Origin of the sequence: Aromatoleum aromaticum EbN1 (assembly GCF_000025965.1) — a bacterium.
Classification (GTDB): Bacteria; Pseudomonadota; Gammaproteobacteria; order Burkholderiales; family Rhodocyclaceae; genus Aromatoleum; species Aromatoleum aromaticum.
Genome location: NC_006513.1, coordinates 2208977 through 3117187 on the forward strand (window position 1 = coordinate 2208977; position 908211 = coordinate 3117187).

General features: G+C 64.8%; 840 protein-coding genes, 19 tRNA genes, 6 rRNA genes, 11 pseudogenes and 3 riboswitches (1 of these 879 running past the window's edge). Of the genes and pseudogenes, 540 read left to right on the plus strand and 336 right to left on the minus strand.

Annotated elements, in window-relative coordinates:
• Positions 1 to 55: 55 nt before the first annotated feature.
• Positions 56 to 913: a KPN_02809 family neutral zinc metallopeptidase gene (gene ypfJ / locus EBN1_RS10460; protein ID WP_011237929.1), complete on the plus strand. Its 858-nt coding sequence runs from the start codon at positions 56 to 58 to the stop codon at positions 911 to 913.
• A gap of 33 nt (positions 914 to 946) precedes the next feature.
• Here ypfJ and EBN1_RS10465 read toward each other — a convergent pair whose 3' ends face one another.
• Positions 947 to 1423 (minus strand): VOC family protein, encoded by a 477-nt coding sequence (locus EBN1_RS10465; RefSeq protein ID WP_011237930.1) that lies wholly within the window; start codon positions 1421 to 1423, stop codon positions 947 to 949.
• Between the two features lie 109 nt (positions 1424 to 1532).
• Positions 1533 to 2360 (minus strand): AraC family transcriptional regulator, encoded by an 828-nt coding sequence (locus tag EBN1_RS10470; RefSeq protein WP_011237931.1) that lies wholly within the window; start codon positions 2358 to 2360, stop codon positions 1533 to 1535.
• A 118-nt stretch (positions 2361 to 2478) separates the two neighbouring features.
• Here EBN1_RS10470 and EBN1_RS10475 point away from each other — a divergent pair, with 118 nt between their 5' ends.
• Together EBN1_RS10475 and EBN1_RS10480 are read left to right on the plus strand one after the other, a co-directional pair.
• Positions 2479 to 3717 carry a CynX/NimT family MFS transporter gene (locus tag EBN1_RS10475; RefSeq protein ID WP_041646190.1) on the plus strand — a complete coding sequence of 413 codons (1239 nt, stop codon included), beginning with the start codon at positions 2479 to 2481 and terminating at the stop codon, positions 3715 to 3717.
• Positions 3718 to 3834: 117 nt separating this feature from the next.
• Positions 3835 to 3960: a hypothetical protein gene (locus EBN1_RS10480; protein WP_011237933.1), complete on the plus strand. Its 126-nt coding sequence runs from the start codon at positions 3835 to 3837 to the stop codon at positions 3958 to 3960.
• Between the two features lie 19 nt (positions 3961 to 3979).
• On the opposite strand, the gene EBN1_RS10485 is transcribed toward EBN1_RS10480, so the two are convergent.
• The 4 genes and pseudogenes from EBN1_RS10485 to EBN1_RS10500 form a co-directional block, all read right to left on the minus strand.
• Positions 3980 to 4954, minus strand: a complete 975-nt coding sequence (locus tag EBN1_RS10485; RefSeq protein WP_011237934.1) for a virulence RhuM family protein/type II toxin-antitoxin system death-on-curing family toxin — start codon at positions 4952 to 4954, stop codon at positions 3980 to 3982.
• Between the two features lie 159 nt (positions 4955 to 5113).
• The gene (locus EBN1_RS10490; RefSeq protein ID WP_011237935.1) at positions 5114 to 5839 is read right to left on the minus strand and encodes a response regulator transcription factor; all 726 of its coding nucleotides are present in this window, start codon (positions 5837 to 5839) and stop codon (positions 5114 to 5116) included.
• 4 nt (positions 5840 to 5843) lie between these two features.
• Positions 5844 to 7936, minus strand: a pseudogene (locus EBN1_RS10495) (PAS-domain containing protein); the annotation flags it as partial.
• A gap of 73 nt (positions 7937 to 8009) precedes the next feature.
• Positions 8010 to 9146 carry an AraC family transcriptional regulator gene (locus tag EBN1_RS10500; RefSeq protein WP_011237938.1) on the minus strand — a complete coding sequence of 379 codons (1137 nt, stop codon included), beginning with the start codon at positions 9144 to 9146 and terminating at the stop codon, positions 8010 to 8012.
• Positions 9147 to 9288: 142 nt separating this feature from the next.
• Here EBN1_RS10500 and icmF point away from each other — a divergent pair, with 142 nt between their 5' ends.
• Positions 9289 to 12576, plus strand: a complete 3288-nt coding sequence (gene icmF / locus EBN1_RS10505) for a fused isobutyryl-CoA mutase/GTPase IcmF (protein WP_041647151.1) — start codon at positions 9289 to 9291, stop codon at positions 12574 to 12576.
• A gap of 166 nt (positions 12577 to 12742) precedes the next feature.
• Here the strand turns inward: icmF and EBN1_RS10510 are convergent, their stop codons facing one another.
• The 3 genes from EBN1_RS10510 to EBN1_RS10520 form a co-directional block, all read right to left on the minus strand.
• Positions 12743 to 14122, minus strand: a complete 1380-nt coding sequence (locus tag EBN1_RS10510) for an IS110-like element ISAzo22 family transposase (RefSeq protein ID WP_011236947.1) — start codon at positions 14120 to 14122, stop codon at positions 12743 to 12745.
• A 304-nt stretch (positions 14123 to 14426) separates the two neighbouring features.
• A complete protein-coding gene (locus EBN1_RS10515; RefSeq protein WP_011237941.1) occupies positions 14427 to 14711 on the minus strand; it encodes a helix-turn-helix domain-containing protein in 285 nt (94 codons plus the stop codon).
• Positions 14708 to 15028 (minus strand): type II toxin-antitoxin system RelE/ParE family toxin, encoded by a 321-nt coding sequence (locus EBN1_RS10520; protein WP_041647153.1) that lies wholly within the window; start codon positions 15026 to 15028, stop codon positions 14708 to 14710. The genes EBN1_RS10515 and EBN1_RS10520 overlap by 4 nt, the downstream gene beginning before the upstream one ends.
• Positions 15029 to 15049: 21 nt before the next feature.
• Here EBN1_RS10520 and EBN1_RS10525 point away from each other — a divergent pair, with 21 nt between their 5' ends.
• The 4 genes and pseudogenes from EBN1_RS10525 to EBN1_RS10540 all read left to right on the plus strand — a co-directional run bounded on the left by EBN1_RS10525 (position 15050) and on the right by EBN1_RS10540 (position 16337).
• Positions 15050 to 15355: a hypothetical protein gene (locus EBN1_RS10525; protein WP_241762721.1), complete on the plus strand. Its 306-nt coding sequence runs from the start codon at positions 15050 to 15052 to the stop codon at positions 15353 to 15355.
• A pseudogene (locus EBN1_RS10530) lies at positions 15319 to 15615 on the plus strand (methylmalonyl-CoA mutase family protein); the annotation flags it as partial. The gene EBN1_RS10525 and the pseudogene EBN1_RS10530, both read left to right, overlap by 37 nt.
• A 123-nt stretch (positions 15616 to 15738) precedes the next feature.
• A complete protein-coding gene (locus EBN1_RS10535) occupies positions 15739 to 15954 on the plus strand; it encodes a hypothetical protein (protein ID WP_157866606.1) in 216 nt (71 codons plus the stop codon).
• On the plus strand, positions 15954 to 16337 hold the full coding sequence (locus EBN1_RS10540; protein ID WP_041646194.1) for a type II toxin-antitoxin system VapC family toxin: 384 nt from the start codon (positions 15954 to 15956) through the stop codon (positions 16335 to 16337). The genes EBN1_RS10535 and EBN1_RS10540 overlap by 1 nt, the downstream gene beginning before the upstream one ends.
• A gap of 3 nt (positions 16338 to 16340) precedes the next feature.
• Here EBN1_RS10540 and EBN1_RS10545 read toward each other — a convergent pair whose 3' ends face one another.
• Positions 16341 to 16745 carry a transcriptional regulator gene (locus tag EBN1_RS10545; RefSeq protein WP_041646196.1) on the minus strand — a complete coding sequence of 135 codons (405 nt, stop codon included), beginning with the start codon at positions 16743 to 16745 and terminating at the stop codon, positions 16341 to 16343.
• Positions 16746 to 17021: 276 nt separating this feature from the next.
• Here EBN1_RS10545 and EBN1_RS10550 point away from each other — a divergent pair, with 276 nt between their 5' ends.
• The 5 genes from EBN1_RS10550 (at position 17022) to EBN1_RS10570 (ending at position 21889) form a co-directional block, all read left to right on the plus strand.
• On the plus strand, positions 17022 to 17189 hold the full coding sequence (locus tag EBN1_RS10550) for a hypothetical protein (RefSeq protein ID WP_197531808.1): 168 nt from the start codon (positions 17022 to 17024) through the stop codon (positions 17187 to 17189).
• Positions 17190 to 17455: 266 nt separating this feature from the next.
• On the plus strand, positions 17456 to 18976 hold the full coding sequence (gene istA, locus EBN1_RS10555) for an IS21-like element ISAzo12 family transposase (protein ID WP_011235976.1): 1521 nt from the start codon (positions 17456 to 17458) through the stop codon (positions 18974 to 18976).
• A 12-nt stretch (positions 18977 to 18988) separates the two neighbouring features.
• Positions 18989 to 19777, plus strand: a complete 789-nt coding sequence (istB, locus tag EBN1_RS10560; RefSeq protein WP_011235977.1) for an IS21-like element ISAzo12 family helper ATPase IstB — start codon at positions 18989 to 18991, stop codon at positions 19775 to 19777.
• Between the two features lie 453 nt (positions 19778 to 20230).
• Positions 20231 to 20485, plus strand: coding sequence for a hypothetical protein (locus EBN1_RS10565; RefSeq protein ID WP_041646197.1), 255 nt, complete (start codon positions 20231 to 20233; stop codon positions 20483 to 20485).
• A 294-nt stretch (positions 20486 to 20779) separates the two neighbouring features.
• Entirely contained in the window at positions 20780 to 21889 is a 1110-nt protein-coding gene (locus tag EBN1_RS10570; protein ID WP_011237948.1) for a molecular chaperone DnaJ, read from the plus strand.
• A gap of 68 nt (positions 21890 to 21957) precedes the next feature.
• Here the strand turns inward: EBN1_RS10570 and EBN1_RS10575 are convergent, their stop codons facing one another.
• From EBN1_RS10575 to EBN1_RS10585, 3 genes are all read right to left on the minus strand, one after another.
• Positions 21958 to 23838 carry a bifunctional diguanylate cyclase/phosphodiesterase gene (locus tag EBN1_RS10575; protein ID WP_011237949.1) on the minus strand — a complete coding sequence of 627 codons (1881 nt, stop codon included), beginning with the start codon at positions 23836 to 23838 and terminating at the stop codon, positions 21958 to 21960.
• Between the two features lie 254 nt (positions 23839 to 24092).
• On the minus strand, positions 24093 to 24731 hold the full coding sequence (locus tag EBN1_RS10580) for a DedA family protein (RefSeq protein WP_011237950.1): 639 nt from the start codon (positions 24729 to 24731) through the stop codon (positions 24093 to 24095).
• Between the two features lie 72 nt (positions 24732 to 24803).
• Positions 24804 to 25508, minus strand: coding sequence for a hypothetical protein (locus EBN1_RS10585; protein WP_011237951.1), 705 nt, complete (start codon positions 25506 to 25508; stop codon positions 24804 to 24806).
• A gap of 174 nt (positions 25509 to 25682) precedes the next feature.
• On the opposite strand from EBN1_RS10585, the gene EBN1_RS10590 reads away from it, so the two are divergent.
• Positions 25683 to 26849 carry a CaiB/BaiF CoA transferase family protein gene (locus tag EBN1_RS10590; RefSeq protein WP_011237952.1) on the plus strand — a complete coding sequence of 389 codons (1167 nt, stop codon included), beginning with the start codon at positions 25683 to 25685 and terminating at the stop codon, positions 26847 to 26849.
• 75 nt (positions 26850 to 26924) lie between these two features.
• Here EBN1_RS10590 and EBN1_RS10595 read toward each other — a convergent pair whose 3' ends face one another.
• From EBN1_RS10595 to EBN1_RS10605, 3 genes are all read right to left on the minus strand, one after another.
• Positions 26925 to 27359, minus strand: a complete 435-nt coding sequence (locus tag EBN1_RS10595; RefSeq protein ID WP_011237953.1) for a PhaM family polyhydroxyalkanoate granule multifunctional regulatory protein — start codon at positions 27357 to 27359, stop codon at positions 26925 to 26927.
• 64 nt (positions 27360 to 27423) lie between these two features.
• Complete coding sequence (locus EBN1_RS10600) at positions 27424 to 29355, minus strand: hybrid sensor histidine kinase/response regulator (RefSeq protein ID WP_041646201.1); 1932 nt, start codon at positions 29353 to 29355, stop codon at positions 27424 to 27426.
• Entirely contained in the window at positions 29352 to 30284 is a 933-nt protein-coding gene (locus tag EBN1_RS10605; protein ID WP_011237955.1) for an ABC transporter substrate-binding protein, read from the minus strand. Before EBN1_RS10605 ends, EBN1_RS10600 begins: the two co-directional genes overlap by 4 nt.
• A gap of 532 nt (positions 30285 to 30816) precedes the next feature.
• On the opposite strand from EBN1_RS10605, the gene EBN1_RS10610 reads away from it, so the two are divergent.
• A complete protein-coding gene (locus EBN1_RS10610) occupies positions 30817 to 31443 on the plus strand; it encodes a response regulator transcription factor (RefSeq protein ID WP_011237956.1) in 627 nt (208 codons plus the stop codon).
• Positions 31444 to 31579: 136 nt separating this feature from the next.
• Here the strand turns inward: EBN1_RS10610 and EBN1_RS10615 are convergent, their stop codons facing one another.
• On the minus strand, positions 31580 to 32989 hold the full coding sequence (locus EBN1_RS10615) for an FAD-binding oxidoreductase (protein ID WP_011237957.1): 1410 nt from the start codon (positions 32987 to 32989) through the stop codon (positions 31580 to 31582).
• Between the two features lie 120 nt (positions 32990 to 33109).
• Between EBN1_RS10615 and EBN1_RS10620 the strand changes: the two genes are divergently transcribed.
• The 48 genes and pseudogenes from EBN1_RS10620 (at position 33110) to galE (ending at position 66931) form a co-directional block, all read left to right on the plus strand.
• A complete protein-coding gene (locus tag EBN1_RS10620) occupies positions 33110 to 33589 on the plus strand; it encodes an Lrp/AsnC family transcriptional regulator (protein WP_011237958.1) in 480 nt (159 codons plus the stop codon).
• Positions 33590 to 33651: 62 nt separating this feature from the next.
• A tRNA-Tyr gene (locus EBN1_RS10625) sits at positions 33652 to 33736 on the plus strand.
• Positions 33737 to 33809: 73 nt separating this feature from the next.
• Positions 33810 to 33883 (plus strand) — tRNA-Gly (locus tag EBN1_RS10630).
• 26 nt (positions 33884 to 33909) lie between these two features.
• Positions 33910 to 33984, plus strand: a tRNA-Thr gene (locus EBN1_RS10635).
• A 71-nt stretch (positions 33985 to 34055) separates the two neighbouring features.
• Entirely contained in the window at positions 34056 to 35246 is a 1191-nt protein-coding gene (tuf, locus tag EBN1_RS10640; protein WP_011237959.1) for an elongation factor Tu, read from the plus strand.
• A 74-nt stretch (positions 35247 to 35320) separates the two neighbouring features.
• Positions 35321 to 35396, plus strand: a tRNA-Trp gene (locus EBN1_RS10645).
• A 25-nt stretch (positions 35397 to 35421) separates the two neighbouring features.
• Entirely contained in the window at positions 35422 to 35769 is a 348-nt protein-coding gene (gene secE, locus EBN1_RS10650; RefSeq protein ID WP_011237960.1) for a preprotein translocase subunit SecE, read from the plus strand.
• Positions 35770 to 35771: 2 nt separating this feature from the next.
• Positions 35772 to 36305, plus strand: coding sequence for a transcription termination/antitermination protein NusG (gene nusG, locus EBN1_RS10655; protein WP_011237961.1), 534 nt, complete (start codon positions 35772 to 35774; stop codon positions 36303 to 36305).
• A 102-nt stretch (positions 36306 to 36407) separates the two neighbouring features.
• A complete protein-coding gene (gene rplK / locus EBN1_RS10660) occupies positions 36408 to 36839 on the plus strand; it encodes a 50S ribosomal protein L11 (RefSeq protein WP_011237962.1) in 432 nt (143 codons plus the stop codon).
• 2 nt (positions 36840 to 36841) lie between these two features.
• The gene (rplA, locus tag EBN1_RS10665; RefSeq protein WP_011237963.1) at positions 36842 to 37540 is read left to right on the plus strand and encodes a 50S ribosomal protein L1; all 699 of its coding nucleotides are present in this window, start codon (positions 36842 to 36844) and stop codon (positions 37538 to 37540) included.
• 235 nt (positions 37541 to 37775) lie between these two features.
• Positions 37776 to 38276, plus strand: a complete 501-nt coding sequence (gene rplJ, locus EBN1_RS10670; RefSeq protein WP_011237964.1) for a 50S ribosomal protein L10 — start codon at positions 37776 to 37778, stop codon at positions 38274 to 38276.
• A 39-nt stretch (positions 38277 to 38315) separates the two neighbouring features.
• Positions 38316 to 38690 (plus strand): 50S ribosomal protein L7/L12, encoded by a 375-nt coding sequence (rplL, locus tag EBN1_RS10675; RefSeq protein ID WP_011237965.1) that lies wholly within the window; start codon positions 38316 to 38318, stop codon positions 38688 to 38690.
• A 177-nt stretch (positions 38691 to 38867) separates the two neighbouring features.
• Positions 38868 to 43001 (plus strand): DNA-directed RNA polymerase subunit beta, encoded by a 4134-nt coding sequence (gene rpoB, locus EBN1_RS10680; protein WP_011237966.1) that lies wholly within the window; start codon positions 38868 to 38870, stop codon positions 42999 to 43001.
• 34 nt (positions 43002 to 43035) lie between these two features.
• The gene (gene rpoC / locus EBN1_RS10685; protein ID WP_011237967.1) at positions 43036 to 47265 is read left to right on the plus strand and encodes a DNA-directed RNA polymerase subunit beta'; all 4230 of its coding nucleotides are present in this window, start codon (positions 43036 to 43038) and stop codon (positions 47263 to 47265) included.
• Between the two features lie 130 nt (positions 47266 to 47395).
• Positions 47396 to 47773 (plus strand): 30S ribosomal protein S12, encoded by a 378-nt coding sequence (rpsL, locus tag EBN1_RS10690; RefSeq protein WP_011237968.1) that lies wholly within the window; start codon positions 47396 to 47398, stop codon positions 47771 to 47773.
• A 32-nt stretch (positions 47774 to 47805) separates the two neighbouring features.
• Positions 47806 to 48276, plus strand: a complete 471-nt coding sequence (gene rpsG, locus EBN1_RS10695) for a 30S ribosomal protein S7 (RefSeq protein ID WP_011237969.1) — start codon at positions 47806 to 47808, stop codon at positions 48274 to 48276.
• Positions 48277 to 48382: 106 nt separating this feature from the next.
• Complete coding sequence (fusA, locus tag EBN1_RS10700) at positions 48383 to 50479, plus strand: elongation factor G (protein ID WP_011237970.1); 2097 nt, start codon at positions 48383 to 48385, stop codon at positions 50477 to 50479.
• Positions 50480 to 50507: 28 nt separating this feature from the next.
• On the plus strand, positions 50508 to 51698 hold the full coding sequence (gene tuf, locus EBN1_RS10705; RefSeq protein WP_011237959.1) for an elongation factor Tu: 1191 nt from the start codon (positions 50508 to 50510) through the stop codon (positions 51696 to 51698).
• Positions 51699 to 51757: 59 nt separating this feature from the next.
• Entirely contained in the window at positions 51758 to 52069 is a 312-nt protein-coding gene (gene rpsJ, locus EBN1_RS10710; protein WP_011237971.1) for a 30S ribosomal protein S10, read from the plus strand.
• A 113-nt stretch (positions 52070 to 52182) separates the two neighbouring features.
• Complete coding sequence (rplC, locus tag EBN1_RS10715; RefSeq protein WP_011237972.1) at positions 52183 to 52827, plus strand: 50S ribosomal protein L3; 645 nt, start codon at positions 52183 to 52185, stop codon at positions 52825 to 52827.
• 11 nt (positions 52828 to 52838) lie between these two features.
• The gene (gene rplD / locus EBN1_RS10720; protein WP_011237973.1) at positions 52839 to 53459 is read left to right on the plus strand and encodes a 50S ribosomal protein L4; all 621 of its coding nucleotides are present in this window, start codon (positions 52839 to 52841) and stop codon (positions 53457 to 53459) included.
• A complete protein-coding gene (gene rplW / locus EBN1_RS10725; RefSeq protein ID WP_011237974.1) occupies positions 53456 to 53761 on the plus strand; it encodes a 50S ribosomal protein L23 in 306 nt (101 codons plus the stop codon). Before rplD ends, rplW begins: the two co-directional genes overlap by 4 nt.
• Before the next feature lie 6 nt (positions 53762 to 53767).
• Positions 53768 to 54595 carry a 50S ribosomal protein L2 gene (rplB, locus tag EBN1_RS10730; RefSeq protein WP_011237975.1) on the plus strand — a complete coding sequence of 276 codons (828 nt, stop codon included), beginning with the start codon at positions 53768 to 53770 and terminating at the stop codon, positions 54593 to 54595.
• 10 nt (positions 54596 to 54605) lie between these two features.
• Positions 54606 to 54881, plus strand: a complete 276-nt coding sequence (gene rpsS / locus EBN1_RS10735) for a 30S ribosomal protein S19 (protein WP_011237976.1) — start codon at positions 54606 to 54608, stop codon at positions 54879 to 54881.
• 9 nt (positions 54882 to 54890) lie between these two features.
• Positions 54891 to 55220: a 50S ribosomal protein L22 gene (gene rplV, locus EBN1_RS10740; protein ID WP_011237977.1), complete on the plus strand. Its 330-nt coding sequence runs from the start codon at positions 54891 to 54893 to the stop codon at positions 55218 to 55220.
• 9 nt (positions 55221 to 55229) lie between these two features.
• Positions 55230 to 56066, plus strand: coding sequence for a 30S ribosomal protein S3 (rpsC, locus tag EBN1_RS10745; RefSeq protein ID WP_011237978.1), 837 nt, complete (start codon positions 55230 to 55232; stop codon positions 56064 to 56066).
• Positions 56035 to 56448, plus strand: coding sequence for a 50S ribosomal protein L16 (rplP, locus tag EBN1_RS10750; RefSeq protein WP_011237979.1), 414 nt, complete (start codon positions 56035 to 56037; stop codon positions 56446 to 56448). The genes rpsC and rplP overlap by 32 nt, the downstream gene beginning before the upstream one ends.
• Before the next feature lie 2 nt (positions 56449 to 56450).
• On the plus strand, positions 56451 to 56645 hold the full coding sequence (rpmC, locus tag EBN1_RS10755) for a 50S ribosomal protein L29 (RefSeq protein WP_011237980.1): 195 nt from the start codon (positions 56451 to 56453) through the stop codon (positions 56643 to 56645).
• The gene (gene rpsQ / locus EBN1_RS10760; RefSeq protein WP_011237981.1) at positions 56642 to 56911 is read left to right on the plus strand and encodes a 30S ribosomal protein S17; all 270 of its coding nucleotides are present in this window, start codon (positions 56642 to 56644) and stop codon (positions 56909 to 56911) included. The genes rpmC and rpsQ overlap by 4 nt, the downstream gene beginning before the upstream one ends.
• Positions 56912 to 57053: 142 nt before the next feature.
• Positions 57054 to 57422 carry a 50S ribosomal protein L14 gene (gene rplN, locus EBN1_RS10765; RefSeq protein WP_011237982.1) on the plus strand — a complete coding sequence of 123 codons (369 nt, stop codon included), beginning with the start codon at positions 57054 to 57056 and terminating at the stop codon, positions 57420 to 57422.
• Between the two features lie 12 nt (positions 57423 to 57434).
• Positions 57435 to 57752, plus strand: coding sequence for a 50S ribosomal protein L24 (rplX, locus tag EBN1_RS10770; protein WP_011237983.1), 318 nt, complete (start codon positions 57435 to 57437; stop codon positions 57750 to 57752).
• 9 nt (positions 57753 to 57761) lie between these two features.
• Positions 57762 to 58301: a 50S ribosomal protein L5 gene (gene rplE, locus EBN1_RS10775; RefSeq protein WP_011237984.1), complete on the plus strand. Its 540-nt coding sequence runs from the start codon at positions 57762 to 57764 to the stop codon at positions 58299 to 58301.
• 7 nt (positions 58302 to 58308) lie between these two features.
• On the plus strand, positions 58309 to 58614 hold the full coding sequence (rpsN, locus tag EBN1_RS10780) for a 30S ribosomal protein S14 (RefSeq protein ID WP_011237985.1): 306 nt from the start codon (positions 58309 to 58311) through the stop codon (positions 58612 to 58614).
• A 12-nt stretch (positions 58615 to 58626) separates the two neighbouring features.
• Positions 58627 to 59022 (plus strand): 30S ribosomal protein S8, encoded by a 396-nt coding sequence (rpsH, locus tag EBN1_RS10785; RefSeq protein ID WP_011237986.1) that lies wholly within the window; start codon positions 58627 to 58629, stop codon positions 59020 to 59022.
• A 9-nt stretch (positions 59023 to 59031) separates the two neighbouring features.
• A complete protein-coding gene (rplF, locus tag EBN1_RS10790; RefSeq protein ID WP_011237987.1) occupies positions 59032 to 59565 on the plus strand; it encodes a 50S ribosomal protein L6 in 534 nt (177 codons plus the stop codon).
• Positions 59566 to 59577: 12 nt separating this feature from the next.
• Positions 59578 to 59931, plus strand: coding sequence for a 50S ribosomal protein L18 (gene rplR, locus EBN1_RS10795; protein ID WP_011237988.1), 354 nt, complete (start codon positions 59578 to 59580; stop codon positions 59929 to 59931).
• Between the two features lie 12 nt (positions 59932 to 59943).
• Positions 59944 to 60468, plus strand: a complete 525-nt coding sequence (gene rpsE, locus EBN1_RS10800) for a 30S ribosomal protein S5 (protein ID WP_011237989.1) — start codon at positions 59944 to 59946, stop codon at positions 60466 to 60468.
• A gap of 3 nt (positions 60469 to 60471) precedes the next feature.
• A complete protein-coding gene (gene rpmD / locus EBN1_RS10805) occupies positions 60472 to 60654 on the plus strand; it encodes a 50S ribosomal protein L30 (protein ID WP_011237990.1) in 183 nt (60 codons plus the stop codon).
• 1 nt (position 60655) lies between these two features.
• Positions 60656 to 61093 (plus strand): 50S ribosomal protein L15, encoded by a 438-nt coding sequence (gene rplO, locus EBN1_RS10810; protein WP_011237991.1) that lies wholly within the window; start codon positions 60656 to 60658, stop codon positions 61091 to 61093.
• A gap of 15 nt (positions 61094 to 61108) precedes the next feature.
• A complete protein-coding gene (gene secY / locus EBN1_RS10815; RefSeq protein ID WP_011237992.1) occupies positions 61109 to 62434 on the plus strand; it encodes a preprotein translocase subunit SecY in 1326 nt (441 codons plus the stop codon).
• A gap of 29 nt (positions 62435 to 62463) precedes the next feature.
• Positions 62464 to 62658 (plus strand): annotated as a pseudogene (gene infA, locus EBN1_RS10820) (translation initiation factor IF-1).
• Positions 62659 to 62679: 21 nt separating this feature from the next.
• On the plus strand, positions 62680 to 62793 hold the full coding sequence (gene rpmJ, locus EBN1_RS10825; RefSeq protein ID WP_011237993.1) for a 50S ribosomal protein L36: 114 nt from the start codon (positions 62680 to 62682) through the stop codon (positions 62791 to 62793).
• A 53-nt stretch (positions 62794 to 62846) separates the two neighbouring features.
• Positions 62847 to 63209 (plus strand): 30S ribosomal protein S13, encoded by a 363-nt coding sequence (gene rpsM, locus EBN1_RS10830; RefSeq protein ID WP_011237994.1) that lies wholly within the window; start codon positions 62847 to 62849, stop codon positions 63207 to 63209.
• A gap of 12 nt (positions 63210 to 63221) precedes the next feature.
• The gene (gene rpsK / locus EBN1_RS10835; protein WP_011237995.1) at positions 63222 to 63611 is read left to right on the plus strand and encodes a 30S ribosomal protein S11; all 390 of its coding nucleotides are present in this window, start codon (positions 63222 to 63224) and stop codon (positions 63609 to 63611) included.
• Between the two features lie 13 nt (positions 63612 to 63624).
• On the plus strand, positions 63625 to 64254 hold the full coding sequence (gene rpsD, locus EBN1_RS10840) for a 30S ribosomal protein S4 (RefSeq protein WP_011237996.1): 630 nt from the start codon (positions 63625 to 63627) through the stop codon (positions 64252 to 64254).
• 39 nt (positions 64255 to 64293) lie between these two features.
• A complete protein-coding gene (locus EBN1_RS10845; protein ID WP_011237997.1) occupies positions 64294 to 65274 on the plus strand; it encodes a DNA-directed RNA polymerase subunit alpha in 981 nt (326 codons plus the stop codon).
• 25 nt (positions 65275 to 65299) lie between these two features.
• Entirely contained in the window at positions 65300 to 65704 is a 405-nt protein-coding gene (gene rplQ / locus EBN1_RS10850; protein ID WP_011237998.1) for a 50S ribosomal protein L17, read from the plus strand.
• Positions 65705 to 65911: 207 nt separating this feature from the next.
• On the plus strand, positions 65912 to 66931 hold the full coding sequence (galE, locus tag EBN1_RS10855) for a UDP-glucose 4-epimerase GalE (protein ID WP_011237999.1): 1020 nt from the start codon (positions 65912 to 65914) through the stop codon (positions 66929 to 66931).
• An 84-nt stretch (positions 66932 to 67015) separates the two neighbouring features.
• On the opposite strand, the gene uvrA is transcribed toward galE, so the two are convergent.
• Positions 67016 to 69886 (minus strand): excinuclease ABC subunit UvrA, encoded by a 2871-nt coding sequence (gene uvrA / locus EBN1_RS10860; protein WP_011238000.1) that lies wholly within the window; start codon positions 69884 to 69886, stop codon positions 67016 to 67018.
• Positions 69887 to 70025: 139 nt separating this feature from the next.
• On the opposite strand from uvrA, the gene EBN1_RS10865 reads away from it, so the two are divergent.
• The gene (locus tag EBN1_RS10865; protein ID WP_041646208.1) at positions 70026 to 71207 is read left to right on the plus strand and encodes an MFS transporter; all 1182 of its coding nucleotides are present in this window, start codon (positions 70026 to 70028) and stop codon (positions 71205 to 71207) included.
• A gap of 21 nt (positions 71208 to 71228) precedes the next feature.
• On the plus strand, positions 71229 to 71720 hold the full coding sequence (gene ssb / locus EBN1_RS10870) for a single-stranded DNA-binding protein (protein WP_011238002.1): 492 nt from the start codon (positions 71229 to 71231) through the stop codon (positions 71718 to 71720).
• Between the two features lie 53 nt (positions 71721 to 71773).
• Here ssb and EBN1_RS10875 read toward each other — a convergent pair whose 3' ends face one another.
• Positions 71774 to 72919: a MalY/PatB family protein gene (locus tag EBN1_RS10875; RefSeq protein WP_011238003.1), complete on the minus strand. Its 1146-nt coding sequence runs from the start codon at positions 72917 to 72919 to the stop codon at positions 71774 to 71776.
• Positions 72920 to 73009: 90 nt separating this feature from the next.
• Between EBN1_RS10875 and EBN1_RS10880 the strand changes: the two genes are divergently transcribed.
• Entirely contained in the window at positions 73010 to 73978 is a 969-nt protein-coding gene (locus EBN1_RS10880; protein WP_011238004.1) for an MBL fold metallo-hydrolase, read from the plus strand.
• A 38-nt stretch (positions 73979 to 74016) separates the two neighbouring features.
• On the opposite strand, the gene EBN1_RS10885 is transcribed toward EBN1_RS10880, so the two are convergent.
• Complete coding sequence (locus EBN1_RS10885; RefSeq protein ID WP_011238005.1) at positions 74017 to 74682, minus strand: tetratricopeptide repeat protein; 666 nt, start codon at positions 74680 to 74682, stop codon at positions 74017 to 74019.
• A 103-nt stretch (positions 74683 to 74785) separates the two neighbouring features.
• Here EBN1_RS10885 and EBN1_RS10890 point away from each other — a divergent pair, with 103 nt between their 5' ends.
• From EBN1_RS10890 to EBN1_RS10910, 5 genes are all read left to right on the plus strand, one after another.
• Entirely contained in the window at positions 74786 to 75607 is an 822-nt protein-coding gene (locus tag EBN1_RS10890; RefSeq protein WP_011238006.1) for a tRNA threonylcarbamoyladenosine dehydratase, read from the plus strand.
• Entirely contained in the window at positions 75604 to 75990 is a 387-nt protein-coding gene (locus tag EBN1_RS10895; RefSeq protein ID WP_011238007.1) for a sirohydrochlorin chelatase, read from the plus strand. Before EBN1_RS10890 ends, EBN1_RS10895 begins: the two co-directional genes overlap by 4 nt.
• Positions 75991 to 76079: 89 nt before the next feature.
• Positions 76080 to 77129: an efflux RND transporter periplasmic adaptor subunit gene (locus tag EBN1_RS10900; protein WP_011238008.1), complete on the plus strand. Its 1050-nt coding sequence runs from the start codon at positions 76080 to 76082 to the stop codon at positions 77127 to 77129.
• Positions 77130 to 77139: 10 nt separating this feature from the next.
• Positions 77140 to 80391, plus strand: a complete 3252-nt coding sequence (locus EBN1_RS10905; protein WP_011238009.1) for an efflux RND transporter permease subunit — start codon at positions 77140 to 77142, stop codon at positions 80389 to 80391.
• A complete protein-coding gene (locus tag EBN1_RS10910; RefSeq protein ID WP_011238010.1) occupies positions 80388 to 80612 on the plus strand; it encodes a YgaP family membrane protein in 225 nt (74 codons plus the stop codon). Before EBN1_RS10905 ends, EBN1_RS10910 begins: the two co-directional genes overlap by 4 nt.
• A 21-nt stretch (positions 80613 to 80633) precedes the next feature.
• On the opposite strand, the gene EBN1_RS10915 is transcribed toward EBN1_RS10910, so the two are convergent.
• Positions 80634 to 81134: a disulfide bond formation protein B gene (locus EBN1_RS10915; RefSeq protein WP_011238011.1), complete on the minus strand. Its 501-nt coding sequence runs from the start codon at positions 81132 to 81134 to the stop codon at positions 80634 to 80636.
• 269 nt (positions 81135 to 81403) lie between these two features.
• On the opposite strand from EBN1_RS10915, the gene EBN1_RS10920 reads away from it, so the two are divergent.
• Positions 81404 to 82003 (plus strand): FMN-dependent NADH-azoreductase, encoded by a 600-nt coding sequence (locus EBN1_RS10920; protein WP_011238013.1) that lies wholly within the window; start codon positions 81404 to 81406, stop codon positions 82001 to 82003.
• 137 nt (positions 82004 to 82140) lie between these two features.
• A complete protein-coding gene (locus EBN1_RS10925; RefSeq protein WP_011238014.1) occupies positions 82141 to 83025 on the plus strand; it encodes a pirin family protein in 885 nt (294 codons plus the stop codon).
• Positions 83026 to 83034: 9 nt separating this feature from the next.
• Here the strand turns inward: EBN1_RS10925 and ybiB are convergent, their stop codons facing one another.
• Entirely contained in the window at positions 83035 to 83955 is a 921-nt protein-coding gene (gene ybiB / locus EBN1_RS10930) for a DNA-binding protein YbiB (protein ID WP_011238015.1), read from the minus strand.
• A gap of 52 nt (positions 83956 to 84007) precedes the next feature.
• Here ybiB and EBN1_RS10935 point away from each other — a divergent pair, with 52 nt between their 5' ends.
• Together EBN1_RS10935 and EBN1_RS10940 are read left to right on the plus strand one after the other, a co-directional pair.
• Positions 84008 to 84901 carry a 2-hydroxy-3-oxopropionate reductase gene (locus EBN1_RS10935; RefSeq protein ID WP_011238016.1) on the plus strand — a complete coding sequence of 298 codons (894 nt, stop codon included), beginning with the start codon at positions 84008 to 84010 and terminating at the stop codon, positions 84899 to 84901.
• On the plus strand, positions 84901 to 85773 hold the full coding sequence (locus EBN1_RS10940; protein ID WP_041646212.1) for an NAD(P)-dependent oxidoreductase: 873 nt from the start codon (positions 84901 to 84903) through the stop codon (positions 85771 to 85773). The genes EBN1_RS10935 and EBN1_RS10940 overlap by 1 nt, the downstream gene beginning before the upstream one ends.
• A gap of 141 nt (positions 85774 to 85914) precedes the next feature.
• Here EBN1_RS10940 and EBN1_RS10945 read toward each other — a convergent pair whose 3' ends face one another.
• Positions 85915 to 86589 carry a class II aldolase/adducin family protein gene (locus tag EBN1_RS10945; RefSeq protein ID WP_011238018.1) on the minus strand — a complete coding sequence of 225 codons (675 nt, stop codon included), beginning with the start codon at positions 86587 to 86589 and terminating at the stop codon, positions 85915 to 85917.
• Entirely contained in the window at positions 86586 to 87674 is a 1089-nt protein-coding gene (mtnA, locus tag EBN1_RS10950; protein WP_011238019.1) for an S-methyl-5-thioribose-1-phosphate isomerase, read from the minus strand. The genes EBN1_RS10945 and mtnA overlap by 4 nt, the downstream gene beginning before the upstream one ends.
• Positions 87675 to 87801: 127 nt before the next feature.
• Here mtnA and EBN1_RS10955 point away from each other — a divergent pair, with 127 nt between their 5' ends.
• From EBN1_RS10955 to EBN1_RS10975, 5 genes are all read left to right on the plus strand, one after another.
• The gene (locus EBN1_RS10955; protein ID WP_011238020.1) at positions 87802 to 88959 is read left to right on the plus strand and encodes a pyridoxal phosphate-dependent aminotransferase; all 1158 of its coding nucleotides are present in this window, start codon (positions 87802 to 87804) and stop codon (positions 88957 to 88959) included.
• 50 nt (positions 88960 to 89009) lie between these two features.
• Positions 89010 to 89255, plus strand: coding sequence for a PP0621 family protein (locus EBN1_RS10960; protein ID WP_041646214.1), 246 nt, complete (start codon positions 89010 to 89012; stop codon positions 89253 to 89255).
• Positions 89256 to 89270: 15 nt separating this feature from the next.
• Entirely contained in the window at positions 89271 to 90839 is a 1569-nt protein-coding gene (locus tag EBN1_RS10965; protein WP_011238022.1) for a sensor histidine kinase, read from the plus strand.
• Entirely contained in the window at positions 90836 to 92206 is a 1371-nt protein-coding gene (locus tag EBN1_RS10970) for a sigma-54-dependent transcriptional regulator (protein WP_011238023.1), read from the plus strand. The genes EBN1_RS10965 and EBN1_RS10970 overlap by 4 nt, the downstream gene beginning before the upstream one ends.
• 86 nt (positions 92207 to 92292) lie before the next feature.
• Positions 92293 to 93102, plus strand: a complete 810-nt coding sequence (locus EBN1_RS10975) for a DUF3014 domain-containing protein (protein ID WP_011238024.1) — start codon at positions 92293 to 92295, stop codon at positions 93100 to 93102.
• Positions 93103 to 93108: 6 nt separating this feature from the next.
• Here the strand turns inward: EBN1_RS10975 and EBN1_RS10980 are convergent, their stop codons facing one another.
• The 3 genes from EBN1_RS10980 to EBN1_RS10990 form a co-directional block, all read right to left on the minus strand.
• Positions 93109 to 93495, minus strand: coding sequence for a type II toxin-antitoxin system VapC family toxin (locus EBN1_RS10980; protein ID WP_041646217.1), 387 nt, complete (start codon positions 93493 to 93495; stop codon positions 93109 to 93111).
• Positions 93492 to 93725 (minus strand): type II toxin-antitoxin system Phd/YefM family antitoxin, encoded by a 234-nt coding sequence (locus EBN1_RS10985; protein WP_041646219.1) that lies wholly within the window; start codon positions 93723 to 93725, stop codon positions 93492 to 93494. The genes EBN1_RS10980 and EBN1_RS10985 overlap by 4 nt, the downstream gene beginning before the upstream one ends.
• A 175-nt stretch (positions 93726 to 93900) precedes the next feature.
• The gene (locus EBN1_RS10990; RefSeq protein WP_011238026.1) at positions 93901 to 94335 is read right to left on the minus strand and encodes a pilin; all 435 of its coding nucleotides are present in this window, start codon (positions 94333 to 94335) and stop codon (positions 93901 to 93903) included.
• 494 nt (positions 94336 to 94829) lie between these two features.
• Between EBN1_RS10990 and EBN1_RS10995 the strand changes: the two genes are divergently transcribed.
• Genes EBN1_RS10995 through EBN1_RS11010 form a run of 4 tightly spaced genes read left to right on the plus strand, consistent with a single transcriptional unit; the run spans position 94830 to position 96353 of the window.
• Positions 94830 to 95114, plus strand: a complete 285-nt coding sequence (locus EBN1_RS10995; RefSeq protein ID WP_041646225.1) for a nucleotidyltransferase family protein — start codon at positions 94830 to 94832, stop codon at positions 95112 to 95114.
• 9 nt (positions 95115 to 95123) lie between these two features.
• Positions 95124 to 95492: a HepT-like ribonuclease domain-containing protein gene (locus EBN1_RS11000; RefSeq protein ID WP_011238028.1), complete on the plus strand. Its 369-nt coding sequence runs from the start codon at positions 95124 to 95126 to the stop codon at positions 95490 to 95492.
• Between the two features lie 19 nt (positions 95493 to 95511).
• Positions 95512 to 95877 carry a nucleotidyltransferase family protein gene (locus EBN1_RS11005; protein ID WP_197531810.1) on the plus strand — a complete coding sequence of 122 codons (366 nt, stop codon included), beginning with the start codon at positions 95512 to 95514 and terminating at the stop codon, positions 95875 to 95877.
• Positions 95878 to 95921: 44 nt separating this feature from the next.
• A complete protein-coding gene (locus EBN1_RS11010; RefSeq protein WP_197531811.1) occupies positions 95922 to 96353 on the plus strand; it encodes a hypothetical protein in 432 nt (143 codons plus the stop codon).
• A gap of 57 nt (positions 96354 to 96410) precedes the next feature.
• Here the strand turns inward: EBN1_RS11010 and EBN1_RS11015 are convergent, their stop codons facing one another.
• Both EBN1_RS11015 and EBN1_RS11020 read right to left on the minus strand, forming a co-directional pair.
• Positions 96411 to 97619, minus strand: coding sequence for an MFS transporter (locus EBN1_RS11015; protein WP_011238030.1), 1209 nt, complete (start codon positions 97617 to 97619; stop codon positions 96411 to 96413).
• A gap of 18 nt (positions 97620 to 97637) precedes the next feature.
• Positions 97638 to 98045: a MarR family winged helix-turn-helix transcriptional regulator gene (locus EBN1_RS11020; protein ID WP_041646230.1), complete on the minus strand. Its 408-nt coding sequence runs from the start codon at positions 98043 to 98045 to the stop codon at positions 97638 to 97640.
• A gap of 215 nt (positions 98046 to 98260) precedes the next feature.
• Here EBN1_RS11020 and ampD point away from each other — a divergent pair, with 215 nt between their 5' ends.
• Positions 98261 to 98926, plus strand: a complete 666-nt coding sequence (gene ampD, locus EBN1_RS11025; RefSeq protein ID WP_011238032.1) for a 1,6-anhydro-N-acetylmuramyl-L-alanine amidase AmpD — start codon at positions 98261 to 98263, stop codon at positions 98924 to 98926.
• Between the two features lie 4 nt (positions 98927 to 98930).
• Here ampD and EBN1_RS11030 read toward each other — a convergent pair whose 3' ends face one another.
• From EBN1_RS11030 to EBN1_RS11045, 4 genes are all read right to left on the minus strand, one after another.
• Positions 98931 to 99287 (minus strand): hypothetical protein, encoded by a 357-nt coding sequence (locus tag EBN1_RS11030; RefSeq protein WP_011238033.1) that lies wholly within the window; start codon positions 99285 to 99287, stop codon positions 98931 to 98933.
• A gap of 124 nt (positions 99288 to 99411) precedes the next feature.
• Positions 99412 to 100056, minus strand: coding sequence for a LutC/YkgG family protein (locus EBN1_RS11035; protein ID WP_011238034.1), 645 nt, complete (start codon positions 100054 to 100056; stop codon positions 99412 to 99414).
• Positions 100053 to 101459: a LutB/LldF family L-lactate oxidation iron-sulfur protein gene (locus EBN1_RS11040; RefSeq protein ID WP_011238035.1), complete on the minus strand. Its 1407-nt coding sequence runs from the start codon at positions 101457 to 101459 to the stop codon at positions 100053 to 100055. Before EBN1_RS11040 ends, EBN1_RS11035 begins: the two co-directional genes overlap by 4 nt.
• A complete protein-coding gene (locus tag EBN1_RS11045; protein ID WP_011238036.1) occupies positions 101459 to 102247 on the minus strand; it encodes a (Fe-S)-binding protein in 789 nt (262 codons plus the stop codon). The genes EBN1_RS11040 and EBN1_RS11045 overlap by 1 nt, the downstream gene beginning before the upstream one ends.
• Positions 102248 to 102574: 327 nt before the next feature.
• Here EBN1_RS11045 and EBN1_RS11050 point away from each other — a divergent pair, with 327 nt between their 5' ends.
• The 6 genes from EBN1_RS11050 (at position 102575) to EBN1_RS11075 (ending at position 110363) form a co-directional block, all read left to right on the plus strand.
• Positions 102575 to 103579 (plus strand): efflux RND transporter periplasmic adaptor subunit, encoded by a 1005-nt coding sequence (locus EBN1_RS11050; RefSeq protein ID WP_011238038.1) that lies wholly within the window; start codon positions 102575 to 102577, stop codon positions 103577 to 103579.
• Positions 103576 to 106719: an efflux RND transporter permease subunit gene (locus EBN1_RS11055; protein ID WP_011238039.1), complete on the plus strand. Its 3144-nt coding sequence runs from the start codon at positions 103576 to 103578 to the stop codon at positions 106717 to 106719. Before EBN1_RS11050 ends, EBN1_RS11055 begins: the two co-directional genes overlap by 4 nt.
• Positions 106720 to 106750: 31 nt before the next feature.
• Positions 106751 to 107158 carry a DUF2784 domain-containing protein gene (locus tag EBN1_RS11060; RefSeq protein ID WP_011238040.1) on the plus strand — a complete coding sequence of 136 codons (408 nt, stop codon included), beginning with the start codon at positions 106751 to 106753 and terminating at the stop codon, positions 107156 to 107158.
• Between the two features lie 115 nt (positions 107159 to 107273).
• Positions 107274 to 109397, plus strand: a complete 2124-nt coding sequence (locus tag EBN1_RS11065; protein WP_049780371.1) for a YgiQ family radical SAM protein — start codon at positions 107274 to 107276, stop codon at positions 109395 to 109397.
• A gap of 153 nt (positions 109398 to 109550) precedes the next feature.
• Complete coding sequence (locus EBN1_RS11070; RefSeq protein ID WP_011238042.1) at positions 109551 to 110006, plus strand: DUF411 domain-containing protein; 456 nt, start codon at positions 109551 to 109553, stop codon at positions 110004 to 110006.
• 33 nt (positions 110007 to 110039) lie between these two features.
• Positions 110040 to 110363 carry a hypothetical protein gene (locus EBN1_RS11075; protein ID WP_011238043.1) on the plus strand — a complete coding sequence of 108 codons (324 nt, stop codon included), beginning with the start codon at positions 110040 to 110042 and terminating at the stop codon, positions 110361 to 110363.
• Between the two features lie 63 nt (positions 110364 to 110426).
• Here EBN1_RS11075 and EBN1_RS11080 read toward each other — a convergent pair whose 3' ends face one another.
• From EBN1_RS11080 to metK, 4 genes are all read right to left on the minus strand, one after another.
• On the minus strand, positions 110427 to 111068 hold the full coding sequence (locus EBN1_RS11080; RefSeq protein WP_011238044.1) for a PepSY-associated TM helix domain-containing protein: 642 nt from the start codon (positions 111066 to 111068) through the stop codon (positions 110427 to 110429).
• A gap of 37 nt (positions 111069 to 111105) precedes the next feature.
• Positions 111106 to 113205 (minus strand): TonB-dependent siderophore receptor, encoded by a 2100-nt coding sequence (locus EBN1_RS11085; protein ID WP_011238045.1) that lies wholly within the window; start codon positions 113203 to 113205, stop codon positions 111106 to 111108.
• A 94-nt stretch (positions 113206 to 113299) separates the two neighbouring features.
• The gene (locus EBN1_RS11090) at positions 113300 to 115387 is read right to left on the minus strand and encodes a TonB-dependent receptor family protein (RefSeq protein WP_011238046.1); all 2088 of its coding nucleotides are present in this window, start codon (positions 115385 to 115387) and stop codon (positions 113300 to 113302) included.
• Positions 115388 to 115606: 219 nt separating this feature from the next.
• A complete protein-coding gene (metK, locus tag EBN1_RS11095) occupies positions 115607 to 116773 on the minus strand; it encodes a methionine adenosyltransferase (RefSeq protein WP_011238047.1) in 1167 nt (388 codons plus the stop codon).
• 286 nt (positions 116774 to 117059) lie between these two features.
• On the opposite strand from metK, the gene EBN1_RS11100 reads away from it, so the two are divergent.
• The 6 genes from EBN1_RS11100 (at position 117060) to EBN1_RS11125 (ending at position 122656) form a co-directional block, all read left to right on the plus strand.
• On the plus strand, positions 117060 to 117932 hold the full coding sequence (locus EBN1_RS11100) for a lysophospholipid acyltransferase family protein (RefSeq protein ID WP_011238048.1): 873 nt from the start codon (positions 117060 to 117062) through the stop codon (positions 117930 to 117932).
• Positions 117926 to 118825 carry a lysophospholipid acyltransferase family protein gene (locus tag EBN1_RS11105; RefSeq protein ID WP_011238049.1) on the plus strand — a complete coding sequence of 300 codons (900 nt, stop codon included), beginning with the start codon at positions 117926 to 117928 and terminating at the stop codon, positions 118823 to 118825. The genes EBN1_RS11100 and EBN1_RS11105 overlap by 7 nt, the downstream gene beginning before the upstream one ends.
• Positions 118826 to 118924: 99 nt before the next feature.
• Positions 118925 to 119758, plus strand: coding sequence for a diaminopimelate epimerase (gene dapF, locus EBN1_RS11110; protein ID WP_011238050.1), 834 nt, complete (start codon positions 118925 to 118927; stop codon positions 119756 to 119758).
• A 79-nt stretch (positions 119759 to 119837) separates the two neighbouring features.
• A complete protein-coding gene (locus EBN1_RS11115; RefSeq protein WP_041647169.1) occupies positions 119838 to 120488 on the plus strand; it encodes a DUF484 family protein in 651 nt (216 codons plus the stop codon).
• Positions 120489 to 120920: 432 nt separating this feature from the next.
• Complete coding sequence (locus EBN1_RS11120) at positions 120921 to 121388, plus strand: IclR family transcriptional regulator (RefSeq protein WP_157866607.1); 468 nt, start codon at positions 120921 to 120923, stop codon at positions 121386 to 121388.
• 77 nt (positions 121389 to 121465) lie between these two features.
• Positions 121466 to 122656, plus strand: coding sequence for a class I SAM-dependent rRNA methyltransferase (locus EBN1_RS11125; protein WP_011238053.1), 1191 nt, complete (start codon positions 121466 to 121468; stop codon positions 122654 to 122656).
• Here the strand turns inward: EBN1_RS11125 and EBN1_RS11130 are convergent.
• The 14 genes from EBN1_RS11130 to EBN1_RS11195 form a co-directional block, all read right to left on the minus strand.
• Positions 122644 to 122940, minus strand: a complete 297-nt coding sequence (locus tag EBN1_RS11130; RefSeq protein ID WP_041646232.1) for a hypothetical protein — start codon at positions 122938 to 122940, stop codon at positions 122644 to 122646. The genes EBN1_RS11125 and EBN1_RS11130 overlap by 13 nt on opposite strands.
• A 9-nt stretch (positions 122941 to 122949) precedes the next feature.
• Complete coding sequence (gene ruvB, locus EBN1_RS11135) at positions 122950 to 124011, minus strand: Holliday junction branch migration DNA helicase RuvB (protein ID WP_011238055.1); 1062 nt, start codon at positions 124009 to 124011, stop codon at positions 122950 to 122952.
• A 55-nt stretch (positions 124012 to 124066) separates the two neighbouring features.
• Positions 124067 to 124666: a Holliday junction branch migration protein RuvA gene (gene ruvA / locus EBN1_RS11140; RefSeq protein ID WP_011238056.1), complete on the minus strand. Its 600-nt coding sequence runs from the start codon at positions 124664 to 124666 to the stop codon at positions 124067 to 124069.
• Positions 124667 to 124701: 35 nt separating this feature from the next.
• Complete coding sequence (locus EBN1_RS11145) at positions 124702 to 125661, minus strand: prenyltransferase (protein WP_011238057.1); 960 nt, start codon at positions 125659 to 125661, stop codon at positions 124702 to 124704.
• Complete coding sequence (rng, locus tag EBN1_RS11150; RefSeq protein WP_011238058.1) at positions 125658 to 127112, minus strand: ribonuclease G; 1455 nt, start codon at positions 127110 to 127112, stop codon at positions 125658 to 125660. Before rng ends, EBN1_RS11145 begins: the two co-directional genes overlap by 4 nt.
• A 93-nt stretch (positions 127113 to 127205) precedes the next feature.
• Positions 127206 to 127826: a Maf family protein gene (locus EBN1_RS11155; RefSeq protein ID WP_011238059.1), complete on the minus strand. Its 621-nt coding sequence runs from the start codon at positions 127824 to 127826 to the stop codon at positions 127206 to 127208.
• An 86-nt stretch (positions 127827 to 127912) separates the two neighbouring features.
• Positions 127913 to 128383, minus strand: coding sequence for a 23S rRNA (pseudouridine(1915)-N(3))-methyltransferase RlmH (gene rlmH, locus EBN1_RS11160; RefSeq protein WP_011238060.1), 471 nt, complete (start codon positions 128381 to 128383; stop codon positions 127913 to 127915).
• Positions 128384 to 128432: 49 nt separating this feature from the next.
• Entirely contained in the window at positions 128433 to 128804 is a 372-nt protein-coding gene (gene rsfS, locus EBN1_RS11165) for a ribosome silencing factor (RefSeq protein WP_011238061.1), read from the minus strand.
• Positions 128804 to 129487, minus strand: coding sequence for a nicotinate-nucleotide adenylyltransferase (nadD, locus tag EBN1_RS11170; protein ID WP_041646234.1), 684 nt, complete (start codon positions 129485 to 129487; stop codon positions 128804 to 128806). The genes rsfS and nadD overlap by 1 nt, the downstream gene beginning before the upstream one ends.
• Positions 129468 to 130244, minus strand: a complete 777-nt coding sequence (locus EBN1_RS11175) for a BPSS1780 family membrane protein (RefSeq protein ID WP_011238063.1) — start codon at positions 130242 to 130244, stop codon at positions 129468 to 129470. Before EBN1_RS11175 ends, nadD begins: the two co-directional genes overlap by 20 nt.
• Positions 130245 to 130249: 5 nt before the next feature.
• A complete protein-coding gene (locus tag EBN1_RS11180; RefSeq protein WP_049780257.1) occupies positions 130250 to 131077 on the minus strand; it encodes a DUF2189 domain-containing protein in 828 nt (275 codons plus the stop codon).
• Positions 131078 to 131080: 3 nt separating this feature from the next.
• A complete protein-coding gene (locus tag EBN1_RS11185; RefSeq protein WP_011238065.1) occupies positions 131081 to 132022 on the minus strand; it encodes a homoserine kinase in 942 nt (313 codons plus the stop codon).
• Between the two features lie 33 nt (positions 132023 to 132055).
• Positions 132056 to 132382, minus strand: a complete 327-nt coding sequence (locus EBN1_RS11190; protein WP_011238066.1) for a DUF2782 domain-containing protein — start codon at positions 132380 to 132382, stop codon at positions 132056 to 132058.
• 163 nt (positions 132383 to 132545) lie between these two features.
• Positions 132546 to 133271 carry an LOG family protein gene (locus EBN1_RS11195; protein ID WP_041646236.1) on the minus strand — a complete coding sequence of 242 codons (726 nt, stop codon included), beginning with the start codon at positions 133269 to 133271 and terminating at the stop codon, positions 132546 to 132548.
• Positions 133272 to 133361: 90 nt separating this feature from the next.
• Between EBN1_RS11195 and polA the strand changes: the two genes are divergently transcribed.
• On the plus strand, positions 133362 to 136088 hold the full coding sequence (gene polA / locus EBN1_RS11200) for a DNA polymerase I (protein WP_011238068.1): 2727 nt from the start codon (positions 133362 to 133364) through the stop codon (positions 136086 to 136088).
• A 30-nt stretch (positions 136089 to 136118) separates the two neighbouring features.
• Here the strand turns inward: polA and EBN1_RS11205 are convergent, their stop codons facing one another.
• Positions 136119 to 137546 carry an alanine/glycine:cation symporter family protein gene (locus tag EBN1_RS11205; protein ID WP_011238069.1) on the minus strand — a complete coding sequence of 476 codons (1428 nt, stop codon included), beginning with the start codon at positions 137544 to 137546 and terminating at the stop codon, positions 136119 to 136121.
• A gap of 218 nt (positions 137547 to 137764) precedes the next feature.
• On the opposite strand from EBN1_RS11205, the gene EBN1_RS11210 reads away from it, so the two are divergent.
• From EBN1_RS11210 to msbA, 6 genes are all read left to right on the plus strand, one after another.
• Positions 137765 to 139522: a carbamoyltransferase family protein gene (locus tag EBN1_RS11210; RefSeq protein ID WP_011238070.1), complete on the plus strand. Its 1758-nt coding sequence runs from the start codon at positions 137765 to 137767 to the stop codon at positions 139520 to 139522.
• Positions 139519 to 140439: a glycosyltransferase family 2 protein gene (locus tag EBN1_RS11215; RefSeq protein WP_011238071.1), complete on the plus strand. Its 921-nt coding sequence runs from the start codon at positions 139519 to 139521 to the stop codon at positions 140437 to 140439. Before EBN1_RS11210 ends, EBN1_RS11215 begins: the two co-directional genes overlap by 4 nt.
• Complete coding sequence (locus EBN1_RS11220) at positions 140418 to 141686, plus strand: hypothetical protein (protein ID WP_197531812.1); 1269 nt, start codon at positions 140418 to 140420, stop codon at positions 141684 to 141686. Before EBN1_RS11215 ends, EBN1_RS11220 begins: the two co-directional genes overlap by 22 nt.
• Positions 141687 to 141841: 155 nt before the next feature.
• Positions 141842 to 142966 (plus strand): ISAs1-like element ISAzo3 family transposase, encoded by a 1125-nt coding sequence (locus EBN1_RS11225; RefSeq protein WP_011235911.1) that lies wholly within the window; start codon positions 141842 to 141844, stop codon positions 142964 to 142966.
• Between the two features lie 69 nt (positions 142967 to 143035).
• Positions 143036 to 144253, plus strand: a complete 1218-nt coding sequence (locus EBN1_RS11230) for an O-antigen ligase family protein (protein ID WP_041646238.1) — start codon at positions 143036 to 143038, stop codon at positions 144251 to 144253.
• A 59-nt stretch (positions 144254 to 144312) separates the two neighbouring features.
• The gene (gene msbA, locus EBN1_RS11235; protein ID WP_011238074.1) at positions 144313 to 146118 is read left to right on the plus strand and encodes a lipid A export permease/ATP-binding protein MsbA; all 1806 of its coding nucleotides are present in this window, start codon (positions 144313 to 144315) and stop codon (positions 146116 to 146118) included.
• 51 nt (positions 146119 to 146169) lie between these two features.
• Here the strand turns inward: msbA and EBN1_RS11240 are convergent, their stop codons facing one another.
• The 9 genes from EBN1_RS11240 to EBN1_RS11280 form a co-directional block, all read right to left on the minus strand.
• The gene (locus tag EBN1_RS11240) at positions 146170 to 147636 is read right to left on the minus strand and encodes a lipopolysaccharide kinase InaA family protein (protein WP_041646242.1); all 1467 of its coding nucleotides are present in this window, start codon (positions 147634 to 147636) and stop codon (positions 146170 to 146172) included.
• Positions 147637 to 147671: 35 nt separating this feature from the next.
• Positions 147672 to 148499, minus strand: coding sequence for a lipopolysaccharide core heptose(I) kinase RfaP (rfaP, locus tag EBN1_RS11245; protein WP_011238076.1), 828 nt, complete (start codon positions 148497 to 148499; stop codon positions 147672 to 147674).
• Complete coding sequence (locus tag EBN1_RS11250) at positions 148496 to 149617, minus strand: glycosyltransferase family 4 protein (protein ID WP_011238077.1); 1122 nt, start codon at positions 149615 to 149617, stop codon at positions 148496 to 148498. The genes rfaP and EBN1_RS11250 overlap by 4 nt, the downstream gene beginning before the upstream one ends.
• A complete protein-coding gene (gene waaC / locus EBN1_RS11255) occupies positions 149617 to 150783 on the minus strand; it encodes a lipopolysaccharide heptosyltransferase I (RefSeq protein WP_011238078.1) in 1167 nt (388 codons plus the stop codon). The genes EBN1_RS11250 and waaC overlap by 1 nt, the downstream gene beginning before the upstream one ends.
• Positions 150783 to 151835, minus strand: a complete 1053-nt coding sequence (gene waaF, locus EBN1_RS11260; RefSeq protein ID WP_011238079.1) for a lipopolysaccharide heptosyltransferase II — start codon at positions 151833 to 151835, stop codon at positions 150783 to 150785. Before waaF ends, waaC begins: the two co-directional genes overlap by 1 nt.
• Positions 151835 to 152794, minus strand: a complete 960-nt coding sequence (rfaD, locus tag EBN1_RS11265; protein WP_011238080.1) for an ADP-glyceromanno-heptose 6-epimerase — start codon at positions 152792 to 152794, stop codon at positions 151835 to 151837. Before rfaD ends, waaF begins: the two co-directional genes overlap by 1 nt.
• A 22-nt stretch (positions 152795 to 152816) precedes the next feature.
• On the minus strand, positions 152817 to 153797 hold the full coding sequence (gene rfaE1 / locus EBN1_RS11270; protein WP_011238081.1) for a D-glycero-beta-D-manno-heptose-7-phosphate kinase: 981 nt from the start codon (positions 153795 to 153797) through the stop codon (positions 152817 to 152819).
• A 179-nt stretch (positions 153798 to 153976) separates the two neighbouring features.
• The gene (gene cobC, locus EBN1_RS11275) at positions 153977 to 154528 is read right to left on the minus strand and encodes an alpha-ribazole phosphatase family protein (protein WP_011238083.1); all 552 of its coding nucleotides are present in this window, start codon (positions 154526 to 154528) and stop codon (positions 153977 to 153979) included.
• The gene (locus tag EBN1_RS11280; RefSeq protein ID WP_041647181.1) at positions 154513 to 155283 is read right to left on the minus strand and encodes an adenosylcobinamide-GDP ribazoletransferase; all 771 of its coding nucleotides are present in this window, start codon (positions 155281 to 155283) and stop codon (positions 154513 to 154515) included. The genes cobC and EBN1_RS11280 overlap by 16 nt, the downstream gene beginning before the upstream one ends.
• Before the next feature lie 41 nt (positions 155284 to 155324).
• Between EBN1_RS11280 and EBN1_RS11285 the strand changes: the two genes are divergently transcribed.
• Positions 155325 to 155606, plus strand: coding sequence for a type II toxin-antitoxin system CcdA family antitoxin (locus EBN1_RS11285; RefSeq protein WP_197531813.1), 282 nt, complete (start codon positions 155325 to 155327; stop codon positions 155604 to 155606).
• Between the two features lies 1 nt (position 155607).
• Positions 155608 to 155925 (plus strand): CcdB family protein, encoded by a 318-nt coding sequence (locus EBN1_RS11290; protein WP_011238086.1) that lies wholly within the window; start codon positions 155608 to 155610, stop codon positions 155923 to 155925.
• A gap of 6 nt (positions 155926 to 155931) precedes the next feature.
• Here EBN1_RS11290 and cobT read toward each other — a convergent pair whose 3' ends face one another.
• Both cobT and cobU read right to left on the minus strand, forming a co-directional pair.
• Positions 155932 to 156966 carry a nicotinate-nucleotide--dimethylbenzimidazole phosphoribosyltransferase gene (gene cobT, locus EBN1_RS11295; RefSeq protein ID WP_011238087.1) on the minus strand — a complete coding sequence of 345 codons (1035 nt, stop codon included), beginning with the start codon at positions 156964 to 156966 and terminating at the stop codon, positions 155932 to 155934.
• A 169-nt stretch (positions 156967 to 157135) separates the two neighbouring features.
• Positions 157136 to 157681, minus strand: coding sequence for a bifunctional adenosylcobinamide kinase/adenosylcobinamide-phosphate guanylyltransferase (cobU, locus tag EBN1_RS11300; protein WP_011238088.1), 546 nt, complete (start codon positions 157679 to 157681; stop codon positions 157136 to 157138).
• A 72-nt stretch (positions 157682 to 157753) separates the two neighbouring features.
• Positions 157754 to 158005: riboswitch (cobalamin riboswitch) on the plus strand.
• Between the two features lie 128 nt (positions 158006 to 158133).
• On the opposite strand from cobU, the gene EBN1_RS11305 reads away from it, so the two are divergent.
• The 9 genes from EBN1_RS11305 (at position 158134) to EBN1_RS11345 (ending at position 167597) form a co-directional block, all read left to right on the plus strand.
• Positions 158134 to 160074 (plus strand): TonB-dependent receptor, encoded by a 1941-nt coding sequence (locus EBN1_RS11305; RefSeq protein WP_011238090.1) that lies wholly within the window; start codon positions 158134 to 158136, stop codon positions 160072 to 160074.
• Positions 160075 to 160114: 40 nt separating this feature from the next.
• The gene (locus EBN1_RS11310; RefSeq protein WP_011238091.1) at positions 160115 to 161095 is read left to right on the plus strand and encodes a FecCD family ABC transporter permease; all 981 of its coding nucleotides are present in this window, start codon (positions 160115 to 160117) and stop codon (positions 161093 to 161095) included.
• Positions 161092 to 161871, plus strand: coding sequence for an ABC transporter ATP-binding protein (locus tag EBN1_RS11315; protein ID WP_011238092.1), 780 nt, complete (start codon positions 161092 to 161094; stop codon positions 161869 to 161871). The genes EBN1_RS11310 and EBN1_RS11315 overlap by 4 nt, the downstream gene beginning before the upstream one ends.
• 3 nt (positions 161872 to 161874) lie before the next feature.
• Positions 161875 to 162483: a cob(I)yrinic acid a,c-diamide adenosyltransferase gene (gene cobO / locus EBN1_RS11320; protein ID WP_011238093.1), complete on the plus strand. Its 609-nt coding sequence runs from the start codon at positions 161875 to 161877 to the stop codon at positions 162481 to 162483.
• Between the two features lie 112 nt (positions 162484 to 162595).
• Positions 162596 to 163456, plus strand: coding sequence for a uroporphyrinogen-III C-methyltransferase (gene cobA / locus EBN1_RS11325; protein WP_011238094.1), 861 nt, complete (start codon positions 162596 to 162598; stop codon positions 163454 to 163456).
• Between the two features lie 27 nt (positions 163457 to 163483).
• Entirely contained in the window at positions 163484 to 164788 is a 1305-nt protein-coding gene (locus tag EBN1_RS11330) for a cobyrinic acid a,c-diamide synthase CobB (protein WP_041647184.1), read from the plus strand.
• A gap of 52 nt (positions 164789 to 164840) precedes the next feature.
• A riboswitch (cobalamin riboswitch) is annotated at positions 164841 to 165025 on the plus strand.
• A gap of 46 nt (positions 165026 to 165071) precedes the next feature.
• The gene (gene bluB, locus EBN1_RS11335; RefSeq protein WP_011238097.1) at positions 165072 to 165824 is read left to right on the plus strand and encodes a 5,6-dimethylbenzimidazole synthase; all 753 of its coding nucleotides are present in this window, start codon (positions 165072 to 165074) and stop codon (positions 165822 to 165824) included.
• Positions 165825 to 166121: 297 nt separating this feature from the next.
• Complete coding sequence (locus tag EBN1_RS11340) at positions 166122 to 167000, plus strand: LysR substrate-binding domain-containing protein (protein WP_041646246.1); 879 nt, start codon at positions 166122 to 166124, stop codon at positions 166998 to 167000.
• A 12-nt stretch (positions 167001 to 167012) separates the two neighbouring features.
• A complete protein-coding gene (locus EBN1_RS11345; RefSeq protein ID WP_011238099.1) occupies positions 167013 to 167597 on the plus strand; it encodes an acyl carrier protein phosphodiesterase in 585 nt (194 codons plus the stop codon).
• A gap of 72 nt (positions 167598 to 167669) precedes the next feature.
• Here EBN1_RS11345 and EBN1_RS11350 read toward each other — a convergent pair whose 3' ends face one another.
• A complete protein-coding gene (locus tag EBN1_RS11350) occupies positions 167670 to 168827 on the minus strand; it encodes a mechanosensitive ion channel family protein (protein ID WP_011238100.1) in 1158 nt (385 codons plus the stop codon).
• Between the two features lie 209 nt (positions 168828 to 169036).
• Here EBN1_RS11350 and EBN1_RS11355 point away from each other — a divergent pair, with 209 nt between their 5' ends.
• Positions 169037 to 169330, plus strand: coding sequence for a hypothetical protein (locus EBN1_RS11355; protein ID WP_157866608.1), 294 nt, complete (start codon positions 169037 to 169039; stop codon positions 169328 to 169330).
• A gap of 329 nt (positions 169331 to 169659) precedes the next feature.
• Positions 169660 to 170382 carry a transglycosylase SLT domain-containing protein gene (locus tag EBN1_RS11360; RefSeq protein ID WP_011238102.1) on the plus strand — a complete coding sequence of 241 codons (723 nt, stop codon included), beginning with the start codon at positions 169660 to 169662 and terminating at the stop codon, positions 170380 to 170382.
• A gap of 140 nt (positions 170383 to 170522) precedes the next feature.
• On the opposite strand, the gene EBN1_RS11365 is transcribed toward EBN1_RS11360, so the two are convergent.
• Positions 170523 to 172367 (minus strand): phosphoenolpyruvate carboxykinase (GTP), encoded by a 1845-nt coding sequence (locus EBN1_RS11365; protein WP_011238103.1) that lies wholly within the window; start codon positions 172365 to 172367, stop codon positions 170523 to 170525.
• Positions 172368 to 172693: 326 nt separating this feature from the next.
• Between EBN1_RS11365 and EBN1_RS11370 the strand changes: the two genes are divergently transcribed.
• The 3 genes from EBN1_RS11370 (at position 172694) to EBN1_RS11380 (ending at position 177445) form a co-directional block, all read left to right on the plus strand.
• On the plus strand, positions 172694 to 174970 hold the full coding sequence (locus EBN1_RS11370; protein WP_011238105.1) for an NADP-dependent malic enzyme: 2277 nt from the start codon (positions 172694 to 172696) through the stop codon (positions 174968 to 174970).
• Between the two features lie 96 nt (positions 174971 to 175066).
• Positions 175067 to 176197, plus strand: coding sequence for a patatin-like phospholipase family protein (locus tag EBN1_RS11375; protein ID WP_011238106.1), 1131 nt, complete (start codon positions 175067 to 175069; stop codon positions 176195 to 176197).
• 159 nt (positions 176198 to 176356) lie between these two features.
• Positions 176357 to 177445 (plus strand): serine hydrolase, encoded by a 1089-nt coding sequence (locus tag EBN1_RS11380; protein ID WP_041646250.1) that lies wholly within the window; start codon positions 176357 to 176359, stop codon positions 177443 to 177445.
• Between the two features lie 24 nt (positions 177446 to 177469).
• Here EBN1_RS11380 and EBN1_RS11385 read toward each other — a convergent pair whose 3' ends face one another.
• On the minus strand, positions 177470 to 178204 hold the full coding sequence (locus tag EBN1_RS11385; protein WP_241762864.1) for an IclR family transcriptional regulator: 735 nt from the start codon (positions 178202 to 178204) through the stop codon (positions 177470 to 177472).
• A 134-nt stretch (positions 178205 to 178338) separates the two neighbouring features.
• Here EBN1_RS11385 and EBN1_RS11390 point away from each other — a divergent pair, with 134 nt between their 5' ends.
• The 5 genes from EBN1_RS11390 to EBN1_RS11410 all read left to right on the plus strand — a co-directional run bounded on the left by EBN1_RS11390 (position 178339) and on the right by EBN1_RS11410 (position 183935).
• On the plus strand, positions 178339 to 179079 hold the full coding sequence (locus EBN1_RS11390) for a (Fe-S)-binding protein (protein ID WP_011238109.1): 741 nt from the start codon (positions 178339 to 178341) through the stop codon (positions 179077 to 179079).
• A complete protein-coding gene (locus EBN1_RS11395; protein WP_011238110.1) occupies positions 179079 to 180521 on the plus strand; it encodes a LutB/LldF family L-lactate oxidation iron-sulfur protein in 1443 nt (480 codons plus the stop codon). Before EBN1_RS11390 ends, EBN1_RS11395 begins: the two co-directional genes overlap by 1 nt.
• A gap of 88 nt (positions 180522 to 180609) precedes the next feature.
• Positions 180610 to 181263: a LutC/YkgG family protein gene (locus EBN1_RS11400; RefSeq protein ID WP_011238111.1), complete on the plus strand. Its 654-nt coding sequence runs from the start codon at positions 180610 to 180612 to the stop codon at positions 181261 to 181263.
• Positions 181264 to 181341: 78 nt separating this feature from the next.
• On the plus strand, positions 181342 to 182598 hold the full coding sequence (locus EBN1_RS11405) for a putative Na+/H+ antiporter (RefSeq protein WP_011238112.1): 1257 nt from the start codon (positions 181342 to 181344) through the stop codon (positions 182596 to 182598).
• Positions 182599 to 182729: 131 nt separating this feature from the next.
• A complete protein-coding gene (locus EBN1_RS11410; protein WP_157866609.1) occupies positions 182730 to 183935 on the plus strand; it encodes a pseudouridine synthase in 1206 nt (401 codons plus the stop codon).
• Here the strand turns inward: EBN1_RS11410 and EBN1_RS11415 are convergent.
• From EBN1_RS11415 to EBN1_RS11440, 6 genes are all read right to left on the minus strand, one after another.
• Positions 183912 to 184184: a hypothetical protein gene (locus EBN1_RS11415; RefSeq protein ID WP_011238114.1), complete on the minus strand. Its 273-nt coding sequence runs from the start codon at positions 184182 to 184184 to the stop codon at positions 183912 to 183914. The two genes, EBN1_RS11410 and EBN1_RS11415, sit on opposite strands and share 24 nt — an antisense overlap.
• Before the next feature lie 164 nt (positions 184185 to 184348).
• On the minus strand, positions 184349 to 185548 hold the full coding sequence (locus tag EBN1_RS11420) for an ABC transporter permease (protein WP_011238115.1): 1200 nt from the start codon (positions 185546 to 185548) through the stop codon (positions 184349 to 184351).
• Positions 185545 to 186753 (minus strand): ABC transporter permease, encoded by a 1209-nt coding sequence (locus tag EBN1_RS11425; RefSeq protein WP_011238116.1) that lies wholly within the window; start codon positions 186751 to 186753, stop codon positions 185545 to 185547. The genes EBN1_RS11420 and EBN1_RS11425 overlap by 4 nt, the downstream gene beginning before the upstream one ends.
• Positions 186754 to 187452: an ABC transporter ATP-binding protein gene (locus EBN1_RS11430; protein ID WP_011238117.1), complete on the minus strand. Its 699-nt coding sequence runs from the start codon at positions 187450 to 187452 to the stop codon at positions 186754 to 186756.
• 7 nt (positions 187453 to 187459) lie between these two features.
• The gene (locus tag EBN1_RS11435; protein ID WP_011238118.1) at positions 187460 to 188632 is read right to left on the minus strand and encodes an efflux RND transporter periplasmic adaptor subunit; all 1173 of its coding nucleotides are present in this window, start codon (positions 188630 to 188632) and stop codon (positions 187460 to 187462) included.
• 121 nt (positions 188633 to 188753) lie between these two features.
• On the minus strand, positions 188754 to 190487 hold the full coding sequence (locus tag EBN1_RS11440) for a glutamine--tRNA ligase/YqeY domain fusion protein (RefSeq protein ID WP_011238119.1): 1734 nt from the start codon (positions 190485 to 190487) through the stop codon (positions 188754 to 188756).
• 190 nt (positions 190488 to 190677) lie between these two features.
• Here EBN1_RS11440 and EBN1_RS11445 point away from each other — a divergent pair, with 190 nt between their 5' ends.
• Together EBN1_RS11445 and crcB are read left to right on the plus strand one after the other, a co-directional pair.
• Positions 190678 to 191934 carry a mechanosensitive ion channel family protein gene (locus tag EBN1_RS11445; protein ID WP_011238120.1) on the plus strand — a complete coding sequence of 419 codons (1257 nt, stop codon included), beginning with the start codon at positions 190678 to 190680 and terminating at the stop codon, positions 191932 to 191934.
• Positions 191935 to 191945: 11 nt separating this feature from the next.
• Complete coding sequence (gene crcB / locus EBN1_RS11450) at positions 191946 to 192341, plus strand: fluoride efflux transporter CrcB (RefSeq protein WP_011238121.1); 396 nt, start codon at positions 191946 to 191948, stop codon at positions 192339 to 192341.
• Positions 192342 to 192353: 12 nt separating this feature from the next.
• Here crcB and EBN1_RS11455 read toward each other — a convergent pair whose 3' ends face one another.
• Both EBN1_RS11455 and EBN1_RS11460 read right to left on the minus strand, forming a co-directional pair.
• A complete protein-coding gene (locus EBN1_RS11455) occupies positions 192354 to 193652 on the minus strand; it encodes a TIGR03862 family flavoprotein (RefSeq protein ID WP_011238122.1) in 1299 nt (432 codons plus the stop codon).
• Positions 193649 to 194149, minus strand: a complete 501-nt coding sequence (locus EBN1_RS11460; protein WP_011238123.1) for a DNA-deoxyinosine glycosylase — start codon at positions 194147 to 194149, stop codon at positions 193649 to 193651. Before EBN1_RS11460 ends, EBN1_RS11455 begins: the two co-directional genes overlap by 4 nt.
• A 222-nt stretch (positions 194150 to 194371) precedes the next feature.
• Between EBN1_RS11460 and EBN1_RS11465 the strand changes: the two genes are divergently transcribed.
• The 14 genes from EBN1_RS11465 to EBN1_RS11530 all read left to right on the plus strand — a co-directional run bounded on the left by EBN1_RS11465 (position 194372) and on the right by EBN1_RS11530 (position 209980).
• Positions 194372 to 194974, plus strand: a complete 603-nt coding sequence (locus tag EBN1_RS11465) for a Yip1 family protein (RefSeq protein ID WP_241762722.1) — start codon at positions 194372 to 194374, stop codon at positions 194972 to 194974.
• Between the two features lie 247 nt (positions 194975 to 195221).
• Positions 195222 to 199280 carry an ATP-dependent RNA helicase HrpA gene (hrpA, locus tag EBN1_RS11470; protein ID WP_083783025.1) on the plus strand — a complete coding sequence of 1353 codons (4059 nt, stop codon included), beginning with the start codon at positions 195222 to 195224 and terminating at the stop codon, positions 199278 to 199280.
• Positions 199281 to 199414: 134 nt separating this feature from the next.
• On the plus strand, positions 199415 to 199801 hold the full coding sequence (rpsF, locus tag EBN1_RS11475; protein WP_011238126.1) for a 30S ribosomal protein S6: 387 nt from the start codon (positions 199415 to 199417) through the stop codon (positions 199799 to 199801).
• A gap of 1 nt (position 199802) precedes the next feature.
• Positions 199803 to 200159 (plus strand): primosomal replication protein N, encoded by a 357-nt coding sequence (priB, locus tag EBN1_RS11480; protein WP_011238127.1) that lies wholly within the window; start codon positions 199803 to 199805, stop codon positions 200157 to 200159.
• Positions 200119 to 200394, plus strand: a complete 276-nt coding sequence (rpsR, locus tag EBN1_RS11485) for a 30S ribosomal protein S18 (RefSeq protein ID WP_011238128.1) — start codon at positions 200119 to 200121, stop codon at positions 200392 to 200394. Before priB ends, rpsR begins: the two co-directional genes overlap by 41 nt.
• Before the next feature lie 15 nt (positions 200395 to 200409).
• Positions 200410 to 200862, plus strand: a complete 453-nt coding sequence (gene rplI / locus EBN1_RS11490) for a 50S ribosomal protein L9 (protein WP_011238129.1) — start codon at positions 200410 to 200412, stop codon at positions 200860 to 200862.
• A 125-nt stretch (positions 200863 to 200987) separates the two neighbouring features.
• Positions 200988 to 202388 (plus strand): replicative DNA helicase, encoded by a 1401-nt coding sequence (gene dnaB, locus EBN1_RS11495; RefSeq protein WP_011238130.1) that lies wholly within the window; start codon positions 200988 to 200990, stop codon positions 202386 to 202388.
• Positions 202389 to 202742: 354 nt separating this feature from the next.
• A 16S ribosomal RNA gene (locus EBN1_RS11500) occupies positions 202743 to 204280 on the plus strand.
• A 75-nt stretch (positions 204281 to 204355) separates the two neighbouring features.
• Positions 204356 to 204432 (plus strand) — tRNA-Ile (locus tag EBN1_RS11505).
• A gap of 11 nt (positions 204433 to 204443) precedes the next feature.
• Positions 204444 to 204519, plus strand: a tRNA-Ala gene (locus EBN1_RS11510).
• Positions 204520 to 204794: 275 nt separating this feature from the next.
• A 23S ribosomal RNA gene (locus EBN1_RS11515) occupies positions 204795 to 207679 on the plus strand.
• 97 nt (positions 207680 to 207776) lie between these two features.
• A 5S ribosomal RNA gene (gene rrf, locus EBN1_RS11520) occupies positions 207777 to 207889 on the plus strand.
• Together the 16S, 23S and 5S rRNA genes with 2 tRNA genes alongside form the textbook arrangement of a ribosomal RNA operon.
• Positions 207890 to 208075: 186 nt before the next feature.
• Positions 208076 to 209239: a UbiH/UbiF family hydroxylase gene (locus EBN1_RS11525; RefSeq protein ID WP_011238131.1), complete on the plus strand. Its 1164-nt coding sequence runs from the start codon at positions 208076 to 208078 to the stop codon at positions 209237 to 209239.
• A gap of 15 nt (positions 209240 to 209254) precedes the next feature.
• Positions 209255 to 209980 carry a DsbC family protein gene (locus tag EBN1_RS11530; RefSeq protein WP_011238132.1) on the plus strand — a complete coding sequence of 242 codons (726 nt, stop codon included), beginning with the start codon at positions 209255 to 209257 and terminating at the stop codon, positions 209978 to 209980.
• Positions 209981 to 210033: 53 nt separating this feature from the next.
• On the opposite strand, the gene mltA is transcribed toward EBN1_RS11530, so the two are convergent.
• Positions 210034 to 211200 (minus strand): murein transglycosylase A, encoded by a 1167-nt coding sequence (gene mltA, locus EBN1_RS11535; RefSeq protein WP_241762723.1) that lies wholly within the window; start codon positions 211198 to 211200, stop codon positions 210034 to 210036.
• Between the two features lie 272 nt (positions 211201 to 211472).
• Here mltA and EBN1_RS11540 point away from each other — a divergent pair, with 272 nt between their 5' ends.
• Both EBN1_RS11540 and EBN1_RS11545 read left to right on the plus strand, forming a co-directional pair.
• Positions 211473 to 212333, plus strand: a complete 861-nt coding sequence (locus EBN1_RS11540; RefSeq protein WP_011238134.1) for an ATP-binding protein — start codon at positions 211473 to 211475, stop codon at positions 212331 to 212333.
• 12 nt (positions 212334 to 212345) lie between these two features.
• Positions 212346 to 213287, plus strand: a complete 942-nt coding sequence (locus EBN1_RS11545) for a Nudix family hydrolase (protein WP_011238135.1) — start codon at positions 212346 to 212348, stop codon at positions 213285 to 213287.
• Here the strand turns inward: EBN1_RS11545 and EBN1_RS11550 are convergent.
• The 11 genes from EBN1_RS11550 to glnA form a co-directional block, all read right to left on the minus strand.
• On the minus strand, positions 213278 to 213475 hold the full coding sequence (locus EBN1_RS11550) for a DNA gyrase inhibitor YacG (protein WP_041646254.1): 198 nt from the start codon (positions 213473 to 213475) through the stop codon (positions 213278 to 213280). The genes EBN1_RS11545 and EBN1_RS11550 overlap by 10 nt on opposite strands.
• 14 nt (positions 213476 to 213489) lie before the next feature.
• On the minus strand, positions 213490 to 214245 hold the full coding sequence (gene zapD / locus EBN1_RS11555; RefSeq protein ID WP_041647195.1) for a cell division protein ZapD: 756 nt from the start codon (positions 214243 to 214245) through the stop codon (positions 213490 to 213492).
• A 120-nt stretch (positions 214246 to 214365) separates the two neighbouring features.
• Positions 214366 to 214983, minus strand: a complete 618-nt coding sequence (gene coaE, locus EBN1_RS11560; RefSeq protein ID WP_011238137.1) for a dephospho-CoA kinase — start codon at positions 214981 to 214983, stop codon at positions 214366 to 214368.
• Complete coding sequence (locus tag EBN1_RS11565; RefSeq protein WP_041646256.1) at positions 214980 to 215756, minus strand: SPOR domain-containing protein; 777 nt, start codon at positions 215754 to 215756, stop codon at positions 214980 to 214982. Before EBN1_RS11565 ends, coaE begins: the two co-directional genes overlap by 4 nt.
• A gap of 50 nt (positions 215757 to 215806) precedes the next feature.
• Positions 215807 to 217174, minus strand: a complete 1368-nt coding sequence (locus tag EBN1_RS11570) for a TrpB-like pyridoxal phosphate-dependent enzyme (protein ID WP_011238139.1) — start codon at positions 217172 to 217174, stop codon at positions 215807 to 215809.
• 55 nt (positions 217175 to 217229) lie between these two features.
• Positions 217230 to 217958 carry a type III pantothenate kinase gene (locus EBN1_RS11575; protein WP_011238140.1) on the minus strand — a complete coding sequence of 243 codons (729 nt, stop codon included), beginning with the start codon at positions 217956 to 217958 and terminating at the stop codon, positions 217230 to 217232.
• Positions 217955 to 218764 carry a biotin--[acetyl-CoA-carboxylase] ligase gene (locus EBN1_RS11580; protein WP_011238141.1) on the minus strand — a complete coding sequence of 270 codons (810 nt, stop codon included), beginning with the start codon at positions 218762 to 218764 and terminating at the stop codon, positions 217955 to 217957. The genes EBN1_RS11575 and EBN1_RS11580 overlap by 4 nt, the downstream gene beginning before the upstream one ends.
• A gap of 104 nt (positions 218765 to 218868) precedes the next feature.
• Positions 218869 to 220296 (minus strand): nitrogen regulation protein NR(I), encoded by a 1428-nt coding sequence (gene ntrC / locus EBN1_RS11585; RefSeq protein WP_011238142.1) that lies wholly within the window; start codon positions 220294 to 220296, stop codon positions 218869 to 218871.
• A gap of 43 nt (positions 220297 to 220339) precedes the next feature.
• The gene (glnL, locus tag EBN1_RS11590; protein ID WP_011238143.1) at positions 220340 to 221407 is read right to left on the minus strand and encodes a nitrogen regulation protein NR(II); all 1068 of its coding nucleotides are present in this window, start codon (positions 221405 to 221407) and stop codon (positions 220340 to 220342) included.
• A 54-nt stretch (positions 221408 to 221461) separates the two neighbouring features.
• Positions 221462 to 221938 (minus strand): DUF4124 domain-containing protein, encoded by a 477-nt coding sequence (locus EBN1_RS11595; protein WP_011238144.1) that lies wholly within the window; start codon positions 221936 to 221938, stop codon positions 221462 to 221464.
• A gap of 131 nt (positions 221939 to 222069) precedes the next feature.
• On the minus strand, positions 222070 to 223479 hold the full coding sequence (gene glnA / locus EBN1_RS11600) for a type I glutamate--ammonia ligase (protein ID WP_011238145.1): 1410 nt from the start codon (positions 223477 to 223479) through the stop codon (positions 222070 to 222072).
• A gap of 355 nt (positions 223480 to 223834) precedes the next feature.
• On the opposite strand from glnA, the gene EBN1_RS11605 reads away from it, so the two are divergent.
• The 6 genes from EBN1_RS11605 to EBN1_RS11630 all read left to right on the plus strand — a co-directional run bounded on the left by EBN1_RS11605 (position 223835) and on the right by EBN1_RS11630 (position 228552).
• The gene (locus tag EBN1_RS11605; RefSeq protein WP_011238146.1) at positions 223835 to 224287 is read left to right on the plus strand and encodes a rhodanese-like domain-containing protein; all 453 of its coding nucleotides are present in this window, start codon (positions 223835 to 223837) and stop codon (positions 224285 to 224287) included.
• 98 nt (positions 224288 to 224385) lie between these two features.
• A complete protein-coding gene (gene nadA, locus EBN1_RS11610; RefSeq protein WP_041647198.1) occupies positions 224386 to 225486 on the plus strand; it encodes a quinolinate synthase NadA in 1101 nt (366 codons plus the stop codon).
• Entirely contained in the window at positions 225486 to 226247 is a 762-nt protein-coding gene (locus tag EBN1_RS11615) for an endonuclease/exonuclease/phosphatase family protein (protein WP_041646257.1), read from the plus strand. Before nadA ends, EBN1_RS11615 begins: the two co-directional genes overlap by 1 nt.
• A complete protein-coding gene (clsB, locus tag EBN1_RS11620; RefSeq protein ID WP_011238149.1) occupies positions 226244 to 227401 on the plus strand; it encodes a cardiolipin synthase ClsB in 1158 nt (385 codons plus the stop codon). Before EBN1_RS11615 ends, clsB begins: the two co-directional genes overlap by 4 nt.
• A gap of 118 nt (positions 227402 to 227519) precedes the next feature.
• The gene (locus tag EBN1_RS11625) at positions 227520 to 227753 is read left to right on the plus strand and encodes a DUF2789 domain-containing protein (RefSeq protein WP_011238150.1); all 234 of its coding nucleotides are present in this window, start codon (positions 227520 to 227522) and stop codon (positions 227751 to 227753) included.
• A gap of 88 nt (positions 227754 to 227841) precedes the next feature.
• On the plus strand, positions 227842 to 228552 hold the full coding sequence (locus tag EBN1_RS11630; RefSeq protein ID WP_011238151.1) for an SDR family oxidoreductase: 711 nt from the start codon (positions 227842 to 227844) through the stop codon (positions 228550 to 228552).
• Positions 228553 to 228601: 49 nt separating this feature from the next.
• Here the strand turns inward: EBN1_RS11630 and gluQRS are convergent, their stop codons facing one another.
• Both gluQRS and EBN1_RS11640 read right to left on the minus strand, forming a co-directional pair.
• Positions 228602 to 229549, minus strand: a complete 948-nt coding sequence (gluQRS, locus tag EBN1_RS11635; RefSeq protein WP_011238152.1) for a tRNA glutamyl-Q(34) synthetase GluQRS — start codon at positions 229547 to 229549, stop codon at positions 228602 to 228604.
• A complete protein-coding gene (locus EBN1_RS11640; protein ID WP_041646259.1) occupies positions 229546 to 229797 on the minus strand; it encodes a hypothetical protein in 252 nt (83 codons plus the stop codon). The genes gluQRS and EBN1_RS11640 overlap by 4 nt, the downstream gene beginning before the upstream one ends.
• A gap of 33 nt (positions 229798 to 229830) precedes the next feature.
• Here EBN1_RS11640 and EBN1_RS11645 point away from each other — a divergent pair, with 33 nt between their 5' ends.
• Positions 229831 to 230097: a hypothetical protein gene (locus tag EBN1_RS11645; RefSeq protein WP_041646261.1), complete on the plus strand. Its 267-nt coding sequence runs from the start codon at positions 229831 to 229833 to the stop codon at positions 230095 to 230097.
• A 64-nt stretch (positions 230098 to 230161) separates the two neighbouring features.
• Complete coding sequence (locus tag EBN1_RS11650) at positions 230162 to 230962, plus strand: peptidylprolyl isomerase (protein ID WP_041646263.1); 801 nt, start codon at positions 230162 to 230164, stop codon at positions 230960 to 230962.
• A gap of 140 nt (positions 230963 to 231102) precedes the next feature.
• Here the strand turns inward: EBN1_RS11650 and ychF are convergent, their stop codons facing one another.
• Complete coding sequence (gene ychF / locus EBN1_RS11655) at positions 231103 to 232194, minus strand: redox-regulated ATPase YchF (RefSeq protein WP_011238155.1); 1092 nt, start codon at positions 232192 to 232194, stop codon at positions 231103 to 231105.
• Between the two features lie 221 nt (positions 232195 to 232415).
• Positions 232416 to 233312: a transcriptional activator NhaR gene (gene nhaR / locus EBN1_RS11660; protein ID WP_011238156.1), complete on the minus strand. Its 897-nt coding sequence runs from the start codon at positions 233310 to 233312 to the stop codon at positions 232416 to 232418.
• A gap of 122 nt (positions 233313 to 233434) precedes the next feature.
• Between nhaR and EBN1_RS11665 the strand changes: the two genes are divergently transcribed.
• Complete coding sequence (locus EBN1_RS11665; protein WP_011238157.1) at positions 233435 to 233788, plus strand: HPF/RaiA family ribosome-associated protein; 354 nt, start codon at positions 233435 to 233437, stop codon at positions 233786 to 233788.
• 49 nt (positions 233789 to 233837) lie between these two features.
• Complete coding sequence (locus tag EBN1_RS11670; protein WP_011238158.1) at positions 233838 to 234503, plus strand: Bax inhibitor-1/YccA family protein; 666 nt, start codon at positions 233838 to 233840, stop codon at positions 234501 to 234503.
• A gap of 99 nt (positions 234504 to 234602) precedes the next feature.
• On the opposite strand, the gene EBN1_RS11675 is transcribed toward EBN1_RS11670, so the two are convergent.
• Together EBN1_RS11675 and EBN1_RS11680 are read right to left on the minus strand one after the other, a co-directional pair.
• Positions 234603 to 237290, minus strand: coding sequence for a cation-translocating P-type ATPase (locus EBN1_RS11675; protein ID WP_041646265.1), 2688 nt, complete (start codon positions 237288 to 237290; stop codon positions 234603 to 234605).
• Between the two features lie 64 nt (positions 237291 to 237354).
• Positions 237355 to 238689, minus strand: a complete 1335-nt coding sequence (locus tag EBN1_RS11680) for a hemolysin family protein (RefSeq protein WP_011238160.1) — start codon at positions 238687 to 238689, stop codon at positions 237355 to 237357.
• 517 nt (positions 238690 to 239206) lie between these two features.
• On the opposite strand from EBN1_RS11680, the gene EBN1_RS11685 reads away from it, so the two are divergent.
• The gene (locus tag EBN1_RS11685; RefSeq protein WP_011238161.1) at positions 239207 to 240175 is read left to right on the plus strand and encodes an acetyl-CoA carboxylase carboxyltransferase subunit alpha; all 969 of its coding nucleotides are present in this window, start codon (positions 239207 to 239209) and stop codon (positions 240173 to 240175) included.
• A gap of 34 nt (positions 240176 to 240209) precedes the next feature.
• A complete protein-coding gene (gene tilS, locus EBN1_RS11690) occupies positions 240210 to 241481 on the plus strand; it encodes a tRNA lysidine(34) synthetase TilS (RefSeq protein ID WP_011238162.1) in 1272 nt (423 codons plus the stop codon).
• Between the two features lie 25 nt (positions 241482 to 241506).
• Here the strand turns inward: tilS and EBN1_RS11695 are convergent, their stop codons facing one another.
• Both EBN1_RS11695 and EBN1_RS11700 read right to left on the minus strand, forming a co-directional pair.
• Positions 241507 to 242115 carry a response regulator transcription factor gene (locus tag EBN1_RS11695; protein ID WP_011238163.1) on the minus strand — a complete coding sequence of 203 codons (609 nt, stop codon included), beginning with the start codon at positions 242113 to 242115 and terminating at the stop codon, positions 241507 to 241509.
• Complete coding sequence (locus EBN1_RS11700; RefSeq protein ID WP_011238164.1) at positions 242112 to 244088, minus strand: sensor histidine kinase; 1977 nt, start codon at positions 244086 to 244088, stop codon at positions 242112 to 242114. The genes EBN1_RS11695 and EBN1_RS11700 overlap by 4 nt, the downstream gene beginning before the upstream one ends.
• A gap of 151 nt (positions 244089 to 244239) precedes the next feature.
• On the opposite strand from EBN1_RS11700, the gene EBN1_RS11705 reads away from it, so the two are divergent.
• The 12 genes from EBN1_RS11705 to EBN1_RS11760 all read left to right on the plus strand — a co-directional run bounded on the left by EBN1_RS11705 (position 244240) and on the right by EBN1_RS11760 (position 256740).
• Positions 244240 to 245244 (plus strand): TRAP transporter substrate-binding protein, encoded by a 1005-nt coding sequence (locus EBN1_RS11705; protein WP_011238166.1) that lies wholly within the window; start codon positions 244240 to 244242, stop codon positions 245242 to 245244.
• A gap of 77 nt (positions 245245 to 245321) precedes the next feature.
• Positions 245322 to 246038: a TRAP transporter small permease gene (locus EBN1_RS11710; RefSeq protein ID WP_011238167.1), complete on the plus strand. Its 717-nt coding sequence runs from the start codon at positions 245322 to 245324 to the stop codon at positions 246036 to 246038.
• Positions 246035 to 247318: a TRAP transporter large permease gene (locus tag EBN1_RS11715; RefSeq protein ID WP_011238168.1), complete on the plus strand. Its 1284-nt coding sequence runs from the start codon at positions 246035 to 246037 to the stop codon at positions 247316 to 247318. Before EBN1_RS11710 ends, EBN1_RS11715 begins: the two co-directional genes overlap by 4 nt.
• Positions 247319 to 247460: 142 nt before the next feature.
• Positions 247461 to 248414: an ornithine cyclodeaminase family protein gene (locus EBN1_RS11720; protein ID WP_011238169.1), complete on the plus strand. Its 954-nt coding sequence runs from the start codon at positions 247461 to 247463 to the stop codon at positions 248412 to 248414.
• Positions 248415 to 248463: 49 nt separating this feature from the next.
• Positions 248464 to 249168 carry an FHA domain-containing protein gene (locus tag EBN1_RS11725; RefSeq protein WP_011238170.1) on the plus strand — a complete coding sequence of 235 codons (705 nt, stop codon included), beginning with the start codon at positions 248464 to 248466 and terminating at the stop codon, positions 249166 to 249168.
• Positions 249169 to 249313: 145 nt separating this feature from the next.
• On the plus strand, positions 249314 to 250081 hold the full coding sequence (locus tag EBN1_RS11730) for an MBL fold metallo-hydrolase (RefSeq protein WP_041646268.1): 768 nt from the start codon (positions 249314 to 249316) through the stop codon (positions 250079 to 250081).
• 74 nt (positions 250082 to 250155) lie between these two features.
• Complete coding sequence (locus EBN1_RS11735; protein ID WP_011238172.1) at positions 250156 to 252513, plus strand: GspE/PulE family protein; 2358 nt, start codon at positions 250156 to 250158, stop codon at positions 252511 to 252513.
• Positions 252514 to 252552: 39 nt separating this feature from the next.
• Complete coding sequence (rpe, locus tag EBN1_RS11740; protein ID WP_011238173.1) at positions 252553 to 253248, plus strand: ribulose-phosphate 3-epimerase; 696 nt, start codon at positions 252553 to 252555, stop codon at positions 253246 to 253248.
• Positions 253249 to 253286: 38 nt separating this feature from the next.
• Positions 253287 to 253964, plus strand: a complete 678-nt coding sequence (locus EBN1_RS11745; RefSeq protein ID WP_011238174.1) for a phosphoglycolate phosphatase — start codon at positions 253287 to 253289, stop codon at positions 253962 to 253964.
• Positions 253965 to 254182: 218 nt separating this feature from the next.
• Positions 254183 to 255670: an anthranilate synthase component I gene (gene trpE, locus EBN1_RS11750; RefSeq protein ID WP_011238175.1), complete on the plus strand. Its 1488-nt coding sequence runs from the start codon at positions 254183 to 254185 to the stop codon at positions 255668 to 255670.
• 187 nt (positions 255671 to 255857) lie between these two features.
• Positions 255858 to 256295 (plus strand): thioredoxin TrxC, encoded by a 438-nt coding sequence (trxC, locus tag EBN1_RS11755; protein ID WP_011238176.1) that lies wholly within the window; start codon positions 255858 to 255860, stop codon positions 256293 to 256295.
• Positions 256296 to 256404: 109 nt separating this feature from the next.
• Positions 256405 to 256740 carry a zinc ribbon domain-containing protein YjdM gene (locus EBN1_RS11760; protein ID WP_011238177.1) on the plus strand — a complete coding sequence of 112 codons (336 nt, stop codon included), beginning with the start codon at positions 256405 to 256407 and terminating at the stop codon, positions 256738 to 256740.
• A 41-nt stretch (positions 256741 to 256781) separates the two neighbouring features.
• Here EBN1_RS11760 and EBN1_RS11765 read toward each other — a convergent pair whose 3' ends face one another.
• From EBN1_RS11765 to EBN1_RS11800, 8 genes are all read right to left on the minus strand, one after another.
• Positions 256782 to 258776, minus strand: a complete 1995-nt coding sequence (locus EBN1_RS11765) for a GumC family protein (RefSeq protein WP_011238178.1) — start codon at positions 258774 to 258776, stop codon at positions 256782 to 256784.
• 273 nt (positions 258777 to 259049) lie between these two features.
• Complete coding sequence (locus tag EBN1_RS11770; RefSeq protein ID WP_011238180.1) at positions 259050 to 259613, minus strand: NADH-quinone oxidoreductase subunit B family protein; 564 nt, start codon at positions 259611 to 259613, stop codon at positions 259050 to 259052.
• Positions 259613 to 261157, minus strand: a complete 1545-nt coding sequence (locus EBN1_RS11775; protein ID WP_041646270.1) for a hydrogenase large subunit — start codon at positions 261155 to 261157, stop codon at positions 259613 to 259615. Before EBN1_RS11775 ends, EBN1_RS11770 begins: the two co-directional genes overlap by 1 nt.
• Before the next feature lie 155 nt (positions 261158 to 261312).
• The gene (locus EBN1_RS11780) at positions 261313 to 262767 is read right to left on the minus strand and encodes a hydrogenase 4 subunit F (protein ID WP_011238182.1); all 1455 of its coding nucleotides are present in this window, start codon (positions 262765 to 262767) and stop codon (positions 261313 to 261315) included.
• Entirely contained in the window at positions 262767 to 263426 is a 660-nt protein-coding gene (locus EBN1_RS11785; protein ID WP_011238183.1) for a formate hydrogenlyase, read from the minus strand. Before EBN1_RS11785 ends, EBN1_RS11780 begins: the two co-directional genes overlap by 1 nt.
• A gap of 6 nt (positions 263427 to 263432) precedes the next feature.
• Positions 263433 to 264380 carry a respiratory chain complex I subunit 1 family protein gene (locus EBN1_RS11790; RefSeq protein ID WP_011238184.1) on the minus strand — a complete coding sequence of 316 codons (948 nt, stop codon included), beginning with the start codon at positions 264378 to 264380 and terminating at the stop codon, positions 263433 to 263435.
• Positions 264377 to 266377, minus strand: coding sequence for a hydrogenase 4 subunit B (gene hyfB, locus EBN1_RS11795; RefSeq protein WP_011238185.1), 2001 nt, complete (start codon positions 266375 to 266377; stop codon positions 264377 to 264379). The genes EBN1_RS11790 and hyfB overlap by 4 nt, the downstream gene beginning before the upstream one ends.
• Positions 266378 to 266390: 13 nt before the next feature.
• Positions 266391 to 267212 carry a spermine/spermidine synthase domain-containing protein gene (locus EBN1_RS11800; protein ID WP_011238186.1) on the minus strand — a complete coding sequence of 274 codons (822 nt, stop codon included), beginning with the start codon at positions 267210 to 267212 and terminating at the stop codon, positions 266391 to 266393.
• 95 nt (positions 267213 to 267307) lie between these two features.
• Between EBN1_RS11800 and EBN1_RS11805 the strand changes: the two genes are divergently transcribed.
• From EBN1_RS11805 to EBN1_RS11840, 8 genes are all read left to right on the plus strand, one after another.
• Positions 267308 to 267493, plus strand: coding sequence for a CopG family transcriptional regulator (locus EBN1_RS11805; protein WP_041646272.1), 186 nt, complete (start codon positions 267308 to 267310; stop codon positions 267491 to 267493).
• Positions 267494 to 267659: 166 nt separating this feature from the next.
• Positions 267660 to 268226 carry an aminodeoxychorismate/anthranilate synthase component II gene (locus EBN1_RS11810; protein WP_011238188.1) on the plus strand — a complete coding sequence of 189 codons (567 nt, stop codon included), beginning with the start codon at positions 267660 to 267662 and terminating at the stop codon, positions 268224 to 268226.
• Positions 268227 to 268291: 65 nt separating this feature from the next.
• A complete protein-coding gene (trpD, locus tag EBN1_RS11815) occupies positions 268292 to 269323 on the plus strand; it encodes an anthranilate phosphoribosyltransferase (RefSeq protein WP_011238189.1) in 1032 nt (343 codons plus the stop codon).
• Between the two features lie 8 nt (positions 269324 to 269331).
• Positions 269332 to 270120 (plus strand): indole-3-glycerol phosphate synthase TrpC, encoded by a 789-nt coding sequence (trpC, locus tag EBN1_RS11820; protein ID WP_011238190.1) that lies wholly within the window; start codon positions 269332 to 269334, stop codon positions 270118 to 270120.
• 12 nt (positions 270121 to 270132) lie between these two features.
• The gene (locus tag EBN1_RS11825; protein ID WP_011238191.1) at positions 270133 to 274134 is read left to right on the plus strand and encodes a translocation/assembly module TamB domain-containing protein; all 4002 of its coding nucleotides are present in this window, start codon (positions 270133 to 270135) and stop codon (positions 274132 to 274134) included.
• A 61-nt stretch (positions 274135 to 274195) separates the two neighbouring features.
• Complete coding sequence (gene msrA / locus EBN1_RS11830) at positions 274196 to 274759, plus strand: peptide-methionine (S)-S-oxide reductase MsrA (protein WP_011238192.1); 564 nt, start codon at positions 274196 to 274198, stop codon at positions 274757 to 274759.
• 34 nt (positions 274760 to 274793) lie between these two features.
• Positions 274794 to 275138, plus strand: coding sequence for an FKBP-type peptidyl-prolyl cis-trans isomerase (locus EBN1_RS11835; protein ID WP_011238193.1), 345 nt, complete (start codon positions 274794 to 274796; stop codon positions 275136 to 275138).
• A gap of 139 nt (positions 275139 to 275277) precedes the next feature.
• Positions 275278 to 276138: a cation diffusion facilitator family transporter gene (locus EBN1_RS11840; protein ID WP_041647208.1), complete on the plus strand. Its 861-nt coding sequence runs from the start codon at positions 275278 to 275280 to the stop codon at positions 276136 to 276138.
• A gap of 27 nt (positions 276139 to 276165) precedes the next feature.
• Here the strand turns inward: EBN1_RS11840 and EBN1_RS11845 are convergent, their stop codons facing one another.
• Complete coding sequence (locus EBN1_RS11845) at positions 276166 to 276681, minus strand: hypothetical protein (RefSeq protein ID WP_011238195.1); 516 nt, start codon at positions 276679 to 276681, stop codon at positions 276166 to 276168.
• Positions 276682 to 277023: 342 nt separating this feature from the next.
• Between EBN1_RS11845 and EBN1_RS11850 the strand changes: the two genes are divergently transcribed.
• The gene (locus tag EBN1_RS11850) at positions 277024 to 278400 is read left to right on the plus strand and encodes a fused MFS/spermidine synthase (RefSeq protein WP_041646274.1); all 1377 of its coding nucleotides are present in this window, start codon (positions 277024 to 277026) and stop codon (positions 278398 to 278400) included.
• Between the two features lie 110 nt (positions 278401 to 278510).
• Here EBN1_RS11850 and recQ read toward each other — a convergent pair whose 3' ends face one another.
• Both recQ and rfaE2 read right to left on the minus strand, forming a co-directional pair.
• On the minus strand, positions 278511 to 280343 hold the full coding sequence (recQ, locus tag EBN1_RS11855) for a DNA helicase RecQ (RefSeq protein WP_011238197.1): 1833 nt from the start codon (positions 280341 to 280343) through the stop codon (positions 278511 to 278513).
• A gap of 83 nt (positions 280344 to 280426) precedes the next feature.
• On the minus strand, positions 280427 to 280915 hold the full coding sequence (gene rfaE2, locus EBN1_RS11860; RefSeq protein WP_041646277.1) for a D-glycero-beta-D-manno-heptose 1-phosphate adenylyltransferase: 489 nt from the start codon (positions 280913 to 280915) through the stop codon (positions 280427 to 280429).
• 394 nt (positions 280916 to 281309) lie between these two features.
• Between rfaE2 and coxB the strand changes: the two genes are divergently transcribed.
• The 6 genes from coxB (at position 281310) to EBN1_RS11890 (ending at position 285652) form a co-directional block, all read left to right on the plus strand.
• Positions 281310 to 282215, plus strand: a complete 906-nt coding sequence (gene coxB, locus EBN1_RS11865; protein ID WP_011238199.1) for a cytochrome c oxidase subunit II — start codon at positions 281310 to 281312, stop codon at positions 282213 to 282215.
• 65 nt (positions 282216 to 282280) lie between these two features.
• Positions 282281 to 283858, plus strand: a complete 1578-nt coding sequence (gene ctaD / locus EBN1_RS11870) for a cytochrome c oxidase subunit I (protein ID WP_011238200.1) — start codon at positions 282281 to 282283, stop codon at positions 283856 to 283858.
• 8 nt (positions 283859 to 283866) lie between these two features.
• Positions 283867 to 283980: a cytochrome oxidase small assembly protein gene (locus EBN1_RS11875; protein ID WP_211159939.1), complete on the plus strand. Its 114-nt coding sequence runs from the start codon at positions 283867 to 283869 to the stop codon at positions 283978 to 283980.
• The gene (locus EBN1_RS11880; protein ID WP_011238201.1) at positions 283977 to 284534 is read left to right on the plus strand and encodes a cytochrome c oxidase assembly protein; all 558 of its coding nucleotides are present in this window, start codon (positions 283977 to 283979) and stop codon (positions 284532 to 284534) included. Before EBN1_RS11875 ends, EBN1_RS11880 begins: the two co-directional genes overlap by 4 nt.
• A complete protein-coding gene (locus EBN1_RS11885; protein WP_011238202.1) occupies positions 284531 to 284782 on the plus strand; it encodes a DUF2970 domain-containing protein in 252 nt (83 codons plus the stop codon). Before EBN1_RS11880 ends, EBN1_RS11885 begins: the two co-directional genes overlap by 4 nt.
• An 18-nt stretch (positions 284783 to 284800) precedes the next feature.
• Positions 284801 to 285652 carry a cytochrome c oxidase subunit 3 gene (locus EBN1_RS11890; protein ID WP_011238203.1) on the plus strand — a complete coding sequence of 284 codons (852 nt, stop codon included), beginning with the start codon at positions 284801 to 284803 and terminating at the stop codon, positions 285650 to 285652.
• Here EBN1_RS11890 and EBN1_RS11895 read toward each other — a convergent pair.
• A complete protein-coding gene (locus tag EBN1_RS11895; protein ID WP_011238204.1) occupies positions 285647 to 285847 on the minus strand; it encodes a twin transmembrane helix small protein in 201 nt (66 codons plus the stop codon). The two genes, EBN1_RS11890 and EBN1_RS11895, sit on opposite strands and share 6 nt — an antisense overlap.
• A gap of 60 nt (positions 285848 to 285907) precedes the next feature.
• On the opposite strand from EBN1_RS11895, the gene EBN1_RS11900 reads away from it, so the two are divergent.
• Genes EBN1_RS11900 through EBN1_RS11920 form a run of 5 tightly spaced genes read left to right on the plus strand, consistent with a single transcriptional unit; the run spans position 285908 to position 289741 of the window.
• Positions 285908 to 286600 carry an SURF1 family protein gene (locus tag EBN1_RS11900; protein ID WP_011238205.1) on the plus strand — a complete coding sequence of 231 codons (693 nt, stop codon included), beginning with the start codon at positions 285908 to 285910 and terminating at the stop codon, positions 286598 to 286600.
• The gene (locus EBN1_RS11905) at positions 286597 to 287166 is read left to right on the plus strand and encodes an SCO family protein (protein ID WP_011238206.1); all 570 of its coding nucleotides are present in this window, start codon (positions 286597 to 286599) and stop codon (positions 287164 to 287166) included. The genes EBN1_RS11900 and EBN1_RS11905 overlap by 4 nt, the downstream gene beginning before the upstream one ends.
• A 37-nt stretch (positions 287167 to 287203) precedes the next feature.
• Complete coding sequence (locus EBN1_RS11910) at positions 287204 to 288241, plus strand: COX15/CtaA family protein (protein ID WP_041646279.1); 1038 nt, start codon at positions 287204 to 287206, stop codon at positions 288239 to 288241.
• Positions 288207 to 289121 (plus strand): heme o synthase, encoded by a 915-nt coding sequence (gene cyoE, locus EBN1_RS11915; protein ID WP_011238208.1) that lies wholly within the window; start codon positions 288207 to 288209, stop codon positions 289119 to 289121. Before EBN1_RS11910 ends, cyoE begins: the two co-directional genes overlap by 35 nt.
• 32 nt (positions 289122 to 289153) lie before the next feature.
• Positions 289154 to 289741, plus strand: coding sequence for an SCO family protein (locus tag EBN1_RS11920; protein ID WP_011238209.1), 588 nt, complete (start codon positions 289154 to 289156; stop codon positions 289739 to 289741).
• Between the two features lie 128 nt (positions 289742 to 289869).
• On the opposite strand, the gene rpoH is transcribed toward EBN1_RS11920, so the two are convergent.
• Positions 289870 to 290721 (minus strand): RNA polymerase sigma factor RpoH, encoded by an 852-nt coding sequence (gene rpoH, locus EBN1_RS11925; protein ID WP_011238210.1) that lies wholly within the window; start codon positions 290719 to 290721, stop codon positions 289870 to 289872.
• Positions 290722 to 291162: 441 nt separating this feature from the next.
• On the opposite strand from rpoH, the gene EBN1_RS11930 reads away from it, so the two are divergent.
• Positions 291163 to 292242 (plus strand): porin, encoded by a 1080-nt coding sequence (locus EBN1_RS11930; RefSeq protein ID WP_011238212.1) that lies wholly within the window; start codon positions 291163 to 291165, stop codon positions 292240 to 292242.
• Between the two features lie 244 nt (positions 292243 to 292486).
• Here EBN1_RS11930 and EBN1_RS11935 read toward each other — a convergent pair whose 3' ends face one another.
• A complete protein-coding gene (locus EBN1_RS11935; RefSeq protein ID WP_011238213.1) occupies positions 292487 to 293257 on the minus strand; it encodes an N-acyl amino acid synthase FeeM domain-containing protein in 771 nt (256 codons plus the stop codon).
• A 225-nt stretch (positions 293258 to 293482) separates the two neighbouring features.
• On the opposite strand from EBN1_RS11935, the gene EBN1_RS11940 reads away from it, so the two are divergent.
• From EBN1_RS11940 to EBN1_RS12030, 19 genes are all read left to right on the plus strand, one after another.
• A complete protein-coding gene (locus EBN1_RS11940; RefSeq protein WP_370298872.1) occupies positions 293483 to 294115 on the plus strand; it encodes an XrtA/PEP-CTERM system exopolysaccharide export protein in 633 nt (210 codons plus the stop codon).
• A 72-nt stretch (positions 294116 to 294187) separates the two neighbouring features.
• Positions 294188 to 295732, plus strand: a complete 1545-nt coding sequence (locus EBN1_RS11945) for an XrtA system polysaccharide chain length determinant (RefSeq protein WP_011238215.1) — start codon at positions 294188 to 294190, stop codon at positions 295730 to 295732.
• A gap of 13 nt (positions 295733 to 295745) precedes the next feature.
• Positions 295746 to 296735, plus strand: coding sequence for an XrtA-associated tyrosine autokinase (locus EBN1_RS11950; RefSeq protein WP_011238216.1), 990 nt, complete (start codon positions 295746 to 295748; stop codon positions 296733 to 296735).
• Between the two features lie 31 nt (positions 296736 to 296766).
• Positions 296767 to 298245 (plus strand): TIGR03016 family PEP-CTERM system-associated outer membrane protein, encoded by a 1479-nt coding sequence (locus EBN1_RS11955; RefSeq protein WP_049780261.1) that lies wholly within the window; start codon positions 296767 to 296769, stop codon positions 298243 to 298245.
• Positions 298246 to 298256: 11 nt separating this feature from the next.
• A complete protein-coding gene (locus EBN1_RS11960; protein ID WP_011238218.1) occupies positions 298257 to 299336 on the plus strand; it encodes an XrtA/PEP-CTERM system-associated ATPase in 1080 nt (359 codons plus the stop codon).
• On the plus strand, positions 299329 to 300486 hold the full coding sequence (gene wecB / locus EBN1_RS11965) for a non-hydrolyzing UDP-N-acetylglucosamine 2-epimerase (RefSeq protein WP_011238219.1): 1158 nt from the start codon (positions 299329 to 299331) through the stop codon (positions 300484 to 300486). The genes EBN1_RS11960 and wecB overlap by 8 nt, the downstream gene beginning before the upstream one ends.
• A 73-nt stretch (positions 300487 to 300559) precedes the next feature.
• Positions 300560 to 301423, plus strand: coding sequence for an XrtA system polysaccharide deacetylase (locus EBN1_RS11970; protein ID WP_011238220.1), 864 nt, complete (start codon positions 300560 to 300562; stop codon positions 301421 to 301423).
• Positions 301424 to 301425: 2 nt separating this feature from the next.
• Positions 301426 to 302463 (plus strand): FemAB family XrtA/PEP-CTERM system-associated protein, encoded by a 1038-nt coding sequence (locus tag EBN1_RS11975; RefSeq protein WP_011238221.1) that lies wholly within the window; start codon positions 301426 to 301428, stop codon positions 302461 to 302463.
• A gap of 7 nt (positions 302464 to 302470) precedes the next feature.
• Positions 302471 to 304027: an exosortase A gene (gene xrtA / locus EBN1_RS11980; protein ID WP_011238222.1), complete on the plus strand. Its 1557-nt coding sequence runs from the start codon at positions 302471 to 302473 to the stop codon at positions 304025 to 304027.
• Positions 304024 to 305193, plus strand: a complete 1170-nt coding sequence (locus EBN1_RS11985) for a TIGR03088 family PEP-CTERM/XrtA system glycosyltransferase (RefSeq protein WP_011238223.1) — start codon at positions 304024 to 304026, stop codon at positions 305191 to 305193. The genes xrtA and EBN1_RS11985 overlap by 4 nt, the downstream gene beginning before the upstream one ends.
• Positions 305194 to 305208: 15 nt before the next feature.
• A complete protein-coding gene (locus EBN1_RS11990; RefSeq protein WP_011238224.1) occupies positions 305209 to 307137 on the plus strand; it encodes an XrtA/PEP-CTERM system amidotransferase in 1929 nt (642 codons plus the stop codon).
• A gap of 3 nt (positions 307138 to 307140) precedes the next feature.
• Positions 307141 to 308358, plus strand: coding sequence for a TIGR04063 family PEP-CTERM/XrtA system glycosyltransferase (locus EBN1_RS11995; RefSeq protein ID WP_011238225.1), 1218 nt, complete (start codon positions 307141 to 307143; stop codon positions 308356 to 308358).
• 4 nt (positions 308359 to 308362) lie between these two features.
• Positions 308363 to 310291, plus strand: a complete 1929-nt coding sequence (gene asnB, locus EBN1_RS12000) for an asparagine synthase (glutamine-hydrolyzing) (RefSeq protein WP_011238226.1) — start codon at positions 308363 to 308365, stop codon at positions 310289 to 310291.
• Positions 310288 to 311514 carry a TIGR03087 family PEP-CTERM/XrtA system glycosyltransferase gene (locus tag EBN1_RS12005; protein WP_011238227.1) on the plus strand — a complete coding sequence of 409 codons (1227 nt, stop codon included), beginning with the start codon at positions 310288 to 310290 and terminating at the stop codon, positions 311512 to 311514. Before asnB ends, EBN1_RS12005 begins: the two co-directional genes overlap by 4 nt.
• Complete coding sequence (locus EBN1_RS12010) at positions 311511 to 312827, plus strand: nucleotide sugar dehydrogenase (protein WP_011238228.1); 1317 nt, start codon at positions 311511 to 311513, stop codon at positions 312825 to 312827. Before EBN1_RS12005 ends, EBN1_RS12010 begins: the two co-directional genes overlap by 4 nt.
• 62 nt (positions 312828 to 312889) lie before the next feature.
• Entirely contained in the window at positions 312890 to 313855 is a 966-nt protein-coding gene (locus EBN1_RS12015; protein WP_068881171.1) for a transglutaminase domain-containing protein, read from the plus strand.
• A 346-nt stretch (positions 313856 to 314201) separates the two neighbouring features.
• The gene (locus EBN1_RS12020; protein WP_011236184.1) at positions 314202 to 315560 is read left to right on the plus strand and encodes an IS1182-like element ISAzo1 family transposase; all 1359 of its coding nucleotides are present in this window, start codon (positions 314202 to 314204) and stop codon (positions 315558 to 315560) included.
• A 110-nt stretch (positions 315561 to 315670) separates the two neighbouring features.
• Positions 315671 to 316525: a glycosyltransferase gene (locus EBN1_RS12025; RefSeq protein WP_049780263.1), complete on the plus strand. Its 855-nt coding sequence runs from the start codon at positions 315671 to 315673 to the stop codon at positions 316523 to 316525.
• A 27-nt stretch (positions 316526 to 316552) separates the two neighbouring features.
• Positions 316553 to 317887, plus strand: a complete 1335-nt coding sequence (locus tag EBN1_RS12030; protein WP_011238232.1) for a putative O-glycosylation ligase, exosortase A system-associated — start codon at positions 316553 to 316555, stop codon at positions 317885 to 317887.
• On the opposite strand, the gene EBN1_RS12035 is transcribed toward EBN1_RS12030, so the two are convergent.
• From EBN1_RS12035 to EBN1_RS12050, 4 genes are read right to left on the minus strand one after another with little or no spacing between them, the layout of a single operon-like run.
• Positions 317867 to 319096: a carboxylate--amine ligase gene (locus EBN1_RS12035; RefSeq protein WP_011238233.1), complete on the minus strand. Its 1230-nt coding sequence runs from the start codon at positions 319094 to 319096 to the stop codon at positions 317867 to 317869. The genes EBN1_RS12030 and EBN1_RS12035 overlap by 21 nt on opposite strands.
• A 16-nt stretch (positions 319097 to 319112) precedes the next feature.
• Positions 319113 to 320075: a polysaccharide deacetylase family protein gene (locus tag EBN1_RS12040; protein ID WP_011238234.1), complete on the minus strand. Its 963-nt coding sequence runs from the start codon at positions 320073 to 320075 to the stop codon at positions 319113 to 319115.
• Positions 320072 to 320665 carry an arsenate-mycothiol transferase ArsC gene (locus tag EBN1_RS12045; RefSeq protein WP_049780264.1) on the minus strand — a complete coding sequence of 198 codons (594 nt, stop codon included), beginning with the start codon at positions 320663 to 320665 and terminating at the stop codon, positions 320072 to 320074. Before EBN1_RS12045 ends, EBN1_RS12040 begins: the two co-directional genes overlap by 4 nt.
• Complete coding sequence (locus EBN1_RS12050) at positions 320662 to 322551, minus strand: asparagine synthetase B family protein (protein WP_241762724.1); 1890 nt, start codon at positions 322549 to 322551, stop codon at positions 320662 to 320664. The genes EBN1_RS12045 and EBN1_RS12050 overlap by 4 nt, the downstream gene beginning before the upstream one ends.
• A gap of 255 nt (positions 322552 to 322806) precedes the next feature.
• Here EBN1_RS12050 and EBN1_RS12055 point away from each other — a divergent pair, with 255 nt between their 5' ends.
• Positions 322807 to 324279 (plus strand): polysaccharide lyase, encoded by a 1473-nt coding sequence (locus tag EBN1_RS12055; protein ID WP_162014369.1) that lies wholly within the window; start codon positions 322807 to 322809, stop codon positions 324277 to 324279.
• A gap of 152 nt (positions 324280 to 324431) precedes the next feature.
• Here EBN1_RS12055 and EBN1_RS12060 read toward each other — a convergent pair whose 3' ends face one another.
• The 7 genes from EBN1_RS12060 to EBN1_RS12090 all read right to left on the minus strand — a co-directional run bounded on the left by EBN1_RS12060 (position 324432) and on the right by EBN1_RS12090 (position 333254).
• Positions 324432 to 325268: a class I SAM-dependent methyltransferase gene (locus EBN1_RS12060; RefSeq protein WP_011238238.1), complete on the minus strand. Its 837-nt coding sequence runs from the start codon at positions 325266 to 325268 to the stop codon at positions 324432 to 324434.
• Between the two features lie 148 nt (positions 325269 to 325416).
• Positions 325417 to 326721: a glycosyltransferase gene (locus EBN1_RS12065; RefSeq protein ID WP_011238239.1), complete on the minus strand. Its 1305-nt coding sequence runs from the start codon at positions 326719 to 326721 to the stop codon at positions 325417 to 325419.
• A gap of 44 nt (positions 326722 to 326765) precedes the next feature.
• Complete coding sequence (locus tag EBN1_RS12070) at positions 326766 to 327608, minus strand: polysaccharide pyruvyl transferase family protein (RefSeq protein ID WP_011238240.1); 843 nt, start codon at positions 327606 to 327608, stop codon at positions 326766 to 326768.
• Between the two features lie 44 nt (positions 327609 to 327652).
• Positions 327653 to 329113, minus strand: a complete 1461-nt coding sequence (locus EBN1_RS12075; protein ID WP_011238241.1) for an oligosaccharide flippase family protein — start codon at positions 329111 to 329113, stop codon at positions 327653 to 327655.
• Between the two features lie 40 nt (positions 329114 to 329153).
• The gene (locus tag EBN1_RS12080) at positions 329154 to 330404 is read right to left on the minus strand and encodes a pyridoxal-dependent decarboxylase, exosortase A system-associated (RefSeq protein ID WP_011238242.1); all 1251 of its coding nucleotides are present in this window, start codon (positions 330402 to 330404) and stop codon (positions 329154 to 329156) included.
• A 55-nt stretch (positions 330405 to 330459) separates the two neighbouring features.
• Positions 330460 to 332040 (minus strand): acyl-CoA ligase (AMP-forming), exosortase A system-associated, encoded by a 1581-nt coding sequence (locus tag EBN1_RS12085; RefSeq protein ID WP_041646287.1) that lies wholly within the window; start codon positions 332038 to 332040, stop codon positions 330460 to 330462.
• 140 nt (positions 332041 to 332180) lie between these two features.
• A complete protein-coding gene (locus EBN1_RS12090; protein WP_241762725.1) occupies positions 332181 to 333254 on the minus strand; it encodes a carboxylate--amine ligase in 1074 nt (357 codons plus the stop codon).
• 213 nt (positions 333255 to 333467) lie between these two features.
• Between EBN1_RS12090 and EBN1_RS12095 the strand changes: the two genes are divergently transcribed.
• The 10 genes and pseudogenes from EBN1_RS12095 (at position 333468) to EBN1_RS12140 (ending at position 342849) form a co-directional block, all read left to right on the plus strand.
• Positions 333468 to 333716, plus strand: a complete 249-nt coding sequence (locus tag EBN1_RS12095) for a phosphopantetheine-binding protein (protein WP_041647237.1) — start codon at positions 333468 to 333470, stop codon at positions 333714 to 333716.
• 7 nt (positions 333717 to 333723) lie between these two features.
• A complete protein-coding gene (locus tag EBN1_RS12100) occupies positions 333724 to 334554 on the plus strand; it encodes a hydrolase 2, exosortase A system-associated (protein WP_157866614.1) in 831 nt (276 codons plus the stop codon).
• Positions 334551 to 335462 carry a hydrolase 1, exosortase A system-associated gene (locus EBN1_RS12105; RefSeq protein ID WP_011238246.1) on the plus strand — a complete coding sequence of 304 codons (912 nt, stop codon included), beginning with the start codon at positions 334551 to 334553 and terminating at the stop codon, positions 335460 to 335462. Before EBN1_RS12100 ends, EBN1_RS12105 begins: the two co-directional genes overlap by 4 nt.
• Before the next feature lie 2 nt (positions 335463 to 335464).
• Positions 335465 to 336409, plus strand: a complete 945-nt coding sequence (locus tag EBN1_RS12110; RefSeq protein ID WP_011238247.1) for a glycosyltransferase family 2 protein — start codon at positions 335465 to 335467, stop codon at positions 336407 to 336409.
• A 134-nt stretch (positions 336410 to 336543) separates the two neighbouring features.
• Positions 336544 to 337458: pseudogene (locus EBN1_RS12115) on the plus strand (ISAs1-like element ISAzo3 family transposase); the annotation flags it as partial.
• A 557-nt stretch (positions 337459 to 338015) separates the two neighbouring features.
• Positions 338016 to 338915: a group II intron maturase-specific domain-containing protein gene (locus tag EBN1_RS12120; RefSeq protein WP_011238249.1), complete on the plus strand. Its 900-nt coding sequence runs from the start codon at positions 338016 to 338018 to the stop codon at positions 338913 to 338915.
• A 76-nt stretch (positions 338916 to 338991) separates the two neighbouring features.
• Positions 338992 to 339204: pseudogene (locus tag EBN1_RS12125) on the plus strand (transposase); the annotation flags it as partial.
• A gap of 90 nt (positions 339205 to 339294) precedes the next feature.
• Positions 339295 to 340368 carry a hypothetical protein gene (locus tag EBN1_RS12130; RefSeq protein WP_011238251.1) on the plus strand — a complete coding sequence of 358 codons (1074 nt, stop codon included), beginning with the start codon at positions 339295 to 339297 and terminating at the stop codon, positions 340366 to 340368.
• Positions 340369 to 340391: 23 nt separating this feature from the next.
• Positions 340392 to 341339, plus strand: a complete 948-nt coding sequence (locus tag EBN1_RS12135) for a glycosyltransferase family 2 protein (RefSeq protein WP_011238252.1) — start codon at positions 340392 to 340394, stop codon at positions 341337 to 341339.
• Between the two features lie 94 nt (positions 341340 to 341433).
• Positions 341434 to 342849 (plus strand): asparagine synthetase B family protein, encoded by a 1416-nt coding sequence (locus EBN1_RS12140; protein WP_011238253.1) that lies wholly within the window; start codon positions 341434 to 341436, stop codon positions 342847 to 342849.
• Between the two features lie 2 nt (positions 342850 to 342851).
• On the opposite strand, the gene EBN1_RS12145 is transcribed toward EBN1_RS12140, so the two are convergent.
• Genes EBN1_RS12145 through EBN1_RS12155 form a run of 3 tightly spaced genes read right to left on the minus strand, consistent with a single transcriptional unit; the run spans position 342852 to position 346983 of the window.
• The gene (locus EBN1_RS12145; protein ID WP_049780269.1) at positions 342852 to 344609 is read right to left on the minus strand and encodes a hypothetical protein; all 1758 of its coding nucleotides are present in this window, start codon (positions 344607 to 344609) and stop codon (positions 342852 to 342854) included.
• Positions 344606 to 345592 carry a polysaccharide deacetylase family protein gene (locus EBN1_RS12150; protein ID WP_011238255.1) on the minus strand — a complete coding sequence of 329 codons (987 nt, stop codon included), beginning with the start codon at positions 345590 to 345592 and terminating at the stop codon, positions 344606 to 344608. Before EBN1_RS12150 ends, EBN1_RS12145 begins: the two co-directional genes overlap by 4 nt.
• Positions 345589 to 346983: a phenylacetate--CoA ligase family protein gene (locus tag EBN1_RS12155; RefSeq protein ID WP_049780270.1), complete on the minus strand. Its 1395-nt coding sequence runs from the start codon at positions 346981 to 346983 to the stop codon at positions 345589 to 345591. The genes EBN1_RS12150 and EBN1_RS12155 overlap by 4 nt, the downstream gene beginning before the upstream one ends.
• A 158-nt stretch (positions 346984 to 347141) precedes the next feature.
• Between EBN1_RS12155 and EBN1_RS12160 the strand changes: the two genes are divergently transcribed.
• The 5 genes from EBN1_RS12160 to EBN1_RS12180 all read left to right on the plus strand — a co-directional run bounded on the left by EBN1_RS12160 (position 347142) and on the right by EBN1_RS12180 (position 353808).
• The gene (locus tag EBN1_RS12160) at positions 347142 to 347801 is read left to right on the plus strand and encodes a tetratricopeptide repeat protein (protein ID WP_011238257.1); all 660 of its coding nucleotides are present in this window, start codon (positions 347142 to 347144) and stop codon (positions 347799 to 347801) included.
• A 469-nt stretch (positions 347802 to 348270) separates the two neighbouring features.
• A complete protein-coding gene (locus tag EBN1_RS12165; protein WP_011238259.1) occupies positions 348271 to 350805 on the plus strand; it encodes an MBOAT family O-acyltransferase in 2535 nt (844 codons plus the stop codon).
• Positions 350806 to 350827: 22 nt separating this feature from the next.
• A complete protein-coding gene (locus tag EBN1_RS12170; RefSeq protein ID WP_011238260.1) occupies positions 350828 to 351085 on the plus strand; it encodes an acyl carrier protein in 258 nt (85 codons plus the stop codon).
• Between the two features lie 6 nt (positions 351086 to 351091).
• A complete protein-coding gene (locus EBN1_RS12175) occupies positions 351092 to 352660 on the plus strand; it encodes an amino acid adenylation domain-containing protein (RefSeq protein ID WP_011238261.1) in 1569 nt (522 codons plus the stop codon).
• Entirely contained in the window at positions 352660 to 353808 is a 1149-nt protein-coding gene (locus tag EBN1_RS12180; RefSeq protein ID WP_011238262.1) for an acyl-CoA dehydrogenase family protein, read from the plus strand. Before EBN1_RS12175 ends, EBN1_RS12180 begins: the two co-directional genes overlap by 1 nt.
• A 20-nt stretch (positions 353809 to 353828) precedes the next feature.
• On the opposite strand, the gene EBN1_RS12185 is transcribed toward EBN1_RS12180, so the two are convergent.
• The 3 genes from EBN1_RS12185 to EBN1_RS12195 all read right to left on the minus strand — a co-directional run bounded on the left by EBN1_RS12185 (position 353829) and on the right by EBN1_RS12195 (position 356529).
• Positions 353829 to 354995 carry a right-handed parallel beta-helix repeat-containing protein gene (locus EBN1_RS12185; RefSeq protein ID WP_041646291.1) on the minus strand — a complete coding sequence of 389 codons (1167 nt, stop codon included), beginning with the start codon at positions 354993 to 354995 and terminating at the stop codon, positions 353829 to 353831.
• A 100-nt stretch (positions 354996 to 355095) separates the two neighbouring features.
• Positions 355096 to 355998: an acetylglutamate kinase gene (argB, locus tag EBN1_RS12190; protein ID WP_011238264.1), complete on the minus strand. Its 903-nt coding sequence runs from the start codon at positions 355996 to 355998 to the stop codon at positions 355096 to 355098.
• A 111-nt stretch (positions 355999 to 356109) separates the two neighbouring features.
• Complete coding sequence (locus EBN1_RS12195; protein WP_011238265.1) at positions 356110 to 356529, minus strand: Hsp20/alpha crystallin family protein; 420 nt, start codon at positions 356527 to 356529, stop codon at positions 356110 to 356112.
• 129 nt (positions 356530 to 356658) lie between these two features.
• Here EBN1_RS12195 and EBN1_RS12200 point away from each other — a divergent pair, with 129 nt between their 5' ends.
• Positions 356659 to 356883 carry a cysteine-rich CWC family protein gene (locus tag EBN1_RS12200; RefSeq protein ID WP_011238266.1) on the plus strand — a complete coding sequence of 75 codons (225 nt, stop codon included), beginning with the start codon at positions 356659 to 356661 and terminating at the stop codon, positions 356881 to 356883.
• Here EBN1_RS12200 and nudB read toward each other — a convergent pair.
• The 10 genes from nudB to EBN1_RS12250 all read right to left on the minus strand — a co-directional run bounded on the left by nudB (position 356880) and on the right by EBN1_RS12250 (position 366089).
• Positions 356880 to 357350, minus strand: a complete 471-nt coding sequence (gene nudB, locus EBN1_RS12205) for a dihydroneopterin triphosphate diphosphatase (protein ID WP_011238267.1) — start codon at positions 357348 to 357350, stop codon at positions 356880 to 356882. The genes EBN1_RS12200 and nudB overlap by 4 nt on opposite strands.
• The gene (locus EBN1_RS12210) at positions 357350 to 357793 is read right to left on the minus strand and encodes a barstar family protein (RefSeq protein ID WP_011238268.1); all 444 of its coding nucleotides are present in this window, start codon (positions 357791 to 357793) and stop codon (positions 357350 to 357352) included. Before EBN1_RS12210 ends, nudB begins: the two co-directional genes overlap by 1 nt.
• Positions 357790 to 358155: a guanyl-specific ribonuclease gene (locus tag EBN1_RS12215; protein ID WP_011238269.1), complete on the minus strand. Its 366-nt coding sequence runs from the start codon at positions 358153 to 358155 to the stop codon at positions 357790 to 357792. The genes EBN1_RS12210 and EBN1_RS12215 overlap by 4 nt, the downstream gene beginning before the upstream one ends.
• A 217-nt stretch (positions 358156 to 358372) precedes the next feature.
• Positions 358373 to 360172, minus strand: a complete 1800-nt coding sequence (gene aspS, locus EBN1_RS12220; RefSeq protein ID WP_011238270.1) for an aspartate--tRNA ligase — start codon at positions 360170 to 360172, stop codon at positions 358373 to 358375.
• A gap of 44 nt (positions 360173 to 360216) precedes the next feature.
• Positions 360217 to 360843 (minus strand): DUF502 domain-containing protein, encoded by a 627-nt coding sequence (locus EBN1_RS12225; protein ID WP_011238271.1) that lies wholly within the window; start codon positions 360841 to 360843, stop codon positions 360217 to 360219.
• Positions 360844 to 360858: 15 nt separating this feature from the next.
• Positions 360859 to 361125, minus strand: coding sequence for an FmdB family zinc ribbon protein (locus EBN1_RS12230; RefSeq protein WP_011238272.1), 267 nt, complete (start codon positions 361123 to 361125; stop codon positions 360859 to 360861).
• A gap of 138 nt (positions 361126 to 361263) precedes the next feature.
• Positions 361264 to 362115, minus strand: coding sequence for a prepilin peptidase (locus EBN1_RS12235; protein ID WP_011238273.1), 852 nt, complete (start codon positions 362113 to 362115; stop codon positions 361264 to 361266).
• Between the two features lie 66 nt (positions 362116 to 362181).
• Positions 362182 to 363417, minus strand: coding sequence for a type II secretion system F family protein (locus tag EBN1_RS12240; RefSeq protein ID WP_011238274.1), 1236 nt, complete (start codon positions 363415 to 363417; stop codon positions 362182 to 362184).
• 16 nt (positions 363418 to 363433) lie between these two features.
• Entirely contained in the window at positions 363434 to 365149 is a 1716-nt protein-coding gene (gene pilB / locus EBN1_RS12245) for a type IV-A pilus assembly ATPase PilB (protein WP_011238275.1), read from the minus strand.
• Positions 365150 to 365264: 115 nt separating this feature from the next.
• Positions 365265 to 366089: a cytochrome C assembly family protein gene (locus EBN1_RS12250; RefSeq protein WP_011238276.1), complete on the minus strand. Its 825-nt coding sequence runs from the start codon at positions 366087 to 366089 to the stop codon at positions 365265 to 365267.
• Positions 366090 to 366131: 42 nt separating this feature from the next.
• On the opposite strand from EBN1_RS12250, the gene ffh reads away from it, so the two are divergent.
• Genes ffh through gloA form a run of 5 tightly spaced genes read left to right on the plus strand, consistent with a single transcriptional unit; the run spans position 366132 to position 370194 of the window.
• Positions 366132 to 367490 (plus strand): signal recognition particle protein, encoded by a 1359-nt coding sequence (gene ffh, locus EBN1_RS12255; RefSeq protein ID WP_011238277.1) that lies wholly within the window; start codon positions 366132 to 366134, stop codon positions 367488 to 367490.
• A 16-nt stretch (positions 367491 to 367506) separates the two neighbouring features.
• Complete coding sequence (locus EBN1_RS12260) at positions 367507 to 368271, plus strand: EI24 domain-containing protein (RefSeq protein ID WP_011238278.1); 765 nt, start codon at positions 367507 to 367509, stop codon at positions 368269 to 368271.
• Between the two features lie 10 nt (positions 368272 to 368281).
• Positions 368282 to 369031, plus strand: coding sequence for a competence/damage-inducible protein A (locus tag EBN1_RS12265; RefSeq protein ID WP_041646293.1), 750 nt, complete (start codon positions 368282 to 368284; stop codon positions 369029 to 369031).
• On the plus strand, positions 369028 to 369801 hold the full coding sequence (locus tag EBN1_RS12270; RefSeq protein ID WP_011238280.1) for a M48 family metallopeptidase: 774 nt from the start codon (positions 369028 to 369030) through the stop codon (positions 369799 to 369801). The genes EBN1_RS12265 and EBN1_RS12270 overlap by 4 nt, the downstream gene beginning before the upstream one ends.
• A gap of 9 nt (positions 369802 to 369810) precedes the next feature.
• Positions 369811 to 370194: a lactoylglutathione lyase gene (gene gloA / locus EBN1_RS12275; RefSeq protein WP_011238281.1), complete on the plus strand. Its 384-nt coding sequence runs from the start codon at positions 369811 to 369813 to the stop codon at positions 370192 to 370194.
• A gap of 10 nt (positions 370195 to 370204) precedes the next feature.
• Here gloA and arsS read toward each other — a convergent pair whose 3' ends face one another.
• Positions 370205 to 371203: an arsenosugar biosynthesis radical SAM (seleno)protein ArsS gene (arsS, locus tag EBN1_RS12280; RefSeq protein WP_011238282.1), complete on the minus strand. Its 999-nt coding sequence runs from the start codon at positions 371201 to 371203 to the stop codon at positions 370205 to 370207.
• Between the two features lie 364 nt (positions 371204 to 371567).
• On the opposite strand from arsS, the gene cfa reads away from it, so the two are divergent.
• On the plus strand, positions 371568 to 372755 hold the full coding sequence (gene cfa / locus EBN1_RS12285) for a cyclopropane fatty acyl phospholipid synthase (protein WP_011238284.1): 1188 nt from the start codon (positions 371568 to 371570) through the stop codon (positions 372753 to 372755).
• 89 nt (positions 372756 to 372844) lie between these two features.
• Here the strand turns inward: cfa and EBN1_RS12290 are convergent.
• The 5 genes from EBN1_RS12290 to rpsU all read right to left on the minus strand — a co-directional run bounded on the left by EBN1_RS12290 (position 372845) and on the right by rpsU (position 377626).
• Positions 372845 to 372920: transfer RNA gene (locus EBN1_RS12290), tRNA-Ile, on the minus strand.
• Positions 372921 to 372964: 44 nt separating this feature from the next.
• A complete protein-coding gene (rpoD, locus tag EBN1_RS12295; protein WP_011238285.1) occupies positions 372965 to 374956 on the minus strand; it encodes an RNA polymerase sigma factor RpoD in 1992 nt (663 codons plus the stop codon).
• A 49-nt stretch (positions 374957 to 375005) separates the two neighbouring features.
• Complete coding sequence (gene dnaG, locus EBN1_RS12300; RefSeq protein WP_011238286.1) at positions 375006 to 376835, minus strand: DNA primase; 1830 nt, start codon at positions 376833 to 376835, stop codon at positions 375006 to 375008.
• Between the two features lie 37 nt (positions 376836 to 376872).
• Positions 376873 to 377319, minus strand: a complete 447-nt coding sequence (locus EBN1_RS12305; protein WP_011238287.1) for a GatB/YqeY domain-containing protein — start codon at positions 377317 to 377319, stop codon at positions 376873 to 376875.
• A gap of 94 nt (positions 377320 to 377413) precedes the next feature.
• Positions 377414 to 377626 (minus strand): 30S ribosomal protein S21, encoded by a 213-nt coding sequence (gene rpsU, locus EBN1_RS12310; protein ID WP_011238288.1) that lies wholly within the window; start codon positions 377624 to 377626, stop codon positions 377414 to 377416.
• 148 nt (positions 377627 to 377774) lie between these two features.
• Between rpsU and tsaD the strand changes: the two genes are divergently transcribed.
• Positions 377775 to 378803 (plus strand): tRNA (adenosine(37)-N6)-threonylcarbamoyltransferase complex transferase subunit TsaD, encoded by a 1029-nt coding sequence (gene tsaD, locus EBN1_RS12315; protein ID WP_011238289.1) that lies wholly within the window; start codon positions 377775 to 377777, stop codon positions 378801 to 378803.
• A 58-nt stretch (positions 378804 to 378861) separates the two neighbouring features.
• On the opposite strand, the gene plsY is transcribed toward tsaD, so the two are convergent.
• The gene (plsY, locus tag EBN1_RS12320) at positions 378862 to 379455 is read right to left on the minus strand and encodes a glycerol-3-phosphate 1-O-acyltransferase PlsY (protein ID WP_011238290.1); all 594 of its coding nucleotides are present in this window, start codon (positions 379453 to 379455) and stop codon (positions 378862 to 378864) included.
• A gap of 41 nt (positions 379456 to 379496) precedes the next feature.
• On the opposite strand from plsY, the gene EBN1_RS12325 reads away from it, so the two are divergent.
• Positions 379497 to 379874 (plus strand): dihydroneopterin aldolase, encoded by a 378-nt coding sequence (locus tag EBN1_RS12325; RefSeq protein WP_011238291.1) that lies wholly within the window; start codon positions 379497 to 379499, stop codon positions 379872 to 379874.
• Positions 379875 to 379918: 44 nt separating this feature from the next.
• Here EBN1_RS12325 and EBN1_RS12330 read toward each other — a convergent pair whose 3' ends face one another.
• From EBN1_RS12330 to EBN1_RS12365, 8 genes are all read right to left on the minus strand, one after another.
• Complete coding sequence (locus tag EBN1_RS12330) at positions 379919 to 380287, minus strand: H-NS histone family protein (RefSeq protein ID WP_041646295.1); 369 nt, start codon at positions 380285 to 380287, stop codon at positions 379919 to 379921.
• 136 nt (positions 380288 to 380423) lie between these two features.
• Positions 380424 to 380912: a Cys-tRNA(Pro) deacylase gene (gene ybaK / locus EBN1_RS12335; protein WP_011238293.1), complete on the minus strand. Its 489-nt coding sequence runs from the start codon at positions 380910 to 380912 to the stop codon at positions 380424 to 380426.
• The gene (locus tag EBN1_RS12340; protein ID WP_011238294.1) at positions 380909 to 381403 is read right to left on the minus strand and encodes a methylated-DNA--[protein]-cysteine S-methyltransferase; all 495 of its coding nucleotides are present in this window, start codon (positions 381401 to 381403) and stop codon (positions 380909 to 380911) included. Before EBN1_RS12340 ends, ybaK begins: the two co-directional genes overlap by 4 nt.
• 168 nt (positions 381404 to 381571) lie before the next feature.
• Complete coding sequence (locus EBN1_RS12345) at positions 381572 to 382849, minus strand: glutamate-5-semialdehyde dehydrogenase (protein ID WP_011238295.1); 1278 nt, start codon at positions 382847 to 382849, stop codon at positions 381572 to 381574.
• A 93-nt stretch (positions 382850 to 382942) separates the two neighbouring features.
• Positions 382943 to 383950: a DNA polymerase III subunit delta gene (holA, locus tag EBN1_RS12350; protein ID WP_011238296.1), complete on the minus strand. Its 1008-nt coding sequence runs from the start codon at positions 383948 to 383950 to the stop codon at positions 382943 to 382945.
• Positions 383947 to 384456, minus strand: a complete 510-nt coding sequence (locus EBN1_RS12355; RefSeq protein WP_011238297.1) for an LPS-assembly lipoprotein LptE — start codon at positions 384454 to 384456, stop codon at positions 383947 to 383949. The genes holA and EBN1_RS12355 overlap by 4 nt, the downstream gene beginning before the upstream one ends.
• 9 nt (positions 384457 to 384465) lie before the next feature.
• Positions 384466 to 387087, minus strand: a complete 2622-nt coding sequence (gene leuS, locus EBN1_RS12360; RefSeq protein WP_011238298.1) for a leucine--tRNA ligase — start codon at positions 387085 to 387087, stop codon at positions 384466 to 384468.
• Between the two features lie 183 nt (positions 387088 to 387270).
• Positions 387271 to 387597 carry a hypothetical protein gene (locus EBN1_RS12365; protein WP_041646297.1) on the minus strand — a complete coding sequence of 109 codons (327 nt, stop codon included), beginning with the start codon at positions 387595 to 387597 and terminating at the stop codon, positions 387271 to 387273.
• Between the two features lie 329 nt (positions 387598 to 387926).
• Between EBN1_RS12365 and EBN1_RS12370 the strand changes: the two genes are divergently transcribed.
• Complete coding sequence (locus EBN1_RS12370) at positions 387927 to 390149, plus strand: UvrD-helicase domain-containing protein (RefSeq protein WP_011238300.1); 2223 nt, start codon at positions 387927 to 387929, stop codon at positions 390147 to 390149.
• 37 nt (positions 390150 to 390186) lie between these two features.
• Here the strand turns inward: EBN1_RS12370 and EBN1_RS12375 are convergent, their stop codons facing one another.
• On the minus strand, positions 390187 to 390966 hold the full coding sequence (locus EBN1_RS12375) for a ParA family protein (protein ID WP_011238301.1): 780 nt from the start codon (positions 390964 to 390966) through the stop codon (positions 390187 to 390189).
• Positions 390967 to 391360: 394 nt separating this feature from the next.
• Here EBN1_RS12375 and EBN1_RS12380 point away from each other — a divergent pair, with 394 nt between their 5' ends.
• The 6 genes from EBN1_RS12380 (at position 391361) to dnaE (ending at position 400085) form a co-directional block, all read left to right on the plus strand.
• Positions 391361 to 393664, plus strand: a complete 2304-nt coding sequence (locus EBN1_RS12380) for an NADP-dependent malic enzyme (protein ID WP_011238302.1) — start codon at positions 391361 to 391363, stop codon at positions 393662 to 393664.
• Positions 393665 to 393726: 62 nt separating this feature from the next.
• Entirely contained in the window at positions 393727 to 393927 is a 201-nt protein-coding gene (locus EBN1_RS12385) for a DUF2905 domain-containing protein (RefSeq protein ID WP_041646300.1), read from the plus strand.
• A 35-nt stretch (positions 393928 to 393962) separates the two neighbouring features.
• Positions 393963 to 395099: a phospholipase A gene (locus EBN1_RS12390; protein ID WP_041646302.1), complete on the plus strand. Its 1137-nt coding sequence runs from the start codon at positions 393963 to 393965 to the stop codon at positions 395097 to 395099.
• A gap of 76 nt (positions 395100 to 395175) precedes the next feature.
• Positions 395176 to 396150: a quinone oxidoreductase family protein gene (locus tag EBN1_RS12395; protein WP_011238304.1), complete on the plus strand. Its 975-nt coding sequence runs from the start codon at positions 395176 to 395178 to the stop codon at positions 396148 to 396150.
• Positions 396147 to 396548 (plus strand): hypothetical protein, encoded by a 402-nt coding sequence (locus tag EBN1_RS12400; protein ID WP_011238305.1) that lies wholly within the window; start codon positions 396147 to 396149, stop codon positions 396546 to 396548. Before EBN1_RS12395 ends, EBN1_RS12400 begins: the two co-directional genes overlap by 4 nt.
• 42 nt (positions 396549 to 396590) lie before the next feature.
• The gene (dnaE, locus tag EBN1_RS12405) at positions 396591 to 400085 is read left to right on the plus strand and encodes a DNA polymerase III subunit alpha (RefSeq protein ID WP_011238306.1); all 3495 of its coding nucleotides are present in this window, start codon (positions 396591 to 396593) and stop codon (positions 400083 to 400085) included.
• Between the two features lie 75 nt (positions 400086 to 400160).
• On the opposite strand, the gene EBN1_RS12410 is transcribed toward dnaE, so the two are convergent.
• The 5 genes from EBN1_RS12410 to EBN1_RS12430 form a co-directional block, all read right to left on the minus strand.
• The gene (locus EBN1_RS12410; RefSeq protein WP_011238307.1) at positions 400161 to 400760 is read right to left on the minus strand and encodes a peroxiredoxin; all 600 of its coding nucleotides are present in this window, start codon (positions 400758 to 400760) and stop codon (positions 400161 to 400163) included.
• 234 nt (positions 400761 to 400994) lie between these two features.
• Entirely contained in the window at positions 400995 to 401282 is a 288-nt protein-coding gene (locus EBN1_RS12415) for an acylphosphatase (RefSeq protein WP_041646304.1), read from the minus strand.
• Complete coding sequence (locus EBN1_RS12420; protein WP_011238310.1) at positions 401275 to 402963, minus strand: SulP family inorganic anion transporter; 1689 nt, start codon at positions 402961 to 402963, stop codon at positions 401275 to 401277. Before EBN1_RS12420 ends, EBN1_RS12415 begins: the two co-directional genes overlap by 8 nt.
• Positions 402964 to 403093: 130 nt before the next feature.
• Complete coding sequence (gene metG, locus EBN1_RS12425) at positions 403094 to 405250, minus strand: methionine--tRNA ligase (RefSeq protein WP_011238311.1); 2157 nt, start codon at positions 405248 to 405250, stop codon at positions 403094 to 403096.
• Positions 405251 to 405332: 82 nt separating this feature from the next.
• Positions 405333 to 405869: an OmpA family protein gene (locus tag EBN1_RS12430; RefSeq protein ID WP_241762726.1), complete on the minus strand. Its 537-nt coding sequence runs from the start codon at positions 405867 to 405869 to the stop codon at positions 405333 to 405335.
• A gap of 227 nt (positions 405870 to 406096) precedes the next feature.
• On the opposite strand from EBN1_RS12430, the gene apbC reads away from it, so the two are divergent.
• The 3 genes from apbC to EBN1_RS12445 all read left to right on the plus strand — a co-directional run bounded on the left by apbC (position 406097) and on the right by EBN1_RS12445 (position 410267).
• On the plus strand, positions 406097 to 407188 hold the full coding sequence (gene apbC, locus EBN1_RS12435) for an iron-sulfur cluster carrier protein ApbC (RefSeq protein WP_011238313.1): 1092 nt from the start codon (positions 406097 to 406099) through the stop codon (positions 407186 to 407188).
• 118 nt (positions 407189 to 407306) lie between these two features.
• Positions 407307 to 407873, plus strand: coding sequence for a dCTP deaminase (gene dcd, locus EBN1_RS12440; RefSeq protein ID WP_011238314.1), 567 nt, complete (start codon positions 407307 to 407309; stop codon positions 407871 to 407873).
• Positions 407874 to 408014: 141 nt separating this feature from the next.
• Complete coding sequence (locus EBN1_RS12445) at positions 408015 to 410267, plus strand: arginine/lysine/ornithine decarboxylase (RefSeq protein WP_011238315.1); 2253 nt, start codon at positions 408015 to 408017, stop codon at positions 410265 to 410267.
• 30 nt (positions 410268 to 410297) lie between these two features.
• On the opposite strand, the gene EBN1_RS12450 is transcribed toward EBN1_RS12445, so the two are convergent.
• Positions 410298 to 410801 carry a dihydrofolate reductase gene (locus EBN1_RS12450; protein ID WP_011238316.1) on the minus strand — a complete coding sequence of 168 codons (504 nt, stop codon included), beginning with the start codon at positions 410799 to 410801 and terminating at the stop codon, positions 410298 to 410300.
• Entirely contained in the window at positions 410798 to 411592 is a 795-nt protein-coding gene (locus tag EBN1_RS12455) for a thymidylate synthase (RefSeq protein ID WP_011238317.1), read from the minus strand. The genes EBN1_RS12450 and EBN1_RS12455 overlap by 4 nt, the downstream gene beginning before the upstream one ends.
• Before the next feature lie 421 nt (positions 411593 to 412013).
• On the opposite strand from EBN1_RS12455, the gene EBN1_RS12460 reads away from it, so the two are divergent.
• The 7 genes from EBN1_RS12460 (at position 412014) to EBN1_RS12490 (ending at position 419801) form a co-directional block, all read left to right on the plus strand.
• Positions 412014 to 413551: ribosomal RNA gene (locus EBN1_RS12460) — 16S ribosomal RNA — on the plus strand.
• Positions 413552 to 413626: 75 nt separating this feature from the next.
• Positions 413627 to 413703, plus strand: a tRNA-Ile gene (locus tag EBN1_RS12465).
• An 11-nt stretch (positions 413704 to 413714) separates the two neighbouring features.
• Positions 413715 to 413790: transfer RNA gene (locus EBN1_RS12470), tRNA-Ala, on the plus strand.
• 275 nt (positions 413791 to 414065) lie between these two features.
• Positions 414066 to 416950 (plus strand): 23S ribosomal RNA (locus EBN1_RS12475).
• Between the two features lie 97 nt (positions 416951 to 417047).
• Positions 417048 to 417160 (plus strand): 5S ribosomal RNA (rrf, locus tag EBN1_RS12480).
• Positions 417161 to 417699: 539 nt separating this feature from the next.
• Entirely contained in the window at positions 417700 to 418149 is a 450-nt protein-coding gene (locus EBN1_RS12485) for a MaoC family dehydratase (RefSeq protein ID WP_011238318.1), read from the plus strand.
• Positions 418150 to 418230: 81 nt separating this feature from the next.
• Positions 418231 to 419801, plus strand: a protein-coding gene (locus tag EBN1_RS12490) for an IS3-like element ISAzo10 family transposase (protein WP_085938654.1) whose coding sequence is annotated in 2 segments (ribosomal slippage) — positions 418231 to 418663 and positions 418663 to 419801 — 1572 coding nt in all. Because the reading frame shifts where the segments join, the coding sequence is not laid out codon by codon here.
• Between the two features lie 69 nt (positions 419802 to 419870).
• Here EBN1_RS12490 and folE2 read toward each other — a convergent pair.
• Genes folE2 through EBN1_RS12510 form a run of 4 tightly spaced genes read right to left on the minus strand, consistent with a single transcriptional unit; the run spans position 419871 to position 423772 of the window.
• Complete coding sequence (folE2, locus tag EBN1_RS12495; protein WP_041646308.1) at positions 419871 to 420689, minus strand: GTP cyclohydrolase FolE2; 819 nt, start codon at positions 420687 to 420689, stop codon at positions 419871 to 419873.
• Between the two features lie 54 nt (positions 420690 to 420743).
• The gene (gene dxs / locus EBN1_RS12500; protein ID WP_011238320.1) at positions 420744 to 422609 is read right to left on the minus strand and encodes a 1-deoxy-D-xylulose-5-phosphate synthase; all 1866 of its coding nucleotides are present in this window, start codon (positions 422607 to 422609) and stop codon (positions 420744 to 420746) included.
• 24 nt (positions 422610 to 422633) lie between these two features.
• Positions 422634 to 423530, minus strand: a complete 897-nt coding sequence (locus tag EBN1_RS12505) for a polyprenyl synthetase family protein (protein WP_011238321.1) — start codon at positions 423528 to 423530, stop codon at positions 422634 to 422636.
• Positions 423527 to 423772: an exodeoxyribonuclease VII small subunit gene (locus tag EBN1_RS12510; protein WP_041646310.1), complete on the minus strand. Its 246-nt coding sequence runs from the start codon at positions 423770 to 423772 to the stop codon at positions 423527 to 423529. Before EBN1_RS12510 ends, EBN1_RS12505 begins: the two co-directional genes overlap by 4 nt.
• A gap of 130 nt (positions 423773 to 423902) precedes the next feature.
• Between EBN1_RS12510 and EBN1_RS12515 the strand changes: the two genes are divergently transcribed.
• Positions 423903 to 425003 (plus strand): aromatic ring-hydroxylating oxygenase subunit alpha, encoded by a 1101-nt coding sequence (locus EBN1_RS12515; RefSeq protein WP_041646312.1) that lies wholly within the window; start codon positions 423903 to 423905, stop codon positions 425001 to 425003.
• A gap of 80 nt (positions 425004 to 425083) precedes the next feature.
• Here EBN1_RS12515 and ispH read toward each other — a convergent pair whose 3' ends face one another.
• The 7 genes from ispH to tsaE are packed head-to-tail and all read right to left on the minus strand — an operon-like array spanning position 425084 to position 432686.
• Positions 425084 to 426022, minus strand: a complete 939-nt coding sequence (gene ispH / locus EBN1_RS12520) for a 4-hydroxy-3-methylbut-2-enyl diphosphate reductase (protein ID WP_011238324.1) — start codon at positions 426020 to 426022, stop codon at positions 425084 to 425086.
• Positions 426023 to 426071: 49 nt separating this feature from the next.
• Positions 426072 to 426500, minus strand: coding sequence for an FKBP-type peptidyl-prolyl cis-trans isomerase (locus EBN1_RS12525; RefSeq protein ID WP_011238325.1), 429 nt, complete (start codon positions 426498 to 426500; stop codon positions 426072 to 426074).
• Complete coding sequence (lspA, locus tag EBN1_RS12530) at positions 426497 to 427048, minus strand: signal peptidase II (RefSeq protein ID WP_011238326.1); 552 nt, start codon at positions 427046 to 427048, stop codon at positions 426497 to 426499. Before lspA ends, EBN1_RS12525 begins: the two co-directional genes overlap by 4 nt.
• Complete coding sequence (gene ileS, locus EBN1_RS12535; RefSeq protein ID WP_011238327.1) at positions 427041 to 429860, minus strand: isoleucine--tRNA ligase; 2820 nt, start codon at positions 429858 to 429860, stop codon at positions 427041 to 427043. The genes lspA and ileS overlap by 8 nt, the downstream gene beginning before the upstream one ends.
• A gap of 16 nt (positions 429861 to 429876) precedes the next feature.
• Complete coding sequence (locus tag EBN1_RS12540) at positions 429877 to 430815, minus strand: bifunctional riboflavin kinase/FAD synthetase (RefSeq protein ID WP_011238328.1); 939 nt, start codon at positions 430813 to 430815, stop codon at positions 429877 to 429879.
• Between the two features lie 60 nt (positions 430816 to 430875).
• Positions 430876 to 432216 (minus strand): N-acetylmuramoyl-L-alanine amidase, encoded by a 1341-nt coding sequence (locus tag EBN1_RS12545; protein WP_011238329.1) that lies wholly within the window; start codon positions 432214 to 432216, stop codon positions 430876 to 430878.
• Complete coding sequence (tsaE, locus tag EBN1_RS12550) at positions 432171 to 432686, minus strand: tRNA (adenosine(37)-N6)-threonylcarbamoyltransferase complex ATPase subunit type 1 TsaE (RefSeq protein ID WP_011238330.1); 516 nt, start codon at positions 432684 to 432686, stop codon at positions 432171 to 432173. The genes EBN1_RS12545 and tsaE overlap by 46 nt, the downstream gene beginning before the upstream one ends.
• Between tsaE and queG the strand changes: the two genes are divergently transcribed.
• The 3 genes from queG (at position 432669) to EBN1_RS12565 (ending at position 435503) form a co-directional block, all read left to right on the plus strand.
• Entirely contained in the window at positions 432669 to 433760 is a 1092-nt protein-coding gene (queG, locus tag EBN1_RS12555; RefSeq protein WP_011238331.1) for a tRNA epoxyqueuosine(34) reductase QueG, read from the plus strand. The genes tsaE and queG overlap by 18 nt on opposite strands.
• A gap of 95 nt (positions 433761 to 433855) precedes the next feature.
• Entirely contained in the window at positions 433856 to 434659 is an 804-nt protein-coding gene (gene murI, locus EBN1_RS12560; protein ID WP_011238332.1) for a glutamate racemase, read from the plus strand.
• A 112-nt stretch (positions 434660 to 434771) separates the two neighbouring features.
• Complete coding sequence (locus tag EBN1_RS12565) at positions 434772 to 435503, plus strand: SDR family NAD(P)-dependent oxidoreductase (protein ID WP_011238333.1); 732 nt, start codon at positions 434772 to 434774, stop codon at positions 435501 to 435503.
• 79 nt (positions 435504 to 435582) lie between these two features.
• Here EBN1_RS12565 and EBN1_RS12570 read toward each other — a convergent pair whose 3' ends face one another.
• Positions 435583 to 436440, minus strand: a complete 858-nt coding sequence (locus EBN1_RS12570) for a sulfurtransferase (RefSeq protein ID WP_011238334.1) — start codon at positions 436438 to 436440, stop codon at positions 435583 to 435585.
• The gene (locus tag EBN1_RS12575; protein ID WP_011238335.1) at positions 436437 to 436799 is read right to left on the minus strand and encodes a SpoIIAA family protein; all 363 of its coding nucleotides are present in this window, start codon (positions 436797 to 436799) and stop codon (positions 436437 to 436439) included. Before EBN1_RS12575 ends, EBN1_RS12570 begins: the two co-directional genes overlap by 4 nt.
• Positions 436800 to 436958: 159 nt before the next feature.
• Between EBN1_RS12575 and glpK the strand changes: the two genes are divergently transcribed.
• From glpK to EBN1_RS12590, 3 genes are read left to right on the plus strand one after another with little or no spacing between them, the layout of a single operon-like run.
• On the plus strand, positions 436959 to 438449 hold the full coding sequence (gene glpK / locus EBN1_RS12580) for a glycerol kinase GlpK (RefSeq protein WP_011238336.1): 1491 nt from the start codon (positions 436959 to 436961) through the stop codon (positions 438447 to 438449).
• Positions 438446 to 440074 (plus strand): glycerol-3-phosphate dehydrogenase/oxidase, encoded by a 1629-nt coding sequence (locus EBN1_RS12585; protein WP_011238337.1) that lies wholly within the window; start codon positions 438446 to 438448, stop codon positions 440072 to 440074. Before glpK ends, EBN1_RS12585 begins: the two co-directional genes overlap by 4 nt.
• Complete coding sequence (locus EBN1_RS12590) at positions 440065 to 440904, plus strand: DMT family transporter (protein ID WP_041646317.1); 840 nt, start codon at positions 440065 to 440067, stop codon at positions 440902 to 440904. Before EBN1_RS12585 ends, EBN1_RS12590 begins: the two co-directional genes overlap by 10 nt.
• 50 nt (positions 440905 to 440954) lie before the next feature.
• Here EBN1_RS12590 and EBN1_RS12595 read toward each other — a convergent pair whose 3' ends face one another.
• Both EBN1_RS12595 and EBN1_RS12600 read right to left on the minus strand, forming a co-directional pair.
• The gene (locus tag EBN1_RS12595; RefSeq protein ID WP_011238339.1) at positions 440955 to 442304 is read right to left on the minus strand and encodes a sensor histidine kinase; all 1350 of its coding nucleotides are present in this window, start codon (positions 442302 to 442304) and stop codon (positions 440955 to 440957) included.
• A complete protein-coding gene (locus EBN1_RS12600) occupies positions 442301 to 443062 on the minus strand; it encodes a response regulator (protein WP_011238340.1) in 762 nt (253 codons plus the stop codon). The genes EBN1_RS12595 and EBN1_RS12600 overlap by 4 nt, the downstream gene beginning before the upstream one ends.
• A gap of 223 nt (positions 443063 to 443285) precedes the next feature.
• Between EBN1_RS12600 and EBN1_RS12605 the strand changes: the two genes are divergently transcribed.
• Positions 443286 to 443822, plus strand: a complete 537-nt coding sequence (locus tag EBN1_RS12605; RefSeq protein ID WP_049780271.1) for a Spy/CpxP family protein refolding chaperone — start codon at positions 443286 to 443288, stop codon at positions 443820 to 443822.
• Between the two features lie 175 nt (positions 443823 to 443997).
• Here the strand turns inward: EBN1_RS12605 and aceA are convergent, their stop codons facing one another.
• The 4 genes from aceA to clpS all read right to left on the minus strand — a co-directional run bounded on the left by aceA (position 443998) and on the right by clpS (position 448856).
• Positions 443998 to 445299: an isocitrate lyase gene (gene aceA / locus EBN1_RS12610; RefSeq protein WP_011238342.1), complete on the minus strand. Its 1302-nt coding sequence runs from the start codon at positions 445297 to 445299 to the stop codon at positions 443998 to 444000.
• A gap of 373 nt (positions 445300 to 445672) precedes the next feature.
• Positions 445673 to 446152: a ribonuclease E activity regulator RraA gene (rraA, locus tag EBN1_RS12615; RefSeq protein WP_011238345.1), complete on the minus strand. Its 480-nt coding sequence runs from the start codon at positions 446150 to 446152 to the stop codon at positions 445673 to 445675.
• 119 nt (positions 446153 to 446271) lie between these two features.
• The gene (clpA, locus tag EBN1_RS12620; protein ID WP_011238346.1) at positions 446272 to 448545 is read right to left on the minus strand and encodes an ATP-dependent Clp protease ATP-binding subunit ClpA; all 2274 of its coding nucleotides are present in this window, start codon (positions 448543 to 448545) and stop codon (positions 446272 to 446274) included.
• A 2-nt stretch (positions 448546 to 448547) separates the two neighbouring features.
• On the minus strand, positions 448548 to 448856 hold the full coding sequence (clpS, locus tag EBN1_RS12625; RefSeq protein ID WP_011238347.1) for an ATP-dependent Clp protease adapter ClpS: 309 nt from the start codon (positions 448854 to 448856) through the stop codon (positions 448548 to 448550).
• A 406-nt stretch (positions 448857 to 449262) separates the two neighbouring features.
• On the opposite strand from clpS, the gene EBN1_RS12630 reads away from it, so the two are divergent.
• Entirely contained in the window at positions 449263 to 449466 is a 204-nt protein-coding gene (locus tag EBN1_RS12630) for a cold-shock protein (protein WP_011238349.1), read from the plus strand.
• Positions 449467 to 449601: 135 nt separating this feature from the next.
• Here the strand turns inward: EBN1_RS12630 and rpmG are convergent, their stop codons facing one another.
• The 3 genes from rpmG to EBN1_RS12645 all read right to left on the minus strand — a co-directional run bounded on the left by rpmG (position 449602) and on the right by EBN1_RS12645 (position 451837).
• A complete protein-coding gene (gene rpmG / locus EBN1_RS12635; protein ID WP_011238350.1) occupies positions 449602 to 449769 on the minus strand; it encodes a 50S ribosomal protein L33 in 168 nt (55 codons plus the stop codon).
• A gap of 35 nt (positions 449770 to 449804) precedes the next feature.
• Positions 449805 to 450041: a 50S ribosomal protein L28 gene (rpmB, locus tag EBN1_RS12640; RefSeq protein WP_011238351.1), complete on the minus strand. Its 237-nt coding sequence runs from the start codon at positions 450039 to 450041 to the stop codon at positions 449805 to 449807.
• Positions 450042 to 450124: 83 nt separating this feature from the next.
• Positions 450125 to 451837, minus strand: a complete 1713-nt coding sequence (locus tag EBN1_RS12645) for a SulP family inorganic anion transporter (protein WP_011238352.1) — start codon at positions 451835 to 451837, stop codon at positions 450125 to 450127.
• A 163-nt stretch (positions 451838 to 452000) separates the two neighbouring features.
• Here EBN1_RS12645 and EBN1_RS12650 point away from each other — a divergent pair, with 163 nt between their 5' ends.
• From EBN1_RS12650 to EBN1_RS12675, 6 genes are all read left to right on the plus strand, one after another.
• Positions 452001 to 452756, plus strand: a complete 756-nt coding sequence (locus EBN1_RS12650; RefSeq protein ID WP_041646319.1) for a FadR/GntR family transcriptional regulator — start codon at positions 452001 to 452003, stop codon at positions 452754 to 452756.
• Positions 452753 to 454270, plus strand: a complete 1518-nt coding sequence (locus EBN1_RS12655) for an FAD-linked oxidase C-terminal domain-containing protein (protein ID WP_011238354.1) — start codon at positions 452753 to 452755, stop codon at positions 454268 to 454270. Before EBN1_RS12650 ends, EBN1_RS12655 begins: the two co-directional genes overlap by 4 nt.
• The gene (locus EBN1_RS12660) at positions 454270 to 454419 is read left to right on the plus strand and encodes a hypothetical protein (RefSeq protein WP_162014363.1); all 150 of its coding nucleotides are present in this window, start codon (positions 454270 to 454272) and stop codon (positions 454417 to 454419) included. Before EBN1_RS12655 ends, EBN1_RS12660 begins: the two co-directional genes overlap by 1 nt.
• Positions 454416 to 455498 (plus strand): glycolate oxidase subunit GlcE, encoded by a 1083-nt coding sequence (gene glcE / locus EBN1_RS12665; RefSeq protein WP_041646321.1) that lies wholly within the window; start codon positions 454416 to 454418, stop codon positions 455496 to 455498. The genes EBN1_RS12660 and glcE overlap by 4 nt, the downstream gene beginning before the upstream one ends.
• A gap of 2 nt (positions 455499 to 455500) precedes the next feature.
• Positions 455501 to 456748, plus strand: coding sequence for a glycolate oxidase subunit GlcF (gene glcF, locus EBN1_RS12670; protein WP_011238356.1), 1248 nt, complete (start codon positions 455501 to 455503; stop codon positions 456746 to 456748).
• A 227-nt stretch (positions 456749 to 456975) separates the two neighbouring features.
• The gene (locus EBN1_RS12675) at positions 456976 to 457860 is read left to right on the plus strand and encodes a protein phosphatase 2C domain-containing protein (RefSeq protein ID WP_083783027.1); all 885 of its coding nucleotides are present in this window, start codon (positions 456976 to 456978) and stop codon (positions 457858 to 457860) included.
• Here EBN1_RS12675 and corA read toward each other — a convergent pair.
• Positions 457748 to 458845 carry a magnesium/cobalt transporter CorA gene (gene corA / locus EBN1_RS12680; RefSeq protein WP_041646325.1) on the minus strand — a complete coding sequence of 366 codons (1098 nt, stop codon included), beginning with the start codon at positions 458843 to 458845 and terminating at the stop codon, positions 457748 to 457750. The two genes, EBN1_RS12675 and corA, sit on opposite strands and share 113 nt — an antisense overlap.
• Before the next feature lie 278 nt (positions 458846 to 459123).
• Here corA and EBN1_RS12685 point away from each other — a divergent pair, with 278 nt between their 5' ends.
• The 3 genes from EBN1_RS12685 to EBN1_RS12695 are packed head-to-tail and all read left to right on the plus strand — an operon-like array spanning position 459124 to position 461936.
• Positions 459124 to 460248: an NAD(P) transhydrogenase subunit alpha gene (locus tag EBN1_RS12685; protein WP_011238359.1), complete on the plus strand. Its 1125-nt coding sequence runs from the start codon at positions 459124 to 459126 to the stop codon at positions 460246 to 460248.
• A gap of 15 nt (positions 460249 to 460263) precedes the next feature.
• Positions 460264 to 460566: an NAD(P) transhydrogenase subunit alpha part 2 gene (locus EBN1_RS12690; protein WP_011238360.1), complete on the plus strand. Its 303-nt coding sequence runs from the start codon at positions 460264 to 460266 to the stop codon at positions 460564 to 460566.
• A complete protein-coding gene (locus EBN1_RS12695) occupies positions 460563 to 461936 on the plus strand; it encodes an NAD(P)(+) transhydrogenase (Re/Si-specific) subunit beta (RefSeq protein WP_011238361.1) in 1374 nt (457 codons plus the stop codon). Before EBN1_RS12690 ends, EBN1_RS12695 begins: the two co-directional genes overlap by 4 nt.
• A gap of 106 nt (positions 461937 to 462042) precedes the next feature.
• Here the strand turns inward: EBN1_RS12695 and EBN1_RS12700 are convergent, their stop codons facing one another.
• From EBN1_RS12700 to rlmM, 3 genes are all read right to left on the minus strand, one after another.
• On the minus strand, positions 462043 to 462435 hold the full coding sequence (locus EBN1_RS12700; protein WP_041646327.1) for a nitrogen regulation protein NR(II): 393 nt from the start codon (positions 462433 to 462435) through the stop codon (positions 462043 to 462045).
• Between the two features lie 90 nt (positions 462436 to 462525).
• Complete coding sequence (locus EBN1_RS12705; RefSeq protein WP_011238363.1) at positions 462526 to 464001, minus strand: DEAD/DEAH box helicase; 1476 nt, start codon at positions 463999 to 464001, stop codon at positions 462526 to 462528.
• Between the two features lie 219 nt (positions 464002 to 464220).
• Complete coding sequence (rlmM, locus tag EBN1_RS12710; protein ID WP_011238364.1) at positions 464221 to 465327, minus strand: 23S rRNA (cytidine(2498)-2'-O)-methyltransferase RlmM; 1107 nt, start codon at positions 465325 to 465327, stop codon at positions 464221 to 464223.
• A gap of 265 nt (positions 465328 to 465592) precedes the next feature.
• On the opposite strand from rlmM, the gene EBN1_RS12715 reads away from it, so the two are divergent.
• The 4 genes from EBN1_RS12715 to EBN1_RS12730 all read left to right on the plus strand — a co-directional run bounded on the left by EBN1_RS12715 (position 465593) and on the right by EBN1_RS12730 (position 468789).
• A complete protein-coding gene (locus EBN1_RS12715; RefSeq protein ID WP_011238365.1) occupies positions 465593 to 466858 on the plus strand; it encodes an extracellular solute-binding protein in 1266 nt (421 codons plus the stop codon).
• Between the two features lie 17 nt (positions 466859 to 466875).
• Positions 466876 to 467676: a glycerophosphodiester phosphodiesterase gene (gene ugpQ / locus EBN1_RS12720; protein WP_011238366.1), complete on the plus strand. Its 801-nt coding sequence runs from the start codon at positions 466876 to 466878 to the stop codon at positions 467674 to 467676.
• Positions 467677 to 467729: 53 nt separating this feature from the next.
• Entirely contained in the window at positions 467730 to 468698 is a 969-nt protein-coding gene (ispB, locus tag EBN1_RS12725) for an octaprenyl diphosphate synthase (RefSeq protein WP_011238367.1), read from the plus strand.
• A 14-nt stretch (positions 468699 to 468712) separates the two neighbouring features.
• Positions 468713 to 468789 (plus strand) — tRNA-Pro (locus tag EBN1_RS12730).
• A gap of 136 nt (positions 468790 to 468925) precedes the next feature.
• Here the strand turns inward: EBN1_RS12730 and EBN1_RS12735 are convergent.
• From EBN1_RS12735 to EBN1_RS12750, 4 genes are read right to left on the minus strand one after another with little or no spacing between them, the layout of a single operon-like run.
• Positions 468926 to 469384, minus strand: coding sequence for a periplasmic heavy metal sensor (locus tag EBN1_RS12735; protein ID WP_041646329.1), 459 nt, complete (start codon positions 469382 to 469384; stop codon positions 468926 to 468928).
• Positions 469381 to 469836 carry an anti-sigma factor family protein gene (locus EBN1_RS12740; protein ID WP_049780272.1) on the minus strand — a complete coding sequence of 152 codons (456 nt, stop codon included), beginning with the start codon at positions 469834 to 469836 and terminating at the stop codon, positions 469381 to 469383. Before EBN1_RS12740 ends, EBN1_RS12735 begins: the two co-directional genes overlap by 4 nt.
• Positions 469829 to 470398: an RNA polymerase sigma factor gene (locus EBN1_RS12745; RefSeq protein ID WP_011238369.1), complete on the minus strand. Its 570-nt coding sequence runs from the start codon at positions 470396 to 470398 to the stop codon at positions 469829 to 469831. The genes EBN1_RS12740 and EBN1_RS12745 overlap by 8 nt, the downstream gene beginning before the upstream one ends.
• 21 nt (positions 470399 to 470419) lie before the next feature.
• Complete coding sequence (locus tag EBN1_RS12750; RefSeq protein WP_041646331.1) at positions 470420 to 470911, minus strand: hypothetical protein; 492 nt, start codon at positions 470909 to 470911, stop codon at positions 470420 to 470422.
• Between the two features lie 675 nt (positions 470912 to 471586).
• Between EBN1_RS12750 and EBN1_RS12755 the strand changes: the two genes are divergently transcribed.
• Positions 471587 to 472195 (plus strand): PRC-barrel domain-containing protein, encoded by a 609-nt coding sequence (locus tag EBN1_RS12755; protein WP_011238372.1) that lies wholly within the window; start codon positions 471587 to 471589, stop codon positions 472193 to 472195.
• Between the two features lie 10 nt (positions 472196 to 472205).
• Here EBN1_RS12755 and EBN1_RS12760 read toward each other — a convergent pair whose 3' ends face one another.
• The 5 genes and pseudogenes from EBN1_RS12760 to EBN1_RS12780 all read right to left on the minus strand — a co-directional run bounded on the left by EBN1_RS12760 (position 472206) and on the right by EBN1_RS12780 (position 475481).
• The gene (locus tag EBN1_RS12760) at positions 472206 to 472718 is read right to left on the minus strand and encodes a retropepsin-like aspartic protease family protein (protein ID WP_011238373.1); all 513 of its coding nucleotides are present in this window, start codon (positions 472716 to 472718) and stop codon (positions 472206 to 472208) included.
• Positions 472719 to 472950: 232 nt separating this feature from the next.
• Positions 472951 to 473295 (minus strand): flagella synthesis protein FlgN, encoded by a 345-nt coding sequence (locus EBN1_RS12765; protein WP_049780273.1) that lies wholly within the window; start codon positions 473293 to 473295, stop codon positions 472951 to 472953.
• 130 nt (positions 473296 to 473425) lie between these two features.
• Positions 473426 to 473878: pseudogene (locus EBN1_RS12770) on the minus strand (flagellin N-terminal helical domain-containing protein); the annotation flags it as partial.
• A gap of 338 nt (positions 473879 to 474216) precedes the next feature.
• On the minus strand, positions 474217 to 475143 hold the full coding sequence (locus EBN1_RS12775; protein WP_241762727.1) for a ZIP family metal transporter: 927 nt from the start codon (positions 475141 to 475143) through the stop codon (positions 474217 to 474219).
• Positions 475140 to 475481: a ferritin family protein gene (locus EBN1_RS12780; protein WP_011238376.1), complete on the minus strand. Its 342-nt coding sequence runs from the start codon at positions 475479 to 475481 to the stop codon at positions 475140 to 475142. Before EBN1_RS12780 ends, EBN1_RS12775 begins: the two co-directional genes overlap by 4 nt.
• Before the next feature lie 85 nt (positions 475482 to 475566).
• On the opposite strand from EBN1_RS12780, the pseudogene EBN1_RS12785 reads away from it, so the two are divergent.
• From EBN1_RS12785 to EBN1_RS12795, 3 genes and pseudogenes are all read left to right on the plus strand, one after another.
• Positions 475567 to 476169: pseudogene (locus EBN1_RS12785) on the plus strand (transposase); the annotation flags it as partial.
• A 145-nt stretch (positions 476170 to 476314) separates the two neighbouring features.
• Entirely contained in the window at positions 476315 to 477361 is a 1047-nt protein-coding gene (locus tag EBN1_RS12790; RefSeq protein ID WP_049780274.1) for an FAD-dependent oxidoreductase, read from the plus strand.
• Between the two features lie 28 nt (positions 477362 to 477389).
• On the plus strand, positions 477390 to 477548 hold the full coding sequence (locus EBN1_RS12795; RefSeq protein WP_011238379.1) for a PPC domain-containing DNA-binding protein: 159 nt from the start codon (positions 477390 to 477392) through the stop codon (positions 477546 to 477548).
• Between the two features lie 53 nt (positions 477549 to 477601).
• Here EBN1_RS12795 and EBN1_RS12800 read toward each other — a convergent pair whose 3' ends face one another.
• The 11 genes from EBN1_RS12800 to EBN1_RS12850 form a co-directional block, all read right to left on the minus strand.
• The gene (locus tag EBN1_RS12800) at positions 477602 to 478435 is read right to left on the minus strand and encodes a c-type cytochrome (protein WP_011238380.1); all 834 of its coding nucleotides are present in this window, start codon (positions 478433 to 478435) and stop codon (positions 477602 to 477604) included.
• A gap of 1 nt (position 478436) precedes the next feature.
• Positions 478437 to 478796, minus strand: coding sequence for a c-type cytochrome (locus EBN1_RS12805; RefSeq protein WP_011238381.1), 360 nt, complete (start codon positions 478794 to 478796; stop codon positions 478437 to 478439).
• The gene (locus tag EBN1_RS12810; protein ID WP_011238382.1) at positions 478787 to 479086 is read right to left on the minus strand and encodes a hypothetical protein; all 300 of its coding nucleotides are present in this window, start codon (positions 479084 to 479086) and stop codon (positions 478787 to 478789) included. Before EBN1_RS12810 ends, EBN1_RS12805 begins: the two co-directional genes overlap by 10 nt.
• A complete protein-coding gene (locus EBN1_RS12815) occupies positions 479083 to 479844 on the minus strand; it encodes a cytochrome c oxidase subunit 3 (RefSeq protein ID WP_197531814.1) in 762 nt (253 codons plus the stop codon). Before EBN1_RS12815 ends, EBN1_RS12810 begins: the two co-directional genes overlap by 4 nt.
• Positions 479845 to 479961: 117 nt before the next feature.
• Positions 479962 to 481599, minus strand: coding sequence for a cytochrome c oxidase subunit I (locus tag EBN1_RS12820; RefSeq protein ID WP_197531815.1), 1638 nt, complete (start codon positions 481597 to 481599; stop codon positions 479962 to 479964).
• On the minus strand, positions 481596 to 481847 hold the full coding sequence (locus EBN1_RS12825) for a hypothetical protein (protein WP_041646335.1): 252 nt from the start codon (positions 481845 to 481847) through the stop codon (positions 481596 to 481598). Before EBN1_RS12825 ends, EBN1_RS12820 begins: the two co-directional genes overlap by 4 nt.
• Positions 481848 to 482780, minus strand: coding sequence for a cytochrome c oxidase subunit II (locus EBN1_RS12830; protein ID WP_011238385.1), 933 nt, complete (start codon positions 482778 to 482780; stop codon positions 481848 to 481850). It lies immediately after the preceding gene.
• Between the two features lie 202 nt (positions 482781 to 482982).
• A complete protein-coding gene (locus EBN1_RS12835; protein ID WP_011238386.1) occupies positions 482983 to 483204 on the minus strand; it encodes a hypothetical protein in 222 nt (73 codons plus the stop codon).
• Positions 483205 to 483207: 3 nt separating this feature from the next.
• Complete coding sequence (locus EBN1_RS12840) at positions 483208 to 484239, minus strand: vitamin K epoxide reductase family protein (protein WP_011238387.1); 1032 nt, start codon at positions 484237 to 484239, stop codon at positions 483208 to 483210.
• A gap of 37 nt (positions 484240 to 484276) precedes the next feature.
• Positions 484277 to 484924 (minus strand): sensory rhodopsin transducer, encoded by a 648-nt coding sequence (locus EBN1_RS12845; protein ID WP_241762728.1) that lies wholly within the window; start codon positions 484922 to 484924, stop codon positions 484277 to 484279.
• The gene (locus EBN1_RS12850) at positions 484906 to 485556 is read right to left on the minus strand and encodes an enolase C-terminal domain-like protein (protein ID WP_083783029.1); all 651 of its coding nucleotides are present in this window, start codon (positions 485554 to 485556) and stop codon (positions 484906 to 484908) included. Before EBN1_RS12850 ends, EBN1_RS12845 begins: the two co-directional genes overlap by 19 nt.
• An 82-nt stretch (positions 485557 to 485638) precedes the next feature.
• Between EBN1_RS12850 and EBN1_RS12855 the strand changes: the two genes are divergently transcribed.
• Positions 485639 to 485827 (plus strand): glycoside hydrolase family 15 protein, encoded by a 189-nt coding sequence (locus EBN1_RS12855; RefSeq protein WP_041646338.1) that lies wholly within the window; start codon positions 485639 to 485641, stop codon positions 485825 to 485827.
• Positions 485828 to 485944: 117 nt separating this feature from the next.
• On the opposite strand, the gene EBN1_RS12860 is transcribed toward EBN1_RS12855, so the two are convergent.
• Positions 485945 to 486035 (minus strand) — tRNA-Ser (locus tag EBN1_RS12860).
• A gap of 323 nt (positions 486036 to 486358) precedes the next feature.
• Here EBN1_RS12860 and EBN1_RS12865 point away from each other — a divergent pair.
• The 4 genes from EBN1_RS12865 (at position 486359) to EBN1_RS12880 (ending at position 489520) form a co-directional block, all read left to right on the plus strand.
• Positions 486359 to 487255, plus strand: coding sequence for a transporter substrate-binding domain-containing protein (locus tag EBN1_RS12865; protein ID WP_011238391.1), 897 nt, complete (start codon positions 486359 to 486361; stop codon positions 487253 to 487255).
• Between the two features lie 96 nt (positions 487256 to 487351).
• Positions 487352 to 488095: an amino acid ABC transporter permease gene (locus tag EBN1_RS12870; RefSeq protein ID WP_011238392.1), complete on the plus strand. Its 744-nt coding sequence runs from the start codon at positions 487352 to 487354 to the stop codon at positions 488093 to 488095.
• Positions 488092 to 488772: an amino acid ABC transporter permease gene (locus EBN1_RS12875; RefSeq protein WP_011238393.1), complete on the plus strand. Its 681-nt coding sequence runs from the start codon at positions 488092 to 488094 to the stop codon at positions 488770 to 488772. Before EBN1_RS12870 ends, EBN1_RS12875 begins: the two co-directional genes overlap by 4 nt.
• A 19-nt stretch (positions 488773 to 488791) precedes the next feature.
• A complete protein-coding gene (locus tag EBN1_RS12880; protein WP_011238394.1) occupies positions 488792 to 489520 on the plus strand; it encodes an amino acid ABC transporter ATP-binding protein in 729 nt (242 codons plus the stop codon).
• Positions 489521 to 489544: 24 nt separating this feature from the next.
• Here EBN1_RS12880 and EBN1_RS12885 read toward each other — a convergent pair whose 3' ends face one another.
• Entirely contained in the window at positions 489545 to 490687 is a 1143-nt protein-coding gene (locus EBN1_RS12885; RefSeq protein WP_011238395.1) for an HPP family protein, read from the minus strand.
• A gap of 335 nt (positions 490688 to 491022) precedes the next feature.
• Here EBN1_RS12885 and EBN1_RS12890 point away from each other — a divergent pair, with 335 nt between their 5' ends.
• From EBN1_RS12890 to EBN1_RS12915, 6 genes are all read left to right on the plus strand, one after another.
• Positions 491023 to 491358, plus strand: coding sequence for a carboxymuconolactone decarboxylase family protein (locus EBN1_RS12890; protein WP_041646340.1), 336 nt, complete (start codon positions 491023 to 491025; stop codon positions 491356 to 491358).
• Positions 491359 to 491368: 10 nt separating this feature from the next.
• Complete coding sequence (locus EBN1_RS12895; RefSeq protein WP_011238397.1) at positions 491369 to 491944, plus strand: hemerythrin domain-containing protein; 576 nt, start codon at positions 491369 to 491371, stop codon at positions 491942 to 491944.
• A gap of 18 nt (positions 491945 to 491962) precedes the next feature.
• On the plus strand, positions 491963 to 492349 hold the full coding sequence (sdhC, locus tag EBN1_RS12900) for a succinate dehydrogenase, cytochrome b556 subunit (RefSeq protein WP_011238398.1): 387 nt from the start codon (positions 491963 to 491965) through the stop codon (positions 492347 to 492349).
• Positions 492346 to 492690, plus strand: a complete 345-nt coding sequence (gene sdhD / locus EBN1_RS12905) for a succinate dehydrogenase, hydrophobic membrane anchor protein (protein ID WP_011238399.1) — start codon at positions 492346 to 492348, stop codon at positions 492688 to 492690. The genes sdhC and sdhD overlap by 4 nt, the downstream gene beginning before the upstream one ends.
• A 23-nt stretch (positions 492691 to 492713) precedes the next feature.
• Positions 492714 to 493409, plus strand: coding sequence for a succinate dehydrogenase iron-sulfur subunit (locus EBN1_RS12910; RefSeq protein ID WP_011238400.1), 696 nt, complete (start codon positions 492714 to 492716; stop codon positions 493407 to 493409).
• A 111-nt stretch (positions 493410 to 493520) separates the two neighbouring features.
• Positions 493521 to 494192: a Crp/Fnr family transcriptional regulator gene (locus tag EBN1_RS12915; protein ID WP_157866615.1), complete on the plus strand. Its 672-nt coding sequence runs from the start codon at positions 493521 to 493523 to the stop codon at positions 494190 to 494192.
• A gap of 153 nt (positions 494193 to 494345) precedes the next feature.
• Here EBN1_RS12915 and EBN1_RS12920 read toward each other — a convergent pair whose 3' ends face one another.
• Positions 494346 to 495725, minus strand: a complete 1380-nt coding sequence (locus EBN1_RS12920) for an IS110-like element ISAzo22 family transposase (RefSeq protein WP_011236947.1) — start codon at positions 495723 to 495725, stop codon at positions 494346 to 494348.
• Between the two features lie 329 nt (positions 495726 to 496054).
• Positions 496055 to 496378: a ferredoxin FdxA gene (gene fdxA / locus EBN1_RS12925; RefSeq protein ID WP_011238402.1), complete on the minus strand. Its 324-nt coding sequence runs from the start codon at positions 496376 to 496378 to the stop codon at positions 496055 to 496057.
• Between the two features lie 230 nt (positions 496379 to 496608).
• Here fdxA (EBN1_RS12925) and EBN1_RS12930 point away from each other — a divergent pair, with 230 nt between their 5' ends.
• The 4 genes from EBN1_RS12930 to EBN1_RS12945 all read left to right on the plus strand — a co-directional run bounded on the left by EBN1_RS12930 (position 496609) and on the right by EBN1_RS12945 (position 502136).
• Positions 496609 to 497199 carry a hemerythrin domain-containing protein gene (locus EBN1_RS12930; protein ID WP_011238403.1) on the plus strand — a complete coding sequence of 197 codons (591 nt, stop codon included), beginning with the start codon at positions 496609 to 496611 and terminating at the stop codon, positions 497197 to 497199.
• A 253-nt stretch (positions 497200 to 497452) separates the two neighbouring features.
• Positions 497453 to 499240, plus strand: a complete 1788-nt coding sequence (locus EBN1_RS12935) for an FAD-dependent oxidoreductase (protein ID WP_011238404.1) — start codon at positions 497453 to 497455, stop codon at positions 499238 to 499240.
• On the plus strand, positions 499237 to 501084 hold the full coding sequence (locus EBN1_RS12940; protein WP_011238405.1) for a 2-oxoacid:acceptor oxidoreductase subunit alpha: 1848 nt from the start codon (positions 499237 to 499239) through the stop codon (positions 501082 to 501084). Before EBN1_RS12935 ends, EBN1_RS12940 begins: the two co-directional genes overlap by 4 nt.
• Positions 501081 to 502136 (plus strand): 2-oxoacid:ferredoxin oxidoreductase subunit beta, encoded by a 1056-nt coding sequence (locus EBN1_RS12945; protein WP_011238406.1) that lies wholly within the window; start codon positions 501081 to 501083, stop codon positions 502134 to 502136. The genes EBN1_RS12940 and EBN1_RS12945 overlap by 4 nt, the downstream gene beginning before the upstream one ends.
• A 58-nt stretch (positions 502137 to 502194) precedes the next feature.
• On the opposite strand, the gene EBN1_RS12950 is transcribed toward EBN1_RS12945, so the two are convergent.
• Positions 502195 to 503301, minus strand: coding sequence for a metal-dependent hydrolase (locus EBN1_RS12950; RefSeq protein ID WP_011238407.1), 1107 nt, complete (start codon positions 503299 to 503301; stop codon positions 502195 to 502197).
• Between the two features lie 191 nt (positions 503302 to 503492).
• Here EBN1_RS12950 and EBN1_RS12955 point away from each other — a divergent pair, with 191 nt between their 5' ends.
• The 8 genes from EBN1_RS12955 (at position 503493) to EBN1_RS12990 (ending at position 515178) form a co-directional block, all read left to right on the plus strand.
• Positions 503493 to 503909, plus strand: a complete 417-nt coding sequence (locus EBN1_RS12955) for a CBS domain-containing protein (protein WP_041646343.1) — start codon at positions 503493 to 503495, stop codon at positions 503907 to 503909.
• A gap of 203 nt (positions 503910 to 504112) precedes the next feature.
• Entirely contained in the window at positions 504113 to 505120 is a 1008-nt protein-coding gene (locus EBN1_RS12960; RefSeq protein ID WP_041646345.1) for a DUF5924 family protein, read from the plus strand.
• Positions 505121 to 505207: 87 nt separating this feature from the next.
• Positions 505208 to 505771 carry an RcnB family protein gene (locus tag EBN1_RS12965; RefSeq protein WP_011238410.1) on the plus strand — a complete coding sequence of 188 codons (564 nt, stop codon included), beginning with the start codon at positions 505208 to 505210 and terminating at the stop codon, positions 505769 to 505771.
• Positions 505772 to 505828: 57 nt separating this feature from the next.
• Positions 505829 to 507037, plus strand: coding sequence for a trans-sulfuration enzyme family protein (locus tag EBN1_RS12970; RefSeq protein ID WP_011238411.1), 1209 nt, complete (start codon positions 505829 to 505831; stop codon positions 507035 to 507037).
• A gap of 474 nt (positions 507038 to 507511) precedes the next feature.
• Positions 507512 to 509974, plus strand: coding sequence for an McrB family protein (locus EBN1_RS12975; RefSeq protein ID WP_011238414.1), 2463 nt, complete (start codon positions 507512 to 507514; stop codon positions 509972 to 509974).
• A 3-nt stretch (positions 509975 to 509977) separates the two neighbouring features.
• Positions 509978 to 512581 carry a nuclease domain-containing protein gene (locus EBN1_RS12980; RefSeq protein ID WP_011238415.1) on the plus strand — a complete coding sequence of 868 codons (2604 nt, stop codon included), beginning with the start codon at positions 509978 to 509980 and terminating at the stop codon, positions 512579 to 512581.
• A gap of 36 nt (positions 512582 to 512617) precedes the next feature.
• The gene (locus tag EBN1_RS12985; protein ID WP_011238416.1) at positions 512618 to 513691 is read left to right on the plus strand and encodes an IS630-like element ISAzo30 family transposase; all 1074 of its coding nucleotides are present in this window, start codon (positions 512618 to 512620) and stop codon (positions 513689 to 513691) included.
• Positions 513692 to 513978: 287 nt separating this feature from the next.
• On the plus strand, positions 513979 to 515178 hold the full coding sequence (locus tag EBN1_RS12990; RefSeq protein ID WP_011238418.1) for an ATP-binding protein: 1200 nt from the start codon (positions 513979 to 513981) through the stop codon (positions 515176 to 515178).
• A gap of 24 nt (positions 515179 to 515202) precedes the next feature.
• Here EBN1_RS12990 and EBN1_RS12995 read toward each other — a convergent pair whose 3' ends face one another.
• Positions 515203 to 516405 (minus strand): ammonium transporter, encoded by a 1203-nt coding sequence (locus EBN1_RS12995; RefSeq protein WP_011238419.1) that lies wholly within the window; start codon positions 516403 to 516405, stop codon positions 515203 to 515205.
• Positions 516406 to 516652: 247 nt separating this feature from the next.
• On the opposite strand from EBN1_RS12995, the gene EBN1_RS13000 reads away from it, so the two are divergent.
• Entirely contained in the window at positions 516653 to 517573 is a 921-nt protein-coding gene (locus EBN1_RS13000; RefSeq protein WP_011238420.1) for a DMT family transporter, read from the plus strand.
• On the opposite strand, the gene EBN1_RS13005 is transcribed toward EBN1_RS13000, so the two are convergent.
• From EBN1_RS13005 to hyi, 4 genes are all read right to left on the minus strand, one after another.
• Complete coding sequence (locus tag EBN1_RS13005; protein ID WP_011238421.1) at positions 517551 to 517811, minus strand: outer membrane protein assembly factor BamE; 261 nt, start codon at positions 517809 to 517811, stop codon at positions 517551 to 517553. The genes EBN1_RS13000 and EBN1_RS13005 overlap by 23 nt on opposite strands.
• A 70-nt stretch (positions 517812 to 517881) precedes the next feature.
• Positions 517882 to 518328: a GlcG/HbpS family heme-binding protein gene (locus EBN1_RS13010; protein ID WP_011238422.1), complete on the minus strand. Its 447-nt coding sequence runs from the start codon at positions 518326 to 518328 to the stop codon at positions 517882 to 517884.
• A gap of 30 nt (positions 518329 to 518358) precedes the next feature.
• On the minus strand, positions 518359 to 519633 hold the full coding sequence (locus tag EBN1_RS13015; RefSeq protein ID WP_011238423.1) for a glycerate kinase type-2 family protein: 1275 nt from the start codon (positions 519631 to 519633) through the stop codon (positions 518359 to 518361).
• Complete coding sequence (hyi, locus tag EBN1_RS13020) at positions 519630 to 520472, minus strand: hydroxypyruvate isomerase (protein WP_011238424.1); 843 nt, start codon at positions 520470 to 520472, stop codon at positions 519630 to 519632. The genes EBN1_RS13015 and hyi overlap by 4 nt, the downstream gene beginning before the upstream one ends.
• Positions 520473 to 520644: 172 nt before the next feature.
• Between hyi and EBN1_RS13025 the strand changes: the two genes are divergently transcribed.
• Together EBN1_RS13025 and EBN1_RS13030 are read left to right on the plus strand one after the other, a co-directional pair.
• Positions 520645 to 521808: an NnrS family protein gene (locus EBN1_RS13025; protein ID WP_011238425.1), complete on the plus strand. Its 1164-nt coding sequence runs from the start codon at positions 520645 to 520647 to the stop codon at positions 521806 to 521808.
• 103 nt (positions 521809 to 521911) lie between these two features.
• Positions 521912 to 523339, plus strand: a complete 1428-nt coding sequence (locus EBN1_RS13030; RefSeq protein ID WP_011238426.1) for an aldehyde dehydrogenase family protein — start codon at positions 521912 to 521914, stop codon at positions 523337 to 523339.
• A gap of 156 nt (positions 523340 to 523495) precedes the next feature.
• Here the strand turns inward: EBN1_RS13030 and yiaY are convergent, their stop codons facing one another.
• Positions 523496 to 524647 carry an L-threonine dehydrogenase gene (gene yiaY, locus EBN1_RS13035; protein ID WP_011238427.1) on the minus strand — a complete coding sequence of 384 codons (1152 nt, stop codon included), beginning with the start codon at positions 524645 to 524647 and terminating at the stop codon, positions 523496 to 523498.
• Positions 524648 to 524726: 79 nt separating this feature from the next.
• Complete coding sequence (gene adh, locus EBN1_RS13040; RefSeq protein ID WP_011238428.1) at positions 524727 to 526241, minus strand: aldehyde dehydrogenase; 1515 nt, start codon at positions 526239 to 526241, stop codon at positions 524727 to 524729.
• A 265-nt stretch (positions 526242 to 526506) separates the two neighbouring features.
• Between adh and EBN1_RS13045 the strand changes: the two genes are divergently transcribed.
• The 4 genes from EBN1_RS13045 to EBN1_RS13060 all read left to right on the plus strand — a co-directional run bounded on the left by EBN1_RS13045 (position 526507) and on the right by EBN1_RS13060 (position 531798).
• Positions 526507 to 528363 carry a sigma-54-dependent Fis family transcriptional regulator gene (locus EBN1_RS13045; RefSeq protein WP_011238429.1) on the plus strand — a complete coding sequence of 619 codons (1857 nt, stop codon included), beginning with the start codon at positions 526507 to 526509 and terminating at the stop codon, positions 528361 to 528363.
• A 47-nt stretch (positions 528364 to 528410) separates the two neighbouring features.
• Positions 528411 to 529847 carry a 3'-5' exonuclease family protein gene (locus EBN1_RS13050; RefSeq protein WP_011238430.1) on the plus strand — a complete coding sequence of 479 codons (1437 nt, stop codon included), beginning with the start codon at positions 528411 to 528413 and terminating at the stop codon, positions 529845 to 529847.
• Between the two features lie 131 nt (positions 529848 to 529978).
• On the plus strand, positions 529979 to 530782 hold the full coding sequence (locus tag EBN1_RS13055) for an OBAP family protein (protein WP_011238431.1): 804 nt from the start codon (positions 529979 to 529981) through the stop codon (positions 530780 to 530782).
• A complete protein-coding gene (locus tag EBN1_RS13060; RefSeq protein ID WP_011238432.1) occupies positions 530779 to 531798 on the plus strand; it encodes an asparaginase in 1020 nt (339 codons plus the stop codon). The genes EBN1_RS13055 and EBN1_RS13060 overlap by 4 nt, the downstream gene beginning before the upstream one ends.
• Before the next feature lie 43 nt (positions 531799 to 531841).
• Here EBN1_RS13060 and EBN1_RS13065 read toward each other — a convergent pair whose 3' ends face one another.
• The 7 genes from EBN1_RS13065 to EBN1_RS13095 all read right to left on the minus strand — a co-directional run bounded on the left by EBN1_RS13065 (position 531842) and on the right by EBN1_RS13095 (position 536933).
• Positions 531842 to 532003, minus strand: a complete 162-nt coding sequence (locus EBN1_RS13065; protein WP_083782975.1) for a DUF2474 family protein — start codon at positions 532001 to 532003, stop codon at positions 531842 to 531844.
• Entirely contained in the window at positions 532003 to 533010 is a 1008-nt protein-coding gene (cydB, locus tag EBN1_RS13070) for a cytochrome d ubiquinol oxidase subunit II (protein ID WP_011238433.1), read from the minus strand. The genes EBN1_RS13065 and cydB overlap by 1 nt, the downstream gene beginning before the upstream one ends.
• A gap of 5 nt (positions 533011 to 533015) precedes the next feature.
• Positions 533016 to 534449, minus strand: a complete 1434-nt coding sequence (locus tag EBN1_RS13075; RefSeq protein WP_011238434.1) for a cytochrome ubiquinol oxidase subunit I — start codon at positions 534447 to 534449, stop codon at positions 533016 to 533018.
• Between the two features lie 56 nt (positions 534450 to 534505).
• Positions 534506 to 534889: a DoxX family membrane protein gene (locus tag EBN1_RS13080; RefSeq protein WP_041646348.1), complete on the minus strand. Its 384-nt coding sequence runs from the start codon at positions 534887 to 534889 to the stop codon at positions 534506 to 534508.
• Positions 534890 to 535027: 138 nt separating this feature from the next.
• A complete protein-coding gene (locus EBN1_RS13085; protein ID WP_011238436.1) occupies positions 535028 to 535579 on the minus strand; it encodes a chromate transporter in 552 nt (183 codons plus the stop codon).
• Complete coding sequence (locus EBN1_RS13090; protein WP_422103727.1) at positions 535576 to 536115, minus strand: chromate transporter; 540 nt, start codon at positions 536113 to 536115, stop codon at positions 535576 to 535578. Before EBN1_RS13090 ends, EBN1_RS13085 begins: the two co-directional genes overlap by 4 nt.
• Positions 536116 to 536285: 170 nt before the next feature.
• Positions 536286 to 536933, minus strand: coding sequence for a phosphoribosyltransferase (locus EBN1_RS13095; protein WP_011238438.1), 648 nt, complete (start codon positions 536931 to 536933; stop codon positions 536286 to 536288).
• A gap of 223 nt (positions 536934 to 537156) precedes the next feature.
• Here EBN1_RS13095 and EBN1_RS13100 point away from each other — a divergent pair, with 223 nt between their 5' ends.
• From EBN1_RS13100 to EBN1_RS13110, 3 genes are all read left to right on the plus strand, one after another.
• The gene (locus EBN1_RS13100) at positions 537157 to 537468 is read left to right on the plus strand and encodes a hypothetical protein (protein WP_011238439.1); all 312 of its coding nucleotides are present in this window, start codon (positions 537157 to 537159) and stop codon (positions 537466 to 537468) included.
• Positions 537469 to 537607: 139 nt separating this feature from the next.
• Positions 537608 to 538207 (plus strand): hypothetical protein, encoded by a 600-nt coding sequence (locus tag EBN1_RS13105; RefSeq protein WP_011238440.1) that lies wholly within the window; start codon positions 537608 to 537610, stop codon positions 538205 to 538207.
• Positions 538208 to 538224: 17 nt separating this feature from the next.
• Complete coding sequence (locus EBN1_RS13110; RefSeq protein ID WP_041647303.1) at positions 538225 to 538731, plus strand: SRPBCC family protein; 507 nt, start codon at positions 538225 to 538227, stop codon at positions 538729 to 538731.
• Positions 538732 to 538799: 68 nt separating this feature from the next.
• Here the strand turns inward: EBN1_RS13110 and EBN1_RS13115 are convergent, their stop codons facing one another.
• A complete protein-coding gene (locus tag EBN1_RS13115) occupies positions 538800 to 539861 on the minus strand; it encodes an AraC family transcriptional regulator (protein WP_011238442.1) in 1062 nt (353 codons plus the stop codon).
• Positions 539862 to 540015: 154 nt separating this feature from the next.
• Between EBN1_RS13115 and EBN1_RS13120 the strand changes: the two genes are divergently transcribed.
• From EBN1_RS13120 to EBN1_RS13150, 7 genes are read left to right on the plus strand one after another with little or no spacing between them, the layout of a single operon-like run.
• Positions 540016 to 541209, plus strand: a complete 1194-nt coding sequence (locus EBN1_RS13120; protein ID WP_011238443.1) for an isovaleryl-CoA dehydrogenase — start codon at positions 540016 to 540018, stop codon at positions 541207 to 541209.
• Positions 541209 to 542816 carry a carboxyl transferase domain-containing protein gene (locus EBN1_RS13125; protein ID WP_011238444.1) on the plus strand — a complete coding sequence of 536 codons (1608 nt, stop codon included), beginning with the start codon at positions 541209 to 541211 and terminating at the stop codon, positions 542814 to 542816. The genes EBN1_RS13120 and EBN1_RS13125 overlap by 1 nt, the downstream gene beginning before the upstream one ends.
• Before the next feature lie 15 nt (positions 542817 to 542831).
• Positions 542832 to 544835, plus strand: a complete 2004-nt coding sequence (locus EBN1_RS13130) for an acetyl/propionyl/methylcrotonyl-CoA carboxylase subunit alpha (protein WP_011238445.1) — start codon at positions 542832 to 542834, stop codon at positions 544833 to 544835.
• Positions 544836 to 544852: 17 nt separating this feature from the next.
• Positions 544853 to 546541, plus strand: a complete 1689-nt coding sequence (locus tag EBN1_RS13135; protein WP_011238446.1) for an AMP-binding protein — start codon at positions 544853 to 544855, stop codon at positions 546539 to 546541.
• A 25-nt stretch (positions 546542 to 546566) separates the two neighbouring features.
• The gene (locus tag EBN1_RS13140; RefSeq protein ID WP_011238447.1) at positions 546567 to 547478 is read left to right on the plus strand and encodes a hydroxymethylglutaryl-CoA lyase; all 912 of its coding nucleotides are present in this window, start codon (positions 546567 to 546569) and stop codon (positions 547476 to 547478) included.
• Positions 547479 to 547527: 49 nt separating this feature from the next.
• Entirely contained in the window at positions 547528 to 548205 is a 678-nt protein-coding gene (locus EBN1_RS13145; protein WP_011238448.1) for a glutathione S-transferase family protein, read from the plus strand.
• A gap of 19 nt (positions 548206 to 548224) precedes the next feature.
• The gene (locus tag EBN1_RS13150) at positions 548225 to 550213 is read left to right on the plus strand and encodes an acetoacetate--CoA ligase (protein WP_011238449.1); all 1989 of its coding nucleotides are present in this window, start codon (positions 548225 to 548227) and stop codon (positions 550211 to 550213) included.
• 165 nt (positions 550214 to 550378) lie between these two features.
• Here the strand turns inward: EBN1_RS13150 and guaD are convergent, their stop codons facing one another.
• The 5 genes from guaD to cysK all read right to left on the minus strand — a co-directional run bounded on the left by guaD (position 550379) and on the right by cysK (position 555765).
• The gene (guaD, locus tag EBN1_RS13155; protein ID WP_011238450.1) at positions 550379 to 551680 is read right to left on the minus strand and encodes a guanine deaminase; all 1302 of its coding nucleotides are present in this window, start codon (positions 551678 to 551680) and stop codon (positions 550379 to 550381) included.
• A gap of 89 nt (positions 551681 to 551769) precedes the next feature.
• Positions 551770 to 552342, minus strand: a complete 573-nt coding sequence (locus EBN1_RS13160) for an HNH endonuclease (protein WP_049780276.1) — start codon at positions 552340 to 552342, stop codon at positions 551770 to 551772.
• Between the two features lie 200 nt (positions 552343 to 552542).
• Entirely contained in the window at positions 552543 to 553094 is a 552-nt protein-coding gene (locus EBN1_RS13165; protein WP_011238452.1) for an NUDIX hydrolase, read from the minus strand.
• A gap of 424 nt (positions 553095 to 553518) precedes the next feature.
• The gene (gene tal / locus EBN1_RS13170; protein ID WP_011238453.1) at positions 553519 to 554598 is read right to left on the minus strand and encodes a transaldolase; all 1080 of its coding nucleotides are present in this window, start codon (positions 554596 to 554598) and stop codon (positions 553519 to 553521) included.
• Between the two features lie 189 nt (positions 554599 to 554787).
• Positions 554788 to 555765 carry a cysteine synthase A gene (gene cysK, locus EBN1_RS13175; RefSeq protein WP_011238454.1) on the minus strand — a complete coding sequence of 326 codons (978 nt, stop codon included), beginning with the start codon at positions 555763 to 555765 and terminating at the stop codon, positions 554788 to 554790.
• 538 nt (positions 555766 to 556303) lie between these two features.
• On the opposite strand from cysK, the gene EBN1_RS13180 reads away from it, so the two are divergent.
• The 4 genes from EBN1_RS13180 (at position 556304) to EBN1_RS13195 (ending at position 559837) form a co-directional block, all read left to right on the plus strand.
• A complete protein-coding gene (locus EBN1_RS13180; RefSeq protein WP_011238455.1) occupies positions 556304 to 557662 on the plus strand; it encodes a carbohydrate kinase in 1359 nt (452 codons plus the stop codon).
• 65 nt (positions 557663 to 557727) lie between these two features.
• Complete coding sequence (locus tag EBN1_RS13185) at positions 557728 to 558114, plus strand: hypothetical protein (RefSeq protein ID WP_011238456.1); 387 nt, start codon at positions 557728 to 557730, stop codon at positions 558112 to 558114.
• Positions 558115 to 558124: 10 nt separating this feature from the next.
• Positions 558125 to 558817 carry a C39 family peptidase gene (locus tag EBN1_RS13190; protein WP_011238457.1) on the plus strand — a complete coding sequence of 231 codons (693 nt, stop codon included), beginning with the start codon at positions 558125 to 558127 and terminating at the stop codon, positions 558815 to 558817.
• Positions 558818 to 558862: 45 nt separating this feature from the next.
• Positions 558863 to 559837 carry a hypothetical protein gene (locus EBN1_RS13195; protein WP_157866616.1) on the plus strand — a complete coding sequence of 325 codons (975 nt, stop codon included), beginning with the start codon at positions 558863 to 558865 and terminating at the stop codon, positions 559835 to 559837.
• 81 nt (positions 559838 to 559918) lie between these two features.
• On the opposite strand, the gene EBN1_RS13200 is transcribed toward EBN1_RS13195, so the two are convergent.
• The 3 genes from EBN1_RS13200 to EBN1_RS13210 all read right to left on the minus strand — a co-directional run bounded on the left by EBN1_RS13200 (position 559919) and on the right by EBN1_RS13210 (position 563126).
• Positions 559919 to 561253 (minus strand): acetate kinase, encoded by a 1335-nt coding sequence (locus tag EBN1_RS13200; RefSeq protein WP_011238459.1) that lies wholly within the window; start codon positions 561251 to 561253, stop codon positions 559919 to 559921.
• Between the two features lie 49 nt (positions 561254 to 561302).
• The gene (locus tag EBN1_RS13205; RefSeq protein WP_011238460.1) at positions 561303 to 562643 is read right to left on the minus strand and encodes a sigma-54 dependent transcriptional regulator; all 1341 of its coding nucleotides are present in this window, start codon (positions 562641 to 562643) and stop codon (positions 561303 to 561305) included.
• 330 nt (positions 562644 to 562973) lie between these two features.
• Positions 562974 to 563126 carry a hypothetical protein gene (locus tag EBN1_RS13210; protein WP_157866617.1) on the minus strand — a complete coding sequence of 51 codons (153 nt, stop codon included), beginning with the start codon at positions 563124 to 563126 and terminating at the stop codon, positions 562974 to 562976.
• Positions 563127 to 563823: 697 nt separating this feature from the next.
• Between EBN1_RS13210 and EBN1_RS13215 the strand changes: the two genes are divergently transcribed.
• From EBN1_RS13215 to EBN1_RS13270, 12 genes are all read left to right on the plus strand, one after another.
• Positions 563824 to 565974 carry a hydantoinase/oxoprolinase family protein gene (locus tag EBN1_RS13215; RefSeq protein ID WP_011238462.1) on the plus strand — a complete coding sequence of 717 codons (2151 nt, stop codon included), beginning with the start codon at positions 563824 to 563826 and terminating at the stop codon, positions 565972 to 565974.
• Between the two features lie 16 nt (positions 565975 to 565990).
• Complete coding sequence (locus tag EBN1_RS13220; protein ID WP_011238463.1) at positions 565991 to 568315, plus strand: hydantoinase B/oxoprolinase family protein; 2325 nt, start codon at positions 565991 to 565993, stop codon at positions 568313 to 568315.
• 23 nt (positions 568316 to 568338) lie between these two features.
• On the plus strand, positions 568339 to 568845 hold the full coding sequence (locus tag EBN1_RS13225; RefSeq protein WP_011238464.1) for an acetone carboxylase subunit gamma: 507 nt from the start codon (positions 568339 to 568341) through the stop codon (positions 568843 to 568845).
• A gap of 196 nt (positions 568846 to 569041) precedes the next feature.
• Positions 569042 to 570061, plus strand: a complete 1020-nt coding sequence (locus EBN1_RS13230; protein WP_041646356.1) for a WD40/YVTN/BNR-like repeat-containing protein — start codon at positions 569042 to 569044, stop codon at positions 570059 to 570061.
• Between the two features lie 10 nt (positions 570062 to 570071).
• Positions 570072 to 572447 carry an efflux RND transporter permease subunit gene (locus tag EBN1_RS13235; protein ID WP_011238466.1) on the plus strand — a complete coding sequence of 792 codons (2376 nt, stop codon included), beginning with the start codon at positions 570072 to 570074 and terminating at the stop codon, positions 572445 to 572447.
• Positions 572448 to 572509: 62 nt separating this feature from the next.
• Complete coding sequence (locus EBN1_RS13240) at positions 572510 to 574093, plus strand: DUF1302 family protein (protein ID WP_011238467.1); 1584 nt, start codon at positions 572510 to 572512, stop codon at positions 574091 to 574093.
• Between the two features lie 16 nt (positions 574094 to 574109).
• Positions 574110 to 575435, plus strand: coding sequence for a DUF1329 domain-containing protein (locus EBN1_RS13245; RefSeq protein WP_011238468.1), 1326 nt, complete (start codon positions 574110 to 574112; stop codon positions 575433 to 575435).
• A gap of 146 nt (positions 575436 to 575581) precedes the next feature.
• Positions 575582 to 577573: an AMP-binding protein gene (locus tag EBN1_RS13250; RefSeq protein ID WP_011238469.1), complete on the plus strand. Its 1992-nt coding sequence runs from the start codon at positions 575582 to 575584 to the stop codon at positions 577571 to 577573.
• Positions 577574 to 577592: 19 nt separating this feature from the next.
• On the plus strand, positions 577593 to 578291 hold the full coding sequence (locus EBN1_RS13255; RefSeq protein WP_011238470.1) for a CoA transferase subunit A: 699 nt from the start codon (positions 577593 to 577595) through the stop codon (positions 578289 to 578291).
• Positions 578288 to 578941 (plus strand): CoA transferase subunit B, encoded by a 654-nt coding sequence (locus EBN1_RS13260; RefSeq protein ID WP_277813111.1) that lies wholly within the window; start codon positions 578288 to 578290, stop codon positions 578939 to 578941. The genes EBN1_RS13255 and EBN1_RS13260 overlap by 4 nt, the downstream gene beginning before the upstream one ends.
• A 402-nt stretch (positions 578942 to 579343) precedes the next feature.
• Positions 579344 to 581386 (plus strand): sigma-54-dependent Fis family transcriptional regulator, encoded by a 2043-nt coding sequence (locus tag EBN1_RS13265; RefSeq protein WP_011238473.1) that lies wholly within the window; start codon positions 579344 to 579346, stop codon positions 581384 to 581386.
• Between the two features lie 206 nt (positions 581387 to 581592).
• Complete coding sequence (locus tag EBN1_RS13270) at positions 581593 to 583038, plus strand: mannose-1-phosphate guanylyltransferase/mannose-6-phosphate isomerase (RefSeq protein WP_041646363.1); 1446 nt, start codon at positions 581593 to 581595, stop codon at positions 583036 to 583038.
• Positions 583039 to 583105: 67 nt separating this feature from the next.
• On the opposite strand, the gene EBN1_RS13275 is transcribed toward EBN1_RS13270, so the two are convergent.
• The gene (locus EBN1_RS13275) at positions 583106 to 583903 is read right to left on the minus strand and encodes an outer membrane protein assembly factor BamD (RefSeq protein ID WP_011238475.1); all 798 of its coding nucleotides are present in this window, start codon (positions 583901 to 583903) and stop codon (positions 583106 to 583108) included.
• A gap of 13 nt (positions 583904 to 583916) precedes the next feature.
• Here EBN1_RS13275 and rluD point away from each other — a divergent pair, with 13 nt between their 5' ends.
• On the plus strand, positions 583917 to 584879 hold the full coding sequence (rluD, locus tag EBN1_RS13280; RefSeq protein WP_241762730.1) for a 23S rRNA pseudouridine(1911/1915/1917) synthase RluD: 963 nt from the start codon (positions 583917 to 583919) through the stop codon (positions 584877 to 584879).
• Positions 584876 to 585610: a peptidoglycan editing factor PgeF gene (gene pgeF / locus EBN1_RS13285; RefSeq protein ID WP_011238477.1), complete on the plus strand. Its 735-nt coding sequence runs from the start codon at positions 584876 to 584878 to the stop codon at positions 585608 to 585610. Before rluD ends, pgeF begins: the two co-directional genes overlap by 4 nt.
• Before the next feature lie 19 nt (positions 585611 to 585629).
• Here pgeF and EBN1_RS22985 read toward each other — a convergent pair whose 3' ends face one another.
• Positions 585630 to 585854: a hypothetical protein gene (locus EBN1_RS22985; protein ID WP_011238478.1), complete on the minus strand. Its 225-nt coding sequence runs from the start codon at positions 585852 to 585854 to the stop codon at positions 585630 to 585632.
• Positions 585855 to 585982: 128 nt separating this feature from the next.
• Here EBN1_RS22985 and EBN1_RS13295 point away from each other — a divergent pair, with 128 nt between their 5' ends.
• The 14 genes from EBN1_RS13295 to EBN1_RS13360 all read left to right on the plus strand — a co-directional run bounded on the left by EBN1_RS13295 (position 585983) and on the right by EBN1_RS13360 (position 595976).
• Positions 585983 to 587728: a PHA/PHB synthase family protein gene (locus EBN1_RS13295; protein WP_011238479.1), complete on the plus strand. Its 1746-nt coding sequence runs from the start codon at positions 585983 to 585985 to the stop codon at positions 587726 to 587728.
• 121 nt (positions 587729 to 587849) lie between these two features.
• Positions 587850 to 588590, plus strand: a complete 741-nt coding sequence (phbB, locus tag EBN1_RS13300) for an acetoacetyl-CoA reductase (RefSeq protein WP_011238480.1) — start codon at positions 587850 to 587852, stop codon at positions 588588 to 588590.
• A gap of 221 nt (positions 588591 to 588811) precedes the next feature.
• Entirely contained in the window at positions 588812 to 589552 is a 741-nt protein-coding gene (gene phbB, locus EBN1_RS13305; protein ID WP_011238482.1) for a beta-ketoacyl-ACP reductase, read from the plus strand.
• Between the two features lie 122 nt (positions 589553 to 589674).
• Complete coding sequence (phaR, locus tag EBN1_RS13310) at positions 589675 to 590307, plus strand: polyhydroxyalkanoate synthesis repressor PhaR (protein WP_011238483.1); 633 nt, start codon at positions 589675 to 589677, stop codon at positions 590305 to 590307.
• 55 nt (positions 590308 to 590362) lie between these two features.
• Positions 590363 to 591694: a 30S ribosomal protein S12 methylthiotransferase RimO gene (gene rimO / locus EBN1_RS13315; RefSeq protein ID WP_011238484.1), complete on the plus strand. Its 1332-nt coding sequence runs from the start codon at positions 590363 to 590365 to the stop codon at positions 591692 to 591694.
• A 15-nt stretch (positions 591695 to 591709) separates the two neighbouring features.
• Positions 591710 to 592654 carry a patatin-like phospholipase RssA gene (rssA, locus tag EBN1_RS13320; protein WP_011238485.1) on the plus strand — a complete coding sequence of 315 codons (945 nt, stop codon included), beginning with the start codon at positions 591710 to 591712 and terminating at the stop codon, positions 592652 to 592654.
• 16 nt (positions 592655 to 592670) lie between these two features.
• Positions 592671 to 594077, plus strand: coding sequence for an FAD-binding oxidoreductase (locus EBN1_RS13325; protein WP_011238486.1), 1407 nt, complete (start codon positions 592671 to 592673; stop codon positions 594075 to 594077).
• 73 nt (positions 594078 to 594150) lie between these two features.
• Positions 594151 to 594226 (plus strand) — tRNA-Ala (locus EBN1_RS13330).
• A gap of 18 nt (positions 594227 to 594244) precedes the next feature.
• A tRNA-Glu gene (locus tag EBN1_RS13335) sits at positions 594245 to 594320 on the plus strand.
• 66 nt (positions 594321 to 594386) lie between these two features.
• Positions 594387 to 594463 (plus strand) — tRNA-Asp (locus EBN1_RS13340).
• A 112-nt stretch (positions 594464 to 594575) separates the two neighbouring features.
• Positions 594576 to 594651: transfer RNA gene (locus EBN1_RS13345), tRNA-Ala, on the plus strand.
• Positions 594652 to 594669: 18 nt separating this feature from the next.
• Positions 594670 to 594745, plus strand: a tRNA-Glu gene (locus EBN1_RS13350).
• A gap of 66 nt (positions 594746 to 594811) precedes the next feature.
• A tRNA-Asp gene (locus EBN1_RS13355) sits at positions 594812 to 594888 on the plus strand.
• Positions 594889 to 595124: 236 nt separating this feature from the next.
• On the plus strand, positions 595125 to 595976 hold the full coding sequence (locus EBN1_RS13360; RefSeq protein ID WP_011238487.1) for a 3-hydroxybutyryl-CoA dehydrogenase: 852 nt from the start codon (positions 595125 to 595127) through the stop codon (positions 595974 to 595976).
• A 108-nt stretch (positions 595977 to 596084) separates the two neighbouring features.
• Here the strand turns inward: EBN1_RS13360 and rho are convergent, their stop codons facing one another.
• Together rho and trxA are read right to left on the minus strand one after the other, a co-directional pair.
• Complete coding sequence (rho, locus tag EBN1_RS13365; protein WP_011238488.1) at positions 596085 to 597344, minus strand: transcription termination factor Rho; 1260 nt, start codon at positions 597342 to 597344, stop codon at positions 596085 to 596087.
• A gap of 132 nt (positions 597345 to 597476) precedes the next feature.
• Positions 597477 to 597803 (minus strand): thioredoxin TrxA, encoded by a 327-nt coding sequence (gene trxA, locus EBN1_RS13370; protein ID WP_011238489.1) that lies wholly within the window; start codon positions 597801 to 597803, stop codon positions 597477 to 597479.
• 275 nt (positions 597804 to 598078) lie between these two features.
• Here trxA and fdxA (EBN1_RS13375) point away from each other — a divergent pair, with 275 nt between their 5' ends.
• From fdxA (EBN1_RS13375) to EBN1_RS13490, 24 genes are all read left to right on the plus strand, one after another.
• Positions 598079 to 598402 carry a ferredoxin FdxA gene (fdxA, locus tag EBN1_RS13375; protein ID WP_011238491.1) on the plus strand — a complete coding sequence of 108 codons (324 nt, stop codon included), beginning with the start codon at positions 598079 to 598081 and terminating at the stop codon, positions 598400 to 598402.
• 150 nt (positions 598403 to 598552) lie between these two features.
• Positions 598553 to 599011, plus strand: coding sequence for a CBS domain-containing protein (locus EBN1_RS13380; RefSeq protein ID WP_011238492.1), 459 nt, complete (start codon positions 598553 to 598555; stop codon positions 599009 to 599011).
• 176 nt (positions 599012 to 599187) lie between these two features.
• Entirely contained in the window at positions 599188 to 600855 is a 1668-nt protein-coding gene (locus EBN1_RS13385) for a long-chain-fatty-acid--CoA ligase (RefSeq protein ID WP_011238493.1), read from the plus strand.
• 280 nt (positions 600856 to 601135) lie between these two features.
• Positions 601136 to 602803, plus strand: a complete 1668-nt coding sequence (ilvB, locus tag EBN1_RS13390; RefSeq protein WP_011238494.1) for an acetolactate synthase large subunit — start codon at positions 601136 to 601138, stop codon at positions 602801 to 602803.
• 1 nt (position 602804) lies between these two features.
• Entirely contained in the window at positions 602805 to 603119 is a 315-nt protein-coding gene (ilvN, locus tag EBN1_RS13395) for an acetolactate synthase small subunit (protein WP_011238495.1), read from the plus strand.
• Positions 603120 to 603244: 125 nt separating this feature from the next.
• A complete protein-coding gene (aroC, locus tag EBN1_RS13400) occupies positions 603245 to 604378 on the plus strand; it encodes a chorismate synthase (protein ID WP_011238496.1) in 1134 nt (377 codons plus the stop codon).
• Between the two features lie 81 nt (positions 604379 to 604459).
• Positions 604460 to 605620, plus strand: a complete 1161-nt coding sequence (locus EBN1_RS13405; protein ID WP_011238497.1) for an MFS transporter — start codon at positions 604460 to 604462, stop codon at positions 605618 to 605620.
• Positions 605617 to 606432: a M48 family metallopeptidase gene (locus EBN1_RS13410; RefSeq protein ID WP_011238498.1), complete on the plus strand. Its 816-nt coding sequence runs from the start codon at positions 605617 to 605619 to the stop codon at positions 606430 to 606432. The genes EBN1_RS13405 and EBN1_RS13410 overlap by 4 nt, the downstream gene beginning before the upstream one ends.
• Positions 606433 to 606515: 83 nt before the next feature.
• Positions 606516 to 607925: a 3-isopropylmalate dehydratase large subunit gene (gene leuC, locus EBN1_RS13415; RefSeq protein ID WP_011238499.1), complete on the plus strand. Its 1410-nt coding sequence runs from the start codon at positions 606516 to 606518 to the stop codon at positions 607923 to 607925.
• A 66-nt stretch (positions 607926 to 607991) separates the two neighbouring features.
• Positions 607992 to 608633, plus strand: coding sequence for a 3-isopropylmalate dehydratase small subunit (gene leuD / locus EBN1_RS13420; RefSeq protein ID WP_011238500.1), 642 nt, complete (start codon positions 607992 to 607994; stop codon positions 608631 to 608633).
• A gap of 36 nt (positions 608634 to 608669) precedes the next feature.
• Entirely contained in the window at positions 608670 to 609722 is a 1053-nt protein-coding gene (gene leuB / locus EBN1_RS13425) for a 3-isopropylmalate dehydrogenase (protein WP_011238501.1), read from the plus strand.
• Positions 609723 to 609749: 27 nt separating this feature from the next.
• Positions 609750 to 610883, plus strand: coding sequence for an aspartate-semialdehyde dehydrogenase (gene asd / locus EBN1_RS13430; RefSeq protein ID WP_011238502.1), 1134 nt, complete (start codon positions 609750 to 609752; stop codon positions 610881 to 610883).
• Between the two features lie 235 nt (positions 610884 to 611118).
• Positions 611119 to 614073 (plus strand): motility hub landmark protein FimV, encoded by a 2955-nt coding sequence (locus EBN1_RS13435; protein ID WP_011238503.1) that lies wholly within the window; start codon positions 611119 to 611121, stop codon positions 614071 to 614073.
• A 58-nt stretch (positions 614074 to 614131) separates the two neighbouring features.
• Positions 614132 to 614731 carry a CbiQ family ECF transporter T component gene (locus EBN1_RS13440; protein WP_041646369.1) on the plus strand — a complete coding sequence of 200 codons (600 nt, stop codon included), beginning with the start codon at positions 614132 to 614134 and terminating at the stop codon, positions 614729 to 614731.
• Positions 614728 to 615522: a tRNA pseudouridine(38-40) synthase TruA gene (truA, locus tag EBN1_RS13445; protein ID WP_011238505.1), complete on the plus strand. Its 795-nt coding sequence runs from the start codon at positions 614728 to 614730 to the stop codon at positions 615520 to 615522. The genes EBN1_RS13440 and truA overlap by 4 nt, the downstream gene beginning before the upstream one ends.
• Positions 615523 to 616146 (plus strand): phosphoribosylanthranilate isomerase, encoded by a 624-nt coding sequence (locus EBN1_RS13450; protein WP_011238506.1) that lies wholly within the window; start codon positions 615523 to 615525, stop codon positions 616144 to 616146. It begins immediately after the preceding gene.
• A complete protein-coding gene (gene trpB, locus EBN1_RS13455; RefSeq protein ID WP_041646371.1) occupies positions 616133 to 617344 on the plus strand; it encodes a tryptophan synthase subunit beta in 1212 nt (403 codons plus the stop codon). The genes EBN1_RS13450 and trpB overlap by 14 nt, the downstream gene beginning before the upstream one ends.
• A 42-nt stretch (positions 617345 to 617386) precedes the next feature.
• On the plus strand, positions 617387 to 618202 hold the full coding sequence (trpA, locus tag EBN1_RS13460; protein ID WP_011238508.1) for a tryptophan synthase subunit alpha: 816 nt from the start codon (positions 617387 to 617389) through the stop codon (positions 618200 to 618202).
• Positions 618199 to 619068 carry an acetyl-CoA carboxylase, carboxyltransferase subunit beta gene (accD, locus tag EBN1_RS13465; RefSeq protein ID WP_011238509.1) on the plus strand — a complete coding sequence of 290 codons (870 nt, stop codon included), beginning with the start codon at positions 618199 to 618201 and terminating at the stop codon, positions 619066 to 619068. Before trpA ends, accD begins: the two co-directional genes overlap by 4 nt.
• A 20-nt stretch (positions 619069 to 619088) precedes the next feature.
• On the plus strand, positions 619089 to 620366 hold the full coding sequence (gene folC, locus EBN1_RS13470; protein ID WP_011238510.1) for a bifunctional tetrahydrofolate synthase/dihydrofolate synthase: 1278 nt from the start codon (positions 619089 to 619091) through the stop codon (positions 620364 to 620366).
• A gap of 8 nt (positions 620367 to 620374) precedes the next feature.
• Positions 620375 to 621061, plus strand: coding sequence for an SPOR domain-containing protein (locus EBN1_RS13475; RefSeq protein ID WP_011238511.1), 687 nt, complete (start codon positions 620375 to 620377; stop codon positions 621059 to 621061).
• A gap of 27 nt (positions 621062 to 621088) precedes the next feature.
• On the plus strand, positions 621089 to 621580 hold the full coding sequence (locus tag EBN1_RS13480; RefSeq protein ID WP_011238512.1) for a CvpA family protein: 492 nt from the start codon (positions 621089 to 621091) through the stop codon (positions 621578 to 621580).
• Positions 621581 to 621591: 11 nt separating this feature from the next.
• Positions 621592 to 623118 carry an amidophosphoribosyltransferase gene (gene purF / locus EBN1_RS13485; RefSeq protein ID WP_011238513.1) on the plus strand — a complete coding sequence of 509 codons (1527 nt, stop codon included), beginning with the start codon at positions 621592 to 621594 and terminating at the stop codon, positions 623116 to 623118.
• A gap of 15 nt (positions 623119 to 623133) precedes the next feature.
• Positions 623134 to 624303 (plus strand): O-succinylhomoserine sulfhydrylase, encoded by a 1170-nt coding sequence (locus tag EBN1_RS13490; protein WP_011238514.1) that lies wholly within the window; start codon positions 623134 to 623136, stop codon positions 624301 to 624303.
• A 28-nt stretch (positions 624304 to 624331) separates the two neighbouring features.
• Here EBN1_RS13490 and EBN1_RS13495 read toward each other — a convergent pair whose 3' ends face one another.
• From EBN1_RS13495 to EBN1_RS13505, 3 genes are read right to left on the minus strand one after another with little or no spacing between them, the layout of a single operon-like run.
• Positions 624332 to 625069: a UDP-2,3-diacylglucosamine diphosphatase gene (locus EBN1_RS13495; RefSeq protein ID WP_011238515.1), complete on the minus strand. Its 738-nt coding sequence runs from the start codon at positions 625067 to 625069 to the stop codon at positions 624332 to 624334.
• Between the two features lie 31 nt (positions 625070 to 625100).
• Positions 625101 to 625595 carry a peptidylprolyl isomerase gene (locus EBN1_RS13500; RefSeq protein ID WP_011238516.1) on the minus strand — a complete coding sequence of 165 codons (495 nt, stop codon included), beginning with the start codon at positions 625593 to 625595 and terminating at the stop codon, positions 625101 to 625103.
• A 19-nt stretch (positions 625596 to 625614) separates the two neighbouring features.
• The gene (locus tag EBN1_RS13505) at positions 625615 to 626196 is read right to left on the minus strand and encodes a peptidylprolyl isomerase (protein WP_011238517.1); all 582 of its coding nucleotides are present in this window, start codon (positions 626194 to 626196) and stop codon (positions 625615 to 625617) included.
• Positions 626197 to 626560: 364 nt separating this feature from the next.
• On the opposite strand from EBN1_RS13505, the gene cysS reads away from it, so the two are divergent.
• On the plus strand, positions 626561 to 627946 hold the full coding sequence (cysS, locus tag EBN1_RS13510) for a cysteine--tRNA ligase (protein ID WP_011238519.1): 1386 nt from the start codon (positions 626561 to 626563) through the stop codon (positions 627944 to 627946).
• Positions 627947 to 628017: 71 nt separating this feature from the next.
• Here cysS and dnaJ read toward each other — a convergent pair whose 3' ends face one another.
• From dnaJ to grpE, 3 genes are all read right to left on the minus strand, one after another.
• Positions 628018 to 629148 carry a molecular chaperone DnaJ gene (gene dnaJ / locus EBN1_RS13515; protein ID WP_011238520.1) on the minus strand — a complete coding sequence of 377 codons (1131 nt, stop codon included), beginning with the start codon at positions 629146 to 629148 and terminating at the stop codon, positions 628018 to 628020.
• 117 nt (positions 629149 to 629265) lie between these two features.
• A complete protein-coding gene (dnaK, locus tag EBN1_RS13520; protein WP_011238522.1) occupies positions 629266 to 631203 on the minus strand; it encodes a molecular chaperone DnaK in 1938 nt (645 codons plus the stop codon).
• 136 nt (positions 631204 to 631339) lie between these two features.
• Entirely contained in the window at positions 631340 to 631918 is a 579-nt protein-coding gene (gene grpE, locus EBN1_RS13525; RefSeq protein ID WP_011238523.1) for a nucleotide exchange factor GrpE, read from the minus strand.
• A gap of 178 nt (positions 631919 to 632096) precedes the next feature.
• Here grpE and EBN1_RS13530 point away from each other — a divergent pair, with 178 nt between their 5' ends.
• The gene (locus tag EBN1_RS13530; protein WP_011238524.1) at positions 632097 to 633458 is read left to right on the plus strand and encodes a protein kinase domain-containing protein; all 1362 of its coding nucleotides are present in this window, start codon (positions 632097 to 632099) and stop codon (positions 633456 to 633458) included.
• A gap of 33 nt (positions 633459 to 633491) precedes the next feature.
• On the opposite strand, the gene EBN1_RS13535 is transcribed toward EBN1_RS13530, so the two are convergent.
• Genes EBN1_RS13535 through hrcA form a run of 3 tightly spaced genes read right to left on the minus strand, consistent with a single transcriptional unit; the run spans position 633492 to position 636041 of the window.
• Positions 633492 to 633887 carry a phage holin family protein gene (locus EBN1_RS13535; protein WP_011238525.1) on the minus strand — a complete coding sequence of 132 codons (396 nt, stop codon included), beginning with the start codon at positions 633885 to 633887 and terminating at the stop codon, positions 633492 to 633494.
• 1 nt (position 633888) lies between these two features.
• Complete coding sequence (hemH, locus tag EBN1_RS13540; protein WP_011238526.1) at positions 633889 to 634986, minus strand: ferrochelatase; 1098 nt, start codon at positions 634984 to 634986, stop codon at positions 633889 to 633891.
• A 29-nt stretch (positions 634987 to 635015) separates the two neighbouring features.
• Complete coding sequence (hrcA, locus tag EBN1_RS13545) at positions 635016 to 636041, minus strand: heat-inducible transcriptional repressor HrcA (protein ID WP_011238527.1); 1026 nt, start codon at positions 636039 to 636041, stop codon at positions 635016 to 635018.
• A gap of 91 nt (positions 636042 to 636132) precedes the next feature.
• Here hrcA and EBN1_RS13550 point away from each other — a divergent pair, with 91 nt between their 5' ends.
• Together EBN1_RS13550 and recN are read left to right on the plus strand one after the other, a co-directional pair.
• The gene (locus tag EBN1_RS13550) at positions 636133 to 637017 is read left to right on the plus strand and encodes an NAD kinase (RefSeq protein ID WP_041647319.1); all 885 of its coding nucleotides are present in this window, start codon (positions 636133 to 636135) and stop codon (positions 637015 to 637017) included.
• A 32-nt stretch (positions 637018 to 637049) separates the two neighbouring features.
• A complete protein-coding gene (recN, locus tag EBN1_RS13555; protein ID WP_011238529.1) occupies positions 637050 to 638720 on the plus strand; it encodes a DNA repair protein RecN in 1671 nt (556 codons plus the stop codon).
• Positions 638721 to 638774: 54 nt separating this feature from the next.
• Here the strand turns inward: recN and fur are convergent, their stop codons facing one another.
• Positions 638775 to 639218 (minus strand): ferric iron uptake transcriptional regulator, encoded by a 444-nt coding sequence (gene fur / locus EBN1_RS13560; protein WP_011238530.1) that lies wholly within the window; start codon positions 639216 to 639218, stop codon positions 638775 to 638777.
• Between the two features lie 137 nt (positions 639219 to 639355).
• On the opposite strand from fur, the gene EBN1_RS13565 reads away from it, so the two are divergent.
• From EBN1_RS13565 to EBN1_RS13590, 6 genes are all read left to right on the plus strand, one after another.
• Positions 639356 to 639754: an outer membrane protein assembly factor BamE gene (locus EBN1_RS13565; protein WP_041647321.1), complete on the plus strand. Its 399-nt coding sequence runs from the start codon at positions 639356 to 639358 to the stop codon at positions 639752 to 639754.
• Positions 639755 to 639824: 70 nt separating this feature from the next.
• On the plus strand, positions 639825 to 640631 hold the full coding sequence (dapB, locus tag EBN1_RS13570) for a 4-hydroxy-tetrahydrodipicolinate reductase (RefSeq protein ID WP_041646374.1): 807 nt from the start codon (positions 639825 to 639827) through the stop codon (positions 640629 to 640631).
• A 166-nt stretch (positions 640632 to 640797) separates the two neighbouring features.
• Positions 640798 to 641943, plus strand: coding sequence for a glutamine-hydrolyzing carbamoyl-phosphate synthase small subunit (gene carA, locus EBN1_RS13575; protein ID WP_011238532.1), 1146 nt, complete (start codon positions 640798 to 640800; stop codon positions 641941 to 641943).
• 54 nt (positions 641944 to 641997) lie between these two features.
• Positions 641998 to 645225 (plus strand): carbamoyl-phosphate synthase large subunit, encoded by a 3228-nt coding sequence (gene carB / locus EBN1_RS13580; protein WP_011238533.1) that lies wholly within the window; start codon positions 641998 to 642000, stop codon positions 645223 to 645225.
• A complete protein-coding gene (gene greA, locus EBN1_RS13585; RefSeq protein WP_041646376.1) occupies positions 645222 to 645698 on the plus strand; it encodes a transcription elongation factor GreA in 477 nt (158 codons plus the stop codon). Before carB ends, greA begins: the two co-directional genes overlap by 4 nt.
• 55 nt (positions 645699 to 645753) lie before the next feature.
• Positions 645754 to 646218, plus strand: a complete 465-nt coding sequence (locus tag EBN1_RS13590) for a DUF4149 domain-containing protein (RefSeq protein ID WP_011238535.1) — start codon at positions 645754 to 645756, stop codon at positions 646216 to 646218.
• Between the two features lie 21 nt (positions 646219 to 646239).
• On the opposite strand, the gene EBN1_RS13595 is transcribed toward EBN1_RS13590, so the two are convergent.
• Positions 646240 to 646710, minus strand: coding sequence for a YhbY family RNA-binding protein (locus tag EBN1_RS13595; protein WP_011238536.1), 471 nt, complete (start codon positions 646708 to 646710; stop codon positions 646240 to 646242).
• A 39-nt stretch (positions 646711 to 646749) separates the two neighbouring features.
• On the opposite strand from EBN1_RS13595, the gene rlmE reads away from it, so the two are divergent.
• The 26 genes from rlmE (at position 646750) to EBN1_RS13725 (ending at position 672590) form a co-directional block, all read left to right on the plus strand.
• On the plus strand, positions 646750 to 647373 hold the full coding sequence (gene rlmE / locus EBN1_RS13600) for a 23S rRNA (uridine(2552)-2'-O)-methyltransferase RlmE (protein ID WP_011238537.1): 624 nt from the start codon (positions 646750 to 646752) through the stop codon (positions 647371 to 647373).
• Positions 647374 to 647626: 253 nt separating this feature from the next.
• A complete protein-coding gene (gene ftsH, locus EBN1_RS13605; RefSeq protein WP_011238538.1) occupies positions 647627 to 649519 on the plus strand; it encodes an ATP-dependent zinc metalloprotease FtsH in 1893 nt (630 codons plus the stop codon).
• Positions 649520 to 649593: 74 nt separating this feature from the next.
• The gene (gene folP, locus EBN1_RS13610; RefSeq protein WP_011238539.1) at positions 649594 to 650427 is read left to right on the plus strand and encodes a dihydropteroate synthase; all 834 of its coding nucleotides are present in this window, start codon (positions 649594 to 649596) and stop codon (positions 650425 to 650427) included.
• 70 nt (positions 650428 to 650497) lie between these two features.
• Positions 650498 to 651850 (plus strand): phosphoglucosamine mutase, encoded by a 1353-nt coding sequence (gene glmM / locus EBN1_RS13615; protein ID WP_011238540.1) that lies wholly within the window; start codon positions 650498 to 650500, stop codon positions 651848 to 651850.
• A 325-nt stretch (positions 651851 to 652175) separates the two neighbouring features.
• The gene (locus EBN1_RS13620) at positions 652176 to 653168 is read left to right on the plus strand and encodes a PstS family phosphate ABC transporter substrate-binding protein (RefSeq protein ID WP_011238541.1); all 993 of its coding nucleotides are present in this window, start codon (positions 652176 to 652178) and stop codon (positions 653166 to 653168) included.
• A 55-nt stretch (positions 653169 to 653223) separates the two neighbouring features.
• Entirely contained in the window at positions 653224 to 654183 is a 960-nt protein-coding gene (pstC, locus tag EBN1_RS13625; protein WP_011238542.1) for a phosphate ABC transporter permease subunit PstC, read from the plus strand.
• Positions 654184 to 654193: 10 nt separating this feature from the next.
• Positions 654194 to 655117: a phosphate ABC transporter permease PstA gene (pstA, locus tag EBN1_RS13630; RefSeq protein ID WP_011238543.1), complete on the plus strand. Its 924-nt coding sequence runs from the start codon at positions 654194 to 654196 to the stop codon at positions 655115 to 655117.
• Between the two features lie 11 nt (positions 655118 to 655128).
• On the plus strand, positions 655129 to 655998 hold the full coding sequence (gene pstB / locus EBN1_RS13635; protein ID WP_011238544.1) for a phosphate ABC transporter ATP-binding protein PstB: 870 nt from the start codon (positions 655129 to 655131) through the stop codon (positions 655996 to 655998).
• 128 nt (positions 655999 to 656126) lie between these two features.
• Positions 656127 to 656915 carry a triose-phosphate isomerase gene (gene tpiA, locus EBN1_RS13640; RefSeq protein ID WP_041646380.1) on the plus strand — a complete coding sequence of 263 codons (789 nt, stop codon included), beginning with the start codon at positions 656127 to 656129 and terminating at the stop codon, positions 656913 to 656915.
• Positions 656912 to 657271: a preprotein translocase subunit SecG gene (gene secG, locus EBN1_RS13645; protein WP_011238546.1), complete on the plus strand. Its 360-nt coding sequence runs from the start codon at positions 656912 to 656914 to the stop codon at positions 657269 to 657271. Before tpiA ends, secG begins: the two co-directional genes overlap by 4 nt.
• A gap of 61 nt (positions 657272 to 657332) precedes the next feature.
• Positions 657333 to 657417: transfer RNA gene (locus EBN1_RS13650), tRNA-Leu, on the plus strand.
• A gap of 90 nt (positions 657418 to 657507) precedes the next feature.
• On the plus strand, positions 657508 to 657882 hold the full coding sequence (gene ndhC / locus EBN1_RS13655; RefSeq protein WP_011238547.1) for an NADH-quinone oxidoreductase subunit A: 375 nt from the start codon (positions 657508 to 657510) through the stop codon (positions 657880 to 657882).
• A gap of 3 nt (positions 657883 to 657885) precedes the next feature.
• The gene (locus EBN1_RS13660; RefSeq protein ID WP_011238548.1) at positions 657886 to 658362 is read left to right on the plus strand and encodes a NuoB/complex I 20 kDa subunit family protein; all 477 of its coding nucleotides are present in this window, start codon (positions 657886 to 657888) and stop codon (positions 658360 to 658362) included.
• A 14-nt stretch (positions 658363 to 658376) separates the two neighbouring features.
• Complete coding sequence (locus tag EBN1_RS13665) at positions 658377 to 658982, plus strand: NADH-quinone oxidoreductase subunit C (protein WP_011238549.1); 606 nt, start codon at positions 658377 to 658379, stop codon at positions 658980 to 658982.
• Complete coding sequence (locus EBN1_RS13670; RefSeq protein ID WP_011238550.1) at positions 658975 to 660228, plus strand: NADH-quinone oxidoreductase subunit D; 1254 nt, start codon at positions 658975 to 658977, stop codon at positions 660226 to 660228. Before EBN1_RS13665 ends, EBN1_RS13670 begins: the two co-directional genes overlap by 8 nt.
• 51 nt (positions 660229 to 660279) lie before the next feature.
• Positions 660280 to 660759 carry an NADH-quinone oxidoreductase subunit NuoE gene (gene nuoE / locus EBN1_RS13675; RefSeq protein ID WP_011238551.1) on the plus strand — a complete coding sequence of 160 codons (480 nt, stop codon included), beginning with the start codon at positions 660280 to 660282 and terminating at the stop codon, positions 660757 to 660759.
• The gene (gene nuoF, locus EBN1_RS13680; protein ID WP_011238552.1) at positions 660756 to 662069 is read left to right on the plus strand and encodes an NADH-quinone oxidoreductase subunit NuoF; all 1314 of its coding nucleotides are present in this window, start codon (positions 660756 to 660758) and stop codon (positions 662067 to 662069) included. Before nuoE ends, nuoF begins: the two co-directional genes overlap by 4 nt.
• Positions 662069 to 664408: an NADH-quinone oxidoreductase subunit NuoG gene (gene nuoG, locus EBN1_RS13685; RefSeq protein WP_011238553.1), complete on the plus strand. Its 2340-nt coding sequence runs from the start codon at positions 662069 to 662071 to the stop codon at positions 664406 to 664408. Before nuoF ends, nuoG begins: the two co-directional genes overlap by 1 nt.
• On the plus strand, positions 664408 to 665457 hold the full coding sequence (gene nuoH / locus EBN1_RS13690; protein ID WP_011238554.1) for an NADH-quinone oxidoreductase subunit NuoH: 1050 nt from the start codon (positions 664408 to 664410) through the stop codon (positions 665455 to 665457). Before nuoG ends, nuoH begins: the two co-directional genes overlap by 1 nt.
• A 10-nt stretch (positions 665458 to 665467) precedes the next feature.
• Positions 665468 to 665953 (plus strand): NADH-quinone oxidoreductase subunit NuoI, encoded by a 486-nt coding sequence (gene nuoI, locus EBN1_RS13695; protein ID WP_011238555.1) that lies wholly within the window; start codon positions 665468 to 665470, stop codon positions 665951 to 665953.
• 32 nt (positions 665954 to 665985) lie between these two features.
• Positions 665986 to 666588, plus strand: a complete 603-nt coding sequence (locus tag EBN1_RS13700) for an NADH-quinone oxidoreductase subunit J (RefSeq protein WP_011238556.1) — start codon at positions 665986 to 665988, stop codon at positions 666586 to 666588.
• A gap of 43 nt (positions 666589 to 666631) precedes the next feature.
• Entirely contained in the window at positions 666632 to 666937 is a 306-nt protein-coding gene (gene nuoK / locus EBN1_RS13705; RefSeq protein WP_011238557.1) for an NADH-quinone oxidoreductase subunit NuoK, read from the plus strand.
• Positions 666938 to 666949: 12 nt separating this feature from the next.
• The gene (gene nuoL, locus EBN1_RS13710) at positions 666950 to 668971 is read left to right on the plus strand and encodes an NADH-quinone oxidoreductase subunit L (RefSeq protein WP_011238558.1); all 2022 of its coding nucleotides are present in this window, start codon (positions 666950 to 666952) and stop codon (positions 668969 to 668971) included.
• A 66-nt stretch (positions 668972 to 669037) separates the two neighbouring features.
• Positions 669038 to 670519 carry an NADH-quinone oxidoreductase subunit M gene (locus EBN1_RS13715; RefSeq protein WP_011238559.1) on the plus strand — a complete coding sequence of 494 codons (1482 nt, stop codon included), beginning with the start codon at positions 669038 to 669040 and terminating at the stop codon, positions 670517 to 670519.
• Between the two features lie 36 nt (positions 670520 to 670555).
• A complete protein-coding gene (gene nuoN, locus EBN1_RS13720) occupies positions 670556 to 672025 on the plus strand; it encodes an NADH-quinone oxidoreductase subunit NuoN (RefSeq protein WP_011238560.1) in 1470 nt (489 codons plus the stop codon).
• Positions 672003 to 672590, plus strand: coding sequence for an NUDIX domain-containing protein (locus EBN1_RS13725; protein WP_041646382.1), 588 nt, complete (start codon positions 672003 to 672005; stop codon positions 672588 to 672590). The genes nuoN and EBN1_RS13725 overlap by 23 nt, the downstream gene beginning before the upstream one ends.
• A 95-nt stretch (positions 672591 to 672685) precedes the next feature.
• Here EBN1_RS13725 and EBN1_RS13730 read toward each other — a convergent pair whose 3' ends face one another.
• Positions 672686 to 675577, minus strand: a complete 2892-nt coding sequence (locus EBN1_RS13730) for an adenosylcobalamin-dependent ribonucleoside-diphosphate reductase (RefSeq protein WP_011238562.1) — start codon at positions 675575 to 675577, stop codon at positions 672686 to 672688.
• Positions 675578 to 675977: 400 nt separating this feature from the next.
• Positions 675978 to 676940: a cation diffusion facilitator family transporter gene (locus EBN1_RS13735; RefSeq protein WP_241762733.1), complete on the minus strand. Its 963-nt coding sequence runs from the start codon at positions 676938 to 676940 to the stop codon at positions 675978 to 675980.
• A gap of 154 nt (positions 676941 to 677094) precedes the next feature.
• Between EBN1_RS13735 and EBN1_RS13740 the strand changes: the two genes are divergently transcribed.
• Positions 677095 to 677949 carry an endonuclease/exonuclease/phosphatase family protein gene (locus EBN1_RS13740; protein ID WP_011238565.1) on the plus strand — a complete coding sequence of 285 codons (855 nt, stop codon included), beginning with the start codon at positions 677095 to 677097 and terminating at the stop codon, positions 677947 to 677949.
• A gap of 6 nt (positions 677950 to 677955) precedes the next feature.
• On the opposite strand, the gene EBN1_RS13745 is transcribed toward EBN1_RS13740, so the two are convergent.
• From EBN1_RS13745 to EBN1_RS13760, 4 genes are all read right to left on the minus strand, one after another.
• Entirely contained in the window at positions 677956 to 678753 is a 798-nt protein-coding gene (locus tag EBN1_RS13745; protein ID WP_011238566.1) for a DUF2189 domain-containing protein, read from the minus strand.
• Positions 678754 to 678816: 63 nt separating this feature from the next.
• Positions 678817 to 679659 (minus strand): alpha/beta fold hydrolase, encoded by an 843-nt coding sequence (locus EBN1_RS13750; RefSeq protein WP_241762734.1) that lies wholly within the window; start codon positions 679657 to 679659, stop codon positions 678817 to 678819.
• Entirely contained in the window at positions 679637 to 680935 is a 1299-nt protein-coding gene (locus EBN1_RS13755; protein ID WP_011238568.1) for an O-acetylhomoserine aminocarboxypropyltransferase, read from the minus strand. The genes EBN1_RS13750 and EBN1_RS13755 overlap by 23 nt, the downstream gene beginning before the upstream one ends.
• A gap of 28 nt (positions 680936 to 680963) precedes the next feature.
• On the minus strand, positions 680964 to 681179 hold the full coding sequence (locus EBN1_RS13760) for a DUF465 domain-containing protein (RefSeq protein ID WP_011238569.1): 216 nt from the start codon (positions 681177 to 681179) through the stop codon (positions 680964 to 680966).
• Between the two features lie 243 nt (positions 681180 to 681422).
• On the opposite strand from EBN1_RS13760, the gene EBN1_RS13765 reads away from it, so the two are divergent.
• The 3 genes from EBN1_RS13765 (at position 681423) to htpG (ending at position 685263) form a co-directional block, all read left to right on the plus strand.
• Positions 681423 to 682628, plus strand: coding sequence for a lytic murein transglycosylase (locus EBN1_RS13765; RefSeq protein WP_011238570.1), 1206 nt, complete (start codon positions 681423 to 681425; stop codon positions 682626 to 682628).
• 52 nt (positions 682629 to 682680) lie between these two features.
• Positions 682681 to 683241 carry a transcription elongation factor GreB gene (gene greB, locus EBN1_RS13770; RefSeq protein ID WP_011238571.1) on the plus strand — a complete coding sequence of 187 codons (561 nt, stop codon included), beginning with the start codon at positions 682681 to 682683 and terminating at the stop codon, positions 683239 to 683241.
• Positions 683242 to 683316: 75 nt separating this feature from the next.
• Positions 683317 to 685263, plus strand: a complete 1947-nt coding sequence (htpG, locus tag EBN1_RS13775) for a molecular chaperone HtpG (protein ID WP_011238572.1) — start codon at positions 683317 to 683319, stop codon at positions 685261 to 685263.
• Positions 685264 to 685337: 74 nt separating this feature from the next.
• Here htpG and EBN1_RS13780 read toward each other — a convergent pair whose 3' ends face one another.
• Positions 685338 to 686744, minus strand: coding sequence for a chloride channel protein (locus EBN1_RS13780; protein ID WP_011238573.1), 1407 nt, complete (start codon positions 686742 to 686744; stop codon positions 685338 to 685340).
• 263 nt (positions 686745 to 687007) lie between these two features.
• Here EBN1_RS13780 and EBN1_RS13785 point away from each other — a divergent pair, with 263 nt between their 5' ends.
• Complete coding sequence (locus EBN1_RS13785; RefSeq protein ID WP_011238575.1) at positions 687008 to 687523, plus strand: MarR family winged helix-turn-helix transcriptional regulator; 516 nt, start codon at positions 687008 to 687010, stop codon at positions 687521 to 687523.
• Between the two features lie 90 nt (positions 687524 to 687613).
• Here EBN1_RS13785 and EBN1_RS13790 read toward each other — a convergent pair whose 3' ends face one another.
• Together EBN1_RS13790 and EBN1_RS13795 are read right to left on the minus strand one after the other, a co-directional pair.
• Positions 687614 to 688792 (minus strand): vWA domain-containing protein, encoded by a 1179-nt coding sequence (locus EBN1_RS13790; RefSeq protein WP_011238576.1) that lies wholly within the window; start codon positions 688790 to 688792, stop codon positions 687614 to 687616.
• Between the two features lie 123 nt (positions 688793 to 688915).
• Positions 688916 to 689758, minus strand: coding sequence for an AAA family ATPase (locus tag EBN1_RS13795; RefSeq protein WP_011238577.1), 843 nt, complete (start codon positions 689756 to 689758; stop codon positions 688916 to 688918).
• Positions 689759 to 689938: 180 nt separating this feature from the next.
• Between EBN1_RS13795 and EBN1_RS13800 the strand changes: the two genes are divergently transcribed.
• A complete protein-coding gene (locus EBN1_RS13800; protein ID WP_011238578.1) occupies positions 689939 to 690271 on the plus strand; it encodes a c-type cytochrome in 333 nt (110 codons plus the stop codon).
• Complete coding sequence (locus tag EBN1_RS13805; protein WP_241762735.1) at positions 690268 to 690594, plus strand: c-type cytochrome; 327 nt, start codon at positions 690268 to 690270, stop codon at positions 690592 to 690594. The genes EBN1_RS13800 and EBN1_RS13805 overlap by 4 nt, the downstream gene beginning before the upstream one ends.
• 23 nt (positions 690595 to 690617) lie before the next feature.
• Here EBN1_RS13805 and EBN1_RS13810 read toward each other — a convergent pair whose 3' ends face one another.
• From EBN1_RS13810 to EBN1_RS13865, 12 genes are all read right to left on the minus strand, one after another.
• Positions 690618 to 691049, minus strand: a complete 432-nt coding sequence (locus EBN1_RS13810; RefSeq protein ID WP_011238580.1) for a DUF1841 family protein — start codon at positions 691047 to 691049, stop codon at positions 690618 to 690620.
• A gap of 23 nt (positions 691050 to 691072) precedes the next feature.
• Positions 691073 to 691705, minus strand: coding sequence for an endonuclease III (gene nth / locus EBN1_RS13815; protein ID WP_011238581.1), 633 nt, complete (start codon positions 691703 to 691705; stop codon positions 691073 to 691075).
• Positions 691706 to 691714: 9 nt separating this feature from the next.
• Complete coding sequence (locus EBN1_RS13820) at positions 691715 to 692413, minus strand: electron transport complex subunit E (protein WP_011238582.1); 699 nt, start codon at positions 692411 to 692413, stop codon at positions 691715 to 691717.
• Positions 692414 to 692426: 13 nt separating this feature from the next.
• Positions 692427 to 693089, minus strand: coding sequence for an RnfABCDGE type electron transport complex subunit G (locus EBN1_RS13825; RefSeq protein ID WP_011238583.1), 663 nt, complete (start codon positions 693087 to 693089; stop codon positions 692427 to 692429).
• Positions 693086 to 694093: an RnfABCDGE type electron transport complex subunit D gene (locus EBN1_RS13830; protein ID WP_011238584.1), complete on the minus strand. Its 1008-nt coding sequence runs from the start codon at positions 694091 to 694093 to the stop codon at positions 693086 to 693088. Before EBN1_RS13830 ends, EBN1_RS13825 begins: the two co-directional genes overlap by 4 nt.
• Position 694094: 1 nt before the next feature.
• Positions 694095 to 695738, minus strand: coding sequence for an electron transport complex subunit RsxC (gene rsxC, locus EBN1_RS13835; RefSeq protein ID WP_011238585.1), 1644 nt, complete (start codon positions 695736 to 695738; stop codon positions 694095 to 694097).
• A complete protein-coding gene (gene rsxB / locus EBN1_RS13840; RefSeq protein ID WP_011238586.1) occupies positions 695735 to 696286 on the minus strand; it encodes an electron transport complex subunit RsxB in 552 nt (183 codons plus the stop codon). The genes rsxC and rsxB overlap by 4 nt, the downstream gene beginning before the upstream one ends.
• A gap of 104 nt (positions 696287 to 696390) precedes the next feature.
• Positions 696391 to 696975, minus strand: coding sequence for an electron transport complex subunit RsxA (gene rsxA, locus EBN1_RS13845; RefSeq protein ID WP_011238587.1), 585 nt, complete (start codon positions 696973 to 696975; stop codon positions 696391 to 696393).
• Between the two features lie 104 nt (positions 696976 to 697079).
• Positions 697080 to 698132, minus strand: coding sequence for a quinone-dependent dihydroorotate dehydrogenase (locus tag EBN1_RS13850; protein WP_011238588.1), 1053 nt, complete (start codon positions 698130 to 698132; stop codon positions 697080 to 697082).
• Between the two features lie 71 nt (positions 698133 to 698203).
• Entirely contained in the window at positions 698204 to 698944 is a 741-nt protein-coding gene (locus EBN1_RS13855) for an arginyltransferase (RefSeq protein WP_011238589.1), read from the minus strand.
• Positions 698945 to 698954: 10 nt separating this feature from the next.
• Positions 698955 to 699668 carry a leucyl/phenylalanyl-tRNA--protein transferase gene (aat, locus tag EBN1_RS13860; RefSeq protein WP_011238590.1) on the minus strand — a complete coding sequence of 238 codons (714 nt, stop codon included), beginning with the start codon at positions 699666 to 699668 and terminating at the stop codon, positions 698955 to 698957.
• Positions 699665 to 700783, minus strand: a complete 1119-nt coding sequence (locus EBN1_RS13865) for an ABC transporter ATP-binding protein (RefSeq protein WP_011238591.1) — start codon at positions 700781 to 700783, stop codon at positions 699665 to 699667. Before EBN1_RS13865 ends, aat begins: the two co-directional genes overlap by 4 nt.
• 129 nt (positions 700784 to 700912) lie before the next feature.
• Here EBN1_RS13865 and EBN1_RS13870 point away from each other — a divergent pair, with 129 nt between their 5' ends.
• Positions 700913 to 702595, plus strand: coding sequence for an ABC transporter permease (locus EBN1_RS13870; RefSeq protein ID WP_011238592.1), 1683 nt, complete (start codon positions 700913 to 700915; stop codon positions 702593 to 702595).
• Positions 702596 to 702637: 42 nt separating this feature from the next.
• Positions 702638 to 702949 (plus strand): hypothetical protein, encoded by a 312-nt coding sequence (locus tag EBN1_RS13875; protein WP_041646387.1) that lies wholly within the window; start codon positions 702638 to 702640, stop codon positions 702947 to 702949.
• 490 nt (positions 702950 to 703439) lie between these two features.
• On the opposite strand, the gene gspN is transcribed toward EBN1_RS13875, so the two are convergent.
• From gspN to EBN1_RS13940, 13 genes are all read right to left on the minus strand, one after another.
• Positions 703440 to 704171 (minus strand): type II secretion system protein N, encoded by a 732-nt coding sequence (gene gspN, locus EBN1_RS13880; RefSeq protein ID WP_049780283.1) that lies wholly within the window; start codon positions 704169 to 704171, stop codon positions 703440 to 703442.
• Entirely contained in the window at positions 704168 to 704656 is a 489-nt protein-coding gene (gene gspM / locus EBN1_RS13885; RefSeq protein WP_041646391.1) for a type II secretion system protein GspM, read from the minus strand. The genes gspN and gspM overlap by 4 nt, the downstream gene beginning before the upstream one ends.
• Positions 704653 to 705870, minus strand: a complete 1218-nt coding sequence (gene gspL, locus EBN1_RS13890) for a type II secretion system protein GspL (RefSeq protein WP_011238596.1) — start codon at positions 705868 to 705870, stop codon at positions 704653 to 704655. The genes gspM and gspL overlap by 4 nt, the downstream gene beginning before the upstream one ends.
• Positions 705867 to 706790: a type II secretion system minor pseudopilin GspK gene (gene gspK, locus EBN1_RS13895; RefSeq protein WP_011238597.1), complete on the minus strand. Its 924-nt coding sequence runs from the start codon at positions 706788 to 706790 to the stop codon at positions 705867 to 705869. The genes gspL and gspK overlap by 4 nt, the downstream gene beginning before the upstream one ends.
• Positions 706777 to 707331, minus strand: coding sequence for a type II secretion system minor pseudopilin GspJ (gene gspJ / locus EBN1_RS13900; protein WP_011238598.1), 555 nt, complete (start codon positions 707329 to 707331; stop codon positions 706777 to 706779). The genes gspK and gspJ overlap by 14 nt, the downstream gene beginning before the upstream one ends.
• Positions 707328 to 707696: a type II secretion system minor pseudopilin GspI gene (gspI, locus tag EBN1_RS13905; protein ID WP_011238599.1), complete on the minus strand. Its 369-nt coding sequence runs from the start codon at positions 707694 to 707696 to the stop codon at positions 707328 to 707330. The genes gspJ and gspI overlap by 4 nt, the downstream gene beginning before the upstream one ends.
• Positions 707693 to 708220, minus strand: a complete 528-nt coding sequence (locus EBN1_RS13910; RefSeq protein WP_011238600.1) for a prepilin-type N-terminal cleavage/methylation domain-containing protein — start codon at positions 708218 to 708220, stop codon at positions 707693 to 707695. The genes gspI and EBN1_RS13910 overlap by 4 nt, the downstream gene beginning before the upstream one ends.
• Positions 708192 to 708635 carry a type II secretion system major pseudopilin GspG gene (gene gspG / locus EBN1_RS13915; protein WP_011238601.1) on the minus strand — a complete coding sequence of 148 codons (444 nt, stop codon included), beginning with the start codon at positions 708633 to 708635 and terminating at the stop codon, positions 708192 to 708194. The genes EBN1_RS13910 and gspG overlap by 29 nt, the downstream gene beginning before the upstream one ends.
• A 7-nt stretch (positions 708636 to 708642) precedes the next feature.
• Positions 708643 to 709845, minus strand: coding sequence for a type II secretion system inner membrane protein GspF (gspF, locus tag EBN1_RS13920; RefSeq protein ID WP_011238602.1), 1203 nt, complete (start codon positions 709843 to 709845; stop codon positions 708643 to 708645).
• Between the two features lie 6 nt (positions 709846 to 709851).
• Positions 709852 to 711321, minus strand: a complete 1470-nt coding sequence (gspE, locus tag EBN1_RS13925) for a type II secretion system ATPase GspE (RefSeq protein WP_011238603.1) — start codon at positions 711319 to 711321, stop codon at positions 709852 to 709854.
• On the minus strand, positions 711318 to 713477 hold the full coding sequence (gene gspD / locus EBN1_RS13930; protein ID WP_011238604.1) for a type II secretion system secretin GspD: 2160 nt from the start codon (positions 713475 to 713477) through the stop codon (positions 711318 to 711320). The genes gspE and gspD overlap by 4 nt, the downstream gene beginning before the upstream one ends.
• 13 nt (positions 713478 to 713490) lie before the next feature.
• On the minus strand, positions 713491 to 714000 hold the full coding sequence (locus EBN1_RS13935; RefSeq protein ID WP_011238605.1) for a type II secretion system protein N: 510 nt from the start codon (positions 713998 to 714000) through the stop codon (positions 713491 to 713493).
• Positions 714001 to 714133: 133 nt separating this feature from the next.
• Positions 714134 to 715153, minus strand: coding sequence for a Fe(3+) ABC transporter substrate-binding protein (locus EBN1_RS13940; protein ID WP_011238606.1), 1020 nt, complete (start codon positions 715151 to 715153; stop codon positions 714134 to 714136).
• 118 nt (positions 715154 to 715271) lie between these two features.
• Here EBN1_RS13940 and EBN1_RS13945 point away from each other — a divergent pair, with 118 nt between their 5' ends.
• Entirely contained in the window at positions 715272 to 715607 is a 336-nt protein-coding gene (locus tag EBN1_RS13945; RefSeq protein ID WP_041646396.1) for a DUF2325 domain-containing protein, read from the plus strand.
• 13 nt (positions 715608 to 715620) lie between these two features.
• Here EBN1_RS13945 and EBN1_RS13950 read toward each other — a convergent pair whose 3' ends face one another.
• The 3 genes and pseudogenes from EBN1_RS13950 to EBN1_RS13960 all read right to left on the minus strand — a co-directional run bounded on the left by EBN1_RS13950 (position 715621) and on the right by EBN1_RS13960 (position 718301).
• The gene (locus tag EBN1_RS13950; protein ID WP_011238608.1) at positions 715621 to 716187 is read right to left on the minus strand and encodes a C40 family peptidase; all 567 of its coding nucleotides are present in this window, start codon (positions 716185 to 716187) and stop codon (positions 715621 to 715623) included.
• Positions 716184 to 716828: a 3'-5' exonuclease gene (locus EBN1_RS13955; RefSeq protein ID WP_041646397.1), complete on the minus strand. Its 645-nt coding sequence runs from the start codon at positions 716826 to 716828 to the stop codon at positions 716184 to 716186. Before EBN1_RS13955 ends, EBN1_RS13950 begins: the two co-directional genes overlap by 4 nt.
• A gap of 436 nt (positions 716829 to 717264) precedes the next feature.
• Positions 717265 to 718301: pseudogene (locus tag EBN1_RS13960) on the minus strand (IS5 family transposase).
• A gap of 231 nt (positions 718302 to 718532) precedes the next feature.
• On the opposite strand from EBN1_RS13960, the gene EBN1_RS13965 reads away from it, so the two are divergent.
• Entirely contained in the window at positions 718533 to 719477 is a 945-nt protein-coding gene (locus EBN1_RS13965; protein ID WP_011238613.1) for a hypothetical protein, read from the plus strand.
• A 243-nt stretch (positions 719478 to 719720) separates the two neighbouring features.
• Positions 719721 to 720635 (plus strand): annotated as a pseudogene (locus EBN1_RS13970) (ISAs1-like element ISAzo29 family transposase); the annotation flags it as partial.
• Between the two features lie 528 nt (positions 720636 to 721163).
• Here the strand turns inward: EBN1_RS13970 and EBN1_RS13975 are convergent.
• A protein-coding gene (locus EBN1_RS13975) for an IS3-like element ISAzo18 family transposase (RefSeq protein WP_085938645.1) occupies positions 721164 to 722299 on the minus strand; the annotation gives its coding sequence in 2 pieces (ribosomal slippage) (positions 721164 to 722047 and positions 722047 to 722299; 1137 coding nt in all).
• Positions 722300 to 722666: 367 nt separating this feature from the next.
• Between EBN1_RS13975 and ltrA the strand changes: the two genes are divergently transcribed.
• The 3 genes and pseudogenes from ltrA to EBN1_RS13990 all read left to right on the plus strand — a co-directional run.
• Positions 722667 to 723416: a group II intron reverse transcriptase/maturase gene (gene ltrA, locus EBN1_RS13980; protein WP_011238615.1), complete on the plus strand. Its 750-nt coding sequence runs from the start codon at positions 722667 to 722669 to the stop codon at positions 723414 to 723416.
• The gene (locus EBN1_RS13985; RefSeq protein ID WP_011238616.1) at positions 723409 to 724038 is read left to right on the plus strand and encodes a group II intron maturase-specific domain-containing protein; all 630 of its coding nucleotides are present in this window, start codon (positions 723409 to 723411) and stop codon (positions 724036 to 724038) included. The genes ltrA and EBN1_RS13985 overlap by 8 nt, the downstream gene beginning before the upstream one ends.
• 76 nt (positions 724039 to 724114) lie before the next feature.
• A pseudogene (locus EBN1_RS13990) lies at positions 724115 to 724354 on the plus strand (transposase); the annotation flags it as partial.
• 255 nt (positions 724355 to 724609) lie between these two features.
• On the opposite strand, the pseudogene EBN1_RS13995 reads toward EBN1_RS13990, so the two are convergent.
• The 5 genes and pseudogenes from EBN1_RS13995 to EBN1_RS14015 form a co-directional block, all read right to left on the minus strand.
• Positions 724610 to 724845, minus strand: a pseudogene (locus EBN1_RS13995) (IS21 family transposase); the annotation flags it as partial.
• Positions 724846 to 724993: 148 nt separating this feature from the next.
• Positions 724994 to 726892 (minus strand): DUF294 nucleotidyltransferase-like domain-containing protein, encoded by a 1899-nt coding sequence (locus EBN1_RS14000; protein WP_011238618.1) that lies wholly within the window; start codon positions 726890 to 726892, stop codon positions 724994 to 724996.
• Positions 726893 to 727003: 111 nt separating this feature from the next.
• Positions 727004 to 728410, minus strand: a complete 1407-nt coding sequence (locus tag EBN1_RS14005) for a PhoH family protein (protein WP_011238619.1) — start codon at positions 728408 to 728410, stop codon at positions 727004 to 727006.
• A 35-nt stretch (positions 728411 to 728445) separates the two neighbouring features.
• On the minus strand, positions 728446 to 728910 hold the full coding sequence (locus EBN1_RS14010; protein ID WP_011238620.1) for a peroxiredoxin: 465 nt from the start codon (positions 728908 to 728910) through the stop codon (positions 728446 to 728448).
• A gap of 84 nt (positions 728911 to 728994) precedes the next feature.
• The gene (locus EBN1_RS14015) at positions 728995 to 729369 is read right to left on the minus strand and encodes an Mth938-like domain-containing protein (protein ID WP_011238621.1); all 375 of its coding nucleotides are present in this window, start codon (positions 729367 to 729369) and stop codon (positions 728995 to 728997) included.
• A 205-nt stretch (positions 729370 to 729574) separates the two neighbouring features.
• On the opposite strand from EBN1_RS14015, the gene EBN1_RS14020 reads away from it, so the two are divergent.
• Together EBN1_RS14020 and EBN1_RS14025 are read left to right on the plus strand one after the other, a co-directional pair.
• The gene (locus tag EBN1_RS14020; protein WP_277813126.1) at positions 729575 to 730837 is read left to right on the plus strand and encodes a pyridoxal phosphate-dependent aminotransferase; all 1263 of its coding nucleotides are present in this window, start codon (positions 729575 to 729577) and stop codon (positions 730835 to 730837) included.
• Positions 730838 to 730918: 81 nt separating this feature from the next.
• Positions 730919 to 732229 (plus strand): homoserine dehydrogenase, encoded by a 1311-nt coding sequence (locus tag EBN1_RS14025; RefSeq protein ID WP_011238623.1) that lies wholly within the window; start codon positions 730919 to 730921, stop codon positions 732227 to 732229.
• A 181-nt stretch (positions 732230 to 732410) separates the two neighbouring features.
• Here the strand turns inward: EBN1_RS14025 and EBN1_RS14030 are convergent, their stop codons facing one another.
• The gene (locus tag EBN1_RS14030; protein ID WP_011238624.1) at positions 732411 to 733835 is read right to left on the minus strand and encodes an aldehyde dehydrogenase family protein; all 1425 of its coding nucleotides are present in this window, start codon (positions 733833 to 733835) and stop codon (positions 732411 to 732413) included.
• A 370-nt stretch (positions 733836 to 734205) separates the two neighbouring features.
• On the opposite strand from EBN1_RS14030, the gene thrC reads away from it, so the two are divergent.
• The gene (thrC, locus tag EBN1_RS14035; RefSeq protein WP_011238625.1) at positions 734206 to 735645 is read left to right on the plus strand and encodes a threonine synthase; all 1440 of its coding nucleotides are present in this window, start codon (positions 734206 to 734208) and stop codon (positions 735643 to 735645) included.
• A 96-nt stretch (positions 735646 to 735741) separates the two neighbouring features.
• On the opposite strand, the gene nadC is transcribed toward thrC, so the two are convergent.
• The 6 genes from nadC to EBN1_RS14065 all read right to left on the minus strand — a co-directional run bounded on the left by nadC (position 735742) and on the right by EBN1_RS14065 (position 744283).
• Positions 735742 to 736590 carry a carboxylating nicotinate-nucleotide diphosphorylase gene (gene nadC / locus EBN1_RS14040; RefSeq protein ID WP_011238626.1) on the minus strand — a complete coding sequence of 283 codons (849 nt, stop codon included), beginning with the start codon at positions 736588 to 736590 and terminating at the stop codon, positions 735742 to 735744.
• Between the two features lie 31 nt (positions 736591 to 736621).
• On the minus strand, positions 736622 to 737578 hold the full coding sequence (locus EBN1_RS14045) for a DMT family transporter (protein WP_011238627.1): 957 nt from the start codon (positions 737576 to 737578) through the stop codon (positions 736622 to 736624).
• A 266-nt stretch (positions 737579 to 737844) separates the two neighbouring features.
• Entirely contained in the window at positions 737845 to 739350 is a 1506-nt protein-coding gene (locus EBN1_RS14050; RefSeq protein ID WP_011238628.1) for a bifunctional ADP-dependent NAD(P)H-hydrate dehydratase/NAD(P)H-hydrate epimerase, read from the minus strand.
• Between the two features lie 155 nt (positions 739351 to 739505).
• Positions 739506 to 741044, minus strand: coding sequence for a SpoVR family protein (locus tag EBN1_RS14055; protein WP_011238629.1), 1539 nt, complete (start codon positions 741042 to 741044; stop codon positions 739506 to 739508).
• Entirely contained in the window at positions 741041 to 742306 is a 1266-nt protein-coding gene (locus EBN1_RS14060; protein ID WP_011238630.1) for a YeaH/YhbH family protein, read from the minus strand. The genes EBN1_RS14055 and EBN1_RS14060 overlap by 4 nt, the downstream gene beginning before the upstream one ends.
• 54 nt (positions 742307 to 742360) lie before the next feature.
• On the minus strand, positions 742361 to 744283 hold the full coding sequence (locus EBN1_RS14065; protein ID WP_011238631.1) for a PrkA family serine protein kinase: 1923 nt from the start codon (positions 744281 to 744283) through the stop codon (positions 742361 to 742363).
• Positions 744284 to 744633: 350 nt separating this feature from the next.
• On the opposite strand from EBN1_RS14065, the gene tig reads away from it, so the two are divergent.
• The 24 genes from tig to EBN1_RS14185 all read left to right on the plus strand — a co-directional run bounded on the left by tig (position 744634) and on the right by EBN1_RS14185 (position 771440).
• Positions 744634 to 745938 (plus strand): trigger factor, encoded by a 1305-nt coding sequence (gene tig / locus EBN1_RS14070; protein ID WP_011238633.1) that lies wholly within the window; start codon positions 744634 to 744636, stop codon positions 745936 to 745938.
• A 19-nt stretch (positions 745939 to 745957) separates the two neighbouring features.
• On the plus strand, positions 745958 to 746596 hold the full coding sequence (clpP, locus tag EBN1_RS14075; protein ID WP_011238634.1) for an ATP-dependent Clp endopeptidase proteolytic subunit ClpP: 639 nt from the start codon (positions 745958 to 745960) through the stop codon (positions 746594 to 746596).
• 17 nt (positions 746597 to 746613) lie between these two features.
• Complete coding sequence (clpX, locus tag EBN1_RS14080) at positions 746614 to 747882, plus strand: ATP-dependent Clp protease ATP-binding subunit ClpX (protein ID WP_011238635.1); 1269 nt, start codon at positions 746614 to 746616, stop codon at positions 747880 to 747882.
• A gap of 87 nt (positions 747883 to 747969) precedes the next feature.
• A complete protein-coding gene (gene lon / locus EBN1_RS14085) occupies positions 747970 to 750399 on the plus strand; it encodes an endopeptidase La (RefSeq protein ID WP_011238636.1) in 2430 nt (809 codons plus the stop codon).
• A gap of 161 nt (positions 750400 to 750560) precedes the next feature.
• A tRNA-Val gene (locus EBN1_RS14090) sits at positions 750561 to 750636 on the plus strand.
• 287 nt (positions 750637 to 750923) lie between these two features.
• Positions 750924 to 751385, plus strand: coding sequence for a hypothetical protein (locus EBN1_RS14095; RefSeq protein WP_049780286.1), 462 nt, complete (start codon positions 750924 to 750926; stop codon positions 751383 to 751385).
• A gap of 173 nt (positions 751386 to 751558) precedes the next feature.
• Entirely contained in the window at positions 751559 to 752887 is a 1329-nt protein-coding gene (locus EBN1_RS14100; RefSeq protein WP_011238638.1) for a ferredoxin reductase family protein, read from the plus strand.
• 108 nt (positions 752888 to 752995) lie between these two features.
• A complete protein-coding gene (locus tag EBN1_RS14105) occupies positions 752996 to 755320 on the plus strand; it encodes an acetate/propionate family kinase (RefSeq protein WP_011238639.1) in 2325 nt (774 codons plus the stop codon).
• A gap of 260 nt (positions 755321 to 755580) precedes the next feature.
• Positions 755581 to 756183, plus strand: coding sequence for a DUF937 domain-containing protein (locus tag EBN1_RS14110; protein WP_011238640.1), 603 nt, complete (start codon positions 755581 to 755583; stop codon positions 756181 to 756183).
• Positions 756183 to 756728, plus strand: coding sequence for a DUF3617 domain-containing protein (locus EBN1_RS14115; protein ID WP_011238641.1), 546 nt, complete (start codon positions 756183 to 756185; stop codon positions 756726 to 756728). The genes EBN1_RS14110 and EBN1_RS14115 overlap by 1 nt, the downstream gene beginning before the upstream one ends.
• Before the next feature lie 109 nt (positions 756729 to 756837).
• Positions 756838 to 758886: a helicase-related protein gene (locus EBN1_RS14120; protein WP_049780377.1), complete on the plus strand. Its 2049-nt coding sequence runs from the start codon at positions 756838 to 756840 to the stop codon at positions 758884 to 758886.
• A 285-nt stretch (positions 758887 to 759171) separates the two neighbouring features.
• Complete coding sequence (locus EBN1_RS14125) at positions 759172 to 760575, plus strand: MFS transporter (protein WP_011238643.1); 1404 nt, start codon at positions 759172 to 759174, stop codon at positions 760573 to 760575.
• Between the two features lie 566 nt (positions 760576 to 761141).
• Complete coding sequence (locus tag EBN1_RS14130) at positions 761142 to 762173, plus strand: TRAP transporter substrate-binding protein (protein ID WP_011238644.1); 1032 nt, start codon at positions 761142 to 761144, stop codon at positions 762171 to 762173.
• Between the two features lie 182 nt (positions 762174 to 762355).
• Complete coding sequence (locus tag EBN1_RS14135) at positions 762356 to 762730, plus strand: ArsR/SmtB family transcription factor (RefSeq protein ID WP_011238645.1); 375 nt, start codon at positions 762356 to 762358, stop codon at positions 762728 to 762730.
• Complete coding sequence (locus tag EBN1_RS14140; RefSeq protein WP_011238646.1) at positions 762727 to 763206, plus strand: arsenate reductase ArsC; 480 nt, start codon at positions 762727 to 762729, stop codon at positions 763204 to 763206. Before EBN1_RS14135 ends, EBN1_RS14140 begins: the two co-directional genes overlap by 4 nt.
• A 27-nt stretch (positions 763207 to 763233) precedes the next feature.
• Positions 763234 to 763590 carry an arsenite efflux transporter metallochaperone ArsD gene (gene arsD / locus EBN1_RS14145; RefSeq protein WP_011238647.1) on the plus strand — a complete coding sequence of 119 codons (357 nt, stop codon included), beginning with the start codon at positions 763234 to 763236 and terminating at the stop codon, positions 763588 to 763590.
• Complete coding sequence (gene arsA / locus EBN1_RS14150) at positions 763563 to 765383, plus strand: arsenical pump-driving ATPase (protein WP_479682060.1); 1821 nt, start codon at positions 763563 to 763565, stop codon at positions 765381 to 765383. The genes arsD and arsA overlap by 28 nt, the downstream gene beginning before the upstream one ends.
• Positions 765384 to 765401: 18 nt before the next feature.
• On the plus strand, positions 765402 to 766517 hold the full coding sequence (arsB, locus tag EBN1_RS14155; RefSeq protein WP_011238649.1) for an ACR3 family arsenite efflux transporter: 1116 nt from the start codon (positions 765402 to 765404) through the stop codon (positions 766515 to 766517).
• Between the two features lie 145 nt (positions 766518 to 766662).
• Positions 766663 to 766848, plus strand: a complete 186-nt coding sequence (locus EBN1_RS14160; protein WP_011238650.1) for an NF038104 family lipoprotein — start codon at positions 766663 to 766665, stop codon at positions 766846 to 766848.
• A 243-nt stretch (positions 766849 to 767091) separates the two neighbouring features.
• Positions 767092 to 767568: a 4Fe-4S dicluster domain-containing protein gene (locus EBN1_RS14165; RefSeq protein WP_011238651.1), complete on the plus strand. Its 477-nt coding sequence runs from the start codon at positions 767092 to 767094 to the stop codon at positions 767566 to 767568.
• A 14-nt stretch (positions 767569 to 767582) separates the two neighbouring features.
• On the plus strand, positions 767583 to 769433 hold the full coding sequence (locus EBN1_RS14170) for an aldehyde ferredoxin oxidoreductase family protein (RefSeq protein ID WP_011238652.1): 1851 nt from the start codon (positions 767583 to 767585) through the stop codon (positions 769431 to 769433).
• Between the two features lie 114 nt (positions 769434 to 769547).
• Positions 769548 to 770822 (plus strand): NAD(P)/FAD-dependent oxidoreductase, encoded by a 1275-nt coding sequence (locus EBN1_RS14175; protein WP_011238653.1) that lies wholly within the window; start codon positions 769548 to 769550, stop codon positions 770820 to 770822.
• Between the two features lie 46 nt (positions 770823 to 770868).
• Positions 770869 to 771120 (plus strand): sulfur carrier protein ThiS, encoded by a 252-nt coding sequence (gene thiS / locus EBN1_RS14180; RefSeq protein WP_041646405.1) that lies wholly within the window; start codon positions 770869 to 770871, stop codon positions 771118 to 771120.
• A 17-nt stretch (positions 771121 to 771137) separates the two neighbouring features.
• A complete protein-coding gene (locus tag EBN1_RS14185) occupies positions 771138 to 771440 on the plus strand; it encodes a hypothetical protein (protein WP_041646407.1) in 303 nt (100 codons plus the stop codon).
• Positions 771441 to 771612: 172 nt separating this feature from the next.
• Here the strand turns inward: EBN1_RS14185 and EBN1_RS14190 are convergent, their stop codons facing one another.
• Positions 771613 to 772422: a DUF502 domain-containing protein gene (locus EBN1_RS14190; RefSeq protein ID WP_241762736.1), complete on the minus strand. Its 810-nt coding sequence runs from the start codon at positions 772420 to 772422 to the stop codon at positions 771613 to 771615.
• A gap of 192 nt (positions 772423 to 772614) precedes the next feature.
• Between EBN1_RS14190 and EBN1_RS14195 the strand changes: the two genes are divergently transcribed.
• Together EBN1_RS14195 and EBN1_RS14200 are read left to right on the plus strand one after the other, a co-directional pair.
• Positions 772615 to 773319 (plus strand): ABC transporter permease, encoded by a 705-nt coding sequence (locus EBN1_RS14195; RefSeq protein ID WP_041647360.1) that lies wholly within the window; start codon positions 772615 to 772617, stop codon positions 773317 to 773319.
• A gap of 5 nt (positions 773320 to 773324) precedes the next feature.
• Entirely contained in the window at positions 773325 to 774038 is a 714-nt protein-coding gene (locus EBN1_RS14200) for an ABC transporter ATP-binding protein (protein ID WP_011238657.1), read from the plus strand.
• 43 nt (positions 774039 to 774081) lie between these two features.
• Here the strand turns inward: EBN1_RS14200 and EBN1_RS14205 are convergent, their stop codons facing one another.
• Complete coding sequence (locus EBN1_RS14205) at positions 774082 to 775002, minus strand: LysR family transcriptional regulator (RefSeq protein ID WP_011238658.1); 921 nt, start codon at positions 775000 to 775002, stop codon at positions 774082 to 774084.
• 105 nt (positions 775003 to 775107) lie between these two features.
• Between EBN1_RS14205 and EBN1_RS14210 the strand changes: the two genes are divergently transcribed.
• The 6 genes from EBN1_RS14210 (at position 775108) to EBN1_RS14235 (ending at position 779612) form a co-directional block, all read left to right on the plus strand.
• A complete protein-coding gene (locus tag EBN1_RS14210; protein WP_011238659.1) occupies positions 775108 to 775986 on the plus strand; it encodes an NmrA family NAD(P)-binding protein in 879 nt (292 codons plus the stop codon).
• A gap of 36 nt (positions 775987 to 776022) precedes the next feature.
• The gene (locus EBN1_RS14215) at positions 776023 to 776568 is read left to right on the plus strand and encodes a cytochrome b (protein ID WP_011238660.1); all 546 of its coding nucleotides are present in this window, start codon (positions 776023 to 776025) and stop codon (positions 776566 to 776568) included.
• 11 nt (positions 776569 to 776579) lie between these two features.
• Positions 776580 to 777173 (plus strand): YceI family protein, encoded by a 594-nt coding sequence (locus EBN1_RS14220; protein WP_011238661.1) that lies wholly within the window; start codon positions 776580 to 776582, stop codon positions 777171 to 777173.
• A gap of 55 nt (positions 777174 to 777228) precedes the next feature.
• Positions 777229 to 777807 (plus strand): YceI family protein, encoded by a 579-nt coding sequence (locus EBN1_RS14225; protein ID WP_011238662.1) that lies wholly within the window; start codon positions 777229 to 777231, stop codon positions 777805 to 777807.
• A gap of 211 nt (positions 777808 to 778018) precedes the next feature.
• Complete coding sequence (locus EBN1_RS14230) at positions 778019 to 779173, plus strand: 50S ribosomal protein L11 methyltransferase (protein ID WP_011238663.1); 1155 nt, start codon at positions 778019 to 778021, stop codon at positions 779171 to 779173.
• A 235-nt stretch (positions 779174 to 779408) separates the two neighbouring features.
• Positions 779409 to 779612 (plus strand): CsbD family protein, encoded by a 204-nt coding sequence (locus EBN1_RS14235; RefSeq protein WP_011238664.1) that lies wholly within the window; start codon positions 779409 to 779411, stop codon positions 779610 to 779612.
• Positions 779613 to 779706: 94 nt separating this feature from the next.
• Here EBN1_RS14235 and EBN1_RS14240 read toward each other — a convergent pair whose 3' ends face one another.
• From EBN1_RS14240 to EBN1_RS14255, 4 genes are all read right to left on the minus strand, one after another.
• Entirely contained in the window at positions 779707 to 780168 is a 462-nt protein-coding gene (locus tag EBN1_RS14240; RefSeq protein WP_011238665.1) for a phasin family protein, read from the minus strand.
• A 174-nt stretch (positions 780169 to 780342) separates the two neighbouring features.
• Positions 780343 to 780483, minus strand: coding sequence for a DUF3096 domain-containing protein (locus EBN1_RS14245; RefSeq protein WP_083782976.1), 141 nt, complete (start codon positions 780481 to 780483; stop codon positions 780343 to 780345).
• 75 nt (positions 780484 to 780558) lie between these two features.
• The gene (locus EBN1_RS14250; RefSeq protein WP_011238667.1) at positions 780559 to 782547 is read right to left on the minus strand and encodes an AsmA family protein; all 1989 of its coding nucleotides are present in this window, start codon (positions 782545 to 782547) and stop codon (positions 780559 to 780561) included.
• Between the two features lie 133 nt (positions 782548 to 782680).
• Complete coding sequence (locus tag EBN1_RS14255; protein WP_011238668.1) at positions 782681 to 788173, minus strand: CHAT domain-containing protein; 5493 nt, start codon at positions 788171 to 788173, stop codon at positions 782681 to 782683.
• A gap of 571 nt (positions 788174 to 788744) precedes the next feature.
• Here EBN1_RS14255 and EBN1_RS14260 point away from each other — a divergent pair.
• A complete protein-coding gene (locus EBN1_RS14260) occupies positions 788745 to 789113 on the plus strand; it encodes an EF-hand domain-containing protein (protein ID WP_041646411.1) in 369 nt (122 codons plus the stop codon).
• Between the two features lie 116 nt (positions 789114 to 789229).
• On the plus strand, positions 789230 to 789868 hold the full coding sequence (locus EBN1_RS14265; RefSeq protein WP_011238670.1) for an MlaC/ttg2D family ABC transporter substrate-binding protein: 639 nt from the start codon (positions 789230 to 789232) through the stop codon (positions 789866 to 789868).
• Between the two features lie 104 nt (positions 789869 to 789972).
• Here the strand turns inward: EBN1_RS14265 and EBN1_RS14270 are convergent, their stop codons facing one another.
• Together EBN1_RS14270 and EBN1_RS14275 are read right to left on the minus strand one after the other, a co-directional pair.
• Positions 789973 to 790464, minus strand: a complete 492-nt coding sequence (locus EBN1_RS14270; protein ID WP_041647365.1) for a polyhydroxyalkanoate granule-associated phasin — start codon at positions 790462 to 790464, stop codon at positions 789973 to 789975.
• A gap of 206 nt (positions 790465 to 790670) precedes the next feature.
• The gene (locus EBN1_RS14275; RefSeq protein WP_011238672.1) at positions 790671 to 791930 is read right to left on the minus strand and encodes an MFS transporter; all 1260 of its coding nucleotides are present in this window, start codon (positions 791928 to 791930) and stop codon (positions 790671 to 790673) included.
• Positions 791931 to 792039: 109 nt separating this feature from the next.
• On the opposite strand from EBN1_RS14275, the gene EBN1_RS14280 reads away from it, so the two are divergent.
• Positions 792040 to 792930: a LysR substrate-binding domain-containing protein gene (locus EBN1_RS14280; protein WP_041646414.1), complete on the plus strand. Its 891-nt coding sequence runs from the start codon at positions 792040 to 792042 to the stop codon at positions 792928 to 792930.
• Positions 792931 to 792934: 4 nt separating this feature from the next.
• Here the strand turns inward: EBN1_RS14280 and EBN1_RS14285 are convergent, their stop codons facing one another.
• Positions 792935 to 793876 (minus strand): AEC family transporter, encoded by a 942-nt coding sequence (locus tag EBN1_RS14285; protein WP_011238674.1) that lies wholly within the window; start codon positions 793874 to 793876, stop codon positions 792935 to 792937.
• Positions 793877 to 794057: 181 nt separating this feature from the next.
• Positions 794058 to 794654, minus strand: coding sequence for a hypothetical protein (locus EBN1_RS14290; protein ID WP_041646415.1), 597 nt, complete (start codon positions 794652 to 794654; stop codon positions 794058 to 794060).
• 239 nt (positions 794655 to 794893) lie between these two features.
• Here EBN1_RS14290 and EBN1_RS14295 point away from each other — a divergent pair, with 239 nt between their 5' ends.
• Positions 794894 to 795958, plus strand: coding sequence for an RNA methyltransferase (locus EBN1_RS14295; RefSeq protein WP_041647372.1), 1065 nt, complete (start codon positions 794894 to 794896; stop codon positions 795956 to 795958).
• Between the two features lie 26 nt (positions 795959 to 795984).
• On the opposite strand, the gene EBN1_RS14300 is transcribed toward EBN1_RS14295, so the two are convergent.
• A complete protein-coding gene (locus EBN1_RS14300) occupies positions 795985 to 796494 on the minus strand; it encodes a DUF2242 domain-containing protein (protein WP_041646417.1) in 510 nt (169 codons plus the stop codon).
• Between the two features lie 189 nt (positions 796495 to 796683).
• Between EBN1_RS14300 and EBN1_RS14305 the strand changes: the two genes are divergently transcribed.
• Positions 796684 to 797127 (plus strand): CBS domain-containing protein, encoded by a 444-nt coding sequence (locus tag EBN1_RS14305; RefSeq protein WP_011238678.1) that lies wholly within the window; start codon positions 796684 to 796686, stop codon positions 797125 to 797127.
• A gap of 96 nt (positions 797128 to 797223) precedes the next feature.
• Here the strand turns inward: EBN1_RS14305 and EBN1_RS14310 are convergent, their stop codons facing one another.
• Together EBN1_RS14310 and EBN1_RS14315 are read right to left on the minus strand one after the other, a co-directional pair.
• Entirely contained in the window at positions 797224 to 797700 is a 477-nt protein-coding gene (locus EBN1_RS14310; RefSeq protein WP_011238679.1) for a hypothetical protein, read from the minus strand.
• A 55-nt stretch (positions 797701 to 797755) separates the two neighbouring features.
• Entirely contained in the window at positions 797756 to 799543 is a 1788-nt protein-coding gene (locus tag EBN1_RS14315; RefSeq protein ID WP_011238680.1) for a PHA/PHB synthase family protein, read from the minus strand.
• A gap of 174 nt (positions 799544 to 799717) precedes the next feature.
• Between EBN1_RS14315 and gstA the strand changes: the two genes are divergently transcribed.
• Positions 799718 to 800326, plus strand: coding sequence for a glutathione transferase GstA (gene gstA, locus EBN1_RS14320; RefSeq protein WP_011238681.1), 609 nt, complete (start codon positions 799718 to 799720; stop codon positions 800324 to 800326).
• 110 nt (positions 800327 to 800436) lie between these two features.
• On the opposite strand, the gene EBN1_RS14325 is transcribed toward gstA, so the two are convergent.
• A complete protein-coding gene (locus tag EBN1_RS14325; protein ID WP_011238682.1) occupies positions 800437 to 801024 on the minus strand; it encodes a superoxide dismutase in 588 nt (195 codons plus the stop codon).
• 133 nt (positions 801025 to 801157) lie between these two features.
• The gene (xseA, locus tag EBN1_RS14330) at positions 801158 to 802534 is read right to left on the minus strand and encodes an exodeoxyribonuclease VII large subunit (RefSeq protein ID WP_011238683.1); all 1377 of its coding nucleotides are present in this window, start codon (positions 802532 to 802534) and stop codon (positions 801158 to 801160) included.
• A gap of 300 nt (positions 802535 to 802834) precedes the next feature.
• On the opposite strand from xseA, the gene EBN1_RS14335 reads away from it, so the two are divergent.
• From EBN1_RS14335 to EBN1_RS14365, 7 genes are all read left to right on the plus strand, one after another.
• Entirely contained in the window at positions 802835 to 803443 is a 609-nt protein-coding gene (locus EBN1_RS14335) for a MotA/TolQ/ExbB proton channel family protein (RefSeq protein ID WP_011238685.1), read from the plus strand.
• A gap of 8 nt (positions 803444 to 803451) precedes the next feature.
• Positions 803452 to 803874, plus strand: coding sequence for an ExbD/TolR family protein (locus EBN1_RS14340; RefSeq protein ID WP_011238686.1), 423 nt, complete (start codon positions 803452 to 803454; stop codon positions 803872 to 803874).
• A 50-nt stretch (positions 803875 to 803924) separates the two neighbouring features.
• Positions 803925 to 804935, plus strand: a complete 1011-nt coding sequence (gene lpxK, locus EBN1_RS14345) for a tetraacyldisaccharide 4'-kinase (protein ID WP_011238687.1) — start codon at positions 803925 to 803927, stop codon at positions 804933 to 804935.
• Positions 804916 to 805110, plus strand: a complete 195-nt coding sequence (locus EBN1_RS14350) for a Trm112 family protein (protein WP_041646419.1) — start codon at positions 804916 to 804918, stop codon at positions 805108 to 805110. Before lpxK ends, EBN1_RS14350 begins: the two co-directional genes overlap by 20 nt.
• On the plus strand, positions 805110 to 805886 hold the full coding sequence (gene kdsB / locus EBN1_RS14355; protein WP_011238688.1) for a 3-deoxy-manno-octulosonate cytidylyltransferase: 777 nt from the start codon (positions 805110 to 805112) through the stop codon (positions 805884 to 805886). Before EBN1_RS14350 ends, kdsB begins: the two co-directional genes overlap by 1 nt.
• 81 nt (positions 805887 to 805967) lie before the next feature.
• Positions 805968 to 806621 carry an adenylate kinase gene (gene adk, locus EBN1_RS14360; RefSeq protein ID WP_011238689.1) on the plus strand — a complete coding sequence of 218 codons (654 nt, stop codon included), beginning with the start codon at positions 805968 to 805970 and terminating at the stop codon, positions 806619 to 806621.
• A gap of 77 nt (positions 806622 to 806698) precedes the next feature.
• Complete coding sequence (locus EBN1_RS14365; protein ID WP_011238690.1) at positions 806699 to 807955, plus strand: 6-phosphofructokinase; 1257 nt, start codon at positions 806699 to 806701, stop codon at positions 807953 to 807955.
• 25 nt (positions 807956 to 807980) lie between these two features.
• On the opposite strand, the gene EBN1_RS14370 is transcribed toward EBN1_RS14365, so the two are convergent.
• Together EBN1_RS14370 and murJ are read right to left on the minus strand one after the other, a co-directional pair.
• On the minus strand, positions 807981 to 808616 hold the full coding sequence (locus tag EBN1_RS14370; protein ID WP_011238691.1) for a YbhB/YbcL family Raf kinase inhibitor-like protein: 636 nt from the start codon (positions 808614 to 808616) through the stop codon (positions 807981 to 807983).
• Positions 808617 to 808727: 111 nt separating this feature from the next.
• Positions 808728 to 810263, minus strand: coding sequence for a murein biosynthesis integral membrane protein MurJ (gene murJ, locus EBN1_RS14375; RefSeq protein WP_041646421.1), 1536 nt, complete (start codon positions 810261 to 810263; stop codon positions 808728 to 808730).
• Positions 810264 to 810380: 117 nt separating this feature from the next.
• Between murJ and rpsT the strand changes: the two genes are divergently transcribed.
• Complete coding sequence (rpsT, locus tag EBN1_RS14380) at positions 810381 to 810647, plus strand: 30S ribosomal protein S20 (protein WP_011238693.1); 267 nt, start codon at positions 810381 to 810383, stop codon at positions 810645 to 810647.
• Positions 810648 to 810783: 136 nt separating this feature from the next.
• On the opposite strand, the gene EBN1_RS14385 is transcribed toward rpsT, so the two are convergent.
• A complete protein-coding gene (locus EBN1_RS14385; protein ID WP_011238694.1) occupies positions 810784 to 811080 on the minus strand; it encodes a DUF3579 domain-containing protein in 297 nt (98 codons plus the stop codon).
• A 303-nt stretch (positions 811081 to 811383) separates the two neighbouring features.
• Here EBN1_RS14385 and EBN1_RS14390 point away from each other — a divergent pair, with 303 nt between their 5' ends.
• The 9 genes from EBN1_RS14390 (at position 811384) to EBN1_RS14430 (ending at position 818381) form a co-directional block, all read left to right on the plus strand.
• Positions 811384 to 812553, plus strand: coding sequence for an aspartate aminotransferase family protein (locus tag EBN1_RS14390; protein WP_011238696.1), 1170 nt, complete (start codon positions 811384 to 811386; stop codon positions 812551 to 812553).
• An 11-nt stretch (positions 812554 to 812564) separates the two neighbouring features.
• The gene (gene argF, locus EBN1_RS14395) at positions 812565 to 813488 is read left to right on the plus strand and encodes an ornithine carbamoyltransferase (protein WP_011238697.1); all 924 of its coding nucleotides are present in this window, start codon (positions 812565 to 812567) and stop codon (positions 813486 to 813488) included.
• Between the two features lie 83 nt (positions 813489 to 813571).
• Entirely contained in the window at positions 813572 to 814801 is a 1230-nt protein-coding gene (locus tag EBN1_RS14400; protein ID WP_011238698.1) for an argininosuccinate synthase, read from the plus strand.
• Positions 814802 to 814813: 12 nt separating this feature from the next.
• Positions 814814 to 815044, plus strand: coding sequence for a DUF2788 domain-containing protein (locus EBN1_RS14405; protein WP_011238699.1), 231 nt, complete (start codon positions 814814 to 814816; stop codon positions 815042 to 815044).
• Positions 815045 to 815057: 13 nt separating this feature from the next.
• Positions 815058 to 815381, plus strand: a complete 324-nt coding sequence (gene ppnP, locus EBN1_RS14410; protein WP_011238700.1) for a pyrimidine/purine nucleoside phosphorylase — start codon at positions 815058 to 815060, stop codon at positions 815379 to 815381.
• A 13-nt stretch (positions 815382 to 815394) separates the two neighbouring features.
• Complete coding sequence (locus EBN1_RS14415) at positions 815395 to 815880, plus strand: YajQ family cyclic di-GMP-binding protein (protein WP_011238701.1); 486 nt, start codon at positions 815395 to 815397, stop codon at positions 815878 to 815880.
• An 11-nt stretch (positions 815881 to 815891) separates the two neighbouring features.
• Complete coding sequence (locus EBN1_RS14420; protein ID WP_011238702.1) at positions 815892 to 816092, plus strand: YjfB family protein; 201 nt, start codon at positions 815892 to 815894, stop codon at positions 816090 to 816092.
• A 252-nt stretch (positions 816093 to 816344) separates the two neighbouring features.
• Positions 816345 to 817889 (plus strand): hypothetical protein, encoded by a 1545-nt coding sequence (locus EBN1_RS14425; protein WP_011238703.1) that lies wholly within the window; start codon positions 816345 to 816347, stop codon positions 817887 to 817889.
• A 201-nt stretch (positions 817890 to 818090) separates the two neighbouring features.
• Positions 818091 to 818381 carry a hypothetical protein gene (locus tag EBN1_RS14430; RefSeq protein ID WP_041646423.1) on the plus strand — a complete coding sequence of 97 codons (291 nt, stop codon included), beginning with the start codon at positions 818091 to 818093 and terminating at the stop codon, positions 818379 to 818381.
• 49 nt (positions 818382 to 818430) lie between these two features.
• On the opposite strand, the gene EBN1_RS14435 is transcribed toward EBN1_RS14430, so the two are convergent.
• The 6 genes from EBN1_RS14435 to EBN1_RS14460 form a co-directional block, all read right to left on the minus strand.
• Positions 818431 to 819669: a type IV pilus modification PilV family protein gene (locus EBN1_RS14435; RefSeq protein ID WP_011238705.1), complete on the minus strand. Its 1239-nt coding sequence runs from the start codon at positions 819667 to 819669 to the stop codon at positions 818431 to 818433.
• 34 nt (positions 819670 to 819703) lie between these two features.
• Complete coding sequence (locus EBN1_RS14440) at positions 819704 to 820954, minus strand: pilus assembly PilX family protein (protein WP_011238706.1); 1251 nt, start codon at positions 820952 to 820954, stop codon at positions 819704 to 819706.
• 8 nt (positions 820955 to 820962) lie between these two features.
• Entirely contained in the window at positions 820963 to 821682 is a 720-nt protein-coding gene (locus EBN1_RS14445; RefSeq protein ID WP_011238707.1) for a PilW family protein, read from the minus strand.
• Positions 821676 to 822197: a GspH/FimT family pseudopilin gene (locus EBN1_RS14450; RefSeq protein ID WP_011238708.1), complete on the minus strand. Its 522-nt coding sequence runs from the start codon at positions 822195 to 822197 to the stop codon at positions 821676 to 821678. The genes EBN1_RS14445 and EBN1_RS14450 overlap by 7 nt, the downstream gene beginning before the upstream one ends.
• Position 822198: 1 nt before the next feature.
• Positions 822199 to 822612, minus strand: a complete 414-nt coding sequence (locus tag EBN1_RS14455; RefSeq protein WP_011238709.1) for a type IV pilin protein — start codon at positions 822610 to 822612, stop codon at positions 822199 to 822201.
• 72 nt (positions 822613 to 822684) lie between these two features.
• Positions 822685 to 823497: an IS5 family transposase gene (locus EBN1_RS14460; protein ID WP_041647379.1), complete on the minus strand. Its 813-nt coding sequence runs from the start codon at positions 823495 to 823497 to the stop codon at positions 822685 to 822687.
• Positions 823498 to 823756: 259 nt separating this feature from the next.
• Here EBN1_RS14460 and EBN1_RS14465 point away from each other — a divergent pair, with 259 nt between their 5' ends.
• Entirely contained in the window at positions 823757 to 824788 is a 1032-nt protein-coding gene (locus EBN1_RS14465) for a sensor histidine kinase (protein ID WP_011238711.1), read from the plus strand.
• Between the two features lie 12 nt (positions 824789 to 824800).
• Here the strand turns inward: EBN1_RS14465 and EBN1_RS14470 are convergent, their stop codons facing one another.
• Positions 824801 to 825355, minus strand: a complete 555-nt coding sequence (locus EBN1_RS14470) for a GspH/FimT family pseudopilin (RefSeq protein WP_011238712.1) — start codon at positions 825353 to 825355, stop codon at positions 824801 to 824803.
• A gap of 189 nt (positions 825356 to 825544) precedes the next feature.
• Here EBN1_RS14470 and EBN1_RS14475 point away from each other — a divergent pair, with 189 nt between their 5' ends.
• Entirely contained in the window at positions 825545 to 826201 is a 657-nt protein-coding gene (locus EBN1_RS14475; RefSeq protein ID WP_041646425.1) for a retropepsin-like aspartic protease family protein, read from the plus strand.
• A 90-nt stretch (positions 826202 to 826291) separates the two neighbouring features.
• Positions 826292 to 826900, plus strand: a complete 609-nt coding sequence (locus tag EBN1_RS14480) for a CoA pyrophosphatase (RefSeq protein ID WP_011238714.1) — start codon at positions 826292 to 826294, stop codon at positions 826898 to 826900.
• A gap of 141 nt (positions 826901 to 827041) precedes the next feature.
• Here the strand turns inward: EBN1_RS14480 and EBN1_RS14485 are convergent, their stop codons facing one another.
• Complete coding sequence (locus EBN1_RS14485; protein WP_041646427.1) at positions 827042 to 827362, minus strand: nucleotidyltransferase family protein; 321 nt, start codon at positions 827360 to 827362, stop codon at positions 827042 to 827044.
• Positions 827363 to 827548: 186 nt separating this feature from the next.
• Here EBN1_RS14485 and EBN1_RS14490 point away from each other — a divergent pair, with 186 nt between their 5' ends.
• The 10 genes from EBN1_RS14490 to EBN1_RS14535 all read left to right on the plus strand — a co-directional run bounded on the left by EBN1_RS14490 (position 827549) and on the right by EBN1_RS14535 (position 837082).
• Entirely contained in the window at positions 827549 to 828316 is a 768-nt protein-coding gene (locus tag EBN1_RS14490) for a 3-hydroxyacyl-CoA dehydrogenase (protein WP_011238716.1), read from the plus strand.
• Between the two features lie 194 nt (positions 828317 to 828510).
• Positions 828511 to 831000 carry a heavy metal translocating P-type ATPase gene (locus EBN1_RS14495; RefSeq protein WP_041646428.1) on the plus strand — a complete coding sequence of 830 codons (2490 nt, stop codon included), beginning with the start codon at positions 828511 to 828513 and terminating at the stop codon, positions 830998 to 831000.
• Complete coding sequence (gene ccoS / locus EBN1_RS14500) at positions 831000 to 831197, plus strand: cbb3-type cytochrome oxidase assembly protein CcoS (protein ID WP_041646430.1); 198 nt, start codon at positions 831000 to 831002, stop codon at positions 831195 to 831197. The genes EBN1_RS14495 and ccoS overlap by 1 nt, the downstream gene beginning before the upstream one ends.
• Positions 831198 to 831592: 395 nt before the next feature.
• Positions 831593 to 833017 carry a cytochrome-c oxidase, cbb3-type subunit I gene (gene ccoN, locus EBN1_RS14505; protein WP_011238719.1) on the plus strand — a complete coding sequence of 475 codons (1425 nt, stop codon included), beginning with the start codon at positions 831593 to 831595 and terminating at the stop codon, positions 833015 to 833017.
• 15 nt (positions 833018 to 833032) lie between these two features.
• Positions 833033 to 833671 carry a cytochrome-c oxidase, cbb3-type subunit II gene (gene ccoO, locus EBN1_RS14510; RefSeq protein ID WP_011238720.1) on the plus strand — a complete coding sequence of 213 codons (639 nt, stop codon included), beginning with the start codon at positions 833033 to 833035 and terminating at the stop codon, positions 833669 to 833671.
• A 17-nt stretch (positions 833672 to 833688) separates the two neighbouring features.
• Positions 833689 to 833868, plus strand: coding sequence for a CcoQ/FixQ family Cbb3-type cytochrome c oxidase assembly chaperone (locus EBN1_RS14515; RefSeq protein WP_011238721.1), 180 nt, complete (start codon positions 833689 to 833691; stop codon positions 833866 to 833868).
• A 3-nt stretch (positions 833869 to 833871) separates the two neighbouring features.
• On the plus strand, positions 833872 to 834774 hold the full coding sequence (ccoP, locus tag EBN1_RS14520) for a cytochrome-c oxidase, cbb3-type subunit III (protein WP_011238722.1): 903 nt from the start codon (positions 833872 to 833874) through the stop codon (positions 834772 to 834774).
• A gap of 83 nt (positions 834775 to 834857) precedes the next feature.
• Positions 834858 to 836291: a cytochrome c oxidase accessory protein CcoG gene (ccoG, locus tag EBN1_RS14525; protein ID WP_011238723.1), complete on the plus strand. Its 1434-nt coding sequence runs from the start codon at positions 834858 to 834860 to the stop codon at positions 836289 to 836291.
• Between the two features lie 15 nt (positions 836292 to 836306).
• Positions 836307 to 836819 (plus strand): FixH family protein, encoded by a 513-nt coding sequence (locus tag EBN1_RS14530; protein WP_011238724.1) that lies wholly within the window; start codon positions 836307 to 836309, stop codon positions 836817 to 836819.
• Positions 836820 to 836842: 23 nt separating this feature from the next.
• Complete coding sequence (locus tag EBN1_RS14535) at positions 836843 to 837082, plus strand: hypothetical protein (RefSeq protein WP_011238725.1); 240 nt, start codon at positions 836843 to 836845, stop codon at positions 837080 to 837082.
• Between the two features lie 52 nt (positions 837083 to 837134).
• Here the strand turns inward: EBN1_RS14535 and EBN1_RS14540 are convergent, their stop codons facing one another.
• The gene (locus tag EBN1_RS14540; RefSeq protein ID WP_011238726.1) at positions 837135 to 837578 is read right to left on the minus strand and encodes a universal stress protein; all 444 of its coding nucleotides are present in this window, start codon (positions 837576 to 837578) and stop codon (positions 837135 to 837137) included.
• Between the two features lie 146 nt (positions 837579 to 837724).
• On the opposite strand from EBN1_RS14540, the gene EBN1_RS14545 reads away from it, so the two are divergent.
• Together EBN1_RS14545 and EBN1_RS14550 are read left to right on the plus strand one after the other, a co-directional pair.
• Positions 837725 to 839134 carry an MBL fold metallo-hydrolase RNA specificity domain-containing protein gene (locus EBN1_RS14545; protein ID WP_011238727.1) on the plus strand — a complete coding sequence of 470 codons (1410 nt, stop codon included), beginning with the start codon at positions 837725 to 837727 and terminating at the stop codon, positions 839132 to 839134.
• A gap of 69 nt (positions 839135 to 839203) precedes the next feature.
• Positions 839204 to 840955 carry a PHA/PHB synthase family protein gene (locus tag EBN1_RS14550; protein ID WP_011238728.1) on the plus strand — a complete coding sequence of 584 codons (1752 nt, stop codon included), beginning with the start codon at positions 839204 to 839206 and terminating at the stop codon, positions 840953 to 840955.
• Between the two features lie 136 nt (positions 840956 to 841091).
• Here the strand turns inward: EBN1_RS14550 and EBN1_RS14555 are convergent, their stop codons facing one another.
• Positions 841092 to 841781 carry a Crp/Fnr family transcriptional regulator gene (locus EBN1_RS14555; RefSeq protein WP_011238729.1) on the minus strand — a complete coding sequence of 230 codons (690 nt, stop codon included), beginning with the start codon at positions 841779 to 841781 and terminating at the stop codon, positions 841092 to 841094.
• 108 nt (positions 841782 to 841889) lie between these two features.
• On the opposite strand from EBN1_RS14555, the gene EBN1_RS14560 reads away from it, so the two are divergent.
• Genes EBN1_RS14560 through EBN1_RS14570 form a run of 3 tightly spaced genes read left to right on the plus strand, consistent with a single transcriptional unit; the run spans position 841890 to position 844066 of the window.
• Positions 841890 to 843113, plus strand: a complete 1224-nt coding sequence (locus tag EBN1_RS14560) for an NnrS family protein (protein ID WP_011238730.1) — start codon at positions 841890 to 841892, stop codon at positions 843111 to 843113.
• A gap of 6 nt (positions 843114 to 843119) precedes the next feature.
• Positions 843120 to 843515 carry a SirB2 family protein gene (locus EBN1_RS14565; protein WP_011238731.1) on the plus strand — a complete coding sequence of 132 codons (396 nt, stop codon included), beginning with the start codon at positions 843120 to 843122 and terminating at the stop codon, positions 843513 to 843515.
• Positions 843515 to 844066: a hemerythrin domain-containing protein gene (locus tag EBN1_RS14570; RefSeq protein WP_011238732.1), complete on the plus strand. Its 552-nt coding sequence runs from the start codon at positions 843515 to 843517 to the stop codon at positions 844064 to 844066. The genes EBN1_RS14565 and EBN1_RS14570 overlap by 1 nt, the downstream gene beginning before the upstream one ends.
• 6 nt (positions 844067 to 844072) lie before the next feature.
• On the opposite strand, the gene fnr is transcribed toward EBN1_RS14570, so the two are convergent.
• The gene (gene fnr, locus EBN1_RS14575; RefSeq protein WP_041646432.1) at positions 844073 to 844813 is read right to left on the minus strand and encodes a fumarate/nitrate reduction transcriptional regulator Fnr; all 741 of its coding nucleotides are present in this window, start codon (positions 844811 to 844813) and stop codon (positions 844073 to 844075) included.
• Between the two features lie 125 nt (positions 844814 to 844938).
• Between fnr and hemN the strand changes: the two genes are divergently transcribed.
• From hemN to EBN1_RS14595, 4 genes are all read left to right on the plus strand, one after another.
• Complete coding sequence (hemN, locus tag EBN1_RS14580; RefSeq protein ID WP_041646434.1) at positions 844939 to 846330, plus strand: oxygen-independent coproporphyrinogen III oxidase; 1392 nt, start codon at positions 844939 to 844941, stop codon at positions 846328 to 846330.
• A 99-nt stretch (positions 846331 to 846429) separates the two neighbouring features.
• Positions 846430 to 847140 carry a sulfite exporter TauE/SafE family protein gene (locus EBN1_RS14585; RefSeq protein ID WP_011238735.1) on the plus strand — a complete coding sequence of 237 codons (711 nt, stop codon included), beginning with the start codon at positions 846430 to 846432 and terminating at the stop codon, positions 847138 to 847140.
• A 137-nt stretch (positions 847141 to 847277) separates the two neighbouring features.
• Positions 847278 to 849689, plus strand: a complete 2412-nt coding sequence (locus EBN1_RS14590; protein WP_011238736.1) for a heavy metal translocating P-type ATPase — start codon at positions 847278 to 847280, stop codon at positions 849687 to 849689.
• Between the two features lie 25 nt (positions 849690 to 849714).
• Positions 849715 to 849924 carry a heavy-metal-associated domain-containing protein gene (locus EBN1_RS14595; RefSeq protein WP_011238737.1) on the plus strand — a complete coding sequence of 70 codons (210 nt, stop codon included), beginning with the start codon at positions 849715 to 849717 and terminating at the stop codon, positions 849922 to 849924.
• Positions 849925 to 849957: 33 nt separating this feature from the next.
• Here the strand turns inward: EBN1_RS14595 and EBN1_RS14600 are convergent, their stop codons facing one another.
• Positions 849958 to 850242: an energy transducer TonB gene (locus EBN1_RS14600; RefSeq protein WP_049780288.1), complete on the minus strand. Its 285-nt coding sequence runs from the start codon at positions 850240 to 850242 to the stop codon at positions 849958 to 849960.
• Between the two features lie 588 nt (positions 850243 to 850830).
• Positions 850831 to 850970: riboswitch (cobalamin riboswitch) on the minus strand.
• A 178-nt stretch (positions 850971 to 851148) separates the two neighbouring features.
• On the opposite strand from EBN1_RS14600, the gene EBN1_RS14605 reads away from it, so the two are divergent.
• Positions 851149 to 851661 (plus strand): alpha-amylase family glycosyl hydrolase, encoded by a 513-nt coding sequence (locus EBN1_RS14605; RefSeq protein WP_157866620.1) that lies wholly within the window; start codon positions 851149 to 851151, stop codon positions 851659 to 851661.
• Between the two features lie 5 nt (positions 851662 to 851666).
• Here the strand turns inward: EBN1_RS14605 and EBN1_RS14610 are convergent, their stop codons facing one another.
• Positions 851667 to 852698: a helix-turn-helix domain-containing protein gene (locus EBN1_RS14610; protein ID WP_011238740.1), complete on the minus strand. Its 1032-nt coding sequence runs from the start codon at positions 852696 to 852698 to the stop codon at positions 851667 to 851669.
• Between the two features lie 340 nt (positions 852699 to 853038).
• Between EBN1_RS14610 and EBN1_RS14615 the strand changes: the two genes are divergently transcribed.
• The 14 genes from EBN1_RS14615 to EBN1_RS14680 all read left to right on the plus strand — a co-directional run bounded on the left by EBN1_RS14615 (position 853039) and on the right by EBN1_RS14680 (position 871499).
• Positions 853039 to 854418 (plus strand): DUF1329 domain-containing protein, encoded by a 1380-nt coding sequence (locus EBN1_RS14615; protein WP_011238741.1) that lies wholly within the window; start codon positions 853039 to 853041, stop codon positions 854416 to 854418.
• Positions 854419 to 854445: 27 nt separating this feature from the next.
• Positions 854446 to 856218: a DUF1302 domain-containing protein gene (locus EBN1_RS14620; protein WP_011238742.1), complete on the plus strand. Its 1773-nt coding sequence runs from the start codon at positions 854446 to 854448 to the stop codon at positions 856216 to 856218.
• A 57-nt stretch (positions 856219 to 856275) separates the two neighbouring features.
• Positions 856276 to 858639, plus strand: coding sequence for an efflux RND transporter permease subunit (locus EBN1_RS14625; RefSeq protein ID WP_011238743.1), 2364 nt, complete (start codon positions 856276 to 856278; stop codon positions 858637 to 858639).
• 4 nt (positions 858640 to 858643) lie between these two features.
• Positions 858644 to 859630 carry a WD40/YVTN/BNR-like repeat-containing protein gene (locus tag EBN1_RS14630; RefSeq protein WP_241762737.1) on the plus strand — a complete coding sequence of 329 codons (987 nt, stop codon included), beginning with the start codon at positions 858644 to 858646 and terminating at the stop codon, positions 859628 to 859630.
• Positions 859631 to 859657: 27 nt separating this feature from the next.
• Positions 859658 to 860140: a tellurite resistance TerB family protein gene (locus EBN1_RS14635; protein ID WP_011238745.1), complete on the plus strand. Its 483-nt coding sequence runs from the start codon at positions 859658 to 859660 to the stop codon at positions 860138 to 860140.
• 82 nt (positions 860141 to 860222) lie between these two features.
• The gene (peaA, locus tag EBN1_RS14640) at positions 860223 to 861857 is read left to right on the plus strand and encodes a quinohemoprotein amine dehydrogenase subunit alpha (RefSeq protein WP_241762738.1); all 1635 of its coding nucleotides are present in this window, start codon (positions 860223 to 860225) and stop codon (positions 861855 to 861857) included.
• Positions 861858 to 861869: 12 nt separating this feature from the next.
• The gene (gene peaB, locus EBN1_RS14645) at positions 861870 to 863303 is read left to right on the plus strand and encodes a quinohemoprotein amine dehydrogenase maturation protein (protein ID WP_011238747.1); all 1434 of its coding nucleotides are present in this window, start codon (positions 861870 to 861872) and stop codon (positions 863301 to 863303) included.
• Positions 863300 to 863620, plus strand: coding sequence for a quinohemoprotein amine dehydrogenase subunit gamma (qhpC, locus tag EBN1_RS14650; protein WP_041646438.1), 321 nt, complete (start codon positions 863300 to 863302; stop codon positions 863618 to 863620). The genes peaB and qhpC overlap by 4 nt, the downstream gene beginning before the upstream one ends.
• A 5-nt stretch (positions 863621 to 863625) precedes the next feature.
• Entirely contained in the window at positions 863626 to 864699 is a 1074-nt protein-coding gene (peaD, locus tag EBN1_RS14655; RefSeq protein WP_011238749.1) for a quinohemoprotein amine dehydrogenase subunit beta, read from the plus strand.
• A 13-nt stretch (positions 864700 to 864712) separates the two neighbouring features.
• A complete protein-coding gene (locus EBN1_RS14660) occupies positions 864713 to 866431 on the plus strand; it encodes an ABC transporter ATP-binding protein (RefSeq protein WP_011238750.1) in 1719 nt (572 codons plus the stop codon).
• Complete coding sequence (gene qhpE, locus EBN1_RS14665; protein WP_011238751.1) at positions 866428 to 867156, plus strand: subtilisin-like serine protease QhpE; 729 nt, start codon at positions 866428 to 866430, stop codon at positions 867154 to 867156. Before EBN1_RS14660 ends, qhpE begins: the two co-directional genes overlap by 4 nt.
• The gene (locus tag EBN1_RS14670) at positions 867153 to 868070 is read left to right on the plus strand and encodes a hypothetical protein (protein ID WP_011238752.1); all 918 of its coding nucleotides are present in this window, start codon (positions 867153 to 867155) and stop codon (positions 868068 to 868070) included. The genes qhpE and EBN1_RS14670 overlap by 4 nt, the downstream gene beginning before the upstream one ends.
• Positions 868071 to 868151: 81 nt before the next feature.
• Complete coding sequence (locus EBN1_RS14675; RefSeq protein WP_011238753.1) at positions 868152 to 869186, plus strand: U32 family peptidase; 1035 nt, start codon at positions 868152 to 868154, stop codon at positions 869184 to 869186.
• A 381-nt stretch (positions 869187 to 869567) separates the two neighbouring features.
• Positions 869568 to 871499, plus strand: coding sequence for an ATP-dependent metallopeptidase FtsH/Yme1/Tma family protein (locus EBN1_RS14680; RefSeq protein ID WP_011238754.1), 1932 nt, complete (start codon positions 869568 to 869570; stop codon positions 871497 to 871499).
• Positions 871500 to 871537: 38 nt separating this feature from the next.
• On the opposite strand, the gene EBN1_RS14685 is transcribed toward EBN1_RS14680, so the two are convergent.
• The gene (locus EBN1_RS14685; RefSeq protein ID WP_011238755.1) at positions 871538 to 872134 is read right to left on the minus strand and encodes a Tll0287-like domain-containing protein; all 597 of its coding nucleotides are present in this window, start codon (positions 872132 to 872134) and stop codon (positions 871538 to 871540) included.
• A gap of 315 nt (positions 872135 to 872449) precedes the next feature.
• Between EBN1_RS14685 and EBN1_RS14690 the strand changes: the two genes are divergently transcribed.
• Positions 872450 to 873376, plus strand: a complete 927-nt coding sequence (locus EBN1_RS14690; protein ID WP_011238756.1) for a CobD/CbiB family protein — start codon at positions 872450 to 872452, stop codon at positions 873374 to 873376.
• A 22-nt stretch (positions 873377 to 873398) separates the two neighbouring features.
• Positions 873399 to 874580: an acetyl-CoA C-acyltransferase family protein gene (locus tag EBN1_RS14695; RefSeq protein ID WP_011238757.1), complete on the plus strand. Its 1182-nt coding sequence runs from the start codon at positions 873399 to 873401 to the stop codon at positions 874578 to 874580.
• 90 nt (positions 874581 to 874670) lie between these two features.
• Here the strand turns inward: EBN1_RS14695 and rsgA are convergent, their stop codons facing one another.
• Positions 874671 to 875621: a ribosome small subunit-dependent GTPase A gene (gene rsgA, locus EBN1_RS14700; RefSeq protein WP_011238758.1), complete on the minus strand. Its 951-nt coding sequence runs from the start codon at positions 875619 to 875621 to the stop codon at positions 874671 to 874673.
• A 15-nt stretch (positions 875622 to 875636) separates the two neighbouring features.
• Positions 875637 to 876893 (minus strand): M48 family metallopeptidase, encoded by a 1257-nt coding sequence (locus EBN1_RS14705; protein WP_011238759.1) that lies wholly within the window; start codon positions 876891 to 876893, stop codon positions 875637 to 875639.
• Between the two features lie 75 nt (positions 876894 to 876968).
• Here EBN1_RS14705 and orn point away from each other — a divergent pair, with 75 nt between their 5' ends.
• A complete protein-coding gene (gene orn, locus EBN1_RS14710; protein WP_011238760.1) occupies positions 876969 to 877520 on the plus strand; it encodes an oligoribonuclease in 552 nt (183 codons plus the stop codon).
• Positions 877521 to 877539: 19 nt separating this feature from the next.
• On the opposite strand, the gene pgi is transcribed toward orn, so the two are convergent.
• The 3 genes from pgi to rpmE form a co-directional block, all read right to left on the minus strand.
• Positions 877540 to 879099 (minus strand): glucose-6-phosphate isomerase, encoded by a 1560-nt coding sequence (gene pgi, locus EBN1_RS14715; protein ID WP_241762739.1) that lies wholly within the window; start codon positions 879097 to 879099, stop codon positions 877540 to 877542.
• A gap of 70 nt (positions 879100 to 879169) precedes the next feature.
• Positions 879170 to 880807 carry an ArnT family glycosyltransferase gene (locus tag EBN1_RS14720; RefSeq protein WP_041646441.1) on the minus strand — a complete coding sequence of 546 codons (1638 nt, stop codon included), beginning with the start codon at positions 880805 to 880807 and terminating at the stop codon, positions 879170 to 879172.
• A gap of 193 nt (positions 880808 to 881000) precedes the next feature.
• Entirely contained in the window at positions 881001 to 881219 is a 219-nt protein-coding gene (rpmE, locus tag EBN1_RS14725) for a 50S ribosomal protein L31 (RefSeq protein ID WP_011238763.1), read from the minus strand.
• On the opposite strand from rpmE, the gene EBN1_RS14730 reads away from it, so the two are divergent.
• The 5 genes from EBN1_RS14730 to brxC all read left to right on the plus strand — a co-directional run bounded on the left by EBN1_RS14730 (position 881218) and on the right by brxC (position 887141).
• Positions 881218 to 881355, plus strand: a complete 138-nt coding sequence (locus EBN1_RS14730; protein WP_157866622.1) for a hypothetical protein — start codon at positions 881218 to 881220, stop codon at positions 881353 to 881355. The genes rpmE and EBN1_RS14730 overlap by 2 nt on opposite strands.
• An 86-nt stretch (positions 881356 to 881441) precedes the next feature.
• Positions 881442 to 882332 (plus strand): BrxR family transcriptional regulator, encoded by an 891-nt coding sequence (locus EBN1_RS14735; RefSeq protein WP_011238764.1) that lies wholly within the window; start codon positions 881442 to 881444, stop codon positions 882330 to 882332.
• Positions 882329 to 882934: a DUF1819 family protein gene (locus tag EBN1_RS14740; RefSeq protein ID WP_011238766.1), complete on the plus strand. Its 606-nt coding sequence runs from the start codon at positions 882329 to 882331 to the stop codon at positions 882932 to 882934. The genes EBN1_RS14735 and EBN1_RS14740 overlap by 4 nt, the downstream gene beginning before the upstream one ends.
• Positions 882931 to 883509 (plus strand): DUF1788 domain-containing protein, encoded by a 579-nt coding sequence (locus EBN1_RS14745; protein ID WP_011238767.1) that lies wholly within the window; start codon positions 882931 to 882933, stop codon positions 883507 to 883509. Before EBN1_RS14740 ends, EBN1_RS14745 begins: the two co-directional genes overlap by 4 nt.
• 20 nt (positions 883510 to 883529) lie before the next feature.
• Positions 883530 to 887141, plus strand: a complete 3612-nt coding sequence (gene brxC / locus EBN1_RS14750) for a BREX system P-loop protein BrxC (RefSeq protein WP_011238768.1) — start codon at positions 883530 to 883532, stop codon at positions 887139 to 887141.
• Between the two features lie 19 nt (positions 887142 to 887160).
• Here the strand turns inward: brxC and EBN1_RS14755 are convergent, their stop codons facing one another.
• Both EBN1_RS14755 and EBN1_RS14760 read right to left on the minus strand, forming a co-directional pair.
• Entirely contained in the window at positions 887161 to 887577 is a 417-nt protein-coding gene (locus EBN1_RS14755) for a putative toxin-antitoxin system toxin component, PIN family (protein WP_011238769.1), read from the minus strand.
• On the minus strand, positions 887577 to 887816 hold the full coding sequence (locus tag EBN1_RS14760; RefSeq protein WP_011238770.1) for a ribbon-helix-helix domain-containing protein: 240 nt from the start codon (positions 887814 to 887816) through the stop codon (positions 887577 to 887579). The genes EBN1_RS14755 and EBN1_RS14760 overlap by 1 nt, the downstream gene beginning before the upstream one ends.
• Positions 887817 to 887902: 86 nt before the next feature.
• On the opposite strand from EBN1_RS14760, the gene pglX reads away from it, so the two are divergent.
• The 15 genes from pglX to EBN1_RS14840 all read left to right on the plus strand — a co-directional run.
• On the plus strand, positions 887903 to 891955 hold the full coding sequence (pglX, locus tag EBN1_RS14770; protein ID WP_422103667.1) for a BREX-1 system adenine-specific DNA-methyltransferase PglX: 4053 nt from the start codon (positions 887903 to 887905) through the stop codon (positions 891953 to 891955).
• Between the two features lie 60 nt (positions 891956 to 892015).
• Positions 892016 to 893308 (plus strand): AAA family ATPase, encoded by a 1293-nt coding sequence (locus EBN1_RS14775; protein ID WP_011238772.1) that lies wholly within the window; start codon positions 892016 to 892018, stop codon positions 893306 to 893308.
• Positions 893305 to 893958, plus strand: coding sequence for an HNH endonuclease family protein (locus EBN1_RS14780; protein ID WP_011238773.1), 654 nt, complete (start codon positions 893305 to 893307; stop codon positions 893956 to 893958). Before EBN1_RS14775 ends, EBN1_RS14780 begins: the two co-directional genes overlap by 4 nt.
• The gene (locus tag EBN1_RS14785) at positions 893958 to 895013 is read left to right on the plus strand and encodes an ATP-binding protein (RefSeq protein WP_011238774.1); all 1056 of its coding nucleotides are present in this window, start codon (positions 893958 to 893960) and stop codon (positions 895011 to 895013) included. Before EBN1_RS14780 ends, EBN1_RS14785 begins: the two co-directional genes overlap by 1 nt.
• Complete coding sequence (locus EBN1_RS14790; RefSeq protein WP_011238775.1) at positions 895010 to 895825, plus strand: DUF4435 domain-containing protein; 816 nt, start codon at positions 895010 to 895012, stop codon at positions 895823 to 895825. Before EBN1_RS14785 ends, EBN1_RS14790 begins: the two co-directional genes overlap by 4 nt.
• A gap of 51 nt (positions 895826 to 895876) precedes the next feature.
• Complete coding sequence (locus tag EBN1_RS14795; RefSeq protein WP_011238776.1) at positions 895877 to 896047, plus strand: AAA family ATPase; 171 nt, start codon at positions 895877 to 895879, stop codon at positions 896045 to 896047.
• 106 nt (positions 896048 to 896153) lie between these two features.
• Entirely contained in the window at positions 896154 to 896447 is a 294-nt protein-coding gene (locus tag EBN1_RS14800; RefSeq protein WP_011238778.1) for a hypothetical protein, read from the plus strand.
• Positions 896448 to 896465: 18 nt separating this feature from the next.
• Positions 896466 to 896903, plus strand: coding sequence for a hypothetical protein (locus EBN1_RS14805; RefSeq protein ID WP_011238779.1), 438 nt, complete (start codon positions 896466 to 896468; stop codon positions 896901 to 896903).
• Positions 896904 to 897313: 410 nt separating this feature from the next.
• The gene (gene istA, locus EBN1_RS14810; RefSeq protein WP_011236187.1) at positions 897314 to 898873 is read left to right on the plus strand and encodes an IS21-like element ISAzo4 family transposase; all 1560 of its coding nucleotides are present in this window, start codon (positions 897314 to 897316) and stop codon (positions 898871 to 898873) included.
• A 22-nt stretch (positions 898874 to 898895) separates the two neighbouring features.
• Positions 898896 to 899630: an IS21-like element ISAzo4 family helper ATPase IstB gene (gene istB, locus EBN1_RS14815; RefSeq protein WP_011236010.1), complete on the plus strand. Its 735-nt coding sequence runs from the start codon at positions 898896 to 898898 to the stop codon at positions 899628 to 899630.
• Between the two features lie 245 nt (positions 899631 to 899875).
• Positions 899876 to 902053: an argonaute PAZ domain-containing protein gene (locus EBN1_RS14820; RefSeq protein ID WP_197531817.1), complete on the plus strand. Its 2178-nt coding sequence runs from the start codon at positions 899876 to 899878 to the stop codon at positions 902051 to 902053.
• A gap of 33 nt (positions 902054 to 902086) precedes the next feature.
• Positions 902087 to 904705, plus strand: a complete 2619-nt coding sequence (gene pglZ, locus EBN1_RS14825; RefSeq protein WP_011238782.1) for a BREX-1 system phosphatase PglZ type A — start codon at positions 902087 to 902089, stop codon at positions 904703 to 904705.
• A gap of 7 nt (positions 904706 to 904712) precedes the next feature.
• The gene (gene brxL / locus EBN1_RS14830; RefSeq protein WP_041646445.1) at positions 904713 to 906743 is read left to right on the plus strand and encodes a protease Lon-related BREX system protein BrxL; all 2031 of its coding nucleotides are present in this window, start codon (positions 904713 to 904715) and stop codon (positions 906741 to 906743) included.
• A gap of 197 nt (positions 906744 to 906940) precedes the next feature.
• Complete coding sequence (gene trmB / locus EBN1_RS14835) at positions 906941 to 907654, plus strand: tRNA (guanine(46)-N(7))-methyltransferase TrmB (RefSeq protein WP_041646447.1); 714 nt, start codon at positions 906941 to 906943, stop codon at positions 907652 to 907654.
• 13 nt (positions 907655 to 907667) lie between these two features.
• On the plus strand, positions 907668 to 908211 hold the 5' portion of the coding sequence (locus tag EBN1_RS14840; RefSeq protein ID WP_011238785.1) for a UPF0149 family protein. The gene runs 185 nt beyond the window's last position; 544 of the gene's 729 nt are visible here — the first part of the coding sequence; its start codon is at positions 907668 to 907670; its stop codon lies beyond the right edge, outside the window.

The window sequence follows — 908211 nt, forward strand, 5'->3', positions numbered from 1 at the left end:
CGCCGCTCGCCGGCGTGTAATATCCGCATCGGACGTCCACACACGGAGGCGGATCATGCGTATCGGCGGTCGTCGGGAAAGCGAGAACGTCGAGGATCGGCGCGGTTCGCACTTCAGGCTCGGAGGTGGTGGCAAGATCGGCATCGGCACGATCGTGCTCGCGCTCGTCGCGATGTATTTCGGCATCGACCCGAGCGTCGTGTTCGACACCGCGAGCGTCCAGTCGCCATCGCCGGCCACGCAGCCCGCCTCGCCGCGCTCCGCCGCGGAAGATGAACTCGCCCGCTTCGCATCACAGGTGCTCGCCGATACCGAGGATACCTGGGGACCGGTCTTTGCGTCCGCCGGCGGCCAGTACCGGGAGCCGCGCATGGTGCTCTTCACCGGCGCGACGCGCAGCGCGTGCGGCGTGGGGCAGGCGGAGATGGGGCCGTTCTACTGCCCGGCCGACGAGAAAGTCTACCTCGACCTGTCCTTCTTCGACGACTTGCAGAACCGCTTCCGCGCGCCCGGCGACTTTGCCCAGGCGTACGTGATCGCGCATGAAGTGGGCCATCACGTGCAGAACCTGCTCGGCATCTCCGAAAAAGTCCAGCAGGCGCGTGAGCAGCTGCCGGCGCGCGAGGCGAATGCGCTGTCGGTCCGCGTCGAACTGCAGGCCGACTGCCTTGCGGGCGTGTGGGGCCATCATGCCGACCGCACGCGCCAGCTGCTCGAAGCGGGCGACGTCGAGGAGGCGCTCGGCGCGGCGTCCGCGATCGGCGACGACCGGCTGCAGAAACAGGCGCAGGGCCAGGTCGTGCCGGACAGCTTCACGCACGGCAGCTCGGCCCAGCGTGCGCGCTGGTTCCGCCTCGGCCTCGAGCGCGGTGATCTGCGCGCGTGCGACACGTTCAGCCCGGGCGCGCTCTGAACGCCCTCCTCGGCGGCCGTCGGTAGCTGCCGCTTATCCCGCGAGGCGCGCGAACGCGTCGACGACTTCCGGCGGCGCCTGCACCAGTTCGACGAGGACACCTTCGCCGCCGATCGGGAATTCGTCGTTGCCTTTCGGATGCAGGAAAGTGATGTCGAAGCCGGCGGCGCCGCGGCGAATGCCTCCGGGTGCAAAGCGCACGCCCTGCGCAGTGAGCCACTCGACCGCGACCGGCAGGTCATCGATCCACAGCCCGACATGGTTCAGCGGCGTCGCGTGGACTGCCGGCTTCTTTTCGGCGTCGAGCGGCTGCATCAGGTCGACTTCGACCTTGAACGGCCCTTTGCCCATCGCGCAGATGTCCTCGTCGACGTTCTCGCGCTCGCTGACGAAGTTGCCGGTGACTTCCAGCCCGAGCATGTCCACCCACAGCGTCTTGAGGCGCTCCTTGCTCGGGCCGCCGATGGCGATCTGCTGGATGCCGAGGATCCTGAACGGGCGGTGCGACATGTGGGTAATCTCCTGAATTCTGCGGGGGAAGGGAAACCAAGGGCGGAATTGTAGCGAACGGACGAACGCAGTGCATGAGCCTCCCGCACCGCCGTCCGGCCTCCTCATGTCACCCGGTGGACTCGCTCGCTGCGCGCCGCAGCCGCAGCGACTCGCCGCGTTCGACGAGATAGCGCGCCGGCGGCTTGCCGAGCACTTTCTTGAACATCGTGATGAAGGCGCTGACGGATTCGTAGCCGAGATCCTGCGCGACCCTCTGCACCGTCATCCCTGTCGACAGGCGCTGCAGCGCGATGACGATGTGCAGTTGCTGGCGCCAACGCCCGAAAGTCATGCCGGTCTCGCCGACGATCAGGCGCGCCAGCGTGCGCTCGCCGATCGACACGCGCCGTGCCCATTCGGCCATCGTGCTGCGGTCGGCCGGATCGTTCATCAGCGCGTCGGCAATGCGCCGCAGGCGCGGCTCGGCCGTGATCGGCAGATGAAGCTGTTCGGCCGGCATCTGCACGAGCTCATCGAGCAGCACCGCGACGAGGCGCCCGGTCGGCCCGTCAATGGAATAGCTCTGCGGCAGTTCGACGAGACGCAGGATCAGCTCCCGCAGCAGCGGGCTCACCGACAGCGTGCAGCAGCTCGCCGGCAACACCGCCGCATCGGGCTCGATGAACAGCAGGCAGATACGCCCATTCAGCGACACCCGATTGGTGTGCGCCATGCCGCCCGGGATCCACACCGCGCCGTGCGGCGGCACGATCCACAGGCCGGAAGGCACTTCGCACGTCACCGAGCCGCGCGCCGCCAGGACGAGCTGGCCCTTGCGGTGTTGGTGCACCGGCAGCTCGCGGCTGTTGTCCCGGATATCGACGGTCAGCGCCACGGCCGGGCTGTACAGGTCGTCCGGGTCGAAGCGCGCCAGGCTGTCAAGAAGGTTGGACATGAAGGGAAAGCTCGTGTGCAGGCAGAATCAAGATATTAATCGTCAAGATATCGAAATTCAGATAACCGGCTACTCTCTAGAATCGACTCCATCTCCCCTTTTCCCGCGGTGGATTCGCATGCAGCCCCATCCCTCCGTCACGCAGCCTGCCGCCCAGGGCCTGCTTATCGTCGGCATCTTGCTGATCGCCGCGAACCTGCGCGCCCCGGTTACCGGCGTCGGTCCGGTGCTCGCCGACATCCAGCACAGCTTCGGCTTCAACGCCACGCAGGCCGGCGTGCTGGCGACGCTGCCGCTGCTCGCGTTCGCGCTCGTCTCGCCGCTCGCTGCCGGTGTCGCGCGTCGGCACGGGCTCGAACGCACGCTGTTCGGAGCGCTGCTGATGCTGACGGCGGGCATCGTTGTCCGTTCGTCGAGCACCGTGTGGGGACTGTTTGGCGGCACGATGATACTGGGCAGTGCGATCGCGCTGTGCAATGTCCTGCTGCCGAGCCTGCTGAAGCGGGACTTCGCCACGAAAGTCTCGACGATGACGTCGCTTTACGCGGTGACGATGAGCGTGACCGCCGCCTTGTGTTCGGCAGTGATGATTCCGCTGACGGGGATGTCGTCGTCCGGATGGACTTTCGCGCTCGGGATCTGGGCCGTCCTTGCCGCGTTCAGCGCAGTGGTGTGGCTGCCGCAGCTGCGCAGGGCGACGCGCCCGATGCAGCAGGCCGCCACGACTCCAGCGATCCCGATATGGCGCTCGCCGCTCGCGTGGCAGGTGACCGCGTTCATGGGGCTCAATTCGTTCGTCTACTACGTCGTCATCAGCTGGCTGCCGGCGATCCTGCAGCAAAATGGCTATTCCGCGGCGTCCGCCGGCTCGCTGCACGGGCTGTTGCAGCTCGCGACGGTGGTTCCCGGCGTGCTCGCAGTGCCGCTGATCCATCGCCTGACCGATCAGCGCGCCGCCGCGTTCCTGAGTGCGGTCCTCGCCCTGGTCGGCCTCGTCGGCTTCATCGCGCTGCCGGGCTGGAGCGTCGTGTGGTGCATCGTCTATGGCTTCGGCAGCAGTGCCTGCCTGATCCTCGCGCTGACTTTCATGAGCCTGCGCGCAGGCAGCGTGCATCAGGCGGCGGCGCTGTCGGGCATGGCGCAGGCGGTGGGCTACCTGCTCGCCGCGGTCGGTCCGACCCTCGTTGGCGCGCTCCACGACCTCTTCGGCGGCTGGTCCGCCGCGCTGCTGCTGTGCGCGACGATATCCGCAATCCAGGCCGTGTTCGGGTTGTACGCCGGCCGCCCGACGCAGATCGGCGCGCTGTCGCCGGGGGCGGTGGAGCCGGCGTCGGAACTGGCGGTGAGGCGGCGCTGACGAGGACTGCTGGTTACAGAGAATGGCTTCGCCGAGGAAAAGCCTTGATCCCTTGATTTCAGGGCATCAGTTACTGACCTTCTCGTAAGTATTGTCATGCCAGGAGACAATACGTGCATGAAATGCAAACGGAACTCGGACGGTGGCGCGATCGACCGCCACTCGTTTCAGGTGATACGCCAACAGGCTGCCCAGTCGATGGCGCCGGGATGGCGGGAGACGAATGTAGTGATCAAGGTCTAGCTCCGGAGCTGGGAGGTGGTCATGCGCCGTTCCCGGCGAGCATGTTCATGAGCAGGCGGATCAGCACGTCCCGGTCGTCGGGGCGGGACTGGGCGACGAGGAGCGACAGGGCGGCGAGGCCGACGTCATTGATCACCGGGCTGCCGTCGGTGTCGAACAGGCGGCCGTTGCGATGCAGGAAGCCGGCGAAGAGGAAGGCGCCGATGCGCTTGTTGCCGTCGGTAAAGGGGTGGTTCTTGACGATGAAATACAGCAGGTGGGCGGCGCGCGACTCCAGCGTGGGGTAGGCCGGTTCGCCGAAGGCGGTCTGGTCCAGGTTGCCGAGGAGGGCGGCGAGGCCGTCTTCACGCTCGATGCCGAACAGCGCACTGGCCTGCCCCTTGGCCATCAGGTCGGTCTTGAGATTGGAGATCCCGGCACGCGCCTCGGTCACCGAAGGCAGCTCGCCGCCGGGATGGCCGCGCGGCTCGGTGAGCAGGCCCTCGTCATAGCGCTGCAGCCACAGGAAGGTCTGGGTGTAGCGCACGACGATTTCCGCCAGGCCGCGCCCGGCTTCCTGCCCCAGTTCGGGGTGGGCGAGGGTCCGGCGCACGAGCTGCAGCGCGGCTTCGAGTTCGCGGGCGTTGTGTTCCAGGCGCTGGCGGTCGAGGGCGTAGCCGCGGGTGAGGTAGTCCTTGAGGACGCGGCTGGCCCATTGGCGGAACTGGGTGCCGCGCCTGGAGTTGACGCGGTAGCCCACGGACAGGATGGCATCGAGGTTGAAGAAGCGCGTCTGGTAGGTTTTTCCGTCGGAAGCAGTACGTGCAAAATTTGCACATACTGCCGCCTCGTCCAGTTCGCCTTCCCTGAACACGTTGCGCAGGTGCTTGGTAATCACCGAGCGGTCGCGTTCGAACAGTCGTGCGATCTGCTCCTGCGACAGCCAGACCGTTTCCTGCTCGATACGCACCTGGATGGATTCACCTTCGGCTTCGAAAAAGACCAACTCGTTCATCTGTGGCATTCCGTTGTGGCGGGCAGGTAGCTGAAGTTTATTTTTATGGCATTGAGAGGGCGTGCTTGCGTGACGAGGCAGTTCCTTCATGCAAGAAAACGCGTGACCCGTTGGGTTTTCTGGGACGGCTCGTCCTTGCCTGCACCCGTCGCCGTGCCGTCATTCCCATCGCACCTGCGCCGAGAATAGATAGCCCGCGCCATACACCGTCTTGATCAGCTTCGGCCGCTGCGGGTCGTCGTCGAGTTTGCGGCGCAGGCGCGAGATGCGCACGTCGATGCTGCGGTCGAACGGGTCGACGTCGCGCTCGCCGAGCAGCTGTTCGCGGCTCAGGATCTTGCTCGGACGGCGCAGCAGCGTGAGCAGCAGCGCCGCTTCGGCAGCCGAAAGGCTGACTTCGGGTTCGCCGGGGCGGGCCAGCGCGAGCCGTCCGGTATCGAAGCGCCAGTTTGCGAAAATCGCGACATTGCGTTCATCCGCGCCCGGATCGGGTGAGGCAGCGCGCTGGTAGCGGCGCAGGATCGAGCGCACACGGGCGACGAGTTCGCGCGGTTCGAACGGCTTGACGAGGTAGTCGTCGGCGCCGAGCTCGAGTCCGAGGACGCGGTCGGTGACGTCGTTGCGGCCGGTGAGGATCAGCACCGCGCACGGGCTGCCGTCCTGCAGTTCGCGCACGACCTGCATGCCGTCCATGTCCGGTAGGCCGAGGTCGACGATCACCAGGTCGGGGGAAGCCTTCCGCGCGCGGGCGAGCAGTTCGCGACCGGTCGCGACGTGTTCGCTGCGGAAGCCGTAGTCGGCGAGCGCGCCGCAGATCAGGCGGGCGATGTCCGCTTCGTCCTCGAGAACCAGGATAAGCGGCGTCACAGGCGCGTTGTCGTTCATCGGGGGGCAGGTCCTCGGTGGTTGCCGGAACATCCAGGATCGCGGCGAGGCTCGTCGCGAGCGTGTTTTGGTCGAAAGGCTTGCGCAGCACCGGCACGTCGAGCTGCGCCGTGCCGGCCAGCGCGTTGTCGCTGGCGTAGCCTGTGATCATCAGGATCGGCAGCCGCGGGCGCAGCGCGCGGCTACGGGCGACCAGTTCGCGGCCGCCGATCGCGCCGGGCATCACGGTGTCGGTGACGAGGACCGCGATCTCCGGGACCGACTCGATCAGGCTCCACGCTTCCACGCCGTCGGCGGCCTCGATGACGGAGTGGCCGAGCGCGGTCAGTTGCAGCCGGATGACGCGGCGTACTTCGGAGTCGTCCTCGACGAGCAGCACCGGTCCGGCGTTCTGGCGCCCGCGCCGTACCGTTGAGGCACCTTTGACCGGCGCCGCCGGCGTCGGGGCGACGGTGCGCGGCAGCACGAACGTCACCGTCGTTCCCGAGCCGGGCGTGCTGCGGATGCGGATGTTGCCGCCCGACTGGCGCACGAAGCCATATACCATCGCCAGCCCGAGGCCGCTGCCCTGGCCGAACGGCTTGGTCGTGAAGAACGGCTCGAACAGCCGCGGCAGCAGTTTCGCGTCGATGCCGCTGCCGGTGTCGGTGACATCGATCTGCACGTAGTCGCCAGCGGGCAGTTCGACGAGCATCGCGAGGCTCTCCGGGATGTGGCGCTCGCCGATCGCGATCATCAGCGAGCCACCGTCCGGCATCGCATCGCGCGCGTTGAGCGCGAGGTTCAACAGCGCGTTCTCGAGCTGGTGCGGGGCGACGAAAGCGTGCAGCGGGGCCGGCGGCAGGCGCGTCTGCAGGCGGATGTTCTCGGTCAGTGAGCGTGACAGCAGTTGCGCCATGTTGAGCACCAGCGCGCCGACTTCGACCGTGGTGGGTTCGAGCCCTGGCCGCGCGAGAACGTCAGCAGCCGCTTGATCAGTTCGGCCCCGCGCCGCGCCGCGTGCAGCGCGGGCTCGAGGTGCTCGCCGGCGGGGCCGTCCGGCGGCAGCTTCGATTTCAGTTCGGCCAGATTGCCGATGATGATCGTCAGCAGGTTGTTGAAGTCGTGGGCGAGACCGCCGGTGAGCTGGCCGACGGCTTCCATCTTCTGCGCCTGCACGAGCGCCGCCTGGCTCGCCTTCTGTTCGGTGATGTCCGTCGACAGCACGAAATAGCCGACCACTTCGCCGTGGGCGGACACTTCGGGGACGATGACGCTGCGGGCATGCACGGTACGGCCGTTGTCGAGCTTGCGCGAATATTCGTAGCTGACGCGCTCGCCGCTCGCTGCGACCTTCAACTGCTCGACGACCAGCGGGTACAGCGCGGGGCCGAACACGCTCTCGATGCTGCGCCCGACGATCGCGTCCTTGGTCAGGCCGAACCATTCGGCGTAGCCGCGGTTCGCGAACTGGTAGATTTCGTCGCGATCGACGTACGCGATCAGCGCCGGGATCGAATCGATGATCAGCTTCAGCCGCTCTTCGGAGCGCCGCAGCGCGCCGGCGATTTCGTCGACTTCGCCGTGCGCCTGCGCGAGCCGTGCGTTCGCGTTCTCGAGCTCGGCCGTGCGGGCCTTGACGCGCGCCTCGAGTTCGGCGTTCTGCCGTTGGATGACGTCCTCGTAGCGGCGCTGCTCGGTGATGTCGGTCCACAGCGAGACGAAGCCGAGATTCGGGATCGGCACGCCGCGGATCGCGAGGATCTTGCCGTTCGGCCGCGCGCGCTCTGCGTAGTGCGGCAGGAACGCGCGCGCGGCAGCCATGCGCTCGGCGACGAGCTGATCGACATCGCCTTCGCCGTATTCGCCGCGTTCGGCATTGAACCGCGCGAACTCCTCGAACGGCGTGCCGACGTGGACCATTTTCTCGGGAAAGTCGAGCAGCCGCAGCATCGCCTTGTTCCACGTTACGAGCTTCGGGGTCGCGTCGAAGACGGCGATCGCCTGGTCGAGCAGGTCGAGGCCGGCGAGCAGCAGGTCGTAGCGGCGCAGCTCCTGCGACGACAGCTTCGGCGGCGGGCCGCTTTTCGCAGGCGGAGTCGGCGTGGTGCGCAACATCAGGCGGGCATCCTCCGGGAGTGAGTTTGGCGCTTGCCCATTCTAGTCATCTCCGCAGGCGAGCACGCGCCGACTACCTCACGGAACGCACCGCAGGACGCGGCATTGCCGGGGCGTGAAACTCCGCCCCCGCGCCCTGATTCAGCAATTGCCTTCGAAACCGCTCCGGCGACATCCCGGTCCAGGCGACCACGGCACGATAGAACGCCGAGGGATCGGCATAACCGAGTTCGGCGCCGATCTGCGCAATCGGCTGCGCCGTTTTCGTCAACCGGGCGAGTGCGATGTCGCGACGCAGCGCGTCCTTGATCGTGCGAAAGCTCGAGCCTTCCTCTTCGAGCCGGCGGTGCAGCGTGCGCGCTGACAGGTGCAGCCGGTTGGCGACGGCCTCGAGCGACAGATTGTCGGGCAGCGCATCGCGCAGCAGGTCTCGCACGCGATACACCATGTCGCGGTCGCGCCGGTACAGCATCGTGATCTTGCCCGGCGCGCCGTCGAGGAAGGTGGCGAGCGCCGCTTCGTCGCGGCGCACCGGCAGGTCGAGCAGGTTGTCGCGCAGCCGTGCGACGAGCGTGCCGGCGTCGAAGAACGAATGTTCCGTATAGACCAGCGCGTAGTCGTCGGCGTGCGTCGGTCGGGGGTAGGGGAAATGCACCGAGTCGAGCGCGAGCTCGCGGCTGACGAGCCAGCATGAAACCGCGTGGATCAGCCGCAGCAGCCACTCGAATGCGAACACGCGGGCCGGGTCGCCGCGCCGATCCGCGAGCCGGCGCGTTTCCGAAATGCGCAGCTCGGCGCGCTCGTCGCCGTCGCCGCGCCGCACGCTGACCGCGAGATCGGGCAGCACGATGCGCAGGAAGCGTGCGGCGCGATCGAGCGCGTCGCCGAGCGTCGGTGCGCCGAGCATGCCGCGGCACAGGAACTCGAAGCTGCCCGAGCGCATCGGCTGCGCGAACAGGCCGAAGCCCTCGTCATCCATCTCGCGACCGATCAGGTTGTACAGCGCTGCGTAGCGGTCGATCGGGATGCGGCTGGCAGCGTCTGCAAGGTCCAGTCCCGCCGCGGTAAGCAACGGAGCCGGATCGCGCCCCTGCCGGACCATTCCCGACAGCATCCCCGTGACGAAGCCTCGCGCAACCGTCGCGCGGCGGCTGCGCGCCGGGCGCGACGGGGCGGCGGCAAAGGCGTCACCAGCGGAAGGGACGGACATGTTCGGGCTCATGCAGCGCAAGGCGCGAGGTTGATCGGAAGGTTGGCGGATTTTGCACGATGGACGTCCGGCCGGGCAATGGCAATCGCTCGGCTGGCCTCCTAAGATGCACGGCATCATCGGACATCACGTGGAAAACGACATGACCAACCTCAGCGAAGCCAAGAAGCTCGTCAACTACAAGCCGAAGAACAAGGTCCGTTTCGTGACTGCCGCGGCGCTCTTCGACGGCCATGACGCGTCGATCAACATCATGCGTCGGATCCTCCAGTCGACCGGCTCCGAAGTGATCCACCTCGGCCACAACCGCTCGGTCGGCGAGATCGTCAACGCCGCGCTGCAGGAAGACGTGCAGGGCATCGCGATCACGTCGTACCAAGGTGGCCACGTCGAGTTCTTCAAGTACATGATCGACCTGTTGAAGGCGAACGGCGGCGAGAACATCAAGGTGTTCGGCGGCGGCGGGGGCGTGATCGTGCCGTCGGAAATCCGCGAGCTGCACGACTACGGCGTCACACGCGTGTATTCGCCGGAAGACGGCGCGATGCTCGGCCTGCAGGGGATGATCAACGACGTCGTCGAGCGCTCGGACTTCGACCTCACCGCGGTTGCGCCGCAGTCGGCCGAGGACGTCGTCAAGCAGCTGACGACCGGCGAACGCGCCGCTCGGCAGCGCGCCCTGTCGCGCATCATCACCGCGCTCGAAAACGGCGCGTACGGCGACGACGTCCGGAAGGCGCTTGTCGAGGCTGCGGCGAAGCTGAAGACGCCGGCGCTCGGCATCACCGGCACCGGCGGCGCGGGCAAGAGCTCGCTGACCGACGAACTCGTGCGCCGTTTCCGCCTCGACCACAACGACAAGCTCAAGCTCGCGATCGTGTCGATCGACCCGTCGCGCAAGCGCACCGGCGGCGCGCTGCTCGGTGACCGCATCCGCATGAACGCGATCGAGCACGAGAACATCTTCATGCGCTCGCTGGCGACGCGTGAAACCGGTTCCGAGATCTCGGCCGCGCTGCCCGAAGTCATCGCCGCGACGAAGCTCGTCGGCTTCGACCTCGTCGTCGTCGAGACTTCCGGCATCGGCCAGGGCAATGCGGCCATCGTGCCGTACGTCGACCTGTCGCTGTACGTGATGACTCCGGAATTCGGCGCGGCGAGCCAGCTCGAGAAGATCGACATGCTCGACTTCGCCGACTTCGTCGCAATCAACAAGTTCGACCGCAAGGGCGCCGACGACGCGCTGCGCGACGTGCGCAAGCAGTACCAGCGCAACCGCGAGCTGTTCAGCCAGCCCACCGACGCGATGCCGGTGTTCGGCACGATGGCCGCGCGCTTCAATGACGATGGCGTCACCGCGCTGTATCAGGCGATGTTTCCGAAGCTCGTCGAGAAGGGCCTGAAGGCCAAGCCAGGCGTGCTGCCCGTCGTCGCCACGAAGGCGTCGAGCCACGGCCGCGCGATCGTTCCGGCCGAGCGCACGCGCTACCTCGCCGAGATCGCCGACACTGTCCGCGACTACCACAAGCACGTCGAGCAGCAGGCGAAGATCGCGCGCGAACGCCAGTCGCTGAAGATCGCGAAGGCGCTGTTCGAGCAGTGCGGCAAGGACGCCGGCTCGCAGGTCACTTTCGACGAACTGATCGACTGGAAGAACGGCGAACTGACGCCGACGGCAAAGAAGCTGCTCGAAATGTGGCCGAAGACGAAGGAGCTCTACGCGGCCGACGAATACATCGTGAAGATCCGCGACAAGGAGATCCGCACCAAGCTGACGACGGAGTCGCTGTCCGGCAGCAAGATCCGCAAGGTCGCGGTGCCGAACTTCGACGACGACGGCGAGTCGCTGCGCTTCCTGATGAAGGAGAACGTCCCCGGCTCGTTCCCTTACACCGCGGGCGTGTTCGCCTTCAAGCGCGAGGGCGAGGACCCGACGCGGATGTTCGCCGGTGAAGGCGACGCGTTCCGCACGAACCGCCGCTTCAAGAAAGTCTCCGAAGGCATGCCGGCGCACCGCCTGTCGACGGCGTTCGACTCCGTGACGCTATACGGCTGCGACCCCGACGTGCGCCCGGACATCTACGGCAAGATCGGCAACTCCGGCGTGTCGATCGCGACGCTCGACGACATGAAGGTGCTGTACGACGGCTTCGACCTCGTGGCGCCTTCGACCTCGGTGTCGATGACGATCAACGGCCCGGCGCCGATCATCCTCGCGTTCTTCTTCAACACTGCGATGGACCAGCAGGTCGCGAAGTTCCGCGCCGACAATGGCCGCGAGCCGACCGAGACCGAATTCCAGAAGATCAAGGAATGGACGCTGTCGTCGGTGCGCGGCACGGTGCAGGCCGACATCCTCAAGGAAGACCAGGGCCAGAACACCTGCATCTTCTCGACGGAATTCGCGCTGAAGATGATGGGCGACATCCAGGAATACTTCGTCCATCACAAGGTGCAGAACTTCTACTCGGTGTCGATCTCCGGCTACCACATCGCCGAAGCCGGCGCGAATCCGATCTCGCAGCTCGCCTTCACGCTGTCGAATGGCTTCACCTACGTCGAGTCCTACCTCGCGCGTGGCATGCATATCGACGACTTCGCGCCGAACCTGTCGTTCTTCTTCTCGAACGGCATGGACCCGGAATACTCGGTGATCGGCCGCGTCGCCCGCCGCATCTGGGCCGTCGCGATGAAGAACAAGTACGGCGCGAACGAGAGGAGCCAGAAACTCAAGTACCACGTGCAGACGTCGGGACGGTCACTCCACGCGCAGGAGATGGACTTCAACGACATCCGTACGACGCTGCAGGCGCTGATCGCGATCTACGACAATTGCAACTCGCTGCACACCAACGCGTACGACGAGGCGATCACGACGCCGACCGAGGAGTCGGTGCGGCGCGCGATGGCGATCCAGCTGATCATCAACCGCGAATGGGGCCTGGCGAAGAACGAGAACCCGAACCAGGGCGCCTTCATCATCGATGAGCTCACGGACCTCGTCGAAGAGGCGGTGCTTAAGGAGTTCGAGGCGATCGCGGCGCGCGGCGGCGTGCTCGGCGCGATGGAGACCGGCTACCAGCGAGGCAAGATCCAGGAGGAGTCGCTGTACTACGAGCACAAGAAGCACGACGGCTCGTATCCGATCATCGGCGTCAACACCTTCCTGAACCCGAAGGGCCAGGCGCAGCAGGAAATCGAACTCGCGCGCTCGACCGACGAGGAGAAGCAGGGCCAGCTCGCGCGTCTCGCCGACTTCCAGGCGCGCAACGCCGCGGAAGCGCCGAAGTGGCTTGCGAAGCTGCGCCAGACCGTCATCGAGAACGGCAACGTGTTCGAAGTGCTCGTCGACGCGGTGCGCTACTGCTCGCTCGGCCAGATCACGTCGGCGCTGTACGAGGTTGGGGGGCAGTACCGGCGCAGCATGTAAGCGGACCGCGGTCCGGCTGAAAGACAAAACGGCGCTTCGGCGCCGTTTTGCTGTCCGGAATTATTAACCCGGCAACGAAATACCGTTCGGGCTGAGCTCTCAAGAAACAGTAATTTTCGCATCTTGATTCAATGGGTTAAAAATGTGCAGCGAGGAACGATCGGCATTATGGTTGAGCGGGAACAGCCTGCGGCGAGAGGGTCAGGCCGAGCTCCTGGGCGCGCTTCTGCAGTGCTTTGATGGCGCGTTCGCGGTAGCGCGCTTCGTGCCTGGCCTGATCCTCCTTGACGTAGCTGGCCTGCCCGCTGAGCATCGCATGGACAATACGCGCGAGCTTATGCGCCACGGCGGTAATGGCCTTGGGCGAGCCCATGCGCAGGGCAAGCTTTCGGTAATAGGCCCCCATGGCGCAGCGCGAGCGCGACAAGCCCAGCGCGGCGAGTTTCAACGCCCGCGCGACACGGTTGGGGATTCGTTTGCTGGCGCCGGAGAGCTTCTTGTTGCCAGAAATCCGCGTGCCGGGGCACAGTCCCAGCCACGAGCAGAAATGCTTTGCCGTGGCGAAGCGGGTGAGCGAGCTCCCCAACTCCGAGAGGATCTTCAGGGCGGTGCCCACGTCGATGCCGGGCACTTCGGTCAAATCCACGCCGCACCAGTTCATCAGTGCCCGCCGTCCGTCGAAGGCCAGCGTGTTCTTGCGACGTCCCTTGTTCGCGTTCGCCTCCGGCCTCTTGTCGAAGACGCGCATCGCCTCAAGCCGCCCCTCGATCTCGGCGTCCAGCCGCGCAATCTGCTCGCTGGCAAAGTCATAGGCCTTGAGCTCGTGGGCAAGACTGAACAGATGCTCGCGGCTCCAACGCCCTTCGAGCGCCTTGGCAATCTGCTCGGTGCTGGCATGTACCCGGTAGTTCCTCAACTGCGCGAGGGCCATGCGGTCGCGCTCGCCGGCAACGATGGCGCGGATGATGTTCATGCCCGTCTCGCCGGTGATGTCGGTAATCACGTTGGTGAGTTGCACATTCATCTGGGTGAGCGCCTTTTGCATGCGCTGGGTATGCCGGGCGCGCTCATCGATGGTGATGTCGCGCAGCCGCGACATCTCGCGCAGCGCGCAAACCTGCTCATCCGGCCGATGCGCCTGACTCAGCAGTCCGAAGCTGTGCAGTTGTTGCAACCACTGGCAATCAAGCACGTCGGATTTGCGCGCCTTGACGTGGCGTACGCTTTTGGCATCGACCAGCCACACCTCAAAGCCACGCGCTTGCAGAAGCTCGTACAGCGCTATCCAATACACCCCCGTCGATTCGAGCGCGACGGTATCGATGCGGCACGCGCAAAGCCAATTGGCAACCGCGACCAGGTCTTCGGTGTGCGGTCCGAATTCGCGCACCGCGGGCTCGCCTTTGCCTACCCGATCAGGCGGCACCGCCACATAGTGGCTTGCCCCGCCGATGTCGATGCCGGCAGCGTTGGGATGCTTGATGCTCAACGGCTCGACCGGTGTGCCGTCAACTCCGCGTCGGGTCGGACCAACTCGTTGCGCCATGTTCTCTCCTTGAGTCAAGGTCGCTCGCGGACGTGGGCATGTCGATACGCTCAATCTCTCAATCGGGATGTCGGACAGACCCGCCGGTGGCCAGCACCAACGCGCCAGGGGACTCACCATACTCGCCGACGATGCCTCAACCATACTCAGAGGACGGGCTCCAGGGCACCAGTGCTCAGTCGGTCTTTGTCCACAAGCAACTCCCCGAACACTACCACCGCCCTGTTTCTTGCCAACGCCTTTCGACCATCGGGCGAATATCCCACTCAGGCCGAACGGAGAGATTTGAATGCCGCCTTAATAATCAGGCGACCGCAAGCTCGACCCGCCGGCCGGCCCGCGTGGCGAGCGTGACCAGCATATCGAGGCTGAACTTGTCGTACTTGCCACGCATCAGGTCCGACACGCGCGACTGCCCGATACCCAGCCGGCTTGCCGCCTGTACCTGCGTCCATCCCGCCTGCTCGATGGTTTCGCGCAGACGTGCGATCAATTCGGCGCGCATCGCCAGCAGCGCCGCTTCTTCGGGCGAGAACCCCAGATCGGCAAACACATTGCCACTCGATTCGACGATTGCTTCCTTGGTCATGTCCGGTCTCCGATCTGCTTGTACCGTCGTGCCGCCAGCTCGATATCCTGCTTCGGGGTCTTCTGCGTCTTCTTCTGGAAAGCGTGCAGTACGTATACCGCATCTTCAAACCTGGCGACGTAGATCACGCGCCACTCGCCGAGAACGTGCAGCCGTATTTCGTAAGCGCCCGGGCCGACGGCCAGCATTGGCTTGAAGTCGGTAGGCATCAGTCCGCGCTGCACTGCAAACAGCTCGAAGCCGGCTGCCCTGCGAGCGTCGGCGGGGAAATCCTGCAGATCGTCGAGGCTCGAACCGACGAAGCGTAGCGTCTTCATCTGACCAATTATCAAAGTAGTTTGATAATTGGTCAAGTCGCGGCCCGCAGCCATCTGGCCAGCCCCTACCTGCAGACGAACACGGCCGAGCTGGCCGGCTGGCTGGGTGACTATATCCGCGAACGCCTGTTTGGCCCAGGCTTCGAGGCGCTGGAGGATGAGAGCTGGCGGCTGTTGCTGCTGCAACCGGTGCTCGATCACATCGTCAAGGTGTTTGCGCTGGCGCTGGTCCAGGGCGAGGACCGCCGACTCGCCGGCGACATCGAAGTCTGCCACCGCAGCTTGTCGGAGGTGGGTACCCGATCATCGGCGTCAATACTTTCCTGAACCCGAAGGGCAGCGCGCAGCCGGAAATCGAACTCGCGCGCTCGACCGAGGAGGAGAAGCAGGGGCAGTTGAAGCGCCTCGCCGACTTCCAGGCGCGCAATGGCGCCGAAGCGCCGAAGTGGCTCGCGAAGCTGCGCCAGGCCGTCATCGAGGACGGCAACGTCTTCGAAGTGCTCGTCGATGCGGTGCGCTACTGCTCGCTCGGCCAGATCACGTCGGCGCTGTACGAGGTCGGCGGGCAGTACCGGCGCAGCATGTGAGGGGGAACTGCTCGGGCATCACGGAAACGGCGCCGCACGGCGCCGTTTTGCTGTCCGGTTGCGGCGGAGCCCTGTGCCTTACTACACTGAACGGGAACCGCAGGAGAAATGGCCATGGGGCACATGGAACTGATCCACAAGCTCGAATCCTTGCCGAGTGCGCAACGTACGGCGGTGATGCAATTGGTCGATGCCCTGTTCGCCGAGCGACGCCATGACGTCGGGCAGCTTGACGCTGCGATCACGGCGGCGCGGGGGTCATGGCCACGAAAAATGAGCGCTCAAGAAATCGACGCCGAAGTGAAGGCGATGCGCGACGAGTGGGACGAGCGCTGCTGATGTCCTGCGTCGTCGATACGAATCTGCTGATATATTTTCTTGCTGACGCCGTGGATGAGTCTGTTCTTCAGCGCATCGAGCAGGCATTGCGGGATCAGGCGCGCATCTCGGTGATCACCCGTATGGAGGTGCTGGGCTGGCGCGGCCACACTGACGACAGCCGCGCCCGCGCCCGTTTTCTGCTGGATCAACTAGACGAAATTGCCCTGACCTCGCCGGTCGTCGAGCGTGTCATCGAAATCCGCTCCAGTCTGGCCATCAAACTGCCCGACGCCATCATCGCTGCCAGCGCCCTGATTGAAAACCTTCCCTTGATGACCCCGAACATTGCCGACTTCAAACGGGTGCCCGGCCTTGTGCTGATGGATCCGTTCGCTGCCTGAGCTTTACGCCTGCGTCTTCTCCCCGTAGGCCAATACGAACGCCCGCATTACCTCGCACAGCAGCTTGCGCCTGTCCATCGGCAATTGCAGGTAGGCATCGAACAGCTGCCGCTCCTCGGCGCTGAAGCCTTCTTCCCAACGCGCCTTGCGCTCGCGCACCTGGCGAACCACGGTTTCGCCGAAGCGCAGGTACTGGGGTTCGACGCCGAGCCACTGCGCCAGCACCTGCAGCTTGTCCTGTCCGGGGACTGCTTCTCCCTTCAGCCAGCGGGTAACGGCCTGGTAGGTCACCGGACGTCCCCAGTAACGGGTATTGAACTCCTTTTCCAGCACGGCGGGGCGAGGCTCGTAGCCGGATGCCCGCATTGCGTCGGCAAGTCTCTGGGAGAAAGCGATTTTTTCATCCATGAACAGAAAGTTATGTTCGCAGATGGCAAGTGCTTACTTGTCTGTTGTATCGTCAACACAACAAATTGTTGTTAACGACGCAAAACAGAAAGTTCATGCCCAAGTCACTCCTCGAACAACTTCCCGAAATCGTCGCCAAGGGCCGGCAAGTCGCCGAAAAAATCCTGGAAAGTCTTGAGGGCCGGCACCGGGTCGGACTGCAGACGCGGGAGTGGGTGCTGCCCGCCCGGTGGGCTGGAAAAAGCATTCATCGAATGGGCAGGCGTCGATAGCACCGTGGAGGCTTTCTGCAAGATCATCGAGACCCGTCACGACTTTGCGCGACTGCGCTACGTCAAGGAGGACGGGCTGCCCGCGTTCTACTCGCCGGACTTCCTGGTGCGCTGCGCCGATGCGGTTTATCTGGTGGAAACCAAGGCCCAGGGGTGTCACCGATCGCCGTAATGGCGCCAAAGCGGGATCGGCGTAAAGGCGCCACGTGGTGATCGGCGTTATGGCGCCAGTGCCGGATCGGCGTAAAGGCGCCAGCCGGTGATCGCCGTATAGGCGCCAGCCGGTGATCGCCGTATAGGCGCCACCGCAAGATCGCCGTAAAGGCGCCAGGAGGCGGCGCCGAGAGGAAGAAGTCAGCGTTTCGAACGTCCACCCACCGGGCTTAACCTGCCGAGTTTTTTCGGCCGGAAGAGTCCATGAGCAAACGGAGGTTCGAGATGTATCAATACCGACAGGTCCTGGTGCGCATGCGCCAGGGAGACGCCGACCGCGACATCGAGCGCTCGGGGCTGATGGGGCGCAAGAAGCTCTCACGACTACGCAAGACCGCGCAGGATCACGACTGGCTGGCGGCGGAGCGTCCGCTCCCCGAGGACGCCGAGCTGGCGGCGGTGTTCCAGGAACGGCCGCTACCGGCGAGCTGCGTATCGAGTCTGGTCGATCACCGCGAGCGGATCACCGCATGGGTCGAGGCTGGCGTTGCCGGCACTGCGATTCATGCCGCATTGGTCAGGAACCACGGTTACGCGGGGAGCTACTCCTCGGTCCGCCGCCTGCTTCAGTCGATCGACGCGAGCACGCCGCCGGCCTCGACTTGTCGCCTCGATTTCGAAGCGGGTGAGGCCGGCCAGGTCGATTTCGGCGCCGGCCCGGTGATGACCGACGTGATGACTGGGGCCAGCTTCAAGACCTGGTTCTTCGTCATGACACTTGCCTGGAGTCGCCACCAGTACGTCGAGTTCGTCCGCGACCAGACGGTCGAGACCTGGCTGGCCTGCCACCGCAATGCGTTCCAGTGGTTCAACGGCGTCGTCGCCCGGGTCATCATCGACAACCCCAAGTGCGCGATCACCCGCGCCTGCACCCGCGACCCGCAGGTGCAGCGCGCCTACGCCGAGTGTGCCGAAGGATTCGGTTTCAGGATCTCCCCGTGTCCGCCGGCCGATCCCCGTAAAAAAGGGATCGTCGAGTCGGGAGTAAAATATGTCAAACGCAACTTTTTGCCGCTGCGCGAGTTCAGGAGCCTCGCCGACGCCAACCGGCAGGTGGCCGACTGGGTCATGGGCGAGGCCGGCAACCGCTGCCACGGGACGACGCGCGAGAAGCCGCTGACGCGCTTTGCCTCGGTCGAGAAGGCGCTCCTGCTGCCGCTGCCGACGGTGCCGCCGGTCCTGGCCACTTGGGTGAAGGTGACGGTCCATCCCGATACGCACGTCAAATTCGGACTCTGCCTCTACTCGGTGCCGTTCCGCCTCGTCGGGCAGGAACTGTGGCTACGGGCGACGCACACCTCGGTACAGGTGTTCCACGAGCACCAGCTCATCGCCAGTCATCCGCGGCTCAAGGATCCGGGGCGCCGCTCGACGGTGCGCGACCATCAGCCGCTCGAGGCGCAGGCCTATCAGCTGCGCGATCCGCAGTGGTGCCTCGAGGCCGCGACCCGGATCGGTTCGGCCTGCGCGGCGCTGATCGAGGCGCTCTTCGCCGACCGCGTCCTCGACAACCTGCGGGCCGCCCAGGGCATCGTCCGCCTGGCCAAGACCTACGGCAGCGCGCGCCTGGAGGCCGCCTGTGTCCGGGCGCTGTCCTTCGGCAGCCCGCGCTACCGCACGGTCAAGACGATCCTTGCCAAGGGGCTCGACCAACAGGCGGCGCAGAGCTCGTTCGATGCGCTGGCCGAGACCTATACCCGCGGCGGGCGCTTCTGCCGCGATACCAAATCCCTGCTGACCCACTAAAGGCGCATCATCATGAATCCGATTCCCGAACTCACTGCGTTCCTCAAGCAACTGCGCCTGTCCGGCATCCTCGATTCGCTCGATCTGCGGAACCGCCAGGCGATCGAGGGCAAACTCGCCTACACCGAATTCCTCTCCATCCTGATCGGCGACGAGGTCGCCCGGCGCGACCAGAAGAAGGTGGCGATGCGCCTGCGGCGCGCCAATTTCCGCGGCGAGAAGACGATCGAGGCGTTCGACTTCGACCGCCTGCCGAACCTCAATCGCAGCCTGATCCAGGATCTGGCGACCGGCCGCTACCTGAGCGAGAAGGTGGCCATCCTGATCGCCGGCCCGTGCGGCACGGGCAAGAGCCATCTGGCGCAGGCGCTCGGCCATTGCGCCGTGCGCCAGGGGCATGACGTCGTGTTCACGACGCAGACGCAACTCGTCGGCTCGCTGCACGCCGCGCGCGCCATCGGCAGCTTCGAGCGGCGCTTCCAGCAATTGGCTCGTGTGCCACTCCTGGTGATCGACGATTTTGGTCTGAAACCCCTTCGTCCACCGCACGACGAAGATTTCCACGACCTCGTCGCCGAGCGCTACGAGCGCGCATCAACGATCGTGACGAGCAACCTGGACTATGACGAATGGGGCGATGCCTTCCCGGCCAACCGCATGCTCGGCGCCGCCACCCTCGATCGGCTGCGGCATGGCGCCTACCGCGTCGTCCTCGACGGTGAGAGCTACCGCGCGCCGAAGCCATCGCCGGACTCGACCAGGGCGCCCGCGCGCTCGCCGGCGGCGGCCAAGGCGCGCTGAGGACGCCAGCCGTTTGCAGCGCCGTCCTCGGCGCTGCAAACCCCTTCAGCGGCGATCCCGCGGCCTCAACCCCCTGGGGCTCCGCCCCACACCCCGCGCTCGCCGCGGGGCAGCCGCCGGGGATGAAAAACATCCCTGGCACCTCCCCGGAGCATTGGCCACCCTCCACGGCGTCAAGGGGCTTTCGCGGCATAAACGGGCCGATGAAACCGGCCCATTTATTCCACGGTCCCCGTGACCCCGTTCCAGGCGAAAAGCCGGCCCCGCATCGTCCCGCTTTCGCCGGCGTCCGCCGGGTCCGTCCGCCCCTTTCTGAGCCTTCCATAACGCATATTTCGGTCCAATTCGACCCTTGCGCTTATGAGCGTTTTACCCCATCCTCCGCACCGTTCGAAACGCCACTTTCAAACCCCTCCAAGTGGCGCCATTACGCCGATCATGCCCGGCGCCTTTATGCCGATCCGTGACAAGGGGCAGGTGAGCACGCCGAACGTACAGCGCAAGCTGAAGGCGGCGACGGCCTGGTGCGAGCGCATCAACGGTCTGCCGCCGGCGAGTCGGGACGGGCGAAAGTGGCATTACGCGTTGCTCGCGGAACAAGTGCTGCGTGACTGGCGCACGCAGCGTGGTGCATTGGCGGAGCTGCTGAACTTCGCTCGTGTCAGGAGCAGCTTGTTGCCGGAGGGGCAGGGCAAGCTGACATTGTAGGTGAATGATGCCAAGGTAAAGAATCGTCCCGCCCACCGTATCTGCGCAGTCGCGCGTTGAAGAACAAGTACGGCGCGAGCGAGCGCAGCCAGAAGGTCGGGGGCAGTACCGGCGCAGCATGTGACCCCCCATAACACCGACTCCGGCTCAGGGCGGGGAGCCGGACCCCGCCCGGAAGGCCGGCTCCGGAAAGTTGTTGCGAAATGGGAGATGCCGTCGCGACGCCCAGAGGTTGACCCCCGAGATACGTGGCACCAGACTTCAAGGCTTTATCAGCCCTCCGGATTCCAGACCATGCTTTTCGACCCGTCCAGGCCTTCGATCGTCATCGCTGGCGACAAGGGCGTATCAGGAACCTTGACCCGTAACCAGAAAACTTTCAACCGCCTGATCAAGCAGACCGAACAGAAGCGTCAACGTCTGGCGGCGTGGGAAATACTCCTGCCGCGTTACCAGAAGAAGTACGCTGAAGAGCTTTTGCCCATTGAAGCCGAACTTGAAAGCCTGCAGTCGCAGATGGTGCGAAAGCTGGACCGGGCATATGGGGAGAAAGGCCTGACGCGCGCCGAGCGCAAGGTCCTGGCCGAATTTATCGCCAATCTGGCGGCACCGCTTCTCGAAAAGTCGGATGACCCGGAACTCAAGGAAATCTACAACCGGCACAGCGGGTCGGACTACGACGAGGATCTTGCAGCGGAAAAGCAGCAGATCAAGGAAATGTTCGAGGACATGATGGGCGTCGGGCTGGACGACGACATCGATTTCAGCGACCCCGAGTCCCTGTTGCGCCAAGTGCAGGAGAAAATGACCGAGCAGGCGGAAAAGGCGCGTGCCGAGCAGGCCTCACGCGCGGCGCGGCGCAAGAAAACGGCGAAGCAACTGGCACGCGAACAGGCGCAGGAAACCGAGGAAAAGGAGATCAGCGCCTCGATTCGCGACGTTTACCGCAAGCTCGCCAGCGCGCTGCACCCCGATCGTGAGCCGGACCTGGCCGAGCGCGAGCGCAAGAACCTGCTCATGCAGCGCGTCAACCGCGCTTATGAAAATCGGAATTTGCTGCAGCTCCTCGAACTGCAGCTGGAACTGGAGCACATCGACCCGGCCGACCTGGCCCAGATGAGCGAAGATCGTCTGAAGCGCTTCAATGCGATCCTGAAGGATCAGTCGAAGGAACTCGACATGGAGATCCTGGGTGTCGAACATGCGTTCACCCTGCGCTTCCAGGTCGATCCGCGGCAACCCCTGTCTCCCGAGAGCATGTTGTCCTTGCTCGACCTTCAGATCGTGCGGAAGAAGCAGACGTTCACGAGCATGGAAGAAGACTTTGCGAAGTTCGACGACCTCAAGGAAATCAAGGCGCTGCTCAAGGAGTTGAAGTTCATGCGGTTTGACGAAGGACTTTAACGGATGAGCTTCCGAGCGGGCGGGGCGCCAGAAAGAATTTCCCGCTCAGGAGCCCGGCCGGCCTGCCGTCAGTGAGAAATCGTCGGCGTTGCATCCCCCGCAGTGGGGCGGTGCCTCCACTGGCAATGCGCCTCCCAGTCGGCGAACTGTTCGGTCGGAATCGGAAAGCCGACAAAATGCCCTTGGGCGGTGTCGCAACCGAGCGCCCGCAGGCCGTCCCACTGCGCCTCGCTTTCGACGCCTTCGGCAACGACGCCGAGCCCGAGGTTGTGGCCGAGTTCGACCGTCGAGCGCACGATGACTGCGGAGCCGGCGTTCGTCAGCATGCTCGAGACGAAGGATTGGTCGATCTTCAGCGAGTCGACAGGCAGCTTCTGCAGGTAGCTGAGGCTCGAGTAGCCGGTGCCGAAATCGTCGATGAAGAGCTCGACACCCAGCGCCTTCAAGCGCTGGAGCGTCTTGAGCGCGCCGATCGGGTCTTCCATCAATGCGCTTTCAGTCAGTTCGAACTGGATCATCTCGGGCGGCATCGCCCACGTCGCGAACAGGCCCGAGATGCGGTCGACGAGGCGCGGGTCGCGCAGGTCCTGCGCCGATAGATTGACCGACAGCGGCTGGCGAATGTCCTGTTCGAACCACGTGTGGCTTTGGCGGAACGCGGTTTCGAGCACCCAGCGCGTCAGCGGCATGATCAGGCCGGCACGTTCGGCGAGCGTGATGAATTCGCCGGTCGCGATCATGCCGTGCTGCGCGTGCGGCCAGCGCACCAGTGCTTCCGCTCCGCATACTTCGCCGGACGAGATCGACACTTTCGGCTGGCAGTACAGCTGCAGTTCGTTCTTGTCGATCGCGCTGCGCAGGTCGCTCATCAGCGCGAGGCGACGCGTGCATTCCTGATCGGCGCTGCCTTGGTAGAGCGCGAATTTCGCGACGGTGCGTTTTGCCTGGACCGCAGCGATCTTCGCGCGGCGCAGGATTGCATCGGCGGTGTTGCCGTGGCCGGGAAACATCGCGATGCCGATGTGCGCGTGCGGGTCGACAGTCAGGGGGCCGAGCGGCACGGGGTCGCAGACTTCGCGCATGATCCTCTGCGCCAGCCGGATCGCGACTTCGGCGCTGGTGTTCGGCAGGGAGAGCGCGAATTCGTCTTCACCGGCGCGCGCGACCGCCCGTCCCTCGCCGGCAAGCTGCGACAGGCGTCTGGCCATCTCCTGCACCAGCAGGTCCGCCTCCTCGTAGCCGAGCGTGTCGCTGATCTCCTGGAAGTGCCCGATCTTGATGAGAAGCAGCGCGAGCGGGTTATGCGCAGTGTGCAGCGTCTCGATCGCACTCGTCAGCTCCTGCTGCAGCGACGTGCGGTTCGGCAGGTCGGTGAGCGAGTCGTAGAAGGCCATGCGCCGGATCGTTTCCTCGGCGCGCCGGTGCCCCTCGCGCACGCGCAGCGTCGCGATGCCGAACGAGAGATCCTCGGACATCTCGCCGAGCAGCTCGAGCTCGCGCGCGTCGAAGGCGTCGTGCTCGGCGGCGAAGATCGTCAGGTTGCCGATGGTCGCGCCGTCGAGGATCAGCGGGAACGCCGCGACCGAGCCGTAGCCGCGCTTGGCCACCTCGGACAGCGCCATCGGCAGGTGGGTCGCGATGACTGCGGTCGCATTGGGCGCCATCGCCGGCTTGCCGGTGCGCACAGCCTCCGCAGTCGGCCCGCCCTCGTCATCGGCCCAGGTGTAGTGGGCGACTTCGAAGAAACCATCTTCGAAGCCGTAATGGGCGATGGGGCGCAGGGTCTTGCCCTCGTCGTGCTGGGCGAAGCCGACCCATGCCATGCGGTAGCCGCCCTGCTCGACGATGACACGACACATCTCCTGCAGCAGGCTCGTTTCGTTCTCGGCCCGCAGCAGTGTCCGATTTCCGGCGCTCAGCGTGCGCAATGCACGTTCGGCATAATTCATGATCTTCCTTTTGTACCCGCGCCCTGGGGAGGCGCGGTTTCGCTGGATCCGATCGTGGCTGTCCCTCACGACGCTGCGATGGTTTGCCAGTGCGTCGTCCAACCGACAATAAGACCGCAGCTCTCGCAGATCGTGCCACCTCCTGTCTTCAGGGTAGTGCCCGGAATGTTCTGCCGCAACGACGGTAGATTGCCGGGTGCAGGGCGGCGCCAGAGGGCTGCGCGAGGGCGATCGCCAGGAGCGCCGGCCCCGCCTTACGCAGCCGAGCGTGATTTCCACGCGCCGATCGCGACCGGCACCAGCGACAGGACGATGATTGCGACGATGACGAACGTAAGGTTCTGCTTGATCCACGGCATGTTGCCGAACCAGTAGCCGGCGAACGTCAGCGATACGACCCATGACAGCGCGCCGATGACGTTGAAAAGCGTGAAACGTGCATACGTCATGCTGCCGATGCCGGCGACGAACGGGGCGAACGTGCGGAACAGCGGCAAAAAACGCGAGATGACGAGTGTCTTGCCACCGTGCTTCTCGTAGAAAAGGTGCGTCTTCATCAGCGCTGCCTTGTTGAAGAGGCGCGAGTTCTCCCACTGGAACACCTTTGGCCCGAAGTAGCGGCCGATGGCGTAGTTAACGGTGTTGCCGAGCACCGCGGCGATCGTCAGCGCGGCAATCAGCAGCCCGATGTCCATGCCGCCGACTGCCGCGAGCGCGCCGGCGACGAACAGCAGCGAGTCCCCGGGCAGGAACGGCGTGACGACGAAACCCGTCTCGCTGAAGATCACCGCGAACAGGATTGCGTAGATCCATATCCCGTAAGCCTGGACGAGCGCCTCCAGGTGCTTGTCGAGATGCATCACGATGTCGATGAGGAAGTTGATGATTTCCATGGGCGGGGGCGCATGCGCCGGTGGGTGAAGTGCGGGATTTTACCCGACGCGCCGGTCTCGCCCTACGGCGTTTCACCGGAGTCGCTCGGCGCGCCGGCACTCGAAAAATTCCCGCTCCGACAGCTTTTCCGCCGCCTCCCTTTCGCGCCGGGCATTGTCCGGGTGCCGCAGCGCCCTGGCCCTGTCTTTGCGGATCTGCAGACAGTGGTCCGATTCCGCCTTCCGCCGTAACTCGTTCTCGGCGGTAGCGTCGCGACGCCTCGCCGCCCGCTCGTCGTCGATGCGCTTCAGTTCGACCCGGCCCGCTTCGGTTCGCAAGCGCGCCCGCAGATCGTCGGGCTGGCTGTAGTCTCCCGCCGCCGGTTTTACTTCGAGCGGTGCTGAATCGGCCTCGCAGGGGATGCCGGAAAACACTGTCCTGCTGCCTTCCCGGCATTCGTAGACCTGCGCTTGGGCAGGTGTATGGAGCGCCAGCACGGCGGCGCCGAGGCATAGCGAAAGGAGATGGAGGGTGAATGGATGTTCCTGCACGGTCGTTCCGTTCGGGGGGCGCGTTCGGTCGGCCTCGTCGCTCGCTCGCCGGGGAGATCGCCCTTTGGCAAAACCCGATTCTAGCGATGGAAAACCATCAATGATATTCCATGAGGTTTTATTTTCGTGCGGTGTGACGTTGTGCACGGCTTGCGGCGCGGCCCTGAGGTCAGGCGTGCGCCTCGTCGTCGGCAAACCGGTCTCAACGAGCGCATGCTCCTGCATTGCAAGGTCGAGCAGGCCCAAGCGGGCCTCGATGCGGTGCTTGCGGCGAGGTGAGCTGCGTGCCCGGCAGCCTGGTCAAGAACGGCAAGGTCATCGATGACATGTGCGCGTGCGAGTGAGCATCGCGGTCCGGAACGAGCGCTGCGGCGGGCTAGAATGGTGCCTCCGATCCCTTTCCGGTGATACACGCAAAGCATGCGACCGAAACCCCTGCACGGCCTGCGAATCCTCGACCTCACGCGCCTTCTGCCCGGCCCGCTCGCGACCCAGCACCTGGCCGATTATGGCGCCGAAGTCATCAAGATCGAGGACACCTGCGCCGGCGATTACGCGCGCACGATGGGCGCGATGAACGGCGCGACGAGCTATTTCTACCAGGTCGTCAATCGCGGCAAGAAGAGCCTGCGCCTCGACCTCAAGAACGAGGCGGGGCGCGCGCTGTTCCTGCGCCTCGTGGCGAGCGCCGACGTCGTCGTCGAAGGCTTCCGCCCGGGCGTGATGGACAAGCTCGGCCTCGGCTACGCCACGCTCGCCGAGGCAAAACCGGCGATCGTCTACTGCAGCATCTCCGGCTACGGCCAGACCGGCCCGTACGCGCAGCGCGCCGGCCACGACATCAACTATCTGGGCTATTCCGGAGTGCTCGACCAGATCGGCGCGCCCGGAGGGCCGCCGGCGATCCCGAACCTGCAGATCGGCGACCTGCTCGGCGGCAGCCTGTCCGCGCTGCTCGGCCTGCTCGTCGCCGTCATCGACGCGAAGGCGACCGGGCGCGGCCGCCATGTGGACGTCGCGATGACCGACGCGGCGCTCGCCCATGCGATCTTTCCGCTCGTCGAAGTGCTCGCGCACGGCGGCGTGCGCCCGCGCGGCGAGGATCTGCTGACGGGCGGCGTGCCGTGCTACGGCGTGTACGAGACTGCCGACGGGCGCCACATGGCGGTCGGCGCGCTCGAGGAGAAGTTCTGGCTGCTGGTGTGCGACACGCTCGGCCGCCCGGACCTCAAAGCGGCCCACCTGGCGACAGGCACGGACGGGAGGCAGGCGCGCAATGAGGTCGCAGCGATCTTCCGCAGCCGCACGCAGGCCGAATGGGTGGACATCTTCGACGCCGTCGATTGCTGCGTGACGCCGGTGCTGCGGCTCGAGGAAAGCCTCGCGAACCCTCACATCATCGCGCGCGGCATGGTCGTTGAAGTCGGTGGTGTGCGCCAGTTCGCGCCGCCGGTCCGCCTGTCGGAGTTCGAGCCGGAAGCGGCGACGGCAGTGCCCGAGGCAGGCGGGAATAGTGATGAAATCCTTGCGGGACTCGGGCTCAATGCAGCGCAGATTGCGCGACTGCGAGCCGATGCCGTGATCTGACGCGGCCCGCCGTGCCGGTCGGGTAAGCGCAGGGCATGCAGCTGCTCCAGACCGGTGCCCGGGGCCGCCGGCTGCCTACTTCGGCTGCGTCGTCGACTTGGCCGTCGCGGCGGAAGGCTTCGGTTCGGCCTTCTTCCGCTCAGGCGGCGGCGACGGCTCATCGGCTGCAGGCGGCGTTCCCCCCATCAGGTTCCACGGCCACATCGCCGCCGCGGCGAACGGGTTGTCCCCCTGCTGGCCGGGATTTTCCGTCGCCTCGCGCGCCTGCTGCGTCATGGCCTGCATCGTGGCGATCGCGACGCGCTGCATCTCCAGCCCTTGGATCGTCATCTGCAGCATGTTCAGGTTCATCTTGAGCCAGTTTTCGACCGCCTTCAGGTCGGCGATCCGCTTGTCGAGTTCATCGACGTCGAGCGTCGGCGTGACCATCCCGGGCAGCGAAAACCCCATGCTGCTCCACATGCCGCGCACGAACTCGAGCGGATCCTTGGCTGACGTTTCTTTCGACACGGGAGTCTCCTGCAGCGGATCGACAAGCGCCGATCTTACCCTACTCCGTGCGGAGCGCGCGGCCTCAGAAGTCCCGCTCCGGGTGGGACAGGCGGTTGAGCAGCGCCCGCAGGCGCGCCGGCCGCACCGGCTTATGGAGCAGCGCCAGGCTTTCGCCCTGCGCCAGGCGCAGCGTTTCGGGGGCGGTGTCGCCGCTGATCAACGCCGCCGGGAGGTTTTCGCCGTATCGTGCACGCGTCACGCGGATCGCATCGATGCCGTTCGAGTTGCCGTGCAGGCGGTAATCGCTGATGATCAGCTGCGGTTCATGGCCGGATCGCGCGAGCGTCTCCAGCACGCTTTCGATGTCGCTGCCGGCGGTTACTTCACACCCCCAGGACGTCAACAGGCTGCGCATGCCCGACTGCGCGAGCGGATCGTCATCGACGAGCGCCACGCGTATGCCGGCCAGGTCTCCCGGCTGCCTGCAGGTCTCGCCCGGCTCGGCGTATTCGACCGGTTGCGCGACCGGGACTTCGATCGCAAACACCGACCCCCTGCCCGGACGGGAGCGGACCGCGAGGCGATGACCGAGCAGGTCAGTGAGGCGCCGCACGATCGCGAGCCCGAGCCCGAGTCCCTTGTCGCGCGAGCGGGCCGGATTGTCGAGCTGGATGAACTCCTGGAAGATGATTTCGTGCGCCTCGGCAGCGATGCCGACGCCGTTGTCGCGCACTTCGATCCGCACCCGCTCGCCTCGCCGCCGGCACGCGACGAGGATGTGGCCCTTGCGCGTGTAGCGCACCGCGTTGCTGACTAGGTTGCCGATGATCCGCTCGAACAGCACCGGATCGCTCTCGACCCACAGCGGCGTCGGTCGGGTTCTGAGCAGCAGGTCCTGCGTCCCCAGTCGCGGACGCTGTTCGGCGGCGATGCGGTCAAGGATCGGTTGCAGTGGAAAGACGCTGATGTGCGGCTCCAGCACGCCGGCATCGAGTTTCGAGATGTCGAGCAGGCTATCGAGCAGGTTCTCCATCGCTTCGGCCGAGGCCGCGATGCGCTCGACGAGGCGACGCGACGCCGGTGCGTGCGTGTGTTGCGACAGCTCGGCGATGAACAGGCCCAGCGCATGCATCGGTTGGCGCAGGTCGTGACTGGCGGCGGCGAGGAAGCGTGACTTCGACAGGGTCGCGCGCTCGGCTTCGTCCTTGCGTGCCCGCAGCTCCGCCGTGGCGTCCGCGATCTGGCGACTCATGTCCTCGTGCGCACTCGCGAGCTTCGCCGCCATCTGATTGACTCCTTCGGCGAGGGTGCGCAGGGTACCGCCGCCGATATCGGACAGCCGCGCGGAAAACTGGCCCCGCCCGATGCGTTCGACGGCGGACGCGACGCGCCGGATTGGGCCGGTGACGCCGCGGCTCATGTAGTGCGCAAGCACGAGGCTGCCGATCAGCACCATGAGGATCGCGGCGCTCCCGATGACCAACAGTTCGTTCTGCCGCGCGTTGAGCTGCGCGCGCGAGATGTCGACGACGACGGTGCCCAGCATCGGCGGAGTTCCGGCCCCGGACAGCGTGTCGAGGGCCGCTCCGTCGAAACCGTCGTCGAGATCGAGCGACGTCGGCAATACCGGCTCGATAACCCGCAGCGTCCCGCTCGCGGTAACGAGGCCCCGCGTCCATGCCGCGCGCGGCGGCAGCGGTAGCGTCGCATCGAGCTGTCCGCTTTGTGCGAGCGCGTCACCGTTGCGGTCGATGATCATCACGCCGAGGACGTCGGTTTCCGCGAGCATCGCTCCCGCAAGGCGCCGCAACGATTCCCTGTTGCCGGAGAACACTGCATATTCGCTCGCTGCCGCGAGTTGCCGCGCAAACGCCTGGCCCCGGGCAACATGGGCTTCACGGTGATCGGTGACCCGGGAGCCGGTGTAGAACGCGGTGAGCACGATTGCCAGCACGAGGGTCGGCAGCACTGCGACCAGCATCACGCGCGACCGGATGCCCCAGTTCCTGATCATTGCCTGGCATCCCTGCGGATCATCCGTGCGGCGATGTCCTCGGCCGGTTCGATGGTGATGCCCAGCGCGCGCGCGACGTTCTGGTTGATGCCGACCTCGAACTGGCGTGGCGGCTGTGGCGGCGGCAGTGCTCCGCCGGCGAGCACGGCACGGATCGCCTCCGCGGCCTGTGCGCTGATTTGCGCCGGTGTCGAGAACAGGCCGAGCAGCGCGCCCGCCCGAACATAGGCGGGCGAAAAACCGATCAGCGGCGAGCGGTGGCGGTAGCTCGTGAGCAGAATGTTCTGGATCGTATAGCTGTTGAACACGACGCGGTCGGGCAGTGCAAGCAGGATCGCGCGTTCGGCCAGCAGCCGCTCCAGCGCCGGATAGATTTCGCGGTCGGAGACAATGTTCTCGATCGTCACCACCATCTGCTGCTCGCGCGCGGCTGTGGCGAGCCGGGCGGCGAGATGCTGGCTGCGCGGTCCGGCGAGCAGCGCGAGCTGGCGCCACTCGGGAAGGGCTTCGGCAAGCAGCGCGATCTGCCGCTGCACCGGCTGGTCGAGGAACACTGCGGAGCGTCGGCCGGCTTCCGGCGCCGGGGCAGGGAGGTTCTCGAAGCTCTCGCGCGGCAACAGTGTGTGCAGCACCGGTTGACGCGGCGCCTGTTCGGCCACCGCCTGCGCCGCTTCGGCGCCGACCGTGACGATGATGCGGCTGTCGGCGATCGCGCCCGGGCTCACATCTTGCGTCTCCACGACTGCGATGTCGGCCGCCGCGACGTCCGGGGCGAGCGCTGCGCTGATCGCCGCGATCGTCTCTTCGTATGCTCCGCTGCGTTCACTGCTCACGAACAGCACGGCTGCAGCCGCGACGGCTTCTCCCCGGCCGAGGGTGGCGGCGAGGAAAAGCAGGGTGGCAAGGAAAACGCGGGGGCCGCGGGGCATGATCGGTATCGGGTCGAAACTCAGGTACGCCGCCTGGACGCGGTCGAGTGGTTGAAGTAAGGCGCTGCCCCGCGCCGGGTTCCGGATGCAGCCGTCGATCTCGACGGCTGCATCCGGACGGAGAACGGAAGCGGGGCGAGATGGTGCCCGAAAAATCCTCTCGTGCCTTCCTCGGGGGGCATGCGGGCCGGATTTTTGTTGCCGCCGGGAAGGTCGGTGAATTTCGTCGTCGCGGGATGCGTCTTATGCATGAGGAATCACTCGCGGCTGGTCTTTGCGGATTCGTCATAGCATGCCGCGGCCTATGACGCCATGCCTCGAGCCTGGACGGACGGGGGCCGCCATCGCGGTTTCCCCCTGCCGGCCGGGGTGATGCCATAACGCGGCCTCCGGCGATCGTGCCGTAATTCGCTGTTCCCGCATCCCACAGTGCTGCGGCCCGCAGTCGTCCCGCGCCGGGTCGTGCAAAACGTTTCGTTACATCTGCGCGTGCTATGCTTTCCGCCTGTTGCCGCCGCCTCCGGAGCAAGCAGTGACCCGAATACTCATCGTCGAAGACCATGCGCTCGTGCGCGAGGCGCTGGCGCATACTCTTGCCCGACTCGGAGAAGGGGTGGAATGCGTCGAGGCGAAAGGCTCGGAAGAGGCACTTGCCCAACTCGAGGAAAGTGCGGACTGGGACCTCGCGGTGATCGACCTGATGTTGCCCGACCTCAACGGTTTCGGTCTGCTGGCGGTGCTTGCACGGCGTTTTCCCGACGTGCCGGCGATCGTCGTGTCGGCGCTCGACGATTCGGCGACGATCAGGCGCGCGATGAGAGGCGGAGCTTCTGGCTTCGTGTCGAAGGCGAGTTCGGGCGAAGTGCTGAGAAGCGCGGTCAGATGCGTGCTCGAAGGCGGCATCTATGCGCCCAGTGAGCCAGAGGGCGGCGCGAAGCGCTCCGGTGCGCCGGCCAGCGAGCGTTTCGGGCTCACTGCAGGGCAGACGCGGGTCATGGAATTGCTGGCGCAGGGAAAATCCAATCGCGAGATTGCCGATCTGCTCGGATTGTCGGAAGGGACCGTCAAGGTGCATATGTCGGCGATCTTCCGTGCATTGCACGTCAGCAGCCGGGCGCAGGCACTGATCGTCATCGCCCGCCACGGACCGCGACTGTAGTTCGCGCCCGCGATGACGCAGCCGGCGAGCTGAGCAAGCAGGGCCTTCAGGGCAGCAGGCATGAGTCGGCGGCTGTGGCGGAGCCGCCGATGATAACCGGGTGGTCGCCGACGAATCGCTTCGCAGGAGCCTTGCTTTATCCGGCGGGCACGATTTTCCCCGGGTTCAGCAGGCCGTCCGGGTCGAGGGCCCGCTTGAGTGCGCGCATCGCATCGACCGCGTCGCGGCCATGTTCGGCGACGAGGAAATCCTGCTTGCCGAAGCCGATGCCGTGCTCGCCGGTGCACGTGCCGCCCATCGCCAGCGCGCGCTCGACGATCCTGCGGTTGAGCGCCTCGGCGCGCAGGATCTCCGCGTCGTCGTCCGGGTCGACGAGGACGACGGTATGAAAGTTGCCATCCCCGACGTGGCCGACGATCGGCGCGATCAGCCCGCTCGCGGCGATATCCTCGCGTGCGCCGGCGATGCAGTCGGCGAGCCGCGAGATCGGCACGCACACGTCGGTCGTCAGCCCACGGCAGCCCGGGCGCAGCGCGATGCACGAGAAATAGACGTCGTGGCGCGCCGCCCACAGTCGGGTGCGGTCCTCCGGATGCGTCGCCCAGTCGAAATCCTGGCCGCCGTTGTCACGGGCGATTTCCTGGACCATCTGCGCCTGCTCCTCGACGCTCGCCTTTGATCCGTGGAACTCGAAGAACAGCATCGGCGACTCGCGCAGCGTCGTCTTGCTGTAGCGGTTGATCGCCTGCACCGTCAGTTCGTCGAGCAGTTCGATGCGGGCGACCGGCACGCCGAGCTGGATCGTCTGGATCACGGTGCGCACCGCGCTGCCGACGTCCGGAAACGCGCAAACCGCTGCCGACACCGCCTCGGGCAGCGGATGCAGCCGCACGATCAGTTCGGTGATCAGCCCGAGCGTGCCTTCGGAGCCGATCATCAGGCGCGTCAGGTCGTAGCCGGACGACGATTTTCGCGCGCGTCCGCCGGTGCGTATGACGCGCCCGTCGGCAAGCACCACCTCCATGCCGAGAACGTTGTCGCGCATCGTCCCGTAGCGCACCGCATTGGTTCCCGACGCCCGCGTCGCGGCCATCCCGCCGAGGCTCGCGTCCGCTCCCGGATCGACCGGAAAGAAGAGTCCGCTGCCGTGCAGCGCGGCGTTGAGCTGCTTGCGCGTGATTCCCGGCTGAACGACCGCGTCCATGTCTTCGCCATGTACTGCGAGTACCTTGTTCATTTCGGAGAAATCGACGCTGATGCCGCCATGAAGCGGCAGGATGTGTCCCTCGAGCGAGCTGCCGGCGCCGAACGGAACGATCGGCACGCGATGTCTGCGGCAGGCGTCGACGATCGCAACGACTTCGGCCGTGTCATGAGGCCAGACGACGGCATCGGGCAGCATGTCCGGGAAATGCGATTCGTCGTGGCCGTGATGCGCGCGCACCGCGTCGGCGGTCGAAAAACGCGTACCGAAACGCGCGCCGAGCTCGCCGGCGAATGCGGCGGGCAACGGCTGGCGGGCGGCCGGAGCGTGGGGCAGGTTCATGCAGCTCTCCTCGTGATCGTGCGGCTCGTGCCGCATGCAATTATTGCTTCCGTGACGGATCTGTCCAATCTGCGCGATCATTCGCTCCATTTCAAAGCCGGGACGCGGCGCGGAGCAGTCATGAACGAATCGATCGACCGGACCGACCTGCGCATTCTCGAGCTGCTGCAGCGCGACGGGCGCCTTTCGAACGCCGACCTGGCGCAACAGGTAGCGCTGTCGCCGTCGCCGTGCCTGCGGCGCGTGCGCCAGCTCGAGCAGTCGGGTGTGATCCGCGGCTATGCCGCGCTGCTCGACTCACGGCGCCTCGGGCTGGGCCTGCAGGCCTTCGTCACGGTGACGCTCGAGAAACGGCGCGACACGCCGATGCATGCGTTTCATGCTGCCGTGCAGTCCGCGCCCGAAGTGCTGTCGTGCTTCGCACTGACCGGCGAGATGGATTACCTGCTGCACGTCGTTGCCGAGGATCTGGAGCATTTTTCGCGTTTTCTGATGGACCGCCTGCTCAAGCTCGACGGCATCGCGAACGTGAAATCCTCGTTCGTGCTCCAGTCGATCAAGAACACGACCGAGATGCCGCTCGCGCAGATCGCGCGCTGAACTGATTCTCGAAAAATATTTGACAGAGGCCGTTTGGCCCTCTATAGTCCAGCGCTTCGCTTGGAGGGGTTCCCGAGCGGTCAAAGGGATCAGACTGTAAATCTGACGGCACTGCCTTCGAAGGTTCGAATCCTTCCCCCTCCACCAGCAAGTTTTGTTGCCGGCTTCAGTTCGGTCTGATGACTGGCATCGGGTGTAATGCGGTTCGTCTGCGTTGTATGCGGGTGTAGCTCAATGGTAGAGCAGAAGCCTTCCAAGCTTATGACGAGGGTTCGATTCCCTTCACCCGCTCCAGGTTCGGCGGTGAGTTGTTTATCGGAGCCCATGTAGCTCAGTGGTAGAGCACTCCCTTGGTAAGGGAGAGGTCACGTGTTCAATCCACGTCATGGGCACCACAGCTTTTCTGCCGGCCTGGCGTAGCAGTCGATCGGTCCGGTTTTTCTGATTCTGAATATGAGGTGGCGGCATGGCGAAAGGCAAGTTTGAGCGGACGAAACCGCACGTAAACGTCGGGACGATCGGTCACGTCGACCACGGCAAGACCACCCTGACGGCGGCGATCACGACGATCCTGTCGAAGAAGTTCGGCGGCGAGGCGAAAGCCTACGACCAGATCGACGCGGCGCCCGAAGAGAAAGCGCGCGGCATCACGATCAACACCGCTCACGTCGAGTACGAGACGGCCAACCGTCACTACGCGCACGTCGACTGCCCGGGTCACGCCGACTACGTGAAGAACATGATCACCGGTGCCGCGCAGATGGACGGCGCGATCCTGGTGTGCTCGGCTGCCGACGGCCCGATGCCGCAGACGCGCGAGCACATCCTGCTCGCGCGCCAGGTCGGCGTGCCGTACATCATCGTGTTCCTGAACAAGTGCGACATGGTCGACGACGAAGAGCTCTTGGAGCTCGTCGAGATGGAAGTGCGCGAGCTGCTGTCGAAGTACGACTTCCCGGGCGACGATGTGCCGATCATCAAGGGCTCGGCGCTCAAGGCGCTCGAAGGCGACCAGAGCGACATCGGCGAGCCGGCGATCTTCCGCCTGGCCGAAGCGCTCGACAGCTACATCCCGACTCCGGAGCGCGCGATCGACCGCCCGTTCCTGCTGCCGATCGAAGACGTGTTCTCGATCTCGGGCCGCGGCACGGTGGTGACCGGCCGCGTCGAGCGCGGCATCGTCAAGGTCGGCGAGGAAGTCGAGATCGTCGGCATCAAGGCGACGGTCAAGACCACCTGCACCGGCGTCGAGATGTTCCGCAAGCTGCTCGACCAGGGCCAGGCGGGCGACAACGTCGGCGTGCTGCTGCGCGGCACCAAGCGCGAGGACGTCGAGCGCGGCCAGGTGCTGTGCAAGCCCGGTTCGATCAAGCCGCACACGCATTTCACCGGTGAAGTGTACGTGCTGTCGAAGGAAGAAGGCGGGCGCCACACGCCGTTCTTCAACAACTATCGTCCGCAGTTCTACTTCCGCACGACCGACGTGACCGGTTCGATCGAGCTGCCCGAAGGCACCGAGATGGTCATGCCGGGCGACAACGTGTCGATCACCGTCAAGCTGATGGCGCCGATCGCGATGGAAGAAGGCCTGCGGTTCGCGATCCGCGAAGGCGGTCGTACCGTCGGCGCCGGGGTCGTCGCCAAGATCATCGAGTAATTGCATATTGTCCTCATAGCGATTGCTTGATCGGAAGGCGTCTCGGAACAGAGACGCCTCGTAGTCTCTGCTGCAGGGGCATAGCTCAATTGGCAGAGCGTCGGTCTCCAAAACCGAAGGTTGGGGGTTCGATTCCCTCTGCCCCTGCCACTCCTTTCCGGGTATTCATATTTCGATGGCCGATAAGTTGAAGGTTGCGCTGGCTCTCGCGCTGATTGCGGCCGGTGTGGTCGGCTTTTACCTGCTTTCCGAGCAGGCGCTGGTTCTCCGCGTGCTGTCGGTTCTCGCCGGAGTCGCTGCCGGCGTGGCGGTCGCCTGGCAGTCCGAGCCGGGGCGGCGTTTTGTCGCGTTCGCGCGCGAGTCGATCACCGAAACCAAGAAAGTCGTCTGGCCGTCGCGCAAGGAAACGGTGCAGACCACGGGTCTGGTGTTCGCCTTCGTTGTCGTGATGGCGGTTTTTTTGTGGGTCACGGATAAGAGTCTGGAATGGGTGCTGTACGACCTGATCCTGGGGTGGAAGTAATCATGACGAAGCGCTGGTACGTGGTACATGCCTATTCGGGCTTCGAGAAGTCCGTCCAACGCGCCTTGGTGGATCGGATCAATCGCTCCGGAATGCAGGATTTTTTCGGTCAGATTCTAGTGCCGGTCGAAGAAGTCGTCGAAATGAAGAGCGGCCAGAAGAGCATTTCCGAGCGGAAATTCTTCCCCGGCTACGTCCTCGTCGAAATGGAAATGAACGACGAGAGCTGGCACCTCGTGAAGTCGACGCCAAAAGTCACCGGTTTCGTCGGCGGCACGGCAAACAAACCGTCCCCGATTTCCGAAAAGGAAGTCGAGAAAATCATGCAGCAGATGCAGGAAGGCGTGGAGAAACCGCGCCCGAAAGTGCTGTGGGAACTGGGCGAAGTCGTGCGCGTCAAGGAAGGCCCGTTCACCGATTTCCACGGCGCGGTGGAAGACGTTAATTACGACAAGAGCAAGCTGCGGGTGTCCGTGACGATTTTCGGTCGTGCGACGCCTGTCGAACTGGATTTCAGTCAGGTCGAAAAGACCTGACGCAGGCGGGCCTCCGGGCCCGGACGTGCCCGATGAACCGGGCGTAGCGAGGAGCGCCGGCCGTGGCCGGTGCGTTTGTACTCAAGACAGGAGCTAGCCGCAATGGCGAAGAAAATCACCGGCTATATCAAGCTGCAGGTGCCAGCTGGTAAAGCCAACCCCAGCCCCCCGATCGGTCCCGCACTCGGTCAGCGCGGCCTGAACATCATGGAATTCTGCAAGGCGTTCAACGCCCGGACCCAGGGGCTCGAGCCCGGTCTGCCGATTCCGGTGGTGATCACGGCGTTCGCCGACAAGTCCTTCACCTTCATCATGAAGACGCCGCCGGCGACGATCCTGATCAAGAAGGCTGCGAAGATCACGAAGGGTTCGCCGAAGCCGCACACCGACAAGGTCGGTTCGATCACGCGCGCCCAGGTCGAGGAAATCGCCAAGACCAAGATGGCCGATCTGACTGCTGCCGACATGGAAGCCGCGGTGCGCACCATCGCCGGTTCCGCCCGCAGCATGGGCATCACCGTGGAGGGGCTGTAATCATGACGAAGCTTTCCAAGCGTGTTCAGGCGCTGCGCACCAAAGTTGACCGCAACCGCACTTATCCCGTGACCGAAGCACTGGCGCTGGTCAAGGAATGCGCGACGGCCAAGTTCGACGAGTCGATCGACATCGCCGTGAACCTCGGCATCGATGCGCGCAAGTCGGACCAGCTGGTGCGCGGTTCCGTCGTGCTGCCCGCCGGTACCGGCAAGAGCGTCCGCGTCGCGGTCTTCGCGCAGGGCGACAAGGCTGAAGCGGCACGTGCAGCGGGAGCCGACGTGGTCGGTTTCGAAGATCTCGCCGAGCAGGTCAAGGCCGGCAACATCGATTTCGATCTGTGCATCGCCACGCCGGACGCAATGCGCGTCGTCGGCCAGCTGGGCCAGATTCTCGGCCCGCGCGGGCTGATGCCGAACCCGAAAGTGGGAACCGTGACGATGGACGTGACGACCGCGGTGAAGAACGCCAAAGCCGGTCAGGTGCAGTACCGCACCGACAAGGGCGGCATCATCCACGCGACGATCGGCCGGGCATCGTTCAGCACCGAAGCCCTGCAGCAGAACCTCGGCGCGTTGGTCGATGCACTCGTGAAAGCCAAGCCGGCCGCGTCGAAAGGTATTTACCTGCGTCGGGTGGCGCTGTCGAGCACGATGGGTTCGGGCGTTCGCGTCGAGCCGTCGAGCATCAACGCCGCCTGACAAGGCTGAAACTAGAACTTTGGGTCGCCCCGGCGCTGCGGTGCCGGGGCGAATCGTCAAAGACCGCAGGTGTGGTCGCTCTGTGACCGCTTAAGCATTCGACAATGGCCTGCGCAGACGGTGTACCCAGAACAGGATTCTGGCTGATTTTTCGGCCGCGCTCCTGATCCAGGTCGCCGTGGGTGCGAATCGCAGTTTTGCGGTTCGCGTGTGGACTTGAAAGGAGGAAAGGCCTGTGGGTCTCAATCTCGATGACAAGAAAGCCGTAGTGGCAGAGGTGTCGGCACAAGTGGCCAACGCACAGACCATCGCGGTGGCCGAGTATCGCGGCATAGCGGTGGGCGATCTCACCGGGCTGCGTGCCAAGGCCCGCGAATCTGGCGTTTACCTGCGTGTGTTGAAAAACACACTGGTACGCCGCGCGATCGCCGAAACGCCGTTTGCCGGGCTGTCGGACCAGCTGGTCGGTCCGCTGATCTATGGTATTTCGGAAGATCCGGTCGCTGCAGCCAAGGTGCTCAACGACTTTGCGAAGGGTAACGACAAGCTGGTGCTGAAAGCCGGTTCCTATGCGGGCAATACGCTCGACAAGGCCGGCGTGCAGGCGCTCGCATCGATCCCGAGTCGCGAAGAGTTGCTCGCCAGGCTGTTGGGCGTGATGCAGGCGCCGGTGACCGGTTTCGCTTGCACGCTGGCTGCCCTCGCGAAGAAACGCGAGGAAGAAGTGGCTGCCTGAGCGTTTTCCGAATAGTTTTCGATTTAGGAGTGTTTTGAAATGGCAATCAGCAAAGAAGACATCCTCGAAGCCGTCGGCTCGATGACAGTGATGGAACTGAACGACCTGGTCAAGGCGTTCGAAGAGAAGTTCGGCGTTTCCGCTGCCTCGATGGCCGTGGCCGCTCCGGGTGCCGGCGCTGCCGCTGCCCCGGTCGAGGAAAAGACCGAGTTCGACGTGATCCTGCTTGCCGCGGGCGAGAAGAAGGTCGAGGCGATCAAGGTCGTCCGTGCCGCCACCGGCCTGGGCCTGAAGGAAGCGAAGGACCTCGTCGACGGCGCGCCGAAGGCCGTCAAGGAAGGCATCTCGAAGGCCGACGCCGAAGCGATCAAGAAGCAGCTGGAAGACGCCGGCGCCAAGGTCGAGATCAAGTAATACCCGTTTGTTTTTCGGGGCTGGCGTTCTCCGGAGCGCCAGCCCTTTCGTGCTTTGTAACGCCAAGAAGCCAGAACCCAGTGCGAGCGCAGGTGTCTACACGCCTCCCGCCCGATCCGCACCCCACGGGGCGCTGCGTTCTGTCTCTTTGACGTCCGACCTCTACCCGGAGCATCCATGGCGTATTCCTACACCGAAAAGAAACGTATCCGCAAGAGCTTCGCCAAGCGCGCGGCAGTGTTGAACGTACCTTTCCTGCTCGCAACCCAGATCGAATCGTTCGCCTCTTTCCTGCAGGCCGATACGCCTCCTCCGTCGCGCCTGAACCATGGCCTGCAGGCCGCGTTCACGTCGATCTTTCCGATTTCCAGCCACAGCGGCAACGCGCGGCTGGAATTCGTACAGTACATGCTCGGCGAACCTGCTTTCGACGTCAAGGAGTGCCAGCAGCGCGGACTGACTTTTGCGTCGCCGTTGCGCGCGCGCGTGCGGCTGGTGATTCTCGATCGCGATGCGCCGAAGGAGACGGTCAAGGAGGTCAAGGAGCAGGAAGTGTACATGGGCGAGATCCCGCTCATGACCACCACCGGGTCGTTCGTCATCAACGGGACGGAGCGTGTCATCGTCTCGCAGCTGCACCGCTCGCCCGGCGTGTTCTTCGAGCACGACCGCGGCAAGACGCACTCGTCGGGCAAGCTGCTGTTCTCGGCGCGCATCATCCCGTATCGCGGTTCGTGGCTCGATTTCGAGTTCGATCCGAAGGATGCGCTGTACTTCCGCGTCGACCGCCGCCGCAAGATGCCGGCGACGATCCTGCTGCGCGCGATCGGCATGGGGCCGGAGGAAATCCTCGCGACCTTCCATGACTTCGACGCGTTCCACCTCAGGGGCAACGAGGCGGCGTTCGAACTGGTGCCCGATCGCCTGCGCGGCGATGTGGCGAAGTTCGACATCACCGACGGCGCCGGCAACGTGATCGTCGCGCGCGACAAGCGCATCACTGCCAAGCACATCCGCGAGCTCGACCAGGCGGGCGTGAAGATGATTTCCGTTCCCGACGAGTTCCTGCTCGGGCGCATCATCGCGCGCAACATCGTCGACGCCGAAACCGGCGAAATCGTCGCGCGGGCGAACGACGAGATCACCGAAGACTTGCTCGACAAGCTGCGCGACGCGGGCGTCAAGGACCTCGAGACGCTCTACGTCAACGATCTCGATCGCGGGGCGTACATCTCCCAGACGCTGCGCATCGACGAGACCGCTGACCAGTGGGCGGCGCGCGTCGCGATCTATCGCATGATGCGCCCCGGCGAACCGCCGACGGAAGACGCCGTCGAAGCCCTGTTCCAGGGTCTGTTCTATTCCGAGGAACGTTACGACCTGTCGTCCGTGGGCCGCATGAAGTTCAATCGCCGCGCCTATCCCGAGAAGATCGAGGACAAAGCGCCGAGCTGGCTGAAGCGCTTCTACGAGACCGTCGGTCCGCGTGGCGAGGAAGGGCCGGCGACGCTGTCGAACGAAGACATTCTCGCCGTCATCGGCGTGCTCGTCGAATTGCGCAACGGCCGCGGCGAGATCGACGACATCGACCACCTTGGTAACCGTCGTGTGCGTTCGGTCGGCGAGCTTGCGGAAAACCAGTTCCGCGCCGGTCTGGTGCGCGTCGAGCGCGCCGTCAAGGAGCGGTTGAGCCAGGCCGAGTCCGACAACCTGATGCCGCACGACCTGATCAACGCGAAGCCGATCTCGGCCGCGATCAAGGAGTTCTTCGGCTCGAGCCAGCTGTCGCAGTTCATGGACCAGACCAACCCGTTGTCCGAGATCACGCACAAGCGTCGCGTCTCGGCCCTCGGCCCGGGCGGCCTGACGCGCGAACGCGCTGGCTTCGAAGTCCGCGACGTGCATCCGACGCACTACGGCCGCGTGTGCCCGATCGAGACGCCGGAAGGTCCGAACATCGGCCTGATCAACTCGCTCGCCGTGTATGCGCAGACGAACCGCCACGGTTTTCTCGAAACGCCGTATCGCAAGGTCGTCGATAGCAAAGTCACCGACCAGATCGACTTCCTGTCGGCGATCGAGGAAGGCCAGTACGTGATCGCGCAGGCGAACGCCGAGATCGACGCCGACGGCATGCTGGAAGGCGACCTCGTGTCGTGCCGCCACAAAGGTGAGTTCGCGCTGTCGACTGCCGACCAGGTGCAGTACATGGACGTCGCGCCGGGCCAGATCGTGTCGGTCGCGGCATCCCTGATTCCGTTCCTCGAGCACGACGACGCGAACCGCGCGTTGATGGGCGCAAACATGCAGCGGCAGGCGGTGCCTTGCCTGCGACCCGAGAAGCCGCTCGTCGGCACCGGCATCGAGCGCACCGTCGCGGTCGACTCCGGTACTGCGGTGCAGGCGATGCGCGGTGGCATCGTTGACTATGTCGATGCGAACCGGATCGTGGTGCGGGTCAACGACGACGAAACTCTCGCGGGCGAAGTCGGCGTCGACATCTACAACATGATCAAGTACACGCGCTCGAACCAGAACACGAACATCAATCAGCGTCCAGTGGTCAAGGTCGGCGATCACATCGGCAAGGGCGACGTCATCGCCGACGGCGCGTCGACGGACCTCGGCGAGCTCGCGCTGGGCCAGAACATGCTGGTCGCGTTCATGCCGTGGAACGGCTACAACTTCGAGGACTCGATCCTGATCTCGGAGCGCGTCGTCGCCGAAGACCGCTTCACGTCGATCCATATCGAGGAGCTCACGGTCGTCGCGCGCGACACCAAGCTCGGGCCCGAGGAAATCACTCGCGACATCGCGTCCCTCGGCGAAGCGCAGCTGTCGCGCCTCGACGAATCGGGCATCGTCTATATCGGCGCGGAAGTCGACGCCGGCGACGTGCTCGTCGGCAAGGTCACGCCGAAAGGCGAGACCCAGCTGACGCCGGAAGAAAAGCTGCTGCGCGCGATCTTCGGCGAGAAGGCCTCCGACGTGAAGGACACGTCGCTGCGCGTGTCGTCGGGCATGAACGGCACGGTCATCGACGTGCAGGTGTTCACGCGTGAAGGGATCGAACGCGACAAGCGCGCGCAGAGCATCATCGACGACATGCTGCGCAGCTTCAAGACCGACCTCGCCGACCAGATGCGCATCGTCGAGCGCGACGCGTTCGCGCGGATCCGCCGCCTGATCGTCGGCCAGAAAGCCAACGGCGGGCCGAAGAAGCTCCTCAAGGGGACGGCGATCACCGGCGAGTATCTCGATTCGCTCGAGTTCTACCACTGGTTCGACATCCGCATGGCCGACGAGGAGCTCGCGGCGCAGCTCGAAGCGATCCGCGAGGGTCTGGAGAAGACGCGCAAGGACTTCGACCAGGCGTTCGAGATCAAGAAAAAGAAGCTCACGCAGGGCGACGAACTGCCGCCGGGCGTGCAGAAGATGGTCAAGGTCTATCTGGCGGTGAAGCGCCGCCTGCAGCCGGGCGACAAGATGGCCGGTCGGCACGGGAACAAGGGCGTGGTGTCGCGGATCGTACCGATCGAGGACATGCCGCACATGGCGGACGGCACGCCGGTCGACATCGTGCTCAATCCGCTCGGCGTGCCATCGCGGATGAACATCGGCCAGATCCTCGAAACCCATCTGGGCTGGGCATCGAAAGCGCTCGGCAACAAGATCGGTACGATGCTGCGGGCGAACGCAGCTGCCGCGGAGGTGCGCGAGCTACTCGAGCACATCTACAACGACAACGGCCGCCCGGAGGACATGGGGTCGCTGAAGGACGATGAAGTCATCGAGCTGGCCTCGAACCTCTCGAAAGGCGTGCCGTTCGCGACGCCGGTGTTCGACGGAGCCAAGGAAGAAGAGATCGAGGCGATGTTCGAGCTCGCCGGTCTGCAGCCAGGTGGCCAGGTCACGCTGTATGACGGGCGTACCGGCGATGCGTTCGACCGCCAGGTGACGGTCGGCTACAAGCACGTGTTGAAGCTGCATCACCTTGTCGACGACAAGATGCACGCGCGCTCGACCGGGCCGTACTCGCTCGTCACACAGCAGCCGCTCGGCGGCAAGGCGCAGTTCGGTGGCCAGCGGTTCGGGGAAATGGAAGTGTGGGCGCTCGAAGCGTACGGCGCCGCCTACACGCTGCAGGAAATGCTGACTGTGAAGTCCGACGACGTCACCGGCCGGACGAAGGTGTACGAAAGCATCGTCAAGGGCGAACACAAGATCGATGCGGGCATGCCCGAATCCTTCAACGTGCTGGTGAAGGAAATCCGCTCGCTCGCGATCGACATCGATCTGGACACGTACTGAACCGGGCGCTCTCCAGCCCCGGACGGAGTGATATATGAAAAGCCTGCTCGCTGACCTGTTCAAGCAAACCCTGCCGAACGAAGACCAGTTCGACGCGATCACGATCGGCCTCGCGTCGCCGGACAAGATCCGTTCGTGGTCGTACGGTGAAGTCAAAAAACCCGAGACGATCAACTACCGCACGTTCAAGCCCGAGCGCGACGGCCTGTTCTGCGCGAAGATCTTCGGGCCGGTCAAGGACTACGAGTGCCTGTGCGGCAAGTACAAGCGCCTCAAGCACCGCGGCGTGATCTGCGAGAAGTGCGGCGTCGAGGTGACGCTGTCGAAAGTGCGCCGCGAGCGCATGGCGCATATCGAGCTCGCGAGCCCGACTGCGCACATCTGGTTCCTGAAGAGCCTGCCGAGCCGTCTTGGCATGGTGCTGGACATGACGCTGCGCGACATCGAGCGCGTGCTGTACTTCGAAGCTTTCGTCGTCGTCGAGCCGGGCATGACGCCGCTCAACCGCGGCCAGCTGCTGACTGAAGACGACTACCTCGCGAAAGTCGAGGAGTACGGTGACGACTTCGACGCGCTGATGGGTGCAGAAGGCATCCGCGGCCTGCTGCGCACGCTCGACGTCAAGCTCGAGATCGAAAAGCTGCGCGGCGACCTCGAGACGACCGGCTCCGAAGCGAAGATCAAGAAATTCTCGAAGCGCCTGAAAGTGCTCGAGGCGTTCATGCAGTCGGGCATCAAGCCCGAGTGGATGATTCTCGAAGTGCTGCCGGTGCTGCCGCCGGACCTGCGTCCGCTGGTGCCGCTCGACGGCGGCCGCTTCGCGACGTCGGACCTCAACGACCTCTATCGCCGCGTCATCAACCGCAACAACCGGCTGAAGCGCCTGCTCGAACTCAAGGCGCCCGAGATCATCGTGCGCAACGAGAAGCGCATGCTGCAGGAGTCGGTCGACTCGCTGCTCGACAACGGCCGTCGCGGCAAGGCGATGACCGGCGCGAACAAGCGTCCGTTGAAGTCGTTGGCCGACATGATCAAGGGCAAGGGCGGCCGTTTCCGTCAGAACCTGCTCGGCAAGCGTGTCGACTACTCGGGCCGTTCAGTCATCGTCGTCGGCCCGCAGCTCAAGCTGCACCAGTGCGGCCTGCCGAAGCTGATGGCGCTCGAGCTCTTCAAGCCGTTCATCTTCAACAAACTCGAGCTGATGGGCCTGGCGACGACGATCAAGCAGGCGAAGAAGATGGTCGAAAGCCAGGAACCCGTCGTCTGGGACATCCTGGAAGAAGTCATCCGTGAACATCCGGTGATGCTGAACCGCGCACCGACGCTGCATCGTCTCGGCATCCAGGCATTCGAGCCGGTGCTGATCGAAGGCAAGGCGATCCAGCTGCACCCGCTCGTCTGCGTCGCGTTCAACGCGGACTTCGACGGCGACCAGATGGCCGTCCACGTGCCGCTGTCGCTCGAAGCGCAGATGGAAGCGCGCACGCTGATGCTGGCGTCGAACAACGTGCTGTCGCCCGCCAACGGCGAGCCGATCATCGTCCCGTCGCAGGACATCGTGCTCGGCCTGTATTATGCGACGCGCGAAGGCGTGAACGTCGCCGGCGAAGGCATGGCGTTCTCCGATGTCGGCGAGCTCAAGCGGGCGTACGAGTCGAAGCAGCTGTCGCTCCACGCGCGCGTGTCGGTGCGCCTGAAGGAAGTCGAGGTGTCGGCCGAAGGCGAGCGCCGCGACAAGATTACCCGCTACAACACGACTGCCGGCCGCGCGATGCTGTCGGAGATCCTGCCGCCGGGACTGCCGTTCAGCGTGCTCGACAAAGCGCTGAAGAAGAAGGAGATTTCGCGGCTGATCAACGCCTCGTTCCGCCGCTGCGGGCTGAAGGAAACGGTCGTCTTCGCAGACAAGTTGATGCAGTTCGGCTTCCGCCTGGCGACGCGCGCCGGTATCTCGATCGCGGTCAAGGACATGCTCGTGCCGCGGCAGAAGGACGTGCTGATTCACGCGGCCGAACAGGAAGTGAAGGAAATCGCGCGTCAATACACGTCGGGCCTGGTGACCGACGGCGAGCGTTACAACAAAGTGGTCGATATCTGGGGTCGCGCCGGTGACCAGGTCGCGAAGGCGATGATGGACCAACTCGGCCAGGAAGACGTCGTCAATCGTCACGGCGACACCGTGAAGCAGGAATCCTTCAACTCGATCTACATGATGGCGGACTCGGGCGCACGCGGTTCGGCGGCGCAGATCCGTCAGCTCGCCGGCATGCGCGGCCTGATGGCGAAGCCGGACGGCTCGATCATCGAGACGCCGATCACGACGAACTTCCGCGAAGGCCTGAACGTCCTGCAGTACTTCATCTCGACGCACGGCGCGCGTAAAGGCCTGGCCGACACTGCCCTGAAGACCGCGAACTCGGGTTACCTGACGCGCCGCCTCGTCGACGTGACGCAGGATCTGGTTGTCACCGAGGACGACTGCGGCACGCGTGACGGTTTCGTGATGAAGGCGCTGATCGAAGGCGGTGAAGTCATCGAGCCGCTACGCGACCGGATCCTCGGTCGCGTTTGCGCCGAGGACGTCGTGAATCCGGAGTCCCAGGAGACGGTCATCGAAGCCGGGTCGCTGCTCGGCGAGGATGCGGTGGACCTGATCGAGAGCCTCGGCATCGACGAAGTCAAGGTGCGTACCGCACTGACCTGCGAAACGCGCTACGGCCTGTGCGGCAAGTGCTACGGTCGCGATCTGGGCCGCGGTTCGCAAGTGAACGTCGGCGAAGCGGTCGGTGTCATCGCCGCCCAGTCGATCGGCGAACCGGGTACGCAGCTGACGATGCGGACTTTCCACGTCGGTGGCGCGGCGTCGCGAGCTGCTGCCGCGAGCGGTGTCGAGTCGAAATCCGCCGGTACGGTGCGCTTTGCCGGCAACATGCGCTACGTCTCGAACGCGAAGGGCGAGAAAATCATCATCGCGCGCTCGGCCGAGGTCGTCGTTGCCGACGACATGGGCCGCGAGCGCGAGCGCCACAAGCTGCCGTACGGCGCGACGCTGCTGGTCGACGACGGTGCACCGGTCAAGGCCGGGGTGCTGCTGGCGACGTGGGATCCGCACACCCGCCCGATCGTCACGGAATACTCCGGTACCGTGAAGTTCGAGAACGTCGAAGAGGGGGCAACCGTCGCGAAGCAGATCGACGAAGTGACCGGTCTGTCGACGCTGGTCGTCATCGACGGCAAGCGGCGCACGAGCGGCGCGTCTTCGAAAGGCGTGCGTCCGCAGGTCAAGCTGCTCGACGAGCGGGGCGAGGAAGTCAAGATCGCCGGCACCGACCATTCGGTGGCGATCACGTTCCAGGTCGGCTCGCTGATCACCGTCAAGGACGGCCAGGAAGTGAGCGTTGGCGACATCCTGGCGCGGATTCCGCAGGAGTCGGCGAAGACCCGCGACATCACCGGCGGTCTGCCACGCGTCGCCGAGCTCTTCGAAGCACGCCCGCCGAAGGACGCCGGCGTGCTGGCGGAATACACTGGCACGGTGTCATTCGGCAAGGACACGAAGGGCAAGCAGCGCCTCGTGATCACCGAAGCCGACGGGACGGCACACGAATTCCTGATCCCGAAGGACAAGCACGTCATGGTCCATGACGGACAGGTCGTCAACAAGGGCGAGCTGATCGTCGACGGACCGGCCGACCCGCACGACATCCTGCGCCTGCAGGGAATCGAGGCGCTGGCGCGCTACATCATCGATGAGGTGCAGGACGTCTATCGCCTGCAGGGTGTGAAGATCAACGACAAGCACATCGAAGTGATCGTCCGCCAGATGCTGCGCCGGGTGGTCATCAACGACGCCGGCAACTCGCGCTTCATCCGCGAGGAACAGGTGGAGCGTTCGGAAGTGCTCGATGAGAACGACCGCATCGAGGCCGAAGGCAAGCTGCCGGCGCAGTACCAGAATGTCCTGCTGGGTATCACGAAGGCGTCGCTGTCCACCGATTCGTTCATCTCGGCGGCATCCTTCCAGGAAACGACGCGTGTTTTGACCGAAGCGGCAATCATGGGCAAACGCGACGATCTGCGCGGATTGAAGGAAAACGTCATCGTCGGCCGCCTGATTCCCGCGGGTACCGGCATGGCCTATCACCGCAACCGCAAGGCGCAGAACGCAGGGGAGGATCTGGGCCCCGAACACGCATGGGCGGAGATGCAGGAAGTAGTGCCCGAGGTGCCGGCCGACGTTTCGCAGGACGTGCAGGCCGGTTGACGCAGAACCGCATTTCAGGATAACATCCGGCCTCTTTTTGTGGGCTGACCAATCGTAGTCAGTCGCAGCCGGAATCAACCGCCCGAGGCGGCCCGTGGGGCGCCTCGGTATAATGGAAAATTCTCAAGCTATGCCAACAATTAATCAGCTCGTCCGCAAACCGCGGCAACTGGCCGTCATCAAAAGCAAGGTGCCGGCGCTCGATGCATGCCCGCAAAAGCGCGGCGTATGCACACGGGTCTATACGACCACTCCGAAGAAGCCGAACTCTGCATTGCGGAAAGTCGCCAAGGTTCGCCTGACCAACGGCTTCGAAGTCATCTCCTATATCGGCGGTGAAGGCCACAACCTGCAGGAGCACTCGGTGGTCCTGATTCGTGGTGGCCGGGTCAAGGATTTGCCGGGTGTGCGTTACCACATCGTGCGCGGTTCGCTTGACCTGCAGGGCGTCAAGGATCGTAAGCAGTCCCGCTCGAAGTACGGCGCGAAGCGCCCGAAGAAAGCTTAATTGTCGGCATTCAGAAATAGCTAGAGGTTGTCATGCCCCGTCGTCGCGAAGTACCGAAGCGTGAAATCCTGCCCGACCCCAAATTCGGTTCGCAGGACGTATCCAAGTTCATCAATGTGATCATGCAGGCCGGCAAGAAGTCCGTCGCCGAGCGTATCGTCTATGGCGCGTTTGCGCAGATTTCCGGCAAGGCCGGCAAGGATCCGCTCGAGGTGTTCTCGTCGGCAGTTGCCAATGTCAAGCCGGTGGTCGAAGTCAAGAGCCGCCGCGTCGGCGGCGCGAACTACCAGGTTCCGGTCGAAGTGCGTCCGTCGCGCCGCATGGCGCTGTCGATGCGCTGGCTGCGTGAAGCGGCACGCAAGCGCGCCGAGAAATCGATGGCCCAGCGTCTGGCCGGGGAACTGCTCGAGGCGGCCGAAGGCCGCGGCTCGGCGATGAAGAAGCGCGAAGAAGTCCACCGCATGGCCGAAGCGAACAAGGCATTCTCTCACTACCGTTTCTGAGATTCCGGAACGGTGGTTAATCGGGCCCTGGCAAGGGCTCGATTGTTTTGTGACAACACAATTGGATTTTCGCGCAGCGCGCGAATTCTCGAAGGCAGGGTAGACCGTGGCTCGCAAGACTCCCATTGAGCGTTACCGCAACATCGGTATTTCGGCTCACATTGACGCCGGCAAGACAACGACGACCGAGCGCATCCTTTTTTATACCGGCGTGAACCACAAGATTGGTGAAGTTCACGACGGCGCGGCGACGATGGACTGGATGGAGCAGGAGCAGGAGCGGGGGATCACGATCACCTCGGCTGCGACGACCTGCTTCTGGAAAGGCATGGAAATGTCCTTCCCCGAGCATCGCTTCAACATCATCGATACGCCGGGACACGTCGATTTCACGATCGAAGTCGAGCGTTCGATGCGCGTTCTCGATGGCGCGTGCATGGTCTACTGCGCGGTCGGCGGCGTCCAGCCGCAGTCCGAAACCGTGTGGCGGCAGGCGACGAAGTACAAGGTGCCGCGGCTCGCGTTCGTCAACAAGATGGACCGCCAGGGGGCGAACTTCTTCAAGGTCGTCGAGCAGATGAAGCTGCGCCTCAAGGCCAATCCGGTGCCGATCGTGATTCCGATCGGAGCGGAGGAGAATTTCGTCGGCGTCGTTGACCTGGTCCGCATGAAGGCCATCTACTGGGATGAAGCGTCTCAGGGCATGAAGTTCGACTATCGCGAGATTCCGGGCGAGCTTCAGGCGACGGCCGAGGAATGGCGCGAGAAGATGCTCGAAGCCGCTGCCGAAGCCAGCGAAGAGCTGATGAACGAATATCTCGAGAATGGCGATCTGTCGCACGAGAAGATCGTTGCCGGCCTGCGTCAGCGCACGATCGCCTGCGAAATCCAGCCGATGTTGTGCGGCACGGCATTCAAGAACAAGGGCGTGCAGCGCATGCTCGACGCCGTCATCGAACTGCTTCCGTCGCCCGTCGATATTCCTCCGGTTGCCGGCATCGATGACTACGAAAAGCCCGTCGAGCGGCGCGCGGACGATTCCGAGAAGTTCGCGGCGCTTGCGTTCAAGCTGATGACCGACCCGTTCGTCGGCCAGTTGACGTTCGTGCGGGTGTATTCGGGAGTGCTCAAGTCGGGCGAGACGGTGCTGAACTCGGTCAAGGGCAAGAAGGAGCGCATCGGCCGGATTCTGCAGATGCATGCGAACGAGCGCCAGGAGATCAAGGAAGTCCTTGCGGGCGACATCGCCGCGTGCGTCGGTTTGAAGGAAGTGACAACCGGGGAGACGCTGTGCGATCCCAGCGCTCCGATCATCCTCGAGCGCATGGTGTTCCCGGAGCCGGTGATCCACGTCGCCGTCGAGCCGAAGACCAAGGCCGACCAGGAAAAGATGGGTATTGCGCTCGGCCGTCTCGCTGCGGAAGATCCCTCGTTCCGTGTCCGGACCGACGAGGAGTCGGGCCAGACGATCATCTCCGGCATGGGCGAGCTGCACCTCGAAATTCTCGTTGACCGCATGAAGCGCGAATTCAACGTCGAAGCAACGGTCGGCGCCCCGCAGGTGGCGTACCGCGAAGCGATCCGCAAGCCGGTAGAGCAGGAAGGCAAGTTCGTCAAGCAGTCCGGCGGTCGCGGCCAGTTCGGTCACGTGTGGATCAAGCTCGAGCCGAACGAAACGGGCAAGGGCTACGAATTCATCGACGCCATCAAGGGCGGTGTCGTTCCGCGCGAGTACATCCCGGCGGTCGACAAAGGCCTGCAGGAGACGCTGCCGAACGGCGTGCTGGCCGGCTTCCCGGTCGTCGACGTCAAGGTCACGCTGTTCGACGGTTCGTACCACGACGTGGATTCGAACGAAAACGCGTTCAAGATGGCCGCTTCGATGGCGTTCAAGGACGCGATGCGCAAGGCGAGCCCCGTGCTGCTTGAGCCGATGATGGCAGTGGTCGTCGAAACTCCCGAGGACTACATGGGCAACGTCATGGGAGATCTTTCCGGTCGCCGCGGCATCGTCCAGGGCATGGACGATCTGCCCGGGGGCATGAAAGAGGTCAAGGCCGAAGTGCCGCTCGCCGAGATGTTCGGTTACGCGACGCAACTGCGGTCGTTGACGCAGGGTCGCGCGACGTATTCGATGGAATTCAAGCACTATTCCGAGGCGCCGAAGAGCGTGGCGGAAGCGGTGATCAACAATCGCAAGTAATCAACGAACCGAAGCGAGGAATTGAGCAATGGCGAAAGGCAAGTTTGAGCGGACGAAACCGCACGTAAACGTCGGGACGATCGGTCACGTCGACCACGGCAAGACCACCCTGACGGCGGCGATCACGACGATCCTGTCGAAGAAGTTCGGCGGCGAGGCGAAAGCCTACGACCAGATCGACGCGGCGCCCGAAGAGAAAGCGCGCGGCATCACGATCAACACCGCTCACGTCGAGTACGAGACGGCCAACCGTCACTACGCGCACGTCGACTGCCCGGGTCACGCCGACTACGTGAAGAACATGATCACCGGTGCCGCGCAGATGGACGGCGCGATCCTGGTGTGCTCGGCTGCCGACGGCCCGATGCCGCAGACGCGCGAGCACATCCTGCTCGCGCGCCAGGTCGGCGTGCCGTACATCATCGTGTTCCTGAACAAGTGCGACATGGTCGACGACGAAGAGCTCTTGGAGCTCGTCGAGATGGAAGTGCGCGAGCTGCTGTCGAAGTACGACTTCCCGGGCGACGATGTGCCGATCATCAAGGGCTCGGCGCTCAAGGCGCTCGAAGGCGACCAGAGCGACATCGGCGAGCCGGCGATCTTCCGCCTGGCCGAAGCGCTCGACAGCTACATCCCGACTCCGGAGCGCGCGATCGACCGCCCGTTCCTGCTGCCGATCGAAGACGTGTTCTCGATCTCGGGCCGCGGCACGGTGGTGACCGGCCGCGTCGAGCGCGGCATCGTCAAGGTCGGCGAGGAAGTCGAGATCGTCGGCATCAAGGCGACGGTCAAGACCACCTGCACCGGCGTCGAGATGTTCCGCAAGCTGCTCGACCAGGGCCAGGCGGGCGACAACGTCGGCGTGCTGCTGCGCGGCACCAAGCGCGAGGACGTCGAGCGCGGCCAGGTGCTGTGCAAGCCCGGTTCGATCAAGCCGCACACGCATTTCACCGGTGAAGTGTACGTGCTGTCGAAGGAAGAAGGCGGGCGCCACACGCCGTTCTTCAACAACTATCGTCCGCAGTTCTACTTCCGCACGACCGACGTGACCGGTTCGATCGAGCTGCCCGAAGGCACCGAGATGGTCATGCCGGGCGACAACGTGTCGATCACCGTCAAGCTGATGGCGCCGATCGCGATGGAAGAAGGCCTGCGGTTCGCGATCCGCGAAGGCGGTCGTACCGTCGGCGCCGGGGTCGTCGCCAAGATCATCGAGTAATTGCTCGTCTCCGCCCGGGGTTCGTTGCCCCGGGTTTTCGCTCTTTCAGGATTTCATCCATGCAAAACCAGAAAATTCGCATCCGTTTGAAGGCGTTCGACTACCGGCTGATCGATCAGTCCGCTCTCGAGATCGTCGATACCGCCAAGCGCACGGGTGCGGTGGTCCGCGGCCCCGTGCCGCTGCCGACCCGTATCGAGCGTTTCGACCTGCTGCGCTCGCCGCACGTCAACAAGGCATCGCGCGACCAGTTCGAGATTCGTACCCACCAGCGCCTGATGGACATCATCGACCCGACCGACAAGACGGTCGATGCGCTGATGAAGCTGGATCTCCCCGCCGGGGTTGATGTCGAGATCAAGTTGCAGTAAGCCGCGCTAGTTGCGGAGCTTTGCGAAAGGCCGGTATAATCCGGCCTTTGCGCCTTTGGGCGCAATTTACGTGATAGGGCCCGGTCAATCGTAACCGGGGACAGGAGAAGAAGATGAGTCTAGGCCTTGTGGGACGCAAGGTTGGCATGACTCGCATCTTCGCCGAGGACGGCAGGAGTGTCCCGGTGACGGTGCTTGACGTGTCCAACAATCGCGTAACCCAAATCAAGACGCCTGAAAGCGACGGTTACGCCGCCGTGCAGGTGACTTTCGGCAAGCGTCGCGCGAGTCGGGTTGGAAAGCCCCTTGCCGGGCACCTTGCCAAGGCCGGCGTCGAAGCCGGTCACATGCTCAAGGAATTTCGTGTCGAAACCGAGCAGGTCGCTGGCTTCAAGGCCGGTGACGTCGTCGGGGTTGACCTCTTTGCAGTCGGGCAAAAGGTGGATGTCACCGGTACGTCGATTGGCAAGGGTTTTTCCGGAGTGGGCAAGCGGCACAATTTCTCGTCGAACCGCGCGTCGCACGGCAACTCCGTGTCGCATAACGCGCCGGGCTCGATCGGCATGGCTCAGGATCCGGGTCGGGTCTTTCCCGGCAAGCGGATGGCCGGACAGTACGGCAACACCACGTGCACCACTCAGGGTCTCGAAGTGGTTCGCGTCGATGTTGAGCGTCAGTTGCTCCTGGTGAAGGGGGCGGTACCCGGCTCGAAGGGCGGCGACGTGATCGTCCGCCCGGCGGTCAAGGCCCGTGGCTGAGCGAGGGCGTAATGGAACTTAAATTATTGAATGATCAGGGTGCGCAGTCGGCAACGCTGCAGGCCTCTGATGCGCTGTTCGGGCGCGACTACAACGAAGCCCTGATCCATCAGGTCGTTGTGGCGTACATGGCCAATGCCCGCTCGGGCAATCGCGCGCAGAAAGGTCGTGCGGAAGTTTCCAAGTCGACGCGCAAGCCGTGGCGCCAGAAAGGCACCGGCCGCGCTCGTGCCGGTATGGCGTCGAGCCCGTTGTGGCGCGGAGGTGGCCGGGTTTTCCCGAATTCGCCCGAAGACAACTTCTCGCAGAAGCTGAACCGCAAGATGTACCGCGCCGGCGTGGCGTCGATCCTTTCGCAGCTTGCGCGTGAAGACCGTCTGGCGATCGTCGAGAATTTCAGCGTCGAGGCGCCGAAGACCCGCCTGCTGTCGCAGAAGCTCAAAGGCATGGGGCTCGATTCGGTGCTGGTCATTACCGACGAGTTCGATGAAAACCTGTTCCTGTCGTCACGGAACCTGCACAAGGTGCTGGTTCTCGAGGTCAGCGAGACGGATCCGGTGTCGCTTGTGCACTACGACCGGGTCATCGTGACCAAGGGTGCGCTGGCCAAGATGGAGGAGGCCTGGCAATGAGCGGATTTAGCCAAGAGCGTCTGATGCAGGTGCTGCTCGCGCCCCAGATCTCCGAAAAGGCGACGTATGTCGCCGACAAGAACGAGCAGGTTGTGTTCAAGGTTGCGTCGACCGCGACCAAGCCCGAAGTCAAGGCGGCTGTCGAGTTGCTCTTCAAGGTTGAAGTGAAGTCGGTGCAGATTGCGAACGTGAAAGGCAAGGTCAAGCGTTTCGGCAAGATGACCGGCCGCCGCAAGGACTGGAAGAAGGCGTTCGTCTGCCTCAAGCCGGGCCAGGAAATCAACTTCGCGGCCGGGGAGTGAGGAATCATGGCACTGGTAAAACTTAAGCCTACGTCTGCCGGCCGTCGCGCGATGGTCAAGGTCGTCAATGCGGATCTCTACAAGGGGCGTCCGCATGCCGCGCTGGTCGAGAAGCAGTCGAAGAACGCCGGCCGCAACAACAGCGGCCGCATCACCGTCCGTCACCAGGGTGGTGGGCACAAGCAGCATTACCGTCTGGTGGATTTCCGTCGCAACAAGGACGGCATCGCAGCTCGCGTCGAGCGTGTCGAGTACGACCCGAACCGTTCCGCGAACATTGCGCTGATCTGCTACGCCGACGGCGAGCGCGCCTACATCATCGCGCCGAAGGGGCTCGAAGTGGGGCAGACGGTCCTCAGCGGACCGGAAGCGCCGATCAAGGCGGGCAACGTGCTGCCGATCCGGAATATTCCGGTCGGTTCCACGATTCACTGTGTCGAGCTGATGCCGGGCAAGGGGGCACAGATCGCGCGTGCTGCAGGCACTTCGGTGCAGCTGCTCGCCCGTGAAGGCGCATACGCTCAGCTCCGGTTGCGCTCCGGCGAAGTTCGCCGGGTGCACGTCGAGTGCCGTGCCGCCATCGGCGTCGTCGGCAACGAAGAGCACGGCCTGCGCAAGATCGGCAAGGCGGGCGCGAACCGCTGGCGCGGTATCCGTCCGACGGTCCGCGGTGTAGCGATGAATCCGGTCGATCACCCGCACGGTGGTGGCGAGGGCCGGACCGGCGAAGGCGGCGTGGCGCGCAGCCCGTGGGGTCAGCCGGCGAAGGGCTACCGCACGCGCAGCAACAAGCGCACCGACACGATGATCGTGCAGCGTCGTCACAAGCGTTAAGGGGTAACAAATGGCACGTTCTATTAAAAAAGGCCCGTTTGTCGACGCGCATCTGCTCAAGAAGGTCGACGCCGTGCGGACGAGCAACGACAAGCGCCCGATCAAGACCTGGTCCCGTCGCTCGACGGTGTTGCCGGACTTCGTCGGCCTGACGATTGCGGTCCATAACGGTCGGCAGCATGTTCCGGTCTTCGTGTCGGAAAACATGGTTGGTCACAAGCTCGGCGAGTTCGCCCTGACCCGTACGTTCAAGGGGCACGCGGCGAGCAAGAAGGCGAAGAGGTAAGGAGTCATCATGGAAACCAGAGCAATTCTCCGCGGCGTTCGCCTGTCGGCCCAGAAGGGGCGGCTGGTGGCGGACCAGGTGCGGGGCAGGCCGGTTGATCAGGCACTCAACATCCTTGCCTTCTCGCCGAAAAAGGGCGCGCAGATCATCCGCAAAGTGATGGAGTCGGCGATTGCCAATGCAGAACACAACGATGGCGCAGATATTGACACCCTCAAGGTCAAGACGATCTACGTCGAGGAAGGCATGTCGCTGAAGCGCTTTGCGGCGCGGGCAAAGGGACGCGGGGCCCGCATTCTCAAGCCGACCTGCCACATCTACGTGACCGTCGGGGAATAAGGGGTACATATGGGTCAGAAAATTCATCCGACCGGGTTCCGCCTTGCGGTCACTCGTGATTGGAATTCCCGTTGGTTCGCATCGAGCGGTGATTACTCGAGAATGTTGCACGAGGACCTGAAAGTCCGCGATTTTCTCAAGAAGCGTCTTGCTCACGCATCGGTGGGGCGCGTTGTCATCGAACGCCCGGCGAAGAACGCACGGATCACCCTTTTCAGCGCACGCCCTGGTGTCGTGATCGGCAAGAAGGGCGAGGACATCGAACTGCTCAAGCGCGAGCTTCAGAAGATCATGGGCGTGCCGGTGCACGTCAATATCGAAGAAGTGCGCAAGCCGGAAGTCGATGCCAAGCTGATCGCCGACTCGATCGCCCAGCAGCTCGAAAAGCGGATCATGTTCCGCCGCGCCATGAAGCGCGCAATGCAGAATGCAATGCGGCTCGGCGCACAGGGCATCAAGATCATGAGCGCCGGACGACTGAACGGCGCCGAAATCGCTCGCACCGAGTGGTACCGCGAAGGCCGCGTTCCGCTGCATACGCTGCGTGCCGATATCGACTATGGCGTATCCGAAGCGAAGACCACCTACGGCATCATCGGTATCAAGGTGTGGGTGTACAAGGGTGAGATGCTCGGGCGCAACGAGCGGCCTGCGGTCGTCGAGAACGAGAACGAGGCTCGTCGCGGTCGCCGCGCGCCTCGCAATGATGCCGGTGACAACCGCGGCGCCAAGCGCCCCGCACGTCGCACGGGTGCCGAACAAGCGGGAGCTGGCGACAAGGCCGGCACCCGGACCAGGAAAGCGGGAGTAGACGATGCTGCAGCCGTCGAGAAGGAAGTATCGTAAGGAGCAGAAGGGCCGGAACACCGGGATCGCGACGCGCGGCGCCAAAGTCAGTTTCGGCGAGTTCGGGCTCAAGGCGATCGGCCGCGGTCGTCTGACCGCCCGTCAGATCGAGTCCGCACGACGGGCGATGACCCGGCACATCAAGCGGGGCGGGCGCATCTGGATCCGGATTTTCCCGGACAAGCCGATCTCGAAGAAGCCAGCTGAAGTGCGGATGGGTAACGGCAAGGGGAACCCGGAATACTGGGTTGCCGAGATTCAGCCCGGCAAGGTGTTGTATGAGATGGACGGTGTCGACGAGACGCTCGCCCGCGAAGCGTTCCGGCTTGCTGCTGCGAAGCTTCCGCTCGAGACGGTCTTTGTTCATCGTCAAATGGGGTGAGCATGAAAGCGAGTGAACTCCGCGCGAAGAGCGCCGGTGAATTGAATCAAGAATTGCTCGAACTGCTGAAAGCGCAGTTTTCGTTGCGTATGCAACTTGCGACTCAGCAGCTCGGCAATACGAGCCAACTCGGGAAAGTGCGTCGCGACATCGCGCGCGTCCGCACGCTCCTGCAGGAAAAGGCGGTGCAGAAATGACCGAGCAGATCGAAAAAGTCAGGCGCGCGCTCGTTGGACGTGTGGTCAGCGACAAGATGCAGAACACGGTGACGGTTCTCGTCGAGCGCCGTGTGAAGCACGAGCTCTACGGCAAGGTGATCACGCGGTCCGCGAAGTATCACGCGCACGTCGAAGACGGTGGAGCAGCGGCCGGCGATCTGGTTGAAATCGAGGAATGCCGTCCGATTTCAAAGACCAAGTCGTGGCGTGTGGCCAAGGTGCTCGAGAAGGCTCGGGTCATCTGAGCGTAGTGTAGGTTTTCGGACAGCTTGGCAATGCAGCGCCAAGCTGTTATAGTTTTTATCTTTGCTTTTCGCTCTTCGGGGCTTTCTACCCGTACGGGTTCCAAGACTGACCGCTGTAGCGGGGCAAGTTGGAGATAAATTCATGATTCAAATGCAGTCCAGGCTGGACGTTGCCGACAATACCGGTGCGCGTTCAGTGATGTGCATCAAGGTCCTTGGTGGTTCCAAGCGCCGCTACGCGGGTATCGGCGACATCATCAAGGTCACCGTCAAGGATGCCGCGCCCCGTGGGCGCGTGAAAAAGGGCGATATCTACAGCGCCGTCGTCGTGCGCACCGCCAAGGGCGTGCGTCGTCCCGACGGTTCGCTCGTCAAGTTCGATGGCAATGCCGCAGTGCTGCTCAACAACAAGCTCGAGCCGATCGGTACGCGCATCTTCGGGCCGGTGACGCGCGAGCTGCGCACCGAGCGCTTCATGAAGATTGTTTCGCTCGCGCCTGAAGTGCTCTAAGGAGGGCGTGAGATGAACAAGATCCGCAAAGGTGATGAAGTGGTGGTTCTGGCCGGCAAGGATCGCGGCCGGCGCGGCGTCGTGCTGAGTCGCGTCGACGACGAGCGGCTGCTCGTCGAAGGCGTGAATCGGGTCAAGAAGCACGTGCGTCCGAACCCGCTCAAGGGTGAAGTGGGCGGCATCGTCGAGAAAGAGATGCCTCTGCATATTTCCAACGTCGCATTGTTCAATCCCGCAGCCCAGAAGGGCGATCGCGTGGGAATCCGGGTGCTTGAGGACGGCCGCAAGGTGCGCTTCTTCAAGTCGAATGGCGAACTGGTGGACGCGTAAGGAGTGGCAATGGCGCGCTTGCAGGAATTCTACAAAGAAACGGTGGCTCCGGACCTGCTCAAGCAGTTCGGATACAAGTCCGTGATGGAAGTGCCGCGCATCACCAAGATCACCCTGAACATGGGTGTCGGTGAGGCTGTCGGCGACAAGAAGATTCTCGAACATGCGGTTGGCGACATGGTCAAGATCGCCGGGCAGAAGCCGGTGGTGACGAAAGCCCGCAAGTCGATTGCAGGATTCAAGATTCGTGACGGTTACCCGATCGGCTGCATGGTGACGTTGCGTGGCGCGAAGATGTTCGAGTTCCTCGATCGCCTGGTGACCGTGGCGATGCCGCGGATCCGCGACTTTCGCGGCATTGGCGGCAAGGGTTTCGACGGTCGTGGCAACTACAACCTCGGCGTCAAGGAACAGATCATTTTCCCCGAAATCGAGTACGACAAGATCGATGCCCTTCGGGGGATGAACATCAGTATCACGACGACCGCCAAGAGCGATCAGGAAGCTCGGGCCCTGCTCGTCGCGTTCAAGTTCCCGTTCAAGAATTGAGGAAGTTATGGCGAAACTGTCCCTGATCAATCGAGAAGAGAAGCGCCGCAAGACGGTCGAGAAATTCGCCGCCAAGCGGGCCGCGCTGATCGCTCAGATCAATGATTTCAAGCTGCCGGAAGAGGAGCGCATGGTTGCTCGTCTGAAGCTGCAGCAGTTGCCGCGCAATGCAAGTCCGGTTCGGGAGCGTAATCGCTGTGCCTTGACCGGGCGTCCGCGCGGTGTGTTCCGCAAGTTCGGATTGTGCCGTAACAAGCTGCGCGACCTGGCGTTCCGCGGCGAGGTGCCCGGCATGACCAAGGCGAGCTGGTAAGGAGATTATCGTATGAGTATGTCCGATCCCATCGCCGACATGCTGACCCGTATCCGTAACGGTCAGCAGGCTCAGAAAGTGAGCGTGTCGATGCCTTGCTCGAAGCTGAAGGTCGCGATCGCGAAAGTCCTGCAGGACGAAGGCTATATCGACGGCTATTCCATTCGCGAAGCGGGTGGCAAGCCGGAACTGGATGTTGCACTCAAGTACTATGCCGGCCGCCCGGTCATCGAGCGGATCGAGCGCGTCAGCCGCCCCGGTCTGCGCGTATACAAGGGTAGCGGCGATCTTCCCCGTGTCATGAACGGACTGGGTGTCGCGATCGTGTCGACCCCACGCGGTGTCATGACGGACCGTGCGGCGCGTGCCGGCCGGGTCGGCGGCGAAGTCATTTGTTACGTCGCATAAGGGGGGATCATGTCTCGTGTAGCTAAGAATCCGGTGGCAATCCCCCAGGGCGTCGAGATCACGATCGGGGCCGATGAAGTTTCCGTCAAGGGGCCGCTGGGCGCCGTGAAACAGTACATCGGCAATGCGGTGACGCTCGAGCGCGACGGTGATGCGCTGGTGTGCAAGGCGCGCGAAGGTGTCGCAAACAGCCGGGCGATGTCCGGCACGGTGCGCGCCCTCGTCAACAACATGGTTACCGGCGTGACGAAAGGCTTCGAGCGCAAGCTCACGCTGGTCGGCGTCGGCTATCGGGCGCAGGCCCAAGGCGACAAGCTCAACCTGACGCTCGGTTTCTCCCACCCGGTGGTGCATCAGATGCCGGCCGGCGTGAAGGTGGAAACTCCGACTCAGACCGAGATCGTCATCAAGGGCATCGACAAGCAGCAGGTCGGTCAGGTCGCAGCCGAGGTGCGTGCATACCGCGAACCCGAGCCGTACAAGGGCAAGGGCGTCCGTTATTCGGACGAAGTGGTTGTGCTTAAGGAAACCAAGAAGAAGTAAGGGCGGTTCGTCATGAACAAGAAAGAAGTTCGTCTGCGTCGTGCTCGTAAAACCCGAGCCAAAATCGCGGAGCTGAAGTCGGTGCGCCTAACCGTGTTCCGTACCAACTCCCATATCTACGCCCAAGTCATTGACGGTAGCGGTTCGCGGGTGTTGGCGGCGGCATCGACCGTCGAGGCCGACGTGCGCTCGCAACTGCCGAACGGCGGCAACAAGCAGGCCGCGCAAGTCGTCGGCAAGCTCATCGCCGAGCGGGCGAAGGCCGCCGGGGTCGAAGCGGTGGCGTTCGACCGCGCTGGCTTCCAGTATCACGGTCGCGTCAAGGCGCTGGCCGAGGCCGCCCGCGAAGGCGGACTCAAGTTCTAAGCGAGGTTTCGAATGGCTAAGCAACAAAGCAAGCGACCGCAAGCGGCGGATGAGCGCGACGACGGCCTGCGGGAGAAAATGGTCGCGATCAATCGCGTGACCAAGGTCGTCAAGGGCGGCCGGATCCTCGGTTTTGCGGCGCTTACGGTTGTCGGTGATGGCGACGGCGGCGTCGGAATGGGCAAGGGCAAGTCGCGCGAAGTTCCGGTGGCGGTGCAGAAGGCGATGGACGAAGCGCGTCGCAAGCTCAAGAAGATTTCGCTCAAGAACGGCACGTTGCAGCACGCGATCGTCGGCAAGCACGGCGCGGCCTCCGTGCTGATGCAGCCGGCTCCTAGCGGCACCGGCATCATCGCTGGTGGTCCGATGCGGGCGGTGTTCGAAGTGATGGGCGTGACCGACGTGACCTGCAAGTGCCTTGGCTCCGCCAATCCTTACAACGTCGTGCGTGCGACGCTCAACGGTCTTCTGGCGATCAACACGCCGGCCGAGATCGCTGCCAAGCGTGGCAAGTCGGTCGAAGAGATCCTGGGGTAAGCGATGTCCGAGAAAACGATCAAGGTCACGCTCGTGAAGAGCGTGATCGGCACCAAGCAGTCGCACCGTGCAACCGTCCGTGGCCTTGGCCTGCGACGCACGAACCACTGTGTCGAACTGCAGGACACGCCCGAAATTCGCGGCATGGTGAACAAGGTGTCGTACCTGCTGAAGTGTGAGGGTTGATATGCGACTCAATACGATAAAGCCCGGCGCCGGCTCGAAATCGGCGGCAAAACGCGTGGGCCGCGGCATTGGCAGCGGTCTGGGCAAGACCTGCGGGCGCGGCCACAAGGGCCAGAAGTCTCGTGCCGGTGGTTTCCACAAAGTCGGTTTCGAAGGCGGCCAGATGCCGCTGCAGCGCCGGCTTCCGAAGCGCGGCTTCGTGTCGCTGACGGCTGCGCGCAAAGTCGAGGTGCGCCTGTCGGAACTCGACAAGCTGCCCGTCGACGACATCGATCTGCTGGTGTTGATGCAGGCGGGCGTCGTTCCGGCCGATGCGCTGTCGGCGAAAGTCGTGCTGTCCGGGACGATCGGACGCAAGATCACGCTGCGCGGCATCGGTGCGACCAAAGGCGCGCTGGCGGCGATCGAAGCTGCCGGCGGCTCGGTAGCGACCGCGTAACCAAGGGAAAGCGAAGTGGCCAATCCTGCTGCGACGCTGGGGGCGTCCGGGCGTTTCGGGGATCTGAAACGCCGCGTCCTGTTCCTGCTCGGTGCACTCCTCGTGTACCGGATCGGCGGGCACATTCCTGTTCCCGGCATCGATCCGGCGCGACTGTCCGAGCTTTTCCAGTCGCAGGCGGGCGGCATCCTCGGCGTATTCAACCTGTTTTCCGGCGGTGCGCTGTCACGGTTCACGATTTTCGCGCTCGGCATCATGCCGTATATCTCGGCGTCGATCATCATGCAGCTGATGACGGTCGCAGTGCCGCAGTTGGAAGCGCTGAAGAAAGAGGGTGAGGCGGGGCGGCGCAAGATTACGCAATACACGCGCTACGGGACGGTCGCGCTGTCCCTCGCGCAGTCGCTCGGCATTGCGATCGCGCTCGAGAGCCAGCCCGGGCTCGTGCTCGATCCGGGGCTCATGTTCCGTTTCGTGACCGTCGCGACGCTGGTCACGGGCACGATGTTCCTGATGTGGCTGGGCGAGCAGATCACCGAGCGCGGCATTGGCAACGGCATTTCGCTGATCATTTTCGCCGGTATCGCCGCAGGTTTGCCGAGCGCCATCGGCGGGCTGTTCGAGCTGGTGCGCACCGGAGCGATGCATCCTTTCACGGCATTGCTGATCTGTGTGCTCGTGGTACTGGTGACTGGCTTCGTCGTGTTCGTCGAACGGGGTCAGCGCAAGATCCTGGTGAATTACGCAAAGCGCCAGGTCGGGAACAAGATCTACGGCGGGCAGAGTTCGCATTTGCCGTTGAAGCTCAACATGGCAGGGGTCATACCGCCGATTTTTGCTTCGAGCATCATCCTGTTTCCGGCGACGCTGGGGCAATGGTTCGGCGCCAGCGAAGGCATGACCTGGCTTCGCGATATCTCCTCGACCCTGGCACCAGGACAGCCGATCTACGTGATGCTTTATGCTGCGGCGATCATGTTTTTCTGTTTCTTCTATACGGCGCTGGTGTTCAACGCCAGGGAGACGGCGGACAACCTGAAGAAGAGCGGTGCTTTCGTTCCGGGAATTCGACCCGGCGACCAGACCTCGCGCTATATCGACAAGATCCTTACGCGGCTGACTCTCGTGGGAGCGGTGTACATCACTCTGGTGTGCCTGCTGCCCGAGTTCCTGATCCTTCGCTGGAACGTTCCGTTCTACTTCGGCGGGACATCGCTGCTGATCATCGTCGTCGTGACGATGGATTTCATGACACAGGTGCAGGCTTACGTGATGTCCCATCAATATGAGAGTTTGCTGAAGAAGGCCAACTTCAAGGGCGCGGGCCTTCCCACCAGGTAACTCATGGCGAGAGGGATGTAATCGGCGAGATGCAGGGCGAGATGACCGAGAACCTGCCCGACGCAATGTTCCGCATCCGGCTCGAGAACTGACAGGTGGTTCTCGGATACACCTCGGGAAGAATGCGGATGCACTGCCTCCACGTTCTTCCCGGCGACAAGGTCACTGTGCAACTGACGCCCTACGACCTGACAAAGGCCCGGATCGTTTTCCGGACCAGGTAATCAAGAAACTGGAGTAACAAAATGAGAGTTCAGGCTTCGGTAAAGCGGCTTTGCCGCAACTGCAAAATCGTGCGTCGTAAAGGCGTGGTTCGCGTGATCTGCATCGACCCGCGTCACAAGCAGCGCCAGGGTTGATTCGCTGGCGTTCACGTATTATTATTTAATGTTTCGCTTTTTGGGGTAATCGAATGGCCCGTATTGCTGGGGTAAACATTCCCAACCACAAGCATGCCGAGATCGCGCTGACCGCCATCTATGGAATTGGCCGTTCGCGTGCTCAGAAGATTTGCGATGCTGCCAACGTCGTGCGTTCCGTCAAGATGAAGGATCTCACCGAGTCCGACATGGAACGGTTGCGTGATGAAGTGGCGAAATTCATTGTCGAAGGTGATCTTCGTCGCGAGACGACGATGAACATCAAGCGACTGATGGATCTTGGTTGCTATCGTGGGGTTCGTCATCGTCGCGGCCTGCCGCTTCGTGGCCAGCGCACCCGCACCAATGCGCGTACCCGGAAAGGGCCGCGCAAGGCAATCGCCGGCAAGAAGTGATAGGAATAGATAATGGCTAAAACTGCTGCGAAAGTTCGCAAGAAGGTCAAGAAGAACGTCGCCGAGGGCATCGCCCACGTGCACGCGAGCTTCAACAACACGATCATCACTATCACCGACCGCCAGGGCAATGCGTTGTCCTGGGCGACCTCTGGTGGTGCCGGCTTCAAGGGCTCACGGAAAAGTACCCCGTTTGCCGCCCAGGTCGCGGCCGAAGCTGCCGGCAAAGCTGCACAGGAATGTGGCGTCAAGAACCTGGAGGTCCGCATCAAGGGCCCGGGGCCCGGGCGCGAATCCGCTGTCCGTGCACTCAATGCGCTGGGCATGAAGATCTCCAGCATTACCGACATCACGCCGATCCCGCATAACGGCTGCCGCCCGCCGAAAAAGCGCCGCATCTGACAAGGAGTTTAACGTGGCTCGTAATCTGGATCCCAAGTGCCGTCAGTGCCGTCGCGAGGGCGAAAAGCTGTTTCTGAAGGCCGAGAAGTGCTTCACCGATAAATGTGCAATCGAGCGCCGGGCGTACGCGCCCGGCCAGCACGGTCAGCGTTCCGGTCAACGGATGTCCGGCTATGGCGTGCAGTTGCGCGAAAAGCAGAAGATCCGTCGCCTGTATGGCGTGCTCGAAGCGCAGTTCCGCAAAGTCTATGCCGAGGCCGAGCGCCGTCGTGGCCAGACCGGTGAGAACCTGCTGCAACTGCTCGAAGGGCGCCTGGATTCGGTCGTCTATCGTATGGGCTTTGGCGGTTCGCGTGCCGAATCGCGCCAGCTCGTGCGGCACAACGGCATCCTCGTGAACGGCAAGCGGGTGAACATCCCGTCGTATGTCGTTCGGCCGGGTGACGTCGTCGAACTCACCGAAGGGTCGCGCGGCCAGCTGCGCGTCAAGGCTGCGCTCGAAGCAGCTGCTTCCCGTGGTTTCCCGGAATGGCTGGATGTCGATGCAAAGGCCGGCAAGGGCACCTTCAAGGCATATCCGCAGCGCGCTGAACTGCCGCCGACGATCAATGAAGGCCTGGTCGTCGAACTGTATTCCCGCTAACGGGTTTGCCTGAAGAATCAAAGATCCGAGGAACTGCTGATGCAAAGCAATTCGCTGCTGAAACCCCGCATCATCGACGTCCAGAGTGTGTCGCCGGTCCAGGCCCGCGTCACGATGGAGCCGTTCGAACGCGGTTTCGGCCATACCCTGGGGAATGCGCTGCGGCGCATTCTCCTGTCCTCGTTGCCGGGCTATGCGCCGACCGAAGTGTCCATCGAAGGCGTGCTGCATGAGTATTCCACTCTTGACGGCGTGCGCGAGGACATCGTCGATCTGCTGTTGAACCTCAAGGGCGTGGTGCTCAAGCTCCATAGCCGCAGCGAGGCGACGCTGCGCCTGGCGAAGTCTGGCGATGGTGTGGTCACCGCGCGCGACATCGAGGTTGGGCACGACGTGGAAATTATCAACCCGGATCATGTGATTGCGCACCTCGCGCCGGGCGGAAAGCTCGACATGCAGATCAAGGTCGAGGAAGGCCGCGGTTACGTGCCGGGCAACGTTCGTCCGGCTGCCGGCGACACCAAGACCATCGGCCGCGTCGTGCTCGATGCATCCTTCAGCCCGGTGCGGCGCGTGAGTTACCTGGTCGAGAGCGCCCGGGTGGAACAGCGGACCGATCTCGACCGGCTGGTGATCGACATCGAAACGAACGGCGCAGTGGATCCCGAGGAGGCCATCCGCTATGCGGCGCGCGTCCTGATGGATCAGCTGTCGGTGTTCGCCGATCTCGAAGGCACTGCACCGGTCGTCGAACAGTCCGCGGCGCAGACGATCGACCCGGTGCTGCTGCGCCCGGTGGATGATCTGGAGCTGACGGTTCGCTCGGCCAACTGCCTGAAGGCCGAAAACATCTACTACATCGGTGACCTGATCCAGCGCACGGAGACCGAGCTGCTGAAGACGCCGAACCTCGGCCGCAAGTCGCTGAACGAGATCAAGGAAGTGTTGGCCTCCCGCGGGCTGACGCTCGGAATGAAACTGGAAAACTGGCCGCCGGCCGGGCTCGAGAAGCTCGGTTGAGGCAGCCGGTGAGTGAGGAATAAAAATGCGTCACCGCAGCGGTCTTCGCAAACTTAACCGTACCAGCAGCCACCGCCAGGCGATGTTCCGCAACATGGCCAACTCGCTGCTGCGTCACGAAGTCATCAAGACGACTCTGCCCAAGGCCAAGGAATTGCGCCGTGTGGTCGAGCCGCTGATCACCCTCGGCAAGAAGCCGAGCCTGTCGAATCGGCGTCTGGCGTTCAACCGGATGCGCGACCGCGAAATGGTGGTCAAGCTGTTCGACGTGCTGGGTCCGCGTTTTGCCGAGCGTAATGGCGGCTATCTACGCATCCTGAAGTTCGGTTTCCGCGACGGCGACAATGCGCCGCTGGCGTTGATCGAACTGCTCGACCGGCCGGATGAAGGCGAGGAAGGGGCGAACGTGAGCGAGGCGGCTGCGGCCTGAGTCGGGTCGCCGTAACGTTTCGCAGATGAATGGGCCGGGAAACCGGCCCATTTTTTCGTCTCGATCCCGTTCCTGGGCACTGCGGCGGCAACGCCGTTCGGATCCCGGTTGGCCGGGGTGGGAAGGTGTCGCGATCGAGCCGAGTCGGTCGGGAGACGCTCGGCAACGCTCGTTCCGGGGCTGCGGAAGACAAGACAGGAGAAGGCGATGGGCGTGGTGCTGGTGACCGGCGGGGCTGGATATATCGGCTCCCATACTTGCGTGGAACTGCTGCAGAGCGGCCATGACGTCGTGGTCGTCGACAACCTGTGCAACAGCAAGTCCGAGGCGCTCGCCAGGGTCGAGCAGATCGCCGGGCGCAGGCTCGCGGGGTTCCACGAGATCGATGTCCGAGAATCCGACGGCCTGAAAGCCGTTTTCGGCGCTTACCGGGTCGATGCGGTGATCCATTTCGCCGCCCTGAAAGCGGTCGGGGAGTCGGTGCGCGAGCCGCTCGAGTACTACGACAACAACATCGGCGGGACGATCGCGCTGACGCGGGCGATGGCGGAAGCCGGCGTGTACCGGCTCGTATTCAGCTCCTCGGCGACGGTGTACGGCGATCCGCGAAGCATGCCGATCGCGGAAAGCGCGCCCGCTGCGCCGACCAACCCGTACGGCCGGACAAAGTGGATGACCGAGCAGGTGCTGTCGGACGTTGCCGCGTCCGACCCGCGCTGGCAGGTGGTGCTGCTGCGCTACTTCAACCCGGTCGGTGCCCACCGCAGCGGTCGAATCGGGGAGGATCCCCATGGAATCCCGAACAACCTGATGCCCTATATCAGCCAGGTCGCGGTGGGACGCCTGCCGCAGCTGCAGGTATTCGGCGGCGATTACGCGACGCCGGACGGGACCGGCGTTCGCGACTACATCCACGTCGTGGACCTCGCGCGCGGCCACGTGCAGGCGGTCGAGCGCATCGAAGGCCTGCCCGGCGTGACGTGCCTGAATCTCGGCACAGGGCGGGGATACAGCGTGCTCGAAGTCATTCGCAGCTTCGAAGCTGCGTCCGGTCGGAGAGTTCCGTACCGTATCGTCGACCGCCGTCCTGGCGACATCGCCGCGTGCTGGGCGGATGCCGGCCGGGCGGAAAAGGTGCTGGGCTGGAAGCCGGAACACGACCTCGATGCGATGTGCCGGGATGCCTGGCGCTGGCAGACGGGCAACCCGGAAGGCTATCCGGGCTGACTGCAACGGGGCGAGGGCGAGGCGCAGGGCGGGACCTGGTCGTGATGCAGGACCGGTCGGCTGCGGCGCTCCGCCGCCGCCACGTCACGCACTGGATCGCGCGGCGATCCCCGTCGCCGCCGGGCGGGCCTCGTCCCGTGCCATCGCGTTCTTCAGGTAGAGGCCGGTGTGGCTCGCCGGGTGGGCAGCGACGGCTTCCGGGGGGGCGCTGCAAAGGATTTCGCCGCCGCGCCCGCCCCCTTCCGGACCCAAGTCGATCAGCCAGTCGGCAGTCTTGATGACATCGAGGTTGTGCTCGATGACGACGATGGTGTTGCCGTGATCGCGCAGGCGGTGCAGTACGCCGAGCAGCAGCTCGATGTCGCGAAAGTGCAGGCCGGTCGTCGGCTCGTCGAGGATGTAGAGGGTACGGCCGGTGTCGCGTTTCGACAGCTCGAGCGCGAGCTTGACGCGCTGCGCTTCGCCGCCCGAAAGCGTCGTCGCGCTCTGCCCGAGGCGAATGTAGCCGAGGCCAACGTCCACGAGCGTTTCGAGTTTGCGCGCGACCGCTGGAACGGCGCGGAAGAACTCCAGCGCGTTTTCGACCGTCATGTCGAGCACTTCGAAGACCGTCTTGCCCTTGTAGCGGATTTCCAGCGTCTCACGGTTGTAGCGCTTGCCGTGGCAGACGTCGCACGGCACGTACATGTCGGGCAGGAAGTGCATCTCGACCTTGATCAGCCCGTCGCCCTGGCAGGCTTCGCAGCGCCCGCCCTTGACGTTGAACGAGAAGCGCCCCGGCCCGTAGCCGCGCGCACGCGCTTCGGGCACGCCGGCAAAAAGTTCGCGCACGGGGGTCAGCAGGCCGGTGTACGTCGCCGGATTCGAGCGCGGCGTCCGGCCGATCGGCGACTGGTCGACACTGATGACCTTGTCGAAGAACTCCAGCCCGTCAACTGACGTATAGGGGGCGGGCTCGGCGTTCGATCCGTAAAGATGCTTCGCCGCGATCGCATACAGCGTGTCGTTGATCAGCGTCGATTTGCCCGAGCCTGAAACGCCCGTCACGCACGTGAGCAGGCCGACCGGCAGCTCCAGGACGACATCCTTGAGGTTGTTCCCGCTGCAGCCGCGAAGTCTGAGCATGCGTTCCGGATCGGGTGCAGTGCGCCGCCGCGGGCTCGGGATGGCAAGGCGTCCCGCGAGGTACGCGCCGGTCAGCGACGTCTCGCTGGCGAGGATTTCCGCCGGCGTACCGCGGGCGACGATCTCGCCGCCATGCACGCCGGCGCCCGGGCCCATGTCGACGACGTAGTCGGCCGAGCGGATCGCGTCCTCGTCATGCTCGACGACGATCACCGTGTTGCCGAGGTCGCGAAGCTGGCGCAGCGTGCCGAGCAGCCGGTCATTGTCACGCTGGTGCAGGCCGATCGACGGCTCGTCGAGCACGTACATGACGCCCGTCAGGCCCGAACCGATCTGGCTCGCGAGGCGGATGCGCTGGGCTTCGCCCCCCGACAGCGTATCGGCCGAGCGATCGAGCGACAGGTAGTCGAGCCCGACGTTGATCAGGAAGCTCAGGCGGTCCGAGATTTCCTTGACGATCTTGCCGGCGACGAGCCCGCGGTGGCCGCTCAGCGAAAGCTCGTCGAAAAAGCGTTTGCAGTCGCCGAGCGGCATCCGGCCCACGGCATGGATCGGCTGACCGCCGATCAGCACGTTGCGGGCTTCGGTGCGCAATCGCGTGCCCACGCAGCCGGGGCACGGGTGCGTTGCGCGGTACTTGGCGAGTTCCTCGCGCACTGCTGTCGAATCGGTTTCGCGATAGCGCCGCTCGAGGTTCGGGATGATCCCTTCGAACGGATGTTCCTTGGTGACCGTACGCCTGTTGTCGGAGAGATAGCGGAAGGGGATTTTGCGCCGCCCGGAACCGTGCAGCACGACTTCGCGCACTTCTTCGGGCAGCTCGCTGAACGGTGTATCGACGTCGAAACCGTAATGCGCCGCAAGGCTCGCGAGCATCTGGAAGTAGAACTGGTTGCGCCGGTCCCAGCCGCGGATCGCGCCGGCCGACAGCGACAGATCGGGATGCACGACGACGCGGGCAGGATCGAAGAAATCGACCTGGCCCAGACCGTCGCACTTCGGGCACGCGCCGGTGGGATTGTTGAACGAAAACAGGCGGGGTTCGAGTTCGGCGAGCGCGTAGCTGCAGACCGGGCACGCGAAGCGTGCGGAAAACAGGTGCTCGACGCCGCTGTCGATCTCGACTGCGATCGCGCGACCGTCGGCATGGGTCAGCGCCGTCTCGAAGGATTCGGCGATGCGCCCGCGCTGGTCGCCGCGCACCTTGAGCCGGTCGATGACCACCTCGACCGTGTGCCGCCGGCCTTTCTCGAGCGCGGGCAGGGCGTCGAGTTCGCTGACCGCGCCATCGACGCGCACGCGCACGAAGCCCTGCGCGCGTAGTTCGGCGAACAGGTCGTGCTGCTCGCCCTTGCGGTACGCGACGACCGGCGCGAGGATCATCAGCCGCGTGTCCTGCGGCAGCGCCAGCACGTGATCGACCATCTGCGAGACCGTCTGCGCTTCGAGCGCCTGGTCCGGGTGGTCCGGGCAGTGGGGCGTGCCGGCGCGCGCGTACAGCAGGCGCAGGTAGTCGTGGATCTCGGTGACAGTGCCGACAGTCGAGCGCGGATTGTGGCTGGTCGCTTTCTGCTCGATCGCGATCGCCGGCGAAAGCCCCTCGATCAGGTCGACATCGGGCTTCTCCATCAGCTGCAGGAACTGCCTCGCGTAGGCCGAAAGCGACTCGACGTAGCGGCGCTGGCCTTCGGCGTACAGCGTGTCGAACGCGAGCGAGGACTTGCCCGATCCCGACAGGCCGGTGATCACGGTCAGCCGGTTGCGCGGCAGGTCGAGGCTGATGTTCTTCAGGTTATGGGTGCGGGCGCCGCGGATGCGGATTTCGTCCATGGGGCGGGGGAATTGCCGGAGGGGGAACGCGCCACTATACGAGAGAACACCGGTCGATCCAAACTGGATGACGGCGAATGCTAGAATCGCCGCTTTGATCCGCCACGTCCCCCTAATGTCCCGATTCGAGCACGATTCCATGACCCCCGCGGAGAAGCGGGCCGGCATGAGCCTCGCGGCGATTTTCGCGCTGCGCATGCTCGGCCTGTTCCTGATCCTGCCGGTGTTCGCGGTTCATGCCCACGAGATTCCCGGCGGGGACGACCTGACGCTCGTCGGGCTGGCGATCGGCGCATACGGGCTGACGCAGGCGTTCCTGCAGATCGCCTACGGCGCCGCATCCGACCGTTTCGGCCGCAAGCCGGTGATCGTGTTCGGCCTGCTGCTGTTCGTCATCGGCAGCGCCGTGGCCGCCTTGGCCGACAGCATCTACATCGTGATCGTCGGCCGGGTCCTGCAGGGCGCGGGCGCGATTTCCGCCGCCGTGACCGCGCTCGCCGCGGACCTCACGCGCGACCAGCACCGCACCAAGGTGATGGCGATGATCGGGTCGAGCATCGGCCTGGTGTTCGCGATTTCGATGGTCGCGGCGCCGCTGCTCTACACGATGGTCGGCATGAGCGGGATTTTCTGGCTGACCGCGGTGCTGGCCTTCCTTGCGATCGGCGTCGTCGTCTACGTCGTGCCGACGGTGCCGGTCATTCCGCGCGCCGCCGGCGGCAGGCTCGTCGATGTCCTGCATAACGGGCAGCTGATGCGACTGAACGTCGGCGTGTTCGCGCTGCACCTGATCCAGACCGCGATGTGGGTGCTGGTGCCCGCCGCGATCGTCGCCGGCGGCGCATTGCCGCTGCCCGAGCACTGGAAAGTGTATCTTCCCGCGGTGCTGCTGTCGTTCGCGTTGATGGTGCCGGCGGTGATCGTCGCCGAGCGCCGCGGCATGATGAAGGTGATCTTCAATGCGGCGATCGCGCTGCTCGTCGTCGTGCAGCTCGGCCTGTATGCGTTCGGCGACAGCCTGCTGGCGCTCGGCTTGTGGCTGACGCTGTTTTTCGTCGCCTTCAACGTGCTCGAGGCGGTCCTGCCGTCGTGGATATCGAAGATCGCGCCGGCCCACGCGCGAGGCACTGCGCTCGGCGTCTACAATACGCTGCAATCCGTCGGTCTCTTTCTCGGCGGGATGCTCGGCGGCTGGATCGCGCAGAACTACGGACCGTCGGCCGTCAACCTGGCCTGCGGGTTGCTCGCGCTGGTCTGGCTGATGGTAGCGGCGACAATGAACTCGCCTCCCCGTCGTGCCGTGGCTCCGGTGGCACGTTAACCCCTACATGAGGAGAATCGCATGGCATCCCTGAACAAAGTGATCCTGATCGGCAATCTCGGCAAGGATCCCGAAACACGCTATGCCCCCAGCGGCGATGCGATCTGCAACATCACGGTGGCGACGAGCGAAACCTGGAAGGACAAGGCGACCGGCGAAAAGAAGGAGCAGACCGAATGGCATCGCGTCGTGTTCTTCGGCCGGCTCGCCGAAATCGTGGCGCAGTACCTGCGCAAGGGCAGCCAGATCTACGTCGAAGGCCGGCTGCAGACGCGCAAGTGGCAGGACAAGGAAGGGCAGGACCGCTACACGACCGAGATCCGCGGCGACGAGATGAAGATGCTCGGTTCGCGTCAGGGCGCGGGTGATGCATCGGGTCGCCAGTACGACGCGGGCGGCTACGACGCGCCCGCCGCGTCGCGCCCGAGCCCGCAACCGGCCGCCCCGGCGAAGGCTCCGACGAAGAGCAGCGGCGCCGGTTTCGGCGATTTCGACGACGACATTCCGTTCTGACATCCGGCTTTGACGCGGTGTCGACCGTCCGCAAGGGCGGTTTTTCCTTTCGCTCAGCTGCCCAGCGCCTGGCGCATCCGCTCAAGCGCTTCGGTAAGCAGCGTTCGGGTGCAGCCGAAATTCAGGCGCACGAACCCGGGCATTCCGAACGGCGCGCCGTCGGACAGGCCGACGCCGGCGGCTTCGAAGAACTTCGCCGGGTCTTCGAGCCGGGCACCGCGGCAGTCGATCCACGCGAGGTAAGTCGCCTGCGGTCGTGCCGCCTCGATTCCCGGCATCGTGTCGATCGCGGCCATCACGATGTCGCGGTTGCCGCGCAGGTAGTCGAGCAGCGCCGTGCGCCACGGCCCGCCGTCGCGGTAGGCCGCTTCGGCGGCGACCATCCCGAGCACGTTCGGATGCGGCACGATGCCATGCATAGCGTGACGAAAGCGCCGCCTCAGGCTGCTGTCCGAAATGACGGCGAAAGCACAGTACAGCGCGGGGATGTTCCACGTCTTCGACGGCGCCATCAGCGTGATGGTGCGTTGCGCGACCGACGCATCGAGCGCGGCGATCGGGACGTGCGGGGCGTCGTCGTCGAGCACCAGGCCGCAGTGGATTTCGTCGGAACAGATCGTCAGGTCGTGCCGCTCGGCGAGGTCGGCGAGCCAGCGCAATTCGTCCCGGTCGAACACGCGGCCGACCGGGTTGTGCGGGTTGCACAGCATCAGCAGGCGGCTGCGCGGGCTCAGCGCGGCTTCGAACGCGTCGCGATCCCAGCGCCAGCGACCGTCGGCGAAGGCGAGCGGACGCGTCACGAGGCGACGATCGCTGTTGCCCGGCGCAGCGAGGAACGGCGGGTAGACCGGCGTTGCGGTCAGCACTTCGTCGCCGGCTTCGCCAGTGATGCGGCAGGCGAGATTGAAGCCGGTCACGACGCCGGGCAGCCACACCAGCCAGTCCGGTTCGATCCGCCACCCGTGGTCGCGCGCGAGGCCTTCGATCACCGCTTCGACCAGGCCGGGCCAGGCGTCGGTGTAGCCGAAGACGCGGTGGTCGAGGCGGCGCTGCAGCGCTTCGACGACCGGCGGCGGCGCGGCGAAATCCATGTCGGCGACCCACAGCGGAAGGATGTCGCGCCCTGCATAGCGTCCCCATTTTTCGCCAGGAACGCGGCGCCGGTCTATCGGGGTGTCGAAATCGAAAATCGGATTCATCGTCGTCGGTCCTGGTGCGATGCCGGGCCTTTGTCCCGTGCAGCGGATACAATTGCGGAAAACTACCCGAATGTGCAGGAGGAAGACAACGTGCAGCACGTCACCGCCCACCCCGACGGCATTCTTGCGGTCGATGCCGGCTACGGCCGGCCCGGCGTCGCGGCGATCCACCTGGTCATCCATCAGGGGCACGCCGCAGTGATCGACGCCGGCACGAACGCGTCCGTGCCGCGCGTGCTCGGTGCCCTCGTCGCTGCCGGCATCCCTCCCGAAAACGTCGACTGGGTGATCCTCACCCACATTCACCTCGACCACGCGGGCGGCGCGGGCAGCCTGATGTGCGCGTTTCCGAACGCCAGGCTGGTCGTCCATCCGCGCGGCGTGCGCCATATGGTCGACCCGGCGAAACTGTGGGAAGGCACTTCCGCCGTGTACGGTGCGGAGCGGGCGTTCGCGCTATACGGCCGGCTCGCGCCGGTGCCGCCGGAGCGTATCGTGGCCGCCGCCGATGGCACGGAAATCGATCTCGCGGGGCGCCGCTTCCTCGTCCTCGAGACGCCGGGACATTCGCGGCATCATATCTGCGTGTGGGACGAGACGGCGCGCGCGTTTTTCACCGGCGACACGTTCGGGCTTTCCTACCGCGAACTCGACGTCGACGGCCGCGCGTCGATTTTCCCGACGACGACGCCGACGCAGTTCGATCCCGACGCGCTGCATGCGTCGATCGACCGCCTGCTGAGTTTCTTCCCCGAGACGATGTATCTGACCCACTACAGCCGCGTGACCGACGTCGAACGCCTCGCCGCGGACCTGCACCGCCTGATCGGCGCGCATGTCGCGGTCGCGGAGGCGGCGCGGGGCGAAGGCGTCGCACGTCACGTCGAGATCCTCGCGGGACTGGAGCAGATCGTGCGCGAAGAGGCCGAGCGCCAGGGCTGGACACACCCCGAAGCGGAAGTGCTCGAGCTGTTCCGGCAGGACCTGGAACTCAATGCGCAAGGGCTCGGAATATGGCTCGATTTCACCGCCGGGAAGGAGCCGGCGCCGACGCAGTAGTGTCGCCTGCGCCGAGGGCGCTCACGGCGTGGGGGTGCTCAAGGCGTGGGGGCCTCGATCTGCGACATCAGTGCAGCATGCTTCTCCCGCGCGAGCGTGTCACCCTGCTGGGCCGCCTGCAGGTACCAGTGCGCCGCCAGTCGCCGATCCGCGGCAACGCCGTTGCCGGTCTCGTACAGGCCCGCGATGATGTGTTGCGCGCCGACGTGACCGGCGCGCGCAGCGGCAAGATACCAGCGTGCCCCAGCCGCAGCATCGAGCGGGACGCCGCCTCCGACGAAATACATCGACGCGAGGCTCACCTGCGCCTCGACGTGCCCCTGCGCGGCAGCGCGCCGATACCACTCCGCCGCGGTCGACAGCGACTTCGGGACGCCGTCGCCACGTTCGTACGATCGCGCCAGCGTGAACTGCGCCTGTGGCAGACCGGCCCCCGCAGCCCGTCGCAGCCAGCGCCACGCGGCGTTCGCGTCGTGCGACTGCGCTTCGTTGCGATACAGCATCATTGCGTAATTGAACTGGGCGAGCCGGTTGCCGGCGCGCGCGGCGCGTTCGAACAGCCGCGCCGCTTCGTCGTGGCGCCCCGCCTCGTAGGCGCCGATCGCGTTCTGCACGAGGGCCGCTGCCGGAATGTCCGCCACCGCCTGCGCGCACCCGAACGTCAGCGTGATGCAGAACAGTGCCCGGCATAGCGGTCGATGCATGGTCGCTCCCCCTGTCGGCGGTTGGAGCAAGGCAGGTGCGATTCAGTTCAGGCGGACGCCCGCTGAGGTAACATCGGCGCTCTCCCATCCGCTTGCAGGTTTCATGTCGGCACCGATCACTTCCACCTTTCCGGACGTCGACCGGGAACGACGCTTCGGCGGCATCGCCCGCCTTTATGGCAACGATGCGCTGCCGCGACTCGATCTCGCGCGCGTCTGCGTCGTGGGTATCGGCGGAGTTGGTTCCTGGGCGGCCGAGGCGCTCGCACGCAGCGGCGTCGGCCACCTCACGCTCATCGACCTGGACCACGTCGCCGAATCGAACATCAACCGGCAGAGCCACGCGCTCGACGCCACCCTGGGGCAGGCGAAGGTGCTCGCGATGGCCGAGCGGCTGCGGGCGATCAATCCGCTCGTGAACGTCGCGATCGTCGAGGACTTCATCGGCGAAGACAACGCGGCGGCGCTGCTGCGCGATTTCGACGTCGTCATCGACGCGATCGACAACGTGCGCGCCAAGGTCGCGATCGTGCTGGCGTGCCGCGCGCGCCGCATTCCGCTGATCGTCGCCGGCGGCGCGGGCGGCAAGACCGATCCTTCGAGGATCCGCGTCGACGACCTGTCGCGCACCGAGCAGGACCCGCTGCTGGCAAAAGTGCGCAAGCGGCTGCGCAGCGAGCACGGCTTTCCGCGCAACCCGAAACGGCCGTTCGGCATCGAGGCGGTGTATTCGAGCGAAGCGCTGCGCCTCGACGGAGCGGCGTGCGACCTGCCTCACGGGCCGCAGGGGCTCGCCTGTGCCGGCTATGGTTCGAGCATGATGATGACGGCCAGCGTCGGCTTGTTCGCCGCGGCACGCGCGCTCGAACGGCTGCTGGCGCGCCGGGCCGGCGACGTCCCCGACGCGCCGGAGGACCAGGCATGACTCATGACAGGGCAGTAGTGCTGTTCGGCCACGGCGCACGCGATCCGGCGTGGGCGCAGCCGATGGAGCGCGTCCGCGACACGCTGCGCGCGCTGGCGCCGGAGCTCGGGGTCGAGCTCGCGTTCCTCGAGTTCCTCGCGCCGACGCTCGATGAGGCGATCGATGCGCTGGTCGCGCACGGGGCACGGCGGATCGTCATCGTGCCGATGTTCATCGCCCGTGGCGGACACCTGAAAAACGATCTGCCGAAACTTGTCGCCGCGGCCTGCGAGCGCCATCCCGGGTGCGAGATCGTCCAGGTGCTTGCCGTCGGCGAGGCGGAGCCGGTCGTCGCGGCGATGGCGAGCTACGCGCGGCAATGCGCCATGGAAGGCGATGGCTGAACGCTGACGGCATCTTTGCCACCTTCGCGGGTGGCCTGCAATGGAGGAGAGGTCTTGACTCGCTTGAATATTAGCATAAACTGATATTCATGATCGATCGGCTCCTCGTCCGCCTACTGCTGATTCCGCTGGCGCTTGTCGCGGCCGGAGTCGCGCACGCCGAATTGTCCACCGTCCGGGTCGAGGCTCGCGTCGTGGCGCGCTCCCACCCTGCGGAAGCCACGCTCGAAGCGGTTCATCAAGTTGCGCTCGCGGCGCAGGTGCCGGGCCGCATCGTCGCCTTGAACGTCGATGCCGGCGACCGCGTCGCGAAAGGCGAAGTGCTGTTGCGTATCGACGCGGTCGAGGCGGCGCAGGCCGTTGCCGGCGCCGAAGCCGGCATTGCCGAGGCGCAGGCGAACCTCATCAATGCGAAAGCGGCACTGGAGCGTACCGTGCGTCTGCTCGAGCGCCGCTTCGTCAGCCCTGCCGCGCTGGATCAGGCGAAAGCGGTATACGACGCCGCCGAAGCGCAAATGCGCGCGGCACGCGCCGGGCGCGGCCAGGCGGGCGCGGTGCAGGGCTATACGACGATCGTCTCGCCCTTGACAGGGTTGGTCGCGGCGCGACACGTCGAGCCGGGCGACATGGCACAGCCCGGACGGGTGCTGCTGACCGTCCATGACCCGGCAGCGATGCGGGCGATCGTCGACGTGCCGCAATATCGCATCGCCGGCGTTACCGGCGAGCAGCTGACGGCGCGCGTCGAACTGCCGGAGTCGGGGCGCTGGTTCGACGCGGCGCGCGTCGTCGTGCTGCCTGCGGCCGATCCGCGCACGCATACCGTCCGGGTGCGCGTCGATCTGCCGCCACAGGCGGGCGGGCTGGTGCCGGGAATGTTCGCGCGCGTCCATTTCACGACCGGCGAGGACCGGCGCATCGCGGTTCCGGCCGAAGCGATCCTGCGGCGCGGCGAGATCACCGGCGTCTATGTCGCGGACGGCAAAGGCGGCTTCGGCTTGCGGCAGATCCGCGCCGGCCAGGCGCTGGCCGACGGCAGCGTCGAAGTGCTCGCCGGGCTCGTCGGCGGCGAGGAGGTCGCGCTCGATCCGGTCCAGGCAAGCATCGCCGGGCGCGCCACGCGCGCCGCGAGCCGCTGACGGGAACACGATGGCCTCCCTCGGCATCTCCGGCCGCATCGCCGGCGCGTTCCAGCGCAACGCGCTGACTCCGCTGCTGGCGCTGATCCTGTTGCTGATGGGCGTGTTCGCGACGCTCGTCACGCCGAAGGAGGAAGAACCGCAGATCGACGTGACGATGGCGAACGTCCTCGTGCCGTTTCCGGGCGCCTCCGCCCGCGACGTCGAGGCGCTCGTCGCGCGCCCGGCCGAACAGGTGCTGTCGCGCATGGCGGGCGTCGAGCACGTGTATTCGGTGTCGCGCCCGGGCATGGCGGTCATTACCGTGCAGTTCGAAGTCGGCGTGCCGAACCAGGATGCGCTCGTGAAGCTCTACGACACGATCCATTCCAACCGCGACTGGCTCAGCCCGCAGCTCGGCGTCGGCGAGCCGGTCGTCAAACCGAAAGGCATCGACGACGTGCCGATCGTCGCGCTGACTTTCTGGACTGCCGACCCGGCCCGCGCCGGCTTCGACGTGCAGCAGGTGTCGCGCGCAGTCGAGCTCGAATTGAAGCGCGTTCCCGGCACGCGCGACGTCGCGACGATCGGCGGTCCGGGCCACGTCGTGCGCGTGCTGATGGACGCCGAGCGGATGAACGCGCACGCGGTCACGGCGCAGGACGTGCGCGCCGCGCTGCAGCTCGCGAACGCATCGCAGCCGGCCGGCAACCTCGTCGCCGCGAACCGCGAAGTGCTGGTGCAGACGGGAACGTATCTCGAATCCGCCGACGACGTGCGCGCTCTCGTCGTCGGCGTCGCCGGTGGCCGTCCAGTGTTCATGAGGGATGTCGCGACCGTCGAGGACGGCCCGGACCAGGCGACGCAGTACGTGTGGTTCGGCACCGGCGCAGCGAGCGCGCAAACGGGCGGGGCCGAATTCGGCGTGTTTCCGGCGGTGACGCTCGCGGTGTCGAAGAAGCCCGGGGCGAACGCTGCCGACGTCGCTGAGGACGTCATCGCGCGCGCCGAATCGCTGCGCGGCGAGATCATCCCGGAAGGCGTCGAATTCACCGTCACGCGCAACTACGGCCAGACGGCGAACGACAAGGCCAACACGCTGATCGGCAAGCTCGTGTTCGCGACCGCTGCGGTCGTGCTGCTGGTGTTCTTCGCGCTCGGGTTGCGCGAGGCGCTGATCGTCGGCGTCGCGGTCGCCCTGACGCTCGCGGCGACATTGTTTGCGTCATGGGCATGGGGCTTCACGCTGAACCGCGTCAGCCTGTTCGCGCTGATCTTCTCGATCGGCATCCTCGTCGATGACGCGATCGTCGTCGTCGAGAACATTCACCGCTGGCACGCGCTCGAGCCGGACACGCCGCTGTGGCAGCTGATCCCGCGCGCCGTCGACGAAGTCGGCGGGCCGACGATCCTCGCGACTTTCACCGTGATCGCGGCGCTCTTGCCGATGGCCTTCGTCACCGGGCTGATGGGGCCATACATGAGCCCGATCCCGATCAACGCGTCGATGGGGATGTTCATCTCGCTCGCGGTCGCGTTCGTCGTCACGCCGTGGCTCGCGCAGCGGCTGCTGAAGTCGGTCGACGCGCATCATCACGAAGGCGAGGACAAGCTCACTGCGCGGCTCGACCGCTTCTTCCGCCGCGTCATGACGCCGATGCTCGATCCCGTCAAAGGTGGGCGCGCGCGGCTGCGGTTGTGGTTGGTCGTCGGCGCGCTGATTGTCGCGTCGGTCGCGCTGCCGGCGGTGCAGCTCGTCGTCATGAAGATGCTGCCGTTCGACAACAAGAGCGAGTTCCAGGTCGTGCTCGACATGCCGGTGGGCACGCCGGTCGAGGAGACTGCCCGGGTGCTGCGCGAGATCGGCGAGCACGTCGGGAGCGTCGCGGAAGTCAGCGACTGGCAGGCGTATGCCGGCACCGCGAGCCCGATCAACTTCAACGGCCTGGTGCGCCAGTATTACCTCCGCAGCGCGCCGGAGCAGGGCGACGTGCAGGTCAATCTCGTCGACAAGGCGCACCGTTCGCGCAAGAGCCACGAGGTCGCGGTGGCGGTGCGCGAGGCGGTGAGCGGGATCGCGCACGCAGCCGGGGGCAACGCGAAAGTCGTCGAAGTGCCGCCGGGCCCACCGGTGCTGTCGCCGATTGTCGCCGAAGTGTATGGACCGGACTACGCCGGCCAGGTCGCGGTTGCCGGCCGCGTGCGTGCGGCGTTCGAGGGAGCAGCCGACATCGTCGGCGTCGACGACACCGTGGACGAAGCGGCGCCGAAGCTCGTGCTGCGCGTCGATCAGGCGAAGGCTGCGCGCATGGGCGTCGCGCAGGCGGACATCGTCGAAGTCGTGCGCTTGGGGCTCGCCGGCGAGGACGTCACGCCGATCCATGGCGGCGACAACAAGTACGAGATTCCGGTGCGCATCCAGCTGCCGTCCGAACGGCAGTCGAGCGTCGATCCGCTTTTGGCGATGAAAGTGCGGGCGCGCGACGGCACGCTGGTATCGGTGTCCGAGCTCGTCCGGGCGCACGAGACCGTCCGCGAGCAGGTGATCTACCGCAAGGATTTGCTGCCGGTGGTGTATGTCACCGGCGACATGGGCGGACGGCTCGATTCGCCGTTGTACGGCATGTTCGACATCCGCTCGAAAGTGAAGGACCTCGCGCTCGACGGGGCGCCGGGGCTCGGCGGCACGCTCGGCGAATGGTTCATCCGCGCGCCGGCCGACCCGTATGCGGGCTACAGCCTCAAGTGGGACGGCGAATGGCAGGTCACGTACGAGACGTTCCGCGACATGGGCGCCGCCTACGCGGTCGGCCTGATCCTGATCTACTTGCTCGTCGTCGCGCAGTTCCGCAGCTATCTCGTGCCGCTCGTCATCATGGCGCCGATCCCGCTGACGATCATCGGCGTGATGCCCGGCCACGCGCTGCTCGGCGCGCAATTCACCGCGACGTCGATGATCGGCATGATCGCGCTCGCCGGCATCATCGTGCGCAACTCGATCCTGCTCGTCGATTTCGTCAATCAGCAGGTGCGCGCGGGCATGGATCTGGGCGAGGCGGTGATCCGCGCCGCGGCGGTGCGTGCGAAGCCGATCGGGCTCACCGCGCTCGCGGCGATGATCGGCGCGCTGTTCATCCTCGACGACCCGATCTTCAATGGCCTGGCGATCAGCCTGATCTTCGGCATCTTCGTCTCCACCGTGCTGACGCTGGTCGTCATCCCGGTGCTGTATTTCGCTGCGATGCGCAGCCGAGTCGCCCAACTGCAAGGAGAAACACCGTGAACCTGACCGTCAACCAGTTCGTCCGCATCTTCGCCGGCGCCTTCGTGCTGATCTCGCTCGCGCTCGGCGCCGAAGCTTCGCCGCTGTTCGTCAACGCGAATTTCCTGTGGTTCACCGCCTTCGTCGGGGCGAACCTGTTCCAGAGCGGCTTCACCGGCATCTGCCCCCTGGAAACGATCCTTCGCAAGTTCGGCGTCCGGGACGCGGTCGCGTGCCGGTGAGCGGCGGGCCGGGAGGGTGCTTCAGCCGCCGCGCTTGCGCGCGATCATCATGATCGCAAACACTGCGACGAGCGTCAGGCATACGAGCGACCAGTTCGCGATCGACAGGCCGAGGAAAGCCCAGTCGACTTTCGAGCAGTCGCCCGCGCCCTGGAAGATCATCGGCAGCGCGTCGGCCAGCGGAAAACTGCCGAGCATGAATTCGAGGTCGGGCCCGCATTCGGCGAACTCCGGCGGGTAGAGCTGCATCCACGTCTGGCGCAGCGCGACGCCCCCGCCGGCGAGCGCCAGCAGCAGGATCACGGCGGCGTAGGCGCGCGTGCCACGGCGTCCCGGCCCGTGCAGCCCGGCGACCAGCGCCGTCAGTGCGATCGCGACGAAAGCATAGCGCTGCATGATGCACATCGGGCACGGTTCGAGCCCGACCGCGTGCTGCAGGTACAGGCCGAAGCCGAGCAGCCCGGCGCATACCGCGAAAAGGCCGAGGAAGAGCGCGCGGGTGGAAAAGGCGAAAGATTGCATGGGCGGCACGCGAGTGGTTGGGCAGGCCGGATTGTAGGTCAGGACCAGCCTTCGTCGCTGCGCCGCACGAAAAGTTCGTTACCCGCCGCCGCTCAGACCCTGAAGCGCCCCACGGCGCCTTCCAGTGCACGCGACAGCTCTCGGCGCCTGAGGAAGCAGTGCAATTCTTGCAATAACAGGAACAGTGTTGTCAGGTTTCGTGGCTTTTCAGGCAACAGTTCAATCAATAAAGTAGACCCCGTAAACACTCAAACTCACTGGAGAACACAATGAACATCCTGCAAATCAATTCGAGCGCCCGCAGCGACGCTTCCAACTCCACCCGCGTCGCGAACAGCATCGTCGAGCGGCTGCGCGCGTCGCACCCGGGCGCCGCGGTCGTCGTGCGCAGCCTCGCGCAGAACCCGCACCCGGTGCTCGACGAAGCGGCGCTCGGCGCGCTGTTCACACCGGCCGACAAGCGCACGCCCGAGCAGACGGCCCGCGTCGCGCTCGATGACGTGCTGATCGCCGAGATCCAGGCCGCCGACGCCGTCGTCATCGGCGTGCCGATGTACAACTTCGGCGTGCCGGTGCAACTGAAGAACTGGATCGACGCGATCACGCGCGTAAAGGTCACATTCCGCTACACGGCGAACGGCCCCGAAGGCCTGCTGAAGGACAAGAAGGTGTACGTCGCATTCGCCCGCGGCGGCCGCTATCGCGACACCCCGGCCGATACCCAGGTCCCGTACCTCAAGACGATTTTCGGTTTCCTCGGCATGACCGACGTGCATTTCGTCTTTGCCGAAGGTCTCGCGATGGGCGCCGACGCCGCAGAACAGGCTTTTGCCGAAGCCGAGCGCGATATCGAGGCGGCACTCGCCTGACGGATCCTCGCAGCGCCGGCCTGACCCGGGCGCTGCGGCGTCGCGTCGCACCTTCATCGATCGCTTCCGCAAAGACGGATGCCGCCTGCCCGTGCGGGCGGCACGAGCGAACCCCCGACCCCATCAGGAGAACCGCGATGCCTGCCGAACTCCCCGAAGCAACCGAACACGTCACGCACAGCCGCGCCGTCGAGCGCCTCGTTGCCGGACAGGCGACGTCCGACGGTGCGGGCGTGAAGCTCACGCGCGTGCTGACCCAGCCGCTGCAGCGCCGCCTCGACCCGTTCCTGATGCTCGATGCGTTCGGCAACGAGAACCCGGATGATTACCTTGCCGGCTTCCCCGACCATCCGCATCGCGGCTTCGAGACGGTCACCTACATGATCGCCGGACGCATGCGCCACCGCGACAGCGCGGGCCACGAAGGGCTGCTCGAGAACGGCAGCGTGCAGTGGATGACTGCCGGCCGCGGCGTGATTCACTCCGAAATGCCGGAGCAGGAAGAAGGCGTCATGGAAGGTTTCCAGCTGTGGCTGAACCTGCCGGCGCGCGACAAGCTGTGCGAGCCGTGGTACCGCGACTTCGCCGCTGCCGACCTGCCGCGGTTCACGAGCGCGGACGGTGTCGAAGTCCGGGTCATCGCGGGGGCGAGCCACGGTGTCGCCGGTGCGGTGACGCGTGAAGCGACTGCGCCGCTGTATCTCGACGTCCACCTGCCTGCCGGGACGCGCTTCGCGCAGACGCTGCCGCCGGCGCACAACGCGTTCCTGTATGTCTATCGCGGTGAAGTCGCGGTCGACGGCACGGCGGTCGCCGAACGGCGCATGGCGATCCTCGCCAACGCGCCGCAGGCCGACGGGGTCGTCATCGACGCGGGCACGGTGCCTGCGCGGTTGCTGCTGATCGCCGGTCGGCCGCTGAACGAGCCGATCGCGCAGTACGGCCCGTTCGTCATGAACACCGAGGCCGAGATCCACGCGGCCCTCGGCGACTACCGCGACGGGCGCTTCGCCCCGCGCTGACGAGGCGGATCAATCTTCCCGCGCGAGCTGCACGAGCGCCGCGACCTGGTCGAGGATCGGTTGCGGCGTCGCGACGCTGCCGGCGAGCATCGCGCGGATCAGCACCGCGTTGGCGACGACGCCGGGTGCATCGGCAACGCCTTCGAGCGGCGGCGCACCACCGCTTTCGGCCGGCCACGCGACGCTGGCGACGCCTTCACGGAACGCTTCCATCGCCGGACGCCGGCGCGGATTCGCGTAGGCTTCGCCTTCGGTGCCGCGCATCAGCATCGCCCGCCCGCCATCGACGAGCAGGAATTCGTGCATCCGTTCGAGATATTCGGGGTGCGTGACCGCGACGACGCGCACGCTGCGGCCGATGCACGGGTCGACCAGCTTCGCCATCGTGTGGCCGCTGCCGCGCACGCCGAGCCGTAGCCGCAGGCTGAGCAGGCGATCGAGGCCCGGCAGCAGCTGCGGCAGCGTCAGGCACGCGATGTGGCGCTCGGCGAGCGCGTGTGCCGCGTCGTCGGCGTTCGCGGCCGGGAGGATGTCGAGCGCGGCGAGGAGCGCGAACGGGCTGCTGCGCGACTCGAAGTCGTGCCGCCCTTGGATCAGCACCGGCACGCCTTCGCGCGCGACGAGCAACGCGACGAGCGGCATCAGGTTCGCCTGGCGGCGCGCGCCGTTGTAGGTCGGCAGCACAACGCAGCGCGGTCCCGGCGGGACCTCTACGGCTTCGGTGCGAGCGTCCATCGCGCGCTTGAAGCCGACGAGCTCGTCGAGCGTCTCGCTCTTGATGCGCAGCGCGATCAGCATCGCGCCGAGCTCGAGATCCGGCACCTTGCCGTCGAGAATGTCGCCGAACAGCGCTTCGGCGCTGGCTGTGTCGAGGGAGCGCGCGCCCTTGGCGCCGCGTCCGATTTCCTTGATGATCGAGGCGTAGGTCATGGCGCGATTATCCGTCGCCGTGCGCATTCCAGCCAGCCAGGAGCACAAGAGAATGGAAGTCGGATTTATCGGACTCGGCCTGATGGGCCGTCCCATGGCGCTGAACCTGATCCGCGCCGGTCACCGCGTGCACGTCTGGAGCCGGCGCCGCGAATCGATGCAGCCGCTGCTCGACGCCGGCGCGGGCGACTGCGCGAGCGCGGCCGGCGTGGCGTCGCGCGCCGAAATCGTCATCAGCATCGTCGCCGACGCACCCGACGTCGAAGAGGTCGCGCTCGGTCCGCAGGGCGTCGCCGATGGGGCGCGGCGCGGCCTCGTGTTCGTCGACATGAGCACGATCGCGCCCGGCGCGGCGCAGGCGATCGCGGCGCGGCTCGCCGAGCGCGGCATCGCGATGCTCGACGCGCCGGTGTCCGGCGGCGAAGTCGGCGCGGTTGGCGCGACGCTGACGATCATGGTCGGCGGCGACGCCGCGGCGTTCGAGCGGGTGAAGCCGCTGTTCGACGCGATGGGTCGCACGGTGTCGCTGATCGGCGCCGTCGGCGCCGGGCAGGTCGCGAAAGCGTGCAACCAGATTCTCACTGGTGTCGGCGTCGCGGCCGTCGCCGAAGCGATGAACTTCGCGCACAAGAGCGGCGTCGATGCGGCGAAAGTGCGCGAAGCGCTGCTCGGCGGCTTCGCCTATTCGCGCATCCTCGAAAACCACGGCCAGCGGATGCTGGAGCGCAACTTCAAGCCGGGCTTCAAGGCGTGGATGCACCAGAAGGACATGCGCATCGTCATGGAAGAGGCGCACCGCCTCGGCCTCGCGCTGCCGTCGGCGGCAGCGACTGCGCAGATGTTCAACGCGATGGTCGGCAGCGGGCTCGGCGACGACGATTCGGTGGCGATGCTGAAGCTCCTCGAACACATGAGCGGCGGCGAGAGCGGGCGGGAGGGCGAATGATGGATGTGGGTTTCGTCGGCCTCGGCGTCATGGGCCTGCCGATGGCGCGGCACCTGCAGCAGGCCGGCCACCGCCTGCACCTGTGGGCGCGACGGCCGCAGAGCGTCGCGCCGTTCGCGGGCAGCGATGCAGTCGTGCACGACAGTCCGGCTGCGCTCGCCGCGGCGACCGAGGTCGCGTTCACCGTCGTCACCGCAAGCGCGGACGTCGAGCAGCTCGCGCTCGGCGCGGAAGGCTTGATCCACGGCGCACGGCCCGGCTGGGTGCATGTCGACATGAGCACGATCGCTCCGGCCAGCGCGCGTCGCATCGCGGCAGCTTTAGAGGCGCGCGGCGCAGCGATGCTCGATGCCCCGGTATCCGGCGGCGCGCAGGGGGCACAGGACGCGACGCTCGCGATCATGGTCGGCGGCAGTGCCGACGTGCTCGAACGGCTGAGTCCGCTGCTCGCGTGCCTCGGGCGGACTATTGTGCATGTCGGCGGCAGCGGCGCCGGGCAGGTCGCGAAAGCGTGCAACCAGATGATCATGGTCGCCGCGATCGAAGCCTGCGCCGAAGCGATGCATCTGGCGAACGCGCACGGCGTCGATGTCGCGGCAGTTCGCAGCGCGCTGCTCGGCGGTTCGGCGGCGTCCCGGGTGCTGGAAGTGATGGGCGAGCGGATGGTGCGGCGAGACTTCGCCGCCGGCATCGAATCGCGGCTGCATCACAAGGATTTCGGCATCCTCATGGGCGAAGCGGCAAGGCTCGGTGCGCCGCTGCCGATCGCTGCGCAGGTGTGGCAGCAGTTGAACGCGCTGATGGCGGGCGGTGGCGCGCGGGACGACACGTCCGCGCTCCTGCGGGTGCTCGAAGCGACCTCGCGAGCGTGACGTGAGGGTGACGGCGACTTCGGCGCAGCGACCGTAGATACAAGGGCGGATGGGCCGCAGGCGTTATCCGCCGTGCCCGTGCCCGCGCCCGTTGGCGGAAGGCGCTGCGCTTTTGGCTGCGCCGAAACTTCGTTTCCCGCCCTACGGCTGCTGTTCCGCGGGCCTGCCGTACCAGCGGAAGCGCTCGACGACTTCTTGCATCTCTTCGTTCGACAGCAGCACCGGTTCGCCGAGCTGCCGCGTGCGCCAGTATTGCTCGCACAGGCTCTCGAACTCGAGCGCGAGCGCGAGCGCGTTGGCGAGGTTGCGGCCGAACACGAGCATGCCGTGGTTCGCCATCAGGCACGCGCTGCGTCCTTCCATCGCCACCGAGATGTTGTCCGACAGCGCCTGCGTGCCGAACGTCGCATACGCGGCGCAGCGCACGGTAGGGCCGCCGAAGCGCGCGATCATGTAGTGGAACGGCGGGATCTCGAGCCGCTGGCACGCCAGCGCGGTCGCGAACGGCGCGTGTGCGTGGATGATCGCGCCGGCTTCAGGTCGCAGCGCGTAGAGGTCATGGTGCAGCCGCCATTCGCTCGACGGCGCGAGCCGCCCGGTCGGCGTGCCGTCGGCGGCCCCGGCCACCATGGCGACCATGTCGTCGGCACCGCATGATTCGGGCGCAAGCCCGCTCGGCGTGATCAGCATGCCGCCGCGCGTGCGCACGCTCGCATTGCCCGAGCTGCCGGTGTTCAGGCGCGCCGCACTCGTCGCCAGCGCGGTCGCGAGGAGCTCGGCGCGCAGGTCCGCGCCCTGGGTGTCCGGCGGGCTCATGGTGCCTCCGGGAACAGGTCGCGCAGCCGGCCCGGGTGGCTCGCTCCACGCTCGGTGATGATGCTCGTGATCAGGCGGGCAGGCGTCACGTCGAACGCCGGGTTCGCGGCGCCGGTGGTGTCCGGCACGAGCGCGACGTTCTGCACGCTGCCGTCGGCGGCAACGCCCTGCACGCTGCGCACTTCGGCCGGGCCCCGGTCTTCGATCGGGATCGCGGTGCCGTCCGGGCAGGCGAAGTCGATCGTCGACAGCGGCGCGGCGATGTGGAACGGCACGCCGTGTTCGCGCGCTGCGAGCGCTTTCAGGTACGTCCCGACCTTGTTCGCCGAGTCGCCGTTCGCCGCGACGCGGTCGGCGCCGGTGATCACGAGGTCGACTTCGCCGCGCGCGAGCAGAATTCCTGCGGCGTTGTCCGCGATCACGCTGTGCGGCACGCCCGCCTCGCGCAGTTCCCACGCGGTCAGCAGCCCCTGGTTGCGCGGGCGCGTTTCGCTGACCCACACATGCACGGCGATGCCAAGAGCATGGGCCGCGTAGACCGGCGCGAGCGCGGTGCCGGCGCCGCAGGTCGCGAGCCAGCCGGCGTTGCAGTGGGTCATGACGCGCACAAGCCCGTTGCGCCGCGCGACGACGGCTTCGAGCAGCGCGACGCCGTGGGCGCCGATCGCGGCACAGGTCTCGGCGTCGCCGGCGCGGATCGTCTCGGCTTCGGCCCACGCCGCGTCGAGCCGCGCCGAAGCGGGCAGCGGGCGCAGCCGCGCCTCCATGCGCCCGAGCGCCCAGTGCAGGTTGACGGCGGTCGGGCGCGTCGCGGCGAGCGTCTTCAGCGCGATGTCGAGCTGCGCGTCGCTCGTGTCGCTGCCCAGCGCGATCGCGACGCCGAACGCCGCAGTCGCGCCGATCAGCGGCGCGCCGCGCACTTCCATCGACTGAATCGCGGTGGCGACCGCGGCGAGCGTGGCCAACCGGCGCTGTTCGGTGCGAAACGGCAGCCGCGTCTGGTCGAGGACCACGATCGCGTCACCGTCGCGAGCCAGCGTCGGCACGGGTTGAGTGAAAATCGGATGGGTAGGCATGAGGCGCATTTTAACGCTTCGCGACGGCAGCGCCGTGCACGGGCTGCCGCGTTGACCCGGTATTGGGCCCCTCATTGGTCGTTCTCGCGCCATCTGCCAGAATGCGGCGGTCCAGTTCTCGCGCGCGCCGCCTGCCATGCCCACTTTCCCCGCCCGCATCGACTCCCGCCTGCCGCAGGTCGGCACGACGATCTTCACGGTGATGTCCCGTCTCGCGCAGGAATGCGGCGCGATCAACCTGTCGCAGGGCTTCCCCGACTTCAACGCCGACGACGTGCTGTTCGAGCGCGTCGCGCACTGGATGCGGGCCGGATTCAACCAGTACGCGCCGCTTGCGGGCGTGGCGCCGCTGCGGGAAGCGATCGCGCACAAGGTCGCGGCACTGTATGGCACTGCGTACGATGCCGAAACCGAGATCACGGTCACTGCGGGGGCGACGCAGGCGCTTTTCACCGCGGTCGCGGCGCTCGTGCATCCGGGTGACGAAGTCATCGTGTTCGAGCCGGTGTACGACTCGTACGCGCCGGCGATCGAACTGCAGGGCGGACGCGTCGTGCGGCTGCAGCTGGCCGCCCCGGACTACCGGCCCGACTGGGACGCGGTCGCGGCCGCGATCACGCCACGCACGCGCATGATCATGATCAACAGCCCGCACAACCCGACCGCGACGGTGTGGTCGGCCGACGACCTGGCGCACCTTGCGGCGCTGACGCGCGGCACCGGCATCGTCATCGTGTCCGACGAAGTCTATGAGCACATCGTCTTCGACGGCACGCGGCACGAGAGTTGCGCGCGCGACGCCGAACTCGCGGCGCGCAGCGTCATCGTGTCCAGCTTCGGCAAGACGTATCACATCACCGGCTGGAAAGTCGGCTACGTCGTCGCGCCGCGCGAGCTGATGGCCGAGTTCCGCAAGGTGCACCAGTTCAACGTGTTCACGGTCAACACGCCGGTGCAGCTCGCGCTCGCCGATTACATGGCGGACGCGTCGCGACACGAAGGGCTCGCCGCGTTCTACCAGGCCAAGCGCGATTTCTTCCGCACCGCGCTCGGCGGCTCGCGCTTCGAACTGCTGCCGTCGGCCGGCACGTATTTCCAGCTCGCCCGTTATCGCGCGATCTGCGACGAGCCCGACACCGCTTTCGTCGAACGCCTGACGCGCGACAGCGGCGTCGCCGCGATTCCGGTCTCCGCGTTCTTCGCCGACGGTCGCGACGAGCGCGTGATCCGCTTCTGTTTCGCCAAGAACGAGGCGACGCTCGCCGCAGCCTGCGAGCGGCTGTGCCGGGTGTAGCGCGGGCTGCGTGCTAAACTCGCCGCGCTTCGTTCCTGATAGATCCGCTCGTGCGAAACCTGCTCATCTTCATTCTCGTCCTCGTCGTCATCTGGTGGGTGCGCCGCGCGTTGAGCAAGCCCCGTGGAGGCGATGCGCGTGCGGGCGGCGGCCGGCGGGGCGGACCGAAGAACGCGCCCGAACCGATGCTCGCGTGCGACCAGTGCGGCGTGCATGTGCCGGAGAGCGAAGGCGTGCACGACGACAACGGGTTTTTCTGCTGCGAGGAACACCGGCGCCTCGGCGTGCGGCGCTGACGGCGCGTGCGCCCGATGGCTGTGGCGGCATTCCCCGATCCGGACCTGGACCCGTCGCGCTGGGTTCCGCTGCGCTACCTGAACTTTTTCCGGCTCGTCATCGCCGGGCTGTTCCTCGTCGCCGGCAGCGAGCTGCAGCTCGGTCATGAAGCGCCGAAAGTCCTCGTCGCGGTCGCGTTCGCCTATATCGCCGCCGTCCTGACGCTGGGGTTCCCGGACGCTGCGCGGCGCATCGGCCTCGATCGGCTGATCATGCTGCAGGTCGTCATCGACATCGCCGTGCTCGCGACGATCATGTGGGCGAGCGGCGGCTACCGCAGCGGCATCCCGGTGCTGATGATGGTGATCCTCGCCGGCGCCGGGCTGGTCGCGCAGGGGCGCGCGGTGCTGTTCTTTGCGTCGCTCGCGACCGTCGTCGTGCTCGCCGAGAACAGCTGGCGGTTTTTCAGCGGACGCTCCTCGGCGGATTTCCTGCAGGTCGGTTTCGTCTGCATCGGCTTCTTCGGCATCGCGATCGTCGCGCGCCTGCTCGCGCTGCGCGCGAAAGCCAACGAGTCGCTCGCGACGCTGCGCGGCGTAGCGCTGGCGAAGCAGCAGGCCGTCAATGAACGCATCATCCGCGACATGCAGGACGGCGTATTGGTGCTCGGCGCCGACGGCCGGGTGCGCCAGGCCAACCCGAGCGCCGCGCTGCTGCTCGGCGTCGATTCGCTCGAAGGCCGGCTGCTCGCCGAACTCGACGAGAGCTTTTCCGATTTCCGCGTCCGCTGCGCGAGCGCAGACGGCGCGCTGCAGCGGATGCGCGCGTCCGGCAAGTTGCTGCGCTGCCGCGCCGTCGGCGCCGGGGAAGATGGCGAAGGCGGCGGAGGCGAAGGCGCCACGCTGGTCTATCTGACCGATTTCGAAGAGATCCTGCAGCGCATGCAGCAGATGAAGCTCGCCGCGCTGGGGCGCCTGACGGCGAGCATGGCGCACGAGATCCGCAACCCGCTGTCCGCGGTGATGCAGGCGGCCGAGCTGCTGACCGAGGAAAAGCGCGCCGACGTCCAGGTCCGGCTGGTGCGCATCATCAACGACAATGCGCGACGCATCGAGCGCATGGTGCGCGACGTGCTGGCGCTCGGCCGGCGCGAGGAAGCGCTGCCCGAGGCGCTCATCCTCGCGCCTTTCGTCGCCTCGCTGATCGAGGAATCGACACTCGGCGGCGCGGCGGGACGGGACGTTTTCCGCGTCGAAATCCCGGCGCGCGCGACGCTCGGCATCGACCGCGCGCATCTGCACCAGATCCTCGACAACCTCGTCGCGAACGCGCGGCGCTATTGCTCCGGCAAGCCCGGCTCGGTACGCGTGTTCGCTGTCGATGCGGGCGGGCGCACGGCGCTCCACGTGCTCGACGACGGGCCCGGTATCGACGCCGCCGAGCGGCTGCGCGTCTTCGAACCTTTCTTCACGACCCATCCGAAAGGCACCGGCCTCGGGCTTTATATCGCGCGCGAACTCGCCGAAGCGAACGGCGCGACGCTCGAGCTCGCGGACAACGCCCCCGGCGCCCACTTCGTGCTCACTGGACGTACCCAGCCATGAACCACCCCGAACGACGCCAACGCCCCCGCATCGACGTCCTCGTCGTCGACGACGAGGAAGACATCCGCGAAGTGCTCGAGCTGTCGCTGATGCGCATGGGCCTCGGATGCGACACTGTCGGCACGATCGCCGATGCGTGCCGGCTGCTCGGCGACCGGGCTTATCGGCTGTGCCTCACGGACATGCGCCTGCCCGATGGCGACGGCATCGAGCTCGTTGCCCACATCCAGACCCAGCAGCCAGGCCTGCCGGTCGCGGTCGTCACCGCCTACGGCAGCATCGAAACCGCGATCCGCGCGCTCAAGGCCGGCGCTTTCGACTTCGTCACGAAGCCTGTTGAGCTGAAGGCGCTGCGCGAACTCGTCAGTCACGCTCTCCGGCTTGCGCAGCCGGCCAGGGTCGCCCCTGCCGTCGCGAGCGGCCGCAGCCTGATCGGGTGCTCCGCGGCGCTCGCGCAGTTGCGCGTGCAGGTCGAAAAGCTCGCGCGCAACCAGGCGCCGGTGTTTATCCACGGGGAATCCGGCACTGGCAAGGAAGTCACCGCGCGCCTGATCCACGAGCTCGGCCCGCGCGCCGCCGGCCCGTTCGTGCCGGTCAACTGCGGCGCGATCTCGCCGGAGCTGATGGAAAGCGAGTTCTTCGGCCACCGCAAAGGCAGCTTCACCGGCGCGGTGTCGGACAAGGATGGCCTGTTCCAGGCGGCGCGCGGCGGCACGCTGTTTCTCGACGAAGTAGCCGACCTGCCGCTGGCGATGCAGGTGAAGCTGCTGCGCGCGATCCAGGAACGCGCAGTGCGCCCGGTCGGCGCGCACGCCGAGGAGTCGGTCGATGTGCGCATCCTGTCGGCGTCGCACCGCGACCTCGCGCAGCTCGTCGCTGCAGGCAAGTTTCGCCAGGACCTGTACTTCCGCATCAACGTCATCACGCTGCGTGTGCCGCCGCTGCGCGAACGCCCCGAAGACATCCCGGAGCTTGCCGCGCACATCCTCGCCCGGCTCGCCGAGCGCGAAGGCGGTGCGCCTCGTCGCCTGAGCGCAGGCGCCGCAGCCGAACTCCAGCAGCACGCTTTTCCGGGCAACGTGCGCGAGCTCGAAAATCTTCTCGAACGCGCGTGCGCGCTGTGCGACGGCGACGAGATCGGCGTCGACGACGTCAGGCTGTACCCGACGACAGGCATCGGCGAGCCGCTGCGCTTCGACTTCGGCGATCACTCCGACGACGAGCGCGACGGCGACGGCGACGACGAGCGCCTGCGCGTGCTGCGCATGCTCGACGACACCCGTTGGAACCGTTCTGAAGCCGCGCGCCGGCTCGGCATGACGCTGCGCCAGCTGCGCTACCGGCTGCAGAAGTGGGGGATGGAGTAACGGAAAACGGGCGTACGGAACACGTATGGAACGGATTCGCCGGCGCCGGATCACACCCCACGTCCAGGCAACGACAGGGGGATTCCATGAACGCATCGAAAAGCTGGGGACTTGCCGCAGTGGTCGCGCTGGCCGCCGTGGCCGGATATTTCGCCCTGCGGGGAACGGCTCCGCAGCCCGATCCGCAGGTCGGGGTCGAAGAGCCGTCCGCGCCCGCACCGATCACCGCCGAGCCGTCGGTCCAATACCCGATCGAAGCTGTCATCGACCCCGCCGCCGAAGTGCCCGATGCCGGGCCGCTGCCGGCGCTGGACGAAAGCGATGCCGTCGTCAGCGCCTCGCTCGACGCACTTCTCGCCGCAGGCGCCCGACCGGACCTGCTGCTGCTTCAGGACGTCATCCGCCGCGTCGTCGTCACCGTCGATAACCTGCCCCGCGAGCGCTTCGCGCGGCGCCTGTCGCCGGTCAAATCCGTCGAAGGCAGACTGCTCGTCAGCGGCGACGGCGACGATCGGGTGATCAGTGAAGACAACCGGGCACGCTACGCCCCGTATGTCTCGCTCGTCGAAGCCGTCGACATCCGCTATCTCACGGCGCTCTACGCGCGCTTCTATCCGCTTTTCCAGCAGGCGTACCAGGAACTCGGCTATCCGCAGGGGTACTTCAACGACCGCCTCGTCGCAGTCCTCGACCACCTGCTCGCGACGCCCGAACCCGCCGGGCCGCTGCGCGTCGTCCAGCCGAAAGTCCTCTACCAGTTTGCCGACCCCGAACTCGAACGGCTGTCGGCCGGGCAGAAGATCCTGGTGCGCATGGGGCCGGACAATGCGGCGCGGGTCAAGGCGCGGCTGCGGGAATTGCGGCGGCGGGTTGCGGGGGGAGTGAGTGCGCCGTGAAGTTCGTTACCAGAGCGTCGCAGTGCCGAACAAGGCGAAAGCCGGGTCGCAGGTTATCAGCGGCACGGACTCCAACTCGCTCTGTGCCGCGAGCATCCGGTCGAACGGGTCGCGGTGTTCGACCGGGTAACTGCCCGCCTTGAGGGCGTGAAAATGACACACGGGTAGATGCTGGAATCCGTCGGCCGCAACCAGTTCGTCGAAACGGCGGACCGCGTCGGCCGCTTCGTTCAACTTGCCGAGGCGATGTTTGGTAGCGATTTCCCATGCGCTCGCTGCGCTGACGAGGACCGCGTTCGCGTCGTCCGCGATCGCCTCGCGTGCAATCGGCGACAGTCGCGGGTCGTCGGTGAACCACCACAGCAGAGCGTGGGTATCGAGCAGATATCTCATCGCCCTTCCCACGCGTCGAGTTCGCTGTCGGGCAGCGGCTCGAAGAATTCGTCCCCGATGCGTCCCGCGAGGCGTCCCGGCCGGCGGGCCGAAGTTGCCGGAGCCAAGGGCATTAGTCGCGCATACGGCTTTCCCGCCTTGGCCAGGATGATTTCCTGCCCTGCATGGGCCTGTTCGAGCAATCGGGAAAAGTGCGTCTTGGCTTCATGGACGTTGACCACAACCGGCATCGGGCACTCCGTTTAATGGTTGAGCTATGAGACTAAGTCTAGAACGAAAACGTGGTCAGGCCAAGTTTCCCGGGGGCTTCGAGAGAGAGGCGGAAAACGAAGAAGACCGCCGGAGCGGTCTTCTTCGATGTTGCCAGGTCAGGAAATCGAGTCTTACCCCTTTTTTCTGACTTTTTTAACGGCAGCTTGCGGGGAGATACTTAGCGGGCGCATCGGTTGTAGCACAAACCCATGCCACTCCCTGAGCGCTACCGGTGCCAGTCATCTTGAACTTCTTCCCATTCAGATCCGTGGTTATGCCGGATGTAAGCGTGACTTCGATTACTCCTACTGTATCGCTCGTCTTCGTATACGCAACGCCATTTACATAACTGCCCAGTGCTCCGGTATTGATACCGGCAGCGGTCGCGTCGGCTGGCATTACAGCTTCCGAGATGTAGTATTCGGAAACCGACGTTTTCGCGGCCGCCAAAGCACCGACAGCTTCCGTAACCTTTGCTCGAGCCGTATAGTCGGTGTACGCTGGAATCGCCACCGCAGCCAGAATACCGATGATCGCGACGACAATCATCAGTTCGATCAGCGTGAAACCCTGTTGAACCTTCTTCATGATGTTCCCCTTTAACCAGCGGAAAGCCCGCTTGGCAGGGGTAACGCAATGGCCGTGCCAGAAAACCTGAGGCCGGAATTACAGGGGCATGCCTCCGAAAAACCGCTCCGGAGCGTCAAGGTGTGACGAGAGGACGTGCCGGATTGTCAAAAAATGACAAAAACAAGAATCGCGACGGAAACCGGGGGGACGGACCACAACTTGGAAGCGATCCATGTCCGGCCCGTGCTCCCTGTCCTCCGCGCGGCGCAACCGGCACCTATAATTTCCAGCATGCGACTCACCGACACTCAAGCGACGACGATTCGGCAATTGACTGCGGAACTGGCCGGCCCATCTGCCAGCGGCCACCTTTTCGGCTCGCGGCTCGACGACGGAGCGGGGGGGGGGAGCGCGCGGGCGGTGAAAACGGGAGAGGCAGGCACGGCGAATTCACTGCTAGACTTTCCTTGGTGTCATTTCTGCTTCCACGAACCGAGCAATACGAGCTGATCATGCATCCTGTCATCGAAACCCACCGCGAGGAGCTTCGCGCGCTTGCACGACGCTACGGCGTACGTTCGATCAAGGTCTTCGGCTCGATGGCCCGGGACGAAGCGGATGTGGAAAGCGATGTCGATCTGCTGGTAGAGACGACACCGGATATCTCGGGATTCACGCTCGGAGCGCTCCTCATGGATGCGCAGGACCTTCTCGGGAGGCGGGTCGATATCGTGACTCCGGCGTCACTCCACCCGGCGATCCGCGCTCGCGTGTTGCGCGAGGCACGGGCGATTTGAGGCCGCATCTTGAAACCCGGCCCTGACGCCGACCGGGTTTATCTGGCGCATATGCTCGAGTGCATTGCCCGGATCGACGAGTATGTCGAGGGCGACGAGGGCAAGTTCCGGTCTTCCCGCCTCATCCAGGATGCCGTCATCCGTAACCTCCAGACGCTGGCGGAATCGAGTCAGCGACTCAGCGAGGTCATAAAGGCTGGGGAATCCCAGGTGCCGTGGCGCGCAATCTCGGGGTTCCGGAACATCCTCGTGCATGACTATCTTGGCGTCGATGTCGATAGCGTCTGGCAGGTCGTGAAGCGGGAATTGCCACCATTACAGGCTGCGCTTGCCCGGATGCGGGGCGAGAAACAGGGGACGACAGTAGGACAGAAATAGGGGACGGACTGACCACAGTTTGGAAGCGATCCGTATCCTGCTCCTTGTCCCCCGCGCGGCGCAACCGGCACCTATAATTCCCACCATGCGACTCACCGACACTCAAGCCGCTGCGATTCGGCAATTGACTGCGGAACTGGCCGGGCCGTCTGCCAGCGTCCGCCTTTTCGGCTCGCGGCTCGACGATGCAGCGCGGGGGGGCGACGTTGACCTTTTTCTCGAAGTACCGACGCCGGTCGATGAACCGGCATTGCTCGCTGCAAGGCTCGCCGCCCGCGTGTCCCGGGCGCTGGACGATCGCCGCGTCGACGTGCTGATCGGCGCGCCGAACCTCGCTCGTTTGCCGATCCATGAACTCGCGTCGAAAACGGGGCAGAGGTTATGACGATCGATGCTGGGCGTTTGCTTCGACTGCAGTTCCTCGTCCGCGTGGTGCGCCGCGAATGTGCCCATCTCGCGACGACCGACCGTCGTCTTTTTGATCAGCCATTCACGCCGGACCGCGCACGGCAGCTCGCGACCGATCCGGACCTTGCGGAACGGGTGGATGCTTTCGTAGGACGCTTTGCCCGGCTTCAGGACACGCTCGGCGACAAGTTGCTGCCGCAGATTCTTGCCGCCCTCGAAGAAAAGCCGGGCGCCGCGATCGATAACCTGGATCGCGCGGAGCGTTTGGGTTTTATCGAGTCTACCAACGAATGGATCAGCATTCGAAAGCTCAGGAACCAGATGGTCCACGAGTACGTAGAGGACATGCTCGTCCTGTCGGACGCATTGCAGTCCGGCCACCGGTTCGTTCCGGTGTTGATCGGCGCAGCCGACGCGATGGACGTTGAAGCGCAGCGTCGCGGGTGGGTCTGATTGCGGAAAGTCAGAGGGTGAGCGATCGGCGACCTTGCGCGTGTCGACGCGTTTCCGTCACTCCGATTTCGCCGACGCAGCCAGCGCGTCGCGGGCACGCAACCGGGCCACGTGCCGGCCATGCAGCAGATAAAACACGGGCATGCCCAGGACGGCGAGCGCTGCCATGCTGCCGTACAGGCTGCGGTAGCCTATTTCCGAGATCGCCAGGCCAAGGAGGTACGGGCCGAAGCCCAGACTCGCATCCATCGAAATATAGAAAGTCGATGTCGCCAGACCCATGCGCTGCGGCGCGACCACTTTGACGGCGACGGCATAGAGTGCGGATTGCAGGTTGCCGAACCCGATGCCGATCAATACCGCCGCCACCAGCAACCCCATGCCGGTCTGGACATTGGCGAGCACGACCAGGCCGAGAGCGAGGAGCAGGCAGGACGGGAACACCACCATGTTCGAGCCTTTCCGGTCCAGCAGCCGTCCCGTCAGGGGGCGCGACAAAAGCACCACTGCCGAATACACGATGAAGAAGAAACTCGCCGCGGTGACGAGATTCAGCTCGACGGCGTACCCATTGATGAAGGCCAGCACGCTCGCATAGCACAGGCCGTACAGGAAGGTGACGACGGAGATCGGAACCGCGCGGGCCTCGACCAGATTGGCCAACGAGAACTGGAATCCCCTGAGGCCTGCATGCGATGCCCCTTCCGGCACCTGCGCCCACATCGCCGCAAGCAGCCCGAGGATCGCGACGGCGATGCAAGCGGCGAATATCCAGTTGAAGTTCGTGTGCTGCAGCAGCCACACTCCGAGGAACGGACCGATTGCCGCAGACAGCGTCGTGCTGAGGCTGTAGTAACTGATGCCCTCCGCCCTGCGGTCGCGGGGGATGATATGGGCCACAGCAGTGCCGGCGGCCGTGCTGGCCACGCCGAGCGCGAGGCCGTGCACGAAACGCACGGCAATCAGCGTGGCTATGGAATCGCTGAGGAAATACAGGCCGCTGGTGATCGTGAAGGCGATCATGCCGATGACCATCGTTTTCTTCCGGCCCAATGCGTCGACGAACTGGCCGATGATCAGCCGCCCGAGCAAGGTGCCGATGACGAAAATCCCGGCGACCAGTCCTGCCTGGCTGAGCGAGGAACCGTATTCCTGCATCGCATGCGCGCCGATCACGACGATCAGCATGTAAAACACCAGGGCCAGAAAAAAATTGACCGCAAAAACGATCACGAAGTCGCGGGTCCAGAGTTTTGTCGGTTGCATGATGAGCCCGGGGGAACGCTATTTGATGTTGCCGAGCAACTGCTGGAAGACCGTCACTGTCTGTTCCAGCTGCTCGGTGGCGATGCCGGCGGTGACACGTTGCTCCAGCGCCGTGATCTGCTGGCGGCACTCCGAGTAGATGCGCTGCCCTTCGGCAGTCAGGGCAATCGATTTCTCGCGACGGTCATTGCCGGGCGCACTCGTCAGATACCCCAGCTCCTCCAGACGCTGCACGCGACGGGTGATGCCGGGCTTTTCGATGCCGTAATAAGCGGAAATTTCCACGAGTGAAGCCTGCTTGTGCTCGTGCAGATAGAACATCACCTGCCACAGTGAATGGGACAAGTCATACGGATGGAGCAGCTGGTTCAGGGCCTGGATCACGGGCCGGTACAGCGACAGGTAGTATCTGAAAAAGCCCTGCATGGCGCAGATGGTTGCCTTGAATAATAGTAAACTAAGGCAACTATATTGGAGCGGCAATTCTGCTGTCAATTGCCCGGCGCGGGCGGCACGCTTTCGCTCTTTTGAAACTCGAGGGGCGACGGAGAGGGCAGAGGTCGGATAATGAAAACAGGTTCTGCACGTTTTGCAGGGAAAACTTGGGGAGCGGGAACGCATCCCCGTGAAGGTCGGGAACCATGACGTCGAGTACTGAAGCCGGGCGCCCCGAGGTGCCGGACGAGCGCGGGGCGCGAGATGCGCTGCCGGTTTTCGCCGACGGCTGGCTCACCGGTACCGAGCGCTGCGTGTCGCCGAATTTCGACCGGCGGCCCGAAGGCTGCGGCGTATCGCTCGTCGTCGTGCATGCGATCAGCCTGCCGCCGGACGAGTTCGGCGGGCCAGGAGTTTGGCAGCTGTTCACGAACGCGCTCGACCCGGCGGCGCATCCGTATTACGCGACGATCCGCGCCCTGCGCGTGTCGGCGCATTTCTTCATCGCGCGCGACGGGCGGCTGATGCAGTTCGTGTCGGCGGACAGGCGCGCGTGGCACGCCGGGGCGTCGAACTGGCGCGGGCGCAAGCGGTGCAACGATTTTTCGCTCGGCATCGAGCTCGAAGGCTGCGACACGCTGCCGTTCGAGGCGGCGCAGTACGAGCGGCTCGCGGCTCTCGTGCGCACGCTCTGTGCGCATTACCCGATCGAGGAGGTCGTCGGACATTCGGACATCGCGCCGGGGCGCAAGACCGATCCGGGGCCGTTTTTCGATTGGGAGCGATTGGGCGCACTGCTCGCCGGGCCGGGGGCAGTTGCCGTCCGCGGGACGCAACCGCCGCGACCGGCGGCAGGTGCCGAGACTGGCTGAGCGCTCAGCGGATCGGGATGACGATCGGCGGGATGCTGACGCCGATGACTACAGCGGGGTCGCGCGAATACACCGGTGCCGGCGGCACGTAGTACGACGGACGCTCGCGCTCGTAGTAGCGGTATTCGCGCACGACCGGACGGCGCTCGACGATGCGTTCGCGGATCACGACACGCTCGTGGTCGTGCTTCCAGTGCTTCTTGTAGTGACCGTGGCGGTGGCCGCGGTCGTGGTCGCGCCATTCGCGGTCATGGTCACGCCATTCGCGGTGGTCGCCGCGGTCGGCGTAGGCCGGTAACGCGGTGAGCATTGCGCCGCCGGCGACGAGTGCGGCGAGCAGTTTGAGCGTGTGCGATTTCATGGCTGTCTCCTTGTTGGGCCGGATACGAGCAGCCGGCGCGTGTCGCACCGGGATCCTCTTGCCAATTAAACGCGAGCCGCAGACGAAAGGTTGGCGTGGAGTTGTAAGTGAATATGGGTATGGCTCAGCCGACGAGGATCACATGCACGCGGCGCGGGCCGTGCGCGCCGAGCTGGATCGTCTGCTCGACGTCGGCGGTGCGCGACGGGCCGGAGATGAGGTTCGTCGCGCGCGGCATGCCTTGCGGGCGGGCGCGCAGCTCGGTCCAGGCGTCCTCGAAGTGGTCGACGATGCGAGCGGTTTCGAGCACGACGACGTGGTCGTCGGGGACGAAGTTGTGCGTCGTCGGGCTGTCCGGACCCGACGCGAGCATCAGGCTGCCGGTCTCGGCGATGCCGCACAACGCGGGTGACACCGCGAGCGCCTCGGTGATGCCGGCTGCTTCATGATGGATCAGCCAGCCCTCGGGCCACGCGAGATCCTTCAGCGCGGCGCCCACTGCGGCGCGCTGCGGCAGGCGGTGCGCGAGCCGGTAGGCTTCGACCGCGGCGGGAACCGCGTCGCGGGAGGCGACGTGCTCGACCGTGCCGGCGCGGCTTTCGAACTTGCGCATGAAGCGCGCGACGAGGTCTTCGTCGTGCGCCGGGCGGGTGTGCCGCGGCACGCGTGCGTCGAGCGCGGCGACCTGCGTGGCGTCGAGCGGACCGCGCCGCAGCGCGTCGCGGACGGATTGGAGGATGGCCGCTCTTGCGTTCTCTCTTGCGTTCATTTCTGGCCTCGCTTTCCTTGCCACAGTTCGAGAAAAGTGCGTCCGGGCGGCGCCGGCAGGTCGCGCGAGTCGGTCCAGCCGCCCGCGAGCGGCAGGCGGCGGATGCGGCCGCGGCGACTGAGGGCCGACAGCGCGCGCGCGGCGACCTGCTCGATCGCGTGGTACAGCTTCGGCCGCGTCGCGACCCAGCGCCAGACATTGAGCGCGCGCTTCTGCATCACCGGCGTGATGTTCTGTTGGTGCTGCAGGTGGCGCAGCTCGCGCAGCAGTTCCGGCAGCGGGATCTTGACCGGGCACACCGACTGGCAGCGGCCGTTCAGCGTGCAGGCGTTCGGCAGGTCGTACGCGGCGTCGAGGCCCTTGATCAGCGGCGTCAGCACCGAGCCCATCGGCCCCGGGTAGACCCAGCCGTACGCGTGACCGCCCACCGCGCCATAGACCGGGCAGTGGTTCATGCACGCGCCGCAGCGGATGCAGCGCAGCATGTCGCGGAAGCGCCCGGCGAGCATCTTCGAGCGGCCGTTGTCGACCAGCACGACGTGGTATTCCTCGGGCCCGTCGAGGTCGTCGGCGCGGCGTGGGCCGGTCGAGATCGTCGTATAGGTCTCGGTCTCCTGGCCGGTCGCGCTGCGCGCGAGGAGGCGCAGGAACAGCGTCGCGTCGTCCAACGTCGGCACCACGCGCTCGATGCCGGAGGTGACGATATGCACTTTCGCCAGCGTCTGCGTCAGGTCGCCGTTGCCTTCGTTGGTGACGATGATCGACGAGCCGGTCTCGGCGACGAGGAAGTTGCCGCCGGTGATGCCGACGTCGGCGCGGAAGTATTTGTCGCGCAGCACGCGGCGCGCCTCGTCGACGAGCTCGGGGATCTGCGTCTTGCGCGGGCCGCCGTGCGCCGCCTCGAAGAGGTCCGACACCTGGTCCTTCGTCTTGTGCACCGCCGGCGCGATGATGTGCGACGGCGGCTCGTGCGCGAGCTGGATGATGTATTCGCCCAGATCGGTCTCGACGACTTCCATGCCGTTGTCGATCAGTGCGTCGTTGAGGTCGATTTCCTCGGACACCATCGACTTGCCTTTCGTGACCGTCCTGGCGCCGACCCGCTTGCAGATGCCGAGGATGATTTCGCGCGCCTCGGCCGCGTCGCGCGCCCAGTGCACGCGCCCGCCGGCGGCCGTGACCGCCTGCTCGTAGCGCTCGAGATAATGGTCGAGATTGTCGAGGACATGGTTCTTGAGGCTCTTCGCCTCCTCGCGCAGCTGCTCGAATTCCGGCAGCTCGGCGACCTGCAGCGCGCGCTTGCCGACGAAGCCGTAGCGCGCGCGCCCGAGCGCGGTCTGCAGGTTCGCGTCGTGGATCGCGAAGACCGAGCGTTCCTTGAATTCGTTCGAACGGATCTGCATCAGCGCGACTCCTTCGGTGCGTCGGCGAGACCTGGCCCGTCGGCGAAGCCGGCGAGCACTTCGGCGGCGTGGAACACCTTGACCGGAGCGTGGATGCGCTTCAGCCGCCCGGCGATGTTCATCAGGCAGCCCAGATCGCCGCCGAGCAGCGTGTCGGCGCCGGTGGCGAGGATGTTGCGCACTTTGTCATCGACCATTTTCTCGGAAATTTCCGGGTATTTGACGCAGAACGTGCCGCCGAAGCCGCAGCACACTTCGGCGTCTTCCATCTCCCTGAGCTTGAGCCCGTCGACGTCGCCGAGCAACGCGCGCGGCTGGCCCTTGATGCCGAGCCCGCGCAGGCCCGAACACGAGTCGTGGTAAGTCGCGGTGCCCGCGTAGCGCGCATCGAGCGTGACTGCGGCGCCGCGCACGTCGGCGAGGAACGACAGCAGCTCGAAGCTCTTCCCCGACAGCGCTTCGGCGCGCGGCAGCCACTGCGGGTCGTCGGCGAAGAGCGCCGGGTAGTCGTGGCGGATCGTCGCCATGCACGAGCCGGACGGCCCGACGACGTAGTCGAAATGCTCGAATGCCTCGATGACCTGCCGCGCCAGCGCACGCGCCGCATCGTAGTCGCCGCTGTTGTAGCCGGGCTGGCCGCAGCACGTCTGGCTCGCCGGCACCTCGACGCTGCATCCCGCGTCTTCGAGCAGCTTGACCGCGGAAAAACCGACGTTCGGGCGGAACAGGTTCATCAGACACGTGGCGAACAGTCCGACGCGGGGCCCGGCAGTAGGCGATGAGGTCATGAAGCGGTCTCCGGTTCTTGTTCTGGGCAGGTGAGCGATGAGGGCAGAGCGATGTTAGCAAGCGCTGCCGCGATGCAGGGCGAGGGATTTTCAGGCCGGCGATGAGCGCGTTTCATGCCAGCGTCAGCATAGCAGAGGCCCAGGGCGGCGACGGGCCACCGGCCGGGCGCGTTTCCGCCGGCCGTGGCACACTGCGCCGGTCGCGCCGGCCGGATCGTCCCCACTGGACGATTGTCGGCGGGGCGATGACAATCCCGCTGCGCGCTCGCACGTCCGGCGTCCGCCGTGGTTGCTGCGCGCGTTCACTGAACGAGAAGATAATCCCGCATGAAGCGTCTCCTGTGCCTTGTCTTGATATTGTCGGCGCTGTTGCCCCGCTTTGCGGCGGCCGTCGAATGGTCGGCCCGCCCGTTGTCCGAAGTCGCGGTGTATCCCGAATTCCGCGCCTCGGCGCACGTGGTGGCGGTCGATGAGGCGCGCATCGCCGCCGAAGTCTCCGGCCGCATCGAGAGCCTGCCGAAGCGCGTCGGGCAGGCGGTCGCGAAAGGCGCGGAGCTCGCGCGCATCGACGACGCCGCGTACCGCATCGAGGTGGAGCGCGCCGCGGCGCAGAGCCGGCTGATCGGCGATCGTGTCAAGCTCGCCGAGGCGCAGCTCGACCAGGCTCGCGCGCTCGCCAACCAGGGCTTCATCAGCGCGGATGCGCTCAGGATCCGGGAAACCGAACTCGCAGTGCTGAAAAGCGAACTCGCCGCGACGCGCCAGGGGGTCGAGGCGGCGCGCCTGCAGTTCGCGCGCACGACGATCCGCGCGCCCTTCGCCGGCATCGTGCGCGAGCGCATCGCGAGCGTCGGCGACCTCGCCGTGCCCGGCACGCCGCTACTGGTGCTGTCGGCGACCGACAACATCGAGCTGCGGGCGCGCGTGCCGACGGCGCAGATCGGCAGCCTGCGCGCGGCCGGCAAGTGGGAGCTCGCGGCCGGCGGCGCGACGCACCCACTGCGCCTGCTGCGCGTGTCGCCGGTCGTCGAGCCGGGCGGGCAGGCCCAGGAGGCGGTGTTCTCGTCGAACGCAGCGCTCGCGCCGGGGCTCGCCGGCGAGGTGCGCTGGCGCAGCCAGGTGCCGCATCTGCCGCCGGCCTTCCTGCAGCAACGCGCTGATGGGCTCGGCGCCTACGTCGAGCGTGACGGCAAGCCGGTGTTCGTTGCGCTGCCCGACGCCGAGGCAGGGCGGCCGGCGGCCGTCGACTGGCCGGCCGATACTGCGGTGATCGACGAGGGGCGCTTTGCGATCGGCCTGAGCGCCAACGGCGCGGCAGGAAACGGCAAATGAGCGGCTGGTACCGGCGGCTGATCGACAATCACCCGCTCGCGAACATCGCGTTCGCCTTGGTGCTGCTCGGCGGCATCACGACCTACCTGACGATGCCGCGCGCGCAGGACCCGGAGATCAATTTCAACTGGGTCAACATCATCACGACCTTGCCGGGAGCCTCCGCCGAGGATATCGAGCGCGAACTCACCGGTCCGCTCGAAGACGCGATCAAGCAGGTCAAGGACATCAAGTTCGTGTCGTCGTCGAGCCGCGAGGGTGTGTCATCGCTGCTGGTGCGTTTCGAGGAGATCGGCGAGCAGGAGTTCGACAAGCGCGTGAACGACCTGCGCCGCGAGGTGCAGAACAAGGCCGAGGCCGAACTGCCAGCGGAGGCGACCGAGCCGGTGATCGTCGAGATCACGACGTCGAATGGCTTCCCGACGGCGATACTGGTGCTCTACGGCGCCGGCGGCGGCGAGACGCTGCGCAGCGCGGCGTTCGGCATCAAGAAGGATCTGGAACGGCTCGCCGACGTCGATCAGGTTATCGCGGTCGGTTTCGATGAGCCGGAGCTGCACGTCGACTTCGACCCGGATCGCGTCGCTGCGGCGGGCCTGTCGCCGGTGCAGGTGTCGGACAGCGTCGCGGCGTGGTTCCGCAACACGCTCGGCGGGCGCATGCGGGTGCAGGACCGCGAGTGGCTGGTGCGCCTCGAAGGCAAGACGCCGGACCCGGAAGTGCTCGCGCAGGCGGCGGTCGTGACGCCCGATGGGCGGGTCGCGCTCGGCGAAGTCGCGCGGGTCGCGCGCGGCCACGAGCGCACCGGCCAGCTCGTCAGCTACAACGGCCAGCCGGCGGTGATGATGTCGATCACGAAGCAGGCCGGCAGCAACACGCTCGAGCTCGTCGACCGGTTGAAGCGCTTTGCCGCCGAGCGCAATCCGCTGTTGCTCGGCGAAGGCGTGCAGCTGGTGATGGTCGACGACCAGACGCACATGACGCGCGACGCGATCGGCGTCATGGAGTCGAACGCGCTGTTCGGCCTGGTGCTGGTGCTCGGCCTGTGCTGGCTGTTCCTCGGCCCGCGGCTCGCGCTGCTGGTCGGGCTCGGCGTGCCGTTCGCGCTCGCCGGCACGTTCCTGCTCGTCGATCTGATCGGCTCGACGCTGAACCTCACGGTGCTGCTCGGCGTCGTCATTGCGCTTGGCATGCTCGTCGACGACGCGGTGGTGATCGTCGAGGCGATCTATTACCGGCTGCAGCGCGGTGACCCGGCGGAGGTCGCCATCGTCGAAGGGGTGCGCGAAGTGGCGCTGCCGGTGATCTCGTCGGTGCTGACGACGATCGCCGCGTTCCTGCCGCTGATGCTGCTGCCGGGCATCCTCGGCAAGTTCATGTTCCTCGTGCCGTTCGTGGTCACCGCGGGCCTGGCGGTCAGTCTCGTCGAGGCGTTCTGGATGATCCCCGCGCACATCCTCGCGCTGCGCCCGGACTTCATGCAGCGCCGCAGCCGCATGCAGGCGCGGCGCGAGTACTTCACGCACTGGCTGCGCGTAAAGTACTCGCGCCTGCTCGTGCGCGTTTTCCGTCGGCCGAAAACCGCGCTCGCGGCGCTGGCGCTGGTGATGGCCGGCGCGGTCGGGGCGCTGGCGGGAGGGCTCGTGAAGATCCAGTTTTTCGCCTTCGACCCGGTGCGCCTGTTCTATGTCAGTTTGGACATGCCGGCTGGGGTCACGCTGCAGCGCACGCTGGCCGAGGCCGAGCGGGCGGCGCAGGTCGTGCAGCAGACGCTCGACCCGGCCGAGGTGCGTTCGGTGACCGCGTATGCGGGTATCAAGTTCACCGACACCGAACCGCTGTACGGCGACCAGTATGGCCAGGTGATCGTGTCGCTGAATCCGCGCCGGGGCGAACTGCGCAACACCGCCGAGGTGATCGCCGCGGTGCGCGAGCCGGTGCTGGCGCTGCAGGGCGAAGGGAAGTTCTCGTTCCTCGAGCTGAAGGGAGGGCCGCCGACGGCGCGGCCGATCAGCGTCAAGGTCAAGGCCGACAACTACGAGGAATTGCGCGCCGCCGCCGACGCGCTGTTCGCCGAAGTCGCGAAGATCCCCGGCGTGAAGGACCTCACCGACGACGACGTGGCGGGCCGCGCCGAACTGCGGCTGGTGTTGAACCGCGAGAAGCTTGCGCGGGCCGGCGTCGCGCCGGGCGAAGTCGCGCGCCTGCTGCGCCTGTATGGCGAAGGCGAGATGGTCGCGACGACGCGCGACGAGGGCGAGAAAGTCGAAGTCGTCGTGCGCGCGCGCCCCGAGACGCTGACCGATGTCGGGGAACTGTTGCAGCGGCCGGTGCCGCTGCCACGCGACGCAGGGGATGTGCGGCGCAGCGTGCAGCTCGGTTCGCTCGTCGACGCGGAAACGCGCATCTCGAAGGGCTACATACGGCACTATCAGCTGACGCGCGCGATCACGATCGAGGCCGGCCTCGACCAGGACGAGATCGATACGCTGACGGCGAACAACCGGTTGAAGGCGGCCTGGGCCGAGCTGCAGCCGCGCTTCCCGAACGTCGAGCTCGATTTCTCGGGCGAACTCGACGACATCCAGGAAAGCCTGGACTCGATGGCAGCGCTGTTCTCGCTGGGCGTCGGCCTGATCTACCTGATCCTCGCGACGCAGTTCCGTAGCTATTGGCAGCCGCTGATGGTCCTCGTCACCGTGCCGCTCGCGTTCACCGGCGTGCTGCTCGGCCTTCTCGTATCGGGCAACCCGCTGTCGCTGTACACGATGTACGGCGTCATCGCGCTCGCCGGCATCGCGGTGAACTCCGCGATCGTGCTGATCGACGCGGCGAACGAGCGGCGCGTGGCCGGCATGACGGTGCAGCACGCGGCCATTTATGCGGCGAGGCGGCGCGTGGTGCCGATCCTGATCACGTCGACGACGACCATCGCCGGCCTGTTCTCGCTCGCCATCGGCCTCGGCGGCAAGTCGCTGATGTGGGGGCCGGTCGCGGCGAGCATCGTGTGGGGGCTCGGGTTCTCGACCTTGCTGACCTTGTTCGCGATCCCGCTGATCTACCGCCTGGCGATGGGACGGTTGCGGCGGGACCACGGCGTTCCCGTCGCCCGCCTCGCGCCGCCCCGCTCGCCGCGCTGAGCGAGCGGGGCGGCACTTGCCGGAGGAGCGAATGCTCGCGGGTTTCGCTGCCGATTTCGTCGTCCTGGCCCATTTCGCGTTCATCCTGTTCGTCGTCGCGGGCGGCGCGCTGGTGCTGCGCTGGCCGCGCCTCGCGTGGCTGCACATGCCGGTCGTCGCGTGGGGGGCGGGGATCGAGCTGATCGGTGGCGTGTGCCCGCTGACGCCGCTCGAAAACTCGTTGCGCGGCGCAGCCGGCGAAGCGGGCTATACGGAAGGTTTCATCGAGCATTACCTGCTGCCGCTGATCTATCCCGCAGGGCTGACGCCGGCGATCGGCACGGTGCTCGGCGTTTTCGTGCTCGCGGTCAATGCGGTGTTCTATGCGGTGCTGTGGCGCCGTCGCCGGCGACGGGTCGCGCGGAGCGCATCGGACGCCCGGCCGGGTGCCGGCGATTGAACCGAAGCGCGGCTCGGAGCGTCCCAGTACAATGCCCGTCACCATGCCTGCCGCTCCCGTCCCCAGCATTTTCGCCCGCGCCCGCCCGCCGGCCAGTCCCGCTCCGTTCCTGCCGATGTCGCGCGCCGAGATGCGTGAGCTCGGCTGGGACGAGTGCGATGTCGTGCTCGTCACCGGCGACGCGTACCTCGACCACCCGAGCTTCGGCATGGCGCTCGTCGGGCGGCTGCTCGAAGCGCAGGGCTTTCGCGTCGGCATCATCAGCCAGCCGGACTGGAAGAGCGCCGAGCCTTTCCGCGCGCTGGGGCGCCCGCGGCTGTTCTTCGGCATCACCGCGGGGAACATGGATTCGCTCATCAACCGCTACACCGCCGAGCGCAAGATCCGCTCGGACGACGCCTATACCCCGGACGCGGAGGCCGGCCGCCGGCCCGACCGCGCAGTGACCGTCTACGCCCAGCGTGCGCGCGAAGCTTTCCCCGGCGCGAATGTCGTCCTCGGCAGCATCGAAGCGTCGCTGCGCCGCATCGCGCATTACGACTACTGGTCGGACAAGGTGCGCCGGTCGGTGCTCGCGGACTCGAAAGCCGACCTGCTGCTGTTCGGCAGCGCCGAGCGCGCGCTGGTCGCGCTCGCGCACCGGCTCGACGCCGGCGAGCCGATCGACGCGATCCGCGACTTGCGTGGTACCGCCTTCCTCGCGAAGCCCGGGTGGCTGCCGGACGCCGACTGGTGCGAGCAGGACTCGACCGCGCTCGACCGTCCGGGCCGCGTCGAGCCGCATCCCGACCCATACGCGATGGAGCCCGAAAAGCCGGCGGCGGCCGGCGAAGGCGGCGCCCAGCCGGTGCGCATCGTCCCGGCCGAGGAACGTGCCGCGGCGCGGCGCCAGGCGCGCGGCAGGACGGTCGTGCGCCTGCCGTCGTATGAGACGGTCGCCATAGATCCGGTGATGTACGCGCACGCTTCGCGCGTGTTCCACCTTGAATCGAACCCCGGCAACGCGCGCGCGCTCGTCCAGGCGCACGGCGACGGGCCGGGACGGCGCGACGTGTGGCTCAACCCGCCGCCGATCCCGCTTTCCACGCCCGAAATGGATTTCGTCTTCGGCCTGCCGTACGCGCGCCGGCCGCACCCGTCGTACGGCGACGCGCGAATTCCCGCGTGGGACATGATCAAGTTCTCGATCAACATCATGCGCGGCTGCTTCGGCGGCTGTACGTTCTGCTCGATCACCGAGCACGAAGGCCGCATCATCCAGAGCCGTTCGGAGGCATCGATCCTGCACGAAATCGAGGAGATTCGCGACCGGACGCCGGATTTCAAGGGGCACATCACCGACCTCGGCGGCCCGACCGCGAACATGTACCGCATGGCGTGCAAGGACAAGCAGATCGAGTCCTCGTGCCGGCGCCTGTCGTGCGTCTATCCCGGCATCTGCGAGAACCTCCAGACCGACCACGCGCCGCTGATCTCGCTGTATCGCAAGGCGCGTGCGATTCCGGGTGTCAAGCGCGTGACGATCGGCTCGGGGCTGCGCTACGACCTCGCGGTGCGCTCGCCGGAGTACGTCAGGGAACTCGTCACCCACCACGTCAGCGGCCTGCTGAAGATCGCGCCCGAGCATACCGAGGAAGGGCCGCTGTCGAAGATGATGAAGCCCGGCATCGGCACGTACGAGAAGTTTGCCGCGATGTTCGAGAAATACTCGCGCGAGGCCGGCAAGAAGCAGCACCTCGTGCCGTACTTCATCGCCGCGCACCCGGGCACGACCGACGAGGATATGCTGAACCTGGCGCTGTGGCTGAAGAAGAACGGCTTCAGGCCCGACCAGGTGCAGACGTTCATGCCGACGCCGATGGCGATGGCGACGACGATGTACCACAGCCGCCGCAATCCGCTGCGCAAGGTGTCCGCCGACTCGGAGATCGTCGAGACCGCGCGCGCGGGCAAGCTCAGGAAGCTGCACAAGGCGCTGCTGCGCTGGCACGACCCGGAGAACTGGCCGCTGATCCGCGAAGCGCTGCTCGGCATGGGCCGTGCGGAGCTGATCGGCAGCGGGCCGAACTGCCTCGTGCCGCGGCATCAGCCGGGCGTGCCGCTCGCCGTCGACCGCCCGGGACGTCGTCCCGCCTCGCGTTCCGGTGGCGAGTGCCGTGCGGCGCCGGCCCGCAAGGGCAGCGGTAGCGGGGCGGCTGCCGCGCCGGCGGTATCGAACCGGCGCAAGGCCCGCTCCTGACGGGGGCGGAACGCCCTGCGACGTTTGTCGCTGCTCAAGGCCGATCGCTGCGTCCGTGGAGACAATGGCACGAACGGCAACGTGAATCGCGAAGCCTTCACGGCAACGGTCGCGGCGCCGGAAATATTTCACCCCTCTGCAACAGGAGTCGATATGAACACCCGTCCCGCCTTCCTCCGTCTTGTTTCCGCCCTCGGCCTGGTCGCTGCATTCGCGGGCGGACCGGTTTTCGCAGCCGGCGAGGAAGTCGTCATGTACAAGGATCCGAATTGCGGCTGCTGCGGCAAGTGGGCCGAGCACATGCGCGCGAGCGGATTCGCTGTGAAGGAAGTCCGCAGCACCGCGATGAGCGCGGTCAAGCGCGAAGCCGGAGTGCCGCAGGCGCTCGCTTCGTGCCACACGGCGAAGATCGGCGGCTATGTCGTCGAAGGCCACGTGCCTGCAGCGGACGTGCGGCGCCTGCTCGCCGAAAAGCCGAAAGTGGCCGGCATCGCGGCGCCGGGAATGCCGGCGGGCTCGCCGGGCATGGAAGGGGCGTATCCTTCCGAGCGTTACGATGTCGTCAGCTTCGATGCGGACGGCAAGCACCGGACGTTCGCGTCGCACTGACGCCGGCGGCGGAAGTTGACCAGGGAGTCAGTCATGAAAAAACTGTTCATCGCGAGCCTGGCGGCAGGCTTTCTGTGCTCGTCGAGCCCGGCGTTCGCGCAGGCCGATGACGCAGTGCTCGGCGACCGGGGGAGCGGCATGATCGTCGATCTCGTCCTCGTGCGACCGCTGACTTTCGTTGGTTCGGTAGTCGGGATCGCCGCTTTCATTGTTTCGCTGCCGTTCACCGCGCCGACCGGCTCGGCTGACGAGGCTGCGCGCGAGCTGGTCGGCAAGCCGCTCGAGTACACCTTCAACCGGCCGCTCGGCGATTTCCGCAACTGCGGCGCGGACCGCCACCCTTGCGGCGGGCGGTGACCGGGTCGCGGGAACAGCGGTCCTGCGTCACGCAAGCAGGAAGTTCTCAGAAAAAATCTGTGCCTACCCGGCGAGCCAGGCGAGCGTGCCGGTGAGGACGAGCCCGGCGCTCGCGAGCAGCGTGAGCTTGCGCCGCGAGCCGTGCAGCCGTCCCCACAACCAGAAGCCCGACAGGCCGAGGAACGCGAGGCCGAGCGCGGCGGCATCGGATAGCAGGATCCACGTCGGCCCGGTGCCGATCGACATATGCAGCCGTGCCAGGTACAGCCACAGGTTCGGCTTCGTCCGCTTCACCTCGGCTTGGCCGCTGCCGAGCCAGTATTCGACCTGCACGGTTTCGGAAGGGGTGTCGGCGCGCAGCGTCCAGCGCTCGGGCTGGCGCACCTCGCCATTTCCCCAGCTCACGGCGCGAGGAGGCTCGATGCGCGGCTTGAGCGCCGCGGCCTCGATGCCGAGCGCCGGCGCGAGCGCCGTGGCGAGCGCCTGCGGATCAGCGGGCCCGGCTTCGAGCGGCAGTATCTGCGTCACCTCCTTGCGGTCGAGCGCCGGGATCTTCATCACCGCCCGATGGTTCAGCAGGAAGCCGGTCACCGCGAACAGCAGCAGCATCGCTGCGATTGCGAGGCCGAACCACGCGTGAACGCGGCGCAGGCACTTTTGCACGTTGCCGCGCTGCGTCGCCGGGCGGGGATGAAGGTGGATCACGAAACGCTCTCTGGCAACAGGGATCGGTGAGGAGGGATCAGAACGAGAGTTTCGCGGACAGCCGCAGCGTGCGCGGCATGCCGACTGCGAGGAGGGCACTGTTCGAGTTGACCTTGCTGTCGCCGGCAGCCGCCCAGTAGCGCTTGTCGGTCACGTTCTCCACGGTCGCGACGAGGTCGAGCTGGTTGCTCGCGACCTTGGTACGGTAGCGGGCGCCGACGTCGTAACGGGTATAGGCGTTGACTTCGGCCTGGTTCTGCGGATTCACTTCGCGCTCACCCGTGTAGTAGGCACCCGCGGACAGCGCGAGGCCCGGGATCGCCGCCAGGCGATGTTCGACGAAGAGGCTCGCCGTGACCTCGGGCGTGTTCGCCGGCCGGTTGCCGACGATGCTCTGGTCGTTCTCGGCCTTCGTGAACTCGGCGTCGATCCACTGCATCGACGAGAAGATGCCCCAGCGCGGCGAGATCTGGCCGCCGGCCGACAGCTCGACGCCGCGCAGGCGAGCTTCGCCGAGGCGCTGGTAGATGTTGTTGATCTCGCCGTTCATCGGCCGTTCGATCTGGAACAACGCCGCGTTGGTCTGCACACCGCCCCAATCGGTCTTGACGCCGCCTTCCCATTGGCGCGTCACCAGCGGCTCAAGCGAAGTGCCGGCGTTCAGGGCAGTAGGGCGCGCGATGCCGCCATCTTCCAGGCCTTCGAGGTAGCCGGCGTAGAGGTTGGTCGCGGGCGTGAGCTTCCACACCGCTGCGACGGTCGGGCTGACCTTGCGCTTGGTGTAGTCCTGGCGGTTGTCCGTCGCATGCTCGAACTCGAATTCGCTGCCACGGGCGCCCGCGATCAGCAGCCAGTCGCCGAGCGCCGCCCGGTCGAAGACGTACCAGCCGCGGTCGTAGGTGTGGGAATGGCGAGCATTCGCACCGTGGGTCACCGGGGTGTCGGGGATGTCGCGCGGATTGTAGAGATTCTGCGCGACGTTGACCGTGACCGTGTTGCCGAGCGACTGGCTGAGGACGTTGCGGGCATAACCGACGGTGAGATCGTGTCTGACCGGCCCGGTCTCGACCCGGCCGGCAAGTTCGGTGCGCGCATTGCGGTTGATGAACTCCTGATCCTGGCCACGGAAGATCTGCAGCGTGCCCTCGCCGGTCGCCACGTCGTAGTTGAGCATCTGCGAGAAGTTGCGGTCCCGCTCGAGCCTCGAACGTCCCGCTTCCACCGTCCAGATCCAGTTGTCGTTGAGCGCGAAGTCGCTGCGCAGCTGAACGTTCTGCTCCTCCGCGTCGTAGTTCGCCCAGTCGGGCGCGATCAGCTTCTCCGGGTTCGGGATGCGCGGCAGCGGGATTTCCCCGTTGACGGGCCGCAGGGCGAGGATGCTCGACTGCTCGACGACGTCCTTGGTGATGTCCTCGACGTCGAGCTTCAGCAGCCAGCGGTCGGTGACGTTCCAGTCGAACGCACCGGCCACCAGGCGGCGGTCGCCGTCGGCATCTTCGACGGCGCTTTCGAGCTCGCCGCCGACGATGTTCACGCGTGCGCCGAACTGGCCCTCGGAGCCGAAGCGCCGGCCGACGTCGAGACCGACGACTGCACTGCCGTTGTCATCGGTCGACAGTTGAACTGCGGTGACCGGCGTGCTGTCGGCGCGCTTCGTGACGAGGTTGATGATTCCGGAAGGCGGCACGAAACCGTAATACAGGCCGCCGACCCCTTTCAGTACTTCGACACGTTCCTTGTTCTCGAGCGGCAGGTCGATGAGGTTGACGATCGGCAGGCCGCCGTTGAGGCGGTAGTTCGAGCGGTTCTCGACGAGCAGGCCGCGGATCGACAGGTTGTCGTAGGCGGTCGCGCCGAGCTGCGCGCGCGTGACGCCGGCCGTGTTCTTCAGCGCCTCGTACAGGCTGTTGGCCTGCTGCGCATCGAGAAGGTCGCGATCGACGATGTTTACCGTCATCGGCACTTCCTTCGCCGGAGTGTCGCGGAAAGTGCCGACGCCGATGCTGCCGGCGCGCCAGGCGGAATCGCTGGCGAAGACTTCAACCGCTTCGAGCTGCTGGTCGGCGGCGAGGACGGAGCCGTGGGTGGCGAACAGCGCCGCGGCGGGAATCAGGCGGGCGAGGGGCTTGAGCCGCATGGATATGCTCCGAAAAGTAGGACGGGAAGGTTTTGAAGGGGCGCGGCCTTTCTGGCCCCTGCGCGGCGCCCGGCCGGGCGCCGCGCAACGCGGATCAGAAGTTCAGCTGCCCTTCGAGGATGAAGCTGCGGCCAGGGCCGGGCACGCGGCCGACAGGGCTCACGTCGACGCCGCGGAAGTAGTATTCCTCGTCGAACAGGTTGTTCACCGCGAGGCCGATGGTGGCGTCGAGCCCTTGGCCGAGCTTGAGCTCGCGGCCGATGCGAGCATTGACGACGACATAGTCGGGCAGTCTTCCAGCTGAACCGTTCGCCGTCTCCTTGCGCGTGTTCGCCGCGTCGCTGTAGCTCTCGGCTGCGTAGCTCGCGCTGCCGCTGAACGCCCACGGCCCGAGCGTGTGGTCCGCGGTGAGGCTGACGCGGTGGTGGGGCGCATTCTGGAGCTGTTTGCCTGCATTCGGCCCGTTCAGCTGCTCGGTGTCGAGATAGGTGTAGGTCGCGGACAACCGGGTGTTCGCGCCGACTTCCCAGATCGCCTGCAGTTCGGCGCCCTCCAGGCGGGTTTCGCCGAGATTCTCGAAACGCGCGGCGCCGGCGTTGAACTGGATCTGGTCCTCGTAATCGATGCGGAACAGCGTCGCCTGCGTCGACACGTCCGGGCGTGGATCGAAACGGGCGCCGACCTCGTAGTTCCACGCGGTCTCGTTCGCGACGTCGCCGTCGCGGGTGGCCTGTGCGGTCTGCACCGGCACGAGCGAGCGTTGCGCGTTCGTGAAGAGGAACACGCGGTCGGTCGTCTGGTAGCCGACGGTCAAGCCCGGCAGGACTTCTTCGGCGTGATTGTCGCCTGCGGCCCCGCTCCGCTCGTCGTGGAAGTCCATGCGCACGTCCTCATAGCGCAGGCCGGGCGTGATCGCGAGGCGGTCGTCGAGGAAGCGCATCGTGTCGCTCGCATAGACGGCGACCGCGTCGGTGTCGAAGTCCCACGCGCGCACCGCGCTGTATGCGCCGGTCGCGAGGGCGGTCCGGTTGACGTCGAACTGGACCTCTTCCTTCACGTAGCGCGCACCGAGCGTGAAAGTGTGCCGTCCGATGCGATGGCTCAGCCGCGGCTCGGTGCCGTAGACCTTGAACAGTCGCGGCGAGTCGGCGACGTGGGTCTCGGGAAGCGCCGGATCGAACGCGTTGCCGGTCCCGCTGAGGTTCTGTCCGAAAAAGAACGTGCGGTCGGCGTCGTGCGCGAAGTTGCGCCATTCGAACTGCGTGTCGGCGCTCGGCGTGAAGACCCAGGTCAGGGTGCCGCGCAACATGTCCGCGTCGAAACCGTCGTTCGGACGCTGCGACTGCGTCCGGTCGTCGCGGTACGCCGCCGGGCTGAGCGCGCCGGGAAGGTCCGCATCGACCTCGTAGTACTGCAGCTGCGCGCGGATTTCGTTGCGCGCGTCGGCGAAATAGATGCCGTCGAGGATGAAGTTGTTGACCTTCGTGCTCGAATGCTCGCGCGAGCCGTCGCCGCGCAGCGTGTTGGCCTGCAGCTGCAGGCCGAGGTCGTCGTTGAGGAAGCCGCCGGCACGGTAATACGTGTCGCTCAGCATGTTGCCGGTTTCCTCGGCGACCGTGACGCGTTGCGCGAGCGTCTGGCTGAACTCGCCCGGGATCGGGCGCGTGACGAAGTTCAGCACGCCGCCGAGGTTGTTCGGCCCGTAGTGCACCGCCGCGCCGCCGCGCACGACATCGATCGACTCGACGCTCGCCATCGTGATCGGAAACAGCGACAGGCCGATGTTGCTGTAGGGGCCGATCGCGATCGGGTACCCGTCGAGCAGGATCTGCGCGCGCTCGCTGCGCAGCGGGTTCAGGCCGCGCACGCTGATGTTCGGCAGGATGCCGGTGCCGGTTTCGTCGAGCACATGCACGCCCGGGACGACGCGCAATGCGTCTTCGACGTTCAGCGCGCCGCGCTCGTGGAGCTGTTCTTCGGAGACGACACTGCGCGCGCCGCTGTACGTGCGGACCTGCTCGGGCGTCGCCGGGCCCAGCCAGTCGGCCTTGACTTCGACGGACTGCAGCACCTGCTCGTCGGCGGGGGCGTTCTGCGCGTAGGCATGCGGGGCGGCCACGAGGCAGGCGGCCACGGCCAGGCGTCGCGCGACGAATGGCGCGCCGGGAGGGGGAGAGGACATCGGAACTCCGGTCGGAAGCGTGGCTGGCTGGCGATCCGGCTGGAGAGGGCGGAGTGGCTGGCTGTGAGGGGGAGAATTGTATTTCTATATGCTAATGCGAATCAATATTATTATTGTGGGCGGTCAATGCAGGATTTCCCCGCCATGGCGGACCGGGGAGAGCGGGAGCGCAGTGTCGCGCCCCCGCGGCGACCGTCAACTGCCGTGCAGCGAAGCAGGCTAAAGGCCTGCGTCGGCCCGCAGCGCTGCCGCCTTGTCGGTTGCTTCCCACGTGAATTCTGGCTCGTCGCGGCCGAAGTGGCCGTACGCGGCAGTCTTGCCGTAGATCGGGCGCAGCAGGTTGAGCTCCTGGATGATCGCCTTCGGACGCAGGTCGAAGTGGCGCTGCACGAGCTCGACGATCTTCTCGTCGGTGATCCTGCCGGTGCCGAAGGTCTCGATCATCATCGACACTGGCCGGGCGACGCCGATCGCATAGGCGACCTGCACTTCGCAGCGATCGGCGAGCCCTGCTGCGACGATGTTCTTCGCCACCCAGCGCCCGGCATACGCGGCGGAGCGGTCGACTTTCGACGGGTCCTTGCCGGAGAACGCGCCGCCGCCGTGGTGCGCCGCGCCGCCGTAGGTGTCGACGATGATCTTGCGCCCGGTCAGGCCGCAGTCGCCGTGCGGGCCGCCGATGACGAAGCGTCCGGTCGGGTTGATCAGGTAGCGCACTTCGCCCTGCATCAGCGCCGAAGGCAGCACCGGCTTGATGATCTCCTCGATGACGAGCTCGGTGATCTGCGCGTGTGAGACTTCCGGGCTGTGCTGCGTCGACACGACCACGGTGTCGATCGCGACCGGCTTGCCGTCGACGTATCGGACCGTCAGCTGGCTCTTCGCGTCCGGGCGCAGCCAGTTCAGCCGACCGTCCTTCCTCAGTTCGGACTGGCGCTGCATGATGCGGTGCGCATAATAGATCGGCAGCGGTATCAGCGACGGCGTCTCGTTACAGGCGTAGCCGAACATCAGTCCCTGGTCGCCCGCGCCCTGGTCGAGGTCGAGGCCTTCGCCTTCATTGACGCCTTGGGCGATGTCCGCGGACTGGCGGTTGATCGCGGCCAGCACCGCGCAACTCTTGTAGTCGAAGCCGATGTCGGAGTTGTCGTAGCCGATGCGGCGGATCACTTCCTGCGCGATCTCGCGGTAGTTCGGGTGGGCGGTGGTCGTGATCTCGCCGGAGATGACCACGAGGCCCGTCGATACCAGGGTTTCACATGCGACCCGCGCCTGGGGGTCGGTGGCGAGGATCGCGTCGAGGACGCCATCGGAAACCTGGTCGGCAACCTTGTCGGGATGGCCTTCGGACACCGATTCCGAGGTGAAGAGGTATTCCTTGCTCATGCACTGCTCCTGAAAACGAAAAATCCCCAAAGCTGTCCGGCGTGGCCGGCTCCGGGGATTTCGTCGAGCAGGCGACGCTTTAGCAGTACTTGTGTGCCACGACCGGTTAGGTGCGTTCGCGGCGCCGCCCTGCAAGTTGTCGTATTAACTCGGCGGCTGGGCGATAATTATATGCTTTGTGATCCGGCGGTCAAATGTGCGGGGTCCGGAGCGGGCGCTTGCGCCTGTGTCCGGGCCTGTGCCCATTCGACCGGCGCCGATGCTCTCCTCGATGTGACCTCTTCGCGTGACCTTCCTCGTCAATCTGTCATTCCGCATTCTTGCCGGCCTGCCGCTGTCATGGCTGCATCGGCTCGGCGGCTGGGCCGGCTGGGCCATCTGGCGCTGTTCACCGTCATACCGTCGTCGCCTGGAGGACAATCTCGCCCAGGCGACCGGGCGCCGCGATGCCACGCTACGCGACGCGGCGGTCGCCGAAGCGGGGCGGCAGGCGCTCGAACTGCCTTTCGTATGGCTGCGTCCGCAGGACGAGGTGTTGGGGCGCATCGTGCGGGTCGAAGGGCAGGAGCTGATCGCCTGGGCGCAGGCCGAGGGCGCCAGCGTGCTGCTGCTGACTGCGCACCTCGGCTGCTTCGAGATGTGCGCGCAGTATTGTTCGACGCACGGACCGATCACGGTGCTGTTCCGCCCGCCGCGCAAGACGGCGCTGCGCCCGCTGATGGAAGCCGGGCGTGCGCGCGGCGCGATCCGTGTTGCCCCGGCGGATGTGTCCGGTGTGCGCCGTCTGGTCAAGGCGCTGCGCAGCGGCGAGATGGTCGGCATGCTGCCGGATCAGGCGCCAGCCGAAGGCGAAGGCGTGTGGGCGCCGTTCTTCGGCCGGCCGGCGTGGACGATGACGCTCGCGGCGCGCCTGTCCGAAGTGAAAGGCGTCAAGGTGGTGATGGTGTGGACCGAGCGGCTGCCGCACGGGGCAGGCTATGTGTTGCGGCTTTCCGAACCCGTGGAACCGATCGCGGGCTCGCTCGAAGAGCGCTGCGCGGCGATCAATCGCGAGATCGAACGTCTCGTGCTTGCATGCCCGGCGCAGTACCTGTGGGGCTACAACCGCTACAAGCGTCCTTCGGGCGTGCCGCTTCCGCCGGGTGACGCGCAATGCTGAGCAATGCACTGAGCCGCATTGCGAGTCATGCCGCAGTCGCCGGGTTCTGGCTGCTGCACTGGCTGCCGCTGCCGGTGCTGGCATTCCTCGGCCAGGCGGTCGGCGAGGTGCTGTACCGGCTGGCGCGCTCGCGGCGGCATATCGTCGCGGTCAACCTCGGGTTGTGCTTTCCGGAACTCGACGACGCGGCAAGGCGCCGGCTCGCGCGCGCGCATTTTCGCGCGGTCGGGCGCAGCCTGCTCGAGCGCGGCCTGCTGTGGTGGGGGAGCCAGCGGCGGCTGATGAACCTCATCCGGCTCGACGGCGCCGAGCGGGTCAGGGCGCTGCTCGACGAGGGACGACCGGTGATCCTGCTCGCGCCGCACTTCGTCGGCCTCGACACCGGCGGCTCGCGCGTCGCGATGGATTTCGATTCCGTCAGCATCTATGCGCAGCAGAACAACCCGGTGTTCGACCGCTGGCTGTTCCACGGCCGCAGCCGCTTCGGCGACCAGCGCCTGCTGTCGCGCCAGGACGGCGTGCGCGGCACGGTCAAGGCGATGAAGGCCGGGCGCCCTTTCTACTATCTGCCCGACATGGACTATGGCCGCAAGGACGCGGTGTTCGTGCCGTTCTTCGGCGTGCCGGCGGCGACGATCACCGGGCTGTCGCGGCTTGCGCGGCTCGCCGGTGCGGCGGTGGTGCCGTGCGTGACGCGGATGCTGCCCGGCGGGCGCGGCTATGTCGTCGAGTTCGGCGAGCCGTGGCAGGATTTTCCGACGACGGACGCCGAAGCGGATACCGCAGCGATGAACCGCTGGATCGAATCCGTGGTGCGGACGATGCCCGAGCAGTATTACTGGGTGCACCGGCGCTTCAAGACACGCCCGCCGGGCGAGGCGCGACCGTACTGAGAATGCGTACAGCGTGCTGTCGCTGGACGTCCCGCGGCGGCTGAGCCAGAATTCGGCGAACCACCGCTTCCCCTGCATCCACCCGAGCTGCGATTTCCCATGTCTCTGCGCTTCACGAAAATGCACGGCCTTGGCAACGATTTCGTCGTTATCGACGCCATCCGCCAGTCTGTCGACCTGACGCCCGAGCAGGTCCGCCGTCTTGCCGATCGCCATTTCGGCATCGGCTGCGACCAGCTGCTGGTGGTCGAGGAAGCGACCCGCCCGGACGTGGATTTCCGCTACCGGATATTCAACGCCGATGGCGGCGAAGTCGAGCAGTGCGGCAATGGCGCGCGCTGTTTCGTGCGTTTCGTGCATGAGCAGGGGCTCACCGCGAAGCGTCGCATCCGCGTCGAGACGCGCTCCGGCATCATTGCGCCGCAACTCGAAGACGATGGTCTCGTGACGGTCGATATGGGCGTGCCGGTGCTCGAGCCCGCGCGCGTGCCGTTCGTGTCGGACTCCGATGCGATCGTGCAGCCACTCGACGTCGGCGGGGAAACTGTTGCGATCACCGCGGTGTCGATGGGCAACCCGCACGCAGTGCAGGTCGTCGCCGATGTCGACGCCGCACCTGTCGCGGCGCAGGGAGCGCTGATCGAACGCCATCCGCGCTTTCCCGCGCGCGTCAATGCCGGCTTCGTGCAGGTCGTCGATGCCCACCGCATCCGCCTGCGCGTGTTCGAGCGCGGTGCGGGAGAAACGCTTGCTTGCGGCACCGGCGCCTGCGCGGCAGTCGTGACCGTGATCCTGCGCGAACTCGCACAGTCGCCGGTGCGCGTCGAGACGCGGGGCGGAGAACTCGATATCGCGTGGGAAGGGCCGGGGCAGCCGGTGCTGATGACAGGCCCGGCGGTGACTGTTTTCGCGGGTGAAATCGACGTCGACTGAGCGACTTCGACCGAACGGTTTTGCTCATTGCAACGAATACGAGGAGGCGCGCATGTGCCTCACGGGGAGCAGCTTTTCCATGAATGCCGCTGATGTCGCACGCTATCTGAAGGAACATCCGGACTTTCTCGCCGACCATGGCGAACTGTTCACGCAGCTGACCGTTCCGCATCCGCACGGCGGACAGGCCATCTCGCTGGCCGAGCGGCAGCTGCATGCGCTGCGCGACAAGATCCGGCAACTCGAAAGCAAGCTCGCCGAACTGATTCGCTACGGCGAGGAAAACGACGAGATCGGCGAAAAAGTCCATCGCCTGGCGCTGGCGCTGGTCGAAGCCGAAGATTACGACACCCTGCGTTTTGCGTTGCTCGAAAATGTGCGTGACAACTTTTCGGTGCCGAACGTTGCGCTGCGGGTATGGGCCAACGCGCAGTCGCACGAAGGCGAGGATTTTTCGCCGGTGACCGAAGAGCTGCGCTTTTTCGCCACCGACCTGAGCCACCCGTATTGCGGCGCGCCGGCGAATCTCGAAGTAATCGACTGGTTCGGCCCCGCTGCCTGTCATATCCGTTCGGTGGCGCTGGTGCCGCTGCGCCGCGGCGACCAGGTGCTCGGCCTGCTCGCGTTCGGCAGCGAAGAGGCCGAGCGCTTCTACCCCGGGATGGGAACGCTGTACCTTGCGCGCATCGGCGACTTGGTCGTGGCCGCTCTGCGGCACCAGCTCGGCTGAAGGTGAGCGCCGCGGGCCGGAGAGGCCCGGCGCCGCAGGAACGATCCGGACCCCGCGAGCCTCCGCAGCTCGCCGATTCTCCATGCGTCCCCTTCCGCATCGGGTCGAGGTACACGACGGGGCACACCGCCGCGCGAGGAAGCACCGAACCTGCGACGGGCTGAATGGGCGTCCCGGAGGCCACCGCTGCAACGGGTGCCGCATGGGGAATCAACAGTCGTTCGTGACTTTTTACCCAAACCGGGCAGCGAGATCTCGGATCGTTTGCGGCCGTTCAGTTATCCTGAAACATCTCTTAACAAATCCTCCCTCGGGCCCGGTGCTGCAGGCTGTGGGAGCAAGGCAGCAATGCCAGACATTCCTGATCCTGAAACTCCTGGCGCCGATGCGCCCGACAGCCCTGACGAGGGGTCCGTGCGGACCCGCGTTTCCATGCTGCGCAATGCCGCGATCCTGCTCGCCCGCTACCAGATTCGCAGCCTCAGGCGCCTGTTCGAGGAGTTCGAGCGAGACATCCTCCTGCCGATCCTGTTGGGCGAGATCGCGCTGCACAACATCGGCGCGCTCGAACACGACGATGAAAGCGATCGCCTCACGGCAGACGAGACCGAGGGCGAATCCGACGAGGCGCATATGTCCCGGCTGCGGCCGTGCAACGCCTATTCGATCGCTGCTGCCACCGGCTTGCCGCGCGAGACGGTCCGGCGCAAGATCGGGCGCCTCGTCGAGCTGGGCTGGATCCGCAAGCAGCAGAACGGGCACCTGTACCTCACGCCGCAGGCACTGAAGCATTTCGGCTCGCTCCTGTGCTCGCGCGATCTGCCGGAGTTCCTCGAAACCGCGGATCGCGTGCGGAGGCTGAAGCACGCCTGGGACCGGACAGACCCCGACAAGACCTGAGGCGGTGGCGCTGGCGAGCCGGCGCCGCTCGCCTTACACTCTCACGCCTGACTCATCTCCCTGCGGTCCGCCTTCCGATGTCCAAGCTCGTCCTCAATCCCGGCAAGGAGCGTTCGCTCCTGCGTCGTCATCCATGGGTTTTCGCCGGTTCGGTGGCCCGCCTCGACGGGCGCGCGCGGCCGGGCGACACCGTCGAGGTCGTCGCCGCTGACGGCCGGTTCCTCGGTCGCGCGGCGTGGTCGCCGGAATCGCAGATCCGCGCCCGGATGTGGTCGTTCGCTGTCGACATCACGATCGACCATGCGTTCTTCAAGCGCCGCGTCGCCGAATCGGTCGCGCGCCGGGCGACGCATCCGCTGCTCGCCGACGAGAGCGGAGTGCGGCTGATCCATGGCGAGTCGGATGGCCTGCCCGGCGTCATCGCGGACCGCTTCGGCGACGTCGCTGTCGTGCAGCTGACGAGCGCCGGCGCCGAGAAATGGCGCGATGCGATCGTTGCCGGGCTGGTGCAGGCGACCGGTTGCACAGCGGTATACGAGCGCTCCGATTCCGACGTGCGCGGCCTCGAAGGGCTCGGGCCGAAGACCGGCTGCGTGCACGGCGAGCTGCCGCAGGACGTGTTGACGATCGTCGAGAACGGCGTGTGCATGGAAGTCGATGTCATCAGTGGCCACAAGACCGGTTTCTACCTCGACCAGCGCGACAACCGCCGCCTGACGGGTCTGTTCGCGGCCGGGCGCAGCGTGCTGAACTGCTTCTGCTACACCGGGGGATTCTCGCTGCAGGCGCTGGCCGGCGGCGCGACGTCTGTGCTGTCGATCGACTCGTCCGGCCCGGCGCTCGACGCGGGGCGACGCAATCTTGCGATGAATCCGCAACTCGACGCGAGCCGCGCCGAATGGCTGCAGGCCGATGTGTTCGAGGCCTTGCGCGTACTGAAAAGCGAGGGGCGGCGTTTCGACCTGATCGTGCTCGATCCGCCGAAGTTCGCACCGTCCGCGGCGCACGCTGACCGGGCGTCGCGCGCGTACAAGGACATCAACCTGTTCGGTTTGCGCCTGCTCAATCCCGGCGGGATACTGATGACGTACTCCTGTTCGGGCGGCATCGGCCTCGAACTGTTCCAGAAAATCGTCGCCGGCGCGGCGAGCGACGCTGGCGTCGATGCGCGTATCCTGCATCGCCTGTCCGCGTCCGCCGATCACCCGGTCGGCCTTGCAGCGCCCGAAGGCGAATACCTCAAGGGGCTCGCGATTCAGGTCGGCTGAGCGCGTTCGCCGGGTGGCGCGCGCCAGTCCGGGTTCGGTCCGCGCTCGCCCGTCGTGAAGGCAGCGCTGACCAGACCCAGCGCGAGCACGACCAGCAGGAAATACCGCCCCTGCCAGCGACGCGGCGCAGGCCGGCCGCCGCCGAGCAGCCGCGACGACAGGCCGCCGAGAAGCACGCCGCGGGACGGATCGAAGCGATCGGGCCAGAAGAACGTCGGCCCTTGCAGCAGGTGGATCGCGCCGAACACGCACAGCACGATCGCCAGAGCCTGGAACGTGCGCATTGCGAGCGTTCAGGGAGCGGAAAACAGCTCCGCGCTTTCGTCGCCGGCGCGGCGGGGAAAGGCGAGGCCGAAATGCTGCCAGATCGATGCGCTCGCGATGCGCCCGCGCGGCGTGCGCTGCAGGTAGCCCTGCTGGATCAGGTACGGTTCGAGCACGTCCTCGATTGTGTCGGACGACTCGCCGATCGCGGCCGCGAGGTTGTCGAGGCCGACCGGGCCGCCGCCGAACTTCTCGAGCATCGCGCCGAGCAGCTTGCGGTCCATCAGGTCGAGCCCGAGGTGATCGACGTCGAGCATCAGCAGCGCGGCGTCGGCGACGGGGGCGGTGATGTCGCCGTCGGCTTTGACTTGCGCATAGTCGCGGACGCGGCGCAGCAGCCGGTTCGCGATCCGCGGCGTGCCGCGGGCGCGCCGCGCGATCTCGACCGCTCCGGCGTCGTCGATCGCGACATCGAGCAGGCCGGCGGAGCGCCCGACGATGTATGCGAGCTCGTGCGGCGTGTAGAACTCGAGCCGCGCCACGATGCCGAAACGGTCGCGCAGCGGGTTCGTCAGCATCCCGGCGCGCGTCGTCGCGCCGACCAGCGTGAAAGGCGGCAGGTCGAGCTTGACCGAGCGCGCCGCAGGCCCTTCGCCGATCATGATGTCGATCTGGAAATCCTCGAGTGCCGGATAAAGGATTTCCTCGACGACCGGCGACAGGCGGTGGATCTCGTCGATGAACAGCACGTCGTGCGGTTCGAGGTTCGTCAGCAGTGCGGCGAGGTCGCCTGCCCGTTCGAGCACCGGCCCCGAAGTCTGGCGCAGGTTCACGCCCATCTCGGCAGCGACGATGTGCGCGAGCGTCGTCTTGCCCAGGCCCGGTGGGCCGAACAGCAGCACGTGGTCGAGCGCCTCGTGGCGGTTCTTCGCCGCCTGGATGAAGATTTCGAGCTGTTCGCGGATCTTTGCCTGGCCGACATATTCGGCCAGCCGCTTCGGCCGCAGCGCGCGCTCGACGACGTCTTCCTGGCGGTCGGCAGTCTGCGCCGAAATCACCCGCGGGGCCTGCAGTTTGTCGGTTTCGATCATCGCGAGAGTTTAGCCTGAGCGGCCCGTGCGGCGAAACTCGCGTGGTTTCGCCGCCTCAGGCTTTCGACAGCAGCTTCAGCGCCTGGCGGATGCCGTCGGAGACGCCCGTCTCCGGCGGGATCGCTTTCAGCGCCGATTGCGCTTCCTTGTCGCTGTAGCCGAGCGCGAGCAGCGCGTTGAGGATGTCGCTGCGGCTATCCGCGGGCTGCGCTGCGGCGCCGGGAACCGTGCTCGCGCCGAAGCCTGGCAGCGCCCTGCCGAGCTTGTCGCGTAGTTCGAGCAGCAGGCGCTCGGCGGTTTTCTTGCCGATGCCGGGAATTTTCACGAGGCGGCCGGTTTCCTGCAGCGCGACCGCTTGGGCGAGGTCGCTGACCGACAGGCCGGAGAGCACCGACAGCGCGGTGCGCGCGCCGATGCCGGAGACTTTCAGCAGCTGGCGAAATGCCGCGCGTTCGTCGGCGCTCGCGAAGCCGTACAGGAAATGCCCGTCCTCGCGGATCGCCAGATGCGTGAACAGCGAGAGCGACTCGCCGGTCGCCGGCAGGCCGTAGAACGTGCTCATCGGCACGTCGATTTCGTAGCCGACGCCGTGCGTGTCGACGACGATCTGCGGCGGGTTCTTTTCCAGCAGGATGCCGGTGATGCGTCCGATCATGGGTGGAGGTCCGGATATCTGGGAGTTGTACCCGGTCAGCCGCGGGCGCCGAACGCGAGCGTTGCGGCGAGTACCAGGCCGTGCAGGTTCGTCGCGGCAATCGTCAGCCTGATCGCCGGGGCGAGTGCGCCAGGCTCTGCAGCGTGCTCGCGCAGCAGCCGCGCGGCGTTCAGCGACAGTACGAGCGTCAGGGCTGCGGCCGCGCACGCCTGGGGCAGGTTGTTGCGCCCGATCTGCAGCACGAGCCAGCCGTAGGCGACCAGCGCGATGGCGAAATAGCCCCATTTCGCGGTGTCGGCGCCGAGGCGCACGACGAGCGTGCGCTTGCCTGCTGCGGCGTCTGCGGCGCAGTCGGGGAACTGGTTGATGTAGAGGAGGTTCGCGACCAGCAGCGCGAACGACACGCCGGCCGCGACCGGCGTCCAGGCGAACGCGCCGCGCTGGACGAAATCGGCGCCGACCACGACGAGCAGCCAGCACGCCGCGACGGCGAATTCGCCCACTCCGCGGCTCGCGAGCTTGAGCGGCGGCGCCGAATACGCCCAGCCGAGCACAAGTCCGGCCAATCCGATCGCAATCAGGCCGGCGCCCGCGCCGAGCGCGAGCCACAGTCCGGGCGGGATCACCAGTGCGAACAGCGCGTAGCCGAATGCCGCTGTCTCGCGCAGCGTGAGCACGCCGTTCTGGATGAAGCGGCTGCCGCCGGTGAACGGATAGATGCGCTCCGAGTTCGCCGCGTCGGCGCCGGTGACCGCGTCGTGATAGTCGTTGAGCACGTTCGCGCCGGCATGCGCGAGCAGCGCGAACAGCACCGTGACCACTGCGCGCAGCCCATCCAGCGCGACGCCGTCGGCATGCGCCGCGGCAAGCCCGATCAGGCAACCGGCGAGCGTGACGCTGAGGAAGGCCGGGCGCGTCGCCGCGAAGTAGCGCCGCAGTGCGCTCGCGTAGCGTTGCGGTGTCGGCTCGGCGGCCGGAGGCGCAGCACGACTCACAGCAGCACGATGTCGAACTGTTCCTGAGAGTAGCTCGCTTCCGGATGCAGCGAGATCTGCTTGCCGATGAAGTCCGACAGCATCGCGAGCGACTGGGATTCCTCGTCGAGGAAGAGGTCGATGACGTTCGGTGCGGCGAGCACGCGGAACTCGCGCGCGTTGAATTGGCGCGCCTCGCGCAGCAGTTCGCGCAGGATTTCATAGCACACGGTGCGCGCGGTCTTGACTTCGCCGCGGCCGTCGCAGGTCGGGCAGGGTTCGCACAGGAGATGGGCGAGCGACTCGCGTGTGCGCTTTCTCGTCATTTCGACGAGGCCGAGCGCGGTGAAGCCGTTTACCGTCATCTTGGTGTGGTCGCGCGCGAGCGCCTTCTGGAACTCGTCGAGCACCATGTCGCGATGCTCGACGTTTTCCATGTCGATGAAGTCGATGATGATGATGCCGCCGAGGTTTCGCAGGCGCAGCTGGCGGGCGATCGTCTGCGCCGCCTCGAGGTTGGTCTTGAAGATCGTGTCGTCGAAGTTGCGCGCGCCGACGAAACCGCCGGTGTTGACGTCGATGGTCGTCATCGCTTCGGTCTGGTCGATGATGAGGTAGCCGCCGGACTTGAGACTGACCCGCCGCGCAAGCGCTTTCTGGATCTCGTCCTCGACGTTGTGCAGGTCGAACAGCGGCCGCTCGCCGCTGTAGTGCTCGAGCAGCGGCAGCACCTTGGGGCTGTACTCGGCGGCGAAAGCGGTGAGTTTCTGGTGGTTCTCGCGCGAATCGACGAGGATGCGCGAAGTGTCGTCATCGACGAGGTCGCGCAGCACGCGCTGGCCGAGGCCGAGGTCTTCGTACAGCAGGCTCGGCGGAAAACGCCCGGTCGCGCTGTTGCGGATCTCGCTCCACAGCTTGCGCAGGTACCCGATGTCGGCACCGAGTTCGTCGTCGGAAGCCGATTCGGCCATCGTGCGGACAATGAAGCCGCCGGCTTCGTCCGCCGGCACGAGTCGCGTCAGGCGCTCGCGCAGCGCCTCGCGCTCGGATTCGTCCTCGATGCGCTGCGAGATGCCGATGTGCTTTTCCTGCGGCAGGTACACGAGCAACCGCCCGGCGATGCTGATCTGCGTCGACAGGCGCGCGCCTTTGGTGCCGATCGGGTCCTTCAGCACCTGTACCGTAAGGTTCTGACCTTCGGCGAGGATGCGCTCGATCGGCCGCCCGGCGTCGCCGTTGTGGCGATCGCTCCAGATGTCGGCGACATGAAGAAAGGCGGTGCGCTCGAGGCCGATGTCGATGAACGCGGACTGCATGCCGGGCAGCACCCGCACGACCCGGCCGAGGTAGATGTTGCCGACGATGCCGCGGCTGGCAGTGCGCTCGACGTGCAGTTCCTGAACGACGCCCTGCTCGACGATCGCGACGCGCGTCTCCTGCGGCGTGAAGTTGATGAGAAATTCGATGCTCATTGGGAAAACCGGTAATGGGGAATGCGCAATCGATGATCGCAGCGTCATCGATTGCGCATTGCCCATCGCGCCCCGCAGGCGAGCCGCCGGCGGCTACAAAGGATAGCCGAAGCTTTCGAGCAGCTGGGCGGTTTCGAACAGCGGCAGGCCCATGATTCCAGTGTAGCTGCCGCGGATCTCCTCGATGAACAGCGCCGCCCGCCCCTGGATGCCGTATGCGCCGGCCTTGTCCATGGGTTCGCCGGTGGCGACGTAGTGGCGTATCTCGTCGTCGTCGAGGGGACGAAAACGCACTTCGCTGATGCTCGTCCGGCTGCGCGTGCGACTGCCGTCGCTCAGCGCGACCGCGGTCAGCACACGGTGCGTGCGTCCCGACAGCTGGTGCAGGATCGCCGCGGCGTCGGAGGCGTCCACCGGTTTACCGATGATTTGGCCCTCCAGCTCGAGCGTCGTGTCGGCGCCCAGGACGGCGTGATGCGGCAGCGAACGCCATTGCAGGCGCCGACATCCCGCTTCGGCCTTGGTCAGCGCGAGGCGCTCGACGTAACGTTCGACGGGCTCGCCGGGGTGCGGGGTTTCGTCGACATCCGCGTCCTTGCCGCGCTCGCCGCCGCGAAACGCCAACAGCTCGAATTGAACACCGATCTGGCGCAGCAGTTCGCGCCGGCGCGGGCTGCGCGATGCAAGGTAGATACGGGCTTGAATGGGCTTCATTGGTGTCGGAGCGCCGGGTATATGCAGGTGGGCGGAAATTCTACCGCGCGCAGCCCCGCCGGGCGGCGCGGCAATCGTTCACGCGGCTACTCGCGATGATAGGGATGGTTCTTCAGCACGCTCCACGCGCGATACAAGGCTTCGGCAAGGAGCGGGCGGACCAGCGCATGCGGAAGCGTCAGGCTCGACAGACGCAGGCGTTCGTGCGCCGTCGCCTTCAACGCGGGCGACAATCCGTCCGGGCCGCCGACGATCAGCGTGACGTCCTCGCCGCCGGCCTGCCAGGCTTCGAGGCGGCGTGCGAGTGCCATCGTCGTCAGGTCGGCGCCGTGCTCGTCGAGGATCACGCGCCGGCAGCGCGCCGGCAGCGCCGCTTCGATGCGTGTCGCTTCGGCCGCCATCATCGCCTCGACGGTCTTGCCGGTCGTGCGCGGCTCGGCCTTCACTTCGACGAGCTGCAGCGGCAATTCGCGCGGCATCCGTCGCGCGAACTCGCCGAAACCGGCCTCGACCCACGCCGGCATGCGCGTGCCGACGGCGACGATCAGCAACTTCATCGGCGACGGCAGCTGCGCCAGGCGGTGGCGTCGCGCCGCGGCCCGCAGTTCATTCGGACGCCAAGTGCGCCGTGCCCGCGGCGACGCGCGAGCGTTTCGGCGTCGTCGCCCACAGTTCCTCGAGGTTGTAGAAGTCGCGGGTAGCCGGCTGCATGATATGCACGACGATGTCGCCGAGATCGACCAGCACCCATTCGCCGGTCTCCTCGCCTTCGACGCTGACGACGTGGCCGCCCGCTTCCCGGACCTTGTCCTGCACGTTGCGCGACAGCGCCCGTGTCTGCCGGTTCGAGTCGCCGCTGGCGACGACGATGCGGTCGAACAGCGACGTGAGCTTGGTGGTGTTGATGACCTCGATGTCCTTGGCCTTGATGTCCTCGAGGGCGTCGACGACGGTTTTCTGCAGTTTGCGTATGTCCATCAGCTTCCGTGATAAAGGTGGTGTCGCTCGATGTAGTTGAGGACCGGATCGGGCAACAGATAGCGGGCACTGCGTCCCGCCTGGATCAGGCCGCGCACTTGCGATGCAGAGATCGCGAGCGGCGTCATGTCGAAGGGAACGATCCGGCCGGCGGGTGATTCGCGCACGGCTCCCGGATCGTTGCTCATGTGATCGCTGCACACGGCGTCGAGTTCCGGCGACAGTGCGCCCGACTTGCGATCGTCGTGCGGCGCATAGCCCGGGCGGTTCGCCACGGCGACATGCGCGAGTTGCAGGATGTCGCGCCAGCGGTGCCAGGTCGGCAGGCCCTGGAACGCATCGGCGCCGAGGATCAGCACCAGCGGGCGCCGTGCGCCGAGTGCCGCGCGCAGGCGCTCGAGCGTTAGCGCGGTGTAGCTCTTGCCTTGCGCAAACACTTCGCCGTCATCGACCATGAAGGCCGGATTGCGGGCCGTCGCCAGCCGCACCATCGCCAGCCGGTCGGCGGCGCGGGAACGCGGCGCGCCGCGGTGAGGGGGGTCGCCGGCAGGAACGAAGCTGACCTGGCTGAGCCGCAATGTTTCGTGCGCCTCCTGCGCGAGGCGCAGGTGACCGATGTGGATCGGGTCGAAGGTGCCGCCGAAGATGCCGAGCGGCCCGGACTCAGGGTTCGCGGCGCTCATCGAGGGCGTCACGGAAGACGTCGCGCGCGTTGGCGTAGAAGCTCGCGAACACGATCGGGATCAGCAGTACCGGCAGCGGCACCGAAAACAGCGTCGCGAGCGTCGGCGAGACGAGCCCCAGCATGCCGATGACGAGGCCCGGCAGGAGCACGCAGAAGATCATCAGCGCGACCGAATAGGCGAGGAACGGGCGCCAGTTGCGCAGGCACGCGATGAAGCTGAAGAACATCGCTTTCTGCGGCGCAATGTTCCACCAGCCGGCGAGGATCGGCGCGAACCAGTAGGCCATCATCACCGGCGTCGACAATGCGATCGCGATCAGCAGCGCGGACGTGAAGCCGGGCGCGTCGGCCGCCGCTTCCGGATCGACTTTCTCGCCGCCGGTCATGATCTGCAGCAGCGTGCCGCCATCGGCGAGCGAGGTCAGGAACAGCACCAGCAGGCTGCCGGCGAGGTACAGCGCGCCGATCGTGACGAGCCCGCGCAGGTTCTGCTGGAAGCCGGAGAACAGCACGTCCGGCCCGGCCTTGCGGCCCTCGTCGATCTCGCGGCAGGTGTTGAGCACGCCCAGCGAGAACACCGGCATCAGCAGCGATGCGAGCGGCTGGCCGATCAGCGGCACGACGCTGAGCACAACCAGCATCAGCAGGTAGCCGAGCGAAGCGAAGGTCAGCAGCGCCGGGTTGCGGCGCCAGATCACGAGGCCTTCGCCGAGCCAGGCGAAGCCGCGGGCGAGCGGCAGTTGTCGTACTTGCATGCGGTCTATGACTCGTGGTCGGTGTCGGACGCCGGAGCGGGGGCCAGCGCCGAAGCGGGTGGGGCGGGCAGCGGCAGCGCGGGGCGCTCGGCGAACGTGTCCTGCCAGGCGGCGTAGAGCGCACCGGCGAGCACCGGGACGAGGACCAGCATGCCCAGTCCGGCGGGAAGCATCGCGACCCACGTCAGGACGTACAGGATGACGCCGAGGATGATGAAAGTCAGCATGTTGGACAGGCACGCCTGCGCCGACAGCTTCATCGCGTCGAGCGGCGACACGTCCTGCAGCATCACCAGCGCTGGCGCGAACCACAGCGCCATCACGAGCAGCACCCACAGCACGGTGAACACGACGACCGCCAGCATCATGCCGCCGGCGGCCAGCCCCATCCCGGCGAATGCGCCGACGAGCATGCCGGTGAGCGCCGCGCTGCCGCCGACGGCCGCCGCGATCAGCGCCGCGAGCAGCGCGCCGAACAGGTGGAATGCGCCGATCATCAGCAGGTTGCCGGCGTGACGGCGCAGCCCGTCGAAGAGATGGTCGATGCGCAGAGGCTGGCCGCGGTCCACCGCCTGCGCCCCGGCGAGCATGCCGGCGACCAGCACCGGGAAGGCCAGCGGCGCCACTGCCCAGCCGAGGAACGGCACGAAGCCGAGCGCGCTGAGGATGACGATCAGGATCACGGTCTGGATCATCCATACGCCGGGTCGCGCGGTGAACATTCGCCAGCCGGCGGCAAGCCACTGCAGGGTCTGTCCCGGCGCGACGTGGCTCGGTTCGGGTAGCGGATGGCGTCGCCGCGAAGCGCCGGCGCCGGGATGCGGATCGGTCATCGTTCAGACAGGGAGGGAGTGGGGGGCGGCAATGTGCCGCCGCAGGATGTCGCGGTACTCGGCAGGCGGCTTGACGAGCACCATTTCGCCCGCTTTCGGCAGATGGAAGTCCTCGGCGCGCGACAGCCAGAACCGCAGCGCTGCGCCGCGCAGCATCGCCGGCCACGCGTCGCGCTCCGCGGCTTCGAACGGGCGCTCGGCGTGGTAGGCGGCGAGCAGCGCTTCGGCGCGGGACGGGTCGAGTTCGCCGCCAGGCGTTGTGCACCAGTCATTGACGGTGACGGCGACGTCGAACAGCAGCGCGTCATGGCCGGCGAAATAGAAATCGATGACGCCGCCGATCAGGCCGTCGTCCCACAGCACGTTGTCGCGGAAGAGATCGGCGTGGATCACGCCCTGCGGCAGGCGGTCGTCCGCGACGCCCTCCTGGAATGCGAGTTCGGCGTCGAGCAGCGCCTGCTCGTCGGCCGGCAGGAACGGACGCACGCGTGCCGCCGCAACATCGCGCCAGGCTGCGCCGCGCGGGTTGTCCTGCCTGCGGCCGTACGAAAGGCCCGCCAGGTGCAGCCCGGCGAGCATCGCGCCGACGCGGGCGCAGTGGTCCGCGCCGGGCGTCATCTCGGAATGCCCGGAGAGCCTTCTCACGAGCGCGGCCGGACGGCCGCTGAGGGTGCCGAGGTATTCGTTGTCGCGGTCGGCGATCGGCGCCGGCACCGGCAGGCCGTGACGCGCGAGGTGGGCCATCAGGTGCAGGTAGAACGGCAGCTCGGCGCGCGGGATACCCTCGAACAGCGTCAGCACGTAGCGGCCGAGCGTCGTCGTGACGAAGAAGTTGCTGTTCTGCACGCCCGCCGAGATGCCCTGCAGCCCGACCAGCCGGCCGACCGCATAGCGGCCGAGCCACGGGGACAGCTCCTCGGTCGAGACGGGAGTGAAGACGGACATGGGCTGGTCGCGGCCCGGTTCAGCGGACGGGCGTCACCAGGACTTGATGACCCACATCGGCACCGACAGCGTCGGCATGACGTCCTGGCGCGCCATGACGCCGTTGCCTTCGTGGTCGACGAGGTAGTAGGGCACGCCGTGCGGCGGCGTCACCTTGACCATATAGAGCCGGCCGCGGATGCGGTATTCCTGCACCGTGTCTTCGCCACGCTTGAGGATGGTGACTTCCGGTTCGAGCGATTCGTCGCTCATGCCCGGCGGAATCGGTGGCGGTTCGGGAATCGGTTCGAGTTGCGGCGGCCGCTGGGCGGCAACCGGGGCGGCGACGGCCATCAGCAGGACGATCAGGGTGCGGCGCATGGAGCTCTCCTTGGATGACGACGATTCTAGCAGAGGCGCGCCGAAACGCCCGTCGCCAAAGGCGCTCGCGCCGGCGAAGGGTTCGCAGGGCATGCCGAAGGCAAGAGCCGGCGGCGCCGGCACGGGATTCCGTCGTCACCCGTCTGCCCGGGCGGAAGGACGGTCACAGGTTCAGCATCAGCTCGTGCTCTTCGGGCAGCGGCAGGAAGCCGCGGGTTTCGTAATGCTTGAAGATCGCCTCGACGACGTCTTCGGGCTTGTCGATCAGCTGGATGAGGTCGAGGTCCGCCGGGTTGATCATGCGTTCGGCAATGAGGCGGTCGCGGAACCAGTCGAGCAACCCTCTCCAGAACGGTTCATGAACGAGGATGATCGGGATGTTGCGGCTTTTTCCCGTCTGGATCAGCGTCATCGCTTCCATCAGCTCGTCGAGCGTGCCGAAGCCGCCGGGCAGCACGACGTAGGCCGAGGCGAACTTGACGAACATGAACTTGCGCGCGAAGAAGTGCTGGAAAGTCTGCGAGATGTCCTGGTACGGATTCGCCGCCTGTTCCAGCGGCAGCTGGATGTTGAGCCCGATCGACGGGCTCTTGCCGAAATACGCGCCCTTGTTCGCTGCTTCCATGATGCCCGGGCCGCCCCCGGAGATCACCGCGAAGCCCGCGTCCGACAGCAGCCGGCTGATGCGCTCGGTGAGCATGTAGTACATGTGGTCGGGCGGCGTGCGCGCGCTGCCGAAGATCGACACCGCCGGGCGGATCGCGTTGAGGCGTTCGGTCGCCTCGACGAACTCTGCCATAATTCCGAAGATTCGCCACGACTCGCGCGCATTGAAGCGCGGGACTGTGCTGCTCGGGGCACTGATGGGGATTTTTTCTTTCGCCGTCATGTTGTTCTCGATTCTCGTCTCACGGGATTTGCCCGGGTATCGGTTTGATTCCCGCCGCATCGGCCCCGTTCTCCGAAGGATGTTTTTCCGATGCCCGTCCTGCTGCTCGTCGATGGTTCCAGCTATCTTTACCGCGCGTTCCATGCCTTGCCGGACCTGCGGACGTCGAAAGGGGAGCCGACGGGGGCGATTCGGGGTGTGCTGTCGATGCTACGTCGCCTCGAAAGCGACTACAAGGCGGAGTTCCGCGCCTGCGTGTTCGATGCGAAAGGCAAGACTTTCCGCGACGACTGGTATCCGCAATACAAGGCGAACCGGCCGTCGATGCCGGACGACCTGCGCGCCCAGGTCGGACCGCTGCACGAGGCGGTCAAGGCCGAAGGCTGGCCGCTGCTGTGCGTCGACGGCGTCGAGGCGGACGACGTCATCGGCACGCTGACGCGCCGCGCCCTCGAGCGCGGCTGGGAAGTCGTGATCTCGACCGGTGACAAGGATCTCACGCAGCTCGTGCGCCCCGGCGTGCGCTGGGTCAATACGATGAGCGACGAAGTGCTCGACGAAGCTGGCGTCGCCGCGAAGTTCGGCGTGCCTCCGGCGCTCATCGTGGACTACCTCGCGCTCGTCGGCGACACCGTCGACAACGTCCCCGGTGTCGAGAAATGCGGCCCGAAGACGGCAGTGAAATGGCTCACCGAATACGGCACGCTCGACAACCTCGTCGCGAACGCGGACAAGGTCGGCGGCAAGGTCGGCGAGAACCTCAGGAAGCATCTCGAATTCCTGCCGCTCGGCAAGCGGCTCGTGACCGTCGCGACCGACCTCGCGCTGCCGATCCAGCTGGAGGACCTGCCGGCGCGCGACGACGACAAGGCCGCACTGCGCGCGCTGTACGAGCGCTTCGAATTCCGCGGCTGGCTGCAGGCGATCGACGATGCCGCGAAGTCGGACGCTGGTGTCGATTTCGCGGGAAAAAACGATGGCCTGTCTCCGGTTTCCGAGCCCGGCGCGCATCGCGCCGGCTACGAAAGCATCCTCGACTGGTCGACGTTCGACCGCTGGCTGGCGAAGCTCGAAGCCGCCGACCTCGTCGCATTCGACACCGAGACGACCAGCCTCGACCAGATGGCCGCCAAGCTCGTCGGCATGTCGTTCGCGATCGTCGAGGGCGAGGCCGCGTACCTGCCGCTCGCGCACATCTATCCGGCGGCGCCGGCGCAGCTGCCGCTCGCCGAAGTGCTCGCGAAGCTCAAGCCGTGGCTCGAGTCCGACGCGCACCCGAAGCTCGGCCAGAACCTCAAGTACGACGCCCACGTGCTGGCGAACCACGGCCTGCGGCTCGGCGGCATCGCGCACGACACGCTGCTGCAGTCGTACGTGCTCGAGAGCGACAGGCCGCACGACATGGATTCGCTGGCGAAGCGCCACCTCGGCATCGACACGATTCCCTACACTGCGGTGTGCGGCAAGGGCGTCGGCCAGATCTGCTTCGACCAGGTCGCGATCGAGCGTGCGACCGAATATGCCGCCGAGGACGCCGACATCACGTTGCGGCTGCATCGCAAGCTGTGGCCGCAGCTGGAGGCGGCGCCTGCGCTCGCCGCGCTGTACCGCGACATCGAAATGCCGGCGATGGCCGTGCTGTTCGACATGGAGCGCACCGGTGTGCTGATCGACGCGTTCCTGCTCGCACAGCAGAGCGAGGAGCTCGGCCGCCGGCTGATGACGCTCGAGCGCGAGGCGCACGATCTCGCCGGCCAGCCGTTCAACCTCGGCTCGCCGAAACAGCTCGGCGAGATCCTGTTCGGCAAGCTCGGGCTGCCGGTCGTCAAGAAGACTGCCACCGGCCAGCCGTCGACCGACGAGGAAGTGCTCGCCCAGCTCGCCGACGACTACCCGTTGCCGAAGCTGCTGCTCGAGCACCGGGGACTGTCGAAGCTGAAAAGCACTTACACCGACAAGCTGCCGCGCATGGTCAATGCGAAGACCGGCCGCGTGCACACGAGCTTCTCGCAGGCCGTCGCGGTCACCGGCCGGCTTGCGAGCTCGGAACCGAACCTGCAGAACATCCCGATCCGCACTGCGGAAGGACGCCGCATCCGCGCTGCGTTCATCGCGCCGCGCGACCACGTGATCGTGTCGGCCGACTATTCGCAGATCGAGCTGCGCATCATGGCGCACCTGTCGAGCGATGCACGGCTGCTGCAGTCGTTCGCCGAAGGGGAGGACGTGCACCGCGCGACCGCCGCGGAGATTTTCGGCATGACGCCCGGCGAGGTCACGAGCGAGCAGCGCCGCTACGCGAAAGTCATCAACTTCGGCCTGATCTACGGCATGAGCGCGCACGGGCTGGCGAAGAACCTGGGTCTCGAACGCGCCGCGGCCGCGGCCTACATCGACCGCTACTTCGCGCGCTACCCCGGCGTTGCCGCGTACATGGAACGGACCCGCAGCGAAGCGCGGGCGCGCGGCTACGTCGAGACGGTGTACGGACGACGGCTCTATCTGCCGGAGATCCGCGCGAGCCAGGCAGGGCGGCGACAGGCCGCCGAGCGCGCCGCGATCAACGCGCCGATGCAGGGCACGGCCGCCGACCTGATCAAGAAGGCGATGATCGCGACGCGGCGCTGGCTGGCCGACGCCGCGCTGCGTTCGCGGCTCGTGCTGCAGGTGCATGACGAACTCGTGCTCGAAGTGCCGCGCGACGAGCTTGAAACGGTCAGGGCGACGCTGCCCGGTCTGATGACCGGTATCGCCGACCTGTCGGTGCCGCTGCTCGTCGAAGTCGGCCACGGCGAGAACTGGGACGAGGCGCACTGAAGGCGGTCTGTTTCCGCGGTTTTCGGTGCGTCACTTCTTCCAGTAGTCGGCGTTGCGGATGCCGAGCTTTTCAGGGTCGAACGTCGGATCGAGGCCTGCCTTTTTCTGCCGCTCGTAGTCGCGCAGCGCGACGAGCGCCGGCTTCTGCAGGATCAGGATCGCGATGATGTTGAGCCACGCCATGACGCCGACGCCGATGTCGCCGAGATCCCAAGCCGCGCTCGCCGTCCTGACCGCGCCGTACGTGACTGCGCACAGCATCAGCAGCCGCAGCGCGAACACCAGCCATGGACGGTGCGCCTTGCGGTTGATGTACGTGAGGTTGGTCTCGGCGATGTAGTAGTACGCGACGATCGTCGTGAACGCGAACAGCGCCAGCGCCAGCGCGACGAAAATGCTGCCGAAGCCGGGCATCACCGATTCGACCGCCGCCTGCGTGTAGCCCGGGCCGGCCTCGACCCCCGGCAGCGCATTGACGAGCATCGAGCCGTCCGGATGCCTGACGTTGTACATCCCCGTTGCGAGCAGCATGAACGCGGTCGCCGAGCACACCAGCCACGTGTCGATATACACCGAGAACGCCTGCACGTAGCCCTGCTTCGCCGGGTGCGCGACTTCCGCCGCCGCCGCCGCGTGCGCACCCGAGCCCTGGCCGGCCTCGTTCGAATACACGCCGCGTTTGACGCCCCATTGCACCGCGAGGCCGAGCACCGCGCCGAAGCCTGCTTCGAGCCCGAACGCGCTCGCGAAGATCAGCCGGAACATCTCCGGCACGCGGTCGACATTGAGCAGCACGATCACGAGCGCGACCAGGACGTACGCCAGCGCCATGAACGGCACGACGAATTCGGCGAAATGCGCGATCCGCTTGACGCCGCCGAAGATGATGAAGCCGAGCGTGATGACGATCAGCGCCGCCGTCACCGCCGGCGCGATGCCCCACGCGGTGGTCAGGCCGGAGGCGATGCTGTTGGCCTGCACGCCGGGCAGCAGCACGCCCATCGCGATCACGGTGGCAACGGCGAAGATCCACGCATACCAGCGCTGGCCCATTGCCTTCTCGATGTAGTACGCGGGGCCGCCGCGGTACTGGCCGTTGTCGTCCTTTTCCTTGTAGATCTGCGCGAGCGTCGACTCGACGTATGCGGTCGACGCGCCGAGGAACGCGACCATCCACATCCAGAACACCGCGCCCGGCCCGCCAAACGTGATTGCGGTCGCGACGCCGGCAATGTTGCCGGTGCCGACGCGCCCGGACAGCGCGATCGCGAGCGCCTGGAACGACGACACGCCGGCGTCCGAACTTTTGCCCTGGAACATCAATCGGATCATCTCGCCGACGCTGCGCACCTGCATGAAGCGCGTGCGGATCGAGAAATACAGGCCGACGCCGAGGCACAGGTACACGAGCGCCGGGCTCCAGACGTAGCTGTTGATCGTGGATATCAGGCCGTCCATGGTTTTCCCTCGCCGTTCGGTGCGGTGCGGTGCGGTGCCGGTGCCGGTGCGGGGGATTATCACGGCAACGGACGCACAAGCCAATTTGATGCCCCCTGAACGGCGCGGGGACCGTCGGCTTCGGCGATTGGCGCCGGGAAGGTATACTCCTGCGCTTTCCGGCTGCGCGTCGCCCTTCCCGCTGCGACCGGGCGTTTGCGAACGATGAGACTCCACCTTTGGCTCTGACCCTACTCGGATTGTCCGGCGCGCTGACCCACGACCCTTCGGCGGCGCTCTATATCGGCGGCCAGCTCGTGGCCGCAGCCGAAGAAGAGCGCTTCGTGCGCGACAAGCACGCGAAGAACCGGATGCCGTACGAAGCGGCGAAGTTCTGCCTCGAGTTCGCCGGCATCGGGCCGGACGACGTCGACGCGGTCGCGATCCCGTTTGCGCCGATCAGCATCATGGAGCCGGCGCGCTGGCACTACGCGAAGCGCTACTGGTACGCGCCCGACCGCGGGCTCGATGCCATTTTGGCTGGCAACCGCCGCTTCCATCGCTATAAAAAGCGCATCGAATGGTGCCTGCAGCAGCTCGGCTTCGATCTGAAGAAGACGAAGATCGTGCCGGTCGAGCATCACCTCGCGCACGCATCGAGCGCCTATCACTGCTCCGGCTTCAAGGAGAAGACCGCGATCCTCGGCATCGACGGCAAAGGCGAATACGCGACGACGTTCTTCGGCTACGGCGAGAACGGCCGCATCCACAAGATCAAGGAATTCTACGACCCGGATTCGCTCGGCGGCCTGTACGGCGCGATCACCGAGTACCTCGGTTTCGAGATGCTCGACGGCGAATACAAGGTCATGGGCATGGCGCCGTACGGCGACGCGGGCAAGTACGACTTCTCGCGACTCGCGAAATTCGTCGACGGCGAGCTGGTCGTCGATACCGACTACGCGAACGTGATCGGCTTCCGGCGCTACAAGGAGAACGGCAAGGGCTATTACTTCTCGCCCAAGCTCATCGACTGGCTCGGCCCGAAGCGCGCCGGCGACATCGCCGACGAGCCGTACATCCACTACGCCGCGAGCATGCAGAAGCTGTTCGAGGACCTCGCGCTGCAGATGATCGACTACTACCTCGGCGACATCCTGCGCGACACCGGCCGCCTCGCGTTCTCCGGCGGCGGCGCGTTGAACGTCAAGCTGAACCAGAAAATCATCGCGCGCCCCGACGTGCGCGAACTGTTCGTGCAGCCGGCGTCCGGCGATTCGGGTACCGCGATCGGCGCCGCATCGTATGTATCGGTCGCGCGTGGCGTCCCGGTCGAAAAGATGGAACACGTCTATCTCGGTCCGCGCTACACGAACGAGGACGTCATCGCCGCGTGCGCGAAGCACCCCTCGCAGCCGCAGTGGCAGCAGATCGCCAACGGCGACGCCGAGGTGCCTGCCCGCATCGCGCAAATCCTCGCCGACGGCCACCCGGTCGCGTGGTTCCAGGGGCGCATGGAATTCGGCCCGCGCGCGCTCGGCGGGCGCTCGATCCTCGGCTGCCCGAGCGCCGCAGGCGTCGCCGACCGCATCAACGAGCAGATCAAGTTCCGCGAGCGCTGGCGCCCGTTCTGCCCGAGCATGCTCGACACCGTCGGCCCGCAGATGCTGCAGACCGATCACCCGGCGCCGTTCATGACGTTCACGTTCGAAGTCGCCGACGAATGGAAGACGCGCGTGCCCGAAGTCGTGCATGAGGACGGCACGTCGCGCGCGCAGGTCTTGAAGCGCGAGCACAACCCGCGCTACTACGACCTGATGCTCGAACTCGAAAAGCTCACCGGCAACGGCGTCGTGCTGAACACATCGCTGAACCGCCGCGGCGAACCGATGATCTGCTCGCCGACGGATGCGCTGAACATGTTCTACGGGTCGGACCTGCAGTACCTGGTGATGGAGGATGTGCTGGTCGTGAAGGGAGTGGATGTGCCGACATGACAGCGTCGGCCGATTTGACCGTCAGCGTCGTCATCCCTGCGTACAACTATGCCGCAACGCTGCCGCGTGCAGTCGAATCTGTCGTGAACCAGCTCGGTCCGGCGCATGAGCTGATCGTGATCGACGACGGTTCGACCGATGCCACTCCCGAAGTCCTCGCGGAACTCGCTCGCCGCCACCCACATGCCTTTCGCTCCGTGCGCAAGGAAAACGGCGGCCTTTCGTCAGTCCGCAATAGGGGCATACGTGAAGCTCGGGGGCGCTTTCTGATATTTCTCGATGCCGACGACGAGTTGCTGCCCGGCGCACTTGCGGCACTGGACGAGCACATCGCCGCACACCCGGACACCCGCATGGTGATCGGCGGGCACATCAGCGCATGGCCCGATGGAAAACGCCGCGAAGACATCCCTCCGGACCTGCCCGACCGGCCGCTCGATCGTCTGCGTGCCTACCTGCTCGACAAGCGGCTCGCACTTTCGAACGGCGCCTGCGCGATGCACCGTGAGGTGTTTTCGCGCGGCGGCTACCCGGAGCAGTTCCGTAGTGCCGAAGACATTCCGGTATTCGCGCAGGTGCTGGCCAACTATCCGTGCAGCGCGCTCAAGAGGCTGCTCGCATGCATCCACAAACATGACGACAGCCTTCGACATCAATTCACTCATGCGAAGGCGGGCGGACTGGCGCTGGTTGACGAAATCTTCTCGCCAACACGACTGGGGAGGGAATTCCAGCACCTGAAGAAGCGCGTGTATGTGCAGCGCTGTTTATCGCTGTTTCGAAGTGCCTACATGGCTGGGGATGCTGCTGCCGCCAAAGGATACTTTCGCGCTGCGCTGAAACAGGATCGGCGCGTCATTTTCGCTGGCGCTTATGTTCGAAAAGCCCTGCGCCTGTGGATCTGCGGCAGCCGCTGATGCAAGGGTGCAGCCGGACGACGATGGACCCATACCCAAGACTCCTGGCGCTTCAGGATTTCGTCATCGGCAAATCCCGTCGCCGCGACCGCGGCGTGGCAGGGCGCCTGAAACTCCGGGCGAGGCTGTTCCTGAAAGCGCTTCTGTCCGTGGTGTTCCAGCGGCGGAGGGCTATCGAGGCGGTCGATTGCGACGTCCTGCTGGTTCATCCGTCGAGAAAATCGTTTCGCCTCGGCAGAAAACAGGCTTTGCTGGCCGCGTTGCGAGGCCGGGGCCTCGTCGTCGAGGAGTTTGTCGAAGAGGGCGATTTCGATCTTGTCAGGAGCAAGCAGTTCGTGGCGCCCGCGTCGGGAGTACCCACTTTGCTGCGCTGGGATGCAGCGCACGCTGCGTATCTGCTTTCACGGTACAGGGCAAAGGTCATCATCACGGAAAGAAACGGCTGGATAATCCCGAGCCTCATCAAATTGCAGCGAAAGACGGGCGCCAGGATCGTCCACCTTGCACACTCGATACCTTCCGACGAGTCCAGTCGCTACGATTATTTCGATTACGATTACTACCTGCTGTTCGGGAAAAGCTCCCTCGAATATCTCTCGGCTCTCGGGGGCGCGTTCGGCGAGTGCATCGTAAAATTCGCCGGACCCTATTTTTTCGCGGATCGCGAAGATCCATTGCCAGCGAACGCGCGAAAAGAGGGCGAGGGCGTCAAATGCCTGTTTCTCGGATCAGGGCCGGATTACGAGGTCTCCGAGCTTTACCGTGACTATTGCGGCTGGATTACGACGTGGTTGAGCGCGCAGCCGGCTGCGGAGCTATGGGTGAAAGTACACCCGCGAGGTTCGGGCGAGCCGTGGCGGTCGCAGGCGGTGAGCAATTCGGGAATAAGAATACTGCCTCCAGACAGCGTGCTCGACGAGTGCGTCGGAGACTTCGATTTCGTGCTTTCAGGCTATACGAACGCGGTCCTGGATGTTTCGCGTTTCGGCACGCCATTCATTCTGCTCGGAGAGGGAGCCGATCATTTCTCCATCGAACGTTTCGGCATTCCCCGGGCGCGATCGGGTATGGAACTCGCGGACTGTATTGACGTGCTGCTCGCCGATGTCTGGAGAGCCAGTGAGGCCGCGTCGGAATTTTTCGATTTTCATGTGCAGGAGAAGTACCTGCCGCTGACTTCCATCGTGAATGTCATCGAGGAGCTGGCGGCAGGGAGTGAAGTGAAAGGTCTGCCGCTGTCATCGTAGTCCGCTGAACTTGCATGCAGTTCAGGGGTTTTCGACAGGGCAATCGCACCTAAAATGCATAACCGATACAGGTAAACCGTTTACGATCATGCGCTTAGCGAGCCCCTGTTCACAACGTCATATTTTGTGTAGCTTACTGTCTTTTTGGGACGCCCATGAAGACAGGCCAGTTGATGCCCGTGAGCGAAGTGTTCGTGTCGGTACCCGACCCGCGCAGCAAGCGTCAGGCCCGGCACGATCTGTCCGAGTTGCTGACGGTGGCGGTGTGCGCGGTGCTGTGCGGGGCGAACGATTTCGTGGATGTGGCGCTGTGGGGCAAGTCCAACCTGGCCTGGCTGCGCAAGTTCCTGAAGCTCAAGGCGGGCGTGCCCTCGCATGACACGTTCTGCCGGGTGCTCGCGATGATCGATCCCGCGGCCTTCGAGGCGGCCTTTCTGCGCTGGGTGGGCGTGCTGGTGCCGGCGCTGGCGCCGGACAGCGTGGTGGCCATCGATGGCAAGACCAGTCGGCGCAGTGGCGGCAAGGATACGTCGGGGCCGTTGCACATGGTCAGCGCCTTTGCCGCCGGGATGGGTCTGGTGCTGGGGCAGCGCGCCATCGATCAGAAGAGCAACGAGATCACGGCGATTCCCGAGTTGCTCGCCATGCTGGCGCTCGAAGGCACCATCGTCACGATCGATGCGATGGGCACCCAGGCAGCGATTGCCCGCACCATCCGTAGTCGTGGCGCAGACTACGTGTTGTGCGTCAAAGACAACCACCCCACGCTGACCGACTCGATTCTGCTCACCCTGGCCGGCGTGGCGGAAAAGATCGCGCCGGCTTCGCATTTCGAAGAACAAACCAAGGGCCACGGCCGCGTGGAGGTGCGCCGCTGCTGGGCCTATGATGCGGTCAGCCAGTTGTACAAGTCCGAGCAGTGGGCCGGGCTGCAATCGTTTGCGCTCGTCGAGCGCGAACGCACCGTCGACGGCAAGACCAGCGTCGAGCGCCATTACTACATCAGTTCCCTGCCCGCAGATGCCGCCAGAATCGCGCAGGCCGTGCGCAGCCACTGGGCGGTCGAAAATCAGCTTCACTGGTCGCTCGATGTGCAGTTCAACGATGATCAGTCCCGTGTGCGCCGAGGCTATGCGGCCAACAACTTCGTGGTGCTGCGCCACATCGTACTGAACCTGCTGCGCCACAACACCACCCGCAAGGCCAGCATCAAGTCCAAGCGACTGCTCGCCTGCATGGAGGATGACTTTCGCGAAGAGTTACTTGGGTTGGCCATTTGAGCGCCTCGGGTTATGACAAGACGGTGCAATTGCCCTGGGGTTTTCGAGTGCATCTATAATGGATCAGGCGTGATTATCGGGAAAAAACATTTCTTGCTGGTTGAAAATGCCGCGCGCCATCTTATTGTCGCGGGGCTTTTCCTGTATCTCGGGGCGCTTTATTTCGTCGATACGAACCGGCAGAACACCATTTTCTATTTGTCGGTCGCGCTGCCGGGACTGCTTTTGCTGGGGACGTCGAAGGATGTGCTGTCGGTCGGATTCAAGGAGGTCCGGTTCGTCTTTGTGTTCCTGCTATACCTGGTCGCAAGCTCCCTGTGGTCGGGTATGGGCATCGCGAATTTTTTTGTCGCGTTGAAGTACAGTTTTTATCTCGCCTGCCTGATGCTGAGCATCCACCTGTTCGTGTCCCGTACGCCGGCCGGCGAGCAGGCGATGACCCGATTTTTTGTCCTGATCGGATTTTTGGCTTCCCTGGTTTATTTGTTTTTTGCGTTTCGATCGGCCTTCAGTGGGGCAAACCCGCTGGTGGGAAGATATTCGCTGAATGACCTCAGCGGGTGGGGAGAAAATAACCCGATAACGTCCGCCGTGTTTTTCGGCCTGCCTGTGTTGGCGGCGTGGTGGCGCTACCCGGACGAAAAGCTGGCGTCGAGGATCGGCCTTTTGTTCCTAATGGTCGCCTGTATGGGAGTCATGTTCCTCACCAAGAGTCGCGGACCATTCCTGTCGTTGGCGATAACGTTGCTGTTCGTCACGGTCTACAGACGAAACTGGAGCGATATCGTGCTGTGGGCGGTCTATGGAATCGTCGGACTGGGTTTCGTGCTGGCTCTCGATCTTCATTCGGTCATCGCCGATCGAGTGAGCGCCCCGGACTACCGGATGGAAATCTGGTCGCAGGCCCTGGGGCTGATCTCCGAACGGCTGCTATGGGGGTACGGATACGGTTCCGTGGTGGCCCTGTCGTTTGGGGCCGGCGACCTCGCCACTCACTCTCATTCCTCCATCCTGGAGGTGCTCAGAGTGGGAGGTATTGCGGGCGGGGCGCTTTTTCTTGCGATGGTGTTCCTCGCAGTGCGTAAGTGTCTTTCGGGAAATGCCGGCGCCAAATTCTTCCTGTTCTGGCTGATTTACGGTGTCATGTGTCTCTCGACCAACGGGCGCCTGCTGTTGAGCAGACCTTCCGTCGAATGGGTCGCGTTCTGGATTCCGCTTTTTTTCATGCTGATCGCCTCGGGCAACAGCCGCGAGCCGGGCCGGAGGGATGGAGCTTTCAGTACGTAGGGTCCGGGCGTTCCGGCAGCTCGTGGTAACATCCGGCGTCCTATTGCCGCCCCCGCGCCATGCACCGTTCCGATGCGGCTCCTGCCTCCAGCATCAGGATCTACTTCCGTCTGCTGAGCTACGTCCGGCCCTATGTCGGGCTGTTCGCAGTCAGCATCCTGGGCTACGTCATCTTCGCTTCGTCTCAGCCGATGCTCGCCGGCGTGCTGAAGTATTTTGTCGATGGCCTGACGCATCCCGACGCGGCGCTGGTTACCGGCGTGCCGCTGCTCGACGGCATGGAGCTGATGCACGGCGTGCCGCTGATGATCGTGCTAATCGCCGCTTGGCAGGGGTTGGGCGGCTATCTCGGCAATTATTTCCTTGCGAGAGTTTCGCTGGGACTCGTGCACGACCTGCGCCAGACGCTGTTCGACAGCCTGTTGCGCCTGCCGAACACCTATTTCGACCAGCACAGCTCCGGACACCTGATATCGCGCATCACTTTCAACGTGACGATGGTCACCGGCGCGGCGACCGATGCGATCAAGATCGTGATCCGCGAGGGGCTTACCGTGGTGTTCCTCTTCGCGTACCTGCTGTGGATGAACTGGCGGCTCACGCTGGTGATGGTCGCGATCCTGCCGTTGATCAGCCTGATGGTCCGGAACGCAAGCGGCAAGTTCCGCAAGCAGAGCAGGAAGATCCAGGTCGCAATGGGGGACGTGACCCACGTCGCGTCCGAAACGATTCAGGGTTACCGGGTTGTGCGCAGCTTCGGCGGCGAGCACTACGAGCGGGAGCGTTTTCGCGCTGCGAGCGAGGACAACACACGCAAGCAGCTGAAAATGGTCAAGACTTCGGCGGTCTATACGCCGACGTTGCAGCTCGTCACGTACAGCGCGATGGCCGTGGTGCTGTTTCTCGTACTGCGGCTGCGCGGCGAGGCGTCGGTGGGTGATCTCGTCGCCTACATTACCGCCGCCGGGCTGCTGCCCAAACCGATCCGCCAGCTCTCCGAAGTCAGCTCGACGATCCAGCGCGGGGTGGCGGGCGCCGAGAGCATTTTCGAACAGCTCGACGACAAGCCGGAAGTGGACCACGGGCGCATCGAACGCGAGCGTGTCAGCGGTCGCATCGAGGTGCGCGACCTGTCGTTCCGCTATCCAGGCTCCGACCGCGAAGTGCTCGACAGCGTGAGCTTCACGGTCGAGCCGGGGCAGATGATCGCACTCGTTGGCCGTTCCGGCAGCGGGAAGTCGACGCTCGCGAACCTGATTCCGCGTTTCTATCACCACGACCGCGGCCAGATCCTCATCGACGGTGTCGATGTCGAGGACTACACGCTGAAGAACCTGCGTCGCCACATCGCGCTGGTAACGCAGCAGGTGACCCTGTTCAATGACACGGTGGCGAACAACATCGCCTACGGTGACCTGGCCGGCCTCCCGCGCGCCGCTGTCGAGGCCGCGGCGGAAGCCGGGTATGCGAAGGAGTTCATCGACCGGCTCCCGCAGGGTTTCGACACGCTGATCGGCGAAAACGGCGTGACCCTGTCGGGCGGCCAGCGCCAGCGCCTCGCAATCGCCCGCGCGCTGCTCAAAAACGCCCCGATCCTGATCCTCGACGAGGCGACGAGCGCGCTCGACACCGAATCGGAACGACATATCCAGGCGGCGCTCCACCGCGTGATGCAGGCGCGCACGACGCTCGTGATCGCGCACCGGTTGTCCACCATCGAACAGGCGGACGTCATCATGGTGATGGATCATGGACGCATCGTCGAACGCGGCAGCCATGCCGAACTCCTCGCCGCCGGCGGGCACTACGCCAGGCTGCACGCGATGCAGTTTCGCGAGGAACCCGCGGTCGCAGAGGGTCGCTAGCTGCTCCAGTCGGCTTCTTGAGCGGGGCGGTAGGCCAGCCTCAGGGCGAAGTCAGATCGAAGAGAGTCGCTGCGGCCTCTGGGTTGCGGGAGGAACGTTCGCTTCGAACCAGCCACGCAGCGCACAGCCCTCCGGCCAGTTGCGCAGCAGCCGTGCGCGGTCCTTCTGCCACGCCCGGGCGTGCGCGGCGACGCTGGCGTGCTGGCGCATCGCGTCGAGGTCGATCAGTTTCACCGCTCCCTGGTCCCACAGCAGGTTCGTCGCCTTGAGGTCGCCATGGCTGATGCGCTCGCGATGCAGCGCGGCGAAAAGCTCGCGCAGCGCTCGCGCCTCGGCGGGCGGCGGTTCGCGTCCGGCGTCGAGATGCTGCAGCAGGTGGGGCCCGTCGCAGGAATCGGTGACGAGCCACGCACGGCCGCGCAATGGCCCGAAGCGGCGCTCGATCAGCGCCAGCGGCTGCGGCGTTGCGATGCCGAGAAAAGCGAGGCGGTGCCCTTCGATCCACGAATGCCAGGCGCGGCTCGGCCGCCAGAAGCGCGACAGTGCGTGCGCCACGTCCTTGATGTTGTAGCGCTTGATGACGAGCTTGCGGGCGCCGATGTCGATCCGCGCGACGGTGCTGCTGCCGCCGTCCTTCAGCAAGCTTCCGGCGGCGAGGGTGAGGTCGGGGTCGGCGATGACGGGAGCGAGCCGCTCGGCTTCCTGACGGACGACCGAAACGAAGCGGTCGCGGCGCTGCTCGACGTGGAACAGGCTGCAGTCGCGCAGCGTCTTCGCGAGGTAGTCGCGCAGACGCCAGTTCCGCACGCGGGCGATTTCCCGCTGAAGCAAGGCGGGATCGAGGGATGTGTCCGGATTCCCCGTGCGGTAGTCGGCAAGGAGGTCCGGCAGCCGCGCATCCGCGTCGCGTGGCAACTGCGCGAGCAGGATCGCGAGGTTGCGCAGTGCGTCGTCGGCGCCGAGAGGATGACCTGGGCGGCGCGCACGGATCGCATCGCCGTCGATCGCATAGAGCACCCCGCGATGGCGCAGGAAGTTGCCCAGATGCAGGTCGGACTGCGCGAGCCCGCGCGCATGCATGCGGCCGAGCGTCTCGAGTGCGGGAGCCAGCATGCCGAGTGCGGCGCCGATGTCGTCGGGGTGCGTGGCGAGCGCTACGTGCCAGCCCTCGGCGAGATCTTCGGCCCCGTCGAGGAACTCCGTCAGCAGGTAATGCCCGCCGTCGAGCGTGCCGGCGCCGAGCAGCCGCGGCGTTGCGATCGCCTGCGCCGCAAGCGCCGCGAGCCCCTGCCGCTCTTGCTCGAAGTGCCGTATGCAGCCCCTGCGGGCGATGAAAAACTTCGCCAGCACTGCCTGCCCGCCGACTTCCGCTTCGCCCACCAGGCGCTTGCCGGGCAACACGCGCAGCAGCCGCTTGACGGTTGCGACACGTCCGTCGTCGAGCGCAATGCGAAACGGCACGGCCGGGTGCCGCCCGGCTTGGCGCAGGGTCGCGGCAGTTTCGAACGGGGCGTTCACTTGCCGAGGGGTCGGTCCGTCGAGTGGCCGCACGCTCAAAGTGCGGCCTCGGGCGCGTATTTGCGCAGATAGCGGGCGTGCAGGCGTCCGGCTTGCGCTTCGAGACGGGCAAGCAGGACCGCTTCGTCGCGCAGCACTTCGCGCAGCGGTCGGCCGAAGTACCGCCGCACGAAGCGCAGCTTGTCACGCCGCGTGAGGCCGATGCCGAGCGCCGAGAAATACAGCGCCGCGAGATCCTTGTCGCGCCAGCGCCGCGGCGTGCGGGTGCGGATCTGCGAACGGTGCAGGTCGATCAGCGACAGGCGCAGCGCGGCCGGCGTGGGCGCCGGCTCGAGGTGCAGCAGGAAATGACAGATATAGAGGTCGCGGTGATTCATTCCGCCTTCGTGCATCCGCCGCACCATGTCGGCGACCCGCTCGATCAGCGCGCGCTTCAGCGCGCTGTCGGGAGGGCACCTCGCCCAGTCGCGGCAGTAATCCTCGAGGCTCACCGTCGGCGCGAGTTCCTCGGTGACGATGAAGGAATGCTGTCGCGCCGGGTTGCGTCCGCGCTCTCCATAGGCGACCGCTTTCATCGTCGCCACGCCGAGTTTGTCGAGCTGGCGTATCGCCTGCCACTCGTTGCGCGCTCCGAGCACCGGCAGTCGTGCCGACAGCAGGTTCTTGAAGATTTCGCGCCAGCCGACGCCGCGGTGGATCTTGACGAAATAACCGCGCCCGCCGGCTTCGACGCGCAGCGTGCGGCGCCCCTCGAGTTCGCGGAACACTTCACCCTGCAGCGCTTCGACCATGTCGAATGGGTCCCGTCCGGCCCACAGCGAGCGGAACGGTTCATCGACGGAGAGCGGGGTCGGCGCGCTCATCCGCGTCCCTGCAGGATCACGTCCGCAGCGCGCTCGGGCAGGCTGTAGAGGTCGGCGTGCTCCGCGAACGCGAGGCCGTTGGCGCTCCAGCGTGCGCGGTTTTCGCTGTCCGCGAGCATCGCGGCGAGCAGGCGGTCGAGCGCGGCCTGCTCGAACGGTGCCGGGACGACTTCTCCGGCATCGGCGTCGGCGATGTAGTGCGCGTAGCCGCAGGCGGCGCTTGCGAGCACCGGCAGGCCGGCGACGATCGCTTCGAGCAGCACTGTCCCGGTGTTCTCGTTGTAGGCAGGGTGAATCAAGAGGTCGGCGCCGAGCAGGAAGCGCGGGATGTCGTCGCGTCCCTGCAGGATGCTGACGCGGTTCCCAAGGCCGAGCGTGTGCAGCTGCACGAGGAACGGCTTGGGGTCGTCCTGTCCGATCGCAATCAGCCGCGTGCGCTCTTTCAGCATTTCGGGCAGCGCCGCGAGCGCCCGCAGGCTGCGGTCGAGGCCTTTGGTCTTGAAGCCGGAGCCGATCTGCACGACCAAGAGGTCGTCCTCTTCGAGGCTGAACTCGCGCCGGAAGGCGGCACGGATCTGCGCGGCATTGGGCGGAGCGCGACGGTCGGGAGCGATGCCGGGCGGCAACAGGTGGAAACGGCGCGCCGGAGTGCCGTAGTGCGTCATGAAGAGCGGCTGCTGCGCGGCCGAGATCAGCAGGATCTCGGTGTGGACTTCAGGCGCGAACACCGCCCGCTCGTACGCCGAAAAATGCCGGTAGCGCCCGCTGACGCGGTACAGCGGGTTGCGCAGCGTGCGCGCCTTGTCCTCGAAGCACGGGTCGGCAGCGTAATAGACGTCGAGCCCGGGCATCTTGTTGAAGCCGACGACCCGGTCGGCGGGGCGGCGTGCCAAGTCCTGCTGCACCCAGTCGGTGAATTTCTCGTTGCGGCGCGGGTTCGTGATCGCCTGCACCGGGACTCGCAGCACTTCGAAGCCGGCCGGCACTTCGCCGTGCCATTCGAGCGTGTAGACGCGGATCGCGTGGCCGCGCGCCTGGCATGCCAGCGCGATGCGCAGGAAGTCGCGCTGCAGGCCGCCGAACGGGAAGTACTTGTACAGGCAGAACGCGAGCTGCATCAGCCGGAGGCCTTGCGGTCGAACATCGTGTGGACGAGCGGCCCAGGAGACGGGTCGAAGCCGCCGAGCGCGCCGTCGGCGGCGAGCTTGACCGCCAGTGCGGCGTCCGCGGACGTTTTGCCGTCGAGGATGCGCTGCAGGGCGCTCCACACCTGCTCCGGGCCGATGCGCGTGAAGCACAGCGGCTGTTCGGCGACGAGATCGAACTGCGCACGCTCGTCGACAGTCGGCACGTGCGTACAGCGCCGCTGCAGGCAGGGGGCACATGGCAGGTTCGACGCGAGATGGAACTGGTTCGGGCCCCACGCGCCGGTGAAACCCGGATTGGTCGGGCCGAACAGCGACAGCGTGGGCACGCCGAACGCGGCGGCGAGGTGGCCCAGACCGGTGTCGACAGCGACACACGCGCGCGCGCCGGCAATCTCCGCGGCGATGCCGGCGAGTTTGAGCTGGGGCAGCACCGTGACGGCCGGCTGCCCGGCGGCGAGCCGCCGCGCGCGCGCCTCTTCGTCAGCGTTGCCCCACGGCAGGCGGATCGCCCAGCCCGCCGCTGTCGCAAGCGCGATCAGCCGTCGCCAGTAGAGCTCCGGCCAGTGCTTGGTCACCCAGGTCGTGCCATGCAACAGCAGCAGGTACGGTTCTGGGTTTTCCGCACCGGCGAGCCGGTGCCGGTCGAGCCCGTACGTGATCGGCCCTTCCGGCAGCGGATAACCGAGCGCCTTGGCGAACAGTTCACGCACACGCTCGACGGCATGGCGGCCGAGCGGCACCGCGTGCGCGTGCGTGTAGAAGCGGCTCGCGATCGGCTCGCGGGCGGAATTCTCGTCGAGTCCATGCACCGGCTTGCTGCCGTAGCGCGTCAGCAGCGCGCTTTTCAGCAGGCCCTGCGCGTCGATCGTCGCGTCGTAGCGGGTCGCCGCGACCGCGCGCTTGAAGCGGCGCCACTCGCCGCTGACCAGCGCTTTCATCGGCGCCTTGCGCCAGCGCCGCACCGCGACCGGAATCACGCGATCGACCGCCGGATGCCAGGACGGGATTTCGGCGAAGGCTTCCTCGACGATCCAGTCGAAGCGGATCACGGGGATCGCTCGCACGGCATCGGTCAGCGCGGGAAGCGTGTGGATGACGTCGCCGAGCGAGGACGTCTTGACGATCAGCACGCGCATCAGGTGGTTCCCGCGGATCCGGCGAAGCGGAGCGGTGTGCCGAGAGCGAGGCTGTCCAGCGCGTTCAGTACGCTCTCGGGCGTGACCTCGGTGAGGCAGCGCGTGTGGCCGAGCGGGCAGACCCGCGCGAAGCACGGCGAACATTCGAGGCGCAGGTAGCGCACGACGACGCGATCGGCGAGCGGCGGCGTGTGGTCCGGCGTCGACGAGCCATACACTGCGACCAGCGGCCGGTCGAGCGCCGCGGCGACGTGCATCAGGCCCGAATCGTTGCTGATCGCGGCCTCGCTCATCGCGAGCAGATCGACCGCGTCCGCGAGCTGGGTGCGGCCACACAGATTGACGACGCCGTCGCCGGCCGCCGCGACGATCTCGTCGCCGGCCGGCGCGTCCTTCGTCGAACCGAGCACCCACACCTGCTGGCCGCGGGCGACGAGCGCGCGCGCCAGCGCGGCGAAATGCGGCAGCGGCCATTGCTTGGCCGGGCCGTATTCGGCACCCGGCATGAAGCTGATCGCCGGCCGCTCGGCCGCGAGCCCGTGGGCAGCACGCAGCCGGGCTTGGTTCGCGGCATCAGCGACGAGGCGCGGGCGCGGTAGCGGCCGGGGCAGGGCCGCGCGAGGCTGCAAGCCGAGCGCGACGAAGCGCTGCACCGTCATCGGCAGCGCTGTCTTGTCGAGCGCGCGCATGTCATTGATCAGGCCGTAACGCATCTCGCCGCGGAACGCGGTGCGGCGCGGGATGCCGGCGAAGAACGGCACGAGCGCGGATTTCAGCGAGCCGGGAAGGACGATCGCCTGGTCGTAGCGGGCCGGTGCGAGTTCGCGGCCGAGGCGCCAGCGCATGCCGAAGCCGAACTGGCCGTGGCCGAGCGGCATCGCGATGCCGTGCCGCACTTCGGGCATGCGTTCGAGGATCGGCAGCGACCAGCCGGGCGCGAGCACGTCGATCGCGCACGGGCCTTCGGCCTGCAGCGTCATGAAGAGGCTCTGCGCCATCACCATGTCCCCGACCCACGACGGCCCGACGACGAGAATCCGGCGAGTCGGCATCAGTCGCGCAGCGCGAGCCATTCCAGGTAGCGCGGCACGCCGACTTCGACCGGCATGAACTCGCCCTCGTAGCCCGCCTGGCGCAGCGCCGTGATGTCGGCCTGCGTGTAGCTCTGGTAGCGGCCTCTCAGGTGTTCCGGGAACGCGATGTAGTCGATGCCGCCGCCGGCGGTGCTGCCCTTGTGCCAGCTCAGCGCGGCATGGGCGACTTCGTTGAAGCTCTGTGCGCGGCCGGTGCCGACGTTGAAGATGCCGCGCACCCCGGGGTTGTCGAGCAGCCACAGGTTCACCGCGACGACGTCATCGACGTGGATGAAGTCGCGCTGCTGCTCGCCCGGGCCGTAGCCGTCGGCGCCTTCGAACAGGCGCAGGCGGCCGCTGTCGTTCAGCTGGTTGTGGAAATGGTACGCGACGCTCGCCATGCTGCCCTTGTGCTGCTCGCGCGGGCCGTAGACGTTGAAGTAGCGCAGGCCGACGACCTGGCTGTCGATGCCCGGCGCGAACCTGCGCAGATGGCAGTCGAACAGGAACTTCGAGTAGGCGTACATGTTCAGCGGATGCTCGAACTCGCGCGATTCGCGGAACGTCGGCCCCATGCCGTAGACCGACGCCGACGACGCGTACAGCAACGGCACTTTCCGCGCGACCGCCCAGCCGAGCAGCGACTTCGTGTATTCGTAGTTCACCGCCATCACGAAGCGGCCATCCCACTCCGTCGTCGAGGAGCATGCGCCTTCGTGGAAAATCGCCTCGACCGGTCCGAAATCCTCGTTCGCCTCGACGCGGCGCAGGAAATCGTCCTTGTCCATGTAGTCGTGGATGTCGGCGTCCGCGAGGTTCAGGCACTTGTGCCCGTCGGTGAGGTCGTCGACGACCAGGATGTCGGTGATGCCGCGGGCGTTGAGCCCCTGCACGATGTTGCTGCCGATGAAGCCGGCGCCGCCTGTGACGATGATCATGTTTTCTCCTGAATGCGCCTACTCAGCCGCGCGGGGCGGCGGGGCGGTCGGCTGCGATCGCCCCGCGCAGCGCGAGGTCGAGCTCGGCAGTGCTGACCGTCGCCGTGCCGAGCTTGCCGACGACGACGCCGGCGGCGAGGTTCGCGAACGCGGTCGCGTCGGCGAGGGACAGGCCGCACGCGAGCCCGGCACCGAGCACTGCGACGACGGTGTCGCCTGCGCCGGTCACGTCGAACACGTCGCGCGCCTGCGTCGGCAGGTTCAGCGGCGCCGTGTCTTTCTGCAGCAGCGTCATGCCGCGTTCGCTGCGCGTGATCAGCAACGCGCCGAGCCCGAGGCTGTCGCGCAGCGCCTCGCCGCGGGACACGAGAGTCGCCTCGTCCGCGCAATGGCCGACCACTGCTTCGAACTCGCTGAGATTCGGCGTGATGACAGTTGCGCCGGCATAGCGGCGGAAATCCGTGCCTTTCGGGTCGACCACGATCGCCACCGCATGTTCACGCGCGACGCGGATCAGCTGGCCGACCTGGGCGAGCGTGCCTTTGCCGTAGTCCGACAGCACGACCGCGGCGCTGGCGTCGAGCGCGTCCTCGAACGCCTGCTCGATGCCGGCGCTCTCGAGCATCGCGAAGCTGTCCTCGAAATCGAGCCGGATCAGTTGCTGGTGGCGGCTGATGATGCGCAGTTTGGTGATCGTCGGGTGCTGTGGCGCGTCGAGCAGGCGGCACACCACACCGCCGCCTTCGAGCCGTTCGCGCAACAGCCGCGCCGCCTCGTCGCAGCCGACGAGCCCGACGAGCTCGGCCCGGGCGCCAAGCGACGCAGCGTTCAGCGCCACGTTGCCGGCGCCGCCGGCGCGGAACTCGTCCCCTTCGACCTTGACGATCGGCACCGGGGCTTCCGGCGAGATGCGCGTCGTCGAGCCGTGCCAGTAGCGGTCGAGCATCACGTCGCCGACGACGAGGACGCGGCCTTTGGAGAAATCCGGCAGGGTGGGCGGCATGAGGCGGTAGGCGTCGAGAGCGTGTCGAAAAGGACGTAATTATCCCACGAACAGCAGCGTCCAGCGTGCGGACGGGGCGGGCGGCGCCGCCGGGCGGAGGTCGAGGCGGTGCGGAAATGCCGTGCGGATCGTCGCGCCGGGGCGCCCACACGGGCTCACGTTGCGTTGGCGGTCCGGTTTCAGCGGTTGAACCACTTCAGCACGACGCCCCAGTCCTCGATGTCGAGCCGTGTCGCGTGGCCGCAGGCGAAATCGAGCGAGAGCCAGCGCTGCGGCGGCAGGCCGAGCAGGTGGCCGGCGATCGCACGCAGCGGCCCGCCGTGCGCGACGACGACGACCGGATCGGCGGCGCGGGCCGCGACGATCTCGTCGAGCCATTGCAGCACGCGCGTCGACATGTCGCGCGCCGACTCGCCGCCGGGCGCGCAGAAGCCGAGCGGGTCCGTGACCCACACGTCGATTGCATCGCCGAGCTCGGCGTAAGGTCGCAGCTCCCACGCGCCGAAGTGCATTTCCCTGAGCCGGTCGTCGAATACCGGCGTGCCGAGTTCGAGCGCGAGCAGGCGGGCGCGCGCGAGCGGGCTCGCGTGCAGCGCGTAGAGCGGCGGCAGCAGCGGACGCAGGCGCGCGGCGACCGTGGCAGGGCATTCGGCGAGGCCGACGTCGGATTGGCCGTAGCAGATCCCTGCCGCGACGTCCGGCCGCGGGTGGCGGATCAGATGAAGTTCCATGCCGCCAGGATTCCGAGATAGCACGCGAGTTCGCTGCCCTGCTGCGCAGCGCCGAGGCAGTCGCCGGTGTAGCCACCAAGGCGGCGGGCGAACACGCGTGCCGCCCACAGTGTCGCCGCTGCCGTCGCGGTGAGCGCGGCAAGCGCTTCGGCCGGGGCGAGCAGCGCCAGCGGTGCGAGGCCGAACACCGCCGCGACCACGAGTTCGGTGGCGGACAGCCGGCGTGCGAGGGGCTTCGATTTCGCGCTCTCGTCCTCGCGCACGTACTGCATCGTGTGGATCAGGCTCGTCGAGGCCAGGCGCGACAGCGGGTGGGCGGCGAGCAGCGCCAATGCGACCTGCAGGTTGCCATGCGCGGCCAGTTCGACGAGCGCTGCGGCCTTCGCGAGCAGCATCAGCACGAGGCCGGCCGTGCCGTAGCTGCCGATGCGCGAGTCCTTCATGATCGTCAGCACCTGCAGCCGGTCCCAGCCGCCGCCGAGTCCGTCGCAGGCATCGGCCCAGCCGTCCTCGTGGAACGCGCCGGTCGCGCGGATCGTCACCGCCATCGACAGCAGCACTGCGAGCGCAGGCGGCAGCAACTGCACGAACGCGAGATAGCTCGCCGCGCCGATCGCGCCGACGACCCAGCCGACAAGCGGGAAAAAGCGCGCGGCATGATTGAGCCGCTCCGGCGACCACGGCACCCAGGCCGGCACCGGCAGGCGGGTGAAGAAGCCGAGCGCGGTGAAGAACAGTTCGAGCTGGTAACGCATCGTGGTCATGTGCGTTCTGGCTTCGTGGGAGCTGTAGAACTATGATGCGCATAGGCGATGCGCAATTTACGTGGAGGTTCGAGATGCGGACTCATGCGGTTTCTTCCAAGAAAGCGACCAATCTAAGCCTTTCCGCCGATGTCCTGGCGGAAGCCAAAAGCCTGGGCATCAACATTTCCAAAGCCTGTGACGAATGCCTGCGTGAGCTCGTGCGGCGCGAGCGCGCCCGTCGCTGGAAGGAGGAGTACGCGGAATTCATCGAAGTGTACAACCGCATCGTGGAGGCCGAAGGCGTGCCGCTGGCCGAATGGAGAAGCTTCTGACATGGCGCGCTTCGATGTTTACCGGAATCCTTCGGCTGGCGCCGCGGATACCCCCTATCTGCTCGATGTCCAGGCCGACCTGCTCGCTGAGCTCGAGACCCGCGTCGTGATTCCATTGCGGCGCCGCGACCGGTTTTCGGCAGTCCGGTTGCCTTCGGACCTGATTCCCTGCGTCGACGTCGAGGGTCAGTCCTGCCAGATCGAAACCCCGAAACTTGCGGCCGTCCCGCTCCGTGTATTGAAGCCGCCGATCTGTTCGCTCGCGGACCGCCGGGACGACATCATCCGGGCCCTCGATTTCCTGTTCCAGGGCTACTGAACCCGCTCACACCCTGTCGTCGACGCCGGCCGAATCGAAGCTCGCCATGTCATTGAGGAAGTTCGCCGCCGCCTGCACCAGCGGGAACGCGAGCGCGGCGCCGGTGCCTTCGCCGAGGCGCAGGTCGAGCTCCATCAGCGGTTCGACGCGCAGATGGGCGAGCTGGGCGGTGTGTCCCGGCTCCTTCGAGCGGTGCGCGAACACGCAATACGGCAGGATCGCCGGCGCGATCGCCTGCGCGACGAGCAGCGCGGAAGTCACGATGAAGCCGTCGATCAGCAGCGTCATGCGTTTTTCGGCCGCCCCGAGCATCGCTCCGGCCATCATCGCAATCTCGAAGCCGCCGTATTCGGCGAGCGCGCCAAGCGGGTCGGAAGGACGGCCGCCGCGCGCGAGCGCCTGTGCGAGCAGCCTGTGCTTGCGTGCGAGTCCGGCGTCGTCGAGCCCGGTGCCACGGCCGGTCACGGTAGCGAGGTCGATGCCGGTGAGGCAGTGCGTCAGCAAGGATGCCGACGCGGTGTTGCCGATGCCCATCTCGCCGAAGCCGACCAGGTTGCAGCCATTCACGGCGAGCGCGTGCGCGAGTTCGCGGCCGCGCGCGAGGGCCGCGTCGCGTTGCTGCGCGCTCATCGCGGGCGTCTCGATGTAGTTCGCGGTACCGGGTGCGATTTTCGCGTCGACCAACCCGTCGCGGCGGCCGAAGTCATGGTTCACGCCGCTATCGATGACGGTCAGCGCCAGTTCGGTTTGTCGGCAGAACACGTTGACCGCGGCGCCGCCGGCGAGAAAATTCTCGACCATCTGCCACGTCACGTCCTGCGGAAATGCGGAGATGCCGGCGCGCGCGGCGCCATGGTCACCGGCGAACACCAGGACGTGCGGCTGGCGGATCCGCGGCGCCGCGGTCTGCTGGATCAGGCCCAGTTGCAGCGCAAGTGCTTCGATCCGGCCGAGCGCGCCGAGCGGCTTGGTCTTGCGGTCGATGCGGTGCTGGATCGCCGCAGTGAGGCCCGGGTCGGGCAGGGAAATCGCGAAGTCCATGATGGTCGTGACAATGTCCTGAGGGGGCCGATCTTAGCATGGGGCCGGGGCGAGTCTGGCGGGGCTGTCGCGGTCTCCGTCAGGCCGCCGAAGCAGCCGGGTCCGCCTGCCGGGGGGGGCAGGCCCTTGCCGCGCTTGGCGCGGCTCCGAGTCAGCGCCTTCCCGGGGTTCAGCCTTTCAGCGCCAGCGGCAGGCCGGCGGCCACGAAGGTCACGCGCCCGCACAGCGCGGCGACGGACTGGTTGAGCCGTCCGGCCTCATCGCGGAAGAGCCGCCCGAGCGGCGTCTCGGGCACCAGCCCGAGGCCGAGCTCGTTGGCGACGAGCAGCACGTCGCCGCGCAGGCCGGGCAGGCAGTCGAGCAGTGCGGCGCGTTCGGCGCGCAGTCGCGGCAGGGCGTCGGCGTCGAGCGCAGATGCCAGCGTGTCGGCGTCCGCCATCAGGTTCATCAGCCATAGCGTCAAGCAATCGACGATGACGCAGCGCCCGAGCTGCGCTTCGCGGCGCAGCGCGTCGGCGAGCGCCAGCGGCGTCTCGACGGTGCGCCACGCGTGCGGGCGGTCCTGCTGGTGGCGGCGGATACGGGACGCCATTTCGGCGTCGAGCGCTTCGGCGGTGGCGATCACGGTGACCGGCAGCCCGGTCCCGAGCGCGAGGGTTTCGGCGTACCGGCTCTTGCCGGAGCGGGCGCCGCCGAGGATCAGGTGTGCGGGCATGTCTCGGATGGCGCGGCCTGCGCGCTGCGTAAAGTCGTGGAACGCGCTATTATCCGCCCCGCATCCGGTTTCCGGGTGCGACGTGTTTCAGGTGCCCGAAGGCGAACCTCGCCGGAAGGTTAAACGGGAAACAGGTGCGCGAACGGTCGTCCGACAGGGCCTTCGCCATGCCTGTGCTGCCCCCGCAACGGTAAGTGGACGCAAGGCGCATCCAACCGCCACTGGACGACCAGTCCGGGAAGGCGATGCGACCGGTCCGGCATTCCCCGACGGGACGCCGGTCAGCCCACGAGCCCGGATACCGGCCCGAACGCGCTATGGCTGAAGTGCCGCGGGGTGGCGGCGACGGGCGCGGCTTCGTGCCGCTCGAATCGTGCTCCCGGATGCGGCGCTTCCTGGTGAAACATGCCACGGTAAGCGGGGACGCTACTGTTGGCGCAGGGAGAATCCCGATGAATATCCGCTTGTCCGCGACGGCCGTCGCGGTTGCTGCCGCTTTTCCGTTTGCCGCGCCCGCCCCCGTATTCGCCGCCGCAGAAACCACTGGCGAGACCGTCATCGTCTCGGCGACCCGCATCGACACGCCCGACGTCGCCGCGACCTATGCCTCCGAAGTGCATACCCGGCGCGACATCGAGCGCTCCGGCGCGACGACGCTGGTCGACTATCTCGCGCGCCAGACTTCGATCCAGATCGCGCCGTATTTCGGCAACCGCTTCACGCCGAGCATCAACATGCGCGGCTATGGCACTGCCGATGGGCACCAGAACGTCGTCATTTCGCTCGACGGGCGTCGGCTCAACAACATCGACCTCGTGCCGCAGCTGCTCGGCGCGATCCCGCTCGCCGACATCGAGCGCATCGAGATCGCGAAGGGCAGCGGCTCGGTGATGTACGGCGACGGCGCGACCGCCGGGACGATCCAGATCTACACGCGGCCGCGCACCGGGGCGAGCCTCGACTTGAACGGCGGCAGCCACGGCGCTGTGGGTGCGACGGCGAGCGCCGGGATCGCGCGCGAACGCTTCTCCGCTTCGGCGACCATTGACCGCAGCGAGCACGACGGCTTCAGCGACAAGGATCCGTCCGGACACACCGACGAATCGCGTGCCGACAACTGGCGCGTCGCGCTGTCGGGCAAGCCCGCCGATGCGCTGAAGCTGAATCTGGATGCGGGCAGCTCACGCATCGACACGCGCTACCCGGGTGCGCTGACGCTCGCGCAGTTCCGCCACGATCCGGCGCAGAACAACGGCCGCAACTACACGCACCAGAAGTTCGACTCCGACTACTGGGGCGTCGGCGCCGACTATGACCTGACGCAGGCCTGGCGCCTGTCGGCGCGGCACCACGACGAGGACAAGGCGTCCGAGTTCGTGCAGTTCCGCTTCGAGTCCGACTACCGCTACGTGTCGGACGACTTTTCGCTGCAGTATCTCGGCGACGCGCTGTCCGTGACCGCCGGCGTCCAGTCGTTCGACGGGCTGCGCGAAGATGCAGTCAGCGAAACCTCCAAGCGCAATCTCGGCTGGTTCGTGCAGGGGCAATATGAACTCGCGCGACTGACGCTGTCGGCCGGTGCACGGCGCGAGCGGGTCGAATACGAGCACGATCCGGACTTCGGCGCGCGCATCGAGGACGACGAGACGCTCTCGTCGTGGGACGTCGGCGCGAACTTCCGCTTCGACGATGCCTGGTCGGTGTTCGGCAACTACAACAGCGCGTTCCTCGCACCCGACATCGACCGCTTCTTCGTCACCGATTTCTTCACCGGCGAAACCAGCTTCAACGGCTTCATCGAGCCGGCGAGGGTGCGCACCGTGACGCTCGGCCTGAATCACGTCGTGCCGGCGAACCGCCTCAAGCTCAGCGTATTTCACGCCGATCTGAAGAACGAGATCTTCTTCGAGCCTTTCACCTTCACGAACACCAACATCGACGAGTCGCACAAGTACGGGCTCGAGCTGCAGGACACCTGGACCATCACGCCGACGCTGACCGGGCTGCTGAACTACACATGGACGCGCGCGATCATCGACCGCGACGGGGCGGGCGGCGGCGCGTTCGACGGACGCCAACTGCCCGGCGTGCCGCGGCACAACGCGGTCGTCGGCCTCAACGTGAAAGTGGGCGAGCAGGGCAATCTGAACCTGTCCCACAGCTGGCGCAGCAAGGCGCGGGCGGCGAACGACTTCGACAACAATAATGCGCAGAAGCAACGCGAGTATCAGTCGACCGATCTCGCGTATCGTCATCGTGTCAGGGACGTCGAGCTCTACGCTGCGGTGACGAACCTCTTCGAACACGAGAACGGCGTGTGGGTCGCCGACGATGCGATCTATCCGGTCGATTTCGAGCGCACCTGGAAGCTCGGCGCGAAGCTCTCGTTCTGACGCCATTTCGCGTTTTTCGCCGTTGACGGAGGTTTCCGAATTGCGACGTGCTCCGGCAGCCCTGCCCGTCATCGCCGCGCTGCTGGCGGCGGGGTGCCTGGCGGTCGGCTGGGCACTGTCGGCCGGCGACCTGCGGATCCCGCTGGGCGACGTCGTCGGCGCGCTGTTCGGCGGCGCCGACGGCATGGCCGCGAGCGTCGTGCGCGAGCTGCGCCTGCCGCGCGCGGTCGCGGTGTTCGCGTGCGGCGGCCTGCTCGCGATCGCCGGCGCGCTGATGCAGGTGCTGCTCCGGAATCCGCTCGCCGACCCGTACGTGCTCGGCATCTCGGGCGGCGCGGCGGTCGGGGCGCTCGGGGCGATGCTGCTGGGCCTCGCGCCGTGGCTCGTCGATGCCGCAGCGTTCGCCGGTGCGCTCGGGGCGATGCTGCTGGTGTTCGGGCTCGCGCACGGAGACGGTTCGTGGACGCAGACGCGCCTGTTGCTGACTGGCGTCATCGTCGCCGCCGGCTGCGGCGCGGCGGTGACGCTGATGCTGTCGCTCGCGACCGACACGCGGCTGCAGTCGATGCTGTTCTGGCTGATGGGCGACGCGTCGGGTGCCTCCCGGCCGTGGCCGGCGCTGGTGCTGATGGTCGTGGGGCTGGTCGCGGTGCTGCCGTTCGCGCGCGACCTCAACGTGCTCGCGCGCGGCGAGCTGTCGGCGCGTGCGCTCGGTGTGCGCGTCGAGCGGCTGCGCTATCTGCTGTATGTGCTTGCGTCGCTGCTGACCGCGGCGGCGGTGACGCTGATCGGCTCGGTCGGATTCGTCGGCCTGATCGTCCCGCATCTGGTGCGCTTCGTCATCGGCAACGACCAGCGCGTGCTGCTGCCCGCCGCGATGCTCGCCGGCGGCACGCTGCTGACGCTCGCCGACACGGCAGCACGCACGGTGATTGCGCCGATGCAGCTGCCGGTCGGCGTGCTGACGGCGCTGATCGGCGTGCCGGTGTTCCTGTTCCTGCTGTCGCGTCATCCGCGATGAACGCCGCTGCCGAATTCCTCCTTGAAGCGGACCGCCTCGCACTGAAAGTCGGCGAGCGCTGGCTGTGCTGCGAATTCAGCCTGCAGCTGGCTGTCGGTGAATGCCTCGTGCTGCTCGGGCCGAACGGCGCCGGCAAGACGACGCTGCTGCATACGCTCGCCGGCCTGCGCGCGCCGTCGGTCGGCGCAGTGCGGCTCGGCGGGCGGCCGTATGCGGAGTGGGACGCACTCGCCGCGGCGCGGTTTCGCGGGCTGTTGCCGCAGCAGCAGCCCGATCACTTCTCCGCGACGGTGCTGCAGACCGTGCTCGTCGGCCGCCATCCGTACCTCGGCCGCTGGGGCTGGGAAAGCGACGACGACATCGCGATCGCGCGCGCGGCACTCGCCGAAGTCGGGCTCGCCGAGCTCGCCGGGCGCGACATCCTGAGTCTGTCCGGCGGCGAGCGGCAGCGGGTGTCGATCGCCGCGCTGCTGACACAGGCGCCGTGCCTGTTTCTGCTCGACGAACCGACGAACCATCTCGACCTGCATTACCAGGTGGCGGCGCTCGAGCTGTTCGCCCGGCTGGCCAAAGGCGGACGCGGGATCGTGATGGTACTGCACGACATCAACCTCGCGGCGCGCTTCGCCGACCATGTGATCCTGCTCGACGGTCGCGGCGGCGTCATTGCCGGTTTGCGCGATGAAGTGCTGCGGGCGGACTGCCTGAGCCACGCATACAATCACCCGATCTGCCGCGTCACGGTCGACGGGCGAACTGTTTTTCTTCCGGACTGAGCCATGAACGAATCCATCGAAAAAGATGCCCGCCACGCCGCACGCATGCAGCGCAAGAAGACGCTCATCGACGAAAAAATCGCCGTCGCGCAGATCGAACGCGGCGTGCTGGTGGTCAACACCGGCAATGGCAAGGGGAAATCCAGCGCGGCGTTCGGTGTCGTCGCCCGCGCACTCGGCCACGGCATGAAAGTCGGCGTCGTGCAGTTCATCAAGGGACGCTCGGATACCGGCGAGGAGGCGTTCTTCCGCCGCCAGCCGGAGGTCGTCTGGCACGTGATGGGCGAAGGCTTCACCTGGGATACGCAGGACCGGGCACGCGATGTCGCGAGCGCGGAAGCGGCGTGGGAGCAGGCGCGGGCGCTGCTGCGCGATGAGGCGATCGGCCTCGTCGTGCTCGACGAACTGAACCTCGCGTTGAAATATCGCTACCTCGATGTGGAGCGCGTCGTCGCCGATCTGCTGGCGCGTCCGGCCGACCAGCACGTCGTCGTCACCGGGCGCGCCGCGCCGCCGGAGCTGGTCGCCGTCGCCGACACGGTCACCGAAATGGGACCGGTGAAGCATGCGTTCGCGGCCGGAGTGAAAGCGATGCCTGGCGTCGAGTTCTGACTGGGAAGGAAATAAAGAAATAGGGGACAGACCACGTTTTTGAGAATCATAAAACGTGGTCTGTCCCCTATTTCCGGGTTGATCGATACTGCAATGGAGCCGAGAGAAAACGATGTCCCTGCCTGATATTCCCTCGCCGCGTCCCGGTCCGCTCGCCGGTCACGTCTATCTCGTCGGCGCCGGCCCTGGCGACCCCGAGCTGCTGACCTTGCGCGGCGCGCGCCTGATCGCAGGCGCCGACGCCGTCGTCTTCGACAACCTCGTCAGCCCGGTGATCGTCGACCTCGCGCCGCCCGCGGCCGAGCGCCATTACGTCGGCAAGAAGGCGTCGGACCACACGCTGCCGCAGGGCGAGATCAACCGCCTGCTCGTGCGGCTCGCCCAGGCGGGCAAGCGCGTCGTGCGGCTCAAGGGCGGCGATCCGTTCATCTTCGGCCGCGGCGGCGAGGAGATGGAAGTGCTCGTCGGCGCGGGAATCACCGTCGAAGTCGTTCCCGGCGTCACCGCCGCGGCCGGCATCGCCGCGTACGCGGGCATTCCGCTGACGCACCGCGACCACGCGCGCTCGGTGATCTTCACTACGGGCTTTCTCAAGAACGGCGCGCTCGATCTCGACTGGCCGATGCTCGCGCGGCCCGGCCAGACGCTCGTCGTCTACATGGGCATTTCGCGGCTCGCCGAAATCTGCCGGGAGCTGATCGCCCATGGCCTCCCGGCGACGACTCCGGCCGGCGTCGTCGAGCGGGGTACGACGCGGGCGCAGCGCGTCGCGGTCGGTACGCTCGCGACGCTTGCCGACGTCGTTCGCGACGCCGACATCCGTCCGCCGGCGCTGACGATCGTCGGCGACGTCGTCGGGCTGTACCCGCGGCTCGCGTGGTTCTCGCCCGAGCAGGTCGACCCTGTGCGGCACGCGCCGCATGTTGGCTGCACCGGGGTGCATCCGGAACCGGACTGCGACTCGGCCACCTGACGACAGTTGCCGCTGAACCAACTCCTGATGACTTCCGCAATCGAATCCGTCCCCACTTCCTGTGCCGCCCTGTTCGTCGCCGCCCCGGCGTCCGGCCAGGGCAAGACGACCGTCACCGCGGCGCTCGCCCGTCTGCATGCGCGCCAGGGGCGGCGCGTGCGGGTGTTCAAGTGCGGCCCCGATTTCCTCGATCCGCAGATCCATGCCGTCGCGAGCGGCGCGCCGGTGTACAACCTCGACCTCGGCATGTGCGGCGACGCCGACGCCGCGTGGCGGCTGCATCGCGTCGCGGCCGACGCGGACCTGATCCTCGTCGAAGGCGTCATGGGACTCTTCGACGGCGCGCCGTCGGGCGCCGACATCGCGCGCCGCTTCGGTCTGCCGGTCCTTGCGGTGATCGATGCGCGCGCGATGGCGCAGACTTTCGGTGCGATCGCGTACGGGCTGGCCCATTACGAGCCCGATCTGCCGTTTTCGGGCGTGCTCGCGAACCACGTCGGCAGCCCGCGCCATGCGGAGATGTTGCGCGCCGCTCTGCCGGAAAGGATGCGCTGGTACGGCGCAGTCGCGCGCGATCCGGATGCCGCGCTGCCGGAGCGCCATCTCGGCGTGCTGCAGGCGGCCGAGATCGGCGACCTCGTCGAGCGCCTCGACCGGCTCGCCGACGCGCTCGCGGCGACCGGCGCGGCCGAGCTCCCGCCGCCAGTGTCGTTTCCCGCGGCAGCCATGCCGCAGATCCGGCCGCTGCTCGCCGGCACGACGATCGCGATTGCGCGAGATGCCGCGTACGGCTTCATCTATCCGGCGAACGTCGACACGCTCTCGGCGCTCGGCGCTCGGCTGGCGTTCTTCTCGCCGCTCGCCGGCGACGCGCTGCCCGATTGCGACGCGGTGTGGCTGCCCGGCGGCTATCCGGAGCTGCATGCGGCGACGATCACCGGCAACACCGGCTTCCGCGAAGCGCTGCACGCCCATGCCGCCGCTGGCAAGCCGGTGCTGGCCGAATGCGGCGGCATGATGAGCCTGTTCGAAGAGATCGTCGACAAGGCTGGGCAGCATTACTCGCTCGTCGGCTTGTTGCCCGGGCGCGCAGTGATGCAGCCCCGGCTCGCAGCGCTCGGGATGCAGGTCGCCGAGCTCCCGGAAGGGCGGCTCGCCGGCCACACGTTCCACTATTCGAAGTCGGACACGCCGCTGCAGCCGCTGCTGCGCGCGCAGACGCCGGACGGGCGCGAGGGCGAAGCGATCTACCGCCGCGGGCGCCTGACGGCGTCCTACGTGCATTTCTATTTTCCGTCGAACCCGGCCGCGGTCGCCGGCCTGTTCGGCTGAGCGCGTTGGCGCGTTGCGTCGAGTCGCACGAAGGAAGTCGAACGAAGCGAACAGTATTTAACCGTATCGAGGTGCCCGCGCTCGCGCGGGAGAATCGGGAAGGCGGTGCGATTCCGCCACGTGCCCAGCGCCGTGATGAGGATCGTCCGGGCAGGCGTCAGCCACTGGCGAAAGCCGGGAAGGCGCCCGGACGAGTCGAGCCTCAGTCGGAAGACCGGCCTCGAGACATATTGGCAGCCGCCTGGACCGCGGCGCCCGACTGCTCCACTCAAGGGGACTATCCATGAGCAGCTCCATGCAGCAACAGCAGGACCGGCCTTCGTTCAGCGACGACGAAAAAGCCGCGGTGTATCGCGCGATCTACACGCGGCGCGACGTGCGCGGCCAGTTCACGCCGGAGCCGGTGCCGGACGCGGTGCTCGCGCGCATCCTCAATGCCGCGCACCACGCGCCGTCGGTGGGCTTCATGCAGCCGTGGGACTTCGTCGTCGTGCGTTCGCCCGAGGTCAAGCAGCGGGTGCATGACGCGTTCTGCACCGCCCACGCCGAGGCTGCGCTGATGTTCGAAGGCGACAAGCGGGACACCTACCGCAGCCTCAAGCTCGAAGGCATCCTCGAAGCGCCGGTCAACCTGTGCATCACCTGCGATCGCAGCCGCAACGGCCCGGTCGTCGTCGGCCGCACGCATATCAAGACGATGGACGTCTACAGTTCGGTGTGCGCGGTGCAGAACCTGTGGCTTGCCGCCCGTGCCGAAGGCCTTGGCGTCGGCTGGGTCAGCATCTTCCACCAGAAGGCGCTGCGCGAGGCGCTCGGCATCCCGTCCGGCATCGTCCCGGTAGCCTATCTGTGCATCGGCCACGTGAGCCATTTTTACCAGAAGCCGGAGCTGGAATCCGCCGGCTGGCTGGCGCGCCGGCCGCTTGAGACCTTGCTGCATTTCGACCGCTGGCAGGGGGCCGCGGACGATTCGGCCGCCGCGCTCGTGGAGTCCGTTCGCGAAGCGCAGGCAGCGGTTGGTGTCGCAAACCGGTGATGCGGTTGCAGTGAATGTCTCTCGGCGGCGGCCACTGCGTCGCTGCCGGTGAGGCCGGCTCCGCACGCCGTCCGATGCGCCCAAACAGCAGGGATTGAACGGTACAATCGAACTTCGCCGCACATTCCGCGGCGCCGAGCCTGGCGTCTGCGTGTTCCATGCGCATGTCCCCGTCGATGATCCACAAGGGCTTTGCTCGAGACTGGTGCCATTGGTGTCCGACCCCGATTTCGATGACCATCCGCTCGACCGTTTTCGCGATGATGCGGTCCCACGGCTCGCTGCGGACGATGGACGATGAGCAGCGTCGTGCGCCGCGTCCCGCCGATGCACGCCTTGGCCGCTTTCGAAGCCGCGGCGCGGCTGGGCGGTTTCGCGCAGGCGGCCGATGAGCTGTGCGTGACGCCGAGCGCTGTCAGCCACCGCATCCGCCAGCTCGAAGCGATGCTCGGCACGCCGCTGTTCGAACGCACGCCGGCGGGGGTGCGCCCGACCACGGTGGGGCGGCTGTACCTCGAGAGCGTGCGCGAGGCGTTCGGCAAGCTCGCGCAGGCGGGCGCGCTGCTGCAGCCCGAGCGCGAGCGGCTGCGCGTGTCGCTGCCACCGACTTTCGCGCGGCAACTGCTGATGGCGCGCCTGCCCGAGTACCTGCGCTCGCACCCGGAAGTCGAAGTCGAGATGCACCTGTCGATCCCGCTGCAGGACGTCACGGCCGAAACTGCTGACGTCGAGGTGCGCTGGGGGCGTGGCGATTATCCGGAGCGCACCGTGTGCAAGCTGTTCGACGACGTCGTCATGCCGCTCGCCGCGCCGTCGTGGGTGGCGGCGCGCGCGCTGCGCGGCATCGCCGATCTCGGCCGCGCCGAACTGCTGCGCTCGCCCCTGCTGCCGTGGCGGCCGTGTTTCGCCGCGGCCGGGCTCGACTGGCCGGAGCCCGAGCGCGGCGCCGTGTTCAATGATCTGGGCATGCTGTTCGAGGTCGCCGCGGCAGGGCTCGGCGCCGCCGTCGGCACCCGCAGGCTGTCGGCAGCGTGGGTCGACACCGGCCGGCTGGTACCGCTGTTCGGCGTGACCGCGCCAGCGCCTTTCACGTATTACGCCGTCGCGACGCCGGCGCAGCACAAGCGGGCAGTGGTGCGGGATTTCATCGCCTGGCTCGCCGGCGTCTTCGCCTGAGCCGGCGCAGCGATGAACTTCCTTGCGCACGCTTATCTCGCCGGTGAATCGCCGGCGGACCGGCTCGGCGGGCTGATCGGCGACTTCGTCAAAGGCCCGCTGCCCGCCGGCCTGCCGCCGGATGTCGCGGCCGGAGTGCGGCTGCATCGGCAGATCGACGTCTTCGCCGATACCCATGCGGCCTTCGTTCGCAGCCGTTCGCGGGTGTCGACGGGGCGTCGACGCGTCGGGGGCGTGATGGTAGATATGTTCTACGACCACTTTCTCGCACTGCACTGGAGCCGATTCCGCGACGAGCCGCTCGATGTCTTCACGACGCAGCTGTACGCGCTCCTGGAGGCGAACGTGCCGATGCTGCCGCCCCCGCTGGTCGACCTCCTCCCGAGCATCACCGGCGCGGACTGGTTCGGTTCGTACCGGTCTGTCGATGCGACTTCGCATGCGCTCGACCGCATCGCGCTGCGGCTGCGACGGACCAACCCCTTGGCCGGCAGCGGCGCCGAACTGCAGTCGGACTACGCCGGCTTCGAGTCGGATTTCTTCGCGTTCATCGCGGACGCGCGGCGCTACACCGAAAGCTGCCGCGCGCAGCGGTGACGGTCCTTCGCCGTTTTGTCCCGCCGGTCGAGGTAAAAACAGCTTCACCCCAGGTAGTGCGCAAGAATATTGTCATGTGCCTGCTTTCGCCCAGGATTGCAGCGCTTCCGGCGCCGGTGACAGCCGCCGCCCCTCGGGTTTCCCCTCGTCGGGCTCGGCTGCCTGCAAACTGCCTTCGACCTGCAGGCGGCCGCCGACGTGCAGCGTCTGCGTCGGGAGCGCAAACTGGATCTCGCGCTCGGCGAACGCGCGCACGAGCTGAAGGTTGATCGCCTGCTGCACGTCCATGTAGACGTTGAAATCCGCGCTCAGGACGATATAGACCGCTTCGAAATCGAGCGACGATGCGCCGAAGCCCTTGAAATGCGCGCGGTCGAAGCGCACCTCCGGCTGGGACTCGATTGCCTGACGGATCAGGTCCGGGATGACTTCGAGGCGGTCGGCCGGCGTGCCGTAGGTGACGCCAATCGGGAACGCGATGCGCCGCTCCTGCATGCGCTTGTAGTTGCGGATGCGGCTCTTCAGCAGATCGTTGTTCGAGAAAATGATCTGCTCGCCGCTGAGGCTGCGCACGCGGGTCGTCTTGAGGCCGACGTGCTCGACGGTGCCCATCAGGTCGTCGACGATGATGAAGTCGCCGATGACGAAAGGCTGGTCGACCGCAATCGACAGCGACGCAAAGAGGTCGCTGAGGATGTTCTGCACCGCGAGCGCGACCGCGATGCCGCCGATGCCGAGGCTGGCAATCAGTGCCGTGACGTCGAGCCCGAGATTGTCGAGGACCAACAGCAGCACCAGCGCCCACAGCACGACGCGGCCGATGAACGTGAGCAGTGAGCGCGTCATCGCGCGCGCGCCCGGGTCGCCCGGCGTGGTAACGCTGAAACGGCGCTGAAGCCAGAAATCGAAGCCGCGATTCGCCCAGAAGCCCGCCTGTAGCAGGAGCAGGCCGACGAAGATGCGGTTGACGAGGGTCGTGAGCGCTTCGGGCAGCGTCAGGAAGCGCGTCGCGATGTAGAGGCCGATCGCGGCGCCGAGCAGGATCCGGGTCACCGAAAGGAGTTCGACGAGGAAGTCGTCGATGCCGTTGTCGGTCGTCGGCGTGATCGCCGCCAGGCGCGCGAGCAGCAGCCGGCGCACGGTATGCAGGACGAGCATGCTGCCGATGATGGCGAGCAGCGCGTAGCTCCAGTCCTGGAGCGTGTTGTTGCTGATCAGTTCGCGGAACATGATTGCTCTTTGGGAAGGGGGCGGGAAAGTGTTCGTGCCGGTCGGGCCTGTGCATTTCGCCGAGGGCGAAGTCGCTCGTCGCGCCTCAGGCGCTGGTGAGCGAAAGCGACACGGCCCGGCTGGAAGGTGCCCTCTGCGCCGGGTCCGCGCAGGCGCAATGTGTCGTCCACGCTATCGACCGCGGAAGCGGGGACTTCCTCGGCGGCTAAATGGATTTCTACGGCGGGATTTCTACGGCGATTCCACCCATCGATTCGTCTCCTCTGCTTGTTCGAGGGACGAAAGAGTGTACGTTGAAAAGTAGTTTTGGCCAAATGCATGAGCCGGTGCACGAGTCAGCCGAATTCGCGGGATTTCGCTCGAGCAAGGAACATTCGGTCAAGTGGCAAGGCGCATTTTTGTGTAAAAGCCACATTTCCACACAATTGAAAATTCCGCGCCCTGTCCCGCTTTGCGCCCGAAGTCTGGTGGGGCAGGCCCCGATCTTGCGCCGCGCGCGTTGACAAAAAACCTTCCTGTAAATACATTGCAACCGTTGTTGCATTGCAGCAGCTGACAGCAACACTCTGATTCGATTGATCTGGTTAGGTGCGGCGCCGAAATTTTCCTTCCCACACGGCGCATACAAGCATGGCCGTGCGCACCGCGGGGGCACGTCGTCAAGTTGCGGCGGCTTGCCTGAACGACCACTGAAGACCGAGTACTTCGATAGCCGATGGCGATATTCCGTTCGCCACCGGTTCCCAGCCCGATGCAATACCCGGGGCTCCGTTGCGCCGATTTTTGGCCCACGGCGGGACATCGATGTGCCTGATCACAGCACGGAGGAACCATGGTCCACGCAACTCAGGACGACGGGCGCAAGCGCACTACCGCCAACGTCGTTGTTCATTTTGCCCAGGCTTCACTGGTGGTGGGGATGCTCGCAGCAGGATGGCTCGGCAGCGCCTATCTGAAGCATGAGTCCGTCAAGTTTGCCGACATCGGTATGTCCCCTGCCAGCGAAGCGGCCGTCGAGGCCGCGGCAGGCGCCCTGCCGACTCGCGCGATGCTACCGGCCCTGCGCAACGCGAGCGCCGAAGGGGGGCTCTCGTCCGAGATGAGGCGGGTGCGAGACTACGTCGCGAGGCGCTACAAAGTGCCGACGACGATGCTCGATCCGGTGCTTGCGGCGGCAGAGCATCATGGGCGGACCTCCGGCATCGATCCCCTGCTGATCGTCGCGATGATGGCGATCGAGTCGAGCTTCAATCCGGTTGCGGTGAGCAGCATGGGCGCGCAGGGCCTGATGCAGGTGATCCCACGCTTTCACATGGATAAGATCGGCGACGTCGACCGGAAAAATCCGCTTTTCGATCCGCAGTTGAACGTGCGCGTCGGAACGCAGGTGCTCGCCGAAGGCTTGCGCCGTTTCGGCAGCCTGCAGGCGGCGCTGCAGTACTACGGCGGCGCGCGCAGCGATCCGCAGGCGCGATACGCGAACAAGGTGCTGGCGATGAAGAAGCGGCTGATCAGCGCTGCCGGTCGTGATCTGCAGGTCGCCACCGGGGCTTGAGTTTTCGCCGCGTCGATCCGGTTGCAGGGCTTCTCCTTGCGCGGTCGAGTGCCGATCGCAGGAAACCGAAAAGCAAAAGCGCCGACGGATCGGCGCTTTTGCTTTTTCATCGGCTGCCGGAGCGGCGCCGGCAGCGGGGGTCAGACCGCGAGTGTCAGTTCGAAGAGTTCGCGCTTCAACACCAGTTCGCGCGGCAGGCGGTCCTGCAGCTTGTCGAACCATTCCTTGTGCAGCGCGAGTTCCTTTTTCCACGCGTCGGCGTCGACGCTCGTCAGGGCCTCGAACTGCTCGCGCGTGACATCGGCCCCGGTCCAGTCGATGTCCTCGAACTTCGGCATCCAGCCGAGGCCGGTTTCCTTGCCGCCGACGCGGCCGCGCACGCGGTCGACGATCCACTTCAGCACGCGCATGTTCTCGCCGAAGCCCGGCCACATGAATTCGCCGCGCTCGTTCATGCGGAACCAGTTCACGCAGAAGATCTTCGGCGTGTCTTCGACGACGTGGCCCATCCGCAGCCAGTGGTTGAAATAGTCGCCCATGTGGTAGCCGCAGAACGGCAGCATCGCGAACGGATCGCGGCGTACGACGCCTTGCGCGCCGAACGCGGCGGCAGTCGTCTCCGAACCGAGCGTCGCGGCCATATAGACGCCGAAATTCCAGTTGAACGCTTCGTAGACGAGTGGCACGGTCGTCGCGCGCCGGCCGCCGAAGATGAACGCCGAGATCGGCACGCCGGCCGGGTCTTCCCACTGCGGATCGACTGACGGGCACTGCGAAGCCGGCGCGGTGAAGCGCGAGTTCGGGTGCGCCGCCTTGCGGCCGGTTTCCTTCGCGATTTCGGGAGTCCAGTCGTTGCCCTGCCAGTCGATCAGATGGGCCGGCGCTTCCTTGCTCATGCCTTCCCACCACACGTCGCCGTCGTCGGTGAGGGCGACGTTGGTGAAGATGATGTTTTCCTTCAGCGTCGCCATCGCGTTGTAGTTCGTTTTCTCGGACGTGCCCGGCGCGACGCCGAAGAAGCCGGCTTCGGGGTTGATCGCGTAGAACTTGCCGTCCTTGCCCGGCTTGATCCACGCGATGTCGTCGCCGATCGTCGTGATCTTCCAGCCGTTGAAGCTCTTCGGCGGGATCAGCATCGCGAAGTTCGTCTTGCCGCAGGCCGACGGGAACGCCGCGGCGACGTAGGTCTTCTCGCCTTCGGGGGATTCGACGCCGAGGATCAGCATGTGCTCGGCGAGCCAGCCTTCGTCGCGCGCCATCGTCGAGGCGATGCGCAGCGCAAAGCACTTCTTGCCGAGCAGCGCGTTGCCGCCGTAGCCCGAGCCGTACGACCAGATTTCGCGCGTCTCGGGGAAATGGACGATGTATTTGGTGTCGGGGTTGCATGGCCAGCGGCTGTCCTTCTCGCCGTCGCCCAGCGGGGCGCCGACCGAGTGCACGCAGGGGACGAACTCACCGTCGGTGCCGAGCACGTCGAACACCGCGCGACCCATGCGGGTCATCGTGCGCATGTTCGTGACGACGTACGGGCTGTCGGAGATCTCGATGCCGATGTGTGCGATCGGCGAGCCGAGCGGACCCATCGAGAACGGGATCACGTACATCGTGCGCCCGCGCATGCTGCCGGCAAACAGGCCGTTGAGCGTGTCGCGCATCTTCGCCGGGTCTTCCCAGTTGTTCGTCGGGCCGGCGTCGGCCTTGTCCTTCGAGCAGATATAGGTGCGGTCCTCGACGCGCGCGACGTCGGACGGGTCGGACCAGGCGAGGTAGGAATTCTTGCGCTTTTCCGGATTCAGCTTGATCAGCATGCCTGCGTCGACCATTTCGGTGCACAGGCGGTCGTATTCTTCCTCCGAACCATCGCACCACACGACCCGCTCGGGCTCGGTCAGGGCCGCGATGCCGGCGACCCATTTCTTCAGGCCTTCGTGACGGACATAAGTGGGAGTGGCAGCCAGGGCGGCCTCGGAAAAGCGGTGATTCATGGCGACGAGCTCTCCAGATTACAGAAGCGGAACCGGTCCCGTCGGTCGAGCCTGTAGCCTTGCGGCCGGCGGGGACGAGGGGTCGTGGTGACCGCCCCGTTTCCCGAACTGTGGAAACTACTAGGGTTAACCGCAGTCGGCGAAAGCCTAATATTATGCCACGGGCCGGCAAGTGCTCGAAACGGCATTGAAAGCTTTTCTTTCGCTCTCGACGGGCACGGAACCTTTGCCCGAGTCGCCGAAGGAAGCTGCCGCCGCATGGACCGCGGACAACTAAATGTGTCCGGCAGGCCTGCGCCACGATACGAACAACCGAAGGGACCGTCATGGATGAACTGATTCGCAGCGCCGCTCTCGACTATCACCGCTACCCGCAGCCCGGCAAGATTTCGGTCACTCCGACCAAAGTCCTGTCGAACCAGCGCGACCTGTCGCTGGCATATTCCCCCGGTGTTGCCGCGGCCTGCGATGCGATCGTCGAGGATCCGGCCGAAGCCGCGACGTTGACCGCGCGCAGCAACCTGATCGGCGTCGTCACGAACGGCACCGCGGTGCTCGGTCTCGGCAACATCGGCCCGCTTGCGGCCAAACCGGTGATGGAAGGCAAGGGTGTGCTGTTCAAGAAGTTCGCCGGCATCGACGTCTTCGACCTCGAGATCGCGGAGAAAGACGCCGACAAGCTGATCGACATGATCGCCGCGCTCGAGCCGACTTTCGGCGGCATCAACCTCGAAGACATCAAGGCGCCCGAGTGCTTCTACATCGAGTCGAAGCTGCGCGAGCGCATGAAGATCCCGGTGTTCCACGACGACCAGCACGGCACTGCGATCGTCGTCGGCGCGGCGGTGCTGAACGGCCTGCATCTGCTCGGCAAGGATCTGAAGAAGATCAAGCTCGTGACTTCCGGAGCCGGAGCGGCAGCGCTCGCGTGCCTGCGGCTCCTCGAGAAGCTCGGCATCCCGGTCGAGAACATCTGGGTCACCGACATCGAAGGCGTGGTCTATGAGGGCCGCACTGCGCTGATGGACCCGATCAAGGCGCGCTACGCGAAACCGACGCCGGCGCGCACGCTCGCCGAGATCATCGAGGGCGCGGACGTGCTGCTCGGTCTGTCGGCCGGCGGCGTCGTCAAGCGCGAGATGGTCGCGAAGATGGCGCCGAAGCCGCTGATCCTCGCGCTCGCGAACCCGATTCCCGAGATCCTGCCGGAAGAGGTCCAGGCGGTGCGCGACGACGCGATCATCGCGACCGGGCGTTCGGACTATCCGAACCAGGTGAACAACGTGCTGTGCTTCCCGTTCATCTTCCGCGGCGCGCTCGACGTCGGCGCGACGACGATCACCGACGAGATGCAGCTCGCCGCAGTGAAGGCGATTGCCGAGCTCGCGCGCGCCGAGCAGAGCGACATCGTCGCCGCGGCCTACGGCGAGAAAGTGTCCGGTTTCGGGCCGGAGTACATCATTCCGCGCCCGTTCGATCCGCGCCTGATCGTCAAGATCGCGCCGGCGGTCGCGATCGCCGGTATGGCGTCGGGGGTCGCGACGCGGCCGATCACCGACTGGGACGCGTACCGCGGCCAGCTCAACAACTTCGTCTGGCACTCGGGCCTGATCATGAAACCGGTGTTCGCTGCCGCGCGCGGCACGGGCCAGCGCATCATCTTCTCCGAAGGCGAGTCCGAGCGCGTGCTGCGCGCGGTGCAGACCGTCGTCGACGAAGGCCTCGCGAGCCCGATCCTGATCGGCCGTCCCGACGTCGTTGCGACGAACATCGAGCGCTTCGGCCTGCGCATCCGTGCGGAGCATGACTTTGAGCTCGTCAATCCCGACTCCGACCCGCGCTTCAAGGAGCTGTGGATGGATTACCACCGGCTGATGGAGCGGCACGGCGTCTCGGTCGACTACGCGAAGAAGGAAGTGCGCCGGCGCACGACGCTGATCGGCTCGCTGATGCTCAAGCACGGCTACGGTGACGGGATGATCTGCGGCACGTACGGGATGCACCGGCTGCACCTCGAGTTCATCGAGAAGATCATCGGCCGCAAGCCGGGTGTCGAGAACTGCTATGCGCTGAACGTCGTGAGCTTGCCCGGGCGCACGATGTTCCTCGCCGACACCTACGTGAACTACGACCCGACGCCCGAGCAGATCGTCGAGATGACGCTGCTCGCAGCCGAGGAGATGTCGCGCTTCGGCCTGACGCCGAAAGTGGCGCTGCTGTCGCATTCGTCGTTCGGTTCGGCCGACTCGCCGACTTCCGAGAAGATGCGCGCCGCGCTGCAACTGCTGCACGAGCGTCATCCCGACATCGAGGTCGAAGGCGAGATGCACGGCGATGCCGCGCTCGACGCCGAGCTGCGACTGCGCATCTTCCCGAACTCGCGCATGCGTGAGCCGGCCAACCTGCTGATTTTCCCCACGCTCGATGCCGCCAACATCGCCTTCAACCTGCTCAAGACGGCTGCGGGCGAAGGCATGACGATCGGGCCGATCCTGCTCGGTGCCGCCAAGCCCGCGCATATCCTGACGCCGTCGGCGACGGTGCGCCGCATCATCAACATGACCGCACTGACCGCGGTCGAGGCGGCGCAGGGCCGGTCCTGAGTCCGCAGGCGGTGTGATTGCCGGCGTGTCGCCCGCAGCCGCCTGCACGCCCGTGGCATCATTCCCCCGCATGTGTGCGATCGAGGCGGGGGGCGCATGACGGAAGGGAAGGCAGCGCTGGTATTGACAGGGGGCGGTGCACGCGCGGCTTACCAGGTCGGCGTGCTCGCCGCGATCCGCAAGATCAGGGGACGGCAGCCCGGAAATCCGTTCCCGATCCTGTGCGGCACTTCGGCCGGCGGCATCAACGCCGCGACGCTCGCAGTGTTTTCGTCCGACTTCAATGCCGGCGTGCGCAAGCTGGCGTGGATCTGGCGCAATTTCCACGTCGACCAGGTGTACCGGGCCGACGCCGCGGCGCTGATGGCCACCGGATTGCGCTGGGGCGGTGCACTGATGTTCGGCTGGGCAGTACGCCAGACGCCGCGCTCGCTGCTCGACAACAGCCCGCTGCGCGCGTTGCTCGAGCGCGTGCTCGATTTCTCGGCGATCCGCCGCGCGATCGAGACGGGACATCTCCATGCGGTCAGCGTTGCCGCATCGGGTTATTCGTCCGGCGAGAACCTGGCATTTTTCGAAGCGACGCCGGAAGTGCTGCCGTGGCGCCGCGCCCAGCGCGTCGGCATGCCGACCCGCCTCGGTATCGAGCATCTGCTCGCGTCGAGTGCGATTCCGTTCGTGTTTCCGGCGGTCAAGATCAACCGTGAATATTTCGGCGACGGCTCGATGCGCCAGCTCGCCCCGATCAGCCCGGCGATCCACATGGGGGCCGAGCGCATCCTCGTCATCGGTTCAGGCCGGCTCGCCGAAGAGGGGCGCCAGCGCACCGAGGACTATCCGCCACTCGCGCAGATCGCCGGCCACGCCCTGTCGAGCATCTTCCTCGACGGACTCACTGTCGATCTGGAGCGCATGGAGCGCATCAACACGACGCTGAACGCCTTCACCGCTGCCGAGCGCGACGCGGCAGGCCTCGCGTTGCGGCCGATCGAAACGTTGGTGATCTCGCCGTCGAAACGGCTCGACGCGATCGCCGGCCGTCATCGCGACACGCTGCCGCTGGCATTGCGAACGCTGCTGCGCGGTGTCGGCGCGATGCGTCGCGAGGGTTCGACGCTGCTGTCCTACCTCCTGTTCGAGCCCGCCTTCACCCGCGCGCTGATGGACATGGGCTTCCAGGACACCCTCGCGCGCCGTGACGAGGTGGCGGCTTTCCTGCGGCTGTGAACTTTTTTTCGGACAGTTATGTAAGCGCCAACCCATCCCGTCAGGTTGGTGTAACAATATGTCCGGGGTTTTTTTGAATCCACTTCAAAAAAACTTGATATCTGTTTAATTTGATTAAAAATAAAAGTGCCGTCCCACGCACTTTCCGGCTCGCCTACCATGACTTTTCGCCATCTTGCCGCTGCCCTTCTGAGTCTTGCCCTGCTGCAGACCGGAGGGATCGAACCCGCTGCCGCCGCGACCGGACAGGAGCGGGTCCGGACGGCCAAACCGACTGCGACCAAAAAGGCGCCGGTCCGTTACACGATCCGCAAAAAAACTGCCAAGGCAGTGACGCTGCACAAGAGCACGGTGCGCAAACCGCCCCCGCGCAAGCCGGCCCTGCGCAAGGTGTCCGCTCGCCGCTCGCTGGTGGCTCCCGTCGCGCCGATGGCGCCGGTCCAGGTCCAGCCTGAAGTGGACCGGCTGGGTAACCCCCAGCTGCGCTCCGCAGCTTTCGTCGTCGTCAACCAGGCTACCGGTGAAGTGATCCTCGAGAAGAAGAGCGACTCGGTGCTGCCGATCGCATCGATCACGAAACTGATGACCGCGATGGTGGTCCTCGACGGCGGGCAGAGCCTGTCCGAAGAGATCGTCATCACCGAGGACGACCTCGACACGATCAAGGGGACGGGCTCGCGGCTGGCGCTCGGAACCCGGCTCACGCGTGAGCAACTGCTGCATCTGGCGCTGATGTCCTCGGAAAATCGAGCTGCTTCGGCGCTCGGTCGCAGCTACCCGGGCGGCATCGCCGCGTTCGTCAAGGCGATGAACGTCAAGGCCCGGCTGGTCGGGCTCGGCGATACGCGTTTCAGCGACAGCACCGGCCTCGATCCGACCAATGTCTCGAGTCCTCGCGATCTCGTCCGCATGGTGTCGGCAGCGTCCACCTATCCGCTGATCCGCCGCTTTTCGACCAGCAGCGAAGACCATGTCGAGATACGCGGCCGGATGCATCGCTTCGGCAACACCAATTCGCTCGTCCGCAGTCCCGAATGGGAGATCGACGTGTCGAAGACCGGCTACATCCGCGAGGCGGGCCGCTGCCTCGTGATGCAGGCCCGGCTGCTCAACCAGCGGGTGATCATCGTGTTGATGGATTCCGAGGGACGCTACACGCGCACTGCCGATGCGGTGCGGATCAAGAAGTGGCTCGAGGCGGTGGGCGCCCAGCGCGTCGCGGGCCTCGCTCCCGGTGAGAACGGCTAGGCATCCCGGGCTGGTCGCCGTCGGTCAGTGGGAGATGCGGTTCGGGACGTAACCGAGCGCGCGGGAGATTTCGTCGGCGGCTTCGCGCAAAAGGGGAGCGCGGTCGGGATTGAAGCGCTCCGAAGGGGTCGACAGCGACAGGCCGGCGATCAGTTCGCCGGAATCGTCGCGGATCCCGGCGGCGATGCAGCGCACGCCGTTTTCGACTTCGTCGAGGTCGAACGCGACGCCGTGCCGGCGGACCTTGTCGAGCTCCTTTTCCAGCGCGGCGGGGTCGGTGATGGAGCCAGGGGTCGAGGCCGGCAGGCCGGTGCGGCGCGCGTACTCGCGCACGCGTTCCAGGCCGTCCTCGACGAGGAAGAGCTTGCCGGTGGCGGTGGTGTGCAGCGGGGCCCGGGCGCCGACGATATGCACGACGCGCACGGCTGAGCGGCCGCTCGACGTGCGGTCGACGTAGACGATCTCGTCACCGTCGCGAATGCCCAGGTTGATGCTCTCGCCGGTCGCGGCGTGGAGCTTGAGCATCGCCGGCATCGCCGTCTCGCGTAGCGAGATGCGCGATTTCACCAGGCTCCCCAGTTCCAGCAGGCGGATGCCGAGACGGTAGGTGCCGCCTTCGCCGCGCTCGACGAAACCGCTTTGCGACATCGCGCCGAGGATGCGGTGGGCGGTGGAGGGATGAAGCCCCGTCTCCTGCGCGATCTGCTTCAGCGGCGCGGGATCGGGGTGATGGGCGAGGACGTCGAGCAGCTTCATCATGCGCTCGACGACCTGGATCGGATTCTTGGTTTCGGGGGGAGATGTCACACGGGTCACTGCGGGTTTTCCTTAACTTGTGCAGTTTACTCGGGCGTCGTAATTTCGCCTAGTGAAATGAAATGGCGGTTGTCGGAATGACGAAAGAGAAAATACGTGTCGGCCTGTTCGTTACATGCCTGGTGGATCTGCTGCGCCCGCGCATCGGTTTCGCCGCCCTGAGACTGCTCGAAGCGGCGGACTGCGAAGTCGTCGTGCCCTCGACGCAGACGTGCTGCGGACAACCGGCCTTCAACTCCGGCGACACCCGGGTCGCGCGCGCGCTGGCGCTGAAGCTGATCGCCGAGTTCGAGGGGCTCGACTACGTGGTCGTGCCGTCGGGGTCGTGCGGCGGCATGATCCGGGTTCATTACCCGCAGCTGTTCGACGACGATCCGGCCGCCGCGGCACGCGCCCGGGCGCTGGCTGCACGCACGTTCGAACTGACGGATTTCCTCGTCTCCGTGCTCGGCGTCGCGAAAGTGCCGGGCGACTTCGAAGGCACCGTGACCTACCACGACAGTTGCTCGGGGCTGCGCGAACTGGGCGTGAAGGCGCAGCCGCGCGCGCTGCTCGCGCACCTGCCGGGCGTCGAACTGAAGGAGATGGCTGCGAGCGAGGAGTGCTGCGGTTTCGGCGGCATGTTCTCGGTGAAGTTCGGCGACATCTCCACGCGCATCGTCGATCGCAAGTGCGACAACATCCTGGCGACGGGAGCTGACGCGGTCGTGCTCGGGGATCTCGGCTGCATGCTGAACATCGAAGGCCGGCTGCGTCGCCGCGGCGACGAGCGCACGCGCGTGCTGCATGTCGCCGAGGTGCTGGCCGGAGAAGACTGATGCGCTCGCAGGCGATGTTCTTCAAGGCGCGGGCGGGCGACAGGCTCGCGGACCGCCAGCTGCAGGCGAACCTCGGCAAGGCCAAGAGCCGCTTCGTCGAGGGGCGGGCGCAGGCGGTGCTCGACTACGATGCCGCTCCGGACGGCGACTTCGAGGCGCTGCGCGACGTCGCCAGCTCGATCCGCGACCGCGTGCTGGCCAATCTCGACGTCTGGCTCGAGGCTTTCGAGGACAAGGCGCGCGCCCGCGGCGCCGAAGTGTTGTACGCGCGTGACGGGGCGGAGATCTGCCGGCTCGTGGTGGACATCGCGCGCCGGCACGGCGTGACGAAAGCCGCCAAGTCGAAGTCGATGCTGTCGGAAGAGGCCGGCCTCAACGAAGCGCTCGCCGCCGCCGGGATCGAACCGATCGAGACCGATCTCGGTGAATACATCCTGCAGATCAACGACAACGAGCCGCCTTCGCACATCATCGCGCCGGTCTTCCACAAGTCGAAGGAGGAAGTCGCCGAGCTCTTCGCTCGCATCCACCACACGCCGAAAAAAGACGACATCGCCGGCATGGCGCGTGAGGCGCGCGAAGTGCTGCGCGCGCATTTCATGAGCGCCGAAATGGGCATCAGCGGGGCGAACTTCCTCATCGCCGAGACCGGTTCGGCCGCGCTCGTGACGAACGAGGGCAATGGGCGGATGGTGACGACGCTGCCGAAAGTGCATGTCGTGGTGACCGGGATCGAGAAGCTCGTCCCGACGCTCGAGGACTTCTCGACGCTGATGCGGCTGTTGCCGCGCTCGGCGACCGGCCAGCGCATCTCGAACTACGTGTCGGTGCTGACCGGGGTGAAGGGCGAGGGCGATTTCGACGGACCCGAGCATCTCTACGTCATTCTCGTCGACAACGGCCGCGCGAGCCTCGTCGGCACCGAGTTCGAGCCGATACTGCGCTGCATCCGCTGCGGCGCGTGCATGAATCACTGTCCGGTGTATCAGAGCGTCGGCGGGCACGCGTACGGCTGGGTCTATCCGGGGCCGATGGGCTCGGTGCTGACGCCGCTCTATACCGGCATCGAGAACGCGCTCGACCTGCCGCACGCCTCGACACTGTGCAACCAGTGCGGCGTCGTCTGTCCGGTGAAGATTCCGCTGCCGGAGCTGCTGCGCAAGCTGCGCGAGAAGCAGGTCGAGCGGAAGCTGCGCCCGTGGCGCGAACGGCTCGTGCTGCGGCTGTGGGGCTGGGTCGCGAGCCGCCCGACGCTGTACGGATTCGCAGCGCGGACTGTGGTGCGGTACCTGAACCGGCGCGCCGGCGGCGCAGACCGCATCCGGGCGCTGCGCGCCGCTCCGGACTGGACGGCAGGCCGCGATCTGGCCGCGCCGGAAGGGCGGACGTTCCGCGAGCTGTATGCCGAGCGGGTTCGGCATGAGGGGAGGACGAAGCGATGAGGCGCAGCGCGCTGCTCGAACGTGGTGCGGCCGGAGCGGAATTCCGCTGCCCGCAGTGCTCCGCGGATGCTATCGGCGCAGGTGAAGAATGAACGCGCGTGACGACATCCTCGGGCGAATCCGTGCAGCGCTGGGCCGCAGCGAGCGCAACCGGGAGGCGGCGCGGGCCGACGTAAAAGCCGCCTGCGACGCGCGCAGGGCAGGCCCGCGCCCGCTGTTCGACGCCGATCTCGCAGCCCGCTTCCGGTGCGAGGCGGAGCGCATGTCGAGCACGATCGACGAGGTCGCAGCGCTCGCCGACGTGCCGGCCGCCGTTGCGCGCTATCTCGACGCGCGCGCGCTGCGTCGCCACGGAGTCGTGTGGCCTGCGCTCGCCGAGCTCGACTGGGCGGGGGCGGGCCTGGCGATGGAGATGCGCACCGCCGGCGACGCGGACCTGCTCGGCATTACCGGGTGCTTCTGCGCGATCGCCGAGACCGGCACGCTGATGACCTGTTCGGGCCCGCGCACTCCGGCGGCGACGAGCCTGCTGCCCGAGACTCATGTCGCGGTGGTGCCGATGTCGCGCATCGTCCCGGCGATGGAAGAGGCGTGGGCGCTCGCGCGCAGCGAAATCGGCGAACTGCCGCGCGCGGTGAATTTCATTTCCGGCCCGTCTCGCACCGGAGACATCGAAATGACGATCGTGCTCGGCGCGCACGGGCCGTACCGTGTGCATCTGGTCCTCGTGCGAGGCGAGTAGCGGCTTTTGCGGCGGAAACGCGGCGCCCGACCGCCTATAATCGGGCGCTTCCGATTTTTTGACGATGGCAAGGTCTGAATGAATCCCTCGATGCTCGAAATGGTCGGCACCGGCTTGTTCGCGGTGGCGGTCGCCCACACGTTCCTGACCAAGTACTTCGAGCATCTCGCTCACCTCCAGCCCAATCACGCCGGCATCTGGCACCTGCTCGGCGAAGTGGAAGTCGTGTTCGGCTTCTGGGCGTTCGTGCTGCTCATTTTCATGGCCGTGACCAGCGGCGCGAGCGCCCCGACGACGTATCTCGAAGGGCTGAACTACACCGAACCGGCGTTCGTGTTCATCATCATGGTGGTTGCCGCGAGCCGGCCGATTCTCGAGCTGTGCAAGATGGGCGCACGTGCGCTGGCCCGTTACGTTCCGCTCAATGACAGCGTCGCGTTCTACTTCGTGTGCCTGGCGGTGCTGCCGCTGCTCGGCTCGTTCATCACCGAGCCGGCAGCGATGACGCTGGCTGCGCTGATGCTGCGCGACAACTTCTACGCGAAAGGGATCTCGCACCGGCTCAAGTACGTCACGCTCGGCGCGCTGTTCGTGAATGTGTCGATCGGCGGCACGCTGACGCATTTCGCCGCGCCGCCGGTGCTGATGGTGGCGGGGAAGTGGAACTGGGACGTGTGGTACATGCTTGGCCATTTCGGCTGGAAAGCGGCGCTCGCCGTGTTCGTCAACGCCGGCGTCGCGACTTTCCTGTTCACGCGCGAACTGAAGGCGCTGACGGTCGACGCGCGGAGCAAGGATCGCACCGTTCCGTGGCCGCTGATCATCGCGCACGTCGCGTTTCTCATCGGCATCGTCTATTTCGCCCATCACGCGATCGTGTTCGTCGGCCTGTTCCTGCTGTTTCTCGGCGTGGCCGAAGGCTACCGGCACTATCACGACCGCCTGATGCTGCGCGAGGGCTTGCTGGTCGGCTTCTTCCTCGCCGGGCTGGTGACGCTCGGGGCGCTGCAGCAGTGGTGGCTGCAGGACGTCCTCACCGGCATGGATACGACGGCGCTGTTTTTCGGCGCCACTGCGCTGACCGCGATCACCGACAACGCCGCGCTGACCTATCTCGGCTCGCTCGTCGAAGGAACGGACGAAGCATTCCGGTATTCGCTGGTTGCCGGGGCAGTCACCGGAGGCGGCCTGACGGTGATCGCGAATGCGCCCAACCCTGCGGGCTTCGCGATCCTGCGCGGCAATTTCGACGACGAGGCGATCAACCCGCTCGGCCTGCTGGTCACCGCTCTACCGCCGACCTTTGTCGCCATCCTCGCGTTCCAGTTGCTGTAAGGCAGCGTGGCGGCCGGACCGCGTTCGACGGGCGCGGCGAACAATCGCAGCGAAAGACAGACCATGCCTGCTGCCGCGCGTATGATTCGGCACCGGCCCCGCTGGCCGACTTTTTCTGATTGCAGGTTTCCATGAAACGCTCCCCCACTCCCGGAGATGCCGGGCGGCCCGACGCCGGGACCGACGACACGACAACGAAGCCTTCCCGCAGCGATGCCGGCGACGAGGCAGCAACCGGCGCCCGCCGCAGGACTCTCGGCGTCAAGCCGGCAGCGGCGGCCGACGCGCCGGCCGCCGGCAACGACGTTCCTGCCAGGAAATCCGGCCTGCGCACGCGCTTCCTGCCGTCGGCCGATCGCCGCGGCACGGGAAAGCCTCCCGAGCGCCAGGCCGTGCCCCCATCGAAAGACTCCGATCGCACCCCCCGGCCGCCGCGCAAGAATCCCCCTCACCGTCCCCCTTCCGCGACCGGCGATGGTCCGGCTCGCAGGACCGCGAACGCTCCCGCTGCCGGACGCACTTCAGACCGCTCGCGGTCCCGGGCTCCCGACGTCGTGCGTTCTCGCCCCGCCGCGCCGTCCGTTCCCCCGCCGGCGCAGACCGACGCGCCGGAAGGCGTGCGGCTGTCGAAAATCATGTCCGAACGCGGCCTGTGTTCGCGTCGCGAGGCCGACGAGATCATCGAGCGTGGCTGGGTGTTCGTCGACGGGCAGCGGGTCAGCGAGCTGGGCATCCGCATCGACCCGAACGCCGAGATTACGCTCGCCGCGCAGGCGAAGCGCCGTCAGATGGAGCAGGTCACGATCCTGCTGCACAAGCCGGTCGGCTACGTGTCCGGCCAGCCCGAGCCGGGCTTCGAGCCGGCGGTGTCGCTGATCGGGCCGGACAACCAGTTCGACCGCGCCGATGCGCAGCGCTTCCATCCCTCGCACCTGAAAGGGATCGCGCCTGCGGGGCGGCTCGACATCGACTCGACCGGCCTCTTGGTGCTGACGCAGGACGGACGGATCGCGCGCCAGCTGATCGGCGACGATTCGAAAGTCGAAAAGGAATATCTGGTGCGGGTCGAAGGCAGACTGGACGAACGTGGCCTCGCGCTGCTCAATCACGGTCTCGAACTCGACGGCCGGACGCTGCGGCCGGCGAAAGTCGAGTGGCTCAACGAGGATCAGCTTCGCTTCGTGCTGCGCGAAGGCCGCAAGCGCCAGATCCGGCGGATGTGCGAACTCGTGGGACTGAAAGTCGTCGGCCTCAAGCGCGTGCGCATCGGGCGCGTCAAACTCGGCGACCTGCCGCTCGGGCAGTGGCGTTTTTTACGAGAAGACGAACGCTTCTGAACGCGGCTGCACATCGTCGCCCAAGCGGACGCCGCGGACTTTCGGGCGCCGGGGAGGCGGCGGCGCCCGCCGGCAGGGCAGGCTTGCCGGATCGGTGACGCCGGATTGGTCGGTGAAGATGCCTTTCAGCGGGCAGTCGAAGCCGGGCGGGCAGCCATGCTCGCATGCACATTCCTGCTGGGTTTCGTCCAGCAGCACCAGTTCCCGTACGGCCTCGCAGCGGCCGACCGGCGAGTCGAAGAAACACATGACAACCTCCATGCTGTAGTTGCGCGAAGAGCGAATCCGTCGCTTCACTCTAGTCGTCATGCCCGGCGCTCGCCGCAGCCGATCGCGGGAGTTTGATCTGTCGCAATGAAACTGCGTCGGGACAGGACGATGGCGTCGCCTGCGCTTCACGGGTTCCGTGTTTTCTATTCGGCGCGCAGCGCTTCGACCGGATCGAGCCGTGCCGCCTTGCGCGCAGGCAGCACGCCGGCGAGCAGGCCGATGGCGATCGCGAGCACTTCGGCGACGACGACGAAATGCCACGGCGTGCGCACTGGCAGTGCCGGCACGAGCAGCCCGACGAGCTGCGCGAGACCGGCTCCGGCGAGGAGACCGAGCGCGCCGCCGATCGCGGCCAGCGCGACCGCTTCGCCGAGGAACAGGCCGAGTATCGTCGCGCGCCGCGCGCCGAGCGCGACGAGCAGGCCGATCTCGTTGGTCCGCTCGGTGACCGCGATCGTCATGATCGTGACGATGCCGACACCGCCGACCGCGAGCGAGATGCCGCCGAGCGCGCCGACCGCCGCAGTGAGGATATCGAGAATGTTCGATAGGCGCGCGAGCATGTCTTCCTGGGTCGTCAGCGTCACGTCGTCCTGCCCGTGACGCGCAGCCAGCAGCGTGCGGATCGCTTCCGCCACCATCGCAGCGGGCGTCGTCTCCGCATAGGTGACGTCGATCTCCATCAGCCCTTCGCGGTTGTACAGCGCGAGCGCGCGCGCCGTCGGGATGTAGGCGGTGTCGTCGAGATCGACGCCGAGGAACTGGCCTTTCTCCGCCATGACGCCGATGACGCGATAGCGCTCGCCGCCGATGCGCAGCCGCTCACCGAGCGCGTTCGCGTTGCCGAACAGCTCGCGCTTGAGCTTCGCGCCGAGCACGACGAACGCGCGCGCGCCGACCGGGTCGTCCGGCGGCAGGAAGCGGCCGATGCCGACCCGCATCGAGAAGAGCCGGTCCATGTCGGCGCCGACACCGTAGATGCTGGTGCGCCGCACCCGCCCGGCTGCGGAGACCTCCGAGTTGCCGTGCACGACCGGGGTCATGCCGGTGACGAGCGGCAGACGAGCGATTGCGGCGGCGTCGTCGAGCGTCAGTTCGCGCGTCGTGCTCGGCAGCCCGGGCGGACCGCCGCGCGCGCCCTGCCGACCCGGCGTGACCTGAATGATATTGGTGCCGAACTGCGTGAATTCCTTGAGCACGAACTGGTGCAGGCCTTCGCCGATCGAAGTCAGCAGGATCACCGCAGCGATGCCGACGCCGATGCCGAGCAGCGTCAGGAAGCTGCGCAGCCGGTGGGCGACGAGCGAGCGCAGCGCGAGCTGGAGGAAGTCGGCGAGGCTCATCGCTTCGCCAGCGCCTGCACCGGATCGAGGCGCGCGGCGCGGCGTGCCGGCATCACGCCGAACAGCACGCCGGTCACGATTGCCGTGCCGAACCCGGCATACACGGCCCAGTCCGGCGGCCAGGCCGGCAGCACCGGGAACGCGAGCCGCAGCCCCCACGCGCCGAGGTGCCCGAGCGCGAGACCGGCGAACGCGCCGGCGAGCGACAGCAGCGCCGCCTCCATCAGGAAGGCGAGGCGGATGTTGCGCCCGGTCGCGCCGAGCGCCTTCAGCAGGCCGATCTCCGCGGTGCGCTGCGTGACCGCGACGAGCATCACGTTCATCACGAGGATGCCGGCGACCGCCAGGCTGATCGCGGCGATGCCGGCCACCGCGAACGTCAGCGCGCCGAGGATGCGGTCGAAAGTGCCGAGCACCGCGTCCTGCGTGATCACGGTGATGTCGAGTTCGCCGTCGCGGCGCGTACGCATGATGTCTTCGACCTGGCGCTGGGCCGAGGCAAGCGCGTCGCGGCTGCGGGCCTCGACCATCACGCGGAACAGGGTGTTGGTGTTGAACATCGCCTGCGCCGTCGCGACCGGCACGACGACCAGCTCGTCGGTGTTCATGCCCAGGCCCTGGCCGGACTTCTCGAGCACGCCGATGACGCGCAGCCGCCGGTCGCCGATGCGGATCATGCGGCCGACTGCGGGTTCGATGCCGAAGAGCTCGTCGCGCAGCGTCGCGCCGAGCACCGCGACGGACGATGCGCGTTCGAGATCCTCGCGCGGCAGGAAGCGCCCCAGCGCCATGCGGTAGCCGCGGATGCCGAGGTAGTCCGTGCTGGTACCGAGCACGAGCACTTCGCGCAGCCGTCCGCCGTACGCGATTTCGGAGTTGCCGAGTGTCAGCGGGGTGATGCGCTGCACGTCGGGCGCGCGCAGCAGCGCCGCGGCGTCGCGCACCGTGAGGTCGCGCGGCGTGCTCGTGAAAAGGCTGCCGAGGCCGACGCCGCCGGTTTCCGAACGCCCGGGCAACACGATGATGAGGTTGCTGCCGAGTGCGGAGAACTCGTTGACGACGTAACGGCGCGCGCCGTCGCCGAGGGCCGTCAGCACCACGACTGCGGCGACGCCGATCGACATCGCGAGGACCATCAGCACGGTGCGCAGCGGGTAGCCGGTGGCCGCGCGTGTCGCGAAGCGCAGGGTGTCGGCGGGCGTCATTCAGGCGGTGGAAGCGGCGTCCGCATGCAGGTCGGCGACGAGCGCGCCGTCTTCCATCATCAGCCGCCGCCGCGCCCGCCCGCCCATGACCGGGTCGTGCGTGACGACGATCAGCGTCACGCCCGACGCGTTCAGGCTCTCGAGCAGCGCCGTGACGTCCTGACCGGTCGCGCGGTCGAGGTTGCCGGTCGGCTCGTCGGCGAGGATCATCGCCGGGCGCATGATCGTCGCGCGCGCGATCGCGACGCGCTGCCGCTGGCCGCCGGACAGTTCGTCCGGGCGATGGTCAGCGCGCGTATCCAGACCGAAGTTTTTCAGCGCCTCGGCGACGCGCGGCCCACGCTCGGCAGGTGGCACGCCGGCGAGCATCAGCGGCAGCGCGATGTTCTCGGCGGCGGTGAGCCGCGGCACGAGGTGGAAGCTCTGGAACACGAAGCCGATGCGGTTGCGGCGGACTTCGGCCTGCTCGTCGGCGGTGAGCGTCGTCACGTCACGCCCTTCGAGCCGGTAGGTGCCGCCATTCGGCCGGTCGAGCAGGCCGAGCAGGTTCAGTAACGTGGATTTGCCGGAACCCGACGGCCCCATCACGGCGACGTATTCGCCGGCCTCGATCGCGACTGTCACCGCGTGCAGCGCATGGACTTCGCTGTCGCCGAGCTTGAATACGCGTTCGATGGCGGATAGCTCGATCTGCGTCATGGGTGTTTCAGCGCGTCGCGCGTCCGTCGTTTTCCGGCTCGACCCGCGCGCCGGGCTTGACGCCCTCTCGTTCGAGCGAGCTGACGATGCGGTCCCCGGCGGCGAGCCCGTCGAGCACTTCGGTGTAGTCCCAGTTCGCCACCCCGGGCTTGATCTCGCGCGCTTCGAGCGTGCCGTCCGATTCGCGATAAAGCAGCACCTGGTTGCCTTCCTGCAGCGTTGCGGTCGGGATGCGCAGCACGTTCTCGCGCACTTCGAGCACGATCTCCGCGTCGGCACTGTAGCCGACGAGCAGGCCGCGCGCTTCGATCGGCCGGACGAATTCGAGGTCGACATCCACCGTGCGCGCCTGCTTCTCGACGGCGGTGATGTAAGGCGCAATGCGCTTGACCGTCGCGTCGAACACTTTTCCCGGCAGCGCGTCGAGAGTCACGCGGGCGTGCTGGCCGGGATGGATTTTCGGCGCGTCGATCTCGTCCATCGGCGCCTTGACGTACAGGCAGCTGTCGTCGATCAGGTCGATCGCCGGCGGCGTCGGCACGCCCGGCGGCGACGGAGTCGAATATTCGCCGAGTTCGCCGGTGATCTTCGCGACCGTGCCGGCAAACGGCGCGATCAGCACGGTGCGCTGCCGGTCGGTGGCGGTCGCGTCGATCTGCGCTTCGGCGGTGCGCGTGTCGGCGCGCGCGGTTTCGCAGGCGGCGCGGCGCGCCCGGGCTTCGGTGCGCGCCTGCTCCTCGCGCGACGCCGAAATGAAATTGCGCTGGAAGAGTTCCGTCTGGCGGGCCGCTTCGCGTTCGGCATTGTCGGCCTGCGCGCAGGCTTCCTGCACGCGTTTGCGCGCAGTATCGAGTTGCGCGCGGTTGACCGCGAGCCGGGCGTCCTGGTCGGCGTTCCACAGCCGCATCAGCACCTGCCCGGCTTCGACCCGGTCGCCTTCCTCGACGCCGAGAAAGTCGATGCGCCCGCCGATGATCGTGGACAGCCTGGTGCGCTGGCAGGCTTCGATCTCGCCGGCGCGCGTATTCGACAGCGTCGCTTCGACGACGCCGTGCCCGACTTCGACGAGCAGCACCGGGACCGGTTTGGGGCGGGTGAACCACCAGACGGCGGTGGCGACGAGAGCGAGGGCGAGGAGGGTGACGACAACCGCGCGGACGCGGCGAAAGAGGGGAGTCATCGGCTTTCAATCGGCATTTTTCGCCGATGATCCGCCGATGCCCGCAGCGGCGCAACCGCGATTCCGGCTGCCGCCGCCGGACGACCCGGCCGTCGTGCGAAGCCGCTCCCGGATGGGCCGCTTATCCTTTGGCCTTGCTCCACGAGTCCTTCAGCGTCACGGTGCGGTTGAAGACCGGTGCTCCGGCGGTCGAATCGATGCGGTCGGCGACGAAGTAGCCGTGGCGCTCGAACTGGAAATGGTCTTCCGGCCGGGCGTTCGCGAGCGCCGGTTCGAGCTGCGCGTGGATCGTCAGCTTCGACGTGTCGTTGAGGTCGTCGATGTAGCTGCGCTCGAAATCCTCCGGATCGCCTTCGCGCCGGTTGCCGGGGTAGGGATGGGCGAACAGTCGGTCGTAGAGCCGCACCTGGGCTTCGTACGCGTGCGCGACGGATACCCAGTGCAGGTTGCCCTTGACCTTGACGCTGTCGGCGCCCGGCGTGCCGGACTTCGTGTCGGGCAGATACTCGCACAGCACTGCGGTGATGTTGCCGTCGGCATCCTTCTCGCAGCCGGTGCATTTGACGACGTAGCCGTAACGCAGCCGCGCCATGTTGCCGGGGTAGAGGCGGCGGAAGCCTTTGGCCGGCGTTTCCATGAAGTCCTCGCGCTCGATCCACAGTTCGCCCGAGAACGGCATCGGCCGCTTGCCCAGTTCGGGTTTGAGCGGATGGTTCGGCGCCTCGCACTGCTCGCTGTGCCCTTCCGGGTAGTTCGTGATGACGAGCTTCAACGGATCGAGCACTGCCACGCGCCGCTCGGCAGCATCGTTGAGGTCCTCGCGCATGCATTCCTCGAGCACGCTGACGTCGATCCACGTGTCGGACTTCGTCACGCCGATGCGCTCGGCGAAGAGGCGGAAGCCTGCCGCCGTGAAGCCGCGGCGGCGCGCGCCGACGAGCGTCGGCAGGCGCGGGTCGTCCCAGCCGTCGACATGGTGCTCGTCGACGAGCTGAATCAGCTTGCGCTTCGAGAGCACGACGTAGGTGAGGTTCAGCCGTGCGAACTCGATCTGCTGCGGCAGCGGCCGGGGGAAGAAACCGCCGGTCGCGAGCGCGTCGAGCAGCCAGTCGTAGAACGGGCGCTGGTCCTCGAACTCGAGCGTGCACAGCGAATGCGTGATGCCTTCGATCGCGTCCTCGATCGGATGGGCGAAGGTGTACATCGGGTAGATGCACCAGGCGTCGCCGGTGCGGTGGTGAGTCGCGCGGCGAATGCGGTAGATCGCCGGGTCGCGCAGGTTCAGGTTCGGCGAGGCCATGTCGACTTTCGCGCGCAGGATGTGCTGCCCGTCGGTGAACTCGCCAGCGCGCATGCGGCGGAAAAGATCGAGGTTTTCCTCGACGCTGCGGCTGCGGTACGGGCTCTCGCGCCCGGCTTCAGTCAGCGTGCCGCGATACGCGCGCATCTCCTCGGCCGACAGCGATTCGACGTAGGCACGGCCCGACGTGATCAGGTATTCGGCGCATGCGTACATGCGATCGAAATAATCCGAGGCGAAATACAGGTGTTCGCCCCAGTTGAAGCCGAGCCAACGCACCGCCTCGATGATCGAATCAACGTATTCCTGCTCTTCCTTTTCCGGATTGGTGTCGTCGAAGCGCAGATGGCAGGCGCCGCCGTAGCTCTGCGCGAGGCCGAAGTTCAGGCAGATCGACTTCGCGTGGCCGTAGTGCAGGTAGCCGTTCGGTTCGGGAGGAAAGCGCGTCTCGACGCGGCCGTCCCATTTCCCGCTCCGGTTGTCCTCGTCGATGAGGTTGCGGATGAAGTTGGAAGGCGTGCTGGCGGCGCCATCTTTGGGCGTGTTCGGATTCATCGGGGCGGGAAATTCCGGATATCGGGCGCTGCCGTGAAGCGGGCAGGCGCGGGTTGAGAATGCGTGGATTGTAGCCGATGCGATGCGCTCGTCGTTTCCGCAGCCGGGCAGAGGATGCGGGCGCCGCCGTTATAATCGCCTCCGAATCCAAATCCGCGGCCGTCGAGGACGCGAATGCAAAAGGAAAACCATGTCCAACGAACTCGCCCTGGCTGCCGCCTGGCTCGAGCGCTACCCGGTTACCTACACCGTGTTCGCGATCTCCGCGCTGCTCGCAGGTGCCTGGATCGCCCACTGGATCACCCGCCACATCGTGCTGCGCGGCCTGCGGCGCCTGCTGCAGGCGACGTCGCTGAAAGGTGATCCCGCAGTTGCGCAGATGTTCGCCGTCACGCCTCTGTCCAGCCTGATCCCGGCGCTGATCGTGTTCGCCGGCGTGGGGATGGTGCCCGATCTGTCCGTGGCTGCGGTGACCGTGGTGCGCAATGTGTGCGCTGCGCTCATCATCCTCATGCTGGCGAGGGCAATCGGTAGCGCGCTCGAACTGCTCAATGCGTTCTACATGCGCCGGCCCGACGCGCATCGGCGCCCGATCAAGGGTTATCTCGAAGTCGTGAAGATCGCGATCTATGTGATCGCGGCGATCCTGATGGTGGCTGCATTGGTGGATCGCTCGCCGCTGATCCTGCTGTCCGGTCTCGGTGCGATGGCGGCAGTGCTGATGCTGATCTTCCAGGACACGCTGCTGTCGCTGGTCGCGAGCGTGCAGATCTCGACGAACGACATGCTGCGCGTCGGCGACTGGATCGAGATGCCGCAATTCAATGCCGACGGCGACGTGATCGACATCGCGCTGCACACGGTGAAGGTGCAGAACTGGGACAAGACGATCACCACCATCCCGACCAAGCGCCTGATCAGCGACTCGTTCAGGAACTGGCGCGGCATGCGCGAGTCGGGCGGACGCCGCATCAAGCGCAGCCTGTACCTCGACCAGCAGAGCGTGCGCTTCCTGACCGACGAGGAGCGCCGCCGTCTCGATCGCTTCGCCCTGCTCGACGGCTATCTGCCGGCCAAGGAGGCAGAGCTCGACGCCTGGAATCGTGCGCTCAAGGGCGGGTCGCGCGATGTTGTGAACCGGCGCCGGGTGACCAACATCGGGACGTTCCGCGCCTATGTCGAGCGTTATCTGCGGCATCATCCGGGCGTCCATCCGGGCATGACGCTGATGGTGCGGCAGCTCGCCCCGACGTCCGACGGTCTGCCGCTGGAGGTGTATTGCTTCGCGAATACGATCGCGTGGGTGAATTACGAGGCGATCCAGTCCGACATCTTCGACCATCTCCTGGCGATCGTGCCCGAGTTCGGCCTGCGGGTGTTCCAGCATCCGGGCGGCGCCGACATGCGTGCGCTCGTCGCGCCCTCGTACCCCGTGCGCGCGGCCTGAGGGCGAAGGCGATGGCGGCCGCTGCCAACCTGCCGGCGTTCCTTGCAGTTGGGGCCGGTGCCGCGCTCGGCGCGTGGCTGCGCTGGGCGCTCGGACTGCTGCTGAACCCGATATTCCTGACCATCCCGTTCGGCACGCTCGCGGCGAACCTGCTCGGCGGCTTGCTGATGGGCGCGTCGCTCGCGTGGATCCATGCCGTTCCCGCAATGTCGCCCGTGCTGAAGCTGCTGCTGACGACCGGTTTTCTCGGCGGGTTGACGACTTTTTCGACGTTCTCGGCCGAAGGCCTGCATCTTGTCCAGCGCGGCGAATGGGGCTGGCTCGCGCTGCACGCCGCCGTGCACGTCGCAGGGTCGCTGCTGATGGCGTGGATCGGTTACGCGGCGTTCACCGCGTGGCGCGGCTGAACGCGGAACATCCTACTTTCGCGGGGCGCTCGCCAGCCATGCGCTGGCGCCCAGCCCCGCGGCGCGACCCGTCGCAAAGCACCCGGTCAGCAGATAACCGCCGGTCGGCGCTTCCCAGTCGAGCATCTCACCGCAGCAGAACATTCCCGGGAGCTTGCGGATCATCAGGCCTTCGTCAAGTTCCTCGAACACCACACCGCCAGCAGTGCTGATCGCCTCGTCGAGCGGGCGGGGAGCGGCCAGCCTGAGCGGCAGCGCATGGATCGCCGCGGCAAGCCGGGCAGGCGACGCGAACGCGTCCCGAGGCAGGCACTCGCGCAGCAGCCCGGCCTTGACGCCGGCAATCCCCACTTTGCTCTGCAGGTGGCTCGACATCGAACGCGCGCCGCGCGGTCGCGACAGCTCTTCGGTGAGCCGTTCGAGCGTGCGGCCGGGCGCGAGATCGATCGACAGTTCGACCGTGCCGTTTGCCGCGAGCGTGTCGCGCAGTGGCGCCGACAGCGCGTAGATCAGGCTGCCTTCGAGGCCGGTCGCCGACACCATGCATTCGCCGGCACGGTGATGCGTCTCGCCGTGCGCGTCGGTGAAGCTCAGCGCGACGGATTTCAGCGGCTGGCCGGCGAAAGGTGCGCGGAAATGCTCGCTCCAGCCTTCACGGCCCTCGCCGCAGCTGGAAGCTTGCGTGGCGACGTCGAAGCCGCAGTTCGCAGCTTTCAGCGCGGCGACTGTGACATTGCGCCCGCCCAGCCACGGCACCCAGGCGCCGTCCGAACCGAGTCTCGCCCAGCTCGCGCCGCCGAGCGCAAGCACGACCGCGTCGGCGTCGACGAGACGCTCGCCGGCAGGGGTCGCGAAGCGCAGTCCGTGCGTCGGCAGGGCGTCGCCGGCCTGCCAGCCCAGCCAGCGGTGGCGCACGTGAAATCGCACCCCCGCCTCGCGCAGCCGGCGCAGCCACGCGCGCAGCAGCGGCGCCGCTTTCATCCCGACCGGAAACACGCGCCCGGAACTGCCGACGAAAGTCTCGACCCCCAGCCCGTGTGCCCAATCGCGCAGCGCGGTCGCGCCGAACGTCGCGAGCAGCCGCTCGAATTCGGGCCTGCGTTCGCGATAACGCGAGGCAAAGGCGTCGGGTGCTTCCGAATGCGTCAGATTCAGGCCGCCGATGCCGGCAAGGAGAAATTTGCGCCCGAGCGAAGGCATCGCATCGAAGACGTCGACGGCGTGGCCGCTCGACGAAAGCATTTCGGCGGCCGTCAGTCCTGCCGGCCCGCCGCCGATGACGACGACCCCGCGTTCCCCGCCGCTGCTCATCGGACGATTTCCCGCCACGCCGCGAGCTTTGCCGCATGCGGGATCGATGCGTTCGCCGGGCTCGTCGATGGCAGTCGCCGAACTTCGAATTCGAAGCGCCCTTCGAGTGCCGGCAGGACGTGACGACGGAAGCATTGTTCTGCCGTCGCGCCGTTGCAGAACACCCGATCGATCGACGGGTGCGTGGCGAAGAAGATCGCGAAATCATTCACCTCGATCGAGTCGTTCTCGATGTTCGAATCGAGGCTGCCGTGCCGGCGGCACGCGCCGAGCACGTCCCACAGCGCGTAGCCCGCGTCGGCCAGGCGCTGCGTGCGCTCCGCATAAGACAGCGCCGGATCGATGCCGAGCACTTCGCCGAGGATCGGCCAGAAGAGATTGCGGCGGTGCGCGTAATACTCGAGCGCCGCCAGCGAGGCGGCGCCCGGCATGCTGCCGAGGATCAGGGTGTGGGCGCCGGGAGCGGCGACCGGCGGAAAGCCTTCGAGTCGGGACATGGGGGAGCGGGGGAAGTCGGCCGGGCGGCACGCGAGGACAGCGTGCAAGCGACGCAAGGTACCGAGCGATTCCGTTGTCGGCAAGTCATGCGGCAACAGTCCTGCGACGGGAGGGGTGGGGCCGGGTGGATTTTCGCTGTTGTCTACAATCAAAACGAGGCGGGACTTTTCGCAGGGCCGGACGGTCCAATTGCAGTCTCGTCACGCGAACCGAGGAGGTCGATGATGAACACGCACAATCTTCCGAAAATGTTCTATTCGTACCGGGAGGGCTGGCAGGACCTGATCGAGACCCGCCCGAGCGTGAGGAAGCTTTTCACGACGTTCGTGCTGCCGATGTCGCTGATCCCTCCGGTGATGCTGCTGTATGCGTTGCTGGTCATGCCGGGGGGCGTGTTTCCGGAGCTGGTGCCGGCGATCACGATTGGCGAAGCGCTTGCCGCGGCCGTCGCGTTCTTCCTCGCCGAACTGGCGATGGTCGCGCTGATGGCGTCGATCATCCAGCAGATGGGTGACGTCGTCGATGTCACGCCGACCTATCAGGAAGCGTTCCTGCTCGCGGCCGTCGCGCCGACGCCGCTGTGGATTTCGGCGCTCGCGCTGTTCGTCCCGATCACGTGGTTCAACGCACTCGTCGTCGCGATCGCGTGGGTTGCCTCGGCGGCGCTGATCTACCACGGGGTCTATCCGCTGTTCAGGCTCGAGGACAAGAGCAAGGCCCGGGTCATGGGCACTTTCGTGCTGATGGCGGGCATCATCGCGTGGATCGCGTTGCTGGTCGTCCTGGCGCTCGCGATGAGCATGATCATCGGCCTGCGCGGCTGATCCCGCCGCCAACGAGGAGGGGCGGAAGACTCCGCTCCTCGTCCGAGGCCTCACACGCGCTCCGGTGGCCCTGCCGCGTTCTGGCATAATTCCGCCTCGCCACCGGAAAGCCCGGCCTCGCCGGCTGGTCCCGAACGATTTCCCTTTTTCCGGCGTCGGACGCGCTTCTTCTCCGGCGATACCGATATTGAAAACCATAGATACGCTTTCCGCCCGTACCGGCGAACGGCAGTCCTTCGCCGATTGCCTGAGCGTCGATCGCCCGCGATTGCAGCGCCTCGCCCGCGACCTCGGGCGAGCACAGGGCGCCCGGCGGGAGCGCGCACAAGCTGACCTCGAGGCGTTGCTGACGCGCTCGCGTGCGACTTTCGCCGAACGAAAGGCGGCGCTGCCGCATCCTGACTTTCCGCCGGAGCTGCCGGTCACGCAGAAGCGCGCGGAGATCGCCGCCGCCATTGCCGCACATCAGGTCGTCATCGTCAGCGGCGAAACCGGTTCGGGCAAGACGACCCAGCTGCCGAAAATCTGCCTCGCGCTCGGCCGCGGCGCCGCGGGGCTCATCGGCCACACGCAGCCGCGTCGCCTCGCCGCGCGCGCGACCGCGACGCGCATCGCCCAGGAGCTGAAATCCGAGCTGGGCCAGGCGGTCGGTTACAAGATCCGTTTCACCGACCGCATCGGCGCGGCGACCCACGTCAAGCTGATGACCGACGGCATCCTGCTCGCCGAGACTCAGGGCGACCCGCTGCTCGCCGCGTACGACACGCTGATCATCGACGAGGCCCACGAACGAAGCCTCAACATCGACTTCCTGCTCGGCTACCTGAAGACGCTGCTGCCCCGCCGTCCCGACCTGAAAGTGATCGTCACATCGGCGACCCTCGACGCGGAGCGCTTCGCGCGCCATTTCGGCGCCCCGGGAAAGCCGGCGCCGGTGATCGAGGTGTCGGGACGGCTCTATCCGATCGAGATGCGCTACCGGCCGGTCGAGGACGACGAGCCGTCGAGCGAAGAACGCCGCAGTGGGGGGCGGAAGGAGAAGGGACGCGACCTGTACGACGCGATCATCGACGCGGTCGACGAGGCGCACCGCAGCGGCCTTGGCGACACGCTGGTGTTCCTGCCGGGCGAGCGCGAAATCCGCGAGGCCGCCGAGGCGTTGCGCAAGGCGCATCACGCCGGCAGCACCGAGATCCTGCCGCTCTTCGCGCGCCAGTCGGCGCAGGAGCAGGCGCGCGTGTTCTCCGCGGGCCGGGGGCGGCGCGTCGTGCTCGCGACGAACGTCGCCGAGACGTCGCTGACCGTTCCGGGCATCCGCTACGTCGTCGATACCGGTCTGGCGCGCGTCAAGCGCTACTCGCACCGCAACAAGGTCGAGCAGCTGCAGATCGAGAAGATCGCCCAGTCGGCGGCGAAGCAGCGCGCCGGGCGCTGCGGCCGGGTCATGGACGGGGTCTGCTTCCGGCTCTACGACGAGGCCGATTTCGACAAGCGCGCGGCGCACACCGACCCGGAGATCCTGCGCTCGTCGCTCGCCGGCGTGATCCTGCGCATGAAGTCGCTGCGCCTCGGCGAAGTCGAGGACTTCCCGTTCCTCGATGCGCCGCTGCCGCGCATGATCGCCGACGGCTACCAGCTGCTCGCCGAACTCGGTGCGCTCGACGAAGGAGGCGACGCGCGGCAGCTCACGCCGATCGGCCGCGAGCTCGCGAAGCTGCCGCTCGACCCGAAGATCGGCCGCATGATCCTCGCCGCGCGCGATCGCGAATGTCTGGCCGAAGTGCTCGTGATCGCCGCCGCGCTGTCGGTGCAGGATCCGCGCGAGCGTGCGCCGGAGAGCCCGGGTGCGGCCGACCAGGCGCATGCGAAGTTCCGCGGCGGCGAACAGGACCAGCGCTCGGAATTCCTGTGGTACTGGAACCTCTGGAAAGCTTGGGACGAAGTGCTGCGGCACGAATCCGGATCCAAGCAGAAAGCGTGGGCGAAGCGCCATCACCTGTCCTACATGCGGCTGCGCGAATGGCGCGACGTGCATAGCCAGCTGGTGACGCTGTGCGCCGAGCACGGCTGGAAGGAAAACCAGCAGCCGGCGCAGTACGAACCGCTCCACAAGGCGCTGCTGACCGGCCTGCTCGGGCACGTCGGCAGCAAGATCGAGGACGCGAGCGGCCCGCAGGCGGGCAGCTATCTCGGCGCGCGCGGCATCCGCTTCTGGCCGCATCCCGGGTCGGCGCTGGCGAAGAAGGCCGGCAAGTGGATCGTCTGCGCCGAGCTCGTCGAGACCTCGAGGCTCTTCGGCCGTTGCCTCGCGAAGATCGAACCCGAATGGCTGGAAGAAGTCGGCAGTCATCTCGTCAAGCGTCAGGTTTTCGAACCTCACTGGTCGAAGGCGTCGGGAGCGGTGCGGGCGTGGGAGCGCGGCACGCTGCACGGGCTCGTGCTCTACCCGCGACGCGGAGTCGGCTACCGCGACATCGACCCCGAGCTGTGCCGCGAACTCTTCATCCGCGAAGGTCTCGTGCAGGGCGAAATCGCCGAGGGGCCGGCGCGCGGCATGGCTTTCCTGCAGCACAACAGGCGGCTCGTCGCCGAGATCGAACGGCTCGAACACAAGTCGCGGCGGCCGGACGTGCTCGTCGACGAGCAGCTGATCTTTGCCTTCTACGACGCGAAACTGCCGCCCGACGTCATGGATGTCGCGAGCTTCGAGCGCTGGCGCAAGACGGCCGAGCAAGCGGATCCGAAGCTGCTGTACCTGACGCGCGACCAGTTGATGCGCCACGAGGCCGAAGGCATCACGACGGACCGCTTCCCGTCGACCTTCGACGTGCTCGGCCAGAAGCTGAAGCTGACTTATCTTCACCAGCCCGGCGAGCCCGACGACGGCGTGACGCTGACAGTGCCGCTCGCGATGCTGAACCAGGTGCCGGCGAATCGCTGCGAGTGGCTCGTGCCCGGCCTGCTCGGGGAAAAGGCGGCCGCGCTGCTGCGCACCGTGCCGCAGCGGCATCGGCACCGGCTGCAGCCAATTGCCGACAGCGCCGCGGCGTTCGTCGAACAGTTCGAGGCGGGGGAGTTCAATGTCGATGACGGTTTGTTGCGCGCGCTGCAGCGCTTCGTCGAGGAGCGCGTGTCGCTGAAGCTGCCGATGGAGTCGTTCCGCGCGGAAAACCTCAATCCGCATTTCTTCATGAACTTCCGCGTCATCGACGAGCATGGGCGCGTGCTCGGCCAGTCGCGCAACCTCGCGGAATTGCGCACGAGGCTGCGCGACCAGGTCGCCGAGCGCTTCCGCGCGGCGCGCATCGCATTGCCGGAAAACGAAGCGGCGAAGCAGTCCGACGCTTTGCCTCCTGGAACAGCGCCTTCCGCGAGCCGCGTCGCGCGTGCAAAAACCGTCGGCGGCGCGGGGCAGGCGGAGCGCCAGTCACCGTCATCTCCCGCCTCCCCGGCTATGGGAGGCTTCACGGCCTGGACTTTCGGCCCGCTGCCCGAACTGCTCGAAGTGAAAGTCGCCGGGCGTGACGTCATCGGCTACCCGGCGCTGCACGATGACGGCGACAGCGTTTCGCTGCGCCCTTACGACACGCCCGAGGAAGCGGCGAAAATCCATCGCAAGGGGCTCGCCCGCCTCTTCACGCTCGTGCTGAAGGACCAGGTCAGGGCGATCGAGAAGCTGCCCGGCCTGCGCGACCTGGCGCTCGCGTTCATCCCGTTCGGTACCGAAGCCGAACTCAAGGCGCAACTGGTCGCCGCAACCCTCGCGCGCACCTGCCTGCTCGATCCGCTGCCGAGCGACGCCGCAAGCTTCGAGCGGCGCTGCGCGGAGGGCAAGCCTCGCGTCACGCTCGTCGCGCAGGAATTCATGCGTCTCGCCGCCACGTTGATCGCCGAACATGCGGCACTGCAGAAACGGCTGACCGGGTTGCGCGCGTTCCCCGAGGTCGCCGCCGATATCCAGGCGCACGTGCGCGAACTGCTGCCGAAGAACTTCCTGCTCGCGTTCCCGTGGGGGCGTCTAGCGGAATTTTCGCGCTACCTGAAAGCGGCCGGCGTGCGGCTCGACAAGCTGCGCAACGATCCGGCGCGCGACGCCCGGCTCGCCGCCGACTGGCGTTCGCTCGCGCAGCCATTCGAGCGCGAACTGCTCGCAAAACGCAAGGCGGGTGTCATCGACCCGGCGCTCGAGGAATTCCGCTGGCTGCTCGAAGAGCTGCGCGTCGGGCTGTTCGCCCAGGAACTGAAGACGCCGATGCCGATGTCGGTCAAGCGGCTGCAGAAGATCTGGGATGCGCGACCGCGTTGAGGATGATGCGAGGCCGGATGGCGGCCGGATCGTGCCTTTTGATTCCCTGCGCCTTTCCTGCTATCCTGCCCGGCTTTCCCTTGCTCCACCGGTCCGCATGCCGGGGAGCTGCCATCAAACCGCAAGGAGTCTGCATGCGACATTATGAAGTTGTATTCATCGTCCACCCGGACCAGTCGGAACAGGTCCCGGCGATGATCGAGCGCTACAAGGCGATCGTCACCGCCCGCAACGGCCAGATCCATCGCCTCGAAGACTGGGGCCGCCGCCAGATGGCCTATCCGATCCAGAAGGTGCACAAGGCCCACTACGTACTCATGAACATCGAGTGCGACGGCGAAGCTCTCGGCGAGCTCGAGCATGCGTTCAAGTTCAACGACGCCGTGCTGCGTCACCTGGTCGTCAAGACGAAGGCCGCCGTGACCACCCCGTCGCCGATGATGAAGGAAGAGAAGTCGCGTTCGCTGACCGCCGCACCGGCCACCGACGAAGCGAAGCCGGCCGAGGCCGAATCCGCCTGAGGTGGCTGAGCCCGGGGCGAACGAACTGCGCCTCGATGCACGGATAGCCGAGCTGCTGCCGCTGCGTCGAACCCCGGCAGGAGTGCCGATCGCCGCCTGCGGCCTCGCGCACGAATCGAAACAGGACGAGGGCGGCATCGCTCGCGACGTTTCGGTGGAACTGCAGGCGGTCGCAATTGGTGAGTTGGCCAGCGTGCTGGCCGGCGCCTCTCCCGGTATGAGAATACGGGCCACCGGTTTTCTCGCGGCGAAGAGCCTTCGCAGCCGGATGCCGGTGCTGCACCTGAGCAAGATCGAATTTCTGGAAGGAAACGAAAATGGCTTTCAAGCCCAAGTCGAAGTTCAAGAAAAAGGATGATCGCGGCAACCGCGGTCTGTTCAAGCGTCGCAAGTTCTGCCGCTTCACCGCGGAGAAGATCGAAGAAGTCGACTACAAGGATGTGGATATCCTGAAGGACTTCGTCACCGAAAACAGCAAGATCATGCCGGCGCGCATCACCGGCACGAAGGCCGGCTACCAGCGCCAGCTGTCGACCGCGGTGAAGCGTGCGCGCTTCCTCGCGCTGCTGCCCTACACCGATCTGCACAAGTAAGAGGAGAGATCGGACATGCAAATCATTCTGCTCGAAAAAGTCGCCAACCTCGGTGTGCTCGGCGACGTCGTCAAGGTCAAGGACGGCTACGCGCGCAACTACCTGATCCCGCAAGGCAAGGCCAAGCGCGCGACGCAATCCAACATGGCCCAGTTCGAGGCCCTGCGTGCCGAGCTCGAGCGCGCTCACGCCGAGAAGCTGGCAGAGGCCCAGGCGATCGCCACCAAGCTCGAAGGCCTGATGGTGCAGATCAGCCGTAAGGCGGGCATGGACGGACGCCTGTTCGGTTCGGTCAGCAACATCGACATCGTCGACGCGCTCGAGACGCAGGGCTTCAAGGTCGAGCGCAGCGCCGTGCGCATGCCGGAAGGTCCGATCAAGCAGGTCGGTGATTCCCAGGTCGATGTCGCACTGCACTCTGATATCGTTGTGCCGATCACCGTTTCGGTGCTGGGCGAACAGCAGTAAGCTGCGCCAGGAAGTCTGATCCTGAGGGGCTGCTTCGGCAGCCCCTTTGCTTTTCAGCGCCGTCTTTTCAGCCCCTTCCCAGCTTCGCTAGAATTTCTCCCCTTTTCGCAAGGACCGGTGCCCCGATGGCCACTTCAAAGCGACGCTTTTCCGATAGCTCGAGTGATCCGCAGATTTCCGCAATCAAGCTCCCGCCGCATTCGCTCGAGGCCGAACAGTCGCTGATCGGCGGCATCCTGCTCGATAACGCCGCATGGGAGCGAATTGCGGATCTCGTCAATGAGGTGGATTTCTATCGGGACGATCATCGCCGCATCTACCGCCACATCTCCCGATTGATCGATCTGGGAAAACCCGCTGATGTCGTGACGGTCTTCGAGTCGCTCGAAAAGAACGGCGAGACCGAGCAGGCAGGTGGGCTCGCCTACCTCGCAGAAGTCGCGAACAACACCCCGTCTGCGGCAAATATCCGCCGCTACGCGGAAATCGTTCGCGAGCGTGCGATCCTGCGCAAGATGGTCGCCGTGGGCGATGAGATTGCCGCCAGCGCATTGAGTGCCTCGGGCAAGGACGCGAAGACGCTGCTCGATGAGGCCGAAGCCAAGGTTTTCGAGATCGCCGAGGCGGGCGCGCGACACGCGAGCGGCTTCGTGTCGATCCAGCCGATCCTGAAGCAGGTCGTTGACCGCGTCCAGGAACTGTACGACCGCGACAATCCGCTCGAGGTGACCGGAGTGCCGACCGGTCTCATCGACCTCGACGAGAAGACTTCCGGCCTACAGCCGTCCGACATGATCATCGTTGCGGGCCGACCTGCGATGGGCAAAACGACTTTCGCCCTGAACGTCGCCGAGCATGTCGCCGTCGACTGTCGTCTGCCAGTGGCGATTTTCTCGATGGAAATGCCCGGTACGCAGCTCGCCACGCGTTTCATCTCGTCGGTGGGGCGAATCGACCAGCAGAAGATCCGTACCGGCCGTCTCGGCGACGAGGATTGGCAGCGACTCACGGCGGCGATGGGCAAGCTCTACGACGCACCGCTGTTCATCGACGAGACGCCGGGCCTCAACCCGATCGACCTTCGCGCTCGGGCGCGCCGCCTGTCGCGCCAGTGCGGCAAGCTCGGTCTGATCGTCATCGACTACATTCAGCTGATGACCGGCACGAAGGACACGGACAACCGCGCCTCCGAGCTCTCCGAAATTTCGCGGTCGATCAAGTCGCTGGCAAAGGAGTTGCACGTACCGATCATCGCGCTGTCTCAGCTCAACCGCAGCCTGGAGCAGCGGCCGAACAAGCGCCCGGTGATGTCCGACCTGCGCGAATCGGGCGCTATCGAGCAAGATGCCGACATCATCATGTTCATCTACCGCGACGAGGTCTACAACCCGGACTCCCCGGACAAGGGCTCGGCCGAGCTGATCATCGGCAAGCATCGCAACGGACCGACCGGGACGGTGCGCATGACGTTCATCGGCGAATGCACGCGCTTCGAGAATTACGCGGGAGGCGTTGCTGGGTATTGATCGGCTGTTTCCAATTCGCTTTCATGAAAGAGTTGACTGCCTGTTGGATGTGTCTATAATCCGCCGTTCTTCGCGCTCCAGTCGGTTTTTTGCGGTGGGGGGCGAGGCGCGGTGGCGGTAGAGGGAGCTTCACCGGTGGTCAGGAAAGAAGCCGGTGGGGGTTGACGGCAGCAGCGAAGTCGGTCAGAATCTCTTTCTCGCTGCAACGGCAGCGGTTCTTTAAAAAGTTGAACAACCGATAAGTGTGGGTACTGGGTTGCTGCGGTGGCCGGATTGTCTTCGGGCAGATCCGGCATTGCAAAGATCGAGTGCTCGCAGAAGTCAGTAAAGATTCTTTGAGTGCTTTGTTGGATTGAACTTAAGAGTTTGATCCTGGCTCAGATTGAACGCTGGCGGCATGCTTTACACATGCAAGTCGAACGGCAGCGGGGGCTTCGGCCTGCCGGCGAGTGGCGAACGGGTGAGTAATGCATCGGAACGTACCCAGTCGTGGGGGATAACTACGCGAAAGCGTGGCTAATACCGCATACGCCCTGAGGGGGAAAGCGGGGGACCTTCGGGCCTCGCGCGATTGGAGCGGCTGATGTCGGATTAGCTGGTTGGTGGGGTAAAGGCCTACCAAGGCGACGATCCGTAGCTGGTCTGAGAGGATGATCAGCCACACTGGGACTGAGACACGGCCCAGACTCCTACGGGAGGCAGCAGTGGGGAATTTTGGACAATGGGCGCAAGCCTGATCCAGCCATGCCGCGTGAGTGAAGAAGGCCTTCGGGTTGTAAAGCTCTTTCAGACGGAAAGAAATCGGGCGGGTGAATAGCCTGCCTGGATGACGGTACTGTCAGAAGAAGCACCGGCTAACTACGTGCCAGCAGCCGCGGTAATACGTAGGGTGCGAGCGTTAATCGGAATTACTGGGCGTAAAGCGTGCGCAGGCGGTTGTGTAAGACAGGTGTGAAATCCCCGGGCTTAACCTGGGAACTGCGCTTGTGACTGCACGGCTGGAGTACGGCAGAGGGGGGTGGAATTCCACGTGTAGCAGTGAAATGCGTAGAGATGTGGAGGAACACCGATGGCGAAGGCAGCCCCCTGGGCCGATACTGACGCTCATGCACGAAAGCGTGGGGAGCAAACAGGATTAGATACCCTGGTAGTCCACGCCCTAAACGATGTCGACTAGTTGTTCGGTGCGGTAACGCGCTGAGTAACGCAGCTAACGCGTGAAGTCGACCGCCTGGGGAGTACGGCCGCAAGGTTAAAACTCAAAGGAATTGACGGGGACCCGCACAAGCGGTGGATGATGTGGATTAATTCGATGCAACGCGAAAAACCTTACCTACCCTTGACATGCCTGGAATCCTGCAGAGATGCGGGAGTGCCTTCGGGAGCCAGGACACAGGTGCTGCATGGCTGTCGTCAGCTCGTGTCGTGAGATGTTGGGTTAAGTCCCGCAACGAGCGCAACCCTTGTCGCTAATTGCCATCATTAGGTTGGGCACTTTAGCGAGACTGCCGGTGACAAACCGGAGGAAGGTGGGGATGACGTCAAGTCCTCATGGCCCTTATGGGTAGGGCTTCACACGTCATACAATGGTCGGTACAGAGGGTTGCCAAGCCGCGAGGTGGAGCCAATCCCACAAAGCCGATCGTAGTCCGGATCGTAGTCTGCAACTCGACTACGTGAAGTCGGAATCGCTAGTAATCGCAGATCAGCATGCTGCGGTGAATACGTTCCCGGGTCTTGTACACACCGCCCGTCACACCATGGGAGTGGGTTTCACCAGAAGTAGGTAGCTTAACCTTTCGGGGAGGGCGCTTACCACGGTGAGATTCATGACTGGGGTGAAGTCGTAACAAGGTAGCCGTATCGGAAGGTGCGGCTGGATCACCTCCTTTCAAGAGAAGAGGCCGCGGCGACGCAGTATCCACAACTTATCGGTTGTTCAGGCAACGAGAGCCTCGAAGGCATGAGGGTCTGTAGCTCAGCTGGTTAGAGCACCGTCTTGATAAGGCGGGGGTCGTTGGTTCGAACCCAACCAGACCCACCAAGCGATCAAGCGGGGGATTAGCTCAGCTGGGAGAGCACCTGCTTTGCAAGCAGGGGGTCGACGGTTCGATCCCGTCATCCTCCACCAGTGTTCGGGGTGGGTAGAGGCGTCGGAAAAGGGCTAAGCCGTGCGGATCGTCGGGTCCGCAGGGCTTAGGCCTTGGCAGGTTTTTGAGGCTGCGTTCTTTAACAAAGTGGAAGAAGTAAAGTGTGCGACAGTGGGCCGCGAGGCGCGCTGTTGCATGGGTTGGTGTGATTGCATTTTTGCGGTCATTGGCGCTTTGAACCAGCGGCCGGTGACTGCGCACAAGCGTGAGTTCGTCTATGGCGGTGGTGCCCTGGCAACAGGGTCCATGGTTATAGGATCAAGCGACTAAGTGCATGTGGTGGATGCCTTGGCGATCACAGGCGATGAAGGACGTGCAAGCCTGCGAAAAGCGGGGGGGAGCTGGCAATGGAGCTTTGATCCCCCGATGTCCGAATGGGGAAACCCACTCCTTTTGGAGTATCCCGCGCTGAATACATAGGCGTGTGGAGGCGAACGCGGCGAACTGAAACATCTAAGTAGCCGCAGGAACAGAAATCAACCGAGATTCCCCAAGTAGTGGCGAGCGAACGGGGAGCAGCCTGCACGACTAAACCAATTACTTAGCAAAACGGTCTGGAAAGTCCGACGATACAGGGTGATAGTCCCGTATGCGAAAAGTAGCTGGCGGGTCTGAGCGTGCGACAAGTAGGGCGGGACACGAGAAATCCTGTCTGAAGATGGGGGGACCATCCTCCAAGGCTAAATACTCGTGATCGACCGATAGTGAACCAGTACCGTGAGGGAAAGGCGAAAAGAACCCCGGGAGGGGAGTGAAATAGATCCTGAAACCGCATGCATACAAACAGTGGGAGCCTCCTTCGTGGGGTGACTGCGTACCTTTTGTATAATGGGTCAGCGACTTACGTTCAGTAGCGAGCTTAACCGAATAGGGGAGGCGTAGGGAAACCGAGTCTGACAAGGGCGGCTGAGTTGCTGGGCGTAGACCCGAAACCGGATGATCTATCCATGGCCAGGATGAAGGTGCGGTAACACGCACTGGAGGTCCGAACCCACTAATGTTGAAAAATTAGGGGATGAGCTGTGGATAGGGGTGAAAGGCTAAACAAATCCGGAAATAGCTGGTTCTCCCCGAAAACTATTTAGGTAGTGCGTCGTACGGACACTTGCGGGGGTAGAGCACTGTAATCGTTGGGGGGGTCACTGCGATCTACCCCGCGATAGCAAACTCCGAATACCGCAAAGTGATATACGGCAGACAGTCCTGGGGTGCTAACGTCCTGGGACAAGAGGGAAACAACCCAGACCGCCAGCTAAGGTCCCAAATACATGGCTAAGTGGGAAACGAAGTGGGAAGGCCCAGACAGCTAGGAGGTTGGCTTAGAAGCAGCCATCCTTTAAAGAAAGCGTAATAGCTCACTAGTCGAGTCGTCCTGCGCGGAAGATGTAACGGGGCTCAAGCCATGAACCGAAGCTGCGGATCTCGCAAGAGATGGTAGGGGAGCGTTCCGTAAGCCTGCGAAGGTGTCTCGAGAGGGATGCTGGAGGTATCGGAAGTGCGAATGCTGACATGAGTAGCGATAAAGGGTGTGAAAAGCACCCTCGCCGAAAGCCCAAGGTTTCCTGCGCAACGTTCATCGACGCAGGGTGAGTCGGCCCCTAAGGCGAGGCAGAAATGCGTAGTCGATGGGAAACGGGTCAATATTCCCGTACCGGTCCTAGATGCGATGGGGGGACGGAGAAGGTTAGGCCAGCCGGGTGTTGGATGTCCCGGTTTAAGCGTGTAGGCGTGCCCCGTAGGCAAATCCGCGGGGCTGAGCTGAGGCGTGATGACGAGGGCTCTTTGAGCCCGAAGTGGTTGATACCATGCTTCCAGGAAAAGCCTCTAAGCTTCAGTCTAGGATCGACCGTACCGCAAACCGACACAGGTGGGCAGGTAGAAAATACCCAGGCGCTTGAGAGAACTCAGGAGAAGGAACTCGGCAAATTGATACCGTAACTTCGGGAGAAGGTATGCCCCGTTAGCTTGTAGGAGTACATCCGAAGGGCGAAGGGGCCGCAGAGAATCGGTGGCTGCGACTGTTTATTAAAAACACAGCACTGTGCAAACACGAAAGTGGACGTATACGGTGTGACGCCTGCCCGGTGCCGGAAGGTTAAGTGATGGGGTGCAAGCTCTTGATCGAAGCCCCGGTAAACGGCGGCCGTAACTATAACGGTCCTAAGGTAGCGAAATTCCTTGTCGGGTAAGTTCCGACCTGCACGAATGGCGTAACGATGGCCACACTGTCTCCTCCTGAGACTCAGCGAAGTTGAAATGTTTGTGAAGATGCAATCTCCCCGCGGCAAGACGGAAAGACCCCATGAACCTTTACTGTAGCTTTGCATTGGACTTTGACGGGACTTGTGTAGGATAGGTGGGAGGCTGTGAAACGGGAACGCCAGTTTCCGTGGAGCCAACCTTGAAATACCACCCTGGTGTCGTTGAGGTTCTAACCTTGGCCCGTGAATCCGGGTCGGGGACCGTGCATGGCAGGCAGTTTGACTGGGGCGGTCTCCTCCCAAAAGGTAACGGAGGAGTACGAAGGTCGCCTAGACACGGTCGGACATCGTGTTGATAGTGCAATGGCAAAAGGCGGCTTGACTGCGAGACCGACAAGTCGAGCAGGTGCGAAAGCAGGTCATAGTGATCCGGTGGTTCTGCATGGAAGGGCCATCGCTCAACGGATAAAAGGTACTCTGGGGATAACAGGCTGATTCCGCCCAAGAGTTCACATCGACGGCGGAGTTTGGCACCTCGATGTCGGCTCATCACATCCTGGGGCTGTAGCCGGTCCCAAGGGTATGGCTGTTCGCCATTTAAAGTGGTACGTGAGCTGGGTTTAAAACGTCGTGAGACAGTTTGGTCCCTATCTGCCGTGGGCGCTGGAAGTTTGAGAGGACCTGCTCCTAGTACGAGAGGACCGGAGTGGACGCACCCCTGGTGTACCGGTTGTGACGCCAGTCGCATCGCCGGGTAGCTAAGTGCGGAAGAGATAACCGCTGAAAGCATCTAAGCGGGAAACTCGCCTCAAGATGAGACTTCCCCGGGGCCTCGAGCCCCCTGAAGGGTCGTCGAAGACCACGACGTTGATAGGTCGGGTGTGGAAGCGCAGCAATGCGTTGAGCTAACCGATACTAATTGCCCGTGAGGCTTGATCCTATAACCCTGGATCGAACACCGCGACAACTCACCGAAAAACGCATCACACCAACAACACCCCACACACTTTGCTTCTCCGCTTTGTTACCCTTTACAGTCTGACGACCATAGCGTCCTGGCACCACCCCTTCCCATCCCGAACAGGACCGTGAAACAGGACCGCGCCGATGATAGTGCCTAAACGGGTGCGAAAGTAGGTCATCGTCAGACTACCCTTTGCTCTGCACAAAAGCCGCTTCCCCTCCCCGGGAAAGCGGCTTTTTGCTGTCCAAACGCCGCGTCATGCTGCATTTTCCGTCGATGCACAAAGCTCCGCTTTCACTGCGCCAGCCTGCGCTGCGTGACTTGGCGCGTCCCTTGCGGCAGAATCACGTTCTTTCCGAAAAGCCGGGATTCATGGATTTCGACCTGATCATTATCGGAGGAGGGCTTGCCGGTGCAAGCCTGGCCGTGGCGCTGCGCGCGAGCCGCCTGCGGATCGCTGTAGTCGAGACGCATCTTCCGGCCGATGTCCCGGGCTGGGATTCGCGGATCTATGCAGTCAGTCCGGAGAACGCGGATTTCCTTCGGGAAATCGGCGCATGGCGGCATCTCGATGCTTCCCGCATCAATCCGGTGCACGCGATGTCGATACGAGGGGATGCCGGTGGCAGCCTCGAATTTTCGGCATATGAAAGCGGGCTGCCGGAACTCGCCTGGATCGTCGAATCGGGGCGCCTCCACCGCGAGTTGTGGGAGACGATGCGCCGGCAGCACAACGTGACGCTGCTCTGCGGCATTTCCCCGGTCAGATTCTCGCAGGGGGCTGCTTCTGTGACTGTGGGACTCTCCGATGGCAGGCAGGCGAATGCACGCCTCGTGGTCGGCGCGGACGGAGTCAATTCATGGGTTCGTCAGCAAGCAGGCATCGCAGCGACTTTCACGCCGTATGATGAGGTTGGTGTCGTCGCGAATTTTCGCTGTGAGCGCGGGCATCGCAACGTAGCGTACCAGTGGTTCCGGCCCGACGGGATTCTCGCGTTGCTTCCGTTGCCCGGGAAAATGGTGTCGATGGTCTGGTCCGCTCCCGCCGGATGCGCACAGGAACTGCTCGCGCTCGATGCCGACTCGTTGTGCCGACGCGTGGCCGATGCGACGAGCGGTGAGTTGGGATACCTGAAGCTCGAAACTCCCGCCGCCGGATTTCCGCTTCGCCTGATGCGGGTCGATACGACCGTGAAATCGAGGATCGCTGTCATCGGCGACGCCGCACATGCCATTCATCCTCTTTCGGGACACGGCATCAATCTGGGATTCAAGGACGCCCGCGAGCTCGCGAGTGTGCTGAACGGGCTGGCGCCGTGGCGGGACCCGGGCGAAATCGCCGTCCTTCGCGGGTATGCACGTCAGCGGGCCGAAGAGCCGTTTCTGCTTCAAAATACGACTCATGTGTTGAATCGCCTGTTCGGAACAGCGAACCCGGTACTGACGGTGCTACGCAACGTCGGACTGAACCTCACCGACCGGCTGCCGGTCGTACGACACGCGCTCGTGCGGTATGCCGCCGGCGGACGCTTCTGATTTCTGGAGATACCGATGGTTGAACGTGCACTTCGTCCGGTCCTGGTGACCGCTTTTGTCGGCATGACATCGCTGGGCCTTGCCCACGCCGACGAAGGGAGCGTGCGAAAGGCAGTGGAAGGATTTGTCGGTTCCCCGGTCGTCGAGTCGGTCGCGAGGATTCCGTACGGCGAGCTTTACGAAGTCGTACTGAAGAGCGGGGAAATCGTCTATACGGACGAAAAGATGAGCTTTCTGATCGACGGCAGGGTGATCGACACCAGTACGCGGCGCGATATCACTCAGGCGCGCATGGCGCAGCTTTCGGCGATCGACGTCGGCACGCTTCCGCTCGACCAGGCGATCAAGCAGGTAAGGGGAAACGGCAAGCGGGTCATCGTCTCGTTCGAAGATCCGAATTGCGCGTACTGCAAGCGTCTCGGCAAGGAGTTGGCGCAACTGAAGGACGTCACCGTCTATACTTTCCTGTATCCAATTCTGAGTCCGGATTCAACCGAGAAGTCACGCAATATCTGGTGCGCCGATGACCGGGCGAAGGCGTGGAGCGACTGGATCCTGAATGCGAAAGTGCCGGCGTCGGCGAGTTGCGACAGTTCGGTTGTCGAGCGCAACGTCACGCTCGGGCAGAAGCTCAAGATCAATGGAACGCCGACGATGTTCCTTGCCGACGGTCGGCGGCTGGGCGGCTATCTCCCGGCGGCAGAGCTGGAGCAGGCGCTGCTGGAAGCAGGGAAGAAGTAGGCGGAAAACGCCCGCACAGGGCGGGCTTTGTCTGCGCCCCTGCGGTGCGTGGTTCAGGGCCGGGAGCTTCGGGGGAGCAGCACCCACAATTGTCCTTGCTGGCGCATCCGGCCGGCCTGCACTCCCGCTTCCGATCCGAATCCCCAGAAAAAATCCGCGCGCACGGCCCCTTTGATCGCTCCGCCGGTGTCCTGGGCGAACATCAGTCGCTGCAGCGGACGGTCCGATAGCGGCCAAGTCGTCGAAAGGTAGACCGGCGCGCCGAGCGGAACGGTGCGCGGATCGACAGCGATACTGCGCTCGTCGGTTAGCGGAACCCCCAGCGCGCCGATCGGTCCTCCCCCGCGGGCCGGCAGCTCGCGGAAGAAGACGTAGCTCGGGTTGGTGTTCAGCATTTCGGACAGGCGTTGCGGGTTTGCGTGCGCCCAGGTCTTGATGCCCTCCATCGAGGCCTTCTCGATCGGCAACTCACCCTGGGCGACGAGCCAGCGTCCGATCGACTGGTACGGATGACCGTTTTGGTCGGCATAGCCGATGCGCACTTTCGTCCCGTCGGGCAGTTCCACTCGTCCGGATCCTTGCACTTGCAGGAAAAACAGGTCGATCGGATCGGAGGCCCAGAGCAGAGTCGGAGCGGGCGCGCGATCCTGCATGCGCTCGATATCGGCACGGGTCCAGTACGGGACAACTTTGTTGCCGACAATCCTCCCGCGCAGGCGAAGATTCTTCAGGTCCGGATACAGGTTACCGAAGTCGACCGTCAGCATGTCGGACGGAACGCCATGGACCGGCCACGGATAACGTTCGGAACGCGTGCGGCTGCCCCGGATCAGGGGTTCGTAATAGCCGGTGATGAGGCCCTCTCTCGTTCCGTCTGGATTGACGATCGCCCATGGCTCGAGGTGGGCTTCGAGGAAGCGGCGAACCAACGCGGCAGTGGGAGCGTCGCCGAGCGCCCGGGCTGCCTCGCAGGTCGCCTGCCACTGCGGCTGCCGCGCGATCGCGTTGCAAGACTCACGCAACGCGGGCCACGCACGGGCATGGTCGTCTTCGCCCCAGCCGGGGAGTTCGCTCCAGTCGATCCGCTGCAGAGGGTCGGCCGGTGCGGGTGGCGGCAGGACCGCCGCGGGCACACCGCCGGGGCAGGCCTGGCATGCGGGACATGCTTGGGCGGGGGGGCATGCGCGCACGACGGGCGCCGTTGCGGAAGAGGTTGTCATCGAAGGCGGGCGCGTTCCGCATGCGGAAAGCAGACCCAGCATTGCAACGGCCAGCAGAGCACGGATCGGGGAAAGTGAGGCGCGTGGTTTCATGGGCGGGATCAGGTAGACTTGCGGCCGAGCCGGCGAGTATACCGGGCCGACAACCTGGTTCGAGCAGGAGAGCAGGATGTGGGTGATTTTTCTGGAAGCGGGCGTTGCGCTGGCGCTGTTGCTCATCATCGTCTGGGCGACCTGGCCGAAACGCAATAACCGTCCGAGTGAGGATCGCGATGAATGATGTTGCCAAGCTGCTGGCGCGGGCCGAACAGCTTATCGACCGGCTCGATCAGTTGCTGCCGGGTCCCGCACCCGCACCCGATTGGTCGGCTGCGAGGGCGTTCCTGTGGCGCAGGCGAAACGGTCGTCCAGGCCTGCAGCCAGTCATGCGCCCTCACGGGATTCGTCTCGCCGACTTGTGCGACGTCGACGACCAGAAAGCCCGCATCGACCAGAACACGCGCCAGTTCCTCGACGGGCGGCGCGCCAACAACGTGCTGCTGACCGGCGCGCGCGGCACCGGCAAGTCGTCGCTGGTGAAAGCGCTGCTGAATGCGTATGCGGACCGCGGGCTGCGGCTGATCGAGGTCGACAAGGAGGACCTGATGGATCTTCCGGACATCGTCGAACTGGTCGCGGGCCGTCCGGAGCGATTCATCCTGTTCTGCGACGACCTGTCGTTCGAAGAGGCCGAGCCGGCCTACAAGGCGCTGAAGAGCGTGCTCGACGGCTCGGTCGCGGCAGTCCCGGACAATGTGCTGATCTATGCAACGTCCAATCGACGACACCTGATGCCCGAATACCACGACGAAAATCTCCAGGCGCGGCATGTCGATGGCGAAGTGCATCCCGGCGAGGCGGTCGAGGAGAAGATTTCGCTGTCCGAACGCTTCGGACTGTGGATTTCGTTCTACCCGTTCAGCCAGGATGAGTATCTGGCGATCGTCGCGCACTGGTTGGAGGAATTCGGCCTGGATCACGAGGCGATCGGGAATGCACGCCAGGAAGCCTTGCAGTGGGCGTTGTTGCGCGGCTCCCGTTCGGGCCGCGTCGCCTGGCAGTTCGCCCGCGACCACGCCGGGCGCTTCGAATAGCGGAAATCATCGATGAAAAAGCGGGTGGAGGTGGCAGCCGGGGTGATCACGCGACCGGACGGGAGTTTTCTGCTGGGGCAGCGCGCCCCTGACACGTTCTACCCGGGTTACTGGGAATTCCCGGGAGGGAAAGTCGAAGCCGGCGAGACTGCAGAGCAGGCCTTGGTGCGCGAGCTCGATGAGGAACTCGGGATCCGCGTGACCTGTATCCGGCCGTGGATTACGCGCGAGCATCGGTACGAGCACGCGCATGTGCGCCTGCATTTCTTCGAGGTGACGGCCTGGGATGGCGAGATCAACGACCATGTGCACAGTGCATTGTCGTGGGAACATGCCGGCTGGCTCGGTGTGGGGCCGATGCTGCCGGCGAACGGTCCGATCCTGAAAGCGCTGCACTTGCCGCGGTGGATGGGGATCACGCACGCGGTTGATATCGGCACTAAGGTGCAGCTTGCCCGTCTCGATGCCGCGCTCGAGCGCGGCCTGCGGCTGGTCCAGGTTCGCGAGCCAGGCATGCCGCGCGACGAACTGGCGTCGTTCGCCGGGGCAGTGATCCGTCGCGCGCGGGAATACCGCGCGCTCGTGGTGATCAACCAGGACTCAGGACTCGCTCACGAACTCGGCGCCGACGGCGTGCATCTTCCTGCGGCTGAACTGGGACGGACGACGGCGCGGCCTGCTTTCGAGTGGGTCGGGGCATCGTGTCATTGCCGCGCCGAACTCGAGCGAGCTGCCGGGCTGGGGTTGGACTACGCGCTGCTCGGCGCGGTGCGGCCGACGCTCACGCACCCGCACCGCGAGACGTTGGGGTGGCACGCTTTTGCGGAGCTGGTCCGCGACCTGCCGATTCCGGTGCTCGCCTTGGGCGGGCTCGTGGAAGCCGACATGGAGCCTGCTCGCAGCGCTGGGGCGCACGGGATCGCAGGGATTCGGGGCGTCTGGCTTCAGTCGTGAGGGGACTGGTCCGGCAGATCTTCGTTATCGGGGCGGGTCGATACCGGCACGCGATAGCTCTCCGACGCCCAGGCTCCGAGATCGATCTGCTTGCAGCGCTCCGAGCAGAATGGACGAAAAGGATTGTCGGTCGACCACTTTGTCTTCGCGCCGCACTGCGGGCAGCTGACGATTCTCACCTTGGCCATGTCTCGCGGGGCAGTCAGAGACTGCAGAAGGTAATTTCGAACGGAATGTCGCGTTCAGCCAGCCGCGGGCGGACCACCGTCTCGGACAGCATGAAGCGGATATTGATTGCGTATTTGTTGGCACTGATCTCGGGCACGACCGCTTCCGCGGGCGCGAGCCGCAACTGCAGCATCTGCGCGCCGCGCCCTCCCATCGTCAGCTGGTACGTGCCGCCGCGCGCAAGCTGCCTTTCAGGCTGGGCGCTCGCCCGCAGCAGACGAAGCACGATCGTGAGGCCTTCGCGAATCGGGATCATCGGGCGTAGCCAGCCTTCCAGATCGCCGCGGCGTTGCTCGGGGTCGCGGTTGAGCCAGTAGTGATACGACGGGAGGTCGAACTGGCAAACCCCGCCCGGGATCGACGCGCGGCTGCGGATCGCCATCAGCCACTCGTTTTCCCGCAGGTACTGCCCGATTTTTCCCGCCATGGCGAGCAGGGACGACGACGCCTGCTCGATTTCGTACAGCGCCCCCGACAGCGCCTGTTCCGAGATCTCCGGATTGTGGCGAAACGAGATCAGGATCTGCCGCTGGCGCTCCAGTTCCTGCACCAGGTCCACCTTCAGGTCGGCACGCCCGGCGACCTCGAGCACCTCGAACAGCGTCAGCAGGGCGACGTGGTGGTCCTGGGGTGCATCGCCGCCGAGGAAGTGGGCGATCTTGGCGTACAAGTCCTCGAGGCGCAGTAGCGTCCGGATACGCTCGTTCAGAGGATATTCGTAGCTGATCACCGGCTGTGCCCGCAAAGCCAGGGCGTCCTGGCTGGAGCGCCGGATGATAGCACAGCCCCCGAACCCCGGCCGTCCGGCTGGATTCTTTAGCGTCGGGCGCAAGATGCAGCGGTCCGGAGCTCAGCCTGTCGCGCGCGCGGCGGCGAGATACCGGGCGTGCAGGCGGTCGACCTGCGCATAAAGCGACGCCAGGTCGCCACTGTTGTCGATCACGTCGTCCGCCGCGGCGAGCTTTTCTTCACGGCTCGACTGGACGGCGATGATCGCGCGAACCTGGTCTTCGGGCAAATGACTGCGGGTCATGACGCGGGCGATCTGCACATCCACCGGGCAATCCACGACACAGATGCGGTCGTATCGGTCGCGGTACGCGTTCGATTCGATCAGCAGCGGCACAACGAGGACGGCGTACGGACCGCGTGCCTCGCGAATCTGGCGATCGCTCTCGGCGCGGATCGCCGGATGGATGATCGCTTCGAGTTGCCGGCGCGCCTGCGGATCGCTGAACGCGAGATCGCGCATCGCCTTGCGGTCGAGCGCGCCGTCGACGGTGATGACGGCGTCGCCGAATGCCGCACGGATCGGTTCGATCGCTGCGCCGCCGGGTGCGGTGAGTGCGTGGGCGATCAGGTCGGTGTCGATCACCGCAGCGCCGAGTTCGGCGAGACGATCCGCGGCTGCGCTCTTGCCGCTGCCGATGCCCCCGGTCAAGCCGACCAGGAAGTGATGGGAATTCATGGATTGCATCCGGTCTTGGCGGCGCCAGCCTGAGCGGCGCCGCGGGATTTGTCGAAGGTCGCGAGTGCGGCCGAGGGGCCGCGTATCTCGATGCGATAAACGGGGGCGTGACGTGGAGTTACGCCCGCGCCCCGCACCCGCTTAGTGCGAAGAAAAGCAAGATGCTGCTGCGCTTTGGCTTCGGTCTTGAAGAGGCCGAGCGAAACCGCGAACTGGTTCGGCCCCGCCTCGTGGACGATGAAGTAATCGCGAATGCCGAGCGCGCGCAGCTCGGTCACCTTGCGGTCGGCGCCGTCACGGCCCCCTTCGGGAGGGATGCGCACCCACCAGGCGCTCGGAGCACTGGTCGTGGTGCGCTCGACTTGCAGCCCGGCGACCGCTTGGGCCTGCGCGGTGAGCGCATCGGCCTGGCTTCCCGCGAGGCCGCGATAGGCGGCGCACGCCAACGGTTCGACGGGCGTCTCCACCGCTACCGATGCGACATCGGGCTGGTGGGCGGCTGAATTGGCGGTGAGCGGGAGTTCGGTGGCCGGTGCGGTGAATGGCGGGATGGCTGGCGCCGGGGCCGTCGGCTCGGCTTCGGCCGCACGCGCCTGTGCGCGATCGCTCGCCGGCTGCTGCGGGTGCAGGATGATGCGGCCGGGGTTGAGCTGGTTCGTGAGCCGCTCGGGTTCGCCGTCGGGCACGGCGGCCCCGAGCCAGCCTCGCGTCGATGCGAAGGCGAGCAGGTTCGACAGGATCAGGACGATAAAAATCAGGCGCATTGCGGGCATGGGGTGCAAGCTTATCGGAGTGCCCGCGAAGTCATCGCTCGCCGCCCTGTTCAGCCGAATTTCGGCAGGTGCGCCAGCGACGCTGCCACCGCGTCGGCCGGATAGTCGTAGTTTTCGAGCTGGCCGGAGAAATAGCGGTCGTAGGAGCTCATGTCGAAGTGACCGTGGCCTGTCAGGTTGAACAGGATCGTCTTGGGTTCGCCGGTTTCCTTGCACTTGATCGCTTCGTCGATCGCGGCGCGAATCGCGTGGCACGATTCGGGCGCCGGAATGATGCCTTCGGTGCGCGCGAACAGCACGCCGGCTTCGAAAGTCGCGAGCTGGGGCACGGCGACGGCTTCGAGCAGCCCTTCGTGGTAGAGCTGCGAGACCAGCGGCGAGTCGCCGTGGTAGCGCAAGCCTCCGGCGTGAATGCCCGGGGGCATGAAATCGTGGCCCAGCGTGTACATCTTCATCATCGGCGTGAAGCCGGACGCGTCGCCGAAGTCGTAGGCGTACTCGCCTTTCGTCAGCGTCGGGCAGGAATTCGGCTCGACCGCGACGCAGCGCAGATTCTGCGCGCGCTTGTCGCCGGCCGCCTTGTCGGCAAGGAACGGGAACGCGATGCCGCCGAAGCTCGAACCGCCGCCGCAGGGGCCGAGGACGACGTCGGGATAGAGGCCGATCTTGTCGAACTGCTTCTTCGCTTCGAGGCCGATGATGCTCTGGTGCAGCAGCACGTGGTTGAGCACCGAGCCGAGCGTGTAGTTCGTGTCGCTGCGGCTGGCGGCTTCCTCGACCGCTTCCGAGATCGCGAGGCCGAGCGAGCCCTGGTTGTCCGGGTCCTTTGCGAGCGCGTCGCGCCCGGTTTGCGTCAGCTCGGACGGGCTGGCGAACACTTCGGCGCCCCACGTCTGCATCATCAGCCGGCGGTACGGTTTCTGATGGTAGCTGACCTTCACCATGTAGACACGCACTTCGAGGCCGAACATCTGCCCGGCAAAGGCGATCGACGAGCCCCACTGGCCGGCGCCGGTTTCGGTCGCCAGGCGCTTGATCCCGGCCTGCCTGTTGTAAAAGGCCTGCGGCACTGCCGAATTCGGCTTGTGCGAACCTGCCGGCGAGACGCCTTCGTTCTTGAAGAAGATCTTCGCCGGAGTGCCGAGTGCCCGTTCGAGCCGCACCGCCCGCATCAGCGGGCTGGGGCGCCAGATCTTGTAGGTCTCGCGCACTTCGTCGGGGATCGGAATCCAGCGCTCGGCGCTCAGCTCCTGCTCGAGGATTTGCGTCGGGAAGATCGCCATCATCTGCTCCGGGCTGACCGGCTTGCCGTCCGCGCCGAGCGATGGCGCCGGCGCGTGCGGCATGTCCGCGACGACGTTGTACCAGTGCGTCGGGATCTCGTTTTCTTCCAGCAGGATGCGGGTCGGTTCGGTCACGTTGTCTGCTCCGTTGAATGCACAGAAAGGAATATCGGATTGCTGCGAGGGACGCTCATGCGGCTGCGTCCTCGCGCGCGACGACTGCGAGCCCTTTCAGGACGAGATTGTCGACGCGCGAAAAAGGGATGCCAAGTAGTTCTTCGAGCTGCGGCGCGGCGCCTCCGCTGAGCAGGCAGCGGGCGCCGGGCAGGTGCGCGATCTGGCGGAACATCCGTTCGATCGCTCCGGCCTGCGCGTTGCGGCAGCCGGAGACGATCGCGTCGGCCGTATTGCGCGGCGCACCGACGTAGCGCCCTTCGGCAAACGGCAGCTGGGCAGTGTTGCCGGCGAGTGCGCGACGCATCAGGTCTTCTCCCGGCAAGATGATTCCGCCGTCGAAGTCGCCCGACGCGGCGAGGACGTCGACGGTCGTCGCCGTGCCGGCGTTGACGACGAGGCAGGCCGCGCGGTGCAGCGCGCGGGCGCCGATCAGCGCGACCCACCGGTCGGCGCCGAGCTGTGCGGGATTGTCGTAACGGTTGCGCACGCCGCAGCGCTCCGCCGAGGCGTGGATCCACTGCGGCGCGCTACCGACACCGCGCAATGCGGCAGCAATTGCGGCGGCGATGTCGGCGCCGGCGACGTTCGTGCCGACGACCCGGCGCAGACCGGGATGAGCCGCCACGATATCGCCCAGCGCGGCGACTTCGGCGTGGATAAGGGCCCCTTCGGCGATCCAGGCCTCTCCCCGGATCACGCCCCACTTGATGCGGGTGTTGCCCGCGTCGATCAGCAGGATCACTGCCGGACTCGCAGCGACACTTCGCCGGAGAGGATGCGCACCAGCCCGTCGTCACTGCGGATCAGCAGCGCGCCGTCTTCATCGACGCCTGCGCAGATGCCGTCAAGTTCGCGGCCTTCGCCGCTGACGCGCACCGGCAGGTCGGCGAACGCGTTGCGTTGCTGCCAGGCGCCGCGCAGCGCCGGAAAGCCGGCTGCGGCGTAAGTCTCGAACAGCGCGTGCAATTCGGCGAGCAGCGAAGCGAGCAGCGCGCTGCGATCGGGCAGCTCGGCCAGGTGCGCGGCAAGATCGGTGACGCCTGGCTGGTCCGGGATCGAAGTGCCGGCGGGCAGTCGCAGGTTCAGGCCGATTCCGACAACCGCTGCCGGGGTGCGGGCGCGGCCCGGCAGCAGTTCGACGAGAATGCCGGCGAGCTTGTCGCCATGCACCAGCACGTCGTTCGGCCACTTCAACTGCAGCCCCTCGACGCCGAGCTTCTCGAGCGCCCGGACGACGGCAAGGCCGGCCACCAGCGACAGTCCGGCAGGCACCGGCGCACCCGGTTGAAAGCGCCACAGCGCCGAGAAAGTCAGGCTGCCGCCGGGCCAGGACTGCCACAGCCGCCCGCGCCGGCCGCGACCGGCGGTCTGGCGATCCGCGACGACGACGGGAATCCGGCCGTCGTCGGCTGGGGGCGCATCGATGAGTTCGCTGTTCGTGGAGGCACATTCACCCAGGAGTCGCACGTCGAACGCACTCGCGAGCGTTCCGAGCGGCGCGGCGATCGCTGCGGCAGTGAAGGGCTGTTCGGTGGTCGGGGCAGTCAAGCCGGTTTTCCCGTGTCGTGGGTGAAAGCCGGCATTATCCGATATTGGACGGTCGCGCACGAGCGTGGGGCGCAGTCGCAGGGGAGTTTCTTCGGCCTCGCGCGTTAGCTGGAAGCGTTTTCGCTCGCCGGCGGATGCCGATGGTCCTCCATCCCGAGTTCCTGGATCTTGCGCGTGATCGTGTTCCGGCCGATGCCGAGCAGCAGCGCCGCGTCGATGCGCCGTCCGCCAGTGGCCGTCAGGGCGCGGCGGATCAGCGTGCGTTCGAATTCGCGCGTCAGGCGGTCGAAGACCTCGCCGGGGGAAGTCGCGATCAGGCGGTCCGCCTCGACGGCGAGTCCATCGACCCAGGCGACGGGCATCTCGCGCTCGGGCCGGTCGCGCATTTCGGGCGGCAGGTCGGCGACCTCGATGGTCTGTCCCGGCGCCATCACCGTCAGCCAGTGGCACAGGTTCTCGAGCTGCCGGACGTTGCCGGGGAAAGGTAGAGCCTGCAGGTACTTCAGCGCCGGTTCGGAAACGCGCTTGGGCTCGACGCCGAGATCCTGCGCACTTTTCTGCAGGAAATGCCGCACCAGGATGGGGATGTCCTCGCGGCGCTCGCGCATCGGCGGCAGGCGCAGGCGGATGACGTTGAGGCGGTGGAACAGGTCCTCGCGAAACAGCCCCTGCCGCACGCGGTCTTCGAGGTGCTGGTGCGTCGCGGCGATGACGCGCACGTTGGCGCGAACCGGCTGGTGGCCGCCGACGCGGTAGAAATGATTGTCCGACAGCACTCGCAGCAGGCGGGTCTGCAGTTCGGCGGGCATGTCGCCGATCTCGTCGAGGAACAGCGTGCCGCCATCGGCCTGTTCGAAACGCCCGCGGCGTTGCGCAGCCGCGCCGGTGAAGGCGCCGCGCTCATGGCCGAAAAGTTCCGATTCGAGCAGGTCGCGCGGGATCGCTGCAGTGTTGATCGCGATGAACGGGGCGTCACGGCGGGGACTGTGGCGATGCAGCGCGCGCGCGACCAGTTCCTTGCCGGTGCCCGATTCGCCGTTGATCAGCACCGTCGCGTGCGACTGTGCGAGGCGGCCGATCGCGCGAAACACTTCCTGCATCGAAGGTGCCTGGCCGAGGATTTCGGGCGCGACGGTCGCCTCCTCCGGTGCGCCCTGCTGGTGCGCGTTCTGGGCGATCGCACGCTGCACGAGGGCCACCGCCTGGTCGACGTCGAAGGGCTTGGGCAGATATTCGAATGCTCCGCCCTGGAATGCCGAGACCGCGCTTTCGAGGTCGGAGTAAGCGGTCATGATGATGACCGGCAGGTGCGGGTGCAGGGTTTTCACGCGCTGCAGCAGCCCGAGGCCTGATTCGCCGGGCATGCGGATATCCGAAACCAGCACTTTCGGGGGGTGGGGCGCGGTTTCCAGCGCCGTGAGCGCTTCGCCCGCCGAGGCAAAGCTGCGGTGCGAAATGTTTTCGCGGCTGAGGGCTTTTTCGATCACCCAGCGGATGGAGCGGTCATCATCGACGATCCAGACGGTGTTCATCAGTCATGCACTTTTTTGGTGCGATCGTGCCTGATCGTAATCCTCACGCACGGTCGGTAATCGGCAGCAGGATAGTGAAGCAGGTCCGCCCGCGACGGCTGTCGACCTCGATCATTCCCTGATGCTGCTCAATGAAGCTCTGGGCCAGCGACAGGCCCAGTCCGCTCCCGCCTTCCCGCCCCGAGACCAGTGGATAGAAGATCTTGTCGCGGATCTCTTCCGGAATGCCGGGGCCGTTGTCGATCACTTGCAATTCCAGTGCCAGTTTGAAACGCCGCTTCGCCAGCGTGACCTGCCGGGCGACCCGCGTGCGCAAGCGGATTTCCCCGCGGCCTCCCATCGCCTGTGCGGCGTTTCGCGCGATGTTGAGAATCGCCTGGATCAGTTGTTCGCGGTCGGCGGTGAACTCCGGCAAGCTGGTGTCGTAGTCGCGCCGCACCGCGAGCTCGGGAAACTCGGCAAGAATCAGGCGCCGCACGCGTTCGAGCACGTCGTGGATGTTGAGCTGCCCGGGACGCATCATGCAGTGCGAGGTCAGCAGCCGGCTCATCAGGTCCTGCAGCCGGTCGGCTTCGGCGATGATGACTTCAGTGTATTCGCGCAGTTGCGGGTCCCCCAGCTCGCGTTCGAGCAGCTGCGCCGAGCCGCGGATGCCGCCGAGCGGGTTCTTGATCTCGTGCGCGAGGTTGCGGATCAGCTCGCGGCTCGCCTGTTGCTGCTGCAGGAGCTGCTCTTCGCGTGCGACACGCAGCTGGGCGTCGATCGGGCGGAATTCGAGCAGCAGGCGAACGCCTACGGCTTCGGCTGGGCTGACGGTGCAATCGAGGTGAAGCGGCTCGGCGTCGGAACGTGCGATCTTCAGGTTCTGGCCCGTGTAGCTCCAGTTCTTGTGCAGCGCATTGTGCAGCGCCGCCCTCAGCCCGGCCGGCTCGCCGAGCAGCGCCGACAATGGCTGTCCGAGCAGGCGACGCTGGCTGACTTCGAAAAGGTTCTCGGCGCCTGCGTTGAGGTAGCGGATGACGAGCTCGGCGTCGACGAGGACGATCGCCGAAGACAGCAGATCCAGACCGGCGAACGGGCCGGGGTTCGAAGGGCGGTGTAGGTCGGGCATAAGCGTCCTGGGGAGTCCGAAGAGGTCTCGCAAAAAACGCGCCAGGCCCCTTCGCTACTTGAGGTTGCCGATTTCCTTTTTCAGTGCGTCGACATTGCGCTGGTGCAGTTCGACCTTGTCCTTGTAGGGCTGCAGCCGGTCGAGCACCTTCTGGTAGTTGCGCTCGTTGCCGAGCCGGATCGCCTCCTGCTCGACGAGCGCTTTTTTGGCTTCGGCGAGCGCTGTTTCCTCGACGAGGAGCTCTTTCTCGAGCACCTGGCGCCGTGTGCCGTCGCGCGCGCGCTGCGCTTCGGGAGTAACGCGCGGGAAATCGCTCGGTGTCGCGCGCGGCTGCGAGGCGGGGGCGCGGGGCGGGGCAGGGATCGACGACACGGGCTGGTCTTCGCTCAGTTCCTTGCAGCTGCGGGCGAAAGTACTGTCGTTGGTGTAGGTGACGCTGCCGCTGCTGTCGACGCATTTATAGACGCTTGCATGCGCGGGCGCGGTGGCGACCAGAATGAGGACGGCAGGGAAAAGGCGGATGTCGAGCATGAGGGCTGGCAGGAAATCCATTGGGGAAGCATGGGCCGTGCGGAAAGATCGCCGGCGGGTGGCGGCGATTAGACCTCATAAAAAAGGGACGGGCAATGCCCGTCCCTCCCGTGACCCGGGTAATGCGCAGATCAGAGGCTGTAGTACATGTCGAACTCGACCGGGTGGGTCGTGATGCGCATGCGGTCGACTTCCTCGCCTTTCAGTGCGAGGTACGCGTCGATGAAGTCGTTCGAGAACACACCGCCGCGGGTCAGGAACTCGCGATCGTTGTCGAGATACTCGAGCGCCTGGTCGAGGCTCGTGCAGACGGTCGGGATCTTCGCGTCCTCTTCCGGCGGCAGGTCGTACAGGTTCTTGTCGGCCGGATCGCCCGGGTGGATCTTGTTCTGGATGCCGTCCAGACCCGCCATCATCAGCGCCGAGAACGCGAGGTACGGGTTGGCCAGGGGATCCGGGAAGCGCGCCTCGATGCGGCGGCCCTTCGGGTTCGCCACGTACGGGATGCGGATCGACGCCGAACGGTTGCGCGCCGAGTACGCGAGCTTGGTCGGGGCTTCGTAGTGCGGCACGAGGCGCTTGTACGAGTTCGTGCCGGGGTTCGTGATCGCGTTCAGCGCGCGCGCGTGCTTGATGATGCCGCCGATGTAGTAAAGCGCCATTTCCGACAGGCCGGCGTAGCCGTTGCCGGCGAAGAGGTTCTGGCCGTCTTTCCAGATCGACTGGTGAACGTGCATGCCCGAGCCGTTGTCGCCGACGATCGGCTTCGGCATGAAAGTCGCAGTCTTGCCGTACTGGTGCGCGACGTTATGCACGATGTACTTCAGCACCTGCGTCCAGTCGGCGCGCTTCGTCAGCGTGCTGAACTTGGTGCCGATCTCGCACTGGCCGGCGTTCGCCACTTCGTGGTGATGCACTTCGACCGGCACGCCGCACGCTTCGAGTGCGAGCACCATCGCGGCGCGGATGTCGTTGAGGCTGTCGACCGGCGGGACCGGGAAATAGCCGCCCTTGATGCGCGGACGGTGACCGGTGTTGCCGCCTTCGAACTTGTCTGCCGTCGACCACGCAGCCTCTTCGGAGATGATCTTGCTGTAGACGCCCGACATGTCCACCGACCATTCGACCGAATCGAAGATGAAGAACTCGGGTTCGGGGCCGAAGAACGCGGTGTCGCCGACGCCGGTGCTCTTCAGATAGGCTTCGGCGCGCTTCGCGATCGAGCGCGGATCGCGGTCGTAGCCCTTGCCATCGGACGGCTCGATGACGTCGCAAGTCAGCACGACCGTGGTTTCGTCGAAAAACGGGTCGATGTACGCCGAACCTGCTTCCGGCAGCAGGATCATGTCGGAAGCCTGAATGCCTTTCCAGCCGGCGAGCGACGAGCCGTCGAACGGGTGACCGTGCTCGAAATGGTCTTCCTCGAACGCCGAAACAGGCAGGCCGACGTGATGTTCCTTGCCGCGGGTATCGGTAAAGCGCAGGTCGACGAAGCGGACTTCGTTCTCCTGGATCATCTTCATGACTTCTTGGGCGTTCATATTCACTCCTGGTCAGATCGGGCGATAGCGATTAACGGCGAAACTTCCGTTGCGCGGCAATAAGCAGCATCCGTGCCATGGGCGTTTGGCGTGTCCGGCATTGTGCCACAAGGCAAGAGGGCGGCGCGGGAGCGTTATCACGATTGCCGTACCAGTCGGAATCCGGCAGCTACCCTCGCCGCCAGCGAGCAAATTTGCGGTTGAATGCACCATTTCGGGATCCTGTACGAGGCGTGCGCACCATCATGGTGCAGTACAGGCCGTTGCAGGAAGGAGGAGCGGGAACGCGCTCGCTGGTGGGCGCTCTGCGAGCGGAGCGATATACTTCTCCGACTTGTCTATCCGGATGACGGCAATGGGAAAACTGACTGATCTGCTCGGGCTCGCGCGGCGCCGCGCGCAGGAGCTGAATTTGCCGTACGCGGGCGCGCTGACGCCCGCCGAGGCGTACGAAGTCTGGCAACTCGCGCCGGGAGCGCGGCTCGTCGATGTCCGTACGCGTGCCGAGTGGGACTGGGTCGGCCGCGTGCCCGATGCAGTGGAGATCGAGTGGTTGAGCTATCCGGGGAACCAGGCGAATCCCCACTTCCTCGCGCAGCTGAAACGTGAAGTCGATCCCGAGGCGCTGGTGATGTTCATGTGCCGCTCCGGCGGCCGCTCCGACAAGGCGGCGCGTGCAGCGAGCGAGGCGGGTTATCCGGAGTGCTACAACGTCCTCGAAGGTTTCGAGGGGGACCTCGACGCGAACGGCCGGCGCAACCGCATCGGCGGCTGGCGCCATGCCGGCCTGCCGTGGCGGCAGAGTTGATCCGGTTCGCAGCGTGACGGTGTCCATGGCAACCCCTGCGAGTTGCCATGGTCTGAATTACATTGCTACCGATTGAGATACGAAAGAGATACCGAATGATGCAAGTTGCCCCCATCAGTTTCGATCGTTTCAACGCGCTCCGGGACGACGAGGCGCAAGCCCGCATCCGCGCCGCGCGGGCGCGGCTTGGCGACCGGGCCGTGCTGTTGTGCCATCATTACCAGCGCGCCGACGTCTACCAGCATGCGGACCTGACCGGCGACTCGCTGAAGCTGTCGCGTCTCGCCTCGCAGACCGATGCCGAATTCATCGTGTTCTGCGGCGTGCATTTCATGGCCGAAGTGGCCGACATCATGTCGCAGCCGCACCAGAAGGCGATCCTGCCCGACCTGGCCGCGGGCTGCTCGATGGCCGACATGGCGAGCCTGGCGAAAGTCACGCGCTGCTGGCGGGAACTTGCGGAAGTGCTCGGTGCGCCTGACGAACTCATCACGCCGGTCACCTACATCAATTCGGCGGCCGACCTGAAAGCCTTCTGCGGCGAGCATGGCGGCATCGTGTGCACCTCGACGAACGCACCGACGATCCTCGACTGGGCGTTTGCACAGCGGCCGAAAGTGCTGTTCTTCCCCGACCAGCACCTGGGGCGCTGGACCGGCTACAAGAAAGGCATTCCGCTCGACGAGATGGTCGTATGGGATCCGGACCTCGAATACGGCGGGCTGACGCCGGAACAGATCCGCAACGCGAAGATCCTGTTGTGGAAAGGGCACTGCTCGGTGCACCAGATGTTTCAGGAAAGCCATATCCGGCGCTGGCGCATGCAGCACCCGGAAGGCTTCGTGATCTCGCACCCCGAGAGCAACCTCGAAGTCTGCATCAACTCCGATTACGTCGGTTCGACCGAATACATCATCAACACGATCAAGGCCGGCGCGCCGAACACGCACTGGCTCGTCGGCACCGAACTGAACCTGGTCGACCGTCTTGCGGGGGAAGTCAAAGCCGAAGGCAAGATCGTCCAGTTCATGGCCCCTACGGTGTGCATGTGCTCGACGATGCAGCGTATCGACCCGCAGCATCTTGCCTGGACGCTCGAAAACCTCGCCGATGGAAATATCGTCAACCTCATCCGGGTGCCGGCGCACGAAGCGCAGCTCGCGAAGGTCGCACTGGACCGCATGCTGTCGGTGTCGTGATGGGCACGGTGCCGGCCCTGCGCGTCTGCACCTACAACATCCACAAGGGATTCTCGCAGTTCAATCGCCGCATGGTGGTGCATGAACTGCGCGAACGTCTGCGCACCCTCGACGTGGATGTGGTGTTCCTGCAAGAAGTGCAGGGTCTGCACCTGGGGCACGCGAACCTCCATCCGAACTGGCCGGGCTCGCCGCAGCACGAATTCCTGGCCGAGGACGTGTGGAGCCAGTTCGCATACGGTGGCAATGCGGTCTATGACCACGGGCATCATGGCAATGCGGTCCTGAGCCGCTACCCGATCGTCTCCTCGATGAACCAGGATGTGTCCGACCACCGCTTCGAGCGGCGCGGGATACTCCATTGCGAAGTCGAGGTGCCCGGCATCGGCGAGCCGGTGCATTGCGTGTGTGCGCATCTGGGCCTGATGGCGGGCAGCCGGCGCCGCCAGATGGGGGCGCTCGCCGAGCGGATGGAACAGGTCGCTCCCGGCGGCGCACCGCTGATCATCGCCGGCGACTTCAATGACTGGCGCAACCGCGCTGCCCAACTGCTCGGCCGCAGGCTGGGCCTGCGCGAAGCGTTCGACCGGGGCCGCGGAGAACCGGCGCGCAGTTTCCCGAGCACCGTTCCGGTGCTGTGCCTCGACCGGATCTACGTGCGCGGTTTCCGGGTTCGCCAGGCGCAGGTCCATTGCGGGCTGCCGTGGTCGCGAATTTCCGATCATGCGGCGCTCACTGCGGAGCTGGAGTTCGGCGGGTGACGGAGTTTCTCCCCGGCAACGCGATCACGCTGCTGGAGAATGGCGGAGACTTCTTCCCCGCACTGCAAGAGGCGATCGACGGCGCGCGGAAGGAAATCTTCCTCGAAACCTACATCTTCGAGAACGACGCGACCGGCAGCCTGATCGCCACTGCGCTTCGACGCGCCGCTATGCGCGGCGTGGCGGTGCGGCTGCTGGTCGACGGGTTCGGCGGGCGCCAATTCGTCCGCACGCTGATGCCCGAACTGATCCCGGACGGTGTCGGGGTGATGATCTACCGCCGCGAGCTGCGCATGCTGGCGTTGCGCCGACACCGGCTGCGTCGCATGCATCGCAAGCTGGCCGTCATCGACGGGGCGGTCGCGTTCGTCGGCGGCATAAACATCGTCGACGACCTGCAGGGCGGCCTGTTCGAACGCCCGCGCTTCGACTATGCGGTGCGCGTCGAAGGGCCACTGCTCGGACCGATGCTCGAGTCGATGCACCGCCTGTGGCGGCTCGTGTCGTGGGCGAGGCTCGGTCGCCGGCTGCACGACCCGCTGCTCGTTCTGGCGAAGACCGCGCCTGCCGGGACGGTGCGCGCCGCATTCGTCACGCGCGACAACCTGCGGCGCCGGCGCGACATCGAGGACGCCTATCTCGAGGCGATCGGCAGCGCGCGCACCGAGGTGCTGATCGCCTGCGCGTATTTTTTCCCCGGCCGGCGTTTCCGTCAGGCTCTGGTCGATGCTGCCGAACGCGGAGTGCGCGTGTCGCTGCTGCTGCAGGGCGTGTCCGACCACCCGATGCTGTGCCATGCGACGCGTGCGCTGTATCCGTTCTTTCTCGGGCGCAGCATCCACCTGTTCGAATATCACCATAGCCATCTCCACGCGAAAGTCGCGGTCGTCGATCGGCGCTGGGCGACGGTCGGTTCGAGCAACATCGACCCGTTCAGCCTGCTGCTCGCGCGCGAAGCCAACGTCGTCATCGACGACGTCGGTTTCGCGACCGAGCTCAATGGGAGCCTCCAGAGGGCGATCGCGAGCGGTGCGCGAGAACTGCGCCGCGAGGACTGGCGCCGGCTGCCGACGCTGCGCCGCGTCACCAGCTGGATTTCGTACCAGCTGGTGCGACTGGCAATCGGGGTGGCCGGCTACGGTGGCAAACATTGAGATCTGGCGCCTGCCCGGCCTGAACTCGCGCGGGAGCAGATACTCTATAAAAAGCTGAGAAGCGCATTTGGCGCGATCATCGCGCGAAGTGATTTTTCCGACGACAAGGAGGTTTGCGATGGAACTCTCGACCCACTCGCTGAGCAACCTGTTCGCCCAGCTCGGCTTGCCCTCGGATGAGGCGTCGATCGAACGATTCATCGCCAGCCATTCACCGCTTCCCGAGAACATCGCGCTTGCCGATGCGTCGTTCTGGACGCCGGCCCAGGCAGCTTTCCTGCGCGAGGAGATCAGTGACGACGCGGACTGGGCCGAGATCGTCGATCAGCTCAATCTGAGCCTGCGATCCTGAGGGATGTCCTCACACATGGCCGCACCCCGCGCCCGAGTGCCGGCCGGGAGCGAATGACGGTCGACGTCGGCAAAGCAGGAGCCGGATCATGGAAAGCCGCACCATCTCGGTCATCAGCGGGGCGAGCCGCGGACTCGGCCGCGCTGCCGCCTACCGCTTGGCGATGATGCCGGACCACTTGGTGATTGCCACGGCGCGCAATCCGGCCGATCTTGCACCGTTGTGCTCGAAGCTGGAGCTGAGCGGACATTCGCTGGAAACCTGCCGCCTCGACGTGACCGAGGATGCGTCCGTGGACGCGCTGCGCGACTGGATCGCAGAACGCTTCAGCCGTGTCGATGTGCTGATCAACAACGCCGGCGTGCTCCTCGACCGTTATTCGACGAGCATTCTCGAGCTGCCGGTCGACACGCTTCGCGCGACGCTCGAAACCAACCTGTTCGGCGCGTTGCGCGTCTCCCAGGCGCTGCTGCCGCTGATGCGCGCGAGTCGTGCGGGGCGCGTCGTCAATCTCGCGTCGGGGATGGGGCAGCTCGCTGAAATGGAAGCCGGAGCGCCCGCGTATCGTATCTCGAAAACCGCCCTGAATGCTTTGACGCGCATCCTCGCGACGGAAATGGCCGAGTACCGCATCAAGGTGAATTCGGTATGCCCAGGCTGGTGCCGCACCGATCTTGGCGGGCCCGAAGCGCCGCGCTCGCCCGAAGAGGGCATCGACAGCGTGGTATGGCTGGCGACGCTGCCCGACGACGGCCCTACCGGCGGATTCTTCCGCGACCGCCAGCCGATCCCGTGGTGAGGCTTCGCGCGGACGCAAAGGGGCCGGTGATGTCCGGTAGCGGTGATTTTCAAAGGGAGGATGGGTTTTCGCGTGCGCGGGCGGAAAATGCGCCGGGCGCTTCCGCCTGCAGCTGCCGCGGTACGTCGACGAGGGACCAGTGCGTCACGGCCCATTTCCATGTCTCGCGCAACGAGGCACGGCCGAGCGCGGGGGGCGGATTCTGGCCGAGAAAGGTGAGCGCGGCGAACAGCGCCCGGGCTGGCGGTAGCGCCGCCACCGGTGCGGCCAGCGTCTGCTTCGACAGCTTTTCGCCCGCCGTGTTGACGACGACCGGCAGGTGGGCATAGGCCGGCGTCGGGTAGCCGAGCAGATGCTGCAGATGGATCTGGCGCCCGGTCGAACCGAGGAGATCGGCGCCGCGCACGATGTCGGTCACGCCCGCCGCCGCATCATCGACCACCACCGCGAGCTGGTACGCGAACTGGCCATCGCCGCGCAGCACCACGTAGTCGCCGACTTCGGTCGCGAGATCTTCCTCCTGCGGCCCCTGGATGCGGTCCGCGAACGCGATCCTTCCGTGCGCCCGCACGCGCCACGCATGCGCGCTGCGCCCGGGCGGCAGGCCGTTGCGGCACGTGCCCGGGTAGAGCCGCGAGCCGTCGCGCGCGAGCGCCGAATCGGCCATCTCGCGGCGCGTGCAGGCGCACGGGAAGACCTGGCCCGCGGCTCTGAGGCGCTCGAAAGCGTCGCGGTAGGCGTCGAGCCGCGCGCTCTGCCACACGGGTTTGCCGTCCCATTCGAAGCCGAAACGCTCGAGCGTCGCGAGGATGTCCTGCGCAGCGCCGGGCACGGTGCGCGGCGTGTCGACATCCTCGATGCGGAGCCGCCATTGGCCGTGATGCGCGCGGGCGTCGAGAAAACTGCCGACGGCCGCGACCAGCGAGCCGAAATGCAACGGCCCGCTCGGGGACGGCGCGAAGCGGCCGACGTACGGGGGCGCGGCGTCGTCGATCATGCCTTGGCCGGCAGCGCCATCCTCGTGGCGGGAGGTGCGGCGAAGTCGGCAAAGCGCCTCGGGTGCCGGCCGACGGGGGCGAGATCGTGCGGCAACTGCGGGGACGCGAGACAGGCGAATTCGACCTCCCGCAGCGCCGTCAGGCGGCCTGCGGCGATCAGCTCCGCGATCGCGTCGCCGACTCCCGGCGCGATGCCGAAGTCGGCGACGCAGGCAATGATCGGCCGGGTTTCGGGAAGATGGGGCATGGTGTGACTTTATCGCGGACGTCCCGTCAACGTGTGAAGGTACGGCTGTGCTTACTCCCGGTTGTCTCCGCGCCCGAAGATTTTTTCGAATGTGAAGCCGTGCCTCGCCCCGATCTGCTCTATCCGCGTCCCGATGCTCCTGTCGTGGCGCGTTTCTTCGCCGCCACGCGCATCGGGCTGACCTGGAACGCGCTGCTGATGTACGCTCTCACCGAGCTCATCGCGCTGCATTGCCTGCTCGCGCTGAACCTGACTCCGGCAGCTTGCGCAGGATTTTCAACACTGATTTTCAACGCTTAAACTCCTGTCCTGCCCGCATGCCTCTACGGCATCGGACATCCTCAACCCCCTGGCCGCTAACACCATGGACAACATTGTCACCTTTTACAGAAACAGCCCCGAGGCGATCACCGTCAATGGCGAGCGAATCAGCGAAGAGACGATCACCGCGGTCATGGCCCAGTTCCCGGACGCGCCCGATCCCCGGCAAGCGGCCGCGCGCTCGCTGGTAGTGCGCACGCTGCTGCGCCAGCGCGCCGCAAACCTCGGAATCGAGGCCGACAACGAGGAGGCGGCAGTCGAAAAACTGCTGGAGCGCGAAGTCAAGCTCGAGCCGGTCGCCGACGAGGAAATCCGTCGCTATTTCGACGCCAACCGGCAAAGATTCCGCAGCGGTGCGCTTTTCGAAGTCCGCCACATCCTGTTCGACACGACACGCGACGGGAGTGACAGGGCAACCGCGCAAAAGGCAGAGCGCGCGCTGTTCCACCTCAGGAACAATCCGGAAGCGTTCGAACGGGTTGCAGCGGAGGAATCATGTTGCACGAGCGCGAAGATCGGCGGAGCGCTGGGCCAGATCTCGGAGGGCGCGGTCGTCCCCGAATTCTGGGTGGCTCTCGTCAATTTCGGCAAGGCGGGGCTATTGCCCCAGCTCGTCGAGACCCGCTTCGGCCACCATATCGTCATGATCGACCATCTCGCGCTTGGCGAAGCACTGCCGTTCGAAGCGGTGCAGGCCAGGATTCGCGATTATCTGACCGGTCGTCTGGAACAATTGACGTACCAGCAGTACGTCGCGCAGTTGATCGGCCAGGCACACATTGTCGGCATCGACCTTGGCGATCAGGGACCGAAGCCAGCCGGTCCCGGCCTTCCTGCCGAGTGACACGAAGCAGGACGCAAGCCGCGGCAGCACGCAGGATCGTCGGCCTTTATCGCAAGTTGCCGTACGACAAACCCCGTAACCACAGAAGCTTGCGGGGTTGGTGCTGCCGGATGCCGGATGCCTGATTCCGCAGTCCGGGGTCAGACGTTGAACAGGAAGTTCAACACGTCGCCGTCCTTGACGACGTAGTCCTTGCCTTCGGCGCGCATCTTGCCGGCTTCCTTCGCGCCCTGTTCGCCCTTGTACGCGATGAAATCGTCGAACGCGATCGTCTGCGCGCGGATGAAGCCGCGCTCGAAGTCAGTGTGGATCACGCCGGCCGCCTGCGGCGCGGTATCGCCGACGTGGATCGTCCAGGCGCGCACTTCCTTGACGCCGGCGGTGAAGTAGGTCTGCAGGCCGAGGAGCTTGTAGCCGGCGCGGATCAGCCGGTTCAGGCCCGGTTCCTCGAGGCCTAGGTCGGCGAGAAATTCGCTCTTGTCGGCGTCGTCGAGTTCGGCGATCTCGGCTTCGATCGCAGCGCAGATCGCGACGACCTCGGCTTTCTCGGCAGCCGCGTGAGCGACGACGGCGTCCAGATGCGGGTTGTTTTCGAAGCCGCCTTCCTTGACGTTCGCGACGTACAGCACCGGTTTTGCGGTGATCAGGCAGAACGGCTTCAGGCTCGCCCATTCTTCCTTCGCCAGGTCGAGCGCGCGCACCGGCTTCGCCTGGTCGAGCTGCGCAATGCATTTTTCGAGCACTGCGACGAGGACTTTCGCATCCTTGTCGCCCGCGGCGGCGGGACGCTTGTAGCGGGCGAGCGCCTTGTCGACGGTCGCCATGTCGGCGAGCGCGAGTTCGGTGTCGATGACTTCGATGTCGCGGATCGGATCGACGCTGCCCGACACGTGCACGACGTTCTCGTCGGCAAAGCAGCGCACGACATGCACGATCGCGTCGGTCTCGCGGATGTTCGCGAGGAACTGGTTGCCGAGGCCTTCGCCTTTCGACGCGCCGGCCACGAGGCCGGCTATGTCGACGAATTCGACGATTGCCGGCTGAACTTTCTGCGGCTTGACGATCGTGGAAAGCGCGTCGAGCCGCGGGTCAGGCACTTCGACGATTCCGACGTTCGGCTCGATCGTGCAGAACGGGTAATTTTCGGCAGCGATGCCGGATTTCGTCAGGGCGTTGAAGAGGGTCGACTTGCCGACGTTCGGCAGGCCGACGATTCCACATTTGAGGCTCATTTAGAACTCTTTCCGGTCAAGTGGTTACGCTGGTGTCAGTGCGCCATCAACACCGGATCATGAAGACGAGCCAGCGAACGGCGAAGAGAGACCGAGGATGGACGGTTGGATGTCTGAACTGGTTCTGATGACACAGTTTCGACACGGGGACGGGCATTCTAACATTCAGCGATACGACGATAGGCCGGCGGCCGCGCGCTCCCCTACGGCTCCCATTGCCGTCAATCCCGCTTCGCGCCCTCCAGTCCCGAACGGCTGATCGCCAGCGTCGCCGGGTGGGAGATGCGGCGCTCGACCGAGATCGCGTAATAGGCTTCGCTCACTGCAGACGCTTCGCCGAGGCAGCGCACGCCGTGCTGGTGGCATACCTGTTCAGCGATCAGCGTCGCAGCGGGGAACACGCCGACGCCTGCTTCACCGAACGCTTTCATCAGCGCAGCGTCGTCGAATTCGCCGACGATGTGCGGCGCGATGTGCTGTTCTTCGAACCACTGCATCAGCGGCCGCCGCACCGCGGCATCGGCGCCCGGAATCAGCATCGGCTGGCGGACGAGGTTCGCCGGGAAACTGCCCGTCAGGCTTTCGGCGAGCGACGGGGCGGCGAAAAAGCTGATCGACGATTCCCCCAGCTTGTGGTTGTAGCCGCGCACGTCCGTGTGGGCCGGCATCGGGCTGTCGGCGAGCACGACGTCGAGCTTGTGGATCGCCAGGTCGCCGAGCAGCCGGACCATCTTGTCCTCGCGGCAGACGATGCGCACCGGTTCGGCAAGCTTCATCGACGGCGCGAGCAGCAGCCACGCGATCGCTTTCGGCACGACATCGGCGATTCCGACGCGGAACGGAATCGCGCGACCGGCGGCACGGTTGTGCAGCGCCTCCTCGAGTTCGCTGCCAACGCGGAAAATCTCCTCGGCGTAATCGAGCACCATCTGGCCGGTTTCGGTCAGGGCGAGCCCGCGTCCGCGACGGCGGAACAGCGAGACGCCGAGGCTCGCCTCGAGGATTGCGATCTGGCCGCTCAGCGTTTGCGGAGCGAGGCCCGAGCGCTCGCTTGCGCGCACGATGCCACCTGCGCGCGCAACGTTCCAGAAGTGGTGGAGCTGCTTGAAATTGAGCATCGCGCCCTCTCGACTCTTCGGTAAAACATGATAAAAATTCCGTTGAACTCGTATTTTATCGAACAGTCTGAAGCTTAGTATCAACGAACAGATGCCGGTATCAACCACAAGGGAGAAGAAGCATGCGCATCGATCTGCAATGTAGCGGTCTGGAAGCACCGTCGGGTCTGCGGGACTATGTCGCGCGGCGAATGCGTTTCGCGATCGGCCGCTTTCGCGACCAGATTCAGTGGGCGCGCATCAAGGTCGCGGACGTGAACGGACCGCGCGGCGGGGCCGACAAACGTTGTGTGGTACAACTGCGGCTGCGCAATTGCCCGGATGTGATCTTTTCGGTGACCGGGACGGATGCGCGCCCGCTCGTCGATCTGGCCGCGGAACGGGTTTCCCAGGTGCTGGTGCGCCGCCTCGCCCGTTTGCGGCAGTTCAGCCGGGAGGCAGCAGCCGGCCCCGATCCCGTCATGGCCGGAACCTGACCCGGGCGGCGGGCTCAAAACAACTTCGATTCAAGGAGGTAGACATTCAATGGAAAACCGAATCGGTACGATGACGAGGTCGGAGGCCTCGGTCCTCTCGACGAACAGGGTCATCCGCAACACCTACATGCTGCTGTCGTTGACGCTGGCATTCTCGGCGCTCACCGCCGGCGCGTCGCTCGCGCTCGGCCTGCCGCACCCGGGCATCATCCTCACGCTGGTGGGGTATTTCGGCCTGCTGTTCCTGACGACGAAGTTCCGCGACAGCGGGCTGGGCATCCTGTTCGTGTTCGCGCTCACCGGCTTCATGGGCTACACGCTCGGCCCGATCGTGTCCCACTACCTCGCGATGCCCAACGGCGGGCAGGTGGTGATGCAGGCGATGGGCGGTACCGCGGCGATTTTCCTTGGCCTGTCGGCGTACGCGCTGACCAGCCGCAAGGACTTCTCGTTCATGGGCGGCTTCCTGGTGGTCGGCATCCTCGTCGCCTTCCTCGCCGGCCTGGGCGCCATCTTCTTCGAGATGCCCGGCTTGTCGCTCGCGGTGTCGGCAATGTTCGTACTGCTGATGTCCGGTCTCATCCTCTACGAGACCAGCAACATCATCCACGGCGGTGAGACGAACTACGTGATGGCGACGGTGACTTTGTACGTGTCGATCTACAACCTCTTCACGAGCCTGCTGCACATCCTCGGCGTGATGAACAACGACTGAACGTTGCCGCTGCGGCGGCCATGCGGGGCGGTTCGCGCAGGCGGACCGCCCCGTTTTTTTGCGCGACCGCTCCTGGCTGCTGCGCGGCGCCGCAATCGTCTATCGCCGCTTGCGACGCGCGGGAAACAGCAGCCGCTGCAGCAGCTTGCGCGCTTCGTCGAGCAGCAGGACGCTCGAGGCGACCGCAGCGGAGAGCAGCCAGTCTCCGCTCTCCAGCGCGGTCGTGCCGAAAATGGCCTGCGCCGGCGGCCAGTGGACCACTACTCCCTGCAGCGCGAGCACCCCGCCGAGCGCGATCCACAGCCGGAAATTGGTGAGGAACTGCGAGTTGAATGCGCTGCCGTGCTCGTTGCGGGCGTTGAACACGTTGAAGAACTGGAACAGCACGAAAGTCGTGAATGCCAGCGTCAGCGCGCGCGCCTCGCCGTGCTCGGCCAGCGCGGACCGGAACAGCCACAGCGTGCCCACCATCATCGTCGCGCCGTACAGCGACAGCCGCGCGAGGCGGGGCAGCGTCAGGATATGCGCATCCTGGGCGCGCGGCGCGGCCCGCATGATGCCGGGGCGGGCCGGCTCGATGCCGAGCGTCATCGCCGGCGGGCCGTCCATGATGATGTTGATCCACAGCAGCTGGATCGCGGTGAACGGCGCCGGCATCCCGAGCAGCGTCGCTGCCAGCACGGTCAGGATCGCGCCGATGTTCGTCGACAGCTGGAAGCGCACGAACTTGACGATGTTGTCGAAGATCACGCGTCCTTCCTCGACTGCGCGCACGATCGTCGCGAAATTGTCGTCGGTCAGCACCATCGTCGCCGCTTCGCGCGTCACCGCGGTCCCGGTGATGCCCATCGCGATGCCGATGTCGGCTGCTTTCAACGCGGGCGCGTCGTTGACGCCGTCGCCGGTCATCGCGACGACATGGCCGGCCCCTTTCAGCGCCTTGACGATCCTGACCTTGTGCGCTGGCGACACGCGCGCGAAGACGGTGATGCGGTTGATGCGCGCGGCGAGCTCGACGTCTGTCATCGCGTCGAGCTCGGCACCGCTGACCGCGTCGCCGCGCAATCCAAGCTCGCCGGCGATCGCCGCCGCCGTGACCTTGTGGTCGCCGGTGATCATCTTGACCTGGATGCCGGCGCGGTTGCAGTGCTCGATCGCCGCCGCCGCTTCGGGACGGGGGGGATCCATCAGGCCGGCGAGGCCGACGAAAGTCCAGCCGTCGGCCCACGCCCACAGGTCGCCTTCCGGATCGAACTGGTGTTTCGGGATGCGGCGCCGCGCGACCGCGAGGACCCGCAGCGCCTGTCCGGCGAGATGGTTGTTCTCGGTGAGGATGCAGTCGCGCGCGCGCTCGTCGAGAGGCTCCTCGCCGTCCGCGACGAGCCAGCTCGCGGAGCGAGTGAACAGCACGTCCGGTGCGCCCTTGATGAACATGTCGACGTGCTCGCCGGCGTCGTGGAATGTCGCCATGAACTTGTACGCCGAATCGAACGGGATTTCGGCGATGCGGGCGCGCCGTTCCTGTTCGGCACGCGGCTCGCAGCCACCTTTTTGCGCGAGCACCCACAGCGCGCCTTCGGTCGGATCGCCGACGAGTTCACCGTCATTCACACACGAGTCGGAGCACAGCGCGACGGGCAGCAGCAGCGGCCGCAAGCGCAGGGCCGCATCGCCGTCTGCGCTGCCGGTGATGCCGCCTTCGGCGCGGTAGCCCTCGCCACTGACCGCGAACCGCTCGCACGCGATCCAGCACGCGCGTGCGGTCATCTGGTTCAGCGTCAGCGTGCCGGTCTTGTCCGAACAGATCACGGTCGTGCAGCCGAGCGTCTCGACTGCCGAGAGTTTCTTCAGGATTGCGCGTTTCTGTGCCATCCGCCACATGCCGATCGCAAGCGTTACCGTGACCACCGCCGGCAGGCCTTCGGGGATCGCCGCAACGGCCAGTGCCACTGCGCTCATCGCCGCCTCCGTCCAAGGCAGGCCGCGCGCGGAATCGAGCGCGAAGATCGCCGTCACGACGACGCCGGCGATCGCCGCGAGTTTCTTGCCGAGGCTGTCGAGCTGGCGCTGCAGCGGGGTCTCGGTCTCGGCAGTGCCGGCGATCATGCCGGCGAGCTGACCCATTTCTGTCGCCATGCCGGTGGCGACGACGATCAGCTCGGCGCGTCCGCGCGTCACGACGGTGTTCATGTAAAGCAGGTTCGCGCGCTCGCCGAGCGGCAGCTCCGCCGTCTCCAGCGCCGCCGCCGATTTGCCGACAGCGTGGGATTCGCCCGTGAGTGCCGCTTCCTCGACTTCGAGGTTGTGCGCGGCGAGGAGCCGGCCGTCGGCGGGGATGCGGTCGCCCGCTTCGAGCAGCACGATGTCGCCGGGCACCAGCTCGCTGGCGTCGACTTCGACGAGATTGCCGTCGCGCCGCACGCGGGCCTGCGCCGCGAGCATGTCCTTCAGGGCGGCGAGCGTGCGTTCGGCACGGTGCTCCTGGTAGAAGCCGAGCGAAGCGTTCAGCAGCACGACGACGAGGATCACCATTGCATCCTTGAATTCGCCGATCGCCCAGGCGAGGACGGCGGCGAATATCAGGACGATCACGAGGAGGTTCCTGAACTGATCGACGAACTTGAGCCACACCGGCCGCGGTGCCGCTTCGGCCAGCCTGTTCGGACCGAAGCGCGCCAGCCGCTCGGTGACCTGTTCGGTGCTCAGGCCGTTGACGGCGTCGAGTTCGAGCGCCTCGGCGGCGGCTGCGGCGGTCAGGGTGTGCCAGCGGCAGGTTTCGGTAGCCATGGGCATGCGGTCGGTGGTGCCAGTCGGTGATGCGATAAATGCCCGCTCCACGGCTCTGCCGGCTTCAGTCTGCGGGCGGAGTTGGAGCCGGGGAATCCGGCGTCACGGCAGCCGATGGGTCCGGGATGCGGGTTGCAAGCACCTTGTCGATGCGCTTGCCGTCGAGATCGACGACTTCCAGCCGCCACTCTCCCCACTGGGAAACATCCCCGGTATGCGGCAAGCGGCCGAGCAGCCACATCACCATGCCGCTCAGCGTGTGGTAGCGTCCCCTTTCTTCCTCCGGTACCGTCTTGAGTTCGAGACGGTCTTTCAGTTCCGGGATCGGGATCATGCCGTCGAGCAGCCAGGAGCCGTCTTCGCGCTGCACCGCCCAGGCTTCTTCCAGGCTGTGCGGGTGGAATTCGCCGGTGACGGCCTCGAGCACGTCCTGCAGTGTCACCATGCCCTGGATTTCGCCGTATTCGTCGATGACGAAGACCATCTGCGTGCTCGACGCGCGGAACTGGTCGAGCAGTTCCATGCCCGTCAGCGACTCGGGCACGTAGACCGGCGGCTGCAGCTGCTGCGTGAGATCGGTCTTGCCGCCTTTGAGCGTCTGGTTGAAAAGCTGTTTCGACGAAATGATGCCGAGGATGTCGTCGAGCCCGCCGCGACACACCGGGAAGCGCGAATGATCGGACTCGGCCATGCGCGCGAGGTTCTCGTCGAGCGGGCGCGTGACGTCCAGCCATACGATGTCGGCGCGCGGGACCATCAACGAACCGATCTGGCGGTCGTCGAGGCGGAACACGTTGCGCACCATCGTGTGCTCGTTCTTTTCGATGATGCCGGCTTCCGATCCCTCTTCGAGCAGCGCGTGGATTTCTTCTTCGGTGATGCTCGGGGCGCCTTCGTCGCGCTTGCCCAGCAGACGCAGCAGCAGCGCGGTCGACCACATCAGCAGGCGCACGAACGGGCGTGATCCGATCGCGAGCGCCTTCATCGGGCGGGCCACGAGGATCGCGATGCCTTCCGGGTTGATCTGGCCGATCCGTTTCGGCACCAGCTCGCCGACAACGATCGAGACATAGGTGATCACGACGACGACCAGCACTGTCGCACCGACTTCGCTCGGATGCTGGTCGAGGCCGAGCGTCTGCAGCCAGCTGGCAAGTGGGGCCGCGAGCGCGGCTTCGCCGACGATGCCGTTGAGGATGCCGATCGACGTGATGCCGATCTGGATCGTGGACAGGAAGCGGGTCGGCTCCTCGCCGAGCTCGATCGCGACGTGGGCGGACGCGTCGCCATCTTCGGCGAGACGCGCAAGCCGGCTGCGGCGGGCAGTGACGAGGGCGATCTCGGACATCGCGAAGGCCCCGTTCAGCAGAATCAGGGCGACGAGAATGAAAATTTCCATTTTCGGGCTATCCGGGAAAAGCGTGCCAGGACCGGGCCACAGCCCGGGTGCTGCAGGCACGACGCGGCGCCGCCGGTAGGGCGGCGGCAAGCGAAAGGGCGAAGCGGAGGGGCTGCGACACCGAAGATGCCGCGATCCGGGCGACCGGGGCAGGGGCGGACGAGGGCGAGGGCGGGATCGATCGGGAGCGAGCGAGCGTGTTCGGGCGATGGCGGGAGAAAACGTTCTCCGGGCAACATCGCCGGGAGCTTTCGCTGCTGTGGCGCTTGCCGCGCAGGGCGGCTTTCGGTGTGGCCGAAAAGGCCGTCATCGGGGTGTTTCGACTACTCATGGCGCGGAGATTGTGTCGTCCCCGCTGCTCCTTTGCGTTGTATGCCTGCATGCATCATGCCTCAGCGGTCCGGGGCTGTCACGTCCTGGGCGGTCGCAGCAGGGGGGGATGGAGCGTGCGGCAGGTCCGCGGCTTTGCAGCGACAAGCGTTACAATGTCGCACTTTTTTTCGCTTGGAACGGTCGGATGAAGACCACCTTTCTGGATTTCGAACAACCTGTTGCCGATCTGGAAGCAAAGATCGAGAAGCTGAGATTCGTCCAGGACGATTCGGCAGTGGATATTTCGGAGGAGATCGCGCGCCTCGAAGCGAAGAGCCAGACGCTGTCCAAGAACCTGTACGCGAAACTCACCCCGTGGCAGATCGCGCAGGTCTCGCGTCATCCCCAGCGGCCCTACACCCTGGACTACGCGCGCCATATCTTTACCGACTTCGTCGAGCTGCACGGCGACCGCACGTACGCCGACGACAAGGCGATCGTCGGCGGCCTCGCCCGCTTCAACGGCCAGAGCTGCGTCGTCATCGGCCACCAGAAAGGCCGCGATACGAAGGAAAAGATCCTGCGCAACTTCGGCATGCCGCGGCCGGAAGGCTATCGCAAGGCGCTGCGGCTGATGCGGCTGGCGGAGAAGTTCGGCCTGCCGGTGTTCACTTTCGTCGACACCCCCGGCGCGTATCCCGGGATCGACGCCGAGGAGCGCGGCCAGTCCGAGGCGATCGGCCGCAATCTTTACGTGATGGCCGAACTCAAGGTGCCGATCATCACGACGATCATCGGCGAAGGCGGTTCCGGCGGCGCGCTGGCGATCGCGGTCGGTGACCAGGTGATGATGCTGCAGTACGCGACATACTCGGTGATCTCGCCGGAAGGCTGCGCGTCGATCCTGTGGAAGAGCGCCGAGAAGGCGTCCGAGGCGGCCGAGACGATGGGCATCACCGCAGCGCGGCTGAAGTCGCTCGGCCTCATCGACCGGGTCGTCAACGAACCGGCGGGCGGCGCGCATCGGGATCATCGCGCGATGGCGCAGACTCTCAAGCGTGCGCTGCAGGACGCATTGCGCCAGGTGGCGGATCTTTCCCCGGCCGAACTGGTCGAGAAGCGGCTCGAGCGCCTGATGAGCTATGGCCGGTTCAAGGAACAGAAGGTCGCCTGACCCCCTTCCGCCGCTTGTCGATGCTGTCGCCGGCGTGCTCGTGGCGGCAGCGGTGGCGCCCCGACAGCGCCTGTGCGTCGCGTTCAGCGGCGGGGCAGACTCGACGACGCTGCTGCATCTGCTCGCCCGCCTGCGGCCGCGCTTCGGCTTCGACCTCTGCGCGGCCCACGTCCATCACGCCCTGAGTCCGAACGCCGACGCGTGGCTCGACTTCTGCGCACGACAGTGTGCGGCGCTCGACGTGGCTTTCCACCCGTTTCGCGAGCAGGTTGCGCGCGACCATCCGGCAGGGCTCGAGGCGGCCGCGCGCGAAGTCCGCCATGCCGCGCTCTCGCGTGTCACGTGCGACTGGCTCGTGTTCGGCCACCACCAGGACGACCAGGCCGAAACGCTGCTGTTCCGGCTGCTGCGCGGCGCGGGCGTGCGCGGCGCAGCGGCGATGGCAGCGATCGAGCCGGGATTCCCGGGACGGCTGCGGCCGCTGCTCGGCGTGCGCCGCGCCGACATCCGCGCGTTCGCGCAGGCAGCGTCACTCGAATGGATCGAGGACGAGAGCAACGCCGATCCGCGCCATGCCCGCAATTTCCTGCGTCACCACGTATTTCCGCTGTTCGGCGAAGCTTTTCCCGGCGCGGTCCCGGCGCTCGCGCGGGCGAGCGGCCATTTTCGCGAGGCGGACGGACTGCTCGGCGATCTCGCGGCGCTCGACTACGCCGCCTGCGGCGGCTCGCCATGGCTGCGGGACCGGCTGCTGATGCTGTCCGACGAGCGGGTGCGCAACCTCTTGCGCTGGCGGATCCGGCAGATGGGGTGCGAGGCGCCGGCGCGCGCACGGCTCGTCGAGGCCGTCCGGCAACTGCGCGCGACGCACGCCCCGCTGTACCTGCCGCTCGGTACAGCCGCGTGCTGCACTTACCGGGATCGGCTGTGGCTGGAGCCGCAGCGCGACGGCGCTCCCGAGCAGCCCCTGCCCTGGCGGCAGGAGCCGGCGCTGTGCTGGGGTGCCGGCGTCGTGCGCTTCGAGCCGGTGACCGGCGCGGGCATCGGCCGAGGGGCGCTGCAGCGTGCCATGGACGTCGCGCTGGTGCCGCGCTGGCCGGGGCTGATGTTGCGGCAGGACAGCGGGCGCCCGCTGCGCAGTTTCAAGAACCTGTGCCAGGAAGCCGGCATTCCGGCGTGGCTGCGCCCGCGGCTGCCGGTGCTGCGCGTCGACGGCGAGGCGGCGTGGATCGGCGAGATCGGGGTGGCGGCCGAATTTCGCTGCGGTCCAGGCGAAGCCGGACTGCTGCTGGTGTGGCAGCGCTGAATTCATCGCCTGCCGGGATGGCTTCCTAGCGTCCGCCGACCAGATTGATCAGCTGGGCGAGTTCGACGGCCGAGCGCACTGCCATTTTGTCGAAGACTTTCGAGCGATGCGCCTCGACGGTGCGCATCGAGATGTTCAGGTGGTCCGCGATGACCTTGTTGTACTTGCCGGCGAGGATCTGCTCCATCACTTCGCGCTCGCGCGCGGTCAGCAGCGCGAGCCGTGCTTCGACTGTTTCACGCGTCGCGGCGGCGAGCTGGCGTTGCGCGTCGGCGTCGAGGGCGCGCACCACGACGTCGACAAGGTCACTGTCGTTGAACGGCTTTTCGATGAAGTCGAAGGCGCCTTTCTTCAGCGCCGCCACCGCCATCGGCACATCGCCGTGGCCGGTGATGAACACCACCGGCAGCAGGTTGCCGCGCGCGCGCAGCGCGTCGAAGCACTCGAGCCCGCTCATGCCTTCCATGCGGATGTCGATCACTGCGCAGCCGCGCCAGTCCGGCTGCACCGCGGCAAGGAATTCTTCGGCGCTCGGCCACGTCGTGCACGCCACGTCGCGCGTCTTGAACAGCCACTGCAGCGCGTCGCGGATCGCTTCGTCGTCGTCGATGATGTGGGCGCAGGCGGGATTCATGAGAGTTCGACCGGGAACGACAGGATGAAGATGGTACCGCCGTCCGGATTGCTTTCGAACCCCAGGCGTCCATGGTGAAGTTCGGCGATCGAGCGGCAGATGTTCAGGCCCATTCCCATTCCTTCGGGCTTGGTCGTGAAGAACGGTTCGAACAGGCGGCGCGCGATGTCCGGGTCGATGCCGCGGCCGGAATCGGCGACCCGCACCACGAGCTGGCCGCCTTCCTCGCGCGTCGCGACGCGCACCGTGCGCCGTCCCGGCGGATTGTCGTGCATCGCATCCATGCCGTTGCGCACCAGGTTGACGATGACCTGCTCGATCATCACCGGATCGGCGGGGATGTCCGGCAGGCGCGGCGCCAGGTCGGTTTCGATGCGCATGCGCCGCTTGCGCGCGTCGGCTTCGATCAGGCCGATCGCTTCGCGGATCACCGTGTTGAAGTCCAGCGTCTCGCGTTTGGGCTCGGCGCGGCGGACGAAATCATGGACGCGGCGGATGATCTCGCCGGCGCGCCGCGCCTGGCGGCCGAGTTTGGCATGGATGTCGCGCAACTCGTCGCGATCGATCGTGGCCTGCTCGAGGCGGTTCAGGCAGCCGGTGTTGTAGCTCGCGATCGCGGCCAGCGGCTGGTTCAGCTCGTGGGCGAGCGTCGAGGCCATTTCGCCCATCGTCACCAGCCGTGAAGTCGCCTGCAGGCGTTCTTCCTGCTGGCGCCCGAGCTCGCGCGCGCGTTTCTGCTCGGTGATGTCGAGCAGCGACCCCATCCAGCCGGTGTGGCAACCGGCGGCGTCGATCAACGGCGCTTCGAAGATCAGCGCATCGAGCCGCTCGCCGTTCTTGCGGCGCAGGCGCAGTTCGACGCCTTCGGGCGGCGCGGCGCCTGAGAGGATCATGTCGTGGACTTCCTGCGTGCGTTCGAGGTGATCGGGATCCCAGTACGGCATCGGCGGCAGGCGGCCGATCAGCTCTTCAGGGCTGTAGCCGACCATCCTGCAGAATGCCGGATTGACGTAGGTGATGCGGCCGTCGAGATCGCGGGCGCGCAGCCCGGTCAGCAGCGAATCTTCCATCGCCTTGCGGAACAGCGACTCGCTGCGCAATGCCTGTTCGGCGCTGTGGCGGCGCACCAGCTGGCGGCGCAGCTGCCACACGCTCCACACGATGATGCCGGCGAGCAGCACGGTCGAGGCGATCAGCAGCACCGGCACCCAGCGCGTCTCGCCGCGGTAGGCGGTGATGTGCAGGCTCAGCCCGTGCCCCGGCGGGTCGAAAGGGATCGTGTAGTTCAGGTCCCCGGACAGCGGCGCGACTTTCGACTTGGCGACGATCTGCCGGCCGTCGGCATCCACCACGCTGACGCGGTAGCGCTCCGAGAACCACCACGGCAGCTCGCGCGCGATCAGTTCGTGCAGCGAGTAGATCCCGACCACGGCGCCGATGAACGCGTCCTCGGAGTGGATCGGCACGTGGACCTCGAATTGATGGCTGCCGTCGGCGACCTCGTAGGCCGGCCCGTAGGCGCGCCGGCCGATCGCGCGGGCAAGGCGGAAAACCGAGTCCGCTGGCACGGCGCCCACGCTCTCGCCGATCAGGTGACTGCCGGACATCGGCGGCATCTCGCCTTCCCGGCGGCCTTCGGCGTCGAGCCATATCACGCGCACGAGCCCGCTCTCGGGACGCAGCAGCTGGCGCAGCTTCGCGTCGGTCGAGGGCGGATGAGTGTCGTGCGCGAAGAGTTCGGGGCCGATCTGGGCGAGCAGCGAAGCGTTGCGGTCGAGCTGGAACTGGAGGTTCTGTTCCATCCACAGCACGTCGTTGATCAGCGTCATCCGCTGCTCGTCCCGGTCGGCGCTGCGCGTCAGCCATACCAGCGCCGCGATGATCGCGAGAAACAGCGGCAGCGTCAGGTACGGCAGCACGGCGAGCCATTTCGCCGGGGCCGGCGTTGGCGCGGGGTCGGGCCGGCGGCTCATCGTGTCGATGCGAGGGGAGCGGAGTTGTGGATGACCACAATATGGCCGGATCGAGGGCGGTACTAGACTTTACCTGTATCCCGGGCCTTAGGCTTGGTTTTGCCAGCACTCGGGTACTCGAGAATCGACAAATTCACCGGAGGAGAGAGTAATGAAAATTCGCGCACTTTTGGTTGGCCTGTTTGCTGTCGGCCTGTCCGCTGCGGCGGTTGCCGCCGAGCCCATCGTCATCAAGTTCAGCCACGTCGTGGCAAACGACACGCCCAAAGGCAAGGCGGCCGAAAAATTCAAGGAGCTCGCCGACAAATACACCAAAGGGGCGGTGAAGGTCGAAGTCTACGCGAACAGCACGCTTTACAAGGACAAGGAAGAAATGGAGGCGCTGCAGCTCGGTGCGGTGCAGATGCTCGCGCCGTCGCTCGCCAAGTTCGGTCCGCTCGGCGTGCGCGAGTTCGAGGTCTTCGACCTGCCTTACATCTTCGATGGCTACGATGCGCTGCACAAGGTCACGACCGGGGACGTTGGCAAGGAACTGCTCGGCAAGCTCGAAAAACGCGGCATCAAGGGCCTCGCATTCTGGGACAATGGCTTCAAGTCCTTCTCCGCGAACACTCCGATCAAGAAGCCCGAGGACCTGAAGGGCAAGAAGATGCGCGTGCAGTCGTCGAAGGTGCTCGAGGAGCAGATGCGCGCGCTCGGAGCGATTCCACAGGTGATGGCGTTCTCCGAGGTCTACCAGGCGCTGCAGACCGGCGTCGTCGACGGCACCGAGAACCCGCATTCGAACCTGTACACGCAGAAGATGCATGAAGTGCAGAAGCACATGACGCTGACCGACCACGGCTACCTCGGCTACGCGGTGATCACGAACAAGAAGTTCTGGGACGGCCTGCCGGCCGAGACGCGCAGCCAGCTCGAACAGGCAGTGAAGGAGTCGACCGAGTTCGCGAACCAGATCGCGAAGGAAGAAAACGACAAGGCGCTCGAAGCGGTGCGCGCGTCGGGCAAGACGGAGATCTACCAGCCGACCGACGCCGAGAAGATGGTGTTCAAGAAGGCACTGGTGCCGGTGCACAAGAAGATGGAATCGCGCATCGGTGCCGAGACCATCCAGTCCATCTACAAGGACACCGGGTTCGACCCGTCCAAGCTGTAATCCATCATCCGCTGAACGCCCGCCGGCCCCTGCGCAACACCGCGTGCCGGCGGGCGTTTTCGTGACGGGAGTATCCCATGCTAAAAATCCTTGACCACATCGAGGAGTGGCTCATCACCTTCCTCATGGGTGTGGCCACGATCATCATCTTCGTATCGGTCGTGCACCGCTACGGCTCCGGTCTGGCGATTCCCGGCCTGCAGGACTGGCTGCTGTCGCTGCATTTCGGCTGGGCGCAGGAGCTGTGCATCATCATGTTCGTCTGGATGGCCAAGTTCGGCGCCGCCTATGGCGTGCGCACCGGCATCCACGTCGGCGTCGACGTGCTGATCAACCGGCTGTCCGCCTCCAACCGCGCCAGGTTCGTTGTCATCGGGCTCGGTGCCGGCGCGCTCTTCACCGGCATCGTCGGGACGCTCGGCCTGACGTTCGTGCTCGAGAACGGCGCCCATTATCAGTTCCTGACGTGGTTCGGCATGGACACCGGCGACCTGTATGAAGGACCGACGACGCCGGACCTCGAGTGGCCGACGTGGATCGTGTATTCGGCGATCCCGCTGGGGTCGTACCTGATGTGCTTCCGATTCCTGCAGGTGATGGCGGCGTTCCTGCGCACCGGCGAGCTGCCGACGCACGACCACGGCCATGTCGAAGGCATCGACGAGGAGCACCTGCCGGTCGACGCGAACTTCTATGACATGGACGATAACCTGCACCCCCACGACCTCACGCATAAACAGCTGGGTGAAAACGGCAAGAAGGGCGGCAATCGTGCCCGGGGAGACAAGCAATGAGCGCCGCCATCATCTTCGTATTGCTCCTGGTGCTGATGCTCACCGGGATGCCGATCTCGATCTCGCTCGGCCTCACGGTCCTGACCTTCCTCTTCACGATGACCGAAGTGCCGATCGAGTCGGTCGCGCTGAAATTGTTCACCGGTATCGAGAAGTTCGAGATCATGGCGATCCCGTTCTTCATCCTCGCGGGCAACTTCCTGACGCACGGGGGTGTGGCGCGGCGGATGATCAACTTCGCGACCGCGATGGTCGGCCACTGGTACGGCGGTCTGGGTCTTGGCGGCGTCGTCGCGTGCGCGTTGTTCGCCGCGGTATCGGGCTCGAGCCCGGCGACGGTCGTCGCGATCGGCGCGATCCTGCTGCCGGCGATGGTCAGGCAGGGCTTCCCGAACAAGTTCGGCGCCGGCGTGATCACGACTTCGGGCGCGCTCGGCATCCTGATCCCGCCGTCGATCGTCATGGTCATGTACTCGGTGTCGACGAACACTTCGGTCGGCTCGCTGTTCATGGCCGGCGTCGTGCCGGGCCTGCTGCTCGCGATGTTTCTCGGCTTCACGACCTGGTACCGCGCGCGCAAGTACGACTACCCGCGCCAGCCGAAGGCGAGCTGGGGGCAGCGGCTGCGCGCGTTCAAGGAATCCGCGTGGGGTCTGTTCCTGATCGTCGTCGTCATGGGCGGGATCTACTCCGGCATCTTCACGCCGACCGAGGCGGCTGCGATGAGTGCGGTGTATGCGTTCTTCGTCGCGGTGTTCGTCTACAAGGACCTCGGCATGAAGGACGTGCCGAAGGTGCTGCTGAACTCCGCGAACATGAGCGCGATGCTGCTGTACATCATCACCAACGCGGTGCTGTTCTCGTTCCTGCTGACGCATGAAAACATTCCGCAGGAGATGGCGGACTTCATGATCGGCACCGGCGTCGGCATGATCGGCTTCCTGATCATGGCCAACATCCTGATGCTGATCGCCGGCAACTTCATGGAGCCGTCGTCGATCGTGCTGATCCTCGCGCCGATCCTGTTCCCGATCGCGATCAAGCTCGGCATCGACCCGGTGCATTTCGGCATCATCATGGTCGTCAACATGGAAGTCGGCATGTGCCATCCGCCGGTCGGCCTGAATCTTTACGTCGCCAGCGGCATCACGAAGATGGGCATCACCGAGCTGACGGTGGCAGTGTGGCCGTGGCTGCTGTCGATGCTGGTATTCCTGATCCTCGTCACCTACGTCCCGGCCATCTCGCTGGCCCTGCCGCGCGCGCTCGGCATGATGTAGCGAGGCCGTGTCGTCGCACAGCAAAGGCCCGCCTTTCGAGGCGGGCCTTTTTACTTCCAGACGGTGCGATCGGGCGAGCTAGAATACGTGTCCCCTCGTGCATCGGCGGGAGCATTTGCGTGGATTGCTGGGCAGGAGATACATGGCGATATATCTGAATGAAGCCGAAGTCGGCGGCCTCCTCGACATGCCGATGGTGCTCGGCGCGGTCGAGCAGGTCATGGCCGCTCACGGGCGCGGCGAAACGATCGATTTGCCGCGGCAGCGCGTACGTCTGCCGGCGACGATGACCCACCTGCTGCAGGGCGGTGTTCCCGCCGTCAACCTCTCCGGGCTGAAGGTCTATACGAGCGCCGGCGGCCGCAACCGCTTCTGGGTGCACCTTTTCGACGCGACCAGCGGTGATCCGGTCGCCGTGCTCGAGGCCGACCGTCTCGGCATGATGCGCACCGGCGCCGCGGGCGGGATCGCCGCGAAATGGCTGGCGCGAGCCGATGCCCGCGTTGCGGGCGTGTTCGGTGCCGGCTGGCAGGCGCAGGGGCAGATCCTCGCGCTGTGCGCGGTACGGCCGGTCGAACGCATAAAAGTGTTCGCGCGCAACCCGGAGCGGCTGCAGGCTTTCTGCACACAGATGAGCCTTGAAACCGGCCGCGAGGTGATACCCGCGGCGAGCGCCGAGGACACGGTGCGCGGCGCCGATGTCGTCGTCACGATCACGACGTCGCCAAAGCCGCTGTTCGACGCCGCGTGGCTCGCTCCGGGCACGCACGTCACCGCCGCCGGCTCGAACAGCCTCGCCCGTCAGGAGCTGTCGGAGGCGGCGGTGAGGCGCGCCGACGTGATCTGCGTCGATTCGCGCGAGATCGCGCTGCGCGAAGCGGGCGACCTGCTGCCGCTGCTCGAAAAAGGGCGCACGCAGCCGGGACGATGGGTGGAGCTCGGTGAAGTGGTCGCCGGGATCCGCCCGGGACGCACGAGCGACGTCCAGGTCACGCTGTTCGAATCGCAGGGCATGGCGATCCAGGACATCGCCGTGGCGGCGCAAGTCGTCGCGCGCGCCCGCGAACGCGGCCTCGGCACCGCGCTGCCTTACTGAAAGCTGCGCGGGCAGCATGCTTGCGCACTCGAGACATGGAACGAATGCAATGCCGAAGTTGATCCTCAGCATGGACGGCCTGGTCCTCAAGGAAATCGTCCTCGACAAGCCGCGCACGACGATCGGACGCAAGGCAAATAATGACGTCCAGATCGACAACCTGGCGATCAGCGGCCAGCACGCCGTGATCACGACGATCCTCGATGACGCTTTTCTCGAGGACCAGAACAGCACCAACGGCACCTACGTGAATGGCCAGCCGATCAGGAAACATGTGCTGCGCAACAACGACCTCGTCGAACTCGGCAAGTACCGACTCAAGTACATCGTCGAACCGCCCGCGCCGGCGGTGCACGCGTTCGGCTATGCCGGGCCGGTTGCGGACGGACCGGGGCTCGTGCCTCCCGAGATCGCACCTGCCGCCCCCCCTGCTGCAGCGGCGCCGGAGATGCGGTCCCCTCCGGCTTCGCCGTCGGCCGTGAGCGCTGGCGCGCTGGGCGTCATGCAGCTGCTCAACGGCCCGAATGCGGGACGGGAACTGGAGCTGACGAAGTCGCTGACGACGCTCGGCAAGCCGGGCAAGCAAGTGGCTGCGATCACACGACGGGTGAACGGATATTTCCTCACCCACATCGAAGGCGAAGTGTTCCCGCTCGTCAATGGGTGCCCGCTGGACGGGCAGGCGCGCCGCCTCGACGAACACGACATCGTCGAGCTGGCCGGGGTCAAGATGGAGTTTTTCCTGCGCCCTTGATTGCCCGGGATACTGTGGGCTATCGGCATCGCATCGTGAAGTAATGCACGCTGCACGACCGAAGGTAGTGGTAGCGTGCTGGGTCACCTTCACCGGAGCGACGCTCGTAGCCTGCCGCGGCGGACTCCCGGCGCGATCCCAACCCATGAAGCTCAGGATACTCGGCTGCAGCGGCGGAATCGGCGGACGGGCTTCGGGCACGACGGCGTTCCTCGCCGATGACGACATTCTCGTCGACGCGGGCACTGGCGTCGGCGAGCTGGAACTCGACGAGTTGCTGCGCATCGATCACGTTTTCGTCACGCACGCACATCTCGACCATATCGTGTCGATTCCGCTGCTCGTCGATTCGGTCGGCGAACTCCGCGACACGCCGCTGACGGTGTACGCCACGGCGGAGACCATCCGCATGCTGCGCCTGCACGTCTTCAACTGGCAGATCTGGCCGGATTTCACGACCATCCCGGATTGCCACCGGTCGTACCTCAGGTTTCATCCCGTCGAACCCGGCCACCCGATCCGGCTCGGAGCGCGAATGGTCACGCCGCTGCCGGCCCGCCACAGCGTGCCGACGGTCGCCTACTGTCTCGACAGTGGCGAGGGCAAGCTCGTCTATACCGGCGACACCGAGTATTCGACCGAACTGATCGCCGCGATCAACGCGCTCGACCACGTGCGCCACCTCATCGTCGAGACCGCTTTCCCCGAAAGCCAGCACGGCCTCGCGCTCACGGCGCGCCACCTGTGTCCCAGCCTGCTGCATGCGATGCTCGACGAGATCGCCGGGGCGCCCGAAGTCCACATCGCCCACCTCAAGCCGGGCCAGTGCGAACGCATCATGGGCGAGATCGCAGCCGGAGCCGGACGTCTGCATCCGGTGAGGCTCGAGCAGGGCATGATCCTCGAGTTCTGAATTTCCTGGCGACGCCGGCTAGAATGGCCAGCCTCTGCACGCCCCCGTTGAAAGCCCCGACACCAGGAACAGGAATGTCCATGACAGCAGCGCCCGGACGGGCCAGGAAAGGTAGCGACGTCGCCGGCCGTCTCGCGTTTTTCAAAGGACTGCAGGCGATCACGGCACGCATCGATGCCGCCGACGACGTCGATCGCGTCGTCCTCGACCTTTCCGCCGACCTGTGCACGCTGTTCGACGCCGACAGCCTGTGCTTCTTCGCCCTCGATGAGGCCGGCACGACGCTCGTCTTGCGCGTCAGGACCGGCCCGGCGCCCGTCGAAGCGCGACTCCCGGTCGCAGCGCGCAGCATCGCCGGCTACGTCGCACTGCGCCGGCAGCCCGTCAATATTCGCGACGTGCATGACCAGACCGCGCTCCGCGCGCTTTCCCCGGAGCTGCGCTTTCCCCGGAACGGCGACGAGCGCAGCGGCTACCGCACGCGGCAGGTGCTTGCGGCGCCGCTCATCGATCCCGCGAGCGGCGCGCTGCAAGGCGTGATGCTGCTGATCAACGTCACGCGCGGCGAGGAATTTTCGGGCGTCGCGAAGGACGGCCTGCTCGGGCTCGCGCAGGCCCTGGGCGTCGCATACGCCCGACAGGGCAAAGCGCCGGCGGCGCTGCGCTCGCGCTACGATGCGCTGGTCGTCGACGGGCGCCTCGGCGCGGACGAACTCGACGAGGCGGTGCGCCGCGCCCGCGAATGGGGTGCGACGGTCGATGAAGTGCTCGTCGCGACTCGCGGCATCGCGCTGTCCGAGCTTGGCGATGCGGCGTCGCGCTTCTTCCACGTGCCGTACGAGCCTTACCGCCAGGATCGCGTCAAGCAGCTCGACCTGCTGCGCCACATCAAGCGCGAGTACGTGCAGCAGACGGGATGGCTGCCGCTCGAGGAGACTCCCGAAGGCATCGTCGTGCTAGCGTGGGACCCCGAGCAGGTCCGTGCGTCGCGCATCGCGCACAACGTGTTCCCGAAGCGCCGGCTCGCCTTCCGCGTGACGACGCGCGACGAATTCGACCGCACCGTCGATCAGTATTTCGAGCCTTCGATGGAGCTCGGTTCGGTGTCCGATCTGCTGCAGGACCTGCCCGAAGACGAGCAGGACCTGGTCGCCGACGACGTCCTGGCGGCGGCGGACAACGAACTCGTCAAGCTCGTGAACAAGGTCATCATCGACGCGTATCGGCAGGGTGCGTCGGACATCCATGTCGAGCCGCGCCCGGGCAAGGACAAGACGCACATCCGCTTCCGCAAGGACGGCACGCTCGTGCCGTACATCCAGGTGCCGGCGAGCTACCGCAATGCGCTCGTGACGCGCCTCAAGATCATGTGCGACCTCGACATCTCGGAGCGGCGCAAGCCGCAGGACGGCAAGATCCGCTTCCGCAAGTTCGCGCCGCTCGACATCGAGCTGCGCGTCGCGACGGTGCCGACCGCCGGCGGCATGGAGGACGTCGTGATGCGCCTGCTCGGCCACAGCGAGCCGATCCGGCTCGAGCAGCTCGGCCTGACCGCGCACAACCTCGAGCGCCTCCGGCGCACGATCGCCAAGCCCTACGGCCTGTTCTTCGTCTGCGGGCCGACCGGCTCGGGCAAGACGACGACGCTGCACTCCATCCTCGGCCACCTCAACACGCCGGAAACGAAGATCTGGACTGCCGAAGACCCCGTCGAGATCACGCAGAAAGGGCTGCGCCAGGTTCAGGTCAACCGCAAGGCCGGCCTCGATTTTGCGACGATGATGCGCGCATTCCTCCGCGCCGATCCGGACGTCATCATGGTCGGCGAAATGCGCGACCTCGAGACGGTGTCGGTGGGCATCGAGGCGTCGCTGACCGGCCACCTCGTGCTGTCGACGCTGCACACCAACAGCGCGCCGGAATCGATCGTGCGCCTGCTCGACATGGGCATGGACCCGTTCAATTTCGGCGACGCGCTGCTCGGCGTGCTCGCGCAGCGGCTGGCGAAGCGGCTGTGCACCCATTGCCGGCAAGCCTACCGCGCCGACGAGGCCGAAGTCGTGCAACTGCTCGACGAGTACTGCGAAGACATGCACGCGACGCCTGAATTCCACGCCGATCCGCTGGCCGCCCGCGCCGCGGTGTTCGATCGGCTGCGCGCGACGCATGCGGATGCCGAAGGGCGCTTCACGCTTTACCGGCCGGTCGGCTGCCCGGAGTGCAACTCCGGCTACAAGGGGCGGGTCGGACTGCATGAGCTGATGCTCGCCTCGCCCGAGATCAGGCGGATGATCCAGGAGCGCGCGCGCGTCGCGCAGCTGCTGGGTGTCGCGCTCGCCGAGGGCTTGCGCACGCTGCGCCAGGACGGCATCGAGAAAGTGCTCGGCGGCATCACCGACATGGCGCAGGTGCGGCGCGTCTGCGTGCGTTGAACGGTTAGAATCCGCGGCTCGAACGAACAGGAGAACTTCATGCCCCGCATCGCCCCCAGCCTGCTCTCGGCGGATTTCGCCCGCCTGGGCGAAGAGGTCCGGAATGTGGTCGCGGCCGGCGCCGACTGGATCCACTTCGACGTCATGGACAACCATTACGTGCCGAACCTCACGATCGGTCCGCTCGTCTGCGAAGCGATCCGGCCGCACACGAGCGCGCCGATCGACGTCCACCTGATGGTCAAGCCGGTCGACCGCATCGTCCCGGACTTCGCCAAGGCCGGGGCGAACATCATCACTTTCCATCCGGAGGCGTCCGAGCACGTCGACCGTACGCTGCAGCTGATCCGCGACTGCGGCTGCCAGGCAGGCCTGGTGTTCAACCCGGCGACACCGCTGCACCATCTCGACCATGTGCTCGACAGCATCGACATCGTGCTGCTGATGAGCGTCAATCCCGGCTTCGGCGGGCAGAAGTTCATTCCCGGCACGTTGCCGAAACTGCGCGCGGCGCGCGAGAAGCTCGATGCGTACGAGGCGGCGAGCGGGCGGCGGATCCTGCTGCAGATCGACGGCGGCGTGAAAGTCGACAACATCGCGCAGATCGCTGCCGCCGGCGCCGACACCTTCGTCGCCGGCTCGGCCGTGTTCGGCGCCGGGCGCGACGCCGACCCGCACCGCTACGACAGCGTGATCGCCGCGCTGCGCGCCGAACTGGCGAAGGTGGGCGCGTGAGTGCTTCACCAGATTGCAGGAAACCCGAGGGTGCAGCATTGAACGCGCGGCGCTTCCCGGTGCGGGCGGTGCTGTTCGATCTCGACGGCACGCTGCTCGACACGATCGCGGACCTCGCCGAAGGCGCGAACCGCATGCTCGCCGAACTCGGCCGGCCGACGCGGCCGCTCGCCGAGATCCATTCCTTCGTCGGCAAAGGCATCCCGCATCTCGTGCGGCGCTGCATGACCGAGAACGCCCGGGCGAGCGAGGCCGAGATCGAAAGCGCGGTGATGGTCTTCCGTCGTCACTACTCTGAAGTAAACGGCCGGCACACGACGATCTATCCCGGTGTCGCCGAGACTCTCGACGCGATGCGGGCGATGAATCTGCGGCTCGCATGCGTGACGAACAAGGCCGGAGCCTTCACGCTGCCGCTGCTCGAACGCATGCGGCTCGACCGCTACTTCGACGCCGTCGTCAGCGGCGACACGCTGCCGGTGAAAAAACCCGACCCGGCGGTGCTGCACCACGCCTGCAACCTGCTTGGCATCGCCAGCGCGCAGGCGCTGATGATCGGCGACTCGGCCAACGACGCGCTCGCGGCGCGCGCCGCCGGCATGCCGGTGCTGCTCGTGACCTATGGATATAGCGAAGGCATGCCCGTGGACACCATCGAATGCGATGGGCTACTATCGATCGCCACCGGGGCGCTCGAGCGCATCGAAGTCGTCTGACCGATCTGCTGTCCCGCTTGCACCCACCATGAACGAATCGACATGACCCACGACGACCGGGCTTTGGACAAGGAACGCAACGAGACCACCGCCATGCGCTGTTGCTGGCGGCGCTGGTGCTCGTGGCCCGCGGGCCACTAAAACGCGACCGCTTTCGCGGGCTGCCGGCGCGCCCGCACCCCCCTTGTTCCGATCGAACCGTTTCCCGTGGAGTCACCATGCTCGAACATGAATTCAACGCGCTGGCCGCGCAGGGCTACAACCGCATCCCGGTCACGCTCGAAACCTTCGCCGACCTCGACACGCCGCTGTCGATCTACCTGAAGCTCGCGAACGAACCCTACAGCTATCTGCTCGAATCGGTGCAGGGCGGCGAGCGCTTCGGCCGCTACTCGATGATCGGTCTCGCGGCCTCGACGCGCATCGAGGTCTACGGCCGCTCGGCGCTGCTGCTGACCGGCAACCGCCTCGTCGAGCGGCGCGACTACGGCGATCCGCTGAACTACGTCGCCGAGTTCATGGCGCGCATCAAGGTGCCGCCGCGCGACGGCCTGCCGCGTTTCGCCGGCGGCCTGGTCGGCTGTTTCGGCTACGACACGGTGCGCTACATCGAGCCGCGCCTCGCGAAGACCGAGAAGACCGACACGATCGGCACGCCCGACATCCTGCTGCTGCTGTCGGAGGAGATCGCGATCGTCGACAACCTCTCCGGCAAGCTGACGCTGGTCGTCTATGCGGAACCCGAAGTGCCCGGCGCGTTCAAGCGCGCGAAGAAACGCCTGCGCGACCTGCTCGCGCGGCTGCGCGCGCCGGCGGTGATTCCCGAGGATGTGCACGCCGAATCGCAGCCCGCCGTGTCCAGCTTCGGCGAGGAAGGGTTCAAGGCGGCGGTGAACCGCGCGAAGCAGTACATCATCGACGGCGACATCATGCAGGTCGTGCTGTCGCAGCGCATGAGCAAGCCTTACGCAGCGAGCCCGATGGCGCTGTACCGCGCGATCCGCACGCTGAACCCGTCGCCTTACATGTTCTATTTCAACTTCGAGGATTTCCACGTCGTCGGCGCATCGCCCGAAATCCTCGTCCGGCTCGACCAGGACGGCGACGCGAAGCGCGTCACGGTGCGCCCGATCGCGGGCACGCGCCCGCGCGGCGCGACCGCAGCGGACGACCTTGCGCTCGAAGCGGACCTGCTCGCCGACGAGAAGGAACGCGCCGAGCACCTGCAGCTGCTCGACCTCGGGCGCAACGACGCCGGCCGCGTCGCCGAGATCGGCAGCGTCAAGGTCACCGAGCAATTCACGGTCGAGCGTTACTCGCACGTGATGCACATCGTCTCGAACGTCGAAGGACGCCTGAAGGACGGGCTCAACGCGCTCGCCGTGCTGCGTGCGACGTTCCCGGCGGGCACGGTGTCGGGTGCGCCGAAGCTCCGCGCCATGGAGATCATCGACGAGCTCGAGCCGGTCAAGCGCGGCATCTATGCCGGCGCCGCCGGCTACATCGGTTTTCACGGCGACATGGATCTGGCGATCGCGATCCGCACCGCAGTCATCAAGGACGGCCACATCCACGTCCAGGCGGGCGCCGGCATCGTCGCTGATTCGAACCCCGACGCCGAATGGACGGAGACGCAGAACAAGGCACGTGCGATGCTGCGTGCGGCGGAGATGGCGGAATCGGGTCTGGACACGCGGGTCGACTGACACGTCGGACAGCGCGCTCCCGCATGGCCGTCCTGTCATCGCAGGCAGCGCCGGAGGCAGGCAGCGGACAGAATCTCGACGTTGTGTTGAACCGGATCGTCGGATCAGCCTCTGAATGAGCGATGGTGCGATCGCGCATTCACCGGCTGTTCTTTCCCTGTCACCCTGCACACTCTGGGAGGCCCCGATGACCGAAACTCTGACCATTGCCTGTCCGCACTGCCACGTCCTGAACCGCTTGCCCGGCGGGCGTTTGAGCGACGACCCGAACTGCGGCAAATGCCATCAGGCGCTCTTCACCAGCCATCCGGTCGAACTCGACGCCGCGAGCTTTGACGTGCACGCCGGTCATGGCGACCTGCCGCTACTCGTCGATTTCTGGGCGTCGTGGTGCGGTCCGTGCCGAACGATGGCGCCTGCGTTCGAGGAGGCCGCGGCGAAGCTCGAGCCGCATGTCCGGCTCGGGAAAGTCAATACCGAGGAGGCGCAAGATCTCGCGGCACGCTACGCGATCCGCAGCATTCCGACGATGGTGCTGTTCCGCGCCGGCCGCGAAGTCGCACGCCAGTCCGGGGCGATGAACACTGGCCAGATCCTGCAGTGGGCGAAAGCGCAGGGACTGTGAGGGCGTCCGCCCGCGTGCCACGGCGCTGCGCACGACGCAAGAGTTGCCGAGACCGGGCGGGGCGCGGATACTGCCGGCCTTCGAAACCGATAGCCTGAGGAACCCTGTCATGATCCCCGCCTGCCCCAAATGCGCGATGGAGAACACCTACCCGGACGGCGACAATTACATCTGCGCCGATTGCGCCCACGAGTGGCCGATCGCGGCAGCCGCCGACGCGGACGATGAAGCCGATGCAGCGGTGAAGGATGCCAACGGTAACGTGCTGGCGGATGGCGACTCCGTCGTGCTGATCAAGGACCTGAAAGTCAAGGGATCCTCGATCACGCTGAAAGTCGGCACGAAAGTGAAGAGCATCCGTCTCGTCGGCGGAGACCACGAGGTCGACTGTCGGATGGACGCCGGCAGCTTCATGCTGAAGGCCTGCTACCTGAAGAAGGTCTGAGCGGCCTTCTTCCTGCCGGCCGCGCCCCGGCCCGGCCGAGGTCAGGCGGAGCGTACTTGGCGCAGCGCCGGATGAACCTGTTCGATCTCTTCGAGCGGATGCTTCCTGCCCGCCGGCGACAGCGCCGTGTAGGCGCCCAGCATGTCGGCGGGGAGCCGCCCGACGATGCCGAACAGGTCTGCGAAGCGCACCCCCTGGCGCACCAGGTAAGCGATGTAGCTGTGGCGCAGCGCCGCGCACGTGATCTCGTCCGCGCCGGGGATGCCCGCATCGTGTGCGGCATAAAGAAGCGTCGCGTCGAGCGCGTCCGGCGTCCCGTCACTCGCGGCGTCGACGACAGGGCTGTCGTCCGTTTGCGGATGGTGTTCGCGGTACCGGCCCAGCTGTGCCGCCAGTGCCGCAGACAGCGGCACGACGCGGTCGGGCAGGAGAATCTGCCTGCCGGGCAGATCGACCGCAGGCCATTTCAGCCGCGCGAGTTCATCGAACGACAGGCCGGAAAGCAGCGCGAGCGCGCCGAGGCGGGCGTCGTCGGGCAGTTCGTCGAGCAGGTGGGCGATCTCGGCTTCGTCGAGTTCGCGCGGCAGTTGCGCGGCGCTGGCGAGCAGCGCCGACGGCGCGAACTGGCCAAGCGCCTCCGGTGAGCGCATCGGCAGCTGCACGCTGCGCGGCCATGCGGGCGCGATGACGAGCGACGGAGCCGGAGTGGTGCGGTTGAACAGCTCGACGATCCAGGTCGTCAGCAGCGCGAGCAGCAGCGACGCCGTCACGCCGATCGCCGCGTCCCGGCCGTATTGCGGCCGCCAGGGCTCGGCCGGCGGGAAAGCCGCTTCGAGCGTCGTGACTTCCGGAACGCGGATCCTCTCCGCGGCCTGCAGTCCGGTCGCCCTGACGACCGCCGCCCGGTGCATCTCCTCGAGTCCGGTCAGCTCCTCCTGCATCGCCTTGAACTCGCCCAGACGCGCCGTGAACGCCTGGACCGTCCGCCGCTCGCCGCCCGCCTGTTGAGCCAGCCGGTCGACGGCCGCGCGCGCCGCTGCGACTTCCTCTTCGGCGTCGCTCAGCGCTGCCTGCTGCCCTCTTTCGCGGACCTGTTTCATCTGTTCGTCCAGGCTCGCGATCCGCGTGCGCAAGGCCTTGGCGCGCGGATCGAACGCGAGGAAGTCCGGGGTGTAGGCCCGCTCCAGCTCGTGCTGCTCCTCGCGCAACTGCGAGGCACGCTGCTCGATGTTCGACAGCGTCGGGTTGTCGCGCGCCCGGACGATCGACTTGCCGGCGGCGATCGAATCGCGCAGCGAACGCAGTTTCGCTTCGGCTGCGACGAGTCGGTCGTTCGCCGCGTTCAGCGATTGTCCGACGCCCTTGACCTGGCTGAGGACGTGGTTTTCGTCGCGCTCGAGCGCGACGATGTCGTGGTTGCGGCGATAGTCGTCGAGCGCGCGCCGCTTTTCGGCGACGCGCTCTTCGAGCTTCGTGGCCTCGTCCTGCGCCCTGGTCGCGCGGCTGCCCGAATCCTGGCGATAACGTTCGGCGAGCTGGCCGCGGTAAGTGTCGATCAACGCGTTGACGAGCGGAGCGAGCGCGTCGGCCGGCCTGCCGCTCGCTGTGAGCTCGACGACGTCCGTTCCCTCGACCGGTGTCGCGTCGAGCATCCGCCGGTAGTCCTCGATGCTATCGCCGCCATCGCCGGAGCCGGCAGGCAGCGGTGTGCCGATGCCGGCGAGCCGGGCAGCGGCTTTCTCGACGAGCGGACGGCTCGTGAGCACTTCGACTTCGGTCAGGAACGCAGCCCGGACCGCGGTTCTGCGCTCATCGGCAGTGTCGCCGTTGCCCGGCATGTCGATCCGCAGCCGCGCGGCGGTGCGGTATTCGGCGGGACGCGAGTAGTCGTAGATCAGGCTCGCGGCGGCGAGCAGCAGGAAGCTCAGGCCGAAGACGGCAACGCGCCGCCGCTTGGGCGGTGCCGAGTACGCGGTCGGGGCGAGGCCGGGCCAGAACGGATCGACAGTGGCCGGGCCGGTGTCGTCGCGGATCATGGTGCCAATCCATTTTGAATATCATGGCAGCATGACGCGGGATGCGAAGGGGCGCAGCCTGTCGCTGCTGCACAAACGCGCGAAGCGAATTCTTCCATGGGCCTGTCTCCTTCCTCGCCGCATCGCGTAGACTTGACGGACGGATCGAGTGGATGAACTGCGTATGCCTATTGAAGCATTCCGGCGGCGAAAACTCATGCAGGTATTCATCCGCTTACAGTCTTGCCGGACAGGCGCTCGCGCCGCGTCCTCCGGCGCGCGGCAGCGCAAGGTTCAGTTGAAGCCGGGCGTGAAATCGGGCGTCGTGCCCTCGCCTGCGGCAAGGGACGGGCGGCCCCGCAGGGCGGTGAGAATGCCCGCGAGGATGTCGGCCGGGGGAGGGGGGCAGCCGGGAACAGTGACGTCCACCGGGATGACATTCGATATACGCCCGCAGCTCGCGTAGCTCTCGCCGAAAATGCCGCCGGTGCAGCCGCAGTCTCCGATTGCGACGACGAGCTTCGGCGCCGGGATCGCATCGTAGGTGCGCTTCAGCGCGAGCTCCATGTGCCGCGACACCGGCCCGGTGACGAGCAGCATGTCGGCATGACGCGGGCTTGCGACGAACTTGATGCCGAGTCCCTCGATGTTGTAGTAGGGGTTGTTCAGCGCGTGGATCTCGAGTTCGCAGCCGTTGCACGAGCCGCCGTCGACATGTCGGATCGCCAGCGCGCGGCCGAGGATCGCGAGAATGTCGGCGTGGATCAGGTGTGCCCGGTGGCGCGACGGGGAAAGGGTCGGAGAGGCCGATGTGCCGGGACGGCGATGGCGGGCGATGTACTTGAGAATGTGCCACATCACAGATCCTGCGCGGAATAGCCGAGGTTGAAGGACTTGTTGATCAGCGGGAAGTCGGCGACGATGTTGTCGATGCTCGCGTGCTCGATCACCGGCCAGTTCTGCCACGACGGATCGTGGCAATGGCAGCGCGCGATGCGCCCGCGCGCATCGGTTTCGAGCGCGACGAATATTTCGCCGCGCCAGCCTTCGATCCAGCCGGCACCGGACGCCGCGTCGCGAATCGCGACCGGGGCATCGAGCGGGCCGTCCGGCAGCGCGGCGAGCAGCGCGTCGATCAGCCGCAGCGACTCGAAGCATTCGTCGAAGCGCACTGCGACGCGGGCTGCGACGTCGCCGTTGAACTGCGTGGACGCAGTCACCGCGAGCTTGTCGTACGGCGGCCACGGAAAGTCCACGCGCAGGTCCGCGACCTGCCCGCTCGCGCGCCCGGCGAGCCCGGTCAGCCCGAGCCGCGCGGCGAGTTCCGGAGCGACCCGGCCGGTCGTCACGAAACGGTCCTGCAAACCGGCGTGCTCGTCGTAGATGTCCTTCAGTTCGGCAACCTCGGCGACGAGCGCAACTGCGTCGCGACGCAGTTGCGCCGCCGCGGCGGCGTCGAGATCGCGCGCAACGCCCCCCGGGCGGATGCAGTCCATCAGCAGCCGGTGGCCGAACGCCTCGAAGTTCGCCCGCAGCCAGTCTTCGCGCAGGCGCGAGAACTGCGCGAGCGCGAAGCCGAACGCGGCGTCGTTGCCGAGTGCGCCGAGGTCGCCGAGGTGGTTCGCGACGCGCTCGCGCTCGAGCAGCAGCGCGCGCAGCCACGCGGCCCGCTCCGGCACCGCCACGCCAGCAGCCGACTCGGCCGCCATTGCGTAGGCCCACGCATACGCCACGGTGCTGTCGCCGGACACGCGCCCCGCCAGCCGCGCCCCTTCGTCGATGTCCATGCCCATGAAGCGGCGCTCGATGCCTTTGTGCGTGTAGCCGAACCGCTCCTCGAGGCGCAGCACTTTCTCGCCGACGACCGAGAAGCGGAAATGCCCCGGCTCGATCGTGCCGGCATGCACCGGCCCGACCGCAATCTCATGCACGCCGTCGCCTTCGACAAAGACGAAGGGGTAGTTGTCGGGCTGCGGCGCGAAGCGCTCCTGGCCGGTGTTCTCGATGCGCAGCGGGAAGTAGTCGGCCGGCCACGCGCCGTGGCGCAGCCACGGGCGGGAGTCCCCGCTGTCCTCGGCGTCGATGCCGACGAGGTCGTGTGCGGCGCGCTGCATGCGGACTGCGGGGACGAAGAAGCGCGAGATGTCCGGGTAAGCCGGGCGCACGACGTCGAGTCCGAGCTCCGCCCAAAGCAAGCCTTCCGCGGTTGCGTACGCGGCCCCCACCGCAAAACCGTCGCCCATCGCGCGCCGGTCGCTGCCCCACAGGCTCACGAGGCGGCCTTTCGCTGTGGCGACCGCGAGCGCGAGCGCGCTCCACTGCGTGGCATCGACGCGGGCGCGATGCATCGGCAGCGGCGCAGCGAGCCGTTCGAAGCGGCAATCGAGTCCGGAAAATTGCATGTCAGGTCTCCCGCCGGGCCGCCCCAAGGGAGGCCTGCGCCCCCTCGGGGGGGTGAGGCAGGGGTTTCGCGGCGCACTGCGCCGTGCCTGCCGAACGGGCCGGCTGTGCAAAGCCGGCCCTTCGCGAACAAAGTGAGTGTGGGGGTCGTTTCACTCTAGCCTCCGATCATGCGCGCGGCCTCGCGGTACCAGCCGTCGAGCCAGGGCGGGATGTAGAGCCCGAGCATCAGCGCGAGCCCGAGATGGACGAACACCGGCAGCAGCGCGGGCGGATGCGGGAGCGGGCGCAGCGAGGTTTCGCCGAACACCATCGGCTGGACGTGGCCGAAGATCGCCGCGAAGGCGACGCCGAGCGCGACGAGCAGGAACGGCGTCGCCCACGGCAGCTCGCGCATCGCCGTCGTCAGGATCAGGAACTCGCTCGCGAATACGCCGAATGGCGGCATGCCGAGGATCGCGAGCGTGCCGAGCATCAGTGCCCAGCCGACGGTCGGATTCACTTTCAGCAGGCCGCGGATGTCGTCCATCAGTTGCGAGCCGGCTTTCTGCGCCGCATGGCCGACGGCGAAAAAGATCGCCGACTTAACCAGCGCATGTACCGTCATGTGCAGCAGCCCGGCGAAGTTCGCGATCGGGCCGCCGAGGCCGAACGCGAACGTCATCAGGCCCATGTGCTCGATCGACGAGTACGCGAACATGCGCTTGACGTCACGCTGGCGCGACAGGAAGAAGGTCGCGACGACGACCGTGACCAGGCCGAAGCCGATCATCATGCGCCCCGGCAGGCCGTTCGCAAGGGCGCCGTCGGCGAGCACCTTGCAGCGCAGCACCGCGTACAGCGCGACGTTGAGCAGCAGCCCCGACAGCACCGCCGAGATCGGCGTCGGGCCTTCGGCGTGCGCGTCGGGCAGCCAGTTATGCACCGGCACGAGGCCGACTTTCGTGCCGTAGCCGAGCAGCAGGAACACGAACGCGAGCGACAGGATCGACGGGTCGAGCAGGTGCTTCGATTCGGCAAGATGCGTCCACAGCAGCGCTCCGTCGCCACCGCCGATCGCGCGTTCCGCGGCGAGGTAGAGCAGGATCGTGCCGAAGAGTGCCTGGGCGATGCCGACGCCGCACAGGATGAAGTATTTCCACGCCGCTTCGAGGCTCGCCGCGGTGCGATACACCGACACCAGCAGCACGGTCGTCAGCGTCGCGGCTTCCATCGCGACCCACAGGATGCCGAGATTGTTGGTCGTCAGCGCGAGCAGCATCATGCCGTTGAAGAGCTGGTACATGCTGTGGAAGAGCCGCATGCGCTGCGGCGTCATCTTGCCGTGGTCGCGCTCGATGCGCATGTAGGGGCGGGAGAACAGCGACGTCGTGAAACCGACGAACGCGGTCAGCGTCACGAGGAACACGTTGAGCGCATCGACGAAAAACCACTCGTTCCACGCGAGCAGCGGCCCGCCGCGGATCACCTGCACGGTCAGCCACGCCGCCGCGGCCAGCGTAGCGAGACTGACCGCAGCGTTCAACTCCGGCGCCCATTCGCGTTCGCCCCACAGCGCGAGCAGCGCACCGCCGGCGAGCGGAATCGCGAGGACGAGCAGCAGCGCTTCCATCAGTCCTCCTTGAGCTTTTCCAGATGGCGGATGTCGAGGCTGTCGAACTGTTCGCGGATCTGGAACATGAACACGCCGAGGATCAGAATGCCGACCAGCACGTCGAATGCGATGCCGAGCTCGACGATCATCGGCATGCCCGAGGTCGCCGCGGTCGCCGCGAAGAACAGGCCGTTCTCCATCGACAGGAAGCCGATGACCTGGGGCACCGCTTTCGCGCGCACGATCATCATCAGGAACGACAGCAGTACACACGCGAGCGCGATGCCGAGCGTGCCACGCGCGATCGACGCTGATAGCCCGGCGATCGGTGCGGCCAGATTGAACGCGAAGATCACCAGCACGATGCCGATCAGCATCGTTGTCGGGATGTTGAAGAGGGTCTCGACGTCCCAACGAACGTTGAGCCGTTCGATGACCCGGTGCAGCAGGATCGGGATCAGGATCACCTTCAATACGAAGGTCATTGCGGCCGAGTAGTAGAGGTGATGCTGACCCGTGAGAAAGCCGACGATCAGCGTCGCCGCCGCCAGCGCCGCGCCCTGCAGCGTGAAGAGGTGGATCAGCGTCAGGATGCGCCGCTGCGCGATCATCGCGAACGCGAGCACCAGTAGCACGACGGCGAACAGGTTGATCGACTGGGCGAGCAGCGAGGTCATCGGTCCTTACGCTCCGAGCAGCACATGCACGAGCAGCGCAATCACTGCGAGCAAAAATGCGGTGGCAAGGAATTCCGGCACGCGGAAGAGGCGCATCTTCGCGTTGATCGTCTCGATCAGCGCGAGCAGCACGCCGCCGATCGCGAGCTTCGCGACGAGCACCGGAATCGCGAACAGGATCGTCAGCGGCGTGCCGGCTTCGGCGATACCCCACGGCACGAACAGCGCGAGGCCGATGCACGAATACGCGAAGAGCTTCAGCGACGCCGCCCATTCGACGAGCGCGAGATGGCGGCCGGAGTACTCGAGGATCAGCGCCTCGTGGATCATCGTCAGCTCGAGGTGGGTCGCCGGGTTGTCGACCGGCACGCGCGCGTTCTCCGCGAGCGACACCATCGTGAAGGCGACGCCGGCCACCGCCAGGCTCGGGTAGATCGCGAACGGCTCGTGCGCGAGCGTCTCGACGATCTTCGCGAGCGACGTCGATTGCGTGATCAGCGACGCGGAAAACAGCACCATCAGCAGCGCCGGCTCGGCGAGGAAGCCGACCAGCATCTCGCGGCGCGCGCCGAGCGTGCCGAAAGACGTGCCGATGTCCATCGCCGCGAGCGAGATGAACACGCGTGCGAGCGCAAACAGGCCGACCAGCGCGATCGCGTCGGCGGCCGGGGCGAGCGGCAGGTCGGTCGACAGCGTCGGGGCAATGCCGCACGCGAGCGCCATGCAGCCGAACATGACGTAGGGCGCGACACGGAACAGCGGCGAGGCCGTCTCGGCGACGACCGATTCCTTGTTGAACAGCTTGTGCAGCACGCGGTAGGGCTGCAGCAGGCTCGGCGCACGCCGGTTCTGCAGCCACGCGCGCCACTGGTTGATCCAGCCGGTCAACAGCGGCGCGAGCGCCAGAGCGAGGACGATTGCGAGCAGCTGCGCGAAGAGGCCGGTAAAGGTCATGCTTTCGCCACCAGCAGCAGCACGATCAGCGTGACGAAGCTGTACAGCAGGTAGATCGCGATGCGCCCCCGCTGCAGCCGCCCGACCACGCGTGCGACGCGCTCCGTGAGGCGCGCGAGAGGGAGGTACAGCCAGTGCCAGAAATGGTCCTCGATCGTCACCCGATACACCGGCCGCGCGTCGAAGGGCGCCGGCAGCTCGCGTCGCATGCGGAACACCGGCTCGAAGATCTGGCGGATCGGCTGGCCGAAGCCCTCGGCAGTGTCCTGCATGCGTGCGGTCTGCGCCGGATAGCCGCAGTCCCACGCCGGCGCGCGGCGCAGCCGGCCGTGGTAGAAGCGGCGCACGAGCACGGCCGCGAGCAGGACCGAGAGGCCGACGACAACGAGGAATACCAGCGGGTTGTAGCTCGCGCGCTCGAGCGAGCTCGGCGCGAGCAGCAGCCAGCCGTTCGCCCGCACCGTGGCGCCGATGCCGCCGCCGACGAGGAGCTGCGTGACGCGGTCGATGATGCCGATGATCGGCACCGGGAACAGGCCGAGCAGCACGCAGCCGGCGCCGAGCCATACAAGGCCGGCGCGTTCGAGCGGCGATGCCGGGTGGGCTTCGGCGAGCTTCGGTTCGCGCGGCTGGCCGAGAAAGATCACGCCGAAGAACTTCACCATCGTGTAGCCGGCGAGCGCCGCGACCAGCGCGATGCCTGCGGCGAGCACCGGCACCAGCATGTTGAGGAAGGAGTCCGGCAGGTCGGTCGTGAACAGGAAGCTCTGCAGCAGCAGCCATTCGGAGACGAAACCGGAAAACGGCGGCAGCCCCGAGCTCGCGAGCACGCCGACGAGCGACAGCCACGCGACCCACGGCATGCGTCGCATCAGCCCACCGAGCTTGCCGAGGCTGCGCTCGCCGGTCGAGTGCAGCACCGAGCCCGTCGCGAGGAACAGCAGGCTCTTGAAAAACGCGTGGCCGATGACGTGGTACAGCGCTGCGGTCAGCGCCAGCGCGGACAGCGCGGTCATCCCGTACGCATTGAACAGCACGCCGAGGCCGAGGCCGACGAAGAGGAGCCCGATGTTCTCGATCGACGAATAGGCGAGCAGGCGCTTCATGTCGGTCTGCACCGCGCTGAACACGACGCCATACAGCGCCGTCGCCAGTCCCACTGCGAGCAGCAGCACGCCCCACCACCACTGCTGCGCGCCGAGAAGATCGAAGCTCACGCGCAGCAGGCCGTAGATCGCGGTCTTCAGCATCACGCCGCTCATCAGCGCCGACACCGGCGACGGCGCAGCCGGATGCGCTTCGGGCAGCCACACGTGCAGCGGCAGGATGCCTGCTTTCGCGCCGAAACCGACCGTCGCGAGCAGGAATGCGGCCGAGGCCCACAGCGGCGGCAGTGATTGCGCGCGCATGTTGGCGAACGTGTAGTCGCCGGTGTTCGCCTGCAGCACGCCGAAGCACAGCAGGATCGCGATCGCGCCGACGTGCGCGACGAGCAGGTACAGGAAGCCCGCTGCGCGGATCGCCGGCACGCGGTGGTTCGCCGTGACGAGGAAGAACGACGACAGCGCCATCGTCTCCCACATCACCATGAACGCATAGGCGTCGTCGGCGAGCACGACCATCGCCATGCTGGCGAGGAAGAGGTGATATTCGAGGCACATCAGGCCCGGCGGCGTGCCTTCGCCGAGGCGGAAATAGCCCGCGGCGAAGATCGAGATGCCGACGCCGGTCGCGCCGATCACGAACAGGAAGAACGCCGACAGGCCGTCGAGCCGCAGGTGGAACGGCAGATCCGGCAGGCCGAGCGCGAGGATCGCGGTCTGCGGCGTGTCGAACATCGCCGCGAGCGCGAATCCGGCCAGTGCGAGCCCGAGCGCGGCGCCCGCCGGGAACAGCGTGCGGGCGACGAACGCGGTGTTGCGCAGCGCCGCGATTCCGGCGAGCCCGAGCGCGAGCCAGCCGGCGATGACGATCAGGATCCAGTCGAGAAGCAGCACGTGCGCGTGGCTTTCAGCGCCGGCGCTTGCCGGATGGCCACGAGTCGTCGCGATCCTCGCGGCGGTGGTCGAGCCGGTGCTGGATCCGCTGCGCCAGCGGAACCAGGCCGAACGGATGGTCGAGGGCGAGCGCCCGGGCACGGTCGAGCAGTTGCGCCCGGCGCGGCGGAAAATGCGGGCTCTTGCTCGCGAACACGATGCGGTTCGAATCCTCGTCGGCACGCACGGCGACCATCCTGCCGTCGAAGCTGTCGCGGATGCGCGACACATACAGTCCGTAGCGCCGGTCGCCCGACCACAGGTTCACCACCATCATGCCGCCCTCCGCAAGCATCGCGTAGCAGTGATCGTAGAAGCCGGCCGAGCACAGCTGCTCCGGCATCCCCCCGGCATCGAAGCCATCGACGATCAGCACGTCGGGCGCCTCGACCGGGTCGCGCACGTATTCGGCTCCGTCGCGACACAATACCTGCAAACGCGGTCCGTCCGGCGGGATTCTGAAGGCATCGCGAAGGGCGATCACCTCCGGGTTGATTTCGATGGCGGTGACGCGCGTCCCGGGCATCGTCTTGAGACAGTACTTGAGCAGCGAACCGCCGCCCAGGCCGATCATCGCGACGTGACGTGGCGCGGGATGGAACAGCAGGAAGCCCATCATCGTGCGGGTGTAGTCGAGCGCGAGCGCGTCCGGCTCGTCCAGCGCCATCTGGCTCTGGATCGTGAGGCCGTCGAACTGCAGCGTACGCTGGCCGTCGGCGTCGACGATGAACGGATGACCGTCGCCACGCAGCGCCAGCAAACCGCACCACCCCAGAAGGGTTTCCCCGTCGCTCACCCGCAGCCTCCTTGCGTTTGCCCATTGCGTTCGCAACAGGTGCACACTACATTCCAACCCATAGCGCTTTCAATGTTAATTTGATGTTAATCGATATGAAAGAAAGCCGTACCGCCCGCCTGACGCTGCTGATCGATCCGCAGAAGAAGAAGCTTTTCGAGGAAATCTGCGCCAGCAAGGACCTGACCCCGTCGCAGGTCGTGCGTCGCCTGATCCGCCGGTACGTCCAGGAGAACGCGGGTAGCCGCGAGCTGCCGGAATGGCTGAAGGACAACGACTGAGCGCGGCTTCCGGCGCCACGCCGTTGTTGTGCCCTGCAGGCTCCGGGGGTGAAAATGACTCTCTTTTGCGCCGTTTCCAGCCTGTTCCCGCCTCTGCCGCACACAGACCGGGCCAAGCGCAGCGTGCTCGGGAGCTTTCCCGATACGCATCAATAGGATGAGATCCATGCTGCTGATGATCGACAACTACGACAGCTTCACCTACAACCTCGTCCAGTATTTCGGTGAGCTCGGGGCGGACGTCAAGGTGTATCGCAACGACGAGATCACGCTCGAACAGCTCGCGCTGATGAAACCCGCGCAGCTGGTGATTTCGCCCGGCCCGTGCACGCCGGCCGAAGCGGGAATCTCGGTCGCGGCGATCCGCGAGTTCGCCGGCAAGCTGCCGATCCTCGGCGTCTGCCTCGGGCACCAGAGCATCGGCGCGGCATTCGGCGGCCGCGTCGTCCATGCGCAGCGCCCGATGCACGGCAAGACGTCGCCGGTGTTACACGAAGGCCAGGGCGTGTTCCGCGGGCTGCCGAATCCGCTCACCTGCACCCGCTATCATTCGCTCGCGATCGAACGCGACAGCCTGCCCGACTGTCTCGAGATTACGGCGTGGACCGAAGACGGCGAGATCATGGGCGTGCGCCACCGCACGCTTGCGGTCGAGGGGGTGCAGTTCCACCCCGAGTCGATCCTTTCCGACCACGGCCACCAGCTGCTGCGGAACTTCCTCGAACAGAACTGAAACCGGCGCCGCGACGCCGCGAAACGCTCCCGCGCACTTTTACGAATTGCTCCTACAGGCCCAACATGACCATCACCGCTCAGGAAGCGCTGCAGCGCACGATCGACCACCGCGAAATCTTCTACGACGAGATGCTGTCGCTGATGCGGCAGATCATGGCCGGGGAAATCTCCCCGCTGATGACGGCGGCGATCATCACCGGCCTGCGCGTCAAGAAGGAGACGATCGGCGAGATCACTGCGGCGGCGACGGTGATGCGCGAGTTGGCGACGAAAGTGACCGTACCGGGGCCGGACCGCAACTTCCTCGACGTCGTCGGCACGGGTGGCGACGGCGCGAACACCTTCAACATCTCGACGACGACGATCTTCGTCGCTGCGGCGGCGGGCGCCCGCGTCGCGAAGCACGGCGGGCGCAGCGTGTCGTCGAAGAGCGGTGCAGCCGACGTGCTCGAAGCGCTCGGCGTCAAGCTCGGCCTTGCGCCGGAACAGGTCGCCGAGTCGATCGAGGCGACCGGCATCGGCTTCATGTACGCCCCCGCGCACCACAGTGCGATGAAGAACGTGGCTGCCGTGCGCCGCGAGATGGGCGTGCGCACGATCTTCAACATCCTCGGCCCGCTGACGAACCCGGCCAGCGCGCCGAACACGTTGATGGGCGTGTTCCATCCCGACCTCGTCGGCATCCAGGCGCGCGTGATGCAGCGCCTTGGCGCGAACCACGTGCTCGTCGTCTACGGCATGGATGGCATGGACGAAGTCAGTCTCGGCGCATCGACGATGGTCGGCGAGCTCAAGGACGGCGAGATCCGCGAATACCAGATTCACCCGGAAGACTTCGGGCTGCAGATGATGGGCACGCGCAACCTGGCAGTCGAGTCGGCCGAGCAGTCGAAGGCAACGCTGCTCGGCGTGCTCGACAACCGGCCCGGCCCGGCGCGCGAGATCGTGATCCTGAACGCCGGCGTCGCGCTCTACACTGCGAACCTCGTCGATTCGATCGCGGTCGGCATCGGTCGTGCGCGCGAACTCATCGAGAGCGGCGCGGCGCGCGCGAAACTCGACGAGTTCATCGCCTTCAACCGCAAGTTCGCGTGAGCGCAACGATGAGCGACATCCTGGACAAGATCCTTTCGGTCAAGCGCGACGAAGTTGCCGCCGGCAGCGTGGCACGCCCTCTCGCGCAGGTCCGCGCCGAAGTCGAAGCGCTCGCTGCGCCGCGGAATTTCGTCGGCGCGATCCGCGCGAAGATCGCCGCCGGAGACGCTGCGGTGATCGCCGAGATCAAGAAGGCGAGCCCGTCGAAAGGGGTGATCCGCGAGGATTTCCGCCCTGCCGAGATCGCGTTGCAGTACGAGCGCGGCGGCGCGGCCTGCCTGTCGGTGCTGACCGACCGGCAGTTTTTCCAGGGGGCGCCGGCGTATCTGCAGGCGGCGCGCGCGGCCTGCAGCCTGCCGGTGCTGCGCAAGGATTTCCTCGTCGACCCGTGGCAGGTGTATGAGGCGCGTGCGATGGGTGCGGATGCGGTGCTGCTGATCGTCGCAGCGCTCGACCTCGCGGCGATGCGCGACATGGAAGCGGTCGCCGGGAGCCTCGGCATGGCGGTGCTGGTGGAGGCGCACGACGCGGCCGAACTCGATGTTGCGCTGCAGCTCTCCACGCCGCTCGTCGGCATCAACAACCGCAACCTGCGCACGTTCGACGTCAGCCTGCAGACGACGCTCGATCTGCTCGCGCGCGTCCCGGCCGGGCGCATCGTCGTCACCGAGTCGGGCATCCTCGCGCCCGCGGACGTCGCGCTGATGCGGGCGAACGCGGTCAATGCCTTCCTCGTCGGCGAAGCGTTCATGCGCGTGCCGGATCCGGGTGAGGGATTGCGCTCGCTGTTCGGCTGAGCCGGACCGACGATGGCGCCCGCAGTCGAGACTTCGGTGCGGCGCCGGTTTTTCCGCATCGCGGGCGGACTGTTGCTGCTCGGGCTGCTGCTCGTCGTGGCGGCGGCGCTGTTTGCAACGTGGCTGGTGCGCACAGAATCCGGCCTGCGCTTTGCCGCCGACGCCGTCGGACGCCTGAGCGGCGGGCAGGTCGTCGTCGAGAACGCGTCCGGTCGTCTCGCCGGGCCGCTGCGGATCGACGCGCTGCGCGTCGCCACCCCGGACCTGCGGCTGCGGCTCGACAACCTCGCGCTGCAGTGGAACGCGGCAGCGCTGTTCGACCGCCATCTCGACATCGCGTCCCTCGCGATCGACGAAATCACGCTTGCGCGCCGGCCCGCTGACGCACCCGCTCCCGCACAAGGTCCTCCCGCCACGCTCGAACTGCCGCTCTCGCTGTCGCTGCGGGCGCTGCAGGTCGGGCGTGGTGCGCTGCTCGACTGGCCGGCCGAAGGCGGCGATGCGGCGCCGGCCGGCGCAGTGAAGTTCGAACTCTCGTCGCTCGCGGCCACGCTCGCGAGCGACGGGCGGCACCATCGCATCGAAGCCCTCTCTGCGACGCTGCCGGTCGGTCAGGCCAGCCTGTCGGGCGAAATGGACGGCGGCGCCGCGCCGTTCGCGCTGTCGGCCAGCGGCGGGCTGCACGGCGAGCGGGCCGGCCGTGCCTACACGCTGAACCTTCGCGCCGACGGCGACCTCGTTGCGCCGCACCTGCTCGTCGAGGCCGAAGGCGCGGGGCTTGCCGGCAGCGCCGATGTCGTCGCCGCGCCGTTCGAGCCGGTGCCGCTGCGCCGCCTGCAGGCCGCGCTCGGCGACATCGACCCGTCCGCGTTCCAGGCGGACGCGCCACAGGCCGCGCTGCGCCTCGAAGTCGACCTCACGTCGGCCCCCGGCGAAGCGTGGGTACTCTCCGGGCCGGTCACGATCGAAAACCAGGCGCCCGGCACGATCGACCGCAACGCGCTGCCGGTCGAGCGCATCGCGGCGCAACTGCGCTGGACGCCGACCGAAACGAGTGCCGATTCGCTGCTCGTCGAACTTCCCGGCGCCGGCACCGCCGCGGGAAACGTCCACTGGTCGCCGGATGCCGACACGGCGTTCGGGCGCGTGACCGCGATGCTGCAGCTCGCCGGCATCGATCCTGCCCGGCTCGATGCACGCCTGCCGAAAGGCAACGTCGCCGGAACCGTCGAAGCGGCAGGTGACGCCTCCCAACAGACGGCGCGGCTCGACCTGCGCGTCGGCGCTGCGCGGATCCGTGCCGATGGCGAACTGACGGCGCCGACGGACGACGGCGGGCGAACCCTCGTCGCAACCGGTCAGCTCGCGTCATTCGATCCGCACGCGCTGTTCGCGCGCGCGCCGGCCGCGAGCCTGAACATGAGCTTCGACTTGCGTGGCGAACTCGGCGAGCGGCGGCGTTTCGATGCCCGCTGGCAACTGCAGCCGAGCCGGCTCGAAAGCCGGCCGCTGAGCGGAGGCGGCCACGTCGTCATCGACGGCGAGCGGCTCGTCGACAGCGACCTCGATCTGACGCTTGCCGGCAACCGCGTGCAGGTGAAAGGCGCGTGGGGCGAGCGTGGCGACGAGCTCGAGATCGACGTGGATGCGCCGGCGCTCGCCGCGCTCGGCGATGAATTCGGCGGTCGCGCGCGGATCGAAGGGACCGTCAGCGGCACGCTCGAACGCCCCGGCGCGACGCTCGACCTGTCGGCGACGGCGCTGCGCCTGCCGGGCGGGCTGCGCGTCGCGGGACTCGATGCGCAGGGGCGGTTCGCCGACGGCATCGACGGGCGGCTCGAACTCGCGCTCGACGTCACTGGATTGGGCCGCGGCGAGGACGAGAACCTCATCGATCGCGCGAAGCTTGGCGTTCGCGGGAAAGGTGCGGACCACGTCATCGACTTCACGGCGAGCGGCCTCGAGGACGACACGCTGCGCATGCGCCTCGAAGGCGGCCTCGTGAGGAAGCCCGATGCTGGCGGTTCGGCGAACGCCGCAAGCGGGGCCGGGGGCGCGGCCAAACCCGACTCCGCGCCGACCGGCGATCCGCGCGCCCGCTTCGCATGGCAGGGGCGTGCTGTGGCGCTCGAGACCGGTGGGCGTTTCAAAGCGCAGCTGACTTCGCCGGCGCAGCTCTACATCGGGGCCGAACGCATCGCGCTCGGGACGGCTGCGTTCGACGCCGGCGAGCGCGGCCGCATCCGGCTCGACGAGACGCAATGGACGCCGCAGCTCATCGCCGCACGCGGGGCGCTGACCGGTCTCGCGCTGCGCCTCGCGAGCCGGCCCGACGGACGCCGCGAGGGGCGCGTCGGGCGCGAGCGCGGGGCGCTGGTGCTCGGCGCCGAATGGGACCTGCAACTCGGGCAGAGCGCGAACGGCACCGCGCGCATGTTCCGCGAGTCGGGCGACCTCACCGTCAGCGGCGAGCTGCCGGCGCGGCTCGGCCTCGAACATCTCGAAGCCCGCTTGACCGCGCGCGACAACCGGCTGGCGCTGTCGCTGGACGCGCGAGGGTCCGAGCTCGGCGAACTGGTCGGTTCCGCGACCGCGCTGGCCGAGCGCGACCCGGCGGCAGGCTGGCGGCTCGCGCCCGACGCAGCGCTGCTCGGCTCGGCACGGCTGGAGATGCCGTCGATCGCGTGGCTCGGGCGCCTGATGCAGGAAAACATCGTCACCGGCGGCAGCCTCGCCGCCGATTTCGCGCTCGCGGGCACGCCGTCCGACCCGCGCGCGAGCGGCAGCATCGACGGAACCGGGCTGTCGGTCGCCCTCGTCGACCAAGGGCTGCAGCTGACCGGGGGCGAACTCCGCGCGCAGTTCGACCGCGACCGGCTGCGTCTTGTCCGGCTCGAGTTCGTGTCGCCGAATCGCGTCCGGCCCGCCGACGGGCGCGTCCCGGTGGCGCGCTTCACGCGCGAGCCGGGCCGCCTCACTGCGTCGGGCGAAATCGCGCTCGACAGCGGCACGGGGAGTTTCATCTACCAGGCCGACCGCCTGCCGATCCTGCAGCGCCCCGACCGCTGGCTGATCCTGTCCGGCGGCGGCACCGCGCAGAGCACGTGGACCAGCCTCGACCTCGATGCGGAGTTTCGTGCCGACGCGGGATACGTCGAGCTGGCCGATTCGCCGCCGCCGAGCCTCTCCGAGGATGTCGTGATCCTGGGGCGCGAAACGCCGTCCGGCAAAGGCGGCTTCAAGCTCTCTGCCGACGTGCTGGTCGCGCTCGGCGAGAACCTGTACCTGTCGGCGCTCGGCGTCGATACGCGGCTCGCGGGGGAGCTGCTGCTGCGCGTGCGCGATGGCGAGCCGCTGAGCGCGGTCGGCACGATCGCGACGGTCGGCGGCACGTATCAGGGCTATGGCCAGAGCCTCGTGATCGAGCGCGGCCGGATCAATTTCCAGGGGCCGTTGAACAACCCGGGCCTGAACATCGTCGCATTGCGCAAGGGGCTCGCGGTCGAAGCCGGGGTCGCGATCGTCGGCAGTGCGAGGCGGCCGCAGGTGCGGCTGGTGTCGGAGCCGAACGTGCCGGACCCGGAGAAGCTGTCCTGGCTCGTCCTCGGCCGCCCGCCGACGGCCGGCGGCGGCGCGGACCTCGGCCTGCTGCTGCCGGCCGCCCAAGCCCTGCTCGGCGGGCCGGGCGGCGGCATGACCGAACAGCTGTCGCGCAGCCTCGGCTTCGACCAGTTATCGATCGGGCAGGGTGAATTGAGCAGCGTCACGCGCGGCGCGACGAGCCGCGTCGTCGGCGAAGGTTCGGTCGTGACCGGCGAAGGGACCGTCACCGGACAGGTGCTGTCGCTCGGCAAGCGCCTGTCGTCGGACCTGTTCCTGTCGTTCGAGCAGAGCCTCGGCGGCGCCGAAAGCCTCGTCAAGCTGACCTACCAGCTGACCCGGCAGGTCTCCGTCGTGGCGCGCGGCGGCAACGACAACTCGGCCGACGTCTATTACACAATCTCCTTCAAATAACCGGGAATGGACGTGCAGCGGCGCTGTCATAGCAGCAGCGATTCCCAAGGAGGTGATCCGTATGACGGAACAGGAAATGCCCGCGGCACGTGAAACCGCCATTCTGGCCGGTGGCTGTTTCTGGTGCCTGGAGGCCGTGTTCAAGGATGTGGAAGGCGTGGAGGCGGTGACGTCCGGCTATACCGGCGGACGCGTCGATTCTCCGTCCTATCGCCAGGTGTGCGAAGGTGGAACAGGCCACGCCGAAGCCGTGCGCATCGTGTTCGACCCCGAAGTGATCGGCTACCGTGATCTGCTGGAGATATTCTTCGTCATCCACGACCCGACGAGCCTCAACCGGCAGGGCAACGACGTCGGCACGCAATACCGTTCCGCGATCTTCGCGACGACGGACGAGCAGTTGCACGAGGCGCTCGCGCTGATCGAGGAAATGGGCGAGATGCGTGTGTACCCGTCGGCGATCGTGACCAAGGTGGAGCGTGCCGGCACGTTCTGGCCGGCGGAGGATGTGCACCGCGATTATTACGCGCGCAACTCGGACCAGTCGTATTGCCAGTACGTCGTCGCGCCGAAGATCGCGAAATTCCGCGAGAACTTCGCCAGCCGGCGCAAGCAGGGCGGGTAGAATCCGGGTTTTCGCTTCAATCAGGAGAATACCGATGTCCCAGACCACGACCGCCAGCGGCCTCATCATCGAAGACATGGAGGTCGGCAACGGCGCGACGGCCGAGAAAGGCAAGAGCGTATCGGTGCATTACACTGGCTGGCTCACCGACGGCCGCAAGTTCGATTCGAGCAAGGATCGTAACGATCCGTTCGAGTTTCCGCTCGGCGCCGGCCACGTCATCCGCGGCTGGGACGAAGGCGTGCAGGGCATGCAGGAAGGCGGCCGGCGCAAGCTGACGATCCCGCCCGAGCTCGGCTACGGCGCGCGCGGCGCCGGTGGCGTGATCCCGCCGAACGCGACGCTGGTGTTCGAAGTGGAGCTGCTGAAAGTCCGCTGAACGGGGTTCATGCCGGCGCTTCGCGCGCCGGCCGTAATGTCGGGGAATGTTTCAGGCGCCGGACCCTTCCGTCGCTCCGCCTGCTCCCGCGCGCACTGACGTGGTTTACCATGGCGGCCGTTCCGTTCCCGTTGTCATCATGCGCACCCTCACTCCGCACCAGGCCCTGCTGCTGTCGATCCTCGCCGCGCTGACCACGATCGGCATGAAGGCGGGGGCGTGGTGGCTGACCGGCTCGGTCGGATTCCTCTCCGATGCGCTGGAGTCTCTCGTCAATCTCGCCGGCGCGTCGTTCGCGCTGCTGATGGTGTCGTTGGCCCGCGCTCCGGCCGACCCCGAGCACCCGTACGGCCACGGCAAGGCGGAGTATTTCTCGGCCGCTTTCGAAGGCATGCTGATCTTCGTCGCCGCGCTGGTGATCCTCGCGACGGCCGTCGAACGCCTGATCCATCCGCAACCGCTCGGTGCGCTCGGTCTCGGCACGGTGCTGTCGGTCGGCGCGAGCCTCGTCAACCTGGTCGTTGCACGCATCCTGTTCCAAGTCGGGCGGGCGCACCGTTCGCTCGCGCTCGAAGCCGATGCGCGCCATCTGATGACCGACGTGTGGACGACTGCAGGTGTCGTCGCCGGCGTCGGGCTGGCGAGCCTCAGCGGCTGGAACTGGCTCGATCCGCTCGTGGCAGCCGGCGTCGCGGTGAACATCCTGCGCGAAGGCTGGGGCCTGATGCACCGCTCGGTCGACGGCCTGATGGACCGTGCGCTCGACGACGCCGAAATCCGGCACATCGAGGCGGTGCTGCACTCCTGTTGCAACGGGGGCGGACGCTTCGTCAACCTGAAGACGCGCGTCGCCGGAGCGATGCAGTTCGCGCATGTCGATCTGCGCGTGCCGGGAGACTGGACTGTTGCGCACGCCCATGCGCTTGCCGACGCGGCCGAGGAGGCGGTCAGGACCCAGACCGGGACGCGCCTGACGACCCATATCGAGCCGATCGATTAGCTCCCCCGGCGCGTGCCGAAAGCCTGCTCACGTCGTTGCCGCGGCCCCTCCGGGTTCGGCCATCGAGTCGCCGATGATCTGCCGTGCGTAGGTCGTCTGCTCCTCGGTCGTGGCATGCGCGACGAGGACCACGTGGCCGCTCGCGAGCGCATCCTTGACGAGATCGGCGACGTCGCCCTTGCTGTTCTCCGCGCCGGCAGCCGCCCCGACGATGGCGCCGAGGCTTGCTCCCCAGCCGAGCATCGACAGCGCGCCGAGCACCGGGCTGGCGACGAACAGGCTGATGTTCGCCGCCGCCAGCGCAACGGTCCCCGCAGCGCCGGCGAGCGTCCCGACCGCGGTGCCGATCGCGCCGTCACGCAGCACTTCCTTCAGCACGTCGTCGCTGTCGGCCGTGGCGTCCTCGCTCTCGCGCCTGCTGCCCGGTTCAAGCAGCTTCGCCTTGTCCCGCGGCAGGCCGCGCTGAACGAGCCGCTCCAGCGCTGCTTCAGCCGCCGCGCGCGTCTCGTAGACGCCCAATACTCTGTGCAGGTAGTTTTCCATCGTGTGCTCCTGTCCGGCGGACGGTGCGCCGTCGCACGCGTTCTCCGCATCCGGGATAGAGTGCGGCGGGGAGGCTCGTGTTCCGGATCGCTGCATGGAACGGTCGGCGTAGGCTTTCCCGTACGCACGCTGCGGAGGGTCAGTCCTTGCCGGAGTCGTCGAATCGTTTCCGGCTGCGGCGCATGCCGATGTACGCCCCGAGCCCGATCGCAGCGACGAGGACGATGAAGATGAGAGGATGCAGCAGATCACGCACGGAGCGTACTGTATCGCGGGACGCGCCCGCGCGAGCGAGCGGCACGGCCCGATTCCGGAAACTTCGCCTATGATGCGCCCGACCCGATGACCCGCTCCGCAAGTCCCGTTCGCACCGTCGTCCTGTTCGCCACCGTGTTTGTCGAGGGTTTTTCGTCACTCGGTGCGGAGATCATCGCGTTGCGCCGCCTGGTGCCGCATCTGGGCAGCGCGATCACCGTGACGGCGCCGACGATCGGCTTCTTCCTGCTCGCGCTCGCGCTCGGATACCAGGCGGGCGGACGCGTCGAGCGCGATTTCCTCGGACGCGTGCGGCGCAACTTCCTGCTGGCCGCCGCATTGATCGCAGTGGGACTCGCCGGACCGGTCATCGACGCGTTGTTCGCGCACGTTACTCCTGCGCCGCTCGCGTACCTGATCTTCGTCGCCGGCGTGCTGTGCCCGATCGCGTGGCTGCTCGGCCAGACGGTGCCGGTGCTGACCAACCTGCTGCGCGACGATCGCGTCGGCGCGCGCAGCGGTGCGGCGCTGTACTGGTCGACGCTCGGGTCTTTCCTCGGTTCGCTGTCGCTGTCGCTGCTGGTCATGCAGTGGCTCGGCGTCGCCGCGGCGATCCTCGTCTGCGCGACGCTGCTCCTGTGCCTGGTGCCATGGCTGCAGGATTCCCGCGAGCGGACGGTGGCGGCCGACCTGCCGCTCATCGCGCTGGTCGCCGTCGCGGCGTTCGGCGGCAATGTGCTGCTGCCGCAACAGATCGAGACCGCCTACGCCACTTACCGGGTCGGCCCGGTGGCGCTGCCCGGCATGACCGATCCGCGCGTGTTCTGGATCAACAATCAGGTCGCTTCGATAATCGACGACAGCGAGCCGCCGCGCTACACGCGCTACATCGAGCGGCTGCGTACGGTGATGCTCGACGAAATGGGTTTTCGCAGCCGCAGCATCCTGGTGCTCGGCGCCGGCGGCTTCACGCTTTCGCATCGCGAACCGCTCAACGACTACCTCTACGTCGATATCGACCCGGCAATACGCGAACTGGCGGAGCGGGAGTTCCTCGGTACCGGCAGCCGTGGACGCTTTGTCGCCGCCGACGCGCGGCGTTTCGTCGCCGACACCGACGAGCGCTTCGACGCGGTCGTCGTCGACGCCTACAGCGCGCTCACGAGCATTCCCGCGCACCTGGTCACGCGCGAATTCTGGCAGGGGACGCAGCGCGTGCTGGCGCCGCAAGGCGTGATGTTCGCGAACCTGATCCTCGATTCGCGCCTCGCGACGCCGTACGCGCGCAACCTGCTGGCGACGATCCAGTCGGTATATGGCCCCTGCGCGGTTGAAATCCTGTTCCGCGACCGCCCGCTCTCGAACGTCCTGGTGCAATGCTTCGCCGGCGCCCCGCCGCCGGCCGCCGAGCCCTACACCGACGAGCGCAACCGCGCGGATCTCGACGTGCTGCGCTCGCGCTAGCGGGTGGCAGGCGGGCGCGCACCGGCGTCTCTCAAAAAAACGCCGGGCCGTCCCAGGTTTTCTTGTCCCCCTTGGGGGGCGGAAACGGCAAAGCCGTTTCCTGGGGGCGCTCAGACTTCGCGCGCGATCTCGGCGAGGATGTCGGCGCCGTACGCGTCGAGCTTGCGGTCGCCAATGCCCGAAATGCCCGCGAGCTCGGCGAGGGTCGCGGGCCGCGCGAGCGCGATTTCGCGCAGCGTCGCGTCGTGGAAGATCACGTAGGCGGGTACGTTGCGTTCGCGCGCGGTCGCCGCCCGCCACGCCCGCAGGCGGTCGAACAAGGTCAGCGGCACGCCGTCCGGGATATCCAGGCGTGTGCTGCGGCTGCGCTTCGCACGGCGTTTTTCCGGCGCCAGGCGCAGCGCGAACTCGGCTTCGCCGCGCAGCAGCGGGCGGGCGAGGTCGGTCAGCGTCAGCGCGCTGTGGCGGTCGTGGTCGACGGCGAGGAGCCCCCGCGCGACGAGCTGGCGGAACAGGGTGCGCCAGGTTTTTTCGTCGAGGTCGGCGCCGATGCCGAACGTGCTGACCTGGTCGTGCTTCCAGTCGCGCACCTTGTCGGTGAGTTCGCCGCGCAGCACGTCGATGACGTGGCCGGCGCCGAAGCGCTGGCCGGTGCGGAACACGCCCGACAGCGCCCGGCGCGCGGCGTCGGTCGCATCCCACGTGCGCGGCGGCTCGAGACAGTTGTCACAGTTGCCGCACGCTTCGCCGGCTTCGCCGAAATGCGCGAGCAGGAACTGGCGGCGGCAGCCGGTCGTTTCGACCAGGCCGACCAGTGCGTCGAGTCGCGCCCGCGCCCGCCACTTGAATTCGTCCGCGCCTTCGGACTCGTCGATCATGCGCCGCTGCTGCACGACGTCCTGCGCGCCCCACGCCATCCACGCCTGCGCCGCGAGTCCATCGCGCCCGGCCCGGCCGGTCTCCTGGTAGTAGCCTTCGATCGAGCGCGGCAGGTCGAGGTGGGCGACGAAGCGCACGTCGGGTTTGTCGATGCCCATGCCGAACGCGATCGTCGCGACCATGACGATGCCGTCTTCGCGCAGGAAGCGGCTCTGGTGCGCGGCGCGGGTTTCCTGCGCCATGCCGGCGTGGTAGGGAAGGGCACGGATGCCCTGTTCGCCGAGCCATGCCGCCGTTTCCTCGACCTTGCGCCGCGACAGGCAATACACGATGCCTGCTTCGCCGGCGTGATCGTCGCGGATGAACGCGAGCAGCTGGGCGCGCGGGTTGTCCTTGTCGACCATGCGGTAGCGGATGTTCGGCCGGTCGAAGCTCGACACGAAGCGGCGGGCGTCGCCGAGCGCGAGGCGCCGGGCGATCTCCTCGCGGGTTTCGGGGTCGGCGGTGGCGGTCAGCGCGATCCGCGGCACTGCCGGGAAGCGTTCGGACAGCACTGACAGCTGCAGGTATTCCGGGCGGAAGTCGTGGCCCCACTGCGACACGCAGTGCGCCTCGTCGATCGCGAACAGCGCGATGCGTCCGGCCTCGTGCAGCCTGTCGAGCGTCGCGAGCAGGCGCGCCGTCAGCAGGCGTTCGGGCGCGACGTACAGCAGGTCGAGCCGTCCGGCGACGAGATCGCGCTCGACCGCGGCGGACTCGTCGGCGGCCTGGCTGGAGTTCAGATAGGCGGCCGCGACGCCGGCTTCGCGCAGCGCGCTGACCTGGTCCTGCATCAGCGCGATCAGAGGCGACACGACCACCGCAGTGCCCGTGCGCATCAGCGCCGGGATCTGGAAGCACAGCGACTTGCCGCCGCCGGTAGGCATCAGCACCAGCGCGTCGCCGCCGGCAGCGACGTGTTCGACGATCGCCGCCTGCTCGCCACGGAAGGCGGTGTAACCGAAGACGTGTTCGAGAAGGTGAAGCGAGGAGGGGGAAGCTGCAACGGGAGTCATCAGCGGCATTTTAACGGCGTCGTGCGCCAGTGGGCGGCCGATCGGGCGATCGCTTGCCGCAGCGGCGCCCGGACCGCTCGCGACGTGCGATTTCAGCTGCGGCGGATGCGCCCGAGCAGGGCAGTCGTCGAGCGCTCGTGCTGGAACGGAATCGAATGCACGGTGCCCCCCCAACTGCGCACTTCGGCCGCGCCGATGATCCGTTCGGGCGCCCAGTCGCCGCCTTTGACGAGGACGTCCGGCCGGGCTTCGAGGATGCACGCGAGCGGCGTGTCTTCGTCGAACCACGTCACGAGGTCCACGCATTCGAGCGCCGCCATGACCGCAGCGCGATCCTCGAGCGGATTGACCGGCCGGTCGTCGCCTTTGCCCAGCCGCCGCACCGACGCGTCGGTGTTCAGCGCGACGATCATGGCCGCGCCGAGCGCGCGCGCCTGGGCGAGGTAGGTCACGTGGCCGCGATGCAGGATGTCGAAACAGCCGTTCGTGAATACGAGCGGGCGGGGCAGCGCCGCGGCACGGCTCGCGAGTTCCTCTGGCGGGCAGATCTTGGTTTCGAAAGCGGGGCGGAAATAGCGCATTTTTCGTGTCGCAGTTTGTGGGCGCCGCGATTCTAGCGTGGAAGCGCACGGCAGGTCGGCCGCAGCAGGGAACACCCTGCGGGAAAACCCTGATACGGTCTTCCATTCCTTGCGGGCAGTAAGCATCTAGCACGTATTGCGCTGCAAAATATTGATGATGCTCAAAAACCCGTATTGCGAACGCCGATTTTGCTATGGCATGATCGGTTCGACTACACGGAAAAGTCTTCCATCATCACGATTGCAATTCCTTCCGGGTAGCGGTTCGTTCTCGCCGGTGAGCCATGATGTACGGCTTCCGGCGCCGGCCGTCACGGCTCGGGAAGCGGGCTCGCGCGTCATGCGATTCCGCCTCCCCGGCGACGCCGATACTGCATTCGATAGAGGTTGGGACATGCGTCTTGCCGGTCGCGTTGCAGCTCCAGTCATCCTGCTCCCCGTAGCTTCCGCTGCCGTCGCGCAGAGCATACCGAGCAAATTCAACCTCCCGCCGCCCGTCACGCCGATCGGCGCCCAGATCTACGACCTGCACAACCTGATGCTGATCATCTGCCTGGTGATCTTCGTCGCGGTGTTCGGCGTCATGTTCTGGGCGGTATTCCGGCATCGCAAGTCGCGCGGTGCGGTGGCCGCGAATTTCCACGAGAACACGTCGGTGGAGATCGCCTGGACGATCATCCCGGTGTTCATCCTGCTCGGGATGGCGTGGCCAGCGACGAAAACGGTACTGGACATGAAGAATACCGCGGACCCCGACATCACGATCAAGGCCACCGGCTACCAGTGGAAATGGGGCTATGACTACCTGCAGGGCGAAGGGCAGGGGATCCGCTTCGTCTCGAACCTGTCCACGCCGCGTGACCAGATCGAAGGCGCGGCGCCGAAAGGCGAGCACTACCTGCTCGAAGTCGACAACCCGCTCGTCGTGCCGGTCGGCAAGCGCATCCGGGTGCTGACGACGGCCAACGACGTGATCCACTCGTGGTGGGTGCCGGCGTTCGGCGTCAAGCAGGATGCGATCCCCGGTTTCATCCGCGACGCGTGGTTCCGCGCCGATACCGAAGGCGTGTATCGCGGCAACTGCGCCGAGCTGTGCGGACGCGATCACGGCTTCATGCCGGTCGAAGTGCACGTCGTGTCGCAGCAGGCTTACACCGAATGGGTCGCCCGCCAGCTCGCGGCAGGGGCGGCATCTGACACGGCAGGCGCAACGGCGCAGGGCGCGACGCCGGTGCCCGCCGCACCGACTGAAGGGGTTGCGCAATCCGCGCCCGCGAACGCCGCCCCCGCAGGCAACTGAACGGCAGCACGAAGCGCAGCACTCGCTCCAGCCGGCAAGCCGGAGCGGAACGTCAAGGAGGCAGCATGGCCGCGGTAACCCCCGATCAGTTGCACGACCACCATCATGGCCCGACCGGGCTGATGCGCTGGATCACGACGACGAATCACAAGGACATCGGCACGATGTACCTGATCTTCGCCTTCGTGATGTTCCTGTCCGGCGGCGTGCTGGCGCTGACGATCCGCGCCGAACTGTTCCAGCCAGGCCTGCAGATCGTCCAGCCGGAGTTCTTCAACCAGCTCACGACGATGCACGGCCTGGTGATGATCTTCGGCGCGATCATGCCGGCTTTCGTCGGCTTCGCGAACTGGCAGATCCCGCTGATGATCGGCGCCAGCGACATGGCCTTCGCGCGCATGAACAACTGGAGCTTCTGGCTGCTGCCGCCGGCGGCAATCCTGCTGATCGGCTCGTTCTTCGTGCCCGGCGGCGCGACCGCGGCGGGATGGACGATGTACGCGCCGCTGTCGGTGCAGATGGGCATCGGCCAGGACATGGCGATCTTCGCGGTGCACATCATGGGGATCAGCTCGATCATGGGCGCGATCAACATCGTCGTCACGGTGCTCAACATGCGCGCGCCGGGCATGAGACTGATGAAAATGCCCCTGTTCTGTTGGGCGTGGCTGATCACGGCCTACCTGCTGATCGCGGTGATGCCGGTGCTCGCCGGCGCGGTGACGATGGTGCTCACCGACCGGCACTTCGGTACGAGCTTCTTCAACGCCGCGGGCGGCGGCGACCCGGTGATGTACCAGCACATCTTCTGGTTCTTCGGTCACCCGGAGGTGTACATCATGATTCTCCCGGCCTTCGGCATCATCAGCCACATCATCCCGACGTTCGCCAGAAAACCGCTGTTCGGCTACGCGTCGATGGTGTATGCGCTCGCAGCGATCGCGATCCTGAGCTTCTCGGTGTGGGCGCACCACATGTTCACGACCGGCATGCCGGCTGTCGGGCAGCTGTTCTTCATGTACGCGACGATGCTGATCGCGGTGCCGACGGGCGTGAAAGTGTTCAACTGGACCGCAACGATGTGGCGCGGCTCGATGAGTTTCGAGCCACCGATGCTGTGGGCGGTCGGGTTCATCCTGGTGTTCACGATCGGCGGCTTCACCGGCCTGATCGTCGCGGTCGCGCCGATCGACATCCAGGTGCAGGACACCTATTACGTCGTCGCGCATTTCCACTACGTGCTGGTGGCCGGCAGCCTCTTCGCGCTGTTCGGCGGCGCGTACTACTGGCTGCCGAAATGGACCGGCCACATGCCTGACGAGCGGCTCGGCAAAATCCACTTCTGGTGCTCGATGGTGTTCTTCAACATCGCGTTCTTCCCGATGCATTTCCTCGGGCTCGCCGGCATGCCGCGGCGCATCCCGGACTACGCGCTGCAGTTCGCCGACTTCAACATGCTCGCGACGATCGGCGCGTTCGGCTTCGGTCTGTCGCAGCTGATCTTCATCGTCGTCGCGGTGAAATGCGTGCGGGGCGGGGCGAAGGCATCGGCGCGCGCGTGGGAGGGTGCCGACGGACTGGAATGGACAGTGCCTTCACCGGCGCCGTACCACACCTTCGAGGAAGCGCCGGTCGTGAGGTGATGAGGAACATGACAAGGGACCCGCGCCGCTCGGCCAACCTCCGCACCGCCCTGGTGCTGGCGGCGCTCGCCCTCGCGTTCTTCGTCGCCGTCATCTTCAAGTACGGAGTGTTCGCGCGATGAGCATGATCGCTGCCGAGAATCGCCGGCTGCTGTTGCGCCTCGCAGTGGCGGCGGTGGTGATGTTCGGCTTCGGCTTCCTGCTCGTGCCGTTCTACGAAAAGATCTGCGAAGTCGCCGGCGTCAACAACCTGCTGCGGCCCGATCGCGTCGCGAACTCGCAGGTGGACGCTTCGCGCACGATCACCGTGCAGTTCGACGCAAACACCCACGACCTGCCGTGGCGCTTTCGCCCGATGCAGGCAGCCGTGAAAGTCCACCCGGGGGAACTGGTGACGATCGCGTACGAAGTGTCGAACATCCGCGACGAGCCGGTCACCGGACAGGCCGTGCCGAGCTACGGGCCGCAGCGGGCGGGGAAGTTCTTCCGCAAGCTGGACTGCTTCTGCTTCACGCAGCAGACGCTCCAGGCGGGCGAAAAGCGCACGATGCCGGTGGCCTTCGTCGTCGATGCCGAGTTGCCTGCCGAAATCACGACGATCACGCTGTCTTATACCTTCTTCGAGATCGCGGGCCGGCGGGTGGTCGGCGCATCCGGGGGTGGAGCCGCGTCTTGAGCGATGAACGGGACGACGGCCAATTGCCGGAGCCGGGGCCGGAACCGCAGGGCGAGCCGCGCCGGGCCGGTTTCTGGGCGACATTCAGGGCCGTGCTGTGGTCGTTTCTGGGGGTGCGGCGGCACGACGCCTACCATCGCGACGCCACTTCGCTGGACCCGAAGCTGGTCGTCGCGGTCGGGCTGCTGGCGGGATTGCTGTTCGTGCTCGGCCTCGTCACGGTCGTGCACTTCGTCGTCGGAGCATAGAAGGTCTGGGAGGCAGTCATGACGCACACGCTGGACAAATACTTCGTGCCGGAGCCGTCGAAGTACCCGATCTTCGGCTCGATCGCGCTGCTGCTGTCCGCATCCGGCGCGGTGATGTGGCTGAACGATATCGGGCAGGGACGATGGGTGCTGTTGCTCGGCGTCGCGACGCTCGTCTATATGCTTTTCGGCTGGTTCGGACAGGTGATCCGCGAATCGCAGAGCGGCAAGTACGGCCAGCGGGTCGACCGCTCGTTTCGCTGGTCGATGGGCTGGTTCATCTTTTCGGAGGTGATGTTCTTTTCCGCGTTCTTCGGCGCGCTGTTCTACGCTCGCGTGCTGAGCGTGCCGTGGCTCGCGAGCGGCGCGAACGAGGCATTGATCTGGCAGGGTTTCACTGGCGCGTGGCCGTCCGACGGCCCCTACCTGGCGGACCCTTTCACGCCGATGGGCGCGTGGGGCATTCCGGCGCTGAACACGCTGATCCTGCTGTCATCGGGCGTGACGCTGACGTGGGCGCATTACGGCCTGCTAAAGGACAACCGCAGCCAGCTCAAGATCGGCCTGCTGCTGACGATCCTGCTCGGCGTGACGTTCCTCGGCTTCCAGATCTACGAATACGTCCACGCTTACCGGGAGCTGAATCTCCAGCTCGACACCGGCATCTACGGCTCGACGTTCTTCATGCTGACCGGCTTCCACGGTCTGCACGTGACGATTGGCGCGATCATGCTGACGGTGGCGCTCGGCCGCGTGCTCGCCGGCCACTTCAGCCCGGAGCACCATTTCGCCTTCGAGGCGACCGCGTGGTACTGGCACTTCGTGGACGTCGTGTGGCTGATGCTGTTCGTCGTCGTGTATTGGCTATGAGCCGAGGCGCTGCGTGATCAGTCCCGAGGCCAGCCCCGCCATCAGCAGCACGAACAGCGCGATCGACAGCGCGACGCGCAGCGCAAGCGCATGCACGGTACGCCGGCCCTTGCCCTGGTCGCGCAGCAGGAACACCAGTGCCGACGCGAGGCTGCCGACGATGAGCACCAGAAAGAGGATCACGACGACGTGCATGACGGGACTCCGGCGAACTGGCGAAGAGTTCCATTCTGGTGGAAACGGACGACGGCGGCGATGATTTTCCGCCGCTTTCATCCGTTGCCGCTGATCGCCGGGTTCGCGCTGGCGCTGCTGACCGCGCAGCTCGGCAGCTGGCAGCTGGATCGGGCGGCCGAGAAGACCGCGCTGCAGGCGCGCATCGAATCGGCGGCGGCTGCCGCACCGGTTTCGCCTTCGGCCGCGATGGAAGTGGTCGAATGGCAGCCGGTCCGGCTGGACGGTGAATGGGTCCCGGCGGCGACGATCTATCTCGATAACCGCGTCCGCCGCGGCCGGCCAGGCTACGAAGTCCTGACGCCGCTGCGCCTCGCAGGCGACGCCGGCTGGGTGCTGGTCAATCGCGGCTGGACCGCCGCGGGCGCGGACCGCGCCGTATTGCCCGATGCGACGCCTGCGGCGGGAGGCGTCACCCTTGCCGGCATCGTCCGCGTGCCGCAGGCCGATCCTTTCACCCTGGCGCCAGAGGCCGCGCAGGGGCGGGTCTGGCAGTACCTCGACATGGAGCGCTACCGCGCGCTGTCCGGGCTCGCCGTGCGCGACTGGATCGTCTACCAGACCTCCGCCGCCGCCGATGGCCTGCAGCGCGACTGGCCGCGACCCGACGCCGGTATCGACCGCCACCGTGGCTATGCGTTGCAGTGGTACTCGCTCGCCGGATTGTCGCTTGTGATGACTGGCGTGTATGTCTTCAGGAGGTTCAGGTCATGACGCAACGCAGTGCCAAACTCACGCTCGCCGTGCTTGTGCTGGTGTGCACCCTGCCGGTTGCGGCATCGTATTTCGCCTATTACGTGTGGCAGCCGCAGGGCCAGGTGAATTATGGCGAGCTGATCCCGCCCGCTCCGCTGCCCGACGCGGTCCTCCCTGGCGTGTCCGGCCAGCCGCCGTTCGAACGGGAGGCGCTGGACGGCCGGTGGACGCTCGTCTATGCGGGCTCCGGCGCCTGCGGGGCGGATTGCGAACGGGCTTTGTACGCGGCGCGCCAGTCCCGTCTCGCGCAGGGCAAGGAGATGACGCGCGTCGAGCGGCTGTGGCTCGTCACTGACGACGTCGACCCGCCGGCGGCGCTGCTCGGCCGGTACGAAGGGTTACGGGTCGCGCGCGCCGGCTCGCCGTGGCTCGTCCGCTTTCCCGGCGCGACGCAGGGCGTTCACATGTTCCTCGTGGATCCGCTGGGCAATGTGATGATGCGTTTCCCCGTGCCGACCGACATCAAGAGGGTGATCAAGGACCTGGAGCGTCTGCTCAAATATTCCGGACTCGGACGGGGGTGACGACGTGCACGCTGCGAACGCTGCCGAAGAGGCACGGATGACGCTCTACCGCCGCCTGGTGCTGGCCGCGCTGGCGCTGACCACGCTGGTGGTCGTGTTCGGCGCCTATGTGCGACTCTCCGACGCCGGTCTCGGTTGTCCCGACTGGCCCGGGTGCTACGGTCGGCTCACGCCGCATCATGCCGCGACGGACATCCTGGAGACGCATGCTGCCGATCCGCACGGGCCGGTGAGCCTGCCCAAGGCGTGGAAGGAGATGATCCACCGCTATCTGGCGGCGAGCCTCGGGCTGCTGATCATTGCGGTCGCGGTGCTCGCGTGGCGCAAGCGCGATGACCCGGCGAGTTCCCCGCGTGTCGCCGCTGCGCTCGTCGGCCTCGTGATCTTCCAGGGGCTGCTCGGTAAATGGACCGTCACGCTGCTGCTCAAGCCGGCGATCGTCACCGCGCATCTGCTCGGCGGCCTGGCGACGCTGGGATTGCTCGCGTGGCTCGCGCTGAAGGCGTGGCGGATGCCACCGGTCACCGTGTCGCGCAGCCTGCTGGGCGCCACGCGGGTCGCGCTGGTGCTGCTCGTGGTCCAGATCATGCTCGGCGGCTGGACCAGCACGAATTACGCGGCGCTCGCGTGCAGCGATTTTCCTGCGTGTCAAGGGAGCTTCTGGCCGCCTGCGGACTACGCCGATGCGTTCCATGTCGTGCGCGAACTCGGCATGACCGCCGACGGCGAGATCCTGTCGCTCGCCGCGCTGACTGCGATCCACTGGTCACACCGGATCGGGGCTGCGCTCGTCGCGCTGGCGCTGTCGCTCCTTGCCGGGGCGCTGTTCAGGCGCCGCGCGACGCGAGGGGCCGGCCTCGCGCTGTTCGCCGCGCTCGCGCTGCAGACCGCGCTCGGCGTGGCGAATGTCCTGTTCAGCCTGCCGCTGCCGCTTGCCGTCGCGCACAACGCGGGCGCGGCGCTGCTGCTCGGAGTGATGGTGACGATCAACTACCGGATGCGCGCCATGCCTCGGTTGGCCGCAGTGGGGAGAAGCGAACATGAGCGTGCTGAACACGAGAACTCTTACGCTTGACCGCCATGCCGCCGCCCGGCGGCTGCATGCGTTCTATGTGCTGACGAAACCGCGCGTCAATACGCTGATCGTGTTTTGCGCCGTGATCGGGATGTTCCTCGCGGTGCCCGACGGGCTGCCGGATCCGAAAAGCGTCGTCGCCGCGACGCTGGGCATCGCCTTCGTCGCCGGCGCCGCAGCGGCGATGAACTGCCTCATCGAAGCCCACATCGACGCCCGCATGGCGCGCACCCGTCACCGCCCGCTGCCCCGCGGCGAACTCGCGCCGGCCGAGACGCTGCTCTTTGCCGGCGTGCTCGGCGGCACCGGGCTGACGGTGCTGTACCACTGGGTGAATCCGCTGACGATGTGGCTGACGCTTGCGACTTTCGTCGGCTACGCCGTCGTCTATACGGTCCTGCTCAAGCCGCGCACGCCGCAGAACATCGTGATCGGGGGCGCCTCCGGAGCGATGCCGCCGGTGCTTGGCTGGGCCGCCGTCACCGGCGAAGTCAGCGCCGACGCCCTGTTGCTGTTCCTGATCATCTTCGCCTGGACGCCGCCGCATTTCTGGGCGCTAGCGCTCTATCGCAGCGCCGACTATGCGCGCGCCGGCCTGCCGATGCTGCCGGTGACCCACGGGCCGGAATTCACCCGCCTGTCGGTGCTGCTCTACACCTGCATCCTGTTCGGCGTCACGCTGCTGCCGTTTGCGACGCGAATGAGCGGTCCGCTGTATCTCGTCTGCGCCGTCGCGCTCGGCATTGGCTTCCTGCGCCATGCGTGGCGCCTGTACGCCGACTACAGCGACGCGTTCGCGCGGCGCACGTTCCGCTTCTCGATCCTGTATCTGTTCTTGCTCTTCGCGGCGCTCCTGATGGATCATTACCTCCCGCTCTGATCCCGCTGCCCTTGCAGCCCGCCGACGTCCCGATGCTACGCTCCCTGATCCTCGCGACCGCGCTTGCGCTCGCGGGCTGTACCGATTCCTCAGCGCCCAAGCCTTCTTTCCACGCGACGGACATCACCGGCGCCGAATACGGCAGCACGTTTGCGCTGACCGACCACCACGGCACGCCGCGCACGCTGGCGGACTTCCGCGGCAAGGTCGTGACGATGTTCTTCGGCTATACGCAATGTCCGGACGTCTGCCCGACGACGCTGTCGACGATGAGCGAAGTGATGCGCCTGCTCGGGCCGGACGCCGAGCGCGTGCAAGTGCTGTTCGTCACCGTCGACCCCGAGCGCGACACGCAGGCACTGCTCGCGAACTACGTTCCGCAGTTCGATGCGCGCTTCATCGGCTTGTATGGCGACGCTGCCCAGACGCAGGCGGTGGCGAAGGATTTCCGGATTTTCTACCAGAAAAGCGGCGATACCGAAGGGGCGAACTACACCGTCGACCACGTCGCCGGCACGTACATCTTCGATCCGACGGGGCGGTTGCGGCTGTACGTGCGGCACGGGGAATCGGCCGAAAACATCGCGGCGGACATCAGGGCGTTGCTGGCGGCGAAGTGAAAGTCCCGCGACGGGCGCATGAGCCGGCAGGATGCCGGCGTCCGCGAGCCCCACAGGAAACGGCTTTGCCGTTTCCGCCCTCCCGGACGGCAGGATGACTCCGAGGGGCCGGCGTTTTCTCGAAAGCCTCAGGCAGGCGCCAGCAAACCCCGCATCTTCTGCATCGCCTTGGCTTCGATCTGGCGGATGCGTTCCGCCGACACGCCGTATTCGGCGGCGAGTTCGTGCAGCGTCGCGCTGTCGCCTTCGGTCAGCCAGCGCCGCTTGACGATCGTGCGGCTACGGTCGTCGAGGCTCGCCAGCGCGTCGCTCAGCCCTTCGTCCTGCAGCCGGGCGAGTTGCGCCTGTTCGAGCACCTCCGAAGGCTCGGCGTTCGGGTCGGGCAGGTATGCGATCGGCGCGAAGTGATGTTCGTCGTCGTCCGGCCCGCCTTCGAGCTGGATGTCCCGGCCGGTGAGTCGCGTTTCCATCTCGACGACTTCCTCGGGTTTCACGCCGAGCTGCTTTGCGACCGCGACCACTTCGTCCCTGTTCAGCGTGCCGGTGTCCTGCTTGAGACTGCGCAGGTTGAAGAACAGCTTGCGCTGCGCCTTGGTCGTCGCGATCTTGACGAGGCGCCAGTTCTTCAGGATGTACTCGTGGATCTCGGCCTTGATCCAGTGGATCGCGAACGAAACGAGCCGTACGCCCCGATCGGGGTCGAAGCGCTTCACCGCTTTCATCAGGCCGATGTTGCCTTCCTGGATCAGATCGGCGTGCGGCAAGCCATAGCCGAGGTAGCCACGCGATATGGCGACCACCAGGCGCAGGTGAGACATCACCAGCCCGCGCGCAGCTTCCAAGTCGCCTTCATTGCGCAGGCGCGTGGCCAGACTCACCTCTTCCTGCTCGGTGAGCAGCGGGATGCGATTCACCGACTGGATGTACTGGTCGATACTGCCGACGGCAAAAGGTACCGGGAAAGACAGGGCTTGGCTCATATGTACGGGTCCTCCTCGAAACCAATGTTAGCACTCATGGCGTTGGAGTGCTAAACGCGTGTCCGGGTTCCAGCTGCGGGCATCCCGCCTGGCGATGTAGACCACGCCGCCGGCGCCACCCGCAGCGCCGAAAGCCTTTGCTGCCGGCCGGTTTCGCCACGCTTCGCGGGCATGCATATGAAGTGGCATGTGCAGTGCATCAATGCTGAACGTATATGTTTGGCGCGCTCGGGGGAAAGGGCCGCCATGCCCCGGTGTGCCGCATCGGGTATCCATGTTGCGTCGGTGCAACATCTTTTGCCGGCAGGGGGCGTTCCGGCCCTGCTTGACTTGCGCCTGCATGCTCCCGTTTTGCACAATCGCTTCAACTTCTCGCTTGAGAGGTAAGTCGGGCCGTGGTGGATTCCCCGGTCTCAGCTTCAAATTAGAGGAGAAACATACATGCAGAAGAAACTGATTGCCCTGGCCGTCGCCGGCCTGGTCTCCGCCCCGGTTTTCGCGCAGTCGAACGTCACCGTGTACGGTATCGCCGACGCTTTCTTCGGCTACGGCAAGATGGACGACAACAAGTTCACCGGCGTCGAGAGCGGCGGCTGGGCGGGTTCCCGCCTGGGCTTCAAGGGTAGCGAGGACCTCGGCAACGGCCTGAAGGCCGTGTTCACGCTCGAGTACGGTATCGAACTCGACGACAACGAAGGCGTCGGCTCCGGTGCCTCGCGTAGCCGTCAGCAGTTCGTCGGCCTGCAGGGCGGCTTCGGCTTCATCGGTCTCGGCCGCCAGTACAATCCGGGCTACTACGTGTTCAAGTACGACGCGATCAACGTCATCCCGTTCAGCCCGCAGTTCATCCTCGCGGCTAACCAGGGTTCGAACATCGTCGCAGGTACCCCGGCGCGCGTCAGCAACGCAATCAACTACAAGTCGCCCGATTTCGGCGGCCTGACGCTGAACGCGATCTACGGCTTCAACGAAGCGAACCAGGACAACAACCGCCAGGCAGGTGACACGGCAGCCGTCGGCGCCGAGTACGCGAACGGCCCGCTCGCGATCGGCCTCATCTACAGCCAGGTGAAGCAGGACGCCGGCGCGATCCCGACTGAGAAGTTCAACGGGGTTGCTGATGACACCAAGAAGGAAGCGTACCTGGGTGCCGCTTACGACTTCGGCATGTTCAAGCTGATGGGCTCGTACCAGATCATCAAGGATGCCACCGCTGCGGAAGACGACAACAAGGTCTGGCAGGTCGGCAGCGTGGTTCCGGTCAGCTCGGCCGGCAAGGTCCACCTGTCCTATGGCCGCACGGATGCGGACGCGGACGACAGCGACGCCGCTGCCTGGTCGTTGATGTACTCGCATAGCCTGTCGAAGCGCACGCTCGCTTACGTCGGCTACACGCAAGTCGACAACGACGACAACACGGCTTACTCGGTCCTCGCTAAAAGGACTGACGAGACCACTGGCGCCCCCCTCTTCGACGAAGACAGCCGCAACTTCCTGATCGGTGTGAATCACTCGTTCTGATCGTCTCCTGACGATTTGAACCCCGCGGGCGCTTCGGCGCCCGTTTTCTTTCCTGGTTGCCCGGAATAATGGGGCCGTTGCGCGGACGAGGGCGCGTCATGAGGCGACTGCAGGCAGCATGACGCTGCGGAGAATCGGGTGACGCTTTGCCGGGATTCGTTCGCGAACTCGTTCCGCTGCTCAGGAACAACAAACGGGGAGCACCGATTAGGACTGGCGCCCGATGTAGCGGCGCGCTGTCGGTTCAGACTGCGAAGCGCAGACCTTGCAGGTCGAGTAGCATCCTGTCTTGTTCGACGGACGAGAAGAACAAGCGGTAAAGGCTGCGGTCCCGCGTCGACTCGTTTCCGCCGATGCGCCGGATTTCCCGTTCCGCGTGTTCGAGTGAAAGCCGCATCAGCACTGCAGGGGCGCCGACGCGCGGGCAGATGCGTTCCGGCCCCGCGACCTCGTAGCCCATCATGCGGCTGTAGAAGGCCGTATGCCGGGGATGCACTTCGACGAAGAGATCCGTCATGCGATGCACGAGGCGCGTGATCATGAAAGCCAGGTGAAAAACCGACGCCAGCACTTCCGGTGAACTGTGGGACGGATCCATCGCCAGGCGGGTCACTTCGCATACCCGTGCGCCATTGCTGCGCGCTTCGTCGATCTCGCCCTGATAAAGTGTGTCGGCGAGTAAGCCTCGGGGCGAATCGATGCCCACGGTCAGGGTGCCAAAAAGAAGGTCTCCCTTGCATGCCGCCAGCGTTGTCTGACCGGCGTGTTTCGGGAGCTTCGCCGGCTGATCCGTTGCAAGTCCTCGCCAAGAATACATTCGTTGGATGAGCTTGCTGATTTTGCCGTGTACCTCGTCCATTTCATCATGGACCATTCGAACGTGATATCCATCCCGCGTGATCGCGAAGTCAGGATCCATTGCGCCGAATCTGTGATCGACGATTGAAAGGGACGGTTTCAAGCGAGACTGGCTCGCTTTTTTAATGCCCTCGGCGTGGTAAGCTGATTCTGTCATGTGTGTTCGCGCCTCGTCGTTGGAGGAGGAAAGCGCCCGGAAGAATTCGGGGGCAAGAAGAGCGTGGTCCGTTTCAGGCCGCGCGCTGAACTCTACCGGCAGGGGGTTAGGGACGCTGTAAGCGGTTGTGTATTTTTTCCTGCGGCATAAGGGGTTACGATTCGTAGCATGAAGGAAATTTGCTCGGTGCATGATGGGCGCCGATCCAGAGGGAGAGCATAGATGATGGTAGAGAGTGCATCGATGTCGGGGGACAGTGTCCGCAAGTTTCTTGGGGTGACCGTTGCAGCGGGGTTGTTGTCGGGGTGCGCGACGTCCTCGTTTCCACCCGCTCCGGCGGTAGCGTCGGATGCTGCATACAACTACGTGATCGGGCCGGGCGACAGCGTGAACATCGTCGTCTGGCGAAACCCCGAGTTGTCGATGGCGGTGCCGGTCCGGCCCGACGGCAAGATCACGACACCGCTCGTCGAAGATCTTCCGGCGCTCGGGAAAGACTCCTCGACGCTGGCGCGCGACATCGAGCAGGCGCTTGCGAAATTCATTCGCGAGCCGGTCGTGACCGTGATCGTGACCAGTTTTGTCGGCCCCTACAGCGAACAGATCCGCGTGGTCGGCGAGGCGGCAACTCCGCAAGTCCTGCCCTACGTCCAGAAAATGACGCTGCTCGACGTGATGATCGCAGTCGGAGGCGTCACCGAATTCGCCGACGGCAATGGCGCCTCGATCCTTCGTACCGGCGAAGGAAACAAGCAGTACAGCGTCCGCGTCAAGGACCTGCTCAAGCGAGGTGACGTGTCGGCGAACGTCGAAATGCGGCCGGGTGACGTGCTGATCATTCCCCAGAGCTGGTTCTGATTTCCTGACTTGGGCTGTGTGTCTGGGCAACACGGCACGGCACATCGATTCGGACGGTGACGAGGGGCGCTGATGGAAGAGCTATTTTCGCAGATAGCCGGGCACGTGCGGGGAATGTGGCGGTTCCGCTGGTGGGGCCTCGCCTTCGCGTGGATCGCCGGCATCACGGGAGGCTTCGTGATCTATTCGATGCCGGACCGATACGAATCCACGGCGCGCATCTACGTCGACACGCAGTCGGTGCTGCGTCCGCTGATGTCTGGACTCGCCGTTCAGCCCAATATCGACCAGCAGATCGCGATTCTCAGCCGCACGCTGATTACCCGGCCGAACGTCGAAAAACTCATCACGATGGCCGACCTCGACCCGGGGGCGCGCACTCCGGCACAGCGCGAAGCGCTCATCGCCGAGCTTACCCGCGGGCTGCAGATCCGGGGGGCCGGTCGGAACAACCTGTTCACGCTGGCTTACCAGGATGCTCATCCCGAGCGCGCGCAGCGCATTGTCCAGGCCCTGGTATCGTTGTTCGTGGAATCGGGGCTGGTCGGCAAGCGGCAGGATTCGACGTCGGCGCGGCGATTCATCGACGAGCAGATCGCCGGTTACGAACAGAAGCTCGGCGAAGCGGAAAACCGCCTGAAGGACTTCCGTCTGCGCAACATGGCGCTGCTCGGGGACGGGGGGCGCGACTACGTTTCGCAGATGGCGGAATTGTCGGCGCAGCTGCGGCAGGCGGAACTCGAACTGAAGGAAGCGCAGAATTCCCGCGATTCGCTCAAGCGTCAGCTTGTCGGGGAAGAGCCCGTGCTCCTGGCACAGCCGCCCAACCCGTTGTCGGTGGCGTTGCCGGAGATCGACGGACGGATCGACGCGCTGAAAAAAAACCTGGATGGCCTGCTGCTGCGCTACACCGATGAGCATCCCGACATCGTCGGCGTACGGCGTGTGATTGCGCAGCTCGAGGAGCAGAAACAGAAAGAAGTCGAAGCAATGCGGAAGGTCGACACCGGCGCGCCCTGGGCGCCGAATGCCAATCCGGTCGTCCAGCAGATGAAGATTTCACTCGCCGAGGCCGAGGCGCGGGTCGCATCGCTGGAGGCGCGGGTGGCCGAGTTCGGTTCGCGGCTCGCACAGTTGCGCTCGTCGGCCGAACTCCTGCCGAAGATCGAAGCCGAGCAGACGCAGTTGAACCGCGATTACGAAGTGCATAAGCGCAATTACGAAGCCCTGGTCGCGCGGCGCGAATCGGCCAACATGTCGGTGGAAATGACCGCTCAGGGGGGAGTCACCGAATTTCGCGTGATCGACCCGCCGAGCTTGCCGAACAAGCCGGCGGCGCCGAATCGCGCGCTGCTGATGCCGCTTGCCGGGCTGATCGGGCTGGGTGCCGGCATTGCACTGGCTTTCCTGCTTTCGCAGCTTCGCCCGGCTTTCGACAACGTGCGTTCGCTGCGGGAAATCATCGGCTTGCCGGTGCTGGGCGCAGTTTCGCTGGTCGCGGATCCGGTGCTCCAGAAGAGAAGACGGCGGGGGCTGCTGGCATTCGGCGGAGGCGTCGCAGGGTTCATCGTGGTGGTCGCCGGGATGACCGCGATGGTTCAGTTGCTGCAGGGCTAGGAGAGATCAATCAATGAGTCTCATCGAAAAGGCCGTCGAGCGCCTCGGCCAGTTGCAGCGCGCCGACGGGCAGACGCCGGAGGAGGATGCCGGCATCGTCATCGAAGCCAGGAAAACCGCGGACGCTCCAGGCCCCATTTCGGCAGCTTCGCCTGCGCACGCCAAGCGCAGCGAACGCGCCGCAGAGGCGCAGCGAGTTGCTGCACAGGCAGTCAGCATCGAACTCGATCTGGATCGCCTGACGCAACTCGGACTCGTGACGCCAAACCACCCGCGCTCGGTGATCGCCGAGGAGTACAGGGTGATCAAGCGCCCGCTGATTCACAATGCGCAGGGCAGGGGTGCCGCGGCGGTGGCCAATGGCAACCTGATCATGGTCACCAGCGCGTTGCCGGGCGAAGGCAAGTCGTTTACCGCGATCAACCTCGCGATGAGCATCGCGATGGAACTCGATCACACGGTCCTGCTGGTCGATGCCGATTTTTCCCGACCGGCGGTCCTTTCGCGCCTCGGCCTGCCGCCTCGGAAAGGCCTCATGGACGTGCTGGTGGGCGACGTCGGGGACCTTTCCGAAGTCATGCTGCGAACCAGCGTCGAGAAGCTTTCGATTCTCCCCGCCGGCATGGTTCATCAGCGCGCGACCGAGCTGATCGCCTCGGATGCGATGAACCGTCTGCTCGAAGAAATGGCAACGCGTTACGCGGAACGGATCATCGTATTTGATTCCCCGCCGCTGCTGGCGACCACCGAAGCGCGGGTTCTCGCGACCCATATGGGGCAGGTCGTGATGGTCGTCGAATCCGACCGGACGACCCACGGCACGGTCCAGCAGGCGCTTTCGACAATCGACGCATGCCCGGTCAAGCTCCTCGTGCTCAACAAGGCGGCTGAGGGCGGACGCGGCAGCCTCTACGGATATGGATACGGCTACGGATATGGTTATGGCGGAGGTTCTCGAACGGAAGAGCACGGTGCGGACTCGCGGACAGACGCGGCAGCCTGAAACTCGCCGGTGCTGTGGGGGCAGCGCGAGCATGAAACTTCTTGCGCTTGCCGGCGTGATGATCGTCGCCGGGAACGTCAACGCGCAGGTATTCATCGTGCAACCCTCGATTCATTCAAGGCTGACCTATTCCGACAATTCCCGCGCAACCGAGAACGGCGGCGGCGACTGGATCGCCGAAGTCACGCCGGCGATCGCGATTGCCCGCGACCAGGGCCGCATCACCGGGAACCTCGATGCCCGCCTGCGCAGTGTCATGTACGCCAATGACAGCGACCGGAATACATCGTTCGTCGCGATGCAGGGGCGAGGCCAGGTCGAAGCGGTCGAAGACGTCCTTTTCGTCGACATGTCGGCTTTGGTGAGCCGCAACAACAGATCGGATCTGAGGGGCCGGTCATCGCAGGATTTTCTCTCTACCGACAGCGGCAACGAGACGCGGATTTTTTCGCTCGGCCCGCGCCTGCACTTCAGGCTCGGTGCCGGTCCCGAAGGGGTCGCCAGCTACCGGATGAACTGGCTCGACAGCGGCTCGGGCATCCTGTCGCGCACGGTCGAGAACACGCGCGGCCAGCTCTCCGATCCGCACGCTTTCGGTAGAGTGGGCTGGTCACTGGATTATTCGCGTGCCGACACACGTTATGACGACGCGACGGACAGCGAGGTGTCGGAGGAAATCGCTCGTGCGACGATATTCCTGTACGTGTCGCCACAGTTGCGCCTGCGTGCCATCGCCGGCCACGAGTCGAACGAGTATTCCGTGCTCTCCGGTGAGAGCAGCTCGATCACCGGCGCCGGTTTCGACTGGAATCCGACGCCAAGAACGACCCTCTCGGCCACTGCCGAAGACCGGATTTTCGGTCGCAGCTATTACCTCGATTTCAACCATCGCCGGCCGCTGTCGTGGTGGAATGTTTCCTATTCGCGCGACATCACGTCGTCGCTGGAGACGAACGGCAGCGTTTTCGACGATCCCGCGTTCCGGAGCCTCTTCGATGCGCTCGCGACTGAAGTGCCGGATCCGTTCGAACGCGAGGCTCTCGTGCGTCAGCAACTCGGTTATCCGGGAATCGGGCTGCGGGACACGTTCGTGACCAACAACTATTTCCTCGCCCGGACACTGCGCGGCAGCGTGTCGTTGGTCGGTGCGCGCAACGTTCTGACGCTCTCGCTGCAGCGCCGCGAACGCTCCCGCCTCGGCGAGCCGTTGGTCAGCGACCCACGCGACGATCTTTCGCTCTTCAACGACGTCGAGACGCGCTCGGGAACCGTTTCCCTGAGCCACAGCCTGTCGCCCGCCGCGACGTTGAATACCAGCGTCGTCCGTTCCTACTCGGAAGGCTCAGGTACGTCCGACGCCGAGACGAGGCGGACGACGTTTTCGCTCGGGGTCAGCTCGCGCTTCGGTAGACGAACGGCCGGGAGCCTGATTTACCGCCATCAGCGGGCGTCGGGGACCAGCGATTTCACGGAAAACATCCTGACTGCCAGTGTCGGCATGCAGTTCTGACCGGGGGTCGAATGTACGAATCGTATTTCAAGCTTCGCGCAAAGCCTTTTCAGCTCAATCCCGATCCGGCATTTTTTTACGGCAGCCGTGGTCATCGGCGGGCGATGGCGTATCTCGAATATGGGCTGCACCAGAACGAGGGGTTCATCGTCGTGACGGGCGAAATCGGCGCTGGCAAGACGACGCTGGTGCGCAGCCTGCTCGAGCGTCTGGAGCCCAGCAAGGTCGTCGCGGCGAACCTGGTCAGCACGCAGGTCGATCAGAACGACATCCTGCGCATGGTCGCGGTGGCGTTCGGCGTGCCGAGCCGGGGCCTCGACAAGGCCGGCCTGCTGCTCGCGCTCGAAACCTACTTCGTGTCGCTCGCCGCAGCGGGCAAGCGGGCGCTGCTGATTGTCGACGAGGCGCAGAACCTCTACGAGGAAGCGGTCGAAGAGCTTCGCATGCTGTCGAACTTCCAGCTCGAGGATCACGCGCTGCTGCAGAGCTTCCTCGTCGGTCAGCCCGAGTTCAGGGAAGTCATGCAGAGCCCGCAGATGCAGCAGCTGCGGCAGCGTGTGATCGCTTCGTATCATCTCGGTCCGATGGACGCCGAGGAGACGCGCGCCTATATCGAGCATCGCCTGCATCATGTCGGCTGGGAGAACGACCCGGTTTTTGCCCCCGCGGCGTTCGATGCGATCTATGGCTACACCGGTGGCATCCCGCGACGCATCAACGCCCTGTGCGACAGGCTGATGCTGTCCGCATTTCTCGCCGAGCGTCACGAAGTGTCCGGGGAAGACGTGCGCGAGATCGTCGCCGAACTGAAGGAAGAGTTCGACCCGGTGCTGCGGCGGGGCACGAACGGAAAACCGGTGCCGTTCCAGGACGGCGCTTTTGCCCCGGGATCGATCGATCCGGCTCGCCTGGTGATCCCCCACGGGCTGGCTGGGCAGGTCGCCGGCATGGCAGCCAGCTTCGACGTGCAGCGCATCGAGGCGCGGATTGCCGGGCTCGAACATTCGCTGTCGGCCACCCTCGACGTCCTCAACCAGCTCCTGGCTGCGGTGCGGCGCGACGGCACGACGGAGGATTCGCCTCATGATTGAGTCAGGGGCGGCGGCGCCGGTGATCTGCGTCGTGGGGGCGCGGCCGAACTACATGAAAATGGCGCCGATCATCCGCGCCCTCGCAGCCCATCGGCCGCCGGTCCGGACGCTGCTCGTGCACACCGGGCAGCACTACGACAGCGCGATGAACGAGCGCCTGTTCGCCGACCTCGATCTGCCGCACCCGCAGGTGAACCTCGAAGTGGGTTCGGCCAGCCACGCAGTGCAGACTGCCGAAGTGATGAGGCGTTTCGAACCCGTCATCGACGAGCACGGCGCGCGCGCGGTGCTGGTGGTCGGCGACGTGAACTCGACGCTCGCGTGCGCACTGGTCGCGGTCAAGCGCCATGTGCCGGTCGCGCATGTCGAATCCGGCCTGCGCAGTCATGACCGCAGGATGCCCGAAGAGATCAATCGCATCCTGACGGACCAGATTTCCGATCTTCTGTATACGACCGAACGCAGCGCCCACGACAATCTCGCGCGCGAAGGGATTGCGCCCGGGCGCGTGGTGTTCGTCGGCAACGTCATGATCGACAGCTTGCTCGCGAACCTGCCGAAGGCCGTGCCGCCGGCCGGGCTGCTCGCAGCCGCAGGGTACGCGCGCGAACGGATCGCCGGCGGCTACGGCGTCGTGACGCTGCACCGCCCGTCGAACGTCGATCATACGCAAACTCTCGGGCCGATCATCGAGGCGCTGCGCGAGATCAGCACGCGCCTGCCGCTGGTGATCGCGCTGCATCCGCGCACGCGCCACAACCTCGAACGGTTCGGCATGCTCGACCGACTCGGCGCGCCGGGTTTCATCATCCTGCCGCCACAGGGCTATCTCGAGATGCTCGGCCTGATGGCGGGAGCAACAGTCGTCCTGACCGATTCGGGTGGCATCCAGGAGGAGACGACTGCGCTGGGCGTGCCGTGCCTGACGATCCGCGAGAACACTGAACGTCCGATCACCGTCGAACAGGGCACGAACACGCTCGTCGGCGTCGATCCGGCGGCGCTGCGGGCAGCGGTCGATACGGTTCGCGCCGGTGAGGGCAAGCGCGGGCGGGTGCCGGAATACTGGGACGGCCGGGCGGCGCAGCGCATCGCCGCGCACCTCGCGGCGTGGCTCGACGCGCATGAAAAACAGGCGCAGCCGGCATGAGCACTTCGCCGGGCCGCCCCAAGAAGCGCTCAGTCCCGCTTGGCGGGACCGCGCGTAGCGCGAGGGTGCTCCAGTGAGCACGGTGATCGTGAACGCGCTGACGATCGATGTCGAAGACTATTTCCAGGTGTCCGCGCTCGCCCCGCATTTCCCGCGTAGCGAGTGGGAGCGGATACCGTGCCGGGTCGAGCGCAACGTCGAGCTGATCCTCGAACTCCTCGAGCGGCACAGGACGAGCGCGACATTCTTCACGCTCGGCTGGGTCGCGGAGCGCTATCCGCTGCTCGTGCAGCGCATCGCTGCACGTGGGCATGAAGTGGCGAGCCACGGCTACGCGCACGAGCGCGCCACTGCCCAGTCGCCCGAAGCCTTCCTCGCCGACATCGTCCGGGCGAGGAAGGTGCTCGAGGACCTCTCCGGCCAGCCGGTCACCGGCTATCGCGCCCCGAGCTTCTCGATCGGCAAGACCAACCTGTGGGCGCACGATTGCATCGCGCAGGCCGGATACGCATACAGTTCGAGTGTGTACCCGGTGCGGCACGATCACTACGGCATGCCGGACGCGCCGCGCTTTCCATACCGGCTGGACAACGGCCTGCTCGAAGTCCCGGTCACGACGATGCACTGGCTGGGACGCAACTGGCCGGCCGGCGGAGGCGGTTACTTCCGCCTGCTGCCCTACGTGGTGTCGCGCTGGCAGATCGACAAGGTCAATCGCGACGACCGCCGCGCGGCCATTTTCTACTTCCATCCGTGGGAGCTCGATCCCGGACAGCCGCGGGTCGCGGCGGCCTCGGCGCGGACGCGGTTTCGCCACTACCTGAACCTCGAACGCACCGAGGAGCGCCTGCGTCATCTGCTGGGCGACTTTTCCTGGGGGCGGGCGGACCAGGTGTTCTGCTCCGGGGCCGAAAGCCCGTCGTCCCGGGAGCACTGACGATGGATCGGGTACCGGTGGTCGTCAGGCAACTCACCGGCGCTGATCACGGCCGCTGGGACGCATTTGTCCGCGGCTGCCCGGACGCGACGTTCTTCCACCTGTCGGCGTGGCAAGGGATCATCCGTGAAATTTTCCGCCACCGGACTTTCTTCCTGTATGCGGAACGTGCCGGCGACATCATCGCCGTGCTGCCGCTCGCCGAAGTCAATAGCCGGCTGTTCGGCCATGCCCTGACGTCCCTGCCTTTCTGTGTCTATGGCGGCCCGGCCGGCGATCCCGAGGGCATTGCGCTCGTCGAGGCGGAAGCCGAAACGCTCGCGCGCCGCTTGCGCGTCCAGCACCTGGAGCTGCGCAACCTCACCCCTCGCCACGAGGAGTGGCCGCGGCAGGACCTGTACGTGACGTTCCGTAAGGAGATCCAGGCGGATGACGACGCGAACCTGCTCGCGATCCCGCGCAAGCAGCGTGCGATGGTGCGCAAGGGCATCAGGCACGGACTGACGAGCCGGGTCGAGCCGGATGTCGAGCGCTTTTTCTCGCTGTATGCCGACAACGTGTTGCGGCACGGCACGCCGGCGTTGCCGAAAGCATTTTTCGCACGCCTGATGAAGGATTTCGGACCGGACTGCGAAGTGCTCACTGTGAGTGATGCGGACGGAAATGCGCTGTCGAGCGTGCTGAGTTTCTACTTTCGCGACGAAGTCCTGCCGTACTACGCCGGCGATGCGGTGATGGCGCGCGACGTCGCGGCGAACGATTTCAAATACTGGGAATTGATGCGCCGCGCCGCCGCGCGCGGCTGCCGGCTGTTCGATTTCGGCCGCAGCAAGATCGGCACCGGTCCGTTCAGCTTCAAGAAGAACTGGGGCTTCGAGCCGCAGCCGCTGTCGTACGAATACCGTCTCTACAGGCGCGACTCGGTGCCGCAGAACAACCCGATGAATCCGAAGTACCGCGCCTTCATCGCGCTGTGGCGCCGGCTGCCGATACGGGTGGCGAACGCGATCGGGCCGCACATCGTGCGCAACCTGGGATGATGACCACATGAAACGCGACGCCGACTACAGGGATCTGGGGATCGATTGTCGCGGCGGTGCGAAAACAGCTCGGCCCGCCGGTTTTGCCATTGTCTCCGCGGCGCTGGTCGCCACTTTCCTGTGGGTCATCAGCTGGTATAGGGACACGGCAGTCGAGATCGCCAGCATATGGTGGAGGTCCGACACTTTCGCTCACGGCTTGGTGGTGCTTCCGATTTTTGCCTGGCTGGTGTGGCGAAAGCGGGAGGCGCTCAGCCCCCTGGCCCTGGTGCCTGCGCCCGTGATGCTGATCGCGCTCGTGCCGGCGGGTATCGCCTGGCTCGTTGCGGAACTGATCAGCGCATCCGCACCGGCGCACTTCTCGCTGGCGCTGATTCTTGTTTTCAGCGTGATTGCAGTGATCGGCTGGCGGCTCGCGCGCGTGCTCGCCTTTCCTCTGCTTTTTCTGTTCTTTGGCGTTCCGGCCGGCGAATTCCTGCTGCCGGTGTTGATGAAGTACACGGCCGACTTCACCGTGCTTGCGCTGCGCGCGACCGGCGTCCCCGTCTACCAGGAAGGGCTCCATTTTGTCGTGCCGAATGGCCGGTGGTCGGTCGTCGAAGCATGTAGTGGTTTGCGGTACCTCGCCGCGTCGCTGATGATCGGCGCGCTCTATGCCTATCTGAACTACACCAGCCTGAAGCGGCGCTTGCTTTTCATGCTGGTCGCCCTGATCGTGCCGATCGTTGCGAACTGGATTCGTGCCTATATTACGGTCATGATCGGATACCAGTTTGGATCCGAGTTTGTCCAAGGTTTCATCCATATAGTCTACGGTTGGGTTTTTTTCGGCGTCGTGATTTTCCTGATGTTCATGATCGGCGCCCGCTGGAAGGAGAACGCCGGTCCGACGCAGTCAGCGGATCGCGAACAGGCTGTCTCCGGCCGGAGACAATGGCTTGCCCTGGTGCCGACAGCCTTGGCGACGGCGTTTTTCCCGATGGTGCTGTCGCAAATCCAGCAGCCTGTCGAGCCATTCCACGTCGCGCTCGACGTGCCTGCCGCGCAGGACGGCTGGCAGCCGCTCGATGGCGTAGAGCATACGTACCGGCCGGCGTTCAAAGGGCATCGTGGTGAAATGTTCCAGGCCTATCGAAGGACCGATGGCGCTGTAGTCGGTCTTTACGTCGCCTACTACGCCAGTCAGAGCAAGGGACAGGAACTCGTGATGCACGGAAACAGCCTCGATGGCGCCGAAGGTTCGGGGTGGCGGCGCAACCGCACCGGAGAGGGGCGACTGAGCGTCGGAGAGGTGCGTTGGGCGGGGTTGCGTCGCGGCGGCGAGCGGCTGGAATTATGGAGCTGGTACTGGATCGACGGGCGCATCGTCAGTAACGACTACCTTGCGAAGGCGCTGCTTGCGGCCGATCTCCTGACCGGACAACCGGACGACTCGGCGCTGATCGTCGTCACGGTGCCGATGGGCGAGTCCGAGGCCTCGGGTCAAGCGATTGCCGAGACGTTCGTTCGCCAGCATGCGGCGGTGATCGAGGCGACGCTCCTCGCGGCGGAGGCAAGGCGATGAGCGCCGAGCCCCTGCTCGTGATGCACGTCGTCTACCGCTTCGATGTCGGCGGGCTGGAAAACGGCGTCGTGAATCTGATCAACCGCATGCCCTCCGACCGCTTCCGGCACGTCGTCGTGGCGCTGACGCAATGCGCGCCGGCATTCTGCCGCCGCATCGTTCGGCCTGACGTCGAGTTCATCTCGCTCGACAAACCGCCAGGTCACGGCGTCAAGGTCTACCCCCAGCTCTTTCGCCTGTTCCGCGACAGGCGGCCCGCGATCGTGCATACCCGCAATCTCGCCGCGCTCGAAGCCGTCGTGCCTGCTCGCGCGGCCGGCGTTCCGGTGCGAATTCACGGTGAACACGGCTGGGATGTGGCGGATCCGGGCGGAACTCGGCGGAAGCTGCAGTTTGTCCGACGGCTGTACCGTCCGTTCGTCAGTCGCTACGTCGCGCTGTCACGGCACCTCGCGCTCTACCTTACCGACGCGGTTCGCGTCCCCGCCGCGCGCGTCGAGCGGATCTGCAACGGAGTCGACCCGGCGCGTTTCCGGCCGTCGGATGGCGGACGTCCGCCGATCGCGGGCTCGCCGTTCGGCGGGGACGACGAGGTGCTCGTCGGCACCGTCGGCCGCCTGCAGGCGGTCAAGGATCAGGGCAATCTCGTCCGGGCGGTCGCGCACCTCGTCTCGCAGCGTGCGCCCGGCACGGACCGCCTGCGACTGATCGTCGCGGGTGACGGGGCCTCGCGCGGCAGCATCGAAGCCGAGGTCCGCGCCGCTGGCATCGGCCACGCCGTGTGGCTTGCCGGCGAGCGGACAGATGTCCCCGATGTCATGCGCGGCCTCGACATCTTCGCGCTCCCGTCGCTCGCGGAAGGCATTTCGAACACGATCCTCGAAGCGATGGCGAGCGGCTTGCCGGTGATCGCGACCGATGTCGGCGGCAATCCCGAACTCGTCCAGCATGGCGTTAGCGGGAAGCTCGTACCCCCTTCCGATTATGTCGCGCTGGCCGATGCGCTGGCACCATATGTTGCCGATGGAATGCTGCGCCGGCGACATGGCGATGCGGGCCGCGGGCGAGTCGATGCGGAGTTCAGTCTCGACGTCATGGTCGATCGTTATGCAGCGCTCTATCGAACTTCCCTCGAGGCGGCGCTGCCGTTGCGCCGTGTAGCCTGACAAAGGAACTGCGTCATGTGCGGTATCGCCGGGCTTTTCGACCTTCGCGGCAAGCGCGACTTTTCCCGCGACCTCGTGCGCCGCATGAATGACGTGCAGGTGCACCGCGGCCCGGACGAAGGTGGTTACCACTTCGAGCCCGGCATCGCGCTCGCGCACCGCCGCCTGTCGATCATCGACCTGTCCACCGGCCAGCAGCCGCTGTTCAACGAGGACGGCTCGGTCGCAGTCGTTTTCAACGGCGAAATCTACAACTTCCAGGAACTGGTGCCGGAACTCGAAGCACTCGGCCACGCCTTTCACACCCGCAGCGACACCGAAGTCATCGTGCATGCGTGGGAGGCGTGGGGCGAGGACTGCGTGCAGCGCTTTCGCGGCATGTTCGCCTTCGCGCTGTGGGACCGCAACCGCGAGACGCTTTTCCTGGCGCGCGACCGGCTCGCCGTCAAGCCGCTGTTCTATGCGCTGCTGCCGGACGGCACGTTCGCATTCGGTTCCGAACTGAAAGTGCTGATGCAGCACCCGCTGCTCGACCGCCGCATCGATGCGCACGCAGTCGAAGAATATTTTGCACTCGGTTACGTCGCCGAACCGCGCACGATTTTCGCCGGGGCGAAGAAGCTGGGCGCGGCCGAAACGCTGTGCGTGCGGCGCGGCCAGCCCGTGCCGCAGCCGCGGTGTTACTGGGACGTGCATTTCATGCTCGATAACCCGCTGTCGCTCGCCGAGGCCAGTGCCGAACTCACCGCGCGGCTGCGCGAATCCGTGCGCTTGCGCATGATCGCGGAGGTGCCGCTCGGCGCTTTCCTGTCCGGCGGTGTCGATTCGAGCGCAGTCGTCGCGACGATGGCCGGCCTTTCCGACGAACCTGTCCACACCTGCTCGATCGCATTCGACGATCCCGCATTCAACGAGTCCGACTTCGCGCAGAAGGTCGCGGATCGCTACCGCACCAATCATTACGTGGAGACGGTGAAGTCGGACGATTTCGACCTGATCGACACGCTCGCCGGACTGTATGACGAACCCTATGCCGACAGCTCGGCGATCCCGACGTGGCGCGTCTGCCAGCTCGCGCGCAAACGGGTCACCGTCGCGCTGTCGGGCGACGGCGGCGACGAGAGTTTCGGCGGTTACCGCCGCTACCGGTTGCACTTGATGGAAGAGCGGATGCGCGGGGCGCTCCCGCTCGGCGTGCGCCAGCCAATGTTCGGCCTGCTCGGCCGCCTCTATCCGAAGGCGGACTGGGCGCCGCGAATGTTCCGTGCGAAGACTACGTTCCAGGCGCTCGCGCGGGATTCGCTGCAGGCCTATTTCCACTCGGTGTCGATCCTGCGCGACGCGATGCGTCGGCAACTGTTCTCGAACCGCTTCCGCAGCGAACTCGCCGGCTACAACGCGATCGAGGTCTTCCGCCGCCATGCGGCGACGGCGCACACCGACGACGCGCTGGCGCTGATCCAGTATGTCGACCTCAAGACCTACCTCGTAGGCGACATCAACACCAAGGTCGATCGCGCCAGCATGGCGCACTCGCTCGAAGTCCGCGAGCCGCTGATGGATCACAAGCTCGTCGAATGGCTCGCGACCTTGCCGTCCGGCCTCAAGGTGAAGGGGCAGGAAGGCAAGTACCTGTTCAAGAAGGCGATGGAGCCGCTGCTGCCGAACGATGTGCTCTATCGCCCCAAGATGGGATTTTCGGTGCCCCTTTCCCGCTGGTTCCGCGGGCCGCTCCGGGAGCGTGTGCGGCAGACCGTGCTCGGCGAGACGCTTGCGGCGACCGGGATATTCAACCCGGATTACCTGCGCCATCTCGTCGACGCGCATCAGTCCGGGGCCCGCGACTACAGCTCGCCGCTGTGGTCGCTGATGATGTTCGAAGCCTTCGTGCGCAGCTCCGGAGGGTGTCCCGCGCGGGCGCCGGAGCTCGCCGCGGCGGTGTGACCGATGCGCATCCTGCACGTCCTCGACCATTCGCTCCCGCTGCACAGTGGCTACACGTTCCGTACCGCAGCGATCGTGCGCGAGCAGCGCGCGCTGGGCTGGGAGACGTTCCACCTGACGACGCCCAAGCAGGGCAAGTCGACGGGGCTGGTCGAGGATGCCGACGGGCTGAGTTTTCATCGCACGCCCGCGCCCGACGAAGCCGGTCTGCTGGCGCAGATGCGGTTTACCGCCGCGCGTCTCGACGAACTCGTCCGCGCACTGCAGCCGGACGTGATCCACGCACATTCGCCGGTACTGAATGCGTTGCCGAGCCTGTGGGTCGCGCGCCGGCGCAAGTTGCCGGTCGTCTACGAACTGCGGGCGTCGTGGGAGGACGCCGCGGTCGATCATGGCACCACGACCGAAGGCAGCCTGCGCTACCGCCTGTCGCGCGCGCTCGAGAGCTTTGCCTTGCACCACGCCGACCAGGTCACGACGATCTGCGAAGGTTTGCGCGGCGACATCGCGTCGCGCGGCATCGCAGCGGACAAGATCACGGTGATTCCGAACGCCGTCGATGCCGGCGCGTTCAAGTTCGGCACCGAACCCGATGCCGCGCTGCGCACCGAGCTGGGCCTGGACGGCAAGACGGTGATCGGCTTCGCCGGATCGTTCTACGGTTACGAGGGCCTGCACCTGCTGGTGTCGGCGCTCGCCCGGCTCGTCGGGCGCTTCCCCGAAATCCGCCTGTTGCTGGTCGGCGGTGGCGTGCAGGAAGAGGCGCTGCGGCGCCAGGCGGTTGCCGAAGGCATTGCCGACCGCGTCGTCTTCACCGGGCGGGTCGCGCACAACCGGGTGCAGAAATATTACGAGCTGATCGACGTACTCGCCTATCCGCGCCTGCCGATGCGGCTCACCGAGCTCGTCACGCCGCTGAAGCCGCTCGAAGCGATGGCCCAGGGACGCATGTTCGTGGCATCCGATGTCGGCGGCCACCGCGAGCTCGTGCGCGACGGTGAAACCGGATTCCTGTGCAAGGCCGGCAGCGTCGATGCGCTCGCCGACACGATCGCGTCGGTCCTCGGCAACCGTGAAGCGTGGCCCGGCATGCGGGCGAACGCGCGCGCGTTCGTCGAGCGCGAGCGGACCTGGGCGAACAGCGTCGGTCGCTACCAGGATGTTTATCAGCGTGCGCTTGCAACGCGCGGGCGCGAGGCCTTGCTGGCCGGAGCGAGGTAACGCGATGTGCGGCATTCACGGCATCTATCGTTTCGACGCCGCGCCCGTTTCGCCGGCGCAGCTGTCGGCGATGGGCGACGTGACGCGCCACCGCGGGCCGGACGACGAAGGCCGGTACATCGACGCGGACGGGCGCTGCGGCATCGCGATGCGTCGTCTGTCGATCATCGATCTGGCAGGCGGGCACCAGCCGATTTCCAACGCGGACGACACGCTGTGGGGCGTGTGCAACGGGGAGATCTACAACTTTCGCGAACTACGCGCCGAATTGCAGGAGCGGGGCTACCGGTTCAAGACGGGGTCCGACAGCGAAGTGCTGGTGCACCTCTATGACGCGTTCGGCGACGATTTCGTGCACCGTCTCGACGGCATGTTCAATTTCGCGCTGTGGGATGCACGGCGCAAACGCCTGCTGATCGGGCGCGACCCGCTCGGCGTGAAGCCGCTGTACGTGCATCGTTCCGCCAGCATGCTCGCGTTCGCGACCGAGGCGAAAGCGCTGCTCGAACTTCCCGGCGTCACGCGCGAACTCGACCATGACGTCGTCGCCGACTACCTCCACCTCGGTTACGTCGCCGCGCCGCACTCGATGTTCCGCGACATCCGCAAGCTGCCGCCTGCGACCCTGCTGTCGGTCGAGAACGGCGAAGTGCGGCAATGGCGCTACTGGCGGCTGCCGTCGAGTGTCGCCCGTTATGTCACCGAAGCGGAGTGGATCGGCCGGATCCGCGACGGCATGGAGCGCGCCGTGCATCGCCAGATGGTCAGCGACGTGCCGATCGGAGCTTTCCTGTCGGGAGGCGTGGATTCGAGCGCCGTGGTCGCGTTCATGGCGAAACATTCCGCGCACCCGATCCGCACTTACGCGATCGGCTTCGAAGGCGGCGAAGCCGAGCAGCTCTACAACGAACTGCCTTACGCCCGCCAGGTCGCGCAGCTGATCGGCACCGAACATCACGAGATCGTCGTCACGCCCGATGTCGTCGGCCTGCTGCCGAAGCTGCTGTGGCACATGGACGAGCCGGTGTCGGATTCGGCTTTCATCACGACTTTTCTCGTGTCCGAATTCGCGCGCCGCGACGTCAAGGTGATCCTGTCGGGAGTCGGCGGGGACGAGCTCTTCGGCGGCTATCGCCGCTACCTCGGCGGCCACTACGTGCGCAAGTTGCAGCGCCTGCCGCGCTGGTCGCGCCAGCTGATGTCGCGCACTGCGGCGATGCTGCCGAGCGACCGGCACTCGAAAGTGCTCAACACGATGCGGCTCGCGCGCGGCTTTCTCGCATCAGCCGAGCTGTCTCCCGACGAGCGTTATCGCCACTATCTGCAGGTGCTCGATCGCGCGTCGATCGCCGAACTCATGAACGGCAGGACCGGCACGACCGACGCGTTGCGCGACGCCTTTGCCGCGGCCGGCGACGAAGACGCTTTAAACCGCATGTTCGCCGTCGACGCCGAAACCCAGCTGCCCGACGACCTGCTGCTGCTGACCGACAAGATGAGCATGGCGGTGTCGCTCGAATGCCGCGTGCCGCTGCTCGACCGGGAGCTCGTCGAACTCGCTGCCGCGATTCCCGAAGCGCTGAAAGTCCGGGACGGGCGCCTCAAGCACCTGATGAAGGAGGCGCTCGCCGACGTGCTGCCGGCGAGCATTCTCGATCGCAAGAAGCGCGGCTTCGGCACGCCGATGGGAGCGTGGCTGAAACGCGATCTCGCACCGGTGCTGCGCCGCCTGCTGTCGGCCGACGTGGTCCGTGATCGCGCGCTGTTCGAGCCGAAAGTGATCGCCCGCCTGATGGCCGACCACGATGCGAACCGGATCGACGGCACCGATGCGCTGCTCGCGCTGATGAACCTGGAGATCTGGAGCCGCATCTTCCTCGACCGCCGCTCTCCCGATGACGTGACGACCGAACTCAAGGCGTACCTTCCATGAAGATCCTCTACGTCTGCCATCGCTTCCCGTTTCCGCCCAAGCGCGGCGGCAAGATCCGCCCGTTCAACATGATCCGGCACCTGTCGCAGAAGCATCAGGTGACGGTGTGCTCGCTCGCGCGCTCGCAGGCCGAGGCGGAAGAGGGCGCCGGCATCGCGCCGCACTGCGAGCGCTTCGAGATCGGCAAGGTGTCGGATCCGGTGCAGGTGCTGCGCATGGTCGCCCGGCTGCCGACGACCGTGCCGTCCTCGATGGGTTTCTTCTGGTCGCCTGAACTCGCCGACAAGGTCAATGCCCTGCTCGCTGCGGAGCGCTTCGACCTGATCTTCGTCCACTGCTCGTCGGTCGCCCAGTACGTGACGCACGTGCATGGCATCCCGAAGATTCTCGACTTCGGCGACATGGACTCGCAGAAGTGGCTCGAATACGTGCGCTACAAGCCTTTCCCGCTGAAGCTCGGCTACTGGCTCGAAGGCAGCAAGATGGAGCGCGAGGAAAGGCGGCTCGCGCCGCTGTTCGACCTGTGCACGGCGACGACGCGCGCGGAGTGGGAGACGCTCGAAAGCTACGCGACCGGCGTCGCGACGGACTGGTTCCCGAACGGCGTTGATGCCGAGTTCTTCAAGCCGGATGGCGACGGATACGACGCCGACACGATCAGCTTCATCGGCCGCATGGACTACTACCCGAACCAGGAATGCATGTCCGATTTCTGCGAACGGACGTGGCCACTGCTGCGCGCGCGCCGTCCCGGCATGAAGCTGCTGATCGTCGGCGCCGATCCGTCGCCGGCGGTGCAGAAGCTCGGGGAGCTGCCGGGCGTCACGGTGACCGGCTCGGTCGCCGACGTGCGCCCGTACATCCTGCGCTCGGCGGCGATGGTCGCGCCGCTGAACATCGCCCGCGGCACGCAGAACAAGATCCTCGAAGCGATGGCGATGGGCGTGCCGGTCGTCTCGAGCGGCGTCGCCGCAGGCGGCGTGGACGCGCTTGCCGAAGCGCATTTCCTGGTGGCGAACGAGCCGGCGGAATACGCCCAGGCAATCCTGCGCGTCGTCGAAAACCCCGCTGAGCGCGAGCGCCTTGCGCAGGCCGGGCGGCAGCGGATGCTGTCGCACCATGCCTGGCCGCGCTCGATGGAGCGCCTCGACGCGATCGTCGAGCGCTGCCTTGCCCGCCACCGCGCCAACCGGATTCACGACAACAGGGAAGTCATCCAATGAAAATAAGCATTTTCGGCCTCGGTTACGTCGGAGCGGTGTCGCTCGCGTGCCTCGCGCGCGACGGGCACAACGTTGTCGGCGTCGACATCGACGCCGCGAAGCTCGACCTGATCCGCGCCGGCACGACTCCGGTCGTCGAGGAAGGGATGGTCGAGCTGATGGAGAAAGTCGCTGCGAGCGGCCGGATCACGGTCACGACCGACACGCGCCAGGCCCTGCGCGACAGCGACCTCTCGCTGGTCTGCGTCGGCACGCCGTCGGCAGCGAACGGCAGCCAGGACCAGGGCGCGGTGCTGCGGCTGGCGAAGGATCTCGGCCGCGCGATCGCCGAAAAGGACGTGCCGCACGTCGTCGTGTTCCGTTCGACGCTCGTGCCGGGCACGGTCGAAGAGACGCTCCGCCCGATCATCGAGGCCGAATCCGGCAAGCGCGACGGCGAAGGCTTTCACCTGTGCTTCCAGCCGGAGTTCCTGCGCGAAGGCAGCTCGATCCGCGACTACGACAAGCCGCCGTTCACCGTTGTCGGCGCGAATCACGCGTATCCGGTCGAGCGTCTGCGCGAACTCTTCGGCCACCTGCCGTGCAAATTCCTGCAGACCTCGGTACGCGCCGCCGAGATGATGAAGTACTGCTGCAACAACTTTCACGCGCTCAAGATCACGTTCGCGAACGAGACCGCGCGCCTGTGCGAGGCGCTCGGCGTCGACGCGTTCGAAGTCATGAACCTCGTCTGCCAGGACACGCAGCTGAACATCTCTCCGGCATACCTGAAGCCCGGCTTCGCGTTCGGCGGCTCCTGCCTGCCGAAGGATCTGCGGGCGACGACTTACTTCGCCAAGATGCATGACGTCGAAGTGCCGATGCTGTCCGGCATCCTGCAGTCCAACCGCCAGCACATCGACCGCGCGATCGCGAAAGTGCTCGAATCCGGCCACCGCAAGATCGGCATGCTCGGCCTGTCGTTCAAGACCGGCACCGACGACCTGCGCGAGAGCCCACTCGTCGTACTCGCCGAACAGCTGATCGGCAAAGGCATGCAGCTCTCGATCTACGACCCCGACGTGCAACTCTCGCGCCTGCTCGGCGCAAACCGCCGCTTCATCGAAACCCAGTTGCCGCACATCGGCGATCTATTGAAGGCGGATCTCGCCGAAGTCATCGCGTCGGTGGACGTGCTCGTCGTCGGCGTGTCGAACCCGCTGATCTTCGACGTCCTCGCGACGCATTCGCGGCCCGGGCAGTACGTGCTCGACCTGGTCAATCTGCCGAATGCGGAGATGATCGAGGCGCGGGTCGAAGGGCTGTGCTGGTGACGCAAATCGAAGAAGCAAGGCCGCCAGCCGGCGTCCGCCGCGTATGGTTTTGGCTGTTCGCAATGAATCTGCTCGTGACCATCGTTCTCGTGGGCTCCCTCGCACCCCACTTCAAGGACTCGGCCGAACTCGTTCGGATGCGAAATGCGCTGCTGCTGCAGCCCGAGCCAGCCATGTATGAGTGGACGCCTGCGAATGTGCCGGAAGGCTTCGCGGTCGAGCCTGCGGAGCCTATTCCGCTTTATGCGGACATCGTCACTCGCCACGGCTTGCGCGTGGAAGGAGACGATTGGGCTACTGCGCTCAAGATCGGGCAGCATCTGCTTGTGGATGGAAGGCGTGGTGGCGGAGCGATTCAGTCCGATCTCGCAGACACCTACGCTCGTATCACCGAGCAGGGTGAGGGCTACTGCGGTGACTTCGCGGACAGTTTCACGGGGCTTGCGACCACCGCCGGTATTTTCTCGCGGCCGTGGGCCTTCTCATTTGACGGTTTTGGTGGTCGAGGCCACATTTTCAACGAGATCTGGGACAGCCAGAATGCTCGCTGGATCATGATCGACGTGTTCAACAACTTTTATGTCACCGATACGTCCGGCCGGCCACTTTCCGCGATGGCCTTCCGCGACGCGCTGATGCGTCATCAATCCGATGTGAAGTTCGCCCCGGTAAAACCGACGGCCCGCCGCGCGTTCACTCACGACGAAAAGGCTCTTGAGTTCTATCGCCGCGGCCTGCCCGAATGGTATATGTGGTGGGGCAACAACGTGTTCGAGTACGACCGTGCGCCGCTCGTGCGCATGCTGGGCGAGACCCACCGTGCGCTGGAGCAGCTGGGCGGGGTGGCGGCGGGCGTGCACCCGCGGATTCGCGTTCTCGAAACGTCGGACAATCTGCCTCAGCGCGAGACGATGACGGAGCTGCGAGTGCGCCTGCTCGCTATCGTTGTGCTCAGCCTCGTCACCTTGATTTGCCTGTGCGCCTGGTTGCTGATGCGCAGAAGGCACGCGAGCGGAATCCCGGCATGAGTGAAGCGCACGACGCGAATGCAGTTTCGCCCATCATGGCCGAAGCGGTGCCAGCTGTGTGCATCGTCGGTCCGATGCCGCCACCGTCAGGGGGCATGGCAAACCAGTGCGAGCAACTCGTGCGGCTGCTGAGACGCGACGGCGTCAAGGTCGAACTTGTGTGCAACAATGCACGACCCTACCCCCCATGGGTCGGGAGCGTTCCGGTCGTGCGTGCCGCTTGTCGGCTGTTTCCGTATCTTGCCCAGCTCTGGTTGTCGGCAGGGCGCGTCGAGGTCGTGCACGTCCTAGCAGCGTGTCGGACTATCCCCTGTAAAATGACGCGTCGCCCCTGGAACCCGAGAGCATGAGCCGCTTCCGCCCGATCGATCGCCAAACGGACTACCTGCTACCACCGTCGGTGCAGGACTGGCTGCCCGAATCGCACTTGGCGCGCTACGTGGTCGATGTGGTGGAAGGGCTGGACCTGTCGGCATTGGAGCGCGCCTACGCGGGTCGCGGTAGCGATGCCTACCACCCGGCGCTGCTGCTGTCGCTGCTGATCTACGGCTACGCGACGGGAACCCATTCGAGCCGCAAGATCGAGCGGGCCACGTACGACTCGCTGGCCTTCCGCTTCATCGCGTGCGACCAGCATCCGGACCACGACACGCTGGCGACGTTCCGCCGCCGTTTCGGCGATCAGTTCGCCGATGCCTTCGTGCAGGTGCTGCAAGTCGCCCGCGAGAACCAGCTCTCGCGCTTTGGCACCGTGAGCCTGGACGGTACCAAGATCCACGCCAACGCCAGCCGACACAGCGCGCTCTCGTATGGGCACGCCGAGAAGATCGAGGCCCAGCTCAAGGCCGAAGTGCAGGAGATGCTCGCGCTGGCCGAAGCGGCCGATCGGAGCTGCGTGCCCGAGGGCGTGGATCTGCCCGCGGAGATCCAGCGCCGAGAAGACCGGCTGGCCGCCATCGCGGCCGCCAAGGCCAAGATCGAAGCGCGCGCCAAGGAGCGCTTCGAGCGCGAACAGGCCGAGTTTGATGCCAAGCTGGCCAAGCGTCAGGCCAAGGCGGCGGCCACCGGCAAGAAGCCCGGCGGCAAGCCGCCGACCCCGCCTGCCCCCGGTCCGCGCGCGGACGACCAGCTCAATCTGACCGACGAAGACTCGCGCATCATGAAAGTGACCGGCGGCGGCTTCGAGCAGTGCTACAACGCGCAGGCGCTGGTCGATACGGAGTCGATGCTGGTGATGGTGCCCCACCTCACCCAGGCGGGCAACGACAAGGAGCAGGTCGAGCCGATGCTGGCCCGCATCGCGGCCCTGCCCGAAGGGCTCAATCAGCCCGACCAACTGCTGGCCGACACCGGTTTCTTCAGCGAGCGCAACGTCGAGCGCTGCCAGGCCGCCGGGATCGAACCGCTGATCGCGGTCGGGCGCGACGAGCACCATCCGGATTGGCGCCGCCGCTTCGAAGAGCCCGCCCCGCTCGAGCAGCCCGCCAGCCCCGTCGAACAGATGAAGCACGCCCTCAAGACCCGGGCCGGCCGCGCCGCCTACGCGCTCCGGAAACAGACCGTGGAACCGGTGTTCGGCATCATCAAGTCGGTGATGGGATTTCGCCAGTTCCTGCTGCGCGGGCTCGACAACGTGCGCGCCGAGTGGACCCTGGTGTGCTTGGCGTGGAACTTGAAGCGCATGGCCGTATTGCGTCCGCAGTGAGAAAAAAGGACAGGGGCATTGCGATTTCGGACAGGAAACCGCTGATTGGAACCTGAAATGCCGACCGTTTCTCACATTGTGAAATCAAGCCCCCGGATACAGCGCCGGCGGTGCTCAAGTCCGACACGCTGCTAGCCAATTCCGGCTGGGCCTGGCATCTGTTTGCCGCTCCCGCCATCTGGATCGCACGTGCCCGTGGCGTTGGGGTGATCGTCAATTACCGGGGCGGCAATGCCGACGCTTTCTTTGCCCGTGCGCCTGCCCATGTGCTCGCCACCCTGCGCAAGGCGAGTGCGCGGGTCACACCATCGGGATTCCTGCAACGCGTATTCGCCCGCTACGGGCTCGATGCAACGATCGTCCCCAACATCGTGGACCTCGCCCGCTTTCGTCCGGTGACGCGACCCCCTTTCGGTCATGCGCCCCATCTCGTAGTCACCCGGAATCTGGAGGCGATCTACGACATTCCCACGGCTATCCGCGCGTTCGCCGTCGTGCGTGAGGCGTTCCCGAATGCGCGGCTCACCGTCGCCGGAAGTGGTCCGGAGCTTGGCCGGCTGCAGGCGGTCGTCGGCGAACTCGGCCTCGATGGCAGCGTGCATTTCAGCGGCCGCCTCGACAACAGCGAGATTCCAGCGCTTTATGCTGCGGCTGATTGCATGCTGAATCCGAGCACCGTGGACAACATGCCGATCTCGATCCTCGAAGCCTTCGCCAGCGGCGTGCCGGTCGTGACTACCCGTGCGGGCGGCATTCCGGACATGGTCGAGGACGGCGTCTCGGCCCTGCTGGTGCCGGTCGGTGACGCCTCGTCGATGGCTAGACAGGCCGTTCGCGTGCTTGCCGACCCCGTATTGGCCGGTTCGCTGCGTGCGGCAGGGCTCGAGGCTGCAGCTGCGTTTGCATGGCCGGCCGTCCGCGAGCAATGGCTCGAGGTTTATCGATTCGTGGCCACCCTCAAATAAGCCTGGTCATGGTGAGGAGCAACTGAAATGCGTGATTTGCTCTTACTGCTGATCGTGGTCCCCGGCGGCTTGCTTGCGCTTCGGCATCCCTTCGTCGGCGCGATGATGTGGACCTGGATCAGCATCATGAACCCTCACCGTCTGACCTGGAGCTTCATGCACGACGCTCCGGTCGCGATGTTCATCGGCGTATGTACCCTGATCGGCCTGCTGTCGTCGAAGGAAAAACGCAGTCCCTTCATTGGCGCGCCCGTCTACTGGCTCGTTGTCCTGGTGGGCTGGATGTTTGTCACGACCATCTTCGCGTTCGATACCGCGGCGAGCATGAAGCAACTCGTAAAGGTGCTGAAGATCGACCTGATGGTGTTGGTCACGCTGATGCTTGTCCGGACCAAGCGCGAGATGATCGTCTTTGCCTGGATTCTCGCGCTGTCGGTGGCGTTCTACGGCATCAAGGGGGGCATCTATACCTTGCTCCAAGGGGGGGAAGGGAGGGTTTACGGACCCGAGGGGACCTACATCGAGGATAACAACTCCCTGGCCGTGGCGTTGATCGTTACCGTGCCGCTGCTTCGCTTCTTGCAAACGACGCTCGAGAAAACATGGCAGAAATACGCGATGACAGGCGCTATCCTGATCTGCGGGGTAGCCATTCTCGGTTCGCATTCGCGGGGCGGTTTCCTAGCCATTTCGGCGATGCTCGCCGTGCTTTGGTGGCGCGGAAAGAACAAGCTGGCGACGGGTCTTATCATGTTGACCGTTGGCGCCGCGGCACTTTCGTTCATGCCTCCCGAGTGGTGGACGCGGATGGAAACGATCGGGACGCATGAGGATCGTTCCGCAATGGGGCGCATCAACGCCTGGACAATGGCATTCAACATTGCAAAAGATAATTTCTTCGGAGGTGGATACAGTATTTACAACCCGTGGGTTTACAGCGTCTATGCGCCCGATCCGACCTATATCGTCTCGGCGCACAGCATCTACTTCCACATGCTGGGCGAGCATGGATTCGGCGGACTTTTGATCTACCTTTGCCTATGGCTGACGACCTGGACGACTGCCGGATGGCTGCGTAAGCATGGGCGCAAGCAGACCGAAACGGAGTGGTGTGCTCAATTCGGTTCAATGTTGCAGGTATCGCTCGTCGGCTTCGCCGTGGGAGGTGCCTTTCTCAGTCTTTCGTACTTCGATCTGCCCTACAATCTGATGGCCCTTGCAGTCGCAGCACGCTTCTGGGTGCAGTCTCGCGCATGGGAGACCGAGCCGGCGTTTGAACCCCACGGACGGATCTTCGGAGTGCCCTTGTTCGTTGGCGACCGGCTGGGGCCACCGCGCCGGTCAACGTTTCAGCAGGCGTAGCGCGTAGTTCCTCAGATCGGCGAGCATTGGACCGGGGTCGCGATGATCCCACAGGTAATAGCGCGCTTCGGGCCGCAGGAAATCCCGCGCGAAGCGCCAAAGTTCGTGGCCCGGCCGAATGCAGAAAAACGGATCCTGGATCTTTCCCGGCTGAAACAGAATGCGCATGAGCCGTTTAATCTCGCTGATGACCATTCGGCAGCGCAGTTCCTCGTTCAGAGGTGGAAGAGCCGGGCGTATCCCCTGCCCCTGCAGTTGATAAGCGAGACGGGCGAAACCCGCCCCGGCATGCACCGCAAGAGGAAAACTTCCCCAGAATCGGCCATTGATTTCCATCAGCGCAGCTTCGCCGGTCGCATCATCGAGGCGGTACTCCACCATTGCGCAGCCTTCCCATCCGACGGCCCGCAACAGCGCAATGGAGCGTTCCTGGAGGTCCTGGTGCTGCGATAGGGACAATGCATCGCAGACGCTGGAAAAACCACCCTCCGGCGGCCACTCGGCGATTCGCAGGTGCTGGAAGCGCCTCACGGCCTGACCGCCGTGCATGAAGAAGAATTGCCCCAGACCCCGGCCGGGCCAATACTCCTGGATCAGCGGCCAGATTTGCGCCGGTACGAAACGCTCGCCGATACGCCCGAGCGCCGCCTCGTCCGCAGCAAACTCCAGCTTCTGCAGTGATAATCCGTGCTTGTGCAGGCGTGGCATGGCGGCGATCGGGTCCGCCCATTTGACGACCGCCGGATAGCGCATGGCAGTACAGGCTTCGCGCCAGGACGTGAGCGAGGTCGGCGCATGGGTTCGCGGCACGCGAATGCCGACCGTTTCCGCGAGCTTCAGCGTCTGCGCCTTGTCGAGCACACGGCGGAAGACGTCCGCCTCGGGTGCGATCACCTTCACCGACCCTAATGCCTCGCGGTGGGTAATCAGCCATGTAAGGTCGGCTTCCGAGATCGCGAGCAGGATCGCGCTGCCATACTCGTCGCCGAGTTCGCGAATACGCCGCACCAGCGCATCGTCACGCGCCGGGCCGACAACAACGCCGCGCGCCAGGTAACGGGACGCGAGGCCGATCGAGCGACTGCGGTTCGCGAGGCCGACGACGCGTACACCGGCACGGCCGAGTTCGCGAATCACGCCGACGCCGATCTGTGTGTCGATGCCGAGCACGAAGCACGGCGGCGATGCCGGGTTTGCCTGGCCGTTCATGACTCGCGATCTCGCCTTACATGGTCAGACGGCGGGCTGCCTGTCCGGCATAACGATTGAGGGTGGCCAAGCGGCCGACCTGCACCAGAGTAGCGTCGGGTGGTGTAATCGCCAGATCGGGCGATAGTGCGAGGCCCCGCGTGGGAAATACATGGCGGTGTTCGCCAAGATACCGGCAAAGCCTCTCGAAGCGTGCCGCGACGATGCCGTCGGGCGTCGTTGCGCCCGTGCGCAGCATCTCGAAGTTGTGCGACAGCACGGTAAAGGAGGGGTGGCCGCAGCGCGCCGAACCCTCGATCGCCTGCTCGAACTCGCGTGCGCTGCATGCGCCGACCTGTGCGTGCCGCTTCCGGCCCCACCCGTCGCGGAATACCGTCATCGGCAGCAGTTGAAGCGCGCCACGCTGGCGCGGGAAGTAGAAATCGCCCTCCGCGCGCAAGTCTGCGCCGGAAACCGCGTAGCACATGTTGAGGCTCGAATCCACGCGCAGGCCGCAGGCCTCGACGGCGGCGAGGGTGTCGGCGTTCGCGGCGAAGCTGCCGGCACGAAACGCGGTCACGCGGTCGCTGCCGGCCTCGGCGAGCAGCGCCAGCCCGCGGCGCAGCAGTGCGGTCTGCTCTTCGCGCGAATAGTGGATCAGGTGCTGGCGCTTGAAAGGCTTGTCCGGAAAGATGTACGGGCGGATCTCGTCGGTCCATTCCGGATGCAGGTGCATCTGCACTTCCTGCCCGGCGTCGCGGATCAGCCCCGTCACCCTGGCCAGGTGTTCGACGCCGAAGCGGGCGGCGAACAGCGGTTCGACGAAGAACACGCCGCGCAGGCTGTGGCGATTCAGGATTTCCAGCGTCTTCGGCAAGGCGTATTCGCCCGCGCGCGAGCGGCCATACACGTAGCGATCGAACGCGGCCGGAAAGCGTTCGTCGAGTGCCTGCCAGCTGTTGCACCAGATCTCGATGTCGAAAGTCAGGAAGACGTTCATCGGCGAATGCTCGGGCTGTTGCCGAGTTCCAGTTCGTTCACCAGATTGCGCACCGCTGGCAGCAGGATGGCGAAGCAACTGCGATAGTAGTCCTCGGAAAGCGTGTCGGGATCGTGGATGTGATAACGGATCGGTCGCGCCCAATGCCCCAGCAGCGCGATGCGCGCGGCCGGAATGCCGTGGCTGACCAGGCGATGCGCATGGCGCAACTCCATCACCAGCAGCAGATCGTCGTCGCGCGGGCAGTAATCGGAGATGTCGGTGGCGGCGTGATGCTCGAGCGACAGACCGAATTCCCGCGCCACCATGCGTGCCGTCTCGGTCGCAGGAGCGCCGGTGGTCGTCGACAGGCCGATCGAGATGCAGTCCACCGGTTCGCGGGCAGCGACTGCGTGGGCGAACGCACTGCGATTGATGTTTCCCAGGCAGACGAACACGAGCCGCCCGACCTTGCGAGGGTCCACGGAACGGAACCGATTGCGCGCGCCGACGATGCCTTCGAGTTGACCCAGCAGATAGCGCATCCAGCCGCGATGGGTGCCGTGGTTGGTCTCGATCAGTCGCAGCGTACGCGCGAATACCGAACTCACAAACGATACTCCGGCGCGTGCTCGCGCAGCCACAGCTCCAGCATCTGCAGGATCCACACCATTTCGCCGTAATAGCCCGGATGGGCTGGCAGGAGGTTCGTGAGGAGGTCGTCGATGAATGCGCCGCGGACGATGCCGCGCTGCTTGAGCGTTTCCAGCGAATCCCGCGCCATGCTCCGCAAGCCGGCATGCTGCGAGGCCCATACACCGAACGGAAGGCCGAAGCCGTGCTTTTTCTTCGCGATGATCTCGTCGGGCAGGAAGCCGCGCAGGGCTTCCTTGAAGAACCAGCGCAGGGTCAACCCCTTGAGCTTCCACTCGGCGGGCAGAGTCAGCGAGAACTCGAGCAACTCGTCTGACAGCAGCGGAAATGCGACCTCCACCCCTGCGAGTGCGGTCGAACCCAGCACCTTGGACAGATCATTATCGGCCAGCGTGTATTTCCAGTCGAAGGCCAGCATCCGGTTCACCAGCGGCTGCCCGGCGGTTTCCGCCCATACCGTGCGCTGCGCTGCCAGCGGCGCCTCCTGCTGTACGAGGCCGAGGAAATCGGCCGTCAACACATGCGTCGGCCCCAGCCGCAGCAGCAGGTTGTACATGCCCATGCGGTCGGGCAGGGGGACGCGGGCCTGGCTCACGTAGCTGGCCGCCTTCTTCACCACCGGCACACGATCCATCCCTCGCAAGCCCAGCATCGGCTCCAGCATCGATGAGCGCAGCACACCCGGCACAGCGTCGTAGAAGCCGAAAATGCGCTGCTTTGCGTAGCGCGAATTGCCGCCGAAGAGTTCGTCGCCACCGTCGCCGGCGAGCATGCGGGTGATGCCATCGTTGCGCGCGTTGCGGGCACACAGCCAGCTCGGCACCACCGAGGAGTTGCCGAAGGGTTCGTCGTAATATGCCGCGACCTTCGGGATGCCCTCGATCAGGTCGTCCGGGGTTACGTAGTACTCGTGGTGATCCGTGCCGAAGTGCTTCGCCGCGATCCGCGCGTAGGCCATCTCGTCGTAGCCGGCGGCGTCGAAGCCGATCGAATAGGTCGGCGCCGGCCGGCCAAGTACCCTGCACAACATGCCGGACACTGTCGAGCTATCGGTACCGCCCGAGAGAAAGGCCCCCGGCTGGCCGTCCGAGGTTTCGCGTGCGACCGCCGATTCGACGATCTCGAGAAAGCGCAGCTTGCCCGCCTCCAGATCCAGTGACCGGTCCGGGGCAAAGCGGGGCGTCCAGTAGCGCTCGCTGCGTGCCTTTCCGTCACGCCAGTGCAGGACGTGACCGGGCAGCAGTCGTTCGACGCCGGCGAACACCGTTCTCGGCGCTGGAATCATGTGGAAATAGAGGTAATCGAACAGGGCCTGGGTGTCGAGCGCTTTGGCCACGACCGGCACTTCGTCCGCACGGGTCGCGAAGGCGAGCATTCCATCCTCGATCGCATGGCACAAGGGATGCGTGCCAAAGCGGTCCACCGCGAGCCACGCGGATCCTTCGCCGCCGTTCAGCACCACGACCGCGAACCGGCCTTTCGCCGCAGCCGGAGCGCGTGCCCCCCGCTCGCGAAAGGCGTCGAGCCAGGCCGCCGCTATGCCGGCGGTCGACGCGCGCTCATGGAGGGCGCCGGGCTCGAAGCGAGGGCTGCCGAGCGCCATGCAGACCAAGTCGCCTGCCCGATGAACGGCAACCCCGCCGTCGTGGGAGCAGAAGCCGCTGCGAAATTCGACCAGACCGGAGAGGCTGTTCGACCGACCCGCTCCATGCAAGGGTGCGTTGCGCGAAATGGCGCCTGTAATTCTGGCAAGCAAGCGTGGTCCCTCCACTTTGCGGTGCATGTCACTGCTGATCCAGGGCCGGTTAATCATACCGCATCGGGGTTGCCGCTTGGCCGTCACGGAGTCGACGGCGCGGGAAAGAAAAACGTAACCGCCCTCGCAGCGGCCGCCATCGCCGGTGCGGGGCTGGTAGTATCGTCCGCGCTCGACGTCCGTTTACCCGATGTTCTCGGCTCGCTCGCTCGCGCGTGCGACCGCGATACAACAAAGGGGGCCGCTGTGGATTCCAATAGCCTTGCCGATCGCCCCGTCTGCTCGACGCTGGCCTCGAGCCCGCATTCCCAGGGCGCGCACCGAAGAAGGCCAGCAAAGTCATTGCGTCGCATTGCCGCGCTGTGCATCTGTCTCTCGCCCGCCGTCGGGTCAGCGGCCCTGACCTTGTCGGATGGCGCCGGAGGAATGACCTGCCGCCACTTCGCGACCGCCGCCAAGATGGCGTGGCAGCAGGCCGGGGGTGACTGGGCCGACGCAACCGGCAAACCATACGGGGACAAGCCCTATGCGGCGGAAGACGTGCCGATGGCGCGAGGCCGCCAGAGCGTGTCATGGGACGTGACAGCCCTCGTGCGGGCTTGGCAAGATCATGTCGTGCCGCCCGGCGCAGTACTGTTGCGAGCGATTCCGGGGACGAACCCGGGAGCAGTCAACTTCGACAGTCGTGAGAGCGAGGATGCGTCTGCCCGGCCTGAGCTCATCATCGAATGGGCGGGCGACACACGCACCCGATCGAACCCGCTGGCGGACACCCATTTGCCTTGCTCGACCCAAAAGAGCATCGGCGAGAAACCGGTTTTTCAGGTGAAAGGCGACACCAACGCGATCCTGGTCTTCCCCTTCGACGACAAGGATCGCCGCCCCATCGCGCGCGCGGAACTGCGGTTGAGCACCGGCAAGGTGTATCACCGCAGTACGTCGATCGGCGTCTACGGGCCGACGCTGCCGGGCGGCAAGGGTGAGGCAACGCGACGAGGGATCGCCGGCGGATTCCCGCTCGACAAGGGAATTGAGCGCCACCCGGATGTGGTGTTCGCCGACCGCTTCGAATCGCCCGACTGGATGACCCGCTGGCCGATCTACAGCAAGAACAGCACGACGGAGATCGTCGCCAGCGACGACGCCAACCGCTTCGAGCGCCTCGACGCCAGGGCCTTGAAAGTGACTGTTCCGAGAGGCAAGGTCCTCGGCCTGAACGCGCAATACCGGTTCGACCAACGCCCGGAGGGGGAGCCGGAGGCGATGTACTTCCGCTACTACCTTCGTTTTGGCGAAAACTGGAATCCCACCCTGCAGGGCGGCAAGCTGCCCGGATTCGCGGGCACCTATAATCGCGGAGGTTGGGGCGGGCGAAAGGCGAACGGCACCAATGGCTGGTCGGCGCGCGGTACCTTTTTTCGCCTGAGCGGCCGAAATTCCCTCTCTGGCGTCCATCGGAGCATCGGTTCCTACGTCTATCATGCCGATATGTCCCAGACCTATGGCAGTACCTGGGGCTGGAACCAGGGACCGACCGGCATGCTGGAAAAGAACCGCTGGTACAGCATCGAGCAGTACGTACGGATGAACACCCCGGGCAGGAATGACGGAGTGCTGCGCGCGTGGGTCGATGGCGAAGTTGCCTTCGAGAAAACCGACATGCGCTATCGTGACGGGCTCGATCTGAAGATCGAGTCGCTATGGATGAACGTCTATCACGGCGGCACGACCCCGACCGCTCATGACCTGACGCTCTACATCGATAATCTGGTGATCGCGCGGAATTACATTGGCCCCATGGAGCCGTCGCGTTAAGATTCATTAAAAGGCCGCTTCGTCGGGGACCGTCGCTCCCGTTGTCGACACCTTGGCGGTGACCGAGGCGACGGCCGAAAAGCGTGTCGAAACGACAACTGCGTAGAGGGTCTCCGATGACGCCCCCCGATGCCCGAATGGGTGATTCAGACTCATGAGCGACGCTTGATTGCGAAAAGCGTAACGCCTGAGGTCAGAACATGCGCAGCAAAACGCAGGAGCGGGACGGTTTTCACTGCCCACAGGGCCGCACGCCCTGCTGAGCCGAATTTGGACATATCAGCAGCGTCGAAGCGATCAAGGCTTTGAAGACCGACTCGGTCAAGGTAGTCACGCAAGCCAAAGAAACTGAACCAATTGACAGCAGGGTATTTCGCATGGTTGACGAGTTCGGGGCGCGTTGTTACGGCCATCTGCTCGTAGTAGCGCTTCAATTGCGAGGGATACCAGCTATACAGGGGAAGGTGGAACTCATCCTGCTTCGGGCACAGAACGTTGGTGGTGCTCAGATAAAGTATGCCGCCCGGCGCGAGCACCCGGGCAGCCTCGTTGAGACAGGATTGCCAGTCCGCGACGTGTTCGAGCAGTTCGGGCAAGAGAACCACATTCATGCTTCCATCGGGATATGGCAATCGGGTCGCAGAGCCGACATCGAACTCAATGGAGAACCCGGCTTCGCTTGCGCGCATGCGTGCAATTTCGATGAGGGGGCCATTCACGTCTAGCCCATGGACCTCATGTCCGAGTTCGGCCCAGAGTCGGCTGAAAGTGCCGGCACCGCAACCAATGTCCGCGACATGCAGTGATCGTCCCGAATCGTCGTCTAGGGACAGCAGACGTAAAACATTGTCACGAATTCGCTTGAACCGCCCGAGTGTCGCGTCGGACACGCTGGCGCTTGAATAGTAGGCAAGGAAATTTGGGTCCGAACCGTGGTCGAACGAAACGATATCTGCCTCTCTCGGCTGCCCTGAAGGTGTGGAATGCATGTCGGTCTCCAACTTGTGATCCTGTGCAGGCTATTCAACGTATCCGTTTTTGATGATTATCGGAATATGTGAATGTCTTGATTTTGTCCATGGGCCGGAAAATGACAGCTTGAGGATGACCTGTTGGAAGGCGGGATAGGCAGGACGCTCACCTTTCGTACACTGGGTGTTGGCCGTCGCCCGAACTGCCGGTAATGATCGTCTGAAGGTCACGAATCATTTTTGCCTGTACGGTCTGCGCTTCATACAGTTCCTCGAAACGCTTGCGCCCCGATTGGGCAATGCGGTTTCGCAATGCTTCGTCCTCCATGAGTCGCAGACATGCATTGGCAAATTCGACGGGGGTATCGGCGATGAGTATGTCGCGTTCCGGAACCAGATCCAGTCCTTCGGCGCCGATCGATGTCGAAACAACGGGGCGGCAATACGCAAGTGCTTCAAGGATCTTGATTCGGGTGCCACCACCGAACCGGATGGGGGCGATGACGATGTCTGCTCGTTCGTAGCAGGGCTCGACGGAATCCACTCCTCCCGTCACCGTCACCGCAGGATCTTCGGCAAGTGCCCTGATTGCGGAAGACGGCCCCCGACCGACGATCTCCAGGGCGAGCGTACCTTTGGCCTGGACCTTGATGAGAGGAAGAATCTTGCCGATGAGGAACAGCGCCGCATCTTCGTTGGGCTGATACGTCATCGTGCCCAGAAATAGCAGGTTCACTTCTCCGCTCGCTGGGCGCAGCGGCAGTGCGGTCACGTCAGGCAGCGAGTTCGGCACGACGCAGATTGTGGCAGCAGAACCGACGTTGTGGAGGCGTTCCGCGTCGAGCGCCGAACATACGCTCACCCCGACCGCTGCGTTCAGCGCCTGCCTTTCCCTGTCTGCCGTTTCAAATTGCTCGAGTTTCATAAGCAAACGTTGTTCGAATCCCGTTGATGCACCCCTCACCGAAATTTCCCGCTGCAGGGCGATCGATTCAATATCATCAAAGTCGACAAAGACCTTGAACCTGTCTCGGATGGAGCAACCGAGCAGCGGCTCGAGCAACGTGTAATTGCGAAGGCGGAAGCAGTACACCAAATCAAAACTGCGCTTGGAGATCCGAGCACGAAGGGCTCCGAGTTCGGGACAATTCCGAAGTGTCGTCATGGGGCGCCCCCACGTCAGCAGTCGCCTAAGGAAGGTCGCGCCAGGCACGCCGGACGTCCGGGCACGAGCAGTCATCTCGAGCGGAATCAGGTGCAGGGATCGGCAGCGCGCGCGCAAGGCATCGAGCGGCTCCAGCCTGCTGATCTGCCCCGGCGTCAAAAGCAGCACGATGTCTACCTCTCCCGCCTTGGACAGTGCCTCGATATGAGCCCAGGCGCGTTTCTGAATGCCGGCACCCTCGGCGATTGGTTGTGTGGGGCATAGGAACAGAGTGTCCAGCCGCTTAGGTGTATTTCCGTGCTGCAAGGAACCATCTCCGGTCGTGGTTGGAAAATGTCCTCAGGTCGTAGTCAGGCATCGACGACTCTTTCAAATGTACTTACTGCATCCTGAAGACGGTCCAGCCTATCGTTTAAAACCGAGTCCGACGAAAGGAGCCACGCATTTTCCGACGAGATAGAACGCAACTTGCGTTCTATCCAGTACATTTTCAGTTTCGAGCGAAATTCACCCCTTGGTTTCGCCTTCGCATTGTTCCACAAGGGAGGCAACGCGACTGGCGAGAAGGGGAGTTCGACGGATCTGCACCAATCGGTCCATTTGAACGTATTGGTTCCACCTTCCAATTCGACGCTGTTTGCTCTAATCGCACGCCATGGAATACGAAGGCTGTCTGCCAGTATCGCTCCATGCATTGCCTCCGCAATGACGAATTTGCAGCGGCTTAGGTTTTCAAGAAAAGCTTCTACATTCAGGCAGGGTGAAACCAGTTGATAACCCAAACGTTCGGCCATTATGCTCCACAGGTCGTGAGGAGCAGAGAAGTATGGAACGATTCCGATCTCGTACCGTTGAGGGTTGTTTATCCGATAAAGTCTGGCGACCATGGATGCAGGATCTATTATCCCGAGTTTGGGTGAGATGCCGAGCGCCGCGGCCGTTAAGGGGCCTCGTACGGAAAAAACTCGTAAATCAGTTTGAGGGCTTATTCCATGTTCTTTACTTCTCGTCCCGCTGCCCAATATGTATTTTGGTCCCGGTGAATTCAGTCTTTCATCAAGTACGGATCCGATTCCATAAAGCGTTCCGGCAACGTCGAGTGTACTAAGTCGTGGCACTAATTTCGGCCAAAGCCAGGTGTTAAGTGCGTCTCCGACATTCGGTGGCGTCGTCCTGCACCAGTACATTTCCATCGTAGTGTCCAATGCTCGTGCGAGAAGAATACGGCTTCAGGGTCTTAAAGATGCTCACGCGTACCGAATAGATTTAGGTGGGCTAGAAGTAGTGATGCTTCCATTTTTAGCGGGTGCTTTGTGACTGCGATCCCTAGCGCCCAGCCAGATACAAAAAGAAATGCACTTGCCGTAATGATGGTAAGTGTCGTGAAGGTGTTTGGCGAAAAATAATCGTAAATCCTGATAAGAACGGGGCCTATGATTGAAATTGGAACAATTAAATATGCTGCTCTGACTGCGCGCCAAAATTCCATTAAGTTCAAATTAAACGCAACTCTCAAGCTGTGCAATAAAATAATACATTCAATCACGTAAGAAATGCTAAAGACGACAACCACCTGATCGAGATCGAGCCAGATTGAAGACAGAAGGGAGAGAATTCTGAAGCATTGAGTTACGACCTGGGCTCGTAAGAGAAGGCCGACTTTCCCGCAAGCAACCAGTGACGTGCTAGCCATCGATGTCGGCGTAGTAAATATCGCGAACGCGCAGAGAAGTGTGGCGAGTGGTGCGGATCGCTCCCAGTTGGGGCCGAAGAGGAAAAGGATGAGGGGGGCAGCCATGACGGCAAGTACCGCAAGAGCCGGAGCAGTGAAGGCGATCATGTAGTTCATTGCTCTGCTGTACAGATACGCTGGATTCTGGCCTGCGCGGACGTCTATCGCGAACGAAGGCAAATAGACGCCGCGTACCAGTGTGATGATTTGTCCGAGGGCCATGTTTCGGAGCCCGTTCGCGCGACTGAAGTATGCGACGGGAGCAAAGCCCAGCGTACGTCCAAGGATTAGATCTGGAGCGCTGTTTCCAAGCTCTGAGAGAATCGAGCCTGCACTGGATAGCGAGCCGAATCGCATGATCTCACCGAGGCCACGCACAGCTGGCAGCATGAACACCTGTCCCCGCCTCATGATGTTTAGAATCACGACGCTAGAGATGCTCCCCGCGACGGCGCCCCACGCCATGCTCAGATAGCTTTCTCCGGCGAGTGCAGCACCTATCGTGACGGTAGTGCTCACGACCGTATTGGAGATGTTGACGATCGCGATCTTGTCGAAGCGCATCTCGCGGCGCAGGAGGGATAGTAGCGGCGCTCCGAACGGAAGGATCACGAAATTGACCGCGATAAGCCGGATCACTTCTGCGATTGCGGGGCTGCCGTAAAAGCCGGCAATTGGCGTGCGGAGCAGCAGGAGAAGGACGGCGATTGACCACGAGATGCAGAGCGTGACCGTGAATGCCGCTCGCAGCCGTTGTCGGGTGACTTCCTTTATCTGGATGAGGAACTGGCCGACGCCGAACTCGCGGAAAATGTGGGCGAAAGCGAGGACAGAAACGGAGACGGAGAATATCCCGATTTCTTCCGGGGCGAGCAGTCTCGAGATGACGACGATACTCGTGAAATTCACCGCAAAGATGATCAGCTGGGAAAGGGCGTTGATCCCTAGCGCCTTCCGTATCTTCATGAGCAATGTGCTTACAAGGAGAGCGCGAAGGGAATGACAGTCACGTCAGGATCTCGATAATCTCGGGGTGGCCGAGGAAACCAGTTGGACTCGCACTTGCGCCATATGCGCCCGACTGATGTATCACCACCAGGTCGCCGGGCTGCACTTGCGGCAGATTTATCTTTTCTCCAAGCAGATCCAGCGGCGTGCATAGCGGTCCCACAACTGAATAGTTCTCCGTTGCCGCATCACCCATACGATTGCCGATGGCGACCGGGTAATTCTTACGGATTACCTGGCCGAAGTTCCCGCTTGCTGACAGATGGTGATGCAGCCCGCCGTCGGTCACGAGGTAAGTGTGACCGCGCGACACCTTCTTGTCGATAACCCGGCACACGTAGATGCCGGCTTCGCCGACCAGGTAGCGGCCGAGTTCGATGACGAGCTGCGCTTGTGGCAGTTTGCGCGCCGCTTCGGCGACGAGGGCAGCGAGGTTGTCGCCAATCGGAGCAAGTTCGAGCCGTTGTTCGCCGGGGAAGTAGGGGATGCCGAAGCCGCCACCGAGATTCAGGAACTTCACCGGCGCCGGAGCGTGCTCAGCGAGGCGCAGGGCGAGTTCGAAGCTTTTCCGCTGCGCCTCGACGATGGCCTCGGCCTTCAGATTCTGCGAACCGGCGAAAAGGTGGAAGCCCTCGAAAGCGAGACCGGCGCGGCCGATTTCAGCCAGCAGTTGCGGCACCTGTTCGGCATCGACACCGAACTGCTTAGGGCCGCCGCCCATCTTCATGCCTGAGCTTTTCAGCTCGAAATCGGGGTTCACGCGCACGGCGACTCGCGCTGGCAGGCCAAGCGCCACGGAGGCGGCGACGAGCGGGGCGATCTCCCGAAAGGATTCGAGGTTCACCAAGATGCCTGCCGCCACAGACTGCTGAAGTTCGGCGTCCTGCTTGCCGGGGCCGGCGAAGCTGATTTCCCCAGGATCGGCACCGGCGTCGAGTGCCACCTTCAATTCGCCGGCGGAGGCGACGTCAATGCCATCGACCAGCTTCGCCATGTGGCACACCAAGGCCGGCATTGGGTTGGCCTTCATCGCGTAGTGCAGTCTCACTTCGCGCGGCAGCGCGGTGCGCAGTTCCGACACCCGTTGCGTCAGCAGGCCGCGGTCGTAAGCGTAGAACGGCGTGCGGCCGACGCGCGCAGCAAGACGCGTGAGCGAGATTCCGCCGACGACGAGTTCGCCCTTGGCCACGGAGAACTGCGTCATCGGGGCGTGGGTGGGAGGTGCCTTGACAGTGACGGAGTTGCTCATTGCCCGATGGTCATCCATGTTGTGCTGGAGCTTGCTGCAATAACAACACAAAAGGCTATATCGTGCTTGCCAGCGCCTTGCGGTCGATCTTTCCATTCAGGTTGCGCGGCAGCGGGGCTTCGCGCACCTCTATGCAGGCGGGCACCATATATCCCGGCATGCGCGCACGACACTCAGCCAGCAGCGCAGCAGGGTCGAGTGTGCCCCCGACCGGTGGCGTGACGATCAGGACGATAGTCTGGCCGAGGGTGTCGTCGGCCACGCCGAAGGCGGCGCATTCGCCGACAAGCGTCGTGGCGTAGACAATTTCCTCCACTTCGGTCGGGCTGACGCGATAGCCGGAAGTCTTGATCATCTCGTCACGGCGGCCGATGAAGTATAGGAAGCCTTCCTCGTCGCGGCGCACGTTGTCGCCCGAGAACACGGCGATCTCAGGTAGCACCAAGCCACCCTGGCGTCCGGGAGCGTGGGCGGGAAGGGGCCTGAAACGTTCTGCGGTCTTTTCCGGATCGTTCCAGTAGCCCATCGCGACCAGCGCTCCGCGCTGCACCAGTTCACCGGGCTCGTTCGGCGCACATTCGTTGCCGTCTTCGCGCAGCACGAATACGTCGGAGTTGGGGATGGCCTTGCCGATCGAATCCGGGCGACGATCGACCTCTTCGGGCGGCAGATACGTGGCGCGGAAGGCTTCGGTGAGACCGTACATCAGGTACGGCTCGGCCCGCGGCAGCATCGAGCGCAGTCTGCTGAGCGTTTCCATCGGCATCCGTCCGCCGGTATTCGCGAAGTAGCGCAAGTGCTCGCCAACGGTTTCGGGCCACTGCAGCTGTGACAACTGGATCCACAGCGGCGGCACGACGGTAAGACCGGTGATCCGTTCCTTCTCGAGCGCTCTCAATACGTCGCGCGGCATCAGATAGTTCAACAGCACGACCCGCGCCCCGACGTGGAAAGCGGTTGTGAGCTGCGAGAAGCCGGCATCGAAAGACAGTGGCAGCGCGGCGAGCAGCGTGTCACCGGAATGGTTTTTCAGGTAGCCGGCGACGCTCTTCGCGCCTGCGACCATATTCCGGTGGGACAGCACTACGCCTTTTGGGCGGCCCGTGCTGCCGGAGGTGTACAGAATGGCCGCCATGTCGGAATCGATCACGCGGTGACCGGGGGCCGTCGGCGCGCTGAGCATGTCCTGCCAGCGATGCATCGAGGCGCCCGGCAAGACCGGCAGTTCGGCCGATGTTCCGGTGAGTACGACGTGGCGCAGGTCGTGACACGTCGCGAGCGTGTCCTTGAGGGCGGCAAAGCGCTCCGGCGAAGTCACCAGCACGCGCACATTGCAGTCCTGCAGGATGTAGCCGACCTGCTCGGCCTTGAGGATCGGGTTTACCGGGACGAACACGCCACCCGCCAACGACGACCCGAAGAACGCTGTGACGGTTTCGAGGCGCTTATCGAGATAGATGCCGACGCGTTCGGAGCGGGCGAGGCCGAGCCCGCTCAGGCCGGCGGCGAATGCGATGACGTCCTCGGAGAGGCCGGAATAGTTGTGGGTGCGGCCCGTGAACGTGAGTGCCCCGGCGTCGGGGGAGCGCTCGGCTGAGGCGAAGATGAGCCGGTGAAGAAGTTCGGTGGAAGTCATTCTGTATGGGCTATCGGCATCGGCAATCGCATGGGATGGCATAAGTCTAACCGAAAGCACATAACGGTCGCCTTACGGGTGAAGGGAGCGCGTGACAAGCAGCTAACGTGGGGAATCGTCCCAGCGCGTCGACTCCCACATCAGGCCTTACCCGTGATGAGCCGGCTGGCCTTGCGGGCGGCTCGCCCCGGCAGGTTATTCGCGAAGCGGCGGAGCGCTCCCAAGAACGGGCCGAGGTCTCGCAGGTCATAGTAGACACCCTGAATCCGATGCCCCAGCAATTTGGCGGGCGCGTTCTGCATCAACCAGGGGATCGCACCGGGGTCGCGCTCGCCGTTGATCCACAGATGGCTCGTCCTTTGCGCAGCCGGCGGCAGTGGCTCTCCGGTTACGGCGCAGTACTCGATAAGCGGCAGGTTGACGCCGTTGGCCACGCACAGCCCGACCCAGAAATCCGTTCGGCCTACCGTCGGCTCGATCACCCATTGGCGACCTTCCCTGTCCCGCTTGAGTTCGAGTGATACCGGGCCGGACAGCTTGAGCCCTTCGAAGAATTGTCGAGCCAGTCCATAGACTTCGTCGCTCGGTTCGGGGACGGCAATCGTCGTATGCCCCATGGGGCGCGATCGCAACTTGCGGCCTTCGAAGCGGGCGAGCACGCGCCCTGCGTCCAGATACAACGCGCCAAAACGGATATGCGTGTCGTCCCCCGGGATGAATTCCTGAACGATCACCGGCATGCTCTGCTCCATGCGCCAGCGTGCCGCGACGAAGGCCTCCAAGGAGTCCGCTACCTGCGTCTTGAACGCCGATACCGGGCGGGTCGGTTTGGCGATTACCGGGAACTGCAGCGTCGTCAGACGATCTCGGGCTTCGTCGAGATTCGTTATTAGCAACGACTTCGGGTAGTGCAGCCCGACCTCGAGGCAGCGTGCCTCGATGCGGTCCTTTCCGAGAAGTGGGACCAGAATTTCGGCTGCGTGCGCCCAGCTTAACCGAAACCGGCGGGAAACGGCGTCCGCATGCCGTCCAACCACCTCGACCATACGGTCATTGGTCAGAAACAGTACCGGTTTTCCGGTGTTTTGCTCGGGAATTTCGAGTTGCAACAGGTTTTCGATGAGCCCCTCGCCATTTATGTCGGGCACAATGCGTATCTCGGCGCAACAAGTGCCTACGCCAGGGAGCGCGGCATTTGCCTCCAGTGCGAGCACACGTATGCCCGCCTGACAAAGCGATCGCGCAATACCTAGACCGTGGGCACACAAGCCCACGACGACGGCGTGCTGGGGGGCAGTCGGGCTCGGCATGCTGGAGATCCAAAAGTATGTTCGCTATATTCTGTCACGAGAGCGACGAACGCACTTATTTTATGATTCTTGCAGAAACGGGGGGTGTAACAACACCGCCCATTCAGGGAGCAGATGTTGGACATTCACGCAGAAGTTCTTGCCATTCTCGATGAAATTCTGAGCCTGCAAGGACGTGCGGCCGGCATGACGGCCGACACGCCCCTGCTTGGCGCCGTGCCCGAACTCGATTCGATGGCCGTGGTCGGTGTGATCGGCGCGATCGAAGAGCGCTTCGACATCATTTTCGATGATGACGAAATCGACGGCCAAACCTTCGCCAGCGTTGGTTCGCTGGTCGAGGCGGTCAGCGCCAAGCTCACCTAAACTGTCCATGTCGCCGAAACTGCACGCCTTCCATCTGCACGCACCGCACGGATTCCGATTCTGCGTCAGCAGGACGCCGGTAGCAGAGCGACCGCGCCATGGAGTGATCATCCATGTACCTGCTTTCGCGGAGGAGATGAACAAGGGGCGGCACATGGTCGCGCTGCAGGCGGACGCTTGGGCTCAGGAGGGGTGGACCGTGCTGCAGATCGATCTCGGCGGTTGCGGCGACAGCGAGGGCGATTTTGCGGCGGCAAGCTGGGATAGCTGGCTTGAGGACGTTCGCATCGCCCACGCATGGGGGACGGAGCAGGCGTGCGGACCGGTCTGGCTGTGGGGCCTGCGGCTCGGTGCACTGTTGGCTAGCGAGGCCGCGGCTCGTTATCGGCTCGAGTGCGGCTTGCTGCTTTGGCAGCCGGTAACGAGCGGCAAACAGCATCTCCAGCAGTTCCTGCGCCTGTGGAAAATGGCGCAGGTCATTGGCAAGGCAGGGGGAGACGACAAGCCGCCGCACGAGCGCCTGGCCGCAGGCGAAACGGTCGAGGTCGGCGGCTATGAAATCGCTCCAGCCCTGGCCCAGGGCATCGACGCTGCCCAACTCGCGGCGGTCGCGCCCCTTCACGGCGTGCATTGGTTCCAGGTGGGCCCTGCATGGGCGGCGACGCCCTCTCCGGCCTTCGAGCGTCTACGAGCCCAATGGGACGCGGCCGGGATTGAAGTGCAATATCACGCCGTCGTTGGCCCGCTATTCTGGCAGACACAGGAAATCGAGCTCGCGCAAGAGTTACTCGACAGGTCGCGCAAGGTGCCGGATGTTTCGGAGTTTGCCCGCGCATGACCTCCCGCGAAATCCCTTTGGTGTTTTCCTGCGGCTCTGAACCCCTGATCGGTGTGCTGCACATCCCGAACCGGCCCGCTCGGCTGGGCGTTATCGTGATCGTCGGGGGGCCTCAATATCGGGTTGGCAGTCACAGACAGTTCCTGCTTCTCGCGCGGGAACTGGCATCTGGCGGCTTTGCCTGTCTGCGCTTCGACTATCGGGGAATGGGCGACAGCGCGAGCAACTTGTGTACCTTCGAGGATGTGGATGCCGACATACATGCAGCGATCGATGCGCTCCTCGAGGCCTGTCCCGAGCTTGAAGGGGTGGTGCTGTGGGGACTGTGCGACGGCGCCTCCGCCGCATTGATGTACGCTCCGCTGGATGCCCGTGTCAAAGGTATCGTGGCGTTGAACCCATGGGTGCGCACAGACGCATCGCTGGCAACTGCCCGACTGAATCATCACTACAAGCGGCAGATCCTTTCTGCGCACTTCTGGCGGCGGCTGTTGAGCGGCGAGGTACGTCTTGCGAGATCGCTCCTCGGCTTGGCCGATGCGATACGAAAAGCCGCGCGGCAGAAGGGGCGGGCCGCGAACCGCGCGCCGCAGTCGTTCCTTGAACGCATGAATGCAGGCTGCCAGCGGATGCAAGGCAAGGTGTTGTTCGTGCTGAGCGGTAACGATCTGACTGCACGCGAATTTGCCGATTTCTGCCATGCACGCCCGGAATGGCGGCGAGCATTGGAACCGGGGTTGAATTTCGTCGAAATTGAAGGCGCCGATCATACCTTTTCGACGCGCAAATGGAAGCGCAGCGTCGAAGGGGCGACGCTCAACTGGGTACGAAATTTGGTCGCTTCATCGGAAATGTTCGTCGGTGTCGAGACGCTCGCACAGCCGGGCATTGTGGAACCACAGAGGTGAGCATGAACATCCGCAATCTGGTGAGTGTCGTCATCCCCGCCTACAACGTCGGTCCGCATATTGTGGAAGCGATAGACAGTGTACTTCAGCAGAATTACCCGCATATCGAGTTGATTGTCGTTGACGACGGCTCCCAGGACGACACGGCCGATGTTGTTGCGAAGCGGTATCCGCAGGCGATTTTGATCCGCAAGGCGAACGGCGGTGCGGCTACTGCGCGCAATGCAGGCATTCGCGCAGCCCGCGGTGAGTTCATCGCCTTTCTCGATGCCGACGACATTTGGCTGCCTGGGAAGCTGCGAGCACAGGTCGAGTACCTAGGAGCCCGTGTGGACGTCAGTATGATCTGTACCGGCTTCTCGCACTGGACGTCCGACCGGAATGGCGTATTCCCCGATTTGTTGACCATGATTCCGGATCAGTCAGATGTTGCGCCCGGCGCTATCGATAGCGAGTTGTCTGGCTGGATCTACCATAAACTTCTATTGCACAATTTCGTCTGGACGACGACGGTGATGATGCGGCGCTCGCTGATAGACAGAATTGGTTTTTATGACGAGAAGTTCCGCCTCGGGCAGGATTATGAATATTTTCTCCGCGCTTCACGTGAAACAGAAGTGCACCGCCTGTCGCGGATCTACGCTCTATATAGGCACCACCCGGGCAGCGCTACCGCTCGTGGAAACGATTACAATTACGGTGCCTCCATCATGCTGCGTGCGAGAGATACCTGGGGGCTGGCAAGTCCCAATGGCGAGAGCATTTCAGAAAGAGAATTTAGGGAGCGTGTTCACAAGATTCATTTCATGTCTGGTTATCGGTTGTATCAGCGAGGGAATCTGGCAACTGCGTTTGATGAATTCAAGCTGGCCGTGAAGGAGCGGCCCCTGCATCTGAAGTCCTGGGCTTATGCTGCATTGGCCGCTACTCGCGCGATTCTGCAGTAAGGGGCATTGCAGCCCAGGGCAATCGCACCTAAAATGCATAACCGGTACAGGTAAACCGTTTACGATCATGCGCTTAGCGAGCCCCTGTTCACAACGTCATATTTTGTGTAGCTTACTGTCTTTTTGGGACTCCCATGAAGACAGGCCAGTTGATGCCCGTGAGCGAAGTGTTCGTGTCGGTACCCGACCCGCGCAGCAAGCGGCAGGCCAGGCACGATCTGTCCGAGTTGCTGACGGTGGCGGTGTGCGCGGTGCTGTGCGGGGCGAACGATTTCGTGGATGTGGCGCTGTGGGGCAAGTCCAACCTGGCCTGGCTGCGCAAGTTCCTGAAGCTCAAGGCGGGCGTGCCCTCGCATGACACGTTCTGCCGGGTGCTCGCGATGATCGATCCCGCGGCCTTCGAGGCGGCCTTTTTGCGCTGGGTGGGCGTGCTGGTGCCGGCGCTGGCGCCGGACAGCGTGGTGGCCATCGATGGCAAGACCAGTCGGCGCAGTGGCGGCAAGGATACGTCGGGGCCGTTGCACATGGTCAGCGCCTTTGCCGCCGGGATGGGTCTGGTGCTGGGGCAGCGCGCCACCGATCAGAAGAGCAACGAGATAACAGCGATTCCCGAGTTGCTCGCCATGCTGGCGCTCGAAGGCACCATCGTCACGATCGATGCGATGGGCACCCAGGCAGCGATTGCCCGCACCATCCGTAGTCGTGGCGCAGACTACGTGTTGTGCGTCAAAGACAACCCCCCCACGCTGACCGACTCGATTCTGCTCACCCTGGCCGGCGTGGCGGAAAAGATCGCGCCGGCTTCGCATTTCGAAGAACAAACCAAGGGCCACGGCCGTGTGGAGGTGCGCCGCTGCTGGGCCTATGATGCGGTCAGCCAGTTGTACAAGTCCGAGCAGTGGGCCGGGCTGCAATCGTTTGCGCTCGTCGAGCGCGAACGCACCGTCGACGGCAAGACCAGCGTCGAGCGCCATTACTACATCAGTTCCCTGCCCGCAGATGCCGCCAGAATCGCGCAGGCCGTGCGCAGCCATTGGGCGGTCGAAAGTGTGCCGCAGGCACACAGCAAGGAAGTTCAGCATGAACCGACAAACTGTGTCGAAGCTGCACGGAAGATGAGGGTAGGTCCCTCGGAGTCGGCTTTCAGGAGCGGGCTTCAAACCACCCCAAGCTGCTGCGGTCAAGAGCCGTCGGTGGTGAGCGTTGGGGTCAAAGCGTCGGGGACGTACCCCGAGCAGGTAAGGATCAGAGAGACGAACGAAAGTGAACCCTCGATGACGCGTCGTTATCCAAAGAATTGTCGTCAAAACCAGGGGCGTTTCCACTTCCTGGGACAAGCTTGCCGGGCACCTGATTACTGGGCAAGCGGCGGCCGGCGTATAGGGGGCGTGAAGCTGATCCAGGCTTCCGTGCGGAACTGCGGGAACCAGTCGTTGCGATGTCAAGGGAGAAGCACAAGTGGCAGAAACCACGAGGCGAGAGTACCGATGCGCAGCACTGGGACGGATCGACCCGTAGTAGTGGGGAAGGCCGGTAATGCGGCTGGAGCGAAGGGGTCGAGTCAAGCGGTTGCATTCGGCGTCCAACTGGCAACAGGAGGAGACGGATGAGTGCAACAACAAAACCATTTGCCATCGACAAGTGGCAGGTGTACGAAGCGTATCAAGCGGTCAAAGCCAATGCGGGCGCGGCCGGTGTGGATCAGCAGTCGATCGAGGCGTTCGAGCAGGATCTGAAGGGCAATCTCTACAAGATCTGGAATCGGATGTCCTCGGGAAGCTACTTTCCGCCGCCGGTCAAAGCGGTCGCCATTCCGAAGAAGAATGGTGGGGTGCGCATATTGGGCGTTCCGACGGTGGCCGATCGCGTGGCGCAGATGGTGGTCAAGCGGGTGATCGAGCCGGAACTCGAGGCGCGGTTTCTGCCGGACTCCTACGGGTATCGTCCCGGAAGATCGGCGTTGGAGGCCGTGGCGGTAACGCGTCAGCGTTGCTGGCAGTATCCCTGGGTGCTGGAATTCGATATCAAGGGCCTGTTCGACAACATCGACCACGTGCTGCTCCTTCGGGCGCTCAAGAAGCATGTCAAATGTGAGTGGGCCATGCTGTACATCAAGCGCTGGCTGACAGCGCCGCTGCAACATGCGGACGGAACCTTGGAGGAACGTACCAAGGGCACGCCACAGGGTGGTGTCGTCACGGCGATGCGGCAGAAGACACGCAAACTGAACTATCGGAATCGAACAGACCTGAGTCTGGCAGACATTGCCCGCCTGCATAACCCGCTCCTCAGGGGTTGGCTGGAGTATTACGGGAAATTCTGTCGCTCGGCGATGTACCCCGTGCTGCGGCACTTCAACAAAACGTTGGTGGCATGGGCGATGAAGAAGTACAGACGGCTGAAGGGCCACAAGATCCGCGCGGCTCGCTTTCTCGAAGGTCTCGCCGAGAAGCAGTCGTACCTCTTCGTGCACTGGCAACGAGGGATGGTCGGTGCGTTCGCTTGATGGGAGCGGTGTGAATCGAGAGGTTCACGCACCGTTCTGTGAGAGGCTGGGGGTGCGACTCCCCCGGCCTACTCGCCATCAGCTTCACTGGTCGCTCGATGTGCAGTTCAACGATGATCAGTCCCGTGTGCGCCGAGGCTATGCGGCCAACAACTTCGTGGTGCTGCGCCACATCGTACTGAACCTGCTGCGCCACAACACCACCCGCAAGGCCAGCATCAAGTCCAAGCGACTGCTCGCCTGCATGGAGGATGACTTTCGCGAAGAGTTACTCGGGCTGGCCATATGAGCGCCTCGGGTTATGACAAAACGGTGCAATTGCCCTGCATTGCAGCCGCCATGCGGGCGCGTAGATTGTGCACTTGATGGTGAGGGGGCGATGCAACGAACGAGTCGATTCCGATATCTGCTTCTGTTGGCGGTGCTGGTGGCGTGCCTTACCCTCGAGACTGCTTCTGCTCACGAATTCGAGCGGCTCTCGAATTCGACGCTGGGAAAAATCGCGTCAAAGCTGAAGCCGGGTGATTTTGTCGAGATTAACACCGAGCTTCCAGCAGGCATGGCAAGCCTTTCCGACCTGTTGCGTGTCCCAGTCGACGATGGCCGGCGGATGCTGATCGATCTCTGGACGGATTTAGCCCATTGGGATCCGAAACGTCATCGGACCTTTTTTATTGGGATCCGCAAGTACAAGAAATTCATTTCGTACGATGCGGAGTCGAATGCGTGGCAAGTGCTGGGCTGGGAAGGCGAGCCTCCTCCGCAGCACGTGGAACTCGGGCACACATACGGTCGCACGGCACTGGACTCGACACGCGGCCACTATTATTGGCTCTCACCCGGTCAAATATTGAGCCGCTATTGGATCGACGAGGAGCGCTGGGAGGCCGTCCCCGGTGTAAAGATAGGCGGATACATCCCTATTGAGTGGCATGAGAAACTAGACATGCTTGTTGCGATTAACCGCGGCGGCAAGATGGTCGCTTTCAGCAAAGGTGAAACTAAGTCGATTGGCGCGTCTGTCGTCGATGGCTATCATTCGGTCGGAAGTTATAACCGAACGCGCGGAGATATGTTATTCGCAGGTGGCAACGCTTCTCGTCGGAAGCTCGAGTTGATCGAAGCGGACGGTGATGTCCGCAGATTTAGAGACGCGCCGATTAATATCTCGGTCGCAAGAACAGCACTGTCTTATGACCCGAAGTCGGGCAACTATTTGTTTTTGCAGCGACAGGAGCGGCAGTTGCACGAGTTCAATCCTGATTTGGACGAATGGCGCCTTATAAGAGAATGGAGCGAGTCGGAGTGGCCGTTTGGGAAAGAGGGATCCTCTACCCCGGTGGTGATCGATGAACTGGGCGTAATATTCTGGCAATCTGAAATGGGGATTCGCGTTTACCGGCATAGAAGCGCCTTCGACAAGCCCGATCGCCGGCAATCGCTACCGAATTAGCGTCCGTGGAGCAGGAGCTAGCCATGTTTGGTGTCGTCATCCCCTATTTTCAGCGGCGGAGCGGCGTGCTGGCGAGAACCCTGCAATCCGTCGCGCAACAGGACGTTGACGTGCCAGTATGCGTTGTGGTTGTGGACGACGCCTCTCCGGCTTCTGCGGAAGAAGAGGTCGGCAACGTCTGCTTTCCGAACAACTTCAGCGTTCGCATCATCAGGCAGGAGAATGCTGGACCGGGTGCGGCGAGAAATGCCGGGATCGATGCGCTCGCTGACGTTGCCTATATTGCTTTTCTGGATTCAGATGATTGCTGGGAGCCCTATCATCTCAGTTCGGCCCTGCATGCCTTCGAGCACGGCTTCGACTACTATACTGCCGAAACTATGGATGGTGCATCGGGTTACCGGATGCACGCTAACCATTTCAGGGGGATGCTTCCTCTCAGATCCCATCCTTCCGCCCCTTGGGCGCAGGAGTTGATGCAGCCGCTTATCGATTTCACGGTTTGCGGGCCGATCTCGGGTTCGAGTACCTTCGTTGTGACGAAATCGTTGATCGGAGACACGAGGTTTCGTTGTGAACTCCGCACGGCCGGCGAGGATGGCTTATTCACGACTGAATTGGCAGCCAAGTCACCGAGGGTGATGATTTCAAGGCGAACCGACACCGTTCTCGGCAAGGGTGTCAACATTTTCTCCGATGGCGACTGGGGTAGTGGTGCTTCCACACTGCGCGCGATCTACTTTCTTCGCTCGAGGCTGATGATGCGGCCGCTCGTGCAGCCGTTTCCGGTGGCACTCGACAAGGTCGACGCCCTGATTCGGCATGCGCGAAAGGAAGTGTGGAAAAGCGGGCTTGCGAATCTTCGTAGAGGGGGCTTTCCGTTGCGCGCGTTCGTAGAGGCCGTGCGCATGGACCCTCCACTACTTGGAGTTGGACCTGCCATATTTGCTGATGTGATTCGCAGAAAATAGACCGTTCGTCGCCGGCGGCTAGCATTGATGCTCGGCCGCAATTCGAGCATCGCTCGGGTTCGCCCCGTCGTTTCCTGGAGAAGTATGGGGATTTATGGCAATTGTCGAAGCGTCCGAACGAAGGTTTTGCGGTGCGTTATCGCATCGGCTGCAGGCGGATGCGACGACCGCCGGACCCTCCTTGACATGCGGCTGGCGCTGCACTGACGGAACGCTTGAGGCGGTTTCGGACCGGTTAGGATTCATCCCACTCTTTTACTGGAGCGAAGGCGAGAAACTGCTGCTCTCGGATTCGATCCGCGAGCTCGCGCGTCGCCTGCCGCGGGTGCGTTTCGATGATCGCGCCGTCGCCGCATATCTGAGGCTCGGCTACTACATTGGGGACACGACCCTCCTCGACGGGGTACGAGTGCTTCCTCCCGACTCCACGCTCATTTGGGATGGCACGCTCGCCATGCGGGAAAAGACACAACATCCCCCTGCCGTCTTTGCAGGGAACCGCGACGAGGCCGTCGACGAATATATTCGGCTCTTTTCGAGCGCGATTTCGACGCGACTTACGCCACAGATCGGCCGACTTACCCTCTCGGGCGGGCGGGATTCGCGACACATCCTACTGGAACTGCACCGGCAAGGCGCGTTACCCCATGATGTGGTGACGCTTAGGCGGCGGAACTCGACCGACGACATTGCAGCGGCCGACCTCGCTGAGCGGCTCGGCTTGCGCTGCATCGTTGCGGAAGGCGTGCTTGACGCTTTCGAGGTCGAAGCAGTCAAGAACCGGATGAATTTCTACATGGCCGATGAGAACGGCTGGTACGTTCATCTTCTGGACCATCTTGATGGCCCTGTTTTCGACGGTCTTGCGGGCGACGTACTGTCGAATGGCCTTTATTTCGTTGGCGAGGTCGCAGATTTGATCGATACGGGCGCTTTCGACGATGCGGCAAGGCTGTTCGTGCGCAAGCACGGTGGTTATCTGAGCTATCTGTCCGACGAAGGGCGGCAGAGGTTTTCCGATGAACTCGCGGAGGACCTCATCTCGCAGGAATTTGCGCGGCACCGTGGGATGGCGAACCCGGTGCAGTCATTTGTATTCTGGAACCGCACCCGGCGGGAAATCGCCCTGCTTCCGATAGGGATGGCCCGGAGCCGGGTCGATACGTTGCTGCCGTACACCGATCCCGATTTGCTGGCGTTCTTTCTGTCGCTGCCGCATACAGTGTTCGGTCGGCAAGGTTTTCATGATGAAGTGATCGGCAAGGCGTATCCGTCCTTCGCCGATGTCGCTTTTGCCGAGAAGCGGAAACCTTCATACCGTTTTTCGGAGCGAATCGTCTATTCGGTGAGAGCGTCGAAAAAACTTGTGGGCCGCTTTGCCTCCTGGCCGCGGATTCTGTCGTATGCGGGTGCGGTTGTTGCGGGCGGGAGCCTTAAGCCCTTGGAGAACCCATTTTCGCGCCTGTACCCGTTGCTGCAGGCGCGAGATGAACTCGGAATCGAACTTTGAGCCTATCGGCTACGAGCCGGAGAGGACAAATGCAATTCCAGGGCGGGAAGATGTTCCCCGTCTTCCGCGCAGCACGGCGGCTGCGTGCAGACGTATGCTTGCGGAAGGCTCGCGTCGAGTTTCGAAGAGAGGCAATCGCAGTCGTGGTTAACCGCTGTCGCTATCCCTGCAGTCGCGATCCGACTGCGGCTGGCTGGATTCAGATAGGTAAGCGGTTTCCCGGTCCCGGAGATTTCGAGGTGCCGCCTGATGACGATGGTGCCGGCGCTTTCGCGCATTTGCAACGTCATCCTACCGGCGAGAAGTGTCGACGTTCTTCGGGTCAGTGCAGCGCGGCGGCCCAAACGCCCCCCTAATGCGCGCCAATCGAGAATCGCGATCAGGCGCTGCAGAAAACCCGATGGCGCCGCGCGGAATACTGCGCTCGCGAAGCCTTCCAGGCGGAGCGTGAAATCGCCATCGTCGAGGTCGGCCTGAACCCCCTCGAAGCGGTCGAGTGCAATGATTTCCTCGCCGAATCGGAACAACGGTGTCCAGCCCGCGAGTGCAGGCGTTTCCATTAGCCGGGTTCGTGCCACCCGAACCGGGGGAGGGATAAGCGGCGGGCCGTCAGCGAGCCTGAGGTGGAGGATCGCTCCGCCGGAGTAGCGAAAATCCGCTTCGGTTCGGCTGAATGACTGCGGGGGCTGTCCTCGCGTCGAAACAAGGGCGTTGAGGCCGTCGGGCGAGCGCAGGTAGATCAGACCCGCTTCCTCGTCATGGAAGAAGCCGGCGCGCGCGGCAATCCAACGTGTGCCCCGCAGCGTTTCGGGAAGGGGGCGCGCTCTTCGCATCTGCCGGGCGGCGCCAATGATAGCTGCAGCCCACGCGTTGTACACCGAAAGGTGCATATAGCCGTCCCAACTAGCGTTGCCGGATTCAGGTCCCGCCGGGTTCAGCCATAGAAAACCGTCCGGACGGCTCTGCGATACCAGGCGTCGGCAAATGGCGCGAATCGGATCGTCCTCGCTGTCATGCTCGACGCCCATCAGAATCAATGCCGCGACGAGGCAGCCGTCGCCGAAAAGCGAATGCGTGCTGCGCCCGAAACCGCCCGCGTAGCCGGCCGGGTCCCAACAGTGAACCATCCAGTCGAGCAGCCGGCGCGCTCGGTGCGCCAGTCCCGCATCGTTGTGAAACCAGCATGCGAGGGCGGCGAGGAACAACGCCTTGTGATGGTAAGCGAGCGGCGTGGAGAAGCCGGTGCCCGGGTTTTCGGGGAAGTCGATGAAGGCCCCTTTCGTCGTCGTCCAGCGGTCCAGCAGGATGCAGAGACGCTGCGTTTCGATCGGTCGTCGATCGGCGGGAGCCTCGATAACGCGGCAGGTTTGCGCGAGCAGGCTCCAGTTGTTGGATGGATACCGTGGTCGCAGCGCGCAACGTTTGAGCCCTGCTTCCAGCAACGGCCTATCACGGTCGCGTTCTTGGTCGGACAGAATCAACTGCATCAGCAACAGCATCAAGCGATTGAACGGTTCGTGGCCGAGGCTTCGCGTGTCGAGGGCGAGCCATGCCTTTAGCGCGCGTTTTCCGTGCTCCCAATCTTCGGGCAGGCCCGCGGCAAGTGCCAATGCGGCCGCGGTGTGTCCATAGTGATCTGCAGGGCTGGGCCTCTGTTCGAATGTGTCGTAGAGCCCGGTGTCCGGGCGGAGGTTGTTGCGGAGCGCAGAATTGAGCCCCAGTAGCAGTGCCGTGAGTTCGGTCGGCATGTCGAAGCTCATCCGCCGGCACTTCGGGGCTGGACGAGCGTGCGCAGCAATCGCAGGGCGAAACGCGCAGGAGTTCTGTCCCAGGGAGTAAAACGCGGCAACTGATGGATGTCGCAGTGCCGGTCTGCGACGGCAGGGCGCGTCGACACCGCGACGTCGAAACCGCATTCGGAAATCATCGCGACGTGCTCCTGGCCGTAATCCTTGACCGGCCTGCCGTTCGGGTAGGCGAAGACGCGTATCGCGGTGCCCAGCAGAGCCTCGAGTTTTTCCTTTCCCAGACAGATCTCCGCTCGGGCTTCGGCCGGCGACTGGAGCGCGAGAATCGGGTGGGAGTGGGTGTGGCCGCCGATTTCCATTCCCGATGCGTGGAGTGCCTTGAGCTGGCGGCTCGACATCATCAGGTCGGTTGGAAGATCGATGTCGAAAGTTTCGGCCAGTCTTTCGGCTGCGGGTATCCGTTCTTCGGGAGGGCGGTATTTGAAATATCCAAGCAGGGTGCCGGCCAGCGCTTGACGATCGGCGATCGAAACGAGGTCGACCGCGCCCAGGCCGATTGATGAAAGATTGCAGATCCCCTCGGGCAAGCCCCGGACGACCTCGATGAGCGTGTCGTTGAACATGCGCCCGCCATCGAGGTAGGCGGTGGAAATGAAGAACGTAGCCGAAATGCCGAATTCCCGGAGAATCGGCAGCGCCGTCGTGTAGTTGTCGGCATAGCCGTCATCGAAGGTGACGCAGGCTGCCCGAGCCGGTAGGCAACGCTCCCGAAGGCGCAAGGCGGCCTCGTGCAGCGGCAGAACATTGAAATGGCGGGAAAGCAGGCGCATCTGCCAGCGAAACGTGTTGGCGTCGGGGTCGCCCAGGCGCAACGGGTCGGCGTCGGGTAGGACGCGATGAAAGATGAGGATGCATAATTTTGCCCCTGCTCCCGCGGGGGAGGCCAGCGAGAGGACGGTCTTCAGACCGGGAATCTTCGGGTCGGGAGCCCTCATAAGTTCTCCTGTGCGCCGACGTTGTCCGTCGGCTCGCTCTGCCCGCGCTCGACATTACAGATGATATGGCGGAACTTGCCGTTGGGTTCGGGTGGAATTTCGGGCAGTTGCGCGATTTCCACCTGTACGGAAGCGCCAAGCAGGGTGTGAACATGCCGAGTCAGCGCGGACCTAACGGCGTCGGGCAGAGGTGTCCGTGTCGCAAGCGTGATACGGATGTATTGGCGTGACTCCTGAACGATACGATAGGCTTCGAGGTCACGAAGCTCGCGCAGGGCGTGATTGATGGCGCTGCCGTGAACCCAGCTTCCGTCGGCTGCAACAAGACCGTCATTCGTGCGTCCGCTGATCGACTGGATCAGTGGCAGGCCGCGACCGCAGGCGCATCGGGCATCCGAGAGAACGCCGCGATCGCCGGTGCGATAGCGGATGAAGGGAAATTCCGGTCCGGCGAAGTTGGTGATCACGATATCGCCCTCGGTTCCCGGCTGGAGTCTCTTCCCATCGTCATCGACCACTTCGACGATTACTTCCTCCGCCGTGACGTGCAGGCCACCATGCTGACACTCCCGGGCAATGAACCCGGCGTCCCGGGCGCCATACTCGTTGGCGACCCCACATCCGAAGACCTGGCCGATCGCCTCGCGCCATTCCGGGCGCAACACCTCGGAGGTGCAGAAGGCGACGCGGATGCCGACATCGTCCATCCTGAGGCTTCGTTCGCGGGCGCGAAAGGCGATGCGGGAAAGTGCGGACGGGTAACCGAACAACATTCTCGGTCGGAACGTCCGTATGTCCGCGAGGATGCGATCGATGCGGTCTGGGCTGAGGTCTCGCGCCGGCACCAATCGCGAGCGGAACAGGCGATCACGCAGTGCGCGGAGGCGATCCTGTGCGCCGATTTCCAGCGGCGAGCTCCATAGGACCATCTCCCGGTCGCCGATGTCCACGTCCCACCAGCGAGTGGCGCGCCATTTGGCCGCAATGTCGAAGCTGATTCGGTGACTCCCGAGCAGGAAGCTCAGTGGCTCTCCGGAAGAACCGCTGGTACTGTGGCGGGCAAGTGCTCCTCCATCTTCCGCCTTCCATTCGTCAAAGTTACTGCGGATGACGTTTTTGTCGATCAGCGGGAGCGCGTTGAGGCCGTCGCGTGTGACGAAATCGGCGATGGTGAGCCCATTCGCGCGAAAATGTTTGCGGTAAAACGGAACGGAGTTGGATACCGCGACGAGCATGTTCCGCAAGCGAGCCATCTGAAGGTCCGCGAGGTGGTCTTGCGAGTACCACTGGCTCCGCTCAAGCTCGCGCAGGATCCCCGGGGTATCGTGGCCCTTGAAGTGCTCATGCAGCGGAAACAGCAACGTACTGACGATCTTCGGATAGAGGGTCATGAACGGAATTGTATGGCTGACATGGGGGACTAGGGGCTGACCAAAGGCTTCAGCTCGCCTCTGACTCATTGTTCGCCTATTGTATGATGAACAGAAATCTGCGCGGGTAGGAACGGCTGCCCGATGTGCAACATCACGACCGGGAGCGGGATCAAGCGATGAAGAAGACTTATCGGGGCCTCCATTACCCTCTTACGTTCTTTGCGCTCTTCGGCGCCTTTCAGCTGGTGTATGCACAGAGCTCGATGTGTGGCAATCCTTTCACCAAGGCCGGCAACGGCCCTTACGATTTCCGTACCGCGGAGCCCGGGAAGCGAAGTGTCGTAGAGAATGCGCACTTCACTGCCGACGTCCAGACAATGCGACGGGGAGCCTCAACCAAGAATCTGGCGGCGGACATTGCGTACACCTTGAAAGTGATGCCCAATCATCACCAGGCGCTTCTTACGATGGGCAACTGGTCGCTGAAAACCGGAAGCAATCCTCCGATCGGCGCGGAATACACCGTGGAGTGCTGGTTCGACCGCGCCTTGCGGTATGCACCTGACGATGCAATGGTGAAAGTGGTATACGGCATTTACCTGATCAAGCGCGGGAAGCCCCAGGAGGCCGTTAATCAGCTCGAAGCTGCACTGTCTCAGGCTGGCGACAACGCAAATGTCCATTACAACCTCGGCCTCGCCTACGTCGATCTGAAGCAGTACGACAAGGCATTGGAAAGCGCCCATACCGCTTACCGACTCGGTTTTCCCTTGCCAGGATTGAAAAACAAGCTGGCGCGGGCGGGTGCGTGGCGGGAACTCCCCACGACAAAGTAAGGCGGGCGGGAACGTCCGAGGCGAGCACCGATCATCGATATCCGTTTACAGTCGCGAGCGCGATCGGAGACGGGTGTCCGCAAGGCGCGTTCCAGCGCACAACAAGTTCTATCCGGATATATCTGACGCGCCTTCGTGTGTCGGAGAATTTGACACTACTTTGCTCCGTTGCTCCACGGGCTCTGGGCTGACATTCTAAGCCCATGATTCATTGCGTGTTGGCTTTGGCGGTTTTAGCTTGCCTGAAACTTGCTTGCGGGGGTAATGGCGCGTCCACTCTCGGCATGCATTTTATCGATGATTTTGGAGTGCCACTTCCGAGGGGATCGGTCCGCATTGATGGTTGCCCCGTTGCTTGTCGGCGTGGAGATCCTTAAATGACAAAAGCAGAATGCGTCGGGCCTGATGCGCCTTTGCGCCTCGGTCTTCGACAGGGGCGGAACGTCAATGATGTCAAGGGGAAATCACGATGAACTTGACGGCGGTTATCGATAGGAGGTCCGGTCGCCTCGCCGGTGACGAGGTGCAACCGGGGCAGATCGATCTCGCGAACTATCTGATCGTCGTTGCGCAGCTCGGACTCCTGCTCCTGCTGCTGCGCCAGTTCCAGATCGAGTCCGCCGCGTTCTTGCGGCTCGCGATGCTCGCTTTTGCCGGTTTCGCAGTCCACGCATGGCTGCCCCTGCGCATGCGCATGCCGTTCTTCGTGATGCTCAGCTTCGCAGGCATCGGTGTGGTCATGGGCGGCGTCAACGCGGCATGGCTCGTCGCGATCGGATTGGTCCTGCTCGGTATCTGCCACTTGCCGGTGTCCTTCGCGTGGCGGGGAGCATTGCTGCTGGGTGTCGCAGGCGTTCTCGCGCTGCAGCGCGCCGGCCTCCTGCCGTTTCCATGGTCGGACGCGATCTGGCCGATCCTCGGCGCGATGTTCATGTTCCGCCTGATCGTCTATTTCTACGATCTGCGCCATGACAAGACGCCGACCACGCCGGCGCAGTCGCTCGCTTATTTCTTCATGCTGCCGAACGCCTGCTTTCCCCTTTTTCCGGTCATCGACTACAAGACCTTCCGCCGCAACTATTTCGATGACGATGCCTATCGCATTTACCAGGTCGGCATCGACTGGATGGTGCGGGGCGTGATCCACCTGATCCTGTACCGCATCGTCTACTACTATCTGACGCTCGCCCCGCACGAAGTGGGCAATCCAGCCGAGCTGATCCAGTACCTGGTGGCCAACTTCCTCCTGTACCTGCGGGTGTCCGGCCTGTTCCACCTGATCATCGGCATGCTCTACCTGTTCGGCTTCCGCCTCCCCGAAACGCACAACCGCTACCTGCTGGCTTCGAGTTTCACGGACTTCTGGCGGCGCATCAACATCTACTGGAAGGAGTTCATGCAGAAGATCTTCTATTACCCGGCAGTGTTCAAGCTGCGCAAGCTGGGTACCGAGAAGGCGCTTGTCATCGCGACGCTGTACGTCTTCCTGATGACATGGTTCCTGCATGCCTACCAGTGGTTCTGGCTGCGTGGATCGATGCTCCTGGTCGCACAGGACATGTTGTTCTGGGGCATCCTCGGCGTGCTGGTGGTCGCCAATTCGCTCTACGAGATGAAGCACGGACGCGTCCGCAGCCTGGGGACGCCCGTGCGCACCTGGCGCACGACTGCCGCGCTCGTGCTCAGGACGTATGCGACATTCTGGTTCATTTGCGTGCTGTGGTCGTTCTGGACCACCGAGTCGCTTGAGGCGTGGTTCTCGTTGTGGTCGGCGCTCGGCGGGGAATATACCGCCGAACTGTTGCTGTATCCGTCCGTCGTGCTCGCGGTCATCGTCCTCGGTTCGATCCCGCGCGAAGCGGTGCGGAACGTGCGCGCGTCGGAACAGGACGATCGGGTGTGGATGAGGAGCAGGGTGGTTACCGTGGCGTCCCTGTGCGCGCTCATCGCGGTCAGCGTGGAAGGGTTGCATTCCCGGATCGGCACCGATTTCGGGACCTTCGTCCACTCGGTGCGCTCCGGTCAGCTCAGCCGCCTCGACACCGCAAAACTGGAGCGGGGTTATTACGAAAACCTCCTGTCGGTCGATCGCTTCAACTCCCAATTGTGGGAGGTGTACATGAACAAGCCGAAGAACTGGCTGGATGTCGAAAGCACGAATCTGAAGCGCTTCGTCGGCGGTTTCGCGCAGACCGAACTGATTCCATCCTTTGTCCGGACGACCCGGCACGGCACGATCAGCATCAATGAATACGGCATGCGCGATCGTGATTACGAACGGCTGCCGGCGCCGGGCACCTTCCGTGCGGCCGTGTTGGGCGCATCCTCGGTCATGGGCTGGGGTGTCGGCGACGGGCAGACGTTCGAGACGCTGGTCGAGGACAGGTTGAACCGGGAACGGACCGGCAACTTCGCCAGGTACGAGTTGCTCAATATGGGCGTGCCCGGCTATCAGCCGCCGCAACAGCTGGTGATGGCGGAGAAGGCTTTCGGCTTCGAGCCGCATGCGATCTTTTACATCGCGGCGGGACGCGAGATCACGCGCTCCGTGGCCTACCTCGCGGAGGCCACCCACAAGGCTCTCGACATTCCCTACGAGGGTCTGCGTGATATTTCGGCCAAGGCGGGCGCCACCAGCGGGATGGACGAAGACGAGGCGCGCAAGCGCCTGACGCCGCATGGTCGCGAGATTCTCAGCTACGTCTACGGCCGCATCGCGGAGGAGTCGCGAAAACGTGGCAGCGTGCCGGTGTGGATTTTCCTGCCGCAGGTACGGGAAGGCGTGTGGCAGGAAGAAACTCCAGAGACCCTCGCCATTGCGGAGGCGGCGGGCTTCGTCGTGATCAATCTCGAGGATGTCTACAAGGGCCGCAACATCAACGAGATCCGACTGGCGGAGTGGGACGACCACCCGAACGTGCCCGGTCACGAGTTGATCGCGGAACGAGTCTTCAACGGTCTGGCGGAAAAGCGCGAGGCCATTTTTCAGCCCGTTGGGCACTGATCGATTCCAAGGCGAGGCAGCGATGGAAACAGGTGTGGACTTCAGCAAGGCCGTCAAGGACTACATTCTCGAGGAATTTCTGCCGGGCGAGAATCCGGATGAACTGACCGATGACCTGCCGCTGATCAGCGGCGGCATCCTCGATTCGATCGCCACGCTCAAACTGGTTCTGCATTTCGAGGAGCAGTACGGCATCGTGCTCGAAGCCCACGAGGCAGACAAGGAACACCTGGACACGATCCGCAGCATCGCCAGTCTCCTCGCATCCAAGGCGAGGTAGCGCGCCATGTCGAACCCACGCCCGCTGCATCAATTCCTCTGCGACACGGCCGCCCTCCATCCGTCGCATACTGCAGTCGTCGAGCCTGGCCGAGGGTTGATCAGCTATGTCGCGCTGGACGAGTTGTCCGATCGACTGCGTGACCGGCTCGTCGCCATCGGCGTGCGGCCCGGCGACCGCGTCGGCATCTACCTGCGCAAGTCGATCGACGCCGTCGCTGCGATCTACGGCATTCTCAAGGCAGGTGCCGCCTACGTGCCGGTCGATCCCGACGCACCACCTGCGCGCAACGCCTACATCATGCACAACTGTGCGGTGCGGGCGGTCGTCATGGAGAGGCGCCTCGAGGATCGCTTCTCCACCGAGTTTTTCGCGCTCGGAGAGCTGCCGCCTTTGCTGCTGCTCGACGGGACGGGTGGTGGTGGTCCGCTCGCCCGCATGCTGGACGAAGCGGACGCGCAGCGGCCGGCCGCGGTGACGAAGAACGCGATGTCGCCGCCCGAAGATCTCGCCTACATCCTCTACACGTCGGGCTCGACGGGAAAGCCGAAGGGCGTGATGCTCTCGCACGAGAACGCCGTGAGTTTCGTCGACTGGTGTTCCGCGGTGTTCGAACCGCAGCCGGATGACCGCTTCTCGTCTCACGCGCCGCTGCACTTCGACCTCTCGATCCTCGACATCCATGTCGCCCTCAAGCACGGCGCGACCCTCGTGCTGATCCCGGAGGAACGGGGCAAGGACGCGCTGCATCTGGCCAGGCTGATTTCCGAGGAAAGGATCAGCATCTGGTACTCCGCGCCGTCGATCCTCAGCCTGATGGCGCAGTTCGGCGACCTCCACAGCCAGGACTGCTCTTCGCTGCGCCTCGTCCTGTTCGCGGGCGAGGTGTTCCCGGTCAAGCATCTCCGGACGCTGTGTTCGCAGTTGCCGGAACCCCGCTATTTCAACCTCTACGGCCCGACCGAAACCAACGTCTGCACCTACTACGAAGTTGTTCCGCCGGTGTCTGACGAGCGTACGTCGCCCTATCCCATCGGCAAAGTGTGCGAGCACCTGCGTGGCAAGGTCGTCGACGAGCACAACGCGCCGGTGAAGCCGGGAGAAGAGGGCGAACTGTGCATTACCGGCAGCGGCGTGATGCAGGGTTACTGGTCGTTGCCGGAGCGCAGCGCGGAAAGCTTCCTCGTCGATAACGACGGAACGCGCTGGTACCGGACCGGCGACATCGTCGTCGAAGCAGCCGACGGAAACCATATCTACCGCGGCCGGCGCGACCGCATGGTCAAGCGGCGCGGCTACCGGGTCGAGCTCGGTGAAATCGAGGCGGGGCTGTATCAGCATCCGCTGGTCAAGGAGGTTGCCGTCGTCGCCGTGCCGGATGCCGAAGCGGGTGTGCGGATCAGCGCATTCCTGAGCAGCAAGGGGACGGACAAGGCCTCCCTGATCGAACTCAAGCGCTTCTGCGCGGAGCGGATACCGCTGTACATGATCCCCGACCATTTCAAGTGGCTCGATGCCCTGCCGAAAACGTCGACGGACAAGACGGACTACCAGCGACTCAAGGAGCTGGGCTGATGGACTTCGCCTATTCGGAAGAGCAGAAGCTCCTGCGCGACAACATCATCAAATTCGCCCGCGGCTCGCTCAATGCGCATGTTGTCGAGCGCGATCGCGAGCAGGTCTTTTCCCGCGACCTGTGGCGAGAATGTGCCAACGTCGGCATTCAGGGCCTGCCGGTTCCCGAAGCGTATGGCGGGACCGGTCTCGATGCCTTGTCGTGCGCGATGGTGCTGGAGGCGCTGGGCTATGGGTGCAGGGACGGTGGACTCGTGTTTTCGCTGTGCGCCCACCTGCTCGCATGTGTGGTGCCGGTATGGCGGCACGGCAGCGAGGAACAGAAGCGCCGTTATCTGCCGGGGCTGTGCGACGGCACCTTGGTCGGCGCCCACGCGATCACCGAACCCGATTCCGGTTCGGATTCCTTTTCGATGCGCACCCATGCCGAGCGCGACCGCGACGGCTGGCGCATCAACGGCACCAAGACATTCATCTCCAACGGTCCGGTCGCCGACGTTGCGGTGGTGTTCGCGGTCACCGAACCGGCCAAGGGTTTTCACGGCGGAGTGACCGCGTTTCTCGTCGAAAGCGATACCCCCGGTTTTTCTGCGGGACAGAAGTTCGAGAAGCTCGGGCTGCGGACGTCGCCGGTTGGAGAACTGGTGTTCACCGACATGTATGTTTCACCATCGGCCGTGCTCGGTCAGGTCGGGGGCGGCTCCGCCGTGTTCTCCACGGCGATGGACTGGGAGCGCTGCCTGTTGGTCGCGAGCCATGTCGGAACCATCGAGCGGCTCCTCGAGACGTCAATCTCCTACGCACGCACGCGCAACCAGTTCGGCCAGGCGATCGGAAAGTTTCAGGCCGTGGCGCACAAGATCGCCGACATGAAGGTCCAACTCGAAGCCGCGCGGCTGCTCGCTTACCGCGCTGCGTGGCGGCTCGAGAACCTGCGCAACGCATCGCTGGATGCCGCAATGGCAAAGCTGATGGTCAGCGAATCCCTGCTCCGGACCGCCCTGGACACAGTCCATCTGCACGGCGGCTACGGCTATATGGTCGAGTACGAGGTCGAGCGCGCGTTGCGTGACGCGGTCGGCAGCACCATCTATTCAGGCACCTCCGAGATGCAGCGCAACATCATTGGACGCTGGCTCGGGCTGTAGGCTGGTTCGACCTGTTGTAGCTATCGTGCATCGCCAGCGCGCTGGAAGGCGCCGGGTGTCCACTGCGCGGGGGCAGTGAGCGGCCGCCGGCCGATCGGAAGCTGGAATTCGGCGTCGGGAACGATGTCGTCGCCGGGGCTGGCTGCGACGTTTTTGCCACGTCCATGCAGCAGCGAGCCGGGTGCGAGCGAGAAGTCGAGAGTTTCGATATCGTTCAGCATGCCACTCAGCGTCGGGAAGTTGCCGTGGAATTCGCCGCTGGCGCCGAGCGTGAAGGCGCCGAGCCCGACGATCAGGTTATTAATGCCCTGCACGCGGATGTTCGCCCCGATACGATCCCTCCATACGCGCAGGAACCAGGCGCCGAAGGGGCGGGCGCTCGTCAACGTGTTATGAGACAGCACAAGCGCGTTGTCGGCCCAGGCATGCCCTTCGGCGCCGTAGGCGACAACGACAGGATTGCGCGTCGCCGCGCTCTGGCCGATGACGTTGCCGACGAGCGTCGCGTTGCCACCATTGGGCAGGTCGATTTCGTACGAAGCTTCGCCGGCGCGCCCGTCATAGATCAAGTTGTAGCGGATATCGGAGCGCCGTGCGCGAGACTTGATGAGGTGGCCGCGGTATCCGTTATGGAAGCGGCTGCCGAAGATCTCGAGTTGCGCGATCCGCCCGACGTAGAGCAGATGGGGCAGGGAGTGCTCCTGACGCGGGGCGTCGGCGAACAGGCTGTCGTCGATGCGCAATTCGGCGTCGCTGAAGTTGCTGGTCAGGATCCCCGTCTGATTGTCGACGAAGGCGCAGTTGCGCACGTGCAGCCTGCCCCGCTCGAAACGGATGCCCGCTCCGTTGCCATCGACGACTCGGGCGCCCCGGAATTCGACGTTGTCGATGACGAAGTCGCCATTGCGGATCACCCAGGTCGCCTTGTCTTCGGCGCTCCTGCCGTCGGCGATCAGTACCGGCCGTTCGCCGACGCCCCGGATCGTCAGTCGCCGTTGCGTCCATGAGGCAACATCGCCGCGATACTCGCCTGGCTGGATTTCGACGATGTCTCCGTCACGGGCGAGACGTGCCACCTCTGCGATAGTGGTAATTGCCTCCTCCGGACCGACACGCAGCGTTGCCGCGCGTGCGGGCTCGGAAAGGACCAACGACAGCAAGCTGACGATTACGGCGCGCAGGCGCATTGAAGGGGGCCGAGGCGAGATGGTCGGTATGCGGGCGTCGAGCGGATGTGCCTGCCGGCGCGGCACAACGGCGCCTTCTCCCGGCAGTCTGCCGAAGGCGTCACTTGCTCTTGATCATCGTCCCCACCCCATGATCGGTGAGGATCTCCAGCAGCAGGCAGTGTTCGACGCGGCCGTCGATGATATGCACCGATTTCACGCCGTTGCGGGCCGCATCGAGCGCTGAACTGATCTTCGGCAGCATCCCTCCCGACAGCGTACCGTCCGCGACCAGGTCGTCGATCTGGTGCGGCGTCAGGCCGGTCAACAGCTTGCCCGCCTTGTCGAGGACGCCGGGGGTGTTCGTCAGCAACACGAGTTTTTCCGCCTTCAGGATCTCGGCGAGCTTGCCGGCGACGACGTCGGCATTGATGTTGTAGGTCTCGCCCGCTTCGCCGACCCCGATCGGGGCGATCACCGGGATGAAGTCGCCTTGGTCGAGGAAGGCGATCAGGCTCGGGTCGATCTTCGTGATCTCGCCGACCTGGCCGACGTCCACGACGTCCCCCGGTGCTGCGTCTTCCTTCTGCATCAGCAGCTTCTTCGCGCGGATGAAGCTTGCGTCCTTGCCGGTCAGGCCGACGGCCTTGCCGCCGTGCTGGTTGATGAGGCTGACGATCTCCTTGTTCACCTGGCCGCCGAGCACCATCTCGACGACTTCCATCGTCTCGGCGTCGGTGACGCGCATGCCCTGGATGAACTCGCCTTTCTTGCCGACGCGCGCGAGCAGGGTTTCGATCTGCGGCCCGCCGCCGTGCACCACGACCGGATTCAGGCCGACGAGCTTGAGCAGCACGACGTCGCGCGCGAAGCAGTCCTTCAGATGCGGGTCGGTCATCGCGTTGCCGCCGTACTTGATGACGACCGTCTTGTCGAAGAAGCGCTTGATGTACGGCAGCGCCTCGGCGAGGATTTCGGCCTTGCGGGCGGGCGTGACGTCGGTGGGGGCGGGGAGCTGGGGCATCGGGGGTTCCTGACGGTAGACTCGCGCCATTCTAAAGAGTCACGCCATAAAGAAGAAGCCGCAGCCCCTCGATGAGGGAGTGCGGCTTCACGGCGCGGGGAACGGCCTGGATCAGTCGATCGTCAGCCGCTTCGCCTGTTCCGGAGCCTTCTTCGGCAGGCTCAGTTCGAGTACGCCGTCATTGAACTTCGCGCTCGACTTGCCTTCGTCGATCTCCTGGCCGAGCTGGAAGCTGCGCGACACCTTACCGAAATAACGCTCGGTGCGCAGGACGCGCTCGCCTTCCTTGACTTCCTTTTCCTGCTTGCGCTCGGCGCTGATCGACACGACCGGGCCGTCGATATGGACGTGGATGTCCTCCTTCTTGATGCCCGGCAGCTCAGCGTGCACCTGGTACGCGCTCTCGTCTTCCTTGACGTCGACACGCATCTGCGGCGCTTCGCCCTGGATGCCGGCGGTCATGTCGACGGGACGAACGAAAAACCCGCGCAGCAGATCGTCGAACGGGTCGCGACGGATGAGATTGCTCATGTTTTTCTCCTGTATGTCATCATGGGTTTGAACCGCTTACATAACCAATATAGGTGCGGGAGGCGGCTTTTCAAGCTTCCGCCCCCGCGCGGAACGTAATATCTCGTGTCCTGTCCGGAGCATTTCCATATGAGCGATATCACCGGGAACACGATCGGGAACGACGTGGCCACCAACAATTGCCCGCGTTGCGGCGCCGCTTTTACATGCGGCATGGAGGCCGGCTCGCCGACGTGCTGGTGCGCCGCGCTGCCGCCGATGGAGGCGATTCCGGACGCGGGGACCGGATGCTACTGTCCGAACTGCCTGAAAACCTTGCTGCTTGCCGCGCGCGAAAGGCCTGAAGTGCGCTAAACCGGAATATCCGGTTGCCGCCCGGCGATGTGCGGCAGCATCAGGATCGCGTCGCGGTTGGTCCACGACGATGCTTTCCCGGCGGCTTCTTCGAGCGGCAGCCACAGCTGCAGCCGGTGTTCGGCGGGCGCCAGCCTGACCGGTCGCGGTGCGGGAACGCAGAGACTGAACACGTGTTCGGTGTTGTGCGTGACGTCCGGCGCGTATCGCGCGCGCCAGTCCTCGATGATTTCGAAGCGGTTCGTGTGGTGCCAGTCACGCAGCTGGCCCGCGGACACTGCGAGGCCGGTTTCCTCGTTCACTTCCCGTATCGCGGCCTGCAGCGGCGATTCGTCCGCTTCGAGGCTGCCGGTCACCGATTGCCAGAAGCCGGCGGGAACCACCCGTTCGAGCAGCAGCACCTGGAGCGTCGTAGTGTGGATGACAACGAGGACCGAGATCGGCCGCTTGTACGGCAGTTCCGCCATCACAGGGTGCGAAGGTGCACGATGCCGTTTGCGGTGAGCCCGACGAAAATCCACAGCGGGATGCCCTCCGCCGCCTGTTCGCGCGCAGCTTCGTCGAAAGTTTCCAGGGCGGTGATGAAGTCGGCTTCGGCGGCGATGCGGAAATGCTCCGCATGTTCGAGGATGATCACGTAGCCGTCTGCCGGGAGCCACGCCATGTCGGCAAGGCAGTCGGCAAGCGCGTCCCAGTTGTGCCCGAACCAGTCCGGAAACTCGAGGCCAGCCGCGACCCGGGCGAGAAAATCCCCCTTGTCCGCGCAATCGGAGAGATCGACCCGCAATACCGGAAAATCAAGCTCGTGCGCGGCGCGGGTGATTGCCTCGACACTACGCTGCGGCAGGTGGTAAACGCCGGCGCGGTCGGGATGCTGCAGGACGGATACGAGTTCGTTTTCGGGGATCATGGCCGACGCTCGATTCGCCGGAAACTGCGGTAATGGTCGTCCGTATAGTAGAACACGGCGGGCGGATCCCCGCCGGTGACGAGACGCCGTGCGCCGCGATCCCGGGAGCCCGGCGTCGGCACCGTGTATTCGCGATAGTAGCCGCGCGGGCGCTGCGGCAAGAGCCGTTCGCGGTTCTGGAACACCACGCCGTCGCGGCGATAAGGAAACGGGCCGCCACGCTCGATCAGCTGCAGCGTCGCAATCGCCTCGGGCGGCAAGCCGTGCACTCCGGCGGCGGGCGGCGTATCGCGCGTGCACGCGGGCAGGGCCACCAGCGTGGCGGCGAGGAACAGTGCGAATCGGAGTGCAAGTCGGCGCATCGGGTCTTCCGTACGTGGCTTCTTCCGGCCTGATGCCGATGTTGTTGAGCAGCGCGCGCAACGGGCCGCGTGGAGGTCGCCGGGAACGGTTCGTGCCGGAGCTTACGGCATCCTGGGCGTGATTTTTAGGCCCTTTCGCCGCTGTCGTTCGTCACGGCACAAAAAAGGGCAGATGGTGTCCCACCTGCCCCGTGTCGCTAGCGGTGTTCGGCGAGGCTCAGGCCTTCGCCACTTCGACCTGGGTTTCGATTTTCTGCCGCAGGCGGATGTGCAGTTCGCGCAGTTGCTTGTCGTCGACTTCGCCCGGCGCGTCGGTCAAAAGGCACTGGGCGCGCTGCGTCTTCGGGAACGCGATGACGTCGCGGATCGACTCGGCGCCGGTCATCAGCGTCACGACCCGGTCGAGACCGAACGCAAGTCCGCCGTGCGGCGGTGCACCGTACTTGAGCGCGTCGAGCAGGAAGCCGAACTTGAGCTGCGCTTCCTCGTCGCCGATGTTGAGCGCGCGGAACACCTTGCTCTGCATGTCGGCGCGGTGAATACGCACCGATCCGCCGCCGATCTCCCAGCCGTTGAGCGCGAGGTCGTAGGCTTTCGCGAGGCATTCGCCGGGAGCCGATTCGAGCAGCTCGACGTGCTCGTCCTTGGGGGCGGTGAACGGGTGGTGGCACGCGACCCAGCGCTTGCTCTCGTCGTCGTATTCGAACATCGGGAAATCGACGACCCACACCGGCGTCCAGGCGGCACCGCTGACGTAGCCTTTCTCGTGGCCGAGCTTCGTGCGCAGCGCGCCGAGCGCGTCGTTGACGACTTTGGTCTTGTCCGCGCCGAAGAAGATCAGGTCCCCGCTCTCGGCGCCGGTGCGCTCGAGGATCGTGCGCAGCGCCTCTTCGTGCAGGTTCTTGACGATCGGCGACTGCAGGCCTTCGTCGTTCGGCTTCGTGACGTCATTGACCTTGATGTACGCAAGGCCCCGCGCGCCGTAGATGCCGACGAACTTGGTGTATTCGTCGATCTCGCCGCGGGTCAGCGAGGCACCGCCCGGCACGCGCAGCGCCGCAACGCGTCCGCCGCTCGTCGCCGGGCCGCTGAACACCTTGAACGCGACATCCTGCACCGCGTCGGTGACGTCGGTCAGCTCGAGGGTGACGCGCAGGTCCGGCTTGTCGGAGCCGTAGCGGCGCATCGCTTCGGCGTGGGTCATGCGCGGGAACGGATTCGGCAGCTCGACTGCGAGGGCTTCCCTGAACACGTAGCGGATCATGTCTTCCATGATCGCGGTGATCTCGGCCTCGTCGAGGAACGAGGTCTCGATATCGACCTGCGTGAACTCCGGCTGGCGGTCGGCGCGCAGGTCCTCGTCGCGGAAGCACTTGGTGATCTGGTAGTAGCGATCGAAGCCGGCGACCATCAGCAGTTGCTTGAAGAGCTGCGGCGATTGCGGCAGCGCGAAGAACTGGCCGGGATGCACGCGCGACGGCACGAGATAGTCGCGCGCGCCTTCCGGCGTGCTCTTGGTCAGCATCGGCGTCTCGACGTCGATGAAGCCCTGCGCGTCGAGGAAACGGCGGAACGCCATCGCGACCTTGTAGCGCAGCATCAGGTTCTTCTGCATCTGCGGGCGGCGCAGGTCGATGACGCGGTGTGTCAGGCGGACGTTCTCGGACAGGTTGTCGTCGTCGAGCTGGAACGGTGGCGTCGCCGAGGCGTTCAGAACCTCAAGGGTGTGACAGAGGACTTCGATTTCACCGGACACGAGGTTCGGATTCTCCGTTCCGGCCGGGCGGCGGCGGACCTTGCCGGTCAGCTCGATGACGAACTCGTTGCGGATCGATTCGGCGGTGTGGAAAGTCTCGGCACGATCGGGATCGCACACCACCTGCACCAGGCCTTCGCGATCGCGCAGGTCGATGAAGATGACGCCGCCGTGGTCGCGGCGGCGATGCACCCAGCCGCACAGCGTGACGGTCTGGTCAAGGTCGGCGGCGGTGACTTGGCCGCAGTAATGGGTTCGCATGGGTTCGGTTCCGGAAACGAAGCGCGGCCCGTGGGGCCGCGGGGTTACTCACTGAGCAGGGCAGGACGGGGGCGTGCGCTGCGCACGGCTGGCGCAACCACCCCCATCGAAATGATGTACTTGAGGGCTTCATCGACGCTCATGTCGAGTTCGATGACGTCTTCCTTCGGCATCATCAGAAAGAAACCGGAGGTGGGATTCGGCGTCGTCGGCACATAGACGCTGACGTGGTCGCCTTTCAGGTGATTGGCGGCATCCCCGCCCGGCGCGCCGGTGAGAAAGGCGATCGTCCACGATCCGTGGCGCGGGTACTGCACCAGCAGCGCTTTGCGAAAAGCCTGGCCGGTGCTGGAAAAGAGGGTGTCGGAGACCTGCTTGACCCCGTAGTACAGCGACTTCACGACCGGAATGCGGGCGAGCAGCGCTTCCCAGTAGCGCACGAGCTTCTGGCCGATCACGTTCGCCGCGACCAGGCCTGTCGCAAGCACGATCAGCAGCCCGACCACGAGGCCTGCGCCCGGAATGTTGAAGCCGAGCGCGTGGCGTGGCTGCAGGCCATCCGGCAGCCACTCGATGATCTGGTCGAGCGTGCCGACGATCCACGCCAGCACCATGAAGGTGATCGACAGCGGGATCCAGATCAGCAATCCGGTGATGAAGTATTTCTTCACGCGCCGCGGCCGTGCTCAGCCGGCGTGACAGGCACACGCCCCGCCACAGCCGCCGGCAGGAGCGCTTGCGGTTTCGGCTGGCCGGGGCGCCGGTGTGCCGCTGCCCTTGAAGTCGGTGGCATACCAGCCGGTCCCCTTGAGCTGGAAGCCCGCGGCCGAAACCTGCTTGACGTAGGTGCCCTGACTGCAGCTCGGGCAGGAAGTGAGCGGTTCGTCGCTCATCTTCTGAAGATGTTCCTTCTGGAACCCGCAACTGTCACAACGATATTCGTAAATGGGCATGGCAACCTCCGGAAAGCAAGCGCGTAAGTCTAACGCAACGCATCATGGGCGAGAAGTGAGCGACAGCGGGACTCGGCCCGCTGTCGCTCCGTAGATGAGGGCGAGGCTGTCCGTTTCAAGCTCGCGGGAGCCGGTCGGTCACAGGCTGCCGAGGTACAACTGCGTGAGCGGCTCGCCCCAGAACAGCGCCAGCACGCCGGCAGCGGCGAGATAGGGGCCGAACGGAATCGGCACGTCCCGGCCGTGCCGGGCGAAAACGATCAGGCCGAGGCCGGTGACCGCGCCGACGAGCGACGAGAACAGGATCGTCAAGGGCAGCATCTGCCATCCGAGCCACGCCCCGATCGCGGCGAGCAGCTTGAAATCGCCGTAGCCCATGCCTTCCTTGCCGGTGGCGAGCTTGAACAGCCAGTACACTGCCCACAGCGCGAGGTAACCGGCGATCGCGCCGACGACGGCCTGCGGGAGCTCGCTGTACGTGCCATCGAGATTGAAAAGCAGGCCGAGCCACAGCAGCGGGAGGGTAAGGCTGTCGGGCAGCAGCTGGGTGTCGAGATCGATGAACGCGAGCGCGACCATTGTCCACAGGAAAAGCATTGCGCCGGCGGCCGCGAGGCCGAAGCCGAAGTGCCACGCAGCGTAGCCCGAGAGCACAGCGGTGAGCATTTCGACGGTCGGGTAGCGGCGGCCAATGGGCGCGCTGCAGTGACGGCATCGCCCGCGCAGGACAAGATAGCTGATGACCGGGATGTTCTCGAACGCGGTGATCATGTGGCCGCAGTGCGGGCAGCGCGAGCGCGGCACCGCCAGATTGTAGGTTTCCTGCTCGGGGAGCGATTCGCCGCGCAGCTCGGCAGCCTGGGCGTGCCATTCGCGCTCCATCATGCGCGGCAACCGGTGGATGACGACGTTCAGGAAGCTGCCGACGAAAAGGCCGACGAACGTCGCGAGCGCGGTGAACAGGAGAAGGTCGTGAAAGAGGTCGGGCATCGGGAGGCTTGATTGAATCCATCCGGCGGCGCTGCGCAAGCGCCGGGCCGGGCAGGAGGAAAAACTTCAGACGACCTGGCCGAGCTTGAAGATCGGCAGGTACATCGCGACGACGAGACCACCGATGACCACGCCGAGAAACACCATGATGATCGGCTCGAGCAGCGTGGACAGCCCGGCCACGGCGTCGTCGACTTCCTGTTCGAAGAAGTCCGCGACTTTGCCGAGCATCGAGTCGAGCTGCCCGGATTCCTCGCCGATCGACACCATCTGCACGACCATGCTCGGGAATACCGTCGCATTCTGCATCGCGACCGTGAGGCTGGTGCCGGTGCTGACCTCGGTCTGGATCTGGCGCGTCGCCGTGACGTAGACGTGGTTGCCCGACGCGCCGCCGACCGAGTCGAGCGCTTCGACGAGCGGCACGCCGGCAGCGAACATCGTCGCCAGCGTGCGTGTCCAGCGCGCGATCGTCGCCTTGCGGATAATGTCGCCGACCACCGGCAGCTGCAGCACCGCGCGGTCGACGGCGATCTGCATCGCGTCCGAGCGTTTGTACATCGCACCGATGCCGATCACCGTTGCCGCGATGATGCCGAAGAGGATGTACCAGTACGCGACGAAGGCGTCCGAGATGGCGATGACCATCAGCGTCGGCGCGGGCAGGTCGGCGCCGAAGCTGGTGAACACTTTCTTGAACTCGGGCACGACGAACAGCATGATCACGGTGACAACGATCGCTGCGACGACGACGACCGCGATCGGGTAGAACATCGCCGACTTGATCTTGCCCTTGATCGCGAGAACCTTTTCCTTGTAGGTCGCGATGCGGTCCAGCAGGCCGTCAAGAATTCCCGCCTGCTCGCCGGCAGCGACGAGATTGCAGAACAGCTTGTCGAAATAGAGCGGATGCCTGGCGAACGCCTGGGACAGGCTCGAGCCGGTCTCGACGTCGGTGCGCACCTCGTTCAACAGCCGTGCGAGGCTCGGATTGCCGGAACCCTTGATGCCGATGTCGAAGGCCTGCAGCAGCGGCACGCCGGATTTCATCATCGTCGCGAGCTGGCGGGTGAAGAGCGCGATGTCCTTGTCGGTGATCTTGTGACCGCGCGACATTTTCTGCTTTCTGACCTTGCTCACCAGCACGCCCTGGCGGCGCAGTGTCGCCTGCACGAGCGACGGCCCGCCCGCGCGCATTTCCCCGCGCACGAGCTTGCCGTTCTTGTCCTTGCCTTCCCAGCTGTAGAGCGTTTCCCTGGAGCGCGCAGGGACTGCGCGTCCGGCTCGCGTTGTCGTCGCCATGAGGCTTGTGTGTTCCCTATTCGTTGGTTGAAGCGAGGACTTCTTCGAGCGATGTGACGCCCTGCCTGACTTTCAGCAGTCCGGACTGGCGCAGATCCTTGACGCCTTCGCGCTGGGCCTGCGCAGCGATGTCCATCGAGTTGCCGTTGGTCATGATGATGTGCGCGATCTCGTCGGTGATCGGCATGACCTGGTAGATCCCGAGCCGCCCCTTGTAGCCGCTGCCCTTGCAGCGCTCGCAGCCGACCGGGCCATAGGGCTGCCAGCTGCCGTCGAGCTCGTCGGCGGGAAACCCCGCCTGCAGCAGCGCTTCGATCGGGATGTCGACCGGCTGCTTGCACGTGCACAGGCGCCGCGCCAGCCGTTGCGCCGTGATCAGGATCACCGACGAGGCGATGTTGAAAGGCGCTACGCCCATGTTCTTCAGGCGCTCGAGCGTCGTCGGGGCGTCGTTGGTATGCAGCGTCGACAGCACCAGGTGGCCGGTCTGCGCGGCCTTGATCGAAATCTCGGCGGTTTCGAGGTCGCGGATTTCGCCGACCATGATGATGTCCGGATCCTGGCGCAGAAAGGCCCGCAGCGATGCGGCGAAAGTCAGCCCGGCCTTGTCGTTGACGTTGACCTGGTTGATCCCGGACAAGTTGATTTCGGCCGGGTCTTCGGCCGTGGAGATATTCACGCCGGCTTTGTTGAGCAGGTTCAGGCAGGTATAGAGCGACACGGTCTTGCCGGAACCGGTCGGTCCGGTCACGAGGATCATTCCGTAGGGCCGTTCGATCGCGTCGAGCAGGATCTTCTTCTGTTCCGGTTCGTAGCCCAGCGCATCGACGCCGAGCATTGCCGACGAAGCGTCGAGAATCCGCATCACGATCTTTTCGCCATGCAGCGTCGGCAGCGACGAGACACGAAAGTCGATCGACTTGTTCTTCGACAGCACCAGCTTCATCCGCCCGTCCTGGGGGACGCGCTTTTCCGAGATGTCGAGGCGCGAGATGACCTTGATCCGGGCGGCGATCTTCTCCTTCAGGATCAGCGGCGGCTGGGCGATTTCGCGCAGCACGCCGTCGGTGCGCACGCGGATGCGGTAATACTTCTCGTACGGCTCGAAGTGGATATCCGAAGCGCCTTCGTTGATCGCGTCGATCAGCACTTTCTGGATGAACTTGACGACCGGCGCGTCATCGACTTCCTGCGTGTCCTCGCTCGGGGCGTCACCGGGACCTTCCTGCTGCTGCAGGAGATCCATGTCGAACTCCTCCCCCGTGAGCTCCCGCAGCGTCTGTTCGGCGGTTTCGGCCAGGGACTCGACCAGACGCGCGAGCCGGTCCGCTTCGACGACGACGAGGTCCACCTGGAGACCGGTCTGGAAACGGATCTCGTCGAGCGCGCGCATGTTCGACGGATCGGCGGCAGCGACCGTCAGCCGGTTCTGCCGCTTGCCGAGCGCGACGACCTGGTGCTTGCTCATCAGCTTGCGGTCGATCGCGTCGCGCGCAATGCTCGTGCTGTCGATAGCCGAGATGTCGAGCAGCGGGTAGCCGAACGTTTCGGCGGCGAACCAGGCGACCGCCTGGTTCGTCATCAGTTTGCGATGGGCAAGCTCGAGGATGAATCCGTTCGGCGCGCTGGCAGCGCCTGTCGTGCACGACATGGCGTCGGTTTCGGACAACCGGCCGTGCTGGATCATCGCTCGTGCGAGGCCGCTCAGCGCGGCCTGGGGATTCGCTGCCATGTACCGCTCTTAACTGACGGACGCTCGATGTTGCATGCCGGTCAGCTTCTTGTAAAGATTTGCAACGTCAGGCGGACGGCGGGAGCGGAGATGCGGTGGTGCCGTGGCAGTGAGTTCAATTTGCGCGGCCGAGGAGAACCTCGAGGACGAAACGGCTGCCGACGTAGGCCAGCACCAGCATGAAGAAGCCCGCGAGAGTCCAGCGCAGCGCGACGCGGCCGCGCCAGCCACGTACCCAGCGCCCGACGAGCAGCGCGCCGAACAGCAGCCACGAGATGATCGCGAAAACCGTCTTGTGGTCGAGCCGGAAAGGCTGACCGAACAGGGCTTCGGAGAACACCACTCCCGAACTGACCGTCAGCGTCAGCAGGATGAAGGCGATGCCGATCAGGCGGAACAGCAGCGTTTCCATCGTCAAGAGCGGCGGGAGGTTGGAGAGCGTGCGCGTCAGGCGACCGCTATGCAGCTGCCGCTCCGCGACTGCCATCAGCGTCGCGTGCAGCGCCGCGAGCGTGAACAGGCTGTAGGCGAGCATCGAGATGATGAAGTGCGCTCGAAACATGGCCGAGCCGGCGTTGGCAAGGACGTGCTCGCCGGGGAAAAGCAGCGCCAGCAAGCTGCCGGCAAACCCAGCCGCGATGACCATCGCATGGAGTCCGTGGAGGCGGGCATAAAATGTTTCGACCCAGTAGAAGCAGATCGCGAGCCACACGACCAGCGACACGGCCAGCCCGAATCCGAAATGCATCGCCTCGCCGGGGAACAGCGCTCCACGCAGTGCCAGGCCGTGGGCCGCCAGCGCACCCAGCAGGATGACGCGCTCCGCCCTCGACATGCCTTCCCGGGGTTTTGCCGGCGGCATCTGCTGGCGGCGCCACAGCCAGATGCCGAGGATCGCGTACAGCGAGGCGGCCAGTAGATGAAGTAGAATCGTCTGCATAGATTTTCATAGTTTACTCCATGGGCGAGGGCCCCAGCCAACATGCTCGACAATCTCACTCAGCGTCTGTCCCGGGTCGTCAAGACCCTGCGCGGGCAAGCCCGGCTCACCGAGGACAACATCCAGGAAGCGATGCGCGAAGTCCGTCTCGCGCTGCTCGAAGCGGATGTCGCGCTGCCGGTGGTCAAGGATTTCGTCGCCCGCGTCCGCGAAAAGGCGGTGGGCCAGGAAGTCATCGGCTCCCTCACGCCGGGCCAGGCGCTGGTCGGCGTCGTTCATGACGAACTCAAGACGCTGATGGGCGGCGCCCATGTCGGGCTGAACCTCGCGACCCAGCCTCCGGCAGTGGTCCTGATGGCCGGCCTGCAGGGCGCCGGCAAGACCACCACCACCGGCAAGCTCGGCAAGCTGCTGCACGAGCGGATGAAGAAAAAAGTGCTGGCGGTCTCGGCCGACGTGTACCGCCCCGCGGCGATCGAGCAGTTGAAAGCGGTGTCGGCGCAAGCGGGAATCGACTTCTTCCCGTCGACTCCCGACCAGAAGCCGGTCGATATCGCGCTCGCCGCGATCGATCACGCGCGCCGCCATTATTACGATGTGGTGCTGCTCGACACCGCCGGCCGCCTGGCGATCGACGCGGCGATGATGGACGAGATCAAGGCGCTGCACGCGGCCGCCAAGCCGATCGAGACGCTGTTCGTCGTCGATGCGATGCTCGGCCAGGACGCGGTGAATACCGCCCGCGCGTTCAACGAGGCCTTGCCGCTGACCGGCGTCGTGCTGACGAAGCTCGACGGCGATGCGCGTGGCGGCGCTGCGCTGTCGGTGCGGCACGTCACCGGGAAACCGCTGAAGTTCGCCGGCGTCGGCGAGAAGCTCAGCGGGCTCGAGGAGTTTCATCCCGAGCGGATGGCGAGCCGCATTCTCGGCATGGGCGACATCCTCGGTCTCGTCGAGGACGCGCGTCGCGGCGTCGACGAGGACAAGGCGCGCGCCTTCGCGCAGAAGCTCAAGACGGGCAAGGGCTTCGATCTGAACGACTTCAAGGAGCAGATCGCGCAGATGCGCAAGATGGGCGGCCTGTCGTCGATGATGGAAAAACTGCCCGCACAGTTTGCCCAGGCCGCCGGCAAGCTGCAGGGCGGGGGCGAGGAAAAGGCGATCGGCCGCATCGAAGGCATCATCAACTCGATGACGGCGGCCGAACGCGCGAAGCCGGAAATCCTCAAGGCGAGCCGCAAGCGGCGAATTGCCGCGGGCTCCGGGGTCACGGTCCAGGAAGTCAACCGCCTGCTGAACCAGTTCGAGCAGACACAGAAGATGATGAAGCAATTCTCCAAGGGGGGCATGCAGAAGATGATGCGAGGCATGAAAGGCATGCTGCCGGGCATGATGCGGTGAACCTGCGAGTCGCACAATGAGCGAAATCCTGATTGCCTTCGGCCGTGCGCTGCGCAGCCTCACCCGCCGCGGCGTGTTGGTGCACCTGCTGTGGCCGAGCGTCGTCGCGCTGCTGCTGTGGATCGGGGCCGCGGTCTTCCTGTGGACACCGGTGGTCGAAGGCATCATGGCGTGGATCGACAGCTGGGCGTTCGCGCGCGACTGGCTGACCGGCTCCGAAATCGGTGCTGCGACGGTGCTGACCCTGGTGAAGATCGCCCTGGTCCTCGCGTTGCTGCCGCTGGTCTATGTGACGGCCGCGCTGCTGGTCGCGGTGTTTGCCTTGCCGATGATCCTCGAGCGTGTGGCGACGCGGGATTACGCCGATCTCGAGCGGCGAAAAGGCGGCTCGAACCTGGGCAGCGCGTGGAATGCGCTGGTCGCCGGCTTGCTGTTCCTGCTCGGCCTGCTTGTTTCGTTGCCGTTCTGGCTGATCCCCGGCGTCGGTATCGTGGTTTCGCTGGTGCTGACCGCGTGGCTCAACCAGCGCGCGTTCGGTTACGACGCGCTGATGCTGCACGCCGACCGCGAGGAACTGGCGCGACTGCCGCGGGTGCTGCGCCCGCCGATGCTGCTGCTCGGCGGCGGCTGCGCGCTGCTGGCGTATGTGCCGCTGGTGAACCTGCTGGCGCCGGCGTTCTGCGGCCTGGCTTTCGTGCATTTCATGCTCGAATCCTTGCGCCGCGAACGCATCGCCCGCGGCGTCACGGTGCTCGACGCGCTGCCCGGCGCTCCGTCATAGGGAGTCCGTGATGGTTTTCGGCGCAGTCATCATCGGGGACGAGATCCTGTCCGGGCGACGGGCCGACAAGCATCTGCCCAGGCTCATCGAACTGCTGGGCGTTCGCGGGCTCAAGCTCGGGTGGGCGCGGTATGTCGGCGACGACGCGCTGCGCCTCGTCGAGACGTTGCGCCAGACTTTCGCGAGCGGCGACATCGTGTTCAGCTTCGGCGGCATCGGCGCGACGCCGGATGATCGCACACGGCAATCGGCCGCAACGGCCCTGGGGGTGGAGCTGGCGTTGCATCCGCAAGCCGAAGCGCTGATACGCGAGCGGTTCGGCAACGAGATCAACGCGCACCGGCTGCGGATGGGAATGTTTCCCATCGGGGCTGAAATCGTGCCGAATGCCTATAACCGCATCCCGGGGTTTTCGATCCGGAGCCACTTTTTCATGCCTGGCTTTCCCGTCATGGCGTGGCCGATGGTCGAGTGGGTGCTCGATACGCAGTTTCATGCGCTGCACCACGCCAACGATTACGTTGAGGAAGCCATCACCGTATGGGACGCGTACGAAGGCCAGCTCATCGACCTGATGGAAAATGTCACGGCCCGCTATCCGGACGCGACACTGTTCAGCCTGCCGACGGTTGCCGCCCCGGGCGAGCGACGTTCGATCGAGCTCGGTATGAAAGGTGCTGCCGCGTACGTCGCCGCGGCGATGGCGCAGATCCGGCTGGAAGTGGCGGCGCGGGGCTACGAGTGGCAGGACAAGCGTTGAAACCATCGGCGCGCCGTCCAGCCGCGACCGAAGAACGGCGCGTGATCCAGCTCGCGGGGCAGGACGTGCCTTATGTGCTGCGCCGCTCGGTGCGCCGCACCTTCGCACTCCAAATCGATCATCGCGGCGTCAAAGTGGCGGTGCCCCGGCCGGCGCGCGAGGCGGATGTCGAGCGTTTCATCACCGGGCACCAGGACTGGCTGCTCGGCAAGCTGGCGGCCCGTCAGGCCCGGTCGGGGCCACTGCCGTTCGAGCCGGTCGATGGCGCGTGCCTGCCGATTCTGGGCGAAAACTGCCGCCTGCGCGTCAGCGAACCGGCGCGCTCGTCGCATTGGCGACAAAGTCCCGATGGCACGGAAGAACTCGTCCTCGGAAAGACGCTCGATCCGCGCGGCGCGACCATTCGCGCGTTGCGCAAGCGTGCGCTGCCCTGGTTTGCCGAGCGCGTGGCCGCCTATTGTCTCAGGCTGGGGCGCAGCACGCCGCCCGTCCGGCTATCGTCGGCGAGAACGCGCTGGGGCAGCTGCAGTTCGGTCAGCGGCATTCGCCTGCACTGGCGGTTGATCCATCTGCCTCCCGAACTCATCGACTACGTCGTCGCCCACGAGGTGGCGCATCTGGTCGAAATGAATCACTCGCCGCGATTCTGGGCCGTGGTCGCGCAGCTTTATCCGGACTGGAAAACCGCCCGCACCCGGCTGCGGGCGGCCGGACGAACGCTGCCTCTCATCGAGCCCGGAAGCGGTGACGAACCCCTGAACGAAGACTGAGGACTGCTGATGCGAATTCTTCACACAATGCTGCGAGTGGGCGATCTGGACCGTTCGATCGCTTTCTATACCGAAGTTCTCGGCATGCGCCTGCTGCGGCGCCAGGACTATCCGGAAGGAAAATTCACGCTCGCGTTCGTCGGTTACGGGGATGAGGCCGACAACGCGGTGATCGAGCTCACGTACAACTGGGAGGTATCGTCCTATGACCTCGGCAACGGCTTCGGCCACATCGCGCTGGCTGTCCCGGATGCCCGGCGGGCCTGCGACGATATTCGTGCCCGCGGCGGCAAAGTCGTGCGCGAGGCCGGCCCGATGAAGCATGGCAATACGGTGATCGCTTTCGTCGAGGATCCGGACGGCTACAAGATCGAACTGATCGAGCGCAGCTGAACTGCCCGCCTCAGCCGCTGCGGCGAACTGCCGCCACCGTTTCCTCGTCGAGCGCTCCGCCGCAACTCGAACCCTGTCCGGCCGTGCACCCGTAGCAGTGGTCGGCCACGCGGATCGGTCGTCCTGCAAGGGCGGCCGCCGTGGCGGATGTGACGTGCAGCCGATTGTCCGTGCTACCGGCAATCGGCAGCCCCAGTTGCTGATTGAAGTCGCAGTCGTACAGGTAACCCTGCCAGTCGACGCTCAACAGCGTGCGGCACATCACGTGAGCGAGGTTTTCGTCGTGATGTGCGTCACGCAGCGTGCGCATGTACGTGTTGAAGTGGCCTTTCGAGATCAACTGGCTGCCGAAACGCTGGATCGGCATGTTGGCCAGCGTGAAGAGTTGGTTGAAAAATATCCCGAAACGCTCGCCGAGATGCCGCCTGTACGAGGCTTCCAGGTCGGCCTGGGGCGGGGGCAGACTTGCGCCCTGCGGGTTGTAGACGAGGTTCAGGACTAAGCTGCTACCGACCGCTCCATATCCCAGCCGATTGAGTCGGACGAGACCGCGCAGGCTCGCATCGAACACGCCCTTGCCGCGCTGCCGATCGACGTTGTCCTCGAGATAGCAGGGCAGCGAGGCCACGACTTCGACGCGGTGAGCGGCGAGAAAGTCAGCCAGGTCTTCGCAACCCGGCTCTTCGAGGACGGTGAGATTGCAGCGATCGATGACGTGCAGGCCACGTGCGCGCGCGGCGGCGACGAGGCGCCGGAACTGCGGATTCAGTTCCGGTGCGCCACCGGTCAGGTCGATGGTCTTGATGTCGGGGCTCGCCGCCGCAAAAGCGAGGACGGCGTCGACGGTTGCAGCAGTCATCGCCTCCTTGCGGCTCGGGCCGGCATTGACATGGCAATGTACGCAGCTCTGGTTGCAGCGGTAGCCGAGGTTCACCTGCAGAGTCTCGACTGCCCTGCGTTTCAGCGGCGGGAAATCGGTGCGGGCCAGAAAGGGCAGGGTGGCATGCATGGTTCAGCGTGTGGTCGTTCTGCAGGAAGCGGCTGCGAGGGCAGATACCGCTGCGGCGAGGTTCGTTGGGTCGAGGTGTTGCCGGATCCGATCGACTCCTCCTTGTCTTCGTCGCGCAACCGGATCCGGTTTCAAGTTTCCTTCACTGCGGCTCCGCACGCAATGGCATTTCACTTCGATTGACCGGAACGGACTCGGCAGCGATCGGCAGTTGAAGAAGTGGAAGCTTTCGACCATCCTGAAGAGGTCGGCCGCCATGCGCTTCTCCCGATGAATGCATTGGCGGAACTCTTCCACCGTCCGGTAGTGTCCACGCTTGCAGCATGCGTGACACGTAACGGAGCGCAAGTTACAGGAAGCCTCCATGTCCGACCCGACATCCAGCGAGCGCCGTGAACATAATGTCAGCGAGGAATCCCGCCTCCACCAGATGCTGGTGGAACTGCTGGAGAAAGCTGACGTACGCATCGGCGGCGATCGTCCGTGGGATATCCGCGTATTCGACGGAAAGGTTCCCGAGCGGGTTTTTTCGATGGGCAACGTGGGTCTCGGCGAGGCCTACATGGATGGCCACTGGGAAGCCGACCGGCTCGACGAGTTCTTCAGCCATATTCTGCGCGCCCATCTGGACCGGAAAGTGCAACCGCTGCGCTTGGCGTTCCATGGACTGCGCGCACGCCTGCTCAACCGGCAAAGCCTGAAGCGGGCCTGGCGAGTGGGCGAGGCGCATTACGATCTGGGCAACGATTTCTACGCGGCGATGCTTGATCCCCGCATGACATACAGTTGCGCCTACTGGGAGGGTGCGAGCGACCTCGCGCAGGCGCAGGAAGCCAAGCTCGACCTCATCTGCCGCAAGCTCGGCCTCGAACCTGGCATGCGGCTGCTCGACATCGGCTGTGGCTGGGGGAGTCTGATGGGGTATGCGGCGGAGCGCTACGGAGTCGAGTGCGTCGGGATCACGATATCGAAGGAGCAGGCCGCATGGGCGCAGCAGCGCTACGCTGGCCTGCCGCTGGAGTTTCGCCTGCAGGACTACCGGTCGGTCGACGAGCGCTTCGACCGCATCGCCAGCGTCGGCATGTTCGAGCATGTCGGACGCAAGAATTACCGCATTTTCATGGAAGTTGCGCGCCGTTGTCTCACTGACGACGGATTGTTCCTGCTTCACTCGATCGGCAAGAACCAGCGCGACCTGGTTTCCGACGCCTGGGTGGACAAATACATTTTCCCCAACGGCGAGCTTCCGTCGGTCGGCCAGATCGGCGACGCGGTCGACGATCTCTTCGTCGTCGAGGACCTGCACAGCTTCGGTGCTGACTATGACAGAACGCTCATGGTCTGGTATGACAACTTCGAAGCCGCGTGGCCGCGCTTCAGGGACCGGCTCGGCGAGCGCTTCCGCCGCATGTGGCGTTACTACCTCCTGTCCTTCGCCGGCGCATTCCGTGCCCGCGACATACAGCTGTGGCAGTGGGTATTTTCGCCGGAAGGCGTCCCCGGAGGATACCGGCGCCCCGGTACCAAGACGGTGGCAAGGGACGGCGCCTGAAAACCGGGAAAATGCATCGAAGCGCGGATCCGCGATGGGCGAAAGCACAACGCCAACCCCGAAGGATTGGCGCAAGTGCCTGATTCTCATGGTGGGCCCAGCAGGACTCGAACCTGCAACCAAAGGATTATGAGTCCTCTGCTCTAACCATTGAGCTATGGGCCCGGAAAGGGGTGCCCGTCACGGGGACGGGCGAGGGAGGAGGAAGATTAGGCGTCGCTGTCGAGGAAACTGCGCAGCCGTTCGGAACGGCTCGGGTGGCGGAGCTTGCGCAGTGCCTTGGCTTCGATCTGGCGGATGCGTTCGCGGGTGACGTCGAACTGCTTGCCGACTTCCTCGAGGGTGTGATCGGTGTTCATTTCGATGCCGAAGCGCATGCGCAGCACTTTCGCTTCGCGTGCAGTGAGCGAGTCGAGTACTTCGCCCGTGGCGTCGCGCAGGCTCGAGTACATCGCGGCGTCCGCCGGTGCGAGGGTGGCCTGATCCTCGATGAAGTCGCCCAGATGCGAATCGTCGTCGTCGCCGATCGGTGTTTCCATCGAGATCGGTTCCTTGGAGATTTTCATGATCTTGCGGATCTTCTCCTCGGGCATCTCCATCTTCTCGGCGAGCGTCGCCGGATCGGGTTCCTGGCCGGTTTCCTGCAAGATCTGGCGGCTGATCCGGTTCATCTTGTTGATCGTCTCGATCATGTGCACGGGGATGCGGATCGTGCGCGCCTGGTCCGCGATCGAGCGGGTGATGGCCTGCCGGATCCACCACGTCGCGTAGGTCGAGAATTTGTAGCCGCGGCGGTATTCGAACTTGTCCACGGCCTTCATCAGGCCGATGTTGCCTTCCTGGATCAGGTCGAGGAATTGCAGGCCGCGATTGGTGTATTTCTTGGCGATCGAAATCACGAGGCGCAGGTTCGCCTCGGTCATTTCGCGCTTCGCGCGGCGCATCTTCGCTTCGCCGGTGGACATCTGGCGGTTGATGTCCTTCAGTTCCTTCAGCGGGATGCCGATGCGCGTCTGCAAGTCGATCAGTTTCTGCTGTTCCTCGAGCACTGCCGGGTGCACCCGCATCAGGCCTTCGGCGTAGTTCTTGCCGGCGCCGATTTCGTCCTTCAGCCAGTCGAGATCGATCTCGCGGCCGGGAAACACCTTGATGAAGTGCTGGCGTGGCATGCCGGCGCGGTCGACACACAATTGCAGGATGTGGCGCTCGTGGCCGCGGACCTGTTCGACCATGTGGCGCACCGAGTCGCACAGCCGTTCGATCGCTTTCGCGGTGAAGCGGATATTCAGCAGTTCGCCGGAAATCTGTTGCTGCAGATCGAGATAGCTGCGGTCCTGAGATCCGACCGTTGCAAGCGCCGCCATCTTCCGCTCGTGCAGTTCGCGGATGATCGCGAAACGCACGAGCGCGTCGTTCTTCAGCTGCAACAGCGTTGCGGCGTTCGCTGCAGCTTCCTTGTCTTCGTCGCTTTCGTCGTCGTCGTCGCCGCCATCTTCGCTCTCGACTTCATCGTCGGCGGCCCTTTCGTCATCGGCCGTCTCGGCCGCTGACGCTTCGGCCGCCTGAGCCGCATTAGGATCGATGAGCCCATCGATCAGCTCGTCGATGCGCATCTCGTCACGAGCGACCTTGTCGGTGATCTCGAGCATTTCGGCGATCGTCGTCGGGCACGCGGAAATGGCCTGGACCATGTGACGCAGGCCGTCCTCGATCCGCTTCGCGATCTCGATTTCGCCTTCGCGGGTGAGCAGTTCGACCGTGCCCATTTCGCGCATGTACATGCGCACGGGGTCGGTCGTGCGGCCGAACTCGGAGTCGACCGACGACAATGCCTGTTCGGCCTCTTCTTCGGCGACGTCTTCGTCGACACTGCTCGGCACTGCGTCCGACATCAGCAGGTCTTCGGCAGCCGGAGCCTCGTCGAAGACGCGAATGCCCATGTTGTTGAAGGTCGCGATGATGCCTTCGATCTGCTCGGCGTCGGCGACATCATCAGGGAGATGGTCGCTGATCTCGGCGTAGGTGAGATAGCCGCGCTCCTTGCCGAGCGTGATCAGGGTCTTGAGGCGGGTGCGGCGAACCTCGGCGTCGAGAGGCGCCACTTGGGGACCTTCAGCTACCAACACTCCTTTGTCTTTGGCTCTGGAAGCTCGTCCCTTCGGGCTGTCCTTGCGCGAATCCTTGGTTTTTTCGCGGGCCATGGTACTCCTTGGTTCGGGCGGGAAATGAATTGGGTAACCAGCAATGTTACTAAAAATCTTGGACTTTGCCGAGATTGACGAGGTTCATTTTTTCGATTAGCAACGCTGCAAGCCGGTGCCGCTCGATCGACGACAGGCCGGATTCCCGCTCGCGGGCGGTCAGCCCGTCGATTTCACGGGCGATCGTGTCGGCGTGCAGCTTGCGCAGCGTGTCCTCGAAAAGCACCTCGACGACCGCCTCGTCGAACTCTGCGTCCACAAGCTCGCCCGCGGTTTTCGCCAGCGTTTCCCCGTGCGGGGTTTCCCTGAAGCGTTCGACCAGTGCGCCGAGTCCGACGTTCGCTGCGAGATCACCGGTGTTTGTGGCGTCGATGATTGCGACCAGCGCTTCGCCCTCTGCGTTCATTGTCGGGACGAGGTCGACCGGCAGTCGCGCTGCCAAGGCGGGGTGCTGGAGCACGAGCCGCAAGAGCGTGCCCACGGTCGAAGGCGGTTTGCGCCGGGGACGCATTCCCGGGGTCAATCGGCGCGGGGGGGCGGCGGCAGGGTGATGGTGTGGACCAGCGGCGGCGTGCTCGCCGGGCCGTTCGCGACCCTCTTCCGACAGCCCATACGCACGCTCGATTTCGCTCTGGCTGAACTGGCATGCTTCGGCGATCGACTTCACGATCTGCAGCCGCAGCATTGGCGCGGTGATCCGGGTGACGAGCGGTTTCGCTTCATGGACGAGTCGTGCGCGCCCTTCTGCAGTATCGAGCGCGCAATTCGACTGCAGTTCGCGCAGCAGGAAATTCGTCAGCGTCGTCGCGGCGCCAGCGGCCTGGCGGAACGCATCGGCACCGTGAGCGCGCACGAACGAATCGGGGTCGTGTTGCTCGGGCAAGAACAGAAAGGCGAGGGTGACGTCGTCGCGCAGGGCTTCGAGCGACGATTCGAGCGCCCGTCGAGCGGCCTTGCGCCCCGCTGCGTCGCCGTCGAAGCAGAACACGATGCGTTGGGACTGTCGCAGCAGCACATTGATGTGGTGCGTCGTTGTCGCAGTGCCGAGTGTCGCGACCGAATTGCCGATGCCGTGCTGGGCGAGCGCCACGACGTCCATGTAGCCTTCGACGACGATCGCATGGCCCGCATCACGGATCGATTTCTGCGCCTGGAGCAGCCCGTAGAGTTCGCGGCCTTTTTCGAACAGCGGGGTTTCCGGCGAGTTAAGGTACTTCGGTTCGCCGCTGTCCAGAACGCGCCCGCCGAACGCGATGACGCGCCCGCGCCGGTCCTGGATCGGGAACACGATCCGGTTGCGGAAGCGGTCGTAGCGTCGTCCGGCTTCATTCTCGATCACGAGTCCGGCTTCGAGCAGTGCCTTCGCATCGTAGTCGGGGAAGATGCTGCGCAGGCCCTGCCAGTCGTCGGGCGCATAGCCGATGCCGAAGCGCGCAGCGATTTCACCGCTGACGCCGCGTCTTTTGAGGTAGTCGATCGCCGCGGACGCCTGCCTGAGCTGGTCGCGGTAGTGTCGCGCCGCGACGGTCATCGCCTCGATCAGCGCTGCGTGCGCGGGGTTCTTGTCGTTACGGGGATTCGGGCCGCGTTCCTGCGGGACCTGCAGGCCTGCCTGGGCGGCGAGTTCCTTGACTGCCTCGACGAACGGCAGCCCGCTGTATTCCATCAGGAATCCGACGGCACTGCCGTGGGCGCCACAGCCGAAGCAGTGGTAGAACTGCTTGGTCGGGCTGACCGAGAACGAGGGCGACTTCTCGCCGTGGAACGGGCAGCAGGCGAAGTAGTTGGCGCCGCCTTTTTTCAGCGGCAGGTGGCGCTCGATGACGTCGACGATGTCGACCCGGGCGAGCAGATCCTGAATGAACGACTGCGGAATCATGACCGGGCGCCTGCCCGCCCGCTGGGGCGGCAGGCAATCAGTTCGTCAGCCTCGCGCGCACCCGGCGCGACGCTTCAGTCATGTCGGCACGGCCCGCCAGGCGTGGCTTCAGCAGCGCCATCACGCGTCCCATGTCAGCAGGACCCGTGGCGCCGGATTCGCCGACGGCAGCGGCAATCGCCTCGTCGAGTTCGGCATCGGACAGCGGCTCGGGAAGATAGGCTGACAGCACCTCGATCTCGAAGCGCTCGCCGGCAGCCAGTTCGGGTCGATTTGCGGCTTCGTACTGGCTGGCTGCGTCGCGCCGTTGCTTGACCAGTTTTTCGACGGTGGCGGTGATCGCCGCATCGTCGAGTTCGACGCGCTCGTCGATCTCGCGCTGCTTGACTGCAGCGACCAGCAGACGGATCGCGGACAGGCGCGCGCTATCCTTTGCGCGCAGTGCCGCCTTCATGTCGTCCTGGATGCGTTCCTTGAGAGACATGATGTACTCCAGTTCGAAAATGCAAAAGCCACGCCGGGCACGAATCCTGTGACTCGTGCCCGGCGTGGTGCCGGCCGGCTGAACCGGTGACGGATCAGTACAGCTTCGGCGGCAGGGTCTGGCTACGCAGGCGCTTGTGGTTGCGCTTGACTGCGGCGGCCGACTTGCGCTTGCGTTCCGCGGTAGGCTTTTCGTAGAACTCGCGGGCGCGAAGCTCAGTCAGCAAACCGGTTTTTTCGATGGTGCGCTTGAAGCGGCGAATGGCGACTTCAAACGGCTCGTTTTCCTTGACGCGAATACCCGGCATTGCGAACGTCCTTGTGTGTCTTGTAGGCGGAAAAACGCGGATTATAACGACTGGCAGGCGCCAAGCCAAGCATAAACTTCGGCGGTGCATCACCGACGGGCCGTTAGAATAGGCGCCTTTGCGAACGTGCCGTCGAAATGGTGGGGTGATGAAAGTACTGGGAATCGAGACTTCGTGCGACGAAACGGGCGTGGCGATCTTCGACACGGCGGCCGGTTTGCTCGGGCATTGCGTCCACACGCAGATCGCGCTGCATGCCGCATACGGCGGCGTAGTCCCGGAGCTTGCGTCGCGCGATCACATCCGCCGCCTGCCGCTGCTGGTGAAGCAGACGCTGGATGCGGCTGGCTGCGAGCTGTCGCAACTCGATGCGATCGCCTACACGGCCGGCCCGGGACTTGCCGGTGCGCTGCTCGTCGGCGCGAGCTTCGCCGAGTCGCTGGGATTGGCGCTCGCTGTACCGGTTTTGCCCATTCATCATCTCGAAGGGCACCTGCTGTCCCCGCTGCTCGCCGCCGATCCGCCGGCGTTTCCGTTTGTCGCGTTGCTCGTGTCCGGCGGCCATACGCAGTTGATGAGGGTGACGGGAGTGGGGGAATACGCCCTGCTCGGAGAGTCGGTGGACGATGCGGCCGGAGAGGCATTCGACAAGACGGCGAAGCTCCTCGGGCTCGGCTATCCGGGCGGGCCGCAACTGGCCGCTTTGGCAGAGCGTGGACAAACGGGACGTTTCCGCCTGCCGCGTCCTATGCTGCGTTCGGGGGATCTTGATTTCAGCTTCAGCGGACTCAAGACGGCAGTCCTCAACGTCGTGTCGGCACCGACTTGGCGGGCCGAGGACGTGGCCGACCTGGCGGCGGACTTCCAGGCGGCAGTGGTCGAGGTGCTGTGCGCGAAGGCGCTGCGTGCGCTCGAGCAGACCGGGCTGGCCCGACTCGTCGTGGCCGGCGGGGTGGGAGCCAATCGCCACCTGCGCGAGCGACTCGATGCCTCGACGCGGCGCAAGGGCTGTCGGGTGTATTACCCGGAACCCGAACTGTGCACGGATAATGGCGCGATGATCGCATTCGCCGGCGCACTGCGTGCCGCTGCCGGGCAGCGCGGCGGCGAAACTCCGGCAGTGCGCGTGTTTCCTCGCTGGCCGTTGGCCGAACTGCATTCCCCCGTCCAGCCGTAAGCAAAAGGCGCCTCCGGCAGGCGCCAGGCGGCAGGTGCGCTGCGGACGCGCCGGGAGTTCAGCTCTTGCTTGCGCCAATCTTGCTTTCGGAGCCGTTCATCAGTTTTCGTATGTTCGGCGCGTGGCGCCACACCAGAATGCCGGCGATCAGCGCGAGCACGGCGACCGTCGGAGTGGCGCCCAGCAGAACGGCGCCGGAAATGGGCGTGATCACTGCAGCGGCCAGCGCCGCCGCCGAAGAATAGCGAGTGAGGACCGCCACCGCGAGCCATACGAAAAGCGCGCTGAGCGCGACCCAGGCATTGATTCCTGCAAGCACGCCCAGCGCGGTCGCAACGCCCTTGCCGCCGCGGAAGCGCAGGAACACGCTGAAGACATGGCCGAGAAACGCCGCCAACCCCGCCAACGCTGCTTCGACCGGGGAAAAACCCAGCTTCGCCGCGCCCCATACCGCGAGCCACCCCTTTGCGCAATCGCCGACCAAGGTCAGCAGCGCCGCAGCCTTGTTGCCGCTGCGCAGGACATTGGTTGCCCCGGGGTTGCCCGACCCGTAGCGGCGCGGGTCCGCAAGCCCGAACAGGCGGCTCGAAACGATGGCGAACGGTGTCGAGCCGAGTGCATACGCGGCGAGCAATAACAGGAGGAAATTCATTTTTTCACCTAGAATTGCCGGAATTCTAATCGGGAAACAACATGGATTTCATCTTCATCGAGGAGTTGCGGGTGCAGGCATGGGTGGGCATCTATCCCCGTGAAAAGGCGGCGCCCCAGCCGGTCGAGCTGAATCTGACTTTCGGCGTGCCGGATTCCGCGGCCGAAAATGACGACATTGCGGGGACGATCAACTACGCGGACGTGATCGAACGAATCCGGAAGGAATTGGCCGAGCGCCATTTCAATCTGATCGAGACGCTCGGAGAGTTCGTCGTGAAGCTGCTATTCGACGAATTCGGCGCACCGTGGGTCAAGATCCGCATCGCAAAGATCGGCGTGAAGAAAGGCGTGCGTCGCGTCGGTGTGTATATCCAGCGTGGACGCGAGGGGATTCCGCTCCCGGCCACCGCAATCTGAACGGAGGGGTCGTGACGCGCCCGTTCAACAGGCGCCACGACGGGTTATTTTTCGGCAGCGATCTCGAGTTCCGCGAGGGGCTTGTCCTGGGCAAGCCAGTCCACTACCCATTGCGGCTTCCTGCCGCGTCCGCTCCAGGTGATCGCAGGATTTTCCGGGTGACGATACTTGGCCGGAATCGGACTGTTTTTCTTCGTCGCGGGTTTGGCTTTCCGCGTGGCCGGGCTGCGCTTGTCGTCGCTCGCCGGGGCGCTGCCGATAAGGTCACTGAGCGACAGACCTTCGTCCGCCGCCATTTTCTGCATTTTCTTGATCAGTTCGCGGCGAGTGTTATCGCTGCGCCGGCGGATTTCCGTTTCCACCTTCGATTGCAGGCGTCGCAATTCAGTCAGCGACAAAGTGGGCAGGTCCATGATCTCTCCAGATATCGGGTTAGTTAGTTATGACGGCAATGGGTCGGGAATGAAATGCAAAAATCCATACTCATGGTCACTGCCAATTATTTTGCCATTAAATCCGGAGAATTAAAACGCTGTGGACGGGTGCGGGCTAGATTCCGGCGCTGACAAGCCGGGGTTGCAATACTCGCAGAATTTCCCGGGGAGATATCCCGAGCAGGAATCCTCGCCGGCCACCGTTGATATAGACGAGTGGAAGATCGACGATCGAGTTTTCCATGAATACCGGCAGGCGTTTTCGCGTGCCGAAAGGAGAAGTGCCGCCGACGAGATAACCTGAATGGCGATTTGCGACTTCCGGAGTGCAGGGCTCGATGCGTTTCCGGCCGGCTTGCCGTGCAAGTTCCTTCGTCGATACTTTTCGGTCGCCGTGCATCAATACGATCAACGGCGCGCCGCTTTCATCTTCCATTACCAGCGTCTTGACGATCGCATGTTCGTCGACGTCCAGTTCCCGGGCGGACACTTTTGTTCCGCCATGAGGTTCGTAGGCGTAGGAATGCGTGGTATAGGCCACGCGATGCTGCTTCAGGAAACGGGTGGCCGGCGTTTCCGGCGCGTGATGTTCGGTTCTGCTCACTGGTTTGCCTCGAAAGCGAGAAGCCAGTGCTTTGCGTCGATCAGGTAGCCTCCGGAGGCGCCGGCAAATCCGCCGATGCCGGTCGCGGACACGACGCGATGGCAGGGAATCACGAGGGGAAACGGGTTTGCCCGGCAGGCCTGGCCGACCGCTCGGGCGGCGCTGGCGAGCGCCTTCGAAAGATGTGCGTACTGCCGCGTCTCGCCGCGCGGGATTGCCGCGATCGCGTCCCATACTCGCCGCTGAAACAACGTGCCACGTGTCGCCAGGGGCAGGTCGAAGGGACGATCCGGGTCTTCCAGCCACGCATGGATCTGGATCACCGCGCGCTCGGCGAGTGCACAGTCAGGCGGTATTGCACGAGTGCCCGGGGGAAGGAAGACGAGCTCGTGAATGACGTTTCCCGCAACCCGGATGCCGAACGCGCCGAACGGCACGGCCAGGATTGCGGCGAAAGGGTCGCCGGATGAAGCGGTCGGGGGGAGGTTCATGGTCCGCGATGCAGTGTCGAGAGAGATTCAGGACCCGCGAGGCGGCCGCAGGCTTCCGGTTGTCGGGATCCTCGCCCGTGACGACGAGACGAGGTGCTCCCCGAGCGGTCGCAGGCGGCAGCCCTTCGGGACGCGCGCGCTGAAGGCGAGACGCGGCAGCTGGCCTTTTTAGCCGCGGATTTCTCCGTTGCCGAAGACGATCCATTTCTGGCTCGTCAGCCCATCGAGTCCCACCGGGCCGCGGGCGTGGATCTTGTCCGTCGAGATGCCGATTTCCGCCCCGAGGCCGTATTCGAAGCCGTCGGCGAAGCGCGTCGAAGCATTGACCATCACCGAGGACGAGTCCACCTCGCGCAGGAAGCGCATCGCGCTGGTGTAGTTTTCGGTGACGATCGCTTCGGTATGCCCTGAGCTGTAGGTGTTGATGTGCGCGATGGCCTCGTCGAGGTCGGCGACCACTTTCACCGCAATGACGGGCGCGAGATATTCCTCCGACCAGTCCTGCTCGCTCGCGGCGCGCAACTTGTCCGCAGCGATCCCGGCTGCGCGCAGGATTGCCAGCGATTGCTCGCAACCACGCATCTCGACGCCTTTCGTCGCGAGCATCCGGCCGATTTCCGGCAGCAGGCGCGGCGCGACCTCACGGGCGACGAGCAGTGATTCCGCCGTGTTGCAGGTGCCGTAGCGCTGCGTCTTGGCGTTTTCGACGATCGGCACGACTTTCGCCACATCGGCATCGCGGTCGATATAGACGTGGCAGTTGCCGTCGAGGTGCTTGATGACCGGCACCCGCGCTTCCTTCGAAATGCGTTCGATCAGGCCTTTGCCGCCGCGGGGAACGATGACGTCGACGAACTCGGGCATCGTGATGAGGTGGCCGACCGCGGCACGGTCGGTGGTCTCGACGACCTGCACCGAAGTTTCCGGCAACCCGGCAGCAGCGAGTCCTGTCCTGACGCACTGCGCGATCGCCTGGTTGCAGTGCAGCGCCTCCTTGCCGCCACGCAGGATCGCGGCGTTGCCGGACTTGAGGCACAGCGCCGCGGCGTCGGCGGTGACGTTGGGGCGCGCTTCGTAGATGATGCCGATGACACCGAGCGGCACGCGCATCTTGCCGACCTGGATGCCCGATGGGCGACGCTTGACATCGGTGATCTCGCCGATCGGGTCGGGCAGTCCTGCGACCTGTTCGAGCCCTTCGGCCATCGCCTCGATGCCCTTGGCGGTCAGGGTGAGGCGATCGATCAGCGCCGCTTCGAGTCCCGCGGCGCGCGCCTCGTCGAGGTCGCGTGCGTTCGCCGCGAGCAGTTCCCCGGTCTGTTCCCGAATGGCCGCGGCCATCGCGACGAGTGCGGCGTTCTTGTCTGCCGTCGAAGCGGTCGCGAGCACGCGCGAGGCGGCACGTGCCTGGCGGCCCAGAGTCTGCATGTAGTCGTGGATGTCCATCGGATTCTCGATGTTGCCGTGCAAAAGAAGATTAAAGCATCGATCGACCGGCACCCGCCAGTGTGCGCGCCTGCAGGGAGGTGAGCGGACCGGTCAGCGTCGCGCGAGTCGCATAGCCAGCTGCAGGAATTCGTCCCACACATCGCCTGGAGCGAGCCCCTTGATGATGCGGTCGATCTTCGCCGCGTGCAGCAATGCTGCGCGAAGCGTGCCGGTTCGAACCCGCCCCAGCGCGCTGCTTAGCGCGTACTTGCGCCGTTCGTCGAAGATTCGTTCCGCCTTGAACAGCGTTGCAAGCGGCTGGCCAGCCGTTTTTCCGGCGCACAGCTTGGCCAGCATCCTGATTTCGTTCGCGAGTGCCCACAGCACCAGCGGCGGTGCGGCGCCTTCGCCCTGCAGCCCTTCGAGGAGACGCGTGCACCGCACGGGATCGCCTTCGACGAGCGCGTCGCGCAGCTTGGCAATGTCGTAGCGGGCGACGTTCAGCACCGCATTCTGGACATCCTCGAGGCTGAGGCTTCCTTCCGCATGGAGCAGGCCGAGCTTGAGTATTTCCTGGTGCGCGGCGAGCAGATTGCCTTCGACGTGTTCGGCGATGAAAGCGAGCGCCTCCGGGCTTGCCGTCTGCTTTTGCCGCGCCAGCCGGACCGCGATCCATTCTCCAAGGCGTTCGCGTTCCGGTGCGTTGAGTTCGACCGTCACGCCGAGTTGCGACAAGGCGGTGAACCACGCAGTCTTGCGCGTCGCCCAGTCGACTTCGGGCAGCGTGATCAGCGTCACGATACCGCTGGGGAGGCTGCGCGCATAACGCTGAAGGGCGTCGCCGCCGTCGCGTCCGGGTTTCCCGCCGGGAATGCGCAGGTCGATCAGCTTCGAGCCGCCGAACAACGACAGATTCCCTGCAGCGGCGCTCAGGCTTTCCCACCGGAAACCCTGACCGACGACCAGCGTTTCACGTTCGTCGAAGCCTTGGCGGCGCGCCGCGGCGCGCACCAGATCGGCAGCTTCGAGCACCAGCAGCGGCTCGTTGCCGTGCAGCAGGTAGAGCGGGGCGAGCGGCTTTGCCAGATGTGCGGAAAGCTGTTCGGGACGCAGGTTCACGGCTTCGCGGCTGCCAGGCGGCGCATCAACTGGTCGATGAGGTCGATCTGCATGTCGCGGAACAGCAGGGCTTCTTCCTGTTCCTTGGCGAGGATCTGGGCGTCGTCGAAGTTGTATTCGCGCCGCGCGGAAATCGTCGTCACGGGAATCCATTCGTTGCCGTTGCGGCCGACGAGCCGGAAACTCATGAGGCGCTGGAGCTGATACTCGCGCACCTTGCCTCCTCCGGTGAGCGTGAGGATCTCGCGCTCGGTCTGATCGCGCAGGATTTCGAGCCTGACCTCGGCTTTTGCCGGGTCGTCCGTGATCGTCGTGTTGCCGTTTGCGACGATGCGGCGATGCAGCGCCGCGCCGAGGTCTGACTGCCTGCTGACGCCGAGGTAAATGCTGGAAAACGCGAGCGGCTGCGGGCCGCGCAACTTGAATCCGCAGCCGCCGAGCAGCGCAGCGGCCGCCAGTGTGCCGAACCCCAGGACCAGGCGGCGACGGGTAGGGGCGGACTTCATCACCATCGCTCAGACAACGATGTTGACGAGGCGGCCGGGCACGACGACGACTTTGCGCGGCGGCTTGCCTTCCATGAATTTCTGCGCTGTTTCCGAACCGAGAGCGAGCGCTTCAATGGCGGAATTGCTTGCGCCGGCGGCGACCCGGAGGCTGCCGCGCAGCTTGCCATTGACTTGCAGCACGAGGTCGATCTCGTCCTGCCTGAGCGCGTCTTCGGAAGGTTCGGGCCAGCTCGCATGCAGCACGTCGCCGGTAAAGCCGCAGTCCTGCCACAGCGCATGCGCGACGTGCGGCGTGATCGGCGCGAGCAGGCGCAGCAGGATGTCGAGCCCTTCCTCCGCTACCTGCGCGTGGGCCGCCGCGACGTCACGCGGCGCCTTTTCGAGGGCATTGAGGATTTTCATCGCGGCCGAGACGACGGTGTTGAACTGGTGCTTGCCGAAGTCGTAATTCGCCTGCCTGAGGCAGACGTGGATCTCGCGCCGCACTGCGGCGAGCGCTTCCGGCAGTTGGACAGCGTCGAGCTGGCGATCCGCCGGCAATTGGGGACGGAACTCACTGACGAAAGCGTGCCCGAAGCTCCATACCCGGCGCAGGAAGCGGTACGCGCCTTCGACGCCGGAGTCCGACCATTCGAGCTGTTGGTCCGGCGGCGCGGCGAAGATGATGAACAGGCGCGCGGTGTCGGCGCCGTACTGATCGACGAGGGCTTGCGGGTCGACACCGTTGTTTTTCGATTTCGCCATTTTCTCGATGCCGCCAATGACGACCGGTGCGCCGTCGGCAGTGAGTTTTGCGGCGACGATGCGGCCTTTCTCGTCACGCTCGACTTCGACGTCGGCTGGATTGATCCACTGCTTCTTGCCGCCGTCGGCGTCGCGATAATAGGTTTCGGCGACGACCATGCCCTGGGTCAGCAGGTTCGTGAACGGTTCGGATACATTCACGAGACCTTCGTCGCGCATCGCGCGCGTGAAAAAGCGCGAATACAGCAGGTGCAGGATCGCGTGCTCGATGCCGCCGATGTACTGATCGACCGGCGCCCAGTAATTGACGCGCTCGTCGACCATCGCCTGACCGTTGTCCGCCGAGGCGTAGCGCAGGAAGTACCAGGACGATTCGACGAACGTGTCCATCGTGTCGGTTTCGCGTTTTGCCGGCTTGCCGCACTTCGGGCAGTCGCATTCGTAGAACCGGGGCATTTTCGCGAGCGGCGAACCGCGGCCGGTCACGGCGACGTCCTCGGGCAGCACGACCGGCAGTTGCTCGTCCGGCACCGGCACGTCGCCGCAATCGGCGCAGTGGATCATCGGGATCGGACAGCCCCAGTAGCGCTGGCGCGAGATGCCCCAGTCGCGCAGGCGGTACTGCGTGCGCTTCGCGCCGAGGCCTTTCGCGGTGAGCTCGGCAGCGATCGCTTCGATCGCATCGTGAAAATGCAGGCCGTCGTATTTGCCGGAATTGACCAGCCGGCCCTGCTCGGCATACGCGTCCTGCCACGGCGCGACCGTGTCGGTGTACGCGTCGCGCGTCGATCTCACGACCATCCGGATCGGCAGCCGGTACTTCGTCGCAAATGCGAAATCCCGCTCGTCGTGCGCCGGCACCGCCATCACCGCGCCTTCGCCATAGCCCATCAGCACGTAGTTCGCGATCCATACCGGCAGGTGCTCACCGGTGAGCGGGTGCACGACGCGCAGGCCTGTCGGCATGCCCTTCTTTTCCATCGTCGCCAGATCGGCTTCGGCGACGCCGCCATGCCGGCATTCCTCGATGAAGGCCGCGAGTTCCGGGTCGTTCACCGCAGCCTGGAGCGCCAGCGGATGTTCGGCAGCGACGGCGACGTAAGTCGCGCCCATCAGCGTGTCGGCGCGGGTCGTGAACACCTTCAGCACACCAGAAGCGCCGATCGTCGACACTTCATACGGGAAATGCACTTCGACGCCTTCCGAGCGGCCGATCCAGTTCTTTTGCATCAGCTTGACTTGCTCGGGCCAGCCCGTCAGCGTGTCGAGCGCTTCGAGAAGCTCATCCGCGTAGGCGGTGATCTTCATGTAGTACATCGGGATTTCGCGCTTCTCGATGAGGGCGCCGCTGCGCCAGCCGCGGCCGTCGATGACCTGCTCGTTTGCGAGCACCGTCTCGTCGACGGGGTCCCAGTTCACCGTACCGAGCTTCTTGTAGATCAGCCCTTTCTGGTACAGGCGGGTGAACAGCCACTGTTCCCAACGGTAGTAATCCGGCTTGCAGGTGGCGAGTTCGCGCGACCAGTCGAGCGCGAAACCGAGACGCTTCAACTGCGTCTTCATGTAGTCGATGTTCGCGTAGGTCCACTTCGCCGGCGGCACGTTGTTCTGGATCGCGGCGTTTTCCGCCGGCATGCCGAACGCGTCCCAGCCCATCGGCTGCAGTACGTTGAAGCCGCGCATGCGGTGGTAGCGCGCGAGGACGTCGCCGATCGTGTAGTTGCGCACGTGCCCCATGTGCAGCTTCCCCGACGGGTACGGGAACATGCTCAGGCAGTAATACTTGGGCTTGCCGGCGTCCTCGGCGACTTTGAATGCCTGCGTGCTTTCCCAGTGCTGCTGGGCGGTGGCTTCGACTGCGGCGGGAGTGTATTTGTCCTGCATGGGGGGCTGGCGTGGGTGCGTGGAAAACACGCAAGTATATCGCGAAGCCGGCGCTGCCCGGGTTGCGCGCCGGATTGCGGGAAATCCGGCAGAAAATGCTTTGAAAACGCGAATGCCTCGAGGCTTTGAGGCGCCCGGGACGCGTCCCGGGGTCGTGCTGCCGCCCGGACCGGATCGGAGTGCTTACGCAGCCTTGCGGGCGATGGCCGAATAACGTTGCCAACTGGCCGAGACAGCCGACACGAGGTCTTCCATCGCGGTCAGCGGCAGACGCCAGAGACGATTCTGGCTGCGCACGAACGGGGTGACGCACGGCGCGCAGAAGTGCTCCTTTTCTTCTTCGAGCAGACGGAGGAAGGCATTCATCGCTTCGCCCCAGTACTCGGCATTGCCGACCCATCCGGTCGCCACGGTGGCTTCGCGCACCGCTTCATGCCAGAGGGTGGTGGCCCGTTCGATCGGGATGCCGGCTTTGCGCGCATGCCAGGGCAAGAGCTTGGGTGTCTTCATGATTGGTTCTCCTGTGAGCTTGTCGGCCTTGTCGGCTTTTGCGCCGGGACAGACCTTGTAAGTCCACCGTTCGAGGCGCTGTTAATGCGGTGCAACATACAAAAATTTCGCGAATTCTGCGCCGCTCAAGGAGGTAATTCCTTGATAAAACGCAAACGGATGCTGCGTTGCACAATTTCAAACTAAAGGATCGTCCGGGGCAAATCAACGTCGTTGTTGTGCCGATGCAACAGTGCCATTTTTTACGTTGTCGCGATCGCGATTCCGAGCGAGCCCGAAGTTTCCCTCGCGTCCCGGTTAAAATTCGCTGTGCCCCAAGAGAAAACCGAATGTCCGATCTGCTCGCCAACCTCAATCCCGAACAACTCCAGGCCGTTACCTTGCCGCCGCAACACGCGCTGGTCCTGGCCGGCGCCGGTTCCGGCAAGACCCGCGTCCTGACGACGCGCATCGCGTGGCTCGTGCAGACCGGGCAGGTCGATCCGCAAGGTGTCCTGGCCGTCACTTTCACGAACAAGGCGGCAAAGGAACTGCTCGCGCGCCTGTCCGCGATGCTGCCGCTGAGCTTCAACCGGTCGGCGCGCGGCATGTGGATCGGCACGTTTCACGGACTCTGCAACCGTTTGTTGCGCGCTCACCACCGCGACGCCGGCCTGCCCCAACTGTTCCAGATCCTCGATTCGGGCGACCAGCTCGCCGCGATCAAGCGGCTCCTGAAGGCGCTGAACGTCGACGACGAGAAATTCCCGCCGCGCGAACTGCAGCATTTCATCAACGGCCAGAAAGAAGCCGGGCTGCGTCCCCATGCCGTCGAAGCTTGGGACGATTACACGCGCCGCCGGGTCGAGCTGTACATCGAGTACGAGTCGCAGTGCCAGCGCGAGTCTGTCGTGGATTTTGCCGAGCTGCTGTTGCGCACTTACGAGCTGCTGGAGCGCAATGAGCCGATCCGCAAGCATTACCAGCAGCGTTTCCGCCACATCCTCGTGGACGAATTCCAGGACACGAATCGGCTCCAGTACCGCTGGCTGAAGCTGCTTGCCGACACGGGTCGCGACGGCGCAGCGAAGCTGTTCTGCGTCGGCGACGACGACCAGTCGATCTATCGTTTCCGCGGCGCCGACGTCGGCAACATGCGCGATTTCGAGCGCGAGTTTCACGTCGCCAACGTTATCCGCCTCGAGCAGAATTACCGTTCGCACGGCAACATCCTCGATGCCGCGAACGCGATCATCCGGCATAACGCCGGCCGTCTCGGCAAGAATCTGTGGACCGAACGCGGCGCCGGCGAGCCGATCCGCGTGTTCGAGGCCTGCGGCGACCTGGACGAGGCGCGCTGGATCGTCGACGAAATCCAGTCGCTGGTGCGCGACGGCATGAGCCGTTCCGGCATCGCGCTGCTGTATCGCTCGAACGCGCAGTCGCGCGTCCTGGAGCACCAGCTCTTTTCCAGCGGCATTTCCTACCGCGTCTACGGCGGCCTGCGTTTCTTCGAGCGGCAGGAAATCAAGCATGCGCTCGCGTACCTGCGCCTGATCGCCAATCCGGACGACGACACCGCGTTCAGCCGCGTCGTCAATTTTCCGACGCGCGGCATTGGCGCCCGTTCGATCGAGGCGCTGCAGGATGCGGCGCGCACATGGAACAGCAGCCTGTACGCGGCAGTGCCGCATGTGGCGGGGAAGCCGGGCACCGTGCTGGCCCAGTTCGTGCGCCTGGTCGAAGACCTGCGGCGCGACACCGCAAAGCTGCCGCTGCCGGAACTCGTCGACCATGTGCTCGATGTGTCGGGCTTGCGCAATCATTTCCGCAACGAGAAGGAAGGCCAGGAGCGGCTCGAAAACCTCGATGAACTGATCAATGCAGCAGCGAATTTCGTTGCCGAAGCAGGCGTGCAGGCCGATGCGCAGGACATGGCGCATGCGCTGCTCGCCGACTTTCTTGCGCACGCATCGCTCGAGGCCGGGGAGCACCAGGCCGATGCCGGCAGCGACGCGGTGCAGTTGATGACGGTGCATTCATCGAAAGGGCTGGAATTCGATGCGGTTTTCCTGTCGGGCCTCGAGGAAGGGCTGTTTCCGCACGAGAACAGCATCATGGAGACGGAAGGGCTGGAGGAGGAGCGGCGGCTGATGTATGTAGCGGTGACGCGGGCACGCCAGCGGCTTTACCTGTCGTTCGCGCAGAGTCGCATGCTGCACGGGCAGACGCGCTACAACCTGCGTTCGCGCTTTCTCGAGGAAATTCCGGAGGAACTCACGAAGTGGCTGTCACCGCCGAATCCGCGCACGAGCGCGGTGCGCAGCGGGTTCGGCGGCTACTATCAGCCGTCGCGCGGCGGCGTGGTGGCGAAGGCGCCGGAACAACCGGTTTCGCGCAGCCGCGATCTGGGCGGCTTGCGTGTGGGTCAGCTGGTCACCCACGCCAAGTTCGGCCAGGGCGTGATCGTCGCCGCCGAAGGCAGCGGCTCGGACGCCCGACTCCAGATCAACTTCGGCGCCGCCGGCGTCAAGTGGCTGATGCTCGCGGTCGCGAAGCTCGATCCCGCGTGACTTCGGTCGCGCGCGATGCCGGCGGGCCGCGCCGTCGTCAGACGCCGTATTTGCGCGCCAGCGAGTCGTGCAGCGCAACGTACTCCTGCGTGAGCTTGTGCTTCGCGTCGAGATGGATCATCGGCCGCGCCTGCTCGTGGGATTCCTTGATCTTCACGGACGCGGACAAATAGGGCGTCAGCACCGACAGGCCTTCGTCGATCAGTTCCTGGACGACTTTTTGCGGCAGTGCGGCACGGGCCTGGAACTGGTTGACGACGATTCCTTCGACCTGCAGGTCGCGATTGTGGTCGCTGCGGATTTCCTGCACGTTTTCCAACAGCGAGTACAGCGCGCGGCGGGAAAACTCGTCGCAGTCGAACGGAATCAGGCAGCCCTCCGCGGCGATCAGCGCGGAGCGGGTGTAGAAATTGAGCGCCGGCGGCGTGTCGATGTAGATGCAGTCGTAGCGGCCGGCCAACTCCTCGAGCGCATCGCGCAGCTTGTAGATCTTGTAGCGGGACTCGAGCTTGCCCTGCAGATCTTCGAGCCCAGGGTGCGAAGGCATCACGTCGAGCCCTTCGAAAGGACTCGGGACGATGAACTCGCTCGTCTTTTTCGGGTTCAGCTTGAAGTTGAGCGTCTGGTCGAAGAAATCCGCCAGCGTCGTGTCGACCTCTCCGCTGGAGCGGCCGAGCAGATACTGGGTCGAGTTGCCTTGCGGGTCGAGGTCGACGACCAGCGTACGCCTGCCCTCGTGGGCGCTGATCGCCGCGAGGTTGCAGGTAATGGTCGACTTGCCGACTCCGCCTTTCTGATTGAACACCACGCGTCGCATCTTGGTTTTCCTGGTTGGGCTGCCACGCGATTGTGCCAAAAAATGTCCACGGTTACGTGTCGATGTACGCCGACGCCGCGCCGGAACACCAAGCCAGAAGATGGCGCGCGCCGCCATGCCGGTTTGCCCTGACATCCCTCTGCCCAAGGCTGGGCGGCTGCGCTAAACTTTCGCCTCGTCAAAGGTGGCGTCAGCGGCTGTCGCATGAAGCCGCCGTCATGCGGGCGCCGAGCCCGATCCGCTGCGATGCCCGGTTCAATGCCGGCCATTCGATCAGAACAAGCCACATCGTTGCGGACATTCCTCATTGATTGGCGAGGCGCCGGTGCGAGCGCAGAGCTTTTTCCGCACGTTCATAAACAAAGACAACCCAATTAGCACGAGAGGGAGCGCAATGGATCAGGATTTCATCACCGCGGCACTGGATTATCATCGTTCGCCGACCCGCGGAAAAATTTCAGTTGTTCCCACCAAGAGCCTGACGAACCAGCGTGACCTCGCGCTCGCCTACTCGCCGGGCGTGGCCGCGGCGTGCGACGCGATCGTCGCGGACCCGGGACAGGCGCGCGAACTGACGTCACGTGGCAATCTCGTCGCCGTCGTGACGAACGGCACCGCGGTGCTCGGCCTGGGCAACATCGGCCCGCTTGCGTCGAAGCCGGTCATGGAAGGCAAGGGCTGCCTGTTCAAGAAGTTCGCGAACGTCGATGTGTTCGACATCGAACTCGCCGAGCGGGACCCGGACAAGCTCATCGACATCATCGCGTCGCTCGAGCCGACGCTCGGCGGCGTCAACCTCGAGGACATCAAGGCGCCCGAGTGCTTCTATATCGAGCAGAAGCTGCGCGAGCGGATGAACATTCCGGTCTTCCATGACGATCAGCACGGCACCGCGATCATTTCGTCGGCAGGGCTGATCAACGGTCTCAAGATCGTCGGCAAGGACATCGGCGAAGTCAAGTTGGTGTGCTCCGGCGCAGGCGCGGCGGCGATCGCATGCCTCGACCTGATGGTCGGGCTCGGAGTGAAGCGCGAGAACGTGTTCGTCTGCGACTCCAAAGGCGTGATCCGCGTCGGCCGCGACGAGAACATGGAGCCGAACAAGGCCCGCTACGCGCAGTGCACCGATGCGACGACGCTCGGCGAAGTCATCGAGGGCGCCGACGTGTTCCTCGGCCTGTCGACCGCGGGGGTGCTGAAGCCCGAGATGGTCAAGCGGATGGCGAAAAAGCCGCTGATCTTCGCGCTCGCGAACCCGAACCCGGAAATCCTGCCCGAAGTGGCGAAGGAAGCGCGTCCGGACTGCATCATCGCGACCGGTCGGTCCGATTATCCGAACCAGGTCAATAACGTGCTGTGCTTTCCGTTCATCTTCCGCGGCGCGCTCGACGCCGGCGCGACGAAGATCACCGAGGAGATGAAGCTCGCGTGCGTGAAGGCGATCGCGGAACTCGCGCGCGCTGAGCAGAGCGACATCGTCGCTGCCGCCTACGGCAACGCCGACCTGCATTTCGGCCCGGACTACATCATTCCCAGCCCGTTCGACCCGCGCCTGATCGTCAAGATCGCGCCCGCGGTCGCAAAGGCGGCGATGGAGTCGGGTGTCGCGACCAGGCCGATCGAGGATTTTGCGGCGTACGCGGCGAGCCTGTCGGATTTTGTCTATCAGTCGGGCATTGTCATGAAGCCGGTGTTCTCCGCGGCGAAGCGGATTCCGGCCGAATTCAAGCGCGTGCTGTACGCCGAAGGCGAGGACGAACGCGTGCTGCATGCTGCCCGCGTCGTCATCGACGAGGAACTCGCGCGGCCGATCCTGATCGGCAGGCCGAGCGTGATCGAGATGCGCATCCAGAAGATCGGCCTGAACCTCGTGCCCGGACGCGACTTCGACATCATCAATCCCGAGTCCGACCCGCGCTACCGCGAGCTGTGGCAGGAATACCACCGCATGATGTGCCGCGACGGCGTGACGCCCGAACTGGCGAAGGCGAAGATGCGTCGCGACACGACGCTGATCGGCTGCATGGTGCTGCGTCGCGGCGACGCCGACGCGCTGGTGTGCGGCACTTTCGGCTCCTACGATTACCACTTCAAGACCGTTGAGGACGTCATCGGGTTGAAGAAGGGCTCGAAGCTGTTCGCGGCGATGAGCCTGCTGCTGCTGCCCAAGCGCATGCTCGCGATCACCGATCCGTACGTGAACGAGAATCCGAGCGCCGAGGAAGTCGCTGAAATCGCCCGGATGGCCGCCGAAGAGCTGCGCCGTTTCGGCATCGAGCCGCGCGTCGCGCTGTTGTCGCACTCGAACTTCGGCAGCTCGCGTTCGACCTCCGCGCGCAAGATGCGCGAGGCGTCCGAGATCCTCCGCCGCATCGCTCCGGGTCTCGAATGCGATGGCGAGATGCACGGCGATTCGGCGCTGTCGCCGGATATCCGCAAGAAGTCGAACCCGGAGTCCATGCTCGCCGGCGAAGCCAACCTCGTCGTGATGCCGAACCTCGACGCGGCGAACATCTCGTTCAACCTGATGAAGATCGCGAACGGCGACGGTGTGTCGGTCGGTCCGATGCTGCTTGGCGCGGCGCTGCCTGTGCATATCCTGACGCCGTCGGCGACCGTGCGCCGGCTCGTGAACATCACTGCCGTGTCGGTGGTTGACGCCTTCGAGCAGCGGCAGTTTGCCGCTGCGCAGGAGTAAGGTCCTGTCCGGGCGCCGGTTCCGTCGAGGAGCCGGCGCCCGCAACGAACGTCGTCCCGTTCATGCAACGCCTGCTGATCGTCCTCGGCTTGATCCTGGTTGCCGCGGGCCTGTTTTGGCCGTGGCTCTCACGCCTGCCGTTCGGCCGGCTTCCCGGCGACTTCCACATCGAGCGGGAAGGCTTCGGCTTCTATTTTCCGCTGACGACCGGGCTGATCGTCTCGATCGTGATCAGCCTTATCCTCTGGATCTTCCGCCGCTGAAGGCCGGCGCCGGTCAGCCCTACAGGAGACCCCGGATGCGAATTCCCGTGCTCGCGGTCGCGGCCGCGATGCTTCTTGGTGCGCCCGCAGCCCGGGCTGAATGGCTGCTGGCGGCTTTCGCCACGCGTGTGGTCGCCGGGCAACCGCTGAACATTTCGATCGTCCGTGACGCTTCCGACGAGTTGCCGCTGCCGGATCGTCTCGAAGCCGTCATCGAAGTCGGTGAACAGCGGGTCGCCGTGGAACTGCTGGCCGCAGGGGCAAACGAGGGCGCCGCGTTCCGGCGCGATTACGTGCTGAACTGGCCAGAGCAGCTCACGGGAGCAGCAGTCGTGGAACTCGCCGATCGCGGTTCGTCGCGCCTGCTGCTGATCGCGCAGGAAGCTGCCGCGCCGCCCGGCGCCGACGTGGCCAAGGCTGCGCAGGAGCCAGTCCTGCCTGCGGCGACACTTCCGCCGGCCCCGGCGCTGTCGGTCAACGAGCCGATGTACTTCCTCGTCGGCGGCGGGGCCGGCCGCTCGGCGCGCCTCCAGCTCAGTTTCAAGTACCGCATCTTCGAGCCCGAAGGCCCCGTCGCCGAACTGCTGCCGCCGTTGCGCGGCCTGCATTTCGGTTACACGCAGACTTCGGTGTGGGACCTGCGTTCGGACTCGAAGCCGTTCCGCGACACGAGCTACCGGCCGTCGCTGTTCTACGAGTGGCGACTCGCGTCCGACCCCGACCGCCAGCACGGCATCACCGTACGCACGGGCTACGAGCACGAATCGAACGGGCGGGACCGGGAGAACTCGCGCAGCCTCGACACGCTGTTCGCGTCGCTGGACTGGCGTCATCGCGTTGGCGAGCGGCAATCCTATGTCGGCATTACCCCGAAGATATGGGGCTACCTCGATCGCGACGAAAACCCGGACATCCACCGCTATCGCGGTTATGGCGAGCTCGGAGTGCGTTTCGGCCGGGACGACGGGTTTCTCGCTCAGTTGCGCCTGCGCCACTCGACGCACGGGGGCAGTTCGCAGCTCGATCTGTCATATCCGCTGTCGCGCGCAATCCTGTCGGACACCGCGTCCTACCTGCATTTCCAGGTGTTCAACGGTTATGGCGAAACGTTGCTCGATTACAATCGGTCACGCGGAACGCAGTTTAGAATCGGCTTCTCGATCCAGCGCTGAACCGCGGGCGACGGCGGTTGCCATCCTGCGCTTGCCTGCGCCGCGCGGGCTGCATCGAACCCACAAGGAGACCAGTATGCCCCATGCGATTCGCTTCCATCGAACCGGCGGTCCCGAGGTCCTGCAATGGGAGGCTGTCGACGTTCCGCCCCCTGCACAAGGCGAGGCGCGCGTGCGGCAGCATGCCGTCGGGCTCAATTACATCGACACGTACCATCGCACCGGGCTGTATCCGGCGCCGTTGCCGTCCGGCATCGGTCTCGAGGCTGCCGGAGTCGTCGAGGCGGTCGGCGAGGGGGTGGACGATCTCGCGCCGGGCGATCGGGTCGCCTATGCCGGAGGCCCGCTCGGCGCCTATGCGGACCTGCGCAACATGCCGGCCGACCGGCTCGTGAAGCTTCCCGACCCGGTCTCGTTCGAGCAGGGCGCGGCGATGATGCTGCAGGGGCTGACTGCGCAGTATCTGCTGCGTCGCACTTATCGCGTGCAGCCGGGTGACACGATCCTCATCCACGCTGCCGCGGGCGGAGTCGGCCTGATCGTGTGCCAGTGGGCGAAGGCGCTCGGCGCAACCGTCATCGGCACTGTCGGTACGGACGAGAAAGCTGCACTCGCCCGCGCGCACGGCTGCGACCATTCGATCGTCTACACGCGCGAGAACTTCGCCGAGCGGGTCAGGGAGATCACCGGCGGCGAAGGGTTGCCGGTGGTCTATGACTCGATCGGCAAGGATACTTTCATGGAGTCGCTGGGCTGCCTGCGCCCGCTCGGCATGATGGTGCTGTTCGGGGCCGCTTCGGGGCCGGTGCCGCCGTTCGATCTCGGCCTGCTCGCGAAGATGGGGTCGCTGTTCATCACGCGCCCGACTCTGTTTACCTATTCGGCCAAGCGGCCGGATCTGCTGGCGATGGCGGCCGATCTCTTCGAAGTCGTCGTCTCGGGCAAGGTGCGGATCGAGGTCAACCAGCGTTTTGCGCTGAAGGACGCCGCGCAGGCGCACCGTGAGCTCGAGGCCCGTCGCACCACCGGTTCGTCGATCCTGCTGCCGTGAGTGCGCGCCGCGAAGGTGCATCGCCGGGAGGCCTGCTGGCGCTGTGCCTGATCCTGGTCTTTCCGGCCGCGCCGCTCGTGCCGCAGGCGCTGGCGCAACCGGCGGGCCAGAGCGCGATGAGCCCGGCCGCGACGGCGTTCCTCGCCGCGAGCAGCCGCCGGATCGAGGACCACTTCGTCAGCGAGGTCGTGCGCATCACCGGGGCCACCCCGGCACAGGTGCGTAGAGCAATGCCCGACGAACGCCGCATCACGTCGACGGCTTCGCGACTCATCTCCGCGCTCGAAGCGGAACTCGGCGCGCCGTTGCCGCCTTCGCAGCTGCAGGCGATTCTCGAGGCCGACGACGCGCGCAAGCGGTCGCTGGCACAGGCTCGCGAAGCCGCGCGGCAGCATTGAGCGATCACGTGAGGTGGCAGGGCATCGGGTAAAATTCAGCCCATGACTGCCTCACACGAACCCTGTTTCATCCATCTGCGGCTGCACTCCGAATATTCGATCTCCGACGGCATCGTCCAGATCGACCAGGCAATCGCCCGCGCCGCCGCCGATGCCATGCCGGCCCTCGGCATTTCCGACCTGGCCAACCTCTTCGGCATGGTCAAGTTCTACAAAGGTGCCCGCGGCAAGGGCATGAAGCCGGTCGTCGGCGTCGACACCTGGATCACCAACGACGCGGACCGCGACAAACCTTTCCGTGCCCTGCTGATCTGCAGGAACCGCAAGGGTTACGGGCAGTTGTGCGAATTGCTGACGCGCGCCTATCTCGACAACAAGTATCGCAGCCGAGCCGAGATGCACCGGCAGTGGTTCGCCGACGGCGCGGCATCGGATCTGCTCTGCCTGTCGGGCGCGATGGGCGGGGACATCGGCCAGGCGCTGGTGAATGGCAATCCGGACGTCGCGGAGCGACTCGCAGCCGAGTGGGCGCAGCTGTTTCCCGACGCGTTCTACATCGAGCTGCAGCGCGCCGGCCATCCCGGTACCGAAGCCTATATCCGCCAAGCCGTGCAGCTTGCGGGCAAGCTCGGGCTGCCGGTCGTCGCGACGCACCCCGTGCAGTTCCTCGAGCCCGAGGACTTCAAGGCGCACGAGGCGCGCGTGTGCATCGCGCAGGGCTACGTGCTTGCCGACAAGCGCCGGCCGCGCGACTTCACCGAGGAGCAGTATTTCAAGAGCCAGGACGAGATGTGCGCGCTGTTCGCCGACATCCCGGAGGCGCTCGAGAATTCGGTCGAGATTGCCCGGCGGTGTTCGCTGACGGTGCAGCTCGGCAAGAACTTCCTGCCGCAGTTCCCGACGCCGGAAGGCATGACGCTCGACGAGTTCCTCGTTGCCGAAGCGAAATCGGGCCTCGAAGTACGCCTCGCGGAGCTCTACCCGGCAGAAGCCGAGCGGGAACGCCAGCGCCGGACTTACGAGGACCGGCTCAAGTTCGAGACCGACACGATCGTCCAGATGGGCTTTCCCGGCTACTTCCTGATCGTCGCCGACTTCATCAACTGGGCGAAGGAAAACGGCGTGCCGGTCGGGCCGGGGCGCGGTTCCGGCGCCGGTTCGCTCGTCGCATACAGCCTGCGCATCACTGACCTCGACCCGCTCGCGTACGCGCTGCTGTTCGAGCGCTTCCTGAACCCGGAACGGGTGTCGATGCCCGACTTCGACATCGACTTCTGCCAGGACAACCGCTACCGCGTCATCGAATACGTGCGCAGCCGCTACGGCAAGGAGGCGGTCAGCCAGATCGCGACCTTCGGCACGATGGCGTCGAAAGCGGTCGTGCGCGACGTCGGTCGCGTGCTCGACCTGCCGTACGGGCTGTGCGATCGCCTGTCGAAGCTGATTCCGATCGAAGGCGCGAAGCCCGTCTCGCTCGCCAAGGCCTACGAGATGGAGTCGCAGATCGGCGAGATGATGAAGGACGGCAACGACGGCGAGTCGGTACAGGAGCTGTGGAGCCTCGCCGAACCGCTCGAAGGTTTGAGCCGCAACGTCGGCATGCACGCCGGCGGCGTGCTGATCGCGCCGGGCAAACTCACCGACTTCTGCCCGCTCTACATCGCCGACGGCGACGAGGCGACGCCGGTGTCGCAGTTCGACAAGGACGATGTCGAGGCGGTCGGCCTCGTGAAGTTCGACTTCCTCGGCCTGAGGAACCTGACGATCATCGAGCTCGCCGTCGAGTATGTCGAGCGCCTCACCGGCGAGAAGCCCGACCTCGCGGCGCTGCCCTTCACCGACCCGGCCGCGTACCAGATCCTCAAGGACGCGAACACCACCGCGATCTTCCAGGTGGAATCGGAGGGCATGAAGAAGCTGCTGAAAAAGCTCGCCCCTGACCGCTTCGAGGACATCATCGCGGTGCTCGCGCTGTACCGCCCCGGGCCGCTCGGCTCGGGGATGGTCGACGACTTCATCCTGCGCAAGAAAGGCCAGCAGGAGATCGACTACTTCCACCCGGACCTCAAGCCCTGCCTCGATCCGACGTATGGCGTGATCGTGTATCAGGAACAGGTGATGCAGATCTCGCAGATCATCGGCGGCTACACGCTCGGCGGCGCCGACATGCTGCGCCGCGCGATGGGCAAGAAGAAAGCCGAGGAAATGGCGAAGCACCGCGAGACGATCGCCGCCGGTGCGAAACAGAAAGGCTACGACCCGGCGCTTGCCGAGCAGCTCTTCGACCTGATGACGAAGTTCGCGGAGTACGGCTTCAACAAGTCCCACACGGCAGCCTACGCGGTTGTTACGTACCATACCGCGTGGCTGAAGGCGCACCACTGCGCGGCGTTCATGGCCGCGACGATGTCGGCCGATCTCGACAACACCGACACGATCAGGATCTTCTTCGAGGATGCCGTCGCGAACGGCGTGACGATCCTGCCGCCGGACGTCAACGCTTCCGACTTCCGCTTCGTGCCGACCGACCGCAAAACGATCCGTTACGGCCTTGGGGCGGTGAAAGGAGCCGGGGAGCCGGCGGTTCGCGCAATCCTCGCGGCACGGGAGGCGGGCGGAGCGTTCCGCGACCTGTTCGATTTCTGCGCGCGGGTCGATCGGCGCGCGGTCAACCGTCGCGTCATCGAGGCGCTGATCCGCGCCGGCGCGTTCGACCTCATCGAGCCGAGCGGGACTGCCGACCGCGCGCGCTTGCTCGCGACCGTCGGGCTGGCGATGGAAGCGGCGGAGCAGGCGGCGGCCAATGCGATGCAGGGCGGGCTCTTCGACCTGATCCCGGAAGCGGCCGGGGCCGCGCCGGAGTACGTACGTGCCCGCCCGTGGAGCGAACGCGAGCGGCTCAAGGAAGAGAAGCTCGCGATCGGCTTCTTCCTCTCCGGCCATCCATTCAACAGTTTCCGCAAGGAGGTGCGCCGCTTCGTCCGCCGCCCGCTCGCCGAGCTCGAACCTTCGCGGGATCTGCTGATGCTCGCCGGCGTCGTCATGGACGTGCGCACGAAGATGACCGGCCGCGGCAAGATGGCGTTCGTCGTACTCGACGACGGCAGTCATGTGCGCGAAGTGTCGGTGTTCTCGGAACTGTTCGATTCGCAGCGCAGCAAGATCGTCACCGACGAAGTGTTGGTGGTCGAAGGGAAGGTGAGCAACGACGACTTTACCGGCGGGCTGCGCATCGTCGCCGACAAGCTGATGACGCTCGGCGAAGCGCGCTCCCGGTTTGCCCGTGCGCTGCAGCTGACGGTCAATGGTGAGGTGAAGGCTGCGGGGGGCGCGAGCGCTGCGGCCGACCGTCTGCAAGGCCTGCTGACGCCGTTCCGCGAAGGAGGCTGCCCGGTCCGGCTACGTTACCGCAACGAGGTTGCCGAAGCGGATCTGCCTCTCGGCGAAGGCTGGCGCGTGCGCCTCGACGACACGCTGCTCGACGGTCTGCGCCAGTGGCTGCCGGCGGACGCGGTCGAAGTGCTCTATCCGAACTGAGTTTTCGTCCCCTGCCGGAAGCAAAACGGCCGCGGCCCTTTCCGGGACGCGGCCGTTTCTATCCGACAGCCCTGATCAGAGCGATTCGGCGTGGTGCGCGAGGTAGTCGGCGACGCCGCTCGGGTCAGCCTTCATGCCGGCCTTGCCCTTGTTCCAGCCGGCGGGGCAGACTTCGCCGTGCTCTTCGGTGAATTGCAGCGCGTCGACCATGCGCAGCATCTCGTCGATGTTGCGGCCCAGCGGCAGGTCATTGACGACCTGGTGGCGCACGACGCCGGCCTTGTCGATCAGGAAGGAGCCGCGGAACGCGACGCCGCCTTCGGATTCGACGTCATACGCACGGCAGATCTCGTGTTTGGTGTCGGCCACCATCGGATACTGCACTTGTCCGATACCGCCGCTATTCACCGGCGTGTTCTTCCACGCGAGGTGCGTGAACTGGCTGTCGATCGACACGCCGAGCACTTCGACGCCGCGCTTCTTGAATTCATCCAAACGGTGATCGAACGCGATCAGCTCGGACGGGCAGACGAAAGTGAAATCGAGCGGGTAGAAGAACAGGACGGCGTACTTGCCTTTCGTGAATTGCGAGAAGGTGATGTCCTGGATCTGATTGTCGCCGAGCACCGCTGCCGCGGCGAAATCGGGGGCTTGTTTGCCTACGAGGACTGCCATGGTTGATCTCTCCTCTTTGGTTTGAACGGGGTGTATGCATCTTGGGCCACCCTGTCCGAGGCGTCAAATTGCAATTGCAATGGTGTGTTGATAGTTTTTCTCTATCGTTAGGCTTCGTTCTGCATCGACAGGGATGAGTGAGTTGGCTGTTTGGCTCCGGAGTTCCGCGTCCGGCAAATATTTCTGTCGCCTCTTCCCGGCAGCAGGGGCCGTCGTGCGGTTCCGGTCGCGCCGCTATGCCGTGGGACGGACCGAAAATGCGCCGGGCTCCGGCCACTCCGCTGCAGTGACTGCCACATCGTGCACGTGGGCGGCCGGTGGGCCTCGCCGCGCCCATTCGATGAAATGTTCAACCGCTGTCTCGGGACCCGCGACCAGCGCCTCGACCGAGCCGTCCAGCCGGTTGCGCACCCATCCCTCCAGTCCGAGGCGAACGCCTTCATCCTGTGCGCTCGCTCGGTAATACACTCCCTGCACGCGGCCGCGGATCGTCAGACGGCGTGAAACGGTTGCGTCAGGCATACGACAGCTCCGGTTCGTATCCGCGCAGCTGCTGGGCGCGGATCAGGGCTTCGGTCATGTTCGCCGCGATGTTGTCGTCGCCGAGGCTCGCCTGGAATCCGGAGCGGAACACGAGCGACGCGGGCTGGTCGTTCAGGTCGCACAGGATCAGCTGCGCGCCGCGCTTTTGCAGCGTGCGGTGCAGGGTCTGGAGCGCGTCGAGGCCGGTGGTGTCGATGTTGATGACCTTTTCGAGATCGAGGATCACGGCGTCCGGATGGCCCTCCTGCATCAGCAGCAGGTTCTCGAGCTTGTTCGCCGCGCCGAAAAACAGGCTGCCGAATACCCGATAGGCAATGATCCGCGGTGTGTCATCGCTCCGCGACAGGGCTTCGACACCGTAATAGTCTTCGAGCGGGATTCGTTCGATGCGGGTGAGGTCCGACATCCGGTAAATGAAAAACAGACTCGCGAGCAACATTCCGAGTTCCACGGCGAGCGTGAGATCGAACACCACCGTCACGAAAAAAGTGCCGAGCAGGATCAGGCGGTACTGATTCGAATAGCGCGCCAGATCCTTCCATGCGAAGGCGTGCCATTCGCCCATGTTGACCGACACCATGACGACGATCGCCGACAGCGCGGCGAGCGGGATATCGCTTGCGAGCGGCGCCAGTGCGAGCACGACGGCGAGCAGCACCAGCGCGTGGACCATCCCGGCGATCGGAGTATGCCCTCCCGACCGGACATTGGTCGCAGTGCGGGCAATCGCGCCGGTGGCCGCGAAGCCGCCGAACAGCGGCGCGACGACGTTCGCGAAGCCCTGCGCGATGAGTTCCTGGTTGGGATCGTGACGGTCGTCGATCAGGTTGTCGGCGACGCGTGCCGAGAGCAGCGATTCGATCGCCCCGAGCAGCGCGATCGTCAGGGCCGGCGCGATCAGCTTGCCGAGCGTGCCGAGCGACAGCGCAGGCAGACCGATGTCCGGCAGTTCCTGGGGAATGCCGCCGAAGCGGCTGCCGATGGTGTCGATCGGCAAGTGGACCAGCGCATTGACTGCCGTGGCGACCAACAGCACTGCGAGCGGTCCGGGCAGGCGGCGCATCCATGCTATCTGCCTCGCCGCATGGTTCCATGCGATCAGGACCGCGAGCGACGCGATCGAGATGGCCACGGTCGGGAGATCGATCGTGTGCATCGCAGCCAGCAAGGTTTCCATCTTGCCGAAGAACTCGCCCGGCATGTTTTCGATGTCGAGTCCGAGGAAGTCCTTGATCTGCGAAATGAAGATCACCACGGCGATGCCGTTGGTGAATCCGATGACCACCGACACCGGGATGAAGCGGATCATGCTGCCGAGCTTGAAGGCACCCATGCCGAGCAGCATCACGCCTGACATCATCGTAGCGATCAGCAGGTTCTGTACGCCGAAGTCGGCGACGATCGCGTACACGATCGGGATGAAGGCGCCGGTCGGGCCGCCGATCTGCACTTTCGAGCCACCGAAGGCGGAGATCAGGAAGCCGGCGACGATCGCCGTCCACACGCCGGCAGTCGGACTCATGCCGCTGGCGATCGCGAACGCCATCGCCAGCGGCAGCGCGAGCACGCCGACGGTGACGCCGGCGGAAAAATCGTTGATGAATGTTGCCCGGCCGTAGCCGGGCAGGGTGTCAAGCAGTTTCGGGCGAAACCTGGTCATGAAGCCTCCTGAATTCCTCGCTGTGTTGCTTACGCCGGGTGCTACAGCACTGCCGCGGCCCGGGGCCGGTCCGATGCTGCACGAACCAGCGTTTCGAGGGAGTCAGGGGCATGTCGAGTCTATGCCGGAATCATTTCACGCGCATGCCGGAAGCGGCCCCTGTGTCCGGTGACAGAAGGTAGATCCCTGAGCTCTTGTCGTCCGCGCTGGAGGCGGCGAGCACCATGCCCTCGCTGACGCCGAACTTCATCTTGCGCGGCGCGAGGTTGGCGACCATCACCGTGAGCCGTCCGACGAGCGTTGCCGGGTCGTACGCCGACTTGATGCCGGCAAACACCTGGCGCAGCTTCGCCTGGCCATTTTCGCTCTCGCCGATGTCGAGTCGCAGGCGGATCAGCTTGTCGGCGCCTTCGACGTGTTCGGCGCCGACGATGCGGGCGATGCGCAGATCCACTTTCGTGAAATCGTCGATCGAGATGTGCGGCATCGCCGTTTCCGCGGACTGGGCTTCGTGCTGCTGCTTTTCCGCGTGGCGCTGCTGCGACGAGGCGACTTTTGCGGCGGGGGCGGCCGGCGCGAGCGATTCGCGGTTCGCCTCGAGCAGCGCGTCGATCTGCTTGCGCTCGACGCGGGTCATCAGGTGCGCATAGGGGTTGATGGTGTGCGCCGCGGGCAGCGGCTGCCAGGTTTGCGGCCAGACGAGCGGGTCGATCGCGAGGAACGCTTCGACTTTTTGGGCGAGAGCGGGCAGGACCGGCTTGAGATACAGCGTAAGGTCGCGGAAATGCGTCAGCGCCGTGCTGCATACGACGTGAAGATGCGCCTCCTGGCCTTCCTGCTTCGCCAGTTCCCACGGCTTGTGGTCGTTGACGTACTGGTTCGCCAGGTCGGCGAGCCGCATGATCTCGCGCAGCGCGCGGCCGTAGTCACGTTCTTCGTAAGCGTGCGCGATCGTCCCCGCTGCAAAGGCAGCTTCGAAATCGGCGGTCGCCTGCGGATCGCTTGCGCCGAGCTTGCCATCGAAGCGCTTGGCGATGAAGCCTGCGCAGCGGCTGGCGATGTTGACGTACTTGCCGACAAGGTCCGAATTCACTTTTGCGACCATGTCGTCGAGGCTGAGATCGACGTCTTCCATCGTGCCGTTCGACTTGGTCGCGAAGTAATAACGCAGCCATTCCGGGTTGAGGCCCCGCGAGACGTAGGAGCGCGCCGTGATGAACGTGCCGCGACTCTTGCTCATCTTCGCGCCGTCGACGGTCAGGAAGCCATTGACGCACAACTGCGTGGGCGTGCGGTAGCCGGCGAACCGGAGCATCGCCGGCCAGAAGAGGGCATGGAAGTAGAGGATGTCCTTGCCGATGAAGTGCACCATCTCGGTGCCCGCCGTTTCGGCGCGGACGGCGTCGGTGAAGTCGTCGACGGCAATGTCGCCACGCTGCTCGGCAAGGTTGCGGAAACTCGCGAAGTAGCCGATCGGGGCGTCGAGCCAGACGTAGAAGTATTTTCCCGGTGCGCCGGGAATCTCGAAACCGAAATACGGGGCGTCGCGCGAAATGTCCCAGTCCGACAGCGTGTTCCCGCCGTCGCCGACGGTTTCGTCGCCGAGCCACTCCTTCATCTTGTTTGCCGCTTCGACCTGCAGACGACGAGTGCCGGCAGCATTCGTGCCGCGCGTCCATTCGCGCAGAAATGCCACGGCGCGCGGGTCGGACAGGCGGAAAAAGTAATGCTCCGACGTCTTCAGCACGGGCTTCGCGCCGGACACGGCCGAGTGCGGGTTCTTGAGCTCGGTCGGCGCGTAGGCGGCGCCGCATGCTTCGCAGTTGTCGCCGTACTGGTCGGCCGCGCCGCACTTCGGGCATTCGCCCTTGATGAAGCGGTCCGGCAGGAACATCTCCTTGACCGGATCGTAGAACTGCTCGATCGCGCGAGTGTCGATCAACTCGGCAGCCTTGAGCTTCGTGTAGACGTCTTCCGCGTAGGCCCGGTTTTCGACGCTGTGAGTGCTGTGGTAGTTGTCGAATGCGACGCCGAAGTCGGTGAAGTCACGCAGATGTTCGCCATGCACCCGCCCGATCAGCGCTTCGGGCGTGATGCCTTCCTTCTCGGCGCGCAGCATGACCGGCGTGCCGTGCGTGTCGTCCGCGCAGACGTAATGCACCGTGTTGCCGCGCATGCGCTGGTAGCGCACCCAGATGTCGCCCTGGATGTACCCGACCAGATGGCCGAGGTGAATGTCGCCGTTGGCGTAGGGCAGAGCGTTGGTGACCAGTATCTTGCGCGGCATGATGGGCGGAAAGGGAAAAAGAAAGAGTGTAACAAAGGCGTCGCCGTTGTCTTGCGACGCGGCGGGAAACCGTCGTTGGGATCTATTCGAACGGACGCAGGACGATCTCGACGCGACGGTTCTTCGCGCGTCCCGCCTCGGTGGCGTTGTCGGCGATCGGCTCCGCTTCGCCCTTGCCGTCGGCATGAAGACGAACGAGCGGGATGCCGCGGCGGCGCAGATGCTCCGCGACGGTTTCGGCGCGCTGGATCGAAAGCTGCAGATTGTGCAATTCACTGTCCAGGCTGTCGGTATGACCGAACACCCGGATTTCGACCTCGGGGGACGAGGCCAGCGCCGATGCGACACGGTCCAGGTTCGGCGTCAGTACCGGCTGAGGCTCCGTGCCCCCACGGGAAAAGGCTTCGGCGCCCGGGAGCAGCAGTTGCAGGGTGCCATTGTCGAGCACCCGGGTTGCGATCTCGCTGGAGCCGCTCAAGCGTTTGACGATGCGGTTGCGCTCGGCGGGCCAGTCGAAGGCCGTATTCTTCGCGACGGGCACGGTGCGATGGATCGGGGTCGCGGTGCCGGGAGGAGATGTCACAGTCGTCGTGGCGCACGCCGACAGGAGCGTGCTCACGCCAACCAGGACGAATAGCGAAAATCGGTTCATGCTGTCGGTAATCCCGGGGGGTGAATGCAATCAGTTCGGGGAAATCAGTTCGCCAAGGAGCGTATTTTACCGCGTGGGGGGCGCTCGCAGAATGACCCTGATGAACAAGAGGGTGAGCGGGCACGCAGGCTTAGGTATGATTTACCTTCTTGAGGCCCGAATCGCGGGCTGCCGATCGTCGAGGATATGCCATCATGAGTCTCACCCAGGAATCTGTCATCGAAGCGCTCAAGGGCGTTGTCGATCCGAACACGGGCAAGGATTTCGTTTCCACGCGCTGCGTCAGGAATGTCAGCATCAGCGGCAGCGACGTGCGCGTCGAACTCGAGCTCGGCTACCCGGCGAAGACACAGCATGAATCGATCCGCGAAATGCTCGCCGCCGCGATCGCCACGCTTCCCGGTGCGGGGCGCGCGACGATCGACGTGCACAGCAAAGTCGTCGCGCATGCGGTGCAGCAGGGCGTGAAGCTGCTGCCGGGTGTGAAGAACATCATCGCCGTCGCTTCCGGGAAAGGGGGAGTCGGCAAGAGCACGACTGCCGTGAACCTCGCCCTTGCCCTGACGGCAGAAGGCGCGACCGTCGGTCTGCTCGATGCGGATATCTATGGTCCGTCGCAGCCGCATATGCTGGGCATCGGCGAGCAACGTCCCGAGTCGCTCGACGGCAAGACGATGGAGCCGCTGCAGGCACACGGCCTGCAAGTAATGTCCATCGGCTTTCTCGTCGATGTCGAGACGCCGATGGTGTGGCGTGGCCCGATGGCGACACAGGCGCTCAACCAGTTGCTGAAGGAAACCAACTGGAAAGATCTGGACTACCTCGTCATCGACATGCCCCCCGGCACCGGCGACATCCAGCTCACGCTGTCGCAGAGCGTGCCGCTGACCGGCGCCGTGATCGTCACCACGCCCCAGGATATCGCATTGCTCGATGCGCGCAAGGGACTCAAGATGTTCGAGAAAGTGGGCGTGCCGATCATCGGCGTCATCGAAAACATGAGCATCCACATCTGTTCGAGTTGCGGTCACGAAGAAGCGATCTTCGGCACTCGCGGGGGCGAGCGCCTGTGCGCCGACTACAACGTGCCTTTCCTCGGCGCGCTGCCGCTCGATCTGCAGATCCGTCAGGAGACCGATGGCGGGGCCCCGACCGTCGTGTCCGATCCGGACGGCCGCATCGCGGAACTCTACAAGGCGATCGCGCGCAAGGTGGCGGCACGCGTGGCGGTCAAGGCGAAAGACATGACGCACAAGTTCCCGAGCATCGTCATCAAAAGCACGTGAAAGCGGGCCGGTCACGGAATCCGTTTTTCCCGCTTTCGATCCGGCACGGCTTAGCCTAAACTAGCCGATTTTTCGCGTCCGGCGGGTGCCGGGCCGGCCCCGGAGGAAACCCCACGTCATGTCCATCAAGTCCGACAAATGGATTCGCCGCATGGCGGAACAGCAGGGGATGATCGCGCCGTTCGCGCCCGAGTTGGTCCGCCACAACGGCACGGGGAAAATCGTTTCGTACGGCACTTCGAGCTACGGCTATGATGTGCGCTGCGCGAATGAATTCAAGATCTTCACCAACATCAACTCGACGATCGTCGACCCGAAGGATTTCGATGCGCGGAATTTCGTCGATTTCGTCGGCGACGTATGCATCATTCCGCCGAACTCGTTCGCTCTCGCTCGCACGGTCGAGTATTTTCGCATCCCGCGCAATGTCCTGACGGTGTGCCTGGGCAAGTCGACCTACGCGCGGTGCGGCATCATCGTGAACGTCACGCCACTGGAACCCGAGTGGGAAGGCCACGTGACGCTCGAGTTTTCGAACACCACGCCGCTGCCGGCGAAGATCTACGCGAACGAGGGCATCGCGCAGATGCTTTTCTTCGAGGCCGACGAGGTGTGCGAAACGTCGTACAAGGATCGCGGCGGCAAATATCTCGGCCAGACGGGTGTGACGTTGCCGAAAATCTGATTCATCGACTCGATCCGCTGCGCGCGGACCACACGACGAACGGGGCCGGCTGACGGCCCCTTGTCCTTTCCGGTAACCGGGAAGCAGGATTTACATGGGCATCATGCCCATTGCCCCAACGCAAGAAGCTGGAGAAGAGGGATGCGCTTTCACTTTCCGATCATCATAATCGACGAGGATTTCCGCTCGGAAAACACGAGCGGCCTCGGCATTCGCGCACTGGCCAAGGCGATCGAGGAAGAGAGCATGGAAGTGCTCGGGGTCACGAGTTACGGTGACCTGACCTCGTTCGCGCAGCAGCAAAGTCGTGGTTCAGCCTTCATCCTGTCGATCGACGACGAGGAGTTTTCGTCGCCTGAGGCGTCCGACAAGGCCATCGCCGACCTGCGTGCGTTCGTCGAGGAGATCCGGTTGCGCAACGCCGACATCCCGATCTTCATCCACGGCGAAACCCGTACCAGCCGGCACATCCCGAATGACGTGCTGCGCGAGCTGCACGGTTTCATCCACATGTTCGAGGATACGCCCGAGTTCGTCGCCCGCTATATCGTGCGCGAAGCAAAGAACTACCTCGAGAGCCTGGCGCCGCCGTTTTTCCGCGCGCTGGTGCATTACGCTGCCGACAGCTCGTATTCGTGGCACTGCCCGGGCCATTCGGGCGGTGTGGCGTTCCTGAAAAGTCCGGTCGGGCAGATGTTCCACCAGTTCTTCGGCGAAAACATGCTGCGCGCAGATGTGTGCAACGCGGTCGAGGAACTCGGTCAGCTGCTCGACCATACGGGTCCCGTGGCCGCTTCCGAACGCAACGCTGCACGCATCTTCAACTGCGACCATCTCTATTTCGTCACCAACGGCACCTCGACGTCGAACAAGATGGTGTGGCACACGACGGTCGCGCCCGGCGACATCGTGGTCGTGGATCGCAACTGCCACAAATCGATTCTCCACTCGATCATCATGACTGGAGCGGTGCCGGTGTTCCTGACGCCGACACGTAACCACTACGGCATCATCGGTCCGATCCCGCTGGAAGAATTCAGCATGGAGACGATCCGGCGCAAGATCGAGGCGAACCCGTTCGCACGCCCGAGCGCCGGCAAGAAGCCCCGCATTCTGACGATCACGCAGTCGACGTACGACGGGGTTGTGTACAACGTCGAGACGATCAAGGAGATGCTCGACGGCGAGATCGATACGCTGCACTTTGACGAAGCCTGGCTGCCGCACGCCGCGTTCCATGATTTTTACGGCGATTACCATGCGATCGGGGCCGACCGCCCGCGCTGCGAGAAATCGATGGTGTTCTCGACGCAGTCGACGCACAAGCTGCTGGCCGGTCTGTCCCAGGCTTCGCAGATCCTCGTGCAGGACTCGCAGACTCGCAAGCTCGACCGCGACATCTTCAACGAAGCCTACCTGATGCACACTTCGACGTCGCCGCAGTACGCGATCATCGCTTCGTGCGACGTCGCGGCGGCGATGATGGAGCCTCCCGGGGGGCCGGCGCTGGTGGACGAGTCGCTAGCGGAAGCCGTCGAATTCCGCCGGGCGATGCGCAAGGTGGAAGCCGAGTTCGGTCCTGCTGACTGGTGGTTCAAGGTCTGGGGGCCCGAATATCTGCCCGAGGAAGGGATCGGCGAGCGGGAGGACTGGATGCTCAAGGCCGGCGAACGCTGGCACGGCTTTGGCAATCTCGCGCCGGGCTTCAACATGCTCGACCCGATCAAGGCGACGGTGATCACGCCGGGGCTGGACGTCGACGGCGACTTTGCCGATTCCGGCATCCCTGCCGGGATCCTCACCCGTTATCTCGCTGAGCACGGCATCATCGTCGAAAAGACCGGGCTGTACTCGTTCTTCATCATGTTCACGATCGGTATCACGAAGGGCCGGTGGAACACGATGGTGACCGAATTGCAGCAGTTCAAGGACGACTACGACCGCAACCAGCCGTTGTGGCGCGTAATGCCGGAATTCATTGCGAAGCATCCGCGCTACGAGAAAGTCGGCCTGAAGGACTTATGCGCGCAGATCCACAGTTTCTACAAGTCGTACGATATTGCGCGGCTCACGACCGAAATGTATTTGTCGGATATGGTTCCGGCGATGAAGCCGGCCGATGCGTTCGCGAAGATGGCGCATCGCGAGATCGAGCGGGTGCCGATCGATGAACTCGAGGGGCGTGTGACCGCGATGCTCGTCACGCCCTATCCGCCAGGGATCCCGTTACTGATTCCAGGCGAGCGTTTCAACGCGACGATCGTGCGTTACCTGAAGTTTGCGCGTGATTTCAACGCGGGCTTTCCTGGGTTCGAGACCGATATCCACGGCCTCGTCAGGGAACGCGCAGAGGGACGGTTCGACTATTACGTCGACTGTGTGAGGCAGGACTGACCGACGACGCTGAGCCGGGAGTTTCGCGGTTCAGCGTGTCTTGCGCCGATACTCCACGAAATCGAACGAAAATTCGTTATGCGCGTCCGCGTCGTGCTGTTCGCGCCTTACTTCGTCGAAGTCTCCCCGGTCGAACGGCGGAAAATAGGCATCTCCGGCAACATCGGCGTGCACCTCCGTAAGCAGCAGCGCGTCGGCGCTGTCGAGCAACTGGCGATACAGCTCGGCGCCGCCGATGACGAAGACGGTCTCGTCGCCCGCAGCTTCGAGCGCTGCTTCCGGATCCGGAAAAACCTCCGCCCCGGTCGCGGAGTAACTACGGTCACGCGTCACGACCAGATTGCGTCGGGCCGGTAGCGGCCGCCCCAGCGATTCCCAGGTTTTGCGCCCCATCAGCACGGGATGCCCGATCGTCGTTTCCTTGAAACGGGCGAGATCCGACTTCAGTCGCCACGGCAATTGATTGTCTCTTCCGATCGCGCCGTTTCGCGCAGTCGCTGCGATGATGATCACTTGCGGCTTGCTCGCGCTCATACGGCCACTTCCGCTTTGATATGGGGGTGGGGGTCATAGCCTTCGAGACGAAAATCTTCGAAGCGGAATCCAAAGATGTCGGTGACGCCGGGATTCACGATCATCCGCGGCAAAGCGCGTGGTTGCCGGGAGAGCTGCAGACGTGCCTGATCGAGATGGTTGAGGTACAGGTGGCAATCCCCCCCTGTCCATACGAAATCCCCGGCCCGCAGCCCGCAGACCTGAGCCACCATCAGTGTCAGTAGCGCGTAGGACGCAATGTTGAACGGTACTCCGAGGAAGATGTCGGCACTGCGTTGGTACAACTGGCAGGACAGTCGGTCACCCGCAACATAGAACTGGAACAGTGCGTGACACGGGGGAAGCGCCATTCCGGCCACTTCTCCCGGATTCCACGCTGAAACCAGATGGCGGCGCGAATCAGGATTGTGCTTCAGTCCGTCGATCAGTTGTGCGATCTGGTCGATAGTGGCGCCGTTTGCCGTCTCCCAGCGGCGCCATTGCTTGCCGTACACCGGCCCGAGATCGCCATTCTCGTCGGCCCAGTCGTCCCAGATCGACACGCCATTCTCGTTGAGGTAGCGGATATTGGTATCGCCGCGCAGAAACCACAGCAATTCGTGAATTATCGAACGGGTGTGCAGTTTCTTCGTCGTGAGCAGAGGAAAGCCGTCGTCGAGATTAAACCGCATCTGCCAACCGAAGATCGAAAGTGTGCCGGTGCCGGTCCGGTCGGATTTCCGGTCGCCATGATCGAGGACATGGCGCATCAGGTCGAGATACTGTTTCATGGGAAGTCCTTCGCGTCGAGGCCGAAATTCTACGACTACCTACGACTACCAAAGACACCCCCCGCCTTATTTTTCGAGCGGCCTCGCTTCAACAACCGGTTGACTGCCTGTTGGATGTGTCTATAATCCGCCGTTCTTCGCGCTCCAGTCGGTTTTTTGCGGTGGGGGGCGAGGCGCGGTGGCGGTAGAGGGAGCTTCACCGGTGGTCAGGAAAGAAGCCGGTGGGGGTTGACGGCAGCAGCGAAGTCGGTCAGAATCTCTTTCTCGCTGCAACGGCAGCGGTTCTTTAAAAAGTTGAACAACCGATAAGTGTGGGTACTGGGTTGCTGCGGTGGCCGGATTGTCTTCGGGCAGATCCGGCATTGCAAAGATCGAGTGCTCGCAGAAGTCAGTAAAGATTCTTTGAGTGCTTTGTTGGATTGAACTTAAGAGTTTGATCCTGGCTCAGATTGAACGCTGGCGGCATGCTTTACACATGCAAGTCGAACGGCAGCGGGGGCTTCGGCCTGCCGGCGAGTGGCGAACGGGTGAGTAATGCATCGGAACGTACCCAGTCGTGGGGGATAACTACGCGAAAGCGTGGCTAATACCGCATACGCCCTGAGGGGGAAAGCGGGGGACCTTCGGGCCTCGCGCGATTGGAGCGGCTGATGTCGGATTAGCTGGTTGGTGGGGTAAAGGCCTACCAAGGCGACGATCCGTAGCTGGTCTGAGAGGATGATCAGCCACACTGGGACTGAGACACGGCCCAGACTCCTACGGGAGGCAGCAGTGGGGAATTTTGGACAATGGGCGCAAGCCTGATCCAGCCATGCCGCGTGAGTGAAGAAGGCCTTCGGGTTGTAAAGCTCTTTCAGACGGAAAGAAATCGGGCGGGTGAATAGCCTGCCTGGATGACGGTACTGTCAGAAGAAGCACCGGCTAACTACGTGCCAGCAGCCGCGGTAATACGTAGGGTGCGAGCGTTAATCGGAATTACTGGGCGTAAAGCGTGCGCAGGCGGTTGTGTAAGACAGGTGTGAAATCCCCGGGCTTAACCTGGGAACTGCGCTTGTGACTGCACGGCTGGAGTACGGCAGAGGGGGGTGGAATTCCACGTGTAGCAGTGAAATGCGTAGAGATGTGGAGGAACACCGATGGCGAAGGCAGCCCCCTGGGCCGATACTGACGCTCATGCACGAAAGCGTGGGGAGCAAACAGGATTAGATACCCTGGTAGTCCACGCCCTAAACGATGTCGACTAGTTGTTCGGTGCGGTAACGCGCTGAGTAACGCAGCTAACGCGTGAAGTCGACCGCCTGGGGAGTACGGCCGCAAGGTTAAAACTCAAAGGAATTGACGGGGACCCGCACAAGCGGTGGATGATGTGGATTAATTCGATGCAACGCGAAAAACCTTACCTACCCTTGACATGCCTGGAATCCTGCAGAGATGCGGGAGTGCCTTCGGGAGCCAGGACACAGGTGCTGCATGGCTGTCGTCAGCTCGTGTCGTGAGATGTTGGGTTAAGTCCCGCAACGAGCGCAACCCTTGTCGCTAATTGCCATCATTAGGTTGGGCACTTTAGCGAGACTGCCGGTGACAAACCGGAGGAAGGTGGGGATGACGTCAAGTCCTCATGGCCCTTATGGGTAGGGCTTCACACGTCATACAATGGTCGGTACAGAGGGTTGCCAAGCCGCGAGGTGGAGCCAATCCCACAAAGCCGATCGTAGTCCGGATCGTAGTCTGCAACTCGACTACGTGAAGTCGGAATCGCTAGTAATCGCAGATCAGCATGCTGCGGTGAATACGTTCCCGGGTCTTGTACACACCGCCCGTCACACCATGGGAGTGGGTTTCACCAGAAGTAGGTAGCTTAACCTTTCGGGGAGGGCGCTTACCACGGTGAGATTCATGACTGGGGTGAAGTCGTAACAAGGTAGCCGTATCGGAAGGTGCGGCTGGATCACCTCCTTTCAAGAGAAGAGGCCGCGGCGACGCAGTATCCACAACTTATCGGTTGTTCAGGCAACGAGAGCCTCGAAGGCATGAGGGTCTGTAGCTCAGCTGGTTAGAGCACCGTCTTGATAAGGCGGGGGTCGTTGGTTCGAACCCAACCAGACCCACCAAGCGATCAAGCGGGGGATTAGCTCAGCTGGGAGAGCACCTGCTTTGCAAGCAGGGGGTCGACGGTTCGATCCCGTCATCCTCCACCAGTGTTCGGGGTGGGTAGAGGCGTCGGAAAAGGGCTAAGCCGTGCGGATCGTCGGGTCCGCAGGGCTTAGGCCTTGGCAGGTTTTTGAGGCTGCGTTCTTTAACAAAGTGGAAGAAGTAAAGTGTGCGACAGTGGGCCGCGAGGCGCGCTGTTGCATGGGTTGGTGTGATTGCATTTTTGCGGTCATTGGCGCTTTGAACCAGCGGCCGGTGACTGCGCACAAGCGTGAGTTCGTCTATGGCGGTGGTGCCCTGGCAACAGGGTCCATGGTTATAGGATCAAGCGACTAAGTGCATGTGGTGGATGCCTTGGCGATCACAGGCGATGAAGGACGTGCAAGCCTGCGAAAAGCGGGGGGGAGCTGGCAATGGAGCTTTGATCCCCCGATGTCCGAATGGGGAAACCCACTCCTTTTGGAGTATCCCGCGCTGAATACATAGGCGTGTGGAGGCGAACGCGGCGAACTGAAACATCTAAGTAGCCGCAGGAACAGAAATCAACCGAGATTCCCCAAGTAGTGGCGAGCGAACGGGGAGCAGCCTGCACGACTAAACCAATTACTTAGCAAAACGGTCTGGAAAGTCCGACGATACAGGGTGATAGTCCCGTATGCGAAAAGTAGCTGGCGGGTCTGAGCGTGCGACAAGTAGGGCGGGACACGAGAAATCCTGTCTGAAGATGGGGGGACCATCCTCCAAGGCTAAATACTCGTGATCGACCGATAGTGAACCAGTACCGTGAGGGAAAGGCGAAAAGAACCCCGGGAGGGGAGTGAAATAGATCCTGAAACCGCATGCATACAAACAGTGGGAGCCTCCTTCGTGGGGTGACTGCGTACCTTTTGTATAATGGGTCAGCGACTTACGTTCAGTAGCGAGCTTAACCGAATAGGGGAGGCGTAGGGAAACCGAGTCTGACAAGGGCGACTGAGTTGCTGGGCGTAGACCCGAAACCGGATGATCTATCCATGGCCAGGATGAAGGTGCGGTAACACGCACTGGAGGTCCGAACCCACTAATGTTGAAAAATTAGGGGATGAGCTGTGGATAGGGGTGAAAGGCTAAACAAATCCGGAAATAGCTGGTTCTCCCCGAAAACTATTTAGGTAGTGCGTCGTACGGACACTTGCGGGGGTAGAGCACTGTAATCGTTGGGGGGGTCACTGCGATCTACCCCGCGATAGCAAACTCCGAATACCGCAAAGTGATATACGGCAGACAGTCCTGGGGTGCTAACGTCCTGGGACAAGAGGGAAACAACCCAGACCGCCAGCTAAGGTCCCAAATACATGGCTAAGTGGGAAACGAAGTGGGAAGGCCCAGACAGCTAGGAGGTTGGCTTAGAAGCAGCCATCCTTTAAAGAAAGCGTAATAGCTCACTAGTCGAGTCGTCCTGCGCGGAAGATGTAACGGGGCTCAAGCCATGAACCGAAGCTGCGGATCTCGCAAGAGATGGTAGGGGAGCGTTCCGTAAGCCTGCGAAGGTGTCTCGAGAGGGATGCTGGAGGTATCGGAAGTGCGAATGCTGACATGAGTAGCGATAAAGGGTGTGAAAAGCACCCTCGCCGAAAGCCCAAGGTTTCCTGCGCAACGTTCATCGACGCAGGGTGAGTCGGCCCCTAAGGCGAGGCAGAAATGCGTAGTCGATGGGAAACGGGTCAATATTCCCGTACCGGTCCTAGATGCGATGGGGGGACGGAGAAGGTTAGGCCAGCCGGGTGTTGGATGTCCCGGTTTAAGCGTGTAGGCGTGCCCCGTAGGCAAATCCGCGGGGCTGAGCTGAGGCGTGATGACGAGGGCTCTTTGAGCCCGAAGTGGTTGATACCATGCTTCCAGGAAAAGCCTCTAAGCTTCAGTCTAGGATCGACCGTACCGCAAACCGACACAGGTGGGCAGGTAGAAAATACCCAGGCGCTTGAGAGAACTCAGGAGAAGGAACTCGGCAAATTGATACCGTAACTTCGGGAGAAGGTATGCCCCGTTAGCTTGTAGGAGTACATCCGAAGGGCGAAGGGGCCGCAGAGAATCGGTGGCTGCGACTGTTTATTAAAAACACAGCACTGTGCAAACACGAAAGTGGACGTATACGGTGTGACGCCTGCCCGGTGCCGGAAGGTTAAGTGATGGGGTGCAAGCTCTTGATCGAAGCCCCGGTAAACGGCGGCCGTAACTATAACGGTCCTAAGGTAGCGAAATTCCTTGTCGGGTAAGTTCCGACCTGCACGAATGGCGTAACGATGGCCACACTGTCTCCTCCTGAGACTCAGCGAAGTTGAAATGTTTGTGAAGATGCAATCTCCCCGCGGCAAGACGGAAAGACCCCATGAACCTTTACTGTAGCTTTGCATTGGACTTTGACGGGACTTGTGTAGGATAGGTGGGAGGCTGTGAAACGGGAACGCCAGTTTCCGTGGAGCCAACCTTGAAATACCACCCTGGTGTCGTTGAGGTTCTAACCTTGGCCCGTGAATCCGGGTCGGGGACCGTGCATGGCAGGCAGTTTGACTGGGGCGGTCTCCTCCCAAAAGGTAACGGAGGAGTACGAAGGTCGCCTAGACACGGTCGGACATCGTGTTGATAGTGCAATGGCAAAAGGCGGCTTGACTGCGAGACCGACAAGTCGAGCAGGTGCGAAAGCAGGTCATAGTGATCCGGTGGTTCTGCATGGAAGGGCCATCGCTCAACGGATAAAAGGTACTCTGGGGATAACAGGCTGATTCCGCCCAAGAGTTCACATCGACGGCGGAGTTTGGCACCTCGATGTCGGCTCATCACATCCTGGGGCTGTAGCCGGTCCCAAGGGTATGGCTGTTCGCCATTTAAAGTGGTACGTGAGCTGGGTTTAAAACGTCGTGAGACAGTTTGGTCCCTATCTGCCGTGGGCGCTGGAAGTTTGAGAGGACCTGCTCCTAGTACGAGAGGACCGGAGTGGACGCACCCCTGGTGTACCGGTTGTGACGCCAGTCGCATCGCCGGGTAGCTAAGTGCGGAAGAGATAACCGCTGAAAGCATCTAAGCGGGAAACTCGCCTCAAGATGAGACTTCCCCGGGGCCTCGAGCCCCCTGAAGGGTCGTCGAAGACCACGACGTTGATAGGTCGGGTGTGGAAGCGCAGCAATGCGTTGAGCTAACCGATACTAATTGCCCGTGAGGCTTGATCCTATAACCCTGGATCGAACACCGCGACAACTCACCGAAAAACGCATCACACCAACAACACCCCACACACTTTGCTTCTCCGCTTTGTTACCCTTTACAGTCTGACGACCATAGCGTCCTGGCACCACCCCTTCCCATCCCGAACAGGACCGTGAAACAGGACCGCGCCGATGATAGTGCCTAAACGGGTGCGAAAGTAGGTCATCGTCAGACTACCCTTTGCTCTGCACAAAAGCCGCTCCCCCTCCCCGGGAAAGCGGCTTTTTGCTGTCAACATCCCCCCTCCAGGCAAGGCGCGCGCCGCCCGGCCGGAACGCCCGTCCCGCTGGGCCTCCCGTCCGTGACGCGCCCACGCGCTGCGCCGCGGCGCCCCCCGCCCTCGGCGTGACTTGCCGCGCGCGTTGCGGCAGAATCCTCCCTGCGGCTCATGTCGCCCACGGGGCGGCCCCGACGACATTAGCCCCGGCATGGCGTCTATCCCGTCTTACTCAGAAGACAGGAACTTAAGCGACAAATTCAAACTGGAAAGCTAATGATTTCAATCTATTGCGATGAATATATGGGCCGACGGTGTCGTCCTACTTGCTGACTTCTGAGTAACGCCTACCCAATCCCCGGAGCATGATCATCGGATTCCGGTACAGAATGTCTTCGGAATTTCGGATATGCTCGGAGAACTTAATTCGACAGCGAACCACCATGCAGGTCGTCGTCGGATTTCATGCTATTAACGAGCCAAAACGGGATGCAAGATGAGTGAAGCGGTCCGCGACTTTTCGCAGTGCTACGGTCACGATTTCGAGGACCTGAAAGTTGGTATGTCAGCGGCCATCGGGCGCACCGTGACGGAGGCGGATATCGCTATTTTCGCTGGCATTTCGGGTGATACGAATCCCGTTCACCTCGATGCCGAATTTGCGGCGTCGACGATGTTTGGCGAACGAATCGCTCATGGGATGCTGTCGGCGAGCTTCATTTCTGCAGTGTTCGGTACGAAGCTGCCAGGACCGGGATGCATCTATCTCGGGCAGTCGCTGAACTTCAAGGCCTCAGTGAAAGTCGGCGAAACGGTCGTCGCCCGTGTGACAGTACGCGAGCTCGTGGCTCACAAGCGCCGGGCGTTCTTTGATACTGTCTGTACGGTGGCCGGAAAAGTGGTACTCGAAGGCCATGCGGAGATCTACCTTCCCGCCAGGCAATAACGGGTCTTCCCTCCCCTCTGGGTCAAGATAGTTGTCGCCTCGATAGAATCCGAAACCCGAGGGCGATAACGGAAGAACGAAGTGGCCAGATACGGACAAGCATTCAAGGACAAGGCGGTAGCACGGTTGTTGCCACCGGAGAGCGCATCGGTGGAGACGGTTTCCCGCGAACTGAGCATTTCAACGGCCACGCTGGAGCGGTGGCGCGCGGATGCGCTGTCCAGGCCCGCTCGCGAGCGGGCCTGGACAGCGCCGGCCCGATTCGAGGCAGTGCTGGTCACCGCAGCGATGGACGAGGCGAGCAAGAGCGCCTGGTGCCGGGAGAACGGCGTGTATCCGCAGGAGCTCGAGCAATGGCGCACGGCGGCCACACAGGCGCTGGCCGACCCCGAAGACGCGGCGCGCACCAGCCACCGGGAACAGAAGGCCGACCGGCGTCGCATCAAGGACCTCGAGCGCGACCTGCGCCGCAAGGAGAAGGCCTTGGCCGAAGCCGCCGCGCTGCTGGTGCTGTCAAAAAAGCTCGAGGTGATCTTTCCAACGGACAAGGACGAGGACGCATGATCGGCCTGGAAGATCGCCAAACGATGGTCCGCCACATCGAGACTGCTCACGCAGCCGGTGCGCGCTTGCGCCCGGCGTGTGAGCTCGCTGGCATCACCGTGCGTACCCTGCAACGCTGGAAGGCCGAGGACGGCCTGCAGGTCGGAGACCGCCGGCCTCTGGCCGAGCGCCCGACGCCCGCGCATGCGCTCACCGACGAGGAGCGCGCCCGCGTCCTGGCGGTGGCCAACGAGCCGCGTTTCGCCGATCAGCCGCCGGCGCGCATCGTGCCGGCGCTGGCCGACGAAGGCGTCTATATCGCCAGCGAATCGAGCTTCCAGCGCGTGCTGCGCGCCCACGGGCAAACCCGTCACCGGGGTCGCGCCCGGGCGCCCCAGCGCTCGCGCACGCCGACCACGCATGTGGCCACCGCGCCCGGCCAGGTCTGGTGCTGGGACATGACCTATCTGCCCACGCAGGTGCAGGGGCGCTGGTTCTATCTCTACCTGATCCAGGACCTCTACAGCCGCAAGATCGTCGGCTGGGAGATCCACGACGCCGATGACGCTGACCATGCGGTGAGCCTGCTCAAGCGCACCGCGCTCTCCGAAGGCGTCCACGCGATGATCGACAAACCCGTGCTTCACGGCGACAACGGCAGCACGCTCAAAGCCACCACGGTGCTCGCGATGCTGCACTGGCTGGGCGTCAAACCGTCGTACTCGCGCCCGCGCGTCTCCGACGACAACGCCTACGTGGAGTCGCTCTTCAAGACGGCGAAGTACCGCCCCGAATTCCCGGCGCGCGGCTTCGCCACCCTGGAAGACGCCCGCCTCTGGGGACACGACTTCGTGCGCTGGTACAACTTCGAGCACCGCCACAGCGGCATCCGCTACGTCACGCCGGCGCAGCGACACGCGCTGGAGGATCGGGCGATCCTGGCTGCACGCCATCAGACGTATCTCCAGGCCCGCGAGCGCCACCCCGCACGCTGGTCCCGTGGGACACGCGACTGGACCCCGATCGGCGCGGTCACGCTCAATCCGGAGCGCGACGCGGTCGTACGCGACCACTTGCATGCTGAAGACATAGGGCGGTTGGTTGCATGAATCAGGCGACAACTATCTTGACTTGTTCCGCCTCGCTGGCAACAGCGAGGGCGTGACTGAGCGCGGGCTTCAGTTCGCGCCAACAACCAAGCGCTTGTCACATTCGATCAGCGCATACGCCGAGTGATTGTGGATGGATTCGAAATTTTCTGACTCCACCCGATAGCAGTCGATGCGGGCCTCGGCATTGAGAAGACCGGCGACGTCCCGAACCATGTCCTCGACAAACTTTGGATTGTCGTACGCATGCTCCGTGACGTATTTCTCGTCCGGGCGCTTCAGAAGGCCGTAGAGCTGGCAGGAAGCCTGGCTTTCGACGAGCTGCACGAGTTCTTCGATCCAGAGGAAACTGTTCGTTTGAGCAGTGACGGTGACGTGAGAGCGCTGATTGTGAGCGCCATATTCCGAGATTTTTTTCGAGCACGGGCACAGGCTCGTTACCGGTACGACGGTCTTCATCGTGAAAGTGTACGCGCCCCCTTCCCGTATTTCTGCCGTAAACGTGACCTCATAGTCCATGAGGCTCTGCACTCCGGAGATCGGGGCGGATTTGTTGATGAAATAGGGGAAGGTAAGTTCGATCTGACCTGTCTCGGCTTCGAGGCGCTTGACCATTTCACGCAGCATCGGCTCGATGGACTCGACCGAAATCTCCCGCTCGTTTCCATTGATGATCTCGATGAAGCGCGACATGTGGGTTCCCTTGAAGTTATGAGGGAGGCCGACGTACATGTTGAAAACGGCAATCGTGTGCTGCACGCCGCCGTTCTTGTCACTGACTCGCACGGGATGACGAATGGATTTTATGCCGACCTTGTCGATGGCCAGTTTCCGGCTGTCGTTGAGGTTCTGGACGTCGGGAATGGCATGAGCCTGTTGGGAAGTCATCTGCTGTTCTCTGGTGAAACTGGTAATGAATCCTATCATTCCCGACAAAAACGCTCAATTATTGTCAGGGCTGAAGCGGCGCCTTATTGCGGCCACAATGCCCGGAGCGTCAAGCCCGACCGACTCGAGGAGCTGGGACTGGTCTCCGTGGTCGATGAAGGTGTCCGGCAAGCCCAGGCGCAGCAGCTGGGGACGGTCTGACAAACTTTCCAGCACTCTCGCCACCTCCGATCCGGCGCCTCCGATGACGATATTTTCCTCGAGGGTGACGAGGAGGTCGTGGCTGGCGGCCAGTTCCTCGATAAGCGTGACGTCGAGCGGTTTGACGAAACGCATGTTGGCCACGGTCGCGTCGAGCTGCTCGGCGGCCTGCAGTGCATTGAAGAGCAGGCTGCCAAAGACGAGCAGCGCGATGCGGTGGCCGCTTCGGCGGATCTCGCCCTTGCCGATCGGTAGCGCCGACATCGCGGTTTCCGGTCCCACCTGCATCCCGCCGCCGCGCGGATACCGCACGGCGGCGGGTCCGTTGTGACGGTAAGCCGTGTAGAGCATCTGCCGACACTCGTTTTCATCGGCGGGTGCCATGACGACGAGGTTGGGAATGCAGCCGAGGTAGGAGAGATCGAAGGCTCCGTGATGCGTGGCGCCATCGGCCCCGACGAGTCCGGCGCGGTCGATCGCAAACATCACCGGGAGGTTTTGCAGCGCGATGTCGTGGATGAGCTGGTCGTAGGCGCGTTGCAGGAAGGTCGAATAGATCGCCACAACGGGCTTGAAGCCTTCGCATGCAAGGCCAGCGGCGAACGTCAGCGCGTGCTGCTCAGCGATTCCTACGTCATAGTAGCGATTCGGGAATTCCTGCGCGAACCGCACCATCCCGGAGCCCTCGCGCATCGCCGGTGTGATGCCGATGACTTTTTCATCCTGTGCGGCGATGTCGCATAGCCAGTCTCCGAACACCTGTGTGTACGTGAGCTTGGCGGCACCTTTGGCGGTCTGGATGCCTGCTGTATGGTCGAATGTCGAAACCCCGTGGTAAAGGACGGGATCTGCTTCGGCGAGCTTGTACCCTTGCCCCTTGCGCGTGATGACGTGCAGGAAGTGCGGGCCGTTGAGCTTGCGCAGGTTCTGCAGTGTCGGGATCAGGGCGTCGAGATCATGCCCGTCGATCGGGCCGTAATAATGGAAGCCGAACTCCTCGAACAGCGTTCCCGGGGTGATCAGGCCCTTCACATGCTCTTCGACCTTGCGGGCGAAGTCGAGCATCGGCGGGGATACGCCCAGCACCTTTTCGCCGGCACGGCGCGCGGCATTGTAGGTACGACCCGAAAACATGCGGGCGAGGATCTTCGTCAGCGCGCCGACAGGAGGTGATATCGACATTTCATTGTCGTTGAGAATCACCAGAAGGTTGATGTCACGCATGTCTCCAGCATTGTTCAGGGCTTCGAAGGCCATGCCCGCCGACATCGCGCCATCGCCGATCACCGCAATCGAGCGCCGTTGTTCGCCGCGGTTGCGCGCAGCCACCGCCATCCCCAGCGCCGCCGAGATCGAGGTCGACGAGTGCGCTGTGCCGAACGTGTCGTAGCTGCTTTCCGAGCGGCGCGGGAAGCCCGAGATTCCGCCGAACTGGCGCAGCCTGCTCATTGCCTCGCGTCGACCGGTGAGGATCTTGTGTCCGTAGGTCTGGTGGCCTACGTCCCACACGATGCGGTCCTCCGGCGTGTCGAAAATGTAGTGCAGCGCGATCGACAGCTCGACAGTGCCAAGGTTGGAAGACAGGTGTCCGCCGGTCTTCGAGACCGACTCGATCAGAAATGCGCGCAGCTCCGCGGCCAGGGCCGGGAGTTCGCGACGGTCCAGCTTGCGCAGATCAAACGGTGAGTCGATGCGGTGAAGCAGGGGGTACGGGGGCATGTGCAGGTCCGGCGGAATCGGAATTCAGAATCTTCGATGGACGATGAAAGTGGCGAGTTCGTCGAGTCTGGCGGCCTGGGGTCCGAAAGGCGTGAGGGCTTCACGGGCGTCGGCAAGCAGCGATTCGGCGAGCGCACGGGCTTCCGTCATGCCGAGGAGGGTTACGTAAGTCGGTTTGTTGTTGTCGGCATCCTTGCCGGCTGTTTTTCCGAGTGTCGCCGTGTCGGACTGCGTATCGAGGATATCGTCGACGACCTGGAACAGCAGGCCCACGAGCTTCCCGTAGTGATCGAGGCGTTCCAGGCGGTCTGAGTCGAGTCTCGCGCCGCACGCAGCTCCGAGCAGGACCGAGGCCCGGATCAAGGCGCCGGTCTTGTGGATATGCATGTATTCGAGCTCTTCGCGGCTAAGCTGTTTGCCTACCGCAGCAAGGTCGATCGCCTGTCCGCCCGCCATGCCCCGTGAGCCGGACGCGCGTGCGAGCTGGGTGATCATCGACAGCTGTTCCGACGGGTCCTCGGTCAGCGGGTGCTCGGAGAGGGACTGGAAGGCGAGTGCCTGCAGGGAATCGCCCACCAGCAACGCGGTGGCGTCATCGTATTCGACATGCACCGTCGGTTTGCCGCGCCGCAGCACATCGTTGTCCATGCACGGCAAGTCGTCATGGACCAGGGAATAGGCGTGGATCAGCTCGACGGCGCACGCAACTTTGTCCAGCCGTTCAGGGGCAGCCCCGACGAGACCTCCTGCCGCATGGACGAGCAGCGGCCTGATGCGCTTGCCGCCACCCAGTACCGCGTAGCGCATCGCTTCGTGAAGCCGGGCGGGAGCGATGTTCGCGTCGGGGAGAAGGTTTTCCAGTGCGGTTTCGGAGCGTCGCTGGATGGCTTCCATCCAGGCCAAAAAATTCATGTGGCTCATTCCTGGTCCCTCATGTCTTCAGCCGGATTCCGCGGGGCCAGAACATCGTTTTCCAGCTGGCGCACCCGCTGTTCGGCAGCTTGCAGAGTTTCCTGACAGTGTTTCAGCAGGTTGGCGCCGCGTTGATACCGTTCCAGCGCCTGTTCGAGCGAGATTGCTCCGCTTTCCATTTCCTGAACAATCGCTTCGAGTTCGGCAATGGCGGATTCGAAGGATTTTGGCGCAGTTGGGGCCTTGGCCATGACTCGGGGCCGTGCAAAATAAAAGGGGGAAAAGTAACCGATCGGGCTACTGGCGGTCAAACAACTTCTCGAATAGAATCATCCGCTCATTTTTTCCGAATTTCTTGGGATTTACATGGGAGGTTCGGGGATGTCCGATCTCGCATCCAGGGCCAAAATGGCCCCGGCGGTTTCCCAGTTGCCGGTTTCGATGTACTTCGACGAAAAAATCTTCGAACTCGAGAAGCGCCTGTTGTTCCAGGGCGGGGCGGGATACGTCGGCCACGAGCTGATGGTACCGGAAGTCGGAAACTATCGCTCTCTCGAATGGCTGGACCATTCCAGGCTGCTGTTTCGCACGCAGGACGGCATCCATCGACTTTCGAACGTCTGTCGCCACCGCCAGGCCATCATGTTGCAGGGCACCGGCACTGCCGAACGGATCGTCTGCCCGGTCCATCGCTGGACGTACGACCAGCAGGGCCGACTTCTCGGTGCGCCCCGTTTTCCTGAGAATCCGTGTCTCGACCTCCAGCGCGACGCGCTGGAAAACTGGCACGGGCTGTTGTTCGCCGGCCCGCGCTCGGCCCGTGCCGACCTGGCGGGGATGGAACTGGCGCCGGAACTGGGTTTTTCGGGCTTCAAGCTCGATCGGGTCGAGATTCACGAGTGCAATTACAACTGGAAGACTTTTATCGAGGTGTACCTCGAGGATTACCACATCGCGCCTTTCCATCCCGGACTGGGAGGCTTCGTCACCTGTGACGACCTGACCTGGCAATTCGGGGACTGGTATTCGGTGCAGCGTGTGGGCGTCACTTCGCTGGCCAGACCGGGTTCGGATGCATACCGAAGATGGCATGAGGCGGTCCTCGCCTATTACGGCGACAACCGGCCGCCCCAGGGCGCGATCTGGCTGACGTATTACCCGAACGTGATGGTCGAGTGGTATCCGCACGTGCTCGTCGTCAGCACGCTGATTCCGCGGGACGTAAACAGGACGACCAACGTCGTCGAGTTTTACTACCCTGAGGATATCGTCGAGTTCGAACGCGAGTTCGTCGCAGCCGAACAGACTGCCTACATGGAGACCGCGATCGAGGACGACGACATCGGCGAGCGTATGGACCGGGGTCGCCGGGCGTTGCTGCAGGAAGGGCGCGACGAGGTGGGGCCGTACCAGTCGCCGCTCGAGGACGGGATGCAGCATTTCCATGAGTTCTACCGGCGCATTCTCGGGCCGCATCTCTGACTTCGGCGGGCGGTGAGGGAGGCCGGTACGGTGCCTGGCGATCGCGTCTGGTGATGTGCCGGGCGCGTGCCGGCGGGAGTTCAGTCCGGAGTCTGAAGCTCGCGCGGTAGCGGGAAGGTTACGCGCTCGGGCACTCCCTCCAGCGTGCGCACCGAGCTTGCCCCCAACTCCTTGAGGCGTTCGACGACCGCATCGACGAGCACTTCCGGCGCCGATGCCCCGGCCGTGACGCCGACGCGTTTCTTGTCTTCGAGCCATATCGGCTCGATGCCCTCGGCGTTATCGACGAGATAGGCCGGCACGCCGAGCAGTTCGGCAACCTCACGCAGGCGGTTCGAATTCGAACTGTTGCGCGAGCCGACGACGAACACGACATCGACTCGCGGCGCCATGAACTTGACCGCGTCCTGGCGGTTCTGCGTCGCGTAGCAGATGTCGTCCTTCTTCGGTCCGACGATCGCCGGGAAGCGTGCCCGGAGTGCGGCGACGAGCGTGGCGGCGTCATCGACCGACAAGGTCGTTTGCGTGACGTACGCGAGCTGCTGCGGGTCGGCGACCTCGATGTTCGCGACGTCCTGGACGACTTCGACGAGGTGGATGCCGTCACCAACCTGACCCATCGTCCCTTCGACTTCGGGATGGCCCTTGTGTCCGATCATCACGATCTCGCGCCCCTGCTCGCGCATGCGTGCGACTTCCAGATGCACCTTGGTCACCAGCGGGCAGGTCGCGTCGAAAACTCGCAAGCCGCGCCTTTCCGCTTCGCTGCGCACGGCCTGCGGCACCCCATGCGCGCTGAAGATCACGGTCTGGCCAGTCGGCACTTCGTCAAGTTCTTCGACGAAGATCGCGCCCTTCGCACGAAGTCCGTCGACGACGAACTTGTTATGCACGACTTCATGGCGTACGTAGATCGGCGCGCCGAAACGTGCGAGTGCCTGTTCAACGATCTCGATCGCGCGCTCGACGCCTGCACAGAAGCCGCGCGGATTTGCGAGCAGGATTTCCTTGTCGTCCATGGCTGGTCCCTGGGGTGGCTGGGGTCGGGGGTTCGCGTTCAGCGCGTGCTCAAAGAACGCCGATCACTTCCACTTCGAAGCGGATCGTCTTGCCGGCGAGCGGGTGGTTGAAATCGACGACCGCGAACGTTTCGTTGATTTCCCGCACCAGCCCCGAATAGCGGGAACCGTTGGGCGCGCCGAATTCCATGATCGTCATCGGTTCGATCTCCTCTTCGGGCATGTGCTCCCGTTTCACGCGCTCGACGAGCTCGGGATTGTGGGGGCCGAACGCCTCTTCGGGCGCGAGCGTGAACAAGTGGTGCTTGCCGATCTCGAGGCCGGCGAGCAGGCGTTCGAGGCTGGGAAGCAGCTCTCCAGCGCCCAGCTGCAGCGTCGCGGGCGTGCTTTCGAAGGTGCTGATCAGCGGCTGGCCGTTTTCCATGGCGATGCGGTAGTGCAGCGTCACCAGGCTGTCGGGTTGGACGATCTGGGTCACGAGGGGTTCTCCGAAGTGGATGAGTCGCGGGAGGCGTCACGAGGTGAGCGAAACTGCGCCCACAGCATCACGGCGACACCGACAGTGATGGCGGAGTCGGCGACGTTGAAGGCCGGCCAGCCGTGGCGGCCGATATGGAAGTAGAGAAAATCGACCACTGCGCCATGCACGATCCGGTCGATGACATTGCCGACCGCTCCGCCGATGATGAGGCTGAACGCCAGCGGCAGTGCACGTTCGTGCTGGTGATGGCGCAGCATCGCGAGCAGCCAGCCGCAGACGACGAGCGCGAGTGCAATGAAGAACCAGCGCTGCCAGCCCGAATGGTCGGCAAGAAAGCTGAATGCCGCGCCGGGGTTGTAGACCAGAACGAGCTGGAAAAAGCCCGTGACGGGCACCGCCTCGCCGAAGTCGAGCCGTGACAGCACCAGCCATTTCACGAACTGGTCCAGCGCCACGACCAGCGCAGCCAGTGCGAGCCAGCCGAAGAAGCGTCGCGTCAGCCCGTGCGGTGCGGCGGGCGCGGGTTCTCGGGAGGCCTCAGGCATGCGTGCGGCTTTCCCCGTCGCCATGGAGGTTCGTGCAGCAGCGTCCGCACAGCTCCGGGTGATCGGCATCGACGCCGATGTCTTCGCGGAAATGCCAGCAGCGACCGCACTTCTGGTGACTGGATGGCGCAGCGTCCACGCCTTCATCGGCTTCGGTTTCGACCCGTACCAGTTCCGCGCGGGACGTGATCAGCACGAAATGCAGATCCGCGCCGACGCTCGCGAGCGCGTCGAAACGCGCCCCGCTCGCGCGCACGCGCACTTCTGCCTGCAGCGAAGCGCCGATCCTGCCGTCGCTGCGCAGGCTTTCGAGCACTTTCTGCACCTCCGCCCTCGCGCTGCGGATCAGCTCCCAACGAGCGAGGATTTCATCGCTTGCCCCGAGTTCGGGCAATTCGTGCCAGGTGTGCAGCATCACGCTGTCCTCGGCGTCGTTGCCCGTCACCCGCCAGATTTCCTCGGCAGTGAAAGTCAGGATCGGCGCCATCATCCGGGTGATCGCCTGCGTGATGTGCCACAGCGCGGTCTGGGCGGCGCGGCGGGCGCGGGAATCAGCCTTCGTCGTGTACAGGCGATCCTTGAGGATGTCGACGTAGAACGCGCCCAAGTCCTCGGCGGCGAAGTTCTGCAGCGCCTGCACGATCTTGTGGAACTCGAAGCGCGCGTAATCGCCGGTGACCTGCTCCTGCAGTCGGCGAGTCAGCGCGAGCGCGTAATGGTCGATGTCCAGCCACTCCTCGACCGGTACGCCGTCGCGGGCGATGTCGAAATCGCCAGTGTTGGCGAGCAGGAAGCGCAGCGTGTTGCGCAGGCGGCGATAGACTTCGACGACACGGTCGAGGATCTCCTTCGAGATCGTGAGCTCACCCGAATAGTCGGTGGCGGCGACCCACAGGCGCAGGATCTCGGCGCCGAGCTTGTCCGAGACTTCCTGCGGCGCGACGACGTTGCCTTTCGACTTCGACATCTTCTTGCCCTGGCCGTCGACAACGAAGCCGTGCGTCAGCAGTGCGTCGTACGGTGCACGTCCGTCGATCGCGCAGCCGGTCAGGAGCGACGAGTGGAACCAGCCGCGGTGCTGGTCCGAGCCTTCGAGATAGAGGGCCGCCGGCCACTGGCTGTCGGCAGCGTGCGAGCCGCGCAATACCGTCCAGTGCGTCGTGCCGGAGTCGAACCAGACGTCGAGCGTGTCGCGCATCTTGTCGTACTGCGCGACGTCGCTGCCGAGCAGCTCGGCCGCGTCGAGCTTGAACCAGGCGTCGATGCCGTGCTGTTCGACGCGCTGTGCGACCTGCTCGAGCAGTTCGAGCGAGCGCGGATGCGGTTCGCCGGTTTCCTTGTGCAGGAACAGCGGGATCGGGACGCCCCAGTTGCGCTGGCGCGACACACACCAGTCGGGCCGGTTCGCGATCATCGAATGCAGCCGCGCCTTGCCCCACGCGGGATAGAACTGCGTCTCGTCGACGGCCTTCAGCGCCAGTTCGCGCAGCGTCGCGCTGCCGGGCTCGACCGCTTCGCGTCCCGGCAGGCGGTCCATGCCGACGAACCATTGCGTCGTCGCGCGATAGATCACCGGCGTCTTGTGGCGCCAGCAGTGCATGTAGCTGTGCGTCAGCGTGCCCGAGGCGAACAGGCTGCCGACTTCGGCGAGCTTGTCGACGATCTTCGGGTTCGCATCCCACACCGACAGGCCGCCGAAGAAGGGCAGGCTCCCGGCAAAAGTGCCGTCGGCCTGCACCGGATTCAGGATTTCGTCGTTGCGCATGCCGTAGCGGGTGCAGGAGACGAAGTCGTCGAGGCCATACGCGGGCGCGCTATGCACGATGCCCGTGCCAGCATCGGCCGCGACGTAGTCGCCAAGGAAGACCGGCGAGAGACGGTCGTAGAACGGATGGCGGAAGTTGATGCGGTCGAGCGCGACGCCCCGAGCCGCAGCGAGCACGCGGCCTTCGAGCTGGTAGCGTTCGAGGGCCGATGCCCGCAGTTCGGCAGCGAGGATCAGCAGACCCTTCGGTGTTTCAACCAGTTCGTATATCAGTTCGGGATGCACATTGAGCGCCTGATTGGACGGAATCGTCCAGGGCGTCGTCGTCCAGATCACGATATAGACGGGCTGCTCCGGCAGGGTATCGAGGCCGAAGGCGTGCGCAAGCTTGTCACGTTCGTTGTCGACAAGCGGGAAGCCCACGTCGATCGCCGGCGATTTCTTGTCCTGGTACTCGACTTCGGCCTCGGCGAGCGCCGAGCCGCAATCGAAGCACCAGTTCACGGGTTTCAGTCCCTTGAACAGGAAGCCTTTGCGGAACAGCTCGCCAAGCGCGCGGATCTCGTCCGCTTCATTCGAGAAGTTCATCGTGCGGTAGGGATTGTCCCAGTCGCCAAGCACGCCGAGGCGGATGAAGTCCTTCTTCTGCCGCTCGATCTGTTCTGCGGCGTACTCGCGGCACAGTTCGCGCGCGCGATCGGCCGGCAGGTGCTTGCCGTGCTGCTTCTCGATCTGGTGCTCGATCGGCAGGCCGTGGCAGTCCCATCCCGGAACGTAGGGTGCGTCGAAGCCGGCTAGCGTCTTCGAGCGGACGATGATGTCCTTGAGGATCTTGTTCACCGCGTGCCCGATGTGGATGTCGCCGTTCGCGTAGGGCGGCCCGTCGTGCAGGACGAACTTCGGCCGCCCGGCCGCCGCCTTGCGGACCTTCTGGTAGAGCTTCTTCGCCTGCCAGTCGGCGACCCACCCCGGTTCGCGCTTCGCGAGATCGCCGCGCATCGGGAACGGGGTGTCGGGCATGTTCAGGGTCTTGCGGTAATCAGCCATGATGGTGTTTTCGGCCTCAGGGGCGAATCGGGTGTTGTGCGAACCAGGCGTGGGCATTTTCCGCGTCCCGCGCAATCTGGGCGATGAGCGCGTCGAGCGATTCGAACTTGGTTTCGTCGCGCTGCTTGTTGAGGAAATGGACGCGCAGATGAGCGCCGTAACAGTCGCGGTTCCAGTCGAAGAGATGGACTTCGAGCCTCGGACGCCCCGAAGCGGTTATCGTCGGCCGCACGCCAATGCTCGCGACGCCTGCGACGGGTTCCGCGGCGAGTCCTTCGACAGCGACCGCGAACACGCCGGACAACGCCGGCCGCCGGTGTTTCATCTGGATGTTGACGGTCGGATAGCCGAGCGTGCGGCCGATCTTGTCGCCGTGGACGACACGCCCGGCGATGCTGTAGGGACGGCCGAGCAGGCGCGCGGCATGCGCGAGATCGCCTTCGGCAAGGGCCGCGCGGATCGCAGAGCTGGAAGCGCGTTCGCCATCGATGTCGAGGGTCGGCATCGCTTCGACCGCGAACCGGTGGCTGGCGCCCCGTGCCTGGAGCAACGCGAAGTCGCCCTGGCGCTTCACGCCGAAACGGAAGTCGTCGCCGATGATCAAGTGGCGCACGCCGAGGCCGCGCACGAGGATGTCGTCGATGAACTGGTCCGCGGTCAGCGCTGCGAAGCGCGCGTCGAAGCGGCAGACGTGGACGCGGTCAACACCGCAGCTGGCGAGCAGCAGCAGCTTTTCGCGCAGCGACGCGAGGCGTGCCGGCGCATCGGCCGGGCAGAAGTATTCACGCGGATGGGGTTCGAACGTGAGCACCACCGCCGGCAGGGCCAGCGAACGGGCCTTGTCGGTGAGCAGCTTGAGCAGCGCCTGGTGGCCGCGGTGCACCCCGTCGAAATTGCCGATGGTGAGAACCGAGGACTGCGCGGCGCGCTCCGGAATCCCGCGAAAAACCTGCATGACCGCCCGAAAAAGCGGTAATTATAACGGCAACGCGAGCGCTCTGGCGGTTCCCGCCGGTCAGTCCAGCTGCGCGACCCGGGTCGGCCCGAGCGGCGGGTTGTCCTTGAAGTAGCGGCGCAGGCCCCGCATGATCGCTTCAGCCATTTTGTCCTGATAGGCGTCGTCGTTCAGGCGTCGCTCTTCCTCCGGGTTGCTGATGAACGCGGTCTCGACAAGGATCGACGGGATGTCCGGCGCTTTCAGCACCGCGAATCCAGCCTGTTCGACGTGCGCCTTGTGCAGCGTGTTGATGTCGCCGAGCTCGTTCAGCACTGCCTTGCCGAGCTTCAGGCTGTCGTTGATCGTCGCCGTCTGCGACAAGTCGAGCAGCGTTCGCGCGAGATGACCTTCCTGTTTCGCGAGATTCACGCCACCGATCAGGTCGGCGTCGTTTTCCTTTTGCGCGAGCCAGCGCGCGGCCGAACTCGAGGCGCCCCTTTCCGACAGCACGAACACCGAGCTGCCGCGTGCTTCGGGGCGGACGAAAGCGTCGGCGTGGATCGACACGAAGAGGTCCGATTGTACCTGTCGTGCCCGCGTCACCCGCTGGCGCAGCGGCACGAAATAGTCGCCGTCGCGCGTCAGCACCGCGCGCATGTTCGTCTCGGCGTCGATCTTCCGCTTCAGCCGGCGTGCGATCGACAGCGTGACGTTTTTCTCGAAGCTGCCGCGCCGCCCGACTGCGCCGGGGTCCTCGCCGCCGTGGCCGGGGTCGAGCGCGACCGTGAGCAGCCGGTTCGCGGGTGGACGTTTCTGACGCTTTGCCCTGTCCTGCACGGCCGCCTGCTGCACCGGCGCGTCGTCGCTTCCCGCAGCTGCGGTATCGCCGGCGGCGGCATCGAGCGGCGAGGATTTTTCGATCAGCGCCAGCAGCGGGTCGACCGGCACGGTGGGATACAGATCGAGCACCAGGCGGTGGCGGTAATCGCCGACCGGCTCGAGCGTGAATATCTGCGGAGCGATCTCGTTCTTCAGTTCGACGACCAGCCGCACCACGCCGGGGCGATTCTGCCCGGCGCGAATCAGCCGGATGTACGGATCGGACTCGAGCACCTTGGATGGCAAGGTCTGCAGCACGCTGTCGAGTTCGACATCTTCGAGATCGACCACGAGGCGGTCGGGATCCTTGACGAGAAGGTGGCTGAACTTCAGTTGGCGGCTGCCTTCGAGGGTGATGCGTGTGTAATCGTCGGCGGGCCAGACACGCACTGCCACGAGGCTCGCGGCAGCGGCGACCGGACTCACCAGCAGCACAAGGGCGCCGCCGGCGAACTTCAGAAGGTCGCGCCGGCAGAATTTCGGCGTGGCAGGCGTCACGGAGCAGGCCGGTTCAATTCCGAGTTCAGTTTTCTTGTACATGTCCGTCCTGCCTCCGTCAGCCCAGAGACCTCGAGGCGCCGACCCGTTCCGGCGACGACGAGGCGCATTTCAACGTCCGGTGGCGCGAGATACGGGCTGGCCTTGTCGGGCCATTCCACGAGGCACACGCCAGTGTCGCCGAAGTACTCGTCGAGACCTGCTTCCAGATATTCTTCCGGCACTGCGAAGCGATAAAAATCAAAGTGATATAAGTTTAATCTAGAAAGAACATAAGGTTCAATCAAGGTGTAGGTCGGGCTTTTTACTTTTCCGCCGTGACCGAGTGCGTGCAGCACGCCGCGGACCAGCGTCGTTTTCCCGGCGCCGAGGTCGCCGCGCAGGTAAATCACCAACCCGGGGTGCAGCGCCGGCGCGAGCGCTGCGCCGGCAGCTTCGGTGTCGGTTTCGTCATCGAGCTGCGCGATGAATCCGCAGCCGCTATCATCTGCCGGGTGAAGAATCCGAATCATCAGGGTGCCTCCGGGCACGCCGCGCCGCACGAATCGCTCGCGACCGTCGCGGAGCAGCTGAATATATGGGCCAGGGAACTGGGTTTCGCCGCCGTCGGTATCGCGGACATCGATCTTGCCGGCGCCGAGCTTGGCCTGGAGGCGTGGCTCGCCAGCGGTTTTCACGGCGAGATGGATTATATGGCGCGCCACGGCATGAAGCGGGCGCGCCCCGCCGAACTGGTTCCGGGCACGCTGCGCGTCATCAGTGTACGGATGAATTACTGGCCGCAGGCCGCTGCCGCTCAAGCGACGCTCGATGAGCCCGCACAGGCCTACGTGTCCCGCTACGCGCTCGGTCGCGACTACCACAAGCTGATGCGCAACCGCCTGCAGAAACTCGCCGAACGCATCGCCACCGAGGCGCCGCACGGTTACCGCGTGTTCGTGGACTCCGCGCCGGTGCTGGAGGTCGAACTCGCGACGCGCGCCGGGCTGGGGTGGCGCGGCAAGCACACGCTCACGCTCGACCGCTCGGCCGGTTCGTTCTTTTTCCTCGGCGAGATCTTCACCGACTTGCCGCTGCCGGTCGACGTGCCGACCAAACCCCATTGCGGCTCCTGTCGTGCCTGCCTCGACGCGTGTCCGACCGGGGCGATCGTGGAGCCGTACCGGGTCGACGCCCGACGCTGCATCTCGTATCTCACGATCGAGCTGAAAGAAGCGATCCCGGAGGACCTGAGACCGCTGATCGGCAATCGCATCTACGGCTGCGACGACTGCCAGCTGGTGTGTCCGTGGAACCGCTTCGCGCAGCTCACCGCGGAGCCCGACTTCGCGCCGCGCCACGGACTCGACCGCGCGAGCCTGGTGGAACTCTTCGCTTGGACCGAGGCGGATTTTTCGACGCGCATGGCGGGCAGCGCGATCTACCGCATCGGCTTCGAGCGCTGGTTGCGCAATCTCGCCGTGGCGCTCGGCAATGCCCCCACCTCGCCGGCCATCGTCGCCGCGCTGCGCGCGCGGGCCGACGACCCGTCGGAGCTGGTGCGCGAGCATGTCGCCTGGGCGCTGAAGCGGCACGATGCGGCCTGAAGCGGATTTCGCCGAAGGCCTGCCAGGCAGCCCACCGTCTGTCGCCCACGGATTGCGGCTAGAATCGCGCGCTTCCAACCGTTCCGGGCTTCTTCGTGAATTCTTCGCGACCAATAGGCGTTTTCGATTCCGGCATCGGCGGGCTCACGGTCGTGCGCGCGCTGATGGAACGGCTGCCGCTCGAGCATATCGTCTACTTCGGCGACACCGCGCGCGTTCCGTACGGCGTCAAGTCGGTCGCGACGATCCGGCACTTTACCGAACAGATCACCGACTTCCTGCTGCAACAGGACGTCAAGATGCTGATCGTGGCATGCAACACGATGGCTGCGGTCGCGGCCGAAACCGTGCGCCAGCGTGCGGGCAGCATCCCTGTGCTGGATGTCATCGAAGCCGGGGCGCAGGCCGCGGTCGCCCAGTCGCGCAGTCGCGGCATCGGCGTCATCGGCACGCCGACGACGGTCAATAGCAACGCCTACGCGCGTCGCATCCACGCGCTCGACTCCGGTGCGCGCGTTTATTCGCAGGCCTGCCCGCTGTTCGTGCCGCTCGTCGAAGAGGGCTGGCTCGATCACCCCGTGACGCGGCTGACCGCGCAGGAATACCTCAAGCCGGTGCTCGCCGAGGAGGTCGACAGCCTCGTGCTCGGCTGCACGCATTACCCGTTGCTGAAACCACTGCTGCGTGACGTCGTCGGCCCGGGCGTGCGGCTCGTGGACTCCGCGTTGACGACCGCGGAACTCGCCGCGGCGAAACTGCACGCGCTCGGCCTTGCGAACACGCATCCGGGCGAAGCGACGTACCGGTTCGTCGTCACCGACGTGCCGCTGCGCTTCCAGACGATCGGCGAACGTTTCCTCGGACGTTCGCTCGGCGAAGTCGAGAAGCTCGACTGGTAGCAACTGCTGGCACCGCTTTGCGGCCGCTGTGCTGCGCAGTCTTTTTTCGTGAACTAAGCTTCAGGCAGACGCGGTGCGCCCGCACGAGCGCCGTGATGCGTAGGAGGCGGACATGGAGCAGCAGCGGAAGCTTGCGGTGATCGTGGGGGCCGGGCCGGGGCTGGGCTGCGCGCTCGGGCGGCGTTTCAGCAAGGCGGAGATGAACGTCGCGATGGCGGCCCGCGACGTCGCGCGGCTGGAGTCGCTGACGATGGAGTGCGCGGCGATCGGGCATGGCGCGAAAGCGTATTCGTGCGATGCCGGCAACGAGAAATCCGTCGAGGAGTTCTTCAGCCAGGTGCGCGCGGAGTTCGGCGAGCCGGATGTCGTGATCTACAACGCCGGCGCCTTCGTGCCCCGCGGGCTTCTCGAAACTACCGCGGAAGAGTTCGAGCGCTGCTGGCGCGTCGGCTGCATGGGCGGTTTTCTCGTCGGCCGCGCCGCGGCCAGATCGATGCTGGAACGGATCGGGCGCGGCGGGCGAGGCGGCACGATCGTCTTCACCGGCGCGACAGCGAGCCTGCGAGGCAGCGCAGGTTTCCACAACCTTGCGGTCGGGAAGTTCGGCCTGCGGGCGCTCGCCCAGAGCATGGCGCGCGAGCTGCAGCCTAAAGGCATCCACGTCGCGCATGTGATCCTCGACGGGCGCATTCGCCCATCATCCAGCATCGAGCACAGCGCAGAGGCAAGCGACGACATGCTCGACCCGTCGGCGATCGCTGAAGCCTATTTCCAGCTGCATTGCCAGCTGCGCAGCGCGTGGACGCAGGAGATGGACCTGCGCCCGTGGGTCGAGAAATTCTGAAGCCTGTTGCCGTTGCGGGAGCTACGGGAGTGTGCGCGGCGGGCTGGAGCCGATTACGCTTGTCCCGGTGCCGCGCGTCCTATTCCTCCGGGCCGGTCGCGATCGGTCGGCGTGGGTCGGCGCACCACTCGCTCCACGACCCGGCGTAGAGCCGCGACCCGGACAGGCCGGCCGACTCCATCGCCAGCAGATTGTGGCAGGCGGTGACGCCCGATCCGCACTGGTGGACGACGCGGCGCGCGTCGCGCCCCTTCAGCAGTGTGCCGAACTCCTCGCGCAGCACCGAAGCTTGCTTGAAACAGCCACCCCCGACGAGGTTGTCGCGGAAAAACCGGTTTTTCGCTCCCGGAATGTGGCCGCCGACCGGATCCAGCGTTTCGTTCTCGCCGCGAAAGCGGTCCGGGCTGCGGGCGTCGATGAGCATGATGTCGCCGGTGTAGAGGTGGTCGAGCACGAACGCGATATCGACGACGGTGGGTTGCAGCGAAAGCGAGTAGGTCGTGGGGTGGACGGACGGAGTTTCGGTCGTCAGTGCCTGCGCTGCCGCGCACCACGCGACGAGGCCGCCGTCGAGCACCGCGACGCGGCGGTGGCCGAGCCAGCGCATCATCCACCACAGCCGGGCGGCGAACATGCCCCCGGCGTCGTCGTAGGCGATCACCTGGGTGTCGTTGCCGATGCCGAGGCGCCCGAGCCGGGCGGCGAAGTCGGCCGGCTCGGGGAGGGGGTGGCGTCCGTTGGTACCGGTCATGCGGCCCGACAGGTCCTCGTCGAGATGCAGGAAATGCGCGCCCCGCAGGTGGCCGCGCTCGTACGCCGCCCGTCCGAAGCCGGGGTCGGCGAGATCGTGCCGGCAATCGACGATGCACCAGTCGGGATCGTCGAGGTGCTCCGCGAGCTCGCGAGCGGCGATCAGCGTGCTGTACGAAGCGTTCACTGCGCGGGCTCCGCGGCCGCCTCCAGCCAGCTGCGCGCTTCGGTTTCGTCGGCAAAGACAAGCACTTCGGCCTCGACGAAGAGCTGCGAGATCCATGCGCTCCACGTCAGCCACTGGTCTTCGGTCAGCACTGCGATGCGGCGGAAATCACGGGCGTGGCGACGCGAGAACTTGATTTCTTCCCACGCGACATCCAGCGTGAAGCCGGCCATCTCCCGCAGGTCGAAGAGCAGGTTGACCGGGCCTTCGAACTGCACCTTGTAATTGACGATCTCTTCGAACTCCTTGTAGTCGGCGAGGGTGAATTCGCCGAAGACGGCGACGGAGACGAGGTTGGGTTGGTGGTCTGTCGTGATCATGGCTGCCTCCGCAGGGCCATTGAATTATGCGGACTACTATAGTCCCGGCCGATGGGCGCTTCAATCACGATGTCCGCCGCCGGCAGACGGTCGCCCGGGATGGTCACACGGACGGGCGCGCGGTAGTCTTGCGTCATTGCGAACTCAGCCGGAGGCGTCATGAGTTATCTGCTGGCCCTGGATCAGGGGACGACGAGTTCGCGGGCGCTCGTGCTGGACCGCGACGGGCAGGTGAAGGGAGCTGCCCAGCAGACGTTCGCGCAGCACTACCCGCAGCCCGGCTGGGTCGAGCACGATCCGGCGGAGATTCTCGCGACCCAGTTCGATTGCGCGCGCACCGCCCTTGAGCGGGCCGGCGTCGCCGCTTCCGCGCTGGCTGCAGTCGGCATCACGAATCAGCGCGAAACCACGCTGTTGTGGGAACGTTCGACCGGCCGGGCGCTTGCGCCAGCGATCGTCTGGCAGGATCGGCGCACCGCGGCGGCATGCGACCGGCTGCGCGAGGCTGGTCACGCCGACACGATCCGTGCGAGCACCGGCCTCGAGGTCGACGCCTATTTCTCGGCGACGAAGCTCGCCTGGCTGCTCGACCATGTCCCCGGCGCGCGTGCCCGGGCGCGGGCGGGCGAACTGGCGTTCGGCACCGTCGACAGCTGGCTGGTCTGGCATCTCAGCGGCGGGGCGCTGCACGTGACCGACGCCGGTAATGCGTCGCGAACGATGCTGTTCAACATTCACCGCTGCGAGTGGGACGAAACGCTGCTCGCGCTGCTCGACATTCCGCCCGCGCTGTTGCCGCGCGTCGTCGACAGCAGCGGAGTGTGCGGCACCACCTGCGCCGAGGTGCTCGGCGCGGCGGTACCGATCGCCGGCATCGGCGGAGACCAGCAGGCAGCGACGTTCGGCCAGGCATGCTTTGCTCCCGGAATGGCGAAAAACACTTACGGCACCGGTTGCTTCCTGCTGATGAACACCGGCGCGGCGCCGGTGACCTCGACGAACCGCCTGCTGACGACGATCGGGTGGCGCTCGCGGGGCGAGACCTGCTACGCGCTCGAAGGCAGCATTTTCATCGGTGGCGCGCTGGTGCAGTGGCTGCGCGACGGGCTGGGGCTGATCAGGCGTGCCGAGGACGTCGAGGCGCTCGCTGCGAGCGTCCCGGACAGCGAGGGCGTCGTGCTGGTGCCGGCGTTTACCGGGCTCGGCGCACCGTACTGGGACGCGTACGCGCGCGGCACGTTGTTCGGGCTGACCCGCGGCACGGGTGCTGCGCACATCGCCCGTGCGGCCCTCGAGGCGATCGCGCTGCAGACGGTGGATCTCGTCGCCGCGATGGACCGTGACGGCGCCGGGCCGCTGGCCGAACTGCGAGTCGATGGCGGGGCGGCGGCAAACGACCTGCTGATGCAGATCCAGGCGGATCTGCTCGGGGTTCCGGTGGTCCGTCCGAAGATGCTCGAGACCACTGCGCTCGGAGCGGCGTATCTCGCGGGGCTCGGAGTGGGGATGTGGTCCGGCATCGAGGAGCTTGCGTCGCACTGGCGCGCCGAACGCCGCTTCGAGCCGGTGATGGCTGAGGATCGGCGCGAGGCGGCAATCGCGCGCTGGCGGCGGGCGGTCGAACGGGCCCGGGGCTGGGTCGCGGCATGAGTGCGGGCGGCGAGGAGGGGAGCGTCCAGGAAACCAGTCTTCATGCGCACGCCCGATCCGCTGCGGCGGAGCGCCGACTTGCCCGCACGGTGCTGCTCGATCGCCTGCGCAAGTCGCAGCGCTGGGACGTGGTCGTCATTGGCGGGGGTGCGACCGGGCTCGGATGCGCGGTCGATGCCGCCGCACGCGGCTATTCGACGCTGCTCGTCGAAGCATGCGACTTCGCGAAAGGAACCAGTTCGCGGGCGACGAAGCTGATTCACGGCGGCGTGCGTTATCTCGCACGGGGCGAGCTGGGGCTGGTGCGCGAAGCGCTCGCCGAGCGTTCGCGGCTGCTCGCGAACGCGCCTCACCTCGTTCATCCGCTGCGTTTCGTCGTGCCGGCCTATCACTGGCACGACCGGGCGCGATTCGGGCTGGGGCTCGGGTTTTACGATCTGCTTGCCGGCATCCACGGCATCGAGCGCAGCCGCATGCTCGACGCGGCCGCGACGGCCGCAGCGCTGCCGGGCTTGAATCCCTCCGGGCTGAGGGGCGGGATCGCCTACTGGGACGCCCAGTTCGACGACGCGCGGCTGGCAATCGCGCTGATGCGCACGGTCTTCGACCTGGGCGGCCTGGCACTCAACTACCTGCCGGTCGACGGTCTGATCCTCGAAGCCGGCCGCGTGCAAGGGGTCATCGCGCGTGATGCGGAAAGCGGCGAGGTTTTCCGCATCGCTGCCCGCGTCGTCATCAACGCGACCGGTGTATGGGCCGACGCGGTGCGGCGTCTGGAACGTCCCGCGGCCAGCGCGCTGGTGCGTCCGAGCCAGGGCGTGCACGTCGTCGTCGACCGGAGTTTCCTCCCGGGCGATACCGCGCTGCTGGTGCCGGAGACGCCGGATGGACGCGTGCTGTTCGTCATTCCGTGGCAAGGCAAGGTCCTGATTGGGACGACCGATACGCCTCGCTCCGACGTTCCGCTGGAGCCCGAAGCGCTGCCCGGTGAAGTGGATTTCATCCTCGCGACCGCGGCCCGCTATCTCGCGCCGGCCCCGACACGGGCCGATGTGCGCAGCATCTTCGTCGGCCTGCGGCCGCTGGTCGGTGAGGACGACAGGACGGCGACGCACCGGCTGTCGCGCGAACATTGCATCGAAGTGTCGCCCGGCGGGTTGGTGACGATCACCGGCGGAAAATGGACGACGTACCGGCGAATGGCAGAGGAAACCGTCGACCAGGCCTGCGCCCTCGGCATGCTGCCGCGACGCCCGGCAGCGACCGCCGCGCTGCGCCTGCACGGCGCGACCACCGGTTTTTCCGGCGACTGCTATGGCTGCGACCGCGCCGTCGTCGACCTGCTGCCGGGTGCCGCCCGGCGCATACAGGACGGCCTGACGCTGACCGAGGCCGAAGTACGCCATGCCGCACGGTTCGAGCTTGCACGTGGCGTCGAGGACGTGCTGGCGCGCCGGCACCGCGCGCTGGTTCTCGATGCCGCACGGGCTGCCGCGGCAGCACCGGCGGTCGCGGCGCTGCTCGCCCAGGAACTCGGACACGATGCGCAGTGGTGCGTGGACGAAGTCGCGCGCTTTCGCGCGCTGGCGATCCGCTATGGTGCGCCGGCCGGAGAATGCTCGTGACGAAAATCGGTGCGATATCGCTGACGGCGGTCGCGATGCTCGCGTTCGCTGCGAACTCGGTGCTGTGCCGGCTCGCGCTGCAACAGGACGCGATCGACGCGGCGAGCTTCACCGTGATCCGCCTGCTGTCGGGTGCGCTGGCATTGGCGCTGCTGCTCGGCGCGCGCGGCGTCCCGCCCGCGCGGGCGGGGAACTGGCCCTCCGCGTTCGCGCTGTTCGCATATGCCGCGGCATTTTCGTTCGCGTACGTGTCGTTGCCGACCGGTGTCGGCGCGCTGCTGCTGTTCGCGGCGGTGCAGGCGACGATGATCCTCACCGGGCTCGTGCGTGGCGAGCGGCTCACGCGGTTGCAACTGGCGGGGTTGCTGCTCGCGTTCGGCGGGTTCATCCATCTGCTGTCGCCGGGCCTGTCCGCTCCGCCGCTCGGCGGCGCGCTGCTGATGATCGGTGCCGGTGTCGCGTGGGGCGTCTATTCGCTGCGCGGGCGCGGCACCGGAAACCCGCTCGCGGCGACCGCCGGAAACTTCCTGCGCACCGTGCCGATGGCGATCGGGCTCGCAATGCTCGGTGTCGCCGGCGTGAACATCCAGTCGTCCGGCGTGCTGTACGCGGTGCTGTCCGGTGCGTTGGCGTCCGGTGGCGGCTATGTCGTTTGGTACGCCGCGCTGCGCGGCCTCAGCGCAACGGGCGCGGCGACTGTGCAGCTCAGCGTGCCGGTGATCGCCGCGCTCGGCGGTGTGCTGTTGCTCGGCGAACTCGTGACATTGCGGCTCGTACTGGCGTCGGTGGCGATTCTCGGAGGCGTTGCGATCGTGCTGCGCGGGCGTTAAGGGCGGCGGGGCCGTCGGGCGGCGAGGCCCGTGGATCGGTTCCGGTTCATTCAGCGTGCCGCACTGCTGGGCGTGCCCGGGTGCGGCAGCGTGACGAGCGCTTCGAGCCCGCCGTCGCGCCGGTTCGCCAGCGAAACGTCACCCCCTTGTGCGCGCAACAGATTGCGCGCAATGGCCAGGCCGAGGCCGGTGCCGCCGGTGTCCCGGCTGCGCGACGCTTCGGCACGATAGAAAGGCTCGAACACTTTTTCGAGTTCTGCTTCCGGCAAGCCCCGGCCGTGGTCGCGCACGCGGATCTCGAAATGTTCCGGCGTTTCGGCGACCGTGACGTCGACGCGGCCACCGAACTTCACGCCGTTTTCGATCAGGTTCCACAGCGCGCGGCGCAACGCGTCCAGGCGCGCATGGCATGGCGTCCCGGCCCGCCCTGCAAGCGTCACCTGCCAGCCCATGTCGCCCGCGTCTTCGCACAGCGCAGCGACCAGCGCGTTGAGGTCGATCGCCTTGGCGGCAGCGCTCACATCCAGGCTGCGCGCGTAGTCGAGGCCTTCCTTCGCGAGCGCCTGCATGGCGTCGAGATCGGACTGGATTTTCGCCCGTACTGCTTCGTCCTCGACGAGCTCGGCGCGCAACCGCAGCCGCGTGATCGGCGTCTGCAGGTCATGCGAGATTGCAGCCAGGATCCGTGTGCGCTCGCCGACATGCTGCTGCAGGCGTTGCTGCATCCGATTGAATGCGTGCGCCGCACGGGCGACTTCGACCGGCCCGCCGGTGTCGATGGGCGGGTGGTTCGGATCTGCACCGAGCGCATCGGCTGCGGCAGCGAGCCGCGACAGCGGCCGCGTCGCGATGCGCACCGCGAGCCACGACAGCAGCGTGACGCCGGCGATCAGCGCCAGCAGCGCGGCAACGAGGCTGCCGGGCGGCAGTGGCGGTGGAGTGCCGAACAGGACCCCCGGCAAGCGGACCGTCAGCGGCGCGCCGTCGGCGAGGCGTACGCTGGCGAGCGGTTGCGGACGGCGCGGGTGGCCGTCGTCATGTGCCCGGGACCGCTCGAAAACTGCCACCGCGCGCTCGGGCAGGGCCTGATTCAGCGCTTTTCGCAGTGGAGAACCAGCTGACAGCGGCTGCGCGTCGGGCGGCGGCACGTCGAGCGTGAGCCGCAGGCGGCGCCGGCCAAGCGTCCTGATCCAGTCCTCGCGCTGCTCGGGCGGGAGGCTGTCGAGCACGTCGACGATCGCGGCGATCTCCCTCGCGACGCCTTCGAACAGCACGTCGCGTCCATGCCGATCGCGTTCGCTGACGAACAGCGCAAGGCTCACCGCCAGCACCAGCGCGATGCCGACCAGCCAGATCAGCATCAGGCGGGCGAACAGCGTGCGTGGCCAGGGAGGTCTCATGAGTCGGCGGGCGGCTCGGCGACGGTGACGGTGCTCGCGAGCACGTAACCTTCGTTGCGCACCGTCTTGATGATCGCGGGCTCGCGTGCGTTGTCGCGCAGGCGCTGGCGCAGCCGGCTGACAAGCAGGTCGATCGAGCGGTCGAACGCATCAGCTTCGCGGCCCTGCGTCAATTCCATCAGCTGATCCCGGCTGAGCACGCGCTGCGGGTGGGTGAGGAACACCATCAGCATGCGATGCTCGGCGCCCGACAGCGGGACGATGGTGCCGTCCTGGTCGATCAGGTGCCGGCCCGCGGTATCGAGCCGCCACCCCGCAAAGTGCAGCTGGCCCGCATGATCGGCGGGCGAGCCTTCGAGGTTCGGCGGTAGCGCGCGAGCCCGCCGCAGGATCGCGCGGATGCGGGCGTAGAGCTCGCGCGGCACGAACGGCTTGGGCAGGTAATCGTCGGCGCCCATCTCCAGGCCGACGATGCGATCCATGTCTTCGCCGCGCGCGGTGAGCATCAGCACCGGCAGGTTTGCATGGGCACCCGCACCGGCACGCAGGTTGCGGCACAGCGTCAGGCCGTCCTCGCCCGGCATCATGATGTCGAGCACGATCAGGTCGACGCGATGACGCTCGAGGGCCGCTTTCATCTCGCGTCCGTCGGCCGCAGTGGTGCAGCGCAGCCCCTGTTTCTCGAGATAGTCGGCGAGCAGGCTGCGGATCTCTTTGTCATCGTCGACGATGAGGATGTGGTCGTGGGAGGCAGTCATGTCCTGGCTTGGCGGCGGTCGAAACGGGACGGGCGGATGAGGCCCCGATGTGAATCATAAGGGGAGAGCGGGAGTGTCTTGTATCCCAGAGTATCCCCGGCCCGCGCCGAGACATGCGCATGCAAACGGGAGTGCTGCGGACAAATGCGGCTTACATCCCGGTGTTCAAATGGTTTCGCCGCCCGCAGCCGAAGGGCGTTCCAGATCAACACGGAGAACCATCATGAAAAAAACCTGGATCAAGACCGCAGTTGCCGTCGCTGTCGCAGCGACCGTGGGTTTCGCCGCCCCCGTCGCCATTGCCGGAGGCGGCGGGGGCTGGCATGGAATGCACGGAGGCATGCACGGCATGAAGCATCGCATGGATTCCGCAGCGATGAGTGCACGCGCGGACCAGCGTCTGGCCAGACTGCAGGAAGCCCTCGCGCTTCGGCCGGAGCAGCGCCCGGCGTGGGAGACATTCAGCGCCGCGATGCGCAGCAGGGGGCAGAAGGCCGCCGAGCAGATGCAGTCGATGCGAGCCGGGGAGCGGCCGATGACCGCGCTCGAACGGATGGAGCGCATGGAGACGTTCGCCGAAAGCCGGCTCGCATCGATGCGCGAAATGCACGCGGCCGCCGCGAAGCTTTATGAGGTGCTCGATGCCGCGCAGAAGAAGACCTTCGACGAGCAGTTTCGCGTCGGTGGCTCTCGCCGGGGCGATTGGCAACAACGGCCGGGGCGCATGGAGCGTTCCCCGGCGCCGACTCCCGCACCGTGAGTTCGTGCTGACGGCCTCGGCCGCCAGGGAGCGAAAGCGAAAATTGCGCGGGGCCGTGCTTTCACAGCCAGCCCTGCGCGAAACGGATGCCGTTCCCCAAACAAAAAGCCGCGTCTTGTGAACGCGGCTTGCTGCGACGGGCAGGCCTGATGGCGGCCTGCCCGAATCGGAACGATCAGTGGAACTGTTCTTCTTCGGTCGAGCCGGTCAGCGCGGTAACGCTCGAGGTGCCGCCCTGGATCACCGTCGTCACTTCGTCGAAGTAACCCGTGCCGACTTCCTGCTGGTGCGACACGAAGGTGTAGCCACGGTCGCGTGCGGCGAACTCGGGTTCCTGGACTTTCTCGACGTAAGCCGACATGCCGCGCTTCGCGTAGTCCTGGGCGAGGTCGAACATGTTGTACCACATCGAATGGATGCCGGCCAACGTGATGAACTGGTACTTGTAGCCCATCGCGCCGAGTTCGCGCTGGAACTTGGCGATGGTTGCATCGTCGAGGTTCTTCTTCCAGTTGAACGACGGCGAGCAGTTATAGGCCAGCATCTTGCCCGGGTGCTTGGCATGCACGGCTTCGGCGAACTTGCGCGCGAACTCGAGGTTCGGCGTGCCGGTTTCGCACCACACGAGGTCAGCATATTCAGCGTAGGCGATTGCGCGGGAGATGGCCTGGTCGAGCCCCTTGGAGGTCTTGTAGAAGCCTTCAGCCGTGCGCTCGCCAGTCAGGAAAGGCTTGTCGTTCGCGTCGTAGTCGCTCGTCAGCAGGTCGGCGGCTTCCGCGTCGGTACGGGCGATGACCAGCGTCGGCACGCCCATGACGTCGGCGGCGAGGCGCGCGGCAAGCAGCTTCTGCACGGCTTCGGCGGTCGGCACCAGCACCTTGCCGCCCATGTGGCCGCACTTCTTCACCGAGGCGAGCTGGTCTTCCCAGTGCACGCCCGCGGCGCCGGCACGGATCATCGCCTTCATCAGTTCGAAAGCGTTCAGCACGCCGCCGAAACCGGCTTCGGCGTCGGCAACGATCGGCGCGAAGTAGTCGACGTAGCCCTTGTCGCCCTTGTTGATGTTCTTCGACCACTGGATCTGGTCCGCACGCTGGAACGCGTTGTTGATGCGCTCGACCACCGTCGGCACCGAATTGACGGGATACAGCGACTGGTCCGGGTACATCGCGGCGTACGAGTTGTTGTCAGCTGCAACCTGCCAGCCCGACAGGTAGATCGCCTTGATGCCGGCCTTGACCTGCTGCATCGCCTGACCGCCGGTCAGCGCGCCGAGGCAATTGACGTACGGTTCGTTGTTCACAAGGTTCCACAGCTTTTCCGCACCGACGCGCGCCAGGGTGCTTTCGGGCTGGATGGAACCGCGCAGGCGGACGACATCGGCGGCAGTGTAGTTGCGCTTGATGCCTTTCCAGCGGGGGTTTTCAGCCCAGTCTTTCTCGATGGCGGCGATTTGCTGTTCGCGGGTCAGGGTCATGGCAGGTTCCTTGTTGGCTGACGATTTATGAGCGTGGAAACGTTCCTCGCGCGCGTCTGACGATGTGCCCGCGGATCATTTCCGTTCGATTGCCGTCGTGCTGCAGAGGCGGCGTCGAGTGAGGAGGAGTATAGGAAGGTTTTCGCTCTGCAGCAACAGGTCTTATATAAGATATAAGAAATTATTTAGGCTTTGTTTTTCAGGAGCTTAAACTCTGCATTTTGTATCGTGGAACGGCAGACGGCGTTGTGAAATGAATTGCTGCTGCATTGCCGCAGAAAATGCTGTTGCCCGAGCCGTTGTGGAAAGCCTCCAGTGGGGCATGCAGTGAATGAAGCCGGCGCAGCTCGACGCCAGCTTGCGGGGGAATGAATCAGAGCAGCGACGATTCCGAAACGACGACGCCATCCTCGTCGGCGTAAATGAAATGCCCGGGAGTGAAAGTTACGCCGCCGAACGTCACCGCGATGTCCACATCTCCAGCGCCTTTCTTGATGCTCTTCAGCGGATGGGAGCCGAGCGCGAACACTCCCAGTTCCATCGTGCCGATCGCCTTCGAGTCACGGATGCAGCCATACACGATGACCCCGGCCCATTGATTCTTCACGCCGAGCAGCGCGAGCTGGTCGCCGACGAGCGCGCACCGCATCGAGCCGCCGCCGTCGACGACGAGCACTTTGCCTTGCCCCGGCCCTTCGAGCGCAGTGCGCACCAGCGAGTTGTCCTCGAATACTTTGAGCGTCGTGATCCGGCCGCAAAAGGCACCGCGCCCGCCGTAGCTCCGGAACATCGGGCTGACGATTTTGACGCGGCTTTCGTTGGCATCACACAGATCGGCGGTCTGGAATTCCATGCTTCTTCCTTCGTTTTGAGGGGGGGAAAGTGTACTGTGGCGATGCCATTCACGAGCGACACCGGATGCTTCGGGGTAAAAAAAGCGGCCCACAGGCCGCCTTTTCGGAGCGCGCGGAATCACACCGTGGCCGCCTCCATCTGGTCGAAGACCAGCTTGACCTTCCCGTCGGCATCCAGATCGATGGTCACCTTGCCGCCGTTCGCCAGCCGGCCGAACAGCAACTCGTCGGCGAGCGCGGACCGGATCGTGTCCTGGATCAGGCGAGCCATCGGACGCGCGCCCATCATGGGGTCGAAGCCTTCGCCGGCCAGCCATGCCTTCAGCTCGTCGGTAAAATGAGCCTCGACCTTCTTCTCGTGCAATTGCGCCTCGAGCTGCATCAGGAACTTGTCGACAACGCGCAGGATGACTTCGTTGTCGAGCGCCTTGAACGAGATCGTCGCATCGAGCCGGTTACGGAATTCCGGCGAGAACATGCGCTTGATATCCGCCATCTCGTCGCCCGCTTCACGCTTGGCAGAAAAACCGATAACCGCCTTCTGCATCGATTCCGCACCCGCGTTCGTCGTCATGATCAGAATGACGTTGCGGAAGTCCGCCTGGCGGCCGTTGTTGTCCGTCAGCGTGCCGTGATCCATCACCTGCAGGAGAATGTTGTAGATGTCCGGATGCGCTTTCTCGATTTCATCGAGTAGCAGCACACAGTGCGGCTTCTTCGTGATCGCCTCGGTGAGCAGCCCGCCCTGGTCGAACCCGACATATCCCGGCGGCGCGCCGATCAGGCGGCTGACTGCGTGACGTTCCATGTATTCGGACATGTCGAAGCGCACCAGCTCGATGCCCATCGTGAACGCCAGTTGTCGCGCGACTTCGGTCTTGCCGACGCCGGTCGGACCGGAGAACAGGAAGCTGCCGATCGGTTTCGCCGGATTGCCCAGACCGGAGCGCGACATCTTGATCGCCTTCGCCAGTGCGTCGATGGCCGCTTCCTGGCCGAACACGACGTTCTTCAGGTCGCGCTCGAGGTTCATCAGCGCAGTCTTGTCGTCGTTCGACACGCTGCGCGGCGGTATCCGTGCGATCTTCGCGACGATATCCTCGATTTCGCCCTTGCCGATCAGCTTGCGCTGCTTCGATTTCGGCAGGATCCGCTGGGCTGCGCCGGCTTCATCGATGACGTCGATCGCCTTGTCCGGCAGGTGACGATCGTTGATGTAACGCGCCGAAAGTTCTGCCGCAGAGGACAGCGCCGCCGCCGAATACTTGACGTTGTGATGTTCCTCGAAACGGCTCTTGAGCCCCTTCAGGATCTCGACCGTTTCCGCTACCGATGGCTCTGAAACATCGACTTTCTGGAAACGCCGTGACAGCGCATGGTCTTTCTCGAAGATCTGGCGGAACTCGGAATAGGTCGTCGCACCGATGCATTTCAGTTGGCCGGACGACAGCGCCGGCTTGAGCAGGTTCGATGCATCGAGCGTGCCGCCCGATGCCGCCCCTGCACCGATGAGCGTATGGATCTCGTCGATGAAGAGGATCGCGTTCTGGGTTTCACGCAACTGCTTGAGCACGGCTTTCAGCCGCTGCTCGAAGTCGCCGCGATACTTCGTACCCGCCAGCAGCGCGCCCATGTCGAGGGCATATACCTGAGCGCCGTCGAGGATCTCGGGAATCCGCCCTTCGATGATCCGCCGTGCCAGGCCTTCGGCGATCGCCGTCTTGCCGACTCCCGCTTCGCCGACCAGCAACGGATTGTTCTTGCGTCGCCGACACAGCGTCTGGATGACGCGCTCGAGCTCCCGGTCGCGTCCGATCAGCGGGTCGATCTTGCCGACCAGTGCCTGCTGGTTGAGGTTCTGCGTGTAATTCTCGAGTGCACCGCCCGGTTGTGCCGTTTCCGTCTCCTGTTCGCCTTGCTCGGGCTCGCTGCGTCCCGGTGCATTCGCACCTTGCTGCGGCGCTTTCGCGATGCCGTGCGAAATGAAGTTGACGACGTCCAGTCGGGAAATATTCTGCCGCTGGAGGAAGTACACAGCGTGCGAATCCTTCTCGCCGAAAATGGCGACCAGGACATTCGCGCCGGTGACTTCCTTCTTGCCCGACGACTGGACGTGCAGTATCGCGCGCTGGATCACGCGCTGGAATCCGAGCGTCGGCTGCGTGTCGATCTCGTCCGCGCCTTCGACCCTCGGGGTGTGCTCGTTGATGAAAGTCGTCAATTCCCGCCGTAGTTCATCGACGTTTGCCGCGCACGCGCGCAAGACTTCGGCGGCCGACGGATTGTCGAGCAGCGCCAGCAGCAGATGTTCAACAGTGATGAACTCGTGCCGCTTCTGTCGCGCCTCGACAAAGGCCATGTGCAGACTGACTTCAAGTTCCTGCGCGATCATTCTCAATTTTCCTCCATCACGCACGCCAGCGGATGCTGGTGCTGCCGGGCAAAGGCGACGACCTGTTCGACCTTGGTCGCGGCGACGTCCTTCGGAAAAACGCCGCACACCCCCATGCCTTCTCTGTGGACTTGGAGCATGACCCGTGTCGCCCGTTCGCGGTCCATGCCAAAAAATTTCTGCAGCACGACTATGACGAAATCCATAGGCGTGAAATCGTCGTTGAGCAGTAGCACCTTATAAAGTGGCGGCGGCTTGGTGCGAGTTTGCTCCGTCTCGAGTAAAAACTCGTCCTGCTTTTGAGTGGCCATGCGGTTCATTCTAATGAAGTCGAGGCAGAGTGCAACAGGCCGCCGGGAGAGTGAAAACGGCCCGTGCGACAGCAAAAAAAGCGATGTCAGCGCTGTTGCGATGCAAGAACGGCTCCCGGGAGTGCCGATCAGCTTCATTAACGGGGATGGGCGTTATACGGCGAGAGGGGAGTGCAGGAATTGACGCGGTGCAAAAAAACTGCCCCCTATGAAACGCTTGACGCTGTTCGCGCAAATGCGTAAAAGCAGAATCGTGCGAAATGCGAAGCTAAACGCGGCGGTTCTGCACGTTTTGGCTGCTTGCGTAGTCCGATTTGGCTTTACCGGCTCCGTTTTACTGCGCATTGATGCACTAAAGGGGTGGTTTCCTGCATCGTTTCAAGCAATTTTCAAGGATTACGGCAACATGGCAACTGGTACTGTCAAGTGGTTCAACGACTCGAAGGGCTTCGGCTTCATTACTCCGGACGATGGCAGCGAGGATCTCTTCGCGCATTTCTCCGCGATCAACATGAACGGGTTCAAGACGTTGAAGGAAGGGGAGAAGGTTTCCTTCGAAGTTACCCAGGGCCCGAAAGGCAAACAGGCCTCTAACATCCAGAAGGCCTGATGGTCCTGGCAATCCGGCACGCTGAATCACTGTCGCGGGACGGGTTCCAGAAAGCAAGAGGCCGCCGGAGCGATCCGGCGGCCTCTTGCTGCCGAGGGGAGCGAACGCTTGCGCGGGCATCGCCCGCCAAGCACATCACTTCAGCTTGATTTCCTTGTACAGCACATGCTTGCGTACGACCGGGTCGTACTTGTTGAACTCGAGCTTGTTCGGGGTGGTGCGCTTGTTCTTCGATGTCGTGTAGAAGTGACCGGTACCTGCGGTCGACTCCAGCTTGATTTTTTCGCGGGCGCCTTTGGCCATGTGAGTCTCCGTACGTTTGCTTCAGTTGCGGGGCGTCAGACCTTCTCGCCACGGGCGCGAAGTTCGGAGACGACCACGTCGATGCCCTTCTTGTCGATCGTGCGCAAGGCGGCATTGGAAACGCGCAGGCGGATCCAGCGGTTTTCGGATTCGCTCCAGAATCTGCGGTTTTGCAGGTTCGGCAGGAAGCGGCGCTTGGTTTTGTTATTAGCGTGGGAAACGTTGTTTCCCACCATCGGTGCTTTACCGGTCACTTGACAGACGCGAGCCATACGATGCTCCAGGGAATTCGGATTTCGGAAAACCTCGGATGGTATCGTAGAAGCCCGGGTGGGTGCAAGAAAACAAAATGGAATCAGCGCTTCGGCGTGACTTCCGGGGCATCCTGGCGCAGGGCTTCGAGGGCCTGGTGTTCGGTCCGGTAATCGGCGTGCTTGCCGAGCCGCAGCCACAAGCCGGTTTTCTGCATCACGTCGATGACCTGTTTTTTCAGGCCGCAGAAAGCCAGGTTCCTGTTCGTCCCGCGCAGCCGCTCGATGAGCAGCGAGAGGGTGTGCAGGCCGGTCGCGTCGATCGTGTTGATGCCCGCGGCGGAGATCAGCACGGTGCGCACGCCGTTGTGGGTCGCCGCTGCGGCGAGCACGGCGTGCTCGAAGGCCGCAGCGGTGACGAACGTGAGCGGGCTGTCGAAGCGCAGGATGACGATGGCCGGATCGGGATGTTCGAGTCCGAAGCGTGCGAGGTCGCGATAAGTGCCGTCGGGGTGCAGGCCCAGCAGGGCGGTGCGCGGGCGCATCTCGCGGTAGAGCATCAGCGCCAGCGACAGCAGCAATCCGGCGACCACGCCGTTCTGGATGTTCGGCGCGAACACCAGCGTGCCGATGAAGGTGAGCGACGAGGCGAGGCCGTCGTCGCGCCCGGCCTGCCACGCGCGGGCGAGCGCGCGCAAATCGATCAGGCCGGTGATGACATGCAGGATGATCGCGGCGAGCACCGGCTTGGGCAGATGCCACAGGAGCGGCGTAAGGTAGAGCAGCGTCACGAGCACGCACGCGGCGGCGATCAGCGACGAGAGGCCGCTCCTCGCGCCGGAGACGTAGTTGAGCGCCGAGCGCGAGAACGACGCGCTGACCGGCAGCGCGCCGCTGATCGCCGCGGCGATTTTCGCCAGCCCCTGGCCGATCAGTTCCTGGTTCTGGTTCCAGTCCTGGCCGCTTTTTCCGGAGATCAGCTTGGCGCTCGAAGTCGCTTCCATGAAGCTCACCAGCGCGATGACGAAGGCAGTCGGGATCAGCGCGACGGCGGCATTCCAATCGAATTCCGGAACGCCGAGGACGGGGAGACCGGCCGGGATCGCTCCGACGACCGCGCCCCCGCGCGAGCCGTAGCCGACTGCGGCGGAGATCGCGGTTGCGCAGGCGACGACGATCAACACCGCCGGGGCTCCTGGCGCAAAACGCTTGAGCAGGAGCAGTGCGAGCAGGGAGCCTGCACCGAAGGCCGCCGACAGCGGATGCGCGGTGTCGAGGGCTCCCAGCGCGGTCCAGAAGTCGACCAGGAAATGCGTCGACTGCGGCATCACGATGCCGAGCAGCGCCGGCAGCTGCGACAGCCCTATGATCAGGGCCGCGGCGTTGATGAAGCCGGTCATCACCGGGCGGGAAAGGAGATTCAGCAGCCAGCCGGCGCGCAGCGCACCGAGTGCCAGCTGGATGAGTCCCGACAGCAGCGCGAGCAGGATCGCGAGCGTCAGAAAGGTCGGGGACGCCGGGTCGGCGAACGGCAGCAGGCTCGCACCGGTGAGAATCGACGTCAGCGCGACGGGGCCGGTCGACAGCTGCGCGCAGGAGCCGAACAGCGCCGCGACGATTGCCGGCAGCAGCGCGGCGTAAAGGCCGACATGAGGCGGCAGGGAGGCGAGTTGTGCGTAGGCCAGCGACTGCGGGATCATCATCAGCGCCACCGTGACGCCGGCGATCAGGTCGCCGCGCAGCGACGCTGCCGACCATTGCCGACGCCAGGCGAGGAAGGGGAGCAGGCGGTCGATCAGCGGCGGGCGCGAGGTCATCGAAACCGGAGCCTCGGAGGGCGGCGGGCGGGAAGTCGATGGTAGCAAATGGCGGATGGATGCATGGCGCAATCCGCAGGGGCGCATCAGGGTAAGTCCCGATGCTGACATCGAAACGTTTGGAGGTTAGCATTCGGAAGTTGTCAGACAAATTTGCGAAGACATGAGCGCCATCCCGATACCCGAACGTCCTCCCCATCTAAGCGCTGCCGTCGCCCGGCAGCTCGAGCAGTGGATCAGCGAGCAGCAACTCCCGAAGGGTGCGCAGTTGCCGACGGAAAAGCTGCTGTGCGAGAAATTCGGCGTGAGCCGGGCGGTGATCCGGGAAGCGATCTCCCGGCTCAAGGCCGACGGATGCGTGACGACGCGCCAGGGCTCCGGCGCCTATGTCGCCGCCCGTCCGGGGCAGGGCAGCTTCCGCCTGCTGCACGGACCGTCGCCATCCGCCACGATCCCGACGGACGAGATCTCCAATGTTTTCGAGCTGCGCTGTCTCGTCGAAACCGGTGCGGCCGAGCGCGCCGCGCTGCGCCGCACGCCGGCGGACTTGGCGCGTATGCGCGAAGCGCTCGCGCGGATGGACGACGCGCTGGCGACGGAATCCGATGCGGTGGGCGACGACGACGCATTCCATGTCGCCATCGCGGCGGCGACGCACAATCCGCATATCGAGCGTTTCCAGGCTTTCATGGGACGGCAGTTCTCCGATTCCCGGGCGCCGACTTGGAGCGGTGAGGGCCACCGCAGCGGACGCGTGCGGCAGGCACAGGCCGAACATGCAAGGATTTTCGACGCGATCGCGTGTGGCGATGCGGACGCCGCGCGCACTGCGGCGCAGACTCATCTCGTATGCGCCGCGCGCCGCCTCGGACTCGATCCGCTGCGCTGGGGTAATGAACGACTGGAGTGGGCACCATGAACTTCGACGCCGAAGCACCGGCACCGGCACCGGGTGAGCGGGACGTCGATTTTTCAGCGGTCGACAAGGTGCGGTTGGTCGAAGCGCTGGCGCGCGTGCTGCCAGCCGGGGCGCTGATGTATGACCCCGAGGACCTGCGCCCGTACGAATGCGACGGCCTTTCCGCATACCGGCAGCTGCCGCTGATTGTTGCGCTGCCGACGAGCGAAGAACAGGTCATCGAGGTGCTGCGCGCCTGTCATGAACTGGGCGCGCCGGTGGTCGCGCGCGGCGCGGGGACAGGACTTTCGGGCGGCGCGCTGCCGCATGCGCATGGCGTCGTACTGTCGCTCGCGCGCTTCAACCGGATTCTGCATCTCGACCCACATGCGCGCACCGCCGTCGTCCAGCCGGGCGTGCGCAACCTCGCGATCTCGGAAGCGGCGTCGCCGCACGGGCTTTATTACGCGCCGGACCCGTCGTCGCAGATCGCGTGCACGATCGGCGGCAACGTCGCCGAGAACTCGGGTGGCGTGCATTGCCTGAAGTACGGCCTGACGGTGCATAACCTGCTCCGGGTGCGTGGCGTGACGATCGAAGGCGACGTCGTCGAGATCGGCAACCACGCGCTCGATGCCCCGGGCTACGATCTGCTCGCGCTGATGAGCGGCTCGGAAGGGATGCTCGCCGTCGTCACCGAAGTCACCGTCAAGCTCACCCCGAAGCCGCAGCTCGCGCAGTGCGTGCTTGCCGCGTTCGACGACGTCGTCCGCGCCGGCGAAGCGGTCGCCGAGATCATCGCCGCCGGCATCATTCCCGCAGGGCTCGAAATGATGGACCAGCCGGCGACCGCCGCGGTCGAGCAGTTCGTCCATGCCGGCTACCCGCTCGACGCGAAAGCGATCCTGCTGTGCGAGTCGGACGGCACACCCGAGGAAGTCGCCGAAGAGATCGCGCGGGTGCGCGCGGTGCTCGAAGCGGGCGGCGCGACCGAGATCCGCGTGTCGCGCGACGAGGCCGAGCGGATGAAATTCTGGGGCGGGCGCAAGGCGGCTTTTCCGGCCGCGGGCCGCATCTCACCCGACTACTACTGCATGGACGGCACGATCCCGAGGAAGCGCCTCGGCGAAATGCTCGAAGCGATCCAGGCGATGGAACGCAAGTACGGGCTGCGCTGCATCAACGTCTTCCACGCCGGCGACGGCAACCTGCATCCGCTGATCCTGTTCGATGCGAACCGGCCGGGCGAACTCGAACAGGCCGAAGCGTTCGGCGCCGAGATCCTCGAGCTGTCGGTCGCGCTCGGCGGCACGATCACCGGCGAGCATGGCGTCGGCATCGAGAAGATCAACCAGATGTGCAGCCAGTTCGCGCGGCCCGAGATCACGATGTTCTTCCGCGTCAAGGCGGCGTTCGATCCGGCCGGGCTGCTCAATCCCGGCAAGGCGATTCCGACGCTGAACCGCTGCGCCGAGTACGGCCGCGAGCGCGTCAGCAAGGGGCACGTACCGTACCCGGATATCCCCCGCTTCTGATGGAGAAGGGGTGGATCCAGCTGCTGCTCGTCGGCGTGCCGGTGCTGTCGCTGATCGGCGCGTGGCTGGCGCTGCGCGGGGTCGCGCAGCGCGGCGCGCGGCGAATCCGGGACGGAGCATCAGACAATCATCAGGACAGAGGCGAATGAGCGACTTGATTGAGCAGTGGCAGGAACGCGTGTGGGCCGCCGCAACGGCTAGGACCGCGCTGCAGCTCCGCGGCGGCGGGACAAAAACATTCTACGGCCGCGAGCCGGTGGGCGAGGTGTTCGACACGCGCGACTACTGCGGCGTTGTCAGTTACGAGCCGACCGAGCTCGTCGTCACGGTGCGCGCTGGCACGCCGCTCGCCGAGCTCGAAGCGCTGCTCGCCGAGCATGGCCAGATGCTCGCGTTCGAGCCGCCGCATTTCGGCGCCGCGGCGACGGTCGGCGGCTGCGTCGCCGCCGGGCTGTCCGGCCCGCGCCGCGCTGCGGCCGGAGCGCTGCGCGACTTCGTGCTCGGCGTGAAGATCCTCGACGGACGCGGCGAAGTGCTCACGTTCGGCGGCCAGGTGATGAAGAACGTCGCCGGCTACGACGTCTCGCGCCTTGTCGCGGGCAGCCTCGGGACCTTGGGCGTGATCCTCGAAGTGTCGCTGAAAGTGCTGCCGCGCCCGGTTGCCGAAGCGACGTTGAGCCTCGCGATGAGCGAAGCCGAAGCGATCGCGCAGCTCAACGACTGGGGCGGCCAGCCGCTGCCGATCTCGGCCTCCGCGTGGCGCGACGGAGTGTTGAACGTGCGCCTGTCGGGCGCGGAAGCCGCAGTGCGCTCGGCGCGGGCGCGGCTCGGCGGGGAAGGGGTCGCGGAAGATGCGGCCGACGCGTTCTGGGGCGGCCTGCGCGAACAGACGGCGGACTTCTTCGGCGACGCCGCGCTCGACGAAGCGGGCACGTCGCTGTGGCGGCTGTCGCTGCCCAGTTCCGCTGCGCCGCTGCACCTCGCCGGCCAGCAGTTGATCGAGTGGGGCGGCGCGCTGCGCTGGCTGCGTTCCAGCGCTTCGCCCGCCGCCATTCGCGAACGCAGCGCGGCGCTCGGCGGGCATGCGACGCGGTTTCGCGGCGGCGACCGCGCAGGCGACGTCTTCCACCCGCTGCCCGCGCCGCTGAGGGCGATCCACCGCCGTCTCAAGCACGCTTTCGACCCGGCCGGCATCCTCAATCCCGGCCGCTTCTACGACAGACTCTGAACATGCAGACCCAGCTTGCCGATTTCATCAAGGACACGCCGGAAGGCCGTGAAGCCGAAGCGATCCTGCGCAGCTGCGTGCATTGCGGCTTTTGCACCGCGACCTGCCCGACGTACCAGCTGCTCGGCGACGAACTCGACGGGCCGCGCGGGCGCATCTACCTGATCAAGCAGCTGCTTGAGGGGCACGACGTCACCGAAAAGACGCGCCTGCATCTGGACCGCTGCCTGACGTGCCGCGCGTGCGAAACCACCTGCCCGTCCGGCGTGCAGTACGGCCGCCTCGCCGACATCGGCCGCCACCTCGTCGAAGCGCGCGTGCCGCGCCGCGGCGCCGAGCGCGCGAAGCGCTGGGCGCTGCGCGAACTGGTGCCGCGCGCAAGCCTGTTCGGCGCAGCGATGAAAGCCGGCCGCCTGGTGCGCCCGCTGCTGCCGCGAGCGCTGCAGGAAAAAGTGCCCGACGTGCGGCGGGCGGGGCCGTGGCCGGTGGCGCGTCATGCGAGGCGGATGATCGCGCTTGCCGGCTGTGCGCAGCCCGCGATGGCGCCGTCGATCAACGCTGCGACTGCGCGCGTGCTCGACGCGCTCGGCGTGTCGCTCGTCGAGCAGCCCGGGACGGGCTGCTGCGGCGCGGTGCGCTACCACCTCAACGACCAGGAAGGCGGGCGGGATGAGGCGCGGCGCAACATCGACGCGTGGTGGCCGGCGATCGAGCGCGGCGAAATCGAGGCGATCGTCATGACCGCGTCGGGCTGCGGAGTGCAGGTCAGGGACTACGGGCACTTGCTCGCGCAGGACGCGGCCTACGCCGCGCGAGCCGCCCGGATTGCCGCGATGACGCGCGACGTCAGTGAGATCGTCGCGGCCGAAGCCGGCCGGCTCGAAACCCTGCTGCAAAAGCGCGAACCTCGCGAGGCCGTCGCCGTCGCGTTCCAGTCCCCGTGCACGCTGCAGCACGGCCTGAAGATCCGCGGCGTCGTGGAAAGCCTGCTGGCCGCGGCGGGCTACCGGCTCACGCCGGTGCGCGACAGTCATCTGTGCTGCGGCTCGGCCGGGACGTATTCGCTGCTGCAGCCCGAGCTCTCGCATCGGCTGCGCGACGACAAGCTCGCCGCGCTCGGCGCGGGCGGGCCGGCGCTGATCGCCTCGGCCAACATCGGCTGCATCACCCATCTGCAGGCGGGTACGCAGACGCCGGTGCGCCACTGGATCGAGCTCATCGACAGCCGGCTGAACGGCACGGTGCTTTGAGCGCGACCCTGGCGGTCGTGTTCGGCGTCCCGCAAATATGATTTCGGTTTCGGCCCCGGTCATCGAGGAAGGTGCGCCGCGTCCTGAATGCATGCCTATCTCCTTCGTAATATGAGTGGACATATTGCGTGATGCATTTCACGCGGCACGTGCAGCAGATCGGCATGAACGTACCGCAGCGGGACGCGGCTGGCTATCATTGCCGGCGGTCAATCCCGGTCCTCACCATGCCCCTCATCGTCGAAACTTGCATCGCACGGCATATCGGGGATCGGAGCGAACAGCAGGATCGCGTCGCGGTGTTCGGGCACTCGTCGTGGCGTGGCACGATGATGGCCATTCTTGCCGATGGCATGGGCGGACACGCTGGAGGCGAACTTGCGGCTGAGCAGGTGGTGCTCCAGGCGAGGCGGAATTTCGAAGCTTGCGTTCCCGACTCCGGCTGTCTCGGGCAACTGCTGGAGAGGATCGTCGCCGACGCCCACCGGGGTATCCGGCAGGTTCGGGCCAGCACCGGGACGGATCCGCACAGCACCGCTGTCGCGCTGATGCTGTGGAGCGGACAGGCGGGCTGGATTCACTGCGGTGATTCCCGCGTCTATCACTTTCGTGGAGGCGAGACGGTGCGCCGCAGCCAGGACCATTCGCTGGTCGCCGAACTGCAGCGCCGGGGCAGGCTGGACGAGGTCGCGGCATCGTCTCATCCGCAGCGCGGAGTCCTGTTGTCGTGCCTCGGTGGTCACCGGCCGCCGCAGATCGCGTTCGGCGAAGCTCCCGCACGGGCCGGCGACAATTTCCTGCTGTGTTCCGATGGTCTGTGGCGCCATTTTCCCGACGCCGAACTGGCCGCGGTAATCGCGGCAAACCCGGCGCGGGAGGCAGCCGAGACGCTCGTCCGACTTGCGCGCCGGCGGGCCGCCGGAAGCGGCGACAACATCTCGCTCGCCATCATGAAGGTGTGCAGCGGTGCGGGCGAGGCAGGCACTGCAAAGCCCGAGACTATAGCCGCAGCCAGTTGCGCCGCCAGAAAATCGCCGCCATGCCCAAGGCCACCGATCCCATCATCCCCATTGCCACATAGAAGCCCCAGTCCTCGCCGAGCAGCGGCATGACCTGGAAGTTCATGCCGAAGATGCCGGTGATGAGCGTCGCCGGCAGGAACAGCGTCGTCAGCACGGTGAGAATGCGCACCTCAACGTTGAGGCGGTTGCTGACCGACGACAAATAGATATCCATCAGGTCGCCGAGCAGTTCGCGCACGGCGTCGAGCGTCTCGACGACGTGGACCAGATGGTCGTAGATATCGCGCAGGTACAGGCGGGTGTCGGCGCTGAAGAATCTGCTCTCGCCCCGGATCAGGCCGTTCAGCACCTCCCGCAACGGCCAGATCGCCCGTCGCAGCAGGTGCGTGTCGTGCTTGACGAGGTTGATCGTTTTCAGCAGCGCGGGCGTCGGACTGGCGAGCGCATCGTCTTCGAGATCCTCGGCGGTGTCTCCGAGGCGATCGACGATGACGAAATACTGGTCGACGATCGCGTCGAGCAGCGTGTAGGCGAGATAGTCGGTGCCGTGCTGCAGGAACGGTGAGTCGGGGATGCGCATTCGCTCGCGGATCGGCTCGAAAGTGCCGCTGCGCCGTTCCTGGAACGTCAGCACGAAATTTTCGCCGAGCACGAGGCTGACCTGATCCGAGCCGAGCGTCCGCGTTGCGCCGTCGTATTCGAACACCCTCGCCACGCAGTATAGGTACGTGCCGTAGTCTTCGATCTTCGGGCGCTGGTGAGTGTTCAGGATGTCTTCGAGCACCAGCGGATGGAGCCCGAAGCGGCGTCCGATCTCGGCGAGGATTTCAGCGTCCTGCAGGCCATAGACGTTCAGCCACAGCCGCTTGTGCTGCGGCCGGTAGGCGCGCGATTCGTCAATTCCCTGGAAGCGATGCTCCTCGATTCCGTCGTCGTCGTAGGCGAGCAGCGAGATCAGCGGGCGGTCCGTCTTGACTGCGCCGACATGCACCAGCGTGCCCGGCGGCAGGCCCGCCTTGACCGCCGTCAGCGACTTCGATTTGCGACGTTTCGTGTTCGCTCGTGTCGTGTTCATCTGTCGCACTGCAAAAAAACGGTATTGCGTTGAGGTAGGGTATCAGTATTATCCCGTATGCGCCGCTCATGCATCGGCCTTGATGCAGAGCATGAAATTCATAAAAGCAACAGGGTGACGGCGCGTTCACTCGCGAATACTCGCGGATCACGGGGGAGGGCGGGCGATGGACCCGATCGGGTGGCAGCGGTTGCTGCCTCCCGGTTTTTTTGTCTGTCGCCGGCCGTGGCTGGGTCTGCGCAAGGTTCATCACACAAACCTTTCAGGGAGAATGGCCTATGGCTCTGTTGATCGGAGTGCCTGCGGAAACCGTCCCGGGAGAGCGACGTTTGTCGGTCGTCCCGGACGTGGTCAAGAAGTACCTGGACCTCGGGGCGCAAGTCATGGTGGAGTCTGGCGCCGGCCAGCCTGCCCACTATCGCGACGAGACCTTTATCGACGTGAGGTTCGCCGCCTCGGCGGACGAAGTGTGCGCGGCCGCCGACGTGGTGTTCTGCGTCCAGCCGCCCTCGCCCGAGCGTATCTCGACGTTGCGTGAAGGGACGGTGCTGATCGGCCTGCTGCAGCCGTGGTCGGATGCCGGGCGCGTGAAGTTGCTCGCTGAAAAGCGCATCACCGCCTTTGCGATGGAACTGCTGCCGCGGATCTCGCGGGCGCAGAGCATGGACGTGCTGTCGAGCCAGGCTGCGGTCGCGGGCTACGAATGCGCGCTGATCGCGGCTGACCACAGCCCGAAGTTCTTCCCGATGCTGACCTACGCGGCCGGCACGATCCGTCCCGCCAAGGTGCTCGTCATCGGGGCCGGGGTCGCAGGCCTGCAGGCGATCGCCACCGCGCGGCGCATCGGCGCGATGGTCGAGGCGTACGACGTGCGCCCCGAGACGCGCGAGCAGATCGAGTCGCTCGGCGCGAAATTCGTCGACACCGGCGTCGCGGCCGCCGGCACGGGCGGCTACGCGCGCGAGCTCACTGACGAGGAGAAGGCGAAACAGGCCGAGCGCCTCGCGAAAGCGGTCGCGCAGTGCGACGCGCTGATCACGACCGCGGCGATCCCCGGCAAGCGCGCGCCGCGCATCATCACCGCCGCGATGGTCGCGCGGATGAAGGCCGGTGCGGTGGTCGTCGACATGGCCGCCGAATCGGGCGGCAACGTCGAGGGCACGGTCGCCGGCGAGAAGACCTGGATCAACGACGTGCTCGTCATCGGGCCGGCCAACATCGCCAGCCGCATGCCGGTCCATGCCTCTGAAATGTATGCCAAGAACCTGTTCAACTTCATTTCCCCGTTCATCAAGGAGGGCGCGCTCGCGCTCGACTGGGAAGACGAAGTGTTGGCCGGCACCTGCCTCACCCACGCGGGCGAGATCAGGCACGCGGGCGTCAAACAGGTACTCGGGCTCTAATCGGAGGACGCAATCATGGATGGCATAACTGCTCTGTACGTTTTCATGCTGGCCGCGTTCACCGGTTACGAGGTGATTTCGCGCGTGCCGGTGATCCTGCACACGCCGCTGATGAGCGGCTCGAACTTCATCCACGGCGTCGTGCTCGTGGGCGCGATGGTGGTGCTCGGCCACGCCGATCCGGAAGAACCGGTGCAGCTGGCGATCGGTTTCGTCGCGGTGTTCCTCGGCGCGGCGAACGCCGCGGGCGGCTACGTCGTCACCGAACGGATGCTCGCGATGTTCAAGTCCGACCGCAAGCCGGGAGGTGCGAAATGAACACGCTGATCCAGCTGGCGTATTTCGGCGTGGCGGTCGTCTTCATCCTCGGCCTCAAGGCGATGAGCTCGCCGGTGACCGCCCGCAAGGGCATCGTCTGGGCCGGCTACGCGATGATCGCGGCGACCCTCGTCACCTTCTACACCCCGGGCATGCAGAACTATGGCCTGATGATCACTGCGATCGTGCTCGGCGGCGGTGTCGCGTGGTGGAGCGGCCGCGTCGTCAAGATGACCGACATGCCGCAGATGGTCGCGATCTACAACGGCATGGGCGGCGGTGCGGCGGCGGCGATCGCGGCGCTCGAGTTCGCCCGCGGCGGCGTCCATAGTCCGGGCGTCGCGACGCTCGCGGTGCTGGGCGCGCTGATCGGCTCCGTGGCGTTCTCGGGCTCGTGCATCGCGTTCGCGAAACTGCAGGGCATCATGACGAAGACGTGGCGCCTGCCGCAGCAGAACCTCGTGAACATCGGGCTCGCTGCGCTCACCGTGCTGCTCGGACTCGCGATCGTCATCAGCGGCGCGCCGGTGCCTGCGCTCATCATCGCGTTCTTCATCGTCGCGCTCGCGCTCGGCGTGATCCTCACCAGCCCGATCGGCGGCGCCGACATGCCGGTGGTGATCTCGTTGCTGAACGCCTTCACCGGTCTCGCGGTCGGCTTCGAAGGCTTTGTCCTCGGCAACCCGGCGCTGATCGTCGCGGGCATCGTCGTCGGCGCGTCCGGCACCTTGCTCACGCAGCTGATGGCGAAAGCGATGAACCGTCCGATCAGGAACGTCATCTTCACGCCGATCACCGGCGAAGCGGCCGGCGGCGGCGAGGCGATCGAAGGTTCGATGAAGGAGTTCTCGGCGCTCGACGCGGCGTCCGTCATGCGCTACGCCTCCAAAGTCATCATCGTGCCGGGCTACGGCATGGCAGTCGCCGGGGCGCAGCACAAAGTGTGGGAGATGGCGCAGCTGCTGGAAGAAGGCGGCGTCGAGGTGGTGTTCGCGATCCATCCGGTCGCGGGCCGCATGCCCGGCCACATGAACGTGCTCTTGGCCGAAGCGGGCGTGCCGTACGACAAGATCTTCGATCTCGAGGAGATCAACGCCGACTTCCCGCAGGCGGACGTCGCACTGGTGATCGGCGCCAACGACGTCGTGAACCCGGTCGCGCGCACCGACAAGTCGAGCCCGATCTACGGCATGCCGATCCTCAACGCAGACATGGCGCAGAACGTCATCGTCGTCAAGCGCGGCAAGGGGGCGGGCTACTCCGGCATCGAGAACGCGCTGTTCTACAAGGACAACTGCCGAATGTTGTACGGCAGCGCGCAACAGGCGATCGGCGAGGTGATCACGCACGTCAAGGCGCTCGAAGCCTGAGCATGTCGTGAAAAGCTGCCCGCCGGCCCTCCTTCGGGAGGGCCGGCGGGTGACGTTTACGCGTTTGGTCCTCGCGCCGGAACGGGAGGCGTCGGCGCTGCGATGTTCACGGCGCTGCTGCAGGATCACCATGCATCACGACCATCGCGTCCGGGTGGCCTGCGGCGTCGATCCGGTAGGCGACGATGACGGCGTCGAAAGTCGTGCCATTCGCGCGGCGGTGCCGCCAGCTGCCGGACTCGGCGAGGCTGCGGCCGTTTTCCGGCTCACTGCGCAGGTCGGCAAGGCGCATCTGGCACAGGCGCTCATACGGATAGCCATACGCTTTCACCGCGCTGGCGCTGGCGGCAAAGATACGTAGCTCAGGGTCTTCGCACAGCAGCGTCCGCAATGGGCAGTCGGCGAACATCCGCTCGACCGACGCATCGTGGTTTGGTGCGGTGCGTTGCGTCAGAGCATCGGGAGGGCGCGTCGTCGCGGGCGCACTCGTTGCCTTCACCCGGCTTGCCGGGGGAAGTATCAAGAGCTGCCACCCGGGTTTCGGCCCGGGCAGGATGCGCCGGACCCGGAGTAGGCAGGTGTGCCGGGTCTATTTCCGGCCGAGGCCGCCGAGCAGCACCGCGATCGGGCGCTGCGTGCGACGCGACGAACCGATCTTTCCTGCGGCCTGATCCGCCAGCCGATTCGGATCGGCTGGCGAAGCTGCCGGTTCGTATGGCTTGGTGTAGTCGAACCCGTCTGCGGCGATCGTCGATCGTCCGGGGCGCCGCCGGGCTTCGCCGCTCCGCGCGGCCGAGGCGGGCCGGGCAGGGCGCGACGCAGGAGTCGTTTTCTGGCCGGTTTCCTTCGCCGGTTCGGGAGCGCTGGCGGCGGCCGTGCGGCGGCCATGCCGGCTGCGGCTGCCGGTTTCGAAAAAATCCGGCTCGGGGTCGAAGCCCGGCACGATTTCCTGCGGAATCTGCAGCTTGATGAGTTTTTCGATTTCCGCAAGATGGTGTCTCTCTTCGGCGCTCACCAGCGACACCGCGTTGCCCTGGCGCCCGGCACGCCCGGTGCGGCCGATGCGGTGCACGTAGTCTTCGGCGGTATGCGGAAGTTCGAAATTGATCACCGACGGCAGGTCGTCGATGTCGAGCCCGCGCGCCGCGACGTCGGTCGCGACGAGCACGCGCAGCTTGCCGGACTTGAAGGCTTCGAGCGTGTCGGTGCGCTGCGCCTGGCCTTTGTCGCCGTGGATCGCGTCGGCGGCGATGCCGTGGCGCTCGAGGAAATGCGCGAGCCGGCTGCACGCGAGCTTCGTTGCGACGAACACCAGCGCCTGCGTGTCCGGCTCATGGCGCAACAGGTGCGCGAGCAGGTTGCGCTTGAGGCCCGCTGAAACCGGGTGCACGCGGTGGGTGATCGTCTCGGACACCATGTTGCGGCGCGCGACTTCGATCAACTGCGGTTCCTTCAGCATCTGGTCGGCGAGCTTCTTGATCTCGTCCGAGAATGTCGCCGAGAACAACAGGCTCTGGCGCGCGGCGGGCAGCAGGTCGAGGATGCGGCGGATGTCGGGGATGAACCCCATGTCGAGCATGCGGTCGGCTTCGTCGAGCACGAGCATCTCGACCTGGCCGAGCTGGATGGTTTTCTGCTGGACGTGGTCGAGGAGCCGTCCCGGCGTCGCGACGACGATCTCGATGCCGTTGCGCAAATCCTGGATCTGCGGCTTCATGTCGACGCCGCCATAGATGCACGTGCTGCGCAGCGGGACGTACTTGCTGTAGGTCTTGACGGATTCGAAGACCTGCATCGCGAGTTCGCGCGTCGGCGCGAGGATCAGCGCCCGCACCGGGTGTCGCGCCGGACTCGTCGAAGTGCTGGCGTGGCGCGCGAGGCGCTGCAGCAGCGGCAGCGTGAAGCCGGCGGTCTTGCCGGTGCCGGTCTGGGCGCCGCCCATGACGTCGCGGCCGGACAGGACCACCGGGATCGCCTGCTGCTGGATCGGGGTGGGGGTGGTGTAGCCGGATTCGGCTACTGCACGTAGCAACTCGGGGATCAGTCCGAGGTCGGCGAAACTCATAGGCGCCTTTCTTCGATATGGGCCTGCCGCGCGAGATGCGGTGCCAGGAGAGGCGATTGCATGAACGGTATCCGGAACGGAACGGTTCCGGGAGGGCTCGTGCCATCCGGCAGGCCGGGTGCTTTAAACCGGCCATTATACATACCCATACAACTCGACGGCTTCCGACGGCGCATGTGATTTCCTGCCAGCAGACCGGGCCGGAGAGAGGCAGGCGGATCAGACGGCTGCGGCGCGCAACGCGAGGTAGCCTGTGATCTCTTCGCGATCGTGGTACAGGTGCTTGAAGCGCAGCTCGAACGGGCCTGCCTGGGCGAGGCGCTTGGTGATCAGCGCGCGGCACTGTTCGACGGCCTCGAGGCGTTTTTTCATCGGCAGCTTGAGGTTGAAGATCGTCCTGCGGCAGCGGCCGGTCGCGATCCAGTCGGCGACCAGCGCCGCGATCCGTGTCGGCTGCTCGACCATGTCGCAGACCATCCACTCGACCGGCCGCTGCGGGCGCCACGTGAAACCGTCGGCGCGTACGTGTTCGACCATCTCGGTCGCCATCACCGAAGGCGCCATCGGGCCGTTGTCGACCGCCGTCACCCGCAGGCCGCGATGCGCGAGCTGCCACGTCCAGCCACCGGGCGCGGCGCCGAGATCGACGGCGCGCAGCCCGGCCCGCAGGCTCGCGTTGCGCTCGGTTTCGCTCAGCAGCGTGAAGATCGCTTCGGCGAGCTTGAGCGTCGAACGGCTGGCGGCCTCGCGCAGCATGCGCAGACGCGGAATCCCCATCGGCCACAGCGCGGCCTGTCCGGGGAGGGCGGCGCACAGCCACGCCGTGGAGGTGTCGGGGAAGAGGATGTGCAGTTCGGGAAGACCTTTCGCGCCTTCGCGAAATGCGCCGATCCTTTCGAGTTCATGCTGCAGCGGCACCGTGAAGCGGCGGCAGAAGCCGGATTGCTGCTTGGCCTCGTCGGTGTCGGGAGTTTCCAGCATCAGCTGGGCGAAGCGCTGGCCGGCATTGCGCGTCGCCGTGGCGATCGGCGTCGCCCGGTCGCGTTCGGGCAGGTCGTCGACCCGGGCGAACCACGGCAGCAGCTGGCGTGCGAAAATCAGCGTGCGCCAGTCGCAGCGTTCAGCAAGGTCCGCAAATGCAACCGGCTCGTGAGTTTCGAAAGTCACGAACGCGCTGCCCGGACGGGTGCGGACGAAGCCCGTCAGCCCGATCCCGGCGGCGAAATCGTCCAGTTCGGCGGCGACTTCCTTTTCGAACCCGGCGCGGCACAGTGCGAGCAGGCCGGAGGCGGTCAGGCCGAGGCGATTCGGTGGAGTGGCAGGCATGGGGGTCCGTTGTGCGGCAAGCGTGTTGTTTCGGGTCGCCGCGGATGATAAGGCAAGTCGGCTCCCGGGCGAGGGCAAGTTTCCTTTTCCCCCAGGCAGTTTCAGATGTGGTGGGCCTGCAGCGGACTCCGGGCGACCTCGCGGAACTCTATACTGTGAAGGCTCGAAGTGCAGGTGTCACGTGAAGGATTGGAAAATGAGAGTGCTGACCGGAATCGCAACGAAATGGGCCGCGCTGCTGCTGTGCGGAGGAGGTTTGCTGGGGATGGGGATGGGGATGGGGGTGGGTGTCGCCCATGCGGCCAAGGCGGTTGTGCGTCCGCCGGCTGCGGTGGCGAGCGAGCCGAAGGAAATCCAGCTCGTCCACCAGCTCGGCCCGCAGCGGGAAGAGGCGTTGAAGCAGCTCGTCGAGCGTTTCAACGAGCGCAGCAAGGACTATCGGCTCAGTGTCAGGACGGGCACCTGGAGCGATGACGGCTCCCCTCACCTGATGATCCTGCCGGACGAGGACATGGAACGCTTTCTCGCCGGTAAGCCGCGCTACAAGGCGCTGTCGGCAGTCATGCGCGAAGGCGGGGTGCCGCTGCCGGCACTCAAGCCGCCGGCGATCATGGCGCGCGCGTTGGTCGATGCGAAGGGCCGGCTGCTGGCGTTGCCGGTCGGCTTGTCGACGCCCGTGCTGTACATCAATCGCGGCGAATTCCGCCGTGTCGGCCTGGATCCCGATGCGCCGCTGAAAACCTGGTTCGAACTGCAACAGGCACTCGGGCGACTGTTCGATTCGGGTTCGACGTGTCCCTACACGGTCTCGCAGCCCGGTCGGGTGATGATCGAGAACACCAGCGCCTGGCACAACGAGCCGGTGTCGGCGCGCCAGGGCAAGAGCGAGCGCCCGTCGTTCAACGGCATGCTCCAGGTCAAGCACGTGGCAATGATGGCGAGCTGGCACCGTGCCCGCTACCTGCGCATTTTCGGTGCCGAGAGCGAGGCCGAGCAGCGGTTCGCGAGCGGGGAATGCGCGGTGGTCGCCGCGCCGTCGGCGAGCTGGACCGATTTCCGCCGGACAGCGGAGTTCGAAGTCGGCATCGCGCCTTTGCCGTACCACGAGGATTTCCCCGGTGCTCCGCAGAACACCCTCGCTGACGGTGCCGCAATGTGGGTCGCCGCCGGCAAGCGACCCGCCGAATACAAGGCGATCGCGCGCTTCGTCGGCTTCTGGCTGCAGCCCGAGAACCAGGTCGTGTGGCAGCGTGAATCGGGCTATCTGCCGCTGAACCGCGCCGGCGTGTTCGCCGCTCAGAGCGAGGTGCTGGGGCCGGAACTGGAGAACATCAAGGTCGCCGTCTCCCAGCTGAACAACAAGCCGGCCACGGTCGAGTCGAGTGCGTCGCCGATTGCCGGTCATGCACGCATGCTCGACATCCTCGACGAAGAACTCAGCGCAGTGTGGGCGGATCGCAAACCGGCGAAGGAGGCGCTCGACAACGCAACGACGCGGGTTCAGGCTGCAGTTGCGCCGGTCGTGCGCTGATGGGTTTGACGACAGCGATGACGCCTCCGCGCTCCTGGCCTCTCGCCCGGGTGCTGGCCCACCGCTGCGGCGGCCTGCTCGCGCCCGAAAATACGCTGGCGGGTCTCGCGGCGGCGGCCGAAGCCGGATGCGGCGGCGTGGAATTCGACGTGATGCTCAGCGGCAGCGGCTCGCCGGTGCTGATCCACGACGAAACCCTGGAGCGCACGACCGACGGCCACGGACACGTCGCCCTGACCCGGGATGAAAACCTCCGCGCGCTCGACGCGGGAACATGGTTCGATGCGCGTTTCGCCGGCGAACGGGTGCCGACGCTCGAGGAGGCCGCTGCGCGATGCATTTCGCTCGGGCTGTCCGTAAATCTCGAGATCAAGCCGGCGGCGGGGCAGGACGAAGAGACTGCCCGCGTCGTCGCTTGCCGTGCGGACCACCTATGGGCCGGCGCTGCGGTTGCGCCGCTGCTGTCATCGTTTTCCGAGCTCGCGCTGGAAGTTGCCGCGCAGCTTGCCCCGCATCTTCCTCGCGGGCTGCTCGTCGACCGGGTGCCGCCGGACTGGCTGCAGCGCTGCCGCCGGGTCGGTGCGGCAGCCTTGCATGCGGACGCCCGATACCTCGATCGGCCAACTGTGATCGAGGCTCGTGAGGCAGGCCTGTGGGTGGCGACCTACACGGTGAACGACCCCGCCCGTGCGCAAACCTTGTTCGACTGGGGCGTCGATTGCGTCATCACCGATTGGCCCGGTGTCGTACGCCCAGCTGTGACGCAACACAGGAGCAGCGCACGATATCCTGCGGGGTCCGGCGCGCAGTCGTGTTGACGCCACGCCGGCCACCCCCATAACATCCGCCTTTTTCCCGCGAGTGCCCCGCCTTGTCGACTCAGCAGCTCTACGCGCCGATTGCCACCGACATGCAGGCGGTCGACGCGGTCATTCGTGAACGCCTTCACTCGGACGTCGTCCTCATCCGGCAGGTCGCGGAATACATCATCCATAGCGGAGGCAAGCGACTGCGGCCCGCACTGGTGCTTTTTTCCGCGGGCGCGATGGGTTACCGGGGTCAGTCGCATCACCAGCTCGCGGCGGTCGTCGAGTTCATCCATACCGCCACGCTCCTGCACGACGACGTCGTCGATGAGTCCGAGCTTCGTCGCGGCAACAAGACTGCCAACGCCCTGTTCGGCAACGCCGCGTCGGTGCTGGTCGGCGATTTCCTGTACACGCGTGCGTTCCAGATGATGGTCGGCGTGGGCGACATGCGCGTGATGCAGGTGCTCGCCGACGCGACGAACATCATCGCCGAGGGCGAGGTCCTGCAACTGCTCAATTGTCACAACGCGGATGTCGACATCGAGGATTATCTGCGCGTGATCCGCTACAAGACCGCGAAGCTCTTCGAGGCGGCGACACGCCTCGGCGCCATCCTCGGGGGCGCGAACGAAGAACAGGAACGAAAAGTGGCAGCGTTCGGCATGCATCTGGGCACCGCATTCCAGATCATTGACGACGTGCTCGACTATTCTTCCGACGAAGCGGCCACAGGCAAGCATCTCGGCGACGACCTGGCCGAAGGCAAGCCCACGCTGCCGCTGATCCACGCGATGAAACATGGTACTGCGGAGCAGTCCGCGCGGGTACGCAACGCCATCGAAAGTGGCGGCCGCGACGATTTCGAGGCAGTCCTGGCCGCAATCCGCGAAACCGGCGCGCTGGAGGAGGCGCGCCGTTGGGCGCGTGCCGAGGGGCAGTTCGCGATCGACGCTCTCGAGGTACTTCCCCCTTCCATTTTCAAAGATGCACTGCTACAATTATCGGACTTTGCAGTTGTCAGGAATTACTGATCGCTAAAGAACGTCGGGGAATAGCTCAGCCTGGTAGAGCACTGCGTTCGGGACGCAGGGGCCGGAGGTTCGAATCCTCTTTCCCCGACCAACAATTCCCGCAAAAAAGCCACTCGAAAGAGTGGCTTTTTTGTTTCTGCATGAAGACTCTTTCCCGTGAAGACCGCATCGGGAACGATCTCTCGGGGAGCCACGCCCGCCCTCGTCAGTGCTGTAAATCCTTCCCCTTACCGCCCGTGCAGATCTTCCAGCAGTGACGGCTTGTCCGGCTGCGCGAGCAGCAGTTGCGCGAGACGGACGCGCTGCGCTTCGTCGAGGATCTCGCGTTCGGCAAGCAGCTGCTCGATCATCAGCCGCTGCTGCTCGTGCTGCAGGGTGGCGATGGCGAGGCGCTCGGCTTCGATCGCGTTGCGATCCACGTTTCCGGCGAAAATTGTACGGATCATTTCGGCACGATGAGCTTCGATGCGCGCCGCGGCGTCGCTGAACTGGCGCAGGAAAGGCTGCTCGGCCGCGTGCCAGCGTTCGAGCTGGCGCGCGTCGAGGCCGAGGTGGACGGGCAGGGACGGGGTTGCCCCGGCGTTTGTCGAAGCCGGGCGCAGGACGTGGACGCCCGCCGCGGCCACGACGCCAAGGTTGACCAGGACCGAACACATCAAGGCGAAACGCAGCGTGGAAGGTTTCATCTGAAGCCATTTTCGGAAAGGTCCGATTTCAGGACGGGAAAAAGATTGCCGGGCGGAATCGGATCGAACACCGCCATCGTCAGCATTGCCGGGCCCTCGGGCATGTCGCCGGCAGCGGACCGCAGCAGCGTGCTCCCGAGGTGGAGACCCAGCGTCAGGGCTGCGGCGCCGCCCAGCGGAAACAGGAGCCAGCGCAGCCCGGGTCGTCGTGCGGTTCGGGACGGGCGGGATGGGGCCCGGATGCGGGCTTCGATCACGGCGCCGAGATCGAAGCCGAGCCGCTCCTGCGGCAGCACCTGGAGCCGACTGCGCAGCATTTCCAGTTCGCGCAACATTTCCTCGCAAGCTGCGCAATGGTCGATATGTGCGCGCAGAGCCCGGAGCCGGCGCGGCGGGAGCTGGCCATCGGACAACGCCGACAGCGCGAGCGTTCTCGGACACTGCTCAGCCACGATCCTCTCCTGTCTTGCACCCGAGCCGTTCCAGCAGGGCCGCGCGTGCCCGCGCGAGGCGCGACTTCACCGTGCCGGGGCGGATGCCGAGCGTCTGCGCGATATCGCTGTAGGTGAGGTCCTCGACTTCGCGCAGCAGCAGGATTTCCCGGTGCTCGGTCGGGATTCGTTGCAGTGCCCGGGCAAGCTGTGCGTCGTGCTGGCGCGCGGCGTAGCAGGCTTCCGGACCCATCGCGGCGTCGGCGATGTCCAGTTCGTCGTCGAGCGGCGCGAACTGGACAGCCTGCCGGCGGCGCAGCATGTCGATGCTGAGGTTGCGGGCGATCTGCAGCAGCCATGTGGAAAAACGCGCCTCCGGACGCCACTCGGGCAGCGCCTGCCACGCTTTCATGAACACTTCCTGGGTCAGGTCCATGGCTTCGTCGCGCGTTCCGGTAAGACGCAGGATGAAGCTGAACACGCGATCCTGATGGCGTCGCACGATCTCGCCGAACGCACGCGTATCGCCGGCGCGCGCAAGGACGATGAAGGCGTTGTCCCGCTCCGCGTCCGCATCCTCCATGCCTCTGTCCGGCGTTGCAGCTCAGTGCCCGGTAGCCACCGGCATCCACGCCGGGTGGTCGAAGTAGGTACCGTAGTTGTCGAGTGCCCCAATCAGATGCACGACGCCCTTGCTGCGGTCGTCCACGGCCTTCTTGCCCGTGACCACTTCGACTCCGTCGGCAAGCTCGGCGATGATGCCGTGCAACACCGTATCCGCTTCGGGCGCAAGCTTGCAGTTCTGCACGATGTAGGCGATCTCCTTTTCGACCGTATGGCCCAGGGACCGGTACTGGTCGTCGGTGAATGTGCCGCCGTGAACGGCGGGGAGGCTGTGTTCGACGGCAGTGCGGATTTTCAGCATGCCCTGTTGCAGGGCGGCGTCAGTATGCCATTTGCTGCCGGCATTGAGCTTGAGGACGGCTGTGCCGCTGTCGTGATCATGGCTGCCGGCCCCAATGGCTGGGGTGATTCCGGCCAGCGTCGCGGTGAGCAGACAGGTTGCAAGCAAGGTCGTGACAGTGCGTGTTTTCATTTTCCGTATTCCATTCGAGTTGGTTGAAGAGCCAGCCGGCCGGCCGCAGCTACGGCAGTTTCCTGCTGTCCTGTTCAATGAAACGAATGGGGACGGAGAATGTTCCATCAAAATGGCGTCGGTGACGTTGTCGATCTTCTGGATCTGTCGTGTCACGACGACAGCCATCACTCCAGGCACAATTCAAGTTGTTGAAAAATAATGAAAAAACAGGATGGAACGGGTGTCATGCGGTTCGCGGCATGAGCGTAAGCGGCTGAAAATACTGAGCGTGAGTTGTCGCCCATCAACGACGGCAGGCATGGAATCGTCTTCGTCGAAAGATTGCGAAAGCGCGGAGCGGCTCACTGAAGAATGCAAGAATGCTTCTTATTCATAAGGTTGTGCGCGTTACGCCGGATCTTTCAGGGCAGTCTCCGCACTGTTCCCGTTGCGTCCCGGAAAAGGCCCAGCAGCTTTGCCCGACGGCCTTCGTCCGCACGGAAAAGCCCGTAGCTGAAGTCGCTAAAAACGAAATAAAATCAAATGGATGGATGAGTTATGGAATACTGTTGAACGTGTTTGCTCTCATGGCGCACTTCTTGCATAAGATGCTGGCGGTCGGACATTCCGACGCCCCGCCGCACTTCGCGGAGGGGAAACTGCTCAACCAGAGCCGCAAGGCAGGAGGACGAGATGAAGATCAGCTATCGCAAGTCGTTGCTCGCCGGCGCAGTTGCCGTATTGGTCGCGACCCCGGCATGGGCCGGCACCGAGGCCTCGAAGACGAATGACAACATGCCGCGGGCCGAGGGCACCCAGAGCACGAATCCCCGGATGGACACTTCGCGGGCGAATCCCGGCAGCGTGGTCTACACCATGACGCCTCGCGAACTACGCGGGAAAGACGTGATTGGCCCCGGAGGCGATGAAATCGGTTCGGTGAAGGCGGTCGTGCATAGCCGCCAGGAGAAGAATATCCAGGCCGTGATTTCGGCTGGCGGTTTCCTCGGGATCGGCGACAAGGAAATCACTCTTCCCCTCGACCAGTTGCAGTTTGTCGATGGCAAGCTTCGCGTCAGCGCGAGCGAGGAGGAGTTGAAGGCGAGGCCCGAGTATCAACCCGAGCAGTTCGTGGAGCTGGAGCCTGCCGATCAGCCGATCACCGAGTTCTCGGCGTTCGAACTGGAGGAGTCGAGCCGTGACGCTGCGCCGCGCTCGCAAGACCAGTCGCCTCGCTTGCAGGACTCCGAGCGGGGAGACTGGACGCCGGGCAGCGATACGAACAGGGAGCCGCTTCCCTGAAAGTGATGTCTCAGCGCTCGAAGGCTGCGAGGTCGGCAGCCTTCGTCCGGGCGGCAGTGGTCGTTCCGCAATTGCTCAGGACGAGGCGCGGCGGGTCGAACGAGAAGATGAACGGGGCCGCCCGCTGCAGGGCATTGAGCCCGAGGATGGCCCGGGTCTTCCCGGGGAACACCGCCGCCTCGACGTTGTTGAGCCAGCATCCGTCGCCGATGCTCACGGCCTTGATCGCATAGACCGGCACGTCCAGCTCGCTGCCGTTCGCAAGCCGGCCGCGCAGTTGCCTGATGTATTGTGCCTGGCCTGCCCCCTGAAGCGTGGCCAGCATTTCCTCGTTGATGGTCATGTAGCCGGAACCGGTATCGACCATCAGGTCGACAGTTCCCAGCCCGCCAATCTTTCCCTGCACGTAGAAAGTCGTCGCGCTGTTCGCGCGCATGGCCACAGTGGTGTCGAATTCCCCGGCACCGGCAAGGGAAGAGGTGCCCGCCCAAAGTGTGAGTAGCAGGCACAGGAACTTCTGCATCGGATCGTCCTCGTCAAATCGCGTCGCGTGGTGAGCGTCCAGCGGATCGGACGCAGGACGAAAGGCAATAATGAAAGCAACAGATTGCAAGAAAGTCAAACATTCCGCGTGTAACAGTGTCGAGCAATCCCTGCTCGCCTCGGACTACCGTGCCAATGGTATCCCAAGAGGGGTGAGCAGAATCGCTGAAAGCAAGAGGCGTGGAGCCCGTGCGGCGGGGTGGCCGGCGGAGTCAGGCGCTACCGAGATGGCGTCCGCTGCTGTGCGGGCGCGTCAGGCCTGTGGCGTTGTAGAGCTGGGGTTGGCCGGCCGCCGTCAGCAGGACCGAGAGCGCCGACTGGTTGTGCTGCATCCGTTCGACGATCAGCTTGCCGTTGATTTCGTTGCAGCGCTGCGCGCTGCGTGCGAGTTCGCGGATCTCGCCCCAGCAGCTCAGGGTATGGGGCAGCGGCCGGCGTCGACGCAGACTGCCGGTCAGCAGGAAGCCGATCAGCCGCCCGGTCGCGCTGAGCCTCGGGCGGGTGGCGGCGTCCGCGCAAGTATGGACGGTCGTGGCGCTCGCGAGCTGCGCAAACACCGCTTTCGGCGTGTTCTGCGTTGCGACCAGTTCGAGCGTGTCGCCGGATTTCGCCGCATGGTTCAGCGCCAGCGTGTAGTGCTTGCCAGCGACGATCGCCCGGAACGTTCCGTCCGGCAGGGCGCGTTCCTGCGCCGACCTGGAAGTCCTGGTTCTCGAAGCTGCTGTCGATAAGCTTCGTGCCGTTGAACGACGTGTGGTTCGCGGCGCGGTCGATTTGGCTCTTGAGCTGCGCGACTTCCTTCTGCAGCGCTTCGCGATCTTCCGCCGAGTTCGTTCCGTTACGCGACTGAACCGCAAGTTCCCTAATTCGCTGCAGCTTATTACCAATCTCACCAAGCGCGCCTTCGGCAGTCTGGGCAAGGGAAATGCCGTCGTTCGCATTACGCGCCGCCTGGTTGAGGCCGCGCACCTGAGCCGTCATCCGCTCCGAAATCGCCAACCCCGCCGCATCATCCTTCGCGCTGTTGATCCGAAGCCCGGACGACAGGCGTTGCAGCGAAGTTGCCAGCGAACCTTGCGAAGCGGTCAGGTTGCGTTGCGCGTTCAGCGACGCAAAGTCGGTGTTGATCATCTGGGCCATGATGAGACTCCTGAGAGAGGGCTTCGGCTATCCCGCCGTCGTGCCCTGATTGCATTCCGGTCGGGGCGGTTTGTGTGCCGTTGAAGCCATTACTCAGAAGGCGGAAAGTAAGACGGCGCGAAAACTGGATCACCGAACGCTTGAAGAAATCCGCAAGATGGGAAAACGCTTGCCGGAGGGGTTGTCCTTCGATGGCCCGGAATGTCGTGCTGCTCGCGAGCAGGTCGCGAACGACGTGCTCTCGCTGTCAATTCCCGACGAACAAATCGTCGAGCGTCCGTGCATCGAGCACGCGTTCGGCGTCGCCCACCACCCACCTGGCGCAGATTCTTACTTTCTCACCCCAATGACGTATCAAGCACCATCATCAGCACAAAACCCAGCATGAGCCCCGTAGTGGCGAAAGCTTCGTGGCCCTGGCGGTGCGATTCGGGGATGATCTCGTGGCTTATCACGAACAGCATCGCGCCGGCGGCAGCGGCGAGGCCCCAGGGCAGCAAGTCGGCCGACACTCCGACAACCGCTGCGCCGAGCACGGCGAAAAGCGGCTCGACGAGGCCCGAGGCGATGCCGAGCATCGCGGAGAACGTGCGCGTGCAGCCCACCCTGCGCAGCGCAAGCGCGACGACGAGGCCTTCCGGCACGTCCTGGATCGAAATGCCGGTCGCGAGGGCTTGGGCAGCCAGCGCATCGGGTCCGGCAAAGGCGACGCCGATTGCCAGGCCTTCGGGGAGGTTGTGCAGTGAAATGGCCAGCACGAACAGCCACACACGCCGGATCGCATGGACGCGAGGCCCTTCGACGCCTTTGAGGAAATGTTCGTGAGGTGTCAGGCGGTCGATCACGAGCAGGACCAGGCCGCCGAGCAGGACGGCCGAGCCCACCATCAGCCCGGCGTCCCAGGCGCCGGCGCCTAGCGCGCGCGCCGCGTGCAGCGCCGGGATCACGAGCGAAAATGTGCACGCGGCGAGCATGACGCCTGCGCCGAACCCGAGCATTGCGTCATTGGCGCGCTGGGAAAACTGCTGCGACAGCATGACCGGGAGCGTGCCGAGCGCCGTCGCGCCGGCCGCCATCAGTCCCCCCATCAAGGCGGCCGCAATGCGGGGGTCGCTCGCGGCGAGCTGGGCGTGCATGTCGGCGATGAGCAGGTACGCGCCGCCCAGCGCGATCAGCAGCCCGATGCCGTGCCGCAGCGTCATCCGAAGCGGCACTCCGCCTTTCGCAACGTCCAGCACTGCGGGCTGCGGACCGGGGGTGTTCACGGCTTGGACTTCGATCCGCGCCCGGGTGCCCCGGACGAACCGGTCTTGGGAGCAGGGGACGAAGTCTTCGCCGCATCGCCGCCCGCGCCTGACGCCGAGTCCATGCCGAGTTCGGCGCGGGTGCAGGGATCGCTCTGCGGGTCGGAACGGGTCCGGATTGCCAGCTGATCGATCGCCGACTTTTCGCTTTTCATCAGCCCGACTTCGGCCATCCCCGAGCCGCCGTCCACCGCCGGTTGTGCCTCGCGGTAGTCGAATCCGGGCTCGCTGTTCCACGGGCCTCGCTCGCCGGCTTCGCCATCCGACATGTTGTAGTAAACGCTGGCGAACTCCTTCATGCCGGGCAGCTTGCCGGGCGGAAACGCTTCATCCCCGCTACGCAGGCCTCCTATTTGCCACCGCAATTGAAACGCTTCGATGACGGCGCGCGCCTCGATGACCGATGCCGACGCGACGGTGATGAAGATGGGCGACGGCGGCTTCCGGCCCGCCTACAACCCGCAACTGGCCTCGGATGCCGATAGCCTGGTGATCGTCGGCGTCGAGGTGGCCACGGTCGGCAGCGACCAGGGGCAGATGGTGCCGATGATCGAGCAGGTCACGGAGCGCTGCGGCCAGGCGCCCGAAGCATGGCTGGTCGACGGGGGGTTCGTCGGCCACGCGCAGATCGAGCAGGCCGCCGAGCACACCGTTGTGTATGGTCCGGTACCCGCGCCCAAGGACAAGGCAGTCGATGCGCACCAGGCCAAGGCTGGCGACAGCGCCGCAGTAGCGGCGTGGCGGCAGCGCATGGGCACGGACGAAGCGAAGACCATCTACAAGCGGCGCGCAGCCACCGCCGAATGCGTCAATGCGCAGGCCCGCAACCGCGGCCTGCAGCAGTTTCGGGTGCGCGGGCTCGGCAAGGTCAAATGCGTGATGCTGATGTTTGCCCTGGCGCACAACCTGATGCGCATGGTCAGCCTCACGCCGGAATTGCTCGGGATAGGGACAGGTGCGTCTGCAATCCCCGGAATCGGGGCTTGAAGGCGTAAAACAGACGGAAATTCCTCGAATGAACGGATTGTAGCGACACAAGCGATGAAAACAACATATTTCGCCCCTTGCGGAGGCGCCATCCCCGCTCACGCGATCAACCGGTCGCGCGAACGAAAGATTCACAAGCTCTGAGTTGATCCGCGCGCATGCGCGCTTCAAGGGCAAGGACGGCGACCACTTCAGGCTCGAGGTCGGCGCACGGGAGGTTCTCGCCCGCGAAGTCGTGCTCGACACCGGGACGCGCAGCGCCGTGCCGCCGATCGAGAACTTGCACGAGCAGGACTTCATCAACAGCGAGAACTGGCTCGACCGCCCGCAGCTGCCGGACCGCCTGGTCGTCGTCGGGGGCGGCTACATCGGGCTCGAAATGGGACAGTTCTACCGCCGCCTGGGCAGTGAGGTCACGATCGTGCAGCACGGCGCGCAGATTGCCGGGCACGAGGACCGTGACGTCGCTGACGCCCTGCAGCAGCTCCTCGAGGACGAGCGCATCGGTTTTCGCATCGGCGCGAAAGCGACGCGCGTGCGAAAGCTCGCCGCAGGCCTTGCGCTGACGCTCGATACTGACGCCGGCTGCGAGGAGCTCGAGGCCTCGGATCTGTTCGTCGCCGTCGGTCGCCAGCCGAACACCGATGAGCAGGGACTCGAGACGATCGGCCTCGCACCCGATGACGAGGGGATCATCGACGTCGACTCGCGGCTGCGCACCGAGGTGGCGGGCGTGTGGGCAGTCGGCGACATCCGCGGCGGCGCGATGTTCACCCACACTTCGTGGGACGACTACCGCATTGTCGCCTCGCAGGTGCTGGGCGACGGTTCGCGCACGCTCGATCGCGTCGTGCCGTATGCGATCTTCACCGAGCCGCAGCTCGGCCGGGTCGGCATGACCGAGGACGAGGCGCGGCGCGCGGGGCGCAACATCCGGGTAGGGCGCTTCGACATGGCGGGCAACGGCAAGGCGCGGGAACTGGGCGAGACGCGCGGCTTCATCAAAGTCGTCGTCGATGCTGACAGCTGCAAGCTGCTCGGCACTGCAGTGCTCGCTGAAGACGCGGCCGAGCTGGTGCAGCTGTACGTGATCTTGATGAACGTGGATGCGCCTTACACCGTCATCGAGAACGCGGTGCTGATCCACCCGACGCTCGCCGAAGCCGCGCAAAGCGTGTTCTTGACGCTGTAGCGCCGCGTCGGCTGCTGCGGAACGCCGCTTGCTGGTCGGCCGGCGTGACGGCAGCACCTGCGGCGGTCACCTGCTGTCGGCCGAGGTGCGTCCGACGCTCGAGATCGTGCTCACCGACGCGCCGACCTACCTCAAACGCGTATTCGACGCGGCCAGCGGGCTGGCGCTGATCGGCCCCGGCGAGTGAGTGAGTATCCGCCCGCGCCGACTCGCAATTGCACGGCCCGCGGGGCCGGGGCGCTATTTCAGCGTCGCGAGGTAGGCGGCGATGTCGTGTGCGTCGCGCTCGTCGACACCGAGATCCGGCATCGCGCTGTCCGGCGTGACCTCCTGCGGCGAGCGCAGCCAGCGCACCATGTGCGCCGGCTCGTTGCGCAGTGCACCGGCGATGAACGCGCGCGTGCCGATGCCATCGAGCGGTGGACCGACCGGCGCGTCCGGGCCGACGACGCCGGGAATCCGGTGGCAGGTGGCACAGGCGTACTGCTGGATGATCCGCCGGCCGCGCTCGGCATCGGGCCGCTGTGGTGCCGGCTCACCGCGGTGGTCCTGGGTGTGGTCGTGGGGCGGGAGATCGGCGACCAGCCTGCGGTAGTCCGGCGGCGAGAGCTCGGGCAGCCTCTTGACGAACGCGGTCACCGCCCACAGTTCGCTTTCGGTCAGGCGCTGCTCCCAGGCCGGCATGCCGGTCATCTTGAGGCCGTGCCGGACCACCCAGTAGATCTCCTCGGGCGGCCATGCCCGGCCGGTGTGTGCGAGGTTGGCCGCGGCGGGCGTGAGGCCGAGCGCGAAAGGCTCGGGAGCGACACCCGGCGCACCGTGACACTGCGCGCAGTGGTCCCGGTAGAGCGGCGCGCCGTGTTCCAGGGCGCCGATCGTGTCGAGCGACGGGACCGTGACCGATGCGGCGCGCAGCTTGATCGAGCGGCGCATCGCGATGTCGAGCAGCTGGTAAGTCGGCGCGAGGTGCTGGTCGGTCGCGGAAATGTCGTAAAAGCCGCCGTAGACCACGGCCGCGCCGGCGAGCCCGGCCGCAGTCGCCAGCGCGACGACGGTGAGGAGAATCTTTTTCACTTCACTTCAGCTCCTGGAGATAAGCGACCATGTCGCGAGCCTGGCTTTCGGTGACCTGCAGGTCGGGCATCGCGGTGTCGAAGCCGAAGGACTGCGGATCGCGGATCCAGCGCACCATGTTGGCCGGCGAATTCGGCAGTACGCCGGCCAGATACACTCGGCGGCCGACACCGTCCAGCGGCGGGCCGACGTTGCCGGTCGCGCCCGCGACGCCGGGGATGCGGTGGCAGCCGATGCAGCCGAACTGGCGCAGCAGCAGTCGCCCGTTTTCCGCATCGCCGCCGAGCGCGGGGGGTGGCGCTTCGCTGCAGCCGGCGAGCAGCGCCAGCCAGGCGAGCGCGAGGAGGGCGGTCACACGCATGGCGGCACCATCAGAACCGGCAGCGTTTCCCACAGAATCGCCAGCAGCGCCAGCACCGTAAGCCCGGCAGTGAGCCACGGCTCGAAGCCTGCGCCCCGGCCGAGTTCGCGAGCAATGATCGCGACGCAGGCGCCGCTCGCGACGACAGTCGCGATGCCGATCACCCACGGCACGGCTTGCGGCGCCCCGCGCGCGCAGGCTAGCGCGGTCAGGCCGTAGATCACGGAAAAATGCAGCGCCCAGACGATGACCCCGGCGGACAGGCGCAGGCTGGTCGCAACGAAGTTCATCCCGCGAACCTCGGAAAGCCGTGCACCAGCACGACGCCGACGAGGCTCTGGCCGACGGTGTAGTGCCAGAAGAGGCGCATGTTGTCGAAAGTCACGCGGCGCACCGGGCCGACCTTGCCGGTCGCAGCGCGGGCCAGCGCGAACAGTGCCATCACGAGCACGACCAGCGTGAAGAAGCCGGCGATCGATGCGAGCAGATAAACGGCGGCGCCGTAGCTCGACGCGCTCGGCGACAGCTCGCCCTGCGCGAAAAACTCCAGCCCGACCGCCGCGACCAGCAGGACCAGGCCGGCCGCGACCGCGAGCGCCATCGCTCGGCGCCGGCCGGCGCCGAGCTGTCGGTTCGCGAGCCTCAGCGCGAGGCTGCTGGCGACGAGTAGGGCCGCTTCGGCGAGCGGATAGCCGATGCCGGCGACCTGCGCGGGTTCGGGCCAGACTTCGGGCGACACGGTCCACAGGTAGAGATACGAAAACACCGCACAGCCGTAGAGCGAGCCCGACACCAGAATCAGCACGCCGATCGCCCACCACGCCTGCGAGCGCGGGCCGCTCATGTAGCTGGGCAACACGATGCCGCCGCCGATGTCGACCGGTTCGTCGAGCGGTTCGGGGTCGAGGCTCCAGCCCCAGTGCAGCAGCGCGCCGACCGCGACAACGCCCGACATCAGGGCCGGCACGACGAGCTTGACCGTCAGCAGCAGGAAGAAGCCGGCGGTGAACCACGCTGCGACGACCGGCGCCCAGCCGGGCATCGGCATGCGCAGCACGAACTCGGGCCGCGCGTCGAGCGGACCCGTGACGATCGTCTCGCGCCCGCCGGTCGGCGCGCCCGGCAGGTAGTAGTGACCCGCTTCGACGTCGCGCGCCAGGTCCGGCTAGTCCCACAGCGGCTCGCGGCTGGTGACGACGGGAATGCTGCGGTTCGAGTAATTGCCGTTCGGCAGCCATTCGAGCGTGCCGGCCTGCCAGACGTTGCCTGCGTTGTCCTCAGCGGACATGCGAAAGCGCCGCGCGACGTCGATGATGAAGATCAGCACGCCGGCGGCGATCATGAACGCGCCGACCGTCGAGACGAAGTTCAGGCTCTCCCAGCCGTAGCCGGCCGCGTAGGTGTAGACGCGGCGTGGCATGCCGGCGAGCCCGGTGAAATGCATCGGGAAGAACGTGATGTTGAAGCCGACGAACATCAGCCCGAACACCCAGCGCCCGAGCCGCTCGGACAGCGCCTGCCGGCTGGTGTAGGGCATCCAGTAGTAGAACGCGGCGAACAGCGGAAACACCATGCCGCCGACGAGCACGTAATGCAGGTGGGCGACGATGAAGTAGCTGTCGTGGGCCTGCCAGTCGAACGGGATCACCGCGACCATCACGCCGGTGAGCCCGCCGAGCACGAAGATGAACAGGAAGCCGAGGATGAACAGCGTCGGCGTCGCGATCCGCACCCGCCCCGTCGCGCGACCGCGCGCGAAAGTCGCGATCCACGCGAAGACCTGCATGCCCGACGGGATCGCGACCGCGGTGCTCGCGGCCTGGAAGAACGACAGCGACAGCTGCGGGATGCCGGTCGTGAACATGTGATGCACCCACAGCCCGAAGCTCAGGAACGCGGTGCCGACGAGCGCCAGGACGACGAAGCGGTAGCCGACGAGCGGCGTGCGCGCCATCGTCGGCACGATCATCGACACCATGCCCGCGGCGGGCAGGAAAATGATGTACACCTCGGGGTGGCCGAAGAACCAGAACAGGTGCTGCCACAGCAGCGGGTCGCCGCCGAGATGCGCGGCGAAGAACGGCCAGTGGAAGGCGCGCTCGAGTTCGAGCAGCGCGGTCGCGAGGATCACTGCCGGAAACGCGAAGACGATCATCAGCGCGAACACCAGCATCGCCCACGCGAACACCGGCATGCGCCCGAGCGTCATTCCCGGCGAGCGGGTGCGCAATATGCCGACGATGATTTCGATCGCGCCGGCGATCGCCGAGATTTCGATGAAGCCGATGCCGAGCAGCCAGAAGTCGGCGTTGTAGCCCGGCGAGTAAGTCTCGGTGGTCAGCGGCGGGTTCATGAACCAGCCGCCGTCAGGCGCCCAGCCGACGAAAATGCTCGCAAAGAACACCAGCCCGCCGACCAGGTAGGCCCAGAACGCATACGCCGACAGGCGCGGAAACGGCAGATCGCGCGCGCCGAGCATGTTCGGCAGCAGCAGGATGCCCATCGCCTCGACCGCCGGCACCGCGAACAGGAACATCATGACGGTGCCGTGCATCGTGAACAGCTGGTTGTACAGTGCCGGGCCGATGAAGTCGTTCTCGGCCACCGCCAGCTGCGTGCGCATCATCAGCGCGACGATGCCCGCGAGCACGAAGAACAGGAAAGCGGCGCCGACGTAGAACACGCCGATGTAGTTGTTGTTGATGACCGTGACCGCGCGCAGCCCCTGCGGCCGCCGCCACAGCCGGCGCAGTTCGTCGACTTCACCCTCGGGGCGAACGCCCGGGTTCGGCAGCGCGCTCATCGCAGCGTGTAGAGCACCGTGAGCCCCGCCGCGTAAGTCGCGAGGGCGAGCAGCGAGTCGCCGCCCATGCGCAGGATCATGACGTGGCGCCGCTCGAGCAGGCCGGCGATGAACAGCGCGGTCACGGCGATCGCGAGGATCGCGGCGAAAGTCGCCAAGTGCGCCACCCGCGTGCCGGCCACCCACACAACGACCCCGGCGGCCAGGAACACGGCGACGTTGATCCCCAGCGGCAGGTCCTTGAACATTTATTCGAGCGTCTCCAGCCAATGCGCGAGCGCGCGCAGTTCGTCGCTGTCGAAACGGAACTCGGGCATCAGGTTGTCCGGTTTCAGGTGCTGGTTGCCGGCGATCCAGCCGGCGACGGTCGCCCGGTTGTTCGGCAGGATGCCGGCGCCGAGCGACAGCCGGCTCGCGAAATGGGTCAGGTCGGGCCCGAGCTCGCCTTCGGCCCGGATGCCGCGCACCGTATGGCAGGTCGTGCAGTGCGACAGGAACAGCCGCCGGCCGCTCGCCGCTTCGCGGTCGGCCGCGTCCTCGGCCGCGATGGCGGCCGGCCGGCGCTGCGCGGCGCGCCACGCCTCGAAGCGCTCCGGCGCCTCGGCGACGACGAACAGCGCCATCTGCGCGTGCGGGCCGCCGCAGTACTCGGCGCACTGGCCGCGCAGCACTGCGGGCTCGGTGGCGGCCAGACGCAGCCGGTTGTCCTTGCCCGGGATCAGGTCGAGCTTGCCGGCAAGCGACGGCACCCAGAAGCTGTGCAGCACGTCGGCCGAGCGCAGCCGTAGTTCGACCGTCCGGCCGACCGGCAGGTGGATTTCGTTCGCGGTCGCAAAATCCACTTCACCGCGCGCATCGAGATAATTCACCCGCCACCACCACTGATGCCCGACCACTTCGATCGTCACGTCGGCCGGCGCGGCGGCCGATAGCCGCGGTGCAGCGAGCAGCGTGTAGACCAGCAAAGCTGCGAGCGTGATCACCGGGAAAACGATGCCGGCGCCGACGATCAGCCCCTTGCCCGCAAGCCAGCGCGGGGGGGCGAAAAAGGCCAGCGCGGTCAGCGTCAGGACCAGCGCGAATATCAGCGCACCGCCGACGATCAGCACTCCCGTGATCTCGAGGATTCCGGCCGCTTCCAGTCCGCGCGGGGCGAGAGCCGACTGGATGTTGTCGAGCATGGGGGCGCCGCCGATCAGGGCTCGCGCAGAGCCGGTGGCGCAGGAGATCGACGGAAGGACCGACCGGGAATCGACGGATGTGCCCTTGCCATATTGCTGCCTCCCCGGAGGAATCGGATCGCATCGGCTGCGAAAGCAATCGGAGTGCCCTGACGGACGATACAGATGGGCGATTGCTCCGGGCGCCAGCGCCCATGCCGCCTCACCACACGAGGTAGCGGTCCCAGCCGGCGTACGAGCGCACGATCGGCCCGCGCGGGATCGCGAGCACGATCAGCCAGGCACCGAACACCATGTTCAGCGCCCGCAGCGGCCGGGCGGTTTCGGCGTACGCGGTGATCGACACGGTGAACACCAGCGCGCCGACCAGGTGGTCGCTGTCGGCCATCGCCCCGTCCGTACCAAAAATCGTGCGGGTAAACATCAGTCAGACGCCGAGCGCGGTGGCGAGGATCAGCGCCTTCGGCAGCACGCGGGCCTGGTTGCGCAGCCGGTCGAGCCCGGCCGCATCGATTGCGAGCGGCGGGCGCTCGTCGCGGCCCGCGCCGTCGATGACCCCGCCGTGCCAGAAAACGCTCGACAGCGGCTGCCCGGCGCGTTTTGCGCCGATCAGGAACTGGATCATCGCGACGACTTCGTCGATCGCATACGGCAGCATGAACACCATCGCCGCGGCCGACGCGAGGCACAGCGTGCACCAGGTGCCGATAACGATCGGCTGGATGATGATGAAGAAGATGCTCACCGCGCCGAGCGGGATCACCAGCACGCCGAACATCGCCACCATCCACGGCATCGTGCGCCAGCGCTGCCGCCCGCCCATCATTCCGGACAGCGCTTCGAGCAGATAGCTCATCGCGCCCAGCCCCGCGTCAGGAATCGGCCACGCGCGCGAGACGTCGGAAGTGATGATGCGGGCGGTGCCGTCGTCGAAGAACGGGTCCCACACTGCGGAGACATGGCCCATCTGGTAGGCGGTGAGATAGCGGGCGATGAAAAAGCCGACGAACGCCAGCGCGATCATCGGCAGGCGCTGTGACCACGCCGACGGCGAGTAGCTCCAGCCGGGCGGGATGTCGCGCTCGTCGTGCATCGCATCCATGCTCATGCCCGGCATCATCGGCACGAGGATCGAAAACGCGATCGCGAGCGCGTCTACCAGCGTGTCGTTGGCGTAGGACGCGGGCTCGGGCGACCAGAACAGCAGCGGCGCGGCGAGCAGCCAGATGCCGGTGAAACAGCTGCCCCACTGCGCCCAGCGGTGGCGCCAGGACAGCGACAGCGTGCCGAACACGACGAGCAGCGCGCGCTCGGCCGTCACCTGCTCGGCGCCCGCACCCCAGTTGCCGGGCTCGGTGTAGCCGAGGATCGCCGGCGCGGTCAGGCACCAGAGGCCGAGTGTGATGATTGCGAAATGCGTCCACAGCATCCTGCCATGCATCTCGCGCATCTGCGCCATGTGTCCATCGTGTTCGTCCGGGGACATTGCCGGCGCGCTAATCGGCGTATGCGATTGTCGTTAGCAGCGCGAGCGCCGCCTGGCGCGAGTCGAGCCGGGTGTGCTGTACGACGACCGGCACCGTCGATTCGATGACGCTCGAATAGGGGGTGTTGACCGGGATCGGCTCCGGGTTGTCGAGTTCGTCGAAGCGCAGATGGCAGGTGCGCCGCGGCGGCACCGTCAGCAGGTAAGGGCCGGCCGGTTCCCGGTCGGTGAAGAAGATCGTGATCTTGATCTGCGCGAGCCGGTCGCCCGCGTTCAGGATGCACGCAGCCTCGTGGCTTTTCAGCTCGTAGCTCGCGTCGGGGCTCGACGGCGGGATATAGCCTTCGGCGATCGCCCAGCGACGTTTTCCGATCGGGTCCATGTCATTCTCCTTGGAGGGCCAGTCGCAGCCCGCGAACGGCTCGGTGCGCGAGAAGAAGTTCGCGACGCCCGGCGCGTGGGACGCGGCGCGCGACCACACGTCGATGAGCCCGAACGCATAGGCCGAGACCGGGCACATCACGTCTTTCTTGCTGCGGCAGGCGCCGACCCCGACGCAACGCAGCATCGTGCGCGCAAAGTCGCTGTTGTCCAGGGTGTAGGCGAAGCGGGTTTCGACCGGGCGCGGATCGTGGCCGGTCAGGGGTTTTCGAAGCATCGGGCGTCCTGTTCCTTGAACACCAGGCCGAAGCCGGGGCGGTCGTCGGCCGGAGCGAGGCGGCCGTCGACCGGGTCGGGCGCGCCGTCGAACAGAAGGTGCTCGATGCGCACGTGGTCGTGGAACCATTCGAGATGGATCGCGGGCCGGGCAGCGCAGCACAGCGGCAGGTGCAGGCTGGGGGCGCAGTGGCTCGACAGCGGCACGAGAAACGCTTCGCACAATGCGGCGGCGCCGAGAAAGCCGGTGACGCCGCCGCAGCGCGTCGCGTCGGCCTGCAGGATGTCGACCGCTCCCGCTTCGAGCATGCGGCGGAAGTAGGGCAGGTCGTAGCCGTATTCGCCGGCGCTGATCGCCATGCCGGCCGGGGCGCGGTCGCGCAGCAGCCGCAGGCCGGCCAGATCGTCGGACGACACCGGCTCCTCGAACCACGCGACCTGCAGCTCGGCAAGGCGCTCGGCGAACCACAGCGCCTGCTTGCACGTGTAGGCGCCGTTGATCGTTCTCCGTCCCGGCCGTGTTGGGTGCGGGCCTGCAATGCGGGTGCCGGGACGAGCTGGCCAAGTGTCGGCAGCGCGCGCTGTAAAAGCTACTGAACGACCCCCGTCCCGTGTAAAAACTGACGCGGCCATGCCGGCAGCGAGAACTTTTTCGCCGTGTGCGGCTTCTGGACCGTCGACTGCCTTGCCCGCGCTGGCCCGCTCGACGCGGCCATTGACCAGTTCGAACGCCTGCTCCGACTGCGCCAACGACCTCGGGCTCTACGCCGAGCAGCTCGGCCCCGAAAGCCTCGAAACGCTCGGCAACTTTCCGCAGGCGTTCTCGCATTCGGGCCCGATCACCGCTGCCCTTGCGATCGAGCAGGGACTCAGGAGCCGCCGCGGGCAGCAAATCTCGATTTGAGGGGGTTTTTGGGCGCCGGCTTCCGTCTCGCGGCGTTCGGCGCGGATCCGCAGCAAGAAAAAAGCCATATTCATTAAATCGTTGTTCCGATTCACGAATATGGCCAATTCAAGTGTCTGGCGGAGAGGGCGGGATTCGAACCCGCGTTGGGATATTATCCCAAACACGCTTTCCAGGCGTGCGACTTAAACCACTCATCCACCTCTCCGTGGAAGGCGCGCATTGTAGCAGAAAGCGATGCGCCCGAAAGCCCCGCTTTTTGCGATTCGCGCCGCTGTCCCGCAGGGGCTTACCGTCCTTCGGCGGTCCGTTTTGCGCGTCGCACGAGACCTCTTTGGCGTCGGCCGGCAGCGCTTTCTGCTGGCCGGTCGGGGCCCGCATGCATACTTGCTAACGGGTGCCTCGAGTACACCGGGATATCTCGTGCGGGAGCGTTGGTTTAGGATGGCAGCAGGAAATGTCACGTTCGTGCGCTTCCGTTGCCTTACGCGGCGAGAATTCGTCGATCCCGAACCAAGACTGGAGGTATTCATGCACAAGTCCCTCACCGTCATTGCGCTATGTCTGTCCGCGGCCGGCATGGTCGCGCCCGCTCACGCACAGTCGAGCGGCACGCTGCAGAAGATCAAGGATACGGGCACCATCACTGTCGGACACCGCGAGTCGTCGGTGCCGTTTTCCTACCTCGATGCGAACCAGAAGCCGGTCGGCTATGCGATGGACCTGTGTGCAAAGGTCGTCGACGCCGTCAAGACCGAACTGAAGATGCCCAACCTGCAGGTCAAATACCAACCGGTGACGTCGCAGAACCGCATTCCGCTGATGCAGAACGGCACGATCGACCTCGAGTGCGGCTCGACGACGAACAGCGTCGCGCGTCAGCAGCAGGTGGGCTTCAGCGTTGCGTACTTCATCACCAGCGTGCGCATGGGCGTGCGCAAGGATTCGGGCATCGACGACATCGGCGATCTCGACGGCAAGCCGGTCGTGACGACGACGGGCACGACGTCGGACGAGCTGATCAAGCAGAACGAGAAAGGCAGGACGATCAACGTGAAGAACATCTACGGCAAGGACCACGCCGACTCGTTCCTGATGGTCGATAGCGGGCGCGCCGCGGCGTTCGTCATGGACGACATCCTGCTTGCCGGCCTGATCGCGAATTCGAAGAATCCGTCCGCGTTCGAGATCGTCGGTCCGTCGCTGCGCGATGAGCCGTACGGCGTGATGGTGCGCAAGGACGATGCGCCGTTCAAGGCGATCGTCGACAAGACTCTCGTCGGGCTGATGAAGTCCGGCGAGGCGGAAAAGCTTTACGACAAGTGGTTCATGAAACCGATTCCGCCGCGCAACGTGAACCTGAACTTCCCGATGAGCCCCGCGCTCAAGGCCGCGTTCGAGAACCCGACCGACAAAGGCGTCGAATAAGCCGCCTGGCAGCCGGGGGACGTCGCACCCGGCTGTTTCCATTTTCCTTTTCGCCGGGCTTCACTGCCTGCCGTCGCGGCACATCGGGGAACTGCGATGGACTATCACTGGGACTGGCTGTTTTTCTTTCGCGAGACCGACGACGGTCTCAAGTACTACGACTGGGTACTGTCCGGACTGGGCTGGACGACGCTCGTTTCGCTGGCTTCGCTCGCGGTCGCGCTGGCACTCGGCTCGGCCCTCGGGGTCATGCGCACGACACCGAAGCGCTGGCTCGTCGCGATCGGCGACGCGTACGTCGATGTGTTCCGCAACATTCCGCTGATCGTCCAGCTTTTCATGTGGTTCTTCGTCGTCCCCGAACTCGTGCCGGACAGGCTCGGGATGTGGATGAAGCAGGATCTGCCGTATGTCGTGATCGCCGTCGTCGGCCTCGGTTTGTATACCGCGGCGCGCATCGCCGAGCAGGTCAAGGCGGGCATCAACTCGCTGTCGCGCGGGCAGCGCGACGCCGGGCTCGCGCTCGGCCTGACCGAATGGCAGACCTACCGCCACGTGCGCCTGCCGATGGCCTACCGCATCGTGTTGCCGGCGATGACTTCGGAGGCGATGAACATCTTCAAGAATTCCGCCGTGACCTACGCCGTCGGCATCCTGGAGCTGTACTTCCAGTACAAGCAGATCATCGAGAAGACCTCGCAGGTGTTCGAGATCACGATCGTCGTGACGTTGGCGTATTTCGCGCTCGCGTTCCTGATGAACCGCCTCCTCGCATTCATCGAGCGGCGCACCCGCGTGCCCGGCCTGATCGTCGGCGGCAAGGGGGGGGACGTGCCATGAGCGATTTCGACTTTTCGGTCATCCTCGAGAACTGGGAATTTCTCGCCCAGGGACTGCGCTATACCGTACAGGTCACCCTCATGGCGATGCTCGGCGGCATCCTGATCGGCACGGTGCTGGCGCTGATGCGCCTGTCGTCGATCGCGCCGTTGCAGTGGTTCGCCGCCGGCTATGTGAACATCTTCCGCAGCGTGCCGCTGGTACAGGTGATCCTCGCGTTCTACCTGATCCTGCCGATGGTGCTGCAGATGATCACCGGACAACAGATGCCGATCGGAGCGGCGAATTCGGCCTATTTCACCTTCACCGTGTTCGAGGCCGCCTATTACTCCGAGATCATGCGTTCGGGCATCCAGTCGGTGCCGCGCGGGCAGGTTGCGGCGGGCTATGCGATGGGCTTCACGTACGGCCAGACGATGCGGCTGGTGGTGCTGCCGCAGGCTTTCCGCAACATGCTGCCGGTGCTGCTGACGCAGACGATCATCCTGTTCCAGGACGTGTCGCTCGTGTATGCGATCGGCGCGACCGATTTCTTCGGCGCGGCCGACAAGATCACGCAGCGCGACCTGCGTCCGGTGGAGATGTACACCACCGTCGCGGTGGTCTATTTCGTCATCTGCTTCACCCTTTCGCGGCTCGTGAAGCTGCTGCAGTCGCGCATCGCCATCATCCGTTGACCCCTCTGGAGTTTCGAACGTGATCGAGATCAGGAACGTCTCAAAATGGTACGGCAGCTTCCAGGTGCTGACGGACTGCACGACGAACGTGAACAAGAGCGAAGTGGTGGTCGTGTGCGGACCGTCGGGCTCGGGCAAGTCGACGCTGATCAAGTGCGTGAACGCGCTCGAACCGTTCCAGAAAGGCAGCATCGTCGTCAATGGCGTCGCCGTCGAGAATCCGAAGACGAATCTGCCGAAGCTGCGCGCGCAGGTCGGCATGGTGTTCCAGAACTTCGAGCTGTTCCCGCACATGACGATCACCGACAACCTGACGATCGCGCAGATCAAGGTGCTCGGCCGCAGTCGCGATGAGGCCGTCGACAAGGGGCTGAGGCTGCTCGATCGGGTCGGCCTGAAGGCGCAGGCGACGAAGTATCCCGGCCAGCTCTCGGGCGGCCAGCAGCAGCGCGTCGCGATCGCGCGCGCGCTCGCGATGGATCCGATCTGCATGCTGTTCGACGAGCCGACGTCGGCGCTCGACCCGGAAATGATCAACGAGGTGCTCGACGTGATGGTCCAGCTCGCGCACGAAGGCATGACGATGATGTGCGTCACGCACGAGATGGGTTTCGCGCGCAAGGTCGCGCACCGCGTGATCTTCATGGATCGCGGCGCGATCGTCGAGGACGCGGCCAAGGAGGACTTCTTCGGCCAGCCGCGCTCCGAGCGCGCGCAGAGCTTCCTCGCGAAGATCCTGCAACACTGACCGACGGCGGCGCGGGGAGCGCGTTCAGGCGGCCATCGCCAGATCGGTCTTCTCGGGCTCGTCGAGGCGGGTCCTGACGAGTGCGGCGACGAGATCGGACTGCGTCAACATGCCGACCACATTGCGGTGCTCATCGACCACCGGCACGTGATGCAGGCCGTCGTCGGAAAAGAGCTTTGCCAGTTCGAGGATCGGCTGGTCCGGGCGGGCCGTGACGACGTCGCGCGACATCAGCTCGCCAATGAACATGGTGCCGACCAGGTCGCGGCGAATGAAGAAATCGTGCAGCGAGACGATGCCGACCAGCAGCCGCTGCTCGCCGGCGACGACCGGAATCGCCTTGATCTTGTGTCTCGCCAGCAGCGCCCAGGTCTCGCCGATCGATGCCTGCGTCCCGACAGTGACGACGTCCTCCGACATGATGTCGCCACAGCGGACTTCGCCGAAGCGGCGGCGGAAAGCCCGTGCTTCGGCTGCAGCGAGGATTTCACCGAGATCCTTGCTGCTGATATCGAGCAGTTCGCCGCGCGCATCGAGCGCTTCGTTCAGGTCCGCGAGGGTGACGCCGACCCGGGCGCTCGGCAGCGGGTCCGCCGTGCGGTGAGGGTTCGCCTGCTCCTGCGAGCGATGTGGGTAACGGCGTCCGAGGGCGACGTTGAACGCGACCGCGAACAGCGCGAGGCACAGCGAATCCACCGCGACCGGCCAGAATGCGAATTGGTAGCCCAGGTCCACGACCGCCGGGCCGCCGAGCACCGCGGTGAGCGCAACTGCGCCGCCGGGCGGGTGCAGGCACCGCAACTGGAACATGATGACCAGCGACAGCCCGACGGCGACCGCCGCGGCGAGTCCGGGGTTGCCGATCAATTTGGCGCAGGTGATGCCGATGAGCGCCGAGACCACATTTCCGCCGATCACCGACCACGGCTGCGCGAGCGGACTCGACGGCATTGCGAACAGCAGCACTGCCGATGCCCCCATCGGGGCGATGAACCAGGGGGTCGATTCGCCGATCATCTGCCGGCTGATCCACTCCGCACATATCAGGCCAAGCAGGGCACCGATGCAGCCGAAAATCCTCTCGCGCCTGCTGACATGATGCGCGTCAGGAATGAAGGCGCGCAGCCATGAGCGCAGCCGGCCCAGCTGCTTGAAACCGAAAGTCAAGATGTGTCCCCTTTTGTTCCCGCCCGTTCTGGGCTGTTTTTCGGCCGGCTGGCGCGGCTTGGTGCGACCTGCCCGGGAGCACCCGCCCACCTCGGGTGACTGGTGCGGCATTCATTATAGGGAAAGAGCGGCTAAAGATGCATGTTTGTTGACTCTTTAAAACCAGGGCCTACTATTCCTTGTAACCGTGCGCATTTGCGCTGCATTTCGTGGAGGCGGAGGTCTCGCGCAACCGAATGCGGCGCCCGTGGTCTGTATCTGAGCGCTCGGGTCATGGAACACACGCGTCCCGGACAGGGGGACGTTCCGACGGCAACGGATGGAGGGTTTCGACGATGGACCAGTCTTTGTACCCGCAGTGGAATATCGAAGCCGCGCGCAAGCGCAAGGAACTCGCGCCCGGTCCCCTTGCTGCGTTCAAGGCGTTCAGCGACGCCGTTTTTGCCGACGGCGCCTTGCCGAAGAAGACGAAGCAGCTGATCGCGGTCGCGGTCGCGCATGTCACCCAGTGTCCATACTGCATCCACGGGCATACTTCCGAGGCGCTCAAGAGCGGCGCGACGGAGGAAGAGATCATGGAGGCCATCTGGGTCGCCGCGGAAATGCGCGCCGGTGCCGCTTATGCACACTCGATGCTTGCGATCGAAACGATGAAGCACTCACAGGACTGAGGGATACGTCATGCCGAACGCGATCGTCCGACTGCGGGCCGACCACGGGAACCTTGAAGCGCTCGTGCAACTGCTCGCCAGCCGGCCGGCTGCGGGGGTCGAGCCGGGGACGGCCGACATCGAACTGCTGGTCGATGCCCTTTATTACCTGACCAATTTTCCGGACGTATCCCACCACCCGCTCGAAGACCGCATCGTCGAGCGACTGCGGAAAAAGGACGCATTGCCGCCGGGTTTCGGTGACGAGATCGAAGCGCAGCACGCGACGCTTGCACGGCAGGGCGCGGACCTGATGCGTGACCTCGAGTCGGCCGCGCGCGGAGAAACGATGTCGTGGGAACTGGTCGGCGCCAACGTCCGTCTCTATGCGGAGCGCCTGCGCCACAACATGGCAGTCGAGGAGCTGGTGCTGTTTCCGGCGGCTGTCCGCTTTCTGGATGATGGCGACTGGCGGACGATCGACCGTGCGTCGGAGCCCAGGCAGCAGGATCCGCTGTTTCCCGCTCCTGCACAGGATCGTTTCGTCCAGCTCCACCGGGTTATCGTCGCCGAAGCGAACTGCGGTTGCGGGGACGAGTCCACCTAGCCATCCGAGGAGGCGAACATGCGAGCACCGCCCGAAAGCGCGCCGAAGTTCCTGAACCTGTCGCAGATACGCTTTCCGATCGGTGCGATCGCCTCGATCGGACACCGCATCTCGGGCGTGCTGCTGCTCATCACGCTGCCGTTTCTCGCGCTCGCGCTCGACCGGTCGCTGCGCGGCGAAGCCGAATTCGAAGCGCTGCGCGATCTCGTGTCAGCGCCGGGGCGCGCACTGCTTCTCATCGTGGTCGTGTGGGCCGCGTCGCATCACGTGCTCGCCGGCCTGCGCCACCTGCTGATGGATCTCGGCGTCGGCAGCCGGCTCGACCAGGCGCGGACAAGCGCGTGGGCGGCGCTCGTCGCGGCGGCGGTGATTGCGCTCGCTGTCGCCGCGAGGTGGCTGTCATGAGACTGTTCCTTGGGCAAAGGGCGTGGATGCTGCAGCGCGTGACAGCGGTCGTGCTGCTGATCTTTCTGGCGGCGGCTGCGGCGATGCTGCTGGCTGGCTTGCCGCTCACTTATGAACGCTGGTATGAGCTGGCGACGAGTCCGCACGGCGCAGTGCTGATCGTCGTGCTTTTCGCGGCGCTGGCCCTGCATGGCTGGATCGGCATTCGCGACATCGTGCTCGACTACATTCACCCGCCCGCCGTGCGGTTGCCGCTGCTGGGGCTGATCGCACTGGTCCTGATCGCGATCGTGATCCGCGTCGCGCTGACGATGGCCGCGCATTTCACCACCGCCGGATGAACGCCGGCGGCGAGGAGGAAAACATGCGAATCAGCATCTACCGCTTCAACCCCGAAACCGACGCGAAGCCGCGCATGCAGGACTACGACATCACGCCGGAGGCAGGGGACAAGAAGCTGCTCGATGCGCTGATGCGGCTCAAGACGATCGACGACAGCCTGTCGTTCCGGCGTTCGTGCCGTGAAGGCGTGTGTGGTTCGGACGCGATGAACATCAACGGGCGCAACGGCCTGGCGTGCGTGACGTCGCTGGCCGGATTGAAGGAGCCGGTGGTGCTGCGCCCGCTGCCCGGTTTTCCGGTGATTCGCGACCTGATCGTCGATATGACGCAGTTCTTCGCGCACTACCACGCGATCAAACCGTACCTGATCAACGACGAGGTGGCGCCCGAGCGCGAGCGCCTGCAGACGCCTGAAGAGCGCGACCGTCTGAACGGGCTCTACGAATGCATCCTGTGCGCCTGCTGCAGCGCGTTCTGTCCGTCGTACTGGTGGAACCCGGACAAGTTCATCGGCCCCGCAGGACTGCTGCAGGCTTACCGCTTCATCTCCGACAGCCGCGACACGGCGACCGCCGAGCGGCTGGCCTATCTGGACGATGTTTACCGCCTGTACCGCTGCCGCACGATCATGAATTGCACCGAAGTCTGCCCGAAAGGCCTCCGCCCGTCGCACGCGATCGAGCGCATCCGGCTCGCGCTGGTGCGCGAATCGTCCTGAACCGACGCCCGTTCGTCGCTGTTTCGCAGGAGCATGATGAGTCACGCACCGCCGCTGGCCATGCCACACTCGACATCCCTGCCGGAAGAGGCTCGTGCTGTGGCGGACCGGATGGCCGGGCTGGAGCTGTTTTCGACCTTGGGTTCGAGCGATCTCGCGTGCTTGGCCCGGGGCGCCCGCCATCGTCACCTCGGCCCGGGGAAGCCGCTGTGGCGCGCCGGAGAGCGCGCCGCGCACTTCGCCGTTATCGAATCCGGGATCATCGAGATCCGGCAGACGACGCTGACCGGGGACGGTGTGGTTGTCGGCCTGTTCCGTACGGGCGAGGCCGTCGGGCTCGCCGCGGTGCTCGAACACGGACTGTTTCCCGCCGACGCGATCGCGATCGGTGGCGCGGTCGATGTCCTGTCGATCCGCGCCGACGCGCTGCAGGAGGCTCTCGAGACGTCGGTCACCGTCGGCTTCGCCATCAACCGGGCGCTGCTCCAGCATACGGCCGCGTTGCGCGCGAAGATCGACATCGTCAGCGCGGGCTCGGTGCCGCGGCGCCTGGCGGCATTGATGATCTACCTCATCGAGCGCTTCGGCCGGCCGACGGGCGCGGAGGCAGTCGTGGTCGAAGTGAATCTGAGCCGCGAGGAAATCAGCCAGCTCGTGAGCGCGCGGGCCGAGACCGTCATCCGCATTCTCAGCCGGTGGCAGAAAGCGGGCTGGCTGACGAGCCGGCCGGGGGGCATGGAGATCACGCGTGCCGACATGCTGCGGCGGATCCTCGACACCTGACGGATCGTCGACACCTATCAATGCTGCAACCAGATACCGTTCGGGCTGAGCCTGTCGAAGCCCTGCGACCGCCCTTCGACGAGCTCTCAAGAAACAGTAATTTTCGCATCTTGATTCAATGGGTTAAAAATGTGCAGCGAGGAACGATCGGCATTATGGTTGAGCGGGAACAGCCTGCGGCGAGAGGGTCAGGCCGAGCTCCTGGGCGCGCTTCTGCAGTGCTTTGATGGCGCGTTCGCGGTAGCGCGCTTCGTGCCTGGCCTGATCCTCCTTGACGTAGCTGGCCTGCCCGCTGAGCATCGCATGGACAATACGCGCGAGCTTATGCGCCACGGCGGTAATGGCCTTGGGCGAGCCCATGCGCAGGGCAAGCTTTCGGTAATAGGCCCCCATGGCGCAGCGCGAGCGCGACAAGCCCAGCGCGGCGAGTTTCAACGCCCGCGCGACACGGTTGGGGATTCGTTTGCTGGCGCCGGAGAGCTTCTTGTTGCCAGAAATCCGCGTGCCGGGGCACAGTCCCAGCCACGAGCAGAAATGCTTTGCCGTGGCGAAGCGGGTGAGCGAGCTCCCCAACTCCGAGAGGATCTTCAGGGCGGTGCCCACGTCGATGCCGGGCACTTCGGTCAAATCCACGCCGCACCAGTTCATCAGTGCCCGCCGTCCGTCGAAGGCCAGCGTGTTCTTGCGACGTCCCTTGTTCGCGTTCGCCTCCGGCCTCTTGTCGAAGACGCGCATCGCCTCAAGCCGCCCCTCGATCTCGGCGTCCAGCCGCGCAATCTGCTCGCTGGCAAAGTCATAGGCCTTGAGCTCGTGGGCAAGACTGAACAGATGCTCGCGGCTCCAACGCCCTTCGAGCGCCTTGGCAATCTGCTCGGTGCTGGCATGTACCCGGTAGTTCCTCAACTGCGCGAGGGCCATGCGGTCGCGCTCGCCGGCAACGATGGCGCGGATGATGTTCATGCCCGTCTCGCCGGTGATGTCGGTAATCACGTTGGTGAGTTGCACATTCATCTGGGTGAGCGCCTTTTGCATGCGCTGGGTATGCCGGGCGCGCTCATCGATGGTGATGTCGCGCAGCCGCGACATCTCGCGCAGCGCGCAAACCTGCTCATCCGGCCGATGCGCCTGACTCAGCAGTCCGAAGCTGTGCAGTTGTTGCAACCACTGGCAATCAAGCACGTCGGATTTGCGCGCCTTGACGTGGCGTACGCTTTTGGCATCGACCAGCCACACCTCAAAGCCACGCGCTTGCAGAAGCTCGTACAGCGCTATCCAATACACCCCCGTCGATTCGAGCGCGACGGTATCGATGCGGCACGCGCAAAGCCAATTGGCAACCGCGACCAGGTCTTCGGTGTGCGGTCCGAATTCGCGCACCGCGGGCTCGCCTTTGCCTACCCGATCAGGCGGCACCGCCACATAGTGGCTTGCCCCGCCGATGTCGATGCCGGCAGCGTTGGGATGCTTGATGCTCAACGGCTCGACCGGTGTGCCGTCAACTCCGCGTCGGGTCGGACCAACTCGTTGCGCCATGTTCTCTCCTTGAGTCAAGGTCGCTCGCGGACGTGGGCATGTCGATACGCTCAATCTCTCAATCGGGATGTCGGACAGACCCGCCGGTGGCCAGCACCAACGCGCCAGGGGACTCACCATACTCGCCGACGATGCCTCAACCATACTCAGAGGACGGGCTCCAGGGCACCAGTGCTCAGTCGGTCTTTGTCCACAAGCAACTCCCCGAACACTACCACCGCCCTGTTTCTTGCCAACGCCTTTCGACCATCGGGCGAATATCCCACTCAGGGCGAACGGGTCGTATTCGGTTGCCGATTTGATAGCGGCAATCCACTGCGCCGCGCCGGTCAGCGTTCAAGGAACTTCAGCTTGTCCTTCACCGTCGCCCACATTCCCGCGTCCTCCGGCGCGGGCTTGACTTCGACGATCGGCTTCCACTCCTTCGCCAGTTCTTCGTTCAGCGCGATGAACTGCCGCTGGTCGTCCGGCACGTCGTCGTCGGCATAGATCGCGTCCACGGGGCATTCGGCAACGCACAGCGTGCAGTCGATGCATTCTTCCGGGTCGATGACGAGGAAATTGGGGCCTTCGCGGAAAGCGTCGGTCGGGCAGACGTCGACGCAATCGGTGTGTTTGCACTTGATGCACGCTTCGGTGACCACGTAAGTCATGATTTTTCTCCTCTCGCTGGGGGCCGGCGCGCCGCACTGCACGCGTGTGGCCGAAAGATGCCGAGGATTCGGCGCAGGCGCAGAGTAGGGCAGGGCAGCATTTGGCTGAATGACAAAAGTCATTTGCGCGGCCCGCATGCGTGCTTAGCATGGAATCGTGCAATGGAGTCCCGTCCCCGGCAGTGAGGGCAGGCGGGATGTCGAGAGCGAATCCAACCCCGGAGACTGTCATGCCCGCACACATCACGAAGTGGAAAACCGAGCACGCGAATTACCGCAAGCTGCTCGACCTCCTCGAAACCCGGACCGAACTGTTCGCCCGCGGTGAGCAGCCGGATTACGAACTCATGTCGGACGTCGTCTACTACCTCACCCAGTACCCCGACCGCTTCCATCACCCGCGCGAGGACGTCGCGTTCGGGACGCTCCTTGCCTACGATCCGTCCGCGCGGGATGTCGTTGACGAACTGGCCGGCCAGCACAGGCAAATCGAGGCAAGTGGCGCGACCCTGGCTGCGGATCTGGCTGCGGCGGCTGCCGGAACGATGATGTCGCGCGCAACGATCATCGACGACGTGTGCCGCTACGTCGCGTTTCTGCGCGACCACATGGACAAGGAGGAGCGCGAGATCTTCCCCCGGCTCGGCGCTGCGTTGCAAAAGAAAGACTGGTTCCTCGTCGATTCGGCAATCCATCTCAGCGCCGATCCGCTCTTCGGCGACACCGTGCAGGCGCGTTTCAGGGGAATCCAGCGGCAGATCGCTGACCAGGCGGGCTGCGGGTGCGCCGACCTCACCGAGAAGGCGTGCTGCCTCGAATGAAACTGCGACTCCGCCCGTCGACGGGACGGCGGACGGAGGTCGTAAGGGTTCGAGCACGAAATGAACAAAATGAACAGCTTCTTGTATAACAACATGCACCATAGTGCGCGTTCTGAATTATACTGCTCAACAATCACTGGCAGAGGCGGTCTCGCCGCCTCGCTGCGCCTCCACCGCCGCGGCGACCGGTGAGAAGAAGGAACTCCCGCACTCCCGGCGGGCGTCCGCAATTTTTCGGACAGGAAGGACAGACTTGAAACCGACCGACATCAGCGCGCCCGACTACCTGCACAAGGTCGTCGACTGCCAGTGGGCCTGTCCGGCCCATACCCCCGTCCCCGAATACATTCGCCAGATCGCGGCGGGCGATTTCGCCGCCGCGTACATGCTCAACTGGCGCTCGAACGTGTTCCCCGGCATTCTCGGCCGTGTCTGCGACCGCCCCTGTGAGCCGGCGTGCCGGCGCGGGCGCGTCGACAAGGAACCGGTCGCGATCTGCCGCCTGAAGCGCGTCGCCGCCGATTTCAAGGAAGACATCCACGAGCTGCTGCCGAAAGCGCCGAGCGTGAAGAACGGCAAGCGCATCGCCTGTGTCGGCGCCGGCCCCGCTTCGCTGACGGTCGCGCGCGATCTGGCAGTGCTCGGCTACCAGGTCACCGTGTTCGACAGCGGCAAGTCGGCCGGCGGCATGATGCGCAGCCAGATCCCGAAATTCCGCCTGCCCGACAGCGTCATCGACGAGGAGTGCGGCTATGTCGCGGGTCTCGACGTCGAGTTGCGCCAGGGTGAGTGGATCGGCAGTCTGCGCGACCTGCTCGCCGACAACTGGGATGCCGTGTTCGTCGGCACCGGCGCGCCGCGCGGCCGCGACGCCGCTCTCCCCGGGCGCCAGGAAGCTGCGGCGAACATCCACGTCGGCATCGACTGGCTCGCCAACGTCGCGTTCGGCCACGTGACGAAGATCGCCCGGCGCGTCATCGTGCTGGGCGGCGGCAACACCGCGATGGACTGCTGCCGTTCGGCGCGGCGCCTCGGCGGCGAGGAAGTGCATGTCGTCGTCCGAAGCGGCTTCGACGAGATGAAAGCCTCGCCGTGGGAGAAGGAGGACGCGATCCACGAAGGCATCCCGATCCACAACTACCTTGTGCAGAAGGAATTCACGCACGACAACGGGCGCCTGACCGGAGTGCTGTTCGAGAAGGTGCAGGCCGAATACGACGCCGACGGACGCCGTTCGCTGGTGCCGACCGGCGAGCCCGACGTGCATATGGAATGCGACGAAGTGCTGCTCGCGATCGGTCAGGAAAACGCCTTCACGTGGATCGAGCGCGACATCGGCGTCGAATTCGACCGCTGGGGCATGCCGGTCCTCGACGAGCGCACGCTGCAGTCGACGCTGCCGCGCGTGTTCTTCGGCGGCGATGCGGCGCTCGGACCCAAGAACATCATCACCGCGGTCGCGCAGGGCCATGACGCTGCGATCTCGATCGATCTCTTCTGCCGCAACGAGCCGCTGACGAAGCGCCCCGGGCCGCTCGTCAACCTCGTCAGCCAGAAAATGGGCATCCACGAGTGGAGCTACGACAACCACGTGTCCGAGGAAGCGCGGCGCAAAGTGCCGGTGAAGACGCTCGAGGAGGCGTTGAAGGACATCAAGCTCGAATTCGAACTCGGCTACGACCTCAAGCTCGCGTGCGGCGAGACCGAGCGCTGCCTCAACTGCGACGTCGCGACGGTGTTCACGCCGAAGCTGTGCATCGAGTGCGACGCCTGTGTCGACATCTGCCCGACCGAATGCATCACGTTCACTGCCGACGGCGAAGAGGAAGAGCTGCGCGCACGGCTCAAGGTGCCGGCGAAGAACCTCGAGCAGTCGCTGTATCTCGCCGAAGGGCTCAAGACCGGGCGGGTGATGGTCAAGGACGAGAACGTCTGCCTGCACTGCGGCATGTGCGCCGAGCGCTGCCCGACCGGGGCGTGGGACATGCAGAAATTCACTATCGACGTAGCACAAGCCGGAGCGGAGGCGCCCAGGTCATGAAAAGCGCACAATCGATCGCAAGCATCAACGACTTCGTCATCAAGTTCGCGAACGTCAACGGCTCGGGCTCGGCCTCGGCCAACGAACTGTTCGCGCGCGCAATCATGCGCATGGGCGTGCCGGTCGCGCCGCGCAACATCTTCCCGTCGAACATCCAGGGGTTGCCGACCTGGTACGAGGTGCGCGTGTCCGAAGCGGGCTGGCTCGGCGCGCGGGGCGGCTGCGACATGATAGTCGCGATGAACCCGCAGACCTGGGACCGCGACGTCGCGAGCGTCGATGCCGGCGGTTACCTCTTCTACGACTCGACGAAGCCGCTTCCCGCCTCGAAGTTCCGCGACGACATCACCGTGCTCGGCGTGCCGCTGACGGCGATGTGCAACCGCGAATACACCGATCCGCGCCAGCGCCAGCTGTTCAAGAACGTCATGTACGTCGGCGCATTGGTCGCGCTGCTCGATATGGAGTTCGCCGTCGTCGAAAAACTGATCGTCGATCGCTATCGCGGCAAGGACGCGCTGATCCAGGCCAACGTGCATGCGCTGCGCCTCGGCTACGACTATGTGCGAGCGCATCTGCCGTGCCCGATCGGCCTCACCGTCAAGCGCGCCGACGCCGTGGGTGATCGCATCTTCATCGACGGCAACAGCGCGTGCGGCCTGGGCGCGGTGTATGGCGGAGCGACGGTCGCCGGCTGGTACCCGATCACGCCGTCGACGTCGGTCATCGAAGCTTTCACGAGCTACTGCCGCAAGTACCGCACCGACCCCGACAGCGGCCACGCGCGCTACGCGGCAGTGCAGGCCGAAGACGAGCTCGCGTCGATCGGCATGGTCATCGGCGCGGCGTGGAACGGCGCGCGCGCTTTCACCGCGACCTCCGGCCCCGGCATCTCGCTGATGCAGGAATTCTTCGGCCTCGCATATTTCGCCGAGATTCCGGCGGTGATCTTCGACGTGCAGCGCGGCAGCCCCTCGACCGGCATGCCGACGAAGACGCAGCAGTCGGATCTCCTCGCCTGCGCGTACGCGTCGCACGGCGACACCCGGCACGTCGTGCTGTTCCCGGAAAACCCGTACGAATGCTTCACGTTCGGCGCGCTCGCGTTCGATCTCGCCGACCGCCTGCAGACGCCGGTGTTCGTGCTGTCCGACCTCGACATGGGCATGAACGAATCGCTGTGCAAGCCGTTCGACTGGGACGACAGCCGCCGCTACGACCGCGGCAAGCTGATGACCTACGACGAGCTCGAAGCCGGCAAGGACTTCGGCCGCTATCTCGACGTCGATGGCGACGGTATTCCGTACCGCACGATTCCGGGCACGCATCCGACGAAAGGCGCGTTCTTCACGCGCGGCACGACGCGCAATCCCTATGCGAAGTACAGCGAGTCGGGCGCGGACTACGTCTACAACATGGAGCGGCTGCGGCGAAAATTCGACACCGCGAAAAATCTCGTGCCGGCACCGGTGCTGCACGCCGCATCGCAGCCGACGGCTTTCGGCGTGATCCACTTCGGCTCGACGAGCCCCGCGATGGCCGAGGCCAGCGCACTGCTCGAAGCCGACGGCATCCATGTCGACACCTTGCGCGTATGCGGCTTCCCGTTCTGCGACGAGATCATGCAGTTCATCGCCGAGCACGAGCAGGTGTTCGTCGTCGAGCAGAACGAGAGCGGGCAGCTGCGTTCGCTCCTCATCAACGAAGGCGAGATCGATCCGAAGAAGCTCGTGCGCGTGCTGCATTACGACGGCTCGCCGATCACCGCGCGCTTCATCAGCGGCCGAATCGCCGATGCCCTGTCCGACCGCAAAATCAGCCCGATCCGCAAGGTGGCCTCATGACCTATCTCGCCAAACCGAAACTCCTCAGCGCCGACGCGCCGAAGAACGCGCTCGGCTACACGCGCCGCGACTACGAAGGCGCCATCTCGACGCTGTGCGCCGGCTGCGGCCACGACTCGATCAGCGCCTCGATCGTGCAGGCGTGTTTCGACCTCGACATCGAACCGCACAAAGTCGCCAAGCTCTCGGGCATCGGCTGCTCGTCGAAGACGCCCGACTACTTCCTCGGCAACTCGCACGGCTTCAACAGCGTGCACGGGCGCATGCCCTCGGTGCTCACGGGTGCCGCGCTCGCCAACCGCAACCTGCTGTACCTGGGCGTGTCGGGTGACGGCGACTCGGCGTCGATCGGCATCGGACAGTTCGCGCACGCGATGCGCCGCGGCGTGAACATGACCTATATCGTCGAGAACAACGGCGTGTATGGCCTCACCAAAGGCCAGTTCTCGGCGACCGCCGACAAGGGCTCGAAGAGCAAGAAAGGCGTCCTCAACAGCGACAGCCCGATCGACCTCGCCGCGCTCGCGCTGCAGCTCGGCGCCACGTACGTCGCGCGCAGCTTCTCCGGCGACAAGGAGCAGCTCGTGCCGCTGATCAAAGGGGCGCTGCGCCACAACGGTCCGGCGCTGATCGACGTGCTGAGCCCGTGCGTGACCTTCAACAACCACAGCGGTTCGACGCGCAGCTACGACTACGTGCGCCAGCACAACGAAGCGGTCAACCGCATTGAAGTGATCCTGCCGCGCGACCCGATCGAGACGTCGTATCCACCCGGTTCGCTGCGCCGCATCGTGCAGCACGACGGTTCGATCCTGCACCTGCGCAAGCTCGACGTCGACTACGACCCGTCGGACCGCATCGGCGCGATCAACCACCTGCAGGAGCGCCAGGCGCTGGGCGAGATCGTCACCGGCCTCCTGTACGTCGACAGCAGCGCGCAGGACATGCACAGTCACCTCAACACGGTCGAAAAACCGCTGAACCAGCTCGGCGACGCGTATCTGTGCCCGGGCAGCAAGGCGCTCGAAGCGCTGAACGCGCTGCTCAGGTAAGCCACCGGCCGCAGCACGCTCCCGGGCGTGCTGCGGCGCCGCGCAACCCCTGATTCATCTAATTCATCTCGATCCAGCGCCGGCTGCCGGTCACGAGCTCGTACAGGCGCCAGCCGGTGCCCTCTTCGCCGCCTTCCGCGCGGCCGCACAGGCCGTAGCGGAACGGCGTGTCGCCGCGCCCGGGAATTTCGAAGCGCAGGTCGCCAAAGCCGGCACAGCGGTTCACCGGCGGGGCGATTTCCGCATGATCGAACACCGGGAACATCGCGAACCAGCGGTAGAAGGCGAACTCCTCGGCCGCCCACACTTCCCGCGCAAGTTCTTCGACGTCGCCGCCGCCGAACTTCGGCCGCGTCTCCCATTGCGCGAGCGTCACCGGCTTGTACGGCGCCGAGAGGCGGCGGATGAAGTGGTCATCCGGCCCCGCTTCCAGCACTTCGCTGCGCCGGGTGTTGAGATGCGCGTAGTGATAGCGCGCGCCATCGAACACGATCGCCGTCCAGTTGAACGGTGAGGCCGGACGTGGGGCCGCGTCGACGACCACCGGCTCGATTTCGTGCTCGGCCGCATAGGCGCGAGCCGCCTCGATCGCTTCGCCGCGCCCGACCGCTCCGATGCCGATCCAGCCAGTGACGAGCGCCAGCGCGACTGCGGCAGGCACTTTGCTGCGGCGCCAGACTATGCTCGCAGCGAGGCCGGCCACGAGCAATCCGGTCAGCACCAGGTCGATGATGAAGGTCGTGCCCAAGCCGAAGCGGCGATCCGACAGCGGCGCGAAAATCATCGTGCCGAACTGGGTGATGAGATCGCCGGCGATGTGGATCAGGATCGCCACGCAGGCGATGCCGTAAAACGTGCGCCAGCCCGGCCGCGCGCGGTGATGACGGCCCGCGAGGGCGGCGAACACCCACGCGAGCAGCATTCCCCACAGCGGAAACAACAACAGCGAATGCGTGACTCCGCGGTGACCGCGCAGGTATGCGATGTCCGACACGTAGCCGAGGACGAAATCGAGATCCGGGAATGCCGCGGCGGCAGCGCCGGCAGCGACCGGCTGCCATATCGACGGAGCAGGCTTCGCAGCCGGCGTCGATCCAGGAGAAGGGCGCCGTGCGAGCAAGCGCCCGGCCAGTGCGCCTGACAGAGCGTGGGTCAGGGTATCCATACGGATTCGAGAAGGCGGGGATGCAACGGTTCATTTTCGCACGGCTCTCCCTGTCGTCGCTCCGGCCTGGAGCCGATGCATCGACCGGGTTGACCTGCATCATCGTACGGTGCCGACGCGCTGTCTTCGCTGCCGTTGTCGACTACATTTGAAGTGAACCTAAAGCTATTTGTGACCGTGCGGAGGAAATCATGACCAATCGTTGCCTTGACCTGATCGTGAAGGATCACACTCCTGTAACGCTCGCACCCGCCGATACCCTTCGGCGCGCCTGCGAGGCAATGCGGGAACGTAGCGTCGGTGCGGCGCTCGTCGTGGAGGAAGGGCGGCTCGCCGGCATTCTGACCGGCAGGGACGTGGTCAGAGCGCTCGCGGAAGGCCATGATCCGGGCACCCCGCTTGTGACGGTGATGACGCCCGACCCGGACACCATCGCGGGCGAGTGCACCGCGATCGATGCGTTGCGCATGATGAGCGACGGCGGCTATCGCCACCTGCCGATCGTCACTGACGGCACCGTCGTCGGCGTCGTCTCGCGCGGCGACTTCAAGGGCCTGGAACTGGATCGGCTCGAAGAAGAAACCTGCCTGTGGGAGCGGATCTGCTGAAGAATCGCAGCCGGGGGCCGAAGGGCGCGGCGTCCATTGCCGGCGCCGCTCTGGAGGCTGCGCTTGCGGGGCGGGAACGGAGAGGGTAAAAAGCCGCACGATCGGCGGAAGCATGCCGCTTCCGTTGTCTTGCGGCTGGCGGGGAGCACGAACGGCGCAGGTCGTACGTGCCCACGTCGTCCGGTTCTCCCCTTCGCGAGTTCATGTCAATCTGGAAAGAGCGTCTTCTTCGCCTCGTCGGGCTGGTTCAGCGTCACCCGAGAACCCTCGCTCTATTCGGATTCGTCTCCGGCATCGCCAGCTTCGTGCTCGTCGACCGGCAGGAGGAGTTTGCCCGCGTCATCCCGCTGCTGATGCTGCTGAGCTGGACGTGGCTGGTGCTGGAAAACACTCTGAGCCGCAGCCTGGCGCGCCGCTTCGGGCATGAGCTGCCGGCGGGTGTGCTGCGCTACGCGACGCAGATGATCCATCAGGAGAGCCTGTTCTTCGTTCTGCCGTTCTTTTTCGTGACGACCGCATGGAACAGCGGCCAGGCATTCTTTTCCGCGCTGCTGCTCGGCGCGGCGCTCGTCGCGATCATCGATCCCGTCTATTACAAATGGCTCGCGCCGCGGCGCTGGACCTACCTCGCGTACCACACGCTGACGTTGTTCGCCGTGCTGCTCACCGCGCTACCGATTCTCTTTCACCTGACGACTCCCGAAAGCTACAAGCTGGCGATCGTCGTCGCGGTGGTACTGTCATTACCCAGCCTCTCGCGCAACGTGCCGTTCGACGGGTGGGGGCGGTGGGCAGCGCTCGGCGCGTTGTCGCTGGCGCTGGGCGCGACCGGCTGGCTGGCGCGCTCGTGGATACCTCCGGCGACGTTGTGGCTCACCGATGTCGCCGTTACCGCGAGCCTCGACGACCGCACGCCGGCCGAGAGCCTGGGGACCGTGACGGACGCACAGCTACGATCGACGGGACTCTTTGCCTACACCGCGATCCGCGCCCCGCGCGGGCTGGACGAGCGGGTCTACCATGTGTGGCAGCACGATGGAATCGAGGTCGATCGCATCGCGCTCGACATCACGGGCGGTCGGAAAGGAGGCTACCGATCCTGGACGCATAAACGGAATTTTCCCGATAATGCGGTCGGCCGCTGGCAGGTGCGGGTATTGACGGAGGCGGGCCAGATGATCGGCGCGCTGCGGTTCCGGGTCGTGGACTGAGCCGGCCGCGTGCCTTTCGCCGCACGCAACAAACTTTCAGGGAGATCGGCGATGCAACAGGGGAGCAGGCGCAGGAGCAGTTTACTGATGGGCGTTGCACTGATCGCGACGTTTGCAGCCGGCGCGGCGTTCGCCGACAAGCCGGAATGGGCGGGCGGCGGCAAGCCGGACAAGCAGCAGAACGAGCGGCGCGGCGGCGATGATGCACGCGAGCGCCGCAGCGATGATCGGCCGCGGCGCGCTGACGAGCACGAGCGGCGCGGCGACAACGACTACCGCGAGCGGCGCGGCGACGACCGGGTTTCCCGCCATCGCGACAGCGACCGGCCGCGCGTGGACATCCGTTTCGGCGACCGGGAACGCGTCGTCGTCCGTGAATATTATTCAGAGCGGGTTCGCACCGGCTCCTGCCCGCCCGGTCTGGCGAAGAAAGGTAACGGCTGCATGCCGCCCGGGCAGGCGAAAAAATGGTCGGTCGGAAGACCGCTGCCGCGAGACGTGGTGTTTTACGATCTCCCGCCGGCGATCGTCGTCGAACTCGGCGTGCCCCCGCGCGGCCACCGCTACGTGCGAGTGGCGGCCGACATCCTGCTGATTGCAGTTGGCACCGGCATGGTCGTCGATGCGATCGAGGACCTGGGCCGGATGTAAAGGCCGGCCGACAATCGACGAAACCCGCAGAGAAACCGCAGACCCACCAGGACCGACATGACAAACACACCGACCAGAACGAACGATTCCGCCCATCCCGCGTGGCACGACGAGACGCGCGTGCTGCACGGCGACGCACATCTCTCCGACGATGCCGCGATCGTCGCGCCGATCTACTACACTGCGACCTTCAGGGCGTCCGACGCCCGCGACTTCGCCGAGCGTGCGAACACGCCGCGCCACCCGGGCTTCTACACGCGCTACGGCAACCCGACGCACCAGCGCGTCGAGGCCGTGCTGGCTGAGCTCGAAGGCACCGAGTCCGCGCTACTGACCGCCTCGGGCATGGGGGCGATCAGCACGACCGTGCTGGCGCTGGTCTCGGCGGGCGACCACGTGATCGCGCAGCAGCGCCACTACATGAGCACCGCGAAACTGTTCGACGAAGTGCTGCCCAAGTTCGGCGTCAGCGTCACGTTCGTCGAGCAGAGCGATCTTGCCGCGATCGAAGCCGCGATCCGGCCGAACACGCGCCTGATGATGTTCGAAACTCCGGCGAACCCGACGCTGGTGCTGACCGACCTCGAAGCCGTCGCCGCCCTCGGACGCAGCCGCGGCATCCTCACCGTCGCGGACAACACCTTCGCTTCGCCGCTGAACCAGAAGCCGCACGCACTGGGGATCGACATCGTCGTGCACAGCGCGACCAAGTATCTCGGCGGGCACCACGACCTGATGGCGGGCGCCGTGTGCTGCTCGGAAGCGCTCGCCGAGCGGATCTGGCGCATGCACGTCACGCTCGGCGCGGTGCTGTCGCCGATGGACGCGTGGCTGCTGTTGCGCGGCCTGCGGACCTTGCCGGTGCGCATCGAGCGGATCAACGCGACGGCGCTCGCGTTTGCCGGCTGGCTGGAAGCGCAGCCGCAGGTCGAGCAGGTGTTCTACCCCGGCCTCGAGAGCCATCCGCAGCACGCGCTGGCAAAAAAGCAGATGAAAGGCTACGGCGCCGTGATTGCGTTCGCGGTCAAGGGCGGATTCGATGCGACCCGGCGATTCGTTGCCGCGCTCGAACTCGCAACACACGGCGTGAGCCTCGGCGGCGTCGAGTCGCTGGTCGTGCACACCGCCGCGATGTGGTCCGGCACGATGAACGAAGCGCAGATGAAAGCCGCCGGCATCGCCCCGAACTTCGTCCGCCTGTCGATCGGCCTCGAGCACCTGGAAGACCTCAAGGCCGATTTCAGCCAGGCGTTCAATCGGGCGTGAAGCGGGCGTCGCCGGGCGGAGGTGCGAGTCTGTCGGCGGGGTTGGTTTTGCGGATGCTACTGGTTTCTTTGGTTTTTGGAGCCAGTAGTACAGAGATTTCCACCGCGTGCGAAAGGCCTTTTGATCGGTAAAGTGACGCAGGTAGGAACGCGAGGGTGATCGGGGCGGACTGGCTATTTGCGCCATGAGCAAGCCATTCATGAACGACGGCATCGACAGTCAGAATTTGATCCGATGGCGGTTTCTCCCCTAATTGCCAAGCGCACCCGCGCTAGAGCTGACACCGAGCTCCTGACCCCAAATGCATCGGTACTGCTGCTCCGCAAGGCCTGCAGACTTCGCAACCATCTTGCGGTAATCTCTTCGTTTGTCATAATAAAACCATCGCTGCGTAGCGGCTTCGTCCAACTAGTCGATGGACCCTACGCGCTACAGCGTGGAACTCAGGGCTAGAGGGAGGTGTTGAGCTAAAGCATGGATAAATACAGCGAACGTTGGAAGAAATGGTTCAGCAAGGGACAGTCTCCATCTACCGATGATGTCGGAAACCAACCTGACGCGTCTGCGGTTGCCGTTAATCACGACGAAAACGTGGCGCTTGAAGCTGAGCATGAAGCCAATCTTATGGGCGAAGAGTCATCCGATGAACTGAAGATGCCCCAATCTTATTCTGGTGAGAATGAATCGCCAAGGGCGACGTTGGTTGCAGCCGGCGTTTCGGCTACCGACTTGTCTCCAAAGCCCGGCTCAACAAAGCGTTATGAGCATCCGGAGCTGAAAGGTATGTCCGACGCCGAACTGCTACAGGTACTTAGACAGAGTTGGGGATGTTCGGGAAATAAACTAGAGGTTTGGGGACAATTAACGGTCGCGGGTTTCGCCGACAAACAGTTCGTGAAATTGTCAGAAGTGCGCAGCGTGCGGGACAACGCTTTCCTGTCGTATCCCTGTGAGGTAGCACACCCACTCAAAGATCGTGGGATTTACATTCCCTCCACATATGGTTGGGATTTGGTCGAATCAGGGCATAAATTCATCCGCTGCGAACTTGAACTCTCTCCCCATAACCACCGAGAAAAACACGGGAACCCCCTTGCGGTTACCGTCAAGCCAGGATCCGCAATCCCGCTGAAAAAGATCCCTGTTTCGATCAGCGAGCAACTGATTTCGACTGAAGATGCCACTCTAATCAGTGAATTGGTTTACGAACATTATCTGGGGTTGAAAAAGCGGGAACTCGGTGAACTGGAATCGAAGCTAAAAGCTGAAATTGAGACCAATGTCGAGACGGCAAAACGGGCCTTAATAGAAGTCCTGAGCGCTCAAAAAGAGGCGCAGGCCGAGATGGCCAAGGCTCGAAATGATCATGTTCAGGTTGAGCAGGAAAACGCACGCCTGAAAGAGGCAATCAGCCAACTTCAATATCGCCAGACCGAAGAAGCGGAAAAGCTAGTGTTATTGCAAGCAACACATGAAAAGGCAGAGAAAAAAATGTCACAATACCTTGAACGCCTGAAGCACTATATTGATGACAAAGCCACCATCCTCAAGCAACTCGAATTTATCGATGCTGAAGAGTTCGAGTTGCTGTTTGGCGATCGGCGGGACAGCAAGAGAGATGAAGGGCGACTGAGTTTTGGGCAAGACTTGGGAGGCGATTATGCCGTAGGGGTTTCGTATATTCAGGCCTACCTGCTGGAGCGCGACATCCTCTATCCGCGTCATGTGCTTGAAAATTTCTTTGCACTGCTGCGAACGCATGATCTGATCGTCTTGGCTGGCGACTCGGGATCAGGAAAAACCAATCTGGTGCAGTCGGTTGCAGCGGCGATTGGAGGGGTGGCCAAGATCATCCCGGTGAAGCCGAACTGGACCAGTTCGGAAGATCTACTGGGCTACTACAATCCGCTGGAAAAGAAATATTTGGCCACGCCGTTTCTTGAAGCCCTTATTGAGGCCAATAAAAATCCGGATGTGCCATACCTCATCTGCCTGGATGAAATGAATCTTGCCCGGGTGGAATATTACTTTGCTGACTTCCTGTCCAAGTTGGAGCAACGGAATGGTGCGCCCGAGGTTGAGTTGTTTTCAGACAATGAATCCGCCCATGTTCTGTCCGAACTGAGACAGGTAATGGAGATCATTCGCGGTGCAAAGGACAAGTACCAAAAGGAGGATGTGGTCACCTTCGTCAAACTGTTACAGGATGAAGAGATCAACGCCGAACTCCGCAGGGCTTTTGGCTTCAGCGATAAAGACTCTCTAATTAAATACCATTCCGATATCAGACGCATGCTAGCGGGAGTATTAAATACGCCTTCCTCTCTCCGGTTTCCGCCTAATGTGCGCATCATCGGCGCCATCAATATTGATGAAACTACACATTACTTGTCGCCCAAGATCCTTGACCGGGCACATGTGATGAAATTCAAAAGCCCTCTATTGACGGATTGGCAGAGCATCATCGATCAGGTGACCAGCTATGGCTTTGGCGACGTCAGCAAACCGTTGCAAGTGGATTTGGACGATCTGGGGCAACGCGTGCCCTATCCAAAATTCGATCAGGACCATCCATTCTGCCGGCGTTTTGTTGAATTAAACCGAGAGTATTTTCATCCCATGGGGGTGGAGTTTGGCTTGCGCGCTATTCGGCAGGGGCTGAACTACCTCAACATCTTCTCTGAATTTAATGACGACGTTGATCTGGCCATCAACAACTTTGTACTGCACAAAGTATTGCCAAAGTTGACGTTTGATGGCAACAAGGAGGCGGCGGGGGTCACCAAGCTGGATCTCCTGTTTGGCTTGGCGGCGAACCTAAACAACGCCCTTGAACTCGATGAATCGTTGGATGACGAATTCTCAGTCAAAAAGGCATTGCCGTTGATTGCCAATAAGGCAAAAGCGAACGATGGCATCGTTAACTACTGGGCGTGATCCGTGGGCGACATTCAGGAAGCCAAATACATTCAGGTAATTTGGCAGGATCAGGCGACCGCCAAGAAAATTGTGGAGTCGCATGAAGCTTTAGAGTTAGAGGCAGTTGACGAGAACACGGTTCAGGTTGAAATCGTCAACTATAGCCAGATTGACAATGGCAGCCAGGGGCAATTTGCCATCCGGCTCGATAGTCAGTCAGACGATGTTCCTCGCTTTGTGCTGGAAAACGGTAGGTCAATAGAGTTGCTGCCGGTCACCGATCCGGTAACCGGTCTTTGCTGGTGGGTGGAGGGTAAGACTTGGGATAAGCAACGTGGCCGTTGGTTGTCGGACATCTACCGAGGCGCGGGCCAGGTCCGGATCCAAGTTGGAGCCCACACCTGTCGCGTTAACATCTCCTCTTCAACCTTTACTCATCAACAGTTGGAAGGCTACCTGCGTGACTTTCAAACTGACTTTTGGGAGCTTATCCTGGATGACACCAGCTACATCAGTGCCGCAGCAAAGCGAAGCCAGCATAACCTATTAGATGAGACGACGCTGCGTGCCATCAGAAAGTTCATTGAATGTGTGGACCGTGTCCTGCAAAAACCCAAAGTCGAGTTGCGGGAAGTGCAGCGCCTGAAACCCCGCAAGGATGTCAGGCCGGTGCCTCGAACCTTTATGGAGTTATCCACGCGAGGTACGAGCCGGACATTAACCAGCCGGGCCTATCAGGAAACTTCAGATATCCCGGATAATCGCTACGCACACTATGCCCTGCGCAAGGTATATCAAATCACCAAGGCGCTGTGCACTGTCGCGGCCACTCAAGCGCGTTCCATTGAGCGAAGCTTGGTAACTCATCGACAACGCTTGTCCAAATTTTCCAATCAGAAAGTCATCAATAAAGATGCAGTTATGCATGACATGCAAGATAAGGAGCGAGCGCTGAGAGAGCTGGAAAGCCAGATGTCTACACAGAACAATTACTTTGCTCAGTTGATTTGCGAACAACCAGTAAATGGTCAGCCATGCTGCCAAGGTACGCATGTCCCTCGCATTCAAGTAGCCCAAGGTAAAAGGGCAGACTATATTCAAGGAGTTTTTCTTGCCGTCGTGCGTTCACGAGCCGGCAAGGATTGGTTTAAGCCACACGATGGGGGTTATGTAACCGTCGACTTTGGTGTGTTCAGCGATCAGATTAGGCCAGAATTTGAATATGAAATATTTGGAGATATTGATTACAACATCATCCGCACCAAGAATAAAAAACCAAGGCACAACTTTACACTGCTTGCTGTATCAGAATTTAGGATCGTATATTCGGAGAAATATGAAGATTTAACTGAGCGATTTAGAGTTTATCAACAAAAGGTCGGCGATATGGAGAGTCGCAACTGGCGACGCCCATTGAGACCAGATGAAGCCGAGCAGCAGCAACGCGAGACCATTTCTATAGGGAGAATTATCGGCTTAGTTGAGGCTAAACACGAGAATTTGGCCACTCTGAGTCGGGAGTTGGCACCAAAATTGCATGCCCTACGTGAAGCGTTAGCGGTCTTTGAAAAAAAGAAGGTCAAGTTGGATGCCAGATTCCCTAACTCCATGACCTACGTCCAGAATCCAGCTTACCAAGGTATTCATAGCGCCTTTTCGAAGATCAAAGAGCGGTCTGGCATCGACGATGATGAGATCCTGCTGGCTCTGGATCGCATCGAAGAAATCGGGCTCGTGAATATCTCCATGTTGTACGAACGCTGGTGCTTGCTTCAAATCATCAAGGTACTGGTGTTTAAGTACCGATACCGGCCGGAGGAGGGCTGGAAACGCAAATTGATCACGCAGGTATTGGATCAGGGACGCAATGTAGCAATCGATTTTGAGCATTCGCAGTTGCACCGAAAAATCCGGTTGCACTACGAGATGGAGTTGGAGAATGGGAAGCGACCTGATTTTGTCCTGGATGTCGTCCCCGGCTACAATGACAGTGACTCCTCGCGGATGAGGCGCTTTGTTATGGACGCCAAATTCTATCAAGAGATAGATAACAAACGGCACGGCGGTCTACAGCAAATCGTCTACGAACTCTATAACCAAAAAGATTACGCGGAAGGGGGGCAGAATGCAGTTTTCGTTATGCACCCCTCTTCCAGCGCTCTCCCGATTCGAGCAACCCCACAGGAGTGGTCCCGTGACAACTACTATGGCGAAGTGCGGCTCTTTGACTGGGATGAATATCCGCCAAATCATCGATACGGAGGGATTTATCTTTCGCCGATTGGCAACGGGGCCTATCTCGATTCCTTGCAGCGCGCGATCGGTATGTTTTTGCAATATGGAATAGAGAACAACAATGCAACGTCCGGCAAGCATGGCGCGTTGCCAGAAAACCCGTTGTTCTGCTTGGTCTGCGGCTCGTCAGATGTGTCCTGCCGACAAAGCCCAAAAAATCAAAAAGCATGGTGGGTGACTTGCAATGACTGCAATCATTTCACCACGTTCAATTACTGCGGCGGTTGTGGTAACAGGCTGATAAAAAACGGGGAATATTGGTCGTATCATGCTATGGAGCCGCTCAACCCATTCAATATAAAGTGCCCGTCATGTGGAGATTTGCTTTAGCCGGTTGTTTACTCAGAAGGCGGGAAGTAAGGCGACATGATGGGGAACTTTCGCCGTCCTGGCGATCCGATGAGGATGAAACGAGACGGACGAAAACTGGATCACGGGACGCTGGAGACGATTCGTAGGATGGCCATTGAGCGGGTGCGGGAAGGCGAAGCGCCGAGCCAGGTGATCGCCAGCTACGGATTTCATCGCAGCGTGATCTATCGCTGGCTGAAAGCGGCGGCGGGCCGCGGCCATGGGCTGCGGGCGCTGGCGTCGCATCCGATCACTGGACGGCCCCCGAAACTCACCGCGCAGCAGGCGCGGCAGGTATTGCGCTGGATCGACGGGCACTCGCCGATGGAACATGGCTTCGACACCGGGCTGTGGACACGGGGTCTGGTGCGGGACTTGGTGCAGAGCAAATTTGGCATCACCCTGAGCCTGTCCTCGATTGGTGCGCTGCTGGCGCGACTGGGCCTGACGGTGCAAAAGCCGCTGCAGCGCGCTTACCAGCGTGATCCGGCGGCGATTGAGCGCTGGCAGCACGAGACCTATCCGGCGCTGATGCAGCGTGCCAGGGAAGAGAAAGCCGAGATTCTGTTTTGGGACGAATCCGGCTTTCGCGCCGACGCCGTGCAGGGCAGGACTTGGGGCGCCAAGGGTCGCACACCGGTGGTCGCGGTGCCCGGGCAGCGGCAAAGTATCAGTGCGGCCTCGGCCGTCAGCATGAAGGGCGGCTTCTGGTTCGCCATCTACCCTGGGGCATTGAACGGCGAACTGTTTGTGGACTTGCTCAGGAAGCTGATGCACCGCCGCAGGAAGCCCTTGCACCTGGTGCTCGACGGACTGCCCGCGCACAAGAAGGCGGGGGTCAAGACGTATGTCGCCAGCACGCAAGGCAAGCTGACGCTGCATTTCCTGCCGGGCTATGCCCCCGACCTGAATCCGGATGAACTGGTGTGGAGCCACGCCAAGCGTACCGGCAACGCCCGCCGGCCCCTGCAAAAAGGCGAGACCCTGCAAGAACGTGTGCATGACCAGTTGGCCGATATCGGCAAGCATCCCGCCTTGGTGCGCTCTTTCTTCAAGCATCCCAGTGTCGCCTATATTTCCGCCTCATGATTAAAACCACGACGAACCAATACGAATGATTGCTTTTGTCTCTGGAATAAACACGATACAAATTCGGGGGCTAACAAGTTTGCACCTGAGTGGGGCCAGCCGGGTCCCGACGGGAGCAGGGCGCCGGTTTCCGGCGCCTCGAAAACATCGCATGGCGGGTTCGCGAGCTTACCCGCTGCTGGCTATTCGCACAGGAGTTTCATCGGCCTTCAATGGCCAGCGCTTGATATCAACTAAGCTTACTAATATTATCTTGCGACGATAACATTGGTAAGGTTGGTATAACCGTGGATCCCGTACGTAACCCATACGCCCCAGGAGCCGGCTCTCCGCCGCCAGAGCTGGCTGGCCGAGACGAGTTGCGCCGCATCGTGCGAATCGCGCTGCAGCGGATCCGGATCGGCAATCCGGCCAAGAGTGTCCTCTTGGTGGGGCTTCGGGGAGTCGGTAAAACCGTACTCCTCGAACGGATGCGTATCGATACCGAAGCCGACGGAATGCAGACCGTCCGCATGGAAGCCCCTGAGGGGCGATCATTGCCGGCGCTCCTGGCCCCCCAGTTACGAGTCGCGCTGTTGCGTCTGAGCCGAGTCGAAGCAGCAAAGGACATGGCGAAGCGAGGGCTCAGCGCCCTGGCGGGTTTTGCCAAGGCTTTGCGGATCACATACCACGACATCGAAGTCGGCATCGATTACGAACCCGAACCCGGACTTGCCGATAACGGCGATCTGGAAACCGATCTGGCTACCCTTCTGGAACAGGTCGGGATCGCTGCGAAAGAGGCCGGCACGGCAGTGGTAATGTTCATCGATGAACTGCAGTACATCAACGAAGCGCAATTTGCGGCATTGATTTCTGCGCTGCATCGGTGTGCCCAACTGCGCTTGCCGGTCATGCTCGTCGGCGCCGGTCTCCCTCAGTTACGGGAACGGGCGGGCAGTGCCAAATCCTATGCCGAGCGGCTCTTCGATTACCTGGAGGTCGGCCCGCTTGCCAGCGCTGATGCACGCAAAGCCCTGGAAGCGCCAGCCGAGGCGCTGGGCGTCAAGTTCGACGACGACGCGGTCAAGGCGATCATTGCTCATACGCGCGGCTATCCCTACTTTCTTCAGGAATGGGGGAAGCACGCCTGGGATTTGGCCGATGCCAGCCCGATTACGCTGTCCAATGTAGAGCGAGCCAGCACTGTCGCGATCGCTGCCCTTGATGAGAGCTTCTTCCGGGTGCGATTCGACCGCATGACCCTGCTGGAGCGCCGTTACCTCAGAGCGATGGCCGAACTGGGGCCGGGGCCGCACCGCTCCGGCGATATTGCTGCCGTCCTTGGCCGGGAGGTTTCGGCCCTTGCCCCCACACGAGGGAAGATCATCAGCAAGGGTATGGTCTGGAGCCCGTCGCATGGAGATACGGCCTTCACCGTCCCGCTCTTTGATGAGTTCATGAAGCGGATCATGCCGGGGGACTCGTGGCGGAACGAATCGGCATGACCTGCTTCCTGCGACCATGGCCGCTCACCACGACGTTTCGCGCTCCGCGGTCGCCGAGATCCTGTGCAGCGACAGGTCGGCGCCGGCGAATTCCTGTTCGGGGTCGAGCCGCAGCCCCATCGTCGCCTTGATCGCGCCATAGACCACCGTGCCGCCGGCGAGCGCGACGACGATGCCGGCGAGCGTTCCGATTGCCTGCGCCGCGAAGCTGACGCCGCCGAGGCCGCCGAGCGCGGTCGAACCGAAGATTCCGGCCGCGAGGCCGCCCCACGCGCCGCACAGACCGTGCAGCGGCCACACGCCGAGCACGTCGTCGATCTTCCAGCGGTTCTGCGCGACCGTGAACAGGAACACGAACAGGCCGCCAGCGACCGCGCCGACTGCCAGCGCGCCGGCAGGGTGCATCAGGTCCGAGCCGGCGCACACTGCGACCAGTCCCGCGAGCGGGCCGTTATGCACGAAGCCCGGGTCGTTGCGCCCGGCGGCAAGCGCCGCAAGCGTGCCGCCGACCATCGCCATCAGCGAGTTGATCGCGACGAGCCCATTGACGGCGTCGAGCCGCTGCGCGCTCATGACGTTGAAGCCGAACCAGCCGACGGTCAGGATCCACGCGCCGAGCGCGAGGAACGGGATGCTCGACGGTGGATGCGCCGAGATCGCGCCGTTCTTGTGGTAGCGTCCGCGACGCGCGCCGAGCAGCAGCACGGCCGGCAGCGCGACCCAGCCGCCGAAAGCGTGCACGACGACGCTGCCGGCGAAGTCGTGGAACTTCGCGCCGAACGCGGCTTCGAGCCAGCTCTGGAAACCGAAGTTGCCGTTCCAGACGACACCTTCGAAGAACGGGTAGAGAAAGCCGACGATGACGAATGTCGCGATCAGCTGCGGCCCGAAGCGCGCGCGCTCCGCGATGCCGCCGGAGATGATCGCCGGAATGGCCGCGGCGAAAGTGAGCAGGAAGAAGAACTTGACCAGTTCATAACCCGAGTCGGCGACGAGCCGGTCGGCACCGACGAAAAAATCGCTGCCGTAGGCGAGCGAGTAGCCAACGATGAAATACGCGATCGAGGACATCGCGAAATCGCTGATGATCTTCACCAGCGCGTTCACCTGGTTCTTCTTGCGCACCGTGCCGACTTCGAGGAAGGCGAATCCCGCATGCATCGCGAGCACCATGATGGCGCCGAGCAGCACGAAGAGGACGTCGGCCGGGGGGTTGAACTGCTCCATGAACAGGCTCCAATGCAAAATCCGATCCACCAAGCAAAGAGCACGCCCAAAAAATCATTCGTTATCTTTCAATGTCTTGTAAATATCTTGCACTGCGGCGCACCGTCGGGATCCCGCTCGTGGTGCAGGTCGGCAAGTCGGATGCACAATTACGGTGCGACGCGCCTCGTCGCGGTGCCTCGATGTGCGATCGCGAGGCGCTCGTGCGCTCACGGGCCGGCGGGCGCAAGTTCCAACAGGGCGGACAATGAAAAAGAATCTCGAACTCAAACTGGCGGCCGGGATCCTCGTGCTGCTGTCGCTGATCTGGGGCTACAACTGGGTCGTCATGAAGAACGTCATGCGCTATGCCGATCCGTTCGACTTCTCGGCGGTCCGCACGCTGTTCGGTGCGCTGGCGCTGTTCGCGGTGCTCGCGTTGCGGCGCCAGCCGCTGCGGCCGGTTGCTCTCGGCCCGACGCTGCTGCTCGGCCTGCTGCAGACGACGGCATTCACGGCGCTGATCCAGTGGGCGCTCGTCAGCGGCGGTGCCGGCAAGACGGCAGTGCTCGTCTATGCGATGCCGTTCTGGTTGCTGCCGATGGCGTGGGTGTTTCTCGGCGAACGGGTGCGCGGCCTGCAGTGGGTCGCCGTCGCGCTGGCGCTGGTCGGCCTCGTCTTCATCCTCGACCCGTCCAAACCGCAAGGGGATCTCTTCAGCACGATGCTGGCGCTGCTCGGCAGCGTCGCCTGGGCAGCGAGCGCGATCGTGCTCAAGCGGCTGCGCGCAAGCACCCCGGTCGACCTGCTGTCGCTGACGGCGTGGCAGATGCTGCTGGGTTCGCTGGTGCTGTGCATCATCGCGTGGTGGCTGCCGTCCGAGCCGCCGCGCCTGACGCCGTATTTCATCGCCGCGCTGATCTACAACGGCCTGCTGGCGACCGGGCTCGCGTGGCTGATGTGGCTCTTTATTCTCGACCGCATGCCGGCAGGTCTTGCCGGCCTGTCGTCGCTCGCGATTCCGGCCGTCGGCGTGCTGAGCGGCTGGATCGAACTCGGCGAGCGCCCGAGCGGACCCGAATCTTTCGGCATGCTGTGCATCGCCGTCGCGCTCGGCCTGATCAGCGCCATCGCGTTGCGGGGCCGGCAGCTGCAGGCGCGCGCCGCTAGCGCAGGTTCTCGGAGCTGAACAGCACCACCTGGTCGGCGACGAAGCTCACCTGCACGTGCCGCTTCTCGTCGCCCCACGTGCAGCTTTTCACCGTCATCACGTCGCTGCACCGATTCGGCGCGCCGAGCAGCTGCTTGACCTCGTCGTACGTCATCCCGACCCTGATCTTGTCGTAGTTTTCGACGGTGACCTTGCTGCACGCGGTCGCGGCGGCGCAGAGCGCGGCAAGGCAGAGCAGGCGGGTGAGAGTTTTCATCGGCGAATCTCCGGAAGCGGGAAGGGGTTGGACGCATTGCCAGCGGTGTAACACAGGGTCCTGGCGAGCGTCACGCCTTTTGCACCCGCACTGCGCCGCGTGCCGGCTCCGCGAGATCCGCGGCGATCGCCGCAAGCCCCGCGCGGGCGACTTGCGCGTCCTCGCCGGCCTTGACGCCGGACACCCCGACTGCGCCGATCACGTTGCCGTCGATGACGATCGGCTCGCCGCCTTCGAGCGGCACGACCGGCATCGCGAGCGCGGCGTAGCGGCCGCTGTTGACCATGTCTTCGAAAGCTTTGCTCGGCTTGCCGGTCATCACGCAGGTGCGGGCTTTTTCGGGAGCGACGACGGCGCTCATCAGCGGCGCGGCGTCCATGCGCTGCAGCCACAGCGGATGACCGCCCGCGTCGCACACGGCGATGCTCACCGCCCAGCCGTTCGCGACGGCTTCGGCTTCGGCCGCCGCGGCGATACGTTTGACGTCGTCGAGCGTCAGTGCCTTGATGTCCTTCATTGGCTGTCTCCTTCGTTTCGAGTGTGCGGGTCAGAGCACCAGGATTGCACGGAAATCGTTGACGTTGGTCAGAGTGGGACCGGTCACGAGCGCGTCGCCGAGGGCCTCGAAGAAGCCGTGAGCGTCATTGTCATCGAGCCGGTCGCGCGGCGTGATGCCGAGCGACCGGGCGCGCGCCAGCGTGTCCGGCGAGACGAACGCGCCGGCAATCTCCTCCTGCCCGTCGACGCCGTCCGTGTCGCCGGCGAGCGCATGCACGCCGGGGTCGCCATCGAGCGCAAGCGCGAGTGCCAGCAGGAATTCGACATTGCGGCCGCCGCGACCGTTGCCGCGCACTGTCACCGTCGTCTCGCCGCCCGACAGCAGCACGCACGGCGGCGCGATCGGCTGGCCGTGGCGGCGCACCTGACGCGCGATGCCCGCCATGACCTTGCCGACGTCGCGCGCTTCGCCTTCGATGCTGTCGCCGAGCAGCACGGGCGTGTAGCCGGCGCCCAGGGCGATGCTTGCCGCAGCCTGCAGCGCGAGCTGCGGCGTCGCGACGAGCGTCGTCGAAACGCGCTCGAGTCGCACGTCGTCCGGCTTGACCGTCTCGCCCGCGCCGCTTTCGAGCAGCTCGCGTGCTGCACCCGGCAGCTCGATATGGTAGCGGCGCGTGATCCCGAGCGCGTCGGCGCAAGTCGTCGCATCGCCGACCGTCGGGCCCGATGCGATGTTCGCCGGATCGTCGCCCGGGACATCCGAAATCAGCAGATTCACGACGCGCGCGGGATGGCAGGCGGCTGCGAGCCGTCCGCCCTTGATCGCCGAAAGGTGGCGGCGCACGCAATTCATCTCCGCGATCGTCGCGCCGGACCTGAGCAGCGCGCGGCTGATCGCCTGCTTGTCGTCGAGGCTGAGGCCGTGCGCCGGCAGCGGCAGCAGCGCCGAGCCGCCGCCCGAGATCAGGCAGATCACGAGGTCGTCCGCGTCGAGGCCGTGCACGAGTTCGAGCATGCGAAGCGCGGCGGCGAGTCCTGCGCCGTCGGGCACCGGATGCGCGGCTTCGACGATCTCGATGCGCTCGCACGGTATCGCATGGCCGTAACGCGTGACGACCAGCCCCGACAGCTCGCCCGGCCAGTGGCGCTCGAGCGCCTGCGCCATCGCCGCTGACGCCTTGCCGGCGCCGATGACGATCGTGCGCCCTTGCGGCGGCGCCGGCAGGTGGGGTGGAACGCAGCGCCCGGGCTGCGCGGAAGCGACAGCGGCGGCGAACATGTTCTGCAGGATTTCGCGAGCAGCAGTGTGCGCAGCGCAGGTCATCGTGCTTTCCTTGCCGGTCGGGAGAGGCCGGTTGTCGTCTTCATCGGTCTTGGACGTTCGCGGCCCACCAACGCGTCGATCCAGCCGAGTCCGTTCGTGGTGCCCGCGGCGGGGCGGTATTCGCAACCGATCCAGCCGTCGTAGCCGAGGCGGTCGATGTGGGCGAACAGCCAGGCGAAATTGATTTCGCCCGTGCCGGGCTCGTTGCGCCCCGGCGTATCCGCGAGCTGCATGTGCGCGATCTTCGGCAGAAAGCGCGCGATCGTGTTGCCGAGCTCGCCTTCCATGCGTTGCGCGTGGTAGATGTCGTACTGGATGAAGAGGTTGTCCGAGTCGACCGCTTCGATGAGTTCAGCCGCCTGCGCGGTACGGTTCAGATAGAAGCCCGGGATGTCCCAGGTGTTGACCGGCTCGATCAGCAGGCGGATGCCGGCTTCGCCCAGCTTGCCTGCGGCAAAGCGCAGGTTGGCGACGAAAGTCTTGTGCAGCGTGTCGGGATCGACTCCGTGCGGCGCGATCCCGGCGAGGCAGTTGAGCTGCTTGGAACCGAGCGCCTGCGCGTACTCGATCGCGCATCCGACTCCGTCCTGGAACTCGCCGATGCGCTCGGGGTGACACGCGATGCCGCGCTCGCCGTGCTCCCAGTCGCCCGCAGGCAGGTTGTGCAGCACTTGCACGAGACCGGCGCGGTCGAGCCGCTCGGCGATCGCCTCCTTCGGCAGCGCATACGGAAATTGGAACTCGACGCCCCTGAAGCCAGCCTGCGCCGCCGCGCCGAAGCGGTCGAGGAAGTCGAGCTCGTCGAACAGCATCGTCAGGTTCGCAGCGAATCGGGGCATTCAGGTTTCTCCGTATCGTTTCAGCCCGCTTGCGGGCGGCAGCGGGTCAGCGCGGCGGCGATAAAGTGTATTCCCCCGCGCGCCGCGCCGCGATCACGGGTTATGATCCGCGCGGTTTCGCACTTTCCGTCCATTCCTGTCCGCACAAGCGCCACGCCACCAGACGCTGAGCATGAAATTCTCCACGCACCCCGTATGGCTGGTCGGGTTCCGACCTTTCTTCATCCTCGCCTGCCTGTCCGGCATCGTGTTTCCGCTGGCATGGGCGGCGATCTTCGCCAATCACGCGGCGCTGCCGTCGCAGCGCTTTTCCGGGCTGCAATGGCACGCGCACGAGATGTTCTTCGGCTTCGGCTGGGCGGTCATCGGCGGCTTCCTGCTCACGGCGTCGAAAAATTGGGTCCAGATCCGCGGCCATCACGGACCGGCGCTGATGCTGCTGGTGGCGTTGTGGTTGTTTGAGCGGATCGGCATGTTTTTCGGCGGAAGCTGGCCGCCCGCGCTGTTCGCGCTGTCCAACGTCGCGTTCCTCGTCGCGATCGTCGCGATGCTGCTGTGGACGCTCCTCCGGCATCGCGCGACCGACAGCTTTCGCCGCGACAACTACTTCTTTCTGCTGATCCTGCCCGCTTTCCTGCTGGCGAAGTACCTGATCCTGAGTCCGGAGGACTTTCGCGCCGGCTGGCTGATGGCGCTCGGGCTGTTCCGCGTCGCGTTCCTCGTGATGATGGAGCGCACGCTGACGCAGTTCATGAAAGGCATTTTCCAGGTCGAGCTGTTGCGCCATCCGCTGCTCGACACCGCGATCAAGCTGCTCGCGGTGTCGCTCGCGCTCGCCGGCCTCATGCCGCCGTCGCTCGCGGCGACGCTCTCGTGCGTGCTGGCGCTGCTCTTGGCAATCCGCTTCGTGTTCTGGAAGCCGCAGCTCGGGCTGCGCCGGCTCGACCTCGCGGTCATGTACCTGGGCTATCTCGCGATCATCGCCCAGTTGCTGCTCGCCGCGCTCGACATCTGGGCTGCGCCGCCATGGATCGGCGCGCTGGCGCTGCATGTGTTCACGTTCGGCACGATGGGGCTGGTGATCCCGGCAATGCTGGTACGCATCTCGAAAGGCCACACCGGACGCAAAGTGGTGTTCGAGCCGGCCGACAAGCTTGCGCTATGGATCATGCTCGCGGGCTTCGTGCTGCGCATCGTGCTGACGCAACTCGACCCCGCCCGCTACGAGCTGTGGATCGACCTGTCCGCGCTGTGCTGGGCGGCCTGCTTCGGCCTTCTCGCGTGGCGCTACACGCCTTTCCTGCTGCAGGCGCGGATCGACGGCAAGGAGCACTGAGCGGTGCCGGCACGCAGCTCGTAATCCCCTGTTGCGGCCCCGGCGTGCAACGTTACCGGGTTGCTATGGTCGACGGGTTTTCCTTCCAGTCGAGGACTGCTCCATGACTCTGGTACGCGACAAGCTTTTCATCGACGGCCGCTGGGTCGCTGCGCAAGGCGGCGGCTTCATCGACGTCATCGACCCGAGCGACGCGTCGGTCTACGCCCGCATCCCCGAAGGCGTGCCGGCGGACGCCGAAGCGGCGATCGCCGCGGCGCGTGGCGCGTTCGATTCGTGGTCGCGCACGTCCCCGGCCGAACGCGCGCAATACCTCGAACGCATCGCCGCCGGCTTCCAGGCGCGCAGCGACGAACTCGCGGATGCGATCGCGCACGAAGTGGGCATGCCGCTGAAAATGGCATCGCGCATCCAGGTCGGCGGCCCGCTGTGGAGTTGGCAGCACTACGCGAAGCTCGCGCGCGAGTTCGAATGGGAAGCGCGCGTCGGCAATTCGCTCGTCGTGCGCGAGCCGGTCGGCGTCGTCGGCGCGATCACGCCGTGGAACTTCCCGCTCAACCAGATCACGCTGAAAGTCGCGCCGGCGCTCGCCGCCGGCTGCACCGTCGTGCTGAAGCCGTCCGAAGTCGCGCCGATCAACGCGTTCATCCTCGCCGAGATCATCGAGGCAGCGGGGCTACCGGCCGGCGTCTTCAACCTCGTCACCGGCTATGGCCCGGTCGTCGGCGAAGTGCTCGCGTCGGACCCGCGCGTCGACATGGTGTCTTTCACCGGCTCGACGCACGCCGGGCGGCGCGTCGCCGAGCTGGCCGCGGCAACGGTGAAGAAGGTCGCGCTCGAACTCGGCGGCAAGTCAGCAGCGATCGTGCTCGACGACGCGGATCTCGCTGCGGCGGTCAAGGGCACGGTGTCGAACTGCCTGCTGAACTCCGGGCAGACGTGCTCGGCGCATACGCGGATGATCGTGCCGCGGGCGAAAGTCGACGAGGCGGCGACGCTCGCGGCAGCCGCCGCATCGTCGTTCAAGGTCGGCCCGGCGCTCGCCGAAGGCAGCCGCCTCGGGCCGCTGGTGTCGCAGGCGCAGCGCGACCGCGTCGTCGGCTACATCCGCCGCGGCCTCGACGAAGGCGCGCGCCTCGCGTGTGGTGGCGTCGACGCGGCGCCTGCGGGCGCCGGTTTCTTCGTCGCGCCAACGGTGCTCGTCGTCGAGGACCCGAAAGCGACGGTCGCGCAGGAGGAGATCTTCGGCCCGGTGCTCGTGATCGTGCCGCACGACGGCGACGAGGATGCGATCTTGCTGGCGAACGATTCGATCTACGGCCTCGCCGGCAGCGTGTGGGCCGGCACCGACGAACATGCGCTCGCGGTCGCGCGTCGCATCCGCACCGGCCAGGTCGATGTCAATGGCGCGCCGTGGAATCCGCTCGCGCCGTTCGGCGGCTACCGCCAGTCGGGCCTTGGGCGCGAGAACGGGGTGTACGGGCTCGAGGAATTCCTCGAGTACAAGGCGATCCAGCTGCGGCCGCGTTGAGGCGCGTACTGCGGCTGCGGCTCAGGGCGACTCGAGAATCCGCCTGATCGCGTTCTCGCCGTACGGCTTCGAGACGCGAAGGGGGAGGCCGATGCGGCCGCCCCCGGTCGGGACGACGAGAAGACGGCCAGGCCGCCGCCTTTCGTCCTTTCGCCGTTACAGCGCGCCGCGGAAGATCGCCTCGATGTCGGCCTGCGTGGCCGGGCGCGGGTTCGTCAGGCCGCAGGCATCATTCAGCGCGTTTGCGGCGAGCGTCGGGATGTCTTCCGCTTTGACGCCGAGCTGCGTCAGCCCGGCCGGGATGCCGACATCGGCAGCGAGTCGGCGGATCGCGGCAAGACAACCTTCTGCCGCCGCGGCGTCGTCGAGCGCATCGACGTCGGCGCCCATCGCGCGCGCGACGTCTGCAAGGCGCGTGGCCGAAAAGCTCGCGTTGAACGCCTCGACGTGCGGCAGCAGCACCGCGTTGCACACGCCGTGCGGCAGGTCATAGAACCCGCCGAGCTGATGTGCCATCGCGTGCACATAGCCGAGCGATGCGTTGTTGAACGCCATGCCGGCGAGGAACTGCGCATAGGCCATCTGCTCGCGCGCGTCGAGGTCGTTGCCGTCGGCGACCGCGCGGCGCAGGTTCGCCGCGATCAGCGTTACCGCCTTCAGTGCGCACGCGTCGGTGATTGGCGTCGCCGCGGTCGACACGTAGGCTTCGACCGCGTGCGTCAGCGCGTCCATACCGGTCGCGGCAGTCAGCGCGGCGGGCTTCGCGACCATCAGCGTCGGGTCGTTGACCGACAGGATCGGCGTGACGTTGCGGTCGACGATCGCCATTTTGATGTGGCGCGCTTCGTCGGTGATGATGCAAAAGCGCGTCATCTCGCTCGCGGTGCCGGCGGTCGTGTTGATCGCGACGAGCGGCAGCTGCGGCTTGGCCGAGCGGTCGACCCCTTCGTAGTCGCCGATCCGCCCGCCGTTGGTGGCGACGAGCGCGATGCCTTTCGCGCAGTCGTGCGGCGAGCCGCCGCCGAGCGAGATCACGCAGTCGCACTGCTTGTCGCGCAGCAGCGCGAGGCCGGCCTCGACGTTGCCGACGGTCGGATTCGGCTTCGCGCCGTCGAACACCGTCGCCTGGATGTCCTGCTCGGCGAGGAGGGCCGCGACCTTGTCGGCGACCCCGGCACGGGCGAGGCCGGCGTCGGTGACGATCAGCGCGTGGCGAAAGCCGTAACTGCGGATCGCGGCCATCGCGTCGGCGAGGCAGCCGGCGCCCATCAGGTTGACCGGGGGGATGAAGAAAGTCGTCGTGCTCATGGTTCGATTTCCTTTGGATGCGGGAATGAGAATGAAATTGAAAGGGCTTTGCGCCCCGTTGTCGTGATTTGAATTGCGCTCAGAAGAAGCCGAGCTTGTCTTCGCTGTAGCTCACGAGCAGGTTCTTCGTCTGCTGGTAGTGATCGAGCATCATCTTGTGCGTCTCGCGGCCCATGCCCGACTGCTTGTAGCCGCCGAACGCTGCGTGCGCCGGGTAGGCGTGGTAGCAGTTCGTCCATACGCGGCCGGCTTCGATGTGGCGGCCCATGTGGAACGCGGTGTTGATGTTGCGCGTCCATACGCCGGCGCCGAGCCCGAACGGCGTGTCGTTCGCGATCGCGAGCGCCTCGTCGCGGTCCTTGAACGTCGTCACCGACACCACCGGGCCGAAAATCTCCTCCTGGAAGATGCGCATCTTGTTGTGGCCGCGGAACACCGTCGGTTGGATGTAGAAGCCGCCTTCGAGCTCGCCGTCGAGGTGCGCACGCTCGCCGCCGGCGAGTAGCTCGGCACCTTCGTCGCGCCCAATCGCGAGGTAGCTCTGGATCTTGTCCATCTGCTCGCGCGAGGCCTGAGCGCCGATCATCGTGGCCGGATCGAGCGGGTTGCCCTGGCGGATCTCGGCGACGCGTTTCAATGCGCGCTCGATGAAGCGCTCGTAGATCGATTCATGAATCAGCGCGCGGCTCGGGCAGGTGCACACTTCGCCCTGGTTCAGCGCGAACATCACGAAGCCTTCGATCGCCTTGTCGAAGAACGCGTCGTCCTGCGCTGCGACATCGTCGAAGAAGATGTTCGGCGACTTGCCGCCGAGCTCGAGCGTCACCGGAATCAGGTTCTGGCTCGCGTAGCCCATGATCAGCCGGCCGGTGCCGGTTTCGCCGGTGAAGGCGATCTTCGCAATCCGCTTGCTCGACGCGAGCGGCTTGCCTGCCTCGACGCCGAAGCCGTTGACGATGTTGAGCACGCCCGGCGGCAGCAGATCGCCGACCAGTTCCGCGAACACGAGGATCGACAGCGGCGTCTGCTCGGCCGGCTTGAGCACCACGCAGTTGCCGGCGGCGAGCGCCGGCGCGAGCTTCCACGCCGCCATCAGCAGCGGGAAGTTCCACGGGATGATCTGGCCGACGACGCCGAGCGGCTCGTGGAAGTGGTACGCGACCGTGGTGTGGTCGATCTCGCCGAGGCTGCCTTCCTGCGCGCGCACGCATGCGGCGAAGTAGCGGAAGTGGTCGATTGCGAGCGGGATATCGGCCGCGCGCGTCTCGCGGATCGGCTTGCCGTTGTCCCAGGTCTCGACCTGCGCGAGCGTCTCGAGGTTCGCTTCCATGCGGTCGGCGATGCGGTTCAGCACCCCTGCGCGCTCGGCGGCGCTCGTCCGGCCCCACGCGGCCTTGGCCTTGTGCGCGGCATCGAGCGCGAGCTCGACGTCCTGCTCGTCGGAGCGCGGAATCTCGCAGAGCGGCTTGCCGGTGATCGGGGTGATGTTGTCGAAGTGGCGCCCGGCGACCGGCGGCAGCCACTGGCCGCCGATGTAGTTGCCGTAGCGGCCTTTCAGGTTCAGGCCGTAGCGGGCGGGGTCAAGCTTGTTCATCGTGCTCCTCCTGTATTGGACGCATCGCTGCGGATGCACAGGACACAACGCACGGAACGTGCCAGCTAGCACGCATCGTGCAATGCAGCATGAGAGGTTTCTTGCGCAGCAGGGCTTGTGAGGCAGCGATATTGCACCGCAAAAAAGGCGGGCGAAATTCGCCGCTTTTTTCGGCGCCCAAGCCGCGCATAATCGCGCCTATGACTTTCGTGGAGGTGTCGCAGCCCGGGACACCTGTCGCGAGACAGCCTGGACGAGGCCCCCCGTGACGCCGCTTTCCCTGACCGAAGCCCGCCGCCGCTTTCTCGACGGCGCCGATCTGCCGCCGTGCAGCGTGCCTGAATCGATCCTGCGCTCATGGCGCCGCTGTCAGGGGCTCGGGCTCGACGTCGGCCGCTGGCGGCCGCCGTCGCGGCTCACCGAGTCCGAGCTGTCGGACCGGCGCGACGAGAACGCCGACTGGCTGCAGCTCGCGCGACCGACGATCGACGCGCTGTTCGACAGCGTGCTCGACGACGGCCACGTCCTGATCGTCGCCGACCGCAGCGGGCTGATCCTCGACGAGATGGGCCACCCCGACTTCCTCGATCGCGCCGAACGCGTCGCGCTGATGCCCGGCATGGACTGGCGCGAGGACGTGCGCGGGACGAACGCGATCGGTACCGCGCTCGTGCTGGGCGGTGCGGCGACCGTGCGTGGTGGAGAGCATTTCCTCGAGCGTAACCGGCAGCTGTCGTGCACAGCGCAGGCGATCCACGACCCGCAGGGGCAGCTTCTCGGCGTGATCGACGTCTCCGGCCAACCGCGCCGGCTGCACGACGCGCATCGGCTGCAGGTCGAAGCGGCGGTGCGCCATATCGAGCAGCGGCTGTTCGACCGGCAGACTGCGCGGCTGCACGAGCTGCGGCTCGCGTCCGAGCCGGCGCTGCTCGCGACGCCGCGCTGCGGTCGGCTGGGCTTCGACGACGAGGGCGTGCTGCGCGCGGCCAACCGCGTCGCTCTCGCGTCGCTCGGGCTGGACCGGACGGCGCTCGGCCGCAGCCGTTTCGTCGACCTGTGCGGCCAGAGTCTGGAACACTGGCTCAGCCGTCACGACACGCATGTCGCATCGCTGCGCCACGCGGGCGGCGTGCTGTCGGCGCGGCTGCTGCTCGCGCGGCCGCCGGCCGAACTGGCCGTTCCCCGACGAGAATCGTCCGGAAGAAGTCGGGAAACGCCATCCGCAGGGTCGGCGAACGCGGCGACCGGCATGCTCGGCGTCGGTTTGCCGGCGGGCCTGCTCGACACCGCGCGCCGCCTGCTCGACGCCGACATCCCGGTGCTGCTGCTCGGCGAGACCGGCGTCGGCAAGGAGCGCTTCGTGCAGGCGTTGCATGCCGGCTGCAGTCGCCGCGGCCGCCCGCTCGTCGCGGTCAACTGCGCGGCGATTCCCGAAGGGCTGATCGAATCGGAGCTGTTCGGTTACGAGGAGGGCGCCTTCACCGGCGCGCGCCGCCAGGGCAGCAAAGGCCGGCTGCGCGAGGCCGACGGCGGCGTGCTGTTTCTCGACGAGATCGGCGACATGCCGGCGAGCCTGCAGGCGCGCTTGCTGCGGGTGCTGCAGGAGCGGGTCGTGCAGCCGCTCGGGGGCGGTGCCGGCCAACGAATCGATGTGCGCATCGTCGCCGCGACCCACCGCGACCTCGCCCACGAAGTCGCTGGCGGGCGCTTTCGGGCCGATCTCTACTACCGGCTTGGTCATTACCCGCTGCGGCTGCCGCCGCTGCGCGAGCGCGGCGATGTCGCGCAGATCGCCGCGGCGTTGCTGGCCGATCACGGCGGCGCGCAGCGCGGCATCACGCTGTCGCCGGAGCTGGCCGCTTTCGTCCGCCGCTACCCGTGGCCAGGCAACCTCAGGCAGCTGGACAACCTGCTGTGCACGCTGCTCGCGCTCGTCGACGACGGCACGCTACTGACGCCGACCCATCTGCCCGACACGCTGCGTGACGATGCCGCACCGCAAGCCGGGGGCGACGCCGCACTGCAGGCGGCGCTCGCCCGTCATGGCGGCAACGCCAGCGCGGCCGCGCGCGCGCTCGGCATCAGCCGCAGCACGCTGTACCGTCGCCTCGGCCGGGGCTGAACTTGGCTGGCCAACTGCTGCGAACCCTCCACGAGGACCGGGAAACCGTGTTCGATCCGCCTACCTGCCTGATCCCCGACTTTCTGCGCCCCGCAGGCCTTGCGTTCGTCGACATCGAAACCACCGGCACCACCGCGTCGCACGACTCGATCACCGAAATCGCGATCATCGAGATCGGCGAGGACGGGGTGCGGGAGTGGTCGAGCCTCGTGCGGCCCGACAGCCGCATCCCCGATTACATCGAAAGGATGACCGGCATCTCGAACCACATGGTCGCGGACGCGCCGACTTTCGCCGAACTCGCCGAAACGGTCTTCGACCGGCTGCATGAGCGGGTTTTCGTCGCGCACAACGCGCGCTTCGACCACGGCTTCATCCGCGCGGCGTTCCGGCGACTCGGCGTCGATTTCCGGCCGAAAGTGCTGTGCACCGTGCGGCTGTCGCGCCGCCTCTATCCGCAGGAGCGGCGACACAACCTCGATGCGCTGATCGCGCGACACGGGCTGGAAGTCGAAGCGCAGCATCGGGCGCTCGGCGATGCCCAGGCACTGTGGCAATTCTGGCAGCGTGTGCATCGGCAGTTCGGCGCAGCGCACCTCGAGCCGATGCTGCGCGAACTCCTCGGCCGTCCGGCGCTGCCGCCGCATCTCGACTTCGACGTGATCGACGCGATACCCGATGCGCCGGGCGTCTATCTTTTCTACGGCGAAAACGACCTGCCGCTCTACATCGGCAAAAGCAAGCACTTGCGCACGCGTGTGCTGGCGCATTTCGGTGCCGATCACCGCAACAGCCGGGAGATGACGCTTTCGCAGCAGGTGCGCCGCATCGACTGGATCGTCACCGCGGGCGAGATCGGCGCGTTGCTGAAGGAAGCCGAACTGATCAAGTCGCTGCTGCCGACGATGAACCGCAAGCTGCGCCGCAGCCGCGAACTGTGCAGCTGGGAGCTCCAGCCGCAAGCCGACGGCGGCTGGCGGCCGGAGCTGGTCCATGCGAGCGACCTCGATTTCGGCCGCCAGGAGCACCTCTACGGCCTGTTCCGCACGCGCCGCGCGGCGATCGAGGCGCTGCGCAAGATCGCGGCCGAGCAGCAGCTGTGTCCGCCGCTGCTCGGCCTGGAGAAGCCCGCGGGCGACGGCCGCTGCTTCACGCACCAGCTGCACCGCTGCAAGGGCGCGTGCGCAGGGGGCGAGTCGCGCCGACTGCACGGCGCCCGCCTGATGCTCGCGCTGCACGACCTGCGGGTCGAGCACTGGCCCTATCCGGGTCCGGTGGGCATCCGCGAGGGCGACGCAATGCACGTCGTCGACAGCTGGTGTTACCTCGGAACCGCGTCGTCGGAAGTCGAGTTGCACGCGCTCCTCGAGGCGGGGCGGCCGAGTTTCGAACTGGACGCGTACCGCATCCTCGTGAAGGCGATGCGCGGTGCGAAAGTCGTCGATTTGCGGGACATCGCGGCCGCGTCTCGTGCCCCGGCCTGAACGGCAGACGCATCGGCGCCAATCGACGGTTTCAGCCGGGAACGCGGCTTGCCGGCGAACGGCAAGCTCGTGCGTGTCGGCAATTCCAGCCTTCGGTGCGCGCCGCGTCCGGACCGTTGCAGGAGACCCCGATGTCCTTCCGCCGAATGCTTCGCCGCAGCCTCGCCTTGTTCGTCGCAGGCGGCTTCGTCCCGCTGGTCGTACCGGCCGGCGCTGCCGAACCCTCCCCGGAACCTCCCGGCGAGGAGAAATCCGCGAAAACGACGGTGCTCGAAGCGGGCGCGCGGATGTTGCAGGGCAATTCGCCGCTGGCGCCGATGGATATCCATCTGTCCGGTTTTCATCCCCTCAAGGACGATCCCGAACACCAGATGGAGGCGCATCATTTCTGCCACCAGGTAAACGAGGATTTCGCGCAGTGCGTGCTGTTCGACGGCAACGAAACGGGCGCGAACCTCAACGGCGTCGAATACATCATCTCGGCGAAGCTGTTCGAGACGCTGCCCGACGATGAAAAGCCGCTGTGGCATCCGCACAACGGCGAAATCCTTTCCGGCCAGCTGATGGCGCCCGGCATCCCCGAGGCCGCCGAGAAGGCCCTGATGAAGGGCAAGATGAACAGCTACGGCAAGACGTGGCACGTATGGAACACCGGCACGCACAGCGGCGCGGGCGACAGCCTGCCGCTGGGACCGCCGCGGCTTGCGTGGTCCTTCAACCGCGACGGCGAAGCGCAGCCCGGGCTCGTGGAGCAGCGCGACCGGCGACTCGAGGTCGATAGCGCCGCGAAACGTCGCGAACGCGCCGAACTGCAACCGCTCGCCCGCCCGCAGGCCGGCGTCGACGCGCTGAAAGGAAGATTCCCGCGGCCGACGTCGCCGCTGCCCGGCGTTGTCGAGCGCGGGGAGTCGTCCGAAACAGGACGGCATGAATGAACGCAACGATGTGTCTTCCGCGCCATGTGCCGCTCGTCGTCGCGACGCGCGGCAACGCCGTCGAATCGGTTCATTACGGGTCGATCGCCGTCGCGGGCGCGGACGGCGGGCTCCTGTGCGGGGCGGGCGATGCCGATTTCCCCGTCTTCACGCGCTCGACGCTCAAGCCGTTCCAGGCGCTCCCCTTCGTTGCCGACGGCGGTCCGCAGCGCTTCGGGTTCTCGACCGAGCACGTTGCGCTGATGTGCGCGAGCCACTCGGCCGAACCCCGGCATGTCGCGGCCGTTTCGGACATGCTCGCGCGGATCGGCTGCAGCGAGCGCGACCTGCAGTGCGGTTCGCATCCCCCGATTTTTTACGCTGCGACCGGAATCCCGGTGCCGCCCGATCTGGTGCCGACCCCGCTACATCACAACTGCTCCGGCAAGCACGCCGGCTTCCTCGCGTGGTGCCGCCTGCATGACGAGCCGAGCGAGACCTATCTCGACCCGGATCACCCGTTGCAGCGCGCGGTGCGGCGAACGTTGGCCAGCCTGCTCGACTGCAGCGAGGGTGAACTGGTTGCAGGGACGGACGGCTGCGGTGCGCCGAATTACGCGTTGGCCCTCGCGCAGCTCGCCCGGGCCTATGCACGGCTTGCGGCGCCGGCTGGCGACAGTGACGTCGCGGCCGACTTCGGTGTGCTTTTCAGGGCGATGATCGCTCATCCCGAAATGGTGTCCGGCGAACGGCGCGACGATCTGGCGCTGATGCAGGCTGCGCCGGGCGACTGGGTTGCGAAGGGCGGTGCCGAAGGGGTGCAGGCGCTCGGTATCGCCAGCCGCGGCATCGGCATCGCAGTCAAGATTTCGGACGGCGGGGCGCGGGCAGTGCGAATCGCAACGTATGCGGCACTCGAGCAACTCGGGCTGCTGCCGTCCGATATACGACGCCTGCTGCAATGGCGCCGCGACGAGATTCGCAACCACACCGGGGTCGTCACAGGCTGGCTCGTGCCGGTCTTCCGTCTGAGCTGATTGGCTGTCCGGGCCCGTGATGCGCCGGACGTGGCCGATCCGACTACGGCGCGAGCCCCACCGAGCGCATCACGACGCGCAGTACCGCGGCGACGACCATGACCACGGCGACGCTGACGGCCCAGATCAACACGAGCCAGCCGATGCGCCTGAGCCATCCACGCGCCGGCGTCGCGGCCGCTCGCGCCTCGACCGGTTCGCGCATCAGTGGTAGCCCTGCGTTTCGTCCACCTTGCCGCGGAACACGTAATAGCCCCACGCGGTGTACATCAGGATCAGCGGGATGATCAGCAGCGCGCCGACGAGCGTGAACCCCATGCTCTGTGGCGGGGCGGCCGCTTCCCAGATCGTGATCCCGGGCGGGACGATGTTCGGCCACAGGCTGATGCCGAGCCCGCTGTAGCCGAGGAACACGAGAAACAGCGTCAGCACGAAAGGCGCGATGTCGGGCGCGCGGCGCAGCCGCTGCAGCAGCTGCCACGCCGTCAGCGCGACGAGGATCGGCACCGGAGCGAACCACAGCAGGTGCGGCCACGTGAACCAGCGCTGCGCGATGTCCTCGCGGGCGAGCGGTGTCCATACGCTGATCGCGATGATCACGGCCAGCAGAATCCACGTCAGTGGCCGCGCGATCGCGATCATCCGTGCTTGCAGCGGCCCTTGCGTCTTGACGATCAGCCACGTGCTGCCGAGCAGCGCGTAGGTCACGACGAGGCCGGCACCAACGAAGAGCGGGAAGGGCGCGAGCCAGTCGAACGCGCCGCCCGCGTAAGCGCGATCGACGACCTCGATGCCCTGTATGTAGCCGCCGAGCGTGACGCCCTGGAAGAAAGTCGCCGCGAGCGAGCCGCCGATGAACGCCTTGTCCCACAGGTGGCGGTGCGCATCGTCCGCCTTGAAGCGGAACTCGAACGCAACGCCGCGAAAGATCAGGCCGAGCAGCATCAGGATCAGCGGCAGGTAGAACGCGCTCAGCACCACCGCGTACGCGAGCGGGAACGCGGCGAGCAACCCGGCGCCACCGAGCACGAGCCAGGTCTCGTTGCCGTCCCATACCGGCGCGACGGTGTTCATCATCACGTCGCGGTCGGTGCGGTCGGCGAAGAACGGGTACAGCAGGCCAATGCCGAGGTCGAAGCCGTCCATCACGACGTACATCATCACGCCGAACAGGATGATCACGGCCCACACCAGCGGAAGATCGATGCCCATGTCGTTCAGCCTCCGCTGCGCGTGGTGGCGAGGTCGTCGGTCGCATCCGGGGCTGCCGACAGCGGTCGTGCCGGAGTGCGCTGCCGGCCCGGCCCGCCGGGCACGGGCTCCGTCCCTTCGTGCGTCACCGGTCCGTGCCCGATGAGGCGCAGCAGATAGACGGTTCCCGCGCCGAAGACGACGAAATAGACGACGACGAAGAGCGCGAGCGTCGTCGCGAGCTGCCCTGCGCCGTGCGACGACACGCCGTCGGCGGTGCGCATCACGTTGTACACGAGCCACGGCTGTCGGCCGATTTCAGTCGTGAACCAGCCGGCGAGCATCGCGACGAGGCCGGTCGGTCCCATCCACTGCGCGAATCGCAGCAGTACGCGCGAGCGGAACAGCTCGCCGCGCCAGCGCGCCCACAGCGCCCACAGGCCGAGCGCGATCATCAGGAATCCCAGCCCCACCATGATGCGGAACGACCAGAACACGACCGTCGAATTCGGCCGGTCCTCGCGCGGGAACTCCTTCAGCCCGGGAAACTGGCCATCCCACGAATGCGTCAGGATCAGGCTGCCGAGACGCGGGATATCGAGCGCGAAGCGCGTTTCCTCGCGCTCCATGTCCGGCCAGCCGAACAAGGTCAGCGGCACGCCTTCGCCGGGCTTGTTCTCCCAGTGCCCTTCCATCGCGGCGAGTTTCGCCGGCTGGTGCTCGAGCGTGTTGAGGCCGTGGAAATCGCCGACCACCGCCTGCAGCGGCGCGACGAAAAGCAGCATCCACATCGCCATCGACAGCATCTTGCGGATTGCCGGGCTATCGCGGCCGCGCAGCAGGTGCCATGCGCCGGAGGCGCCGACGATCAGCGCGGTCGCGAGGAAAGCCGCGATGCCCATGTGGACGAGGCGATATGGAAACGACGGGTTCAGGATCACCGCGATCCAGTCCGTCGGCACGACGCGCCCGTCGACGATTCCGTAGCCCGCTGGCGTCTGCATCCAGCTGTTCGACGCGAGGATCCACGTCGCCGACAACAGCGTGCCGGCCGCGACCATCACCGTCGCCAGGAAATGCAGGCCGGGGCCGACGCGCGTCCAGCCGAACAGCATGACGCCGAGAAAGCCGGCCTCGAGGAAGAACGCCGTCAGGACTTCGTAGGCCAGCAGCGGCCCGGTGACGCCGCCGGCGAAATCGGAAAAGTAGCTCCAGTTGGTGCCGAACTGGTACGCCATGACAATGCCCGAGACGACGCCCATGGCGAAGTTGACGGCGAAGATTTTCGACCAGAAATGGTACAGGTCGCGGAACACTTCGCGCCCGGTGCGCAGCCACTGGCCTTCGAGCACGACCAGGTAGCTGGCGAGCCCGATCGTGATCGCCGGAAAGATGATGTGAAACGAGATCGTGAAGCCGAACTGGATGCGGGCGAGAAGCAGCGCGTCGATGTCCCACATGGTCGAGCCTTTTCAGCTTGTCGGCGATCGGAACGAGGACAGGACCGGTTCGCGTTCTAGGTCCGCCGCTGCCGCCACGCGTCGATGCTGAACGCGCCGGGCCCGTGGGCGCTCAGGACGAAGAAACCGCCGGCGATCGCGAGGTTCTTCATGAACGAGATGAACTGCATCGGGTTCGAGAAATCGGTGTGGAAGAACACTGCGGCGAGCAGGCAGAACACGGCCAGCCCGACCGCGGCGAGCCTCGTCAGCAGGCCGAACGCAATCGCGAGGCCGCCGCCCAGTTCGGCGAAAATCACCAGCGGCAACAGCGCACCGCTCACGCCCATCGATTCCATGTACTGCTGGCTGCCGGCGTAGCCTTTGATCTTCCCCCAGCCGCTGAGGATGAAGATCAGCGCGAGCAGCAGACGCCCGGCCAGAACGGTGAAATCCTTCATCACTTGTTCTCCTTCGTGTCGTGGGTCCGGATCGTTCCTTATATTTAGACGACAAATCGAAGGCTCACCGGCCGGGATCGCTCCGGCCGGGAGGGCGCGCCCTGCGGACAAGGAGCGGGGAGGCGGCGAAACCCGGGCCTACGCCCAGCCGAGCGCGCCGGCGACGGCGCCGAGGGCGATCAGCCAGATCGGTGCGAGGCGCGTGCGCAGCATCGCGACCACCGTCGCCGCGATCAGCACGATGCCGCCGACGCGGTGGGCCGGCTCGCGCACGAAAGGCAGCGCGAGCACCCAGCCGGACGAGAACATCAGCCCGACGGTGACCGGCGCGAGTCCGGCGGTGAACGCGCGCACCGCCGGGGTGTCGCGGCGCCGGCTGCCCCAGCGGCTGACGCCGAGCGACAGCAGCGTCGACGGCAGCAGGATGCCGACGAACGCGGCAGCGGCTCCGGGCAGACCGGCCACCTGGAAGCCGAGCACCGGCACGAACAGCACGTTCGGCCCCGGCGCCGCCTGCGCGAGCGCGATCGCGGTCGTGAAGTCCGCGTCGGTGAGCCAGCCGCGATCGTGCACGAGCAGGCGATGCATTTCCGGCGCCGTCGACATCGCGCCGCCGATCGACAGCAGCGACAGTGTCAGAAAGTGCAGGAAGAACTCCGGCAGGTCGGACAGCATGAAACCGGTCGTCATGGCTGCCGCTCCTGCCGCGCGATGCACCAGCGGGCGAGCCCCCACGCGAAGACGCCGAACCCGATCACGACCCACGCCAGCGGCACGCGCAACACCGCGACGGCGACGATCGTCGCCAGGCCGAGCAGCGCGCACAGCACGAGCCCCATCGGGTTGCGCCGCAACGTGCCGAGCATCTTGAAGCCCATCGCCAGCATCAGCCCCGCGGCGACGGCCCCCATGCCGCGCAACGCGCCGGCGACGACCGGGTAATCGGAAAGCCGGTTGTAGCTCGCCGCGAGCACCAGCACCAGCACGAGCGGCGCGAGCAGCATGCCGCCGATCGCCGCGAATGCGCCGCGCCAGCCGAAGAAGCGGTCGCCGAGCATCAGCGACAGATTGACGACATTCGGGCCCGGCAGCAGCTGCGCGAGCGAATACGCGGCGATGAATTCCTCCCGCGTCAGCCAGCCGCGGCGATCGACGAGTTCGCGCTGGGCGACTGCCAGCACGCCGCCGAAGCCCTGCAGCGCGAGCACGGTGAAAGCGATGAACAGATCGAGCGGCGAGCGCGGACCGGGACCGGCTGCAAGGGTCGCGATCGCGGGTTGCGGTGAAGTCAGTTTGGGCTCCGGCAGTGGGGGGCGGCGAACGAAGGCGGGAGCTTATCGCAAACGATGCTCCGGGCGCGCCCCCGCGGCGCGATCCTCCCTGCGGGCGCCGCCTTTCAGTCCGCTGCCGGCGCGCCCGGTTTCGTGCGAAACCGCTCGAGGCAGGCCACGACCTCGTCATCCTCGACCTGATCGAAGTTGCGATAGAACTCCCCGACGGCGTGGAAATTCGCCGGCGTGTACAGGCACACGACTTCGTCGGCGTAAGGCTTCACTTTTTCCACGCTCGCCGGGGCTCCGACCGGCACCGCGCAGATCAGCTGCTGCGGGCCTTTGCTGCGGACCGCATGCAGCGCAGCGATCATCGTCGCCCCGGTCGCGAGCCCGTCATCGACGACGATGACGATGCGCCCGGCGGGATCGACCGGCGGATGTCGCGGCGAATACGAGCGGCGCCGTTCCTTCAGGCGCTCGAGCTGCCGCGCGCGCTCGCCCTCGAGGTACTCCTCACTGGCGGCATCGGGATCGGAGACGAACGACCAGCCGCTCTCGTCGATCGCCCCGACTGCGTATTCCGGCTGCCACGGCGCGCCGAGCTTGCGCACCAGCACGACGTCGAGGTCGGCCTGCAATGCTTCGGCCAGGGCGGCGCCCATCGGCACGGCGCCGCGGGGAATCGCGAGGACCAGCGCGTGCTTCCCGCGCCACGCGTCGAGTGCGGCGGCAAGCTGGGCAGCCGCGTCCATTCGGTCTGCGAACTGCATGATGTCTCCTTGACTGCGCCCGTCCCAGACACTCGGGTTGCGGGCGCAGGGGTTTCATAAACGCGTCGACGCGTGCGCCGCGGGGAAGTTCGGCGATGAAAGGGATGGTTTCGCGCGCCCCTGCCGGCGTCGCGGCGGCGAGAAATTTCGCCAGGTGCATCGCGCGAGACAGCCGCGCACCGCCTGTTGTACCTTCGGACTTCACCGCCGCCGGAGCCCCGCGATGCATCTCGTCCAGATCCTGATCCCCGTCACCGACAACGACGGCCTGCGCTTCGAGCGGCGCACGTTCGAGGGCGTGCGGCGCGAGCTGATCGCGCGCTTCGGCGGGCTCACCGCCTTCGTGCAGGCGCCCGCGCTCGGGCTATGGAAGGATGCGCAGAGCGGCACGACTGCGAAGGACGACATGATCCTCGTCGAAGTGATGGTCGAGGCATTCGACCGCGAGTGGTGGGTCGGCTACCGCGCGGAACTCGAGCACACGTTCCGCCAGGACGAAATCGTCGTGCGCGCGATCGTCTGCGAGCGGATCTGACCAAGTTCTGCGGCGTGCCAGTTGCTCAATGGCATTCCCGCGGTTCAGCGTCTAGTGTTCGAACTGGCGTCGGCGGCGCGACTTGCAGGCGTACCGGGATCTGCGCGGCCCAGCTGCGCCCCGCACGACGGGTGAAGTGATGGACCTACTCGATGAAGCCGAAGCGCACTTTCGCGCGCTGGAAAGCTATCGCGCGACGCTGCACTCGATCGGGCCCAACGGCGATCGGCAGGTGATGCGTTACTTCTATCGCAAACCGGGCTGGGTCCGGATCGACTGCGTCGAGCCGCATCGCGGCGCGGTGCTGATCTACGACCCCGGGGCGCGGAAGGTGCGGCTGTGGACGTTCGGCCTCGGCTTCGGCGGGGGCTTCGGATTTATGCCGGCGTTGAGCCTCGCGCCCGACAATCCGCTGGTACGCAGCCCACGCGGTCACACTGTCGATCGCTCCGACGTCGGCGCGCTGTTCGAGAATCTGCAGTCGCTGCGCGCCGGCGGAAGCTTCACCCCGCTCGGCGCGGGAACGGTCTCCGGGGAACCGGCCGTCGGCTTCGAAGTCGCCGGCGTGGCCGGCCTCATCGTGGATGGAGCGCATCGCAACCGGGTGTGGCTTGCGCAGGACACGTTGTTTCCGCGGCGAGTCGAAAATTTCGACGAGGCGGACGATCTCGTTGAAATCGTCGACCTCATCGATGTCGAACTCGACGTCGATTTTCCCGAGCGGTTCTTTGCGCCGTGAGAATGGACGAACCGCGGATGACTCATGCGCGCGAACGCGTGATCCGATACGACGTGACGACGTGGTGGCGATTCGACGCGCCGCTCGAAGCGGTCTGGGACGCGATCGTCGACGCCGAGAACTGGCCCGTCTGGTGGTCCGGTATCGAGGAAGTCGTCACGCTCGCGCCCGGCGACGGGAGCGGAATTGGCGCGAGGCGCCGCTGCACCTGCCGCGGCCTGCTGCCGTTCCGCCTGACGATCGTCACCTGCGTCACGCGGGTCGAACCTTTGCGCCTGATCGAAGGGCGGGTCAGCGGCGAACTCGAAGGCGTCGGCCGCTGCCATCTCGGCCGCGACGCGCGTTTCACGACGGTGCGCTACGAGTGGCAGGTGCGCACGGTGCGCCGGTGGATGAACTGGCTCGGCCCGTTCGCGAAACCGATCTTCCGCTGGAACCACGTCGCGATGATGCACGCCGGCGGCGTCGGCCTCGCGCGTCACCTCGACAGCCGCGCGGTCCCGCGGACCGGCGACTCCGCGTGACCTCGATCCGGGAGCTTGTCGGTAGCATTTCGATACCTTCCCGGCGGCGCGGGCCGGCAAGGCCTTCCCTATGCTTCCGAGGCGCTTGTCGCCGCTACTACGCGGCTGCGGAAGGCGGTCGGCGAATCGCCGGTCCATTGACGGAACGCGCGTGAAAAGCTCTTTTCGTTGCGAAAACCGGTCGAGAGCGCGATCTGCTTGATCGACCGGTTCGTGCGGTTCAGCAGGTCGACGGCGCGCTCGCGGCGGGCTTCGTCCTTCAACTGCTGCACCGACGCGCCTTCCTCTTCCAGTTGGCGGTGCAGCGTGCGCGGTGAAAGGTGCAGCCGTTCGGCGAGCGTCTCGGCAGTCGCGCCTTCGTCCAGGCGTTCGCGCAGCAGATGGCGCACGCGCTGCACGAGCAAGCGGTCGCGGCGGTACTGCAGCACGGTCAGCGGCAGCGCGCGGCGCAGCATCTGCTGCAGCGCCGCCTCGTCGCGCCGCAGCGGCAGGCTCAGGTACTGCGCGTCGAAGCTGATCCCGGCCTGTTCGGCGTCGAAGTGCACCGGCCCCTGGAACAGCAGCGGATAGACGGAACGGTGCGGCGGCGGCGGAAACGGGAAGCGTGCGCCGAGCAGCGGGATGCGCGAGTCGATGACCCAGCACGCGTAGCCGAGCAGATAGCGCAGGATCGTCACTATGCAGAACTCGTGCATCTCGCCGAGGTAACGGCGCACTTCGATCCGCACGTGCGCGACGTCGCGCTGCGCGTCGAGGTGCAGCAGGATGTCGTCGGTGAGCAGACGATGGTGACGGCACCAGCGCTTGATCGCGACGCCGAGGTCGGGAGACGTGATCGACGCGCGGCACAGCATTCCATATGACCCCCACGGCAGGCGGCGCGAGAACCAGCCGAGCGCCTCGTCGTCGAGCTCCTGCATCGCGACGGCGGAGATCAGCTCCATCTGTGCTGCCGTCACCCGCGCGTCGGGGTTGTCGAGCGCGGCCGGCGCGATCTGCGCTTGTCGGAGCGCATTGGCAGGATTGATACCGTAGCGGCGGTACGCCGCGACGATTGCGCGGATGAACGCGATCGGCGTCGCCGCTGACCCATGCATGGGATCGGGGATCGGGGGAAGTGTCGCAGCCATGCGGCGATGATAGGGAGCATGGCAGGATTTGCAACCACGTTGGCGCCTGCGGCCCTCTCGCGCGGCCTACTCTTGCGAGGTTACGACGATCTGGCGAGCCCGCCTCGCGCGACGTCCCGAAACAACGCCATCCACAAGGAACGAGGAGACCCCGATGAACATACCGAGCCTGAACTTCAACCTCGGTGAAACGATCGAGATGCTGCGCGACACGGTGCAGTCCTTTGCCGCCGACCAGATCGCGCCGCGTGCTGCCGAAGTCGACCGTACGAACGAGTTCCCCGCCGACCTGTGGAAGAAGCTCGGCGAGCTCGGCCTGCACGGCATGACCGTCGAGGAGGAATACGGCGGCACGAACATCGGCTACCTTGCGCACATCATCGCGCTGGAAGAAGTCTCGCGCGCGTCGGCGTCGGTCGGCCTGTCCTACGGCGCGCATTCGAACCTGTGCGTGAACCAGATCCGTCGCAACGGCAACGCCGCGCAGAAGAAGAAATACCTGCCGAAGCTGATTTCCGGCGAGCACGTCGGCGCGCTCGCGATGAGCGAGCCGAACGCCGGGTCGGACGTCGTGTCGATGAAGCTGCGCGCCGACAGGCGCGGCGACCGCTTCGTGCTCAACGGCGCGAAAATGTGGATCACGAACGGCGGCGACGCCGACACGTTGGTCGTCTATGCGAAGACCGATATCGACGCCGGCCCGCGCGGCATCACCGCCTTCATCGTCGAGAAGGGCATGAAAGGCTTCACGCACGGCACGCACCTCGACAAGCTCGGCATGCGCGGCTCGAACACGTTTCCGCTGTTCTTCGACGACGTCGAAGTGCCGGAGGAGAACGTGCTCGGCGGCGTCGCAAACGTTGGCCAGGGCGTCAAGGTGCTGATGAGCGGCCTCGACTACGAGCGCGCGGTGCTGTGCGGCGGCCCGCTCGGCATCATGGCGGCGTGCATGGACGCGGTCGTGCCGTATCTGCACGAGCGCAAGCAGTTCAACCAGCCGATCGGCGAATTCCAGCTGATGCAGGGCAAGCTCGCCGACATGTATTCGACGTGGATGGCGACGCGCGCCTACGTGTATGCGGTCGGCCAGGCGTGCGACTCATTGACCAAAATGAGCGACCACGCGCGCACGCTCCGGAAGGACGCCGCCGGCGCGATCCTGTATTCGGCCGAGAAGGCGACGTGGATGGCCGGCGAGGCGATCCAGACGCTCGGCGGCGTCGGCTACACGAACGAGTACCCGGTCGGGCGGCTGTGGCGCGACGCGAAGCTCTACGAGATCGGCGCCGGCACGAGCGAGATCCGCCGCATGCTGATCGGCCGCGAGCTGTTCTCGGAGACCGAGTGATGTCCGTCCTCAAATCGAACATCAACAGCCGCAGCGAAGAGTTCCGGGCGAACGCACAGGCGCTGAAGAGCCTCGTCGCCGACCTGCGCGACAAGGCCGCGGAAGTGAGCTTCGGCGGCGGCGCCGCGGCGCGCGACAAGCACACCGCGCGCGGCAAGCTCTTGCCGCGCGACCGCGTCAATCACCTGCTCGACCCGGGCACGCCGTTCCTCGAGATCGGCCAGCTCGCCGCGTACGGCATGTACGACAACGAGGCCGCGTCGGCCGGCGTCGTCGCCGGCATCGGGCGCGTCAAAGGGCTCGAATGCATGATCGTCGCGAACGACGCGACGGTGAAAGGCGGCAGCTACTTTCCGATGACCGTCAAGAAGCATCTGCGCGCGCAGGAGATCGCGCAGATGAACCGCTTGCCGTGCATCTACCTCGTCGACTCCGGCGGCGCGAACCTGCCGACGCAGGACGAGGTGTTCCCCGACCGCGAGCACTTCGGCCGGATCTTCTTCAATCAGGCGAACATGTCCGCGGCGGGCATTCCGCAGATCGCGGTCGTCATGGGTTCATGCACCGCGGGCGGCGCGTATGTGCCGGCGATGAGCGACGAGGCGATCATCGTCAAGAACCAGGGCACGATCTTCCTCGGCGGGCCGCCGCTCGTGAAGGCCGCGACCGGTGAAGTCGTCAGCGCCGAGGACCTCGGCGGCGGCGACGTGCATACGCGGATCTCCGGCGTCGCGGATCACCTCGCCGAGAACGACGCGCACGCGCTGTACATCGCGCGCCGGATCGTCGGCAACCTGAACCGCACGAAGCCGGTCGAGATGAACCTCGGCGCCGGCGACGAGCCGCTGTACGACCCCGAGGAGATCTACGGCATCATCCCGAGCGACACGAGAAAGCCGTACGACGTGCGCGAAGTGATCGCGCGCGTCGTCGATGGCTCGCGCTTCGACGAATTCAAGGCGCGCTACGGCACGACGCTCGTGACCGGCTTCGCGCAGCTCTACGGCTATCCGGTCGGCATCGTCGCGAACAACGGCATCCTGTTCGGCGAGTCGGCGCAGAAAGGCGCGCACTTCGTCGAGCTGTGCGCGCAGCGCGGCATTCCGCTCGTCTTCGTGCAGAACATCACCGGCTTCATGGTCGGCCGCAAGTACGAGAACGCCGGCATCGCGAAGGACGGCGCGAAGATGGTCACCGCGGTCGCGACCGCGCAGGTGCCGAAACTGACGATGATCATCGGCGGCTCGTTCGGCGCCGGCAACTACGGCATGTGCGGCCGCGCGTACTCGCCCCGCTTCCTGTGGATGTGGCCGAACTCGCGCATTTCCGTGATGGGCGGCGAACAGGCGGCGAGCGTGCTCGCGACCGTGCGCCGCGACGGCATCGAGGCGAAGGGCGGCGCGTGGAGCAAGGAAGACGAGGAAGCCTTCCGCGCGCCGATCCGCGAGCAGTACGAAGTGCAGGGCCACCCCTACTACGCGACCGCGCGCCTGTGGGACGACGGCGTCATCGACCCGGCGCAGAGCCGCCGTGTGCTCGGCCTGTCCCTGTCCGCGACGCTGAACGCTCCGATCCCGCAGACGAAGTTCGGCCTGTTCCGGATGTAAGGGGAGGAGACAAGAATGTTCGAAAAAATCCTCATCGCTAACCGCGGTGAAATCGCCTGTCGGGTGATCAAGACCGCGCGCCGCATGGGCATCAAGACCGTCGCGGTGTATTCCGAAGCCGACGCGAGCGCCCGCCACATCCGGCTCGCCGACGAAGCGGTGCTGATCGGTCCCGCCGCGGCGAAGGAAAGCTATCTCGTCATCGAGCGCATCATCGCCGCGGCGAAGCAGACCGGCGCGCAGGCGATCCATCCGGGCTACGGTTTCCTGTCCGAGAACGAGGAGTTCTGCGACGCGTGCGAACGGACCGGCATCGTGTTCATCGGCCCGCCGGTGTCGGCGATCCGCGCGATGGGCTCGAAGTCCGAAGCGAAGAAGCTGATGGAAGAAGCCCGGGTACCGCTGACGCCGGGCTACCACGGCGACAACCAGGAACCGGCTTATCTGCACGAGCAGGCCGACAGGATCGGCTATCCGGTGCTGATCAAGGCGGCAGCGGGCGGCGGTGGCAAGGGCATGCGGCTCGTCGAGAAGTCCGGGGACTTCATCGCCGCGCTCGCGTCGTGCAAGCGCGAAGCCGCGTCGTCGTTCGGCGACGAGCATGTGCTGGTCGAGAAGTACATCACCCGCCCGCGCCATATCGAGATCCAGGTGTTCGGCGACTCGCACGGCAACTGCGTTTATCTCTTCGAGCGCGACTGCTCGGTGCAGCGCCGCCACCAGAAAGTGCTCGAGGAAGCGCCCGCGCCCGGGATGACACCCGAGCGGCGCGCAGCGATGGGCAAGGCCGCGGTCGAGGCGGCGAAGGCGGTCAGCTACGTCGGCGCCGGCACCGTCGAGTTCATCGCCAACCAGGACGGCTCGTTCTACTTCATGGAGATGAACACGCGGCTGCAGGTCGAGCATCCGGTCACCGAGATGATCACCGGCCTCGATCTCGTCGAGTGGCAGCTGCGCGTAGCCAGCGGCGAGCCGCTGCCGCTCACGCAGGAACAGCTCGCGATCCGCGGCCACGCGCTCGAAGCACGAATCTATGCGGAAGACCCGGCCAAGGGCTTCCTGCCTTCGACCGGCAAGCTCGTGCATCTTGCTCCCCCGGCCGAAGGCCTGCACGTGCGCGTCGACACCGGTGTCGAGGAGGGCGACGAGATCAGCCCGTTCTACGATCCGATGATCGCGAAGCTGATCGTCTGGGACGAGACCCGCGAGCAGGCGCTGGCGCGGATGCTGCAAGCGCTCGCGGACTACCGCGTCGTCGGCGTCGCGAACAACATCGAGTTCCTGTCGCGGCTCACCGCGTGTCCGGCGTTCGCCGGCGCTGACCTCGACACCGGGCTGATCGAGCGCGAGAAGGCCTATCTCTTCCCCGAGGGCGAAACGCCGCCGGTCGAGACGTACTTCGTCGCCGCGCTCGCCGAACTGCTGCGTGAGAATGCGCGCGCCGAAGATGAAGCGCGTCGCGGCAGCGATCCGGTGTCGCCGTGGCACATGCGCGACGGCTGGCGCCTGAACTCGACCGCGAATCGCGGGCTGATCTTCCGAGTCGGCGACGCGCAGAAGACGGTGCAGGTCGCCTACCGCGGCGACCGCTACACACTGGCGGTTGACGGCCATTCGGCGGAAGCGCGCGGCCGGGTGAATGCGCACGGCGGGCTGCGCGTCGAGCTCGACGGCACGCGGATGGACGCGACGGTGATTTCCGCCGGCCGCATGCGCCATGTGTTTCTGCATGGCAGGAGCTGGCAGCTCGCGAATGTCGACCCGCTGCATTTTGCCGGCGAAGGGGGCGGTGCCGAAGGCGGACTGCTCGCGCCGATGCCGGGCAAGGTCATCGCGCTGCTTGCCGACGCCGGTGCGAAAGTCGCGAAAGGTGCGCCGCTGCTGATTCTCGAAGCGATGAAGATGGAGCACACGATCAACGCACCGGCTGCGGGCACCGTGAAAGCGTTCCGTTACGCGGTCGGCGACCAGGTCGGTGACGGCGCGGAGCTCGTCGAGTTCGAAGCCGAGAAAGGTTGATTCGAGGGGAGAGACAAATGACGCAGTTGAGCTACGTCCACGGCGCATCCGCCAAAACGCTGATTGGCCAGACGATCGGACGCTTCTTCGACGAAGCCTGCGCACGGCACGCGCAGCGCGAGGCGCTCGTCGTGTGCCACCAGAACGTGCGCCTGACCTATGCCGAACTGAGGCTGAAAGTCGATGCGCTCGCGTGCGCACTGGTGCGCCTCGGGCTCGCGCCGGGTGACCGCGTCGGCATCTGGTCGCAGAACAACCTCGAATGGATACTGACGCAGTTCGCGACGGCGAAAGCCGGCCTCGTGCTCGTCAATATCAACCCCGCTTATCGCCGCAGCGAGCTCGAATATGCGGTGAACAAGGTCGGCTGCCGGGCGCTGGTGCTGTCGCCGTCGTTCAAGGGCAGTGACTACCTCGCGATGCTCTCCGATCTCGCACCGGAGCTTGCCGACTGCGAGCCGGGCGCCCTCGAAGCTGCGCGGATGCCGTCGCTGAACTGGGTCATCCGCATGGGCGCGGAGAAGAGCGCCGGGATGCTGAATTTCGATGACCTGCTCGCGCCGCCGTCGCGCGACGAGCTCGTCGAGCTCGCGATACGCGGCGAGAAGCTGCAGTTCGATGACCCGATCAACATCCAGTTCACTTCGGGCACGACCGGCCAGCCGAAAGGCGCGACACTGTCGCACCACAACATCCTCAACAACGGCTTTTTCGTCGGCGAGGCGATCCGGCTCGTTGAAGGCGACCGCGTCTGCATCCCGGTGCCGCTGTACCACTGCTTCGGCATGGTGATGGGCAACCTCGGCTGCGTGACGCACGGCGCGACGATGGTCTATCCGGCCGAAGCGTTCGAGCCGGTCGCGGTGCTCGAGACGCTCGCGGAGGAGCGCTGCACCGCCGCGTACGGCGTGCCGACGATGTTCATCGCGATGCTCGACCACCCGCGCTTCGGTGACTTCGACCTGTCGCGCCTGCGCACCGGCATCATGGCCGGCAGCCCGTGCCCGATCGAAGTGATGAAGCGCGTCATCGACAGGATGAACATGCGCGAAGTGACGATCGCGTACGGCATGACCGAGACGTCGCCGGTGAGCTTCCAGAGCGGCACCGGCGATCCGGTCGAGCGGCGCGTGTCGACGGTCGGCCGCGTCCAGCCGCATCTCGAGGTCAAGATCGTCGACAACGACGGACGCATCGTGCCGCGGGGCGTCGCCGGAGAACTGTGCACGCGCGGCTACTCCGTGATGCTCGGCTACTGGAATGACGTCGACCGGACGCGCGACGCAATCGACGCGGCCGGCTGGATGCACACCGGGGACCTCGCGACGATCGACGACGAGGGATACTGCAACATCGTCGGCCGCATCAAGGACATGGTGATCCGCGGCGGCGAGAACCTCTATCCGCGCGAGATCGAGGAGTTCCTGTACCGCCATCCGAAAATCCTCGACGTGCAGGTCGTCGGCGTGCCGGACCAGAAATACGGCGAGGAGCTGTGCGCGTGGATCATCGTGCGCGAAGGCGAAGCGCTTTCCGCCGACGAGGTCAGAGCGTTCTGCCAAGGCCAGATCGCGCATCACAAGGTGCCGCGCTACATCAAGTTCGTCGACAGCTTCCCGATGACGGTGACCGGCAAGATCCAGAAGTTCCAGATCCGCGAGCAGATGAAGCGCGAGCTCGGGCTCGACGAGGCGCGCACCGCGTGACGACGACCACGACGAGGGACAAGCGATGAAGCTGCCGAACGCGGTGAAGATCGTCGAAGTCGGCCCGCGCGACGGCCTGCAGAACGAGAAGGCGGTGGTCGCGACCGACACCAAAGTCGAGCTGATCGCGCGGCTCGCCGACGCCGGCTTGAAGGCGATCGAGGCGACGTCGTTCGTGTCGCCGAAATGGGTGCCGCAGATGGCGGACGCGGCCTTCGTCATGGCACGGATCGAGCGCCGGGCGGGCGTCGCCTACCCCGTGCTGACGCCGAACCTCAAAGGCTTCGAAGCGGCGCTCGCCGCCGGCGCCGACGAGGTCGCGGTGTTCGGCGCGGCGTCCGAGTCTTTCAGCCAGAAGAACATCAACTGCTCGATCGCCGAATCGCTCGCGCGCTTCGAACCGGTGATGGACGCGGCGAAAGCGGCCGGCGTGAAGGTGCGCGGCTACGTGTCGTGCGTGCTCGACTGCCCGTACGAAGGGGAAATCCGGCCGGAAGCGGTCGCGCTCGTCGCCGGCACGCTGTTCGAGATGGGCTGCCACGAAGTGAGCCTCGGCGACACGATCGGCACCGGCACGCCGGCGAGGACGCAACGCATGCTCGAGGCCACGATGCGCCGCGTGCCGGTCGAGCGGCTCGCAGGCCACTACCACGACACTTACGGCATGGCGATCGCAAACATCTACGCGTCGCTCGAACTTGGGCTGGCGGTGTTCGACGCGTCGGTCGCCGGCCTCGGCGGTTGTCCGTACGCGAAAGGCGCCTCCGGCAACGTTGCGACAGAGGATGTCGTCTGGCTCCTGAACGGACTCGGTATCGACAGCGGTGTTAATCTCGACCGGCTCGTCGACACTGGCGCGTGGATCAGCAGCCTGCTCGGGCGTGAGCCAGCCTCCCGGGTTTCACGCGCGTTGCGCGCAGGCTGCGCCGCGGGTTAGCAACGACGCAGCCCTGCCGCTCATCCAAGCCTTCAGGAGCCGGATACCGATGACGATGACCCTCTACCATTGTCTGAGCGCACGTTCGTTCCGCCCGTTATGGATGCTCGAAGAACTCGGGCTGCCGTACGAGCTGAAGGTGCTGCCGTTCCCGCCGCGGCGCGAGGCCGAGCCGTATCTCGCGGTCAATCCGCTCGGCACGATCCCGGCGTTCTTCGACGGCGACACGCGCCTGACCGAATCGGTGGCGATCTGCCAGTACCTCGCCGCGCGCCATTCGCCGCGGCAACTCGACGTCGGGAGCGACGAGCCGGCGTTCGGCGCCTACCTGAACTTCCTGCATTTCGGCGAGGCGACGCTGACGTTCCCGCAGACGCTGATCCTGCGCTACAGCCGCTTCGAGCCGCCGGAACGTCGGCTGCCGCAGGCGGCCGAAGACTATACGCGATGGTTCCTGTCGCGGCTGCGCACGCTCGAGCCGCTGCTCGAGCATCAGGAATATCTGTGCGCCGCTCGCTTCACCGCGGCCGACGTGTCGGTCGGCTACGCGCTGCTGCTCGCCGACGATATCGGGCTTCGGGACCGCTTCAAGCCGGCGACGCGTGCGTACTGGCAGCGCCTGCAGGCGCGCGACGGATTTCGACGGGCCCTCGCGGCGCAGCAGCGCGCGGCGGTCGAGCAGGGCGTGGCACCGCAATCGGTCGCCCGGGCGAGCGGCCCGTTCTGAACGAGGAGACAGAAAAGAGATGACAAACAACGAATCCGGCGATCGGCCGCTGTGGACGCCGCGGCCCGAACAGATCGCGGCGACCGGGATCGCCGCCTTCACCGAACGCGCTCGCGCCGCGACCGCCCTGTCGCTTGGCGACTACGCGGCGCTGCATGCCTGGTCGATCCATTCGCCGGTCGCGTTCTGGCGTGAGGTGTGGGACTTCGGCGGCGTCATCGGCGAGCAGGGCGAGCGCGGCCTGATCGACGCGGAACGGATGCCCGGCGCGACCTGGTTCCCCGATGCGCGACTGAACTTCGCCGAGAACCTGCTGCGCGAGTCCGCGAACCCGCAGGCGCTCGTGTTCCGCGGCGAGGACCGGCTCGAGCGGCGCATGACGCGCGCGGAACTGCGCATCGAGGTCGCGCGCTTCGCGGCCGCGTTGCGCGCGCTTGGCATCAAGGCGGGCGACCGCGTCGCCGCGTTCATGCCGAACATGCCCGAGACGCTCGTCGCGATGCTCGCGGCGTCCGCGATCGGCGCGGTGTTCACGAGCGCGTCGCCCGACTTCGGCGTGCAGGGCGTGCTCGACCGCTTCGGCCAGACCGAGCCGAAGCTCTTGATTGCGTGCGACGGCTACTGGTATGGCGGCAAGGCGATCGACGTGCGCCCGAAGCTCGCCGAGCTGGCCCCGCAGCTGCCGAGCGTCGCGCGGCTCGTCGTCGTGCCCTACCTTGCGGCCGGCGGCGCGCTCGATCTTTCGGGCGTGCCCGGCGCGGTGTCGTACGACGACTTCGTCGCGCCGCACCTCGCGGCGACCGAACCGGAATACGTCCGCCTGCCGTTCAACCATCCGTTGTACGTGATGTATTCGTCCGGCACGACCGGCGTGCCCAAATGCATCGTGCACGGCGCCGGCGGGACCTTGCTGCAGCACCTGAAGGAGCACAAGCTGCACACCGACGTGCGCGAAGGCGATCGCCTGTTCTACTTCACGACCTGCGGCTGGATGATGTGGAACTGGCTCGTCTCGGGCCTGGCCTGCGGCGCGACGCTGATGCTCTACGACGGCAACCCGTTTGTCGACGACGGCAAGCTGCTATGGGACTACGCGCAGGCCGAGCGCTTCACGCATTTCGGCACGTCGGCGAAATACATCGAGACGCTGGCGAAAGGCGACGTGCGCCCGGGGCAGTCCCACGACCTGTCGGCGCTGCGCGCGGTGCTGTCGACCGGCAGCCCGCTGGCACCACAAAGCTTCGACTTCGTCCATGAGGCGATCAAGCGCGACGTGCAGCTCGCATCGATCTCCGGCGGCACCGACATCATCTCGTGCTTCGTGCTCGGCAACCCCGCGCTGCCGGTGTGGCGCGGCGAGATCCAGTGCATCGGTCTCGGCCTCGCGGTCGAGGTGTGGGACGACGACGGCCGCCCGGTGGTCGGCGAGAAAGGCGAGCTCGTCTGCCGCAAGCCCTTCCCGAGCATGCCGATCGGCTTCTGGAATGACCCGGACGGCGCGAAGTACCGCGCCGCGTACTTCGAGCGTTTTCCGGGCGTGTGGTGTCACGGCGACTTCTGCGAGATCACCGCGCACGGCGGCCTGATCATCCATGGCCGCTCGGATGCGACGCTGAACCCGGGCGGCGTGCGTATCGGCACCGCCGAAATTTACCGCCAGGTCGAGAAGCTGCCGGAGGTGCTCGAATCGATCGTCATTGGCCAGGACTGGCCGCCCGAGGCGCCGACCGACGTGCGCGTCGTGCTGTTCGTGCGGCTCGCCGAAGGCGTCGTGCTCGACGACGCGCTCGCCGCCCGCATCCGGCAGGCGATCCGCGACAATGCGACGCCGCGCCACGTGCCGGCGAAAATCGTCCAGGTCGCGGACATCCCGCGCACGAAGAGCGGCAAGCTCGTCGAGCTCGCAGTGCGCAACGTCGTGCACGGGCAGCCGGTGAAGAACATCGAGGCGCTGGCGAACCCGGACGCGCTCGAGCAGTTTCGCGATCGCGCCGAACTTCGCGCCTGAGGTCCGCTCCGGGGCGATCCGCGCTGCCTTCGCCGGCAGGAACGTAGGGCGGGAAAGCGAAGCGCCTCCCGCCAAAACGGCAGGGGGCCGCTTCCGGCGTTCGATTGGCGGATAACGCCTTCGGCTCATCCGCCCTACGAAAAACCTCACCTCACAGACGTCACCTCACGGCCGGCGCCACGCCGGTTCGCCCATCACCCACGTCGCCGCGACGGCGCGGTCGTCGCCGAGCAGCATCAGCGCGAACAGCCGCTCGGCGAGGGTCGTGGCGACGGCCGTGCGCCGGGCGAGCAACGGCGTCGCGGCCGGGTCCAGCACCACCAGGTCGGCTTCGCGTCCGGTGTCGAAACTGCCGATGCGGTCGTCGAGATACAGGCTGCGCGCGCCGCCGCGGGTCGCGAGGTAGAAGCCGCGCTCGACCGGCAGCCGCTGTCCCCGGAGTTGCTGCACCTTGTAGGCTTCGTTGAGCGTCTGCAGCATCGAGAAGCTGGTGCCGCCGCCAACGTCGGTGCCGAGCCCGACCCGCACGCCCGCGGCGTGCGCCCGGTCGAGATCGAACAGGCCCGAGCCGAGGAACAGGTTCGAGGTCGGGCAGAAGCTGATCGCCGCCCCCGTCGCCGCCAGGCGGGTGCGATCGGTGTCGTCGATCCACACGCAGTGCGCGAACACGCTGCGCGCGCCGAGCTGGCCGTAGCGTTCATAGACGTCGAGGTAGCTGCGCGCTTCCGGGTAGAGCCTCGCGACCCAGGCCACTTCGCGCTCGTTCTCGGCGAGGTGGGACTGCAGATAGACGCCGGGATGATCGGCGAAGAGGCGTCCGGCAAGCGCCATCTGCGCAGGCGTCGAGGTCGGGGCGAAACGCGGCGTCACCGCATACAGCAGGCGATCGCGGCCGTGCCAGCGCTCGATCAGCGCCTTCGATTCCGCATCGCCGCCGTCGGCGGGGTCGCGCAGGAAGTCCGGGCAGTTACGGTCCATCAGCACTTTGCCGGCGATCATCCGCATGTGCCGTTTGCGCGCCGCGGCGAACAGCGCATCGACGGACGCTGGATGCACGGTCGCAAACGCCATCGCGGTCGTCGTGCCGTTCCGCAGCAGCTCGTCGCAGAAGAACTCCGCGACCGCCGCCGCGTGAGCCGGATCGGCGAAACGCCGTTCGGTCGGGTAGGTATATTTCTCGAGCCACGCGAGCACCTGTTCGCCATAGCTCGCGACGATGTCGGTCTGCGCGTAATGGATGTGCGTGTCGATGAAGCCGGGCAGGACGAGCTTGCCACGGTAGTCGTCGACAGTCGTTCCGGCCGGCAGCCGGGGCAGGAGGTCGGCGGCGGGGCCGAGTTCGGCGACGAGGCCGTCGCGCACGATCAGCAACCCGTCCGGAAAGTGCGCCAGCGCGTCGGCGCCGAGGTCCGCCGGGTCGCCGAGGAAGTGCACGATCTCGCCGCGGATTGCCCGCAATCCGCTCATTGCCCGCCTCCGTCAGCGCGTTCCGACAGGCCAGAACGCGCCGGCTCGAGGAAGCCGGCGGGGAGATGCTGGAAGGGGGCGCTCACTTTTCAGGGAACGTGCAGCCGGCTCTGGTGCGGCAGGTGGCGGGCGAGGAAATCCATCTGGTCGGCGAGGATCTGGCGGTTGCACAGGATCAGGTATTCGGCCTTGTTCGGCACGTACGGTGCATACAGCAGCGGCATCCGCGCCTGTTCCGGCGTGCGCCCGCTCTTGCGCTGGTTGCAGGGCCGGCACGAGGTTACGACATTCATCCACACGTCGCGCCCGCCCTGCGAAACCGGGACGATGTGCTCGCGCGTCAGGATGTGGCCCGAGAAGCGGTCGCCGCAATAGGCGCAGATGTGACGGTCGCGGTGAAACAGTTCGCGGTTGTTCAGCGGCGGAACCTGGCTGTGGCTGTCCGGACGGAAGCTGCGTCCCTTGATCGCGATGATGCTGTTCGCGGTGATTTCGGAACGCAGCCCGGTGGCGCGACAGATTCCCCCGACGAAGCGGAACTGCCGGTTTCCGACGACCCATGCGACCATGTCGAGAGCATAGTAGTGGCACGCCGCCTGCCAGCTTATCCAGCGGTGCGGCAGGCCGCGGCTGTCGAGCGTGAGGATCCAGGGGTGTTGCACGACAGGGAGCCTTGCCCGCGGCTGGCCCGGTCGTCGTTCGGATTCGATTGCGTTGTCATGAGCCGCTGTCGGCACGATACCTCCTGCGCTGCTGTTCTGTCGGCACACGGGGCGCCGGCACGGTCCTGCCGGACCGATGATGCGAACCGGCAGTGTATCGGCCGGCCTTTTGTCATTCGATCGGCGGCGGCCGCAGTGGTTCAGGCAGTGCCGACTGGCGGGGGCGGGGCGAGATCGCTGGTGCGGAAGCGGAAAGTGCCGCGGCGCCGGTCGTCGAAATAATGCTGCAACGTCAGCGCGATCGACCGGAACGCGATCTCGTTCCACGGGATTTCATGCTCCGCAAACAATCCGACCTCCAGCGATTCCTCGCCGGGCGCGAAATCCAGGTCGATCAGGCGCGCCCGATAGACGATGTGGACCTGGCTGATGTGCGGGACGTTGATCAGCGTAAATATTTCGCCGACCTCGATCCGCGCGCAGGCTTCCTCGAGGGTCTCGCGCGCCGCGGCCTGTGCCGTCGTCTCGTCGTTTTCCATGAAACCCGCCGGCAGCGTCCAGAAGCCGTGGCGCGGTTCGATCGCGCGCCGGCAAAGCAGGATGCGGTCTTCCCATTCCGGGATCGCGCCGACGACGATCTTCGGATTGACGTAATGAATACTGCCGCAGGTCGCACACACATGGCGCGGCAGCGAGTCTCCGGGAGGAATGCGCAACTCGACGGTCGCGCCGCAGTTCGAGCAGAACTTCATGGCAGTGGCTGAAGGCTGGGGGTCGCTGGATTCTAGCCCGGAACGCCGGCGCCTCGGTGGCGGGGGGCGCAAAAGGGCCCGCGAGCGCTGCGTAAACCGCATTCGTCGGGCATGCGGAAGGGCAGCTCGCACAGGAGTGCCGTCGATATAACAGACGACTCGTGAAGTGTGTAATCCTGCCGCTCCCGTCGTGGATCTCGCTTGCAATTGCTAACAATTGAACGAGCCGCAGAGTTTCAATCGCGTGTATGTGTGCGGATTGTCGAGGTCTCGCCGGCGTGACGACGCTTTCGAACAGCCAGCTCGTGTGGTGATCCTTGGCCTGAAGGAGCTGCTCCCGCTGCAATGCGAGCGGCTGCGGGCGTTCGGCGAAATACCGAAAGCGGGGCGAACGGACGGCGGGGCGAACGCTGCCGCCCGAAGCTCAGGCAGTGAGGTCGAGAAGCCCGGCAAAGGCTTCTTCGAACTGGCGCAGTCCTTCGTCCTGCAGACGCTTCCCGGCCGTCGTCATGTCGATGCCGAGCCTTTCCAGTGCAGCGAACTGCGCTCGCGCCGCGTCGACATCCCGGTCGAGCGTGCGGGCGACAGTGCCGTGGTCGCGCAGCGCCGCGAGCGTCGCGTCGGGCAGCGTGTTGACCGTCTCCGGCCCGATCAGCGGTTCGACGTACATGAGGTCGCTGTAAGCGGCGTTCTTCGTCCCGGTGCTCGCCCAGAGCATGAGCTGCGGCCGTGCGCCGGCGCTGCGCAGGCTGGCGAACGCGGGACCGTGGAAGCGTTCGCGATAACGCTCGTACGCGAGCTTCGCCATCGCGACGGCGGATTTTCCGCGCAGCGCGAGCGCAGCGTCACTACCGATCTCGCCGAGCTGACTGTCGAGCAGCGTGTCCACGCGGCTCAGGAACAGGCTCGCGACCGACATCACGCGCCCGACGTCGCCTCCCGCCTGCTGCCAGGCCGCGAGGCCGCCCAGGTAGGCTTCGGCGACTGCGTCGACGTGCGCCAGCGAGAACATCAGCGTCACGTTCACGCTCACTCCGTGTCCGGTCAGCTGCTCGATGGCTTCGAGGCCGGCGGAGGTTGCGGGCACCTTGATCAGCACATTGTCGCGCCCGACCGCATGCTTCAGGCGCAGCCCGGCAGCGACGGTCCGCGCCGTGTCGTGCGCGAGCGCCGGCGACACTTCGAGACTCACGTAGCCGGCATTGCCGCGGCTCTCGTCGAACACCGGGCGCAGCAGGTCGCAGGCGCGCTGCACGTCCGGGATCACGAGCCGCTCGTAGCGGGTTTCGGCGTCGATCGCTTCGCCCTTGAGACGGGCGAGGTCTTCTTCGTAGTAGCGTCCGCCGGCGATCGCCTTGTGGAAGATCGCCGGATTGGTCGTGACGCCGGCGATGCCGTCCGCGGCGATCAGTTGGGCAAGGTGCCCTTCGTTGAGAAGGGTGCGGGAAAGATTGTCGAGCCAGACCTGCTGGCCTTCGGCGCGTACGCGGAGCAGAGGATTCATGGATGACTGCGATGAGAGGTTGCTCGAGGATTCATTGTGCTATGAATCATCGGGCGCCGAAAGCTTGCACGACCCGGCGCGGGCCTCGCTTGGCAGCCCCCGTGCGGGGGCTGCCGCCGCGCGATTCGGGCAGTCGGCCGCCGCAAATCACCGGTGTTCCGGGCGAGGGCGGCCGCGCGCAGGCGTCGTTCAGATCGCCACGCCCGAAGCGTCGAAAAGGCCTTCGAACAGGATCGAGCTGAGGTAGCGTTCGCCCGAGTCCGGCAGCACTACGACGATCGTCTTGCCGGCATTCTCCGGGCGCTGGGCGATGCGCGCAGCTACCGCCACCGCGGCGCCGCAGGAGATGCCGGAGAGGATGCCTTCCTCGCGCGCGAGCCGATGCGCGTAGAGAATCGCGTCTTCGTTGCTGACCGTCTCGACGGCGTCGATCAGCGACAGGTCGAGCACTTTCGGCACGAAGCCGGCGCCGAGTCCCTGGATCTTGTGCGGCCCCGGCTTGAGCGGCTCTCCGGCGCGCGTCTGCGTCAGTACCGGGCTGGCTTCCGGTTCAACCGCGACCGAAACGATCGGCTTGCCCCGCGTCTCCTTGAAGTAACGCGACACGCCCGTGATCGTCCCGCCGGTACCGACGCCGGAAATGAAGATATCGACGTTGCCGTCGGTGTCGTTCCAGATCTCCGGGCCTGTCGTCGACGCGTGGATCGCCGGATTTGCGGGGTTGTTGAACTGTTGCAGCAGCACGTAGCGACCGGGGTCGGACGCGGCGATCTCCTCGGCTTTCGCGATCGCGCCGTTCATGCCCTTGGCTCCCTCGGTCAGCACCAGCTTCGCGCCGTATGCGACGAGGAGCTTGCGCCGTTCGACGCTCATCGTCTCGGGCATCGTCAGCGTGATCGGGATGCCGCGCGCGGCGGCGACGAACGCCAGCGCGATGCCGGTGTTGCCGCTCGTCGGCTCGACGATTTCCTTGCCGGGGCCGAGCAGGCCGCGTTGCTCGGCGTCCCAGATCATCGCAGCGCCGATACGGCATTTCACCGAATAGGCGGGGTTGCGGCCTTCGATTTTCGCAAGGACGGTCGCCGTGGCGCCGTCGGTGACGCGATTCAGCTTGACCAAGGGTGTCTTGCCGATCGACAAGGCATTGTCGGAATACCAGTTCGACATAATCGGACTCCATGAAAGAGTGGAATGAATGCTCACGGCCCCGGCCCGTTCGGGCGCGAGGGCCGAGACACGGATCGACGAATGAACGAGAGCAGCTTCAGACAGGAAGATTACGACAGTCGGCGTCGGTTTAGCGAAGAACCTCTCCGATGACTCGTGACTGCGAGGCATCCGCGCGCGAAGCGGCCGGCTGCATCCACCCTGCTTGCGGCACTGCAGCCGGGGCGATGCGCTTCCAGCCGGCGGCACGACGTGTTTCACGAACGAAACACTTCGCGATGGCCAGGTTACTGAAAAAAACGAGCTACTACAAAGCCTTGTCTTTGAATCCGGCGAAAGAGCCGGGTTTTGCCACGGCAAGGTTGTACAACTTCTGAACAGTCAGGCATGCATCTCGTCGAGACCAATGCCGCTGCGACAGAATAGGTGACGTTCAATCAATACCTTGGCGGCGCCGCGCATCAATGGCACAGCTCTTGCGCAAGGTCGGCACCGGGCTTGGCATGGGGCTGGCCCTGGCTCTCGAAGGGGAAGTGCAATGAGAAAAACATTGATTTCAGCCGCGATCGGACTTGCCTTTGGTCTTGCCGGGCAAGCTTGGGCGAATCCGGTGAATACGGTCACGGACACTACCGACGACAACACGCAAACCGCAACGGCGAATTCGACGCAGAGCGGACCCGGACCACAAGCGAACGAGTATTCGAACGCTACCGATAACACGGATAACCGCGTCGACAACTCGGACAATTCGGACAACCGGACGGACAACAACTCCGACAATCGCGTCGACAACTCCGACAATTCCGACAATCGCGTCGACGACAACTCCGATAACCGCGTCGACAACTCGGACAACTCGGACAACCATATCGACGACGACTCGGACAATCGCGTCGACAACACGAACAACTCCGATCAGAACAACGACAAGAGCGCCGGCGACAATCGCAACAACGACGGCACGGCGCGCGCCGAGGGCTATGGCACGGCCGCGGCGAACAACGGCTCGACCTCGACGGCTACGTTCACCAACGCATTCAATACCACTGAGGTAATGGCGATTGCGACCCTCAACGGCACGGTCAGCGGCGTGTCCGTGAGCAACGTCGGCAACATCGCGACAAACCACGGCAGCGCATACGGCGGCAATGGGGCGGCCGGCGGAGCCGGCAATGGCGGCGACGGGATCGGCGGGAATGCCAATGGCGCGGGCGGTGCCGGCGGAGCAGCCGCAGGTGGGGAAGGTGGCATGGGCAGCAATGGCGGGGACGGCGCCGGTGGGGCCGCCGCCAGTGGCACTGCGAACGGCGCCACCGGATCGACTGGCGGAAGTGCTTATAGCGCCAACGGGGATGGTGGCGACGGCAGCGGTGGTGGCGGCTCGGGCAGCGCCAGCAACGGTTCGAGCGGTGGCTCGGGCGTCCCGGGCGGGGAGGGTGGCCTGGCCGGAGGCGCGGGTAATTCGGGCGACTCGAGTGCGGCCGCCAATGGCGGCAGCGGGACCGGCGGCGCGGGCGGCACGGCCACCAACACAGCGGGCAACGGCGGCAACGGCGGCACGGCGACCAGCGGCGCTGCGACCGCCGGTAACGGCACTGCCGGCAACGGCGGCAACGGCGGCAACGGCGGCACCAACACGGCCGGCAACGGCGGTGACGGCGGCACGAACACTGCGGGTGCCGGAACGGGCGGTGCGGGTACAGGCGGCGCCGGCGCTGCGGGCGGCGCGGGTGGCACGGCGTATGCCGATGCAGGCGCCTTCAACATGTCCAACACCGTCGGCGGCGGCAGCCTGGCCAACTCGGCCGGCATCTCGATGACCTCGCTGAACAGCGGCATCGGTGCACTCGTGCAGCAAAGCGCAAACGTTCAGGCCAACCTGACGGTGCGGTAAGCAGCACGATCGAGCCGGGGGAGAAGCTTCCCCCGGCTTCACCTTTGCAGTCGAGGAGTGAAGCCATGAGACAGGTACTGCCCCTGCTGACTCTCGGTATCGCGCTGGCCCTCCTGGCCGGCGGCACCCGCCTCGTGCATGCCGACGACGTCGTGATGCTCGGGGACGCGCAATCCGTCGCGCTGCAGCGCCCGGCGCAGAGGCTGATGGGCGGGCCTACGGTGGATGACGCGGTGCTTTCGGGGCAGCGCGGTGGCGCCGATACGCACATCAGCGAAATACGCGCGGTCGGTTCGATGAGCGAAGTTTCCGTGTCGGATGCCGTCACCGGCTACAACCTGATCACCGAGGGCGCATTCGCCAATGCGAACATGATGGGAACCGTGGTCCAGAACAGCGGCAACGGCGTCATGATCCAGAACGCGGTAATCCTCAATCTCGAGGTGAAATGACGAGGCCGTCATGAAAGTCCGCCCGCTGTTCTTCATCGCGCTGCTGGGCGCGTCGGTGTGCCAGCCTGCGGCGGCGCAATCCGATCCGGCCAGGATTCTGGGGCCGTCCGGGAGCAGTTATGCAGTGCCCGTGACGAGCCTGAAAGGGGCGCGCTTCGTGTCGACGCTGCGTCAGCAATACGATTTCAGTTGCGGCTCCGCGGCGGTCGCGACGCTGCTCACGCATCATTACGACCGCAAGGTCGACGAAGTCGAGGTGTTCAAGCACATGTTCGAGCGCGGCGACCAGGCGAAGATCCGACGCGAGGGTTTTTCGATGCTCGACATGAAACTCTATCTCGACAGCAGCGGCTTTCGCGCCGAAGGCGTGCGCGCGTCGCTCGACCAGCTTTCCGCGGCACGTGTCCCGGCAATCGCGCTGATCAGGGAAAACGGCTACGCGCACTTCGTCGTGGTCAAGGGCCTGCGGGCGAAACGCGTCGTCATCGGCGACCCGGCAATGGGGACGCGCGTGCTCGATCGTACCGACTTCGAACGCTTCTGGACCAACGGCATCCTGCTCGTCATCAACGACCAGCCCGAGCGTGCCCGCTTCGACCGCGACGAGGACTGGCGCGTCCGGCCTCCGGCGCCGATCGGGCAGGGGATCGGCGGCAATGCAACGGACGTCCTGCTGCTGCGCCGCGGGCCGATGGATTTTTGAGTCTTTTCGATGATCACTTTGCGGAACAAACGCGTGGCCGGGCTCATGGCGATGCTCGCCGTAGGTGCCGGAATCCCGGAAATTCCGCTCCGGTTGCTGGAGCATGCGTATGCGGCGGACGATGTGGTCGAAGGTTTCTTCCCTGCACTGTGTGCCGACGACATGCCGCCCGCCGAACTCCTCGCGCTCGCCGACTGGCCGCTGGATGCCGAAGGGATCGGCTGCCGGCCCCACCCCGGGGTGCTCGACGCGCTCGCTGCGGCGTCGAACGACGGAAGTCGCCCGGGAACGATATCGCGGCGCCTGGCCGAATACGTCCTGTCGCTCGATGTTCCGCCTGGAGCCTCCGAAGAGAGTGCGCTGCCGGAGTCCCCGCGGGCCCCGCTCGCGAACGGCGCGAACGCAAGGCTTCCTGGTGCTGCGGCCGCCACGCCTTTCGCCGTGTCGGCGCCGGATTCGTACCAGTCCGTGCCGCTCGCCGCGCTCGGCGAACCGCTCCCGACGCCCGCGCCGTCAACCGTAGCGGCGCGCGACCCCGACCTGGAACCGGTCCCTCAGATACTCGTGGAAGGCCGCCCACCCGAGGGCGAGAAGATGCTGTTCTCCGGTCTGCTGGTCGATGACGACACGCTCGGTGGCCTGCGTGGCGGCTTCGAGACACCGGGCGGACTGGTGCTTTCGTTCGGTATCGAGCGGGTGGTCCTCATCAACGGCGTGCTGTCGAGCACGACGACGCTGAACGTCGCCGATCTGAGCCAGCTCGCCGGCGGTGCGGCGGGCCTGCAGGCGCTGCCCGTCGGCACCAGCGTGGGCCTGATCCAGATCGGGGCGAACAACAGCTTCGATCCGGCCGTGCTCGCCTCCGGCTCCTTCGCGACGGTGATCCAGAACAGCCTCGACAATCAGAAGATTCAGACGGTCACGACGATCAATGCGCAGGCCAACAGCATGGATATGCTGCGCGCCCACCGACTCGGAGAGTCGTTGAGGAATGCTTTGAACAGTTCGTTGCTCAGGTGAAAGACCGGAGTCGGGCCGACACGGAGGAACTCGCCGGCAACAGTGTTTGATTACGGAACCGCTGTTGCCGGCGAGCGCGCTTTACAGCGTGATCGGCATCCGCAAGGTCAGTTGCAGGTCCGGTGTGTCCTCGGTGAGACCGGCGCCGACCGACAGGTTCAAAGTCCGGTTCGGCGCCATGCGGTAGGAGTAGCCGAGCAGCAGGGTGCCGAGCTGAACGCGCACTGAAGTCGCTGCGGTCTCGCCGTTCTGCTTGACCTTTCCGACCGACAGGTGGTCGTAGCCGATGCTGAACGAGGAGCGCTCGTTCAGTGCGAGACCCATGCCGAAGTTGAAACCGAAAGCGCCGCCCGGCTGGACTTCGCCGAGCTCGATGTCGCCCTCGTTCGTCTTCTGCTTCACGTTGTCGCGCTTGAAGCTGTATTGGTAGCTGACGCCGCCGAAAAAGACCACGGGGTCGGAAGGAATCAGCACCGTCAGGCCCGGCTGGAGAGAGTAGAACCCCGAGCCGGTCGGAATTTCGGTCTGAAGACCCACTCCCCCGGTCGTCGATCTGATCGTCCTGTCGATTTCGACTTCGAACGGATCCGTTCCGGTGCGCGACTTGAAGCGCAGCGACGCGATGTAGTACGGCCGGTCGGCCCCGCCGTCGTTGAGCTGGTACCGGCCGGTCAACTCGATGTCGCCGATGTCGTCCCCGTCCGTGTCGAATACCTCGGGATTGGCACTTCCTACGGCCACTTCCCGGCTCACGCTCGAATCCCAGCGATAGACGTACGGAATTTTCGCCTCGAGTTCGAAGCGGTTCGTAATGCCGCGTCGCACGGTCAGCGCCGCGGTCAGTGAGTTGCTCTTGACCTCCCGAACATCGATCAGACCGATCAGGAGTGCGGGGATGATCGTGTAGCCGATCAGTGCAATGCGATTGCTCGAGGAATACGCATACTGCAGCGAAGGCTCGAGGATCCACGTCCCTCGCGGCGTCAGCACGCCCGGCTGTTCGAAGATCGGTGCGACCGGGGGCGGGCGGTTGTCGGTGCGGGTCGGCGCCTCGCCGACAGGACGCTGCACCGGTGCCTGGGCGACCTGTTGCGCGGGCGTGCTGCCTGCCGGGGGCGGCGGCGCGGCGACCGTGGCGGGGATGGCGGGCGCGGCCGGCGGAGAACCTCGGCCGCTGATGCCGCTGATGTCCAGCGCACGACGCATGTCGTGCAGTACTGCCTGCTGGCGCGACAGATCCTGCTGCAGCGATTCGATCTGCCGGCTCTGTTCCTCGATCCGCTGTCTAAGTGTATCGACGCTGCCGTCGAAAGCCGCGTCATCGGCAGCGTGGAGGAACGGGCTCGATGCGGCCAGCACCAGCCCGGCCACGCTGCAGCCCACGACGGCGCCGGACCGGCGTCCCGAGGTTTTCATGGTTATCCCCCCTGTATTTCCTGTCTTCGATATTGGCGGCCGGTCACGGCTAAAGAACGATTTTCAGGCGGTCCATCATGCGATACAGCGTCACGCGCGAAATGCCGAGTTGCCGCGCCACTTCCGAAACGTTGTTGCGGTACTTGTGGAGACTGCTGACGATGACTTCCTTTTCGACTGTCGCACGCACTTCGTCGAGCGTCGGGCCGACGCCGGACATCTCCGGGGGGGCGATGCCCAGGTCGGCGGCGGCGATGAGCTTGGACTCGGTCATGATCATGGCGTACTGAACGCGGTTGATCAGTTCGCGCACGTTGCCCGGCCACGGGTATTCCCACATCGCATGGACCGCCTCCGAGCTGAAGCCTTTCACCTGCGAACTCTTCTGGTGCCGGTTCTGGGCGAAGATCGAATTGGCGAGCAACGGAATGTCGCTGGTGCGTTCGCGCAGGGGCGGCACCTTGAGATGCAGGACGTTGAGCCGATAGAAAAGATCTTCGCGAAACCGCCCCTGCTCGACGGCGCGCTCGAGGTCGACGTGCGTCGCCGCGATCACCCGCACGTCGACGCGGATGCGCTGCGTGGAGCCGACGCGCACGATCGTCTTTTCCTGCAGGAAGCGCAGCAGGTTCACCTGCAGATCGAGGGGCAGGTCGCCGATTTCGTCGAGGAACAGGATGCCGCGATGCGCGGCTTCGATGTTTCCGATCTTGCGCTGGTGGGCTCCTGTGAACGCGCCGCGCTCGTGGCCGAAAAGCTCGGACTGGATGAGATTCGGCGCAATCGCACCGCAGTTCATCGTGACGAACGGCCAATCCGCCCGGGCGGAATAGCGGTGGATCGCGTGTGCCACGAGTTCCTTGCCGGTGCCCGATTCGCCGCCGATCAGCACCGGCGCGTCGACACCGACGATCTTGTCGATCTGGCTGAAGAGCTGAAGCATCCTGGCGTGGCGTCCGACCATGCCGAACCGGCTGTCGCCTTGCCCGGTTCGAGTCGAGCAGTCCTCGATGCTCTGCAGCATCAATGCCTTGCCGTAAGCATGGCCCAGCGTCACCATCAGCCGCTCGCGATCGAGCGGCAGCGTGTGAAAGTCGTGGAAATTGCGCAGCACCATCGGCCCGTGCTGCTGGTTGCGCAGCAGATCCTTGCCGAGGATCGCGATCCATTCGACGTCGTTGGAGATCAACGCTTCCATTTCGCGCGGCGGCCAGGGGTGGGTCGAACTGAAAGCCACCAGCCCGACCAGCGGCGAGCCGGCGGTCAACGCCTTGCGGGCCTCGTCGATGGATGAAACCACCTGAAGTTCCCAGCCGGTCAAGCCCATGCTCCTCAGGTCGGCGGCCACATCGCCCGTCTGGTCCAGCAGCAAGCCTTTACGTTTCGTCATCAGGGGTGTCCCTTTCCGCTCCGGACATAACGGCCTTCATTTTCTTTCGTGTCGAATCGAAATATCCCTGTCGTTCGTCCCAATGCATTTCAGTCCCGGAATGAACCTGCCCTACGAAGCAAGAACCATGCGAATAACGAATGAATCGCATTCTCCGCTCAGTGTGCAGACTTCATCGAGCCGGGCCGAACATGTCGAATGCAAGCGAGGAATATTCCGCGTCAATCGGAATCGCTGAGCGAAGCAGCCGACTCATACCGAATCAATATTTGTTGATGCCTGAGCGGCCACGCCTGAAACGACCGCTTCGGCATACCTTGCCTGGGGGTTTCAGGCTTCAGAGACGCCGGTAGAAAGCACCCGAATACGCCCCAGTTTGGGGAAGTGCGAACGACGAAACTGCGCATGTCGATGCAGCGGGAAACGCAACAAAAGTGCGCCCAGCGTGAGTTCCAGGAAATCGGCGCGCGTTTCCTGTCGCATTTTTCACCCTGGCCGGCTACCCGAATTTGATCGTGACGAAAATACATACGACATGAGTTCTCACGACGCGCTGTCCGGCGACAGCGCCCCGGGTGTAAGAAATGCCGACAGCGGCTCGAGCCGCCAGGCCGAAGAAATTGCGGCGGCTGCAGGATCGGCCCCCAGCGTGAGCGTACGAGGGAGACCGCTGATGCGATCAGCCTGGTTCAAAGAGTAGGGCCCGACGAAGTGCCACGACGCCGCTTGACGCGCCGGAAAAACGGAGATCGGTGTAAAGAGTCCTGACGACGCATGGTGGAGGACCTCTCGGCGTCAGTCGCGATAGCGGCTCCGGCAACGGCTCCGCGCCGGAGCCGCACGGGGTTGGCGACAGAGGGAGCGCTCGATCCCTGGCACCCGTTCGTCCTCGCGAACCATATTCCCCCCCCCGCAGCGCGGTCAGTCCCGGCCTACTTCACGCTTGTCGGCCGCTGCGTGCACGACGTTCGATTTCCGTACGTTCCTCCGTTTTTCGATCGGCCGTTTCGATCGGTCGCGCTTGTTGCGACGCAATGACAAATATTTTGAAAGCCTGTCTTCGTCTGTTTTTCACTGTTGCTGCATCGCAGCGGAAGAAGGATGGCACGGACAGTGCAATAGGACCTCCGGGGGCCGGAAGAATCGGCGACTCGCTAATCAAGAGGAGATGGAGATAAACATGGAAGCCCTACAGGCATCACAAGTACAGGTCATGGGCATCGATGCCGGCGGCACGATGACCGACACGTTCTTCGTCCGCGAAGACGGGCGCTTCGTAGTCGGCAAGGCACAGAGCAATCCGGCCGACGAGTCCCTCGCAATTTTCAACTCGTCGCAGGACGCGCTGGCCCATTGGGAGCGCGACGTCGATGAGGTCTATCCGGAACTCGTCACCTGCGTCTATTCGGGCACTGCGATGCTGAACCGCATCCTGATGCGCAAGGGCCTCGACGTCGGGCTGATCTGCAACCGCGGCTTCGAGCAGATCCATTCGATGGGCCGCGCGCTGCAGAGCTACCTCGGCTATGCGCTGGAAGACCGCATCCATCTCAACACGCACCGCTACGACGAGCCGCTGGTGCCAGTGTCCCGCACGCGTGGCGTCGCCGAGCGCACCGACGTGCAGGGCAAGGTCGTGATCCCGCTGCGCGAGGACGAAGTGCGCCAAGCCACCCGCGAGCTGGTCGAGGCCGGGTCCCAGGCGGTCGTGATCTGCCTGCTGCAGTCGCACAAGAACGAGACCAGCGAGCAGCGCGCCCGCGACGTGGTCAAGGACGAGCTGAAGAAGCTCAAGGTGGACATTCCGGTGTTCGCGTCGGTGGATTACTACCCGTCGCGCAAGGAAAGCCACCGGATGAACACCACGATTCTCGAAGCGTATGGTGCCGAGCCGTCGCGCCAGACGCTGAAGAAAGTCAGCGACCGCTTCAAGAAGCACGGCGCGAAGTTCGATCTGCGCGTCATGGCGACGCATGGCGGCACGATCAGCTGGAAGGCGAAGGAACTGGCGCGCACGATCGTCTCGGGCCCAATCGGCGGCGTCATCGGCTCGAAGCTCCTCGGCGAGTACCTGGGTGACGAGAACATCGCGTGCTCGGACATCGGCGGCACGTCGTTCGACGTCGCGCTGATCACCAAGGGCAGCTTCGCGATCAAGTCCGACCCGGACATGGCCCGCCTGGTGCTGTCGCTGCCGCTCGTCGCGATGGACTCGGTCGGCGCGGGCGCGGGCAGCTTCGTGCGCCTCGATCCGTACAGCAAGTCGATCAAGCTCGGCCCGGACAGCGCCGGCTACCGCGTCGGCACATGCTGGCCGGAAAGCGGCCTCGACACGGTATCGGTGTCCGACTGCCACGTCGTGCTCGGTTACCTCAACCCGGACAACTTCCTCGGCGGCGCGATCAAGCTCGATGTGCAGCGCGCCCGCGACCACATCAAGGTGCAGATCGCCGACCCACTCGGCCTGTCGGTCGAGGACGCCGCGTCCGGCGTCATCGAGCTGCTGGATCTGACGCTGTCCGAGTACCTGCGCGCCAACATCAGCGCGAAGGGCTACAACCCGGCCGAATTCACGTGCTTCTCGTACGGCGGCGCGGGTCCGGTGCATACCTACGGCTACACCGAAGGCGTCGGCTTCAAGGACGTCGTCGTGCCCGCGTGGGCGGCGGGCTTCTCGGCGTTCGGCTGCGCGTGCGCGGACTTCGAGTATCGCTACGACAAGTCGGTCGACCTCGGGGTGGCGCAGTTCGCGAGCGACGAGGTGAAGGCGGCGGCCTGCGTGAGCCTGCAGGCGGCGTGGGAAGAGCTGGCGGTCAAGGTCATCGACGAATTCATCATCAACGGCTACAAGCCGGAGGACGTGCTGCTGATCCCTGGCTACAAGATGCAGTACATGGGGCAGCTGAACGACCTCGAAATCGTGTCGCCGGTATCCACGGCGGCGACGGCGGGCGACTGGAACCAGATCATCGAGGCCTTCGAGACGACCTACAGCCGCGTCTATGCCAACTCGGCGCGCTCGCCGGAACTGGGTTTCTCGATCACTGGCGCGATCCTGCGCGGCATGGTCGTGACGCAGAAGCCGGTGCTGCCGGAAGACGCCGACTGCGGCCCGACGCCGCCGAAGGAAGCCTATCTCGGCACTCGTCCGTTCTATCGCCACAAGCGCTGGGTCGAGGCCACGCTGTGGAAGATGGAATCGCTCAAGGCCGGCAATCACATCGTCGGTCCCGCGATCATCGAGTCCGACGCGACGACCTTCGTCGTGCCCGACGGTTTCGAAACGACGGTCGACAAGCACCGCCTGTTCCATCTCAAAGAAGTGAAGTAAGGAGAGGAGACCCATCATGAATATGCTGACAAACAAGGAAGTTGGCTTTGCCGACCTGCTGAAGAACGGCCAGACGCTCAAGCAGTTCCGCGACGGCATCATCGAGCGCACGAAAGCCAGTGGCTGCTACAACGGCATCGAGAAGCTGGAGTTCCGCGACAGCGATCCGATCGGCTACGAGAAGCTGTTCTCCAAGCTGCGCGGCGGGCTGGTGCATGCCCGCGAGACCGCGAAGAAGATTGCTGCGAGCCCGATCGTCGAGCAGGAAGGCGAGCTGTGCTTCACGCTATACAACGCCGCGGGCGACTGCGTGCTGACCTCGACCGGCATCATCATCCACGTCGGCACGATGGGCGCGGCGATCAAGTACATGATCGAGAACAACTGGGAAGGCAACCCCGGCATCAATCCCCGCGACATGTTCACGACCAACGACTGCGCGATCGGCAACGTGCACCCGTGCGATATCGCGACGATCGTTCCGATCTTCTGGGAAGGCAAGCTGATCGGCTGGGTCGGCGGCGTCACGCACGTCATCGACACCGGCGCGGTGACGCCGGGCTCGATGTCCACCGGCCAGACGCAGCGCTTCGGCGACGGCTACATGATCACCTGCCGCAAGACCGGGGTGAATGACGAGCCGCTGCGCGACTGGCTGCACGAGTCGCAGCGTTCGGTGCGCACGCCGAAGTACTGGATCCTCGACGAGAAGACCCGCATCGCCGGCTGCCACATGATCCGCGAGCTGGTCGAGGAAGTGATCCGCGCCGACGGCCTCGATGCTTATGAAAAGTTCGGCTTCGAAGTCATCGAGGAAGGCCGCCGCGGTCTGATGAGCCGCGTCAAGGCGATGACACTGCCGGGCAAGTACCGCAAGGTGTCGTTCGTCGACGTGCCCTTCAAGCACGAGGACGTGCAGGTGTCGAACGCCTTCGCCAAGCTCGACTCGATCATGCACTCGCCGGTCGAGATGACGATCAAGCCGGACGGCAAGTGGCGGCTCGACTTCGAGGGCGCGAGCCGCTGGGGCTGGCATACCTTCAACGCGCACCAGGTGGCCTTCACCTCGGGCATCTGGGTGATGATGTCGCAGACCCTGGTGCCGACCCAGCGCATCAACGACGGCGCCTACTTCGCGACCGAGTTCAAGCTGCCGAAGGGCACCTGGTGCAACCCGGACGACCGCCGCACCGGCCACGCCTACGCCTGGCACTTCCTGGTCTCCGGCTGGGCAGCGCTGTGGCGCGGCCTCTCGCAGTCGTACTTCAGCCGCGGCTATCTCGAAGAGGTCAACGCCGGCAACGCGAACACCTCGAACTGGCTGCAGGGTGGCGGCATCAACCAGGACGGCGAGATCCACGCGGTCAACAGCTTCGAGGCGAGCTCCTGCGGCACCGGGGCCTGCGCGGTGAAGGACGGCCTGAACCACGCTGCCGCGATCTGGAACCCCGAAGGCGACATGGGCGACATCGAGATCTGGGAGATGGCCGAGCCGCTCCTCTACCTCGGCCGCAACGTCAAGGCCAACTCGGGCGGCTACGGCAAGTACCGCGGCGGTTGCGGTTTCGAGACGCTGCGCATGGTGTGGAACGCCCAGGACTGGACGATGTTCTTCATGGGCAACGGCTACATGAACAGCGACTGGGGGATGATGGGCGGCTACCCGTCGGCGACCGGTTACCGCTTCGAAGCGCACAAGACGGGTCTCGAGCGCCGCATCGCCAACGGCGAAAGCCTGCCGCTGGGCGGAGACATCGACCCCGCGGCGCCGACCTACGAGCGCAACATCGACGCGACGTCCGTGGTCAAGCGCGACAAGCAGTGCATGACCACCGAGGACTGCTACGAGAACCACGACCTGTACCTGAACTACCTGCGCGGTGGCCCGGGCTTCGGCGATCCGATCGATCGCGAGCCGAAGGCGATCGAGAACGACCTGAACCAGAAGTTCCTGCTGCCGGAGTATGCGGAGAAGGTCTATGGCGCTGTCATCACTCAGGACGCGAAGGGCGTGTTCACGGTGGATGCAGCGAAAACGGCTGCCCGTCGGGCCGAGGTGCGCAAGGAGCGGCTCGCCCGCGCCGTGCCCACGCATGAGTGGATGAAGCAGGAGCGCGAACGGATCCTCATCAAGGACGCGGCCGTTCAAGTGCAGCACATGTTCGCGACCAGCTTCGGGTTGTCAGAGAAATTCACGAAAGAGTTCAAGGCGTTCTGGAGCCTGCCGGACGACTGGCAGCTGCTGGAGTCCGAGCTCAACGTTCCGACCTACGGTTCGAAGCACCGCATGGACCTGTCGCTGCTGCCCGACGTCACCACCGTCGTCCAGGTCGAAGAGTAATCACCGCATACAGGAGTTCGAAAATGTCTACCTACACCAACGAACAGGTCGCCCACCTCGTCGAAGGCTCGCTCGACTGGGAAACCACCTTCCGCATGCTGTCGATGCCCAAGGACAACAGCCGCTTCGAGCAATACCTGAAGGCGCTGCAGGCCAAGGTCTCGTTCCCGGACAAGATCGTGCTGCCGCTCGGGCCGCATCTCTACATCGTGCAATCCGCCAAGACGAAGCAGTGGGTGACGATGTGCGACTGCGGTCACGTGTTCGGCGATTACCGCGAGAACTGGAAGCTGAACGCGGCGATCTACGTGCGCGACACCGAGGAGGCGATGACGGAGGTGTATCCCAAGCTGATGGCGCCGGATACTCAGTGGCAGGTGTACCGTGAGTACTACTGCCCGACCTGCGGGACGATGCACGACGTCGAGGCGCCGACGCCGTGGTATCCGGTGATCCACGACTTCGAGCCGGACATCGAGGCGTTCTACCAGGAATGGGTCGGCTTGCCAGTTCCCGAACGCGCAGCCTGATCCACGCCAGCCGGGCGGGCCCGGCGCCCGCGGCCCGACGCTTCCCGCCATGGGGAGCGCCGGCTGCGGGCCGCGCTCCGCTTCGCGCCGGTTTTCCCTCTTCAAGCAACGAGCCATGCGAGGCGAATGCCCCGCAGGGTCCCGGCATGCCAAAAAAACGAAGCTCGCGCCGTTCCGGAGCGTGAAGGAGACAGTGATGCTGCGTCGATTGAGAAAATATGGAGGCGGCGCCCGCGGCGTCGTGACGTTGATAAGTTCGACCGCACCCCTGGTGATTGTCGGTGGGCTCCTTTACGCGGGCCTGTTCGTCAAGGCCGAGGCGGTCGTGCAGAAGGTTGAGCCGCCGCCGATCGAGCGGCGCGACACGTTCTACGCCGTCGTCGCTCCGGACAGCCACGTGGTGTGGGCGGCCGGGACGGGCGGCAAGATCGTCCGCAGCGAGGACGGCGGTCAGTCGTGGGTGCGCCAGGCCTCTAATACCGAGGCCAATCTGCAGGGTATCGCGGCGTGGGATAGCGATAACGCGATGGCCGTGGGCAACGACGGCGTCGTGATCGTGACGCGCGACGGCGGCCGGAGCTGGACGCGCGCCGAAATTCCTCCGAGCACCAATCCGAACAAGCTGTTCCGCGTCCGCATCGCCGGCGAGGCGGCATGGGCGGTGGGCGAATTCGGCGCCGTGCTGCGTTCGACCGACCGCGGCGCGAACTGGTCGCGCGTGCTGCCGGAAGAGGACCGTGCGTGGAACGACATCACCTTCGTCGACGACGCGGGCTGGCTCGTGGGCGAATTCGGCGCCCTGATGCGCACGGCCGACGGCGGCGCGACCTGGGAGTCGGTGGCAACGCCGAACGAGGTGAGCCTGATGAGCGTCGCGTTCCGGGACGCCGAGCACGGCGTCGCCGTCGGACTCGCCGGCACGCTGCTCGTCACCGAAGACGGCGGAGCGTCATGGCAGCAGGTGCCGGCCTTCACTCGCGAACACCTCTACGCGGTGATGTGGGACGAGGACCACTGGCTTGCCGTCGGCGACAAGGGCGAGATGGCCACGGCGCAAGCCGACGCGCAGCAATGGCAGCTCGGGCGCGTGGCCGAAGGCGATGTGTCGTGGCGCACCGGCGTCGCCCGTGCGGGAACCCGCTATTTTCTTGCCGGCAGCAATCTCGCAGTGCTCGACAACGGCACGCTGAGCGTCGCCGGCCACAAGCGGATGTGAGGGGACGAGGATGAAAAACACGACATTTGGCAAGGTCGATCGGGCCTTCGCCTTCCTGATCCGCTTTCGCGCGTTCGTCGTCGCGGCGGTCGCGCTGGTGACCTTGGCAATGGGCTACCAGGCGAGCCAGATCGAGGTGAAGACGATCTTCAGCGACCTGCTCCCCAAGGACCACCCGTACGTCGCCGTGAACCAGCGCTTCAAGCAGACCTTTGGCGGTTCGAACATGGTCAGCATCATGATCGAGGCCAGGGACGGCGACATCTTCAACCCGGACGTGCTGGGCAAGGTGCAGAAGCTCACTGTCGACCTGCAACAGGTCGAGGGCGTCGACACCTACCAGATCATTTCGCTTGCATCGAAGAAGATCAAGGAAGTGCGCGCGTCGACCGAGGGTGTCGAATCGCGTCCGCTGATGTGGCCCGAGCTGCCGCGCAGCGCGGCCGAGTTTGCGGCGCTGAAAGCCTCGGTGCTCAACAATCCGCTGGTCTACGGGCCGTACGTATCGACGGACCTGAAGGCGACGCTGGTTACCGTTGATTTCAACGACGGCAACATGGACTACACGCGTGCCTTCGACCAGCTGATGGCGTTGGTCGAGGAGGCGAGCGGCGACGGCGTCGAGGTCCGTATCGTCGGCGAACCGGTGCTCTACGGCTGGGTGAACCACTACCTGCACGAGACGCTGATGATCTTCTTTGCCGCAGTGGCCGCGCTGGTGGTGCTGCTGTGCCTGATCACGCGCACTTGGCACGGCACGATCCTGCCGCTGCTCGCGGGTGCGGTGAGTGCAGTCTGGGCGCTGGGGGCGGCGCGGCTGATGGGATTCCATCTCGATCCGCTGGTCGTCGTCGTCGCGTTCCTGATCACCGCGCAGGCGATCTCGAACTCGGTGCAGCTCATCGCCCGCTTCGATGACGAGATCGGCCACGGCGTCGCCTCCGCCGCAGCCGCGGCGCGGGCCAGCGCGCGCAACCTGTTCAAGCCGAGCATGCTCGCAATCGTCGCCGACGCTGGTTGCGTGCTCGTGGTCGCGCTCACGCCGATCCCGCTGCTGCAGAAGATCTCGTTCATCGGCACGGTGTGGGTGCTGACGATTCTCGTCAGCGCGCTGATCCTCACTCCGGTGATGCTGTCGTGGTTCGGCGCCCGCCAGCGCTACATCCACCCGATCGACATCAACCCGGTGCTGATGCGCATCCTCGGCCTGTGCTCGGCGATCGTCACGACGCGCTGGCGCTATGCGGTGCTGGGCGCGGCCGGCGTGGCTTTCGTGGTCTCGGGCCTGTACGCGTTCAACCTGAAGGTCGGCGACGCCAATCCGGGTTCGCCGATCTTGTGGCCGGACTCGAGATACAACCGCGACGCGGCGGAGATTAACCGCCAGTTCCAGGGCTCGGACCGCATGTTCGTCGTCGTCGCCGGAAACCAGCCCGGTGCGCTGCGCGAGCCCGAAGTGCTGTCGAGCATGACGCGCTTCCAGAAGTACATGGAGGCCCAGCCGGAAGTCGGCGGCAGCATCTCGCTCGCCGACATCCTGCCGCAGGTCAAGCGCGTACTGCGCGAAGGCAACCCGATGTACCAGGAGCTCGGGCAGAGCGGCGACGAGAATGGCGAGCTGATGTACATGTTCGTCTCCGGCTCCGACCCCGGCGACATGGACCGCTACGCTGACGCCGATGCGAAGAACGGCGCGGTGACGCTGTTCTTCCGCGACCACCAGGGCGAGACGATCCGCACCGCGATCGCCCGCGTGCGCGACTACGTCGAGCAGCACCCGATCAAGGATGCGCAGTACCTGCTTGCCGGCGGCCTCGTCGGCGTGCTCGCCGCGGTCAATGAAGTGATCCTCGCCGGCCAGATCGAGGCGATCGCGCTCGCGCTGCTGGTGCTGGTGGTGTGCTGCACGATCACTTACCGGTCCACGGTCGCCGGAGTGTTCTTCATGATCCCGGTGCTGCTGTCGAACACGATCACGTTCAGCTACATGGCGTGGGCGGGCATCGGCATGAACATCAACACGCTGCCGGTGGTCGCGCTGGGGATCGGCCTCGGTGTCGATTACACGTTCTACATCGTCGATGGCATCCGCGAGAACCTGCACCGCTCGCGCAACGTCGAGCATGCCATCGTCAATGCGCTGATGGGCCCCGGCAAGGGCGTGCTGATCACCGCGATGACGCTGATCACCAGCGTCGTGCTGTGGCACTTCTCGTCGCTGCGGCTGCAGGCCGACATGGGCGTGCTGATCGCGCTGTGGCTGTTCATCTCGGCCTTCAGTGCGCTGTTCATCATGCCCGCGATGGTCTATGTGTTCCGGCCCGAATTCATCGTCGGCAGCAAGCGCCGCCCGATCGTGCAGGCCGACCTGGTGACGGTCAGCTGAAGCCGCCCGTTTCCCAATGAAATCTTCAAGGCAGTCAAAAAACACAAGGAAGGAGCGAGGAGATGACGAGCAAGGGAGTGGCAAAAAAGATGAAGACGGCCTCGGTTGTGATGGCGGCCGCCGTCGCCGCGATCGCGGGGGGCCCGGCGCAGGGCGCCGAGGGCGAGGAGGGCGGGAGTTCGTGGGGCGAGGATTTCAGCTTCAACCTGTCGGGCTATGCGCGCGGCTGGCTGGGGGTGAACCTGCAGAACCAGCCTGAGCTGGAGGCGATCGACAAGGACAGCAAGGGCAAGCTGTCGATGGTGCGCGGCTCGCTGCTGCTCGACGCCGACGCGAAGACCGGGCCGGTCAAGTGGAAGGCGATCGGCCGCGCCGACCGCGAGCACAAGACCAGCTACCTCAACGACCTGGAGCGGCTGCGCACGACGAACGGCACTGCCGTCGGGGGGCACAGCAGCAGCATTCTCGACAACTACAACAACACCGAGCTGCGCGAGTTCTGGGCGGAAATGGCGTTCGGTGAGCGCACCACGGTGAAGATCGGCAAGCAGCAACTGGTGTGGGGCGAGTCGGACTTCTTCCACGCGATGGACCTCGTGCATGGCTACGACCTGTCGTGGCACCTGTACTTCGAGCCCGAGAACGAGGAATGGCGCAAGCCGCTGACGCTGATCTCGACGAAGATCCGCGTTCCGGAAGCCGACGGCATGCTTGCCGCGTATGTCCGCCCGGGCTGGGACCGCTGTGAAGACATCGGCAACACCTACGATATCAAGGGCGGGCGCTGGTTCTTCCAGCCTTACCGTGGCTTCGATCTCAGCGCGGTGACCGACAAGGACTGCGACCATCCGGACGGCGACCGCGACGACCTCACCGGTGGCGTGCGCTGGTCGGGCGAAGCCTACGGCCTGAGCTACTCGCTGGCCTGGCTCACGACGTTCTCGGCCGATCCGGTCGCGAACTCGTCGTTCAAGCCCTACAAGAAGGCGCCGAGCGGCTCGGTGTTCGACCTGATCCATCCGCGCGTCGACGTCTTCGGGGCGACGGTGAGCGGCTACAGCGGGACGCTCGACGCAGTGCTCAGCGCCGAGATGGCCTACACCGAGGACCAGCCTTTCAACATCGGAACCGGTGCATTCCTCGCACCGCGCGTGCCGGGCAACGTCGGCATCGGCCTCGGTGGCGTGAAGAAGAAGAACACGCTGACGACGATGCTGCGGATCGACAAGGACCTGAATTTCCAGGGCCTGTTCGGGACGTCACGGCCGTCGTTCTCGTCGATCCAGCTGTTCAACACGCAGGTGCTCGGTTTCGATCGTGACGACGACCTGGTGCGCCTGTTCGCGTTCGGCACGCCGCTCACTGAGCACAACACGATCCTCACCGCCTTCACGACGCTGAACTATGCCAACGACACGATCAACCCGGGGTTCGCGATTGGTTTTGACCTGACGCACGGCGGCGGCTTTGCGATCCCGAGCCTGTCGCTGACCTTGTCCGACGCATGGCTCGCGCGGATCGAGGCCGACATTTTCTGGAGCGGCAACAAATCGAACAAGGTGCAGTTCAGCGACCAGTCGTCGCAGTTGTTCGGTTATTTCGACAACGCCAGCCAGCTTGTTTTTCGCTTGACCCGGCAGTTCTGACAAGGAGGAGACTACGATGCAAAACGCTACCCAATCCGTTGCCCGCCCACCCGCTCCCCGCGCGGCCGTGGCGGCCGCCCTCGGCCTGATGCTGCTGCTGCCCACGCACAGCGTGTCCGCGAAGGAGCTCGAGGCCGGGCTCGTCATCGGCAAGGACAACTACGAGGCCGTCAAGAACGACACTTTCGAGAACAAGACCATCGCCAGCATGGTCCCGGAAAAGCTCGAATGGATGATCAAGAACTACGACCTGACGATCAAGCTGGCCCACTCGAAGAAGATCGAGATGGACCCGAAATACGTCGAGGCGACGAAGAGCGGGTCGAAGGACGTCAAGTTCAACCCCGAGGACCGCACGATCAGCGGCTGGAAGGCCGGGATGCCGTTCCCGCCCGAGACGATCAAGCTCGATGACCCTCATGCCGGTGACAAGGTCATCTGGAACCTGCGCGCCGCGACCTACGGAGCGACGATGGACCTGCGCGACATCGCGTGGGTGTTCCTCGATGCGAAGAAAGGGTACGAGCGCGTCCAGGCGTTCCAGTCGCGCCGCTACTACATGGAAGGGCGGCTCGACGGCGGCCCGGTCTCGGTCGGCGACGGCGACGTTTCGCAGAAAACCTACTTCGTCGCCCACTATCCGCAGGATATCCGTGGTCTGGGCACGTTCTCGGTGCGCTACAACCAGGCCGACTCGAAGAAGCCGGACGACTCCTACGCGTACCTGAAGTCGGTGCGGCGCACGCGGCGGCTGTCCGGCGGCGCGTGGATGGACCCGATCGGCGGTACCGACCAGCTCTACGATGACTGGGACATCTGGGACGCCTGGCCGACGAAATACGTCGAGAACAAGCTGATCGAAAAGCGCTGGGTGCTGGCGATCGCGCACAGCCCGGAGATGAGCGTCGATACGTCGCAGGCCTGGACCGAGCCGCAGAAGCGCTTCCCGCGCATCAACATGAGCGAGCCGCCATACTGGAACCCGGCGAAGGACGTCGAATGGGAGCCGCGCGAAGTGTATGTCGTCGAAGGCACGCCGCCGCCCGAGCACCCGTACAGCAAGAAGGTCGCGTACATCGAAGTGGACTTCCCGCGGCCGTACCTCGGCTATGCGCTCGACCGCAAGGGGGAGTTCTGGAAGATGTTCATCTTCCAGAACCGGCCCGACGTCGGTGACGACGGCTACAAGGCAGTCATGCCTGTCATCGGCCACATCATCGACGTCAAGCGCGGCCATGCCACCAACTGGTCGTCGAACATGAAATCCAACCCGAAAGGCGTGAAGGACACCGACGTGTCGCTGAACGTCCTCGAGGAAGTCGCGACCGGCGCGGGCCGCTGACGGCCCACGCCACCGCATCCTGTGCCGGCACGCTGTCCTCCCCTCGTCCGCCCCTGGCCCGTTTCGGGGGCGGACATTTTTCCCGCCGTGCGGGCAGGGCGGAACCGGCGCGGAGGCATCGACGACAAGGGGAGGAGGACTCCGATATGAACAGCTATATGCCCCAAGGCTATGAATGGCGCACGACGCGCCTGGCGCAGTTCATCGCGCGCCACGGCTACCGCGACCTCGACGACCTGCGCGAGCGGGCGGCCCGCGAGCCCGAACGCTTCTGGGACCAGGTGCTCGAAGCGATCGGGCTCGACTGGGCGACGCCGTACCGCCAGACCCTCGACCTCACCGACGGCGTGATGTGGCCGAAGTGGTTCGTCGGCGGCCGGCTCGACCTCGTCGATAACCTCGTCGGCAAGCACGCCCGCGCGACGCCGGCGAAGATCGCGGTCCGCTGGGAAGGCGATGGCGGCGAACTGCGCACGCTGAGCTACGCGGCGCTTGCCGGCGAGGTCGAACGCGTCGCCGCCGGATTGCGCGCGCTCGGCGTCAGCGAGGGCGAGCGCATCGCGCTGTACCTGCCGATGGTTGCCGAAGCGGTCGTGACGATGCTCGCGGCGACGCGCATCGGCGCCGTCTTCATCCCGTTCTTTTCCGGCTACGGCGCCGATTCGGTGGCGCAGCGCGTCGCCGACTGCGAGGCGCGCGTGCTGGTGTGCGCGAACGGCTATTTCCGCCGCGGCAAGCGCGTGCCGATGCTCGCGGACGCCCGTGCCGCGGCGCGGGCGTGCCCGTCGCTGCGGCACCTCGTCGTCGTCGACCGCCTCGGCCTCGGGCAGCTGGCGGCGAACGACGGCGCCGCGGAGTCGTTCGCCGAAGTGGATTTCCGCGCGTTGCAGGCCGCATCGCCCGATCGCGGCCCTGCGTCTGCGTGGCCGGCCGACCAGACGTTGATGCTGATCTACACGTCGGGCACCACCGGCAAGCCGAAAGGCGTCGTCCACACCCACGCCGGCTTCCCGGTGAAAGCGGCGCAGGACCTGCTGATGGCTTTCGACCTGCGCGCCGACGACACGCTGATGTGGGTCACCGACATGGGCTGGCTGATGGGGCCGTGGATGGTCTATGGCGGGCTGATGCTGGGAGCGACGCTGGTGCTCTACGAGGGCACGCCCGATTACCCCGACGCCGGGCGGCTGTGGCAGGTGGTCGAGCGCCACGGGGTCACGCATTTCGGCCTGTCGCCGACGCTGGTGCGCCTGCTGATGGCGAACGACGCGAGCCTGCCTGCACCGGGCGCGCTCGATACGCTGCGGGTGTTCGGCTCGACCGGCGAGGCGTGGAACGAGGCGCCGTGGTTGTGGCTGTTCGAGCAGGTCGGGCAGTCACGACGCCCGATCATCAACTATTCGGGCGGCACCGAGATCGGCGGCGGCATCCTCGCGTGCTTTCCCGGATTGCCGCAAAAGCCGTGCGCGTTCGACGGGCCGATTCCGGGCATGGCGGTCGAGGTGCTCGACAGCGACGGACGCCCAGTACGCGGCAGCGTCGGCGAACTCGTGATCCGTCAGCCGTGGCCGGGCATGACGCATGGCTTCTGGCGCGACACGGAGCGTTACCGCGAGGCCTACTGGTCGGTGTGGCCGGACGTGTGGGTGCATGGCGACTGGGCGCGCGTGGACGCGGACGGATACTGGTTCGTCCACGGGCGCAGTGACGACACGATCAAGATCGCCGGCAAGCGGGTCGGCCCGGCGGATTTCGAGTCGGCGCTCGTGTCGCACCCGCTGGTCGTCGAGGCGGTGGCGGTCGGCGTCCCCGACGAGCTCAAGGGCGAGACGGCGGTGTGCTTCGTCACCGTCGCCGACAACGAGGCGCTCGCGGCGCGGCCGTGGCAGGCGTGGGAGGCGGAACTCGTCGACCACGTCGGTCGCCAGCTCGGCAAGCCGCTGCGCCCGGCGCACGTGCACCGCGTCGAGGCGATCCCGAAGACGCGCAACGGCAAGACGGTGCGCCGGGTGATGCGCAACGCCTACCTCGGCACCGCCCTCGGCGACCTGTCGTCGATCGAAAATCCGGCCGCGATCGATGCGGTGAGCGCGCTCCGTCCATCCGCACAAGCCGTGCCGGATGCGATCGGAACATGATTTTTACCAGGAGAACCTTATGAGCAAAGTGTATCCCGACGCCGGTTCCGCGCTGGCCGACGTCGTACGGGACGGCCAGACCGTCGCGGTCGGAGGCTTCGGCCTGTGCGGCATCCCCGAGCAGCTGATCCACGGCCTGCGCGACGCAAAGGTCAAGGACCTGACCGTGATCAGCAACAACGCAGGCGTCGACGGCATCGGCCTCGGCCTGCTGCTCGAGACGCGGCAGATCCGCAAGATGGTCGCGTCCTACGTCGGCGAGAACGCCGAGTTCGAGCGTCAGCTGCTCGCCGGCGAACTCGAAGTCGAGCTCACGCCGCAGGGCACGCTCGCCGAGAAGCTGCGCGCCGGGGGAGCCGGCATTCCCGCGTTCTACACCCGCACCGGCGTCGGCACCCTCGTCGCGGAAGGCAAGGAGGAGCGCGACATCGATGGTAAGCGCTACCTGCTTGAGCGTTCGCTCACGGCCGACGTCGCGCTCGTCAAGGCGTGGAAGGCCGACCGGGCGGGCAACCTCGTCTATCGCAAGACCGCGCGCAACTTCAATCCGGTGGTCGCCACTGCCGGGCGCATCACCGTTGCGGAAGTCGAGGAACTGGTGGACACCGGCACGCTCGATCCCGATCACATCCACACTCCCGGCATCTTCGTCCAGCGCATCGTCGTCAATTCGCGCCCGACGAAACACATCGAACAACGCACCGTGAGAGAGGGATGACCATGGCCTGGACACGCAACGAGATGGCCCGCCGCGCGGCGCAGGAGCTGCGCGACGGTTACTACGTGAACCTCGGCATCGGCATGCCGACGCTGGTCGCGAATCATATTCCCCCCGGCATGGACGTGTGGCTTCAGTCGGAAAACGGCCTGCTCGGCATCGGGCCGTTTCCGACCGACGCCGAGGTCGACGCCGATCTCATCAACGCCGGAAAGCAGACCGTCACGACGCTCGCCGGCAGCAGCCTCTTCAGCAGCGCCGACTCCTTCGCCATGATCCGCGGCGGCCATATCGATCTGGCGATCCTCGGCGCGATGCAGGTCAGCGAGCACGGCGACCTCGCCAACTGGATGATCCCGGGCAAGCTGGTCAAAGGCATGGGCGGGGCGATGGACCTGGTGGCCGGAGTGCGTCGCGTGGTGGTAATGATGGAGCACTGCAGCAAGGGCGGCGAGCCGAAGATATTGCGTCGCTGCGAGCTGCCGCTGACGGGAGCAGGCGTCGTGAACCGCATCATCACCGACCTGTGCGTACTCGATGTCACGCCGCGCGGGCTGCGGTTGCGGGAAGTCGCGCCGGGAGTCGGAATCGAGAACGTCCTCGCGCAAACCGGTGCGCCGGTCGACGTCGATGAGATGGTGATCAGCTGAACGGGGAGTTCGCCCGTAATTCTCCGCGGCGCGGCTGCCCGGCGCCTGTTGCTGGCCGAGGTCGCTGCAGCCGCCCGGACGTGCGTCCGTTCGATTTCCGGACGCCGTCCGACGCTGACCGTCCGGAATCCGGACGGTCAGCAGTTTCGCCTCTCGGACGCTCCGCCGCGGAGTGTCTGGCCATTAGAGTGTGAAGAGATGTTTCCTTTGATGTGTCTCATGGCATCGATTTTGCTATTCTGCTAAGGCCGCAACGGAGGCTGGTGTTGCGGCTTCCGATCAGCCGCAGAGCTGACCATCCAAAACGCGTTCGATGGGCCTTCGCGGGCAGAATCCAAAGACTTCATCCAACGGCCGTGCTTGCCTCGGCCCGCCGCGAAGCACGCCCGAGGAGGAGACTTGATGACACGGATGCCGGAAGGGCAGATATTTTCCGACCCTCGCAACGACACTGCAGTGATGGCGGCGTGGGAACGCTTTCTCGACGGGGGCCGACCCACCGATTCGCTGCGCACACTCATCGACGGATCGTGGCAGCGCTGCCAGCAGCAGAATGTCGACCCGGACAAGTGCAGCGCCCCGCCGCCGGTCGAGGAATCGACGCTCTTCTCGCTCAAGCAGCACAACAGCGAACTGCTCGAAGCGAGCGCGCCGATCATGGCCTGTGCACGGGATTTTCTCGCCGAAACCGGCACGATGATGGTGCTCGCGGACACGAGCTGCACGATCCTGTCGACGGAAGGCGACGACCCGACGCTCGGTGTCGCCGAAAGCATCCACCTGATTCCCGGCGTGTCCTGGACCGAGCGAGTTTGCGGCACGAACGCGATCGGTACGGCGCTCGCCGTCGGGGAACCGGTGCAGATCCATTCAGCCGAGCATTACTGCGCCGGCATAAAGCGCTGGACGTGCTCGGCAACCGTGATCCGCCATCCGCACGATGGCGAGATCATCGGCGTCGTCGATGTCTCGGGATTATCGGAAAGCTACAGCCGGCAAAGTCTCGCACTGGTCGTGACGACTGCCAGTCGCATCGAGAGCAAGATCGCGATGCGCGAGATGGAGCGGCGCTACGTGCTGCTCGATGCATCGTTGCCGCGCTGGTCGGGGGCGATGGCCGGGCTGGTGCTGTTCGACCGCCGCGGGTATCCGGTCAAAATGAACGAGATCGCGCAGGCGGCGATGTCGGCCCTGGGCGCCGAAGTCGATCTCGCCAGGCCGCGTCGCATGCTGGAGATGGCGATCGACGAGCACGGACAATTGCGGCAGGACTCCGCGCTGCCGGCGTGGCTGCAGCGGGAATGGCTCGAGCCGGTGGTCGATAGCCGCGGCCAGCGGCTCGGAACGCTGCTCGTCGTGCCGCTGCCACGCCTCGGGCGCGCTGTGTCGGGCGAGGGCGCACGGGACTTGTCGCATGAACCTGCGCACCGGGAGGCGAACCTCCCCGCGGGCTTCGCGACGATCGTCACGCGCGACCCGGGGCTGCGCGAAGCGGTGCGCAAAGCCGACCAGCTGGCGCGCTCGAAAGTGCCGGTGCTGCTGCTCGGCGAGACCGGGGCCGGCAAGGAGGAGTTTGCGCAGGGACTGCACAAGGCGAGCCCGTTCCGCGATGGTCCCTACGTCGCGCTGAACTGCGGCGGCCTGACGCGCGAACTGCTCGCAAGCGAACTGTTCGGTTATGTCGACGGCGCGTTCACCGGTGCCCGCCGCGGCGGCCTCGTCGGCAAGATCGAGGCCGCGAACGGCGGCACGCTGTTCCTCGACGAGATCGGCGAGATGCCGCTCGACCTGCAGCCGCATCTGTTGCGCGTGCTCGAACAGAGCGAAATCTACCGGCTCGGCGAGAATGTGCCGCGCAAGGTCAATTTCCGCCTCATCGCGGCAACTCACCGCGACCTGCGCAAGGAGGTCGCCGACGGGCGCTTCCGCATGGACTTCTACTATCGCGTCGCAGTGACGTCGGTGCGCATTCCGCCGCTGCGCGAGCGCTGCGGCGACGTGCGCGCGCTGGCAGAGCATTTCGTCGAGCGCTTCTGCAAGCAGCATGACCTCGGGCCGCGGCGGCTCGACAACGAGCTGCTCGTGCATCTCGAAAACTATGCCTGGCCGGGCAACGTGCGGGAGCTGCGCAACGTCATCGAGAGCATGCTGCTGATGAGCGACCAGGAATGCGTCGGCCTCGACGCGCTGCCGCCGGAGCTGATGTCCGGCGCGGAGGCCGACACAGCGGGTCTCCCGCCTTCCGCGGGACGCGAGGCCCGTGCAGTTGCGTCCGTAAGCAGCATCGCACAGGGCGAAGCAGAGCTGATCCGTCGCGCGATCGCCACGACGCGCGGCAATCTCACGCGCGCCGCTCGCGAACTCGATATCGCGAAGAGCACGCTGTACCAGAAGGTCAAGCTCTACGGACTCGAAGGCGAGATTTGTCGCATGCGGGGAAGTTGACGGTTTCCCCGGCCGGTTCGCCGTGCCGCAGGGGACGTCGGGCGGCGGCGAGCGGGCACTTTTCGGTGCGCGGGATCACACTCTCTTGCAGTCGGCCGAAATGGCAGACGGGTTTTTATCGTATCCTCGCGCGAGCCGGGCAGTGCCTGTACCCGACTCCGGCGTGCGCGCACGCCGGTTCCTACCGAATCTCGACGGATCCCGCAATGAAACTTCACCCCGTTATCCTCTCCGGCGGCTCCGGCACGCGACTGTGGCCATTGTCCCGCGAACAGTATCCGAAACAGCTGCTGGCGCTGATCGGCGACGACACGATGCTGCAGCAGACGGCGCTTCGCCTCGCCGGTTTTTCCGGAGGCCTGCCGGTTTCCGACCAGCCGCTGGTCGTGTGCAACGAGGAATACCGCTTCATCACCGCCGAGCAGATGCGGGCGGCAGGGTGCCCGACGAACCACATCCTGCTCGAGCCCGTCGGACGCAATACCGCGCCGGCACTGACGCTTGCCGCGCTGACGGTGCGGCGCGACAGCGACGATGGGGTCTTGCTCGTGATGCCGGCCGATCACGTCATCCGTGACCGTGAGGCTTTCCACCGGGCAATCGACATTGGCATCGAAGCGGCGCTGGCCGGCGCGATGGTGACGTTCGGCATCGTGCCGGAGCGCGCCGAAACGGGCTACGGCTACATCCGCGTTGGCGCCGAAGCTAGTCCCGGCATTCACGCAGTCGCGTCCTTCGTCGAGAAACCCGACGCCGGGACGGCGGCCGAGTATGTCGCGAGCGGCGCGTACCTGTGGAACAGCGGCCTGTTCATGGTCAAGGCCGGCGTGTGGCTGAAGGCGCTCGGGCATTTCAATCCGGAAATGCTGGCAGCGTGCGAATCGGCGCTCGAGACGGCCGGCCGTGATGCCGACTTCGTCAGGGTCGGTTGCGAGGCGTTCCAGGCCTGTCCGTCGGATTCGATCGACTACGCAGTCATGGAGAAGCTCGCGGCGACGCCGGAGCTGGGCATTGCGCCGCAAGTCGTGCCGATGTCGGTCGGGTGGTCGGATGTCGGCGCCTGGGACGCGCTGTGGACGCTCGCCGACAAGGACGACGACGGCAATTCCGGACGCGGCGACGTGATGTTCGAAGGCACGACTGGGAGTCTCGTCCATGCGACGAGCCGCATGGTCGTGTGCCTCGGCGTCGAGGAACTGGTGATCGTCGAAACGCCTGACGCGGTGATGGTCGCGCGCAAGGACCAGACGCAGGACGTCAAGAAGATCGTCGCGCGGCTCAAGTCCGACAGCCGCCCGCAGGCGCTGGCACACCGCAAGATACACCGGCCGTGGGGCTGCTACGACTCGATCGACACCGGCGGCCGTTTCCAGGTCAAGCACATCGAGGTCAAGCCGGGCGCCTCGCTGAGCCTGCAGATGCACCATCACCGGGCGGAACACTGGATCGTCGTGCGCGGCACCGCGAGAGTCACGCGCGGCGACGAAACTTTTCTGCTATCCGAGAACCAGTCGACCTACATCCCGCTCGGCGTCACGCATCGTCTCGAAAACCCGGGAAAGATGCTGCTGGAGATGATCGAGGTGCAGTCGGGAAGTTACCTGGGCGAAGACGACATCGTGCGCTTCGAGGATACGTACGGCCGGAGCTGACGAGGGGAAGGTCGATTTGCGGCAGGCCGAACGTCTCCGAGCCCGGTGTTCCGGCCCGCCGCGGTGCTTACCAGAGCTGCCACCAGGGCCGGGTGTCCTTCGGCCCGCCGGCGAAATAGACGCTGTTCGGGAAGTTCTTGCGCATCACGCGGTCGGCGTCGTCGCGCAGCTCGGTCATGCCGAGCGTGTCGTAGCTTTTCACCAGCACGAACAGCGCTTCTTCGGCGGCAGGCGCCTGGGGATAGGTCTCGAGCGCCGTCCTGGCGCGGTTGACCGCGGCGACGTAGGCGCCACGGCGGTAGTAGTAACGTGCGACGTGCACTTCATGGGCGGCGAGCGAATTGACGAGATATTGCATCCGCTGGCCTGCGTCTTCGGCGTAGCGGCTTTCCGGGAAACGCTTCACGAGCTGGCCGAACGTGTCGAACGACTCCTGTGCGCCTTTCGGGTCGCGCTCGGAAAGATCCTGGTTGGACAGTCCGGCGAGCAGCCCGAGGTCTTCGTTGAACGTCGCGAGGCCTTTCAGATAGTAGGCGTAATCGGCATTCGGATGATTCGGATGAAGCTTGATGAAGCGGTCCGCGGCGGCGATCGCGAGCGCCGGTTCGCCCGACTTGTACTGGGCGTATGCGACCTCGATCTGGGCCTGCTGCGCATAGCGCCCGTACGGATAGCGTGCTTCGAGTTTTTCGAAGAGCTTGATCGCCTGCTCGTATGCCCCTTCGTTCATGAAGGTCTTGGCTTCGGAGTAGAGACGCTGCGCGTTCCAGCCCGCCGTCTCGTCGATCTGTTCGGGCATCGAACCGCAACCACCAAGCAGCAGCGCGGCGATAACCGCTAAACTTCGAAAAGTGACCCTGGCCATCAAAAAGACTCGCGTGAATGAACCGGACGATTATAGCCCACAGGATGCGGCGCCTTTGCACCACCGCTTGACGATTCCGGCCGACTGCGCCGGGTTGCGGGTCGACCAGGCGCTGGCGCGGCTGTTTCCGTCTCATTCGCGCAGCCGCCTGCAGGGGTGGCTGAAGTCCGGCCGGGTGAGCCTCGACGGCGACCAGCCGGATGCCAAGTTCAAGGTCTGGGGCGGGGAGTCGCTCGAAGTCGACGCAGCTCCGCCGCCCGAAGCCGCTGCCGAAGCGCCCGAAGACATTCCGCTCGTGGTGGTGCACGAAGACGAGGAAATCCTGGTCATCGACAAGCCGGTCGGGCTGGTGGTCCACCCCGGCAGCGGAAACTGGAGCGGCACGCTCCTGAACGCGCTGCTGCATCACGCCCCGCAACTGGCGGCCGTGCCGCGGGCCGGCATCGTCCACCGGCTCGACAAGGACACCAGCGGCCTGCTGGTCGTCGCGAAAACGCTGGAAAGCCAGACTGCCCTCGTGCGCCAGTTGCAGGCGCGCACCGTCAGGCGCCACTACCTTGCGCTGGTGCACCGCGCCGTCGCGGGAGCGGGCATGGTCGAGGCGCCGATTGGCCGCCACCCGACCCAGCGCACGCGGATGGCGGTCGTGCAGTCGGGGCGAGCCGCGGTGACCCGCTATCGCCCGCGGGAGCGCTTCGCACGCGTGACCCTCGTCGAGTGCCAGCTCGAAACCGGGCGTACGCATCAGATCCGCGTTCACATGGCGTACATCGGCCATCCACTGGTCGGCGACGCGACCTATGGATTGCGCCGCAGCGGCAGTCCGGTGCTCGACGCGTTCGCGCGGCAGGCGCTGCATGCTTTCCGGCTCGGCCTGCTGCATCCGGCGAGCGGCGCCGAGATGACTTGGGAATCGCCGCTCCCCGAGGATTTCGAAGCGCTGCTGGCGAGCCTGCGCGAGGAATCCGCATCGTGACGGAGGACTGGATCGAGCCGGACTGGCCGGCCCCGCCGCGCGTGCGCGGGCTCGTGACGACGCGCCACGGTGGGGTCAGCACGGGGCCGTACGCGAGCATGAATCTTGGCCTGCACGTCGGTGATTCGGTCGCCGACGTGCGCCGCAATCGGGCCCTGCTTCGGCAGTGCCTGCCCGATGAGCCGGCGTGGCTCGATCAGGTGCACGGCGTGGCGGTCGCCGACGCCGATCGCATCGGCATCCCGGCCCGCGCCGATGCGTCAGTCGCCAGGCGGGCCGGCGCGGTATGCGCCGTGATGACGGCCGATTGTCTCCCGGTGCTCTTCTGCAATGACGAAGGCAGCGTCGTCGCAGCGGCCCACGCGGGCTGGCGCGGTCTTGCCGCAGGGGTGCTGGATGCGACGCTGGCACGCATGGACGTACCGGCTGCGACGGTGATGGCATGGCTGGGGCCGGCGATCGGGCCAGCAGCTTTCGAGGTTGGCGACGAGGTTCGCGAGGTATTCGTCGCGGCCGATCCAGCCACTGCGATCGCCTTTCGACGTGCCGCCGAGGCCGGCAAGTGGATGGCCGATCTCTTCCTGCTCGCGCGCCTGCGTCTGGCCCGGCTCGACGTCTCACGCACGTACGGCGGCGACATCTGCACTTATGCCGGCCGGGAACGTTTTTTTTCCTACCGGAGGGAGGGTATCACTGGGCGCTTTGTGTCAATGGTATGGTTGGCACCTTAGGCCGGACGCATGATCGGTACTATTGATCGAGGGTGGAATCGGCTCTATCGTTGGCACCTGTCTCTTCGTCGCCGCGGCTCTTGCGTGCGCTCCGACGCCGTGCCGGGGTTCCGGACAGCCAGAGAAAAAGGGCTAGCGGTCCCACCCCCCAGAATATGAAAGTGAGCACGCCGCCAATCACCGTGGTGTCGGAAAGGGCAGCAAGCAGAACCACGTATGACCAGGCGATGGCGACAATGTACATGATTGCCGATTCTACCCGGCTTGTGCCCGCGGCCGCATGCCCGGCAAGCAGGGGGGAAGGAGCGTACACCACCAGGGTCGACGGGATATGCCCGCCAGCGGCCCGTACCCATGCCTCAGGAGGGGCGGATGTCTGATTCGGAAGACAAGCAGCAGGCTAACGCAGCAGCTCAGGGAATGCTGCAGTTCGGCCAGGCCATGATGCAGAACTTCTTCGACGCCGTGGGGCGTCAGCAGGCCGCGATGCAAGACAGCTCCGGCGCAACGGTCCAGCGGCTTCCGTTGCCGGAAGCGGAGGAACTCAGCCGCATGCAACAGCAGTTCGCCGAGCGGCACGCGGCGCTGTGGTCTGCGCTGTTGCAGCGCAAACCCGGCGAGCAGGCGGCACCGATCGTCGAACCGCCCCCCGGCGACCGCCGGTTTTCGTCGCCGGAGTGGGCGTCGAGTCCGGTGTTCGATTATGTCCGGCAGGCGTACCTGTTGAACTCCCAATTCCTCAAGCAGGTTTCCGACGCGGTGCCGATGGCCGATGGACGGGCCAAGTCGAGGGTGCAGTTTCTCACGCGGCAGTATATCGACGCGCTGGCGCCGTCGAACTTCGCCGCAACCAATCCCGAATTCATCAAGACGGCACTCGAGACCAAGGGCGAAAGCATCACGAAAGGGCTGAAGAACCTGATCGCGGATCTCGAAAAAGGGCGCATTTCGATGACCGACGAGGCGGCGTTCGAAGTCGGCCGCAATCTGGCGGTCACGCCCGGCGCGGTGATCCACGAGAACGAACTCGTTCAGCTGATCCAGTACGCGCCGCTCACCGACAAGGTCGCGCAGGTCCCGCTGCTGATCGTTCCGCCGAGCATCAACAAGTATTACGTGCTGGATCTGCAGCCGGAAAACTCTCTTGTGCGTTTCGCTGTCGAGCAGGGTTTCACGGTGTTCCTCGTGTCGTGGAAGAACGTCGGCGCCGAGGGCGGGCACTTCACGTGGGACGATTACGTCGACAAGGGGGTGCTGACCTCGCTCGATGTCGTGCGCGCGGTGACGCGCGTGAAAAAACCCAACGTGCTCGGTTTCTGCGTCGGCGGCACGATTCTGTCCGCAGCTCTTGCGGTCGCGCGAGGCCGCGGCGAGGAGCCGGTCGAGAGTGTGACGCTGATGACGACGTTGCTCGATTTCGCCGACGCCGGGGAACTCGGCTGTCTCGTCGATGAAGCGAGCGTCGCAGCGCGTGAAGCGGCGATCGGCAAGGGCGGGCTGCTCAAGGGGCAGGAACTTGCCAACGTCTTTTCCTCGCTGCGCGCCAACGACCTGATCTGGCAGTACGTGGTCGGCAATTATCTGAAGGGCAACACGCCACCGCCCTTCGACCTGCTGTACTGGAATTCGGACAGCACGAACCTGCCGGGACCGTTCCTGACGTGGTACCTGCGCAACATGTACCTCGAAAACAACCTCCGGGTGCCGGGCAAGCTCAAAGTGCTCGGCGTCAAGCTCGATCTCGGCAAGGTCGATGTGCCGGCCTACCTGCTCGCGACGCGCGAGGACCACATCGTGCCGTGGAAAGGCGCCTACCTGTCGCGCGGTCTGCTCGGGGGCGATACGACTTTCGTGCTGGGCGCGAGCGGGCATATCGCCGGGGCCATCAACCCCGCATCGAAGAATCGCCGCAGCTTCTGGGTCAATCCGTCCACCGCTGCCGACCCTGATGAATGGCTGGAGGGTGCCGCCGAACGCAAGGGCAGCTGGTGGCTGCACTGGATCGAATGGCTGAAGCTGCGCGGCGGCAAGCAGGTTGCGGCACGCGGGCGCATCGGCAATGCGACGTACACGCCGATCGAACCGGCTCCGGGCCGGTACGTGAAGGAAAAGGCCTGACGCGATAACCGACAAGAAAGATAGCCGACAAGAAGAATCAGCTCGCGGCAGCGGATACGGGGGGCGCTGCCGGGCATTGTTACAGACCCTTCGAGAGACGAAACGGGAGAGGAGTCAGAACATGGCAAGAGTTGCACTGGTAACGGGAGGCATGGGCGGCCTGGGCGAAGCGGTCTGCATCAAGCTGGCGGCACTGGGCTACAGGGTGGTGACCACGCATTCACCGGGTAATACCAAAGCCGGCGAGTGGCTGCAGACGATGAACAACATGGGTTACGGTTTCCGCGCCTTTCCCTGCGACGTGTCGGATTTCGATTCGGCCCGGAGCTGCGTCGAAACGGTGACGAAGGAGGTTGGCCCGGTGGAGGTGCTGGTCAATAACGCCGGCATCACCCGCGACATGACGTTCCGCAAGATGACCAAGGCGGACTGGGATGCGGTGATCTCGACCAACCTCGACAGCGTATTCAACATGACCAAGCAGGTCATGGACGGAATGGTCGAGCGCAAGTGGGGTCGGGTCATCAACGTGTCATCGGTCAACGGACAGAAGGGCGCGTTCGGCCAGACCAACTATTCCGCGGCCAAGGCCGGGATGCACGGGTTCACGAAAGCGCTGGCACTGGAAGTGGCTCGTTCCGGCGTGACCGTCAACACGATCTCGCCCGGATACATCGGCACCAAGATGGTGATGGCGATCCCGCAGGAGATCCTGGACACCAAGATCCTGCCGCAGATCCCGGTGGCGCGCCTGGGCAAGCCTGAAGAAATCGCGGGGCTGGTGGCCTACCTGTCGTCCGAGGAGGCGGCCTTCGTCACCGGCGCCAATATCTCGATCAACGGCGGTCAGCACATGTTCTGAGCAAGGTCCGCAAGGTTCGATGACGGCGTGTTCCGGCAGCAGGAGCACGCCGTTTTTGCTTATTGCATTGCAGCATCCTGCAACAAATGTGCTTATAATCTTTCCGCTCGTGGTACCCGCGTCCCGGGTGCCGCCTGTCAGTGAACCGAAGAGCGGGGCAGCCGACGAAGGCGCGACTGCCTGCGATTCCTCATCACCCAATTGCAGCAAGAGGATTGCAAATGAATCAGAAAGTCGCACTCGTCACCGGCGCCATGGGTGGCCTGGGTACCGCTATCTGCCAGGCGCTGGCAAAGGACGGAATGAAGGTCGTGGCCAATTGTCTCCCCGGCTTTCCGCAGAAGGATGAGTGGCTGGGACGGCAGAAGGAGCTCGGCTTCGATTTCATCGCTGCCGAAGGCGACGTATCGGACTATGACTCCTGTCGCGCGATGGTGGCGAAGATCGAGGGCGAGGTGGGTGCGATCGATGTGCTGGTGAACAACGCCGGGATCACCCGCGACAAGTTCTTCCCGAAGATGGAAAAGGTGCAGTGGGATGCGGTCATCAACACCAACCTCAACAGCCTTTTCAACGTCACTCACCACGTTTCGCCGAAGATGGCAGAACGGGGCTATGGCCGAATCATCAATATTTCTTCGGTGAACGGCGTCAAGGGCCAGGCCGGCCAGACCAACTACTCGACTGCCAAGGCGGGCGTGCTCGGCTTCACGAAAGCCCTTGCCGCGGAACTGGCGACGAAAGGCGTGACCGTCAATGCGATCGCGCCGGGCTATATCGGCACCGAGATGGTGATGGCGATTCGCGAAGACATTCGCCAGGGCATCATCGACAGCGTCCCGATGAAGCGCCTGGGCAAGCCGGAAGAAATCGGCGCTCTGTGCTCCTACCTGTCTTCCGATCTGGCCGGTTACGTGACCGGCGCGACGATCAACATCAACGGCGGCCTCCACATGTGCTGATGCAGCATCCGAAGCCTGTAGACGATTGTGAACCCCCGCCGAATGGCGGGGTTTTTCTTTCGGCAGCGCGGTATAATTTTTTTACAGAGCGGAATCGACCGCCGTCGAGGAGAAAAGCGAATATGGCCGAGCAAGCGCGCCTGATCAAGAAGTACCCGAATCGCCGTTTGTACGACACCCGGACCAGTTCGTACATCACGCTGGCCGACGTCAAGGAACTGGTGCTCAGCCGCGAAGAATTCCAGGTGGTCGATGCCAAAACCACTGAGGACCTGACGCGCAGCATCCTGCTCCAGATCATCCTCGAAGAAGAAGCCGGCGGCGCGCCGATGTTCACCAGCGATCTTCTTGCCCACATGATCCGCTTCTACGGCAACGCAACGCAGGGAATGATGGGGAAGTACCTCGAGAACAACATCAAGGCCTTTACCGAAATGCAGGGAAAGCTGCAGGAACAGGCGCAGGCCATCTATGGCGAGAACAGCCCGATCAGCCAGGACCTATGGGCACAGTTCCTGAATTTCCAGGGCCCAGCGCTGCAAAGCGTGATGGGTACCTACGTCGAGCAGAGCAAGAAGATGTTCTCGCAGATGCAGGAGCAGATCGAGAGCCAGACCCGCAACATCTTCACCGGATTCCCGTTCCCCAGTTACACTCCTGCGGGCAAGGACGAGACGACTGCAAAAACGGCTACCGGAACCGATGCACCGGCAGAAAACCCCACGGGCAAGGGCGGCCGCGCCGCCCAGAAATAAGGCGAACCCCGCCCGCGGCCACGATCGTGTGCCGCAGAGGGTTGCAACAGAGAGCATGACCCAGCAGAAATCCCAGCGCGTACCGCGCGTCGGCTTCGTGTCCCTCGGGTGCCCCAAGGCCACGGTCGATTCCGAACATATCCTGACCCGCCTGCGTGCCGAAGGCTACGACCTTTCCGGCAGCTACGATGACGCGGATCTCGTCGTCGTCAATACCTGCGGTTTCATCGATGCCGCAGTCGAGGAGTCCCTCGACGCCATCGGCGAGGCGCTCGCCGAAAATGGCAAGGTGATCGTCACGGGATGCCTCGGTGCCAAGGACGACGTCATCCTTGCCGCCCACCCCCAGGTGCTGGCAGTGACGGGTCCGCATGCCACCGACGCCGTGGTGAAGGCCGTACACCAGCATCTGCCGAAACCGCACGATCCTTTTACGGACCTCATTCCACCTCAGGGAATCCGGCTGACCCCGGCTCATTACGCCTACCTCAAGATATCCGAGGGCTGCAACCACCGCTGCAGCTTCTGCATCATTCCGTCGATGCGGGGCGACCTCGTCAGCCGTCCGGTCCATGACGTCATGCGCGAGGCCGAATCGCTCGTCGATTCCGGCGTGAAGGAACTCCTCGTGATCTCGCAGGACACCAGCGCTTATGGTGTCGACATGAAATATCGCACCGGCTTCTGGAACGGCCGCCCGCTCAAGACCAGGCTGATCGACCTGGCGAAGGCGCTCGGCGAACTCGGGGTATGGGTGCGGATGCACTACGTCTATCCCTATCCGAGCGTAGACGAACTGATTCCGCTGATGGCCGAAGGCAAGATCCTGCCGTATCTGGATGTGCCGTTCCAGCACGCCAGTCCGCGCATCCTCAAGGCGATGAAGCGTCCCGGGAATGTCGAAAACGTCCTCGAACGGATCCGCAAGTGGCGCAGCATTTGTCCCGACCTGACGATCCGCTCGACGTTCATTACCGGCTTCCCCGGTGAAACGGATGAAGATTTCGAGCAGCTGCTCCGTTTCCTCGAAGAGGCGCAGCTCGACCGCGTCGGTGCATTCGCGTATTCGCCTGTCGAAGGCGCCGCCGCCAATCTGCTGGCCGACCCCGTGCCGGATGAGGTTCGCGAGGAGCGGCGGATGCGTCTGATGGATTTCCAGGAAGACATCTCGACGCAGCGCCTCGAACGCTGGATCGGGCGCGACATCACCGTGCTCGTCGAGGAGGTCGACGATGAAGGCGCGGTTGCCCGCTCGGGGAGCGATGCCCCCGAAGTGGACGGGCTGGTCATCATCCCGGATGGCGACGGTCTCGTGCCCGGCGAATTCGCCAAGGTGCGCGTCACCGACTGCGACGTGCACGATCTTTACGCCAGGCCACTCCCGTGATGTCCTGCTAGCGCCATGTACGAAACGGCGCTCCCGTGCGTGCCCGGCAGCAGTCCGGTCATCGGTCTGGCTCTGGGCAGCGGTGCGGCGCGAGGCTGGGCCCACCTGGGCGTCCTGCAGGCGCTGGCTCGCGAAGGAATCGAGCCGCAGGTGATCTGCGGATGTTCGATCGGAGCGTTCGTCGGCGCCGCGATGGCAGCGGGAGATCTCACGAAGCTCGCCGAATGGGCACAGTCGCTGAAATGGCAGGATGTCGTTTCGCTGCTCGACGTCAGCCTCAGGGGCGGGCTGATCCGCGGACAGAAACTCATCCAGTTTTTCGAACGCAATTTCGTCGATCGGGATTTTTCCGAACTCCAGCGCTCCTTTGCGTGCGTCGCCACCGAACTGGAAACCGGGCGGGAGATCTGGCTGCGGGAAGGAAGCGTTTCGGCCGCTGTGCGCGCCTCGATCGCGCTTCCCGGGCTGTTCACACCGGTCATCCATAATGGCCGCCTTCTCGTGGACGGTGGTCTCGTCAACCCGGTGCCGGTTTCCCTGTGCCGCGCGATGGGAGCCGATGTCGTGATCGCGGTCGATCTGGGGTCGGACATGATCGGAAAATCCTGGCGTCCGGTGCCGGCCGAAGCCGAAACCGGTATCGGCTGGACGGAGCGCCTGTTCGGACGCCTGGGCTTTTTCGCCAGCGGCGGGAACGGTGAGCCGGGAAACGGTCAGAATCCGTTGCGTGAGGCAAACCTGCCTTCGCTTCTGACCGTTCTCACGAGCAGCATCAACATCATGCAGGTTCGTATCGCGCGCAGCCGGCTTGCCGGCGAGCCGGCCGATGTGCAGATTTCTCCGCGCCTGGGCCACTTGGGGCCGATGGATTTTCATCGGGCCGCGGAGGCCATTGCCGAAGGAGAGGCGGCCGTCGAACGGATGCTGCCCACGTTGCGATACTGCCTGGGGCATGGTTGAACCGGAGTTGCCCGATATGAACGAGTTGCTAAGCGCGCTTGCGGCCGCCGTCGGGGCGCCGCATGTGCTCACCGACCCCGAGTCGATGGCGCCCCACCTGACCGACTGGCGCGGACGCTATACGGGAACCGCGCTGGCGGTCGTCAAGCCCGCCGGAACGGCCGAAGTTGCGGCAGTCGTGCGGGCCTGTGCAGCGGCGGACGTGGCGATGGTCCCGCAGGGAGGAAATACCGGCCTGTGCGGCGGCGCGACCCCATTGCCGGACGGACAGACGGTGGTGATCAATCTGTCACGCATGAGTCGCATTCGCGCGGTCGATCCCGCCAACAATGCTTTGATCGCCGAGGCCGGCTGCACCCTTGCGGCCGTCCAGCAGGAGGCGGCATCGGTCGATCGGCTTTTCCCGCTGTCGCTCGCTTCGGAGGGGAGTTGCGAGATCGGCGGGAATTTATCCACGAACGCAGGCGGAGTTCATGTTCTGCGTTACGGCAACATGCGAGAACTGGTGCTCGGCGTCGAGGTCGTCCTGCCTGACGGCCGCGTATGGGACGGGTTGAGGGCATTGCGCAAGGACAACACCGGCTATGATCTGAAGCAGCTTTTCATCGGCGCGGAAGGCACGCTCGGTATCGTCACCGCGGCGGCACTGAAGCTCTTTCCCCGCATGCGCAGCCGCGCCACGGCCTGGGTTGCGATAGCCGACCCCGCGGCAGCTGTGACGCTTCTCGCCCGGCTGAGGAATGCAGGAGGCGATCGGGTGACGGCGTTCGAAATCGTCGGGCGCCCGGCGCTCGATCTGGTATTGAAGCATCTCCCCGGTGCCCGATCGCCGCTCGCCGACCCGGGCGCATGGGCGGTGCTCGTGGAGTTGATGGACGCTTCCGCCGATGCGCCGCTAGGGGAAATGCTCGAGCAGGCGCTGGCCGAAGCAATGGACGAGGGGCTCGTGCTCGATGCTGCGGTCGCTTCGAGCCTGGCGCAGGCCGAAACCCTCTGGGCGTTGCGCGAAAACGTCTCCGAGGCGCAGCGGCTGGAAGGCGTCAGCATCAAGCACGATATTTCGGTTCCGCTAAGCAGGATTCCGGAATTCCTCGAGCGGGCAGACGCTGCCCTTCTGACCGTATGGCCCGATGCGCGCATCGTTGCGTTCGGCCATATCGGCGACGGGAACCTCCACTACAACCTGTCGAAACCGAACGCGCAGGAAAACACCCATTTCATCGCGAGAACAGAGGAAGTCAATCGCCTCGTTCACGATGTCGTCGACCAGCTCGGGGGCTCGATATCCGCGGAGCACGGCCTCGGCCAGCTCAAGCGCGTCGAGGTCCGGCGCTACAAATCGGAAGTCGAACTGGAGTTGATGCGGGCGATAAAGGAATGCATCGATCCGCGCGGTTTGATGAATCCCGGCAAGGTTCTGTGAGATGCAAAGATAATCGCAATTCGGGGTTTACAGTGTTATTGGGTAGCCCTATAATGCGCGCTCTTTCGGGCCAGGGGGTATAGCTCAGCTGGGAGAGCGCTTGCATGGCATGCAAGAGGTCAGCGGTTCGATCCCGCTTACCTCCACCAACCGAAGAAAGCGACGATGTCCCCATCGTCTAGAGGCCTAGGACATCGCCCTTTCACGGCGGTAACCGGGGTTCGAATCCCCGTGGGGACGCCAGAACAAGGCGGGTCGCCGTGAGGCGGCGCGCAAACCGGCAGAAAACTGCCGGTAGCAGGTCAGCGCGGAGTGGTAGTTCAGTTGGTTAGAATACCGGCCTGTCACGCCGGGGGTCGCGGGTTCGAGTCCCGTCCACTCCGCCAGTTTTATGGCAGCAGTTTGGTGTGTTTTCGCTGGTGCATATCGAGTCGGATCGGCGAACAAGCTGTGCTTGCAGTGCGATCATTCAAGCGCTATAGTTCTCTGCTCTTTCGTGGGGGTATAGCTCAGCTGGGAGAGCGCTTGCATGGCATGCAAGAGGTCAGCGGTTCGATCCCGCTTACCTCCACCAACCGAAGAAAGCGACGATGTCCCCATCGTCTAGAGGCCTAGGACATCGCCCTTTCACGGCGGTAACCGGGGTTCGAATCCCCGTGGGGACGCCAGAACAAGGCGGGTCGCCGTGAGGCGGCGCGCAAACCGGCAGAAAACTGCCGGTAGCAGGTCAGCGCGGAGTGGTAGTTCAGTTGGTTAGAATACCGGCCTGTCACGCCGGGGGTCGCGGGTTCGAGTCCCGTCCACTCCGCCAACAGAAAAGGGAGCCTTCGGGCTCCCTTTTTTTCGCCCGTCAAGCGAGTGTCATCGGAACGCGATCATCAGGATCGGGTACGGGCCGCCGTGACCGGCGGATAGCTCCGATGGCGGGCGCTCGCGGCGCTGGCATCATCAAGGTAAATTGCACTAGAGTTTTCCCCATGCGCTTCGGTACGGGATTCTCGATGGCAATGCCGATGTGTTCGTTAAACGACAGGAGCGGGACATACAATGAATATGAAAAAAATCGGGATCGTCGGTGCCGGAACGATGGGAAACGGCATAACCCAGGCATTCGCGGTGGCAGGGTTCGACGTCGTGATGAGCGACGTTGCGGACGCCGCGTTGCAGCGCGGTCTGGCGACCCTCAGCGGCAGTCTCGATCGGCTCGTCAAGAAAGACAAGATGACGGAAGCGCAGAAGGCTGAGGCGCTTGCGCGGGTGAGCGGATCGACGGAGCTCGGCGCGATGAGCGACTGCGACCTCATCATCGAGGCGGCAACGGAAAACCTCGCACTGAAGCTGAAAATCTTCGAGCAACTGGACGCCCTTGCAAAACCCGAAGCGATCATCGCGAGCAATACGTCATCGATCTCGATCACGAAGCTCGCCGCTTCCACGCGACGCGCCGACCGAGTTATCGGCATGCATTTCTTCAATCCCGTTCCGGTGATGGCGCTGGTGGAGCTCATTCGCGGCTTGCAGACGTCCGACGCCACTTACACGATGGTCGAGACGCTTGCCGGGGCAGTCGGCAAGACGTCGGTGCAAGTGCGCAACAGTCCGGGTTTCGTGGTCAACCGGCTGCTGTGCCCGATGATCAACGAGGCGATTTTTGCCCTCGGGGAAGGCCTTGCGAGCGCGGCCGAGATCGACGAGGCGATGAAGCTGGGCTGCAACCATCCCATCGGCCCGCTCGCGCTGGGCGACATGATCGGTCTCGACGTGGAACTCGCGGTGATGCAGGTGCTCTTCGAAGGTTTCAAGGATCCGAAGTATCGCCCCGCGCCGCTTCTCGTGGAGATGGTCGAGGCGGGCTATCTCGGCCGCAAGTCAGGCAAAGGTTTCTTCGAGTATAAATAAGCTGCTTCGGGGAGACGGCCGGCTGTAGAGTCCCGTTGTAGTGCCTCCTCCGGAACGCTGCAATAAAAACGCCACCCTCGGGTGGCGTCATGACTTGAACGTCCTGCTTCAGCCGCGGCGCATCGCGTCGAAGAACTCGCCGTTGCTCTTGGTGGCCTTGATCTTGTCGAGCAGGAATTCCATCGCGTCGATGTCGTCCATGCCATACAGTAATTTGCGCAGGATCCACACTTTCTGCAGTACGTCGGGCTTGAGGAGGAGTTCCTCCCGGCGCGTGCCGGACCGATTGACGTTGATCGCCGGATAAACCCGCTTCTCGGCCATGCGGCGATCGAGGTGCAACTCCATGTTGCCCGTGCCCTTGAATTCTTCGTAGATCACGTCGTCCATGCGGCTGCCGGTGTCGATCAGCGCGGTCGCGATGATCGTCAGCGACCCGCCTTCCTCGATGTTCCGGGCGGCGCCGAAGAAGCGCTTGGGCTTCTGCAGCGCGTTCGCGTCCACGCCGCCGGTGAGCACCTTGCCCGATGCGGGCACCACGGTGTTGTAGGCGCGCGCGAGGCGCGTCAGCGAGTCGAGCAGAATGACGACGTCCTTCTTGTGCTCGGTCAGGCGCTTGGCCTTCTCGATCACCATCTCGGCGACCTGGACGTGGCGAGAAGCGGGTTCGTCGAAGGTGGAAGCGACCACTTCACCTTTGACGGATCGCTGCATCTCGGTCACTTCCTCCGGGCGCTCGTCGATGAGCAGTACGATGACGACGACGTCGGGATGATTGGCGACGATGGAGTGGGCGATGTGCTGCAACATCACCGTCTTGCCGCTCTTCGGCGGGGAGACGATCAGGCCGCGCTGGCCTTTGCCGATCGGCGCGATCATGTCGATCACCCGGCTCGTGATGTTTTCTTCTCCGCGGATGTCCCGTTCGAGCTTGAGGCATTCGTTGGGGTGCAGCGGCGTGAGGTTCTCGAAGAGGATCTTGTGCTTGCAGGCCTCGGGAGGCTCGCTGTTGATCTTGTCCAGCTTGACCAGCGCGAAATATCGCTCTCCGTCTTTGGGCGTGCGAATCTCGCCTTCGATCGTGTCGCCGGTGTGAAGGTTGAAGCGCCGGATCTGCGACGGGGAAACGTAGATGTCGTCAGTGCCGGCAAGATAGGAAATGTCCGGGGAACGCAGGAATCCGAATCCGTCGGGCAGGACTTCGAGTGCTCCGTCGCCATAGATCGGTTCGCCCTTCTTCGCCCGGTTCTTGAGCAGGGCGAACACGAGTTCCTGTTTGCGCAACCTGTTGGCGCCATCGATTTCATTCGCGATGGCCATTTCCAGCAGTTCGCTTACGTGGAGGGACTTAAGCTCCGATAATTGCATGGCGAGAGGGCGCAACAAGGCGCTATTGGATGAAGCAGGTGAAGGGATCTGGGAGAGAGGCAATCGCGGCGCCGGGAATTTCGGCACGGGGCGCGGGAGGCGCCGCGGAAACGGATTGGACTGTAGCGCTGCTCAGAGGTTGCTGTCAATGAAGGCAGTGAGCTGGGACTTCGACAGCGCGCCGACCTTCGTGGCTTCGACGTTGCCGCCCTTGAACAGCATCAGCGTCGGAATGCCCCGCACGCCGAATTTGGCGGGCGTCTCCTGGTTTTCGTCGATGTTGAGCTTCGCGACTTTCAGCTTGCCGGCGTATTCCTTGGCGACGTCGTCGAGAATCGGCGCAATCATCTTGCACGGGCCGCACCATTCGGCCCAGTAGTCGACCAGCACGGGGGTCTGCGACTGAAGCACCTCGGCTTCAAAATTGCCGTCGGTGACGTAATGGATATGCTCGCTCATGTTTCCTCGCATCAGGGGTAACGGTAGTGCTTCGGATAGGGGGGCGGGCCCTGACGGACCCGGTCGACAAGGCGGAATCGAACCGCCTCGTGCTGGGAGTTTCCGAAAAGTTATGCGAAGCCGGCCCGCGCGTCAAGAAGTTCTCCGGGCCAAGGGGCTACACCGGGCGAGGCGAGGGAGGCGGCAATGGCACCAGGCGGGCTCTCTCGGCTATATTGTGAGCACTGGGAGTGCTGCCCATTTTGACCGCGTACCGAACTGATGGAGTTCAAATAATGACTTATGTTGTAACTGAAGCCTGCATCCGCTGCAAGTACACCGACTGTGTTGACGTCTGTCCGGTGGACTGCTTCAGGGAAGGGGCAAATTTCCTTGCGATCGACCCGACGGAATGCATCGACTGCACCCTGTGTGTCGCGGAGTGTCCGGTGGAAGCCATTTTTGCCGAGGACGACGTCCCCGAGGGGCAGCGTCATTTCATCGCCCTCAATGCCGAACTCGCGCAGCAGTGGAAGCCGATTGTCGAACGCAAGGATCCCTTGCCGGATGCCGACGAGTGGGCGAAGCGAACAGGCAAGCTCGACGAACTGACCAAATAAAGAACTCGAATAACGCAGTGGAGAGCCGCATTCGAGGTCTGCGCACGCCGCGACGACGAGTGCGGCGATTTATGCAGACGCTGTTCGTGCTCACGACATTCCACTAACATCGCCCAAGGTGAATTACATGAAAATGGTGGGGGAATACAAATGCTGGTGAGCGAGATTCTTGCGATCAAGGGCAAGGTGCTCTATACGATTGCTCCCAGCAGGAGCATGGCTGAAGCGGTAGCCATCATGACGGAGCAGGACGTCGGCTCGCTCGTGGTTTTTTCGCAGGGCCAGATGACCGGCATGCTGACTTTTCGCGAGGTGCTGCAGGCCGTACACAAGGGCGGCGCGGGGTGGGCCGAGATGCCCGTCGAAGCGGCAATGCTTCCCGGGCCGATGATCGCGTCCCCCGACATGGAAATGGATGCGCTGCGTCGCCTGATGGTCGATCACCACCAGCGTTATCTGCCAGTGATGGACGGTAATACGCTGATGGGCGTGGTGTCCTTCCATGACGTGGCGAAGGCGGTGCTTGAAGAGCAGAGCTTCGAGAACCGGATGCTGAAAAACTACATTCGCAACTGGCCGCGCGAGCCGGGCGAAGAGGACGAAAAATAACGCAGCAGCTTCTCGTTGCGGCGGATGCGCGAGTCCGGTGACAGGGCGTGACGATCATTGCCGCGGCTCCGATGACAGACCGGATCCCGCCGCCGCGTCTCTGACGCCGGGCGGGTTCCGGATGGCTTGATCAGATCACGCTTGCCGGCAGCGGTTTCTGGCTGAAGGAGTCGATGATGGAAAAGATCTGGCTGCAGAGCTATCCCCCGGGCGTTCCCGCAGAAATCGATCCCGACGAGTTCAGCTCCATCGGCGATCTGTTCAGCCGCAGCGTGCGGCAGTTTGGTGACCGGCCGGCCTACATCAACATGGGCAAGGGCATCAGCTATACCGAACTCGACCGCTTGTCCGTCCGGTTCGCAGGCTTCCTGCAAGGCGCGCTGAAGCTTCCGAGGGGCGCGCGCGTTGCGCTGATGATGCCCAACATGCTGCAGTACCCGATCGCCATGTTCGGAGTGCTCCGGTCCGGCTACGTCGTTGTCAACGTCAATCCGCTGTATACCGCTCGTGAGCTGGAGCATCAGCTCCGCGACTCCGGCGCCGAGACGATCGTCATCGTCGAGAATTTCGCTAGCACGCTCGAACAGGTGCTGCCGAAGCTCACGATGCCTCATATCGTCGTCACGAGCCTCGGCGAAATGCTCGGCTTTCCGAAAAGCCTGATCGTCAATCTGGTCGTCCGACAGGTCAAGAAGCTGGTGCCGTCATGGAATCTCCCAGGTCATGTGAGTTTTTCGGCGGCATTGTCCAAGGGCGCCGCATTCCCGCTCGAGCCGGTGAGCGTCGGACACGACGACATCGCCTTTCTCCAATACACGGGTGGCACCACCGGCGTGGCGAAAGGGGCAGTGCTGACCCATCGCAACATCATCGCGAACCTGCAGCAGGCACACGCCTGGATCCGGCCCTTCGTGCATGAAGGCGAGGAAATCATCATCACGGCGCTTCCGCTCTATCATATTTTTTCCCTGACCGCGAACTGCCTGACATTCTTCAAGCTCGGCGCGACGAACGTGCTGATCACCAATCCTCGCGACATTCCCGGCTTCATCAAGGAACTCGCCAAGTACAAATTCACCGCCATCACCGGGGTCAATACGCTGTTCAATGCGTTGCTGAACAACCCGGATTTTGCCAAGCTCGATTTCTCCCGGCTCCACATCGCGCTCGGCGGGGGAATGGCGGTGCAGCAGCAGGTGGCGGACCGCTGGCGACGGATCACCGGACAGCCGCTCATCGAGGCCTACGGACTGACCGAAACCTCGCCCGCGGTGACGATAAACCCGCTCGATCTGCCCGCCTTCAATCATTCGATCGGCCTGCCCGTTTCATCGACGGAAGTGAGCATTCGCGGCGACGACGGCAGCGAAATGCCGCTCGGGCAGCCCGGCGAACTGTGCGTGCGGGGGCCGCAGGTGATGCGCGAGTACTGGAATCGGCCGGAGGATACGGCCCACGTCTTTACGCCCGATGGTTTCCTGCGCACCGGTGACATCGCGACGATCGACGAAAAAGGCTTTGTGCGTATCGTCGATCGCAAGAAGGACATGATTCTGGTATCGGGTTTCAACGTCTTTCCGAACGAGATCGAGGACGTCGTCGCAAGCCACCCAAGCGTGCTGGAAGTCGCCGCAGTGGGCGTGCCGGACGAGCGCACCGGGGAAGCCGTCAAAGTGTTCATCGTGCGCAAAGATCCCTCGCTCACCCGCGAAATGATCATTGCGCACTGTCGCAAAAGCCTGACTGCATACAAGATCCCTCACCTCGTGGAGTTTCGCGACGAATTACCGAAGACGAATGTCGGCAAGATCCTGCGGCGCCTGTTGCGGGACGGGAAGGCCTGAACGAACGCGTTGCCGCGTCGCGCTTGTTTTTCTGTTCGATCCGTGGTTAGAATCCGCAGCACCGATCCCGATATTTGTAGTGCCATGACGCATCTGGTTCTCTCCCTCGCCGTAGTACTGCCGGTACGCGTAGTAGCAAGCGTAGGCAGGCGCGCGTCTTAAGGGCAAGGGACAACCAGGTAGCATCGATTCCAACCCCCGCCGGCGCGCAGGCCCGGCGGGGGTTTGTTTTTTGCGCCGCCGGTTCCTGCCGCCCGGATATGAACCGAAGGAGATCATGATGATTCAGATGACCGGCGCCGAACTGATCCTGCGCTTGCTTGAACGGCAGGGCATACGCACCGTTGCCGGTATTCCCGGCGGCGCTATCCTGCCGCTCTACGATGCGCTGTCGGGTAGCAAGCTGATTCGCCACGTGCTCGCCCGTCATGAACAGGGAGCCGGGTTCATCGCCCAGGGGATGGCCAGGGTGTCGGGCCGCCCGGAGGTGTGCTTTGCCTCGAGCGGCCCCGGTGCGACGAACCTGGTTACGGCGATCGCCGACGCGCATCTGGATTCGATTCCCATGGTGGCGATCACCGGGCAGGTGCCGCTTTCGATGATCGGCACCGACGCCTTCCAGGAAGCCGACATCTACGGCATGACGGTGCCGGTCACGAAGCATAATTTCCTCGTGCGCTCGGCAGCCGAATTGCTGGAGGTGATTCCCGACGCGTTTCGCCTCGCGATGTCCGGGCGTCCCGGCCCGGTGCTGATCGACATCCCGAAGGATGTGCAGACCCAGGTCGTGAGCTTCGATGCGTTTCCGCTGCCGGCCATCCCGAATGCCGCGCCCGCAAGCGATCCGGACGCGATCGAGGAGGCGGCACGACTCATCAATGCTGCGGAACGCCCGGTGTTGTATGTCGGCGGCGGCGTGATTCATTCCGGCGCAGCGCAGCAAATCGTCATGCTCGCCGAGCGTGCCGGCTTGCCGACCACGATGACGTTGATGGCGCTGGGCGTGATGCCGATCGACCACCCGCTTTCGCTCGGCATGCTGGGGATGCATGGCGCGCGCTACACGAATTTCATCCTCGAAGAATCGGACCTGCTGATCTGCGTCGGTGCGCGCTTCGACGACCGGGCGATCGGCAAGGCGGCGCAATTCTGCCCGCGGGCGAAGATCGTGCATATCGACATCGATCCGTCCGAACTGCACAAGATCAGGAACGCGCATGTCGCGATCAATGGGGATGTCGGCGTGGTTCTCGACGCGCTGTTGCCGCGGGTGAACATCAGGCTGCGCAAGCGCTGGCTGTCACATGTCGGCAGCCTCAAAAGCCGTTTTCCGCTGCACATGCCGAGGCTGGAGGATCCGCGCAGCCCCTATGGTCTCGTTCAGGCGGTCGCCTGTGCGGTGAGTGATGAGGCAGTGGTCACCACCGACGTCGGGCAGCACCAGATGTGGGTTGCCCAGGCTTATCCGTTTCGCCGGCCCCGTCAGTGGCTGACCTCCGGCGGGTTCGGGACGATGGGATTCGGCTTGCCGGTGGCGGTCGGCGCAGCGCTGGCAGCTCCCGCGCGAACGGTCATCTGCTTCACCGGTGATGGCAGCTTCAAGATGAACATCCAGGAACTCGCGACGCTCGCCGAAGAAGGGCTCAACGTGAAGATCGTGCTGATGAACAACAACTCGCTCGGGCTGGTGTATCAGCAGCAGAGCCTGTTCTACGGTAAACGGGTGTTCGCGTCGAAGTACCAGGGCGCACCGGATTTTCTGAAAATTGCCGAGGGCTTCGGCATCGACGGCGTCGATCTCGATACGGTCCGGAACCCCCGCGCGGCGCTTGCCCAGGCGCTGAACGCCCCGGGGCCGTGCCTGATCCACGCATCGATCGACTGCGAGGAATTCGTCTATCCGATGGTGCCTCCAGGCGGTGCGAACACCGAAATGATCGGAGGCTGACATGATCGAACAAGTTGCCGAACCCTTGCAGCAATCCGGCTTCGCCAAAGTCGTGCTGGAACTCGAAGTCAACAATCACCCCGGCGTGATGAGTCACATCTGCAATCTGTTCGCCCGTCGTGCGTTCAACGTCGAAGGCATCTTGTGCATGCCGCTGTCCGATCCGCGCCGCAGCCGCATCTGGCTGCTGGTGTTCGAGGACCAGCGGCTGGAGCAGATGGTGCTGCAGGTGGAGAAGCTCGTCGACGTATTGTCGGTGCGCCGGCACGGGGCGGAGCATGAAGTATTCGAACGGCTGGAGAAATTTTTCTACTGAGCATCGAGCGATCGCGCGAATGGGCTGCAGAGTGCGGAGAGCGGCCCGGACAAGACCGGGACGGCGTCCTGAAGCGCTGTGCTAAACTCGGCGCGTCTCCACCCCTCGTCTGAAATCGGGATTCGATGTCCGGCAATAGCTTAGGCAAACTCTTTTGCGTCACTTCTTTTGGTGAGTCGCATGGTCCGGCGATCGGCTGTGTCGTGGACGGGTGTCCGCCGGGCATGCCGATTTCGACGCAGGAGATCCAGGTCGAGCTCGATCGGCGCAAGCCCGGGACGTCGCGGCACGTCACGCAGCGGCGCGAACCGGACGAAGTGGAGATTCTTTCGGGGGTGTTCGAGGGCGTTACGACCGGCACTCCGATTGCGCTGCTGATTCGCAACCAGGACCAGCGCTCTCGTGATTACGGCAACATCGCCGAGACGTTTCGCCCCGGTCATGCCGATTATGCGTACTGGCAGAAATACGGGATACGCGATCACCGTGGCGGCGGCCGCTCGTCGGCGCGCGAGACGGCGGTGCGCGTGGCGGCGGGTGCGATCGCACGCAAATGGCTGAATCAGCAGTACGGAGTCGTCATCCGCGGCTTCATGTCGCAGCTCGGACCGATCGAGATCCCGTTCGTCGACTGGGATGAAGTCGGGCGCAACCCGTTCTTCGCCCCCAACGCGTCGATCGTGCCGGCGCTCGAGGACTACATGGACGAACTGCGCAAATCCGGCGACTCGGTCGGAGCGCGCATCGATGTCGTGGCCAGCGGCGTTCCGGTGGGCTGGGGGGAGCCGGTGTACGACCGGCTCGATGCGGATATCGCCTACGCGATGATGGGCATCAACGCGGTAAAAGGCGTCGAGATCGGCGCCGGTTTTTCCAGCGTTGCGCAGCGCGGCACCGAACATTCCGACGAAATGACCCCCGAAGGTTTCCTGTCGAACAATGCCGGTGGAGTGCTGGGCGGCATTTCGACGGGCCAGGACATTCTCGTGAGCATGGCTGTGAAGCCGACCTCGAGCATTCGACTCGATCGTCGCTCGATAGACAAGCAGGGCGACGCCGTGGTCATCAACACCCATGGTCGCCATGACCCGTGTGTCGGTATCCGCGCCACCCCGATCGCCGAAGCGATGCTGGCGATCGTGTTGATGGACCACGCGCTGCGTCATCGCGCCCAGTGCGGCGACGTTTCCTGCGCGACGCCGAAGCTCGCCCGGCTCGCGCCCTCCGGCGTGCAGCGCGTTCCCGCGCCCCCGCGCTGACGGCTTTGCCGTTCGTTCGGGCGCCGGCCGTGCGTCAGGCACTGTCTGCCGCCCGCCGCCGGCGCAGCTAGGGCTGCATCCGTGTTGCCGTACTGGCGCCTGTCCGCATACTACTTTTTCTATTTCGCGTTCGTCGGCGCCTTTTCGCCGTATTTCACGCTCTATCTCCAGTCGATCTCGCTCTCTGCAACCGATATCGCGATCCTGATGTCGCTGATGCAGGTGATGCGCGTGATCGCACCCAACCTCTGGGGCTGGCTCGCCGAGCATGCAGGACGGCGCCTGTTCATCATCAGGCTATCGGCGACTGCCAGCCTTGCCGGATTCTGCATCTTCTTCGTGACGACGCGCTTCGATGGGCTGTTGATCGCGATGGCGTTGATGGCCTTCTTCTGGAGCGCGGCGTTGCCGTTGGTCGAGAGCCTGACGTTCGCGCATCTCGGAGCCCAGGCAAGCCGTTACGGCAGCGTCAGGGTGTGGGGATCGATCGGGTTCATCGTCGCAGTGCTCGGCATCGGCTACCTGCTCGATTTCCTGCCGCTCGATTCGGTGCTGTGGATGACTGCGCTGGTGCTGGGAGGCATCGCGCTGTGTGCACTCACGCTGCCCGAAGCCCGCGTTCCGGCGCTGCACTGCGAGACCGGGCGCTTGCGTGACACGCTGCGCCGGCCCGAAGTGCAGGCCCTTTTCGGCGCATGTTTCTTCATGTCGGCGGCGCACGGCGCATTGTACGTGTTCTATTCGATCTATCTTGTCGATCACGGCTACAGCAAGGCCCTCGTCGGCTGGATGTGGACGCTTGGCGTGCTCGCCGAGATCGGGGTGTTCATGCTGATGCCCCGCATCGCCCGGTCGTTTTCGATGCGCACCATCCTGGTTTTCGCGTTCGCCTGCGCGGTGCTGCGCTTCGCGCTGATCGGCTGGGGAGTCGAGTCGCTGCCCGCCCTCGTGTTCGCGCAGCTGCTCCATGGCGCGACTTTCGGCGCCTATCATGCCGCAGCCATCGCCACGGTGAACCTCTGGTTCCCCGGCAAGCTCCAATCGAGGGGACAGGCGTTGTACGGGAGCATTTCCTTTGGTGCCGGTGGCATGCTCGGCGGGCTGCTGAGTGGTTTTACGTGGGAAACGATCGGGCCGGCCTGGACCTATACTTTCGGCTCCGGCTTTGCCTTGGGCGGCCTGCTGTGGTTGCTGTGGGGATGGCGCCCGGGGTTGGAAACGATCAAAGGAGAGGTAGCGTGAAAAACGGATTGAGGCATTGCATCGCGGCACTGATCGCCGGCTTTATCGCAGTTGGATGTCAGACGGTGCAAACCACGCGGGGCGGGACGGTCGGCGTGGAGCGCGGGCAGATGATGATGGTGTCGGCCGAGGAGGTCGAGCAGGCGTCGAGCAAGCAATACGCCGAGGTGCTGGCCGAAGCGCGCAAGAAGAACGCGCTCAATCGCGATCCGCGGCAGGTGGCCAGAGTCCGCGCGATCGCCAGTCGGCTGATTTCGCAGGCGACGGCATTCCGCCCGGATACCGGCGACTGGCAGTGGGAGGTCAATGTGCTCAGTTCCGACCAGCTCAATGCATGGTGCATGGCCGGAGGCAAGATGGCGATCTACTCGGGGCTGATCGAGCAACTCCAGCTGAGCGACGACGAAATTGCGGCGGTGATGGGGCACGAGATCGCGCACGCGCTGCGCGAGCATTCGCGCGAGCAGGTTTCGAAAGCGATGGCGACCGGTCTGGGCATTTCCGTCGCCGGAGCCTTGCTGGGCGTCGGCGAAGTCGGACAGGACCTGATGGGCATGGTGGCCAAGGTGACTTTCGAACTGCCCAATTCGCGCCTGCACGAAGTCGAGGCGGATCGTATCGGCGTCGAACTCGCTGCCCGGGCCGGCTACGATCCGCGCGCGGCAGTGGGCCTGTGGGACAAGATGGCGTCGCGCGCGAGCGGTTCGCCCCCGCAATGGCTGTCGACTCACCCCGCCCACGCAAACCGCCAGAAGGATCTGGCCGAATACGCAGCGCGGGTGATGCCGTTGTACGAAGCGGCCAAACGATGAAGAAAGCCTTGCGGGGCGCGGCTATTCACGCTGTCTCCCCTGTGAAATAATCAATCTCTTTTTCTTTCCACGGAAGGCATGGGATGGAAGCCCAAACGCTGTACGAAAAGCTCTGGTCCAGTCACGTCGTTCACCAGGAGGCGGACGGCACGGCGCTGATCTATATCGACCGCCACCTGATCCACGAGGTGACCAGCCCGCAGGCTTTCGAAGGCCTGAAGCTTGCCGGGCGCAAGCCGTGGCGCGTCAGCTCGATCGTTGCGACGGCCGACCACAACACGCCGACCGACCACTGGGAACGGGGCATTCTAGATCCCGTCTCGCGGCAACAGGTCGAAACGCTGGACGCGAACATCCGCGAGGTGGGCGCACTGGCCTACTTTCCTTTCAGGGACGCGCGCCAGGGCATCGTCCATGTGATCGGGCCCGAGATCGGCGCGACGCTCCCCGGCATGACGGTCGTGTGCGGCGACTCCCATACGTCGACGCACGGTGCCTTCGCCTGTCTCGCGCACGGAATCGGGACCTCGGAAGTCGAGCATGTGCTTGCGACCCAGTGTCTGTTGCAGAAGCGTTCCAAGACGATGCTGGTCCGGGTGGACGGCGAACTGGGCCGCGGCGTATCGGCGAAAGACATTGCGCTGGCGATCATCGGCCGCCTCGGTACCGCGGGCGGAACCGGCTACGCGATCGAGTTCGGCGGCAGTGCGATCCGCGCGCTGTCGATGGAAGGGCGGATGACGATCTGCAACATGGCGATCGAAGCCGGCGCACGCGCCGGTCTGGTCGCGGTCGACCAGACGACGATCGACTACCTGCGCGACAAGCCGCTCGCGCCGAAAGGCCAGGCGTGGGAGCAGGCGGTCGCTTACTGGCGCACGCTGAAAACGGACGATGGCGCGAAATTCGACAAGATCGTCGAACTCGACGCCGCGCAGATCCAGCCGCAAGTCACGTGGGGGACTTCCCCGGAGATGGTCGAGACGGTTTCGGGGCGCGTGCCCGATCCGGCCGGCATCGGCGATCCGGTCAGGCGCGAAGGCATCGAGCGCGCGCTGAAATACATGGGTCTCGCGCCGAACACGCCGATCAGCGAGATTCCCGTCGATCAGGTGTTCATCGGTTCCTGTACCAATTCCCGCATCGAGGACCTGCGCGAGGCGGCGTCGGTCGCGAAGGGGCGCAGCAAGGCGCCGAGCGTCAAGCGCGTGCTGGTCGTGCCCGGTTCGGGTCTGGTCAAGCGTCAGGCCGAGGCCGAGGGATTGCACGAGGTGTTCCTCGCTGCCGGATTCGAGTGGCGCGAGCCGGGGTGTTCGATGTGCCTCGCGATGAATGCCGACCGGCTCGAGCCCGGCGAACACTGCGCTTCGACGTCGAATCGCAACTTCGAGGGCCGGCAGGGAGCCGGCGGCCGGACGCATCTCGTCAGCCCGGCGATGGCTGCCGCGGCAGCGGTCGTCGGCCATTTCATCGACGTGCGCGAGCTTGCGTGATCGTCGCCGTGGCGCAGATATGAATATTTCGAAAGGATGGCGAGGCCATCCGGAGGTGGTGAGATCATGAAGCCGTTTACCGAACTCAACGGGCGCGTTGCCCCGCTCGATCGCGCGAACGTAGACACCGACGCGATCATCCCGAAGCAGTTCCTGAAATCGATCAAGCGCAGCGGCTTCGGCCCGAACCTGTTCGACGAATGGCGCTATACGGACCACGGAGAGCCCGGCCAGGATTGTGTGAACCGGCCGAAAAATCCGGACTTCGTGTTGAACCAGCCGCGCTACGAAGGAGCGCAGATACTGCTGACGCGCGACAACTTCGGCTGCGGCAGTTCGCGCGAGCACGCCCCCTGGGCGCTCGAAGACTACGGTTTCCGAGTGTTGATCGGCTCGAGCTTCGCCGACATATTCTTCAATAACTGTTTCAAGAACGGCCTGCTGCCGATCGTGCTGCCCGCGCCGGAGATCGACGAGCTGTTCCGGCAGTGCGAGGCCACCGACGGGTATCGGCTCAAGGTTGATCTCGCCACGCAGACGATCGTCCGTCCCGACGGCAAAACGATCGCGTTCGAAGTCGACCCGTTCCGCAAGGAATGCCTGCTCAACGGCTGGGACGACATCGGCCTGACGCTGCGGCATGCGGACAGGATTCGCACCTTCGAAGAGAAGCGCCGCGCCGACCATCCTTATTATTTTGTCGCCTGAGCCGGACCGGCCGGGCATAGCAGGAGACGTTTGCCGATGAAGATTTGCATTCTGCCGGGCGACGGCATCGGGCCGGAGATCACGGCCGAGGCGGTGCGCGTGATCGAGGCGCTGGACCTGAAGTTCGAGATGGAAGAGGCCCTGCTGGGCGGCGCCGCGGTCGATGCGACCGGCGATCCGTATCCGGAGGCGACGCGCAAGCTCGCCCGCGAGGCCGACGCGGTGCTGCTCGGCGCCGTCGGCGGCCCGAAGTGGGACACGTTGCCGCGCGAACAGCGCCCGGAACGCGGCCTGCTCGGCATCCGCAAGGATCTCGGCCTGTTCGCGAACCTGCGTCCGGCGATCCTGTACCCCGAACTCGCGAATGCGTCGTCGCTGAAGCCGGAGGTGGTGGCAGGGCTCGACATCCTGATCGTGCGCGAACTCACCGGCGACATCTATTTCGGCCAGCCGCGCGGGCTGGAGGTTCGTGACGGCGAGCGTTTCGGCTTCAACACGATGCACTACAGCGAGTCCGAGATTCGCCGCATCGGCCGGGTCGCGTTCGAGGCCGCGCGCAAGCGCAACAGGCGGCTGTGCTCGGTGGACAAGATGAACGTGCTCGAGACGACGCAGCTGTGGCGCGACGTGATGATCGAACTGGCCGCCGAGTATCCGGACGTCGAACTCAGCCACATGCTGGTCGACAACGCCGCGATGCAACTCGTGCGCGCGCCGAAGCAGTTCGACGTGATGGTCACCGGCAACATGTTCGGCGACATCCTCTCCGACGAGGCCTCGATGCTCACCGGCTCGATCGGCATGCTGCCGTCGGCCTCGCTGGACGCGAACAACAAGGGGTTGTACGAGCCGTCGCACGGCTCGGCGCCCGACATCGCCGGCCAGGGCATTGCCAATCCGCTGGCGACGATCCTTTCCGTCGCGATGATGCTGCGCTACACGTTCAATCAGGAAAATGGGGCGCTCCGCATCGAGAATGCGGTGAAGAAGGTGCTGGCGCAGGGCCTGCGCACCGGCGACATTTTCGAGCCGGGCACGACGAAGGTCGGTACGAAGCAAATGGGCGACGCCGTGTTGGCGGCACTCTGAGATTTCTGGCAATTCGAGGTGAAGGCAATGAACAAGGTAGGTCTGGTCGGTTGGCGGGGCATGGTCGGTTCCGTGCTGATGCAGCGGATGGTCGAGGAGGGGGATTTCGCCGATATCGAGCCGGTATATTTCTCGACGTCCGCGGCCGGCGGCAAAGCGCCGGCCTTCGGCGGCCGGGAAGCGCCGCTGGCGCTGCAGGACGCGATGAACGTCGACATGCTGCGGCAGATGGACATCGTCATCACCTGCCAGGGCGGCGACTACACGAAAGCCGTGTATCCGCAGCTGCGGGCGGCCGGCTGGAAGGGCCACTGGATCGACGCGGCGAGTGCACTGCGGATGGAAGACAACGCGGTGATCGTCCTTGATCCGGTCAACCTCGATGTCATCAAGGATGCGCTCGCGAAGGGCGGTCGCGACTGGATCGGCGGCAACTGCACCGTGTCGCTGATGCTGATGGGCCTGGGCGGGCTCTTGAAGCATGGTCTGGTCGAGTGGATTTCGGCGATGACGTACCAGGCCGCGTCGGGAGCCGGCGCGCAGAACATGCGCGAGCTGCTCTCCCAGATGGGTGCGCTGCATGACGCAGTGAAGGCTGAACTCGCCGACCCCGCCTCAGCGATCCTCGACATCGACCGCAAAGTCGCCGAGACAATGCGCTCGGCCGGTTTTCCGGCGAAGAACTTCCGCGGCGTGCCGCTGGCGGGCAGCCTGATCCCGTGGATCGACGTCCCGGTGGAAAACGGCCAGTCGAAGGAAGAATGGAAGGGTGGGGCGGAATGCAACAAGATACTCGGCAACCCGCCGTTCCGTAGTGCCGGCAGCGTGCCGATCGACGGTCTGTGCGTACGCATCGGTGCGATGCGCTGTCATTCGCAGGGATTGACCATCAAGTTGCGCAAGGACGTGCCGCTGGATGAGCTCGGCGAGATCATCGGCACGGCCAACGACTGGGTGAAGGTCGTTCCGAACGAGCGCGAGATCAGCGAAAGGGAACTGACGCCGACCGCCGTGACGGGGACGCTCAGCGTGCCGGTCGGGCGCTTGCACAAGATGGCGATGGGGCCCGAATACCTGGGTGCCTTTACCGTCGGCGACCAACTCCTGTGGGGCGCAGCCGAACCCCTGCGGCGCATGCTGCGAATCCTGCTGTCGCAGTAAAATCGCCGGCCGGAATCGTGCCTGACGCGGTTCCGGCCCCAATTTGTCTCCTGCATGTCACGAACGCCGTTCGGGGGAGGCGTTCGCCGGTGAATTGCCTGGGCAACCAGAGAATTGCTGCGAATATTGAAACAAAATGTTAGATTGCGCGGAGCACAGCGAGCGCTCGCTTGCGTTCACGACGCCATCTTCCACGCAGCTTGGTGCCCTTGCAGGGTGCGGACGATATACAGTTATGAAGACCTCGCTCAAGGCTTCCCTGATCGCAGCCGCGATCGCCACGCTTCCCTCCGGCAGTCACGCTGCCGGCCTTGGCCCGATCAACGTTTTGAGTGCCCTCGGCCAGCCGCTCAGGGCAGAGGTCGAACTCAACGCGACATCGCAGGAAATGCAGTCGCTGACCGCCAGGATTGCGCCGGCGGAAGCATTTCGGCAAGCGAGCTTGCCGTATTCCCCCCTCATGAGCGCGCTGAAGCTGGCGGTGGAGAGCCGCGGAAACCGCGGGGTGGTGCGCATTTCGAGCGACCGTCCGCTCAACGATCCTTTCGTCGATTTGCTCATCGAGCTCGACTGGACTTCCGGACGTGTCATCCGCGAATACACTTTCCTGCTCGATCCGGCCCCGGCAGGAACGCCGCCTGCAGTCGTGGCGGAGGCTGTAGCAGCTCCGACTGTCGCCGCGTCGCCAGGAACGCAGCGTGCTGCGCCACCATCATATCCGCCGCTTTCGGGCACCTCGGCTCGCCCGGCCCGGCATGAGGTACGGCGTGGCGATACGCTGCATGGAATCGCCGAAGCCCATCGTCCCTCCGGTGCGAGCCTCGATCAGATGCTGGTGGCACTGTTCCGCGAGAATCCCGATGCGTTCGAGGGCGAGAATATAAACCGGATGCGGGCCGGTGCAATTCTCAAGGTTCCCTCGGAGACGGCAGTGAGCGCAGTGGAACCAGCCCGGGCGAACCGGGAAGTCGTCACCCAGGCAGCTGATTTCGCAGCCTATCGAAAACGGCTGGCCGGAACCGTGGCCGCACGCGCCCCAGCAAGCGAACCGGCAGCGTCTCGGGCTGGTGCCGGCGCGATCGTCGCAAGAGTCGACGAACCTGCGGGGCAGGGGGCAGGCGGCGATCAGGTAAAAGTGTCCGCTCCCTTGAATCCGGCCGGCGCCCAGGCGCTGGCCGCCGAGTCTTCGCGCCTGGCCCGGCTTCAGTCGCTCGAGGAAGAATTGGTCGTCCGGGACAAGGCCCTGGAGGAGGCGAACAGCCGGCTCGCCACGCTCGAGGCCAGCATCCGCGAAATGCAGAAACTGCTGGAAATTCGAAGCGAGGGCCTCGGAGAGTTGCAGCAGCGGGCTGGCGGCAGTGCCTCGGACGGTGGTGCATCGCAGGCCAATGGACTGGCGGCAGCGGCGCCGGCCGGGGGCGATAGCACACAACAGCGGGCTCTCGAGACCCAGGCTTCGCGACCGCTCGCGGATGAATCGAAACCCGAAGCGCGGCTTCCGCCACCCCAGGCGGCGGAAGTTGCGGCGCCGGTTGTCGAGCCCGATTTTCTCCAGAGCCTCGCTGACGATCCGAAACTGCTTGCGGCAGGGGGCGGTATTCTCGTGCTGCTTCTCGGCTATGCGGGAATCAAGGTGCGTGAACGGCGCAAGGGGGAGCAGGACAGTCGCGACGCACTGGGACTCATGAGCGAGTTGCCACTCGCTGCGGGCTTTGGGGCGGCCGGCGGGCAGAACGTGAACACCGGGGACGGCAGCATCCTCGATACCGATTTCAGCCAGTCCGGCCTCTCCGCAATCGATACCGACGAGGGAGTCGATCCCGTTGCCGAGGCCGATGTGTATATGGCATACGGACGGGACGCCCAGGCGGAGGAGATACTCCTCGATGCGCTCAAGGCAGACACTTCGCGTCTTGCGATACCGCTGAAACTGCTCGAAATTTATGCCCAGCGCAATAGCCCGAAGCAGTTCGAAGCGACCGCGTCGGCACTCTATTCCCGTACCGGGGGGGCGGGGCAGGACTGGGAGAAAGCGGCGGAGATGGGCCGGAGGATGGATCCGGACAATCCTCTCTACGGTGCATCGAACGCGGCTTCCCGCACCGCCGCCAACGAACTTCGGCCAGGTGCGGCCACGATCGGCATGCTCCCCCTTGCAGCGGCCGGCGCCAGGTCTGGTACCGTGGCGGCGGAAGCCGGCGATACCTCCCCGGATTTCGATCCATCTGCTGCGTCGTTGCCAGCAGCCTCCGACAGCGTCGAGCGACCGGGCGGGAGACTGGATTTCACCTCCTATTCTCAGGACGTGGGCGATATTTCGCCGGCAGATCCCCTCTCGCTCGAAACCGGATCGGAGCTGTTGAAGAATCCGTGGGAGCCCCCCGCCAGCGAAACCGGGGACAAACCGGACGCTGACGCGGGCGACATCACACTGGAGGCAACCGAGCTCGATCCGGTCGTCTTCGATACATTGGCGGAGATCGATGCCGTAGCGCTCGACTTCGATCTGGATGTCGGCCTCCCCTGGGGGGACGAAGCCCTGCCTGCGAGCGGCGACCAGAAGGGCGGCGCGGCAGTCGACGCCCTGTTGTCGAACGGCCCGGCTCCGGATCCTGGTTTTTCCGGTGAAGCCGGTGCTCCGTCAGCGGCTCGAGCACTTCCGAGTGCAACGGTCGTCAGCGACAGCGGCGCAGACCTGCCGGCCCTGATGCCGGACACCCACTTCGATCTTCCGTCGGATATCGAGGGACTGGTGCCGGATGCCGAAGCGACCGATTTCAATCTCGATACGCCAACGCTGATTTCCGGTGAAGCGTCCGGCGACGCAAGTCTCGCCGCTCAGGATCCGGAGGAAACGACATTCGACAGCAACCTTCTCGACTTCGATTTCGATTTCGACGATGCCACTCCGCAGTCCTCGGCCGTTGTCCCGGCGTTGGACCCGTCGAGCGTCCCTCTCGAGGCGCCCGGGCACGATGAACGCGAGATCCCGCCATTGCTGGAGGTTCCGGCGAGCGGCGGGTTGAGCGACGAGGCAATCCAGGAAGTCGATACCAAGCTTGAACTCGCACGGGCTTATGAGGAGATGGGCGACAAGGAAGGCGCGCGCGAACTGATCGACGAGGTGCTGCGCGAAGGCTCGCTCGCCCAGCGCGAAGCGGGAAAGCGCCTGCTGGAGCAGCTTGTCTGACTGCAACGCGGGTCGAGTTTTCGCTATTGCCCGGCTTTCACCGCAAAGCGGCTTCGGCATGCATGCAGGATTACTGATACTGATGTGGGCCGCCGGCGTCACGGCCATACAGGCCATGTCCGGCGTGTGGCTTCTGGCCGCGGTGATCGGGAGCGGGCTCGTTGCATCGCTGCTGGCGCCCGAGCGGAGTTGGCGCCTTGTGCGGCGGGTGCGCTTCCTGCTGCTTGCAATCGTTGTCTTTTTTGCCTGGTTCACGCCCGGTGAGGCGCTCGTGACGGACTGGCCCGTGGTGAGCCCGACCGGGGAAGGCGTGCTGCTGGCTGCGCAGCACGGCGGGCGACTCGTCGCAGTCGTGTTTTGCGTCGCCATCCTGCTCCAGCGGCTTTCCGTCGATCGCCTCGTCAGCGGCCTGTATGCGCTGTTACGGCCGCTGGAGTTTGTCGGCCTGCCGGCAAGCCGGCTCGCGGTTCGCCTGTTGCTCGTGCTGCGCTACGTCGAAGCCGGAGCCGAGCATGGCTGGACACACTGGCTCGACGAGGCCGACGTTCCGTCGGACGAAACGATCAGTGTCGTGCGGGAGCCCTTCGGCTTGCGCGAGATCGCAGTATCGGCGTTGTGCATCGCGCTGGGGGTGGCCTGGCTGGGGATCGTGAAGTGAGAATCGTGCTTGGCGTGGAATACGCCGGAAGTGCATTCGAGGGTTTCCAGAGCCAGGCCCATGGGCGGACGGTACAGGATCACCTGGAGGCCGCGATCGGACATATTGCCGCACATCCGGTACGTCTCCACTGCGCCGGCCGCACTGACGCCGGTGTTCATGCGACAGCGCAAGTCGTGCATTTCGATACCGAGTCGGTCAGGCCGAACTCCGGCTGGGTGCGCGGCGTCAACAGCCGCCTGTCTTCGCCGGTCGTCGTGCGCTGGGCGACCGAGGCTGGCGACGGATTTCATGCGCGTTTTTGCGCGGTGTCGCGCCGCTACCGGTACATCCTGCACAATTCGCCGGTGCGCCCCGCGCTTCTCGCTGGCCGCGTCGGATGGTTCCATCCGCCGCTGGACGAGATCGCAATGGCCGAAGCGGCGCGTTGCCTCGAAGGATGGCACGACTTTTCCGCATTTCGCGCCGCCGGTTGCCAGGCCAAGTCGCCGGTGAAGCTGATGCACGAAGTCCGGGTGCAGCGCGCCGGGGACTACGTCGTGTTCGATTTCTGGGCCAATGCCTTTCTCCATCACATGGTGCGCAACCTCGTCGGCGCCCTGGTGTACGTCGGCAAGGGACGCCACTCGGCCGCCTGGCTCGCAGAAGTGCTCGCGGCCCGTGACCGCAGCCTCGCCGCGCTGACGTTTTCCGCTGACGGCCTTTACCTGTGTGGCGTCGAGTATGCCCCGCACTGGTCTCTGCCGGGTGAAGGGCGTATCATCGTCGTTCCTCGTATTCCTTTCGTCTGAGTGGCCCGAACCCGTATCAAGATCTGCGGCCTGACCCGCGCCGAGGATGTCCGGTCTGCGGTCGAGGCTGGCGCCGATGCGATCGGGCTGGTGTTGTATCCGCCCAGTCCGCGCTTCGTGTCATTCGAGGCGGCTGCAGAACTTGCGGCGCTCATCCCCCCGTTCGTCACCACTGTAGGACTTTTCGTCAACCCCGCGCCGGCTTTCGTCGCCGAGGCGCTGCGCTGTGTCCCGCTGCAGCTGCTCCAGTTCCACGGTGACGAAGACGAGCACGAGTGCGCCCGGTACGGGCGTCCGTGGGTCAAGGCGGCGCGGGTGCGTCCCGGGGTCGATCTGGTAGAATTCTCGGCTTGCCATCCGGGTGCCTCGGGGCTGCTGCTCGACGCGTTCGTCGAGGGCTACGGTGGCGGTGGCAAAGTATTCGACTGGACCCTGATTCCTGCAGGCCTGGACAAACCTCTGATCCTTTCCGGGGGACTCGATCCCGAAAATGTCGGCGAGGCCATCCGTCGCGTCAGGCCGTGGGCCGTCGACGTGTCGAGCGGCGTGGAATCGGGCAAGGGGACCAAGGACGCGGCGCGCATCGCTGCGTTCATCGCTGGAGTTCGACATGCAGATGGCTGACGCGCCTTATCGTTTTCCCGACCCGAGCGGTCACTTTGGTCCTTACGGCGGCGTCTTCGTTGCCGAGACGCTGATACCGGCGCTGGACGAACTGCGTGCGGCATACGAAGCCTGTCGCGACGACCCGGCATTCATCACCGAGTTCGAGTACGAGCTCAAGCATTATGTCGGTCGGCCGAGCCCGATCTATCACGCCCGCCGCTGGTCGGACCTGCTCGGCGGCGCACAAATCTACCTCAAGCGCGAGGACCTGAACCATACCGGTGCACACAAGGTGAACAACTGCATCGGCCAGGCGATGGTCGCGCGGCGCATGGGCAAGCCGAGGGTGATCGCCGAAACCGGCGCGGGACAGCATGGCGTTGCCACGGCGACGGTCGCCGCGCGTTACGGCATGGAATGTGTCGTCTACATGGGGTCGGAGGATGTCAGGCGGCAGGCTGCCAATGTCTATCGCATGAAGCTGCTCGGCGCCACGGTGGTGCCGGTCGAGTCCGGATCGAAAACCCTGAAGGACGCCCTCAACGAGGCGATGCGCGACTGGGTCACGAACGTTCACAACACCTTCTACATCATCGGCACCGTTGCCGGGCCCCATCCGTATCCGCTGATGGTGCGCGATTTCCAGACCGTCATCGGGAAGGAATGCCTGCTGCAGATGCCGGAAATGACGGGGCGGCAGCCCGACTGCGTGATCGCCTGTGTCGGTGGCGGGTCGAATGCGATGGGCATCTTCCATCCTTACATCGACGTGCCCGACGTGCGCCTGATCGGCGTCGAGGCGGCAGGCGAGGGGATGGAATCGGGCCGCCATGCAGCCAGCCTCACCGCCGGCAAGCCCGGCGTCCTGCACGGCAACCGGACTTATCTGCTGCAGGATGACGACGGCCAGATCATCGAGACGCATTCGATTTCCGCCGGCCTCGATTATCCGGGCGTCGGACCCGAGCATGCGTGGCTCAAGGACAGCGGCCGCGCGGAATACGTGACCGTCACCGACCAGGAGGCGCTGAAAGCGTTTCATGACCTGTGCCGCCTGGAGGGCATCATTCCCGCGCTCGAGTCGTCGCACGCGCTCGCCTACGCGGCAAGGCTCGCGCCGACGTTGCCGAAGGACAAGATCCTGCTGGTCAATCTCTCCGGGCGCGGGGACAAGGACATGCACACCGTCGCCGAGAAATCCGGCATCCAGTTCTGAGCCTGACGAGTCGCCTCGCGACCCGCATTCCTGACACCGAATATGTCCAAAATCCAATCCACTTTTCAGCGCCTGCAAGTCACCGGGCGGCGGGCGCTGATTCCCTTCATCACTGCCGGCGATCCGGCACCGGAGCTGACGGTGCCGTTGATGAACGCGCTGGTCGAGGGAGGCGCCGACATCATCGAACTGGGCGTTCCGTTCTCCGACCCGATGGCCGATGGTCCGACGATACAGCGCGCCTCGGAACGCGCTCTGGCCAACGGCATGACCCTGCGCAGGGTGCTCGATACCGTTCGCGAGTTCCGCACCGGCAACGCCGAGACCCCGGTGGTCCTGATGGGGTACGCGAATCCGATCGAGGCGATGGGCGTCGAGCGGTTCGTGTCGGCCGCGCGCGAGGCGCAAGTCGACGGCGTGCTGATCGTCGACTACCCGCCGGAGGAGTGCGAGAGCTTCGCGCGGGCGGCAAAAGACGCCGGACTGGATCCGATCTTCCTCCTCGCGCCGACCTCGACCGAGCAGCGTTTCCGCGACGTCGCGAGAGTCGGCAGCGGCTACATCTACTACGTCTCGCTGAAAGGCGTCACCGGCTCCGCGACGCTCGATTTCGACGAGGTGGCGGCGCGCATTCCGCAGATTCGCGCGCAGGTCGGCATGCCGGTCGGCGTTGGCTTCGGCATCCGCGATGCCGAGTCGGCGCGGCGCATCGGCGAAGTGGCCGACGCGGTGGTGATCGGTAGCCGCATCATCGAGGAGATCGAGCGCAGCCCGCGGGATCGGCTCGCCGCCAATGTCACTGCCTTCCTCAGGGAAGTCCGCACGGCGCTCGACCAAGTCGAAGGGAGCGTGCGATGAGCTGGCTGCAGAAACTGTTGCCGCCCAAGATCAAGCGGGCGGAATCGGCTGCGCGCAAGTCGATCCCCGAAGGGCTGTGGAGCAAGTGCTCCGCATGCGAAGCGGTGTTGTACCGATCGGATCTCGAAAGCAACCAGATGGTGTGCCCGAAATGTGGACATCACCAGCGCCTGCGTGCACGGGCGCGCCTCGACTTGCTGCTCGATGCCGAGGGACGGTTCGAGATCGGCGCCGAAGTGGTGCCGGTCGACCCGCTGAAATTCAAGGATTCGCGCCGCTATACGGAACGCCTGTCGGCGGCGAGCGCAGATACTTCCGAAGCCGACGCGATGGTAGTGATGCAGGGCGCGATCCTGACCGTCCCCGTGGTCGTCGCCTGCTTCGAGTTCGAGTTTCTGGGCGGTTCCATGGGTTCGGTCGTCGGCGAGCGCTTCGTCCGCGGTGCCAAGGCTGCGCTCGACCAGCGGCTGCCGTTCATCTGCATCACGGCGACCGGCGGCGCGCGGATGCAGGAAGGCTTGTTCTCGCTGATGCAGATGGCCAAGACGACTGCGGCGATCACCCAGCTCGCCCAGCGCAAACTGCCGTTCATCACGCTGCTGACGGATCCGACGATGGGCGGGGTGTCGGCGAGCTTTGCGTTCATCGGCGACGTCGTGATCGCCGAGCCCGGCGCGCTGATCGGCTTCGCCGGTCCGCGAGTGATCGAGCAGACGGTGCGCGAAACCCTCCCGGAGGGGTTTCAGCGATCCGAGTTCCTGCTCGAAAAAGGCGCGATCGACCTGATCATCGACAGGCGCGAGATGCGGCCGAAGCTTGCCGAACTGCTGACGCTGCTGACGCGTCAGCCGGCGATCGGCGTATAGGCCAAGCGGAACGACGCCCGATGCGATCTCCCGAAACCCTGAAAGACTGGCTGGAACTGCTGGAGCGCCGCCCGGGACAGCCGATCCGGCTCGGCCTGGAGCGGGTTGCTCAAGTCCGGGACGCTCTCGACAGCCAAAGCCGCGCGGTGGTGATAACGGTCGGAGGCACGAACGGCAAGGGATCGACATGCGCGATGCTCGAAGCCATTCTGATCGCTGCAGGCTATCGCGTCGGGTGTTACACGTCGCCCCATTTGCTGGGTTATAACGAACGGGTGCGCATCGATGGGCGCGCAGTCGGCGATGAAGCGCTCGTTGCGGCTTTCAATCATGTCGAACGAGCGCGCGGCGACGTCCCGCTGACATATTTCGAACAGGGCACGCTCGCTGCATGGCATGCGTTCTGCCGCGAGCCGCTCGATGTGATCATTCTCGAAGTCGGCCTGGGCGGCCGCCTCGATGCGGTCAATGTGTTCGAGCCGGATTGCGCCATCGTCACCAGCGTTGCGATGGATCACATGGATTATCTGGGCGATAGCCGTGAGAAAATCGGCTTCGAGAAAGCGGGAATCTTCCGCTCCGCTCGCCCCGCGATCTGTTCCGATCCGCTGCCCCCGGAATCCTTGATCGCGCACGCCCGGCAGATCGGCGCCGATCTCCGGCTGGTAGGCCAGGATTTCGGGTTTTCGGGCGATCGCACGCAGTGGACCTGGTGGAGCCGGGGCGGCCCCCGTCGCGGAGGGCTCGCGTACCCGTCGCTGCGCGGGGCGAATCAGCTGCTCAATGCGGCAGCGGTCCTGATGGCACTGGAAACCTTGCGCGAGCGTATTCCGGTGTCGATGCAGGCGGTGCGCGAGGGGTTGATGCTGGTCGAACTGCCGGGGCGTTTCCAGGTGCTCGCGGGGAAGCCCTCGGTAGTGCTCGACGTGGCCCATAACCCCCAGGCGGCCGGAGTGCTGGCTGAGAATCTTTCCAACATGGGCTACTTTCCGGAGACGTGGGCAGTATTCGGCATGCTCGCCGACAAGGACGTTGAAGGGGTCGTCAGCCTGATTCGCGACAAGATCGACCACTGGCTGCTCGCCAGCCTGCCCGGCGCGCGCGGTCTGTCCGCTCCCGCGCTGGCCGGGCGTCTCGCCGCGTCCGGAGTCAGCGGAGACGTGCGCTGTTTCGATCGGCCCTCGGACGCGTTCGACGTCGCCCGAGCGAGTGCCGAGGAGGGTGATAGAATTGTCGCCTTCGGTTCATTTCTCACGGTGGCGGACGTGCTCGAAGCGGTGCATGCCGCTCGCCACTGAGGTTTCGCGTGACAGATAACGACAACCTCGACCTCAAGAAGCGGTCGCGACGCCGTTTGGTGGGGGCCGCGGCCATTGCCCTGCTTGCGGCAATCGTGCTCCCGATGGTGATGGATCAGGAGCCTCGTCCGCCTGCGGAGGACATCCAGATCACGATTCCCGACCGCGAAGCCGACGCCGCACTTTCCCTGCCGATCGCCAGCCCCCCTGCAGCCCCCGTCGCGCCCCCGCTCGTGCAGTCGCCCGAGGAACAGCCGTCGTCGCCGGACAACACTGTCGAGGCGGACTCTGTACCTGTTGCGCCGCTTGCCGAGCCGAAGCCGCCGTCTCCCGCGCGTTCGACCGGCACTGCTCCGAAACCGGTCGAGCCGAACGTCCGTCCTGCGCCGGAGCGCCCGACTGCAACGTCGTCTGCCGATGAGGCGGCACGGGCGCTGGCGCTGCTGGAAGGCAAGAAGCCGGGTGCCGCTTCGACTGGCGAGTCTTTCGTGGTCCAGATCGGCGCGTTCGGCGAAGCATCGAAAGCGACTGCCCTGGGGGCAGAGCTCAAGAAGCGCGGATTTGCTGCCTATACGGAGAAGGCCGGTGCCGTCACGCGAGTGCGCATCGGACCTTTCGGCAGCCGTGAAGAAGCGGACAAGGCGGCCGAAAGGCTGAGATTGAGCGGTATGAGCGGCGTCGTGGTGCAGCGGTGAATCTGCTGCTGCGGGCCCGCGTTCCTGATGACCGCGTTTGACTACATTTTTCTGGGTGTGCTGGGATTTTCGGCGCTGATCGGCCTCTGGCGAGGTCTGGCAAGTGAAGTGATTTCCCTTTTGGCGTGGGTCCTGGCGCTGCTTGCGACCTGGCGCTACGGGAGTGATGTCGCAGCTTCGCTGGCCGGAATCGTGGCCGAACCCGCGTGGCGATATGTAGCGTCGTTTGCCATGATCTTCGTCGCGGTGCTGTTGCTGGGAGGGCTGTTGCGGTTTTTGCTCCGGGAATTGTTGAAAGCTGCCGGACTCGGCCCTGCCGATCATTTTTTTGGCGCGATTTATGGGCTGGCACGAGGCTTGGCGATAGTGTTCTCGGCAGTGCTGCTTGGAGGAATGGTCGGTGCGGCGCGGGAGCCCTGGTGGGCGAACGCAAAGTTTGCCCCGCCGATGGAAATGGCGGTGGTTTCCGTCAAACCGTGGCTGCCGGACGTGGTGGCCGACAGGATTCGTTTCAGATAGGTGTTTATTCCATGTGCGGAATTTTAGGGGTCGTCGCGACTTCCCCGGTCAACCAGTTGCTCTACGATGGCCTCCAGGTCCTGCAGCATCGCGGTCAGGATGCTGCCGGGATCGCGACTTCCGAGGGCGGACGCTTCTTGATGCACAAGGGGTCGGGCCTCGTGCGCGACGTGTTTCGTACGCGAAACATGCGCAATCTCGTCGGCAACTGGGGCATCGGCCATGTCCGCTATCCCACGGCGGGGTCCGCGTACAATCCCGCCGAAGCGCAGCCGTTCTACGTCAATTCTCCGTTCGGGCTGCTGCTTGCGCACAATGGCAATCTGACGAACTCGGAGGAACTCAAGCGGGAAATGTTCCTTTCCGATCTGCGGCACATCAACACGAATTCGGATTCGGAAGTGCTGCTGAACGTGCTTGCCCATGAATTGCAGGCAGCGGCGAAGGGTTTCAAGCTCGATGAGGACGCGGTTTTCCGCGCCGTCTCCGGTGTCCATCGGCGCTGCCGCGGCGCGTACGCGGTGGTCGTGATGATTGCCGGCTACGGCCTGCTCGCGTTCCGCGACCCGTACGGGATACGGCCGCTCGTGGTCGGGCGCAATGAGGTCGAGGCCGGACAGGAGTGGCTCGTCGCTTCGGAGTCCGTCGCGATGGATGTCCTCGGCTTCAGGATGCTGCGCGATGTCGCCCCCGGCGAGGCGATCCTCATCGATACGCAGGGGAATTTCCGGAGCCGGCAGTGCGCGGACAAGACTGTCGAAGCGCCCTGCATGTTCGAGTTCGTCTATCTCGCGCGGCCGGATTCGATCATCGACGGGGTGTCGGTGTACGAGTCGCGCGTCAAGATGGGCGAGTTCCTCGCCGACAAGCTCAAGCGCGTGATGCCGCATGCCGAGATCGACGTCGTGATCCCGATTCCCGACTCGAGCCGACCCTCCGCAATGGAAATGGCCCACCGGCTGAACCTTCCCTATCGCGAAGGCTTCGTGAAGAACCGTTATATCGGACGCACCTTCATCATGCCGGGACAGGCGATCCGGCGTAAGTCGGTGCGCCAGAAGCTGAACACGATTCCGCAGGAATTCAGGGGCAAGAAAGTGCTCCTCGTCGACGATTCGATCGTGCGGGGAACGACCAGCCGTGAAATCGTGATGATGGCGCGCGAGGCCGGTGCCGAGAAAGTCTATATGGCGTCGGCGGCGCCTCCCGTCCGGTATGCGAACGTGTACGGGATCGACATGCCGACGCGCGCCGAACTGATCGCCGCAAGCCGCGACGAGGCTCAGATCTGCCAGGAGATCGGTGCGGACGGACTGATCTACCAGGACCTCGCCGACCTGAAGGCGGCGGTGAGAGCCGTGAATCCGGCGATCAGCTTCTTCGAGACTTCGTGCTTCGACGGATGCTATGTGACGGGGGACATCACGCCGGAGTATCTCAACGGGATCGAGAACCGGCACGACGCCGGCAACCTCTCATCGGACGAGAGCGAGGGCGGACAACTCGACCTCAACCTCGTAGGTAGCCACGACAACTGACCCCACCCCATACCCATGAACCCCTACGAATTCGACACCCTGGCCGTGCGGGCAGGCACTGCACGCAGCCAGTTCAACGAGCACAGCGAGGCGCTTTACCTGACCTCGAGCTTCGTCTTCGGCAGTGCAGCGCAGGCCGCAGCGCGCTTTTCCGGCGAGGAGCCGGGCAACGTCTACGCGCGTTTCTCGAACCCGACCGTCACGGCGATGCAGGAGCGGCTCGCGGCGCTCGAAGGCGCCGAAGCCTGCGTCGCGACCGCATCGGGAATGTCGGCGATTCTCTCGCTGGCGATGGCGACGCTGAAAGCCGGCGATCACGTGGTCGCTCCGACGGGGCTGTTCGGTGCGACGCAGCAGCTGTTCGGCACGATTCTCTCGAAGTTCGGCATCGAGACCAGCTTTGTCGCCGCCACCGAACTCGATGCGTACCGCGCTGCGGTGACGCCGCGCACGCGCCTCTTCTTCGTCGAAACGCCGTCGAACCCGCTCACCGAAGTCATCGACATCGCGGGAGTCGCGGAGATTGCCCACGCTGCAGGCGCGCTGTTCGCGGTCGACAATTGTTTCTGCACTCCCGCATTGCAGCGCCCGCTGGAACTGGGCGCCGACGTCGTCGTGCATTCGGCGACCAAATACCTCGACGGGCAGGGAAGAGTGCTCGGCGGCGCAGTGGCCGGGGCGAAAGTCGTCGTCGACGAGGTGCTCAAGTTTTTGCGTACTGCCGGGCCGAGCATTTCACCATTCAATGCATGGGTGATTCTGAAAGGTCTGGAGACGCTGCGCATCCGGATGGACGCGCAGTCGGCAACCAGCCTGGATCTGGCGCGCTGGCTGGAACAGCAGCCGGGAGTGGTACGCGTGTTTTACCCCGGCCTCCCATCGCATCCGCAGCACGCACTTGCGATGCGCCAGCAAAAATCCGGCGGTGCGATCGTCAGCTTCGAAGTCGCAGGGGGCCGCGAACGTGCGTGGCAAGTCGTCGACGGCACGCGCATGATTTCGATCACCGCGAATCTCGGCGACACGAAAACGACGATCACTCATCCGGCGTCGACGACGCACGGCCGCATCAGCGCCGAAGCACGCGCTGCTGCGGGAATCGGAGAAGGACTGCTGCGCGTGGCGGTCGGTCTCGAGTCGATCGAGGACCTGCGTGCCGACCTTGCCCGGGGTCTGCGAGCCTGATCCTTCGGCCTCACTGACGCAGGCGCAGTCAGGTGCCGAGCTTCGCTCCGAAGCGGAGCGCCACCGGGGGCCCAGCCCCGTCCCAGCGCAGATAGGGCGCGTCGTCGTGCCAGTCGGCGAGCACCCATCGTTCGCATGAGCGGCCGTCGACGACATGCACGTGATGCGCCGGACGATGCGTATGGCCGTGGATGAGCGTCGGATAACCGTGCTCGCGCAGCAGCGTTTCGACGGCGAATGCATTGACGTCCATGATGTCGCTGGCCTTTTCCTGCTTCGCGGTTTCGCTCTGGAATCGCAGGCCCTCGATGACCTGTTTGCGCTGTGCGAGTGGCCGTTCCAGAAAGGCTAGTTGCCAGGCAGGATCGCGAACCAGGCGGCGAAACGACTGGTAATGCTCGTCGTCGGTGCACAGGATATCGCCGTGACTCAACAGTACCCCTTCGTTGTCGAAATCGATCAGCGTCGGATCGGGAAGGATTCGCAGGCGGGCTCTGCGGGCGAATGATTCGCCAAGCAGAAAATCGCGGTTGCCCGGCAGGAAGAAGAGACTTGTTCCCGTCTCGGCGAGCGCCGCCAGCGCGTCGCTTACTGCGTTGTCCAGTGGCGTCGCGTCGTCATCCCCGGCCCAGTATTCGAAAAGGTCGCCGAGGATGTAGAGAGCCTGGACGCTGCGCGCCGGGCCCTGAAGGAACGCGAAAAAAGCCCGGAGCGTGACGGGCCGTTGCTCGCACAGGTGGAGGTCGGAAATGAACAGGGCCGACATCGAGGCCTGTGCCGGCAAGTTATGCAGCGAGTCAGACGATTTCGGCACGCTCGATCACGACGTCCTCGACCGGCACATCCTGATGAAAACCGCTGGAGCCGGTCTTGACCGAGCGGATCGCATTCACGACATCCATGCCTTCGGTAACCCGGCCGAACACGCAGTAGCCCCAGCCCTGGGTGTCCGCCGAACGGAAATCGAGGAAGTCGTTATCGGTCACGTTGATGAAAAACTGTGCCGTAGCGGAGTGCGGGGCCTGCGTGCGGGCCATCGCGACCGTGCCGGTGACGTTCTTCAGGCCGTTGTCGGCTTCGTTCTTGATCGGCTCGCGAGTGGGTTTCTGCACCATGCCGGGTTCGAAACCTCCACCCTGGATCATGAAACCCTTGATCACGCGATGAAAGATCGTGTTGTCGTAATGCCCGGCTGTAACGTAGGCGAGAAAATTCTCGACCGTTTCCGGAGCTTTCTCGGAATCCAGTTCGAGGGTGATCGTACCGTGGTTGGTATGAAGCTTGACTGCCATGGAAAGCTCCTGGTCGGGCTTACTGCTGGGTGGATTTTGCCGGCACCGCATCCACGATGCGGATCGATTCGATCATGACCGGCTGCTCGGGAACGTTCTGCATGCCATTCACGGTGTGGGTCGGAAGCCGGCCGATTTTCTGCACGACGTCGAACCCCTCGGTGACCTTGCCGAAAACGGCATACCCCCAGCCGTCGCGGGACGGGTAGTCGAGAAAGCGGTTGTCGACGAGGTTGACGAAGAACTGTGCGCTGGCCGAATGAGGATCGGCCGTGCGAGCCATCGCGAGCGTGCCGGCTTCGTTGCGCAGGCCGTTTTTCGCTTCGTTCTCGATCGGGGCACGGGTAGGTTTCTGTCGCATCGCCGCGTCGAAGCCGCCGCCCTGAACCATGAATCCATCGATGACGCGATGGAAAATGGTGCCGTTGAAGTGGCCGCTCTTCACGTACTCAATGAAGTTCGCGACCGATTTAGGTGCCTTGTCGGCGAAAAGCTCGACCATTACCGGACCTTCGCTGGTCCGCATCTCGACAACCGGGTTGGCTGCGCCGGCGGAAACGAGCCAACCGAACAGAAAGAGAGAGGCGAGCAGGCGCTTCATTGTCGGGTTTCCAGGAGTGAGGGAGGGGAGAGTTTATCCGGCGATGCCTTCGCGGTGATCGTCGAGCCCTGCGTCGGGTGCTGAACGCCGCACGGCTGAATCCAGCAACGAAGGGATTCGAACCGGCCCCGGATCGGAACATGTCGTCGTTGTGCTAGAATCACCGCCACTTTCCGTGAAATCCGCGCGGATCGACGCGATATTCTATCAAAGAAAACTGCGCCGCATCGCAATCGAGTGATGGAGGCGAAACGGCTGGGGCGGACCGACGGGTGCCGCCCTTTTTGTTGTATCGGTGGCGCTTGCCGATTCTGTTTGCGATCCTGCGAATCGGCTGCCCAGAACCCGACCAGGCGGAAGAAACATGCTGCACATTCACAATACGCTGACACGAAGAAAGGAAGCCTTCGTTCCGATCGCCCCGGGCAAGGTGCGGATGTACGTCTGCGGGATGACGGTCTACGACTATTGCCACCTCGGGCATGCGCGCGTGATGGTGGTGTTCGACATGGTGGCGCGCTGGTTGCGGGCAAGCGGTTTCGAACTGACGTACGTGCGGAACATCACTGACATCGACGACAAGATCATCAGGCGGGCGGGCGAGAAAGGCGAATCGATCCGCACCCTGACGGACCGGTTCATTGCCGCAATGCACGAGGATGCGGACGCCCTCGGCGTGCTTCGGCCCGACCACGAGCCGCGTGCGACGGAGTATGTGATGCAGATGCAGTCGCTCATCGGCCGCTTGCGGGACAAGGGTCTCGCCTATGTCGCCGGGAATCGTGACGTGTGCTACTCGGTCCGAAAATTCGACAGCTATGGTCGGTTTTCCGGCAAGTCTCTCGACGAACTGCGCGCCGGCGAGCGCGTCGAAGTCGCCGGCGACAAGCAGGATCCGCTCGACTTCGTGTTATGGAAGCATGCCCGGACCGACGAACCCGATGAAGTCAAGTGGGCGTCGCCGTGGGGAGCGGGGCGCCCGGGCTGGCACATCGAGTGCTCGGCGATGAGTTCGGACCTGCTGGGCGAACAGTTCGACATCCACGGCGGCGGCCAGGACCTGCAGTTTCCTCATCACGAGAACGAGATCGCGCAATCCGAGGGCGCGCACGGGCATACGTTCGTGAATTACTGGATGCACAACGGATTCGTCCGTGTCGACGACGAAAAAATGTCGAAATCGCTCGGCAACTTCTTCACGATCCGCGACGTCCTCGAGCGTTTCGACCCTGAAGTCGTCCGTTTTTTCATCCTGCGCGCGCACTACCGCAGTCCGCTGAATTATTCCGACGCGCACCTCGAAGATGCGCGCCAGGCGCTGACACGCCTTTACACAGCGTTGCGCAACGTCCAGCCGTCCGATGCGCAAGTCGATTGGGATGAACCGCACGCGATGCGATTCCGCGCCGCGATGGACGACGATTTCAACACGGCGGAAGCGGTGGCAGTGCTTTTCGAGCTCGCGAACGAAGCCAACCGCAGCGGATCCGCCGCGACCGCGGCCCAGTTGAAGGGGCTGGGAGGCGTGCTCGGACTGCTTGCGCGCGAGCCGGCGAGCTTCCTTCAGGGCAGGATGGCCGGCGAACCGGACAAGGGGGAAGGCGTCGCGATCGAGTCGATGATCGAGCGCCGCGCGCTGGCGAAGAAGTCGAAGGACTACGCCGAGGCCGACCGGATCCGTGCGCAACTGCTCGCGTCGGGAATCGTCCTCGAGGATACGCCGCACGGCACCGTCTGGCGCCGCGCCTGAACGCGCTGCGTCCGGAGACTCGCGAACGCAAGCCTCCAGGCACGCAAGGATGGCCTTGGCGAGCCTGGGCCTCAGGCACCGAAAAAGTCCTTGACCTTGTCCATCCAGGATTTGGCTTTGGGGTTGTGGCGGTCGGCGTCCGAGCTGGAAACCTCCTCGAATTCGCGCAATAGCTCTTTCTGACGTTCCGTGAGATTGACCGGGGTTTCGACGACTACATGGCACATCAGGTCGCCGTGGGCCTGCGAGCGGACGTTGCGGATTCCCTTTCCACGCAGCCGGAACACCTTGCCGCTCTGCGTCTCGGCGGGAATTTTCAGTCGGGCCATGCCTTCGAGCGTCGGGATTTCGATCTCGCCGCCGAGCGCCGCGGTCGTGATGCTGATCGGCATCTCGCAATGCAGGTCGTCGTGGTCGCGCTGGAATACCGGGTGGGCGCGGATATGGATCTCGACATACAGGTCTCCCGGTGGCCCGCCATTGACACCCGGTTCGCCGTGACCGGCGTGTCGCAGGCGCATTCCTTCGTCGATTCCCGCCGGGATCTTCACTTCCAGCGTCTTCTGCCGCTTTACCCGGCCGGCGCCGCCGCAGTCGCGGCACGGATCGGGAATGATTCGCCCGGTGCCGTGGCATTTCGGGCAGGTCTGCTGGATCGAGAAGAAGCCTTGCTGGATGCGCACCTGGCCGGCGCCACCGCAGGTGGGGCAGGGCTTCGGCTGCGTGCCGGGTTTCGCGCCGCTGCCATGACAGGTTTCGCATTCCTCGACGGTCGGGATGCGGATCGTCTTGTCGGCGCCGCGGGCCGCTTCTTCGAGGGAGATTTCGAGGTTGTAGCGAAGATCAGCGCCGCGATACACGTTCGAGCGCCCGCGTCCGGCCCCGCCCGCACCGCCGAAAATATCGCCGAAGATGTCGGAGAACGCATCCGCGAACCCATCGAAACCCTGCCCGCCAGGCCCGGCACCCGCAGAGGGATCGACCCCGGCATGTCCGTAGCGGTCGTACGCAGCGCGCTTTTGCGCATCGGACAGGATCTCGTACGCGTTTTTCGCTTCCTTGAAGTGGTCCTCGGAGTCCTTGTTGTCCGGATTGCGGTCCGGGTGATGCTTCATGGCCAGCTTGCGGTAGGCCTTCTTGATCTCGTTGTCCGAGGCGTCGCGGTTGACACCCAGCACCTCGTAGTAATCCCTTTTTGCCATCTTGGTTCGCTCAGGCTGTGAGACCGGGAGGGTCTCCCGATCATGCAAAAGGCCGAGCCGGCCAGTGCGAGGCGCACCGGCAGGGGCTCGGCCGACATCCCGCCTTCCGGCGAGCGATTACTTCTTGTCTTTGACTTCGGTGAACTCGGCGTCGACGACATCGGCATCGGCAGCTTTCGAGCCGCCCGTGGAGCCGCCGCCGGCTGCCTCGTCCGTGGCGCCGCCTTCAGCGCCCTGCGACTGCGCATACATCTGCTCGCCGAGCTTCTGGCTGGCCGTCGCCAAAGCCTGCATCCGGGCTTCGATCGTGTCCTTGTCGTTGCCCTTCAGCGCCTCTTCCGCGTCCTTCATCGCCTGTTCGATCTTTTCCTTCTCGTCGGCGCTGATCTTGTCGCCGTATTCGGTCAGCGATTTCTTCACCGAATGCACCAGCGCGTCGCACTGGTTGCGGATATCGACCAGCTCGTGGGCCTTCTTGTCTTCCTCGGCGTGCGCCGCGGCGTCCTGCACCATGCGCTGGATCTCGTCCTCGGACAGGCCCGAGTTCGCCTGGATCTTGATCTTGTTCTCCTTGCCGGTCGCCTTGTCCTTCGCCGAGACGTGCAGGATGCCGTTCGCGTCGATGTCGAACGTGACCTCGATCTGCGGCATGCCGCGCGGAGCGGGCGGGATGTCGGACAGGTTGAACTGGCCGAGGCTCTTGTTGCCGGAGGCCATTTCACGTTCGCCCTGCAGCACGTGGATCGTCACCGCGCTCTGGTTGTCGTCGGCCGTCGAGAACACCTGGCTCGCCTTCGTCGGCACGGTGGTGTTCTTCTGGATCAGCTTCGTCATCACGCCGCCGAGCGTCTCGATGCCGAGCGACAGCGGGGTCACGTCGAGCAGCAGCACGTCCTTGACTTCGCCCTGCAGCACGCCGCCCTGGATCGCTGCGCCGACGGCAACGGCTTCGTCCGGGTTCACGTCGCGGCGCGCTTCCTTGCCGAAGAACTCCTTGACCTTCTCCTGCACCTTCGGCATCCGGCTCTGGCCGCCGACCAGGATCACGTCGTCGATGTCGTTGATCTTCAGGCCGGCATCCTTCAATGCGACGCGGCACGGTTCGATTGTGCGCTGCACCAGATCTTCGACGAGCGATTCGAATTTGGCGCGCGTGATCTTCACTGCGAGGTGCTTCGGACCCGACGCATCGGCGGTGATGTAGGGCAGGTTCACTTCGGTCTGCTGGCCCGACGACAATTCGATCTTCGCCTTCTCGGCCGCTTCCTTCAGGCGCTGCAGCGCGAGCACGTCCTTCTTCAGGTCGACGCCCTGTTCCTTCTTGAACTCGGTGACGATGTAGTCGATCAGGCGCTGGTCGAAGTCCTCGCCGCCGAGGAAAGTGTCGCCGTTCGTCGCGAGCACTTCGAACTGGTGTTCGCCGTCGATGTCGGCGATTTCGATGATGGAGATATCGAAGGTGCCGCCGCCGAGGTCATAAACCGCGATCTTCGAGTCGCCCGGCTTCTTGTCCATGCCGAACGCGAGCGCTGCGGCGGTCGGCTCGTTGATGATGCGCTTGACCTCGAGCCCTGCGATGCGGCCGGCGTCCTTGGTCGCCTGGCGCTGGCTGTCGTTGAAGTAGGCCGGCACCGTGATGACGGCTTCGGTGACTTCCTCGCCGAGGTAGTCCTCGGCAGTCTTCTTCATCTTGCGCAGCACTTCGGCGGAGACCTGCGGCGGGGCGATTTTCTTGCCGCGCACTTCGACCCACGCGTCGCTGTTGTCGGCCTTGCAGATCGTATAGGGCATCAGGTCGATGTCCTTCTGTACTTCCTTCTCTTCGAAGCGGCGGCCGATCAGGCGCTTGACGGCGAACAGCGTGTTCTTCGCGTTCGTGACCGCCTGGCGCTTGGCCGGCGCGCCGGTCAGGATCTCGCCGTCTTCCGCGTACGCGACGACGGACGGGGTGGTACGTGCGCCTTCGGAGTTTTCGATGACCTTGGGCTTGCCGCCTTCCATCACGGCGACGCAGCTATTCGTCGTGCCCAGGTCGATACCGATGATTTTTCCCATTGCCGTTCCTTTCAAGTGAGGGGTGAAGGGTGAGGCGGAGGACGCCTGGCGTCACTGCCGTAACCACGCCTCACCGGATTTTCGTTGTTTAGTAGATCGGGGCGCCGCGCCGGATTTCAAGCATCCGCGGCGAGGCTTATGTGCCCTTGGCTTTCGAAACCATCACCATTGCAGGGCGGATCACGCGCCCGTGCAGCAGGTAGCCTTTCTGCAGCACGTTGAGGACTGTATTCGGCTCGCCTTCGGCTTCGATCGCGCTGATCGCCTGGTGCTTGTTCGGATCGAACTTTTGTCCGGCCGGGTCTTCTTCGGTGAGGCCTCCGTTCTGGAAGGCAGCGTTCAGTTGCTTGAGCGTCAGTTCAACGCCTTCCCGCAGACTCTCCAGAGTCTGTTTCTCGATCGTGAGCGCGGCTTCGAGGCTGTCCTTGACCGGTAGCATGGCGGCGGCGAATTTCTCGGCTGCAAACTTCGACGCCTTGGCGATGTCTTCCTGCGCCCGACGGCGGACGTTCTCGGTTTCTGCCCGGGCTCGCAGCCATGCGTCGTGGTGTTCGGCGGCTTTCAGCTCAAGTTGACGCAGGGTTTCTTCGATGCGCGGCATCGTGTCCGTATCGGGAGGTGCCTGTTCGTTCGTCGGTTGCGGCGGCACTGATTCACCATCTGGAGGCTGGGGCAGTTCGCCCTGGATTTCGGAAGGCTGCTTGTTTTCCTGCATGGGTGAAATCTTCCTTTGTTCTTCGACCGTGCCCAATTGGGGGCATGATTCCATTTTTCAAGGGGGCAAGCGACTTTTCGAAAGTTGCCGGTTTGTCGGCGGGTGTGTCACGATTCGGCCCCTTCGCGTGAATGTCGCGAGGCAGTGCTTACTGCGGGCGGGAAGGCATGGAACGAGGATGAGCGAGATTTCGCACAGCATCGGAAAATACCGGGTCATCGAGGAGGTGGGGCGCGGTGCGACTGCCATCGTCTATAAGGTGGAATCGCCCGATGATCCCGAACCGCTGGCCGTCAAGCTCGTCCGCTTCCAGGACAAGGCGAGGGACGAGGCGAAGTGGAACCGTCGCCTGCTCAAGCTGCTGAAGGCCGAACAGGCGGTCGTCAGCCGCCTCGACCATCCGAACATCGTCCGCATCCATGAAGTCGTCACCGAGCCGGACCAGGCTTACGTGGTGATGGAGTATTTCCCCGGCGAGTCGCTCGAACGGTACTGCAGCTTCGAGCGGCTGCTGCCGATTCATCGCACGATCGGCATCGTCTTCAAGTGCTGCATGGCACTCGACCACGCCTATCGGCAGGGGGTTGTCCACCGGGACATCAAGCCGGCCAACATCCTGGTCGACGAGAACGACAACGTAAAGATTACCGATTTCGGCCTGGCGCTGAACATCAACAAGAAGGTCGAGACCGACTCGACTTTCATCATGGGCGTCGGTTCGCCCGCCTATATGAGCCCCGAGCAGATCAAGGGCTACCCGCTGAACCAGAAAACCGATCTGTATTCGCTCGGCGTCGTGCTGTTCCATTTACTGACCGGCCGCTTGCCGTTTCGTGCGGCGAATCCGGCGCAGCTGATCTACAGGATCATCAATGCGGATCCGCCGCTGGTTTCGCAGCTGAACCCGGATATGCCGGAGCTGATGAACACGGTCCTGCGCAAGGCGCTGGAGAAGGATCTTTACTCGCGCTACCGCAACGGCGCCGAGTTTGCGAAGGATCTGTCAGCGGTGCGCTACAAGATCGTCGACGAGGACGTGCCCCAGGATACGACGCGGTTCGCGACCCTGCGCAAGCTCGCGTTCTTCACCGAATTCGACGACGTGGAATTGTGGGAAGTGTTGCGCACTTCGACCTGGCGCAGCGTGGCGGCACGGACGACGCTGATTCGCGAGCGCGACGCCGACCAGCGCTTCGGCGTCGTGGTGGCCGGCGAGGTGGAGTTGTCGGTCGAAGGGCGCAGGGTGCAGCGGCTCGGCCCGGGCGAGGTCTTCGGCGAGCTGGCGTGGCTCGATACGATCGACCACCGACATCCGGTGAGCGCGGTCGCAGTGGCGCCAACGAGTTACATCGAGATCAACCCGGCGGCGTTGGCGCTGGCGACGGAAGAGGTGCGGGAACTTTTCCGCCGGCTGCTGGCGACGACGGTCGCGCGGCGGTTCGCAGGTGCCGCGCGGCAACTCGCCAGGCATTGCGAGCCGGCCGTTATCGGCGATCTGACCGCCAGCGGGGGGCTCGACCTGCAGATCCTCGACGACTGAGTCGGGAAAATCGCAGGGCCCGGGAGGCCATGATCAGTTCCGGCGCCGCGTGGTTACGATGCGGACCTGTCTGCCGTCACGCCCGCTCAATGCGACGCTTGCGAGCCAGGCGAGCAGGCTGTAGAGCAGTGCGGCCCAGAAGGCGGTCCAGAAGTCCGGGACGTATACACCACTGACGAGGCTGGCGACGGCCCAGAACAGCAATGCATTGATCACGAGCGTGAACAGCCCGAGTGTCAGCAGTGTGATCGGCAGCGTGATGAAGATCAGGATGGGCCGGATCAGCGTATTGATCAGCGCGAGCAGCAGCACAGTGACGAGCGCTGCGGCATAGCTGTCGACGCGCAAATCGGTGATGACTTGCGGGAGCAGCATCAGCGCGACCGCATTGAGCAGCCACTGCAGCGCGAGTCTGAAACGAGGATCCATTTCAGCGCTCCGCTCCTGCGGTACGTGCCCGTTGGGCTGTCGCCGCGAGGAGTTCCGCCGCCGGCACGGGAGCTTCGAGCCAGTCGCCGATCCGGCTGCGGACGATGTCGGTCAATGCGGCAATCCAGTCATGTCGCTCGTTGAGGCAGGGAATGTAATGAAAAGCCTTGCCGCCGGCGCCGAGGAACGCCGTCCTGCATTCGAGGGCGATTTCCTCGAGGGTTTCGAGGCAGTCCGAAGCGAACCCCGGGCAGATCACGTCGACGCGGCCGGTTCCTTTGCGGCCGAGTGCTTCGAGAGTCGGCTGAGTATAGGGTTTCAGCCATTCCGCCTTGCCGAAGCGGGACTGGAAAGTGAGCTGCCAGCGCTCGGGCGGCAGGTCGAGCTTCGCGGCGAGCAGGCGGGCGGTGACATGGCACTCGCAGTGGTAAGGATCGCCCAGATCGAGCGAGCGCTTCGGTATGCCGTGAAAGCTCATCACGAGCTGATCCGGCTCGCCGTGTTTTGCCCAGTGGTCGCGTACGCTCCTGGCGAGCGCTCCGACGTAGCCGGGGTGATCGTGAAAGTTCCGTACATAGCGGATCTCGGGCAGGTTGCGCCAACGGGTCAGGCAGCCCGCGACCTCGTCGATGACGCTCGCGGTGGTGCTCGCCGCATACTGCGGATACAGCGGCACGACGAGGATTCGGCTGCAGCCCTCGGCTTTCATGCGGCCGAGTATGTCGGATATCGAGGGCGCCCCATAGCGCATCGCCCAGTCGACGACGACGCTGGTCACCCCCGCGTGGCCCAGATACCCGGCAAGGAGTTTTGCCTGTCGTTCGGTGTGGACTTTGAGCGGGGAACCGGCGTCGCTCCAGATGGCCGCATATTTCTCGGCCGATTTCTTCGGCCGCAGGTTGAGAATGACTCCGTTCAGAATCGGCCACCAGATCGCGCGCGGGATCTCGACGACGCGCGGGTCGGAGAGGAATTCCTTGAGATAAGGGCGAACCGCTGCGGCAGTCGGCGCCGCGGGAGTGCCGAGATTGACAAGCAGGATACCGGTGCGCTCGGGAGTGCCGTGGGTGTGGGCGGGTTCGGGCCAGTAACGGGCCATGCAAGTCCTTTGGGAGCGGGCCGAGGCGTTCAGCCAGGGCTCGAGAGCGCGTTCGACAGGAGGCGGGCCGTGATGTCGACGATCGGGATGACTCGGTCGTAGGCCATGCGCGTCGGGCCGATGACGCCGACCGAACCAACCACTTTGCCGTTGACTTCGTAGCCTGCGGTCACGACGCTGCAGCCGTCGAGTTGCGAGAGCCCGGATTCGTCACCAATGAAGATCTGCACGCCGTGCGCGCGATTCGAGAGGTCGAGCAGCTGCATCAGGCCGGTCTTCTGCTCGAACAGCTTGAACAGTTCGCGCAGGCGCGCCATGTTCGACGACAGGTCCTCGACGTCGAGCAAGTTGGTTTCACCCGACAGCACATAGCTCGCGCTGTCTTCGGCGGCCGCGTTGCCGGCCTCGACGGCGGCCGTCATGAGTTCGCTCATGTCGCTGCGCAACTGCTTGAGTTCGTCGCGGATGCGGGCACGGATGTCGTCGAATCCGAGGCCGACGAAGTGCTCGGTGAGGTAGCTGGCCGCCTCGGCGAGCTCGGCTGAGGAGTAGGCGCGGCGCGTGATCAGGATGCGGTTCTGCACGTCCCCGGCAGTGGTCACGATGATCAGCAGGATGCGGTTTTCGGCCAGGCTGATGAACTCGATCTGCCGGATCTTCACGGTATCGCGGCGCGGGGAAACGACCACGCCGGCGAACTGCGTGAGTTCGGACAGCAGGTGCGATGCGGAATTCATCAGGCGCTGCGGCTGATCGGGCTGCAACTGGCCCTTGAGTTCGCGCACGCGCGCCTGTTCGAGCGGCTGCACGGTCAGCAGCGAATCGACGAAGAAACGGTAGCCCAAGGCGGTCGGGATGCGCCCGGCCGAAGTGTGCGGGCTGGTGATGAAGCCTTTCTCCTCTAGGTCGCTCATCACGTTGCGCACCGTCGCCGGCGACAGCTCGAGGCCGGAATAGCGTGAAAGTGCACGCGAGCCGACCGGCTGACCTTCGACGATGTATCGTTCGATCAGGGTCTTCAGCAGTATCTGTGAGCGGGGGTCTAGCAGCTTCATTATCCGTTACGCACTATTGCGGTGATTCTAACAGCCTGTGGGCGAACGCTGTCGTCTGCCAAGGCATTAAGCGATGTGGTTTAATCCGCGCATGAGCAAGAACTTCCGCGTCGTTGCACTGATCGGCAAGTACCAGAGCCCCGAGGTGGCGGAGGCGGTGCTGCGCATCGCCGAATTCCTGCGAGTGCGCGGACTTGACGTGTGGATCGAACAGGGGACCGCAAGTTCCATTGGCATGGCCGGCCAGTTTGCCGTTGCGAGCTACGAGGAGATCGGCGCGCAGGCGGATCTCGCCGTCGTGCTCGGGGGCGACGGCACGATGCTCAATACGGCGCGCCGGCTTTCCCAGCACGGCGTGCCGCTGGTCGGAATCAACCAGGGCAGGCTCGGTTTCCTCACCGATATCTCGCGCGACGAAGCGTTGCCGAAACTCGGCGAGATTCTCGAGGGACGCTATACCGAGGAGTCGCGCGCGATGCTCGATGCCGAAGTGCTGCGGGCGGGCCACCGCGTATTCCAGACGCTCGCGCTCAACGATGTCGTGATCAACAAGGGCGACCTGGGGCGGATGATCGAGTTCGATCTGTCGATCGACGGGGAATTTGTCTATACGCAACGCTCGGACGGGATGATTCTGGCGACCCCGACGGGTTCGACGGCATACGCATTGTCGGCCAACGGGCCGATCCTCCATCCGAACGTCGGGGGGATCGCCCTTGTGCCCTTGTGCCCTCACGCACTCACCGCGCGTCCGGTCACGTTGCCGGATACTTCCCATATCGAGATCGTGCTGTTGCCCCAGCATGATGCCCGGATACATTTCGATGGCCAGGCCCGCTTCGACGCCCGCGCCGGCGACCGGCTGCGAGTCACCCGTTCGCCCGATGTCGTCCGCCTGCTGCATCCGCAGGGCTACAGCTATTTCGCCATGCTGCGTGAGAAGCTCCACTGGAGCGCGACGCCGCGTCGTCCCTGACTAACCAATCGTTTTCCGACCCTGCCCCGCTCATGCTCCGTCGCCTGGCCATTCGGGATTTCGTGATCGTCGACCGCCTCGAGCTCGAGTTCGAAGCGGGGTTCGGCGCGCTGACCGGGGAAACCGGGGCGGGCAAGTCGATCCTGCTCGATGCGCTCGGCCTGGCCCTGGGCGGACGTGCCGACGCCGGCGCAGTGCGCGCGGGATGCGGCAAGGCGGATATCGCAGCCGAGTTCGACCTGCCGCCGTCGAGCCCGCTCGGCGAGTGGCTGGCGGGGCAGGACCTGACGGCGGATGATGGAGTGGTGATCCTGAGACGGGTGGTCGAGGCCGGCGGGCGCTCGCGGGCGTGGCTCAACGGCGTGCCGGTCACGCAGGGGCAGTTGCGCGAAGCGGGCGACTGGCTTGCCGACATTCATGGCCAACACGCCCATCACGCGTTGCTCAAGCCCGACGCGCAGCGGGCGCTGCTCGACATGCACGCAGGGGCCGCGGCGCTCGCCGCCGACGTCAGCGCTCGCTTCCACGCCTGGCAGCGCCTCATCGAACTGCGTCGTGCTGCGGACCAGGATTCGGCGGCGTCCGAGCGTGAGCGTGAACTCCTTGCCTGGCAAATACGCGAACTCGACGAGCTCGGGTTCAGCACCGAGGAGTGGGACCGCATCAATGTCGAACATGCCCGTCTTGCCCATGCGGCGGGTCTGATCGAGGGAGCGGACGAAGTGCTCGGCACCCTCGGCGAAGGCGATCTGGCGCTCGCTTCGCAGCTGCGCCACGTCAGCGTCCGGGTCGAGGGGATGGCCGAGATCGATTCCGATCTTGCCGATGTCCGGGAACTGGTCGCCGGCGCAGCGATCCAGGCCGACGAGGCGCTGCACGCGCTGCGGCGCTACCGCGAGCGGCTCGACCTCGATCCTCAACGCCTGGCCGAGATCGAGCGGCGCATCGAGGACGTCATGGCGCTGGCGCGCAAGCACCGCGTGGCGCCGGACGAGTTGCCGGATCTTCGCGCTGATTGGGCGCGAAAGCTCGACGACCTAGTTTCGCGCGCGGATCCGGTCCGTCTTGGCGAAGAGGAAAAGCGCCTCCACGGCGAATACGAGGCAGCCGCACGGCGGCTTTCCGCAGCACGGGTGCCGGCAGCCGAAGCTTTGTCGCGCGGCATCACCGACGCGATGCAGACGCTGGCGATGGCCGGCGGAAAGTTCGAAGTGGCGCTCGAAACCTGTGTCTCGCCGATGGCCTATGGCCTGGAATCGGTCGAATTCCGCGTCGCCGCGAACCCGAACCAGTCGTTGCGCCCGCTCGCGAAAGTTGCGTCGGGGGGGGAGCTGTCGCGCATCGGACTCGCAGTCCAGGTCATCGCCAGCCGCGACTCGGCGACGCCGACACTGATATTCGACGAGGTCGATGTCGGGATCGGCGGGCGGGTCGCGGAGATCGTCGGCCAGTTGCTGCGCCGGCTGGGGCAGGAGCGTCAGGTGCTGTGCGTGACGCATCTGCCGCAAGTGGCGGCGTGCGCCGACTGGCAATGGAGCATCGCCAAGGCGCGACGCGGGTCGGAAGTCCTGAGCACGGTTTGCGTCCTGAACAGGGAAGCGCGGGTCGAGGAGATCGCCCGCATGCTCGGCGGCGTGAACATCACCGAGACGACCCGCCGTCACGCGGCGGAAATGCTCGGTACGGAGTCGTCCGGACGCTGATCGCAGGGCCGTCTGCCGCGGCCGAAGAAACGACCCCGGGAGTGATGTTCCTGGTCAGTCTTCCTCTTCCAGTTTGCGGTTGGGACAGTCCTTTCTCAGGCAGTCCGCATAAAGATAAAGCGCGTGTTCGCGGACGATGAAACCGCGCTCTTCAGCGATCCTGTTTTGCCGCCGCTCGATTTCCGCGTCGAAAAACTCTTCCACCTTGCCGCACTGCACGCACACGAGGTGATCGTGATGGCCGCCTTTCTTGAGTTCGAACACCGCCTTGCCCGACTCGAAATAGTGCCGTTCGAGCAGGCCCGCCTGCTCGAACTGGGTCAATACGCGGTAAACAGTCGCCAGTCCGATATCCATTCCCTCGGCAATCAGGAGACGGTAGACGTCCTCGGCAGTCAGGTGGCGCAGATCGGATGTCTGGAACAGATCGAGGATCTTCAGGCGCGGATAAGTGGCTTTGAGGCCGATGTTTTTCAGGTTTTCCGAATTTTCTGACATGGTCGCCCCGCTGGGTGGCCCGGAGCCAATAAGTCATGGCTCGTGCCCGCATATGATATATTTTTTCGCCTTTGCCTGAACGATACGCCGTCTGGCGCCACCGACCAAGAACTCCATCCATGCGCTTCGTGACTCTCATGGCGGCCGTCGCCGCCTTCGGCCTGTCGGCCGGTTGTTCCATCAGCTCGCTCACCGATCAGATCAATCCCTACCGTATCGACGTGCGGCAGGGCAACTACGTCGATCAGGAAATGGTGGCCAGGCTGAAAAAGGGCATGACGCGCGAGCAGGTGCGGTTTGCGCTCGGCACGCCGCTCATCGTCGACGTGTTCCATTCCGATCGCTGGGATTACGTCTACCGCTTCCAGCCCGGCAGAGGCGAACCGCAGCAGCGCACGCTGAGCGTTTTTTTCGTCAGTGACCGGCTCGATCGCGTCGAAGGGGACATCGAACCGGGCGATGCGCAGGCCGCGACGGCGGCGCCGCAGGCCGAGCGCAGCCGCGTCGTCGAGATCGCGCCGGCCGCCGAGGATTGAGCCGGGTGGCCTGGAAGCGATCGCGCATCGCGCGAGGCTCCCGATCATGTCGAGCAAAAGGAATTCATTGATGTTGCCATTGCGCATTGCCATAGCGGGTGCATCCGGCCGGATGGGCCGGATGCTGATCGAAGCCACGCTGAAGGAGGAGGGAGCGGTGCTCGCTTCGGCCTTCGACCGTCCCGGCACGACCTTCATCGGTCGCGACGCCGGCGAACTGTCCGGAAGCGCGACCGGGATTCTGATCACAGACGATCCGCGCGCCGCGATCGCAGCGGCCGACTGCGTCATCGATTTCACGCGTCCCGAAGGCACCCTCGCGCACCTTGCCCTCGCGCGCGAACTCGGCAAGGCGATGGTCATCGGCACGACCGGCTTCTCGACGGCCGAGAAGGAGGCGATTGCCGCTGCGGCACAAGCCATTCCGATCGTGTTCGCGCCGAACATGGCGGTGGGCGTGAACGCGGTGTTCAAGCTGCTCGAAGTGGCGGCCCGCATTCTCGACGACGGCTACGACGTCGAAGTGATCGAGGCGCATCACCGCTTCAAGGTCGATGCCCCGTCGGGTACCGCCCTGCGCATGGGCGAAGTGGTCGCATGCGAACTGGGGCGCGATCTGGAAACGTGCGCGATCTACGGGCGGGAAGGGGTGACCGGGGAACGCAAGGCCGAGACGATCGGCTTTTCCACGATCCGCGGCGGCGACGTGGTCGGGGATCACACGGTTCTGTTCGCCGGTATCGGCGAGCGTATCGAGATCACTCACAGGTCCGGCAGCCGCATGCCGTATGCTTCCGGTTCGCTGCGCGCGGCGCGTTTCCTTGCCGGGCGTTCGAGTGGCCTGTTCGACATGCAGGACGTGCTCGGCCTGCGCTGATCCGGGCGCGGCGACGACGGGTGCGATTGCCTCGACAGGCGCCAAACGCTATAATCAGCGGCTTCTTGAAAGCGGGATTGGCCGGTCGGCTCGTCCCGTTTTTTTCACATTCGGGGTGGCTCGATAGCTTTTCCCGTGTCTTTTCGGCTGAACTCAGGAGTTTGTCGTGACTGCTTCCCCGCCCGCCCTACTAGCGCTTGCCGACGGGACGGTATTTTTTGGCAAGGGAGTCGGTGCGGCCGGCAGCACGGTCGGTGAGGTGGTGTTCAACACCTCGATGTCCGGTTATCAGGAAATCCTCACCGACCCGAGCTACTGCCGCCAGATCGTAACGCTGACTTATCCGCATATCGGCAACACCGGCATCAATCGGGAAGACGTCGAAGCAGGGCGTGTTCATGCCGCAGGTCTGGTGATCCGCGACCTGCCGATACTGCCGTCGAACTTCCGCATGGACCAGACTCTCGATGCCTATCTCAAGGCCGAGAACATCGTCGCGATTGCGGGGATCGACACCCGCAAGCTGACGCGTGTGCTGCGCGAAAAAGGCGCGCAAGGCGGCTGCATCGTCACTGCGGCCGACGGTGCCACCTTGAATCCCGATGCGGCGATCGCCGCGGCTCGTGCGTTCCCCGGTCTTGCGGGCATGGACCTGGCCAAGGTCGTCTGTGTCGAAAGTCCGTATCAATGGACCGAGGGCGAGTGGGCGCTCGGCAGCGGCTACGGCGAGCGGGGAGACGGGCGCTACCACGTCGTCGCGTACGATTACGGCGTCAAGCGCAACATTCTGCGGATGCTCGCGAGCCGGGGCTGCAGGCTCACCGTTGTCCCTGCGCAGACGCCGGCTGCGGAAGTCTTCGCGCTCGATGCCGATGGCGTTTTTCTGTCGAACGGTCCGGGGGATCCGGGCGCCTGCGATTATGCGATCGCGGCAGTGCGCAGTTTCCTCGAGCGCGGCATCCCGACCTTCGGCATCTGCCTGGGCCAGCAGCTGATGGCGCTCGCGGCCGGCGCCAGGACGGTCAAGATGAAGTTCGGCCACCATGGCGCGAACCATCCGGTCAAGGATCTCGAATCCGGGCAGGTCCTGATCACCAGCCAGAACCACGGCTTCGCGGTCGATCCCGATACGCTCCCGGGGAATGTGCGCACGACGCATGTGTCGCTGTTCGACGGCAGCCTGCAGGGGCTCGCCTGGAACGACGTGCCGGCGTTCTGCTTTCAGGGACATCCCGAAGCGAGTCCGGGGCCGCACGACGTGTCATACCTGTTCGACCGTTTCATCAGGATGCTCGAGACGCGCGCCAAGTAATTCGCCAGCGGCAGCCCGAGTTGCCGCTCATCAACGCAAGACCGAGGTTAGGCAATGCCTAAGCGTACAGACATTCAAAGCATACTCATCATCGGCGCCGGTCCGATCATCATCGGCCAGGCGTGCGAGTTCGACTATTCCGGGGCGCAGGCGTGCAAGGCGCTGCGCGAGGAAGGCTACAAGGTCATCCTCGTCAATTCGAATCCGGCGACGATCATGACCGACCCGGAAACGGCTGACGTCACGTACATCGAGCCGATCACCTGGCAGGTGGTCGAGAGCATCATCGAGAAGGAACGGCCGGACGCGCTGCTGCCGACGATGGGCGGGCAGACGGCGCTGAACTGTGCCCTCGACCTCGCCCGCAACGGCGTCCTCGAGAAATACGGCGTCGAACTGATCGGTGCGTCGCGCGACGCCATCGACAAGGCCGAGGACCGCCTGAAGTTCAAGGACGCGATGACGAAGATCGGGCTCGGTTCGGCCCGCTCGGCGATCGCGCACAGCATGGAAGAGGCGCTGCAGGTGCAAGGTGGCATCGGCTTTCCGGTGATCATCCGACCGAGCTTCACGCTCGGCGGGACCGGCGGCGGCATCGCCTACAACATGGAAGAGTTCGACGAGATCTGCAAGCGCGGTCTCGAGGCGAGCCCGACGAGCGAGCTGCTGATCGAGGAATCGCTGATCGGCTGGAAGGAATACGAGATGGAAGTCGTCCGCGACCGTGCGGACAACTGCATCATCGTGTGCTCGATCGAGAACCTCGACCCGATGGGCGTGCATACCGGCGACTCGATCACCGTCGCGCCCTCGCAGACGCTGACCGACAAGGAATACCAGATCCTGCGTAACGCCTCGATCGCGGTGCTGCGCGAAATCGGCGTCGATACGGGCGGCTCGAACGTGCAGTTCGCGATCAACCCGAAGGACGGTCGCATGATCGTCATCGAGATGAATCCGCGCGTGTCGCGTTCGTCGGCGCTGGCCTCGAAAGCGACCGGTTTCCCGATCGCGAAGGTGGCGGCGAAGCTTGCCGTCGGCTACACGCTCGACGAGCTCAAGAACGACATCACCGGCGGTGCCACGCCGGCTTCGTTCGAGCCGTCGATCGACTACGTCGTCACGAAAATCCCGCGCTTCGCATTCGAGAAGTTCCCGATGGCCAACGACCGCCTGACCACCCAGATGAAGTCGGTCGGCGAAGTCATGGCGATGGGCCGCACGTTCCAGGAATCGTTCCAGAAAGCGCTGCGCGGCCTCGAGGTCGGCGCCTACGGTCTCGACGAGGTCGAAGCGGATCGCGAGGACCTCGAGCATGAACTCGCGAACCCGGGCGCGCAGCGCATCTGGTACGTCGGCCAGGCGTTTCGCGAAGGTTACACGCAGGAGCAGCTGTTCAACCTGACGAAGATCGATCCGTGGTTCCTCGCGCAGATCGAAGACATCGTGCTGACCGAGAAGGCGCTCACGGGCCGCTCGCTGAAGGCGCTCCTGGCTGCCGAGCTGCGCGAGCTGAAGCGCAAGGGTTTTTCCGACCGGCGCCTCGCGAAGCTGCTCGGAGTCGACGAGACCGCGGTGCGCCTGCACCGCCACGCGAACGGCGTGCGGCCGGTGTTCAAGCGCGTCGATACCTGCGCCGCCGAGTTCGCGACCTCGACCGCCTACATGTACTCCTCGTACGAGGACGAGTGCGAGGCACGCCCGACCGACAAGAAGAAGATCATGGTGCTCGGCGGCGGACCGAACCGCATTGGGCAGGGGATCGAGTTCGACTACTGCTGCGTCCATGCCGCACTCGCGCTGCGTGAGGACGGCTATGAGACGATCATGGTCAACTGCAATCCGGAAACAGTGTCGACCGACTACGATACGTCCGATCGCCTGTATTTCGAGCCGATCACGCTCGAAGACATCCTCGAAATCGTGCATGTCGAGAAGCCGGTCGGCGTCATCGTCCAGTTCGGCGGCCAGACGCCACTCAAGAGGGCGCAGGCGCTCGAAGACAACGGCGTGCCGATCATCGGCACCAGCCCGGACATGATCGACGCTGCCGAGGACCGCGAGCGCTTCCAGAAGCTGCTGAACGATCTCGGCCTCAAGCAGCCGCCCAACCGCACTGCCCGGACGCCGGAAGCCGCGGTGCGGCTCGCGGCGGAGATCGGCTATCCGCTGGTCGTGCGTCCGAGCTACGTGCTGGGCGGGCGCGCGATGGAGATCGTGCACGAGCAGAAGGATCTCGAGCGATACATGCGCGAGGCGGTGAAAGTCTCGAATGAATCGCCGGTGCTGCTCGACCGCTTCCTCAACGACGCCACTGAAGTCGATGTCGATGCGCTGTCCGACGGCAGGCAGGTCATCATCGGCGGCATCATGGAGCACATCGAGCAGGCCGGCGTCCATTCGGGCGACTCGGCGTGCTCGCTGCCGCCTTACACGCTCTCGGCAAAGCTCCAGGACGAGCTACGTCGCCAGACCGAAGCGATGGCGCGGGCGCTGAACGTGTGCGGCCTGATGAACGTGCAGTTCGCGATCCAGGGCGACGGCGACGAGGCGACCGTCTACGTGCTCGAAGTCAATCCGCGTGCGTCGCGCACGGTGCCGTTCGTGTCGAAGGCGTGCGGCCTGCAACTGGCGAAGATTGCCGCGCGCTGCATGGCCGGACAAAGCCTGGCCAGCCAGGGCGTGACGACCGAGATCGTGCCGCCTTACTACGCGGTCAAGGAAGCCGTCTTCCCGTTCGTCAAGTTCCCGGGCGTGGATACGATTCTGGGGCCGGAAATGAAGTCCACCGGCGAAGTGATGGGCGTGGGACGCAGCTTCGCCGAAGCTTTCGTCAAATCGCAGCTCGCTGCCGGCGTACGCCTGCCGCAGTCCGGCACGGCCTTCATCAGCGTCAAGCCGACCGACCGTGGCGTCGCGGTCGAAGTGGCGCGCGAGCTTCATGAGCTCGGCTTCGGACTGGCCGCCACCCGCGGCACGGGCTCGGCGATCGAGGCCGCCGGGCTACCCGTCACGCTGGTCAACAAGGTCAACGAAGGCCGTCCGCATATTGTGGACATGATCAAGAACAATGAAATCAGCCTCGTGATCAACACGGTGGAGGAAAAGCGCCAGGCGATCATCGATTCGCGCTCGATCCGCACCAGCGCTCTCGCGGCGAAACTCACGGTATTCACCACCATCGAAGGGGCACGCGCCGCATGCATGGGGATGCGCCATCTCGAGGAGCTGCAGGTGTACGGATTGCAGTCCCTGCATGCCGAACTGACCCAAAAATCATGATCAAGACTCCTCTTACCGTCGCGGGTGCGGAAAAACTTCGCAATGAACTGCATCGGCTGAAAACCGTCGAGCGCCCCAGCGTGATCGCCGCGATCGCAGAAGCGCGTTCCCATGGCGATCTGTCGGAAAACGCCGAGTACGACGCCGCCAAGGAGCGCCAGGGATTCGTCGAGGGCAGGATCAAGGAGATCGAAGGCAAGATTTCGAGTGCGCAGATCATCGATCCGAAATTGCTCGACGCCGACGGGCGATGCGTGTTCGGCGCTACCGTCGAGCTGGAGGATATGGATACCGGACAGACGGTGATGTACCAGATCGTTGGCGATGACGAGGCGGACCTGAAGGAAAACAAGATTTCGATCAGCTCGCCCATCGCGCGTGCCTTGATCGGCAAGTTTGCAGGGGACATCGCCGAAGTCCACGCCCCGGGCGGGGTGAGGGAGTACGAGATCATCGACGTCCGCTACGTGTGAACGGAGAGCCCGTTTCGCACCGGGAGCCTCGTTCGGGCATCAGCCGGGAAACATCGTGAGCCGTCTTTCCGAGCATCTGCTGGTCGTGTTGATCACGCTTTGGGCCGGAGCACTGTGGTCGATCGGGTACATCGTCGCGCCCACCCTGTTCGGCATGCTTTCCGATCGTGCGCTCGCCGGCAACATCGCCGGCCGCCTGTTTGCGCTGGTGGGGTGGATCGGGGTCGGTTGTGCCGTCTACGTGCTGGGTTTCATGCTCGCACGCTGGCGGTGGCGAGCGTTCCGGAGCGGACTGTTCTGGCTGGTTGTGGCGATGCTGCTGGCGACGCTCGCGAGCCGGTTCGGCATCCAGCCGCTGATGGCGCAGATGAAAGCGGATGCCTGGCCGCGCGAGGTGATGGACACCGTGATGCGGGACCGCTTCGCCACGTGGCATGGCGTTTCGAGCGTGCTCTATCTCATCCAGAGCGTGCTCGCGTTGCCGCTGGTGCTCAGTGTCCGCAAATTGCTCGGCCGCTGACGGGGTGTCCCGTCAGGCGGATTATTTGCGGCCGGCGGACTCGGTTTTGCGCGTATAGGTCCGGCTGCGCTTGGCCGCGAGGCGCTTCTTGTCCGAGGCGGCCTTGATCAGCGCGGTGCGACGTGCAGCGGCTGCGAAGGCCCGTGCCGATTTCGCTCTCGCGACGCCCGTGTTCGCGCTGGATATCGCGGTCTTCCCCTGGACGGATTTTTCGGCTTCTTCCCGCCGTTCGCGCCAAATGACGAGAATGGTGCCGATGTGCTGGATAGGGGAGGCACCGAGGGCGTCGCAGACCGCTTTCATCAGTGCGTCGCGTGCAGCGCGTTCGGCGCCGTGGACCTTGATCTTGATAAGCTCGTGCGCCTGCAGGGAACGGTCGATTTCGCCCAGCACGGCTGGCGTCAGGCCGTTTCCGGCAATGCTGACGACGGGGTTCAGATGGTGGGCGCCGGCACGCAGTTCGCGCCGCCGGGCGGGGGTGAGCTCGCTCATACTTTTCTCAAATCTTTCAGGGGCATGGATTCTACTCCGATGAAGCGAACCAAGACCAGCAAGGCGTGGATGCAGGAGCATGTCAACGACCCGTACGTCCAGCGCGCAAAAAGCGAAGGTTACCGGTCACGGGCAGCATTCAAGCTCATCGAGCTCGATGACCGCGATCGCCTGATGCGAAGCGGAATGGTCGTCGTCGATCTGGGCGCTGCCCCGGGATCCTGGAGCCAGGTCGCACTGCGGCGAGTGGGGCGCGAGGGGCGGGTCTTCGCACTGGACCTGCTGCCGCTGGACCCGCTAGGGGGCGTCGAGTTCATCCAGGGCGACTTTCAGGAAGAGCCGGTGCTTGCCGAACTCGAGTCGAGGCTCGGCGGGCTCCCCGTCGACGTCGTGCTGTCGGACATGGCGCCGAACATGTCCGGCATCGATACAACCGACCAGGCCCGCTCGATCTACCTCGGGGAACTGGCGCTTGAGTTCGCGGGGCACCACCTCAAGCCCGGGGGAGGTTTCGTTGTGAAAGTGTTTCAGGGACAGGGTTTCATGGAGTATCGAAACGAGGCCGCGAAGCATTTCCACGCGCTGCACGTGCGAAAACCGAAGGCATCGCGCGACCGCAGTGCGGAAGTGTATCTGGTGGGTGTCGGCTACCGCGGCAGCTAGGCTCCTCGTTACAGCGCCAAAACTGTGGAACTCCACAGTCGGGCACCGAGTCTTCCATTTATGCTGCCGGACGCGGCAAACCTTTTCACGGTCATATTGCAATTCAGGCCGGCGACCCCATATCGGAATCGTTATGGCGTGCCGATCAGGTGATTGAAACAGCCCATCGGGCCTATTGGTTTACGCCGCGGAACGTTCGCCACTAGAATGAGTCCATCTGTCGCTGCCCCCGTTGGGCTCTCAAGGAAAGAAGTTGAATAATCTCTTCAAGAATCTCGCGATCTGGATGGTTATCGGCGTCGTGCTGATGACGGTATTCAACCAGTTCAATACGCGGCAGGTTTCGGCCAGTACGATGGAGTACTCCCAGTTTCTGGAGGAAGCCAGGGCCGGGCGCATCGCGAAAGCGACTATCGACGGCCGTCTGGTGCGTGCGACGACGCAGGAAGGCCGGCAGATCACTGTGTATACGCCTGGTGTGCAGGATATCTGGATGGTGTCGGACCTGATCCGCGCCGGCGTGGCCGTGAACGCGTCGAAGCCCGAAGAAGAGCAGTCGTTCCTGATGAGCATCTTCGTTTCCTGGTTCCCGATGTTGCTGCTGATCGGCGTCTGGGTGTTCTTCATGCGGCAGATGCAGGGAGGCGGACGGGGCGGCGCGTTTTCGTTCGGCAAGTCGAAAGCCAGAATGCTCGATGAGAGCGCCAATTCGCTCTCTTTTGCGGATGTCGCAGGCTGCGACGAAGCAAAGGAGGAAGTGTCCGAACTCGTCGATTTCCTGCGTGACCCGTCCAAGTTCCAGAAACTTGGCGGGCACATTCCGAAAGGCGTGCTGATGGTCGGTTCGCCGGGTACCGGCAAGACTTTGCTCGCGAAGGCGATTGCCGGCGAGGCGAAAGTGCCGTTCTTCTCGATTTCCGGCTCCGATTTCGTCGAGATGTTCGTCGGTGTCGGCGCGGCGCGCGTACGTGACATGTTCGAGCAGGCGAAGAAACACGCGCCATGCATCATCTTCATCGACGAGATCGATGCTGTCGGACGTCAGCGTGGCGCAGGCATGGGGGGCGGCAACGACGAGCGCGAACAGACTCTCAACCAGTTGCTCGTCGAGATGGACGGCTTCGAAGGGCAAACGGGAGTCATCGTGATCGCCGCGACGAACCGCCCTGACGTGCTCGATCCGGCGCTGCTGCGCCCGGGACGGTTCGACCGGCAGGTTGTCGTCCCGCTGCCCGATATCCGGGGCCGGGAGCAGATCCTGAAAGTCCATATGCGCAAGGTGCCCATTGCACCGGACGTCGAACCTGTCGTCCTTGCGCGCGGCACGCCCGGATTTTCCGGCGCCGACCTGGCGAACCTCGTCAACGAAGCGGCATTGTTCGCGGCGCGGGGCGGCAAGCGACTCGTGGATATGGAAGACTTCGAGCGCGCCAAGGACAAGATCATGATGGGGTCCGAACGTCGTTCGATGGTGATGCCGGAAGAGGAACGCCGTAACACGGCGTACCACGAATCCGGTCATGCGTTGGTCGCGAAGTTGCTCGACAAGACCGACCCGGTGCACAAGGTCACGATCATCCCGCGAGGTCGTGCACTGGGGGTGACGATGCAGCTGCCGGAGCAGGATCGTTACAGCCAGGACCGCGAACGGCTGCTCCAGACGATCGCCGTGCTGTTCGGTGGCCGGATCTGCGAAGAGATCTTCATGGACCAGATGACTACCGGCGCTTCGAACGACTTTCAGCGGGCCACTGACCTCGCTCGCCGGATGGTGACGCAGTGGGGCATGTCGGACAATCTCGGGCCGATGGTGTATGGCGAAGAAGAGGGAGAGATCTTTCTCGGCCGGCAGGTGACGACCCACCGGAACGTGTCCGAAGCCACGATGCAGAAAGTGGATGCCGAGATACGCCGCATCATCGATCAGCAGTACGCACTGGCGCGGCGCCTGATCGAAGACAACCGCGACAAGATCGAGGCGATGACGCGTGCGCTGCTCGAATGGGAAACTCTGGATGCGGAACAACTGAACGACATCATGGCGGGACGTGCTCCGCGGGCACCCAAGCCGATCACTCCGGCGCAGAGTCGCCCGAAGGACGACGCTCCGGGAGCCGAGCCCACGGCGCCGGCCCCGGCAGCGTAAATTCTCGGCCGACAAGAAGTTCGACCTTCCCTCGGGCCGGCATTTAGCCGGCCCGAGTTCATTTGAGGACTGATATGCAGGTTTTGAGATGCGGTCGATTCCGCCTGGAACTCGACCGCCCACACATCATGGCGATCGTCAATGTCACGCCGGACTCGTTTTCTGGCGACGGCCTCGGTCGGGATCTGGACACAGCGACGCGAAGGGCGCAGGCGGCAGTCGATGCGGGAGCGGATCTGCTCGACATAGGGGGCGAGTCGACGCGCCCCGGGTCGGAGCCTGTCTCCGAGCAGGAGGAACTCGACCGCGTCATCCCGCTGGTCGAACGTCTGGCTGATTGGTCCGTGCCGGTTTCGGTCGACACGTTCAAGCCGACCGTGATGCGGGAATCCCTGCGGGCCGGGGCGAGCCTGATCAACGATATCAACGCGTTCCGGGCGCCGGGTGCGATCGACGCCGTGCGGGACAGCGAAGCGGCACTGTGCGTGATGCACATGCAGGGCGAGCCCCGCGGCATGCAGTCCGATCCCCGCTACGATGATGTAGTCGCGGAAGTGCTCGAGTTCCTGAACGACTGTGTTCGGGCTCTCGCGGACAAAGGCGTGGACAGAGACCGGATCCTCCTCGACCCCGGGTTCGGATTCGGCAAGACCCTCGAGCACAACCTCGCGCTGTTCCGCGCCCTCGACCGCTTCGTCGGGCAAGACTATCCGGTGCTGGTCGGAGTGTCGCGAAAGTCCATGATCGGGGCGATCACGGGACGAGCGGTCGGCGAGCGAGTGCATGGCAGCGTCGCCGCGGCGCTGATCGCTGTCGAGCGCGGTGCTCGGATCGTGCGAGTCCATGACGTCGCCGCGACGCGCGATGCATTGAAAGTGTGGCAGGCGGTAACCGGCGTCCCGGCATAGGCAGGAGTGCACGAAGTCTCCCCGTCGTTGATGCGATAATTCGTTTTTCGACGAATGTCGCGGGGGAAAAATGGGGAGAAAGTATTTCGGCACCGACGGCGTACGGGGGCGGGTCGGCGATTCGACGATCACGCCCGAATTCGTCATGCGTCTCGGCTATGCAGCCGGGGTGACGCTGGTGGGGCGGGAGCAGTTGCCTCCCGGAGAGCGGCCCGCGATTCTCATCGGCAAGGACACCCGCATTTCCGGCTACATGCTCGAGGCCGCTCTCGAAGCCGGATTTGCAGCGGCGGGCGTCGATGTGATGCTTGCCGGTCCGGTGCCGACGCCAGCGGTGGCCTATCTCACCCGTGCGCTCCGTCTCCAGGCCGGAGTCGTCATCTCCGCCTCGCACAACCCTTACGACGATAACGGCATCAAGTTCTTTTCGGCGAACGGCACCAAGTTGCCGGATGCGCTCGAGGAAGAAATCGAGTTCCGGGTCGATCAGCCGATGGTCTGCGCCGAGGCATCGCGCCTGGGCAAGGCGCGACGGATCGTCGATGCGGCGGGACGTTACGTCGAGTTCTGCAAGAGCGCGTTTCCGAACGAGTTCGACCTGCGTGGTTACCGGATCGTCCTCGACTGCGCTCACGGCGCGGCCTATCACATCGGACCGAGCGTGTTTCACGAACTGGGCGCGGAAGTGATCCCGCTGGGAGTCGAACCCAACGGATTGAACATCAACGACCAGGTCGGCGCCACGCATCCGCAGACGCTGCGTTCGGCAGTACTGGCGAACAAGGCGGACTTCGGCATCGCCCTCGACGGCGACGGCGATCGCGTCGTCATGGTCGATGGAGACGGCGAGCTTTACGATGGTGACAAGCTGCTGTACGTGATTGCAGCGTCGCGGCAGGCCGAAGGGCGCCTGGAAGGCGTCGTCGGCACGCTGATGAGCAATCTCGGCCTCGAGCGCGCGATCGGCCGCCTCGGCCTTGCCTTCGCGCGAGCCAAGGTCGGTGACCGCTACGTGCTGGAAACCATGCATGAACGGGGCTGGAGGCTCGGCGGGGAAAACTCCGGCCATATCATCTGCCTCGATCGTCATACCACGGGCGACGGCATCGTCTCCGCGCTCCAGGTTATCGCGGCGCTGATCAAGGGCCAGTGCACGCTGGCTACCGCGTGTGCGGACCTCGTCTTCTATCCGCAGAAACTCATCAACGTGCCTCTGGCCGCAGGATTCGACTGGCGGTCCGACGAGCGCATCGACCAAGCGCGCAGCGACGCCGAACTGGAACTCGGCGAGCAGGGCCGGGTGCTGCTGCGCCCTTCAGGAACCGAGCCGTTGCTCCGGGTCATGGTGGAAGGAAAGGACGGTTCCCAAGTCGAGAGACTGGCGCGACATATCGCCGACTGCGTTCGGCACGCCAGCGTCTGACGAAGGGCCGCGAGCTTTCGGGCCTTCGGCAACGAGGGCTTCGACCGCCTCGTCGTAGCCAATTCTGCGGTTTCGGTTGAGGCAGCGCAGCGCCCAGCTTCGCCTGTAACACTCCTGAAATATTGCGTCCGTACACTTCGGCCGCCCGAGCAGCATCGAGCCGAATCTTTTTTTGTGAAGGATATCGGCTTCGCGATCGATGCGGCGGCTCGGTGCTCGCCACTGTCAAATTTCTGACACATTTGGCGAGGATGATTCGAGGCGCCTCAAGCCGCGGCAACATCGCAGCGGCACCGGGCATCGTTCATTTACCAGGAGATTCCGTATGTCGGGTTTCAAGCAGGTCGCCTTGGCGACCGCTCTCGTCCTGTTCGGTTCGCACGCTGTGCACGCCCAGTCCATCGTGAAGGTGGATGGCTCCAGCACCGTGTTCCCGATCACGGAGGCCGTAGCCGAAGATATTCAGAAAGCCAGGAAAGGCTCGGTGAAGGTCACGGTCGGCATCTCGGGCACCGGCGGCGGTTTCAAGAAATTCTGCCGCGGCGAGATCGATGTTTCGGGCGCGTCGCGTCCGATCCTGAAAAAGGAGATGGAAGCATGCGCGAGCGCCGGCATCAGGTATTACGAACTGCCGGTTGCCTTCGACGCCTTGACGGTCATCGTCAACCCGAAGAACACCTTCGTCAAACAGCTGACCGTCGAGCAACTCAAGAAAATGTGGGAGCCTGACGCACAGGGCAAGGTCACCAGCTGGAAGCAGATCGACTCGTCGTTCCCGGATGTCCCGCTGAAGCTTTTCGGCGCGGGCTCGGATTCCGGCACTTTCGATTATTTCACCGAAGCGGTCGTGGGCAAGGCGAAAGCTTCGCGCGGTGATTTCACCGCCTCGGAAGACGACAACGTCCTCGTTCAGGGCGTTTCACGCGACCAGAACGCAATCGGCTACTTCGGTTATGCCTACTACGCGGAAAACCAGGGCAAGTTGAAGGCCGTGCCGATCGTGAACAAGGAAGGCAAGGCGGTTTCGCCCGGTCCCGACTCGGTGATCAGCGGCGCCTACAATCCGCTGTCGCGCCCGATCTTCATTTATGTCAGCGAAAAGTCGCTGGAGAAGCCTGAAGTGCGCGATTTCGTGGCTTACTACATGAAGAACGCTTCGGATCTTGCGACCGAAGTGAAATATGTTCCGCTGCCACCGAAGGCGTATGAAACCGCGATGGAGAATGTGAACAAGAAGAAGGTCGGCACCGTTTTTGGCGGTGAAGCGGAAGTCGGCGTCACCATCGAGTCGCTTCTGAGCCGCGAAGCAAAGCTCTGACGTCCGGGTGCGCGGGCGGCGCCCGCGCACCCTTTACCCTGTCAACGGGCCAAGAATGCAAGACGCAAACAGCATGGAATCGCTCGAAGGCGCATCCTTCGAGCCGCTGAGGGTCAGCGACCGGCTGGCCAGGAAGGCGCTGCGCCACACGAAGGAACGCGTCATCGAGGCTCTGCTTTTCGGCGCAGCGGGTGTCTCGGTGCTGACGACGGTGGGCATCGTGTGGGTGCTGGTCAGCGAGTCCTACCACTTCTTCACGGTCGTGCCGATCTGGTCCTTCCTGACCGACACGATGTGGACGCCGCTTTTCGCCGACGCGCATTACGGCATCCTGCCGCTGCTTGCCGGCACGCTTACGACTTCGCTGGTCGCGCTCGTGGTCGCGATCCCGCTCGGGACGACGATCGCGATCTACCTCTCGGAATTTGCAAGGCCCGCCGTGCGGGAAGCCGTGAAACCGTTTCTCGAACTCCTCGGCGGCATCCCGTCGATCGTCTACGGCTACTTCGCGCTGATCGTCGTCATACCGCTGTTGCAGCTGTTGATCCCGGGCTTGCCCGGGTTCAACATGCTCGGAGCCGGCATCGTAATGGGGATCGCGATCATTCCCTACGTCAGTTCGCTCGCGGAGGACGCCATGCGAGCGGTGCCGATGAGCATGCGCGAGGGTTCCTACGCGATGGGCGGCACGAAATTCCAGACCGCCGTCCGGGTCGTGATACCTGCGGCGCTTTCGGGCATTTTGTCGGCGTACATTCTCGGGATTTCGCGCGCCGTGGGCGAGACGATGATCGTTGCGGTCGCTGCCGGCATGCAGCCGAACTTCACGATGAATCCGATGGAGCCGGCACAAACGATTTCGGCATACATCGTGCAGGTCGCGCTCGGCGACCTGCCTCACGGCTCGATCGGTTACCAATCGATTTTCGCCGCAGGACTGAGCCTCATGGTGATGACGCTGCTCCTCAATGTCGCCGGTCACTTTGTCCGCCGCCGCTATCGTGAAGCCTATTGAGAGGATGAGCATGATTCCCGCGGATCTCTCCGGTATTCAGCGCATCATCCGGCGCAACAAGCGACGGGACCTGATTTTTGCGATCTTCGGTTTCGTGGCGTTGCTGATCGGCGTGCTGACCTTTCTCGCATTGTTCCTGCAGATGGCCTTTGCGGGATGGGAGCGATTGACCCCGGACTTCTTCACCTCTTTCCCGTCACGACGTGCCGGTCAGGCAGGGATCCTCTCCGCCTGGGTGGGCTCGGTGCTCGTGATGCTGGTGACTGCGGTGTCGGCCGTCCCGCTGGGTGTCGCTGCAGGGGTGTACCTCGAGGAATATGCGACGAGGAGTTTCGTCACCGATCTCATAGAAATCAACGTGACCAATCTCGCCGGGGTACCTTCGATCGTCTACGGACTGCTCGCGCTCGGGGTCTTCGTCTACGCCTTCGGCTTCGGCCAGAGCATCCTGTCGGCGGGCCTGACGCTGGGCCTGCTGATCCTTCCCGTCGTCATCGTTGCCACGCGGGAGGCGATCCGCTCGATTCCGCAGCACATCCGCGAAGGGGCCTATGCGCTGGGGGCCACGCGTTGGCAGGTCACGCGTGATCATATCGTGCCCTATTCGATGCCTGGCATCCTTACCGGTGTCATCATCGGCATGTCGCGGGCGATCGGTGAAACGGCGCCGGTCATCACGATCGGCGCGCTGACCTTCATCGCCTTCCTGCCGGAGTCGCCGATCGGGCCGGAGTTTCCCTGGGTGAACTTCGAGTGGCTGAAATCGGGGTTCACCGTCATGCCGATCCAGATGTTCAACTGGACTTCCCGTCCGGAGGAGGCTTTCCAGCAGAACGCCGCCGCCGCCGGTTTCGTGCTGGTTCTCATGACCCTGGCCATGAACGCGATTTCCATCTGGATTCGTTATCATCTGCGCAAGGACATCAAATGGTAGGCAATATCGTAATGCGTTCAATTGATCGACCCGGCGGGCAGGCGGCAAGACCGACCATCGGGAGTGTCGCTGGCGCATCGAACACGCGCACACGCGATGCCCGCTCTTTGCCCGACACACCGCCACTCAAGGCGGCAGCGGAAAACTTCAGTTTTTATTACGGCCAGTTCCAGGCACTTAAATCCATCACTCTGCCGGTCTACGAGAAGCACGTTACTGCGCTGATCGGGCCGTCCGGATGTGGCAAGTCCACGCTGCTGCGGGCCTGCAACCGGATGCACGATCTCTCTCCGGGCAACCGGTACGAGGGCGCGATCCGGTTGCTGCCCGACAACACCAATCTGCTCGACCCCGCCGTCGATCCCATCGAGGTCCGGATGCGAATCGGCATGGTGTTCCAGAAACCAAACCCGTTCCCGAAATCGATCTACGAGAATGTCGCGTACGGACTGCGTATCCGAGGGGAAAAAAGTCGTTCCGTCCTCGACGATCGCGTCGAGGAGGCCCTCAAGGGCGCGGCTCTGTGGGCGGAAGTCGCACATCGCCTGAACGAACCTGCGTTTGCCCTGTCCGGCGGGCAGCAACAGCGACTGTGCATCGCGCGTTGCCTCGCGACAGACCCCGAAGTGCTGCTGTTCGACGAACCGACCTCGGCGCTCGACCCCATCGCCACCGCCAGCATCGAAGAACTTATCGACCAGCTGCGGCAGAAGGTCACGATTCTGATCGTCACGCACAACATGCAACAGGCGGCGCGGGTGTCGGACTTCACCGCCTACATGTATCTCGGGGAACTGATCGAGTTCGGCCAGACCCGCCAACTGTTCGTGAATCCTGTTCGACGGGAAACCGAGGACTACATCACAGGACGCTTCGGCTAGGTATCAGGCCGCACACCAGCTTTTCTGCGGTCCCCCGCTTGGCCCGGCCGCGCGGGTGGTCGAGGGCATCGCCTTTACCCCGTAGGGCCGGGCACGATAGAATGGCTCGATTTGACGGATTCGAGTGCATGGAACGCAAGCTTGTCGTCGGCAACTGGAAGATGAACGGCGATCTGGTAAGCAATCAGGCGCTCTTCGAACAGCTTGTCGACCGTAGTCCCTCCAGCATCGATACTGCCCTGTGTGTTCCGTTTCCTTATCTGGCGCAGGGTCAGCGAGCGTTGTCGGGGAGTGCGATAATGCTCGGCGCCCAGAATCTGAGTGAATTCGATGCCGGAGCGTATACGGGCGAAGTCAGCGGGCGGATGCTTTCGGACTTCGATTGCCGCTTCGTCATCGTCGGCCATTCGGAGCGGCGTACGGTGTTCCGGGAGGATGACCAGCTGGTTGCGCGAAAGGCACGTGCCGCGCTGGCGGCAGGTCTCGTGCCTATCGTATGCGTCGGCGAGTCGCTTGCCGAGCGGGACGCAGGCCAGGCAGAAGACGTCCTGTTGCGCCAGCTCGAAGCATTGGTCCAGCTGCTCGACGGCGCGTCGCTGGCACGGCTTGTGATCGCGTACGAGCCGGTGTGGGCGATCGGGACCGGACGGGCGGCTTCCCCGGAGCAGGTCCAGGAGATCCTTTCGTTCGTACGACGCTGGTTGTCCGGTCACGTGGGAAATTCTCGCGCGATCCGGATCCTGTATGGGGGAAGCGTGAAGGCAGACAGTGCCGCTGCATTGTTCAGTCTGCCTGATTCGGACGGCGGGCTGATTGGCGGCGCGTCGCTTGTTGCCCAGCAATTTCTTGAGATCTGTGAAGCTGCTGCCAAGGCTGCACAGGACGGCAATATGGGTGATTTCAAAGGTTCTCGATGAGTAATTATATTTTTTCAATCGTTCTGACGATTCACGTGCTGGTTGGCCTGTTCATCATCGGACTGGTGTTGATGCAGCACGGCAAGGGGGCGGATGCCGGAGCGGCATTCGGTGGTGGTGCTTCCGGCAGCGTGTTCGGATCATCCGGTTCGGCGAATTTTCTCAGTCGCACGACAGGCGTCCTTGCCACGGTCTTTTTCATAACCAGTCTGAGTCTCAGCTACCTGGCGAGCAACAAACCGAGCCAGCCTTCGAGCGTGATGGAGGGCGCTTCGGCCTTGTCCGCGCCCGCGACGGACGCGAGTCCGGCTGACGGCGGCGCGGAGGATTCGAAGGCGAAGGCGATTCCAAAATAAGTTCATTTTGGGTTTGCGCACTGCGGAAAAAGTCGTATAATTTTTTGGCTGTAACAACGTGGCCGACGTGGTGAAATTGGTAGACACGCCATCTTGAGGGGGTGGTGGCGAAAGCCGTGTGAGTTCGAGTCTCACCGTCGGCACCAGGTTTTGAAGATCGCCCGCTAATGCGGGCGTTTTCATGCCGTGCAACAGTGAAGTCAGCGCAAATCTAATATCCAAAACGGGGTGTTTCGATGCTGGAAAACTACTTTCCTGTCCTGATGTTCATCCTCGTTGGTCTGGGATTCGGTCTGGTTCCCGTGATTCTCGGGCGTGTTCTCGCTCCCTATCGGCCGGACGGCGAGAAGCTGTCGCCTTATGAGTGCGGCTTCGAGGCGTTCGAAGATGCGCGCATGAAATTCGATGTGCGCTATTACCTCATCGCCATTCTTTTCATTCTCTTCGATCTCGAAATCGCCTTTTTGTTTCCCTGGGCGACTGTATTTCAGGAATTCATTGCAGCCGGCGAAATTGCCTGGTTTGTATTCGGTTCGGTAATGGTTTTTCTTGCCGTGCTGGTTATCGGCTATGTCGTCGAGTGGAAGAACGGTGCACTCGACTGGGAGTGATGCATGAGCATTGAGGGCGTTTTTCGCGAGGGATTTGTTACCACCTCGCTCGATGCGGTGATCAATTGGACGCGCACCGGTTCTCTGTGGCCAATGACCTTCGGCCTGGCCTGCTGTGCCGTCGAAATGATCCACGCAGGCTGCGCACGATACGATCTCGACCGCTTCGGCGTGGTGTTTCGTCCCAGTCCCCGGCAGTCGGATCTCATGATCGTGGCCGGTACGCTTTGCAACAAGATGGCGCCGGCATTGCGCAAGGTTTATGACCAGATGGCCGAGCCTCGTTGGGTGATCTCGATGGGCTCGTGTGCCAATGGCGGCGGCTATTATCACTACTCGTATTCGGTCGTGAGAGGGTGTGATCGCATCGTGCCGGTCGATGTCTACGTGCCCGGTTGCCCCCCGACTGCAGAAGCGTTGCTGTACGGCATCATTCAGTTGCAGAACAAGATCAAGCGCACTAACACCATTGCGCGGTGACAGGTGGCCCATTTATGAGTTCGAAGCTGGAACGTCTGAGCAGTTCGCTGCAAAACATCCTGGGTGCGAAGGTGCGGTCGGTGGTCGTCGATCGCGGGGAGGTCACGCTCGAAGTCGCAGCGGCCGATTACCTCGCCGCGGCACAAATGCTGCGGGACCATCGTGATCTGCGATTCGAGGAACTGATCGACCTCACCGGTCTGGATTATTCGGCTTACGGGAACGGAGCCTGGACGGGTAAGCGGTTCGCCGTCGCCGTGCATCTGCTTTCTCTCACGCACAACTGGCGCATTCGTTTGCGTGCCTTCGCCGATGACGATGCCTTTCCGATGTTCGAGTCACTGGTTGGAGTATGGCCAGGTGTCAATTGGTACGAGCGCGAGGCCTTCGATCTCTACGGCCTCATGTTTGCCGGCCATCCGGATCTGCGCCGAATCCTGACGGATTACGGCTTCGTGGGCCATCCGTTCCGCAAGGACTTTCCTGTTTCCGGCTACGTCGAGATGCGTTACGACCCCGAGCAGGGAAGGGTGGTGTATCAGCCCGTGACCATCGAGCCGCGTGAGAACACGCCGCGCATCGTGCGCGAAGAGAACTACGGGGATGTTGGCAATGGCTGAGATTCGCAATTACACAATCAACTTCGGCCCGCAGCATCCTTCGGCCCACGGCGTGCTTCGTCTGGTGCTTGAGCTCGACGGCGAAGTCGTCGTGCGTGCCGACCCGCATATCGGCCTGCTCCATCGCGGAACGGAGAAGCTCGCGGAAACACGTACCTGGGTGCAATCGGTCCCTTATATGGACCGGCTCGACTATGTGTCGATGATGTGCAACGAGCACGCCTACTGCCTGGCGATCGAGCGTCTGCTGGGGCTCGAAGTGCCGATTCGCGCCCAGTACATCCGGGTCATGTTCGATGAGATCACCCGGATTCTGAATCATCTTCTCGGCATCGGCACGCACGCGCTCGATATCGGCGCGATGACGATGGTGCTGTATACGTTCCGCGAACGTGAAGATTTGATGGATGCCTACGAGGCGGTTTCAGGTGCGCGGATGCATGCCGCGTATTACCGTCCCGGCGGCGTCTATCGCGACCTGCCGGACCGCATGCCGCAATATGTTGTCAATAAGTTCAAGAACGCGAATACCGTCCGCGAGCTGAACGAGAACCGCCAGGGTTCGTTGCTCGATTTCCTGGAGGATTTCACTGAACGGTTCAACGGCTACTGTGACGACTACGAAACGCTCCTCACCGACAACCGGATCTGGAAACAGCGCACGGTGGGTATCGGTGTGGTCACGCCCGAGCAGGCCAAGGCCTGGGGATTCACCGGGCCGATGCTGCGGGGTTCCGGCGTCGCGTGGGACTTGCGCAAAAAGCAGCCTTACGAAGTGTACGACCGCATGGACTTCGACATTCCGGTCGGGAAGAACGGCGATTGTTACGACCGTTACTTATGCCGCATGGAAGAGATGCGCCAGTCGAACCGCATCGTCAAGCAGTGTATCGACTGGTTGCGCAAGAATCCGGGGCCGGTCATCGCGGACAATTACAAGGTTGCGCCGCCGCCGCGCGAGAGGATGAAGGGCAACATGGAGGAGCTGATCCACCATTTCAAGCTCTTCACCGAAGGCATGCATGTCCCGAGCGGAGAAGTGTACGCGGCAATTGAACACCCGAAGGGCGAGTTCGGCGTCTATGCCGTCTCGGACGGCGCGAACAAACCTTACCGTCTGAAGCTCAGGGCGCCGGGGTTCGCGCATCTCGCGGCGATGGACGAGATCGCCCGCGGCCACATGATCGCCGACGTGGTCGCGATCATCGGCACGATGGATGTGGTGTTCGGCGAAATCGACCGCTGAACGAACTGGCATGACAAACGTCGGCAGGCAATCCGGGAAGACGAACACGAAATGCTGAGTCAGAAATCGCTACAACAGATCGATCGCGAGATCGCGAAATATCCGCCAGATCAGAAACAGTCGGCGGTAATGTCGGCGTTGCGCATCGCCCAGATTGAAATGGGCTGGCTGGCGAAAGAGACGATCGAATTTGTCGCCGGCTATCTCGACATGCCGGCAATCGCCGCTTACGAGGTGGCGAGCTTCTACAACATGTACGATCTTCAGCCGGTGGGACGCCACAAGATCACGGTGTGCACCAACCTCCCGTGCGCCCTGTCGGGGGGCGTGCATGCAGCCGATTATGTGAAGCAGAAGCTGGGGATCGATTTCAACGAGACCACGCCGGACGGCAAGTTCACCCTCAAGGAGGGTGAATGCATGGGAGCCTGTGGCGACGCTCCAGTGCTGCTGGTGAATAATCACCACATGTGCAGCTGGATGACGACGGAAAAGATCGATCAACTGCTGGCCGATCTGGAAAACAAATGAGCGCACGCGGACTTATTCTCGCCGGCGTCGACGGCGACCGCACCTGGCGGTTACAGGACTATATCGGGCGCGGCGGTTATTCCGCTCTGAAAAAAATCATTGCGGAAAAGATTCCGGCCGAAACGGTTATCGCCGAATTGAAGGCTTCTTCGCTGCGCGGACGCGGCGGTGCGGGTTTCCCCACCGGGCTCAAATGGAGCTTCATGCCGCGTTCATTCCCGGGAGCGAAATATCTCGCCTGCAATTCCGACGAGGGCGAGCCGGGTACTTTCAAGGACCGCGACATTCTCCGCTACAACCCGCACAGCGTCATCGAGGGCATGACGATCGCGGCGTATGCGATGGGATGCGAGCGGGGCTACAACTACATCCACGGCGAGATTTTCGAGATCTACGAGCGCTTCGAGGAGGCGCTGGCCGAAGCGCGTGAAGCGGGCCTGCTCGGGCAGAAAATCCTGGGTTCGGATTTTTCGTTCGAGTTGTTCGCACACCACGGCTACGGTGCCTACATCTGTGGTGAAGAGACCGCGTTGCTCGAGTCGATCGAAGGCAAGAAAGGGCAGCCGCGCTTCAAGCCGCCGTTTCCGGCAAGCTATGGCCTTTACGGCAAGCCCACGACGATCAACAACACTGAAACTTTCGCCTCGGTGCCGTTCATCATCAATATGGGCGGCGAGAGTTTTCTCAACCTCGGGAAGCCGAACAACGGCGGCACGAAGTTGTTCTCGATTTCGGGACACGTCAATCGTCCGGGGAATTACGAGATCGGAATGGGCACTCCCTTCGCGGAGTTGCTCGAAATGGCTGGCGGAATGCGCGGCGGGGGCAAGCTCAAAGCCGTCATTCCCGGCGGCTCGTCATCGCCCGTGTTGCCGGCAGCCGTGATGATGGACTGCACGATGGACTACGACTCCATCGCCAAGGCAGGGTCGATGCTCGGTTCAGGCGCGGTGATCGTCATGGATGAGACCACGTGCATGGTGAAGGCGCTCGAACGCCTGTCGTATTTCTACTTCGAGGAGTCCTGCGGGCAGTGCACGCCGTGCCGTGAGGGAACCGGTTGGCTTTATCGGGTGGTTCATCGGATCGAGAACGGGTTGGGACGTCGCGACGATCTCGATCTGCTCAACTCGGTGACCGGCAATATCATGGGACGCACCATTTGCGCCCTCGGTGATGCCGCGTCGATGCCGGTGCAGAGTTTCATCAAGCACTTCGGCTCGGAGTTCGAGTACCACATCGAAAACAAGAAATGTCTAGTGCCGCCCGAGGTTCAGTACCAGGGCAGCCAAATCTACGTGAGTCCGTGATGCTAGAGATCGAAATCGACGGCAAGCAGGTATCGGTCGAGGATGGCAGCACCGTGATGGATGCCGCGACCAAGATCGGTGCATACATTCCGCACTTCTGTTATCACAAGAAACTATCCATCGCGGCAAATTGCCGCATGTGTCTCGTTCAAGTCGAAAAGGCGCCGAAGCCGCTGCCCGCATGCGCGACTCCGGTCACCAACGGCATGAAAGTGTGGACGCGGTCGGACCAGGCGATCAAGGCGCAAAAGGGGGTGATGGAGTTTTTGCTCATCAACCACCCGCTCGATTGCCCGATCTGCGATCAGGGCGGCGAGTGCCAGTTGCAGGATCTCGCAGTCGGTTACGGCGCGAGCCAGTCCCGCTACGAGGAAGAAAAGCGCGTCGTGTTCAACAAGAACCTCGGCCCGCTCGTGGCGACCGACATGACGCGTTGCATCAACTGCACACGCTGCGTGCGCTTCACGACCGAAATTGCAGGCATGATGGAACTCGGCCAGGCATTTCGCGGCGAGCATGCCGAAATCATGCCGTTCATCGAAAAGACGCTGGACTCCGAGCTGTCGGGCAACATCATCGACCTTTGCCCTGTCGGTGCGCTGACGTCGAAGCCCTTCCGTTTCGCTGCGCGGACGTGGGAGCTTTCCCGGCGCAAATCGATCAGCCCGCACGATTCGCTCGGCTCTAACCTTGTCGTTCAGGTCAAACACGACATCGTCAAGCGTGTGCTGCCGCTCGAGAACGAGGCAATCAACGAGTGCTGGCTGTCCGACAAGGACCGTTTTTCGTACGAAGGCCTGAACAGCGAGGATCGGCTGACGGTCCCGATGATCAAGCAGGATGGTGAGTGGAAAGAAGTCGACTGGCAGGCAGCGCTCGAATTCGTCGCGAACGGTCTGCTCGCGACGGCGAAGGAGAATGGGCCTGCGACAATCGGCGCCCTGGCATCGCCTCATTCGACTCTCGAAGAATTGCACCTGTTGCAGAAACTCGCGCGCACGCTCGGTACCGACAACATCGACTTCCGGCTGCGCCAGTGGGATTTCCGCGCGGACGGTCACCGGAGCGGCGCTCCGTGGCTCGGGATGGCGATCTCCGAGGTCGCGGAGCTGAATCGGCTGCTGATCATCGGCAGCTCCTTCCGCAAGGAGGCACCGCTGCTGGCGCAGCGCGTGCGACAGGCGGCCAAGCGCGGGCTGCAGGTGAATGCGATTCATGCCGCAAGCGACGACTGGTTGTTGCCGGTCAGGAACCGGGCGCTGGTCGCTCCGTCGGCAATGGTCGGCATGCTGCTGCAGGTCGCGGGAGCTCTGGCGGCCGAAAAAGGTCTGTCGGTTGCAGACGAAATTGCTCCCCGCGTGCCTGCCGAGATCTCGGATGAAGCGCGTGCGATCGCGCAGAGTCTCTCCTCGGGCGCTCGCGTTGCCGTGTGGCTGGGCAATTTTGCGGAACAGTCCGAATTCGCCGCTGACCTGCAGGTCGTCGCACAGGAGATCGCCCGCTTGAGCGATGGATCCCTGGGCTTCATCGGCGAAGCGGCAAACAGCGTCGGCGGGTATCTCGCGAAGGCGGCACCCATCGTCGGCGGGTTCAACGCCCGGCAGATGGTCGAGCAGCCGCTGAAATCCTATCTGCTGCTCAATGCCGAGCCGGATCTCGATTTTGCGCATCCCGTCGCAACGATGGCGGCACTGCGCGGCGCGCGGCTGGTCGTAGCGCTGTCCGCATTTACGTCGCCAGCGCTGCGCTCCTGTGCAACCGTGCTGCTGCCGATTGCTCCCTTTACCGAAACGTCCGGCACGTTCGTCAATTGTGAAGGCAGGGCGCAGAACTTCAACGCCGTCGCGCGTCCGCGCGGCGAGGCTCGACCCGGCTGGAAAGTGCTTCGCGTTCTCGGCAACCTGCTCGAACTGGAAGGGTTCGACCAGAACGATTCCGAGGCGGTCGCCGCGGAAGTGCTGTCTACCGACGTCGCCGAGCGCCTCGGGAACGGCGTGTCGGGCATCGAGCTTTCGGCGCGTCCTGCTGTTGCAGGCGGGCTGGAGCGCGTAAGCGACGTGCCGATCTATTTCGCCGATCCGCTGGTGCGCCGGTCGCCTCCGCTGCAGAAGACGCGGGATGCCGCCGCACCGTCCGTTCGGGCGAGCTCGGCAACCTTGGCGCGCCTGGGATTCGAAGCAGGAGCACGGGTTCGGGTAAGGCAGGGCGGGGCCGCCGTTGAACTCGCTGTCGTCGTCGATGAAAACGTCGCCGACAAGTGCGTTCGCATTGCTGCCGCTCATCCTGTGACCGCAGCCCTCAGCCCGATGTGCGGCGAAATCAGCCTGGAGCGTGTTTGATGGAAGCTTTGCTCGAACCCGTGGTGCAGTTGTTCGGGCCTGCGTGGCCCGCCGTGTGGACCCTCACGAAGATCGTTGCGATCATCGCGCCGTTGATGCTTTGTGTAGCGTATCTGACCCTGGCGGAGCGCAAGGTCATCGGCTACATGCAGGTGCGGATCGGGCCGAACCGGGTCGGTCCGAAGGGACTGCTGCAGCCGATTGCCGACGGGATGAAGCTCCTTTTCAAGGAAATCATCGTCCCGACCGGCGCCAGCAAGGGGCTGTTCATCCTCGGCCCGATCCTGGCGATCGCGCCCTCGCTGGCAGCCTGGGCAGTGGTGCCGTTCGGCGAGGGAATGGTGCTTGCCGATGTCAACGCGGGGCTGCTGTTCCTGCTGGCAATCACGTCGGTCGAAGTGTATGGCGTCATCATCGCGGGTTGGGCGTCGAACTCGAAATACCCGTTTCTCGGTTCCATGCGGGCTGCAGCACAGATGGTGTCGTACGAAGTCGCGATGGGTTTCGCACTGATTTGTGTGCTGCTCATATCGGCGAGCCTCAATCTCACCGACATCGTTCGTTCGCAGGGACAGGGTCAATTCCACGAAATGGGTTTGTCGTTCCTGTCGTGGAACTGGATCCCGCTGTTTCCGATGTTCATCGTGTTCCTGATTTCGGGCATTGCGGAAACCAACCGCGCGCCGTTCGACGTCGTCGAAGGGGAGTCCGAAGTCGTGGCCGGCCACATGGTCGAGTATTCGGGGATGGCGTTCGCGCTGTTCTTCCTTGCCGAATACGCGAACATGATCCTGGTCTCGATCCTGACGTCGGTGCTGTTTGTCGGTGGCTGGCTGTCCCCGGTCAGTTTCCTGCCTGACGGGTTCTTCTGGCTGGCGTTGAAAACGGCATTTTTCCTGTTCGTGTTCCTGTGGGCGCGAGCAACGTTCCCGCGCTTTCGCTACGACCACATCATGCGGCTGGGCTGGAAGGTATTCATTCCCATCACCCTGGTGTGGGTGATCGTGGTGGCAGTGTGGATGATGTCTCCGCTGTCGATCTGGAAATGAGAGGCTGAAGATGGGTGCGAAGGATTACATCGGTAGCCTGTTCCTCACGGAACTGATCAAGGGCCTGGCGCTGACCGGGCGCCACCTGTTTGCGCGCAAGATCACTGTGCAGTTCCCGGAGGAGAAGACGCCGGCGAGCCCGCGGTTTCGTGGACTGCATGCGCTGCGCCGCTATCCGAACGGAGAGGAGCGGTGCATTGCATGCAAGCTTTGTGAAGCGGTCTGCCCGGCGCTGGCGATCACGATCGAATCCGAGCAGCGGGACGATGGGTCGCGGCGCACCAAGCGCTATGACATAGACCTTACCAAGTGCATTTTTTGCGGTTTCTGCGAGGAAGCATGTCCGGTCGACGCGGTGGTTGAAACCCGAGTGATGGAATATCACGGTGAGAAACGCGGCGATCTCTACTACACGAAGCAGATGCTGCTTGCGGTGGGTGATCGTTATGAAGCACAGATTGCTGCCGATCGCGAAGCCGACGCCAAGTATCGCTAAGGGAGGGCGCTGACGGGCGCCACGAAAAGAAAATGGATTTCAAGACTTTCGTCTTTTACGTTCTTGCCGTGATCATGGTTTTCGCCGGGTTGAGAGTCATTACGGCTCGAAACCCGGTACACGCGGCCTTGTTCCTGGTGCTGTCGTTCTTCTCGGCAGGCGGGATCTGGCTGTTGCTGGCGGCGGAGTTTCTCGCGGTTGTCCTCGTGATGGTGTATGTGGGCGCAGTCATGGTGCTGTTCCTGTTCGTCGTCATGATGCTGGACATCAACCTCGATCGGCTGCGACAGGGATTCTGGAGCTATCTCCCGGTGGGCGCGCTGATCGGCGTGCTGCTGGTGGTCGAGATGGCGCTGGTGCTCGGTGGGCGGTACTTCGGACTGGAAGCAATGCCCGAGCCGCCGGCGGCTCAGGCGGGGTACAGCAACACGCGTGAGTTGGGGCGGCTGCTCTATACCGATTACGTGTATCCGTTCGAGCTCGCTTCGCTGTTGCTGCTCGTGGCGATGATCGTCGCGGTGACCCTGACGCTGCGCAAGCGCAAGGGCGTGCGTTATCTCAATCCGTCCGAACAGATTTCGATCAAGCGTGGCGATCGCGTCGAACTGATTTCGATGCCCGCCGAGAAAGAATAAGAACCGCTGCCGCTGTTAGGCCGATGCAATCAGGGAGTCATTGATGCTTTCGCTTTCCCACTATCTCGTTCTGGGCGCGATCCTGTTCGCGATCAGCGTGGTCGGGATTTTCCTCAACCGGAAGAACCTGATCGTCCTGCTGATGGCTATCGAGTTGATGTTGCTCGCGGTCAATCTGAACTTCATTGCCTTTTCGCATTATCTCGGCGATCTGGCAGGGCAGATCTTTGTTTTCTTCATTCTCACCGTGGCAGCAGCGGAATCGGCAATCGGTCTTGCGATTCTGGTGGTGTTGTTCCGCAATCTGCGGACGATCCATGTGGATGATCTCGACAGCCTCAAGGGTTAAGGAAGCGGCTCGATGACGGACATGCAAAAGCTTTATCTCCTGGTGCCGCTGGCACCGCTGGCCGGCGCACTCTTCGCCGGACTGTTCGGCAAGGCGATCGGACGCGCCGGCGCGCACATCGTCACGATCCTCGGTGTCGCAGTGGCGCTCGCGGCATCCGTGGTGATCTATCAGGACGTGCAGGCCGGGAATACCTTCAACGGAACCGTGTATACGTGGATGAGGACCGGAAACCTGACCCTCGAGGTCGGCTTCCTGATCGATTCGCTGACCGTGATGATGATGCTCGTCGTGAGCTTCGTGTCACTGATGGTGCACATCTACACGATTGGCTACATGCATGACGACCCGGGCTATCAGCGGTTCTTCAGCTATATCTCGCTGTTCACGTTTTCGATGCTGATGCTGGTGATGTCGAACAACTTCCTCCAGTTGTTCTTCGGCTGGGAAGCAGTGGGCCTCGTCTCGTACCTGCTTATCGGCTTCTGGTATGAGCGCCCGACGGCGATCTACGCGAACCTCAAGGCGTTCATGGTCAACCGCGTGGGCGACTTCGGGTTTCTGCTCGGCATCGGCCTGATCGCCGTCTACGCCGGAAGCCTCGATTACGCCGAAGTGTTCGCCAAAGCGGGCGAACTCGCCGCGCAGGACATGGCGGTCACGGGCTGGCCGCTGATCACCGCGATCTGCATCTGCCTGTTCATCGGCGCGATGGGAAAATCCGCACAGGTCCCGCTGCATGTCTGGCTTCCCGACTCGATGGAAGGCCCGACACCGATTTCCGCGCTGATTCACGCGGCGACGATGGTGACAGCCGGCATTTTCATGGTCGCGCGCATGTCGCCGCTGTTCGAGCTGTCGGACGTCGCGCTGTCGTTCGTGCTCGTGATCGGCGCAACCACCGCGCTCTTCATGGGTTTCCTCGGCATCGTCCAGAACGACATCAAGCGCGTCATCGCGTACTCGACGCTCTCGCAACTGGGCTACATGACCGTCGCCCTGGGTGTCTCGGCGTATTCGGCCGCAGTGTTCCATCTGATGACGCACGCGTTCTTCAAGGCGCTGCTGTTCCTCGGCGCCGGTTCGGTCATCATCGGCATGCATCACGATCAGGACATGCGCAACATGGGTGGCCTGTGGAAGTACATGCCCGTGACTTGGTTCACGTCGCTGCTGGGGTCGCTCGCGCTGATCGGCTTTCCGTTCTTCGCGGGTTTCTATTCGAAGGACTCGATCATCGAGGCGGTGCATGCTTCGACGATTCCGGGGGCCGGCTACGCGCTGTTCTGCGTGCTGTTCGGTGTCTTCATTACCGCATTTTATTCGTTCCGCATGTATTTCCTTGTTTTCCACGGCAAGGAGCGGTTCGGCAACGGCCATGGGCATCATGATCATGTCGGCGATCATGACGACGAGGAACCGTCTACCGATCACCATCACGGCCTGGCGCCCGGACAGAAGCCTCACGAGTCGCCGTGGGTCGTCACGCTGCCGCTGGTGCTGCTCGCGATCCCGTCGGTCGTGATCGGGTTCTTCACGATCGAGCCGATGCTGTTCGGAGAATGGTTCAAGGACGTGATTCACGTCGGCGCCAACCACGTGGGTCTGTCCGAACTGGCCGAAAACTTCCACGGGCCGGTGGCCATGGCGGTCCACGGGCTGCAGACCGCGCCGTTCTGGCTCGCGATGGGTGGCGTCGGGCTCGCCTGGTTCTTCTACATGGTGCGGCCGGACATTCCGGCAGCGATACAGCGCACCTTCCGGCCGTTGCATGCGCTGCTCGAGAACAAGTATTTCTTCGATCGTTTCAATGAAATCGTTTTTGCCGGCGGCTCGCGGCAACTCGGCAAGGGATTGTGGAAGGGCAGCGACCAGGGGTTGATCGACGGAATCGCGGTGAACGGGACCGCCAGGCTGGTCGGCTGGGTGGCACAGGTCAGCCGGCTGTTCCAGACGGGGCACCTCTACCAGTACGCGTTCGCGATGATCATCGGGGTCTTCATTCTGCTCACCTTCTGGTTCAACCTCGGTTGAACGGGCAGGAACAGTGAATAACGATAAACGCGCGTCGGTCGTCGACGCACTTGACGGAAAGTAACGATGACGGGTTTGCCATTCCTGAGCCTTGCGATCTGGGTACCGATCCTGGGGGGGTTGCTCGTGCTAGCGACCGGGTCGGATCGTAATGCGCCGCTGGCGCGATTCCTGGCCATGCTGGTCGCCATTGCCGGTTTCCTCGTGACGCTGCCGCTGTACTCGCAGTTCGACGCGAGTACCAGCGCGATGCAGTTCGTCGAGATCCTGCCGTGGATTCCGCGATTCAACATCAATTACCACCTCGGGGTCGACGGGATTTCGGTCCTGTTCATCCTGTTGAATGCGTTCATCACCATCGTGGTAGTTATTGCGGGATGGCAGGTGATCCGGGAGAAGGTGGCGCAGTACATGGCTGCGTTCCTGATCATGTCGGGCCTGATGAACGGCATCTTCTCGGCACTCGATGCCATACTGTTCTACACGTTCTTCGAGGCTTCGCTGATCCCGTTGTATCTGGTCATCGGCATCTGGGGCGGCACGAACCGGGTATACGCCGCAATCAAGTTCTTCCTCTATACGCTGCTCGGCTCGCTGTTGATGCTGGTTGCGTTGCTGTATCTGTTCATGGAAGCGGGTGGCAGTTTCAACATCCTCGACTGGCACCAGCTGCCGCTCGGGATGGGCCCGCAGACGCTGATTTTCTGGGCCTTCCTCATCGCGTTCGCGGTGAAGGTGCCGATGTGGCCTGTTCATACGTGGTTGCCCGATGCGCACGTCGAGGCGCCGACCGGAGGGTCGGTGGTGCTGGCGGCGATTGCCCTGAAGCTTGGCGCCTACGGTTTCCTGCGTTTCTCGCTGCCGATCGTCCCGGACGCGGCCCAGGCGATGGCGCCAATGATGATCGCGCTGTCACTGATTGCGGTGATCTATATCGGGTTCGTCGCCATCGTGCAGACAGACATGAAGAAGCTCGTCGCGTACTCGTCGATCGCACACATGGGTTTCGTCACGCTCGGGTTCTTCATGTTCAACACCCTCGGCCTCGAGGGGGCGCTCGTGCAGATGGTTTCGCACGGCTTCGTCTCGGGCGCGATGTTCCTTTGCATCGGCGTGCTTTACGACCGCATGCATACGCGCAACATCGCGGACTACGGCGGCGTGGTGAAGGTGATGCCCAAGTTCGCGGCATTTTTCATGCTGTTCTCGATGGCCAATGCCGGATTGCCGGGAACCAGCGGCTTCGTCGGCGAGTTCATGGTGGTTCTCGGCGCAGTCCAGTTCAATTTCTGGGTTGCGTTCGGGGCAGCGATCACGCTGATTCTCGGCGCCGCATACACCCTCTGGATGTACAAGCGCGTGATGTTCGGCGTGGTCGGCAACAGCCATGTGGCACAGCTGAATGACATCAACGGACGAGAGTTCGCGTTCCTCGGGGTTCTGGCCCTCTGCGTGCTGGCAATGGGCTTGTATCCGTACCCCTTCACCGAAGTCATGCACGCTTCGGTCAATGAACTCCTGCGGCACGTTGCCGTAAGCAAGCTCTAATCGAGCGGGCGAGACTTTTTTCGGACTGGTCAGAAGATGAATTTCGTTATTCCCGACTTCTACCCCGCGGCGGCCGAGATTTTTGTTGCCGTGATGGCGCTCATCATCATGATGGCGACGACTTTTGCGCGGCGGATTGCACGCGGTCTGGCCTACTATCTGACCCAGACAACTCTGGTCGTCGCCGCGTTGATCACGATTGGGACAATGGACGGTCAGGTCACGTTGACTTTCAGCAACATGTTCATTTCGGACCTGATGGGGGATTTCCTCAAGGTCATGATCTACTTCACCGTCGCGATCGCCCTGCTGTACGGGCGAGGCTACCTTGCAGACCGCAACATCGACCGCCCCGAATACTATCTGCTCACGCTGCTGATGACGCTCGGCATGATGGTGATGGTCACGTCGAACCACATGTTGTCGCTGTACATCGGACTGGAGATGATGTCGCTGTCGCTTTACGGGATGGTGGCATTCGACCGCGAGTCGGCTCGTTCGACCGAAGCGGCGATGAAGTATTTCGTGCTCGGCGCGCTCGCGTCCGGCCTGCTGCTGTATGGCATGTCGATGGTTTATGGCGCAACCGGCAGCCTCGAGTTCTCGGGGATCGCGCAGTCGATCTATCACCAGGCTGCGAACAAGACCGTGCTGCTGTTCGGCGTGGTGTTCCTGGTCGCGGGAATCGCGTTCAAACTGGGAGTGGTGCCTTTCCACATGTGGGTGCCCGACGTCTATCAAGGCGCTCCGACCGCCGTGACGCTGATGATCTCGTCGGCACCAAAGCTTGCCGCGTTTGCCATGGCGATGCGGCTACTGGTGTATGGCCTGTTCGAACTGGCGGAACAGTGGCAATCGATGCTGATGTTCCTCGCCGTGCTGTCGATCATTCTGGGCAACTTCGCGGCGATCGCCCAGTCGAGCCTCAAGCGGATGCTGGCGTATTCTGGCATTTCGCACATGGGTTTCGTACTGCTGGGGCTGCTTTCCGGCGTGGTCGAGGGCGACCGTCATTTCGCGCTCAACGCCTACAGTTCGGCCATGTTTTACGCCGTGTCGTACGTGATCATGAGCCTTGCCTCGTTCGGAATGGTGATCCTGCTGTCGCGGGCGGGGTTCGAAGCCGAGAATATCGACGACTTCAAGGGCCTGAACAAACGTAGTTCCTGGTTCGCTGCAATGATGATGGTCGTCATGTTCTCGATGGCGGGCATCCCGTTCTTCATCGGATTCTTCGCGAAACTGGCCGTGCTTCAGGCAGTCGTCGCAGCGGGCTATGTGTGGCTCGCCGTGCTGGCCGTGATGATGTCAGTGATCGGCGCGTATTACTACCTGCGCGTCGTGAAGGTCATGTATTTCGATGAACCTGTCGATTCCGCGCCGATCCGAGCTCCGGCGGAAGTACGAGTGATGCTTTCGGCCAACGGTCTGGCGATCGCGGTACTCGGCCTGCTGCCCCAGGGACTGATGTCGGTCTGCGCCTATGCCTTGCTCGCCTCCCTCTGAGCGGGATCCCCTCGAAGAACTCGAACTCGACTCCGAGCGGGTTTTCGACGGGGCGTTGCTGGAGGTCAGCCGCGATCGCGTCAGGCTCCCCGACGGCGCGGAATCGATGCGCGAATATGTGCGACATCCCGGCGCGGTGGTGGTGCTTGCGGTGCTTCCCGACGACAGGCTGCTGTTCGAGCGCCAGTATCGCTACCCCCTTCGGCGTGCCTTTATCGAGCTGCCGGCTGGAAAGATCGATGCCGGCGAAGACCTGCTGAGTTGTGCTCGGCGGGAGCTGCGGGAAGAGACCGGCTACGAGGCCGACGAATGGCAGTATCTGGGTGTGATGCACCCGTGCATCGGCTATTCGAACGAACGCATCGAGATTTTTCTCGCACGTGGCCTCACGCATGTCGGTAATGCCCTCGACGACGGTGAGTTTCTCGAGGTCCTGACCCTTTCCGTCGAGGAGGCGCTGGAAGCTGCGCAGGACGGACGCATCACGGACGGCAAGAGCATCGTTGCGCTGTTCCGTGGCTTCCGTGCGCTGGGCTTGGCGGTGGGGCCGGCTGGCGGCGGCTGAAGAGTCTCGAGGCAGCCCTGCCTCGCTGGGCCGCCTGTTTCTTTCCGATGCGCGAAAGCCCGCGATTTTCCGATCGCGGGCTTTTGTCTGGTTCCTCAGCCGCAGGTCCCGACGGCCCCGCAGGCGGTGCAGAAATCGCAGCCGTCCTTGCGGATCACCGAATAATTCCCGCATTCGGCGCATAGCGTGCCCTGCATGACTTTCGGGTCGCTGTTCTCGCGCGGCGCCTCGAGAATACCCATCTCGCGGAGTGGATAACCTTTTTCATCGAGGACGCCGAGCATCGCGTAGCGGTGGATGATCAACTGCGCCATGTACGCGACGGTGCTGGGGTAGTTCTGCTGCCGCTTCGTCCCGGGCACGAACGCCATGAAGTCACCGAGGGGTTCCGGGTAGTTCAACAGCTTGCGCAGCTTCATGCCGATCCATGCCGGGTCCATGACGCGCATGTCGAGCGACAGGATACGGGTCAGCCCGTCGAGCGCTCGAGGGTAATTGCCCGAGAGCCACAATGAGTACGGTCGGGTGACGCCCACCGAGAAGTCGTCCTGGGCCGGTAGCGTGATCTCCTTCATCCCCAGCACGAAGTCTTCTCCGGTAGCAGGGTTCTGGATGTCCACAGTCCAGGACAGCGTACCGTCGGTGCCGGTCTTCGGCTCCTGCAGGCTGAACAGCGTGTCGAGAACCGGGGTCGGGCCTTCGACGGCGAGTGCGCCGAGCCGTTCGCAGCGGTAGCGCACGACCTGTGCGAAGGCGGAGACGGCACCCGGAAAGAGTTTTTTCTCTCCGTGGGGCGGGAACGGCATCTCGAAGGATTTTTCGCCGATCGTCATGGCCAGCGTCTCGAGCTTCAGCTTGAGCCAGCCGTGGTCGTTCGCGCGCATGTCCATCGAGAGCGTCTTGGCGACCGCGCCGAGCCCGCGCGGCTGGTCGGCGCCGTTGACCCAGACTTCGAACGGGAAGCCGCCGGCACCCTGGGTTTCGGTTTCGATGTGGCCGACGAACAGCGCGAATTCACCTTGCGGCGTGCCGAGCATGTAGGTCCACGCGAGGTTGCCGTCGGGCAGTTCCGGGCGGCCAGGCCAGCGCAGGCTCGACAGCACCGGCGCAGGGAGGCTCTTGATCGCCAAGCGCTTGTTGGGCCCGGAAAATTCGATGTCCTGCGGCTGCTTCGGTGCGGCGGATGGCGTCACCGACAGCACCGAACCGAGCACCGAGTTCGGACGATAGGTCGCAAGACCCTTGAGACCGGCTTTCCACGCGGAAAGGTATAGATCCTCGAATTCGGCATATGGATAGTCTTCCGGTACGTTCACGGTTTTCGAGATCGACGTGTCGACGTACGGGGCGACCGCTGCGACCATGTCCTTGTGGGCTTGGGCGGAAATTTCGAGAGCGGTGACGAAATAGGGCGGAAGCTCGTCGACATTGCCGCCCAGGTGCTTGAATAGCCGCCACGCGTAATCCTCGACCGGGTATTCCTTGTAGGTCCCGTCGGCCATGCGCTTGCGGCGCGTGTAAGTGTAGGAGAACGGTGGCTCGATCCCGTTCGACGCGTTGTCGGCAAAAGCGAGCGAGATCGTGCCGGTGGGGGCGATCGAGAGAAGGTGGGAATTGCGCAGCCCGTGCTTGCGGATCTTGTCCTTGAGGTCGGCGGGCAGGCGCGATGCGAAGTTGCCGCCCGACAGGTACAGGTCGGCGTTGAACAGCGGGAAAGCCCCGCGCTCTTTCGCGAGCTCGACCGAAGCGAGGTAGGCGCGGTCTCGCATGTACTCCGAGATCTTCGTCGCCACCGCGCGCGCGTCGGGCGAATCGTAGCGCTTGCACAGCATGATCAGCGCGTCGCCAAGTCCGGTGAAGCCGAGGCCGACGCGCCGTTTCGACTGTGCTTCGTTCTCCTGTTGCGGCAACGGCCAGTGCGTGACGTCGAGCACGTTGTCGAGCATGCGGATCGCGACGTCGACGACCTTGCCGAACGCCGGGTAATCGAATTCCGCCTTGTCCGTGAAAGGGTGCTTGATGAACGGCGTGAGGTTGATCGAACCAAGGTCGCAGCAGCCGTATGGCGGCAGCGGTTGCTCGGCGCAGGGGTTGGTCGCTTCGATCGTTTCGCAGTAGTGAAGGTTGTTGTCCTGGTTCATCCGGTCGAGGAACAGGATTCCCGGCTCGGCGTGGTCGTACGTGGAACGCATGATCTGGTCCCACAGCTCGCGCGCGGGGAGCTTGCGGTAGACCCACAGGCCGTCGTCACGCTGGTAGGCGCCGGCCGCCTTCAGCTCTTCGATCGGTTCGGCCTTGTGCGCGAGTTCGACGTCGGCATCGGTGTCGACAGCCTTCATGAACGCGTCGGACACGCCCACCGAGATGTTGAAATTGGTCAGGTCGCCATGATCCTTGGCGTGGATGAATTCCTCGACGTCTGGATGGTCGCAGCGCAGCACGCCCATCTGGGCACCACGACGAGCACCTGCCGATTCGACGGTTTCGCAGGAACGGTCGAATACGCGCATGTAGGACACCGGACCGGAAGCATTCGAAAGCGTGCCCCGGACCAGCGCGCCCTTTGGCCGGATGCTGGAAAAGTCGTAGCCGACGCCACCGCCGCGGCGCATCGTTTCTGCTGCCTGGGCGAGGGCGGTGTAGATGCCGGGGCGTCCATCGACCGCTTCGGTGACTGAATCCCCGACCGGCTGGACGAAGCAGTTGATCAGTGTCGCCTGAAGATTCGTTCCGGCAGCGCTGTTGATGCGGCCGGCGGGAACAAAGCCTTTTTCCTGGGCTTCGAGGAATTTCGCTTCCCAGTGTGCACGCTTGTCTTCAGCTTCGACAATCGCCAGCGCACGCGCCACCCGGGCGCGCACTTCACCCACGCTCCGTTCGTCACCCTTGGCGTATTTTTCGACCAGAACTTCGCCGGAAATCTCCTGCGGCGCCAGCGTGGATGCGTCGGTCTTGCCCTTGGCCTGATGATGGATAGCGATGCTCATGGTCTTTTTTGGAGTTGTCTGAAGGTGACCGAAGAATAGCGCGTAAAGGTCGATAAGGCAAAAAAATAAATTGTATTTTAAACAACATCTTATCGTTTATTTCAGTATGTCAACAGCTCGACCGGTACTATATGTAGTAGGTCGGATGTGGGCGCTTTTCGCCCGATTCCGCGCCCCGCAAGGGTCTTGGGGTGGTTCGTCCGGAAGTGGTGACGGAGACGCGATGAAAAGAATTCCTGTCGCCTCGGCGTCCGGCCGAAAGCGAAAAAGCGGCTGCCGTCTTGCCGACAGGGGAGGACCGGGATGGTCCAGTTTGCAACGTGATTCGGGCAGCTGTCCCGTCCGGCGGGTTGTTGGGAGAGGTCGTTCCCCCGCCGGGCGAATCACGTCTTCCTCTTGCTCAGAGCGGTCCGGAAGGAGTATCCGCTGCCGATTTCGGCCCGGGATGGCGCGACGAAAATGTGACGACACGGCCCGGCAAGGGTTCAGGCTGGAGCGTTGCATGGTCGATGCCGAACTGCTCGGCGAGGAGCCGTTGCAGCGCCACGAGGGTTGTCGGCCACGCTTGCGATGAGTGCAGGACGACATGCGCCGAAAGTGCGACATGGTTCGAGTCGAGGCTCCACACATGCAGGTCGTGAATCGAATGCACTCCTTCGACTTCCGCCATCGCGTGGCCGATCGCCGCCAGCGAGAGATTGTCCGGCACGCCTTCGAGCAGCGTGTGGGTCGCCACGCGAAGCAGTTTCAGTGTCGAGGCGAGGATCAGTCCGCAGATCAGCATCGACAGCAGGGGGTCGGCGGGGTACCAGCCGGTGTAAAGGATTACGATCCCGGACGCGAGTGCGGCGACAGAACCGAGCAGATCTCCGAACACGTGAAGCAGCGCGGCACGCGTGTTCAGATCGCCTTCGCCGTGCGACAGCATCCACGCGACGATCACGTTGATCGCCAGCCCCAGCGCGGCGACGCCGATCACGGTGCCGGCCTGCACCGGTTGCGGCGTGATCAGGCGCTCGATCGCGTGCCACGCGATCAGCGCCACGACGAACAGCATGAACAGTCCGTTGAGCATCCCCGCGAGCGTCTCGACGCGGCGCAGCCCGTACGTATGGCGGGCGCTGGAGGGACGGCGCGCCAATATGCTCGCCGCGGTCGCCAGTGCCAGGGCGAGGCTGTCGGTGAGCATGTGTCCGGCATCGCCGAGCAGCGCCAGCGAACCTGACCACCAGCCTGCCATGGCCTCGACTGCCGCGAAGCCCAGAGTCATCGCGAGCGCCCACGGCAAGGCGTGGTTGGAGCGCCCGTCGGTATGGACGGGTTTGCCGTGCCCGTGATGCGCGTGATCGTGGATCGCCGTCATCCTGTTCGTGGTTGTCGGAAGGTGCCCCCGCATTCCCCTGCAGGGATGCCTAGAATGACTATGTTTCGGGCCCGATTCCCGCCATGGCGACGGGGGGCAGGCGCACATGATCGTCCGGACGCGAGCGTTCGGGCGGCTCAACCGGAGTCGAAGTATGCGCATTGTTTCGTGGAACATTCAATGGGGCCGCGGCGCGGACGGGCGCGTCGACCTGGAACGGACTGTTGCGGCGATCCATGACATCGGCGATGCGGAAGTGATCTGCCTGCAGGAAGTGGCGCAGAATTTCCCCGGCCTCGAAGGCGGTGACTGCGAAGACGAAGTCGCGATCCTGGCTGCGGCCTTTCCCGGCCATGAAGCGATGTATGGGGCCGGTATCGATGTGCCCGACGGTGCCGGCGGGCGGGCGCGTTTCGGCAACCTGATGCTGTCGCGCCTGGAGGTCGGCCCGGTATTCCGGCATCTGCTTCCGTGTCCCGCCGACCCGGGACAGGCCGCGATGCAGCGCTGCTGCGTCGAGGCCGTACTGCAGGCGCCATGGGGGCCGGTCCGCGTTCTGACGACGCATCTCGAATACTATTCCGCGCGACAGCGCGCAGCGCAGGTGGCGATGTTGCGGGCGCTGCAGAAGGAGGTTGCCGGACAGGTCGCCGCCGGCCCTGCCGGGCGGGAAGCCAGCCCGGCCTTTGCGGCAGGGCGCCGACCGGTGACCGCAGTCGCCTGCGGGGACTTCAATTGTGAGCCGGGATCGGGCGCCTATACGCTGATGTCGGCGGATATCGCGTTACACGTGCCGCCGTGGCGGGACGCCTGGCGCGTCAAGCATCGCAGCCGCGCACATGACCCGACGGTCGGCCTTCACGGTGCCGAGTGGCCCGGGCGGACCTATTGTTGCGATTACGCGTGGGTTTCGGACGATCTCGCCGCCCGTGTCGCGCAAGTCGAAGTGTACGCCGCGACTCCGGCGTCCGACCATCAGCCGCTGGTGCTCGAGTTGAACGATGGATGACGTTCTTCAGCCTGCCGGCGCGGCCGGCAGGACAACGAGGTCGCGATACGCGTGCCAGCTCGCGTGGCCGACGATCGGCATCAGCACCACCAGTCCGAGATGGAAAGTCATGAATCCGATCACCGTGAGGCCGGCGATCATGAAAGCCCATACGATCATCGCGCCCGGGTTGCGCATCAACGCCCCGACGCTCGTCAACATCGACGAAATCGCGTCCTGGTTGCGGTCGAGCATCAACGGCACGGAAATCACGCTGACGGCGAACACGATCGTCGCAAAGATCAGGCCGACGCCGAAATACACGAGCAGGAACTCGAGGTTGTCGAGGGCCAGCAACTGCGCCAGAAAGCCTGTCAGGTTCGGCATCTCGTTGGTGTAGAACAGCGCGAACACGACCATTGATGCGCGGGCCCAGACGAGGAACACGATGCCCAGCACGACGGCGAAAATGCCGATGTTGCCGGCGTTGCGCTTCCACACCGTCAGAGTCGGAAGGAGGGCGCAGGTCGCGCCTTGCTCGCGCCGCCGGCTGATCTCGTAGAGGCCCATCGCGAGAAACGGCCCGAGCAGGAGAAAGCCCGACGTGAGCGCGACCGTGTAGGCGTAAGCGTGCTCGAAAACCATCGTGACGAGCAATCCCATCGCGGCAAAGCAGAATCCGTAAAACAGGCTCGGTATCGGGCAGGCACGGAAATCCGCCCAGCCGCTCCTGATCCAGTGCAGCGGCGCACCCGCCCCGACGTCCCGGACAACGGGAAACACCCACTCCTCGGTTCCCAGCTTGACATCCTCCGGCTGCGACATCTCTCTCTCCTGTTGTGGACTTTGTTGTCGATGCAGCGCACGGATTGCCTCTTTGTCTTGTTGTCAGCGGCGGGTGAGGAAGCTCCGTATGGCATTGCCCACTGCATCGGGGGCCTCCGCCAGCATTGCGTGCCCGGCACGAGGAATGGATATCATACGTGCGCCGTCCGCTACCCCGGCAAGCGCTTCATGCAGGGGTTTGACTGCGCGCCTCGGAGTCATCTGGTCGCGATCGGCGCAGAGCAGCAGCGTCGGGCAGCGGACCGCCGCCGCAGCTGCGAGACCGTTTTCGTAGGCGTTGCAGGCGCCGAGGTCGATGGCCAGCACGCTGTCGCCCTGTCGTTCCATGAGGCGGCGATTCAGCCCCATGAGCGAGATTCCCGGCACGGCGCTCGCCCCGAGCTGCGACGCGAAAGTGTAGGACCACTGGTTGATCATCGCATGGGCCACGGCCCGGTCATCGTGCGCCGCGGACAGCAGCGGTGCGGCCACCGGCATCGGCGCGACGCTTCCGAGCAGAATCAGCTGCGTGATGCGGTCGGGGAACTGTGCCGCCGCCTGCAGCGCGACGAGCGATCCCATGCTGTGACCGGCGATGGCGGCACGCCGGACGCCGGCCGCATCGAGCAGCGTCGCGAGCCAGTCTGCGAGCGCTTCGATCGACGCGAGCGGGGCGCCGCCCGAGCGGCCATGTCCGGGAAGATCCGGGGCGAGCACCGAAAAGCCGTGGCGCGCGAGGTGGCGCGCCTGGAAGTTCCACACGCTGTGATCGTGAGCGGCGCCATGCAGCAGCACGACGACCGGCTGCGCGGGCGCGAAACTCTGCCCGCCGGTGTAGATGAAGACCGGGAGCCCGGATACCGTCAGCTGCACCGCGCTACCCTCACGCCAGTCGGCCGGCGGCATACAGTCCGCGGTCCAGGTCTTCGATCAGGTTGTCGACGTGCTCGAGCCCCACCGACAGTCGCAGCGTGCCTTCGCCGATCCCGGCGGCAGCGAGTCCGCAGGCGGACAGGCGGGAATGGGTCGTGCTCGCCGGGTGGCTGACGAGCGACTTCGCCTCGCCGATGTTCGCCAGGTGCGAGAACACTTTCAGGCTCTCGATGAAGGCGCGCGCGGCTTCTCGCCCGCCGGTCAGTTCGAAGGACAGGATCGCTCCCGCGCCATCCGGCAGCAGGCGGCTCGCCAGTTCGTGATCGGGATGGGTCGCGAGCCCGGGATACGCGACGCGTGCGACGAGCGCTTGACGGGCAAGGTGGGCGGCCACGGCACGCGTGTTCGCGACGTGCGCCCGCATCCGCAGCGGCAGCGTTTCGATGCCTTGGAGGATCTGGAATGCGTTCATCGGCGAGAGACAGGCGCCGAAGTCCGGCAGCGCTTCGCACCGCGCGCGCAGCAGGAAAGCCGCGACTGGAGACTCCTCGCCGAAATCCATGCCGAGAAAGCCGTCGTACGGCTCGGTCAGCGTCGGGAAGAGGCCCGACTGCTCCCAGTCGAACTGCCCGCCATCGACCAGCAGGCCGCCGACGGCGACGCCGTGGCCGCCGAGAAACTCGGTGGCCGAATGCAGGACCAGGTCTGCGCCGAGCGACAACGGGCGCTGCAGGCAGGGTGTGGCCAGGGTCGCATCGACGAGCAGCGGGACGTGCCGGGCATGGGCGATTGTGGCGACGGCGGGAATGTCGAGCACCTCGAGCCCGGGATTGCCGAGCGCCTCGCCGAACAGCAGACGGGTTTCGGGCCTGATCGCGTCGCGCCATTCGTCCGGACGGCGCGGATCGACGAAAGTCGTCCGGATACCGAAGCGCGGCAGCGTGTGGGCCAGCAGATTGCGCGCTGCACCGCCTAGCGCACGCGACGCGACGATATGATGGCCGGCGCCCATCAGTGTCGCGATCGCGACATGCAGCGCAGCCTGGCCGCTCGCCAGCGCAATCGCCCCGATTCCCCCTTCCAGCGCCGAGACGCGCTCCTCGAGGACTGCGTTGGTCGGGTTCGAGACGCGCGTATCGACGTGTCCCGGGCGTTCATGGTTGAACAGCGCCGCAGCGTGCTCGGCATCCGGAAAGACGTAGCCGGCGGTGAAATAGATCGGTGTCGCCCGGGCGCCGAAGGCCGGATCAGGGGACTGCCCTGCATGCAGGGCGAGCGTCTCGGGAGCAGGAGGTCCGTACTGGGTCATTGGCGGCCGGAATCCCCGTCATCCGGCTTCAGGCCCGCTCGTCGGGTTCGAGCATGCGTTCGACGACGGCGATCCTGTCTTTCAGTGCGAGCTTGCGCTTCTTGAGGCGGCGCAACAGTAATTCGTCTTCCTGTGGCGAAGCATCGAGGTGGCTGATCGCCTCGTCGAGGTCACGATGCTCGGCCCTGAGTTCGGCCAGCCTCACCTGCAGGCTGGTAACGTCGTCGAATGCTTCCTCGCTCATCGTATACCTGTTCAATTTAGTGGGATTGCATGCCGTCCGTAGGGCGGGGCCGGTAACGCTGGATGGTATGCCGCAGAACGGGCAATGACAACTCCGGCCGGGCTTTTTGAAGCGGGCTACTGCACGGGCGGCAAGGGATGCGGGATCGGTCGGTTGCCTCGTTCCGCCATTCGTGTCAGGCTCCGCGTCCGAACTGCGTCCGCCCCGTTCGCCGCTCTCCGCCACTGCCCGAGCCGTTCCAGAATGATCTCCCGACGCTTCCCCGCCTGGTCCCTGCTGTGCGCCGCGCTGCTTCCGTTTCACGCCGACGCGCAGGAGTCCTTTGCCCGTTGCCTCGAAGAGTTGCGCGGCATGGCTGCCACGCACGACATCGCACCGCCAACTTTCGAGCAACATGTGGCCAGGCTCGAACCGGACATGGCGGTGATCGGCTTGCTCGATTACCAGCCCGAATTCCGTACGCCGATCTGGGACTATCTGGCCGGGCTGGTGGACGACGAACGCGTCGCCGACGGCCGCGCGATGGCCGTCCAATGGGCCGGGACGCTGCAGGACATCGAGGCGCGATATGGTGTCGATCCGGCTACCGTGGTTGCAGTGTGGGGCGTCGAGAGCAACTTCGGACGCAATTTCGGCAAACGCCCGCTGCTCGTTTCGCTCGCGACCCTGTCCTGCTTCGGCCGGCGCCAGGACTACTTTCGCGGTGAATTTTTCACTGCGCTGAAAATCATCGAAGATGGCGACATCGCTGCGCAGCACCTCGCCGGCTCGTGGGCCGGGGCGTTCGGCCACACGCAGTTCATGCCTTCGACTTTCCGGCGCGTCGCGGTCGATTTCGACGGCGACGGCCGGCGCGACCTGATCGACAGCATTCCCGACGCGCTTGCCTCGACGGCGAACTTTCTGCGCAAGGCAGGCTGGCAGACAGGCCGGCCATGGGGTTTCGAAGTCGCTCTGCCGCCCGACTTCGATGCTGGACTTGCCGGGCGCCGCAACAAGCGGCCGCTGTCTGAATGGGTCGCACTGGGTGTGCGTCGTGCGGACGGAAGCGCGATCGAGCCGGGCGCCGAAGCCGCCGGCCTGCTGCTCCCCGCCGGCGAGCGGGGCCCGGCATTCCTCGTCCTGCGCAATTTCGATGCGCTGTACTCCTATAACGCGGCCGAAAGCTACGCACTCGCGATCGCGCATTTGTCCGATCGCCTGCGCGGCGGAGAGCCGTTCCGTGCGTCGTGGCCGACCGACGACCCGGGCCTGTCCCGCGTCGAGCGGCGCGAAGTGCAGACATTGTTGTCGCAGCTCGGCTACGACGCAGGAGAGGCCGACGGCGCGCTCGGTGCCCGTTCGCGCGCAGCGGTGCAGCAGTTCCAGCGCGGGCAGGGGCTCGAGCCCGACGGCCGCGCCGGTCGGCAGGTGCTCGAACTGCTGAGAAAGGCGTACGCTGAACGCTGACGACCGGCTATCGCATTCCTGCGAGCCTTTGCCGAAGAACTGGATGCCCCTCGTGAACAAAGCCTTTGTCACAGAAAACGACGGCGCCGACGATGACGACGAAGTACCCGTCGCGGTGCGCCTGCCGGCCGGCGCGAAAAACTACATGACGCGCCGTGGCTACGAGAGCCTGCGCCGCGAACTCGATCACCTCGTCCGCATCGAGCGGCCGAAGATGGTCGAAACCGTCGCCTGGGCGGCCTCGAACGGCGACCGCTCCGAGAATGGCGATTACATCTACGGCAAGAAGCGGCTGCGCGAGATCGACCGGCGCATCCGTTTCCTGATCAAGCGCATCGAAAGTGCCGAAGTCGTCGATCCCGCCGACCAGCGGGAAATCGACCAGGTGTTTTTCGGCGCCACCGTCAGCATCGTCGACGTCGACAGTGACGACGACAGCGAGCAGATCTGGCAGATCGTCGGCGTCGACGAGGCCGATGCCGGCGCTGGCCGGATCAGCTGGATCTCGCCGCTGGCACGGGCACTGCTCAAGGCGCGCGAAGGCGACGTCGTGCGTTTCATGAGTCCGGCCGGGCCGCGCGAAATCGAAGTGGTCGAGATCCGCTACGTCTGATCTCGCGCGGGGGCTTGAAATCCGGGGTCTCCGCTCCCATCTGCTGCGCGTTAATCAGCAGATGGAGTCCACGCAATGACCACCGAGCACGCCGCAGGCGCTCAGACCCTCAATTTCCAGGCCGAGGTGAAGCAGCTGCTTCACCTGATGATCCACTCGCTGTATTCGAATCGCGAGATATTCCTGCGCGAACTGGTTTCCAACGCGTCGGATGCATGCGACAAGCTGCGTTTCGAAGCGCTCGACAAGCCGGAGCTGTTCGAAGGCGATAGCGAGCTGGCGATCCGCGTCGGCTTCGACAGCGAGGCGAAGACCGTCACCGTCTCGGACAACGGCATCGGCATGAGCCGCGATGAAGTGATCACCCACCTCGGCACGATCGCCAAGTCCGGGACCAAGGAATTCTTCTCGCAGCTCACCGGCGACCAGAAGAAGGACGCGCACCTGATCGGCCAGTTCGGTGTCGGCTTCTACTCCGCGTTCATCGTCGCCGACAAAGTGACCGTCGTCACTCGTCGCGCCGGCCTGGCTGCAGCCGAAGGCGTGAAGTGGGAGTGCGCGATGACCGGCGACGCGGCGGGGGAATACACCGTCGAGGCGATCGAGAAAGCAGCTCGGGGCACCGAGATCACGCTGCACCTGCGCGAAGGCCAGGAAGACCTGCTGTCGGGATGGAAGCTGCGCGGCCTGATCCGCAAGTATTCCGACCACATCGTCCAGCCGATCCTGATGAAGAAGGAGGAGTGGGACAAGGACAAGAACGAGCAGGTCACGACCGACGAAGACGAAACGGTCAACCAGGCGAACGCGCTGTGGACCCGTTCGCGGAACGACATCACTGAAGAGGAGTACAAGGGTTTCTACAAGCACGTCGGGCACGACTTCGACGAGCCGCTGGCGTGGACGCACGCGCGCGTCGAAGGCCGCCACGAATACACGCAGCTACTCTACATCCCGTCGCACGCGCCGTTCGACATGTGGGACCGCAACGCGCGCCACGGCATCAAGCTCTACGTGAAGCGCGTGTTCATCATGGATGACGCCGAGAAGCTGATGCCCGCCTACCTGCGCTTCGTGCGCGGCGTCGTCGATTCGAGCGATCTGCCGCTCAACGTGTCGCGCGAAATCCTGCAGGAAAGCAAGGACATCGACACCATCCGCTCGGGCTGCACGAAGAAAGTGCTGGGCCTGCTCGAGAGCCTCGCCACGAGCGACGAGGCCGCCGACAGGGAGAAGTACGCGACTTTCTGGAAGGAATTCGGCCCTGTGCTGAAGGAAGGTGTCGGCGAGGATTTCGCGAACAAGGACAAGATCGCCGGCCTGCTGCGCTTCGCCTCGACCCACGCCGACACGCCGGATGAAGTCGTGTCGCTCGCCGATTACCTCGCCCGCATGAAGGAAGGCCAGGACAAGATCTATTACGTCACCGCCGAATCGTTCAACGCGGCGAAGAACAGCCCGCATCTCGAAATTTTCCGCAAGAAGGGCATCGAGGTGCTGCTCCTGACCGACCGGGTCGACGAGTGGGTCATCGGCAATCTGCCGGAATTCGACGGCAAGGCGCTGGTGTCCGTCGCGAAAGGCGGCCTCGACCTCGGCAAGCTCGAAGACGAGGCGGAGAAGAAGGAAACCGAGAAGGCGGCCGATGAGTACAAGGAGCTGCTCGAGAAGATGAAGGCGAGCCTTGGCGAACGCGTCAAGGAAGTCCGCGTCACCCACCGCCTGACCGATTCGCCGGCCTGCCTCGTCGCCGACGAGCATGATGTCGGAATGAACCTCGCGCGGATACTGAAAGCCGCGGGCCAGCAGGCACCGGCGTCGAAACCGATCCTCGAGATCAACCCGCAGCACCCGGCCGTGATGCGTCTGAAATACGAGGAACGCCAGTTCGACGACTGGGCGGCGGTGCTGTTCGACCAGGCATTGCTTGCCGAAGGCGGCACGCTCGACGACCCGGCGACGTTCGTGAAACGGATCAACCAGTTGATGATGGCGATGGGCGGTTCAGCCGGCACCGACTGAGCGCTGCAGCGGGCGGCCTGCCCGCACGATGCGACAACGCCACGTACCGATGCGGTATGTGGCGTTTTTTTATTTCACGGAGCTCTGCGACTGCCGGCGGACAGCCTTGCGCTTTCGCTCTGCGCCTGGGCGGTGGCTTGCCGCAGCGCCGGATACGAGAGCGCGTGGTAGAGCGGGATCGGTGCGACCGACTTCGAAAAGGCGTGAGCCACGACTGCCGTCGCCATCAGCGGCAGCAGCATCTCGTGGTTCGCGGTCATCTCCATGACGATGACGAACGACGTGATCGGCGTCTGCGTCATGCCGGCGAGGAACGCGACCATGCCGAGAACCAGGATCACCGCGCTGTGCTCCTCGGGCAAGAGGATCGAGAGATCGGCACCCAGGCCGGCGCCGACGGCGAGCGCCGGAGCGAAGATGCCGGCCGGAATGCGGCTGAGGAACGCGAGCCAGATCGCAGCCATTTTCGCGATCAGGAAGTAGAAGGGCAGCGTGGCGGAGCCTTCGAGGGCGGCCTTCGATTCCGCATAGCCGGTGCCATACGTAAGACCTCCGCTCATCAGTCCGATGATCGCGGTGCCCAGCCCGCAGACAGCGGCGAAGGCGATCGGCCGCCTGCGCGAGAACTCCCCGATCGTGCCGGGCAGCCCGCGCGAGGACGCGATCAGCAGGCGGCCGAAGAGTCCGCCCAGCACGCCGCCGACTGCGCCGCACATCAACACCGGCCAGATCCCGGCGGGCCACGTCAGGGCGGCGGGCGTGCGACCGAAGTAGGTGTAGTTGCCGAGCACGCCGAGCGACATCAGCCCGGCGAAGATCACGGCGATGAGCGTCGTGCTGTTCGCGCGAAAGGGCCGGTGGCGGCACATTTCCTCGATCGCGAACATGATGCCGCCGAGCGGGGTGTTGAATGCCGCGGCGATGCCGGCGCCGCTGCCGGCAACGATCAGGTCGCGGCTTGACGCGATGCGCGCCTTCTTGCGTCCGGCGAGCAGGTGCATGATCGAAGCGCCGATCTGCACGGAAGGCCCTTCCCGGCCGATCGAACCCCCTGACAGGAGTCCGCCCAGCGTCAGCACGACTTTCGCTATCGCAATCCGGAACGACAGCAGTTTGTGGCGAATGCGTCGGTCGTCGGTCATCGACGCGGCGATCGCCTGCGGGATCCCGCTTCCCTGCGTGCCGGGGAAAAATCGCCGCGCGATCCAGGCTATTGCCGCGAAGCCTCCGGGTGCGATCAGCAGCGACAGCCACGGCGACACGTTCATGACGTATTGATGGGCGCCGATGGCGAGATCCGCGCCGATCGCGAAGAGGATCGCGATGAGGCCGGCCAGCAGCGCTGTGCCGACGAGCAGGATGCGCTTGCCCCAACGGCCGACCGACAGCCATGGCAGCGCATAGCGTCGGCTGCCCCGGGCGAACTGCCGCAGGGCGCGGCCGGAAGCGGTTCGGTTATCGCCTGGCGGATCGAAGGACACGATGAGAGGAGTCAGTCAGTGTGCTGGACAGTCGCCCACCGGCGTGGCGGCGGGCGACGAGAGTGAAAACGTGCTCTGCACGGGGAAAGTGGTTGTTTAAGTTCCTGCTTACCATGTTCTCGCGCAAGTCGGGAAAAGTGTCGTCTTTTACCCAAAACAGGGTACGGCGGGAATCCCCTTTCCGCTACGATACCCGCGGCGCGTGCAGCTGTTAAATGTTTTGACAAATATTTCCCGAATAAATATAGTTGGAGCCTTGATTCATGTCGCAAGAGCAGTCTTCGGCCTTGACAAAATCCCCGGAACGCAAGTCATCGGTTTCGCCCTTGTCGGTTTTGCAGCGTTTTCGCGTACTCATCCGCACGGCGCAGCGTCATTCACAATGGATCGAGCGCAAAAGCGGTGTCACCGGCGCGCAGTTGTGGGCGTTGCAGGAACTCAATGAAGCGGAGGGGCTGCGAGTCGGGGAACTGGCGGGGAGAATGGCGCTACACCAGTCGACCGCGTCGAACATGGTGGACAAGCTCGAGTCGGCAAAGCTGATCCGGAAGGAACGCACGAGCGTCGATCAGCGCGTCGTCCGCCTGTACCTGACCGATGCAGGGCGCGATCTGCTCAAGCGTTCTCCGTCGCCCGCCCGAGGGGTGGTGCCCGAAGCGCTGCGCCTGCTCGACGAAGATGCGCTGATGCGCCTGCAACGTGAACTCGACAGTCTGCTGCGGCAGATCAAGGATCTGGACGAAGGCTTCGGTATGCAGCCCTTGCCCTTTACCGAGTAAGAAACCGCGCCGGCGGTCCATCCGGCGATCGTCTCGCGAAAGTGCGGACAGCAGTTTGAAAGCGGCCTTCGGGCCGCTTCTTTTTTGCTATTACTGCTTCTTCGACAACTGCTGCATTGCCCGCTCGAGTCCGCCGAGCGTCATCGGAAACATCCTTCCGCCCATGACCTGGTCGACGATTTCGATCGACTTGCGGTACGGCCACAGGTGTTCCGGTTCGGGATTGAGCCACGCCGCCGCCGGCCATGCGTCGAGCAGGCGGCGCAGCCATGCCGCGCCCGGCTCGCTGTTCATGTGTTCGATCGAACCGTGCGGGTGCAGGAGTTCGTACGGGCTCATCGTCGCGTCGCCAACGAAGATCAGCTTGTAGTCGGGGCCGTAGCGGTGGAGCAGATCGGAAACTGCGATGTTCTCCGTGTGGCGCCGCAAGCTGTCGCGCCAGACCTTTTCGTAGACGCAGTTGTGGAAATAGAAATACTCGAGGTGCTTGAATTCGCTGCGACACGCCGAGAACATCTCCTCGCAGACCTTGATATGGTCGTCCATCGAGCCGCCGACGTCGAGAAACAGCAGCACTTTCACCGCATTGTGCCGTTCCGGGCGCATCATCAGATCGAGCCAGCCGGCGTTTCGCGCGGTCGCGGCGATGGTTCCATCCAGGTCGAGTTCGTCGGCCGCGCCTTGCCGCGCAAACCGCCGCAGTCGCCGCAACGCGACCTTGATGTTGCGGGTGCCGAGCTCGACCGAATCGTCGAGGTTGCGGTATTCGCGCTTCTCCCAGACCTTGATCGCCGTCCGGTTGCCGGCCGATTCGCCGCCTACGCGGATGCCTTCCGGATGGTAGCCGTTGTTGCCGAACGGCGAGCTGCCACCGGTACCGATCCATTTCGAGCCGCCCTGATGGCGCTCCTTCTGCTCGCCGAGCCGCTTGCGGAACTCTTCCATCAGCTTGTCCCAGCCAAGCTTTTCGAGCTTCGCCTTGTCTTCGGGCGAAAGATGCTTCTTCATCATCGCCTGCAGCCATTCCTGCGGCAGCTCGGCTTCGAGCCCGGGAATCTCGGTGACTCCCTTGAAGTAGCTCCCGAACGCCGCATCGAAACGGTCGTAATGGGATTCGTCCTTGACGAGGCAGGTGCGGGCGTAGAAATAGAATTCGTCGATGCTGTGGCTGCAGGCGCCGTCACGCAGTCCTTCGAGCAGCGTCAGGAACTCGCGAGTGGACACCTTGAGCTGGCCCGCTTTCAAGTGCAGGAAAAAGTCGATAAGCATGATCCGCTCCGTTCCCGAACCCGCCCGGGCCCCGACTTCGGGCACCGGGAGAAGACTTCGAGATGATTTCTTGTGGCGAGCGCAGTGGCGCTGCCGGAAAAACAGTGGGCAAACGCCCTGACGTCAGCGGTTGTTGCGCGCCATGAACACCAGCCGTTCGAACAGATGAAGGTCCTGCTCGTTTTTCAGCAGTGCGCCGGCAAGCGGCGGGACCGCGGCGTGCTGGTCCTTTGCCCGCAGTGCTTCGGGCGGAATGTCCTCGGCGACGAGGAGTTTGAGCCAGTCGATCAGTTCCGATGTCGACGGCTTCTTCTTCAGCCCCGGGACGTCGCGCAGGCCGAAGAATACTTCCATGGCCTCGCGCAGCAGGTCGCGCTTGAGTCCCGGGAAATGGACGTCGACGATGCGCTGCATCGTGTCGCGATCGGGGAAGCGGATGTAATGGAAAAAGCAGCGGCGCAGGAACGCGTCCGGCAGCTCTTTTTCGTTGTTCGACGTGATGAACACGATCGGGCGATGGCGTGCGCGAACCGTCTGGCGGGTCTCGTAGACGTGGAACTCCATGCGGTCGAGTTCGCGCAGCAGGTCGTTGGGGAATTCGATGTCCGCCTTGTCGATTTCGTCGATCAGGACGACCGTCGGCGTTTCGGCGTCGAACGCCTGCCACAGCACGCCCTTGAGAATATAGTTGGCGATGTCCCTGACGCGGTCTTCGCCGAGTTGCGAGTCGCGCAGGCGGGATACCGCATCGTATTCGTACAGCCCCTGCTGGGCCTTGGTCGTCGACTTGATGTGCCACTGCAGCAGCGGAACCCCCAATGCGTCGGCGACCTGCTCGGCCAGCATGGTCTTGCCGGTGCCCGGTTCGCCCTTGATCAGCAGTGGGCGCTGCAGTTTGATCGCGGCATTGACTGCCAGCATCAGGTCGGGAGTGGTGACGTAGTCTTGTGAACCTTCGAAGCGCATCGGGGAATCCTCTGATTGAACCGGACCGATTATAGGGCCAGCCTGCGCGGGCAAGGGCCTGCCGGATTGACGGAGTCACGGAGTTTTTCGAAGAATGACAGGTATTTGCATTCCGCTTTAGGCGACGTAGAATTTTTTGCGGCCGCTTCAGCCATACTTAAAACAAACCGAGGAGACGCCATGCACGGACGACATTTGCTCATCGCCGCCTGTCTTGCCTTGGGTGGACCCGCCGCCTCGGCGCTGGAAGGCGACGCAGAAGCTGCCCAGGCCAAGACTTCGATGTGCATGGGGTGTCACGGCATTCCGGGCTATCGCACCGCGTTCCCGGATGTCTACCCGGTGCCGAAGCTCGGCGGACAGCATGCGGCATACCTCGTGCGCGCGCTGCAGGCGTATCGCGACGGCGAACGCAGCCATCCGACGATGCGCGCGATTGCCGCAAGCCTGTCAGAGCAGGACATGGCGGACCTTGCGGCCTACTACAGCGTCGCGGGAGGAGAGGCGCAATGATGACACGAAATATCACCCTCCCGGCGCTGGCGGCTCTTGCGTTGGCGGGTTCCCCTGCGCACGCGGGCGATCCCGCCGCAGGCAAGGAAAAATCGATGGTCTGCGCAGCGTGTCACGGCCCGGACGGCAACAGTCCCTCGCCGGAATTTCCTCGCCTGGGCGGGCAATACGAAGATTATCTCTACCAGGCGCTGCTCGACTACAAGACGGGCAGGCGGAAGAATCCGATCATGGCTGCCCAGGTCGAGAACCTGTCGCCCGCGGATTTGGGCGACCTTGCTGCATACTTCGCCGCCCAGACCGGCCTGTACCAGAAACGCTGAGCGCGAAGGTCAGGGCACGCCGGCTAGTTCGAGCGTGCCCGGCGCAAGACACACGAGACGTAAGCCGGACCGTCCGGTTGCGTGTTGTTGCGCTGTGCGTCGAAAAGCGTTTCGCCGAGGCATTCGAGCACGTCGTGGAGCGCATCGTGACGGTTGCCGCGCCGGCGCTGGCAGGCTTCGAACGCGGCGCGCAGGCCCGACGGCTGGTCGATCGACAGTTGCTCCTCGATCGCGAGGTGGAACGACAGGTGCAGGAACGGGTTGATCTGTCCGTCCTCCGGCAGGAAGTCGCGCGACAGCGAATCGGGGTCTTCGAGTAGCGCCTGATATTCGGGATGCAGGAGCACGAGGTCGGAAGCGATATGTTCGAGCGGTGTCAGTACTTCCTTCGCCTGATATTTCCGCCAGCTTTCGATGAAGAAGTTGCGTACCTGGTCACGTGAGGGATTGAACATCTTTTGGACTCGGTTGCTCTGGGTTAAACGGTCTTGTCGCGGAACTCGCACAGGTCGCGCACGAGGCAATCTTTGCAGCGCGGCTTGCGCGCCGTGCAGACGTAGCGGCCGTGCAGGATCAGCCAGTGATGGGCATTGTGCAGGTATTCCTTCGGCACGCGACGCATCAAGGCCTGCTCGACGGCGAGAACATCCTTGCCAGGAGCCAGGCCGGTGCGGTTGGCGACGCGAAAAATATGCGTGTCGACTGCCATCACCGCTTCGCCGAACACGATATTCAACACGACGCTGGCGGTCTTGCGGCCGACGCCGGGCAGCGCTTCGAGGGCCTCGCGGCTGCGAGGCACGTCGCCGCCGTGGCGCTCGAGCAGTAGCCGCGACAGCGCGACGACGTTTTTCGCCTTGTTGCGGTAAAGGCCGATCGACCTGAGGCGTTCGGTAACGTTTTCCTCCCCGAGGCTCAGCATGGCTTCGGGGGTCGGGGCGACGGCGAACAACTCGCGGGTCGCCAGGTTCACGCTCTTGTCGGTGGCCTGCGCGGAAAGCACCACGGCAACGAGCAGCTGGAATGGCGACCCGTACTCGAGCTCGGTCGTCGGGCTCGGATTCGCCTCCGCCAGGCGGCGGAAAAATTCACGAATCGCGTCGCGTTTCATCCGGCCGGTTCAGGGCGCCGCCGAAGCCGGGGCAGGCCCTTCGCTGTCGCTCGCCGGGCGCGCTGGCTTGCCGGCTGCCGCACGCATGCGGATCCGGTTCGACAGCGCGATCAGGCAGCCGAGCGCGAAGAATGCGCCAGGAGGCAGCACGCCGATCAGGAAGCCGGGGTAATCGTCACCGAACACCGACAGCGGAGACAGGCCCGGGATGACCATCTCGATCCCCGAAAACAGCGTGCCGCTGCCGACCAGTTCGCGAATGCCGCCGAGCACGCCGAGTAGCCACACCAGCCCGAGGCCCATCATGATTCCGTCGACGGTGGACGCCACCGGGTCGTTCTTTGCCGCGTAGGCCTCGACCCGTGCGAGGACGATGCAGTTCGTGACGATCAGCGGAATGAAGATGCCCAGCACCAGATAGAGATCGTGCAGGTAGGCGTTGAACGCGAGGTCGACCACCGTCGTCAGCGCGGCGATGATCAGGATGAACACCGGAATCCGGATCTCGTACGGGATGAAGTTGCGCAGCGACGCGACGGCGAAGTTCGATACCGCCATCACCACCACCGTCGCGAGCCCGAGACTCACCGCATTGACGACGCTCGTGCTGACGGCGAGGATCGGACACAGGCCGAGCAGCTGCACGAGGCCGGTGTTCTGCTTCCACAGGCCATTCCAGGCGTTTTCACGAAAAGTCTGGAGATTCATTGCTGTGTTTCCATCAGAGCGCGCTGCCGGTCGACGCCGCAAACAGCGCATCGCGGTGCTCGGCCGCATATTCGAGGACTCGTCCTGTCGCGTTCGTCACGGCGCGTGCACTGATCGTCGCACCGATGCGATACGCGAAGACGCCGCCGTCGCGCTTGACTTTCCACTGCGCGGGCGCAACGTCCGCGAGCGACATCCCGGCGAATTGACCGATCCACGGCTGAGTCTTGTTGCGATCCTTTCTGGGGTCGATGTAGTCGCCGAGCCCCGGCGTTTCCTTGTGCGCAGTCACGCGAACACCGCCCAGGCGGCCGTCCGCGCCAACCGCAACGACGAGCTGGATCCTGCCCCCGTAGCCGTCGGGTGCGCCCGCTTCGAACACCAGGGCCGCGGGAACGCCGGCGCGACGCGCACGATAGATGCGCCCGCCCCGGTCGAGGCCGAGCTCGGGCGTCCGTCCGACGGCGACGAAGTCCTCGAGGAGCGCGTTGTCGTAGCTGTCCGGCGGGAGCACGTCGTTGATCAGGCGCATCTTCTGCTCCTGCTCGGAGGCTTCGATCGACGGGCGGGTCACGCGGTACGTCTGCGACATCATTGCGGTGAAGGCGAGCGTGAACACGATCATGATGCCGGCAGTGCGCAGCGAAGTACGGGTGGCTGTATAGCGGTCGCTCATGGGCGGCTCCCGCGGTGACCGAACACCACCGGTTGCGTCTTCATGTCGATCAGCGGCACGCAGAGGTTCATCAGCAGCACGGCAAACGCGATGCCTTCGGGGAAGGCGCCGAATACCCGGATCAGGTAGGCAATGACGGCGATGCCGGCGGCGAAGAGCAGCTTGCCGCGCGGCGTCGTCGCACCGGAAACGGGGTCGGTGACGATGAAGAACGCAGCAAGCATGGCGCCGCCGCTGGCGAGGTGGAACAGCGGCGGCGCGAAGCGCGCGGGTTCCGCGAGCCAGAAGATGCCCGACACGACGGCGAGCGTCGCGATGAACGCGACCGGCATGTGCCAGGTGATGACGCGGCGCGCGAGCAAAAACAGGCCTCCGGCGAAGTAGCCGAGTGCCAGCCATTCCCAGCCGCGGCCGCCGACGGCGCCGAAAGCGCCGCTTTGCTGCAGCACGCTCTCGACGCTCGCGCCGCTTGTCCGCAGCCCGGTGCGCATCGCGTCGAGCGCCGTCGCGCCGGTGATCGCGTCGAGCTGGCGGGCGCCGCCGAGCACGAGGTCGAGCTGTGTCTGGAAGTCGATCTGTCCGGCTGGCGGCCACTGCGACATCAGCGACGGGAACGCGACGATCATTGCGCAGTACGCGACCATCGCAGGGTTGAACGGATTCTGGCCGAGCCCGCCATAGAGATGCTTGACCGCGACGATCGCGATCAGCACGCCGAGCACCGTGACCCACCACGGCAGGATCGGCGGAAAGCACAGGACGACGAGCCACGCGGTGACGACGGCCGACAGGTCAGACAGCGCCGGGGCGATCGGCCGCTTGCGCAGCGTGAGGATCAGCGCTTCGGCGGCGAGCGCGGTCACGGTCGCGATCAGCAGGTTGACGACGACGACCGAGGCGACCTGCATGACGTAGGCGGTGACGCCGGGAAGGAGCGCGAGCAGCACCGCGAGCATCACGCTCTGGACGCTCGCCGGCTTGCGGATGTAGGGAGAATGGATCATGTCAGGAGGTTGCGTCGCTGTCGTGCAGGTGCGGCTGCTCGCGCCGGCTGGCGATGGCCGGGCTTGTGCCCGGCACGCCCGCGTGGGCGTTGTCGATAGGCCTGGATTCGACCGCCGCCTGCTGCTTGGCGCGGGCGAGCGCTGCCGCGATGAGCGCTTTTTTCGGGTCGTCTCCAGCTGTGGCGTCGGTCGCAGCGCCCGGCCCGTTCAGCTTCGCCCGCGTTTCGGCGGCTTTCGCCGCGAGCTTGGCAGCTTTTTCTTCCTTTTCCCGTTCCTGCCGGTAGTTGCGGAACTCGAAGCGCTCGCGCGCCTGATCGGACGCCTTGAGCTCGCGCTCGCGCGCCCAGATCTCGCTCTTCGAGAAGCGGAAATAATCGACGAGCGGAATGTGCGAAGGGCAAACGAAGGCGCAGGAACCGCATTCGATGCAGTCGAAGAGGTGATATTCCTGTGCTTTACCGACGTTCTTCGCGCGCGAGAACCAGTACAGTTCGAAAGGCTGCAGGTCGGCGGGGCACGCGCGCGCGCAGGCGCCGCAGCGGATGCACGGCAACTCGGGCGGTGGGAGCGGGAACAGCGCCGGCGAGGCGGCAATGATGCAGTTGCTCGTCTTGCCGATCGGCACCGACAGGTCGGCAATGGTAATGCCCATCATCGGGCCGCCCATCAGATAGCGGTCGGTGTCCGGTTTCGGCGTCGCGAGCGCGAGCAGCGTCTCGACGGGGGTGCCGACGAGTACTTCATAGTTGCCCGGATGGCTGACGTTGCCGGTCAGCGTCACGACGCGCGACACCAGTGGTTCGCCGTGGTGGATCGCGCGGTGGACGGCATGCGCCGTGCCGACGTTGAAGCACTGCACGCCGAACTCCGTGCCGAGCTTGCCATGGGCGATTTCGATGCCGGTCAGCACGCGGATCAGCTGCTTTTCGCCGCCTGCGGGGTACCGAGTCGGAATCGCGACGATCTCGACGGGTCCGGGGAAGTCCGCTGCGGCTTGGCGCATCGCACGGATCGCTTCGGGCTTGTTGTCCTCGATGCCGACGAGCGTGCGGCGTGCGCCGATCAGTTCGTGCAGGATCGCCGCCCCGGAAAGGATTTCGGCGGCGCGCTCGCGCATCAGCCGGTCATCGCAGGTGATCCACGGCTCGCATTCGGCGCCGTTGATGATCAGGGTTTCGATGCCGCGGCCGTTACCGAGCTTGATGTGGGTCGGAAAACCGGCGCCGCCCATGCCGACGATGCCGCACGTGCTAAGGTACCGGAGCGCAGCTTCGCGCGGGACGGCACGGTAGTCGAATGCGCGGCGCTCGATCCATTCGTCCTTGCCGTCGGGCTCGATAACGACCGCGAGCGTGTCGAGGCCCGACGCGTGGGCCATCGCGCACGGGGCGATCCCGACGACCGTCCCCGACGTCGAGGCGTGGACGTCGGTGCCGAGCGGACCTTCGCCGGCGCCGATGCGTTCGCCCTTCCGCACGCGCTGACCCGACGCGACGAGGCAGCGGGCGGCTGAGCGCACGCTCTGGCGCAGCGGAATCGTGAGGCGCGGCGGCAGCGGTGCGGCAGCGATCGGCAGCGATGAGGACTCGTTCTTGTGGGAACCCGGCTTGACGCCGCCGTGAAAGTTGAACAGACGGGCGATCATGCCGCGGACCTCAGATCAAACACCGGGTATTTCCATTTCCAGGTCTCCAGCGTTTCCGGGAGAGGCGTCATCGCGATGCAATCGACGGGGCAGGGCGCGACGCACAGTTCGCAGCCGGTGCATAGCGCAGGGACGACCGTATGCATGTGCTTCGCGGCGCCGACGATGGCATCGACGGGGCAGGCCTGGATGCACAGCGTGCAGCCGATGCACAGTTGCTCGTCGATCCGCGCGACCGATTTGGGTTTTTCCTCGCCATGCTCTTCGGACAGCGGCTTGAATTCGCGCCCGAGGAGGTCCGCGAGCTTGCGTATCCCTTCCTCGCCCCCAGGCGGGCACTGGTTGATGTCGGCTTCGCCGTTCGAAATCGCTTCCGCATACGGCTTGCAGCCCGGGTAGCCGCACTGGCCGCACTGGGTCTGTGGAAGGATCGCGTCGATCTTTTCGACCAGCGGATTGCCTTCGACCTTGAAGCGGATCGACGCGTAGCCCAGGGCTGCGCCGAGCACGATGGCAATCCCGGTCATGACGAGGAGGGCGGTCAGCATGATGAATATCGATCAGTGAGGTCGGTCAGTGAGGCACCGCAGCGTAAACGTTCGCGCCCGCCCACGTGTTGCGTCTTGTCAGGAAGGGGTAAGTTGATTTTCAATTACTGGAACCGGTCCAGGCCCGCGAAACCCATGAACGCGAGACTCATGAATCCCGCGGTGATCATCGCGATCGCGGTTCCCTTGAAGGGCGCGGGGACGTCGGCGCCGTCCAGGCGCTCGCGGATGCCGGCGAACAGGATCAGCGCGAGCGTGAATCCGATCGACGAGCCGAAGCCGAACAGCAGCGACTCGAGCAGGTTGTAGTCGAGCGCGACGCTCAGCAGCGGGACGCCGAGCACTGCGCAGTTCGTCGTGATCAACGGCAGGTAGATTCCCAGCACCTGGTGCAGCAGCGGGCTCGTCTTCTGGATCACCAGCTCGGTGAGCTGCACGATCGCCGCGATCACGACGATGAACGACAGCGTGCGCAGGTAGGCGAGGTCGTACGGCTGCAGCAGGTAGTGGTCGATCAGGTAGCTCGTGCCCGAGCCCAGGGTCAGCACGAACGTCGTCGCCGCACCCATGCCGATCGCCGTCTCGAGTTTTTTCGACACCCCCATGAACGGACACAGCCCGAGGATGCGGACAAAAACGACGTTATTGACCAGGACCGCGCCGATGACGACAAAGATGTAACTACTCATGATCCAGTACCGGGTGTAATCGCGGAATTATCACCGCCATCAGTCCGCTGCTCAAGCCCGGTCGGGTTATAGGCTTATGCCCATTCGTGCCGCTTGGCGGCCGGTCAGGCGCCGAAGGAAGCGGATGTGGCGGCGTGGCCGGAGTCGGCGAAGTCCGTCGTGGCCCGTACGCATTCCGCGATGAGGGATGGACCACGGTAAATGAGGCCGCTGTACACCTGCACGAGCGATGCTCCGGCGGCGAGCTTCGCGCGGGCGCCGCGTCCGTCGAGGATGCCGCCCGCCGCGATGATCGGCAGTTCGCCGGCGAGCGCCCGGGAGAGCTGCGCGACGACCGCGGTGGAGGCTTCGAAGACCGGCGCCCCCGACAGCCCGCCCTGCTGTTCGGCGTAGCGCACGCCCTGGACCTTGTCGCGCGCGATCGTGGTGTTCGTCGCGATCACGCCGTCGATACGGTGGCGGCGCAGCGCATCGGCGATGTTGGTGACCTGCGCCGGCTCGAGATCGGGAGCGATTTTTAGCGTCAGCGGCACGTAACGCCCATGCCTGTCCGCCAGCTGCTGCTGGCGTGCCTTGAGCCGCCCGAGGAGGTCGTCGAGCTCGGACTCGCCCTGCAGTTGCCGCAGGTTCTTTGTGTTCGGCGACGAGATATTGACCGTGACGTAGCTTGCCAGCGCGTAGACCTTGTCGAGGCAGGCAAGGTAATCGTCGGCTGCGCGGTCGATCGGCGTGTCGAAGTTCTTGCCGATGTTGATGCCGAGGATGCCCCGGTATTTTGCCGCCCTGACGTTCGCGACCAGCGCATCGACGCCGTGATTGTTGAAACCCATGCGGTTGATGATCGCGCGCACTTCAGGCAGGCGGAACATTCGCGGGCGAGGGTTGCCGGGCTGGGGGCGCGGCGTGATCGTGCCGATCTCGAGGAAACCGAAGCCGAGGCGCGCGAGGCCGTCGATCGCCTCGCCGTTCTTGTCGAGTCCGGCGGCCAGGCCGATGCGGTTCGGAAAGTGCAGCCCCATGACGTCGACCGGGTCGGATTCAGTCGGGGTTGCGGCGGGCAGGACGCGTCCGAAGAAATGGAGCGCGGCGAGGGAGAGTTCGTGGGCGGTTTCCGGGTCGAGCGAAAACAGCAGCGGGCGGGCGATGTTGTAGAGCATCGCGGGATTTTACCGGTTTGGAGGTCGCCTCGCTCCAGGGTTTTTGCTCGCCGCGCCGCGGTCCCGTCTCCTTACTCGGAGGCGCGATCGCGCAGCGGATCGATGTCGCGCCACTCTCCGCGCAGCCGGCCCTCGAGCGGATGGAAACGGACTTTGTAAGTCATCTTGCGGCTTTCCTTGATCCAGTAGCCGAGATACAGGTACGGCAGCTTGAGGCGGCGGCACACTTCGATCTGCCACAGGATGCCGTAGGTGCCGTAGCTCGCGTGCGTCTGGTCCGGATCGTAGAACGTATACACGCTCGACAGGCCGTCGCTGAGCCGATCGATGACGCTCACCATGCGCAGCACATCGCCTTCACGGAATTCGACGAGGCGGGTGTCCACATGACTTTGCAGCAGAAAATGTGCGTACTGCTCGCGGTTGTCCTGGTCCATTCCGCCACCGGCGTGGCGCGAGCCCTGGTAGCGCTGGTAGAGTGCGTAATGCTCCTCGGAATACGCGAGCGGCTGTTCGTTGGCACGCAGCTCGTGGTGCATTTTCCAGGCACGACGCTGGCTGCGGTCGGGTTCGAAGCGCTTGACCGGGATCCGGACCGGCACGCAGGCCCGGCAGTGGTCGCAGTACGGGCGGTAGGTGAACATGCCGCTGCGGCGAAAGCCGTTGCGTACCAGCTCGCTGTAGACAGGCGTATCGATCAGATGGCCGGGGGTCGCGACCTGCGAGCGCGCGACGCGATCCGACAGATAGGAACAGGTGTAGGGCGCCGTGGCGTAAAACTGGATCAGCGCGTAGGGATAGTCCTTTTGCATGTTCGATCCGTCATGAGAAATTTCGGGAAATCTCCGCCGCTTTCTCGCAGCTCCAGCGTCCAGGCCCGGGGCCTTCGTTCGTCCAGTTTGCAAGGCCGGCGCAGAATCTGGCGCGCGGCATCTCTTCGGCGCCGAGTGACAGCAGGTGGGCTGTCGTCATCTGGCAGTCGATCGCGGCGAAGCCGAGCCGTTGCAGATGCGCGGCGAGATGGACGAGCGCCACTTTCGATGCGTCGCTTCGGCGACTGAACATCGATTCGCCGAAAAACGCCCTTCCCAACGCGATACCGTACAACCCGCCGACGAGAGTCCCATCGACCCACGATTCGACACTGTGCGCATATCCGAGTTCGTGCAGGCGCAGGTAGGCTTGCCGGATTTCAGGGCTGATCCATGTTCCGCCGCCCGGCTCGCGGGGTTCGGCGCATGCGGCAATGACGTCGGCGAAGGCGGTGTCGAAGCGGACTTCGAAGCGTTGCTGCCGGAGCGTGCGGCGCAGCGAGCGGCTGATTCTGAGATGTGCGGGGATCAGCACCAGTCGCGGGTCGGGGCTCCACCACAGGATGGGCTGGTCTTCGGTGTACCACGGGAAGATTCCCCGGCGGTATGCAGCCAGCAGCCACGCCGGCGAAAGCTCGCCTCCCGCGGCGAGCAGGCCATCCGGATCCTCGAGCGCCTGCTCGACAGGCGGAAAATCCGGTCGTCCCGCGAGCCAGGGAATCATGCCGGGACGTGGACGAGCCGGTGCTCCTGGCGAGTGTGCACCGCGTCTTGCGAGTCTTTCTGGAACGTGACGACGTGATCGACATCGAGGCGGATGCCGATTTTTTCGCCGATCGCGTGATTGTGATGGCTCGGCACCAGCGACAACACCCGCGCGCCGCTCGACAGCCGCAAGGTATACAGGATGTCTGCCCCGCGGAACGCCTTGTGCATGACTTCGGCCTTCATCGCGCTGGCGTCGTCATGGACGATGTCGTCGGGGCGCAGCAGCACTTCCACCGTGCAGTCGCGGTCGCAGTTCGCGCAGCCGATTCCGCACTCGACGGGAATCGCGCTGTTCAGGACGCCGAGTTCGACTTTCACCTGGTGATCGTTCAACACCAGGCCGGGCAGGAACACGCCCTGACCGATGAAGTCCGCGACGAAACGGTTCGCGGGCCGATGGTACAGGTTGTACGGGGTATCCCATTGCTGGATGCGCCCCTCGTTCATGATGCCGATTTCGTCGGCGACCGCGAAAGCTTCGTTCTGGTCGTGCGTCACGAGGATGGCGGTGGTGCGGGTCGCCTTGATGATGTCGCGCACTTCGTGCGACAGGCGCTCGCGCAATTCCACGTCGAGATTCGAGAACGGTTCGTCGAGCAGCAACAGGCTCGGGCGCGGAGCCAGTGCGCGCGCCAGGGCCACGCGCTGCTGCTGGCCGCCGGACATTTCATGCGGGTACTTGTGTCCCTGGCGGTCGAGGCCGACGATGCGCAGCAGTTCGTCGACGCGCTCGCGCCGCTGCGTCTTGTCCATGTCGCGCAGGCCGAACGCGATGTTTTCCGCGACCGAGAGGTGGGGGAACAACGCATAGTCCTGGAACACCATGCCGATCCGGCGACGCTCGGGAGCCAGGTGATGACCACTGCCGCTGACGACCACGCCATCGAGCCGGATTTCGCCCGCCGCCACCGGTTCGAAGCCGGCGATGCACCGCAGCACTGTCGTCTTGCCGCAGCCGGACGGCCCCAGCAGACATCCGATGCTGCCTTTTTCGAGTCGCAAGGAGAGCTTGCGGACGACGCGCTGAGCGCCGTAGGCGAGGTCGATATCGGCGAGTTCAAGGTGAGACATGACGGATTCGATACAGTAGAGGATTTCGCACGGATCATTATTGCATCGCGGCAATCCAAATGCGATCAATTATAATTCGTCACAGTTTGCTGCGCGGAAGGGTCCGCCGCACCGTTCCCCGGGAGTGCAATGAAATTGGTAGGAGGGCTGGAGAGGTGGATACGGAATGCATCGTGGCTGACGCTCGGTGCGCTCCTCATCGCCGTGCTGATCGCAACGCCGGTGATATCGGTATTCTCGAACGTCTTCACCGGAGGCACTTCCGCGACGTGGTCGCACCTCGCAAGCACGGTGTTGCCCGAGTTCATTCGCAATACGGTAATCCTGTGCGTCGGCGTTGGGCTGGGTGTGTCGAGCATCGGCATCACGACGGCCTGGCTGACGACCATGCTCGATTTCCCGGGGCGGCGTTTTTTCCAGTGGGCGCTGGTTTTGCCGCTTGCGGTTCCAGCTTATGTCATGGCCTATGTCTATACCGATTTCCTGCAGTTCGTCGGGCCGGTGCAAAGCTGGCTGCGCGAAACGTTCGGCTGGCGCGCCGGACAATACTGGTTTCCCGACGTGCGCACACCGGGCGGCGCGGTCGCGATGTTCATGTTCGTGCTCTATCCGTACGTCTATCTGCTCGCCCGCACCGCGTTCCTCGAGCGGGCTTCGGGCATGCTCGAAGCTGGACGTTCGCTCGGCCTCGGACCGTGGGGCTGCTTCTTCCGCGTGTCGCTGCCCCTGGCGCGCCCCGCGGTCATTGCCGGGACGGCGCTGGCCCTGATGGAGACGCTGGCCGACTTCGGCACGGTTGCCTATTTCGGCGTGCAGACCTTTACGACGGGCATCTACCAGGCGTGGTTTTCGCTCGGTGACCGCATCGCCGCGGCGCAGTTGTCGGCGGCGTTGCTGGCGTTTGTCGTGCTGGTCCTCGTGCTCGAACACGCCAGCCGAGGCCGCGCGCGCTTCAACAACACGTCGCGCCAGCAGACGACGCCGGTGCCCATCCGCCTGTCGCCGCTCGTCGGGGTGATGGCGGCGCTGGCCTGCTTCATGCCGTTGCTGCTGGGTTTTCTGCTGCCTGCCGGGCTGTTGCTCGACATGGCGTTCTCGGAAGGGGATGTCCAGTTCGGGCCGCGCTTTCTCCACCTCGCGCGCAACAGCTTTGTCCTCGCATCGGTGACGTCGGTGCTGGCAGTGGTGCTGGCGGTGGTGCTCGCCTACGCGGCCCGGCTCGCCCGTTCGCGACTGCCGCAGATGTTCAACCGGGTCGTCGGCCTGGGTTATGCAGTGCCAGGTTCGGTGATCGCGGTCGGCGTGCTGATCCCGGTGACGCGGCTCGACAACCAGCTTGCGGCCTGGTGGCAGGACGTGTTCGGCGTCAACCCCGGGCTGTTGCTGACCGGCGGCATCGCCGCCCTCGTGTATGCTTATCTGACGCGCTTCCTTGCGGTAGCCTTGCACACGGTGGATTCGAGCCTCGGCAAGATCACCTCCAGCATGGACGACGCATCGCGTTGCCTGGGGCTGGGACGGTTCGGAACCCTGCGTCGGGTCCATGTGCCGATCCTGCGCGGCAGTCTCCTGACTGCGGGCCTGCTGGTTTTCGTCGATGTGATGAAGGAACTTCCCGCCACGCTGGTGATGAGGCCGTTCAATTTCGACACACTGGCGACGCAGGCGCACACGCTCGCAGCGGACGAACGCCTGACCGAAGCCTCGACGGCGGCCCTGACGATCGTTGCCGTCGGGCTGTTGCCGATGTTCCTGATTTCGCGCCAGATCGTCAGCGGGCGACGACGCACCCTGGAGGAAGCGGAAGTCTAGCCGCCGCGGTGAGACCGCACTCTTAACGATGTGGAGTAGGACATGAAAGTACTGATGTGGTGTGACAACCTGGCGACCCGCAGGGACCTCGAATCGGCATGGGGGACAGTCGGATTGACGGTGCTGAAGAAGAACACGGTCGAGGTGCCGGACTGTATCGTCGTCGACATGGCGGTGCGCAACCCGTGCGTGCGCATCGCCGAGCTTCGGGCGGCGCATCCGCAAGTCGACATCATCGCGTTCGCGTCCAAGTTCGACGCCGAGGCGTTTGCGGCGGCGAAGGAGGCTGGCGCCACCGAGATGGCCGCGCAAAACTCGATCGTGGAGCGCATCACGCGGCGCGCGCCCAAGTGAACAGACGGCGCCGACTGCTGTCCTGTCACCGGTTTGTGGCCGATTTGGCCAAACCGGCTGACTTTCAAAGCATGAATTCAGCGAACGATGAGATAATGCCGCGATGAACGCACCACAACCGACTTCCCCTCGCCGCCGCATGCAGGAACTCCTGGAGATTCCTGATAGCCAGCGCACCGAGGCCGAGTGGGACGAACTCATCGAACTCGAAATTTCAATGGCTCCGGGCAACCGTGAAGGTGCTCCGCAGCCGGGCGCCCGGCGCATGGATTCGGGAACGGGAGGGCCCCGCAAGCCGGGGCGGCACGCGAAACCGGGCGGCGGCCAGCAGCGCTCCGGGCCCCAGGGCGCGAGACCTCCGGCCCAGCCGAAACCGCAGGGCCAGGCGAAACCGCCTGAAGACGGACAACCCAGAAAACCGGCAAGAAAGTTCCGCAAGCGGCCGCCGAAGGAAATGCCGCCGCAATAAGGGGATCGCCGGTGGCCCCGTTCAGGGGAACATGATCCTGATCATCCCCGGTTTGTCACCGCGGACCGCGTTGCGGTCCATGATGTTCGGGATCCGGTCGACGATTTCGGGATCTCCCTCGACCGTGCCCGCGAACGAGCCCATGCCGTTCCGGTCCAGCTCGCCGCGGCCGGCAACGCGAACGCTCCCTGTCACCGTGTCGATTTCGAGCGCCGTTCGGTTGCCGACGAGCCGCAGCGTGAGCAGATAGTCGCCGAAACGTTGGTCCGGCACGATATCGACGCCGGCCTCCCGCCATGTGATTTGCAGTTCCCCGTTGCACCGGCTTTGCCAGTCGCATGCGATCGCCGGTGCCGAGAATCGGGCATTGCCGCGCCACCCGGCTCGTGCCGCAGGGTGCGGGATCGCGTCGGCGATAAGCGCTGCGGGCAGCTCGAGATCGAGTCCGGACAGATCGGCGCCCCCCACGGAGATCAGCAGTTGCGCCGGCGCACTGCCTTGCTCTCCGAACTGCACCGACAGCGCGCTTCCTGCGGTGCCCAGGTGCCAGCTGACCGGGCGCATCGCGCGAAGTCGGCGTCGCCCGTCGGACGTGGCAAGTGTCCCGCTGCCGCGCCAGAAGCTGCCTTCGGCGGCGGCAATCCGGAGGCGGCCGTCGCTGGCGGATGCGACGACAAGGTCCATCAGGCTCGCGGGCAGGCGGAGCAGCGCCAGCGCAAGACCCAGCAGCAGAAAGAGCGCGAGCTTCTTCATCGGTCAGGGTGCGCGGCCCGTGCCAGGTCGATGTCGACGCTGACCGTGTCGCGCTGGGCGGTGACGACGGCGCGCTGCGGCCGCAAACCCAGTTCCCGGTGCAGGTCCGCGAGCCATTCGATCAGCCCGTCGAAGTCGGCGACTCCCCGCACCTGCAGGGTTTCCCCGGACAGGGCGATCGACAGCGGCAGTGTACGCGATGCGGCAGCGGCTCGCGCAGCTTCGATCACTGTCGGCATCGCCGCGGCGGCCGGGAGTGGCGTCCGGCGTAGTCGCTGCAGATCGGCCGCGTCTTCCTGCATGCGGGCGAGCTGGCTGCGCGCTTCGGGCAGGCGCCGGGTAAGCTCTGCGCGTGCATCCCAAACCTGGTCCGCGACGTGGAAAAGCGCGCTTGCACTGACGACGATTGCGGCGACCGCGAGCAGCTGCCGTTCGCGCGGTGGGCGCGTCGCGACTACGCCTGCGATGCGGGTCAGCGGGTTCATGGCTGGTTCTTCCTCGAAAGCGTCAGGCTCGGCGCCGCGCCGCCGGTGCTTCGAACAACGTAGCCCAGCGACGCGAAACGCTTTTCCAGCACCCCGATCCCGCTTGCCGAGGCTGCATCGAGCGTGAGTTTCAGCTGCCCTGCTTCGTAGTCGAGGGTGCGGACCGACGCGGGAGCCGCGCTGCCGCCAATCTCGGTGTACGCGGACAATAGCGCGAGCAGGTCGTCTTCGCGAAGTTCGCCGCGCAGGCTGCGGGCTTCGTCCAGATGGCGGCGCAACTGCAGTGCGGGGGCGATCGCCGGCGTGTCGGGGACCGCGGTGACGAAGAGCCGGCGCATGCGCTCTTCGATGCCGTCGAGCTCGTGGCGCTGCCACAGTACCGAGGCAAGGTTCACCGCGGCGAACACCCCGACCGCGACGGCGGCGAGAATCAGCGGCCGGCGCAATGCCTGGCGCCCGGCCGAGCCTCGATGCGAGGGGGCGAACTCGCCGTGCAGCAGATCGGCACTCGCAGCCGGAGTTTCCCACCATCGATACGCCGCCCCGGCCTCGACTCTCAATCCGGGCACCGTCCCGGCAAGGGTTGCCGGTTCGATGCTTCCCGGCGCCGTGGGCGCGCGCCGGACTTCCAGGGCCTCCGGTCCGGCGCCGCTCGCGCAGGCCTGCAGGAGCGCATGCGCGAGGATATCGGCGAGCGCACCGGCATCGGCGACGAACGCGTGCGTCGCGTCGAGGCGCAGGATGCATCCCCCAGTCGGGCCGAGCGCCAGCGTCCAGCGCGATCCGGCATCGGGGACCGCCTGCAGTTCGGCGACTGCGCGCAGCGGCGGGCAGCCGACTTCGGCGAGTCCGGCGAGCACGGTGCGAAGCCGCGCGCGGCTGATCACCAGCACTCCTGCCTCGAGCATTGCGCCATCAGCGTGCCGATGCGTCACCGCGAGGTGCTGTGCATCGACGTCCTTCAGCAGCTGGGTTTCGAGCGCGTAGCGCAGCAGCCGCTCCTGTTCCCGCCGCGCGGCTTTCGGAATACGGGTCTCGAACATACTGCATTGGGGGCCGCCCAGTACGAGTTCGCAGTGTGGCACGACCGGCCAGTGCGCAGGTTCCGACTGACCTTCCTGCACGATCCGATTGCGCTCGTCGAGCAGCATCCACGGCGCTGACGGGATGGCAGGCCAGGTTTCGTCGATATAGATGATGAGTCGTCGGGTCATAGAATGCGTTGCCACAGGATGGTGGGCCAGGTTTCGCGGCGATCCAGCAATACTTCCAGGCGGACCACGGCGCTGCCGAAACCGGATCGCCCGATGACGGCGAAGTAGCGGCTCCTGACGTCGAGCCCCGTCCCGGGGGGCTGCGCGCCGGCCGGCAGACGGGCCGAAAAACCGGCCAGATCGCGGAACCACGCGCGCTCGCGCCCGGCGACAAGGATGCGCGCGTTGCCGAGTTCGAGATCGGCGACGATCGCGGCCAGCACTTCGGCCGGCGCGGTGTTGACGTTGATCCGGCTCGGCGCCGGCAGCGCGCTGACGAAAGGGGCGAGCCGCTGGACGAGCGCTTCGTCGAAACCGGCGACGAGGCGCAGCTCGGCTGCATCGAGCAGTGATCCGTTCGCGCCCGACGCCTCGCGCAGCCCGGATGACACGATTCCGTTTTTTTCCTGACCGGTCGTGCTGCCGCCGATCCAGTCGACAAGGGCGTGCGCGAGCCGGCCGGCATCTGCCGGCGCGACGCCGAGCGTTGCCAGCAGACGCCCGAACTGCGCCAGCGCGGCCGGGTCGGGCTTGCCGTCCGGCACCAGATTGTTCAGGTTGAAAAGCCCCGATCGGTCGCGGATCTCGCCGCCGACTTCGCCTTCGCCGACCGGTGTCGGCGGTACGCGCACCGCCCATATTTCCTGCGTGTGATCGACGTTCGTGCGCTTGAAGTCGTCGGCCAGCACGTTGCGCGCCCAGTCCACCGCCCCGCGAGCGAGCAGCCGCGCCTGAGCCTGGTCCTGGCGGCCGGCGACGCTGTCGAGCGAGCGGCCGAAATCGCCGAGTACCGCAGCCGCCAGTCCGGCGGCGAGCGCGACGCTGAGCAGCGCAAGGATCACGGCCGCGCCGCACTGGGAATCGGCGTTAGCGCAGCGCATACAGGCGGGTCAGGGTGCCGGCCCCGGGCAGGTCGAGCTGCAGTTCGACGCCAGCAGGAATACTGTCGAGGCTGGAGCCGGGCGGCCAGTGGTCGAGCCACCCGGCGCTGCCGAGAAAGCGCCAGCGCACCGCGCCGACCGTATCGAGGAGGGTATCAATCTGCGGCGCTTCGTGCGCATCGCGTCCGGGCCAGCGCAGCCATTCGAGGCGTGCCCCGACATGGCGGAACGCGATGCGGCGCGGCGTGTCTGCGGACGACAGGCTGAGGAGCCGCAGTTCGCTGTCGTCGCCGCTGCGGTGCAGTTCGATGGCCGCAGCCCTGCCCCCAACCGGCCGTGGCGCGGCGAGCTGCTGCAGGTCGGTCTCGATGAGATTCAGCGCGCGCTCGACTGCCCGCCAGCGCTCGAGTTCGCCACCGAGACGCTGCCGGCTGTCGATCAGTTGCGCCGTGCCGCGGTAAGTCAGCGTGCCGAGCACCGCGAACACCGCCAGCGCGACGATCAGCTCGATCAGCGTGAGTCCGTGCGGGCGAGGGGTCATCGCAGCGGCCTGACGACGAAACCGGAAAACTCTGCAAGGGCTGCGGGCCCGGCTTCGCCGAACACCCGCACTTCGACGCGGCGGAACAGCGGGTTCGGCGTCGCGTGGACTTCTTCGCGCCACCGGTAGCTGCGGCCGGCCTGTATTGCCTGTCCTTCGTTGCGCCCGAGCGCCGGCCACGCGGCGGTCGCGCGCAGTTCGGCGAGGCGGTTTTGCGCGACCCAGCCGGCCAGCGTGCGCTCCTTGAGCGCTGCGCTCGACTGCGCGGTATTGCCGACCGCGCGCAGCGCCGAAGTCATCGCGACCGCGAGAATCGCGAGTGCGATGACGCATTCGAGCAGCGTGAAGCCATCGATGCGCTTCATGCGCCGCGCTCCCCCGACTGCTGCTGGACGACTGCCCCGGTTTCGCTGCCCGACAGCGTGATGTCGCCTTCGGGAGTGTGCAGCACCAGTTCGAAGCGCGGTGCGCGGGTGCCGAACACGAGGCGCTCGGCCGGCCGGCCCTCGATGCGCAATTCCCAATGCATCTGCTGCGGCAGGAGTTTTTCGGCGAACACGGGAGGTTCGTCGAACGCAACCCAGCGGCCGTCCGCGTCGAGCGCGCTGAAGCGATAGCCGTCCGCCAGCAACTCCATCGCGATCGGCCGGCCGCGCACCTGTGCGCGCTCGGCGCTGGCTTCCAGTACCCAGCGCAGGCGCTCGGCGGCGAGCGTCGAATCCCGACCGCGCAGCGCGTCGAGTCCGAGCGACGCGCCCGCGACGGCGATGCCGATGACGATCATCACCACCAGCAACTCGACGAGCGTGAAACCGCTCCTGGTGTGGTGGCCGGGCCGCCTCGCGGTGTGCCGTCCAGATTCAGAGATTCCAGGAGCCGATGTCGGCATCGAAACCTTCGCCTCCGGGTGTCCCGTCCGCGCCCAGGCTCATCACATCGGCGTCGCCCTGCAGCCCCGGGTTGAGGTACTGGTAAGGGGTACCCCACGGATCGTTCGGCAGGCGTTCGAGGTAGGATTTCCAGTTGTCCGGCTGCGGCCCCCCGGCCGGGCGCTCGACGAGTGCCCGCAGGCCCTGCTCATTGGTCGGGTAGCGGCGGTTGTCGAGCTTGTAGAGTTTCAGCGCCTGCATCAGCGAGGCGATGTCCTGCTTCGCAGCGACGACGCGGGCCTCGTCGGGCCGGCTCATGACGCGCGGCACGACCAGCGCGGCGAGCACGCCGAGGATGACGATGACGATCATCACTTCGATGAGCGTGAAGCCGCGGCGGCGGTGGCAGCGGGGGAGCGTGGAGCGGTGCGGCATTGTTCGCTTACCTCAGCAGGGTGTTGATTTCGATGATCGGCTGCATCACCGCGAGCACGATCGCGAGCACCAGCGCGCCCATCGCGAGCAGCAGTGCGGGTTCGAGCAGGCTCGTCAGCACGGCGGTGCGGTTTTCCAGTTCCTGCTGCTGCAGGCGTGCGGCGCGTTCGAGCAGTTCGTCGAGGCGCCCCGTGGCTTCGCCGTTCGCGATCATGTGGATCAGCAGCGGCGGAAATGCCGTGGTGGCGCCGAGCGCCCGGGCGAGGCCGTGACCTTCGCGCACGCGCTCGGCGGCGTCGCGCACGGCGTCCTGCAGCGGCAGGCGCGTCATGACTTCGCGCCCCGCGTCGAGCGCCGGCAGTAGCGACACGCCGCTGCCGGTGAGGATCGCCAGCGTGCTCGCGAAGCGCGTCGCGTCAAGCGTGCGCAGATGGCGGCCGAGCACCGGCAGGCGCAGCAGCCGCGCGTCCCAGCGCCGCTGCACCGAAGGATTGCGCAGCAGCATGCGGGCCCACAGCCCCAGGCCGCCGGTGGCGACGAGCACCAGCCAGCCCCACTCGCGCAGGAAAGCAGACAGGCCGATCATCGCGCGCGTCAGGAGCGGCAGCGCCTGCCGGCTGTGCTGGAACACCGTGACGACCTGCGGCACCACGTAAGTCATCAGGCCGACCACGACGAGCAGCGCGACGGCCGCGACGATCGCCGGGTACAGCAGCGCCTGCAGGGTTTTCTGGCGCAACGCGCTGCGCCGCTCGAGGTAGTCGGCGAGCTGCATCATCACGCCGGGTAGCTCGCCGGACTGTTCGCCGGCGGCGACCGAGGCGCGGTAGATCGCCGGGAACGCAGCCGGGTAGCGCTCGAGCGCGGCGCGCAGGCCGTAGCCGGCGAGGATCTCGGAGCGCACGCCGGCGAGGATCTGGCGCGTCGCTTCGCGCTCCGCCTGTTCGATCAGCGCAGCGAGCGACGCATCGACAGTGAGGCCGGAAGCGAGCAGCGTCGCCCATTGGCGCGACAGCAGCGTGAGCTCGGCGTCACGCAGCCGACCCGGTCTGCGTTGATGTCCGGTGGAGCCGCGCACGTTCGCCACGTCCAGCGGATACAGGCCGCGCTCGCGCAGCAGGCCGCGCGCAGCGCGTGCGGTATCGGCTTCGAGCACGCCGGCGTTTTCACGTCCGGCGTCATCAACGGCACGGTAGCGGAACGCGGTCATGCGGCGTCAGTCCTTCGTCACCCGCAGCAGCTCTTCGGCCGACGTGAGGCCGTCCGTGACATACCGCAGGCCGTCGTCGCGCAGGCTGCGCGTGCCGGCGCGACGGGCGTGTCCGCGCAGCTGCGCTTCGTCCGCACCGTCGTGGATCAGCCGCGCGAGCGCCTCGTCGGTGACGAGCAGTTCGTAGAGGCCGCTGCGGCCGCTGTAGCCGCTGTGGCTGCAGGCGGGGCAGGCGCGCGCGGTCCACAGCGTCGTCGGGCAGGCGTCGCCGAAGACGGACGCCACCTCTGCGGTGGCCGGCGCCGCATGGCGACACATCGGGCACAGGCGGCGCACCAGCCGTTGCGCGAGCACGCCACGCAAAGTCGAGGCGAGCAGAAACGGTTCGACGCCCATGTCGACGAGGCGCGTGACGGCCGACGGCGCGTCGTTGGTGTGCAGCGTCGCGAGCACAAGATGGCCGGTAAGGCTCGCCTGCACCGCGATCTGCGCGGTTTCGAGGTCGCGGATCTCGCCGATCATGATGATGTCCGGGTCCTGGCGGAGGATCGCCCGCAGCGCCTTCGCGAACGTCAGGTCGATGCGCGGATTGGCCTGGATCTGGCCGACGCCGGGCAGGTCGTATTCGACCGGGTCCTCGACCGTGACGATGTTCATCCGCGCAGCGTCCATCGACTGGATCGCCGCATACAGCGTCGTGCTCTTGCCGGAGCCGGTCGGTCCGGTCACCAGCACGATGCCATGCGGCTGGCCGAGCAGAGCGCCGAACGATGCGCGTGTGTCCGCAGCCATGCCCAGCGCGTCGAGCCCGAGCTGGGCGTTGCTCTTGTCCAGCAGGCGCAGCACGATGCGTTCGCCGTGCGTCGTCGGCAGCGTCGACACGCGCACGTCGACCTGGCGGCCAGCGAGCCGCAGGCCGATCCGCCCGTCCTGCGGGAGGCGCTTTTCGGCGATGTCGAGGTTCGCCATGATCTTGATGCGCGACGCCATCGCCGCGTGCAGGCCGCGATGCACTTCGGCGATGTCGCGCAAGATGCCGTCGCGGCGCAGCCGCACCAGCGAGCGGCGCTCGTACGGTTCGATGTGGATGTCCGAAGCGCCGTCGCGCACCGCCTGCGTCAGCAGCGCATTGATCATGCGGATGATCGGTGCGTCGTCCTGGTTGTCGAGGAGATCGGCGACGGCCGGCAGTTCGGTGATCAATTTGGACAGATCGACGTCCTGCCCTGCGTCGGCGATGATTTCGGCGGCGCTGCTGTCGGTGCCGTTGTACGCGTCGGCGAGCCGTGCCTCGAACACCGTGCGCGCGACGCGCGTGATGGAAACCGGGACCCCGAGCGTGCGGCGCACTTCGGCGAGTGCGGCGAGGCTCGCGTCATCGCGCAGCACGAGTTCGGCCGACGCCTCGCTGCGGGTGGCGACGAATATGCCGTGAGTGCTGGCAAAGCCGTAGGGCAGGGGGGCGGCGTCATTCACGGGTTGATCCGTGCCGGAATCCCGCCCGGCTGCGGTGCGGTTGTGACGAAGGGCGCCGGCGTGACGCGGGCGGGCGCGAGCGACACCGGGACGGCAGGGGCCGGGGTGCCGGGTGCGGGCAGCTCCGGCGGTCTGCGTTCGCCGTGCAGCAGTGCGTTCGGCGGGGCGACGTTGCGCTGCTGGCCGATGATGTAATCGTAGCGCGCGTTGGTGATCGTCGAGTAGCTGTCGCGGTCGCGCAGGATCACCGGGCGCAGGAACACGACGAGGTTCGTCTTCGTGCGCCGCCGCGTGTCGTAACGGAACAGGCTGCCGGCGAACGGGATGTCGCCCAGCAGCGGCACTTTTTCCTCGCCCGAGCTGTAGTCGTCCTCGACCAGCCCGCCGAGCGCGATGATCGCGCCGTCGTCGACGAGCACGGTCGACTGGATCGAGCGCTTGTTGGTCGTCGGTCCGGCCGAGTCGTCGAGGGTCGGCACGACCGACGAAGCTTCCTGGTAGATGTCGAGCCGGATCGCGCCGCCTTCGGAAATCTGCGGCCGCACCTCGAGGGTCAGGCCGACGTCGCGGCGTTCGATCGTCTGGAATGGATTCGCCGGCGTCGTGCCGCCGCCGGTATTGGTATATTGGCCGGTGATGAACGGCAGGTTGCGGCCGACGACGATCTTCGCCCCTTCGTTGTCGAGCGTGACCAGGCTCGGCGTCGACAGGATGTTGGTGCGGCTGTCGGTTTCGAGAAAGCGCGCCAGCAGACTGAGGTTGAAGACTTCGACCATCTGCCCGTTGATCGGGACTTTCACCGTCCCGCCGCCGAGCAGGAAGTTCATCCCCTTGCCGACCGAACCGATGTTCTGCGCCGCGCCGATGATGTTCTGCCCGGCGCCGCCGAAATTTGTGCCACCGAAAAAAGTCGAACTGCTGCCCGCGCCCGGAGTGTTCGCGCTCTGCCACTGGATGCCGAACTCGGCGGCGCGCTCGGTCGAGATCTCGGCGATCAGCGCCTCGATATACACCTGCGCGCGGCGCCGGTCGAGCAGGTCGATGACATGACGCAGATTGCGGTAGATCGCTTCCGGCGCGACGATGATGAGCGCGTTATTGACGGGATCGGCCTGAATCATGCCGCCACGATCGGACGCGTTGCCGGATTCCGGCGAGGGGCGGTACGTCGCCGGGGTGAGGCCTGCGCCCTGCGTCGTCATGCGATCCGGCGTCGATGCTCCGAGCGGGCTGGGCGAGGCAATGCTGTCGGTCGCGGAGGGTGCCGAACCGTCGCCGGCAAGCGCGCCGTTCAGCGTCTGCGCGACTTTCGTCGCCTCGGCGTTCTTCAGGTAGACGACATGGATGTTGCCGCCCGCGCCAGGACGGTCGAGCGACGCGACGAGCTGGCGCAGCGCGCTGATGCGGGACGGATTTTCGGTCCTGACGAGCAGGCTGTTGGTACGCGCGTCAGGCACGACCTGCACGCGCTGACTCGCATCCGCGGTGTTCGCCGCGCTGCCGTTCCCGGTCCCGTCGTTCATCAGCCGGTTCAGCGTCGCGGCGAGGTCGACCGCTGCCGCGTGCCTGAGTTCGAGCACGTGGACGTCGCCCTGCGGAACATCCACCGAATCGATGATGCGTGCGATGCGTGCGACGTTATCGGCATAATCGGTGACCACCAGCACGTTGTTCGACGGGAACGCGGTGACAGTGTTGTTCGGCGACACCAGCGGGCGCACGACAGCGAGCATCTGCGTGGCCGATTCGTTGCGCATCGCAAAGACCTGCGTGACGAGGCTGTCGCCCCGTCCGCGCAGTACCTCCTTGCCGACTGGCACGCCGTGCAGCTTGGCGTCGGCCTCCGGCACGATCTTCGTCACGCCCGGTCCCTCGACTGCGGTGTAGCCCTGCAGCCGCAGTGCCGACAGCAGGATCTGGTATGACAGGTCGCGTGACACCGGCGTGTTCGTGACGATGTTCAGCGTGCCCTTGACGCGCGGATCGATGAGGAAATTCTTCCCCGATATCTTGCCGATGGCCTTGATGACGGCGTCGATCTCGGCGTTCGCAAAATTCAGCGACACCGTGTCGTCCTGCGCGGCGACCGCAAGCGGGGAAAGGGAAAGCAGGCCGAGCGTCAACAGCAGGCCGCGCGCGCGAGTCATCAGGGTCATGGGCACGGGTTCGCTAGCGGTCCGGTTTTGCAGTTGCGGTTGCAGTTGTGGTTGCGGCAGCGAGCGAGCTGCCGGGTGATTGCGGTAGTTCCAGATGGAGCGTCCGGGTGATGCCGTTGCGTTCGATCTCGACGCGGTCGGCATGGATCCTCGCGAGCCGGGTGTGCGGCGCAAGCGTTTCCCCTTCAGTTGCGGGGATGACACTGCCGCCTGCGGATTTCAGCAGGGCGAAACCCCGCTCGCTGCCGAATCCGGTCGCGACGCCGATGAGCGCGTACGCGGGGCTGTCGGCCGCCGGCTCCGAGGCTGAGCGCCTCTCGATGGCGAGCGGCGCGCTGTCGACGATCTTCTGCGCTGCCGTTGCCGGAGCGGCCGAGGAACGGAAGGTGGCCGAGATATTCCCGGGGGCAGCAAAAAGCAGGAATGAATCCGCTGCGACCCACGCCGAAACCGATAATGCAGCGATCCAGGCGAACGTCGCCGGCCCGCGGCCGAATCGCGTCGAGAAAAAGCGTTTGAGCATCGGGAGCGACGTACGGCCTTGAACGAAGGGCGCATATTACTCCTTCGTTTGCGCGTGCAGGAATACGGTAGAGAATGGCGAAAAAAAAGCCGCCCTGCAGGGCGGCTCTGGTAGCAGCGATACCGGATATCGTTTAGCGGAAACCGGCGCGGTCGTAGATGCGCTGGGCTTCGGCGGCGGTCTTCGCCAGATCGCCCACGGGCAGCGTGTCCGCCTTGAAGTCGCCGAGCGCCTCGAGTGCAGGGTTGGTGACCTTCACGCTCTGGACCACCGGCCATTCATTGTTGCCGTCGGCGAAATATTTCTGCGCACTGTCGGAAGCGAGGTATTCGAGGAACTTGACCGCGGCAGCCTTGTTCGGGGCGTGCTTCAGCATCCCGGCGCCGGAGATGTTGATATGCGTGCCCCAGGTCTTCTGGTTCGGCCACACCGCGCCGACCTTCGCGACGACTGCCTTGTCCTCTTCCTTCGTCGAGTTCATCAGCCGCGCGAGGTAGTAGCTGTTCGCGATCGCGACCCCGCACTCGCCGGCGGCCACTGCCTTGATCTGGTCGGTGTCGCCGCCCTTCGGCGTGCGGGCGAAGTTGGCGACGAGGTCGCGCGCCCACTTCTCGGTCTTCTCGGCACCCTCGTGATTGATCAGCGCGGCGCCGAGAGAAATGTTGTACGGATGGCTGCCGGAGCGCGTGCAGACCTTGCCTTTCAGCTCGGGGCTGGCAAGGCTGGCGTAGGTCTGGACCTGTTCGGGTTTCACTGTTTCCTTGTTGTAGACGATCAGGCGCGCGCGAGTCGAATACGAGAACCAGTTGTCGGTGCGCAGGTGGGCGGGGATCCGCTCTTCGAGCACCTTCGACTTTACCGGGGCGAAAATGCCGAGCTCGTCGGCCTTCGCCAGGCGCGATGCGTCGACGGTGATGAACACGTCGGCCGGGCTGTTCGCGCCTTCGTTGCGGATCCGCTCCAGCAGCTCGTCTTCCTTGGCCTCGATGCGGTTGATCTTGATGCCGGTCTGCTTCGTGAAGTCCTGGTAGAGAGCTTCGTCGGTCTGGTAGTGGCGGGCAGAGTAGAGGTTCAGCTCATTGTCCGCCGCGTGCGCGTGGACCGCAGTCAGGCCGAGGCCGATCAGGACGGAGGCAAGGAGGGTCTTCTTCATGACTTGGCGCCTTTATGTGTAGTTCGATGGCGGCATGATAACGATAACAATTCGCAGTTGCAATCCATTCGTATTAGCGGCAATATGAATGCGAATAATTCGCAATAAGGAGATTCGCATGAACGCGCTGATCGTCGGTGCCGACCGCCTCGGCAACATTCCGGACGTGCTCGCGGGGTTCGGCATCCGCATCGCGGCCCACGTCAGCGGGCGTGACAGCGCGCACCAGCGCCGCAGCGCGCCGCTGCCGGCCGGCATCCAGATGGTGATCCTGTTTACCGATTTTCTCGGGCACAACGTGATGCAGCGTTTTCGCGAGGCTGCCAGCCGCGAGGGAGTGATGCTGGTGTGTTGCCGCCGGTCGGTATGCGCGCTGCAGCAGGCGCTCGGGCGCCGCATCGAGCAGGCCGACTGCGAAGGCTGCCGGGGCGGTTGTGCGACGCGCAGGAAGTGATGGCGGCTGAGTTCTAGCGGGGCAGCATCGCGTCGGCGTCTGGCAGCAGGCGGCGCGCGCCGTTGAAACGCTGGCTCCAGTAACGCTCCCCGATCTCGTCGATGCGCACCCGGCCGCCACTTGCCGGCGCATGCAGGAAGCGCCCCTCGCCCATGTAGATGCCGACGTGCGAGAACGTGCGCCGCATGGTGTTGAAGAACACCAGGTCGCCCGGTTTCAGGTCCTGCAGGCCCACCTTGTCGCCGAGGCGCGCCATTTCCCGCGCGGTGCGCGGAAGATTCAGCCCGAGCGCGTTGCGGAACACGTTCTGCACGAGGCCGCTGCAATCGAGCCCGGTCGCGGGGGAATTTCCGCCGAAGCGGTAGCGGATACCCAGATACTCCATCCCCTGGTTCATCAGTTCCTGGGCGGCGTTGCCGTAGCGCTCGATCAGGTCCATAGAGCCGTTTTCCGCAGGGGTATCGCTTTCTTCCGCCGCCGCAGGTGTCGTGGCAGCAAACGCGAGGGCGATCAGCAGCGCGGCGAGGACGCCGAGGCGGGACGGCACTCCGCGGCGAGCGGTGTTTGGGTGTTTCATCATGTCTGTCGTCTTAGATGGCGGTACGAGCGCTCCAGCTCTGCGAGGCTGCGCGCGGTGTTGAGCCCGAGTGCGAGCGCTCGCCCCTGGGCGGCGAGCATCAACTGGGCAATCGCCCACGCGTCGCCGAGTGCATGGTGGCGCTGGAAAGTCTCGATTCCGAGCGCTTTCATCCAGTCCGCGAGGCGGGCGGGACGGTCGATGAGTTCGCCGTACAGGGCCGGCAGCAGCCAGTGAAGATCGAGCCAAGTCCATTCCGGCTTGATCCCCAGGTGTTCGCCGAGGGCGCGTTCGAGCAGGGTGCGGTTGAAGCCCGCATTGAAAACCACGACCGGACCGGCACCGGAGAAAGTCAGCAGGTTGATCAGCGCAGTCGCCGGGTCGGGTTCGAGTCGCGCGTAAAAACTCGCGGCCGGCGACAGCAGTCCGCCATCGACTGCGATGGCGCCGACCGCAAGGAGGCGGGCAGCGTCCAGATCCAGCCCGGTCGCCTCGGTATTGACGATGACGTAACGGGCTTCGAAGTGCGCGACGCTGAGGTCCGGCTCGGGCGCCGCCTGCCAGTGTGCAAGCGTCTCGCGCAGCGCGATGTCGAGCGCGGTGATGTCGGGCCGGTTCGAGAGCAGTCGCGTGAGCCAGTTCATAGCTGGTAGTCGAGCGAGATTTCGGTAAAACTCAATGTTTGCACGGCTTTCAGCGTCATCTTGTCGGGCCGAAATTTCGGCGTTACCCACACTGTTATCCGAAAATTCCAGCGTTGCCCCTAGATGGAGCGCGGAATAATACCGTGATTAGAGGATGCGAGGTTTGCCGGAAGTGTTGAGTGGCTCGTGAGAGGGGGGCACTTTTTGCGCAGTGCTGCACGGTGAGCGCGGCGACCTTCCTTCGAGACCGTGACGAACTTTTGAAACTTTGGGACACCTCGAATAACCCGATGTTTTCAATGAATCCCGCCGCGCACCTATGACCGCGACCGAATCCGGTCCAATTTCTCAGGCGAATCCCCGCTTTTCCCGGCAGTGTCGCCCCGTTTCTGCTTCGAATCGCCTCAGGTTCCGGCGATGCGACCCATTTCGGGCGTCAGAAAGCCTCGATTCCGACCTTCCTGAAATAGACCAGCCGCTTCAAGTTGTAGCAGGCTGCCATCATCGTCATGGCAAAGTTCGCCCGCGCCTGACCGATGGTGCGCAGCAGCTTGCCGCCCATCTGGTCGATGGCTCCGAATACGTGCTCGACCCGCGCGCGCGTCTTGGCGATGCGCTGGTTGCGCCGTTGCTGGCACTCGGACAGCGGCTTGTTGCGCTTGCCCTTTCGCTGGATCTGGTTGCGAAAGCCGTTCTCCTTCAGCCAGGCTTCACGCTGCTCGGACGGGTAGCCCCGGTCGGCATAAACATCGCGGCTCGTGTTGCGCGTGTCGAAGACGTTGCCGAAGTGCTGGCTGTCGTGCATGGAGGCAGTGTCAGTCTCGAGTCTGCGGATGATCTTGTATTTCTTGTCGACGTTGATCGACAGCTTGTGGCCGAAATGGCTCTTGCCGTGCTTCCTGGTCCAGGTCGCATCGAGATCCTTGTGGCGCCGCTTCGCCGGCGCCACAAGGCGGGCATCGCGCCTTGCTCGATCAATTCCTTCTCGCCGCGGCGGTTGTGCTGCTTGGGCGCCGGCACCAAGGTGGCGTCGATGATCTGACCGCCGCGCGCGATGAAGCCCTTCTTGAGTAGCTGCGCCGAGACCCCATCAAACAGGGCCTTCGCCCCCGCTTCGCCGATCCGATTCTCGAAGGTCCACACCGTGGTGCGGTCCGGAACGTTCGTCGCGTTCGCCAGTCCGCAGAAGCGCTTGTAGCTCATGCGGTCGAGCAACTGGTATTCCATCTGCTCGTCCGAGAGGTTGTAGAGGCGCTTCAGGACAAGGATGCGAACCATTGTCTCGGTCGGGTACGGCGGGCGCCCGCCCTGCGCACTCACCGGACGCGGCGCAATCATATCGACCCCGGAAGCCAGCGCCGCAAAGTCGATGTGCGATTCGATCTCGGCCAGCGGGTCGCCCAGCGAGTCGATCTTCTTGCGGTGAGCATCAAAGGCAAACAGGTCGGTCTTGATGGCGCTGCGCGGTTTCATCGATGTGGGCTGCCGCAAGGTTCAGGACGTCGTAATTTTACCAAGGGCGGGCGAGTCGAGGTTTTTCGAGGCGGCCTTCAGAGTTTCCTTGGGCTTCAGAGAGGGTTTCGGGCCATCAGAGCTTTCAACTTCCCATCCTGCAGGCTTCCATTAGACAACACGTTACAATTTGTAAAGACCAGCGACATTCGATACCATTCCCATTCTCATCACAAAAGAATAAAAATTCTAATGAAATACTCGTCCTTCCTCGCGGCGGTCGCGACCCTTGCCCTATTCTCGATCTCGTCTCCCGTTTTGGCGGAGGACATCGACATTATCGAGTTCTACAATCCGGACCTCAATCACTACTTCATCACTAACCCTACAGAGGCCGCGATTGTTGACGGAGGTGCAGCCGGTCGCTGGAATAGAACCGGTCAGACATTCAAAGGCTCGGACGTCATCGTGGAAGGGTTCAAACCCACCTGCCGCTTTTACACGACGGGGGCCAATTCGCACTTCTATGCCGCGGAGGCATCGGAGTGCGAGTACCTGAAGGCGCTCAACCCTAACGACATTTTGGGCGAAAGCTACTGGACCTACGAAGGAATTGCCTTCTATGCGCAGACCCCGACCGACGGTGCTTGTTCACCCGGCACAAAACCCGTCTTCCGGCTCTATAACAATGGTGCAGCCCAAGGAGATACGAATCATCGTTTTGCCACTGATGCCTCTATTGTAGAGGCGATGCAGTCGCAAGGGTGGGTACTTGAAGGCGTCGCAATGTGTGCGGACGACGCCCATGAGATTGCTAGCATCAGTCTCTATGAAAGTGGCGGATTTTTTGGCGATCGTCAGATTTCTTTCCCGTATGATTCGTCGGGGGTGCTGAACAAGAGCAGTACATGTATAGGGAGCGGCTGTTCGACCACCGCTAAGATCCAGGACTTTCGGTTGAAGGCGGAAGGGGAGAGCTTTACCGTCGTTGAACTTTCGGCAACCGATGCAACCGGACTTGTGCGCCCGAGTTTCTCTGGACTTAGGAATGGCCAGCGCATCTCGGCGGGTGACGAAGTGGTGTTCAGCTTGATGTCCCCTTACACTGGTGGCCGCCAAACGTCTCTCCTTTATCGCTTCAAGATCCAAGAAACGGGAGACACGTTCAGCTACCGAGTGATATTCCGGACGTATTGAATCAAAGGGATTACCCTTGCATCCGTTGGCGTCGGTTTGGGGACGGCGTCCCGGCGGCCCCCGTGCTGTGCGCAGTCTCGAACTCGTATTCGCGGAATGGTGCCCACAGGGTGCGGACCCAGGGCTGCCGCAGCTACCCATTTGTCGTTGACCGCCCAGAAATGACGTTCACGATCAAGCACTTGCCGCGCCCCTGTTCACAAGCCGTTGCTTTGTGTAGCTTCCTGTCTTTTTGGGCGACCGATGGACATAGGGAAGCTGGCCGACATGGTGGAGGTTTTCGAGGGGCTCGAGGACTGGCGCAACGCGCAACAGACGCGGCACCGCTTGAGCGAACTGCTCACGGTGGCGGTGTGTGCGGTGCTCAGCGGCGCCGACGACTTCGAGGAGATCTCGCAGTGGGGGTGCGCCAAACTGCCGTGGCTGCGCGGCTTTCTGCAGCTCGACTACGGCGTAGCCTCGCCCGACACCTTCGAGCGCGTGTTCGCGCTGCTCGATCCGAAGCAGTTCGAGCAGGCCTTTCGCATTTGGGTGGGAGGCATCATCCCGGCAGTGGGCAAAGACCAGGTCATCGCCATCGATGGCAAGTCGAGCCGACGCACCACGAGCAAGGCGGCCGCTGCCCCGCTGCATCTGGTCAGCGCGTTTGCGGCCAAGGTGGGCGTGGTGCTGGGCCAGACGGCGACGGCGGAGAAGTCCAACGAGATCACGGCGATCCCCGAACTGCTCAAGGTGCTCGACATCGATGGCTGCATCGTCACCATCGATGCGATGGGCACGCAGACCAAGATCGCGCGCGCCATCCGTGAGCGGGGTGCACACTACGTGCTGTGCGTGAAGGACAACCATCCGAAGCTGCTTGACTCGATCATCTTCGCCGACATCGATCCGCGCGGCCCGCTGACGCCGAGTTCGACGCACGAGAGCACGAGCACCGGCCACGGACGGACCGAAGTGCGACGCTGTACGGCGTATGACGCGACCGATCGGCTCCACAAAGCCGCGGCCTGGAAGGATGTGGCCAGTTTTGCCGTCGTCGAGCGCGTGCGTACGGTGGGCGAGCGCACCAGCACGGAGCGCGCCTACTACATCAGCAGTCTGCCGGCCGATGCCGAGCGCATTGCACTGGCGGTTAGAAGTCATTGGGAAGTCGAGAGTGTGCCGCAGGCACACAGCAAGGAGGTTCAGCATGAACCGACAAACTGTGTCGAAGCTGCACGGAAGATGAGGGTAGGTCCCTCGGAGTCGGCTTTCAGGAGCGGGCTTCAAACCACCCCAAGCTGCTGCGGTCAAGAGCCGTCGGTGGTGAGCGTTGGGGTCAAAGCGTCGGGGACGTACCCCGAGCAGGTAAGGATCAGAGAGACGAACGAAAGTGAACCCTCGATGACGCGTCGTTATCCAAAGAATTGTTGTCAAAACCAGGGGCGTTTCCACTTCCTGGAGAGGTGGCCCCGATTGTCTGGACAGGGAATCCGGTTCGATAAGTGGAGCCTTGCCGGTTAGGGCCGGGGGCCCGAGGTCTGGGTTGGTTTTGACTTTCTCATATTTTATAAAAATCGGTTCGAGCTCGGTGGAGCTTGTGGGCGAAGGGCTGCGCGGTGGGAAAGTCGTCAGACTTTTCCACGGCAAGCGGCCCGGTGCGCGAAGCGCATCGTCCATAAATCCACGGAGCCAGCCTTTGTGCCGTCATGCCGCCAGCGGCGTCTCATCGCGGAGCGCGCCGAAGTACGCCTGGTCGGGGGTGCGCCCGTCGTGAGCGCGGTGCGGCCGGCGTTCGTTGTAGAAGCGCAGGTAGGCGCCCAGGTGGGCCTTGGCCTCGGCGACGCTGTCATAGGCCTTGAGGTACACCTCTTCGTATTTCACGCTCTTCCACAGCCGCTCGACGAAGACGTTGTCGCGCCAGCAGCCCTTGCCGTCCATGCTGATCTGGATGCCGTTGTCTTTGAGCAGGTCGGTGAAATCGGTGCTGGTGAACTGGCATCCCTGATCGGTGTTGAAGATCTCCGGGCGGCCGTAGCGATGCAGCGCTTCGCGCACCGCATCGAGGCAGAAGTCGGTGGTCAGCGTGTTCGACAGCCGCCACGCCAGCACTCGGCGCGAGGACCAATCGATGATGGCGAACAGATACACGAAACCCTTGCGCATCGGGATGTAGGTGATGTCGGCGGCCCACGCCTGGTTGGGGCGTTCGATCTTCAGATCCCGCAGCAGGTACGGATAGATCTCGTCACCGCGGCGGCGCCGGGACGTGTTGGGCTTGCGATAGAGCGCCTCGATGCCCATGCGGCGCATCAGCGTGCCGACGTGCTTGCGCCCGATCGCATGCCCCTCGGCGCGCAGCAAATCCCGCAGCATCCGCGCTCCGGCAAACGGGTGCTCGAGATGCAGTTCGTCCATCCGGCGCATCAGCGCCAGATCGTGCGCCGACACTTCTCGCGGCGTGTAGTACATCGACGAGCGCGCCAGACGCAGAATCCGGCATTGCTGCGTCAGCGGCAGTTCATGGGTGCGGTCGATCATTTTCTTGCGCTCAGCAGGCCCGCCTTGGTGAGCGCGCTTTCTAAAAAATCATTCTCCAGCGTCAGCTGCCCGATCTTGGCGTGCAGCTTCGTCAGATCCGGTGCGGCGGTCGCGGTCGCCGAGGCGTCACCGAACACGTGCGCGGCGCGCTCCATCAACTGGCTCTTCCAGTCGGCGATCTGGTTCGGATGGACGTCGAACTGCTGCGCCAGCTCGGCCAGCGTCTTGTCTCCTTTGAGCGCGGCCACCGCCACTTGCGCCTTGAACGCCGGCGAGTGGTTTCGCCGTTTCCTTCTCGTCATGCTCTTGCTCCATTTCAGGGCCGCTCACGCGGCCATCGCTGGGGCAAGGCTACCACCTATCCGGCTGTCCGAATTTCCGGGGCCCGCTCTTGGGACAAGCTTGCCGGGCACCTGATTACTGGGCAAGCGGCGGCCGGCGTATAGGGGGCGTGAAGCTGATCCAGGCTTCCGTGCGGAACTGCGGGAACCAGTCGTTGCGATGTCAAGGGAGAAGCACAAGTGGCAGAAACCACGAGGCGAGAGTACCGATGCGCAGCACTGGGACGGATCGACCCGTAGTAGTGGGGAAGGCCGGTAATGCGGCTGGAGCGAAGGGGTCGAGTCAAGCGGTTGCATTCGGCGTCCAACTGGCAACAGGAGGAGACGGATGAGTGCAACAACAAAACCATTTGCCATCGACAAGTGGCAGGTGTACGAAGCGTATCAAGCGGTCAAAGCCAATGCGGGCGCGGCCGGTGTGGATCAGCAGTCGATCGAGGCGTTCGAGCAGGATCTGAAGGGCAATCTCTACAAGATCTGGAATCGGATGTCCTCGGGAAGCTACTTTCCGCCGCCGGTCAAAGCGGTCGCCATTCCGAAGAAGAATGGTGGGGTGCGCATATTGGGCGTTCCGACGGTGGCCGATCGCGTGGCGCAGATGGTGGTCAAGCGGGTGATCGAGCCGGAACTCGAGGCGCGGTTTCTGCCGGACTCCTACGGGTATCGTCCCGGAAGATCGGCGTTGGAGGCCGTGGCGGTAACGCGGCAGCGTTGCTGGCAGTACCCCTGGGCGCTGGAATTCGATATCAAGGGCCTGTTCGACAACATCGACCACGCGCTGCTCCTTCGGGCGCTCGAGAAGCATGTCAAATGTGAGTGGGCCATGCTGTACATCAAGCGCTGGCTGACAGCGCCGCTGCAACATGCGGACGGAACCTTGGAGGAACGTACCAAGGGCACGCCCCAGGGCGGTGTCGTCAGTCCGGTGCTGGCCAACCTGTTCCTGCACTACACCTTTGACGTCTGGATGACGAAGCACTATCCGGACAACCCCTGGTGCCGGTATGCCGACGACGGGCTGGTGCATTGCCGGACTGAACAGGAAGCGCAGGCCCTGCGGGCGGCGCTCGATGCTTGACGTCTGGATGACGAAGCACTATCCGGACAACCCCTGGTGCCGGTATGCCGACGACGGGTTGGTGCATTGCCGGACTGAACAGGAAGCGCAGGCCCTTCGGGCGGCGCTCGATGCGAGGTTCGCGCAGTGCGCGCTCACGATGCATCCGGACAAGACCAAGGTCATCTACTGCAAAGACGGCAGCCGCAAAGGTACGTATCCGAACACGCAGTTCGATTTCCTCGGATACACCTTTCGGGCGCGGACGGTGAAGAACAGCAAGAAGAACAGCCTGTTCGTCAGTTTCACCCCCGCGGTCAGCAGCAAGGCGGTCACGGCGATGCGGCAGAAGACACGCAAACTGAACTATCGGAATCGAACAGACCTGAGTCTGGCAGACATTGCCCGCCTGCATAACCCGCTCCTCAGGGGTTGGCTGGAGTATTACGGGAAATTCTGTCGCTCGGCGATGTACCCCGTGCTGCGGCACTTCAACAAAACGTTGGTGGCATGGGCGATGAAGAAGTACAGACGGCTGAAGGGCCACAAGATCCGCGCGGCTCGCTTTCTCGAAGGTCTCGCCGAGAAGCAGTCGTACCTCTTCGTGCACTGGCAACGAGGGATGGTCGGTGCGTTCGCTTGATGGGAGCGGTGTGAATCGAGAGGTTCACGCACCGTTCTGTGAGAGGCTGGGGGTGCGACTCCCCCGGCCTACTCGCCATCGGCTGCACTGGTGTCTGGATGTTCAGTTCGGTGACGACTACGCAAGGGGCCGCATCGGCCACATTGCCCATAACCTGGCGCTGGTGCGCCACATGGTGCTCAATCTCATCCGGCTCGATAAGTCCATCAAGACGAGCATCAAGACCAAGCGGCTGCTGGCAGCAACATCCGATGAGTTTCGGGCCGCACTGCTCGGCTTCCAAGTGCCTGAAGAGGATGAGGATGACGACGAGTAATGATGAGCGCGTAGCTGCGGGAGCCCTGGGTGCGGACCGCTTCAACAAGGGCAGCTTGCGTCACGTGCGCCGGGACGGAATAACGCTCCTCGAAGATGTCGGCGTAAAGTTCAGAGGCTTCGTGATAACCGGGCTCAGTGACGATACTTCCATTCGGGGTCACGATCGGAGCCTTGATGATTTGGCGGAGGAACTTTGCTTTCTGTTCCGGCAACTTCGCCCGCGCTGTCCGCAGCGTGGCGTCGTCGGCGGCGGCGTCGGCAGCAAGAGCGCAGTGCGCTCGATCGCCAGCCGCCGATCTGGGCGTTCGTCGGCCGTGCCGTGGTACGTGCGTTGGCGATTTCGCTCATCCAGCGCCCGATGTGCGCATTGGCGGCCTCGACGTCGAGCGCGAGCCCACCCTGCTTGAGGTTCGCCGCCAGCGGCACGAGGAAGCTGCCCTTGAGATAACCGTTGAAGCGTTCGACCTTGCCCTTGGTCTTGGCGCGATACCCACAAAAAAATGAGATGCCAAGAAGGGTCTTGTTGCCGTGAATAGTACAGCCTTGTTTCAATGCGTTGTTATACAAAGGGTTTGCGCGATGTCGAGCGCAGTGATGTCGGGCCGGTTCGAGAGCAGTCGCGTGAGCCAGTTCATAGCTATAGCTGGTAGTCGAGCTTCAGCCGGAGCTGGAGCTTGCGAGCCTGGCGAAACGCTTCCTTGAGGATGCGACGGTCGAGTTCATTGAGTTCGTCGGGATTGATGCGGTTGTCGCCCGGCGCATCGTGTTCGGTTTCGAGATGCTGCGAGCGCAGGCGCAGCAACTGGATGAAGTGGAAGCCATCGATCAGCGCCGCGATTTCCTCGGCCTGCATGCCCATCTTCGCGCCGGCCTGGCGCAGGCGCTGGACAGTGCTGCTCGAAGCGACGCCGGTGCGCAGCGCGAGGATGCGGGCGACGTCGACGAACAGGCGGGCGCCGCATTTCTTCAAGTCGATCGTGTCGTCGTCGTCGACCACGAAATCGCGAATGCGGCCGAGCGGCGGGGCGACCTGAAGGGCGTTCACGGCCATCATGCGCAGGAAAGCCGTATTCGCTCGCGCGGTATTGTTCAGCCAGGTGCGCAACTGGTCGCCCAGCCGTTCGTTGCCGCACAGCACGCGGTAATCGAAGAAAATCGATGCATTGAGCAGCGCCTGTGGGTCCGGTTCGCGGATCCAGTCGCCGAAACGTCCTCGCCATTCCTCTACTGTCAGGCACAGCTCCGGGTTGCTCGCCATGATGTTGCCCTTGCACAGCGGAAAACCGCAGGCCGCGAGGTTTTCGTTCACCTCCCTGCCGAACGCGAGCAGAGGCTTGCGCAAGGCTTCCCTGTCGGCGCCTGGCGGGCTGACGAAGATCACGCCATTGTCCTGGTCCGAGGACAGGGTCTGTTCATGCCGTCCTTCGGAGCCGAACGCGAGCCAAGCGTAATCGATGCCGTGGATGTCGTGTCTGGCGGCGGCGAGGTCGATGATGCGGCGGGTGAGCGCATCGTTGAGCGCGGAGATGAACTGGGTCAGCTGTTCGGCGCCGACGCCCTGGGCGATCAGGTTCAGCGCGAGCTGGCGAATGTCGCGGCTCGCCCGCTGCAGCCCGTCCACGTCCACCGCGCCCTCGATGCCGGCGCGAACCTGGCGCAGGCTGATGCGCTGCAGCGAGAACAGGTCGCGCTCGGACACGACTCCCTTGAGCCTGTCGTCGCTGTCGGTGACGAGCAGGTGGCGCACGCCATGCGTCGCCATTTCGAGCGCCGCGTCGTACGCGGACGCCGAGGCCGGCATCCGGTGCGGATCGCGGGTCATCACCTCGCTCACCGGACGCTGCAGGTCGATCGCCGGCAAAACGATGCGCGACAGCAGGTCGCTCTGCGTGAGGATGCCGACCGGGCGCTGTTCGGCGTCGACGATCACCATGCAGCCGAGGCGCATTTCGGACATCTTTTCGAGCGCCGCGCGGATCGACGTTCCGGGTGTGACGAAGATCGCTTCCTTCTTCACGAGTTCGCCGAGCGGCGTCGTCATCGTTTGCTGCTCGGCGGCGCGCTGCGCGAAGCTGGTCTGCAACTGCTGGCGCGACTGGTTCAGCAGGCTGGCGATGTACTGGGTGCAGAACAGGTGGAACACCGGGCTCATCTGCATGAGCTTGAGAAAGTCCTCGGCCGGCAACTGGTAGATGAAGCTGTCCTCGACGGCGACGTAGCTGTTCGTCGACGGGTGCTGCGACGAAATCGCGCCGATCGGGAAGCATTCGCCCGGCCCGAGCGTCATCGTCGTGTAATCCGTGACGGTTGCGGGGCCGAACTGGCGCGCCTGCACCTTGCCGCGCTGGATGATATGAAAATGTCGCGGTTGCCCCATCTCGGGCGTCAGGATCTCGCTGCCCCGCGCATGAAACGCCAGCACTGCGCGCTCGGCGAGGAAGTCGAGCGCGGGGGGCTCCATCCGGTTGAAGGGCGAGAAGCGCTTGAGAAAATCCGAGCTGGCGCCGATCAGCATCCCGGCGGCGGTGGCGGTCATGGGGCTCTTCCGCACAAAAAAACCCGCGCATTATAGGCCGCGTACCGGTTAATCGGGATGATCCGGACCCTCTTTCACAGGCGTGCGCCCGCCGCTCCGGCGAGCGTCCGCCTACAGTACTTCGGCCGCGTGGTCCGCGAGCCGCGAACGTTCGCCGCGCTGCAGCGTGATGTGGCCTGAATGCAGCCAGTCCTTGAAGCGATCGACGACGAAAGTCAGGCCCGAGCTGCCTTCGGTGAGATAGGGCGTGTCGATCTGTGCGATGTTGCCGAGGCATACGACTTTGGTGCCGGGGCCCGCGCGCGTGATCAGCGTCTTCATCTGCTTCGGCGTGAGGTTCTGCGCCTCGTCGATGATCAGGAACTTGTTGATGAACGTGCGCCCGCGCATGAAGTTCAGGCTCTTGATCTTGATGCGGCTGCGGATCAGGTCGCGTGTCGCGGCGCGGCCCCAGTCGCCGCCTTCGCCGGCCGTGCCGTTCAATACGTCGAGGTTGTCCTCGAGCGCGCCCATCCACGGCGCCATCTTCTCTTCCTCGGTGCCGGGCAAAAAGCCGATGTCCTCGCCGACCGGCACGGTCACGCGCGTCATGATGATTTCGGAATAGCGCTTGGCTTCGAGCACCTGGGTGAGACCGGCGGCCAGCGTCAGCAGTGTCTTGCCGGTGCCGGCCTGGCCGAGCAGCGTGACGAAGTCGATTTCCGGGTTCATCAGCAGGTTGAACGCGAAATTCTGCTCGCGATTGCGTGCCGTGATGCCCCACACGTTGTTCTTGGCGTGCGCGTAGTCGACCAGCGTTTCGAGCAGCACGCTGCGGCCGTTGCGCTCCTTCACCCACGCCTGCAGCGGCGCCTCGCCGTTCTGGAACAGGAACTCATTGACCAGCAGCTCCGGGGCCAGCGGCCCGCTGAGGCGGTAATAGGTGCGGCTTTCCTCCTTCCAGGATTCCATGCCCTTGCCGTGGGTGTCCCAGAAGTCTGGCGGCAGCTCGCGCCAGCCGCTGTAGAGGAGGTCGGTATCCTCGAGCACCTTGTCGTTGAAGTAGTCCTGCGCGTCGAGGCCCAGCGCGCGGGCCTTGATGCGCATGTTGATGTCCTTGGAGACGAGGATCACCGGGCGCTGCGAGAAGCGCTCGGCCAAGTGCATCACGACCGCGAGGATATGGTTGTCGCCTTTCGCCGTGGGCAGCGCAGCGGGCAGCGCGACGTTGATCGCTTCGGTCTGCAGGAACAGTTTGCCGGTCGCCAGTCCGCGCGACGGGCCGTCGAGGGCGATGCCCGCATGGATGTCGTCCGGGCTCCCGCTGACGATGTCGTCCATCATGCGGCTCGCCTGGCGGGCGTTACGCGCGACTTCGGACATCCCTTTCTTGTTCGCGTCGAGCTCCTCGAGCGTCATGATCGGGACGAAGAGGTCGTGTTCCTCGAAGCGATAGAGGCTCGTCGGATCGTGCATCAGCACGTTGGTGTCGAGGACGAACAGCTTGGTCTTCTGGGTGCGGGGTGCGCGTTTGGTCATGGAGTGCGGAGCAGGTGGGAGGAGTGCGGCCGGATCTAGAGGGTGGTGACGAAGTCGAGCACTTCCTGGACGTGTCCGGGCACCTTGACGCCGCGCCATTCGTGCCGGATCGCGCCCTCGGCGTCGAGGACGAAAGTGCTGCGCTCGATGCCGCGCACCGCTTTGCCGTACATATTCTTCATCTTGATGACGCCAAAGGCGTTGCACGCGACTTCATCGGTATCGGAGATCAGCTCGAACGGCAGCGCGAGCTTGGCCTTGAAGTTTTCGTGAGACTTGAGGCTGTCGCGCGAGATGCCGAACACTTCGCAGCCGGCGGCACGAAACGCCGCGTGGTGATCGCGGAAGTCCGCCGTTTCATTGGTGCATCCGGGCGTGCTGTCCTTAGGATAGAAGTACAGCACGACCTTGCTGCCGCGCAGGGCGGGCAGCGCAACGGTGGTTCCGCCCGTGGCGGGCAGGCTGAATTCGGGGGTGGACGAAGTGGCGCTTGCAGTCATGGACTCTCCAGCGAAAATGGATGACCGCAGCGTAGCGGACAAATGTTGCAGCTGACAATGCGCGCCGGAAGGCGGGCGCGGTGTTCAGGGCGCGTCGAAAATCAGTGCGGCGGCGACGGCGCGACCTTCGGTGGCCAGGATATTGTAGGTGCGGCATGCCGCCGCGAGGTCCATGACTTCGTAGCCGATACCGGCGTCGATCAGCGGGCGCAGCACGCGTGGCGACGGAAAGCGCAGCCGCGAACCGGTGCCGAGGAGGACGACCTCGGGTGCGAGTTCGCGCAGGGCGACGAAGTCGTCGGCGGCAAGATCGTCGAATCCGGCCGCTGCCCACACCAGCACACGCTCGCTCGTCACGATGAGGTTGCCCTCGTGGCGCACCTTGTTGACCATCACGTGATCGGCGGCATAGCCGGTGAAGAGGTTGAGGTTCGGGTTCTGTTCGAGATTCAGCTTCATGACGGTTCGCTCGGTCGGCAAAATTGCCGGGGGGGGCGGGCTTGGATAAGATAGCTTCTTTTGGCTCGCCGGTCCGGCACGAAGCATTCTACCCCGGCGAGCGAAAACCTTGCGCGCCGCTGCCGCGGTGCGGAGTATCCAGATCATGCGAAAGAAAGGACGGATTGCGATGAGCGTCGAGCCGAAACTGCGTGTTGCCCCCCTGATGGCGGAAACGCAAGCATCCCCGCTGGACCCCGACGCGAGGATGGTGCGCAAGTCCGCGAAACTCGCCAATGTCTGCTACGACATTCGCGGGCCGGTGCTGATCAAGGCCAAGCAGATGGAGGACGAGGGGCACAAGATCATCAAGCTGAACATCGGCAATCTCGCCGCGTTCGGCTTCGACGCGCCGGAAGAGATCCAGCTCGACATGATCCGCAACCTGCCGAACTCGGCCGGCTACTCGGAATCGAAAGGCATTTTCGCCGCGCGCAAGGCGGTGATGCATTACACGCAGCAAAAGCACATCAAGGGCGTGACGCTCGAGGACATCTACATCGGCAACGGGGTGTCGGAGCTGATCGTGATGGCGATGAACGCGCTGCTGAACATCGGCGACGAGGTGCTCGTGCCGGCGCCCGATTACCCGTTGTGGACCGCTGCGGTGAGCCTGTCGGGTGGCACGCCGGTGCATTACATCTGCGACGAAGCCAACGAATGGCTGCCCGACCTCGACGACATGCGCGCGCGTATCACCCCGAACACGCGCGCAATCGTCGTCATCAACCCCAACAACCCGACCGGCGCGCTGTATCCGGACCACATCCTGCAGGGCATCGTCGACATCGCCCGGGAGCACGGCCTGATCGTCTACGCGGACGAGGTGTACGACAAGGTGTTGTACGACGGTGCGACGCACCGGTCGATGGGCTCGTTCTCCGAGGACGTGCTGACGATCCTCTTCAACGGCCTGTCGAAAAACTACCGCTCGTGCGGCTACCGCGCCGGATGGATGGTCGTGTGCGGCGACAAGCGCCACGCGCAGGACTACATCGAAGGGCTCAACATGCTCGCGTCGATGCGGCTGTGCGCGAACGTGCCGGGGCAGTACGCGATCCAGACCGCGCTCGGCGGCTACCAGAGCATCGACGATCTGGTCGCGGAAGGCGGGCGCATGCGCCGTCAGCGCGACCTCGCGCACGAGCTGATCAGCGCGATCCCGGGCGTCAGCTGCGTCAAGCCGAAAGCGACGCTGTACATGTTTCCGAAGCTCGACCCGAAGCTTTACCCGATCGAGGACGACCAGGCGTTCATCGCCGAACTGCTCGAAGAAGAGCGCGTGCTGCTCGTGCAGGGCAGCGGCTTCAACTGGCCGCACCCGGATCATTTCCGGCTCGTGTTCCTGCCGCACGAGGACGACCTGCGCGACGCGATCGGACGGATCGCGCGCTTTCTCGAGCAGTATCGCAAGCGGCACGCCGCCTGAGCGCGTCCCGCCTCATTTAACCGGCGTCAACCGGCCCACTCAACCGAATTTCCAACCGAATCTTCAATCGAACGAGCTTTTATGAAACCGATCAATGTTGGCCTGCTGGGCATCGGTACCGTCGGCGGCGGTACCTTCACCGTTCTGAAGCGCAACGAGGAAGAAATCACCCGTCGCGCCGGTCGCCCGATCCGCATCACCGCAGTGGCCGACAAGAATCTCGAACTCGCGCGCAAGGTCGCGGGCGCCGACGCGCGACTGACCGACGACGCATTCTCGGTCGTCGCCGACCCGGAAATCGACATCGTCGTCGAACTGATCGGCGGCTACGGCGTCGCGAAGGAACTGGTGCTGGCCGCGATCGAGAACGGCAAGCATGTCGTTACCGCGAACAAGGCGCTGCTCGCGGTGCACGGCAACGAGATCTTCGCCGCCGCGCAATCGAGGGGCGTCATGGTCGCGTTCGAGGCGGCGGTTGCCGGCGGCATCCCGATCATCAAGGCGCTGCGCGAAGGCCTGTCGGCGAACCGCATCCAGTGGCTCGCCGGCATCATCAACGGCACGACGAACTTCATCCTGTCGGAGATGCGCGACAAGGGCCTGCCGTTCGCCGATGTGCTCAAGGAGGCGCAGGCGCTCGGCTACGCCGAGGCCGATCCGACTTTCGATATCGAAGGCGTCGACGCCGCGCACAAGGCGACGATCATGAGCGCGATCGCGTTCGGCGTGCCGATGCAGTTCGACGCCGCGCACGTCGAAGGCATCACGAAGCTCGACAGCATCGACATCCAGTACGTGGAGCAGCTCGGCTACCGCATCAAGCTGCTCGGCATTTCGCGGATGCGCCCGGAAGGCATCGAGCTGCGCGTGCATCCGACGCTGATCCCGGCCAAGCGGCTGATCGCGAACGTCGAAGGCGCGATGAACGCCGTCGTCGTCCATGGCGACGCCGTCGGCGCGACGCTGTATTACGGCAAGGGCGCAGGTGCCGAGCCGACCGCGAGCGCGGTGATCGCCGACCTCGTCGACGTCACCCGCCTGCACACTGCAGACCCCGAGCACCGCGTGCCGCATCTCGCGTTCCAGCCGGACCAGGTACGCGACCTCAAGGTGCTGCCGATCGAAGAGGTCGTGACCTCGTATTACCTGCGCATGCGCGTCGAGGACAAGCCGGGCGTGCTGGCCGACATCACGCGGATACTGGCCGATAGCGGCATCTCGATCGAAGCGATGATCCAGAAGGAAGCGCCGGAAGGCGCGTCGCAGACCGACATCATCATGCTGACCCACAGCACGATCGAGAAGAACGCCAACGCGGCGATCGCGAAGATCGAGGCCTTGCCGGTCGTGCAGGGCAGGATCACGCGCCTGCGCATGGAAAGCCTGCAGTAAGCGCGCCCGGCAAAAAAAACGCCCCGGTTGCCGGGGCGCAAGCGGATCGTCCCGGGCCAGGTGGAGGAGACCGGGCCCGTCAGGGGCGACCCGCGCAACAGCGTCCGCGCGAACTGGCTGAATGCGGAACCGGGAGGTTTCCCGGTCGTCGCACCTCCATCCGGCCAGCCGCGGAGCCCCGCTAAGCCTTCATGATCTTCAGCGTCTGGATCGACGTGTATTCCTCGAGCCCGTAGCGGCCGAACTCGACGCCCAGGCCCGACTGCTTGACCCCGCCGAACGGCGCGTCGGGCTGCACGGCGCCGTGCTCGTTCACCCACGCGGTGCCGCATTCGAGGCGCAACGCGAGCTCCGCGGCTTTCGCGTGGTCTTTCGACCAGATCGAGCCGCCCAGCCCGTTTTCATTGTTGTTCGCGCGCGCGATCACTTCCTCGATGTCCGAGTAGCGGATCACCGGCAGCACCGGGCCGAACTGCTCCTCGTCGACGACGCGCATGCCGTCCTTCGCGTCCGCGATCACCGTCGGCTCGAAGAAGAAGCCGCCGCCGCTGCGGGCCTTGCCGCCGGACAGGATGCGTGCGCCATGCGCCCGTGCGTCCTCGACGAGTTCCTGCACGAAGTCCAGCTGCGCCTTGTTCTGCACCGGTCCGAGCTCGGTGCCTTCGACCAGTCCGTCGCCGACGACCGTCTCCTTGGCGATACGTGCCAGCTCGGCGCACACTTTCTCGTAGATGCTGTCGTGCACGTAGAGGCGCTTGAGGCACGCGCAGGTCTGGCCATTGTTGTGGAAGCCGACGCCGAAAAGTTTCGGCGCGATCGCTTTCGGATCGACGTCCGGCAGCACGATGCCGGCATCATTGCCGCCGAGCTCGAGCGTGAGCCGCTTCAGGTTGCCGGCAGCGTTCTGCATGATGTTCTTGCCGGTCGGCGTCGAACCGGTAAACACGATCTTGTTGATGTCCGGGTGCTTCGCGATCGCCGAGCCGACGCCGGATTCGCCGGTGACGATGTTCAGCACGCCCGGCGGCAGGATCGCATTGGCGAGCTCGACGAAACGGATCGTCGCGGTCGGCGTCATGCCCGACGGCTTGATGACGACCGTGTTGCCTGCACGCAGCGCCGGGATCACGTGCCAGATCGCGATCATCAGCGGCCAGTTCCACGGCGTGATCGAGCCGACCACGCCGAGCGGCTTGCGATGCACTTCGATGCGCGCATCGTCATTGTCCTGGATCACCTCGACGGGCAGTTCGAGGTCGGCGGTGACGTGCGTCCACGCGATCGCGCCCCCGACTTCCATCCCCGACCCGACGCCGTTCAACCCGCCGAGCGGCTTGCCGGCCTCTTTTGTGACCAGCTCCATCAGCTCCGGCATGTGCGCTTCGAGCGCCGCACCGAGCGCGTGCATCAGGCGCTTGCGCTCGGCGTCCGGAGTGCGGCTCCAGCCGGGGAACGCCGCGCGCGCCGCTGCGACGGCTTGGTCGACGTGCGAGGCGTCGCCCGCCTGCACGCGCGCGAACACTTCCCCTGTCGCTGGATTCACGACGTCGAAGGTGCTGCCGGCACGCACCGGCTTGCCGTTGATGATCATGTCGAAAACCTGCATCTCGTCTCCTTCACGCTTGCATTGAAGCGAATTGTCGTAAGTCACCGGCCATCGCGGCGGGCGATGGTCGCAAGCCTATGGGACGCGGCGTGCACAGCGTTATCCGAGATCGGCAAGAGCGTATTTGCAACAGCAGGATACGTGCCACTCGCAACCAGGGATGGCGAACCCATCCTGTTCGCTCAGACATGTGACGGGCAGCGAACGTTGCTGCAGGATTGAAGCGGGCGAGCGGTGCGGTCGTGGCGCATGGACTGGGTGCGCCCGCTGGCGGATAATGCGGCCCTTGTGCCGCCGGGAAGCTCGTGCGCCGGCGCTGCAGTGGCCCGCCGCCCGTTCCATTCGAATCTGCTCATCTGAAGGACCCACCGTGAAGTATCTCTCCACTCGCGGCCACGCCGCGCGACCCGAGTTCTGCGACATTCTGCTGGGCGGTCTTGCGCCGGATGGCGGGCTGTATCTCCCCGAAAGTTATCCGCAGATCTCGCGCGCCGAACTCGACGCTTGGCGCTCGCTGTCGTATGCGGATCTCGCGTTCGCGATCCTGTCGAAGTTCATCACCGACATTCCCGCAGCCGACCTGAAGACGATCTGCGACCGGACCTACACTGCCGAGGTTTATCGCTTTGCGCGTCCGGGCGACGATGCCGCCGAGATCACGCCGGTGCATTGGCTCGAAGCCGGCAAGTTCGGTCTGCTGGAATTGTCGAACGGCCCGACGCTGGCGTTCAAGGACATGGCGATGCAGCTGCTCGGCAACCTGTTCGAGTACGTCCTCGAGCGCCGTGGCGAGACCATCAACATCCTCGGTGCGACGTCGGGCGATACCGGCTCGGCGGCCGAATACGCAATGCGCGGCAAGCACGCCGTGCGCGTCTTCATGCTGTCGCCGCACGGCAAGATGAGCGCGTTCCAGCGCGCGCAGATGTATTCCCTGCAGGACGAGAACATCCACAACATCGCCGTCACCGGCATGTTCGACGACGCGCAGGACATCGTGAAAGCGGTGTCGAACGACGCCGCGTTCAAGGCGAAATATAAGATCGGTGCGGTCAATTCGATCAACTGGGCGCGCGTGGCGGCGCAGATCGTCTATTACTTCAAAGGCTATTTCGCCGCGACGAAGTCGAACGACGAACAGGTCGCCTTCTGCGTGCCGTCAGGCAATTTCGGCAACATCTGCGCCGGCCATATCGCCCGCCAGATGGGGCTGCCGGTCGCGCGGCTGATCCTCGCGACGAACGAAAACGACGTGCTCGACGAGTTCTTCCGCACCGGCGTCTATCGTCCGCGCAAGGCTGCCGAAACCCACGTCACGTCGAGCCCGTCGATGGACATTTCCAAGGCGTCGAATTTCGAGCGCTTCGTGTTCGATCTCGTCGGGCGCAACCCCGAGCGCGTCGCTGAACTCTGGAAGGCGGTCGATGCGGGCGGCGCCTTCGACCTGTCGGCGTCTGCCGATTTCGCCCGCATCGGCGATTTCGCGTTCGTGTCCGGCGGCAGCTCGCATGCGGGGCGCGTCGCGACGATCCGCAAGGTGTTCGAGCAATACGGCACGATGATCGACACGCACACCGCCGACGGCGTCAAGGTCGCGTGGGACTGCGCCGGCAGCGTCCCGGCGGGCGTGCCGCTGCTGGTGCTCGAAACCGCATTGCCGGCGAAGTTCGCCGAAACGATCCGCGAAGCGCTCGGGCGCGAGCCGGAGCGTCCGGCCGAGCTCGAAGGCATCGAGAAACTGCCGCAGCGTGTCGAACTCATGGCTCCGGACGTCGAGGCAGTCAAGCGCTTCATTGCCGAACGCGTGTAGCGCCGGCGACGGAGGCCGCGAACGGGAGTTCGTCGCGGCCTCCGTCGGGCGGTCCGTGGCGTGTTAGGAGAGCCGCTGGCTACGCTGAAGCGGCCATCATTCCTCGACGTGGCGCAGCGACAGGTCGATCGCCCGGACGTCCTTCGTCAGACTGCCGATCGAAATACGGTCCACGCCCGTTTCGGCGATCGCGCGCACTTTTTCCAGATTCACCCCGCCCGATGCTTCGAGCTCGGCCCGCCCGTCTGCGATGCGCACTGCTTCGCGCATCGTCTCGAGGCTCATGTTGTCGAGCAGGATCATCTTCGCGCCGGCATCGAGCGCTTCATGGAGTTCTTCGAGCGTCTCGACTTCGATCTCGATGAACACGTTCGACGGTGCGATCGCCTGTGCCTGCTCGATGACACGGGCGATGCTGCCGGCGGCGATGATGTGGTTTTCCTTGACCAGGATGCCGTCGTAGAGTCCGACGCGGTGGTTCACGCCGCCGCCCACCGTCACCGCGTATTTCTGCGCCAGGCGCAGCCCGGGCAACGTCTTGCGGGTGTCGACGATCTTCGCCCGGGTGCCGGCGATCGCGTCGACGAAACGCCGGGTCGCAGTCGCCGTTGCTGAAAGCAACTGCAGAAAATTCAACGCAGTGCGCTCGGCGGTGAGCAGCACGCGGGCGCTTGCGACGACTTCGCACAGCACTTGGCCCGGTTCGATCCGGTCACCGTCGCGGACGTGCCAGACGACCGCCGCGGCGGGGCTCATCACCTCGAACGCGGCGTCGAACCACGCGGTGCCGCACAGGACCGCCGCTTCGCGCGTGATGACGCGACCGCGCGCGTCGGTTTCCCACGGGATCAGACGCGCGGTGAGGTCGCCCGTGCCGACATCTTCCGCCAGCGAGGCGGCGACGTTGCGCTGGATTTCGATGCGTAGCTGTTGTGACAGATTCATTGGCGTCGGCCTTCGAAGTGGAGCGGGGATTCTAGCGGTTCCGTCCCTTCGATGGCGCGAATCTGGTTTGTGCCGGCGCAGGTTCGGCCGCCGTCGCAAGCGCCTCGTGCCGGCGCTGGGCGGTACGACGGCCGTCGATGGCGATCAGCACGCCTGCGCCGCCAATCGTCAGGATGCCGACCAGTCCCCAGCCATCCGGCAACTGGCCGAAGCCGAACCAGCCGATCAGGGTCGCCCACAGCAGCTGCACATACAGGATCGGTGACAGCATCGAAGCCGGGGCGTCGCGGAAGGCGCGGATCAGCAGGAAATGCCCGCAGCCGCCGTAGATGCCGAGCGATGCGATGAGCAGCGCATCCAGCGGTCCGGGCATCGGGCCCTGCCACAACCACGGCAGTGCGAGGCTCGTCGCGGCAGTACCGACCAGTGCCGTGTAGAACAGCATGTTGACCGGGGTTTCGGTCGGGGAAAGCTGGCGGGTGAGAATCTGGTAGGCCGCGTAGCTCACCGCCGCGCCGAGGGCGAGGGCGACACCTTCGGCCACCAGGGCGCCGCCGGGCCGGGCAATCAGCAGGACGCCGACGAAACCGGTCACGACGGCCACCCAGCGCAGCGGACCGATGCGTTCGCCGAGCAGCGGTCCCGCCATCAGCGTGACCATCAGCGGCGCGGCGAAGACGATTGCGGTGGTCTCGGCCAACGGCATCACCTGCAGCGCGGTGATATTGAAGAACGTCACGGCGAGCAGACAGGTGGCGCGGACGATCTGTCGGCCCGGCCGCCTCGTCGTAACGAGTTTGAGCCGCATCGACGGCGCCAGGAGCACCACCATCAGCAGGAAGTGCAGCGCGTAGCGCGACCACACCAGCATCGGGACCGGATAGGTCGCGGCGAGGCGTTTGGCGGTGGCGTCGAGGAGCACGAACAGGAACAGCGCGCCGAGGAGCAGCAGAATGCTGCGCAGCGCATGAGGGTGAGTGTCGGACATGGGGCGGGGGCTCGATTGTTGTGGAGGCAGACGAAGCCCGGAAGTCCCGAGTCGAAGCGCGCGCAGTATTTCCCGCCGGTTTCCTGATTCCCGCTGCCTCGACAAGGTAGTCAGACGACCGCGAGAGGCGAGGTATTCGACGGTTTCGATCGGAGGTTTGCGGCGCTCAACGTCGATTCGATGATCAGCTCGGCGTCATGCAGGTCGATGCGATTCTAGCAGCGCCCGGGCGCGCTTCCGACATCGCATCAAGCCCGACGAGACTTTCAGCGCCCCCGCGCAGCCTTCACGATCCAGCCGTTGAATACGCCGCGCGCGGCTTCGGCGACTTCGCTCGCGGTCAGTCCGATCGGGCCGATGCCTTCGCGGGCCAGGCGGTCGGCGGCCGCGCCATGCAGATGCACCGCTGCAAGCAGCGCCGAACGGGCGGGCCAGCCCTGGGCGAGCAGGCTGGCGATCAGGCCGGTCAGCACGTCTCCCATGCCCGCGCTCGCCATGCCCGGGTGGCCGGTGGTGTTGATGAACCATTGTCCTGTCGTTGTCGCAATGACGCTGCCGCCTCCTTTCAGAACGATATCGGCGCCAAAGCGCGTCGACAGTTCGAGCGCCGAGGCAATGCGGTCAGCTTGCACGCGAGGAGTGCCGATGCCGAGGAGGCGACCGGCCTCGCCGGGGTGGGGGGTGAGCAAGGTCGGGGCCTCGCGTGCGGCGACCTGCGCTTTCAGGTGTGGCGCGTCGGCCAGCAGGTTGAGCGCGTCGGCATCGAGCAGCAGGGGGCGATCGGATCGGGCCGCACGCTCGAGCAGCGCAAGAGCAGTTGCGCTGGTGCCCAGGCCCGGCCCGAGCGCGAGGACGCTGGCCTGTTCGAGAACCTGTTCCGGCCGCTTCAGCATCAGTTCAGGCTGGGTGTGGTCGACCGGGAGCGCGTAATCGTCGACGAGGCCGACATACACCCGGCCGCTCCCGAGTTTCAGCGCCGCCCGGCCGGCGAGCAGCGCCGCGCCGGTCATCCCAGGCGCCCCGCCGATGATGCCGACGTCGCCATAGCTGCCTTTGTGCGTGTTTTGCCGTCGCGGCCGCATGAACTCCCGCACCATTGCGGGGCGGATCTCGAATCCCGGGGGCGAAAGCCAGGCAGCGGGGTCGATGTCGAGCCGATGGACGTGGACCGTGCCGGCGTAGTCCGGCCCGTCGAGCGTGAGCAGCCCGGGCTTGAGCGCGATGAAGGTCAGCGTTGCGGTCGCCTGGAACGCCATGCCGAGGATCGCGCCGGTGTCGGCGTCGAGGCCGCTCGGGATGTCGATCGCGAGCCGCGGCGCCTGCTGCGCGTTCATCGTGTCGATCCAGCGGGCGTAGCGACCTTCGACCGGCCGGCGCAGGCCGATACCGAACAGTGCGTCGACGACGAGTGCCCAGCCGTTCGCCGGTGCGCCGGGAAAATCCGAAACCGTTTCACCGCCGGCTGCACGCCACGCCGCGAACGCCGCCGCAGCGTCGGGCGGCAGACTGTCCGGATTTTCGGCGAACGCCACCGTCACCGACCGCCCGGCCTGCAGGAGCCGGCGGGCCATGACCAGCCCGTCGCCGCCGTTGTTGCCCGGCCCGCACACGATAAGCACGTGTCCTGTACGGTCCTGCGTCAGGCGCACGGCTTCTTCCGCCGCCGCGCGGCCGGCACGCTCCATCAGCGTCGGCTGGGCGAGCGGTGCTACGTGCGCTTCGATGGCGCGGATGTCGGCAACCGGATAAATCGGACTGGGCGGCTGGAACATGGGGTCTCCGGAGGACGAAGGAAAGGCCCGATTCTACCGTCCGGCGATTCGTCGATGATGCGAGCGGGGTGATTCGTGCGATGTCGCAAAGGGTCGGCAGCCGGGCCGGCTGTCGTCACGCTCCCCTCTCTACGGATCCCCGTCCGTCGTGACCCTCAGTTGTCCGGATGCCCGCGGCGCTTCTCGATCCTCGTCTCCTGCACGAGTTCGACGCTGCCGTCCTCATGCTGCGTCTCGAGGCGTACGGTAAACCCCCACAGCCGCGCCATGTGCTTCATGACTTCGTCGATGGTGCCGCCAAGGGGGCGCCGCCGGTATTCCTGATGGCGCAACGTCAACGAGCGGTCGCCCCTGAGATCCACGTTCCAGACCTGGATGTTCGGCTCGCGGCTGCCGAGGTTGTACTGGTCGGACAGGATCTCGCGCACGCGACGATAACCGCGCTCGTCGTGTATCGCCGACACCTTGAGCTTGGACTCGTGCTCGTCGTCGAGAATCGCAAACAGCCGGAGATCACGGATCACCTTCGGTGACAGGTACTGGGCAACGAAGCTCTCGTCCTTGAAGTTCTTCATCGCGAATTCGAGGGTTTCGCGCCAGTCGCTGCCGGCGATGTCCGGAAACCAGGTTCGATCCTCCTCCGTCGGCGATTCACAGATGCGGCGGATGTCCTGCCACATCATGAAACCCAGCGCATAGGGGTTGATGCCGTTGTACCAGCGTTCGTTATAGGCGGGCTGATACACCACGTTGGTGTGCGACTGGAGGAATTCGAGCATGAAGCTGTCGGCCAGCAACCCCTCGTCGTAGAGCCGGTTGAGGAGCGTGTAGTGCCAGAAGCACGCCCAGCCTTCGTTCATCACCTGCGTCTGGCGTTGAGGAAAGAAGTACTGCGCGATCTTGCGCACGATGCGCACGATCTCGCGCTGCCATGGTTCGAGGAGCGGGGCATGCTTTTCGACGAAATACAGCAGGTTCTCCTCGGATTCGGGCGGGAAGCGGGGCCGCAGCGCCCGGCCGGGTTTGGCGTCATGAACCGGCAACGTCCGCCACAATTCGTTCACCTGGCTTTGCAGATATTCGGTGCGTTCGCTCTGGCGCAGTTTCTCCTTCGCCAGCGAGAGCTTCGGCGGGCGTTTGTAGCGGTCCACTCCCAGGTTCATCAGCGCATGGCACGAATCGAGCAGCAGCTCGACTTCTTCCTCGCCGTGGCGCTCCTCGCATTCGGCGATGTAATGCCGCGCGAAGATCAGGTAGTCGACGATCGCGTCGGCGTTGGTCCAGGTGCGGAAGAGGTAATTGCCCTTGAAAAAGCTGTTGTGGCCATAAGCAGCGTGGGCGATCACCAGCGCCTGCATCGTCAGCGTGTTCTCCTCCATCAGGTACGCGATGCAAGGGTTGGAGTTGATGACGATCTCGTACGCGAGACCCATCTGGCCGCGCCGATAGCCCTTTTCCGTGGTCAGGAAGTGCTTGCCGAAAGACCAGTGGTGATAGTTCACCGGCATGCCCACGGATGCATAGGCGTCCATCATCTGCTCGGCGGTGATCAGCTCGATCTGCGGCGGGTACACATCGAGGCCGAATTCGCCGGCGACCCGTGCGATTTCAGTGTGGTAGGTATCGATCGCCTCGAACGTCCATTCGGATGTCGCGGGCAGCTGCTTGAGCTTTTTCACGGCGGCACGTTTCATACGAGCGTCTTCTTGAACAGTTCGCGGAATACCGGATAGATGTCGGCCGGCGCTTCGATTCTCTGCATGGCGAAGTTCTTGTGAGCCCCCATCAGCTTCTCGTATTCGCGCCAGAGGTTCTGCGGCTCGCCGGGAGTGATCTCGATGTACGAGAAGTACTGGCAGTAGGGCAGGATCTGGGCGTCGAGCAAGTCGCGGCAGATCGGCGAATCGTTGTCCCAGTTGTCCCCGTCGGAAGCCTGGGCACCGTAGATGTTCCAGCTGCCGCGCATGTACCGCGAAGCGATGACTTCGTGCATCAGCTTGAGCGCGCTCGACACGACCGTGCCCCCCGACTCGCGCGAGTGAAAGAACTCGTCCTCGTCGACTTCCTTGGCGATCGTATGGTGACGGATGAACACCACCTCGATGTGTTCGTAGGTGCGATTGAGGAACAGGTAGAGCAGCATGAAGAAGCGCTTGGCAGTGGCCTTCTTCTCTTCGTCCATCGAGCCGGAGACATCCATCACGCAGAACATCACCGCCTGCGTGGTCGGCTTCGGCACCTTGATGCGGTTGTTGTAGCGCAGGTCGAAGCTGTCGATGAACGGGATCGCCTCGATCTTGGCGCGCACCCGGGCGATTTCCTCCCGCAGCGCGATCGCTTCCGGGCTGTCCTCGCCGTGGTCCTCGATGACAGCGTCGAGTTCCTTCTGCAGTTCCCGCAGCCGTGTCGTAAACGGGGAACCGAGTGCGAGCCTGCGTCCCAGCGCCCCGCGCATCGAGCGGATGATGTTGATGTTCGCCGGCGAGCCGTCGGCGGTGAAACCGGCCCGCTGCGTCTTGTAGTCGGTGATCTTGGCCAGTTGCGTGCGGATCAGGTTCGGCAACGCGAGGTCGTCGAAGAAAATGTCGAGGAACTCCTCGCGCGACAGGTGGAAAACGAAGTCGTCCTCCCCTTCGCCCTCGTTGCTGGCCTTGCCCTGGCCGCGACCTCCGCCGCCTGCTGGCGGGCGGTTGATCAGGTCGCCGCTCGAGAACTGGTCGTTGCCTGAAAAAACCTGCTCCCACACTCCGCCGCGGCCGTGCTGGAACTGCGGTTCACTCAGATCCTTCGACGGGATCGATATCTGTTCGCCATTGTCCAGATCGCGAATCGAGCGATCCTGGATCGCATCGCTGACCGCGCGGCGAATCTGCTGCTTGAAGCGGCGCATGAAGCGCTGGCGATTGACCGCGCTTTTCTTCTTGCTGTCAAACCGACGATCGATGATGCGGGTCATGGGTTCCTCCCGTGTTGGACTCCGCCCGGCGCCGCGCGCCGGGCGGGACGTCGCTTACGACGACTTACGGACCCGCAGATACCATTCGCACAGCAGGCGAACCTGCTTCTCGGTGTAGCCCTTTTCGATCATCCGGTTGACGAAGTCCTGGTGCTTCTTCTGTTCGTCGCCGCTTGCCTTCGCGTTGAAGCTGATCACCGGCAGCAGTTCCTCGGTATTCGAGAACATCTTCTTCTCGATGACCGCGCGCAGTTTCTCGTAGCTGGTCCAGCTCGGATTCTTGCCATCGTTCTTGGCCCGTGCACGCAGCACGAAGTTCACCACCTCGTTGCGGAAATCCTTCGGATTGCTGATGCCAGCCGGCTTCTCGATCTTTTCGAGCTCGTCGTTGAGCGCCGAACGGTCGAGGATCTCGCCGGTATTGGGATCGCGGAATTCCTGGTCCTGGATCCAGAAGTCGGCGTAGGTCACGTAGCGGTCGAAGATATTCTGGCCGTACTCCGAATAGCTCTCGAGGTAAGCGGTCTGGATCTCCTTGCCGATGAACTCGGCGTAGCGCGGGGCGAGGAACTCCTTGATGAAGCCCATGTAGCGGGCCTCGACCTCGGGCGGGTACTGCTCCTGTTCGATCTGCTGTTCAAGCACATACATCAGGTGCACCGGGTTGGCTGCGACTTCACGGTGGTCGAAGTTGAACACCTTCGACAGCGCCTTGAATGCGAACCGCGTGGACAGACCCGTCATTCCCTCGTCGACGCCGGCGTAGTCGCGGTATTCCTGGTAACTCTTCGCCTTCGGATCGGTGTCCTTGAGGTTCTCGCCATCGTACACCCTCATCTTCGAATAGATGCTCGAGTTCTCGGGCTCCTTGAGCCGCGACAGCGTCGCGAACTGCGCCATCATCCGCAGCGTGTCGGGCGCGCACGGCGCAGCTGCGAGCGAACTCTCGGTAAGCAGTTTCTCGTAGATGTGTATTTCGTCCGACACTCGCAGGCAGTACGGCACTTTCACCGTGTAGATGCGGTCGAGGAACGCTTCATTGTTGCGGTTGTTCTTGAACGCGACCCACTCCGACTCGTTCGAGTGCGCCATCACGATGCCGTCGAACGGGATCGCACCGAAACCTTCGGTGCCCTTGTAGTTGCCTTCCTGTGTCGCGGTCAGCAGCGGATGCAGCACCTTGATCGGCGCCTTGAACATCTCGACGAATTCGAGCAGGCCGCGGTTGGCGAGGCACAGGCCACCGGAATAGCTGTACGCGTCGGGGTCGTCCTGCGAATATTCCTCGAGCTTGCGAATGTCGATTTTGCCGACCAGTGAAGAAATGTCCTGATTGTTCTCGTCGCCCGGTTCGGTCTTCGCGACCGCGATCTGTTTCAGGACCGACGGGCGCAGCTTGACGACGCGGAAACGGGTGATGTCGCCGCCGAATTCATGCAGGCGCTTCACGGCCCACGGACTCATGATCGTGTTGACGTAGCGGCTCGGGATACCGAAGTCGTCTTCCAGCAGGCGGCCATCCTCCTTCACGTCGAACAAGCCGAGCGGCGATTCGTGCACCGGCGATCCCTTGATCGCGTAGAACGGCACTTTTTCGATCAGTGACTTCAGTTTTTCGGCCAGCGAGGACTTGCCGCCGCCGACCGGGCCGAGCAGGTAAAGGATCTGTTTCTTCTCTTCCAGACCCTGCGCTGCGTGGCGAAAGTAGGAAACGATGTGCTCGATGACCTCTTCCATGCCGTAAAAGTCACGGAAGGCCGGATACAGCTTGAGCATCTTGTTGGAAAAGATGCGTGACAGTCGCGGGTCCACGCGCGTATCCACCAGTTCGGGTTCCCCGATGGCCATCAGCATTCTTTCCGCGGAGGTGGCATACGCCGAGCGGTCCGACTTGCACAGCTCGAGATACTCCTGAATCGACATCTCTTCTTCGCGGGCTGCCTCGAATCGCGCCTGGTAGGCATTGAAGATGGTCATCTGGATATCTCCCTTCATGATCGAATCAGTTGAAACACAGAGCAATCAGGATGCTCTTGGACGTTCGGCGAACGGTCCGGCGCCTTCAGCCCGGCGCCTCTCCGACCCCTGCAGTCACCCGTGAGAGGCACATCGGGTGCAGCAAGTTCCATGCAATGTGCACCCTGCGGGGAAAGATTATTCGTGCCATTTTGCGACCGAAAGGCGGCTGGAAGGAAGGTCCGGAGGCTGTGTTAGAATTAAACTTTTACTTCTAACATGCCCGTCGAACTCCCCTTGATCCGCATCGCGCCGCTTGCTGGTCGGGAGTCGATTTTCGGGGCAAACTTTGACTTGTCAGGGATCACTTAATGCAGACCACCCAGGAAACGCAGGGCGCGCTCGAGCGCCGCATCGACATGTCCGTGCCCATGGCGGAGATCGACAAGGAAGTCGATTCTCGGTTGAAGCGGATGGCCCGCACCGTGAAGATGCCGGGTTTCCGGCCAGGCAAGGTTCCGATGAAGATCGTCGCGCAAACCTACGGCTCGCAAGCTCGTTCCGAAGCGATCGGCGCAGCGGTGGAAAAAGCGTTCGGCGACAAGGTGCGGGAACAGAATTTGCGCGTCGCAGGCTACCCGCGGATCGAGCCACGCGAAGCGGCAGTCGAAGGAGCGCTGGAATTCAGCGCGGTGTTCGAAGTCTATCCCCAGGTGCCGCTGGGCGACCTGTCGGGACAGAAGGTGGAGCGGCCGGTGCTAACGGTGGGCGACGCCGAAGTCGACAAGACGATCGAAGTGCTGCGCAAGCAGCGCACAACGTTCGAGGCGGTGGATCGGCCCGCTCAGGACGGCGATCGCGTGGTGATCGACTTCGCGGGACGCAAGGACGGGGAACTGTTCGAAGGCGGAAAGGCGCAGGATTTCCCGTTCGTGATCGGCGCCGGTTCGATGCTCAAGGATTTCGAGAGCGCGGTGGGGGGGCTCAAGGTCGGCGAAACGAAGACCTTTGAAATGACGTTCCCCGAGGACTATCACGCAGCTGATCTTGCCGGACAGAAAGTGGAGTTCGAGATCACGGTCAAAGGGGTCGAGGCCCCGATCCTGCCCGCCGTGGATGCGGATCTCGCTCGCGCGCTCGGAGTGGCCGACGGTGACGTGACGAAGCTGCGTGACGAAGTCCGGGCGAACCTGGAGCGCGAAGTGAAACGTCGCATCCAGGGCAAGGTCAAGGAACAGGTGATGGAGGCGCTGCTGGTGGCGAATCCGATCGAGGTGCCGAAAGCGCTGGTCGAGGCGGAGTCGAGGCAACTCGCCGAGAACGCGAAGCGCGATCTCGAGATGCGCGGCATGAACACCAAGGACATCCCGGTGGAGCCCACGTGGTTTGCCGATCAGGCTGTTCGTCGCGTCAAGCTCGGTCTCATCATGGCAGAGCTGGTGAACGCGAAGGAACTGTACGCAAAACCGGAGCAGGTCCGCGCGATGATCGACGAAATGGCGCAAAGTTACGAGGATCCAGCGGAACTGGTGCGCTGGTACTACGCTCAACCGGAACGTTTGGGTCAAGCCGAAGCGGTCGTGATCGAGGACAACGTTGTTGCATGGGTGCTGTCCCAGACTCAAACTGAAGACAAGACGGTGACTTTCGACGAATTGATGGGTAACGCGGCCTGATGCCGCAAGGGGCAAAGCGATGAACAGTGCAGCGCCACATGGAAGCAGCAACTGGGATCCGGTCGGCCTCGGACTGGTCCCGATGGTGGTCGAACAAAGCGGTCGGGGCGAGCGCGCCTACGACATCTACTCGCGTCTGCTGAAGGAACGGGTGATCTTTCTGGTCGGGCCGGTCAACGACGTGACCGCGAACCTGATCGTGGCGCAGCTGCTGTTCCTCGAATCCGAGAACCCGGACAAGGATGTTTACTTCTACATCAATTCGCCGGGCGGTTCAGTGTCGTCGGGGATGGCGATCTACGACACGATGCAGTTCATCAAGCCGAGCGTGAGCACCTTGTGCATCGGCCAGGCGGCGAGCATGGGTTCGTTCCTGCTCGCGGCCGGCGAAAAAGGAAAGCGCTTCTGCCTGCCCAATTCGCGCGTGATGATCCATCAGCCGCTCGGCGGGTTCCAGGGGCAGGCTTCCGATATCGAAATCCACGCCCGCGAGATTCTCGGCATCCGCGCGAAACTGAACGAGATGCTGGCCAAGCACACCGGCCAGCCGATCGAGCAGATCGAGAAGGACACCGACCGGGACCGGTTCATGTCGGCTGCCGATGCCGTGGAGTACGGCATTGTCGACAAGGTGCTGACCAATCGCGCCGACAGTTGATATAAGAGAGGAAGACCATGACGGATAAAAAGGCGGGTGGCGAAAAGCTGCTGTACTGCTCGTTTTGCGGGAAGAGCCAGCATGAGGTTCGCAAACTCATTGCGGGGCCGTCGGTCTTTATCTGCGACGAGTGCATCGAACTGTGCAACGACATCATCCGCGACGAGATTGCCGAAACCGTCGACGCGGAAGGGACTCGCACGACGTTGCCTACCCCGCAGGAAATCTGCGAAATCCTTAATCAGTATGTGATCGGGCAGACCCAGGCCAAGCGCAACCTGTCGGTCGCTGTCTACAACCATTACAAGCGTCTGCGCCACCTCTCCGGCCGCAAGGAAGAGGTCGAGCTGTCGAAGAGCAACATCCTGCTGATCGGTCCGACCGGTTCGGGCAAGACGCTGCTCGCGCAGACTCTGGCGCGCCTGCTCAATGTGCCTTTCGTCATGGCCGATGCGACGACGCTCACCGAAGCCGGATACGTCGGCGAGGACGTCGAGAACATCATCCAGAAGTTGCTGCAGAAATGCGACTACGACGTCGACAAGGCGCAGCACGGCATCGTCTACATCGACGAAATCGACAAGATTTCGCGCAAGTCGGACAATCCGTCGATTACGCGCGATGTCTCCGGCGAAGGCGTGCAACAGGCGTTGCTGAAGCTGATCGAAGGCACGGTCGCGTCGATTCCGCCTCAGGGCGGGCGCAAGCATCCCAATCAGGATTTCATCCAGATCGACACGACGAACATCCTGTTCATTTGCGGTGGCGCATTCGACGGCCTTGAAAAAGTGATCCGCAACCGTACCGAAAAAATCGGTATCGGTTTCGGCGCCGAGATCAAGAGCCGCGAGGGAAAGAACGTCTCGGAGTCGTTCCGTCAGGTCGAACCCGAGGATCTCATCAAATTCGGTCTGATCCCGGAATTCGTCGGTCGGTTGCCGGTTGTCGCCACGTTGCAGGAACTTGACGAAGAAGCGCTGATCCAGATTCTGGTCGAGCCGAAAAACGCACTCGTCAAGCAGTACCAGAAGCTTTTTTCGATGGAAGGCGTCGACCTCGAGATTCGTCCCGCGGCGCTTCATGCGGTCGCTCGCAAGGCGATCCGGCGCAAGACCGGGGCACGTGGCTTGCGTTCGATTCTCGAGTCGGCTTTGCTCGATATCATGTATGACCTGCCCACGCTGGAAGGGGTGGAAAAGGTGGTGGTGGATGAAGGCACCATCGAAGAGGGCGCTCAGCCCCTTCTGATGTATGCCGAGCAGCCGAAGGTTTCGGGCTCGAACTAGCCCGGGCGAATCGGTCGCGCGCCGCTTGATTTTTTCCGGTCGGGCCCCCATGTGGGCTCGACACGTCCCATCGAGGTAACAACAATCATGTCAGGCCCGCTCGACCTCCCCAACGAACAAATGGAACTGCCGCTTCTGCCGTTGCGCGACGTGGTGGTGTTTCCCCATATGGTGATCCCGCTCTTCGTCGGGCGTCCGAAGTCGATCAAGGCTCTCGAGAACGCGATGGAAGCGGGCAAGGGCATCCTGCTGGTGGCGCAGAAGTCGGCTGCCAAGGACGAGCCGTCGGCCGAAGATTTGTACGAAATCGGCTGCATCGCGAACATCCTGCAGATGCTCAAGCTTCCGGATGGCACGATCAAGGTGCTCGTGGAAGGCGTGCAGCGCGGCCGTGTGGACTCGGTCGAAGACCAGCGCAGTGTCTTCGTCGCGAAAGTCACGCCGGTTCCGGTTCCCGAAACCGACACCAACGAACTCGAGGCGATGCGCAGGGCGATCGTCGCGCAGTTCGACCAGTACGTGAAACTCAACAAGAAGATCCCGCCCGAGATCCTCGCGTCGCTCGCCGGCATCGAGGATCCGGGCCGGCTTGCGGACACGATCGCTGCGCATCTGCCGCTCAAGCTCGAGCAGAAGCAGGAAGTGCTGGAAATGTTCGGCGCTGGCGAACGGCTCGAGCGCTTGCTGACGCAGCTCGAAACCGAACTGGATATCCTGCAGGTCGAAAAGCGCATCCGCGGCCGTGTCAAGCGCCAGATGGAAAAGAGCCAGCGCGAGTACTATCTCAACGAGCAGGTCAAGGCGATCCAGAAGGAACTCGGCGAAGGCGAGGAAGGTGCCGATCTCGAGGAGATGGACCGCAAGATCAAGTCCGCTGGCATGCCGAAGGACGCCCTCGCGAAAGCGCAGGCGGAATTCAAGAAGCTGCGACTGATGTCGCCGATGTCCGCCGAAGCGACGGTGGTGCGCAACTATATCGAGACGCTGATCGGGTTGCCGTGGAAGAAGAGGTCGCGCGTCAGTCGTGACCTGACGGAAGCCGAAAAGGTCCTCGACAAGGACCACTACGGTTTGGAGCGGGTCAAGGAACGCATCCTCGAGTACCTCGCAGTCCAGCAGCGCGTCGACAAGGTGAAAGCGCCGATCCTGTGCCTCGTCGGGGCGCCGGGTGTCGGCAAGACGTCGCTCGGACAGTCGATCGCCAAGGCGACGAACCGCAAGTTCGTGCGCATGGCGCTGGGTGGGGTCAGGGACGAGGCCGAAATCCGCGGGCATCGCCGCACTTACATCGGTTCGATGCCAGGCAAGATCCTGCAGAACATGCAGAAGGTCGGCGTCAAGAACCCGCTGTTCCTGCTCGACGAAGTCGACAAGCTGGGTCAGGATTTCCGCGGGGACCCGAGTTCCGCCTTGCTCGAAGTGCTCGATCCCGAGCAGAACCACACGTTCCAGGATCATTACATCGAGGTGGATTTCGACCTCTCCGACGTGATGTTCGTGGCGACGGCGAATACTTTGAACATTCCCCCCGCGCTGCTCGACCGGATGGAAGTGATCCGGCTGTCCGGCTATACGGAAGACGAAAAGGTCAACATCGCGCAGCGTTACCTGCTGCCGAAGCAGATGAAGAATAACGGCCTCAAGCGCGACGAGCTGTCCGTGACGGAAGAGGCGTTGCGCGACGTATGCAGGTATTACACGCGCGAGGCAGGTGTGCGCGGCATGGAACGCGAAATCTCGAAAATATGCCGCAAAGTCGTCAAATCGCTGGTGTTGCGCAAGCGCGCGAGCAAAATCATCGTCAATGCGCGCAATCTCGACAAGTATCTCGGCGTGCGTCGCTACTCCTTCGGCATGGCGGAAAAGGAAAACCAGGTCGGGCAGGTGACGGGACTGGCATGGACGGAAGTGGGTGGCGAATTGCTGACTGTCGAGGCGGTGGCGTTGCCCGGCAAGGGCAAGATCATGACCACCGGCAAGCTCGGCGAAGTGATGCAGGAGTCGATACAGGCGGCGTTGTCGGTAGTGCGCAAACGTGCTCGCTCGCTCGGCGTTCATGAGGACTTCTACCAGAAGAGCGACATTCACATCCATTTGCCGGAAGGCGCAATTCCGAAAGACGGACCTTCGGCGGGCACGGCGATTTGCACGGCGCTGGTGTCGGTGTTGACCGGCATTCCGGTGCGCTGCGACGTCGCGATGACCGGCGAGATCACGCTGCGGGGTGAAGTTCTGCCGATCGGGGGCTTGAAGGAAAAGCTGCTTGCGGCGGTTCGCGGTGGTATCCGGATTGCGCTGATCCCTGAGGAAAACGTCAAGGATCTGGCCGAGATTCCGGAGAACATCAAGAATACGCTAGAGCTGATCCCGGTACGGTGGATCGACCAGGTGCTCGAACACGCACTCGAGCGACAGCCACAGCCGCTGACCGAAGCCGAACTCGCGCAGGAGACGACGGCGGCGGTAGCGGAGCCGGCCGAAGGCGCCGCTGGGAAGAGCAGCGCAAGAGCGCACTGAACGCCCTCCGTTTCACGCCCCCGACGCGGCGCAGCTTGATTTTCACGCTGCGCCGCGGTCGTGACCGGAGCGGCTGCGTCGGAACGAGTCAGCGCGAAATTGCACTGGCAAAGCCGCGAAGGATGGTTTAAAGTCCTCGGCTTCCTCGAGTCTCCGGCTACGGGTGCTTAGCTCAGTTGGTAGAGCGCCGCCCTTACAAGGCGGATGTCGGCGGTTCGAGCCCGTCAGCACCTACCAGATACGAACAATAACCAGTGTCACGCAGTACCATAACCCGCACGGCTCAAGGCTTTGCGGGTTTTTTGTTATGTCAGGCAGTGCCACCAGGAAGCACGCCATACCGTCACAGTTGGGGGGTACACATGACGGTATTGCCATACCCTTGACGGTATATCGCCTGAAGCGGCGCCCAAGGGGAGGCCCGATGCCATCGAAACACCCTGCTGTGAGGCAGGTTGATTCATCTTCCGTTCAGGCAACAAAACCTAGACTCGGTCACACGTTTCCAACTACCGGGTCTTGTCATGAATCGTCGCCTCGTAACTTTCATCCTGCTTGTTCCGGCGCTGCTTGTCACGCCTCCGTTGGCATTTGCCGACGTCGAACCGGCGCGTTCCGAACGTCTCGCGGATCGTGTCGCCGCGCCCGAGCCCTTACAGCAGCGCATGGAGGTGATCCGCGCGACGCTCGTCAAGTCCATGAATGCTCACCCCGACCTGCGCCTGACGCGAGCTGAGGGCGAAGCGCTTGCGCTGGAGGTGGGCAGGGAACTTGACTCGATTCTGGCGGACAAGGCGATTTCCCGCGCGGCGGGCAGGCAGGCGAGCTTCCTGCTCGGTGACATGCGTGACGGGCTCGATCTCATGCGCACGGCAAACCACGATGACGCGCGGCGCGTCGGGCTGATGAAGGTGGTTCAGGACCTGAGACTCTACGGGTGGCTGTTCGAACATCCGGGATGGCAGGGCGTGCCGGAAACCCGCTGAATGCCGAAACGCCTTTCGGACCTCCTCGACATCCTCCGGCGTTACTTCTTCATCCTGACGACCCCGATGTCCTACATTCCGGTACGCCAGGGGGCGTAGACGCAGGGCATGATCCTGCCCAGCCCGCAGCGTCGGCGCCTGCCCCGGTCCCTGCACACACCTGAGTTTTTATCATGAAACGAATCAAGTTCGGACTCATCTTCATCCTCGTCTCGCTCAGCCTGCTGTGGTGGCAGGCCGATCCGCTGTTGCTACAGGGCGACCGATTCTTCGCCATTCGCAAGCTGGTGGTTAACTACACCGGCGTGCTTGCCATGGGTGTGATGAGCTTCGCCATGGTGCTGGCTTTGCGACCGGTGATCCTGGAGCCGCTGCTGGGCGGGCTGGACAAGGGTTATCGACTGCACAAGTGGCTCGGCATTTCCGGGCTGGTGCTGGGCATCACGCATTGGCTCTGGGGCAAGGGGCCGAAATGGGCGGTGGGCTGGGGGTGGCTCGAGCGTCCGCAGCGCGGTCCGCGCCCGGAGCAGACCGTGGAAATCTTCCGCTTCTTTCAGGAGCAGCGCGGTCTGGCCGAGACCATCGGCGAGTGGGCGTTCTACGCGTTTGTCGTCGCAGCTGCGATCGCGCTGACGAAGCGCTTTCCCTACCGTCGCTTCTTCCAGATACACCGCGTCCTGGCAGTTGTGTACCTGGCGCTCGTGGCGCACAGCGTGATCCTGCTGCCGTTCTCGTACTGGGGCACTGCCGTCGGCGTGGTGATGGGGGTGTTGATGGCGGCCGGCAGCTACGCGGCAGTCAAATCCCTGCGCGGCCAGATCGGCCGCAGTCATCGAGCCGCAGCCGAGATCGAGACGCTCGTGCGCCATCCGGGCAATCAGGTGCTCGAAGTCGGGCTCAGGCTGAAGAGCCCCTGGCGTGGCCACGACGCCGGTCAGTTCGCCTTCGTCACCTTCGACCGGCGCGAGGGGCCGCATCCCTTCACGATTTCGTCGGCGTGGAAAGGGGACGGGCGGCTTGTGTTCATGATCAAGGCGCTGGGCGACTACACGAAGACCCTGCCGGAGACACTCAGCGTCGGGAGCCCGGTTGAAGTGGAAGGCCCGTACGGCCGCTTCGACTTCAGCGGCGACCAGGCGCACCAGATCTGGGTCGCGGGCGGTATCGGCATCACGCCCTTCATCGCCCGTCTGCAGGGGCTGGCGGGGGAACCGTCCCATCCGCCGGTCGATCTTTTCTACAGCACCAGTGCGCCGGACGAAAATTTCATCGCGAGCATCCGGGAACTCGCCGAGCGTGCAAGGGTACGGCTGCATGTCCTGGCTGCCGACCGGGACGGCCGCCTAGATGCGGACGGAATCTGCCGCCATGTGCCGGACTGGCAAGCCGCTGGGTTGTGGTTCTGCGGACCGGCCGGGTTCGGGCAGGCATTGCGTCGGGGGTTCAGCGCGAAAGGGCTCGCCGGGGAGAGGTTTCACCAGGAGTTGTTCGAGATGCGGTGAGAGAACCTGCAGGTGCTGGCTCCCGGCGCGGCGGAAAGAGTGCTTTGGTGCGTTGCAGCAAAATGCTAGTCTTCAATGCACGGAATAACGCATTGGAGCGAAAACGGTATGAGCGAAGCTGACCTGAAGAGGTTTTTCCTCGAGCAGGTACGCCTGTTCGAAAGTTTCCCTGCGGGCAAGGTCGAGGAGATCCTCGCCAGATCCCGCATGGCGACTTTCGAGGGCAACGAAGCGGTCCTCGAAACCGGTGACGAGGGCCGCTATATCGGAGTGGTGGTCAGCGGCCACGCCGAGATCTCGATCACCGACAATACCGGCACGCGCTCGGTGGTCAGCCAACTCGGCGCGGGTGATGTGTTCGGCGTGATGTCGCTGCTTACGGGCGATCGCATCATTGCCGACGTCATCGCCGGCAACCGCTGCTTCGTGCTGATGATCCCGCGGGAAGTCTTCGAAGCCTGCATCCTGGCCAACCCGAAGGCTGTCGCCTACCTCTCGCGCCTGCTGGCCGAACGGAGCCGGGCGATGTCGGTGGATCTCGCGACCGCCCGCAGCCGCGCCATCGCCAGATCGGATGATCCCTATGCGCTGTCGCTCGGTACCAGCACGCCGGGCAAGGTCCTGGTGCTCAACGTCGGAATCAGCCAGATTCATTTTGGCATCTACGACACCCGGGATCTCGGTTCCGACATCCACGGCATCATCGACAACATCGACGAGGACGTTGCCCGCATCAGCGTCGCAGTCGGTCCGCATGTCCGCAACATGGAGCGTGCGCGGTTTCCGCTGTCCGAGCTGTTCGCGGTGATGCAGGCGGCCACCGGACTGCTCGGCGATGCGTTCGCCTTTCACCCGCAGGAGGTCGGGGCGGTTGGCCATCGCGTGGTGCATGGCGGGAGCAGGTTTTCCAGTGCGGCGGTCATCACGCCGGCGGTCATCGCCGACATCGAGGCGCTGTCGGTATTCGCGCCGCTGCACAACCCGGTAAACGTCGAAGGCATCCGCGAGGCAATGAGGCAGCTGCCCGCGGTGCCGCATGTCGCGGTGTTCGACACCGCCTTCCACCAGACTCTGCCGCCCTACGCGTATCTGTACGGGTTGCCCTACGAGCTGTACAAGCAGGGCGGCATCCGCCGCTACGGGTTCCACGGCACCTCGCACCGCTACGTGTCGCTGAAGGCGGCCGAAGTGCTCAGGCGTCCGCTGGGCGAGCTGGAGATCGTGTCCTGCCATCTCGGGATCGGCGCCTCGCTGTGTGCAATCGACCACGGCCGCTCGGTCGATACCACGATGGGGATGACGCCTGCCGACGGCCTGATCATGCCAAGTCGCTCCGGCAGCGTCGATCCGGCGGTGATGATCCATCTGTTGCAGGACTGCGGGATGTCGCCGGAGCAGCTCTCGAATATGATCAACACCGAGAGCGGCATGAAAGGCATTTCCGGCATCTCCGGTGATATCCACGAGATCGAGGCCGCGGCCGGCGAAGGACATCATCGCGCGCTGCTTGCGCACAAGGCGTTCTGCTATCAGGTGCGCAAGAACATCGGCGCCTGCGTCGCGGCGATGGGGGGCATCGATGTGCTGACTTTCACCGGCGACGTCGGCGAAACCAGTGCCGCCGTGCGCAGCCTGGCCTGCCAGGGCCTCGGTTACATGGGCATCAGGCTCGACGAGGAAAAGAACCGCAACCTCGGCAAGGTGAACGCCTGCAACGTCATCTCGGCTGCTGATTCACCGGTCACCATTCTTGTCATTGCCAATGACGACGAGCGTCTGGTGGCTTGGGAAACCCTGCGCGCGATCGAGCGCAATGACCTGACGGTGGCGATGAAGGAAGGCCATCCCGAGGCGCCGATCCCGATCGAGGTCTCGGCCCACCACGTGCACCTGTCGCAAGCCGACGTGGAAAAACTGTTCGGACCCGGGCACCAGCTGACGCCGGAACACGAGCTTTCCCAGCCTGGCCAGTTCGCCTGCAGCGAAAAGGTTCACCTGGTGGGTCCCAAGGGGCGGATCGCCAACATGCGCGTTCTCGGACCCACGCGCAAGGAAACCCAGGTGGAGATCGCCATGACCGAGCAGTTCAAGGTCGGCATCCAGCCTCCGATCCGCCAGTCCGGCGACCTCGCCAATACTCCCGGCGTGACTCTCGAAGGCCCGTACGGCAGCACGACGCTCGAGCGCGGCGTGATTTGCGCGCAACGGCATATTCATATGGCTCCAGAGGACGCGCTGCGCTTTCGCGTGCGCGACAACTACGTCGTGCGCGTACGTGTGGGCGGTGACCGCGAAATGATCTTCGGCGATGTCGTGGTGCGGGTGAATCCCGCCTATCGCCTGGCAATGCATATCGATACCGACGAGGGCAATGCGGCAAATATCCGGACCGGCATGATCGGCTACATCGAGGAGATCCAGAGCCGGCACTAGCTCCTTGAAAGTGACGTTCGCCCATTTGACGATGTTCTGCCAAGGCCCAGCCAAGGTGTCAGGCGACGAGCCCCGCGAGGGCCGCCCTACGCCCCATCGTGGTGAAAATCGAGAGGCGGCACTATCATCAAGATTCACGCAGCTGCGCGCCGGCAGGACGGGCTGTTTCTTCATCTCCGGAAGCAGAGTTCGGCGCAACGCGGTTTTCCCTGCGGCCCGGCCTGGGCCGGCTGCGTAACCATCCCTACAGGAGCAAGCACATGCAGATCACGGACATCCTTGCGCAAACAGGCGGGCTGCAGTCGCTCGCGCGCGAACTGGGCCTCAGCGAGACGCAGGCTGCGAAGGGCGCCGAGGCGCTCGTTCCGGCAATCCTCGGCGGATTCAAGAAGCAGGCGCAGTCACAGCCTGCCGGGGCCCAAGGACTCGATGGACTGCTTGGGCAACTGGGCGGCGGTGCGCTTCTCGATCAGGTGCTGGCGCCGCAACCCACGGACGTGAGCCGGGGCGACAACGTGCTCGGCGAGATATTCGGCTCGAAGGACGTAAGTCGCGCAGTCGCCCAGAACGCATCTAGCCAGTCGGGCCTCGATCCCTCGCTGTTGAAGAAGATGCTGCCGATGCTCGCAATGCTCGTCGCAGGCTATCTGGCGAAACAGCGGGGGGCCGGCGACGAGGGGAACTCCTCTCCGATGGGCGGCGGGCTCGGTGGCCTGGGAGGCCTGTTCGGCGACCGGCCGGCAGGCGCTGCCGGCGATGCCCCTGGCCGCGCCGCTCCGGGACTCGCTTCGATGCTCGACCTCGACGGCGACGGCAACATGCTCGACGACATCCTGCGTATGGCCGGCAAGGTAATGCGCTGATGAGTACGGCACGTTCGCTGGTTCTCGGTCTTTCGGCGCTGTGCGTGACTGCGGCCGGGCACGCGGCGGATATTCGCCCCGGGGTGTGGGAATTTCGCTCGACGCGGATGAACATCGGCGGGCTGCCCGACATGTCGTCGCAGATGGCGCAGATGCAGCAGCATCTGAAGAGTCTTCCGCCGGACATGCGGCGCATCGTCGAGCAGCAGATGACGGAACGCGGCGTGACCCTGGGTCAGGATGGCGCCGTGCGCAGCTGCATCTCGCCGGAACAGGCGAAGGAGGACAACATTTACTCCGGCAAGATCGAAGGCAGCTGCACGTTGGGCAACGTGACAAAGACTGGCGACAGCGTGACGGGACGACTGACCTGCACGCAGCCGCAAGCTACCGGCGACTTCGCGGCGCGGGTCAGTAGTCCCGAACACTTCACGACGCGCGTCAATATGAAGTCGGCGCACGGCGACATGCAGATGGAAACCGAAGCCCGCTGGCTTTCCGAGCACTGCGAAGTTCCACAGCGCGTGCCGCCCATAGCGCGCTAGGGTCGGGCGGCAGGCACTGGGGGTTTCGGGCGAAGGAATGGCGCGGATGGGCCGGTGCGCAGGGCTTGCCGCCACGAAGTTTGTGTCGTTATTGACCGAGTCGAACAAATTGGAAGAGAACTTCTTCATCGATCCCGAAGCGATCGTTCCGGCCGGGCAGGACCCGGAAGGCGACGACGCGCTGCTCGACGTCGCCCGCGAGTTGCACGCCTACCTGCAGGGATTCGGCGCCCGGCTGGTGCACAACGAAGGCGCGGTCGCGATCGAGGTCGCCGGCAATGTCGAGGTCGATGGTCGCCGTTATCCGTTCCGCCTCGTGCCCGAGCGCGGCGTCCTCGCCCGTGTCCAGAAGTGGCGCAAGCTCGCTGCCGAGCGTCATCTGGCGCTGGTCCGCGAGCGGCTCAACGAGGCTTCGGTCGCCGAGTTCGAAAGCGAGGTGCACCGTTTTGTCGCGCGTGTGCTGCGCGAGGCCGAAGCCGAGGGGCTGGCCGGAGCGCGCTTTCTGCGCGCGCTCGAAACCGGCAAGGAGCTGGCGAGCCGGCGCTTTCGCATCGTCGAGGACCGGCTCGCCGAAGCGTCGTCGCGCCGTCGCGCCGAGACGCTTGCCGAAGTCGCGCGCGGCACGGTCCAGCTCACCCGCTACCCCGAGTCGTTCGAGACCGCCTTCATGATGCGGCGGCGCTTCGTCGCGATCCTCGGGCCGACGAACTCCGGCAAGACGCACCAGGCGATGGAAGCGCTCGCGCAGGCGGCGACGGGAGTGTACCTCGCGCCGCTGCGCCTGCTCGCGCTGGAGAACTACGAGCGTCTCGCCGACCGCGGCGTCGCGGTGAGCCTGGTGACCGGCGAGGAACGCCGCCTCACGCCCGGCGCGACGCACGTCGCGAGCACGATCGAGATGCTCGACACATCGCGCGCGGTCGAAGTCGCGGTGATCGACGAGATCCAGATGCTCGAGGACCTCGAGCGCGGCTCCGCCTGGACCGCTGCCGTGTGCGGGGCGGCGGCGAAGACCGTGTATCTGCTCGGCGCGCTGTCGGCGCGTCCGGCGGTCGAGGCGCTCGCGGAGCGCCTGGGCTGCGAGCTCGAAGTGACCACGCTCGCGCGCAAGTCGCCGCTCGAGATGGCGCCACGCGCCGTGGGCAGCATCGGCCAGCTGCGCCGCGGCGACGCCGTCATCGCGTTCTCGCGCCGTGACGTGCTCAACTGGGCGACGAACATCGCCGCGGCCGGGTTTCGCGTCGCGACGATCTACGGCAACCTCTCGCCCGAGGTCCGTCGCGCGCAGGCGCAGCGCTTTCGCGACGGCGAGGCCGACATCGTCGTCGCGACCGACGCGATCGGCATGGGACTCAATCTTCCGGTCGCGCGGGTCGTGTTCTCCACCGCGAAGAAGTTCGACGGCATCTCCGAGGACATCCTGGCGCCGTGGCTCACGCACCAGATCGCCGGCCGGGCGGGGCGTTTCGGCCTGCATGAGGCGGGGCTCGTGGCCGGATTTGACGACCATACGCACCGCATCATCTCGCGCCTGATGCGAACGCCGGCCGACCCGTTGTCGAACCGCGGCTTCTACGTCACTCCATCGCTACGGCATGTGAAGAGCATCGCCGCGGCAACCGGGGAGCACACGCTGGCGCGGCTGCTCGAACTGTTCTCGCGCAACATCGACCTCACCGACGACTTCTTTCTCCCCGGCGACCTCAGCGAGCAGACCGAGCGCGCGCAATGGCTCGACTCCCTGCCGCTGTCGCTCGAGCACCGCTTCACGCTGTCGCTCGTGCCGGTGTCGACGCGGGTCGAAACGCTCAATCAGGCGTGGCAGGGATGGGCGCGGGCGCTGGCGAAGGAGCGTAGTTCGCATCTGTCGATCGAACCGGTCGGCGACATGCGCTACGCGCTGCAGGCGGCCGAGGACGCGTGCAAGAAGTACTCGGCGTATGCGTGGCTCGGCTACCGCCTGCCCGATTACTACCCCGATGCCGAAGCGGCGGTGGCGCTCGCGCGCAGCATGTCGGAGACGGTGGACGAGATGCTCGCCCGCCAGCACGGCCGGCGGCGCGACGAGAAACGCACTCCGACTCCCGCCCGGCGCGTTCGCCGCGGCCTCGCATCGCGAGGCGATCGACGAGAGGGGCGCACGCGCACCGGAGGATGAGCGGTATCCGGCCACGCGGTCGGATGCGCCCGTCCGCATTCAGTCTGCAGTGAATGCCGGGGTGCCCGCTACCCTGCATTTCCGCTGTGACGGCAAAAAAGTTGTATCTGCAACTGCTTGATTCCCACCAAACCAACTGCTATTGTTCCGCCCGTTTTGGGCCGTCCCATCCGGGCTGCTTCCAGCGAGGCCTCCCGATGGAGGTCGTGCGGCGCGCTGCGAGCGCACGCGGCGGAGCATGAAATCAAAACGGCACGCGATCAGGAATTCAACGGAGACAAGTTCATGCTGCAGAAATCGTCGCCCGGCGGGGCGCCCGTCGACATCGGCCGGATCCTCGATCACGGCCCCTTCACGTCGATGCAGATGCTCGCGGTCATGCTCGCTGCGTTCGCGATCGTCATGGACGGATTCGACGGACAGCTGATCGGGTTTGCAATCCCGGCGCTGATCAAGGAGTGGGGCATCACCCGCGCGGCGTTTGCGCCGGCGGTGGCGGCGGGGCTCGTCGGCATGGCGGTCGGCAGCGCCTGCGCCGGAATCGTCGCCGACCGGATCGGCCGGCGGCTGGTCGTCGCCGCGAGCGTGTTCCTGTTCGGCATCGCGACCTGTGCGATCGGTTTCGCGCCCGACGTGGTCACGATCTCGTTGCTGCGATTCATCGCGGGCCTGGGGATCGGCGGTGCATTGCCGAGCGCCTCGACGATGACGGCCGAGTTCACGCCCGCGCGTCATCGGACTCTCGCAGTCACCTCGACGATCGTGTGCTACCCGCTCGGCGGCATGCTCGCGGGCCTGTTCGCGAGCGCAATCCTTCCGGTGTTCGGCTGGCGCGGGCTGTTCTGGATCGGCGGCGCATTGCCGATCGCGTATAGTTTCGTGCTGCTCGCAACGCTTCCCGAGTCGCCCCGTTATCTCGCCCGCAAGCCGAATCACTGGCCCGCGCTGAAGAAACTGCTCGCCCGCATGGCCCGTCCGACCAGCCCCGACACGACTTTCGTCGATGCGGCAGAGCGGGCGGCTGAACAGCGCGCCGGATTCGCTTCGCTGTTCGCCGGGGGACTGGCACGCGACACGCTCGCGATCTGGTGCGGATTCTTCATGGTCATGCTGGCGACCTATACCGCGTTCAGCTGGCTGCCCGCGATGCTTGCGTCCGAAGGGCTTCCCGCGGCGTTGGCCAGTTCCGGTCTGACTGCCTACAACCTTGGCGGCGTCGTCGGCTCGCTGGGCTGCGCGGTCGCGATCACGCGCTTCGGCTCGCGCTGGCCGCTGATCCTGTGCTCCATCGGCGCCGCCGCGAGCGCGTTCCTGCTCAAGTACGTCGATATCGCCGAGAACGGAACCTGGCTGATGATCGGCCTCGGGGTGCACGGCATGTTCGTCATCGCCGTGCAGGCAACGATGTATGCGCTGTGCGCGTATGTTTACCCGACGATCGTGCGCGCCACCGGCACTGCGTCGGCGCTGTCCTTCGGCCGGCTTGGTGCGATCCTGAGCTCGTTCGCGGGGGCCGCGGTCATCACCTCCGGCGGCGCGTCGTCCTACCTGTCGATGCTCGGCTTCACGATGGTCTTGACGCTGGTCGCGCTGGCGCTCGTCAAACGCCATATCCCGAGCGTGAACGCACAGCCGCCTGTCGCCGCGCCTGCCGCGCCTGCCGCGGCGACGGCAAAAGGCTACGCCTGATCGTATAAGGCCGGGCCCGGACTTCGCCTTCCGGCGGGGCCGGGTCTTCCTGCTGTTGCGGAAGCTGCCGGTCACAGGCAGGGCGTTTCCTCGCCGCCTTCACCCTTTGTCCCGGATGTAATACACGCCCGGCCTGGTGCCGAGTGCCTCGTGTATCCGACGATTGCCTCTCGGCGAGCAGCCCGCTCACGTTGCTGTTGGGGCCGTCGACGTCGCCGAAGCTCCGCGCGCCCGACATGCAAACTTCGCCTCGTGAACGATAGCGCGCGCCTCGTGCGGACAGGCCATCACCACGGCAGATACCCGGCCCCGGCTCGCATGACGTTCTGAATGGTAGTACCTGAAGGGTTGCCGTCAATCGCGTTTGACAACTTTCAATGAGTGAACCATCATTCGCACCCATTGGCCGACAGGCCATCGTCGGTGCGAACCTTTCGCGGATGTGGGGCGGGGAGCGGCCGATCCGCAGTTCTTTTGCTGCTGTTTCCCTGGTCGTTCCGCTGCACCCGGTTCGGACGGTCGGCCACGGCCGAAGCCGGTTATCCCACCTGTAGAAAGGAAAAACGATGAAGACTCGCAACGTGCTCACACCGCTTTTCGCATCCGTCCTGATGACGTTCGGCGCCGCCCACGCGCAAGGGGACAACGTCGTCACGCTGCGCCTGCACCACTTTCTGCCGCCGTCGTCGAATGCCCAGGTGAAACTCATCGAGCCGTGGTGTGCAAAGATCGGCGCGGAATCCGCAGGCCGGCTGAAATGCCAGATCTATCCGGCCATGCAGATGGGGGGAACGCCAGCGCAACTGTTCGATCAGGCCAAGGATGGCGTCGCCGACATCGTCTGGGCGGTTCCCGGGTACCAGGCGGGGCGCTTCCTCGTGTCCGAGGTGTTCGAACTGCCGTTCATGGGTATTTCGGGTGAAAAGTCGAGCCGGGCGTTGTGGGCCTATGCGACGAAAAACGCGACGGACGAATATCGTGGCATACGGCCGCTGATGTTCCATGTCATTGCCGGAATGGCGCTGCACACGACGAAGAAGCAGATCAGGACGATGGAGGATTTCAATGGCATGAAACTGCGTGCCCCGACCCGTCTCGCCACCCGGATGGTGACCGCATTCGGCGGGACGCCGGTGCCGATGCCGATGCCCCAGGTCTCGGAGAGCCTGGCCAAAGGTGTCATCGATGGTGCCATGATGCCGTGGGAAGTGGTGCCGGCGATCAAGGCGCAGGAGATCGTGAAGTATCACAGCGAGACCGACCCGACGATGCCGCTGTTGTCGACGACGACCTTCGTGCTGGCGATGAATCCGGCGAAATACGACAGCCTGCCGACGGAACTGAAGAAAGTCATCGACGCCAACAGCGGGGCCGACATGTCCGCGTGGGCGGGCAAGGTTTTTGACGAGGCGACGCTGACCGGGCGCCAGTCGGGCGTGGATCACAAGAACACGTTCTACATGGTGCCTGCGGACGAAGTGAAGAAGTGGCAGAAGGCGTCGGACGGGGTCGCGATGGAGTGGGTCAGCGAAGTCACGGCGAAAGGCCACGATGGGCAGAGGCTCCTTGCGGAAGCCAGGGCGCTTCTCGACAACTGAGGAGCCTGCCGTGCGTGCGCAAGCGCGGCAGTAAGCAGTCGCCGACGCAGCCGAAACGAAGGCCGTTGATCCGGACGGGCAGGGAGCCAGCTCCTTGCCCTTTTCATGCTGATCCGTTCCCGAATTGACGGCTCGCCATTCGCTGCTCTACAATGTTTCGAAACTAGTGGAAATGTAGAACCATGGACCAGAAATCAGCGCTTGCAGTGTTCGAGAGTCTCTCGTCCGGAGTGCGGCTGGATGTGTTTCGACTGCTCGTCAAGGCGGAGCCGACAGGTGTTGTCGCCGGCGAGATCGCGTCGGCACTGGACGTCGCCCCGAGCAGCCTGTCTTTCCACCTGCGCACGCTCACCCAGGCAGGCCTGCTCACCGTGGAACAGGAGGGGCGTTTTCTGCGCTACCGGGCGAATCTTTCGCTGATGGCCGAAGTCATCGGTTTCCTCACCGAAAACTGCTGCGCCGGCGTCCCCGAGCGCTGTGCGGCGGTATGTGATGTCGAGGCGCAGCTTGCGGACTGCTCCGGCAGCCGGGGCACCGGTACGGAGCCCCGGGCATGAAAGTGCTGTTCCTGTGCACCGGCAACTCGTGCCGCTCGATTCTCGCGGAAGCCACGTTCAACGCGCTCGCCCCGCACGGGCTGGAAGCGATCAGCGCGGGTAGCCGCCCTGCCGGGTATGTCCACCCGCGCGCGCTCGCGCTGCTGGCGCGCGAAGGGATCTCGACCGAAGGGCTGTCGAGCAAGTCGTGGGACGGCCTTCCGGTTACGCCCGACATCGTCATTACCGTGTGTGGCAGCGCAGCCAGTGAAACGTGTCCCGCCTATCTCGGACCGGTCGTGCGTGCGCACTGGGGCGTCGAGGATCCCGCCCAGGCGAGCGGCAGCGATGCCCGGATCGACGCCGCCTTCGAACATGCCTACCGCACGCTGCGTGCCCGCATCGAAGCGTTTTTCGCGCTTCCCGAAAACCTTGCCCGACGCGATCCGCCCGCCTTCCGCGCGGGGCTCGAGCGCATCGGGCACATCGCTGCCTGACCCCGTTCAACTTTCAAGGAATTCGTCATGACCACGATCCAGATCTTCGATCCCGCGCTGTGCTGCAGTTCCGGTGTGTGCGGCACCGATGTCGACCAGCAGCTCGTGAACTTCGCCACCGACGTCGAGTGGGCGAAGCAGGAGGGCATCGCGATCGAGCGCTACAACCTCGCCCAGCAGCCGCTCGCGTTCGCCGGGAACGCGGTGGTGAAAGGCTTCCTTGAGCGTTCGGGCGCCGACGCGCTGCCGCTGGTGCTCGTCGACGGCGAGATGGCGCTCGCAGGGCGCTACCCGACTCGCAGCGAGTTGGCGCGCTGGGCGGGAGTGGCGAAGCTCACGCCGTTGCCGGCGAGCGAGTGCTGCAGCGGCGGCCGCTGCTGCTGAGCGCGGGAATCGCGATGCGTTTCCTCGACCAGCCTCCGCGTTACCTGTTTTTCACCGGCAAGGGCGGCGTCGGCAAGACTTCGCTCGCGTGTGCGACCGCGATCCACCTTGCGGCGACCGGACGCAGCGTGCTGCTCGTCAGCACCGACCCCGCGTCGAACGTTGCGCAGGTATTCGAACAGGAAATCGGCAACCGCATAACGCCGCTGACGGCGGTGCCCGGCCTGTCGGCGCTCGAGATCGACCCGCAGGCCGCTGCGCAGGCTTATCGGGAGCGCATCGTCGGTCCGGTGCGCGACGTGCTGCCCGAGGCCGTCGTGCGCGGTATCGAGGAACAGTTGTCCGGCGCGTGCACGACCGAGATCGCGGCGTTCGACGAGTTCACCGGCCTGCTCACGGATGCGGCCTTGACGGCCGGATTCGACCACGTCGTGTTCGACACCGCACCGACCGGCCACACGATCCGCCTGTTGCAATTGCCAGGCGCATGGTCGGGTTTCCTGCAGAACAATACCGACGGAGCGTCCTGCCTCGGCCCGTTGGCCGGGCTCGACAAGCAGCGCGAGCAGTACGGCGCGGCGGTCAGCGCGCTCGCCGACCCGGCGCGCACGCGGCTGGTGCTCGTCGCGCGCGCCCAGGCTTCGACGCTGCGCGAAGTCGCCCGCACGCATGTCGAGCTCGCGGCGATCGGTCTCGCACGGCAGTTCCTCGTCATCAACGGGGTATTGCCCGCCGCGGAAGCGGCTGCGGACGACGCGTTGGCGGCGGCGGTGCTGCGGCGCGAAGCGGCGGCGCTCGACGAGCTGCCTGCCGGGTTGCGCGATCTGCCGACCGACCGCGTGCCGCTGATGCCGTTCAACCTGGTCGGCCTGCCGGCGCTGCGGGCCTTGCTCGGCAGCACCGAGGCGGCAGCGCAGGCCTCGGCCCCCGCCGCTGCGCCGGACGATCGCCCCGCCTTGCCGGACTTGGCGAGCCTCGTCGATGAACTGGCCACCGATCGTCATGGGCTGGTGATGCTGATGGGCAAGGGCGGTGTCGGCAAGACGACGCTGGCGGCGGCGATCGCCGTGGAGCTTGCGCAGCGCGGCTTCCCGGTGCATCTGACGACGTCGGACCCGGCAGCGCACCTCGCGGACACGCTCGACGGCTCGCTGGCGAACCTCACCGTCAGCCGCATCGATCCGCAGGCGGAGACGGAACGCTACCGTCGCGATGTGCTCGATACCCGCGGCGCGAGCCTCGACGCCCAAGGCAGGGCGCTGCTCGAAGAAGAGTTGCGTTCGCCCTGCACCGAAGAGATCGCGGTGTTCCAGGCGTTTTCGCGCGTCATCGGCGAGGCCGGGCGCAAGTTCGTGATCATGGACACGGCGCCGACCGGCCACACGCTGCTGCTGCTCGACGCGGCCGGGGCGTATCACCGCGAAGTGGCGCGCCACATGGACAAGAGCGGCGTTGCGCAATTCACGACGCCGATGATGCAACTGCAGGACCCCGCGCAGACGAAAGTGCTGGTCGTGACCCTCGCCGAGACGACCCCGGTGCTCGAGGCCGCGAGCCTGCAGGCCGATCTGCGCCGCGCCGGTATCGAGCCGTGGGCGTGGATCATCAACAACAGTCTGGCCGCGACGACGACCGCGGCACCGATGCTGCGCCGGCGCGCCGGGCAGGAATGGGCGCAGATCGAGGCGGTGCGCGAGCATCACGCGAAGCGGCTCGCGCTCGTTGCGATGCAAGCCGACGAGCCGACCGGAATCGGGCGGCTGCGGGCGCTGGCGGGAAATCATGCGAATTGAAGGGAGGCAGCGCTTGTCATGTCCGCGCAAGGTGAAGTGATGGCGCAAAACGAGGCATGCGTTCCGCTCGGACGATTCGAGCGTTACCTCAGCGTCTGGGTGTTCCTGTGCATCGTCGCAGGCACGGTGCTGGGGCAGGTCCTGCCGGCGGCGGCCCAAGCGGTGGGACGGCTCGAAATGGCGCACGTCAATATCCCGGTCGGGGTGCTGATCTGGGTGATGATCGTGCCGATGCTGATGAAGATCGACTTCGCCTCACTGCACGAAGTGCGCGCACAGGGGCGCAGCATCGGCGTGACGCTGTTCGTCAACTGGGCGGTCAAGCCGTTCACGATGGCGCTGCTCGGCTGGATCTTCATCCGCCATGTGTTCGCGCCGTGGCTGCCGGCCGAACAGCTGGACAGCTACGTCGCCGGGCTGATCCTGCTCGGCGCGGCGCCCTGCACGGCGATGGTTTTCGTCTGGAGCAACCTGTGCCGGGGCGATGCGAACTTCACGATCAGCCAGGTCGCGCTCAACGACCTGGTGATGGTGTTCGCCTTTGCGCCGATCGTCGCGCTGCTGCTGGGCGTGTCATCGATTCCGGTGCCGTGGGAGACGCTGTTCCTGTCGGTCGTGATGTATATCGTCATCCCTCTGGCGATCGCGCAGTTCGTGCGTCGGCGGCTTCTCGCCCGCGGTGAGCCGGCTTTCCGTCACGCGATGGAGCGCATCGGCCCGGTTTCGATCGTTGCACTGCTGGCGACGCTGGTGTTGCTGTTCTCGTTCCAGGGACAGGCGATCATCGAGCAGCCGCTCGTCATCGCGATGCTGGCGGTGCCGATCCTGCTGCAGGCAATATTCATCGCCGCGCTCGGCTACTGGCTGAACCGCAGGCTGGGAGTCGCGCACAGGGTGGCAGGTCCTTCGACGATGATCGGCGCGTCGAACTTTTTCGAACTGGCGGTCGCGGTCGCGATCGTCCTCTACGGCTTCGATTCGGGCGCAGCGCTGGCGACCGTTGTCGGCGTGCTGATCGAGGTGCCGGTCATGCTGTGGCTGGTGCGCATGGTCAATGCGAGCAAGGGCTGGTACGAAGCGGGCGCCGGGGCCGCCAGCCTCGCCGTCGTGGTGCCTCGTCGCCCATCGCGTTGAATCGCGCTGGATTCGCGCCACTCCCCAGGATGCCGATTGTCGCCGGGGTGGTGGGGCCGCATAGTTTCGCCGCTGCACGAATCTTCGTTGCGCCGCCCGCGACCGCTCGGGTTCGATGCATGATGCGGTTTTTCCGAGGCAATCCATGAGAGCGATCCTGCTGGCTGCGCTGACCGCGGCTGTTTTGCTGACCGGCGGCTGCGCTGTCTTCGCTGTTGCCGACGCAGCGGTGTCGGTCGTCGCGACGACGGTGAAAGTCGGCGCCAAGGTCGTCGGCGCTGGCGTCGAAGCAGTGCTGCCCGATGGCGACGACGAGGACGATGACGATTGAAGGGCCGGCGCCGGGCGTCCTGACGCGGGCCCCGGAGTCTGGGCAGGAACGTCGTGCACTCCCTTGCGCGGCGTCGGGAAAACAGATTGCTTAGGCCCCGCCCCGGTGCTACTTTCGGGAAAGCAAAAGCCGGATCGGCGAACGGAAGCGCCCGCAGCCGGACCGCTCGGCGCCAGGCAGTCGAAAGCCCGTTGGCGATGCTCGTAGTCCCGAAAACGTGTCCCAGCCCGGAGGAAATCCTCGATGTGGAAATCGCTTCACATTGACCCCGCCAAGTGTACCGGCTGCCTGCAGTGCGAAATGGCATGCTCTTACGAACACACCGGCGTCATCAATCCCAGCAAGTCGCGCATCAAGGTCTTCAGCTTCGAACACGAAGGGCGCAAAGTGCCCTACACCTGTACGCAGTGCACCGAAGCGTGGTGCCTGCACTCCTGTCCGGTCGATGCGATCCGGCTCGACCTGACGACCGGTGCGAAGATGGTGTTCGAAGACACCTGCGTCGGCTGCAAGGTCTGCACGATCGCCTGTCCGTTCGGCACGATCAACTACAACCAGGACACCGGCAAGGTGCAGAAATGCGACCTGTGCGAGGGGGATCCGGCGTGCGCGAAAGCCTGTCCGACCGCGGCGATCACCTACATCGATGCCGACTGGACGGGCCTCGCGCGGATGCAGGCCTGGGCGGCGAAAGCCAACACGCCGGCCTCGGCGGCTTGAGAGGAGCGGACATCATGGGATGGAATCGCAAGGTCCTGCGGGTGAACCTCGCCGAAGGCACGTGCACGCCTGAGCCGCTGAACATGCAGTGGGCCGACGAATACCTCGGGTCGCGCGGTCTGGCAACGAAATACCTCGTCTCCGAAACCGATCCGAAAGTCGATCCGTTGTCGCCCGACAACAAGATGATCATGGCGACCGGCCCCTTGACCGGCACGATGGCCTCGACCGGCGGGCGCTACACGGTAGTCACGAAAGGACCGCTGACCGGCGCGATCGCCTGTTCGAACTCGGGCGGTTTCTTCGGCGCCGAGATGAAGTTCGCCGGCTGGGACATGGTGATCTTCGAAGGCCGCTCGCCGACGCCGGTGTACCTCTTCATCGAGAACGAGCGCGCCGAACTGCGCGATGCATCGTACCTGTGGGGCAGGAGCTGCTGGGAGACCGAGGAGAGCATCCGCGCGCAGCACCAGGACCCGCTGATCCGCGTATCGTCGATCGGTCGCGCGGGCGAGAACCAGGTGATGTTCGCGTGCATCGTCAATGACCTCCACCGCGCGGCGGGGCGTTCGGGCGTCGGGGCGGTGATGGGTTCGAAGAACCTCAAGGCGGTCGCGATCCGTGGCACGAAAGGTGTTTCGGGCATCCGCGACTTTCCCGGGTTCGTCAGGGCGACGAGCGAGGCGAAGAAAGTGCTCGCCGGCAACCCGGTGACGAGCGAGGGCCTGCCGAAATTCGGCACCCAGGTGCTGATGAACGTCATCAACGAGATGGGCGCGCTGCCGACGCGCAACCATCGCGACGTGCAGTTCGAGGACGCGTCGAAGATCTCGGCCGAGGCGATGCACGAAAAGCGCCCGAGCGACGGCAAGCCGCAGCTCGTGACGAACGCCGCATGCTTCGGCTGCACGATCGCGTGCGGCCGCATCTCGGCAATCGACAAGACGCACTTCACGGTAAAGAACAACCCGAAATACTGGGGTGCATCCGGCGGGCTCGAATACGAGGCGGCGTGGGCGCTCGGTGCGGCGAACGGGGTCGGTGACCTCGAAGCGCTGCAGTACGCGAACCTGCTGTGCAACGAGCAGGGCATGGACCCGATCTCGTTCGGCGCGACGGTCGGCGCGGCGATGGAGCTGTACGAGACGGGCGTGCTGACGAAGGAGAGAATCGGCCTCGACGCGCCGTTCGGCTCGGCCGATGCGCTCGCGAAGCTCGCCGAGATGACCGCGACCGGCGAAGGTTTCGGCAAGGAGATCGGCCTCGGCTCGAAGCGCCTGTGCGAGAAATACGGTCACCCCGAGCTGTCGATGAGCGTCAAGGGCCAGGAATTCCCCGCCTACGACTCGCGCGGCATCCAGGGCATGGGCCTCGCGTACGCGACGTCGAACCGCGGCGCGTGCCACCTGCGCGGCTACACGGTCGCCTCCGAAGTGCTCGGCGTGCCGGTCAAGACCGACCCGCACGTCATCGAGGGCAAGGCCGAGCTCGTCAAGGCGTTCCAGGACGCGACGGCAGTGTTCGATTCGGCCGGCATCTGCGTGTTCACATCGTTCGCGTGGACGCTCGCCGACGTGCAGCCGCAGATCGCCGCGGCCTGCGACGGCGACTGGTCGATGGACAAGCTCGCTACGGTCGGAGAGCGCATCTGGAACATGGAGCGTCAGTTCAACAACGCTGCCGGCTTGGGCGCGCAGGACGACAATCTGCCGCCGCGCCTCACGAGCGAACCGGCGAAGAGCGGGCCTGCGAAAGGCATGGTGAATCGCCTCGCCGAGATGCTGCCCGAGTACTACGGCGTGCGCGGCTGGACCCCGGAAGGCACGCCGACGCCGGAAACACTGTCCCGGCTGGGGCTGTCCTGACCGCCGGATGATTCGCCGGGAGGGAGCGAGGCGTCCTGCCCGGATCGCCTCGCCGCCTCCCGCTTACGCGGCTGCCCGTCGCCCCGCTACCCGACGCGAACGAGGACTCTCCCGATGAAACACGTGATACTCGGCAACGGCCCGGCGGGCGTGATTGCCGCCGAAACCCTGCGCCGCGCCGCGCCCACCGACGACATCCTGCTCTTCGGCAGCGAAGACGCGCCGCCGTATTCGCGCATGGCGATCCCCTACCTGCTGGAAGGAAACATCGACGAGTCCGGCACATGGCTGCGCAAGTCGCCCGGCCATTTCGACCGCCTGCGCATCCACGAGATGCGCGGCCGCGCGGTGTCGCTCGACAGCGAGCGGCGTCGCATCCTGTTCGACGACGGCCACTTCGAATCCTGGGACCGGCTGCTGATCGCGACCGGCTCGCACCCGGTGCGTCCGCCGATCCCGGGCATCGATCTGCCGGAAGTGCAGACCTGCTGGACGCTCGAGGACGCGCGCGCGATCGCCCGTTTCGCGACCCCCGGGGCACGCGTGCTGCAGCTCGGCGCAGGCTTCATCGGCTGCATCATCATGGAAGCGCTCGCCGCGCGCGGCGTCGAACTGACGGTCGTCGAGATGGGCGACCGCATGGTGCCGCGGATGATGACGCCGACCGCCGGCGGCATGATCCGCAAATGGGTCGAGGACCAGGGCGTGCGTGTCGTGACGAACGCCGGCGTCAGCCGCATCGACTGCCGCGCGAGCAACGACGCGCCGCTCGACGTGACGCTGTCGACCGGCGAAGTCGTCGTCGCCGATCTCGTCATCGTCGCCGCCGGCGTCGCACCGAACATCGCGTTCCTCGAAGCGACGCCGGTGCATGTCGCGAAAGGCGTGCTCGTCGACGACCGGCTCCAAACCAGCGTTCCCGGTATCTTCGCCGCCGGTGACGTCGCCGAGGCGCCGGACCTCTTCACCGGTGCGCATCTCGTTGCCGCGATCCAGCCGAACGCAGCCGACCAGGCGCGCGTCGCCGCGCTCAACATGGCCGGGCACGAGGCGCGCCTGAAAGGCGTGCTCGCGATCAACGTGCTCGACACGCTCGGCCTGATCTCGTCGTCGTTCGGGCAATGGTGGGGCGAGGAACGCGAGCGCGGCGGGGCGGGCGTCGAACACGTCGACGAAGCGGCGTACCGCTACCTGAGCCTGCAGTTCAAGGACGATGTGCTGATCGGCGCGACCTCGATCGGGCTGACCGAGCACGTCGGCGCGCTGCGCGGCCTGATCCACGGCAGGGTGCGCCTCGGCGAGTGGAAGGAGCGGCTGTTGCATTCGCCGCTGCAGTTCGTCGATGCGTACATCGCGCGCTCGCAGCAACCGATGGCGCTCGTGCGATGATCGGCGCATTGCGTGGGTGCGGCGGTGCGCCCGGGGGGAGCGCGGGATGAGGGTCGCGTTCAAGCTCTTCGCGTCGCTGACGGACTACCTCCCGCCCGAGCGGGACGGCAACCGCATCGAACTCGACGTCGAGGAAGGCACGACGGTCTCGGAGCTGATCGGGCGTTTCCGGGTGCCGGAAGGCCGCGCGCACCTCGTGCTCGTCAACGGCCACTTCGTGCCACCGGCTGCGCGCGCGACGCACCGGCTCGGCGACGGCGACGAGCTCGCGGTGTGGCCGCCGATCGCCGGCGGTTGAGCGCGGGACGAACGGACTTGGGACTCGCGCCGATCGCGGATGAGTTCGAGCGCGAAGTCACCGCGTCGCCGCAGCAATTCGAGCGCGAATTGCGCAAGGCGTGGCCTGCCGGCGTCGAGACGCTCGCCCCCGGGCGATTCCGCGTGCGGGAAGGTCGCACGTGGCTCGACATCGAAATCGAATCGCGCGGCATGCGACGGCTCGGCCTGTTGGAGCTGCCGGTCGTCGTCGTGCGCTATCGCTTCGCCGGCGGCGACCCGGCAACGCGTCGTGCGTTGCTCGTGGCGCTCGACCGCGCGATGCAGCGCGGCGGCGGCTGAGCGCCGCAGCTCGGCGACAGCGCTTCAGACGAGCGCAGCAAGCAATGACGACGCCGAGCGAGTGCTACAGCGCGGGGCGGCCGAGCCAAGGCGTCAGCCAGCGCAGCCACCGATTGGCGACGAGGGTCTCTCGCTTCGGGATCAGGCGTCGGAGCCGGGTTCGAATTTCCATTCAACTGCCTGCCTGGGGTGGATTGTTGAAACGGATCCGGTCGGGAGCGGTCGTGCCGCCGGTCATGACGAAAGTCATCGCCTCTTCCATCGTCCAGTCCGTCTGCACGACGTCGGCGAGGGGGACGATTTCTATATAGCCTGAAGTCGGGTTCGGTGCCGTCGGCACGTAGACTGCCGCAAGCTCCGCGCCGCTCGTCGTGTCCCGCATCACCTTCGTCACGAAGCCTATCGTCTTCATCTCCGGTGTCGGAAAGCTGATCAGGACGACGCGCTGACCTTTGGCCGGCGGTTTCTGCAGCGTCTGCAGGAAGCGCTTCGTGCCGCCGTAGATCGTCTGCACGAGCGGCAGGCGCGCGAGCATCGCTTCAGCGGCGTCGAGCAGCTTGCGTCCGATCACGAGCGAGGCCATCACGCCGATCGCATACAGGCTCGCGAGCGTCAGCAGCACTGCGACGAGCTTCTGGAAGTCGGAGTCGAGCAGCCACGCGGCAAGGGTTTCCGAAATCGGCTCGACGAGCCGTGCGGACGCGCGCAGCAGCGGCGTTCCCATCGCGGCGAGGATGCCGAGGAGGAAGTCGAACACGAGCCAGGTCACCCACAGCGGCGCGACGGTGAAGAATCCGATCAGCACGCGCCGGCCGAAATGACGGCTCGCGCGTCCGGGATGCAGAAAAGCCGGATCCTCGGCGGTCATCGCGTCGCGCCACGCGCGTTCGGGTTCCCCCCGGCTCGCGGCATCAGTGCGGCCGTGGCCGCCGCGCGGCGGCGAGCGTCGATCGTTGTCGAGTGAATCTCCCTGTCCTCCCACTTCGCGTGCCGCCCGAGCGGCGCCCCGGACACTGCGCATGCCCGCAACGGCCGGTTCGGTTCGTCGTTGCCAGCTTCGATATTGTATTGTCGCCCGCGTTCCGATTGCTTTGCGAAGGAAGATATTCGTCACGGCCCCGTGAGAAAGGCCCGGGCGATGTCGAAACGCCGCCGTTCCGTTATCCTCCCGCCGATGTCCCTGTTTGCCGCGACTTTCTCCGAAGCGTTTTCACTGCTTGCCACGTTCGACGACCGCGTCGCGGAGATCGTCGTGCTGTCGCTGCGCGTCAGTGGCGGTGCAGTGCTGATCGGCATGCTGTTCGGGTTGCCGCTGGGGGCGTGCCTGGCGATCGGCAATTTCCCCGGCAAGCACACGCTGTCGGTGCTGATGAACGGGTTGATGGGCGCGCCGTCGGTCGTCGTCGGCGTCGTCGTCTATCTGCTGCTGTCGCGCTCCGGCCCGCTCGGCGATTACGGGCTGCTGTACACCCCGGCCGCGATGGTGTTCGCGCAAAGCCTGCTGGTCATTCCGCTGATGGCGGCGATCACGCGCCAGGTCATCGAGGACGCCTGGCAGCGCTATGCCGAGGAATTGCGCATGATGCGGTTCTCGTGGTGGCAGAGCGTGACGACGCTGCTGTACGACTGCCGCCATTCGCTCGTTGTCGCGGTGCTGGCGGGACTGGGACGGGCGATGAGCGAAGTCGGCGCGGTGATGATCGTCGGCGGCAACATCGACCGCGCGACGCGCGTGATGACGACGACGATCGCGCTCGAGACGAGCAAGGGCGACCTGCCGCTCGCGATCGCGCTAGGCGTCGTGCTGGTCGTCGTGATCCTCGCGCTCAACGCGTTCGCGTTCGCGATGCGCGGCTGGGCAATGCGGCGGTACGGATGAGCGCAATGTTCCCGCTGCGGATCCGCGGCCTGCGTTTCCAGCCGAACGGCCGGGCAGTGCTCGACGGCGTCGATCTCGAACTTGCCGGCGATGGCATCACGCTGGTGCTCGGGCCGAACGGCGCGGGAAAAAGCGTGCTGCTGCGCACGCTGTGTGGCCTCATCGAGCCGAGCGGCGGGACGATCGACTGGGGCGGATCGGTGCCGCCGAAGTTCGGCGTGACGATGGTCTTCCAGCACCCGATGATGCTGCGCGCATCGGTGCTGGAAAACGTCGCGCTTGCATTGAAGCCGCATGGCATCGGGCGCGGCGAACGCCATCGCCGCGCTGCGACGGTGCTCGCGCGCGTCGGGCTCGGCGGGCGTGAGGCCGACAGCGCGCGTTACCTGTCGGGCGGCGAGAAGCAGCGCCTCGCGCTCGCCCGCGCGTGGGTCACTGCGCCGCGCCTGCTGCTGCTCGACGAACCGACCGCGAGCCTCGACCCATCGGCGACGGCCGAAGTCGAGCGCATCGTGCGCGAGATCCGCACCGACGGCACGCGCATCCTGATGGCGACCCACAATCTCGGCCAGGCGACGCGCCTCGGCGACGACGTCGTCTTCATGAGCGCCGGGCGGGTGCGCGAGCACGCGCCCGTGCAGCGATTCTTTGCGAAGCCGGCGTCCGAGGAGGCGCGCCTGTTCATCCAGGGCGAATTGCCGTGGCGGATGAATTTCTGAGCCGTGCGGTGCGCCAACGGGATTCCCCGCCGGTTGCAGTCGCTCAGGCGCTGACGCGCGGCACGGCGCGAGTCCAGTACGGCGTCGGTCCGAGCCGCTCCGCGAGGTAATCGACGAGCACGCGGACGCGATGCGGCACGTAGCGGCTGCCGGGGAACACCGCGTAGACCTGCAGTTCGGTGGCCGAATAGTCCGCCAGCACTTCCTCGAGCAGGCCCGCCTGCACCGCCTGCGCGCTGAGGAAAGTCGGCTGGTTGGTGATGCCGAGGCCGCGGATCGCCGCTTCGAGCAGCGCGTCGCCGTTGTTCATCTGCAGGCGTCCCTTGACCGGAACCGTGCGGTGTTCGCCGTCGATGCGGAAACTCCACCCGGACGACGGCGCGAGCGTGTAGGTCAGGCAGTGGTGCGCGAGCAATTCGTCCGGGTGTTGCGGGCGTCCGTGGCGGTCGAGGTATGCAGGCGCGGCGACGACGGTGAGTTCGCTCGTGCTCAGGCGGCGGATGACGAGCGTCGGGTCGATGTGCTGCGAGATGCGCACCGTGAAGTCCAGCCCGCCTTCGATCAAGTTGACGCGCCGGTCGGTGAATTCGAGGTCGACGGTGACTTCGGGGTAAGTCGTGATGAAGTCGGAAATCAGCGGCACGAGGTGGCGAATGCCGAAGCTCATCGGCACGCTGATGCGGATCGGCCCGCGCGGCGCGCGCTTCTCGCCGGCGAGATCGCCTTCGGCCGCTTCGACCATCGCCAGGATCTCGCGGCATTTTTCCAGGTACGCGGCGCCCGATGACGTGAGGCTCAGGCGCCGCGTGCTGCGGGCGAGGAGCTTCGTGCCGAGGTGCGCTTCGAGCCCGGCGACCTGCCGCGTGATCGCCGAGCGCGCGACGTTGAGGTAATCCGCGACGGCGGTGAAGCTGCCGGCTTCGGCGACCCGAACGAAGACATCCATTGCCTGCAGACGGTCCATTGTTTTCCTGATCGCAACAAAGAATTTGAAAATAGCGCCTGTTTCGATACTAATCAATCGCCTAAAGTATGCCGCTTGAAACTCGCGACATGAGAGGAGGGCACGGTGATTCTGGTGACAGGGGCGAGCGGGCAGTTGGGGCGGCGTATCGTCCAGTGGCTCTCGGTCCGGCTTCCCGAAGGGGGCGCCGGACAACTCGCCGTCAGCGTGCAGGACCCGGAACGTGTCGCCGACTTTGCGGCGCGCGGCGTCGAGGTGCGGCACGCGAATTTCGACCGCCGTGAAACCCTGTCCGCAGCGTTCGCCGACGTCGAGCGCCTGGTGCTGGTGTCGACCGACGGGCCGGAAGACCTGTGCATCGCCCGCCATCGCAACGCCATCGAAGCTGCCGCGGCTGCGGGCGTACAGCGCGTCTGCTACACGAGCTTTCTCGATGCGGACGCGAAGTCGCCATCCTCCTTCGCCCGGATGCATGCGGCGGCCGAAGCAGATCTCGCCGCGTCCGGCCTCGCCTGCACCGTGCTGCGCAACGGCCTTTATGGCGATTTCCTGCCAATGAAATTCGCCGCCGCGCTGCGGACCGGTGTGCTGCGGCTCCCGGCGGGGGACGGCAAAGTGAGCTATCTGTCACGCAACGAACTGGCGGAAGCGATTGCCTCGGCGGCCGCCGCGCCACGCCTGGAGAAGCAGACGTATGAGCTGACCGGGCAGACCGCCCATGATTATTGTGACCTCGCCGCCCGAGTCGCTGCCGCGGTCGGCAGGACGCTGCGTTACGAAGCGGTGCCTCCGGACGCCGCGGTCGAGGTGTTCGAAGCCGGGGACATCCCGGCGGCGACTGCCCGTACGCTCGCGACCCTGTACGCCTCGATCGCCGGGAACCGCCTTGCCCGCACGACCACCGACTTCGCCGCGCTCGTCGGCCACCCGCCCAAATCGGTCGATTGCCTCGTCGCCGAATTCTTCCGCCCGCCGCGCCGCTAGGCGCGCACCGCACTGCACGCCAAAGGAGAGAACACGATGCCTTCACGGCCCCATTACACCGTACCCGCCCGCACCGCGCACTGGCTGATGGCCGCGCTGATGCTCGCTGCGTTCCCGCTCGGCGTCTACATGCACGATCTGCCCCTGTCGCCATTGAAGCTGCAGCTCATTTCGTATCACAAGTGGCTCGGTGTGGCGGTGCTGCTGCTGATTTTGCCGCGCCTCGTCGTGCGTCTCGCGCACAGGCCGCCTGCGCCCTTGCCTGCGCCGACGTGGCAACAGAAAACCGCCGCGGCGACGCACCTGCTGCTGTATGCGTTGATGGTCGCGGTGCCGGTGACGGGCTGGCTGATGAGTTCGGCGAAAGGCTTTCCGGTCGTCTTCCTCGGCGTGCTGCCGTTGCCCGACCTCGTCGGCAAGAACAAGGAGCTGGGCGAGCTGTTCATGGCAGCCCACGAAATCCTCAATTACACGCTGCTGGTGCTGGTCGGGCTGCACATCGCCGCCGCGCTCAAGCACCATTTCATCGACCGGGACAGGACGCTGTCCCGCATGCTGCCGGTACTCGAACGGGTCCGCTAAGGAAAATCAAAATGAACGCATCGCTGTCATTCAACGCCGCACTGCTCGCCATCGCGCTGCCGCTCGCCTCCGGGGCAGCGCTCGCCGCCGGGCCGGAACAGGTGTTCAACCAGGTCCAGGCGGACAAGACACGGGTCGATTTCGTCTTCAAGCAGATGAACGTGCCGATCGAAGGGCATTTCGGCAAGGTCAGGACGGACCTCGTGTTCGACGCCGCGGCGCCGGCAAAATCGAGCGTCCGGCTCGAACTCGACCTCGCGAGCATCGACGCCGGTTCGTCCGAAGCCAACTCCGAAGTGCTCGGCAAGCCGTGGTTCAACGTCAAGGACAACCCGACTGCGACCTTCGTGTCCACCGCGGTCAAGCCGCTCGGCGGCGACCGCTTCGAGGTCGTCGGCAATCTCAGCCTTAAAGGCAGGACGCAGCCGCTGACGGCGCCGGTCACCGTCATCCGACAGGGCGATACGGCGACGTTCGACGGCGGATTCACGCTCAAGCGCCTCGAATTCGCAATCGGCGAAGGCATGTGGGCCGACACTTCGGTCGTCGCCAACGACGTCGATGTCCGTTTCCATGCAGTCGCCCGGAGCGTCGGCGCGAAATAGCGTCGCCTGTGCTCTCTCTCTTTCTTACCTACTCAACGCAAAAAAGGAAATCCACATGAACAAGCTCGTCCGTCTCGCCGTCGCCACCACGTTCGCCGCCGCTGTCGCTGCTCCGGCGCTGGCCGCTCCCGAAACTTTCAATATCGATAACTCTCACACTTTCCCGCGCTTCGAGTACAGCCACTTCGGCTACTCGACGCAGCAGAGCCGCTTCAACAAGACTTCCGGCACGATCGTGCTGGACCGCGCCGCGAAGACCGGCTCGGTCGAGGTGACGATCGACACGAAGTCGGTCGACACCGGCTTCGAGCTTTTCGACGCGCATATCCAGGACGAGAAGTACTTCCACACCGAGAAATACCCGACGATCACGTTCAAGTCGACCAGCGTAAAATTCGACGGCGACAAGCTCGCGTCGGTTGATGGCGACCTGACGATCAAGGGCGTGACGAAGCCGGTGACGCTCGAGGTCAGCTCGTTCCACTGCATGCCGCATCCGATGTTGAAGAAGCTCGGCTGCGGCGCGAACGCGACGACGATGATCAAGCGCTCGGAATTCGGCGCTGGTGAGAACGCGCCGTATGTCAGCGATGAAGTGAAGCTCGTGATTGCGGTCGAAGCGGTGCAGAACTAAGCGTCCCTTCGCTCGAACTCCGATGCACGCAGTGCCCCCGGGGACGGGGGCACTGTCGATTGGGCCCGGGGTTTCCGGAGCGTGACGCGCGACGCCGTTTCCGGACGGACGGCGCGAATTTATTGGAGAAGCTGGTGCATCTGAATTCGGGAGCTTCGCGCTCGCCTGCGCTGCCGCGACCACCGGTAGCCGCTGCAGGGGCATCGCCATCGTGAGCGGCGACGCAGTGATCGTCTGGAACGAGGACGGGGAGGTGCACTCGGCGCAGTGGCGTTCGGAGAGCGCAACGCCGGCGCCGAAACGCGTCGTCGTCGCCGACGATCGCATGAGCGCCGACACGGCGTACCGGCTGGCGTGCGAGGGAACCGCGATCCTGTGGCGGGGGGACTTCCAGAATGCCCGCCAGCTGCTGCAGGCGATGGCGCGGCGCACCGAGCGCCGTAGCGGACGCTCGGGCAAGCCGGGCAAGGCCGCCGAGGCCAAAGTGGCCGCGCCCGATGCGTTCCACCTGCATCGCCAGGCCCAGGCGCAGCGGGCCCGCACGCTCGGCATGCTGCTGCTGCCGTTCGATGCCGACTACGCCATTCCGCTGCGCCGTGCTCCCGACGTCCGGCACGCGTGTACTGAAGCATACGGGCCGCCGGCCGGGCCTTTCGTCGCGTCGCTGCGCGAACTGCTCGGCCTGATCGGCGCTCACGAATGGCGCAAGAAGGGGGTGTCGATTCCCGCGCTAGGCGAGCGTATCCACCCGCATTACGGCGTGTTTTCGCCACTGCGTGGGGAATACGTCGGGCTGGTCGCGGAGGCGCCGCTCCCCGCGGGCGCCGAAGCACTCGCCTTCGACATCGGTACCGGCAGCGGAGTGCTCGCGGCGGTGCTCGCGCGCCGCGGTGTCCGCCGCATCGTCGCGACCGATCAGGATCCGCGCGCCCTCGCGTGCGCCGCCGAAAATCTCTCCAGGCTAGGCTTTGCCACACAGGTCGAGGTCGTCTCTGCCGATCTCTTTCCTGAAGGCCGTGCACCGCTCGTCGTCTGCAACCCGCCCTGGGTGCCAGCGCGGCCGACTTCGCCAGTCGAGCATGCGGTGTACGACCCCGACAGCCGAATGCTGCGCGGCTTCCTCAGCGGGCTTGCCGGGCATCTGGCCCCGGGTGGGGAAGGCTGGCTGATCCTGTCGGATTTCGCCGAACATCTCGGGCTGCGCTCGCGGGCCGAACTGCTCACGCTGATCGACGAAGCGGGCCTGAAAGTCGTCGGACGTTTCGATGCCCGCCCGCAGCATCCGCGCGCCGCTGACCCCTCCGATGCGCTGCATCGGGCACGCGCAGCGGAAGTGACATCGTTGTGGCGACTCGCAGCGCGTTGACGGCGGGCCAGTGATTTTGGTCGGGGCAGGCCCGTCGGCACGCTTCGCGCCTCTCCGCAGTCCCGTTTTTCTCCCCTGTCGGAATGTCGGTGCGGAGGCAGTGCCGGTTGGAGTCGCATGCCGGGAACGTCGATTGCTGCACGGACGGGTGATGGCCTCCACCCGGCCAACGAGGTCATCGGCCGGGTGGAGACGGGGTCATCAAGGAGATCACCCACCCACGAGGAGTGATGAAATGAACTGGGATCGTATCGAAGGCAACTGGAAGCAGTTCAAGGGTAACGTCAAGCAGCAGTGGGGCAAGCTCACCGACGATCAGCTCGATGTGATCGCGGGCAGGCGTGACGAGCTGGCCGGCCGCATCCAGGAGTCCTACGGGATATCGAAGGACGAGGCGGAAAAGCAGATCGCCGATTGGGAAGCCCGGCAAAAGGACTGATGCCTTGTTCCCCTCAGGGTGCGAGTCCGTGGGGGAGGCAAAAAAAAAGGCCCCTCGCGGGGCCGGTCCAGAACGTCTTCGGCAATCGAGTCGTTTAGGCGGACTTCTTGCCGTAGGGGCGCCCTTCTGTTGCTTGCGATGCTGCTTCGGTTGCTGCGGTGAGATTGTCGGTAGCCAGCGACGAAAACCGGCGCATGCCGGTGTTGAAAACTTCGAAGGCGGAATTCCAGTCACCGAACGGGTTGCGGCCGGCGAACTGCGGAATCATCGCATTGACGGCTTCCTGCTGGGTCTTGGCGAGGATGTCGCAAGCCTTGCGTGTGTAATTCTGGGCGTTTTCCAGCAGCGGCTGGAAGACCCTCAACTGGGCATCCTGGGGATTCTTGGCGCGGGCCATTTCCTGCATCGCCGATGTGCTGATTTCCATCGCTTCGTGCATCGCGCTCATGTTCAATTCCGCCAGGCGCTGGGCGCTGCTTAGATAAAGAGTCGAAATCGTCTGGAACGCCTGGACGACATTTGCGCCGATGACTTCGTGCTCGTGCTTAGTGGGCATCGTGTTATTCCTCCGAATTCTCGTTGTAGGACGCCGGAGCCTTGCCGACCTCTTCTTGCGTCACGGTTTCTCGCGCCGCGGAGTATGCGGCAGCCAAGAGGTTCAGTCTCCTCCGTTCATCGCCAGAAGCAATCCCCCAATCACTACCAGATGTTTCGCACGACGCGACCCGGTTCAGCGCACTCCGAAGAGCCCGATCAGGCCGATGACGATCAGGTAGATCGCGACGATGTAGTTGAGCAGCCGCGGCATGATCAGGATCAGGATACCAGCGATCAGCGATATCAGCGGCCCGGTGCTCAAGTGCAGGTCCATGTTCGAACTCCTTGTGGGATGTTCCAATATAGTAGAAATCCTTTACCGGTTTTTCCGCCGTTCGTGGCTGCCGGATCATTCGCGCTGCGGGGATTTCGCCTCGCGGATCAGCTTCCCGCAGTCGCTGTCCATGCCGGGTCCGGTTTCGATGAGCGGGACCAGGGCGAGCAGCGGGTTGATCAGGCCCAGCGCGACGGCTCCGAGTCCGCGCGCGGCAACCCGGGCGGTGTCGACGGAGGGTTCCGGATTCGCGAAAGTCCCCTGGATGTAAATCGGGCTGCGCAGCGCGACAGGAGTGGTGACCTTGGTGTCCGATTCCAGCGTGAGGTCGAGTTTTTCCTCCCCCAGGTCGACAGTGCCGGAGCCGACGATCCGCATGATGTCGGTATCGAGCACGAGCGCGTTGGTTTCCATGAGGCCGTCCTTGACACTGAAGTCGGCGATCAGGCAGCGGATCTCGACGAGTTCGTCACCGGTGAGTTTCAGCTGCAGCATGTCCCACAGGTGCAGCCCGAGCGCTTCCACCATGAAACGGCTGATCTGGCCTTCGGACAGGATCAGCGCGGCTTTGCCGTCCGCGGTGCCGAGCATGGCGGCGACGGAATTTCCCCGCCCCTCGAGGTCGACCTGGCCGTTGAGTTCTCCCAGCGTTGGTTTCGCGAGGTCGGAAGGAGGAAACAACTTTGCCAGCTCGAGGTTCCGCACCCGAAGCTTCGTGCTCGCTTCGAGCGGTTTTTCCTGCCCATTCATGCGAATGGTGCCGCTGAGCGTCCCGCCGGCAATGCCGAATTCGAGCGGATCGAGCGTCAACACCGAATCCTGCATCTGCAGGCGGGTCACGAGCCTGTCGATAGGCAGCGCTTCGGGGCGACGGATGCGGTCGGCCTTGAGCTTGACGTCGGCGTCCACACTGTCCCAGCGTCCGGTGCGGAACGGGATCTCTGGCAGCACGGTGCCGCCCGGGGCAGGAGCGTCGGGAGCAGCGTCTTCCGATTCGACCGGAGCTTCCTTCGCTCCGACGAGCGGGCCGAGGTCGGCGAAATCGAGCAGCTTGAACGACAGGTCGCCGTGCAGCGACGGGCGTTCGCCGCCGGTGGCGACCTGCAGCGTGCCGGCGACGTCGCTCTTGCCGATCGCACCGGAAAAGTTTTCGTAGCGCCATACGGTGCCGTTGCGGATCAGGTGACCGGCAGTGCGGTAGGGTGGCGTTTCCGGCAATGCAATGCCGATCAGCCGGTACAAGTCCGCGATGCTCGCCCCGCGAAGGTCCACATCGAGGTTGATCGCCGACAATTTCAGCAGGCTGGTGATGTTCCCGTCGGCTTTCACTGCCGTGTCGCCGAACTGCGCCTGCACGTCGAGCGGGTAAGGCGTTTCCTCGTCGCGCAACGCGAGGACCGGGCCACCGGTGCCGCGTGCATTCATCGGCCGCCCCTTGTATTGCCCTTTCGCCTCGAAGCGGATGCCGCTTTCGGCCTCCGTAGCGGGCGGGACGTCGGCTTCGGGCTTCGGGTCGGCAGCACTGTCACTCCCGCGTTCGCCGCTGCCGCCGGTCGTCGACAGCGTCGCATCGATGCGTGTCTTCTGTGCGGGATCCGCGTAACGGATGCGGCCGTCGTGCAGCGCGAGGCGGCCGATTCCGACACGCGCCCCCTCGTCTTTCTGCTCCCGGTCGAGCAGCCAGTTTTTCCGGCCGTCCGGGTGTTGTTCGAGAAAGGCATCGACGCGGTCGAGCGTGATCTCGGGCAGCATCACGACGCGCCTGAACAATTGCGGCAGGCTGACGCCGACGCTGATGTTCTCGGCGGTAAACATCTGCGGTTCCTCGGCCCACTCCGGATTCGCGAACGTCACGCCAGCGGCGCCCAGGCGCGTGACCGGCCAGCCCCAGTCGATGCTCAGATCGCCATTGATCACGAGCTCGCGGCCGGTCTTCTCGGTCGTCTGGCGCATGATCGGGCCGCGTAGCCAGTTCGGATCGAACAGCAGCGCGGCGAGCACGATCAGCGCGATCAGGCCGAGAACCGTCACGCCGATGCCCTTGAGTACCCGCCCCGATTTCATCTGTCCCGTGCCTCCGCGATCTCCGGCGCCTTGCTACCTCGTCTCGCGGCTGTCCGAGGTGCGAGGGTGCAACGTTGCGGCCATGCTGCTCGACAGCAATCGGGATTCCCGGGCGTCACGACGCGCCGCCCGCTCAACTCTTCTTCGATCGGCGGGCCTTTGGCGGACGAGTCTTGCTGTGCTGGGATTCCTGCGAAAGCGCTGCCGGGGCATCGCTTTGCCCGGCGATGTCGCCGGCACCCACGCTGTCCGCTGCCAAGGCAAGGGCGTCGCGGCTCTCGTGCAACACCGCTTCGACGTCGGCGCTGCTCGCGCCGGCGCTGACGAGCACTGCCGCCTTGCGCCTCAGCGTGTCGCCCAGCTCGGCGTGGCGTGCAGCAGCGCCATCGGCGCCCGCGTCGTGCATTCGTGCCGGGTCCGCCGAGCATAGCGCGATGAGGCCGCGCAGGCGTGCGATCGCACGGTCGATCAGCGTGACCTCGCCGCGCGCTTCACCTGTACGGACCTCGAGCTTCGCGAGCTCTTCGATGGCACGAATCGGCACCCCTCCGCTGCGGTCCTCGGCTTCGAGCGCCCGGCAGTATGCGGCGTGCGCCGCTTCGAACCCTTCGACGCCGAGTTCGCCATACACCGCGCCGATCGCCGTCTGCACTTGTGGAAGTGCCTGCCACGCGGCCGGCGCGCGTGCGAGCAGGGCTCCGAGTTCGCGTTCGAGCGTAGCGAGGTCGCGAGGCTCGTGGCCGATGGCGAGGCGGACGCAGTCGAGCGCATTGACCAGCTCCGCAGGAGACACCATTGCCGTCGCGCTCGATCCTTCCGTCTCCGCGCCGGACGGATCGAGCACATGCTCGGGGTCGCCGTACGCCTGGTATGCGCCCCAAGTGTTGTACTGCGGAAAGCGCTCCCAGGTGCTGCGGCGCGCGGCGAACACCGCCGGACCGAACGGCTGGCAGCGACGCACGAAGCCGTCGAAGAAAGTCGTCGCGAACACTTTCGCCGCCTCGTCGTTGACCTGCCAGCCAGCGACGATGACGCAGCGCACGCCGATCTCGATCAGCTCGCGCGCGAGGCTGTACGCGAGCCGGTTCGCGGTCTCGCGTTGCACACTCATCGCGCCGAGGTGGCAGCAATTGAGGAACACGAGCTCCGGCACGATTTCCATCTGGCCGACTTCGGCGGCCGTCAGCAGCAGGCCGTCGGACAGCACCACGCCGCTGCGCACACCCCCATTGCGCGCGACAACGCGGAATACGCCGTGCGCGGCGATCACGAGGATGCGCCACGGCTGATGGAAAAGGCGAGCGAACACGTCGAGCGCTTCAAGTCCTTCGCCGTAGGTGATTTCGTAGCCGCACTCGGCGAGCAGATCGCGGATCGCCGCCCCTTCGGCCGCCGCGCCGGGCAGGTCCGGCAGGTGATCGGCGCGCGGCGGCGCAACGGCGAGCGGCTCGCCGAAAGCGACGTGGTAACCGCGCGTCGAGGGATTCGCGATAACGCACGCGACCTTGCGCGTCAGGATCATCGGGTTGCGACGGTAACGCGTCGAGGCGAACTTGCGCACGATCGCCGTCTTCAGCGCGAGCGGCTGGTCGTCCGCCTGGAGCATCTCCCACGGCAGGTTCGCGGTGTAGCCGTCGACGACGAGCACGAGCTTTTCGGTGTCGCGCGCCGCGGCCTTGAATTCGAGCGGAATCATCAGCTGAAACAGCGTGCGCGACAGGTCCGCGCTGTATTCGTCGCGCCCGATCGCGTTTTTCACCAGTGCCTCGATGAGGCCTGGCTGGCGTTGCTGTACGACGGTTTCGGCGCGGGCGCGCTCGGACAGGAACACGTACTTGAGCCGCGTCGCCGGCGGGGCAGGCGGATGCAGCGCGCTGCCCGGAAGGGCTGGTGAGCGTGCCGAGTCGTCTTCGCCGTCGAGCGGGGATTCGTCGCTGCGGTCCGCGTCGGTGATCATCAGGCGCGGCCAGTAGCCGAAGCGCGCGAACACCGCCAGGCGCGGGCGCGCGCCTTCGCCCTCGCGCAGTTCTTCGGCCGGCTCGACGCGGGCTTCGAGCCGGCGCAGGTCGGCGGCAATGCGTTCGGGCAGTTCGCGCACCGCGCGCGCCGCACTGATCGCGGTATCGAGGAACAGTTCGATCAGCTCGAGACGCGCGACGCGCAGCCGGGTTCGCGGCATCGCGTCGGCGAACTGGCGGTTCGCCGCGATGACGCCGCGCACGATCATCGCGATCGAGTCCTCGATGCCGATATGGGCGGTCGAGTTGTAGCCGATCAGCAGGCTCGCGAGCGTCAGCTCGTTGTCGGCTTCGCCGGCCGCCGACGCATCGCCGTCCTGGCGGTCGAGCGAGTGCAGCAGGAAGCGCAGCACGCCGGCGCGCACCGTCTCGGCGATGTCCATCGTCGTCACTTCGCCGAAGCGTCCGAGACCGACAATCACCGCGCCGCGCCCGGTGCCATGCCGTCGGTCCCCGGCGTCGCGGGCCTGCAGCACGACCGCACTCGAGCCCACTTCGCCGGCGTACACGCCCAGCCGTTCGCGCTGGCGCAACGCGCCGCCGACCAGATAACGGTCGATGCTGGCCTCGGCGCCGGCGATCGTGTCGCCGATGTAGTGGCCGCAAATCACCGGCTGACGCGCAAAGCGCAGATCCATCGCGGCCACCGAGACGTGCAGCGACTGCAGACCTATCGCCGGGCGGCGGCGTTCAGGCCTGGCGCCGAGGATGCTGCGTGCGAGTTCCTCCTCGGTCGGCAGCACCGGCGGAGGGGCGTCGTACGTCAGCGTCGCCGCCGCCGCGCCGCGCAACACCGGCAGGCGGCCGAGGCGGCTGGTCGTGCCGGCCTGCAGCAGCTCGACGATCGCCGGAAAGTGTTCCTCGGTGTCGGTCAGGCTGCCGTGATCGGCCGGCATGAACCAGCATTGCCCGTCCGGCAGGCCTGTGAGCCGCCCCGACGCCCAGCTCACCGAGCCGTCGCCTTCGGGCGTGCCGACCATCTTCAGCCGGCCGCCGTCGAGTACGAGGCCGCAGGGCGTGTTGTCGGCCTTGCCAAACACGTAGTGGACCCGCTCGACCGGCTGCGGCGCGTCATTTGTCGCGAGCACGCTCGCCCACAGCTCGAGCGCCTTGCCGATCGCGTTTGCGTCGGGTCGCCCGGCGAGGTGGTCGCCGAACCAGCGGTCGCGATTGTGCTCGGCGAGCGCGGGCCACAGCCCGGCGTCGAGGTAGCCCGTGCGGTCGGCATCGCCAGCGCCTTTTTGCCACGTCGGACCGCTGTCGGCAAACCCCGGCCGCGGCAGGAGCTGCAGCGCACCGGGGAAGCCGGCGACGATATCGAGCACGTGCTGCATGCCGTTGCGCAGGTCAAGGCGCGCGAGCTTGCGCATCGTGTCGGACTTGCCGAGCAGCGCCTCGACCATCAGGTGCGAGCCGTTGTTCGGCGTGCCGAGCATCACCAGCCGGCCGCCGGGCCGTCGCACGAGCTGCGCCCACAGGTCCGGGTGCTTCGCGATCATCGTGCGGGCGACGAGGCCGCCGAGGCTGTGCGCGAGCAGGCGCACCGGCTGGTTCGGGTGCTCGGCGAGCGCCTGCTTCAGCACCGTCGCGAGATGGTCGGCCGAGGCGCCGGCGGCCTGCAGCGGCTGGCGCCAGTCGTACGGGCAGCGGATCACGAAGTGGCTGTCGGAGAGGGACTCCGCGAGCTCGCCGTAGAACATGTCGAACAGCGCTTCCTCGCGCACGTCCGGCCGGTCGAAGCGGATTTTCGCCAGGCCGCCGCTCGCGAGATCGAGAAAGTCGAACCACACCCGGTCTCCTTCGCCCGGCAACCGGTCGGCGCTGCGGATCTCGAGGTGCGAACCCATGATCCCCGGCAGCAGGATCACGACTGGCCGGCTGTCGCGGGGCGGGGCGGCGCGCTTCGCTGCACGGGTGCGGACGCTCGCGGCATCGGGTTCGTGACGTCGGACGAGGGGGGCGAACGCGGCGAGCGCCACGGGTTCGTCGGCGGTCAGCCAGTCGCGCAGCGCGCTTCGCATGTGGCGATTCGAGAAATAGCCGAAGTGATGCACCGATGGCCCTTGGTCGAACAGGTAGCTGGCGTCGTTGCACGCCGCCAGCCCCGCGTACATCGACTCGGTATCGATGACGAGATCGTTGTCGACGCGGTCGAAGAACATCCAGTCGGTGAACAGCACGCCGATCCGCCTGAGCACGCCGCCGCCTTCGATGTCGCCGCTGATGATCGACATCGCGATGCCCTGCTTGCGCTGGGCGTCAGCGAGGAGCCGCGCCATCGGCGCGTCGGTCATCATCGCCTCGATGCCCGGCAGGAAGCGCGGGTCGATGCGTTTTGCGGCGATCTCCAGCACGATGCGCCTGAAGGCCGACAGCGCCGCGCTGCCGGCCGGACCGCTCGCCGCGCCAACGAGCTTGGTCATCAGGCTCAGCAGCCCGGACAGGAACACGTCGAGGTTGTCCGTCAGCAGCGACGTGCCCCGTGCCGGAGATGCGACACGGACGTAACGCTCGATGCGGAAGTTCTTGTCGCCGAGTTCCTCGCGCAACGCGCGCAGCGAATCCTGTTCGCGCCCCGCGACCAGTTCGCGCAGGCGCTTTTGCTGCGCTGTTTCGCTCGTGTTCGGCGGCGGATCGCGACGATAGGCGGTGATCGCCGTATCGGTGAGGCCGGCAAGGCACAGCAGGTCGCCGACGAGCCCGCCCCGCGAGTGCGTGACGAGCGACAGCCGGGCGTTCGCCGGCAATGCCCGCGCCAGCGCGAGCGCATTGTCGATCGGGCTTTCGGAAAACGTCCGGTGTTCGAAGCCGAACATGCGGTCGCCGAAGCGCCGCGCCAGAACCTCCCAGTCGCCGGCCGCGTTGCCGCTGCGCAGGTCGCTGAAGCTGCCGAAGGTGTGCGAGCCGGTGCCGTGGATGAACAGCAGCAGCGGCGCGTCCGCACCGGCCGCGAGCCGTGCGTCGCCGGCTTCGCAGCGGTCGGAAGCGGCAGGCGCGGCATCGTTGCGCCAGTGGTAGATCCCTGGTTCGCCGGGCAGACGGCTTTCGATCGCCCACATCAGCGCTTTCCCGCCGAGCCACGAGGCGCCCGACGGCGCGAGATCCGGTGCCGCTTCGCCGAGCCAGTCGCGCAACCATTCGCCGGCCTTGCCGAGCGCGGCCGCGGTGATCGCGTCGCTGCCCAGCGACAGCACCGACAACCTTGACCACATCCAGCCGGTCACGCCGCGCGCAGCCGCCTCCGGGTCGCGCAGCGCGGCGAGATCGAGCGAGCCGTCGGCGCGCACCGCTGCGGGACGCACTCGGGCGAGATCGTCGCGCAGCTTGTCGGCGCGGATGAAGACCGTCGTGCCGTCCGCCGCTTCGAGCGCGATCACGCGGTCGTCGGCGACCGAGGCGCTGCTCTCCGGTCCGCCCGCCCGGCCCGGTGCGACGAGCCTGAAAGCGGCCTCGGTGACGATACGATCGAGAAACGGGTCCGGGACGCCTGGCGCAGCCCGGGTTCCGGCTGTCAGCACAGGCGGCAGGGCATCGGCCGCCGCGTCTGCGGGAAGCGCCTCGCCCGGCAGGTGGATGAGGATTTCGCCGGGTTTCAGTGTGCTCGGCATCTGGCCTCCGTCGGAAGTGCGCTCCGCCCGGGTAGGCCGGGCTGCGGTTCGGGCGAAGGCCGTAAGGGACACGGTGTCCCGCCTGACGTATCGCACGCCTCCAGTTCGTCGCCGCTGTCGTCGCACACCCGGATGCGGTGGCCGGGGGGCTTATTCTTTTTGACTATTCCTGTTTAGAAGCCGGCTCCGGTTTTGTCAATCGGGCAGGGCAGAAGCCTTTCGCTGCGCCCCCTGCGGCGGCAAACCGGGCGGCACGCGCGACGTGCCGTTGTCGCCGACTGACGACAAGCCCGTGGCTGCCGAAAACAATGTCATGCCCCCGACACTTGTCCAGGCGGGCGCTGGCAACAGATGCGGAGGGCGGCGGCGGATGCCGGCCCCGCAAGTGCCGTCGGGCTGTTGCGGATCGGCGACGGATTCGCTGCCCGGGACGCGCCGCCAGCGACGTCGCATTCCGCCAAAAGGCTTGCCATCGCGCGGTTTTCGTCAAGTGGCACCGGATTTGCTCATTCGCCAATGCCGGAGTTTCACCGGTTGCCCACTTAAATCAGACACCCCCAAGGAGACATCCATGAAACGCAAACTCACTCTCACGGCCTTGATCCTCGCGGCGGCTGTTCCGATGGCGGCGGTAGCCCAGGACAGCGGCGGCTACGGCAGCGGCCAGGGCACGTCCCCCAGCCGGACGACGCCTTCCGGCACCACGCCCGCGACCCCCGCGACGCCGGCTTCGCCGGGCGAACGGATGGGAAGCGGTACCGCCAAGGACGCTGACGCGACGATGTTCATGGAACTGGATCGCGACAAGGACGGTCAGGTGACGAAGGACGAGGCCAAGCGCTCTGCCGACCTGCAGGCGCGCTTCGACCAGCTCGACACCGACCGGGACGGCAAGCTGTCGATGAACGAGTGGAACGCCGGCAACAAGAAGACGCCGTGACGACGACGCCCTGCACAGGACGGCGGGCGTAGCGGCTCATGCCCTCGTCCGCTCGAAGGCTCCCGACATTCCGGACCGACAACCGGTGCTTCGGGAGCCATGCCAAGGAGCTCATGATGCCGATGTTCGCGCGTTCATTGCTTGCCGTTGTGCTGCTGCTTGCGTCGCTGCTGGTCGCCGCGCAATCGAAAGCGCCTGATGCCCTGGTCAAGGACGTCACGGAAGAGGTACTGAAGATCCTGAGCGAGGACAAGCAGATCCGCTCCGGCGACAGCACGCGCGCCGCCGAGTTGATCGAGACCCGCATTGCGCCGCATTTCGATTTCCCGCGCATGACGGCGCTTGCCGTGGGGCGTCACTGGACGCAGGCAAACGAGGAGCAGCGCAGCCGGCTCGCCGAGGAATTCCGCACGCTGCTGGTGCGCACTTACGCGAACGCGCTGACCGAGTACCGCGACGAGACGGTGACTTTCAAGCCGATGCGCCAAGGGCCGGACGCGAAGGAAGTGGTGGTCCAGAGCCAGATCAACAAGCCGGGCGGGCAGCCGATCGATCTCGACTATCGCCTGGTCGACAAAGGGGGCGAGTGGAAAGTCATCGACGTCACGGTGGCGGGCGTCAGCCTCGTGACGAACTACCGCAGCAGCTTCAACAACGAGATCAGTAGCGGCGGCATCGAAGGGTTGCTGAAGGCGCTGCAGGAAAAGAACCGCAACCCGCAGGCGCCCGCATCGACCGCCGGGGGAACGAGTTGATCGAGAGTGTTCAATGAGGGCAGCGCAGCGGAGGTTCCGTTACCGAACGGGATGCCGCTGCGCTTGTCCTTCTGCCTGATTCGTCACCCGTCTGTTGGCGAGCATTACCGCTTCCCGAGGCGCCTCGCGTTGGCCGTCGCCTTGGCGTGGATCGGCCGCAGTCCGCGGTGTGCGAGCGTCACTCCCGAACCCGCGAGTTTCGACATGCTCTGCGCCGATTCCGAAACCAGGTTGAAGAGGCCGGCCTGCCGCTCGACCGATTGTCCCAGGGTCTGGCTGCCGGCCAGCGACAGCATTGCAGTCGTGCCCTCGACCATCCGGGCGGACGTCTGTTCCCACAGGCGCTGGTTGAGTTTCATCAGGTGCATCGTCATCGCTTGCGCCGATTCGGCTGCCGCCTCGAATTTTTCCTGCCCCATCAGCGCGAATTCCTCCTGATCCTTCGCGCTGGGCGCAAAACCGGCGCCGGCCATCCGCGTCGTGCGGTGACCGATCACCTGGGCGGACGCCATCATCATCTCGATCGTCCTCACGGCGAGGTTGGTCCATTGGAGCATCGGATCGGCGGACAGGCCACGGGGTCGGCGTTGAGTCATCGTGAAGTTTTCTTCCATTCAAGGAGACGGAGTTGCCGGGACGGCGCCCCGACGATCGTCATAAACAGCAAGAGTAACAAGAAACGGTGGCGGAACGTGTTACGAGCCGTTCCCGTCGCGTGTTTCACCTGAATTCGCGATCGCCGGGAACGCGTCGGGGCAACGCGGCGCGGACTGTGGACGGGGTCGCGCAGCTGGAGTAAAGACTAGGACACGGGGTTGAGCGCAGTTGCGGCAGGCGCCCCGAGCGGCTGCAGCTTTCGCAACCACCACGCCGCGCCCAGCGCAATCGACATCGCCAGCGCGAGCGCCGCGACGACGCCCGGCCACGCCGCCCGCTCCCACGCCAGCCCCGAGAGCGTGCCGAGCAGGCTCGCGCCAAGGTAGTAGCTGCACAGGTACAGGGCCGCGGCGAGGGCGCGGCGCTCATGTGCGCGCCGGCTGACCCAGCCGCTCGCCGCCGTATGCGCGCCGAAATAGCCGAACGTGAACACCGCGACGCCGGCGATGACGGCGGGCAGGGCGCCCGACAGCGTCAGCGCGAGGCCGCAGCCGCTCGCGAGAATCATCATCCACAGTACCGTGCGCCGGCCGATCCGGTCGACGAGCCGGCCGGTCCACGCCGACGATGCGGTGCCGACGAGGTAGAGCATGAACACGCCCCCGATCGCGCTCTGGCCGAGGGAGAACGGCGCCAGCTGGAGACGGAAACCGAGGTAGTTATAGAGGCTCGTGAAGGCGCCCATCATGAGGAACGCGATCGCGAAGAGGCTGCGCATGCCCCGGTCGCCGAGCAGCGTCGCGGCGTCCGCGAGCACGTCGCCGAGCCCGGCGGCGCGCGGTGCGAAATGGCGCGAGCGCGGCAGCGCGTACCAGAACAGCGCGGCGGCGATGACGCCGATGAAGCCGAGGGCCGCCAGGGCGAGCCGCCACGAACTCCAGTCCGTCAGCACGGCGACGAGAAAGCGCCCGCTCATGCCGCCGAGCGCGTTACCGGCGATATAAAGTCCCATCGCGCGACCTTGCGCGCCCGGAGCGACCTCTTCGCCGAGATAGGCCATCGCCGCCGCTGGCAGGCCGGCGAGCACTGCGCCGAGCAGCACGCGCAGCACCAGCAATTGGGTGAAATCCGCGGCGAACGCAGCGGCGAGCGCGACGATCGCGCCGAGCACCAGCGCCGCCTTCATCACCCGCTCGCGCCCGTAACGGTCCGACAGCACGCTCGCCGGGATCAGCATCGCTGCGAGCGCGGCCGTTCCCGCGGCGACCGACAGGCTGGCAGTGGTCGGCGCGACGGCGAAATCGGCGGCCAGACGCGGCAGGATCGGCTGAGTCGCGTAGAGCATCGCGAACGTCGCAAAGCCGCCGACGAACATCGCGAGGTTGGCCTTGCGGAACGCGCTGCTGCCCGCTTCGATGCGGCCATCCTCGCGGATCGTGTCGGCAATGGCGTAACGGGTGGTCATTGGTCGTCTCCTCGAGCAAATGCGCTGTTCTCCGCAGACGAATGCTAGGTTGTCGCGATGATACGAGTCCAATATATTGTTCTGGCCTTGTCGATATAAAAAACAGATCATGGAGCTGCGCCATCTCCGTTATTTCGTCACCGTCGCCGAAGAGCTCAACTTCACGCGCGCGGCCGCGCGGCTGCATATCGGGCAGCCGCCGCTGTCGATGCAGATCCGCGACCTGGAAGCGGAAATCGGCACGCCGCTGTTCGACCGCAGCCGGCGGCGCGTTGCGCTCACCGAGGCGGGGCGGCGCTTTCTCGAGCATGCGCGGGAAATCCTCGAGCAGTCGCGCGAGGCCGTCGAGGAGGCGAGGCGTGCCGGACGCGGCGAGGCCGGCGAACTGAAAGTCGGTTTCGCGTCGTCGCTGCCGTACACGTCGACGCTCGCCGACACGCTATACACCTATCGCCAGCGATATCCGCAGGTCGGTCTGCAGTTGCACGAGATGTTCACGACGGAGCAGTTCGCGGCGATCCTGCACGGGGTTCTCGACGTCGGTTTCGTGCGGCACGGCGGCCTCGAAGTGCCCGCCGGCATCCAGGCGCGCGAGATCGGGCGCGACCCGTTGCGGCTCGTCGTCCACGCCGGCCATCCGCGGGCAGACCGGGGGGAAGTCTCGCTCGCGGAATTTCGCGACGACGGCTTCATCGCGTTTCCACCCGACGTCGGCTCGGGCCTGCCGTTCGTCCTCGATCGCCTGTGCCGCAGCGCCGGGTTTGCGCCACGCATCGTGCAGACGGCGCGCGAGGCGACGACGCAGATCGGACTGGTCGCCGCGGGCCTCGGCACCGCGCTGCTGCCGGCGCCGCTGGAGTGCGTGCGGTTGCCACGCGTGCGCTACCTTGCGATCCGCGACGAGGGGGCGCATTTTTCGCTTGCCATCGCCACCCGCGAGGGCGCCCCGAACCCGTTGCTGGCGGGGTTCCTCGACGTGCTGAAAGAGGTCGCCGGATAGGCGGTCAGCCCATGCCGGCCTGCAGTACCCAGATCACTGCGCTGATCGTGAGGAACGCACTGACCGTCGCGGCCATCAATGCCGCGGCGCACAGCTCTTCGCGGCCGTACTTCTGCGCCAGGATCGGATAGATGCTCAGCATCGGCATGCATGCGAACGTCACCGCGGCGATCTGCAGCGTGCGGTCGGTGGGCGGAACGAGCATGACTGCGACGAACACCGCGAGCGGGTGGAGCAGCAGCTTCCCGCCGACGATATACGCGATGTCGCCGCGCATGCCCTCGATTTTCAGCCCGACCAGCGTGCCGCCGATGACAAACAGCGCGATGCCGGCCGACGCCAGCGCGAGCATGTCGATCGCCCGCAGCGCCGGCCCGGGCAGCCGCAGTTCGAGCATCGCGCACGCGAAGCCGGCAGCGATCGCGAGGATCAGCGGGTTGCGGCCGAGGCGCAGAAGCGTGTTCGACACGACCTTGAGAGCGCTTTCACCGTTGCCGCCGCCGCTCTCCGCGAGCGCCAGCGCGAGAGGCAGGATCAGCAGATTCTCGACGAGAAAGCACAATGCGAGCGCGATCGCCGCGGGCGGTCCGAGCAGTTGCAGGACGATCGGATAGCCGATGAAGGCGCTGTTCGACAGCGACATGCCCATCCCGTGCACAGCGCTCAGCTGCAGGCTCCGGTGACGAAAAAAGCGCGTCGCCGCAACGCCGATCGCGAAGGTTGCAAGCGAGCCCAGCGCGTAGGCGAGCAGGTAACGGGTGTTGAGGATTTCCGCGAATGGCCGTTCGGTCAGCGCCTTGAACAGCATTGCCGGCAGGGCGATGTTGATCGTGAATTTGCCGAGGATGCGGGTGTCGGACTTCGCGAAAAACCCCCAGCGCACGGCGGCGAATCCGATGGCGATGACGATGAAGACCGGGCCGGTGATCGTGAATACTTGCAGCATGAACGAAATCCGGGCGCAGGCCGTATCCGGAACGGATTGCCATGCGAGCGGGCGAGGATAACACTGGACTGCAGAGTATCAGGGCACGGCGGAGCCGGGACGCGGGAGCGTTGCGGCGAGCGGGGTGCCGGAGAGAAGGGGGAGCGAGGGAAAAAGTGGAGGCAGTCACCTGCCCGGATCGTCACGCCGCGCGGCGGCGGTCGGGAAAGTCGATCACGCGGGCCTGGGTGCGCCGCTCGAATACCACCGGACCGGTCGCGTCGTTCCGGGCGCCGGTCGCGCCGAAGCCTGCCAGCACCCCCATTTCGGCCTGCGCAGCGGCGGTCATTTCGAACCACGAGCGGATGAGTTCGGTGATTCGCCGCGCGTTTTCCGCGTCGAGCGGGCGCAATGCCTGATCGTTCCCCTCAACGGGAGACGTCGGAGCGCGGGAGCGCGACACCTCGGCAATCGCGATGTTCGCCGCTTCGCTCTGAATCTGCACTGTCCGCTCCCGCAACGAATCCAGCAATACCGTCAGTCTGGTGATCGTCCGCATCGTCGGTGCACAAGCCGTGCCACCCACTTGCCGGAACGTCGCGGCCTCGGCGCTCGCCGTAGCATTCGTCGTCACCGGAGCTGCTTCTGCGCCGCTGTCCGCATTTGCGGCCTGCCACGCGAGCACCGCGTTCAACTGGCGTTCCCACGCGAGCCCCCAGGTTTCCGGCAGATCGAGCGGTGGAACGAATTCGCACTCCATGTTTTCGGTCCGAAGCTGTTCTGTCGGGAAATTCTTCATGTCTGGTCTCCTCATCCTGCGTCGATTCCGGGTATCGGTGAACCACCGGCTGCGCCTCGGCCTGCCGATACTGGTTGATAGTCGTCAAAGAGCGACTCGCCAAGGTGATTATGAGGAGGATCGGGGAGGTTGCCGATACTGTGCACTGTGTAGTGGACATCGTGGAAAAAGGGGTACTTTGCTGCCCAGAAGTGCGGCTATGCGACTACCGCCGGGCGATGCTAGCATTCGCGCATTTGATGCGTATTGACCACATTCGGCAGCGCCTGCGCGCGAGCGGCGCCAAACCCTGTCACGAGCAGCGCGTATTGCGCGCCTGGACGCACGCGCTCCCGCTCGATCGCGGCCGCTGCCGTTCCGAGGATTTTTTCCCGGCGCCACTGGGCGCCCGGCTACCTGCACTGGGCGCCGAGCTCGCCGCGCTCGCGCAGGTGCGCTCCGAGCATGCGGGTGAGGACGGCGCGCGCCTGCTGGTCGAACTGGCCGACGGCCAGACCGTGGAGAGTGTGCTGCTGCCGCGCGACGGCCTGTGCGTGTCCACCCAGGTGGGCTGCGCGGTCGGATGCGCCTTCTGCATGACCGGCCGCGACGGCCTGCTGCGCCAGCTCGGCAGCGCCGAGATCGTTGCGCAGGTGGTGCTTGCGCGTTCGCGCAGGGCTGTCCGCAAAGTCGTGTTCATGGGCATGGGCGAGCCCGCGCACAACCTCGACAACGTGCTTGAGGCGATCGCGCTGCTCGGTACCGAAGGCGGAATCGGGCACAAGAACCTCGTTTTCTCGACTGTCGGCGACCGGCGCGTGTTCGAGCGGCTGCCGCAGGGGAGCGTCAAGCCGGCGCTCGCGCTGTCGCTGCACACGACCCGCCCCGCGCTGCGCACGAAGCTCATGCCGCGCGCGCCGCGCCTCGACCCGGCCGAACTCGTCGAACTCGGCGAAACCTACGCCCGCGCGACCGGGTATCCGATCCAGTATCAATGGACGTTGCTCGCAGGCGTCAACGACGACGACGAGGAGCTCGACGGCATCGTCCGCCTGCTCGCCGGCAAGTACGCGGTGATGAACTTCATCCCGTACAACAGCGTCGCCGGGGCCGGTTTCGCCCGTCCTTCCTGGGAGCATGCGGCGGCAATGGCGCGCTATCTGCACCGGCGCGGGATCCTGACGAAGCTGCGCCATTCGGCGGGGCAGGATGTCGACGGCGGCTGCGGCCAGTTGCGCGCCCGGGTAATCGCCTCGGGTGCGCTCGGGCAGCCAGCCGAAGCTGCCCCCGACCGGGTCGTCCTCGTGCGCCGCGGGCAGGCCTGACCGCTCGCCCCGCGATTCCGCGGACGTCAGGCGTCGAGGGCGTCGATGAGGGCGAAAAGCCGTCGATAGAAATCGGGGTCGGCGACGGTTTCCTCGCCGACTTTCACCAGCGCTTCCTTGTGCGCAGTCCACGGCAGCGAAATCGAGCCGACGCCGGCGACGCTGACCCCGGTGCTGTTCGAACTCGACTTCAGTTCGTAACGCGTCTGCAGTGCGTTCGCGTACAGGACCGTCCCGACGTTGCTCGGCAGGCACACCAGCGTGATGTGGAGCGTTATTCCGTGGTCTGCCTTCGGCTGGAAGAATTTCTCGCCGCGGATGCTCGTCGGATTGGCGCTGTCGATGCGGTACCCCTGGCTCAGCAACGCGCGCTTGCCGACTTCGCACGCGACAGCCGGTTCCTGCGTGCTCCAGTTGACGAAGGGGGATTCGGGTTCGAAAGTCTCGGTACGGTAGACGGGCTGGGGAGACGAACAGGCGGCCAGGAGCAGTCCGGTGACCGCCATGACCGGGAGAAGACGCGCGCGCTGGAGCATGAGGGGAAATCCGGAAAGCAAGAGCCGATTCATTGGTCGCAATGTTAGAGCATCCTCGGCCGTTCGGCAGTGTGCACTTGCCCGAGACCGGAAAAAACAGCGCCGCTTTGCGACGCGGTTTCGCGCCGCTGGCAACGCCGGCCTCCAGGGGCTACGATCAATTATTGCCGATCCGCAAGGGAGAAGCCCGTGAAAAGCGTCGCCGCCATTCTGAAGGAGAAGCCCGATCCGACCGTTCATACGATCGGCCCCGACGCGTCAGTGTTCGATGCGCTCGGGCGGATGGCGGAACACAATGTCGGCGCGCTTCTTGTCATGGAAGGCGAGCGCCTCGCGGGCATCGTCAGCGAACGCGACTACGCACGCAAAGTCATCCTGCTCGCGCGCTCGTCGAGGGATCTGACGGTGAGCGCGATCATGTCGTCGCCGGTGATGTATGTGAGCCTGAACCAGACCAACGAGGAATGCATGGCGCTGATGACCGAGAAGCGGCTTCGCCATCTTCCCGTCGTCGAGTCCAGCAGAGTGGTCGGCATCGTGTCGATCGGCGATCTGGTGAAAAGCATCGTCTCGGAACAGCGCTTCATCATCGAGCAACTCGAACACTACATCGCCGGTGACCGCGGGATCTGAGCGCAGGCGATTCGGCCTCCTCGGCGGCCTCCTCAATTCCGCTGCTGCTACGTTGCTGCCGGACTCCCTCCCGCGGGGATGAGTCCGGAGGATGTCTCAGTGCGCCTCCTTGCGTGCGCCCGACGGTTTGCCCGGGGCAGCTCGCGGCGGCGACACCGAAGGTAGATAATCCTCGATCAGGTCCCGCAAGGTCGTGCTGAGCGGCATCGCGCCAGTCGTCTCCCGCAGCGCCGCAGCGGCGTCCCGCTGCCACGTCGACAAGGCTTCCTGCGCCGAAGTGACGAAGGCGCTGTGGCTGCCGATCATCGTTTCGGCGAGGCGCTGCACGGCGTTGAGCTGGTGCTGCGCGGCTTTCCACGGCATTTCGCCCGCTGCAAGCGTAACCGCAGCCCAATCGTCGGCAGCCAGCAGGCGATCGATGACGGTCTCGAATTCGGTGCTGCAAGTGCTGATCGAATGAGTGCTCGCGTCGATCCAGCGCAGGCTGTTTTCCCGCAGCAGCGCGCACAGGCGCAAGTGCAGTTGGAGATTCGTCTTGTACAGCGCGAGCGACGCACGAGTGTCGAAATGCATGGCGACATCCTTTTCGGGAGTGGCGAAGGGGACGGGTGCGGAAGCCCGAGAATGCCTATTTTTCCCGCACGTACTGGCCGGGGGCGTCATCGAGGGCGGGGTAGCCGGACTGCGGGGCACCCAATGCCGGCGGTGCGACCGGAGCCGCCGAGCGCGCTTTCAGCCAGGCAACCCACTCCGGCCACCACGATCCTTCGTGTTCGGGCGCAACTGCAAGCCAGTGGTCGGGTGAGACATAGTTGCCGCCTTCACGTCGCTCAAGAATCTGGAAGTGCCGTCGTGCCCGCCCGGGCTCGCTGATGATGCCGGCATTGTGGCCGCCGCTGGTCAGCACGAAGGTGATTTCCGCCGGGGTCAGGTAATGCAACTTGTAGACTGACCGCCACGGCGCAACGTGGTCCGTGACCGTGCCGACACAGAAAATCGGCGTGTCGATGTCGCTCAGCGCGACGGGTTTGCCCCCGACCGGATAACGCCCCTCGCTCAGGTCGTCGTTGAGAAACAGCAGCCGCAGGTACTGCGTGTGCATGCGAGCGGGCATGCGCGTTGCGTCGGCGTTCCACGCCATCAGGTCGTTCATCGGCGCGCGCTCGCCCATCAGGTATTCGCCGACCATGCGGGACCACAGCAGATCGTACGAGCGCAGCAACTGGAACGCGCCCGCCATCTGCCCGGCGGTGAGATAGCCGGTCTCGGCCATCTGGGCTTCGAGCAGGCTGACCTGGCTTTCGTCGATGAAGAGTGCAAGTTCGCCCGGCTCGGTGAAATCCGTCTGTGCCGCGAACAGCGTCATCGATGCGAGCCGCTCGTCACCGTCGCGCGCCATCGCCGCGTTGGCGATCGACAGCAGCGTGCCGCCGAGACAGTAGCCTGCGGCATGCACCTTGCGGTCGGGGACGATCGCATTGACCGCTGTAAGCGCCGCATGGAAGCCGGACTGCACGTAGTCTTCCATGTCGAGGTCGGATTCTTCTGCGCCGGGGTTCTTCCACGAGATGCAGAACACCGTGTGCCCCTGGTCGACGAGGTACTTCACGAGCGAATTGTGCGGTGACAGATCCAGGATGTAGTACTTCATGATCCACGCCGGAACGATCAGGACCGGTTCGGGGTGGACTTTTTCGGTCGTCGGCGAGTACTGGATCAGCTCGATCAGGCGGTTCTTGAGCACGACCTTGCCCGGCGTCACGGCGACATCGCGGCCGACGACGAAGTCTTCGGCGCCGGCGGGAGGATGTCCGGTCGCGACGCGCTCGAGATCGTCCAGCGCATTCACCAGCCCCCGCCACAGGTTCGTTCCTCCTTGCTCCGTGGTGCGTTTCAACACCAGCGGATTCGTCGCGAGGTAGTTGCCTGGCGAAAAGACGTCGAGCGACTGACGTGCGGTGAACGAGACGACGTTCTCATGATGCCGGGAGACGCCGGGAACGCCGCGCGTCGCCGCCTGCCACCATTCGTCTGCGAGCAGGAAGGACTGGTGCATCAGGTTGAACGGCCAGTGGTGCCATTCGTCGGCGATGAAGCGCCGGTCGCGCGCCGGAGGCTCGATGCATTCGTGCGCCGGCGAGGCCGGCAGCGCGAGGGCGAGTTCGCGGATGTAGCGCACCAGGCGACGGTTCTGTTCGAGCGCGAGGTTGACGAGCTCCAGCCGTTTGCCTGGCGAGCCGGCAAGGTGTCCGGCCCAGTCGATGCTCGCGAGCAGCAGGGACATCGGGGAAATCGACGACGTCGCCCGTGCCAGCGCGGCATGGACTTTGATGTCGAGAGGATTGCGACTGCTTGAGGGCGATTCCGGAATTGTCGGGGGCGTCGCGGGCGAGGGATTGCGCATATTCATGTTCATCTGCTCCTGCAGGGCAACAGCGGGGCGATTATCCGTCGAGCGGGGCTCGCGCATAGTGTGGGGCATTCTTTTATGCTGTGTTAGAGTTTTCGCTGCCCGGCATGGGGCGGAAGGAACGTTCAATCGCCGGAACGCGCAGCCCCTCAGGATTCAATTCCCTCGAAGGAGACGTCGATGAAGCTCTATCACTCCCCCGGAGCATGCTCGCTGGCGCCGCATATCGTCGCGCGCGAACTGGGCCTTGCGGTCGAACTGGAAAAAGTCGATCTCCCGACGAAGAAGACGGCCGGCGGCGACGACTACTGGAAGATCAACCCGAAAGGCTACGTGCCGGCGCTGGTCCTCGACAATGGCGAGGTGCTCACGGAAGTCGGTGTCATCTGCCAGTACCTCGCGGACCAGAAACCCGAATCGGGGCTGGTGCCGAAATTCGGCACGATGGAGCGTTACCACCAGATGGAGGCGCTCAATTTCGCCGCCACCGAAGTTCACAAGCAGATCGGGGCGCTGTTCAATCCGGCGATGACGCCGGAGTCCAAACAGGTGCAGCTCGGCACGATCGAGCGCCGCCTCGATGCGCTGGAAAAAATCCTTGCCGGAAAGCAGTTCGTCACCGGTGACACCTTCACAGCTGCCGATGCGTATCTTTTCACCGTGCTCAACTGGACGGGGATGCTGAAGATCGACGTCGCGAAGTGGCCCAACATCCAGGCGTTCATCGCGCGTGTCGCGCAGCGGCCCAAGGTGCAGGAGGCGATGAAAGCCGAAGGCCTGGTCGCGTAGCGACGAGGGCTCTTGCACCCGGAAAAACGGCCCGTCGATGTGAAGTCGACGGGCCGTTGTGTTTTTTGCGCGGCCCGTGGAAGGGCTGCGAAACAGCGTTCAGCGCTCGCTCAGGCGGCGAAATTCTTCGATGCGAAGTCCCAGTTCGCGAGATTGTTCAGGAACGCGGCGACGAAGTCCGGGCGGCGGTTGCGGTAATCGATGTAATAGGCGTGTTCCCACACGTCGATGCACAGCAGCGGCTCGTCGCCGGTCGTCAGCGGCGTGCCCGCAGCGCCCATGTTGACGATGTCGACGCTGCCGTCGGCTTTTTTCACGAGCCACGTCCAGCCGGAGCCGAAGTTGCCGACGGCCGAGGTGGTGAAAGCCTTCTTGAAGTCTTCGAACGACCCCCACTTGGCTTTGATCGCGTCGGCCAGTGAGCCCGCCGGTTCGCCGCCGCCGTTGGGCTTCATGCAGTTCCAGAAGAAGGTGTGGTTCCAGACCTGGGCGGAGTTGTTGTAGATGCCGCCAGCCGGGGCCTTCTTGACGATTGCCTCGAGATCGAGGTTCTCGAATTCGGTGCCCTTGATCAGGTTGTTCAGGTTCGTCACGTAGGCCTGGTGATGCTTGCCGTAGTGGAATTCCATCGTCTCGGCCGAGATGTGCGGGGCCAGCGCTTCTTTCGCGTAGGGCAGCTGAGGCAGGGTATGTTCCATTTTTCTCTCTCCTGTTGCAATTCAGGTTGTTGGGCTAAAAGCCTGACGATTCTAGTCGGGCTTTGATGATGGTGGCAATGCCGCAACAGCGACTCCGCAAACAGCGCTCTGCCGGAACCGCGCGTTTTTCGCGTCATGCGTCCGTGCTGTTCACCGTAGCATGAAGTCGGCCGGTGGCCAGTTCGACCGATACCTTTTCACCGCTGCCGACGCCCGCTGACGTGCGCAGGATATGGCCCTGCGCATCCCGCGTGATGCTGTAGCCGCGCGCCAGCACGGCGTGTGGCGCGAGGTGCTGAAGATGGGCGGCGAGGCCTTCCAGGCGTGCGCTCTGCCGGTCGATCAGGCGATCTGCGGCGAGGACGAGGCGGTTCGCCAGGCGTGCGCAGCGTTCGGCCTCGCGGTCGATGTCGGGCCGGCGCGCCTCGAGGCGAAGGCAAAGCTGCTCATTGCGGGCGTGCAGGCGCTCGAGACGCCGGCTCATCGCGGCGGCGAGCCGCACGCCGAGACGGGCCGTACGCTCGTGTGCCACCGCCAGGCGTTCGCGCGGGTGGACAAGGCGCAAGGCGGCGCGGTCGAGCCGCTGTGCGAGCGTGTCGAGGCGATAGTGCAGGGCTGCCGAAAGCGTCCGGCCGAGCGAAGTGAGGCGCGCACAGGCTTCATGGTAGCCGGCGCTCGCGAGTTCGGCTGCGCCGGTTGGCGTCGCCGCGCGCAGGTCGGCGGCAAAATCGGCGATCGTGAAGTCGGTCTCGTGTCCGATGCCGCTGACCACCGGCACCGGGCAGGCGCGGATCGCCCGGGCGAGGTTTTCGTCGTTGAACGCCCATAGATCCTCGATGCCGCCGCCACCACGCACCAGCAGCAGCAGGTCGATGCCATCCGTTGCGGCGCGCGCCGAGGCCACGCGCACCGCTTCGGCCAATCGCGTTCGAGCCGCCTCTCCCTGCACCGGAGCCGGGTACAGCACGACTTCGAGGTGCGGCGCCCGTCGCCGCAGCGTCGCGAGAACGTCGTGCCACGCGGCCGCTGCCGGCGACGTGACGACGCCGAGGCGTCGCGGGTAGCGCGGCAGCGCCCGCTTGAGGGCGGCATCGAACAGTCCTTCGCCGGCGAGCCTGTCCTTCAGGCGCACGAAGGTTTCGAAAAGATTTCCGACTCCGGCTTGCCGGAGCGCTTCGATACCGAGCTGGAAGTCGCCGCGCACCTCATACAGCGTCACCAGCGCGCGGGCTTCGACGCGCATGCCGTTTTCCGGCCGGAACGGCAGCAACTGGGCGCGATTGCGCCACATCGTGCAGCGAACCTGCGCTTGCGCATCTTTCAGCGTGAAGTACAGGTGGCCCGATGGCGCGCGAGTCAGGTTGGACAGTTCGCCGCCGACCCACAGCAGCGGAAAACGGGATTCGAGCGTCTGGCGCGCGAGCCGGTTGAGTTCGGCGACGCTCAGCACGTGGCCAGCCGAAGGGAGGCGGCACGGATCCCCGTCGCCATGCGGGAGCTCGGTTTGCATGCGCGGATTGTAGCGGAATCCACAAGCGCGGCGCCTTGTCAATCCTGATCAGGAAAACCCTTTCTATTCAAGGTCGTATTTTCAACATATTGATAATAAAGAAAATTTTAGTTGCTCATTTTTTGATCGAAGTGGCCATTGGCTTGACGCGACAGAGTTTCGGGGCGCTATCCGCGAAAAATCCACATACTTATCCACAGCTTTTGTGGATTCTTCGAGGCCCGCTGCCCGAGTGGCCGAGCTTGCCCTGCCGACATGCGAACGCTAGAGTTCCGCCTTTGCAAAGGGGAGTCTTCTCGCGTGTTCGCGCTCATACAGGCCTCGGGCTGGCCGATCTGGCCGCTGTTGCTGGCATCGGTGATCGCCCTGGCACTCATCATCGAGCGCCTGACGACGCTGCGCCGTTCCAGAATTGCCCCTCCCGACCTGCTCGACAAGGTGCTCGCGGATCTGCGTCAGAAAGGCGTATCGGGTGAAATGGCGAACCGCGTCGCGGCCCATTCGCCGCTCGGGAAAGTCCTCGCCGCCGGATTGCGCAACGTCACCAGTTCGCGCGATGTCATGAAGGAGGCGATCGAGGAAAGCGGGCGCGTGGTCGCGCACGAGCTCGAACGGTTCCTGACGACCCTCGGCACGATCGCCGCGATCAGTCCGCTGATGGGGCTTTTCGGCACCATCGTCGGCATGATCGACATCTTCGCGTCGCAAAGCGCTGCCGGCACGAACCCGCAGCAGCTCGCGCAGGGCATCTCGACCGCGCTCAACTCCACCGGCCTGGGGCTGATCATTGCGATCCCGGCGACGATCTTCTGGCGTCATTTCCGCGCCCTCGTCGACAGTTTCGTCATCGAGATGGAGCAGCAGGCGATCAGGCTCGTCGAAGTCGTGCACGGCGAGCGTCGCGCCTGAGAAAGCAAATGAACTTCCAGCGCGGCCGACGCCAGGAAGAGCCGGAGATCAACCTGATCCCGCTCATCGACATCATGCTCGTCCTGATCATCTTCCTCGTGCTGACGACGACGTTCTCGAAGGTCTCGGGCCTCCAGATCAGCCTGCCGACCGGCGAAGCGCAGCCGGCCGAGACGATCCCGGACGAGATCGACCTTGCAGTGAGCGCCACCGGCGACATCCTCGTGAACCGGCAGCCGGTCGGAGGCAAGGACATCGAGGCGATCGCGGTGGCGCTCGGACGCGCGGTTCCTGCCGGAAAGGATGAGCCGGTCGTCGTCATCAATGCCGACGCGAAAGCCGCGCATCAAAGCGTCATCAACGCGATGCAGGCAGCGCAGCGGGCGGGCCTCTCGCGCATCACGTTCGCGGTCCAGGCGCCGCCCCAATGACGCCGGCCCCTGCCTCTCCCCGCCCGGGGCCGGTGCGGTCGTTCTGAACCATGGCGCGCAACGCGCCGGCTTTCTGGCAGACCCGCTCGCTCGCCGCCAGGCTGCTGCTGCCGCTGTCGGGCCTGTTCCTGCTGCTCGCGGCCGTGCGCCGGCAGTTGTTCAGGCTCGGGATCCGGCGTGCGGTACGCCTTCCGGTGCCGGTCGTCGTCGTCGGCAACATCGCGGTCGGGGGCAGCGGCAAGACGCCGGTCGTCGAATGGCTCGTCGCCCGGCTGCGGGACGCGGGCTTTACGCCCGGCATCGTCAGCCGCGGCTATGGCGGCAAAGCTCCCGGCGCCGTGATCGTGCCGCCGCACGGAGATGTCCGGCTGTTCGGCGACGAGCCGGTGCTGCTCGCGCGGCTCACCGCGTGTCCGGTGGCCGTCGGCGCCGACCGCCCGGCAGCGGCGCGGGCGCTGCTGCAGGCATACCCCGGATGTGACGTGATCGTCGCCGACGACGGTCTGCAGCATTACCCGCTCGCGCGCGATGTCGAGATCGCGGTCGTCGACGAACGCACGCTGGGCAATCGCTGGCTGCTGCCCGCGGGGCCGCTGCGCGAAGGGCCGGGCCGCCTGCGCGACGTCGACATCATCATCGCCCATGGTGCACTGTCGCCCGCGCTGTCGTCGCTTCTCGACGGACGTCCGGTTTTTGCGATGCATCTCGAAGGCAGCGAATTCCGCCGGCTCGACGGCGCCGGATGCCGCAATGCCGAAGCGTTTCGCGGCGTGCGCGTGCACGCGGTCGCCGGCATCGGCCGCCCTGAGCGTTTCTTCGCCCAATTGACCCGGATGGGGCTCGAGGTCGTGCCGCACCCGTTTCCCGATCATCATCCATTCACCGCCGCGGACCTCGATTTCGCACCGGGCGAGCCGAAAATCCTCACCAGCAAGGATGCGGTAAAATGCGCGTCTTTCGCGTCCGCCGACACCTGGGAGTTCCCGGTGAAAGCGCATATCGCCGCGGGCGCCGCCGAACGTATCCTGGAGAAACTGACGCATGGACGCCCGACTGCTTGAAATCCTCGTGTGCCCGATCTGCAAGGGCCCTCTCGACTTCGTCAGGGACAAGCAGGAACTGGTTTGCAAGGCCGACCGCCTCGGCTTCCCCGTCCGCGACGGCATTCCGGTGATGCTCGAAGAGGAAGCGCGCCAGCTCGGCGCTGAAGAAGTCGACGCCTTGCGGCGCCGCTGATGGCCGCGTTCCACGTCGTCATCCCGGCGCGCCACGCGTCGAGCCGGCTTCCGGGCAAGCCGCTCGCCGACATCGCCGGCAAGCCGATGGTCGTGCGCGTGCTCGAGCAGGCGCGCCGCGCCGGCGCCGCGTCGGTGTGGGTCGCCACCGATCACCCGGAGGTGCTCGACGCGGTCAGGGCGGCCGGCGGCGACGCGCTGATGACGCGGGAAGATCATCCGAGCGGCACGGATCGGCTCGCCGAAGTCGTCGACGCGCTCGGCTGGAAAGCGGACGACATCGTCGTCAACGTCCAGGGCGACGAACCGCTGATCGAGCCGAAGCTGATCGCGGCGGTCGCGCAGGCGCTCGCCGACGACCCGGTCGCGGCGATCGCGACCGCCGCCCACCCGCTGCACGCCGCCGCCGAGTTGTTCAACCCGAACGTCGTCAAGGTCGTCTGCGATGCGCACGATCACGCGCTGTATTTTTCGCGCGCCCCGATCCCGTGGGCGCGCGATGCGTTCGCCACTGCCCGCGACGATATTCCCGCCGGCCTGCCGGTGCTGCGTCACGTCGGCCTGTACGCGTACCGCGTCGCGTTCCTGCGCTGCTACGCGAGCCTCGCTCCGTCGCCGCTCGAGCAATGGGAAGCGCTCGAACAGTTGCGCGCGCTGTGGCACGGACACCGGATCCGGGTGATGACCGTCGCGGTCGCGCCGGCAGCGGGCGTCGACACGCCCGAAGACCTCGAGCGCGTGCGGGCGGCGTTTGACCGGCATGAACGAGTCGGTTAAGTTTTGCGGCTTTTGTTGGCAGTTCTTTTTTGCATAACGACGCGGCCGGCAGCATTGGCCGCCTGACTGGGAGAGAGGTGTATGCGTCTGATTCTGTTGGGACCGCCGGGCGCGGGAAAAGGTACGCAGGCGAACTTCATCAAGGAGAAGTTCGGCATTCCGCAGATTTCCACGGGTGACATGCTGCGCGCCGCCGTCAAGGCCGGCACCCCGTTGGGCGTCGAGGCGAAGAAAGTCATGGACGCGGGCGGCTTGGTGTCCGATGACATCATCATCGGCCTCGTGAAGGATCGCCTGAAGGAAGACGACTGCAAGTCCGGCTACATGTTCGACGGCTTCCCGCGGACGATCCCGCAGGCCGACGCGATGAAGGAAGCCGGCGTGCCGATCGATTTCGTCCTCGAAATCGACGTGCCCGACAGCGAGATCATCGAGCGCATGAGCGGGCGGCGCGCGCACCTGGCGTCGGGGCGCACCTACCATGTCAAGTACAATCCGCCGAAAGTCGCCGGCAAGGACGACCTCACCGGCGAAGACCTGGTCCAGCGTGACGACGACCGCGAGGAGACGGTGGCGAAGCGCCTCGAGGTCTATCATTCGCAGACCAAGCCGCTCGTCGAGTACTACTCGAAGTGGGCCGCGTCGGGCGAGCCGGGCACGCCGAAAGTGCGCAAGATCAGTGGCCTCGGCGCGGTGGACGAGATCACTTCGCGGGCTTTCGCGGCGCTGAAGTAAACCGGGTTTTCCCGCATGGTGCGGCGAGCGGCGGGAATTTTTCCCGTCCCTCGCCGCGTTTGCGCTTCCGGACCGTGATGAACAAAGCCAACCTGCTCTATGCCCAGTCCGGCGGGGTGACCGCGGTCATCAACGCGACCGCGGCAAGCGTCATCGAAGCGGCTCGGGCCCGCGCCGATGCGGTCGGCCGGGTGCTTGCGGCGCGGCATGGCATTCTCGGCGCGCTCGACGAGGACCTGATCGACACCGCGCCGCTGTCGGTCGTCGATCTGCGCCGCCTGGCCGGCACGCCGGGCGGGGCGTTCGGCTCGTGCCGCTTCGACCTCGATCCGCCGGAGGCGAATCGCGACCAGTACGACCGCCTGTTCGCAGTGCTTGCGGCCCACGACATCGGTTATTTCCTCTACAACGGCGGCAACGGCTCAATGGATACGGTCGCGAAAGTGTCGCGCGCGGCCGCGGAGCGCGGCTATCCGCTGGTCTGCGTCGGAGTGCCGAAGACCGTCGACAACGACCTCGAAGGCACTGACTGTTCACCCGGTTTCGGCTCCGCGGCGAAGTACGCGGCGACGTCGATGCTCGAAGCCGGGCTCGACCTGGCGGCGATGACGAGCCGCGTCGGGCGCGCGTTCGTGCTGGAAGTCATGGGGCGCAACGCCGGCTGGCTGGCCGCAGCGACCGCGCTCGCCGCGCGCAACGACGACGAGCCGCCGCATGTGATCCTGATGCCCGAAGTGCCGTTCGACGAGGAAGCTTTTCTCGCGGTGGTCCGGTCCACCGTGTCGCGTCTCGGCTATTGCGCGGTCACCGTCTCGGAAGGCATCCGTCGCGCCGACGGCTCGCTGCTGATGGAGCAGGACGAGGATGCGAAAGGCCATGTCCAGCTCGGCGGGGCCGGGCAGTGCATCGCGCGCCTGATCCACTCGCGCCTCGGCTACAAGCATCACTGGGCGATTCCGGACTACCTGCAGCGCGCGGCCGGCCACCTGGTGTCGGCGACCGACCACGCGCAGGCTCGTGCGGTCGGGCAGGCGGCGGTGGAGTATGCGCTGGCGGGGCGCGACGGCGTGATGGCCGCGATCCGCCGCCTCGCCGACGCCCCATACCGCTGGGACGTCGCGCCCGTCGCGGTGGCCGCGATCGCGAACCTCGAACGCCAGGTGCCTCGCGCCTTCATTCGCCCCGACGGGCTGCACGTCACCGACGCCGCGCGCACGTACCTGCGCCCGCTGATCGAAGGGGAAATGCCGGCGTGTTTTGCCGGCGGGCTGCCGGATTATCCGCGTTTCCCGCTGCCCGGTGTGCCGCGCAAGCTCGCGCCGTACCGTCCGTGACGCACGCTCGCCGCGCCCGCCTGGATCACCCGGGGCGGCGCTCCAGCGCGGGATTCAGGCTGTAGAGGCCGGTCAGCTTCGCCTCGGCGAGCACATGGCCCGCGAGCGCATTGCGTACTTCGGCGCCGCCGAAGCGGCCTTCGAGCGCGATGCATTCGACGTCGAGCGCGTAGAGCGTGAAGACGTAATGGTGCACCAGCTCGTCATTCCACGGCGGGCAGGGGCCGTCGTAGCCGTAGTAGTCGCCGCGCATGGATTCGTCGCCCGCGAACCACGCCGTGTAATCGTTGATTCCGTGACGCCCATGCGGGGCCTGCGGTCCGGGCTTGCCGCCCGGCGTGACGGCCGCCGAGAAGCTGCCGGCCGCAATTTCCCGCAGCTCGGCGGGAAGATCCACCAGCACCCAGTGGAAGAAATCGACGCGCGGCAGATTCGCCGGCACGACGCGTCCTTCCTGATTGACGTCGTCGCCCTTGCTTGGAACATCAGGGTCATGGCAGATCAGCGCGAACGAGCGGGTTCCGGACGGGATGCTGGTCCATGCCAGGTGCGGGTTGAGGTTGCTGGCGAGGCACACGTGCCCGGCAGCCGCCGGAATGCAGAATGCGAATTCGCCGGGAATCGTGGCGTTGTCGGTGAAGCTCTGGCTCGTGAGTTTCATGCCCTTGGGCTCCTTTGGTGGGGCGGCGGGAAAGCCGGGATGGATTCATTGTAGAGCGGGTTGCGGTGATCGGTGTCCCGCCTCCCGATCGACATGGGACTCACGCAGGCCTTACGCGGCGCGGCGGCGAAAATCGCGCAGGCGAAAGCCGAGTGCCAAAAGCGTCGCGAAATACGCCACCACGCCGGCGGCGACGATCGCCGACAGCCGCAGCACGCGCGCCAGCCCGCCTTCCGTGAGCCACCACGCGTCGTCGCCACGGCCGAACCACAGCACGGCGCCGAGCACCACCAGCCCGCCCGCGAGCCGCAGCCAGAACCGGCCCCACGCCGGCTGCGGCCGGTACACGCCGCGCCGCCTCAGTCCGCGATACAGCAGCCCCGCGTTGAGCAGCGACGCGAGGCCGATCGACAGCGCGAGCCCCGCGTGCTGCAGCGGCACGATGAACGCGAGGTTCATCAGCTGCGTCGCCGCGAGCGTCAGCAGCGCGATCTTCACCGGCGTGCGGATGTCCTGGCGCGCATAGAAGCCGGGCGCGAGGATCTTCACGAGGATGAGCCCGGCAAGCCCGATGCTGTATGCGATCAGCGCGAGGCGGGTCTGCATCACGTCGGCGGCGGAGAACGCGCCGTGCTGGAACAGCGTCGAGATCAGCGGCACCGCGAGCAACGCCAGCGCCAGCGCCGCCGGCAGCGTCAGCATCAGCGTCAGGCGCAGGCCCCAGTCGAGCAGCGACGAAAAAGCTTCGGGCTGTTCGTCGGCATGCAGCTTCGACAGGCTCGGCAGCAGGATCGTCCCGAGCGCTGCGCCGAGCAGTCCGGCGGGGAATTCCATCAGGCGGTCCGCGTAGTACAGCCACGACACGCTGCCGCTGGGGAGAAACGACGCGAAGATGGTGTTGATGATCAGCGACACCTGGCTCACCGAAACGCCGAGCATCGCCGGCCCCATCAGCTTCGCGATGCGGCGTACGCCCGGGTCCGACAGCTTGAGGTCGAAGCGTGGCAGCAGCCCGATGCGCGCGAGCGGCCGCAGCTGCAGCATCAGCTGCAGCACGCCGCCGATGAACACCGCCCAGCCGAGCGCGAGCACCGGCGGGTCGAAGTACGGCGCGGCGAACAGTGCCATGCCGATGAACGACAGGTTCAGCAGCACCGGCGTGAAAGCCGGAATCGCGAAGCGGCTCCAGGTGTTGAGCACGCCGCCGGCGAGCGCGACGAGCGACATGAACAGGATGTACGGGAACGTGATGCGCGTCAGCTCGACGGTCAGCGCGAACTTGTCCGGAGTTGCCGCAAACCCCGGCGCCGTCACCTGGATGATCCAGGGCGATGCGAGAATGCCGAGCACCGACACTGCGGTCACCGCGAGCCCGAGTGCCGTGGCGACGCGATTGACGAGCCGGTGCGCTTCCTCGGGCCCCTGGCGGTTCCGGTATTCGGCGAGGATCGGCACGAAAGCCTGCGAGAACGCCCCTTCGGCGAACATGCGCCGCAGCAGGTTCGGCAGACGGAACGCGACAAAAAAAGCGTCGGTCGCGATCCCGGCGCCGAATGCCCGGGCAATGACGAAATCGCGGACGAAGCCCAGGATGCGCGACAACAGGGTCATGCCGCTTACGGTGGCGAGGGCGCGCAGCAGATTCATCTGGGATAGCCAAAAGGGGGAGATGATAGCGGCTGGAGGCTCGCGGCGCACTTGCATCGGACAGTCCGAATCGGTAGACTCGCGCGTTTTCAAGAACCAACCAACGGAAGAACATCTATGGCCAATTCGGCACAAGCCCGCAAGCGCGCCCGTCAGGCGGTCGTGGCCCGCGCTCACAACGGCAGCCTGCGTTCTCGTCTGCGTACCGCGATCAAGGCTGTGCAAAAGGCCGTCGTGGGTGGCGACAAGGCTGCGGCGCAAGCGACGTTCCGCACCTCGATGAGCACCATCGACAGCATCGCGGACAAGAAGATCATCCACAAGAACAAAGCCGCTCGCCACAAGAGCCGCCTGTCGGCCGCGATCAAGGCGATGACCGCCTGATCTTTACACCCGCTGGCAGCAAGTGAAAACGGCGACTTCGGGTCGCCGTTTTTTATTGTCCGCGGCGCGTCCGCCGCTGCGAGAGTGCAACGCCCGTTTCTGCGTCGGGCCGAACAAGACAGGGCTGCGCGGGGAATCAGATCTTCAGCTGGTCGTCGTCGATCCGGTCCACGACCAGGTCGTTGTCTTTGGCAAAGTTGGTCAGGAACTTGTAGGCCAGAGGCTCGATCTTGTACAGCCTGGCATCGACCAGCACCGCCTTGTGCCCTTTGAGCGTGCAACCCGGGCGGACGTAGGGCGAATACATCATGCGATGATCCGCGCCGAAAGCAGACATGATTCCGCACAGGCGGTCTGCCCAGTCGCTCGGGCGGAAAGTCTTTCCCTCTCGCGTGACTCCGATGATGACGAAGCTTTCGATCAATTGGCTCATGTAGCGCAACCCGGCGGCTGAGGGAATTTTCAGGAGGCGGCGTCCCGGCTCGAGCCGGTGTTGTGAGGACCGCGAAAGACGCGGCGGATTCTAGCAGAAAACCGGCTTTGCGATTTCATGTCGTGGCTGACGGTTTCATGATGTGGGTGCGGTGAGGCGGGGAGGCGACACGCGCCGGGGGTTTGCATCGGGGCTTGCAATCTGTACAAGGCGCGCCTTTTTCGCTTAACATCGACCCTTCGATTATTCACGGCGGCCAGTGCCGCCGTGTGCATTTCTGCTTCATCCTGATCGGGGTCCTCCATGTCGCATCTCATGAATACTTACGCCAGATTGCCGGTCGCATTCACGCACGGCGAAGGGGTCTGGCTTTTCGATGAGACGGGCAAGCGTTATCTGGACGGCCTGTCCGGGATCGCCGTGTCGACGCTCGGTCACAATCACCCGCGTCTGGTGCGTGCAATCGCCGGCCAGGCGGCGAAAGTGCTGCATACGTCGAACATCTACCGCATCCCGCTGCAGGAAGAACTCTCCGACCGACTCGCCGCGGTGTCGGGCATGGACGAAGTGTTCTTCTGCAACTCCGGCTGCGAGGCCAACGAGGCCGCGATCAAGCTCGCGCGTTTCCACGGGCACCGGAAAGGCATCGAGCAGCCGGCGATCGTCGTCATGGAAAACGCGTTCCACGGGCGCACGCTGGCGACGTTGTCGGCGACCGGCAACCGCAAGACCCAAGCCGGCTTCGAGCCGCTGGTGTCCGGTTTCCTGCGCGTGCCGTACAAGGACATCGGCGCGATCCGCACGGTCGGCGAGCACAATCACAACATCGTCGCGGTCATGCTCGAAATGATCCAGGGCGAAGGCGGCGTCAATATCGCCGACGAAACCTTCCAGCGCGACCTGCGCGCGCTCTGTGACGAGCGCGGCTGGTTGCTGATCTGCGACGAAGTCCAGTGCGGCATGGGACGCACCGGAAGCTGGTTCGGTTTCCAGCAGGGCGGCGTGACCCCCGACGTGATGACGCTCGCGAAGGGCTTGGGTTCCGGCGTGCCGATCGGTGCGTGCGTCACCAGCGGGCGCGCCGCGGGCCTGTTCGGGCCGGGCAATCACGGCTCGACTTTCGGCGGCAATCCGCTCGCTTGCGCCGCGGGCCTCGAGACGCTCGCGACGATCGAGGACGACGGACTGATGGCCAACGCCGTCAAGGTCGGCGAAGCGATCCGCACCGGCCTGCAGGAAGCCCTCGCAGGGCTTTCCGGCGTCGTCGATATCCGCGGCCGCGGGCTGATGATCGGCATCGAGCTCGATCGTCCCTGCGGCGACCTGGTCCGCCAGGCGCTCGACGCCGGCCTGCTGATCAACGTCACTGCCGACCGGGTGATTCGCCTGCTGCCGGCGCTGGTGTTCACCGAGGCCAATGCCCAGGAGCTGGTGTCGCGTCTCGCGCCGCTGGTGCGCAAGCATCTCGAATGAGAGGAGGCGCGATGACCAAACCCAGGCACTACCTGCAGTTCAAGGATTTCACGCGCGACGACTACCGGCACGTGTTCGACCGCACGCGCTGGATCAAGGACAAGTTCAAGCGCTACGAACCGTATCACCCGCTGTTCGACCGCACGCTGGTGATGATCTTCGAGAAAGCCAGCACGCGCACGCGGCTGTCGTTCGAGGCCGGCATGCAGCAGCTCGGCGGCTCGGCGATCTACCTCAACACCCGCGACTCGCAGCTCGGTCGCGGCGAACCGGTTGAAGACGCGGCGCAGGTGATCTCGCGCATGAGCGACGTCGTGATGATCCGCACTTTCGAGCAGGACATCATCGAGCGCTTCGCCGCGCATTCGCGCGTCCCGGTCATCAACGGGCTGACGAACGAATACCACCCGTGCCAGATCCTCGCCGACATCTACACTTTCATCGAGCACCGCGGCTCGATCCAGGGCAGGACGGTCGCCTGGGTCGGTGATTCGAACAACATGTGCAACACCTGGCTGCAGGCCGCCGAGCTGCTCGATTTCAACGTCCACGTGTCGACGCCGCCCGGCTACGAAGTCGAGCCGGAACGGGCCGGCCTGTACGGCACGGGTCATTTCGAGCAGTTCGCCGACCCGATGGAGGCGTGCAAGGGCGCGGACCTCGTCACCACCGACGTGTGGACGTCGATGGGTTTCGAAGCGGAAAACGACGAGCGGATGAAGGATTTCGCCGACTGGTGCGTCGACGCCGAAATGATGGCGGCGGCCCGTGCCGATGCGGTCTTCATGCACTGCCTGCCGGCCCACCGCGGCGAGGAAGTCACTGCCGACGTCATCGACGGCGCGCAGTCGGTCGTGTGGGACGAAGCGGAGAATCGCCTGCACGTGCAGAAAGCGCTGATGGAATACCTGGTGCTCGGCAAAGTCGAAGACTAGCCGGCGTCTTTGCAAGTCCCGGCTGCAGGCCGCAGGGCTGCGGCCTGTCTGTTGAGCGGAAATCGGAAAAAGCGGAAATCGACATGAGCGACGTCAAGAAAGCGGTGCTTGCCTATTCGGGCGGGCTGGATACCTCGGTCATCCTGAAGTGGCTGCAGGATACCTATCAGTGCGAAGTGGTGACGTTCACGGCCGACCTCGGCCAGGGCGAAGAGCTCGAGCCCGCGCGCCAGAAAGCGCTGAAGTTCGGCATCAAGCCCGACAACATCTTCATCGACGACCTGCGCGAAGAGTTCGTGCGCGACTTCGTCTTCCCGATGTTCCGCTGCAACACGGTTTATGAGGGCGAATACCTGCTCGGCACGTCGATCGCCCGTCCGCTGATCGCCAAGCGCCAGATCGAGATCGCGCGCGCGACCGGCGCTGACGCGGTGTCGCACGGCGCAACCGGCAAGGGCAACGACCAGGTCCGCTTCGAACTCGGCTATTACGCGCTGATGCCGGGCGTGAAAGTCATCGCGCCGTGGCGCGAATGGGACCTTTTGTCGCGCGAGAAGCTGCTCGCGTACGCCGAGAAGCACGGCATCCCGATCGAGATGAAGCACAAGCAGGGCGGCTCGCCGTATTCGATGGACGCGAACCTGCTGCACATCTCGTTCGAAGGCCGCCACCTCGAGAACCCGGCTGCGGAAGCCGAGGAGTCGATGTGGCGCTGGACCGTGTCACCGGAAGCGGCGCCCGACGCGGCCGAGTACCTCGACCTCGAATTCGAGCGCGGCGACCTCGTCGCGATCAACGGCACGCGCATGAAGGCGCACGAGCTGCTCGCGAAGCTCAACGAGCTCGGCGGCAAGCATGGCATCGGCCGCCTCGACCTCGTCGAAAACCGCTATGTCGGCATGAAGAGCCGCGGCTGCTACGAAACCCCGGGCGGCACGATCCTGCTGCGTGCCCACCGCGCGATCGAATCCGTGACGCTCGACCGCGAAGTCGCGCACCTCAAGGACGACCTGATGCCGCGCTACGCCAGCCTGATCTACAACGGCTACTGGTGGAGCCCGGAGCGTCGCGCGCTGCAGGCGCTGATCGACAACACGCAGGAATCGGTCAACGGTTGGGTGCGCGTCAAGCTCTACAAGGGCAACGTCATCGTCACCGGCCGCGACTCGAAGACCGATTCGCTGTTCGACCCGACGATCGCGACGTTCGAGGACGACCAGGGCGCCTACAACCAGAAGGACGCGCACGGCTTCATCCGCCTCAACGCGCTGCGCATGCGCATCGCGGCGAACGCGCAGACGAAGCGCGGCTAAGGAGGCTGATCGATGGACGGCGACGCAGTCATTTTCGGACTGACGATCGCGGAGTTCGAGGACTGGTCGCTCAAGATCCTGCTGACTGCGCTGATCCTCTACATGCTGTTCATCATCGGCAATCTCGCGAAGCAGTCGAAAGCCGGCAGATACGGCACCGTGTGGCTGTTCATCGCGCTCGGGCTGGGTTTTGTCGGCTTCGTCGCGAAGAGTTTCATCCAGAGATTTCTCGGCATCGAATAGGAAAGCAGCAATCATGAGCCTCACCGAAAAGTTCGACAGCGTCACTGTCGCCACCAAAGCCAACGTCTATTTCGACGGCAAATGCGTGAGCCACGGAATCGTGCTGGCCGACGGCACGAAGAAGTCTGTCGGCGTGATCCTGCCGGCGACGCTGACGTTCAATACCGGTGCGCCCGAGATCATGGAAGGGGTCGCCGGAAGCTGCCGCGTGCGCCTGAAAGGCGAGTCTGAGTGGACCGTCTACGGCGCTGGCGAGTCTTTCAACGTGCCGGCCAATTCCAGCTTCGACATCGAAGTCGCCGGCGAACCGTACCACTACGTCTGCCACTTCGGCTGACCGGAGGCGAGCCATGCCATCCTTCGACATCATGTCCGAAGTCGACCTGCCTTCGCTGAAGAACGCGGTCGACGTCGCCAATCGCAAGATCAGCGGCCGCTACGACTTCAAGGGCAGCGACGCGCGGGTCGAGCAGGGCGAAAAAGTGCTGACGCTGTTCGGCGACAGCGACTTCCAGATCGACCAGATGCGCCAGATCCTGCTGCCCGAAATGACGTCGAAGAAGATCGACGTGCGTTGCCTCGAATACGGCGACCTGCAGAAGATCGGCGGCAACAAGCTCAAGCAGGAACTCAAGGTCCGCGTCGGCGTCGAGCAGGACCTCGCGAAGAAGATCGTCAAGCTGCTCAAGGACAGCAAGCTCAAGGTCCAGGCCGCGATCCAGGGCGAAGCGATCCGCGTCTCGGGCGCGAAGCGCGACATCCTGCAGGAAGCGATCGCGCTGGTGAAGAAGGAGATCACCGACTTCCCGCTGCAGTTCGGCAACTTCCGCGACTGACGGCGCCGCTGATGAACGTCGCCGCAATCGCCGCTGCGGCTGCCGCGAACAGCGCGGCCACCGTCCAGGCGCAAGCCTCGCTGCTCGTCCTCAGGAAGGCGATGGACGTGCAGCAGTCCAATGCTGCGCAGCTCCTGCAGGCGCTCCCCCAACCTGCAGTCGCGCCCGCTCCCGGCGCCACTGTCGGCGGATCGATCGACATCTTCGTCTGATCTTCTGCGCGTCGGGGCGAGAGCAATCTTGCGCCGACGCGGCCGGCGATTCTCCGAAATTCCCGGAAAACCTCCCGAAACACCACGTTCCCGGCGTCGACTACCCGTTTTTGGTAGTCGATGTACGTCCTGTTCGTCATAACAATCCTGCTGTTCAGCGTCTAGTGTTCGATCTGGTGACCGGCTTTGGCCTCGGACAGCCGGTCAGGGGGCCGCGTGCAAAGCTTCCGGGGAAAGCCAAAGGAGAGATCGATGAACAGACGACGTAGCCCGGTTTTCGGTGCCAGTGTTGTGGTCGCCGCCCTCTTGGCGGGGGGAGCACCGAGTCATGCGCAGGACAGCCCTGACCGCCCCGCCGCGGCGCCCCGCGATGCAGCGGCTGAAGTGCAAACTCCGCGACAAGTCCCCGTCAGCCGCCCCGAGCAGCGCCAGTCCGAACATGACCGGTCGGACGTGTTCAACCCGCCGGACGGCGCGCCGCTGTCGCCGGCTTTCCGCAACCAGCCCGACAATGGCCGCGTGCTGGGCTTCGATTTCGCCCGTGATCCGCTGAACGCCAAGGAGCCGATGCAGACTTTCGAGGAAACGATGCGCGCTGATGTCGCCGCCCGCGCAAAAGTCATGCAGACCCAGCGCGGGCTGCTGGCGAGCCGCTACGACCTGACGCCGCGTCTCGACCCGGAAGCGCGGATGTCCCGCGGCAAGCCTCTGCCTGTCGGCCCGACCGCGCGGCTTGCACGAGGCGTGGACTGGGATGCCCTCGCCGAAATGCCGCCGGAGCAGATCCGCGAGCGCGGCATCTTCCCCTATCCGTCGCTGCCTCACCCGAAGCAGGCCACCGGCGGCCAGGTGTTTCCGCAGATGCAGATCGACATGTTCCCGCGGCTGGAGCGCTTCGACGTCGAGTTCGACCTGCCCGAAGCTTTCCTGCCGGAATTCCCGCCGGCGATTTTCCTGCAGAACCGGCCGGAGCTCGGCGACGTGTCGCGCGGCGAAGTGGTGTCGATCAACAACTTCCACCGCCTGTTCAAGGGCATCCTGACGCCGGTTCAGCTCGACGGACTGCGCCTCCTGGTCACGCCTTTCCCGCAGGAGGAATTCAACGCGACCGACGACCGCAAGAGCGCGCAGCCGAGCCTGGGGGTCGCCTGTTTCGACTGCCACGTCAACGGCCACACCACCGGGCAGTTCCACCTGAACCCGGACGACCGCCCGCAGGAACGGCGCTTCCGCCTCGATACGACCAGTTTGCGCGGTCTCTTCAACCAGCAGATCCACGGCTCCAAGCGCAGCCTGCGGTCCGTCGAGGATTTCACCGAGTTCGAGTTCCGCACCGCCTACTTCAACGGCGACCCGATCCACGCGATGAAAAAAGGGTTCACGATCTTCGACCGCATCCACGTCAGCCACATGGCGCAGCTGCAAAACATGCTCGACTTTCCGCCGACGCCCAAACTCAACGTCGAAGGGCGGCTGGACCCGGCGAAGGCGACCGAGCAGGAGCTGCGCGGCGAGGCGATCTTTTTCGGCAAGGGCCGTTGCGCGGGTTGCCACGAGCCGCCGGCCTACCTCGACCACCAGATGCACGACCTGCATCTCGAACGCTTCCTCGACGAGCCGGGCGACGGACCGATCAAGACTTTCACGCTGCGCGGCATCAAGGACAGCCCGCCGTACATGCACGACGGGCGCTGCCTCACGCTCGAGGACACGGTCGAGTTCTTCAACCTCGTGCTGGCGCTGAAGCTGAACGGACAGGAGAAGGCCGACCTGGTCGCGTTCATGCGGCAGCTGTAGGGAAAAGGCGGGACGGGGCGCAGTTCAGGAGGGCTGCGCCGCTCCTCCCGCGACGCGGGGCTGCGATGCCGCGGCGTGATCGGCGGCGGTCTCACCCTCCAGGGGTCATCGCAGCCGCTCGTCGAGTAGACTGTGCCCCTTCATCGACAGCACCACCGCCCGATCGAGGCTCCGATTCACAAGCAAAGGGAAGTCTGAAGAGTGATTGGAATCCTGAACAGAATCACGCGCAGGAAGCACGACGACAACAAGCGGTCGCTGAGAGAGAACGCCGAAAAAGTCCTGAGGCACGATCAGCTGATCGCGAGAGTGAAATCGGGGACGGAAGTCTCCGCTGCCCCCGCCGCCGCCACTGTCAGCCCAGTGCAGAAATCGCCTCCGGCCGAACCGGTGATCAGTCTCGAAAGCCCCGTGGCGGCTGGCCCCGAACCCGAACTGCCGCCGGGATTCGAGGAGGAGCTTCGGCGGCTCAGTAAGTTGATGGATTTTTGAGGACTAACTGGGAAGAAAGTCTTCTCTGTTCTTGCCGTCGCTCACCGGCTTACGGCTGATGCTGAATTTCGTGATCCCCATTGCAGGTCTTACTGCCTTGAATCACGATAAAGTTCTGATTCCCAAGACTTTCGCTTGCATTCGTGTAAGTCGCCGGATGCTCACGATTCGAAATAGTGCCATCGTCATCGCTATCGACGCTAAAACGGCAAACCCTCACATTAGATGCCCCTGTTCCAACCGTAACCCCGGTACCCGCGAAACTCAAAATTATACTTCCTGACCAAACTGCAGGGGTGTCCGGGTTACCGTCAGTATCGGTAGGAATTATTATGCACGCATAGGATATGAATCCCGGCTGTATCTTTGTCGTTTCACTGTCATCGAAACAAACATCGAGCGATCCGGTGGTAATAGTCGGGGCGACTGAAATTGTCGTTACGCCTCCAATCGTCACGCTGGGGGCATCGCTTCCGTCTCCCCCGCTGATATAGCCGGAAAGCAAGTATCCATTCAAAGCGGTGCAGCTAGTATAGTCGGCGAGTACATCGTTCTGAATGTCTGTATCGCTATCGATACAGCGTTTCTCTATGATCCCTGACGTGTTGCTGAATACGAGTCGCATGTAGGGGGAGCCGGGAGGGGCGAAAGCGCTTTTTCCGCCCCCCAGATCCTTTGCCGGATAAGGAATGCGCAAGTTGCGATTGTAGGGCGTCTTGATGACATCCTTGGTGCCGCAGCGGATATCCGCATCCGACTGGCACGCGATGAGCCATGCGGCATCGGCCGGATCGTGCATGGCGATGATCGATGGTAACGTCAGGGCTTGCGCATTGCCCCGTTTGTCGGTCCACGTCATATTGACGAGAACGAGCTTAAGGTCGGGCGTTACGGTAACGGCTGGCGTACCTGCCCAGGTTAGACTCACCGGATTCGCACTGACCGTCGTTCCCCGACTATACGCAGCAACATAGCCGCTGTTGGGAAGTGCAGTACTTGCCTCGTCATCGATCTCTTCATAGGCAAAATTCGTCGCGAGCGGCGCTGCGGGAACGGCGATAACGTCAAAAGCCCGCAGCCGGTCGATCTCCTCCTGTGCAAGGAACAATGCTTCCACGCGTTCACGGCCGGTACCGATAGCGTCCGCGAGGGTGATCTGGAACTTGCCCACGGCAAGCAGACCGAAGGCGAGAATTACCGCTGCGAGCAGCGCCTCGATCAGACTACTGCCGCTTTGGCGGTCGACAAGCATCGGGTTTGCTCTTGGCCAAAAATGGCGTTGTTTCATGGTTGTGTCTCCACTTCGGCCTAACGGGAAAGGCTCACCATGCGGTGAAGTTGCAGTCGTGGCACCAATCCTTCCATCCGCCGCCAATTCGCACATATTTGCCCAGATTGCCTCCGAGCTCTTTCAGCACGTCCGGGTCGTAGGTCGGGTTCGGCGTGCCGGTTGCCTCGAAACTCCCTTCGGCAATGGCAGCACCGATGATCTGCGAAGTGCCGCCGCCGGTGTTGTCCCAAGTCAGCGCGGTGCAATACACGAGGCCGTAGATAATGACGTTGCCGTTGATCTGCAGCGGCCCGTCGACAATCAAGATCACCGGTTCGGTCGGCGAGCCGATCGTGACGTTCGAGTTGATTTTCGCTCCGTTCGTCGGGTCGGCATCGACCCAGATAACTTTACCTTGCGTATCCACGGCGTCGATCGCGCTCGGGCACGATCCGTTGCACGCGACATGCACGGCGTCGGCAGCGACGTTCTCCTTGCTTTCGCCAAAGAAGCCTTGAAAAAACCGGTCGTCCGACAGACTCGAAAGCGTCGTATCGCCGGAAGCGACGCTCGCATCGGGAGGCGTGCCCGGCGTAGTCACCAACTCTGCGCTGCCGCCGGACGAATACGTCCCTCCCGAATGGATCGTCGTGCCATTAGTTGCGGCGTCCGTGTTCGTGATTTCGACATTTCCGCTGAGGGTCACGTCGCCTTTTGCAGTCAGGGCTGCAGACGGTGCCGACGCGAGGCCTTTTTTGAACAGCGTGGATTGGGTAAATAGCGCACGCGAAGTACAGGCCCCGACCGTTGCGTTCGGGGCTTGGCCATCGGCGCAACCCAGCGCATCGATCCGTACCGCGATATCTGCTTCGGTCACCCCAAGGGGGGCCGCCAGACGTTGGAAGCGAACCTGGAAGGAGCTGACCGCGTCAGAAGGCACAGTCGGTGCGGCACCGCTGGTAACCTGCACGATGCTTAACGTGTTGGCGGTGCCATTGTCGTCCGTATCGAGAAAGAAGCCGTACAGTCTGCCTTCGTACCACCCGGCGACAGCTGGAGTGCCAGCCAGCAGGTTTTCGCGGTTTGTCTTGTTAACGAGGATCGCAAGTGCTGCCTCGATCCCCGCGGTCGCGGCTTCCTGGGCCACCACCGACTTGACCTGATTGCCTTGGCTCTTGACGCCGAAGACGAGATTGCGGTTCGTGAACAGCGCGGTGAGCGTGGCTGCGACTAGCAGTATGAGCGCTACGACCATTGCGACGCCGCGTTCGCGGCCCAAGCTTCGAGTGTTGTGCTTGCTCATGTCGGGCCTCAGTACGTGAAGGTTCCTGCGGATCCATCTTTGTAGATGTCTCCACGGACGCGAATCCGCTCGTTCAATCTCCGGGTTATCACGTTGTTGTTGGTCAATCTCCCGCCGAGCGTAACCGCGATCTCGGTAACGAAATATGCGCCGTCGTCGCTCGCTGTGGGCGTTGGTGGTGTGCCGGCGCACGTTGCGGGACCGGCCGGACCGTCGATATCGATACATCGGTAGGTGCGGGTGAGGGAGAACTGGGTGACCTGCGTGACCCTCGGGTCGGTGATGTCCTGCCAGGTATTGTTGGTGAGGCGCTGTAGGGCGTTCGCGTTGATCCGGTAGCCGTGCTGCTCGGTCGTCGCCGTGGTATCGAGCGTGTTGTCGCTGTTCTCGTCGTACCAGAAGTTGATCTGGCTTCCGCTGATATTGGCGTCCGAATTGACGAAGATCGGAAGGATCGCAGCGCGGGAAGCCGAGTCCTGCGTGAGATTCAGAATGTCGAGGTGGATGTCGCGCTTGTAACCCATGCGCTTCATGTCCCGCACCGCGATGTCCATCGCCGTGCGCAGTTCCTGATCCAGACGAGCCATCTGCAGCAACTGTCGGTTGTTCTGGAGATAATCGACAAAAAACGTTGTGACGCCTGTCATTACAACCAGCCCCACGGTGATGCCCACCATGAGCTCAACCAGCGACAGACCATTCTGGGTAAAGCGTTGTTGGTTCAGCATGATGGGTACCCCATGGTGGCGGCATAGCTCGAAGGCGCGCAGAGTTTCACCGAGACCGGCAGGAGTTTGACGCCCGCCTGTCCCAAGGCATTGCCAATCAGGACCGTATCCGTCCCGATCGTGCCACCGGCACCGCTGATGGTCCCCTGGGTACCATCGAATGTCAGGGAGGTGAAATTTGACGTCAAGGCCGTGCCGTTGAACGTGCTGCCGGCAACGGATTTGATTGAGCACGAACCCGCCGTTGCGCAATTGCATGTGCCGCCAGCGTTCAGGCCGTAACACCAGTCTGCGCCGCCCGTAATTGAGACCGTGATGTCCTGACTGCGCAGCACGGCCTCGGATCTCGCGTACATCAGATCGGCATGAAGCGCTTCAGCCGCGCCCCGAACCCTCGCTTTTTTGATGAAATCCCCAAGCGCGGGTATGGCGATCGTTGCGAGGATGGCGGCGATGACGATCACGACCATCAGTTCTATGAGCGTGAAGCCCTCGCTGCGGATCCCGTTTGCCATGTCACTTGCTCCAACAGGTGGCCGGTGTGTTGCTTACCGTGTTGCCGCCGCCGGTAACTGTCATCGTGATCGCTGTGCAGTCCGAATCTGACGCTTGAGATTTCCCACTTATTGCGTTCGCTGTGGCGGTATAACCCGTTGTCGAAATGGTGCCTTCGGTGATCGCAATCGTGTAATACCCCTCGGTAGAGGTAGCCCCCAATCCGAGCGCTGCCAGAGTTCCGTAACTGTTGTTGTTCAACCTGTATGTCTCCTGAGCAAGCTGGATCTTTGCCAGTGAGGTCGTTGCGTCCGACCGGCGCGACTTGCGGATGGATTCCATATATGACGGAACGGCGATGGCTGCGAGAATTGCGACTACCGCCACGGCGATCATCAGCTCGATCAGCGTGAATCCGCCTGTTCTGGACTTCATGTGTTTCTCCGAATGGCTGGAGTTTGGGTTGGTGGAAATGCGGCTTTTCAGTTCGAAGCGGCCTAGAGCGTGTTATGAACTTGCTTCCAGTGCCAGCCAGAACGCGGCCTTGGGCAGCATGAGGATGCAGAAGACGACGAAATGCAATCCGGCCAGCACTTGCGGCATCCGCTCGAAATCCCGGCTCAGTCGTCTGAATCGGGACAGCCAGCCGAAGCTGCGCTCGACGACCCAGCGCCGGGGCAGCAAGACAAAGCCCTTCTTCGCCTCGGGAAGCTTGACGATTTGAAGATCGATGCCCGCCGCCTGGGCCGCTTTGCGGGCTTCGTCGCCCGTGTAGCCCTGGTCGGCCCACGCCACTTTCACCGATTCGCCCGTGGCTTGCTGCACCGCCTCGCACAGGTCCTTGACCTGCGCGCGCTCCTGTTCATTGGCCGGCGTGACGGTCAGCGCAACGAGTTGCCCGAGCGTATCGACGGCCATGTGCACTTTGCTGCCCCGACGCCGCTTGTAGCCGTCGTAGCCGGCACGCGGCCCGCTCTCGCAGCTGCTTTGCAGCGTTCGCCCATCGAGGATCACGGCACTGGGTTGGCCCGGGCGACCGTCGCTGACGCGGATGATCGAACGCATGTCGCTCACCATCGCCTCGAAACAGCCCGCATCGTTCCAGCGGCGAAACTGCTGATACACCATCTGCCAGGGCGGAAAATCATTCGGCAACAGTCGCCACGGCGCCCCCGCCCGGGCGAGCCAGCGCAACGCATTGAACACTTCGCGCAAGGGGTAGCTGCGCTGCGGCGCCTGCTCGCTCATCAGCGTCAGATACGGCGCCACGAAATGCCACTCCTCTTCACTGACATCGCTCGGGTAGGGTTTTCTGCTCACAGTGATCAAAAAACATCAACTATATCAATTGCATAAGTTCATAACACGCTCTAGGTCGGCGCGGACGTGTCGAAGGCCCTCCGGACTCTGACATAGTCTTACACTTTATTACAGAGCCGTGCGAGAGAAGCTCGACAGGCGGCACGTACAGCGCGATGACTGGCAGCGGCGTATCGACTGGGGATATTAAGGTGTCGCAAGCGGGCAGGGCGGTTGGCTCGCCGCCCGGCGCGACGATGCAATTTCGAGGTATGACAGCATGGGTTATGCGGGCTCCGGCAACAGCGTGAGGCTCCCCGATTTCCGCAATCTGGGAGTGATGTTGCGGATTTTGGTCATCGCGGAGTTTGCGAGCCTTGTCGCGCTGGTGGCTCATGCACCGGAGGGTTTCGCCGCGCTGCTGCGCGTCACGGAGTCGGGGCTGTTGTTCGAGTCCTCGCTGTTGCTCGTCGTGCTGCTGCTTTTTCTGCTCTCGCCGTTGCTGGGTCGTTTGCCCTACAGGAGGGGGGTGTGGGCGGTGGCAGGTGTTGCAGCGGTGGTCTCCGGAGCGCTCGACCTGGGCGTGCGCGCTTGGGTCGGCGGCGCCCCTACGGGAGGGGCGCTGAAGGCGGCGGTATTCGCGGCCATGCTGGCCGGGCTGCTACTGGCGTATTTCAACTGGCGGCAGCGTGTGCTTTCTCCCGCGTTGCCAGAGGCCCGATTGATGGCGCTGCAGTCACGCATCCGGCCGCACTTCCTGTTCAACAGCCTCAATACCGCTGTGTCGCTCGTTCGGCGCGACGCGCGCCTCGCCGAGCAGGTCCTGCTCGACATGTCCGACCTGTTCCGGGTGTTGCTCGCGGAGCCTCGTTCGCTGGTGCCGCTTGCCGAGGAGATCCGCCTTGCACGCTCTTACCTGGAGATCGAACAGCTTCGCCTCGGTGAACGTCTTCATGTGACTTGGGACTGCGAAGGCGCCCCGCAGGGAGCCCCTGTGCCCGTGCTGCTGCTGCAACCGTTGCTGGAGAACGCGGTGAGGCATGGCGTGGAGCCGTCCGAAAACGGTGGCGAGATCCGCGTGCGGATCGGGCGCCGGGGCAGGGTTCTCGATATCGAAGTGCAGAACACGATGACGGGTTCAACGAGCGGAACCCCTGCGGGAAACCGGATCGCGCTGGCAAACATAGCGGAGCGTCTGGCTTTGCATTTTGATGCGGAAGCGCAGCTGCGAACCTGGCAGCAGGAAGACAGCTTTATCGTGCGCGTGCAGCTTCCGCTGCTCAAGCATCAGGGGGATGCGAGTCGCTCGTGATGCATCGCTGATTCAGCAGGGAGGATGCCCGGCCACTTTCCCTACTGCTGTTTTCGGCGAGCAGGTCCGGATTCGGCCGACGTTGCTGACAATCACTTTGATTTCCTTGCCGCCGGGTGACTGCAGCGAGATGGTGACGTTCGTGCCGAGCGTCGTGCCCGAAATCGGGTCGAACCGGGTTGCATTGCGGTTTGCGCTGGCGGCGATGCCACGGAACTGTGCCCCGTCGAGCACCGTGAGCGCTCTGCCGCCGCTGGAGGGAATGGTGCATGCGTCGGGTTGTGCCGGGTCTGACAATGACGTGTCGCACTGGCTGTGATCGTGAATGCCCATCCTCCAATTGACCGTGTCTTTCATCGAGTACGTTACGAACATGGGCGCGCTCTGTTGTATCGCCTCCGTTCTCGCGTAGTGCAGTTGCGTGACGAGGAGGTCGGCCGCACCGCTGATGCGACTGGCTTCGAGGAAGCTGGCGAGGAGCGGCGGCGCAATTGAATAAAGGATCGCAGCCACCGCGATCGTCACAATGAGTTCAACGAGGGAGAGCCCATGCATTTTCAGAGTCATGACAAATATATAATTCAGCAGGCCTGATTATGCAAATCGTGTTTTTCGCGCCGCCACAAGCTTCGCCCAAGTTGGGGATCAGCCTGCCGTGCTGGTGCAATCGGGTATTCGTCGGTAACCTCTCCGGGTTGTCTCGAGAGCGGTTCGCAGGGCCGGTTCGAGGTGCAATTTCTTCTTCGAAGGTCATCGATGCGGCAGATTTCCAAGCTGTGCCGGGTTGCGGTGGCGTCTCTCGGGACGGCTTTCGCCGCGGCGTCGTTCGGCGCGGAGGTCGAGCTGGTCGGCGTGTTCGGCGCGAAGGCGGTGCTGATCGTCGATGGCGGGGCGCCGAAGACGCTGGCTGTCGGGGAACGCACGCGCGAGGGAGTCAGGTTGATCGAAGTCCGGGGCGAGACGGCGGTCGTCGAGGTGGATCGCACCCTGCGCCGGATTGCGCTCGGGCAGGCGGTGCTGCGCGCCGACGGGCCGCAAGCGGCGTCGGCGACCGTCAGTCTTTTTGCCGATTCCTCCGGCCATCACTTCGCGAACGGCATGATCAACGGGGCCGCGGTGCGTTTTCTCGTCGACACCGGCGCGAGCATGGTGTCGATCGGGTTGTCGGACGCGCGGCGCGCCGGCATCGACTACCGTCGCGGCATACCGGCCCGCACGCAGACCGCAAGCGGGCCGGCGATGGTGTGGAAAGTGCGGCTCGATACCTTGCGCGTCGGCGATATCACGGTGCACGGCGTCGATGGCCTGGTGCATGAAAACGACCTGCCGTTCGTGCTGCTCGGGATGAGTTTTCTCGGCCGCATGGACATGCAGCGGGACGGTGACCGGCTCGTGCTGCGCAAGCGCTACTGAACGCCCCCGGGAAACGGCATTGCCGTTTCAGTCCGCGAACGGGGCAAGAAAATCGGGGACCGCCGGGCGTTTTCTGGAGAGGTACGACGAGTGATCGAAAAGAAGCTCATGGAAGCGGCATTCGATGCCGAGGGGCTGCGGCGCAGGTTTGTCGATGCGCCGGAAATGGCGCCGGTGCGCGAAGAGGGGGCACAGCGCGGGGAGTTCCGCCCGGCCGCGGTGCTGGTGCCGGTGGTCCTGCGCCCGGAACGGCTCGCGGTGCTGCTGACGCGCCGCACCGATCATCTGCATCATCATCCGGGCCAGATCAGCTTTCCCGGCGGGCGGGTCGAGAAGGCGGACGTCTCGGCGGTGATGACGGCGTTGCGCGAGACGGAGGAGGAGACCGGTCTCGATCCGGAACGCATCGAGCTGCTCGGCGAGCTGCCCGAGTACTTCACCGGGACCGGCTTCAGGATCACGCCGGTGGTCGGGCTCGTGCATCCGCCATTCGAGCTCAAGCTCGACACGTTCGAAGTTGCCGAAGCGTTCGAAGTGCCGCTGGCGCATTTCCTCGATCCGGCGAACCACGAGCGCCACACCATGGAGTACCAGGGCCGGATGCGACAGTATTACGCGATGCCGTACGAAGGGTATTTCATCTGGGGTGCGACGGCGGGAATCCTGGTGTCGCTGTACCGGTTCCTGGGCGGATCGTGAACGGGGACTGCGTGAATCGGCGCCCCGTTGCCGGGGGGTGGCGGTTCAGATCAGGAAGGGGCCAAGAGGTCGGTGATCGTATGGCGGAGGGTAGATAGTTTCGCTTCGACGACGCCCCATACGAGCTTGTCGTCGACCGAATCAGGGTGCATAGACCGTTTCTCGCGTCTGCAGGACACGATCCCGGAAATAAGGGTTGGTCATCGCGCTGCTCGTGACGAGATCGATCGGGCGCCCGAACAGCAGTTCCAGTTCTTCGTGCAGGGTAAGCCACGCCTCAGCGTACTTGGCAGGGGGACTATCGTTGAACTCAACCAGGAAGTCGAGATCGCTGCTGGACGGCGAATAGTCGCCGCGAACCCCTGAGCCGAAAAGATCCAGGCGCTGAACCCCGAGCGATCGGCAAAGTTCGGCGATTCGTGCGCGTTGTGACTCGACGAGAGCAATCACTGTCGTCTTCATGAGGGCCTGGGGATCGAATGAAGTTTAGCCTATGCGCGTCAGTCGCTGGTGCGATAGACGAACTGCTGCGTGGGAAGGGGTGGAAAATCCATCGGTATCGGCTTGCCAGTTGACGTTGACGTCAACGGACATTATGTTGCGCCCTCGTACGCCCGCGTCCGGGCGGCATTCACGGAGAGTCTCGCAATGAAGATCGAAAATGGCGTGTTCGTCGTCACCGGGGGCGGATCGGGGCTGGGGGCGGCGACTGCGCGGATGCTGGTCGGGGCCGGAGGCAAAGTGGTGCTGGCCGACGTGAATCGTGACGCGGGCGAGGCGCTGGCGGCCGAGCTGGGCGCCGCGGCGGCGTTCGTCGCGACCGACGTGACCGACGAGGCGAGCGCGAAGGCGGCGATCGATCGCGCGGTGTCCGGCTTCGGCGCACTGCACGGGCTGGTCAATTGCGCCGGCATCGCTCCGGCCGAAAAAGTCGTCGGCCGCGAGGGACCGCATCGGCTCGAGTCGTTCGCGCGCACGATCACCGTCAACCTCATCGGCAGCTTCAACATGATGCGCCTCGCGGCGGACGTGATGACGAAGGCGGCGCCGAACGACGAAGGCGAGCGGGGCGTGATCGTCAGCACCGCGTCGGTCGCCGCCTATGACGGCCAGATCGGCCAGGCCGCGTATGCGGCGTCGAAGGCGGGCGTCGTCGGGCTGACGTTGCCGGTGGCGCGCGAACTGGCGCGCTTCGGCGTACGGGTGATGACGATCGCGCCGGGGATCATGGAGACGCCGATGCTGATGGGCATGCCGCAGGAAGTGCAGGATTCCCTCGGCAGGACCGTGCCGTTCCCGTCGCGCATGGGACGGCCCGCGGAATACGCCGCGCTGGTGCGCCACATCATCGAGAACGCCTACCTCAACGGCGAGACGATCCGCCTCGACGGCGCGATTCGCATGACCGCGAAATGAACTGAAGCGGACGGCGTCGCGGCGACGGTGAGCGGCGTGCGCGACGATTGCGGCTCTTCGGGAGCTGACGTGCCGCAAGTTTTGCTGCACTGCAATAGCGGCGGGACGTCAAGTGTGCTAAAAGACGTTTCGCTGCCTGACCGGACGGAGGGGGCCGCCCGCTCGCCGCCCTTGCCGCCCTCGGTGTTTCCCTGATGAGCGCTTCCGAAATCGAGTCTGTCCGAGCATCGTTGCCTGAGCAGGACTGCTATCACTGCGGCCTGCCGGTCCCGCCCGACACGCACCATTACGTGACAATCGACGGCGCGTCGCGGCGCATGTGCTGCGTCGGCTGCGAGGCCGTCGCCGAGTCGATCGTCGCGAACGGACTCACTGATTACTACCGCCATCGCGACGCGATGCCCGAGCCGCAGAAGGAGGCGCTGCCCGCTGAACTGCAGGAACTCGGGCTGTTCGATCATCCCGATTTCCAGAAAACCTTCGTCCAGCCGATCGGCGAGCACGAGCGCGAAGCGGCGCTGATCCTCGAAGGCATCACCTGCGCCGCGTGCGTGTGGCTGAACGAACAGCATGTCGCGCGCCAGCCGGGCGTTTCGCTGGTCGAAGTCAACTATGCGACCCGGCGTGCGCGGGTGCGTTGGGACGAACGGCGCGTCAAGCTGTCCGAGATCCTCTCCGCAATCCAGGCGATCGGCTACCGCGCGTATCCGTACGACGCGGAGCGCTCGGAGCAGATCGGCAAGCGCGAGCGGCGCTCGATGCTGTGGCGCGTCTTTGTCGCCGGCTTCGGCATGATGCAGGTGATGATGTACGCGTTCCCGGCGTACATCGCCCCGGAAGGCGACCTCGCGCCGGACATTGCGCAGCTGATGCGCTGGGCGAGCCTGCTGTTGACGCTGCCGGTCGTGCTGTATTCCGCGGCGCCGTTTTTCCAGCGGGCGTTGCGCGACCTGAAGCTGCGCCGCCTCGGCATGGACGTGCCGGTGGCGCTCGGAGTCGGCAGTGCGTTCGCGGCAAGCCTGTGGGCGACGCTCGTCGGGGGCGGCGAAGTGTATTTCGACTCGGTGACGATGTTCGTGTTCTTCCTGCTGTGCGGGCGCTATCTGGAGATGGTGGCGCGCCAGAAAGCGGTGCGCGGCGTCGAGGAGCTCGGCAAGGTACTGCCGGCGTTTGCCGAGCTCCTGCCCGCTTGGCCGGCGCCCGACGGCGAGCGCGTGCCGGTGTCGCAACTGGTGCCGGGCAACTTCGTGCGGGTGCGTCCCGGTGAAGTCATGCCCGCCGACGGCGTCGTCGTCGACGGACGCAGCGAGGCGAACGAGGCGCTGCTGACGGGCGAGAGCCTGCCGGTGCCGAAGTTTGCCGGGAGCCCGGTCACCGGCGGCAGTATCAACATCTCGAGCCCGCTGACGGTGCGCGTCGAGCAGGTCGGCGACTCGACCCGTCTCGCGGCGATCCGCCGCCTGATGGAGCGCGGTGCGAGCGAAAAGCCTCGCCTCGCGCAGCAGTCGGACCGCTTCGCGGTCGTGTTCATCGTCGCGCTGCTGGTGCTGGCGTTCGCGACGGGTCTCGCGTGGTACTTCATCGAACCGGGGCGGGCGCTGTGGGTGTTCGTGTCGGTGCTGGTGGTCGCGTGTCCTTGTGCGCTGTCGCTGGCGACGCCGACGGCGCTGACGGTGGCGACCGACGCGCTGGCCCGAATGGGAGTGCTGGTGACGCGCGGCCACGCGATCGAGACGCTCGGGCGCGTGAACCACTTCGTCTTCGACAAGACCGGCACGCTGACGCGGGGGCGGATGAGCCTCGAGGAAGTCCTGCCGCTCGGCGAGCTTGGCGAAGCCGAATTGCGCGTGCTGGCAGCGGCGCTCGAGCGCGATTCCGAACATCCGGTCGGCGAGGCACTGCGCCGCGCCGGGGGTGACGACGTGCTGCCCGCGGTCGATGAGGTCGTCGCGCAAACCGGGCAAGGCATTGCCGGGCGAATCGATGGCGTGCGCCATGCGATCGGGCGGACGGCCTACGTCGCGGCGCAACTGGACCTCCCCGAGCCGGCGCGCTGCGGGGAGTTTGAAGGGCGGGGCGGCTCGATGATCGCGCTCGGCAGGACGGGCGAATGGCTCGGTCTGTTCCGCCTCGCGGACGTGCCGCGCGAGGAAGCCGCGCAGCTGACGACGAAGCTTCTCGCAGAGAAAGTGCGCATGACGGTGCTGAGCGGCGATTCGCCCGGCGCGGTCGATGCGGTCGCGCAGGGTCTCGGCATCGACGACGCGCACGGCGCGCTGACGCCGCAGGGCAAGCAGCAGTTCCTGGCGAAGCTGCAGCGTGCTCCCGGGGCAGTGGTGGCGATGGTCGGCGACGGCGTCAATGATGCGCCGGTGCTTGCCCAGGCCCACGTGTCGGTGGCGATGGGCGGCGGCACCGAACTCGCCCGCAACGAAGCCGACATCGTGCTGTTGAGCGAAAATCTCGCCGGGCTGGGGCGCGGGCTCGACCTTTCGCGCCGCACGCTGCGGATCATCCGGCAGAACCTGTGGTGGTCGTTCGCGTACAACTTCACTTCGGTGCCGCTCGCGATGGCCGGCCTGGTCACGCCATGGATGGCGGGCATCGGCATGGCCGGAAGCTCGCTGCTCGTCGTTCTCAACGCGCTGCGCCTGCAGCGCCAACCGCGCAGCGGGGTTCGCTGATGGAAAGCCTTTACATCCTGATTCCGCTCTCGGTCGTGCTGGTTTTCGTGATCGGCGTGATTTTCTGGTGGTCGCTCAAGTCAGGGCAGTACGACGATATGGAAGGGCCGGCGTACCGGGTGCTGATGGACGACCGCGATGCGCCGCCGCCTGCCGAGAAGCAGCCGGACGGCACCGACCGCGAGCAGCCGAAGTGAGCCGGCACATCACGGGGCTGCAGGGACATCCTTTGTTGACCTTGATCAAAACTTCATCCGGGCGAGATGGGCATACTTTTCCCATGGTTTTTACGGTTGTCGCCGCGAGGTTTCGGGCGGCATTCCGGCAACTGGTATTCATGTCTCTCTGTTGGGGTTGGGGGTGCGTTCGATACGCACCCTTTTTTTTGCCTGCGATTTTCACCATGTTGCGAACATGGTTTTTTTGCACGATTGGCGCTCCATGTGCTTCCGCCCGATTGCGCGGTGCAATATAATGTTGACCTAAGTCAACGGCCGGTCAGTGGGGTTGTGCATTGACGCGTTCGCCCGGGCAGCTGGTGCGTGGATGATTGCAGACCGGGGCAAAGGTTTTTCATCAAGGGGGCAGTTACATGCAATCGCAAGCGACTTACAACTACAAAGTCGTGCGCCAGTTCTCCATCATGACAGTGGTGTGGGGAATCGTGGGCATGCTGGTCGGCGTGATCATTGCGGCACAGCTTGTATGGCCGGAACTCAACGTCGGGGAATGGTTCCACTTCGGCAGGTTGCGTCCGCTTCACACGAACGCGGTGATCTTCGCGTTCGGCGGCTGTGCGCTCTTTGCGACGTCGTATTTCGTCGTCCAGCGCACCTGCCATACCACGCTGTTTGCGCCGCGCCTTGCAGCTTTCACGTTCTGGGGCTGGCAACTGGTCATCGTGCTGGCCGCGATCACGCTGCCGCTCGGCATCACGAGCAGCAAGGAGTACGCCGAGCTCGAATGGCCGATCGACATCCTGATCGCGGTGGTGTGGGTGTCCTACGCGGTCGTGTTCTTCGGCACCATCGCCAAGCGCAAGACCTCGCACATCTACGTCGCGAACTGGTTCTTCGGCGCGTTCATCCTGACCGTCGCGCTGCTGCATATCGTCAATAGCGCAGCGCTTCCGGTGACGCTCACCAAGTCCTATTCGGCGTACGCCGGCGTGCAGGACGCGATGGTGCAGTGGTGGTACGGCCACAACGCGGTGGGCTTCTTCCTGACCGCCGGCTTCCTCGGCATGATGTATTACTTCGTGCCGAAGCAGGCCGAGCGCCCGGTGTATTCGTACCGCCTGTCGGTGGTGCACTTCTGGGCGCTGATCTTCACCTACATGTGGGCGGGCCCGCACCATCTGCACTACACCGCGCTGCCCGACTGGACCCAGTCGGTCGGCATGGTGTTCTCGCTGATCCTGCTGGCGCCGTCGTGGGGCGGCATGATCAACGGCATCATGACGTTGTCCGGCGCGTGGCACAAACTGCGCACCGACCCGATCCTGAAGTTCCTGATCACCGCGTTGTCGTTCTATGGCATGTCGACCTTCGAAGGCCCGATGATGTCGATCAAGACGGTGAACGCGCTGTCGCACTACACGGACTGGACTGTCGGTCACGTCCATTCGGGCGCGCTCGGCTGGGTCGCGATGATCTCGATCGGCTCGATGTATTACCTCCTGCCGCGCATGTACGGCCGGACCGAGATGTATTCGACGGGCCTGATCAATGCCCACTTCTGGATCGCGACGATCGGCATCGTGCTGTATATCGCGTCGATGTGGATTGCCGGCGTGATGCAGGGGCTGATGTGGCGCGCGACGAATCCGGACGGCACCCTTACGTACTCGTTCGTCGAGAGCGTCAAGGCGAGCTACCCGTTCTGGTCGATTCGCCTGGCAGGGGGAGTGCTCTTCCTGACCGGCATGCTCATCATGTTCTACAACATGGTCAAAACGATGGCCGGCCACCGCGCGTACGACGCTCCCGTCGTGCTTCCCGCCGCTGCGCACGCCTGATCGGAGAAACGTGACATGGCCAAATCCAAATCGAATCACGATTTCATCGAGCGCAGCGTTGGCTGGCTGATCGTGCTCACGCTGCTGACGGTGAGCGTCGGTGGTCTCGTCGAGATCGTCCCGCTGTTCTTCCAGAAGTCGACGACGATGCCGATCGATCGCCAGGGCAACCCGCTGAACGTCAAGCCGTACGATCCGGTCCGGCTCGTCGGGCGCGACATCTACGTCCGCGAAGGCTGCTACAACTGCCACTCGCAGATGATTCGCCCGTTCCGCGCCGAGACCGAACGCTACGGCCACTACTCGGTCGCCGGCGAATTCATCTATGACCGGCCGTTCCAGTGGGGCTCGAAGCGGACCGGCCCCGACCTGCAGCGCGTCGGCGGTCGCTACTCGGACGAGTGGCACCGGGTGCATCTAAACAATCCGCGCGATGTCGTGCCGGAATCGAACATGCCTGCGTTCTCGTGGCTCGAACGCCCGGTCGAGGCGGACGACATCGAGCAGAAGATGCAGGTGCTGCGCACCCTCGGCCATCCGTATTCCGATGAGGAAATCGCGGGGGCCCGGGCAGCGCTCGAAGGCAAGACCGAGATGGAAGCGCTGATCGCGTACCTGCAGGGGCTGGGTACCGCGCTTTCGAACTTCAAGTGACGAGCAGGAGAAGCGCCGTGGATATCAACGATTTGCGATCCCTCATCACCGTACTCGGCATGGCCTGCTTCCTGGGTATCTGTTTCTGGGCTTACAGCAAGCGTGCCCGGGCCGGATTCGATGAAGCGGCGCTGCTTCCCTTCACCGACGATGATGCGCCGGTGCCACATGCTGCCCGGCAAGCCAAGGAAGGATGAAAAATGGCTGACTTTGTTAGCGGCTTCTGGAACATGTATGTGATGGGCCTGGTGGCCCTGAGCCTGCTGTTCTGCCTGTTCGTGCTGATGTCGAACAACAAGCGTGAGACCGGTCCGGTCGAGTTGCACGGCCACGTCTGGGACGAAAACCTCGCCGAATACAACAACCCGCTGCCGCGCTGGTGGTTGTACCTGTTCTGGCTGACGCTGGTTTTCGCAGTGGTCTACCTGATCCTGTATCCGGGATTCGGCAACACGAAAGGCGTGCTCGGATGGGCGTCGGTCGGGCAGTACGAAACGGAAACCCGGAAGGCGGAAGAGCGGTACGCGCCGATCTTCGCCAAGTACCAGGGCATGGATGTGGCGGCAGTGGCGGCGGACCCGGAGTCCCGCGGGATGGGACAGCGGCTGTTCGTGACCTACTGCGCCCAGTGTCACGGCTCGGACGCGCGCGGGGCGAAAGGCTTTCCGAACCTGACTGACAAGGCCTGGCATTGGGGCGGTGATCCCGAGACGATCAAGGCCACTGTCACCAACGGGCGAATCGGCGTGATGCCCCCTCTCGGTCCGACGCTCGGCGCGGACGGCGTGAAGAATGTCGCGAACTACGTGCGCTCGCTGTCCGGCCTCGCACACGACTCGTTGCGCGCGCAGCGCGGTGCCGAACTGTTCCAGCAGAACTGCGCGGCGTGTCACGGCGCAGAGGCGAAAGGGACGCCGGCGATGGGCGCTCCTGATCTTTCCGATGACGCATGGCTTTACGGCTCTTCGGAGGCGACGATCATGGAAACGGTCACGAAGGGCCGGATGAACCGGATGCCGGGATTCGGCGAATTCCTCGGCGAGGCGAAAGTGCATCTGCTGACGGCGTACGTGTACGGCCTCTCGAACAAGCCGGCGCAGTAAACCGTTTCGGGCAGCAGCGATTCCCCGGGGGCGACCCGGGGAATTCAAGCCCGGGAAATTAGAATTTACGGATATAGCGATATATGACCGCCCCGATACCTCTCCGGAAGTTTCCTTCCCCCCGTGACAAGTCGGCTGCCGAGTCCGACGAACTCTATGCTGCGCGGAAGAAGCTCCACGTGCGTTCGGTGAGCGGTCGCTTTGCGACCTGGCGCTGGATCCTCGTGTGGTTTACGCAGATCCTCTATTACGGCCTGCCCTGGCTCACGTGGAACGACCGGCAGGCAGTGCTGTTCCACCTGACCGAGCGCAAGTTCTACATCTTCGGCTGGGTGTTCTGGCCGCAGGACGTGTTCTACCTCGCGATCCTGCTGATCATCTCCGCTTTTGCGCTGTTCTTCTTCACCGCGATCGCGGGGCGGCTGTGGTGCGGGTACGCGTGTCCGCAGACCGTGTACACCGAAATATTCATGTGGATCGAGGAGAAGATCGAAGGGGATCATCTCAAGCGCAAGAAGCTGGACAGTGCGCCGTTGGGAGCGCGAAAGCTCGCGATCCGCTCGGCGAAGTACGGCGCATGGATTCTTCTGTCGCTGTGGACCGGCTTCACGCTGGTGGCGTATTTCACGCCGCTCGACGAGTTGCTCCAGGCGGCGAAGACGCTGAGTTTCGGACCGTGGGAAATGTTCTGGATCCTGTTCTACGGCGGCTTCACCTACCTTTTTGCCGGAGTGATGCGCGAGCAGGTCTGCAAGTACATGTGCCCCTATGCGCGCTTTCAGAGCGTGATGTTCGATGCCGACACCCTCGTCATAACTTATGACCAGGAGCGCGGCGAGCCGCGGGGCTCGCGCAGAAAGGGCGTCGCACCGCGCTCGTCCGGGTTGGGAGACTGCGTGGACTGCGGGATCTGCGTCCAGGTGTGCCCGACCGGAATCGACATCCGGCAGGGCTTGCAGTACGAGTGCATCGGTTGCGCGGCGTGTATCGACGGCTGCGACCAAGTGATGGACCGGATGGGCTATCCGCGTGGACTGATCCGTTATTCCACCGACAATGCGATCAAGCAGCACTGGAAGCGAAAGGAAATCATCGCGCACGTGCTGCGGCCGAGAACGCTGATCTACAGCGCGATCCTGACATCCGCCTGCATCGCGCTGCTGTGGGGCCTGGCGGCCCGTTCGGACCTGCGGGTGGACGTGATCCGCGATCGGGCGACGCTGGCGCGGGAGGTCGAAGACGGCTTGATCGAAAACGTCTACCAGCTGCAGATCATGAACATGCTCGAGACGCCCCGCGTGTTCGACATCGCAGTGTCGGGTCTGGAAGGGATTCGCATCGACGGTATCCGGCAGGTGAGGATCGCTCCGGCGTCGACCGAATCCGTGACCGTGCATGTCAGAGTGCCGCCCGAATCGGGTGCGCCGGGTTCGCACGAAATTGTCTTCGACGTCGACCTGAACGGTGATCCGTCCGTGTCGGTGCAGGAAGACACGACTTTCCATTTGCCTCGCTGAAACGGGATAGATCGAATGCGTACAGTGACCTTGTCGAAAAACATTCAGCCGTGGTACCAGCAGGGCTGGCCATGGTTCCTGATCGCAATCCCGGCGACCGCCGTCGTTGCGGGTGCGGTGACCTTGTGGCTGGCGATCAGCAGCTGGGACGGGCTGGTGGTGGACGATTACTACCAGCAGGGCAAGACAATCGAAAAAACCATCGGGCGCTCGATCCGCGCCCGCGAAATGGGCCTCGTCGCCGATTTCCGGCTTCGTGCCGAGGAGGTCAGCGTTCGGCTGGGCGCCGCTCAGGGAATCCCCTTGCCTCCGACGGTGGTGCTGACGATCGCCCATCCCACACGGGCGGGGCAGGATCAGAAGCTCCTGCTGAAGGGGCGCGATGGGACGTTCGCCGGTGCTGTCGTCCCGCTATCGACAGGTCGCTGGCTGATTCAGCTCGAGGACGAGGCGCAGACGTGGCGTCTCAGTGAAACCATCCTCGTGCCGACGGGCGCGGAGATCCGGATAGTGCCCGCGGATTCGTAACTGACTGGCGAAGGGGGTGTGAATTGCTGAAATGGATCCAGGTCCTGTGGCTTTCGTTTCTCGTCGCAGGCATTGCCGAGGCGGTTTTCTTTACGGTTGTCGATCCCAAGACCCTGTATTTTCTCGGCGAACCTGTTGAATATTCGCTGACGGCCACTTATTCGATCGGGTTTTTCGGTTTCTGGATCGTCTGTGCCGTCTCCAGCCTGGCAACGCTGTTTCTGCTGCGCAGTCCGGAAGAACTGAACCGGCAACAGCCCTAGCTGACTGCAGCGAGACCCGCGGCCGGCGGGCTTCGCCTGCCGGCTGTCGATCTCAGCGGTACACGAGTACGGGAATATTGCTGTGGGTAAGCACTTTCTGCGTCTCGCTGCCCAGCAACAGGCCGGCAATCCCGCGGCGCCCGTGTGAAGCCATGAAGATCAGGTCGCAGCCGTGCCGCTTCGCCGCGTCGATGACTGCTTCGTACGGCACCTCGTTCACGATCGTATCGGTGTCGGCAGCGACACCTTCGCTATCTGCCACTGCTTTGGCCTTGCCGAGGATCTTCCTCGCTTCCTCTTCGGCCGATTTCGCGAACTGATCTGGCGTGGTCGGATCGATCAGCGCGCCCTCGCCGTAGATCGGCATCGGAAAATCGGGCTGCGCATAAAAGAATGTGATCCGCGCGCCGGCATCCTTGGCGAACAAAACTGCCCGTGCGACAGTGCCTTCCGACAGCGGCGAGCCGTCGGTGGGGACGAGAATGTGCTTGAACATCGCGCTGCTCCCTCGGTTTTTGAATGGACGGTTGATTATAGCCACGTCGGACGCGATGACGCGCTGCGGGCAGCGGCGGACGATTGACACAGGTCAACCAGCATGAAGGGATATGAGAACAAGCTATCCGCATTGCGGGAGGTGTTATGGACCTGACATTTTTCGGCGCCGCCGGCGAGGTTACCGGATCGTGCGCAAGAGTGCACCACGCGGGTGGCATGTTCCTCGTGGATTGCGGCATGTTCCAGGGTGGCCGCGATGCGACGCGAAAGAACCTGCAGGCACTCGATTTCGACCTCCGTGAAGTCGATTTCGTCATCTTGACCCACGCCCATCTCGATCATTCGGGGCTTGTGCCGCGGCTGGTTTCGCTCGGTTACCGGGGAAAAATCTATGCCACTGCCGCCACTGTCGACCTTCTCGGCGTGATGCTGCTCGATTCGGCGCACATACAGGAGAAGGAGGCGGAGTGGGCGGTCCGCAACAACCGTCGAAAGAACGTGCGGCACGGCTGGTCGACCGCGCCGCTATATACCGTCAACCAGGCGCTCGAGAGCCTCGCGAGCCTGCACAAGGTTGCCTACGACGAAGAGATCGTTCCGCACTCCGCCGTGCGCTGCCGGTTCCGCGATGCAGGCCACATCCTGGGTTCGGCGATCATCGAAATCGATGTCGAAACGGCCGGGACTTCACGCAGGCTGGTTTTCAGCGGCGACCTGGGGCGACCGATGCGACCCGTGCTGCGGGATCCGGTGAAAATCCTGCGGGCGGATTATCTGTGCATCGAGTCGACGTATGGCAATCGTTCCCATCGTCCGATCGAGGCTACCGAGTCGGAACTCGTCCACGTCCTGCGCGACACGCTGGAGCAAAGGCGCGGCAACGTGATCATTCCGGCCTTTGCCGTAGGGCGCACGCAGGAGGTGATCTTTGTTCTTGCCGATCTTGTCAGGGCGGGGAAGATCCCGCGGCTCGAAGTCGTCGTCGATTCTCCGATGGCCTCGGCCGTGACGAAGCTGACCCTGCAGTACGATGAGCTGTGGGACGAGGAAACCCGATCCCTGCTCGTCTGGATTCGCGCCCATCCGGAAAGGATCAGCGTGCGCTTCGTCCAGGACGTCGAAGACTCGATCGCATTGAACGCACAGGCCTCAGGGCTGGTCATCATCTCGGCAAGCGGCATGTGCGAAGCCGGGCGTATCCGTCATCACCTCAAGTACAACGTCGGCCGCAGCGAATGCAGCATCGTGATCTGCGGCTTTCAGGCGGCAGGGACGCTGGGTCGCCGGCTGGTCGACGGGGTACGCACGATCACGCTGTTCGGTGAGTCCATCGCAGTGCGTGCGCAGATTCATACCATCGGAGGACTCTCGGCCCATGCAGACCAGCCGGGGCTGCTCGAGTGGCTCGGGCACATCGAAGAGGCGCCGCGTCGAACGTTCGTTGTTCACGGCGAACAGGAAGCCGCGTCGGCGTTTGCCGATGCGCTCGCCTCGCGGTTGCACTGGGCCGGGATTACGATTCCCTCGGCGGGACAGACCTACGCGCTCGATTGAGCACGATTTTTTCGGCTGCGCGATTGCAGCATCGGGCGATTCGCTCCATAGAACGACGAGATGATGAGCATGGATTCAGTCAGAAACGCAAAGCCCTCCGGTCCCCTCACGCCGCCGCAGGCAGTGCGGCGGACGCTGCACGAGATTCACGGCCACGTCGAAGGCACTGTCGATCCCCTCGGCGTCGCAGCGCCGATCGTGCATGCGCAACTCGCCTGGTTTGCGCATCCGCAGGAATTTGCGGAAAGGGTTGCCGGCCTGTCATCCGAGCTTTGGCGTCTGCAGGAGCACTCGTGGCGCCGCCTTATGGGGCTGGCGAATCCCGATCCGGTCAGCCCGAATGCCGACGACGAACGCTTTGCCGACCCGGTATGGACCGATGTAGCGTCCTGGGACCTGGTCAAGGAGTGGTATTTGGCAGTTACCCACCACATGCAGGACATGCTCTACGATTCGCCCGGAATGTCCGGCAAGGAGCGCCGCAGGGCTGCTTTCTGGTGGCGACAGTGGATCAATGCGGTGGCGCCGACGAACTTCTATGCGACGAACCCCGTCGCGATGCGCAAGGCTACGCAGACCTGCGGCGCGAGCCTCTTGCGCGGATACGGCATTTTTCTCGGCGACCTGCGGGCGGGGAACGTGCGCATGACCGATCCGCACGATTTCGACGTCGGCAGGAACTTGGCGACGACGCCCGGCGCGGTCGTCTTTCGCAACGATCTGCTGGAAATCATTCATTACGCCCCGACTCGGGCCAAAGTGCATGCCGAGCCGGTCGTGATCGTCACGCCCTGGATCAACAAGTTCTACATCCTCGACCTGGCCCCGAGGAAAAGCATGATCCGCTTCCTCCTCGACCAGGGGCTGGATGTGTTCATCACGAGCTGGAAGAACCCGGACGCCGGGATGCACGATGTGGGGTTCGACGGTTACCTGCAGGACGGGGTTCACGCGGTTGTCGAGACCGCCCGGCGCTTTACCGGTGCCGCGCGGGTGCACGCCGTGGGCTACTGCATCGGCGGGACAGCACTGTCGATGTACATGGCGTGGGCCAATCGGCGTTTCCCGCCGGAAGACGTTCCGGTGGCGGACTGGACGTTGCTGGCGACGCTGGTGGATTTTCGCAAACCCGGCGACATCGAAGTCTTCATCGACGAGGGAAGCATCCGCTATCTGACCGCCAGCATGGCGCGCAAGGGGTTCCTCGACGGCAAGGAGATGGCTTCCGCGTTCCGCCTGTTGCGCTCCAACAGTCTCATCTGGCACTACGTCGTCCACGGCTGGCTGTATGGCGAGGCGCCGCCGCCGTTCGACGTGCTGTACTGGAACATGGACACGACGCGGATGCCGTGTGCGATGCATTCATGGTATTTGCGCGAACTCTACCTGCACAACCGGCTGATCGAGCCGAATGCGCTGACGGTGGCGGGCGAGCCGATCGATCTCGCCTGCATCACGCAGCCGCTGTACGCCGTCGCCACAGAGGACGACCACATCGCGCCGTGGCACGAGGCTTATCGCGTGAACAACTTCGTCACCGGACCGAAGCGCTATGTGTTGTCGAGCTCGGGGCACATCCTCGGTATCGTCAATCCTCCCGTGACTCCGCCGAAGCGCAAGTACCGTGTCGCCGACGCGCACCGGTCTGACGCTGCGGAAGCGTGGCACGCGAAAGCTGTGGAAGAGGTTGGCAGCTGGTGGACCGACTGGATGAACTGGCTCACGCCGCGATGCGGAGAGCTGGTCGAGGCGCGGGCGGCGGCATCGGAAGCATATCCCCGCCTCGAGGATGCGCCCGGGAGCTATGTTCTCGAGCATTGAGCTGGATCCGTCCCGCGGTTTTTCCGGTTGCCGCCGCCTGTTCACGGGCTTCTTTATGCAATTGACCCGAGTCAAGGTGAGCACTTCGGGCGCTGGGGAGAATACTTCGGGCGTGCAAGCCCGCCAGCTTTTGCGATCAGCCCTGGTAATGGGCGAGGCCGACGGGATCGTGCAAGGCGATGTGCTTGCCGTGGACGGTGATCAGTCCTGCATTTACGAGGTCGTGAAAAATTCGCGAGAGTGTTTCGGGAGTCAGGTTCAGACGCGAGGCAATGACCTGCTTGCTGGTCGGCAGCTGGATGTCGCGAGCGCCGGTGGCGCCGTCCTGCTCGACTTGCTGCAGCAGATAGCCGATCACGCGCTGGGTGCTCGAGCGTAACGAATAGATTTCGACGTCCTGGATCATGCTGTGCAACCGGATGGCCATGCCCGCCAGCAATTTGCGTGCAAAGCTGGAGTCCTGGTCGATCAGATCCGAGACGACGGCTTGCCCGATGTGCAGGAGGCGGGTGGCCACGAGTCCTTCGGCGAAAACGGGATACGGGCGGTTCAGGAACATCACCGCTTCACCAAAGCTGTTCATCGGGCTGATGATCTCGACCACCTTCTCGTTGCCCTGGGCCGACGAAACCGCGAGTTTCATCTGCCCGGAAACGACGAAAAAGAAACCATGGACCGGGTCGCCGCGCTGGAACAGGACTTCACCTTTTTCCAGCGTGCGTTCCCGGGTGTAGCGGGCAACCCGGTCGATGTCGTCGGCGGAAAGTTCGCTGAAGAACGAAATCTGACGCAGCAGGGTGGGGATGTCGGCAGTGGGGTTGGGCATCTTGGCCTCCAGCGGAAACAACTGGGCATTCTACCGTGTCGGACCCTTGGCCCCGGAATTCCCGGCAGTAACGGCCCGGATAGGAATTCACTGAAGGAACGCAGCACCATGCAGACTCAAACCAAGGCCGCGTCCGCGCCGCCGATTCTTTTCGCAGCGCCGCACCGGGCGATGTTCTTTTCCGGTGGTGTGATGTTGCTCGTGGCCTTCGTGTTGTGGGCATTCGAGCTCGTGAGCCGCGTTGGTGCGGTGGCGCCGCTGGCGTGGACGCTTCCGCCGGGCTGGATGCACGCGTTACTGGTCCTCGCCGGTGTGTTCCCGTTGTTCATGTTCGGTTTTCTCCTCACCGCGATGCCCCGCTGGCAGGGCGCGCAGGACGTGCCCGTGACAGTCTGGCTGCCACCGTGGCGTCTGCTCGTCGCCGGGTGGGCGGTCGCAATCATCGGATTGTGGATTCCCGGCCTGCTCGCGGTCGGCCTGCTGCTGGTGCTGGCCGGGTGGGGCGGTGTTTTGCGGGTGCTGTGGGGTGTGGCATTCAACGACAATCCCGATTCGCTGCACGCCCGACTGGTGACCACGGCGCTCGCGGCAGGTGCCTTCGGAGTGCTCGCCTGGTTCGTTTTCGCGATCACCGGTGACGGCGTCTGGGGGCGTGTGGCCATCGGCCTCGGAGTGTGGTGGTGCCTGCTGCCGGTGTTCTTTACGGTCTGTCACCGCATGATTCCGTTTTTTTCCAGCAACATCGTCAAGGATTACGTCGTTGTCCGTCCGCGCTGGGCGCTCGGCATCGTGCTGGGGGCGAGTGTCATCCACGGCGCGCTGGCGATGGCGGGATTCGGTGCGATGACGTGGATCGTCGATGCGCCGGCGGCGGCGACTGCGCTGTGGCTGTCGGTGCAATGGCGCCTCATCCCGGCGTTGCGCGTGCCCCTCTTGGGGATGCTGCACATCGGTTTCGCGTGGCTCGGGATCGCTTTCCTGCTGTCGACGCTGCAGGGCGTCGCTGCGCTGTTCGGCCATGCATGGCTCGGCCTCGCGCCGCTGCACGCGCTGGGTGTCGGATTCTTCGGCTCGGTGCTGCTGGGAATGGTGTCGAGAGTGACTTTGGGACATTCGGGCGGCAAGCTCGTGGCGGACAAGCTGACGTGGTCGCTGTTCCTCGGGCTCGAACTCGTCGTGGTGGTGCGCGTGGCCGGCGAACTGGTGCCGCCTTCCTGGTCGAGCGGCGTGATGCTCGCGGCGGCGCTCGGCTGGATCGGCGTGTTCGGCTTGTGGGGAACCCGCTATCTGCCCGTTTATCTGCGCCCGCGCAGTGACGGCCGGCCGGGGTGAAGTGCGGTGTACGCTGCGATCAAACACCTGCACATCCTATGTGCGATGCTGAGCGGGTCGGGATTCCTGCTGCAGGGGATCTGGATGATGCGGCGCAGCCCGCTGCTCGATCACCGCGCGACCCGCGTTGTGCCGCACGTGGTCGATACCGTGTTTCTCGCCAGCGCGATCACGCTCGCCGTGCTGAGCGCGCAGTACCCGTTCGTCGCTCCGTGGGTCACGGCGAAGGTGATCGGGCTGGTCGTCTACGTGGTGCTCGGCTACATAGCGCTGCGCGGTGGCGCGACGATGGGCATACGCATCTTCGCGCTGATCTGCGCATTGCTCGTCTTTTCATGGATCGTGTCGGTCGCGTTGACGAAGAATGCGGCCGGCTTTCTTGTTCTTACCGGAGCTTTCTGATGGCTGATTCCCTGATACCCGTTGCTCCCGGCCTGGAAACGCCGCTCGAAATGCTCGAAGCCTGCCACGGGCGTCTGCAGGCGCAGCTCACGACACTGTCGCGCCTCGCGGCGTGGCTGCCCGAGCATGGCGCCGACCGACAGGCACAACAGGCAGCAGCCAACGTGATGCGTTACTTCGACCTGGCTGCCGTCAATCATCATCTCGACGAGGAAGACGACCTGTTCCCGGTTCTGCGCGCGCGTGTCGATGGCGGGCGCCGGGAAGCGCTCCACGAGCTGATCGACTGGATACTGGCGGACCACCAGGAAATGTTCGCGGCGTGGGCGGCAATCCGGGCGAAGCTCGATCCGATTTCCCGCGGCGAGCCGGCGCAACTGTCGGCTGCGGAGGTCGAGCAGTTCACGGCTCGTTACCGACGCCACATGGAGCGCGAAGAGGGCGAACTGCTCCCCTATGCGCGCGAGTTGTTGACGGAGCAGGACGTTGCCGCCCTGACTGCGACGATGACCGCGCGACGGCGGCAGGACGCGCCGCCGCGCAGTTCCTGATGCGGGTCAGCCCCGCGGCGACGGGTGGTGGATCAGCTTTTTCAGGCCGCAGATATTGAGAATGCGGATGTGCTTTTGCTGGACGGCGATCAGTCCCTCTTCCTGGAACTTCGAGAACGCCCGTGACACGGTCTCCAGCTTCAGCCCCAGATACGAGCCGATTTCCTCGCGCGTCATCCGCAGGTGGAATTCCGCCGCTGAGAAGCCGCGCGCGGTGAAGCGCTGCGACATGTTCAGCAGGAACGCCGCCAGGCGCTCTTCAGCGCGCATCGAACCGAGCAGCGTCATGACGCCATGGTCACGGACGATCTCGCGGCTCATCACCTTGTGGAACTGATGCTGCAGACCTTCGACGACGCGCGACAGCTCTTCGAGCTTGCCGTAAGCGATCACGCAAACTTCGCTGTCCTCGAGCGCGATTGCATTGCACGAATGCAGTTCCGTGCTGATGCCGTCGAGCCCGAGCATCTCCCCGGTCATCTGGAAACCGGTGACCTGCTCGCGTCCGTCTTCAAGCAGCACGTTCGTCTTGAACGAACCCGCGCGGATCGCGTAGATCGCCTCGAAAGGGTCGCCCGCGCGATAGAGGTGGTGCTGGCGCTTGATCTTGCGACGCGCTCCGACGAGTTCGTCGAGGCGGTCGATCTCGTTTTCGGACATGCCGAACGGCAGACACAGCTCGACCAGGTTGCACTGGGAACACGCGACTTTCAGACTGGCTACCGTAATTGGCACCGTGGCCTTCATTTGCACGATAATAATGCCCTCTGTTCAAGTCCGATTTACGATTGCCAGGGAAGTCCGTTGATCCACGTCAACCCCCACGGCGCTGCTTTTTGCGATCGTACGAAACGCACCCGAGCGATACAACCATGACCAGCCAGAACGATCTTGTATTCGACCCGCAGCTGATACGCCGCTTCGATATCAACGGGCCGCGCTATACGTCGTATCCGACCGCCGATCGCTTCGTCGAAGCCTTCGATCACCGCGCCCTCCGGGACTGGCTTGCCCAGCGTGCAGTGGGCGGGGTAAGCAAGCCTCTTTCATTATACTTCCACATCCCATTTTGTAACACGATTTGCTACTACTGCGCGTGTAACAAGATCATCACGAAAGATCATGCCCGTTCCGCCAAGTACCTGAAATACCTGGATAAAGAAATCGGCATGCAGGCCGAGGCGCTGGGCGGCAGCCATCAGGTCACCCAGTTGCACCTCGGCGGAGGAACGCCGACTTTCCTTTCGCACGACGAGCTGCGCCAGCTCATGGATTCGGTCCGCTCACGCTTCACTCTGGTGCCGAACGGCGAATATTCGATTGAAGTGGACCCGCGCAAGGTCGACTTCGAAACCGTCAAGCTGCTTGCCGACCTGGGTTTCAACCGCATGAGCGTCGGGGTCCAGGACTTCAACGAAGACGTTCAGGTCGCGGTCAATCGCGTGCAGAGCTTCGACGAAACCAAGCTGGTCATCGACTCGGCCCGGGCAACCGGTTTCAAGTCGATCAGCCTGGATCTGATCTACGGGTTGCCGAAACAGAACATCATCAGCTTCAACCGTACGCTCGAACAGGTCCTTGCGCTGTCCCCGGATCGCGTTTCGCTTTACAGCTATGCGCATCTGCCGGGACTGTTCAAGCCGCAACGGCGCATCACCGTCGTCGATATGCCCACTTCGGACACGAAGCTGCAGATCCTGCAGCTGGCGATCCGCCGGCTGACCGAAGCGGGCTACGTGTATATCGGCATGGATCACTTCGCGAAGCCGGACGACGAGTTGACCGTCGCGCAGCGCCAGGGCCGGCTGCACCGGAACTTCCAGGGCTATTCGACGCAGGCCGAATGCGACCTGCTTGCGTTCGGCGTGTCCGCGATCGGCAAGATCGGACCGGTATATTCGCAAAATTTCAAGTCGCTCGATGAATATTACGACGCGCTCGATCGCGACGAACTGCCGGTGCTGCGCGGTATCGAGCTGACAGCCGACGACCTGCTGCGCCGTTCGATCATCCAGGCTCTGATGTGTCATTTCGAACTTTCGATCGATTCGATCGAAATCGCGCACCTGATCCAGTTCAACGAATATTTCGCCGAGGAATTGCAGGACCTTCGTGCGATGGAAGAGGCAGGACTTGTCGAGGTTACCGACAAGTGGATCAGCGTCATGCCGGCGGGGCGTCTCCTGGTGCGCGGCATCGCGATGGTGTTCGACCGGTATCTGCGGGCCGATCGGGAGCGCCCCCGCTACTCCAAGGTGATCTGACCGCACCCCGGCCGGAGCCCGGCCGGGGGAGTGTTAGAATAGAAGCGTTTTCTGTGACGCGGGTTCCGCGTCGCTTTCGCTTGTATTCGACGCTACCTGATGCCTGAAACCGGTTATATCGCAGTTTTCCTCATCGGCCTGCTCGGCGGAACCCATTGCGTAAGCATGTGCGGGGGAATCGTCGGGGCGATGACCTCGGTGCGCATGCCGGGCGATACGCGTCGGCAGTGGCCGATCCACCTCGCCTACAATCTCGGGCGCATCGCCACCTACACCTTGCTGGGCGCGGTGCTCGGCGCGCTCGGCACGGTCGGGCTGCTGTTCAACGACGTGCTGCCGGTCCAGCTTGGCCTCTACGTACTGGCGAACCTGATGCTCATCGCGCTCGGCTTGTACCTGACAGGCTTCACGCGTCTATTGACTCCGGTGGAGCGGGTGGGGCTGCGGCTGTGGCGGGTGGTTCAACCCCTGACGCGGCGCTTCCTGCCGGCACGTTCGGCGGCTCAGGCGCTGCCGCTTGGCCTGCTGTGGGGGTTCCTGCCATGCGGCCTCGTTTACAGCGTGCTGACCACTGCGCTCGTCACCGGCTCGGCGGAGCGCGGTGCCGGCCTGATGCTCGCCTTCGGGCTCGGGACGCTGCCGAACCTGATGCTGGCTGGAATGCTCTTCAAACGCTTCAGGGATGTCACGCGCAACGGCAAGGTTCGCTTCGCCGCCGGTTTGCTGGTGCTCGGGTTCGGAGTATTCGGGCTGTTCAACGCGCCGACGCTCGGGGGCAAGCTATGGAGCGGGGTGGTCTGCGAAGTCTGAATGCAGTCGTCGGGCGGGCTGTTTCTTTATTGCGATACCGGTTCGTCGATCGGAGTTGCTGCCCGGGATGCGTGCGATAGGGTGTGAGCCGCTAGACATCCACGGGGCCGCTGATCTTCGACATGTGGAGTCGACCAATGAACAATCCCGTGATGGATCCGCGCCACGCTGCGATCGAACTGCCGGTGTCGGGCATGACCTGCGCCGCTTGCGCTGCACGGATCGAGAAAGTGCTGAACCGCCTGCCCGGCGTCAGTGCGAACGTGAATCTCGCAGCCGAGAAAGCGCGCGTCAACTTCTCTGCCGCCGAGGCAGGCCCGGCGGAGGTCGTCGCGGCGATCCGCAAGGCGGGTTTCGATGTTCCGGCGGCGACGCTCGAGCTGGCGATTTCAGGCATGACTTGCGCCGCATGCGCCGCCCGGCTCGAAAAAGTCCTCAACCGGCTGCCGGGCGTCGAGGCGGCGGTGAATTTCGCGACCGAGCGCGCCACTGTGCGTTACCAGCCCGGTCTGGTAACGACCGAGGCGCTGAAGGATGCCGTCCAGCGCGCCGGTTTTGCTGCGGCGGAAACCGGACTTGCGGACAGGGAACAGGTGCGTCTGCGGCAGGCGGCGGTGTGGAAAGCCGAGCTGCGGCACTTCTGGATCGCTGTGCTGCTGACGCTGCCGCTCGCCGCCCAGATGCCCGCGATGTTCGGTGGGGGGTGGGCGGCTGACGCACACCATGAGTTCCTGCCGCGCTGGCTGCAGTTGATGCTCGCGACGCCGGTGCAGTTCTGGATCGGCGCGCGCTTTTACCGCGGCGCCTGGTCCTCGGTGCGAGGCGGCGGGGCGAACATGGACGTGCTGGTCGTGCTCGGCACGAGCATGGCCTGGAGCTACAGCGCCATCGTCACGCTGTTCGGCCGCCATGACCTGCATGTGTATTACGAAGCGTCCGCGATGATCATCACGCTGATTCTGCTCGGCAAGCTGCTGGAGGCGCGCGCGAAAGCCCGCACCACCGCTGCGCTCGATGCACTGCTGCGCCTGCAGCCCAGGGTCGCGCATGTCGAGCGCGGCGGCGAACTGGTCGCGGTTCCCGTCGACAGCCTGAAGCCGGCGGACCTGTTCGTGGTGCGGCCGGGAGATGCCGTGCCTGTCGATGGCGAAGTCGTGTCCGGAGCGTCGGCGCTCAACGAGGCGATGCTGACCGGCGAGAGCATGCCGATCGACAAGCGGGCCGGTGACAAGGTGTTCGCCGCGACGCTCAACGGGGAAGGCGTGTTGCGCTGTCGAGCGACCGGCGTCGGCGCCCACACGCTGCTCGCCGGCATCATCCGCATGGTCGAGCAGGCGCAAGGCTCGAAAGCGCCGGTGCAGCGCCTCGCCGACCGCATCGCGGCAGTGTTCGTGCCGGTGGTGGTCGGCATCGCCGTCGTCACGTTCGTCTCGTGGTGGTGGCTCGGCGGGGACTTCGCGCAGGCGCTGATCAGCGCAGTTGCCGTGCTCGTGATCGCATGCCCGTGCGCGCTGGGGCTCGCGACGCCGACGGCGATCATGGTCGGAACAGGGCAGGGCGCGCGTGCGGGCATGCTGGTAAAGAACGCCGAAGCGCTCGAACTGGCCGAGAAAATCCGCGTGCTGGTGGTGGACAAGACGGGCACGCTGACCGAAGGCACGCCGGCGGTCAGCGATGTCGTGCCGGCTGACGGATGGGACCGCGCCGGCCTGCTCGGCATTGCGGCAGCGCTGGAGCAGGCGAGCGCACACCCGATCGCTACAGCGGTCGTTGCGGAGGCGCGGGCGATGGGCGCGATGATTGCGTCGGCCGGGGACAGCCTCGCCGAGCCGGGCAAGGGACTGTCAGGCCGGGTCGATGGACGGGACGTCGTGCTCGGTACTCCCGCTTTCCTCGCCGAGCGCGGCATCGACATGGCGGGCGTCTCCTGGGAGAGCCTCGCAGCGGCCGGCAAGACGATGGTCGCGGTCGCAGTCGACGGCCGGTGCGCAGGCGTGATCGCGGTCGCCGATCGCGTGCGGCAGGATTCGGCGAGCGCCGTGGCGCGCTTGAAGGCCCGCGGCCTGCGGGTCGTGATGCTGACCGGCGATCACGCTGCCACGGCGGCCGCAATCGCTCGCGAAACCGGTGTCGACGAGTGGCAGGCAGGCGTGATGCCGGCAGACAAGGCGGCCGCGGTGCAGACTTTCGCTCAGGGCGGTGAACGGGTCGGGATGGCCGGCGACGGCATCAACGACGCGCCGGCGCTCGCCGCAGCGGATGTGTCGTTCGCGATCGGGGTCGGGGCGGACGTTGCGGTCGAAGCGGCCGACATCACGCTGGTGAGGAACAGCCTGCACGGTGTCGCCGACGCGATCGACTTGTCGCGCGCGACCTTGTCCAAGATCCGGCAGAATCTCTTTTTCGCGTTCATCTACAACATACTCGGCATCCCGCTCGCTGCGTTCGGATTGCTCAATCCGGTGATCGCCGGTGCGGCGATGGCGATGAGTTCGGTGTCGGTCGTCACCAATTCACTGTTGCTCAAACGGTGGCGGCCAGGTCGGTGATTTTCTGTGGAGAGGAGAACTCGTGATGGTTGAAACGGTAATCAGGGTCGAAGGGATGAGCTGTGGCGGGTGCGTGAACAGCGTCACGGCGGCGCTGAAGTCGCTCCCCGGCGTCACGGACGCCAACGTGTCGCTGGATTCGGCGCAGGCGCGCGTGCAGTACGACCCGGCGACGGTTTCCGAGCAGCAGCTGCGCGAGGCGGTCGAAGAGGCCGGTTTCGACGCGCCAGCGTAATCGGATTGCTGGCGCCACGCACTGCTGGCGCATTCAATCGTCGAGACGGAACACGATCGGAACGCGCAGCCAGCTGTCGACCGGCGCCTCTCCGCGCTGCGCGGGTACGAAACGCCAGTTGCGCACGGCTTCGCGCGCCGCATCGTCGAGGCGCGAATGGCCGCTGCTTTCCGCCACTTCGACCGCGTCGGCGCTGCCGTCGCCGAGTACATGCACCCTGAGGATGACTTTTCCTTCGTCGCCGCGTCGTCGCGACGATCGCGGATAGGTCGGCGCCGGGTTATGCAGATAGGCGGCATCGAAACTTGCGGGAGTCATTGCAACGGCTGTCGCTTGCGGAGCCGGTGGCGTGGTTGCCGGAGAGGGCGGGGCGGGAGCCGCTGCACTGCCGGAAGGTGCCAAGGAGGGCGCGCCGTCGGTAACGGGCGGCGGATCGTCGGGACGTGGAGATGCCTCGGCAGGGGGGACGGGCGCCGGGGACGGGCGGGGCAGCGTTGCCTGGGGTGCGGGCGTGCGGGGCGCAGTTCGCGTTGCCGGTTTTGCGGCGGTGCTGCGTGGTGCGACCTTGGCAGGGGGAGACGCTTCCGGAGACACAGGTGCCACGGAAGGGGAGATCACCGGCGCCGACGGGGCAATCAGCCGTACGCTGAGGGTTGCCGGCGCGGAGGGCGGAACCTGTGCCGGCGCGGAGCCGCCGAGCCCCGACAGCGCGAGCAGTCCGGCCGCATGGGCGCCAGCGACGAAAGCCAGCATTCCCCAGTGGACCGACGAAAACCGCTGCCGGGCGACATTGTCGCCGGACCAGGCGGATCGAGAATCGGGTGAGCCCATTGAATCCCGCGCAAAGGTTGTCGAATGCGGGGCTGGCACGGGCACGAGGCACGTGCTGCGCGGCCGGCCCGCAACGCAGTCACCATCAGGAAGGCCGGTCTCCGGGCTTTGCGCAAGGCGCGCATCTACCGTTGCGGGGGCAGCGCAGGAATTTCACCTGCTTCCCGATTCTCCGCGACAGCGATCGTCGCGGCACCTTCGAGCGGTGCCGATTATATCGCTTCCGGCGGGCGTTTTCCGCCCTGGTATACGACGAAGCGCGGTGATGCGACGCCGATTCGCGAGGCGTATGTCAAGCTGCCGGCGCTGCCGAAGTGGTGTCAGTGGAACAACTTTCTGCGGAGTCACGACGAGCTCGACCTGGGCCGGCTGACCGATGCCGAGCGCGAGGAAGTGTTCCGCGCTTTCGGTCCCGACGAGGACATGCAGCTCTACGGACGCGGCATCCGGCGGCGCCTCGCGCCGATGCTTGGCAACGACCGCAGCCGGATCGAGCTCGCGCACAGCCTGCTGCTGACGCTGCCCGGCACGCCGGTGCTGCGCTACGGCGACGAGATCGGCATGGGCGACGACCTGTCGCTGCCGGCACGCGAGAGCGTGCGCACACCGATGCAATGGAACGACGAGTCGAACTGCGGCTTCTCGTTCGCGGCGCCCGATCGCCTCGCGCTGCCGCCGATTGCCGACGGCCAGTTCGGTTATCGCACGGTCAACGTCCAGGCGCAGCGGCGCGACCCCGACTCGCTGCTGAACTGGCTTCAACGCGCGCTGCGCCGGCGCAAGGAGTGCCCCGAGTTCGCGCTCGGCGAATGCACGTGGATCGACACCGACCCGCCGCAAATGCTCGCGCAGCGCTTCGAGCTCGGCGATTCGACATGCTTCACAATCTCGGTTCGAAGCGCGTGAAGTTCCTAGCAGGCCGCCCGGTTCGCGCCGGACCCGGTGTTGCGCAGCGTCTCCGACGGAAGTTCGCCGAACATCGTGCGGTAGTCGGCCGCGAAGTGCGACAGGTGCCAGAAACCCCATTGCGCCGCGATGTCCGCGACTGCGGCATGGCCGTGCTCGGCGCTCTTGAGCGCGCGACGCACACCGTTCAGGCGCAGGGCGCGCAAGAAGCTGACCGGGTTGAGGTTGAGAATGTCCTGGAAGCTGTATTGCAGCGTGCGCCGCGATACCTCGAGCTCGGTGCACAGGTCCGCGACCGTGATCGGCTCGTCGATGTGGGCGCTCATGTATTCTCGCGCGCGGTCCACGATGAGTTGCCGGCCGCGCCCGGGCGTGGACGCGCGCGCGGCGTCCAGCGAACCGTTGATGGCGGTGAGGAGGCTGGCGTAAATCGCCTGCTCGAGGCCTTTGCGCATCTGCGGGTGCCGAAGCAGTTCCGGCGTCGCTTCGAGGCTGGAGATCACCGTCAGCAGGAAGGATCGGAGCGTCGTAGCCTGTTCGGGCGTCGCGGCGATGACGCGGCGATTGCCGATTTCGGCTTCGATGTCGCGGTGTTCGACCTGTGTCGCGTAGTCGCTGAACGCCTGGGTGTCGGTCGTGACCGCGACGACGTCGTGCACGCGCGGCGTGCGGTAGTCGAGATCGTCGCCGCCGCGCAGCGTGATCAGCGAATCCACTCCGCAGGCCTCGCCGCAGTACCAGCCTGTGCCGTCCAGCGCGACCGGCACGCCCACTGTGCGCGAGCCTTCCCACGCGCTGCCGATTTCGTGGATGACCTGATTCGTGCGCTCGCGAAAGACCTGGACGTTGCCGAACCAGAACTCCTCGAACTTGCCGGAGAATAACCCGGCCGACAACTGGTCGTAGCGCTGGCGCCAATGCTGAAGGCACGATGCGTGGTCATCGGCGTCGCGCGTGTCGAGCTGGACGACGGAAAAGGCGTCGTCGCCGGCAAGCGCCGAGTCGCCGCTTTCCGCCGTCATTGCAAGAGCTTCCATTCGGTCTGTCTCCTGACCGGAAAGTGTTCTGATGATGTTTTCTTTATATCTTTCAGACTAATCCCAAACCCACACGGCGAACAAGCGTTTTCGGTTGCTTCGTGTATCGCGATTCATGCGCGTCGCCCGGACTGGGACGGCGGTTCGTCGCCGACCGTACAGGTGACTGCCCGTTTCGGCGGGAGAGGGGGGTGAGCGAGGGAATTGCATTTGCCGATTTCGGATAACACCCGCTGAAGGCTCGTTCATACAATCCACGAAGCTAGCAGCACAACACGTCATCGAGAACGTGAAGGCAGCAGAAGTACCGGCAACACACACAAAAAGCGAGGAGACGAACGTGACCAGAACGACCATCAAACCGCCCCGCCTGGGCCTTATCTGTCTCGCCGTGGCGGCCCTCGTCGGCAGCTCGGTTGTGCAGGCGGCCGCTAGCGACGCGGAAGCTGCCGCACTCGGCAAGAACCTGACGCCGATCGGCGCCGAAGCCGCGGCCAACCAGGAGGGCTCGATTCCCGCCTGGACCGGCGGCATGACGAAAGCGCCCGCAGGCTGGAAGCCGGGCCATCTCGACCCGTTCAAGGACGACAAGCCGCTCTATTCGATCGATGCGTCGAACGTCGACAAATACGCCGACAAGCTGTCGGCCGGGCAGATTGCGCTGATCAAGGCGTACCAGGGCTACCGGATGGACGTGTATCCGAGCCGCCGCAGTTGTCCGGTGCCCGACTTCGTCGCGGAGCAGACGAAGAAGAATGCGACGGCCGCGAAGCTCGGCGGCGACGGCTGGCAGCTCGAAAAAGTGTTCGGCGCCGGCATTCCGTTCCCGATTCCGAAAACCGGTGCCGAAGCGATGTGGAACTTCAAGCTGCGCTACACCGGCCTGGGCCGGCGCGCGCAGATCGCGGCGCTGATGCCGGAGAAGGACGGCTCCTACGTCGAGAACAAGCAGTGGGCGTACGAGATGTATCCGTTCAACGACCCTGCGGTAACCGGCCCGGCGGACGTCGGCAGCGTCGAGGCGAAGCTGCTGTACGACGTGCTGACCCCGCCGTCGCGCGCCGGCGAAGGCTACCTCGTCCATACGTACGTGGACAAGCCGCAGGACGCGTGGATCTACTTCCCGGGACAGCGCCGCGTGCGCCGTTCGCCGACCTTCGCGTACGACAACCAGGTCGCTGGCTTCGACAACCTGTACTTCGTCGACCAGATCAACATGTTCACCGGCGCGCTCGACCGCTATGACTACAAGCTGGTCGGCAAGAAGGAGATGTTCGTCCCGTACAACTCGTACAAGCTGATCGACAAGTCGCAGAAGTTCAAGGACATGCTCGGGCCGGAATACGTCGACCGCGACCTCATTCGCTATGAACCGCATCGCGTGTGGGTCGTCGAGGCGACGGTGAAGCCGGACAAGCGCCATTCCTTCGCCAAGCGCGTGTTCCACTTCGACGAGGATTCGTGGGCGCTGCTGCAGGTCGACATGTATGACGCCAAGGGCAACCTGTGGCGCGTGCAGGAAGGCAGCCTGTGGGCGGCGCCGGAAGTCGGTGCGTGCATCACCTACGAGACGCAGATGTACGACCTCGTCGCGCGCCGCTACGTCGTCGACAACTGGACTGCGGAAGGCGAAGTGCTCGACCTGACCGCCGCGAAGGACGGCCGGATTACAGCTGCGAACTTCACGCAGAGCGAAATGCGTCGCCGCGGCGAACGCTGACCGCCGCCCACTCGAGGGAGAAAACAAATGAAAACAAAGACGATTTTGCATCGTCGGGGTATGTTCGCGCCGTCGATCCTGGCCGTGTCGGTGGCGGCGGCCTGCTGGGCGCCGGATAGCCAGGCGTTTCGCTTCGGCTCCCAGGAAGGGCTGTCGGGCAGCCTGGACAGCACGATCTCGTTCGGCGTCGCGAGCCGGCTCGAATCGCCGAGCTGCTCGGTAATCAGCAACGACAGCGGCGGCTGCAACAACACGACGAACAACGAGCTGCACACCAAGCAGGCCGGAAACGGCTACGCGAATGCCGACTTCAACTACACGAACTTCGACGACGGCAACCTCAACTACGACGAGGACGACATCGTTTCCGCCGCGTTGAAGGGCACGCACGACCTGTCGCTGAAGTACCCCGGTGGTTGGAGCGCGCTTGCCCGGGTGAACTGGTTCCACGACTGGAAAGCGGACGACACCGAGCGCACCGATGTCGCGAGCGAGGCGACCGACGATGCGACGCTGCTCGACCTGTGGGTCGCGAAGACGTTCAGCCTCGGCGACCGTCGCGGCAAGGTGAAAGTCGGCAACCAGGTGCTGTCGTGGGGCGAAGACATTTTCATCGTCGGTGGCGTGAACCAGATCAACGCAATCGACCTGCAGAAATTCCACGTTCCGGGCACGCAGCTGAAGGAGATTTTCATCCCGGCGCAGATGATTTCCGCTTCGATGGATCTGACCGAGCAGCTCGGTGTCGAGGGGTACTACCAGTGGCGCTGGAACAGCTTCAAGTTCGACCCGTCCGGCACGTTCTTCTCGACGGTCGACGTGCTCGGCAAGGGGCGGCGTATCGCGTACGTGCCGACGAGCATCATCGAGGATTTTGCCGGACCCGGCGCGTGCGCGGACCTGCCGAACGGACGCTGCGGCGACAATCCCGGGCTCCCCGATGCCGATCTCGTCGCCGCCGGGATCGCGACGCCGTATCTCGGCCAGGACGAGCCGAAGAAAGGCGGCCAGTACGGCGTGAATTTCCGCTACAACGCCGCGGAGATCGACACCGAGTTCGCGTTCACCTACCAGCGCTACCACGACAAGCTGCCGTTCCTCGGCTTCACCGGCAGCCCGGAAGGCGCGGTCACCGGCTATTTCCTTGCGTACGGCGAGGACAAGGACCTGTACGCGATCTCGGCGAACTCCAAGCTGATGAACGTTGCCGTCGGCGCGGAATTGTCGTACCGCCCTGACGACAGCGTCGGCGTCGACCCGACGGTGCCGTTCGCGGGGAGGTTCAGCAGCTACGAGAACGGCAGTCATCCCGGTTTCGTCGAGGAGGAGAAATACCAGTTCCACCTCACCGGCTTCTACACGTTCTCGCACAACGACCCGCTCGGCGGCATCGCGAAGGCGCTCGGCGCGGTGGACGGCTTCATCCTCGCCGAGGCTGCGGTCGCGCATTACCCGGGCCTCGACCGCAGCGGCGTGACGCCTTACTTCCTGCCCGACTATTCGCTGCCGGACAAGACCTCGTGGGGCTACGTCGTCGAGGCCGCGCTGAACTACCCGAACGCGTGGGGCACCGGAGTCACGCTGACGCCGCAGATCGACTGGTACCACGACGTCAATGGCACGACGCCGAACGGGCTGCCGTTCGTCGAAGGTCGCAAGGCGCTGACGCTGTCGCTGTTCGCAAACTACCGCGACGACTGGAAAGGCGGAATCCAGTGGGTCAACTTCTCCGGCGGCGGCGCGAACAACCTGATGCGCGACCGCGACTTCCTTTCCGCGAGCATTTCGCGTTCGTTCTGACTGAGAGCGCCGGCGCGGCGGAAGCTTTCCGCCGTGCCGGCCTGACGGATACCCAACATGATCGAAACACTGGTGCGTGCGTTGCAGCAGGCGTGCTTCCGGCACCGCCCGATGATCCTGCTCTCGCTGCTTGGCTTCACCGTGGTGATGGCGGTGTTCGCTTCCCGCCTCGAAATGAGCGCGGGCTTCGACAAGCAGCTGCCGCAGGACCACGAATACATCCAGACTTTCAACCAGTACCGCGACGTGCTGTTCGGTGCCAACCGCATCATCGTCACCGTCGAGGCGAAGAACGGCGACATCTGGAACGAGAAGGCGCTGACGAAACTCTACGACGTCACCCAGGCGGTGTTCTTCATGAAGGGCGTCGACCGCCGCACGGTGACGTCCCTGTGGACCCCGAACGCGCGGGCGGTGCAGATCACCGAGGAGGGCATGCGGGCCGAGGACGTGATCGGCGGCGACGTGACTGTCAAGGCGCTCACCGACGACAACATCGCGGCGATCCGCGAGCGCACGATCGTCGGCGGCTTCGTCGGCAGCCTCGTCGCGAACGACTCGTCGTCCGCGATGGTCGTTGCCGAGCTTGCCGATCCCGATCCGCAGACGGGTGAACGGCTGAATTACCAGGAATTCAGCGAGCGCCTCGAGCGCGAAATCCGCGACGCCTTCACCGACGACGACATCCGCATCCGCATCATCGGCTTCGCGAAGCAGATGGGGGATATCTCGGAAGGGGCGACCAGCGTCATCGAGTTCTTCGCACTCGCGTTCCTGCTGACTGCCGCGGCGGTTTACTGGTACACGCGCTCGTGGCTGCTGACTTTCCTGCCGCTCGCCTGTTCGCTGGTGTCGGTCGTATGGCAGTTCGGCACGATCACGCTGCTCGGCTTCGGCCTCGACCCGCTCGCGATCCTGGTGCCGTTCCTGGTGTTCGCGATCGGCGTGTCGCACGGCATCCAGCAGGTGAACTACATCGCCAAGGAAGTCATCAACGGCGCCGACGGCTACACCGCCGCGAGCCGCAGTTTCACCGGGCTCCTCGTGCCCGGCACGCTTGCGCTGATCACCGCGTTCGTCGGCTTCGCGACGCTGGTGCTGGTGCCGATCCCGATGATCCGCGAGCTCGCGATCACCGCGTCGGTCGGCGTCGCGTACAAGATCGTCACGAACCTGATCATGCTGCCGGTGGTCGCGAGCTATTTCCGCTTCGACGACGCTTTCGTGCTGCGCGCAGGCAAGGTCGAGGCGATGCGCAACCGCATGATGTCGACGCTCGGAGTGCATATCGCGAATCCGCGCAATGCCGCGATCGGCACGCTGGTGTGCGTCGTGCTGATGGGCATCGCAGTATGGCAGAGCCAGGGCCGCCACGTCGGCCACGTGCTGCCGGGCGCCCCGGAACTGCACGACGATTCGCGCTACAACCAGGACGTCGAAGCAGTCGTCGGGCGCTACGGGCTCGGTCTGGATCTGCTGACGGTGGTCGTCGAATCGCCTGCGGACGGGTGCTACCGCCACGACGTCATGAGCCATGTCGACCGCTTGACGTGGTATCTCGCGAACGTGCCCGGGGTGCTGTCGGCGCAGTCGCTGCCGAGCATGACGAAGCTCGCCGCCTCCGGAGTCAACGAGGGCAACCCGAAATGGGCCGCGCTGCCGCGCGAGGAGCTGACGCTCGGCGAGGCGGTGCGCCAGGTGCCTGAAGGCATGCGGCTTTTCAACGCCGACTGCACGCTGCTGCCGGTCAATCTTTATCTGGCGGACCACAAGGCCTCGACGATCGAAGGAGTCGTCGCCGCGGTGAAGCATTTCCGCACGATGCAGCCGTTCGACGGCATTACCGTGCGACTGGCGAGCGGCAACGCCGGCGTGCAGGCGGCGACGAACGAAGTCGTCGAGCATTCCGAACTCCCGATGATGCTCTATGTGTACGCGACGATCCTCGTGCTGGTGTTCGCGGTGTATCGCGACTGGCGGGCGATGGTGGCGTGCTGCGTGCCGCTGACGCTGGCGACCTTCCTCGGCTACTGGTTCATGAAGGAGCTCGACATCGGGCTCACGGTGGCGACCTTGCCGGTGATGGTGCTGGCGGTCGGGATCGGTGTCGACTACGCGTTCTACATCTACAACCGGCTGCAGATGCACCTCGCGCATGGCGACGACATCGTCACGGCGTTCAAGCAGGCGCTGCGCGAGATCGGCGTGGCGACGGTATTCACCGCGGTGACGCTGTCGATCGGCGTCGCGACGTGGTCGTTCTCGGCGCTCAAGTTCCAGGCCGACATGGGGATGCTGCTGACCTTCATGTTCATGATGAACATGATCATGGCGATCACGCTGCTGCCGGCGCTGGCGGTCACGATCGACATGCTGATCCCGCGCCGCGGCCCGGTTCGCGCGCCGCTGATGGCTCATTGAGGAGATGCCGGTGAAAAGATCGAACCGATTCGCGCGCGGCATCATGGCACTGGGCCTTGCGATTGGCGCCCTGGCGTGCGCTGCCGCCCCGGCCGCCCCGGAGAGCATCACGGCGACCGTGCCGGCGATGAAGGCAAGGCTCGCGGCGAAAGTGCCGCTGACCGGCATCGCCCGCGCCCGCAACGCGCTCGTCGCGGTCGGCGACTACGGCATGATCGTGCGCTCGACCGACGGCGGCAATATCTGGCAGCAGGCCGAGGCGCCGGTCAGCGCGCTGCTGACGGCGGTCCATTTCGTCGATGAGCGGCATGGCTGGGCGGTCGGCCACGGTGGCGTGATCCTCGGCAGCGACGATGGCGGCGCGAGCTGGAAGCTGCTCGAGGTGCTCGACGAGCGCCCGGTGCTGCTGTCGGTGCATTTCCTCGACGCGGAGCGGGGCTACGTGACGGGTGCGTACGGCGTGGCGTTCCGCACCGCCGACGGCGGGCGCAGCTGGACGCCGATGGCGGTGGGCAGCGGCCAGGATGCCGACTTCCACCTCAACCACCTGTTCTCGGTGCGCGACGGCACGCTGTTCATTGCGGGCGAAAGCGGCCTGGCGTTCCGCTCGACCGATCGCGGCGCGAGCTGGACGAAGCTCGATACCGGCGTGTCCGGCTCGTTATGGAGCGGATTCGAGCTCGGCGGCGGCGAAGTCGTGCTGCTCGGCATGAGCGGCAAGGTCATCACGAGCCGGGACAGCGGCGATACCTGGCAGGCGCGCGACACCGGCACCGAGCAGTCCCTGACTGCCGGCATCACGACGACCGATGGCGGCGTGATCGTCGTCGGGGCGGGTGGCGTGGTGCTGCGCGGCAAAGGCAGCGGCCCGCTGCAGCTGGAAATCCGGCCCGACCGGCAGAACCTCGCCGCAGTGATGACCGCCCCGGACAGCGGTGGCGTCGTCGTGGCCGGGCAACTCGGCGTCGAGCGGCTCGTGCCGGCGCGCTGATTCAGAACATTCCGTGGAGACCTCCGCATGCTGACAAAACTGATGGCGCTGCTGTCCGGCGAACTCCAGCCCGAAGGACTGGAAACCGGGCCGTTCGAGCGACGCCATATTGCCGTCGCGGTCCTGCTGCTCGAAGCGATGTACATCGATCACCGCGCCACCGAGCGCGAACACGCCGCCGTCGGCCGCCTGCTGCACCAGCATTTCGGCCTGACGGAGGACGTCGCACGCCAGCTCGTCGCCATCGCCGACGAACGTTTCGCCGAAGTGCTCGACGACTGGGAGTTCGCCGAAGCGGTGCGCGCGGGCTTCGACGCGGCCGAGCGGCAAGAGGTGCTGACGATGTTGTGGGAGGTGGCCTATGCGGACGGTGATCTCGTCCGTCTCGAGGACCGCCTGATGAACCGGCTCGCGAAGCAGCTCGAAATCGGGCCGCAGGCCGCGGATGCGGCACGGGCTGCCGCGGTGGCGCGCGCCGGGCTGCTCGATGATGGTGCCAGCGGAACCTGACGGGGACGAGAGGCGCAACGATGAGCATTCCTCAAAATGAAGAACCACTTGGGTGGAAACGGAGGGCGATGTGAAGGCGCAAATGAGCGAGGCGTTTCGCGAAGGGATTCGCGACGGGATTCGCGACGCAATGCAGTGTGGGGCAAGGATCGCCGGCGTTCTGGCCGTCGCGACGGGCGTGGCCGGTGTGGCGCACGCGGCGAACGGTGACGTCGCGGCGCAGCAGCTGCTCGAGGCGAAGTGCGGCGCCTGTCACCTCGACAACGGCAAGCTGAACCGCATCTCGGAGATCCGCAAGAGCCCGGAAGGCTGGGACATGACGGTCGTGCGCATGGGCATCTGGCACAAGGTCGAGCTGACGCCCGGCGAGCGGCAGACGATCGTCAAGTACCTCGCCGACCGGCAGGGCCTCGCGCCGTCGGAGAGTGCGCCCTACCGTCCGCTCACCGAACGCCAGCCGAACATGCAGGACACTGCGCCCGACGAGGAACTCGCGCAGATGTGCGGACGCTGCCACAGCTATGGACGCGTCGCGCTGCAGCGGCGTGACGAAGGCGAATGGCGCAAGCTGATGCACACTCACCTGGGCCAGTTCCCGAGCGCGGAATATTCCGCGATGGGCCGCGACCGCAACTGGTGGGAGATCGCCCGCGACCAGTTGCCGCCTCGGCTGGCGGCGCTGTACCCCAAGGACACGCCGGTCTGGCGCGAATGGCGCAGCGCGCAGCACCGCCCTGCGACGGGGAGCTGGGTCGTCGCTGGCGAGCGCCCGGGCTGGGGGGCGTACACGGGCACGATGACGGCGCGTGCCGCCGGGCCGGATCGCTACGAAGTGAGCTACGAGCTGCGCTTTGGCGTCGGCAACACGGTGCGCGGGCAGGGCGACGCGATCGTCTACACCGGGTACGAATGGCGCGGCTCGGCGAAGCTCGGCAACGAGGACACGCGTTCGATCTTCGCGCTGAGCCCGGATGGTTCCCGCATGTCGGGACGGTGGTTCCTCAAGGGGGCCGACGAAATCGGGGCCCGCTTCGAAGCGGTGCGCGCGGACAACGCGGTGAAGAACGAACTCGTCGCAATTACGCCGCGGATGCTGCGCAACGACGCGACGACGGACTTGACGCTCGCCGGCGTCGCGCTCGATGCGAATGTCGACTTCGGCCCCGGCATCGAAGTCGTCGAATGGCTCGGCACATCGCCCGGCGGGCTGAAAGTGCGCGTCCGCGTCGCGGTCGATGCGCCGGAAGGAGTGCGTACGGTTGTCGTCGGCGGCCGCGAGTCCGCGCAGACCGTCGCGGTGTTCAATCGCTTCGACACGGTGCGCGTCGAGCCGGCGTTCGCGGTCGCGCGGCTCGGCGGCGGCACCGTCGCACCGATGAGCGCGCAGTTCGACGCCATCGCCTTCCTCAACGGCGCGGACGGCAAACCGGGCACCGACGACGATATCCGCCTCGGCAGCGTGCCCGCGACATGGTCGACCGAGCCGTTCGACGAGCGGGCGCGTCACGACGAGGACGCACGCTACGCGGGTCACATGGCGTCGCACGGCCAGTTCGTGCCTTCCTTTGCCGGCCCCAACCCGCTGCGACGCGGCGGCATCAACAACGTCGGCAACCTGTCGGTCATCGCGACGGTTGCCGACGGCGACCAGACCCTTAACGGCAAAGGCCAGCTGATGGTGGTTGCGCAGCGCTGGAACCCGACACCGCTGCGCTGAAGGAGACATCCCGTGACGACATTACAGGTGCAGGCGCACAACTATCGTTCGATCCGCTCCGGCGGCCGGCATGTCCTGCTGCATGTGCCGACGACGTCGATCTTCGAGCTCGATCCGGCCGCGACCGACCTGCTCGGGCTGTTCGAGTCGACGCCCGCGGTCGCCGCCGACGACATCCAGGCGCGCTTTGACGGGCGCTATTCGCCGGGCGAGCTATGCGACAGCCTCAGCGATTTCATCGAGCTGGGGATCGTCGCACCGCAGCCGAAGCACTACGAGATCCCGCCGCGGCTGGTCGAGCGCTCGCCGCTGAAGACGCTCGTGCTGACGCTGACGACCGGCTGCAACCTCGGCTGCAGCTACTGCTATCGCGAGGACCTGACTTCGCCGAAGAACTCATCGGTGATGGACTACCAGACCGGCACGCGCTCGATCGACCTGCTGCTCGCCGAAGCGAGCGAGAACGAGCGTGTCGCGGTGGTGTTCTTCGGCGGCGAGCCGCTGACGCGCATCGCGGTGATCCGCGACCTCGTCGAATACGCCGAACAGAAGGCCGCGGCCGCCGGCAAGGACGTCGAGTTCTCGCTGACGACCAACGCGACGCTGCTCACCGACGACGTCATCGATTTCCTCGATGCGCACCGCTTCGGCATCACCGTCAGCATCGACGGCGGCGAAGCGCAGCACGACCGGCATCGCCGCACGATCGCCGGCGGCGGCACTTACAAGACCGTCGCGATGCGCGTGCAGCGCCTGCTCGAACGCTACAAGTCGCGCCCGGTCGGCGCCCGCGTGACGCTCGCCTCGGGCAACATCGATGTCGCCGGCATCTACCGGCACCTGCACGACGAGCTCGGCTTCTTCGAAGTCGGCTTCGCGCCGGCGACCGCGGGACCGGATTCCCCGGTCGGGCTGTCGCCGCAGGAGCTCGACGAAGTGTTCGCGGCGATGCAGGCGCTCGGCCGCGAATACGTCGGCGAAGCCAAGCGCGGCCGGCGCCACGGCTTCGGCAACATGCACCAGCTGATGACCGACCTGTGGATGGGTACGCGCAAGGTGCTGCCGTGCGGCGCCGGCGTCGGCCTGCTCGCGGTCGGGACGACCGGCAAGATCTCGCTGTGCCACCGCTTCACCGGCTCCGACTCCGACCTCGCCGGTTTCGGCGACGTGACGAGCGGCATCGCGCGCGAGTCGCTGTCCGGTTTCGTCAGCGCCGCGCAGAACCCGCACGCCGCGTGCCGCACGTGCCCGGCGCGAAGCCTGTGCGCGGGCGGCTGCTACCACGAATCGTATTCCCGCTACGGCGACCCGTTCCTGCCGACTTTCGAGTACTGCGAGCAGATCCGTGCCTGGATCGCGTTCGGCCTCGAAGCCTTCGGCGAGATCGCGATCGCCAATCCGGCGTATTTCAACGCCTCCAACGCACAAAGGAGTGCCAGACAATGAAACGCTTGCGAGCCCTCAACCACAAGGCACAGCTGCTCGAACACGCCGTGCAGGAAGGCCACAGCGAGGAAGTGCAGCTGATGAGCAGCGTCGTCGGCTGCACGACGACTTTCGATCCGGGCTGGGAAATCGACGCTTTCGGCGGACTGGCCAGCCTGTGCCAGCCGATGGAGGCGGATCTCTACGGCTGCACCGATCCATGCTGGTGGCCGGCGCAGCTCGCCGACGGCCTGAACAGCGCACGCGACTGGACCGACGGCAAGAACTCGGCGCTGCGCGACTGGCGCGAGCTGCAGACCCTGTTCCCGGGAGATTGAGCATCATGAAGAAACTGCTCGTTGCGCTGTGCTGCGTTGCGGCATCGGCGTCCGCGGTCGCCGCGGAATACCTGCTGACGGTGACGCGGCCGAACACCCTGCACGTCATCGACCCGGCCAAGCGCGAAGTGGTGCGTTCGATCGCGATCCCCGGTGACGGCGTGCCGGGCACGATCACGGTGCCGAAAGACGGCAAAGTTGCCTACGTGCTGACCAACCGCATGGAAAGCGTCGTCGGCATCGACCTCGACAGCGGCAACCAGGTGTTCCGCGCCGACTTCTCGAGTCCCGGCAGGCGCGTCAAGGGCTTCTTTGCCGCCGCTGTCAGCGAGGACGGGCGCGAGCTGTACGTGCACCAGGCGCCGGTCATGCTCGGGCGCTCCGAGTACCAGGTCGAGGACACTTACATCGCGGTGTTCGACACCGCCGACGGCGTGGGCGCGAAACCTCGCCGCACATTCCCGGCGCCGCGCCGCATCAGCCTGCTGGCGCCGACCGGCAACAAGGATCACCTGCTCGCGCTCGGCTGGGACATGTACCTGTTCAACACCCGCAGCGGGACGATCGAGAAGACTTTCCCGATCCGCCACTGGGACCGTCCCGGCCTGGGCGAGCCGGACGTCCTGGCGATGTGGGGAACGTTCGAGCAGGCGCGCGCGTTGAGCACGCCGTACTTCGTCCCCAAGACCGATGTAGCGCCTGATTCGGCCGAGGCGTTCAAGGCCGGCATCGCGGTGTTCGACCTCGACGCCGAGACGCTGAAGACGATCGAGTTCGAAAATGCGCAGACGGCGATGTTCTCGTCGGTGATCAATCCGGCCGCTCGCAACGAAGCGTTCCTCGTCATGAACCAGCTGTCGAAAGTCGATACCGAAACCGGCAAGCTGATCAAGCGCGTCGACCTCGAGCAGACGTTCTACGCCGTCAATATCTCGGGCGACGGCAAGGAAGTCTATATCGGCGGGGCGCTCGACAAGATTGCCATCCACGACGCCGAAACGCTCGAGAAAACCGGCGAGATCATGATGCCGGGCGGCGCGGACCAGTCGATCGGATGGTTGCGGGTCGTCAAGCGCTGACGAGCGTCTCCGCGTGATCGCGCTGCGAAAAAAAGGATCGCTGCCGCTGCAGGCGCTCGCATGGGCGTGGCCCACCGTGCGCGGGCGCGCGGGCGCCGCAGCCGGCATCGTCGTGCTGTCCTTCCTCGCGTCGGGCGCCGCGTTGCTGCCGCCGTATCTCACCCAGCGCCTCGTCGATGACGGCATCGTCGGCGGGCGCATGGACGTGGTGCTGCAGCTATGCGGCGCGTTCCTCGCGCTGCTCGTCGCCGGCGTCGCGGTCGAAGCCGTTTCCCGCCTCGCATATCTGAAACTGTCCGCGCACGTGCTGTTCGGCCTGCGCGAACAGATTTACCGCCACCTCCAGACGCTTGCGCCGACGTACTACGCGCGCACTCGCGGCGGCGAGATCCTGTCGCGGCTCGACGGTGATGTCGCCGAGGTGCAGCGTTTTGCGATCGACGCGCCGATGGGTCTCCTCAACGCGGCGTTCTCGCTGGTCGTCGCGCTGGCGCTGATGCTGTCGCTGAGCCCGCTGCTGACGGCGCTGGTGTTCGCGCTCGTGCCGCTGCATGTCGCGGCGCTGCTCGGGTCGCGGGGATGGCTCGAGCGCAGCGCCCAGGCGGTGCGGCAGCAGAGCGCGGCGATGTCGAGTTTTTTTGTCGAATCGCTGCGCGCGATGAAGTTCATCCAGGCGACGAATGCCGGCGCGCGGCAGGAGGCCGAGCTGCGCGCGCATCATGGCGACTATTTCGCCGCGCTGCGGCGCTCGCAGCTCGCTTCGCTCGGCGCCGGGGGCGTGCAGCGCATCCTGTCCGGGCTCGGCGTGCTGCTGGTGTTCGCGGTCGGCGGCAGCCTCGCGGCGGCGGGCGAGCTGACGGTCGGCGTCGTCGTCGCGTTCATCGCCTACACGACTCGCGCAGCCGGTCCGCTGCAGACCGCGGCGGGCGTTTTCATGGGCTGGCAGCGGGCGAAAGTCAGCCTGCAGCGCATCCGCGAACTGGCCGCTGAATTGCCGACGGTCACGTCGCCGGCGCAGCCGGTCGCGCTCGCGCAGCCGGTGCGCGGCGACCTCCGCCTCGTCGACGTGTATTTCGGCTACGGCGAGACGCGCGTGCTCGACGGCGCGTCGCTCGACATCCCGGCTGGCCGCAAGCTCGCCTTGGTCGGCGCGTCCGGCGCCGGCAAATCGACGCTGATCGATTTGCTGCAGCGTCATTACGATCCGGCCGCCGGGCACATCCTGCTCGACGGCGTGCGGCTCGATCGGCTCGACCTTGCCGAGTTGCGGCGGCGCGTCGTGGTCGTCGACCAGGACCCGGTGCTGATGCCCGGCAGCGTGCGCGACAACCTGCGCTTCGTTGCGCCGGATGCCGATGAGGCGGCGCTGCTGCGCGCGCTCGACCTCGCCGGTCTCGCGCACTTCGCCCACGCCCGCGGGCTGGACAAGGAGGTCGGTGCATCGGCATCGGCGCTGTCGCGCGGCGAACGGCTGCGCATCGCGCTCGCCCGCGCGATCCTGCAGGACCCGGCGGTGCTGATCCTCGATGAGACGACCTCCGGGCTCGATCTGCCCGTGGCCCAGGCGATTGTCATCGCGGTCGACCGCGTGTTCGCCGGCCGCACCCGCATCGTCATCACGCACAACCTCGCGTCCGTCGGAGAGCTCGACGGCGTCGTCGAACTGCGTGACGGCATGCTGGTCGAGCAGCCGCCGGTGCGAGCGCCGGCGCCGCTGCTGAGGGCCGTATGAAACTGCGCGTCGGCATCGTCGATGGCGGTTTTGTGCGCGTAGCGCCCGCAGCGCTGCACGCAGCTGCGCAGTTCGCCAGCGGCGAGTTCGATGGCGGCGAGTTCGATGGCGCCAAGTCCGATGGGGTCGTGCGCTGCGAAGCGCCGCACGGACCTGCGCTGCCGCACGGCGAATGCGTCGCCGCGCTGGTCCTCGACGCGGCGCCGACCGCTTGCCTGCTCGACGCACGCGTCGCCACGGTCGGCCGGCCCGCGACGCCGCGCCTCGTCGCCGCCGCGATCGACTGGTGCGTCGCCGAAGGGGCTCGTGTCGTCAACCTGAGCCTCGGCCTCGCCGACGATCGTCGCGTGCTGCGCGAAGCTTGCGAGCGGGCCGTGGGGCAGGGCGTGCTGCTCGTCGCCGCAGCGCCGGCACGCGGTTCGCCAGTCTATCCGGCGCATTATCCCGGCGTGCTCGCGGTGAGCGGTGATGCGCGCTGCGCTCCTGACCAATGGTCGCGGCTCGATCCGGCGAGCGCAGCCGGCGCCGCGTGGGGAACCTGTCCCGACGCGCCCGGCGGACGCCCCGGTGGCGCGAGCATGGCTGCAGCGCGCTTTGCCGGCATCGTCGCGAATCACCTCGTGCAGCACCCCGACGCGGGCCTTCGCGGGCTCGTCGACCACCTCGCGGCCTTTGCCATCTGGCACGGGCGCGAAAACAGAAGAATCGCGGAGACCGATTCATGACATCGACCTTGCCCCCAGCGCCGACCCCTTCCATTTCGCCAAAACCTCCTGCGGGCCCGATCGAGCTCGGCTTCGCGCTCGTCGATGAGCGCGAGCTCGCCGCGTTCGTGCGCCTTGGGCGTGTCACGCGCGACGACTATCTCGAACAGCTCGGCGACGCGCGACAGTGCGTGACGCTGCCCGACGACGCCGAGCCGACGCATTTCTTCCTCGGCAGCGAGTTCTGCGAGCACCTGCTGCCGAGTGTGGAAGCGATCGATCGCGCCGTGGCCCTGTGCGAGCGCTGGGGAGTCACGTTCGGCCTCGTCACGCCGATCGCCTGTGACAGCCTGTTCGAGCCGCTTCGCGCCGCGTTCGCGCGCCTGCCTGCAGGCGCCGAAGTGACCGTCAACGACTGGGGCGTCGCGCGCGTCGTGCAGCGCGAATTCCCCGATCTGCGGCCGGTCGCCGGGCGGCTGCTCGGGAAGATGCTGAAGGACCCGCGGCTGCCGTCCGCGACGTGGGCGCGCATGTACCCGAACGGCCTGCGCGCCGGCCCGTTCCGCGAAATCCTCGACAATCTCGGCATCGGCCGCCTGGAACTCGACTTCCCGCCGTTCGGCGCTGCCGACATGTATGCCGGCATCGATTTCCCGGTCGGCGTACGCGCGCCGTATGGCTACATCGCGAAGGGCCGCATCTGCAAGCTCGGTTCGCTCGCGCTCGATGTGCCGGAAAAATTCTCGCCGGGCCACCGGTGCCGCCGCGAATGCCTCGGCTTCTCCGAAGTCGGTGCCCGGCCCGGCACGCGCGAGCTGCAGACGTCGCAGCGCGGCAACACGATGTATTACCGCCACGCCCCCGGCATGACCGCGGCGATCGCCGAGGCGGTGGCGAATGGCTGGGTCAGCCGTATCGTCCTGTCGGGAGCCTGAAATGAAGCCCCCACGCTCGCTTTGTTCGCTGCCCCCCGAGGGGGTTGAGGCCTCCCTTGGGGGTGGCCCTACGGGAGTCCTATGAAAATCACTGCACCGATCAGCACGCCTGCCGAAGTCGAACCGCTGGTGCGGGCTGGCGCGCGCGAACTGTATTGCGGCGTCGTGCCGCCGGAGTGGATCCGGCGTTTCAACACTTCGGGCGTCAATCGCCGCGTGTTCGGCAACCTCAACGGCTATGCCGACCTCGAGCGCGTCATCGACAACGCGCATGCGCTCGACGCCGAAGTGTTCCTCGTCCTCAACGCGCAGCAATACGGCGAGCAGCACCTCGACGCGCTGACCGAAATCGCCGCCCACTTTCGCAGCATCGGCGGTAACGCCGCGATCGTCGCCGATATCTCGCTGATCGCCTCGCTCGCGGCGAACGTCCCGGATCTCGCGATCCACGTCAGTTCGGTCGCGACCTGCCGCAACGTCGAATCGGCGCGCTTTTTCGCGCAGCTCGGCGCGCGCCGCATCATCCTGCCGCGCGACGTCACCGTCGCCGAGATCTCCGCGATCGCGACCGAACTCCCCGAGCTCGACATCGAAGCGTTCGTGCTCAACGACGGCTGCGTGTTCGAGGAGGGCACGTGCCACACCGTGCATCTGCCGATGAACAAGGGCGGCCCGATCTGCATCGACAACTACCAGTTCGAATACCGCGCGGCGAATGGCGAAGCACCTGCCGAACGGGCGCTGCGGCGGCTGGAAAAGAACGACCAGGACTACAAGCGCTGGCTGTGGTATCGCTTCGGCAACGGTTTTTCGGTCGCGCCGAACGGCTACCCGTGGGGCCCGTGCGGCCTGTGCGCGATGCCGGCGATGCACGCGGCGGGCGTGCATTCGGTGAAGATCGCCGGGCGCGAAGGGGCGAGCGAGCGCAAGGTGAAGAGCGTCGAACTCGTTCATGAGGTGTTGCGCCGCATCGAGGACGGCGAACCGGAGTCGAAAGTCCGCGAATGCGCGGTCGGACTGCGCGACGCGCCGAGCCACTGCGCGAGCGGTTACATGTGCTATTACCCCGAGAAGCGCAGCCGGCCGGAGATTGCCGCTCACGCACGGCCGGGCTGAAGTCGCCGCCGGATCAATCCGTCGGATCGCCGATTATGTAACTATATGTTTCATCTCCTGTTTAGGGTCGTGAAACAGACTGCATAACGCGTAGGCGTAATGCCGGCTGAAGTCTGGCAGCCGGGGCCGCTGCACAAGCCGCCCTGCGCGAACGTCATCGTGCTGGCCAGGCGCGCGAAAGTTGCTCGCGGATGGCTGCTGGGAAAGAATGCTTCACCGCACAAAAATACTGCCTGTGCGGTAACAATAATCGAGGGTGCAGCGGGACGGTCACAACCGTTCGCTGCGCTCGAAGCTGAACCCGGCGGTTCGCGCCGCCACATTGCAGGCCCTGCCCGGACCCTCCGACGGTCCTATTCGGGGCTGAATCCCGGATCGTCGATGAAGCTATTCTCTGCGTGGCCCCGCTGGGTCCAAATCCTTTTTTCCGTCGCCCTTTTTACCTCCGTCGTCGCCGGCTGGATCGCGTTCGACTACCACAGCCACGCGCCGAGCACGGCTGGCAAGACCGAACTCGCACGCGAGTTCGAGTCCGGCCCCCACATGTGGCTGGACCGTCCGCTCGACGCATCGGTTTTCGCGGACAAGCTTCGACAGGGCGAGATCGCCGCGGTCGGGGTCGACGGCCAGCGCGTGCTGGCGACGACCCGCAGCGGTGAGCAATTCAGCACCGAGCTCGTCGCGGGCGAGGAAGGACTGCTGGCCGGCCTCGAAACCGCGAGCCGGGAGCAGGGTTTCGCGCTGACCCGCATCAGCGTGGACGCGCGCACGGTCGGCGAACGCATCGTCGCCAGCACGGGCAGCGTGCTCGAGCGACTCTTCACGCTGTTGACGGTCGCCGCAATGGTGGTGCTCGGCGTCTATCTGCTGCGGCAAGGTGCAATGGGCGGCGGCGCGAAAGCCAGGCTCGCCGAGAAGCCGCAGACGAGTTTCGTCGACGTGGTCGGCGCGTCGGATGCGAAAACCTCGCTGCAGCAGGTGACTGCCTTCATGCGCGACCCGCAGAAATATCTCGCGCTCGGGGCCAAGCCGCCGCGCGGCGTGCTTCTCGAAGGCCCGCCGGGAACCGGAAAAACCTTGCTCGCGCGCGCACTCGCCGGCGAATGCAAGGCGAACTTCATCGCCGTCGATGGCTCGCATTTTTCGAGCATGTTCTACGGCCAGGGCATCGCGAAAGTCCGCGAACTCTTCGCGACCGCCCGCAAGAATGCGCCCTGTATCATTTTCATCGACGAGTTCGACGGCATCGGCAAGCGCGCGAGTGGTGCGAAAGTCGAGGGCGGGCAGTCCGAAGAGAACCGCATCATCAACAAGCTGCTCGTCGAGATGGACGGTTTCTCGACCTCCGACAACATCATCGTCATCGGCGCGACGAACCACGTCGGCAACGTCGACGAAGCGCTGCGCCGCCCCGGTCGTTTCGACCTCGTCGCGCGCGTCAACCTGCCCACCGTGCACGATCGCCGCGAACTGTTCGAGCTGTGTCTCGCCCGCGTCCGGGCCGAGTCCGGGCAGATCGACGCGGAGGCGCTCGCGCGCGCGAGCAGCGGCCTGTCGCACGCCGACATCACGAACATCGTCAATCGCGCGACGGTACTGGCGGCGGAGTCGGGCAGCGCTTCGGTGACCCAGGCTCACCTGCACCGCGCGCTCGAAACGCACCAGCTCGGCGGCGAAGTCTCGAGCCTGAAGGCCGCGTTCACCGAAACGCACCGCGAGCGCATTGCGGTGCACGAAGCGGGCCACGCGCTGGTCGCCCATGCGCTGAAAGCGGGCCGCGTCGAGCGCATCAGCATCGAGCCGCGCGGCCAGGCGCTCGGCGTGACCTTCGTCAGCCGCGAGGACGAAGTGCCGCTGTATGGCGAGCGCGAACTGAAGGCGCGGCTGTCGATGCTGCTGGCCGGGCGCGAGGCCGAACTGATGAATTACGGCAACACGACGTCGGGCGCGGCCGATGACCTCAAGCGGGCCTCGGAACTGGCAATCGAAATGGTCAGCTCGATGGGGTTTTCGAGCCAGTTCGGGCTGCTGAGCCTCGCCGGTGTGCCCGATGCGCTGGTCGGACCACATATCCAGGAGCGGGCGCTGGGCGAAGCGCGCGCGATGCTCGAAGCGGCCCAGCGCGCGTGCCGCGAGACGCTCGAACGCCATTGTCACGTGCTGCACGCGGTGACCGCAGCGCTGCTGAAGGACGACACGGTTTCCGGCGCGTTGCTGCGCGAGATGTTGCCGGCGCATGATTTCCACGCCGACGCGGCGAACGACGCGGCAGCACTGCGTGTTGCGATGGAAACGGTTCCCGGGCCGGTGTAAAGGATGGTCCCGGGGCTGGCGCTGGGTCGCGGCGGGGGTCAGAGACGCTTCGTCGCGACGATTGCTCCCCGGATCTCGCCTTCCTTGTAACCGGTGGCGCGGTCGTCGGGATAATGCTCGTCGATAACCGCCCTGACTTCAGGCTTGAGCTGGTCGCGTGGGCCGTGGCAGCTCAGGCATAGCGCCTGGGTCGGCAGGGCCTTCGCGTAGCGATAGACGTGCCCGCCGGCGGCCTCGACCACTTCCCCTTTCTCGAGACCGGTAGGGTTCTCGCCTGCGGCGGCGCGTCGGTCGAATTCTTCCAGCGCGGCTTTTTCCCACGCGTCCGGCGTCGCGCGCTGCGCGTTGCGCGGCTTCAGGCTCACGCGCTTGAGCTGCCACCCGGTGCTCGCCGCGACTTCTTTCGCCATGGCCGGCGCCATGTCCTTGCACACCGGGATCGCCCCTTCGGGACCCACCTCGGCGATTTTCTCGTTCAGCGCGGCCAGCAGCCTCGGCGGTAGTGTGGATGCCGCTGCGCGCGCTTCCACGAGCATCGCGTCATCGGCGGCGAGCGCGGAAAACGACAGGCAGGCACAGCCGAGCGCAACGGCCACGGGGGTGGGGAGGCACTTGAGGGCGGGCATGAGCTTCATCGGAATCTCCTTGGCTGTCGTATAAAAGTGAATGCTAATATTACGCTCGATTTCCTTTGGGTGCGATCGGCACGATGCACTTCACGTCCGGCCGCGACCTGGACGGGTCGCAGTGCAGCAAGTCACCCGCTTCGTATGGGTAAAAAAGCGCTATCGCGGGCTGTTCCGCAAACCGGATCGGAGGCCGGGAAACCGCCGCTGGAGCGCCGGCGATGCAGTGCCCGGCTTATTCCGTGGTGCACAATAGGCTGGGCCTTGTGGTATCTTGGCCAAAAATAAATGGTTTGCAGATTTTTTTACCCCGACCTCCCCTGAATGACGCTTTTCTCGCTGATCGTTGCGCTGCTCATCGAGCAGCTGCGCCCGCTGCCGGTCCGGCAGGTGGTTCTGGATCCCCTTAGACGGTTTTCCGGCGTACTTGTTGACCGCTTCAACGACGGCCGGGCGCGGAACGGAACGCTCGCGTGGTGGTTGCTGATGCTTCTCGCGGTTTTGGGAGGCGCGTTGGTCTTCGTCCTGCTGTGGCTGATCCACCCGGCGCTCGCGTTCGCGTTCAATATCGCCGTACTGTATCTGACGATGGGCTTTCGTCAGGAGAGCCATTACTTCACCGACATCCACCTCGCGCTGCGCATGGACGAACTTGCCCGCGCCCGCACGCTCCTCGGCGAATGGCGCGGCGGACAGTATTCCGAGGCGAGTTCGAGCGAGGTGGCGCGGCTCGCGATCGAGAAAGCGCTCGTCGCGGCGCACCGCAACGTGTTCGGTGTGGTGTTCTGGTTCATCGTCATGCCCGGGCCGACAGGCGCGATTTTGTATCGCCTGGCGCGCTTCCTCGGTGAAGAATGGGGGCAGCGCCGTGATGCCGAATTCGGCGAGTTCGGCCGCTTCGCGAGAAAAGCATTCGCGGTCATTGACTGGGTGCCGGCCCGCCTGACCGCAGCGTCGTTTTCGGTCGTCGGCGACTTCGAGGACGCGCTGTTCTGCTGGCGTACCCAGGCGATGCTTTGGGGCGAAAGGGCGTCCGGTATACTGATTGCCGCGGGTGCGGGAGCGCTGGGAGTGCGTCTGGGAATGCCCGTGCACGAATCCGGCGAGATCGTCGAGCGGCCGGAAATGGGCGTCGGCGCGGAAGCCGATGCCGAATACATGCAGAGTACCGTGGGCCTGGTATGGCGAGCGCTGGTGCTTTGCCTGTTAATGCTCGCTTTGGTTGTGATAGCCGGTTGGGTTGGTCGTTGATTTTTGAGGAGGGAGCACTGAGATGGCGAATCGTGAAGTAGTGGTTTTGAGTGCGGTACGTTCGGCGGTCGGCGGTTTCGGCGGTTCGCTGAAGGACATGGAACCGGCTGAACTCGGCGCTGTGGTCGTCAAGGAAGCGATTGCCCGCTCCGGCGTGGACGCGAAGCAGATCAGCTTCGCCGCGGTCGGCAACTGCATCCCGACCGAGTCGCGCTACCCTTACGTCGCGCGCCTGGCGACGGTGCAGGGCGGCATGTCGATGGATTCGGTCGCCTTCGCGGTCAACCGCCTGTGCGGATCGGCGCAGCAGGCAATCGTCAATTCGGCGCAGGCCATCATGCTCGGCGACGCGGATTTCGCGATCGGCGGCGGCGTCGAAGTGATGTCGCGCGGCGCGTACCTGCTGCCGGCGCTGCGCAGCGGCGCTCGCATGGGAGACACCAAGGCGATCGACGCGATGGTTGCAGTCCTGACCGATCCGTTCGGGGTCGGACACATGGGTGTGACCGCAGAAAACCTGACGACGAAGTGGAACATCAGCCGCGAGGAGCAGGACGCATTCGCGCTGGAGTCGCAGAACCGTGCGGCGGCGGCGATCGCCGATGGCCGTTTCAAGAGCCAGATCGTGCCCATCACGTTCGAGACGCGCAAAGGACCGGTCGTCTTCGACACCGACGAGCATCCGCGCATGACGACGATGGAAGCGCTGGGGAAGATGAAGCCGGCCTTCAAGAAGGACGGTTCGGTGACTGCTGGCAACGCTTCGGGCATCAACGACGCGGCGAGCTTCCTGGTCCTGGCCGAGGCGGGCAAGGCTGCGGCCGCAGGGCACAAGCCGATCGCACGCCTGGTCGCTTACGCGATCGCCGGCGTGCCGAACGACCTGATGGGCGAAGGCCCGATCCCCGCTTCGAAGCTCGCGCTGCAGCGCGCCGGGCTGACGCTGGACAAGATCGATGTCATCGAATCGAACGAAGCGTTTGCCGCTCAGTCGATCGCTGTCAACCGTGGCCTCGACCTCGACCCGAAGAAGACGAACCCGAACGGCGGCGCTATCGCGCTCGGCCATCCGGTCGGTGCGACCGGCGGGGTGATCATCACCAAGCTGCTGCACGAGCTGATCCGCGTCAATGGCCGCTACGGCATGGCGACGATGTGCATCGGCGGCGGCCAGGGCATCACGACGATCTGGGAACGCGTCTGACCGCGTCTCGCGACCGGTACGAAAAAACCCCGCTGCGGCGGGGTTTTTTTTGCCAGTAATTCCGCCCGGCCCGGAGGGTGGTGGAACGAATCACCAGCCCTGCGTTTGCCGTTTTGCGTGGGTGATCTCTTCGCGAATGACGCGGAAATGCTCGAAGCGTCGCGCATCGATCGCGTCCGCTGCAATCGCCGCCCGCAGCGCGCATCCCGGTTCGGACTCGTGCAGGCAGTCGCGGAAGCGGCATTTTCCGAGGTGCGGCGCGAACTCGACGAAGCTTGCCGCCAGTTCGTCGGCAGTCAGGTGCGCGAGGCCGAAGGCTTGCAGGCCGGGGCTGTCGATCAGCCAGCCACCGTCAAGCGCATAAAGGCGCGCGAACGTTGTCGTGTGCTTGCCGCTGTTCAGCGCTTCCGAAATCTCGCGCGTCGCCGCCTGCGCCTCGGGGATCAGGGCGTTCGTCAGGGTCGATTTGCCCATGCCCGACTGGCCCACCAGGATGCTCCGTTCGCCGGCGAGGAAAGGACGCAGCGCTCCGGCGCCTTCGCGGGCACTGAGTTCGACGATGCGGTAGTCCAGTTTCTCGAACGGCGCGAGGATTCGCCGGGCGGCCGGCAACTGATCACGCAGATCGGCCTTGTTCAGCACGATCAGGGTGCTGATCTGCTGGCTTTCGGCGGCGGCGATGCAGCGCGAGATCAACAGGTCCGAGAAACCCGGTTCGGTCGCGACGACGACCACGACCTGCGTGAGGTTCGCGGCGATGAGCTTTTCGCGGAACGCGTCCGAACGCCACAGCAGGTTGCGGCGCGGGTGCAAGCGGTTGATGACGCCCTGTCCGCTGCCGGTAGGGCTGACTTCGACTTCGTCGCCGCACGCAAAGACGCTTTTCTTGCCGCGCGGATAGCACTTCAGCCGCGGCTGCCCCGGCGCGGCGCCGCTTGCAGCGTGATGGGCGGCGATATCGACTTCATAGTGACGGCCGAACGCTGCGGTGATGACGCCGTTCAGGCTTGCGCCGCTGTCGGGCGATGGGGAGGCAGTCAATTGGTTTCCCAAGCGTCACGTGCCTGCGCGCAGGCGCGAAACCCGCAGCGAAGCTGGCGGGTGGGAATCGAAAAAGCGCGAATACAGCGGATCAGGCGTCAGCGTCGACGCATTGTCGCGATACAGCTTGACCAGCGCCGCGGCGAGATCGGTTGCGCTCGCTTGGCGGGCCGCGTATGCGTCGGCCTGAAACTCGTGCACCCGCGACCAGTGGCTCATCAGCGGTCCGAGCGGAAACGCGAACACCGGCAGGACAAGCGCGAACAGCGCCAGGGCGACGGCGGTGCCGCCGGCTCCGTCGTCGATGCCGAGTCCGGCGAAGAACCACGACTGTCCCATCAGCCACGCGAGCAGCCAGAGCAGCGCGAGGCTCGTGGCGGCGACCACCGCGAGCCGCTTCCAGATGTGCCGATGATGGAAGTGCCCGAGTTCGTGCGCGAGCACGGCCTCGACTTCGGCGGGGCTGAGCTTGTCGAGCAGCGTATCGAAGAACACGATGCGCTTGGCCGCACCGAAACCCGTGAAGTAGGCGTTGCCGTGCGCCGAACGACGCGAACCGTCCATGACGAACAGTCCGCGCGAGCGGAAACCGCAGCGCGCCAGAAGGTTTTCGACGCGCTTTCGCAGCGCCTCGTCGGCGAGCGGGGTGAACTTGTTGAACAGCGGGGCGATGAACGTCGGCCAGACGAACAGTCCGAGCAGGTTGAATGCAAACCAGAACAGCCACACCCACAGCCACCAGTGCTCGCCCATCGCGCCCATCAGCCACAGCACCGCGGCGAGCACCGGCAGGCCGATGAGCGCGGCAAGGAGCGCTTCGCGCGCGACGTCGGCGACGTAGAGTGCCGGAGTCATCCTGTTGAAGCCGAAACGTTTTTCGATGACGAAAGTGCGGTATAGCACGAACGGCAATTCGATGAGCCAGCCGAGGACGCCGAGCGCGGCGAGCAGCGCAATGCCATGGGCGAGCCCGTCAGGGTCGAACCATCCCGCAAGGACGCGGTGCATCGCCTGCAGGCCCCCGCCGAGCGTCAGTGCCAGCACGAAAGCCGCCCCGACCGTGGCGTCGACGACGCCCAGTGCCATTCGTGCGCAGGTGTAATCGGCAGCCTTGCGATGCGATTCGAGACCGATCGAATCCGCGAACGGTGCAGGCACCTGTTCCCGCCGCCCCCGCACGTGATGCCTCTGGCGCACCATCAGCGCGACCTTGATGAACAGGGTGGCGAGAAGTGCGGCAACGAACAGGTTCGAGAAAGTGTCGGGTGCCATGCAGGAGGGGGTGGAAGGCGGCGGGGCGGGGATTTATGCCACAATCTGCGCTTTGTTAAAGCGGGCCGAAGGATTATGGCACAGGATCAGAACCACCTCATCTGGCTGGACATGGAGATGACCGGCCTCCAGCCCGATTCCGACCGCATCATCGAGATCGCGATCGTGATCACCGACTCCCAGCTCAACACCGTCGCCGAAGCGCCGGTGATCGCCGTGCACCAGCCCGACAGCGTGCTCGACGCAATGGACGAGTGGAACCGGAACACGCACGGCAAATCGGGTCTGACCGATCGCGTCAAGGCGTCGCTGATCGGTGAAGCCGACGCGGAGGCGCAGATGCTCGCGTTCCTGCAGCAACACGTGCCGGCGCACACGTCGCCGATGTGCGGCAACTCGATATGCCAGGACCGCCGCTTCATGGCACGCTACATGCCGCACCTCGAAGCCTGGTTCCACTATCGCAACCTCGACGTGTCGACACTGAAGGAACTCGCCAAACGCTGGCGGCCCGAGGTGTACAAGGGGGTCGAGAAAAAGGGCAAGCACGAAGCGCTCGCCGACATTCGCGAGTCGATCGCCGAACTGCGCCACTACCGGGACAATTTCCTGCGCCTCGTGCCGTGATTTTCGGCCAGGGCGGCGATCAGCTGCGGTCGGGAGTGCGCCGCATCGCCTCGGCTGCCGCCATCAGGCCTGCAGTGGACGCATCGTGATTCTCGCCCGACCCTGCTGAAAGACTGCGCGCCATCTCCTTGCCCAGCTCGACGCCGTACTGGTCGAAACTGTTGATTCCCCAGATCCAGCCTTGCACGAACACCTTGTGCTCGTACAGGGCCATCAGCTGGCCGAGCGAGAACGCGTCGAGCGCGGGCAGCAGCACCGTCGTGCTCGGCTGGTTGCCCGGACAGACCAGATGCGGCGCGAGCACTGCCGCTTCGCTTTCCGCAAGTCCTTTCGCGCGCAGGCTGGCGAGCGCCGTGTCGAGGTCGCGCCCGCTCATCAGCGCGGCCGACTGAGCGAACGCATTCTCGACCAGGGAGCGCTGGGAGACGTCGTCAGCCGCCGCGACCGGGACGATGAAATCGAGTGCGACGCGACGCGTGCCCTGGTAAAACAGCTGGTGGAATGCATGCTGGCCGACGGTGCCGACGCCGCCCCACACGATCGGCGAAGTGTGGATGACGCTCCCGGAGCCGTCGCGCAGGCAACGCTTGCCGTTGCTTTCCATTTCGAGCTGCTGCAGCCACGCGGCGAAACTGCGCAGGCCGTGCGCATAGGGCAGCAGCGCGAGACTTTCGATGCCAAGAAAATCGGTATTCCACAGGCCTGCCAGGCCCATCAGGACCGGAAGATTTTCGCCCGGCGGCGCGGTGCGGAAGTGTTCGTCCATCGCCCGGGCGCCGGCCAGGAATGCGTCGAACTCGCTCGCGCCGATCGCGATCATCAGTGGCAGCCCGATCGTCGACCACACGGAATAGCGTCCTCCGACCCATTCGGGCAGCGGGAAGACGCGTTCCGCGGGAATTCCGAATGCGGCCGCAGCGTCGGTCGCATTGCTGACTGCAGTGAAATGCAGCGCCGGATCGCACCCGGCTCCCAGGCCTGCCTGCAGCCACGCCCGGGCTGCCTGCGCATTGGCCAGGGTTTCGGCGGTCGCAAAGCTTTTCGAGGAGACGACGAACAACGTGCTGGCCGGGTCTGCGTCGGCGAGCGCTTCGTCGAGCTCGCGCCGATCGATGTTCGCGACAAAGCGGACTTCCGGTGTCGCGCGCAACCCGGTCGGTACGAGTGCCTGTGCCGCCATGCGGGGGCCGAGGTCGGAGCCGCCGATGCCGAGGTTGACGACCAGGCGGATCGGTTTTCCTGTCGCACCGGTCATCGTTCCGCTGCGCAGCGCCACGGTGAACGCACGCATGCGCTGTTGTGATTGCGCGAGGGTCGCGGCGTCTTCGAGCGGGGCTGCGCAGGCGCCACGCAGTGCCATGTGCAGCACCGCGCGGTCTTCGGTGAAATTCAGATGCTCGCCGGCGAAAAGCGCTTCGATGCCGTCCGGCAAGCGAGCCTGGCCAGCGAGATCGACGAGCGCAGCGAGTGCCGGCGCGTCGATCGATTGCTTCGACAGGTCGAGCAGCAGGCCGCGGTGGCCGAAGGACAAGGTCGCGAAGCGCGCGGCGTCATGCTCGAACAGTTCCGCGATGCGCATGGTGCGCAACCGGGCAGCGTGGTTTTCGAGCGTGCTCCAGGCGGACAGCCGGTGCGGAGGGGTAAAAGGTTCAGTCACGGCGATAAAGACGGAATGTTTCGAGTTGTTTGCCACCTCCACGGCGATACTCCCAGATCTGCTGCCATTCCTGGGCTGGCCGGAGCGCGGCAGGGTTGCGGCTATCGTACACCAGCAAAAAGCTGCAGACCGTTTCATTGCCGGAAACCCTTTCGGGTCGCACGCCGGCGAAATAGTGGAACGAGGCGCGCTGGCTTGGCGACAGCTCGAGCATCGCGACGCAGTCGCTCCTTTCCCCCGCCAGCGCGATGGCCAGCGACGTAGCAACCGGCCGGTAGCTGCGGTCGTAGTCGAACCACGGCATCAGCAGCACGACGGCGAGGCACCACAACGTCGTCATGCCCATCGCCCAGCTTGCCGGGCCGCGATTGAAGGAGCGTGGCAATCGCCACATCAACACGATCCAGGTCACACAGATGCCGAGCCCGGCAAGCGCCTGCGACACGCTTCCTTTGAGTTCGAACCCCGGGGCGACTCTCGCGACGTGGCGCGCAAGCCCGGGAGGCCAGGAAACGGCTTGGGCCGTCCACGCGATCCAGACCAGCAGCGCGAAGACGATGAAGGTCATCACCGCAAACCAGTCGAAAGCGTTGGCTGCGCCGCGGCGCAGCGTCGGAATACCCGCTGCGGCGAGCAACGCGAGCGGAGGGATCAGCGGAAGCATCGTTGCCTGCGCGAGGCTGCCGTTGGCGATGACCCAGCTGCCGGCGAGCAGCGCTGACGCGATCGGCAGGAGCCAGGAAATCCGCATCAGCTGGCGGCGCGCCCGCCACAACGACCACAGCGCGATCGGCCACAATGGCCAGGCGAACCAGCCGAACAGTTCGACCAGCCGGGAAAACTCGTCGCGCCGCAGCGGGTCCGCACCGAACTCGAGCCATTCCCTGCGCCACCACAGCGCGAGCAGTTCGGGAGCCTGGTAGTGAAGAACCAGCGGCCACAGCGCGCCGGCTCCCACGGCGAGGCTCAGTCCGAGAATCAGGCCGCCGCTGGCGCGCGGGTTGCGGCACTCGGGGCACGCAATGACGACGACGAGAAACAGCGGCAGCGTCAGCATCACGCCGGGCAGGCCGCCGGCGAGAAATGCGAGCACCGAGCCCGCAGCGGCCTGGAGGCTGCCGAGGGCGGGCCGCGTCGGGATCAGCGACAGGCCGGCAAGGGTCATCGCGACGAACGACATCACGGCGATCATCGGCTGGGTTTCGTGCGCGTGGAGCACCAGTCCCAGCGTGCCCAGCGTCAACAGCGCAGCCGGAGTGCGCGTGTGCTTGCCGTACAGCCGCGCCGAAGCACGGGCGATCCAGAAGATCGCGAGCGCCGTGTATAGCGTGGTGGCGAGGCGCGCCGCATCGTGGGGCGGCAGCAGCCAGCCGAACAGCAGCGCAAACACCGAACCCGTCCAGTAATACAGCGGCGGGAAACTTGTCGACGGTTCGCCGGCGATCAGCGGGAACAGAAGGCCGTTGCCCTGCAGCATCTCGAAGATCGGGCCGAAATGCCGGGCGTCGTCGCCACGCCACGGGACGTGGCCGGTCAGCCCGACAAGAAGATACAGCCCGACGAGCACGGCCAGCCCGGCCGCTCCGTAGAGGTGCTGTTTCGGCAGGGGAGAGTTGGGGGCGCGAGTCATTCGGGACGGGTGTCGGGCAGCACTTTTTGGTGCGGGGACCAGGACCACCACGGACACGTTTGCGACGCGCCGTCGTCGTCAGGGCGGGATTCTAGCCGGCAAACCATCGGGCGCGCTGCGAGGGGCCGACGGCGCGGCAGTGGTTGAATAAAAAAGGCAGCCGAAGCTGCCTTTTCTAGACTTTGGCCAGGAATCAGCCGAGGCGCTGAACGTTGCCGTATTTTTGGCGGAAACGTTCGACACGACCGGCGGTGTCGACGATCTTCTGCTTGCCCGTGTAGAACGGGTGGCAGGCCGCACACACTTCGACGTGCAGCGCAGGCTTGCCGAGCGTCGAGCGCGTCTCGAAGGTGTTGCCGCAGGAGCAGGTCACCTGGACTTCGGCGTATTTGGGATGGATGTCCGCTTTCATGATGATTCCCTTGTACGAGCGGGCGGTGACTGTGGCCGCCCTGAGAGCTGATTGGAAACGAGGAATTATCGTGGATGAGGGGGGCAAAAGCAAGGATGAAAGCGCGGTAGAGGCGGCGGCGGCCAGTGTTCAGTGATTCGCATAGTGAGCATCAAAATGATGCCCATGTAGGGCTGAGACTGCTACTATCCATGACGCCGTTCTCACCCCAGAATCGTCGCTATGCCGCTGCCACTTTCCCACTCGCAACGCGAGCGTCTCGCGTACCTCGAATTGCGAGCGTACTTTGTGGGGGAGTTGCGGCGGGGCGATCTGGAGGCACGCTTTTCGATCAAGCCCGCGGCGGCGACCCGCGATCTCAATGCCTACCGCGAGCAAGCGCCAGACAATCTGATCTACGACCGCTATGTGAAGGCGTACGTGCCGACTGCACGCTTTCGCCCCGTCTTTGGATTTTCTGCGGATCGAGTGCTTTCGTGGCTGCTGAACGGCTTCGGCGATGGGCAGGCATTGAAGATCAGCCGCACGATTCCATGCGAGGGAGCAGGCAATCTCGTTCAGCCCGATTTCGCAGTGCTGGCCGAACTCACCCGGGCGATTCATGCCGGACAGGCAATGAAGATTCAGTATCTCTCCTTGAGCTCCGGTGTCGCCAAACGGGTGATTGTTCCGGTGGCACTGGCCGACAACGGTTCTCGATGGCATGTACGCGCCTATGATCGCAAGCGAAGCCATTTTTCCGACTTCGTGCTGACGCGTATCACCAAGGTCCGGACGCTGTCAGAACGCGTCGCGGATCATGAGCAGATTCAGGCGGATACAGAGTGGAACCGGATTGTTGACCTGCAACTGGTACCGCATCCCGGACTCTCGCACCCGGAAGCGGTCGTGGCGGATTACGGCATGAAGGATGGGCAATTGCACCTTCAAGTTCGTGCCGCGCTGGCCGGTTACGCAGTGCTGCGCTGGGGGGTAGATTGCTCCGTAGATCACCGCCTGGATCCTTCTCGCCATCACCTTTGGCTTGCGAATCCGCAAACGCTCAATGACGTTGAGAGCGCCGCTCTCGCGCCGGGCTATGGTGGAGCCGGCGATGGCGGAGCGGGACGGTGACAAAATCTCCTGCGCTCTATAACGCCGAAATCTCGGCTGGCTCTCTGATGCTGGTCGAAAGTCGCCGCATTGCCCGCCTGCTGCTCACTCATCCGGATCGCGTTACCTGGGTTGACACCCTCAAGCACGACAACATCCTGCAAAAAAAGTCTCCGGCCACCGCCCGTCGCCAGGCGCGACTCATCCGCAATCGGCTGGAAACGCTGGATGAATTGGGCTGGCAGATGGTGGCCGATGGGGAACAGGAAATCGCGCTGCAGATCCTGCTCGCTGCGGCAATCAAGCACAGCCGGTTGCTCGGGGATTTCATGCGCGATGTGGTGGCCGAGCACTTGCGCCGACTGGAGCACACCTTGTCGCCCGCCAACTGGGACGCCTTTCTGGCTGATTGCGCACAGCGCGACTCCGTAGTGGGGACGTGGTCGCCCGGCACGCAGGCCAAGCTTCTGCAGGTCGTGCTGCGCATGCTGGCCGAAGCGCGCTATCTCGAATCCACCCGCAACCTGCAACTGACGCCCCCGATGTTGCACCCCGAGGTGCTGCGCTACTTGCAGGCGCGATCGGAAACCGCAGTGCTTGCCGCCATGGAACTCAAGCAATGACCGACACTTTCGAGGACCGCCTCAATCAGATCCTGCCTCGCGTCACGTCCGAGGACTTCCTGCAGAACCGTGGCCTTGGCAACGAGATTGGCTTCTGGATTTTCGACTATCCGCCTGATGCGGAAATCGCCATGCGGAATTTCATTTCCAGCGTGATCGAACCCGTTCTCAAGAAACATCAGCCGCCCCTGAGTTTTGCAACGCTCGACCTGTTCGAGCTGGTGGTGAACCTCCTCGAAGATCGCAAGCTGCTGGACAAGGCCATCGACATGCAAGGCAAGCAGGGGGACGACAAGGCGCTCGAATCTCTGCGTCGCGTGCTCAAGGAAGACAAGCTCGCCGAGCGCATCGTGCAGCAACACAATCCGGACGCACTAGACCTCCTGATGCTCACCGGGGTGGGAGCCGCATACCCCATGCTTCGCACACATACGCTGCTCTCCGCGCTACATCCGCACATGAAGCAGACGCCTCTGCTGATGTTCTACCCCGGCCGCTATGACGGCTACTCGCTACGCCTCTTCAACAAGTTGTCGGAAGACCACTACTACCGCGCCTTCCGGCTCGTGCCTTGACCAAACTTCGGATACCGATAATGCAGATCAGGGAACTCTTCACCAAAGCCATCGACCGTCCGATCAACGGCGTGATCAAGGCCGACCAGAAAGACGCCGAAAGCATTTGGCAGGAACTGGACGAATACGTCGTCACCAAGCAGCTCACCGACCACTTCCGCCGTTTCTTCGATGCCTATCTTGCGGCGGCAGACAACCCCAACGACCCGGTGCTGGGGGCACGCATGGGCGTATGGGTGTCCGGCTTCTTCGGCTCGGGCAAGTCGCACTTCATCAAGATCCTCTCCTATTTGCTGGAGAGCCTCCAAGCGACCAACCCAGCCACCGGTGAAAGGAAACGGGCCGCCGCATTCTTCGATGAGCGCAAGATCAAGGATCCGATGCTGCTCGCCGACATTCAGCGCGCGGTGCGCGGCAGTGCGGACGTGATCCTCTTCAATATCGACGCCAAGGCCGACAGCAAAGACGAGCGCGACGTCATCCTGCAGGTCTTCCTGCGGGTATTCAACGAGAAACTCGGTTTTAGCGCGGACGCACCCCACATCGCACACATGGAGCGCTACCTCGTAGAGAAGGACGCCTACGACACGTTCAAATCTGCCTTCGCGCAAAGCAATGGCTCCACGTGGGAAGCTGAACGCGATGCAGTCGATTTTCTGCGCGATGACGTCGTTCATGCCCTTGCCGTAGCCCTCAAACAAAGCGACGAATCGGCCGGCCAGTGGTTCGACCGCGCCCGCGACGAATACCGCATCAACATCGAATCCTTCGCCAGGTTGGTGCGCGACTATCTGGATACCAGGCCTGCCGGCCATCGCATCATCTTCCTGGTGGACGAAGTCGGTCAGTTCATCGGCGACAACACCCAGCTCATGCTCACGCTGCAAACCATCACCGAGCAGCTCGGCACGGCCACGCAGGGCAGGGCATGGGTGATCGTCACCAGTCAGGAAGACATCGACGCCGCCCTGGGCGAGGCAAACAAGGCGAAATCGCAGGATTTCTCCAAGATCCAGGGGCGTTTCCATACCCGGCTGTCGCTGGCCAGTTCGAACACCGACGAGGTGATCGGCGAACGCCTGCTGGCCAAGACCGAGGCCGCCCATGGCGCGTTGCGTGACACCTTCGAAAAGTCCGGCGACATCATCAACAACCAACTCGCCTTTGTCGGCAACTCGGTCAACCTGCGCAGCTACAAGGATGCGGCCGAATTCGTCGGCGTCTATCCCTACGCCCCCTACCAGTTCACGCTGCTGCAGAAGGTGTTCGAATCCATCCGCAAGGTCGGCGCCACCGGCAAGCACCTGTCTCGCGGCGAACGGTCTCTGCTCGACGCCTTCCAGTCAGCGGCCGTGCGCAATGCCGACCATCCCGTCGGTTTGCTGATTCCGCTTTACGACTTCTATCCGTCGATCGAAAGCTTCATCGACACCGTCGCCAAGCGTTCCATCGACGAGGCACCACAAAACGGCGCACTCGAAGCCTATGACGTGCTTCTGCTCAAGGCGCTGTTCCTGATCCGCTACATCGGCGATATCGTCAAACCCAACGTCGACAACCTCGCCACCTTGTGCGTGGATCGCATCGACACCGACAAACTCGCCCTCAAACGCAAGATCCAGGAAAGCCTCGCCCGCCTCGAGGCGCAGCGGCTGGTCAGCCGCAACGGCGACTTGTGGTTCTTCCTCACCAACGAAGAACGCGACGTCGCCCGCGAAATCGGCAATGTCGAAGTCCCCTCGGCCGAAAAGGCCCGGCTGCTGTGTGAATTGCTGTTCGACGACATCCTGCAGGGCGCCACCCGCATCCGTCACCGTGACACCAAGGGCGATTACGACTTCAACCGCCTGCTCGACGGCGTTCCTTACAAGAATGCCACCCACGAACTCAGTGTCGAAATCGTCTCGCCCCTCGGCGACGACTACGAAACCCTGTCCGATGCCAGGGCCGTCCTGCGCAGCAGCGAAGGTCACGGGCGCGCCCTGATCAAGCTCGCGGAAGGCGAGCGCTTCGACATCGAGCTGAACCTCTACCGGCAGATCGAGAAGTACATCGACAGCCCCAAGGCCAGCAACGCCACGCCGTCGCTGCGCACCATCCTCCTCAACCGCAAGGACGAAAACCGCGAACGGCGCACCCGTCTGCGGGAACAGTTGTCCGCCATGCTGCTGGAGGGCGATTGCTACGCCTTGGGCCAGCGCGTCGAACTCAAGGCCGGTAACGCCAGCAGCCTGCTGGACGAGCTTGGCAACTACCTCATCACCAACACCTATACCAAGCTCGGCTACCTGAAGCATCGCAATCCCGACCCCACCGCCGAGATCAAGGCGGTGTTGTTGGCCGACGACATCAGCCAGAAGAAGCTTGCCCTGGGCGGAGACGAGGGTAATCCGCTGGCGCTGGCCGAAATGCGCGAATACCTGCAGCTCAAGGCCAGCGCCAGTCGCGTGATGCTCGATGAGGTCGTCGCCCGCTTTACCGGCATTCCCTGGGGCTGGAAGCCCGAGTGGGAAGTCGTGCTGCTGGTGGCACGGCTCTTCATGGCGGGAGAAATCAAGCTCGTCATGGACAGCGCCGACCTCGTACCCCGCGCGGCCATCGAACCTCTCACCAAGTCGGCGCGCTTCAAGCAGGTTTCCATCCTGAAGCGCAAGGTCGCCGACGTGGAAAGCATCAAGAAGGCGCGCAAGCTGCATCAGGAGCTGTTCTCCAGTCTGCCGCCCGAGGACGAAGACGGCTTTGTGGCCGCCATGCGCACCCGGCTCGCGGGCTGGCACAGCGAGCTCAAGGGCTATGCCCCGCTGGCCGCCACCAAGCACCATCCGGGCAAGACCATCATCGATACCGTCGTCGCCCGCATCGGCAAACAACTGGCCATCGCAGACAGCTTCGAGTTCGTCGAGTCACTGGTGAAGGATCGGGACGCCTGGCTGGATCTTGCCGATGATGCTCACGACGTTACCAGCTTCTACAAGACTCAGCGCCCCACCTGGCAACGCCTGCTCGATGCGCTGGAGCGCTACGCCGACAACCACGACGCGCTGGACAAGAACATCCATGCCGCAGCCGCATTGGGCACTCTGGAAAGCCTCCGCGACAACTCCGCGCCCTGGGGCATGGTGAGCCAGATCGAACCGCTCATCGCCACCGTCGATGCGATCAATGAAGAGCTGGCCCAAGGCAGGCGCGAGCACGCCCTGTTGTCCGTCGACGCCAAGATCGCAGAAGTCGAACAGGCTCTGGATGCGGTCCATGCCGACGCCGCCCTGCGCAATCGCGCCCTGCTCAAGTTGCAGGAGCTCAAGACCAAGGTCGCCGGGCTGACCAGTATCCCGATGATCTTCTACTGCCAGGATCAGGCCGGCGACGCCCTCGATGCGGCGATGGCGATGATCGAAGCCGCCACGCCGAAAACAGCGCCCGGCACCGCGGCCGAGCATGGCAACCAGAACACTGCCACCAAGACCGGCCCGACGGTCGCTCCGCCCAAGCCGAGCAAGGTCGTCCGCGTGGCTGATCTTGCCGGCAAGACCTATCTGGAAACCGAAGCCGAGGTCGACGCTTACCTTGTCCGCCTCAAGTCGGAGCTGCTCAAGATCATTCAAGCCGGCCAGCGTGCCCGGCTGCAATGAGAAAAGCGTGATGCCGGGTTCAGGCCTTCAGCACCTCGGCGCAGAACGCCGTCGGCGTCAGGATGCGGGTGCGCCCCTGGTGGCCGCGCTGCAACAGGCCGGCCCGGCGGTCTCCGGTCACGAGGTAGTCGGCCTTGCCGGCGGCAGCCATGGCCAGCAGAAAGGCGTCGTCCGGGTCGTCGGCGCTGAACTGGTCCGGCAGCTTTTCCAGCAGCACCGCGCGCTGCAGGTTGTTGATCATCACGCCCACCTTGGCAGGCTGCAGCACTGCCTGCAGTTTCGGGTAGCGGCTGGCGCGGCGGATTTCCTCGAGTTGCGTGCGGGACGTCACCAGTTCGAAGCGCGCCGTGCGCCAGGCACGGTAAATCGTGTCCGGTGGCCCGTGCGGCGAGATCAACGCGCTGAACAGAATGTTGGTGTCGAGCACCACCCGCATTACTGCGCCTTGGCCCAGTCAAGCGCCTCTTCGACCATGGCGGAAAGATCCTTCTCGCTCACGTCGGCATTGGCCGCCTTCGCCTCTTCCGCGCTCAATTCCAGAATATGGGCGCGCACCGCTTCCTCGATGAAGCGGGACAAATCGCCCTTGCGTCCGCCGCCCTGGCTGGCGAGAAACATCCGCAGAGCCTGGTCGGTTTCGGTCGAAACCGCCACATTCCAGCGTGTCGTCGGCATCGGGTTCTCCTGATGATCGGTGTTTATGTGTTTATACGCTCAACACGCCCCCTGCGCCACCCCAGAACCCGAACAAGACCTGCCTCATGAACAAATCAAAACTGAAGAGCTACGCCCCCCAGGCCCGCAAGGATTTCATCGCCGCCGTCACGCAACGGGCAAACCTGCTCGGCATCTCAGAAGTTGCAGGCCAGCTGGAGGTGCTGCCCAACGAACGTCGGGGTGACGTGGCGATCATCGCCGGCCGCGAATGGCCGGCGAAGGTGCATGAGCAGCGCGAACAGCTCATCAGACGCATTCGGCGTGACGGTTTCGCCCAGACCATGGAAGCAGTTGCCTACACCTGGTTCAACCGCTTCGCGGCCCTGCGCTACATGGAACTGCACGACTACCTCGGCCACGGCCACCGCGTGCTGTCCAGCGCCACCGCCGGCGGCCTGCCCGACATCGTCGCGCATGCCTCCGACCTCGCCGCGAGCCGCCAATTGCCCGGCCTCGGCGCCGATGTCGTGACGGAACTGAAGCTTGCCGGCAACAAGGACGGCGAGCTCTACCGCCTGCTGCTCGTCGCCCAGTGCAACGCGCTTTCCGCCGCCATGCCCTTCCTCTTCGAGCGCATCGACGACGAAACCGAGCTGCTGCTGCCCGACAACCTGCTGCGCACCGACTCGGTCATCGCCAAGCTGGTCGCCGAGATCGCGGAAGAAGACTGGGCCGAGGTCGAGATCATCGGCTGGCTCTACCAGTTCTACATCAGCGAGAAGAAGGATCAGGTCATCGGCAAGGTGGTCAAGAGCGAGGACATCCCCGCCGCCACCCAGCTCTTCACCCCCAACTGGATCGTGCAATACCTGGTGCAGAACAGCGTCGGCCGCCTGTGGCTGATGGCCAACCCGGCCAGTACGCTCAAGGCCGAGTGGCCGTACTACATCGAACCGGCCGAGCAGACGCCCGAGGTGCAGGCGCAATTGGATGAGTTGATTCGGCAGCGCTGCCTGGAGGGGAGTGGTCAGTGGTCAGTGGTCAGTGGTCAGGAGGGGCGGGATGGCGATTACGCATTATCGGGAACTGATTGTTTGGCAAAAGGCAATGAACTTGGTCGAGCAGGTGTATCAGGCCACCAAGGTGTTTCCGAGAGACGAGGTTTATGGGCTGACGAGTCAAGTACGTCGGGCAGCGGTATCGATTCCTTCCAACATCGCGGAAGGTCAGGCGCGGAAGTCACGGGCGGAGTTTCGCAATTTTCTGTCGATCGCTCAGGGGTCGAAGGCCGAAGTGGAAACGCAGATCCTGATTGCCGTGCGTCTCAAGTATCTGACGCAGGAACAGGCCGCACCGATACTGTCACTGCTGGAGGAGATTTCGAAGATGCTCGCCGCACTGCAGGCACGTCTTCTCTGACCACTAACCACTGGCCACTAACCACTCCGCCTTTAGATCCCGAATCCATCACCGTGCTCGACCCCGCCTGCGGTTCCGGCCACATCCTGGTCGAAGCCTACGCGCTGCTCAAAGGCATCTACCTGGAACGCGGCTACCGCCTGCGCGACATCCCGCGCCTGATCCTGGAAAAGAACCTTTACGGCCTCGACATCGACGACCGCGCCGCCCAACTCGCCGGCTTCGCCCTGCTGATGAAGGCCCGCGCCGACGACCGGCGCCTGTTCAACGACCCGCCCCGGCTCAATGTGCTGAGCCTGCAGGAGAGCAAGGGGCTGGACCTGGACGAACTCGCCACCCACCTCGCATCCTTCGGTATCCAGCGCGGCACCATCAAGGCGCTGCTCGATACCTTCGAACACGCCAAGACCTTCGGCTCGCTGATCCAGATTCCGGACGCGTTGAATGCGCAACTGCCGGCGCTGGCGGAGGCGCTGGGGAAGGCGAACGAGACCGGGGATCTGTATGCGCAGGCGGCGGCGCAGGATTTGCTGCCGCTGGTGGAGCAGGCGAAGGTGCTGGGGCGGAAGTTCGATGCGGTGGTGGCGAATCCGCCGTATATGGGCGGTAAGGGGATGAACGGCGCGCTGAAGGAGTTCGCCAAGGCCGCATTCCCCGATAGCAAGTCCGACCTGTTTGCGATGTTCATCGAGCGCGGTTTTGCTTGGTGCAAGCCCAACGGCTTCAACAGCATGGTGACGATGCAGAGTTGGATGTTCTTGTCGTCCTTTCAATCCATGCGGGAGAAGTTGCTCGAACAGCGAACCATTGAGACGATGGCGCATCTGGGCGCAAGAGCGTTTTCCGAGATTTCTGGCGAAGTCGTACAAACCACGGCCTTCGTTCTGCAAGGTCAGCATTTCTTCGGATTCAAACCCACATTCTTCCGCTTGGTGGATGGGCAGGAGGCGGACAAAGAAGCAGCGTTGCGGAGTAATCAGTGCCGCTTTGATGCCACGGCGCAGGATGATTTCAAGAAAATTCCGGGAAGTCCGGTGGCTTACTGGGTTAGCCGCGCGCTGTTCGATGTTTTCGCAACCCTCGAACCGCTGCAAGAGCGTGCCCATGTACGCAAGGGTCTTGCGACTTGCGATGACCTCCGTTGGGTTCGTCTGTGGCATGAAGTCGACTATTCGCTCAGCAACACTCAACGAGAGCCGTCATCAGAAGAAGTGGGACGGCTAGGTAGATGGTTCCCTTTGCTGAAGGGAGGGTCCTTCAGAAAATGGTATGGCAATACTGCCTACCTAATTAATTGGGAAAACGATGGCCGACTTCTCAAAGCGTCGATTGTCGAACGCTACGGTGGCGGCAGTTACACGAAAGAAGTCAGGAGCGAAGATTACTATTTTCGCCCCTGCAACACTTGGTCGGATATCACGTCCGGGTCATTTGGTGCTAGGTACTGCCCCAACGGGTTTATTACGAGTACGGTTGGGGGCGGGATCTACTCTGCTTCAGATTCTGATGAGTACCAGTTTTGTGCGATGCTCAATTCGAAACCGACCTCCGATTGGCTGCGGATCATCAACCCCACATTGCATGCCAACCCAGGTGATATCGCGCAGTTGCCTTTACCTCCACACGAGGTCCTTACGGGTGTGGAGATTTCTCGCCTCGGCCGAGCAGCCGTCAGTTTAACCAGATCCGACTGGGACGCTTACGAACGCTCCTGGGACTTCCAATCCTTTCCCCTCCTGACCGCCTCCGCCGACCCCGACTCCACCCTTGAGTCCAGCTACACCGCCTGGGTCACCCAGAACCACGACACCATCGTGGAGATGAAGCGTCTTGAAGAGGAGAACAACCGCCTCTTCATCGATGCCTACGGTCTGCAGGATGAACTCACTCCCGACGTCCCCATCGAGCAAATTACGCTCACGGTGAACCCCGCCTACCGCTACGGCGGCAACCTCACCGAAGTTGAGCAATGGACCCGCTTCCGCCAGGACACCATGGAGGAACTGGTCTCCTACGCCATCGGCTGCATGATGGGCCGCTACAGCCTCGACGAACCCGGCCTCATCTACGCCCACGCCGGCAACGTCGGCTTCGATGCCAACCGCTACAAGACCTTCCCGGCCGACGCCGACGGCATCGTGCCGATCACCGACGAATTCTGGTTCGAGGACGACGCCGCCAACCGCGTGCGCGAGTTCCTGCGCGCCGTGTGGGGCGCCGACACGCTGGACGAGAACATGGCCTGGCTCGCCGAGAGCCTGGGCACCAAGGCCAACGAGACGCCGGACGAAACCATCCGCCGCTATCTGGCCGACAAGTTCTTCAAGGACCACCTCCAGACCTACAAGAAGCGCCCCATCTACTGGCTGTTCTCCAGCGGCAAACAGGGCGCCTTCCAGGCGCTGGTCTACCTGCACCGCTACCATGAAGGCACGCTCGCCCGCCTGCGCGCCGAATACGTGGTGCCGCTGACCGGCAAGCTGCAGGCCCGCATCGACATGCTGGAAAAAGACGCCGCCGCCGCCCCCAGCACCGCCACGCGCAACAAGCTCAACAAGCAGATCGAAAAGCTGCGCAAGAAACACGTCGAACTGCTGGCCTACGACGAGAAGCTCCGCCACTACGCCGATATGCGCATCCGCCTGGATCTGGACGAGGGGGTGAAGGTGAACTATGGCAAGTTCGGGGATTTGCTGGCGGAGGTGAAGGCGGTGACGGGTGGGGCGGGGGATGAGTGAGCCGGCGATGGCACGTAAACTTACAACCCTCGTTGTGGTCTTGCGCGGAGCGAAATCCTCATGTTGAACCGTCTCTCACTCGAAGGCGTCGGCCCTGCACAGCAGCTGACCATCGACTTCAAGCCCCGTCTGAACTTTCTGACCGGAGACAACGGCTTGGGCAAGAGCTTTGTGCTCGACATTGCCTGGTGGGCACTGACGCGTACCTGGGCCCGCGGCGTGATGGCAGCCCCTCGGCAAGATGCCGGCGAGTCCAGCGTTGGCTACAGCTACACGGGCAGCACGGGCGACTACGCGGGCAAGCGCCTGTTTGACCATGAAGCCCAGCAGTGGTCGATCAACCAGGGACGACAACCCATCCCCGGTGTGGTGATCTATGCCGGCGTCGATGGCAGCTTCTCGGTATGGGACCCTGCCCGCAATTACTGGAAAGGCGACAAAGGTGAAGCAGCAGCGTCGAATCGCCCTCGCAGCTTCGACTTCACCCCTGACGAGGTTTGGAACGGCCTGCTGGCAAGCGATGGCAAGACTCAGCTGTGCAACGGGCTGCTGCATGACTGGGTGCTGTGGCAAGAGGCCTCCAAACCTGCTTTTGACGACCTGGTGAAGGTACTCGATGCCTTGTCACCATCGGGCGTCGAGAAAATTCGACCGGGTACCCCGATGCGCGTGGGCGACAGCGTGAAGGATCTGCCTTCGCTGCGTATGCCCTACGGTCAGGACGTACCCTTGATTCACGCCTCGGCCGGCATGCGCCGAATCGCCGCGCTGGCGTATCTGCTGGTGTGGACCTGGCGTGAGCACCAACTGGCCTGCGAGCGTTTTCGCGTCAATCCGGCACGTGAAGTCATCTTCCTGATCGACGAGATCGAGTGCCACCTGCACCCGCAGTGGCAGCGGCGTATCGTCCCCGCCTTGTTGAGCGTGATGGATGCGCTGACAGGCACGCGCGACGTGCCCGTGCAGTTGCTGGCGGCCACGCATTCACCCCTGGTGCTGGCATCGGTCGAGCCCGACTTCGACCCTGAAAACGACTGCATCTGGGACTTCGACCTCGTCGATGGCGAAGTGCGTGCGACCCTCTATCCCTGGTCGCGCAAAGGGGATGTGAACAGCTGGCTGGCGTCCGAGGTGTTCAACCTGAAGGAGCCGGTTTCAGTGCAGGCAGAGGAAGCGCTGGGTCTGGCACGCGGTTTTCTGCGCACGGTTGCGATGACACAACAGCCGCTCACCGATGAGCAAAGACAACAGTTGCAGGACATCGACGCCAAATTGCGGGCAAGCCTGAGCGACGTGGATGCGTTCTGGATTCGCTGGAGTGGTTTTCGTGACCAACTGGCGGGCCAGGCATGATCCGGGTGGAGCAAGCCGCAGAGCCGGCGGATTTCGACAGCAAGGTCAGGCAGCCCGGCCTGCGTGCGATTGCCGAGATGACGGGTGCGCCTGGGTTGCCCAAACGCAGGGGCAGGCCCAGGGCGATGATCGCAGCATCACCAGACGAAATTCCGGCCGACAAGTTTCCCTCCCTTTGGACAGAAGCTTTGCCTGAGCTTCTCGAGAGCTACAGCCGTGTCTGCGCTTACATGAGTTTTTACATCGAACGCGTGACCGGGGCTGCGTCGGTGGACCACATGCTACCGAAGTCGGCCGACTGGCAAGAAATCTACGAGTGGCGTAACTACCGGCTGGCGTGCTCGCTGATGAACAGCCGCAAGAACGTCTATCGCGATGTCCTCGACCCCTTCGAGATCGAGGACGGCTGGTTTCGTCTGGAACTGGTCGGGTATCAGGTGATCCCGGCCCCAGATTTGCCGCCGGACATCCGCGAGAAGGTCCAAGCCACGATCGATCGGCTCAAGCTCAATGACTATGAATGCCTGAAACTGCGTGAAGAGTACGCAGAGGAGTTCTACTGCGGCGATATCAGTCAGGATCGTTTGCGCCGCCATGCGCCTTTTCTGGCCAGGGAAATCGAACGAGAGCCGGAGAGACGGAGAGGTTGATGAAGATCAAGGCGCTTTACTTTCAGGACGCCGGCCCATTGGGTGATCAGACCATTAGTCTGGCGAACGATTGGGATGACAGCATTGAGGCCCGGGCGCTGCTTTCGGGGCCCAACGGTTGTGGCAAATCCACCTTGCTGCGGGCAGTTGCCATGCTGTGGGAGGCGTTGGGCTATTGGCTCGACCATCGCAAGGCGCTGCCAAGAAACCACGCGGCGCGGGAATGGCTGCAGCGCTGGGGCGGTTGTGCCGTGGTGCTGGAGGGCTTGCCGACCGCTGGCCAGGAGGTGGGGCTGGTGTTCGGGGAGCTGAGCTGGTGTCACGCTCTGCAGGCGGAACTGGCCGAGGTGGTCTGGATCGGCGAAGGCGTGGCGCGAACGGGCAAGCCGGGCAACCCCAAGCGCGAACTGCTGATGCCCAGACAGCCCTGGCTGCAGACGTGGTCCGAGGCCAGAAAGAAGATGATCCTGAGCTTCGACAAGGTCGACTTCCCCAATGTGATCTTTCTGGATGCGGAGGAGCGGCGCTGGGTGCCTGCACGACGCAATGTGGGGGAGCACATCGCCGAGAATCCGGGGCGACGCTGGCTGACGAAGCACGTGGCGAGTGAGGACTGGAAGGACCAACTTGAAGCCTCGCTGATCACCTTGAAGACCACTCAGCTGCACAAGTATCACGAGGTGATCCGACTGCTGAACGGCTTTCTGTCGGGCAAGGAGATCGAGCCGGATATTCAGCCCGGTGAAGGCCGGCTGCGGGTGAAGCTGAAGGGGCGCAGGGCTCAGTTTCATACCCTGGATGAGTTGAGTGCGGGCGAGCACCAGGTGCTGATCCTCCTTTATCTGCTTTCGCGCTGGGCGGAGAAGGGTGCCGTGGTGCTGATCGACGAGCCGGATCTCTATCTTCACCCGTCTTTGGTGGCTGGCATGTTGTCGAGCTTGGAGAAGCTCGTCAGCGATCTGGGCGGGCAACTGATCATCAGCTCCCATCTGCCCGAGGTATGGCAGCGCTATGAGGCCTCGGGCAAACGCATCGAGCTCGGAGGTGAGCAGTGAGCAAGGTGCAGGAGCGGATCGCGCAGATCCGCACCCAGCTCGTAGGGGAATCGGGGGCTCGGGTCTTGCTCGTCGAAGGCTCGGACGATGTGGATGCCTTCCGCATCTTTCTCGACAAGAAGTTCCCGGCTTGGGAGCAAGCGTGGCATCTTGTGGCGGCGGGCAACAAAAGGATGGTGCAGCAGATTGCCGCTGCTGAGCCGCAATGGCTGGGGCTCGTCGACCGCGATGAATGGACGGAGGATGAGATCCAGCAGCACATGCAGGAGACGCCAAACCTGCTGGTGCTGCCGAGGTTCTGCCTGGAAAGCTATCTGATCGAGCCCGGCGAGCTGTGGGCTGCGTTCCCGCAGAAGCAACGAAACAAGGTTGCCGGTGGCGAGGCTGCGTTCCTCGAGGCTTTCTCGCATGGGCTGGGGCCATGGATTCGCCACGCGGCTTTGTGGCAGGAGATCCGGCCGTTGTGGCAGCGGCTGCGCGGGGCGGGCTTTCCGGATGCGGTGCTTGATGCGCCGAATGTTCCAGACGAGCCGACGCTGCGTGAGAGGCTATTGGGCTGGCGAGATACGCTCGATGTTGAGAATATCGTCGAAACGGTGCGTGCGCTTGAGGCCGCGTTGGCAGAGGAGGGGCTGCATACGCTGTGTACGCAGCGAATCCACGCCAAGAGTTTCTACCCAAAGTATGTTCATCCGCTATTGGACCGGTTACTGGGTCAGAAGGACGCCAGGACACGGCGGATTTCTGTTCTCAGGACCCGCGCGGTCCCGGACGATCTGGGTGTGGTGTGGCAGCGGATGGGGTTTGAGTGATGGAGCGGATTTGTGCGCACAGGATGGCGTCGATTGGAGGGGTGATATCCGATGATTGAGCTGATTGCAGTCCGGAACTTCAAGTCACTGGCTCAGTTCAAGTTACGACTGCACCGGTTCAACTGCCTGGTCGGCATGAACGGCGCGGGCAAGTCCACCGTGCTGCAGGCCATCGACTTCATCGCACAGCTGATGGAAGGGCGCATCGACGAGTGGCAGTGATGGGGCCGGGTGAGGCGTTCGTGGATACGGACCTCAACCTGCTCGCGCAGGAATGCATGACGCTGGATGACGAGGATGCAGCCCGCGAAGCGGCGGAGGCGGGCTGATGCTGTTGTTGCTCAGTGGTGAAGGGCCGAGCGATCTCGGCCGCTGTGCGATGCCGGTTGGGCAGTGTGACGGTGATGCCTTCGAGGCTGGGCCGGTGGCAGTGCTGGTCGACCAGATCGTTCAGAGCGTGCTCAAGTATTCGGTGCTGAGGGATGTGCCCACGAGGTTGCGCTATGTCACCAAGGAATGCCTGGATGATGTGGCTGACAACCTTCGAGGCAATCGGCGAGCAGTTTCCCTTACGGGGAGGAAGCAGGGGCAGGAAACCGGCTACTTCACGAAGATGGCGTAGGCCTATGGAAATCTAGCCTTGCAGATCGAAACGGATGAAGCTGATTTGGCTATAGCGGTCTTCTTTCGGGACACCGACGGCACGCATTCGATACGAGGTGGCGCTTGGGCCGAGAAGTGGCAATCCATTGAACGTGGTTTCAAACGCGCGGGCTTCCAGCGCGGCGTGCCGATGCTGCCCAAACCGACTTCCGAAGCTTGGCTGCTGTGCGCCGCCAGGACGGCGCCGTATCAGAACTGCAGCGCACTCGAAGAGCTGCCGGGCAACCAGGTATCCGAAAGGCATCCGAAGAAGGAGCTGGCGCGCGTGTTCGGCGAAGAGAAGTTCAGCCAGGCACTGCGCGAATGGCTGGAAGAGCATCCCTTCGAACCGGACCGGGCGATGGAGATGAGCAGTTATCGGGCGTTTCGGGAGCGTCTGACAGAGGTGCTGACCACGGTCCGCGGTAGAGCTTGAGCAGCTTGTGGTTATGCTCTGGGAATTTGTGCAAGAGGTTCTTGCACAATTGATCCGGGGCTGTGATCTGGCGACGTGTGGCACAGAGAGGGCAATGAGGCGACGTCAGGTTCGGTTTGTTGTTTGACGATGAATGTGGATGGAGGCCGCCTTGACTGAGCTTGCCCTTGCTGCGCTGCGGATTCCGACCCAACGTGACCGCTGATTCCGAAATAGTGTGACCGGTGAATCCGCGGTCGTGACCGCGGATTCCGATTTGATCGTGACCGATTTCGGCGAGTTGTCGGAATGGGCGGTCACGATGTCGGAATCAATGGTCACGATCAAATCGGAACGGGTTTGTGAGGCCAAGCGTGGCAACGTCGTTTGTCAGGCCGGCTACCCTCGCGCGCTTTGCGCGGAGACCGAGGATGCCGGCGGAGCGGATTGCCATGCACAAGATCAGGGAGCTGTTGCGGCTCAAATACGACTGCGCGCTGTCGCACGAGCGCATTGCCCGCGCGCTGTCGATTTCCAAAGGAGTGGTCGCCAAGTATGTGAAGGCGGCCGAGGAGTGCGGCCGGCCGTGGGCCGAGTTGTCGGCGGCCGACGAGGCCGAGTTGCGCCGGGTGCTGGGGGTCGCCCGGCGTGGACGTGGCGCGAGCGTCGCGAATGTGCCGCCGGATCTGGCGGCGGTGCATCAGGGGCTCAAGCGAAAGAACGTCACGCTGGCGCTGCTGTGGGAAGAGTACGTGCAGACGGCCGACGGGCCGAGCTATCAGTACTCGCGCTTTTGCGACCTGTACCGCGCGTTCGCCCGCACGCTCAAGCGCTCGATGCGCCAGGTGCACCGCGCCGGCGAGAAACTCTTCATCGATTACGCGGGCGACACGGTGCCGATCGTCGACGCCGACACGGGCGAGATTTCGCGCGCGCAGATCTTCGTCGCGGTGCTCGGCGCCTCGAGCTATACGTTCGCCTGCGCCACGGCGACGCAGTCGCAGGCCGACTGGCTGGGCTCGCTCGCCCGGGCGCTGGCCTTCATCGGCGGCGTGCCCGAGCTCGTGGTGCCCGACAATACGCGCTCGCTCGTCGGGCAGGCCGACCGCTACGAGCCGCAACTGCAGCGCACCACCGCCGAGTTCGCCGCGCACTACGGCGTGGCGATCCTGCCCGCGCGCCCCTACAAGCCGCAGGACAAGGCCAAGGTCGAAGTCGGCGTGCAGATCGTGCAGCGCTGGATTCTGGCGCGGCTGCGGCATCAGCGTTTCTTCTCGCTGGGGGAGTTGAACGAGGCGATCGCCGCGTTACTCGAGCCGCTGAACACGCGTGCCTTCCGGCGCCTGCCAGGCTCGCGCCACGAAGCGTTCGAGACGCTCGATCGGCCGGCGCTGCGCCCGTTGCCCGCCACCGCGTTCCAGTTCGCCCAGTGGAAACGGGCCAAGCCCAATATCGATTACCACGTCGAGTTCGACGGGCATTACTACAGCGTGCCGTATGCGCTCGCCGGCCAAGCGGTGGAGTTGCGCATCACCGCGAGCAGCATCGAATGCTTTGCCGCGGGCCGTCGCGTCGCGGTGCATGCGAGAAGCCACCGGCCCGGCGTCTACTCCACGCTCACCGAACACATGCCCGCATCCCATCAGGCGCATCGCCAGTGGTCGCCCGGCAAACTCATCGCCTGGGGCGCCACCGTCGGCCCGCACACCGAGCAGGTGGTCAGCCACCAACTCGAACGCATGCCGCACCCCGAGCAGGGCTACCGGGCGTGCCTCGGGCTGATGCGCCTCGGTCGCCAATACGGCAACGAACGGCTCGAAGCCGCGGCGACCCGCGCCGTCACCCTCGGGGCGATGCGTTACCGCAACGTCGCCTCGATCCTCAAGAGCGGGCTCGACCGCGCACCGCTCCCCGCATCCACTGCGCAGCAAAGCGAGCTCGCGCTACCGGCCGCTCACGAGAACCTGCGCGGTGCGCGCTACTACCACTGATTCCACCCACCGGAGAACATCGATGCTGATGCAACACAGCCTGCAACAACTGCGCACCCTGCGCCTGGAAGGCATGGCCCGCGCCTTCGAGGAGCAGCTCACCCAGCCCGCCATCACCGCGCTCAGCTTCGAGGAGCGTTTCGCCCAGCTCATCGATCGCGAGATCCTGCTGCGCGACGGCAAACGCATCGATCGGCTGCTCAAGGCCGCCCGCATCAAAGCCGCTGCCGCCTGCCTGGAGGACGTCGACTACCGCGCCGGGCGCGGCCTCGAGCGCAGTCAGATCGCCGCGCTCGGAACCGGCCAGTGGATTCGCCATCACCAGAACTGCCTCATCACCGGGCCCACCGGCAGCGGCAAGACCTGGCTCGCCTGCGCGCTCGCCAATGCCGCGTGCCGGCAGGGCCTCGCGGCCTATTACGTGCGTCTGCCGCGGCTCTTCGAAGAGCTGCGCATCGCGCATGCCGACGGCAGCTTCAGCCGACGCCTCATGCAGCTCGCGCGCATGGATCTCATCGTCATCGACGATTGGGGCCTGGCCGCGCCGTCGGCGCAGGAGCGAAGCGACCTGCTGGAGCTGCTCGACGACCGCGTCGGCACGCGTTCGACCGTGATCACCAGCCAGCTGCCGATCGAGCACTGGCACACCTACCTGGGCGACCCGACCTTCGCCGATGCGATCCTCGATCGCGTCGTGCACGCCGCGCACAAGCTCGCCCTCAAGGGCGAGTCGATGAGAAGAAAGGAAAAGGCATGAGGCCGTGCGCGCGAGACGCCTTACCCACAGGCGCCCGCCCGCCAGCGTATGAGGCGCGCTGGCGGCCGCCTGTGGATAAGCCTGCGCCGTGCCTCGAATTGACCGTGATCGTGACCGACGCGGTTAGAATCTGAACACCACGCTTCGCGCGCAGACCCCCCGGTCACGTTCGTCGGTGCAGGCGGTCACGTTCGTCGGAATGCGCAGCTGCGCTTGAGCTTGATCGCAAACTGGATGCCGTGCCGGTGTACTACTACCGGCTGACCTTCGATGACGATCATGAGGACATCAACCCCACACAGTTGACCCGCCGTGGCGCCCGCATGTTGAGCGGTGCCAATGGCTGGTGCGCGGTGACCGATGGCGAGCCCTTGCGGGTGTTGAGTCTTCGGCCCTTGAAGGTGCTCAGGCACGAATGGAATGGGATGTGTTGCACGGCGTCCGATGAGACCGCAGGCACGCTAAAGAGCGCCAACCCGAGCGAGCGGGAAGCGATTCAGCGTTTGCTGAATCAGTGCCTGATGCAGGGTGCCAGAAAGCTCGCATACTCCAGCGATGGTGGTCTCGAGGCCGAGCAGGGTGCGGGGAATCTGGTCCGGCTGACCGCCTGCCAGCCTTCGGAGCGTGTAAGCGCGGGTGGCGATTATCTTGACGCATTTCAGAGCGTGACGCTGATTCCCGATGTGCTGCCCGACGGCACCGCCTTGGTGGGGTTCGATGTAAGGCATCGCTTGCTGCCCCGGCCGCATCTGACCCTTGACTGGGTGATCCGAAAGCGGCCCGAGTGGATGGAGGGTATTCGGCGTGTCCGTCACCGGTATGTGTCCAACGGGCAGTACGGAACTGCCGAGTTGATTGGCATTGCGACTGGCCGGACGGCACTTTCCACCTTTCCGACACCGAAGGGTGAGGTCAGCTTGCTCGGCTATCACGAGAGCAAGGGCAATCTTCCGGAAGGCGAGCGGGAGGCAGTGGCGGCTTCGCATGTGGTGCAGGTGCGCTACGGCAGGGATACGCGTGCAAAGCCTATGGAGCACCTTGCGGCCTTGCTGCAGCCCATGTTCGGTTTCGACACACTGAGTCAGATCGACAGCCGTTTGCTGGAGCGGATTGCCCGCAGTCTGAAATGGCCGGTGGGGGAGCGCTTGAAGGCGGCAATCCGGCTGGTCAAGGGGCTGAAGGTCAGCGAACTGGACGCATGTCTGCAGGCCGTTGAGGATACGCAGCGCTTTGCCCGCGATCTGAAGCCGGAGTTTCGGCTACTCTTTCGCGGTGCTGCGGTAGCAGACAGCGAAAGGGCGGTATTGCGCCACGGCGCCTACCAGGGGATGACGCGAAAGCTGGTTGTGCCCTTGGTCGTAGGGGGTACGGCCTTGGAGCAGGCGGTCGCTGTTCGCCACTTCGAGGCGGTCGAGCGCGTTTGTCGCCAGTGGCATTCCGATCTGCCGTCCTGGAAGACAGCGCCGCCTGCAGGGGATGCCGAAGCATTGAACCAGCGTCTTGCTCAGCGTAAGCCGGAGAACGCCTTGCTGCTGATTGGTCTGGGGCGGGGCGCGGACAAGCGGAAGATTCGTAACGTGGCTTACCGCTACGGACTGGCGACGCAGTTCATGCGGCTCGATCACCCGCCGAGGACCTATCAGTCCACCTACTACAACAACCTGGCGGCCGGCGTGTTCAGCAAGGGGGGCGGCGTGCTGTGCGCGATTGACGACATGCCGGGCGAGACTGACCTCTTCATTGGTCTCGATCTGGGCGGTGTCAGCCAGCGGGCGCCCGGGCTTGCCTTCCTGTTTACCCGTGAGGGGGCACAACTGGGTTGGCAACTCGCCGAAGCGCAGCGTGGCGAGCGGGTTGAAGATGCCGTGTTGGGTGATCTGCTCGAGCGTAGTCTGCAAGCATATCGGCAGGTGCACTTGGGCGCGCTGCCGCGCAGGATTGCGCTGCACCGCGATGGGCGGCTATTCGAGTCGTTGGACGTGATTCGCAACTTCGAGCGCGACTACTCGGTACGGGTGGATGTTCTCGAAGTGGTGAAGAGCGGTTGTCCGCCTTTGTATCGACGCGGGGTCGTTGCGGAGAACAAGAAGGCGTTCCGCAATCCTGAGGTGGGTGACGCATTCGAACTCCCGGGGCTGGATGAGTTGATCATCGCCACCTACAGCGGTGAGGAACTCGGATCGAGCTGGGGAGACAAGGTTACCGTGCGGCCGTTGCGCCTGCGCAAGCGTTACGGTGAAACGGATCTCCACACCCTCGCCAGACAGGTGGTGCTCTTGAGCCGCATACACGGGGCATCGCTTTACCGACATCCGCGACTGCCGGTGACGACGCACCATGCGGATCGTTTCGCAACGCTGCGGCAGGAGTGCAATCTGGATGACCTTTCCAAGATGGACCGGCTGTGTCCCGTTTACCTTTGAGCGGGCCTGCGGGTTCGTGAATCTGGAGTCGTTTTGAGTCATCAACGCATCATCGAAGCCCTGCAGGCGCAGTTTGCGACTCAGCAGCTTTTGTTCTGGGACGATCCCGAAGGAGAGTTCTCCACTTGGGTCGATGGTCTGAGCCTGCACGGGGTCAAGATACTGCGGCTAGACCGCACCTCAGCCCTGCAGGTGAAGCTCGACGTCGAGCACTCACCTGGCACGCGCTGGCTGTTCTACCGCCCTGCAGCCGAACCCGATCCGGCGAAGGACTGGCTCCTCGATCTGCGCCTGCGGGGTCGGGCGTTCCGTGCGGACTCGAACTCCATGCTGCTGGACGATCTGGGCCTGACGAGCCAGGCCCTGCGCCCGCATCTGAAGGCGCGCAGCAAGTTCCTGCGGGCCAAGGACCGCGTCGAAAAGCTGCGTCGACTGGTGACGCCGGGTGACGATGCCGAGGCGCTGGACCGCAAGATGCTGGCGGTGCTGGTGCGCTCGGAGCAGGCGGATTTCCAGACGATTCTTCTGCGCCTGTTGAGTTCGATGGTGCATGAGGGCGAGGCGGATCTGGCAGGCGAGCCGCGTGTTTGGCAGGACATTGTTGCCAACGAGCTGGATTCGGCGTTCTGGGCGCTTGCCTTGCAGACGCTTGGTTACGGTGCGGATGGCGTGGCGCCGGCCTTCACCTTGCGGGATCTGTTGTACCGGATCCTGGTGACGGATTTTTGCCGGTCCTTGTCCGGAAAGGCGCCGGAGTCGCTGCAGCATTTCGTGCTGCCGGATCGTATGCTGGCGGCCAACGCGTCGGTGTTCGCAGCGCGGTGGCGGACCGACATGGCGGCTTACGAAAGCTACAGTCTGCTGTCGGACGCCGTTGCCGGCGAGATTGCACTGGACGGCGTGCTGGGTGCGTTGCCAGGTGAGGCGCTGGCCGAGACCATGACCTTCGCGGCAGTGGAGCGCCGCATCCTGAAGAACCTGAAGGATCGCGTGCTGGCTGGCCCAGGCGCGAGCGACGAGGCGATGCAGGCGCTGATCGCGCGTCGCCGCGATGGCCATTGGGCGAGTCGGTTGATGGCGCAGAGCTCGAGCGAGAGCCGGGCGCTGGCGGCGTGCTACGACGCCATCGAGGCCGGAGCGGCGTTCTTCGCGCTGAAGGCGCGCTTCGACGCCGGCTTCAGCTTTGCCGGTGCGGAGGCGGCGCTGAAAGCTTACCAGTCCGAGCTGTTCCGCTTCGACCAGTTGTATCGACATTTCCATGAGGCAGCGGAGAAGGTCGAGCCGATGGGCTGGGCGGTGCTACACGAACTGCGCGCGCGCATCGAAGACACCTACACGGGCTGGTTCCTGCCGCAGTTCGGTACCATCTGGGCCAAGGTGATCGAGGGCGAGGGCGGCTTGCTGAGTCACTGGACGGTCGCCGGGATGCCGAACCAGCATCGCTTCTTCGACACCCAGGTGGCGCCGCTGCTGAAGGTGGGGGCCAAGCGGGTGTTCGTGGTGATTTCGGATGCCTTCCGTTTTGAAGCCGCCGAGGAGTTGGTGCAGCAGCTCAACAGCAAGAGCCGATTCAAGGCCGCACTGTCGTCGCAGCTGGGCGTGCTGCCGAGCTACACCACGCTCGGGATGGCGGCGCTGCTGCCGCATCACAGTCTGGCCTACAAGATCAACAGCAACCTCGATGTGCTGGCCGACGGGCAGCCAGTGTCGACGCTGGAACAGCGAAACGCACATCTGGCGAAGTACGAGGGCCTGGCGATCAAGGCCGATGAGCTGCTGACCTTGGGGAAGGACAAGGGTAGGACGCTGGTGCGCGAGCGGCGGGTGATCTATGTGTATCACGACCATATCGATGCCCTGGGCGACAAGCAGGCCACCGAGGGGATGACGTTCCGCGCGGTGGACGAGGCCATAGGCCAGCTTTCGCAGCTGGTGAGCTTCATCATCAACAGCTTGAACGGCTCGACAGTGCTGGTCACTGCAGACCACGGTTTCATCTACCAGGAGGCGCCGCTGCTGGCTGCGGACAAGTCGGCGCTCGACGCGCAGCCCGAGGGCACCCTGAAGGCGAAGAAGCGCTACCTGCTCGGGCGCGGCATCGGCACTTCGCCCAAGGCATGGTGTGGCAACACGGCGCTGACGGCGGGCACGGCCCCGGAGGGTAGCCTGGACTTCTGGGTGCCTAAGGGGGCGAGCCGTTTTCACTTTGCCGGCGGGGCGCGCTTCGTGCATGGCAGCGCGATGCCGCAGGAGATCGTGGTGCCGGTGATCACGGTGCGCGAGAGCGAGTCCGACAAGGAGAAGGCGCGGCATGTGGAGTTCAGCCTGCTCGGCGCGTCGAACAAGGTCGTCACCAACACCCAGCGCTTCGAGTTCATCCAGACCGAGGCTGTCTCCGACAAGGTGCTGCCGCGCACGGTGGTGATCGCGCTGCGCGATGGCGACCGGCTGATCAGCAACGAGCAGACGCTGACCTTCGACAGCGCCTCGCAGCTGCTCGACGAGCGCAAGCGCTCGGTGTTCCTGACCGTGCTCGCGGGCACTTACGACAAGACGCACGACTATTGGCTGACTGTGCGCGATGCCGCGATCAAGGTCGAAGTGCTGCGTGTGCCGCTGCGAGTCGACCTCGCCTTTACGAATGACTTTTGAAACACACATGACCGAACCCGTGGATACGGCCCGACTCGATGGGCTCCTCAACGCGCACTTCGCCGGCAAAGTGGTCCGCAAGGACCTGACCAAGCTGATCAAGGAGGGCGCCAACGTCCCGGTGTATGTGCTCGAGTACCTGCTCGGGATGTACTGCGCATCGGACGACGAGGCGACGATCCAGAACGGGATGACGATGGTCAAGCGCATCCTGGCCGAGAACTACGTGCGGCCGGACGAGGCCGAGAAGATCAAGTCGAAGATCCGCGAGAGCGGAAGCTACAAGGTCATCGACAAGGTGACTGTGAAGCTCAACGAGAAGCGCGACGTCTACGAGGCGCTGCTTTCGAACCTTGGGGTAAAGAACGCCGAGGTTTCGGAAACTTTCGTGCGCCAGTTTGAAAAACTGCTCGTGGGCGGGATCTGGTGCATCGTCACACTGAACTATCGCTTTGAGGAGAACCAGCGCGGCTCGCCTTTCACGGTGACCGATCTCAAGCCGATCCAGATGCCCAACATGGACATGGCTAGCCTGTTCGAGGGGCGGCGGGCTTTTACCGAGGATGAATGGATCGATGCGCTGATCCGCTCGACCGGCATGGAGCCGGGCTGCTTCAAGGATCGGGTGAAGTGGCACCTCCTCGCGCGGATGATTCCGCTGGTCGAGAACAACTACAACTTCTGCGAGCTGGGTCCGCGCGGCACGGGCAAGAGCCACATCTACAAGGAGATCAGCCCGAACAGCATCCTGGTGTCGGGCGGGCAGACGACTGTCGCCAATCTCTTCTACAACATGAGCGCACGCAAGGTGGGGCTGATTGGCCTGTGGGATACGGTCGCCTTCGATGAGGTGGCTGGCATCCACTTCAAGGACCACGACGGCGTGCAGATCATGAAGGATTACATGGCGTCCGGGTCCTTCAGCCGGGGCAGGGAGGCGATCAACGCCAATGCCTCGATGGTCTTTGTGGGCAACATCAACCAGAGCGTCGAATCCCTGGTGAAGACCAGCCATCTGCTCGCCCCGTTTCCCGAGGCCATGATCGACTCGGCCTTCTTCGACCGCTTCCATGCCTATGTGCCGGGCTGGGAGATCCCGAAGATGCGCCCGGAATTCTTTACCAACCAATACGGCCTGATCGTCGACTACCTGGCCGAGTACCTGCGCGAAATGCGCAAGCGCAACTTCGCCGACGCGATCGACAAGTGGTTCAAGCTGGGCAACAACCTCAATCAGCGAGATACGATAGCAGTGCGGCGGACGGTGTCAGGCTTGCTCAAACTGCTTTACCCGAATGGCGAGTACGACAAGGAGGCCGTGCGTCGCTGCCTCGAATATGCGCTGGAAGTACGCCGCAGGGTGAAGGAGCAGTTGAAGAAGATCGGCGGGATGGAGTTTTACGATGTGCATTTCAGCTACATCGACCTGGAAGACAGCCAGGAGCGCTTCGTCACCGTGCCCGAGCAGTCAGGCGGTGCGCTTATTCCCGAGGGGCGGCTCAATCCCGGTACGCTGCATACGATCAGCCTGGGAGAGTCTGAAATGCCGGGTACCTACAGGGTGGAAGTCCAGGCCATTGCTGGTAACGGCAAGGCATCGGTCTCCGGTGTGGCACCGCGCGAAGCCGTGAAGGTGGCCTTCGATTATTTCAAGGCCAATGCAAGCCGGATCAGCGCTTCCATCAAACCGGGTGAGCACGACTTCCACCTGCATCTGCTGGAGCTGCAGCACACCGGAACGCCGAAGGCATTCACCCTCGCAGGACTGATCGCTTTGTGTTCTGCCGCGCTCGCCAAATCGATTCAGCCTCAAATGGTGGTGCTGGGCGATATGAGTCTTGGTGGTACCGTGGTCCAGGTCCGCAATCTGGCCGAGAGCCTTCAGGTGGCCTTTGATGCGGGTGCCAAGCGAATACTGTTGCCGATGTCGAGCGTGATCGACATTCCGACGGTTCCCGGTGAGCTCTTTGCAAAGTTCCAGACAAGTTTTTACTCGGACCCGGTGGATGCTGCATTCAAGGCGTTGGGCGTCGAGTAGCTGGGCATGGCGATCATTGACATTTGCTAAATATTGATACCAATGGATAACTATCGAAAGCTGAACCTGCTGAATCATCCTCTTGCCGGTAGCCTTTTTGAGGAAATGTGTTCGATGCGCCATCCGGCCGAAATCGACCCTGTCCTGATGCGTTACGGGATCGTCGGCCTGGCGTGTGCTGCCGGAGTCCCGAGTCGATGAGCTACGCCAATTCCCGCATTCCCGCGAGCGCCCAGTCCGGCATCCACGAGCAGCTCTTGCGTCGCGTCGAGCGCCATCTCGCCGAGCCGTTCCGTAAGCCTTATGCCGACTACAACCGGGCCGCTTTCGCCGCGAGCCTGGAACGGTGGAACGGAACGGCGCCGCTGATCCTGGACGCCGGCTGCGGCGTCGGACACAGCACGATCCAGCTGGCGCGCAGCTTTCCCGACCATTGGGTGATCGGCGTCGACCAGTCCGAGGACCGCCTGAGCCGGCGCAAGCCCTACCCGCAGGCGCTGTTGCCGACGAACATGGTGTTCGTGCGCGCCGATCTCGTCGACTACTGGAGACTGTGTTGCGATGCCGGCCTGACGCTTGCCCGCCACTACATCCTGTATCCGAACCCGTGGCCGAAGATCGGGCATCTGGCGCGGCGCTGGCACGCCCACCCGGTGTTCCCGTTCATCCCGCGGCTCGGCGGTGTGCTGGAGTGCCGCAGCAACTGGCACGTCTATATCGAGGAATTTGCGTGTGCGCTGGGGCGCGTGACCGGCCGGGAAATCATCCCGGAGGAATTCGAGGCGACGATACCGCTGACGCCTTTCGAGCGCAAATATCGGGACTCCGGCCAGCAGCTGTATCGCATCGTCTGCGACCTCGGCCCTGCAGCTTGCGTGCCGCTGCCCGAAGGCGCACCCTGCGTGCCTTGACGGAGAAGCCATGATGAATATCGAAGCAGCGCCCCAGGACGAAACGCCGAATTCCCATCTGCTCGACGACGCCGAGTTCGAAGCCCTCGAAGAGCTGCTCACGTCCGACGCGGTGCCTGAAGACTGCATGGACCTGGAGATGCTCGACGGCTATCTCGTCGCGGTGCTCGCGTCGCCCCAGCGGATCGCACCCGAGCGGTGGCTGCCCGAAGTGTGGTCGGCGCATGGCGAGGACGCGTCGTTCGGTTCGGGAAGCCGGATGCAGCGGGCGATCGGGCTGGTGCGGCGCTATTACAACGAGCTGGCGACCACGATCGGCGAGCCCGAAGGATGGGAGCCTTTTTGCTACGCGGCCAGCGACGGCGATTCGTTGCGCATCGGCGAGGAATGGATCGAAGGCTTCGCCCAGGGGCTCGAGCTGTGGTCGGACGATTGGGACCGGGAAGTGCCCGAGGACGCGGCACAGGTCGTGCGGGATGCGATCGATACGATGATGGCGCCATGGGCCGACGAAGCTGCGGCTAGCGCGGCCGATGATGCCATGCGGCTGCAATGGC

Bases quoted from the DNA above. Each gene is read 5' to 3' on its own strand.
- cobA (WP_011238094.1), top strand. From the start codon at position 162,596: ATGTCCCTGCCTGATATTCCCTCGCCGCGTCCCGGTCCGCTCGCCGGT.
- EBN1_RS13210 (WP_157866617.1), bottom strand. From the start codon at position 563,126: ATGCGACAGGAAACGCGCGCCGATTTCCTGGAACTCACGCTGGGCGCA.
- EBN1_RS12380 (WP_011238302.1), top strand. From the start codon at position 391,361: ATGGATCAGGATTTCATCACCGCGGCACTGGATTATCATCGTTCGCCG.
- EBN1_RS10515 (WP_011237941.1), bottom strand. From the start codon at position 14,711: ATGACCAAGGAAGCAATCGTCGAATCGAGTGGCAATGTGTTTGCCGAT.
- EBN1_RS14405 (WP_011238699.1), top strand. From the start codon at position 814,814: ATGGACGGCGACGCAGTCATTTTCGGACTGACGATCGCGGAGTTCGAG.
- ruvA (WP_011238056.1), bottom strand. From the start codon at position 124,666: ATGATCGGACGCATCACCGGCATCCTGCTGGAAAAGAACCCGCCGCAG.
- EBN1_RS11935 (WP_011238213.1), bottom strand. From the start codon at position 293,257: ATGACAGAATCAGCTTACCACGCCGAGGGCATTAAAAAAGCGAGCCAG.
- EBN1_RS12515 (WP_041646312.1), top strand. From the start codon at position 423,903: ATGTCCGATCTCGCATCCAGGGCCAAAATGGCCCCGGCGGTTTCCCAG.
- EBN1_RS11400 (WP_011238111.1), top strand. From the start codon at position 180,610: ATGAACGCGCGTGACGACATCCTCGGGCGAATCCGTGCAGCGCTGGGC.
- EBN1_RS10600 (WP_041646201.1), bottom strand. From the start codon at position 29,355: ATGATCAGGAACTGGGGCATCCGGTCGCGCGTGATGCTGGTCGCAGTG.
- EBN1_RS14015 (WP_011238621.1), bottom strand. From the start codon at position 729,369: ATGAAGCTGAATCTCGAACAGAACCCGAACCTCAACCTCTTCACCGGC.
- EBN1_RS14595 (WP_011238737.1), top strand. From the start codon at position 849,715: ATGGTTGAAACGGTAATCAGGGTCGAAGGGATGAGCTGTGGCGGGTGC.
- folC (WP_011238510.1), top strand. From the start codon at position 619,089: ATGCGATCTCCCGAAACCCTGAAAGACTGGCTGGAACTGCTGGAGCGC.
- EBN1_RS12590 (WP_041646317.1), top strand. From the start codon at position 440,065: ATGCTCGTGACGAAAATCGGTGCGATATCGCTGACGGCGGTCGCGATG.
- rsxC (WP_011238585.1), bottom strand. From the start codon at position 695,738: ATGATCGCCCGTCTGTTCAACTTTCACGGCGGCGTCAAGCCGGGTTCC.
- EBN1_RS14570 (WP_011238732.1), top strand. From the start codon at position 843,515: ATGGCTGATTCCCTGATACCCGTTGCTCCCGGCCTGGAAACGCCGCTC.
- trxC (WP_011238176.1), top strand. From the start codon at position 255,858: ATGACCGAAACTCTGACCATTGCCTGTCCGCACTGCCACGTCCTGAAC.
- EBN1_RS13855 (WP_011238589.1), bottom strand. From the start codon at position 698,944: ATGCAAAAGGACTATCCCTACGCGCTGATCCAGTTTTACGCCACGGCG.
- EBN1_RS13850 (WP_011238588.1), bottom strand. From the start codon at position 698,132: ATGCTCTACAACATCGCCCGCCCGCTGCTGTTTTCGCTCGACCCGGAA.
- EBN1_RS12850 (WP_083783029.1), bottom strand. From the start codon at position 485,556: ATGGCCGCGTCAGTTTTTACACGGGACGGGGGTCGTTCAGTAGCTTTT.
- EBN1_RS14705 (WP_011238759.1), bottom strand. From the start codon at position 876,893: ATGGCACCCGACACTTTCTCGAACCTGTTCGTTGCCGCACTTCTCGCC.
- nuoN (WP_011238560.1), top strand. From the start codon at position 670,556: ATGAATTTCGTTATTCCCGACTTCTACCCCGCGGCGGCCGAGATTTTT.
- EBN1_RS10605 (WP_011237955.1), bottom strand. From the start codon at position 30,284: ATGCCCCGCGGCCCCCGCGTTTTCCTTGCCACCCTGCTTTTCCTCGCC.
- rplI (WP_011238129.1), top strand. From the start codon at position 200,410: ATGCAAATCATTCTGCTCGAAAAAGTCGCCAACCTCGGTGTGCTCGGC.
- metG (WP_011238311.1), bottom strand. From the start codon at position 405,250: ATGCCGCGCAAGATACTGGTCACCAACGCTCTGCCCTACGCCAACGGC.
- EBN1_RS13865 (WP_011238591.1), bottom strand. From the start codon at position 700,783: ATGTCTCACCTTGAACTCGCCGATATCGACCTCGCCTACGGCGCTCAG.
- EBN1_RS11930 (WP_011238212.1), top strand. From the start codon at position 291,163: ATGCAGAAGAAACTGATTGCCCTGGCCGTCGCCGGCCTGGTCTCCGCC.
- EBN1_RS12020 (WP_011236184.1), top strand. From the start codon at position 314,202: ATGAGCCGCTTCCGCCCGATCGATCGCCAAACGGACTACCTGCTACCA.
- EBN1_RS11185 (WP_011238065.1), bottom strand. From the start codon at position 132,022: ATGTCCGTCTTCACTCCCGTCTCGACCGAGGAGCTGTCCCCGTGGCTC.
- ccoG (WP_011238723.1), top strand. From the start codon at position 834,858: ATGACCGCCCCGATACCTCTCCGGAAGTTTCCTTCCCCCCGTGACAAG.
- EBN1_RS14670 (WP_011238752.1), top strand. From the start codon at position 867,153: ATGACATCGACCTTGCCCCCAGCGCCGACCCCTTCCATTTCGCCAAAA.
- EBN1_RS11950 (WP_011238216.1), top strand. From the start codon at position 295,746: ATGAGTCTCATCGAAAAGGCCGTCGAGCGCCTCGGCCAGTTGCAGCGC.
- ileS (WP_011238327.1), bottom strand. From the start codon at position 429,860: ATGGCTGATTACCGCAAGACCCTGAACATGCCCGACACCCCGTTCCCG.
- rpsG (WP_011237969.1), top strand. From the start codon at position 47,806: ATGCCCCGTCGTCGCGAAGTACCGAAGCGTGAAATCCTGCCCGACCCC.
- EBN1_RS13085 (WP_011238436.1), bottom strand. From the start codon at position 535,579: ATGACGACCGGTTTCATGCTGTCCGACCTGCCGGAGTTCTTCCTGCAC.
- dnaG (WP_011238286.1), bottom strand. From the start codon at position 376,835: ATGATTCCGCAGTCGTTCATTCAGGATCTGCTCGCCCGGGTCGACATC.
- gstA (WP_011238681.1), top strand. From the start codon at position 799,718: ATGAAGCTCTATCACTCCCCCGGAGCATGCTCGCTGGCGCCGCATATC.
- EBN1_RS11790 (WP_011238184.1), bottom strand. From the start codon at position 264,380: ATGACCTTTACCGGCCTCTTCGCGCAGCTGCTCGCAATCGTCCTCGCT.
- EBN1_RS12030 (WP_011238232.1), top strand. From the start codon at position 316,553: ATGCGTGATTTGCTCTTACTGCTGATCGTGGTCCCCGGCGGCTTGCTT.
- EBN1_RS10480 (WP_011237933.1), top strand. From the start codon at position 3,835: ATGAAATGCAAACGGAACTCGGACGGTGGCGCGATCGACCGCCACTCG.
- EBN1_RS12340 (WP_011238294.1), bottom strand. From the start codon at position 381,403: ATGAACCTCCCCCCGACCGCTTCATCCGGCGACCCTTTCGCCGCAATC.
- EBN1_RS11765 (WP_011238178.1), bottom strand. From the start codon at position 258,776: ATGATCCGCGACGACACCGGCCCGGCCACTGTCGATCCGTTCTGGCCC.
- EBN1_RS12100 (WP_157866614.1), top strand. From the start codon at position 333,724: ATGTCGCCGAAACTGCACGCCTTCCATCTGCACGCACCGCACGGATTC.
- EBN1_RS14695 (WP_011238757.1), top strand. From the start codon at position 873,399: ATGGCGAATCGTGAAGTAGTGGTTTTGAGTGCGGTACGTTCGGCGGTC.
- phbB (WP_011238480.1), top strand. From the start codon at position 587,850: ATGGCAAGAGTTGCACTGGTAACGGGAGGCATGGGCGGCCTGGGCGAA.
- EBN1_RS10895 (WP_011238007.1), top strand. From the start codon at position 75,604: ATGACTCATGACAGGGCAGTAGTGCTGTTCGGCCACGGCGCACGCGAT.
- tal (WP_011238453.1), bottom strand. From the start codon at position 554,598: ATGAATCCTCTGCTCCGCGTACGCGCCGAAGGCCAGCAGGTCTGGCTC.
- EBN1_RS10900 (WP_011238008.1), top strand. From the start codon at position 76,080: ATGATCGATCGGCTCCTCGTCCGCCTACTGCTGATTCCGCTGGCGCTT.
- trpA (WP_011238508.1), top strand. From the start codon at position 617,387: ATGTCCAAAATCCAATCCACTTTTCAGCGCCTGCAAGTCACCGGGCGG.
- EBN1_RS13130 (WP_011238445.1), top strand. From the start codon at position 542,832: ATGTTCGAAAAAATCCTCATCGCTAACCGCGGTGAAATCGCCTGTCGG.
- EBN1_RS11710 (WP_011238167.1), top strand. From the start codon at position 245,322: ATGCTAAAAATCCTTGACCACATCGAGGAGTGGCTCATCACCTTCCTC.
- EBN1_RS11375 (WP_011238106.1), top strand. From the start codon at position 175,067: ATGACGGAAGGGAAGGCAGCGCTGGTATTGACAGGGGGCGGTGCACGC.
- ndhC (WP_011238547.1), top strand. From the start codon at position 657,508: ATGCTGGAAAACTACTTTCCTGTCCTGATGTTCATCCTCGTTGGTCTG.
- EBN1_RS12035 (WP_011238233.1), bottom strand. From the start codon at position 319,096: ATGAACGGCCAGGCAAACCCGGCATCGCCGCCGTGCTTCGTGCTCGGC.
- EBN1_RS14490 (WP_011238716.1), top strand. From the start codon at position 827,549: ATGAAGATCGAAAATGGCGTGTTCGTCGTCACCGGGGGCGGATCGGGG.
- EBN1_RS11350 (WP_011238100.1), bottom strand. From the start codon at position 168,827: ATGTTCCGCGAACTGATCAGCAACAACACGCTCCAGGACTGGAGCTAC.
- EBN1_RS13830 (WP_011238584.1), bottom strand. From the start codon at position 694,093: ATGATCCATTCTCCCTACATCCGCAAGCCGGCGAGCGTCCAGAGCGTG.
- EBN1_RS13670 (WP_011238550.1), top strand. From the start codon at position 658,975: ATGGCTGAGATTCGCAATTACACAATCAACTTCGGCCCGCAGCATCCT.
- EBN1_RS10465 (WP_011237930.1), bottom strand. From the start codon at position 1,423: ATGTCGCACCGCCCGTTCAGGATCCTCGGCATCCAGCAGATCGCCATC.
- EBN1_RS13700 (WP_011238556.1), top strand. From the start codon at position 665,986: ATGGATTTCAAGACTTTCGTCTTTTACGTTCTTGCCGTGATCATGGTT.
- rpoB (WP_011237966.1), top strand. From the start codon at position 38,868: ATGGCGTATTCCTACACCGAAAAGAAACGTATCCGCAAGAGCTTCGCC.
- EBN1_RS13140 (WP_011238447.1), top strand. From the start codon at position 546,567: ATGAAGCTGCCGAACGCGGTGAAGATCGTCGAAGTCGGCCCGCGCGAC.
- dapB (WP_041646374.1), top strand. From the start codon at position 639,825: ATGTTGCCATTGCGCATTGCCATAGCGGGTGCATCCGGCCGGATGGGC.
- ugpQ (WP_011238366.1), top strand. From the start codon at position 466,876: ATGACGCCTCCGCGCTCCTGGCCTCTCGCCCGGGTGCTGGCCCACCGC.
- EBN1_RS11175 (WP_011238063.1), bottom strand. From the start codon at position 130,244: ATGCAAGTACGACAACTGCCGCTCGCCCGCGGCTTCGCCTGGCTCGGC.
- EBN1_RS13105 (WP_011238440.1), top strand. From the start codon at position 537,608: ATGGACCTACTCGATGAAGCCGAAGCGCACTTTCGCGCGCTGGAAAGC.
- EBN1_RS11040 (WP_011238035.1), bottom strand. From the start codon at position 101,459: ATGCAGATCCGTTCGAACGAATTCAAGGAACGCTCGGTCTTCGCGATC.
- EBN1_RS11920 (WP_011238209.1), top strand. From the start codon at position 289,154: ATGCTACGCTCCCTGATCCTCGCGACCGCGCTTGCGCTCGCGGGCTGT.
- EBN1_RS11910 (WP_041646279.1), top strand. From the start codon at position 287,204: ATGACGCTCTACCGCCGCCTGGTGCTGGCCGCGCTGGCGCTGACCACG.
- EBN1_RS10570 (WP_011237948.1), top strand. From the start codon at position 20,780: ATGCTTTTCGACCCGTCCAGGCCTTCGATCGTCATCGCTGGCGACAAG.
- EBN1_RS10985 (WP_041646219.1), bottom strand. From the start codon at position 93,725: ATGCCGGTTGTGGTCAACGTCCATGAAGCCAAGACGCACTTTTCCCGA.
- EBN1_RS10955 (WP_011238020.1), top strand. From the start codon at position 87,802: ATGCCCACTTTCCCCGCCCGCATCGACTCCCGCCTGCCGCAGGTCGGC.
- EBN1_RS13180 (WP_011238455.1), top strand. From the start codon at position 556,304: ATGAGAAAAACATTGATTTCAGCCGCGATCGGACTTGCCTTTGGTCTT.
- EBN1_RS14250 (WP_011238667.1), bottom strand. From the start codon at position 782,547: ATGAAATCGGGGCGGGTACTCAAGGGCATCGGCGTGACGGTTCTCGGC.
- EBN1_RS12650 (WP_041646319.1), top strand. From the start codon at position 452,001: ATGAGCGCCATCCCGATACCCGAACGTCCTCCCCATCTAAGCGCTGCC.
- EBN1_RS13985 (WP_011238616.1), top strand. From the start codon at position 723,409: ATGCTTGACGTCTGGATGACGAAGCACTATCCGGACAACCCCTGGTGC.
- EBN1_RS12690 (WP_011238360.1), top strand. From the start codon at position 460,264: ATGGATGGCATAACTGCTCTGTACGTTTTCATGCTGGCCGCGTTCACC.
- EBN1_RS14540 (WP_011238726.1), bottom strand. From the start codon at position 837,578: ATGTTCAAGCACATTCTCGTCCCCACCGACGGCTCGCCGCTGTCGGAA.
- EBN1_RS14050 (WP_011238628.1), bottom strand. From the start codon at position 739,350: ATGTTCCAGCCGCCCAGTCCGATTTATCCGGTTGCCGACATCCGCGCC.
- EBN1_RS13910 (WP_011238600.1), bottom strand. From the start codon at position 708,220: ATGCCGACATCGGCTCCTGGAATCTCTGAATCTGGACGGCACACCGCG.
- EBN1_RS14095 (WP_049780286.1), top strand. From the start codon at position 750,924: ATGAATCGTCGCCTCGTAACTTTCATCCTGCTTGTTCCGGCGCTGCTT.
- kdsB (WP_011238688.1), top strand. From the start codon at position 805,110: ATGGCCGCGTTCCACGTCGTCATCCCGGCGCGCCACGCGTCGAGCCGG.
- clpP (WP_011238634.1), top strand. From the start codon at position 745,958: ATGAACAGTGCAGCGCCACATGGAAGCAGCAACTGGGATCCGGTCGGC.
- EBN1_RS10980 (WP_041646217.1), bottom strand. From the start codon at position 93,495: ATGAGATATCTGCTCGATACCCACGCTCTGCTGTGGTGGTTCACCGAC.
- EBN1_RS11120 (WP_157866607.1), top strand. From the start codon at position 120,921: ATGCTGCGCAATGCCGCGATCCTGCTCGCCCGCTACCAGATTCGCAGC.
- pglX (WP_422103667.1), top strand. From the start codon at position 887,903: ATGAACAAATCAAAACTGAAGAGCTACGCCCCCCAGGCCCGCAAGGAT.
- EBN1_RS14600 (WP_049780288.1), bottom strand. From the start codon at position 850,242: ATGACTCCCGCAAGTTTCGATGCCGCCTATCTGCATAACCCGGCGCCG.
- EBN1_RS14475 (WP_041646425.1), top strand. From the start codon at position 825,545: ATGCGGCAGATTTCCAAGCTGTGCCGGGTTGCGGTGGCGTCTCTCGGG.
- EBN1_RS11075 (WP_011238043.1), top strand. From the start codon at position 110,040: ATGAAAAAACTGTTCATCGCGAGCCTGGCGGCAGGCTTTCTGTGCTCG.
- EBN1_RS12165 (WP_011238259.1), top strand. From the start codon at position 348,271: ATGAACTTGACGGCGGTTATCGATAGGAGGTCCGGTCGCCTCGCCGGT.
- rplR (WP_011237988.1), top strand. From the start codon at position 59,578: ATGAACAAGAAAGAAGTTCGTCTGCGTCGTGCTCGTAAAACCCGAGCC.
- nuoK (WP_011238557.1), top strand. From the start codon at position 666,632: ATGCTTTCGCTTTCCCACTATCTCGTTCTGGGCGCGATCCTGTTCGCG.
- EBN1_RS12260 (WP_011238278.1), top strand. From the start codon at position 367,507: ATGAGCGAAATCCTGATTGCCTTCGGCCGTGCGCTGCGCAGCCTCACC.
- EBN1_RS11465 (WP_241762722.1), top strand. From the start codon at position 194,372: ATGATGAACACGCACAATCTTCCGAAAATGTTCTATTCGTACCGGGAG.
- EBN1_RS11700 (WP_011238164.1), bottom strand. From the start codon at position 244,088: ATGAGCCGCCGGCCCGACCCCGCGCCAACGCCGGCCCCGGCGAAATGG.
- yiaY (WP_011238427.1), bottom strand. From the start codon at position 524,647: ATGAGCACGACGACTTTCTTCATCCCCCCGGTCAACCTGATGGGCGCC.
- coxB (WP_011238199.1), top strand. From the start codon at position 281,310: ATGCGTCTTGCCGGTCGCGTTGCAGCTCCAGTCATCCTGCTCCCCGTA.
- cysK (WP_011238454.1), bottom strand. From the start codon at position 555,765: ATGTCGAACTGGTATTCCGACAATGCCTTGTCGATCGGCAAGACACCC.
- EBN1_RS14055 (WP_011238629.1), bottom strand. From the start codon at position 741,044: ATGAAACGTGCCGCCGTGAAAAAGCTCAAGCAGCTGCCCGCGACATCC.
- EBN1_RS12875 (WP_011238393.1), top strand. From the start codon at position 488,092: ATGAGCGATTTCGACTTTTCGGTCATCCTCGAGAACTGGGAATTTCTC.
- EBN1_RS12820 (WP_197531815.1), bottom strand. From the start codon at position 481,599: ATGAGCGCGCTGCCGAACCCGGGCGTTCGCCCCGAGGGTGAAGTCGAC.
- EBN1_RS11415 (WP_011238114.1), bottom strand. From the start codon at position 184,184: ATGTGTTTCTTCGACTCGCCGGTCGGCCGCTGCGAGGCCGTACGGGAA.
- rimO (WP_011238484.1), top strand. From the start codon at position 590,363: ATGACCCAGCAGAAATCCCAGCGCGTACCGCGCGTCGGCTTCGTGTCC.
- EBN1_RS14195 (WP_041647360.1), top strand. From the start codon at position 772,615: ATGTCCCTGTTTGCCGCGACTTTCTCCGAAGCGTTTTCACTGCTTGCC.
- EBN1_RS12345 (WP_011238295.1), bottom strand. From the start codon at position 382,849: ATGGACATCCACGACTACATGCAGACTCTGGGCCGCCAGGCACGTGCC.
- asd (WP_011238502.1), top strand. From the start codon at position 609,750: ATGAACAAGGTAGGTCTGGTCGGTTGGCGGGGCATGGTCGGTTCCGTG.
- gspM (WP_041646391.1), bottom strand. From the start codon at position 704,656: ATGAACCCGCTGACCCGCATCGCAGGCGTAGTCGCGACGCGCCCACCG.
- EBN1_RS11125 (WP_011238053.1), top strand. From the start codon at position 121,466: ATGTCCAAGCTCGTCCTCAATCCCGGCAAGGAGCGTTCGCTCCTGCGT.
- EBN1_RS11805 (WP_041646272.1), top strand. From the start codon at position 267,308: ATGAAAGAAAGCCGTACCGCCCGCCTGACGCTGCTGATCGATCCGCAG.
- EBN1_RS10885 (WP_011238005.1), bottom strand. From the start codon at position 74,682: ATGCATCGACCGCTATGCCGGGCACTGTTCTGCATCACGCTGACGTTC.
- EBN1_RS14390 (WP_011238696.1), top strand. From the start codon at position 811,384: ATGTCGCATCTCATGAATACTTACGCCAGATTGCCGGTCGCATTCACG.
- EBN1_RS12305 (WP_011238287.1), bottom strand. From the start codon at position 377,319: ATGTCTCTCAAGGAACGCATCCAGGACGACATGAAGGCGGCACTGCGC.
- glcE (WP_041646321.1), top strand. From the start codon at position 454,416: ATGAGCGACTTGATTGAGCAGTGGCAGGAACGCGTGTGGGCCGCCGCA.
- rpoH (WP_011238210.1), bottom strand. From the start codon at position 290,721: ATGAGCCAAGCCCTGTCTTTCCCGGTACCTTTTGCCGTCGGCAGTATC.
- EBN1_RS11995 (WP_011238225.1), top strand. From the start codon at position 307,141: ATGCGCATCCTGCACGTCCTCGACCATTCGCTCCCGCTGCACAGTGGC.
- EBN1_RS13565 (WP_041647321.1), top strand. From the start codon at position 639,356: ATGGCGGCCGTCGCCGCCTTCGGCCTGTCGGCCGGTTGTTCCATCAGC.
- EBN1_RS11775 (WP_041646270.1), bottom strand. From the start codon at position 261,157: ATGCAATTTTCCGGACTCGATTGCCGCTTCGAACGGCTCGCTGCGCCG.
- EBN1_RS11525 (WP_011238131.1), top strand. From the start codon at position 208,076: ATGGATTTCGACCTGATCATTATCGGAGGAGGGCTTGCCGGTGCAAGC.
- EBN1_RS14675 (WP_011238753.1), top strand. From the start codon at position 868,152: ATGAAAATCACTGCACCGATCAGCACGCCTGCCGAAGTCGAACCGCTG.
- EBN1_RS13935 (WP_011238605.1), bottom strand. From the start codon at position 714,000: ATGCTCAAACGCTTTTTCTCGACGCGATTCGGCCGCGGGCCGGCGACG.
- EBN1_RS14000 (WP_011238618.1), bottom strand. From the start codon at position 726,892: ATGACCGCCACCGCCGCCGGGATGCTGATCGGCGCCAGCTCGGATTTT.
- nusG (WP_011237961.1), top strand. From the start codon at position 35,772: ATGACGAAGCGCTGGTACGTGGTACATGCCTATTCGGGCTTCGAGAAG.
- EBN1_RS13145 (WP_011238448.1), top strand. From the start codon at position 547,528: ATGACGATGACCCTCTACCATTGTCTGAGCGCACGTTCGTTCCGCCCG.
- EBN1_RS14760 (WP_011238770.1), bottom strand. From the start codon at position 887,816: ATGCCGACGACACGCTGGAATGTGGCGGTTTCGACCGAAACCGACCAG.
- rpsC (WP_011237978.1), top strand. From the start codon at position 55,230: ATGGGTCAGAAAATTCATCCGACCGGGTTCCGCCTTGCGGTCACTCGT.
- EBN1_RS13120 (WP_011238443.1), top strand. From the start codon at position 540,016: ATGAACATACCGAGCCTGAACTTCAACCTCGGTGAAACGATCGAGATG.
- EBN1_RS13500 (WP_011238516.1), bottom strand. From the start codon at position 625,595: ATGGCAGTCAAGCTTCATACCAACCACGGTACGATCACCCTCGAACTG.
- nuoL (WP_011238558.1), top strand. From the start codon at position 666,950: ATGACGGACATGCAAAAGCTTTATCTCCTGGTGCCGCTGGCACCGCTG.
- EBN1_RS11460 (WP_011238123.1), bottom strand. From the start codon at position 194,149: ATGTCCCGACTCGAAGGCTTTCCGCCGGTCGCCGCTCCCGGCGCCCAC.
- murJ (WP_041646421.1), bottom strand. From the start codon at position 810,263: ATGAATCTGCTGCGCGCCCTCGCCACCGTAAGCGGCATGACCCTGTTG.
- EBN1_RS12140 (WP_011238253.1), top strand. From the start codon at position 341,434: ATGGCAATTGTCGAAGCGTCCGAACGAAGGTTTTGCGGTGCGTTATCG.
- tpiA (WP_041646380.1), top strand. From the start codon at position 656,127: ATGGAACGCAAGCTTGTCGTCGGCAACTGGAAGATGAACGGCGATCTG.
- EBN1_RS10520 (WP_041647153.1), bottom strand. From the start codon at position 15,028: ATGAAGACGCTACGCTTCGTCGGTTCGAGCCTCGACGATCTGCAGGAT.
- ccoN (WP_011238719.1), top strand. From the start codon at position 831,593: ATGCAATCGCAAGCGACTTACAACTACAAAGTCGTGCGCCAGTTCTCC.
- EBN1_RS13165 (WP_011238452.1), bottom strand. From the start codon at position 553,094: ATGAAGTTCTGCTCGAACTGCGGCGCGACCGTCGAGTTGCGCATTCCT.
- carB (WP_011238533.1), top strand. From the start codon at position 641,998: ATGCCTAAGCGTACAGACATTCAAAGCATACTCATCATCGGCGCCGGT.
- rpsT (WP_011238693.1), top strand. From the start codon at position 810,381: ATGGCCAATTCGGCACAAGCCCGCAAGCGCGCCCGTCAGGCGGTCGTG.
- EBN1_RS14295 (WP_041647372.1), top strand. From the start codon at position 794,894: ATGCGTATTGACCACATTCGGCAGCGCCTGCGCGCGAGCGGCGCCAAA.
- EBN1_RS11420 (WP_011238115.1), bottom strand. From the start codon at position 185,548: ATGAGCCTCGCCGACTTCCTCCAGCTCGCGCTGCGCTCGCTCGTCGCC.
- ypfJ (WP_011237929.1), top strand. From the start codon at position 56: ATGCGTATCGGCGGTCGTCGGGAAAGCGAGAACGTCGAGGATCGGCGC.
- EBN1_RS11045 (WP_011238036.1), bottom strand. From the start codon at position 102,247: ATGACCTCATCGCCTACTGCCGGGCCCCGCGTCGGACTGTTCGCCACG.
- EBN1_RS12510 (WP_041646310.1), bottom strand. From the start codon at position 423,772: ATGGCCAAGGCCCCAACTGCGCCAAAATCCTTCGAATCCGCCATTGCC.
- EBN1_RS10995 (WP_041646225.1), top strand. From the start codon at position 94,830: ATGCATCCTGTCATCGAAACCCACCGCGAGGAGCTTCGCGCGCTTGCA.
- EBN1_RS14585 (WP_011238735.1), top strand. From the start codon at position 846,430: ATGCCTGAAACCGGTTATATCGCAGTTTTCCTCATCGGCCTGCTCGGC.
- pilB (WP_011238275.1), bottom strand. From the start codon at position 365,149: ATGGCAGCGAATCCCCAGGCCGCGCTGAGCGGCCTCGCACGAGCGATG.
- rlmH (WP_011238060.1), bottom strand. From the start codon at position 128,383: ATGAAGTTGCTGATCGTCGCCGTCGGCACGCGCATGCCGGCGTGGGTC.
- EBN1_RS11290 (WP_011238086.1), top strand. From the start codon at position 155,608: ATGGCGCGCTTCGATGTTTACCGGAATCCTTCGGCTGGCGCCGCGGAT.
- EBN1_RS13805 (WP_241762735.1), top strand. From the start codon at position 690,268: ATGATGACACGAAATATCACCCTCCCGGCGCTGGCGGCTCTTGCGTTG.
- EBN1_RS12835 (WP_011238386.1), bottom strand. From the start codon at position 483,204: ATGTTTACCCGCACGATTTTTGGTACGGACGGGGCGATGGCCGACAGC.
- gspG (WP_011238601.1), bottom strand. From the start codon at position 708,635: ATGCCGCACCGCTCCACGCTCCCCCGCTGCCACCGCCGCCGCGGCTTC.
- EBN1_RS14260 (WP_041646411.1), top strand. From the start codon at position 788,745: ATGAAACGCAAACTCACTCTCACGGCCTTGATCCTCGCGGCGGCTGTT.
- EBN1_RS11715 (WP_011238168.1), top strand. From the start codon at position 246,035: ATGAGCGCCGCCATCATCTTCGTATTGCTCCTGGTGCTGATGCTCACC.
- EBN1_RS12355 (WP_011238297.1), bottom strand. From the start codon at position 384,456: ATGAAGTCCGCCCCTACCCGTCGCCGCCTGGTCCTGGGGTTCGGCACA.
- EBN1_RS12390 (WP_041646302.1), top strand. From the start codon at position 393,963: ATGCGAATTCCCGTGCTCGCGGTCGCGGCCGCGATGCTTCTTGGTGCG.
- EBN1_RS13060 (WP_011238432.1), top strand. From the start codon at position 530,779: ATGAACGCAACGATGTGTCTTCCGCGCCATGTGCCGCTCGTCGTCGCG.
- trmB (WP_041646447.1), top strand. From the start codon at position 906,941: ATGAGCTACGCCAATTCCCGCATTCCCGCGAGCGCCCAGTCCGGCATC.
- EBN1_RS11550 (WP_041646254.1), bottom strand. From the start codon at position 213,475: ATGGCCAAGGTGAGAATCGTCAGCTGCCCGCAGTGCGGCGCGAAGACA.
- EBN1_RS13325 (WP_011238486.1), top strand. From the start codon at position 592,671: ATGAACGAGTTGCTAAGCGCGCTTGCGGCCGCCGTCGGGGCGCCGCAT.
- glmM (WP_011238540.1), top strand. From the start codon at position 650,498: ATGGGGAGAAAGTATTTCGGCACCGACGGCGTACGGGGGCGGGTCGGC.
- xrtA (WP_011238222.1), top strand. From the start codon at position 302,471: ATGAAACGCGACGCCGACTACAGGGATCTGGGGATCGATTGTCGCGGC.
- EBN1_RS12805 (WP_011238381.1), bottom strand. From the start codon at position 478,796: ATGCGTGTGACCGCCCTCCTCGCGCTCGCCTGGCTGGCGCTGCTCGCC.
- rplB (WP_011237975.1), top strand. From the start codon at position 53,768: ATGGCACTGGTAAAACTTAAGCCTACGTCTGCCGGCCGTCGCGCGATG.
- EBN1_RS14010 (WP_011238620.1), bottom strand. From the start codon at position 728,910: ATGACTGCAAGCGCCACTTCGTCCACCCCCGAATTCAGCCTGCCCGCC.
- leuD (WP_011238500.1), top strand. From the start codon at position 607,992: ATGAAGCCGTTTACCGAACTCAACGGGCGCGTTGCCCCGCTCGATCGC.
- EBN1_RS12250 (WP_011238276.1), bottom strand. From the start codon at position 366,089: ATGCAGACGATTCTACTTCATCTACTGGCCGCCTCGCTGTACGCGATC.
- EBN1_RS14265 (WP_011238670.1), top strand. From the start codon at position 789,230: ATGCCGATGTTCGCGCGTTCATTGCTTGCCGTTGTGCTGCTGCTTGCG.
- EBN1_RS11875 (WP_211159939.1), top strand. From the start codon at position 283,867: ATGACAAGGGACCCGCGCCGCTCGGCCAACCTCCGCACCGCCCTGGTG.
- tig (WP_011238633.1), top strand. From the start codon at position 744,634: ATGCAGACCACCCAGGAAACGCAGGGCGCGCTCGAGCGCCGCATCGAC.
- EBN1_RS13055 (WP_011238431.1), top strand. From the start codon at position 529,979: ATGTCCTTCCGCCGAATGCTTCGCCGCAGCCTCGCCTTGTTCGTCGCA.
- EBN1_RS12950 (WP_011238407.1), bottom strand. From the start codon at position 503,301: ATGGATACCCTGACCCACGCTCTGTCAGGCGCACTGGCCGGGCGCTTG.
- EBN1_RS10890 (WP_011238006.1), top strand. From the start codon at position 74,786: ATGTCGGCACCGATCACTTCCACCTTTCCGGACGTCGACCGGGAACGA.
- accD (WP_011238509.1), top strand. From the start codon at position 618,199: ATGAGCTGGCTGCAGAAACTGTTGCCGCCCAAGATCAAGCGGGCGGAA.
- EBN1_RS11055 (WP_011238039.1), top strand. From the start codon at position 103,576: ATGAGCGGCTGGTACCGGCGGCTGATCGACAATCACCCGCTCGCGAAC.
- EBN1_RS14455 (WP_011238709.1), bottom strand. From the start codon at position 822,612: ATGAAGTCCAGAACAGGCGGATTCACGCTGATCGAGCTGATGATCGCC.
- secE (WP_011237960.1), top strand. From the start codon at position 35,422: ATGGCCGATAAGTTGAAGGTTGCGCTGGCTCTCGCGCTGATTGCGGCC.
- EBN1_RS13810 (WP_011238580.1), bottom strand. From the start codon at position 691,049: ATGTTCAATCCCTCACGTGACCAGGTACGCAACTTCTTCATCGAAAGC.
- trpB (WP_041646371.1), top strand. From the start codon at position 616,133: ATGCAGATGGCTGACGCGCCTTATCGTTTTCCCGACCCGAGCGGTCAC.
- gspD (WP_011238604.1), bottom strand. From the start codon at position 713,477: ATGACCCTGATGACTCGCGCGCGCGGCCTGCTGTTGACGCTCGGCCTG.
- rpoD (WP_011238285.1), bottom strand. From the start codon at position 374,956: ATGGCCCGCGAAAAAACCAAGGATTCGCGCAAGGACAGCCCGAAGGGA.
- EBN1_RS12155 (WP_049780270.1), bottom strand. From the start codon at position 346,983: ATGACCCTCTATCCGAAGATCGTCAGTACGTTGCTGTTTCCGCTGCAT.
- EBN1_RS12070 (WP_011238240.1), bottom strand. From the start codon at position 327,608: ATGGAAATGTACTGGTGCAGGACGACGCCACCGAATGTCGGAGACGCA.
- EBN1_RS14255 (WP_011238668.1), bottom strand. From the start codon at position 788,173: ATGCCGAGCACACTGAAACCCGGCGAAATCCTCATCCACCTGCCGGGC.
- EBN1_RS11760 (WP_011238177.1), top strand. From the start codon at position 256,405: ATGATCCCCGCCTGCCCCAAATGCGCGATGGAGAACACCTACCCGGAC.
- EBN1_RS13275 (WP_011238475.1), bottom strand. From the start codon at position 583,903: ATGGCCAGGGTCACTTTTCGAAGTTTAGCGGTTATCGCCGCGCTGCTG.
- rpsR (WP_011238128.1), top strand. From the start codon at position 200,119: ATGGCTTTCAAGCCCAAGTCGAAGTTCAAGAAAAAGGATGATCGCGGC.
- nadC (WP_011238626.1), bottom strand. From the start codon at position 736,590: ATGAATCTGTCACAACAGCTACGCATCGAAATCCAGCGCAACGTCGCC.
- EBN1_RS11895 (WP_011238204.1), bottom strand. From the start codon at position 285,847: ATGCACGTCGTCGTGATCCTCTTTCTGGTGCTCATCGTCGGCAGCCTC.
- phbB (WP_011238482.1), top strand. From the start codon at position 588,812: ATGAATCAGAAAGTCGCACTCGTCACCGGCGCCATGGGTGGCCTGGGT.
- EBN1_RS14285 (WP_011238674.1), bottom strand. From the start codon at position 793,876: ATGCTGCAAGTATTCACGATCACCGGCCCGGTCTTCATCGTCATCGCC.
- EBN1_RS11440 (WP_011238119.1), bottom strand. From the start codon at position 190,487: ATGAATCCGAACACGCCCAAAGATGGCGCCGCCAGCACGCCTTCCAAC.
- rpmE (WP_011238763.1), bottom strand. From the start codon at position 881,219: ATGAAAGCGGACATCCATCCCAAATACGCCGAAGTCCAGGTGACCTGC.
- cobC (WP_011238083.1), bottom strand. From the start codon at position 154,528: ATGGAACTTCATCTGATCCGCCACCCGCGGCCGGACGTCGCGGCAGGG.
- EBN1_RS12870 (WP_011238392.1), top strand. From the start codon at position 487,352: ATGGACTATCACTGGGACTGGCTGTTTTTCTTTCGCGAGACCGACGAC.
- EBN1_RS11845 (WP_011238195.1), bottom strand. From the start codon at position 276,681: ATGGAAAACTACCTGCACAGAGTATTGGGCGTCTACGAGACGCGCGCG.
- EBN1_RS10590 (WP_011237952.1), top strand. From the start codon at position 25,683: ATGCGACCGAAACCCCTGCACGGCCTGCGAATCCTCGACCTCACGCGC.
- EBN1_RS14170 (WP_011238652.1), top strand. From the start codon at position 767,583: ATGGGATGGAATCGCAAGGTCCTGCGGGTGAACCTCGCCGAAGGCACG.
- EBN1_RS13150 (WP_011238449.1), top strand. From the start codon at position 548,225: ATGACAAACAACGAATCCGGCGATCGGCCGCTGTGGACGCCGCGGCCC.
- rpsS (WP_011237976.1), top strand. From the start codon at position 54,606: ATGGCACGTTCTATTAAAAAAGGCCCGTTTGTCGACGCGCATCTGCTC.
- EBN1_RS14350 (WP_041646419.1), top strand. From the start codon at position 804,916: ATGGACGCCCGACTGCTTGAAATCCTCGTGTGCCCGATCTGCAAGGGC.
- EBN1_RS12385 (WP_041646300.1), top strand. From the start codon at position 393,727: ATGCAACGCCTGCTGATCGTCCTCGGCTTGATCCTGGTTGCCGCGGGC.
- EBN1_RS12845 (WP_241762728.1), bottom strand. From the start codon at position 484,924: ATGCTTCGAAAACCCCTGACCGGCCACGATCCGCGCCCGGTCGAAACC.
- istA (WP_011235976.1), top strand. From the start codon at position 17,456: ATGTATCAATACCGACAGGTCCTGGTGCGCATGCGCCAGGGAGACGCC.
- rfaE2 (WP_041646277.1), bottom strand. From the start codon at position 280,915: ATGCGCTATTTCCGCCCCGCTTTCGAAACCAAGATCTGCCCGCCAGAG.
- gspK (WP_011238597.1), bottom strand. From the start codon at position 706,790: ATGCGCTGCGCTAACGCCGATTCCCAGTGCGGCGCGGCCGTGATCCTT.
- EBN1_RS11395 (WP_011238110.1), top strand. From the start codon at position 179,079: ATGCGCTCGCAGGCGATGTTCTTCAAGGCGCGGGCGGGCGACAGGCTC.
- EBN1_RS14420 (WP_011238702.1), top strand. From the start codon at position 815,892: ATGAACGTCGCCGCAATCGCCGCTGCGGCTGCCGCGAACAGCGCGGCC.
- clpA (WP_011238346.1), bottom strand. From the start codon at position 448,545: ATGATCGCGCAGGAACTTGAAGTCAGTCTGCACATGGCCTTTGTCGAG.
- pstB (WP_011238544.1), top strand. From the start codon at position 655,129: ATGCGTTCAATTGATCGACCCGGCGGGCAGGCGGCAAGACCGACCATC.
- glpK (WP_011238336.1), top strand. From the start codon at position 436,959: ATGAGTTATCTGCTGGCCCTGGATCAGGGGACGACGAGTTCGCGGGCG.
- EBN1_RS13740 (WP_011238565.1), top strand. From the start codon at position 677,095: ATGCGCATTGTTTCGTGGAACATTCAATGGGGCCGCGGCGCGGACGGG.
- EBN1_RS14440 (WP_011238706.1), bottom strand. From the start codon at position 820,954: ATGAGCAAGCACAACACTCGAAGCTTGGGCCGCGAACGCGGCGTCGCA.
- EBN1_RS12660 (WP_162014363.1), top strand. From the start codon at position 454,270: ATGGAGAAGGGGTGGATCCAGCTGCTGCTCGTCGGCGTGCCGGTGCTG.
- EBN1_RS11085 (WP_011238045.1), bottom strand. From the start codon at position 113,205: ATGCGGCTCAAGCCCCTCGCCCGCCTGATTCCCGCCGCGGCGCTGTTC.
- EBN1_RS10925 (WP_011238014.1), top strand. From the start codon at position 82,141: ATGCCTGCCGAACTCCCCGAAGCAACCGAACACGTCACGCACAGCCGC.
- arsB (WP_011238649.1), top strand. From the start codon at position 765,402: ATGTCCGCGCAAGGTGAAGTGATGGCGCAAAACGAGGCATGCGTTCCG.
- EBN1_RS11285 (WP_197531813.1), top strand. From the start codon at position 155,325: ATGATGCGCATAGGCGATGCGCAATTTACGTGGAGGTTCGAGATGCGG.
- EBN1_RS11625 (WP_011238150.1), top strand. From the start codon at position 227,520: ATGGAACTCTCGACCCACTCGCTGAGCAACCTGTTCGCCCAGCTCGGC.
- EBN1_RS14785 (WP_011238774.1), top strand. From the start codon at position 893,958: ATGAAGATCAAGGCGCTTTACTTTCAGGACGCCGGCCCATTGGGTGAT.
- EBN1_RS14620 (WP_011238742.1), top strand. From the start codon at position 854,446: ATGAAAACAAAGACGATTTTGCATCGTCGGGGTATGTTCGCGCCGTCG.
- clpX (WP_011238635.1), top strand. From the start codon at position 746,614: ATGACGGATAAAAAGGCGGGTGGCGAAAAGCTGCTGTACTGCTCGTTT.
- apbC (WP_011238313.1), top strand. From the start codon at position 406,097: ATGAGTCTCACCCAGGAATCTGTCATCGAAGCGCTCAAGGGCGTTGTC.
- EBN1_RS12675 (WP_083783027.1), top strand. From the start codon at position 456,976: ATGCCCCTCATCGTCGAAACTTGCATCGCACGGCATATCGGGGATCGG.
- gloA (WP_011238281.1), top strand. From the start codon at position 369,811: ATGCGAATTCTTCACACAATGCTGCGAGTGGGCGATCTGGACCGTTCG.
- istA (WP_011236187.1), top strand. From the start codon at position 897,314: ATGCCGGCGGAGCGGATTGCCATGCACAAGATCAGGGAGCTGTTGCGG.
- EBN1_RS14530 (WP_011238724.1), top strand. From the start codon at position 836,307: ATGCGTACAGTGACCTTGTCGAAAAACATTCAGCCGTGGTACCAGCAG.
- EBN1_RS10935 (WP_011238016.1), top strand. From the start codon at position 84,008: ATGGAAGTCGGATTTATCGGACTCGGCCTGATGGGCCGTCCCATGGCG.
- EBN1_RS13820 (WP_011238582.1), bottom strand. From the start codon at position 692,413: ATGAATCTCCAGACTTTTCGTGAAAACGCCTGGAATGGCCTGTGGAAG.
- EBN1_RS13205 (WP_011238460.1), bottom strand. From the start codon at position 562,643: ATGACGAAACGTAAAGGCTTGCTGCTGGACCAGACGGGCGATGTGGCC.
- EBN1_RS14685 (WP_011238755.1), bottom strand. From the start codon at position 872,134: ATGAAGCTCATGCCCGCCCTCAAGTGCCTCCCCACCCCCGTGGCCGTT.
- EBN1_RS11530 (WP_011238132.1), top strand. From the start codon at position 209,255: ATGGTTGAACGTGCACTTCGTCCGGTCCTGGTGACCGCTTTTGTCGGC.
- orn (WP_011238760.1), top strand. From the start codon at position 876,969: ATGGCACAGGATCAGAACCACCTCATCTGGCTGGACATGGAGATGACC.
- EBN1_RS12170 (WP_011238260.1), top strand. From the start codon at position 350,828: ATGGAAACAGGTGTGGACTTCAGCAAGGCCGTCAAGGACTACATTCTC.
- trxA (WP_011238489.1), bottom strand. From the start codon at position 597,803: ATGAGCGAGCATATCCATTACGTCACCGACGGCAATTTTGAAGCCGAG.
- gspL (WP_011238596.1), bottom strand. From the start codon at position 705,870: ATGACCCGACGACTCATCATCTATATCGACGAAACCTGGCCTGCCATC.
- EBN1_RS13135 (WP_011238446.1), top strand. From the start codon at position 544,853: ATGACGCAGTTGAGCTACGTCCACGGCGCATCCGCCAAAACGCTGATT.
- EBN1_RS13100 (WP_011238439.1), top strand. From the start codon at position 537,157: ATGCATCTCGTCCAGATCCTGATCCCCGTCACCGACAACGACGGCCTG.
- EBN1_RS10865 (WP_041646208.1), top strand. From the start codon at position 70,026: ATGACCCCCGCGGAGAAGCGGGCCGGCATGAGCCTCGCGGCGATTTTC.
- galE (WP_011237999.1), top strand. From the start codon at position 65,912: ATGGGCGTGGTGCTGGTGACCGGCGGGGCTGGATATATCGGCTCCCAT.
- EBN1_RS12195 (WP_011238265.1), bottom strand. From the start codon at position 356,529: ATGAGCAATCTCATCCGTCGCGACCCGTTCGACGATCTGCTGCGCGGG.
- EBN1_RS12540 (WP_011238328.1), bottom strand. From the start codon at position 430,815: ATGCAGGTTTTTCGCGGGATTCCGGAGCGCGCCGCGCAGTCCTCGGTT.
- EBN1_RS11835 (WP_011238193.1), top strand. From the start codon at position 274,794: ATGTCCCAGACCACGACCGCCAGCGGCCTCATCATCGAAGACATGGAG.
- EBN1_RS13795 (WP_011238577.1), bottom strand. From the start codon at position 689,758: ATGCGCTTCGAAGGTTCACAAGACTACGTCACCACTCCCGACCTGATG.
- ispH (WP_011238324.1), bottom strand. From the start codon at position 426,022: ATGGACGACAAGGAAATCCTGCTCGCAAATCCGCGCGGCTTCTGTGCA.
- EBN1_RS12080 (WP_011238242.1), bottom strand. From the start codon at position 330,404: ATGAGCAACTCCGTCACTGTCAAGGCACCTCCCACCCACGCCCCGATG.
- EBN1_RS13750 (WP_241762734.1), bottom strand. From the start codon at position 679,659: ATGCCGCCGGCCGACTGGCGTGAGGGTAGCGCGGTGCAGCTGACGGTA.
- EBN1_RS11020 (WP_041646230.1), bottom strand. From the start codon at position 98,045: ATGCAGGGCTTTTTCAGATACTACCTGTCGCTGTACCGGCCCGTGATC.
- EBN1_RS12910 (WP_011238400.1), top strand. From the start codon at position 492,714: ATGCGAATCAGCATCTACCGCTTCAACCCCGAAACCGACGCGAAGCCG.
- EBN1_RS11975 (WP_011238221.1), top strand. From the start codon at position 301,426: ATGGATCGGGTACCGGTGGTCGTCAGGCAACTCACCGGCGCTGATCAC.
- EBN1_RS13015 (WP_011238423.1), bottom strand. From the start codon at position 519,633: ATGACCTGCGCTGCGCACACTGCTGCTCGCGAAATCCTGCAGAACATG.
- cobT (WP_011238087.1), bottom strand. From the start codon at position 156,966: ATGGACTTCGCGATTTCCCTGCCCGACCCGGGCCTCACTGCGGCGATC.
- EBN1_RS12760 (WP_011238373.1), bottom strand. From the start codon at position 472,718: ATGCAGAAGTTCCTGTGCCTGCTACTCACACTTTGGGCGGGCACCTCT.
- EBN1_RS10620 (WP_011237958.1), top strand. From the start codon at position 33,110: ATGAACGAATCGATCGACCGGACCGACCTGCGCATTCTCGAGCTGCTG.
- EBN1_RS14365 (WP_011238690.1), top strand. From the start codon at position 806,699: ATGAACAAAGCCAACCTGCTCTATGCCCAGTCCGGCGGGGTGACCGCG.
- dnaB (WP_011238130.1), top strand. From the start codon at position 200,988: ATGGCCACTTCAAAGCGACGCTTTTCCGATAGCTCGAGTGATCCGCAG.
- EBN1_RS13195 (WP_157866616.1), top strand. From the start codon at position 558,863: ATGGCGATGCTCGCCGTAGGTGCCGGAATCCCGGAAATTCCGCTCCGG.
- EBN1_RS14745 (WP_011238767.1), top strand. From the start codon at position 882,931: ATGACCGACACTTTCGAGGACCGCCTCAATCAGATCCTGCCTCGCGTC.
- EBN1_RS12085 (WP_041646287.1), bottom strand. From the start codon at position 332,040: ATGACTTCCACCGAACTTCTTCACCGGCTCATCTTCGCCTCAGCCGAG.
- EBN1_RS14560 (WP_011238730.1), top strand. From the start codon at position 841,890: ATGCAGACTCAAACCAAGGCCGCGTCCGCGCCGCCGATTCTTTTCGCA.
- EBN1_RS11070 (WP_011238042.1), top strand. From the start codon at position 109,551: ATGAACACCCGTCCCGCCTTCCTCCGTCTTGTTTCCGCCCTCGGCCTG.
- EBN1_RS12240 (WP_011238274.1), bottom strand. From the start codon at position 363,417: ATGGCGACGACAACGCGAGCCGGACGCGCAGTCCCTGCGCGCTCCAGG.
- dnaK (WP_011238522.1), bottom strand. From the start codon at position 631,203: ATGGGAAAAATCATCGGTATCGACCTGGGCACGACGAATAGCTGCGTC.
- EBN1_RS10580 (WP_011237950.1), bottom strand. From the start codon at position 24,731: ATGGAAATCATCAACTTCCTCATCGACATCGTGATGCATCTCGACAAG.
- EBN1_RS12715 (WP_011238365.1), top strand. From the start codon at position 465,593: ATGGGGATGGGGATGGGGGTGGGTGTCGCCCATGCGGCCAAGGCGGTT.
- EBN1_RS12200 (WP_011238266.1), top strand. From the start codon at position 356,659: ATGAGCGATATCACCGGGAACACGATCGGGAACGACGTGGCCACCAAC.
- EBN1_RS10575 (WP_011237949.1), bottom strand. From the start codon at position 23,838: ATGAATTATGCCGAACGTGCATTGCGCACGCTGAGCGCCGGAAATCGG.
- rsxA (WP_011238587.1), bottom strand. From the start codon at position 696,975: ATGAGTAGTTACATCTTTGTCGTCATCGGCGCGGTCCTGGTCAATAAC.
- rpsM (WP_011237994.1), top strand. From the start codon at position 62,847: ATGGCCCGTATTGCTGGGGTAAACATTCCCAACCACAAGCATGCCGAG.
- adh (WP_011238428.1), bottom strand. From the start codon at position 526,241: ATGAACAAGCTTGACCCCGCCCGCTACGGCCTGAACCTGAAAGGCCGC.
- crcB (WP_011238121.1), top strand. From the start codon at position 191,946: ATGGCGGCCGCTGCCAACCTGCCGGCGTTCCTTGCAGTTGGGGCCGGT.
- EBN1_RS14030 (WP_011238624.1), bottom strand. From the start codon at position 733,835: ATGCAGGTTTTCGACATGATCATCAACGGCAAGCCGGTGCGTGCCGGC.
- EBN1_RS14470 (WP_011238712.1), bottom strand. From the start codon at position 825,355: ATGACTCTGAAAATGCATGGGCTCTCCCTCGTTGAACTCATTGTGACG.
- EBN1_RS14240 (WP_011238665.1), bottom strand. From the start codon at position 780,168: ATGCCCACTAAGCACGAGCACGAAGTCATCGGCGCAAATGTCGTCCAG.
- nhaR (WP_011238156.1), bottom strand. From the start codon at position 233,312: ATGCTCAATTTCAAGCAGCTCCACCACTTCTGGAACGTTGCGCGCGCA.
- EBN1_RS12735 (WP_041646329.1), bottom strand. From the start codon at position 469,384: ATGAAACCTTCCACGCTGCGTTTCGCCTTGATGTGTTCGGTCCTGGTC.
- argF (WP_011238697.1), top strand. From the start codon at position 812,565: ATGACCAAACCCAGGCACTACCTGCAGTTCAAGGATTTCACGCGCGAC.
- EBN1_RS11360 (WP_011238102.1), top strand. From the start codon at position 169,660: ATGGTCCACGCAACTCAGGACGACGGGCGCAAGCGCACTACCGCCAAC.
- EBN1_RS11695 (WP_011238163.1), bottom strand. From the start codon at position 242,115: ATGAATCCCGCCTGCGCCCACATCATCGACGACGACGAAGCGATCCGC.
- nuoG (WP_011238553.1), top strand. From the start codon at position 662,069: ATGCTAGAGATCGAAATCGACGGCAAGCAGGTATCGGTCGAGGATGGC.
- EBN1_RS10545 (WP_041646196.1), bottom strand. From the start codon at position 16,745: ATGGATGAAAAAATCGCTTTCTCCCAGAGACTTGCCGACGCAATGCGG.
- fnr (WP_041646432.1), bottom strand. From the start codon at position 844,813: ATGAAGGCCACGGTGCCAATTACGGTAGCCAGTCTGAAAGTCGCGTGT.
- EBN1_RS11410 (WP_157866609.1), top strand. From the start codon at position 182,730: ATGAAACGCTCCCCCACTCCCGGAGATGCCGGGCGGCCCGACGCCGGG.
- recQ (WP_011238197.1), bottom strand. From the start codon at position 280,343: ATGCCGCTGATGACTCCCGTTGCAGCTTCCCCCTCCTCGCTTCACCTT.
- EBN1_RS11190 (WP_011238066.1), bottom strand. From the start codon at position 132,382: ATGCGCCGCACCCTGATCGTCCTGCTGATGGCCGTCGCCGCCCCGGTT.
- EBN1_RS12160 (WP_011238257.1), top strand. From the start codon at position 347,142: ATGAAGAAGACTTATCGGGGCCTCCATTACCCTCTTACGTTCTTTGCG.
- istB (WP_011236010.1), top strand. From the start codon at position 898,896: ATGCTGATGCAACACAGCCTGCAACAACTGCGCACCCTGCGCCTGGAA.
- EBN1_RS13730 (WP_011238562.1), bottom strand. From the start codon at position 675,577: ATGAGCATCGCTATCCATCATCAGGCCAAGGGCAAGACCGACGCATCC.
- lon (WP_011238636.1), top strand. From the start codon at position 747,970: ATGTCAGGCCCGCTCGACCTCCCCAACGAACAAATGGAACTGCCGCTT.
- EBN1_RS12410 (WP_011238307.1), bottom strand. From the start codon at position 400,760: ATGGCAGTCCTCGTAGGCAAACAAGCCCCCGATTTCGCCGCGGCAGCG.
- qhpC (WP_041646438.1), top strand. From the start codon at position 863,300: ATGAAACGCTTGCGAGCCCTCAACCACAAGGCACAGCTGCTCGAACAC.
- EBN1_RS13825 (WP_011238583.1), bottom strand. From the start codon at position 693,089: ATGAGCGACCGCTATACAGCCACCCGTACTTCGCTGCGCACTGCCGGC.
- rlmM (WP_011238364.1), bottom strand. From the start codon at position 465,327: ATGCCTGCCACTCCACCGAATCGCCTCGGCCTGACCGCCTCCGGCCTG.
- aspS (WP_011238270.1), bottom strand. From the start codon at position 360,172: ATGCGAACCCATTACTGCGGCCAAGTCACCGCCGCCGACCTTGACCAG.
- ntrC (WP_011238142.1), bottom strand. From the start codon at position 220,296: ATGAACACCGTCTGGATCGTCGATGATGACCGCTCCATCCGCTGGGTG.
- EBN1_RS12185 (WP_041646291.1), bottom strand. From the start codon at position 354,995: ATGCGCCTGCGCGCCGTAATCGTCAGCTTGCTGTCGTTGGTCCTTTCC.
- EBN1_RS11390 (WP_011238109.1), top strand. From the start codon at position 178,339: ATGACGAAAGAGAAAATACGTGTCGGCCTGTTCGTTACATGCCTGGTG.
- EBN1_RS11955 (WP_049780261.1), top strand. From the start codon at position 296,767: ATGAAACTTCTTGCGCTTGCCGGCGTGATGATCGTCGCCGGGAACGTC.
- ccoS (WP_041646430.1), top strand. From the start codon at position 831,000: ATGGAAAGCCTTTACATCCTGATTCCGCTCTCGGTCGTGCTGGTTTTC.
- rng (WP_011238058.1), bottom strand. From the start codon at position 127,112: ATGAGCATCGAATTTCTCATCAACTTCACGCCGCAGGAGACGCGCGTC.
- EBN1_RS11565 (WP_041646256.1), bottom strand. From the start codon at position 215,756: ATGCCCGCAATGCGCCTGATTTTTATCGTCCTGATCCTGTCGAACCTG.
- nuoF (WP_011238552.1), top strand. From the start codon at position 660,756: ATGAGCGCACGCGGACTTATTCTCGCCGGCGTCGACGGCGACCGCACC.
- EBN1_RS12110 (WP_011238247.1), top strand. From the start codon at position 335,465: ATGAACATCCGCAATCTGGTGAGTGTCGTCATCCCCGCCTACAACGTC.
- rpsF (WP_011238126.1), top strand. From the start codon at position 199,415: ATGCGACATTATGAAGTTGTATTCATCGTCCACCCGGACCAGTCGGAA.
- rlmE (WP_011238537.1), top strand. From the start codon at position 646,750: ATGAAGCGAACCAAGACCAGCAAGGCGTGGATGCAGGAGCATGTCAAC.
- EBN1_RS14795 (WP_011238776.1), top strand. From the start codon at position 895,877: ATGATTGAGCTGATTGCAGTCCGGAACTTCAAGTCACTGGCTCAGTTC.
- EBN1_RS11640 (WP_041646259.1), bottom strand. From the start codon at position 229,797: ATGCCCCATCTTCCCGAAACCCGGCCGATCATTGCCTGCGTCGCCGAC.
- EBN1_RS14275 (WP_011238672.1), bottom strand. From the start codon at position 791,930: ATGACCACCCGTTACGCCATTGCCGACACGATCCGCGAGGATGGCCGC.
- EBN1_RS13030 (WP_011238426.1), top strand. From the start codon at position 521,912: ATGACTCTGGTACGCGACAAGCTTTTCATCGACGGCCGCTGGGTCGCT.
- gspI (WP_011238599.1), bottom strand. From the start codon at position 707,696: ATGAAGCGCATCGATGGCTTCACGCTGCTCGAATGCGTCATCGCACTC.
- EBN1_RS10975 (WP_011238024.1), top strand. From the start codon at position 92,293: ATGAACGCATCGAAAAGCTGGGGACTTGCCGCAGTGGTCGCGCTGGCC.
- EBN1_RS11365 (WP_011238103.1), bottom strand. From the start codon at position 172,367: ATGAATCACCGCTTTTCCGAGGCCGCCCTGGCTGCCACTCCCACTTAT.
- EBN1_RS14630 (WP_241762737.1), top strand. From the start codon at position 858,644: ATGCCGGTGAAAAGATCGAACCGATTCGCGCGCGGCATCATGGCACTG.
- EBN1_RS12575 (WP_011238335.1), bottom strand. From the start codon at position 436,799: ATGATCACGACAGACCACCAACCCAACCTCGTCTCCGTCGCCGTCTTC.
- EBN1_RS12135 (WP_011238252.1), top strand. From the start codon at position 340,392: ATGTTTGGTGTCGTCATCCCCTATTTTCAGCGGCGGAGCGGCGTGCTG.
- EBN1_RS10970 (WP_011238023.1), top strand. From the start codon at position 90,836: ATGAACCACCCCGAACGACGCCAACGCCCCCGCATCGACGTCCTCGTC.
- EBN1_RS12750 (WP_041646331.1), bottom strand. From the start codon at position 470,911: ATGAAAACACGCACTGTCACGACCTTGCTTGCAACCTGTCTGCTCACC.
- sdhD (WP_011238399.1), top strand. From the start codon at position 492,346: ATGAGACTGTTCCTTGGGCAAAGGGCGTGGATGCTGCAGCGCGTGACA.
- EBN1_RS13385 (WP_011238493.1), top strand. From the start codon at position 599,188: ATGGAAAAGATCTGGCTGCAGAGCTATCCCCCGGGCGTTCCCGCAGAA.
- EBN1_RS11355 (WP_157866608.1), top strand. From the start codon at position 169,037: ATGGATTTCTACGGCGGGATTTCTACGGCGATTCCACCCATCGATTCG.
- rplL (WP_011237965.1), top strand. From the start codon at position 38,316: ATGGCAATCAGCAAAGAAGACATCCTCGAAGCCGTCGGCTCGATGACA.
- EBN1_RS11195 (WP_041646236.1), bottom strand. From the start codon at position 133,271: ATGACGGCGAAAGAAAAAATCCCCATCAGTGCCCCGAGCAGCACAGTC.
- EBN1_RS12745 (WP_011238369.1), bottom strand. From the start codon at position 470,398: ATGGAGGATGCGGACGCGGAGCGGGACAACGCCTTCATCGTCCTTGCG.
- waaC (WP_011238078.1), bottom strand. From the start codon at position 150,783: ATGCGCGTGCTGATCGTCAAGACGTCCTCGCTCGGCGACGTCATCCAC.
- EBN1_RS12815 (WP_197531814.1), bottom strand. From the start codon at position 479,844: ATGCCGATGCCCGGCTGGGCGCCGGTCGTCGCAGCGTGGTTCACCGCC.
- EBN1_RS13250 (WP_011238469.1), top strand. From the start codon at position 575,582: ATGAACAGCTATATGCCCCAAGGCTATGAATGGCGCACGACGCGCCTG.
- EBN1_RS11785 (WP_011238183.1), bottom strand. From the start codon at position 263,426: ATGACCTCGCTGCTCGCCCAGTCGATCAACCTGTTCGCCGTCGTGCTA.
- EBN1_RS12075 (WP_011238241.1), bottom strand. From the start codon at position 329,113: ATGAAGATACGGAAGGCGCTAGGGATCAACGCCCTTTCCCAGCTGATC.
- EBN1_RS12455 (WP_011238317.1), bottom strand. From the start codon at position 411,592: ATGAAACAGTATCTCGACCTGATGCGCCATGTCCTCGATCATGGCGAC.
- EBN1_RS10940 (WP_041646212.1), top strand. From the start codon at position 84,901: ATGGATGTGGGTTTCGTCGGCCTCGGCGTCATGGGCCTGCCGATGGCG.
- nuoI (WP_011238555.1), top strand. From the start codon at position 665,468: ATGGGTGCGAAGGATTACATCGGTAGCCTGTTCCTCACGGAACTGATC.
- EBN1_RS14800 (WP_011238778.1), top strand. From the start codon at position 896,154: ATGCTGTTGTTGCTCAGTGGTGAAGGGCCGAGCGATCTCGGCCGCTGT.
- EBN1_RS12145 (WP_049780269.1), bottom strand. From the start codon at position 344,609: ATGAGCTTCGACATGCCGACCGAACTCACGGCACTGCTACTGGGGCTC.
- nth (WP_011238581.1), bottom strand. From the start codon at position 691,705: ATGAAACGCGACGCGATTCGTGAATTTTTCCGCCGCCTGGCGGAGGCG.
- rpsJ (WP_011237971.1), top strand. From the start codon at position 51,758: ATGCAAAACCAGAAAATTCGCATCCGTTTGAAGGCGTTCGACTACCGG.
- brxC (WP_011238768.1), top strand. From the start codon at position 883,530: ATGCAGATCAGGGAACTCTTCACCAAAGCCATCGACCGTCCGATCAAC.
- rsxB (WP_011238586.1), bottom strand. From the start codon at position 696,286: ATGCTGACCGCCCTCCTCGTCATGACCGGGATTGCCATCGTGCTCGGC.
- EBN1_RS14215 (WP_011238660.1), top strand. From the start codon at position 776,023: ATGCCTTCACGGCCCCATTACACCGTACCCGCCCGCACCGCGCACTGG.
- nudB (WP_011238267.1), bottom strand. From the start codon at position 357,350: ATGGCGGAACTGCCGTACAAGCGGCCGATCTCGGTCCTCGTTGTCATC.
- EBN1_RS14435 (WP_011238705.1), bottom strand. From the start codon at position 819,669: ATGAAACAACGCCATTTTTGGCCAAGAGCAAACCCGATGCTTGTCGAC.
- tuf (WP_011237959.1), top strand. From the start codon at position 34,056: ATGGCGAAAGGCAAGTTTGAGCGGACGAAACCGCACGTAAACGTCGGG.
- rho (WP_011238488.1), bottom strand. From the start codon at position 597,344: ATGCAATTATCGGAGCTTAAGTCCCTCCACGTAAGCGAACTGCTGGAA.
- lpxK (WP_011238687.1), top strand. From the start codon at position 803,925: ATGGCGCGCAACGCGCCGGCTTTCTGGCAGACCCGCTCGCTCGCCGCC.
- gspJ (WP_011238598.1), bottom strand. From the start codon at position 707,331: ATGACCCCTCGCCCGCACGGACTCACGCTGATCGAGCTGATCGTCGCG.
- rplO (WP_011237991.1), top strand. From the start codon at position 60,656: ATGCGACTCAATACGATAAAGCCCGGCGCCGGCTCGAAATCGGCGGCA.
- trpC (WP_011238190.1), top strand. From the start codon at position 269,332: ATGAGCGACATCCTGGACAAGATCCTTTCGGTCAAGCGCGACGAAGTT.
- EBN1_RS13505 (WP_011238517.1), bottom strand. From the start codon at position 626,196: ATGAAGCGCCTGCTCGCCTCTCTCTTTCTGTTCGGTTGGCTCGTTTCC.
- EBN1_RS14315 (WP_011238680.1), bottom strand. From the start codon at position 799,543: ATGAACATGAATATGCGCAATCCCTCGCCCGCGACGCCCCCGACAATT.
- EBN1_RS13215 (WP_011238462.1), top strand. From the start codon at position 563,824: ATGGAAGCCCTACAGGCATCACAAGTACAGGTCATGGGCATCGATGCC.
- EBN1_RS11315 (WP_011238092.1), top strand. From the start codon at position 161,092: ATGAACGCCGCTGCCGAATTCCTCCTTGAAGCGGACCGCCTCGCACTG.
- leuS (WP_011238298.1), bottom strand. From the start codon at position 387,087: ATGCAGGACAAATACACTCCCGCCGCAGTCGAAGCCACCGCCCAGCAG.
- xseA (WP_011238683.1), bottom strand. From the start codon at position 802,534: ATGCAAACCGAGCTCCCGCATGGCGACGGGGATCCGTGCCGCCTCCCT.
- EBN1_RS12325 (WP_011238291.1), top strand. From the start codon at position 379,497: ATGGATTTCATCTTCATCGAGGAGTTGCGGGTGCAGGCATGGGTGGGC.
- pgi (WP_241762739.1), bottom strand. From the start codon at position 879,099: ATGCGCATCGCGGAACTGTTCGAGCATGACGCCGCGCGCTTCGCGACC.
- leuB (WP_011238501.1), top strand. From the start codon at position 608,670: ATGAAGATTTGCATTCTGCCGGGCGACGGCATCGGGCCGGAGATCACG.
- waaF (WP_011238079.1), bottom strand. From the start codon at position 151,835: ATGCCGACTCGCCGGATTCTCGTCGTCGGGCCGTCGTGGGTCGGGGAC.
- EBN1_RS14125 (WP_011238643.1), top strand. From the start codon at position 759,172: ATGCTGCAGAAATCGTCGCCCGGCGGGGCGCCCGTCGACATCGGCCGG.
- EBN1_RS12445 (WP_011238315.1), top strand. From the start codon at position 408,015: ATGCGCTTTCACTTTCCGATCATCATAATCGACGAGGATTTCCGCTCG.
- ilvB (WP_011238494.1), top strand. From the start codon at position 601,136: ATGATTCAGATGACCGGCGCCGAACTGATCCTGCGCTTGCTTGAACGG.
- EBN1_RS10490 (WP_011237935.1), bottom strand. From the start codon at position 5,839: ATGAACGACAACGCGCCTGTGACGCCGCTTATCCTGGTTCTCGAGGAC.
- EBN1_RS13595 (WP_011238536.1), bottom strand. From the start codon at position 646,710: ATGAGCGAGCTCACCCCCGCCCGGCGGCGCGAACTGCGTGCCGGCGCC.
- EBN1_RS13000 (WP_011238420.1), top strand. From the start codon at position 516,653: ATGAAAAAGAATCTCGAACTCAAACTGGCGGCCGGGATCCTCGTGCTG.
- ccoP (WP_011238722.1), top strand. From the start codon at position 833,872: ATGGCTGACTTTGTTAGCGGCTTCTGGAACATGTATGTGATGGGCCTG.
- EBN1_RS12940 (WP_011238405.1), top strand. From the start codon at position 499,237: ATGAAAAGCGCACAATCGATCGCAAGCATCAACGACTTCGTCATCAAG.
- EBN1_RS12585 (WP_011238337.1), top strand. From the start codon at position 438,446: ATGAGTGCGGGCGGCGAGGAGGGGAGCGTCCAGGAAACCAGTCTTCAT.
- EBN1_RS11680 (WP_011238160.1), bottom strand. From the start codon at position 238,689: ATGGAAATTTTCATTCTCGTCGCCCTGATTCTGCTGAACGGGGCCTTC.
- EBN1_RS12005 (WP_011238227.1), top strand. From the start codon at position 310,288: ATGAAGATCCTCTACGTCTGCCATCGCTTCCCGTTTCCGCCCAAGCGC.
- EBN1_RS10615 (WP_011237957.1), bottom strand. From the start codon at position 32,989: ATGAACCTGCCCCACGCTCCGGCCGCCCGCCAGCCGTTGCCCGCCGCA.
- EBN1_RS12920 (WP_011236947.1), bottom strand. From the start codon at position 495,725: ATGGCGCAACGAGTTGGTCCGACCCGACGCGGAGTTGACGGCACACCG.
- EBN1_RS12415 (WP_041646304.1), bottom strand. From the start codon at position 401,282: ATGCCTGACGCAACCGTTTCACGCCGTCTGACGATCCGCGGCCGCGTG.
- argB (WP_011238264.1), bottom strand. From the start codon at position 355,998: ATGCCCCAGCTCCCCGCCCCCACCGACGTCACGCCCGCCCGCAAGGCC.
- rplW (WP_011237974.1), top strand. From the start codon at position 53,456: ATGAGCGGATTTAGCCAAGAGCGTCTGATGCAGGTGCTGCTCGCGCCC.
- EBN1_RS12995 (WP_011238419.1), bottom strand. From the start codon at position 516,405: ATGGAGCAGTTCAACCCCCCGGCCGACGTCCTCTTCGTGCTGCTCGGC.
- EBN1_RS14555 (WP_011238729.1), bottom strand. From the start codon at position 841,781: ATGCCCAACCCCACTGCCGACATCCCCACCCTGCTGCGTCAGATTTCG.
- hrcA (WP_011238527.1), bottom strand. From the start codon at position 636,041: ATGAAGCTGCTAGACCCCCGCTCACAGATACTGCTGAAGACCCTGATC.
- EBN1_RS12120 (WP_011238249.1), top strand. From the start codon at position 338,016: ATGAGTGCAACAACAAAACCATTTGCCATCGACAAGTGGCAGGTGTAC.
- EBN1_RS14060 (WP_011238630.1), bottom strand. From the start codon at position 742,306: ATGACCCGCATCATCGATCGTCGGTTTGACAGCAAGAAGAAAAGCGCG.
- EBN1_RS12685 (WP_011238359.1), top strand. From the start codon at position 459,124: ATGGCTCTGTTGATCGGAGTGCCTGCGGAAACCGTCCCGGGAGAGCGA.
- EBN1_RS13005 (WP_011238421.1), bottom strand. From the start codon at position 517,811: ATGAAAACTCTCACCCGCCTGCTCTGCCTTGCCGCGCTCTGCGCCGCC.
- asnB (WP_011238226.1), top strand. From the start codon at position 308,363: ATGTGCGGCATTCACGGCATCTATCGTTTCGACGCCGCGCCCGTTTCG.
- EBN1_RS14065 (WP_011238631.1), bottom strand. From the start codon at position 744,283: ATGACCATCTTCAATGCCTACCAGGCGCGATTCGAGGCAGCCCGCGAA.
- cyoE (WP_011238208.1), top strand. From the start codon at position 288,207: ATGAGCGTGCTGAACACGAGAACTCTTACGCTTGACCGCCATGCCGCC.
- gspF (WP_011238602.1), bottom strand. From the start codon at position 709,845: ATGACCGCGTTCCGCTACCGTGCCGTTGATGACGCCGGACGTGAAAAC.
- EBN1_RS10475 (WP_041646190.1), top strand. From the start codon at position 2,479: ATGCAGCCCCATCCCTCCGTCACGCAGCCTGCCGCCCAGGGCCTGCTT.
- rplD (WP_011237973.1), top strand. From the start codon at position 52,839: ATGGAACTTAAATTATTGAATGATCAGGGTGCGCAGTCGGCAACGCTG.
- EBN1_RS14780 (WP_011238773.1), top strand. From the start codon at position 893,305: ATGATCCGGGTGGAGCAAGCCGCAGAGCCGGCGGATTTCGACAGCAAG.
- rplK (WP_011237962.1), top strand. From the start codon at position 36,408: ATGGCGAAGAAAATCACCGGCTATATCAAGCTGCAGGTGCCAGCTGGT.
- EBN1_RS11030 (WP_011238033.1), bottom strand. From the start codon at position 99,287: ATGAAATCGCACACGCTCAAACTGCTCGCCGCACTCGTCGCCGGCGGC.
- dxs (WP_011238320.1), bottom strand. From the start codon at position 422,609: ATGCCCCCGTACCCCCTGCTTCACCGCATCGACTCACCGTTTGATCTG.
- aat (WP_011238590.1), bottom strand. From the start codon at position 699,668: ATGATTCCCTGGCTCGCGGGACGACCGGATTTTCCGCCTGTCGAGCAG.
- arsD (WP_011238647.1), top strand. From the start codon at position 763,234: ATGACCACGATCCAGATCTTCGATCCCGCGCTGTGCTGCAGTTCCGGT.
- EBN1_RS13245 (WP_011238468.1), top strand. From the start codon at position 574,110: ATGCAAAACGCTACCCAATCCGTTGCCCGCCCACCCGCTCCCCGCGCG.
- EBN1_RS14310 (WP_011238679.1), bottom strand. From the start codon at position 797,700: ATGCATTTCGACACTCGTGCGTCGCTCGCGCTGTACAAGACGAATCTC.
- EBN1_RS12655 (WP_011238354.1), top strand. From the start codon at position 452,753: ATGAACTTCGACGCCGAAGCACCGGCACCGGCACCGGGTGAGCGGGAC.
- EBN1_RS11205 (WP_011238069.1), bottom strand. From the start codon at position 137,546: ATGGACGGCCTGATATCCACGATCAACAGCTACGTCTGGAGCCCGGCG.
- EBN1_RS12215 (WP_011238269.1), bottom strand. From the start codon at position 358,155: ATGCGCCGACTTGCACTCCGATTCGCACTGTTCCTCGCCGCCACGCTG.
- EBN1_RS13760 (WP_011238569.1), bottom strand. From the start codon at position 681,179: ATGAGCGAGGAAGCATTCGACGACGTTACCAGCCTGCAGGTGAGGCTG.
- EBN1_RS11650 (WP_041646263.1), top strand. From the start codon at position 230,162: ATGGACAACATTGTCACCTTTTACAGAAACAGCCCCGAGGCGATCACC.
- metK (WP_011238047.1), bottom strand. From the start codon at position 116,773: ATGAGCAAGGAATACCTCTTCACCTCGGAATCGGTGTCCGAAGGCCAT.
- EBN1_RS14105 (WP_011238639.1), top strand. From the start codon at position 752,996: ATGAGCGAAGCTGACCTGAAGAGGTTTTTCCTCGAGCAGGTACGCCTG.
- msbA (WP_011238074.1), top strand. From the start codon at position 144,313: ATGCACCGTTCCGATGCGGCTCCTGCCTCCAGCATCAGGATCTACTTC.
- EBN1_RS14110 (WP_011238640.1), top strand. From the start codon at position 755,581: ATGCAGATCACGGACATCCTTGCGCAAACAGGCGGGCTGCAGTCGCTC.
- EBN1_RS14270 (WP_041647365.1), bottom strand. From the start codon at position 790,464: ATGACTCAACGCCGACCCCGTGGCCTGTCCGCCGATCCGATGCTCCAA.
- EBN1_RS13095 (WP_011238438.1), bottom strand. From the start codon at position 536,933: ATGCAGTTCGCAGACCGAATGGACGCGGCTGCCCAGCTTGCCGCCGCA.
- thiS (WP_041646405.1), top strand. From the start codon at position 770,869: ATGAGGGTCGCGTTCAAGCTCTTCGCGTCGCTGACGGACTACCTCCCG.
- folP (WP_011238539.1), top strand. From the start codon at position 649,594: ATGCAGGTTTTGAGATGCGGTCGATTCCGCCTGGAACTCGACCGCCCA.
- EBN1_RS12840 (WP_011238387.1), bottom strand. From the start codon at position 484,239: ATGGCGCAGATGCGCGAGATGCATGGCAGGATGCTGTGGACGCATTTC.
- EBN1_RS14720 (WP_041646441.1), bottom strand. From the start codon at position 880,807: ATGACTCGCGCCCCCAACTCTCCCCTGCCGAAACAGCACCTCTACGGA.
- rplF (WP_011237987.1), top strand. From the start codon at position 59,032: ATGTCTCGTGTAGCTAAGAATCCGGTGGCAATCCCCCAGGGCGTCGAG.
- hyi (WP_011238424.1), bottom strand. From the start codon at position 520,472: ATGCCCCGATTCGCTGCGAACCTGACGATGCTGTTCGACGAGCTCGAC.
- rplP (WP_011237979.1), top strand. From the start codon at position 56,035: ATGCTGCAGCCGTCGAGAAGGAAGTATCGTAAGGAGCAGAAGGGCCGG.
- EBN1_RS11370 (WP_011238105.1), top strand. From the start codon at position 172,694: ATGGATGAACTGATTCGCAGCGCCGCTCTCGACTATCACCGCTACCCG.
- EBN1_RS14165 (WP_011238651.1), top strand. From the start codon at position 767,092: ATGTGGAAATCGCTTCACATTGACCCCGCCAAGTGTACCGGCTGCCTG.
- rpsL (WP_011237968.1), top strand. From the start codon at position 47,396: ATGCCAACAATTAATCAGCTCGTCCGCAAACCGCGGCAACTGGCCGTC.
- EBN1_RS12505 (WP_011238321.1), bottom strand. From the start codon at position 423,530: ATGAGCCACATGAATTTTTTGGCCTGGATGGAAGCCATCCAGCGACGC.
- ctaD (WP_011238200.1), top strand. From the start codon at position 282,281: ATGGCCGCGGTAACCCCCGATCAGTTGCACGACCACCATCATGGCCCG.
- EBN1_RS13765 (WP_011238570.1), top strand. From the start codon at position 681,423: ATGATCTCCCGACGCTTCCCCGCCTGGTCCCTGCTGTGCGCCGCGCTG.
- fur (WP_011238530.1), bottom strand. From the start codon at position 639,218: ATGTCAGAAAATTCGGAAAACCTGAAAAACATCGGCCTCAAAGCCACT.
- EBN1_RS13785 (WP_011238575.1), top strand. From the start codon at position 687,008: ATGTCGCAAGAGCAGTCTTCGGCCTTGACAAAATCCCCGGAACGCAAG.
- EBN1_RS13965 (WP_011238613.1), top strand. From the start codon at position 718,533: ATGAAATACTCGTCCTTCCTCGCGGCGGTCGCGACCCTTGCCCTATTC.
- EBN1_RS14100 (WP_011238638.1), top strand. From the start codon at position 751,559: ATGAAACGAATCAAGTTCGGACTCATCTTCATCCTCGTCTCGCTCAGC.
- EBN1_RS11385 (WP_241762864.1), bottom strand. From the start codon at position 178,204: ATGATGAAGCTGCTCGACGTCCTCGCCCATCACCCCGATCCCGCGCCG.
- rraA (WP_011238345.1), bottom strand. From the start codon at position 446,152: ATGGAATTCCAGACCGCCGATCTGTGTGATGCCAACGAAAGCCGCGTC.
- rplX (WP_011237983.1), top strand. From the start codon at position 57,435: ATGAACAAGATCCGCAAAGGTGATGAAGTGGTGGTTCTGGCCGGCAAG.
- EBN1_RS14415 (WP_011238701.1), top strand. From the start codon at position 815,395: ATGCCATCCTTCGACATCATGTCCGAAGTCGACCTGCCTTCGCTGAAG.
- EBN1_RS14465 (WP_011238711.1), top strand. From the start codon at position 823,757: ATGGGTTATGCGGGCTCCGGCAACAGCGTGAGGCTCCCCGATTTCCGC.
- EBN1_RS11430 (WP_011238117.1), bottom strand. From the start codon at position 187,452: ATGACGCAGATCGAGCTATCCGCCATCGAACGCGTATTCAAGCTCGGC.
- EBN1_RS12015 (WP_068881171.1), top strand. From the start codon at position 312,890: ATGAATCTGCTCGTGACCATCGTTCTCGTGGGCTCCCTCGCACCCCAC.
- EBN1_RS14385 (WP_011238694.1), bottom strand. From the start codon at position 811,080: ATGAGCCAATTGATCGAAAGCTTCGTCATCATCGGAGTCACGCGAGAG.
- EBN1_RS11840 (WP_041647208.1), top strand. From the start codon at position 275,278: ATGCGCACCCTCACTCCGCACCAGGCCCTGCTGCTGTCGATCCTCGCC.
- rplV (WP_011237977.1), top strand. From the start codon at position 54,891: ATGGAAACCAGAGCAATTCTCCGCGGCGTTCGCCTGTCGGCCCAGAAG.
- EBN1_RS12955 (WP_041646343.1), top strand. From the start codon at position 503,493: ATGACCAATCGTTGCCTTGACCTGATCGTGAAGGATCACACTCCTGTA.
- EBN1_RS12010 (WP_011238228.1), top strand. From the start codon at position 311,511: ATGAAAATAAGCATTTTCGGCCTCGGTTACGTCGGAGCGGTGTCGCTC.
- EBN1_RS13110 (WP_041647303.1), top strand. From the start codon at position 538,225: ATGACTCATGCGCGCGAACGCGTGATCCGATACGACGTGACGACGTGG.
- EBN1_RS14220 (WP_011238661.1), top strand. From the start codon at position 776,580: ATGAACGCATCGCTGTCATTCAACGCCGCACTGCTCGCCATCGCGCTG.
- EBN1_RS11905 (WP_011238206.1), top strand. From the start codon at position 286,597: ATGACGCAACGCAGTGCCAAACTCACGCTCGCCGTGCTTGTGCTGGTG.
- guaD (WP_011238450.1), bottom strand. From the start codon at position 551,680: ATGAGCGGATTGCGGGCAATCCGCGGCGAGATCGTGCACTTCCTCGGC.
- EBN1_RS11130 (WP_041646232.1), bottom strand. From the start codon at position 122,940: ATGCGCACGTTCCAGGCTCTGGCGATCGTGCTGTGCGTGTTCGGCGCG.
- EBN1_RS13200 (WP_011238459.1), bottom strand. From the start codon at position 561,253: ATGAAAACCTCGGGACGCCGGTCCGGCGCCGTCGTGGGCTGCAGCGTG.
- EBN1_RS13660 (WP_011238548.1), top strand. From the start codon at position 657,886: ATGAGCATTGAGGGCGTTTTTCGCGAGGGATTTGTTACCACCTCGCTC.
- EBN1_RS10875 (WP_011238003.1), bottom strand. From the start codon at position 72,919: ATGAATCCGATTTTCGATTTCGACACCCCGATAGACCGGCGCCGCGTT.
- EBN1_RS12945 (WP_011238406.1), top strand. From the start codon at position 501,081: ATGACCTATCTCGCCAAACCGAAACTCCTCAGCGCCGACGCGCCGAAG.
- EBN1_RS12040 (WP_011238234.1), bottom strand. From the start codon at position 320,075: ATGAACGTCTTCCTGACTTTCGACATCGAGATCTGGTGCAACAGCTGG.
- EBN1_RS13435 (WP_011238503.1), top strand. From the start codon at position 611,119: ATGAAGACCTCGCTCAAGGCTTCCCTGATCGCAGCCGCGATCGCCACG.
- EBN1_RS14025 (WP_011238623.1), top strand. From the start codon at position 730,919: ATGAAACCGATCAATGTTGGCCTGCTGGGCATCGGTACCGTCGGCGGC.
- rplC (WP_011237972.1), top strand. From the start codon at position 52,183: ATGAGTCTAGGCCTTGTGGGACGCAAGGTTGGCATGACTCGCATCTTC.
- rplA (WP_011237963.1), top strand. From the start codon at position 36,842: ATGACGAAGCTTTCCAAGCGTGTTCAGGCGCTGCGCACCAAAGTTGAC.
- EBN1_RS12930 (WP_011238403.1), top strand. From the start codon at position 496,609: ATGCCCGCACACATCACGAAGTGGAAAACCGAGCACGCGAATTACCGC.
- EBN1_RS14450 (WP_011238708.1), bottom strand. From the start codon at position 822,197: ATGGCAAACGGGATCCGCAGCGAGGGCTTCACGCTCATAGAACTGATG.
- EBN1_RS12695 (WP_011238361.1), top strand. From the start codon at position 460,563: ATGAACACGCTGATCCAGCTGGCGTATTTCGGCGTGGCGGTCGTCTTC.
- EBN1_RS14160 (WP_011238650.1), top strand. From the start codon at position 766,663: ATGAGAGCGATCCTGCTGGCTGCGCTGACCGCGGCTGTTTTGCTGACC.
- EBN1_RS14610 (WP_011238740.1), bottom strand. From the start codon at position 852,698: ATGGAAGCTCTTGCAATGACGGCGGAAAGCGGCGACTCGGCGCTTGCC.
- EBN1_RS11670 (WP_011238158.1), top strand. From the start codon at position 233,838: ATGGAAAACCGAATCGGTACGATGACGAGGTCGGAGGCCTCGGTCCTC.
- ybiB (WP_011238015.1), bottom strand. From the start codon at position 83,955: ATGACCTACGCCTCGATCATCAAGGAAATCGGACGCGGCGCCAAGGGC.
- EBN1_RS11065 (WP_049780371.1), top strand. From the start codon at position 107,274: ATGTCGCGCGCCGAGATGCGTGAGCTCGGCTGGGACGAGTGCGATGTC.
- tsaE (WP_011238330.1), bottom strand. From the start codon at position 432,686: ATGATTCGGATTCTTCACCCGGCAGATGATAGCGGCTGCGGATTCATC.
- EBN1_RS14730 (WP_157866622.1), top strand. From the start codon at position 881,218: ATGATGATTCCCTTGTACGAGCGGGCGGTGACTGTGGCCGCCCTGAGA.
- cysS (WP_011238519.1), top strand. From the start codon at position 626,561: ATGCTGCACATTCACAATACGCTGACACGAAGAAAGGAAGCCTTCGTT.
- EBN1_RS14115 (WP_011238641.1), top strand. From the start codon at position 756,183: ATGAGTACGGCACGTTCGCTGGTTCTCGGTCTTTCGGCGCTGTGCGTG.
- EBN1_RS12330 (WP_041646295.1), bottom strand. From the start codon at position 380,287: ATGGACCTGCCCACTTTGTCGCTGACTGAATTGCGACGCCTGCAATCG.
- EBN1_RS13735 (WP_241762733.1), bottom strand. From the start codon at position 676,940: ATGACGGCGATCCACGATCACGCGCATCACGGGCACGGCAAACCCGTC.
- EBN1_RS13800 (WP_011238578.1), top strand. From the start codon at position 689,939: ATGCACGGACGACATTTGCTCATCGCCGCCTGTCTTGCCTTGGGTGGA.
- EBN1_RS11850 (WP_041646274.1), top strand. From the start codon at position 277,024: ATGACCCGCTCCGCAAGTCCCGTTCGCACCGTCGTCCTGTTCGCCACC.
- EBN1_RS13190 (WP_011238457.1), top strand. From the start codon at position 558,125: ATGAAAGTCCGCCCGCTGTTCTTCATCGCGCTGCTGGGCGCGTCGGTG.
- hemN (WP_041646434.1), top strand. From the start codon at position 844,939: ATGACCAGCCAGAACGATCTTGTATTCGACCCGCAGCTGATACGCCGC.
- EBN1_RS14735 (WP_011238764.1), top strand. From the start codon at position 881,442: ATGCCGCTGCCACTTTCCCACTCGCAACGCGAGCGTCTCGCGTACCTC.
- brxL (WP_041646445.1), top strand. From the start codon at position 904,713: ATGACCGAACCCGTGGATACGGCCCGACTCGATGGGCTCCTCAACGCG.
- EBN1_RS14280 (WP_041646414.1), top strand. From the start codon at position 792,040: ATGGAGCTGCGCCATCTCCGTTATTTCGTCACCGTCGCCGAAGAGCTC.
- EBN1_RS14400 (WP_011238698.1), top strand. From the start codon at position 813,572: ATGAGCGACGTCAAGAAAGCGGTGCTTGCCTATTCGGGCGGGCTGGAT.
- EBN1_RS11250 (WP_011238077.1), bottom strand. From the start codon at position 149,617: ATGCAGCTCGCGTTCTGCCTGTACAAGTACTTCCCGTTCGGCGGCCTG.
- EBN1_RS11455 (WP_011238122.1), bottom strand. From the start codon at position 193,652: ATGAGCAGCGGCGGGGAACGCGGGGTCGTCGTCATCGGCGGCGGGCCG.
- EBN1_RS12545 (WP_011238329.1), bottom strand. From the start codon at position 432,216: ATGTACAAGAAAACTGAACTCGGAATTGAACCGGCCTGCTCCGTGACG.
- trpE (WP_011238175.1), top strand. From the start codon at position 254,183: ATGCTCGAACATGAATTCAACGCGCTGGCCGCGCAGGGCTACAACCGC.
- EBN1_RS13115 (WP_011238442.1), bottom strand. From the start codon at position 539,861: ATGGCTGCGACACTTCCCCCGATCCCCGATCCCATGCATGGGTCAGCG.
- EBN1_RS11445 (WP_011238120.1), top strand. From the start codon at position 190,678: ATGTCCAACGAACTCGCCCTGGCTGCCGCCTGGCTCGAGCGCTACCCG.
- rfaP (WP_011238076.1), bottom strand. From the start codon at position 148,499: ATGAGCGCGCCGACCCCGCTCTCCGTCGATGAACCGTTCCGCTCGCTG.
- EBN1_RS13665 (WP_011238549.1), top strand. From the start codon at position 658,377: ATGAGTTCGAAGCTGGAACGTCTGAGCAGTTCGCTGCAAAACATCCTG.
- EBN1_RS11735 (WP_011238172.1), top strand. From the start codon at position 250,156: ATGTCCATGACAGCAGCGCCCGGACGGGCCAGGAAAGGTAGCGACGTC.
- EBN1_RS11880 (WP_011238201.1), top strand. From the start codon at position 283,977: ATGAGCATGATCGCTGCCGAGAATCGCCGGCTGCTGTTGCGCCTCGCA.
- EBN1_RS13535 (WP_011238525.1), bottom strand. From the start codon at position 633,887: ATGGATCCTCGTTTCAGACTCGCGCTGCAGTGGCTGCTCAATGCGGTC.
- EBN1_RS14235 (WP_011238664.1), top strand. From the start codon at position 779,409: ATGAACTGGGATCGTATCGAAGGCAACTGGAAGCAGTTCAAGGGTAAC.
- rfaD (WP_011238080.1), bottom strand. From the start codon at position 152,794: ATGATCATCGTCACAGGCGGCGCCGGCTTCATCGGCAGCAACATCGTG.
- leuC (WP_011238499.1), top strand. From the start codon at position 606,516: ATGGAAGCCCAAACGCTGTACGAAAAGCTCTGGTCCAGTCACGTCGTT.
- EBN1_RS12060 (WP_011238238.1), bottom strand. From the start codon at position 325,268: ATGCATTCCACACCTTCAGGGCAGCCGAGAGAGGCAGATATCGTTTCG.
- dapF (WP_011238050.1), top strand. From the start codon at position 118,925: ATGTCTCTGCGCTTCACGAAAATGCACGGCCTTGGCAACGATTTCGTC.
- EBN1_RS13075 (WP_011238434.1), bottom strand. From the start codon at position 534,449: ATGTGGGACATCGACGCGCTGCTTCTCGCCCGCATCCAGTTCGGCTTC.
- EBN1_RS13495 (WP_011238515.1), bottom strand. From the start codon at position 625,069: ATGTCGGCCCTGTTCATTTCCGACCTCCACCTGTGCGAGCAACGGCCC.
- EBN1_RS12420 (WP_011238310.1), bottom strand. From the start codon at position 402,963: ATGACCAGGTTTCGCCCGAAACTGCTTGACACCCTGCCCGGCTACGGC.
- hemH (WP_011238526.1), bottom strand. From the start codon at position 634,986: ATGGCCCGTTACTGGCCCGAACCCGCCCACACCCACGGCACTCCCGAG.
- rpsN (WP_011237985.1), top strand. From the start codon at position 58,309: ATGGCGAAACTGTCCCTGATCAATCGAGAAGAGAAGCGCCGCAAGACG.
- EBN1_RS14245 (WP_083782976.1), bottom strand. From the start codon at position 780,483: ATGGACCTGCACTTGAGCACCGGGCCGCTGATATCGCTGATCGCTGGT.
- EBN1_RS13950 (WP_011238608.1), bottom strand. From the start codon at position 716,187: ATGATGAAACACCCAAACACCGCTCGCCGCGGAGTGCCGTCCCGCCTC.
- EBN1_RS12830 (WP_011238385.1), bottom strand. From the start codon at position 482,780: ATGCTCGACAACATCCAGTCGGCTCTCGCCCCGCGCGGACTGGAAGCG.
- trpD (WP_011238189.1), top strand. From the start codon at position 268,292: ATGACCATCACCGCTCAGGAAGCGCTGCAGCGCACGATCGACCACCGC.
- EBN1_RS14020 (WP_277813126.1), top strand. From the start codon at position 729,575: ATGGCGGAAACGCAAGCATCCCCGCTGGACCCCGACGCGAGGATGGTG.
- EBN1_RS13230 (WP_041646356.1), top strand. From the start codon at position 569,042: ATGCTGCGTCGATTGAGAAAATATGGAGGCGGCGCCCGCGGCGTCGTG.
- EBN1_RS14425 (WP_011238703.1), top strand. From the start codon at position 816,345: ATGAACAGACGACGTAGCCCGGTTTTCGGTGCCAGTGTTGTGGTCGCC.
- EBN1_RS13065 (WP_083782975.1), bottom strand. From the start codon at position 532,003: ATGCGCGAACCGGTCGAGGCGCGAGCGGCCGCGACGCCGGCGCGTGGA.
- EBN1_RS12810 (WP_011238382.1), bottom strand. From the start codon at position 479,086: ATGAACTTCGTTGCGACCAGCCTGCGCCTGTCCGCCGGGGTCATCGTC.
- EBN1_RS11630 (WP_011238151.1), top strand. From the start codon at position 227,842: ATGGAAAGCCGCACCATCTCGGTCATCAGCGGGGCGAGCCGCGGACTC.
- EBN1_RS13940 (WP_011238606.1), bottom strand. From the start codon at position 715,153: ATGAAGAAGACCCTCCTTGCCTCCGTCCTGATCGGCCTCGGCCTGACT.
- phaR (WP_011238483.1), top strand. From the start codon at position 589,675: ATGGCCGAGCAAGCGCGCCTGATCAAGAAGTACCCGAATCGCCGTTTG.
- EBN1_RS11180 (WP_049780257.1), bottom strand. From the start codon at position 131,077: ATGACCGATCCGCATCCCGGCGCCGGCGCTTCGCGGCGACGCCATCCG.
- rpsQ (WP_011237981.1), top strand. From the start codon at position 56,642: ATGACCGAGCAGATCGAAAAAGTCAGGCGCGCGCTCGTTGGACGTGTG.
- EBN1_RS13220 (WP_011238463.1), top strand. From the start codon at position 565,991: ATGAATATGCTGACAAACAAGGAAGTTGGCTTTGCCGACCTGCTGAAG.
- rsfS (WP_011238061.1), bottom strand. From the start codon at position 128,804: ATGGACATACGCAAACTGCAGAAAACCGTCGTCGACGCCCTCGAGGAC.
- rpsE (WP_011237989.1), top strand. From the start codon at position 59,944: ATGGCTAAGCAACAAAGCAAGCGACCGCAAGCGGCGGATGAGCGCGAC.
- EBN1_RS12130 (WP_011238251.1), top strand. From the start codon at position 339,295: ATGCAACGAACGAGTCGATTCCGATATCTGCTTCTGTTGGCGGTGCTG.
- nuoE (WP_011238551.1), top strand. From the start codon at position 660,280: ATGCTGAGTCAGAAATCGCTACAACAGATCGATCGCGAGATCGCGAAA.
- EBN1_RS12630 (WP_011238349.1), top strand. From the start codon at position 449,263: ATGGCAACTGGTACTGTCAAGTGGTTCAACGACTCGAAGGGCTTCGGC.
- EBN1_RS11675 (WP_041646265.1), bottom strand. From the start codon at position 237,290: ATGGCTACCGAAACCTGCCGCTGGCACACCCTGACCGCCGCAGCCGCC.
- rpsU (WP_011238288.1), bottom strand. From the start codon at position 377,626: ATGCCGGGTATTCGCGTCAAGGAAAACGAGCCGTTTGAAGTCGCCATT.
- EBN1_RS11730 (WP_041646268.1), top strand. From the start codon at position 249,314: ATGAAGCTCAGGATACTCGGCTGCAGCGGCGGAATCGGCGGACGGGCT.
- EBN1_RS13620 (WP_011238541.1), top strand. From the start codon at position 652,176: ATGTCGGGTTTCAAGCAGGTCGCCTTGGCGACCGCTCTCGTCCTGTTC.
- EBN1_RS11720 (WP_011238169.1), top strand. From the start codon at position 247,461: ATGGCGATATATCTGAATGAAGCCGAAGTCGGCGGCCTCCTCGACATG.
- EBN1_RS11940 (WP_370298872.1), top strand. From the start codon at position 293,483: ATGGTAGAGAGTGCATCGATGTCGGGGGACAGTGTCCGCAAGTTTCTT.
- EBN1_RS11540 (WP_011238134.1), top strand. From the start codon at position 211,473: ATGAATGATGTTGCCAAGCTGCTGGCGCGGGCCGAACAGCTTATCGAC.
- dnaE (WP_011238306.1), top strand. From the start codon at position 396,591: ATGACTGCCTCACACGAACCCTGTTTCATCCATCTGCGGCTGCACTCC.
- EBN1_RS12825 (WP_041646335.1), bottom strand. From the start codon at position 481,847: ATGTTCAAGGACCTGCCGCTGGGGATCAACGTCGCCGTGTTCCTGGCC.
- EBN1_RS12975 (WP_011238414.1), top strand. From the start codon at position 507,512: ATGGATAAATACAGCGAACGTTGGAAGAAATGGTTCAGCAAGGGACAG.
- corA (WP_041646325.1), bottom strand. From the start codon at position 458,845: ATGAACACGACACGAGCGAACACGAAACGTCGCAAATCGAAGTCGCTG.
- EBN1_RS11825 (WP_011238191.1), top strand. From the start codon at position 270,133: ATGGCGCCCGCAGTCGAGACTTCGGTGCGGCGCCGGTTTTTCCGCATC.
- ychF (WP_011238155.1), bottom strand. From the start codon at position 232,194: ATGAGCCTCAAATGTGGAATCGTCGGCCTGCCGAACGTCGGCAAGTCG.
- EBN1_RS11405 (WP_011238112.1), top strand. From the start codon at position 181,342: ATGAATCCCTCGATGCTCGAAATGGTCGGCACCGGCTTGTTCGCGGTG.
- EBN1_RS13755 (WP_011238568.1), bottom strand. From the start codon at position 680,935: ATGACCCAGTACGGACCTCCTGCTCCCGAGACGCTCGCCCTGCATGCA.
- glnA (WP_011238145.1), bottom strand. From the start codon at position 223,479: ATGAACGCCCAAGAAGTCATGAAGATGATCCAGGAGAACGAAGTCCGC.
- fdxA (WP_011238402.1), bottom strand. From the start codon at position 496,378: ATGACTTACGTGGTCACCGAAGCGTGCATCAAGTGCAAACACACCGAT.
- EBN1_RS10485 (WP_011237934.1), bottom strand. From the start codon at position 4,954: ATGAACGAGTTGGTCTTTTTCGAAGCCGAAGGTGAATCCATCCAGGTG.
- tsaD (WP_011238289.1), top strand. From the start codon at position 377,775: ATGAAAGTACTGGGAATCGAGACTTCGTGCGACGAAACGGGCGTGGCG.
- EBN1_RS11340 (WP_041646246.1), top strand. From the start codon at position 166,122: ATGAGCAGCGTCGTGCGCCGCGTCCCGCCGATGCACGCCTTGGCCGCT.
- nuoH (WP_011238554.1), top strand. From the start codon at position 664,408: ATGGAAGCTTTGCTCGAACCCGTGGTGCAGTTGTTCGGGCCTGCGTGG.
- EBN1_RS10510 (WP_011236947.1), bottom strand. From the start codon at position 14,122: ATGGCGCAACGAGTTGGTCCGACCCGACGCGGAGTTGACGGCACACCG.
- EBN1_RS13295 (WP_011238479.1), top strand. From the start codon at position 585,983: ATGTCTGATTCGGAAGACAAGCAGCAGGCTAACGCAGCAGCTCAGGGA.
- cfa (WP_011238284.1), top strand. From the start codon at position 371,568: ATGTCCGACCCGACATCCAGCGAGCGCCGTGAACATAATGTCAGCGAG.
- EBN1_RS10540 (WP_041646194.1), top strand. From the start codon at position 15,954: ATGTCCTGCGTCGTCGATACGAATCTGCTGATATATTTTCTTGCTGAC.
- msrA (WP_011238192.1), top strand. From the start codon at position 274,196: ATGACGGAACAGGAAATGCCCGCGGCACGTGAAACCGCCATTCTGGCC.
- EBN1_RS13240 (WP_011238467.1), top strand. From the start codon at position 572,510: ATGACGAGCAAGGGAGTGGCAAAAAAGATGAAGACGGCCTCGGTTGTG.
- EBN1_RS11305 (WP_011238090.1), top strand. From the start codon at position 158,134: ATGAATATCCGCTTGTCCGCGACGGCCGTCGCGGTTGCTGCCGCTTTT.
- rplQ (WP_011237998.1), top strand. From the start codon at position 65,300: ATGCGTCACCGCAGCGGTCTTCGCAAACTTAACCGTACCAGCAGCCAC.
- EBN1_RS11945 (WP_011238215.1), top strand. From the start codon at position 294,188: ATGGAAGAGCTATTTTCGCAGATAGCCGGGCACGTGCGGGGAATGTGG.
- ampD (WP_011238032.1), top strand. From the start codon at position 98,261: ATGACGTCGAGTACTGAAGCCGGGCGCCCCGAGGTGCCGGACGAGCGC.
- glnL (WP_011238143.1), bottom strand. From the start codon at position 221,407: ATGCCCGACCTACACCGCCCTTCGAACCCCGGCCCGTTCGCCGGTCTG.
- glcF (WP_011238356.1), top strand. From the start codon at position 455,501: ATGCAGACCCAGCTTGCCGATTTCATCAAGGACACGCCGGAAGGCCGT.
- EBN1_RS13490 (WP_011238514.1), top strand. From the start codon at position 623,134: ATGAACCCCTACGAATTCGACACCCTGGCCGTGCGGGCAGGCACTGCA.
- gspN (WP_049780283.1), bottom strand. From the start codon at position 704,171: ATGAAGAAGCTCGCGCTCTTTCTGCTGCTGGGTCTTGCGCTGGCGCTG.
- EBN1_RS13480 (WP_011238512.1), top strand. From the start codon at position 621,089: ATGACCGCGTTTGACTACATTTTTCTGGGTGTGCTGGGATTTTCGGCG.
- sdhC (WP_011238398.1), top strand. From the start codon at position 491,963: ATGCGAGCACCGCCCGAAAGCGCGCCGAAGTTCCTGAACCTGTCGCAG.
- EBN1_RS10905 (WP_011238009.1), top strand. From the start codon at position 77,140: ATGGCCTCCCTCGGCATCTCCGGCCGCATCGCCGGCGCGTTCCAGCGC.
- rfaE1 (WP_011238081.1), bottom strand. From the start codon at position 153,797: ATGCCGCCCACCCTGCCGGATTTCTCCAAAGGCCGCGTCCTCGTCGTC.
- EBN1_RS10470 (WP_011237931.1), bottom strand. From the start codon at position 2,360: ATGTCCAACCTTCTTGACAGCCTGGCGCGCTTCGACCCGGACGACCTG.
- EBN1_RS11595 (WP_011238144.1), bottom strand. From the start codon at position 221,938: ATGCTCGACATCCGCCTTTTCCCTGCCGTCCTCATTCTGGTCGCCACC.
- EBN1_RS10845 (WP_011237997.1), top strand. From the start codon at position 64,294: ATGCAAAGCAATTCGCTGCTGAAACCCCGCATCATCGACGTCCAGAGT.
- htpG (WP_011238572.1), top strand. From the start codon at position 683,317: ATGACCACCGAGCACGCCGCAGGCGCTCAGACCCTCAATTTCCAGGCC.
- EBN1_RS12375 (WP_011238301.1), bottom strand. From the start codon at position 390,966: ATGCGACGCGTGGTGTTCAATCAGAAAGGCGGAGTCGGCAAGTCGACC.
- EBN1_RS12605 (WP_049780271.1), top strand. From the start codon at position 443,286: ATGAAAAAAACCTGGATCAAGACCGCAGTTGCCGTCGCTGTCGCAGCG.
- EBN1_RS14550 (WP_011238728.1), top strand. From the start codon at position 839,204: ATGGATTCAGTCAGAAACGCAAAGCCCTCCGGTCCCCTCACGCCGCCG.
- EBN1_RS12180 (WP_011238262.1), top strand. From the start codon at position 352,660: ATGGACTTCGCCTATTCGGAAGAGCAGAAGCTCCTGCGCGACAACATC.
- EBN1_RS13440 (WP_041646369.1), top strand. From the start codon at position 614,132: ATGCATGCAGGATTACTGATACTGATGTGGGCCGCCGGCGTCACGGCC.
- pstC (WP_011238542.1), top strand. From the start codon at position 653,224: ATGCAAGACGCAAACAGCATGGAATCGCTCGAAGGCGCATCCTTCGAG.
- cobO (WP_011238093.1), top strand. From the start codon at position 161,875: ATGAACGAATCCATCGAAAAAGATGCCCGCCACGCCGCACGCATGCAG.
- EBN1_RS11685 (WP_011238161.1), top strand. From the start codon at position 239,207: ATGAAGACCACCTTTCTGGATTTCGAACAACCTGTTGCCGATCTGGAA.
- EBN1_RS13360 (WP_011238487.1), top strand. From the start codon at position 595,125: ATGAATATGAAAAAAATCGGGATCGTCGGTGCCGGAACGATGGGAAAC.
- EBN1_RS13235 (WP_011238466.1), top strand. From the start codon at position 570,072: ATGAAAAACACGACATTTGGCAAGGTCGATCGGGCCTTCGCCTTCCTG.
- EBN1_RS14445 (WP_011238707.1), bottom strand. From the start codon at position 821,682: ATGCTGAACCAACAACGCTTTACCCAGAATGGTCTGTCGCTGGTTGAG.
- EBN1_RS14300 (WP_041646417.1), bottom strand. From the start codon at position 796,494: ATGCTCCAGCGCGCGCGTCTTCTCCCGGTCATGGCGGTCACCGGACTG.
- EBN1_RS12970 (WP_011238411.1), top strand. From the start codon at position 505,829: ATGACAAACACACCGACCAGAACGAACGATTCCGCCCATCCCGCGTGG.
- cobU (WP_011238088.1), bottom strand. From the start codon at position 157,681: ATGCCCGCACACCTGATCCTCGGCGGCGCCCGCTCCGGCAAGAGCCGG.
- nadD (WP_041646234.1), bottom strand. From the start codon at position 129,487: ATGAGCGCCGCGAACCCTGAGTCCGGGCCGCTCGGCATCTTCGGCGGC.
- rpoC (WP_011237967.1), top strand. From the start codon at position 43,036: ATGAAAAGCCTGCTCGCTGACCTGTTCAAGCAAACCCTGCCGAACGAA.
- EBN1_RS14225 (WP_011238662.1), top strand. From the start codon at position 777,229: ATGAACAAGCTCGTCCGTCTCGCCGTCGCCACCACGTTCGCCGCCGCT.
- EBN1_RS12890 (WP_041646340.1), top strand. From the start codon at position 491,023: ATGGACCAGTCTTTGTACCCGCAGTGGAATATCGAAGCCGCGCGCAAG.
- EBN1_RS11810 (WP_011238188.1), top strand. From the start codon at position 267,660: ATGCTGCTGATGATCGACAACTACGACAGCTTCACCTACAACCTCGTC.
- EBN1_RS11990 (WP_011238224.1), top strand. From the start codon at position 305,209: ATGTGCGGTATCGCCGGGCTTTTCGACCTTCGCGGCAAGCGCGACTTT.
- ssb (WP_011238002.1), top strand. From the start codon at position 71,229: ATGGCATCCCTGAACAAAGTGATCCTGATCGGCAATCTCGGCAAGGAT.
- EBN1_RS11435 (WP_011238118.1), bottom strand. From the start codon at position 188,632: ATGACTCCCCTCTTTCGCCGCGTCCGCGCGGTTGTCGTCACCCTCCTC.
- gluQRS (WP_011238152.1), bottom strand. From the start codon at position 229,549: ATGATCGACGACGCCGCGCCCCCGTACGTCGGCCGCTTCGCGCCGTCC.
- grpE (WP_011238523.1), bottom strand. From the start codon at position 631,918: ATGCAGGAAAACAAGCAGCCTTCCGAAATCCAGGGCGAACTGCCCCAG.
- EBN1_RS13225 (WP_011238464.1), top strand. From the start codon at position 568,339: ATGTCTACCTACACCAACGAACAGGTCGCCCACCTCGTCGAAGGCTCG.
- rpsH (WP_011237986.1), top strand. From the start codon at position 58,627: ATGAGTATGTCCGATCCCATCGCCGACATGCTGACCCGTATCCGTAAC.
- rplN (WP_011237982.1), top strand. From the start codon at position 57,054: ATGATTCAAATGCAGTCCAGGCTGGACGTTGCCGACAATACCGGTGCG.
- EBN1_RS11960 (WP_011238218.1), top strand. From the start codon at position 298,257: ATGTACGAATCGTATTTCAAGCTTCGCGCAAAGCCTTTTCAGCTCAAT.
- clpS (WP_011238347.1), bottom strand. From the start codon at position 448,856: ATGGCCACTCAAAAGCAGGACGAGTTTTTACTCGAGACGGAGCAAACT.
- EBN1_RS11780 (WP_011238182.1), bottom strand. From the start codon at position 262,767: ATGGAAGCGCTGCTGCTCGTCCTCGCGATTCCGCTCGCCGGCGGTGCG.
- EBN1_RS10920 (WP_011238013.1), top strand. From the start codon at position 81,404: ATGAACATCCTGCAAATCAATTCGAGCGCCCGCAGCGACGCTTCCAAC.
- EBN1_RS11900 (WP_011238205.1), top strand. From the start codon at position 285,908: ATGATTTTCCGCCGCTTTCATCCGTTGCCGCTGATCGCCGGGTTCGCG.
- EBN1_RS14775 (WP_011238772.1), top strand. From the start codon at position 892,016: ATGTTGAACCGTCTCTCACTCGAAGGCGTCGGCCCTGCACAGCAGCTG.
- EBN1_RS11155 (WP_011238059.1), bottom strand. From the start codon at position 127,826: ATGAAGCCCATTCAAGCCCGTATCTACCTTGCATCGCGCAGCCCGCGC.
- EBN1_RS14200 (WP_011238657.1), top strand. From the start codon at position 773,325: ATGTTCCCGCTGCGGATCCGCGGCCTGCGTTTCCAGCCGAACGGCCGG.
- EBN1_RS12985 (WP_011238416.1), top strand. From the start codon at position 512,618: ATGATGGGGAACTTTCGCCGTCCTGGCGATCCGATGAGGATGAAACGA.
- purF (WP_011238513.1), top strand. From the start codon at position 621,592: ATGTGCGGAATTTTAGGGGTCGTCGCGACTTCCCCGGTCAACCAGTTG.
- ltrA (WP_011238615.1), top strand. From the start codon at position 722,667: ATGAGTGCAACAACAAAACCATTTGCCATCGACAAGTGGCAGGTGTAC.
- EBN1_RS11105 (WP_011238049.1), top strand. From the start codon at position 117,926: ATGCTGAGCAATGCACTGAGCCGCATTGCGAGTCATGCCGCAGTCGCC.
- EBN1_RS14635 (WP_011238745.1), top strand. From the start codon at position 859,658: ATGCTGACAAAACTGATGGCGCTGCTGTCCGGCGAACTCCAGCCCGAA.
- EBN1_RS13725 (WP_041646382.1), top strand. From the start codon at position 672,003: ATGCCTTGCTCGCCTCCCTCTGAGCGGGATCCCCTCGAAGAACTCGAA.
- EBN1_RS12105 (WP_011238246.1), top strand. From the start codon at position 334,551: ATGACCTCCCGCGAAATCCCTTTGGTGTTTTCCTGCGGCTCTGAACCC.
- EBN1_RS13010 (WP_011238422.1), bottom strand. From the start codon at position 518,328: ATGAAGGACATCAAGGCACTGACGCTCGACGACGTCAAACGTATCGCC.
- EBN1_RS13380 (WP_011238492.1), top strand. From the start codon at position 598,553: ATGCTGGTGAGCGAGATTCTTGCGATCAAGGGCAAGGTGCTCTATACG.
- EBN1_RS12175 (WP_011238261.1), top strand. From the start codon at position 351,092: ATGTCGAACCCACGCCCGCTGCATCAATTCCTCTGCGACACGGCCGCC.
- EBN1_RS11985 (WP_011238223.1), top strand. From the start codon at position 304,024: ATGAGCGCCGAGCCCCTGCTCGTGATGCACGTCGTCTACCGCTTCGAT.
- EBN1_RS11665 (WP_011238157.1), top strand. From the start codon at position 233,435: ATGCGCATCGATCTGCAATGTAGCGGTCTGGAAGCACCGTCGGGTCTG.
- EBN1_RS10535 (WP_157866606.1), top strand. From the start codon at position 15,739: ATGGAACTGATCCACAAGCTCGAATCCTTGCCGAGTGCGCAACGTACG.
- EBN1_RS12370 (WP_011238300.1), top strand. From the start codon at position 387,927: ATGTCCGATCTGCTCGCCAACCTCAATCCCGAACAACTCCAGGCCGTT.
- arsS (WP_011238282.1), bottom strand. From the start codon at position 371,203: ATGCATGCCACCCTGCCCTTTCTGGCCCGCACCGATTTCCCGCCGCTG.
- rpmD (WP_011237990.1), top strand. From the start codon at position 60,472: ATGTCCGAGAAAACGATCAAGGTCACGCTCGTGAAGAGCGTGATCGGC.
- EBN1_RS14485 (WP_041646427.1), bottom strand. From the start codon at position 827,362: ATGAAGACGACAGTGATTGCTCTCGTCGAGTCACAACGCGCACGAATC.
- rpmC (WP_011237980.1), top strand. From the start codon at position 56,451: ATGAAAGCGAGTGAACTCCGCGCGAAGAGCGCCGGTGAATTGAATCAA.
- EBN1_RS12965 (WP_011238410.1), top strand. From the start codon at position 505,208: ATGGGCGTTGCACTGATCGCGACGTTTGCAGCCGGCGCGGCGTTCGCC.
- EBN1_RS14545 (WP_011238727.1), top strand. From the start codon at position 837,725: ATGGACCTGACATTTTTCGGCGCCGCCGGCGAGGTTACCGGATCGTGC.
- dnaJ (WP_011238520.1), bottom strand. From the start codon at position 629,148: ATGGCAAAAAGGGATTACTACGAGGTGCTGGGTGTCAACCGCGACGCC.
- EBN1_RS14590 (WP_011238736.1), top strand. From the start codon at position 847,278: ATGAACAATCCCGTGATGGATCCGCGCCACGCTGCGATCGAACTGCCG.
- EBN1_RS14130 (WP_011238644.1), top strand. From the start codon at position 761,142: ATGAAGACTCGCAACGTGCTCACACCGCTTTTCGCATCCGTCCTGATG.
- EBN1_RS11605 (WP_011238146.1), top strand. From the start codon at position 223,835: ATGGGAAAACTGACTGATCTGCTCGGGCTCGCGCGGCGCCGCGCGCAG.
- EBN1_RS11035 (WP_011238034.1), bottom strand. From the start codon at position 100,056: ATGAACGCAAGAGAGAACGCAAGAGCGGCCATCCTCCAATCCGTCCGC.
- EBN1_RS11060 (WP_011238040.1), top strand. From the start codon at position 106,751: ATGCTCGCGGGTTTCGCTGCCGATTTCGTCGTCCTGGCCCATTTCGCG.
- EBN1_RS11725 (WP_011238170.1), top strand. From the start codon at position 248,464: ATGCCGAAGTTGATCCTCAGCATGGACGGCCTGGTCCTCAAGGAAATC.
- EBN1_RS11330 (WP_041647184.1), top strand. From the start codon at position 163,484: ATGACTTCCGCAATCGAATCCGTCCCCACTTCCTGTGCCGCCCTGTTC.
- EBN1_RS12485 (WP_011238318.1), top strand. From the start codon at position 417,700: ATGAGTGAAGCGGTCCGCGACTTTTCGCAGTGCTACGGTCACGATTTC.
- rpe (WP_011238173.1), top strand. From the start codon at position 252,553: ATGCCCCGCATCGCCCCCAGCCTGCTCTCGGCGGATTTCGCCCGCCTG.
- wecB (WP_011238219.1), top strand. From the start codon at position 299,329: ATGATTGAGTCAGGGGCGGCGGCGCCGGTGATCTGCGTCGTGGGGGCG.
- EBN1_RS11705 (WP_011238166.1), top strand. From the start codon at position 244,240: ATGAAAATTCGCGCACTTTTGGTTGGCCTGTTTGCTGTCGGCCTGTCC.
- EBN1_RS14370 (WP_011238691.1), bottom strand. From the start codon at position 808,616: ATGAAACTCACGAGCCAGAGCTTCACCGACAACGCCACGATTCCCGGC.
- EBN1_RS14175 (WP_011238653.1), top strand. From the start codon at position 769,548: ATGAAACACGTGATACTCGGCAACGGCCCGGCGGGCGTGATTGCCGCC.
- ppnP (WP_011238700.1), top strand. From the start codon at position 815,058: ATGAGCCTCACCGAAAAGTTCGACAGCGTCACTGTCGCCACCAAAGCC.
- ccoO (WP_011238720.1), top strand. From the start codon at position 833,033: ATGGCCAAATCCAAATCGAATCACGATTTCATCGAGCGCAGCGTTGGC.
- EBN1_RS12960 (WP_041646345.1), top strand. From the start codon at position 504,113: ATGTCAATCTGGAAAGAGCGTCTTCTTCGCCTCGTCGGGCTGGTTCAG.
- peaA (WP_241762738.1), top strand. From the start codon at position 860,223: ATGAGCGAGGCGTTTCGCGAAGGGATTCGCGACGGGATTCGCGACGCA.
- istB (WP_011235977.1), top strand. From the start codon at position 18,989: ATGAATCCGATTCCCGAACTCACTGCGTTCCTCAAGCAACTGCGCCTG.
- EBN1_RS13185 (WP_011238456.1), top strand. From the start codon at position 557,728: ATGAGACAGGTACTGCCCCTGCTGACTCTCGGTATCGCGCTGGCCCTC.
- EBN1_RS12395 (WP_011238304.1), top strand. From the start codon at position 395,176: ATGCCCCATGCGATTCGCTTCCATCGAACCGGCGGTCCCGAGGTCCTG.
- qhpE (WP_011238751.1), top strand. From the start codon at position 866,428: ATGAAACTGCGCGTCGGCATCGTCGATGGCGGTTTTGTGCGCGTAGCG.
- EBN1_RS12210 (WP_011238268.1), bottom strand. From the start codon at position 357,793: ATGATCCCCGAAAACGAACTCGTATCCGTCCTGCAGCATCCCGACCGC.
- ilvN (WP_011238495.1), top strand. From the start codon at position 602,805: ATGATCGAACAAGTTGCCGAACCCTTGCAGCAATCCGGCTTCGCCAAA.
- EBN1_RS14325 (WP_011238682.1), bottom strand. From the start codon at position 801,024: ATGGAACATACCCTGCCTCAGCTGCCCTACGCGAAAGAAGCGCTGGCC.
- folE2 (WP_041646308.1), bottom strand. From the start codon at position 420,689: ATGACTTCCCAACAGGCTCATGCCATTCCCGACGTCCAGAACCTCAAC.
- greA (WP_041646376.1), top strand. From the start codon at position 645,222: ATGATCAAGACTCCTCTTACCGTCGCGGGTGCGGAAAAACTTCGCAAT.
- mtnA (WP_011238019.1), bottom strand. From the start codon at position 87,674: ATGCGCCTCATGCCTACCCATCCGATTTTCACTCAACCCGTGCCGACG.
- EBN1_RS13080 (WP_041646348.1), bottom strand. From the start codon at position 534,889: ATGAAGGATTTCACCGTTCTGGCCGGGCGTCTGCTGCTCGCGCTGATC.
- EBN1_RS13550 (WP_041647319.1), top strand. From the start codon at position 636,133: ATGAGCAAGAACTTCCGCGTCGTTGCACTGATCGGCAAGTACCAGAGC.
- EBN1_RS12265 (WP_041646293.1), top strand. From the start codon at position 368,282: ATGGTTTTCGGCGCAGTCATCATCGGGGACGAGATCCTGTCCGGGCGA.
- EBN1_RS10945 (WP_011238018.1), bottom strand. From the start codon at position 86,589: ATGAGCCCGCCGGACACCCAGGGCGCGGACCTGCGCGCCGAGCTCCTC.
- EBN1_RS11090 (WP_011238046.1), bottom strand. From the start codon at position 115,387: ATGTCCTCTCCCCCTCCCGGCGCGCCATTCGTCGCGCGACGCCTGGCC.
- EBN1_RS14045 (WP_011238627.1), bottom strand. From the start codon at position 737,578: ATGTCCGACACTCACCCTCATGCGCTGCGCAGCATTCTGCTGCTCCTC.
- aceA (WP_011238342.1), bottom strand. From the start codon at position 445,299: ATGACCCTGACCCGCGAACAGCAAATCGCCGCCATCGAGAAAGACTGG.
- EBN1_RS13745 (WP_011238566.1), bottom strand. From the start codon at position 678,753: ATGTCGCAGCCGGAGGATGTCAAGCTGGGAACCGAGGAGTGGGTGTTT.
- EBN1_RS13025 (WP_011238425.1), top strand. From the start codon at position 520,645: ATGAAATTCTCCACGCACCCCGTATGGCTGGTCGGGTTCCGACCTTTC.
- EBN1_RS22985 (WP_011238478.1), bottom strand. From the start codon at position 585,854: ATGTACATTGTCGCCATCGCCTGGTCATACGTGGTTCTGCTTGCTGCC.
- pstA (WP_011238543.1), top strand. From the start codon at position 654,194: ATGATTCCCGCGGATCTCTCCGGTATTCAGCGCATCATCCGGCGCAAC.
- EBN1_RS13715 (WP_011238559.1), top strand. From the start codon at position 669,038: ATGACGGGTTTGCCATTCCTGAGCCTTGCGATCTGGGTACCGATCCTG.
- EBN1_RS13530 (WP_011238524.1), top strand. From the start codon at position 632,097: ATGAGCGAGATTTCGCACAGCATCGGAAAATACCGGGTCATCGAGGAG.
- EBN1_RS14005 (WP_011238619.1), bottom strand. From the start codon at position 728,410: ATGACCAAACGCGCACCCCGCACCCAGAAGACCAAGCTGTTCGTCCTC.
- ffh (WP_011238277.1), top strand. From the start codon at position 366,132: ATGCTCGACAATCTCACTCAGCGTCTGTCCCGGGTCGTCAAGACCCTG.
- EBN1_RS12595 (WP_011238339.1), bottom strand. From the start codon at position 442,304: ATGAGACCTCCCTGGCCACGCACGCTGTTCGCCCGCCTGATGCTGATC.
- EBN1_RS12705 (WP_011238363.1), bottom strand. From the start codon at position 464,001: ATGAGTTTCGCCGACCTCGGACTGATCCCCGAGTTGCTACGTGCAGTA.
- adk (WP_011238689.1), top strand. From the start codon at position 805,968: ATGCGTCTGATTCTGTTGGGACCGCCGGGCGCGGGAAAAGGTACGCAG.
- EBN1_RS11615 (WP_041646257.1), top strand. From the start codon at position 225,486: ATGGGCACGGTGCCGGCCCTGCGCGTCTGCACCTACAACATCCACAAG.
- EBN1_RS10500 (WP_011237938.1), bottom strand. From the start codon at position 9,146: ATGTCCGTCCCTTCCGCTGGTGACGCCTTTGCCGCCGCCCCGTCGCGC.
- rplE (WP_011237984.1), top strand. From the start codon at position 57,762: ATGGCGCGCTTGCAGGAATTCTACAAAGAAACGGTGGCTCCGGACCTG.
- EBN1_RS13260 (WP_277813111.1), top strand. From the start codon at position 578,288: ATGACCATGGCCTGGACACGCAACGAGATGGCCCGCCGCGCGGCGCAG.
- EBN1_RS11050 (WP_011238038.1), top strand. From the start codon at position 102,575: ATGAAGCGTCTCCTGTGCCTTGTCTTGATATTGTCGGCGCTGTTGCCC.
- coaE (WP_011238137.1), bottom strand. From the start codon at position 214,983: ATGAATTCCCATCACTTCCTGGTCGGCTTGACCGGGGGCATCGGCAGC.
- rpsK (WP_011237995.1), top strand. From the start codon at position 63,222: ATGGCTAAAACTGCTGCGAAAGTTCGCAAGAAGGTCAAGAAGAACGTC.
- EBN1_RS11545 (WP_011238135.1), top strand. From the start codon at position 212,346: ATGAAAAAGCGGGTGGAGGTGGCAGCCGGGGTGATCACGCGACCGGAC.
- EBN1_RS14755 (WP_011238769.1), bottom strand. From the start codon at position 887,577: ATGCGGGTGGTGCTCGACACCAACATTCTGTTCAGCGCGTTGATCTCG.
- lspA (WP_011238326.1), bottom strand. From the start codon at position 427,048: ATGCCTGAGGCCTCCCGAGAACCCGCGCCCGCCGCACCGCACGGGCTG.
- EBN1_RS12895 (WP_011238397.1), top strand. From the start codon at position 491,369: ATGCCGAACGCGATCGTCCGACTGCGGGCCGACCACGGGAACCTTGAA.
- EBN1_RS12915 (WP_157866615.1), top strand. From the start codon at position 493,521: ATGGCCGGGCTGGAGCTGTTTTCGACCTTGGGTTCGAGCGATCTCGCG.
- bluB (WP_011238097.1), top strand. From the start codon at position 165,072: ATGAGCAGCTCCATGCAGCAACAGCAGGACCGGCCTTCGTTCAGCGAC.
- aroC (WP_011238496.1), top strand. From the start codon at position 603,245: ATGTCCGGCAATAGCTTAGGCAAACTCTTTTGCGTCACTTCTTTTGGT.
- EBN1_RS14205 (WP_011238658.1), bottom strand. From the start codon at position 775,002: ATGGACCGTCTGCAGGCAATGGATGTCTTCGTTCGGGTCGCCGAAGCC.
- EBN1_RS13125 (WP_011238444.1), top strand. From the start codon at position 541,209: ATGTCCGTCCTCAAATCGAACATCAACAGCCGCAGCGAAGAGTTCCGG.
- EBN1_RS12565 (WP_011238333.1), top strand. From the start codon at position 434,772: ATGGAGCAGCAGCGGAAGCTTGCGGTGATCGTGGGGGCCGGGCCGGGG.
- icmF (WP_041647151.1), top strand. From the start codon at position 9,289: ATGACCAACCTCAGCGAAGCCAAGAAGCTCGTCAACTACAAGCCGAAG.
- EBN1_RS13955 (WP_041646397.1), bottom strand. From the start codon at position 716,828: ATGAACTGGCTCACGCGACTGCTCTCGAACCGGCCCGACATCACCGCG.
- EBN1_RS12780 (WP_011238376.1), bottom strand. From the start codon at position 475,481: ATGAAGGAGTTCGCCAGCGTTTACTACAACATGTCGGATGGCGAAGCC.
- EBN1_RS14340 (WP_011238686.1), top strand. From the start codon at position 803,452: ATGAACTTCCAGCGCGGCCGACGCCAGGAAGAGCCGGAGATCAACCTG.
- EBN1_RS14140 (WP_011238646.1), top strand. From the start codon at position 762,727: ATGAAAGTGCTGTTCCTGTGCACCGGCAACTCGTGCCGCTCGATTCTC.
- EBN1_RS11115 (WP_041647169.1), top strand. From the start codon at position 119,838: ATGAATGCCGCTGATGTCGCACGCTATCTGAAGGAACATCCGGACTTT.
- EBN1_RS13945 (WP_041646396.1), top strand. From the start codon at position 715,272: ATGAACGCGCTGATCGTCGGTGCCGACCGCCTCGGCAACATTCCGGAC.
- EBN1_RS14690 (WP_011238756.1), top strand. From the start codon at position 872,450: ATGACGCTTTTCTCGCTGATCGTTGCGCTGCTCATCGAGCAGCTGCGC.
- cydB (WP_011238433.1), bottom strand. From the start codon at position 533,010: ATGGGCATCGATCTTCCGCTGGTGTGGGCCGTGATCATCCTGTTCGGC.
- EBN1_RS11890 (WP_011238203.1), top strand. From the start codon at position 284,801: ATGACGCACACGCTGGACAAATACTTCGTGCCGGAGCCGTCGAAGTAC.
- rpmB (WP_011238351.1), bottom strand. From the start codon at position 450,041: ATGGCTCGCGTCTGTCAAGTGACCGGTAAAGCACCGATGGTGGGAAAC.
- EBN1_RS11425 (WP_011238116.1), bottom strand. From the start codon at position 186,753: ATGACGCCCGCCGACACCCTGCGCTTCGCGACACGCGCGGCCACCGGC.
- EBN1_RS12235 (WP_011238273.1), bottom strand. From the start codon at position 362,115: ATGCCCGACCTCTTTCACGACCTTCTCCTGTTCACCGCGCTCGCGACG.
- EBN1_RS14680 (WP_011238754.1), top strand. From the start codon at position 869,568: ATGAAGCTATTCTCTGCGTGGCCCCGCTGGGTCCAAATCCTTTTTTCC.
- EBN1_RS12365 (WP_041646297.1), bottom strand. From the start codon at position 387,597: ATGAAGACACCCAAGCTCTTGCCCTGGCATGCGCGCAAAGCCGGCATC.
- EBN1_RS13270 (WP_041646363.1), top strand. From the start codon at position 581,593: ATGAAACTTCACCCCGTTATCCTCTCCGGCGGCTCCGGCACGCGACTG.
- ruvB (WP_011238055.1), bottom strand. From the start codon at position 124,011: ATGATCGAAACCGACAAACTGCAGGCCCCGCGGGTGATTTCGGCGCAG.
- rpmG (WP_011238350.1), bottom strand. From the start codon at position 449,769: ATGGCCAAAGGCGCCCGCGAAAAAATCAAGCTGGAGTCGACCGCAGGT.
- EBN1_RS10915 (WP_011238011.1), bottom strand. From the start codon at position 81,134: ATGCAATCTTTCGCCTTTTCCACCCGCGCGCTCTTCCTCGGCCTTTTC.
- EBN1_RS13870 (WP_011238592.1), top strand. From the start codon at position 700,913: ATGAAATTGGTAGGAGGGCTGGAGAGGTGGATACGGAATGCATCGTGG.
- EBN1_RS14290 (WP_041646415.1), bottom strand. From the start codon at position 794,654: ATGAAGAATTTCCCGACAGAACAGCTTCGGACCGAAAACATGGAGTGC.
- recN (WP_011238529.1), top strand. From the start codon at position 637,050: ATGCTCCGTCGCCTGGCCATTCGGGATTTCGTGATCGTCGACCGCCTC.
- EBN1_RS12755 (WP_011238372.1), top strand. From the start codon at position 471,587: ATGAAGATCAGCTATCGCAAGTCGTTGCTCGCCGGCGCAGTTGCCGTA.
- fdxA (WP_011238491.1), top strand. From the start codon at position 598,079: ATGACTTATGTTGTAACTGAAGCCTGCATCCGCTGCAAGTACACCGAC.
- EBN1_RS12865 (WP_011238391.1), top strand. From the start codon at position 486,359: ATGCACAAGTCCCTCACCGTCATTGCGCTATGTCTGTCCGCGGCCGGC.
- EBN1_RS11380 (WP_041646250.1), top strand. From the start codon at position 176,357: ATGACTTTTCGCCATCTTGCCGCTGCCCTTCTGAGTCTTGCCCTGCTG.
- rssA (WP_011238485.1), top strand. From the start codon at position 591,710: ATGTACGAAACGGCGCTCCCGTGCGTGCCCGGCAGCAGTCCGGTCATC.
- rpmJ (WP_011237993.1), top strand. From the start codon at position 62,680: ATGAGAGTTCAGGCTTCGGTAAAGCGGCTTTGCCGCAACTGCAAAATC.
- EBN1_RS11015 (WP_011238030.1), bottom strand. From the start codon at position 97,619: ATGCAACCGACAAAACTCTGGACCCGCGACTTCGTGATCGTTTTTGCG.
- peaD (WP_011238749.1), top strand. From the start codon at position 863,626: ATGAAGAAACTGCTCGTTGCGCTGTGCTGCGTTGCGGCATCGGCGTCC.
- EBN1_RS13790 (WP_011238576.1), bottom strand. From the start codon at position 688,792: ATGCTTATCGACTTTTTCCTGCACTTGAAAGCGGGCCAGCTCAAGGTG.
- EBN1_RS13255 (WP_011238470.1), top strand. From the start codon at position 577,593: ATGAGCAAAGTGTATCCCGACGCCGGTTCCGCGCTGGCCGACGTCGTA.
- secG (WP_011238546.1), top strand. From the start codon at position 656,912: ATGAGTAATTATATTTTTTCAATCGTTCTGACGATTCACGTGCTGGTT.
- EBN1_RS13265 (WP_011238473.1), top strand. From the start codon at position 579,344: ATGACACGGATGCCGGAAGGGCAGATATTTTCCGACCCTCGCAACGAC.
- EBN1_RS12645 (WP_011238352.1), bottom strand. From the start codon at position 451,837: ATGACCTCGCGCCCGCCGCTGATCGACCGCCTGCTCCCCTTCCTCGCC.
- EBN1_RS11345 (WP_011238099.1), top strand. From the start codon at position 167,013: ATGAACTTCCTTGCGCACGCTTATCTCGCCGGTGAATCGCCGGCGGAC.
- dcd (WP_011238314.1), top strand. From the start codon at position 407,307: ATGTCCATCAAGTCCGACAAATGGATTCGCCGCATGGCGGAACAGCAG.
- EBN1_RS14495 (WP_041646428.1), top strand. From the start codon at position 828,511: ATGAGCGCTTCCGAAATCGAGTCTGTCCGAGCATCGTTGCCTGAGCAG.
- EBN1_RS12450 (WP_011238316.1), bottom strand. From the start codon at position 410,801: ATGAGCGCGAGCAAGCCGCAAGTGATCATCATCGCAGCGACTGCGCGA.
- EBN1_RS12230 (WP_011238272.1), bottom strand. From the start codon at position 361,125: ATGCCCATTTACGAATATCGTTGTGACAGTTGCGGGTTCCAGAAGGAA.
- EBN1_RS11215 (WP_011238071.1), top strand. From the start codon at position 139,519: ATGACAGCGTCGGCCGATTTGACCGTCAGCGTCGTCATCCCTGCGTAC.
- plsY (WP_011238290.1), bottom strand. From the start codon at position 379,455: ATGAATTTCCTCCTGTTATTGCTCGCCGCGTATGCACTCGGCTCGACA.
- EBN1_RS12150 (WP_011238255.1), bottom strand. From the start codon at position 345,592: ATGAGGGCTCCCGACCCGAAGATTCCCGGTCTGAAGACCGTCCTCTCG.
- EBN1_RS12600 (WP_011238340.1), bottom strand. From the start codon at position 443,062: ATGACTGCCTCCCACGACCACATCCTCATCGTCGACGATGACAAAGAG.
- uvrA (WP_011238000.1), bottom strand. From the start codon at position 69,886: ATGGACGAAATCCGCATCCGCGGCGCCCGCACCCATAACCTGAAGAAC.
- polA (WP_011238068.1), top strand. From the start codon at position 133,362: ATGCCCGTCCTGCTGCTCGTCGATGGTTCCAGCTATCTTTACCGCGCG.
- EBN1_RS11225 (WP_011235911.1), top strand. From the start codon at position 141,842: ATGAAGACAGGCCAGTTGATGCCCGTGAGCGAAGTGTTCGTGTCGGTA.
- EBN1_RS11280 (WP_041647181.1), bottom strand. From the start codon at position 155,283: ATGCGTTACCAGCTCGAACTGTTCTTCACCGCGCTCGGCTTCTTCACC.
- tuf (WP_011237959.1), top strand. From the start codon at position 50,508: ATGGCGAAAGGCAAGTTTGAGCGGACGAAACCGCACGTAAACGTCGGG.
- EBN1_RS10965 (WP_011238022.1), top strand. From the start codon at position 89,271: ATGGCTGTGGCGGCATTCCCCGATCCGGACCTGGACCCGTCGCGCTGG.
- EBN1_RS10565 (WP_041646197.1), top strand. From the start codon at position 20,231: ATGCCGATCCGTGACAAGGGGCAGGTGAGCACGCCGAACGTACAGCGC.
- EBN1_RS14625 (WP_011238743.1), top strand. From the start codon at position 856,276: ATGATCGAAACACTGGTGCGTGCGTTGCAGCAGGCGTGCTTCCGGCAC.
- EBN1_RS11770 (WP_011238180.1), bottom strand. From the start codon at position 259,613: ATGTGGCACATTCTCAAGTACATCGCCCGCCATCGCCGTCCCGGCACA.
- EBN1_RS10990 (WP_011238026.1), bottom strand. From the start codon at position 94,335: ATGAAGAAGGTTCAACAGGGTTTCACGCTGATCGAACTGATGATTGTC.
- nadA (WP_041647198.1), top strand. From the start codon at position 224,386: ATGCAAGTTGCCCCCATCAGTTTCGATCGTTTCAACGCGCTCCGGGAC.
- EBN1_RS13875 (WP_041646387.1), top strand. From the start codon at position 702,638: ATGAAAGTACTGATGTGGTGTGACAACCTGGCGACCCGCAGGGACCTC.
- EBN1_RS14135 (WP_011238645.1), top strand. From the start codon at position 762,356: ATGGACCAGAAATCAGCGCTTGCAGTGTTCGAGAGTCTCTCGTCCGGA.
- mltA (WP_241762723.1), bottom strand. From the start codon at position 211,200: ATGACAACCTCTTCCGCAACGGCGCCCGTCGTGCGCGCATGCCCCCCC.